This is a genomic window from Streptomyces sp. B1I3 (assembly GCF_030816615.1).
Classification (GTDB): domain Bacteria; phylum Actinomycetota; class Actinomycetes; order Streptomycetales; family Streptomycetaceae; genus Streptomyces.
The window spans coordinates 3,742,501-4,659,366 of the sequence record NZ_JAUSYD010000001.1; the positions used below are offsets into that span (position 1 = coordinate 3,742,501).

Below are 916,866 nucleotides of genomic sequence, written 5' to 3' on the forward strand. Positions count from 1 at the left end.
TCCCGGCCGAAGCGGGTTCCTGCTGTTTCGCTTTCCAGTTCTTCGCTTTCGCGTTTCCCTTTCCGGCGAGTCCGACTCTATCAGATCCTTTCGGTCCTGATTCCCAGTCAGCGGGTTTCGTCTTCCCGGCGGTTGGGCCGTTCCGACGCTCAAACTCTAGCGGATTGTCCCGGCGGCTCATAATCGGGCCTTCGAATTGAATTCCGGCATGCCGAAATTCTCCCCGATGGGAGGTCGTGCTGAGTTTGGTTGCCGCATACGCGGCGGGATCGGTCGACACGGATCCGTACCGGCTCCGTGACAACTCGACGAACCTTACGGATGGGAAGGAGCGGTGTCAACCCCTCCTCGTGCCCCGTCCTGGCCCGGTCAATCCAGGTCGGTGAGCCGGCCGCCTGCGTCGGGCTGCGCGTGCTCCACGCGGCGCAGGAGACGGATCAGCATCTCGCCCAGGGCTCCGCGCTCGTCGCCGGAGAGGTCCTGGAGAAGGTCCTCCTCGAAGGCGGTGGCCATGCGCATCGCCTCGAGCCATTTCGTACGGCCCTCGTCGGTCAGTTCGACGATGACGCGCACCCGGTTGTTCTCGTCCCTGTCACGGGTGACCAGGCCCTCGCCCGCCATACGGTCGATGCGGTGGGTCATCGCGGCCGGGGTGAGGCCGAGGCGCTTCGCGAGCTCCCCCGGACCCATGCGGTAGGGAGAGCCGGCCAGGACCAGGGTCTTGAGGACCTCCCACTCGGTGTTGCTGATACCGAGGGCGGCGACCTGCCTGCCGTACGCCACGTTCATCCGGCGGTTCAGCCGGCCCAGGGCCGAGACGACCTGTTCGACCTGTGGGTCGAGGTCCCGGAACTCCCGCTGGTAGGCCGCGATCTGCTCGTCCAGGCTCGGCTCGGGGAGCTCGGACTGCTCGGAGGTGTCAGACATGGCGGGCAGTATCGCACGCTGCGCATCGCCGTCGAAGTCCTTCGAGCTGTAGTGTTCACCTTCTAATTTTAGTGCTAAAGTCTACGAGTTCGTGTTCTTCAACGTCTTCGAGTCTTGAGGTAGGTGAGTGTGACCAGGGAGATGGGCGCAGCGCTGCGGCGGATCCAGGTGGGGAGCGCGCTGAGCGCGTTCGGCCTCGGGTTCACCGTTCCGTATCTGTACGTCTACGTGGCGCAGGTGCGGGACCTCGGTGCCGGCACGGCGGGAGTCGTGCTGGCTGTCTTCGCCGTGGCGGCACTGGCCGTCCTGCCGTTCACCGGTCGTGCCATAGACCGGCGCGGGCCGCTGCCCGTACTGGTCACCGCCGCCGCGGCGGCTGCCGCGGGTGCCGCGGCCCTGGGTGTGGCGAGCAGTGTGACGGCCGCGGTCCTGTCGGCCGCGGTTCTCGGCGCGGGCACGGCTGTCATGCAGCCGGCGCTCGCGACGATGCTGGTGTGGTGCTCGAGCACCACGACCCGTACCCGTGCCTTCGCCATGCAGTTCTTCCTGCAGAACCTCGGCCTCGGTATCGGTGGCCTGGTCGGCGGGCAGCTCGTCGACGTCGACCGGCCGTCCAGCTTCACCCTGCTGTTCCTGATCGAAGCGGCGATGTTCGTGGTGCTCGGCGTCGTCGCCGCCACGGTGCGCATGCCCCACTCCCCGACCCTCACGGACGCCAGGCCCACCGGCGACGGCGAGCCGAAGGCGGGGCTGCGGATGCTGCTCTCCCACAGGGCCATGGTGCAGTTGTGCGTGCTGGGCTTCGTGATCTTCTTCGCCTGCTACGGACAGTTCGAGTCGGGCCTCGCGGCCTACGGCACCGAGGCCGCCGGGATCGACCCGTCGACCCTGGGCATCGCTCTGGCTGCGAACACGGCGGTCATCGTCGCCGCGCAGTTCGTCGTACTCCGCCTCGTGGAGCGGCGGCGGCGCAGCCGGGTCATCGCGTGGGTCGGTCTCATCTGGGCCTTCGCCTGGATCGTGGCCGGGTACGCGGGCCTCGGCCACGGCAGCCGGACCATGGCGACGGCCGCGTTGATCTCCACGTACGCGCTGTTCGGGCTCGGTGAGGCGATGCTGTCGCCGACGGTGGCGCCGCTCGTCGCCGATCTGGCCCCTGAGTCCATGGTCGGGCAGTACAACTCGGCCTTCGCGCTGGTGAAGCAGCTGGCCCTGGCGGTGGGACCGGCCGTGGGCGGCCCGATGGGCGCTTCGCTGCACGGGCCGTACATCGTGACGTTCGTGCTGTTCTCGCTCGGCATCACCGTGCTGGCCCTCAAGCTGGGGCGGCAGCTCACACCCGTGCAGGACAAGCCGTCGCTCATGACCGCGCCCTCACGTGTGGTGGCCGTGTCCCTGCCGGACGGCGAGCCCGTCACGGCTCCCGCCGCCGTTCACTGAGCCACGGCTCCGGCGGGGCTCATTCCGGCAGCGTGAACTCGCACCACACCGCCTTCCCGCCTCCAGGCGTGCGGCGGCTGCCCCAGGACGAGGCGATCGTCGCGACGATCGAGATGCCGCGGCCCGCCTCGTCCGCCGGCTCGGCGCGGCGGCGGCGCGGCAGGTGGTCGTCCCCGTCGGTCACCTCGATGATCAGCCGGCGGTCCGTGCGGCGCAGACCCAGACGCATGGGCGGGGTGCCGTGCTGGAGGGAGTTCGCCACGAGTTCGCTCGCGGCGAGAACACCGAGGTCGCAGAGCTCCATGGGGAAGCGCCAGGATGTCAGGACGCCGGTGGCGAAGGCACGGGCGCGGGGCGCCGCCTCGATGCCGCCGAGCAGTTCGAGCGAGGCGTTGTGGAACAGCTCCGCGCTCGTCCCCGTCCGTGCCGGGTGCTGCACGACGAGTACGGCTACGTCGTCGTCGTGCTCCGCGGTCACCCCCTGGGAGCGGATGAGCCGGTCGCAGACGACCTGGGGCGACCCCTTGGCGCCGGACAGGGCGCGCTCCAGGGAGGCGACCCCCTCGTCGATGTCCTCACCACGGCGCTCGACCAGCCCGTCCGTGTAGAGGACGGCCGTGGACCCTGGCGGCAGGGCGATCGTCCCGGACGTGTGGACCCACCCGCCCGTGCCGAGCGGGGGGCCGGTCGGCTCCGCGGCGCGGCGGACCGTGCCGTCCTCGTCGCACACGAGGATCGGGAGGTGCCCCGCGGAGGCGTGCACGAGGTGTCCCTCGTTGGGGTCGTGGACCGCGTAGACGCAGGTGGCGATCTGGCTGGCGTCGATCTCGGAGGCGAGGACGTCCAGGAGCTGGAGGACCTCGTGGGGCGGCAGGTCGAGGCGGGCGTAGGCGCGGACGGCGGTTCGGAGCTGGCCCATGACGGCGGCAGCGCGTACGCCGCGACCCATCACGTCGCCGATGACGAGCGCGGTGCGCCCGGCGCCGAGGGTGATGACGTCGTACCAGTCGCCGCCGACCGCCGCGTCCGTGCCGCCGGGCTGGTAGGTGGCGGCGATCCGCAGGTCGTCGGGTTGTTCGAGGTCCTGCGGGAGCAGGGATCGCTGGAGCGTGACGGCCGTTTCGCGGTGGCGCCGTTCACTGGCGCGCAGCCGCTCCGCCGCTTCCGCGTGGTCCGTGACGTCGGTGGCGTAGACGAGGACGCCCGCTTCCCCCGCCGCGCCGCCGGCACCCCTCGCGTCGCCGATGGCCACGGGCGTGCAGGTCACGGTGTAGGAGTTGCCGGCGAGGACCTTGCGGGACTTGACCGTACGGGGAGTACCGCTGCGCAGGACCTGGTCCAGGAGGGGCAGCAGGCTGAGCTCGGCGAGTTCGGGCATGGCCTCGGCGGCGGGGACGCCGCACGGGCGGGGGCCGAAGGCGGCCGCGTAGGCGTCGTTCACGTAGGTGATGCGGTGCTCGGGGCCGTGGAGCAGCGCGACCGGGGCCGGAAGGCGGCCGAGGATCTCCTCCGCGGGGAGGGCATCCAGGGAGGGGCCGGGTGCCGGGGCGGGGGTGGCCGGGGTCTCGTCCGGCACGGGCGCGGTCTTCGGACGTACGGACTCCGCGCGGGCTGCGGGGACGGAACTGTGGTCGTCCCGCGCGGCGGCTCGACGCTGTGTTCCGGGAAGGCGGGCGCTCCAGCGCGTGAAGTTCACGGAATTTCTGGCCTCGTGTGTCGGTCTGGTCCGCTCGGGCGAGCTGCTTCGTCTGCTGGTGCCGTGCCGGTCCCCGCCGGTCTCCTGCCGGGCCCGGGGCACCAGGGCGGGGTCCCGGGGAGGCGCTGTCGGTCGGCGCTGCCGGTCACTGTAGGTGACTGCCGACCGGGTCACTCTGTGCAGGTGTGGCCATACCTATGGTCACACGCCCAGTGTGACCGACCGTACTGACAGTCGCCGTACGGCACCCGTCCGGCGGCTGACGTCCGGCTGTCCCGTAAGGAGCTGTGCCGGGCCCGGCGGCCGGGGCGCAGTCGGCCGGGGCCGCTGATCAGCCGGAAGCTGCCGGCCGGCCGTCGTCCCCCGGTGGGTTGTCCCCGGGTCGCGTCGGGTGCTCCCCGCTCCCGGGACCTCCCAGGGGTTTCTCGCTCCCAGGATGCGCCGGATGGGTGTGGCCACCGGCCGCGAGGGCGAATTCCGCGCGCGGGTGTTCGAGTGAACCGAGGGAGACGATCTCCCGCTTGAACAGTCCGGCCAGGGTCCACTCGGCAAGGACACGCGCCTTCCGGTTGAACGTCGGCACCCTGCTGAGGTGGTAGACGCGGTGCATGAGCCAGGCCGGGTACCCCTTGAGCTTCCGGCCGTAGACGTGGGCGACGCCCTTGTGCAGTCCCAGCGAGGCGACGGACCCGACGTAGGAGTGCCGGTAGTCCTGGGTCGGCCGTCCGGCAAGGGTGGCGACGATGTTCTCCGCGAGGACCTTGGCCTGACGCACTGCGTGCTGGGCGTTCGGAGCGGTCTGCGTCCCGGGCTCGGAGGAGGTGAGGTCGGGTACGGCAGCCGCGTCCCCCGCGGCCCAGGCGTGCTCGGCACCGTCCACGGAGAGGGCGGCGGTGCAGCGGATCCGGCCCCGCTCGTCGAGGGGCAGGTCGGTGGCGGCGAGGATCGGCGCCGGTTTGACGCCCGCGGTCCACACCAGGGTCCGGGTCGGGAAGCGGGAGCCGTCGCTGAGGACCGCGATACGGCCCTCGCAGCTGTCGAGCCGGGTGTCGAGCCGCACGTCGATGTTGCGGCCGCGCAGTTCCCTGACCGCGTACTTCCCCATGGCCTCGCCGACTTCGGGCAGGATGCGGCCGGTCGCCTCGACCAGGATCCACCGCAGGTCCGTGGGCTTGATGTTGTGGTAGTACCGCGAGGTGTAGCGGGCCATGTCCTCGAGCTCGGCGAGGGCCTCGACCCCCGCGTAACCGCCGCCGACGAAGACGAAGGTGAGGGCCGCGTCGCGGATCGCGGGGTCCCGGGTGGCCGACGCGATGTCCATCTGTTCGATGACGTGGTTGCGCAGGCCGATGGCCTCCTCGACGGTCTTGAAGCCGATGCCGACGTCGGCGAGGCCGGGGACCGGAAGGGTGCGCGAGACGGAGCCAGGCGCGACGACGATCTCGTCGTACGGAATTTCCAGGGCGCCGGTTCCGTCCTCGCCGGTGGCGAGCGTCGTGACCGTGGCGGTGCGCTTGGCGTGGTCGATGCGTTCCGCCTCGCCGATGACGATCGTGCAGTGCTTGAGGACCCGGCGCAGCGGTACGACGACGTGCCGGGGGGAGATCGAGCCGGCCGCCGCCTCGGGCAGGAACGGCTGGTACGTCATGTAGGGCTCAGGCGTGACGACCACGACCTCGGCCTCGCCGCTCCTGAGTCTCTGCCCCAGTTTCCGCTGGAGACGCAGCGCGGTGTACATCCCGACGTAGCCGCCGCCGACGACGAGAATGCGCACACTGGGCCGGGTGCCGGGGGTCGTTCCCCGGGAATCTGGAGCCATCACCATCCCATGACGCAACGGAGTCCGGTGTTTGTCCACAGGCCCGGCAAATTGTGTGACCGGAGCCCGTCGCCGGCGCGTCGGGAGGAAATCACCGCGTATCGCGGCAGCTGCGCAGGTCAGACGCGGCGGGAGGGTGTGCCGCCAGGAGGCGAATCAGGGTTCACCCGGCTCTTGCTCCGATCGGGGGGCGCTCCATGCGGAACTACCCCCTTCTGAATTGACCCGGGCTCAACTATGTTCGTACCCCGTCGGGGTGTCGGATTCGGACGAAGATCCGCACACCGACTGACACGGCGGGGAAGTCTCCGGGGGGAGACGTCATAACCGGGGGAAGTTATGCACATTCAGGATTTTCATGGGCAGAACGCTGTCGCCTCTTCAGCGGAGGGCCATGGGCGGCTGAGCTCCGTAGGACTGGCCGGGGCGGTCGCCGCGGCGGGAAGCGGGCCGCGCTCGGCCCCGCTCCGCGTGGACGCGCAGCGCAATCTGGAACACGTCCTGCGCGCCGCGCGTGAGGTGTTCGGTGAACTGGGCTACGGCGCGCCGATGGAGGACGTGGCTCGCCGCGCACGGGTCGGGGTCGGCACCGTCTACCGGCGTTTCCCGAGCAAGGACGTGCTCGTGCGCCGAATAGCCGACGAGGAGACCTCTCGGCTCACCGATCAGGCGCGGACGGCACTGGGGCAGGAGGAGGAGCCCTGGTCGGCTCTCTCCCGTTTCCTGCGGACCTCCGTGGCCTCGGGAGCGGGACGGCTGCTGCCGCCGCAGGTGCTGCGGGTCGGGGGCGACGCCGAGGAGCCGGCCGCCGCGCCGGGTTCGCCGCAGGACGACGGTGAGACGCGGGTTCCGCATCAGCGGCAGGGGGACGGGCAGCCCGGGCTCCGGATGGTCGCGCAGCGTGCGGGTGCCGGGGAGGTGCTCGACGACGATCCGGGCGTGGCCGAACTGCTCGAGGTCGTGGGCCGGCTGGTCGACCGGGCGCGCGAGTCGGGGGAGTTGCGGGGCGATGTGACGGTGGCCGACGTGTTGCTGGTCATCGCCACGGCGGCACCGGCGCTGCCGGACCCCGCGCACCACGCCGCCGCCTCGGCACGTCTGCTGGACATCCTGCTGGAGGGTCTGCGGTCCCGGCCCGCGTAGGGGCCCGGCGGGTCCCCGGCCGGGCGGGGGCGTCCCCGCCGGACGGGCACCGGCGCGGCCGGAAGGTGTGACGCCGCCCGGTCGGCTCCCCGATGGGGTGACGTCACGCGTCCTTGTGCGGGAAGACGCCCCGGACGAGTGGTTGCCCCGCCGAAGGGTTCGCCGCGGTAGGGCTCTGTGGCACTCTTGCCCGGTATTCGGGTCCGAAGGGTGTACACGGGGGCTTCCGCGATGAGCGGTAATGCGCAGCAGGGAGAACCGGCCGACGGTGCCGCTGCAGCGGGCGCAGCCACCCGGACCGGTGTGCCGCACACGGAACAGGTGCCGAGCCGGTCCGGGACCGGCCGAACGGCCGGTCCCGACGAGGGCGGCACCGTGCTGCCGGGCCCCTGGCCGGTGCCCGTGGACGCCGGTAACTCCCCGGAGGCGGCGGTGCCTTTAGACGCCGGTAACTCCACGGAGGCGGTGCCTGTGGACATCAGCACCTCCGTGGAGTCCGATGCGGCGCACGCCGTGCCCCTCCAACGGGAGGGACGGCGGGGATCCGCCGAGACCGGGCCGTCGGACGCCCAGTTGATCGAGGGAATGCGGGCCGGCGACGACCGTGCGTACGAGGAGCTGTTCCGGCGCCATGCGGACGCGGTCCGCCGCTATGCCCGCACCTGCTGCCGCGACGCGCACACCGCCGAGGACCTGACGGCCGAGGTGTTCGCACGGACATTGCAGGCGGTCCGCGGCGGGAAGGGCCCCTCGGAAGCCGTCCGGGCGTACCTCATGACCGCCGTCCGGCACGTCGCCGCCGCCTGGACGAGGAGCGCGAAGCGCGAGCACCTGGTCGACGACTTCGCGGCGTTCGCCGCCCAGGCCACCCGTTCCTCCGAGCTCTCGCAGGCCGACACCGTCGATCTCGGCGCCGATGTCCGGGCCATGCGCGAGGCGGACAGGTCGATGGCCGTGCAGGCGTTCCGCAGTCTGCCGGAGCGCTGGCAGGCCGTGTTGTGGCACACCACTGTCGAGGAGGAGTCACCGAGCGAGGTCGCCCCGCTGTTCGGGCTGACACCGAACGCGACGGCGGTCCTGGCCGTCCGGGCCCGCGAGGGCCTCAAGCAGGCCTACCTGCAGGCGCACGTGAGCCAGGCGCTGACCTCCGGTGGTGACTGCGCCCGGTACGCGGACCGGCTCGGCGCCCACGCCAGGGGCGGCCTGCGGACCAGGGCAGAGCGCGGGCTCCGCAAGCATCTCGACGAGTGCGCGAAGTGCCGGATCGCAGCCGGTGAACTGGCCGGCGTGAACGCCGGGATTCCGGCCCTGCTCCCCGTCGCCGTCATCGGCTGGTTCGCCGCGGGTTACACCGTCAAGGCGGCCGGCATCGTGGCGGGCGGAGCAGCGGGGGCGGCAGGGGCCGGGGCAGCCGCGGCGGCCACGGGCAGCACCTCCTCCGGAAGCACGGCCGGTGGGGCAGCCGTCGCGGAAGGGCTCGGCGCGCCCGCGAAGGCAGGTATTGCCGCGGCGGTGGCCGTCGCGGTCGCGGCCGGGCTGGTGTGGGCGCTGGTCGGCGACGACCGTCCGGCCCCCGTGTCCGAGCCGGCGGCCAGGCCGCCGGTGGTGGCCCCCGTTGTGCCGTCGCCGGCTCCCCCGCCGAGGGTGGAGCCGGAATCTCCCGCCGCCCCGGTGCTCGCGCCGCCGCCCGTACCGGATGCCACCCCGACATCCAGCCCGACGCCCAGCCCGGCACCCACGCCGCCGGCCACGGAGCCGGCGACCGCACGGCCCGAACCGCCCGCCCCGAAACCCCCACCGGAACCACCCGCGCCGAAGCCCACTCCGGAGCCACCCGCGCCCCCGGCCCCGGCCCCGAAGCCCTTCCGGGTGAACGAGCTGGCGTACTCGGTCACCGGAGACCACACCGCGCCGGAGATACTCCTCGGGCAGAGCAGGGGCGTGTTCTGGCAGCGTTCGGGGCTGTCGATCGGCTCCACGACATACGCGCACGGCGTGACCATCCACGCCCACTCGTCGGTCACCATCCGGCTCAACCGTCCGTGCACCCGCTTCGAGGCGATGGTCGGCGTCGACGACATGACGAAGGGGCTCGGCTCGGTGCGCTTCTCCGTGTTCGGCGGGGACGGACACGGCGCCGGGGACGGGATGCGGCTCTGGGAATCCCCCGTGCTGCGCGGCGGCGACCCCGCGGTACGCGTGGGCGTCGGCATCGACGGCCGGCAGACCGTCCGGCTCGTCGTGGAGCCCGCGGAGCGGTTCGGTGGGGTGGCCCTGGCCGACTGGGCGGAATCGGTGATCAGCTGTCGCTGATCTGCCCGGTGAGACGGGTCAGCAGGTCCACGACCCGCTCCGGTGTCAGAGCGCGCCCTGTGGCGAGCTGCCTTTCGTACAGCCGGGGCCCGAGTGCGGCGTGCAGTTCCTCGAGCACCGTCGCCACCTCGGCCTCCTCCACCGCCGACCGCGAGCCGTTCACCCGCCAGGTCTGGGACGCGGCGAGGATACGGGCCGACTCCGCGAACAGGCCCAGCAGCGGCAGCGTGATCCCGGCCGCCTCGGCCAGATGGGCCGTGGCGGCCTCCGGGCAGCCGGCGGCCACGGCCATGCGCAGCGCCTCGGTCATGCCGTGCAGCCCGGCCGCGGGGCCGCCCGAGGGTTCGTGGACGCTGATGCGCGCGGACAGCCCCGCGACGGCCGCCTCGAACTGCACCGGCCGGCTGCCGTAGACCTGGGCGGACCGCACGGAGTCCACGAAGCGCCGCGCCTCGGGGATCTCCCCGGCCGTGAGCGCGATCGCGGCCCGCAGGAAGCCCACGTAGGCATGGGCGTCCAGAACGTGCTGCCGTTCCGCCTCCGCCTCCGCCTCGTCCAAGCCCTTCCTCGCCGCCTCCAGGTCACCGGCCTGGTAGGAGAGTTCGGCGAGGCGGCCGACGAGGAACGGTAGTTCCGCATGGGCCCCGACCTCCCGGGCAAGCTCCAGTGCCTCCTGGTAGGCCGCCCGCGACTCCTCGTACCGTCCCCGCGCCATGCCCGCCTCGGCACAGGCGCTCGCGACCTGGGCGCGCAGATAGCGGTCGCCGACCCGGCGGCTCAGTACGCGCAGCTCGGCGAGGTCCTCGTCGAGACCGGCCATGCCCTGCGGGGTGTCCACCAGCATGTGGGTCCGGTACGTCAGGGTGACGCCGTACTCCCACTCACCGCCGTGCGCCCGGGTGTTCCGCACGGCCGCGTCGAACTGGGCGTGCACGTCCGGGGTGTACTCGCGGCGCATGTACGAGGTCATCGGCCACAGCAGTCCGGGAAAACGGGCGGCCTCCGGGCCCCCCGCGCCGAAGACCTCGGCCACTCGGCCGATCAGGGCCTGGAACGCGTCGTCCTCGTGGATGGTGTCGGCCGGCCGGCTCTCCACCGCGAGGAAGAAACGCAGCATGTGCAGGTGCATCCGCGGCCAGTAGCGGGGGTCGGCCGGGTCCTGTGGGTCCTCCCCGAGACCGGCGGCACGGTCGGCCCAGGCGAGGCCCTCCGTGCGGTAGTTGCGCAGGCACCAGAACCAGCCCATGCCGAGCACCAGGCGCAGCGCCGACGGCTCGGAGGGAACGGTGACGGCTGTGCGGTGCAGCGCGGCGCGCAGGTTGTCGAGCTCCGTCTCCAGCCTTCCGACCCAGGGGAGTTGGCCACCGGTGCGGAGCAGGGGATCGGCCTTCTCGGCCAGCGCGGTGAAGTACTCGGTGTGCGCCGAGGCGGCCGCGGCCCGCAGACCGGGGGTTTCGGCCGCCCGTTCGGAGGCGTACTCGTGAATCGTCTCCAGGAGGCGGTAGCGCATGTCGCCGGTCCCGGTGGGGGTGGCGACGACGAGTGACTTGTCGACGAGGGCGCCGAGCAGGGAGGCCGACTCCGCTCCGGCGGTCACCGCCTCGGCGGCGGCCAGGTCCCAGCCGCCGGCGAAGACGGAGACCTGCCGCAGGACGGTCCGCTCCTCCTCGGACAGCAGGTCCCAGGACCAGTCCACGACCGCCCGGAGGGTCTGCTGGCGGGGCAGTACGGTGCGGCTCCCGCTGCTCAGCCACCGGAAACGGTCGTCGAGGCGGTCCGCGATCTGGCGCGGGGTGAGGAGCCGGAGCCGGGCGGCGGCCAGTTCGATGGCGAGCGGCAGCCCGTCGAGACGGCGGCAGATCTCGGCTATGGCCCGCGGGTTCTCCGCCGCTTCCGCTGCCGGATCGAAGTCCGGCCGGACGGCGCGGGCGCGCTCGGCGAAGAGGCGGTGCGCGGGGTCCGGGGGAAGGGGGCCCACCGGGCGTACGGCTTCGCCGGGTACCCCGAGGGGTTCGCGGCTGGTGGCGAGGACGCGCAGCCGGGGACAGTGGGTGAGGAGGGTCTCCGCGAGGGCCGCCGCCGCGTCGATGACGTGCTCGCAGTTGTCCAGCACCAGCAGGAACGGGCGGTGACGGGAGCGGTGGGACAGGTGTTCCACCAGCCGTTCGGTGGGGTCGGAGGGCGGGGCGATCCTCTCCCGTGCGCTGTCGCGCAGGAGCGTCGTCTCGCGCAGACCGAGCGCGGAAAGGACGGCTCCGGGTACGGCGGAGGGATCGTCGAGCGGGGCGAGTTCGACGATCCACGCGCCGTAGCCGTCCGCCGACTCCTCGGCCAGCCGGGTCTTGCCCGAACCTCCGGGGCCGGTGAGGGTGACCAGGCGGGCGCGGGCCAGATCGGAGCGGATGGCGCGGAGTTCCGGTTCGCGGCCGACGAAGGAGGTGAGCCGGGGGCGGATGTTGCCCTCGGGCACGTCCGAAAAACTTCCCGGGTATGTGCCTCCCGGGTACGCGAGGCCGGGGTCCCCCTGCGGTCCCTGTGGCACCTGTGGTTCTTGTGGCTCCGGGTGGGGTCCTGCGGGAGCGAGGAGTTCCCTGTGCAGAGCGGTGAGTTCGGGCCCCGGGTCGGTGCCCAGGCCGTCGGCCAGAGCCCGGCGGGCGTCCTCGTAGGCGACGAGCGCGTCGGCCTGCCTGCCCTCGGCCCTCAAGGCCCGGAGCAGCTGGGCGTGCAGGGGCTCGTGGAAGGGGTGGGCGGCCGTCAGTTCCCTGAGCTCGGGCACGAGGCCCACCGTGGCCCCGCGCCGCAGGTCGGCCTCGATGCGCTGCCGTACGGCGGCGAGCCGGTGGGCCTCGGCCCGTGGCCCGTGGTCGCGCGCGTGACCGGGGAGGTCGGCGAACGCCGGTCCCCGCCACAGGGCGAGGGCGGAACGCAGGGTGTGCGCGGCGGAGCCGGGGTCGCCGGAGTCGAGTTCCGCGGCGCCCCGGCGGGCCAGGCGCTCGAAGACGTACAGGTCGATGTCGTCGGGCCCCGCGTCGAGCCGGTAGCCACCGGGGACACCGACGACCGTCCCCCTGCCGAGGGCGCGGCGCAGCCGGCCGACGAGTGCCTGGAGCGCTCCGAGGGCGTCGTCCGGGGCATCACCGGCCCACACCTCGTCGATGAGCCCGTCCACCGTCGCGGGACGGCCGGCGCGCAGGGCGAGTGCCGCGAGGAGGGTGCGCAGCCGCGCGCCGCCGACGGGCAGCAGGCCGCCGTGTTCGTCTCGCGCCTCGGTGACGCCCAGGATCAGGTACCGCACGAGGTCATTGTGTCCCGGGGCGGACCACGGAGGCCCGGGGGTTTTCGGCGCGCCCCGGCACCACCCCCGGCACCACCCCCGGCACCACACCCCGGCACCACTCCCGCCGCCACGCGCGGGCGCCCCGGCCTCGGCGGCCGGTGGCCGCTCGTGGCCGTCGGTGCGTCCGGTCAGGCCGGCGGGCGCGGGCGAGCAGGACCGCCCCGCCCCCGCCACGGACGCCGCCGGGCGCCCGTGAGACGCGTCCGCGTTCCCGGAAGCAGGCCGCCGGGTGCCTTCGGGCAGGCGCGTGGCGGTCGCTACGGCTGCAGTGTCCGGCGGGCCGGGACCACTCCGCCGGCCACCGCTCGTTGGCGCGGGGCCGCGGTGCCGGTCCAGCAGGTGCCCCGGCGGTTGACCAGCCGGCGGAGCCACAGCTCGGTGGAGGCGAGTTCGGCCAGGCCGTCCAGGGGGAGGGGCTCGCCCTCGGACGCCGCGCGCAGCGCCTTGCGCACGACGCGTGCCTCGATCAGGCCCGCGTCGGCCAGCAGCGGGGCGTCGAAGAGGGCGATCAGCTCCGGGAGCGCGGTGCGCAGCCCGATGCGGCCCGCCGCGGTCGAGGTGGCCTGGGAGGGGGTGCCCCAGCCGGGCGGCAGGTCGTGGATGCCCGCGCCCCCGAGCACCCGGCGCAGGATCGCGGCCCGGGCACCCGGCTGGACCCGCAGCGATTCGGGCAGGGCCCGGGCGGCCCGTACGACCTGGTTGTCGAGGAACGGGGCGTGCAGCCGCTGGCTGCGGATCTCCGCCGCCTGTTCGAGGATCCGCTGACCGGCCGCGTGCCGGGCGAGCGCCGCACGGGCCCGGGCCTCACCCGGCCGCTGCACCGACGTCGGCCGGATCGCCGCCTCCTGAAGGCGAACCGATACTTCCGCGAGTGCCTCCCCCGTGAGCCAGCGCGCGGCCGGGCCGGGCCGGGACCAGGCGAGGGAGGCGAGCGAGGCGTCCGCGGGGGTGGCGAGGTCGGGGGCGTAACGGTTGGCGTCGGGCAGCAGGCCCGCCGCCGTCTCGAGTCCGGAACGGTAGGACGTACGGGCCAGTCTGCGAGCGGCGCGGTACACGGCGAGCGGGACGAACAAGGAGTGCGCGGAGGCCCCTTCGGCCCTGGCGAGCGCGGCGACGGGACGCAGGAGATGACGTCTGCGCCGGTCCATGAGGAGGTCGGCCAGCCGCGCGGGGTGCGCGTCGAGCACCTCGCGGGCTCCGTGGCCGACGAAGTGGTCGGCGCTCCCTGCGGCCAGCCGGCGGCGGTGGCGCTCGGCGACGACGAGGGTGGGCGCGGGCTCGTCGGTGAGTGGGCCGTTGTCCAGGGCCGCGTACGGCAGGGCCTCCTCGCCCGCCGCGACGACCACGTGGTGGAGGCGGGGGTTGGAGGCGATGACGCGGGCGCGCTCCATCTCGTCCTCGAGATCCTGCGCGGTCAGGTCGTTGAAGGTGACGGCCAGCAGCCGCTCGCCGGCCCCCGTTCCGTGGCCGAGGACGGTGCCCGGCAGCCCCGGCAGCCCGGCGGCCAGCAGGGCGAGGGTGGCGGACGCGCTGCCGCCGGAGAGGTCCGCCCCGATGCCGGGGACGGGCGCTCCCCGCGCCGCGCGGCGGTCGGCGGGGCCCATGCCGGGGACGGGCCCGGGGTCGGGCGGCAGGGTCTCGGGGGCGTGGCGCGGGGCGGTGAGCCGGGCACGTACGGCTTCGACCAGGGCGTCCCGCACGCCCTCCACGGCACTCACCGGGTCGATCTGGGCCGCCGCGACGGCGAGCGAGGCCACCGCCTCGTATCCGGTGACCTCGCGCGAGCCCTCCCGCAGGATCAGCGCGTGCCCTGGCGGGACACGCTTCACCCCCTCGTACGGCGTGCCGTCACCGAGGGCCTCAGGCGTCTCGGGGCAGGCGAGCAACGCTGCCAGGTGCCCGATGTCCAGCTGGGCCTCGATGAGGTCGGCGAGCGGCAGGGCGGCGGTGGCGTACGCGGTGCCGTTGGCCCAGGGGGTGTGGAAGACGGGGCGGGCTCCGGCGAGGTCTCCGGCCACGGTGATGCGGCGGCCGATCTGCACGACGGCCGTGTAGCTGCCCGCCCAGGCCGTGAGGTGCCGCAGCGCTCCGCCGCGCGCGGCCAGCAGGCCGACGCGGAGCTGTTCGTCGGTGGCTCCGCAGCAGCCGAGTACCGCGAGCCGGGCGGTGGGCGCGCCCTGGGGCGTCGCGACCGTGATGACACGGATCTCGTCCGGCCGCCAGTCACCCACGGCCCAGAGGGGATCCGGGTCGCCCCACAGGAGTTGGGACCCCACGGGGTGGACGGTGCGCTCCTCCCCCTGCCGGCCGACCGAGCCGACGGTGCCGAAGCTCGCGGCGATACTGCTCCATCCCACCAACCAACGCATCGCCGCCTCCACAGGCTGTGGACGAACCGGCGCACCAGGACACGGGAACGCCGTTACGGGACATGCTGCCACGACAACGGCGCCCGGGAGGGGGTACGGGCGGCGCACACCGGATGCGCATGCGCCCCTGGCAAAGGCCACGGTGCGGCCCCCCTGGGCCTCCCGCAACGCGGCTGCCGTTCCGGCGAGTTGTACCGCACGGGCCCCTCTCAGGGTGCGATGCCGCCTGCGCTACGGAACCGACGCGATCCGGCCATAGCCGACCGACTCCGCAACGCCCCGGCCGACCGACGCGATTCAGCCATTCTCCGCTCGCGGAACGACCGCGCGTTTCACCCCGGGCAGCCACGGACCGTCCCGGAATCCGGCCTCGCACCGCTGGGCCCTCGGAACCTTCGGGGCGCACCGGCAGGCCGCCCCGGACAGGGACACGGGCCTCGCGGCCCCACCTCGCAGCCGCCCGGACAAGGTGGCGGCCGGCGCATCCCCCCGGTGCGCCGGCCACCACGTCCGCCCCCCGAACCACCCTTCCGCGCACGGTCCGGGAGGTGTTCGTCACCCCCCGGACCGGTTCGCCGCCCGCGGGGATTGGGGCGGCGGTCTCCCCCAGCCCACTGAGTCCAGTGCAGCGGGCCGACCCACGCAGAACTCATGGAAGCGCTTCCGCCCCGGCCCGGCCAAGGCGCACGGCCGGGCGCACGGCCACACACCAGGGGCACGACGAAGCAGCCCTGCGCCAAGGGGTGACCGCCCCGTGCTCCCACGCGCGGCACACCGAGAAGGCCCGCACGCGCGTCCGGCACAACGGCCGGCGAGGAAGGCGCACTCCGCCCACGATGACGACTTTCCCGCCATACGGACGTCTGCCCCTTAACGGTAAGGATGCGGCGAACTACGCTGTGTTGACTGATGTTCTCAGCGGTGCGGCATATTCCACGGGGCCTGGCCAAATGCGTGTGCGGCCGGAGTGCCCGGGACCGTACCGGGGGAGGACACGGTACGAATGCCGCGCGCCTCACGGTGAAGCGGCGGCCGTCTGTGTGTCGAGGGGTGGCGCATGTCCAGGGAGCAACGCGGGCCGAACGAGAAGCTCGGCACAGTTCTCGCCCTCGCGGGAATCAGTAACGCCGGCCTCGCCCGGCGGGTCAACGACCTCGGAGCACAGCGCGGCCTGACTCTTCGTTACGACAAGACGTCGGTGGCCCGCTGGGTCGCCAAGGGCATGGTTCCGCAGGGTGCGGCGCCTCACCTCATCGCGGCCGCGATAGGGGCGAAACTCGGCCGTCCCGTGCCCCTGCACGAGATCGGGCTCGCCGACGCCGACCCCGCGCCCGAGGTCGGGCTGGCCTTCCCCCGCGATGTGGGCGAGGCCGTGCGGTCGGCGACCGATCTGTACCGCCTCGACCTGGCGGGGCGCCGGGGTGGTGGCGGGATCTGGCAGTCGCTGGCGGGTTCCTTCGCGGTGAGCGCTTACGCGACCCCCGCGTCCCGATGGCTCATCACCCCCGCCGACTCCTCCGTGGCGCGGGACTCGACGGCCGCCCGGGCAGCGCTCCTGGGCGGCCAGGGCGCACCCGGGGCGCACGGAGGGTCGTCCGGAGTACCCCTCCAGCCGGGCCCGGACGCCGTGTCCGACGCCTCGCCCCTGCGGGTCGGACACAGCGATGTGGCCAAGCTGCGGGAGGCCGCCCAGGACGCGCGCCGCTGGGACTCCAAATACGGAGGCGGGGACTGGCGCTCCTCCATGGTCCCGGAGTGCTTACGCGTCGACGCCGCGCCCCTGCTGCTGGGCTCGTACAGCGACGAAGTGGGCCGGGCCCTCTTCGGCGCCTCTGCCGAGCTGACCCGGCTCGCCGGCTGGATGGCGTTCGACACCGGGCAGCAGGAGGCAGCCCAGCGGTACTACATCCAGGCGCTGCGTCTGGCCCGCGCCGCCGCCGACGTCCCGCTCGGCGGCTACGTCCTGGCGTCGATGTCGCTGCAAGCCACCTATCGGGGCTTCGCCGACGAGGGCGTGGACCTCGCCCAGGCGGCGGTCGAGCGCAATCGGGGCCTGGCGACCGCCCGGACCATGAGCTTCTTCCGGCTCGTGGAGGCGCGTGCCCATGCGAAGGCCTCGGACGCCCCGGCCGCCGGCGCCGCGCTCAGGGCGGCCGAGAGCTGGCTGGAGCGCTCCCGGGCCGGGGACAGCGACCCGTCCTGGCTCGGCTTCTACTCGTACGACCGGTTCGCCGCCGACGCCGCCGAGTGCTATCGCGACCTGAAGGCCCCCCGTCAGGTGCGGCGCTTCACCGAGCAGGCGCTGTCCAGGCCCACGGAGGAGTTCGTCCGCTCGCACGGACTGCGGCTCGTCGTGTCGGCGGTCGCCGAGCTCGAGTCCGGCAACCTCGACGCGGCCTGCGCGGCGGGGACGCGCGCGGTGGAGGTGGCGGGACGCATCTCCTCGGCCCGCACCACGGAGTACGTACGCGACCTGCTCCACCGCCTGGAACCGTACGGCGACGAGCCCCGCGTGGCGGAATTACGGGAACGGGCGCGTCCGCTTCTGGTCTCCCCCGCCTAGCCGGACACCGGTACGCCCCGATATGCCCGAACGGGGGAGCGGACCGGCCGCCACGCCCCCGCTCTCCCTGGTTTGAGCCCGTTGTCAGTGGGTCAGTGCACTATCGGGGTGGGAGGTGGCGTGATGATGACGCACGCGGCGTACGACTGCGACGTTCTGGTGATCGGTGGCGGGATCGTCGGTATGTCGACCGCGTACGCCCTCACGCGCTCCGCGCCCGGCACCAGGGTCACGGTGCTGGAGAAGGAGTGGGGCCCCGCCCGCCACCAGACCGGGCGCAACAGCGGAGTGCTGCACAGCGGCATCTACTACCCCCCGGGATCACTGAAGGCCCGCTACGCCGTGCGGGGCGGTGCCGAGCTGGCCGGCTTCTGCGCGGAGCACGGCATCGCCCACGCCGTGACGGGCAAGCTGATCGTGGCCACGGCGAGCAGCGAGCTGCCCCGCCTGCACGCGCTGGTGCAGCGCGGCCGGGCGCACGGCCTGCCGGTCCGGGAGCTCGGTCCCGCCCAGATCGCGGGGTACGAACCACGGGTGCGCGGCCTGGCCGCGATCCGGGTCGCGACGACCGGGGTGTGCGACTTCTCCGCGGTGGCCTCCCGGCTGGCCGCCGAGGTGGGCGCGGTCGGCGGACAGCTCCGGTACGGCGCGGAGGTCGTCGCGGTCGACCGGCGCCCCTGGGGCGTGGCGGTGCGGACGGCCGACGGCCAGGTGGTCCGTGCCCGGGTCCTGGTCAACTGCGCGGGGCTGCACAGCGACCGGGTGGCACGGCTCGCGGGCGACGACCCGGGCGTGCGGATCGTGCCCTTCCGCGGGGAGTACTACGAGCTGGCCCGGCCGGAGCTGGTGCGGGGGCTGGTCTATCCGGTGCCGGATCCGGCGTTCCCGTTCCTCGGGGTGCACCTGACCAGGGGCGTCGACGGCACGGTCCACGTCGGGCCGAACGCGGTGCCCGCGCTGGCCCGTGAGGGGTACAGCTGGCCGGTCGTCCGCCCGCGCGACCTCGCCGCCACGGTGAGCTGGCCGGGTTCCTGGCGCGTCGCCCGGCGCCACTGGCGGTACGGGGCGGACGAGGTGCGCAGGTCCCTGTCGAAGCGGGCGTTCACCCGGGCCGTCCAGCGGCTGCTGCCCGAGGTGACGGCGGACGATCTGCGGCCGTCCCCCGCGGGTGTCAGGGCGCAGGCGGTGCTGAGCGACGGCACGCTGGTGGACGACTTCCTCATCCGGGAGGCAGTGCACACCGTGCACGTGCTGAACGCTCCGTCGCCCGCCGCCACGGCTTCGCTGCCCATCGGGAGGGAGGTGGCCCGGCGGGCTCTGCAGCGGGCACGCGCGACGGGGTGGAAGCCGCCCGCCGTAGAATCGGGTCATTGTGTCTGAGTCCCTGAATCCCACCCCTGAGACGCCCGGCGACGTCGATACCGACGCCGATGCCCGGCGCGCCGCCTCCTTCGAGCGTCAGCGCAGGCTGCGCCAGGAACCCCGCTTCCCCGGCGGACCCGCCGCCGACCCGGCGGGCTCGCACCACGAGCGCCGGATCCGCAGCTTCCAGCCGCGCCGCAGCCGGGTGACCGCCGGCCAGGAGGACGCCCTGCAGCGTCTGTGGCCCACCTGGGGCCTGGACATCGACGGCCGCAGCGTCCTCGATCTGCCCGCCCTGTTCGGCGGGCTCCCGGTGGTCCTGGAGATCGGCTTCGGCATGGGGGAGGCCACCGCGCAGATGGCGGCCGACGACCCCACCACCGGCATCCTTGCCGTCGACGTGCACACTCCCGGCCAGGGCAACCTGCTCGGACTCGCGGAGCGCGCGGGTCTGTCCAACGTCCGCGTCGCCAACGGCGACGCGATCATCCTGCTCCGCGAGATGCTGGAGCCGGCGTCGCTGGACGGGCTGCGGGTGTACTTCCCCGACCCCTGGCCGAAGAAGCGGCACCACAAGCGGCGGCTGATCCAGCCGGAGTTCCTCGACCTGGTGGCGCAGCGGCTCAAGCCGGGCGCGGTGATCCACTGTGCGACGGACTGGGAGCCCTACGCGGAGCAGATGCTCGAGGTCCTGACGGCGCACCCCCGGTTCGAGAACACCCGGGCGGACGGTGGTTACGCACCGCGGCCCGCCTTCCGGCCCCTGACCCGTTTCGAGGGGCAGGGCCTGGACAAGGGACACGTCGTGCACGACGTCCTGTTCCGCCGCCTCTGAGACCGCCGCAGGGGTCTCGTCCGGATTCGTCGAGGACGTCGCCGATCAGCCATCGACGGGCGCCCGGCCCGCTGCACCATGGCCGGGTGTCAGTCCCTCTCGTTAGGGTCATCGGGTGTCCGAAGGGTCCGCGCAGCACCAGCAGCCGGCCGTCCCCGTTCTCGAGGAGCAGCGGCTCGACGAGTTCCTGGGCGCCGTACCCGAGCGAGGCCAGTGGCGTTACCGGCCCCGCCGCGTCGGCATGGTCTGGCGCAGCAAGGCGTTCCGGGCCGGGGCGGTGGTCACCGTGCTCGCGCTCTGCGGTCTGGTGATCCTGGCCCTGGTGCGCGAACAGACCGGCACCGAGGGCTTCCTGGTGGGTCTGGGCCTGGCCGTGCTGCCCGTTCCGCTGCTCATGTCGGCGTTCCGCTGGCTGGACCGGGTGGAGCCGGGGCCCTGGCGCAATCTGCTCTTCGCCTTCGCCTGGGGCGCGTTCGCGGCAGCGCTCGTCGCGATCACCGCCAACACCTTCGCGACCCGCTGGATAGCGGCGGCCACCGCCGACCCGGCGAGCGCAGACACCCTGGGTGCCACGGTCATCGCCCCGGTCGTCGAGGAGAGCGCCAAGGCCGCCGCCGTCCTGCTGATCTTCCTCTTCCGCAGACGGGAGTTCGGCGGTGTCGTCGACGGCATCGTGGTCGCCGGCTTCACCGCGACCGGTTTCGCCTTCACCGAGAACGTCCTCTACCTGGGCAACGCCTTCGGCGAGGACCAGCAGCTGGGGACCACGGGCTTCGCCTCCGTGACGGTCGGGACCTTCTTCGTGCGGGTGGTGATGTCACCGTTCGCGCACCCCCTGTTCACGGTGCTCACCGGTATCGGTTTCGGTGCCGCCGCGCTCGGCGGGAGGCGCCGTCCTGTGCGCCGGATCGTGCTGCCGCTGCTCGGGCTCCTCCTCGCCATGGGCATGCACGCCCTCTGGAACGGCTCGTCGGCCTTCGGCACGTACGGCTTCTACGTGGTGTACGGCGCGTTCATGGTCCCGGCTTTCGGTCTGGTGACCTGGCTGGCCATCTGGTCGCGCCAGCGGGAGCTGCGGACGCTCGCCAGCGAGCTGCCGGTCTACGCGGCGGCAGGCTGGCTCACTCCCGCGGAGCCGCTCGCGCTGGCCTCGATGCGTGCGCGCGGCATGGCCCGCGACATGGCCAGGCACTGGCACAGCCACCCGGACCGTGCCCGGGGCAGGGCAGCGGCCCGCGCGGTCGCGGAGTACGAGCTGTTCGCGACCTCGTTGGCGATGCTGCGCCGAAGGGCCCGCCACGACGGGGCGGGCCAGGACTTCGCCGTACGGGAGCAGGAGCTGCTGCACCACCTGTGGCAGCGCCGGGACGTCGCGGGACCGGCCCTGGCGTACGCGGCCCAGGCCACGGGACGGATACGCACCCACCGCGTGCCCCCGCCCGGCCCGTTCCCCCACCAACTGCCCCACGCCCTGCCGTATCCGCAGCAGCTGCCGGCGCCGCACCGGCACTACGGCGGCCCCAACCCGTACGCGCACCACGGCGGCGGGCAGCAGCCGGACGGACACCGCCCACCGCCCCCGTAGGAGCGCCGCCGGGTACGGCGGGTCCATGGACACACGCGCAGACCGGCGGCCCCGACGCCAGGGGGTTCGTGCGTCAGGGCCGCCGAGGTTCGGTGCGCCGTGCGCCGGCGCGGGAGATCAGATCGACAGGCCCTTGCTGCGCAGCCAGCTCATCGGGTCGATTCCCGAGCCGTCCGCGGTGTGGACCTCGAGGTGGAGGTGCGGGCCGGTCACGTTGCCCGTGGCACCGACGCGTCCGATGGTGTCGCCCGTGTTGACCGTCTGACCGGCCGTGACGTCCATCGAGGACTGGTGGCAGTACCAGACCTCCGTACCGTCCTCCAGTGCGAGGACCGTGCGGTAGCCGTACGCGCCGGACCAGCCGGCCGACTTGACCGTACCGCCGTGTACGGCCTTGACCGGGGTGCCGGTGGGCGCGGCGAAGTCCAGCCCCGTGTGGTAGCCGGAGGACCACATGGAACCGGCCTGGCCGTAGGTCGACGTGATCGTGTACGAGGACGTCGGGATGGCGTAGCTGGCGGCGAGCTTGGCGAGGCGCTCGGCCTCCGCCTTCTTCTTCGCCGCCTCCTCCGCCGCCTTCTTCTCGGCCGCGGCTTCGGCTTCGGCCTTGCTCTGCTGCTTCGCGGCCTGGGCCGCGGCCTCCTCGGCGGCCGCCTTCTCCTCCGCGGCCTTGGCCTCGGCATCCGCTCCGGCCTGCTGCTGCTCGGCCTGCTGGAGGATGCGGGCACGCAGCGCCTCACCGGCGTCGGTGGTGCCCTGTTCGGCCTCGGCGACCGTGATGCCGGCCGTGGTCAGCGGTGCGGACGGGGCGACGGTCTCGTTGTCCGCCTCGGCGTCACCGGACATGAAAGCGCCCATCCCGGGAAGGGATGTGGCATCGGGAAGCTTGTCCGCGATGGAATCGGGAAGAGAGATGGAGACCGGCGGCTTGCTCTGCGCGGTGGCCATGCCCCCCGCGCCGACGGCCGCGATGACGCCGACACCGAGGACGGTGGAGCTACGGGCGAGACCTCGCTGCTTGGCTACGCGGTGCCTGCCGCGTACGGGACGGACGGACTCCTCTGTGGGATTCCATTCCTCCCAGGTCCTCTCCTCGTCACCGAACGCGTCGGTCCTGAAGGGTGACGGGGCCTCGGGGGCAGGCTGATTCGACGCCACGTGGGCGCTCTCCTTTCCTTCCTTCTCGCCTACCGGGTTAGCTGACGGGTTCGGAGCAGGAAGGTCTCCTACGGGTCCCTTCGTCTCTCACGAGACACAAGTGCCCGATTCACCCCATGTAGGTGGTTCCCCGGTTCCCTTGCGGAATTCGGCGCTCGCGCACGGTGCCGCCTCTGGCGACGACTGGGACAACCGCGCTGCGTTATCGAACGTTAATAGACACCCGGGTCCGATTCCAAGCTGTTCCCGGTGATCGTTCACGCCTCCGGCCTGCACTTTCAGGGGTGAATCAGCCACAATCGGACGAGTTGCGCACTCCCCGACACGCCATCACTTTCTGACGGTGTGTCAAATGTTACGCGCAGCGGTGCCGTTCGGTCACGGACAGTCGCAGGCGGTCATCCATCACCTCTCCCCACGATCTTCACCGTGGTCCGCCGCTCCGGCTGGCCGCGGGTGGGCCGCCCGACCGCGAGGAGTGCCATGTCGTCCGTCGACCGGCCCCCGGTGTGCAGGCGCACGTCGTCGGTGAGTGCGGAGAGCAGTTCCTCAGGGCCCGGGAAGATCCGGCCGCGGAGCCGGTCCGCCGGGTCGTAGAAGGCCCCGGCCGGGCTCCTCGCCTCGGAGAGCCCGTCCGTGAAGACCAGGAGCGTCGCCCCGGCCGGCATGGTCCACTCGTCCGAGCGGTCCGGCCACACGTCCAGCCCCATGCCGATCGGCAGGGCGGGCGCGCTGGGCGCCAGCACGTCGAGCGCCCCGTCCGCGTGCAGCAGGATCGGCTCGGGATGACCGCGGTTGACGATCCGCAAGGTGTCCGAACCCGCCGGGATCTCGGCGAGTACGGCGGTGACGAACCCCTCCATGGCGTCGAGGCCGCCTCGCCGGGTCCCCTCCCGCGCCAGCGCGCGCTCCAGCCGCTGGGCCACCCCCTCGAGCGACAACTCCTGCTCGGCCGCCTCCCGGAACGCGCCGATCACCACGGCCACCGCCCCTACGGCGTCCAGCCCCTTGCCCCGCACGTCCCCCACCACCAGCCGCACCCCGTGCGGCGTGTCCGCGATGGCGAACAGGTCCCCGCCGACGAACTCGTCCGCCTGGGCCGCCTCGTACCGTGCCGCCACCAGCAACCCGCCGATGCGCTCGTCCGGCGCCGGGAGCACCGCCCGCATCGCGGTCGCCGCGATGACCCGGGCGGAGGCCAGCTGTTCGTTGCTGCGGCGCACGACGGCGTTGGTGACGAGGGCGAGCCCGGCGACGGTGACCAGGGTGAGCAGGTCGCTGATCGGCACGACCTCGGCGAGCGTGCCGTCGGAGAGCCGGATGGCGAGGACCACGAGGACCGCGGCCGCTCCGGTGCGGATGGTGCTGGCCAGCGAGAAGAACGGAGCGGCGAGCAGGGGCGCCGCCGCGAAGAGCGGAACGGCCGTGACCTCGGCCGGGGTCACGAGGTCGACGAGGATCCCGATCCCGATCATCAGGGTCGGCAGCCCGCGCACGAGCCGCCGGGCACGGGCGGTGCCGACAGCACCCCCGCCCCGATCTTCCCGCTTCCCCACCTGTGTACTCCTGCCCGGTCCGCCCACGGCTGCGGACGGTACCGCGCCCCGCCCAGGCTGGCCGGAGCCGCGCCGTGCGGCGACTCGTCATCGGCCAAAGGGACGAGCACGCCGCAGCGCCGTCCTCCGGAGGTCAGCCGGAGAGCCGGTGCCGCGCGTACGTCGTCAGTGCATCCCTTACGAAGACGGCGGTGCCGTCCCCGTACCGATCGTAGTTCTTCCCGAAGCGCGGATCGGCGACATACATCTCGCCGACGCCGATCACGTACGACCGGGAGACCGTCACGGACACCGACAGCCAGTCGACGTGCCGGCGGGCGATGTCCTGCACCGCCTCGCTGCCCGCGTCCAGCCCCGCGGCCCTGGCCTCCCCGTAATCCCGGGCGATGGCGTCGTGCGCGGCCTGGAAGCCGGTCCGCTCCTGCGCGCTCAGCCCGCGCCACCACCGGTCGCTCCGGTCGTACGCCTCCCGTCCCCAGCGTTCGGTGACCTCCTCCTCGTACACCGTGTGATCGAAGCCGTCGAATATCTGTTCGGCCATGAGTTCCTTCCCCTCCTCGGTCCTGTGGAGCGTGGTCCGCACCGAGGCGATCTGCCGGCCGATGCGCTCCCGCTCCTGCTCCAGCAGCCGCAGATGCGCCCGGAGCGCCACCGAGGCGTCCCTCTGCCCCTCCAATACGTCCTTGACGGCGGTCAGCGGGAGTCCGAGCTCCCGCAGCAGCAGAATGCGCTGCAGCCGGACGAGGGCGTCCTGGTCGTAGTAGCGATAACCGTTGACCCCGACCCGGCTGGGCGCGAGGAGACCGAGATCTCCGTAGTGCCGGAGCGTGCGGCTCGTGGTGCCGGCTCTTCTGGCGACTTCCTGGATGGACCACTCCATGCCGGAGACGCTAGATCTTTACGCAGCGTCAAGGTCAAGCGCGCCGGGAGGGACACGCGGCCGGCGAGATCCCACGACCCGCGAAGAACATACGGGCGTACGGGCATACGACAGAGGCCCGGATCCTTGGAAGGATCCGGGCCTCTGTCTTCTAGTAGCGGGGACAGGATTTGAACCTGCGACCTCTGGGTTATGAGCCCAGCGAGCTACCGAGCTGCTCCACCCCGCGCCGTTGTGATTGCAACTCTACGGCATCCCGGAGGCCGTCCTGACCAATCGAGGGCCGCGGCCCCCCGGCACCCCCTCGGCCGGAGCATCCGTCCCTTGGATGATCACCATCAACACGCTGCATGTGTCGGCCAGTTGCCACGCACAGGCCCGTACCCAAGGATGTTGCCGCACCCCCCACGATCTCGCACGAAGCCTGTACTGGAGGGCATTCCACGATGACCACACCGCTCGGAGCCGCCCCCGTCCCGGAGCCCACGCCCTCACCCCTGCGCTCCTCCCTCATCAGCGGGCTCCTCGGCGGCGCGTTCGGGGCGGTGATGAGCGCCGCCGTCAACTACCTGGCCATCGGAGTGCCGGACAGTGTTGCGGCCAACGCGGTCAACCATGCGATATCGGGCCTGATCAGCGGCTTCCTGGCAGGCTTCATCGGCCTGACGGCCCACCTGCGCAAGCAAGCGGCGACGGGCACCCGCCGCACGGCGCCGGAGACCGCTCCCCTCCTCACGGGTGAGGACACCGGAGCCGGGACCGCGCAGAGCGCCTGATCACGTCGCTCCGGCCGCCGGGACGCCCACGGCCCGCCCGGAGCCGCCCTCCACCGATTGCACGGTCACCGCAGCGGCGGGACGCTGGAAGTACCAGCCCTTCGGTGTTCGGTCCCGTCTGCCAGGCACTCACAGCCTCACCCGATGCCATGCGCAGGGGAAGCCGGGCTCGCTGCGGCACGCGCTTCGGCAGGGAGACGGTCGGTCATGGACGGCACCACACTCGAGACGATGCGAGACGCACTGCGCGGTCCGGTCATCGGCCCCGGGGACCAGGAGTACGGACAGGCGCGCACGATCTACAACGGCATGATCGACCGGTCGCCGTCCGCCGTGGTCCGCTGTCACGACACGGCGGACGTCATGGCGGCCGTCGACTTCGTCCGCGACCACGGCCTGGACGTGGCCGTGCGGGGCGGCGGACACAGCGGCCCGGGCCTGTGCCTGGTGGACGACGCCGTGACGCTCGACCTCTCCGGAATGCGGGGCGTACGCGTCGACCCGGCCACGCAGACGGCCCAGGCGGACGGAGGAGCTCGGCTGGCCGAGCTCGACCACGCCACCCATGCGTTCGGTCTGGCCACACCGGCGGGCATCATGTCCACGACCGGCGTCGGCGGACTCACGCTCGGCGGCGGGCACGGCTACCTCACCCGCGCCTACGGGCTCACGGTGGACAACCTCGTGTCCGCCGACGTCGTCCTGGCCGACGGCACGTATGTCAGCGCGAACGAGAGCGAGAACGCCGACCTGTTCTGGGCGCTGCGCGGCGGCGGCGGGAACTTCGGCATCGTCACGTCGTTCGACTTCGACCTGCACCCCGTGGACACGGTCGGGGTCGCGATGACCATGTGGCCCCTGGAGCTCTTCCACGACGTACTGCGCTGGTACCGCGACTTCCTGCCGCAGGCACCGGACGAGCTGTACGGCTTCTTCGCCTCGCTGACCGTCCCGCCCGGCCCGCCGTTCCCCGAGGAGATCCAGGGCCGGAAGATGTGCGGCGTCATCTGGTGTTCGACGGCGGACCCGGCCGCACTGGGCGACACCCTCGCCGTCGTGGACGAACCCGGCCCGCCCGCTTTCCACTTCACGACCCCGATGCCCTACCCGGCACTGCAGCAGCTGTTCGACGAGCTCCTTCCCACCGGCCTCCAGTGGTACTGGCGCGGTGACTTCTTCGACCGGATCACGGACGACGCCGTCGACGTGCACGCCGCCTTCGCGGAGCGCCTTCCCACCGGCCTGTCGACCATGCACCTCTACCCGGTGGACGCGGCCGCGAGCCGCGTCGGCCCGGACGACACCGCCTGGGCCTACCGCGACGCCCGGTGGTCCGGCGTCATCGCGGGCATCGACCCGGACCCGGCCAACGCGGACGTGCTGCGGCAGTGGGCCACGGAATACTGGGACGCGCTGCACCCGCACTCCATGGGTGGTGCGTACGTGAACTTCATCGGCGCCGGCGAGTCCCAGGACCGGGTCCGGTCCACCTACCGCGGCCACTACGACCGGCTCGCGGAGATCAAGCAGGCCTACGATCCGCACAACCTCTTCCACGCAAACCAGAACATCGAGCCCGCCCCACCGCACTGACCTTCGTGCCGGGCAGCGCAATACAGGGGGAAAGCTGTGCTCCGAGGGTTACAGTCTGCATGCACCGCATGATGGTCCGGACGCCCCCGGAGCGGCGCGGCACCGGTAGCGGCACCTCGTCGCCCTACCGGTCGGGACCAGCCCGGCACCTCCCGTTGGCTCGGCCACGGGCTCTTCACCGCATACACCTACGTACAGGACACCTGATGACAGACATGCCCGCATCCACGACGCAGCGGCACCCCGACGGTTCGGCCGCGGCCACGGAGACGGGAGCGGCTCCGCTTCCCACACCGCAGTACGCCGGGCTGTTCATCGAGCCCGACCTGCCGCCGTTCAGCGACGAGCCCGAATGACCTGCCACGCGTGACGGGCCCCGGAGTGACCGGCCCGGGCCGTCCGCGAGTGACCGGCCGGGGCGAGTCGTCCGCGAGTGACCGGCCGGGGGGTGAGCCGACCGCGCGTGACCGGTCGGGCCGCACGGTCGTTGGGAGACCATGCGCATCCGTATCGGCGTGGTCGTCCTCGCAGTGGTCCTGCTGATCGCCGCGTTCCTGTCGAGCATCCCGACGCGGGCCGAGAAGGAAGAGGCCTGCCGGCGGGCACTCGACAACACCTCGACCGCCACGAACCGGCCGGAAGCCTGCCAGGACGTGTCGGCGGATACCTACGGCGCGTTCCTCCTCATGTACGACCTGAGGGAGGAGGGACTGGACTAGACGCCGCACGGAGGGCCAGGAGGCCCTCAGCGGCCGTCAGCTGACGCACAGGCAGGCCGGCGCGCAGGTGGCCGGGGACGGTGCGCCGCCGCGCGGAGGGTGCCTCAGCCGACCGCCGCTCAGCAGCCGGCCGCGCACGCAGGTCGAGCATGGCTCGCCCCCTCGTCGAGGCCACCCTGGAGAGCAGGCCGGCCGCACGGGGTCGGAGAGCGCCATGGACATCACGGCCATCCTCTCCGCGTCGCCCGGTGACAGCTCTCCCGCGGTGACCAGCGGGCAGCACGGAGCCACCACCCGGCGCCCGGGAGCGGCGGTCAGGCGACCTCTCCATCTCTCCATTCGCCATGCGCCTACGTCGACGTCTGTCGATACCCGGTGCCGAAGCCTCACGGCGCCGGAGGCCGGAGAACCGGTCGAGTGCACAGCGGAACGACTGAGCGCCCCGACCGGTCCACACCGGTCGAGGCGCTCAGCAGCAGGTCGGAGAGGGTTCCTCCGCCTGCACCAGGTAGGCCGTGTGGAACTCGAACCCGCAACGACCGGGACGCCGGTGAATGGGTCAGAACTGAGGTCGCAGAGCGGCCGGAGTCTCGCCGGTCAAGAGCTGACAGCAGTCGGCCGTTGCGGGTTCGTTTGAACCGGCGGCCCCTTCGTCGGTTGCCGAGCTTGCCTGGTCGAACCATATTTCACCTGGTCAGGCGGGTGATCCCGATTGGTCTCGCAGAGTGTCGCGGGGTTCGGGGAGCGGGTCGGCTCCGGAATGACTCCCACGGGGGCATGGTGTCAACGACGTACGTCACCCCCGCGGTGCCGATCGCTTGCGTGATCCAACGCGTGCGGCCGCCGCTCACGCACCGCTCGCGCGAGATTCCTGCGTTCGCTCGGAATCCGAATGCAGTCGGTTTTCGTCGGACACAACTGTCACATCCTCATAGACATGGGGTGACCACGAAACCGCCTCCAGCGCCGCCTTCATGCCTGCCGCATCCTGGAATCGGTCTGAAGGATTCTGTGCGAGGGCTCTTAGCAATATGGAATCGCAGGCGGGGTCAAGCAGCGGGTTCAGGGACGATGGTGGCGGTACCGGACGAGAAGTTATCGCATGGAATACCTTGTACATCGATCCCAGACCATGGAACGGCTGTCGTCCGGTTAGCAGTTCGTAGAGGGTGACACCTGCGCCATATAGGTCCCGGTGAACCGTCGGCGCTTCCCCTCGGATGGCCTCGGGGGACATATAGCTCGGCGTGCCGACGATGGACCCTTCCGAGCTGTGCACCCCTCGGCGCGGGTTCTCCACGAAGCTTGCGACACCGAAATCGAGCACCTTCACCCGTCCGTCCGGGGTCAACATCACGTTGCTGGGCTTGATGTCGCAGTTGATGACCCCGGACTCGTGTGCATGCTTCAAGGCATCGAGAACCACGCGCAGCAACGCGACACTCTCCAGCGGACTAACCCGTCCGCGGCGGAGTACATCCATGAGATTCTCACCGTAGATGTACTCCATGACGATGAAATTGCCCTCATCGCTCTCAACCAGGTCGTGCACTCCCGCAATCGCGGAATGGTTGAGCGTCGCAACGGCCCTAGCCTCGTCGCGTAGGATCAGCGGCAGTTCCGCATCTTCCGAGCGGTCTCGTCGAATTGACTTGATGGCAACGATGCGTCCAAGCAGTTGATCCCTCGCGCGGTAGACGGACCCCATCCCTCCCGAACCGACCAACCCGTCTACCACATATCTGCCACCGATTACACGTGGATAAGGCGTTCTTGGCTTGAGGGGTTCGGCCACCGAGCCAATATCCAGGCGCAAGGCCAACTGTCGTAGGACTCCCGTGAACGCCATTCGCGTCGAAGTGGTCGGCCTCGGAGTGAACGCACGATTACGGGCCAGGACGAGTCTGCCCGCAGTGTCACTACCCGTACGGTCCGGTCGGGGCCTCCCTCTCGCGGCAAGCGCGTATTTCACGTGCTCATAGGCTCTGTCCACAGAGATCACGGGAGGCCCATCCGGGATGCCCTGATCGAGGACTGCCAGGAGCTCACCGGTGAAGGCCGTGTATTTTTCGCCTGGCGGGGCCAGTGCAACCCGATCGTCTCTGGCCGAGGTGAGTACCACGGCGCCGCGAGCCGCCGTCTGGGCCCGTACTGCGTCCGAGGCTTCCGACATCGCGCCGCAGTGCACTCTCCCACTGAAACAGCTGTCCAATATGGCAATCCGACGGCGCGCGGGTGAGTGGGCCAGGGACCGGCCTAGCCATTCGTACGAGACACAGCTCCAGGGCTCGTCGGCCTTGGAACTCTCCAGCGTGACGTAGAAACGTAGTTCATCGTCAAGAACGCCATGGCCGGCGTAATACACCAGAAGCGTGTCGCGCGCACCTGAGGACGCCTCCTGCAGCACGGCCATGATGTCTGAGGACGTGCGTGGGTGCGCCAAAACCGAGCAGTGACTGGACGGTAGCTCCCAGCCCTCCGCTGACGTCAGGAACTGCTGCAGCGCCTCAATGTTGTTGCGTACTGCGGGAAGATCCTCGAAGTGATCATACGAGGAGACACCGATCAACACCGCACGAGTCCGCGCGGGATCAGGCAGCGAATCCACTACATCATTCATCGGCCAGAGCGGCGGCGATGCGAGCAACGACCGCAGGGTCGTCACTGTCAACCGTGACTCGTGTGCCATTACGTTCAATCGCAACGGTCGGCGGTTTCGATCTACTGCTGCGCCACACTGCGATGGCTAGTACCAGGTTCGCGACCTGGAACCCACTGTCCACCGTCAGCTGGATCGCATCGAACGCAGCCCCCATGTCTCCCGGCGAGGAGGGTGCAGACGACAGGACAACATCGGCTTCGTCGCCCACAAGCTCGTCGTCCCGCAACCACTGCGTGAGACGACGCAGGTCTTCACCTACGAACCGGCCCTCGATCACAACCTGGTACTCGACCATGGATCCCCCGTGGTAGGCGCTGCAACGTCCAAGAGTCTAGGCTGCGGGCCTACTTCAAGACCCAACTGCCCTGATGGATCACGCCTGAGGCCAGCCATCGAGCGACTTGCGACCCGTCGGCCAGATAGCGGTGGAGGGCACTGGCGGTAGTCTCCACGAATTTCCAGGGACCGCGTCGGCGTCGCACGCAACAAGTCGCAGGCCGCCGAAGAACACGGTGGCGCCGGGGAGCCGACCGCTAACGTGAGTGGCATGAGCTGGTCACTTAGCCTCTTGGCACCCCGGGCACTACCGAGCCGGGGCCCTCCAGGCAGCGGCACGCGACCTGCTTCGCCTCCAGTGGCTCCTCACTCTGGTCACACTGCCCCTACTTGGCATCGCGGGAGTCAGCCCGGCCTCATGGAGTCGGACAGCGATACGGACGAATTCGCTGCCCACTGAGGTTCTGCTTGATCCGCGAGGACATCGATCCCCTTGTGCAGGTAGCGGTAGCCGGTGGCCTGCGAGACGCCGGCGTCCCTGGCCAGGCAGTGCACGCAGCCAGCGCTCACGGAACCAGCGCAGCACCAGGACGGCTTGCCGGACGTGCCCAGGGCCCGCGACCCACGAGGGGTGTTGAGGCCGCGGCGATGCGCGACAAGCAGCCTGGACAGGTACACCACGACGTGGCGCGGAACGTCGAGCGTGGCAGCATAGGTGACCAACGCGAAGCCTCTCGTTCTGCGGACGATCTTGTGGTGAGAACCGTCCTACCAGGGGCTTCACGTCTGTCTACGACCGGCCCCCCGAGGCGCAATTTCGCTGAGAAAACTTCAATTCCTGACCGCGTTGAACTGCTGGCCGCAGTTGGTGGGGCTAGGAGTGCACACGGTGATCCGGACCCGGTCGATACCACCGGGCAGATCGGGATTACCGATGACGAAGTTATAGGGCTTCTCCCCGTACGCGGAGCTGTTGACGACACCCCTGCTCTCGGTATCGATCTTGGTACTGCCAGCGAAGGCTTCGAAATGAACAGTGGTGCCGACGGTGGTCCAGTCCGCGACTCCACCCTGCACGGTCGCCGTCCGGTTTCCCCAGATCACTGTGCCCCAGGCGCCACCGAGTACGCAGTCCTGTGAGCACACATCGAACGGATCATTGGCCCACGGCGCCGCACTGGGCCCGGCTTCGGTAGAGGCCAAGGCCGATGGGGCCGCGGCCAGTACCAAGGCCGTCACCAGCGTCGAGACCGCGCTCAGATTGCCATTCATGCGTCGTGTCGTCACGTGTACCCCTTCAGGACCGAGGAAGCGGCGTCAGTTCCTCACCATGCCGACGACGGCCGTCGCCACAGGCGATCTCTCCGGTTGTGAGCGTCATGCACACTCGGACCTTGATCTGGTCGACCCCACCGGGCAGGCCCTTCTCACATCAACCCATACCGCATGGCCAGCGTCTCATCCGGTGAACCACGTCGAGAGTGTCATTCAAGTCAACTTGGACGTGACCGGCCCATCCCACCCACCGCGGCACGCGAAGCATTGCGCTCGCTGACCACCACGGAGCTGGTTCGGCGGCTGACCGCCGTCCGTCCGGGCACCGATCTGGCAGAGCCGGCTACAGACCGCAGGGCAGCTGCTGGTCACCGCTGGCGACAACCCTGACCGGCTCGCCTCAGAAGCCTCTTTCGCTCACCTGTGCGCTGCCGCCCCCGTGCCAGCTTCCTCCGGTCGCACCGACCCGGCCCACCGACTCAACCGCGGCGGAGACCGCCAGGCCTACCGGGCACTGCACACCATCGTGCTGGTCCGCATGCGTCACGGCCCGCGCACCCGCGATTACGTGGCACGACGCGCCCTCGAAGGACTCAGGACGAAGGACATCTTCAGATGCCTCAAGGGCTTCGTCGCACGAGAGGTCTACCGCCACCTCATCAGCGCACCCAGCACCGAACCATCAGCATCCGCCGCACCGCGACTTGACGATCTATAGGAGCTTCAGAGTCAAGCTCAGCTTGTTTCGCAGACCAGGGTTTCGGAACGTGTGTACCTGGTGCCGTTGACCTCTACCCACCCACTGACGTAGGCGCATTGAGTATCAGCTTCGGAGACGTAGATTCCTCCGGCATAAGTGTCGTAGAGGCCGGTGTCATTCCAGGACGTCGCCCACTTCCAGTGGCGCAGACGAATCTCCATTCTGTGCTGGCCCGACCGATTGTCGTAGGTCTTCGCGCAGTATGTACCGCTACCGGAACTGTCATACCAGACCTGGATCTGGCCCACACTGTCTGGAAGCCCGATGGTCCTCACCAGGCTGCCCTTGCACGGGCCATCGAACGGACCCGCGTAGCCCGCCGGAGCCGCGGACGCGGTGCTCACCCCACCCAACGTGACACCCACCACGACCCCGCAGATCGCAGCGCCGGATAAGATGTTCCTTTTCATCGTGGATATCTTGCTCACTGATTTCCCTCCTTTTCCGCTTAGTCAATCGGGCAGACCTCCCGATCGGTGTTCGAATATGCACCGTAGCGTCGCCGGGCGCTGCAGCGCATCTGCCTGCACCGAGATTGGCTAGTAAAAGTGCTCCTGGCTTACATTCACGGAGGAAACGATCATTCGACTGCGCGACCGGGGCCAACCCGATCCACCCGGGCATGCACCGATCAACCCGCTCGGCGAAGATCATTTCACTGAGGAAACCTCATTGGCTGGAGGGGGCGGCGAGCTGGTCTCTCCGCGAGCAGCTTCCCGCTCCAGATCCCACGGGACTCGATCTTCCGGATTGCTGCCGGCCGCCTGGGAGAAGAGCCTGGCCTCACGACGCTGTTCCAACGCGCTCAACGCGTACGGACGCGCCTTCGAATACTTCACGGAAGAAGCGACATCCGATGCCGGCGCGCGGTTCGCCGCAGTAATCCAGGCCATTGCGGGCACTCACTCACACTCCGACGCACAAAAGGCAGCAGCTCAGCATCTGCTCAGCGCATCAGCTCCAGGCACTCTCACGGAATCACAGGCCGCGCAAGCCGCAGAGAACATCCTGATGCACACCTTCGCCACGAAACCGTCTACTTCGGCCGATTGCGTGGGCCGAGTCCCTTGGCGGCATGGGGCTAGGCATGCTCTCCGCAGACGGTGACCCCTCCCGCACCCACCACTTGATGACCGGCGTCCTCCAGCACCTGGGCCGCGACATCCTCATCCACGACCTCGGCGGCCCAGCCCACGCCCCGGAAGCGATCCTGCAAGAGCTAGACGGCATCCGCAGCGGGTGGATCACGATCGGTCCACCCATCCCCAAGTGATCCTCACCGCCACCCGGCCAGCGCGGCGTCCGGTGAACCGGTGGCGACCGCTCACGCATCGCTCACGCACAGGGCCCCGAACAACGGAGCGCCCCGACCAGTCGAAACCGGACGGGGCGCTCCGCCGCAGGTCAGAGGGTTTCCCCTCCCCTGCAATCGGTAGGCCGTGTGGGACTCGAACCCACAACCAACGGATTAAAAGTCCGCTGCTCTGACCAATTGAGCTAACGGCCCCTGATGGATCACCCCCCGAGCATAGCTGCCCCGGGCCCGGCAGCCGATCGGGTATCGGGTGCCGGGCCCGTCGTGCCCGGGCGGGAGGCACGGCGGTGTGCGGGCGGGACGCGCGTCAGTGTGCGGACCGGCGGTCGGGAGCGCTCGGTTTCAGGAACCAGTGGCGGGCCGACGCCAGCCACCAGGTGGCGGCGAAACCGACCACGGCCAGGACGGCCAGCGGGGCGTAGTTGAAGGTCTCCCAGGTGACGGGGGACACCTGCGGCAGCATGAACAGGACGGTGATCACCGCCACCCAGATCACCGCGACGACGCCGACGGGCCGGGACCAGCGGCCCAGGTGCCATGGGCCGGCGGTGAAGTCGTCGCCCCGCAGCAGCCGGAGAAGGGTGGGGATGACGTAGGCGATGTAGAGGCCGATGACCGCGATGGACGTGACGGCGGCGTACGCGGTCACGTTGATCAGGTACGGGAGGCCCAGGGCCAGTGCGCCGAGCGCGGCCAGCCAGACCGCCGCGACGGGGGTGCGGGTACGGGGGCTGACCGTGTGCCAGACGCGGGAGAAGGGCAGGGCGCCGTCGCGGGAGAAGGCGTAGATCATGCGGCTGTTGGCCGTCACCGAGGCCATGCCGCAGAACAACTGGGCCCCGATGACGACGAGCAGCAGCAGCTTGCCCGTGGTGGCCCCGAGCGCATCCAGCAGGATCTGGGCGGGCGGGGCACCGGTCGGGGAGTTCAGGGCGCCCTCGTACGACTGGATGGCGAAGGTGAACCCCAGCAGGAGCACGAATCCGGCGATCCAGGACGTCCAGATGGACCGCACGATGCCGCGCGGGCCCGCTACCGCCGCGTCGTGGGTCTCCTCCGTCATATGGGCGGAGGCGTCGAACCCGGTGAAGGTGTACTGCGCCATCAGCAGGCCGAGCATCACGACGTAGAAGCCGCTGCCCCAGCCGGTGTTGTTGACGAACTCGGTGAAGACGTACGACGCCGACCGGTGCGAGTCCGGCACGAAGGTGAGCGCACCCACGATGACGGCCACCCCGGCCACGTGCCACCACACGCTGACGCTGTTGAGGACGGCGACGATGCCGACTCCGAAGGTGTTCAGCAGGCCGTGCAGGACGAGGATCGCCGCGAAGAGCAGGATCGTACGGCCGGGAGTGACCTCGAAGCCGAACTGCAGGTTCAGGTAGGCCCCGAGGAAGGACGCCGCCCCGAAGTCGACCCCGGCGGTGACGGCGATCTGACCGAGCACGTTGAACCAGCCGGTGAACCAGGCCCACGCCGCCGCCGAGCGCGGTGGCGCGAGCCGATGGGCCCAGAAGTACAGTCCGGCGGACGTCGGGTACGCCGAGCAGATCTCCGCCATCGCCAGGCCGACGAACAGCGTCATCAGGCCCACCCCGACCCATCCCCAGGTGATGAGGACGGGGCCGCCGGTGTTCATGCCGAACAGATACAGCGTCAGGCAGCCGGAGAGCACCGAGATGATCGTGAACGAGACGGCGTAGTTGGAGAACGCGGACATCCGGCGGGCGAGGACCTGGGTGTAGCCCAGCTCGGCCAGCCGCTCCTCGTCCGAAGCGGCTGCTGACGGGCTCTGAAGGGCATCGGGCGGCGGCTCCGCCGCCACGGCTTCGTCGTTTGTCATGCCCCCAGCGATGCCCTGGCACGGGCGCCGGAAACGCCGCAGGGCCCGTACGCCACCGAAGTGTCGTACGGGCCCTGCGGTTCAGCCGGCTGTCAGCCGTGCTCAGCCGTTGCGCTTCCAGCGCGGCTTGTCGTCACGGCGGCCGAAGGTGCCGGTGCCGGTACCCGTGCCGGTGCCACCACGGTGGCCGGCCGGACGGTCCCCGCCGGAGCGGAAGCCGGCCGCGGGACGGTCGTCGCGACGGTCACGGTTGAACGGACGGTCGCTGCCGCCGGAGCGGAAGCCACCGGACGGGCGCTCGTCACGGCGGTCACGGTTGAACGCCGGACGGTCGTTGTCACGACGCTCGAAGGGACGGCCACCACGGTCGTCGCGACGGTCACCGCCACCGGAGCGGAAGCCACCCGACGGACGCTCGTCACGGCGGTCACGGTTGAACGCCGGACGGTCGTTGTCACGACGCTCGAAGGGACGGCCACCACGGTCGTCGCGACGGTCACCGCCACCGGAGCGGAAGCCACCCGACGGACGGTCGCTGCTGCCGCGGAAGGACGGACGGTCGTTGCTGCCGCGGTAGCCGGCCCCGCCGGAGGGACGGCCACTGCGCTCGCCGACACGGTCGTTGCCACCGCGGTAACCCCCGCGGTCGCCACCACGGTCGTCACGGCGGTCGCCGCCACGGTCGTCACGGCGGTTGAAGTTGCCCCGGTCGTCACGACGGTCGTCGCGAGCGGCCTGCTGCTCCGGGACGGACACCGCGGCGACGAGTGCGGCCTCGGCCTCGGCGGCGACCTCGGCCACCGCCGCCTCCGGGTCCTCGCCCCGCTCGCGGGCGGCACGGGCGACCAGACGGTCGGCCTCCTCGCGCAGCTCGACGGCACGGCGCTGGACGCGCTCCAGCTGCTTGGTGAGGTCGGCCGCCTCGCGCTCGGCCTGCTTGGCCGCGTTGTTCGCGGAGTCGGCCTGGACCTCGGTCAGCGAGCGGGCACCGGTGATCTCGGCGACCTCCGGCTCGAAGACGCCCGCGCCCTGCACGATGTGACGCGAGGCGTCGACGCCCGCGTCCTCCATGAGACGGAAGATCTGGCGACGCTGGTGCGGCAGCGCCAGCGAGACGACGACACCGGACTTGCCGGCCCGGGCGGTACGGCCCGAGCGGTGCAGGTAGTCCTTGTGGTCGCCGGCCGGGTCCACGTTCAGGACCAGGTCGATGCCGTCGACGTGGATACCGCGGGCGGCGACGTCGGTGGCGACCAGGGCGTTGACGTAGCCCTTCTTGAAGTCCTCGAGCACGCGGGTACGGGCACCCTGCGTCATGCCGCCGTGCAGCGCGTCCGCCTTCACGCCGGACTCGATGAGCTGCTCGGCGATGCGGTCGGCGCCCAGCTGGGTGCGGACGAAGATGATCGTGCGGCCCTTGCGGGCGGCGATCGCGGCCGTGACCGGCGCCTTGTCCTTCGGCTTCACGACGAGGACGTGGTGGGACATGGTCGAGACGTTGCCCTGGGCGCTGTCCACCTCGTGGGTGACCGGGTTGCTCAGGTAGCGCTTGACCAGCGTGCCGATCTCGTTCTCCATCGTGGCGGAGAAGAGCATGCGCTGGCCGCCGCCGGGGATCTGGTCGAGCAGCTCGGTGACCTCGGGCAGGAAGCCCAGGTCCGACATCTGGTCGGCCTCGTCGAGGACGGCAACCTGGACGTTGGCCAGGGAGCAGGCACCACGGGTGATGATGTCGCGCAGGCGGCCCGGGGTGGCGACGAGGACGTCGACCCCGCGCTCCAGCGCGTAGATCTGGTTGCTCATCGACGTACCGCCGCACACGACCTTCATCTTCAGGCCGAGTACGTCGCCGTACGGCTGAAGCGCGTCCGCGACCTGCATCGCGAGCTCACGGGTCGGGGTGAGGATGATCGCGCGGGGCTTCTTCTTCTCGGTGTGACCGCCGGCCAGCGTGGCCAGGGTCGGCAGACCGAAGGAGAGCGTCTTACCGGAGCCGGTACGGCCGCGGCCCAGGATGTCCTTGCCGGCCAGGGCGTCCGGGATGGTCGCCGCCTGGATCGGGAAGGGGGCGGTCACACCGTTCTGCGCGAGCTTGCGGACGATGCCCTCGGGCAGCCCGAGCGAGGCGAACGTGACGGTCGGCTCGGCGGCCTCGGCGTTCTCGGCCTCGGCCTCGGCCTCGGGAGCGTCGGTGGTGGTGACCTCGTCGGCGGTCTCGGCGGGGATCTCCACGACCGTCTCGGGCGCCGCGGCCACGACGGCCTCGGCGCTCTCGACGACGGCGTTCGCCTCGGTGTTCTCGACGTTCTCGGGCATGACGGTGTGGTCAGAACTGGAAATTGACATGCGAAATGCGAAACCTCTCGGAGTCTCGGCACGCGCCCGTAACTCCGTGTTTTCGCAATTTCGACCGCCTCAATGCGGTCCAGCCACGGCAAGGGAGAGTACGCGCCACACGGCGCTCTTCTGTGTCGGCGCCGGGCAATGGATCAAACGATCTACTACCATACGCACTCTCCCCCCAATCGTGCAAACCGGCCCCGCCGGGACAGCCCTCACACCGGCGCGACCTGCGGTGATGCCTTCGGGGTCGGCCACACCCCCACCCGCCCCGGCGGGCCCAGCGCATCGCTCCGGAACTGCGCGGCGGGCGAGGCCGAGGGCTGCTCCGGCGGCTGCTGCGACGGCTCCGGGGAGGCCGGGGGCGGTGACGGGGGCGGCTCCGGGGAGACCGGCGGGGGCGGCGGCTCGCCGGGCCCCGGAGCGCTCGGCTCGGGGGTCGGCAGGTGTCCGCCCAGGGTCGGCTCCGGATTCCCCGGCGCAGGGGCCGGAAGGGTGCCTCCCGGCCTGTCCGGGCGCCCGGCGGGGTGCGGGCGCGCGTCCGGCCGGCGCGAGGCGTCCCGGTCCGACTGCGCCTCGGCACGGCCGCCCCCGGAACCGGACCGGCCGGTGCCACGCACGGTGCCGCCGTCCGGCTGGGCGGACTCCCCCTGCCGGCCGGAGGGACGCGGAGGAGCCGGCTGCCCGGCGTCGTCCCCGACGCTCATGCAGCCGGTGGACACGGCGATCGTCAGCGCGGTGACGGCTGCCCGGCGGACGCGGGCGGACATGTGGCGCACGGAATGGCACCTCCGGGGCGGGGAGACGGCGGGACGAGGGAGCGATGTGTCCAACTCCCCCGCACCCGCCGGGGACACGCCCTGGCACAACACCCGCACACGCGGCCGGTCCCAACCACCGCGCGCGGAACGCGCGCCCCTGTTCCTCACCCGTATCCGAGGGCGTGCAGCCGCTCGTCGTCGATGCCGAAGTGGTGGGCGATCTCGTGCACGACGGTGATCTCGGTCTCGGCGACGACGTCCTCGCGCGTCGCGCACATCCGCAGGGCCGGCCCGCGGTAGATGGTGATCCGGTCCGGCAGCACCCCCGCGTACCACTCGCCACGCTCGGTGAGCGGGGTGCCTTCGTAGAGCCCCAGCAGCTCCCGGTCCTGTGCGTCCTCGGGTTCCTCCTCGACGAACACCGCGACGTTGTCCATCAGCCGCATCAGCTCCGGCGGGACCCGGTCGAGGGCCACGCTCACCAGCTCTTCGAACTCCTCGCGCGTCATCTCCAGCACTCCGCCATTGTCGCGTACCCACGGCCGGAACGGGCGGGTCCTGGCGGACCGTACGCGCCACCCGCCCGGCCCACGCCTCCCCGGGGCTCCGCATGTCCGCCGCCCGATCGGGGCATACGCGCCCAATGGCCCGCGATCCGTTCCGCGCCGCACTCGTCCGTGTCCGGCACCCCCACCGCTCCCGCTCCGCCACCTCCGCCGGCACCCCCGCCGCCACCGGGCACCCGTACGCACGCGCGCTCGGACTGCTCGCGGTCGTCGTGCTGGGGGCCTGGCTGGGCCTGCTGACCGTCGGCAGTGTGCGCACGCCGGTCGGCCCGATGGACACGACGATGACCCTGCGTCCCTCCCTGAACGGCGGGACGAAGATCAACGTCTCCCCGCTCGGCGCTCTGGAACTGGACTCCCACATCGCCCCCGTCCGGCTCGACGTGGACGTCGACCAACTGGACCCCGAGCGCTCCCAGGCCCTGGTCAAGCACCCTGAACGGCTCTCCGGACTGCAGGACGAGGTCACGGAGGACGTCGCGGCCGGCACGCAGGAGCTGGCCGTCCGCTCCTGTGTGGCCGTCGTCTCCGGCGCCACCGCCCTCGGCCTCGCCGTGTACCGCCGCCCGCGCCGCGCCCTGGCGGCCGGCGGGCTCGCGTTCGCGCTCCTGGCCGCCTCGGGTGTCAGCGCGTACGCCACCTGGAACCCGAAGTCCGTCCTGGAGCCGAAGTTCTCCGGGCTGCTCTCCAGCGCCCCCTCGGTCGTCGGCGACGCCCGCTCGATCGTCACCGAGTTCGACGTCTACCAGCAGGAGCTGGCCCGGCTCGTCACCAACGTCACCAAGCTGTACGACGCCACGTCCACCCTCCCCGTGTACCAGCCGGACCCGGCGACCATCCGGGTGCTGCACGTCTCCGACATCCACCTGAATCCGGCCTCCTGGCACATCATCAGCTCACTCGTCGAGCAGTACGAGATCGACGTGATCATCGACTCCGGCGACACGATGGACCACGGCACGGCAGCCGAGAACGGCTTCCTGGATCCCGTCCGCGATCTCGGCGCGCCCTATGTGTGGGTGCGGGGCAACCACGACTCCAAGGTCACGCAGGCCCATCTGAAGAAGCTCCGCAATGCGCACGTACTCGACGGGGGCAGCGCCGTGGACGTCGCGGGACTGCGGATCGCCGGTACCGGGGACCCCCAGTTCACGCCCGACCGTTCGCGCCCCACGGGCGGAAAGGCCTCCGAGCAACTGGCGGGCATGCGGCTCGCTTCCGCGCTGCGCGACCAGAAGCGGGCGGGCACGCCCGTCGACATCGCGGTGGCCCACGACCCGAACGCCGCGAGGGAGACGGACGGAACGGTTCCCCTCGTCCTGGCGGGACACGTGCACCACCGGGTGAACGAACTGCTGGCACTCGGCACGCGGCTGAAGGTGGAGGGCTCGACCGGCGGCGGAGGGCTGCGCGCCGTGCAGAACGACAAGCCGGAGAAGGTGCGGGCCTCCGTCCTCTACATGGACCGCTCCACCCGGCGCCTGCAGGCCTGGGACGAGATCACCCTGGGGGGCCTCGGGCTGACGACGGCCGAGGTCAGCCGCCATCTGCCGGAGGAGAATCTGGCGAGTCCCTCCCCTTCGCCGACCGGCTCCCCGACCTCCCCGTAAACCGTTTTGGCGTTACCTCCTGCCATCACATATGCTTCTCACGTCCCCGACGCGCTGGAAAGCGCGCAGGTGGGCCCTTAGCCCTCATCGTCTAGTGGCCCAGGACGCCGCCCTTTCAAGGCGGTAGCACGGGTTCGAATCCCGTTGGGGGCACGCTTTACGGTGTGCGAGACTTGTCTCGCACATTAGCTTGGTCCTGTGGAGCAGTTTGGAGTGCTCGCCACCCTGTCAAGGTGGAGGCCGCGGGTTCAAATCCCGTCAGGACCGCTGCAGCCCGTACGAGCTGCGTGGCTGGGTAGCTCAGTTGGTACGAGCGATCGCCTGAAAAGCGATAGGTCGCCGGTTCGATCCCGGCCCCAGCCACCACCCGAAGGCCCCGTCCACGGACGGGGCCTTCGTCGTGTCAGGTCACTTCCTCTTCCTCCTGTGTGCGGGAGCCGTCCTCGCGCGCGTCGGACCCGTCCGCGTGGGATCCGTCCCGCTGCGCGGGGAGCCCGTCGGCCCGGCGTCGCCACGCCCGCACGCCGAGGACCAGGAGCACCACGGCCACCACGGTCGTCAGTGCGACCGCGTCGGGGATCCGCTCCCCGATGCGCTGGGCCCACTGCTCGACGGCGAAGGAGTCGTCCACGTCCAGCAGGCCGGGCAGCGCCGTCGTCCCGTCGTACGCGAGGAAGATCACCCCGAGTCCGACGAAGAGGAGACCGGAGAGCAGCGACGTGGTGTGCAGCCCGAAACGGCCGGCGCGCAGGGTGCGGCCGCGCAGCCACGCCCGGTGGCCCAGGTCGAAGCGGTCCCAGAGCAGTGCGAGCACGAACAGCGGAACGGCCATGCCCAGGGCGTAGACGGCGAGCAACAGGCCGCCGTAGAGCGGACTGCCGCTGACGGCCGCCACGGTGAGGACACTGCCGAGGATGGGGCCCGCGCAGAAACCGGCCAGACCGTAGACGGCGCCCAGGGCGTAGACGGAGAGGACGGTCGTGGGGCGGATCCGGCCGCCGAGGGCGGTGATGTGGCGCGAGGCGAAGCCGAGACCGGCGATCTGTGCGAGGCCGAGCCCGATGACCAGCCAGCCGGCGCCGAGCACGAGGGCGTCACGGTGACCGTAGAAGAGCCGTCCGGCGTACGAGCCCGCGGCACCGAGCGGGACGAGGGTGGTGGCGAGGCCGGCGTAGAAGATGCCGGTCCGGGCAAGCAGCCGGGAGGCCGAGTCGACGGAGTACGCGAAGAAGGCCGGGAGCAGGAGGGCGCTGCACGGGCTGACCAGGGCGAGGAGGCCGCCGAGCAGTGCCGCGACGTAACCGATGTCCGGGGTCACCGCGCGTCCTGACCGGCGCTGCCCACGTTCGCCGCCTCGGCCGCCGCCGCCTCGATGGCCTGGGTGAAGACGGCCATGGGCTGGGCTCCGGCGACGGGACGCCCGTTGATGAGGAAGGACGGGGTCGACGTGGCACCGATTCCGTACGCCTGTTCCTGGTCCCGGCCGACGGCTTCCGCGGCCGCCGGGCTTCCGGCGTCGCGTGCGAAGCGGGCGAGGTCCTTGACGCCGGCCTCCTTGGCGAGGGCCCTGAGCCGGTCCTTGCCGAAGCCCTTCTCCTTGGCACCCTTCGCGTAGGCGGCCCGGTGGAAGGCCCAGAAGCGGTCCTGCTGTCCGGCGGCCCAGGAGGCGCGGGCGGCCGCCTCCGACTCCTCGCCGAAGATGGGGAAGTTGCGCCATTCGATGCGCAGGGTGCCGTCCTCGACGTACTTCTCGACGAGCGCGGGTTCGGTGTCCCGGGCGAACTTCCCGCAGTAGCCGCACTTGAAGTCGGCGTACTCGATGAGGACGACGGGGGCGTCCGTGCGTCCCTGGGCCAGCTTGTCGCCGGCGTCGCGCCTGGCGAGTTCCGCCAGTTCCGGGTGGACGTCGGCGTCCGGTTCCGGGGTCGCCGCGACGGCCGGCGTGTCCGACGCCGGCGTGTCGGGCGCGGTGGCCAGGTACGAGGCGAAGCCGAGCAGACCTGCGGCGATGACGACGACGGCGCCGAGGGCGAGCGGCTTCTTCGAGGACGGCCGGGACGAGGGGCGGGCGGGCGTGGGCATGCGGCACTCCGTGCTGAGGCGGTGAATTCTGCGGGAGGGAGGCGGGACGGGCCCGCCTACACCCTCAGCACGGACAGTTCGACGGGCGTGGGAGTGGCGGGTCCGGGACCGCGTACGGCGACGCGCTCCGCAGCATGCCCCCGGCCGGTGGCCGCGGGCGGGCCCCCTACCGCGGGGCCGGGCGCCTGGTCGTGCGCGGCGTGGGGCCGGGCCGGCAGGGCGGGGCCGGAGCCGTCGTGGTCCCTGGTGCGGTCGCAGCCCGGTATGCCCGTGTCCCCGGCGGCGGCCACCACCTCGGCGGTGACGGGGCCGGCCGCCGCGGCCGCCGGTACGCAGAGCAGCCCCAGCACGACCGCGAGCACGGCCACCAGGCTGCGCCACTGCGTACGGGACACGGGACCGCCTTGTGCGGGGAACGGGTGGTCAGTTGCCCGAAATGGTACGTGCTGTGATCCCGCCCGTCCGCTCGGTGACCACGCCGGCGGCCGCACACGAGGACGCCCGGACCACCCGCGCTCCGCGAGGCGGTGACCGCGACCGGACCGGCGAGACCTCCGCGGCCGGCCCGGCCCGGCGGGACCCGTGACGGACTCCGCGCGAAATGCGTTCGCCACTCCTCGGGCCCGGGTGAGATCCTGGGGTCCGTATGTCTACTTCCTTCGCCGATCTCCAGACCCAGCTCGGGCAGCTCTCGCTCCGCGACGCGCAGCGGCTCGGCCGTCGTCTCGAGGGCGCCCGCCGCATCCGTAAGCCCGAAGCCAGGCAGTCCGTGCTGGACGAGATCGCCGCCGAGGCCGCGAAGTCGGCCGAGCGGCTCGCGGGGCGCGCGGGGCGGATGCCCGCCCTGTCGTACCCGGAACAGCTCCCGGTCAGCCAGAAGAAGGACGAGATCCTGGAGGCGATACGCGACCACCAGGTCGTGATCGTGGCCGGCGAGACCGGCTCCGGCAAGACCACGCAGATCCCCAAGATCTGCATGGAGCTGGGGCGCGGCGTCCGGGGCATGATCGGGCACACCCAGCCCCGCCGGATCGCGGCCCGCACGGTCGCCGAGCGGGTCGCCGACGAGCTGAAGACCCCGCTCGGGGAGGCCGTGGGCTGGAAGGTGCGCTTCACCGACCAGGTGAACCCGGACGCCACGTTCGTGAAGTTGATGACGGACGGCATCCTGCTGGCCGAGATCCAGACGGACCGCGAGCTCCTCGCCTACGACACGATCATCATCGACGAGGCGCACGAGCGGTCGCTGAACATCGACTTCCTGCTGGGGTACCTGGCCAGGCTGCTGCCCAGGCGCCCCGATCTGAAGGTCGTCATCACCTCGGCGACCATCGACCCGGAGCGCTTCGCCCAGCACTTCGGCGAAGCACCGATCGTGGAGGTCAGCGGGCGCACGTATCCGGTGGAGGTGCGCTACCGGCCCCTGCTCGAGGAGGACGGCGAGGACTCCGACCGCGACCAGATCACCGCGATCTGTGACGCCGTCGACGAGCTGGACCACGAGGCCCCGGGCGACGTCCTGGTCTTCCTCTCCGGGGAGCGGGAGATCCGCGACACGGCGGACGCGCTGAACAAGCGCAACCTGGCGCACACCGAGGTGCTCCCCCTCTACGCCCGGCTGTCGCACGCGGAGCAGCACCGCGTGTTCCAGCGCCACACCGGCCGCAGGATCGTTCTGGCGACGAACGTCGCGGAGACCTCCCTGACCGTTCCCGGCATCAAGTACGTGATCGACCCGGGCAACGCCCGTATCTCCCGCTACAGCCACCGCACCAAGGTGCAGCGGCTGCCCATCGAGCGGATCTCGCAGGCCAGCGCCAATCAGCGCAAGGGCCGCTGCGGGCGTACGTCGGACGGCATCTGCATCCGGCTGTACTCCGAGGACGACTTCCTCACGCGACCGGAGTTCACCGACCCGGAGATCCTCCGGACCAACCTCGCCTCCGTCATCCTCCAGATGACCGCGGCCGGCCTCGGTGACATCGAGAAGTTCCCCTTCATCGACCCGCCGGACCACCGCAACATCCGGGACGGCGTCCAGCTGCTCCAGGAGCTGGGCGCGCTGGACCCGGCCGAGAAGGATCCGAAGAAGCGCCTCACCCCGCTGGGCCGCAAGCTCTCCCAGCTGCCGGTGGACCCGCGCCTGGCCCGCATGGTCGTGGAGGCCGACCGCAACGGCTGTGTCCGCGAGGTCATGGTCATCGCCGCCGCGCTGTCCATCCAGGACCCGCGCGAGCGGCCCGCGGAGAAGCAGACCCAGGCCGACCAGAACCACGCCCGCTTCAAGGACGAGACGTCCGACTTCCTGGCGTTCCTCAATCTGTGGCGTTACGTCCGGGAGCAGCAGAAGGAGCGGGGCTCCTCCAGCTTCCGCCGCATGTGCAAGCAGGAGTACCTGAACTTCCTGCGGATCCGCGAGTGGCAGGACATCTACGCCCAGCTGCGCACGGTGGCCAAGCAGATGGGCATCCAGCTCAACGACGAGGACGCGCCCGAGCAGTCGGTGCACACCTCGCTGCTGGCGGGGCTGCTCTCGCACATCGGGCTGAAGGACACCGAGAAGAACGAGTACCTGGGCGCCCGCAGCGCCAAGTTCGCCCTCTTCCCGGGCTCCGCACTCTTCAAGAAGCAGCCGCGCTTCGTGATGTCGGCCGAGCTGGTGGAGACCTCCCGGCTCTGGGCGCGGGTCAACGCGAAGGTCGAGCCGGAGTGGATCGAGCCGCTGGCCGAGCACCTGCTGAAGCGCACCTACAGCGAACCGCACTGGGAGAAGGACCAGGCGGCGGTGATGGCGTACGAGCGGGTCACGCTCTACGGGGTACCGATCGTCGCCCAGCGCAAGATCAATTTCGGCCGTATCGACCAGGAGGCGTCGCGCGAGCTGTTCATCCGCAACGCCCTGGTCGAGGGCGACTGGCGCACCCACCACCAGTTCTTCCATGACAATCGCAAACTCCTCGGCGAGGTGGAGGAGTTGGAGCACCGCGCGCGGCGCCGCGACATCCTCGTGGACGACGAGACGCTCTTCGACTTCTACGATCGGCGGATCCCGGAGCACATCGTCTCCGGGGCGCACTTCGACTCCTGGTGGAAGCACAAGCGCCGTGACGAGCCGGACGCGCTCGACTTCGAGCGCTCGATGCTCATCAACGAGAAGGCCGGGGCCGTCACCAAGGACGACTACCCGGACTCCTGGAGGCAGGGGAGGCTCAAGTTCCGGGTGACGTACCAGTTCGAGCCGGGCGCGGACGCCGACGGTGTGACCGTCCACATCCCGCTCCAGGTGCTCAACCAGGTCACCTCCGAGGGTTTCGACTGGCAGATCCCGGGCCTGCGCGAGGAGGTGGTCACCGAGCTGATCCGCTCGCTGCCCAAGCCGATCCGCCGGCACTACGTCCCGGCCCCGAACTACGCGACGAAGTTCCTGGACCGGGCGGTCCCCCTGCAGGAGCCCCTGCCGCTCACGCTCGCCCGGGAGCTCCAGCGGATGGTCGGCGTCCCCGTCACGGCGGACGACTTCGACCTCTCCCGGGTCCCGGACCATCTGAAGATCACTTTCCGGATCACCGACGAACGGCGCCACAAGGTCGCCGAGGACAAGGACCTGGAAGCGCTGAAGCTCCAGTTGCGTCCCAAGGCCCGCCAGGCGCTCTCCAAGGCCGCCGCGGCCACGGCGGGGCCCACCGGCGAGTCCATCGAGCGCTCCGGCCTCACGGACTGGACCATCGGCACGCTGGACCGGGTCTTCGAGACGCGTCGGGCCGGCCAGCCGGTGAAGGCGTACCCGGCCCTCGTCGACCAGGGCGCGACCGTCGCCGTACGGCTCTTCGACACGGAGGCCGAGCAGCAGCAGGCGATGTGGCGGGGCACCCGAAGGCTGATCATGCTGAACATCCCGGTGAACCCGGCCAAGTTCGCCTCGGAGAAACTCACCAACCAGCAGAAGCTCGCCTTGTCACGCAATCCGCACGGCTCCATCCAGGCGCTGTTCGACGACTGCGCGACGGCGGCGGCCGACCGGCTGATCGCCGCGCACGGCGGCCCCGCCTGGGACGAGGCGTCGTTCCGGAAGCTGTACGACAAGGTGCGCGCCGACCTCGTGGACCTCACCGTCCGGACGATCGGCCAGGTGCAGCAGATCCTGGCCGCCTGGCAGGCCTGCGAGCGCCGGCTCAAGTCGACGAACAGCCTGGTCCTGGTCAACAACGTCACGGACGTACGGGACCACCTGGCCCGTCTCGTACCGCCCGGCTTCGTCACCGCGACCGGGTTGCGCAGGCTGCCTGACCTGATGCGCTATCTGGTCGCCGAGGACCGCCGGCTGCAGCAGATGCCGACGAACGTCCAGCGGGACACCACCCGCATGGAGAAGGTCCACGAGATGCAGGACGAGTACGCCTGGCTGCTGGAACAGCTGCCCAAGGGGCGGCCCGTCCCCCAGGAGGTCCTGGACATCCGCTGGATGATCGAGGAGCTGCGGGTGAGCTACTTCGCCCACGCCCTGGGCACCGCGCAGCCGGTCTCGGACAAGCGGATCGTGAAGGCGATCGACGCGGCGGCACCGTGATCCGGCCCGCCGCGACGTCGTATCGGGCCCGGCACCCAGAGTGAGTTCGACCTGGCCCTCGGACCTCCTGTACAGTCTGTCTTCGCAGCCAGCCGCAAGGCAGCAGCGAAAACCTGGTCCTGTGGAGCAGTTTGGAGTGCTCGCCACCCTGTCAAGGTGGAGGCCGCGGGTTCAAATCCCGTCAGGACCGCAGTAGACGAAAGCCCGGATCCCCAGGATCCGGGCTTTCGTGCGTCTTGACGGCCGCGTCCGTCACGGGTAACTCCGTAGGACAGAGGTCGCCCCTGTTTTCCCGGTGCGGGCGGCCGGGTCCTCCGGGAGGTCGCACGCATGTCTGCGTCCACGGCACGGCACGAGACCCGCGCGCTCCTGCGCGCCCACCTGGCGGCCGCTTCCGGCTACCGCCACCTCACCCGTCGCTGTCCGGTCTGCCATCGCCTACTGCTGCTCGCCATGGAGCCCCTGACGGCCCCACAGCCGCCGCACACGCGCCCCGAGTCCCGCAGGGCGCCGGACCCCTCCTCCGCCCCCCAGGAACCCGCCGGCCGGCCCTCAGGTCCGGCCGGAGAGGCATCCCCTCCGCCCGGTGCCACCGCGGAGGACAGGGAGGGGCGCACTCCGGAGCGCGAGGAGGGGGACGGCACCCCGGACGGTGACCTCCGCGGTGACCGAAGTCCCTCCACGACATGACGATCGGCCGCAGCGATCCGCCCGCCGGAAGTGGCAGGCTCGTAGATGGCAAGACCACGCCGGTGTGACGGGAGTCACCCAATTCGTTTTGCCAGGGGGGTACTTTACGCACTTCCTACAACTGGCGAATTTAATATGTGCAATTGCACCCCTCAGGGGAGCACATCCCGGGCCGTTCCGCCCGAGCCCTCCCACGACGTCCGGGTCCCGGACGAACAGGTCCGAACAGGCACGCCCACACCCGCGCGCAGGGCCCCGGGAAACCGACCCGTCGGCCTGTTGTCCGCCGCTCAGGACGTGGCGCCGGGCCGGCCGCCGGGCGATGCCGGGCACCGCACGCCCCGACCGCTGCCATGAACCGCCCGCAGGGCGGCTGCGGACACAAAAAAGATCGCGCTGGACCCGGCGGAGTCCAGCGCGATCGAACGACGCACCCTCGTGTCACAGGTATGACGCCCGTTGGGGCAGGCGTCCGTCGTGTGGAGCTATGAGTGGGTACCGGGGGTTGGGGGACCCGTCGGTAACCCGGTTGTGCTGCGGCGACAGGGGTGTGTCAGGCCTCGCTGCGCTGCTGCGGAATACCCGCAAGCAGTGCGCGGACCTCTGCCTCGCGGTACCGGCGATGCCCACCGAGCGTGCGGATGGACGTGAGCTTGCCAGCCTTGGCCCAACGGGTGACCGTCTTCGGGTCCACGCGGAACATCGTGGCGACCTCAGCCGGGGTCAGCAGCGGCTCGGCATCAGGGGTGCGAGCGGTCATGAGCGGCCTCCTCGGGAGAACCGAACCATCTCGGTTCTTTCCTCTAAATTCTGCACCTTGACCCGCGTTGCCCGAAATGGCGGACGCGGGCCGAGTCGGTTATAGGACGAACGGCTTGTCCTCGGCACTACAACTACACCATCCGTCCGGCCACGTCGGCCAAACCGATGGAATTGCCCTCCCAGGTGTTCATCAGCGACGGAAGCCGATGGACCATGCCATAGCGGACAGTCACGCCCCAGTAACGATCAGTCACAGAGCGATCAGGAGTCGTCAGAAGTCGTCAGACCCCCCATAGCGTGCAATGCTGAGCATTCCACCCAAAGTTGGGCGGACAGAGTCTCCCCAGGACCCCTTGTCCTATTTTGGCATGAGGAGTAGGGAAGGGCGCAAGGGCCCCGTTAGTGCTTTCCGTCACGCTTGAGGCAAAGGCCCGGTTCGGGACGTAGGTCCCGCGCCCTGTGGAGCGATCTCCGACCTCACCTGTCTCACGCGTCACACAGGGCGTTCGGTTCACTGCCCGTCAGTTCCTGTCAGGCCATCTCCGTTCACCTCCACCCGGCCGCCTCGGCACCTCACGGGTGCCTCCCGGGCGCCTGGAGACTCCCGGGATCTCCCGGTGCCCTTGAATGCCGGACACCGCACAGGATGTCTCTTCCCTCCCTATCGCCTGTCTATGCGACGGTTACTGGCACTTGCACAGCTTTCCGACTAGTTGGCCGATTGGCGGTCCCGTACCGCCCGCCACCGCTCGGCCAGACGCCCGTACGCCACACCCGCCGCATCGGTGTCCCCGGCCCGCAGCGCCGCGATGCCCTCGGCCACGTCGGCGGCCGACCGGTCCTCCGCCAGCTGCTCCCCCGGCAGCGCGTGGACCAGGCCGCCGTAGTCCAGTTCGACCAGGGCGCGCGGATGGAACTCCTCCAGCCAGCGCCCCACATCCACCAGCCCCTCGGTCAGGGGTCCTTCGTCGACCGTCTCCCGCAGCGTCCTGAGCGCCCGCGCCAGCCGGCGCCGCGCCTGCACCATCGGTGTCCGGTAGCGCAGCAGGGGCCGGACGCCGTCCGCGTCCCCGGCCACGTATTCGCGCTCCTCGTCGTCGAAGAGGACGAACCAGCGCACCGGGACGTGCCACACCGTGGTCCGGATCCAGGGACGGGCGTCCGGGTTCCGCTCCGCCCAGCGCTCGTAGTCCGCCGCCTGCTGCCCCCGCACCACCGGCGGCAGCACCGAGTCCAGCACCGTGGCCGGAAACAGACCCCCCAGTTCGTCCAGGGCCATCCAGCCCCGCATGCGCGTCCGCCAGGGGCAGACGCACACGACCCCGTCCACCTCCGCGACGAAGGCGTCGGCGCTTTCGTGCACGGGCACGCCCACCGGCGGGGTGGGCACCAAGTCGGCGAGCGAGCGCCGGAGTTCGTCCTGGGCGCTGGGGAGCTCGGTCCGCTGGGCGTAGCGCGCCCAGTGGCCGCGTTCGGGTTCGGGGAAGGCGGCGAGCGGCTCGTACACCCGCAGGTAGGACGTGTAAGGGACTAGCACTGAGGACACCACCGGCATGCGGCGAATCGTGTCACGCCCGTACTCCGCCAGGGGGTGATCCCGAGCACTGAAACAGATCTACGGGCCCGTAGGACTTACAGTCTTGCCCAGCCGGACCGGCCGTACAGGCCGGCCCGGGGCCCTCCCCACCTTCAGGAGGGTCTTCCGCCGCTTCGTACTTGGGAGTCACCACAGTGACCGATGTGACCGGCGCGCCTGTCGATGTACTGCGTACCCTGTTCCACTCGGAGCAGGGAGGCCACGAGCAGGTCGTGATCTGCCAGGACCGCGCCAGCGGCCTCAAGGCCGTCATCGCCCTCCACTCCACCGCCCTGGGCCCCGCCCTCGGCGGCACCCGCTTCTACCCGTACGCCTCCGAGGCGGAGGCCGTGGCCGACGCGCTGAACCTCTCGCGCGGCATGTCGTACAAGAACGCCCTGGCCGGCCTCGACCACGGAGGCGGCAAGGCCGTCATCATCGGCGACCCCGATCTCGTCAAGACGGACGAACTGCTGCTCGCCTACGGCCGGTTCGTGGCCTCGCTCGGCGGACGCTACGTGACCGCCTGTGACGTCGGCACGTACGTCGCCGACATGGACGTCGTCGCCCGCGAGTGCCGCTGGACCACCGGCCGCTCGCCCGAGAACGGCGGCGCCGGTGACTCCTCCGTGCTGACCGCCTTCGGCGTCTTCCAGGGCATGCGCGCCTCCGCCCAGCACCTGTGGGGCGATCCCACGCTGCGGGGCCGCAAGGTCGGCGTCGCCGGCGTCGGCAAGGTGGGCCGCCACCTGGTCGAGCACCTGCTCGGCGACGGCGCGGAGGTCGTCGTGACGGACGTGCGCGAGGAGTCCGTACGCCGGATCACCGACCTGCACCCCGAGGTCGCCGTCGCCGCGGACACGGACGCGCTGATCCGCACGGAGGGCCTCGACATCTACGCCCCGTGCGCGCTCGGCGGCGCCCTGGACGACGTGACGGTTCCCGTACTCACCGCGAAGGTGGTGTGCGGCGCGGCCAACAACCAGCTCGCGCACCCGGGGGTCGAGAAGGACCTGGCCGACCGTTCGATCCTGTACGCACCGGACTACGTGGTGAATGCCGGTGGTGTGATCCAGGTGGCCGACGAGCTCCACGGTTTCGACTTCGACCGGTGCAAGGCCAAGGCTGCGAAGATCTTCGACACCACGCTGGCCATATTCGCACGTGCGAAGGCTGACGGCATTCCGCCGGCCGCCGCCGCCGACCGGATCGCCGAACAGCGGATGTCCGAAGCCCGCCGCCCCTGACGGCTCACGCCGCCCCGCGGCCATCGGCGCGTCCCGCCCGTCACGCACTCCCCGGGCCGGCCCCTGACACCGGACCGTCGTCCCGCGGCCCGGTGTCAGGCACGCCCGAAGGGGCCGTCGTCGAGCGCCGCCTTCCGCCTCCGCCGAGCATCCGGCGAGGCCGGGCGAACGGGGGCCGAAGGCGGTCGGAGGGCGGCCGTGCGGGGGCGGGAGGGCGTGGGGAGACAAGACTCACCCCGGTCGGCGGGTCGGTCACCGGCAAGAGGTTAAAATCGCTGTTGACCAGCGAGGACGGGCTCCTCTGCGGTCCTGCGGCAAGGCGCGTGATGCGGGCGGCGTACCGTATGGCCGAGGAAGCAGGTACCGTTAAAGCCACGGGCGCGGTCTCTCAGCCGAGAGTCCGTCCTGAAACATGAACGCGTGTCAAGACTCTGGGGCCGTCGAGCCCCGTCACCGAGGGGGTCGAGCCATGGGGCGCGGCCGGGCAAAGGCCAAGCAGACCAAGGTCGCCCGCCAGCTGAAGTACAGCAGCGGCGGGACTGACCTGTCGCGTCTGGCCAATGAGCTGGGCGCATCGCCTTCGAGTCAACCACCGAACGCCGAGCCGTTCGAGGACGACGACGAGGAAGATGACCCGTACGCACAGTACGCGGATCTGTACAACGACGACGAGGATGCGGACGAGGACGGCCAGTCCGGTCCGTCGTCACAGCGCCGCGGCGCTTGACCTCGCGCTGACACAGAACCCGGTCCGGGCCTGCCCGGACCGGGTTCTGTGCTGTCCCCGTCCGGACGGGCGGTGCGGCCCTCGCGTCCGCCGGCCCGGTGCACGGGGCCGGCGGACGTGTCGTCCTTCAGCTACCGGGCGTAGCCGCCGGTCAGAGCGGCGCCTGTCACGTGGTCACCGCGGTCGGTGATCTCACCGGCGACCCAGGAGTCCACACCCCGGTCGGCCAGCGTCGTCAGCGCCACGTCCACGGAGTCGGCCGGCACGATCGCGATCATGCCGACACCCATGTTGAGCGTCTTCTCCAGCTCCAGCTGCTCGACCTGTCCTGCCTTGCCGACCAGGTCGAAGACGGCCCCGGGCGTCCAGGTGGACCGGTCGACCGTGGCGTGCAGTCCCTCCGGCACGACCCGGGCCAGGTTGTTGGCCAGGCCGCCGCCCGTGACGTGGCTGAAGCCGTGCACCTCGGTCGTACGCGTCAGTGCCAGGCAGTCCAGGGAGTAGATCCGGGTGGGCTCCAGGAGCTCCTCCCCGAGCGTCCTGCCGAACTCCTCGACCTGGCGGTCCAGGGCCCAGCCGGCCCGGTCGAAGACCACATGGCGCACGAGCGAGTACCCGTTGGAGTGAAGACCGGAAGAGGCCATCGCGATGACGACGTCACCCTTGCGGATACGGTCCGGGCCGAGCAGCCGGTCGGCCTCGACCACGCCGGTACCGGCACCCGCCACATCGAAGTCGTCCGGGCCGAGCAGGCCCGGGTGCTCGGCCGTCTCGCCGCCGACCAGGGCGCAGCCCGCCAGGACGCAGCCTTCGGCGATGCCCTTCACGATGGACGCGACACGCTCGGGATGCACCTTGCCGACGCAGATGTAGTCGGTCATGAAGAGCGGCTCGGCACCGCACACGACCAGGTCGTCGACGACCATGCCGACCAGGTCATGGCCGATGGTGTCGTAGACGCCCATCTGCCGGGCCAGATCGACCTTCGTGCCGACACCGTCGGTGGCGGAGGCGAGCAGCGGGCGCTCGTAGCGCTTGAGCGCCGAGGCGTCGAAGAGGCCGGCGAACCCGCCCAGGCCGCCGAGGCCCGCGACCTCGGGGCGCTGCGTCTTCTTCACCCACTCCTTCATCAGCTCGACGGCGCGGTCGCCGGCTTCGATGTCGACGCCCGCCGCCGCGTAGGAAGCACCTGTTGTCTCAGACATTGCCCGGGATCTTTCGTGTGGGATTACTGGGCCGGTGGGGACGGAGCCGGTCGGTCCGGGTCACGGACGACGCAGCGCGTCGGCCGCCGCGGTCTCGGCGGGGCCGGCCGCCAGCTCGGTCTCCAGCAGCTGCTTGCCCAGCAGCTCCGGGTCCGGAAGCTCCATCGGGTATTCGCCGTCGAAGCAGGCGCGGCAGAGGTTCGGTTTGGCGATCGTGGTCGCCTCGACCATCGCGTCCAGCGAGATGTAGGCGAGGGAGTCCGCACCCATGGAGGTGGCGATCTCGTCGACCGTCATGCCGTTGGCGATCAGCTCGGCGCGCGTCGCGAAGTCGATGCCGAAGAAGCAGGGCCACTTCACGGGCGGGGAGGAGATCCGGATGTGGATCTCGGCGGCGCCCGCCTCGCGGAGCATCCTTACCAGGGCGCGCTGGGTGTTGCCGCGGACGATCGAGTCGTCGACGACCACCAGGCGCTTGCCCTTGATGACTTCCTTGAGCGGGTTCAGCTTGAGGCGGATGCCCAGCTGGCGGATGGTCTGGGACGGCTGGATGAAGGTCCGGCCGACGTAGGCGTTCTTGACCAGTCCGGCGCCGAACGGGATGCCGCTGGCCTCGGCGTAACCGATGGCGGCGGGGGTGCCCGACTCCGGCGTCGCTATGACCAGATCGGCCTCGGCCGGAGCCTCGGCCGCCAGCTTCCGGCCCATCTCCACCCGGGAGAGGTAGACGTTCCGCCCGGCGATGTCGGTGTCGGGGCGGGCCAGGTAGACGTACTCGAAGACGCAGCCCTTGGGCTTCGCTTCCGCGAAGCGCGAAGTGCGCAGTCCGTTCTCGTCGATGGCGACGAGCTCGCCCGGCTCGATCTCGCGCACGTAGCTGGCGCCGCAGATGTCGAGGGCGGCGGACTCGGAGGCCACCACCCAGCCACGCTCGAGCCGGCCGAGGACCAGGGGGCGGATGCCCTGCGGGTCACGGGCCGCGTAGAGCGTGTGCTCGTCCATGAAGACGAGTGAGAAGGCGCCCTTGACCACGGGGAGCACCTTTGCGGCGGCCTCCTCGATGGTGAGCGGCTTGTCGTCGTCGTCCCGCTGGCCGGCGAGCAGCGCGGTCACCAGGTCGGTGTCGTTGGTCGCCGCGACCTGGGTGGCCCGGCCGTCCTTCCGGGGAAGGTCGGCCACCATCTCGGCGAGCTGGGCCGTGTTGACCAGGTTGCCGTTGTGTCCCAGGGCGATCGAGCCGTGCGCGGTAGCACGGAACGTCGGCTGCGCGTTCTCCCACACCGAGGCACCGGTGGTGGAGTAACGGGCATGACCGACCGCGATATGGCCCTGGAGCGAACCCAGAGACGTTTCGTCGAAGACCTGCGAGACCAGTCCCATGTCCTTGAAGACCAGGATCTGCGACCCGTTGCTCACTGCGATGCCCGCGGACTCCTGTCCACGGTGCTGCAGGGCATACAGTCCGAAATAGGTGAGCTTGGCGACCTCTTCGCCCGGAGCCCAGACACCGAAGACGCCGCAAGCGTCCTGGGGGCCTTTCTCTCCGGGGAGCAGGTCGTGGTTGAGTCGTCCATCACCACGAGGCACGCCACCGAGTGTAGGCGAGATCGACCACCGGTCCGAATTGGGTGACCACCCCGAAGGGGTCCAGGCACCGGCGGGAGCGAGTCCGCGGGGCGGTTTCCGCGGGAGCGGAAGGGTGCTCCGGGCGATCACTCCGGGTGATCATGGGCGGATCCTCCCCCCGCGCCCCGGACCCCCGCAGGACGGCCGATGCCGGGATGGGCGGCGGTTACCGGCGGGTCCGGGCCGGCTTCGGCCCGATGCCCGCGCGGGCCCTCGTCGTGGCACTCGGTGAGCCGGGGGCGAGACGGGGCCGGGGGAGGCCGAACGCTCGTTTCGTGGCGAGCCTCACACCGGCGAGGGCCGGACGGGGAGCGCCGGACGCCTCTCTCGAACCTTCGTACCCCTCTGAGGGCATCCCGCCTCCCGCCCCGGCGGCCCCGAAGGCGCTCCCCTCTCGAAGCACCCGCCCCCTGGAAGCGTCCCCAGCCCGGAGGCTCCGGATACTGGGACTCCCGTCCGCGATTCGAGATCAGCGTTGACAGGCGCATGGCCTGTTGGCAGGCTCCTGGCTCATGCAGCCTCTCGGTGACCACTCGGTCACGCTCGTAGCGCGCCGCCACGTCGATCTCGGACGTGTCGCGAGCGCCATCTGTCGCCGCGGCTGAGTCTGCCCCGCTCCCGAAGCCTTCCGTAGGACTTCTCTTCGGTAGAGCCGTGCCTCTTCTCCCTGTGTGCCCGCTCACGGCGAGGCGTGCCTCCAGGCACGCCCCTGTCCGGCGGGTCCCGTCGCGTTCCCCTCTCTCGCGCGTCGCACCGACCGGCGCCCGAGGCCCGCCCAGGAGACCTCATGCCCTCTCGCGAATCGAATACCAGTGCGAGCACAACGTCCGGTACACGCCCGTCCGGCACCCAGCCCTTGAGCCGTCGCACGTTCACCACCGCCGTGGGGGCGACCGCCGCCACGGCCGCCGTCGCCCTGCAGGCCGCCTCCCCCGCGGTCGCGGCGGCGTCCGACGGCGTGACGCGGGAGCGGCCGTTCCGCGCCGCCCGGGGCAGGCACGCGCGCCGTCCCAACATCCTGTTCATCCTCGGCGACGACCTCGGGTGGGCGGATCTCTCCTCCTACGGGGCGCCGCACATCCGTACCCCCCACCTGGACGCACTCGCGCGTCAGGGCGTGCGGTTCACGGACGCCTACTCCGGGTCCGCGACCTGCTCCCCCACCCGCTTCAGCCTCTACACGGGCCGCTACCCAGGGCGTACGAAGGGCGGGCTCGCGGAGCCCATCGCCGACAAGTCGGCGGGACTCGAAACGACCCACCCGACCTTGGCGTCCCTGCTGCGTGGCGCCGGCTACGCGACCGCCCTGATCGGCAAGTGGCACTGCGGATACCTGCCGGACTACAGCCCGACCAGATCCGGCTGGGACGAATTCTTCGGCAACTTCGGCGGAGCCCTGGAGTACTACTCGAAACTCGGCCTGGGTGGGGAGTACGACCTCTACGAAGGGGACGCCGCGTACAAGGACCTCCGCTACTACACCCGGATCCTGACGGAACGTGCGAGCGAGTACGTGCAGCGCGACCACGACAAGCCGTGGCTGCTCAACCTGAACTTCACGACCCCGCACTGGCCCTGGATCGCCGACGGGGACACGGAGGCTTCGGCCGAGATCGTCCGCCGGATCAAGGCGGGCGACCGGGCCGCCCTCTGGAATGCCGACGGTGGCTCCGTCGAGAAGTACACGGAGATGGTGGAGGACCTGGACCGCTCGGTCGGCGAGGTGCTGAAGGCCCTGAAGCGGTCGGGTCAGGAGGAGGACACCCTGGTCTTCTTCGCCAGCGACAACGGCGGAGAGCGCTTCTCCTACAACTGGCCGTTGTCCGGCAACAAGAGCTCACTCCAGGAAGGCGGCATCCGGGTCCCCTCGGTGCTGCGCTGGCCCGCGCGCATCGACGGTCACCAGGTCAGCGATCTCCCCGTGTTCTCGCCGGACTGGACGGCGACCCTGCTGGAGCTCGGCGGTGCACGGCCGGACCCCGCCTACCCCCTGGACGGCATCAGCCTCGCCGGGTATCTGCTGCGGGACGAGAGGCCGAAGGAGCGGGACCTGTTCTGGCGGGTGCGCGGCGAGCGGGCGCTGCGGCGCGGCGACTGGAAGTACTACCGGGGCGGTAGCGGGACCGACCAGCTCTTCCGGCTGACCGAGGACCAGCGCGAACAGGCCGACCGGGCGGCTGCCGAGCCTGAGCTGCTGGCCGAGCTACGGGCGTCGTGGGAGAGGACGAACGCGGGCCTGCTCCCCTATCCGACGGCTTCCTGAGCCGCCACCGCCGCGCGTGCCCGGTGCGGGTCCCGGCCGGTCGGGTGCGGGTCCCGTCCGATCGGGTGCGGGTCCCGGCCGGTCGGGTGCGGATCCGGGCCGGTCGGGTGCGGATCCGGGCCGGTCAGAAGCCGGTCGGCCCGGCTCCGGCACGCGGTTCGGCCCCCGACGGTTCGGGTCGACGGTCAGTCCTTGGCCGCCGGGGCCGTCGCGCGGAGCCCCCTGCCGCTTTCCGCCGTGAGCGAGAGGGAACGGTGACCGATGCTGTACGCCGTCTTCCCCTCCAGCACACCGAGCAGTGCGCGCTCCAGCTCCATCCGCGGCCCCGGGCACATCTTCCGGGTGGAGGCGAGCGGTCCGAAGGTGATCGTGGAGCCGGAGACCGCCGCCTTGCCATGGAAGGAGTTGCAGCCGAGGCCGCCCTCCACCGAGCCGCCCTTGCCGAAGGTGAGGTGGGCACGGTTCTCCGTCCCCGCGGGCAACGAGGTCGCGACCTTGCCGGAGACCAGCCCCGTGACCTTCCAGGCGGTGCCGGTGAGCGGCGCCGGGGGCTCGGAGGTCAGGGCGATGGAGTCACCCTCTGCCGTGGTCAGGGTCAGTTCCTTGTGCTCGCCCCCGCCCGTCACAGCGGCCTCGAGCTCTCCGCTGAAGGCGCGCCCCAGCGCCGTCTCGAACTGCTGGACATCCTCCTGGCACCCCATTTCCGTGGTGGTGCCGGACCCGACGGTCACCTTGTCGCCGTCCACACGGACGTCGGCGGTGAACCGGTTACATCCCAGACTGCCGGTGGCCTTCCCGCTCGGATCGATCTCGACGTGGGCGTCTGCGGGGGCGGTGGTCCTCCTCCCGTCGACGGTCAGGGAGGAGACGTTCCAGTGGACACCGGTCACGGGCAGCTCTGTCCGTACGGCGCCGCTGCCGTCCCCGGAGTCCCCGGATCCTGCTCCGGAGCCCGATTCCGTACCGCAGGCGGCAAGGGTGAGGAGGGCCAGGACGCTGACGGCCATACGTGGTGTGTGCATGGCGATGGGACGGATCGACCCGGCGATCCGGTTCCCCTTCAGCCCATCAGCGGGAGCAGCGGGGCGAGGTCGGCCCGCTCGCCACTGGCACTGACCCGCGCCTCGTCCAGTGCCTGCGCCCACCGCGTACGCCCGGTGGCCAGGCGGATCCAGGTGAGCGGGTCCGTCTCCACGACGTTGGGAGGCGTGCCCCGGGTGTGCTTGGGCCCGCCGATGCACTGGACGACGGCGAAGGGCGGGACACGCACCTCGACGGAGCCGCCGGGCGCCCTGTCCGCGAGCGCGTCGGCGAGCAGCCGGGTGCAGGCGGCGAGAGCCTGGCGGTCGTACGGGACGTCGAGGCCGGTCGCCCGGTGCAGGTCGTCGGTGTGGACGACGAGTTCGACGGTGCGGGTGACCAGGAAGTCGCCCAGGCGCATCGTCCCCGCCCGGGTCGTGACCAGCCGGTCGCCGGCGCCGGCGGGCACCAGTTCGGCGAACCGGGTGGCCGTCTCCGCGTACAGCGCGTCGAGGTCGGGGTGGGCCGTGGCCAGGGCGCGTGTGCGGTCGGCGATCCCCGCCGCGTTCCCCGCGGTGGAGAACGGCCACTCCAGCAGGGTGATCTCCGGCCTGGGCCCACCGGCCGGCTCCGGCAGTTCCATGGCCCGGCTGACCTGCTCCAGCGTCATGGCGACGTGCGCCACGAGGTCGCGTACGGTCCACTCACCCGGCCCGGGCTGCTCCAGCTGTTCGGGCGTCAGGCCGGTGACGCACTCCCGTACGTGGGCGAACTGGGCCAGGACCGCGGTCCGGATCCTGGCGACGTCGTAGGCGCGGGGGCGCTTCTTGGCCGGTGGCATAGAGGCGAGAGTAACCGGCGCCACCGACAGCGCACGGGGCACCGGCGTGTGCACCCGCCCCCCGCTCCGGTCGTCCTCCGCCGCACCGCGGAGGACGAGCCACGGAGGACGACGCGCCGCAGTCCGGGCGGTCAGCCGTGACCGGGGGCATCGGCGGCCGTGAAGGCCTCGCCGTGGGCCGGGACGCCGATGCCCCGCCAGGTGAACGGGATACCCCGCGCCACGTCGAGGTCCGGGTGGTCCATCAACTGGAAGTGCACATGCGGCTCCGTGGAGTTGCCGGAGTTGCCACACTGCGCGAGCTGCTGACCGGCCCGGACGGTGTCCCCCGCCTTCACCTGGAGCGAACCGCGCCGGACGTGGGCGTACGCGGCGTAGGTGCCGTCGCCGAGGTCGAGCACGACGTGGTTGCCGACGATCGCACGCGCGCCGGCCATGTCACGGACGGACGCCTCGGCCAGCATCAGATAGGCCAGGGCCGGTCCCGAAGTCCGGCTGAGGTGGTCGCGCTGCCCGTCGCTCGCGTGCACGACGGTGGCGTCCGCCACCGCGACGACGGGGGCGCCGAAGGCCGGGAAGTCACGGTTCGGGCGGGCGAGCGGCCACAGCCACCGGAAACCCGGGCGGCCTCCCTCCTCCGGTTCGGCGACGATGTCGATCGCGTACGTCTGCCCGTACCCGTGGGTGCCGTGGCTGGGGACCTTGTCGGCCGGGCTGCTGAGCGCGACCCAGCGTCCGGTCACCGGGGGGCCGATCTCGACGGCGGGCCGGGCCTTGCCCCGCTCCGCACGGCTGCGCCGGCCCACCAGGAGACCGATGACGACCGCGAGCGCCGCGGGGACGAAGGTCACCCCGTACGGGACCAGTGGATCGGCGAGGACGCTCACCACCACCAGCGCGACGAAGGCGAGCCAGCAGCAGCGGTACAGGATCATCGCGCCTTTGCGTACGGACATGCCTTTGCGTACGGACATGTGTCCCCCTCGATCTCGGCGTGCGGGTTTCAGGGCCGGGCGGCCGTGAGCACCACCAGCAGCGGCACGACCCGCGCGCCGGGCACCTCGTAGCGCCCGCGGCCCGCGGCATGCAGCCAGCCCGCAGCCGTGAGCAGGCGCAGGTGGTGGTAGATCTGGCCGGTCGTGCCCGTCTCGTCCAGCTCGGCCAGTTCGGCGGCCGTGCGGCGGCCGCCGAGGATCTCGCGGAGCAGCCGCAGCCGTACCGGGTGGCCGAGCGCGGCCAGGGGCTCGGCGGCCTCCGACCAGTCCGGGCGGTCCTCGCCGTTACCCAGCAGCCCCGCGGTGAGCGCGCCGTACTGCCACTCGTACCGCTCGCCGGCCGGCAGCCGGACCGCGCCCGTGAAGAGCACTCCGCCGTCGGCGGCGGCGTCCCCGACCCTGCCGAGCTGGTCCTTCAGCCCGTCCAGCGCCCAGAAGTCGCCGTCCCCCAGCTCGGGCGCCCCGCGGTCCGCGACCGACTCCAGGGCCGCGATCCGGCGCTCCAGCTCGGCCACACGCTCCTCGAGCTCCATGCCCACCACCTTACGTAATTACGTAATATCAATCAACGGGTAGCGCACCGCATGCCGAAGCCCCCGCCCGGGCAACCCGGACGGGGGCTTCGGCGAAGGCGGAACTAGGCGAACAGACCCTTCAGGGTCCCCTCGTGCGCCGTGCGCAGCTCGCTCAGCGGAATGCTGAACTCGCCCTGGACCTCGATCTCCTCGCCGTCCACGACACCGATCCGGGTGACGGGCAGACCGCGCGCCCCGCACATGTCGTTGAAGCGGAGCTCCTCGCTGCGGGGGACCGAGACGACCGCGCGCCCCGCAGACTCCGAGAAGAGGAAGGTGAACGCGTCGAGACCGTCCGGCACGACCAGCCGGGCACCCTTCCCGCCCCGCAGGCAGGACTCGGTGACCGCCTGGACCAGACCGCCGTCGGAGAGGTCGTGCGCCGCGTCGATCATGCCGTCGCGCGAGGCCGAGATCAGGATCTCGCCGAGCAGCTTCTCGCGGCCGAGGTCGACCTTGGGCGGCATCCCGCCGAGGTGCCGGTGGATCACCTCGGACCACGCCGAGCCGCCGAACTCCTCGCTCGTGTCGCCCAGCAGGTAGAGGAGCTGGCCCTCCTCCGCGAAGGCGATCGGCGTACGGCGGGTGACGTCGTCGATCACACCGAGGACGGCCACGACCGGCGTCGGGTGGATCGCCGTCTCACCGGTCTGGTTGTACAGGGAGACGTTGCCGCCGGTGACCGGGGTGCCCAGCTCCAGACAGCCGTCCGCGAGACCGCGGGTGGCCTCGGCGAACTGCCACATGACGTCCGGGTCCTCGGGCGAACCGAAGTTCAGGCAGTCCGAGATGGCGAGCGGCTTGGCACCGGACGCGGCGACGTTGCGGTAGGACTCGGCGAGCGCCAGCTGCGCCCCCGTGTACGGGTCGAGCTTCGCGTAGCGGCCGTTGCCGTCGGTCGCCATGGCGACGCCCAGATTCGACTCCTCGTCGATCCGGACCATGCCGGCGTCCTCGGGCATCGCGAGCACGGTGTTGCCCTGCACGAAGCGGTCGTACTGGTCGGTGATCCAGGACTTGGACGCCTGGTTCGGGGAGGCGACCAGCTTGAGGACCTGCTCACGCAGCTCGGCGCCGTTCGCCGGGCGGGCCAGCTTGCCGGCGTCGTCGGCCTGCAGCGCGTCCTGCCAGGAGGGGCGGGCGAACGGGCGGTGGTACGTCGGGCCCTCATGGGCGACGGACCGCGGCGGTACGTCGACGATCTGCTCGCCGTGCCAGAAGATCTCCAGCTGCGAGCCCTCGGTCACCTCACCGATGACGGTGGCGATGACGTCCCACTTCTCGCAGATCTCCAGGAAGCGGTCGACCTTGTCCGGCTCGACGATCGCGCACATGCGCTCCTGCGACTCGCTCATGAGGATCTCCTCGGGCGAGAGCGAGGAGTCGCGCAGCGGCACGGTGTCCAGCTCGACGCGCATCCCGCCGGAGCCGGCGGAGGCCAGCTCGCTCGTGGCGCAGGAGAGCCCGGCGCCGCCGAGGTCCTGGATGCCCGCGACGAGCTTCTCCTTGAAGATCTCCAGGGTGCACTCGATGAGGAGCTTCTCCTGGAACGGGTCTCCGACCTGGACGGCGGGCCGCTTGGCCGGGCCGGTCGACTCGAAGGTCTCGGACGCCAGGACGGAGACTCCGCCGATGCCGTCGCCGCCGGTACGGGCGCCGTACAGGATGACCTTGTTGCCGGGGCCGGAGGCCTTGGCCAGGTGGATGTCCTCGTGCTTCATCACACCGATGCAGCCCGCGTTGACGAGCGGGTTGCCCTGGTAGCACTCGTCGAAGACGACCTCGCCGCCGATGTTCGGCAGGCCCAGGCAGTTGCCGTATCCACCGATGCCCGCGACCACGCCGGGCAGCACGCGCCGGGTGTCGGGGTGGTCCGCCGCACCGAAGCGCAGCGGGTCGACGACCGCGACCGGCCGGGCGCCCATGGCGAGGATGTCGCGGACGATGCCGCCGACGCCGGTGGCCGCGCCCTGGTAGGGCTCGATGTACGAGGGGTGGTTGTGCGACTCGACCTTGAAGGTGACCGCGTACCCCTGGCCGACGTCGACCACACCGGCGTTCTCGCCGATGCCGACGAGCATCGCGTCGTTGGCGGGGACCTTCTCGCCGAACTGCTTGAGGTGGACCTTGCTGCTCTTGTACGAGCAGTGCTCGGACCACATCACGGAGTACATGGCGAGCTCGGCGCCGGTGGGACGGCGGCCCAGGATCTCGCGGATCCGGGCGTACTCGTCCTCCTTGAGGCCGAGCTCCTTCCATGGCTGCTCGGTGTCCGGGGTTTCGGCCGCGTGCTTGACCGTGTCCAGGCTCATGCGTTGACCAGCTTCTTGATGATCGAGGTGAAGAAACCGAGGCCGTCGGTGCCACCGGTGCCGACGAGCGGCTCGACGGCGTGCTCGGGGTGCGGCATCAGACCGACGACGTTGCCCGCGGCGTTGGTGATGCCGGCGATGTCGCGCAGCGAACCGTTCGGGTTTCCGTCGAGGTAGCGGAAGACGACGCGCCCTTCGGCCTCGAGCTCGTCGAGCGTGTGCTCGTCGGCGGTGTACCGGCCGTCCACGTTCTTCAGCGGTACGGAGATTTCCTGGCCCGCGGAGTAGTCCGAGGTCCAGGACGTCTCCGCGTTCTCCACCCGCAGCCTCTGGTCGCGGCAGATGAAGTGGAGGTGGTTGTTGCGCAGCATCGCACCGGGCAGCAGGTGCGCCTCGGTCAGGATCTGGAAGCCGTTGCAGATGCCGAGGACCGGCATCCCGGCCTTCGCCTGCGCGATGATCGTCTCCATCACCGGCGAGAAGCGCGAGATGGCTCCGGCGCGCAGATAGTCGCCGTAGGAGAAACCTCCGGCCAGGACCACCGCGTCGACCTGGTGGAGGTCCTTGTCGCGGTGCCAGAGCGGTACGGGTGCGGCACCGGCGAGCCGGACGGCCCGCAGGGCGTCCCGGTCGTCGAGCGTGCCGGGAAAGGTGACGACGCCGATACGAGCGGTCACTTCGGCTCCTCGGACTTCTCGTCCGTCTCGACCCTCACGGTGAAGTCCTCGATGACGGTGTTGGCGAGGAAGGTCTCGGCCAACTCGTCGATGCGGGCGAGGGCGGCGGCGTCGACCGGCCCCTCCACCTCGAGCTCGAAACGCTTTCCCTGACGTACGTCCGCGATTCCGTCGAAGCCGAGACGGGGCAGCGCGCGCTGCACAGCCTGTCCCTGCGGATCGAGGATCTCCGGCTTGAGCATGACGTCGACTACGACGCGTGCCACTGGCACTCCCGGTGGTGTGGTGCGGCTGTGTCTCCGAGGGGTTCCCCAGATCCCCGCGGGTCCACTCAGCGTACCTGGCCAGAAATTCTACGCGGGTAGATATCGGTAGGCCCTGATCACACCGCGATATCGAAGGCCACACCACCGAGGAAAAGTCCTGGGAAAAAATCTTCACCCCGATTGCACCCGGACACGCGGATGTAATTGGCCGGGCTTCACAATGCGGCTCCCACCGCTGTACAAATGATTACCGGGGAAAGCAGGATTGCCCCGGGAACAGTCGACACCAGTCGATCCGCATCCTCAGCGGCCGGAAGGCCGGTCGCATCCCGGACGCGACGGTGCCGTAGGAAAGGACCGATATCCGTGGCTCAGCGTGTAGTGGTTACGCTCTCCGACGACATCGACGGGGGAGAAGCGGCGGAAACGGTCACCTTCGCCCTGGACGGGAAGTCGTACGAGATCGACCTCAATCCCGCCAATGCAAAGAAACTGCGCAAGAGTCTCGCGCCCTACATGGCGGCCGGCCGAAAGCAGACACCCGCCGGCAAGCACGGCAGGGCCCCGGTGGCGTTCCACCACACGTCGGTCGCCCCCGACCCGGCGGCCGTGCGCGCGTGGGCCCGCTCGCACCGGATGGAGGTACCGGCCCGCGGCCGGATCCCCAAGAAGGTCTACGAGGCGTTCCACGCCGCCAGTTGAGGGCCGCGTCCGGTATGCGCCGTTCCGGTACGACCTCCGGGGCGCCGGAACGACTCCCCCGGAGAGCCGACTTGCACAACACCCCTGCAGGTCGGCTAGAGTCTGGAGCACGCCGAAGGGCAAGGCCGAAAGGCCGGTCCCGACGCAGCGTGCGGGTGTAGTTCAGTAGTAGAACATCCCCCTTCCAGGGGGAAGGCGCAGTGTGCAATTCCTGTCACCCGCTCTGCATCGCCTTACCTCATCCCTTCGGGGATCGGGTAGAGTGGTGACCGCTCCACCGGTGAAAGCCGAGTGGCAGCAATGCGGACGTAGCTCAGTTGGTAGAGCGCAACCTTGCCAAGGTTGAGGTCGCCAGTTCGAACCTGGTCGTCCGCTCTTGTTTCGAAGGCCCCGGTCGATATCGACCGGGGCCTTTGTCGTCCTCCTCGGCGACCCATGACGAATGTCATGAGCAGCGATGACAGGGCGCACTGCCCACGGTCGCCGACCGGCGGAAGTCTTACAGGCATGACCAGCGACGATTACCTCCTCGCCGGCGCGGCCATCGAGGCGAACGGCGTCCGCCGACGTTATGCGGGCGGCTTCGAGGCAGTGACCGGAATCTCCTTCTCCGTGGCACCCGGCGAGCTCTTCGCCCTCCTCGGGACGAACGGCGCGGGCAAGACCTCCACCGTCGAACTGCTCGAAGGACTGGCACGCCCGGACGGCGGGACGGTCCGCGTCCTGGGCCACGATCCGTACCGGGAGCGCGCGGTGGTGCGGCCCCGGATCGGCGTGATGCTCCAGGAGGGCGGCTTCCCGTCCGACCTGACGGTCACCGAGACCCTCCGGATGTGGGCGGGCTGCACCACCGGGGCGAGGCCCTGCGGCGAGGTGCTGGAGCTCGTGGGCCTGACCACGCGGGGCGGGGTGCGGGTCAAGCAGCTCTCCGGCGGGGAGCGCCGCCGCCTCGACCTGGCGCTGGCCCTGCTGGGACGGCCTGAGGTCCTCTTCCTCGACGAGCCGACGACGGGGCTCGACGCCGAGGGGCGGCGCGACACCTGGCGACTGGTGCGGGAGCTGCGCGAGGGCGGCACCACGGTCCTGCTGACCACGCACTACCTGGAGGAGGCCGAGGCGCTCGCCGACCGGCTGGCGATCATGCACCAGGGGCGGATCGTCACCTCGGGCACGATCCGCGAGGTGACGGCCGAGCGCCCGGCGCGCATCCGCTTCGAGCTCCCGGACGATGTGGCCCCGGCGCAGCTCCCGCTGTCGCTGCGAGCGGCTGCCGACGGTCCGCGTATCGACATCCGCACCCACGGGCTCCAGGAGTCGCTCCACGAACTGCTCAGCTGGGCCCGGGAGTCGGGCGTGGAGCTGTCCGGGCTCGACGCCCGGTCCGCCTCTCTGGAGGAGGCGTTCCTCGACATCGCCAAGACGCACGTGGAGACGGAAAGGATGGCGACGGCATGACGGGCACCACGGTCGCCGGACGGCTGAACGCACTCGGCCGGGCGGAGCTGACACTCTTCGTGCGGAACAGGACGGCGGTCTTCCTCGCCCTTCTGATGCCGGTGGTGCTGATCTATGTGATGCGCTCCACCCTGGAGGAGATGGATCTCGGCGGCTCCGGACTGACCGCGGCAGGGGCGTCCCTGAGCGGTGGCATCGGGATGGTGCTGCTCCAGGTCGTCTACATGAACCTGGTGGCCGCCTACGTCGCCCGGCGCGAGGAGCTCGTGCTGAAGCGGCTGCGCACGGGGGAGGTCTCCGACCGCGAGATCCTCACCGCGACGGCACTCCCGGCCGGGCTGCTGGCACTCCTCCAGGGCACGCTGATCGTCGTCGTGGGGACACTCGCCTTCGACATGACGGCACCGCACCGCCCCGACCTGCTGCTTCTGGGGCTGCTGCTGGGCATCGTGCTGATGACCGCGCTGGCCGCGGCCACCTCCGCCCTGACGCGCACGGTGCAGACCGCGCAGCTGACCACGCTGCCGCTCTTCCTCGTCTCGTTGCTGGGCTCAGGGCTGTTCGTACCCCTGGACATCCTTCCCGACCTCGCCGCGTCACTTTGCGAACTGCTGCCGCTGACCGGGGTGATGACACTGGTGCGCGCCGGCTGGCTGGGCGGTGTTCCCGCCGGGGACGCCCTGGGTGCGGCACTGACCGCGCTGGCCTGGACGGTTCTCGCGGTGTTTGCTGTCCAGCGGTGGTTCCGGTGGGACCCGCGGCGCTGAGCTCCGCGGATACAGGGGGGTGCGGAGCGGTGTGGGTACGGACGCAGGTGCGCGGATGGCAGAGGCGCGACGGCTTCGCCAAGATCGATCTCTACACGCGTGGCTCCATGCACTCCCTGGTCTGGTCGATGACCCTCTGTCAGACACTCCTGTCCGTCACGCGCCCCGTACGGCACTCCGGCGCACCCGCCCTGCTCATCGCCGCGACGGTCCTGACCGGCGTGGGGCAGGGCCTGTGCTCGGCACCGCTGGTCACCCGGGCCCTCGACCGCTACCTCGGCCGGCAGGCCGTCGACCGGTGGCTGGTCGCCCTCGCGGCCGTCCTGCTGCTCATGAACACGGCAGGCCTCCTGACACTCGGCGGGTACGCCGGAACCGAGGAGTTCCCCGAGTTGCGGCTGGCCCTCGCTGCCGTGATCTGGCCATTCCTGACGTCCTTCGTCCTGATCGCCCCCTTGTGGGCGTCCGGTGTCTGCCTGACGGTCATGGCTGCCGGCATGAGCGGCGGTGCGTGGCTGGCCGGGGGAACCGGTTCCTTCGTACTCGCGACCTTCCTCGGGTCCGGTTTCAGCGGTGCGCTGGCCTCCGTCACCGTGCGGCTGTCCGCCTGGACACTCGGGGTGATGCAGAAGCTCCGTGACGCCAAGGACGTGGAGACGAGGCTGGCGGTCGCCGAGGAGCGGCTGCGGTTCGGCCGGGACATGCACGACGTACTCGGCCGGAACCTGGCGGTGATCGCGCTGAAGAGCGAGTTGGCGGCGGAGCTGGCGCAGCGCGGCAAGCCCGCCGCCGTCGACCAGATGGTCGAGGTCCAGCGCATCGCCCGCGTCTCCCAGCAGGAGGTCCGCGAGGTCGTACGCGGCTACCGCGAGGCCGATCTCCGTACGGAACTGGCGGGCGCCCAGGGCGTCCTGCGGGCGGCCGGGATCAACTGCGCGGTCGAGGGCGGCGACCCGCACGGCGCGGAGCGGCTTCCGGCCTCCGTCCAGTCGGTGCTCGGCTGGGTCGTGCGGGAGGCGGCCACCAACGTGCTGCGGCACGGCGACCCACGACGGTGCACGATCCGGCTCCGGGCGGCACAGGACGCCGTACGTCTGGTCGTGGAGAACGACGGAGCACCGCCGGACGCGGTCGCCGCTCCCGGCGAGGGCTCGGGACTGCCCGGGCTCCGTGAACGGCTGGGCGCGCTGGACGGCAGGCTGGAGGCGGGGCCGGCCGGGGACGGCCTGTTCCGGCTCACAGCGACCGTCCCGCTGCCGTCACCCACGGAACGCACCGCGCCGCTGCTGGAGGAACGATGACCACCGCACCACGGCCCATCCGGGTCCTGCTGGCCGACGACGAGCACCTGATCCGGGGCGCGCTGGCCGCGCTGCTCGCCCTGGAGGACGACATCGTCCTGGTCGCCGAGGCCGCGACCGGCCCGGAGGCTCTCGCGATGGCGCTGGCGCACCGCCCCGACATCGCGGTCCTGGACCTGGAGATGCCGGGGGCGGACGGTGTGAAGGTCGCCACATCGCTGCGCACCGAACTGCCCGGCTGCCGGACCATGATCGTGACGAGTCACGGCAGGCCGGGTCATCTGAAGCGCGCGCTCGCGGCGGGGGTCCGGGCGTTCGTGCCCAAGACGGTCAGCGCCCGCCGGCTGGCCGAAATCATCCGCACGGTGCACGCGGGAAACCGCTATGTGGATCCGGAGTTGGCGGCCGACGCGATATCCGCCGGGGACTCGCCCCTGACCGCCCGGGAGGCCGAGGTACTGGAACTGGCGGCGGACGGGGCGCCCGTCGCGGAGATCGCGGAGCGGGCCTCCCTCTCACAGGGAACCGTCCGCAACTACCTGTCGTCGGCCGTCTCCAAACTCGGAGCGGAGAACCGTCATGCGGCGGTGCGTCTCGCGCGGGAGCGAGGTTGGGTATAGTAGGCACCGCGCCACGGCGCATGCGAACGTAGCTCAGCTGGTAGAGCGCAACCTTGCCAAGGTTGAGGTCGCGAGTTCGAACCTCGTCGTTCGCTCCGTACAGAAGGCCCCGGTCCTCGTGACCGGGGCCTTCTGCTGTCACCTCTTCGGTGCGGCGGACCAGCTGATGCCGGTCAGGTGCGCGTAGGCGTCGAGGTACTTCGCCCGGGTCGCGTCCACGATCTCCTGCGGCAACGCCGGCGGCGGCTGCTCGCCGTGCCGGTCCCAGCCGGAGGCCGGCGAGGTCAGCCAGTCCCGCACGAACTGCTTGTCGTACGAAGGCTGCGGCCTGCCCGGCTCCCAGCTCTCGGCGGGCCAGAAGCGCGAGGAGTCCGGGGTCAGCACCTCGTCCGCGATGATCAGCTCCTCGCCACCGTCCTCGGTGGGCGCGAAGCCGAACTCGAACTTCGTGTCGGCGAGGATGATGCCGCGCTCGCGGGCGATGTCCCGGGCCCGGCCGTAGACGGCGATCGTGGTCTGGCGCAGGGCCGCAGCCGTCTCGGTGCCGACCTCGCGGGCCACCTCCTCGTACGAGACGTTCTCGTCGTGGTCACCGACGGCGGCCTTGGTGGCGGGGGTGAAGATCGGCCCCGGGAGCTCGGATCCGTCGACCAGGCCCTCGGGAAGGCCGAGACCGCAGACCGTACGCGTCGCGTTGTACTCGGTCAGCCCCGAGCCGGTCAGGTAACCGCGCGCCACGCACTCGACGGGGATCATGCGCAGCGACCGGCAGATCAGTGTCCGTCCGGCCCAGTCGGCGGGAGCCCCGGCGGGGATCTCCGTGGACAGGACGTGATTGGGGACGATGTCGGCGAGCTGGTCGAACCACCACAGCGACAGCTGGGTGAGCACCCTGCCCTTGTCAGGGATCTCGGTGGGCAGGACCCAGTCGTACGCGGAAATACGGTCGCTGGCGACCATGACGAGGTCACCCGCCTCGTTCCGGTACAGGTCGCGCACCTTGCCGGCGTGCAGGTGGGTGAGCCCCGGCACCTGCACGGGCTCGGGCTTTTCTACGAAACCGGACACGCTGCCTCCGCGTAGGTTGATCCAGGAGTCCCTCCGATTGTCCCGCATGCGGACGGTCCCCGCCGCCAGGGGTCGCCGCCGCCCGGTTCGCTCGGTGCACCGCCGCCCGGCCGGCTCAGTCGCGCTTGCAGATCCGGTCGAGCAGGTTGGCCGTGGCCCGTTGGACGCGGGCGTCGACGTGACCCGGGCGGTCCAGCGCCGGGGACCACGCGAAGGTGCCGGATGCGAAGACGAGCGCCCCCGAGGGAGCCCGGTAGAGCGAGGTCTCCTGGTGCCGGGTGGCTCCGTCGCCGTCCCGGTAGGGGGAGTGCGCGAGCAGCAGGCGGTTCTCGTGCTCGGGCAGCGTCGTGCGCGGGAAGTAGCGGTCGGCCTCGCCGGCGACCAGCCCGTCGATCTCGTCGCCCTCGGCGGCCCCGGTGGCCTCCCAGAGCCAGTGCCCGGCGTTCCGCACGACCAGTGGGTGCGGCTCGGGGACCCGGCCCGCGTACTGGATGCCGAGGAGTTGCTGCTCGGCGCGGTCGACCTCGCGCCAGAGCGCGGGCTTTCCGGGGCCTCGGCGCTTGCGGCAGGTGAGGAGGCGGTCGGGGACGCCCGAGGGCGACGGGGCCAGGCCGACCTGCCAGTACATGGTGTTCGCGGAGAGGAAGACGAGTGACGTGCCGGTGTCGCGGGCGAGCTCCACGGTGCGGCGCATCGGCACCGACCAGTACTCGTCGTGGCCGGGGAAGACCAGGCCGCGGTAACGGCTGGGGTCCACGCGTCCGGCGTGCAGATCACGGGCGTCGGCGTACGCGAGGTCGTAGCCGTAGCGCTCGGCCCAGCGGATGAAGTCGTAGGCGTGGCCCACGTGCAGGGGCAGGCCGGCGCCCGCGTAGGGGCGGTCGAAGGAGATGGTGACGGCGGCGTCCTCCTCGCCCAGCAGCCGTCCCTGCTCGTCCCACGCGTGGTAGAGGCTGGCACCGGTACGGCCGTCCTCCGGGTAGAGGTTGTACGCCTGCCACGTGATGTCGGGGAGCAGGAGCAGCAGGTCCGCCGGGTGGTCGTCGCGGACCGTGAAGGGGATGTGCGAGCGGTATCCGTCGGCGGTGGTGAGGACGGCGACATACGCGCCGACCGACCAGTAGGTGGGGATCTGCAGACGCCAGGAGAGCCACCAGTGGTGGCACGAGACCGTGCGGTCGGCGGCGAGCGGCGCCGGCTGGACGATGCCGGACAGCCGGGGGCTCGTGGTGATCTTCGCGGCGCCGTCGCCCGCGTAGTGACCGATGCGGTAGATGTCGACCGAGAACTGCTGCGGCGGATCCACGGTGATGTGGAAGTCGATCGCCTCGCCGGGGGCCGCGGCGCCGGGCGACACGAAGCCCTTGATCTGCCGGTGGACGTCGTCGGCGGTACGGGTGCCGCCACCGGCTCCGCCGCGGCCGAGATCGGGGTCGGCGTACCAGGGGACGACCTGGCCCGTGTCGTCGAAGTAGTTCTCGCTGCCGCGCAGCCAGGGCAGCGGGCCCTGCCCGAAGGGGTCGCTCACGGCGTGCGCGAGGGCACCCGATTCCCATCGCCGGATCTGCTCCGCCCCCATGCGGCTCCCCTCCCTCGGCCCCCGGACTTCCTTGCGCCGGATGTCGGCGTCAGCCACCAGCACATCACATAACGCGTGCGGCCCGTCACCGTTCGTTGCTAATCAACGCGCACTGAACCGTTTCTTCCGCATGATTGGTGCCGAATCGCGTGCATCGTGCCGTCCGAGTGGACGGCCGATCGTTCAGACCAGGCGCACGGGCTTGTCCGCGCGGACGCCCACCGAGGAGAGCCAGATCCGCAACGGCTCCGCGTCACCGTCCTCGACGAGGCTGAGGACCGGACCGCTCAGATCCGACCTGCGGCCCCCGTCCACCAGCAGCGCGGGGCCGTCCAGCCAGTCCAGCCCCGGCGCCGCCCCCGCCGTGTCGACGGCGGCGCAGCAGACCATCGCCACGACGTGGTCGGCGAGCAGCTCCGTGCCCGTGCGGGGCGGCTGGAGCGGGAAGACGGGGAGCGGGGCGGAACCCCAGGCGTCCAGGGGATCGGTGGCCGCACCCGCCTGTTTACCGTCCGGCTGCGCGCTGCGCGGCTGGTTTCTGCCCGGCTGCGCGCTGTCCGGCTGTGTACCGCCCCACTGCGTGGTGCCTGGTTGTGTGGTGCTCGGCTGCATGCCGTCGGTCCGGTCGTCGTTCGCCCGGTTGCCGTTCGCCCGGTTGCCGTCCGTCCGGTTGCCGTCCGTCCGGCTGCCGTCCGTCCGGCTGTCCGAGGCTCCGGGGTGCGGCCGGGGGGCCGGGTCCGCCTCGTCACGGGCCACGGCGGCGCCGATCGCGGCCGCCAGCTCCTCGCTGCTCGCGCCGGGCCCGGTGAGGTGGTCGATGACGCGGGCCAGCGTGGGCATCGCGGAGCCGTCCACCGCCGCTGCGCCTGACACTCCGACGGGGACGCTCGTCGCCACCCCCATGGCGTCGAGCACGTGATGGAGGCGGGCGGCCTCGGTACGCCACTTGAGGTCGACGACCTCTTCCGGATACTGCTGCCAGTCGACCGGGGACCAGCCGGGGCCGGGAACCGCCGGGCCGCCGTGGAAGAGCCGCGCGGCCAGCAGGGAGGCCGCCTCGTCGGCCGCGCCCGGCTCCTCGATGAGATCGCAGGCCGGCCGCTCCCCCAGCCGCGAGGTGAAACCCTCGGCCAGCCGGTCCCGCCGGGAGAGCTCCGTCAGCGCGGAGACGACTCCGGCGTCGAGCCGGGAGGGCCAGCGGCCCATCCGCCACGCGGGGAGGGCGACACGGGTCAGCAGCCGGTCCCAGCCCGCGTAGGCGAGGCCCACCTGCTCCTGCGCGGCGATCCGGAGCCCGTAATCCACTTCCTGCGCGCGCACCGAGGCGGCGGCGGCGACGCAGCGCTCCATCTCGGCCGCGTGACCGCGGCAGCCGCGCAGCAGCAGCCGGGCGATCCACCCCACGAAAGCCGCGGGGATCCGGCGCACGGACCGCCCTCCGGACGCGGACGCGTCGGCGACCGCGGCGTCAAGACCGCGTACGAAACGGCGGGCCGCGGCTATGTCGGGGTGGGCCGAGGGGCCGGTGCCCGCGACGACCGGGGCGAGCACCGCGCGCAGCTCGGCGACCCGCATCCACCACAGGAACGGGGAGCCGATGACCAGGACGGGCGCGGAACGCGCACGGCGGCCGTGCCGGTCGCCGCCCAGCCCTTCGGCCAGATCCTTGACGTGCGGCCGGGCCGCCGGGTGTGTGCGGTCCTCAAGCCAGCTGTCGCAGTCCGGGGTCAGCGCCACGGCCGACGGCGCCGGCACGTCGAGCCGGTCGGCCAGGTCCCGGACGAGCCGGTAGAGATCAGGGGCCGCCTCCTCGGTGAGCGGCACCGTGGGGCTGACCGCGGGCCTCGCCCGCGCCACCGCGACGGCCACGCCCACGGCGAGCAGCAGCACGACGGCAGCGCACGCCGTCACCGCCCAGCGGGCAGCGTCCCACCCCGCGCCGCTGACACGCCCCTGGGCGTAGGCGACGAGCAGCACGACGGCCGCGGCCGCGGGCAGGATGGCCACGGCCGCCGCCCTGCTGCGGATGCGCAGCAGAGCCACGGCCCGGGCACGCGCTGCGTGCGCACCGAGCTCCTCAACCGAACCGGTACCGGACACGGCTGGACGTCACCCCCTCTGCCCCCGCGACGGTGTTGGTCACTCCCCCACTGTGGCACCCGCCACCGACAGCGCAATGCCGGTGGGCCAAGTGCCGGAAAGCTTGCGCCGCACCCTAGTTGGGCCCTGGGCGGGCGTCATCCGGATGGCAGAGTCGTCACCCGATGGAATGGCTTTGGGCAAAGCTGCTGACGCGCGGGGGTGCAGGCGTCCGGTGATACGGCGGACAGGGTTCACGGCGGGCGTCAGGCCCTGCCGCAGCCGGTACGGTGCCGGCGATCACGGCAGACCGAGGAGCACGTACCACCCTGCCGCGAGCCGGATCGCACACGAGCGACGGCCCACCGCGAGCCGGCTCGTACACAGCACACACGACGCCCGGGCCGGGCGTCGACGTGACTGTGCCCGGCGCCTCCGGGGAGGGCCGGGCACAGGAACACCGGAATCCGGCCGCGAGGGCTCAGGCTTCCTCGGCGGCCTTGCGGGCGATGTCCGTACGGTGCTGGGAGCCGTCGAGCCGGATCCGCCCGACCGCCGTGTAGGCCCGCTCCCGGGCCTGTGCGAGATCCTTGCCGGTCGCGGTGACGGAGAGGACACGACCGCCTGCGCTGACGACCCTGTCACCGTCCTGCCGGGTCCCCGCGTGCAGGACGAACGCGTGCGGCGCGTCCTGCGCGACCACGTCCGCGAGACCCTCGATCGGGTCACCCGTGCGGGGCGTATCGGGGTAGTTGTGCGAGGCCACGACAACCGTGACAGCGGCGTCGTCGCGCCAGTGCAGCGGGGGGAGCACGTCCAGGGTGCCGTTGGCGGAGGCGAGCAGGACACCGGCCAGCGGGGTCTGCAGCCGGGCCAGGACCACCTGCGTCTCCGGATCGCCGAAGCGGGCGTTGAACTCGATGACCCGTACGCCGCGCGAGGTGATCGCCAGACCCGCGTACAGCAGCCCGGAGAACGGCGTGCCACGGCGTCGGAGCTCGTCGACCGTCGGCTGGAGGACGGTCCGCATGACCTCGTCGACCAGCTTCGGGTCGGCCCACGGGAGCGGTGAGTACGCCCCCATGCCGCCGGTGTTCGGGCCCTCGTCGCCGTCCAGGGCACGCTTGAAGTCCTGGGCCGGCTGGAGCGGCACCACCGTGGTGCCGTCGGTGATCGCGAAGAGGCTCACCTCGGGGCCGTCGAGGAACTCCTCGATGACGACCCGGTCGCAGGCCAGCGCATGGGCGCGGGCTGCCTCGACGTCGTCGGTGACGACGACGCCCTTACCGGCCGCGAGACCGTCGTCCTTGACGACGTAGGGGGCGCCGAAGGCGTCGAGTGCCTCGTCGATCCCGGCGGGTGTGGTGCAGACGTAGCTGCGGGCGGTCGGGACGCCCGCTCCGGCCATGATGTCCTTGGCGAACGCCTTGGACCCCTCCAGCTGGGCCGCCTCGCGTGACGGGCCGAAGCAGGGGATGCCGGCTGTGCGCACGGCGTCGGCGACGCCCGCGACAAGCGGTGCCTCCGGGCCGACGACCACCAGCTCGGCGCCCAGCTCGCTGGCGAGGCGCGCGACGGCGTCGCCGTCGAGCGCGTCGACCGGGTGCAGTTCGGCCACCTCTGCGATTCCGGCGTTGCCGGGGGCGCAGTACAGAGCGGTGACATCGGGGTCGAGGGAGAGAGAGCGGCACAGGGCGTGTTCGCGGGCGCCGCCGCCGATGACGAGGACCTTCACGGGATGCAGCCTAGCCGCCGGGGGCCGCCGGCCCTGACGGGCTCCGCTCCGTGGACAGGGCGGGCGCCGCGGCGCGGACGGGAGGGGCGCCACCGCGTGGAGGGGTGGGGCGCCACCGAGTGGACAGGGCGGGAGCCGACACCGCCCTACTCGTTGCTGAACTCCTCGACCACCGTGGCCCCCAGCTCACGGACGATCAGGTCGTGACCGGAGAGCGCGGAGTCCACCAGGTCGGGGTCGTCCGCCTCCGCGGTGTCGTCCTCGGGCGCGACAGACCGCGGCGGCTCGGGGGCGGACCTGTCGTATCCCCCCGAACGGTCGTGGACCTGCTGACCGGACCGCCCCGGCTGCTGTGAGGGGGGCTGCTGGGCCGGTGACGGCTGCTGCTGGGCGGGGGTGGGCCGGGACGGTTCGTACGGCGCGGCCTGCGGCGCGGAGGGGGGCTGGTACGGAGCGGCTGCCGGAGGGCGGCCCCCTCCTCCGCCGCCACCGGTCTGCGGGGCGAGACCGCCGCCGCCCGACGGATCGACGACCGCGTCGACCCGCCAGGTGGCGTTGAACTGCTCGGCCAGGGCCTGCTTGAGCACCTCTTCGCTGCCACTGCTGGAGAAGGTGTCCCGGGCTCCGGCGTTGAGGAAGCCGAGCTGCAGCGTGGTGCCGTCGAAGCCGGTGACCTGGGCGTTCTGGCTCAGAAGGATCCAGGTGAACCGGCGGCGGTTCTTCACTGCCTCCAGGATGTCCGGCCACATGGCGCGGACCTGGGCGGCACCCTGTGCCAGGTCCTGTCCTCCCGCCGCGGGCGTCTGCGCGACGGGAGGGGCAGGCATCTGGGCCGGGGCGGGCGTGGCTGCCTGCGGAGGCGGTGTCCGGCCCGGCGCGGAGGCGGTCGGCCATCCACCGGGCCGGCGAGTGGTCTCCGAGCCGTTCGCGCCGCCGCCCGGCCCTGCCGCTGCGGGCCAGGCCCCGGGCCGCGGACCGGCGGCCGGATCCGCGGCCGTCGGCTGCTGGACCGGTGCCTGCGGGGCGTGTGCCTGCGGGGCCGGTGCCTGCCGGACCGGTTCCGCTTCGACGTGGGGCTGCTGGGCCGGCGCCGCGGCAGCCGGTGCCTCGGGGGCGGGAGCCAGGTCCCGTGGCACACCGACGGGGGCGCCCCCGGGCGCCTCGCCCCGCGCGGCCGCACGCGCTGCGGCAGGCCCGCCACCGGGCAGCCCGTCACCGGGCGCGTGGCCCTCCGGCCCCGGTACGTAACCCATGGCGGGGCCGGCCCCTGCGGCGGCGAAGGACGCCCCGCGCTCCAGGCGGTCCAGCCGGGCCTGCAGCGAACGCTCGTCGTCGAAGGCGGCGGGCAGCAGCACCCGGGCGCAGATCAGCTCCACCTGGAGCCGCGGCGAGGTCGCCCCGCGCATCTCCGTGAGTCCCTCGTTGACCAGGTCGGCGGCCCGGCTCAGCTCCGCGGCGCCGAAGACGGCCGCCTGTGCCTGCATCCGCTCGACCACGTCGGCGGGGGCATCGATGAGCCCCTTCTCCCCGGCGTCCGGGACCGCGGCCAGGATCACCAGGTCGCGCAGCCGCTCCAACAGGTCGGCGACGAAGCGCCGGGGGTCGTTCCCGCCCTCGACCACCCGGTCCACGACCTCGAAGGCCGCCGCCCCGTCGCCCGCCGCGAAGGCGTCCACGATGGAGTCGAGCAGGGAGCCGTCCGTGTATCCGAGGAGCGAGGTCGCCATGGCGTACGTCACACCGTCGTCACCCGCACCGGCCAGCAGCTGGTCCATGACGGACATCGAGTCACGCACGGATCCGGCACCCGCACGCACGACGAGCGGCAGCACACCGTCCTCGACGAAGCTGTTCTCCTTGCCGCACACCTCCGCGAGGTAACCCCTGAGCGTCCCGGGCGGAACCAGGCGGAAGGGGTAGTGGTGCGTACGCGACCGGATCGTCCCGATGACCTTCTCGGGTTCCGTGGTCGCGAAGATGAACTTGAGATGCTCCGGAGGCTCCTCGACCACCTTCAGCAGGGCGTTGAACCCGGCCGGGGTGACCATGTGCGCCTCGTCGATGATGTAGATCTTGTACCGGCTCGACGCAGGACCGAAGAAGGCCTTTTCCCGCAGGTCACGAGCGTCGTCCACGCCACCGTGGGAGGCGGCGTCGATCTCGATGACGTCGATCGAACCCGGTCCGTTCCGCGCGAGGTCCTGGCAGGACTGGCACTCCCCGCACGGTGTGGGCGTCGGGCCCTGCTCGCAGTTCAGGCAGCGGGCCAGGATGCGCGCGCTGGTCGTCTTCCCGCAGCCACGCGGCCCGCTGAACAGGTACGCGTGATTGACCCGGTTGTTCCTCAGGGCCTGCTGCAACGGGTCAGTGACATGCTCCTGACCGATGACCTCGGCGAAGGACTCGGGGCGATAGCGGCGGTACAGCGCAAGGGACGACACATCTACGAGGTTATCGGGGCGGACCGACAACCGGACCCGCTGCGCATGTGACGCCGGGCGGGACACCGCACCCCGGACACGCAAGGGCCCCCCACGCACCCGCCAGAGCCGACCTACCCTTGCTGCCTTCCGGCCCTGGGGGAGTTCAGTCAGATAGCGCCACGTGAGGGGCTGACGCCCACCTTAACCGATCCCTGCCCCCCGCCGTCCACCCGCTCCCCGCCGAAGCCGGCCCGGGGAGCACTCCGGAACGATCTCCGGGGAACGTGTTCGCGAGCACCCTCCAACGTCTTGTATTGTTTGCGGCGGAGGATTCGCCTAGTGGCCTAGGGCGCACGCTTGGAAAGCGTGTTGGGGGCAACCCCTCACGAGTTCGAATCTCGTATCCTCCGCCATTGCTCTCACCGGGCAATACGTCGAAGGCCCCCGCTGCTTGCAGTGGGGGCCTTCGACGTTGAGGGTTGCAGTTTGGGTTGCAGTCGTCACAGTCACCGCCGATCCGACGCCTGCTGCACGCACTGCGGAGATGATCCCCGCGCTAGCCACCAGCGGCTGCCATCACCTGCTACCGCCCCATGTCGCGCCGAGAGGCACCACCCGTGGACTCTGGCGCCATCTGTCCGACCGCTCCACGGATGTGAGGCGCTCAGTCACCCCACGAGACGGTGCGGCGCCGAGTAGCATCATCTGACCGATATGACGGGTCATCAAGCACATCAGGGCCATAGGCGTGAAAGGTGGCAGTCGAGCCCGTGTCCATGAAGCCAATCAGTCCGGCCGCGTACGGTGCGCTGGAGGCCGCCCTCAAGCACATTTTCTGGTACAAGAACGACCTGGAGGGCTTCATCCGCCGGTGGGCGAAGGGCCACCCGGAGCTGGTCGCCGGGATCAACTTCTCCGGGTACAAGTGGCAGACGGCCGAGGACTTCGTGGATCGTCTCCATGCAGATGAGTCGCGCTATACGGAGCTTGCCCTACGGCTCATGGTCGAAGTCTCAGAGATGACCAGTTTTCCCAAGCTGCGGCGACTGCCGGACGCCGACGCGCTCATAGCCGAGGCGCGGGAAGCCGTTTTCGAGCTGAAGAAGTGCATCGACCGCCACCGCGGCCTGATCGCTGATGATGCCAAGTTCGCCAACGACCTCGCGGCTCACCAAGCGGTCACGGACAGCCGGCGCAGCTTCTCCGAGCGGCTGAGCGAGCTGAAGGGCGAGTTCCTGCGCCTCGAGGCGGAACCTAACCGCCAGAAGGCTGGACGCGAGTTCGAGCCCTTCCTCAACCAGCTCTTCCGCCTGTTCGACCTGGACCCAAGGCTGTCCTACAACCTGCCCTACGAGCAGATCGATGGATCCATCACATACGACACTGACGTCTACGTCGTAGAAGCGAAGTGGCTCAAGGAACCAGTCGAAGTCCACTACCTCGGTAGCTTCGTCGAGAAGGTGCGGCACAAGACGACGAACACGCTCGGGCTGTATATCAGCGTCCGTGGCTTCACCAAAGGTGCCAAGGCGCGCTACGCCGACGGGACCTGCTTCATCACGATGGAAGGCGTCGACCTCTTCCTTGTGCTCGATGGCCACATCACGCTCGACGAGCTCCTCAGCCGCAAGAAGCGGCATGCCAACGACACCGGAAGCTGCTACTTCCCTGCGTCACTGATCCTGAACGAATAGCCAGTGCACGAGAGATCGACGACGAGTAGATGGCTGCGTCAGTGGGTGACGTGAAACCCACGCGTGGGGGAGACCTTGGGGCTCCCCCACGGCCTCCCCTCACACTTGATGTCTCTCGCCGCTACCGATACCTACCGGCAGGCGGCTCCTCCGGTAGTGGCCAGAGCAGGCCGCCAATCTTGTCGGCGGTGTCCGTGAGTACCCGGTTGGTGAGGTGCTGGTAGCGGCGACGCATCCGGGCGGACTTGCCGGGCTCCCAGCCCATGATCGCGTCAACGACCGTGTCGGGAACGCCAAGGATCAGCAGGACGGTCGCGGCCGTGTGGCGGGCGTCGTGGAGGCGGCCCGCGCGCAGACCGGCCGCCTTGAGGAGGTCCTTCCACTCGTGGTGGTCGGTGTTCGGGTTGAGGGGCTCGCCGGTCGTGGAGGCGAAGACGTACCCCTTCTCCGTCCAGAGGCCGCCGGCCAGTCGGCGGTCTCGCTCCTGCGCACGTCGGTGCTGAAGCAGAAGCTGCACCAAGGGCTCGGGAATGCCGATGGGTCGACGTCCGGCGCGAGACTTGGTGTCCTTCGTCTCACGGCGGATGTTGACCTTCTGAGGGCAGTAACCGGGCTTGCGCCCGCAGCGGTTGCCGCAGCCGTGCTCGTACCGGGGCCCTAGCCGGTTGCGGTGGACCGTCATGACCCGAAGTTCGAAGTCCATGTCTGTCCACTTGAGACCGAGGACCTCACCCTGACGCAGCCCCAGGGCAAGAGATACGACCCAGCGCGCCGGGTGCCGAGTCTTGTTGGCCAGGTCCAGAAGCTTGTTCCGGCCCATCCGGCACGCGGCGCCGGGCGGCCGGCCGGTGGAGAGCTGCACGAGATGGAAGCTGCGGTGCTTCTCGCCGACAGCGACGTCCTGCTGCGCCCCGGAGGTCCGCTGGAACCCGTCGCCGAGTGGGTCGCCGCGTTTCACAGCGTCGGCCTAGCCCTCGCCGATGGCGTCCAAGACGGAACACTCAACCGCGGGCTGCGACAGGTGCTCAGCTACCACGTGATCTTCCACTGGAACCGACTCAGTTTGTCCATGCGAGGGCAGAGCATCCTCGCCTGGGCCGCCAAGGCAGCGATCCTGCACCGCGACGGGCAATAAGCTCGCCCTTTCGGTTGCGGCGATGAGGCGTCGTTGGGGGGTAACTAGCGGGTGGTCGAGGCGGTTTCGGTCTTCGGACAGGGCGGAGACCCGGCGCGGTGGTCGGGCTCTCCAAGGTCCTTCGGGTCGTGGGCGGTCAGGGGTTTGCCGGTCAGTCGGCCGAGAGTGCCACAAATCCCACTGCCGTGTGGCTCCCTTGGGCCCATATCTCTCGAACGGGTGGAGATAGCTGGCCCTAGCTCTCGGCGGGCCGTTAGGAAGGCAGGACAGCCTGCGTCGGCCTGGAGCCGGCGCTGGGATCTCCGCTGCTGACCGAGGAGAAGAACGATCAAGCCCTTCATAGCCCCGGAAGAATCCACGACGGTGCCACCAGGAACACGCGTATCCAGCGCCGATATCGACCTCGACGCGCTCCCTCCACATACCCTCGTCGTCAAGGACGGCCAGGTGACGCCGATAGGTAAAGTGGTCATCGCGAAGGTGGCCAACGACCTGACCGCCGCCTGCCTGGGGGCTGACGACCCGCAGGCCGCGATTCAGCTGGTCCTGCAGCTCATCCCCAAGCACATGGCAGAGATCGCCAGCCGACACAGCAACGTCGAACCCAGCCCGCTGCGCGGTGCCCTGAACAGCATCGTTTGGTCCGAGTGTCTGGAGCGACGCCCGGGCCGCGATGCACTGACAGGTGACCGAGCGGACGGCCAGCCGGACACCGACAACACCTGGCACGACCGTCTGCCGTGCACCCACCAGCACGGCCACATCGACCACCACCGTGACGCCCTCGGCCGGGACTGGCAACGAACGGAGATTCTGGGATGACGCTCCTGACCCGCGAACGCCTTTCCGCTACCTCGGTCCACATCTACCGAGGAAACACCGGGCAAGCGAAACCCTTTCTGCTGCGTCGTGACGGTGACCGCTTCATCACCACCTACGATCCCAAGCGCGCCGACGTAGGCACAGCAGCCGTGCTCACTCGTGCGCTTCTCTCCTCCGAGGGCATCAGTGTCTCCGAAGTGGTCCTCGAAGACCACGACCCCGCTCTGACGAACCTGTACCACGCTGCCTCGAAGCTCCTTCTGGACGTCGAGATCACCCGAGGGCCGCGAATCACGACGCCCGTCGTGAGGGTCGTCAGCCAGGACCCCATGCAGGCGACGTACTTCATCCCCAAGAAATGGGATCTGCTCGACGCACTCGACATGCTGCCCACCGCCTTCGCCGACGCCCGACCTGAGGCGGCCCGCCAGCTGAAGATGCTCGAACAGGCCAAGAAGGACTCCGAGGGCAATATTGACCATGCTCTCGACGTGATGGCCAGGCTGATCCTTGAGACTGACGACCCGGACAGCGTCTACGACGAAATGCTGCGCCTGCTCGATCAGTACCGCACCGAAGAGACGTCAATCGACACCCCCGCCACGGCTGCCTGACTCAATCGACGAGTACACACGAGCCGGCAGCAGCCGAGCGCAAGAGGCGGCTCCGGGGTTGCAGTTTGGGTTGCGTTCACCGGCGTACAGCGCCGTTCAGAAGCTCCATGTGCCTCTGCTGCTCCGCAGGTAAGGACGTTCCCGCACCTCCCCGAACCCCACACGAACATTTGGAAAGCGTGTTGGGGGCAACCCCTCACGAGTTCGAATCTCGTATCCTCCGCCATTGCTCTCACCGGGCAATACGTCGAAGGGCCCCACCGTCCGCGGTGGGGCCCTTCGACGTTGTCCTCGGACCCCGTTGTCCTGGTTTTCGTTCACAGTGGGTGTCTCCAGGGCCCCAGATGGTTTTGCTGATCTCCACGTCCTTGAGCATCGCGCCGGACACATGCAGATACCGAGCCCTCATACTTGCGGACGTACCCGGCTCCCACCTCAGATCTGGTCGATGACGCGGGCCGGGACATCGAGCAGCATGAGCACACGGTGGCGGCCGTGTGCCGAGTGTCTTGCAGCCGACCGTTCCGGACCCCCCCCCGTCTTCGAGTAGCCGCTTCCAGTCGTGGTAGTCCGTGTTCGGGCTCAGCGGGCCACCCAGCGGCTGAGCGAACACGTAGTCCGACTCGACCACAGGTCACCGGCCGCCTTGCGCTCGCGCGCCTGCGTCTCGGCATGCGCCCGGAGCATCGAGACCAGCGGGCCGGACAGGGGCACCGCACGCCGGCCCGCCCGGGACTTGGTGTTCTTGGTTTTGCGCCGGACCTGCACCTTGTCCGGGCAGTACCCCAGCTTCCGGCCGCAGGGTGAGGCTTCCGGGCACCCGTGCTTGCACCAGTGGCAGCTTCAATGTGGTCGGCGGCGGTGTTGGATCCGGCGTTGCCGGACCGCAGCAGGGCAGTCACCGGTTCTCCGAACCCAGTCTGGCCATGGTCGACGAACGCGACGAGCGGATGACAGCCGAAGGCCTTCTTCCGGACCGCGATGGCGTCCTGCTTCCCGGAGTGTGCAGGGACCAGCACGCCGTCGATGTCCACTATCACCTGGCCGTCAGCGGGTCGGCGATCCGGCACATGGCGACGCCGGACGGGTAGGCGACCTTGCAGCCTGCATAGCGGGCGACGGTGGGCGGTAGATCTCCGACAGAGGCGGCTTGGTCCACGATCACCAGCACGGTGCCGAACTTCGCGGTCAGCTGGCGAGCGGGGCGTGGGCCGCAGCCCCGCCTCCTCGATGTGAGAGGAGGGGCATGGTGAAGCGTCTTGCTGCTGGCTGCGGCCGAGATAACCCTGTCAGCCCCTCGCCCGGCTGTGCGGTAGAGCTGGTGCTTACGGGTCGACCCGCCCGGAACGAGCTACTGTTGAGAAGTGGGCTTCTCGGACCCGGATATCTGCGAATGTCGCACCAGCGGTTGCGCCGCTGCTAGCGTGGACCTTGGTCAAAGTGGTGAACGTCGCCCAGCCTCAGCGGCTGTGTCCCGGGATACAGCTATGCCCCGAAGTCCGCCTGATCGCTGCGGGCGGACCTCGGGGCAGGGAGCCAAATCATGCTTCTTGCCTCGGGCTGTATGCAACCAGGTGCAGTGACAGAAGTTCCAAGGCGTACGCAGAAAATCTAGCACAGCCATCTGCCATCTGCGTCGGACACAGGGGGCGCAGTGATGCGGAGCGATGAGCAGGAACTGGTACGGGCCATGTCGGCCGAGCGCTTTCAGCCGTTCCTCGCGGTATGCGGGGGCGACGCCACGGTGGCACTGCGCCTGTATGCGTGGGACGCCGAGGTCAGCCGAGCTTTACACAGCATCTTGCGGGACCTGGAGATCTGCTACCGCAACGCCGTCCACCGGCAGCTCGCGGGCAAGTACCGCCGGGACGACTGGTGGAACGAGGGGCGCATCCGACTGCACCGGGTCGGCCAGAGCAACATCGCCGATGCCCGGGAGAAGCTGCGCGCGATGTGCAAACCGGACGCTCCCTGCGACATCGTGGCGCAGTTGTCGTTCGGCTTCTGGGTCGGACTCTTCGCCAGAGGCGAAGGGCGCCACTACGAGATGCAGCTGTGGAACGCTTCGCTTCAGTACCTCTTTCGGCCGCACGGCGTCCGCCGCAATGAACTGCACCAGGAGTTGAAGAAGCTTCTGCAGCTGCGGAATCGGGTCGCCCACCACGAACGCGTCTTTCACATGGAGTTGGAGGACCGCTTCGCCGCCGCGCTCACTCTGATGGACTACATCAGCCCCGAGACGGCCGCGCTGCATGAGAAGTTCGGCCAAGTGCCGCAGGTGCTGGCTCGCAAGGAACGAGTGCTGTCTGGAGAGGAGGAGATTCGGCTGTGAGCCAGGGGAACCAGCAGACGCGTACGAACCGGACCCGGTTCAAACCGGTGACACTCGGCGAGATCAAGGAGCTCGCCAGGGTGGGCCGCCCCACCGTGAGTAACTGGCGCCGCCGACACGCGTCCTTTCCGGCCGCAATGGGCGGCACCGAGAACAAGCCACTGTTCGACGCCGAGGAAGTCGCCGAGTGGCTGGACACCCGGCCCGTCCCCGACGCGGAACAGCGGGAGGACGGACATGTGCCGACGTACGGAGACCGGTTCCGGGCGGCTCTCCGGTTGCGGCGGTTGGTCGCGCTGAAACACGATGGCATCTCGGCGGAGACGCTGATCAGGTCCGCCCTGTCGCTGATCGCCGATACGGCCGCGGGCAACCGGCGGGCTCCGGCCGCGAGCGGACAGCTCGAACAAGCGGTGCATGAGCTGCTGGACAGCACGGAGACGCCGGGTGCCGCCGCCGACGCGGTGCTCGGCTTGGCCGGCCGGCTCGAATCCGACCTGGCCATGGACGCCACCCCGGCGGTGGTGGCGGAGCTGATCGGCGCCCTGGTCCGCCGCCGCGAGACCGCCGGTGAGGCCGAATGTGCCCGCCCCTCCGTGATCAACCTGTACGCCGGCACGGGAGACCTGCTCTTCGCCCTTGACCGTGGCCGGCACGGCCGGATCACCGCGATGGAGGCGGACACGCTGCGCCGTGAACTGCTGGGCTACCGCCTGCTGGCGCACGGTGAGCGGGGCGTCGAACTGTATGCCGACGTCGCGGCGCTGCGGGCCGACGGGCTCACGGCGGCCGACGTCGTCGTCGTCGACCCCCCCTTTGCGGCGGGCGAGCGCGAGACGGACGAGGACGGGCCGCTGAGCCGGGCCGCCGAGGCATTGGCTCTGCTCGGGCCCGGTGGCACCGCGTACGTGGTCGTGCCCTCGTGGACACTGGCCCGTCAGAGGACGGGCGTTCCCAGCCCGAACGTCCGGCTGCGGGAGCACCTCCTGATCGAGGACGCGGTGGCTGGCATCGTCCAGCTCCCGCGCCGCATCCATCCGTTCCGCACCGGTGCGGAACTCGCCCTGCTGGTACTGCGCCGGGACGCCGGACCGGCCGAGCGCGGCCTGACACGGTTGGTGGACGGCGACCGGATCGCGCTGCGGACGGGGCTAGGGCAGCACTGGGCCGAATGTGTCACCGACGCGCTGACCACGGCGGACCTCCCGGCGTCCGAAGAGGTCCGTGACATCCCCGTGACGGCCGCGAGCCCGCGCGGGGAGCAGCTGCTAGACGGCCGGTCCCTGCTGCCCGCCCACCGGCTGGCCTCCCCCGAGCCGGGACTCGACCACTTCGGGGCATCCCTGGACGCCCGCCGGGAGGCGGCGGCGGCGCTGCCCGCCCTGCGGGAGTGGATCGGCGGCCTGGGCATCGCCAAGCGGGAGAGCCCGGTGCCGCACCGCCGGCTCGACGAGCACGTGCGGGCCGGGCAGTTGAAACTACTCCCGGGGCACCGCATCCACTCCGAGGACATCGCCGACGGGGGCCTGGTCGTCGTCGGCCGGGAGGAGATGCTGGGCACACTGCCGATCGGTCGGCGGCGCATCGCGCCGGAGGCTCTGGCCGACTACCCGCAAGCGGCGGTGACCGAGCGCGGCGACGTCCTGCTGCTCGCCGAGCACGGGGTGCGCACCCATGTGGACGGCCTGGGCGGCTGCGTCCTGCTGGCGCCGGTGCAGGGCCTGCGGATCACCGCGTACGCGCAGCACCAGCAGCAGCGGGCGACCGGCGGCCCGGTCGGCGGCCTGTGGATCGGCCCGTACCCGCTGGCCCGACTGCTGGCCGCGCCCAGGAACCAGCTGCGCAGCAGCGGGTCGCTGGTACGGCGGGTCAGCGTACGCGACATGGACCTGCCACAGCTGCCGCCCGGAGAGATCACCGAACTGGAGGCCGTCCTCACCGAGATCGACCGGCATCGCACCGAGGTGCGGCGCCAACTGGACGCGCTGGACACACTGGCCGAGCGGCTCGCCGCCGGGGTCGCCGACGGCGCGCTGGCGTTGCGGCGGCGGCCGAGCCGGTAGCCGGTGGCCCGATGGGGGAAGCACGAAGTCGAACATGAGAGAAGCGAGGCAGCTGTGCCGCCACGGAAGAAGCGGTCCCCGGAGGAGATGAGGGACATCCTCTGGCGCGCCGTCGACAAGCTGCGCGGCAGCTTGGACGCCGCCGCCTACAAGCACTATGTGCTGGGCCTGGTCTTCCTGAAGTACGTGTCTGCGGCGATGGCCGAGCGGCGACGGCAGCTGGAGTCCGAGCTGCGCGCGGAAGGCGGATGGGACGAGGCCGGACTGCTCGCGACCCTGGAGGAGCGCCGCGAGTACACGGGCTCCGGCGTCTACTACGTGCCCCCGGCCGCGCGTTGGGAGAGCGTCGTGGAACTGGCGCGGGACACGGGAGGCGGGGCTGACATCGGTGAGGCGATCGACTCCGCGATGCGCGCGATCGAGGGCTACAACCCGGCCCTACTCGGGACTCTCCCGCAGATCTACGGCGACAGCAGTGTGGACGGGCGGCGCCTGGCCGACCTCGTGGAGCTGCTCGACCGCGTGGTGTTCCCGGAACGGGCCAGCGGGCTCGGCGCCCCGGACCTCGTGGGCGAGGTCTACAAGTTCTTCCTCGCTCGGTTTGCCGCCTCCGAGGGGCGCAGGGGCGGTGAGTTCTTCACCCCGGCCAGCGTCGTCCGGCTGCTGGTGGAAACCCTCGGCCCCCAAGAGGGTGAGCGGGTGTACGACCCGGCGTGCGGCTCCGGCGGCATGTTCGTCCAGACGGCGCACTCGATCAGAGCTCACGGCGGCGACTGGCTGAACGTGGCGTTCTACGGCCAGGAGTGGAACGCCACCACGTGGCGGCTGGCCCACATGAACCTGGCCGTCCACGGGATCGAGGCCGGTCTCGGCACAGGGCCGGCCGACGTCTTCCGCGACGACCAGCACCCGGACCTCAAAGCACAGGTCGCTTTGGCCGCCCCACCGTTCAACCTCTCCGACTGGGGTGGCGACTTTCTGGCGATGGACCGGCGCTGGGTCTACGGCACCCCGCCGGTCAACAACGCGAACTACGCGTGGCTCCAGCACACGGCAAGCAAACTCGCCCCGGGCGGGCGGGCGGGCGTGGTGCTCGCCAACGGGTCGATGAGCAGCAGGCAGTCCGGTGAGGGGGACATCCGCCGGGCGATGCTCGAAGCGGACTTGGTGGCCTGCGTGATCGCGCTACCAGGCCAGTTGTTCCGCACCACCGCCATCCCGGCGTGCGTGTGGCTCCTCGCCGACGGCAAGGGGCGGGGCTCCGGATGGGCACGGGAACGCGGCGGCGAGGTGCTGTTCGTCGACGCCCGGGAGCTGGGGTTCATGGCGGACCGCACCCTGCGAGAGCTGAGCGACGAGGAGATTGTCCGCATCGGAGACCGGGTCCGTGCTTGGCGCGGCCAGCCCGGCGCCGACACGTACGAGGACGAGCCGGGCTTCTGCGCGAGTGTACCCCTGTCCACCATCGCCGAGCAGGACTTCGTCCTGACCCCAGGCCGGTACGTCGGCACGGCCGAGCCCGCAGCGGCCCCGGACGCCGAGCCGCCGGACGCGAGGGTCGCGCGACTGACCGCCCTGCTCCGCGAGCAGTTCGCCGAGTCCGAGCGCCTGGCGAAGGCCGTCGACGCGCAGTTGCGGAGAGTGTCGTGACGGCCGTCCGCACGCGACCCCTGAAGGACTTCGCCGTGGCGGGCGGCCTTGTCGGCGGACCGCTCGGCTCCCGCCTCGCAAAGCGGGACTTCGTCCCGGAGGGGGTCCCGGTCATTCGCGGCCAGAACCTGGCTGGCGGCGGGTACTTCTCGTCAGCCGGTCTCGTCTTCGTCCCGGCGGGCCGCGCGGACGACGCGTTCGCCCGCCACCTCGCCGTTCCGGGCGACCTCGTCCTCACCCAGCGCGGTACGCTCGGCCAAGTGGGAATCGTGCCCGCCGGGATCCATGACCGGTACCTCCTGTCACCGGCCCAGGCTCGGATACGGGTGGACCCGGACCGGGCGGACGTCAGGTTCCTCTACTACTGCCTCTCGGACCCGGGCATGGTGGCGCTGATCCGTTCGCGTGCCGTGACCACAAGGGTCCCGCACGTCACCCCGGACATCCTCGGCGATCTCCCGGTCCCCGCCCGGCCGCTGCCGGAGCAGCGAGCCGTCGCCGAGGTCCTCGGGGCACTGGACGACAAGATCGCCGCCAACGAGCGCACGGCCGAAACCTGCCTTGAGCTGGCCAGCGCCTCGTTCGCGGCGGCGCCGGCGGGCCCCCCGCAGCGATTGGGCCAGGTCGCGGAGCTGCACGACGGGCCGCACGCCACACCGGTCAAGACCGCATCCGGCCCGTGGTTCCTCAGCATCAGCAGTCTGGACGCCGGCCGCTTGGACCTGGCCGCCTCCGCCCACCTGTCCGAGGAGGACTTCGCCAGCTGGACCCGGCGCGTCCGGCCGCGGGCCGACGACGTGCTCTTCTCGTACGAGACCCGGCTCGGCCATGCGGCGCTCATGCCGCCCGGTGTCCGCGCGTGCCTGGGCCGCCGGATGGCACTCCTACGGGCGAAGAACCCTGAGACGGGCGGCGCGCTGCTCCTGCACGCCTACCTCAGCCCCGTGTTCCAGGACGAGATCGCCCGCCGTAGCGTCCACAGCACCACCGTGGATCGGCTTCCGCTGGGGGACATGCCCAGCTGGCCCCTTCCCCTTCCGGCCGTGGGCGAGCGGGCCGGGTTGTCCGCGAGGCTGGACGCCCTGCACGCCAGCGCGGCACAGACCGCTGCCGAGAGCCGTACGCTAGCGGCACTGCGCGACACGCTGCTCCCCGGGCTGGTCTCCGGCCGGCTGCAGGTCGGGGACGCTGCCCGCGCGGCGGAAGAGGCCGGATGAACGAGCGCGTCGCGGGCACCGCAGGGCCGACCGAGCGGGAGCTGGAAGGGCACACCCTCGAACTGCTTCGCGAGTACGGCTGGCGGCTGATCGATGGGGCCGCGCTCGGGCCGTCCTCCGGGGAGCGGAGCGACTGGGACGACCTGGTCCTGCGGCCGCACCTGAGCAAGGCAATCGGGCGGCGCTACCCGCACCTGCCCGAGCGGTCTGTGGACGACGCGGTCGCCCAACTGCTGGAGCGGGCCACCAGGGACGATCTCCGTGAGAGCCACCGGTTCCACCAGCGGCTGGTCAGCGGCGTCGGCGTCACGTACCCGGACGCCGCAGGCGGCAGGCAACGACATATGGTCGTCCGCCCGGTCAACTTTTCCGACCCGTACGCGAACGACCTGCTCGCCGCCCGCCAGGTCAAGGTCCGCAGCGCCCGGAACCGCGTCGCCGTCTTCGACATCGTGCTGTACGTCAACGGCCTGCCACTCGCGGTCGTCGAGCTGAAGCAGGCCGGCGGTCGGGACGGCACCCGCGACGCGTACGAACAGGTTCAGGGCTACCGCCGCGATCTGAAGGAGACATGCACGTTCGCGAACGTCCTGGTGACCCTCGTCTCCGACGGCACAACCGCCCGGATGGGCACCCCGTTCACCGCCTGGGACCACATGGCGCCCTGGCACGCCGGCCCCGACGGTGCGCTGCTGCGCCGGAGGGAGCGGCAGGACGGGCACGCCTTGAAGCGGATGCTCCTTGGCGCCTTCGAACCCGCCCGGCTCCTTGATCTTGTGGCCAACTTCCTGTCGTACTCCGCGCGCCGGACGGGCGCGGTGGACACCGTCACCCTCGCCAGGCCCCACCAGTTCTTCGCCGTCAACGCGGCGGTCCGCGCCACCGAGACCGCAGTCGCGACGGACGGCCGGGCCGGAGTCGTCCGGCACGCGCCGGGCGCGGGCCGGAGCCAGGAGATCTTGTTCTACGTCGGCAAGGCCGCGCGGGCGCCCGAACTGCCGCACCCATTGTTCGTCGTCCTCACTGACCGCGTCGACCTCGGCAACCGGCTCTACGAAGCCTTCGCCGCCAGTTGCACCCTGCCGGCGGCGATCGGCGGCGGCGTCGAATGGGCCCGGGATAGTACGCAGCTGCGGCAGTTGCTGCGGCGCGACGCCCACAGCGGTGTCGTCTTCGCGACCGTGCAGAAGTTCCGCCTCACCCACGAGGAACGTGAAGCAGGTGCCCGCCATCCGCTGGTGTCCGCACGCCGCGACGTCATCGTCGTGGTCGACGAAGCCCACCGCGGACAGAGCGCCCGGCACGCACTCAACCTGCGCGAGGCGCTGCCGAACGCCACCTTCATCGCGTTCACGGGCACCCTGACGGACGCCCGGAACGGCCGCACGCACGCCGTGTTCGGCAACACCATCCACACCTACGATCTGGAGGAGGCTGTGGACGACGGCACGGCCGTGCCTGTCTTCTACGAGTCGCGCTCGATCCGGACTCAGCCCGAGGACGTGGGCTTCGACGTCGGCTTTGTTCCCGATGCTGCTGACCCGGCCGCTTCCCCCGCGCGAACCGAGGCGCTGGCCCGGGACATCCTCGCGCACTGGGACGTGCGGCGCACCGAGATGGCCAAGCTCACCGGTCGGCCCGGCAAGGGCATGGTGGTGACCTCGTCGCGGCTTGCGGCGGCGCGGCTGTTCGAAGCGCTCGCGCGGCTGCGGCCGGAATGGGCCAGCGGCCGGGACCCTCGGACGGGACTGCTGGCCGACACCGACGGGCGAATCCGGGCGGCCGTCACAGGCCACATCGGGGACTCCGCCGAGGTCGCGGACCACGTCCACACCCCGGAGGGGCTGAGGACGATCCAGCGGCGGATCGTGGATCCCGACGACGAACTGGAACTGGTCATCGTCCGGTCGCTGTGGCTGACCGGCTTCGACGCTCCGCCGCTGCACACTCTCTACCTGGACCAGCGGATGCGCGGCCCCGCGCTGCTTGAGGCCGTCACTCTCTTGAACCGCACGTGGGACGGCAAACCGTCCGGCCTGGTCGTGGACTATCAGGGCGTAGGCCCCCAACTCGCCGAGGTGCTGGCCGACGCCACTCGGCAGGACGGGGACGGCGGCGCACCCGTCACGGACGTCGCGTACGCGGTGGGCGCCGTACGGGACAACCACCGGCGGCTCTTGGACGTCCTGGCCGGCTGCCCGTGGCGGGAGATTCGCGACAGCAGCGGCCCGGACGCGTACCGGGAGGCTGTGACGGCGGTATTGGATCACCTCGCCGCTCCCGATCCCAGCACGCGGCCGGGAACGGCCCGACGCGGCGACCGGTTCACGCGGCATGTAAACCTCATGCGCGACGCTTTCTCGCTCTGCCCGACGGACACGGGGGTGCGGGACCTGCTCGCGGACATCCGCTTCTTCGAGGCCGTGCGGACCGCGCGGGAGAAGCTGGACGCGTCCTCCGACGACACCGGCGGCTCGGCCGACCTGTACGACGCCGCCGGTTTGGCCGAAGCGGCCTTCTCCCGCCCGGACGACAACCTGCTGGACCGGCTTCGGGCGAGCCGCCGCCCGCACCTCGCCGTTGAGGCGCTGCGCCGCACGTTGGTAAGGCACATCCAGCAAGCGCAGCCGAACAATGTCGTGCGCCAGGAGGCCCTCACCGCGAGGACGCGGCAGGCCGTGGACCGCTACGACAACGGCCTTATGACGGCCTCCGAGGTCATGGCGTCCCTGGTCGCCTTGGCCCACGAGGTGTCCGACGACCGTTCGCGGGCGCAGCAGCTGGAATTGACCGAGGACGAACTCGCCATCTACGACGCGCTCGTAGTCGATCCGCTCGTGCCCAACATGATGGGGACGGCAGTCCTGACCGGGCTCGCGCGTGAGCTGTACGTCCAGGTCAGGGGTGTCACCACGGTCGACTGGCGGCTGAAGAACCAGGCCCGAGACCGCGTCGTGGCCCGTGTGCTGCGGCTGCTGCGCAGGCACGGTTATCCGCCCGACGAACTCCAGGCGGCTGTCGAGCGGGTGCTAAGGCAGGCGGAAACCAACAAGTGGACGTGACGCATCGGTCGGGCCGGTGAGGGCGCGCCAGGCCGCGTGCCATCAGTTCCACCAGAAGTGCCAGACGTGGCGATCCAGGACCACATCGGCGGCGTAGGTACGGAGGGTTTCGTGGTGACCTCGGGCGATATCGTCTGGGCAGAGGGCGTGGTGCTCGGCAGCGACCGCCTCAGCCCTCGCAGCCCCCGACGTAGCCGAGTCGATCTGATTCCCCTCCGCACCCTGAGACGAGGGCCCGGAGGGTTGCATTTGGGGTTGCATTCATGGCCGTTCAGGAGTGTCCATCCGAGTGATCCAACACCACTGGGTCGCAGGTCGGGACGCGCGCGAACCCATCCGGACCCCCATACGAACATTTGGAAAGCGTGTTGGGGGCAACCCCTCACGAGTTCGAATCTCGTATCCTCCGCAGTCGCCTGACCAGGCGAAACGAAGAGCCGGGCCGCTGATCGCGGTCCGGCTCTTCGGCATGCCCTGGTCTCGGTTTTGGTCTCATTTATTTCGGACATTTTACAACCGCCCCGGCCAGGTCGGTGTCATCCGTGACGCACTGGCCGAGGCCGGGCACAAGGACGGATCCGTCCTCGCGTACACCGCAGAGTGCTCGTCGGTCTTCTACGGGCCCTTCCGCGGGGCCATCACCTCCGCCCTCCAGGGCGACCGCAAGGCCAACCAGGAGGCCCGGCGTACGCGCGGGAGTCCCTGCGGGAGCTTGCCCTCGGCGTGGAGGAGGGCGTCGACACAGTGATGACCAAGCCAACCGGGCCCTACCTCGATCCTGTACCGAGTAGAGCAGGCGATGGACGTCCCCGTGGCGGCGTACCAGATCAGCGGTGAGTTGGCGGTGATTGAGGCCGCGGCGGAGAAGGGTTGGATCGAGCGGGACCGGGTCATCCGGGAGACGCTGCTGGGCATCAAGCGGGCCGGCGCCGACACGATCCTCAGGCCATCGGGGACGGCCCGACGAAGAAGAACGTGACGGCCGCGAGCAACAGTCTCAGCAGGGTGGAGACGAGTGGCGCGAAGAACGCACGGGGGCGCGGTGTCCGGAGGCATAGATCCAGTCAATTCCCGGGGAGAAGCTGGAACATGAGTGCGCGCACTCATGTGACCGCCTTGCTGACCTGCGAAACTTTCAGGCATACGTACGTATGCGGTGCGGCGGCGCCGAAGAGGGGTGGACATGACGGACGGCGATCTCAATGTTTCGGAGGACAACCTCACGAACCTCGCGGACGACCTCGATCAGATGCAGGGTCATCTGGAGCGGCAGATCCGCGACATGGACCGGGTGGTCGACAGCATCGCGGCGGGCTGGCAGGGGCCCACGGCCGCGGCGTACCGCGCCCTGCACCGGGGAGCCGCCGAGGACGCCGTGCGTATCCGGCAGGTGCTCTCCCTCCTCGAACGGGCGACCAGGGCCTCCCGTGACGGGTTCACAGCCCAGGAGCTGGAGGTGCTGGCCGCGTTCAGGCGCGTCCAGAGCCAGGAGGACGTGTCGGCGTCCGCCGGGGAGCTGACCGTGCCGGACCAGCCGCCCGCCCCGCACAGCCGTTTGCAGGACATCTGAGAGCAGCGAGGAACAGCCCCACTATGTCGGACGACGACCGGATAACTGTCGATTTCGCCACCCTGCAGCGCCTGTCGGGGGATCTGGAGGAGATCCTCAAGGACCTCAACGAGAAGCTGGAAATGTTGTACGAGCGTGCCAAGAAGGCCGTTCTGAGCTGGGACGGCGAGGCCCGGCAGGCCTTCATCGACGAGCTGGACAAATGGGACCGCTCGGCCCAGGACCTCAAGGCCGCACAGGCCTGGCTGCACGAGGTCGTGGTCAAGGGCCACCTCAACTACGCTGCGGCGAACAGGTCCGTGCTCCAGGGCTGGGGAGGCGGCGCCTGATGGCCGGACCCACTCCGGGCCCCGGCCCGGCGCAGCCGCCCGCCGGGGGCGGCAACATCGACGTCAAGCCGTCGAGCCTGTGGACCGTCTCCGGCCAGGTCGCGGGTCAGCAGGATCCCATGATGCGTGGTGGGAACACGCTCGTGCAGGAGCTGCAGAAGTACCCGGACGCCGGTGGGGCGGGCACCAGCGCCGAGCAGTTCGCGCAGGCCTACAAGAAGATTGGCAACCGCTGGCTGGAGGTGCTGGGCAAGAGCGTGGTCAGCATCGGCGGTGTCGCCGTCGGCTTCACGGAGACCGCCAACGCCTACACCAAGGCCGACGCGGCGGCCCACCCCAAGCCCGGGCAGGCCCCGGAGCAGCGCCCGCTGCCGACGGTCATCGACAAGGACCCCAAGTTCGCCAGCGTCCCCGACATCAAATGGGGTGACGACGACGGCGGCGACGACCTGATCCGCGGTGCTATGGAGGGCATACCGGAGATCGTCCGGGACGTCCTGCAGCCCGTCGCGAAGCACGTCTTCCGTGTCGGCAAGGTGGCGGACGTACACCCCTTCCCGCAGCAGCACTACCTCAACTCGCACTGCCACAGCTGGATGAACGCCTCGGTCGTCCCGAGCAACACGGCAGCAGAGCTGACGAGGATCATCGGCACCATCACCAACCACCAGAAGGCCGACTGGGAAGCCGCCATGCGGACGTTCTGCAGCGCGCTGTGGGGCGCGACGGACTGGGGTCAGTCCGGTCCGTCCCGGCACGGCTACCAGTGGGCGCACACCACGGGCCCGCACGGCGCCAAGGTGGCCACGGGCAGTCAGCCGGTGATGACCGTCCTGAACGACGTGGCGATCAAGATCAGCGACTGCCTGCGCGAGTACGCGGAAGCGGCCGTCGAGCTGAACCGCGACGTCTTCCAAGAGCTCAAGCGGGCCATGCGGGAGGCCGCCACGAGCATCATCGACGACATCGAGAAGGCCAAGGAGAAGCCCAGCCTCAAGAACATCGTGGGCGCCGTCACCAGCGTGGCCAGCGGTGTCGGCGGGGTCACCGGAATGCTGCTGAAGTTCGACGTCAACACGGTCCTGAAGCTGGACAAGGCCAAGCTCAACCGGATCGTGGACAAGTACACCGGCATCGTGGACGGCCTCACGACACGCATGAACGCGCTCCAGGACGTCTTGGACGAAGCGCACCGAAGCGCCCCGAAGTTCGAGGCCGGCGTGGCCCGCGCTCACGGTTTCGGCGCGCGTTCGCTCAACGACTTCAAACACGAGCAGCAGTGGACCGTTCCGGGTGCGAACGGCAACATCGCCTTCGACCTCGCGGCCAACGAGTACCTAGGCGGCGGCCACACCCTGGACAAGCACGTCGGCAAGACCGACGAGCAGCTCGCGCAGCGCCTGCGCGACCAGTCCAACCCAGCCGCCTCGTGGCCCGAGAACAGCAGGCCCACCATCGGCGGTTCGTCGAGCTTCAAGACGATCGCGGACGCGCAGCGGCTCACCGAGCAGAACCTGCGGTTGACGCAGTCGGAGATCGACGCCTGGCTCGCCTCCAACCCGCAGGACGGCCAGAACAAGGCCTTCGTGAGCAAGACGCCAAACGGCGAGGCCAGCGGCAGCTACGTTTCCAAGCAGCCCACGCCCAACCAGGACGGGTCCACGGGCACGATCCCCGGGACGGGCTACAAGGACCACGGCCTCAATGCGAAGGCGATCGACGTCAACTACGTCAAGACCGTCCTCAAGTACGATTCCAGCCTCGATCCGCCGTACATCATTTACACGTCGATGCCCGCGCCCCGACCGATCCTGTAGGGACTCTGATGAACCCCCTCGACAGAAGCACCTGGGACGCTGCGCTGCTACGGCTCCTGGAGGACGTCTTCGTCTTCGCCAGGAGCGGTCCGCGGCTGCACGGGGACTGGGCCGAGGACGTCCTCGCCGTCATGGAGCGGTCCGTCGCCGACCCGCGGGGCTGGTTCGCCCTGGATTCGGAGACGTTCCAGGAGGGCTGGGAGGCCGGCTGCCCCGGCTACCCGTTCCGTGTGACGGCCGCCCAGGACCTCCGCGCCGGGCTCCGGCCGATCACGGCCGGCGCCGCCGTCGAGCTGCTCGCCTCGCTCTCGCAGGAGTGGTTCTTCGAGGGCTCCCCGGTCCGGTCGCGGGAGGACCGCGACGCGGTGCTCGCGGACGCCCGGACCGTGCTGGACCGCTTCGGTCCCGAGGCGGCGTTCTGGACCTCCTCCGGCCTCGCCCGTACCTGCGACGCGCCCGACTTCCTGGCGGGCGACCTCGAAGGCGGCCACCCCTTCACCGGCTACATGATGGATCTCGGCCTGATCGCGGTGTCCGCGGACGAGGTCGGGGTCTTCTGGTCGTTCAACGCGAATTGAGACAATGATCCGATGCTGACCCGATCCGCCACCTACCCTGACCGGGAGACCGCCCAGTGGGCCACCCAGCAGGTGGTGACCGCCAACGAGCAGGTCATCCACCGCTGGCTCGCCCAGGGGACGCGGGCCCGCCTCACCATCGAGGCCGCCTGGCCGTCCCGGGAGGAGCCCGTCGGGCGGGTGCTGCTGGAGGCGATGCTGCTCGCCGGGCAGGAGCCGCTCGACGTCCGGGCCGCCCGCGTCGTCCTGCGGCGGGAGCCTGACAGCCCGTACGGGTTCGTCGTACAGACCACCGTCCCGTTCTACCCGTAGAGGCAGTGCGACCGTGTCCATGAAGCCCCTTGAGCACGACCGCCGCTACGGCGAGCTCGATCAGGTCCTTCGCGCCTACCTCGGCCAGAGCGCCGACGACACCGCCGAGCGGCGCAGCCGAGCCCTGGACGCCTATCTGCGCCACACCTGGCACACCCGGCCCTGGGCCATCGCGGAGGCGGAGCGGCAGCTGCGCGAATACAGCCGCAACCCCCCGGGACGCCTGCGGATCGACCTCGGGGAGTTCTACGCGGTCCCCGACGTGGGGATCCCCCAGTCCGCGATCGGCGACTGGCTGCTCCTGCTCGCCGACCACCTCAAGCAGAGCATCGAGGACGGCGAGGTGCCGCCGCCCACGAACCCGCAGACGCACTGGGAGTGGCACGCACGGTTCCCGGAGACCGCGCAGCTGCTGGGCGGCTGGTTCTCGCAGGACATCGTCGACGAGTTCCCCGACCACGAGGCCGCGGTCGCGGACTACGCCGCCACCACCGACCCCCAGCTCGTCGCCCGCCTCGTCGGTGAGCTCCACGAACTGATCGCCCTCCCGCTGGACGAGGGCGACTACGCCGTGGCCGCCGCGAAACTCGGCATGGAGGTCAACCCGCCCGAGCCGTTCTCGTACGGAGCGTGGTTCCAGGCGGTGGCGACGGTTCTGAGCGCCGACTGACGGCGTGGAGCGCGTGGGCGCCCGGCTCGCGCCCCGCCTGGTCTCAGTTCTGGTCTCATTCGCCCCTGTCCGGGCCCGTCCGGACAGGGCCACCCTGGACGCTCCGCCGCAGGTCAGGACGGGTACACCTCCGCCGGACAGCCGTACGAACATTTGGAAAGCGTGTTGGGGGCAACCCCTCACGAGTTCGAATCTCGTATCCTCCGCCATTGCTCTCACCGGGCAATACGTCGAAGGCCCCCGCAGCTCGCTGCGGGGGCCTTCGACGTTGGTGGTCTCAGTTCTGGTCTCATTTATTTCGGATATAAGAGACATTTCATTCCGCCGACTTGCCGTCGCCAGGTCGAGTCACAGGACATCGCCTTCACTCAGAAGCGGGTTTCTGCCGACTCAGGACGCAAGCGTCCCCCGCGATCCGCCATTCTGGGTCTGTGCAGGACCGATTCCGGTCGGAGACCACCGGTACCCGTCTTTGTGAGGTGTCCCCATCGGCAAGCCCAGTGGATCAACTCTGGCCGCGTGGCTGAGTGATCTGGAAGTCGACCGGCTTGAGCGGGTCCTGGCAGCTCGCCCGGATGCCGTGTCCCCGCCAGAACCACGCTCGTTCGGCGAACTCGCGGACCGCCTTCAGCGCCCGGCGTCGGTGGCCCCGGTGTTGACCGGACTCGCGCTGCCACACCTGCAGGTAGCCGAGACACTGGCGGCATTGGGGCCCGTTCCATGTGCCGCCCTGGCCGATCTGGTGGATGTGACCGGAACGGAGAGCGCTCGCGGGCTGGGCGCGGCCTTGGAGGTGCTGGCCGACCGCGCACTCGTCTGGACGGACGGCGAAGGGCTGCTGCGCATGGCGGCGCCGTTGCCGCAGGCGTGGGACTCGCCGCTGGGGCTGGACGCCCCGCTCACCCGGCTACTGGCGGACACGACCTCCGAGGAACTGCGCCGCATGCTGGTGGCCCTGGGCATCCCGTCACCCGGCACCACCAAGAAGCATCGGCTGACGGCCCTCCTGGAACACCACAGCGATCCGGAGCGGGTGGCCGCGGTGATCGCTTCGGCACCTTCGTCCACCCGGAATCTGCTTGAGCGGCGAGCCTCTCACCGGGGTGAACAGGCTCAATCACAGGCGCATTTCCTCACGTTCAGGACCCCGCCGGCCGACTCCGAGCCGAGTGTGCGCTGGGCACTGGAGCGCGGACTGCTGGTCCAGGACCGGCACTCCGGGTACGGATCCACACGCATGCCCGCCGAGGTGGCGCTCGCACTGCGCGGAGCCGGCTGGCGCGCCCCCTTCGAGCCCGTCCCGCCCGTCGTGCGGACGGTGTCCGTCACCTCGGCGGAAGTGGACCGGGAGGCGGCGGCCGCCGCCACGGCGTTCGCCGCACATGCCGCGTCGGTTCTGGCGACGTGCTCCGCGGCTCCGCCGGTCCTGCTGAAGTCCGGCGGGGTCGGAGCACGTGAGTTGTCCCGGATCAGCAAGGCGGCACAGTGCGACGACATCGTCGTACGCCTTGTTCTGGAGACGGCGTACGACGCCGGGCTGCTGGCCCGGGACGGCGACCAGGTCGCGGCAACGGACGGATACGACACCTGGGCGGAACGAGAACCGGCGGAGCAGCTCACCGCGCTTCTCCACGCCTGGCGGACGCTTCCGCTGACTCCGACCCAGGCGCGCGGCGAGGACGGCAAGGCGCTGCCCGCGCTCGCCGGAACACCGCCCTGCGGCGGCTGTCTACAGGCCCGGGAGGGGCTCCTCGCCGCCGCGGCACAGCTCCCGGCGGACCGGGGAGTGCACAGCCCCGCGGAACTGGGGGCGCTGGGCGCCTGGCATCGCCCGCTCGCCGAGCAGCTCCCCCAGGACACCACGCCTTTCGCCACCGCGATCCGGGAAGCGGAACTGCTCGGGGTCGTCGCCCGCGGCGCCCTGTCCCCCATCGGTGCCGCTCTGCGGACCGACGACGCCGAAGCGCTGGCCGCCGCCTGTGAGCGGCTGCTGCCGACGGCCACCAGGGCAGCCCGTTTCGGCGCGGACCTCACCGCCGTCGTCACCGGCACACCGTCCGCCCGCCTCGCCGCACTGCTGGACACCGTCGCTGACAAGGAAGTCGGTGGCACGGCATCGGTGTGGCGGTTCAGCCCCACAACCGTTCGCCGTGCCCTGGACACGGGCCGCACGGCGGTTGCCATCGCGGCAGACCTGAGCGCCGTCGCGGTCGGCGCCCTCCCCCAGTCGCTGTCGTACCTGATCAACGACTCCGCACGCACTCACGGCCGTGTGCGCATCACCCCCGCTGCCTGTGTGATCCACGGCGAAGAACCCGCTCTCCTCGCCGAACTCGTCACGCACAGAAAGCTCGCCGCCCTCGGCCTGCGCTTGCTGGCACCGACCGTGCTGGTCAGCCGAACCTCACTCGACAAGACCCTCGCCACGCTTCGGGCCGCCGGCTACGCCCCCGTTGCCGAGAGGGCCGACGGAACCGTGCGCGTCGAAAAGACCCGGCGCCGACGTGCCGCCGCACCGGTCCCGCCCCCGCCCCCACTCCCAAGCCAGCGGCGGCGGTCCGTGCCGACGGTGACTCCGGTGACAGTCGGCCTGAGCACGCTGGCCGCCAGGCTGCGGGCCGCCCCGCCGATACTTCCGGCTCCCGACCCGTTCGGCACCGGGGTCCCCTACGGCACGGACACCGAGGAGATCGTCGCCGGATGCGCGAAGAACCTGGCGTACAGCGATGTCCGCCAGCTTGCCCATGCCATCGACGCCGGCACAGCCATCACGGTCGAGTACGTCGCCGCCTCGGGCAACCGGACCGTACGTACCCTCAGCGAGCTCGTGCTCGACCCGCCCTACTTGTATGCGTGGTGCCACCTGCGCGACGACGAACGGGTCTTCACCCTCTCCCGCATCCACGGCGTCATGCCTGGGTAGCCGGGATCCGCGTCGTGGCTCGGTGTTCGGCCGGCCACTGCGGCGATGCCCCACGACCAAGCGCTGCGACGAGCCGCCACTACGATCGCCGACCATGGACTGGGTCGAGCGCACCGCGCAGTTGAGACAGTGGACGAGGAGCGGGACGCGAGCTCCGCACAAGCCGCTGCTGTTCCTGTACGCGCTCAGCCGGTTCCAGCAGGACGCCGATGACGAGCTGCGGTACAGCGCCGTGGAGGAGGACCTGCGGGCACTGCTCGCCGAATACGGTCCCGGTAACCGGACGACTCCCGCCTACCCCTTCCATCACCTGGTAAGTGACGGCGTGTGGGAGGTGCGCACCGAGCGCGGGCCGGGCAGCCCCGGGACCGGGGTCAGGGAGCTGCGCGCAACCGGCGCCACTGGGCGGCTGACCCCGAAGCTACGGGCCGCACTACGGAGCCGTCTCTGCTCGGCCGGATGACACGGGTGCTGCTCGATCTGAACTTCCCGCCCTCCCTCCACGGCGAACTGTGCGAAGCCGTCGGCCTGGCGCTGGAGGAGGCCGAGACCGGACCGACATCGGCCACGCGCAGGCAGCGGGACCGGCGGATGCGGGAAGCGGTCCTGACGGCGTACGAGTACCAGTGTGCCTTCTGCGGATACGACGGCAGGATCGGCGGTGCCGGTCGGGCTTGAGGCCGCCCACGTGCGCTGGTGGGCGTTCGGCGGACCGGACGACGTCGAGAACGGACTGTGTCTCTGCTCGCTGCACCACAGGCTGTTCGACAAAGGCGTACTCGGTCTCGGCGAGGGGCACCGCATCCTGGTCTCGCAGAGCTTTGTCGGCCACAGCGCCGCCGCCCGCGAGCACGTCATCACGCTCGCCGGCCGTCCGGTCATCGGCCCCCAACCGGGCGTCCGTCCCATCACCGCCGCCCACCGTTCCTGGCACACCAGTCAGGTCTTCCACGGCAGCCCCCGTCCCGCCACGGCCGTCTGACCGCCGACCTGGCAGTCGCAAGCCCATACTGGTAAGGAGTGCCATACCGGGAGTATGGTCGCTTATATGGCGACGAAGAAGGTAACGGTGACGATTCCCGAGGATCTCCTGGACGAGATCCGCGCGGAGGCGGCAGAACGGGGGATGTCGGCGTACGTCGCCGAGGCTCTGCGCTTCAAGCGTGACCGGGACCGACTGCGGGAGCTGTCGGACTGGCTGCAGGAGGAACACGGCCCCCTCACCGACGAAGAGCGCACCACAGCGTTCGACGAGTTGGAGGACCTGGACGCAGAGCACGAGCGTCGACGTGCCACCGGAACGCACGGCGCCGGAGAAGCCGCGTGAAGAAGCGGTCCGGTGAGCCCGGGCAGCGGCCGCTGCGCGTCTTCGTACTCGACTGCGAAGCCCTGTCCCTGGCCGTACGCGGCGACCGGAAGATGATCGCTTGGCTCGACCTCGCAGCCCGGGGCGAAGCCGAGGTGGTCACGTCTCCGATGACGCTGGTCGAGGCGTACGACGGCAGAACCACCGAGCAGCGCTGGGACTGGGTACTCTCCCGGCTTGAAGTCGCTGACATCGGGAAGCACGAGGCTCGCCAGGCCCGCCGCCTGCTGACAGATACCAAGCTGCACGGCCACAAGTACGCGATCGACGCGATACTCGCCGTCATCGCGCGCCGGCAGAAGGGGCAGGTCACCGTCTTCACCTCGGACGTAGACGATCTGGAGAGGCTGGTTCCGGAGTCGATCGTCGTCAAGAAGGTATGACCCGGCGCTCCGGTCTCAGTCCTGGTCTCATTCGCCCCCGTCCAGTGCCGTTCACCATCCCTCCGACGCGCGGCTCCGTCCCAGGTCAGAACAACCCCGCCCCTCTCCGAACCCCCGGACGAACATTTGGAAAGCGTGTTGGGGGCAACCCCTCACGAGTTCGAATCTCGTATCCTCCGCCATTGCTCTCACCGGGCAATACGTCGAAGGCCCCGACCGGGAAACCGGCCGGGGCCTTTTGCGTTCCTCCACGCCCTCGCGCCGGGGACACGGCCGCAGGCCGACACCTCAGATCCGCACCAGGTGCACGTCCTTGGCGTCCAGTGCCTTCAGGTAGGCATCCAGGTCGGCCGGATCGCTCGTGAAGACCACGGCGCTGCCATGTCGGGCCGCCGTCAGGGCCACCAAGGCGTCCACGGCGTCCGGCCGCTTCTTCAAGGGCAGCTCTGCCGCGCCGGGGCGCTTCCATCAGCGCCGGCAGCGGCTCAGCGCAGTTCCTGGATGCGGATCTGGTTGCCGGCGGGATCGCGGAAGACGCAATCGCGCACGCCGTACGGCTGCTCGGTCGGCTCCTGGACGACTTCGGCGTCGCCGGCCCGCAGCCGCTCGAAGGTGGCGTCGAGGTTCTTGGTGGCCAGCAGGATCCAGCCGTAGGTGCCCTTGGCCATCATCTCGGCGACGGTGCGGCGCTCGTCGTCGGTGATCCCGGGATCGACGGCCGGCGGCGCCAGGAGGATGGATGTGCTGGGCTGGTCGGCCGGGCCGACGGTGATCCAGCGCATCGTGCCGGATCCGACGTCGTTGCGGACCTCGAAGCCGAGGGTGTCGCGGTAGAACGCCAGGGTGGCTTCCGGGTCGTCATGCGGGAGAACGCTCGTGTGAATGGTGATGTCCATGGCATTCTCGCTAAAGCGGACGCTCGGGGGGCGCTTCTCGATTCCTGACCGGTCTTGTCACCTGTTTCGCCACGCACGAGGGGAGCCCCTCGGTCGCCTGCGCCGCGAGGCGCCGGTAGGTGCTGGGCGGCATCCCGACCAGCTCGGTGAAACGCGTGCTGAAGGTGCCCAGGGACGAGCAGCCGACCGCGAAGCAGACGTCGGTGACGCTGAGGTCACCACGGCGCAGCAGCGTCATCGCGCGCTCGATGCGGCGGGTCATGAGGTAGCTGTACGGCGACTCGCCGTAGGCCAGGCGGAACGCGCGGCTGAGGTGCCCGGCGGACATGTTCGCGCCCCGGGCGAGTGCCTCGACGTCCAGCGGCTGCGCGTACTCCCGGTCCATCCGGTCACGGACGCGGCGCAGCCGGGCGAGATCGCTCAGGCGGTGCGCCGCGCCGGGTCTGCTCGTCACCTGTGCGATCGTGCCACGCGGCGCCGGGGTTGCCCAGTCGTACTGATCACACGGTCCCGTCAGCGCGAGGGGCGGGGCCGCCAGGGTGGTCGGGCGCATGTCACCGGGAAGCCGTCTCCCAGACGAAGCCGTCCGGGTCGGTGAAGGGCCCGCCGTCGCCTTCGATCACGAGCCGGTGCGATCCGGTTCCGTCGGGAGCGACGCCGGCGTCCTTGGCGAGGGCCCGCCTGCCGTAGAGCGCCAGCTTGACGGAGTTCGGCGGCGTCGCGAACTCGGTGTACTTGCGGCCGTAGCTCTTCCCGACGACGAGCCCTCGGCCGACGTAGAACTGCTTGCTCGCGGCCATGTCCTCGACGCCCAGGAGGAGCACCACCTGGTCGATCTGCCGGGTGGCCGGTCCCGTGTCCTTCTTCGCCGAGGACGCGATCTTCCAGAGCGCCCCGTCCGGGGCCTGTACGACACCGCCGTAGCCCCAGAAGGACTTCTTGGCCGGCTTCACCGTCGAGGCGCCCGCCTCGAGTGCGGAGTCGATGAGGCCGTTGACGGTGGCGGGCTGGGACACGGTGAGCGACAGCGTGAAGCCGCGGAAGCCGGTCGTCGGTGTCTCGCCGGCCCGTACGCGCACCTGGGTGTCCAGGCCGAAGGCGTCGGTGTAGAAGCGCTGGGCGGCGGTGGGGTCGGCCGCTTCGAGGATGACGGAAGTGATGGAAGCCATGGAACGAAGCTATGCGCGGTGCTGCGGTAGCGCTTCTCGATTCCTGACCGCTTCCGGCCGTCCGCCCGCCGGACGTCCGTCGGGCCGCTCGCGGAGGCACCCGGGAACCTGCGGGGCCCGGCCTGTCCACGGCCTTCGTCCCCGGGCCGGTCCGGACAGCGGCACCGCCCGGACAGCGGCACCGCCCGGACAGCAGCGCTGTCCGGGCGCAGCGCCGTCGACCGGACGGGCGAAGCGGACCGTCCGCGACCCCGCTCATGCCGACGGGCCCGACACCGTGCGGTGTCGGGCCCGTCGGTCGCTCAGGGCGTGGACCGGGATTCCCGGCCGGTACCCCCTGTGCGTCAGGCGTCGGAGCCCACCTTGCGGCGGCGTACGACGAACAGCGCGCCCGCGCCGATCGCCACGGCCGCACCGCTCGCGAGGGCGAGCTGCGAGGTCGCGGAGGAGGAGCCCGTCGCCGCGAGGCTGCCGGTCACCGGGCGGGCCGAGGCGCCGCTCTGCGGCTTGACGCCCGAGGTGTTCGGCTTGTTCGTGCTGGGCTTCGCGTCATCGACCTTGCCGGGCTTGCTGCCCGCGGCGGCGATCAGGAACTCGTAACCCTCGAGGTCCGGGCTCCCGCCGCAGGAGCCGTTGTCGTTGAAGTAGTCACCGGCGACGAAGGTGACGCCGTTGCCCGCGGGGGCCGAGGCGTCGATCGCGAGGCGCATCTTGATGTCGGCGTGAGCATGGGCCTTCAGCGGGCTGATGGCGTCCATGTAGTGCTCGTTGTCGACGGTCTGCCACTTGGAGGACGAGCCGTTGGACCACTGCAGGTGGACCAGCTTGTCGATGTCCTTGAGGCCGCTCTCGTCGGTCGCGTGGATGTAGGCGAACGGAAGCACCTCGTCCATGGTCTTGTCGGTGCCGTTGGTCACCCGGAGCTTGAAGTTGACCTTCGTACCGGCGACCACGGTGGACGGCAGGCCCGTCACGACCGTGGTGAGCTTGGCCTCGGGGACGCAATCGTCGTCGTCGCCCTCACCTTCCTCGGCTTCTTCCTCCACGGCCTTGGCCAGTGCCGCGTCGGCGGCGTTCTTGTCGGCGAGCGCCTGCTTGACCGCCTTCTGCGCCGTGCCGATCTTCCGGGCCAGGTTCACCCGCTCGTCGTCGAGCGCGGTCCCGGCTTCGGTGGCCTTGGCTTCGGCGGCGGTCTTGGCCTCGCCTGCGGCTGCGGCGGCGGTCTGCGCCTCGGCGAGCTTCGTCGCCGCTGCGGTCTTTTCCTCCTCGGTGGCGGTCTCCGGAAGGGCGTCGATCGCAGCCTGGGCGTCGACAACCGCCTGGTCGGCGGCGGTCTTCGCGGCGGCGGCCTCTGTCGCAACCTTCTTGGCAGCCTCGGCGGCTATGCGCAGAGGAAAGGTATCGAGATCGGTGGCTTCCAGTGCCGCCTCGGCGGCGCTCTCCGCCGCTACGGCGTCGTCGTATGCCGTCTGTGCTGCGGCCGCGGCCTTCTCCAGCTCCGCGATGGACGGCTTGTCCTGCGTCTGCGCTGCCGGCTTTTCGTCGGCGAACGCGGGGGTGACCGAGAGCAGGAGTGCGGGAGTGGTCACGGCGGCGGCAACAGCGGTGGCAAGAATCCGGCGAATCTTCACAAGAGCCCTTCAGGGTCCGAAAAAGAAGAAGGGGCCGCAGCGGAATGGGACACGCACGTGCGACCTGGGGTGATCGTATGGCTGGAGCGACGATCGGCCCGCACGAATTCTTCACCCGTTCCGCCCGGTACCGCGCCGTCACGGCAGACAGAAAAGACGAAAAGGTGCAGTTGCTTTCAGCAGCTGTGTTTTCGCTGTGAGGAATGCCACATGCCTGACGAGCCGGCCATCCGCATATCCCTCTCGATGCCTGTCCCGGCGAGCGCCTGCACCTGCGCGTATGTGAAGGCCTCCCCGCTCACCGGCCGGCCGGAGCGGACGTCCACCGCCGCGGCCACGGCGGCAGCGAGTGCGCGGCGGTGGAGGAGCGACCCGAGGCTCACCCGCCGTACGCCCAGCGCTGCCAGCTCCGGGACGGTCGGGCCTCCGGGTGAGTACAGGATGTTGAGAGGCACTTCGAGCATGCCCACCAGCTCGGCGATGCGCGCGGGGTCGGTGAGTCCCGGTACGAACACGCCGTCGCAACCCGCCTGTTGGTAGGCCGTGAGGCGACGCAGTGTCTCCGCCCCGCGACCGCTGCCGGGGAGCCAGTGGGTGTCGGTGCGGGCGTTGACGAAGAGGGACGGCACGGCCTCCTTCACGGCGGATATCTTCGCCGCGTGCAGCTCGGCAGGGGCGAGACCGCCGTCCGCCCTGCCGTCCTCGATGTTGATGCCGACCGCGCCGGCGACGGCGAGCTCACGGGCCAGCTCGGCCACGCCCGCCGGGTCGTCGCCGAAACCGCCCTCGACGTCCACGGAGAGCAGGAAGCCTCCCGCACCGAGCCGTGCTGCCAGCCGCAGCGTCTCGTCCCGCGTCGCCCCACACCCGTCCGGCAGGCCGGCCGCGGCTGCGACGCCGAGGCTCGTCGTGCCGATGGCCGGGAAGCCGTGCGAGGCGAGAGCCGCCGCCGAGGCGTGGTCCCACGCGTTGGGGAGCAGCAGCGGCGCACCGGTGCGGTGCAGTGCGGTGCAGTGCGGCGAAGGCGTTCACGCCTGGCTCCCCCGGTGTGCGGTTGGTGCGAGCTCGCCCAGGGCGTCGGCGTAGTAGACGGACTCCGCCACGTGGAAGGCGAGGCCCCGGAACGTCCATCCGGTGCCGGGCGAGTGGTCGAGCTGCTCGGCGGTCAGGGAGCCGAGGCGCCGGGCCCAGATGCCGGCCAGCCGGACGAGCCGGCTGCACGCCTCCTCGAGGTCGTCCTGGGTGAAGGGGGCGAGGTCGGCGGGGGTCGTGACCGCCGACGCGCGCCAGTGGTCGGGCTCCGTCTCCTCCCCGGCGAGACGTGCCTCCAGCTCGGCGAGATGGTCGACCAGGTGGTCGGCCACCCGGCGGATCGCCTTGTGCGGGGTGTAGTCGCGGCCGTCGGTGTGGACGGGGCATCCGTCCCAGGCCGTCCATGTGGCGGCGAGAGCGAGTACGTGGTCCACCATCGCCGTGACGACCTGTGCGGGATCACGGTCGTCGGTCACCGGTCCGTCCCCCGCCGGGGTGTCCGTTGCCGGGGTGTCCCCCACCAGGGTGTCCGCCGGGGTCGCTGTGACGGGTGGGGTGTCCGGGGCGAGCTGCTCGATGTCGGTCATGCGGGCCACGCTAGGGGCGTGATCCTTCGGCATCCGCCGAAGGATGCCGGTGCACGGACCTGATGCGGGAAGCCCTCAGAAGCTGAGCGTCAGACCGCGCGTCACCCGGCCCGCCGAGGACAGCAGCATCTCGCGGGCCTGACTGGTCCGGTACATCCTGTCGGCCCGGAAGGAGATGCCGAGCGAGCCGAGCGTGTCCCCGTTGAACACGGGCACCGCGATGCAGACCGTGCCGAGGGCGTACTCCTCGCGGTCCATGACGGAGGGGGTCGGCAGTGAAGCCTCGAGCTGCCGTATCAGCTCCTCGCGGTGGGTGATCGTACGAGGGGTGAGGTCGGCGAGGGAGTGCCGGGAGAGGTACTCGCCGCGCGCCTCTTCGTTCAGCTCGCGCAGGACGCACTTGCCGAGGGCGGTGGCGTGCCCGGCGTCCTCGAAGCCGACCCAGAGGTTGGCACGGGGAGCCAGCGGCCCGTCGACGATCTCGGCGACACGGATCTCGCCGTCCTCGTAGAAGGTCAGGTAGGCGGCGGCGGACATCCCGTCCCGGAGGGCCGCGAGGGCGGGCCGGACGGCGGCGAGCAGGCCCTCCCCGCGGCTCGCGGTCCGCAAGCGGTTGGGCATGTCACCGATGACGTACCCGCCGTCGTCCAGCTTCCGCAGATACCCGTCCTGGGTGAGCGTGCGCAGGAGGTGGTTCGCGGTCTCCGGCTCCAGGCCCGACTCCCGCGTCAGCTGTTCGGCGAGGGCTCCGCCCTCATGGGCACCCGCGACTTCCAGCAGGCGGTATGCCCGCCGGACGGAAGCCAGGAGCGAGAGGCTCGGCTGATCACCCATTCCCCCAGCGTGGACCCGGCGCGGGGAGGCAGCAACGCAGAGCCCCTCCCCGCACCGCGCCCTGTACGCCGTGCCCGGCGTACGCGGGCCGTCTACTGCTTGATGAAGTCGAGCAGGTCGGCGTTGAATGCCTCCTCGAACGCGCCGGTCAGGCCGTGCGGGGCGTTCGGGTAGACCTTGAGGGTGGCGTTACCGACGATCCGGGCCGCCTTGTGGGCGGAGTCGGCGATGGGCACGATCTGGTCGTCGTCACCGTGGGCGATCAGTGTGGGGATGCCCTCGAAGCGCTCCAGGTCCTGGGTGAAGTCGGTCTCCGAGAACTGGGCGACGCAGTCGTACGCGGCCTTGAGCCCTGCCTGCATGCTCATGAGCCAGAACGCGTCGCGCTCACCCTGCGAGACGGAGGAGCCGGGCCGGTTGGCACCGTAGAAGCTCTCGCTCAGGTTCCGGTAGAACTCGGAGCGGTCGCTCCGTACGCCCTCGCGGATGCCGTCGAAGACCTCGACGGGCAGTCCCTCGGGGTTGCTGTCGGTCCTGAGCATCTGCGGCGGCACGGCTCCGAGCAGCACGGCCTTCGCGACGCGGCCGGTGCCGTGCCGTCCGATGTAGCGGGCGACTTCGCCGCCGCCGGTGGAGTGGCCCACGAGGACGACGTCCTCGAGACCGAGGTGTTCGATCAGCTGCGCCAGGTCGTCGGCGTAGGTGTCCATGTCGTTGCCCTGCCAGGGCTGGTCGGAACGGCCGTGACCGCGCCGGTCATGGGCGATGGCGCGGAAGCCGTTCTCCGCCACCAGCCGCAGCTGGCCGTCCCAGGCGTCGGCGTTCAGGGGCCAGCCGTGGCTGAACACGACGGGCCGGCCGCTGCCCCAGTCCTTGTAGTGGATGCGTGTGCCGTCGCTGGTGGTGAAGTCGCTCATGGGATGAACCTCTTTCGATCCGTTGCCACAACGGGGACAGGGGGACAGGCGGCCGGTCCTGCGCGGCGAGCGTGCCACACGCAAGACAGACCGTTCTGTCTTGTATAGCCTGCGGCCGGCCCGATGCGTTGTCAAGACGGCAAAGAGACAGACCAGTCTGTTAACGTGACGTCCATGTCCGCGCAGACCCCGCCCGCACCCGCCTCACGCTCGGCGGCCCGCGACCGGCTCGTCACGGCCGCGGCCGGCATCTTCTACACGGACGGCATCCACTCCGTGGGCGTGGACCGGCTGATCGCGGCGGCCGGAGTGACCAAGGCGACGTTCTACCGGCACTTCCCCTCGAAGGAAGATCTGGTCCTCGCCTATCTGCGGCTGCGGGACGAAGCCATACGGGCCGAGATCGACCGCGCCGCCGCTGCGGCGTCCGATCCGCGCGGGCAGGTGGCCTCCGTGATGGAGTGGCTGGCCGCAGAGGTGTGCGGGCCCGGCTTCCGCGGCTGCCCGTTCATCAACGCGGCAGCCGAATACCCGGAGCCGGACCACCCGGTCCGTCAGCTGGTGGCCGAGCACCGCGCCTGGTTCCGCGAGACCCTCGCCGGACTGCTGCGCGCGGCCGGACACCCGGCCCCGGAGGCCGCAGCGGCCTCACTGCTGCTGGCGCGCGACGGGGCGATGGTCGGGGGGTACCTCGACGGCAGTGACGCCCGCGCCACCCTGCTCCGCACCGCCGACGCCCTGATGGCCCACGTCGGCGACTGATTTCGGGCGGCCCCCAGGCCCCCGGGCCCCGGCCCCCAGGCCCCCGAGCCCTCGGCCGGCGCCGACCGCCTCCGCTGCCCCTCGTCGGACGCGCCCCTCGTCGGACGCGCCCCTCGGCAGACGCCCCTCGCCGGACGCCCCCCGTCAGACGCCCGTCGCCTGCGCTGTCGCCGTCGCCAGCTCCTCCGGGTCCAGGACGGTCAACTGCCGCTGCCGGGGACCCGTCCGGAGCAAACCCTGGACCGACAGGCGCTTCAGGTGCCGTTGCACCGAGGCACGGCTCACCCCGCACCACTCCGCCAGATCCGTCTGGGCGACCCCGTACAGGATGACGCCCGCGGAGCCGGGGACGGCGACCCCCTCCGTGCGGGCCAGTCGCGCGAGCAGCCTGTTGAGCCGCACCTCGGTCGCGGCCGCGGCGATCTCCGTGCGACCGCGGTCCGCCTCCTGGAGCCGGTTCAGCGCGACGGTCAGCAGGTGCTTCGTCACACCGGGATGCGTCTCCATCAGCTGCTGGAACTTCGAGGCCGGCAGGACGTGGACGAGGACCCGCGTCACCGCCGTCACCTCGGCGGTCCGGCGCCCCTCCCGCACGGCCGCCATCTCACCGATGATGTCGCCCGGCCCTCGCGCCGCGAGATAGGAGCGACTGCCGTCCTCACGACCCCCCGTGACACGGCACGTGCCCTCGGATATGACCCCCGTCCAGCGGTCCGCGTCGGTTTCGGCCACCAGGCGCTGTCCGGCCCGGTAGGAGCGTCCGCGGCCGAACCTCATGAGCGCCGACTTCTCCGAATCGTCCAGCATGTCCCAGAAACGTAAGACTGTCATGAAGTAACTATGGGCTCAGGCGGGCCAACTAGGCCTCAGATGACGCTTTTTGGTCGCTATCGACCTGCTTCGATGCTTGCACTTGCAGGAGCGGCCCAGGAGAAACACGTGACAGAGCAGCCGGGTGCACAGGGCAGTCACACCGTCAGAGGCGATAGCAACATCTCGTTTCAGGCCAACGGCGACATACGGATGAAGAACGCGAACATCGCCGGGCGCGACATCAACATCACCAAGGTCAAGCAGTACGTCAGGAACCATCCCGTGGTGTCCCTCACCGCGATCGCCACCGTGCTCGCGGCGTCCGTGTACGGCGGTGTCCAGGTGGCGACGTCCGACAGCGGCGTCGACCTCTCCGTCGTGAGCGAGCCCGGCGCGGCGGGCGCCTTCCACACGTCCGAACAGGTCCGTGTCGCGGAACGGATCGGGGACGCCGCGGCATGGTGCACGCTTGTCGCGCCCACCGACGGCGGGTGCGAGAAGAGCCTGTCCGGCGCGTTCGCGGGGCGCAGCCAGGCGTACCGGGACAAGGTCGGCCACGTCTCCATCGGCAAGGCCACCGCGAGCGCCACCGAGGCCCAGGTGCCGCTGAGCTGGGACGGTGAGAAGCAGGGGACCATCCCGCTCGAGTGGTCAGGCGGACGGTGGCAGCTCAGCGCGTCCGACTACGGGCTGGTCAAGCTGGGAGGCGGTGTCTTCCTCTCGCTCGTGGACGCGCAGGAGGGCAACCTGAAGCTCGGCGGAATCCCGATCCCGTCATGAGTGCCGACCGGTCCCTCCCGCTCTCCCCCGAGGGCTCGGCCACCGTGGGCCCGCCCGCGCACGCCACCCTCCTGGTCGCCGACATCGAACGGTTCAGCTCACGGGACGGCGCCGACCAGATGCGCACCCGCGAGGCGATGTACGGCGAGTTCCGTGCCGCGTTCACCGAGTCCGTCTGGTCCTCCTGCCTGCACGAGGACCGTGGTGACGGCCTGCTGGTGGTCATTCCGCAGCAGATCCCCAAGTCGGTGGTGCTCGGCGAGTTCCTGCCCCGCCTCGACGCGGCGCTCGGGCGCCGGCGTCGGGACGACCCGCTGCTGAGGATGCGGATCGCCGTCCACGCCGGTGACGTCCACTTCGACGAGCACGGCATCGGCGGTCACGCCGTGAACCGGACGTTCCGGCTGTGCGACAGCGATCCGCTGCGGAAGGCCATCGGGGTGACCCGCGGCGATCTCGCCCTGCTGGTGTCCGAGGCCATCCACGAGGACGTGGTCCGCGGTGGCTACCCGGGCATCGCCCCGCAGACGTTCCACGCGGTCGACGTCCGCGTCAAGGAGACGGCGGTACGCGCCTGGCTCCATGTCCCCGGGGACGCGGACGCGGCCCGCCGGGTCGCCGCCGAGGCCCCCCGGAGCCCGGTGGACGACACCCGGGACGCACCTCCGCGGGGCGGCGTCTCGCTCTCCGCGGGCGGCGATCTGCGCCTCGGACCCCGCAACAACATCGCCGGACGCGACCTGCGCATCGACGGGGAGACCCCTCCCCGGCGCTGGTGGCGACGCTGAGCAGGAAGAGGACCACCCTCATGACAGGCATACGTCCGGCACCGCTCAGCGCGGTCGGCGCCGCTCTGCTGATCCTCACCACAGCCGCCTGCGGCAGCTTCGGGCCCGTCGGCAAGGAGGAGGTGTGCACGGGCTTCGACGAACTCAGCGCCCAGTTCGTGCAGGGCAACGGCGTCATCGGCAACCCGCTGTTCCGCAAGGCCGAGGAGATGGCCGACCTCGCCGACCGGTACGACGGGACGCCGGACCTCTCCGAGGACGCCGACGGACTCCACAAGGTCGCCGACTCCGACTCGATGTCGGGTCAGGACCTCGCGGAGAACACCACCCGGATCGCCGGACTCTGTGATCGGCCCATGGGCTTCGGCACCGGCTTCGACTTCTGAACCACGCGTCGCTCCACGGCGCCCACCCGACCGCCTCGGAAGGACACCACCATGCAATGGACCGCGTACGAAATCTTCTCCGTGATCTCCGGACTGATCCTGATCGGGGCCGCCTTCGCCCCCGGTCTCTCCACGAAGTATCGCGCCTACGCCCTGCTGGGCGGCGCGTTCTTCGCGGGCTACGGCTTCTACGTCGCCAACCAGGCGTCCGGCACCTACGAGTTCCCCGTCTTCATCTTCGTGATCCCGGCGTTGGCGGTGCTGTACCTGCTGTACAGGCTGTTCGGCGGGGCCGGGGGTTCGTCGGCGGGCTGAGGGGCGCAGCCGCGCACGGGAGTGAGGGGGACGGGCCGCGGCCCGTCCCCCTCGGCGCTCAGTCCTCGCCCTCCAGGTCACCCTCCGTCTCGAGGAAGACCTGGCGCAGGGCTTCGAGCACGGCCGGGTCGGGCTTGGCCCACATGCCGCGGGACTCGGCCTCCAGGAGGCGCTCGGCGATGCCGTGCAGGGCCCACGGGTTGGCCTGCTGGAGGAACTCGCGGTTCACCGGGTCCAGGACGTACGTCTCGGTCAGCTTGTCGTACATCCAGTCGGCGACCACGCCCGTCGTCGCGTCGTACCCGAACAGGTAGTCGACCGTCGCGGCCAGCTCGAAGGCGCCCTTGTAGCCGTGGCGGCGCATCGCCTCGATCCACTTCGGGTTGACCACCCGGGCGCGGAAGACGCGGGACGTCTCCTCGACCAGGGTCCGGGTGCGGACCGTCTCGGGGCGGGTCGAGTCGCCGATGTACGCCTGCGGAGCCGTTCCCTTCAGCGCTCGTACCGTCGCGACCATGCCGCCGTGGTACTGGAAGTAGTCGTCCGAGTCCGCGATGTCGTGCTCGCGGGTGTCGGTGTTCTTCGCCGCGACCTCGATCCGCTTGTACGCGGTCTCCATCTCGTCCCGGGCCGGGCGCCCGTCCAGCTCACGGCCGTAGGCGTAGCCGCCCCACACCGTGTACACCTCGGCGAGGTCGGCGTCCGTGCGCCAGTCGCGGGAGTCGATGAGCTGGAGCAGCCCGGCGCCGTACGTACCCGGCCGGGAGCCGAAGATGCGGGTGGTGGCCCGCCGCTCGTCGCCGTGCTCGGCCAGGTCGGCCTGGGTGTGGGCGCGTACGAAGTTCTGCTCGGCGGGCTCGTCGAGTGAGGCGGCCAGGCGGACGGCGTCGTCCAGCAGGCCGATGGTGTGCGGGAACGCGTCGCGGAAGAAGCCGGAGATGCGCAGGGTGACGTCGATGCGGGGGCGGCCGAGCTCCTCGTACGGGATGGCCTCCAGGCCCGTCACCCGGCGCGAGGCGTCGTCCCAGACGGGGCGGACACCGAGCAGGGCGAACGCCTCGGCGATGTCGTCGCCCGCGGTGCGCATCGCGCTCGTGCCCCACAGGGACAGGCCGACGGAGGTGGGCCAGTCGCCGTTGTCGGCGCGGTAGCGCTCCAGGAGCGAGTCGGCGAGGGCCTGGCCGGTCTCCCAGGCGAGGCGGGAGGGGACCGCCTTCGGGTCGACGGAGTAGAAGTTGCGGCCGGTCGGCAGGACGTTGACCAGGCCGCGGAGCGGGGAGCCGGACGGGCCGGCGGGGACGAAGCCGCCGTTCAGCGCGTGGACCGCGTGGTCGAGCTCGTCGGTCGTCGCGGCGAGGCGCGGCACGACCTCGCGGGCGGCGAAGTCGAGGATGTCCGCGACGGCCTGCGGGTGCCCCGCTGCCACGCCGGCGACGGCGGCGGGGTCCCACTCCGCGTCGTCCATCGCCTGGACGAGCGCGCGGGCCTGCTCCTCGGTCTCGTCGGCGGCGGTGCGGGTGGCCGCCGACTCGTCCAGGCCGAGCGCCTCGCGCAGTCCGGGCAGCGAGGCCGTACCGCCCCAGATCTGGCGGGCGCGCAGGACGGCGAGGACCAGGTTGACGCGGTCCTTCCCAGCCGGGGCGCTGCCCAGGACGTGCAGCCCGTCGCGGATCTGGACGTCCTTGATCTCACAGAGCCAGCCGTCGAGATGCATGATGAACTCGTCGAAGCCCTCGTCCTCCGGCCGGTCCTCGAGCCCCAGGTCGTGGTCGAGCTTCGCGGCCTGGATGAGGGTCCAGATCTGGGCACGGACCGCCGGGAGCTTGGCCGGGTCCATGGCGGCGATCTGGGCGTGCTCGTCCAGGAGTTGTTCGAGGCGGGCGATGTCGCCGTAGCTGTCGGCGCGGGCCATCGGCGGTACGAGGTGGTCGACGAGCGTGGCGTGCACCCGGCGCTTGGCCTGTGTGCCCTCGCCCGGGTCGTTGACCAGGAACGGGTAGACAAGCGGCAGGTCGCCCAGCGCGGCGTCGGGTCCGCAGGCGGCGGACAGGCCGGCGTTCTTGCCGGGCAGCCACTCCAGGTTGCCGTGCTTGCCGAGGTGGATCATCGCGTCGGCGCCGAAGCCGTTGTCGTCGGCGGACGCGGCGATCCAGCGGTAGGCGGCCAGGTAGTGGTGCGAGGGCGGCAGATCGGGATCGTGGTAGATCGCGATCGGGTTCTCGCCGAAGCCGCGCGGCGGCTGGATGAGGATCAGCAGGTTGCCCCGGCGCAGGGCGGCGAGCACGATGTCGCCCTCCGGGTTGCGGGACCGGTCGAGGAACATCTCGCCGGGGGCTGGCCCCCAGTGCTCCTCGACGGCCTCGCGCAGTTCTGCCGGCAGCGTGGCGAACCAGCGGCGGTAGTCGGCGGCCGGGATGCGGACCGGGTTGCGGGCCAGCTGCTCTTCGGTGAGCCACTCCTGGTCGTGGCCACCGGCCTCGATGAGGGCGTAGATCAGCTCGTCGCCGTCCCCGGAGACCAGTCCCGGGATCTCTTCCACGGGACCGAAGTCGTAGCCCTCGGCCCGGAGCCTGCGCAGCAGGGCGACGGCACTGGCGGGGGTGTCGAGGCCGACCGCGTTGCCGATGCGGGAGTGCTTGGTCGGGTACGCGGACAGCACCAGCGCGATCCGCTTCTCGGCGGCCGGGATGTGGCGGAGCCGTGCGTGGCGTACGGCGATTCCGGCGACCCGGGCGGCCCGCTCGGGGTCGGCGACGTACGCGGGCAGGCCGTCCTCGTCGATCTCCTTGAAGGAGAACGGCACGGTGATGAGGCGGCCGTCGAACTCGGGGACGGCGATCTGGGTGGCCGCGTCCAGCGGCGAGACGCCCTCGTCGTTCTCCTCCCACGCGGCGCGCGGGCTGGTCAGGCACAGCGCCTGGAGGACGGGCACGTCCAGGCCGGTGAGGGCGCCCGCGTCCCAGGACTCGTCGTCACCGCCTGCCGAAGCGGTGGCGGGTTTCGTCCCGCCCGCGGCGAGGACCGTCGTCACGATGGCGTCGGCGGCGCGGAGTTCGTCGATGAGTTCGGGTTCGGGCGTGCGGAGCGAGGCGACGTACAGCGGGAGGGGGCGGGCGCCCGCGTCCTCCACGGCCGTGCAGAGCGCCTCGACGAAGGCGGTGTTCCCGCTCATGTGGTGCGCACGGTAGTAGAGCACCGCGACGGTCGGGCCGGTGACGTCCCGGGCCGTGCGCTCCAGCGGGCCCCAGGCGGGGGCCGGGGCGGGCGACTCGAAGCCGTGGCCGGTGAGCAGCACCGTGTCGGAGAGGAACCGGGCCAGCTGCTCCAGATTGGCCGGACCGCCGTGCGCGAGGTAGGCGTGCGCCTCGGCCGCGATACCGATGGGCACGGTGGAGGCGGCCATCAGCTGGGCGTCGGGGGCCTGTTCACCGGTGAGTACGACGACGGGCCGGCCGGTGGCGAGGACGTGGTCGAGCCCCTCCTGCCAGGCGCGGACACCACCGAGGAGCCGCACGACGACGAGATCCGTGCCCTCCAGGAGCTGCGGCAGGTCCTCGACGGAGAGCCGGGACGGGTTCGCGTAGCGGAAGCCGACCGGGCCGCCGGAGGCACGGGCGCTGAGCAGGTCGGTGTCGGACGTCGACAGGAGCAGGATCATGCGGCGTCAGTCCTTCCCCGGGGTGTCCACGCCCCGGGCGGTGTCGGATTGGGGTCCTGGCCGGGCCGGGACCTCGGGGATGGGAGTTCCTGACTCGCACGGCCGGATGGCCGGGCTCACAGTGGCGGGACCGCGCCGGAATCTCACCGGGCTTCCTCCCATGTCGCCGTATGGCGATGGCGGACCCAACGGACCGCCGCTAGGCATAGTAGGCGGCGGGTGGGGGGTCCTGACCAGACGGCCCCCGCCCCTGCCGGGACCGCGGGCGGTGTCCCGTACGTCACAGTGACCGTAGGGGTGCGCTCCGGTCACGGTCGGTATGCTCGCCGCCATGTCCGCCTCCCCCCTTCCACCCCGGTCTCCGGGCGATGCGTGCGCCCGGAGCAGCGGTGACGCGTGCCCCGGCGCACTGCGTCTGCACCGGGCGGACGACGGTGCGCTGGCGCGTATCCGCATACCCGGCGGCATTCTGACGATCCGTCAGGCAGATGCCCTGCGGCAGGTCGCCGAGCGATTCGGTGACGGTGAGTTGCATCTCACCTCCCGCGGGAACGTGCAGGTGCGCGGGCTCCCCGCGGACTGCGGCGCGGAGCTTGCCGGGCTGCTCGGACGGGCCGGACTACTGCCCTCCGCACGCCACGAGCGGGTACGCAACGTGGTGGCGTCCCCCCTCTCCGGGCTGGACGGCCTCGGGGCCGCCGACGTCGGACCGTGGCTGACCGGACTGGACCGTCTCCTCTGCGCGAGCGACCGGCTGACGGCGCTCTCCGGGCGCTTCCTCTTCGCCCTCGACGACGGCCGCGGCGATGTCGACGCCCTCGGCGCCGACCTCGCCCTCCTGGGCCGCGGCGACGGCAGCGCGCTGCTGCGCGTCGGCGACACGGACGCCGTCCTGCGTGTACCCGCCTCCGACGCGCCCCGCGCCGCGCTCCTCGCCGCCGGAGCCTTCCTGGACGCGGCCCGGGACACCGGCGCCTGGCGGACGAAGGACCTGCCGGGTGAGGTGGCGTCCGCGCTCCCCGACGACGTGCTGCGACGGCTCGGGCAGGCCGGCATCGCCGTCGCCCCCGGGTCCCACCCCCGCCCTCCCGAAGCTCTGCGCCCGGCTACCGGACGCCTCCCGGGCAGCCGCGGCGAGGCCGCGCTGTCCGTCGGCGTACCGCTGGGACGGCTGAACCCGGCGCAGTGGCGCCTCCTGTCGAGCGCCGGCGGACTCCGGCTCACCCCATGGCGCGGAGCCGTCGTCACCGGAATCGCTCCCCACCGCGCGGACAGCCTGCTCGGCGCCCTCACGGAGGCCGGACTGATCACCGGGCCCGGCTCCCCGTGGGCCGGTGTCGGCGCCTGCGTCGGGCAGCCCGGCTGCGCGAAGTCACTGGCCGACGTGCGGGCCGATGCGGGGGCCGCCGTCGGGCCGGCCGGGCGGCTCCCTGTGTACTGGTCCGGCTGTGAACGCCGGTGCGGCCATCCGCACGGGGAGTGGATCGACGTGGTCGCCACCCCGGACGGACACCGGATCTCCCATGTACGGGGGGATCGGACCACCGCGACGTCCACGGTCCGGGACGACCCGGCCGCGCTCGCCGCGGCCGTGGCGGCGGCCCGGGGCACGCACACCGCGGCGCCCCGGGGCACGCACACCTGACCACCACGACCACCTCCTGTACGACCTGTTCGACCTGTTCGACGAAGAAAGCGACAGCACTGTGCATCAGTACGAGAAGGACGGACCGGCGATCTACCGCCAGTCCTTCGCCACCATCCGCGCGGAAGCGGATCTGGCAGGGCTGCCCGCCGACGTGAGCCAGGTCGCCGTCCGCATGATCCACGCCTGCGGCATGGTCGACCTCGTGCGCGATCTCGCCTTCTCGCCGAACGCCGTGGCCGACGCCCGCGCGGCGCTGCGGTCCGGTGCGCCCATCCTCTGCGACGTCGCCATGGTCGCCAGCGGGGTCACCCGCAAGCGGCTGCCGGCGGACAACGAGGTGATCTGCACCCTGTCGGACCCCGCCGTCCCCGAGCTGGCCGCGGAGCTCGGCACCACGCGCAGCGCCGCCGCCCTCGAGCTGTGGCGGGACCGGATGGAGGGTGCGGTCGTCGCCGTCGGCAACGCCCCCACCGCGCTGTTCCGGCTGCTGGAGATGATCGAGGCGGGCGCGCCGCGCCCCGCGGCCGTCATCGGCGTGCCGGTCGGCTTCATCGGGGCCGCCGAGTCCAAGGAGGCCCTGGCCGCCCACCCGTCCGGCCTGGAGCACCTCGTGGTGCGGGGCAGGCGCGGTGGCAGCGCCATCGCGGCCGCCGCCCTCAACGCGATCGCCAGCGAGGAGGAGTGAGCGTGCCCGAGCAGCAGCAGACCGGCGGCACGGGGAACGCCGGAGACACGGGCGGCCCCCGCACCGGCCGGCTGTACGGGGTCGGGCTCGGCCCGGGCGACCCGTCCCTGATGACGGTGCGGGCCGTGCAGGTCATCGGCGAGGCCGACGTCGTCGCGTACCACTCCGCCCGGCACGGCCGCTCGATCGCCCGCTCCATCGCGGCGCAGTACCTGCGCGCCGACCACATCGAAGAAGCGCTGGTCTACCCCGTCACGACGGAGACCACGGACCATCCGGGGGGCTACCGGGGCGCGCTGGACGAGTTCTACGCCGAGGCCGCCGCCCGCCTCGCGGCGCACCTCGACGCCGGACGCACCGTCGCCGTGCTCGCCGAGGGCGACCCGCTCTTCTACGGCTCGTACCAGCACATGCACAAGCGGCTCGCGGACCGGTACGACACCGAGGTCATCCCCGGCGTCACCTCGGTAAGCGCCGCCGCCGCCCGCCTCGGCACCCCGCTCGTCGAGGCCGAGGAGGTGCTGACGATCCTGCCCGGCACGCTTCCCGAGGAGGAGCTGACAGCCCGTCTGGCGGCCACCGACTCGGCGGTCGTGATGAAGCTGGGCCGTACGTTCCCCGCCGTGCGCCGCGCGTTCGAGGCGTCAGGGCGGCTGCCCGAGGCACGGTACGTCGAGCGCGCCACCATGGCGGGCGAGCGGACCGGCGACCTCGCGGACATCGACGCGGACTCGGTGCCGTACTTCGCGGTCGCCGTGCTGCCCAGCAGGATCGACGCCCCCCGGCCCGAGCGGGCCCCCGGCTCCGGCGAAGTGGTCGTGGTCGGCACCGGGCCCGCGGGACCGCTGTGGCTGACCCCCGAGACGCGCGGGGCGCTGGCCGCCGCCGACGACGTGGTCGGCTACACGACATACCTGGACCGGGTGCCGGTCCGTCCCGGGCAGCAGCGCCACGGCTCGGACAACAAGGTCGAGTCGGAGCGCGCCGAGTTCGCCCTGGACCTGGCCCGCCGGGGGCGCCGGGTGGCGGTGGTGTCCGGGGGTGACCCGGGAGTCTTCGCCATGGCGACGGCCGTCCTGGAAGTGGCCTCGCAGGAGGCCTACACGGACATCGCCGTACGGGTGCTGCCCGGGGTGACGGCGGCCAGTGCCGCCGCCGCCCGTGCGGGGGCCCCGCTGGGCCACGACTACGCCACCATCTCCCTCTCGGACCGGCTCAAGCCGTGGGAGGTCATCGCCGAGCGGCTGCGCGCGGCGGCCACGGCCGACCTCGTGATGGCGCTGTACAACCCGGGCTCGCGCAGCCGGACGTGGCAGGTCGGCAAGGCCCGTGACCTCCTGCTGGAACACCGCTCGCCGGACACCCCCGTGGTGCTCGGCCGCGATGTCGGCGGTCCTGCGGAGAGCGTGCGTACGGTGCGGCTGGCCGACCTGGACCCGATGGAGGTGGACATGCGGACGATCCTGATCGTGGGGTCCTCGCAGACCCGCTGGGTGCGCCGGGGCGACGGCCGGCAGATCGTCTGGACGCCGCGCCGCTACCCGGAGACCTGATCCGGGGCCGGCCGACAGGCGACAGCGGGCCGGCCGGCGACAGCGGGCCGGCGGGCGGCAGCGGGCCGGGCCGCACCTGCTCGCCCTCGGCCGCCGGACCCCGGCGGCTGCCTAGGCGTTCGCTCCCGTCACGCCCCGCAGCCAGGCGACGGCGTCCTCCGGGGTCCCGGCCACCGGTACCCCTTCCGGGGCCGGTGGCCGGCGCACCACGACCACCGGGATGGCGGCCTCGCGGGCGGCGGCGAGCTTGGGGGCGGTCGCGGCGCCGCCGCTGTCCTTCGTGACAAGGACGTCGATGCGGTGACGCCGGAGCAGCGCGCGCTCCCCGTCCAGGGTGAACGGGCCCCGGTCCAGCAGGACCTCCATGCGCGCCGGGTACGGGGCATCGGGGGCGTCCACCGATCGCATCAGGAACCACAGCGCGTCCAGGTGGGCGAACGCCGCCAGCCCCATGCGGCCCGTCGTGAGGAAGACCCGCCGGCCCAGTCCGGGCAGCAGCTCGGCGGCGCCGGCCAGGGAGCCGGTGGCGTGCCACAGGTCACCGTCCGAGGGCACCCAGCCGGGCCGGCGCAGAGCCAGCAGGGGAACATGGACTGCGGCGGCGGCCGCGGCCGCGTTGAAACTGATCGTCCCGGCGAAAGGATGGGTGGCGTCGATGACCGCATCCACTCGGTGCGCACGGAGCCACTCGGCCATGCCGTCGGCTCCGCCGAATCCCCCGACGCGTACCTCCCCCGGTGGGAGCCGGGGCCGGGCGACGCGTCCGGCGAGCGAGCTGGTGACTCTGATCCACTCCTCGGCCACCAGGAGCTCCGCGAGCCGACGGGCCTCCGTCGTGCCGCCGAGGACGAGCAGGTGCAAGGGCATGGGACCGGTCCATCCATGAGCAGTGAGGCGCAGGGCGGGCGCAACGCCCAACTCAAGCACACCGGTCTGCGACCGGGCTGGACGACCGGCGCCTGCGCGACGGCGGCAGCCACGGCCGCGTACACCGCGCTGCTCACCGGCGAGTTCCCCGACCCGGTGACCATCACGCTGCCCCGGGGCCAGACCCCCGCCTTCGCTCTCGCGGTCGAGGAACTGGCCGGCGGCCGGGCCACGGCGGGAGTGGTCAAGGACGCGGGCGACGACCCGGACGTGACGCACGGCGCGCTGGTGCGCGCCACCGTACGGTTGCTGCCGCCCGGCTCGGGGGTGGTGTTCCGGGCGGGCCCCGGGGTGGGGACGGTGACGCTCCCGGGGCTGCCTCTCGAAGTCGGGGAGCCCGCGATCAACCCCGTCCCCCGCCAGATGATGCGGGACCACATCGCACGTGTGGCGGCCGTGCACGGGGGCACCGGTGATGCCGAGATCACGGTCTCGGTGGACGACGGCGAGGAGATCGCACGTTTCACGTGGAACCTCCGCCTAGGCATCCTGGGCGGGCTCTCGATCCTCGGCACGACGGGCGTGGTGGTGCCGTACTCCTGCTCGGCCTGGATCGACTCGATCCGCCGCGGGGTGGACGTGGCGCGGGCGGCCGGTCACCGGCACGTGGCGGGGTGCACGGGTTCGACCTCCGAGAAGACGGTCGTCTCCGAGTACGGCCTGCCGGAGATCGCCCTGCTGGACATGGGCGACTTCGCGGGTGCGGTGCTGAAGTACGTACGCCGGCATCCCGTGGACCGGCTGACGATCTGCGGCGGGTTCGCCAAGCTGTCCAAACTGGCGGCGGGCCACCTGGATCTGCATTCGGGCCGTTCCCAGGTCGACAGGCCGTTCCTGGCGAGGCTGGCGCGGCAGGGCGGGGCGAGCGAGGAGCTGGCCGCGGAGATCGAGGTGGCCAACACCGGTCTGGCGGCGCTGCACCTGTGTATGGCGGCCGGGGTGCCGCTGGGCGACCTGGTGGCGGTGACCGCACGGGACCAGGCGCTGTCCGTCCTGCGGGGTGCGCCGGTGACGGTGGACGTGATCTGCATCGACCGGGCGGGGACGGTGGTCGGGCGGAGCGCCGCGCGGTGACGCCTGGCGCGTGGCGTGGTCGGCGGAGCGCCGCGCGGTGACGCCTGACGCGTGGCGTGGTCGGCGGAGCGCCGCGCGGTGACGCCTGACGCGTGGTGCGTAGGTGGCGGCCACCCCTGCCCGCCCCGGCCGCCCGGCCTCAGCAGGAGTGGCGGTCCCGGTCCGGGGAGTACAGGTGGCTGTCGCGGAACTGGTCCGACCCCAAGGTCCGGCCCACCATGATCACGGCCGTCCGGATCACCCCGGCCTCCTTCACCTGCTGCGCGATGGAATCCAGCGTCCCGCGCAGGACGATCTCGTCCGGGCGCGAGGCCATGGCCACCACGGCGGCCGGACAGTAGGCCCCGTAGTGCGGCAGCAGCTCCTCGACCACCCGGTCCACGTACCGCGCCGCCAGGTGCAGCACGATCAGCGCACCGCTGCGGCCCAGCGTCGCCAGGTCCTCGCCCTCCGGCATCGCGGTCGCCCGCTGGGCGATCCGGGTGAGGATCACCGTCTGCCCGACCGTGGGTACCGTCAGCTCGCGCTTGAGGGCCGCCGCGGCAGCGGCGAAGGCGGGCACCCCCGGCACCACTTCGTACGGCACGCCCGCCTCGTCGAGCCGCCGCATCTGCTCGTTGACCGCGCTGAAGACCGACGGGTCACCCGAGTGCAGCCGGGCGACGTCATGGCCCTCCTCGTGCGCGCGCACCAGCTCGGCGGTGATCCGGTCGATGTCGAGCTGGGCCGTGTCCACGAGCCGGGCGTCCGGCGGGCACGCGTCGAGCAGTTCACGCGGCACCAGGCTGCCCGCGTAGAGACAGACCGGGCTGGCGGCGAGGACGCGGGCGCCACGCACCGTGATCAGGTCGGCGGCGCCGGGGCCCGCGCCGATGAAGTACACGGTCATCAGTTGTCTCCTGAGGGGGTCGAAGGGGCCTTGCGTACGGACCACTGCGTGACGGGCATGGCCTGGCGCCACCCCGTGAACCCGCCGACGGGCACCGCGTGGGCCACCGCCAGCCGCACCAGGTCGCCGCCGAGCCGCCGGTACCACTCGGCGAGCAGTGCCTCGGACTCCAGCGTGACCGTGTTGGCGACGAGCCTGCCGCCCGGCGGCAGCGCGTCCCAGCAGGCGTCGAGCAGTCCCGGCGCGGTGAGGCCGCCACCGACGAACACGGCGTCGGGAGCGGGCAGTCCGGCCAGGGCATCCGGCGCCCGGCCGGTGATCACCCGCAGGGCGGGGACACCGAGCCGGGCCGCGTTCCGCGTGATGCGCCCGGCGCGCACCGGGTCACGCTCCACCGTGAGCGCGCGGCAGGACGGATGGGTCCGCAGCCACTCGACGGCGATCGATCCGGAACCTCCGCCGATGTCCCACAGGAGTTCCCCGGGCGCGGGCGCGAGCACGCCGAGCGTCGCGGCCCGCACATGGCGTTTGGTGAGCTGCCCATCACTCTCGTACGCCTCGTCGGGCAGGCCGGGTACGGCTCCGAGGCGCATGGCGTCCGGGGTGCTGCGGCAGTCCACCGCGATGACGTTGAGCGGGTCCCCCGGCGGGTGGGCCCAGCTGTCGGCGGTGCCGTCCAAACAGTCCTCGTCCATGCCGCCGAGCTGTTCGAGCACCCGCATCCGGCTGGGCCCGAAGCCGGACTCCCGCAGCAGGGCCGCCACGGCGACGGGCGTGGCCCCGTCCGCGCTCAGCACCAGCAGCCGGCGGCCGTCGTGGAGCGCGGCGGCCAGCCGTGCCGTGGGGCGGCCGACCAGGGTGACGGTCTCGGTGTCCTCGAGCGGCCAGCCGAGCCGGGCGCAGGCGTACGACACCGAGGAGGGGTGGGGCAGCACACGCAGCGACCCGGCGCCCAACTCCTCGGTCAGGGCCCGGCCGATGCCGTAGAACATGGGGTCGCCGCTGGCCAGCACCGCGATCCTGGCCCCGGCGTCGGCGGTGAGCAGACGGCGAACGGCAGGCCGCAGCGGCGACGGCCAGGGCACACGCCGGCCGGCGCACACGGGCGGGAGCAGGCCCAACTGCCGTTCCGCACCGATGAGTACCTCGGCCTCCAGGAGCGCGGAACGTGCGGTGTCCGGCAGGCCCGCCCATCCGTCGGCGCCGATGCCCACGACGGCCACGGTCGGCGCGGGCAGGGGCGCCGGTGGTTCGGATGGTGCGGGAGACACGGCCGGTACCTCGGAGTTCGTGGGGATGACGCTGCCGCACTCTACTGTCCGGCCCGGTCGGGGCCCCGGCCAGGGCGCCCCCGCGCGACGGTCCGGGCGGCCGGCACCACCCCGGCAGGGGGGCGATCCCCACCCCGGACCGGCCCGGCTCCCCCATGCCTCCTGGCGCGCGGTTCCGCGAGTCCGGGACACGTCAGTCCACACGTCCCCTCTTCCGACGAGGCCGCCATGACCACCAGCACCTTCGGGCCCACCGCAGCACCTGCCGCCGCATCCCGGCCGGCCGAGCGCGCACCCGCCACGGCTCTCCGGCGCGGCCCCTTCGCCGCAGCCACCTACCGGGAGATCGGCTACGCGCTGGTCTCCCTGCCGGTCGCCCTCGCCGGTTTCGTGTGGGCCGTGACGCTGTTCGCCCTCGGCACCGGGCTCTCCCTCACCGTGGTCGGCCTGCCGGTCCTCGCCCTCCTGCTCGCCTCGGCGAGGGGGCTCGGCGCACTCGAACGCGGCCGGGCGGCTGCGCAGCTGAACCTGCACACGACGGGGCCCGCGGCCCTGCCCCGGGCCGAGCGCCCCGGCTGGTGGGCGGGCGTCCAGGCGCGTCTGACGGACGCGGCGGGCTGGAAGGCCCTTCTCTTCCAGGTCGTGATGTTCCCCTGGCGGGTGGCGAGCTTCTGCGTGACGCTGACCTTCCTGATCACCGGCTGGACGGTCGCGCTCTACCCCGTCTACGCCTGGGTCTTCCCCCGGTACGCCGGCCGGCCCGGCTACCGGGTCCTCGACTACACCTCGGACGGCGTCCGCCACCAGTACCACCTCTCCTCGCCGTGGCAGATCGCCGGCGCCTCGCTCGTCGGCCTCCTGCTCGTCCTCCTCACCCCGAAGATCGTCCACGCCCTGACGAACGTCGACCGCGCGGCCGTGCGGTCGCTGCTCGGCCGGGGGACCACGGGCGCCGGCGAGTGATTTCGGAAAGCGTTCCCGCGCGTTGTCGAGAACCCGCACCCGGTTCCGACGTCCCCTGTGAGAGTTGCCCGCAAGGGGCGGCACAGCACCCGAGGAGCGCGTCATGAAGTACCTGGTGATGGTGCAGGGCTCCCAGGCGGACTACGAGGCGATGGCCGGCAAGGCCTCCCCGAGCAGCCCGGCCTGGAACGAGACGGACATGCGGGCGATGTTCGCCTTCATGGAGAGCGTCAACAACGACCTCGCCGAGTCCGGTGAGCTGGTGGACGGCAACGGACTGGCCGAGCCCGCGCGGACCCGTTTCGTCGGCGCGGGCGTGGACGGCAAGCCGGTGATCTCCGACGGCCCCTACGGAGAGACCAAGGAAGTGCTGGCCGGGTACTGGGTGCTCGACTGCGAGAGCATGGAGAGGGTCACCGAGATCGCCGCTCGCATCGCGACCTGCCCGCAGCCCGCGGGCGCCCCCGATCACCCCGTGGTCATCCGGCAGATCATGGGCGAGGGTGTCGGGGAGTCCGCCGGGTGAGAGGTGGCGCGTGAACCCTGCGAGGAACGACATCGAGGACCTGCTGCGCCGCCACACGCCGCAGGTCCTCGGCGCGCTCGTCCGCCGCTACGGACACTTCGACACCGCCGAGGACGCCGTGCAGGAGGCACTGCTGGCCGCCGCTCAGCAGTGGCCGGTGCAGGGGCTGCCGGACAACCCGCGCGGCTGGCTCATCCGGATCGCGTCCCGCAGGCTGACGGACCAGCTGCGCAGCGACTCGGCGCGGCACCGGCGCGAGGAGAGGGCGGCCGAGCTCGCCCCGCGCGACGCGTTCACGGCCCCGCCGCCCGGGGAGAGCCGGGCACCGGCCGAGGACGACACGCTCACCCTGCTCTTCCTCTGCTGCCACCCCGTGCTGTCCCCCGCCGCGCAGATCGCTCTCACCCTGCGGGCAGTCGGCGGCCTGACGACGGCCGAGATCGCCCGGGCCCTCCTGCTGCCCGAGGCGACGACGGCCCAGAAGATCAGCCGGGCCAAGCAGAAGATCAGGGAGGTGCCCTTCAGGCAGCCGGGGGCGGCCGATCGCGAGCTGCGGCTCGCCGCCGTGCTCCAAGTGCTGTACCTGATCTTCAACGAGGGTTACACGGCGACCTCCGGCGGCGCGCTGCACCGCACCGACCTGGCCCGCGAGGCGATCCGCCTGACCCGTTCCGTACGCCGCCTCCTGCCCCGCGACGGCCGGGTGACCGGACTTCTGGCACTCATGCTGCTCACGGAGGCTCGCAGCGCCGCCCGGAGCGGCCCGCACGGGGAGATCGTCCCGCTCGACGAACAGGACCGCACCCGCTGGGACGCCGCGGCCGTCGCGGAGGGCACCGCCCTGGTCGGGGAAGCACTGGCCCAGGGCCCCGCCGGGACGTACCAGCTGCAGGCGGCGATCGCGGCGCTGCACGACGAGGCGCGGCGCGCCGAGGACACCGACTGGCCGCAGATCCTCGCGCTGTACGACGTCCTGGTGCGCCGCGCCCCCGAGCCGATGGCGGAGCTCGGCCGGGCGGTGGCCGTGGCCATGGTGCACGGCCCGCGGGCCGGGCTCGCGGACGTGGACGCCCTGGAGGGCCGGCTGGCCGGCCACCACCGGCTCGACGCCGTACGGGCCCACCTTCTGGAGAGGACCGGGGACCGCGAGGCGGCGCGCGCCGCCTACCGGCGGGCGGCGGGCCTCACGCGCAGCGCCCCGGAGGCCCGGTACCTGCGCATGCGTGCGGCCCGGCTGCTGCCCTGAGGGACGGGCCGGGCGGCGGGCGCGCCTCACGTCCCCGGCCCACCTGGAGTCGCCGAAGCCCGTTGTCCTCGCGATGATCAAAGGTATGACCGACAACAGGACGGGTGGGAACGCCACCGTGCGCATAGCCCAGCAGCCGCAGGCCGACGAGCTCCTGGGGCGCAGCCCGCTGGCCGCCCTGGTCGGCATGCTGCTGGACCAGCAGGTGCCGATGGAGTGGGCCTTCACCGGCCCCTACACGCTGGCCCTGCGGATGGGGTCGGACGACCTGGACGCCCGGGACATCGCCGCGTACGACCCGGACGCCTTCACCGAACTCTTCACCACGAAACCCGCCCTGCACCGCTATCCGGGCTCCATGGCCAAGCGGGTGCAGCAGCTCTGCCAGTTCCTGGTGGCGGAGTACGGCGGCGAGGCGAGCGCGGTCTGGGCGGACGCCGCCACCGGGGCCGAGCTGCTGGAACGGCTGGGCGCACTGCCCGGGTTCGGCACCCAGAAGGCCCAGATCTTCCTGGCCCTGCTGGGCAAACAGTTCGGCGTGCGTCCGACGGGGTGGCGGGAGGCGGCGGGTCCGTACGGCGAAGCCGGCTCGCACCGCTCGGTCGCCGACATCACGGGCCCGGAGTCGCTCGCCGAGGTACGGGCGCACAAACAACGGGCGAAGGCGGCGGCCAAGGCCGCGAGCCGGGCCAAGTGATCGCGAACAAGCCATAACCGGTGACAACCGGCCTCGGCGGTTCACAGACACCGGCCCGCTCGCTAGCTTTCCTGCACATCCGTTCACACCGGAAGGACTCCTGTGCACGCAACTCGTCGCAGAGCCGCAGCTGTCGTGGCCGCCACCGCCCTGGCCACACCGCTCCTCCTCGCCGCGTCCCCGCACCACGGACCTGCTCCCCACGACCCGGCGAAGGAGGCCGCCCAGCTGTCCCGGACGCTGGTGAAAAACGCGTCGGCCAAGGACGCGTACCGGCATCTGCAGCAGTTCCAGGCGATAGCCGACTCGGCCGGCGGACACCGCGCGGCGGGCTCGCTCGGCCACGACGCCTCCGCCGCCTACGTCTACCGGCTGCTGCAGAAGGCGGGATACCAGGTCGGCTACCAGGCCTTCGACTTCGTCTACACCGAGACGCTCGCCGAAAAGCTCTCCGTCGTCTCGCCGACGCCCCGTGACGTGACCGTCAGGGCGATGACCTACACGAAGTCCACCGCCGTGGGCGGCCTCCGGGCAGGGCTCGTGGCCGTCCCCGTCGACGGCACCACCGGCTGCGAAGCGGCCGACTACGCCTCCGCCACCTTCACCGGCAAGATCGCCCTGATCAAGCGTGGCGGCTGCTCCTTCGCCGAGAAGCAGGCGGCCGCCGCCGTCGCGGGCGCGGCCGGCGCGGTCATCTACAACAACACCGCGGGCGTGCTGTCCGGCACGCTCGGGGACGCGGCGTCGGGGAAGATCCCCACCGGCGGACTCACCCAGGAGGAGGGTGAGAAGCTCGTCGCCGACCTGGCCGAGGGCGAGGTGACGGTCTCCTTCGAGATACGTGAGCTCCAGGAGGAGCGCACCACCCGCAACGTCGTCGCGGAGACGCGGGGCGGGGACGCGGCGAGGACGGTCATGTTCGGCGCCCACCTCGACTCGGTCACCGACGGCCCGGGCATCAACGACAACGCGTCCGGCTCGGCCGGTCTCCTCGAGGTCGCCCTGGAGCTGGCGCGCTCGCACAGGGCACCCGCCGACAAGGTGCGCTTCGCCTGGTGGTCGGCGGAGGAGAACGGCCTGCTGGGTTCGGAGGCGTACGTCGCCAAGCTCTCCGAGGCGCAGCGGGACAAGATCGCCCTCTACCTCAACTTCGACATGATCGCCTCGCCCAACGGCGCCCAGTTCGTCTTCGACGGCGACGACTCCGACGGCGTGGGCGCGGGTCCGGGCCCCGAGGGTTCCGCCCAGCTGGAACGCGACATCACCGCGTTCCTGGACCGGAAGGGCAAGCCCCACACCGGCACGGACTTCACCGGGCGCTCCGACTACGGTCCGTTCGTCGAGGCCGGCATCCCGTCCGGCGGCACGGACACGGGCGCCGAGGGCATCAAGACGGCCGCCGAGGCGGAGACGTTCGGCGGCACGGCCGGCGTCGCGTACGACCCCTGCTACCACGCGGCCTGCGACGACCTGGACAACCTCGACATGGCGCACTTCGACACCAACATCGACGTGATCGCCAACGCCGTCGGCACCTACGCCTACGACCTCCGCTCCCTGTCACGTCCCGTGGCCGCGGCCCGCGCCACCGGCGCGACCGGAGGCGGCGCGCTGCGCGAGGGCCACGCGCACGGCGTCACCGGGTAACGGGCCTCCCGCCGCCAGGCACGCCCTCAGGGGCGTCCTCAGGCACGCCCCCGTACGCCGCAGGCGCGCCGGCGCCCGCACGCCGTCTGCGGCGTACGCCCCCGGGAGCACCCGCCCGGTTTCGCGATCTCCCGGCCCCGCGCCCCGATCCGTTCTCACCCATGTGATGGCGCGACGAACGGCATCCCAGTCCCGTGCCATGGCTGCGCCAGGAGGCCCACGCCCGGTAGGCTTTCCGTGTGATCTTCAAGCGCATCGGAAATGGGCGGCCATATCCCGACCACGGCCGGGAAAGCACCCGACAGTGGGCGGATGTGGCGCCGCGTCCGGTCCGCCTGGACCAGCTGGTGACCACCAAGGGCCAGCTGGACCTCGAAACCCTCCTCGCCGAGGACTCCACGTTCTACGGCGACCTCTTCGCGCACGTCGTGAAGTGGCAGGGCGACCTGTACCTCGAGGACGGGCTGCACCGCGCCGTGCGCGCCGCCCTGCAGCAGCGCCAGGTGCTGCACGCCCGCGTCCTCGAACTGGGCTGACCTGCGCCACTCCCACCCGTGGCCTATTTCGGGCCTTTCGGGTGCTTTTATGCACGTACGGGTGCCATCTGCTGATCGTTTAAGTAGGCATCATCACCAGGTCGCATTACGCTGCGGCCATGAGCATGCTGACCCCTCCCGGCATGGGCGGAAAGTACCGCGTCACGGGCAACACGTACCCGCGCATGCGTCGCCCCCGGAACCGCCGCAAACTGGTTCTCTCGGCGGCCGCCGCCGTGGTGGCCCTCGGCCTGGCCGGATGGGGCACGCTCCAGATCGTCGACGTGTTCACCGGGAGCGGCAAGCAGGCGAGCGCCGCGGACGCCCCCAAGGCCTGCCCCACACCGAAGGCGGCGGCACCCGCGAAAACGCTGCCGAAGCCCGCCGCCATCAAGGTCAACATCTACAACGCGACACCCCGCAGCGGGCTCGCCAAGGCAGCGGCGGACGAGCTCGAGAAGCGCGGCTTCGCCATCGGCAAGGTGGCCAACGCGCCGGCCGCGTACGACAAGAAGGTGCCCGGCACCGGGCTGCTGCTCGGCGCCCCGGCGGCGACGAACGGTTCGTTCCCCGTGCTGGCGACCCAGCTGCCGGGGGCCGTGCAGAAGACCGACGCCCGCAGGACGGCGGACGTCGATCTGATCATCGGTACGAAGTTCAAGGCGTTCAGCACGCCCGCGGCGGCGGCCTCCGCACTCACGGCACTGACGAAGCCGGCCCCGGCGCCGTCCACCTGCTCCTGAACACGCCGCCCGGGGGCGTCAGTCGACGGTGCCGTACATCCGGTCGCCGGCGTCCCCGAGGCCCGGCACGATGTAGCCGTTCTCGTTGAGCCGCTCGTCGACCGATGCGGTGACCACCGTGACCGGCGTGCCCGCCAGCTCGCGCTCCATGACCTCGACGCCCTCGGGCGCCGCCAGCAGCACGACCGCGGTGACATCGTCCGCACCGCGCTTGATCAGCTCGCGGATGGCCGCGACGAGCGTGCCGCCGGTGGCCAGCATCGGGTCCAGGACGTAGACCTGCCGGCCTGAGAGGTCCTCGGGCATCCGCGTCGCGTACGTCTCCGCCTGGAGCGTCTCCTCGTTGCGGATCATGCCCAGGAAGCCGACCTCCGCCGTCGGCAGGAGCCGCACCATCCCGTCCAGCATGCCGAGGCCCGCCCGCAGGATCGGGACGACCAGGGGCCGCGGGTGCGACAGCTTCACACCGGTCGTGGGCGTCACCGGGGTCTCGATGTCGACCTGCTCGGTCCGCACATCCCTGGTGGCCTCGTACGCGAGGAGGGTGACCAGCTCGTCGGCGAGCCGTCGGAAGGTCGGGGAGTCGGTGCGCTTGTCGCGCAGCGTGGTGAGTTTGTGCGCCACCAGCGGGTGGTCGACGACGTGGATCCGCATGCCGTCAACAGTAGCCGGGCCCCGGGCCGGCTCTTCGCCGGTCTGCGCTGGCATCAAGCCCCTGTTCGGGGGGAAGGTGGTGGCATACGGACCCAGGCTTGGGGTGGTGTGTCGATTGCCCGACGGGGAGCAGCGGAACCAGGCACGGACGCGACGCGACGCGCGCGAGGTGCCCGAGGCGCGGGAGAGCGTGCCGGACGCGCAGGAGAGTGACGCGGCGCGCCGGAGGCGCCGGGCTCAGTTCCTCCGGGAGCTCCACGAGGCGAAGCAGCTCCGCGACCGGGTCCAGCCGCGCCGCGCCCGTGCCGCCCGTATGCGCCAACAGATGCGGATGCGCACATTCCGCTGGTGACCACCGCCCGCCGGTCCCGCGAAGCACCTGCGGAGTACTGCACGGGAGCTGCCGCCGACCGGGCGCTCCCGGAACTGATGGCCGACGCAACGGCCGAAGAGGTCTCGCAACGCGCTCGTTTCTGCCACGATGCCGATTGGGCGGGGCCCAGAGCAGCCGGATGACCGTCTGCCCTCCCGTCGGACCGATTCGCCTATGACCAGTGGGAGAGTCACGGTGTACTTCGCCGCACTGCTCGCGCGCACCGAAGACGGGTGGGAAGCGAGCGATACAGAGCTCGACGATGTGGAAACCCTGTCCGACCTGACGGATCTGGCCCGTGAGGCCTCGGTGGACGAGGACACGGTCCTGGTCTACATCGAGCAGGAGGACGCCTGGTTCGGCGTCGTCCGGGTGGACGGTGAGGAGGACCCCCGTATCTACGTCTCGGACGCGTCCGCCGCCGCCCGCTCCTCGTACGGGGAGATCCTGCTCACCGACGAACTGCTCGGCCGCGAACCCGGGGCCGATGACGAGATCGCCGCACTCGAGGAGCTCGTCGACCTCGACGGTACGGAGGACGGCGACCCTGACGTGACCAAGGACGGCGCCGACCCGGCCGACGCCGCCGTCCCCGACCTCGATCCGGACCACGACCCCGACGCCGTACCGGCGGGGCCGCTCGGTGATCTCGGGCTCCTGGCCGACCTCGGCCTGTCCGAGAAGGACCTGCTGACCCTGCGCACCGACGCCCTCATGGAGATCGCGGACGCCCTCGGCGCCTCCGATGTCCTGGAGACCGTCCGCTAGGGTCCGCGGGTGACCGCACCACCACCCCCACCCCACACAACCCCTCCCACCGATCCCGTACGGGACCCGTGGCAGGCACCCATGCGCCAGGCCCTCGAAGAGGCCGCGCAGGCGGCGCTGGCCGGCGATGTGCCGGTCGGCGCCGTCGTGCTGGGCCCGGACGGCACCCTGCTCGCCAGGGGTCACAACGAACGCGAGGCGGCCGGCGACCCGACCGCGCACGCCGAGGTGCTCGCCCTGCGCCGCGCCGCCACCGCCCTCGGCGCCTGGCGGCTGACCGGCTGCACGCTGGTGGTGACCCTGGAGCCCTGCACCATGTGCGCGGGGGCACTCGTGCAGTCCCGGGTCGGCCGGGTGGTCTACGGGGCGCGGGACGAGAAGGCCGGGGCTGCCGGTTCGCTCTGGGACGTCGTCCGCGACCGCAGGCTGAACCACCGCCCCGAGGTGATCCACGGCGTCCTGGAGGATGCCTGCGCCGCCCAGCTGACGGCGTTCTTCCGCCACCGCTGACACCACCCCCGGAGCACCGCGCGGGCCTGCCGGGAATCGGATTTCGAACCAGGGCCCGGGATGGTCTAAGCTCTCTCTCGGTAGCGTGTCCGAGCGGCCGAAGGAGCTCGCCTCGAAAGCGAGTGTGGGGAAACTCACCGAGGGTTCAAATCCCTCCGCTACCGCTCTGAACGAAGGGCCCGGCGCAATGCGCCGGGCCCTTCGAGCGTTCCTGGGCGGTTTTCGAGCGTTCCTGGGCGGCTGTGGAGGTACCGGCCGGAAGGGGCCGTGGCCGGGGTGTGAGGTCGGGGGAAGCGGCATCGGGGGGACAAGCCGCTTCCCCCGGTGGGAACAGGGACCGGAAGGCCTCACCGTGGTCGGGGGGGAAGTGCCACGGCGCGGACCTCGTGGAGGTCCTGTCCCTCGGCCCGTGCGGTTCTGACACACGACGCGGGCCGTCTCCCATCCTCCTCCCCACCAGAAGCCCCGCCCGTGGACAAAGGGCCCGAATCGTCGGGTCCTTGGTCCCTAAAGGGGGCGTCAGTGATCAGAAACGGCCCCTGGATACGAGCATGTGTGCGGCTAGAATCACGCGACTGCGCAGGTGATCGAACGGAGGGGCGAGGCTGTGGTGCAAGCGAAGAAGATCGCGCTCTACTTGATTGTGGTCTTCGTGCTGTACACGATCATCACGTCTCCCGCCCGGGCCGCCGACCTCGTCCAAGTAGGGTTCGAAGGCATATCGAGTGCCGCTCAGGGCGTCGGAGACTTCATGTCCGAGCTCGTGAAGTAGGAGAACCCTCATGATCCGCCACCTGGTCCTGTTCAAGCTGAACGACGGCGTCGAGCGGGACGATCCGCGGGTCGTCGCCGGGGCCCGGGCCTTCCGGGAGCTCGGCGGGAAGATTCCCGAACTGGAGTTCTGGGAGTGCGCCTGGAACATCACCGATCGGCCGATCGCCTACGACTTCGCCATCAACTCGGCGGTCGCCGACGAGGACTCCCTGAAGCGCTACATCGAGCATCCGGCCCATCAGGAGGCCGCCGGCCAGTGGCGCGCGTTCGCCACTTGGGTGATCGCCGACTACCCCTTCTGACCTTCGGGCCCGCCGGTCCACCCGCCCCTCACCGTACAAGGGAGGGGCTTTTCCGTATGTTTAAACCGTTTTGCCCTCAACACGACTCCATGCGGTGCTTGCGCATAGTGGATACGTCTTGTGATGCTATGACCGCTTTTGACGGATGAGTTGACCGTAGTTGACCGCAAAGGGGTGGCGACACCGTGCCGGCCAGTACAGCGCCTCAAGTCCCGCCCCAGAACGCCCAGACCGACGACGTCCCGACCGACGACATCCCGACCGATGACATCCAGACCGAGACGCCCGATCCCTCCGTGACACCCGCGAGGACCAGGGGCGCGGACACCAGGGCCCTCACCCAGGTGCTGTTCGGGCGCCTCAAGGACCTCGAGCCCGGCACCCCCGAGCACCACCGGGTGCGGAACGCCCTCATCGAGGCGAACCTCCCGCTCGTGCGGTACGCGGCGGCCCGGTTCCGCAGCCGCAACGAACCCATGGAGGACGTCGTCCAGGTCGGCACCATCGGCCTGATCAACGCGATCGACCGGTTCGATCCGGAACGCGGCGTCCAGTTCCCCACGTTCGCCATGCCGACCGTGGTCGGCGAGATCAAGCGCTACTTCCGGGACAACGTGCGGACCGTGCACGTGCCGCGGCGGCTGCACGAACTCTGGGTCCAGGTCACCGGGGCCACCGAGGACCTGACGACCGCTCACGGTCGCTCGCCGACGACCGCCGAGATCGCCGAGCGGCTGAAGATCGCGGAGGAGGAGGTCCTGGCCTGCATCGAAGCGGGGCGCTCGTACCACGCGACCTCGCTGGAGGCGGCCCAGGAGGGTGACGGGCTGCCAGGCCTGCTGGACCGTCTGGGTTACGAGGACCCGGCCCTGGCCGGGGTCGAACACCGCGACCTCGTGAGGCACCTGCTCGTCCAGCTGCCCGAGCGCGAACAGCGGATCCTGCTGCTGCGCTACTACAACAACCTGACGCAGTCACAGATCAGCGCCGAACTCGGCGTCTCCCAGATGCATGTGTCAAGGCTTCTGGCCCGAAGTTTCGCCCGTCTGAGATCCGCAAACAGGATCGAGGCGTAGCCGGAACGGGTAGACCCCTCACAGGCCGGTGCCGGAGGTGTAAAAGCCGTACACCCCCTGTTTCCAGCGCAGTTTCGCCGCTGACTTGTCGACATGTCACTACAGCGTGTTGCCGACATGTGACATTCTGCTGGAACCGCGTTTGCCGCAGCCCTACCTCCGGTATTCAGGTGGAGGCTGCGTTCCTCCGATGGTCGTGGCCACCGCGACCGTCCGCGACCTCAAGGGGGTGGCATGTCCGCAGAACAGGGCAGCTCGAAGGTGCTCACGCTCACGAAGAGCGTGCCCGCACCTGCCGTGCTCACCAGCTCGCCGGAAGCCATCGACACCCGCACCCTGTCACGCTCCCTGTTCCTGCGGCTCGCCGCGCTGGGCCCCGCCTCGGGTCCCGAAGGAACGGACAGTCCCGAGCGGACCTATGTGCGGGACACACTGATCGAGCTCAACCTCCCGCTCGTGCGGTACGCGGCGGCGCGGTTCCGGAGCCGCAACGAACCCATGGAGGACATCGTCCAGGTCGGGACGATCGGCCTGATCAAGGCCATCGACCGCTTCGACTGCGAACGGGGCGTGGAGTTCCCCACGTTCGCGATGCCGACCGTGGTCGGGGAGATCAAGCGCTTCTTCCGCGACACCTCCTGGTCGGTGCGGGTGCCGCGCCGGCTCCAGGAGCTGCGGCTCGCCCTCACCAAGACCAGTGACGAGCTCGCCCAGAAGCTCGACCGCTCGCCGACCGTGCCGGAGCTGGCCAAGGCTCTCGGGGTCTCCGAGGAGGACGTCGTCGACGGCCTCGCCGTGGGCAACGCCTACACGGCCTCCTCGCTGGACTCCCCGTCCCCCGAGGACGACGGCGGCGAGGGCTCGCTGGCGGACCGCTTGGGATACGAGGACGCGGCGCTGGAAGGCGTCGAGTACCGCGAGTCCCTGAAGCCGCTGCTGGCCAAACTCGCCCCGCGCGAGCGGCAGATCATCATGCTGCGCTTCTTCGCCAACATGACCCAGTCGCAGATCGGTGAGGAGGTCGGCATCTCGCAGATGCACGTCTCCCGGCTGCTGACCCGGACCCTCACCCAGCTCAGGGAGGGGCTCATCGCCGACTGACCCGCGTGGGCCCGGCCGGGGTGCGGACAGCCGCCGCCCCCCGCTCGGGCACACCAGGCAGTCCGGCGGTGCCGGCCTGCGGGACGGACGGCTCCACCGGCCGCCGGGGCACCTTGATCGCCGCCTCGGCGGCCGAGCCGTCCCGGGAGCCCGGGGGGGCGGCCGCCCCACCTGGGAGGGACCCGGCCTCGGGGAACATCGGTACAGCCGTTGGCGCTGAGAACGATCATGGTCGGCCAACACGCCGGCTGGGGCTCCGCTGGGGTTCGCGGAAAGATCGCCGGTCGGGTGCCGGGGCCGGCTACGGTCCGCCTCGTGCCGGTGGAATTTCTGACTGATGAGCAGGCCGAAGCGTATGGCGAGGCGTATGGCGAGTTCGCCGAGGAGCCGACCCGCCCTGAGCTGGAGTGGTTCCTCTTCCTGGACGACGTGGACCGGGATCCGATCGCGCTGCGGCGCTCGACGCACCACCAGTTCGGCTTCGCGCTCCAGATGTGCACGGTGCGCTACATCGGCCGATTCCTCCCGGACGACCCGCTCGACGCCCCCTGGCCGGTTGTCGAGCACCTGGCCGCGCAGCTCGGCATCGAGGACCCGTCGGTGGTGAAGCGGTACACCGAGCGGCCGAAGACGGCGGAAACTGCCCTACTTCGCCTCCGTCCAGCACTACTTGGAATCCGAGCATGAGGCGGGCAACGCCGACGTGCCCGACGCCGAGAGCGCCGCGAACCAGTTCCTCGGCATGATCGCTAACTACGTCCTGTGGCCCCGCATGCTGCTGACCGGCTGGAACCCCGCAGCCTCCGACATCCACAACGCCGTCGAAGAGGCCGTCCAGACCATGCTCGCCAGATACACCCCCGACCCGCCGGCCTGACCCGAAGCCGGAACTTCGACACTGACGCGCAATGCCCAAGATCCGCGACGCCTTCACCCGTGACACCTGTCGGCAAACGGTTTGCCGACAGGCGGCCGAAGCGTCCGGTGAACCCGTGTAATCAGGGGGTTCGAGGCGGCGCGAATCCAATCAGATCCGATGCTGATCGCTGACAGGATGTGACGACAGACAGGGTCCGATCCTCCGTACATGCCCTTCGGTGGCGAACCTGGTCTACAAGCGGGTCTCGACCGACTCGCAGTCGACCTCCCGGCAGAACCTCGTCCTGGCCGAGGCCGGGATCAAGGAGCCCATGGCGTTCGAGGAGGAGTCCGGCACCTCCGGCCGCCTCCACCCGCTCCAGCGCCCGAAGTTCGGCGAGCTGCTGGCGTACGCGCGGCCGGGCGACACCGTGCACCTCTCAGAGATGTGCCGCCTCGTACGCGGCACCGGGCACATCCTCGACGTGCTCGACGTCCTGCACCAGGGCCGCCTCGCCCTGCGCACCCCGAGGCCGGGACCGCCGCGGAAAGGGACGCACCCGCCTCCCCCGTCGGTCGGACGCGGGAGGCGGGTGCGGAAGAGGCCGTACGACGCCTTGTACGGATGCCTGGCGGGTCCTGCGAGCCCTCGGGCTCCGTCGCCCCGGAATCAGCGCCAGGGAACAGGGGGTACGGACAGGGGTCCGGTCAGCCGAGCGCGAGCCAGGCGACGGCACCGAGGACGACGAGGACCGCGACGACGGCCACGATCACCCCGGTCCTCGAACCGGACGAGGCCGCAGCCGGCTGCTGCCTGCGCTGCGGCTCGCCCTCGTCGACGAAGGCGCGGAACATCTGGGTGCTGCCCGCCGGATCGTGAGTGCCCTCGGGGCCCGGCTGCGGGGCGTGGGGGTTGTGTGCCATGGCCCAGGACCCTAGCGAACTCGGCCGTTCCGCCCAACCCCCGGGTCCGCGAAGGGTGATGCCCGTCCGGGATGTCCACCGCCTCTTCACCCGGCCGCCGAAGCGCTCATGGCGTCTCCGCGCGCTCCGTCCCCTGCCTCCGCACGCGTCCCGCACCCTCCTTCCGCCGCTCTCCCCCAGAGCCTGACTGTGCCCAGGGCCACACCCGTACCCGGTCATCCCCTGTGCGCTGGGCGCTTGACCGGGAGCCTACGGAGGCTTTTGGCTTCCTTTACTTATGCAAGCCCCATTTCGTTTGCCTGCAGCAACCAACAGCTTCTATCGTTGCCCTAAGCAACAAGATGAACCGTGAGATGTCTGGAGGGCCGGTGGCCGCACGGAGCCAGTACGAAGAACTGGCCCGGCAGCTCAGCGCCGTCGGAGCCGTCAAACGGGGCCTCGCCCGCATCCTGCCCGCCGAGTGCCCGAGCGGCGCGGCCGCGGTGCTCACGCTCCTGGCCAAGTACGGCGAGATGCGGATCACCCGGCTGGCCGAGCTGCTGGCCGTCGACATGTCGGTGACCAGCAGACATGTCGCTCACGTGGTGGACAACGGCTGGATCGAGCGGTTTCCGGACCCGGCGGACAAGCGGTCCCGCATCCTGCGGCTGACCCCGGCCGGCGACGCACTGCTCGACGACCTGACACGGCGGACCACCGAAATGTTCGCCCACAACCTCATCGACTGGTCCGACGAAGAAGTCGGACAGCTCAACACGTTGTTGTCCCGGCTGCGCGACAGTTTCTCCTGCCGCGGCTCCGGTGGATGCGCCCCCGGACGCCACAGCGGCGACTGCCGCGCCGGGCACTCCGACGACTCGTACACCCGTACACCCGTGTAACAGAAGCAAAGACAAGGATTTTCATGGCTACGACCACACCGACCGGTGTGCGGGGCGGCCACGCCAAGCACGGGGGATCAGAAACCCCCGACGGCACGCCGATGACACACCGGCAGATCATGGAAGCGCTGACCGGGCTGCTGCTCGGCATGTTCGTCGCGATCCTGTCGTCGACGGTCGTCTCCAACGCCCTGCCCGAGATCATCTCCGACCTCGGCGGCGGCCAGAGCGCCTACACCTGGGTCGTCACGGCCTCGCTGCTGGCCATGACCGCCACCACGCCCCTGTGGGGCAAGCTCGCCGACCTGTTCAGCAAGAAGCTGCTGGTCCAGATAGCCCTGGTCATCTACGTCGGCGGGTCGGTGGTGGCCGGCCTGTCGACCAGCAGCGGCATGCTCATCGTCTGCCGTGTCGTCCAGGGCGTCGGCGTCGGCGGTCTGTCCGCCCTCGCCCAGATCGTGATGGCCGCGATGATCTCCCCGCGCGAGCGCGGGCGCTACAGCGGCTACCTCGGCGCGGTCTTCGCCGTCGCCACCGTGGGCGGACCGCTGCTCGGCGGTGTCATCACCGACACCAGCTGGATGGGCTGGCGCTGGTGCTTCTACGTGGGTGTGCCGTTCGCGGTGATCGCCCTGATCGTGCTGCAGAAGACCCTGAAGCTCCCGGTGGTCAAGCGCCAGGTCAAGGTCGACTGGTCGGGCGCGTTCTTCATCAGCGCCGCCGTCTCCCTGCTGCTGCTCTGGGTGACCTTCGCGGGCGACAAGTACGACTGGGTCTCCTGGCAGACCTACACGATGCTCGGCGGTACCGCCGTCCTCATCGCGTTCTTCCTCTTCATCGAGTCCAAGGCCAGCGAGCCCATCATCCCGCTGCGCCTCTTCCGCAACCGCACGATCACCCTGGCCTCGGTGGCCTCGCTGTTCGTCGGTATCGGGATGTTCGCGGGCACCGTCTTCTTCAGCCAGTACTTCCAGCTGGCGCGTGACAAGTCGCCGACGATGTCCGGCGTCATGACGATCCCGATGATCGCCGGTCTGTTCCTCTCCTCGACGATCTCCGGTCAGATCATCACCAAGACGGGTCGCTGGAAGGCCTGGCTGGTCACCGGTGGCTTCCTGCTCACCGCGGGCCTCGGGCTGCTGGGCACCATCCGGTACGACACCCAGTACTGGCACATCGCGATCTTCATGCTCCTCATGGGCCTCGGCATCGGCATGATGATGCAGAACCTGGTCCTCGCCACGCAGAACCAGGTCGCTCCGGCCGACCTCGGCGCTGCCAGCTCGGTCGTCACGTTCTTCCGTTCGCTCGGTGGTGCGATCGGCGTCTCGGCGCTGGGCGCCGTCCTGGGCAACCGTGTCACCCACTACGTCAAGGACGGCCTCGCCGACCTCGGCCCCCAGGGTGCCGCGCTGGGCCACGGCGGTACGGGCGGCGGGGGCATCCCCGACCTGGACTCGCTCCCCGCTCCGTTGCGCACGGTCATGGAGGTCGCCTACGGGCACGGCGTCGCCGACGTCTTCCTGTTCGCCGCACCGGCCGCATTCGTCGCGTTCATCGTGACCATCTTCATCAAGGAGGTCGCCCTGAAGACCAACGCGGGCAACGACACCGCCCCGGCCATGGCCACGGCGCCCGCCGCACAGGCCGTCGACTCCACCGGCACGACCACCGCGCTCGTCGCCGGGGGAACGTCCGGGGACACCTCGGCCGGCACCGACACCGCACAGGCTCCGGCCGTGACCGTGCAGGGCACGCCCGTGCGCGGCGTGGTGCGCGGCGCCGAGGGCGTACCCGTCGCCCGGGCGGCCGTCACCCTCATCTCGCTGGGCGGACGGCAGCTGGGACGCTCCGTGGCCCAGGCCGACGGCGGCTACGTCCTGGACGCCCCGGGCTCCGGCTCGTACGTCCTGATCGCGTCGGCCGACGGCTTCCAGCCGCAGGCGTCCACCGTGGTCGTCGCGGACGAGCCGCTGGCCTACGACATCCTGCTCGCCGGTACGAGCGGCCTCTCCGGAACCGTACGGGCCGCCGAGGGTGCCGACCCGGTCGAGGGCGCGATGGTCGTCGTGACCGACGTGCGCGGCGACGTGCTGGCCACCGGGGTCTCCGGCGCCACGGGAGAGTTCAGCTTCGGTGAGCTCATCCCCGGCTCCGTGACCGTCGCCGTCACGGCCGCCGGCTTCCGTCCGCTGGCCCTGCCGGTGGAGATCGCCGGCCAGGGCGTCACCCGGGTCGACGCGGCGCTGCAGTCCGGCGCCCTGGTACGCGGTGTCGTCCGGGCCGGTTCCGGCCGGGCTCCGCTGTCCGACGCCCGCGTCACGCTGATCGACGCGGCGGGCAACGTGGTCGCCACCTCCACGACCGGCGAGGACGGCGTGTACGCCTTCGCCGACCTCGACGCGGGCGAGTACTCGGTCATCGCGACCGGCTACCCGCCGGTGGCCGGTTCGCTGACCGTGACCGGCAGCGGCGTCGACGGCCACGACATCGAGCTCGCCCACCCGGGCGTGTAGGGATACGGAAGATCCACCAAGACCCCTGGCGGTACAGCGCTTCGAGCGGAGAGGCTGTGGCCGCCGGTGGAAAAGGGCCCCGTGGTGGGAACGGCAGGCAGGGGACGGCCTGCCGTTCCCGCCCGGGGCCCGACTCATTGAGTCACCGAGTCACTGGGTCACTGAGTTACCGAGTCATTGAGTCACCGAGTCGATGGGTGACCGAGCAAGGAGAGAACACGGGATGGGACTTCGCGCACAGGTACGCACGCGGGACGGCTGGGCCGTCCAGCACGCGGTCGTGACGGTGACCGACATGACGGGCACGCAGGTGCTCCGGGCCGCCGCCGACGAGAACGGAGCCGTCCGCACCGGCGACCTCCTGCCGGCCGGCGCGTACACGGTGATCGTGACGGCCGTCGGGTACGCCCCCGCCGCATCCACCGCGCTCGTCACGGCCAGCGGCCGCGTCGAGGCGGGCACCGTCGTGCTGGCGCGGCAGGGCGGCGTGGAACTGCCCCCTCCGGGCACCTGGTCACTCGACCCGGTCCACTCCTCGGTCGCTGCCGTGGCCCAGCACCTGGGGATCTCGAGCGTGCACGGCCGGTTCACCGAATTCGGCGGCCGGATCGAGATCGCCGAGGACGTCCAGCGCTCCCGCGTGGAGGCCTTCATCTCGTCGGCCAGCATCGACACGGGCAACGGCATGCGGGACAAGCACCTGCGCTCGGCCGACTTCCTGGACGTGGAACGGTACCCGGAGATCACCTACCGCTCCCGGGCGCTCACCCCGGCAGGTCCCGACCGCTGGACGGTGCACGGCGTCCTCACCATGCACGGCGTCGCCCGGGACGTTGACCTCGACCTCAGCTACCTGGGCACCGGCCCCGACCCGTGGGGCGGGGTGCGGGCGGCCTTCCACGCGACGGCCGAGCTGCGCCGCGACGACTTCGCCATGAACTACAACCAGGTGGTGCAGGCGGGTATCTCCGCGATCGGCACGACACTGCGCGTGGAACTCGACATCCAGGCCGTGCAGGGGGATTCGCCCGAGGCATAGGCTTGACCGTATGGCACCCAACATCGCGACCAACACCGCTGTGGAGCTCGCCGAGCTGCTGGACTTCGTGCGGCCCCGGCACCGGGCGATCCTGCTGACCACCCGGTCCGACGGCCGCCCCCAGGGCTCGCCGCTCACCTGCGGTGTCGACGACGCCGGACGGATCGTCGTCTCGACGTACCCCGAGCGGGCCAAGACCCGTAACGCCAGGCGGGACGAGCGGGTGAGCGTGATCGTCCTGTCGGACGACTGGAACGGCCCGTGGGTGCAGGTCGACGGCTCGGCCGAGGTGATCGACGCGCCGGATTCCGTGGAACCGCTCGTCGAGTACTTCCGGAACATCTCCGGTGAGCACCCGGACTGGGACGAGTACCGCGCGGCCATGGTCAAGCAGGGCAAGTCCATCATCCGGATCACCCCGGAGCGCTGGAGCCCGGTCGCCACCGGCGGATTCCCCGCCCATCTGGCCACCGGCGGCTGACGGCCCGCATGACGCCTCACCCCGACGTGCTCGCAGGGGCCCGGTTGCTGACCGCCGCGGACATCGGCCCGTCCGTGGTCCGCGCACTCGAGCGCATCGCCGGACGCCCGGCGGGGCGCCCGTACGACACGGAGCCGGACGGGCCCTTCGTGTACGTGGGGGCCTCACTGCCCGAGGCCCTGCGGACCCCTGAGCTGGTGTGGTTCCACAGTGTCAACGCGGGTACGGACGCCCTGCTCGCCGCCGGACGCTGGCCCGGGAACGCCCTGCTGACCCGGACCGTGGGCCGGATGGGTGAGCGGATCGCCCAGTACGTGGCGGCCTGGATCCTGGCCGAGTGCCAGTCGGTCACGGAACACGCCGCACAGCATGCCCGTGCGGAGTGGCGCCGCCTCCCGGCCGAGTTCGTCGGCGGACAGACCGTCCTCGTCCACGGAACCGGACACATCGGAACCGCAGTTGCCGGCCTGCTGCGGAGGTTCTCCCTGCGGACGGTGGGGGTCCGCCGCACACCCGGCGGCACGGCCCCGGGCTTCGACCGCGTGGTCGAGGCCGGCTCCGACGAGGAGGCGGCCGAGCTGACGGCCGCCCGGTGGGTGGTCTCCACCCTGCCGTTGACCGCCGGCACGGAACGTTTCTTCGGCGCCGCCCGCTTCAGCGCGATGGACGGTGCCTCCTTCGTCAACACCGGCCGTGGCGGGACCGTCGACATGGCCGCGCTGGAGTCGGCGCTGCGCACCGGGGCCGTGCGGCGTGCCGTCCTCGATGTCCTGCCCGACGAGCCCGCGGGGCCTGAGGAAGCCGTCTGGCATCTGCCGCGCACCGTGATCACGTCGCACTCGGCCGGCATCACGGCCGACGAGGACGTCGTCACGGACTTCGAGGCGTGCTGGGAGGCGGTGGTGCGGGGACGGACCCCCACGCTGGCCGTGGACACCGCGCGCGGCTACTGACTCGTGCGCGGCCGCTGACTCCGGCCGGCCGGCGAGGCCGGCGATCCGCAGCCGCGCCGGCCCGCCACGACCGCCGGGCCGCCACGACCGCCGGGCCGCCCGTGCGCACGTGGTCCCGGTGCCGGCGGTCAGGATGTCCACCGCGCGTGAGATGTCGCGGTCGCGGATCGTGCCCGCCGTACGGGCCTGCTCCGGCAACCTGCCTGCGGGCACGCGAGGTCGTGGAGCCGCCCGGACTATCCCGGCGTACCGCCGGGCGCCGGGATGACACCGAGCTGCTGGAGGAAGCCGAGGAGGTCCTTGTCCGACCACTTCTCCGCGAGCCTGCCGTTCTCGATGCGGTGAATCACCGTCGCCGTCATCGTGAGCTGGTTCCCGGTGGCGGGAATGCCGGGAAGGTCTCTCTCGTGTACGCCACGGGCCGTCATCCGGGTCACCACCTTGTCGCCTTCCGCGATCTGGTCCTCGATGTCATGGGTCCCGGGAGTGGCCTCCCAGAAGAGGCGGAACGCCTGCTTGAGCCCCTCGCGACCGGACCCGAGCCCTGGAAACGGCGGCGGGGAGTGGTCCTGGTAGTCCTCGGCCACGAGTTCGTCCATGGCCTCCACGTTGCCGTTGTCGATCTCCGCGTAGAAGCGGCGGACCAGCCTCTTGTTCTCTTCGCTCGACACGGGGCTCCTCCACGCGGGTCTCGTACCGCCGGCACCGGCGGCACGACCGGAAGCATGACCCGCCCGGCCGCAGGGCCGCGCCCACGCCACGCCGGGGCTCCGTGTGCGACCACCCGGAAGCAGTCATGTGCGTGACTCGGCACACCGGCTGCAGGGCGCACGTGGCCTGACGCCGCACCAGTACCCGCGAGAGCCGGGGCCCGGGGGCGCCGGACCGGCAGCCGGCGCCGGTTCGGGCCGGGTTCCCGCAGCCGCACGCGCCTGTCCGCGTCCTCCCGCGGGGGCGCGATCGCGTCCCCACACCCATGGGGCACTCCGTGTACGCCGTACGACTCGTTTGGACCCGGCGGTCCCAGGGGTAGCTCTCCGGACGGCCCGGCACGTCATCGAGCGGATGGTGGAGCGGCATGACCCTGCGTCTTCGTACAGTGGGCTTCCTGATCGCGGCAGGTCTGTCGGCGACGGTGCTCGCGCCGCCCGCGGCGGCCGTCGGCCGGGGTCACGGGGTACCGCTCCGCGTCGCGACCTACAACATCCATGCGGGGGCCGGCATGGACAACGTGTTCGACCTGGACCGCCAGACGGACCTGCTCCGGACGCTGGACGCCGATGTGATCGGTCTTCAGGAGGTCGACGCCCATTGGGGAGCACGCAGCGAGTGGCGCGATCTCGCGGGCGAACTGGCCCGGCGGCTGCACATGCGGGTGTCGTTCGCGCCGATCTACAGCCTCGATCCGCCGGCCACCGGCGGGCCCCGGCGCGAGTACGGGGTGGCGCTGCTGTCCCGGTACCCGATCGTGAGCGCCGAGAACCACGAGATCACCCGGCTCTCGACCCAGGACCAGAACCCGGTCCCGGCCCCCGCTCCGGGCTTCGCCGAGGTGGTCCTGCGGGTGGAGGGGCTTCCCGTGCACGTGTACGTGACACACCTGGACTACCGGCCCGATCCGTCCGTGCGGGCCGCGCAGGTGGCCGACACCCGCCGGATCATGGGTGAGGACCGGGGCCGCAAGATCCTGCTGGGGGACTTCAACGCGGAGCCGGACGCACCCGAACTGGCGCCGCTCTGGGAGGAACTGAAGGACGCCGACCCGGGCGCGCCCACCTTCCCGGCGCTGGACCCGGTGAAACGGATCGACTTCGTGGCGGTGTCGAAGGAGGGCCCCTGGGCCGTCCGGGTGAACGGAGCGGCGGTGGCCGAGACGCTCGCCTCGGACCACCGCCCCCTCGTAGCCGACCTGGAACTCCGGCGCCGGCCGGGCCGGGCCTAGGGCGTGTTTCGAAAGTCCCGCCTGCGCTTCGGGCAGGCGACGCTACTTCCGAAACACGTCCTAGCTGCTCTTCGGTCGGGTGAGGTCGTAGAAGGTCGCGCTGCCCGCTGTGACCTCCTCGAAGTTCTCCTCCACCCATGACGCGATCCGGGACGAGGTGCCGGCTCCGCCCGCCCCGCCACCGCCCATGCCGCCCGAGATCAGGTAGTGGATCTTCCCGTCCGCCACGTACTTCTTGAACTCCGCGAGAGTCGGGGACGGGTCGCTGCCGTTGAAGCCGCCGATCGCCATCACCGGGTCTCCGGTGGCCAGCTGGTAACTCGCGGCGTTCTGCGAGCCGATGGCCGCGGCGATCCAGGTGTAGGCGTCGGCGTTCTGCGTCAGGAGCGTCCTGGCCCGGGAGTCGACGGTCGCGCCGTCGAGCAGGCCGCCCATGCCGCCACCGCCCATGCCACCCTCGCCCGTGGCACCTGCCGGCATACCGCCGCCCTGAGGGTTACCAGGAGCCTGCCCCTGCCCTTGGGCCTGGCCCTGGCCGGCTCCGCCCCCGCCGGGGAAGCCGCCACCCGGTGTCCCGCCCGGCGCGTTGCCCGGCGCCCGGCCGCCCTGCTGCGTGCCCTGTCCGGGAGGCTGCGTACCGCCTCCGGGGCCGCCACCGTCACCCCCGCCGGGGAAGCCGCCCCGGCCGCCGCCCGGTCCGCCCATGCTCGCGCCCGACGGTCCCGCGGTGACGATGGAGCCCTGGTGCCCGGTGTTCAGCGTGCTGACCGTGTACGCCGTCGGCCCGGCCAGCGATGCGGTGAGGCCCAGGCCCACCGCGCCGAGGACGAGCGCCCGCCCCAGCCGTGCGGCGAACAGCAGCCCCACCGCGCCGAGGAGACCGCCGATCAGGACGGCCCACCGCAGCCACGGGAAGTAGTCCGGTGTGCGCCCCAGCAGCACGTACGACCAGAGCGCCGTCACCGCGACGGTCACGGCGAGCGCCGTGCCCGCCCACCACCGGGCCCGCTCCTCCCACAGCACCGTGGCACCCATGCCGACCAGCGCCGCGATGTAGGGCGCCAGGGCCACCGTGTAGTACTGGTGGAAGATGCCGGCCATGAAGCTGAAGACCAGCGCCGTCATCAGCAGCGACCCGCCCCAGGCGAGGAACGCCGCCCGGGCCGTGTCGGTCCGCTTCGCCCGCCAGGTCAGCCAGACGCCCGCGATCAGCAGGAGCAGCGCGGCAGGCAGCAGCCACGAGATCTGACCGCCGACCTCGGAGTTGAACATCCGCCCGATGCCGGTCTCGCCCCAGCCGCCCCCCTGGCCGCCACCGCCCCCGCCGCCGACACTGCCGGTCTCCTCGCCGTTGATCCGGCCGAGTCCGTTGTAGCCGAAGGTGAGTTCGAGGAAGGAGTTGTTCTGCGAACCGCCGATGTACGGGCGGGAGGAGGCGGGCCACAGCTCGACGATCGCCACCCACCAGCCGCCGGCGACGACCGCCGCCAGGGCGGACAGGCCGAGCTGGCCGAACCGCCTCCACACGGACACCGGAGCGAACACCGCGTACAGCAGGGCCAGCGGCGGCAGGATCAGGAACGCCTGCAACGTCTTGGACAGGAACGCGAGACCCACCGCGGCCCCCGCCCACACCAGCCACTTCGTGCGACCGCCCTCCAGGGCACGGAGCACGCAGTAGACGGTGACGGTCATCAGGAGCGCGAGCAGGGCGTCCGGGTTGTTGAAGCGGAACATCAGTGCGGCGACGGGGGTCAGCGCGAACACGGCCATCGTGATCAGCCCGGCGGCGGCGCTGAAGCGGCGGCGCACGGCGGCGTTCAGAACTCCGGCCGTGGCGACACCCATCAGCACCTGGGGAGCGAGGATCGCCCAGGAGCTCAGGCCGAAGATCCGTACCGACAGGGCCATGGGCCAGAGGGTGGCAGGGGGCTTGTCGACGGTGATGGCGTTCGCCGAGTCCAGCGAGCCGAAGAAGAAGGCCTTCCAGCTCTGGCTGCCGGCCTGCACGGCCGCCGAGTAGAAGGAGTTGGCGTAACCGGAGGCGCTGAGGTTCCACAGGTAGGCGAGCGCGATGACCAGCAGCATGCCGAGGAACGCGGGCCGCGCCCAGCGCGGGTCCCCGGGCCTGCCCCGGCGGATGCGCCGCGCGAGCGACTCGCCCCGCACCGCGGCGTGCGCGGGAGGCCGGGGATTGTCCGGCGGCGCCGAGAGGTGGTCGGGGTGGATGGCGGTCATCGGACGTTCCTCAGTTCGTGGGCGGGACCCTTGCGGGCGTCCTGGTGGTCCGTGCGCCGGTCGGGGAAGACCCAGGCGCGGAAGAGGAGAAAGCGCAGCACCGTTGCCGCGAGGTTGGCCGCGACCAGCACGGCGAGTTCCCTCCCGTGCGAGGACGAGCCGGAGGCCGTGTCCAGCGCGGCCAGGGAGCCGCTGGTGAGGGCGAGGCCGATGGCGAAGACGACGAGCCCCTGCGCCTGATGGCGCACGGCGCCGCCCCGGCCGCGCACGCCGAAGGTGAGCCTCCGGTTGGCCGCCGTGTTGGCGACGGCGGAGACGAGCAGTGCCGCCGCGTTGGCGATCTGCGGGCCGGCACCCAGCCGGAAGAGGGAGTACAGGGCGAGGTACACGAGCGTGGAGAGCGCACCGACGACACAGAAGCCGACCAGCTGCCGGGCGAGTCCGCCCGGCACCCCGGGCACGGCCCGGTCCCGGGGGTCGTCGCCGAAGGGACGCGCCAGCCGGTCCAGCGGCAGGGCGCCGGTGGCCAGGGCCCGGCCCACCCGCCAGACGCCCTTCAGGTCCTCGATCGCCGTCCTCACGATGTGCACCGTGGAGTCCGGGTCGTCGACCCAGTCGACGGGCACCTCGTGGATGCGCAGTCCGGCCCGTTCGGCGAGCACCAGCATCTCGGTGTCGAAGAACCAGCCGGTGTCCTCGACCATGGGCAGGAGCCGCTGCGCGACCTCCCGCCGTATCGCCTTGAAGCCGCACTGGGCGTCACTGAACCGGGCGGCCAGCGAAGAACGCAGGATGAGGTTGTAGGACCGCGAGATGAACTCCCGCTTCGAGCCCCGCACCACCCGCGAACTACGGGTGAGACGCGAGCCGATGGCCAGGTCCGAGTGGCCGGAGATCAGTGGGGCGACCAGCGGCAGGAGTGCGTTGAGGTCGGTCGAGAGGTCGACGTCCATGTAGGCGAGGACGGGGGAGTCGGAGTGCGTCCACGCGGTGCGCAGTGCCCGCCCCCGGCCTTTCTCCTCCAGCCGGAACGACCGCACCTCCGGGATCAGGTCCGCCAGCCGGGCCGCCACCTGGGGCGTACGGTCGGTGCTCGCGTTGTCCGCGACGGTGATCCGGAAGCCGTAGGGGAACGTCCGCGCCAGGTGGTCGTGCAGGCGCAGTACACACGTTTCGAGGTCCTTCTCCTCGTTGTGGACGGGGACCACCACGTCGAGTACGGGAGCGCCGACCGCTGCGGCCAGGAGGTGTTCCCGGGCCGGCAGGGTGCTCAGAGGAGTGTCGGTTCGCATGGCACCGACATTCGCCAACCCCGCTGTCACGTCCGTGTGCTGCGCCTGTGGCCGGCCTGTGAGTACCCCGGGTGCCCCGGGTACGCGGCGGTGAGGCCGCCGGCCCGGGTGTGTGCCGAGCCGTCGGCCGGATCGCTTCCCGAACCGCCGACCTGGCCGGCCGGCGGGCTCTCGGCCGGACCGGTCCCCGGGCTCTCGGCCGGGCCGGCCGGCGGGCTCTCGGCCGGACCGGTCACCGAGTCGCCGGGCGGATCGGCCTCGGACACGGCGTCCGCGGGCAGATGGACCGCGAACACCGTGTCCCCCGGCACCGAACGCACCTCGGCCAGCCCGCCGTGCGCGGCGACGACGGCCTGCACGATGGCGAGCCCCAGCCCCGTCGACCCGGCGTGGCGCGAGCGCGAGGCGTCCCCCCGTGCGAAGCGTTCGAAGACGTGCGGCTGCAGCTCGGCAGGGATGCCCGGACCGTCGTCCTGAACCTCCAGGGTCACCCAGGGCAGCTCCGCACGCGCCTGGCGGACCCGTACCGTGACGGTGGTCCCCGGCGGGGTGTGTGTACGGGCGTTCGCCAGCAGGTTCACCAGGACCTGCTGGATCCTGGTCGGGTCGGCCGGCACCGTGGCGGGCACGTCGGGCAGCTCCAGTCGCCAGTGGTGGCCGGCTCCGGCGGATCCGTCGGGGGCGCGGTCGGCGGCACGCGCGTCGCTCACCGCGTCGACGACGAGCGGCGAGAGATCGGTGCTCTCGCACGAGAGCGGCCGTCCGGCGTCGAGCCGGGCCAGCAGCAGCAGGTCCTCGACCATGCCGGTCATCCGTTCCGCCTCGGACTCGATCCTGCTCAGGGCGTGCCGGGTGTCGGGGCCGGCGTTCTCCCTGCCGCGCCGGGTCAGTTCGGCGTACCCGCGGATCGAGGCGAGCGGTGTGCGCAGCTCGTGGCTGGCGTCCGCGACGAACTGCCGTACCCGCGTCTCACTCTTCTGCCGTGCGTCCAGGGCCGAACCGACATGGCCGAGCATCCGGTTGAGTGCCGCGCCGACCTGGCCGACCTCGGTACGCGGGTCGGCCTCGGCATCCGGGACCCGCTCGAACAGGGCCACCTCGCCGCTGTGCAGGGGGATTTCGGAGACCCGGGTGGCGGTGGCGGCCACCCGGCGCAGCGGGCGCAGCGCGACGCCGACCATGGCGGCGCCCGCGATGCCGGCGGCGACGAGCCCCGCGCAGGTGACGCAGACCTCGACCAGGATCAGGGTGCTGAGGGCCTTGTCCACCTCGGCCGTGGGGATGCCGACCAGGACGGACGTACCGCCGCCGGACGGCACGGCCTGCACGCGGTAGCCGCCGAGCCCGGGAAGCTCGACGTCATGGGATCCGCCGTCCAGGGGCACCGCGGCGGCGTCCAGGGCGTCCTCCTGCCCGCCGGACAGCGGCTCGGTGTTCCCACGAGCCTCCGGGGCGCCCTTCTTCACCACCTTCGACAGGGTGACGGCACCGTCGGAGACCACGGCAGCGAACGTGTTGAACGGCTGGCCACCGCCCATGCCGACGAAGTCCAGCGGCTCCTCGTCCTCCGGGCCGCCCGGGGCGATCTTGCCGATGCCCGGCGGACGCGCCGCGGCCATTCTGGCGAGGTCGTGCAGCTGGCCGTCCAGCTTGCCGTACATGTAGCTCTGGAAGGCGATCGCGGTGACCGAGCCGATCACGGCGGCGACGACCGCGATGAGCGTCACCGCGTACGCGACGAGCCGGGTCCGCAGCGTCCACGGGCGGCCCGCGCTCCTCCGCTTCCTGCTCACCGCGTCACTCGCCGGGCTTGATCAGATATCCCGCCCCGCGCCGGGTGTGGATCATCGGGGTCCGTCCCGCGTCGATCTTCTTGCGCAGGTAGGAGATGTACAGCTCGACGACGTTCGCCTGGCCGCCGAAGTCGTAGTTCCACACCCGGTCCAGGATCTGCGCCTTGCTGAGCACCCGGCGCGGATTGCGCATCAGGAAGCGCAGCAGCTCGAACTCGGTCGCCGTCAGGTGGATCGAGACGTCACCCCGGCTCACCTCGTGGCTGTCCTCGTCCAGCACCAGGTCGCCGACGACGAGCGTCGACTCGCTGCGGGCCACCGCGGCCGTGCCGGATCGGCGGATCAGCCCGCGCAGCCGGGCCACCACCTCCTCCAGGCTGAACGGCTTGGTGACGTAGTCGTCGCCGCCCGCCGTGAGCCCGGCGATCCGGTCCTCCACGGAGTCCCGCGCGGTCAGGAACAGCACCGGCACATCGGAGAGCTCGCGCCGCAGCCGGCCCAGCACGGCGAGACCGTCCATGTCGGGGAGCATCACGTCCAGGACCACCGCGTCGGGCCGGAAGTCGCGCGCCGTACGGACGGCGCCCGCCCCGTCACCGGCGCTGCGCACCTCCCACCCCTCGTACCGCAGGGCCATGGAGAGCAGCTCGGCAAGCGGAGCCTCGTCGTCCACGACCAGTACGCGTACGGGATTGCGGTCCGGCCTGAGCAGTTCGGTACGCCCCTGGGGCGAGGTCGTCGTCATGCCCCGACCCTCTGGGACGGCCGTGAGAGGGACCTTTCGCTCACCTGTGAATTGCCTGAGAAACGTCAGTGCAGGTCGAACAGGTCACGCGCGTTCCCGTGGCAGACGGCCCGCAGCCACGCGTCACCCAGGCCGAGGCGTTCGAGGGCGTGCAACTGGTGGGCGTACGGGTACGGGATGTTCGGGAAGTCCGTGCCGAGCAGGATCCGGTCCCCCAGGTCCGCGAGCCGCCCGCGCTCCCCCACGGGGAACGGCGTGAACCTCTCCGTGAAGTCCGTGAAGGCCATGGTCGTGTCGAGCCGCACCTCGGGGTAGGCCGCCGCCAGCGCCAGGAACTCCGAGTACTCCGGCATGCCCATGTGCGCCACCACCAGCCGGAGCCGTGGATGCCGGGAGAGCAGCCGGCCGACCGGCTCGGGCCCGGTGTACGCCCCCGGCGCGGGCCCCGACCCGCAGTGCATCACCACCGGCACACGGGCCTCCGCCAACAGTCCCCAGACGGGCTCCAGCAGCGGGTCGTTCGGGTCGTACGCACCGACCTGGAGGTGCGACTTGAAGACCCGCGCCCCGGCGTCGACCGCCTCGCGCACATACCGGTCCACCCCTTCCTCGGGGAAGAAGGTCGCCGTGTGCAGACAGTCGGGCACCCTCGCCGCGAACCCGGCCGCCCAGCCGTTCAGCCAGGCCGCCATCCCGGCCTTGTGCGGGTAGACCATCGAGGTGAACCGCAGCACGCCGAACGAGCGCAGCAGCGCGAGCCTTTCGTCCTCGGCGTGCCGGTAGGTGATCGGCCACTCCATGCCGGTCAGCGGGCCCGCCGAGTCGAAGTACGCCCACACCTTGCGGAGTACCCGCTCCGGCATGAAGTGCGTATGGACGTCGATGATCCCGGGCAGCCCCAGCCGTTCCCGGAACCGCAGGACATCGTCGCGGTCCCGGTCGCCGTCACCCCTGCCCATGCGCCCCACCCACCCTGTCCGTCCCGCTGTTCCCGGTGAGCCTGTCAGAACAGTCCGTCCTGCACGCCGGCGGCCCCTGCGGCGACCACCGGTACGGTCACGCCCGCCCGGGCGTCGGCGACCACGAGATCCCAGCCGGTGATCAGCCGGGTGTCCAGGACGACGACCCCTTCCGCACCGGTCTCCAGGAGCAGATCGGGCCCGGCGGCCGCGACCAGCCGGCCGGCCACCACTCCGCCGTCCACCAGCCCGGTCACCACCCGCGCCACCGGCCCGGCGTCCGGCAGCCCGAACACCCCGCCGTGGTCCACCGCCTCGAAGGGCAGCCGCTCCAGCGCCTCGGGCCACCCGGCGCCCTCCAGGGCCGCGGCCCGCCCGTACAGCGCCTCGATCTCCGCGGCCCGCTCCGCCGGCCCGGGCAAGGAGCCCCGCACCGCACGCTTGCGCGCGTACGGGATCCGATCCGGCACACCGAGCGCCGAACGCAGCAGCTCCTCCGTGCGCCGAGCGGCCATCAGAGGCCCGCGGCCCAGCCAGCTGAACACCACGGCCCCCTGCTCCCGCAGCCGCGCCGCGTCCCTGGCCTCACCGGTGATCCCGACCTTGACCATCCCCGGCCCGAACCAGGCGAGGTAGACGCGGTACGTCCGCGGGTCGTCGGCCATCGTGTCGGCGGCCACCGAGTGCGCCCGGTCCAGCCGGCCGCACTCCGCACACCGCGCCCCGGTACTGCGCACCGGCACCACGGCACCCAGGGGGCAGGGATTGCCCCGCGCGCCCAGACAGTGCCGCTCGCCCTCGGCCCGGAAGCCGAGCTCCGTCCCGTAGGCCAGGACGCTCACCCGCCCGGGCCCCGCCCGGCCGGAGCGTCGCCAGGTCAGCACGGGCCCCGTCGCGGGCCAGCTCATTCCGGCGCACCGCCACCCCATACGCCCACTCCCGGCTCGTCGTCAGGTCGGCATCCCGGCACCGCGGTCCCCGGCACCCGCCGGACCACCGCGCACCCCGGCAACGCGAAAGGCCCCCGGGATTTCTCCTGGGGGCCTTTGGCCTGCTGTGCACTCGGCAGGATTCGAACCTGCAACCTTCTGATCCGTAGTCAGATGCTCTATCCGTTAAGCTACGAGTGCCTACCAGCGGTCTTCACCGCCGGTGTTGCCTCCCGGGCTTTTCTGCCTGGTCGGCGTTGCGGGAACAACATTACATGACCTGCGCCGTCACGCGAAATCCATTAGCCATATGGCCTCTGACCTGCGAAAACGCCCTTCTGGGGCAGGTTCTCGGCGGGACACCCCGATGCCGGCGGAACCGGAGGAGGCACGGGGAAAGGCGCGGGAGGGAAGACGCCGCCGGGACCGGGGAACGGCCGAAGCCCCGCGCCTGGGGCACGGGGCTTCGGGTTCCTGCGGAGGCGGAGGGATTTGAACCCTCGATGGGCTTTAAGACCCAAACCGCATTAGCAGTGCGGCGCCATAGACCGGACTAGGCGACGCCTCCAGCACACCCCACGCGAGCGCGGGTGGTGCGTGCAGATGATGACACAGTCGAGCGCGCTGTCACCAATCGCCGCCCACGGTACTAGGCAGGTGGGCGGCGAGGCAAAGCGCCCTGCGGCGGCGATCCGGTCGGCCCCCCAGGAGTTGCGCAACGTGCGGGCGTGCGGAGCGTTAGAGAGTGCGAGGGCTCCGCCCTCCGTCCGTCACCGCCCCAAGTGCCCGGCGCACGCCACCCCGACCGGCGCGCCTCGGGCAGCCCGGCGCGCGCCCCGTGCGCCAGAACACAACAGGAGCCCCGCATGCTGCGCCGTCTCACTCTCACCGCCGTCGCCTCCCTCGCCGCGCTGTCCGCCGCCGCACCCGCCGCCACGGCCGTCTCCCCGCTCGTACCGCTGCCCCCGCTGCCCGTACTCCAGGACGACTGGCTCGGCGGGCAGGAGACGCAGACCCGTCTCACGGTGACGGTCTCGGAGTCCGGGAATCCGGCGGCCGACGGGGTCTTCGAGCTGGAGTGCGGTCCGGCCGGCGGCAGCCACCCCGCGGCGCAGCGGGCCTGCGACCTGCTGGACGAGGCCGCGGCATCGGGCGAGAACCCCTTCGTGCCGACGGACCGGAACGCCATGTGCACCCTCCAGGCCGGAGGGCCGGCGTCCGCCCGGGTCCAGGGGACGTGGGAGGGGGAGACCGTCGACGCCCGCTTCAGCCGCTCCAACGGCTGCGAGATCTCGCGCTGGAACAAGCTCGTGCCGGTACTCCCTTCCGCGCGGTAACCGGGACACGAGCGGCGTGCGCCGGTGCCCCCACGAGGGCGGCCGGCGCAGGTCCGCGCACGTCCGCGCACGTCATAGGGGGCGCTCACGGTCACTCCACTGCCACCGGCGTACACCGTGTGCACAGAACCTTGGTGAGAGCTCCCCCTCATCCGCCGCCCCATGAGCCGTCCCAGCCTTTAGACTCGTCCCATGACAGCCTGAGGCCCGAGGGGCAGGATGGGGCCCGCTGTCGGCAAGGTGCGGTATTCAGGGAGGAAGCGTCTCGTGAGCAGCAGGCCATCGAGAGGCGCTGCTCGCCTCGCAGCCATACTCGACGCCCTCCCGGACGGGCTCCTGCTCGTCAACTGCAACGGCACGGTCGTCAACGCCAACACCATCGCCCTCGAGATGTTCGAGACCCCGGGCACCGCGCTCGTGGGCCGCGGGCTGCTCGATCTGCTTCCGGAGTTCGACTCCAGGCTGATCCCGGGGTCGATGCGCAGGCCGGATGCTGCGGACGAGCAGGGCAGGACCAAGCCGACGCGGATGACCGCGCGCCGCACCGACGGCAGCGAGTATCCCGTCGAGGTCACCAGCGCGAGCCTGGACAGCGGCCAGGCCGGGTACAACGACATCCACTCCAGCTTCACGGGCGACGAGCTCCTCATGCTCGTCGTACGGGACCTCTCCGGCACCGTCGACACCGAGGCCGAGCTGGCGCGTTCACAGCGTCAGACCGAGATGATCCTGCGGGCCGCCTCCGAGGGCGTCGTCGGCACGGACATGGACGGCCGGGTCGTCCTGGTCAACCCCGCCGCCGCGCAGATCCTCGGCTTCCGCGCCAGCGACCTGGGCGGCAAGGAACTGCACACGCTGATCCTGCACTCGCGGGCGGACGGTGAGCCGTTCCCGTACGAAGGATCTCCGCTCGCCGACACGCTCAAGTCCGGCCGGAAGCACCGGGTACGCGGCCAGGTGCTCTGGTCCAAGAGCGGCGCCCAGGTGCCGGTCGACCTGACGACCGCACCCGTACGCGACGGGGACCAGCTGGTCGGCGCCGTGATGACGTTCACCGACCGCAGGCCGTACGAGGAGCTGACCCACCAGCACACCGACGAGGTCACCGGACTGACCGAGCGGCACGCCGCCGAGGTCGCCGAGCTCACCGAGAGCCACCGGGCCGAGGTCGCCGCACTCACCGAACGGCACGCGGCCGAGCTGGCCGACCGTAGCGAGCGCTATGCCAGCGAACTGGAGGAGCAGGCCGAGCGCCTGGCCGACCTGGGCGAACGGCACACCCAGCTGACCGCCGTGCTCGGGGAGTCCCTGCGCGGTCCGCTGGAGGAACTCCGCGGCGAACTCTCCGCACTCGCCGCCGACCCGGCCGGCCAGCTCTGGCCCGAGGCCAACCAGATCCTGCACCACCTCGCCGCCGGCTACGCCCGGATGACCACGCTCGTCGACAACGTGCTGGGCTACCAACGGCTGGACAGCGGTGCCGAGGAGCTCGTCAAGCAGCCGGTGCTGCTCGACTCCGTCGTGACCGCCGGCATCGACGGCGCGGTCGAGCTGATCGGCCCCGGCCGCGCCCAGTTCGCGGTGCACGCGCCCCCGATCGAGGCCGAGGTGGACCCGGACCGGCTGATCACGGCGCTGGCCCACCTCGTCGCGGACGTGGCGGGCGTCGACTCGACCGGCAAGGCACGGCTGATGCCGGGCGGCGGCTACGTCGACTCGACGGTCGTCGTCGCCGCGGCACAGCGGGGCGAGGTCGTACGCATCGAGGTACGCGGGCCCTTCGCCGGCGGTGACCCGGTGCACGTGCCGATCGTGCGCGGGATCGTGCGGGCGCACGGCGGTGTGCTCCAGACACACGAGATGCCGGGGATGAGCGGCAGCGCGTACGTCCTGGAGGTGCCCATCGGTACGGGTGCCGGGACGATCGCGCCCCCTCCGCTCCCGGTGCCCGAGGAGACGCCCGTGGCGGACCCCGAGGCCGCTCCGCCCCAGCCCACGCAGGGTGGGCGGCGCAGGGCGCGCAGGGGGTCGACCGACGCCTTCCTGGAGCGCGCCGCCGACAGCTCCGCCGACGCGCCGCCGGCCGGGGACACCGCCGCGGCGGAGCCCACCGGGCGGCGCCGGGCCCGGCGCGTGGCGGCCCCCGATGAGCAGCAGCACGAGCACGACGTGATCCCGCCGCAGCAGGGCGGGGGTTCCGGTCGCCGGCGCGGCCGGCCCAGCCCTGCCGAGACGGGTGCGGAGGCCCCGGCGGCCGAGCCCCGGCGGGCACTGGCCCTCCCCGCGGCACCCTCCTCGGCCTCCGCGCCGTCCGAGGGCTCCGTGGTGACGGCGGCGGAGGGCGCACAGGGTGGTGGCGGGCGCCCGCAGCGGGGCCGGACGGTTCCGCCGCAGGGTGTGCCGCACGAGGCCCAGGGGCGTCCGGACGGCGCGAACCAGCCGGCGCTCCCGGCCCTCGCCCCGCCCGAGGCGTCGTCGCAGCAGGCCCGCCAGGGGCAGTCCGCGCAGCAGCCCGGGGGGCGGCGGGCCCGGCGGGCTCTCGCCGCGGCCCAGGAACGCTCCGCCGCGGCCCAGCCCACGGGGCCGCGCACCGCGTTCGCGCTGCCGCCCGCCGACGCCGACCGTGTGCCACCGGCGGCGCCGGACACCTCCGGCACGCCTGTTCCGCAGGCCGTGCCTGTTCCGCCGGTCATGCCTGTTCCGCAAGCCATGCCTGTGCCGCCCGTCACGCCTGCTCCGCCCGTCACGCCCGTGCCGCCGGCCGCGCCCGTGCCGCCGGAGTCCTCCGGAGTCCCGGGGTACCCCGGTCCGGTGGACCCCGGTAGTCCCGGGGTACCGGCCGGCCAGGCCGCCCCGGGTGAGCCCGGTGCGGCCTGGGAACCCTCGCCGGAGCGGCATGACGCCGCCCGTACCGCACCCGACGCGGACCACACCCCGCCGCAGGCGCATCCCGTACCGTCCGGCCGGCGCAGGGCGCGGCTCGCGGACGTGCCTCAGCAGCAGCAGCCGGCCCGGCCCGGCCACCCCGTCGCCGGGCAGCCGCTGCCGGCCGTGCCGCCGCAGCCCGACTGGGTGCAGTCGGGCACATCGGGGCAGGGCCTGGCCGCCCTGACCGTGGACGAGGCCGCTCCCGACGCGTCCGGCCAGGCGGACGACGAGTCCTGGGCCGACCCCGCAAGCACCACGCACACCTCGGGCACCATGGGTGCGCCGGGCGAGCCCGCACCGGCCCCCTCCCCCGCACCGGCGGCGCACCCCGCCGACGCCGATGCGCATGCCGCCCCCGGGCAGGACGCCCGGCGGCAGCCGCTGCCCGCCGAGGCACCGCCGCCCGCGGGCACCTCGTCGGACTCGACCCAGGGGCGCGCGTTCAGCGTGCGGACCCTGGGCCAGGGCGTGCCGTTCGCGCAGCACCTCGCGCACCAGCAGAACCAGACGTTCGGCGGTGCCGGGCGCCGGCGCAAGCTGGCCGCCCCGCCCGAGGCGGAGCCCGCCGCACCGCCGGCCACGGCTCCCGTTCCGCCCCAGCCCGTCACCGCGCCCGTGCCTCCGCAGCCCGGCGTCCCAGGCGCACCGGCCGGCACGGCGCAGGGCAGCACGACGCAGGGCTCGGGACAGCTGATCGCCGCGCCGGCGGCCGAGGGGCGTGCCTACGCCATAGGGGCGCCCGACGAGGGCGCCGAGGGACCGGAGCCGCTGGACGGCCCCGGAGGCGCGGTCGAGGTGGCCAACCGTCCCCAGCCGTTGCCCGTCGACGACGAACTCCCCCCGGAACCGCTGGACAACCCGCGACGGCTGCTCGTCTGGCCGGCCCCGGACGCCTCCACCCAGCAGGCCCTGAGCGACCGCGGCTACCGGCCGGTGATCGTTCACTCCCGCGAGGAGGTCGACTCCCAGATCGCGGCCTTCCCCGCCGCGCTGTTCGTCGACCCCCTGACCGGACCGATCACCCGCACGGCGCTGCAGTCGCTGCGACAGGCCGCGGTGGCCGCGGAGGTCCCGGTGCTGGTGACGGCCGGCCTCGGCCAGGCGACCCGGGAGGCCGCGTACGGTGCCGACCCCGCCGTACTCCTCAAGGCGCTCGCCCCGCGCGACAGCGACCAGCACCCTCCGCGGGTACTGGTGATCGAGGAGCACGAGGAGATCGCGCTCGCGCTGACCGAGACCCTGGAGCGCCGCGGCATGCAGGTCGTCCGGGCGTCGGGCGACAGCGAAGCGGTCGATCTCGCCACCCGGATGCGGCCGAACCTGGTGGTGATGGACCTGATGCAGGTACGCCGCCGACGCGCCGGGATCATCGACTGGCTGCGCGCGAACGGGCAGCTGAACCGTACGCCGCTGGTCGTCTACACCTCGGCCGGCATGACCGAGTCGGAGCTGGCGCGGCTCGGTTCGGGGGAGACCGTGCTCTTCCTGGCCGAACGCTCGACGAGCGACGAGGTGCAGTCCCGGATCGTCGATCTGCTGGCGAAGATAGGGACGAACTGACGGCGGGCCGTCAGCCCGTCAGTTCCCGGGCCGGCGTGGCGTAGTACGACGAGGGCGGTACGGATCTTCCCGTACCGCCCTCGTCGTACGTAGCCACGCCCCGGCAGCCGGAGCCGCCCGGGGCCGCTCCGGGCCGGTCAGAGCCGCGTGATGTCCAGCTCGCCGTCGGCGTACTGCCTGCGAATCACCTTTTTGTCGAACTTGCCCACGCTCGTCTTCGGCACCGCCGGGACGATCGTCCACCGCTCCGGCAGCTGCCACTTGGCGACGGACTGGGCGAGGAAGGTCCTCAGCGCCGCGTAGTCGGCCGTCGCGCCCTCCTTGAGGACGACGGTCGCGAGGGGCCGCTCGCCCCACTTGTCGTCGGGTACGGCGACGACGGCGGCCTCGGCCACATCCGGATGCGCCATGATCGCGTTCTCCAGCTCCACGCTGGAGATCCACTCGCCACCGGACTTGATGACGTCCTTCGCCCGGTCGGTGAGCGTGAGGAAGCCGTCCGCGCTGATCACTCCGACGTCGCCGGTCTTCAGCCAGCCGTCCTCGCTGAACTTGTCCTCGGGCCGCAGGTGCTCGCCGTCCGCCCCGCCGTAGTAAGCGCCCGCGATCCAGGTCCCGCGGACCTCCAGTTCACCCGCGGCCTCGCCGTCCCACGGCAGGTGCTCGCCGCCGGGGCCGACCAGACGCGCCTCGACCCCGGCCGGGAAGCGGCCCTGGGTGATGCGGTAGGGCCACTCCTCCTCATCGGTCAGCCCGGCGGGCGGATTGGCCATCGTGCCGAGCGGCGAGGTCTCCGTCATGCCCCAGGCGTGGCGGAGACGGACGCCCAGCTTGTCGTAGGCCTCCATCAGGGAGGGCGGACAGGCGGCGCCGCCGATCGTGACGTCACTCATGGAGGTGAGGTCGCGCGGACGGGCGGTGACCTCGGCCAGCAGCCCCTGCCAGATGGTGGGGACGGCGGCGGCGTGCGTCGGCTTCTCGCGCTCGATCATGTCGGCGAGCGGGGCCGGCTGCAGGAAACGGTCGGGCATGAGCATGTTGACGCCGGTCATGAACGTCGCGTGCGGCAACCCCCACGCGTTCACGTGGAACTGGGGGACGACCACGAGCGTCGTGTCCCGGTCCGTCAGCCCCATCGACTCGGCCATGTTGACCTGCATGGAGTGGAGGTAGATGGAGCGGTGGGAGTAGACGACGCCCTTGGGGTCCCCCGTGGTCCCGGAGGTGTAGCACATGGCGGCGGCCTGGCGTTCGTCCAGCTCGGGCCAGTCGTACGTGGTGGGGCGGCCGGCGAGCAGTTCCTCGTACTCGTGCACCCGAGGCGCGACGCCCTCGAGCACCGAACGGTCACCCGGTCCGGAGACGACCACGTGCTCCACGGAGGGCAGGTGAGGGAGGAGCGGAACGAGCAGCGGCAGCAGCGAGCCGTTGACGAGGACGACCTTGTCGTCGGCGTGGTTGACGATCCAGACCAGCTGCTCGGCGGGGAGCCGGAGGTTGAGGGTGTGGAGCACGGCGCCCATGGAGGGGATCGCCAGGTAGGCCTCGACGTGTTCCGCGTTGTTCCACATGAGGGTCGCGACACGCTGATCACCGTCGATGCCCAGCTCGTCCCGGAGGGCGTGCGCCAGTTGCGTGGCGCGCCTGCCGACCTCGGCGAAACTGCGCCGTTGCGGCTCGGGATCGCCGGTCCAGGTCGTCACCTGCGACTTCCCGTGGATGGTCATCCCATGGGTCAGGATGCGGGTCACAGTCAGCGGTACGTCCTGCATCGTGCTCAGCACGGCGTCCTCCCGGTGGGCGCTACGCGGCAGTAAAGGTGCGCTGATTCTGCTCACATACCAAGCGGTATGTCACTACTTCCGGGAGTACGAATCGGTGTCGGCCGGCATAACCGGCCCCGGTCACGCCGCCCACGGCTCAGCGGACCGGGGCGAGCCCCGGGTCCTCGCGGAGTTTCCGGAGCGCGCGGGAGACGGCACTTTTGACCGTACCGACGGACACGCCGAGGACCTCGGCCGTCTGCGCCTCGCTGAGATCCTCGTAGTACCGCAGAACGACCATGGCCCGCTGCCGGTCCGGGAGCTTGAGCACGGCACGCCACATCGCGTCGTGCAGCGGCTGGTGCTCGGCCGGATCGGGAGCGGGCGCGACCTCCTTCTCGGGCAGCTCCTCGCAGGCGAACTCGTCGACCTTGCGCTTGCGCCACTGCGAGGTACGGGTGTTCACCAGGGCACGGCGGACATAACCGTCGAGGGCCCGGTGATCCTCGATCCGCTCCCAGGCGACGTATGTCTTGGTGAGCGCGGTCTGCAGCAGGTCCTCCGCGTCACTCGGGTTCGCGGTGAGGGAGCGGGCGGTGCGCAGCAGTACGGGGCCCCGTGCCCGCACGTACGAGGAGAACGACGGGTAGCGGCGGTGTCCGGCGGAGGCAGCGACCGCCCTGGAGGCGCCGGTGCAGACTGGCGTGGTCATGGCTCCACGCTAGGAGCGGGCACGCGCGAGGGGATCGGCCACAGGTCGCGAAGCGGCGTCCGCCTCAGGTTGTAGGAGTGGGGCAGGCCCCACCTCCTGAAGGTGGAGGGGCCGCCCGGCCACCTCAGGGTCCTCACCCCGAGGGCGTACGTCCGTCTCCACCCGGGCGGCGGCCCGCACGGCAGCACCGGAGCGCTGCCGTGCCGGCCGGCGCCGGCCGGCGCCGGCCGGCGCCGGCCGGCTCACCAGAGCGGCGTGAAGTACACCGAGACGATGTACGTGGACTGGTCGATCGCCGTGAAGGCCGATCCGTTCACCTGCGCGGAGTTGCTGTGGTTCGACGCTCCAGGGCCGACAGCCTGCTGCAGGGACGTGGACGAGTTGCCGGAGTTGTCGCCGCCGACACCGCCGGACCCGATCGTCGCCACCGCCGCGTTCGAGCCGTCGTTCGCGAACGAACCGTTGTCGGCGACCGCCACTCCTGCGGACAGGGCTGCGGCAAGAGGCAGGGCGGCGACAGCGGCGAGGGCGCGAACGGTACGGGTGCTTGCCATGTCAATTTCCTCCAGGAAGCGGAACGTACGGCGAGGTGCGGCCGGTCACGAGGCAGTCGGCCGACCACCTCCGTGCTGGTGCGACGTCGCGGGACCAAAGCTGCCCACCCCATCCCCGCCGAACCACGCACGCCACACCGTTCCCCCGCACGCGTGAGAAGACGCCGGTAAACCCACCACACCCCCGCAAGCCCCCTGACACGCCCCGGAGCGCCCCACCCCTCCCTCTTCCCTTCTTCGAACGCGTGTACGAAAATGGTTGCATGGCCATCATCGACCGGCAGACCGCCACCCTGGCCCTGTCCCATGCGCTCTCCGCCGCCGAGCGCGGGCTCCCCGTCTTCCCCCTGTCCGCCACCAAGCTGCCCGCCCTGCGCTCACCCCACCGTGACGAGAACCCTCCCGTCCGCTGCCGGGGAGCCTGCGGGCTGCCCGGACACGGTGTCCACGACGCCACCACCGATCCGGCCGCCGTGCGGGCCCTCTTCGCCGCGGCGCCCCGGGCCACCGGCTACGGGATCGCCTGCGGACGGCCGCCCCACCGCCTCATCGGCATCGACCTCGACGTCGATCCCGCGTACGGCACCAACTCCGCCGCCGCACTCCAGCAGTTGGCCTTCCAGCACCTGTTCACCATCCCGGAGACCGTCACGGTGCTCACCCCGAGCGGGGGTCGGCACCTCTGGCTGAGGGGGCCGTCCGACGTCTCGGTGCCCAACTCGGCCGGCCGCCTCGCCCCGGGCATCGACGTCCGCGGAGCCGGCGGCTACCTCGTCGGGCCCGGATCGGTCACCACCCACGGCAGATACCGGCTGGCCACCGGCACGGCGCACCTCTCACCGGCCCCCTGCCCCCGCGCTCTCCTGCGCCTGCTCACACCCCCGACTCGCCCGCACCGACCGGCGACACGGGCCCGTCCCTCCTCCATCCGGCAGGGCCAGGGCCTGGTCCAGTTCGTACTCGCCGCCCATGAGGGCCAGCGCAACACGCGCCTGTTCTGGGCGGCCTGCCGGGCGTACGAACACGGCTTCGGCGACGCCCTCGCGGACGCCCTCACCGATGCGGCGGTCCGCACGGGCCTCACCGAACACGAGGCCCGCGCCGCCATCGCCTCGGCCGCCCGCCTGACCGTGCGACGGCCCGGCCCGTCCTGAGCGCGGGAACGAACGGGCCTAGCACGCCTCCCCGGGTACCTGCGGCAACCTCCCAGGCAGCCGGTGCGGTTGCGCCGGGCCCGAGGCCGGACCCGGCGCCTCGGCGGTAGCGTCGCGGCCATGAGTGCAGCCATAGCCGCCCTGCTCACCGCGGTCGCCGGAGTGCTCGGGACGCTCTTCGCGCCGCTGGTCGCCACCTGGGTGTCGAAGCGACAGCGAGCCGAGGAGGCCCGTGCCGACAAGAGACGACGGCACTTCGAGGAGCGGCGCGCCGCCTACACGTCGATGAACCGGGCGTCCCGTCACTTCCACACACTCCTCAAGGACGCTCTCCACCGCCTGCGCGACGGCGTCTACACGGACGAGGACCGGGCACAGCTCGAGGCGGGCCGACGCGACTACCGCGACCGGTACGCCGAAGCCCAGATGATCATCCCCATGACGGTGATCTCCGCCTCCCACGACCTCAACACCGTCCTCGCCGCGACGGACGCCGCCATCAAGCGCATCGACCGCGGCCTGGCGGCCGACACCGAGACGCCGGACCAGGTGCTCCTCACCCTGAAGGCGACGGAACCCAGACTCACCGCCATGCACCGCATCATGCGCGAGGACCTGGGCATCACCGACTGACGGGCGGTGGGGGGAGCACGTCAACTGCGGATCAGGTCCTGCAGGCCGGCCCCTTGCGTGCCCGAAAGAGCGGGAAACCAGGGGGAACAGCGGTGCCCGGCGGGGAACGGGCATGGCAAAGGCCCCCGACCATACGTACTGGTCAGGGGCCGTTCACCTGCGGTGGGTGTGGGATTTGAACCCACGGTCACATCGCTGCGACGACGGTTTTCAAGACCTTTCGGGGGTCAGGTGGCGTACCAGCTTCCGTGCAGGTCAGGCGCAGAAAACCGTCTCGCCGCAGCCTCCGCCGCGCTTACCGTGCCCGCTACGTGCCCCTGGGAAAGCCCCCTGTCACCGTCTCAAATGCCCTCAGCCCATCCTGACCGGTGAGGCAGAATCGCGGACAACTAAACGGGCGATGACAGGGGTGGGGACGTGGTGCGTTTTGGCTGGCGCAGCCAACGTAAGGGCATACCGAAGGAACCAGCACTACTGGCTGCGGCTGCTGAGAACCCCGGTGGCAGCGTCGCCGAGATCGACCCGGCGTATATCGACGACCCGAACGGCTACGTGCCCCCGGAGGCGATCCGTGGCGCTTGGCTGGTGGACAGCAGCGGCAAACTGACAGGTGAGTACCAGGAGAATCCCCGCCACGGGGCGCCGCAAGACGACTTCAGCAAGCTCACCGAGCCTGATCACTGGCTTGGCTGGCTAGGCGATAACCCCGCGGCCGCCGTCAGGAAGGGCATCGAAGAGTCCTTGCGGGCCCAGGTGGCTGACGCAGTGGTCGAGTGGGTCAAGATCCTTGAAACACCACGGTTTCTGACGGCCGGGCGTCAGCCTTCCGAAAACGACCAGGTCATGTTGGTCACCCGCGCGGCACTCGCCGCGCCGTTTGCGTTGTCCGTGCGTACGACGCAGCACGGGCGTTCCGTCCTGCTGGGAGTGTTCTCCTGGGCGGCGGTCAACCTCTCACCGCCCGGAGTACGCAAGGACCGGCACTGGTTCGACCTGAGCGTCGAGCTGGACTGGGCCGGTGAACAGCTTCAGGGGCGGATCTACGAGATTGACGGTGAGAACCGCACCACCGAGCAGTAGAGCGACATTCGGACGCCGTACAGCGCGTCGCCCCTGGCCATGTTCTCGGCCAGGGGCGACAGGATTTACAGGGCCTCACAGAGGCTTGTGCTCCTTGTTCGGCCCATCCTCTTCCTGCCCTTCGAGCCACGTGTCAGCCGCTTCGGCAACCTGATCGTCTCGACCGGCGACCGGCCGGGCATAGTGCCGGGTAGTGACGCTCGCGTTCGAGTGTCCGAGCCGATGGGCAGCGGTCATGACGCCGTACCGGTCGGCGACCCACGTCCCGTGCGAGGCGCGGAGATCGTGCGGCGTGACGTCGTTGAGCCCGGCAGCCGCCACGGCGGGATCGAAGTACGCCTTGCGCCACTGGTTGTAGCGCAGAGGCTTGCCGCCGGGCGTGACGAAGAGGAGAGCGTCCTCCCCGCCGGGCAGCGTCTCCAGGTGCCGGCCGATCCGCGCCGCGAGTGACGGCCCGATCCGCAGGACCCGCTTCTGATGGGACTTGGGAGTATCGAAGACCAGGGTGCCGTTCGCTTCGGCCAGGTTCTCGTCGACGAGGACCAGGCCGCCGGACACATCGATGTCCGCTCGCCGCAACGCGAACGCCTCCCCGACCCGCAGACCCGCGTAGGCGAGCAAGGAGATCAGCAGATCATGCGGCTTCGTCGCGCTCCGCACGATCCGTGAGGCTTCCAGCGGGGTGAGGATGTGCGGCTCGGTCTGCGGCATTCGAGGCAGCTTCACACCCCTGCACGGGGTCTGCCCGATCATCTCGTTGTCGACGGCCGCCCGCATGATCTGCGAGAGCACCCGGTAGGCCTGCCTGATCCGCGAGGCGCTGAGACCACGGGTCTTCATCGCACCGACCCATTCGACGATGGTGATAGGCCGGAGGCTGGAAAGCTCACGATCACCGAGCGCCGGAACGATCAGCGAGTTAATCAGGGATCGGTACGACGCCTGTGTCTTGCGCTTGAGCTGCGGGGAGACCGCGGTAAGCCATCGTGCCGACCAGTCGCGGACGGTGGTTCGTCCCTCGGCGGGGTCGAGCCAGCGGCCCTCCTCCATCTCGATGCGCTTCCGTGCCAGCCAGCGATCGGCGTCCGTCGTTGTCGCGAACGTCTGATCAGCGGCACGCAGCACGCCGTCAGGCCCCGGATAGCGAGCCTGGAACCGGCCGGACGGCAGCTTCCGGATCCGGCCGAAGGCGCGTCGGGACTTTCGCTTGGCGGCCATCAGGCAGCCCTCCGGTACGAGTACGCCGAGGCGGGCCGCAGGACGATCGGCGCCACCGTATGGGCACTGACGTACTCCTCCACGGCACTCTCGGGGATGCGGACGTGTCGGCCGACCTTGACGAACGTGATGCGGCGTTCCTCGATGAGCCGGCGAGGGAAGCGGAGACCGGTGCCGAGGCGTTCGGCGACCTGATTCACGGTGAGCAGCCGGTCCGCCACGGTCACCACTTCCCCTCGTCGGTAGTGCGCCCCTTCAGTGCGTCGCGGGCGGTCTCGCGGTTGGTCTGGAGGTCACGGGCGATGGTGGCGGCCAGAGCTCCTTCGCCGGGGGTGTGCCCGTGGCCGACGTACTGCCAGTCCGTCAGGACGAGGACCGTGTCCGGTTCACGGTCGGCCAGGCCGAGGACGGTCGCCTCCTGTCAAGCGCGGTAGTCGGCGCGTTCCTGGCGGAGGGCACCCAGGGTCGTCGAGTAGGTGCGGGACTTGGACGAGAAGTGGCCGCGGAAGCCGAGCATGTGGGCCCAGGCCCAGAGACGTCGGTCCGGATAGAGGCTGTCGAGCTCACGGCATGCGGTGATGAGTCGGCGGGTGTGATCGGGGACGCGGTGGCGGTCGAGTTCGGCGAGCTCACCGATACGGCGGTCCAGGGTGCCGGTGTTCTCGGCGGCTTTGGTGGCGTACTTGGCCACGTACGAGGCAACTGCCTGTTCGGTGACATCTGACCCGTCGCCGAAGGCCTTGACCGGGCGGACGTCGAGCTGTCGACCCCATCGAAAGGTCCGGGACGACTGTTCACCGGCAGCCGGGACGGAGACCGACGTGTACGAGTGCGCGGCTGCGGCGCGGATCGTGTCAGTGAGGAGAGCGACCGTGGCCCAAGAGGGCGGCGGAGTACAAGGTCCCTCCGGGCCGTCGAGACGTACGACGGCATGGAAGTGGAGGGCTCCGCGCTTCTGGAATTCGGCGACCTTGCCGAAGGAGACGCGGAGGTGGTCGCCCAGCTCACGGCGTGGGATGCCCGCTTGGATGGCGAGTTCGCGGCGGAGTCGGGTTGTGAAGCGCTGCCAGAGCTCCCCGGCGTGGTTGTTGAAGAGCACGGCGCCCGCGTAGTCGTAGGTCTCCGGGTCAAGGGCGGAGCCCAGGTCCCCCGAGTCCGAGGCGTGCGCCGTGCCGCACCGGCAGGTGCCCCGGTCGGGGCGGTTGTGGACAGGGCCGAACGAGGGTGCGGTGAGGGTGGCGAATACGCGCGGGTGGTCGCGGACGGCGGCGGTGATGTCGCGGCGGTCGTCTCCGGCGAGGCCGGCGCGGATCAGGTGGTAGGTGTCGCCCGCGTAGGTCCAGGCGCAGGAAGGGCAGCGGGAGGCGCGGCGGTTGCCGCAGGCGATGCGGAGGCGTCCGCCCGGCTCGTACGCGGTCGAGTAGCGGTGCAGGGTCTCGCCGGTGGTCTTGTCCTTGTGGGTTACCCAGCCGCTCAGATGGACGGGGTCGGCACAGCCGCCTGTGCGGCGGATCTGGTCCTCCCAGCGGGTGTAGTCGGAGGCCGAGGCCACCCGGAGGACGTCCCCGAGGACGGTCGGGTCGAGCTGTGGGGCGGGCATGGACCGCTTCTGTTTCGAGGGTGAGGGCCGGTGGGCCATGCTGGGGGTTCCTTCCGGTTGCGAGATCGATCGGTGGGCACGGCTCCCGGGCGGCGGATGCTTGGCGGTATCGAGGCCGCCCGGGGGCCAGTCAGCGGCGTTTGGCGTTGGACGCGATCAGGGAGCGCACGACGACCGCGCAGACGGCGACCGATGCGCTGGTGACGGCGACCGCCAGGAGCAGCGAGACCAGGACGGTGCCGACGACCAGGACGACGGCGGTACCGGCGCCGACGAGCGCGACCGCGGTGCCGGGGGTCAGCTGTACGACCGGACGGGACGGCTCAGGGGCGGCGGCGGGTGCCGGGGCAGGCGTGCCCGGCGTGATGGTGGTCGGCTGGACGACGGCGGGCGGGGTGACCAGGCCCGAGGGCTGCGGCATGGTCGGGATCTTGGGCTGGAACATGAGTGGTTCTCCTCTCCCGGGCGCGGGTTACTTGACGGCGGTGTCGATGACGGACGCGAAGAGGCTGTCGGCGAGGAGGTAGCCGCCGAGGAGGAGCACGCAGATCAGCCACACCGGCGGACGGAAGAGCTTGATGCCGAGGTAGCCGACGACCAGCAGGGCGATCCAGAGGGGGACGTCCATGGACGCTGTCTCCTAACGGACGGTGCAGCGGTGGGTACGGGCGGCGAGTTGGGCGGCGGTCCGGCTGGAGTAGTCGGCGGACCAGCCGCAGCGGTCGGCAGTGCAGACGGCGGCGTGGGCGGTGCGGCCGGTGCGGTCGCGGTGGGTGCCGATCTGCACGGGGCCGATACGCATCACGGAGTGGAAGCTGTCGCGGGCGGGCATGCCGGTCATCCCCTGTCGGTCGTCGGGTCGGTGTACTGGGCGCGGATGCTGCGGGCGGTGGCCAGGTCGTCGACGCGCCGGGCGGCTTCCTCGGTGAGCAGGTGGGCGAGGAAGGGGCGTCCTGCTGCGGCCATCTCACGCGCTCCGTCGAGGTAGTCGGCCATGGTCAGGTCGGCGGGATCGTGGGTCATCTCAGTTCTCCTTTGCGGTCAGCTGAGGCGGGCGGCGATGGCGTCGGCGAGGTGGGGCGGAACGCCGAGGCGGGAGCGGAGGGTGTCGGTGTCGATCGGTGATCCGGTACGGGTGCGGTACTCGTCGGCGACCTTGCGGGCGTGGTCGATCAGCACGGCGGGAACGAGCGGCTCCGGGGACGGGGGCGAGGACGGGGCTGTTGTCGCAGGGGGTTCGTCGGCCTGGGATGGGATCGGGGCGGCGTCAGGCACACGCGCCGGCCCGGCGTTCTTCGTCTCCGTGGCGGCGGCTGGCGGAGCTGGCTCCGGCTTCCCCGACGAGTGGGCGAGGAGAGTGCCGCCGAGGAAGGCGAGTGCGGGCCATCCGGCGATGCCGAGCCGGAGCGGGGCCGGCGGGTCGGCCAGGTCGAGGAACCCGGCGGTGGCGACGTTGGCGCCGAGCGAGGCGAACAGAGCGACCAGGAACCAGCACCAGGCCAACCGAGACGGACCCTCGCTGCGCAGCCGACGCCAGGCGGCGACAAGGAGCAGGTCGACGCTCACCGGGTAGGCCCACGCCTTCCAGCCGTCCTGTCCGGCCGCGGCGGCGAGGTCGTGCAGGTGGGCGAAGGACAGAGCTCCGGCGATGACCGCCTGGATCAACACCGCGTCGATCCGGAGACCGTGCCGGGCGCCCATCAGGAGTCCTCAGCGGGGTCGGAGTCGTCCGGGAATGTGCCCGGCGGCGGCTCCGGCAGCGACACGGCGAGGGACGGGCTGACGACGTCCACGAAGTCGAGGTCGGCGCCGGCCATGTCGGCGTACAGAGCGAGTTGGCCGAGCAGAAGCACGGTCCGGGCGAAGTCCTCGCAGTCGGGGCACATGGCGGTTCTCCCTTCTCTGGGCATGGCAGTGGTAGGGACTCGGCGCGAAGACGGTCACGCCTACCGGGGGGGGAGAGATCAGGCGGTGGACGGAGAGGCCTTCGCCGATGGCACAAGCTCGGTGGCGGTGCCGGTGGTGGGCCGGAAAGAGGCCAGCTCTGGCAGGTCCGGGGTCCTGTCGGCGTACCGGTTGCAGAGGTTCACGGCCTGGCGGAGCGAGGTGTGCGGAGCGCGGATGCGGTGCCAGCCGCCGGACGCATCTCCCGCGATGGCGAGGCCTCGCAGTTCGGCGGGAATCTGGATGGCGGCGAGGACCGCGTCCGGGGCGATGTCGCCGAAGGCCATGTTGGCGGAGGTCTCGTCGTTGAGACGGTGGGCAGTGCGGCCGGTGAGTTGGGCGCGGAGCATGGTGATGCCCTTGCCGAGTTCGGAGCCGAAGCGCTGTCCGCAGATTTCGAGGTAGATACCGGCGGCGCGGCCGAGCTGCGCGAGACGGACCAGGGCGGTGATGATACGGTCCCGCCGTCTCTCCTCCTCCTTTGATGCGTACAGGGCGAGTTCGGCCACCTCGTCGACCAAGACGACGACCGGGGTCGGGCGGAGCTCATCAGGCAAGTCCCAGATGTCGGCGGCGATCTCCGCGTCCGGCACATCGACGGTGATGCGCTGCTGGGTACGGATGAGGCGGTAGACGTCCGCCATCCGCGCCACGAGTGCATCGAGGAGTTCGGCAGCGGTGTCCGGGCTGTCGGCCAGCGCTGAGAACCGGCGCGCCAGCGGGAAGAGTTCGACCCCTTGCTTGCAGTCGATGCCGACGAGGGCAACGTCCAGAGAAGCAAGGCCGGCGACCAGGTTGCGTTGGTAGACCGACTTGCCGGACTCCGTGGCGCCGAGGGTGAGGGCGTGAGGTATCGCGCGGTAGTCGCGGTAGTGCACCGACCCGTCCTCCCGAAGGGCGACCGGTACCCGCATCGCCCGGGTCTCCGTCTCAGCAGGCATCTGCACCCGCTTGAGCACGTCGTATCCGGTCATTCGCACCTCGACGACCCCGGACCGCACCTCACGCGAGGTCACGCCGAACATCGAGAACGAGTGCCGAAGCCGGTCGGAGGCCGCGGCGATGTCGAAGACGTCCTGGCCGGGACGGAGCTTGAGTCGGAGGACCAGGCCGGTGCGAGTCGGCCGCAGTCGCCGGATACGCGGTGGGCGGGGCTCAGGTATCGGCCGGTTGGTGGCCCGAGCCAGAGATAACCGCCACCGCGCCGGCGGAACGGTCAACCCGCACGCGTCCATGACCGAGCGGTACCGGACCAAGACCCGCAGCGCGGCCAGGGTGACCCCGAAGGCCAGCCAGTACCAGGCGGGCCGCCGCCACCGCAGGAGACCCGCAGCGGCGACGACCAGCACCAGAGCGACCGTGAAGGCAGTCATGATCAGGCCGCCTTCGACCCTGTGGCGGCGGCGACGTCGGCGAGCGAGGTGACCGCGACCGCGCGGAACGCGATGCCGTGCCGCCGCTGGCCGTTGAAGTCGTTCTCCCACGGACGGGCGACCAGGCCGGTGAGCGCGACCGGCGTACCCATGGACAGCTCACCGCTGATCCCGGGCTCCGGAACGGTGACGGACAGGATCTCCACCTCCTCGTTCGCCGCGAACATCACGTCCACGGTCATGAGCTGAGCACCGGTCTCCATGTCGGTGGCGATCTCACCGGTACGACGGTCACGCACCTTGACCTGCGGAGTCTTGGCGACCATCACGACCGCGCTGGAGGTGTCGACAGGAATCTGACGCACAGCAGATCACTCCTCTATAGATGCTGAACTTCGCCACTCATGCACATGAGTGACATGAAGAAGAGTGCATCACTCCTGTACATGAGTCAACCCGCCGCGAAGAAGAACTCGCGACGGGCTGCGGGGAGTTGAACGGGCGTCAGTCGCCGGCAGGGATTCGGTACTCGAAAACGAACTGGTCAGCGGCCATGAGCGTGTCGCACACCTCGACCACGCGACCCTCGGTCGTACGGGCCTCCCGGATCAGGTGAACCACGGGCGCGCCAGGGCTGAGCGCCAGTTCCGACGCCTCCGACTTCGAGGCCGGGCGCGCTTGCAGCGTCTCGACGAACTCCGCGAACTCATGCCCGTGGTCTTCGAGTCGGGCGTAGATGCCACCGCCCCCGGGGTTCTCGGCGAACAGCTCGGGGATCTCCTTCACCACGTCCCAGGGCAGGTACGACGAGGCGGTTTCCACCGGGGTGCCGTTGCGGAAGTAGAGGCGCCGACGGGCCAACACCTGCGTACCGGCGGGAATGCCCAGCCGCTCAGCGGCACCCTCGGGCGCGTCCATAGGACCGATGTAGAGGACGCTGACCTTCGCGGTGGCGCCGGACTGTGCGGACTCCGCGAGGTAGGCGGCCTGGCCACCTTGCCGGAGCGAGCGCCGGAAGCGATCGGAGGAGCGGTGCCGTACGGGGGGCCGGTTCTTCACGATCGAGCCCTTACCGTGCCGGGTCTCGACGAGCCCACTGGCCCGCACCTCGACCATGGCCTTACGGATCGTCCCGCCGGAGACGCCGTAGCGGTCCACCAGCTCGGATTCGCTCGGCACCATGTCGCCGGCCTTGAGAACTCCCGCCCGGATCTGCTGCACGAGGTCATCAGCGATCTGCACATACCGAGGACCGGTACCGGCCCCTCCCGCCGCAGTTCCCATAGTCCTTCCCTGCCTCCTATGCTCCTCTACATGAGTCAATCACAGGAAGCGACACCCGCTCCCCTGCACTCCGTGTCCGTCGCCGGAGTAGTGGTGCGCGAGGACGGCCGCCTCCTGGCTATCCGCCGAGCCGACAACGGCGCCTGGGAGCTCCCCGGCGGCATCCTCGAACTCAACGAGACACCGGAAGCCGGCGTTGCCCGCGAGGTCTGGGAAGAGACAGGCATCCACGTCGAGGTGGACCAACTCACCGGCGTCTACAAGAACACGACCCGAGGCATCGTCGCGCTGGTCTTCCGCTGCAAGCCCTCCGGCGGCACCGAGCGCACATCAAGCGAGTCGACAGCCGTCTCCTGGCTCACTCCCGACGAGGTCAGCGAGCGCATGGCCGAGGTCTACGCGGTCCGTCTCCTGGACGCCCTGGACGGCAACGGCCCTCACGTGCGGAGCCACGACGGCAAGCAACTCATCACAGCGGGATAAGACTTTCTCTACTTCATCAAGGCCCGCGCACGGCGCGGGCGCGCGCCGCCTCTGCGGCGCGGCCTGCCTCCTGTCTTCGCCCCGGCTGGCCGCGCCCGGCGGCGCGCTCGGCGTCTGCGGGCATGAAGTGAGGAGACACCTCTGTGGCTGGGGCGGTCGGCTCCACGGCTTTAGCCACCTCCCCGGTTCGGGTCCCGCGTCGAGCAAGACCAGGGGGCCACTCGTTCAAATTCCGGGCAGGATCACAGCCTGCCCGAGTTGCCGGCCAGCGTACGGCCCCCTGATCATGCTCGATCCCAAACCGGGCAGGCCACCGGCCAAAGCCCCTCCGCCGACCTCAATCCTTTCCACGCTGGCCTGTTCCTGCGAGCGACCTCTGACAGGCTGAATCAACTTAGGTCGGCGGAATAATCCAGCCTGCTCTTCCCGGCCATCATCTGCTCTAGAAGCACACGAGAAAGCTGCGACTGTGGGTGGTTAACACTCAGCCTCGCGCTATAAATGGCAAGAGCTCTTGTCATGACATTAATACCTACTTGACGATTTCCGATCCCATACTCGCAGATGGCAATCTTTTCCAGACAGTTTGCCACTCGAACGTTGTCGGCTTCATAGATCTTCTCGGCAATCAAATATGCTTTGCGAATCCACTTGAGGGCGGCCCTGTAACTCCCGTTCATCATCAAAGCGCCAGCAATGTTGTTGTAATCGGGCATGAGCTCGGGGTGACCCTCACCGTAAACCTGTACGTCGATTTTTATTGCTCGATGAGCCGCCGAAACCGCGTCCCCAAAGAGACGCAATCCGCAATACGCAACCGAAAGATTAGCGAGAGTGGCTGCAACCTCGCGATGGGCGGTTCCCACTATCCTTTCCTGAGCTCGCAAGGCTTCCTCAAATGTCTTTCGCGCTGTGCCATAGTCCCCCTGAGCCATCTGTGCGCGCCCGAGATTTGTAAGCACAATCAAGTACTGACTTGTTTGCATTTCGTTCAGGAGCTTATGGATTCGCAGAGATTCCTGGAAGGCCTCAGCAGCTTCTTCTGTGTTCTCAATTTCAATCAAAGCCAGGCCTGCATTATTCCAATCACGCGCCGCGTCCAGGTGCAAGCCATCTGAATTCTCGTAATCGATGACAAGGGCTTTCTGTGCTGCTTCTAGCGCATCAGAAAACTCTGTGGCCTCAAGATGGGCAAGGGAGAGATTACTGTAAAGTGCCGCTAGCCCGTTCCGACTGGCATCCTCCGGGTAAAAGGAGATCAATTCCTTGAATTCCGCGGCCGCCCCGTGTGCATCGCCACTTTCACGAAGCAAAGTTGCCTTGCTCGCTCTAACGGACCGCCTGATGGACGAATTCCCTTCAGGGTCACCGTCGTCTGTAATGTCCGCCTCGACCTTGTCAAACTCCAACATTGCTTCATTCAGCCTACCCTGCAAATGCAGAACAGCCGCTTTTTTGGAACGAAGTAGTGAAACTGTGAATTTATTTACTGAAGCGCCAGATTGAATATTTAGGCCTTCATCGGCAGCATGCAACGCGTCGTCCCAACGATCTGCTCCGGTCAAGGCTTCTACCAGAACGGTTCGGACGAACAACGTCGTTTCAATGCTTATTCCGTCGAGAGAATCGACAGCCGAGGAAGCCTTTTCAGCGTATTCAAGAGAGGCCTGTTTCGCCCCCCGCACGTTTAGATTAAGCGCTATCGCAGCGAGAAACATCAACCTGTTAGCCGGGAGCATGCTGCGAGATTCCAGATACTCCGCTAGGGAATCAAAGTGCGGCATCATGTATTGATAGTGAGACCAATAACGCGAGTCCATTGGGCTAAGATTGGCCACCTTATGAATCAGAACGGTGCCTGCCTCCAATGCAACCCTCTCCTGCGCAGTGTCTATGAACTGGCGGACGACTGCCTGAGTCAGCGCATGAATAGCCAAGTAGCTTTGCTGTGAATCTACGAGTGAGAATTTTTGCAGGTCAGCCACCGCGTCGAAAAGGATGAGGCGATCTTTAAGCTGGCTTAGTAGTCGTTGTGTGTCTGCTGATACAACTCCTAGTTCTGCTGACGCTAGCTGCTCTACCTCAATGCGAGAACTGTCAGCAATTTCGTTGGGCTGCTTCGATTCCTTGCCTGTCGCAAGTTCAACCATGAATAGATCGCTGGGAAACCCGTGAGCGGCCATGTAAGAGAGGATGCTCAAGAATTCGAGTGCAATCGGGAAATCTGATCGTAGCCTGTCAAGAGTTATAGACATGGCGGCGGTCAAGCCGATGTGCTCTGAGGGGGCTGCTCGACTCATGAGTTCATGCGCTCGATCTCTCACCAGGGTTGAGTAGGTGGCAAGTGGCATGCCCGAAACATTGATGTAGCCAGCAGCCTGCTTAAGGGCCAGAGGCAATCCTTTCAAGGCCGAGTTCAGCATAGCCAACTCATCTGGGCGCTCATCTGCAAGGAGTGAACGCAGGAGGTGATTTGCTTCGTGCTCTACAAGGGGAGCCACCTGAAGCGTGGAAACGTGCGTTGACCAACGCTGATCAAGGCTGGAGATGAGAAAGCGTGTAGCGGAAAAGTTCGGGATTAGACTTACGATCTCAGGGTCAGCGGAAGCTCCGTCCATCAGGAGCAAACCTCGATTATGTGAGAGATACTGCTTCATATGGTGAATACCGGAGTCCGAACTTGGGGCAGGCAGCCCTAGTTTTTCGGCGAGAAAAGTAAGATCGGCCATCACGGAACTCCATGAATCAGCCCGCACCCACCAAACGAAATCATATGATTCGGCAACGCTCCATGCATACTGAGAGATGATCTCACTTTTCCCCACTCCGCTCATCCCAAGGATGGCAAGCGCGGGGTACGAATCAGATTCGATTTTTTGACTGATCTCCTGGAGAATTTCACCTCTCCCGACAAATGTCGAACTCGGCTCACGCATCCACAGATTGGATATATGCGACGGCTTTTCTGGGTTCGTAGCATTGGGTGTTGCGAGCACCCCTATAACGTCGTTGCGCCTAATCGTGCGTCTCGTCACCTTGGCTGAGGTCAACTCAACAGAATCAAGCGCAATTGGGTTTGACAGATCAATCGCAGAGAAGTCGCGATTATCCAAGTCCCGTGACTTTTCCGCAACAAGCTTGACTACGGAGTCCCAGGCCTCTGCCGGACTAATTCCCTCAATTCCTCCTCCCGTGAGGGCTTCCTCCACATAATTGACGATCTGATGCGAGCGAAGGGTGACTCTATCCGGAATTCCGTACTCGATGGAAAGTGAACGCATGAAAGACTCAGCCTGACCAGTCTCACAGTCAAGCTTTTCGCATACGTTCTCAATGAAATCTTCGAGGCGATTTTCGCTCAGCGCCTTAGAGAAATCCATAGCGCGATCTTTTCCAGATTTCATCGCGGCATTGGTGACGAGGCGGCATCTAGCTTCTGGGACTCCCTTCCAGCGCTCATAGAGCGTGCTAAGGCCTCCTTTTGTCCAGAGTTCAGAGAACGACCATGGACCCAAGTGATCTTCCCGGTGCTTTACTGAAACAAGTTCATTTTCACCGTTGCCATAAATCAAAATGTAGTCTACATGCCACTCGCAGATGATCGCCTCCAATTTTGTGTCCTTGAGCATGGCAAAGCAGTGTCGAGCTGCGCATTGGTTTTGAAAGTTGTACCGAGAGGCAGTATCACTGCCAGAGTCCTCCACGGGCTCCGAATTAAGCGCCTGGGCCAATCCCGAAATTCTGTCAGCGCTCATGATTGTCTCCCCGTGTTCGCTCTGCGACTCTGGGTAGATTCTTCCAGTGTGAGTGAAATCAGGCAAGCACGGCCCCTCAGAGACGCGTCACCGTGTGCCAGGCCATGACAGCAGGTGTCGGTACCAGCGCAGGAGCCTTTTCCTCGAATGCGGATTCTGGAGCGCCGTGAGCGGAGGGTGTGGACACACCCGAGAAGACCCAGAGCGGGTGCTCAGCTTCTTAATGACGGATGAGTGTTACCGCTGGGCCGACGGCTGCTGCCGGGAGGCGCAGGCCCTCGGCGTACTCGACCGTTGGCTTCTCATCATGATTGGCGGCTCGGGTTCCAAGCAGGCCATGCTTCGGATAATCGAGGAGCAAGCGGAAGGGGCTGCCGCTGGGAGGTTGAGTGTCTAACTGCGTGACAACGCCGACGTACATCGGCGGACGAGCGCGGACGTCGGCGGCTCATCAGCGCAGGTGGACGGCACATAGACCCAAGGACAGGCGCCACCCAAGTTGCTTCGAGACGAAGCAGTCCTCAGGCCGTCCAAGGGCGACGAAAGTCAGCCGGCAAGCCAGAAGCCCATGGCGTCTGATCTGGTCAGAGCCATGGGCTTCCCTTGCTGTGCTGGTCGGGGGACCGTAGATCAACAGGTGGGCTCACGCGGATCGCGCGTTGCTCGGAGGCGGCCGTGGCTCGTTGCGACGCGGAATACGTCCCGTAGAGCCCCGGTCAGCTCTTTGACCAGGCACCGCATGTCGTCGAGTGACGTCCCCTGGTTGTCGAGAGCCTCTGAGGCTTCTTCCAACAGTTCGCTCGCCGTGCCGAGCTGGATCGCTTCGATGCCGTCTGCGAGGCGGGACATGTAGCCGTTCGGGTCGTCAGTGCTCAGGTAGCAGGGCTTGTCCCCCGGGCCTGACCACGGGAGGAGCCGAAGTTCGTTCGGTGTTGTCATCCTTGGGTTGGCCTCTCGTTGAGCACGTTGTGGGCGGTGAAGACGGCGTCGACTCGGTCTCCCGGAAAGGCCAGGAGCGCGGCTTCAACGACGCGTCCGGTGGCGTCGGTGGCGATGCGCGTGCTCGCGAGAACGGCCATGCGGTTTCCGATCCGGAGGGCCGACGCTTCGTCTGGGGTGGGAGAGCGGGCGGAGACCGTCTCTCGGATGGTGGTCGGCGACGGGCCGAGGACGGCGAATCGCGTGGCTGCCTCCCGGCACACGGAGTCGTCGTCGAGGACTCCGGCGGGGGCCAGGTCGCGCGGGATGTAGATACGGGCCAGGCCCTGCGGTGACCCGTGTTCGAGGCTGAGGCAGGTGTACTCCGCGAGGGGGCTGCCCGTTGGCACCTTCAGCAGCGTCGTCAGGTGCACGGAGGCCGGAACTGTGGTGCTGCGAACCGTGATGCGCAACGTTGGCTCAGCGGCGGTCCAGGGGTCCAGCGTGCCCCAGCCGCCGACGTACATGATCTTGCGGCGTGGGCGACGAATGTAGTTGCCCTTGCCGTGGATCTTCTCAACGAGTCCTTCGCCCTGGAGCAGGGCGAGAGCGCGTCGCAGGGTCACCGTGCTGACTCTGTATCGGGCGGCCAGGCTGGCTTCGGACGGGAGGCGTTCGCCAGGCTTGATGCTGCCTGTCGTGATCTGGTGGCGTAGGTCGTCGGCGATGTCGTGATGGCGTCGGGGCACGGAGTGGGTCACCGCCTTCTCCGCAGTCGCAGGGCGATGAGCCGGGTACGCGTATGCATGGCCAGCAGTTCGCCTGACTCGAAGACCAGTTGCTTGGCTCCGTGGGGGAGCTGGAAGAGGTCTCTCACTCGGCAGGCCTGGCCGCCGAGTTGGATGATGTCGCCGCGCTGCACGGTTGCCGCGGTGACCTCGACGGGGGAGGCCAGCGCACCGACGGGGGCTGGGGTCCTCATGCCATCGCCTCCACGGGCACGAACGGGTCGGGGGCCGGGTGGCACGGGCAGACGCACATCTCGTAGATCACAGGCACGTCGTCCGTCGCCGCAGGCGGAGACGGCTCGATGCAGGAGTGGTGTGTGCCGATCCAGCACGCGATCGAGCGGTACGGGGCGGGAGCTGTGCCCGTGGGGTGTGGTTGTCGGCGAGGTGGCATCAGTGGGCCCCCGCGAGGGCCGACCAGGCGTCGGCCGGCAGTTGGGGGGCCACGAGCACCGTGCGCGTCCGTACACGCTCTTCCCACGCCAGCAGGTACGGGCGGACAAGCGCGACGTCCTCGCCCCTCAGCGAGTAACGGTGAACCGCGCCGGCCGAAGCCCGCCCGAGGGCGGTGCTCGACGCTTCAGCGGGCACGAGGCGAGTGGCAGCGGCCAGCGGCCGAGAGGGCGTTAAGGGGCGGCGGTGCCGGCCCTTGGAGAAGCACCGTTCTCTAGTGCGCGCGATGGCTTGGCGGATACGGTTGAGCATGCTGTTCAGCTCCTATCGCTGATAGCCCGGTCCCCCGACATCGCCCGTCGTGGGGACCGTTTTGCGTACAGCCGCCCATAAGGTGCGGCCGTTCAAACTGGTGGCCAGGAGTCCGAATCGATCGGCCTCAGCCACCACGTCCAGGACCTTCCGCCATGACTCGGCGGAGAGCGTTTCCGGCACTTCCGCCTCGACCGTCGTGAACCGCGCGTGCTCCCCCACGCGGGTGGGGAGCCCGATGGCGGACAGTCGGGCGGTGATGGCCGCCGCGGTTACTCCCGAAGCGGGCACAGGGCAGCCTCCGTCACCAGCGATCACTTTCAGTGAAGCTAGTTAACTAGATTAGAGCTAGTGGACTAGATTTTCCATATGTCTGAGCAACCGCCGTATCTCCGCATCGCCGACGAACTCCGGCGGCGCATCGCGGAGCACGTCTGGGAACCGGGTGACCGCCTCCCCTCCCGCGCCCAGATCGGCCAGGAGTGCGGCGTGGGCGAGAACGTGGTGCGCCGGGCACAGGAGTTGCTGATCTCCCAGGGTGTGCTGGAAGGCCGGGCCGGATCGGGCACATACGTCGCCGAACCTCGACAGCGAGTGCGGGTCGTCCGGTCATCGGCGCGCGAGCAGTCCAGCGAGTCGCCGTTCCGCGAGGACATGAAGGCCCTTCGCCGACAGAGCGACTGGGAGAGCCGGACCGACGCGAAGGTGCCGGCCCCGACGGAGATCGCGACGCGGCTCGGGATCGCCGAAGGTGAACTGTGCGTGCGGACGGTCTACGAGTTCCTGGCAGACGGCAGGCCAGTGCAGCTGTCGACGAGTTGGGAGCCGTACGACCTCACCGCCGGCACACTCGTCGTCCTCCCCGAGGGAGGGCCCCATGCCGGGGCGGGAGTCGTGAACCGCATGGCCGCAATCGGAGTCACCGTCAGCCATGCGGTAGAGCAGCCCGAACCACGAAACGCGACCGCCGAGGAAGCATCGCTGCTCGGCATCCAGAAGGCCGCACTCGTGACGCACATCCGCCGGACGTACTACAGCGACCAAGGCCGTCCCGTAGAGACCGCTGACATCGTGGTGCCCGCAGCACACTGCGAGATCGTCTACGAGATCCCGATCAGTCGGTAGTTCGAGGGTGGGGGCAGAGCAGGTGGACGAGTCGGTGTCATGCCTGGAGTGTGGTCACGTACTGAAGACCGCAGGGCTGACGCTGGTGGGCCGCGAGGGTGGCGGGCGGGCGTGCCGTTCACTCTGGAAGTGCAGCGGGGGTCACATCTGGTGGCGGTGGGCGGACCAACCGGATGCGGTGCTGGAAGTCTGCCCTCTGCCGCAGCTCTTCCGGTGAGCGCCACGGGAGCCGCCACGAACCGGGAACATGCCGGAAGCCGTGCCCCCCGCGTGCCCCTTCCGTGCCCGATAGACCGGGAAACCAGGGGGAACAACGGTGCCCGGCGGGGAACGGGCATGGCAAAGGCCCCCGACCATACCTACTGGTCAGGGGCCTCTCGCCTGCGGTGGGTGTGGGATTTGAACCCACGGTCACATCGCTGCGACGACGGTTTTCAAGACCGTGCAACCAATGACTGGCGTGCCTGGCTGACCTGCACTTCGAGCCGGCACCTCCCGCTATGTGCCCCTCCTGGCCCATACATGGCCCACAACCAGGCTGGCCGAACCAAGAAGCCCCCGGCAAGCTGCGCCTCCCCGTCGCGACGGGGCCTCCAAGGTCGAACTTCTTCGGTTTGCGGCTCAGCAGCCAGGTAGACACGAACCCCCAGGGGTTCCTTCGTTGATGCCCCTAGAGGACAGCGCGAGCCTGAGATCGGGAGCAGGCTTGGACTGCACAGCCCCGGCACACGAGTCGCACTTGTAAGTTCTTCTCCACTAATACCCATCTCGAGGCGCCGTCATATAGACTGACGTAGCGTCACATAAGTGCACTCTAACACCCTCAAATGAGTTAGGTAGATTACGTGGATAACGTCGACGATATTGACCAGATCGACGATCAGATTGAAGATGAAATTGAGGATGAAGAGTCAGCAGAGGGGGTTGAGCCCGAGGAGCGCATCTTCAGGAATATTACGAGTTTCACGGTCGATTGGTCTGCCACAACAGTAATGGAGAGGATGGAGAAAGGGGCTATTGATGTCTCTCCCCCTTACCAGCGCAAGCCTGTCTGGAACGACCAAAAAATTTGGAGATTCCTTGAATCTCTCATGCTTGGTATCCCTGTACCACAGTTGGTTTTGGCAGCCAAAAAAGATGCGCGAGGAAAGTTCGTTGTGCTGGATGGAAAGCAGCGCCTCCTGGCTATCCAACATGCCTCCAACTTGATGAAGAATCCGAGCATCAAAAAGTTTCCGAAGCTCGAAATTTTGACTGCTTTGCACGGAAAAACTCTCGCACAAATCCTTGAAGACTCGGAAATGAACGAGCACTGGGAAAGCCTCCTGTCTCAGCCAATCCGTACCGTCGTAGTTCAGGGATACACCGATGAAAGGGCTCTGCACTCGATCTTCCACCGCCTCAATCAAAATAGCGTGAGCCTCTCCTCTCACGAGCTGAGGCGCGCGCTAAACTGGAACGATTTCATGGACTGGCTAGACCATTTTTCCGCAGACTCAGACGAAATCAAGCGAGCACGGCGAATCAAAAAGGCCGACTTCAGGATGCGAGATGCAGAGAGCGTCTTGCGTCATCTTGCCTTTTCGCGACGCTTCGACGATTACAGGGGAGACCTGCGCAAGTTCCTGGACGAGGAGGCTAAGTTGGGCGGCAAGAATTGGACCGCACTGAAGGAGGAGTATACGCGGCGCGGGGAAGATCTCAATCTTGCCATTTCGGCTAGCTTTGACGTATTTGGGCCTGACGCCTTCCTGCGTTTCACTCCGGGCGGGTTTATTCGTCGGTTCAACGCTCCCCTCTTCGATGTCATGACGGCCAGCTTGCGAGTACCGGAGATCAGGGAAGCTTGCTTGAGCGCCGATCATGAACTACTTCGTAGCGGCATGAAAGAACTCTGCGTTACCGATCCTTTCATCCAGTACATCACGTCGACGACTAAGTCGGGTACCGCAGTCACCGGGCGATTTACGATTTGGGCTAATTTTATTCAACGCCTCACGGGTGTTAGTGATGTTCTCACTAAGATGACGAGCCCGTGATGGCAAGCATCACGAGGCGGCTAAAGCGACTGAGGGCCAGAGAGCGAGTTCTGCAACTCAATCTACTCGGCCCACCTAACACGTGGAATTCGTCCTTGGGCCTGCCCCCAAGCACGCAAGAGCAGGACTGCGCACTTGCTTATAGAGTGCTGATGCATGCCGAAATCGAGAGATTTTTAGAGGAACTACTGTCTTGCGCCGTAGCCAGCAGTAAGTACATCCACTCACAACTCGGGCATGTGACCGAGGCTGGTGCAGCCGCAATGGTTCATCATCAATCTAGGGGATTTCTTGAAGGTAGGAAAGACTCGACCCCCTACTACCTGAGTAGGGGGCGAATCCTGGCTGACATGCCGAAGAGACTTGAAGACGCTATACAGTCGATCGAATTGTCGGTTGTGGCTGGAAATAACGGAATCAAAAAGCACGACATTAGAAGGCTAATGGGCTGGATTGGCATCGACACTTCAGAAATTGACGCAACCCTTGTCGCGGCACTGGAAGCATTTGGTTCCGAACGAGGTGACGCCGCCCACCTAAGTCGACGTGAAATCTGGCGTCGATTCAATGGAAAATACGTTCATGCGCAAATAGCAAAAGTGAGGCGACTGCCTGCACCATCCGACGAAGTAGTCGCAGTCCATGCTGTTCTGCAACTGCTTCCTGCGCTGGATCGTCTAGTTCAGGTGAGGGCACGCAAGGCGATCTAGTGCAGGAAATAACCCAAGAAATAATGGAAGGCACACTTGTAGCTTTTCATGACAGCAGTGTCACCGTGCATTCAACTTCCACACCTGCCGAAGAAGGAACGACAAAGAACAGGACAACGAGCGCCGGTAACTGAAGCTCTACTGGACAACGTTGTTTCGGTGCCAGGCGAAGTAGGGTGCCCGGTGTTCGCTGTACCCACCGACCGATTTACCAGCGAGCTGGTCGGCGGCTTCCTTGAGTGCGAGGTGCTCGCCAGCCTTCCCGCTGACAGCTACGTGGCCGGTTTCGGTGACGTAAATGTAGCCGTGCTCGAAGAGTTCGTCGCAGCCCAGGAGGCATGCCGGCATGATGTTCGACAACTGCAGGCGCTCTTCGCGACTGGCCTGGCTGCGGCGCTTGATGTGAGCGGCCCGGATGAAGCGGACCGGGAGGTGACGTCCGCACAAGGCACAGGTGAAAGTGTCGGCACCGTCGAGCATCTTCTTGCGGAGCTTGCTCTGCTCACGGCGGACCAGAACTTCAACAAGCGCGCTGTCAGCGCCGGCATGCGTCACGGCTCCCGGTTCGTGGGGAAGCTGCTGCTGCTCGCCTTCGTCTGTAGTCGGCAGCTCGGTGACGAACTCGGCGAGCGCGGCAGCCCCGGGGTAGACAAGCGCCGCGCCCTGCTTGTTGGCGGACAGTCGGAGTGCTTCGGCGGCCTGGTCACCGAGGGTCGCTCCAGTGACGTTGGCTTCGTCGGCGAGGAGATCGATGCCGATGCGCTCGGGGTAGGTGTCGTCGGGCCAGACCTGTGTGGAGTCCCGAAAATAGGACTGGGTGATCTGGGTGACAATGACGCGCTTGAGAATGGCGTTGGCCCAACCGCCAGCAGGGACGCGGGCCTGCGGGCCGATGTGGGCGAGGACGAGGTAGTCGCCTACCTCGAGGCTCTGGACGTCGGGGCGGCCGGTTGCACGGTCGAGGGTGGCGCTCTTCCATCCCCACAGTCCGCAGTCGAGGCCGATCTCGAGGTTCTTCTTCGAGGGCGCGGGGACGTAGATGTACGCGGTCTTCGGCATGCTGCTCCTGCACTCGGGCCTCCCGGGCGGGAGGGTTCAGTGGCGGTTGGCTCCTCTGGTCCGGTGCCCGGCTCGTGCCGGTGGAGAGGAATTTCGTCGCTCGGCACCACTGGCGTCGCCAGCAGGCGGGGCGGGAGCTCCCCGCACTCGCCGCAGGCGCCAGCCGCTTGCCTGCGGTCGAGAACTTACTGACGCCACCGCTCACGGTGCAGGGCTACGCAGCCAGGATTGATGCCGTGCTTGGGGGAGGTTCTCAGCTTTCCTGTTGCCTTGCCGTCCCGAAGAATGGTGAGGTTGTCAGCGAGGACGATGGCGCCTCCATCGAAGAGGACGTGGCAGGTCGGGCACAGGCAGAGCACGTTGTCGGTCGTATCGGGACCGTTGTGTGGGCTGCCGAGGGCCTGGATATGGGCACCCTCGCTGTACTTACCTCCGGGCAGTTCAACCGTTAGGCCACACACCTGGCAGGCGTGATCGTGCCACTCCTTCACCTGTCGTTTCACAGCGCTACTGCGGACAATGCGCTGAACGCTGGTGGTCACACGCTCTGGTGTGTCATTACCGGCCGGCGGCTGCGTCGTGCTCCCACCTGCGGGCGTAGGTTCCACAACAGGCAGTGCCTGTTGGACCGTCACCGGGATCGGGGTGTCCTCGTACGCCTCCATGCGGAACTGCCAAATCAAGAAGCCATCGATGCCCTGCGTACTGCCGTAGCTCGTGACGCGGTAAAGGCCGTCGTATCGGTACCCCTTCAAAGGCGCGTACGGCGAGCCTTTGTGCGCTCCGCGGACGACACGTACGGGAAGACCCTCAAGATGGCTGGTCACCAGAGCCGCGTTGCCACTGTCATCGAGGCTCTGGTCCGATACCTGGTTCCCGGAGTCATCGCGTCCACCGTGTCCCGTGTAGACGATGACATCCCCGAAGTCCTGATCATCTTTGTAGCCGCCAGACACGACGATGGACTCGGCACCTTCCCTCTTGGTGCCACAGATCCCTGCCTGGAAGGGACGGTGGACGCCGGCAGCAGCAGCAAGCTTCCGGGTGTTGTACGCCTGGCCAACCTGAACGTTGGGCACGTCACCAATCATGGTCACAGCCTTGCATGGAGCACTGACAGTCACTCGAGGCTGAGCCAGGCGGAGCGGCGCGTACGGCGCTGAGCGATGAGGCCCGCCTGCGGCGGTTACGCCCGCAGGAGCAGGCGATGCCTGCCCGCTTGAACGCGCGATGCCGGTCTGCGACGTGCCAGTGACTTGCCGTAATGACTGTGCGATCATCGATCTACGTGTGTCGAACCCGGGGGTGGGGCTAGTGCGCTTTAGCGAAACGTTCAACATCACTCGCACCGAGGAAGACGATTGGTTCGATCCGCTGCTGCTGGCAGACACGAATCTTTGCGTTGACCCCTTCCTGATCTATGATGATAAAACTGATTTTTGGGCCCTTGCGCATGACGATATGATCGATTTCTTCGTCATGGTTCTCGCGATGGTAAAGAGGGCCAATGGAAACGAGAAGTCCCCCTCTTGGGCCAAGGCTAAGTCCCTACTCCTCTTTCCGGAACCGGATGAGTTCTGCCTAGGGGTTACCGAGGGAAGCCCAAAAGGTTCAGGTGCCGGGAAAGGGCTCCAGGGGCCAATGCTCGCTAGCGCGAAGGTCGCGGTTCGACATGACATGGAATCTGTTGAACACATCGAAGAACTCGTTCTCTTTCAGGAGGGAATGGGGCTCGATCGCATCAGCGACATGGTCTGCAACGTTCTAAAGGCCCACTTCATCACATACACGCAGAGGATCGCCAAGAGGCATTCTGTCGAGATGGTGAAGATTAGAGTCCGGCACTCCTCTTGGGATGAGAAGAGCGCCAAATGGCGCGACGAACTGGTTGAACTTCCGCGTAATCCTTACACTGGGTCGGCAGTTCTGCTGACACCGGCACGCTTCCTTCGCGAGCTGCTCACCATCGGACCTGATGACTTCTGGGACTGGGCGTGGCGCCAGGAGCCCGAAACACTCAGAGCAGATTTCAACTTCGACCTGGCGTGGCGGGTCCCCGCGGCCATGAAGTCGGCATTGGCTCGCCAGAATCCGAACCTGGTCAAGGAGTACATGAGGGATCGAGAGTCCCAGGAGAAGACACCGTATGACATCGAGAACGATCCACTCCTCAGGACGAAGACCTACGAACTAGGTAGCGCTCTCGCCAAGGAGAATCCACTCTCATTCAAGCCCTCAGACCCGGCAGAATTTAAAAGATTCGTAGAGGCGTTGATTTCTGCCTATTCGCATGGCATCGAAGAGTCTGACGGGTGGAGGCTCCTGTGGGACAAAACCAAATTTAGGCCAGAGAGCGCCTGCCAGTCCCTTTTCCGTTTCGCGGCATCCCATTACTGCCGAGCAAATGGGATCGACATGACGTCTGAGGCGAACGCTGGGCGAGGGCCCGTGGATTTCAAGTTCGTACAGAACTGGGAAGCCCGAGCGCTCATCGAAATGAAACTCGCCAGCAATTCTGGATTTTGGCACGGATTGACAAAACAGACGGTGCAGTACTTGAAATCAGAGGAACTGAAGTACGCGTTTTTCGTGTGCATCTGCTTCGAGGATAGGCACTTCGATCCTGTCTTTCGAGGCGAGGTGAAGAAGGTGGCTAAGGCGGCCTCGCTCGCCCATGAAGTGGACATCACGCCAATTTTCATCGATGCAAGGCCTAAGGCATCTGCGTCGAAAATGAGATGATCCCTTAATTGCCTCGCTCGTTGTCCGTGGTGGGGATCCGAGTACCCCAGCCGGCAGGCCTGCGGAAGACCAATGGTCCGGATGTTGGCGCCACCACCGCTGTGTCGACTCATCGACAGGTGTCACGTAGTGACGTAGCCCTGGTTGGGGGAGGGTTGCCACCCTCCCCCAACCAGCCGGCGCGCCACCACGCTGAACGCAGCGAGTTGCTCCAGGGCCTCTCGTTCCGTCCTCAAGAAATGGAAAATCTGGACGGTGTCATCCCTCTATTTGCAAGGAAGAGTGATCAGCCTAGAGCTTAAGCCCCGGGCTTGATCGCTTCGTAGCGGCTGCCCGTCGTAACGCTCGCGCCGAAGGGCAGCCGCCCTCAGCCCCCGAAGGCTGCTGCTCCGTGGATTAGGCCGGGGCCCGCCCCACGGACAGAAGGTGTGAGCTGGCAGCAAGGAGCTCCGGGTAGGGCTCCGCCAGCCGGGCCGCCGCCATCGCAGAGGCGATCAGATCGTCCGTGGGCCCCTCGCCCGGCTGTTGCTCGGCCGCTTTCACGAGGGACCATGCGGGCCCCTCGATTCCGAAGACCTGCACGTCCGTCAGACCGGAGGCGGCCAGCTCCGCCACAAGTTCTTCGGCGCGGTGGAAGTAGGACAAGGTGAACCCTCGTACACCGTCGTAGACGGCCGTCTCAAGAATCTTGGAGACCGAGTCGTGAATCCGCTCGGTGTGCAGGTGCGCGTACGTGACGTGCTCGAAGAGCGACGCGTATCGGTTGATCGCGGCAGCGGCGATCAGCCCGCCCGGCTTAACCACACGGCGTGCTTCCGCCAGCGCCTTACGCCGGTCGTCCGGGTCGGGGAGGTGGTACAGCGGCCCGAGCAGCTGGACTACGTCGAAGCTTCCGTCCAGTTGGGGCAGGTCGCGGGCGTCCCCCAAGAGCGCTGAGCACACGGCCGCGGCGCTCGCGACATGGCGGGGCACGGGGTCCACGAGCGTGACTTCGTAGCCGTCCTTCACCAGCCATTCAGCGTGAATCCCAGTACCCCCTCCCACGTCGAGCACGCGTGCCGGCGCGGGAGGCAAAAAGCGTCGGAGGAGCTCTTGAGTCCTGGCCAGCTCCATACGTCCGTCTGCCGAGCTGCGCAGGCGGTCGTCCTCGTCCACTGTCTCGCCGTAGAACCGCATCACGGAGGAAGCCAATTCGAGATTCGACATAGTCGCAGTATCGTGTGTACCGGTGGACCAGTCCAGCGCAGGAATTAGGGGAAACCATGGCAGTCCTGAAGTACGAAGAGATCGCAGAGTTCCTGCGCGCCCGCATTGCCGCTGGTGAGATCGCTCCGGGGGAGACGATCCCGTCGGGTCGCGAGCTCGCCGAGCAGTGGGACGTGTCACGGGCTACCGCCATCAAGGCGGTCGATGTGCTGCGGAACGACGGCGTGGTCGTGGCCAGGCAGGGAACCGGGTTCGTCGTCACGGAAACGCCCGTGGCACGCCCTGCCGGCGCTCGCCGCGCAGGGTCGGCGCGCATCCTGGGCGGCATGCCGTTCCTGCGCGTTGGTACGCCTGACTGGGCGGAACCTCCCGCCCACGTCGCCGCCGCCCTCCGCCTCTCCCCCGGGACTAAGGCCCTTCGGCGCATTCGCGTCCTCCAGCTCCCGGACGGAACCCCGAATAGCTGCGTTGAGGCGTGGTTCCCCCCGGATGTCGCGGAGGTGGCACCACGCCTTGCCGACACCAACCCGATCGCCGAAGGCACAACGCGCTACGTCCGGCGCCAGACTGGGCGAGGCCCTGCCGAAGGCGTGGACGTCACCACCGTGCGCCTTGCGTCGGCGACGGAGTCAGACCGCTTGAAGGTGCCGCAGGGGGTACCGGTGGCCGTGCTTCTGCACACGGCGTACGACAAGCAGGGGAAGCCGCTGGTCTGCGAGGAGGGCGTAACACCGTCCTCGTTCTTCGAGCAGGTGGATACCTACGCCATGTAGGCACAGTACGAGCAACAGAGACGGCTGGACCGGTCCACCGGTTCAGCTTTTTTTGTTGCCTCGAAATCCCTCCCCACCTGCCCCTTTCATCACGACGGCGTGACGAGGCGCGGATTCATCGCTTGACTGGACCGGTCCACCGGTCCAGTCTCTTGTTGTGGCCATCGCCCGATCCGGAATCTCCGGAGAGGGCCGATTCCGTCACGCCAAAACTCAACAGCGTGATCCACCGCAGCACGGTGGCCGTGTCCGTTCCGGCCGAGGCGAGTGGAGACCAGCCGACCGAGAAACGGCCCCCTTCATACCGGGGCCCACACCCCCTGACCGGGGAACGCCACCGGCTCTAAGAACCGCACGGCACACCTTCGAAACTGCGACGACCTCCGGGACTTCGGACCTCCCCGGAGCGAGCAGCGCCGTGCGACATCAGGAGAACCGAAGCACCAGCGCTCACGGTGCCCGGCATTCCGGCCTTCCTCTTCGGTGGGCTGCGGTGTCGGGTCGCCGCGGTCGCTCGTAGCCCACGAATGACCCCAGACGGCACGAGGCCCCGGTGCGGACACACCGGGGCCTCAATTCGGGCCGTCCACCGACTGAGGAGAAAACGACCCATGAAGACCATCGTTGCTGGTCGCGAGCCTGTTACCGCGACCGAGTTCATTGAGCTGGCTCTGGGGATCGACTTGGAGCTGTTCACCGGTTCGGCCGCGGAGTCCGCGCTGGAGCGGGCGGCGCGGCTGGACGTTGCCCACGAGGTCCTCGCGGACCTGTGGGAGAGCGAGCCGGAGACCGCGGCCTACGCCGCGTCCCTGCTGCGGACGTCGCCGCTGAAGACGCAGCCCACCGGCCGGCGCCCGCGTCGTACGGTCCGCCGTCCGGCCAAGCCGCGCACGGTTCCGGGTTCGGCGGTGGCCGCATGAGCGAGCACACCGCGCAGGTCTCCATCCGTGACGGCCGGTGGTGCCTGTACGTGGCGCTGATGGGTGTACCGGTGTCGCAGTGGCCCGAGCACTCCTTCGACCGCCCCGTCCAGGTGCCCACGGTGGACGAGCGTTCACGGGCTCTCACCGCCCTCGGGTTCGTGTTCACGGACGGGGCCGAGTGGGAGTGGACGGAGTACAGCGAGAGGCAGGACGACGACACGTCGCCGGTGCGGCTGCTGGCTTTGATCGTGGTGCGTTCACTGGACGGGGGCGCTCCGTGAACAGTGTTCAGATCCGTTCAGCGGAGAAGGCGCTGTCGGTCGGTACGTGGTTGATCGTGGCCGGGGCGATGCTGTTCTCCATCCTCACGGTGACGCCGCTTATGGCGCGACACACCCCGGACGGATGGAAGTGGACCGCGCCGATTCTGCCCCTGGTGGTGGACGCCGCGGTCGTCATCGTGGTCCGACTCGATGCGGTCCTGGCCCGCCTGGGCGGGCACGGGGGCAGGTGGCCGGTGGTCCTGCGGTGGATGACCGGCTGCATGACCCTGGCCCTGAACGTGGCCGACTCCGCGTTGAAGAAAGAGCTGGTCGGGGTGGCCGTGCACGCGGTCGCTCCGCTTCTGCTCATCGTCACCGCGGAAACCGGGCTGGCCTACCGGCACGCCATCACCGCCGCCCAAGTCGCCCAGGAAGCCCGGCAGAAAGCCGAGCAGGCCGAACGCGAGCAAGCCGCCACCGAACGTCGCGAGGCAGCCGAGCTGCGCGCCCGCGAGGAACGCGAGCACGCCGCCCAGTTGGTGCGAGAGCAGCGCGAGCACGAAGCACTGCTGGCCCGTGAACAAACAGCGCGGGAGGACGCGGTGCGGCGTGAGGAGCGTGAGCGGGCCGAGGCTCGGGAGCATGCCGAGCGGGAGCTTCATGAACGCCGTGAACGAGAGCGTGAACAGCAGCAGGCCGAGCGTGAACGCCTCGAACGAGAGGCTGCCCAGCGTCGCGCGGCTGAGCGTCGTGAGCGCGAGGAGCGTGCACGACGGGACGAGGACGAGCGCCAGGAGCGGGCCGAGCGTGAACGCGCCGCGCTCCTCGCGGCCGGCCCCGCCACCGGGAAGCAGCCCGAAGAGCAGGCCCGGGCCACCGCTCGAGCCGCGTTCGAAGCCCAACTGTCGGTACGGGCCGCGGCCGAGCTGACAGGCTGGTCGATCGGCTGGATCTCCACCCGCTACCAGGAACTCCGAGAAGAGTCGGCAGCCCGGAGGCTTGAAGGCGCGCACCAATGAGCGCCGTGCCGGTCTACCGGTGGCGCCTCGCGCCGTCCGGCTACGCAACCTTCCGTCAGCTCCGGGCCAAGGGGCTGCGGCCGGGCGGGCAGGACGTCGCCGCCGTGCTCGAGCGCCCGCGGAAGCGTCGGGGCCCGCTGGTCGCCTACCTCTACCGCGTCGACCAGGCCAAGCCCGTCCGGCCGATGACCCCGGCCCGGTGGGCGGCACTGGCCAAGGCGAACGCCGCTCAGCAGGTCTGCCCGAACTGCCAGAGGGATGCCGGGTATCGCATCCCGACCTCGCTTGGTATGTGCGTGACCTGCGCTTACCCCGAGGAACAGTGCGCCGCCTGAAAGCCAGCAGGGCCCAGCTCTTCTCCGCTACAGATCCGGCCGGGCCCCTTACTCCGTGAAGGAGTGCACTCAGCATGACCGACACCACCATCACCCCGGTAGTGGCCCCCGAGGCCACACCGAACACCCCGCCCCCCACGCCCGAGCCCAAGCCCGCACCGGCCAAGGCGGAGGTGGAGCACACCCCGGGCGGCTGGCCGGTCGTCCCGCTCGCGGTGACCGGCACCAACGCGACCACGTCCCTGCTCGCCGCTGCCGCTCTTGTCGGAGGCCCGGCCGCGCTCGCGGTCGCAGCCACCGGCGCGGTCGTTCTCGGTACGGCCGCAGCGACCCGCAAGCACCGCGACAAGAGGAAGCTCCGCAAGGCCACCGGCCGCACGTCCCGCGCCGGGGTCGGTACCGGATCGGCTGGCCGGGCCTCCGGCCGGAGCGGATCCGGACGGGTGCCTAGCCAGGGCCGTAACGGGAACGCCGGCACCAGTAAGAGCGCAGGTCGTGGCCGGGGGAAGTCCGGTCGCGGCGCCGCCGGTTCGCTGCTCAGCTCCGGCAAGTCGACCCACCCGAAGAGCAGCCCGGGCGCCCTCGGTAGGACGTCGGCCAAGCATGCTTCCGCCGGGGCTGCCCTGGGGAAGTCGGCGGGCCGTGTGGGGCAGGTCAAGGCGCTGCGGAAGTCGGCCCGCAGCGCGCCCTCGTCCCGGTCGGGCCGCCGGTCCGAGACCACCGGGGCGCGTCGCTCTCTGGCGGATGCCCGGCGGGGCACCAAGAGCGCGGCTCGGTCGGCGTCCATGGCCCGCAAGGGACCTGTCGGCCGGTCGCTGAGCAAGGCCGCGGGCCGGGTCGGTGCGGCCAAGGGCCGGGCGATCGAGCGCAACCGGAAGGCCCGCGACCAGCGGGCCGCCGGGCAGGTCGACGCACAGCGTGACGACGTGCGGAAGGCACCGGCCAGGAAGAAGGCTCGTAAGGCCCTGTGGCGGTCCGCCGCCCGGTTCCAGGGGCGGCGCCTGTTCGCCGCTCTGCTCGCCGGAGCCCTCGGGCTGATCGGGATGGTCTCCACTCGGTTGGGCCGAAGGCTCGGTTGGGCCTGGATGCAGTACCCCGGGCGTCGCCTCTACGCCCGGATGACCCGCACTGCCGAGGAGCAGCGCGAGGAGCGGGACGACGTGATAGTCGCCGCCCTGCAGGAAGACGAAGCCGCCGCCGACCAGGAAGCGGCGGAGAGCAACGAGCAGATCAGTGACACGGCGGAGCGGCCCGAGGGGCTGACGCCGGCAGCACCCACCACCACCCCGGATGAGGGAGAGAGCGTGTCTGGTTTCCGGTTCGAGGAGTACGCCGCGGAGATGGAATCCGCGGCCGGTCAGTACGACCCCGAGAGCGCCATGGAGATCTTGGCCATGGTCGAAGGGCTCCCGGCAGCGCTCACGAGTATCGCGAACGTGATGCGGGTCCTGGCCGAGCGCGCCGACAGCGAGTTCCCGCTGGAGAAGGACGTCGCGGACGGCTTCAACGACATCTTCGGCGCCGTCATGAGCGCGGTCGCGGTTGCCGAGGACATGGGGCCGCTGTTCCGCCAGTCCCACGAACAGGACATCGCCCGCCACGAGGACCCGCGCAACGGGTCCGAAGCCGAGAAGGGATGGAACGTCTGAGATGACCACCACCACACAGGCCAACAACGGGCCGGTGTGGGACTGGGCTGCCGGTCACGGACCCGTGACCGGCGCCCTGTCCGCCACCACCGGATGCCTCGCCGTCGCCACCACCGGAGCAGCCACCGGCATGCCCGCAGGCTGGGTCCTGACCGTGGGTGCGGCTGGGGCGATCGGCCACACCATCAGCAGCCTGCGCGAACGCCTCTCCGCCCGCACCATCGCCATGCGCTCCGCCTCCTGGCTGGTCGGTGCCGGATGGACGACGTGGGCCATGACCACGGGCCCCCTGACCTGGGCTGCTCTCGGCTCTCTGGCCACGATCGGCGTCGGCATCGGCGCCGCTGCCCGCTCGACTCTTCTGTACGAGGAGGCGCGGGAGCTGGAGGCCATCGCTGCTGATGAACGTCAGGTGTCCCGCGAGCTGTCTGCGGGGCGTCGGGCGATTGCTGCGGAGTGGGTGGACCGGGTTCAGCGGGTCTGCAACCTCACGCTGCGGATCCTCGCGGTGGAGATCTGGCCCACCGGTACCGGGTTCACGATCGACGCCGAACTCCCCGCCGGCGGAACCACCTACGACCGGATCGCCCAGCACTCCGCCGCCCTGTCTGCCGACGCCCGACTCCCGCACGGCTGCACCGCGGTCGCCTCCCAGGGTGTGCATCAGGGGCGGGTGCTCATCGACGTGACCACGGTCAACGTCCTCTCTGAAGAGCGCACCTACCCGACCAACTACGGCCCGTTGTCGATCTACACCGGGATCCCGTGGGGCTACCGCACCAACGCCGAAGAGATCTGCGTGTTCCTGCGCGAGCAGTGCGCCCTGGTCGTCGGCCCCACCGGCTCCGGCAAGACGAACATGGTCCACGTCATCCTGGCCGGATTCGCCCGCACCACCGACGTCCTCACATGGGTGATCGACCTGAACGCCGGATCCGCCGGCCTCCCCTGGGCCCGCCCCGCATTCGACACCAACGGGGCCCCGATCGAGGGAGTGCGGCCAGGGGTCGACTGGCTCGCCTCGACTCACGAAGAGGCTGCTCGGATGCTCGATGCGGCCCTGGCGATCGGCATGCGCCGCAAGGTCGCCTACCAGGACCTGATGGCTGAGCGGAACACCGATCAGCTCCCCATCAGCGCGAAGATTCCCCAGATCATGCTGGTCGTGGACGAGGGTGCGGAGATCCTGACCAGCACCGACCGGTCCATGAAGGACCTCGCGAAGAAGATCCTCGAAGTGATCCGGATGCTCCGCGCCATGGGCGTGCGCACCGTCCTCACCGCGCTCGGTGCCACCGGGTCCGTGCTGGGGAATCTGATGATCCGCCGTGAGGCCAAGGCCCGGGTCTGTCTGACCGGCGGGGAAGTCGAGGGGATGGACCTGAGCAAAGTCTTCCCCGGCTCCCGCGGGCTCCGCGTGGATCAGGCCCCGTACAAGGGGGCTGGGTTCATGGGGACGCCGGAGTCGTCGGCGGCGCTGTTCAAGAACTGGCGGATCCTGCCCAACCAGATCCGCGAAATCGTCCACGCCACCACCGACATGCACCCCACCCTGGACGACGTCTCGGCCAAGGCCGGGGGCGACGCCTACGCGAACCGGTGGGCAGCGGACCGCACCGCATGGATGCGGGACGCCACCAACACACCGGCCATAGAGATCGGACAGGCCGGACGTTCCGCAGCAAGCGAGGGACTGAACCTGTCCGCGCTCCGCAGCGAGCAGGCAGCCCCAGTGACGGACGAGGACGCGACCGTGCGCGCGTTCATGGAACAGATCGACGCCCAGTTTGCGACCGCCCCGGAGCCCGGGAACGCGCCGGAGCCCCCGGCCGCGGCCTCCGGGCTGAACCTGTCCGCGCTCCGCGACGGCGACGACGAGGGCGGCCCCTCCTGGGTGGCTGACGCGGTCGCCGCGATCAAGGCGGCGGGTCCGGCCGGCATGAAGCCGTCCGCCGTCGCCGACCTCGTCCGCCGCAGCCGCCAAGCCGTACGAGCCGCGCTGAAAGCGGCGGCCGAGCGAGGCGAGCTGGTCTACCGGGACAACGGCCCGCACTCGGTCTACGTCCACCCCGATCACGCCTGAGCGGCTCACAGAGCGCTACTGGCTACTGGTTACTGGCAACTTGCCACTAGCCACTAGAAGCCCCCCCTACTGGCAACCAGAGGCTTCAACAGGGCCTTTTCCGCTTGCCAGTAACCAGTAGCCACTAACCACTACGACCACGCACCGTCACAACGCGTCGGGCGGCGCCCACCACCCCGGGTGTCGCACAACGCGTTGAAGGGAGCCCTTCGTGTACCCGGAGACCGCGTACGAGATCACCACCCTCACCCCCCAGCAGCCCACCGCACACCCCGCGATGCTGCCGACCGAGATCCCGCCCGGAGTGCAGATGGTCACCCTCCCCGGCGGCATCCGCACCCTCGCCTACACCCCGCAGCAAGCCCCGCCCGCGCCGCCGGTCCCGGTCACGCAGCCGATCCCGACATGGGCCAAGACCACTGCCCTGCTCACGCCGACGATCGGCGGGGGCGTCGCTGCCGCCGGAATCGGACTCTCCTACGCAGCCCCGGGACTGATCGCCATGAGTGAAGCCCTCTGGGCCGCCGTCGCCCTCATCGCCGCCGCAGCCATCGGCGTCCCCATGCTCCTGCGGCTCGGCCGCACCGCGGCTGGCACCGGACGCGGCACGACGCACATCACGCAGAACATCAGCGCGACCGGGATGTTCGGCAAGGCCACCGGCACCATCAACCACCACTAACCCCGGGGGTCGGTCGTGCCGCTCCTGGACTGGCGGGACGCCCGCCACTTCGACGCCACCCGGAACCTGCCGTGCGTGCTCTGCGGCAAACCCACCCCCATGCGCAGCCACGACCGCGAACCGGTCCACAAGGTCTGCGCCGAGGACTGGTGCGACCACGACCCCCACTCCAACCGCTTCCACAACTGACGGGAGCTATCCGGTGTCCCATTCCCGACTGATCATCGTCCCCCTGTCATTCCACGAAGCGTGCTCGACGATCGACCAATTCCATCGCCATCACACGCGTCCACAGGGCTGGAAGTTCGGATGGGGTGTCACGACTCCAGACGGCCAACTAGTCGGGGCTGCAACGGCAGGACGTCCCGTCGCGCGCGCCCTGTGGGACGGCTTCACCCTGGAGGTCACCCGCGTAGCCACCAACGGCACTCCCAACGCCTGCTCCGCCCTCTACGCAGCTGCTTGGAAGACCGCGTCAGCTGCCGGGTACTACCGCCTGATCACCTACACCCAGCACGGCGAACCCGGCACAAGCCTCCGTGCGGCCGGGTGGCGCCGGACAGCGGTCCTGCGACCTCGAAAGGGCTGGGACGCCCCGTCCCGGCACCGATCAGATCGCGGCACGGACGGTATAGGCCGCTACCTCTGGGAGCAGTCACGGAGCACGGCACCCGCCCTGCCTCTGGCCGAACTGCGTAACGCAATTCGAAACGAAAACACATGCGCAGCCAACGACTGCAGTAATGCCCTTGCACAAGCCTCACGCGGTCGGCCCGCCCTGTTTTGCTCCCCCGCTTGCCGTGTCCGCGCCCACCGCGCGCGCCACAACAAGCCCGCCTGAACTCCACTGGACCTGAAAGGGCGGCCCCTGTCTCACGCCAATGATCCGGGGCCGCCCTCGTCCAGCAGCTCACTCACGAGAACTGGAGAACTCCAGCATGACCCATCACGCCCCATCCACGCTGCTGTCCGCAGCCTTACAAGCCGCCGAGCGCGGCTGGCACGTCTTCCCGCTCCGGCCCGCCGACAAGCGCCCCGCGCTCCACGGTCAATCCGTCTGCCCCCTGATCGGGGACTGCGCGGGTGGTCACTGCAAGTGGGAAGACCGGGCCACCACCGACCCGGACCGCATCTGCCGAGCCTGGGCCGACCGGCCGTTCAACATCGGCATCGCCACCGGCCCGTCCGGGCTCGTCGTCGTCGACCTCGACATGTTCAAGCAGAAGAGCAGCACAGGCACGCCTTGCGGCGTGACGACCTTTGGGGCGCTCTGCGAGCGCGCCGGCCAGGCCGTCCCGACCACCTACCGGACCCGGACCCCGAGCGGCGGAGAGCACCTCTACTTCACCGCCCGGCCCGGAATCCGGCTGGGCAACACAGCGGGCACCCTGGCACCCCTGGTGGACACAAGGGCATGGGGCGGATACGTCGTCGCGGCCGGCAGCACCACACCATCCGGCCCCTACGAGGTCACCGACCCGTCTCCGATCGTGCCCCTGCCTGACTGGCTGCTCAGCCTGCTCACCCCATCCCGTCCCGCACCTGCCGGACCACTGGTTGCGCCTGTTGTCAGTGGGACGCGCGCCGCCCGGGCCGCGCTGGAGCGTGAGTGCCAGCAGGTCGTCGCCGCACCGGAGAGGAAGGGCAACAACACACTCAACCGGTGCGCCTTCAAGGTGGGGCGCTTCGTCGCATGGGGCGACCTCGCCCGACACGAGGTAGAAGCAGCCTTCCAAGGAGCGGGAGAGGCCCGGGGACTCACCGCTGCCGAGTGCCGCGCCACGATCCGCAGTGCCCTGGACAGCTCCATTCGCACCGCCCGGCCCCGGGAGACGGCATGAGCACCCCTCCTCGCCCTCACTTGGAAGGCCAACCCGCACCCCCACCCGGTCTCAGCCTCGCCGAACCTACGCCGGCCACATCCGGCAGTGGTGCGGCGAAGGTCGTCGCCGAAGGCGTCCGCGTTGCTGTTCTCCCTGACCCGCGCACGGTCACTGTGACCGGTATCCAGCCCGGTCTGAGCCTGCGCGGACTCGGCCGCAACGAATTCCCCGTGGCGGACTGGCTGTGCACCTGCGGCCAGCACGAACGGGCCCGGGGGCGCCGCGCCGTCATCGAGCTGAACGCCCGCGCAACCCTCGGGCACTGCCCCCACACCACCACCCAGACCAGGAGGACCGCCGCATGACCGCGACGCCCACCCCGCCCATCGACGGCGCCGCCCTCCTCGACGAAGTCGAGACGTTCCACCGCCGATTCAACGTCTTCCCCCGCGAGGCCGCCTACGTGGCCGTCGCACTCTGGGACGCACACGCGCACCTCCTGGACGCGTTCGACTCCACCCCGCGCCTCGCCTTCCTCTCCCCGGAACCCGGGTCGGGGAAGTCCCGAGGGCTGGAGATCGTGGAGACGTTGACCCCGAATCCCATGGTCGCGGTCAACGCGAGTGCTGCCGCACTGTTCCGGGCAGTCTCCAGCTCAGAGGGACGGCCCACGATCCTCTTCGACGAGATCGATACCGTCTTCGGCCCCAAGGCGGGGGACAACGAGGAACTCCGCGGCTTCCTGAACGCCGGCCATCGCCGCTCCGGGGTCACCTACCGGTGCATTGGAGACGGCGGCAACCAGAGTGTGCAGGCCTTCCCGTCCTACACCGCCGTGGCGGTCGCCGGGCTCGGCTCCCTCCCGGACACGATCCTGACCCGCTCCGTCATCATCCGCATGCGGCGCCGGGCCAGGAACGAGAAGGTCGAAGCGTTCCGGCAGCGGATCCACGAGAAGGAAGGCAACGCGCTGCGCGACCGCCTCGCCATCTGGGCCGACCAGGTGCGCGAGCAGATCACCGGAGCATGGCCCGACATGCCCGACGGAGTCACCGACCGGCCCGCCGACGTTTGGGAACCGCTCCTCGCCGTCGCCGACGCGGCCGGTGGCGACTGGCCCGCACGCGCCCGCAAGGCTTGTGTGGAACTGGTCGCCGCCGCCCAGGTCGACGACAAAGGCTCTCTCGGAATCCGGCTCCTGACCGACCTGCGCGACCACGTCATGGTCGGCGTAGACCGGCTCCCCACCATCGCCGTCATCGACCGCCTGAACGCACTCGATGACGCCCCCTGGGCCGACATGGGAGGTCGCCCGCTGGACTCACGCCGCCTGTCGAAGATGCTCCGCGAGTACATGACCGGCGACAACGAACCGATCGTGACCCGCAACATTCGCACCGCCGGCGGCATCCTCAAGGGCTACTTCGCCGCCGACCTGGCCGACGCATGGGCCCGATACTGCCCGCCCGCCCGCCAGCAAGCGCTACATCCGCTACATCCGCTACACCCCAGCTCAGAAGGGGTGCCCGCGTAGCGGCAACCCACAGATGTAGCGGCTACGCCCCCGACCCCGTTCAGGCGCGTAGCCGCTACATCGCGCACGTCCGCTACACAAAACAACCCGCTGACCTGCGATGTAGCGGATGTAGCGGATGTAGCGGACTTCCCAGGAGGGGGCCGAGGAGCCCCAAGCCACTTCCCCAAAGGAGTGCACCGCATGGCACGCCCGCAGATGCTCAAGCTCCCCGAAGTCCTCGCCGAGCTCAACATGAGCCGCGCCGCTTTCTACCGTCTGCGCGCACGAGGCCTCGCCCCCAGGCTCATAAAGCTCCCCAACCACCAGGTACGTGTACGCCGCGCCGACCTTGACGCTTGGCTCGCCAGGTACGAGGAAGCCGCCTGAGTCCACACCGACCAGATCAGAGAGGGCCCGCCAAGGCGGGCCCTCTCTCCATGGAGAGACATGCTCACCTTCGACGTCGTCATCTGGTCCATCCGGCAACGCAAAAGCCGTCCGAAGCCCTGGGAGCTCCGCTGGCGGGTCGGAGCCGAGGGCCACTCAAAGAGCTTCACCCTGAAACCGCAGGCAGACGGTCGCCGCTCTCAACTCATGGCCGCTCTTCGGGCGGGGCAGCAGTTCGACGAGGAAACCGGGCTCCCGGAGAAGGAGCTTGCCGCCCTTGCGATGCCTACGTGGTACGAACACGCCAAGGCATACGCCCTGATGAAGTGGCCTGGAGCGGCGGCGAAGCACCGAGCAAGTATCGCGGAATCTCTATCAGTCGTAACGCCCGTCTTCACGGCTGCCACCGGCACCCGCCCTGATGCCCGCGTGCTCCGTGCCGCTCTCTATCAGTGGGCGTTTCGAGCCGTGAACGGACCGAAGAACCTGCTCCTCTCCCGAGCCGACGCCCAAGTACCCCCCGACGACGTCCAGAAAGCGTTGGAGTGGGTGGGTCAGCATTCGATGCGAGTGGACGAAGCAGCGAAGCCGGAGCACGTGCGCGCGGCGCTGACGGCTCTCTCCAGACTGCTGAACGGGAAGACCGCGGCGGAGAACACCGCGAACCGCAAACGCATGGTGCTGAGCAACGCCTTCCGATACGCGGTTGAGGAGCGAGCACTCCTCACGCGTCACCCGTTCCTGTCCGTGGACTGGGCAGCTCCCAAGACTTCGGACGAAGTCGACTTCCGTTGGGTGCCCGGCCCTCGGCTCGCTAGGACGCTGCTCGCTGCCGTGGCAGAGCAGGGCAACCGTGGCCAACATCTGGAGGCGTTCTTCGGGGCCGTCTACTACGTGGCAACGCGCCCTGGTGAGGCCGTGGCGCTGCGGGAGTCGGATTTCCTCCTGCCCCCGGAGAGCGACCCGGAGGCCTGGGGGGAAGTGCTGGTGTCAGAAAGTCATCCCGAGGTTGGGGGCGGCTGGACCGACAGCGGGAAGCCGCACGACGAGCGCGGCCTGAAGCACCGGGCGCGGAAGGCCGTACGCAGCGTCCCCGTCCCGCCGGTCTACGTCCGCATGGTCCGCTCCCATATCGAGCGCTTCGGTGTCGCGCCGGACGGCCGGTTGTTCCGGGCGGCACGTGGCGGACGCCTCACCTCGAACGAGTACTCCGAGGTCTGGAGCGAGGCCCGCAAGGCCGTGCTCAGCGAACAGGAGCTGCGCACCCCGATTGCGGACGTCCCATACGCCCTGCGGCACGCCGCGATCTCACTGTGGATCAAGTCCGGCATGGACCCGGTGGAGGCAGCCTCCCGCGCCGGCCACAGCCTCGCGGTGCTCTACCGGTTCTACGCCAAGCTCCTCAAGGGCGGATCAGCGGCGGTTAATCGGCTCGTTGAGCTGGGGCTTCGCGCCGAGGAGTAGGGACCATCCTGGCCCGCGCATGGCCCACACGCCCTGGTCAGCACCGGGAATCAGGGGCACGGGGTGAGACAAGGTGAGAACAGAGGGCGGGCCTCCGTACTGGAGACCCGCCCTCTGACCTGCTACTTCTCTGACCTGCTGCGGTGGGTGTGGGATTTGAACCCACGGTGACTCGCGCCACGACGGTTTTCAAGACCGTTCCCTTAGGCCGCTCGGGCAACCCACCCCGCGCCGTCGGATCCGGCAGCCGGGTCCGGCTCGACGCGAAGGACAGCCTAGCCGGTCAGCTGTCGCCCTTGCGCTCGCCCAGGGTGAGTTCGGCCGTCGCCGTCCTGCCGTCGCGCTTGTAGGTGATGGTGACCTTGTCGCCCGGCTTGTGGGTCCAGATCTCGCCGATCAGGGTCGGCCCGCTCTCGACCACCGTGTCGTTGAACTTGGTGATCACGTCACCGGCCTTCAGCCCTGCCTGTGCGGCGGGGCCGTTCGGTGTGACGGCGGGGGTGCCGCCCGCGCCCTGGTCGGAGATGACGGCGCCGCCGGTCTTCTCCTCCATCGTCACCGTGGCACCGATGACGGGGTAGACGGGCTGGCCGGTCTTGATCAGCTGCTCGGCGACGTTCTTCGCCTGGTTGACCGGGATGGCGAAGCCGAGGCCGATGGAGCCCGCCTGCGACTGGCCCACGCCGCCTCCGCTGGTCGACTGGATGGCGGAGTTGATGCCGATGACCGCGCCACCCGCGTCCAGCAGCGGGCCCCCGGAGTTGCCCGGGTTGATCGAGGCGTCCGTCTGCAGGGCGCTCATGTACGAGTTCTTGTTGCTGGAGCCGTCACCGGAGGCCACAGGGCGGTCCTTCGCGCTGATGATGCCGGTGGTGACCGTGTTGGACAGGCCGAACGGCGCGCCGATCGCGATGGTGGAATCGCCCACCGCGACCTTGTCCGAATCGCCGAGGGGCAGCGGAGTCAGTCCGTCGGGTGCGTTCTTCAGCTTCAGCACCGCCACGTCGTAACCCTGTGCCCGGCCGACCACTTCGGCGTCGTACTTCTTGCCGTCCGAGAACGTCGCGGTCAGCTGGCCGCTGTCCGCCGCCGAGGCCACCACGTGGTTGTTCGTGAGGATGTGGCCTTCCTTGTCGTACACGAAACCGGTGCCCGTACCGCCCTCGCCGTCACCGGACTGCGCGTCGATGGTCACGACACTGGGCAGTGCCTGCGCCGCCACGCCCGCCACCGTGCCGGCGGCGCGCTTGAAGTCCTTGGGGCTGTTGGAGGCCGCGACCGTGGTCGAACCCGACGAGGAGCCGTCGCTGCTGTCGGCTGCCCAGAAGCCGAGGGCCCCGCCGATGCCACCTGCGACGAGGGCGGCCACCGCCACCGCGGCGACCAGGCCGTTCGCGCGGCGCTTGCGCGGCGGTTCGGGCGCCGACGGTGCCGGGGCACCCCACTCCGCGGTGCCGCCGCCGTCCGCGTAGGCCGGGACCGCAGGCGGCGGCGGGGGCCAGGCGGCCGAACCGGCGGGGGGCTGCGGCGGAGCCGGGGGCAGGTGGGGCTGCTGCTGGTGGTGGTCGAAGGGGGACTCGGCGCCGTGGGGGTGCGTCGCGCCCGGAACCTGGGCGGTGGGCGCGTCCACGGGGGTCGCCGGGGCGGCGGCGCCGGACGCGGGCGGGGACCCCTGCGGGGTGCCCTCAGGAGCGGCAGCCGGCACGGGAGGTACGGACGGAACAGACGGTACGGACGCAGCCGCGTTGTCCTCGTTGCCCTCGTTCTCGGTGCTCACAGCTCTTTACTCCTCGGTTCCACTCGGCATTCGGCAAGAGATCCGCTGTGCACGTGTCTGCGGTCAGCTTTTCCCACAGCACGTCAGGCCACGGTAAGCAGGACCTGTGCATCCGCACACCAATCTTTACATCAGGCAAAACGGTCCGACCTGACATGGTGCCGACCTCCGTCGCGTCACGGTGACACCATGTGCCCGTGACCCACGCACGTCTACCCGCCCAGCAGCGTCCCATCCAGGTCATCGCGCACCGCGGAGCCTCGGACGACGCCCCCGAGCACACCCTGGCCGCGTATCGGAAGGCCATCGAGGACGGCGCCGACGCCCTGGAGTGCGACGTCCGTCTCACCGCGGACGGTCAGCTCGTCTGCGTGCACGACCGCAGGGTGAACCGCACGTCCAACGGCCGGGGAGCCGTCTCCGCGCTGGAGCTCGCCGACCTGGCCGCGCTCGACTTCGGTTCCTGGAAGGACCGCGAGGAGTCCCCGGACTGGGATCCGGTGCCGGGTGAGCTCACCTCCGTACTCACCCTGGAACGGCTCCTCGACCTGTTCACCGAGGTACGGGCCACCGGGCGTCCGCTGCAGCTCGCGATCGAGACCAAGCACCCGACCCGCTGGGCCGGCCAGGTCGAGGAACGGCTTCTCCACCTGCTCAGGCGCTACGGACTGGACGAGCCGCCGGCCGACGGGCCGCCACCGGTGCGCGTCATGAGCTTCTCCGCCCGGTCCCTGTACCGCGTCAGGGCTGCCGCCCCCGCCCTGCCCACCGTCTTCCTGCTGCAGTTCGTCTCACCGCGGCTGCGCGACGGACGGCTGCCGGCCGGTGCGCGGATCGCCGGGCCAGGGATGCGGATCGTACGCAATCACCCCGGATACATCGATCGCCTGCACCGCGCCGGCCACCGGGTGCATGTGTGGACCGTGAACGAACCGGCGGACGTGGAGCTCTGCGTGCGCCTGGGAGTGGAAGCAATCATCACGAACCGCCCGAAACAGGTGCTTTCACAACTAGGCCGTTCTTAACATCAGTTACCAGGAGTGCACCGGCGCATTCGCTCCGCATCCGATCGTTACGAGTGCATCACTGACAGGGCTTTGGCCGGTTTCCGGCGGAGTCCAGAAGGGCATCCAATCCCTGGCGTGGGGCAAAGGAGGTCTCGGGGGTGGCGTTTGTGGTGGCACAAGAAGTGCCCGCGTCGTCGAGCATGGCCGTACCCCATGGTCCTGCGGGTGTGGGACAGGCGCGGCACCGCATGCGGGAGCAGCTGCGCAGCAACGGGGTATCGGACTCGGTGGTCGACGACGCAGTCCTGATCCTTTCCGAACTTCTCAGCAACGCCTGCCGGCACGGCAGGCCGCTGGGCCGGCACACGGACGTCGGTGACGGCGACATCCGCGCCGCCTGGCGCGTGGACAGGGCGGGCGACCTCACCGTCGAGGTCACCGACGGCGGCGGTCCGACCAGACCGGTCCCGGCAACCCCCTCGGTCACCGCACGCGGTGGACGCGGGCTCAACATCATCAGCGCCCTCGCCCGGGAATGGGGCGTACGGGACGACGCCGCGGGTGAGGTCACCGTCTGGGCGCTGGTCTCCGGGCACCATGGGCAGAAGGCCTGCGGGACACGCACCGCGGCCCCCGGCCACGCGGGCGCCGGCCGCCGCGAGGCGGGCGGGCTGGGCGGCCTGGGCGGACTCGCCGGGCTAGGTTCCCTGGGCGGGCTGGACTTCTCCGAAGTTCTCGAGGCCTTCGACGACGTGGGCTGAGCGCGGGAGCGGAGGCGGGCCGCGCCGGGTCGGGTCCCGGCCGGGCGCGGAGCAGGTGTCCTCGGACGGCGACGGGGACGGCTAGGCTCGCGCCCGAGACCGCACTGTCGCAATCGGGAGATCGCCCACCATGGCCAAGAAGCGCCCTCAGTCCAAGGCCGGGAAGCCGCAGCTCAAGGACGGTGAGATTCCGGTCGTCGGGGCTCGCGAACCCTGCCCGTGCGGGTCCGGCCGTCGTTACAAGGCATGTCACGGACGCGCCGCCGCCCATGCGGTGACCGAGCTGGTCCAGCGCCCGTTCGAGGGACTGGCCGGTGAGTGCGACTGGGTCGCCCTGCGCGAACTCGTCCCCGCGGCCACGGTCGAACTGACGCTGAAGGGCGGGCTGCCCGAGGGTGTTCCGTCGGTGTCGCTCGCGACCGTCCTGCCGATGGCCTGGCCGGCACTGCGCCGTGACGACGGTTCGATCCTGCTCGCCCTGCAGAACGACACCTCGTCGGGCGACCTCAGCCGGGACCTCGCGGACACCCTCCGGCGGGCGCTCGACGCGGAACCCGGCTCGCCGGTCGCCGCTCGCCGCGTCCCCGCCGACGGCCCGCGCCTGCAGGACCTTCTCGACCCGGACGCCGCCTTCGAGCCGGTCGTGCACTCCGGCTTCGAGTTCTGGGTGCCGGACGCGGAGAACGCCTCCGCCGAGGTGTCCGCATCCCTCGAACGCGCCAATGCGGCGGCCATCCCGACCACGCTGCTCTCCGGCGTGGACGCCGCCTACTGGTGCGAGACGCCCGAGAAGAACCACCTCCGCTGGGTCATGCCGCACCCGGAGGAGCAGCTCCTGGACGCCCTCGCCCGGCTGCACGCGGCAGGCACGTCCTCGCTCGGCGAGGGCACCCGCCTCGTAGGCTCCTTCCGCGCACACGGGCTGATGGTTCCGGTGTGGGACCTGCCGAGCACGATGGGCGCCGAGGAGTGTGAGAAGCCGGCCGCACAGTTCGCGGAGCGGCTCGCCGGGGCACTCGCCTCGGACGCCCCGCTCACGGGCGAGGAGCGCCGGGCACGGGGTGGGCTCACCAACCGCCAAGTGACGCTCAGCTGACAGTGACGAGAGCCGGGGCCGGCTCGTGACTCCTGTCACAACTCCCCGTACTCACGGGTAAATCGCTGTCCCCAAAGGCGAGATCGAATTTGCTCAGGGCAGATCTCTTGTTACCGTTCTGGAAGCCCGGTCGCTGGTGCATCCCCCGTCGCCAGCGATCGGGCGTCCTCATGTCCGGGCACGAACAGCCGGGGCGCACGCCGGAGCACCGGTGGTTCGGCGCCGCTGTGGCCCGCCCACCGGTGCTCCCGGTCTTCCTTGTACGGCGCGTGCGCCCGTTCTGTCGCGGCGCCGGTCAGTACGTCAGCCGGCTCCCGCCGTCCGGAGCGCTGTTGCTCGCTTCCACGAGTGCGTCCAGGACCGACTCCACGTCCGGGAGCCATGGCTCCCCACCGTCGGACGACGGCGGTCGCACCCATCGCACCTGCCCCGTACCGATCTCCGAAGGGGGCAGGACGAGATAGCCGCCCTCTCCGTGGAAGCGCAGCGAACCGGGCACCCGGTCCTGGGCGTGCAGCAGCTCGCCCAGCCGTTCCAGGGTGTACGGGGCGACGAGCACGGACCAGCGGGTGGGGGTCGCCACCACGGGCCCGAGCCTCAGTCCCATGCCGTCGAGCGCGGTCAGCGCCCGGGCGCCCGCCACCGCGGGCAGGCTCAGTGCGCAGGGTGCCCGGCCACCGGTGGCCAGTACGACGGGGGCCGCGGGCCGGCTGGTCCACCACCAGCGCACCATGCGGGTGTCGGTGGTCGCCGCGAGGAGACCGGGGTCGAAGGGGTGTGCGCCGGGTACGGCGCACTCGGGGTCGGGACAGGCACAGCCGCGGCCGCGTTCGCCACGTACTCCGGAGACCGCAAGGCCTGCTCCGGGCAGTACGGGCCACTTCCAGGCGGTGGCGCAGGTGAGCGCCGCGTCGAGCTGAGCGGAACTCCCCTCGCGTCGGGGCCTGCGTCGCCTTCCGAGGATCTCGCGCATGAGCGCTCGTTCCTTTCCGTTGAACGCCAGGGTTCACATTCACACCACGCGTCCGTTACTCCACGCGTGTGTTACTTCACTGTGCGTACGTGCTCATCAGGTCTGCGGTACGGACGATCAGTCGGTGCCGAGCGTGAGCCGATCCGAACAGAGTGGAACCGAAACAGATGGAGCTGAACCGAGTTGGACAGAGCCGAGTCCGGTCAGAACGTCGCGCGGGCGGCGTGCGCTTCGCGCGTGCCGTCCCTGGTGCAAACCCCGCCGCTCGCGGGTCGGGGTGCGGTCGTCACGGGTGAGGACGCCCGGGCACACTGTCGGGTTCCGGGGCGATCGCAACTGCCCCTGGCCATCAACGATTACGTACCCAGCATGACCGGAATGACGCGCCCTCCGGCACTTCACCCCGAGAGCGCCCCTTGTCGGGCAGACCCAGTCGACCGCAAATAGCCGCACGGGGGTGCATTTTTTGGCCAAGTTACCTGACTTATGGACCCCCCGAATACCGCGAGGACAATGCTGGACATCGCCTCACTTCTGCGTGTAGATGTGGGTGCGTGTACCTGTGGACGCACTGATGGCGGCGCAGAATGACATGGGGGTTCGCGATGCTATCCACCGAAACGCACCGCTCGGAAAGCCGACTGCCATGAGTGCCCCGCATCTGCCGAAAGTGGCTGGAATCGATCCCATGGTTCCTGTTTCAACGCACACTGCCGCTCCGCTGAAGAGCGTGCCGCCCGCACCGGCAGCCTTCATCCAGGACCGACTGGCGAGCTGGGTCTCCGATCTCACCACGCTGCACGAGCTCACCGAGCGACTGGCAGGTACGAGCACCCTCGACGACGCCCTGCACGAACTGCTCGGCGCCGGGGCCGCTCTGGTCGGAGCCCGCCGCGGACTTCTCGTACTCGAACCGGCCGACGGGGCCGTGCCGTGCCGCACCATCGGCCTCGGCCTCGCCCACGCGGAGCTCGGACACATCGAGACCGTCCCCCGCGACGCCACCCCGTACGGCCGCCTCCTCGACGGTCTGCCGGACACCGACGCGCCCCTGGCCAGCCCCGACATCCTCGGCGACACGAGCACCGACCCCCGGTGCCGCGAGGTCGCCGCACGTCTCGGATACGCCGCCAGTTACGCCCTGCCACTGGCCACCGAGGCGACCGGACGGCTCGGTGCGGCCGTCTGGCTGTACGACGAGCCCGCCGAGCCACTGGAACGCCAGTGCCACCTGGTCGGTCTCTACGCCCGCTACGCCGCCGAACACGTGGCCCGTCTGGCCGAACTGGAACGCGCCAGGGCGGACGTCGCCGTCATCGCCGAGGAACTCCTCCCCAGCCGGCTGCCCCGCCTGCCCGGGGTGCGGCTGGCCGTACGCCACCGGAGCACCGCCCGGGGCGGCGGTGACTGGTACGACGCGATGCCCCTTCCCGACAACGCCCTCGGCCTGGCCGTCGGCTCGGTCGGCGGATCCGGGCCGGCCGCGCTGGCCGCCGTGGGCCGGCTCCGGGCCGGTCTGCGCGCCTACGCCGTCATGGAGGGCGAGGACCCCGTCGCCGTACTCTCCGATCTGGAACTGCTGCTGCGGCTGACCGAGCCGGCGACGGCCGCCACCGCCCTCTACGCGTACTGCGAGCCCGACCGCCGCACGGTCCTGCTCGCGGGAGCCGGGCACACCCCGCCGCTGGTCACCGGGGACCGGCGGACCGCCTTCGTGGAGACGTCCCTCTCCGCACCGCTCGGCATGCTCCCCTGCTGGGAGGCGCCGAGCGTCGAATTCTCACCCGGCCCCGGAGAAACGGTGCTGCTGTACACCGACGGGCTGCTGCGCCGCACCGGAGACTCCACGGACCGCGCGTTCGCGCGGCTGCACGCGGCGGCGGCCGGCGTGCCGAAGGTTCTGCGGCAGGATCCCGGAGCCCTCGCGGACCACGTCCTGCGGACCGTCCTGCCGGACGGCCTGGACCCGAGCGACGGCGGTGAGGACGTCGTCCTGCTGGCCGCGCGTTTCGACTGACGGCCGCACCCGGACGGTAAGAGGTCTTCCGGCCCTGGGCCCCCTTCCGTACGCCCGTACGATGGACGGGGTCCAGTGTCGTATAAGGAGAGACAAATCGTGTCTGAGGAGCTCACCCCGGAGACCCCGGAAGCCGCAGAAGCAGAGCCGATCAAGCAGCGGAAGAACGGCCTGTACCCGGGCATTTCCGACGAGCTCGCCGAGAACATGAAGTCCGGCTGGGCCGACACCGAACTGCGCGGTCTGGAGCCGATCGCCCAGTCCGGCCACACCGCCGAGCGCCGCGCCGCACTCTCCGCACGCTTTCCCGGCGAGCGGCTCGTCATCCCCGCGGGCAACCTGAAGACCCGCTCCAACGACACCGAGTACGCCTTCCGCGCCTCCACCGAGTACGCCTACCTCACCGGTGACCGGACCCAGGACGGCGTCCTGGTCCTGGAGCCGACCGGTTCCGGCGATGAGGCCGGCCACGAGGCGACGATCTACCTCCTCCCCCGTTCCGACCGTGAGAACGGCGAGTTCTGGCTCGACGGGCAGGGTGAGCTCTGGGTCGGCCGGCGCCACTCCCTCTCGGAGGCCGAGCAGCTGCTGGGCATCCCGGCCAGGGACGTCCGCGAACTCCCGGCCGCACTCGCCGAGGCCACCGGCCCGGTGCGCGTCGTCCGCGGCCACGACACGGGCATCGAGAGCGCCCTCACCGACAAGGTCACCGCGGAGCGCGACGAGGAGCTGCGCGTCTTCCTCTCCGAGGCACGCCTGGTCAAGGACGCCTTCGAGGTGGCCGAGCTGCAGAAGGCCTGTGACGCCACGGCGCGCGGCTTCGAGGACGTCGTGAAGGTGCTCGACAGGGCCGAGGCGACGAGCGAGCGCTACATCGAAGGCACGTTCTTCCTCCGCGCCCGCGTCGAGGGCAACGACATCGGCTACGGATCGATCTGCGCCGCCGGCCCGCACGCCACGACCCTGCACTGGGTCCGCAACGACGGCGCCGTCCGCGCCGGCGAACTCCTGCTGCTCGACGCCGGCGTGGAGACCGACGAGCTCTACACCGCGGATGTGACGCGCACGCTGCCGATCAACGGCTCGTTCAGCCCGCTGCAGCGCAAGATCTACGACGCCGTGTACGAGGCGCAGGAAGCCGGCATCGCGGCCGTGAAGCCCGGCGCGGCCTTCCGTGACTTCCACGACGCCGCGCAGCGCGTCCTCGCCGAGAAGCTGGTCGAGTGGGGACTGCTGGGCGACCTGTCCGTGGAGAAGGTACTGGAGCTGGGACTGCAGCGCCGCTGGACCCTGCACGGCACCGGTCACATGCTCGGCATGGACGTCCACGATTGCGCCGCCGCCCGCACCGAGTCGTACGTCGACGGCGTCCTGGAGCCGGGCGTGTGCCTCACGGTCGAGCCCGGACTGTACTTCCAGGCCGACGACCTGACCGTGCCCGAGGAGTACCGCGGCATCGGCGTCCGGATCGAGGACGACATCCTGGTCACCGAGGACGGCAACCGGAACCTCTCCGACAAGCTGCCGCGCCGCGCGGAGGACGTCGAGGCGTGGATGGCCTCGCTCAGGAGCTGAGCCCACGGCGCCCGGCCCGCCCCGGGGGCGCGCTGTTCAGGACACCATGAGCAGCGCGCCGTCGCGCCACTTCAGGACCTTGTCGAAGCTGACGACCGCGCCGCGCCCCGGTGCGTTCCCGAAGTGGACGTGGTCGGCGAGCTCCTGGATCAGGCAGAGTCCCCGGCCGCTCTCCGCCATGGCAGGGGGGTGCTCCTTCGGCCGGGCGCCGCATCCGGCCGAAGGTGACGGATGACCGGCTGACGGCTGCGCGTCCGGCGGATGCCCGGCGGACGGATGTACGGCGGTGCGAAGCGTGCGCCGGGCGGGGAAACCGGGTCCCGAGTCGGCGACTTCGATACGGCATTTCTCGCCGTCCAGATAAGCGGTGACCCGGTACTGCCCACTGGCGCGTCCGGGCAGCTCGTCGGTGCGGCCGAAGCCGTCGGCGTCTCCGGCGTCGCTCCCCTCCCGGTGGCCGCCGCCGTGTTCCACGGCGTTCGCACAGGCTTCGCTGAGTGCGACCGACAGGTCGTAGGAGATATCCGGATCCACCCCCGCGGTCTCCATGGTGCCGAGCAAGAAACGACGGGCGAGCGGAACGCTCGCAGCTTCGCGCCGCAAATGGAGTGACCACCACATGCTCATGCTCCAGCCTCCTGGCTGCGGCTCGACATAAGGTTACGTATTGCCGCAGAGGACGCTTCGTAAGCACGGTTCGTCCGCGACAGCGCTCATTCGGCGGATGCGAAAGTTCCGTATTCCGGTGTATGTCCGCTCCGAGGGGCCACCGGAAGCCTCCGTGAACAGGTACAACCCTCCACGATCAACCCGATGGGGACGGATACCGACCTTACGGACCTGCCGCACGGAGACCATGGACACAGTGCGATGATGTCCCCGCCATGTCTATGCCTGTCGCACGCGCCGGAGCCGGTCTGCGGCTCCTGAGGACCGCGGTGTTCACCGCGGTCTGCGTCGTGCTGGCCGCGGCAGGCCATGCGCTGGCCGCGGGTGCGGCCGTGCCCGGTGGGGCACTGCTCGCCGCGTTCCTCGGTGTCTTCGCCGTCACGGCGACGCTCGCCGGCCGCGAACGGTCCCTCCCCGCGATCACCGCCGCGCTGGCCGCGGCGCAGGTCGCCCTGCACGCCGCCTTCGCCGCGTGGCATGACGCAGGACAACCGGCGACGCCGTCCACGGACGACCCGCTGATCCGGTTCGCCGCCGGTCTGGTGTGCGGGGCCGGGCCCTCTCAGCTCACTGCCGGGCAGGCCCACCGCATCGTCTCGACCGCGGGCATCGACCCCGCGACCGTGGCGCAGGGGCACACGCACCTCGCGTCCGGAGCCGCAGTGGCCCCGGACACCGCTTCGGCGGCCGACCCCGGCGCACTGGCCGCAGTGCTGTCCGGACTGCTGCCGAGCCTGCCCATGTTCCTCGGACACCTCCTCGCCGCCCTCGCCACCGGCTGGCTGCTGCGCCGGGGCGAGATCGCGCTGTTCCGGCTGGCCAGGCTGTCGGTGTACGGCGGCAGGCAGCTCGCGGCCGGGGCCAGGCTCCGGGCACTGCGGGCCGCCATGGCCCTCGTACGCGCCCTGCGTGCCGGGCTTCCCGGGCGGCCCACGACCGGGCCGCTCATTCCCCGTACCGCCGCCGACGCACCGGCGCCCGCCACCGGGGACCTCCTTCAGCACATGGTGATCAGGCGAGGCCCGCCGCCCGTATTCGTACGCGCAGCCTGACGCGACCCCTCCGCCGGAAACCGGGAGGAGGTGGTCGTGATGCCGTCGTGCACCTGCGCGCCGGATTCACCACCCTTCCTCGTGCCTTGTGGAGTGATCCCTGCCATGAACGTTTCACGCATCGCCGTCGCGGGCGGCGTCGCCGCGTCCGCCGTCCTTCTGCTCGCCGGCCCCGCCTTCGCACACGTCAGCGTGCAGCCGCAGGGCCAGGCCGCCAAGGGCGGCTACGCCACCATCAACTTCAAGGTCCCCAACGAGCGCGACAACGCCTCCACCGTGAAGCTCGAGGTGAACTTCCCGACCGACCACCCGCTGGCCTCCGTCAGCCCGCAGGCGGTCCCCGGCTGGAAGATCGACGTCACGAAGAGCAAGCTGGCCGAGCCGCTCGACGTCCACGGCAAGAAGATCAACGAGGCCGTCTCCAAGGTCACCTGGACCGCCGACGGCAGCGGCATCGGGCCCGGCTACTTCCAGCAGTTCCCCCTCTCCGTCGGCCAGCTTCCCGAGGACACCGACCAGCTCGTCCTCAAGGCGCTCCAGACGTACAGCAACAAGGAAGTCGTCCGCTGGATCGAGGAGCCCACCGACGGTGGCGAGGAGCCCGAGAACCCCGCTCCCGTCCTGGCACTGACCGCCCCGGCGGCCGACGCCCACGGCAGTGCCGCGGACGACAAGAGCAGCGACGACGAGCACGCGAAGGACACGACGGCTGCCGCCGGGAAGGAATCCTCCTCGTCGGCCGGCGACAACACCGCCCGGGTCCTGGGCGTCGTCGGCATCGTCGTCGGCATCCTGGGCGTCGCCTTCGGGGTCCTCGCCGGCCGTCGCCGCACCGCCTGACCGTACGACTCCACCACTCGCACCACAGACCAGGAACCAGCTCCCCATGCACAGCAAGAAGACGGTGCTGGCCGCGGCGTTCGCCGCCGTGGCCGCACTGACCCTGTCCGCCTGCGGCAGCGACACCCCGGCGGACCCCTCCGTCGCCGAGGTGTCCGCCGAGACGGAGTCGAAGCCCGCGACCGTGCTCGACCAGCCGTTCACGAAGCCCGACCTCGTCCTCACCGACACCCACGGCAAGAAGTACGACCTGCGCGAGAGGACCAAGGGCAAGCCGACGCTCATCTACTTCGGCTACACCAACTGCCCCGACGTCTGCCCGCTGACCATGAGCAACATCGCGCTCGCCAAGCGCGCCCTGCCCGAGGCCGACCAGGACAAGCTCCAGGTCGTCTTCGTCACGACCGACCCCGCACGGGACACCCCGGCGTCCCTGGGCAGCTGGCTCAAGGCCCAGGACCCCGACTTCACCGGCCTCACCGGCGACTTCCCGGTCATCCAGGCGGGCGCCCGGCAGATCGGCATCGGTATCGACGCGCCCAAGAAGGAGAAGGACGGCACGATCGTCTCGATGCACGGTGCCCAGGTCATCGCCTTCTCCCCGAAGACCGACAAGGGGTACGTGCTCTACAGCGAGGACACCACGGCCGAGGACTACACCAAGGACCTTCCCAAGATCGTCGAGGGGAAGACCCCGTGAACCGCGGAACCGCTCTCGCCGGCGCCGCCGCCCTCGTCACCGGGCTGGCCCTGACGGGCTGTTCCCCGGCCGGCGGCCCGGAGCTCGAGGTGACCGGGGCCTTCATGCCGCAGCCCGTCAGCGACATGGCTGCGGGCTTCCTCGTCGTGAAGAACATCGGTGGCTCCACCGACCGGCTCACCTCGGTGACCAGCTCCCTCTCGGACAGCGTCACCATTCACGAGACGAGGAACCAGGCGATGCGGATGGTCACCTCGTTCGAGATTCCGGCCGGTGGTGAGCTCGATCTCGAGCGTGGCGGGAACCACATCATGTTCATGGACCTCAAGGAGCGGCCCAAGCAGGGAGAGACGGTCGCCCTGAAGCTGCACTTCGAGAAGGCCGACCCCATCACGGTCGACGTTCCCGTGAAGGAGACCACCTACAACCCGAAGAAGCAGTGAGGTACTGACACCCCATGACAGCCACCGCCCCGCACCTCGGGCCCTCCCCGATACGCCGGCCGCTCGCCGCGGCCGCGCTCCTCACCGCGCTGATCAGCCTGCTGTTCGGCCTGGTGCTGGCCGGCGCGGGCCCCGCGTCCGCGCATGCCGCGCTGACCGGGAGCGACCCTCAGGACGGGGCGGTGGTCGCCACGGCACCCGAGGAGGTCACGCTCACCTTCTCCGAACAGATCGCCATGGGCGACGACTCGATCCGGGTCCTCGACCCGAGTGGTGAACGGGCCGACGACGGCGCTCCGCGCGACCTGACGAGCGGCGGAACCGTCCGGTACGGGGTCCCGCTCCACAGCGGTCTGCCCGACGGTACCTACACCGTCGCCTGGCAGGCCGTCTCCGCGGACAGTCACCCGGTCTCCGGAGCCTTCACCTTCTCCGTGGGCGCGCCCTCGGAGACGACGGTCGCTCTCTCCTCCCAGGAGGCCGGCGGCGGCCTCGTGGGCATCCTCTACGGCATCGCGCGCTACGCCGCGTACGCCGGATTCATCCTGCTCGCGGGCGGGTCGGCCTTCGTGCTCGCCTGCTGGCAGCACGGTGCGGGTGCACAGGCGCTGCAACGTCTCGTCGTACGCGGCTGGGTCACGCTCACCGCGGCGACCCTGGCCATGCTGCTCCTGCGCAACCCGTACACCGGGTCCGGAAAGCTCGCCGACGCCTTCGACCTCGACGGGCTGCAGAGCGTCCTCGACACCAAGCCGGGGGCCGCACTGGTCTCCCGGCTCCTCCTCCTGGGTGCCTCCGCACTCTTCGTCGCCGTGCTCTTCGGGGCGTACGCCCGGCGTGAGGACGAGAAGGAGAAGCAGGACCTCACCTTCGGGCTAGCGATCGGCGGCGCGGTCATCGCCGCGGGCATCGCCGGTACGTGGGCCCTGGCCGAGCACGCCTCGACCGGCATCCAGCCGAACATCGCCATGCCGGTCGACGTGCTGCACCTGCTCGCCGTGGCCACGTGGCTGGGCGGACTGGCCGCGCTGCTCGTCGCCCTGTACCGCACCCCGGACATCACGGGCGGCGCGGTACGGCGGTTCTCCCGCCTGGCGTTCGGCAGTGTGCTCGTACTCACCGCGACCGGGCTCTACCAGTCCTGGCGACAGGTCGGTTCCTGGTCCGCGCTGACCGGTACCGGGTACGGACAGCTGCTCCTGGTCAAGGTCGCGCTGGTAGCCGTGCTCGTGGGTGTCGCGTGGACCTCGCGGCGGTGGACGGGGCGGCTGGCCGAGACCGGCGGGGCCGGGGGCCAGGAGGCCGTTCCGGTCACGGGTGCGGGTCCGGAAACGGGCACGGCCGTGGATGCGGGTCCGGGTGCGGGCGCAGGTGCGGATCCGGGTGCGGCTGTGGGCGCAGGTGCGGATCCGGCTGCGGGGGCGGGCGCAGGTGCGGATCCGGCTGCGGATCCGGCTGCGGGTCCGGGTGTGGGCACGGCGGCCTCGACCGCCGGCAGCGAGGTGGCGCCGGCGGAAGCCGGCGAGGGAAGCGGAGTGCACCCGGAGCGCGCTGCCCAACTCGCCCGGCAGCGCGCCGCACTGACGGCGACCAAGGAGAGGCGGGCGCGCGACGCCGATCCGGAGCGCTCCGGACTGCGCCGGTCCGTGTTGGTCGAGACGGGTATCGCCGTCGTGCTTCTCGCGGTCACGACGATCCTGACGTCCACCGAGCCCGGCCGGACCGAGGAGGAGGCGGCCCGGGGCACGACGGCGGTTGTCGCGCCGGTGAGCGGTGGACAGGTGAACCTGAGCGTGCCGTTCGACACCGGCGGCACGAACGGCAAGGGGACCGTGCGGCTGGACATCAGCCCGGGCGGCACCGGCGCGAACGATGTGCACCTCTGGGTGGACGGCGCCGATGGCGGCCCGATGGACGTCCCCGAGGTGAAGCTGGCCTTCACCCTCGAGGCCAAGGACATCGGTCCGCTTCCGGTCGTCCCCGACCGCCTCACCGCAGGGCACTGGACGGCGAGTGCCGTACAGATCCCCATGGCGGGCGAATGGAAGATCTCGGTGACCGTGCGGACATCGGACATCGACCAGACGACCGTCGACAAGAACGTGAAGATGGGCTGAGCAGGTTGAGCAAGAAGACGGACGAGCACAGCGGACCCACCACCACGGGCCAGTCCCGTGGGCCGGGCGTCTCGCGACGGCGGCTGATCGGCGGCGCGGGAGCCGCCGGGGCCGCAGGCCTGGTGCTGGGAGCGGCAGGGGGTGCGGGCGGCTACGCCGCGACCCGCGACGACGCTCCGGCCGCGCTGACGACGGTCGGTGCGACCGAGGCGATGTTTCATGGGAAACATCAACCCGGGATCACCACTCCGCTCCAGGCCCGCGGGCACCTGATCGCTTTCGACCTGGCGGCGGGGGCGGGGCGCCGGGAGGCCGCCGCGCTGATGCGCCGCTGGTCGGCCGTGGCGGAACGGCTGATGGCGGGGGAGCCGGTCGGGGGCGGCGCCGGCCACGACACCGGCGTGGCGCTGGACGCCGGGCCGTCCTCCCTGACCATCACCTTCGGGTTCGGACGCACCTTCTTCGCGCGTACGGGCCTGACCGCCCACCTCCCGCCCTCGCTCGATCCGCTTCCGCCGTTCTCGTCCGACCACCTGGACGCCAAGCGGTCCGAGGGCGACCTGTGGGTACAGATCGGTGCCGACGACGCCCTCGTGGCGTTCCACGCGCTGCGCGCCGTACAGAAGGAAGCCGGCTCGACGGCCCGGCCGCGCTGGCAGATGAACGGCTTCAACCGCACGCCCGGCGCGACGGCCCGGCCGATGACCGCTCGCAACCTGATGGGGCAGATCGACGGCACCGGGAACCCGGAACCGGCCGAGAGCGACTTCGACGCACGTATCTTCGTGCCGGCGGGGGGCCCGTCGGCATACGCCTGGCTGGAGGGCGGCTCGTACGCCGTCGTGCGCCGGATCCGCATGCTCCTCGACGACTGGGAGAAACTCCCCGTCGAACGGCAGGAGCGGGTCATCGGACGGCGCAAGGCGGACGGAGCACCCCTGAGCGGCGGCTCGGAGACCACCGAAATGGACCTGGACAAGGCGGGCCCGGACGGCAAGCTGCTGATCCCGGACAATGCCCACGCCCGGATCTCCTCCCCCGAGAAGAACGGCGGCGCCGCGATGCTGCGGCGGCCCTTCTCGTACCACGACGGAATGTCGGACGACGGTACTCCCGAGGCCGGGCTGCTCTTCATCTGCTGGCAGGCCGATCCGTTCAAGGGTTTCATCCCGGTGCAGCGCAAGCTCGACCGCGGGGACGCCCTCTCTCCGTTCATCCGGCACGAGGCGAGCGGTCTCTTCGCTGTTCCGGGCGGCGCCGCTGCCGGGGAGTACGTGGGGCAGCGGCTGCTGGAGGCGTGAGCCCGCTGCGGGCTGCCGGCGACGCGCACCGCGAGCCGCGAGGTCACTTCCGGTGGCACATTATGGTGACCGTATGTCAGCCACGCGCTACGCCTATCTCGGTCCCGAAGGCACCTTCACCGAGGTCGCCCTCCGTACCCTGCCGGAGGCCGCCACCCGCGAGCTCGCCCCTATGCTCTCGGTGCCGGCGGCACTGGACGCGGTACGGAACGGGGAAGCGGCGGCAGCTCTCGTCCCGATCGAGAACTCCGTCGAGGGCGGAATCACCGCGACGCTCGACGAGCTGACCACCGGCGCGCCGCTGATGATCTACCGCGAGGTGCTGCTCTCCATCACGTTCGCGCTGCTGGTGCGCCCGGGTACGAAGCTGTCGGACGTCAGGACCGTCACCGCGCACCCGGCCGCGCAGCCACAGGTGCGGAACTGGATGTCGGCCAATCTTCCGGACGCGGCGTGGGAGTCCGCCGCGTCGAACGCCGACGGTGCCCGGCTCGTCAAGGAGGGGCATTACGACGCCGCTTTCGCGGGTGAGTTCGCCGCGGCCACCTACGGGCTCGAGCCCCTGGTGACGGAGATCCACGACGCGGAGAACGCGGAGACCCGCTTCGTGCTGGTGGGCCGCCCCGCCAGACCGTCCGCGCCGACCGGGGCCGACAAGACGTCCGTGGTGATCTGGCTCGGTGACGACCACCCCGGCGCACTGCTCGAACTGCTGCAGGAGTTCGCCGTGCGCGGGGTGAACCTGATGCTGATCCAGTCGCGGCCCACCGGCGAAGGCATCGGCAATTACTGCTTCGCCGTGGACGCGGAGGGACACATCGCCGACCGCCGGGTGGGCGAGGCCCTGATGGGACTGAAGCGGATCTGCCCGAAGGTGCGGTTCCTGGGTTCCTATCCACGTGCCGGGGTGACGCCGGAAGAGGTGAGGTCCCTGCGGGCCGGCACGTCGGACCGGGACTTCACGGACGCTTCCGACTGGCTGGCCCGGAGCCAGGACGGGCGGATCTGAAACGCCGGCGCCCAGTCGTACCTGCGGATGTCCACGTACCCACAGAGTTATCCACAGGCACCTCTCCTGACCTGGGGACAAGTCGACACCGCGAAGCGACATCATCGACAAATCGCCCCACGGGTGCGAGTGAGTGACAGCAGGTCGGCGCGGTCGGCGCGGGCACAATTGCACTGATCAACTCCGCCGGATACGGAATACCCACTCGAATGAGCGCATGAGCCAGGTTTGAGTGGTGGAACCACGCGTCGAGCAGCACCTTCGGAACGATCACTTCCGGTGTCCACAGATTTTCCACACAGCCTGTGGATAACTGTATCGATCCGAGATCTCCTGTGGACAAGGCGACCGGCCCCGCATTCCCAACTCCCTTTTCCGGCACCGCTGATGCGCCAAGCCGAATGGGCGCTTGGTCCCTCTCTGAGGCAATGAGCCCTCTTTATCGACCGGCTTCACTCCTTGACGGGCATCACTTTCCCGGCGGGATTCCCGATTCCGGCAATTAGGGCAAAGTGCCGTGATCGTCGATATCGGTTCGAGCGCCGGATCCCCGCACCGGTAGCCTTGAGGGGTGATTGACCTTCGCCTGCTCCGTGAGGACCCCGACCGTGTTCGCGCCTCCCAGCGCGCCCGTGGAGAGGACGTCGCCCTCGTCGACGCCCTGCTCTCCGCCGACGAGCTGCGCAGGTCGTCCGGCGTCCGTTTCGACGAACTCCGCTCCGAGCAGAAATCGCTCGGAAAGCTGATTCCCAAGGCCAACCCCGAGGAGCGGGCCGAGCTCCTGAAGAAGGCCGAGCAGCTCAAGACCGAGGTCAAGGCTGCCGACGCCGCCCAGGACGCGGCCGACGAGGAAGCCAAGCGGTTGCTGCTCCTTCTCGGCAACGTCGTCCACGAGGACGTGCCGGTCGGCGGCGAGGAGGACTTCGTCGTCCTCGAGACGCACGGCACCGTCCGCGACTTCGGCGCTGAGGGCTTCGAGCCCAAGGACCACCTGGAACTCGGCGAGGCGCTGGGCGCCATCGACATGGAGCGGGGCGCCAAGGTCTCCGGATCGCGCTTCTACTACCTGACGGGCGTCGGCGCGCTGCTCGAACTGGCCCTCGTCAACGCGGCGATCGCGCAGGCCACCGAGGCCGGGTTCGTCCCGATGCTGACCCCGGCGCTGGTCCGTCCGCGCGCCATGGAGGGGACGGGTTTCCTCGGCCAGGCCGCGGAGAACGTCTACCACCTGGAGAAGGACGACTACTACCTGGTCGGCACCTCCGAGGTCCCGCTCGCGGCGTACCACATGGACGAGATCATCGACGCCGACAAGCTGCCGCTGCGCTATGCCGGTTTCTCACCGTGCTTCCGGCGCGAGGCCGGCACGTACGGCAAGGACACCCGCGGCATTTTCCGCGTCCACCAGTTCGACAAGGTGGAGATGTTCTCGTACGTCGACCCGGCGGACGCGGAGGCCGAGCACCGCAGGCTGCTGGAGTGGGAGAAGCAGTGGCTCACGGCCCTCGAGCTGCCGTTCCAGGTCATCGACGTCGCCACGGGTGACCTCGGAGCGTCCGCCTCCCGGAAGTTCGACTGCGAGGCGTGGATCCCCACCCAGGGCAAGTACCGCGAGCTGACCTCCGCGTCGAACTGCGACGGTTTCCAGGCCCGCCGGCTCTCCGTGCGCATGCGGGACGGCAAGAAGGTGCAGCCGCTCGCCACGTTGAACGGCACGCTCTGCGCCGTACCGCGCACGATCGTGGCGATCCTGGAGAACCACCAGCTGGCCGACGGTTCCGTGCGGGTGCCGGAGGTGCTCCGTCCGTACCTGGGCGGGCGCGAGGTCCTGGAGCCGGTCTCCAAGTGAGCTTCCCCTACAAGCTGGTCGCCACCGACCTCGACGGCACGCTGCTGCGCGACGACGACACGGTCTCCGCGCGCACGCGTGAGGCGCTGGCCGCGGTCACCGCGGCCGGCGCGGCCCACATCATCGTCACCGGGCGGGCGGTGCCCTGGACCCGGCACATCCTGGACGACCTGGGCTACGACGGACTCGCGGTGTGCGGTCAGGGCGCGCAGGTGTACCACGCCGGCGAGCACAAGCTGCTGACCTCCCTGACCCTGGACCGGCAGCTCGCCGGTCTGGCCCTGTCCAAGATCGAGGCGGAGGTCGGTCCGCTCGCGCTGGCCGCGAGCCGTGACGGACTCGAGGGAGAGGTGCTCGTCGGCCCCGGCTACCGGGTGCAGGAAGGGCCACTGCCCGCTCTCTTCGTGGACGATCCCGCCGAGATGTGGACCGCTCCCCTGAACAAGGTCTACATCCAGCATCCCGAGCTCGGCGACGACGCGCTGGCGAAGGCGGCCCGGCAGGCCGTCGGCAGCCTGGTGGACATCGTCATGGCGGGCCCGGGTGTCGTGGAGATCCTCCCTCTCGGGCTGAGCAAGGCGACCGGCCTGTCGCTGGCCGCCCGGCGCCTCGGACTGAAGGCGGCGGACACGCTGGCCTTCGGCGACATGCCGAACGACATCCCCATGTTCGGCTGGGCGCAGCACGGCGTGGCCATGGCCAACGCGCACGACGACCTGAAGGCCGTGGCGCACGAGATCACCGCGTCGAACGAGCACGACGGCATCGCGGTGGTGCTGGAGGAGCTGCTCCGGTCGCCCCGACGGGCGTAGCGCGAACGCTGCGCGCGGCGCGGGGCTGCGCGCGGCGCGGGGCTACGCGCGGCGCGGGGCTACGCGCGGCGCGGGGCTACGCGCGGCGCGGGGCTACGCGCGGCGCGGGGCTACGCGCGGCGCGGGGCTACGCGCGGCGCGGGGCTACGCGCGGCGCGGGTCATTCGGGCGTGGAGCGGCGTGGAGCGGACACTGCGGCGGAGGATGCGCGGATCGAACGCGCGCGGGGTTGCGCCCCGATGACGGCTTAGCAAGCCGCTGCCTTACCACTCGGCCAATCCTCCGGGAGGTGGCCGGGCGCGATCGCGCACCGAGGGCCACCCGGGGGTCCCGCTGCGGGCGGCCCCGCGTAGCTGATGAAGCTACCGCGGTGCCGGCCGCGGACCACCCTGCCGGGAGCGCGACGGACTCGGACTCCTGGTCATCGCCGCGCTCCTCTCCCGGTCCTGGTGGGCGCGGTCGTTCTGCGCCGTCGCCCTCACTGTGCCCGAGGGCGCCGTCCGGGGGCCACCCATTTTCTTCCGGTGATCCCCGGTCCTTCCGGTGACCACCGGAAGGACCGCGAGGCATCGGTCAGCCGCGCCGGACACACGGTCCGCTCGCCGCACGTGAGACGCCCCCGCCCGGTGGGCGGGGGCTGCACGGGGCGGAGTCTCACTCCTCGCCGGCGAGCTTCAGCGCCCGCAGTTTCTGACCCGCGTACCACGTGGCCACGGCCGTGACCCCGACCAGCAGGACGGTCGCGAGCGGCAGGCCGACGTCCGAGGTGACCAGACCGTCCCCGGCGACCTTCTCGGCGACCGAGAGGGACCACTGCTGCACGCTGAGCGTCCTGGCCCCCGGCACCAGGCTGCCGAAGAGTGCCTCCCACACCAGCGCGTACACCAGGCCGAAGACCACCGCGTGCCGGCTGACCGTGCCGAGCAGCAGGAACAGCGCGCTGTACGCGATCGAGGCGACCAGCGCGGCGATCGTGTATGCCACGGCGATCTGCCCGCCGTTGCCGTTCAGGATCAGGCCTGCGATCAGCGTGGGCAGTGCCGAGAAGAGCATCGTCACGGAGACGGCGACGATCAGCTTGGTGAAGATGATCGTGGGCCGCTTCACCGGCTTGGCCAGCAGATAGACGATCGAGCCGTCATCGATCTCGGGACCGATGGCTCCGGTCCCCGCGATCACGCCGATCAGCGGCACCATCGTGGCGATGGCGAACCCCCCGAGCACACCGGAGGCCACACCGTCATCGGCTCCGGCGAACGCCCGTACGGCAACGGCGATGGCCACCAGGAGGACGGGCAGGACGAACAGGATGGCGGCCCGGCGCCGGCCGAGCAGGGCCCGGTAGGTGAGCCGGGCGACTGTGGGGTCGTACATGACGCTTCACAGCTCCTTTCAGGCCACTACTCAGGCCGCTACGAGATAGGAAAAGACCGATTCGAGGGATTCGTCGGACGGTGACACGGTCAGCAGCCGGATGCCGTTCTCACGAGCCACCTTCGGCAGCAGCGTGGTGAAGCGCCCGAAGTCGACGGCCTGGATACGCAGGGCCCGCTCCGTCACATCGACCTCGATCCCCGCGGTCGAGGGGTCCGCGATCAGCGCCGCGGCGAGTGCGCGGTCGTCACTGGACCGTACGAGGTAGCGGTGCGGCCGGTCCGTCATCAGCCGGCGGATCTTGCGGAAGTCGCCGGACGCGGCATGGCGCCCCGCCACGATCACCTCGATGTGCGAGGCGAGTTGCTCGACCTCCTCGAGGATGTGGGAGGAGAACAGCACCGTGCGGCCCTCCGCACCCATCCGGCGCAGCAGTTCCATCAACTGCATGCGCTGACGCGGGTCCATGCCGTTGAACGGCTCGTCCAGGAGCAGCACCGAGGGATCGTGGACCAGTGCGGAGGCCATCTTCACGCGCTGGCGCATGCCCTTGCTGTACGTGGAGATCTTGCGGTCCTGCGCGTACTCCATCTCGACCGTGGCCAGGGCCTTGTGCGCGGCCGCGTCGCCCAGTCCGTGCAGTTCCGCGTTGGCGACGACGAACTCGCGGCCGGTCAGGAAGTCGTACATCCCCTCCCGCTCCGGCACGATCCCGATCGCCTTGTAGACCGCCTCGTTGCGCCAGATCCGGGTGCCGTCGAGCGTCACCGTGCCGGTCGACGGGGCGAGGAAGCCGGCCATCATGTTGATCAGCGTGGACTTCCCGGCGCCGTTGGGGCCGAGCAGCCCGGTGACTCCGGGGCCCACGGTCATGCTCACGTCGTTGACGGCGACCACGTTGCCGAACCAGCGCGAGGTGTGGTCGATCTCGATGGTGGTCACAGCCCGACCCTCCGGTAGCGGCGCATCAGTACGGCGTACGAGCCGGCGACGAGCGCGAGTACAACGATCAGATAGACGAGACCGGCGGCCGCTCCGGGCCCCTCACCGCCCGGGAAGGCGGAGGAGGCGCCGAGGTACGCCGTCTGGATGCCGTCGATCAGCGTGATGGGCGAGAACAGCCCCAGCCAGGTGATGGCACCGGCGGAGTCCGTCTCCCAGGCGATCGCCTGGACCGTGGAGACCGCGCCGTAGGTGATGGTCAGTACGGCGATCACGGCTGCGACTCCGAAGCCCCGGCGCGGAGTCAGCGCGGCGACGACCAGCCCGAGCCCGGCGAACAGCACGGAGAGCAGTGCCACCGAGACCATCCCCTGCCCGAAGCCCTTGGTCTGGTCGGCGAAGTCGAACTTCGCCAGCAACGCGCCCACGTAGAGGATGACGAGGGGCAGCCCGGTGAGGATGAGCAGGGCCGACGCCATGGCGGCGAACTTCGCCAGGACGTAGTCGACCCGCTCGATCGGACGCGAGAAGTACAACGGGACGCTCTTGAAGCGCAGATCCCTGGACACGGACTGCGGGGCCTGGGAGGCGATGAAGAGCCCGATCACGGCCTGCAGGTAGATCGCGAAGTCCGTGTACTTGATGGGGAGCTTCGTCATGTTGGGCGTGGCCATGGCCACCGCGACGAGGATCAGCGCCACCAGGCACATCACTCCGCACAGGAGCATCGGCAGCACCTTGGACTTGGCCGAGCGGCCCAGTCCGAACGAGCCTCGCAGGGACTGCGAGTACAGCGAGCGGCGGGCATAGGCCCGGCCCAGGCGGGCGCCGTCGTAGGAGCGGTACCCGATGTTGTGGATCCGGGAGGTGTCGCTCCCGGTCGCGGCCCCGGTCTCAGAGCTCATCCCGACCGCTCCCCTTCTGCTGTCCTGCGCCGGCTGTCGCGGTCACCGCGGCCTGTGCTGATGCGGTGGTGCGGAAGACCTCGGCGATGTGGTGGCGCCGCTGTTCCATCCGGACGAGCCCGAGTCCGAGCTCGGCGACGCTGTCGCGCACCAGGTCGTACGTCTCCTCGCCCGTCGCCTCCACCAGGAGGATGTGCCCGGCGCCGGGCAGGCCCTCGGTGTCGAGACCGTCGTGCCCGACGAGCTTGATGCCGGCACCGGTGAGCTTGCGGCGAAGCGCGTCCGTGCCGTCGGGGTGGACGTCGCTGTCGGTGACTTCGACGGCCAGTGTGGCGGTGGTCTGCGTGAAGTCGCTGGTGGAGCTGGACCGCAGGAGTGTGCCGCCGTCGATGACGACGACGTGGTCGCAGGTCCGCTCGAGCTCACCCAGGAGGTGGGAGGTGACCAGGACCGAGATGCCGAAGTCGGTGTGGACGCGACGGATCAGGCCGAGCATCTCGTCGCGGCCGACCGGGTCCAGGCCGTTGGTCGGCTCGTCGAGCAGGACCAGCTGGGGGTCGTGGACGAGCGCCTGGGCCAGTTTCACCCGTTGCTTCATGCCGGTCGAGTAGCCGCCGATCGGGCGGTACCGCTCCTCGTACAGACCGACGTGGCGCAGGGTGTCGGCAGTGCGCTCGCGCGCTGCCGTGGGCGGCAGTCCCGACATCCGGGCCATGTGGACGACGAACTCGGTCGCCGAGACGTCCGGCGGCAGACAGTCGTGCTCGGGCATGTACCCGACCCGTTCCCGGATCGCGGCGCCCTCGGTGGCGACGTCGAGTCCGAGCACCGCGGCCCGGCCCTCGGTGGCGGGGGACAGACCCAGCAGGATCTTGATCAATGTGGACTTGCCGGCTCCGTTGGAACCCACCAGGCCGGTGACGCCCGGTCCGATGTCCAAGGAGAGCCGGTCAAGAGCGGTCACCCGGGGGAACCGCTTGCTCAGGCTTTCGGTCGCGATCACAGTCACGTCAACGACGGTAGTGGCGCGTACCACAGACGTCGTCAGACCAGGCGGTTGTATCGGCGTCCGCCTCGAGGCGTACGGACCCGTAAGGGGACCGCACGGGGGAGGATACGGAGGAAGACGCGGGGCGCGGACGAATCCCCGCCCGGACCTGTTCCGCGGGCTGTTCCCGTGAGCCGTGCCGCGCGCCCGCTCCCGCCGCGTCTCGCGCGGGATCTTCCGCGAGCCTCGGCAGCCACGTGCGCGTGTCCACGGGGCACGGGCCGTCGTCCCAGAACCTTGTCCACAGTGGCCTTGTCCACAGGCACCTTGTCCACAGGTTTCGGTCCTGCCTTGACGCGGCTCCCTCGGATTGCCACATTCGTCGGTGTCACGTTACGGGCACGTACCGCGACGGCGGCACATAGGACGAGGGGGCTGCGTGAATCTGCGGGGTGCGTGTGAGCGCTGGATCCGTACGGGCGGGATCGAGCTGTGTGTGGCCGAGCTGGGCGATCGGACACGGCCGACGATCGTGCTGGTGCACGGATATCCGGACAGCAAGGAGGTCTGGTCCGAGGTGGCGCATCGGCTGGCCGAGCAATGGCACGTGGTGCTGTACGACGTCCGGGGACACGGACGATCGACAGCTCCCCGGCCGTTGCGCGGGGGCTTCACCCTGGAGAAGCTGACCGACGACTTCCTGGCCGTCGTGGACGCGGTCAGCCCTGACCGCCCCGTCCATGTCGTCGGACACGACTGGGGTTCCGTCCAGTCCTGGGAGTTCGTCACGGTGGAGCGGACCAAGGGCCGCATCGCCTCGTTCACCTCCATGTCCGGTCCTTCCCTGGATCACTTCGGGCACTGGATCAAGCAGCGTGTCTCACGGCCTACTCCACGCCGCCTCGGCCAGGTGCTCGGCCAGGGCGCCAAGTCCTGGTACGTGGGCGCCTTGCACACCCCCGTACTGCCCGAGTTGGCCTGGCGCGGGGTGCTCGGCAGGCAGTGGCCGCGGATCCTGCAGCGGATGGAGAAGGTTCCCTCGGACGGCTATCCGACGCCCTCGCTCCCCCGGGACGCCGCACACGGTGCGTGGCTCTACCGTGACAACGTCCGGACCCGCCTGAGCCGGCCGCGTACGGACGCGTACGCCCACGTCCCGGTCCAGTTGGTCACGCCGACCGGCGACGCCTTCCTGTCGCCGGCGCTGTACGACGACCTGGACTCCTGGGTACCGCGGTTGGTACGGCGCTCGCTGCCGGCCGGACACTGGGTGCCGCGCACCAGGCCGGACCAGCTGTCGGACTGGATCAGTGAGTTCGCCGGCGCCTGTGAGGCAGCGGGCGAGGGACGGCCGGCCGTGCGGGGCGACACCGTCGCCGGCGCCCATGCGGACCGCTTCGGTGGCCGGTTGGTGGTGGTCACGGGTGCGGCCGGCGGCATCGGGCAGGCCACCGCGCTCGCGTTCGCCGCAGCGGGCGCCCGGGTGGTGGCCGTGGACCGGGACGAAGCGGGTGCGGCACGAGCGGCGGAGGCAGCACGCCTGCACGGTGCGGCGGCCGCGTGGAGCGAAGCGGTCGACGTCGGCGACGAGCAGGCGATGGAGAAGCTCGCCGAGAAGGTCGCCGCCGAGTACGGCGTGGTGGACGTCCTGGTGAACAACGCCGGTACAGGGTTGTCCGGTTCGTTCCTGGACACCACGAGTGAGGACTGGCGCAACGTCCTCGACGTCAACCTGTGGGGTGTCATCCACGGCTGCCGGTTCTTCGGCAGGCAGATGGCCGACCGCGGACAGGGTGGCCACATCGTCAACGTCGCCTCGGCGGCGGCCTATCAGCCGTCGCGCGCACTGTCCGCCTACAGCACCTCCAAGGCGGCCGTCCTGATGCTCAGTGAATGCCTGCGTGCCGAACTGGCCGAGCAGAGCATCGGCGTCACGGCGATATGCCCCGGCATCGTCAACACCGGCATCACCGCATCGGCGCACTTCGCGGGAGTCGACGAGGCGGAGAAGCGGCGCCTCCGTCAGCGGGCCGGCCGGCTGTACGCGCTCCGCAACTACCCACCGCAGAAAGTGGCGCAGGCGATCCTCACGGCTGTGGTGCACAACCGCGCCGTCGTCCCCGTCACTCCCGAGGCACGGGCCTCCCGGCTGCTGTCGAGGCTCAGCCCTCGGATGCTGCGCGCCGTCGCCCGGGTGAGACCACCGTTGTGAGGTGCCGGGCATGTTGATCGGTCGTGACGTCACCTGCTGCGTCGCGCGGAGGTGTTGAGGGGTGCGACAGCCGCGACGGCCCCAGTGTCATCCGGGTCGACGGGCTTTGACCGGGGCCGTGAGTGGGCGGCACGGCATCTTCCGAGGATGACATAGGGATCCGCTCCGCGCCTGTGCCTGCCCCGGCCGGAGCAACCTACGAGCTGGGCACGACCTTTGACGCTGTGTGTCCTTCAGGCGCCTCTTACCCGCGAGTTGACCAAGTCCGTGTGTCATGACGGCCGTTCGCCCGCGTCCCGCCAACTTTCGCCTGGAGGGGGCACTTTGTGTGCCGGGGAATCAGCGGGCCGACCGGAAATCGCGTGCGCCGGAAAGGGCTGTGGGGGCACCCTGACGGGATGAATGACCAACGCACCGTAAAGGTGTCCAGGTACCTCTCGAAGCATCTGCGCCACCAGCCGGACAGGATCGGGATCACCCTCGACGCGAACGGCTGGGTGGACATCGACGAGCTGCTGCGCGCTTGTTCCCTGCATGGTTTCGCGGTCACCCGGGCCGAGATCGATCACGTCGTCGCAGCCAACGACAAGAAGCGCTTCGCGGTGGCCGACGGCCGCATTCGGGCGAGCCAGGGCCACACCGTCACGGTCGACCTCGGTCTGTCACCGGTCGAACCACCGCCGTACCTCTACCACGGCACGGTGGCCCGCGTCCTTGACGCGATCCGCGCGGAAGGGCTGCGCCCCATGGCCCGCCACCACGTCCACCTCTCGCCCGACCGGGAGACGGCGACCCGCGTGGGAGCCCGGCGCGGCGCACCGGTCGTGCTGTCCGTGGACGCGGGCGCCATGCACCGGGCGGGTCACTCGTTCTACGTCAGCGCGAACGGGGTATGGCTCACCGATGCGGTGGCACCACGCTTCCTGCGCCTGCGCGAATGACTCCGGTGCCCGGCACAGCGCCCCGTGCGCCCCGTGCGCCCCGTGCGCCCCGGGTCAGTGTTTCAGGGCGCCCAGCCCCGTACGCAGCTCGTCGAGGTTCATGACGGGTTGCAGGCTGACTTTGGCCCCGGCGCGGAAGAGTGGTTCCGTGAGTGGGGGCATCTGGGCGGAATCCTGCATGTCGAAAACCATCAGGCAGGACCGCTGACCGTCCCTCGGCGTGAAGTAGGCCGCTTCCGGTTTGAGCTGATCGACGATCTCTCCGACGAGCTTCTCCATGGTGCCCTCGGCCACCGACCGATTCGCGGACTCGGTATCCATCTGAGCGATGAGCAGCATCCTCATGGTGCTCAGTCCTTCCGGACGAACCGCGTCCGGCGCCGTGCGCACGCGCGGACAGGAGACCGGCCGCGTTCCAATTCCAGCGTCGCTCAGACCAAGCACTGCGGCAACCACTGCCGCCCCCGGACGAATCCGTCACCGCGCCCGGGGCAGACGGGCGGGATGGGAAAGATCAGGGTCGGGACCTGCTCGTGGACGGACAAGGCGCTGATATCCAGCGGGTGGTACCCGTCGGGCCACCGCGACGCGGAGGGCAGACTGCGGCACTACGCCGCGCAGTTCCCGGTGGCAGAGGTGGACTCCACCTATTACGGCCTGCCCAGTAACCGCAACAGCCTCCTGTGGACCGACCGCACGCCCGAGGACTTCCGCTTCGACGTGAAGGCGTTCTCCCTGCTCACAGGACACCCGACACGGCCGGAAGCACTGCCCGCCGACCTGCGCCCGGCCCTCGTACGACATCGGGAGCGGGCAGGCGTCGATCCCGGACTGCTCGACGAGGTGTGGAACCGGTACAGCGCGGCCCTCGAACCACTGCGCGACTCCGGCCGTCTGGGGACGCTGGTCTTCCAGTTCCCTCCTCGGCTCGTACCGGGGAGGCCTGCGGTGGAGTTCCTGCGCCGGTGCCGTGAGCGTGCCACGGGATGGCCGATGGCCGTGGAGTTCCGGCATCCCGACTGGTGGCGCGAGGAACACGTCGACGCGACGACCGCCCTGCTGACGGAGCTGGACACTGCCGCCGTTGCCGTGGACATGGTGCAGACGCTTCCCGCCTCCGTGCCACCGGTCGTCCGGGTCACCACCCGGGAACTCGCCCTGGTGCGCTTCCACGGTCGCAGCTCCGCCTGGGGGACCGGCACCAAGGAAGAGAGGTTCCGTCACGCGTACACGCCGGAAGAACTCTCCGAGTGGGTTCCCCGCATACGCGACATGGCCGAGCAGGCCCGAGAGGTCCACGTCCTGTTCAACAACTGCTGCGGTGACGCCGCCGTCCGTGCCGCGGAGTCGATGCGGCACCTGCTCGGCCTCCCGTAGGGCCCTGTCTGCCGTGAAGCCCTGTCTTTCATAAGGCCCTGTCTTCCGCCGGCCCCGTCTCTCGTAGGGTCGTCCCATGCGACTGAGCACTGTGATCCTGCCGATCGACCGCTGGCGTGACGGGGGCCGTGACAAGTGGCGGCGCGCCGAGGAGCTGGGTTTCCACGCGGCGTACACGTACGACCACCTGGCCTGGCGGACCTTCCGTGACGGCCCGTGGTTCGGCGCCGTCCCCACCCTGACGGCCGCTGCTGCCGCGACCGAGCGGCTGCGTCTGGGCACCCTCGTCACCTCGCCCAACTTCCGTCATCCGGTGACCCTCGCCAAGGACCTCATCACGCTGGACGACGTCTCCGGTGGGCGGATCACGCTCGGCATCGGTGCGGGCGGCAACGGATACGACGCCACGACGCTGCGCAGGGCGGGCGAGGCGCCCTGGACGCCACGGGAACGCGCCGACCACTTCGAGGAGTTCCTCCTGCTGCTCGACCGGTTGCTCAGGGAGCCGACGGTGACCTTCGAAGGGCAGCTCTACGCGGCGAACGAGGCGCGGAACATCCCCGGCTGCGTCCAGGGCCCCCGGCTGCCCTTCGCGGTCGCCGCAACCGGGCCGCGCGGCCTGAAGCTCGCCGCCCGGTACGGCCAGGCGTGGGTCACCACGGGCGATCCCAAACTGTACGAATCGGGGACCCCCGAGCAGTCCGTGGCAGCCATCCGCGGTCAGATCTCCCGGCTCGGCGCGGCGGGTGAGGCGATCGGCCGGGACGTGTCGGAGATGGACAAGATTCTGCTCACCGGCTTCACTCCGGACCGGCCGCTGCAGTCGTTCGACGCGTTCGTGGACTTCGCGGGAAGGCACTACGAGCTGGGGTTCACCGAGATCGTCCTCCACTGGCCGGTGGCGGACTCCGATTTCGCGGCGGACATCAAGGTGTTCGAGCGGATCGCCACCGAGGGCCTCTCCCAGCTCGTCTGACCCGCGGCAGGCCCACCGCAGCATCCGCCTACGTCGGGAGCCTCCGCCACGTCGGGGCGTTCGGCATATGCCTCCGTCATGTACGGAGTTCAGAAGCCCGCCACCTCATATGTGCGCCCCTCTGCACGGCCGTGCACCTCCGTGCGGAAGAATGGCGTGGTGACCTCAGCGACCGACACGCCTCTGCCTGCCGTAACCCGGCTGATCGCCACCGACCTCGACGGCACCCTCCTGCGCGACGACAAGACCCTGTCGGACCGTACGATCGCCGCCCTCGCGGCGGCCGAGGACGCGGGAATCGACGTCTTCTTCGTCACCGGCCGGCCGGCCCGCTGGATGGACGTCGTCAGCGCCCACGTCCACGGCCACGGCATGGCGATCTGCGCGAACGGCGCCGCAGTCGCCGATCTGCGCGCGGACGGCAGGTTGCTCGAGGTCCGGCCTCTGGACCGCGCCGTGGCCCTGGACGTGATCGGTCTCCTGCGCGAGGTGGCCCCCGGCACGTCGTTCGCCGTCGAGCTGACCACGGGCATCCACTACGAACCGGCCTACCCGCCGTTCCACCTGGACCCGGGAGCCACCGTGGCCGTGGCCGAGAAGCTGCTCCACGAGGAGACGCCCGGTACCGGCGCGCCGGTCCTCAAGGTGCTGGCCCACCACCTCGAACTGGCCCCGGACACTTTCCTCTCCTTGGCCCGCGAGGCCGCCGGGGACCGTGCCTCGTTCACCCGCTCCAGCCCCACCGCCCTGCTGGAGATCAGCGGCCCCGGCGTGTCGAAGGCCGGCACCCTCGCCGCCTGCTGCGCCGAGCGCGGCATCACCCCGGAACAGGTGGTGGCCTTCGGGGACATGCCCAACGACGTGGAGATGCTGACCTGGGCCGGCGCCTCGTTCGCCATGGGCAACGCCCACCCTGCCGCGGTGGCCGCCGCTTCCGGTGTGACGCTCTCCAACGACGAGGACGGCGTCGCGGTCGTCATCGAGCGCATCCTCGCCACCCGCTGAGGCCCCGGGGACGCGTCACGTCAGAGCGGGACCTGCCAGACCAGCGTCGTACCGCCGCCGTCCTCACCCGTCCCGGGCCCGAACCAGCTGGACCCGCCCAGCGACTCGGCACGGCGGGCCAGGTTGCTCAGCCCGCTGCGCCTCCCGCTGTCCGGGATCCCCACTCCGTCGTCCGCGACCGACAGCCGCACCGCTTCCCGGCCGTCCGGCAGAACGGCGGTCGCGTCCACGCTCACCTCGACGCGCGAGGCCGCGGCGTGCCGGAAGGTGTTGGACAGTGCCTCACGCAGCGCCGCGATGAGGTTCTTGCCCGCGAGCTCCCCGACGAGTGAGTCGACGGGACCGATGAAGCGGTGCGTCGGCCTGAAGCCCAGGGGGACCGCGGCCAGGTTGATCTCGCGCAGCACCCGGGTCCGCATCCCCGAGGGGGCCTCGGCCCGCTCCGGCTGCAGGGCGAAGACGGCCGTGCGGATCTCCTGGATGGTGACGTCCAGTGCGTCGACGGCCCGGCCGACGCCGGCCTGCACCGCAGGAGCCACCGCGCGGCGCTGGGCCCGCTCCAGCATCATCCCCGTGGCGAACAGGCGCTGGATGACGAGGTCATGGAGGTCCCGGGCGATCCGGTCCCGGTCCTCGTACACGGCGATCCGCTCACGGTCCCGCTGGGACTCGGCCATCTTCAGCGCGAGCGCGGCCTGTGCGGCGAACTGGTCGGCCAGCGTCCGCTCCGCCTCCGTGAACGGCCGGCTTCCCCGTGCGCGCGGCATGGCGAGCGCACCGAGCACCCGTCCCCCGCTGCGCAGCGGCAGCAGCATGTGCGGGCCGAACTGATCGGCCAGCCTGGTGATCATGCGCGTGTCGGTGGCCGCGTCGTCGACGAAGACCGCTTCACCCGCGAGGAGCGCCGCCACCACAGGACTCCCGGGCGGAATGATCACCCCGAGGGAGGCGGCCGGGGTCTCCCCGGCGACGGCGACGATCTCCAGGCCGCCCTGTTCGGCGGGGAGCAGCACGATTCCGGCGGCGGCGCCGGCCAGCCGGCGGGCCTGTTCGGCGACGACGGCCAGCGAGTCGTCGGCGTCCCCACCGGAGAGCAGCGCCGTGGTGACGGCGACGGAGCCGTCGATCCACCGTTCACGCTGCCTCGTGGACTCGTACAGCCGTGCGTGACCGATGGCGATCCCGGCCTCTGTGGCGAGCACCCGCATCATGTGCAGGTCGTCGTCGCCGAACGTCCCGCCGTCATGCCTCTCCGCCACGTAGAGGTTGCCGAAGACCTTTTCCTGGACCCGGAGCGGGACACCGAGGAACGTCCGCATCACCGGATGGGCGGGCGGGAACCCCTCGAAACGCGGGTCGGCCGTCAGGTCGGCCAGCCGGGTCGGGACGGGATCGTGTATCAGTGCGCCCAGGAGACCTGTGCGGCCGTCAGGCAGGCGGCCGATCGCACGGGCGATCTCCTCCGGCACTCCGTACGTCACGAAATCGGCCAGTCCCTCACCGGATTCGTCGACGACACCGATGGCGGCATAGCGGGCACGGGTGAGTACTGCCGCCGTTTCGCAGATGCGGTCGAGAGTCGAGTGGAGCCCGAGGCCCGTGCCTGCGGACGTCGTGGCCTCCAGCAGTTCCGGTACGCGCTCGGTCAGTCCGGCCGAGGGCCCCGGCAGCCGACCGGGGGCCCGAGGTCCGGCTCCGGACGAGTCGCTCGGGTACTCCTCGCACATGTACCGAGCCTAGTAAGGGATGTTCTGCCCGGAAAGTCGACCGTGCGACGCACCGGCGTCCCACGAAGGCCCCCGCCCCTCACGACCGGGCCGCCCGCCCGGAACGCACCCGCCGCTCGCAACCGGACCGCATGCCCGGAACGCCCCCACCGCGCACGACCGCACCACCTGCGCCGAACGCACCCACCGCTCACGACCGCACCGCCACCGATCGCGGCGCGCTCCCCGCGGCAGCACTCTGTTCCCGCACCACCTCCGGGCCGCACCCCGCTCCGGCCCCGCTCCGTCCGGTGCCGACGCGTTCCCGTTCGCGGTCCAGCATGCGCCGCAGCGGGCCTTCCTGGGCTGCCAGAGCGGCGTAGGCCCCCCGCTGCACCACTCCGCCCCCGTCCAGCACCAGGACCTCGTCCACAGCATCCAGTCCGGCCAGCCGGTGCGTGATCAGTACGGTGGTACGCCCCCTGGTGGCGTCCAGCAGGTCCGCGGTCAGGGCGTCGGCCGTCGCCAGGTCGAGGTGCTCCGCGGGCTCGTCCAGCACGAGCACGGGGAAGTCGGCCAGGAGCGCGCGGGCCAGCGCGAGCCGCTGCCGCTGGCCTCCGGAGAGCCGGGCACCGTGTTCGCCCACCAGGGTGTCGAGCCCGTCCGGCAGCGACTGCGTCCAGTCCCGCAGCCTGGCCCCGGCGAGGGCGTCCCACAGCTCCTCGTCCGTCGCCCCGACGCGGGCGAGCCGCAGGTTCTCGCGGATGGAGCTGTCGAAGACGTGGGCGTCCTGGGCACACAGCCCGACGAGCCCGCGCACCGCGTCCCCGTCCAGCTCCGCCGCCTCGACACCCCCGAGGTGGTAGCTCCCCTCCCGGGCGTCCAGGAAGCGGAGCAGGACCTGCGCAAGCGTCGTCTTCCCCGAACCGGACGGACCGACGACAGCCACCCGCCGGCCCGGGAGCAGAGTCAGATCGACGGAGTGGAGGGCGTCACGCTCCGCACCGTCGTACCGGGCCGACAGCCCCCGTACGACGAGTGGGAACGGCGCGTCGGGAGCCTCGGCCGGTGTGGCGGGCTCCTGCACCGGTACGGGAGCGTCCAGGACCTCATAAACCCGCTCCGCGCTGCGCCTGACCCGCTGGCGGTACTGGACCGCGAGCGGCAGACCCGTCACGGCTTCGAAGGCCGCGAGCGGAGTGAGGACCACGACGGCGAGCTCCACACCCGCCAGCCGCCCGTCGTACACCGCAGGCAGGGCGACGACCGCCGCGCCCACCACGGTGAGCCCGCAGATCAGCGCGGAGAGCCCGCCGCCGAGGGCGGTCGCGGTGGCGGCACGCGAGGCGATCCGGGTCAGCACCGCGTCGGCCGCGCGTACCCGCTCCTTGCGTGCGGGCAGCGCGCCCGCGACGGTCAGCTCGGCCGTTCCGCCGAGCAGGTCGGCGACCCGCACCGCCAGCGCGGCCCGTGCGGGCGACAGCCGGCGCTCCGCGTGCCGGGCGCAGGCGCCGGTCACCAGAGGCGCCCCCACACCCGCGAGGAGCAGCCCGGCGGCAAGGACCAGACCTGCCTGGGGGAGCAGCCAGCCGGTGAACCCCACGGCTCCCGCCCCGACCAGGAACGCGGTACCCACGGGCAGCAGCCAGCGCAGCCAGTAGTCCTGCAGCGCGTCCACGTCGGAGACGAGCCGGGACAGCAGGTCTCCGCGCCGCGTCGTCCGCAGGCCGGCGGGCGCGATGCGCTCGAGCCCGCGGTACACGGCCACCCTGAGCTCGGCGAGCATCCTGAGCACCGCGTCGTGGGACACGAGACGCTCGGCGTAACGGAACACCGCCCGGCCCATTCCGAAGGCGCGCGTCGCGGTGACGGCCACCATCAGGTACAGCACCGGGGGCTGCTCGGAGGCACGGGAGATCAGCCAGCCGGAGACCGCCATGAGACCGACGGACGACCCCACGGCCAGGCTGCCCAGCAGCAGTGCCAGGACCAGCTTCCCGTGCCGGGCCCCGGCGGCCTTCCGCGCCCGTGCGAACACCCGTCGGCCCGCACCCGAGGGCGCGTCCGCCGGTGCCCCGTACTCCCCCGCGTCCGTCGGCTCGCCCGGGGCCTGCGTACCCGGAGCGCTCCTGGGTTCAGGATCGATCACCGCGGGCACGGGCACCTGCGCCGGCCGGCCCCCGGCTTCCCGGGGCTCCAGCGACACCACCCGGTCAGCGACCGCCAGCAGAGCCGGCCGGTGAACGACCAGCAGGACGGTGCGCCCAGCCGCCAGCCGCCGTACGGCGTCGACGATGCCGGCCTCCGTCTCGCCGTCCAGACCCGCCGTCGGTTCGTCGAGCAGCAGCAGCGGCCGGTCGGCGAGGAAGGCCCGGGCCAGGGCCAGCCGTTGCCGCTGGCCTGCGGAAAGCCCGGCGCCGTCCTCGCCCAGCTCCGTTCCTGTTCCATCCGGCAGGGCGGCCACGAAGTCGTGCGCGCCTGCCTGCCGGAGTGCCGTCGCGACCGCGTCGTCGTCCGCCTCGGGGCGGGCCAGCCGTACGTTCTCCGCGATCGTTCCCGCGAAGAGATGGGGCCGCTGCGGCACCCAGGCGATCTGCTCGCGCCAACGTTCGGGGGAGAGGTCGCCCAGGTCCGTCCCACCGACCCGTACCTGCCCCTCGTCCGGCACCGCGAAGCCCAGGACCACGTCCAGCAGTGTGGACTTGCCGATACCGCTGGGCCCCACCAGGGCGACCGTCTCACCCGGCTCCACCACGAGGGAGGCCGTGTCCAGCGACGGAGCGAGGCGGCCCCGGTGCCTGACCGTCACGCCCTCCAGCTCCAGTCGCAGCGATGACGGTACTTCCTCGGTACCGGCAGCCCTGGGCTCTGTCTCCAGTACGGCGAAGATCTCCTCGGCAGCCGAGAGTCCTTCCGCTGCCGCGTGGTACTGCGCCCCGACCTGACGGATCGGCAGGTAGGCCTCAGGCGCCAGAATCAGGACCACCAGTCCCGTGTACAGGTCGAGTTCACCGTGGACGAGCCGCATGCCGATCGTGACGGCGACCAGCGCGACGGAGAGGGTGGCGAGCAGTTCCAGGGCGAAGGACGAGAGGAACGCGATACGAAGGGTCTTCAGCGTGGCCCTGCGGTACTGCGAGGTGATGGTGCGGATGGACTCGGCCTGCGCCTTGGCCCGCCCGAACACCTTCAGGGTCGGGAGCCCGGCGACCACGTCGAGGAAGTGCCCGGACAACCGCGACAGGAGTTGCCACTGACGATCCATGCGGGACTGGGTGGCCCAGCCGATGAGGATCATGAAGAGCGGGATCAGTGGCAGCGTCACCACGATGATCGCTGCCGACACCCAGTCCTCGGTGACGATTCTGGCCAGGACGGCCACCGGCACGACGACCGCGAGCCCGAGCTGGGGAAGGTAGCGGGAGAAGTAGTCGTCGAGAGCGTCGACACCCCGAGTGGCCAGAGCCACCACCGACCCGGTGCGCTGGGTGCTCAGCCAGTCGGGACCGAGAGCGGCAGCCCGCTCGATGAGCCGGCCGCGCAGTTCGGACTTGACCGCCGCACTCGCCCGGTACGAGGCGAGTTCGGTCAGCCAGGCCACAAGGGCCCGTCCCGCTGCCACCGCTGCCAGCAGCATCAGCGGTGTGCGAAGCCCGGCGACGGTCAGCCCGTCCTCGAATCCGCCGACCACCACCTCCGCGAGGAGCATGGCCTGAGCGATCACCAGGGCCGCGCCGACCAGGCCGAGGGCCACCACGGCCGCCAGGAAGAAACGGGTGGCACGCGCATACCGGAGCAGGCGCGGGTCGATCGGTTTCACGTGAAACAGCTCCCCAGAGTGCTCATGTGGTCAATCCGCCGGGTGCGTTCAGTGGGTGGAGTGCGCGTCGGCTATGTGCTGCGTACCGATGCGCTTGCGGAACACCCAGTAGGTCCATCCCTGGTAGAGCAGGACCACCGGGGTGGCGATGCCCGCGCACCACGTCATGATCTTGAGGGTGTAGGGACTGGACGACGCATTGGTGACCGTGAGATTCCAGGCGTCGTTCAGCGAGGACGGCATCACGTTCGGGAAGAGTGTGAGGAAGAGCATCGCGACCGACGCCGCGATGGTCACCCCGGACAGCGCGAACGACCAGCCCTCGCGACCCAGTGCGATGGCACCGATCGCTGCCGCCAGCGACACCGCGGCGACGACCAGTGCCAGCAGGCTCAAGCCGTCGCCGTTGTCGGCCTGGGTCCGGATGAGGAAGGCCAGGGCGAGCACGGCCGCGACGGGACCGGTCTTCAGCGCCAGCTTGCGCGCCCGCTCCCGGATGTCCCCGACGGTCTTGAGCGCGGCGAAGACCGCGCCGTGGAAGGTGAACAGGAACAGCGTGACCAGACCGCCCAGGAGGGCGTACGGGTTGAGCAGGTCCCCCACGTTGCCGACGTACTCCATGTCCGCGTCTATCTTCACGCCGCGGACGATATTGCCGAAGGCCACCCCCCAGAGCACGGCAGGGATGAGCGAGGTCCAGAAGATCGCGTGTTCCCAGTTGGTCTGCCAGCGCTCCTCGGGCCGCTTGGCGCGGTACTCGAAGGCCACACCGCGCACGATCAGGCAGAAGAGGATGAGCAGCAGCGGCAGGTAGAAGCCGGAGAAGAGCGTGGCGTACCACTCCGGGAAGGCCGCGAAGGTCGCACCGCCGGCGCTGAGCAGCCACACTTCGTTCCCGTCCCAGACGGGCCCGATCGTGTTGATCAGGACCCGCCGCTCCTTGCGGTCACGCGCCAGCAGCTTGGTGAGGACGCCGATGCCGAAGTCGAATCCCTCCAGAAAGAAGTAGCCAATCCACAGGACGGCGATGAGCACGAACCAGACGTCGTGGAGTTCCATCTCTCAGCTCCGCTGCTCTCAGTAGGAGAAGGCCATCGGCCGGTCGGCGTCCTGGTCATGGCCGCCGATCCTGGTGGGTGGGTTCAGGTCGGCCTCGGTGAGCTCGGGCGGTCCGGCCTTGACGTACTTCAGGAGCAGCCTCACCTCGATCACTGCCAGCACCGCGTACAGAGCGGTGAAGACGATCAACGAGGTGATGACCTCGCCCTGTGATACGCCGGGGGAGACCGCGTCCCGGGTCTGGAACACCCCGTAGACCACCCAGGGCTGGCGGCCCGTCTCGGTGAAGATCCAGCCCCACGAGTTGGCGATCAGAGGGAAGAGCATGGTCCAGAGGGCGGTGATCCAGTAGAGCCTGGTGAGCTTCGGGCTCAGCGCCGAGTTCCTGAAGAGCACCAGATGCGGCACTTCGTCCTCACCGGTACGCAACGCCGGCGGCAGCATGAACCTCTTGCGCGTCAGCCACAGACCCAGCATGCCGAGCGTGAAGGACGCCATTCCGAAGCCGATCATCCAGCGGAAGCTCCAGAAGGCCACCGGGATGTTGGGCCGGTAGTCGCCCGGGCCGTACTTCTCCTGCTCGGCCTTGTTGATGTCGTTGATGCCGGGGATGTACGAGGTGAAGGTGTCGTCCGCGAGGAAGGACAGCACTCCGGGGATCGAGATCTCCACGGTGTTGTGTCCCTCGGCGACGTCTCCTACCGCGAAGAGGGAGAAGGGCGCTCCGTCCTCGCCCTCCCACAGGGCCTCGGCCGCTGCCATCTTCATGGGCTGCTGCTTGAACATCACCTTGCCGAGCACGTCGCCGCTGACGGCGGTGAGCATTCCGGCGACCACCACGGTGACCAGCCCGAGCCGGAGCGAGGTCCGCATCACCCGGATGTGCTTCCTGCGCGCCAGGTGGAAGGCGGCGATGCCCACCATGAAGGCGCCGCCGACGAGGAAGGCCGCCGTGATCGTGTGGAAGAACTGGGCGAGCGCCGTGTTCTGGGTGAGCACGTGCCAGAAGTCCGTGAGCTCGGCACGGCCGCGCTTCTCGTTGATGCGGTACCCGACCGGGTGCTGCATCCAGGAGTTGGCCGCCAGGATGAAGAACGTCGACAGGACGGTGCCGATGGAGACCATCCATATGCAGGCGAGGTGGATCTTCTTCGGCAGCTTGTCCCAGCCGAAGATCCACAGCCCGATGAAGGTGGACTCGAAGAAGAACGCGATCAGCGCCTCGAAAGCGAGCGGGGCACCGAAGACGTCACCGACGAACCGCGAGTAGTCGGACCAGTTCATGCCGAACTGGAACTCCTGCACGATGCCGGTGACCACGCCCATGGCGATGTTGATCAGGAACAGCTTGCCCCAGAACTTCGTGGCCCTGAGGTACTTCTCGTTGTCCGTGCGCACCCAGGCGGTCTGCAGCCCCGCGGTGAGCGCTGCGAGGGAAATCGTCAGTGGGACGAACAGGAAGTGGTAGACGGTGGTGATGCCGAACTGCCATCGCGCCAGGGTCTCTGGTGCCAGAGCTAGGTTCACGCCCTTTTCTCCTTGCGTCGCCGTGATCACAGCCGCAGCCCGCCCGTCCAATCCCACCGATCATGGGAGGAAACGGGACGCGCTTGTGAACGCGTTCACATTCACAAGCAATTATGGCGCACGTACTTTCGAGCGTGTCGACGGGGGGTGGTTTTCGGCCGGACGGCGAGCCGGACCCCCACCGGCCGGCAGACGTGACGCGACCGCACAGGCTGCGGGACCCCGGCCGGAAGCGGCCGGACACCGCCTCACCGGGCCCGCCGGGCCCGGTGAGGCAGCACGGAGACGCCGGTGGCCCCCGACCTCAGCCATCGAGGTCGGGGGCCACCGGCGGACGCACGGGCCGGAACCGGCGCCGTTCCCGCCCCGCGGGGGTGACCGCGCCTACAGCCCCTCCCGGTACGACGCCGCCACCTGGAGGAACACGTCGTTCGCCTCGGTCTCCCCGATCGTGACCCGCACACCCTCGCCCGCGAACGGCCGGATCACCACGCCTGCCCGCTCACACACCGCGGCGAAGTCCGACGTGCGGTCCCCGAGCCGCAGCCAGACGAAGTTGGCCTGGGAGTCGGGGACGGTCCAGCCCTGCCCTACCAGCCCCTCGTGGACACGGATGCGTTCACAGACCAGCGAGCCGACCCGCCCCAGCAGCTCGTCCTCCTGGCGCAGCGAGGCGACCGCGGCGTCCTGGGCGACCTGGCTGACACCGAAGGGCACTGCCGTCTTGCGCAGCGCCTCCGCCACCGGTTCGTGCGCCACCGCGAAGCCGACCCGCAGGCCGGCCAGCCCGTACGCCTTGGAGAAGGTCCGGAGCACCGCCACGTTGGGCCGGTCCCGGTAGAGCTCGATGCCGTCCGGCACCTCGGGGTCCCGGACGAATTCCTTGTACGCCTCGTCGAGCACCACCAGCACGTCTCCCGGCACCCGGTCCAGGAACCGTTCCAGCTCCGCCCTGCGCACCGCCGTCCCGGTCGGGTTGTTCGGGTTGCAGACGAAGATCAGCCGCGTGCGGCCGGTGATCGCCTCGGCCATGGCGTCGAGGTCGTGCACGTCTCCGTCGGTCAGGGGCACCTTGACCGACGTGGCACCGCTGACCTGGGTGATGATCGGGTAGGCCTCGAAGGAGCGCCAGGCGTAGATGACCTCGTCACCAGGGCCCGACGTCGCCTGGAGCAACTGCTGAGCGACCCCGACCGAGCCGGTGCCGGTGGCCAGGTGGGAGACCGGCACACCGAATCGGTCGGACAGCTCGTTCACCAGGCCGGTGCAGGCCGTGTCCGGATACCTGTTGAAATGCGCGGCCGCGGCGAGCGCCGATTCCATCACGCCCGGCAACGGGGGATACGGGTTCTCGTTGGAGGACAGCTTGAAGGCAACCGGTCCGTCCGCTGCCGCCGCCGGCTTCCCCGGTACGTACACAGGGACGCCGTCCAGCTCGGCGCGCAACTTGGGGCTCGTCTCGCTCACCGTAGGTCCTCCTTGACCATCCGCTCACATCAATACTGCTTACCTTATGAGGATTGGGCCTCTCTGCGAACGGCCCCGCCCGAATCGCCCCCGCCCGCGACGGTCCGGCCCGGAGGCAGGCCGCCACCGCGGGCCGGAGCCGCCCGAGGGAGCACCCGACGGAGCCGCCCGACGGGTGCCGCGGCCCGCCGGGAGGAGGGGGAGCGCCGGGGCCACCGACGCACGCCGGTGGCTCACGCCCTGGCGCGCGTCCCCCGTAGAGGTGAGTTGAGACCTCTACGAGACATGGACCATTCGGCAGGTACGTGCGCACGGGGACCGGCCACATGCATGCCAGATCCCCTAAGTACCTTTATTTGCGCGGCATTTGGTCCCCTACGGCCTTGCAGAAACGTGCCTGTCAACGTGTGCATATGCGTCCGGCCCGACCCACCCTCCGAGCCCTACTATCGGCTCGCTATGACAGCAGCAGGGAAGCACCAGGTGAGCCGGGCACAGACGCCCCGGCGCAATGGTCGGCCGGGACGGGCGGGCATCCGGGATGTGGCCGCCGCAGCCGGGGTCTCCATCACGACCGTCTCCGACGCGCTCAACGGCAAGGGCAGGCTCCCGGACGCCACCCGCCGCCATGTCCGCGAGGTCGCCGAACGGCTGGGCTACCGCCCGTCCGCCGCGGCCCGAACCCTCCGTACCGGCAGGTCAGGGCTCATCGGCCTGACCGTGACCACGTACGGGGATGAACCTTTCACCTTCACCGAGTTCGCGTACTTCGCGGAGATGGCGAGAGCCGCCACCTCGGCGGCGCTCGCCCGCGGCTACGCCCTCGTCATCCTGCCCGCGACGTCGCGGCACGACGTCTGGTCCAACGTCGCCCTCGACGGGACCGTGGTCATCGACCCCTCGGATCAGGACCCGGTGGTCACCGAGCTCGTACGCCAGGGACTGCCCGTCGTGTCGGACGGCCGGCCCGCCGGGACGCTGCCGGTCACGGCCTGGGTCGACAACGATCACCGGGCAGCCGTGCTCGATCTCCTCGACCATCTGGCCGCGGCAGGCGCCCGGCGCATCGGCCTGCTGACCGGCACCACCACCGACACGTACACCCGTCTCTCCACCACCGCCTACCTCCATTGGTGCGAGCGGGTCGGCCAGGACCCTGTGTACGAGTCCTATCCGGCTCATGACCCCTGCGCGGGCGCCGTCGCCGCCGACCGCCTCCTCGCCCGGCCCGACCGCCCCGACGCGGTGTACGGCCTCTTCGACCCCAACGGGACCGATCTGCTCGCCGCAGCCCGCCGCTACGGCTTACGGGTCCCCGAGGACCTGCTCCTGGTCTGCTGCAGCGAGTCCACCGTGTACGCGGCGACCGAACCACCCATCACGACGCTCTCCCTCAAGCCGCGAAGGATCGGCACGGCAGTCGTGCAGCTCCTCATCGACGCCATCGAAGGGGTCGAACACGACGGTCCCCTGGAGCAGGTGATACCGACGGAACTCATCGTCCGGACGTCCTCGCAGCGGCGTCCGCCCCGCACCACGGTCAGCGCTCCTCGCTCGCCCGCCGGGGATTGATCGCCTCAATCCGGACCAAACGGTCGGTGAACCACGTGTCGGCGCGGATTCACCACCCCTGGTGCGACACACAGCACGATCCGCATTCCTATGATGGGCGCACGACACCGCGGACCACCCCTACCAGGCAGGGCCCGTCAGGTGTACGGCGGCGCAACGGTGGTGGAGGGGTCGATGACTCAGGGGGCCGGTCAGGAACCCGTGGTGCGGACAGCGACGTTGCGTGACTTCCGCGTACCGCCGTATGCGCAGGTGCCGATGCCCCCGCCGTCGCCCCATCCCGGCAATGCCATGGCGGGCGGCGAGCTGCCGGAGGGGTACACCCCCACCGAGCGCGATCTTCCCGTCATCAACCGCGGCGACACACTCCAGGTGCAGACAGCCGCGGAGCCGGTCTCCGCAGCCGACGCGCCACGCGGACCGCTGTACGTCGTCGGTGACGTCCACGGATACCTGGACGAGCTGCTGGCCGCGCTCGGCGAGCAGGGACTCGTCGACGCCGACGGCCACTGGGCCGCGGGCAACGCACGGCTGTGGTTCCTCGGCGACTTCACCGACCGCGGGCCTGACGGGATCGGAGTCATCGACCTGGTCATGCGGCTCTCCGCCGAGGCCGCGGCGGCAGGCGGCTACTGCAAGGCCCTCATGGGCAACCACGAGCTCCTGCTCATCGGCGCCAAGAGGTTCGGTGACACCCCGGTGAACTCGGGCGCCGGAACCGCCACCTTCCAGGCCGCCTGGCTGCTCAACGGCGGACAGAAGACGGACATGGAGCGGCTCCAGGACGTCCACCTGCAGTGGATGGCCCGTCTCGACGCGGTCGTCGAGGAGGACGGCCACCTGCTCATGCACTCCGACACGACGGCCTACCTCGACTACGGATCCACCATCGAGGACGTCAACGACACGGTCCACGCCATTCTGACGCGGCATGACGCCGACGAGTGCTGGGACCTCTTCCGCAAGCTCACCAGGAGGTTCGCCTTCCGGGACGGGGGCGGGGCGGAGGCCGTGCGAGAGCTGATGTCGACGTACGGCGGCCGGCGGGTCGTCCACGGCCACAGCCCGATTCCCTACCTGCTCGGCGAGGTCGGGTCGGAGGACGGCGAGAACAGCGAGCGCACCGTGGTCGACGGTCCGCACGTGTACGCCGACGGGCTGGCCATCGCCATGGACGGCGGAGTCACCATGGCCGGAAAGCTGCTGGTCGTGCAACTACCCCTGCATGACTGACGACCGCCGCGGGAAGACGCATGTCCGCCTGACGCCGCCGCCTGCTGGGCCTATTTCCGGAAACCCCCTGTCACCCTGTGCCGTAGTCGCTCTACCATCGGCGTATCAGTAGCAGGCTCTCCTCCGTTTCCGCCCGATCGCCCGGCCCCACGCGGCCGATCAGGCCCTACGGAGCATCGGGGGATGCACATGAACAGCGCTCCGCACCTGCTGGCCGAGGACCGACCCGAGTACGAGCGGATCCTTGCCGACGCCCTGCGCCATGCCCACGAACGCCCTGACCTGGACGGCGTCGGGGACCGGCTGAACGCGGAACAACTGCGGACGATGGCGCTCGACGCGACCGCCCTGATCACCTCGGCGGCAGCCACCGAGTACGAGCACTACGTCAAGGCCCGGGGTGAGCTGCGCGGTCCGGCCGCCTCGTCGCCGGAGCCCGTACTCGGCCGGACTCCCGACGAGACGGACCGTACGGGTGCGGGAACCCTGGCGGTGATCACCGCACTGGCCCCCGTTCTCGCGGGGACGGCAGCCCTGATATTCCTGCTGGTCGGCTACCTCCTGAAGGCGTTGAGCCCCTCTCTGGCCTTCGCCGCCACGATGGTCGCCGCCGGGTGGTTCTTCGCCGCGGTCGCCGCCGCGGCCATCCTGATCGCCGCGATCGGGCTCCTCGTCACCGCCCTGCGCAACGGTGCCACGGCACTGCCGGCGCTGGACGAGGGCGACGGACTCCCCGAGGAAGTGGCACGCGCCAGGGAGGCCTGGCGCCACGCCCTGCTGGAGCGCGGCATCCTGCCCTTCCTCCGGGACGCCCTGGCCGACCCGACGGCGGGGCCCGCCGCGCGGACTCCGCACCGGTCGGCCAACCGCATCCCGAAGATGGGCTACAGCCGGCCGCACTTCTCCGGTCCCCAGGACGGCCCGTCCGCCGGACCACGGCCGACCTTCACCAGTCCCGACTTCACCAGTCCGGACTTCGGCGGTCCCGAGCACCAGCCGGAGTGATCCGGCCCGCCCTACCCGCCGTGCGGCCCGCGCCGCCCGCGCCCCGCCGTCTCGCGCCCGTCTCCCGGCACGGCAGAGGCCGGGCGGCTCGCTGCCGGCCCGGCCTCCCGTCACTGCTCGGCGCGCCCCTGTCGGAGCACGCCATCAGATCGCCTGCGGAGCCAGCTTCGGGTCGGCGCCGTACTCGTTCGTCCCACGGGCACCCTCGGTGCACATGAAGACGAGCAGGATGATGCCGCCCACGAGGGGGACGAACGTGATCAGGAACCACCAGCCGGACCGGCCGGTGTCGTGCAGACGGCGGACGACCACGGCGAGCATCGGGATCAGCACCGCGACGATGTAGATGATGTACGGGATCTGGGTCTTGAGGGCCGCGCCGATGGCGACCAGCACCACGGCCACGATGAAGTTGAAGAGTACGAACATCCAGTACTCCTTGCGGCGCGCACGCCCGCTGAATCCCGCGTAGTTCTTGAGTACGTTCAGGTACCAGTTCACTGTGCTTCCCTCCCCTGGCGCCCCCGGTCGGGACGCACACACTTTCGGCCAAGCACAGCGGAACATAAAGCACAGATAAGGATGCGGTCAACAGCCTTTGGCTCCCTGCGAGAACGTACATCCACCTGCCGCTATACCGTGTCCAATCCGTCGCCGAAGGGCCGCCGCAGGGCCTCCGGAGCGGGAGCCGGAGACAGAAGTCGGCCAGGGACGGGACACTTCGGCAACCGTCCGGTCAACGACTCCGACGAGGGGGAACGGCAGCGGCGCTGCCCGGAGCCGATCGTGGCCCCGGGCAGCGCCGCAGGTCGAAAGACGCGCCCACCGGCCGAACACCGCCGGGCACACGCGTGGTTCAGTCCGCGATCGGCAGGTAGACCCTGTTGCCGGCGGCTGCGAACTCCTCGGACTTCGCGGCCATGCCGGCCTCGATCTCCTCCTGTCCCACCCCGTGGTCACGCCGGATGTCGTGCGAGATCTTCATCGAGCAGAACTTCGGGCCGCACATCGAGCAGAAGTGTGCCGTCTTGGCCGGCTCGGCGGGCAGCGTCTCGTCGTGGAACTCCCGTGCCGTGTCCGGGTCGAGGGCCAGGTTGAACTGGTCCTCCCACCGGAACTCGAACCGGGCGTCCGACAGCGCGTCGTCCCACTCCTGGGCTCCCGGGTGCCCCTTGGCGAGGTCAGCCGCATGCGCGGCGATCTTGTACGTGATGACGCCCGTCTTCACGTCGTCACGGTTGGGCAGCCCCAGGTGCTCCTTCGGGGTGACGTAGCAGAGCATCGCCGTCCCCCACCAGGCGATCATCGCCGCCCCGATGCCCGACGTGATGTGGTCGTACGCGGGTGCGACGTCGGTGGTCAGCGGGCCCAGCGTGTAGAACGGCGCCTCCTCGCAGATCTCCTGCTGGAGGTCGATGTTCTCCTTGATCTTGTGCATCGGGACGTGGCCCGGGCCTTCGATCATCGTCTGGACACCGAAGCGCTTGGCCACGGAGTTGAGTTCACCGAGCGTGCGGAGTTCGGCGAACTGCGCCTCGTCGTTGGCATCCGCGATGGACCCGGGCCGGAGCCCGTCACCGAGCGAGTACGTCACGTCGTAGGCCGCGAGGATCTCGCAGAGCTCCTCGAAGTGCTCGTACAGGAAGGACTCCTTGTGGTGGGCGAGGCACCAGGCCGCCATGATCGAGCCCCCTCGGGAGACGATGCCGGTCTTGCGACGGGCCGTCAGGGGGACGTACGGCAGCCGGACCCCGGCGTGCACCGTCATGTAGTCGACGCCCTGCTCGGCCTGCTCGACGACGGTGTCCTTGTAGATCTCCCACGTCAGCTCCTCGGCCCGGCCGTCGACCTTCTCGAGGGCCTGGTAGAGCGGTACGGTGCCGATCGGCACGGGGGAGTTGCGCAGGACCCACTCGCGGGTGGTGTGGATGTTGCGCCCCGTGGAGAGGTCCATGACCGTGTCGGCGCCCCACTTGGTGGCCCAGGTCATCTTGTCCACCTCCTCCTCGATGGAGGAGGTGACCGCGCTGTTCCCGATGTTGGCGTTGACCTTCACCAGGAACCGCTTGCCGATGATCATCGGTTCGATCTCGGGATGGTTGACGTTGGCCGGCAGCACGGCCCGGCCCGCCGCGATCTCCTCGCGCACGACCTCGGGTGCGACGTTCTCCCGGATCGCGACGTACTCCATCTCCGGGGTGATGTCACCCCGGCGGGCGTACGCGAGCTGGGTGACCGGCCGGCCGTCCCGGCCGCGGCGCGGCTGGCGGGGACGTCCGGGGAAGACCGCGTCGAGGTTGCGGAGCCCACCTCGCGGGGACGTGTGCTTGAGCCCGTCGTCCTCGGGACGCGTGGGGCGGCCCGCGTACTCCTCGGTGTCGCCGCGGGCGATGATCCAGTTCTCCCGCAGAGGCGCGAGCCCGCGCCGGACATCGGTTTCGGTGGTGGGGTCGGTGTAGGGCCCGGACGTGTCGTAGAGCGTCACGTCCTTGCCGTTGGTGAGGTGCACCTGACGGACAGGCACCCGGAGGTCCGGGCGTGAGCCCTGGACGTACCCCTTGTGCCAGCCGATGGACTTCCCGGCCTCGGTGTTCTGCGCGTTCCGCGCCGAGGCAGGCGTGCGTGCGTCCGCTGTGGTCATGAGACCTACTCCCTACGCCGGCATTACCCGGTAACAGGTTCGTCGGTCGGCGCAGCGTGTCCCGTAACGAAATACGGAGGTCAGCGCCCTCTCAGCCCGGTGCTCCGAGCTCCCGCGTGTGCAAAGGTGCCTCCACGCTAGCCTCCCTCCTGGCGTGCTGGCCAGAGGGCCTCCCCCGTTCTTGGGATGATCGCCGGGTGACGTCTCCCGGAAGCGCCCCCGAAACCCACGGCCACGCATCAGGCAGCACGCAGAGTCATGGGCATGCCCACACGCACAGCCACGGGCCTGCCGCCCCCGTGTCGAAGCATCTGCGCAAGGTCATCGCCGCGGTCCTGATCCCCTTCGCCACCGCCGTCCTCGTCGGTCTCGTGGCGTTCTGGCCCGGCGGCGCCCCCTCCCACGAGCGCACGGGCGTCGGTTTCGACCGGCAGACCCAGGAGGGCAGGGTGGTGAAGGTCGACAAGGTCGACTGCGCGGACGTCAACGCCGCTCAGGTGCCCCCGACCGGAGACACGTCCACGCCGTCGGGCCGCGAGGCGGTCGCCGAACAGTCGGGGTTGTGCAAGAAGGCCACGGTCGAGGTGATGAGCGGCAAGGACGAGGGCCGCACGTTCGTCGAGGTCATCCAGCCCGACGCGCCCCGGCAACTCCACGAGGGCCAGGGGGTGGTCGTGGCCTACGCCCCCGACGCTCCCCATGACCTGCAGTACTCGGTGACGGATGTGGACCGTACGTTCCCGATGGCGCTGCTGGCCGGTATCTTCGCGCTCGCGGTGGTCGTCGTGGGCAGGCTGCGCGGGCTCATGGCACTGATCGCGCTCGCGGTCTCGTTCGCCGTGCTGACGCTGTTCATCCTGCCGGCGATCCTGCAGGGGTCCAATCCGCTGGTCGTCGCGGTGATCGGCGCCAGCGCGATCATGCTGATCGCCCTCTACACCTGCCACGGCCTCACGGCCCGCACCTCGGTGGCCGTCATCGGCACGCTCATCTCGCTGCTGCTGATCGGGCTGCTGGGCTCCTCGTTCATCGACTGGGCGAGCCTGACGGGCAACACGGATGACAACACCGGCCTCATCCACGGGCTGTATCCGGACATCGACATGAGCGGGTTGCTGCTGGCCGGGGTGATCATCGGATCGCTGGGTGTGCTCGACGACGTGACCGTCACGCAGACGTCGGCGGTCTGGGAGCTGAACCAGGCGGATCCGACCATGGGCGTGCGCCGGCTCTACCGCGCGGGCATCAGGATCGGGCGCGACCACATCGCGTCGGTCGTCAACACGCTCGTACTCGCCTACGCGGGCGCCGCGCTGCCCCTGCTGCTGCTCTTCTCGATCGCCCAGAGCAGTGTGGGGGCGGTGGCCAACAGTGAACTGGTCGCCGAGGAGATCGTCCGCACCCTGGTCGGGTCGATCGGTCTGGTCGCCTCGGTGCCGGTGACGACGGTGCTCGCGGCCCTGGTGGTCTCCGCGGACCGCACGGGGCTCGGCGCGGAAGCCGGAGCTCCCGCAGCCGTACGGACCGGGAAGGGGCGGCGCCGCAAGGCCTGACCGAAGGCGCCGGGCAACCGCCCCGTGTCTCCGTGGTCCGCGGTCGCCCGGCGTCCGGGCAGCCTTCCCTGGTCAGCCGGCGTTCTGCTCCTTGGCGAGGATCCGGCCCAGCGCCTCCTCCAGGTTGCCGTCGAAGTCCCCCAGCGTGTGCTCCTGCCCCAGTGGGACCAGCTTGTCCGTACGGTCGAGAAATGCCACAAGAGGTGCCGTGCCGGCGCGGAAGAGCGCCCGGTCCGCACCGACCTGAAGACGGATGTGTACATCCGAGAGACCCTCCGGCTCCGTCGGGGCGATGTGCACATCACCGTCGCCGCTGGGGCTGTTGAGGCCGTCGAGCAACAGCTCACGTCCGAATGCCCAGGTGACGGGGGCGTCGCCGGGCAGGTGGAAGGTCATCCGGATCGCGTACGGATCACCCACCTCGTACCGGAGCTCCACCGGAATACGGAATGCGAGCTCCTCGGAGACGAGGAAGCTCATCATGACCTCTGCTTGAACCGACTCGCGCATCGTTCAACCCCGCAGTAGATGAATCTGGCCAGGAATGATCCCCCATGGCCCTATTGACGCCATCGTGGTGCACGCGATAGCGGATCACAAGGAGTGATTTTTCAGATACTGATAGAGAACACGAACGAGCGCAAGAGTGTGGTGACTTCACAGCGTAGTTGTTCGACTGCAGCGAGCAACCGTTCTTCTTGCTCCAGGGGGAGAGAAACAGCCATCGCGGCCAGGGACGACCCGACGGTGATCGGGATGGCCGCACAGACCGTTCCCAGCACATACTCCTGTCGTTCGACGACAGGTTCTGTACGGTTCATCGCTCTCAACCGGTCGAGGAACGTGAGGCGGTCCCGTACGGAGTAGCGCGTCAGCTGCCGGACCGGGTGGCGGTCCAGGTGGTCCTCGCGCGCCCGTTCGTCCAGCTGACCCAGCAGGCACTGGCCGAGGGCATGGGCGTGGCCCGTCTCCCGGAACGCGGCCCACTCGCGCACTGCCGGAAACGCCGGGGTGTCGGCCACCGCCACCAGATCGATCTCGCCGTCCCGGTACAGGGCGCAGTACACGGGTGCACGGATGACGTCCGCCCACCGTGCGAGCGATTCGACGATCACGCCCGGCCGCGGGGCGGCCGCCGGGCCGCACCCCAGGCGCTCCGCGGCGGCGCCGAACAGGAAAACGCCGTTCTCCCTGCGCAGATAGCCCTCGTGCGTCAGCGTGCGCAGGAGGTGGTAGGCAGTGGGGAGGGGCAGCCCCGCCTCCCGCGCGAGCTGCTTCGCCGGCGCACCGTCCCGATGGGTGCCCACAGCCTCCAGCAGTCTCAACGCCCGCTGAACCGAGCCGATCAACGTCGGGACAGCGGCACTCGATGCCGTGGTCACAGGTCACCCCCGGACATGGTGACGGGCGCTCAGCCCTCCCGCGGGGGCCGCCCCCGCAGGCCCGCCGCGAGCCTGGGTCCGGGAGACCGGACGGTCGCACAAACCACTGAGCAGGATGGTGACGGTCTGTCATATCCCAGCTGCGGCAGCGGTACGTAACTGTATCGGCACGCTCCGCCACGAGCGGAGTTTCGTGACGTCTTTAGCTCAGCTGGGCTAATCACGGCGTCGGCCGCCCGCTCCGGCTCGTCCGGCACCCCGGGCCTGACCGACGCCTTCCCCTCCTACCAGTCGCTGCGCGAGGAGGATGCCGTGAACTTGCGTACGACGAAGATCAGACCACCGACCAGGACGACGAAGACGAGCGCCTTGAACAGCAGCCCGATGACGAAGCCGACCACACTGGCGATCAGACCGCCGAACACGACGATCGCGATGAGAGGCACCGCGACCCACTTCACCCACCAGGGCATTCCCGCGAAAAGCTCCCGCATCGCCATCGTCCTGACCTCGTCTCCACTCGTCTCCGTGAGTTCCTGCTCCGATGCTAGAGGCGCGGGAGTACCTCACGGGGGGCCGGGAGCCCTTGAAGTCCCCTGAACGATCCCCTAGGGAAGGGCCGGGCCGCGGCTCAGCTCTCCGGTGGAGAGAAGACCACCATCACCCGGAGGTCCTCGGTGATGTGGTGGAACTTGTGGGCGGCCCCGGCGGGCACGTACACGACGCTCCCCCTGCCCACCTGGGTGGTCTCCGTGCCGACCGTGATCGAGGCCCGCCCGCTGACCACCAGATAGACCTCGTCCTGCTGGTGAGGTTGCTGAGGGTCGAGCGCTCCGGCGTCCAGGGCGTACAGGCCGACGGACATGTTGCGCTCCCGGAGGAACTGCAGATAGGCGCCGTCGTTGGCGGCACGCTCCGCCTCCAGCTCGTCCAGTCTGAATGCCTTCATCGTCCGTCCGCCCCTCGTGCCGCTCTCGTCCGCTCGCCGGTGTCAGCCACCGATCGTGTCTGCCACGATCAGACACATGAAGAATTTCGTAGTCAAGACGACGGCCAACGCAGGGGCGCTGGCCGTGGCCATCTGGCTGCTCGACGACATCACGCTGACCGGTGACGACGCGGGCCGCAAGGCACTCACGCTGATCGTCGTGGCGCTGCTCTTCGGCTTGGTCAATTTCGTCGTCAAGCCGGTGGTGCAGTTGCTCACCCTCCCCTTGTTCATCCTGACCCTCGGGCTGATCACCCTGGTGGTCAACGCCCTGATGCTGATGCTGACGTCATGGCTGGCCGGCGTCTTGGACCTGGACTTCCACGTCGACGGCTTCTGGACGGCGGTACTGGGCGGGCTGATCATCTCGGTCGTGTCCTGGGCCCTGAACGTAGCGCTCCCCGACGAGGACTGATCCCTCCCCTCCTGACAGAGTGCAAGGCGGACCGGTGAACACCGGGGAGAGAGCGAGGAACCAGCAATGAGCACCACTGGCGACGGAACACGGGCCGTGAGGGCGGGACTGCCCGCACCGGAGCAGTACGAGCCCACCCTGCCGGGCCCCGTCTTCGCCGCCCACTTCCATCTGTCCGGCGAACCCGTGGGCCCGTACACCTACGGGCGTGAGACGAATCCGACGTGGACCCTTCTGGAGCGGGCCATCAGTGAGCTGGAGGCACCGGGGGAGCAGGTCGAGACGACCGTCTTCGCCTCCGGCATGGCGGCCGTCTCGGGCGTGCTGCTGTCCCAGGCACGCACCGGCGACGTCGTGGTCCTGCCGGACGACGGCTACCAGGCGCTCCCCCTGGTGAGGGAGCAGCTGGAGGCGTACGGCGTGGAGGTGCGCACCGCCCCGACCGGTGGCGACGCCCAGCTCGGAGCCCTCGACGGCGCGAAGCTGCTGTGGATCGAGACTCCGTCCAACCCCGGGCTCGACGTCTGCGACATCCGCAGGCTCGTCACCGCCGCGCACGCGGCGGGTGCACTCGTCGCGGTCGACAACACCCTGGCCACCCCGCTCGGGCAGCGCCCGCTGGAGCTGGGTGCGGACTTCTCGGTGGCCAGTGACACCAAGGGCATGACCGGCCACGGTGACATCCTGCTCGGCCATGTGACCTCCCGCGATCCGCAGCTCTCCGCCGGCGTACGGCGCTGGCGCAAGGTGGCCGGTGCGATCCCCGGCCCCATGGAGGCCTGGCTCGCGCACCGCTCGCTGGCCACCCTCCAGCTGCGGATCGACCGGCAGTGCACGACCGCGCTGGCCCTTGCGCAGGCGCTGGCCGAACGCACCGACGTGGCGGGGCTGCGCTACCCGGGACTCCCCGGCGACCCTGCGTATCCGGTCGCCGCGCGGCAGATGCGGCGCTTCGGTTCCGTCGTCTCCTTCGTCCTCGCGGACAAGGAGACCGCCGAGCGCTTCCTGTCGGGGCTGCGGCTCGTCGACGACGCGACGAGCTTCGGCGGAGTGCGCTCCACCGCCGAGCGCCGGGCACGATGGGGCGGGGACGCCGTACCGGAAGGCTTCGTACGGTTCTCGGTCGGCGCCGAGGACCCCGCAGACCTGCTGGCTGACGTGGAACGGGCGCTGGACGAAGCCGCGCGCTGACCGCCGGCACCGGGCGAGCAGTCGTCCCGGGCAGGGCCGGCCAGGGACGGGCGTCCCCGTCGGCCGGGCCGGTCCTGCTGCGGGTGAGTGGCCCGAGTCTCCCCCTCGTGACTCGGACCTCCCCAGTTCTCCGCGTGAAGACGTGAAGAACCGCCTGTCGAGGCTAGTTGACTGGGCGTCAGTGTCCAATCACCGTACGACAGCCACCTATCGACATATTTATGGTTGTGCGGTTCGCAGGCGCCGCGAGAGCAGGAGGGGGACCCATGGACCTGGCCTTGCTGCGCACGTTCGTCACGGTGCACCGGGCCGGATCCTTCACGAGGGCAGCCGCCCTGCTCGGCCTCTCCCAGCCCGCCGTCACGTCGCAGATCCGCACATCGGAGCGGTAGCTGGGACGCCCGCTGTTCCTCCGCAATGCCCGCGGCGTCACGCCCACCACCGTCGGTGACGAGCTCACCCACCGAGCTGCGCCCCATCTGGACGCACTGATCGAGATCGCCGAGGCAGGCATCGACGACGAGACGGGCGTACGGACCGTGCATCTGGCCGGCCCTCCGGAGTTCACCGCTGTGCGCGTGCTCCCCGCCCTCACCCCGCTGCTCTCCCAAGGGCTCGCACTACGCACCACGTTCCTCGCGAAGACCGAGGAAGCGCTGGAAGGGCTGGCTGCCGGACACCATGATCTGGCCATCACGACGGCACGTCCGCGAGGTGGGCTGCTCACGGCGACCACCCTCTGCGACGAGGAGCACGTGCTGGTCGCCGCACCACGATGGGCGGGGCGCCTGGGACCCGGCGCCCTGCGGCACAAGGGTTCCGTAGTGCTGGAGCAGCTCCCGGTCGTCGAAGTGCACGAAAGCCTTCCTCTCGTCTCCCGTTACTGGGCTGCTGTGTTCGAGAGCAGGCCCGCCGCTTCGGCGACGGTGATCGCACCGGATCTGCGCGCTGTCCTGGAGTGCGCGGTTGCGGGCGCCGGTCCCGCTGTCCTGCCCCGCTACCTCTGCGAGGACGCGTTGGAGCGCGGTGAGATCATCGCCCTGCTCGATCCTCCGGTGCCGCCGTTGCGGACCTACTTCCCCGTCCTGCGGACCGGCACACTCGCCCTGCCGCACATTGCGCGGGCGCACGAGTGGCTGGTGCGCGCTGCCGTCGACTGGTGACCGTGGGCCCTGATGCGTTTCAGACCGTGCTTCCTGGGCCACTCTCTTGCCATGACCGAACGTCCTGTGGTCAAGCGCACCGCACGCGCCGTCCTGCTCGATGGCGACGACCTCATCCTCATCAAGCGCACCAAGCCCGGGGTCGACCCCTACTGGGTCACGCCGGGTGGCGGGGTCGAGCCCGAGGACGACACCGTCATCGACGCTCTGCACCGCGAGGTCGACGAAGAACTCGGCGCCAAGATCGTCGACGTCGTTCCCTGCTTCGTCGACACCGTCGAACACATCGAGAGCGGCGGGATCAAAGGCGTGAAGGTGCAGCACTTCTTCGTCTGCCGCCTGGAGTCGATGGACCCGTCGCGCCGGCACGGCCCGGAGATCGATGAACCATGTGGGGAGTACGAGATCGTCCGTGTCCCCTTCAGCAGGGTCGGGATCGCGGCCGTGCACCTGGTACCCCTGTCCCTGCGGCACTACCTCGACGGGAACATCGAGGGCGTGCGGGCGATGCAGGCACCTGACCTGGGCTGAGCAAAGGCCCGCGCCCGGGCCGGGCCATGTGCTCCGTCTCCCGGAGGGACCGCGTACGCCGATTCCAGTACGCACGGATACTCCCGCTGTCAGATGCTTGAGGACGCGCCGCTTGGCACCGTGTTTCACGTGAAACCACTCAAGCGTTCCGTACGCCGAAGCGTCCTCGTCGCCCATGTTGCAGTGTCCGTGAGCTGGCTGGGCCTGACGATCGGGCTGCTGGCTCTCGGGCTCGCGGCGTTCCTCACCCAGGACACCTCGTTGGCGCAGGCGGCCACGCGCTCGATGAAGATCTTCGGGGACTGGCTTGTCGTGCCGGTGGCGCTGCTGTCGCTCGTCAGCGGCGTGGTGCTGGCACTCGGCACCCCGTGGGGGCTGGCGAGGCACCGCTGGGTGTGGACCAAGTTCTGGTTGACGTCGATCACTGCGGGGCTGTCGATCTTCTCGCTCCGCCCGGGCATCGACGAGGCCGCGGCCCGGGGTGCAGCGGACATCGATCTGGTCATCGCACCGTCGGTGGCCACGACCACTTACTTCTTCATCACCGCGATCTCGGTGGTGAAGCCCTGGGGATTGACTCGGCGCGGCCGACGCCTGCGTACGGCGGCCGACCCGGCCGCAAGGGCGAGCTCCCGCTCTGCGACGTGAAGGAACACCGAAGCCGTCGGTGGGACGCCGCTGTGCGCGGTCGTCCCGGCCGACGGCTGGGAGGGCCAACTCCGTCCGGCGGTGGCAGGAACGGGAGGACGCCGAGATCAGCTGCGTCCGGCGGTGGCCGGGACGGGCTCGGGGGTGTGCCCGGTGACCACCTGGCCGGACGTGCCCCCGCGGCGCTCGAGCGCACCGGACAGCAGGGCCAGGAGCAGAGCCGAGGCTGCCAGGGCAGCGCCGACCCAGGTGGGCGCGGTGTAGCCGAACCCGGCCGCGATGACCACACCTCCAAGCCAGGCCGAGAGCGCGTTACCCAGGTTGAAGGCACCGATGTTGACGGCCGAAGCGAGGGTGGGTGCCCCTGCGGCCTGATCCAGGACTCGCTTCTGCAGCGGGGGTACCGTCGCGAAGCCCAGGCCGCCGATGAGGACGATGGTGACGGCGGCGGCGAACTTGTCGTGGGCGGTCAGCGTGAACAGGGCCAGGACGACGGCGAGAGCCCCGAGTGAGACGTACAGCATCGGCATCAGACGGCGGTCGGCGAATGCGCCGCCGATCAGGTTGCCACCGACCATGCCGAGCCCGAAGAGGACCAGCAGCCAGGTCACGGAGGACGACGCGTAACCGGTGGTCTCGGTCATCATCGGGGTGATGTAGGTGATGGCCGCGAATACGCCGCCGAAGCCGAGGACCGTCATCGCCATGGCGAGCAGTACCTGGACGTTACGGAAAGCCGCCAGTTCCAGGCCGATCCGTACGCCTTCGGGCCTCGGCTGCTCGGGGACGAGCTTCGCCACCCCGAGGAGGCCCAGCACGCCGAGTCCGGCCACGACGAAGAAGGTGACCCGCCAGCCGGCACTCTGCCCGATGAAGGTGCCGAGGGGAACACCGACGACGTTGGCGACGGTGAGTCCGGTGAACATCATGGCGATGGCGCCCGCCTTCTTCTCCGGTGCGACCAGCCCTGCTGCCACGACCGAGCCGATGCCGAAGAAGGCCCCGTGGGCGAGTGAGGCGATCACGCGTCCGGCGAGCATCACGCCGAAGACGGGGGCGAGCGCGGACACCACGTTGCCCACGATGAACAGCCCCATCAGCATCATGAGCATGTGCTTGCGGGTGAACCGGGTTCCCAGCACGGTCATCAGCGGGGCGCCGAGGACCACCCCGAGGGCGTAGCCCGTGACAAGAAGACCTGTGGTCGGGATCGAGACCTGGAAGTCCGCCGCGATGTCGGGAAGCAACCCCATGATCACGAACTCGGTGGTTCCGATACCGAATGCCCCGATGGCGAGGGCGAGGAGGGCGAGTGGCATGGGTGACACCTTCCTGAAGTTGCGCCAGCGTTTTACAAGCGTCGACATTAATTGCAGACGCTGGCTAAATGCAAGCGCGGGCTATTGCGCACGTGCCCTATCCTTGGCTGCAGGCAGCCCGTGCGTACGGAGGAGAGACTTATGACCGCGACGGACCCAGCGCTGACGGCTCTCTCCCAGAGCTGGTGCGCCCTCTCCCTGCTCCACGGGAAGATCGAGGCCCGCATCGAACGGGCTCTCCAGTCCCACCACGGCCTCAGCGTGCGCGAGTACTCACTGCTCGACGTGCTGAGCCGCCAGCACAGCGGGGCGGGTGGTCACCTGCAGATGAAACAGGTGGCCGACGCTGTGGTCCTGAGCCAGAGCGCCACCACCAGGCTGGTCACCCGGCTCGAGGACCGCGGGCTTCTCACCCGGTACCTGTGCGACACGGACCGGCGGGGCATCTACACCGATGTCACGGAAGCCGGGCTCGCGCTGCTCGATGCGGCGCGGCCGACCAACGACACCGCTCTGCGCGCCGCTCTCGACGACGCGGCCAGGAGTCCGGAGCTGGCCCCTCTGGTGCGTACGGTCGAGGCGCTCAACGTCCCCGCCTGACCGCCCCGATTGCGTAGTCTGCCGATCATGAACGATCTTGAGATACGTCATGCCGCGCTCTCCGACGTGCCGGCCATCGTGGCCATGCTCGCCGACGACCCGCTCGGTGCCCGACGCGAGTCACCGGACGACCTCACGCCGTACCACGCCGCCTTCCGCCGGCTCGCAGATGACCAGAACCAGCACCTGGTCGTCGCCGTGCGCGACGACCAGGTCGTGGGGACCTTGCAGCTCACCGTCGTGCCCGGGCTGTCCCGCCGCGGATCGACCCGTTCGATCATCGAGGCCGTCCGCATCCATGCCGGTGAGCGCGGCAGTGGTCTCGGCACCCAGCTCATCCAGTGGGCAGTCGACGAGTCCCGGCGCCAGGGTTGCCAGCTGGTGCAACTGACGTCCGACGCCACCCGCACCGACGCCCACCGCTTCTACGAGCGGCTCGGCTTCACCGCAAGCCACGTGGGGTTCAAGCTCACCCTCTGAAACCCAGGAGCGCCGGGACGGCCCGGTGAACGGGAAGGCCGCATGCACCGCATCGATGACGAACAACGCCGGACCAGGCTCGGCAGACGGCACCTGCTGGCCCCGTCCGTGCGCGTGGACTCCGTCGTGACGGTCGCGGACGCCGTCGTGGCTCTGCACGCCACCGACGCCGCCACGGTCCATCTCTCCGCATGCGCCAGGCTGGCGCAGCCGCAGGTGGAAGCGGTGGAACGTGCCCTGTACGACGACGTGTCACTGGTACGGCTGCTCTCGATGCGGAACACCCTGTTCGCCGTTTCCAAGGAGATCGCACCGTTCGTCGACGCGGCGAACGCGCGGGCGGTGGCGGCGAAGGAGCGCCGCAATCTCCTCAAGCATCTGCGGGAGGACGGCAACGGCCTCGACGAGCGCTGGCTCACCGAGGTCGAACAGGCCGCCCTCGCCGCCCTGACCGCCCGGGGTCACGCGACGGGGAGCGAGCTCGCTGCCGCCGTCCCGGCGATGCGTACGAAGATCACGGTCTTCCCCGGTTCCCGGCAGGAGACCGTGCAGGGGGTCGCCTCACGCATCATCCGTCTGCTGGCCGCCGACGGACACATCCGGCGCGACCGGCCACGCGGTTCCTGGACCTCCAGCCAGTTCCGCTGGACGGCAGCGGAATCGTGGGCGGCCTCGGACACGGCCGAGGCGCAGGCGGAACTGGCACGGCGCTGGCTCCGCTCCTACGGCCCCGCCACGGAAGCCGACCTGAAGTGGTGGACCGGATGGGGCCTCCGTGAGACACGCAGGGCGCTGGCTGCCGCGGGTGGCGAGGAAGTACTGCTCGACAACGGAGCCACCGGCTGGGTCGCTGCAGGAGATCACGCCCCCGAACCACCTACGGAGCCCTGGGCCGCCCTCCTCCCCGGTCTCGACCCGAGCGCGATGGGCTGGGCCGACCGCGGCTTCCACCTGTCGCCGGCTCACCGTGCCGCGCTCTTCGACCGCGCCGGAAACATCGGGCCCACGGTGTGGTGGAACGGCAGCATCGTGGGCGGCTGGGCGCAGCGGGCGGACGGCGAGATGGTGTGGCGGCTGCTGTCCGACGTGGGCCGGGACGCCGCGGACCTCATCGAGGCCGAGGCGTCACGGCTCTCTTCGTGGGTGGGCGACGCCCGGATCACTCCACGTTTCCGTACCCCTCTGGAACGCGAACTGACGTCCTGACCCGGCCCTCGCCGACGGCCGGTGTTTCACGTGGAACATCCGGGTCGAGACCCACCGGCGCGCGCTCAGGGGGCGAGCCCTTGCCAGCCACCCTCGTGCACACCGCCTGGAACGGCTGCTGACGGGTCGTAGGGCTCCCGGGTGAAGACGAAAGAGCCCAGGTCGAGGTGATCCACCGTGCCGTCCTCGGCCCGCATCACGCGCAGGGTCTCCCCCGTGTAGTACCCGTCGAGACCGACCCAGGTGCCGTCCGGCCGCGCCTGGAACCGCGCGCCGCGACCGGCCCCGCGCAACGGTCGCAGCTCGAGACCTCGGTCCGCCACGAGTTTCAGGGTGTGCACGTGCGTGCCCCAGTACCAGGGGCCCGTCAGGGCGAGCAGCTCGTCGTCGATCTCCGGCAAGGGGCGCCAGGGCTCAGGGATCCTCGGTTCCGCGTCGGCGACGATCCCTACCAGATCCGCGGCGACCGCAGTGGTGAGCGGGCCGGAGGTGGCGTTGGACAGCACCACCGCGGCGACGTCGTCCTCGACGCTGAACCACAGCGCGGCCAGGAACCCGGGCAGCGACCCCGAATGGCCGAGGAGCGTACGGCTCTCCCGCCGTACGACCTGGAGGCCGAGTCCGTACGCACCGGCCAAGTCACCTGCTTCCGAAGGCGCTGCGGGAGCACGCATCTCGCTGACCGAGGAGGTGCTGAGTACCCGTTCGTCACCCCTTTCGAGGAACGCCGCGAAGCGGAGAAGGTCCGTGGTCGTGGACCAGAGCTGACCGGCCGGCGCCATCAGCCCGAGGTCCTCAGCCGGTTCGGGAAGCATGACATCGGCCCACGGATGCACAGCCCAGCCACCCGCGTGCGGAGGCTGCGCCTGCGGAGTCGTACGGTCCATACCCAGTGGTTCGAGGATCTCCCGACGCAGCACCTCGGCCCACGACTCACCGCGCAGCCTCTCGACGAGAGCGCCGAGGAGCGTGTACCCGGGATTCGAGTAGTGGTGCAAACGGCCGGCGGAATGCAACTGCGGCCGCTCGCCGAGGACATCCGCCAGTGTCGGCCGGTCGGTTCCGGGGGTCCTCTCCCACCAGGGCGCAGGCGTCTCCGCCCCCAGTCCCGCGCTGTGGGCCAGCAGCTGGTGGATCGTCACGTCATCGACCCCCGCGTCCGGCAGGTGCTTCTCCAGCCGGTCGTCCAGATCGAGCAGTCCCTCATCACGCAGACGCAGCACCAGCACGGCGGTGAACGTCTTGGTGATCGAACCGATCCTGTACTGCGTGTCGCCGTCGGGCGCATGGCCGTTCACGCAGCTGCGCGCGCCGCTCCACACGATGCGCCCGCCCCGCTGCACTGCGGCGACAAGTGAGGGGGTGCGGCCTTCGGACTGCGCGGTGGCGATGCGATGGAGCAGAGCACGACGGGTGCCGGGAAGCAGTTCTTCGGAAGAGGTCATGGTCAAGGACTACCCCCGCCGATACTTCCTGGCGAGCAGTTTTGTCCGGCCCCGACGCAACCGAGCCTCCGGCCGGACGTACGGAGCCCGGCGCAGGCGGGACGCCGCACAGCGCCGGACGGGGTGTCGCCGTCAGCGCCTGCGGCTGTAGGTCCTGACAAGGATGCCGTTGTCGAAGGTACGAACGTTCTGCAGGGCGAAGTCCGTGACGGCGAACTCCGCCCCGAACATCGGCATCCCGGAGCCGTAGACCTGGGGATAGGTCTTGATGACGATCTCGTCGATCTCGTCGATCAGCTCTCCGGCCAGCTGGGAACCTCCGCAGAGCCAGATGCCCCGTGGGCTCTCCTCCGACTTGAGCGCCCTGATCCGCCCGACCACGTCCTCGGAGACGATCTCCACCTGAGGATCGGGGGCCTCCAGAGTCCGCGAAGCCACCAGTTCCCTCAGGTGGCCGTACGGGCTGGTGATCCCCGCGTCCAGTGCCAGCTGATAGCTGGACCTGCCCTGGATCACCGTGTCGAAATGCCGGTTCTCCGCCCCGTCGATACCGAGCACCTTGCGTCCCTGCACGGCCACCGTCTCCGGGTACTCCGAGGTGAGGAACCCGAGGAATTCCTCGCTGAGGAAGGACATCATCGACGTGGCGTCGCCGTCCGGGTCCCCGATGAAGCCGTCGATCGAGCACGCGACGAAGTAGGTGAGCTTTCGCATGTGTTCCCCGTTCCGCACAGGCCTGCCGGTCGTGGGCGGGAGCCCGGTCGAAGCGCCGGCCCCCGAGCGCTACCACTACGCTCATAGTGATTCGCTGGGAGTGGTTACGCAAGGGCCTTTCCCGGGACCGGGCACCCGGCGGAGAGGCACCTTCCCGACCAGCCGGCCGCGGCCGTCACCAGGACCGGGACGGCGGGAGGAGGCGGCAGGCTAGCTTTTCGCGGCTCGTGTCGCAGGCCAACGCGCGATCCACCCGGCCATGGCGAGCACCAGTACACCAGAGGGCGCATTGACGTTTCCCAGGTCGAGGAAGGGCTCAGACATGCGCCGATTGTGCCTCCCCGGTACGACAAGGGTCCGCGCTAGATATCCCGTACCCGCAGCTGGAGTTGCGGTGTCTCACCGCGGTGGCGGATTCGACGAGCCTCAGATCTGCTAACCGGCCCTGACTGTCAGCAGTTGCCGGCACCTCCACTGCGACGGCGTCTCGGGTCGGTGCGTGAGCCGCTGCACGAGCGTAGGGAACAGGTAGTGCGTCGCCTCTGCGGCGAGGTGCTCCTGGAGCCAGTCGACCGGGAGTCGCTGGCTGACGCCGTGCATGGTGGCCTCCTGGGCCAGGTGCAAGAGCTGAGCGGTGTCGACGGCTCGGACGATGGGGAGGGGCGGTGTCATGTCGCGACGATGCCAAGAAGCCTCCGCGGGGCCGGGACGTCAGCGGGGCCGGGACGCGATCTGCCGGCGGGCAAGGCCCCAGACTTCCTCGAACTCCTCCGAAGTCAGCGTCTCAGGGTCGTGGCCTTCCCATTCCGAGACGGGACGTTCTGCTGTGATCCCGAACCTGTTGTCGTACTCGTCGAGACGTCCTGCGTCGTGGGCCTGCTGCCATTCGTCGAGTGAGGCCGCTGCGAGCGGGGCCAGTTCAGGGCCTTGGAGCTCGACCTGCCGGGTCACCCAGCCGTCCGGGTCGACCTCCAAGTAGAACCAGATGTCTTCCTCGTCCCAGTGGCAGCGTATCCATGTCGTCACCGGACCATGATGGTTCGGATTCGATCCCGGCAGATCGCAGTTGTGGCGGGTCCGACCTGCTGGGATGCTCCCGAAGTGGCAGAGGGAGAAGAGAACGCCGTACTCGACACCGGTTGGGACGGTGCCTATCAAGGCCCGGCCGCGCTCCGCGCGCTCAAGCAGCGAGTGTCCGAGGTCCTGTTCCAGGCGGTTGATCTGGCTCACCAGGGTCGGCTGGTCGATACCGAGGACTCGGGCGGCCTCCTCCATCGCCGGACAGGACGACGCGGCCACGAACCGCGCGAACCTCCGGCGGGCATAGGGGCTCACTTGGACATCGAGCCCTGAGATGAGGACACGAAATCCGCGACCCCACAGCAGGCGGACTCAGGTCTGAGCCATGTCCACGAAGCGGGAGTAGTGGCCCTGGAACGCCACGGTGATCGTCGCCGTCGGGCCGTTACGGTGCTTGGCCACGATCAGGTCCGCCTCGCCCGCACGCGGAGACTCCTTCTCGTACGCGTCCTCGCGGTGCAGCAGGATCACCATGTCGGCGTCCTGCTCGATGGAACCGGACTCACGCAGGTCGGAGACCATGGGCTTCTTGTCCGTACGCTGCTCGGGGCCACGGTTCAGCTGGGAGAGCGCGATGACGGGAAGCTCCAGCTCCTTGGCGAGGAGCTTGAGGTTACGGGACATGTCCGAGACCTCCTGCTGACGGCTCTCGGCACGCTTGGCACCGCCGGACTGCATCAGCTGCAGATAGTCGATGACCACGAGCTTGAGGTCGTTGCGCTGCTTGAGGCGACGGCATTTCGCCCGGATCTCCATCATGGACAGGTTCGGCGAGTCGTCGATGTACAGCGGGGCCGCCGAGACGTCCGGCATGCGCCGCGCCAGTCTCGTCCAGTCCTCGTCCGTCATCGTGCCGGAGCGCATGTGGTGAAGCGCGACCCTGGCCTCGGCGGACAACAGGCGCATCGCGATCTCGTTGCGACCCATCTCGAGGGAGAAGATGACGCTCGGCAGGTTGCTCTTGATCGAACACGCGCGGGCGAAGTCCAGGGCGAGCGTGGACTTACCCATGGCCGGACGCGCCGCGATGACGATCATCTGACCCGGGTGCAGGCCGTTGGTCAAGGAGTCGAGATCCGTGAACCCGGTCGGCACACCGGTCATCTCGCCGCTGCGCGAACCGATGGCCTCGATCTCGTCGAGCGCCCCCTCCATGATGTCGCCGAGCGGCAGATAGTCCTCGCTCGTGCGCTGCTCGGTGACGGCGTAGATCTCGGCCTGTGCCGAGTTGACGATCTCGTCGACGTCGCCGTCGGCCGCATACCCCATCTGCGTGATCTTCGTGCCGGCCTCGACGAGGCGCCGGAGGACGGCACGCTCGTGGACGATCTCCGCGTAGTACGAAGCATTGGCCGCGGTCGGCACCGACTGGACCAGCGTGTGCAGGTACGGAGCACCGCCGACCTTGGTGATCTCGCCGCGCTTGACCAGTTCGGCCGCGACCGTGATCGGGTCGGCCGGCTCGCCCTTGGCGTACAGATCGAGGATCGCCGTGTAGACGGTCTCGTGAGCGGGGCGGTAGAAGTCGTGCCCCTTGATGATCTCCACGACGTCGGCGATGGCGTCCTTGGAGAGCAGCATGCCGCCGAGAACGGACTGCTCCGCGTCGAGATCCTGCGGGGGCACCCGCTCGAAGCCGGACGAGCCACCGTCCCAGCCGCTCTCCCGCCCGCGCTCGTGCTGCTCGTCGCGCCCTCTGCTGCCCTCTCCGCGGCGCTGACGGGACACAGGCAGACGGTCACTGGGACCGATATCGGTCCAGGGGTCGTCCAACGGCTCAGGAATGCTCACCCGGCCACCTCCTCCCGTCCGCTTCGCGGACCTAGCCGTGCCACTCTTTCTTACGGCACGGCACCGACAAACAAGACGCCCGACTCCGGTTCCGGCGCGTCAAGTTCTGCGGACTTCCAAGCCGGAACGGAGTGCGGGCGCCGCACCACGGTAGGCCGGTCCGCACCGTCAGCCAATCCGGTTATCCACAGGGCATGTGGACGACTGACCAGATGCTGTGGAGAACTCACCGGATCCTGTGCACGGACCGGGGGACAGCACTGTGGACAAACTCATATCGCTCCGCCGAGGGGCCTTCTGAGCTGCAGTTTCTCCATCCACCGGCTGTGGGGGAGAAAAACTTTCGCGCATCTCTCGAGATCTCTGGCACCTGGCGCCGCCACCACCGCAACCCGCGCCATAAGTAAGGGCTGATATGACATTGCATCTCTTACCTGTGGAAGATTAGATTGGCCCCCATGACCCAGGCCCCAGCGCCCACGCCGCCGTCCCGCCGTCGGCACGACCGCGAGATCATCGCACTCGCCGTTCCGGCCTTCGGCGCGCTCGTGGCCGAGCCTCTCTTCGTCATGGTCGACAGCGCCATCGTCGGCCATCTCGGCACTCCGCAGCTGGCCGGTCTCGCTGTGGCCGCCGCCCTGCTGACCACCGCGGTCAGCGTCTTCGTCTTCCTGGCCTATGCCACCACCGCTGCGGTAGCCCGCCGGGTCGGCGCGGACGACCTCCCCTCCGCCATCCGTCAGGGCATGGACGGGATCTGGCTGGCTCTGCTGCTCGGCGCCCTCGTTGTCGCCCTCACGCTCCCCTCGGCTCCCTGGCTGGTCGACATGTTCGGCGCCTCCGACACGGCTGCGCCGTACGCAATCACCTACCTGCGGATCTCGAGCCTCGGTATCCCGGCCATGCTCGTCGTGCTCGCGGCGACCGGCGTGCTGCGCGGCCTCCAGGACACCCGGACACCCCTCTACGTGGCCATCGGCGGCTTCGCAGCCAACGCGGTCCTCAACGTGGCGCTCGTGTACGGCGCCGGCCTCGGCATCGCCGGGTCGGCCTGGGGAACCGTCGCCGCCCAGGTGGCCATGGCGCTGGTCTATCTCGTCGTCGTGGTGCGCGGAGCCCGGCGGCACGGGGCGTCCCTGCGGCCGGACGCCGCAGGCATCAGGACCAGCGCCCGGGCAGGTGCCCCGCTCCTGGTCCGTACGCTGTCGCTCCGTGCGGTGCTCATGATCGCCACCGCCGTCGCCGCCCGACTGGGTGACACCGAGGTCGCCGCACACCAGATCATCCTGTCGCTCTGGAGCCTTACGGCCTTCGCGCTCGACGCCATCGCCATTGCAGGGCAGGCCATCATCGGTCGCTATCTGGGCGCTAACGACGCCGAGGGCGCTCGCGAGGCCGTGCCGCCGCATGGTCCAGTGGGGGATCGCCTCCGGAATCGTCCTCGGGGTGCTGATCGTGCTGGCCAGGCCTCTGTTCGTACCGCTCTTCACCAGTGACACCACCGTGCAGGACACGCTCCTTCCGGCACTGCTGGTCGTGGCCCTCTCCCAGCCCATCGCCGGAGTGGTCTTCGTCCTGGACGGCGTGCTCATGGGGGCAGGAGACGGCCGCTATCTCGCCTGGGCCATGCTCCTGACCCTGGCGGTATTCGCGCCGGTCGCTCTCCTCGTTCCCCACTTCGGAGGAGGCCTCACCGCTCTCTGGTGGGCGATGGCGCTGATGATGGCGGTCCGACTGGGCACCCTCTGGCAGCGCACCCGTTCGGGCCGGTGGATCGTCACCGGCGCCACTCGCTGAATCGAGACCGCCGCGAGGGCATGTGGACGGGCAGGGCACGTGGACAGGCAGGGCATCCGTCCACATGCGACCGCGACCGGCCTGTTTCACGTGAAACCACGCCACGACACACGACCGGCGCACCCATGAGTCGGAAGCGCCCCGGAGCACGACGAAGGGCCGCACCCAGGGGTGCGGCCCTTCGCCTGCTCTGCCGAGCTGTGCCCTTAGGCAGCAACGACCTCGATACCGAGCTTCGCGGCAACCTCGGGGTGCAGACGGACGGACACCTGATATCCGCCCAGCGTCTTGATCGGCGAGCCGAGCTCGACGCGACGCTTGTCGACGTCCGGACCACCGGCAGACTTGATCGCCGAGGCGATGTCTGCCGGGGTGACGGAGCCGAAGAGACGGCCGGCGTCGCCGGAGCGAACTGCCAGACGCACCTTCACGGCCTCGAGCTTGGCCTTGATCTCGTTGGCCTGCTCGATCGTCGCGATCTCGTGGATCTTGCGGGCGCGGCGGATCTGCGCCACGTCCTTCTCGCCACCCTTGGTCCAGCGAATGGCGAAGCCACGCGGAACCAGGTAGTTACGGGCGTACCCGTCCTTGACGTCCACGACGTCGCCGGCGGCACCGAGGCCAGTGACCTCGTGGGTGAGGATGATCTTCATGATTCGGTCACCCTTCCCTTATCGCGCGGTGGACGTGTAGGGCAGCAGCGCCATCTCACGGCTGTTCTTGACTGCCGTGGCGACGTCACGCTGGTGCTGCGTGCAGTTGCCGGTGACGCGGCGGGCACGGATCTTGCCGCGGTCGGAAATGAACTTCCGCAGCATGTTCGTGTCCTTGTAGTCCACGTACTGGGTCTTGTCCTTGCAGAACGCGCAGACCTTCTTCTTAGGCTTGCGCACAGGCGGCTTCGCCATGGTGTTTCTCCTGTGTGATCAAGAAGTGGGGGTACGAGCAGCCCTTAGAAGGGAGGCTCGTCCGAGTAGCCGCCGCCAGAACCGCCGGAACCGCCGGTACCGCCGGAGCTTCCGCCCCAGCCGCCCCCGCCGCCCTGCTGGCCCCCGCCCTGCTGGCCGCCGGCCGGTGCGCCGCTGGCCCACGGGTCGTCGGCGGGAGCACCGCCGCCGCCCTGCTGGCCGCCGCCACCGGGACCGCCGCCCCAGTTGCCGCCGCCCTGCTGGGCACCGCCGTATCCACCCTGGCCGCCGCCCTGGCCACCGCGACCGGTCGTCTTGGTGACCTTGGCCGTGGCGCTCTTGAGACTGGGGCCGACTTCCTCGACGTCCAGCTCGTAGACCGTGCGCTTGACGCCCTCACGGTCCTCGTAGGACCGCTGCTTCAGCCGGCCCTGCACGACGACGCGCATGCCTCGCTGAAGCGACTCCGCGACGTTCTCCGCCGCCTGACGCCAGACCGAGCAGGTGAGGAACAGGCCTTCGCCGTCCTTCCACTCATTGGTCTGCCGGTCGAAGATGCGGGGAGTGGACGCGACACGGAACTTCGCGACCGCCGCACCGGACGGGGTGAAACGCAGCTCGGGGTCGTCGACGAGATTGCCGACGACCGTGATGACGGTCTCGCCTGCCATGGGTGAACCTCTCGGCGGGGATTGCTTCTGGCTGCTTGCTACTCGAACCCGATGACCGCTGAGCTAGATGCTCAGTGGATCTCGGGACGGAGGACCTTGGTCCGGAGGACCGACTCGTTCAGGTTCATCTGTCGGTCGAGCTCCTTGACGACCGCAGGCTCGGCCTGCAGGTCGATGACCGAGTAGATGCCCTCAGGCTTCTTCTTGATCTCGTAAGAGAGACGACGACGGCCCCAGGTGTCGACCTTCTCAACCTTTCCGTTGCCCTCACGGACGACGGAGAGGAAGTTCTCGATCAACGGGGAGACTGCTCGCTCCTCGAGATCGGGGTCGAGGATGACCATCACCTCGTAGTGACGCATGTGGAACCCACCTCCTTTGGACTCAGCGGCCACGGTCGTTCCGTGGCAGGAGGGTCGTGATGCGTAAGCAACAGTGTCTCCGAGTAAAACAGCCGCCACTGACAACGCCCGTCCCGTGAATCGAGGGGGGTTGATGTGCCGGCTCCGGGCAGACACCGGTGCAGACCGTACAGACTACCCGCAGACCGGCTTCCGGTTGAAATCCGGTGTTCAGGGAGCACAATCGAGACAGATGCGGTGTGAGAGGCGCTACATTGCACCGCCCTTCCGGCCAGGAGGTGCTTCATGGCACAGACAGTGCGTTCCGCCGGCAGCCGGCCCGCTCCCGGGCGGGCGGCCGATACGCGTCGGTCCACCGGTTCACTCTTCGCGACGGACGGCAGGCCGCATCCGCTGCAGGAGCTCCTGATGGCGGTGACCGGGGTGCTGGGAGTCCTCGCCTTCGTGACGGCGATGTTCCACAACCTGCACCTGATCAGCTCGTGGGCCGGGTTGATCGGCATCCTCACCGGCGCCTACGGCCAGTACATCTCCAGAACCACCTGGCAGCGGTTCGGTCTGATCATGGGTCTCGGCTCCTCCGCCGTCGGCTTCCTGCTCGGCATGGCGCACGGCGGCCTGTTCGGCGGCGTGATCACCTGAGCGGCAGAGCCCGGCCGGCGACGTCGGCCGCCTTCCGCACGGCGCTCCGGCAGGGGGTCCCCCGCCACGGGTGTCCGGTCAGGCCCCGACGGGTCGGACCGGGCACCCGTCGGTCACAGTAGGCTTCGGCGCGAGAGCCGGAGCCCCTGACCGATGGGGACACACCTGCCGAGGAGCGCCCCGCATGAGCCTGACCCTGAGGACCATCAGCCGAGAGCAGCATCTGGCCTACATCCAGAGTCTGCCCTCGGCCAGTCACTGCCAGGTCCCGGCGTGGGCGGACGTGAAGACCGAATGGCGCTCGGAGAACCTGGGATGGTTCGACAAGAACGGTGAGATGGTCGGCGCCGGCCTGGTGCTCTACCGCCAGCTGCCCAAGATCAAGCGCTATCTCGCGTACCTCCCCGAGGGCCCGGTCATCAACTGGTACGCCCCCAACCTGGACGACTGGCTCCGGCCGATGCTCGCCCACCTGAAGCAGCAGGGCGCCTTCTCCGTGAAGATGGGCCCGCCCGTCGTCATCCGGCGCTGGGACTCGGCCGCGATCAAGTCGGGCATCCAGGACCCCGACGTCAAGCGTCTGCGTGACGTGGAAGCCAGCCACATCGAGCCGCGCGCCTTCGAGGTCGCGGACCGGCTGCGGAAAATGGGGTGGCAGCAGGGCGAGGACGGCGGCGCCGGCTTCGGCGACGTGCAGCCCCGCTACGTCTTCCAGGTCCCGCTGGCCAACCGATCCCTCGAAGACGTCCTCAAGGGCTTCAACCAGCTCTGGCGGCGCAACATCAAGAAGGCCGACAAGGCCGGCGTCGAGGTGGTCCAGGGCGGCTACGAGGACCTCGCCGAGTGGCAGCGGCTCTACGAGATCACCGCGGTGCGCGACCACTTCCGGCCGCGCCCGCTCTCCTACTTCCAGCGCATGTGGACGGTGCTCAACAACGAGGACCCCAACCGCATGCGTCTGTACTTCGCGCGGCACAACGGCGTGAACCTCTCCGCCGCCACGATGCTCGTCGTCGGCGGGCACGTCTGGTACTCGTACGGCGCGTCCGACAACATCGGACGCGAGGTGCGGCCCTCGAACGCGATGCAGTGGCGGATGCTGCGCGACTCCTACGCGATGGGCGCCACCGTCTACGACCTGCGCGGCATCAGCGACTCCCTGGACGAGACGGACCACCTGTTCGGCCTGATCCAGTTCAAGGTCGGTACCGGCGGCGAGGCCGTCGAGTACGTCGGCGAGTGGGACTTCCCCCTCAACAAGCTGCTGCACAAGGCGCTCGATATGTACATGTCGCGCCGCTGAGCACACCCGACCCTCGTCCACGCCCCTTCCCACTCCGATTCCACCGCAGCCACCAGAAAGGTTCCGGGCCGGCCATGGCGCTCTCCCTCTACGTCGACACCGCGCGCTGGCGGACGCACCAGAAGTCCGTGCTCGACCAGTTCCCCGGCCTCGTGCCCGTCTGCAAGGGCAACGGTTACGGCTTCGGCCACGAGCGGCTGGCCGACGAGGCGATCCGTTTCGGTTCCGACACGCTGGCTGTCGGCACCACGTACGAGGCCGCCCGCATCAAGGACTGGTTCAGCGGCGACCTGCTGGTGCTGACGCCCTTCCGCAGGGGCGAGGAGCCGGTGCCGCTGCCCGACCGGGTCATCCGTTCCGTCTCGTCCGTGGACGGCGTGCACGCCCTGGTGGGCGCGCGGGTGGTCATCGAGTGCATGAGCTCGATGAAGCGCCACGGCGTGAAGGAGGAGGAACTGGGGCTCCTGCACGCCGCGATCGAGGACGTGCGGCTCGAAGGCTTCGCACTGCACCTTCCGTTGGACCGCACCGACGGTTCGGACGCGGTCGAGGAGGTCATCTCCTGGATGGACCGCCTGCGCGCGGCGCGGCTTCCGCTCCACACCATGTTCGTCAGCCACCTGCGGGCCGAGGAGCTGGCGCGGCTGCAGCAGCAGTTCCCGCAGACCCGGTTCCGCGCCCGCATCGGTACCCGTCTCTGGCTCGGCGACCACGAGGCCACCGAGTACCGCGGCGCGGTGCTCGACGTGACACCTGTCGTCAAGGGCGACCGGTTCGGCTACCGCCAGCAGAAGGCGGCGTCGGACGGCTGGCTGGTGGTCGTCGCCGGGGGGACGTCCCACGGTGTCGGGCTGGAGGCCCCCAAAGCGCTGCACGGCGTGATGCCGCGGGCCAAGGGCGTCGCACGCGCGGGCCTGGCCACGGTCAACCGCAATCTGTCGCCGTTCGTCTGGTCGGGCAAGCAGCGCTGGTTCGCCGAGCCCCCGCACATGCAGGTGTCGATCCTGTTCGTGCCCTCGGACGCCCAGGAGCCGAAGGTGGGCGACGAACTGGTGGCCCACCTGCGCCACACGACCACCCAGTTCGACCGCCTCGTGGACCGGTAGCCTCCGGCCGGCTGCTCAGCCGGACGACCTTCCACCTGCCGTACCCCACTCCACGCGCGGTCCTTCGACCGCCGGCGCCGCGTGGGGGGCCTGGTGACGCAAGATCCGCGCCGGCGACACCTTGTCCGGCGACCCGTCGAGCACCCCGCCCGACGGGTCGTCCGAGCCGTCGCGCCGTACGGGGTCGCGCTCGGGCATCAGGATGTCCCGGACGACCATGGCGCACAGGTACAGAGTGCCCAGGAGATGCAGGGCGATCACGACCTGGTAGCCCTCCTGAGGCAACCCCTGGTGCTTGTCACCGCTCGTCGTGTAGGCGAGGTACAGCCAGATGCCCAGGAAGTACGCGGCCTCGCAGGCCTGCCAGACGAGGAAGTCACGCCAGCGCGGCCTGGCCAGCGCCGCCAGCGGGATCAGCCAGAGCACGTACTGCGGCGAGTAGACCTTGTTCGTGAGGACGAAGGCGGCCACCACCAGGAACGCGAGCTGGGCGAACCGGGGCCGGTGCCGGGCTCCCAGAGCCAGGCCTGTGATCCCCGCGCACAGCACGATCATCAGCAGCACGGAGGCCGTGTTCACGGTGTCGACGTCGATGGGCCGGCCGGTGCGCTGGGTGATGATCAGCCAGAACGAGCCGTAGTCGATCTGCCGTTCCTGACTGAAGGTGTAGAACTTCTTCCAGCCCTCCGGGGCGTACAGCATGACCGGGAGGTTCACCACCAGCCAGCCCGCCGCCGCACCGAGCAGGGCGGACCTGCACTCCCGCCACTTCCCGGCTCGCCAGCACAGCAGGAGCAACGGTCCCAAGAGCAGAGCGGGGTAGAGCTTCGCGGCCGTCGCCAGGCCGATGAGGACGCCGAAGGCGAGTGTCCTGCCTCGGGACCACATCAGCATCGCCGCAGCCGTCAGCGCGACGGCGAACAGGTCCCAGTTGATCGTCGCAGTGAGTGCGAGCGCCGGCGCCAGGGCGACGAACAGGCCGTCCCAGGGGCGGCTCCGGTGCGTACGGGCGACGCACACCGCGGTGATCACGGCGCAGATCATCAGCATGCCCGCGTTGACCATCCAGTACATCTGTTCGCGCTGCTGCACCGGGTCGGAGTCGGGAGTCAGCGTCAGCCAGGAGGCGACCTGCATGAACAGGCCCGTCAGGACGGGGTACTCCAGGTACTGCATGTCGCCGCTGAGCCGGTCGGCATAGGGGATGAGGCCGTCTGCGAAGCCGCGTCCGACGTACAGGTGCGGGATGTCCGAGTAGCACGCGTGCGTGTACTGCGAACTGGTTCCGCGGAACCACGCCCAGTCGTAGCAGGGGATCTTCTGCACCATGCCGAGTGCGAACATCCCGATCGCCACGAGCACGATGACCCGCACGGGGGTGAGCGGTCCCGCTCCCAGCCGTGCCCAGCGGCCCACCGGGCCGCCGATCAGCTCGCTGCCGGCCGCGGCGATCTCGTCCTGCCGCGTCGGCCGTACGACGGGGCGCTCCTGGTGCACGCTCGTGTCTTCTGCGCTTGGCATGCCGCACATCCTGCCGCACCGCGCTGTGTGCGACACGTGGGCCACGTGCGGGACACGGAAGGGCCGCCGGCACCGGGTGGGTGCGGGCGGCCCTCGTCACGTGTTTCCGGCAGGCCCCTGACGGGGCGCCCGGCGGGAATTGGTGCTACCCGCCGCCTCCGAAGAGCCCGCCGTTGTTGCCGTTGCCGTTGCCGTTCGTGGTACCGGTCGAGCCGTCGGTGGTTCCGTCGGTGGTCCCGGTGGTCGTGCCGCCGTCGGCGGTACCGCCGTCCGCGGTTCCTCCGTCGGTGGTCCCGTCCGTGGTGCCGCCGTTGTCGTTACCGGTGGTCGTGCCGCCGTCGGGGTGCTGGCACTCCCAGTCGTACGTCCCGCACGTGGCGCTCGGCGTGGGAGACACGGACGACGCGCTGGGCGACGGCGGTGCGGGCGACTCGCTCGACTCCGACGGCGAAGGGGTCGGGCTGGGTGGCGGGCTGGGGCTCGGCGAAGCGCCACCGCCGTACAGCTCCTTCCCGTACGGCTCCGGCGTCGGGAAGTCGACGACCTTCATCCCCTTCATCGCCTCGGCCATGTAGTCGTGCCAGATCTGCGCGGGGAAGGAGGCACCGTGGATCTTCTCCTCGCCACCCGTGCCGAACATCTTCAGGAACTCGCGGTCCTTCTTGGTCTCGTCGTCGTCCAGCCGGAACATGCTGACGGCGGTCGAGATCTGCGGGGTGTAGCCGACGAACCAGGCCGACTTGTTGCCGTCCGTGGTACCCGTCTTGCCCGCCACGTCACGGCCGGGAAGCTGGGCGGGTGTGCCGGTGCCGTGCTCGACGACGTTCTGCAGGACGTCGGTGACGTTGTCGGCGATGACCCTCTGCATGGCCGTTTTGGGCACGGTCTTGTGCTGGTAGATGACCTCGCCCTTCTGCTTCACCTCGGTGACCGAGAAGGGGTCGTTCTGCTTGCCGCTGGTCGCGAAGGTGGCGTAGGCCCCGGCCATCCGGATGGCACTCGGCGACGACGTGCCGATGGAGAACGAGGGAACGGTGGAGTTCGCCATGTACTCGTCGTCACGCAGCCCCGCGGCGACGGCGACGTCCTTCACCTTGTCCGTACCCACGTCCATGCCGAGCTGGACGTAGGGGGAGTTGGCCGACTCCTGCATCGCGTACCGCAGGGTGATGTTGCCGTACGGGTGGTCCCCGTCATTGGTCTGGAGCCACTCGTCGCCGTTCTCGTTCCGCCAGACCTCTCCGTTGTACTTCTTGATCCTCAGCTTGTTGTCGCCGTTGTAGACGCTCTTGGGCGAGACCGGGGTCCGTTCCGTCTCGCTCTGCTCCTCGCCGAGCTTCGGATCGCGCTTCCCGTACTCCATCGCCGCAGCCAGCACGAAGGGCTTGAACGTCGAACCGACCTGCGCACCCGTGGCGTCCGCGTTGTTGGTGTAGTGCTTCGTCGCGTCCTGGCCGCCGTAGGTGGCGAGGATGGCACCCGTCCTGGTGTCCACCGAAGCGCCGCCGAACTCGACGTGCGTGTCCTTGTCGGGGCGCTTCTTCGGGTCGATCTTGTCCTTGTACACCTTCGTGACCGCCGTCTCGAGTTCCCTGACCTTCTTCTTGTCGAAGGTCGTGTGGATCTCGTATCCGCCCTGGGCCAGCTGCCGGTCGGTGACGTCCCGGTCGTTGTGCGCGAGGAAGTACTTCGTGGCCAGGTCCACCAGGTAACCCGTCTGGCCGCCCAGCTTGGCGTCCTTCTTGGGCTCGTCGGGCATGGGGAACACCGTGTACTTGGCGCGCTCGGCCTCCTCCAGACGGCCGTCCTTGACCTCTTCGTCGAGGATCCACTTCCAGCGCTTCTGCGCCCGCTCGGTGTTCTTCGCCCGGGTGGCCTGTACCGGGTCCACGTCGGGGGCGCCCGCCGGGTCGTAGTAGCTCGCGCCCTTGAGCAGGCTCGCCAGGAAGGCGCACTCGCTCGCGTCCAGGTCCGTGGCGTCCTTGCCGTAGTACGCCCGTGCGGCGGCCTGGAGTCCTGAGGCACCACGGCCGTAGTAGGAGACGTTGAGGTAGCCCTCCATGACCTTCTCCTTGCTCACGGTCCTGCCGACCTTGAGCGTGATGAAGAGCTCCTTGAACTTGCGGCTCAGCGTCTGGTCCTGCGTGAGCATCGAGTTCTTCACGTACTGCTGGGTGATCGTCGAGCCACCCTGGGTCTCACCTCCCCGGGCCATGTTGTAGAAGGCCCGGGCGATGCCCATCGGGTCGATGCCGTAGTCGTCCTTGAACGTCTTGTTCTCGGCCGAGATGACGGCGTTGCGCATCTCCTTGGGGATCTGCGCGTAGGCGATCCACTGCCGGTTGACGGAACCGCCGGTGGCGACCATCTGGGTGTTGTCGGACCAGTAGTAGACGTTGTTCTGCGCCTTGGCGTCGTCCTTCATCTGGGGCGTCGCGACGAGCGCGTACGCCACGCCGGCGACGCCCATCAGGAGGCCCAGGAATCCCAGGCACAGGCCGGAGACCAGCTTCCACGACGGCACCCAGCGGCGTACGCCGTACTTCCCGGCCCTGGGGTAGTCGATGAGGCGCTTCTTGCCGGGGCGGCCGTCCGCCCGGCCCCGGCCGCGTCCTTCCGGACCTGCGTCGTCCCCGCCTCCGCGCCGTCTGCCTCCCCCGCCTCGCTGTGCCGCGCGACGGGCCTCAGCACGGCTGCCGTACGACGGTTCCTCGTCGTACGCCTCTGAGGGTGTTGCTGACGTTGCTCTGCGTGACGAACCATTGCGGCGTCCGGCAGACTGTTGGGCGGCTCGTCTGGCCGCGGCACGCCCGCCACCTTGCGGTTGCGGCGCTTTGCGACGGTGCTCGCTCATCGAACGACTACTCCTCGGGCAGGCGAGAGCGCCTGGAAGCGGCAGTTGAGATCCGGTCCCCCCGAATTACGGACAAGCCCTGCGGAAGGCTCATCCGCAGTACATCCGGCAGTCCGCGATAACTGACGCACGACGGCGTCTCACGGTTCCCGGTGGTCTGCATCCCGCACAGACTACGCAGGGTCAAAAACCTGCGGGGGCCGAACTTCACCCCAAATTACGCAAGTCACTCCCCAGGAATCCCCGATGTGACGCCGCTCACGATTGACCCCCTTGTCGAACATGACGTCCCGATCTATCGTGCTGATGTATCGAGTCGATACATCAGCACGGCATAAGGTGGCCTCGTAGGCCCCGCGGAAGCACCCGGCGAAGGAGGAGGCGAAGGTGAGCAGACGCTCCGGCATCCTCGAGTTCGCCGTCCTGGGCCTGCTCCGCGAGTCCCCGATGCACGGGTACGAGCTGCGTAAACGCCTCAACACGTCGCTGGGGATCTTCCGCGCCTTCAGCTACGGCACCCTCTACCCCTGCCTGAAGACGCTGGTGGCCAGCGGCTGGTTGATCGAGGAGACCGCGAGCGATCCGGCGCTTCCGCCCGCAGCCGGCCGTGGGGTCGCCCCCACGTCCTCACTCGCAGGGCGTCGCGCCAAGATCGTCTACCGGTTGACGGCGGAGGGGAAGGAGCACTTCGAGGAGCTGCTCTCCCACACCGGCCCCGATTCCTGGGAGGACGAGCACTTCGCCGCTCGCTTCGCCTTCTTCGGGCAGACGGAGCGTGAGGTGCGTATGCGCGTGCTCGAGGGCCGCCGCAGCAGGCTGGAGGAGCGCCTCGAGAAGATGAGCGCTTCCCTCACCCGCACCCGGGAACGACTCGATGACTACACGCTTGAGCTGCAGCGACACGGCATGGAGTCCGTGGAGCGCGAAGTGCGCTGGCTGAACGAGCTCATCGAGAGCGAGCGGTCGGGACGGGATCAGCGACGATCCTCGCCCGAGAGCTCCACTCAGCACGACACATCAGGAGAGACGGGCGGCCTGCCCCGGCACCGGGATCACACCCGGCCGGATCCGTCCGACGACACCAAGTGAAACCCCCGCAGAGCCGCGAGGCGTCATCGGGGAACACCGAGAACAACAGGGAGCAATCGGCATGGGTTCGGTTCGCGTAGCCATCGTAGGCGTGGGCAACTGCGCCGCCTCACTGGTACAGGGCGTCGAGTACTACAAGGACGCCGATCCGGCCGGCAAGGTGCCCGGTCTGATGCACGTCCAGTTCGGCGAGTACCACGTGAGCGACGTCGAGTTCGTAGCCGCCTTCGACGTCGACGCGAAGAAGGTCGGCCTCGACCTCGCGGACGCCATCGGCGCCAGCGAGAACAACACCATCAAGATTGCCGACGTGCCGAACACCGGCGTGACCGTTCAGCGCGGCCACACCCACGACGGCCTGGGCAAGTACTACCGCGAGACGATCGAGGAGTCCGCCGAGGCCCCGGTCGACATCGTCCAGATCCTCAAGGACAAGCAGGTCGACGTCCTCGTCTGCTACCTGCCCGTCGGTTCCGAGGTCGCTGCGAAGTTCTACGCGCAGTGCGCCATCGACGCCAAGGTCGCCTTCGTCAACGCCCTCCCCGTGTTCATCGCGGGCACCAAGGAGTGGGCGGACAAGTTCACCGAGGCCGGTGTCCCGATCGTCGGTGACGACATCAAGTCCCAGGTCGGCGCCACCATCACGCACCGCGTGATGGCGAAGCTCTTCGAGGACCGCGGTGTCGTCCTCGACCGCACGATGCAGCTGAACGTCGGCGGCAACATGGACTTCAAGAACATGCTCGAGCGTGAGCGCCTGGAGTCCAAGAAGATCTCCAAGACGCAGGCCGTCACCTCGCAGATCCGTGACCGTGACCTCGGCGCGGACAACGTCCACATCGGGCCGTCGGACTACGTGGCCTGGCTGGACGACCGCAAGTGGGCCTACGTGCGCCTCGAGGGTCGTGCCTTCGGTGACGTTCCGCTGAACCTGGAGTACAAGCTCGAGGTGTGGGACTCCCCGAACTCCGCCGGTGTCATCATCGACGCCGTGCGCGCCGCGAAGATCGCCAAGGACCGTGGCATCGGGGGCCCGATCCTTTCCGCCTCCTCGTACTTCATGAAGTCCCCGCCGGTGCAGTACTTCGACGACGAGGCTCGCGAGAACGTCGAGAAGTTCATCGCCGGAGACGTCGAGCGCTGATCCGGCCGATCACGGCTTCAGCCTCACCGGGGTGAGGAGCGGCAACGCTCCTCACCCTCCACCCACAGGGGGTTCCTGGGCAATCCGCCCGGGGGCCCCCTGTGTGTGTGACCCTTGCCCACATGCCTGTCGTGCGTGATCTTGGCGTACTCCTGCGCCTCCGGAATTTTCGTCGCCTGCTCGCCGTGCGGCTTCTCTCCCAGTCGGCCGACGGCGTCTATCAGGTAGCGCTCGCCACGTACGTCATCTTCTCGCCGGAGAAGCAGACGACTGCTGCTGCCATCGCCTCCGCGATGGCCGTCCTGCTTCTCCCGTACTCACTGATCGGCCCGTTCGCGGGAGTTCTGCTGGACCGCTGGCCCCGCCGCCAGGTGTTCCTGTACGGAAACCTCCTGCGAGCGGTCCTGGCCTGCTGCACAGCTCTCCTGCTCCTGCGCTCCGTGCCCGAGTGGCTGTTCTACGCCTCGGCTCTCTGCGTCACCGCCGTCAACCGCTTCGTGCTGGCGGGGCTCTCGGCAGCTCTTCCCCGCGTCGTGGACAGCGACCGGCTCGTCGTGGCCAACTCCCTCTCCCCGACGGCCGGCACGCTGGCAGCCACTGCGGGCGGAGGTCTCGCGCTGGCCATGAGAGTGCTCACGGACGGTTCCGACGCCGCCGTGGTCCTCCTGGGCGCGGTTCTCTACCTGCTGTCCGCGCTGGCGTCCCTCACGCTGGCGCGTGAACTCCTCGGCCCGGACCGGGACCAGCAACACGTGCGCCTGCGGGAGGCGCTGTCCATCACCGCACGAGGGCTCGTCGCCGGCTTGCGCCATCTGGCGGATCGGAAGGACGCCGCGCGCGCTCTGGCCGCCATGACAGTCATCCGCTTCTGTTACGGAGCGCTGACCGTGATGCTGCTGATGTTGTGCCGCTACGCGTGGTCCGACAGCGAGTCCGACGGCCTCGCGCTGCTCGGCCTGGCACTGGGCGCGTCCGCCGCCGGATTCTTCATAGCTGCCGTCGTCACGCCGTGGGCCATCGGACGGTTCGGCCGCTACGGCTGGATGGCGGTGTGCGCGGGTGCGGCGGCCCTCCTGGAACCCGCACTGGGACTGACCTTCGCCCCCGTTCCGATGCTGTCGGCGGCGTTCCTGCTCGGGCTGGTGACACAAGGCTCGAAGATCACGACCGACACCGAGGTACAGACCTCCGTGGACGACACATTTCGCGGCAGGGTCTTCTCGCTCTACGACGTGTTGTTCAACGTCGCGTTCGTCGCCGCTGCCGCCATGGCCGCTCTCGCTCTTCCGGCGGACGGCAGGTCTGTCGTGGTGGTGCTCACGGTGGCCGTCCTGTACGCCACGGCCTCACTGGCCATGCTCCGCTGGAGACGTGTCGGCGAATCGGCACAGAACCTCCGGCCCGGGAGATGAGGGGCGTTGTTTCACGTGAAACAACGCCCCCTCGCAACTCAGCGTGAGGACCCGTACGCGCATGTTTCACGTGAAACATGCGCCCGCCGGGCCCCTCACTCCTGCGTCGCCCACCATTCCTTGAGGGCAGCGACTGCCGCATCGTGTTCCATCGGGCCGTGCTCCAGCCGGAGCTCCAGCAGGAACGCGTACGCCTTACCGATCACCGGCCCGGGCCCGACGCCCAGAATCTCCATGATGTCGTTGCCGTCGAGGTCAGGACGGATCGAGTCCAGTTCCTCCTGCTCCTGCAACTGCGCGATGCGCTGCTCGAGGCCGTCGTACGTACGCGAGAGCGCGTTCGCCTTGCGCTTGTTCCGCGTCGTGCAGTCCGAGCGTGTGAGCTTGTGGAGCCGCTCCAGCAGGGACCCCGCGTCCCGGACGTACCGGCGCACCGCGGAGTCGGTCCACTCCCCGTCGCCGTAGCCGTGGAAGCGCAGATGAAGCTCCACCAGCTTCGACACGTCCTTGACCATGTCGTTGGAGTACTTGAGCTCGGCCATGCGCTTCCTGACCATCTTGGCGCCGACCACTTCGTGGTGGTGGAACGAGACGCGACCGTCCTTCTCGAAGCGCCGCGTCCTCGGCTTCCCGATGTCATGGAGCAGGGCGGCGAGGCGCAGTACGAGGTCGGGGCCGTCCTCCTCCAGGTCGATCGCCTGCTCCAGGACCGTCAGGGAGTGCTCGTAGACGTCCTTGTGCCGGTGATGCTCATCACTCTCCAGCCGTAGCGCAGGCAGCTCGGGCAGCACCCGGTCCGCCAGGCCCGTATCGACGAGAAGACCGAGCCCCTTGCGGGGGTGCCCGGAGAGAAGCAGCTTGTTCAGTTCCTCCCGGACCCGTTCGGCCGACACGATCTCGATCCGTCCGGCCATGTCCGTCATCGCCCTGACGACCTCGGGGGCCACCGCGAAGTCGAGCTGCGCCGCGAAGCGGGCGGCACGCAGCATCCGTAGCGGATCGTCGGAGAACGAGTCCTCAGGCGTGCCCGGAGTGCGCAGCACACGCTCCGCCAGGTCCTCGAGCCCGCCGTGCGGGTCGATGAACTCCTTCCGGGGCAGGGCGACGGCCATGGCGTTGACGGTGAAGTCCCGCCGGACGAGATCGTCCTCGATCGAGTCGCCGTAGGAGACCTCCGGCTTGCGCGAGGTCCTGTCGTACGCCTCCGACCGGTAGGTCGTGACCTCGATCTGGTAGCCGTCCTTCTGCGCTCCGACGGTGCCGAACGCGATCCCGACCTCCCAGACCGAGTCGGCCCAGGGCCTGACGATCTTGAGCACGTCTTCGGGGCGGGCGTCCGTGGTGAAGTCCAGGTCGTTCCCGAGCCTGCCGAGCAACGCATCGCGGACCGACCCTCCGACCAGGGCGAGGCCGAATCCGGCCTGCTCGAACCGGCGGGCAAGGTCGTCGGCGACCGGGGACACCCGCAGCAGTTCACTCACTGCGCGGTGCTGCACCTGACTCAGTGCACTGGGGCTTTCTTCGTTGGCGTTCGGCACAACAGAAAAGGGTACGTGCACCCACCGGCCCGGGCGTCATCGTTTCTTCCGGTCCTGCGAGACTCTCACGATCATGTGGCACGGTCCCCGGCACTCAGCCGCCGGGCGCATCGTTACCATGCGGGGACGCAGAGACCGGCAAGACCGATACCAGCTGACGACGACGAGGGACGGATACGCGTGGCCGAGGCGGCAGACTTTCAGGGGATGAATCCTTCCCCTGCCCGCCGGTGGCTCCGGCGCACAGCCTCCTTGATCGTCGGGGCACCGCTGATCGCAGGCCTCCTGGCCGGCCCGGCTGCGCCGACGGCGCAGGCCCACGGCACGGCCAAGGCCCCTACCGGTTCGCGCACCGTCGACGTGTCCCTCGACACCCTCGCTCCGAGCGCACCGGTCGAGGGCGACACGCTCACCGTGTCCGGCACCCTGACCAACAAGGGCAAGAAGACAGTCACCGACGCCGAGGTGGACCTGCGTGTCGGGCCGCGGCTGTCCGGCAGGTCCGCCATCGACGAGGCCGCCGACCGGACCGCTTACCTGCCCGGCAGCGACCCGGCGAAGCTCGGCGGCGCATACACGCTCAAGGTCCCGAAACTCGCTTCCGGCGTGAGCCAGGACTTCACGCTCGCCGTCCCGGTGGACAAGCTCGGCCTGGACGAGGAGGGCGTCTACCAGCTAGGTGTCTCTCTCACGGGCCGCACCGCCGACAGCGCCTACGACCAGGTGCTGGGCATCCGGCGGACCTTTCTTCCCTGGCAGCCCGAGGACACCGAGCGCAAGACCGGACTGACGTTCCTCTGGCCGCTGATCGCGTCGGCACATGTGACGGCGGAGACGGGATCCGACGAGCAGCAGACCCCCGTCTTCGCCGACGACGAGCTCGCGCTCGACCTCGCCCCGGGAGGACGGCTGGAGCAGATGGTCTCTCTCGGCCGTCAGCTGCCCGTGACCTGGGTGATCGATCCTGGTCTGCTGGCAGCGGCCGACGCGATGACCAGGAACTACCGCGTCAAGGTCGGTGACACCACCGTCGCGGGGACGAACCAGGCCATCGCCAAGCAGTGGCTCACCACGCTGGAAGCAGCGGTGAAGGACGGCACGGTGGTGGCCCTCCCGTTCGCCGATCCCGACCTCGCTTCCATCGCGCACCGCGGCAAGAACGTGTCGGGCACGCTCGGTCATCTGCAGACGGCGACGGAGGCGGCCGGGTTGACGGTGGAGACCGTCCTCCATGTGAAGCCGTCCACCGACTTCGCCTGGCCTGTGAACGGTGCCGTTGATCCCTCCGTCGTCGATGTGGCCACCTCGGCCGGTGCCCACACGGTGATCGCCCGCAGCGACAGCTTCGAAGAAACCGGTGGCCTGCCCTACACCCCGACAGCGGCCCGGCCGATCGGCGGGGGCACCACCGCCGTCGTCTCCGACTACAGGCTCTCCACCGCCTTCGAGGGCGACCTGTCCACGACGGGCAACTCGACGCTGGCCGTCCAGAAGTTTCTCGCCCATACGCTGGCGTTGACCGAGCAGGCGCCCGACCGCGAGCGCAGCGTCGTCGTCGCCCCTCAGCGGACTCCCACGGCCTCCCAGGCCCAGGCCATGGCGCGCGCCGTGCGGGCACTGACCGACGAACACTGGACGCAGCCCCTCGACCTGGTGGCCGCTGCCGGGAAGAAGCCGGACGCACGAGCCACGACGAAGGTGCCGCGGGCCTCCCGGTACCCGAAGAAGCTGCGCAGCCAGGAGCTGCCCACCCAGGCCTTCCAGGACATCAGGACGACGCAGGAATCGCTCAACAGCTTCCAGGTCATCCTCACCCAGCCCGACCGTGTGGTGACCCCGTTCGGCAATGCGATCAACCGCTCGATGTCGACGTCCTGGCGCGGCAGCGCCCTGGAGGCCCAGCGATACCGCGATGCCGTCCGCACCTACCTGCAGAGTCTGACCAACGAGGTGCAGCTCATCTCGAAGTCCGACGTCACCCTGTCCGGGCGCAGCGCGACGATCCCCGTGACCGTGCAGAACAAGCTGGTGCAGGGTGTCGACCATCTCGTGCTCCGCCTGACGTCGGGCAACGCCACACGGCTCAAGCTCAACGACGGCGGGGCCGTGGCCGAACAACCGGTCAGGATCGCCGGCGGGCACAGCCAGTCGGTGAAGTTCGACGCCTCGGCCAACGCCAACGGCCAGGCGCAGGTCACCGCGCGCCTCTTCACCGAGGACGGAACGCCGTACGGCGAGGAGATGACCTTCACCGTGAAGGTCTCAGAAGTCACACCCACGGTGCTTCTGGTGATCGCCGGAGGCCTGCTGCTGCTGGTCCTGGCCGGCATCAGGATGTACACCCACCGAAGGCGCACCGTCGCCGGCGGAGCAGTGGAGAACAACGGCGGTGAACCCGAGCAGCCGAGTGACCCGACGCCGGACACCGGTCCGGAAAGCGGGAACCCGTCGGGCCCGGGTGAGAAAGTGGACCGTTGAGCGATGTGTGTCGAGGCCGGTCGGCCGGGGACGATGAGGTGGGGTTTCGATGAACGCGCCGTACGACGGTGACCGCGGCCAGGGCGCGGGCGGAGCAGGGTCTTCCGGCGGTCCGCCGGCGTCACCCGGATCCGGGGAGGAGGGGATGACCCCCGACCCGTACCTCCAGCACGCCTACGACCACGATCCGTACCGGGCTCAGGACCTCACCGCGCAGGATCCGGTGGCCGAGGCACTCTACGACCGCGCCTCCCACCCGCCACCGCCGCCCGGCACCTACCAGGAGCCACAGGCGCTCTACCAGCAGCCCCCCGCGGCCCAGTACGCCCCCGACCCCCGCATCTGGGCCCAGACGCCGCCACCGGAGCCCGCAGGCCCCTCGCGGCACCTGCCGTACGGAGACAACCCGGCGACCACCCAGTACGTCGGGGTCGACGACCTGGTCACGCAGGCTGCCGACGACCGCGAGGAGCCGGACGCCTTCGCCCACCTCTTCCGCGACCAGGAGGGCTCCGGGCGGCCTCCCGGCCCGCCGGCCGAGCCGGAAGCGGCTCCGGCACCTGTTCCGCCGAAGTCCGGCGGCCGCGCGGCGGGGATACTGAAGTCGAGTGCGCTGATGGCCGCCGGCACCCTGGTCTCCAGGCTCACCGGCTTCGTCCGCAGCCTGGTGATCACCGCAGCTCTCGGTGCGGCGCTGCTCGGCGACAGTTTCACCATCGCCTACACGCTGCCGACGATGATCTACATCCTCACCGTCGGTGGTGGGCTGAACTCGGTCTTCGTGCCCCAACTGGTCCGCTCCATGAAGGACGACCAGGACGGCGGTGAGGCGTATGCCAACCGTCTGCTGACCCTGGTGATGGTCACGCTCGGGGCGATCGTCGCCCTCGCCGTCCTCGCCGCGCCGTGGCTCATCCACATGATGTCGCCGACGATCGCGAACGACGCGGCGGCCAACAGCGTCGCCGTCACCTTCGCCCGCTACTGCCTCCCGACCATCTTCTTCATGGGCATCCACGTGGTCATGGGGCAGATCCTCAACGCGCGCGGGAAATTCGGCGCGATGATGTGGACGCCGGTCCTCAACAACATCGTCATGATCGTCACGTTCGGCCTGTTCATCTGGGTCTACGGCACGTCCGCGGAATCCCGGATGGGCGTCGAGACGATTCCGCCGGACGGCGTCCGGCTCCTGGGCATCGGAACGCTTCTCGGCCTGGTCGTCCAGGCCCTGGCCATGATCCCGTATCTGCGCGAGGCCGGGTTCCGCTTCCGTCCCCGCTTCGACTGGAAGGGCCACGGCCTCGGCAAGACGATCAAGCTTGCCAAGTGGACCGTTCTCTTCGTCCTCGCCAACCAGGCGGGCGTCATCGTCGTGACGCAGCTCGCGACCTCCGCGGGCAAGCTGTCCGGCATGGACGGCACCGGGTTCCTCGCCTACTCCAATGCCCAGCTGATCTGGGGAATGCCCCAGGCGATCATCACCGTCTCCGTCATGGCCGCGCTGCTGCCGCGCATCTCCCGCGCAGCACATGACAACGACCCCGGAGCCGTCCGCGACGACATCTCACAGGGTCTGCGCAATTCCGCGGTGGCGATCGTGCCCGTAGCCTTCACATTCCTGGCGCTCGGTCTGCCGATGTGCACCCTGCTGTACGCGTCGAGCGGCACGGAAGCCGCCCGGTCCATGGGCTTCATCCTGATGGCGTTCGGCCTGGGCCTCATCCCGTACTCCGTGCAGTACGTCGTGCTGCGCGGCTTCTACGCGTACGAGGACACCCGCACCCCGTTCTACAACACCGTCATCGTGGCGGCCGTCAACGCTGCGGCGTCCGCTCTCTGCTACGTCGTCCTTCCGGCGCAGTGGGCGGTCGTCGGCATGGCCGCCTCCTACGGGCTGGCCTACGCGGTCGGCGTGGGGATCGCCTGGCGGCGTCTGCGCAACCGGCTCGGAGGGGACCTCGACGGCTCCCGTGTGGTGCGCACCTACGCCCGGCTCTGCATGGCCGCGATCCCTGCGGCGGTCCTGGGTGGCGCCGTGGGCTACGCCCTTCTCCGGACACTCGGCGACGGGGCCGGCGGGTCGGTGGTCTCCCTCGTCTGCGGCAGTGTGGTCCTGCTGGGCGTCTTCTTCGTGGCTGCCCGGAAGATGCGTATCGAAGAACTCAACAGCATGGTCGGCATGGTCCGGGGGCGGCTCGGACGCTGACGGCCCCACGTGGTGAGGTCGTGAAGGCGCACCGGTCCGCACAACCAACGCTGGGCACCGCGTGTCGTGCATAGCGCCGGAGTATGGGCACAATTGGCGTGACTGTGCAGAGCTGGCTGGCTGGCATCGCGCAACGGATGGGGAGGCAGGAACGACGGTGGCGGAACGTAGCACGGCTGCTGTGGATGTGGCCGACAACGGCGGCGACGAGCCGCCGCCCGCCGAGGCGGACGAGGCCTCGACCGACGGGACGTCACAGGCCGGGGACCCGGAGAACGCCGGCCCGGAGGGCGCGGACGGCGGGCAGGCAGGCAAGGAGCCCGTCCCGGCGACTCCCGACCTGCACAGTGGTCACAAACTGGCCGGACGCTACCGTCTCGAGGAATGCGTCACCCGTCTGGACGGATTCAGCAGCTGGCGTGCGGTCGACGAGAAGCTGCGTCGTGCGGTGGGTGTCCACCTGCTTCCCGCCGACCACCCGCGCGCCCGCTCGGTGCTGGCGGCCGCCCGCTCCTCCGCGCTCCTGGGGGACCCGCGCTTCGTCCAGGTCCTGGACGCGGTGGAGGAGGACGACCTCGTCTACGTCGTGCACGAGTGGCTCCCGGACGCGACGGAGCTCACCGCCCTGCTCGCGGCCGGCCCAATGGAAGCGCACGACGCCTACCAGCTGGTGAGCCAGGTGTCCCAGGCCATGGCTGCCGCTCACCGGGAGGGTCTCGCGCACCTGCGACTCACCCCGGGTGCGGTGCTGCGCAGTTCGACCGGGCAGTACAGGATCCGGGGCCTCGCTGTGAACGCCGCGTTGCGCGGCATCACCGCGGACCAGCCGCTGCGTACGGACACCGAGGCCATCGGCGCGCTCCTCTACGCCGCCCTGACCCGGCGCTGGCCCTATGAAAGCGATGCCTACGGCCTGTCCGGGCTGCCCAAGGACCTGGGGCTGATCCCCCCGGACCAGGTGAGGGCCGGGGTCCACCGAGGCCTTTCGGAGCTCGCCATGCGGGCCCTCGCCAACGACGGAGCCACCGCGTCACGGCAGGAACAGCCCTGCACGACGCCGGACGAGCTGGCGAAGGCCGTCGCCGCCATGCCTCGCGTCCTTCCCCCCGAGCCTGCCTTCACCGCCCCGCCCGAATACCAGCGGACGACCTACCAGCAGGGCACCTACGGTCGCCCGCCGGCCGCGGTCGCCGCGACCCAGCCCGTGGTCGCTCCTCCGCCCCCTCTCCAGAGCCGTACCGGCAAGGCGCTCAAGTGGGCCGTGGCCGCGCTTCTCATCGCCGCTCTCGGGCTCGGCAGCTGGCAACTGGCAGAGACCGTGCTCAACCGGGAGAACGACACCACGGAGCCGACCACGACGCACAACCGGGGTTCCGAGGGCGACGACAAGGCTCCGGTCCAGCTCAAGGATCTGCGCATCGTCGACGCGAGGGAGTTCGCTCCCAGCGGTTCCGGTATCAAAGTGCAGGACGTTCCGAACGCCATCGACGGCACGTCGGACACCGCTTGGATCACTCCCCGGTACGTGGGTTACGCCAACTTCGGCAACCTCCCGAACCGCAAGGAGGGCAGCGGCATAATCGTTGATCTCGGCAGCGTGCAGGACGTCGCCGGCATCGACGTCGCGATGTACCAAGGTCAGCAGAAGGCCGAAGTGCTCGCGGCCGGCGAAGGTGCTTCCGCCCCCTCGTCCCTGGCCGACTTCCCGCATCGCCTCACGAACCTCGAGACGACGGGAAGCACCATACGGAAGACGCTCACCAAGCCGGTACGGACCCGCTACATCCTGGTCCGCATCACGGAACTGCCTCCTGACGGCTCATATGGTTTCCGTGGCGGCATCTCGGAGATCTCTGTACTCGGCTGACCGAACGGGCCCGTGGGAAACGCTCCTCACCGGCCCGTTCCGCGTCCCGCCCGCCTGCGAACACTTCCAGCCGCGGTGGCCCCGGTGGCTGTCCGTCCCGACGGTGCCCCTACGTCCGCCGAAGCGCCATGCGCAGAGGTCGATCCAGCCGGTGTGGACGCTCACCCTCTCGATCCTGCTGCCGGACGGAGCGCAGGGGCATGTGCCGTGGCCAATCGGCCAACTACGCCTGCACCAGGAATCGTTGCGCCTGAGATACTCATGGCTCCCGCCTTCTTCCAGCTAGGCTTCTTCCTCTTCAGGCCCTTCCTCGTTCCAACCGTGACAGACAGACCGGCACTCCGGCCAGGTCGCCCCGTCCGTGATCGATTACGCGTGGCCCGCCCACGCGCAGCAAGATCGACGAGAAGTGCCGCTGCTCACGCACAGACTGATCCCGCCGTACAAGAAGGGGAGGGCGACCGTGAGTCAATCCGACCCACCCAGCGATCAGGAGCTTCTGGCCCAACACGTCGCCGGCGATCCGGACGCGTTCGGCGAACTCGTGCGGCGGCACCGGGACCGGCTCTGGGCCGTCGCGATCCGCACCCTCGGCGATCGCGAGGAAGCCGCCGACGCCGTTCAGGACGCCCTTGTCTCCGCCTTCCGGGCCGCCCACACCTTCCGCGGACAGTCCGCCGTCACCACCTGGCTGCACCGCATCACCGTCAACGCGTGCCTGGACCGGGTCCGTAAGGCCGCCTCACGCAAGACCTCGCCTGTGGACGACACCGAGCGACTCGATCAGCTTCTGGAGCCACACGAATCCGCCGAGGCTCCCGCCGAGCGACAGGACCTGCATCGCGAACTCCTCGCTGCGCTGGCCACCCTGCCCGCGGAGCAGCGAGCCGCACTCGTCCTCGTGGACATGCAGGCCTACCCCGTCGCGGAGGCTGCTCGCCTTCTCGACGTTCCGACCGGCACGGTGAAGAGCCGCTGTGCGCGGGGTAGAGCCAGACTGCTTCCTCTGCTCACCCATCTACGCAACAACGCGGACGGCGAGAGCAGCCGGGTGGAAAGGAACCGGACGCACGGGACATCCGTCCCACCTGCGTCAGGACCAAGGGATGCAGGCGCAAGCGATCCTGCTGCGGTAAAGGGTGGAGGTGGGCTCGCATGACATCCACGGCCGACACGGCTCAGCACCCGGACGTCGAGGAGATTTCCGATCTCACCGCAGGGCTCCTCTCCTCTGCCCGGGCGGAAGCACTCCGTCTCCATATCGACGCCTGCGCGCCGTGTGGCGACATCCACGCCTCCCTCGAGGAGATCCGCTCGCTCCTCGGCAGTCTGCCTCTGCAGGAGCACATGCCCGACGACATCGCCGAGCGCATCGACACCGCCCTGGCGGCCGAGGCGCTCCCCGATCCCTCGCCTGCGGCAGATCATGTTTCACGTGAAACACACGATCAGTCTTCGGACGGCACGGCCCCCGCGCGCCCTCTGGGGCACCCGCGAGGCGCCACCGGACCCGGACGGCGTCCGGCTCGGCGCCGCCGTCGCACGGTAGTCCTTGGCACTGCCCTCGGAGCGGCCGTCGTCGGCATGAGCGTCTTCATGCTGCAGTCGATACAGCCCTCACAGGAGTCGGCCGGCATGAAGGCCGATCAAGGCGTCAGTGCCGCAACGGAAGGGAGGCACGACTTCGCGGAGGGCACGCTCGAGAGCCAGGTCCACTCCCTGCTGAGCGACACCGGCGAGAGCGCCACCACATCGGCGAAGCCCCTCAACACCAAATCGTCTCCGCAGAACCTGTCCCCGCAGACCTCATCCCCCAGCCTCCCCCTGCGCACTCCCGTGGTGGTCGTACCCCCCTGCGTCCAACAGGGCACCGGACGCGACACCCCGGCCCTGGCCATCGAAGAGGGCAGCTACGAAGGATCGGCCGCCTTCCTCGTCGTCCTGCCCCACGCGACCGACTCGAGCCGCGTACAGGCCTATGTCGTCGATGCTGCCTGCGTGGACTCCGGGCCCGCGGCCAGGGGGCACCTGCTGCTCACCCACTCGTACACGCGTCCCTGAGAAGCACCCCCGGATCCGATCCGGTACTTCGGGAATGCGCGCCCCGTAGGATCCGTTGGGTGGGGTGAGAGTCGTGGAACCGGCCCCAGTAGGTAGTAGGCAGTCTGCAGAGACGAGGAAGAACCCGTGAGCGACGTCCGTAATGTGATCATCATCGGCTCCGGGCCGGCCGGTTACACCGCCGCCCTGTACACCGCTCGCGCGTCGCTGAAGCCGCTGGTGTTCGAAGGCGCCGTCACCGCAGGCGGTGCTCTGATGAACACCACCGACGTGGAGAACTTCCCGGGCTTCCAGAACGGAATCATGGGCCCTGAGCTCATGGACAACATGCGCGCCCAGGCCGAGCGCTTCGGCGCCGACCTCATCCCCGACGATGTGGTCTCCGTCGACCTCACCGGCGAGATCAAGACCGTCACGGACACGGCAGGCACGGTGCACCGCGCCAAGGCAGTCATCGTCACCACGGGATCGCAGCACCGCAAGCTCGGACTGCCGAACGAGGACGCTCTCTCCGGCCGGGGTGTCTCCTGGTGTGCCACCTGCGACGGCTTCTTCTTCAAGGACCAGGACATCGCTGTGATCGGTGGTGGCGACACTGCCATGGAGGAGGCGACCTTCCTGTCCCGGTTCGCCAAGTCGGTCACGATCGTCCACCGCCGCGACTCCCTGCGCGCCTCCAAGGCCATGCAGGACCGCGCCTTCGCCGATCCGAAGATCAAGTTCGCCTGGGACAGCGAGGTCGCCGTCGTCCACGGTGACCAGAAGCTCTCCGGCCTGACTCTTCGCAACACCAAGACGGGCGAGACGTCCGAGCTGCCGGTGACCGGTCTGTTCATCGCCGTCGGCCACGACCCCCGTACCGAACTCTTCAAGGGGCAGCTGGACCTCGACGACGAGGGTTACCTCAAGGTCGACGCCCCTTCGACGCGCACCAACCTCACGGGCGTCTTCGGCGCCGGCGACGTCGTCGACCACACCTACCGGCAGGCGATCACCGCTGCCGGGACCGGCTGCTCCGCAGCCCTCGATGCGGAGCGCTTCCTGGCCGCGCTCTCCGACGAGAAGCTCGCCGAGCCGGAGAAGACCCCGGCAGTCTGACTTTCTCCCCCTCCACACCCCACGTAATTAAGGAGGTCGCCGTGGCCGGCGCCCTGAAGAACGTAACTGACGACTCCTTCGACGAGGATGTCCTGAAGAACGACAAGCCCGTTCTGGTGGACTTCTGGGCGGCGTGGTGCGGCCCGTGCCGGCAGATCGCTCCGTCGCTCGAGGCGATCGCGACCGAGTTCGGCGACAAGATCGAGATCGTCAAGCTCAACATCGACGAGAACCCGGCCATCGCGGCGAAGTACGGCGTCATGTCCATCCCGACACTCAACGTGTACCAGGGTGGCGAGGTCGCCAAGACCATCGTCGGTGCCAAGCCGAAGGCCGCGATTCTCCGCGACCTCGAAGCCTTCATCGGCGAGTAACACAGCGCCACTCACTGTTTCACGTGAAACGGGCCCATCCTTTCGGGTGGGCCCGTTTCGCATGATCCTCGACTCTCCGCACTGTCTCCGGGGTCAGAGAGGCCGCAGCACCGGCTCCTTCTGCACCGCACCCAGCAGCCTGTCCAACGCCAGCTCCACGTCCTCTTTCCAGGACAGCGTGGTACGCAGCTCCAGTCTCAGCCGGGGGTACACCGGATGAGGACGCACCGTCTTGAAGCCCACCGCCAGCAGGTGGTCGGCGGGCAGCACACAGGCAGGCTCTTTCCAGCGGGCGTTTCCGAACGCCTCGATCGCTCGGAAACCACGATGCAGCAAGTCCTTGGCCACCGTCTGCACCATCACACGCCCCAGCCCTTGCCCCTGGAATTCTGGCGAAATCAACGCAGTCATCAGCTGCACGGCGTCGGGGGAGGCGGGGCTCGTGGGAAACGCCATGGAGCGTGGCACATAAGCGGGCGGCGCGTAGAGCACGAAGCCGGCCGGGACGTCATCCACATAGACGACCCGCCCGCAGGAACCCCACTCCAGCAGAACGGAGGAGATCCAGGCTTCCTTCTCCACCTCGGGTCTGCCCGCCTTTACCGCAGCTTCGCCGCTGACCGGATCAAGTTCCCAGAAGACGCACGAGCGGCAACGCCGGGGGAGATCCGGAAGGTTGTCCAGTGTGAGCGGTACGAGCCGACGCCCCATGAAGGCGGTTCCTCACTTCCTTCGCCCGCCGCACCCCGTGCGGCTGCCAGCGCACTCCGTTCTCGGAACAGGCTGCCGACGAACCCCCCGACAGCACCAAGCCCCAATCCGACTGTCACCAGGTGGCTGCGATTCACTGATCGCACGGCCCCCGCCTCCTCTGAGGTGCATCACGGTGGTGGATACGCCATACCAGAACGCATCGTATCCACCCAGACGTGATGTCGACACCGAAGAAATGCAAAGGGCGGGCTGTGTTCCGGAAACTTCCCGGCACACAGCCCGCCCTGACGCCCACCAGGGGCTCAGCTCTCGTCGTCGCCCTGCTCTTCCGAGAGGCTGCGTTCCAGCACACGCCCCTCACCCGGAGCCAGGCTGCCGAGAATGCGCTCCAGATCCTCCATCGAAGCGAACTCGACGACGATCTTCCCCTTCTTCTGTCCGAGGTCGACCTTCACCCGCGTCTCGAAACGGTCCGAGAGCCGGGACGCCAGATCAGTGAGAGCCGGCGAGACACGGCCGCCCGCCCTGGGGCCCTTGGGCTTCGCCGAACTCGTGGGCTCTGAGCCGAGCAGATTCACGATCTCCTCGACCGCCCGCACCGACAACCCCTCGGCCACGATGCGGTGGGCCAGCCGGTCCTGCTCCTCGGAGTCATCCACCGACAACAGTGCCCGTGCGTGACCAGCGGAGAGAACCCCGGCAGCGACCCTGCGCTGCACCGGCGGGGAGAGCCGCAGCAGACGCAGTGTGTTGGAGACCTGAGGACGTGAACGGCCGATCCGGTCCGCCAGCTGGTCATGCGTGCACTTGAAGTCCTTCAGCAGCTGGTCGTACGCCGCCGCTTCCTCCAAGGGATTCAGCTGGGCCCGGTGCAGGTTCTCCAGGAGCGCGTCGAGAAGCAGCTTCTCGTCGTCCGTCGCACGGACGATGGCCGGAATGCGTTCCAGGCCGGCCTCGCCGCATGCCCTCCACCGACGCTCACCCATGATGAGCTCGTAGCGGTCGTCAGCCACCTTGCGCACGACGACGGGCTGAAGCAGACCGACCTCCTTGATGGAGGTCACCAACTCCGCCAGTGCGTCCTCGTCGAACACCTCACGAGGCTGCTTGGGGTTCGGCGCGATCGAATCAATCGGGATTTCGGCGAAATAGGCCCCGGCAGAGTCCGTCGACTCAGTAACGCTCTGGGGCTCGGCCGGGGGAGAACTCGGCTCCGGGACCAAGGGCCCGGACGGAAGCCCGGTCACCTTCGCGGCGGCCACCCCACGGTCGGCGGTCATCAGAGCCGAAGCGCCCGTGCCCGACGAGGGAGTGGCCACCTGCCTCTCCTGCGGAGCTGCGGGGATCAGTGCACCGAGCCCACGCCCCAGTCCTCTACGACGCTCACTCACTGCATGCCCTCCGAGTTGCTGCGCTGGCTGTTCTGCCCGCCCGTGCGGGCGTGCTGGGCCTCATAGTGCATGCCCACGCCCCGCAGGGCGATCTCACGGGCCGCTTCGAGGTAGGACAGTGATCCACTGGATCCCGGATCATAGGTCAGTACGGTCTGCCCATAGCTCGGCGCCTCGGAGATGCGCACCGACCGCGGGATGCTCGTGCGCAGCACCTCCTTGCCGAAGTGGCTGCGCACCTCCTCCGCCACCTGCGAGGCAAGCCTGGTCCTGCCGTCATACATGGTGAGGAGGATCGTGGAGACGTGCAGGTCCGGGTTCAGATGCCCACGCACGAGATCGACGTTGCGCAACAACTGCCCGAGGCCCTCCAGCGCGTAGTACTCGCACTGGATCGGAATGAGAACCTCGGCCCCGGCTACGAGCGCGTTGACGGTGAGCAGGCCTAGCGACGGCGGACAGTCGATGAGGATGTAGTCCAGAGGCTGCTCGTATGCCTGAATGGCTCGCTGAAGCCGGCTCTCACGTGCCACCAGCGACACCAGCTCGATCTCCGCGCCGGCGAGGTCGATAGTGGCCGGGGCACAGAAGAGACCTTCGACGTCCGGAACGGGCTGTACCACCTCGGAGAGGGGCCTGCTGTCCACCAGGACGTCATAGATGGAGGGAACCTCCGCGTGATGGTCGATTCCCAGAGCCGTCGAAGCGTTCCCCTGTGGGTCGAGGTCCACCACCAGGACTCGCGCACCGTGCAGTGCGAGCGAAGCGGCGAGATTGACCGTCGAGGTCGTCTTACCGACTCCGCCCTTCTGGTTGGCGACAACCATCACGCGCGTCTGCTCAGGTCGGGGCAGGCCCTCACCGGCGCGGCCAAGGGCCTCAACCGCCAGCTGGGCCGCACGACCGATGGGTGTGTCGTCCATCGGAGGCGGTGTTTCACGTGAAACACCCTCCCCCAAGGACTCGGTACGGGGACCGGGGACCGGATCGGTCATCGGTCCCGCGGTGTCGGCGTCGGACCGCAAGGATTCACTCTCCTCGACTTCAGGCTCGCAATGAACAGAGCCTGCCATGCTTTCGGGGTCGTGAACCAGCGAGGCCGACTCTTCTGTGGATGAATCCACTTCTGTGGACAACTCGGTAGCCCGTACGGGCCTGCGGTCGCGCGGCGAGACCGCCGCACGACCCCGGCCGATAATTCCCTGCAGCAGAGAGCGACGTTTCACGTGAAACACGATGCCCCTGGGGCGTACAGCCAGGGTCTCGACACTCCGCAAAGGCTACATATCGCTACATGCCGCATCTATGCATGAACCACCTGCGGATGCGACAGGAGCGGCAACCGAGGGCGTACCGACCCCTCACATCCAGGGCTCAGCGACGTCGACGCGTTCGCCCCACCCGTGCAGCCTTGGCGCGCTTGGCGGCGAACCTCACACCACCCGGGCTCTCCCCGACCACCACACGCACCACGGTGGAGGCCGGTTCGACGAGTCCCTCGCCGACGTGCAGCACCTCGGTCTCCACCACGCCGAGCTTGCTCAGGGCAGCACGAGCACCCTGGATCTCCTCCTCTGCGGTACCTCCCTTGAGAGCCAGCATCTCGCCGTAGGGGCGCAGCAGGGGCACACCCCATCCCGCGAGGCGGTCGAGCGGGGCGACGGCCCGAGCCGTCACCACATGGACCGGCTGCAGCGTCCCGAGCACCTCCTCGGCCCGACCACGGACGACCGTCACGTGATCCAGACCGAGCAGTTCGACGACTTCCTGCAGGAAGTTCGTGCGACGCAACAGCGGTTCAAGCAAGGTGATCTTCAGGTCGGGGCGCACCAGCGCGAGAGGAATCCCGGGCAGGCCGGCTCCTGAGCCCACGTCGCACACCGTGACGCCCTCGGGGACGACCTCCGACAGCACTGCGCAGTTCAGCAGATGCCGCTCCCACAGGCGCGGAACCTCGCGAGGCCCGATCAGCCCTCTCTTCACCCCCGCGTCCGCCAGCAGCTCCGCGTACCTGACAGCCATGGGAAAGAACTCACCGAATACCGCTTGCGCCGCTTTGGGCGCCTGAGGGAGCTCTGCTGCCTCCGTCACGAGGACCGTCCTTCCGTACCGCACTAGCGCGCACTGTGGGTGGCTGACTATCGGGGCTGACAAAGATCGGCCCCGTCTGCGCACAGACGGGGCCGACAGTACAAGGATCCGGTCAGGCCGGAAGAACGACGACGAAGCGCTGCGGCTCCTCGCCCTCGGACTCGCTGCGCAGACCCGCCGCCGCGACGGCGTCATGCACGACCTTGCGCTCGAACGGCGTCATGGGCTCCAGCTTGACCGGCTCGCCGGAGCTCTTGACCTCGTCAGCGGCCTTGGCACCCAGCGCGGCGAGAACTTCCCGCTTCTTGGCACGGAAACCGGCGATGTCCAGCATCAGGCGGCTGCGGTCACCGGTCTCCCGGTGCACAGCCAGGCGCGTGAGCTCCTGGAGGGCCTCCAGTACCTCACCGTCGCGGCCCACAAGCTTCTGCAGGTCGCGCGCCGAGTCGCTGATGATCGAGACCGCGGCCCGGTCCGCCTCCACATCCATGTCGATGTCACCGTCGAGGTCTGCGATGTCGAGCAGGCCCTCGAGGTAGTCAGCCGCGATCTCCCCCTCCTGCTCGAGGCGGGTCAGAGTGTCGCTGCCCTCAGCGGCCGTGGTGGTGGTGCCTTCCGTCACGGATGGACTCCTTCTTACTTCTTGGACGGGTGCTTGGGCCGCTGCGGGCCCTTGCGCTGTCCGGATTTGGCTTGGCGTGAGGAACCGGACGCGGTGGGCTTGCCCGCCGGCTTCGGCTTGTCGTCCTGCGGTACGTCCCGCTTCTCCAGCGAGGTCTTGGGCTCCGACCCGGTGGAATCGGAGTCCTTCGCCGCACCGGGATGCGTGGCAGCGGTTTGACGCTTGGCCTTGGTCTGGCGCTTGGGCTGCTGCCGCTTGGCCGCAGCACCGCCTTCGGCTTCGGCGACGGCCGTCTCGCTCTTCGTCACCGTGCCGTCCTCCTGGGCGGCGAGACCCAGCTTGGCCAGACCGGTGATGAACCTGCGCTCGATGTCGTTGCGGTCGGGCCCCTTGGCGACGATCCGCTTGACGGTGTTGCGCCTCGTCCTGCCCCGTACCTCGCCATGAGCGGTCACGCTCTTCAGCAGACGCCCCAGGTACTGGTCCTGCGCCTTGCTGCCCGGCGTCGGGTTCTGGTTGATCACATACATCTGCTGGCCCATGGTCCACACGTTCGTGGTCAGCCAGTAGACGAGGACACCGACGGGGAAGTTGATGCCCATGACGGCGAAGATCAGCGGGAAGATGTACATCAGCATCTTCTGCTGCTGCATGTACGGGGTCTTCACGGTCAGGTCGACGTTCTTCGTCATCAGCTGGCGCTGCGTGAAGAACTGGGACGCGGACATCATCACGATCATGATCGCGGTGACGACGCGGACGTCGGTCAGCGAGGCACCGAGCGCCGCGACCTTGTCCTGGCTGTCCATGAACTTCGCGGCCAGCGGTGCTCCGAAAATGTGCGCCTGACGTGCGCTGTCGAGCAGCGGCTGGTCGATGACGCCGATCGTCTTGCCCGAGGCGATCGCCGAGAGCACGTGATACAGGGCGAAGAAGAACGGGGACTGCGCCAGGATGGGAAGGCACGAGGAGAGGGGATTGGTACCCGTCTCCTTGTACAGCTTCATCATCTCTTCGGACTGACGCTGTTTGTCGTTCTTGTAGCGCTCCTGGATCGCCTTCATCTTCGGCTGGAGCACCTGCATGTTCCGGGTCGACTTGATCTGCTTGACGAACAGCGGGATCAGACAGATCCGGATCAGGATCACCAGGGACACGATGGACAGGCCCCAGGCCCAGCCCGTGTCGTCTCCGAAGATCGCTCCGTACAGCTTGTGGAACTGGACAATGACCCACGAGACAGGTGTGGTGATAAAGCTGAACAGACTGGCAATCGTGTCCACTAATCAGGCTCCTTGAGCATTGGGCGAGGTCTCTGTGGCCGGGCTCAGGGGTTCGGAGACCGACCCCCCGGACGGCACATCGGCGGCGGAGTCCCCGCCCTTGCCGCCACGCGCACGGTTGCGCAGCAGTTCGTGCCAACGCGGACGTTTGCGTGGCGGTACGTGATCCACGCCGCCGGGTGACCACGGATTGCACCGCAGGATGCGCCATGCGGTCAGCGCGGTTCCCTTGATCGCACCGTGCCGGTCGATCGCCGTATATCCATAGTGGGAACACGACGGGTAGTAGCGGCAGACGGGCCCGAGGAGAGGGCTGATCGTCCACTGGTACAGCTTGATGAGAGCCAGCAGCGGGTACTTCATCGCGCGCCCCCTCCCAGCAGCCGCTCCAGAGCGGCATCCAGGTCTCGGGCCAGCTGTGCATGATCGGCGTCACCCGATCCGGGCAGCGCTCGTACGACAACAAGGCTACCGGCGGGCAGCTGAGCGAGCCGCTCGCGGACCAGGTGGCGAAGCCTTCGCTTCACCGCGGTCCGCACGACTGCTCCACCCACTGCTTTGCTGACGACGAAACCCGCACGCGGCGGGGGAGCACTCTCCCCAGTCACGTGCGGGTCCGTGGCACCGCTGCGTAGATGTACGACGAGAAGCGGACGTCCGGCCCGACGCCCACGCCGTACTGCGGTCGCGAAGTCCTCGCGCCGCCTCAGCCGATTCTCGGTAGGCAGCACGTCATGACCTGGCCGCGATCAGGCGGAAAGGTTGGCGCGACCCTTGCCACGGCGGTTCGCGAGAATCGCGCGGCCGGCACGGGTACGCATACGCAGCCGGAAGCCGTGGGTCTTGGCGCGACGACGGTTGTTCGGCTGGAAGGTGCGCTTGCTCACTCGGGGGCTCCAGAAATGATTCGTGTGTTGGCGGGACATCGCCTGGCTGTCACCGTGCGCCCACGAGGAACTCGCGTAAACGCCTTAGTGCACCGCTTCACAATCACAGATCGTGATCTTTGCCCATCGGAGGCAGGCGGCAGCAGCCATCGACAACTCGACCTGGCCACGGTACGCGCGGCTGCGCCGTCGGGTCAAACCCGCTCCGCGCCACCCCCTGCTGTACACAGCCTGTGGACAACGACTTGAACCGTGCGGGTCGGCCTGACTACCGTGGCTGAACTCCGGTTCTTTTCCTTCCCCCCTGCCGGGCCTCACCCGACCCGACCCATCCCGTCCCGAGAACCACACATTCGTGGGACATGCGAGAGAGCGTGCCTTGTGGCTGACGTACCTGCCGATCTTGCCGCAGTGTGGCCACGCGTGCTGGACCAACTCCTCGGGGAGGGTCAGCAGGGCATCGAGCCGAAGGACAAGCAGTGGATCGAGCGCTGCCAGCCGCTGGCCCTCGTCGCCGACACCGCGCTGCTGGCCGTACCGAACGAGTGGGGCAAGCGGGTGCTGGAGGGCCGGCTCGCGCCGCTCATCAGCGAGACGCTCACCCGTGAGTGCGGGCGCCCGATCCGGATCGCGATCACGGTCGACGACTCGGCGGGCGAGCCTCCGGGCCCGCCCGCACCCCCCATGCACCCGCCGCACCAGGGCCAGCAGTCCCACCGCTACCAGGGACCGCAGCGGGACGAGCCCTCGCACAACGACGGGTACGACGGTTACGGTCACCGGCCGGCCGACGACGGCATGCCGACGGCCCGCCCCGCCTACCCGGACTACCAGCAGCAGCGACCCGAGCCCGGGGCCTGGCCCCGCGCCCAGGAGGATCTCTGGCAGCCCCGCCACGGCGGGTACCAGGACCGCGATCCGTACGCGAACGTGCGCCCGCAGCAGCCGCAGCACGACTACCGGCCGCAGCCGCCCGAGCTCCAGGGGTACGACCCGCAGCGGGACGGCCGCGACCGGCACGAGCACCAGGATCAGCAGCCGCAGCACCGCCAGGGCGGCACCGGCAGGCCCGGAGGCGGCGGCCCCATGGGAACGGGCTCCGCGCCCGCGCCGGGCACCACCGAGCCGCACGCCCGGCTGAATCCGAAGTACCTCTTCGACACCTTCGTCATCGGCGCGTCCAACCGCTTCGCGCACGCCGCGGCCGTCGCCGTCGCCGAGGCTCCGGCCAAGGCGTACAACCCCCTCTTCATCTACGGGGAGTCAGGGCTCGGCAAGACGCACCTGCTCCATGCCATCGGGCACTACGCGCGCAGCCTCTATCCGGGCACCCGCGTGCGGTACGTGAGTTCCGAGGAGTTCACCAACGAGTTCATCAACTCGATCCGCGACGGCAAGGGCGACACCTTCCGCAAGCGTTACCGCGACGTGGACATCCTCCTGGTCGACGACATCCAGTTCCTGGCGAGCAAGGAGTCGACGCAGGAGGAGTTCTTCCACACCTTCAACACGCTCCACAACGCCAACAAGCAGATCGTTCTCTCCTCGGACCGGCCGCCCAAGCAACTGGTGACGCTCGAGGACAGGTTGCGCAACCGGTTCGAGTGGGGCCTCACCACCGACGTGCAGCCGCCCGAACTGGAAACGCGTATCGCGATCCTCCGCAAGAAGGCGGTGCAGGAGCAGCTCAACGCCCCGCCGGAGGTGCTGGAGTTCATCGCCTCGCGGATCTCGCGCAACATCCGCGAGCTGGAGGGAGCGCTCATCCGGGTGACCGCCTTCGCGAGCCTCAACCGGCAGCCGGTGGATCTCGGCCTCACCGAGATCGTGCTCAAGGACCTGATTCCGGGCGGGGAGGACACGGCTCCCGAGATCACCGCGCCGGCCATCATGGCGGCGACCGCCGACTACTTCGGTCTGACGGTGGAGGATCTCTGCGGTTCCTCCCGCAGTCGCGTCCTGGTGACGGCACGACAGATCGCGATGTATCTCTGCCGCGAACTGACGGATCTCTCCCTGCCGAAGATCGGGGCCCAGTTCGGCGGCCGCGACCACACCACCGTCATGCACGCCGACCGGAAGATCCGGGCGCTGATGGCGGAGCGGCGTTCCATCTACAACCAGGTCACCGAGCTCACCAACCGCATCAAGAACGGCTGACAGGCTCCGGCACAGGCCCAGCCCCGCCACCTCGCCCCGCCGCCCCCGGACCGAGGCGCATAGGCGGGGGTCCGGACGGGCCGACAGCCCCGGCACGCGCACCCGGCGCCCCGTGAGGACCCAGAAGTCCTCACGGGGCGTTTCTGCGTCGCCAGGAGGAGGGCGAAAGCCTCACCGGGAGGCCGCACGGAGGCTTCCGGACGGGCGACAGGCACCTCTCCGGAGCGGTGGCGGGCCACCCGAGACGTGCCCGGTGTTCGAATACGTGCCGCGAGGGGGCCCTTCTCCACAGATGGAGGGGGAATCGGGCGTCCACAGCCTGGGGACTGCGAAGTTGTCCAGATTGCATCCACAGGGCGCGCTGCCGATACTCCATCAGGCCAGGTCACGCCCCTGGGGATTTGTGGCCAACGATGATCCACAGGCTGTGGACAAATTTTTCATCCACAGGGGCACGCTGGCGTTGTCCACCGGCCGCCCACAGCCAGGGCCGCATTGTCCCCAGCTTCTCCACACCCCTGTCCACTGTTCGGCAACCCGACACCGCCTTTCACTGCCAAGAGTGAAAGGCGTCACACCAAGGAGCTCGATTGGTCTGTGGGGAACGTGGGTAAAGCTGGGGACAGCCCTGGGGAGAAGTCACCCCTGCCTGTGCACCGGGTGTGCAGAACTTTCGTGTGTCCACAGAAACGTCTGGTTGTCCACCGGTGCCACCCACAGGGTCGGTGGACAAAAAACCGCTGCTGACCTGCGCAGACGACGTTATCCACGGTTTCCACAGGGCCTACTACTACTACCACTCAGAGTTAGCCAGGAATCCGCTTCGAAGTGGGGCCTGTGCACAACTCGAGCCTCGAGCTCCGTGGGCCTCTTGTCGCGACTTGACCCCGAGCAGCAACGAGTGTCGGCGCCGTACGTCAGACTGGACCCCGGCGGCCTACCCAGCCCAACGGCAGGAAGCCCCGACCAGACGACGAAGGCCAGCAGGGCGAGCGAGCAACAGCAGGAGGCGGTTCCGGTGAAGATCCGGGTGGAGCGCGATGTACTCGCGGAGGCGGTGGCCTGGGTGGCCCGCAGCCTCCCGGCCCGTCCGCCGGCGCCCGTTCTCGCGGGCCTTCTGCTGAAGGCTGAGGACGGCGCCCTCAGCTTCTCGAGCTTCGACTACGAGGTCTCGGCCAGGGTCTCCGTGGACGCGGAGATCGAGGAGGACGGCACGGTGCTCGTCTCCGGCCGGCTGCTCGCCGACATCTGCCGCGCCCTGCCCAACCGGCCGGTGGAGATCTCCACCGACGGTGTGCGTGCCACGGTGGTCTGCGGCTCCTCGCGATTCACACTCCACACACTGCCTGTGGAGGAGTACCCGGCACTTCCGCAGATGCCGACCGCGACCGGCACCGTGCCCGGCGAGGTCTTCGCCTCCGCTGCCGCGCAGGTCGCCATCGCGGCCGGCCGCGACGACACGCTGCCCGTCCTGACCGGCGTCCGGATCGAGATCGAGGGCGACACCGTCACCCTCGCGTCGACCGACCGCTACCGCTTTGCGGTGCGTGAGTTCCTGTGGAAGCCGGAGAACCCGGACGCCTCCGCCGTGGCCCTGGTGCCCGCCAAGACCCTCCTGGACACAGCCAAGGCGCTCACCAGCGGTGACACGGTCACCCTCGCGCTCTCCAGCTCGGGCGCGGGTGAGGGCCTCATCGGCTTCGAGGGCGCGGGCCGGCGTACGACCACGCGGCTGCTCGAGGGCGACCTGCCGAAGTACCGCACCCTCTTCCCCACCGAGTTCAACTCGGTCGCCGTCATCGAGACCGCGCCGTTCGTCGAGGCCGTGAAGCGCGTGGCTCTCGTCGCCGAGCGCAACACTCCGGTGCGGCTCAGCTTCGAGCAGGGCGTGCTGATCCTCGAGGCGGGTTCCAGCGACGACGCACAGGCTGTGGAGCGTGTCGACGCCGTGCTCGAGGGCGACGACATCTCGATCGCCTTCAACCCGACCTTCCTGCTGGACGGCCTCAGTGCGATCGACTCCCCGGTCGCCCAGCTCTCCTTCACGACGTCGACCAAGCCGGCCCTGCTCAGCGGCCGTCCGGCTGTCGACGCCGAGGCGGACGACGCCTACAAGTACCTGATCATGCCGGTCCGGCTCTCCGGCTGACCCGGCGGTCGTCCCCTCTGTGCGGCACTTCCCGGCGGGCCCGCTCAGCGCGGAGCGGGCCCGCCGTCCTGCCCCCGGCCGGGCGTAGGCTCGGACCTGGGTACGAATCGGCACAACGCTTAAGGAATCTCTGATGGAGCTCGGTCTCGTCGGACTCGGCAAGATGGGCGGCAACATGCGCGAGCGCATCCGCCGCGCAGGCCACACCGTCGTCGGTTACGACCGCAACCCGGACGTCGCCGATGTCCACAGCCTCGAAGAGCTTGTGGGCAAGCTCAAGGGTCCGCGGGTCGTGTGGGTGATGGTCCCGGCCGGTGCCGCGACCCAGTCCACCATCGACGAGCTGGCCGACCTGCTCTCCCCGGGCGACGTCGTCGTGGACGGTGGGAACTCCCGCTGGACCGACGACGAGAAGCACGCCGTCGAGCTCGGCCTCAAGGACATCGGCTTCGTCGACTGCGGTGTCTCCGGTGGTGTCTGGGGCCTGGAGAACGGCTACGCCCTGATGTACGGCGGCACCGAGGAGAACGTCGCGAAGGTCCAGCCGATCTTCGACGCGCTCAAGCCCGAGGGCGACTTCGGATCCGTCCACGCGGGCAAGGTCGGTGCCGGCCACTTCGCCAAGATGGTCCACAACGGCATCGAGTACGCCATGATGCAGGCCTACGCCGAGGGCTGGGAGCTGCTGGAGAAGGTCGACTCCGTCACGGACGTGCGCGAGGTCTTCCGCTCCTGGCAGGAGGGCACGGTCATCCGGTCCTGGCTGCTCGACCTGGCGGTCAACGCGCTGGACGACGACGAGCACCTCGACCAGCTCCGCGGATTCGCCGCCGACTCCGGCGAGGGCCGGTGGACGGTCGAGGCCGCCATCGACAACGCGGTCCCGCTGCCGGCGATCACCGCGTCCCTCTTCGCGCGCTTCGCCTCGCGGCAGGACGACTCGCCGCAGATGAAGATGATCGCCGCGCTGCGCAACCAGTTCGGCGGACACGCGGTCGAGAACAAGAAGTAGTACGCAGCACAGCGGCACACAGCGGAGCACGAAGTCGGGAAGGTCGGCGACCATGCACGTCACGCATCTCTCGCTGGCCGACTTCCGCTCGTACGCCCGGGTCGAAGTTCCTCTCGACCCGGGCGTCACCGTGTTCGTGGGAGCCAACGGCCAGGGCAAGACCAACCTCGTCGAGGCGGTCGGATATCTGGCGACCCTCGGCAGCCACCGGGTGTCGTCCGACGCCCCCCTGGTACGGATGGGCGCGGAGCGTGCCGTCGTGCGGGCCGCGGTCACCCAGGGCGAGCGCTCGCAGCTGATCGAGCTGGAGCTCAACCCCGGTCGTGCCAATCGGGCCCGGATCAACAGGTCGTCGCAGGTGCGGCCCCGGGACGTCCTGGGCATAGTCCGGACCGTGCTGTTCGCCCCGGAGGACCTGGCCCTGGTGAAGGGCGACCCGGGCGAGCGGCGGCGATTCCTGGACGAGATGATCACCGCGCGCTCCCCGCGCATGGCCGGTGTCCGGTCCGACTACGACCGGGTGCTGAAGCAGCGCAACACCCTCCTGAAGTCCGCGGCGATGGCCCGCAGGCACGGCGGCCGGTCGATGGATCTCTCCACGCTCGACGTATGGGACCAGCATCTGGGCCGGGTGGGGGCGGAGCTGCTGGCGCAGCGCCTCGATCTCATCGCGACCCTGCAGCCGCTGGCCGACAAGGCCTACGCGGACGTCGCCCCTGGAGGCGGCCCGGTGACGCTCGAGTACCGAAGCTCGATCGGTGCCGGGGTGGAGCCGGCCCGGACCCGCGAGGAGTTGTACGAGCAGGTCATGGCAGCACTCGCGGAGGCCCGCAAACAGGAGATCGAGCGGGGCGTCACGCTCGTCGGCCCGCACCGTGACGACCTGGTGCTCGGGCTGCGGGGGATGCCGGCCAAGGGGTACGCGAGTCACGGCGAGTCTTGGTCGTACGCGTTGGCGCTGCGCCTGGCCTCCTACGATCTGCTGCGCGGCGAAGGCAACGAGCCGGTGCTCGTGCTGGACGACGTCTTCGCCGAGCTGGACGTGCGCCGACGTGAGCGGCTGGCCGAGCTCGTGGCGCCGGGTGAGCAGGTACTGGTGACCGCCGCGGTCGACGACGACGTCCCGGGCATCCTGGCGGGGGCCAGGTACACGGTCTCCGCGGGTGGGGTGGAGCGGCTGTGAGCGGTGCGGGTGACAGCCAGGGAGCGGCCCCGGACCCTGCCGGGGCTCCGCAGCCCGAGGTGTCGGGCGTCGATCTGGCCCGGGTGGCGTTGCGCGCCGCGAAGGAACAGGCCCGTGCGCGGGGCGCGGCGGCCCAGCAGAAGAAGCAGGCCAGGCGGGGTGGTGGACTGCGCTCAGGGGCGCGGTCCGACGGCCGTGACCCGTTGCCTCTCGGATCGGCTATCAACCGGCTGATCACCGAGCGCGGCTGGGAGACCCCGGCGGCGGTGGGTGGTGTGATGGGCCGCTGGCCGCAGATCGTCGGAGACGACCTGGCCAATCACTGTGTGCCTCTGCGTTACGACGAGGATCCGGACCAGCGGGTGCTGACGGTGCAGTGCGACTCGACGGCGTGGGCGACGCAGCTGCGTCTGCTGGCACCGCAGCTGGTGGCCCGGCTGAACGCGGACCTGGGCCAGGGCACCGTACGGATGATCAAGGTGCTGGGTCCGGGAGGGCCTCAGCAGAGATTCGGCCCTCTGCGGGCGCCCGGGAGCAAGGGCCCCGGAGACACCTACGGCTGAGGGAGCGGGGGCGCTCCGGCCCCGCCGGCCTCTCGACCCGCCGGCCACGCCCCGGTCCGGGGCTCGGCGCCCCGTGGTCCACGATTCCTTCACGAGTGTTCCGTCCCGTTATGCCCCGGTCGGAAGACAACCTTCCCTTTCCCTTTTGTGCGGTTCTGTCAGTGAGTGTCCCGAGCGGGTGGGGTGAGGCGTCCCTCACCGTAGCCGGAGGTTGACAGGTCGAAGCGCACAATGCCCGCGTGAGCCTCTCAGGGCCCCTTCCCGAATATGGGGAGTCGTCAGCCGCTCATTCAGGGCGGCACATGCGGACTCAGGTACCGGCAAACCCCCATTCATGTCGGCGCTACCGGTAGACTGATGGGAAATCCCGCCTCCGTGCGGGAGTCGTCGATACAAGCCGAACGACGCAGCCGCTCCCGTCTGCCCGGAGAACGGCCTGTGCTGTGCCAGAAAGGGCGCTTCGTGGCCGATTCCGGCAACCCCAACGAGAACATTTCCTCCACAGCCGGTGAGCACGGCGAGGTAACCGCCTCGTACGACGCCAGCGCGATCACGGTCCTCGAAGGCCTGGACGCGGTCCGCAAGCGACCTGGCATGTACATCGGCTCGACCGGTGAGCGCGGTCTCCACCACCTCGTGCAGGAGGTCGTCGACAACTCGGTCGACGAGGCGATGGCCGGGCACGCGGACACCATCGACGTCACGATCCTCGCCGACGGCGGGGTGCGCGTGATCGACAACGGCCGCGGTATCCCGGTCGGTATCGTGCCGTCCGAAGGCAAGCCGGCCGTCGAGGTCGTGCTCACCGTCCTGCACGCGGGCGGAAAGTTCGGCGGCGGCGGATACGCCGTCTCCGGTGGTCTGCACGGCGTCGGTGTGTCCGTCGTCAACGCCCTGTCCACACGGGTCTCCGTCGAGGTCAGGACGGACGGCTACCGCTGGACCCAGGACTACAAGCTCGGCGTCCCGACCGCCCCGCTGGCCCGCCACGAGGCCACGGAGGAAACGGGGACGACCGTCACCTTCTGGGCCGACGGCGACGTCTTCGAGACGACCGACTACTCCTTCGAGACGCTCTCACGCCGCTTCCAGGAGATGGCGTTCCTCAACAAGGGACTCACCCTCAAGCTCACGGACGAGCGCGAGGCGGCGAAGGCCACGGTGGGCGCGGACAGCGCCGCGGCGGTCGACGTCCCCGACGAGGAGTCGACCCGCACGGTCACGTACCACTACGAGAACGGCATCGTCGACTTCGTCAAGTACCTCAACTCCCGCAAGGGTGACCTGATTCACCAGTCCGTGATCGACATCGAGGCCGAGGACAAGGAGCGACTCCTCTCGGCCGAGATCGCCATGCAGTGGAACACGCAGTACACGGAGGGCGTCTACTCCTTCGCCAACGCGATCCACACGCACGAGGGCGGTACGCACGAGGAGGGCTTCCGTGCGGCGCTGACCTCGCTGGTCAACCGGTACGCGCGTGACAAGAAGCTGCTGCGCGAGAAGGACGACAACCTCACCGGTGAGGACGTCCGCGAGGGTCTGACGGCGATCATCTCGGTCAAGCTGGGCGAGCCGCAGTTCGAGGGCCAGACGAAGACCAAGCTGGGCAACACGGAGGCCAAGACCTTCGTGCAGAAGGTCGTGCACGAGCAGCTGACGGACTGGTTCGACCGGAACCCCAACGAGGCCGCCGACATCATCCGCAAGGGCATCGCGGCGTCGACCGCCCGGGTGGCGGCCCGCAAGGCCCGCGACCTGACGCGCCGCAAGGGGCTCCTGGAGAGCGCCTCGCTGCCCGGCAAGCTGAGCGACTGCCAGTCCAACGACCCGACGAAGTGCGAGATCTTCATCGTCGAGGGTGACTCCGCCGGTGGTTCGGCGAAGTCCGGCCGTAACCCGATGTACCAGGCGATCCTGCCGATCCGAGGCAAGATCCTGAACGTCGAGAAGGCCCGGATCGACAAGATCCTGCAGAACACCGAGGTCCAGGCACTCATCTCCGCCTTCGGTACCGGTGTCCACGAGGACTTCGACATCGAGAAGCTCCGCTATCACAAGATCATTCTGATGGCGGACGCCGACGTCGACGGCCAGCACATCAACACCCTGCTGCTGACGTTCCTGTTCCGGTTCATGCGACCGCTGGTGGAGTCCGGGCACGTGTATCTCTCGCGCCCGCCGCTCTACAAGATCAAGTGGGGCCGTGACGACTTCGAGTACGCGTACTCGGACCGTGAGCGGGACGCGCTGGTGGAGCTCGGCAAGCAGAGCGGCAAGCGGATCAGGGAGGACTCGATCCAGCGCTTCAAGGGTCTCGGTGAGATGAACGCCGAGGAGCTGCGCATCACGACGATGGACCAGGACCACCGTGTTCTCGGCCAGGTGACGCTGGACGACGCGGCACAGGCCGACGACCTGTTCTCCGTGCTGATGGGCGAGGACGTCGAGGCGCGGCGTTCGTTCATCCAGCGCAACGCCAAGGACGTCCGCTTCCTCGACATCTGAGTCGGCCGCACAAGCAAGCCGCAGCTCGAAAGGACTTTGACCAGAAATGGCCGACGAGAACACCCCTGTGATGCCCGAAGAGGAGCCCCCCGTCCCGGGCGTGGGCATGCGCGTGGAGCCCGTGGGGCTCGAGACGGAGATGCAGCGCTCCTACCTCGACTACGCGATGTCCGTCATCGTCTCGCGCGCGCTGCCCGACGTGCGGGACGGTCTGAAGCCCGTCCACCGCCGGGTGCTGTACGCGATGTACGACGGCGGCTACCGGCCCGAAAAGGGCTTCTACAAGTGCGCCCGCGTCGTCGGTGACGTGATGGGCACGTACCACCCGCACGGCGACTCCTCGATCTACGACGCGCTCGTGCGCCTCGCGCAGCACTGGTCGATGCGCATGCCGCTGGTGGACTCCAACGGCAACTTCGGTTCTCCGGGCAATGACCCGGCCGCGGCGATGCGGTACACCGAGTGCAAGATGATGCCGCTGTCCATGGAGATGGTCCGGGACATCGACGAGGAGACCGTCGATTTCAAGGACAACTACGACGGCCGCAACCAGGAGCCGGTGGTTCTCCCGGCGCGCTTCCCGAACCTGCTGATCAACGGGTCTGCGGGCATCGCGGTCGGTATGGCCACCAACATCCCGCCGCACAACCTGCGCGAGGTCGCCGCCGGTGCGCAGTGGTACCTCGAGCACCCGGAGGCCTCGCACGAGGAGCTTCTGGACGCACTGCTCGAGCGGATCAAGGGCCCGGACTTCCCGACGGGCGCACTCGTCGTGGGCCGCAAGGGCATCGAGGAGGCGTACCGCACGGGCCGTGGCTCGATCACGATGCGCGCGGTCGTGGCGGTCGAGGAGATCCAGGGCCGGCAGTGCCTGGTGGTCACGGAGCTTCCCTACCAGACCAACCCCGACAACCTCGCGCAGAAGATCGCCGACCTGGTGAAGGACGGCAAGATCGGCGGGATCGCGGACGTGCGGGACGAGACGTCCTCGCGCACCGGTCAGCGTCTGGTCGTCGTGCTGAAGCGCGACGCCGTCGCCAAGGTCGTGCTGAACAACCTCTACAAGCACACCGACCTGCAGACGAACTTCGGCGCGAACATGCTGGCACTGGTCGACGGGGTGCCGCGCACGCTGTCGATCGACGCCTTCATCCGGCACTGGGTGACGCACCAGATCGAGGTCATCGTCCGGCGTACGCGGTTCCGGCTGCGCAAGGCCGAGGAGCGGGCGCACATCCTGCGCGGCCTGCTCAAGGCGCTGGACGCGATCGACGAGGTCATCGCCCTCATCCGTCGCAGCAACACGGTGGAGATCGCGCGTGAGGGCCTGATGGGCCTCCTGGAGATCGACGAGATCCAGGCCAATGCCATCCTGGAGATGCAGCTGCGCCGGCTGGCCGCGCTGGAGCACCAGAAGATCACCGCGGAGCACGACGAACTCCAGGCGAAGATCAACGAGTACAACGCGATCCTGGCCTCGCCGGAGCGGCAGCGGACGATCGTGAGCGAGGAACTCGCGGCGATCGTCGACAAGTTCGGCGACGACCGGCGTTCCAAGCTGGTGCCGTTCGACGGCGACATGTCCATCGAGGACCTGATCGCCGAGGAGGACATCGTCGTCACGATCTCCCGCGGCGGCTATGTGAAGCGCACGAAGACGGACGACTACCGCTCGCAGAAGCGCGGCGGCAAGGGCGTGCGCGGTACGAAGCTGCGGGAAGACGACATCGTCGACCACTTCTTCGTGTCCACGACCCACCACTGGCTGCTGTTCTTCACGAACAAGGGCCGGGTCTACCGGGCCAAGGCGTACGAACTGCCGGACGCCGGCCGTGACGCGCGTGGCCAGCACGTGGCGAACCTGCTGGCCTTCCAGCCGGACGAGCAGATCGCGCAGATCCTGGCGATCCGCGACTACGAGGCCGCGCCCTATCTGATCCTGGCCACGAAGGGCGGTCTGGTGAAGAAGACCGCGCTGAAGGACTACGACTCCCCGCGCTCGGGCGGTGTCATCGCGATCAACCTGCGGGAGACGCAGGACGGCAGCGACGACGAGCTGATCGGTGCCGAACTGGTGTCGGCCGACGACGACCTGCTGCTCATCAGCAGGAAGGCGCAGTCGATCAGGTTCACCGCGACGGACGACTCGCTGCGTCCGATGGGACGCGCCACCTCGGGTGTGAAGGGCATGAGCTTCCGCGAGGGAGACGAACTGCTCTCGATGAATGTTGTACGGCCCGGTACGTTCGTGTTCACTGCCACCGACGGCGGATACGCGAAGCGCACCGCCGTCGACGAGTACCGCGTCCAGGGTCGTGGCGGTCTGGGTATCAAGGCCGCGAAGATCGTGGAGGACCGGGGATCACTCGTCGGTGCGCTGGTGGTGGAGGAAACGGACGAGATCCTCGCCATCACGCTCGGCGGTGGTGTGATTCGCACGCGAGTCAATGAAGTCAGGGAGACGGGCCGTGACACCATGGGCGTCCAACTGATCAATCTGGGCAAGCGCGATGCCGTCGTCGGTATCGCGCGCAACGCCGAGGCCGGTCGCGAGGCCGAAGAGGTCGACGGGACCGATGAAGCCGAAGGCGCCACGGTCGAGGCCCATGCCGAGAACGTGGTCGAGGGCACAGTCGAGGGCACGGAGCCTTCGGCCGGGGAGCACGAGGAGTAGAGCGTGAGTGGAGCCACGGGCGCCGGTTCGGCCGCTTCCGGAGCAGGTACGAACGGCGCCCGTGGCTCTGCCACGGACTCCCAAGGGGGCACTGTGACGGACACTCGGGGACCTCAGCCCCAGTACGAGGGCTACGCGACCGGGCCGTTGCCCGGCGAGCGGGAGCCCGCAGCGGGCCAGGCGGGGCCCTACCACCCGCCGCAGGCGTATCCGTCCCCCGCGGGCGGTACGCAGGGTGGCGGCACACAGGGCGGAGCACAGGGCGTGGGCGGCGTACAGGCGACCCGGTTGCCCCGGACAGGGGCGCGGACCACTCCGCGTACGCGCAAGGCGCGTCTGCGGGTGGCGAAGGCCGACCCGTGGTCGGTGATGAAGGTCAGCTTCCTGCTGTCCATCGCGCTCGGCATCTGCACGGTGGTCGCGGCCGCCGTCCTGTGGATGGTGATGGACGCGATGGGCGTCTTCTCCACCGTGGGCGGCACGATCAGCGAGGCCACCGGCTCGAACGAGAGCAACGGCTTCGATCTGCAGTCGTTCCTGTCGCTGCCGCGGGTGCTGATCTTCACGTCGGTCATCGCGGTGATCGACGTGGTGCTGGCCACCGCGCTGGCGACTCTGGGCGCCTTCATCTACAACCTGTCGGCGGGCTTCGTGGGCGGCGTCGAGCTCACGCTGGCCGAGGACGAGTAGGGCACCGGGTATCGATTTTGGGACTGGCCCCGACGTGCGCTAATCTTCAGAAGTCAGCGCAGCAGCGCGGCGGGGCTATAGCTCAGTTGGTTAGAGCGCATCCCTGATAAGGATGAGGCCACAGGTTCAAATCCTGTTAGCCCCACCAGTACGAAGGCCCCCACCGGAAGCGGTGGGGGCCTTCGGCGTCTCCGGCTGTCCTCAGCCCCGGCTGCGCTCCCCTCCGCGGGGCGCGCTTCCCGGCTCCACTCCGGGCGCCGCTTCCGACATACGGGTCGGTAGACCAAGTACTCATTCGGCCTAATGCCCCTCAGGGCTGCGGGGTCTGCGGCATGGGCTGAACCGCGATTCCGGGCAGGCCTTCATGCCCGGCGGAGTTGCGCGGCGCTCCGACGTCACGCGACATGGGTAGCAAGACCCCGTCGACGGGTCACAGAAGGAGGACCAATGCGTCGCATGACTGTCGGTGCCGTCCTGACCGCGGCTCTTCTTGCGGGGCCCGCTGCCGTCACCGCAGAAGCGCAGCCGCCGGGAGTGGCTCAAGCAGCTACCGTGCAGACCTCCCAGAGCCAAGCGCAAGATGACGACAAGAAGGACGATGACAACGGGGGATGGGGGATCTGGGGCCTCGCCGGCCTTCTGGGTCTGCTCGGTCTCGTTCCCCGTCGGCGGAAGACACCCGACACGGGGACCCACCGCGGCGGAGGAGCCGGCTCGCGCCCCACTGATCGTCCCTGAGTCAGAGGCTCCGTCAGTCCAGCTTCCTGGCTGACATCGCCGTCCGGCACCAACGCGGGCGAACGGAACCGGTTGGCGTCGTCTCTCCACGAACGACCCGTACCGGCGTGGCTCGGCCCGAGCGGCGTAGACGTGCGCCCGTGCTCGACCTGAGGGCGAGGCCACAGGTTCACATCCTGTCGGCCCTACCAGTACGAAGGCCCCCACCGGAAGCGGTGGGGGCCTTCGGCGTCTCCGGCTGTCCTCAGCCGGGCACGGTCTCCGAGGCGCTCCGCGGGCATCGTCACGGCTTCCGGATCACTGCCGGCCACTTCGTGGGTGTGGACGCCCATCGGTCACTACGACCCGCCGGCCTACGTGCGGTGGCTGCCCAGGCCTCCACGCCATGCTGATCGTGTTGCCGGTCGATCACCACGCGGTCCACCGCGGAGGAGCAAGGCGACAGGAAGGCGACACCATCGCCCTCGCATCTGCGGACACCATCAGGATCGAGCCCGCAGCGGAGACCGACCCGTCCGCATTCCCCCTCCACGCCCATGGAGCGGGGATCTGCGGGGAGGGGGCACGAGAAGCCAGGTGCGGGCCGTGTGCGCGCACGGAAAAGGCCCCCGCCGGCGTGAAACCGGGTCAGGGGCCCTGGGGGTCGTTCGCGGCTCACTCACGGCGGGAGCGGGGAGGAGTCCCCGGCGGGGGTGCCGCCGTGCGTGGACCGGGTGGCGTTCGTCATGTGTGCCGTGTCCGTGGCGTCCACGGACAGCTGGCGGGTGGCCGGCGAGGAACCGTGGGCCTCGGCCCGGATCCGCTGCTTCATCGTGGGCGGCAGCGCCCGGTCACGCGGAAGGGTCCAGCGCACCGACGGTGTCGTCGCGGTTGCGGCGCCCGCACCCGTGTGTTCGTGGGTCGTGGCCGCCGGCTCCGCGGTCGTGGCCTGGGCCTGGGCGGTGGCGAGGCCCAGCGACGCGAGAATCGCGAAGAATGCGGTGATGAAGGCGGTCCAGATGCTCTTGACCTTGAAGGCGCTCATGGCCCCTCGCTTTCAGGTGGTCCGGTTTGCTTACCTTTCCGATGATGTGGATGTGGCCTGCGGATTTCGGGACCGACGCCCCTCGTGCGCCGATCTTCGGATGAACACCACTCGTATGGTGCAACCGGCTCGGAGAAGCTCCTTCCGGAGCTGCCGGGCGCCCTCACGGGGGTCCGGACGAGGAGCTGACGAGGTGTGCAGGAGGTGCCGCAACAGGGCGGTGGCCGGGCCCCGGGGAGGTCACCGATCGGTATCGGTCGGTGTGTATAGTCGGGCCGCAGAAGTCCCTTACGTCAAGGAAAGACGAGGTCGCGCGGTGAAGAAGCTTCTCCTGGTCGCACTGGCTGCCATCGGCGGGCTCCTCGTGTACCGCCAGATCCAGGCGGATCGCGCCGAGCAGGATCTGTGGACGGAGGCGACCGACTCCGTGCCCGCAGGTTCGGGTGTGTGAGACGGAACAGTCTGATGCGGGCCCCGGTCGCTGAGCGGCCGGGGCTTCGTGCTGTCCGGGCCCCGGACCACCTCCTGTTGCGGGACGGGGACAGCTGTGCTCGCGAGTTCGCCGACGCGAATCATTTGGTTGCTTGAGCGAAACAGCCGGGATCGGTCGGCCGAGTGGGCTGTCGGCGAAGACGCGGACGAAGGCGCGGACGAAGGCGCGGACGGCGGGGAGACGCCGTCACGCGCGTGGCCACGGCTTCACGACGCCCCTCGGGGCTGGCCCTCGGGGCCAGGGGCGGCCGGGAGCACCCGGAACGGCGCGGGTCGCGGGTCGCCGCCCTCGGGGACGAGCCGACCTGTCCCGAGCGCGGCGTTCCCGTACCGGCCGAGAAGCCGGACGGACCGGAGCCGCGTTGGCCGGTGCCGAGCAGGCCCGAGCTGAGCGGGCCGGAGATGTGCGGGCCGGAGCTGAGCAGGCCGGAGATGGGCGGGCCGGAGATGGGCGGGCCCGAGGGCGGGCAAAGGCGGCGATTCGGTGATGGTCGCAGACAGCGGTGGTACGGGAGGGGCAGGATGGACCGGCATCGTGGTTGCTGCCGGAGCAGACGCCGCGGTCGTCCTGAACGCCGGGTTCGTCTTCTACGGGGCCGTCGCAGGACGGGTGAGCAGACGGAACGCAGGCGGCGGGAACGCGGAAGCGGGAACGCGGACGACGAGGGGAAGCGCGTGAACAGGCAGCGCAACACGGGCCGGGTGACGCTGGCGTCGATCGCGGCGATGTGCGCGGTGGCGGCGTTGCCGGGGCAGGCGCGCGCGGCCGGCGGCCCCGGGGCGTACACCTTCGACCCTGCCGCGACGGCGGTCCGCGGCGCGGAGACGAACGCCGACGCGGAGGAACTGAAGCCCGGTTCGGTCTACAGGAGTTCCATCGGGCAGGGGCAGAAGCTCTATTACCGCATCGAACTCGACGACACGACCAACGCCTACGTCTCGGCCGTGGTGGTGCCCAGGAAGGCCGGGAAGGTCGCCTACGGCGACGGCATCACGGTCAGCATCAGGGACCTCGACGACACCCGGTGCAGCTCCGAGGACGCGCGCTTCGAGTCGGCGGAGTTCCCGCGCCCGATCGCCGCGTACGCGCACCGGACCGTGGAGAAGGACAGCACCACGTGTGCGGCGGCCGGCACGTACAACGTGCTGATCGAGCGGGAGAGCAAGGCGACCTCGGCCCAGGACGCATGGGACCTCGAACTGCGCTACGAGTCCGAGCCGGCGCTCAAGAAGGACGAGGCGCCCCCGACCGAGGCCCCGGAGAACTGGCCCTCAGCCTCGCCGAACCCACCCTCCGGGAAGCAGAAGCGGTCCGGAGGCAGCGGCTACTACGACGCCACCGGTCTGGATACCGGTGAGTGGGTGGACACGATCGCTCCCGGACAGACGCGCTTCTACCGCGTGCCCGTGGACTGGGGCCAGCAGATCTTCGCGACGGCCGCGCTGAGCAACAGCAACAGGTCGACCGAGTACCTCGGCAACGCCCTCGCCGTGTCGCTGGACAACCCGGTGCGCGGCCATGTCGACGACGCGACGCTGTCCTACTCCGGGACACCCACCTCGGTGGCCCTGGATCCGCTGCCCCCGGTGGCGTACGAGAACCGTTACGCCTCGGCCTCGGACGTCAGCGCCATGCGCTTCGCGGGCTGGTACTACCTGTCGGTCTCGCTCGGCCCGGAGGTCGCCGAGCACTACGGGGACACGCCCATCGGGCTGACCCTCAAGGTCAGTGTCCGCAACGACGCCGGCCCGGCGCCCTACCAGGGGGCCGCCGGCATCTTCGGAGTCAGCGACGACGACCGTGACATGGCCAGGAACGGGCTGAGCGCTCCCCAGGCCGGGAACGGCGACACGATGGAGATGGTGGCCGTCGCCGGCATCGGGGCGGGCGCCGTGCTGGTGCTCGGTCTCGGCGTATGGACGCTGGTGGCCAGGCGGCGTGCAGTCCCCGCCGCGGGCGGCCCGCCGCCGCTCGGCGGGCCGCCCCGGTCCTGGTAGCGTCCGGACGCGTTGCCGCGGGCGGGTCAGGTCTGGGTGAGTGCCCAGATGCCCACGGCGAAGCAGACCAGAGCCACGAACAGCACCGGGATCGCCACCTTCGGGGGCGGTCCCGGACGCGCCGCGGAGGATGTGCGGGGCGCGGGCACGGGCGGTGTGACGGTTGCCCCCGGGTGGTGCGCCTGTGAGTGCTGTGGGTGCTGTGGGCTCTGGGCGGTGTAGGCGCGGGTGGGCGCAGCCCCGTACGGCACGGCTGCCGTGGGCGCCTGGGCGAGGGCCGAGGCGTCGGCGTGCAACGGTGAGGCCGGTTGCCGCGGCGGGGCGGGCGGTGCGTACGGCCCGGCCGGGGGGAGTGGCACGGACTGCTGCGGGGGAGGCGCCAGATGGAAGCTGCCCGTCTCCGACATCGAGGAGGGTTGAGGTGCGGGCGGGTGCTGGTCCGCGCTGCCGAGCCGGTCCGGTGGCCGAGGTGCCGAGGCCGCGTCAGCGGTTCCCGGGGCCGCCTGAGGGGCTTTCAGGGGCCCGTCGGGGCCGAAGCCGGGGGGCAGGGGGCCGATCTGGTCGAAGACCTCGACCGGTTCTTCGTCCGGGCCGGGCTCCGGCAGCATCTCGACGGCGGCCGCGAGAGCCTTGCGCGCGCCCGTGGCCGTACGGAAGCGGGCCTGCGGGTCGGGCTGCAGCAGTCCCGCGACGACCTGCCACAGCGGCTCCGGCACGCCCTGGGGCGCACCCGGGGTGCCGTGGGTGGCGAAGTACTCGATGAGCGCCTGGGCGTCGGGCTTCTGTCCCTGCAGCAGGTAGAGCGCCACCAGGCCGACGGCGAACAGGTCCGCGGGGAAGTCGGGCTCCGCTCCCATCATCTGCTCGGGCGCGAAGTAACCAGGCGTGCCGACCACGTAGTTGGTCTCTGTCAGGCGCGGCTCGCCCTTGCGCATCGAGATACCGAAGTCGGAGAGGCGCAGATGCGGCCTGCCCGTACCGGTGGCCTCCATCAGGATGTTGGCCGGCTTGATGTCGCGGTGCACGACCCCTTCCGCGTGCACCGTCGACAACCCGGACAGCAACTGGTCGAGCAGCAGGCAGACGAAACGCGGGGGCAGCGGACCGTAGTCACCGATGACATGAGCCAGCGAACCACCACTGACCAGGTCCATCGTGAACAGGACCTTGTCGTCGTCCGCCGCCCAGCTGGCGGGAGCCAGGACGTGAGGGTGCTCGATCCGCAGCGCCTGCTCACGGACGAAGCGCAGCAGCGTGTGCGCGTCGCTCTGCTGCAGGACCTTGGCGGCCACGTACCTGCGGCGACGGTGGTCCCAGGCGCGCCATACGGCGCCCACCCCACCGCGTCCGATCGGATCGATCAGCTCGTACCGACCGGCGAAAACCTCACCCATTGCGCTGCGCCCGCTCCCCGTTCCGGTTTCGGCTCGTGGCCCGGAGCCGGCAGACTGCCGGGGTCCTGTCGGACAGGACCCCGCACCGGTTCCCGTGGCCGCCGAGCCGGACGACAATGCCTAGCTCTGGTGGCCCTCGTAGTGCGCGACCGCGTCAGCCGTACGTCCCGCTCCGTACACCCTGAGGAACTCTGCCAGCTCGGGGTGGGCCGGGGCGAGGGAGTCCGCCGCATCGATGATGTCGCCGGCCGCGGCGACCGACCGCAGCAGTGACTGGATCTCCCGGACGACGCGCCGCACGGTGGGGGCTCCTCCGGTGCTCGTGGTCTGGCCGGTGCCGGTCAGAACGGAACCGCCCTGCGACTTCTTGATCTCTTCCATCCGGTCGGTCGCCTCGCCCGCGCTTATGCTGCCGTCCGCCACTTGTCCGGCGAGTTCCTGGAGCGCCTGGACCCGCTGGACGACCGCAGGGTTGCCGATCTTGGCCCGCTGGCCGCTCATCAGCTGGGACAACATGGGTGCGGACAGCCCGAGCACCGCGGCGAGGCGTGCCTGATTCAGTCCGAGGTCGTCGATCAGCCTGCGGAACAGCGCCCCCAACGGCTCCCCGTACCAGCTGCGCTGGAGCTCCCGGGCTCTAGCCGTTGCCTCTTGCTGCGCTGCGTCCATTGCGTCTCCCCTTGGCTGCGGCTTCGCTGCTGCGAACCTCGTCGTGCATCTTACGGAGAGCGGTTACGGACGGGGAGCCCCAATCCTTTTGCAGGATTCAGGGGGTGACCCGGTACTCTGTTCTGCGACGGACGTCGCGACCCGGATGTGGCCGGTGATGTCCGTGTATCGGGGCCTTAGCTCAGTTGGTAGAGCGCTGCCTTTGCAAGGCAGATGTCAGGAGTTCGAATCTCCTAGGCTCCACATCGTCAGCCCCCTCCGGCCTGCGGAAACGCGGTCGGAGGGGGCTTTTTTCGCGTCCCGGTCCCCCGCCCCCGGGCTGCGGCCGGCATGCCCTGGGCGGGCACAGCGGCGGCGAAGCGGGGGCGTACGGTACGCCCCTCGTCACCGGTGCGGGCAGGTCGTCAGGGCGCGGACCGATCCGGGGCAGGCGTGCTCTCGGCGGTCAGGGAGTCCAGCCAGCGGATGATGCGATCGCCCTGCTGGGTCATGATCTCCGGGTCTCGCAAGGCGTTGGTCAGGAGTGACATGCCCTGATACGCGGCGACGAGCGTGACGGCCAGGCCCCCGGGGTCGGGCAGGCCCAGCTCCCGGAACTGGCCTTCGGCCCAGTCCAGCAACTTCCGGATCACGCCGCCGACTTGCAGGTCGAGGACGTCGTCGGCCCGCTTGTCGAGTTCGACGGCCAGGGTGCCGGTCGGGCATCCGTGGCGGGCGGCGGTCTCGCGCTGTTCGATCCAGCCCTCGACCAGGGCCTTCAGGCGGTCGCGCGGGTCTGCCAGTTCGTCCAGCCGGCCGGTGAGCTCCGCGAGGTGAGCGGTGTGTTCGGTCAGGGCGGCCTTGACCAGGTCGTCCTTGGTCTTGAAGTAGTAGTAGACGTTTCCTACGGGTACCCCGGCCTCGCCCGCGATGTCGGCCAGGGTCGTGCGTTCGACGCCCTGTTCGTGCAGGACCTTCGCTGCCGCCGCCGTCAGACGGCGCCGCTTGTCGGTGCCCCGTCCGCGACGTTTCTCTGAGTCAGTCACCCGACTGAGTGTAGACAACGGCCCGTGGTGCCGTGCTACGGTCCATCTAAGTCAGACAGCTAACTAACTCCTGGGGGACGGACATGATCGTTGTGACGGGTGCGACCGGTAACGTCGGACGGACGCTGGTACGGCTGCTGGCCGAGGCCGGCGAGCCGGTGACGGCGGTGGCGCGGCGGATCACCGGGACCGACGTCCCGGCCGGAGTGCGGGCCACGCCCGCGGACCTGGCCGTCCCTGAGAGTCTGCGCCCCGCCCTGACCGGCGCGGACGCACTGTTCCTGCTGGTGGCGGGTGAGGATCCGGACGGCGTCCTGGCCGCGGCGCGTGAGGCCGGCGTACGCAGGGTGGTCCTCCTCTCCTCCCAGGGCGCGGGGACGCGTCCGCAGGCCTACCGGCACCCGGCCGGGTTCGAGGCCGCCGTCGCCGGCAGCGGACTGGAGTGGACGATCCTGCGGTCGGGCGGGATGGCGTCCAACACGTTGGCCTGGGCCGAGCCGATCCGCCGGCACCGGACCGCGGCCGCCCCCTTCGGTGATGTCGCACTGCCCTATGTGGACCCCGACGACGTGGCGGCCGTGGCCTCCGTCGTCCTGCGGTCGGACGGTCACAAGGGCGCGACGTACGTCCTGACCGGTCCCGAGCCCGTCACTCCGCGGCAGCGGGCGGCAGCGATCGCCGACGCACTCGGCGAGCACGTCCGCTTCGTCGAGCAGACCCGTGACGAGGCGCACGCCCAGATGTCACAGTTCATGCCGCCGGCCGTGGCCGACGGCACGCTGTCCATCCTCGGCGCCCCCACCCCCGAGGAGCAGCACGCCGGTCCGGACGTCCCGCACCTCCTCGGCCGTCCCGCCGCCGCGTTCGCGCAATGGGCGCGACGCAACGTCGCCGCCTTCCGCTGACAGCTCGCGGGCGCGGAACCGGCCCTCATGTGAAGGCCGCTGCGCCTTCGAGGGTGCGGGCGGCGGCGCCGTTCTCCGCCCGCCGGGGTCAGGTGCCCTGGCTGCCCCGCAGCTCCTCCACGGCGGCCCGCGCCGCGGCGCCGATCACGGCGTCGGCGCGCGGCAGTTTGGCGTCGGAGCGGGCCGCCTGGGTGAAGACGACGGCGGTGTAGGTGCTGCCGTCGGCGAGTTCGACGACGCCCGCTTCGTGACGCAGCGAGCCGAAGGTACCGGTCTTGCCGTAGACGGTGACGTCGTCGTAGGGGAATCCGGATCCGAGCCGGTGCGTCCACGGCTGCCGGCGCATGACCTCGCGCATGAACGCGCACCGGTCCGCGGAGGCGGCCTCTCCGGTCCAGATCGCCCGCAGGAGCCGTGCCATGTCGGCCGGAGTCGTGGACGCCTTGGATGCCGGGTCGTAGACGCCCGGGGGCACGACGACGTCGTTGTCCGCAACGCGGGCCAGCGCCGCGTCCAGCGACCGGGCGCCCGTCTCGGCGACCAGCCGGTCGAACGTCCTGACGACGCCGCCGTGGATACGGGTGTCGGGCATGCCAAGGTCGCGGCACATGGCGTCCACCACGTCCGGGCCGACCGTCCGGAGGACGGCGTCGGCCGCGGTGTTGTCCGAGATGCTCATCATCAGGACGACCATGTCGCGCAGCGACAGGGTGACGGGGTCATGAAGGATGGAGATGCCGGTCGGACCGGGCACCCGCTCGTCGGGTTCGAGCGTCAACCTGCGTGACGGGTCGATGAGTCCGGCGTCCGCGAGCCGGCAGAAGGCGACCATCAGGGGCACCTTGTAGACCGAGCTCATGGGCAGCCGGTCGCCGGGATCGATGGTCACCCGCGCGGACGGACGATCCAGATCCGCCACGTGCAGCCAGCCGCGTACGCCCGCGTCGTCGAACATGCGGCGGATGGCGCGCTCCACACCGCCGCCGCGCCGCGTTCCGCTCACGGTGCCACCTTCCGGGTCAGGGCGTCCTCCAGCAGATGCGCTGTCTCGGCGGTGTCCTTCGCCCCCGGACGGCGCGGGTCCCAGGCCACCCGCAGGCGGAGGGGGAGCGGCGGGTCCGTCGCCGCCCGCCGCTCGACCCCGGACGCGGTCAGCGTCGCGTCCGCCGTGACCAGCACCGCCTGACCCGCCGCCACGAGGGCCAGGCCGGCCCGCTCGTCGGAGACCACGACGGTCTCCACCCGCCGGCCGCGGCTGGCCAGTGTGTCGATGAACAGGTCGTGAGCCGCGGGGGCCTCGGCGCGGGGACGTACGGCCACGGGCAGGCGCGAAGCCGGAGCGTCACCGGTGCCTTCCCGGTCGGAGGGGGTGAGGAGCCAGGTCGGTAGCAGGATCACGCGGCCTGCGGCGAGACCGTGCAGCACGGAGGGGTGCCGGATCACGACGATGTCGAGCCGCCCGGCCGTGACGTCGCCGAGCAGCGTGGCGGTCGATGCCGTGACCATGCCGATGCGGGTCCGCTCCCCTGCCCGGACCGGCGCGGCTGCCACGTCGGCCGCGAGCGCAGCCGGAACCTCGGGAGCCAGCCCGAGCCGTAGACGCCGCCCGTCCGCGTGTTCGCGGGCCCCGGTCTCACGGAGCTCGGTGAGTGCGGCCAGTGCTCGGCGGGCGTGCGGGAGCAGCAGGGCCCCCTCCTCCGTGAGGGACACTCCTCTGTCGCGGTCGAACAGGCGGACACCGAGCAGGGCTTCCAGCCGGCGCAGGCCCTGGGACAGCGGTGGCTGGGTGATGCCCACCCGCTGCGCCGCGGCTCCGAAGTGTTCCTCCTCCGCCAGCGCGACGAAGATTTCCAGATGCCGTTCCGTCAGCAATCCGACCTCCTGGCGTGCGGCGATACGTCTTGCGAATCGGCCCGATGGCGAGATCGTATTCGACATGCCCTCCGGTGGCGGGTTTGACTCCCGGACGGGGCAGGCCGCGCCGGTTCAGGCGCGGGCCCCCGCCGACGCCGGGGGACGTCTCCGGCGAGCCGACAGGTCCCACCCGGAACGGAGAGCACCTTGTCACGCACCGACCGCCGAAACAGCCCCGCCCCGCACGGAAGGTCACGGCGCGGGCGGTTACCGCTCGGCATCGCCGTGACCCTGCTCCTGCTGGCGGGAGGTGGGTATGCCGCCTTCGGCCTCGTGGGCGCCGACGCCCGGGAAGAAGAGGACGCGGACGTGAAGTCCGCCCGCGTGCCCCTGGCCGCGTTCCTCGCCGCGTGGGCCGGTCACGACGCGCGGAAGGCGGCGAGCTACACGGACACGCCCGACGACGCCGCCTCCCTCCTCACCTCGGTACTGACCAACCTCAAGCCCTCCAGGACGACCGTCGTCGACGGCGAAGGTAAGAAGCAGGACGACGGCACGGTGCGGTTCCCCTTCACCGTGTCGATGGCTGTGCCGGGTGCGGGCGACGTCACCTGGCGCTCCCGTGCGCAGGTCATCGACATGTCGGGGACCTGGAAGGTCGAGTTCAGCTCACCGACGGTCCATCCGGCGCTGGAGCCGGGGCAGACACTCGCCCTCAAGAGCGGCGGCGGCAGGGCGAAGGTGCTCGACGCCAAGGGCGACCCGCTCCGGGCGGACAGTCTCGTCGGTACCGTCGACCCCGTCAGCGGCAAGGGCACGTCCGGTCTGGAGGCCCGCTACGACGACGTACTGTCCGGGGGCGGGAAGCCGGGCAAGTCGCTGGTGGTGGCGGACCGGCAGAGCGGGCGGGCCGTCAAGGACCTCACCGAGGCCCCCCAGGCCGAGGGTCGCCCGGTGCGGACCACCATCGACCCTCGCGTCCAGGAGGCGGCGGCCGACGCCCTGGCCGGGGTCGAGGTCAACGCGGCCGTCGTCGCGGTCGACCCCAGCAACGGTCACATACTCGCCGCCGCCAACCGTCCCGGCGGTTACAACCGCGCCCTCGAAGGACGCTATCCACCCGGTTCCGTCTTCAAGGTCATCACCGCGGCGGCCTTCCTGGAGGGCGGCACACGCCCCGGAGACCCGGCGCCGTGCCCGAAGTTCGCCACCGTCGACGGGCAACGGTTCGAGAACCAGAAGCAGTTCGTTCTCCCGGCCGGTTCGACCTTCGCGGACGTCTTCGCCCAGTCCTGCAACACCTACTTCGTCGAGGCCCGCGGCCGGCTCTCGGACTCCGACCTGCACGACACGGCAGAGGCGTTCGGGATCGGCGGGAGCTGGGACGTGGGCACGACCACCTATGACGGCGGCGTGCCCGTCACGACGAGCGACAACGACAAGGCCGCCGCCACCATAGGCCAGGCGCGCGTCCAGGCATCCCCGCTGGTCATGGCGTCCGTCGCGGCCACCGTCAAGAACGGCACGTTCGAGCAGCCGGTCCTGGTGCCGGACGCGGTGAGGAAGAGGTACGAGGCCCCGGTGGCGCTGGACGCCGAGGTGACCGGCCGGCTCCGCGAGCTGATGCGCGCCACCGTGACCTCCGGTTCCGCCCACGCGCTGCGGGACCTGCCGGGCAGCCCCCACGCGAAGACCGGAACCGCCGAATTCGGTACCGAGGTGCCGCCGCGCACCCACGCCTGGATGATCGGCTACCAGGGCGACTCGGACCTCGCCTGGGCCGTGCTCCTGGAGGACGGAGGGTCCGGCGGCGCCGACGCGGGACCGGTCGCCGCCCGGTTCCTGCGCAACCTGGCCGGCTGAGCGGCCGGACCCACCCGAGCGAGCGGCCGGACACGGTCATGCGGTCAGGGGCGGTCCGGACAGACAGGTACAAGCTGGGCAGACAGAGACGACAGAACAGAAGGCCCGCACATGCGCACCCACACCCCCGGCGCCATCCCCGCCGCCTCCCGTCGTACCGCACTCGCCGTGCTGGCCGGGCTCGCCGCCCTGCCGCTCGCCGGATGCACGGCCACCGAGCCCGCGCACACGTCGCCCCCGGCCGCGTCAGGCCCGACTCCACCCGTCGGCAGCCCCTCTCCGTCGGCCTCCGCCGATGCCCCTACGGAGCGCGCGTTCGCCGAACTGGAGCGGGAGTTCGACGCCCGGCTGGGGGTCTACGCGCTCGACACCGGCAGCGGCCGGACCGTCACCCACCGGTCCGGCGAACGCTTCGCGTACGCCTCCACCTGCAAGGCACTCCTCGCCGGCGCCGTGCTGGACAAGAACTCCCTCCGTCAGCTCGACCGGCTCGTGCGCTACGGCCGGGACGAGCTCGTCAGCAACTCGCCGGTCACCGAGCGGCACGTCGCCACCGGGCTGACCCTGCGCGAGCTGTGCGATGCCGCCGTCCGCTACAGCGACAACGCCGCGGCCAATCTCCTCTTCCGTGAGCTCGGCGGCCCCGGAGGGCTGCAGGACGCACTCCGCTCCCTGGGCGACCGGGTCACGCGGTGCGACCGGTACGAGGTGGCCCTCAGCGACGCCGTGCCGGGCGACCCCCGGGACACCAGCACGCCCCGCGCCCTCGCCACCGACCTGCGCGCCTACGTCCTCGGCGGAGCCCTGGCCACCGACAAGCGAGCCGTGCTGACCGACTGGCTCAAGCGCAACACCACCGGCGACGCGGCCATTCGCGCCGGAGCCCCCCACGGCTGGCAGATCGGCGACAAGACAGGAACGGGCGGTTACGGCACCCGCAACGACATCGCCATCGCCTGGCCCCCCGGCGCCGCCCCCATCACGCTGGCCGTCCTCTCCGACCGCGGCACCAAGGACGCCGAACGCGACGACGCCCTCATCGCCCGCGCCGCCGAGGCCGCTTTCGGCGCACTGGCCGGGCCGCCGGCCGCGGCGCCCAGCTCGCCCTGATACGAGAGGCAACGCGTTACGTTCGCCACATAGAACACAAAGCGCCTGCTCTCCTACTCATGTTCGACAACCCTTGGCTGTGTACTGCGAATAGCCATGGGGCCACCCGGCGAACGTCGAACTCTTGAGTGGAGTCCACTGTGATCGACCTGCGGGTGCTTGGACCGGTACGGGCGTTGACCGGAGACCGTGACCTCGACATCGGACACGCACGGCAGCGCAGTCTGCTGGCCATGCTGCTGGCGGACGTGAACAACGTGGTGCCCAGCAACCGGCTCGCCGAACTCGTGTGGGACGACAGACCGCCGCGCCAGTCGCGCAACACGCTCGCCGGGTACGCGACCCGGTTACGCAAGGTCTTGGCCGCCGCACCAGGAAGACCGGCCCTGCTCTCCCAGGCCGGCGGGTACGTGCTGCGGGTCGACCCGGCGGCCGTCGACCTGTACCGATTCCGCGCCCTCGCCTCCCGGGCTGCCGCTGTGCGGGACGACGAGGAGCGCTGCGCGCTCCTGCGGTCCGCCCTGGCGCAGTGGTCCGGCGCCGCACTCGGCGACCTCATGGGAACCCGCGTCGAATCGCTGCGCACGATGCTGGAGAGCGAACGGCAGGCCGCCCTGCTGGACTACTTCGACGCACAGCTGAGACTCGGCCGGCCCCAGGAGATCCTCACCCAGCTCCAGCAAATGACCGAGGAGCGGCCGTACGACGAGGAACTGGCGCTCCGGCTGGTCCTGGCCCACCGGGACAGCGGGAATCCGGCCGCGGCGCTGCGGACCTACGAGACGGTCCGGGAGCGGTTGGCGAGAGAACTGGCGACGGGCCCAGGCGAGGCGCTGCGCGGGGCCGGCGAGCGGCTGCTGAACCCGGGACGTCCTTCCGAGGACGGGGGCAACGCCCTCTCCGTCGCCACACGGGCCCGTGACCGGCTGCGCATGCCCCAGGGCACCGGGTACTTCGCGGGCCGGGAGCGCGAACTGCTGGAGCTGGACGTCCTGCTGACGCCTACGCGGGCGCCCGCGACGGCCGCCGCGCCGCAGGGCAGCAACCTCGCCGTGATCAGCGGTATGGCGGGTGCCGGGAAGACGACGCTGGCGCTGCAGTGGGCACAGAGGGTCCACTCGTCCTTCCCCGACGGGCAGTTCTTCGTGGCGTTGCGGGGGCACGAACCGCATCTGCCACCCCTCGAACCGATCGAGACCCTCGCCCAGGTCCTGCTCGCACTGGGGCTTCCGGCCGCCGACATCCCGTTCGGGCTCGACGAACGGGCCGCCCTCTACCGGACGTTGCTCGTCGGCCGCCGGGTGCTGCTCGTGCTGGACGACGCGGCGGGCCCGGGCCAGGTGCGCCACCTGCTGCCGCCGAGCGTCGACGGCAGTGCGGTCCTGGTGACCAGCCGGGAGCGGATGCCGGGACTCACCGCGACCTACTTCGCCGGCGAGGTGCTGCTGGACGCCCTGGACGCCACGTCGGCGCTCGCCCTGCTGGCCTCTCTGGTCGGCAGCGCGCGCGTGGCGAGTGAGCCGGAGGCGGCCGCCGGCATCGTACGGGCCTCCGGACGGCTGCCGCTGACGGTGCGGCTCAGCGGCGCCTACGCCGCGAACCATCCCGACGAGCCGCTGGGCCAGGTGCTCGCACGGGTGCCGACGGCCGACAGCGCGGATGCGCGCGGGGCCATGGGCCGGGCGCTGGACCTCTCGTACGGCAAGCTGCGGGCGGACCAGCGGCAGTTGTTCAGACAGCTGGGAGTCGTCCCGGGCACCGAGTTCGGGCGGGACGCGGTGGCGGCGCTGGCGGACGGGTCGTTCGCCCTGCTGGAGGAGCGCATCGGCGCGTTGGTGCGAGCCAATCTGCTGTCCGAATACGCCCCGCGCCGGTACCGGCTGCACGACATGGTCAAGGAGTACGCGGTGGGGCGCGCGTCCGAAGAGGATTCGTGGGAGGTGCGCCGGGGCGTCCTGCTGCGGCTGCTGGAGTGGTACCGGCAGTCGGTGGAACGGGCCAGCAGCGCCAACGGCATCCAGATGTCGGGGGTGCACCGGGCCGCGGGTGCCACCTCCCTCCGGCCGGCCGGCGGGCCGCCGACTGAACCGGGCGACGTGGACCACGACGCCCACGGAATCCGTGATCCCGGCGCCCCGCACGATGTCCACGGCCCCGGCCACCCCGACGGCGGCGACGGCGAGGTCGGCATGGCCTGGCTGGACCGGGAGAAGGCCAACCTCTGCGCGGCCATCACGCTCGCCTCGGAACTGGGGCTCGGCCCGGCGAGCTGGCGGCTCGCCGACGCCATGCTCGGCTTCATCCGGCTGCATCCGGGCGGCGACGACTGGTCGGCGGCCGTGGAGGCGGCGCAAAGTGCGGCCGCCAGGGCGGGGAACCAGCGGGCGAACACGGCGATGCTGCTCAACATCGCGGACTCGCGTTACCGCAAGGGCAGGTACTCCGCTGAGCGGCGGCTGGCCCGTGAGGCGCTCACCGTCAGCCGGGACGCGTCGTGGCGGGCGGGGGAGGCGCTCTCCCTGGCCGTCCTCGGCCGGTCGTACTGGTCCGTCGGGGCGATCGGGATGGCGAACCGGTACCTGGGCGCCGCCCTGCGCATCCACGAGAGCCTCGGCGACCTGGCGGGACAGGCCAACGCCCTGGGCCGGCTGGCCCGCAACGCCTATGACACGGGCGACCCGGTGTCCGCCCTGCGCGACTTCCGCCGATCCCTGGAGCTGGCGGAGCAGGCGGGATCCCGGTTCGGGCAGATCCGTCTGCCCGCCTACATGGCGCTGACTCTCCGACAGCTGGGGCAGTACCCGGAGGCAGACCACTGGTGCGAACTGGCGATCCGCTCGAGCCGCGACGTGGACTTCCACGAGGGCGTGGCCATCGCGCTGACCTGCCGGGCGGCGCTCTTCAGCGACCTGGGGGAGCACGCCCGCGCGGTGGCCGCCGCGCGCGAGGCGCACGTCGCCATCCCGCACCTGTCGGACCCCCGCATCGAGGCGGACTGCCTGATCCGGCTGGGCGGCGTCGAGGCCGCCGCCGAGCACACGGACGTGGCCATGCGCAGCTTCGGCAAGGCGCTGCTGCTCGCGGACCAGATCAACTACCGGCAGGGAGCGGTGCGCGCCCAGGCCGAGAGCGCGGCCACGTACGTACGGCTCGGCCTGTACGAGGAGGCGCTGGCGGCCGGCCGGCGTACCAGGCGGGCGCTCCAGGGATGTGACATGCGCCTGGTCACGGCGCAGATGCTCGTCCTGGAGGCGGACTGCGCTCTGGCGTCCGGACGGTGTGCGGCCGCCGTGGCCGGATACCGCAGGGCCTCCGCCCTGTACCGGACGGCGGGCCACCGCCTCGGCGAGGTGCGGGCCCTGATGTCCTGGGGCCGCGCCGCCGGCACCGTACCGGGGCACGGCCGTCCCGACCGGCCCTGGCACCGGGCGCTGCGGCTGGCCGGGCCCCTCGCCATCCCGGAGGCGGACACCCTGCGGACCCTGCTGGGCGCGGGAGGCCGGTGAGGCGGACCCGCACCCGTGGCCGGGCGTCGGGGCGCCCGGCGGGGGTGGAGCCGGTTACGGGGGTGCGGGGTGGTTCAGAGGCGCACCACCGTCCCTGCGTACGTGAGCCCCGCCCCGAAGCCGATCAGTACCGCGAGGTCGCCCTTGCGCAGGGCCCCGGAGGTGCGCATGCGGTCGAGGGCGAGCGGGATGGACGCCGCGGAGGTGTTCCCCTGGTCCACGATGTCCCGGGCCACGGCGACGCCGGAGGGGAAGCCCACGCTCTCCGCGACCGCCTCGATGATGCGCAGGTTCGCCTGGTGCGGGACGAACGCCTGGACGTCACCCGGTTCGAGGCCCGAGCGGTCCAGCACCTCCCGTACGACGGCGGGCAACTGCGTGACCGCCCAGCGGAAGACCGATGATCCCTGCATGCGGATGACGGGCCCCCCGTGCTCCGGCTCCTCCCGTACGGTGATCGCCTCGCGCAGTTCGGGGTCCGTGCCCCACACCACGGAACCGATGCCCGGCTCCGTGCCGCGCCCCACCACGGCCGCGCCCGCCCCGTCCGAGAACAGGAAGGCGGTGGAGCGGTCCTGGGGGTCGAGGATGTCCGACATGCGCTCCACGCCGATGACCAGGCAGGTGCGGGCCTGACCGGTCGCGACGGACGCGGCCGCCAGGGAGAGCCCCACGGTGAATCCGGCACAGGCGGCGCCGACCTGCCATGCGGGACCCGGTACGCCCAGCCGGCGGCCGATCTCCGCGGCGAGCTCGTTGGCGGCCGCGCCGGTGCCCGCCCCGCCGACGTCCGACATGGTGGCGACCAGCACCTGGTCGACCTCGTCAGGGGTGATGCCGGCGTCGGCCAGCGCCTTCCCCGCCGCGGTGGCCCCCATCTCCGCCAGTGTCTCGTCGGGACCGGCGAAGCAGCGGGTCCGGATGCCGCTGCGGCGCAGGATCCACTCGGGTGACGAGTCCAGGGTGCGGCAGACCTCCTCGTTGGTGACGATCCGTCGGGGCCGGTAGCCCCCGATACCGAGCAGTACCGCGTGATGGCGGTCCGGCCCGGGGACGTGCGCGGCGTGCGTGGTGTTCACACGGGACTCCTGTCGTCGCTCGCAACTGCGTCCTTGCCTGCTCCCTCGCTTACTCCTTCGAAGCCTTTACGCACCGGAAGGCGCCACCCCGCGTGACACCACGGCAACGCGGTGCGGGGTTTCCGCTTGACAACCACATACCGACGGTATGTACTCACATACCCAAGGAATGTTAGTTGGAAGGATCGACAGGTGACCTCAGTACCGCTTGCGTCTCGCGCCGAGCCGTCGAGTGCGGGGAAGACACTGCTGCTCACGTCGGCAGCCACGTTCATGGCCTTCCTCGACACGACGATCGTCAATGTGGCCTTCCCGGCCCTGCACGCGGACTTCCCCGAGGAGTCCGTCACCGACCTGACCTGGGTGGTGACCAGTTACGGCATCCTCTTCGCCGCCCTGCTGACCCCGGCCGGCCGCTTCGCCGACATCCTGGGGCGGCGCAAGCTGTTCCTGTGGTCGGTCGGGCTGTTCAGCCTCGCGTCCCTCGCCTGCGCCCTCGCGCCGAACATGGAGCTGCTCATCGCCGCCCGTGCGGTCCAGGGCATCGGCGCGGCCGGCATGATCCCCTCGGCTCTCGGACTCGTCCTCTCCGAGACCCCCGCCGAGAAGCGGGCCGAGGCCATCGGTATCTGGGGCGCGGCCGGTTCCATGGCCGCCGCCGCCGGTCCCGCGCTCGGCGGACTGCTGGTCAGCGAGATCGACTGGCGCGTGGTGTTCATCCTGAACGTCCCGATCGGCCTGGCCGTGATCTTCGGCGCCCTGCGCCTGCCCGAGCGTCCGGTCGAGAAGGCACAGCTCCCCGACCTGCTCGGCACGGCCACGGTCACCTTCGGTATCGCCGGTGTCGTCATCGGTCTCACCAAGGGCGGCGACTGGGGCTGGGACGCACCCGCCACGTGGATCTGGATCGGCGCCGGCCTTCTCCTCATGGCCTACTCGCTGCAGCGCTCCGGCAAGCACCCCGCACCGGCCGTGGAGACCGGGCTGTGGCGTACGCCGATGTTCGCGGCGGCCAACCTCACCGCGTTCCTGCTCGGTGCCGGCCTGTTCGTCTGGTTCCTGTCCGGGCCGCTGTACCTCACCACGATCTGGCACTACTCCGTGCTCAAGGCCGGCCTCGCCGTCACACCCGGCGCGGTGCTCTCCGCGGTCGCGGCCATCACGATCGGGCGGCGCCTGAAGCCGGCGCAGCAGCGTCCGGTGGTCATCGTGGCCGGCATCGCCTTCCTCGCCCTGAGCATCTGGGCGTACACGGGCCTCGGCTCCGACCGGGAGTTCCTGGCCCTGTGGCTGCCGTACGGCGCGCTCGGCGGCGCCGTGATCGGTGCGGCGCTCACCAGCGTGACGACCGCGGCATCGATCTCGGTGCACCCGCTGAAGTTCGCCACCGGCACCGGTATGGCCACCACGGCCCGGCAGTTCGGCGGTTCGGTCGGCGTCGCCGCGATGGCCGCGGTGTTCGCCGCGGGCGACCTGAGCACGCCGCAGCCGTACCTGAACGCGTTCCTGCTCGCGGGTATCTTCATCGCCGCCGCCGCGATCCCGGCGTTCTGGATGTTCACCAAGAAGTCGATGGCGCAGATCGCCGAGACACAGGCGCAGATCCAGGCCTACATGCGGGCACAGGCCGAGGCCGCCGCCCAGGCCGCGGCCGCCCAGCCGGGCACGCCGTCCGCGGAGGGCGCCGCCACCGCGGACCGCACCTGACACAGCGCACCACCCACGAACGCCGGCCGCGGTTCATCCCCCGTGGCCGCGGCCGGCCCCGGCGGGGTCGCGGATCCAGTTGGAACCGCGGCCCCGCTTCGCGTTTCTCCACCGCGGGAGCTCCTCGCCCCCGGTGGCCCCGTGCCCCACGAAGCCGTTCCGAGCTGCCCGTGGCCTGGTAGAACGCGCCCCCGCGGACCCGGGGCCCCTCCGGTGGGCACCGCCGGTCGCGGTGCCGGCCGCGGGGGACACCGGGGTGCCGCGAGAAAACCGCGATCGCCGCGAGGGGGGTGGCCCCTCCAGTCCGTAATACAGGACGAGAGCCCATCGGTTCGATGAGGGGAATTGATGAACACAGTCCTCGACTGGCTGGACTCCCCCGCGCCGGAGCGTGGAATCCACTACTACCGAAACGGCGACTGGCACCTGCGTGACTACGCGGACATCGCCTCGGCGGCCCGCCGGACAGCCGCCTTCCTGCATGCCAACGGCGTCACCAAGGGCGTCGTGTCCCTGCTGATCGAGGACCCCGAGACCTTCGTCCCGGCCTTCCTCGGCACCATGTACGCGGGGGCCACCCCGTCCCCGATCGCCTCGCCCGTCACCTTCGGCGGGCACGAGGCCTTCACCGAGCACGCGGCCGCCGTCCTCGGCGCCGCCACCCCGGCCGCCGTGCTGACCGACGCCCACCTCGCCCCGCTCGCCGCCGCGGCGTGCGCGAAGGCGGGGACGGGCACACCTCTCGTGCTGCCCGATCCGGCCGGGCTGCCCGGCGCGGACGACCTGGCACCCCGCCATGCGGAACTCGCCCTGCTGCAGTTCACCTCCGGATCCAGCGGTACCCCGAAGGGCGTCCGGGTCACGGGGGACAACCTCACCGCCAACGTCCGGGCCATCCACGGATGGCTCGGCGTGACGCCTGAGGACTCGTGCTCGTCCTGGCTTCCGCTCTACCACGACATGGGCCTCATCGGGACGTTCCTGGGGTCCGTCGTGGCCCAGATCGACCTGTGGCTGATGAGCCCGGTCGACTTCATCCGCTCCCCGGCCCGCTGGCTCGACTGCCACGGCCGGCACGGGGTGACCATCACCACCGCGCCCAACTTCGGCTACGGGTACGCGACGTCCCGGGTGCGCGAGGAGGAGCTGGCGGGCACCGACTTCTCCACCTGGCGGGTGGCGATGAGCGGCGCCGAACGCGTGGACGCCCGGGTGGTGGCCGACTTCACCTCGAAGCTCGCCCCGCACGGCTTCGACTCCCGTGCGCTCACGCCGTGTTACGGCATGGCGGAGACGACGCTCGCCGTCACAGGCGTCCGTCCCGGTAGCGGGGCGCGCATCGTGCGGCCGTCCGGCCCGCTGGACACCGGAGCACCGGTGACCGTCGCCGGCTCGGGCACCCTCGGCGTCGACCGGCCCGAGGACCCCGCAGGCTGGATCGCCTCCTGCGGCACGCCGGTCCCCGAGACCGCCGTCGAGGTCGTCGACGACGAAGGGGCCCCGTTGCCCGACGGGACGTTCGGGGAGATCCGGGTCAGGGGCACGTCCGTGGCCGACGGCTACGAGTCGCCGGACCCCGCCGCCAGCGCGCCCTTCGGTGACGACGGACTGCGCACAGGAGACGCCGGGTTCCTGCTCGACGGCGAGCTGTACGTGGTCGGGCGGATCGGCGACAGCATCAAGGTCCGCGGCCGCAAGGTGCACGCCGAGGACCTGGAGGCGGCGCTCACCTCCGTCCCCGGGGTTCCGCCGGGGCGCTGCGCCGTGGCGCTCGGCAACCGTGACGGGCGCGCGGGAGCGGTGATCGTCGTGGAGGCGCCGGGCGACGGCTGGCTGGACGCCGCGACCGGCGTACTGCGCTCCGCCCTGGACGCCTCGGTCTCCGTGACCGTCGTGCGGGCCAGGCGCGGCACCATCCCTCGGACCTCCAGCGGCAAACCGCGCCGCCGGCTGCTCTGGCGCCAGGCGGGCGAGAACGCACTCGCCGGCGACGTACTGCACAGCACACACAGCATCGACCGACCGACGGAACAGACCGCACCGGGACTGGATGGGGCAGCCACATGAGCGTCACGACCACCGGGCTCGTACTCGATGTCACCGAGACGGCCCCCGAGACCAACGCCGAACAGCGCGGCCGGCTCGCCAACTCAGCCGACCTCTACCGCCGGTGGGAACGCCAGCAGTGGGCCGTCGCCCAGGTCGACCCCGCGCGTGACGCGGAGACCTGGCAGGCCCTCACCCCCTTCTCACGGGCCCAGATGCTCGGCTCGCTCGGCGAGCTGGAGGTCGGCGAGGTCACGGTGACGCACACGCTGGGAGCGCTGATCGACGCGCCGCCCACCGAGGACGACCGGATCTTCCTCTGCACCCAGCTGGCCGACGAGGCGCGGCACGTGCGCTTCTTCCAGACCTATCTGGAGGAGGGCTGCCGGACGAGCCTCGACGCGGTCGAGGAGGGCGCCGACTACGCGGAGGTGTTCACCCCCGAGCTCACCCGGGCGACCGACGCGGTGCGGGCCGACCACGCGGACCGCGAGTCCTGGTACCGGGCGCTCGTCTACTACCACCTGATCACCGAGGGCGTGCTCGCCGCGACGGCCCTGCGCACCACCCGCTTCCTCGCCCGCCGGCTGAAGCTGGAGGCGCTGGAGGAGGGCCTCACCAACGTCACCCGCGACGAGTCGCGGCACGTGTCCTTCGGCCTGCGGGCCGCGCAGGACGGGGTCGCCGGCGGATTCGCCCAGGTGGTCGGCGACGCGCACTTCGAGTCGCTCGGCGTGGCCGCCTGGGTCCTCATCGGCCCCTCCCGGCACAACCCGGTGCCCGCGCTCCGCGCGGCCCTGCTCAGCCGTGCCGCCCAGTTGCAGGGCAGCGTCGACATCGCCCGGGAGCGCCTGGTGAAGCAACTGCGGCTGGTGGGCCTGCCGGACCTGTCCGAGAAGGCCGCCGCCTCCTGGGACCTCGCGGTGGAGACCGCCCTCGACGCCTACGCGGAGCGCTGGGACGCACCGCACCCGATCCGCGCGGCCGCGGCCTGAGCGGCGCCGGACCCCCAGACCACCGAGAAGACAGCGAAAGGGACGCGAAAGACATGGAGAACAGCACACTGCGCGCGCAGGTCCGACAGATCGTCGGGGAGATGAGCCCGCTCGGGGCGCGCGAGGTGCGGTCCGAGGACCGCCTCGTCGAGGAGCTCGGCTACGACTCGCTCGCCGTCATCGAGCTCTCCCTGCGCATAGAGCAGGAGTTTCCGCTCGCCGACCTCGGCACGAACACCACGCCCGACATCACCACGGTGAAGGACATCGAGGACTTCGTCGACCAGCAGCAGGTGGCGCCCAGCGACGCCGCCTGATCCACCCGCCCGCCCAGAGAAGGACCACGAGAAGATGACGACACACGATCTGCGCAGTGAGGCGGACGACCCGCTGGCGCTCTCCCACGACGAGTCCGTACAGCTGCTGCGGGGAGCTCCGTGGCAGCGGCTCGCCGTGATGGGCGACAGTTTCGCCGCCGGCCTCGGCGACCCCAGCGAGGGGTACGCCCATGTGCCGTGGCCTCAGCGGATCTCGGCCGCCCTCGGCTCCGGGAAGCCCGACTTCGGATATCTGAACACCGGCGTCATGGGCAAGCGGACCGGCGCCGTCCGGGCCGAACAGCTGGAGCAGGTCCTCGCGTTCAAGCCGGACCTGGTCAACGTGGCGGCCGGCGGCAACGACCTGTTCGACGCGGAGCCGGATCTGGACGGCGTCGAGGCCGACCTGGACGCCATGTACACGGCGCTGCGGGCACAGGGTGCGGACATCTTCACGTTCACCGTCACCAACGTCTTCGAGTCGGTGCCGGAACTGGCGGTCTTCAGCGACCGCACGGCGGCCCTCAACGACCGCATCCGCGCGGTTGCCGAGCGCCACGACGCCGTGCTGATCGAGATGTGGAGCCACCCCGTACGGCTGCGCCCGAACCTGATGAGCGCCGACGGCATCCACTTCGCGATGGAGGGGCACGCCGCCCTCGCCGCCGAGATCGTCAAGGCCCTCGGGGCACGGATCGCGCAACGCGCGGAGACGTGATGGCAACCGGCAGAACCGTCACTCACATCGTGATCGGCGCGGGCTCGGCCGGCTGCGTCCTGGCCGAGCGGCTCAGCGCCGACGGCGACGGGCAGGTCGTGCTCATCGAGGCGGGCGGCCCGGACCGGCGCGCCGAGATCAGCATCCCGGCCGCGTTCCCCGCCCTGTTCGGCACGTCGGCCGACTGGGGTTACCGCACGACCCCGCAGCCGGGCCTCGGCGGACGCAGCCTGAACTGGCCGCGCGGGCGCACGCTGGGCGGGTCGTCCTCGCTCAACGCCCAGATCTGGACCCGTGGGCACCGTGCGGACTTCGACGGCTGGGCCGAGGACGACGGGTGCACGGGCTGGTCGGCCGACGAGGTGCTGCCGTACTTCAGGCGGGCCGAGGACCGCTCCGGCACGGGCGCCTACGGCTCCGGCGGGCCGATCCGTATCGAGAACCTGCGTGATCCCAGCCCGGCCACCACCGAGTTCCTGGATGCCTGCGCCGAGGCGGGGCTGCCTGTCCTGGACGACGGGAACCCGCTGGAGCCGGAGGGCGCCGGCCCGGTGCGGGCCACCCAGCGCGGGGGACGGCGGTGGAGCGCGGCCGACGGCTACCTGAGGCCGGCGCTGCGGCGCGAGAACCTCACCGTCGTCACGGACGCCCATGTCGAACGTGTCCTGATCGAGGACGGCCGTGCGGTCGGCGTCGCCTACACGACGGCCGACGGGCCGGCCGAGGTGCGCGCCGACGGCGAGGTCATCCTGGCGGCGGGCGCGATCGGCTCCCCGCAGTTGCTGATGCTGTCCGGCGTCGGCGACGCGGACGAGCTGCGGCGGCACGGCATCACCGTGCGGGCGCACTCCCCCCGGGTCGGGCGGGGCCTCGCCGACCACCTCTACGTGCCGCTGGCCTTCGAGGCGCACGGCCGGGTGACCCCGGGGGTCACCGACCAGCAGGGCGAGATCGCCGAGTTCTTGCGGGGCCGGCGCGGGCGGCTGACGTCCAACCTCGCGGAGGCCGTCGCGTTCCTGCGCAGCGACCCCGCGCTCACGGCACCCGACCTGGAATTCGTGTGGATGCTGGTGCCCTTCCTCGACCAGGGGCGGGCGCCGCAGACCCACGGCGTCACCCTGGGCGTCGTGCTGCTGCGCCCGAGCAGCCACGGCACCGTACGGCTGGCCTCGGCCGACCCGGCGGCGCACCCGGTGATCGACCCCCGTTACCTGTCCGACCCGGACGGCGACGACCTGCGGGTGCTGACCGAAGGGGTGCGCCGGGCCCGCGAGGTCCTCACCCGGCCCGCGCTGGCCGGACGGCTCGGGGAGGCACTGACGCCCGGCGCCCTGGACCCGGACCCGGAGACGGTGCACGCCCTGGCCCGGACCCACGCGGAAACCCTGTACCACCCGGTCGGCACCTGCGGCATGGGGGCGGACCCGGAGGCCGTACTCGATCCCCAGCTGAGGGTGCGGGGAGTGGCGGGGCTGCGCGTCGTCGACGCCTCCGCGCTGCCGTCCCTGCCGCGCGGCCACACCCACGCCCCCACCGTGATGCTCGCGGAGCGCGCGGCCGAGCTGATCCTCGCCGACGCCGCGAACCGCCGTACCGGTGCCCTGGCGCACCGCTGACCCGCCGCCCCACGACCAGCCTCATCAGACGAAAGGCAGTACGACTGTGACCGTTCAGGACCCGCAGCTGTTCATCGAGGCCTTCCGAGCGGCCTTCACCGACGCGGATTTCGCGGCCCTGCTCAAGGAGCGCGACTTCTCCATCCAGTTCGTGGTGACCGGGGACGCCCACACCGCCTTCCTGCTGGACTCCGACGGCGTGCACGACGGCGCCCCCCACCCGGCGGCCCTGCGGCTCGAGGTGAAGCCGGACACGCTGCACCTGATCCTCCTGGGGCAGCTCGGTGTGACCCAGGCGATCGTCGCCCGCGGCCTCGTCGTGAAGGGCCCGATCAGCCGGGTGCGCCAGCTGGCGGACTACCTGCCGGCGATGGGGCGCGCGTACGCCCAGCTCGCCCTGGCGCCGGCCTCCGCCTGAGCCACGCGGGGGCGGCCCGGCCACGGGCCCTGCCCACCGCCCCGCAGCCGGCGGGAACTCGCCCGGCACACCACGACGGGGTCGCCCCCGGCGCCGCCCGCAACCCACACCGTCCGCCACCACAGAAAGCCGATGTTGTGATCGCGACCACCACCACCGCCGTCCCGAACGCACCGACCCTCTCCGACCTGCGCGCCCTCAACGCCGCGGCCATGCCGTCGCTGTTCCAGCTTCCGCCCGAGGTCGAGGAACTGCGCGAGGAGGTCCGTGAGTTCGCGCAGACCGTGGTGAAGCCGCGGACCCTCGCCAACGACCTCGCCCCGGCCGACGACTTCGACTGGGAGATGGTGGAAGCCGGCCACCGGCTGGGGCTGCTGCGTCTGACCATCCCCAAGGAGCTCGGCGGCCGGGGCATGGGCGTGCTCGGCGTGTCCGTCGCCATGGAGGAGCTGGCCTCGGTCTGCCCCAGCACGGCGCTGATCTTCGGCGCCTCGCTGCTCGGCCAGACCTCCGTGCTCTTCTCGGGCGACCAGCAGCTCCAGGCCCGCTTCCTGCCCTCGTTCCTCGGGGACAAGCCGGTGCTCGCCTGCAACGCCATCACCGAGGAGACCGCCGGCTGCGACCTGCTGATACCGGAGCACGCCGAACTGGCCGAGGACGTGATGACGGCCCGCCGGGACGGTGACCACTTCGTCCTCAACGGCATCAAGCGCTTCATCACCAACGGCAAGGTGGCCGAGTGGGCCGCCGTGTTCGCCAACATCGAGGGCAACCCCGGTGCCACCGGTCTGACCGTCTTCATCGTGCCGCTGGACAGCGAGGGCGTGACCCGCGGCGAGGTGGCCGACAAGATGGGCTACCGCGCCTGCCTCGGCACCACGCTCCACTTCGACGACGTGCGGGTGCCGGAGGAGAACATCGCCTTCGGGGAGGGCGGTGGCTGGAACTACCTCACCGTGCAGTCCAACCAGGCCCGCTCGATCGTCGCCGCCATGTCCACCGGGGTCGCCCGGGGCGCGTTCGAGATCGCCAAGGAGTGGGCGGGCGAGCGGGTCCAGGCCGGCAAGCCGCTGTACGAGCACCAGTTCACGGCCCGCAAGCTGGCCGAGATGTCCTCCAAGATCGAGGCCTCGCGGCTGCTGTACCTCCAGGCGGCCTACCAGGCCGACAACATGATGCCCGCCCCCGTCTACGGTCCGGCCGTCGCGAAGATGTTCGCCGACCGCGCGGCGATCGAGGTGGCCGAGGAGGCCATGTCCATCGTCGGAGCGCGCGGTTACTGCCGTGACCACGGGGTGGAGAAGCTGGTCCGCGAGTCGTTCGGCGCCCGGATCTACGAGGGGACGCCGGAGGTGCTGGCACTGGCCATCACCGGCGCGCTGTACGGGCGGCGGCTGTGACGCCGGCTCCGCGCACCGGCCGGACGTCCGCCCCCCGGGCGTCGGCGCCGCAGACGACCGCGCCCGGGGCGACCGCACCGCGCCCGAAGCAGGCCCCGGCGACCGCGCCCCGGGCACGGGCCGCCGCCGCGTTCTCGGCCGCGTCGTACGTCGAGGCCACGGTTGGCCCGCTGCACCTCCCTGTCGCTGGGCGCACCCCTGGCGCCGGAGACCTCGGCCTCGGCGCCCTCCGCCGGCTCCCCGCAAGGGGGGACGACGTGACGCCGCAGACCGTCGCCGACGCCACGCCGGCGGACGCGGCGACGATCGCCGAGGACGCCCGCCGGGCACGCTACGTGGAGCACGTGCTGGCCCTGCACGACCGGATGAGTCTGGCGGACCTGGCCGAGGAGGCCGATCCGCTGTACCTGGCCCGCCGCCCCGAAGGCCTGACCGTGGTCGCGGTGCGTCAGTCCCAGCTGCCCGAGCGCTACCGGCTGGCGATCTACGGGTTCCGGCTCGCCCAGTACCTGCGGTCCCGGTTCGCCAGCGACCGCATCGCCTTCGCCCGCGGCCTGTTCGCGGAGCCGCTCGGCGTGGGGCACGGCGAGGAGATCCACGTCATCGGCATGGAGGAGTCGACCGGCGCGATCCTGCGGTACGTGTCCGTCATCGCGACGACGGACTCCGCGGCCATGCCGGTGACCCACCCGGACCGCACTCCGTTCCCCTGCGAGGTGGCCCACGGCATCAACCTCTTCGACCACGTGCCCCTGGACGAGCCGGTCACGGGGCACGAGGTGTGGGAGATCAAGCGCCTGATGCAGCGCCCCTCCCAGCGCGACACCTCTCCGGCCCAGCGGCTGCGTCTGTCGCTGGAGTTGATGCTCGGCTTCTACACCGTGCTCGCAGGCCTCTCGCCCCGGCCGAAGTTCCTGGTCGGCGACGGCGAGGAGGGCCTGGCCGTGCGGCGCCTGGCGCGCAGCCTGAAGGAGATCACCGTCATCGAGGGCACCTGTCCCTCGCTGGCAGAGGACGACCTGCTCTTCCCGGCGTACGTGGAGCGCGCGGTGGTCAAGCCGTTCGTGGCCCGCGTGCCCCGCGGGGAGGAGCTGGACGGGCTCGTGCACTGGCTCGAGCGCGCACTGGACGCGACGAACCCCCTCGCCGGCTTCCAGCAGCTCGTCGGCCGGGTCGGGGGAGAGATCCGGAGGGTAAGGATATGAGCATCACCGCCGCGGTTCCCGCGGCCAGGACGGTCACCGGCCACGTCCCCGTGGATGCGGAGACGTACTACCGGTCCTTGACCGAGCGCAACCGTGGCCTGATCCCGGACGCCGTGCAGGAGCGGCTGCGCACCGCCACCGTGCTGGTGGCGGGATGCGGCTCGACGGGCGGAGCGGCCGTCGAGCCGCTGGCCCGCCTGGGCACGGGGCACTTCGTGCTCGCCGAGCCCGGGGAGTACGAGCTGAACAACCTCAACCGGCAGAGCGCCACGCACGCCGACATCGGCCGCAACAAGGCGGAGGTGGCGGCCGAGCGCATCCGGTCGGTCAACCCGTTCGCCGAGGTCCGGGTCGACACGGCGGGCATCCGCCCGGACGCCCCCGAGCTGCTCCTGGACGGCGTGGACGTGGTCGTCGACGGCGTGGACGTGACGACACTCGGTGGCTGGCAGGCCAAGTACGCCCTGCACGTGGCGGCGGCCCGCCGCCGCCTGCCCGTGGTCTCCGGCTACGACCTGTCGGGCACCCAGCACGTGCGCTTCTACGACTACCGAACCGACCCGGCCCCGCTGGCGGGCGCGATCACCGCCCAGGACATCGCCGAGGGCGCGCTGTGGACGATGCTGCTGAAGGTGATCCCCCGGGAGATAGTCCCGGCCGACCTGATCGCGGACGTCACCGCCCACCGCGCGGACCCGGACTACAGCGTTCCCCAGCTCGTCTACGCGTCGCACCAGTTCGGCGTACTCGCCGCCCGCTACGTGGTGGAGATCCTGGCCGGCCGGCCGGTCCGCGAGCAGCTCACGGTCGATGTGCACCGGCTGGTCTCGGCTGACGCCGAGCTGCCGGACATCCCTTCGGAAACAACTCAGCGAGCACAGGACAAGGAGTCGCGATGACCACCGCCACCGACCGCCCGGGTCGCCGCTCGGGCGATCCACTCGTCCGTCAGACCAAGAAGGCCGCGCAACTGCTCGTCGCGTCGGCCCGGCACTCCTACGACCCGCGCGTCGACGTCAACTGGGACGAACCGCTGGAGGAGGGCAAGTGGTTCCTGCCCGAGAAGCGGATCTCCCTGTTCGGCACGGAGCTGTACGACTCCCTGCCCCTGGAGCAGAAACTGCTGCTCAGCCGTGAGGAGCTGGCGTCGTCGCTGGCCGCGGGCGTGTGGACCGAGCACATCCTGCTGCACCTGGTGTCGCGGTACGCCTACAAGCGGGACATCACCAGTCCGCAGGTCCAGTTCGCGCTGACCGAGGTGGCGGACGAGGTCCGCCACATGATCATGTTCGCGCAGCTGGTGGAGAAGACGGGCTCGGAGTTCTACCCCGTGCACCCGAAGACGCAGCGGGCCGGACTGTTGCTGAAGACCTTCGCGCCGGTGCCCGCGCTGTGGGCGATGCTCCTGCTCACCGAGGAGTTCTTCGACCGCTTCCAGCGCGAGCAGGCGAACGACGAGACGGTGCAGCCGCTGGTGCGCACGGTGGCCCGCATCCACGTCGTGGAGGAGGCCCGCCACATCAGCTTCGCCCGCACCGAGCTGGAGCGGTTCGTGCCGACGCTCTCCAAGCGCCGCCTGCAGCTGCTCCGCGACTTCCTCGCCTCCGTGGTGAAGTCCGTCCGGCGTGACCGCTACAACCCGCTGATGTACGAGCGGGCCGGTCTCGACCCGAAGGTCTGCGTCGAGGCGGGCCGCAACAACCCCATCGGTCTGGTCAACGGCGCGTACGGCGCCGAGCGGATCGCCCCCTACTACAAGTCGATCGGCCTGATCGGCGGTCGCTCGGAGAAGGTGTGGCGCGAGGCCGGTTGGCTGAAGGACGCCTAGAGAAAAGGAAGTCGACCATGGAAGATGACGGATACGAGGGTCCGGCGGTACTGGTCGTGGAAGACCGGGCCGAGTTCACGCTCCGGGCCCGGCTCACCGGCCGCTTCCAGCCACTGGACGGCCGCTACCGCTGGTACGGACGGCTGGAGGCGCACGAGGAGCTGACCCGGCTGGTCGGCGACCGCAGCGCCGGCGTGGTGCTGCGCACGGCCGAGGGAGACGCGGTGGGCCGCATCACCGAGCCCGACCTGTGGAACCGGTACCGGATCGAGGGCACGAGCGTGCCCCCGTTCCGCGTCCCGTTCAGCCTGGAAGAAGTGGGGGAGGAGGACTCCTCCGAGGCTTGAGAAACCCGTAGTGGACCGAGCGCCAAGAAACACAGAACTACTCAGAACAACGGAGGCCCCCCGCCCATGTGCTTCGACGAGGACGCCATTCCACCGGTACCGCCTATTCCGGATTCCGCGATCGACAGCCGGTATCTGGAATTGACCGCGAACGACGGCAACACATTCGCCGCTTTCACCGCCGCGCCGGCCGGCGGCACGCGTACGGCGATCGTGATCCTTCCGGATGTCCGCGGGCTGTACGGGTTCTACACGGAGCTGGCCAAACGCTTCGCGGAGAACGGCGTACGGGCGCTCGTCGTCGACTACTACGGACGTACGGCAGGTGTCGGAAAGCGGGAAAAGGATTTCCCCTACGCCGAGCACATGGCCAAGCTCAGCCCCCGTGAGCTCTACGCCGACCTGAGCGCGGCCGTCGCCCACCTGCGCTCGGAGGAGGGCGGCGCCGCGAGCGCCGTCCTCACGGTCGGCTTCTGCATCGGCGGCCGGCTCGCGGTGATGGCGGCGGCCGGGCGCTTCGACCTGGCCGGCGTGATCGGCTTCTACTGCTGGCCGGCGGACGGACCGGACGGTTCCGCCGGTCCGACCAGCCGGGCGGCCGATCTGGCGGCGCCGGTGCTGGCCCTCATGGCAGGGGAGGACCCGGGCATCCCGCCGGCCCACGTCACGGCCTTCGACGAGGCCCTGACCGAGGCGGGCGTCGACCACGAGGTCGTCACCTACCCCGGCACCCCGCACAGCTTCTTCGACGCCAAGCGCGACGCTTACGCCGACGCCTCGGCGGACGCCTGGAACCGGGTCCTGCGGTTCGTGGAACGCGTCGGAGCCAACTGAGACGACGGCAACAGGACAGGCCGGAACACATACGTATGGATGGAATGAAAGTGCGTGTAGCCTGGAAGGCCAGCTGAAGGCGGTCGACCCTCGGGGAGTGTGAACATGCCCACCACTCGTACGAGAACGCGTCCGACGCAGCGCGAACGGTCCGACAGCACCATCGAGGAACTGTTGCGCGCCGCCCGCACGCTGTTCGCCGAACGCGGCTACAACGCGACGTCGCTGGATGCCGTCGTGGAGGCCGCCCACCTGACCAAAGGCGCCCTCTACCACCACTTCTCCGGAAAGCAACACCTCTTCCGGGCGGTGTACGAGCGCGAACAGGCCCGGCTCACCCACATCGTGGCCCGGGCCTACATGGACGCGAAGCCGGACTCCTGGGAAGCGGTGTTCGTCGGCGCGAGGGCCTTCCTCGTGGAGGTCCTCGCGCCCGACGTCCAGCGCATCAACCTCCTCGACGCCCCCGGGGCGCTCGGCACGGAGGAGATGCGCGAGATCAACTCCGGCTGCATGAAGATGATGGAGGAGGGCGTGCGGCGTGCCGCCGCGACCGGCGACATCGCGCCGCACTCCGTGACCGCCCTGACCCACCTCCTGTACGGCGGTCTGTGCGAGACGGCGATGGCGGTGGCCCGCGCCGAGGACCAGCAGCAGGCCCTCGACGCAGGCATCACCGAACTGCGCACCCTCTTCGACGCCCTGGCGACGACGCCGCGCTGAGCCGTGCGCCCGTGGCCGTCGCCACGGGCACGGGCACACGGCCACGGCGTGGGCGCGTCAGATCACCCCCGACCGGCCCGCCATCGCCGCCGCCAGATCTTCCAGTGGCAGCCAGGGCCGCACGAGCGCCTGTTCCGCAGCCGCGCTCAGCGCCCGCGGAGAGCGCCCGCACAGGTCGATGATCCGGGTCACCGCCCAAGGCTCCGCCTCGACCCGGCGCTCGCCGAGGATCCCCGCGAGCATGCGTTGCGCCTGCTGGACACTGAGCTCCCGCAGTCCCACCGTGCGCAGCGCACCGATTCCGGAAAGGCGGCCGGCGTCCCGCGTGGTCACCAGGAGCGCTCCCGCGGGCGGGCCGTGCTGCAGCACCTCCAGCTGCTCGGGCGAGGCCAGGTCGTCGAGGACGACGAGCACCCGGAGGTTCTCGAGGGCGCTCCGGCCGAACGCGACCGGATCGGTCTCTCCCGGCGGCACGACCACACCCAGACTGCGCAGTACGAACCGCAGGACGTCGTCCCCCGAGGGGGCCCGGTCGCGCGTGGGCGCGACCGCCCGTCCCCGCCGGGCCGGCTCCGCCGGTCCGTGGTGGTGCTCCGGCGCCCGCCCGCCCACGTGCGCGCAGCCGGTCCGCGCCCCGACGCTGCTGCCGTGCAGGTCCACGAAGATCTGCCCGTCCGGGAAGCGGTGTGCCACCCGGTGCGCCCACTGCACGGCCAGGGCGGTCTTGCCGATGCCGGGCGGCCCCTCGATGACCCGGGTGACGGGGCGTCCGTCGGCGGCGGTGACCGACCCGTCGAGCATCGCGAGTTCCTGCTCCCGGCCCACGCAGCGGATGCCCCGCGGAAGCTGGCGCGGTACGGACGGGGCCACGTCGGTCCTGGGCCCGGCCGCGGCGAGGTCCGGATCGGCGCGCAGGATGGTGGCGCGCAGCGCCTTGGTCTGCTGGGCCGGATCCACTCCCAGCTGGTCGGCGAGTCTTCGGCGCAGGGTCTCGTACGCCTCGACGGCTTCGGTACGGCGGCCGGAGCGGTGGAGTCCGGTCATGAGGTTGCGGATGACCAGTTCGTTGTCCGGATGCTGGTCGGCGAGCGAGTGCAGCTCGTCGAGGAGCCCGGTGCCGCCGCCGAGCCGCAGCTCACCCTCGTGGCACTCCACGAGGGCGGATAAGTGCTCCCGTTCGAGCAGCCACCGCGTCCGGGTGGCCCACTCTCCCGGCACCCCGCCCAGCGGCCGTCCGCGCCAGCTGTTGAGTGCCTCCCGCAGCAGCCCTGTGGCCGTGCGGGTGTCCGTCCCGGCGGCACGGGCGGCCGCCACGGTGCGACGGAAGCGGTGCAGGTCGATCGCGTCGGGCTCGGCCTCCAGCACGTAACCGCCGTGCCGGCGGCGCAGGATGGCCCCCTTTCCGTCGTCGGCACCCTCCAGGGCGCCGCGCAGCCGCGAGATGTAGGAATGAATCATGTTCCGCGCCGACTTCGGCGGGTCCGCCCCCCAGGCCCAGTTGATCAACTCGTCGGGCATGACGACCTCATTGGCACTGACCGCGAGCATCGCGAAAACGCAACGCTGCTTGGCCTGTCCCAGTTCTACTGCATTTCCCCCGGTGGCCCGGTACTCCACAGGCCCCAACAACTGAACCAGAACCACGCTTGCCCACTCCCCCGTGTGCGCGCTGTCTCGGATCGCTCCGCCACCAGAACTGGCCGGCTTCGCTCTGGTGAACGAAGCCCGTCACGATGTGGCAATTCTTGATTTTGGCTGAACGATCCCTGTTGTGCCCGGCGATTGAGGGAATGCTTTCGTCAAGTTTTCCCGCACCGCCCCCGTCGAGGCTGGCTCCTGCCACCAAGACCTCGCACGCGGGAGCTGATGTGACGCGCACCCTGTCCCACCCCTGCACAGAGAAGGAACGGCACCACCACCGCTGGAATCTCGTACTCGCCGAGCGCGAGCGCCTGCTGCGCTTGGCCACAAGTCGCCTCGGCCGCACCTCGGACGCCGAGGACTGTGTCCAGGAAGCCATGATCCGCGCGGTGGCTTTCGACGCGCTCGACGAGTCCCGGGTCGCTGCGTTGCTCACCACCATCACCCTGCGCCTGTGTGTGGACCAGCAGCGCGGCACCCAGCGCGACCGCAGGCTCGCCGTCCGGGTCCAGGTCCTGCGCCGCCCCGAACCGGAGCCCGGCTCCGAGGTCGAGCACCGGGTCTGCGACCGGGCGGCGGGCGCGTGGCTGCTCACCCAGCTCACCGGCCTCGGCAACCGGGAACGCGACGTGCTGCTGGCACGGGCACGCGGTCTGAGCACCGCCGAGACGGCCAACGCGCTGCAGATCACCTACAAGTCCGCGGAGAGCGCCTTCACCCGGGCCCGCAGCCGGCTGCGCGTGCTCTACCACCAGGAGATGGCCCGCTGACCCGGCGCCTGACGCCACCCGGCCGGGAATCGCCCACAGGACGTCCGCCCGCACGACGAGAGGGGCGCCGGAGACCACGTGGTCTCCGGCGCCCCTCTCGTCAATGCGGGGTGCCGCGCTGCCCTGTGCCGTTCCGCCGGGCCGCTCAGGTGCGGTCCTCGCGATCGGTCGCCTCCGTACTGCCCGAGCCGGCCTCGGTCTCGTCCTGCTTGGTCCTGACCTCCGGGTCGAGCACGGTCCCTCCGCTTCCGTCGACAGAGGTCAGCGGCGCGCGGTCGTCGGCCACCTCGGTGGGGGCGGGCGGCTCGACCAGCCAGTCGGGGTTGGCCTGCTTGTCCCACCACTTCCAGGCCGCGTAGGCGCCGCCCGCCAGAACACCCAGTACGAGGAAGCCCTTGGCCCGGCGGCCGGCCTTCGCCCGCCTCTCGTGCTTCCGGACCAGCTTCTGGATCTCCTTGGCCGTCACCTGGCCGCGCAGTGCGGCCAGCGCGGCCGCGCTGCGGGCGGTGGCCTCCTCGGCCATGGGCTGGGCCGCGGCGACCGCGTACTCGACGCGCGGCACGGTGTAGTCGGCCGCGCTGCGGGCGGCCTTGCGCGTCCGGACGGCCGCGGTGCGGGCCGCGTCGTCGACCTTGGGAGGCACATGGGTCAGCGCCTGTTCGATGCGGGGCGCAAGAAGCGCGTCGTACTGGACACGGGCTTGCGCGGCTGCCTTCGACACCTTCGGCGCAAGCCGTGCGCGGGCCTCCTGTGCGTAGTGCGCGGCCTGTTCCTTGGCCGTGTCGGCGTAGGGCGCCACCACTTCCGCGGCGTGCTGCGCGCTGTCCTTCGCCGAGTAGGTTGCGGCGCGCACGCTGTCGATGCGGGTCACGGGATCCTCCTCCTTGGTGGCGGGTAGGTACTCCGCCTATCCACCCATTTCGAAATCATGCCTGTCGAGGCCCTGAGCGCCAGACGGGACGGGCATCCGGGTCACGAACGGCCGATGCGGTGCAAGGGGAGCCTGCCGCCGACCCTGCCACGGTTCGCGCCGGGGCGCGCCGCAGGTCGCGCACCTGGCCGCATGTCTTCCGCAGGAAGTGTGGAATACGTGCAGGAAAGCGGGCAACACGGTGAGCGCCATCTGTTTCCGGGCGGGTGGTCAGGGGTCCGGGGGTGCCCACCGTGCGAGGATCGGTGGTCGTCAGCTAAGTCTTACGGAAGGCGGACCGTGGCAGAGCAGCTTTACGCCACCTTGAGGACCAGTCAGGGCGACATCCAGCTCCGGCTCCTGCCGAACCACGCGCCCAGGACGGTCAAGAACTTCGTCGAGCTCGCCACGGGGGAGCGTGAGTGGACCAACCCGGCCACCGGGCAGAAGTCCACGGACAGGCTGTACGACGGCACTGTCTTCCACCGTGTCATCAGCGGCTTCATGATTCAGGGCGGCGACCCGCTGGGCAACGGCACCGGGGGCCCCGGGTACGAGTTCGGCGACGAGTTCCACCCCGACCTCGCCTTCACCAGGCCGTACCTGCTGGCGATGGCCAACGCGGGGCCGGGGACGAACGGATCGCAGTTCTTCGTGACGGTGTCGCCCACCGCGTGGCTGACGGGCAAGCACACCATTTTCGGCGAGGTCGCGGACGAGGCGGGCAGGAAGGTCGTGGACGCGATCGCCTCGGCTCCCACCAGCCCGCGGACCGACCGCCCGGTGCAGGACGTGGTCATCGAGTCGGTCGTCATCGAGACCCGCTGACCGGCCGGGCCGTTCGGCCGCGAGACCGGGATCGGTGGCGTGGGCGGAGCCGGCCCCACGGCAGGGGCGTTCCCGGCCGTCAGGGAACCAACCGGCCTCGTCGTCCGTACTGCTACATAACGGGCGATCGGGGCGGTCGCATGCGGGTCGGCTCCCCGGCACGCCTTCACGGACGAGGACCGAAGGGGCCATGACCGATGGAGCAGCAGCCGCCACAGGGCCAGGACGGGTCCCCGGCCGGGGCAGGACCCCTCACGTGCTACCGGCATCCGGACAGGGAGACGGGCGTCCGGTGCGTGCGGTGCGAGCGGCCGGTCTGTCCCGACTGCATGATCGACGCCTCGGTCGGCTTCCAGTGCCCGGAATGCGTCCGTGACGGGTCCGGTTCGGGGCCCCACCCCGCGACGAGCCGGCCGCGCACGGTGGCGGGCGGTACCGTCACGGCCGATCCCAGGCTGATCACCAAGATCCTGCTCGGCCTCAACCTCGCGGTCTTCATCGCCGTGTCGATCGCCGGGCGCCCGCTGCTCGATGACCTGCTGCTGTTCGGCAGGGCCTACACCGGTGACCCGTCAGCCGGACCCGAAGGGGTGGCCGAAGGGCAGTGGTACCGGCTGGTGACCTCGATGTTCCTGCACCAGGAGGTGTGGCACATCGCGTTCAACATGCTGGGTCTGTGGTGGCTGGGGGGTCCCCTGGAGGCGGCGCTGGGCCGGGTCCGCTACCTCGTGCTCTATCTCGTCTCGGGACTGGCGGGCAGCGCGCTCACCTACGTGATCGCCGACCCCGGCCAGGGATCGCTGGGCGCCTCCGGAGCGATCTTCGGGCTGCTGGGTGCGACGGCCGTCCTGATGCGGCGCATGAACTACGACATGCGGCCGGTGATCGGCCTCCTCGTGGTCAACCTGATCTTCACCTTCAACCCGTGGGGCGCAATCGCCTGGCAGGCGCACGTCGGCGGCCTCGTGGCGGGCGCGGTGATCGCGGTCGCCATGGTGCACGCACCGCGTGAACGCCGGGGCATCGTGCAGTACGGCGTCTGCGGGCTGGTCCTGCTGGCGGTCGTGGGGGCCGTCCTCGCCAGGACCGCTGTCCTCACCTGAGCGGAATCCGTTGCTCCCCGGTCGTACTTGTCCACAGAGTGTGCCGGATCTTGTGCATGACGTGGGGAACAGGTGTGCCCCTTGTCGCTGAACTGGGTTTTTCCAGCTAGGACAAGGGGCGTGGCATCTCGCGGTGCGGGACGCTCCAGTCATACCGGCGTCAACTTCGACGGAGGTTATCCACAGATCGTCTGACCTTTTCCCCTGCCTGTGGATAACTCTGTGGGTAACTTCAGGGCAGGGTTGGCCGCAGGGTCACTTCCACTGCGTGGAGACGCCGAAGCCACCGGCGATGAAGCCGAAGCCCACGACGATGTTCCAGTTGCCCAGCGCGTCGATCGGCAGGTCGCCCTCGGTCACGTAGAAGATCACGATCCATGCCAGACCGATCAGGAAGAGCGCCAGCATCACCGGCGCCACCCAACTGCGGTTCGAGAGCTTGATGTTGGTGGACTGCTTCGCCGGCGGAGGCGTGAAGTCGGCCTTCTTGCGGATACGTGACTTCGGCACGAGGGACTCTCCTGTCGATGCGCTGCGTGACCGCGCAGGGATCTGTGGCTGGCGCCGGGGCGCAAGGGGGAATGCTGCCTCCCCGGGGCGTCCGTTAGCGTAGTGCTTCCGTGGCGCCTAAGGAGATAAGGGTACGTTGAGCAATTCTGCCGACTTCCCCCGAGGTCCCGGCCGGCGCATGTCCCGGTGGCCGGTCCAGGGGCTCACCGCCGGTGTCTTCGCGCTGGCCGGACTGATCTTCGTGACCAGCGCAAACACGGCCAAGGGCACCGACATCCGTACGGACTCCTCCCTTCTGAAGCTCTCCGACCTCATCCAGCAGCGCAGTGAGAACAATGCGGAACTGGACGCGTCGACCGCTTCCGTACGGGCGGACATCGACAGGCTCGCCCGGCGCGACGACGGCAGCACCCGCGCCCAGGACGCCGAGCTCGACGCGCTCGAGAAGGCCGCGGGCACCACGAAGCTCACCGGCGAGTCCCTGTCCGTCACCCTGAACGACGCACCGCCCGACGCCACCGCCAACCCCGGATACCCCGAGCCGCAACCCAATGACCTGGTCATTCACCAGCAGGATCTGCAGGCCGTCGTCAACGCGCTGTGGGAGGGCGGAGCACGCGGGATCCAGGTGATGGACCAGCGGCTGATCTCCACCAGCGCCGTACGCTGCGTCGGCAACACGCTCATCCTCCAGGGCCGCGTCTACTCGCCGCCGTACACGATCACCGCGGTCGGCGACCGGGGGAAGCTCAAGCAGGCGCTCGACGACTCGACGTCGATCCAGAACTACCAGCTGTACGTGAAGGCCTACGGCCTGGGCTGGAAGGTCGAGGAGGACGACCGGACGGCCCTGCCCGGCTATGCGGGCACGGTGGATCTCCACTACGCACAGCCTGTGGAGTAGCGAACCGCCGGCCGCCGCCCCCGCACCCCCGTGCCGTACGACCCGTGACGCACGGCGGACCGGCGGCTTTCCACAGCTGACCCACGCCTGTCCCCGGGCCCTTTAGTCTGGTGCCGAACGGAATGGAGGCGACAGCATGTACGGCTGGATCTGGCGGCATCTGCCGGGGAACACATGGGTGCGAGGGCTCATCTCGCTCCTGCTGGTCCTGGCCGTGGTCTATGCGCTCTTCCAGTACGTCTTCCCCTGGGCGGAGCCGCTGCTCCCGTTCGGTGACGTGACGGTGGACGGCGAAGGAACCGGTGGAGAGGGGGCGGGTCGGTGAGCGCACGCATTCTCGTCGTCGACAACTACGACAGCTTCGTCTTCAACATCGTGCAGTACCTCTACCAGCTCGGCGCCGAGTGCGAAGTGGTGCGCAACGACGAGGTGACCACGGCCCACGCCGAGGACGGCTTCGACGGGGTGCTGCTGTCTCCCGGTCCGGGCACCCCCGAGCAGGCGGGCGTCTGCATCGAGATGGTGCACCACTGCGCGAACAGCGGCGTTCCGGTCTTCGGCGTGTGCCTGGGCATGCAGTCGATGGCCGTCGCCTACGGCGGCGTCGTGGACCGCGCGCCCGAGCTGTTGCACGGCAAGACCTCTCCCGTGCTCCACGGGAGCAAGGGAGTGTTCGCCGGTCTGCCGTCGCCCTTCACGGCGACGCGCTACCACTCCCTCGCCGCCGAGCCGGCCACGCTCCCGCCCGAGCTCGAGGTCACGGCACGGACGGCCGACGGCATCATCATGGGGCTGCGCCACCGTGAACTCGCGGTGGAGGGAGTGCAGTTCCACCCCGAGTCGGTGCTCACCGAGCACGGGCACCTGATGCTCGCCAACTGGCTGGAGCGGTGCGGCGACGCGGGGGCCGTCGAGAGATCGGCGGGGCTCGCGCCGGTGGTGGGCAAGGCCGCCGCGTGACCCCACTCCGCCCCGAACCCGATGCCGGACAGGGAGGCCCGTACGCCCAGGGGGCGTACGAGGCCGATGGCACGTTCGAGTCGGCGGTGGAGCGGCTGGCGGACCCGCTGAACGACCCGCTGCCGGGGCGGCACGCGTCGCCCTGGTTCCGGGCGGAGACTCCCCCGCCCGGCGACGAGGCCCGGCAGGTGCCTCCGGCGGGGCCCCAGCAGGCCCCGGAGCGGGCTCAGACGCCACCGCAGCCTCCACATGAGTGGTACGACCCGGAGGGCTATCAGCGGGACTGGTACGGGCAGCAGGGGCCGGAACAGGCACCCGCTCCGAGACCGGCCCCCGCTCCGGAACCGGCCCCTGCTCCGGGGCGGCCCCCCGCTCCGGAACCGGCCCCTGCTCCGGAACGGGCCCCCGCTCCGGAACCGGCCCCACGGCCGGTGTCCGCTCCCGCCCCCGTGGCTGCGGACGAGACCGTCGCCCTGCGGACGGCTGCCGTGCCCCCGCGCGCGGCACGTGTGGCCGACGCGCCGGGCCTGGCCGACGCGCCCGGCCTGTCCGGTGCCGATGACCAGGGACCCGCCACCGCACCCCTGCCGACCGGCGGGCGGGCGGAGCGCCGCCGGGCGGCGAAGGGCCGCGGAAGACGACGTGGGGAGCCCGCCCGCCCGGCGGACGCGGGCGCCGCCGCGGCGGTACCCGCCGTACCGATGTCACGCCTGGAGGCCCGGCGGGCCGCCCGTGCCGCCAAGGACAGCCCGGCTGTCGTGGCGAGCCGGGTCGTCGGCGAAATGTTCATCACCTTCGGTGTGCTGATGCTTCTGTTCGTCACCTACCAGCTGTGGTGGACCAACGTCCGCGCCGACCAGATCGCCGGACGCGAGACGCACAAGATCCAGGACGGATGGGCGAACGGGGCGCGCACGCCTGGGGTCTTCGAGCCCGGCCAGGGCTTCGCCATCATGCACATTCCCAAGCTGGACGTGGTCGCACCGATCGCCGAGGGCATCAGCAAGGAGAAGGTCCTCGACCGCGGAATGGTCGGTCACTACGCCGAGGGCAAGCTGAAGACCGCGATGCCCTCGGCGAAGCAGGGGAACTTCTCCGTGGCCGGTCACCGCAACACGCATGGCGAACCTTTCCGGTACATCAACAAGCTGAAGCCCGGTGACCCCATCGTGGTCGAGACGCAGGACGCGTACTACACGTACGAGATGACCAGCATCCTTCCGCAGACCTCGCCGTCCAACGTCTCGGTCATCGACCCCGTGCCGCGGCAGTCCGGCTTCACCGGTCCGGGCAGATACATCACACTCACGACCTGCACCCCGGAATTCACGAGTACGTACCGAATGATCGTGTGGGGCAAGATGGTCGACGAACGGCCGCGCAGCAAGGGGAAGCCCGACGCGCTCGTCGGCTGAGGTGAGCTGGGCGACATCACGACAGGGGCGGGTGCGGTGGCAGCGAGGACCGAGCAGGAAGAGCGCGCCGAGGAGTCGACGCCCCCGGTGCGGCGCGGAAACCGTCATCCCGTCGCGACGGCCGTGAGCTTGTTCGGCGAGCTGCTGATCACCGCCGGTCTCGTGCTGGGGCTGTTCGTCGTCTACTCGCTGTGGTGGACCAACGTCCTCGCCGACCGCGAGGCGGGCAAGCAGGGGGACACCGTCCGCGACCACTGGGCTGAAGGCCGGGGCCCGGGGGAGCTCGACACCAAGGACGGCATCGGCTTCCTGCACGTGCCCGCGATGAAGAACGGCGAGGTGCTGGTCAAGAAGGGCACCGACACCGAGACCCTCAACAACGGCATCGCCGGCTACTACACGGACCCCGTGAAGTCGGCCCTTCCCTCGGATGCCGAGGGCAACTTCGCGCTCGCCGCCCACCGGGACGGTCACGGCGCCAGGTTCCACAACATCGACAAGGTGAAGAAGGGCGACGCGGTCGTCTTCGAGACCGAGGACACCTGGTACGTCTACAAGGTCTACGCGGAGCTTCCGGAGACGTCGAAGTACGACGTCGACGCGATCGCGCCGGTGCCCAAGGAGTCGGGCGTCAAGAAGCCCGGCCGCTACATCACCCTGACCACCTGCACACCGGTCTACACGTCGAAGTACCGCTACATCGTGTGGGGTGAGCTGGTCCGCACGGAGAAGGTGGACAGCGACCGTACGAAGCCGGTGGAGCTGCGCTAGCCGCCGGTGGACGCACGTGAGGGGCCCCGGTCACCGTGGTGGTGACCGGGGCCCCTGCGTGCGCGATACGGCCGGGCCGGCCGGTCTAGCCCTGCTGGCCGCCGAAGAGGCCCCCGTTGCCCCCGTTGCCTCCGTTGCCCCCGTTGTCCCCGCCCGCGTTGCCGGGCAGGGCCTGCACGTTGACCACGCTGTTCTTGTCGACCATCTGGCCTGCCTGCGGCTGGAATCCGACCACCTTGGCATTGTCGTCGGTCGCGCCCTGGACGTTGATCTGCAACCCGGCCTGGGCCAGAGCGGCCTTCGCCTGGCCGAGCGTCATGTTGGCCAGGTCGGGGACGCCCACCTGCTGCGGCTCCGGCGGGCCCTTGGAGACCTTCAGGACGATCTGGACGTCCTTGGCCTGCTTGCTCGGGCCTTCCGGGGTCTGGCCGACGACCATGCCCTTCGGCTGGTCCGAGTCGACCTCCGTCTGGCTGATGTTGGTGAACCCGATGCCCCGGAGCTGGGCTTCCGCTTCCGCGTACGTGCGGTTCAGCACCGGCAGGTCGAGCAGGGCCTGCTTGGCCACCGTGAGCGTGATCTCGCTGTCCTTGGCGACCTTGGAGCCACCATCCGGCTTCTGCTCGGTGACCGTGCCCGGGGTCGCGTCGGACTCGGCCGAGATGACCTTGACCGTGAAGCCCTTGTCCTCCAGCTCCTGGCGGGCCGTCTCCTCGGACTTCTCCAGGACGTTCGGGACCTCGACCTTCGGCGCGCCGGTGGAGACGACGACGGTGACGGTCTCGCCCGTCTCCATCTGGCCGGCCGCCGGGGACTGGCTGCAGATCTTGCCCTCGTCCTGGTTCTCGCAGGGCTCCTTCGCGCCCACCTTCAGGGTGACCTCGGCGTTGTCCGCGAGTCTCTGGGCGTCGGCGACCGTGGAGCCGACCATCTTCGGTACGTCGATGGTGCCGCTGCTGCCCTCGTTCTCGCCGAAGACCGAACGGCCGATGAGGATCGCACCGATCAGCACCAGGACGCCCGCGACGACCAGCAGGATCGTCGAGGTGTTGCTCTTCTTCTGCTGGCGCCGGCGACCCGGGCGGTCGTCGTGTCCGTAACCGCCGTCGTCCGGACCGACCGGCGGCAGCATGGAGGTCGGGGCACCGCCCGCGTCCGCCTGGCGCAGGGCCGTGGTGGGCTGGTCGCTGTTGTAGGCGTCGTAACCCCCGTAGCCCGCCGCGCCCATCGCCGCGGTGGCCGCGACCGGCTGCCCGTCGAGGCACGCCTCGATGTCGGCGCGCATCTCGTCGGCCGACTGATAGCGGTAGTCGGGGTCCTTGGTCAGCGCCTTCAACACGATCGCGTCCATCTCGGGCGTGATCTCGGGGTCGAAGTTGCTCGGAGGCTGCGGCTCCTCGCGCACGTGCTGGTAGGCGACCGCCACGGGCGAGTCCCCGACGAACGGGGGCCGCACGGCGAGCAGCTCGTAGAGCAGGCAGCCGGTCGAGTAGAGGTCGGAGCGCGCGTCGACCTGCTCACCCTTGGCCTGCTCCGGGGAGAGGTACTGGGCGGTCCCGATGACGGCGGCGGTCTGGGTCATCGTCATGCCGGAGTCACCCATGGCACGGGCGATACCGAAGTCCATGACCTTGACCTGACCGGTGCGCGTCAGCATGACGTTCGCCGGCTTGATGTCGCGGTGGACGATCTGCGCGCGGTGGGAGTACTCCAGTGCCTGGAGGATCCCGACGGTCATCTCGAGCGTGCGCTCGGGCAGCAGCTTGCGCCCCGAGTGCAGAAGCTCCCTCAGCGTCGAGCCGTCGACGTACTCCATCACGATGTAGGGGATGGAGACACCGTCGACGTAGTCCTCGCCGGTGTCGTAGACGGCGACGATCGCGGGGTGGTTGAGCGAGGCGGCCGACTGGGCCTCACGGCGGAACCGGGCCTGGAAGGACGGATCGCGGGCGAGGTCGGCCCGCAGCGTCTTCACGGCGACGGTGCGGCCGAGCCGGGTGTCGTGAGCGATGTAGACCTCGGCCATGCCACCACGACCGAGCACCGAGCCCAGCTCGTACCGGCCGCCGAGGCGACGCGGCTCTTCCATAACTGATCCAGCCCTCTCCGTCAGTCCCGACCGCACCCGTGTGTGGTCCGGCGGTGCGCTGTTCGCGCTAACGCTACCGGGCGCTCACGGCGTGATCGGCCCGCACCCGTCAGCTGATATCCGACCGGTATACCAATGTGCTGGTGTGGACAGAAGTTGTGACGAGTGTCACTTCTTTCCGTCGAGTACCGCCTTCATCACGCTCTTGGCGATGGGGGCGGCCAGACCGCCACCGGAGATGTCGTCACGGTTGGCGTTACCGTCCTCGACGACCACGGCGACGGCGACGGGGGAGCCGCTGTCGGTCTTGGCGTACGAGATGAACCAGGCGTACGGCTTCTCGCTGTTGTTGAGGCCGTGCTGCGCGGTTCCGGTCTTGCCGCCGACCGTCACCCCGTCGATCTGTGCGTTCTTCCCCGTGCCGTCCTTGACCACGGTCTCCATCATCTGCTGCAGCTTCTGGGCGTTCTCCCCCGAGAGCGGCTCGCTGAGCTGCTCCTTCTCGTGGGTGTAGATGACGTCCAGGTTGGGGGCCTGCCGCTGGGCGACCATGTACGGCTGCATGAGCTTGCCGTCGTTGGCGATCGCGGAGGCCACCATGGCCATCTGCAGTGGTGTCGCGCGGTTGGACGCCTGGCCGATGCCCGCCATCGCGTTCTGCGGGCGGTTGTCCTTCGGGTAAATGCTGGCGTCCGCGCGGACCGGGGTGAAGACCTCTTTGTTGAAGCCGAACTTGTCGGCCTGCTCGATCATCTTGTCGTTGCCGAGGTCGTCGCTCATCTTGCCGAAGACCGTGTTGCAGGACCAGCGCAGGGCCTCCCGGAGCGAAGCGTTCTCGCAGGGGATGTCGCCCTCGTTCTGCAGCAGGTTCGTCGACTGGGGGAGCTGCCAGGGCAGGGGCGATTCGGTATCGGCGTCGATGTCGGTGTAGAGGCCGTTCTCCAGCGCCGCGGCGGCGGTGACGACCTTGAACGTCGAGCCGGGCGGGTAGGTCTCCCGCAGTGCCCGGTTCAGCATCGGCTTGTCCTCGTCCTTCAGGAGCTTCTGCCGGGCGTCGGAGTCCTTGAAGGAGTTGCCCGCGAAGACCGAGGGGTCGTACGAGGGGGTGCTGGCCAGGGCCAGGATGGCGCCGGTCTGCGGGTCGAGCGCCGCGACGGCGCCCTTCTTGTCGCCGAGCCCTTCGAAGGCGGCCTTCTGGGCGGCGCCGTCCAGGGTCGTGACGATGTTGCCGCCGGTCTTCTTCTCGCCGGTGAACATCGACAGGGTGCGGTCGAAGAACAGCTGGTCGCTGTTGCCGGTGAGGATGCCGTCCTCGAGGTTCTCCAGCTGCGAGGAGTCGAAGGCCTGCGAGGAGTAGCCGGTGACGGGCGCCCACATGGGGCCGTCCTTCCAGACCCGCTTGTACTTGAAGTCGCCGTCCGTCGTCTCGACGGAGCCGGTGATCGGTTCACCGTCGACGATGATGTTGCCGCGCTCGTGTGCGTAGCGCTCGATCTCGACGCGGCGGTTGTGCTCGTTGGCGTTGAGCTCGTCGGCCCGGACGTACTGCAGGTAGTTGGTCCGGACGAGCAGGGCCAGGATGAGGAGGCCGCAGAACATGGCGATGCGGCGGAGCGGCTTGTTCACGGTCGGACCACCTGGGTCATCTCGGCGTCCGGGGACGGAGCGGGGGCCGGGGCGGGACGGCGGGCGGTATCGCTGATCCTGATCAGGATGCCGACGAGGGCCCAGTTCGCGATGACGGACGAGCCACCCTGGGCGAGGAACGGCATGGTCATACCGGTCAGCGGGATGAGCCCCATGACGCCGCCGGCGACGACGAAGACCTGGATGGCGAACGAGCCGGAGAGGCCGATCGCCAGGAGCTTGCCGAAGGGGTCGCGCGCGGCGAGCGCCGTGCGGACGCCGCGCTCGACGATCAGGCCGTAGACGAGCAGGACACCCATCATTCCGGCGAGTCCGAGCTCCTCACCGACGGTGGCGAGGATGAAGTCGGAGTTGGCGGCGAAGCCGATCAGGTCGGAGTTGCCCTGGCCGAGCCCGGTGCCGAGGGTGCCACCGGAACCGAAGGCCATCAGGGACTTGGCCATCTGCTCGCTGGCGGGAATCTTGCCCCAGCCGGCGAACGGGTCGAGCCACGCGGTGACGCGGTCCTGGACATGCGGCTCGAACGAGGCGACACCGACCGCGCCGGCCCCGGACATCAGCAGGCCGAAGACGATCCAGCTGGTGCGCTCGGTCGCGACGTACAGCATGACGACGAACATGCCGAAGAAGAGCAGCGAGGACCCGAGGTCGGTCTCGAAGACGAGGATCAGGATCGAGAACGCCCAGACCATCAGGATGGGTCCGAGGTCGCGGCCACGGGGGAGGTAGATGCCCATGAAGCGTCGGCTTGCCAGGGCCAGCGCGTCGCGCTTGACCATGAGGTAGCCGGCGAAGAAGACGGCGATGACGATCTTGGCGAACTCTCCGGGCTGGATCGTGCCGACGCCCGGAATGTTGATCCAGATCTTGGCGCCGTTCACGGCGGGGAAGAACATCGGCAGGATCAGCAGGATCAGCGCCACCATCATGGAGATGTAGGTGTAGCGCTGCAGGATGCGGTGGTCCTTGAGCGCGATGAGGACGCCCACCATCAGAGCCACACCGACCGCGGAGAAGATCAGCTGCTTGGAGGCGGCAGGAGCGAACGTCTCGAGGGCCTGGAAGCGCTCCGACTGGTCCAGACGCCAGATGAAAGCGAGACCCAGCCCGTTCAGCAGCGTTGCCAGCGGCAGCAGCAGCGGGTCCGCGTACGGGGCGAACCGCCGTACGGCGAGGTGGGCCACGCCTCCGAGCAGGGCGAGACCCAGTCCGTAGCCGAGCATGCCGGCGGGCAGTTCGCCATTGAGGGCGAGGCCCACGTTGGCGTACGCGAACACCGAGATCAGGACGGCGAACGCGACCAGCGCCAGCTCGGTGTTGCGTCGGCTCGGCGCGTCGATCGCGCCGATGGTGGTGGTGTTGGTGACAACGCTCATGGTGCTGAAGGCCCCCTACGGCTTACTGCTTGCCGCACTGCGGGACCAGCTTCTTCTCTTCCTCCGAGAGGCTGGGGCCGGGAGTGGGGGTCGCGGTCTTCTTGTCGCCCTTGGCGGGGGGCGTGGCGGATGTGCTGTCGGCGTTCTCGTTCTGGTTCTTGGCGGCTTCCGCCTGGGCCGCGCGGCGCTGTGCGGCCTTCTTGCACGCGGACGCCTGTGCGTCGAGCTCGCTGACCTTCTGGCGGGCATCCATGAGGTTGCCCTCGGCAATGGTCGCCTCCACCTGCTTGCGCTGGTAGGGCGGGAGGTACTTCAGTTCGATCTCGGTGTTCTCTTCGACGTCGGAGAGCGAGACCCAGGCGAGGTCCTGGCTGATCCCGCGGAACAGCGCGACGTTCTCGTCCTTGGCGCCGACGTAGAACTGGGTCTGGGTCCAGCGGTAGCCCCCGTACACGCCACCGCCGATGACGGCCAGGGCCAGCACGATGTAGACCGACCGCTTCAGCCACTTGCGGCCGCCGCGGGGCTTGACGAAGTCGTCGTCGGTGTAGCTCAGAGCACCGTCCGGACCGGAGCCGTAACCCATGTCGTCGCCGCTGCCGGGGGGGCCGAAGCCTCCGGCGGGCGGGGGGACGGGGCGGCCGAGGCCGGCCGCGCGACCGGCGGGTGTCTCCATGGCACGGCCGTCGTTCGCCTGGGCGGCCTGGTTCTCGGCGACCGCGCCGACGATGACCGGGGTGTCGTTGAGCTGTCCGGCCAGGGTGTCGTTGCTGTCGACGTCCAGCACGTCGGCCACGATGCACGTGATGTTGTCGGGGCCACCGCCGCGCAGGGCGAGCTGGATGAGCTCCTGGATGGTCTCCTGGGGGCCCTGGTAGCTGGCGAGCGTCTCCTCCATCGTCTGGTGCGAGACGACGCCGGAGAGACCGTCCGAGCAGATCAGGTAGCGGTCACCGGCGCGGACCTCGCGGACGGAGAGATCGGGCTCCACGTGGTCGCCGCTGCCGAGCGCCCGCATCAGCAGTGAGCGCTGCGGGTGGGTGGTGGCCTCTTCCTCGGTGATCCGGCCCTCGTCGACCAGGCGCTGCACCCAGGTGTGGTCCTGGGTGATCTGCGTCAGTACGCCGTCCCGCAGGAGGTAGGCGCGCGAGTCGCCGACGTGGACGAGGCCGAGGCGCTGACCGGTCCAGAGCAGGGCGGTGAGCGTGGTGCCCATGCCCTCGAGCTGGGGGTCCTCCTCGACCATGACGCGCAGCTGGTCGTTGGCCCGCTGGACCGCCGTGCCGAGCGAGGTGAGGATGTCGGAGCCCGGCACGTCGTCGTCGAGCTGGACGAGCGTGGAGATCACCTCGGAGCTGGCGACCTCACCGGCCGCCTGGCCACCCATGCCGTCGGCGATCGCGAGGAGGCGGGGGCCGGCGTAGCCGGAATCCTCGTTCCCCTCCCGGATCATGCCTTTGTGCGATCCGGCGGCGAAGCGCAGGGACAAGCTCATGCGCACCTCGCCCGTCGGCTCGGGGTACAGCCGGTCTCGAGCCACACTGCCCACCCTCCGGTCGGGAGCCGCACCGGGTCCTTCGTCAGGACCGCTGCGGCTCGCTCGCTCCGCTCGCTCATTGTCGTACTACTTCCGCAGCTCGATGACGGTCTTGCCGATGCGGATCGGCGCGCCCAGCGGAACAGGTGTCGGGGTGGTGAGCCGGGTCCGGTCGAGATAGGTGCCGTTGGTGGACCCGAGATCCTCGACGATCCACTGGCCGTCACGGTCCGGGTAGATCCTGGCATGCCTGCTGGACGCGTAGTCGTCGTCCAGCACGATCGTTGAGTCGTGCGCACGCCCCAGCGTGATGGTCTGGCCCTGGAGCGCGACCGTGGTGCCGGTGAGCGTCCCCTCGGAGACGACCAGCTTCGTGGGTGCCCCTCGGCGCTGACGCCCTGGCTGCTGGCGCTGCTGAGGGGGTGCTGCTTGCTGTTGGCGAGCCTGCTGCGGGCGCGCGTCGGCGGCAGTGCGGCGTGAGCCGCGCTGCGTGACGCGCGTTCCGAACAGGTCGCTGCGAATGACCTGGACGGCCACGATTACGAATAGCCACAGAACAGCCAGGAAACCTAGCCGCATGACCGTCAGGGTCAGCTCTGACATTGCCCCCGCTTCACCCTTCGGCTTGCCGGTAAACGATGGTGGTGCTGCCCACGACGATCCGCGAGCCGTCGCGGAGCGTAGCGCGGGTGGTGTGCTGCCCGTCCACCACGATGCCGTTGGTGGACCCGAGATCCTGGATCGTCGAGGGCGTTCCGGTCCGGATCTCACAGTGCCGGCGCGATACGCCGGGGTCGTCGATCCGCACGTCGGCGTCGGTGCTTCGTCCCATCACCAACGTCGGGCGGGAGATCTGATGGCGGGTGCCGTTGATCTCGATCCAGCGCCGTACCTGGGCGTCCGGCAGGGGGCCGGACGCGGCCGGCGGGCGCCAGTCGCTGGAAGGGCCTCCGGAGCGCCCGGCACCCGGCGGCGGGGCCGGGGGCATGGGCGGAGGGGAGGAGGGCGGGTAGCCGTAACCACCCGGCCCTTGGGGAGCGGCGGGGCGGTTCGGCTGGGCGAAGGGCGCGGGGCCGCTCTGCTGGCCCTGCTGTGACGTACTCGACGCCAGGGTCCGGCTGCGCACGCGGTAGAGCCCCGTGTCGAGGTCGTCCGCCTTCTCCAGATGAACCTTGATCGGTCCCATGAAGGTGTACCGCTGCTGCTTGGCGTAGTCCCGGACGAGGCCGGAGAGCTCGTCGCCGAGCTGCCCCGAGTAGGGGCTGAGCCGCTCGTAGTCGGGCGTGCTGAGCTCGACGATGAAGTCGTTGGGTACGACGGTCCGCTCGCGGTTCCAGATTGTTGCGTTGTTGTCGCACTCGCGCTGGAGGGCGCCTGCGATCTCGACCGGCTGCACCTCGGACTTGAAGACCTTGGCGAAGGTGCCATTGACCAGACCTTCGAGACGCTGCTCGAAACGCTTCATGACTCCCATGGGGCACCTCCTCCGGTGTCGTCTTGCCTGTACTGCTTACTGATCGTATCCACGCGTCGGGAAATCGGCTGGTTCCCCTTGTCTGCACAGTGGATGAGTGTCACCCCTCACACGGATCGTAGAGGTGCCCTCCCGACAGTGTCCCGCACTCCGCGTGCACTCAGGAGGAGTGGGGGCGGCGTCTTCGGGTTCCCCGTGCCCCTCGCGGGTTGCGCGAAACAACGGATGTGAATCCACCCTGTCCAGCGTGCTAATCTTCCGGATGTCGCCAGGCGCTCGCACCACACGGTGAGAGAGTCTGAAAACACCACTCTTGCGCGAGTGGCGGAACGGCAGACGCGCTGGCTTCAGGTGCCAGTGTCCTTAGGGACGTGGGGGTTCAAATCCCCCCTCGCGCACAACGGGTAGTTGCTTGCAGCTGCCAGGTTGGTTCGACAGAACCCCCGCTTCGGAGAGATCCGGAGCGGGGGTTCTTCGTTTGCCCTCGGTCGTGTCCCCGGAACGGGGAACGCACAGGGCTCGCGCGGCACATGGTGTCTCCTTCCGGCCGGGGGCCTCTGCCGCGGGTCTTCCTCAGGCGGGGGTCGCAGCGTTGCGTACGCGTCGGGCACGGGCGCGTCGGGCGTGGGCGGGTGTGCGGGAGCACCTGCGTGAAGTGATCGGCCGATGCGGGAAGGCGGCGCCACCGCGTGGCGCGGGACGGTGCCCCCTGTGACGAAGTCCGCACACGGCGCGGAGGCGACCGTCCGGTGCGCGTTTCACGTGGAACGCCCGGTGTCCTCGCCGGCCTCGTTGTAACGCAGCAGGTACTCCGCGAACCGGCCGAGGTCCTCGGTCGTCCACTCGCCGAGTCGCTCGCGGTAGGCGGCGTGGCGGCTGGCCTGCGTCGAGGCGAGGGTCCGGACGCCGGCTGCGGTGGGGTGCAGCACCTGGATGCGCTGGTCGTCCGGAGCCGGATGACGCTCCACCAGGCCGAGCTTCTCCAAGGCCGCGATCTGTCGGCTCACCGTCGACTTGTCCAGCATGTAGTGCGCCGCAAGGTCGGTCGCGCGGCAGCCCTGACGGTGATCGATGTGGGCGAGCAGCGTGTACGACACCAGGGGCAGATCCGGATGGAGCCGTGCCGCCGCGGCGCGCGCACGCCGTGCGAAGGCCGTGAGCTCGCGCTGGATGACCTCCAGTGACTCTTCGCGTTCCCGGGGGCTGCCTGTCACGGCTTCACCTTTCTCGAAATCTGGTTGTAGACTACAACGAAATGATGAGTTGTAAAAGACAACTGTAGGAGGACGTCGTATGTCAACGGGTCCGGGCGACACCTCAGGCTCCACCGCCGGTGCCCTGCGTCATGTGCTCAGTCATCTCGTCACGCCGCTGCTGATGTGCATCGGCATGGGGCTGGCCTACCTGGGTGCCTTCCACGCCCCCCAGCCGCACGACCTGAGGGTTGATGTCGTCGGCTCCGGAGCGAGTGCCCACGCGCTCGCACAGACCTTGCAGGACAAGGGCGACGGTGCGCTGAGCGTGCGCACGGTAGCCGACCGCGACACCGCGGTGAACCACTTGATGAGGGAACAGAGTTACGGCGCCTACCTGCCGGGGGAGAGCCCCGAACTGCTGGTGGCCACCGCTTCGTCGGACACCAGCGCCACGGTGGTCCAGAAGGTCTTCACCGAGGTCGCCGCCGGACAGGGCTCGCCGCTTCAGGTGACGAATGTGGCACCGACGGCGGACGGCGATCCGACCGGCCAGGGCATCTTCTTCCTGCTCGTGGCGGTCAGTATCGGGTCGTACGCGTCGGTCGCGGTGATCGGCGGTGCGGGGGCGGTGCTGGCGTTGAGGATCAGGGCCGCACTCGCGGTCGGCGCGTCGCTCGTGGTGAGCGTCATCGGGGCGGTGTTCGCCGGGCCACTGTTCGGCCTTGTGGATCACGGCCTCGCCGGGCTGTGGGCCATGGCCTGGCTCTATTCGGCGGGCATCCTCCTGATCGGGGTCGGGCTCCACACGTTTCTCAAGCGGTGGACCACGCTCGGCGTGATGGTGCTCTTCGTCATGCTCAACTTCACGAGTTCCGGCGGCATCTTCCGCCCCGAGCTGCAGCCCGGCTTCTTCGGTTCCCTCCATGCCTTCTGGAACGGTGCCGGTCTCGTCGAAGGGGTACGCAGCCATGTGTACTTCGGCGGTCACGGACTGGGTGGCCACGTGCTCGTGCTGGCTCTGTGGTTCCTGGCGGGCCTGGCAGTCATGGCAGTGGCCGGCCTGGCCGAGTCGAGGAGGCGTCGCGCGGTCGCGGAGCGGTCGCACGCGGCGGCACTCCCCTCTGCGGGGGCGGCAGCCGACGAGGAGGAGATGGAAGAGGCGGTCGGCGTCTGAGACGGAGAGACGGAGAGATGGAAGAGGCGGTCGGCGTCTGAGACCGCGCCGGAGGCGGGGCGGTGCCCGCCCCGGTGGGCGTCGTGCCTGCCGGCCGGCCTGTTCCTTCGGGTGCCGAACCCCCGGCCCCGGGCCCGTCGGGAGTCGTCCACAGGGGAAGACGGCTGTCGCGGCACAGATGTACGTTCGTCCGCAGTGGATGTCGGGCGGGACAGCGGCGAGGGCGAGAAAGGCGGCGCTCCATGAGCGAGGTCGAGGAGACGGTGCCGGTGCCTGTGCGGCGGGCGGGATCCGGAGAAGCGCGCATACCGGTCGTGCCCGGGTTCGCTCAGCGTGCGGCCAGAGGATCGCGGCCGGGGGAAGACCATGAGCAATCGCCGAAGGCAGTGGGCAAGGCACTGAGGCGTCAGGTGCCGCGGTCCTCGCACAGCTCCCTGGTCCTGCCCGGTGGCCGGCCCGACGCGGTGCAGGCCGTGGAGGAGTCGAGCCGTGGCAGGGTGCCCGGCCTCACCCCTGTCCGGGTGGGGCGGATGGCCGCGACCCCGTTCGCCTTTCTGCGCGGTTCCGCCGGGTTGATGGCCCACGATCTGGTGGGCACTCCGGTCACGGGCGTGGGCGCTCAGCTGTGCGGCGACGCGCACGCGGCCAACTTCGGCCTGTACGGCGATGCACGCGGCAATCTGGTCATCGATCTCAACGACTTCGACGAGACAGTGTTCGGCCCGTGGGAATGGGATCTCAAGCGGCTCGCCACATCTCTCGTCCTCGCGGGTCGCGAGGCGGGCGCGGACGAGGACACCTGCCGGCAGGGTGCGTACGACACGGTGGGGGCCTACCGGCGCACGATGCGTCTGCTGGCCCGGCTGTCCGCGCTCGACGCGTGGAACGCCATCGCGGACGAGGAGCTCGTCTCCCACACGGACGCGCGGGACCTGGTGGGCACGTTGGAACGGGTCTCGGCCAAGGCCCGCAACAACACGAGCGCCCGCTTCGCCGCCCGGTCGACGGAGGAGTGCGAGGACGGCGGTCGCCGCTTCGTCGACGCACCGCCCGTGCTGCGGCGGGTGCCGGACGCGGAGGCCGCGGCGGTCGCGGCCGGCCTCGGGGGATACCTCTCGACGCTCTCGGAGGACCGCACTCCGCTGCTCGCCCGCTACGCGATCCACGACGTGGCCTTCCGCGTGGTCGGAACGGGCAGTGTGGGCACCCGGTCCTACGTCGTGCTGCTGCTCGATCACCATGGTGAGCCGCTGGTCCTCCAGGTGAAGGAAGCCCGGCCCTCCGCCCTCAACCCCTACCTTCCCCAGGCAGGCTTCGAGGTGCCGGAGGTGGCGCACGAAGGGCGCCGGGTGGTGCTCGGGCAGAAGCGGATGCAGGTGGTCAGCGACATACTGCTCGGCTGGGCCGAGGTCGAGGGCCGGCCCTACCAGGTGCGCCAGTTCAGGAACCGTAAGGGGAGCGTGGATCCGGCCGCGCTCGCGGCGGACCAGGTGGACGACTACGGGCGGATGACCGGCGCGCTGCTGGCCCGGGCCCATGCCCACAGTGCCGACCCCCGGCTGCTCGCGGGCTACTGCGGGAAGAACACCGAGCTGGACGACGCCGTGGCCGATTTCGCGGTGACGTACGCGGACCGGACGGAGGCGGACCATGCCGAGCTCGTGCGCGCGGTCCGCGACGGCCGCATAGCCGCCGAGCTCGGCGTGTAGCGGGCCCGCTGCCACCGTGCGTCCCCACGGTGCGGGCCATGGCCATACGCTGGACGGGTGAGCCAAGAAGCCGCCGGGGTGCCGACCTCCCGGAACGACGAAGACCCGCAGGGCCAGGACCGGCCGAGCGAGCCGCAGGACGCGCCCGGCGTGGCCCCCGCCGACCTGCTGGGCGGCCCGGACGACGAGCCGGAGGCCGTGCACCACCCTGGGGACACGACCGGCGCAGGGCCCGAAGCAGCGCCCGAGGACCGGCCGGAAGCGCCCCGGCCCGAGGAGCGGCTCGCGAAGGCCGTCAGGGTGGCGGAGCAGGCGCTGATCGAGTTCGAGATCGCGGTGGAGACCTTTCGCGTCGAGGTCGAGAACTTCTCCCGGCTGCACCACCAGAAGCTCGGCCCGATGTACGCGCGTCTGGACGAGCTCGACGCGCAGATCGCGGAGGCGCGGGCCGCGAGGACGGGCGATCCGGAGGATCTGCGCAAGGCCCAGGAGGCCCGGGCGATCGTCATGCCGATGCCGGGGGTCGAGGAACTCTTCCACGACTGGATGGACTCCGACGGGTTGTCGCCGGAGGCGGCGGCCATGCTCACCGAGCAGCCCGTCCGGCCGCCGAAGCGCGTCAGGCCGAGCGAGGAGGCGCGCAAGCTGTACAGGGAGCTGGTCCGCACGTCCCACCCGGACCTGGCACCGGACGAGACGGAGCGGGCCAGGCGCGATGAGTTCATCGCGCGCGTCAACGCGGCATACGGACGTGGCGACGTCGCGCTGTTGCAGGAACTGGCCGCGGAGTGGGCGGCCGGGCCGGTCGCGCCGGAGTTCCAGCTGAGCGAGAGCGAGGAGCTCTACGCCCGGCTGGAGTGGCTGAGTCGCCGTAAGGAACTGCTGTCGGCCCTGGCACAGGAGCTGGAGGAGAGCGCGATCGGCTCCATGCTGCGGATGGCGCCGGACGACCCCGACAGGCTGCTGGACGACATCGCGGAGAAGCTTCTGGCCGACGTCGCCCAGCGCGAGGCCGAGCTGACGGAGCTGGTGCAGTAGCGTTTCCCGTGACCTGGCGCGTACGTACGAGAGAAGGCATGACCCATGAATTTCGCTCCGCTGCCCTCGGTGGATGTCGCGGCGGTGCCGTCGGACGGCTTCGTGCTGGACGTGCGGGAGAACGACGAATGGGCGGCCGGGCACGTCGACGGGGCGCTGCACATCCCCATGAGCGACTTCGTGAGCCGCATCGGTGAGCTGACCGAAGCGGCCGACGACGGGCGGCGCGTCCACGTGATGTGCCGTGTCGGTGGCCGCTCCGCCCAGGTCACCCAGTACCTGGTGCAGCAGGGCATCGACGCGGTGAACATCGACGGCGGGATGCTGGCCTGGGACGGCGCAGGGCGTCCGATGGTCACGGACAGCGGGAAGCCCGCCTTCGTCCTGTGACGTCCGGCCCCCGTCCTCGGGACGGGGGCGAGAGCGGGGCCGGGCCCGGAGGGCTGGGCGGCCGGGGCAACCCGGGCGCCGACCGAGGGTCGATGGCGGGCACGGCCGAGGGCCGACGGCGGGCACGGGAGCACTGTCAGCCCTTTGGTCGGCCTCGGCCCACGTCCGGAACCCCGGATCCCGTGCCTGAACCTCTAGCTCGCGGCGGTCCCGTACCTGGAACCTCAGGCTCGCGATCCCGTCCTGGAGCCCCAAGCTCGCGATCGCGTCCCGGGGCCTCGAGCTTGCGATCCCGTCCTGGAACCTCGAGCTCGCGTCCGGGCCCTTCAGCCCGTGCCGACTGTTCGGGCGGCCGGGCGCGGACGTACGGGCCCGGGCCCGCGCTCAGGCTGGGCGGCCGGAGGGGCCCGGTGGTACGCGGACCGTCAGCGATCGAAGTCGATCTCCACCTCCGGGGTGACGGGATGCGACTGGCAGGCGAGCACGAAGCCCGCCCCCGTCTCCTCGGGTTCCAGCGCGAAGTTGCGGTCCATCCGCACCTCGCCCGACACCAGGAAGGCGCGGCACGTACCGCAGACGCCGCCCTTGCAGGCGTAAGGGGCGTCCGAGCGGCTTCGCAGGACCGTGTCCAGCAGCGATTCGCCGTCCTGGACCGGCCAGCTTCCGGAGCGTCCGTCGAGCGTGGCCGTGAGCGTGCTCTCCGCCGGAGTGGTTGCCCGGGCGGCCGTCGGCGTGGCCGCCTTCTCGTCGGCCACGTGGAAGATCTCCTGGTGGATGCGGGACCGGTCGACGCCGAGCGCCCGCAGGGCACCCTCGGCCTCCCGGACCAGGCCGAACGGCCCACACAGGAACCAGCCCTCCACATCGGGCACGGACACCAGCGCGGGCAGCAGCCCGCTGAGCCGTCCGCGGTCGAGTCGGCCGGAGGGCAGCCCTGCGGCCTGCTCCTCACGGGACAGCGCGGTCACCAGCTGGAAGCGGTCCGGATAGCGGTCCTTGAGGTCCGCCACCTCGTCGAGGAACATCGTCGAGGCCGCTGTCCGGTCGCTGCGGATCAGGCAGAACCGGGCGTCGGGCTCCCGGGCCAGCAGCGTCGCCGCGATCGACAGCACCGGCGTGATGCCGCTGCCCCCGACGATCGCCGCGAAGTGGCCAGGGCGGGGAGCAAGGACGAAGCGGCCCGTCGGAGGCATGGCCTCCACCTCGTCACCGACCGCCAGTTCCTTGAGGGCGTACGTGGAGAACGCGCCGCCGTCGACCATGCGGATGCCCACCCGCAGCACCGGGGGGTCCGGCTGCTCGGTGGCAGGCGCACAGATCGAGTACGACCTGCGCATCTCCTCGCCACCGACGCTGTAGCGCACATTCAGGTGCTGGCCCGGGGTGTGGCGGAAGGTCTCGCGCAGCGCGGGCGGTACGGCGAAGGTGACGGCCACCGCGTCGTCCGTGATCCGTTCGATCGCGCTGACCCGGAGCGGATGGAACATCTACAACTCCTTGAAGTGGTCGAACGGTTCACGGCAGTCCACGCAACGGCGCAGCGCCTTGCACGCCGTGGAGGAGAACCGGCTCAACAGCTCCGTGTCCGTGGAGCCGCAGTGCGGGCAGCGCACCGAGAGAGTCAGCGGCACCGGCCCGGACGGCCCGCCCTGGGGGCGTGGTGGCGCTATGCCGAACTCCGCCAGCTTGCGACGCCCGTCGTCACTGATGTCGTCCGTCGACCACGCCGGAGCCAGCACGATGACCACGGAGACCTCGGGCACGCCGTGGTCGTGCAGTACCCGCTCGATGTCGGCGGACATGCTCTCGATCGCCGGGCAGCCCGTATAGGTCGGTGTGAGCTGAACCGTGACGCGGCCGGGCCCTTCCATCCGCACGCCGCGGAGCACCCCGAGCTCGTCCAGGGTGAGGACCGGCAGCTCGGGGTCAGGTACCGAGCCCGCGAGCCGGTGGAGCTCCTGTTCCAGCAGGGTCTCCGTCACCATGACGCCCCCGGGTGGCTGCGGTGCAGGTGCTGCATCTCGGCGAGCATCCGCCCGAACGGCTCGGTGTGCAGTCCCTGCCGGCCGGCCCCCGCGGTCCACGCCCCGGCCTGTGGGCCCGAGGGGAGGGCCAGGGTGGCCCGCTCGACCACGGAGCCGACGGCGGTCGCCCAATCGCTCCGCAGCGACGTCCAGTCGACGTCCAGGCCCTCGACCGGTTCGAACAGCTCGCCGGTGAACCGCCACAGGGCGTCCAGACCGGCCTGCATGCGACCGTGGCTCTCGGCCGTGCCGTCTCCCAGCCGCAGGATCCACTGCTCGGCGTGGTCACGGTGGTAGGCGACCTCCTTGACGGCCTTCGCCGAAAGGTCGGCGAACTCGCCTGTCCCGGCGGCCAGCTGCCCGTACAGCAGGTGCTGGTAGACCGAGAAGTAGAGCTGGCGCGCCATGGTGTGGGCGAAGTCGCCGTTCGGCTGCTCCACGAGCTGGACGTTGCGGAAGGACCGCTCCTCGCGGAGGAACGCCAGCTCGTCCTCGTCCCCGACGAACGAGAGCAGCATCCGCGCCTGGCCCAGCAGGTCCAGGGCGATGTTGGCGAGGGCCACTTCCTCTTCCAGGACGGGGGCGTGACCCGCCCACTCCCCCAGACGGTGCGAAAGCACCAACGCGTCGTCGCCGAGGGCGAGGGCGGCGGTCACAGGTGCTTCACCCCTTCGGGGATCTCGTAGAACGTGGGGTGACGGTAGGGCTTGTCCCCGGCCGGTTCGAAGAAGGAGTCCTTCTCGTCGGGCGAGGAGGCGGTGATCTCCGTCGACGGCACCACCCACAGCGAGACGCCCTCCGAGCGGCGTGTGTACAGATCCCGGGCGTTGCGCAGGGCCATCTGGGCGTCCGGCGCGTGCAGGCTGCCCGCGTGGGTGTGGGACAGCCCGCGACGGGAGCGCACGAACACCTCCCACAGGGGCCAGTCGGTCGAGCTGCTCATGCGGTCGCCTCCACGGCCTCTGCGGTCGCCCCGGACGTCCTGGGCCGTGCCGCGTGTCTGTCTGCGTATGCCGACGCTGCGTCGCGGACCCAGGCGCCCTCCTCGTGGGCCCTGCGACGCTGGGCGATCCGCTCTTCGTTGCAGGGGCCGTTGCCCTTGAGGACCTCCTGGAACTCCGTCCAGTCGATCGCTCCGTAGTCGTGCTGCCCGAGCTCCTCGTTCCACCGGATGTCGGGGTCGGGGAGGGTGAGGCCGAGCGCCTGCGCCTGGGGGACACAGATGTCGACGAAGCGCCGTCGCAATTCGTCGTTGGAGTGGCGCTTGATCTTCCAGGCCGTCGACTGCGCCGAGTGCGCCGAGGCGTCGTCGGGGGGGCCGAACATCATGAGTGACGGCCACCACCAGCGGTTCACCGCGTCCTGCGCCATTTCGTGCTGGGCGGGCGTCCCCCGGCTGAGGGCGAGCAGCAGTTCGTACCCCTGACGCTGGTGGAAGGACTCCTCCTTGCAGATCCGGACCATCGCGCGGGCGTAGGGCCCGTAGGAACACCGGCAGAGCGGCACCTGGTTGGTGATGGCGGCGCCGTCCACCAACCAGCCGATCGCACCCACGTCGGCCCAGGTCAGCGTCGGGTAGTTGAAGATGGAGGAGTAGCGCTGCCGGCCGGCGTGCAGTTTGTCGAGCAGCTCCTCGCGGCTGGTGCCCAGGGTCTCGGTCGCGCTGTAGAGGTACAGCCCGTGTCCGGCCTCGTCCTGCACCTTCGCCATCAGGATCGCCTTGCGGCGCAGCGAGGGCGCTCGCGTGATCCAGTTGGCCTCGGGCTGCATGCCGATGATCTCGGAGTGCGCGTGCTGCGCCATCTGGCGGACCAGCGAGGCCCGGTACGCGTCGGGCATCCAGTCCCGCGGCTCGATCCGGTCGTCGGCCGCGACAGCGGCGTCGAAGGCCGCCAGGCGCGCCTCGTCCGCCGCTGCCGCGTCCGCCGTTCCCTGCGTCGTCGTGTCCGTAGTCACTGTCGCCATCCCGGGCTCCCTACCGACCGATCGTTCGGTTCCTTGACTTCAATGGTGAGTCGGAGGCCCGTAGGGTGTCAACCCTGTGGATGACTGAGCGGTGATCGACGGTGATCGGGGCGGGATGGATGCGGACCACGGTGGGCGTGCCGGCAGCGAGGAGAAGCTCGCCTGGCCGGAGGTGTCGCGCCGAAGGGACGCCACTTCGAGCGGCGGTCCCGGGACAGCCGTTCCGCACTCGGAACTCGGCGGTCACGCGGCGGACGCGGACGCCGAACCCGCGGTGATACCTGGCGCCGGGCCGGACAGCCGACCGGACCCGGTGGCGGACGGCACGTCGGCCGTCGGTCAGGGAGCAGCCCCGTGTCGTGAGGGTGGCGGCATAGCCGGTCTCTCGCTTCCCTACCAGATCGTGGCGGCGCTGACGCTGTCCGTGCTGGGGATGGCCGCCTGCGTCCACCTCGCCATGGTCTTTCTGCACGTCGCCCCGTCCAACACGCTGACGAAGCAGCACGGCGAGGCCATCAGCACGTGGATCTATCCGGAGTTCGAGCAGAACTGGAAGCTGTTCGCTCCCAATCCGCTGCAGCAGAACATCGCCGTGCACGTGCGGGCAGAGGTGGCCGGCTCGGACGGCCGCAGCACGACGCGCTGGATGAGTCTTTCCCACGAGGACGGCGAGGCGATCCGCGGCAACCCGCTCCCCAGCCACGTCCACCAGAACGAACTGCGCCGGGCCTGGGACTTCTACACCGGCTCCCACGACGACGAGAACCGCCCCAACGGCCTGCGCGGAGAACTCTCCGAGCGCTACATCCGCCGGATCGTGATGCTCCGCCTCTCCGAGCACGACTACGGGGGCACGGTCGAGCGGATCCAGGTGCGGTCCTCCGTGCGTTCTGTCGGTGCGCCGGCGTGGAGCGACGAGAAGATCGGTACGAAGCCGAACTACCGGGTGCTCCCGTGGTGGACCGTGACCCCGTCGGACCTTCCGGGCAACGCCGGAACGGATCAGGCGTCGAGCGGGGAGGAGGGGGAGAAGTGAGCGACCCCGTCGAGGCGCGCAGCGGCGTGCCGACCACCGACCACTCCCTCTCCCGCGCTGTCCAGCGCGTCACCGCGGCGCCGCTGGGCGCGTACCAGAGCGCCGTCGTCCGGATCGGTGTCTCCGCCACGTATCTGCTGTTCCTGCTGCGTGAGTTCCCGCACCGCCGCGAGTTGTACGGCCCCGACAGCCCGTGGCGTTGGGACATGGCGCGGGAGCTCATCGCCGGCAACGAAGCCTTCACCGCCCTGATGTGGTCGGACAGCGCGATCTGGTTCGAGGCCGTCTACGGACTCACGCTGGTCTCCGCGGCCCTCTTCATGGTCGGCTGGCGGACCCGCGCCACGTCCGTCGTGTTCATGGTGGGGGTGCTCTCCCTGCAGAACCGCAGCATCTTCATGGGGGACGGCGGTGACAACGTCATCCACCTGATGGCCGTCTACCTGGTGCTCACGCGCTGCGCCCGTGTCTGGTCACTGGACGCGGGACGGGCCGCACGGGACGCCGCACGCCGCGCGGCAGGGCACCGGCCGGCCATGGACGTCGCGGGCCCGGCCCTGTGGGCCGTGTCCGGTTCGGTGCTGGTGCCGGCCACGCTGGCGAGCGGACTCGGCGGCACCTGGTGGCTCCCGTCGCTCCTGTGGGTGCTGTGGCTGGGCAACGGTCTCTGGTGGGCCATGAGCCGCTACGCACCCGACCGTGAGCTGCGCACCCTGCTCGACGTCATGGCCAATCTCGCCCACAGCGCCGCCCTCCTCGTGATCATGGCCGAGGTCTGCCTGATCTACGCGACCGCCGGCTGGTACAAGATCCAGGGATCCCGCTGGCAGGACGGTACAGCGCTCTACTATCCGCTCAAGCTGGACTACTTCACCCCGTGGCCGGAGCTCTCGAACCTGTTCGCGTCCAGCGCTCTGGTGGTGATGGTGCTGACGTACGCCACGGTCATCGTGCAGGTCGCCTTCCCGTTCACCCTGTTCAACCGGCGGGTCAAGAACGTCCTGCTGGTCGTCATGATCGGGGAGCACGCCGGAATCGCCGTGCTGCTCGGCCTGCCCTTCTTCTCCATGGCGATGATCGCCGCGGACGCCGTCTTCCTGCCGACGGTCTTCCTGGTGTGGCTGGGCGGCAAGGTGACGTTCGGCCGGCAGCGGCTGGTCTCCCGGGCTGCGGGAAGAGTCCGGCTGCCGGGACAGCGGCGGGCGGAGGACGGCGAGAGGGAGCCCCTGCGCCGCGGTGGTGGCGGGGACCATACGCTCGTCGGGTGACCAGCGAGACCGGTAGTGCAGAAGAGCCCCAGGTGGCAGCGGGCCCCGATCCGTCCGAGGGGCCCGATCGGCCCACCGGGACCGACGCGTCCACGGAGCCGATCCAGTACGACGACGGGTACGGCAACGAGATCGGCGTCGGCCCGCATCCGCTGCCCTGGCCAGAAGGCGAGCGCTACGACGCAGAGCTGCTCGCCCGGGGCGACCGGCGCAATGTGGGCGACGCCTACCGGTACTGGACGCGCGAGGCGATCGTCGCCGATCTCGACCTGCGCCGGCACGACTTCCATGTGGCGGTGGAGAACTGGGGCCACGACTTCAACATCGGCTCGGTGGTGCGCACGGCCAACGCCTTCCTCGCCAAGGAGATCCACATCGTGGGCCGGCGGCGCTGGAACCGGCGGGGCGCGATGGTCACCGATCGCTACCAGCACGTGCGTCACCATCCGGACACCGCCGACCTGACCGCATGGGCGGCCGCCGAGGGGCTGCCGATCATCGGAATCGACAACCTTCCCGGTGCCGTGCCCCTGGAACGCACGGAACTGCCCAGGCGGTGCGTGCTGCTGTTCGGGCAGGAAGGCCCGGGGCTGACGGAGGAAGCCCGCGAGCACGCGACGATGGTGTGCTCCATCGCGCAGTTCGGCTCCACACGTTCGATCAACGCGGGTGCGGCGGCGGCCATCGCCATGCATGCGTGGGTGCAGCGATACGCGGATATTCCTGAGCCCCCGAGCGCGTGACGGGCGGACCGTCGCCCGGCCCCCGCTCCACCGGCCGCCGCGCATCGCCTTGCTGCCACGGCGGGGCAAGGCGCTACGCGGCGGTGCGTCAGGCCTGGCGGCGGACCTCCACCACGCGGAAACGGTTGGACACGAACGCGCCGTCGCACAGGGCCGCATTGGCAGCAGGATTGCCGCCCGAGCCGTGGAAGTCGGAGAACGCCGCGGTCTGGTTGACGTACACCCCGCCCGTGAGATTCAGCGAGAGCTGAGCCGATTCGTCGAAACAGACGTCCTCCACCGCCCGCTCCACCTCCGGGGACGTGGTGTACGCGCCCACCGTCATCGCGCCCTGTTCCCGGACGGTGCGGCGCAGCAGGTCGAGTGCGGCGGTCGTCGATTCGACGGCGACCGCGAACGAAACCGGCCCGAAGCACTCGGAGAGGTAGGCGGCCCCGTCGTCGGGCTTGGTGCCGTCGAACTTGACGAGCACCGGCGTCCGCACGACCGCGTCAGGGAAGTCCGGGTTGGCCACCGCCCGGGAGGCGAGGGCGACCTCGCCCAGTTCCCCGGCCGCTTCAAGACGCGCCTGCACGTCCGGGTTGACCAGGGCGCCGAGCAGTCCGTTGGCGCGGGCGTCGTCACCGAGGAGTCCGCTCACGGCCTCGGCGACGTCCGTCACCACGTCCTCGTAGGTCTTGGGGCCCGCGTCGGTCGTCACGCCGTCCCGGGGGATGAGCAGGTTCTGCGGGGTGGTGCACATCTGACCGCTGTAGAGGGAGAGGGAGAAGGCCAGGTTGGAGAGCATGCCCCGGTAGTTGTCGGTGGAGTCGACGACGATCGTGTTGACGCCGGCCTTCTCCGTGTAGACCTGGGCCTGCCTGGCGTTGGCCTCCAGCCAGTCACCGAAGGCGGTGGAACCCGTGTAGTCGATGATCTTGATCTCGGGTCGTACCGCCAGGGTCTTGGCGATGCCCTCACCGGGCCGTTCCGCGGCCAGCGCGACGAGGTTCGGGTCGAAGCCCGCCTCGCTCAGCACCTCACGCGCCAGCTGGACGGTGAGCGCGAGCGGCAGCACCGCCCGCGGGTGCGGCTTGACCAGCACCGGATTGCCGGTGGCCAGCGAGGCGAAGAGGCCCGGGTAGCCGTTCCAGGTGGGGAAGGTGTTGCAGCCGATCAGCAGCGAGATGCCGCGGCCGACCGCCGTGTAGGACTTGTGCAGTTCGAGCGGATCTCGCTTGCCCTGGGGTTTGGACCAGTCGGCGGCCGACGGCGTGCGTGTCTGCTCCGCGTATGCGTACGCCACGGCCTCCAGGCCGCGGTCCTGCGCGTGCGGGCCGCCCGCCTGGAAGGCCATCACGAACGCCTGCCCGCTCGTGTGCATGACGGCGTGGGCCAGCTCATGGGTACGGGCGCTGATCCTCGCGAGGATCTCCAGACAGACCAGGGCCCTGGTCTCCGGCCCGGCCGCCCGCCAGTCGCTCATGGCGGCGTGCATCGCCGGGAGCAGGACGTCCGGGTCGACGTGCGGATACTCGACGCCGAGCTCCGGCCCGTACGGCGAGACCTCGCCGCCCGTCCAGCCGTCGGTGCCGGGCTGACCGAGGTCCAGCCGGGTGTTCAGCACGGCGTCGAACGCGGCCTTGCCCTCGGCCGCTCCCAGGCTGCCGGGGAGGCCGCCCTCGCCGTAGGCCTTCGGATGCTCGGGGTGCGGGGACCAGTAGGCGCGCGTACGGATCGCGTCGAGTGCCTGGTCGAGCGTCGGACGGTGGGTCTCGGACAGCTTCTCGGGGGAAAGCTCGGCGGCCATGACGGACCAACTCCTCGTCGAGCCGGGCAGGGATGTGCGGACGGAGTTAGAGTAACCGAACGATCGGTCGGGACAAGGGGCCCCAAGGAACCTGTGGATGACTCATGGGGGAGGATCGCGGGCATGACCACGGCCAAGCGGGACACGTACACACCGGAAACCCTCCTCACCGTTGCCGTCCGTGTCTTCAACGAGCGCGGCTACGACGGCACGTCCATGGAGCACCTCTCCAAGGCGGCCGGCATCTCCAAGTCGTCGATCTACCACCATGTGGCGGGCAAGGAAGAGCTGCTGCGCCGTGCGGTGAGCCGTGCGCTCGACGGTCTGTTCGGCATCCTCGAGGAGCCGGGTGCGACGCGGGGGCGGGCGATCGCACGGGTCGAGTACGTCACGCGCCGCACCGTCGAGGTCCTGATGGGCGAACTGCCCTACGTCACGTTGCTGCTGCGCGTCCGGGGCAACACGAAGACCGAGCGCTGGGCGCTGGAGCGGCGGCGTGAGTTCGACCAGCGGGTGTCCGAGCTGCTCAAGGCCGCCGTCACGGACGGTGATCTCCGCGCCGACGTCGACATACGCCTGGCCACCCGGCTGCTTTTCGGCATGGTGAATTCCCTGGTCGAGTGGTACCGCCCGCAGCCGGGCGGATCACCGGAGGAGGAGCAGCTGGCCGACACGGTCGTGCAGCTGGCTTTCGAGGGGATGCGGGCCAGCCGCTGATCGGGATCGTCGCACACGGCCACGACAGGCTCGGCGCACCCGGTCCCGCGTCGGCCGCCAGGGACCGGCAGGCCTAGGTGAGCTCGGCCGGCCGGTCGGGGTGCGGACCGAGGTCGGTTTCCTCGAACACCAGCAGGGTGCGGGTGGACAGCACCTCCGGTATGGCCTGGATCCTGGTGAGTACCAGCTCCCGCAGTGCCCGGTTGTCCGGCGTGTGCACGAGGAGCAGGACATCGAAGTCGCCGCTGACCAGCGCTATGTGGGTGGCGCCCGGCAGTGCCTGAAGCTGCTCGCGCACGGTGCGCCACGAGTTCTGGACGATCTTCAGCGTGATGTACGCAGAGGCTCCCTGCCCCGCCCGTTCGTGATCGACCCGGGCGCTGAAGCCGCGGATCACCCCGTCCTCGACGAGTCGGTTGATGCGGGCGTAGGCGTTGGCGCGCGACACGTGGACGCGCTCGGCGACGGCGCGTATCGAGGCGCGGCCGTCCGTCTGCAGTATGCGGAGGATGTCGCGGTCGACCGGGTCGAGCGGCCGGGCGGGCGGTGCCTGGCCGGGATCGCCGCCGCCGTCGGCCATTTGTTCAGCGGCCATCTGCCCGTGCCTCCCTGTTGTGGACGACCTGCCCCTATCCCAGGCTGTGGAGAACCGTTTGTCCACAGGCTGACGGCGCCTGTAGCCAAAATGCGTCCACGACCGAACAATCGGTAGGTGGGGCCCACCACCCAGGCGCCTCACTCCCGCCTCGACATTCCTGCAGATTTCGACACCCCTCGATCTATCGCGATGCCAGGAGGTGCTTCTCATGACGGTCCAAGAGCTGCCCGGCACGGCCGCTTACCGGCCCACGCCGCCCCCGGCCTGGAAGCCGCTCACCGACCCCGCGCCGCTGCTCCCGGACCCCGAGCCGTACCGGGTGCTCGGCACGGAAGCCGCAGCCGAAGCGGATCCCGAGCTGCTGCTGCGCCTCTACGCCGAGCTGGTGCGAGGCCGGAGGTACAACGCCCAGGCCACCGCCCTGACCAAACAGGGCCGGCTCGCCGTGTACCCGTCCAGCACCGGCCAGGAAGCCTGCGAGGTCGCGGCGGCGCTCGTCCTGGAGGAGCGTGACTGGCTCTTTCCCAGTTACCGGGACACGCTTGCCGCCGTGGCGCGTGGCCTGGACCCGGTCGATGCACTGACCCTGCTGCGCGGAGACCGGCACACCGGATACGACCCGCGCGAGCACCGCATCGCCCCGCTGTGCACCCCGCTGGCCACCCAGCTGCCGCACGCGGTGGGCCTGGCTCACGCGGCGCGGCTCAAGGGTGACGATGTGGTGGCGCTCGCCATGGTGGGTGACGGCGGGACGAGCGAGGGCGACTTCCACGAGGCGCTGAACTTCGCGGCCGTCTGGCGAGCTCCGGTCGTCTTCCTCGTGCAGAACAACGGCTTCGCCATCTCCGTGCCACTGGCCAAGCAGACCGCTGCGCCGTCCCTCGCCCACAAGGCCGTGGGGTACGGGATGCCAGGCCGGCTGGTCGACGGCAACGACGCGGTCGCGGTGCACCAGGTCCTGGGTGAAGCGGTGGCGAGGGCCAGGCGCGGCGAAGGGCCGACGCTGGTCGAGGCGGTCACCTACCGCATGGAAGCCCATACGAATGCCGACGACGCCACCCGGTACCGCGGTGACAGCGAGGTGGAGGCCTGGCGTGCGCACGACCCGATCCAGCTGCTGGAGCGTGCTCTGACCGGGCGGGGACTGCTGGACGAGGAGCGCATCGGGGCGGTTCGGGAGGCGGCCGAGCGGATGGCCGCAGGACTGCGTGAGCAGATGAATGCCGATCCGGTGCTCGACCCGATGGACATGTTCACCCACGTCTACGAGCAGCAGACCGAGCAACTGCGTGAGCAGGCTGCCCGGCTGAGGGCCGAGCTGGAGGCCGGGCACGACGAGAGCGGCGCGGAGGAGAGGCGATGACCACGGCTGCGGCAGCCGTCGGTGAGCGGACCGGCTCGGTCAGGCCCGCCACGATGGCGCAGGCACTCGGGCGCGCGCTGCGCGACTCCATGGCCGCGGACCCGACGGTGCACGTCCTCGGCGAGGACGTCGGCACCCTCGGCGGGGTCTTCAGGGTCACCGACGGGCTGGCCAAGGAGTTCGGCGACGACCGGTGTACGGATACACCACTGGCCGAGGCGGGCATTCTGGGCGCCGCCGTCGGCATGGCGATGTATGGACTGCGGCCCGTGGTGGAGATGCAGTTCGACGCCTTCGCCTACCCGGCGTTCGAACAGCTGATCAGTCATGTCGCCAAGATGAGGAACCGCACCGGGGGTGCGATGCCCCTGCCGATCACGGTACGGGTGCCGTACGGCGGGGGAATCGGCGGCGTCGAGCACCACAGCGACTCCTCCGAGGCCTACTACATGGCGACGCCGGGCCTGCACGTCGTCACGCCGGCCACGGTCGAGGACGCGTACGGACTGCTGAGGGAGTCGATCGCCTCCGACGATCCCGTGGTCTTCCTGGAGCCCAAGCGGCTCTATTGGTCCAAGGCGGCCTGGTCACCGGAGGCGCCGGCAGCGGTGGAGCCGATCGGACGGGCAGTGGTGCGCCGCCCGGGCCGCAGCGCCACCTTGATCACCTACGGGCCGTCACTCCCGGTGTGCATGGAGGCGGCGGAGGCCGCCACGTCCGAAGGCTGGGACCTCGAAGTGGTCGACCTGCGGTCGCTGGTGCCGTTCGACGACGAGACCGTCGCCGCGTCGGTGCGGCGCACAGGGCGTGCGGTGGTCGTTCATGAATCCTCCGGGTTCGGTGGACCGGGCGGCGAGATCGCGGCGCGGGTCACCGAGAGGTGCTTCCACCACCTGGAGGCTCCGGTGCTGCGTGTAGCCGGATTCGACATCCCGTACCCACCGCCGATGCAGGAGCGCCACCATCTGCCGGGCGTGGACCGGGTGCTCGACGCGGTGGCCCGTCTTCAGTGGGAGGCCGAGAGCTGATGGCGCAGGTGCTCGAATTCAAGCTGCCGGACCTCGGCGAGGGACTGACCGAGGCGGAGATCGTGCGCTGGCTGGTGGAGGTCGGCGACGTGGTCGCCATCGACCAGCCGGTCGTCGAGGTCGAGACGGCCAAGGCGATGGTGGAGGTGCCGTGCCCGTACGGGGGTGTGGTGACGGCGAGGTTCGGCGAGGAGGGCGCGGAGCTTCCCGTCGGAGCCCCGCTGCTGACCGTGGCGGTCGGATCGACGTCCCCAGGGACGGGCCGAGAAGCTGCCGGGCCGGCCCCGGAGCCGGCTTCCGGTACCGGGCCCGAGCCGGCGGGCGAGTCGTCAGGCAACGTACTGGTGGGCTACGGCACGGGAGCTCCTGCCGCGCGGCGCCGCCGGGTCAGGCCCACGCCTGTGACGGCTGCCCCCGCGGTCGCGCGTTCCGCACCGGCACCTGCCTCGGTGCCCGCGGCGACGCCGGTTGCCGATCCTGCTCCTGCCGCGGAGGAGACACGGGGGCCCGTCGCTGTCGTTTCTCCATTGGTACGGAAGCTCGCGCGGGAACACGGACTCGACCTCCGGCAGATCACGGGTACGGGGCGGGACGGGCTGATCCTCCGCACCGATGTCGAATCCGCGATCAAGGGCGACGCGGGGCGTTCTGCCACCGCAGCGGCCCCGGTGGCCGGTCCGGTCGCTGAGGCGGCAGGTGAGCGCGTCCCGCTGCGCGGCGTGCGTGGCGCGGTCGCTGACAAACTGGCGCGCAGCCGGCGGGAGATTCCGGACGCCACGTGCTGGGTCGACGCCGATGCCACCGAACTGATGGCGGCGAGGGCCGCCATGAACGGCGCCGGTGGCGGAGCCGCCGCGCCGAAGGTGTCGGTCCTCGCGCTGCTGGCCCGTATCTGCACGGCCGCTCTGGCCCGGTTCCCCGAGCTCAACGCCACGGTGGATGCCGAAGCCCGCGAGATCGTACGGTTGCCGGAGATCCACCTGGGATTCGCCGCCCAGACCGAACGGGGACTGGTGGTACCCGTCGTCCGCGGGGCGCATGCCCGCAATGTGGAGTCGATGGGCGCGGAGATCAGCCGGCTGACCGAGGCGGGGCGGGCGGGGAAGCTGACCCCCGCCGATCTGACGGGCGGGACGTTCACGCTGAACAACTACGGGGTGTTCGGTGTCGACGGCTCGACACCGATCATCAACCACCCGGAAGCGGCGATGCTCGGGGTCGGCCGCATCGTGCCGAAGCCCTGGGTGCACGAAGGGCAGCTGGCCGTGCGTCAGGTCGTCCAGCTCTCGCTCACCTTCGACCATCGAGTCTGTGACGGCGGCACCGCGGGTGGCTTCCTGCGGTACGTGGCCGACTGTGTGGAACAACCGGCGGTGCTGCTGCGTACGTTGTGAGCGGACGCGGCTCCCGGCGGAGGGCGCACACGGCTCCAGCGGGGTCGGACCCGGCTTCGGCGAGGGTCGCGCACGGATCTTCGGGGTTGGACGCGGCTCCGGCGGGGTCGGACACGACCAGGTCGGCCCGGCCCGGCCGGGCCGTGTTCCTGGCCGGGCCTGGTTTTCGGAGACGCCGGTGGCCGTGGTCGGCCAGAGCTGTACAGCCTCCCCGGCTCCCCGGCTCCCCGGCTCTCCGGCTCCCCGGCATCCGGCCTCCCGGCACTTCGGCCTCCCCAGCTCCTCGGCGCCGGTTGCGGGGGAACGAGTTCAGCCCCGAGGCGATCGGGGCGAGCGGATGCCCCGCATACTCGGGGCATGACCGCGTATGACGCCATCGTCCTTGCCGGGGGAGCCGCCAAGCGGCTCGGGGGAGCCGACAAGCCCGGGCTCCGGGTGGGCGGCCGGGCGCTTCTGGACCGGGTGCTCGCCGCGTGCGCCAACGCTCGGACCACCGTCGTGGTGGGCGGGCGCAGGCCCACCACGCGTCCGGTCATCTGGGCGCGAGAAGAGCCACCGGGCGGAGGGCCGTTGGCGGCGCTCGGCGCCGGGGTGCGGCACACGACCGCGGAAACCGTTCTCGTGTTCTCTGCGGACCTGCCGTTCCTCGACGAGGCCACCGTCCGCTCGTTGCTGGACGCAGTCGGTACGGGAGCCGGCGAAGGAGTTGTGTGCACCGACCAGGACGGCCGGGACCAGCCACTCCTGGCGGGCTACCGCGCCGAGCCGCTGCGCCGCGAACTCGCCCTCCTCGCCACGGAACACGGCGGCCTCGCCGGACTGCCGTTGCGGTTGCTGACGGCCGAACTGGACCTGGGCCGGGTCGAGGCGGGGCCTCTCGCCTCGTTCGACTGCGACACCTGGGACGACCTTGCTGCCGCCAGGGCGCGTATCAGGGACCATGGGACCGTGCTGGACGAATGGATCACCACAGTCAAGAACGAACTGGGCATCGAACTCGACGTCGACACCGGCGTCCTGCTCGACCTCGCCCGTGATGCCGCGCACGGCGTCGCCCGGCCTGCCGCACCGCTGACCACCTTCTTGGTGGGGTACGCGGCGGCGAAGGCGAGCAGCGGAGCGAGCCCGGAGGCCGCAGCCGCCGCCGTGGCGGACGCGGCCCGGAAGGCCACCGCGCTGGCCCTCCGGTGGGAGGAAGAGACGGAGGCCGGCAGCGGGACCGGTACGCCGTGACAGCGCGAGGAGGCGAGGCAGGAGAGCCCCGCCCGTCGGGCCCGCCGGGCAGGCGGTCGACCGCCTCCGCCCCGCGGGGCCGTGCCGCCGATCCTGGGCACGCGGCCGACCCGGTCGGCGCCGCAGAGGAGTTCCACGCCGCTGAGGCGATCCGCGCGGCCGCGGAAGCCCGCGCCGCCGAGGAGGAGCGGGCAGTCGAACAGGCTCTGGCTCTGGTCGGACGCCAGGCACCGGTCGCGCACTCCGCGCCGGGACGGTCCGAACCCCACGGCCCCAGCACGCCACCGGCGTCGGGCGGGCCCGTCCCTTCCTCCGACGCTCCCCCGGACTCGCGCAGCCGCTTCCGGACCTCACCGGCACGCGGCTCCTCCCCCTCCGCGCCGGGCTCCTCCCCCTCCGCGTCGCCGGACTCCTCCTCCCCGCACGCCTCCGCTTCCTGGACCGGCGCGCGTGCCGTGGCCGAGCGGCTCGGCCGGGCCGCCCCGCGCGCCGCTCACCGACTCCCACTGGACCGGGCACTCGGGCACGTCCTGGCCGAGGCCGTGGCAGCCCTCACCGATCTGCCGTCCTTCGACACATCCGCCATGGACGGCTGGGTGGTCGCAGGGCCGGGCCCGTGGTCCGTGCGTGAAGGCGAAGGCCTCCTCGCGGGGCGGGGCACAGCGGCACCGCTCCCGGACGGCGCGGCGGTACGGATCGCCACCGGAGCCCGCATCCCCGCCGACGCCACTGCCGTCATCCGCACCGAACATGCGCGCGCGGACGAGGCCAAGGGGCTGCTGCACGCGACTCGCAACGTGGTTCCCGGCCAGGACATCCGCCCTCGGGGTCAGGAATGCCGTTCCGGTGACCGGCTTCTTCCCGTCGGAACCCTTGTGACCCCGCCCGTCCTCGGACTGGCGGCCGCGGCGGGCTACGACGCTCTGGTCGTCGTGCCTCGGCCTCGCGTCGAGGTCCTCGTCCTGGGTGATGAGCTGCTCACAGCCGGCCTGCCCCGCGAGGGCCTCATCCGGGACGCCCTCGGCCCGATGCTGGGCCCTTGGCTCCGAGCTCTGGGGGCGGAGGTCACGCCACCCAGGCGCCTCGGCGATGACGCGGAAGCCCTCCGCCGAGCCCTCACTACATCGGACGCCGACCTGATCGTCACGACGGGTGGCACCGCGGCCGGACCCGTCGACCATGTCCATCCCGTCCTCGCCGAGGCCGGGGCAGAGCTCTTGGTCGACGGAGTGGCAGTGCGACCCGGCCATCCCATGCTCCTGGCGCGGCTCGCTGAAGGGGGCCCTTACCTGGTCGGACTGCCCGGCAATCCCCTCGCGGCCGTGTCCGGACTGCTGACGCTGGCCGAGCCCTTGCTCCGGGGGATCGCCGGCCGGTCCGCCCAGGAGCCGTTCCGGGCGCCCGTGCACGAGGAAGTGCACGGACATCCGCACGACACCCGGCTCGTCCCCGTGGTCCACCGCGGTGACAGCGTGATGCCCCTGCATTACAACGGTCCCGCGATGCTCCGGGGGATCGCAGCTGCCGACGGGCTGGCTGTGGTGCCCCCGGGCGGGGTACGGTCCGGCACCGAGGTGGAGATCCTCGATCTACCGTGGGCCTCGGCGACGCCGTGGACGGAAGGGTGTTTCACGTGAAACTTCCCGGCCACGACGCGATGGCCAGGCGCGCCGACGAGCACGTGGTGCCCACCCGGGTACTCCTCCCCCGCCGGGTGGTCGACCGGCCGCTGCGGCAGGTCGCCAAGCGGCTGGCGATGGCTCTGGCGGTGCTGGCCACCACGGTCTTCATCGTCTGGGCGGATCGGGACGGCTACCACGACAACGCCGACGGGAAGGTCGACCTCCTCGACGCCATCTACTACGCGACGGTGACGCTGTCGACGACCGGTTACGGCGACATCGTCCCGTACAGCGATCCGGCGCGGCTCGTCAACGTCATCCTGGTGACGCCGCTGCGTGTGCTGTTCCTGATCATCCTGGTCGGCACCACCCTCGAGGTCCTGACGGAACGAACTCGGGAGGACTTCCGGCTGAACCGTTGGAGAACCAACTTGCGCGAACACACAGTTGTCGTCGGCTTCGGCACGAAGGGCCGCTCGGCGATTCAGACGCTCTGTGCCACGGGGCTGAAGAAGGACCAGATCGTCATTGTCGATCCTGCCGGCAAGGTGATCGAGGCCGCCAACGCCGAGGGATTCGTGGGCGTGCTGGGCGACGCGACGCGCAGCGACGTGCTGCTGCGGGCCGAGGTCCAGAAGGCACGTCAGATCATCATCGCCACCCAGCGGGACGACACCGCCGTGCTGGTCGCCCTGACGGCACGACAGCTCAACCGTGGCGCGAAGATCGTTGCTGCCGTGCGTGAGGAGGAGAACGCGCCACTGCTGCGACAGTCAGGCGCCGACGCCGTGATCACCAGCGCGAGCGCGGCAGGCCGCCTGCTGGGGCTTTCCGTCCTCAGTCCCAGCGCCGGCACGGTGATGGAGGACCTCATCCAGCAGGGCAGCGGTCTCGACCTCATCGAGCGGCCGGTGATAAAGGCCGAAGTGGGCAAGAGCGTGCGTGAGACCGACGACCTGGTGGTCAGCGTCCTGCGCGGCCACCGGCTGCTCGGTTACGACGACCCGGCCGCCAGCCCTCTGCAGTTGACCGACCGTGTCATCACGATCGTGCGGGCCTCACCGCTGCACGTCTCACCGACGATCCAGCCGCCGCAGTCCAACCAGAGATCGTGAGGAGACGGGACGCGGGCACGGGGCCCAGGCAGGTCGGACCCCGCCCGGAAGCGGGTACGGAGTAGCCTCGCGGCCATGTATGCGATCACGATCCCCGAACCCGGTGGCCCCGAGGCGCTCGTCTGGACCGAGGTCCCCGATCCCGTACCAGGCGACGGCGAAGTCCTCGTCGAGGTCGTGTCCGGCGCGGTCAACCGGGCCGACGTACTGCAGCGTCAGGGCTTCTACAACCCACCGCCCGGCGCATCCCCGTATCCCGGCCTGGAGTGCGCGGGCCGCGTCGCGGCACTCGGCCCGGGCGTGACCGGGTGGTCGGTGGGTGACGAGGTGTGCGGGCTGCTGGCGGGCGGTGGTTACGCGGAGAAGGTGGCCGTCCCGGCCGGTCAGCTGCTGCCGGTGCCGGACGGAATCGATCTCGCGGTGGCCGCCGCGCTCCCCGAGGTCACCGCCACTGTCTGGTCCAACGTCTTCATGGTGGCCCACCTGCGGCCCGGCGAGACCCTGCTCGTCCACGGCGGCTCCAGCGGCATCGGAACGATGGCGATCCAGCTCGCCAAGGCCGTGGGCGCACGGGTCGCGGTGACCGCGGGCGGGCCCGAGAAGTTGGCACGGTGCAAGGAGCTCGGCGCCGACATCCTCATCGACTACCGCGAGCAGGACTTCGTCGACGAGCTGCGCAGGGCGACGGACGGCGCGGGGGCCGACGTCATCCTCGACATCGTCGGGGCGAAGTATCTGGACCGCAATGTGCGGGCCCTGGCGGTGAACGGCCGGCTCGCGATCATCGGCCTGCAGGGTGGAGCCAAGGGCGAGCTGAATCTGGGCGCTCTGCTGAGCAAGCGGGCCGCCGTCACGGCCACGTCCTTGCGCGCGCGGCCGCTCGCCGAGAAGGCCGCGATCATCGCCGCGGTACGCGAGCACGTCTGGCCGCTCATCGCGGAGGGCGTCGTCAAGCCCGTCGTGGACCGCACGATGCCGATGGCGGAAGCGGCGGAGGCCCATCGGGTCCTGGAGTCCAGCACCCACGTCGGCAAGGTACTCCTGCTCACCCCGACGGCCTGAGGAACGGCGGCCGGAAGGCGGACGGCCGGACGAGCGCCGGTCCGCGTCCCGGCGTCCGAGGCCGGGCGCCCCGCACAACGGGATACGCGCCGGGGCCCGGCACACGCGAGGTGTGCCGGGCCCCGGCGCGTTGTACGCCGCCCGCCGCTTGCTTGCGCGCTGTTGTGCCCGCGTACTGGGCGTGGTGGTTACAGGTAAGGACCGGAGCGCGCAGGACCGTGCGGGTCCGTGCCGCCTTCCTCGTCCTCGTGGATCGCACCCGGAGGAAGCGCGCGGCGCATCTGCTCCAGCTGCGCCCGTGCAGCCATCTGCTGTGCGAACAGAGCGGTCTGGATCCCGTGGAACAGGCCCTCGAGCCAGCCGACCAGCTGGGCCTGCGCGATCCTCAGCTCGGCCTCGGAGGGAACGGACTCCTCGGTGAACGGCAGCGAGAGCCGCTCCAGCTCCTCCACGAGCTCGGGCGCCAGCCCGTCCTCGAGCTCCTTCACCGAGCTCGCGTGGATCTCCTTGAGCCGCACCCGGCTCGCCTCGTCGAGAGGAGCCGCCCTGACCTCCTCCAGAAGCTGCTTGATCATGCTGCCGATGCGCATGACCTTGGCGGGCTGTTCGACCATCTCCGTCACCGGGACCTCGCGCGCCTCGTCGTCACTGCCTCCGCCGCCGACAGCCATTCCGTCCTGCCCCACCACGAGGACCTGGGGGTGCTCCTGCGACCGGTCATTCCTCGGCATCTCCATGTCGCCATTGTCTCCCACACCTGTTGCCCGACACGGTGGTGCCCCCGGAAAGGGATGATCCACCTTTTCCGAGGGCACCGAGCAGCCGGTCACGCCACCGGGACGGCTCGCCTACGACGCGGTCATGCCACCGGGACGGCGCGCCACGATGCCCGCAACCTGCCGAGGAGCACGCCCGTGAGGGCGATCACCACGCACCGGGGGCGGCCACCACACACCGGGATCCGGAGAGGTACGCCGCACGCCGGGAGGCGCGCCCGCCGCGCTGAGGTGGTGGGGTCCACATGCGCGCCGGCCTTTCGGGAGACCGGTGGTGATGGCGGCCGGTAGATGCCGTTCCCGGCCCGGGTGAACGCGGCCCCACTCCGTCCCGCACGTGCCGCGCGGGGGAGGTGCGGGCTGCCGGGCCGCGTCAGGCCGTGCGGCGTACGCGGAAGGCGAGGAACCCCAGGCCCAGCCCGACCAGGATGATGCCGCTGCCCAGCGAAAGCTGCGGCATCTGCTGGGCGGTGCGTTCCTCGAGCGCCCGGCGCTGCCGTGCGGCCCGCCCGGGTTCCGGGAACGCGCCGGGCGGCGGCGTGAACGCGGGCACGTCGTCCGGGTCCGCCTCCGGTGGTACCTCGTCGCCCGCGACCTCGGAGCGCGCGAGCTCCCCGGGTGTCAGGGACCGCCCCGGCCGGGCCCGGCCCTTGCCCGCCTGTCTTCCGGCCATGGGGGAGTCCTCGGCGGACGGACTCGCGCCGGGAGAGCGCGGGGAGCGCGGGGAGCGCGACGACGGGCCGGGGGCACCGGCTGACAGGGCGGACGCCGGGTGACCTCGCACCGCCGGCTCGTGCGCCGGCGGCTCGTGCACGGGGAGGGCCACGGAGGACCGGCCGCCCCCGTACGCCACGGCGACCGGCCCGGCGACGACGGGCCCGACGGCGACGGGCCCGATGGCCACTCCGGCCGCCATCACCAGACAGGCCACGCATCGTGACGACCGTGAAGCCAGGAGTCCCGGAGGCATGAGATCAGCGTCACACGCGTCGAGGGGCCCGGCATCCCGGGCACGGCAGCGGACACGAGGGCGGACCCACATCGGCAGACAGAGGGCCGGGGCCGTAGGCACGGCCCGCAGCAGGCCGCCGCAGACGCCGGGCCAGGGCTTCCGGCACGGCCCGCAGCGGGCCGCCGGCAGGCGTCAGGCCGGGTCGCCGGTCGCGATCCGCAGCTCGAAGTGGGCACCCCGCTCGGACACGGCCGCACCCGAGGTCGGGAACTGGTCGATGACCTGGTCCTCCGCGTAGGTGTTGCCCTCCACCTCGATGACCTTGACCGTCCAGCCGGCCGCGTCGGCACACGCCCTCGCGGAGAGGATGTCCTTGTAGATGAAGTTCGGCGCCTGGACCTTCGCCGGGTCGTCCGTGTCCTCGGGCGGGTCCGTGCACTCCTCGGTTTCCATCGTCCGGTTGCGCTCCGGAGGCTTGTGCTCCCCCGCCACCGTGGACGCGCTGGAGTCCGGGTCGCCGCCCTTGCCGTTGTTCGAGTCGCCGCCCATGTTCAGGAAGGCGATGAGGCCGCCGATCGCGACGAGTGCGACCACGATCGACCCCACGACGACCGGCATGTTGGACCTGGAACCGCCGTTGCCGCCCGTGGGCTGCGCGGACAGCGTGTACGGAGGCGGCGTCTGCCCGCCCAGAGGGGCCGGGGCCCCGTACGGCTGCGCCGTCTGCGGGTAGCCGTAACCGTGGCTGGGGGTGGGCGGCCCGTAGGGGCCGGGCTGGTGGTGCTGCGGCTGGGGCTGGTACGGCGTGTGCACGCTCTGCGGGGCGGGGGTTCCCTGGTCCACGGGTGGGAAGACCGCCGAGCCGACGCCCGAGCCACTGTTCGCCGGCGCACCTCCGCCGATGATCACCGGAGCGCCCGCCGGCCCGCTTGCGTTCAGCACGCGGGCGATCTCGTCCTGCATGGCCGCGGCACTGGGGAAGCGCTCGTTCGGGTTCTTCTTCAGAGCCCGCGCGACGAGCGCGTCCATCGCCGGGGAGATGGATCGGTTGATGGTTGACGGAGCGACGGGCTCCTCCTGGACATGCGCGTACGCGATGGCCAGCGGCGAGTCCGCGTCGAACGGGATGCGCCCTGTGAGCAGCTGGAAGAGCATGATGCCGACCGAGTACAGGTCGGACCGCGCGTCCACGCCGCGGCCCAGCGCCTGCTCGGGGGAGAGGTACTGCGGCGTGCCGACGACCATGCCGGTCTGGGTCATCGAGGTGACCCCGGACTGCATGGCGCGTGCGATGCCGAAGTCCATGACCTTGACCACGCCACGCTTGGTCATCATCACGTTGCCGGGCTTGATGTCGCGGTGGACCAGGCCCATCTCGTGGCTGTTCTCCAGGGCGGCGAGCACATCGGCCGTCACCTTGAGGGCCTTGTCGGCCGGCATCGCGCCGTACTGCTGGATGTCCGACTGGAGTACGGAGCCGAGTGGCTGCCCCTCGACGTACTCCATGACGATGTACGGCATCAGCGCGCCGCCGAGCTCGTCCTCGCCGGTGTCGAACACCGAGACGATGTTGGTGTGCTGCAGCTTGGCCACGGCCTGGGCCTCGCGCCGGAAGCGCTCGCGGAAGGACTGCTCGCGTCCCAGCTCCGTGTGGAGCGTCTTGATGGCGACCTGGCGGTCGAGTGCCGAGTCGTACGCCAGGTAGACGGACGCCATTCCGCCCTCGCCGAGCAGGTCGCGCAGCTGGTAGCGTCCGCCGGCCACGGATCCGCCCGCGTAGCGCCCTTGTGCGCCGTCGTGGCTCATGACTTGCATCCCCCTCGGCGCCCGACGGACGCGGTGATCCCTGTTACGGGCCAAGTCTGCCCGAGGGGTACGACACGTCAAGCCAGGTGCCCGTTCCGTGACCCTACGCACTGGAAGCGTCTCGGAAGCGTTACAGGAAACGCATGGAATTTGCGTGGTCGGCACGCGAGCCGATTGGATGACCCGTCACTCCCGAAACCGGTGTGTCCTCCGGAGGCTGTAGCGTGACGTGGCAATGCAGCAAGGCACCGTGAGAACCCGCGCACGCGGGGACAGATACGACGGCGAGGACTGATGGCACCCGATTCCGAAGCAAACGGCGGCGGAGTTTCGGATGGCACCGACTCCTGGGGCGTCGGTGGCGTGGTCGGGGACGGCCGCTACCGCATGACCCACCGGCTGGGCCGCGGCGGCATGGCCGAGGTCTTCGCCGCGGAGGACGTCCGGCTCGGACGTACGGTCGCGGTGAAACTCCTGCGGTCCGACCTCGCCGAGGACCCGGTCTCCAAGGCCCGATTCACCCGCGAGGCACAGTCCGTCGCGGGGCTCAACCACCATGCGATCGTCGCGGTGTACGACTCCGGCGAGGACGTCGTGGGCGGGGCGACCGTCCCGTACATCGTGATGGAGCTGGTCGAGGGCCGCACGATCCGCGAGCTGCTGATCAGCGCCGAGGCCCCGCCGCCCGAGCAGGCGCTGATCATCGTCTCGGGCGTGCTGGAAGCGCTCGCGTACTCGCACCAGCACGGCATCGTGCACCGTGACATCAAGCCGGCGAACGTGATCATCACGAACTCCGGTGCGGTCAAGGTGATGGACTTCGGCATCGCCCGTGCGCTGCACGGCGCCCAGTCGACGATGACCCAGACGGGCATGGTCATGGGCACGCCCCAGTACCTCTCCCCCGAACAGGCACTCGGCAAGGCGGTCGACCACCGTTCCGACCTGTACGCCACCGGCTGCCTGCTCTACGAACTGCTGGCCCTGCGGCCTCCGTTCACCGGCGAGACGCCGCTGTCCGTCGTGTACCAGCACGTGCAGGACATCCCGGTCCCGCCGTCGGAGGTCGCGGGCAGCGTGCCGCCGGAGCTGGACGGCCTCGTCATGCGCTCCCTCGCCAAGGACCCGGACGACCGGTTCCAGAGCGCCGAGGAGATGCGCGGCCTGGTCCAGTACAGCCTGCAGATGCTGCAGGTCCAGGGCGGGCACACGGGTACGTGGAACACGGGCCCGGTCGTGGCCCACGACGGCGGCCACACGGCGGCGATGAACATCGGCGGCGGTACGGCGGCGATGGCGCACCCCATGAACGGGGACACCTCGCAGGGGCCGATCCTTCCGCCGATGAACCCCGACGACGGTGCGTACGCCGGTGGTCAGCGCAACGGCGGCGGGCGCGGGAAGATGTGGCTGTTCGTCCTGCTGGCCCTGATCGCGATCGGTGCGGGAGTCGCGTTCGCCGTACAGGCGTCGAACGACAGCGGCACGAAGAAGAAGCCGACCCATACGCCTTCCGCCAGCGCGTCACCGTCCGAGACGGCGTCCTCGCCGGAGCCGTCGGACGAGGCGACGGAGGAGCAGTCGCAGGATCCGGACAACTCCACGGGCGGGAACACCTGGCCCAGCAAGCAGCCGTCGTGGCCCCCGTCCGACACCCCGACCCAGCCGACCCGCGAGCCCTCGGACACCCCGACCTCGGCGGACCCGGGCGACAGTGACGGCGGCAGCTCGACGACGGAGGGCGACACCGGCGACACGGGCACCACCGAGGGCGACAGCGGCACCGAGGGCACCACCGAGGGAACGACCGACGGCAGCGGCACGACGACCGACGGCAGCAGCGGCGGTACGCCGGCCGGGACCTCGGCGGGCGCCGCCGCGGGAACGACCACCGGTACGGGCACGGGCACGGGCACCACGCCGTGACCGAGAGGGCCGGGCGCCACGGGACTCACCCCGTGAAGGCCTCGCTCACCGCTTCGTAGGCGCGCGTCCACCACACGGCCAGGGCCGACACCGCAGGGAACTGCGGGTCGGCCCTGCGGTCGTGGAAGCTGTAACGCCAGCGCAGTATCCAGAAGTCGTTGAGCCGCTCCCACCACACCCGGTGCACGGCGGCGGCCAGTTCGGCCGGCCCTGCGCCCGCCGACCGCCGGTAGGCGCGGGCGTAGGCCCGCACCTTCTCCAGCGCCAGCTCGCCGTCCGGTCGTACGAAGAAGATCACCGCCGCCCGCACGGCCTCTTCGGCCCGCGGCTGCACCCCGAGCCGGTCCCAGTCCACGATCGCGACCGGATCGGCGCCCCGGTAGAGCAGGTTCAGCGGGTGGAAGTCGCCGTGCACCCAGCCCCTGGCGGCTCCCCCGGGGGTGGGCGGGCGGCGGTGGGCGTGCTGCTCCAGCAGGGCGCGGCGCTCGATGAGCCGGTGCACGGCGAGCTCGTCGAAGGCGTCGCGGGGACCCATGCCGCGAGCGGCTGCCAGCAACTCGTCGATCAGCGCGAAGGTGTCGGCCGGGTCGGAGCTCTGCCCTTGAACCGGAGGCGGCGGGTCCGCTTCCATGACGCGTTCCAGCCCTGTGTGTACGGCTCCGAGGAGCGCCCCGAGTCGTCGTGACTGGGCCGTGGTCAGCTGGGCGCCGTCCCGGTGGAGCCCGTCGACCCACGGATGGAGGGCGTAGCGCCGGCCGTCGATGACCGTGACCGTCTCACCCTCCGTGTCCGCGAGCGGTGGGGCGACGGGGACGCCGAGGGATTGCAGCTGCTGGGTCGCCCTGTGCTGCCGGACGATGGTGGCGTGGTCGCCGCTCGCGTCGTCGAGGTGGTGCTTGTCGAGGTGGTGCTTGAGGAAATAGGGGCCGCGGGTGGTGGAGACGCGGTAACCGTGGTTGAGCAGGCCCTTGGTCAAGGGCTCGCAGCTGAGGGGTTCACCGGCGTCGGGGTAGCGGCGCAGGACCTCGCCGACCGGGGGTACAGGTGGAAGGGTCACAGATGAGCGCGGCACTCGCCACATGTTAGGTGACGCTACGTGGCTGGTTTTACGAACTTGCGTCGAAGCTCAGAGTGTGTATATGGATCACGTGCGGTTCGAGCCGGAGGTACACCGGATCGAACGGCGCACCGTCCACCGCGGCCGGGCCGGCACCGAAGGACGCGCGCTCCTCGGGCCCCGGACGCACGAGTTCCGCCGGCCCGGTGAACTGCACCGACCACAGGTCCTCCGCCTCGCCGGACGCGCCGGGCCGGGCGGGCCCCCGGGAGTCGCAGTTGTCCGCCCCGTAGGCGATGACGCTGCCGTCGCACGACTCGTGGCAGCCGAGTCCCCGGTGCATGCGGAGGATGACACGGCCGTCGACGACGAGGTGCCGGGCCACGGCCAGGAAGGGCAGGGCCCGCATGCTCGTGGCCAGGCGGCCGTAGCGGACGCGGCCGAGCAGTTCGAAGGCGCGGCGTTCGTCGGAGGGGCGGGAGGACGGCATGCGTTCCACTCTCCGTCACCTGTAGGGCCCGGGTAAGGGTCCGCCGCCCCCGGCGGAGCGGGACCAAAGTCCCTGCCCGGGCGCCCGCCGCGGGACCACGCCGCTGTGTGCGGCCGTGCCGGACCTGCCGCCCGGACGGACCGCGGCACCCGTGCCGACCACGCCGCCCAGGCCGGACCGCGACGCGCAGGCCGGACCGCGGCACCCGTGCCGACCACGCCGGACCGCGACGCGCACGCCCACCGCCTGGGCCGGACCACGCGCTCCGGACGCCTGTACAGGACGCGCCGCCCGCCGCCGTGTGTGCCCGTGCTGCACCTACCACCCAGGCCCGGCCGCGCCGTCCGCCCGGCTCAGCGCCTCTCGGCCTGCAGCCTCGCCACGTACGCCGCGGCCTGGGAGCGCCGCTCCATCCCCAGCTTGGCGAGCAGGCTGGACACGTAGTTCTTGATGGTCTTCTCGGCCAGGTGCAGCCGCTCCCCGATCACCCGGTTAGTCAGCCCTTCGCCGATCAGGTCGAGGATCCTGCGTTCCTGGTCGGTCAGGCCGGCGAGCCGGTCGTCGCTCCGGCCGTCCTTCCCCTCCCGGAGCCGTTCCAGCACGCGCGCCGTGGCCGCCGGGTCCAGCAGGGACTTCCCGGCCGCCACGTCCCGTACGGCGTTGAGCAGTTCGTTGCCCCGGATCGCCTTCAGCACGTATCCGGAGGCGCCCGCCATGATCGCGTCGAACAGGGCTTCGTCATCGGCGTAGGAGGTGAGCATCAGGCAGTGGATGCTGTCGTCCCGTGAGCGGATCTCCCGGCAGACCTCCACGCCGCTGCCGTCGGGGAGGCGTACGTCCAGGACGGCGACATCCGGCCGTGTCGCGGGGATCCGTACGAGCGCGTCCGCCGCCGTGCCGGCTTCGCCGACGACCTCGATGTCCTCCTCGACGGAAAGCAGCTCGTGAACGCCCCGCCGGACGACTTCGTGATCATCGAGCAGAAAAACAGTGATTTTTCCATCTTCGCGCACAATCGCAGTCTCACACACTCCTTTCCCGTTCGCCCTTCCCTGCCGCTGTCGACCGGGATAACGTGCCGTTGTTCCGGCGGCCGCGAGGCCGTTACCAGTGCTGTGACCAGCGAGACTTCCCGATTTTTTCGATTTACTTGGAAATCCAAGCAAAATCGCAGGTCACAAGGTGTTTCGCAGTTATGCGACGCACTGGGTAACGTGCCTATGACAGGGCGCTCGCCGGGGCACCTGTCACGCCTGTTCCGGCCGAGCGGCACACACCCCGTGCCCGGGCCCGGACACAGGCGAGCCGCACTGGTTCCCGGCCATCCCGGGGGCCGGACCGACGGAGGAGCACGCACGTGACCGTGGAAAGCACTGCCGCGCGTAAACCGCGACGCAGCAGCAAGCGGACCAGCGCCGCGAAGACGCCACAGACATCCGAGCCCCAGCTGGTACAGCTGCTGACGCCGGAGGGCGAGCGCGTCGAGCACCCGGACTACGAGATCGACCTGAGCGGCGACGAGCTGCGCGGTCTCTACCGGGACATGGTCCTGACCCGCCGCTTCGACGCCGAGGCCACCGCGCTGCAGCGTCAGGGCGAGCTGGGCCTGTGGGCCTCGCTGCTGGGCCAGGAGGCCGCGCAGATCGGCTCCGGCCGGGCGCTGCGCGACGACGACTACGTCTTCCCGACCTACCGGGAGCACGGCGTCGCCTGGTGCCGGGGCGTCGACCCGACCAATCTGCTCGGGATGTTCCGCGGTGTGAACCACGGCGGCTGGGACCCGAACACGAACAACTTCCACCTGTACACGATCGTCATCGGCTCGCAGACCCTGCACGCCACCGGCTACGCCATGGGCGTCGCCAAGGACGGCGCGGACTCGGCCGTGATCGCGTACTTCGGTGACGGTGCCTCCAGCCAGGGCGACGTCGCGGAGGCCTTCACCTTCTCGGCCGTCTACAACGCCCCCGTGGTGTTCTTCTGCCAGAACAACCAGTGGGCGATCTCGGAGCCGACGGAGAGGCAGACCCGGGTGCCGCTCTACCAGCGCGCCCAGGGCTTCGGCTTCCCCGGCGTCCGGGTCGACGGCAACGACGTACTCGCGTGTCTCGCCGTCACCAGGTCGGCGCTGGAGCGGGCCCGCCGGGGCGAGGGACCCACCCTCGTCGAGGCGTTCACCTACCGCATGGGTGCCCACACCACCTCCGACGACCCGACCAAGTACCGGGCGGACGAGGAGCGGGCGGCGTGGGAGGCCAAGGACCCGATCCTCCGGCTGCGTACGTACATGGAGAAGCAGGACCTCGCCGACGCGGGGTACTTCACCGCGCTGGAGGAGGAGAGCGAGACCCTCGGCAAGCGGGTACGCGAAGCGGTACGGGCCATGCCCGACCCGGACCGGCTGGCCATCTTCGACCACGCCTACGCCGACGGCAGCCCGCTCGTCGACGAGGAGCGTGCCCAGTTCGCCGCGTACCAGGCATCGTTCGCCGAGGAGGGCAACTAGCCATGCCCATGCAGAAGATGTCCATCGCGAAGGCGCTCAACGAGTCGCTGCGCAAGGCTCTCGAGACCGACCCCAAGGTCCTCATCATGGGTGAGGACGTCGGCAAGCTCGGCGGGGTCTTCCGCATCACGGACGGCCTCCAGAAGGACTTCGGCGAGGGCCGGGTCATCGACACCCCGCTCGCCGAGTCCGGCATCGTCGGTACGGCGATCGGACTGGCCCTGCGGGGTTACCGGCCGGTCGTCGAGATCCAGTTCGACGGCTTCGTCTTCCCGGCGTACGACCAGATCGTCACGCAGCTCGCCAAGATGCACGCCCGCGCTCTCGGCAAGATCAAGATGCCGGTCGTCGTCCGCATCCCGTACGGCGGCGGCATCGGTGCCGTCGAGCACCACAGCGAGTCGCCCGAGGCGCTGTTCGCCCACGTGGCGGGCCTGAAGGTCGTCTCGCCGTCCAACGCAGCCGACGCCTACTGGATGATGCAGCAGGCCGTCCAGAGCGACGATCCGATCATCTTCTTCGAGCCGAAGCGGCGCTACTGGGACAAGGGGGAGCTCGACACCGAGGCCATCCCCGGTCCGCTGCACAAGGCCGTCGTGGCCCGCGTGGGCTCCGACCTCACGCTGGCGGCGTACGGCCCGATGGTGAAGGTCTGCCTGGAGGCGGCCGCCGCCGCGCAGGAGGAGGGCAAGTCGATCGAGGTCCTCGACCTGCGGTCGATGTCCCCGATCGACTTCGACACCGTCCAGACCTCGGTCGAGAAGACCGGCCGGCTCGTGGTGGTCCACGAGGCGCCGGTGTTCTACGGCTCGGGGGCCGAGATCGCGGCCCGGATCACCGAGCGCTGCTTCTACCACCTCGAAGCGCCCGTACTGAGGGTCGGCGGCTACCACGCCCCCTACCCGCCGGCCCGGCTCGAGGACGAGTACCTGCCGAATCTCGACAGGGTGCTCGACGCCGTCGACCGCTCGCTGGCGTACTGAGGAGAGGGTCCGTGACGACGATGACCGAAACGTCTGCTCGTTTCCGTGAGTTCAAGATGCCCGATGTGGGCGAAGGACTGACCGAGGCGGAAATCCTCAAGTGGTTCGTCCAGCCCGGCGACACCGTCACCGACGGCCAGGTCGTGTGCGAGGTCGAGACGGCCAAGGCCGCGGTGGAGCTGCCGATCCCGTTCGACGGGGTGGTGCACGAGCTGCGCTTCCCCGAGGGCACCACGGTCGATGTCGGCCAGGTGATCATCGCGGTGGACGTGGCACCCGGCAGCGGAGACGCACCGGCGGCACCCGCAGCCGTGCAGGAGCCTGTGCCGGAGCCCGAGCCGGAGGCCGCGCCCAAGGGCCGCCAGCCGGTGCTGGTCGGTTACGGCGTGGCCGAGAGCTCCACGAAGCGCCGCGCCCGCAAGGGGGTGGAGGTACCGGGCCCGGCCGCCGCCGCGGTCCAGGCCGAGATCAACGGCCACGGCCCCGTCGTGCCGGAGAGCCGTCCGCTCGCCAAGCCGCCGGTACGCAAGCTGGCGAAGGACCTGGGCATCGACCTCGCCACGGTCACCCCGACCGGCGAGGGCGGCGTCATCACCCGCGAGGACGTCCACGCGGCGGTGGCCCCGGCCCCCGCCGAGGCCCCGGCACCGGCGCCGGCGGCTGTGGCCGCTCCCGCACCGGCCGTCGGCGCACCCACGGCGGAGGCGGGCCGGGAGACCCGTATCCCGGTCAAGGGCGTACGCAAGGCCATCGCCCAGGCCATGGTCGGCAGTGCCTTCACGGCGCCGCACGTCACCGAGTTCGTGACCGTCGACGTGACGCGCACGATGAAGCTGGTCGCGGAGCTCAAGGAAGACAAGGACATGGCGGGCGTCCGGGTCAACCCGCTCCTGATCATCGCCAAGGCGCTCCTCGTCGCGATCAGGCGCAACCCGGCGGTCAACGCCGCCTGGGACGAGGCCGCCCAGGAGATCGTGCAGAAGCACTACGTCAACCTGGGCATCGCCGCGGCCACGCCGCGCGGCCTGATCGTGCCGAACATCAAGGACGCGCACGACAAGACCCTGCCCCAGCTGGCCGAGGCCCTGGGCGAGCTGGTCTCCACGGCCCGCGAGGGCAGGACCTCCCCGGCGGCCATGGCCGGCGGCACGGTGACCATCACCAACGTCGGTGTCTTCGGTGTCGACACCGGCACGCCGATCCTGAACCCGGGCGAGTCCGCGATCCTCGCGGTCGGTGCGATCAAGCTCCAGCCGTGGGTCCACAAGGGCAAGGTGAAGCCCCGCCAGGTCACCACGCTGGCTCTGTCGTTCGACCACCGGCTGGTCGACGGCGAGCTCGGCTCCAAGGTGCTCGCCGACGTCGCGGCGATCCTGGAACAGCCGAAGCGGCTGATCACCTGGGCCTGACGGCCCAGGTGATCAGGGACGGAAGCTGAAAAGGAGGGGCCTGCCGCACCACGCGGCAGGCCCCTCCTGGTGCGCCGGGCTACTTCTTGAAGGAGTAGTCCAGAAGCTTCTTGGCATCGGCGGACCGGGTGGTCACGGAGGTCGAGGTGAGGACCGTGCCGATGACCGTCCTGCCGTTCCGGGTCGCGGCGAAGACCAGGCAGTACTTGGCCGTCGGACCGGAACCGGTCTTCACACCGATCGCCCCGCTGTAGGTGCCGAGCAACGGGTTGGTGTTGGACCACGCCATGTAGCGGTAGCCGCCGCTCTTGGTCGTGACCTTCTGCTTCGTCGACCTGGTCTTCACGATCGCGCGGAACGTGGAGCTCTTCATCGCGCTGCCGGCGATCTTCGTCAGGTCGCGGGGCGTCGAGTAGTTGGCCCCGCTGCTGATGCCGTCGAACGAGTCGAAGTGCGTGTTCTTCAGGCCGAGGCTCTTCGCACTGGCGTTCATCTTGCCGATGAAGGACTTCACCCGGGCGGCGCGCGTGGTGCCGGAGCCGAACTTGTCCGCGAGGGCGTACGCCGCGTCGCAGCCCGAGGGCAGCATCAGCCCGTACAGGAGCTGGCGGACCGTCACCTTGTCGCCGACGATGAGCCGGGCCGAAGAGGCGTTCTTCGAGACGATGTAGTCGCTGTACGCCTTCTGGACGGTGACCTTGGCGTCCAGGTTCAGGTTCTTCTGGGCCAGCACCACCTTGGCCGTCATTATCTTCGTCGTGGATCCGGTCGAGCGGCGGGTGTCCGCGGCTTTGGTGTAGAGCGTCTTCGCGGTGCCGCTGTCCATCACGAAGCCGCCCTTGGCGGTGATCGACGGCGTCGGCGGTGTCGCGGCCTGTGCTGTGGTGGCGAACGCGCTGCCTGCCAGGACGGCGCCCGCGGTGAGGGTCACAGTGGCGGCGACGGTCGCGCGGTTTATGCCCTTAAGACCGATATTCAAGTCAAACGCTCCAAATACCCCTGGTTTGCGGCCTCATGAGGGTGCCGCTCGGTGGTGAGACTCATGAGAGGGGGAGATGGATGTGTTGCTGGACGGGTGTTTCGGTATTCCGTGGACAGGGAGTGTGAACGCCCAGGTGGGCATACCGCTCGAATCGGGTACGGCGTCCCGTATCGCGGAACGATTCCGCCATGGGTGCACGTTGTATCTATGCTGTGCGCATGCCAGCCGCACCCCCTGCCCCCGCCACCGCCGAGTCCGTGAAGACCTCCATCAAGCAGCCCCCGGCTGCCGAGCGCGTCTACGCCCACATCAAGGAAGCGGTCCTCGACCGCCGCTACGAGGGGGGCACCCTCCTCACCGAGGGGGATCTGGCCGAAGCGGTCGGCGTGTCCCGTACGCCCGTGCGGGAAGCGCTGCTGCGCCTCGAGGCCGAAGGGCTGATCAAGCTCTACCCCAAGAAGGGTGCCCTCGTACTGGCCGTCTCCGCCCAGGAGATCGCCGACGTGGTGGAGACCCGGTTGCTCGTCGAGGAGTTCGCCGTCCGCAAGGCCGTACCCGCCTCCGCGCAGCTGATCGCCCGGCTGGAACAACTCCTGGAGGAGCAGCGGCAGCTGGCCGAGGCCGGTGACCTGGCGGCCGTCTCGGTCAAGGACCGCTGCTTCCACGCCGAGATCGTGAAGAACGCGGGCAACGAGATCCTCTCCCGCCTCTACGACCAGCTCCGCGACCGTCAGCTGCGCATGGGCGTCGCCGTGATGGAGGCGCACCCCGGCAGGATCGCCGCCAACATCACCGAGCACGGTGAGCTCCTGGACGCCATCAGGGCCGGCGACACGGACGGTGCGGCGCAGGTCGTGCGGCGCCACGTCAGCCGGGTCAAGGTCCTGGTCCGGGGTGATGACCGGTGAGTTCCTCCGCACCCACCCTCTCCCTGCCCGGCGATCCGCCCGGCGGCCGGCGGGCCGCCCGGATCTGGGGCATCGGCGTCGCCGTCTACTTCGTCGCCATCATCTTCCGCACGAGTCTGGGCGTCGCCGGACTCGACGCGGCGGACCGGTTCGACGTGAACGCCTCGGCCCTGTCGACGTTCTCCATCCTCCAGCTCCTCGTCTACGCGGGCATGCAGATACCCGTCGGCCTCATGGTCGACCGGCTCGGCACCAAGAAGGTCCTCACGATCGGTGCGGTGCTCTTCACCCTGGGCCAGCTGGGCTTCGCGCTCTCCCCCTCGTACGGCACGGCCCTCGCCTCCCGCGCGTTGCTCGGCTGCGGTGACGCGATGACCTTCATCAGCGTGCTCCGGCTCGGTGCCCGGTGGTTCCCGGCCCGGCGGGGACCACTGATCGGTCAGGTCGCCGCACTCTTCGGCATGGCGGGCAACCTGGTCTCGACCCTCGTCATCGCCCGCGCGCTGCACGGGTTCGGCTGGACCACGACCTTCGCGGGCAGTGCGGTCGCGGGTGCGGTCGTGCTCGTACTGCTGCTGCTCTTCCTGAAGGACCACCCCGAGGGCCACGAGCCGCCGCCCGCCGAGCACGCCGGCGCCGCGTTCGTCCGCAGGCAGATCGCCGCCTCCTGGCGGGAGCCGGGCACCCGGCTCGGTATGTGGGTGCACTTCACCACCCAGTTCCCGGCCATGGTCTTCCTGCTGCTCTGGGGCATGCCGTTCCTGGTGGAGGCACAAGGGCTGAGCAGGGGGACGGCCGGTGAGCTGCTCACCCTCGTCGTGCTCTCCAACATGGTGGTGGGGCTCGTCTACGGACAGGTCATCGCCCGGCACCACGGGGCGCGCGCACCACTCGCCCTCGGCACGGTCGCGCTGACCGCGCTGCTCTGGGCGTCGGCGATCTTCTACCCCGGTGAGCACGCGCCCATGTGGCTGCTGGTCACCCTGTGCGTGGTGCTCGGCTCCTGCGGGCCCGCGTCGATGATCGGCTTCGACTTCGGCCGGCCCGCCAATCCGCCGGAGCGCCAGGGCACCGCGTCGGGAATCGTCAACATGGGCGGGTTCGTCGCCTCGATGACCACGCTGTTCGCGATCGGCGTGCTGCTGGACGCGACCGGCGACAACTACCGCATCGCCTTCGCCTCGGTCTTCGTCCTGGAGGCGATCGGCGTCGCACAGATCCTGCGGCTGCACGCCGGCGCGACGCGCAGGGAGCGTGACCACCACGTCGTCAGCCGGGTGGAGGCCGTGCACGTGCCCGCGTGACGCCCGTCCGGCGGTGCGCCCGTCCCGGTCCGCATCCGGACGGGCGCAGCCGGTCCGGCACCACCGCACACGGCGGCGTAGGCGGTGTGCCCGCCACAGCGCTCCGGCGTTACGGGGTCACGGCGAAGTGCTGGAGGATCGCGGCGGCCAGCTCCTGGTCGCCGTCGATCTTGATCCGGTCCTCCACCGCGTGCGGCCGGACCCGGCCGCACGCCAGCCGGTAGTAGGTCTCCCAGTCCATCGCCAGCGTCGCGGCGGGGCCCAGCGACGGCGCACCGTCGACCGAACCGCGGCCGTCGCCGTCGACCCGGACCGTGCGCAGGAACTCGACGGGACCGTGGACGTCGAAGACCACGGCCGAGTTGTGCGGCGCGCCCGCGTCCTTGGCGACCACCTTCGGCAGCCCGGCCAGCAGCGTGTCGCGGGCGACGAGGGCGCCGGGGGAGTCCAGGTTCCCGGGCTGACCCAGCGTCGTCCGCAGGTCCTGCTCATGGACCCAGACGTCGAAGGCGCGCATGTGCAGCGCCAGTTCCAGCGTCTGCTCGGCGCCGAGGGGCGCCCGCACCATGGTCTCGGGGGCGCGCGACTCGTTGCGCAGCTGGCGCATGCGCCGGATGAGCGTGTACTCCAGCTCCGAGGTCATCTCCGGCGCCGTGTGGTGGCGCCGGACGTCCACCTGCATCTCCATGTAGCGCTGGTAGTCGTTCTGCACGTGGTAGAGGTCGCGCGGCAGCGTGTGGATCGGACGGGGATCGCCGAGCTGTTCGCACTCCATGCCGATGATGTGCGAGACGATGTCGCGCACCGACCAGCCGGGGCAGGGCGTACGGCGGTTCCACTCCCCCTCGACGAGCGGCTTGACCAGCTCGGCTATCGACTCGATGGAGTGGGTCCAGGCGTCGGCGTAGGTCTGGAGGCTGGGATGGACGGTCACGGGACCCCTCGTGCGGTTCTGCGGTGCATGGGCTGGAGAGCAGGGAGTGCCGGCGGGCTGGCCGGCACTGACGGCGCTGTCTGCGGGCTGCGTGGGAGGTTCGCTCGCTAAGTTACGCTGCGAGCAGGCACCCCGGCAGTGCTTTCGTGTGACGATCGTAGGCCCGTGTTGACGGTCCCCATGCCAGGACGGTGGTAGTGTGCACGCCTCCCTCATCCAGATCGCAGTAAACCCGGACGAGCCGGTCAATTCCCGTAGAGAGCGCGCGGCTTCGCTGGTCGTGGCCCAGCGGGGTGCGGATCTGGTGGTCCTCCCGGAGCTGTGGCCGGTCGGTGCCTTCGCCTACACCGCGTTCGCCGACGAGGCCGAACCGCTGCGGGGCCCCACGCACGACGTCATGGCGCAGGCCGCCGCCGAGGCGGGGGTCTGGCTGCACGCGGGTTCGTTCGTCGAGCGTGCCGAGGACGGCACCCTCTACAACACCTCGCTCGTCTTCTCGCCCGAGGGCGAGCGGACCGCCGCCTACCGCAAGATCCACCGCTTCGGATTCGACAAGGGCGAGGCGGTGATGATGGGTGCGGGCGAGGAGCTCGTCACGGTCGCCCTGCCGCAGACCACCCTCGGCCTGGCCACCTGCTACGACCTGCGCTTCCCGGAGATGTTCCGCGGGCTCGTCGACGCGGGGGCCGAGACCCTCGTGGTCGCTGCCGGGTGGCCGGAGCGCCGTCGCTCGCACTGGACCCTGCTGGCTCAGGCGCGGGCCGTCGAGAACCAGGCGTATGTCCTGGCCGTCGGGTCGGCGGGCACCCACGCCGGGATCGAGCAGGCCGGGCACAGCCTCGTCGTCGACCCCTGGGGAGAGGTGCTCGCGGAGGCGGGCCCGGACGAGGAGGTGCTCTCCGTGGAGTTCGACCCGGCGAGGACCGCCGCGACGCGTGAGCAGTTCCCGGCCCTCAAGGACCGCCGCCTCGGACTCGCCCCGCCGCGCTGAGCCACCGCCGGCGGGAGCCCGGGTCGTACGTGGAACCCGCGCCGAGCCACCATCGGCGGGAGTCCTGGTTCCACGCGGAACCCGAACCGGTGCCGGCCGGACCGCTCAGTCCTCGTCGCGTTCCTTGTCGGCGAGGACGATCACGCACACCGCCACCGCGATGAGCAGGGACACGTCGGCGTCCTCACGGACGATGTCGATGCCGTACGTCTCACGGACGGTGAGCAGGCGCCGTGAGACCTGGGCGAGCAGTTCGCCGTCGTACTCGATGGCGAACTCGCGATCCAGGATCTTGCCGCTGACGTCGAGCTCGGTGCCTTCCACCAAGGTCACCCGGTAGTGGTTGCGCAGGAGCGAGAGCCGCTTCCGCCTGATCCGGGCGAGTTCCTCTCCGCCGCGTTCGACCACCATCGTGTCGCGCAGACTGACCAGCTTCTGATGGAACTCCACCAGCACCCGGCCGTCCCTGTCCTTCAGCTCGAAGGTGTCGCGGAGCCGCATCGCCTTGCCGTCGACGAGGAAGAGCTTCCGCCCGTCCGCGTCCTCGATCCAGTAGTCGTCTCCGACGGCGAACAGACGCTCACGCACGAGAAGTCTCATGGATCACAGGTTCCCCGACGCCCTACCGGAATGCGCGCAGGCCGCGGTGATGTTGACTGGTGTCATGACAGCACGTGCACGTGTCCGCGCCCCCGAACTGATCGGCAAGGGCGGCTGGCTCAATACAGGCGACCGCTCGTACACCCTCGCCGACCTGCGGGGACGCATCGTCATCCTGGACTTCTGGACCTTCTGCTGCGTGAACTGTCTGCACGTCCTGGACGAGCTGCGCGAGCTGGAGGAGAAGCACCGCGACACCGTGGTGATCATCGGTGTCCATTCGCCGAAGTTCGTGCACGAGGCCGAGCACCAGGCCGTGGTCGACGCCGTCGAGCGCTACGAGGTGCACCACCCCGTCCTCGACGACCCCGAGCTCGCCACCTGGAAGCAGTACGCCGTACGGGCCTGGCCCACGCTCGTCGTGGTGGACCCCGAGGGGTACGTCGTCGCGCAGCACGCAGGCGAGGGGCACGCGCACGCCATCGAGAAGCTCGTCGAGGAGCTGGAGACCGAGCACGCGGCGAAGGGCACCCTGCGCCGAGGGGACGGCCCGTACGTCGCTCCGGAGCCGGTCGCCACCCATCTGCGCTTCCCCGGCAAGGCGCTCGTGCTGCCCGGTGGCGGCTTCCTGGTGTCCGACACCACCCGGCACCGCCTGGTCGAGCTGGAGGCGGACGGCGAGACGGTGCGCAGGCACATCGGCTCCGGTGAGCGCGGGTTCGCCGACGGGGGCCCGGGCGAGGCGAGGTTCAGCGAACCGCAGGGCCTCGCGGTGCTGCCCGACGGCCGGATCGCCGTCGCGGACACGGTGAACCACGCGATCAGGGCCCTGGACCCCGCGACGGGCGTGACGACCACCCTCGCCGGTACGGGCCGCCAGTGGTGGCAGGGCTCGGCCACCGAAGGGCCGGCCACGGAGGTGGACCTGTCCTCGCCGTGGGACATCGCCTGGTTCGACGGCCGGCTGTGGATCGCCATGGCCGGGGTGCACCAGCTGTGGACGTACGACCCCGGTCAGGGCACCGTGCGCGTCGCCGCGGGAACGACCAACGAGGGCCTGGTCGACGGACCGGGCGCCGAGGCCTGGTTCGCCCAGCCCTCCGGCCTGGCCGCGTCCGGGGACCGGCTGTGGGTCGCCGACTCGGAGACCTCCGCGCTGCGGTACGTGGACCTGCGGGGCGCCGTCCACACCGCCGTCGGCACCGGCCTCTTCGACTTCGGCCACCGTGACGGACCGGCCGGCCAGGCGCTCCTGCAGCACCCGCTGGGCGTCACCGCCCTGCCCGACGGTTCGGTCGCGGTCAGCGACACGTACAACCACGCCCTGCGGCGCTACGACCCGGAAACCGGCGAGGTCACCACCCTGGCCACGGACCTGCGGGAGCCGAGCGACGCCGTACTCGTCGACGGCGACCTGGTCGTCGTGGAGTCCGCACGGCACCGGCTGACCCGGCTGCGGCTCCCCGAGGAGGCGGTGCGCGTCGCGGACCGGGCCCACCGCACCCGGCGGGCGGCCACCGACATCGCCCCCGGCACCCTCCGGCTGGACGTCGTCTTCCAGGCGCCCGCCGGGCAGAAGCTGGACACCCGGTACGGCCCCTCGACCCGGCTGCTGGTCTCCTCGACCCCGCCGGAGCTGCTCGCCGAGGGCTCCGGCCCCGGGACGGACCTGGGCCGGGACCTGATCCTTTCGGGCGGGGTCACCGAAGGCGTCCTGCACGTGTCGGCGATGGCGGCCTCCTGCGACGACGACCCGGCGAACGAGTACCCGGCCTGCCATGTGCACCAGCAGGACTGGGGCGTCCCCGTGCGCGTCACCGCCGAAGGGACGTCCAGGCTCCCGCTGGTGCTCGCCGGCATGGACGAGCAGGGCTGACCCGCTCGGCCGGGCCCGCGAAGCCCGTCCGTACGCCCGGTGGCCGGGCTGGACTTCGCGGACCCGGCCCAGGCCCCTGGCCGGATCAGGCCGATGAGGGAGCGGTGCCGGTGCCGGCGCTCCCGGCACGACGAGCGCGAGAGGTACTAGAAGTCGTCGGCGCCGTTGCGCAGCTCGTACGTCCAGTAGCCCGTCGCCCACTTCGCCGGGTCGACGGCGATGCCCTCGGCGCCCGGGGCCTTCACGACGGCCATGCCGCCGTTGCCCTGGAGGGTGACGGAGAAGTCCTTCACGGTCTCCACGTCCTCGTCCATGCCGCCGTCCGACAGCTTGACCAGCGCGTAGGCGGGGGCACCCGCAGTGAGCACGACGGGGGCGGCGGGCTTGCTCCTGGCGACCGCCGGCGCGATGCCCCGGGCGTTCTCCAGGAAGCGGATTTCGGGGAAGCCCTCCATCCGGCAGCTGTGGCCGGACGTGTTCTTCGCCGTCAGCACGATGTGGGTGTAGGGCGGGCCGTCCTGCGCCGCCGCGCTGACCGTGAGGTCCCCGGTGGTGCATGCGGAGGGGGACGAGGAGGAGCCGCCGGCGCCCTCTGCGGCGCCGACGGCCGTGGCGCCGTCTGCCGTCTTCGACGCGCCTGCGGTCCGCGCGGCGCCGGTGTCCTGCACGGAAGCGGTCTCCGCGGCGTCCTGCGCGTCCTGTGCCGGCGAGGTGGCCGGCCTCGACACGTCCGCCGGGCCGGCGGACCTGGTGCCGGTCCCGTCGTCACCGCAGGCGGTGAGGGTCAGTGCGAGCGCGGCGGTGGCTGCGGCGGCGAGGACGGTGGTGCGGTTACGGAACGTACGCATGGAGATTCCCCCGGAAGTGACGGTGCGGTGATCACCTGGTCAAGGTGATCGGCCGCCGACCTGCTGACATCCATGAGTCTGGGCCCCACCGCTCACGTAACGCTGCTGTCCCGCTGACGTTCCGCTGACGTACCTCTCCGTCATCGTCAGCGCTCGTCGGCGAGCCTCCGGTGGGCCTCTTCGTACCGTCCGCGGTACTCAGCCCCCGGCGTCACCCGCAGCAGGACCTCCAGGGCCCGTACCGCGCCCTCGTCGTATCCCGCCCGTTCCGCCTCGCCCGCCGCCCGGACCAGCAGCCGGATCCCGTCGTCCGTCTCGCCGAGCGCCAGGCGGGCCTCTCCGGCGACGGTCAGCAGCAGCGCCCGGCGGGCCGCCTCCTCGTGCTCGGGCCCCAGACCGAGCGCCGTCCGGGCACATTCCAGCGCCTCCTCGGGCCGGTTCGCGGTGAGCAGCATGCGGGCGAGGTGCTGCAGGGCGAGCATCTCGGTGTGCCGGTCCTGCTCCTCGCGGGCCAGCCGGACGGCCAGCCCGCAGCCCGCCAGGGCAGCGGCGGTATCGCCCTGACCGGCCTGGACGACTGCCAGGTTGATCAGCGCTGTCGCCTCTCCCAGCCGGTCACCGGCCTGCCGGGCCAGACCGGGCGAACGCTCCAGCAGGGTCACGGCCTCGGCGGTCCTGCCCTCTTCCGTCAGCACCCAGCCCAGGAGGTTGAGCACCCGCGACTCGGCGTACGGGTCCTTCTGCGCACGGGCGGAGTCCAGGGCCAGTTCCAGCAGCGGGGCCCAGTTGTCCCGCACCCGCCACACGACCTGCGGCCACTGCAGAAGGATGATCCGCCAGGCCCGGTCGTGGAGTGCGGCGGTGCGGGCGGCGACGGCGGCCAGGGCCAGGTCGTCGCGCTCGGCGGCCAGCCAGCGCATCGCCGCCGCCCGGTCGGGGAAGTCCCGGACGGCCGAGGGGCCGTGGTAGCCGTCCGGCAGGACGAAGCAGGGCTCGCCGCCCGGCTCGGCCGTGTCCGCGGCGGCGAGGGCGGTGGCGATGTAGTGGTCGAGTACCCGGACCAGGGTCTCGGGCCCGGACGCCGGTTCGAGACCGCGGGCGTACAGGCGTACCAGGTCGTGCAGTACCCAGCGCCCGGGCACCGTCTCGCTCACGAGATGGGCGGCACCGAGCCGTTCCAGCGCAGCCGCCGCCCGCACGGGATCCGTCCCCGCGAGCGCGGCGCAGGTGTACGGGTCGAAGTGGCTGCCCGGATGGTGCCCGAGCCGGGCCAGCTGGTGCACGGCGTCCGGCGGCAGCTGCTGCACGGTCAGCCGCAGGGCGGCCGACACACCGGTGTCGTCCACCTCGAGGTACGTCAGACGGCTGCGTTCGTCCGCTAGTTCGTCGGCCAGGCCGGCGAGGGTCCGGTGCGGGGGCCCGGCGAGCCGGGCCGCGGTCACGCGCAGGGCGAGGGGCAGGCCTCCGCAGAGCTCGGCGAGCCGGCGGGCCGCCACCGGTTCGGCGGAGACCCTCTCCTCGCCGAGCACCCCGGCCAGGAGCGCCGTGCCGTCGTGGGGTTCGAGGGTGTCGAGAGGGACGGGCCGGGCCGCGTCCGAGGCGATGAGGCCCTCCAGCCGATGGCGGCTGGTGACGAGGGTGACGCAGTCGGTGCCACCCGGGAGCAGGGCGCGGACGGTGGCGGAGTCGCGGGCGTTGTCGAGGATCACGAGCAGCCTGCGCCGGTCGGTCAGGGAGCGGAACAGCGCGGCGGCGGCGGGGACGGACTCAGGGACGCGGCGCGGTGTGACGCCGAGTGCCGGCAGGAACTCGCGCAGGACGTCGATGAGGGCGGCCTCACCGGTGTCGCTGAACCCGCGCAGGTCGGCGAAGAGCCGCCCGTCCGGGAAGGCCGCGGGGTTGTGGTGGGCCCAGTGCAGGGCGAGCGCCGTCTTGCCCACCCCGGCCGGTCCGGTGACCAGGCAGACGGGCGCCTCGCCCGCCGCTGCCCGGGTCAGCGCCGCGAGTTCGGCCGCGCGTCCCTGGAAACCGCGGGGTGCGCGCGGCAGCAGGTCGGTGGGGTGCGGCACCTCGGCGGTGCGCACCGCCTGCCGGGTGCGCGGGGAGGGGATGACTCTCTCCGCACCGGCGGGCCCGGACGGCGCGTCGGCGCCTTCGGCAGGGCGGATCGTGGGCGCCGTGCCGCCGCCCTCCGCGGGACCGGGGAGTACCGCCGTCTCCCGGACAGCGGCGGGCTGCGGTCCCTGTGCCGCTTCCCGGGCCTGCCCGGGCTCCCGGATGCCACCGGGCACCGGGTCCCCCCGCAGGATCAGCGCGTACGCGTCGGCGAGTTCGCGTCCCGGGTCGACGCCCAGTTCGTCGGCGAGCAGCCGCCTCGTGCGGTGGAACCAGTCGAGCGCCTCCGACCGGCGCCCTGCCCGGTGGAGCGCTCCTATCAGGGCTGCGGCCAGGGACTCGCGCATCGGATGGGCGACCGCTTCCGTCCGGAGCACGGCCGCGGCGCGGTGGTGGTCCCCCAAGGACGCGCAGGCTTGCGCGAGGTGTTCCACCGTCGCCAGCCTCGACTCCTCGAGCGTGTGCGCGGCGGCCCGGAGCGGCGGTCCGGCGAACGCTCCGCTGAGCGCGGGGCCCTGCCACAGGGACAGGGCGTCGTCGAGCATCCGGACACAGTCGGCTGCGCTGCGCTGCTGCCGGGCCAGCATCAGGAGCTCCTCGAACCGCTGGGAGTCCAGGAGGGTTTCCGGCAGGCGCAGGACGTACGCGTCCCCGAGCGTGGCCAGTTCCACCCCGTACGCCGGTGCGTCGGCGCCGATCAGGAGGGCCCGGAGCCGGGAGACGTGCCCCTGGATGACGCTACGGGCGTGCAGCGGGGGTTCGTCGTCCCACAGGCACTCCGTCAGCCGGGAGACGGACACGGGGGTGTTGGCGGACAGCAGCAGGGCGGCGAGCAGGCTGCGGCGCTTGGCGGGCCCGAGCGGCAGCGGTCCGGTCAGTGCTTCGACGGAGACCGTGCCGAGCAGCCGGAACTCCACGAGCGGCTTTCCTTCCGGGCGGGACGCACCCGGAGCGGGGGCCCGGGCCGGACCCCAGAATATCCAGGTCGCCGCCGGTCCGGCGGGGCGTCACGCCGGACCGGCGGGAACCGGTCGCCCGATGGTACGGATCACTGGTAACGACGCTCGTCCTCGGCCACGACCGTGGTGGCGGGCGGCACGACCATGCGGCGGCGCCGCGCGATGCTCACGTAGACGAAGACCCCGACGAGTCCGACGAGCATCATGATCCAGCCGACCAGGTCGACGTTGACGGTGTCCATCTCCCAATCGGTGGCGAACGCGAGTATCGCCCCGGCACCGATCAGGAGAATGCATCCTCCGAGTCCCATGATTTCCGCCTCCTCGACGGCCCGGTGACTCCGGGCCGGTGTACGGATCGCGTACCCGGCCCGGCAACAACCATGTCCGTGAGGTGGGTTGACGAAAGGAGTCAGCCCTCCAGGAACGCCGCGATCGCGTTGGCCAGCAGGTACGGGTCGTCCGCGCCGCACAGTTCGCGGGCGCTGTGCATCGAGAGGATCGCGACACCGACGTCGACGGTCTGGATGCCGTGCCGGGCGGCGGTGATCGGGCCGATCGTCGTGCCGCAGGGCATCGAGTTGTTGGAGACGAACGTCTGCCACGGCACGCCCGCCCTCTCGCAGGCGGCCGCGAACACGGCGCGGCCGCTGCCGTCGGTCGCGTACCGCATGTTGACGTTGACCTTGAGGATCGGTCCGCCGTTGACCACCGGGTGGTGCGTCGGGTCGTGCCGCTCCCCGTAGTTGGGGTGGATGGCGTGGCCGGTGTCCGAGGACAGGCAGACGGTACCGGCGAAGGCGCGGGCGCGGTCCTCGTAGGAGCCGCCACGGGCGAACACGGAGCGCTCCAGGACGGTGCCGAGCAGCGGGCCGTCCGCGCCGGTGTCGGACTGGGAGCCATTCTCCTCGTGGTCGAAGGCGGCCAGCACGGGGATGTACGGGATCTCGTCGTCCGGCTGTGCCGCCACGGCGGTCAGCGCCGCCGTGGCGGCGTGCACGGACAGCAGGTTGTCCATGCGCGGTCCGGCGAGCAGCTCACGGTCCCGGCCCAGGTAGGCCGGCGGTTCGACAGGGTGCGGCATCAGGTCCCAGCCGGTGACGTCGTCCGGGTCGACGCCCGCTTCCTCGGCGACGAACCGGATGAGGTCACCCTCCGCGACCTCCCCGAGCCCCCAGATGGGCTGCATGTGCTTCTGGCGGTCGAGCTTGAGTCCCTCGGCGTTGGCGGACCGGTCCAGGTGCACGGCCAGCTGCGGCACCCGCAGCAGCGGCCGGTCTATGTCGACCAGCCGGTGCGTGCCGTCCCGCAGCGACAGCCGGCCGGCCAGGCCGAGGTCCCGGTCGAGCCAGGTGTTGAGGAGCGTCCCGCCGTAGACCTCGACGGCGATCTGCCGCCAGCCGTACGAGCCCGTGTCGGGCATCGGCTTGACCCGCAGGTTGGGGGAGTCGGTGTGGGCTCCGGCGATCCGGAACGGGGTGTGGGCCTCCGCGCCCTCCGGCACGTACCAGGCGACGATCGCGCCGCCGCGCAGGACGTACTTCCCGCCCGTTGACGCGTCCCAGGCCGCCGTCTCCTCGACCTGCCGGAAACCGGCCTTCTCCAGTCGCGCCGCCGCGGCGGCGACGGCGTGGTACGGGGAAGGCCCGGCCATCAGGAAGGCCATCAGGTCGTCGGTGTGCCCGCGGTCGAAGCGGAGGCGTGAGCTCATGTTCTTCACTGTAACGAGGGGGGCCCGGCAGTATTCACCGCATGCCGGTCCGGCCCGCCCGTCGTCCGGGAGGCCCGGTCGCCCGGTCCGCCCGGCCGCCGCCGGACGTCGTGCGCGAGCACGGGGAAGGCCCGCCCCCGCGTCGGGGGCGGGCCGTCACCGGTACCGCGGGCTGTGCCGGGGCCGCGTCAGAACGCGGCCTCGTCCAGCTCCATCAGCGAGTTGTCCACGGACTCGGCCAGCGCCCGCTCGGCCGAGACGCCCGGCAGGACGTTCGCGGCGAAGAACTTCGCCGCGGCGATCTTGCCCTGGTAGAAGGCGACGTCCTTGGCGGACGCGGTGGGCAGCTTCTCGGCGGCCACGGCCGCGCCCTTGAGCAGCAGGTAACCGACGACGACGTCACCGGAGGCCATGAGCAGGCGTGTGGTGTTGAGGCCGACCTTGTAGATGTTCTTGACGTCCTCGCCGGTCGCGGTGAGGTCGGTGATCATCGTGCCGACGATCGCCTCCAGGTCCACCGCGGCCTTGGCGAGGTTGTCCAGCGCGCCGGACAGCTCCTCGTGGTCCTGGGCGCCCGCGAGGAACTTCTTGATCTCCTCGGAGAGGGTGTTCAGGGCCGCGCCCTGGTCGCGGACGATCTTCCGGAAGAAGAAGTCCTGGCCCTGGATCGCCGTCGTGCCCTCGTACAGGGTGTCGATCTTGGCGTCGCGGATGTACTGCTCGACCGGGTACTCCTGGAGGTACCCGGAGCCGCCGAAGGTCTGGAGCGACTGCGCGAGCTGCTCGTAGGACTTCTCGGAGCCGTAGCCCTTCACGATCGGGAGCAGCAGGTCGTTGAGGCCGTGCAGGGCCTTGGCGTCGTCGCCCGCGGCCTCCGTGGCCTGGATCGCGTCCTGGACGGAGGCGGTGTAGAGCACGAGGGCGCGCATGCCCTCGGCGTACGCCTTCTGCGTCATGAGGGAGCGGCGCACGTCGGGGTGGTGCGTGATGGTGACCTTGGGGGCCGTCTTGTCCATGAACTGCGAGAGGTCGGTGCCCTGGACGCGCTCCTTGGCGTACTCCAGCGCGTTGAGGTAACCCGTCGAGAGGGTGGCGATGGCCTTCGTGCCGACCATCATGCGGGCGAACTCGATGATGCGGAACATCTGGCGGATGCCGTCGTGCTTGTCACCGATCAGCCAGCCCTTGGCGGGGTGCTGGTCGCCGAAGGTCATCTCGCAGGTGTTGGACGCCTTGAGGCCCATCTTGTGCTCGACGTTCGTCGCGTACACGCCGTTGCGCTCACCGAGCTCGCCGGTGGTCCAGTCGAAGTGGAACTTCGGGACCAGGAAGAGGGAGAGGCCCTTGGTGCCCGGGCCGGCGCCCTCGGGGCGTGCCAGCACGTAGTGGAGGATGTTCTCCGACATGTCGTGCTCGCCCGAGGTGATGAACCGCTTCACACCCTCGATGTGCCAGGAGCCGTCCTCCTGCTCGACGGCCTTCGTGCGGCCGGCACCGACGTCCGAACCGGCGTCCGGCTCGGTCAGCACCATCGTCGAGCCCCACTGCTTCTCGACGGCGATCTCGGCGATCTTCTTCTGCGCGTCGTTGCCCTCTTCGAAGAGGACGCCGGCGAACGCCGGGCCGGAGGAGTACATCCAGACGGCCGGGTTCGAGCCGAGCAGCAGCTCCGCGTAACCCCAGATCAGGGAGCGGGGGGAGGTGGTGCCGCCGATCTCCTCCGGCAGGCCCAGGCGCCAGTACTCGGAGTCCATGAACGCCTGGTAGGACTTCTTGAAGGAGTCCGGAACCGGCGCGGTGTTGGTCTCGGGGTCGAAGACCGGCGGGTTGCGGTCGGCGTCGGCGTACGAGTCGGCGAGGTCGTTCTCCGCGAGGCGGGTGACCTCGTCGAGGATCGACTTCGCGGTCTCGACGTCCATCTCCGCGAACGGGCCGGTGCCGTACAGCTTGTCGCGCCCGAGGACCTCGAAGAGGTTGAACTCGATGTCGCGGAGATTCGACTTGTAGTGCCCCATGGGAAGGCTCCGTAATCAATAGCAGTGGCGCGCAGCGCCCCGTGGAGGAGTGAGGATCGGGCGGCCTGGCGTGGGTGTGTCAGCTCACCCCCACGATGATGCTACCCGTCAGTAATAAGACGCAACCCCTCGAGGCACAGATGTGTCCGATTACTCTTTGCCGCATGTATGGCTACGACCAGAACCCGGGCGCGCAGCAGCAGATGGGTGGCGGCTACGGCGAGCAGCCGCTGTACCCCGAGCCCTCGCCGCCGTCCCTGGCCGACGCGGTTCGGGCCTTCACGACCGGATCGCTGTCCGCGGAGGACTTCCAGCAGATCTTCGCGACGTCGAAGGTCTACTGCCCGCGCGGTGACAATCCGGGTTTCCTGGCCCTCCACAACACCCAGCAGCCGGTGATCCCGATGTTCACCACGCTCAAGGAGCTCCGGCGGTACGCGGGCAAGGAGTCCAAGTACTTCGTGATCACCGGTGCGGAGGTGATCGACCTGCTGCCGACCGGCTACGGCTTCGTGCTGGACATGGAGGGCGACCACCGCATGGTGTTCGACGCCAAGGCGGTGGAGCAGATGGTCGACTTCGCGATGCGCCGCATGTACGGCTAGACGCCGCCACTCCGGGGCCGCGTACCAGCGGTGGGGCCCGGGCCGGGAGACGCTCCCGGTCCGGGCCCCACCGCTGTCCGGCGCGCCCGGGAATGGAAGCCACCTTGCAAGATGTTCATCGTTCAACTAAATTGGTGGCAAGACTTCCGGAGGTGGCTCCCATGCCCGCAGTGACCGTCGACAACCCGCTGACCCTGCCCAAGGTCTCCGCCCCGGCGGACGCCGTGGCCCGTCCCGTACTGACGGTCACGACCGCGCCGTCCGGTTTCGAGGGCGAGGGGTTCCCGGTGCGGCGCGCGTTCGCCGGGATCAACTACCGGCACCTCGACCCGTTCATCATGATGGACCAGATGGGGGAGGTGGACTACGCGGCGGGAGAGCCGAAGGGAACCCCCTGGCATCCGCACCGCGGCTTCGAGACCGTCACGTACATCATTGACGGCAGCTTCATCCACAAGGACAGCAACGGTGGCGGCGGCGCGATCGAGAACGGCGACACGCAGTGGATGACGGCCGGCTCGGGCCTCCTCCACATCGAGACGCCCCCGGAAGCCCTCGTCATGTCCGGCGGCCTCTTCCACGGGCTCCAGCTCTGGGTGAACCTGCCCAGGTCCGACAAGATGATGGCCCCCCGCTACCAGGACATCCGGGGTGGGCAGGTGCAGCTCCTCGCCTCCCCGGACGGCGGCGCGCTGCTGCGTGTCATCGCCGGTGAGCTGGACGGCCACGAAGGGCCCGGCATCACCCACACCCCGATCTCGATGATCCACGCCACCGTCCGGCCGGGCGCCGAGGTCACCCTGCCGTGGCGGGAGGACTTCAACGGCCTCGCCTACGTCCTCGCCGGGCGCGGCAGCGTCGGCGTGGAGCGCCGCCCCGTCCGTAAGGGACAGACGGCGGTCTTCGGCGCCGGGTCCGCGATGACCGTCCGCGCCGACGAGACGCAGGACGCGAACACCCCGGACCTGGAGGTCGTGCTGCTCGGCGGGCGTCCGATCCGTGAGCCGATGGCGCACTACGGGCCGTTCGTCATGAACACCCAGGCCGAGCTCCAGCAGGCCTTCGAGGACTTCCAGGCCGGCCGCCTCGGCACGGTCCCCGCCGTGCACGGCATGTGACCGGAGGCCGGGCGTACGGGTGACGAGCCGTCACCCGTACGCCCGTACGGGCGGGACACCGCTCCCGCTGCGTGTTCGGGTGGGAGGGTGCCTACCCGGAAGCGCCTCCTGCCCGACAGCGCCCGGCGGACGGCCGCCTGGTGCGGTGTTCTGCTCCTGGTGGCCGGGGTCGCGGCGGTGGCCGTCTGGCTCTGCGTCACCCTCAAGACCGCGGTCACCCCGGTCCTCCTCGCACTGCTCGCCACGGCGCTGCTCGGCCCGGTCCACCGCCGGCTGACCGCCCACGGGGTGAACCGGTCGCTGGCCGCCGGACTCACCTGCGCGGCGCTCCTCGCGGTGGTGGGAGGCGCCGGCTACATCGTCGTCACCGCGCTCGTCGACACCGGGGACCAGATCGTGGCTTCGCTGAAGGAAGCCGCGCAATGGGTCATCGACCACTTCGACATCGCAGGCGTCGCCGACGTGAACGACCTCGCGGACAACGCCAGGACCCTGGTCGGGAAGTTCGGCGCGAGCGCCGCGGGCGGACTGCTCACCGGCATCAGCCTCGTCGCCTCCCTCGTCGCCACCGCCGTCCTGGCCCTGCTGCTGACCTTCTTCTTCCTGCGCGACGCCGACCGCGCCGCTCACCTCGTCCGGAGCATCGCGCCGCGCGGTACCGGCGACGTGGTGGAAGCGATGGGGCGCAGGGCCTTCGAGGCCGTCGAGGGGTTCATGCGCGGCACCACGGTCATCGCCCTGATCGACGCGGTGTGCATCACGGCCGGGCTGCTCATCCTGCGGGTCCCGGGCGCTGTGGGGCTGGGGGCGCTGGTCTTCGTGGGCGCCTACATCCCCTATCTCGGGGCCTTCGTCTCCGGCACCGTCGCCGTGCTGGTCGCGCTCGCCGACCGCGGGTTCGTGATCGCGCTCTGGGCACTGGGAGTGGTGCTCGCGGTCCAGGTGCTGGAGGGCCATGTGCTGCAGCCGGTCATCCAGAGCCGCACGGTGCACATGCACCCCGCCATGATCCTGATCGCGCTGACCGCGGGCGCGGGTGTGGCGGGTCTGCTGGGCATGCTGCTCGCGGTGCCCCTGTGTGCGGCGGCGTTCGGGATCATCGGCGAACTGCGCCGGGGAGGCGAGGCCGCCGACGGCCCATGAGACCCCGCGCCGCGGGCTCGTACGACCTCGCGCCGAGGGCTCATGAGGCGCCGACCGCAATGAGTTCAGCCGGTTCCGCCGACTCGTACAGCTCGAACCAGATGCACTTCCCCTCGCCCTGCGGGTCCACCCCCCACGCGTCGGCGAGCATCTCCATCAGCATCAGCCCCCGGCCGCTGGACGCCATCTCGCCGGGCCTCCGCTTGTGGGGCAGCTCGTCGCTGGAGTCGGCCACCTCGACGCGCAGCCGCCGCTCACCCCGCTCGCCGCTCACCTCGGCGACGAGCAGCGCGTCCCCGTCCGTGTGGACGAGGACGTTCGTGGCCATCTCGGAGACCATCAGCACCGCCGAGTCGACCTGCTCCCCGTCGGACCAGTCGTGCAGCAGCTCACGCAGCTGCTGTCTCGCCGCGGCGATCCGCTCGGGCTCCGCCTGGGCGATGGTCATCGCCGAGCGGCGCCCGGGCGGCCTGCGCGTCCGGGGACCTTCGCGGCGCAGCACCAGGACGGCGATGTCGTCCTCGCGCCGGTCCACGAGTGGACCGGTGAGGTAGTGGGAACCCGGGCCGTGCACGGCCTGGAGCAGTGCGTCGGCGAGCTCCTCCAGATCCTCGGTCGCTTCTTCCAGGATGGGCCGGAGCCTGGTCCAGCCGGTGGCCATGTCGTGTCCGCCGGTCTCGATCAGCCCGTCCGTGCACAGCATGATCGTCTCGCCGGACTCCAGGACGACCCGGGTCGTCGGGTAGTCGGCGTCCTTCTCGATGCCCAGGGGCAGGCCGCCCGCCGTCTGCCGGATCACCGCCGTGCCGTCGACGCTGACCACCACGGGGTCCGGATGGCCCGCCCGGGCGATGTCCAGGGTGCCGCTGTCCGGGTCGGCCTCGGCGTACAGGCAGGTGGCGAAACGCGCCGTCGTGAGCTCGTCCTCGCCGTCCCCCGGTTCGTACGCGTCGTTGAGCCCGGACAGGAAGCGTGAGGCCCGGGAGAGCACCGCGTCGGGGCGGTGCCCCTCGGCGGCGTAGGCCCGCAGGGCGATCCGGAGCTGGCCCATCAGCCCCGCGGCCCGCACGTCGTGGCCCTGGACGTCACCGATGACGAGGGCGATACGGCCGTTGGGGAGCTGGATCATGTCGTACCAGTCGCCGCCGACCTGGAGCCCGCCCCCGGTCGGGATGTAGCGCGCGGCGACGCTCAGCCCCGGGACGCCCGGCCCCAGGGACGGCATCATCGCCCGCTGCAGCCCCAGTGACAGCTCGCGCTCGGTCTCGGCGACCCTGGCCCGGGTCAGCGCCTGGGCCAGCATCTTGGCCACCGTCGTCAGCACGGAGCGCTCGTCGGGTGAGAAGGGCACGCTGTGCCGGAACCCTGCCATCCAGGCGCCCATGGTGCGGCCCGCGGCGATCAGGGGCAGGAAGGCCCACGAGCGGCGTTCGAAGGCCCTGGCGAGCGGCCAGGTGACGGGGAAGCGCCTGCGGTACTCCTCCGGGGAGGAGAGGTAGATCGCCTGCCCCGTCCGTACGGCCTCGGCGGCCGGATAGTCGGTGTCCAGCGGCATGTCGGTGAACGGTTCCTCGTCCCCCACGTTCTGCCCGTAGTGCCCGATCACCGTCAGGCGTTCGCCCGAGATCCCGAAGACGGCCAGCGCGTCCGGGGAGAACCCGGGCATGGAGAGCGAACCGGCGACCCGCAGCACCTCCTCGGTCGATGCCGCCTCGGCCAGCGCCCGTCCCGCGTCCAGCAGGAAGGCCTCGCGCGAGCGGCGCCAGTCGCCCGTGAGGGGGGTGTAGACCGCGGTGGCGTCCGGGGTCTCGGCGACCTCCTCCAAGGTGCCCATCAGCACGTACTCGTGGGGGGCGGAGGGTGGTCCGACGCCCACGGGCTTCGACCTGCTCCGTACCGTCCGCAGCACCTTGCCCTGTTCGTCCACGACGCGCAGTCTGGCCTCGGCCACCGTGTCCTCGGCGATGGCGAAGTTCACCACTCCGTCGACCTCGTTCCAGTCGGCCGGGTGGAAGCGGGGGCGCACCTGCGCACCGTGGCGGACCGTGGGCTCGGCGGGCAGTCCGAGCAGCCGGGCCGCCTCGGCATCGAGCGAGACGGTGCCCGCCGAGCTGTCCCAGCTCCACAGACCGGTCCCGATCGCAGCCAGGATCTCCTCGGTGCGCATTGCCCCACTTTATGAAGATATTCTCCACGGACGCCACCGAGGGACAGCCGCCCGGTGCGCGGCCGGGCGTGCGCCACGGCCCCGTCCGGCGGACGCCCCGGGACCGTGCGGCATCAATGTCAACGAAGTGGTGCGTCCCCGGGCGGTAGCCTGGGGTGTCAATCCGCCCCGAACCGCGAAGACTGGATGAACGACGATGCATCGGTACAGGTCCCACACCTGCGGCGAGCTCCGCGCCTCTGACGTCGGCACCGACGTCCGGCTGAGCGGCTGGCTGCACAATCGCCGAGACCTGGGCGGCATCCTCTTCATCGATCTGCGTGACCACTACGGTCTGGTGCAGCTCGTCGCGCGCCCCGGCACTCCCGGCAACGACGCCCTGGCGAAGCTGACCAAGGAGACCGTCGTACGGATCGACGGCAAGGTCTCCGCGCGCGGTGCCGAGAACGTCAACCCGGAGCTCCCGACCGGTGAGATCGAGATCGAGGTCACCGAGGTCGAGGTGCTGGGCGAGGCCGGCCCGCTGCCCTTCACGATCAACACCGAGGACGGGGTCAACGAGGAGCGGCGCCTCGAATACCGCTTCCTCGACCTGCGCCGCGAGCGTATGCACCGCAACATCATGCTGCGCTCGGCCGTGATCGCCTCCATCCGCTCCAAGATGGTGGCCCTCGGCTTCAACGAGATGGCGACGCCGATCCTCACCGCGACCTCCCCCGAGGGCGCCCGCGACTTCGTCGTCCCGTCCCGCCTGAACCCGGGCAAGTTCTACGCGCTGCCCCAGGCGCCGCAGCAGTTCAAGCAGCTGCTGATGATCTCCGGCTTCGACCGCTACTTCCAGATCGCGCCGTGCTTCCGCGACGAGGACGCCCGCGCCGACCGCTCGCCCGGCGAGTTCTACCAGCTCGACGTCGAGATGTCGTTCGTCGAGCAGGAGGACATCTTCCGCCCGATCGAGAAGCTGATGACCGAGCTCTTCGAGGAGTTCGGCAACGGCCGCCACGTCACCTCGCCGTTCCCGCGCATCCCGTTCCGCGAGTCGATGCTGAAGTACGGCAACGACAAGCCGGACCTGCGCGCCAAGCTGGAGCTCGTCGACATCTCCGACGTGTTCGCTGACTCCGGTTTCAAGGCGTTCGCCGGCAAGCACGTCCGCGCCCTCCCGGTGCCGGACACCGCGGGCCAGTCCCGCAAGTTCTTCGACGGTCTCGGCGAGTACGCGGTCGAGCACGGCGCCAAGGGCCTCGCCTGGGTCCGCGTCGGCGAGGACGGCACGCTGGCCGGTCCGATCGCCAAGTTCCTCACCGAGACGGACGTCAAGACCCTCACCGAGCGACTCTCCCTCGCTCCCGGCCACGCGGTCTTCTTCGGCGCCGGCGAGTTCGACGAGGTCTCCAAGATCATGTCCGCCGTCCGCGTCGAGGCCGCCAAGCGTGCCGGCCACTTCGAGGAAGGCGTCTTCCGGTTCTGCTGGGTCGTCGACTTCCCGATGTACGAGAAGGACGAGGAGACGGGGAAGATCGACTTCTCGCACAACCCCTTCTCCATGCCCCAGGGCGGCCTGGAGGACCTGGAGACGAAGGACCCGCTGGACATCCTCGCCTGGCAGTACGACATCGTCTGCAACGGCATCGAGCTGTCCTCGGGCGCCATCCGTAACCACGAGCCCGAGCTGATGATCAAGGCCTTCGAGATCGCCGGGTACGACCGTGAGACCGTCGAGCACGAGTTCGCGGGCATGCTCCGCGCCTTCCGTCTCGGCGCCCCGCCGCACGGTGGCATCGCCCCGGGCGTCGACCGCATCGTCATGCTGCTCGCCGACGAGCCCAACATCCGCGAGACGATCGCCTTCCCGCTCAACGGCAACGCCCAGGACCTGATGATGGGTGCCCCGACCGTGCTGGACGAGACCCGGCTGCGCGAGCTGAACATCCAGCTCCGCAAGCCGGCCGCACCGGCGAAGGACAAGGCCGAGGCGAAGGACTCGGTGGCGAGGGACACCGGCGCGAAGTAGGCGTCAGAGGTTCCGCTTCGGTTCAACGTGAAACAGCCCCTGACCACCGGTCAGGGGCTGTTTCACGTGGGAGCCGCCCCGGGAGGCCGACGGCCGGGGCGGCCTGGCGTGCGTACGGGCATCCGCGCGCAGGCTGCCGGAGGGCGGGTACACGGACAGCGGCTCCAGGTACAGCCGGATGGCCCCGGTTCCGGTTCGCTACCGGCGGGTTCGGCAAAGACTGGCACCGAAGGAGACCTGTCGCCCTGCCATCGAGGAGTTCCGTACCGTGTCCGTCCCTCGTCGCCCGTATGCCCTTCTCGTAGCCCTGTTCCTGCTGGTCATCGGCTGCTCCGCCGGTGCGGCGAAGACGGCCTCGCCGCGTGTCGTGGCCGGTCCCGAGGCTTCGGCGGCTCCGTCACCCTCTCCGGTGGTCCTCGCCCCGCCCCGGAAGATCCCGGGGCTGGGCCCGCTGACCAGAGTGCAGATCCCGGCCACCGCCAGGCAGGCCGTCGTGGTGACCGGACAGGGCCCGGACCTCAACCGCTCCTCGGTCGTGCTCTACACCCGCGACGATCCCGCACTGGGCTGGAGACCGGAGGCGGGACCATGGACCGCCCACAACGGCATGAAGGGCTGGACGGACCACCATGTGGCGAGCGATCTCCGCTCCCCCGTCGGGGTGTTCGGGCTCACCGACGCGGGCGGCCGTCTGCCGGACCCCGGTGCGCTCCTCCCGTACGACGAACAGTCGGGGTTCGACGTCAGCGGTGAGGGCTTCCTGGGCGAGCCGCTGGACGGCTCCTTCGACTACGTCGTCGCCATCAACTACAACCGCACCCCCGGTACGAGCCCGCTGGACCGCGACCGGCCGCTCGGCGAGGAGCGGGGCGGCGGCATCTGGCTCCACGTGGACCACGGCGGCCCCACCCAGGGCTGCGTCTCGCTTCCCGAGGACAGGATGAGGGACCTGCTGCGCACCCTGGACCCGGCGAAGTACCCGGTGATCGTCATGGGGGACGCCGCGTCGCTGGGTCGATGACCCCGTACGGACGGAGGGCCCGGGACCGATACAGGTCCCGGGCCCTCCGTGCGTGACGGCGGTTACGCCGGCTTCTCCTCGAGGCGCGGGAAGAGCACCGCGCCCTTCGTCACCGTCACGCCGACGGGCAGCCTGCCCCACCGGCCCGCGTCCTGGACCCGCTGGTCGGCCAGGGCGCCCAGGGACGCCTCGGCGCCCAGGGAATCCCACAGCTTCTGCGAGGTGTCCGGCATCACGGCGTTCAGCAGGACCGCGACACCGCGCAGCGACTCGGCCGCCGTGTACAGGATGGTCGCGAGCCGGGCCTGGCCCTCCGGCGACGTGTCCTTGGCCACCTTCCAGGGCTCCTGCTCGGTGATGTAGCCGTTGACCTGCTTCACGAAGTCGAAGATCGCCAGGATGCCGCCCTGGAAGTCCAGCTCCTCGCCGATCTTCCGGTCGGCGACGGCGACGGCCTCGGCCAGCCCTTCCTGGACCGCTCGCTCGGCGTCCCCGGCCGCCGTGGCCTCCGGGAGCGCGCCCCCGAAGTACTTGCCGACCATGGCCGCGACGCGCGAGGCGAGGTTGCCGTAGTCGTTGGCGAGCTCGGAGGTGTACCGGGCGCTGAAGTCCTCCCAGGAGAACGAGCCGTCACTGCCGTAGGCGATGGCCCGCAGGAAGTACCAGCGGTAGGCGTCCACGCCGAAGTGGGAGGTCAGGTCCTGGGGCTTGATGCCGGTCAGGTTCGACTTCGACATCTTCTCGCCGCCGACCATCAGCCAGCCGTTGGCGACGACCTTGCCGGGCAGGGGCAGTCCCTGCGCCATCAGCATGGCCGGCCAGATGACCGAGTGGAAGCGCAGGATGTCCTTGCCGATCAGGTGCACGTCCGCCGGGAAGGTGCTGTCGAACTTCTCCTGGTTGGCGCCGTAGCCCACCGCTGTCGCGTAGTTGAGCAGGGCGTCGATCCACACGTAGATGACGTGCTTCGGGTCCCACGGCACCGGGACGCCCCAGTCGAACGTGGAACGTGAGATCGACAGGTCCTGCAGGCCCTGCTTGACGAAGTTCACGATCTCGTTGCGCGCCGACTCGGGCTGGATGAAGCCCGGGTTGGCCGCGTAGAACTCCATCAGCTTCGGGCCGTACTCGCTGAGCTTGAAGAAGTAGTTCTCCTCCTTGAGGATCTCCACCGGCTTCTTGTGGACCGGGCACAGCTTCGTGCCGTCCTCGGCCTCGATCAGGTCGCCGGGGAGTTTGTACTCCTCGCAGCCCACGCAGTACGGGCCCTCGTAGCCGCCCTTGTAGATCTGGTCCTTGTCGAACAGGTCCTGCACGAACTCCTGCACACGGTCGGTGTGCCGCTTCTCCGTCGTACGGATGAAGTCGTCGTTCGCGATGTCGAGGTGCTCCCAGAGGGGCTTCCAGGACTCCTCGACGAGCTTGTCGCACCAGGCCTGGGGCGTGACGTCGTTCGCCTCGGCCGTGCGCATGATCTTCTGACCGTGCTCGTCCGTGCCGGTGAGGTACCACACCTTCTCGCCGCGCTGACGGTGCCAGCGCGTGAGCACGTCGCCTGCGACGGTCGTATAGGCGTGGCCCAGGTGAGGAGCGTCGTTGACGTAGTAAATGGGGGTCGATACGTAGAAACTCTTCACGCCGTCGCCCCCTTGCTTCTCGGATCCAGTGGCCGCCATGGTCGAAATCCTAACGGTCCGTGGAAGATCCCCTCACATCGATAAAGGCGGCTCACGACGCGGAGGGTTCCGCGGAACATGCTGCGCACCCCGCCGGCCACGCAGCGGGCCGCGATCCGGGTCCGGGCGGCGCTGCCGGCGGACGGGCCCTGGAGGTCCGCACACCGGACCCGTGGTCGCCCAGGGCGACGTCGGCGGTCCCTTCCGGCCGTTCCGGCGCGATGAGGGGTGGCCGGACGGGCCGGGGCCCGGTCTGTCGCCCGTACGGTCGATCACGATGGCTCGCGGCCCACGGTCACGGCGGTGCCCGCTCCCGAGGGAGGGCTCGCCGTGACCGTACGGCTCCGGTGGATCAGTCCCCGGCGACGATTCCGCGGGTGGCGGCCCAGGCGGGCAGTCCGGCGAGCACGGCCCTGTAGAACTTCGCGTCGGCGACCTCGCGGGGCGCGGGGCCTGCGTGGAAGAACCCGGCGTTCTCGACGTCCAGCCTGCGCAGGAATTCGAAGGCCTTCGCGTCCTCGTCGCCGAACGCGACGAACTGGAAGAAAAGCGGCAGCCGTGCCGCGTCCGCCAGGGCCTGCCTGGCTGCCTGCTTGGCGTCCGGGGCCCCGTCCGTCTGGAAGATCACGAGTGCCGGTCCGGCCGCCCCGGACTTCTCGTAGTGCGCCACGACCTCCTCGACGGCCCGGTGGTAGTTGGTACGTCCCAGCCGGCCGAGGCCGGCGTGCAGCTCGTCGATCCGCCCCTCGTGCGCGCCGAGGTCGATGGCCCCGGTGCCGTCGATGTCGGTCGAGAAGAAGACGACGGGCACGGTGGCGTTCGCGTCCAGGTGCGCGGCCAGGGCCAGGGTGCGGTCGCCCAGGTGCTGGGCGCTGCCGTCCTTGTAGAACGGCCGCATGGACCCGGACCGGTCGAGGACGAGGTACACGGTGGCCCGCAGCCCGGTCAGTCCCTGGGTCTTGAGCGCGGTCTGCGCCGCCTTGTAGGGGGCGACGAGCTCGGGCGCGGCGGCCTTGACGCGGGCTTGGGTGACGGCGGGCCTGGGCGCGGGGGAGGGCTTGGCCTCGGCGGCTGCCTCGACCGGTGCCGGGGTGGGCCCGGTCGCCGGCTCTGCCGTCTCTGCCGTGGTCGGGGGCTCGGGCGCCGGCTCGGCGGCGGCCTCCCGGGCTTCCTCGGCCGCCTCCGGCTTCGGGGCCTCGTCGGTGACCTCCGGGGCGGCTTCGGCAGCCGTATCCGGCTCGGCCTCGGCCTCGATCTCCGCGCGCGCAGGCGCGGCAGCGGCCTCGGCGGCGGGCTCCTGCTCGGTCTCGGCGTCCGAAGTCGTGTCGGCGTCCGGGGTCGTGTCGGCGGAGACGGCCGGGTCGTCAGCCGCAGCCGCAGTCGTCCCGGACGGTGCCTCCACCGGTGCCTCGGACGGTGCCTTCGGCGCGTCGGCCTCCGCGTCCGGCTCGCTCGTCGGCGCGTCGGCCTCGGCGTCCGTACCGGCCTTCGCTTCGCCGGCCCCGGCGTCCGCGACGGGCTCCGGCTCCGCTTCCGTCTCCGGCTCCGGGTCCATGTCGATCGTGATCGGCGTGACGACGGCGGGCTCCGGCGTGACGGTGGCGTCCGCCGTCTCCGGGTCCGCCTTCGTCTCCGCCTTCTTCGTGTCCGCGTCGGCCTTCCTGGCATCCGGGTCCGGCCCCTGGGCCGGAACCGTCGGCGCGGGTGCGGAGGCCGACGGGGACGCGGACGTGGCGGCTGCCTTGTCGAAGGCCGCCGCCACCAGGTCCGAGGCCGGTCCGCCCTCACGCGCGTCGGTGGACCGGTCCGAGGAGAGGGAGGCCGGGGCCGATACCGAGGCCTTCGCGGGCTCGGCTGCCGAAGGGGTCTCCGGCTCCGGCTCCGTGGGCTGGGTGCGATCGGCCTGGGGCGGGACGGTGGCCGTGGTCGGCTCGTCCTGCTCCGTGCGGCCGAACACCTTGCGCAGCAAGCTCCGAATGCCCATGGGCGAGGCCTTTCGCATGAGTTGGGTGCGATTAATGTCCGTACTGCGGGAATTGCTCCCTGGCCAGGGCGGATACGTAAGGTTAGCGGCCGGATCCGGCCGTTCGGTGGCGCGGCCCGCCCCGCGTCGAGCGGCTCCGGTAACGGACTCTCCCACACCGGCGGACCCGGACTTCACCCGCCGTTCGCCGCCGGTCCCACGCATCGCGTGGATGCGCACCTACCGTCACGCGGGACGGAAGGGGCGAAGACGTGCGCGGTCTGCTGCCGCTCATCGGCCGGCACCCGGGTGGACGCTCTGCGCCGACCTGCCGCCACCGCCGAGTTCGTCCCCGGGCAGCGGATGAAGCAGGGCAACCGGCGGGCCGCCCCCGAGCACACCCTCACGCTGCTGGACGAGGGCGCGCCGAACGCCGCCCAACTGACCGGCGACGTCGTGCCCGCCGCGGAGTCCGACGGGTCGGGCAAGCCGCCCTCCGGCGGCGAGTTCGACGGCAGCGGTGTCCGGATCCCGCTCGTCACGGGAGCCCCGCCGCATGGGTAGCGTGACCGGCCGGTGCACCTGATGCCCACTCAGGCATGCGGGCCGGCACATACGCGCACACTCACGAAGGGCCGTCACATGGGACGAACACCCCGCAGAGCACGCCTCGCGGCCTGCGCCGTGGCAGCGGGAGCACTGTTGTCCGCGCTGGTACCGGCCGCAGGGGCGGCCGCCACGGCCCCACACTCCTCCCCGCCCGCGGCGGCCGACGATCCCGTACCCGGCCACGAGGGCATGCCCGACGACGGCTTCGCGGACGAGCCCGAGGGCGAGCAGGACGACCTGGCCGGACCGGCGGCGGCTCCCTCCGCCCGGGAGAGCGCCGGGCTGCAGGCCGCGCCCGTTCCCGGCCGGGCAGGTGACTTCCGGCTGGCAGCCGGTACCGGCCTGTCCGGGCTGGTGGGTGACCTCGGCGCCGCGCTGCCGAAGCAGGGCCTGACCGAGCTCATGGAGCAGGCCAACCGAAACGCCGACTGGAACACCGACTGCGGAGACACGGGTATTTACGGCCCCGACCTGGTGGCCGCGCCCCGCGTCTGCTGGGAGGACGACGACGCCACCTCGTCCGAATGGGTCCCTCAGGCCATCACCGGCGTCTCGGACGCACAGGAGGACGAGGACTGGGGCACGTCGAACGCCGAGCCCCTGGCCGTCGGGGGGTACGACGCGGTGAACCCGGGCCGCAGCGACTACGCGGAGAACCGCGACAACTGCCTCGGGGGTTCCGCGTCGGACGCCTGCAACGAGAAGGGCATCCGGGTCAGCTTCTTCAACCAGGCGACGAAGAAGTACCGCCACGTGCTACTCGTCTGGCCCTACGTCAACTCCAAGGACCACATCTCCTTCGACGCCCTGCACGCGAGCGAGGGCACGTGCACCGCGGCCTCCGGCGTGACGGCCTCCTGCAAGGCGCAGAACGGCATCCACGCGGGTGGAATGGTCTGGTACGGCAACTACCTGTACGTCGCGGACACCGCCAACGGCATGCGCGTCTTCGATCTGCGCAAGATCATGGACCTCAACCCCGACGACGACGCCGCCGTCGACGATCCCACGCCGGACGGCCTGGTCAGCGACGTCCAGGACAAGAAGCGGATCGGCCGTCAGAGCAACGTCTGGTACGGATACGGCTACCGGTACGTGATGCCCCAGATCGCCACCCTGAACTTCACCACGGCGAAGAACGGCGGCACCACCAGCGGGAACCAGTGCTACGCCACCGGCCGTCCGAAGGCCTCCTACATCTCGCTGGACCGGACGGACACGGACCACCTGATCCTCGGTGAGTACTGCAACACCAACAACGGGGGGACCAGCCCCGGCCGGGTCGCCACCTACCCCATGAGCGCGCTCACGGCGGCCGTGGAAGGCGCTTCAGGGACGGCCGCCGCCGCAGACCTCGCCTACGGGCTGCCGGGCGACGGCGAGTTCGGCGGCGAGAAGCTCTGGCACAAGATCCAGGGCGTCACGCGCTACGAGGGCACGTGGTACTTCCACCGCAGCAACGGCTACGACAACGGGCGGCTCCTCCAGGCCACCCCGCAGTCGGTCGACGGCACGACCCGGCTCGTCGGCAACCCGAAGATCCTGCAGAGCGCCTTCGGCCCGGAGGACCTGTACCTCGCGCACGGCCGGGGCGACGGACTCACCCCGAAGCTGTGGTCGCTGAGTGAGCACGCGCCGAGCAGGTGCGGCGTCTGCAAGCGTGAGCTGTACAGCTACGAGATGAGCGATGTCATCGGCGGCTTCGGCTCCTGACCTCACGCCGGGGCGCCTCACCGGACTACAGTCGGTTCCATGGTTTCCGGTGAGGCGCCGCAGGCGGAGGGAAGCGTCCGGGTCGACGTCTGGATCTGGTCGGTCCGGCTGACGAAGACGCGGTCGCAGGCGGCCGCCGCCTGCCGGGCGGGGCATGTTCGGGTCAACGGCGAGCGGGCCAAGCCCGCCCAGGCGCTGCACACGGGAGACGAGGTGCGCCTCCGGCACGCGGGCCGGGACCGGATCGTCGTCGTGTCGAAGATCGTGAAGAAGCGCGTCGGGCCGCCGGTGGCGGTGGAGTGCTTCGTCGACAACAGTCCGCCCCCGCCGCCGCGCGAGGCGGTTCTCCAGGTCCCGGTCCGCGACCGGGGCGCGGGCCGCCCGACCAAGCGGGACCGCCGGGAGCTGGAACGGCTCCAGGACCGGTGGGACAAGCCCTGACGGGGCTGATCAGCTCTCGTACCCCTCCACCTCGTCGGCGGGACGGACCCTCGCCGCCGACGGGTCCTCCCCGTACTCACTGAGTGCGCGACGCTGCCTCAGCAGGTCCCAGCACTGGTCCAGCCGGACCTCGACCTCCCGCAGCCGTGCCCGCTCCTCGGGGGAGAGTCCGTCCACGGTCGAGCGGGAGCGCAGGTCGCGCTCCTCCGGAGACCAGCTCGTCGATGCTCTCGAAGATGTCCTGGTCGCCCATGTGCCTCTCCCGGGTCGGTGTACGGCGGTTCCTTCGGGTTCCTGCGGCGCCGTCGGTTTTCCTGCGGTCGCGTCGGGTGTCCTGCGGGGGCGTGTCCGTCGGTTCAGATGGTGAAGACGGTCTTCCCCCGCGCGCCGCCCGCACGGTTCTGGACCAGTGCCTGTGGGGCCTTCTCCAGAGGGAGCTCCATGTCGACGGGCACGCTCAGCTCCCCGCACGCGGCCGCGGCGGCCAGCTCGTCGAGCAGGCCGGCCGTCGGGGCGAACCGGAAGTCGACCCAGGCGACGCCCGCCGGTGCGGCGGCCCCGCGGGTGGTGACCGCGACACCGCCCTCACGCACCAGGGCGGCATGTGCGGCGAAGGCGGCCGGACGGGTGGACACCAGGTCGACGAGGGCGTCCACCCCGCCCGGGTACAGCTCCTTCACCGCCGCGTCCAGCGTCCCGTCGGCGAGGCTCGTGTCGATGGTGGCCGTGGCCCCGAGCGCCTTCATCCGTCTGCCCTCGTCGCCCCGTACCGCCGCGACGACCGTGATGCCGCGAGCTGCGGCCAGCTGCGTCAGGAAGCTCCCGACTCCGCCCGCCGCACCGACGACCAGCAGGCTCAGGCCGCTGCGTACCGCCGTGCCTCCCAGGATCTGGGCGGCGGTCCCCCCGGCCGTCGGGAGCGCGGCGGCGAGTTGGAGCGGCAGGTCGCGCGGAACATGGGTGATCGGGGAGTTCTGAGGGACGCACACGTACTCGCTGTAGGCCCCGCACCGCCCCGGAGGCGTCACCGTCACCCGGCCGAAGACGGGGTCGCCGACCCGGAACGGGTTCTCACCGGGGCCGATCATGTCCACCCGGCCCGCGAAGTCGGCTCCCAGGATCAGCGGGTACGCCGAGGAGCCGGCCCCGTCCGGGGCCCGGTCGCAGATCTGCCGGTCGAGCGGGTTGAGCGCCGCGTACTCGACCTTCACGCGCACCTCACCCACACCGGGGTCCGGCTTCGGCACCTCGACGGGGCACGGCTCCGCACCGAACGCGCTGACAGCGATGGCTCGCATACGGCCGGCCTCTCGGTCGCCCCCGACTCTCTCGCATCCACTCTCGCCCGGCCCACGCACCCGCGCACGTCGGGCCCCCGGCCCACACACCCGCGCTGCCCGGCCCCCGGCACCCGCTTCCCCTACCGCGCCGTACGGCTTCGCATCGCCAGGAACCTGCCCACCGCTCCGCCGACCAGCAGCACCGCCCCCGCCAGCAGCACGATCCACACCGTCGTCCGCAGCGAGGCGGTGAGCGCGTCGTACACGGCCGCGGCTCCGTCCCGGTCGCCGCCCGGCACCTGGTCCAGCGCCCGGCCGCGGCCCACGGCGACCGCGACGCGCAGCAGGACCGCGCCGAGGACGAACCCGCCCCCCACCACGGCGGCGGCGCCGAGCCCGGCCCGTGCCCCGCCCTCCACCACCGCGAGCCCGAGGACCAGGACGAGCAGGACCACCGTGCCGACGGCAGGCCAGACGCCGCAGTACCGCAGCCACCGGAACGAGGTGCGCAGGTCGTCCGCCCTATCGGCGGACAGTACGGTGATCGAGGTCTGCCGGACGGGGATCTGATCGGCGAACGGCACACCGCTGCTGATCAGTTCCTCCCTGACCCCCTGGATCACGGGCGCCAGGGCGATGGTCACCGCCGGTCCCCCGTCCTCGTGCAGTGCGTCCGTCACGGCCTCGTGCGCCGTCCGGTTCGCGGCGTCCCAGGCCCGCCGGAAGGCCTCGGTCGTCGTGAAGGAGCGCGCGGTCTTCCGCAGGAACTCCGCGACGGTGTCCTGCAGCGGGCCGGCGTCGATGTTCCGCATCGCCTCGTCGCTGATCAGTGTGGCCACGGTGTCCTGCACGTCCGCGTCGGAGGCCAGGGGCGAGACGGCTGCGAGGTACCGGTCGGTGTCGTCGATCTCGAGGTCGACCCAGGCGGACAGGGCGCTCACCGGGACCAGGACGGCGAGCAGGACGAGCAGTACCGCCGACAGAGCCGCTGAGAGATAGGTCCGCACAGTCCCCAGCCAATCCCCCGGGGCGGCCGGGCGCCGCAGGCCGTAGCCCATTCGAGTTGCCGGGCGGCGCGGCCGGGTGTGCTCTGGAGGAACAGAGGGACGGGGAGAAGAAAGGGAGTTGTCCGCCATGGCCACTCACGCAACGATGCCGGCGCGTGGACGACGCGCGCGTGCGCGCACCCCGGCACGGCACCGGCACACCCCGCTCGCCTGGGCGGTGCCGGTCACGCTGGGCGTCATCCTCGGCTTCTGGGCCTTCTTCATCCGGCGGGACGGCGGGACGACCACGGACGGGCAGATCTGGCTCGGTGTCGTCTCCGGAGCGGGCTTCGCCGCCCTCTGCTTCGCGCTGGGCCGGATGCAGCGCGCGCTGCCGCGCGAACTACGCGCCGCGGCCTACGGCGCACTGTCGGGAGCCGCGATCGGCTACCTGTACAGCCTGCACGACAACAGTGTCCTGGCGTCGACCGTGCTCGGACTGGTGGTCGCCGCAGGAATGCTGTGCATGGCGTACTACGTCTTCCACACCCGCGAGGAGTGAACGCCCCGCCTTCCGGACTCCTGTCACGGTGCGGTCGCCGGCCCGGCGACCGCACCGTGACGTCGTACGCCCCGAGGAGGCGGACGGGCCCGACGCGGCCGTACGCGATCTGGTCGCACTGGCCGGTGCGGCGGGCGCACCCGACAACGTGGCCTGTGTCGTCGCCGACGTCGTCGCCCTCTGAGTCCGCGGCGCTCCTCCCGTCCCCAGGTGCCGGCCGGGGGGCGGAAGGGCGGGGCCGCAGCGGCCGTGCCTAGTCGTGGACGACCGTGACCGGGCAGGAGGCGTGCTGGGTGACGTGGAGGCTGACCGAGCCGAGCAGGGTCGCCTTGAAGCCGCTGTAGCCGCGTGCGCCGACGACCAGCAGGTTCGCGCCCCGGGACCGCTCGAGCAGGGACAGTGCCGGGTTGCCGATGACGACGACCTTCCCGACGGCTGCCGCGCCCTCGGCGCCCAGGGCCTCCTCCAGCGCCTCGGTCAGTGCCACGGTCGCCACCGCCTGCGGGTCGAAGTCCTCCGGCATGCCCGGCATCATCGACGCCCAGCTGGTCGCGGGGTACTCCCAGCTGTTGACCGCCTCGACCTCGTCGCCGGTCAGCTCGCCCTGACGGACGGCCCAGCGCAACGCCCTGATCGACGCGTCCGAGCCGTCCACACCGACGACGATCCTGCCCATGTCCGCCTCCACCTGGTGCCGAGCGCTTCCGGCATGTGTCTCACATGCGTCCACTCAGCACAACCCGAGGCGAAACGGACATCGGTGGCCTCGTCGGCCACCGGTGTCCCGCTCAGCCGGCGCGCAGCGCGGCGAGCTGCTGCTCGAACGGCACGACCGCTTCCTCGCCGTCGTCGAGCGTGGGCGCCCGGGACGCCCCGGAGACGGTCCGCCCGGTGACGGCGGAGGCGAGCTCGCCGCCCGCGCGCCGGATCCGGGACGGCAGTCCCTCGGTGTACTCGTCGCCGGACGAGCCCCAGTCCTCGGAGGCCGCGTACACGGAGGTCGGCAGGACGACCGCCCGTAGGTAGGCGAAGAGCGGACGCAGCGCGTGTTCCAGGACCAGCGAGTGGCGGGGGGTACCGCCGGTCGCCGCGACGAGGACGGGCTTGCCGGTCAGGGCGGTGGGTTCGATGAGGTCGAAGAAGGACTTGAACAGCCCGCTGTACGAACCGGCGAAGACGGGCGTCACGGCGATCAGCCCGTCCGCGCCTGTCACGGCGTCGATCGCCGCCTTCAGTCCGCCCGGCGGGAAGCCGGTGACCAGGTGGTTGGCGATGTCGACGGCCAGGTCGCGCAGTTCGACGACCTGCACCTCGACCCGGCGGTCCTGGTCGGCGGTCAGCCGCTCGCGGGCTGCCCCGGCCAGCCGGTCGGCCAGCAGCCGGGTGGACGAGGGGCTGCTGAGCCCGGCGGCCACGGCCACGATCTTCAGGGGGGCGGTGGTGAGCACGGTCATCGGAGCTCCTTCGGGCCGGCGTCGGCGGCGGTGCGGGCGGCGGCGACCGCCGGGTGGACGGGGGCGTCCGGCACACCGGCCGGGCGCAGGGCGGCGAACTCCTTGCGCAGCACGGGTACGACCTCCTCGCCGAGGATGTCGAGCTGCTCCAGGACAGTCTTCAGCGGCAGTCCCGCGTGGTCCATCAGGAACAGCTGGCGCTGGTAGTCGCCGACGGTGTCCCGGAAGGACAGGGTCCGCTCGATGACCTCCTGCGGGGAGCCGACGGTGAGCGGGGTCTCCCGGGTGAAGTCCTCCAGCGAGGGTCCGTGGCCGTAGACCGGGGCGTTGTCGAAGTACGGGCGGAACTCCCGTACCGCGTCCTGGGAGTTCTTCCGCATGAACACCTGGCCGCCGAGACCGACGATGGCCTGCTCGGCGGTGCCGTGCCCGTAGTGGGCGTAGCGCCGGCGGTAGAGGTCGACCATCTTCGCCGTGTGCTCCATGGGCCAGAAGATGTTGTTGTGGAAGAAGCCGTCGCCGTAGTAGGCGGCCTGCTCGGCGATCTCCGGGGAACGGATGGAGCCGTGCCAGACGAACGGCGGTACGCCGTCCAGCGGGCGCGGGGTCGCGGTGAAGGACTGCAGGGGCGAGCGGAACTTGCCCTCCCAGTCGACGACGTCCTCGCGCCACAGCTTGTGCAGGAGCGCGTAGTTCTCGATCGCGAGCGGGATGCCCTGGCGGATGTCCTTGCCGAACCAGGGGTAGACCGGCCCGGTGTTGCCGCGGCCCATCATCAGGTCCACGCGGCCGTCCGCGAGGTGCTGGAGGGTGGCGTAGTCCTCGGCGATCTTCACCGGGTCGTTCGTGGTGATCAGGGTGGTGGAGGTGGAGAGGATCAGCTTCTCGGTGCGGGCGGCGATGTAGGCGAGCGTGGTCGTCGGCGAGGACGGGACGAACGGCGGGTTGTGGTGCTCACCGGTCGCGAACACGTCCAGGCCCACCTCCTCGGCCTTCAGGGCGATCGCGAGGGTCGCCTTGATCCGCTCGTTCTCGGTCGGCGTCCTGCCGGTCGTGGGGTCGGTGGTGACGTCCCCGACGGTGAAGATCCCGAACTGCATGGCGCCCGCCTCCTGCTGATTTGGTTGAACGTTGAACTATGTGAACACATCCTACAACGGGGAGCCCCCCTTCCCTATTCCGCACGCGCGGGGCGCCCCCGTGCCGCGTGCGCCGAGGGGCCACGCCGGCGAAAGACGGCCGGACCGCGACCGGTGCGCGATACACTCACCGCATGACCTCCGTACCGTGCCGTAGCTGGTGGCGCTCCTCCTAGGAGCGGCCACCCCACCTGCACGGATCCAGGGCCGTTCGACTTCGGACGGCCCTTCCTGCTGCCCCCTGCGTCCTTCGGCGGGCCGTCCTCCACGCACACACCACCAGCGAGGAGAACCCGTGACCATCACCGCCGGCCCGCCCGTCAGCCCCGCTCGGCGCCGTAGCGCCGAACTCGAACAGCAGCTCGCCGAGGCCCCCGGCCGCTTCCGCGTCCTCACCGGGGACCGGCCCACCGGCGCCCTTCACCTCGGGCACTACTTCGGCACCCTCCACAACCGCGTGCGACTCCAGGACCTCGGCGTGGACGTCTTCGTCCTCATCGCCGACTACCAGGTACTCACCGACCGGGATGTCGCCGAGCGGCTCACCGAGTACATGGAGGGGCTGCTCCTGGACTATCTGGCGATCGGTATCGACCCGGCCCGCACGACGGTGTTCAACCACAGTGCGGTACCGGCCCTCAACCAGCTGATGCTGCCGTTCCTCTCGCTCGTCTCCGTCGCCGAGCTCGGCCGCAACCCCACCGTGAAGGACGAGATCGCCCACTCCCGGCAGGCGGCCGTCAGCGGGCTCATGTACACCTACCCGGTGCACCAGGCGGCCGACATCCTCTTCTGCAAGGGCGACCTCGTGCCCGTGGGGCAGGACCAGCTGCCGCACCTGGAGATCACCCGGACCGTCGCCCGGCGCTTCAACGAGCGGTACGGAGCCGTCTTCCCCGAACCCGACGCGCTGCTCTCCGCCGCGCCCCTGCTGCTCGGGACCGACGGCACCAAGATGAGCAAGAGCCGGAACAACTCCGTCGCCCTGGGCGCGAGCGCGGACGAGACCGCCCGGCTGATCAAGGGCGCGACCACCGACGCCGACCGGCACATCACCTACGATCCCGAGGCGCGGCCCGGTGTGTCGAGCCTGGTGCTGCTGGCCGCGCTCTGCACGGACCGGGACCCGCACGCGGTCGCCGAGGAGATCGGGGACGGTGGCGCCGCCGCCCTCAAGCGGACGGTGACGGACGCGGTGAACACCCGCATGGCGCCGATCCGGGCCCGGCGGGCGGAGTACGCGCAGGACATGGGGTACGTCCGGTCCGTGCTGCGCACCGGTAACGAGCGGGCGAACGCGATCGCGGAGGCGACCCTGGACGAGGTGCGCCACGCGATGGGAACGCCACGCTGAAAGGGCACCGGAGCGGACGGCGCGGGTGCGTCAGCGGGCCGACGAGTGCTGCCGGCGCAGGAGTTCGGCCAGACCGCGCCGGGTCGCCGCGATGACCACCCGGTCCTCGGCCCGCAGTACGTAGCCGGGGTGCAGGTCCCAGACCAGGCCCGCCGGCCGGTCGGGCCCGCCGGGGCCCGTACGGCCGTACGGCGGGACGGCGGCCAGGTCCGGGACGCGGTCGGCAGGCGGGGTGGCGTCCAGGGCCAGGACGCGCCAAAACCCCGGGCGGAACGCCTGCGCGACGGTGCGGCCCTCCAACTGCGGGTGGCCCGCCACCTCCAGGGCGGCGAACAGCATCACCTTGCGCTCGACCGGCACCGCACCGAGGATCTGCCGTCCCATCATGGCGCCTGCGAACGAGGGGGCGGCCAGGTGGGACACGGAGCGGGAGCGGGTCAGGGCCTGGGGGTGGGCCGTGCGCAGGGTGCGGTAGACGGCCGTGGCGAACTCGTCGTCGTACAGGCGCAACGCCACCCGGAGGTCCGGCTGCACCGAGCGGGCGTACAGCGCGGCTTCGAGGTTCGTCGTGTCGCTGCTGGTCAGAGCCAGCAGCGCGCGGGCACGCCGGATCTTGGCGGCCTCCAGGACGCCCTCCTGGGTGACGTCCCCGAGGACGGTGGGCACGTGCATGCTGCGGGCCAGCGGGATGCCGCGCGCCTCCGGGTCCTCCTCGACGACGACCACCGGGATGTCCAGCTCGCGGAGCCGCACCAGGACCCTCGTACCGATCTTGCCGAGGCCCAGGAGCACCACGTGGCCGGAAAGCCCCCTCGGGGGCCTGCGCAGGGAGGACGCGGCGCGCAGCGAGCCGAACGCCTCCAGGACGGCGGCGACCAGCAGGGGCAGCAGGAGGAGCCCGGCCGTTCCGGAGAGCAGCTGGATGATCTGGCGGGACGACGGATCCGTGTCCTCGACCGCCGGATCGCCCATGGCGAGGAGGTCGAGCATGGTGAGGTAGGCGGCGTGCAGCGGGCTGTCGCCGGTGGTCATCACCGACGCGACGGCCAGGGCGACGACGGCCGCCGCGACGCCCGCCGCCGACCGGCGCAGCCGCCGGGAGAAGATGTGGCCGAGCGGCGCGCCCCGGCCTCCCATGCGGGTGGGTGCCCCGACCGGTCCGGCCTGGCTGATGGCTTCCAGGACCACCGTGCCCCGGCCGGTGGCAGCGGCCACGGTCGCCTCGTCCGGCAGGAGCCGGGGCCCCTCGTCGCCGCTGCTGTCGGAGCCTTCGGCGCCGGCCGGGTTCTGGGTGGTGGACGAGAGCAGGGCCAGGGTGCACAGGCCGGGGTCGGCGAGTTCGCCCTGCCGGGGCGGGGTGCGTTCGGCAGCGCGCAGGAGCAGCCCCTGGGCCTGGATGACCTTGCTGCTGCCGGTCAGGGCGGTGGCGGCCAGGGCCGGTGCGGCGGTGTCGGCGTCGGACAGGACTGTGGTGGAGGCGTCCAGCGCGGCCGGGTCGATGCCCGGCATGGCGACGGCGGCGGCCTGGTCCAGCAGGGTCTCCAGGTGCTGGCCGAGCTTGCGGTTGTAGAGCCGGATGACCAGGCGCAGGCGTGGGTTGAGCCGCCGTGCGGTGAGGGCGGCCCGGATGTTGCGCTCGTCGTCGTCGTAGACCAGTGCGAGGGCGGCGGCCCGGTCGACGCCCGCCAGTTCGAGTACGTCGTCGGAGGGCTCGTGCGCCTCCATGATGTGTACGGCGTCGACGCCGGCGTTCGTGTCGTTGTCGCCGGTCCCGCCGGCCGGTCCGTTGCGGCTCATGGCCGCCGACATTCGGCCGAAGAGGGCGGCGGCACGGGCGCGTTGGGTCAGCGGCAACTCGGGCCGGGTGGTGTCGGGCCCCGGTGGGAGCAGCAGGGTGACCCGTTCCCCGTACACGTAACGCAGCTCCACGGCGAGCCGCCGGGCGAGTGCGTCGTCGCCGCACACGACCATGTGGCCGCCTGCGGAGGGGCGTTGGGCCTGAAGGGGAATCGGGGGCACGGAACCCAGCATGCCTTGTCCTGCCTTCGTCAGTCCTGGTGCGCCCGGTGGTGGCCGGGGGCCTGGCGCGCCGGAGGTCGTGCCGCCGGGAGGCGCCGGCGGAAGCGGCGCACGAGTACGCGGGTGACCCTCCAGGCGATCAGCAGCGCGCCCGCCAGCAGTACGACGTGGAGCGCGGCCCGAACGGTGCCGGTGACGCCGCTGCGGAGCACGAGGACCGACCCCGTCAGGCTGGTGCACCAGGAGACGACGACGACCAGCGACACGGACACGGCGACCGGCACGCCGCCGAGACCGACCGAGTCGGCGTCGAGGTCGGTGTCGAAGGCATGGTGTTCGGCGACGCCCGCTGCCACCAGCAGCCAGAAGCAGACGACGACCACCAGGGCGGCACCGAAGAGGACGGCCGGAAAGGCAAGTGCTGCGGTGAGGAATTCGGTCATCCGGCCCACCCCTTGCGGCGTCGCGTGCTCCTGACACGGATCCAGGGACGGCGGGCCGGCGGCGACGGGCGCGGGCGGAGCCCCGGCGCCGCGGGACCGCGAACGGTCCCGTGGCAGCCGGTCACTCTCCCCCGTGATCCCCCGTACTCCCCGTGCTCCCCCCGTACTTCCCCCGTGTGCTGCTGAACGGATGGTGTCAGCCGGAGCCCTCCCACGCATTGCCGGAATCCGGCAGACTTCGCGGTGTCGTCCTGCCGGGCACCGGCACCTGTCCGTGGCCGTCGGCGGTGGGACGGGCGCAGTTCCCAAGGAGGAGTGAGTGGTGGCGGAGCCGGAGATCCCCGAGAGATTCCTGGGGGACCATGCCCGCATTCTGGCCGAGGTCGCCGATACCGGCCGGCGGCTGACCCGGGACGAACTGGAGGCCCGCCGCACCCTGGGCCGGGAGGCCGCGGAGGCCGGGCACCAGCTGCGAGCCCTGGTGAGTTTCCATCTGTCGGCGACCCGCGCCGACTGGCCGCGCACCGCGGTCGGGGCGGGCACCGTCGATGCCGTACTGGCTGCCGTGGAACAGGTGGTCGACGCCTTCGCGGAGGGCTTCGAGCGGGCGCAACGGCTCACCGTGCGGCGCGAGGAGGCGGCGCGGCGGGAGTTCATCGACGACCTGCTGTACGGGCGCAGTGACCTGGGCCGGCTCGCGGAGCGCGCCACCCGCTTCGGTCTGCGGCTCTCACGCGCCCACGCCGTCGCGGTGGCGACGGGCCCCGAGGCGTACACCGAGAGCGACCCCGTGCCCCGCGGTGTGGAGGCGGCCCTGCTCGCCCGCTTCAGCGGCCGCAAGATCCTGCTCACCACGAAGGACGGGCGCCTCGTCTGCATCGCCCCCGGCAGTCAGCCGGACGTCCTGCGGTACTTCGCCAAGCAGGCGCATGCCGCGACGGACGGTGGCCAGGTCGCGATCGGCCGCCCGCACCGTGGTCCGGGCGGGGTCGTCCACTCGTACGACGAGGCACTCGACGCCCTCGAACTCGCCCAGCGGATGGGGCTGGACGATCCGGTCCTGGACGCTGCCGACCTGCTGGTCTACCCGGTGCTGACCAGGGACCGGCAGGCGATGGCCGACCTGGTGCGCAGCGAGCTGGGCCCGCTCAAGGAGGCGCGGGGCGGCGCGGAGCCGTTGCTCCGGACACTGTCGGTGTACTTCGACGCCGGTTGCGTGGCCGCCGAGACGGCCCGCCGGCTGTCGCTGAGCGTGCGGGCGCTGACCTACCGGCTGGAGCGCATCCATCAGCTCACCGGCGCGGATCCGTCCGACCCGATGCACCGCTACACGCTGCAGACAGCGGTGATCGGAGCCCGGCTGCTGGACTGGCCGGCGAACGAGTTGTAGCGCGCGGCCACCCCGCTCCGAGCCGGGGCGGCCGGGAGCGACCGGCCGGGGTCCCGCGTCCGGACCGGGCCGGGCGCGGTGTCGGGGCACGCGAGCCCCGGCGTGGTCGGACGGAACGCCCTAAGGCGCGGATTCCACCAGTACGACGAACGAGATGGCGGCGCCCGCCCTGCGGTGGTCCACCGGGTCCCCGTCGACACCGAACCCCATGTACGCGCACAGCTGCCGGGCCGCTCGGGGATGGCGGAGCGCGTACCCGGCCATCAGCTCGCCGCCCTCCTCCGGCCGGAGGAAGTGCGCGGACACCGCGTGATAGCCGCGCCCGACCTGGACCACCGCCTGGGGCGACTCCCGGAGATCGCGGTACCAGTCGGCCCGGCACCCGGACCCCGATGCCAGCGTCCAGGTCCTGCGTCCCTCCACCCACCCGGTCTCGACGACCTCGAGCGCGGTCCGCCGCGGCTCGCCCGTGTGGCGGCCGGTGTGGACCAGCAGGAGCAGGCGCCCGCGGAACAACGGTCCGAGTCCCATACGGAAGAGGTGGACGGGCATCCGTGCCACCGAGCGTTTCCAGCCGGTGAGCGGCTCGGGGCTGTGCCGTTCGGCAGGCTCCACGGACTCGGCCGGCTCCACGGACTCGTCAGGCTCCACAGGCTCCACGGGCGGGGGCGTCACAGAGCGGGCCTCGATTCGGTCGGCGGGTGCGAGGGCAGGCACAGCACATTTGGTCTGTGCAAACGTTGCACAGTCCAAGCGTCGGTGCCACCTCCTGCGGCCACGAATGCGAAGCATTCAGGGTACAAAGAGGCATGCCCGATCACCCAGAGGCAGGCCCGCTCTCCGGCTCCGGAGAAGTCCCCGACGACGTCGACGCCGTGACGCACGCGGTCCTGACCGCCTCACGGCTGCTCGTCGCCGTTGCCGCCCGCTCACTGGCGGCGGTGGAGGGCCGGGTGACCCTGCCCCAGTTCCGCCTGCTGGTGGTGCTCTCCACCCACCGGGACGCCAAACTGGTGGAGCTCGCCGAACGGCTCGGCGTCAATCCGTCGACCGCGATGCGGATGCTGGACCGGCTGATCGCCGCAGGTCTCGCAGAACGCGAGATCAATCCGGAGAACCGCCGTGAGACGGTCCTGCGGGTGACCCCGGACGGCTGCCGCCTCGTCGCCGACGTCACCGCCGGTCGCCGCAGGGAGATCGTCGCGATCGTGGAGCGCCTCGCCCCTCAGCAGCGCACGGTCCTGGTCGAGGCACTGACGGCGTTCACCGAGGCGGGCGGCGAGGTACTGCCACCGGAGGTCTACCCCCACGGCTGGACGTAGGAGCGGCCGGACAGGGGGCCGGTCGCACGTCTGACCGGCTGGACGTCCGGCCGCCTGGACGTCCGGCCGGCCGCCCGCCCGTCCGACCGTCCGGACGGCCGGGCGCAGGACCGCCCGTCCCTAGCCCCGTTTGCCGTCCCGCCCCGCGTGCTCGGGCGTGAGGTCGTCGTGGGAGGGCATCGGCGCGTCGCCCGCCACGGCGGCGGCCGGCTCGTGCGCCCCGTCCGTGGCCATCGTCATGGTTCCGTCCTTGCCCTTCCCGTTGCCCTTCCCCCTGCCCGCGAGCATCGCCTGCACCCTGGAGGCGACCGGCTCGGTCCACCGTGCAGTGAGCGGCCCGACGATCACGAGGATCAGGACGTACGCGGTGGCGATCGGCCCGATCCGCGGCTCCGTCGCCACGGCCAGACCTGCGATCACGATCGAGAACTCACCGCGCGCGACGAGTGTGCCGCCCGCCCGCCAGCGGCCCCGCGGGCCGATCCCGGCACGACGTGAGGCGTACCAGCCGGTGCCGATCTTGGTGAAGGCCGTGACGATCGCCAGCAGCGCGGCGGGGAGCAGCACGGGCGGGATCTCCGCAGGATCGGTGGACAGCCCGAAGAAGACGAAGAAGACGGCGGCGAACAGGTCACGCAGCGGCGTCAGCAGCTTGCGCGCACCCTCGGCGACCTCACCGGAGAGGGCGATCCCCACGAGGAAGGCGCCGACGGCGGCGGACACCTGGAGCTGCTGCGCGACACCCGCCACCAGGACGGTGAGACCGAGGACGACGAGCAGGAGCATCTCCGGGTTGTCGGACGACACGGCCCGGCTGATGAGGCGCCCGTGGCGCAGCGCCAGGTACAGCACGAACCCGACGGTCCCGAGTGCGATCAGCAGGGCGATGCTGCCACCGGCCAGGCCGACCCCGGCCAGCATGGCGGTCAGCAGCGGCAGGTAGACAGCCATGGCGAGGTCCTCGATCACGAGGACACCGAGGATGACGGGTGTTTCGCGGTTGCCGAGCCGGCCCATGTCCGTCATCACCTTCGCGATCACGCCGGACGACGAGATCCAGGTGACCCCGGCCAGCGCGACGGCCCCCACGGGCCCCCACCCGAGCATCAGCCCGGCGGCAGCACCGGGCGTGGCGTTCAGCACGAAGTCCACGACGCCGGACGGGTACTGCGTCTTGAGGCTGGTGACGAGTTCGGAGGCGCTGTACTCGAGTCCGAGAAGGAGGAGCAGCAGGATGACGCCGATCTCCGCCCCGATGGCGGTGAACTCCTCGCTGGCGCCGAGCGGGAGGAGGCCGCCTTCCCCGAAGGCGAGTCCCGCCAGCAGGTAGAGGGGGATCGGCGAGAGACCTATCCGCCCGGCGAAGCGTCCGATGATGCCGAGTCCCAGGATGACGGAGCCCAGCTCCACCAGCAGTGCAGTCGTGTCGTGCACGGTCAGCCCTCCGCAATGATCTCGGAGAGCGTGTCCACGCCCTCGCGCGTACCTACGACGACGAGCGTGTCCCCGATGGCCAGCCGGAAGTCCGGCCCCGGTGACGGATGCGCGCTGTGCGTGCGCAGAACAGCCACGATCGACGCCCCGGTACGGGTCCGCGCCCGGGTGTCCCCGAGCAGCCGCCCGCCGTACGGGGAGCGGGTTCCGAGCGGGATGTGCTCGGTGACGAGGTCGATTCCCTCGGTCCGTACGGCGTCGATCGGCGCGGCATCGATGAGGTGCGCGAGTCCGGTGGCCTCGGCCGGAGTCAGAGGAACGGAGAGCAGGCACGAATCAGGGTCGTCCTTCTCGTAGAACCCCAGAAACCTCCGTCCGTCGTGGTGCACGACCACGGAGATGTGCTGCCCCGACGCGGTGGTGTAGTCGTACTGGACGCCGACTCCCGGCAGCGATGTGCGGTGGGTTCCCATGGCTTCCTCCCGAGGACGGCGGCGCGGCACGATGCCGCGTTTTGGTGATCTCTTTAGACACTCATTACCTTAACCGGCCCGTTCCCGGCCGTTCCGGGGCAGCGTGCCGGCCGGTACCGGACAAGGACGCAGAGTGCCCCTGACCTGGTGTTCCGTGGTGGCTGCGGTGCATGACCGCCCGTGGTGGCTGCGGTCCATGACCGCAGCCACCCGCGCGGAGCCGTCGACCCTCGCGACGCACGCGGGCCCGGCGGGACGTGTCCCGCCGGGCCCGCGTGGAGCGAAGAGAGGGCGTCAGTCCGTGACCTCGATCTTGTTGTTCGCCGGCCGGGGCGCGGCGGCCGGCTCCGGCGCGGCGGGTGCTGCCTTGCTGCGGAGGTTCTGCAGCAGAGTGGCGATGTCGACGCCCGTGGTGGAGCTGAGCAGTTCCATGCCCTGGGCCACGTTGTCCGTGACCGTGCGGGAGAGCCGGCTGGCGCCGTCCGTCGAGATGACGGTCAACTTGTCGATGGCGCTCAGCGGTTCGGAGGCCTTGGCGACGACGTGCGGGAGCACCTCGACCAGCATCTGCAGGACGGCCGCGTCGCCGTACCGGTCGAAGGCGTCGGCCTTCTTCTGCATGGCCTCGGCCTCGGCGGAGCCCTTCGCGGCGATGGCGGCGGCCTCGGCCTCACCCTCGATGCGTACGGCGTCGGCGAGGGCCGACCGGTGGAGCTTCTCGCCCTGACCGGTGAGGCGGGAGCGCTCGGCGTCCGCCTCGGCCTCCTTGACCTGGGCGACGCGGCGGGCCTCGGCCTCCTGCTCCGCCTGGTAGCGGGCGGCGTCGGCGGGCTTGCGGACCTTGGTGTCGAGCTCACGGTCCGTCAGGGCGGCCTGGCGCTGGGCCACCTTCTCCTGCTCCGCGAGGACCTCCTGCTGACGGGCGGCCTCGGCGAGGGGACCGGCGGCGTTGGCCCTGGCGGCGGCCGCCTCCGTCTCGGCCTTGATCTCGGCCTGCTTGAGGTAGAACGTCCGCTCGGCGATGGCGATCTCCTCGGCCGCCTTCAGCCGGGCCTGCTCGGAGGCGCGCCGGGCGATGGCCTCGGCGATGTCGGCCTCCTGCTTGGCACGGGCGGCCTCGGGGCGTCCGAGGTCCTCGAGGTAGGAGCCCTCGGTGGTGATGTCCTGGATCTGGAAGGCGTCCAGGATGAGGCCCTGGCCGGAGAGGCTGGCCTCGGCCTCCTCGGCGACCTGACCGGCGAACGCGGCGCGGTCGCGGATGATGTCCTCGACCGACATGCGGCCGACGATCGCGCGCAGGGCGCCGGAGAGCACTTCCTGGGTGAAGCCGACGATGCCGCTCTGCTGCTGGAGGAAGCGCTGGGCGGCGGCCCGGATGGCGTCCTCGCTGCCGCCGACCTTGACGATGGCCACGCCTTCGAGGTTGGACTTCACGCCGCGCAGGGTGACGGCGCCGCGTACGGCGACGGGAATGTGCCGGCTGGAGAGGTCCAGGGTGAACTTCTGCTGGACGAACGGCACGACGAAGACGCCACCGCCGACGACGACCTTCTGGCCGCTGTTGTCGATGCTGGTGCGGCCGGTCACCGGGTCGGTCGACCTCTTGCCCCGGCGGCCGGTGATGATGAAGGCCTGGCTGGGGCCCGCGACCTTGTACCGGGTGATCACGGCGAGGGCCAGGAGAACGACAAGAACGACGACGCCGACGACGGCTAGCACTACTGGACTCATGTGTGTGTCCCCCCTGCCTCCCGGTGGGCGGCAGTTGTTCGAGCTGTGCGGAATGTGGAGCTGTGCGGAATGTGGAGCTGTGCGGAATGCGGACCGACGTGCGGATCGGCGGTGGGTGGTCAGCGCTCGACGGGACGGACCGTGACCGAGGTCGTCGACAGGGTGGCCTCCACCCAGATCTCCGCTCCCCGTTCGACCGGCACCGCGCTCTTCGCTGAGAACTTCACGGTCTGGCCCGCGAGCCGCAGCAGGACTTCGCCGTAGCCGTCGGCCGGGATCGGCGTGACGACGGACCCCGAGGTGCCGACGAGGTCCTCCCCGCGAGGTGTGGCGGTGGTCTGGTCCCGCATCAGTGCCCTGCTGAAGCTCCAGGTCAGCCAGGCCGCGACGAGCCCCGCGACGGCGCCGGCCGCGATGGCCACGGGCATCCCCGCGCCGGTCGTGCCGAGGACGATCGCCCCGCCGAAACCGAGCATGGAGAGGAAGCCGGCGATGACGGGCAGGGAGAGCAGGCCGTCGAAGAGGCCGTTCAGCAGCCCGCCCAGCGCGTCACCGAAGAGCCCTTCGAGAAGCCCGTCGAAGATCAGGGAGAGGGTGAGGAGGGCGATCCCCGCAATGCCGAGACCAAGAAGAACGGTCACGTGAACACTCCCCCTGTGGTTCGGTTTCCCCCGAAACGTTTCCGTCCGACCGGCTGAATGGTCCCATGGGTGGCGCACCGTGGGTACTGCCGGAACCCGGCAGCCTTCAGGCCGTTCTGATGCCGGAAAGCTTCGCGGCGAGCGTGTCGAGCGACTGGAACGTGGCCCCCAGGAGGGCGACGTGCTTCCACCGCAGCACCCCGTCGGGCCCGATCAGGAAGACGGAGCGCCGTACACCGATGCCTGGCGCCGCGACGCCGTACGCCCGGGCGATCTCCCGCCCCGTGTCGGCCAGGAGGGGCATGCGCAGGCCGTGGGCGCGGGCGAACGACTCGTGACTGTCCACACCCTGTGGACTGATGCCCCATACCTCGGCATCGAGCCCTTCGAACGTGTCGAGGCCGGACGAGTAGGAGCAGAGCTGCTTGGTGCAGACGGCCGTGTTGTCGCCGGGGTAGAAGGCGAGTACGACGTTCCGGCCGTGGGCGGCGGAGAGCGCGTAGTCGCGCCGCTCGAAGGCGTCGCCGTCCAGGGCTCCGCCGGCGAGGACGAAATCCGGTGCGTGCTCGCCTGGTTGAGGTCCTGATGCCATGTCGGGTGCTCCTCGGTCCGTACGTGAAAAAGGTGCCTGCCGCGTACAGTGAACGGCACTTCCCACGCATCGACACCTTCGGCCCGTCCGTACGGCGACCGGTACCGAATACGGTGCGGGAGGGCGGGGGACGGCCCCCTACCCGCTCGGGAGGCATGTGTGACCGGACGACCGCCGACGGCAGCGGTGCTCATCCTCCACGGCGGCTACGAGAGGGGCCTCGCCCCGCCACCGCCCGGCATCCTGAATCTGCCCGGCCTGAGGATGGTGCCGATCACCCGCGCGGTGGCCCGGGCCGTCCGGGGCTCCGGCGTACGCATACGCGTGCGGGCCGTCCGCTACACGCACCGCGGCTGGAACGGCCGCCGCCAGGATCCGCTGCACGACACCCTCCGTGCCCTGGACGCACTGCGGCAGGAGGCGGGCGACATCCCCGTGATCCTTCTCGGTCACTCCATGGGGGCCCGCGCCGCTCTCCGCGCGGCCGGCCATCCGCTGGTCCGCTCGGTGGTGGGCCTGGCGCCGTGGTGTCCGGCCGGAGACCCGGTCGCCCAGCTCGCGGGGCGCGACGTCGTGCTGCTGCACAGCACCCGGGACCGGGTGACGAGCCCCGACGCCTCCCAGGCCCTGACCGCGCGGGCCCGGCACGCGGGCGCCCGTACCTGCCTGGTCACCGTCCCGGGAAGCGACCACGCGATGCTCCGCCGCGCTCCGGCCTGGCACCATCTGACGGCCACCCTCGTCCGGGGCCTGCTGGGGCTGGAACCTCTTCCGGACGCCGTAGCCACCGCACTGGAGCTGCCGGTCGACGCGCTACCGGCCGACGGCACCATGACCCTGGACAGCCTGCCCGCCGGGCCGGGCGGAAGCGCCTCGCAGGGAACTCCCCGCCGCTGAGGTGCTGAGGTGAATGAGCCGCTGAGACCGGTCGGGACCGGCCGGCACCGATCGGGCCGGCCGGGCGCGGCACCAGAGGCGTCCCCTGTGGCCCGGGCGGACGGCGGCCGGGGGGTGTGGAGATGCGGGGCGCAAGACGGCGGCCGACCATGAGACGGAGGGTGGCCGGGTCGCCCACGGGTCCCGCCGCCTCCGCCGGCCCGAGCCCACCGCGTCCCTGGAGGTTGCCTTGCAGGCCGAAGAGGGCACCGACGCCGACCTGCCGCCGTTCGACCCGGCGCCGCTCGATGCCCTGCTGGGCGGCAGCACGGCAGGGGTGGGGGTGCTCGACACGGAGCTGCGCTACCTCTACGTCAACCCGGCACTCGAACAGCTCAACGGGATCCCCGCCAGGGCTCATCTGGGCAAGACCGTCGGCGAAGTCCTCCCGGACATCGATGCCCGGGAGGACGTGCTCCGGGCGGTCCTGGGCGACGGCCGCCCGCGCGAGGTGGTGTCCAGCGGGCAGACCTGGGCGCCGTCGGCACTGGAGCGCCGGTACTGGCACGGGGCGTACCACCGCCTGGAGGAGAACGGGCGGATCAGGGGCATCGTCGCGCTGGTACTCGAGATCAGTCAGGCCCAGCACCAGCAGGACGAGCTGGAGCGCGCCAGACGCCACCTGTCGCTCCTGGACACCGCGGCCACGAGAATCGGCACGACCCTGGACATGGACACCACCTGCCGCGAACTCGCGGAGTTCGTCGTCCCGGCGCTGGCCGACCTCGCGGCGGTGGAGGTCTACCCGTCGGACGTGGGGCACGCGGTCCGCCACCCGCCGCCGGGCATCCTGCGGCTGAGGCGGGCCGCACTCGTGGCGATCCCGGAACTCCAGGAGGCCGCAGCTCAGTTCGGCCGTCCCGGGGAGTACATCGACTACGAGGAGGACGCGCCCGTACCCCAATGCCTGGAGGCGAACCAGCCGCTGATCGAGGACCTCTGCAGCGAGGAACAGCTCACCCGCTCGGAACTCACGAAGAAGCGGGTCGAGGCGGCTCGTGCCATCGGCATGCACTCGGCGGTCATCGTGCCGCTCACCGTGCGCGGGCGCCCGCTGGGATCCATGAGCCTCGCCCGGGCCGGCGGCTCACCCGCCTTCACCGACGAGGACGTGCTCGTCGCACGGGAACTGGCGGGCCGGGCAGCGGTCGACCTCGACCACGCCCGCCGCTACGCCCACGAGCACACCATCGCCCGCGAGCTCCAGAACTCCCTGCTCTCCGAGCCGAGGGGGCCGCAGCCGCACGTGGAGGTGGCGACCCGCTACCTGCCGGCCGACCAGGGCGCGCTGGTCGGCGGCGACTGGTTCGATGTCATTCCGCTGCGGGACGGGCGCCATCTGAAGGCGATGGGCGACGTCATGGGCCACGGGGTGGAGGCGGCCGTATCCATGAGCCACTACCGCTCGCTGCTGCGGCTGCTGGCCGAGGACGACCAGCCGCCGCACCTCCTCCTGGACCGGCTCGACAGGGCGGTGGAACGCTCCGGGGTGGACCGGGCGGCGACCTGCCTGCTCGCGGTCGTCGACCGGTACAAGGGACTCTGCCAGATCTCCAGCGCCGGTCACCTCCCGCCCGTGTTCATCGACCCGGGGACGTCCGTGGCACGGATCACCGAGATGCCTGTCGGTCCCCCGCTCGGCATGGGCTTCGGTATGTACACGACGACGACGGTGCCGTGCGGTCCGGGCACGGTGCTCTTCATGTACACGGACGGGCTGGTGGAGCGCCGGGGCGAGGACATCGACGTGTCCGTCGGACGGCTCGCGAGCCTCGCCCTGCCGGCGAGCGGGCGGCTCGACGATCTGCTGGACGAGGTCATCGGCCGGTTCGGGGAGGACGCGGAGGACGACATCGCCGTCCTCGCCTCGCGGGTCCGGGCCGGGAGGAACGCCTGAACGGCCTTTGTCAGTGGCTGCTGAGACGATCAGGCCCATGGAACCTCTGCTCCTCGCCGACATCGAAGCCGCCGTCCGAAGCAGTTGGGACGCGGACACGACCACACCCGAGCACCGGCCGCGGTGGAACCCGGGCAATCCCGCGCGGGACCAGTGCGGAGTCACCGCCCTCGTGGTCAACGACCTGCTGGGCGGCGAACTGATACGCGGCGAGGTGCGCGTCGACGGCGAGCGCGTGGACTACCACTGGTGGAACCGGTTGGGGATGTGCGTCGAAGTCGACCTGACGCGCGAGCAGTTCGCCCCGCACGAGATCGTCTGCGGCGGTGTGGTGATCGAGCGGCCGGCGCAGATCGTACGGCTCCGCGAGGAGTACGAGCTGCTGCGCGACCGGGTGCTGGAACGCCTGCGCGGCCGGATACGGGCGGGGGCGCCGGGCTCCCCGGCCTGACGGCCCGGGGACGGGACAGGGACGGGGAGACGGGGCGGGGAGGGGAGGGGAGGGACGGAGAAGGGACGGGGCGGGTCAGCCGAGTTCCAGGCTGGTGATGCCGAAGACGCCCTCCCGGTCCATGTCCGGCACGGCGCCCGTGTACATCCGTGCCGTGTCGAACGACGGGGTGAGACCGAGCTGCTCCGCGAGGCGGACGGCAGGCGGGTTGATGTCGGGGACGTCGATGGCGACGGCTCTGTCCGGTGCCGTTGCGGCGAGCGCGCTGACGAGGGCGGCGGCCACGTCGGGGGAGTCGGCGTGCACCGGCCCGATGCGGGAGGCCTCCCTGCAGTCGCGCAGTACGGCGAAACCCACCAGCCCTCCGTCCCGGACGGCGGCGAGGGCGGTGCGCCGGGGCGCGGTGATCCAGGGAGCGAGGAAGCTGTCGCGTGACTCGGGGAAGAAGCGCCGGTCGTACGCGGTCAGGAGGGCGAAGGGCACGGCCCGGGCGTCGGTGAGGGTGACGCCCGCCGGCGGCGCGATGCCGATCGGGACGGCACCCTCGTAGCGCGCGTTGCTCCAGGCGACGCGGAAGCCGGACCTGCGGTAGTTGTCCTGCTGGGCGGGTACGCCGTCGAGGCCCACGGTGCGCCCGGGGAGCCGTGCCATCCCCGCCTCCCAGGTCCGGATGCCGTATCCCCTGCCCCGCAGGGCCGGCCGGGTCAGATAGAAGCCCAGGAACCCGAAGCCGGCGCCGTACCGCACGACGGAGACCGAGCTGACGGGCTCGCCGTCCAGCCGTCCGACGAGGAAGGCACACGGATCGGTGGCGAAGAACGCCTGCCCGTCGGTGAGGCCGGGATTCCATCCCTCGGCGTGGGCCCAGTCCCCCAGCATGGTGATGTCGTCGGCGCTCGCGGTGGTGATCTCGAATGTCGGCACGCGCCGTTCGTACCCGGGACCTGACCGGTTCAATGATCGCGGCCCGTTACTTGGCCGGTTCGACGGTCATGGCCGGTTCGACGGTCATGGCCGGTCCGGTGGTCGTGCGGGCGTAGGCAGGGGTGCGGCGTTCGCGGCGGTGCGGGCGACGTACGGGTTCGGCGCTCCCGGCGGTCAGTGCCCGCGCCGGGCGGAGCGGCCGCGCAGTCTGCGCAGGACGATCAGGGCGGACGTCACCAGGGGCAGCAACCCGGCCACGGTGTTCGCGGTGGTCAGCCCGTCCTGCGAGCCCCTGGCCCGGCGCATCTGCCTGAGGGTGCGGACGACGGCGAGGGTGCTGCCGCCCAGGCTGATGATCAGGCCGGCCTTGGAGTTCTTTGGTGTCCTGGGCATCGGGAGCCTCCTGGTACGTACGCGTCCCCTCCGTCCACGTAACCGGCTGCCGGGCGGGACCGCAATCGGGGCCCTGTGCCCGCCCCGGGTCGCGCCGGTTGTGCGGAGAACAGGGGCCGCACGTAGATGTAGCCCTTCACGACGGGGGATGCGTGAAGGGCTACCCGTGCAGTATGACCGTTCGCAGGTGGCCCGACAACTGACCGGCCAGTCAGCCGTGTTGGGCCGACCGGCAGGTCGCGGGGGGCGTGACGCCTGCGGCTGCCGGTGCGGGGGAGGCGGCACGGACCGGAAACCTGTTCTGGTGGCAATAGACATGACCTGACCGGACGCCTAGGGTTTCTTGTGTAACCAGGCCATACCGGTGGCCGGTGCGCAGCAGAAGAGGTGCAGATGCCCCCGGATACCCACTCGCAGACCACGGATCGTCTCGACGACGACGACTACCCCGCGTTCACCATGGGGCGGGCCGCGGAGATGATCGGCGCGACGCCGGGGTTCCTCAGGGCCATCGGCGAGGCCCGTCTGATCACGCCTCTGCGTAGCGAGGGCGGCCATCGCCGCTACTCGCGCTACCAGCTGCGCATCGCCGCCCGCGCCCGTGAGCTCGTCGACGGCGGCACGCCCATCGACGCCGCCTGCCGCATCGTGATCCTGGAGGACCAGCTCGAAGAGGCCCTGCGGCTCAACGAGCAACTCCAGCGGCCGAAGGCCGGCCGGAGCGGTGCCGATTCCTGACCGGTGGGCGACTGCAAATCTGTTTCCGTCGACACAGAATTGCGCGTAATGAGCAGTGAGAGTTTATGCACTGCGCGGTGGAGTGCCGCAGGAGTGATATGGCGTACAGCCCACCCCTGCCCGAATCGTGCTACTGTTGAGATCAGTTGCAGTTGTGGTTCCCAAAACTTCAAGTGCTCTCGCCGGTTTCACTCCGGTGAGCGCACTTTTGTATTTCCGGTCTCTTCCGGACGGGGCAATCATTTGCGGCGACGTAGGGCCCACACGGTGTGGGCCCACGGGCAATGCCCCGAAGGAGATATGACATGGCTACTGGCACCGTAAAGTGGTTCAACTCGGAAAAGGGCTTCGGCTTCATCGAGCAGGAGGGTGGCGGCGCTGACGTCTTCGCCCACTACTCGAACATCGCCGCCCAGGGCTTCCGTGAGCTGCAGGAAGGCCAGAAGGTGAACTTCGACGTCACGCAGGGCCAGAAGGGCCCGCAGGCCGAGAACATCACCCCCGCCTGATCATCATCAGGCGTACGGCGTAGCTGGGGCCCGCACCTTGGGGTGCGGGCCCCAGCTCGTTGTGTTTCCCCGGCCTTGGCCACGAGCGCGGAACCGGTAGACAATTCCCGGTGGGCGCGGGCCGTGTCGGAGCAGTGAATTGCAGTCATTTTGAAGCATCGCAACCGACCGGACATCCGGCGGGCGGGCTTCGTTCTCGTTTATTTCACCCGGCTCGTTCTTGCGATTCTTGGCGCCGTACATGGCTGCAGCCGCCCGGAAAGAATCCCTCGATACGTGCCATTCGAGGGAAGGTTCTCCATTGAACCGCGATCGCACAGCTCGCACGAACGACCGATTTTCCCGGACCCGCTCCGGCGGAGCCTCCGGTAGCCGTACCGCCAACGGATTCCGCTCGCAGGGAGCCAATCGTCAGGGTGCCCCCGGCTCCCAGGGCCGCTCCGGCGGTGGACCGAAGCGCTCCGGCGGCTACGGCCGCCGCTCTTCCGCCGTCTCGGGTGAGTTCGCCCTGCCGGTGACGATCACCCCGGCGCTGCCCGCCGTGGAGGCCTTCGGCGATCTCGACATGCCGGAACCGCTGCTGGCGGCCCTGAGTGCCGAGGGCATGACGGTGCCGTTCCCCATCCAGGCGGCCACCCTGCCCAACTCGCTCGCCGGGCGTGACGTCCTGGGCCGCGGCCGCACCGGATCGGGCAAGACGCTCGCCTTCGGGCTGGCCCTGCTGGCCCGCACCGCGGGCAACCGCGCCGACGCCCGCCGTCCGCTGGCCCTGGTCCTCGTTCCCACCCGGGAGCTCGCCCAGCAGGTCACCGACGCACTGACTCCCTACGCACGTTCCCTCAAGCTCCGGCTGGCCACGGTCGTCGGCGGCATGTCGATCGGGCGCCAGGCCAGCGCGCTGCGCGGGGGTGCGGAAGTCGTGGTCGCCACCCCGGGCCGCCTGAAGGACCTCATCGAGCGCGGCGACTGCCGGCTCGACCGCGTCGCCATCACCGTCCTCGACGAGGCCGACCAGATGGCCGACATGGGCTTCATGCCCCAGGTCACCGAGCTGCTCGACCAGGTCAACGCCGAGGGCCAGCGGATGCTGTTCTCGGCCACCCTGGACCGCAACGTGGACCTCCTCGTCCGTCGCTACCTGCACGACCCGGTCGTCCACTCGGTCGACCCGGCCGCCGGTGCGGTGACGACGATGGAGCACCACGTGCTGTACGTCCAGGGCGCCGACAAGTACGCCACGACCACGGAGATCGCGGCCCGCGAAGGCCGGGTGATCATGTTCCTGGACACCAAGCACGCCGTGGACAAGCTCACCGACCACCTGCTGAACAGCGGGGTGCGCGCTGCGGCGCTGCACGGAGGCAAGTCGCAGCCGCAGCGGACCCGCACCCTGGACCGGTTCAAGACGGGCCACGTCACGGTGCTGGTCGCCACGAACGTCGCCGCCCGCGGCATCCACGTCGACAACCTCGACCTCGTCGTCAACGTCGACCCGCCCAGCGACCACAAGGACTACCTGCACCGTGGCGGCCGTACCGCCCGCGCCGGGGAGTCCGGCAGTGTCGTCACGCTGGTGCTGCCCAACCAGCGCCGCGAGATGACCCGCCTGATGGTCGACGCCGGGATCACGCCCCAGATCGCGCAGGTCCGCTCCGGCGAGGCCGAGCTCAGCCGTATCACCGGGGCGCAGGCGCCCTCGGGTGTCCCCGTCACCATCTCGGCCCTGCCGACGGAGCGCGGGAAGAGCAGTTCCGGCCCCCGTGGCCGGCGTGGTGCGCGGCCCGGCCAGGGTCGCCGCTCCAATGCCGGTACGCCGACGCCGGAGGCGCGGGCCGCCGCCGTGCAGCGCCGGTCCAACCGGGCCGCGTAGTCACCGTGCCGCCGGTCCGGCGGACCCCTGTCCGGTATTCCATCCGACCCTGTTGAGGCACCATGCGCTGTGTCATCGCCCGCTTCCCCTTCGATCTGTTCAAGAACGAGGTCGAGGATTCGATGAAGGGCATCAAGCCCGAACCCGTCACCGGTGACGCCGTGGTCATCAGCCGCCGCGTCTATCCCGTCAAGCAGGTGGGTGAAGTGATCACCCGGCAGGACCGCCGCGATTTCAGCGCCGCCGAGGTGACCCGGGCGCTGACGCGCCTCGGCTTCACCTGCCGGCCCGCGGAGGTACCCGCACCGGCGGTGCCCCCGACGCCGCTGGAGACCGCTTCGGCTCTGCTCGGCACCCCCGAGGCCGTCTGAGCAGGACCGGCGTCCGACCCGCACCCCCGTGCCCTGACAGGGCACGGGGGTGCGGTGCGTCGGGGCCCTCCGGCCGCCTCCGTTGCCGCGACCGGTGCGCGTACGCCCCACTCAGGGGCGCAGGACGACCTTGCCGACCGTCCGGCGTGCCAGCAGGTCCTCATGGGCGCGCCGGGCTTCGGTGAGCGGGTAGTCAGCACCGGTCACGGGCTTGAGCCGGCCCTCTGCGACCAGGGCGAAGAGTTCCTTGAGCGGCCCGTCGACCGCTCCGGGCACGGCCAGCGTGGGGCGCAGCCAGAATCCGACGACGGAGGCGTTGAGGCGGCCGAGCCGAGCGGGATCGACGGGGGTGAAGCCGGTGCGGGCGGCGTTGCCGTAGGTCACGAGGCGGCCGAAGGAGGCCAGCGAGCCGAGCGCCTGGTCGAAGAGGTCGCCGCCGACGGCGTCCAGGATGACGTCCGCCTTCTCCTGGAGGGGGTAGGTGACCACCGCGTCCGCGCCGAGGTCCAGGACGAGCCGCTCCTTGGCCGGGGAGGACACCTGCGCGAGGATCTTCCCGGCCCCGAACTCCCGGGCCAGCTGGACGGCCAGGCTGCCCACCCCGCCCGCCGCGGAGTGCACGACGACGCTCTCACCCGTACGCAGCCGTGCGGAGGTACGCAGCAGGTGCCAGGCCGTCAGCCCCTGCATCATGAGAGCCAGCGCCTCGGCCGCACCGAGGTCCTCCGGGGCCTCCAGGAGCGCCGACTCCTTGGCGACCACCTGTTCCGCGTACCCGTGGGACACCCTGGCCAGGACCCTTCTGCCGTCGGGAGTACGGCCCACGACCTCACTCCCCGGGACGTAGGGGAGGGCGTCGGCGTCCAGGTAGGAGCCGTCCACCTGGTGGGTGTCCGCGAAGTTCACCCCCGCCGCCTCGACGTCGAGCAGCACCTCACCGGGACCCGGCACGGGAACGGGCAGCTCAACGGGGCGCAGGACTTCTGGACCACCGAAGTGGTCGAACTGGATGGCGAGCATGCCGCACGGTACCGCGCGGGCGCGGGCCCCGGTCGGGCATCCGGGGAGCCGAGGCAGGCGCGGCCAACCAAAGCCCCGCAAAACAGTACATCCGGTCGGTTTCCTCGGTCGTCCGGTGCTGCTGCCGCTGACACCGGACGCGGGCCCCTCCTTCTGGGCGTAGGACTTCCGGGTATGCGCCAGGCGCGTGGGCTCCCGGGTCATCCGGGCGCGCCGGGGGTGGTGAGGCCTGCCGGCCCCGCGACCGCGCGGGACCCAGGAGCCGGCGGCTGCGGGCAGCGTTGTCCACAGGCGTTTTCCACAGGCGTGGTCACTGCCGGGCATGCCTGCGAGACTGCGTCCATGAGCGATCTTCTGAACGGCAAAGTCGTCCTGATCACCGGGGCGAGCAGTGGTATCGGCGCGTCAGCGGCACGCGTGTTCTCCCAGGAAGGCGCGACGGTGGTCCTCGCCGCGCGAAGAGAGGACCGCTTGGCCGCGCTGGTGGGTGAACTGCGGGACAAGGGGGCGGAAGCATCTCATGTCGTCTGTGACGTCACGGTGGCCGAAGATGCGGCCCGGGCAGTCGAGTTCACGGTGGACACCTACGGGCGGCTCGACTCCGCCTTCAACAACGCGGGGCTCGGCGGTGACCGTACTCCGTTGCACCTCATGGGAGATGACGTCTACGACGCGGTCATGGACGCGAACGTGCGGGGCGTGTGGAACTGCCTCCGGCACGAGATAGCGGCCATGCTGTCGAGCGGCGCGGGCGGCTCCATCGTGAACACCAGCAGTGTGGGCGGGCTGGTGGCGATACCCGCCGCCGCTCCTTATATAGCGGCCAAGCATGCGGTGGTCGGCCTCACCCGAGCCGCCGCGGACGAATACGCGAAGCAGGGCATCAGGGTCAACGCCGTGGCTCCGGGCACCACGCGCAGTGAGATCACCGCCGACTGGTTCGGCCGCAATCCGGGACTGGAGGACATGGTCAACGGCATGACACCCCAGGGCCGCACGGCAGAGCCGGAGGAAATAGCGGCAGCCGCCGCCTGGCTGCTCAGCGACCGCTGCCCGTTCCTCACGGGTACGGTCCTGCCGGTGGACGGCGGCTTCGTCAATCAGTGAGCCGGCGCCGCCGCGCCGCCGCCCTCAGCCGTGCGGGCCGCTCAGGCGTCCCTGGAACACCGTGTTCCCGTCCTGCGTCCCTGTGACCAGTACCGAGGTCTCGCCGGGGGCGGCGGCGGGCACGACCTCCGCCTCGATCCAGCAGGGACGGTCGAATTCGGTGTACCGCCGGAAGGTGGTGGCGATCGTGGTCGCCTCGAGGGGCGTGGGATACAGGGCCGCGTACGCCGCCTGGTAAGCGGCTTCCATCAGGACGAGTCCGGGGACGTGGTCGACGGGGTGGTCGAACAGCAGGACGTTGTCCACGTCGTTGCGCAACTGCCAGTGGCGTGGCCGGTCGCCGGGGGCCAGCACCACATCGGCGCCCGTGGCGCGGCCGACCGTACGGGGAGCGACCGGCTCGGGGAGCGGCCATGTGTTCCACCCGGCCGCGAGGTGATCGCCGCGCAGCCGGCGATAGGCGGCCGGGGATATCCACCCGAACTGGCAGTCCGCCCGGGCCACCATGGAGTCGTCGTGGAAGACGCGGATGTCCATACCGAGGGAACTCACGGCCCGGCCGCGTTTCTTCGGCTCGGCGAGGGAGATCATCACGGTGAGCGGGCAGGGTTCGGTGGAGACGGGCGTCCGGAAACCGGGAGTGACGGTGAAGTCGAAGGAGTCGAGAAGGGTGTGATGGGAAAGCGGGACCCCGTACTCTGCGTGCGCTATGGCCAGACCGCTCTGCCGGATTGTCTGTACGAGTACCCGGGGGTCGTACGGCAGTCCGTCCGGGGGCGCCGGCCAGTGGGCGGTGAGTGAGAACTCGCCATCTTTCAGGCGGTCCCAGCCGGTGATGAGAACCGCGTCGGCGCGTCTGAGGTGGACATATTCCTTGGGGACGCTGCCCGCACCCCCTGCCCCGACGTGCGGTGTCTGCGGGAAATCGGGTACGTCGGGCACGGTCCCCCCGGACATGACGCAAAATGGGCAGTGTGGCGCTGATACGGTACCGGTTCACCGGTATTTTTTGAAAGCGTCAATCCGAGGCCAAGGGGAGCGCGAGTTGGCACGACAGCAACGGGCGATCCGCACGCGCAGAATCTTCCTGGAAGCCGCAGCAGAGGTCTTCGACGAGCACGGTTACGACGCCGCCACGATCGCCGCGATCCTTGATCGGGCCGGTCTGACGAGGGGTGCGCTCTACTTCCACTTCACGTCGAAGGAGGAGCTCGCCCGCGGTGTCCTCCAGGAGGCGGTGACCGCGGACGGGGTCACCCCGCAGACGTTCAAGTTGCAGGAGTGGGTGGACATGGCCCTCCTGCTGGCCTACCGGCTCCCCAGAGAACCCCTGCTCAGCGCCTCGATACGACTGTCGGTCGACCCACGGGCGCGCAGCCTCTTCGGCACCCGCTGGCCGGACTGGATCGTGATAGGGGCCGATCTCCTCACCGAGGCCAAGGAGCGGGGCGAGCTGCTTCCGCACGTCGACCCGGTCGCCACGTCGCGCCTCCTGGTCGGCGCCTGGACCGGGGTCCAGCTGGTGACGGAGTCGATGGCCGAGCCGCTGGATCTCGTCACCGAGATCTCGGCCCTCTTCGAGCTCATCCTGCCCAACACCACCGTGCCTGGCGTGCTGGCCCGCCTGGACACCTCTCCGCACCGAGCCGAACGCATCATCGAGCAGAACAGGACAGCGGCCGCCGCGTCCTGACCCGTCCTCCCGTCCTGACCCGTTCTCTCCGCCCTGTGTGTCCGCCCGTCGTTCGTCCTGCCCGTCCTGACACGATGGCCCCACGCCACTCGAATGGGTGCCCGCGCCTGCGTCGTGGCTGGTCAGAGGGCATGGTGGCCCTATGTGGCTTCGCCGAACAGCCCTGGGCGCCATGGTTGTGCCGCTGACCCTCCTGGTGTTCCGGGATGCGCCGGTGCGGCTGGTCGCCCCCGATGCGGCCACCGCGAAGCCCGAGGCGCAGAGCGGGGCGCCGCGTCCCCCGATCATCAGCCGGGCCTCCTGGCACGCGGACGAGGGCCTGGTCAAGGACGAGGCGACCTACACGGGGGTGGTGAAGGTCGTCTTCGTTCACCACACCGGACACACCAACGGGTACGACTGCGCCGATGCCCCGAAGATGCTCCGGGCGATGGAGGCGCAGCACGTCAGGGGCGAGGGGTGGGACGACATCGGTTACAACTTCGTCGTCGACCGCTGCGGGACCATATACGAGGGCAGGGCGGGCGGGATCGGACGCTCCGTCCGCGGCGCCCACGCCACCGGGTTCAACGCACACAGTGTGGGGGTCGCGGCCTTGGGCACGTTCGGCCCCGGGGTGCCGGTCCCGAAGGCACTCATCGAGGGGATCGCGAAGGTGGGCGCGTGGAAACTGCGCCGCGACATCGACCCCCGGGGCACCGTGCGCATGGTCTCGACGAACGACGAGAGCCTCTACCGGCGGGGCGAGGTGGTCCACCTCCACGTCGTGTCGGGCCATCGCGACACGTATCGGACCGCCTGTCCCGGGAAGGCGTTGTACGCCCGGCTCCCGGCCGTGCGGGCCGAGATGGCCAGGCTGCGGGCCGCGCGGCCCTGACCCGTCGCGCGGCCCGCGCCCACGCGGTCTACCGTGCGACGAACTGGGTCAGGATCGCCTGTACTTCGTAGATGTCGACGCCCTTGGTGAAGGTCTTCTGGATCGGGGTGGCACTGCCGGAGACCCAGATCTTCAGTTCGGCGTCCAGGTCGAACGTCCCGGCCGTCTCGACCGCGAAGTGCGTGATGCTGCGGTACGGGACGGAGTGGTACTCCACTTTCTTGCCGGTGATCCCCTGCTTGTCGACAAGGACGAGCCGGCGGTCGGTGAAGAGGATGGTGTCGCGGATCAGCTGGTACGCGGCGTGCACCTGTTCGCCCTGGCCGAGCAGCCGCGCGTAGTCACGCTGAGCCGCGGCCGGATCGACGGTGTGAGCGTTGCCGAACAGTGCCATAGGAAAGCCTCCACCCGAGTGAATGTGCGGACGGCGAGCGCGTCGAAGTCCAATAAGCAGCTTATCGGCGGCTTATCTGTTCCTGCCCTTGCACATCTTTCGGAGCACAGCGGAGGACTACCGTCATGCCGGCATCACCCCTCGCCACGCGGCCCGTCGAATCGGCGCTCGCCCTTCTGCTGGTCCTCCTGAGCGTGCTGGGCCTCGCAGGCCGCAGCGCCGCCGACGCCCCGGCGCAGGCAGTACCCGCTCAGGCAGTACCCGCTCAGGCAGTACCCGCCCAGGTCGTCATCGCGCCGACCGTCGTCGCCGGTACCGACTGGGACCGCATCGCCGCATGCGAGAGCAGCGGCCGCTGGAACACCAACACCGGCAACGGTTACCACGGCGGCCTGCAGTTCGCCCCCTCCACGTGGAGGGCCTACGGCGGCGAGCGGTACGCGCCCCGCGCCGACCTCGCAACCCGGTCCGAGCAGATCGCCGTCGGTGAACGTGTGGCCCGAGGCCAGGGTCTCTCCGCATGGCCCACCTGCGGACGCCTCGGAGCGAACGGCAGCTCGTCCTCGGGAAGTGGCACCGCGGTGGCCCCGGATCGCAAGTCGAGCCACAGTTCGAACAACACGCAGAGCGGTACGACGAGCAACGGCACGGCGCGCAGCGACACGGCCGGCAGCGCCGGAAGCAGCGGTAGGGACAGCGGCACGGACAGTGGCGCCGGCAGTGCTTCGGACCAGGCTTCCGCAGCGGCTGGGGCAACCGACTCCGCCGACTCCTCCGAGCTCGTCGGCCGGCACACCTACGTCGTGGAGCCGGGCGACTGCCTCTCCGCGATCGCCGCCCGTGCCGATGTGCAGGGAGGCTGGCGCACGCTGTACGAGCTGAACCGCGCGATCCTCGACGAGGGACCGCACGTCATCTACCCCGGGCAGCGCCTCACCCTGACCGCCTGAGTCCGCGCACGCGGACCTACTGAGCGGACCGGTGCACGACCGTCTCGTGAATCGGCGAATCACCCGATCCACCCGATGTACCTGATCCACCCGATCCGATGTGCCTGATCCACCCGATGCACCTGATGAACCCGATCCGATGTGCCTGATCCACCCGATGCACCTGATGAACCCGATCCAGCTGATCAACCCGATCCATCCGAACCGTCCGGCCTTAGGGGCGGAACGGCGTTGCCCGACGAGCGGAACGGCTTTGCCCGACGAGGCGTTCAGCGAAAGGGAGTCGACATGACCGTGGAGAGCGTCGAGTGTGCCCTTTCCGCACTCGTAACCGGAGTCCGCACCATGGCGGACCGTGATGGACGAGGCGACACCGTAGCCGGCGTTCATGGAGCATCCGCGTCGCGACCATCGGGTGCGGCCGGCAGCGATGACGCCGACGTCATCGCGGTGGCCCTCCACGAGCGTGAGCAGCGCCTCGATGACCTTCCTGGCAGGCTGGGCGGTGTGACCCGTGGCGAGGTCGACGCCATCGGGCCGGGCCACGTGCGCCGGCAGCCCATGATGGTCGGGGCCTCGTACAGACAGCGGGCCGGTTCCGCTGCGGTGCCCGGGAAAGCGCGCTGGGTCCTGCAACAGCGCCGGACACGCCGGACTACCGCTCCGCGGTCACTCTGCGGTCACTCTGCGGTCGGTGTTCTCCGTCCGGCCTTCGGTCTCCGCGGCATAGTCGGGGCACTCAGGATTCCGGCACGGGCCGGGGCCCCAGTGCGGGACGAAGATGCCGAGGGTCTTGTGCCGCGCCAGTACGGTCGCGACCGGGCGCTTGCAGACCGGACACGCGTGATCGGCCTGCCGTTTCTGTCGTAGCTCGGTTCTGGCCATACCTTCACGGTAGTTCCGATACCGACGAACCGAAACTTTTGCCATTTTTTACCCCTTGGTGACAAGGGGCGCCCGCAGCAGATACCTGGTGCCATGGAACGGGGGAACGCCTCGACGAAGGGACGACCCGGTCATGGCAGCCGCGCCGTCGTTGGCCGCAGCCCTGCGATCCGTACACGCCGTCGTCTTCGACACGGACGGTGTGATCACCGACTCCGCACCCGTACATGCCGCAGCCTGGAAACAGGCGTTCGACGCCTGCCTGGCGACCCACGCGGGGCAGCGGCCCTTCGACGAGGCGGAGGACTACCGGCGCCACGTGGACGGAAAGGCACGCAGGGACGGGGCGGTCGCCTTCCTCGCCTCGCGGGGGATCGATCTCCCCGAAGGAAGCCCGGACGACCCACCCGGTACAACGACCGTATGGGCGGTGGCCGCACGCAAGGACGCGGTGTTCACGGAGAGCCTGCGCGCCCACCCGGTCGCGGTCTGGCCTGGGACCGTGCGCCTCCTGCGGGTGTTGCGCGACGAACGGATTCCGTGCGCCGCCGCGTCCGCCTCCCGGCACGCGACCGAGTTGCTCGCAGGGGCCGGTCTGCTGGACCTGTTCGGGGCCGTGGTCGACGGCAACGAGGCGCGCCGGCTGGGGCTGCCCGGCAAGCCGGATCCCGCGCTGTTCGTGGAGGCGGCGCGCCGGCTCGGGCCCTCGGCCGAGGACACCGCCGTGGTGGAGGACGCGCTCGCCGGGGTGGAGGCGGGCCGGCGCGGCGGCTTCGGCCTGGTCGTCGGGGTCGACCGGACGAGCAGCCCCGAGGGTGCGGCCGGCCTGCGCCGTCACGGTGCCGACCTGGTGGTGCTCGATCCGGGCGACCTGCTGATGGCGGAGGAGGACTGATGGCGCGGGCGTGGACCTGGTCCTACGAGGGATACGACCCGCAGAAGGAGCGCCTGCGAGAGGCGTTGTGCACCTTGGGCAACGGCTACTTCGCCACCCGGGGCGCCGCGCCCGAGACCTCTGCGGGTGATTTCCACTATCCGGGGACGTACGTGGCGGGCTGCTACAACCGGCTGATCTCCTCCGTCCAGGGGCGGCAGGTCGAGAACGAGGACATGGTCAACCTCCCGGACTGGCTGCCGCTCCGCTACCGGCTCCACCCTGCGGGCGTCGACCGGCCCGGCCCGTGGCTCTCACCCGACGACCCCTCCCTCGTCTCCCACCACCAGTCGCTCGACCTGCGCGGCGGCACGCTGACCCGCCGGTCCGTGTACGTGGACGGGGCGGGCAGGCGCCTGACGGTGGAGCAGAGCCGCCTTGTGCACATGGGCGACCCGCACCTTGCCGCGCTGCACACGACGTTCACGGCCGAGGGCTGGGAGGGGGAGCTGGAGGTCGAGTCGGGGATCGACGGTGACGTCCGCAACCGCGGTGTCGCACGCTACCGGGAGCTGGCGAACCGGCACCTGACCGGTTGGGAGACCGGTATCGAACCCGGCTCCGCGGTGTGGCTGCGGTGCCGCACGGTCGAATCGGACATCGGCGTGGTGCTGGCCGCCCGTACCGTGGCCGCCGCCCTTCCGAAGCGGAACGGCGGCCGCTACCGGGCTGAGCCCCGGCAGCTGGCCCGTGCGGTCCAGCAGACACTCCGGCTGCCCATGGGACCGGACGTCACGATCGCCGTCGACAAGACGGTCGCGCTGTACACCTCCCGCGACCCCGCGATCGGCAGCCCGCTGCGGGCCGCCGTGTCCGCGGTGCGCCGCGCCCCGGCGTACAGCCGGCTCCTGGCCTCGCACCGGCGGGCCTGGGCGGATCTGTGGCAGCAGGCCAAACTGGAGGTGCCCGGTGAGCAGGGCCGCATTCTGCGTCTGCACCTGTTCCACGTGCTGCAGACGCTCTCCCCGCACACGGCGGAACTCGACGTCGGCGTACCGGCCAGGGGACTGCACGGAGAGGCGTACCGGGGGCACGTGTTCTGGGACGAGCTGTTCGTCCTGCCGTTCCTGAACCTGCATCTCCCGGAGGTCTCCCGGGGATTGCTCGACTACCGCCACCGCAGGCTGCCGGCTGCCTGCCGGGCGGCGCAGGAGGCGGGCAGGACAGGCGCCATGTATCCGTGGCAGAGCGCCGACGAGGGACGCGAGGAGACCCAGGAATTCCACCTCAACCCGCGCTCCGGCCGCTGGCTGCCCGACCGGTCACGGCTGCAGCACCACGTCGGTTCGGCGATCGCCTACAACGTGTGGCAGTACTGCCAGGCCACCGGTGACACGGAGTACCTGTACTCCAAGGGCGCCGAGATGCTGCTGCAGATCGCCCGGTTCTGGGCCGGCAGCGCCACCTGGGACCCGGCCCTGGAGCGGTACCGGATCCTGCATGTCATGGGGCCCGACGAATACCACGACGGCTACCCGGACTCCGATGCCGTGGGGCTCGACGACAACACGTACACCAACGTGACGGCGGCGTGGGTGCTGGCACGGGCGGGCGAGCTCTGCCGCACCCTGCCCGGAAGCAGGTGCAGGCAGCTGCTGGAGGAGATCCGGCTCGACCCCGCCGAGCTGTCCCGGTGGGAGGACATCTCCCACCGGCTGCACGTGCCCTACCACCGGGGCGTCATCAGCCAGTTCGCGGGTTACGGCGACCTTGCCGAGCTCGACTGGGCCGGTCTCCGGGACCGGTACGGCAACATCCGGCGGCTGGACCGCATCCTGGAGGCGGAGGGCGACACCGTCAACCGGTACCAGGCGTCCAAGCAGGCGGACGTCCTCATGCTGGGCTATCTCTTCTCGCCGCAGGAGCTCGCCTCCCTGTTCCGGCAGCTCGGCCACGATCTCGACGACGACACCTGGCGGGCCACGACCGACTACTACCTGGCGCGCACGAGCCACGGCTCCACCCTCAGCTCCCTCGTCCACGCCTGGGTGCTGGCCAGGGCGCGGCACGCCGACGCGTGGGCGTACTGCGAGGAGGCGCTCATCAGTGACGTCGCCGACGTCCAGGGCGGTACGACGGAGGAGGGCATCCACCTGGGAGCGATGGCCGGCACGCTCGACTTCGTACAGCGAGGGATGACAGGGCTCGAGACACGCGACGACGCACTCTGGCTCTCCCCGGCCACCCTGCCCCAGCTCTCCAAGTTCGGGATGCGCCTGCGTTTCCGCCGCCACTGGGACGTGGACCTGCGCCTGCGCGCCGAGCGCGTCAGGGTCACCGTCCCGGACAACGGCAAGCCGGGGGTGCGGGTCGTGCTCGACGGCCGGACGTACGTGGTCCCCACCGCTACGACGCAGTGGCTGGACCTTCCTTCCTGACGCGGCCCCCGACGCGGCTGCGCGTCCCGCCCGCGCCGCGCGTCCCGCCCGCGCCGCGCGTCCCGCCCGCGCCGCGCGTCCTGCCCGCGCCGCCTGTCCGGCCGGTTCAGGACGGCCGGGACGAGACCAGGACGCCGATCTTGTCGATGCGGTGCTCCGGGTTGTGGTGGACGTCGCGCCAGAAATTGCCTGCCGCGTCGTCCTCGGGCGTCGCGCAGGTGGACAGGGTGATCATCGCCCGGGTCGGCTCCTCGCCCGGCGCGCCCGGTACCTCCGCCCGCTGCTCGGCCAGGGAGCGCGCGGACCGGAAGGAGGTCTGCCGCGTCCCGGTGATCCGGTACTCGTACACCGTCCCTTCCGATGTGACGAGGACCGAGTCGCCCTTGTCCAGCGACGGCAGGTCGCGGAGGGGGCCGCCTGCGGAGAGCCGGTGGGCGGTCACGAGATAGTTCCCTACCTCTCCGGGCCCGACGCCGCCGTGCTCACCGTACGGACTTGCGGCCACACCCCGGTCCTGGACGCGTGTCCCCGGGCCGTCGTCGGTCGTCCCCTCGTACGGGACCACGCGCAGGTCCGTCAGGCCGATCGCCGGGACGGTGAGCGAGGCGGTCCCGGTACGGGGATCGGTTCTGTCGGCCGGGGCGGGGGCCGGGGCCGACGTGGCCGGGGCGGACGGCGCGGGGGCTGACGGTGCTGCCGCCGCGCTGACGGCAGGGGCCGGCGCCACGTCCGTGGCCGTCGCCGAGGCCGTCGAGCAACCCGCTCCCAGGGCGACGACGGCGGCCCCGCCCGCGAGCGCCCGGACTGCGTTCCTGGTTCCGCTTCCACGGTGCATAGGAGAGTTCCGGATCAGTAGCCGGTCGGTCGGTTTCCGGCGCGGGCCCTGGCGCGCGGCCCGCCACCTTCCAGTACACCACCGGCAGCCCCTCACCCGCTCGCGTCGGGTGAGTCGAGCAGCTCCCGCACCTCCTCGGCGCTCGACTCGGTGAGTTCCTCACCGACGAGCAGCCAGCGGGTGATGCCGACCGACTCGAGGAAGGCCAGGTCGTGGCCGGCGATCACGAGCGCGCCCTCGTAGGCGTTGAGTGCGCTCGTCAGCTGCCGGACACCGGCCACGTCCAGATTGTTGGTCGGCTCGTCCAGCATCAGCAGTTGCGGGGCGGGCGCGGCGAGCATCGTCGCCGCGAGGGCGGCACGGAAACGCTCACCGCCCGAGAGGGTGCCGGCCGGCTGCTCGGCGCGCGCCCCCTTGAACAGGAAGCGGGCGAGCTGGGAGCGGATCAGGTTGTCGGTGACCCCGGGCGCCCTGCGGGCCACGTTCGCCGCCACGCTCAGCTCCTCGTCCAGCACGTCCAGGCGCTGCGGCAGGAAGCGCAGCGGTACGAACGTCCTGGCCTCGCCGGACAGCGGTGCGAGTTCACCCGTGAGGGTGCGCAGCAGCGTTGTCTTGCCGGCGCCGTTGCGGCCGATCAGCGCGAGGCGTTCGGGACCCCGGACGTCGAGCTCTCCGTCACGCAGCAGACCGAAACGGGGGCGCAGCCCCCGTACGCTCAGCACGGAGCGGCCCGCGGGTACGGCGGTGTGGGGCAGCTCCACCCGGATCTCGGCGTCGTCACGGATCGCGTCCGCCGCGTCGTCGAGCCGCTCCCGTGCCTCCTTGAGCCGGTCCTCGTGCAGGCCGCGGAGCTTGCCCGCCGACTCCTGGGACGAACGCTTGTGCTCGCCCGCGACGATCCGCGGGGCGCGCCGCTGGGCGTCCATCTTCTTGTTGTGCCGCTGGCGGCGGGCCACCTTGACCTGGGCCTCCTCCAGCTCGCGCTTCTGGCGGCGTACGTCCGACTCGGCGGCCCGCAGCATGCGTCCGGCGGCCTCCTGCTGGGTCGCCAGCGCATTCTCGTAGGCGGACCAGCCACCGCCGTACCAACTCACCGAACCGGTGTGCAGCTCGGCGATCCGGTCGACCCGTTCCAGCAGGTCCCGGTCGTGGCTGACCACGAGGAGCACACCGGAACGCCAGGACTCGACGGCCTCGTACAGGCGACGGCGCGCGAACACGTCGAGGTTGTTGGTCGGCTCGTCGAGCAGCAGTACGTCGGGGCGCTCCAGCAGCAGGGCGGCCAGGCGCAGGAGGACGGTCTCTCCGCCCGACAGCTGCCCGACGGTGCGGTCCAGGCCGATGCCGCCGAGCCCGAGTGCACCGAGGGTCGCCAGGGCGCGCTCCTCGACGTCCCAGTCGTCGCCGATGGTCTCGAAGTGCTTCTCGGAGACGTCTCCGGACTCGATGGCGCGCAGCGCCGCTCGCCGCTCACCGATGCCGAGGGCCGCCTCGACGCTCAGGTCCGTGTCCAGGGTGAGGTTCTGCGGCAGGTAGGCGAGCGTGCCGCCGACCGTGACCGACCCCTGGGAGGGCCGCAGCCGTCCGGCCAGCAGGCGCAGCAGCGTCGACTTGCCCGAACCGTTGTTCCCGACGAGACCGGTGCGGCCCCGGCCGATGCCGAGCGAGAGCCCGTCGAAGACCTCCGTGCCGTCCGGCCACCGGAAGGAGAGGGCGGAGCAGGTGAGGGAAACGGTGGGCGTGAAGGGCTGGGACATGGTGATCCTCGCAGTCGCAAGCGTGTGAACAGGGGCTTCGTATGCGAACACCACGCGGCGACCCGGCCGGGAAGGCAAAGGGGGGTGCGGTCCTCCGGAGGGCGGGGGACGGCTCATGCACCGAGGTCGCATCCACGCGGGCGTCACGGGGCGGCAGAAAAGCCGACGGGAGCGTGACGGGCTACGGCAAGGGCCGTACCGCGCGATGATCGCGAACCTCAGATGCGCAACGTCCACCTCTATCGGAGACGACAGGACTCGAAAACCGTACACCTGGCGCTGCCACCGCGCCCGGATTTCTGCGACTCGCACGCGGGGTGCCTGGCCGTCACGGCCGTGCGGCCCTGGCTGCCCGAGACGTGGCACGAGACGTTTTCCGAGGACCTGAGAGGCGCCGGCAGAAGGGCCGGGCCACGTGGCCCGACGCCTGTGCGTTCCCTCGGGCGCTCCCGGTCGCGCCTTCATCTGCTCCATGCCGACTCCGAGCTGCGGAAACGTTCCAGAGCGGGGTCGTGTGCCTCTTGACGCAGCCCTCGGCGGCCCCCTACCGTCTGGTCGCCCGATCGCTGAACGGTCCGAAACATTCGAAGCGGACGATGTGGGACGCACCCAGAGGGGAACCGGCGTTGAGCTCCTTCCGTGGCAACCGAAGCCAGACCGCTGAGGCCGCTGAGGCCGCTGAGGCCACCGGGGCCGTCGGCCGGTTGGTCCCAGTCCCTGCGCTCCGGTCCGGCCGCAGGCGCTTCGGCAGGCCGGCGCACCACGTCTGACCCGTCCTCGCCGGGGCACGGCGGGCACCCAGGACAACTGTCGGCACCATCCCTTCAGGAGACTCGTATGACAGCACCGACCACCGGGTTACGCATGCGACGGACGGGCCGCCACCTGGTCGCCGTACTGACCGGAGCGCTGCTTTTGGTCATGGCGCCGACCACTTCCTCGGCCCGGCCCGCGGCTGCCCGGCCCACCGCCGGCACGCCCCACCACACCGTCGTGGACCGTACGACCGGCGACCGCGAAGCATGGACCGGGACCTGGGCCACCACGCCCACGGCCGCCCCCGCGTCGGACGCCACCGCCTTCGAGGACGAGACCGTCCGCCAGACGGTCCGGACCAGCATCGGCGGTGACCGGATCCGTATCCGCCTGTCGAACGAGTTCGGCGCAGGCCCTCTGGTCATCGGTGAGGCCCACGTCGCCCGCCGGGCCGGCTCCGGACCGGCCTCCCGCATCGACCCGCGCACCGACCGGCCGCTCACCTTCGGCGGGCGCGCCTCCGTGACGATCCCGGCCGGCGCACCCCTGCTCAGCGACCCGGTCTCCCTTCGGGTGCCCGCCGGGTCCGACCTCGTGGTCAGCATCCATCTGCCGGAGCACACACCGGGTTCGACGCTTCACGCCTTCGCCTTCCAGCACAACTTCGTGGCCTCCGGCAACGTCACCGCGCGGACCGACATCGCACCGACCGCGACCGTCGACCGCTGGTACTTCCTCACCGGCGTGAGCGTCGGCACGGCCCGGCGCGAGGGCTCCTCGGCCGTCGTCGCGTTCGGCGACTCCATCACGGACGGCTCCGGCACCGACGTGGACGCCGACCACCGCTGGCCCGACTTCCTCGCCGGACGACTGCGCGCGGCCCGTGGCCCGTACGGGGTCGGCGTACTCAACCAGGGCATCAGCGGCAATCGCCTGCTGCACGACCCGAATCCGCCGGCCGGATCCGACGCCGTGAACTACGCGGTGTACTTCGGTCAGAGCGCTCTGCGCCGCTTCGACCGTGACGTCGCCTCCCAGCCGGGTGCGGAGCACCTCATCGTGCTCCTCGGCGTCAACGACCTGGGCCACCCAGGGACGGTGGCACCGGAGTCGGAGCGGGTCACGGCGGCGGAACTCATCGACGCCCACCGCCAGATCATCGCCCGCGCGCACGACCGCGGCCTGAAGGTGTACGGCGGGACGATCCTGCCGTTCAAGAACGACACGCTGGGCTTCTACAGCCCGGGGAACGAGGCCGCACGACAGGCCGTCAACCGCTGGATCCGCACCGGCGGGGAGTACGACGGAGTGATCGACTTCGACAAGGCCCTCCGTGATCCGGCCGACCCGGAAATCCTCCTGGCGCGCTATGACAGCGGCGACCACCTCCACCCCAACGACGCCGGGGCCGAGGCGATGGCCGGGGCCGTTCCCCTCCACCTCCTGCGCTGAGACGGCGGCGGACCGGGGCCCGGGCGCCCGGCTCAGACGCTCTGCGCCGGGGCCTCGAAGAAGGCGGACATCTCCGGCAGAGGGTAGGGAGCACGGTCGTCGAAGATGATGTCCGGGACCGGCGTGCGGTGTCCTCGCTGCGCGGGAAGAGTGGCGGCCACCGGCATCGCGTACCTCGTGCCGGTGGCCGCCACGGGATCGGAGGCGCCCGCACGCCGCGACCTGATCAGCGCAGGACGTTCAGCATCTCCGCGGTGAACGGCGTGATGTCCGCGGCGCGGCCACGCAGGGTCTTCTCCGCCCACTCGGGGTCCGCGATCAGCGCGCGGCCGACGGCGACCATGTCGAACTCGTCGCGTTCCAGGCGGCTCAGCAACTGGTCGATGCCGGTGACCGCGGAACCGTTGCCCTGGAAGGCGCCGAAGAAGTCGCCGTCGAGTCCGACGGAGCCGACCGTGACGGTCGGCCTACCGCTGATCTTCTTCACCCAGCCGGCGAGGTTCAGGTCGGAGTCGTCGAACTCCGGCAGCCAGTAACGGCGCGTGGACGCGTGGAAGACGTCGACACCGGCCTCGGCCAGCGGAGTCAGCAGGGCCTCCAGCTCCTCGGGGGTCTGCGCCAGCTTCGCCTCGTAGGAATCCATCTTCCACTGGGACAGGCGGAAGAAGAGGGGGAAGGAGTCGGACACGGCCGCGCGGCAGGCCGCCACGATCTCGGCCGCGAAACGGGTCCGGGCGACGAGGCTGCCGCCGTAGGCATCGGTACGGCGGTTGCTACCGGACCAGAGGAACTGGTCGATCAGATATCCGTGGGCGCCGTGCAGTTCGGCTCCGTCGAAGCCGAGGCGCTCAGCGGTGGCCGCCGCGTCGGCGAACGCGGTGATGACGTCGTCGAGGTCCTTCTGCGTCATGGCGCGCCCCTTGGGCTCCCCCGACAGGGACACCCCCGAGGGGCCGACCGGCTCCGCGTCCGCCACCGGCGGAGCGCCCTCCGCGCGCGTGACGCCCACGTGCCAGAGCTGAGGGATGATCGCGCCGCCTGCCCGGTGCACGGAGTCCGCGACACCGGCCCAGCCGGCGAGCGCGTCCTCGCCGTGGAACCGCGGGACCCGGTCACTGGTACCCGCGGAGGGGTGGTCGACGTAGGTGCCCTCGGTGATGATCAGCCCCACGCCGCCGGCGGCCCGCCGGGCGTAGTAGTCCGCCACGTCCTGGCCCGGGACGCCGCCCGGGGAGAACTGCCGGGTCATGGGCGCCATGGCGATCCGGTTGCGCGAGTTCAGCCCCCGTACCGCGAACGGCCGCGAGAGGGTGTCTGCTGAACGGCCGGTTGTCACGTCTGTCACATCATGTCCTGTTCATCGGCGCGGGCGTGTCCACCGTCGCCAACATCGAGGCGAGGCCGGGGCATCCCGCTCGGGCCCGATGTGGTCAACGTCTCCCGGGGCTCTCGCGGTGATCCCGGTGTCCTCCGGAACGCGGCCGCCCCGCCCCGCCCCACGGGAGTGGGACGGGACGGGGCGGACGGACACGTGGTGCGACGCGTGATCGCACCGACGCGATCAGAGCAGGTCGGGGTACTGGTTCCAGCCGCCGGTGCCGATCTGCACCCGCGCCTTGAACGGCGAAGCCGCCTTGCCCGTACCGGCGTAGAAGAACAGCTGACCCGCGGAGTTGGACGCCAGCAGGTCGGCGATGCCGTCCCCGTTGATGTCACCCGGCGCCGCGAGGTTGGTGTACTGGCTCCAGCCCGTACCGCCCACCTTCGTCTGCGCGCCGAACGGGCTGCTCGCCTTGCCGGTGCCGGCGTAGAAGTAGAGGCCGGAGGAGCTGCGGGCGATCAGGTCGGCCCGCCCGTCGAGGTTGAAGTCACCGGCACCGACCAGCTTGTTGAACTGGTTCCAGCCGCCGCCCCCGACCTGCACACGGGCCTTCACGGAGGTTCCGTTGCCGCTGCCGGCGTAGAAGTAGAGCCCGGCCGAGCTGCGGGCGAGCAGGTCGCTCCTGCCGTCACCGTTCAGGTCACCGGGCCCGACGACCAGGTTGTACGACTTCGAGCCGCTCGCGAGAAGCGAGTCGTCCGAGGCGTAGTCCGCCGTGTTGTACAGGTGGCCGTCGTACGTGCTGTGAGCGATCAGGTCCGAATCGCCGGTGTCCCGGAGCGACACCGAGTGGGTCAGCCGGACCTCGGAACGGGTCCAGCCCGTGCCGATCAGGTACTTCGCCGACAGCCGGCCCGTGCCGGTGCCGTCGTAGTAGTACAGCGTGCCGTTGCTGGTGCGGGCGAAGACACCCTGCTTGCCGAAGGCCGGCTGCCCGCCGGAACCGGCCAGCGGGGTCAGCCCGTTCCAGCCCGTGCCGGAGGACTGCCTGGCCTGGAAGGTGCCGGTGCCCTTGCCGTCGTAGAACCAGAGCGTGCCGTCGTACCCGCGGGCGACGAGGTCCGCCGTGCCGTTGCCGTTGTAGTCGGTGCCGCCGGCCAGCTGGTTGTACTGCGACCAGCCCGCGCCGCCGACCTGGAGCCGGTCCATGAACGGATAACCGGTGGCGGCTCCGTTGCCGGGGTAGACGTACAGCCCGGAGGAGTTACGGGTCACCAGGTCGGCGATGCCGTCCCCGGTGAGGTCGTCCGCACCGACCAGCTGGTCGAACTGGCTCCAGCCGGCCCCGCCGATCTGGACGCCCTTGCCGAAGTTGGTACCGGTGCCCGGGAAGAGGAAGAGACCCGCGGTGCTGCGCGCGAGCAGGTCGGGGTTGCCGTCACCGTTGAGGTCACCCGGAACGACGAGTTTGTTGTACGCCTGCCAGCCGCTGCTCAGCGTGGAGTACGCCGAGAGCCCGCCCTCGTACGTGGCGCTCACGCCGTCGTGCAGCCGCAGGGAGCCGGTGGCGGTCAGGGACAGCAGATCGGCCCGACCGTCACCGGTGAGGTCGCCGGGCAGCAGGAGGTCCTTGACCTGCGAATCGGCGCCGGAGATCGCGGGAACCGCGTCGTATCCCCAGTCGGTCCACACGTCACCGGAGGGCAGGCGGTAGACGAAGTCGCCCGTGCCGTCGTTGTCGAAGTCGGCCCGCTGCGCGGCGGGGGCGGCGGCGGCCCGGGCCAGGCCCCGGCTCTTCCCGGCGGTCGACGACCGGCCGGGCACGGAGAGGACCGGACGCTCGGTGGTGGTCGGACGGGGAGCGACGATCGTTCCCGGCGTACCCCCGTCCGCCTCGGCCGCGTACGCGGTGATCGTCATCGAGCTGCTGACCAGCAGTCCGGCGCAGCCGAGCGCGGCGGATACGGCGATCCGTCGGGGCCACCGGGACTCAGGTCTCGCAGGGTTGGGCATGCTGCCTCCACGTGAAAGATAAGGAGACCGTCTGAGGAAGCAGCGCTTGCCGGGCAGAACCACAGATATGTGACGTCGTCGACGTGCCTACGGCGATATGCCCTCAGCACGCGGAACGACGGAACCAGAAACCCCCCACCGATGGTGGCGCCCCTCCCCAGGGTCGTGATGTAGATCTATCCTCAGAAAGGCCTCGGAGGCAAGTCCCTTATCCGGAGTGCGGGGTTGTGGCCCTGTTCGGGAAAAGTGCGAACCGGGCGCAAGGCGGCGGTGCGGCACGCCGAATGGCGGAGATGCGGACCGTCAAAAGGGATGACCCCACCGAATTGCGCCGACGACAGCGGGAGAAATAACGGGTGGGGAAACGCCCGGCCGCCCGTCGCTCGTGCCCAGTTCGCGACTACGGCGTGGATGTGCCCAAGCCGCACCTCGAGAACGACCACCGAGACAGCCGGGAGGCGTGCGGGGCGTCCGGGCGCGAAGCTCCGGCCCAGCTCCGAAGCCCGAGGTCCCCGCACGCGGCCGGCAGTCACCGTCCCGACGTTCCACCGGCATCGGCGCGTTGCCCGCTCCGCCCGTCGTGGCTCGTGTGCCGGCGTTCCCGGTATGCCTCGTCGTCGCGGTGCGAGGCCGGCGCATACACACAGCGGCTCGTGACAGAAGTTCTCCCCAGGTGCCTGCTACTCCGGCTCACTGCTCCGGCTCACTGCTCCGGCTCACTGCTCCGGCTCACGAGACCCTGCGATCAGCGGGCCAGGCGGTCGCGCTCCTCGTCTGTCGTGGAATCCCTGTGATTGTCGCCGGCCTTCTGTGGCTTCGTCTGTGATCGGTAACAGAGGCAGCCTGTGCGGGCGTTCGTGTGTCTTGATGGGCGCACGGCATCGGCGGAAACGGCAAAGGGGCGGGCGGACATGGCAAGGCACAAGGGAAGGGGATGGAACGGCCGGCTTCTCGCGGCGGCACTCGGGGTGACGACGCTGGCCGCTGCCACCTCGGTGTGGACCGCGCAGGCCGACCCCACCGGAGGGCGGCAGCCGCAAGCACGTGTCTCGGCGCCGGACACCCGGCCCGTGGCGGTGGACATCGCACACGCCTCGGACCGCGGCGCCCGTGGCGTCAACATCACCATCGACGACGGACCGGACCCGGCCTGGACGCCGCAGGTGCTGCAACTGCTGAAGGACAGTGGTGTGAAGGCCACGTTCTGCATGGTGGGCACGCAGGCCGAGGCGTACCCGGACCTGGTCAAGGCGGTCGTGGCGGACGGGCACCGACTGTGTGACCACACGGTCTCGCACGACACCGCCATGGACGGCCGGTCCGAGGCCTACCAGTCCCAGCAGATCCTGGATGCCGAACGCATGATCACCAAGGCGTCCGGGGGAGTCCGGCCGCAGTACTACCGCGCCCCGGGCGGAGCCTTCACGCCGTACAGCCGGCAGCTCGCCGCGTCCCGGGGAATGCGACCGTTGGGCTGGAACGTCGACACCAAGGACTTCGAGCGTCCCGGTGTGGACACCATGGTGGCCACCGTCAAGAGCGAGATCGCCAACGGGCCGACCGTGCTCTTCCACGACGCGGGTGGGGATCGCTCCCAGACCTTGGCCGCGCTGCGCGAGATCCTGCCCTGGCTGAAGCAGCAGGGGTACTCCTTCGGCTTTCCCGTGCGGTGAGTGAACTGCGTTCCCGTCGGCGGAGACGATCAGCTGCTGGAAGCCCGCGGACTGAGCCATCGACCCGGCCGCACCCGAAATCCGCAAGGCGCCCGTCGACGAGCCCGCGATCTTCCTCCAGCTGTTCGCCGTGACGCGTCACACCGAGGCCGCGAACACCTCGACCGCTGACGTCACTGCAGCACTGCGCACAGTCGCGCGGCGGGACCTCGCCAAGCACCTCCCTCCGGACTAGGCAAGGTCGTCGAGCGGCCTGAGGAAACGGCGCTCGTAACGCTTGATGCAGCGGGTCTCACGAGCCAGTTCGAACGCTTCCTGGCACTCCGGATCGGACATGCTGGCCGATCGGTACTGCTCGTACGCGGCCAGGCTGGGAAAGGAGAACAGGGCGTAGGCAATGTCGCTGTCGCCCTCACTCGGGAGGAAGTAGCCGTGGTGCGTCCCGCCGAGTCGGTTGACGAGCCGGACCCAGCGGCGGCCGTACTCCTCGAACGCCTCGATCTTGTCGGCGTCGATCTCGTACTTCAGATGAATGGTGATCATGCCTGCATGATGCCGTGGCACGGACGCAGATCGGTATGACCGAAGCCGCTTGCCGGGCCGACGGCTGGTCCGGACGGAATTGCCCCTCCCCGGGCACGAGACTCTGACCCTCTGGAGTGGTGGAAGGCACAGCCTCTCCTCCATGGATCTCCGCTGCCGATCACGCTGCCGGCCCTGGCCGGACGTGGAGTGGCGCTGTTGTGTTCAGAGCGCGGGGGCCGTCCGTTTGCGGTAGCAGGTGATCACGGCTGTTTCCGTGCGGTCGATGCCTTCGAGACGGCCGAAACGGCTGGTGAGGTGGACGTGCGGCGCGTCGGCGTCGCGGCAGACGACGATGGCCGTGAGGTTGTGGGTGCCGGTCAGGGTGGCGCGCAGAGCCCCGGTGCAGCATCGGGGCCCGGACCGTGCTGCGCGGTCCGGGCCCTGGCCCGTGCGGTGTCCGCCCTGCGGCGGCGATGCGTCAGCTCTGTGCGGTGTCGTCGTCCGTCCGCCCGGCGTCCTCGGCCGCGCCCTCGGCCGCGCCCGCCTTCTCGCGCATCTTGCGCACCAGCTCCGCCTTCTGGTCGGCGGCACCCTGGCGGTCGAGGTTGCGGTGCGGACCGTTGTTCTGCCGTTCGGCGCGGGACAGCCTCTTGCGCTGGCCGCCGCCCATGCCCACGGGGTTGTTGATGTTCTTGCTGACGGTCATGGGTTCTCCGGAAAAGATGTGAAGTGATCTACGGATTCATCGGTGGGGGACGGGCGCGGCGACGTCGGGGGACGTCAGCAGGGGGCCCATCACGCTCTCACTCGTAAATCGGCGTCTGGAAGAACATGACAAAGACGTTACCCGGTTCCGTCGGCCCCGCACGCCATGCCCTTTCGCCGCCTCGGCGTCCTCGGCTTGTCGGCGAGCGCCCGGGGTGAGCCGTTTCCTTCCGGGACCTCAGATCGCCGGGGCCTTGAGGCCGGCGGTTGCGGCCGGCCTCCTTCGATGGCCGTACCACTACCGGCAGGGATGTTCGCCGCTACCAGCGCTGCGGCCGCGCGGGCTCCGAGGCGGAGCCGGCCACGTGACGGAATGTGCGACGACCCAGGCGAGCGGAAGAGAACCACTTTCCACAGACCGTCTCCGCTCGGCACTGCACGTGGAACCTCCTCATGGAACCGAAGGCTCCCCGACCCACCCGGAGTCCGTGGAAATCTCGATGCGGAACTCGCGTTCGTCGATGCTGGTCGCGCATACAGCGAACCGTGCCTCGCCACGTGCGCAGCATGCGGCGAACGCGGGAGCGTACCCATCGACGGGATCCAGCGGTTCGGCACAGTGCCCGCGCCGAAGCGCCTCGCGAGCCGGCGCTTCTCCCAGGCCGCCTGAACGGGTGCGGTAACGGGGCTGGAAGTCGCATGTATTGAGTTTGTGCGGAGATGAGGTCGTGGGTGCGCCCCGCCCACGTGGCAGCGGTTCGTCGATCTCACCTGGACGGCGGCACGATGACATCCCGGATGGGATTCCCTTGCGGTCGCGCCTGAGACTTTGCGTCATGTGAGTGAAGAAAAAAGACGCACCGGAGTGAATAGGCTTATGATCATAAGCGCTCAATTGGCTATTGCCATTTTACTGGCGTGTCGTTGCCGCGGAAATCGTTGATTTTGTTTCCGGAGTGCTAAAGATTATTGCGTAATATTCGGCGGCAACGTGACAGTGGCCGGGCTGTTTGGCTGGGCCAGGTGTGCCGTGGACCACGACTCTCCGACAGGAAATGGCCTCTCGATGAAGTTGAAACTCCCTCAATTGGCTCCCCGCCGTGCTCTGTCCGGCTGGCTTGCCTCGGGGCTTGCCGCGACTGTTGCCGGTGTCATGGTTGCTGTGACGTCGACGCAGGCGATGGCCATCGCAACGCCCGTGCCGTTGGGCACGGCTGCCTCGTACTCCGTTCTGGCGGGTGCGGAGGTCACGAACACCGGTCCTACGGTCCTCAGTCAGGACCTCGGGGTGAGCCCGGGGACGGCTATTTCCGGATTCCCGCCCGGGCAGGTGCTCGGTGCGGTGCATTCCGCGGACGCTGCGGCGCTGCAGGCCAAGAGTGATTTGATCGTGGCGTACAACCAAGCGGCGGGCCAGGCCACGAATTTCGCGCTTGCGGCGGGTATCGGGAACGGCGACACGCTGCTTCCGGGTGTGTACACCGCTGTGTCGGGTGTGGGTCTCACCGGTGACCTGGTCCTGGATGCCGGGGGGAACCCGAACACGGTCTGGGTGTTCCAGATTCCTGAGGCTCTTACCACGGCGTCTTCCAGTCGGGTGCTTCTGACGAACGGCGCGTCTGCCTGCAATGTGTACTGGCAGATCGGCAGTTCGGCCACGCTGGGTACCAACTCCACCTTCGTCGGCACGATCATGGCTCTGACCTCGATCACTGTGACCACGGGGACGAACATCCAGGGCCGCGCGCTGGCTCGCACCGGTGCGGTGACGCTCGACAACAACCGGATCTTCCCCGGAACGTGCTCACCCACGACCACGGGCGGAACGACGACCGGCACCACCACCGGAACCACGACCGGGACCACCACCGGCACGACGACAGGCAGCACGACCGGTGTGCTGGGTGGTGTGCTGGGCGGTGCGACGACCGGCGGTGCGTCGACGGGCGCGGTCGGCGGCCTTCTTGGCGGCATCTCGACCGGGGGCTTGGTCGCCGGCCAGGTGACCGGCGGTACGTCCGGGAACATCTCCGGCAACACATCGGGGAATGTCGCGGGCAACACGATCAGTGGTAACACCGCAGGCAATACGACCGGCGGCAACACCGCGGGGAATGTCACCGGCGGCCACGGTGGTGGGCCCGGCGGGCCGGATCACGGCGGCCCGGGCAACGGCGGGCCGGATCACGGCGGCCCGGGCAACGGCGGGCCGGATCACGGCGGCCCAGGCAATGGTGGGCCGGGCAACGGCGGCCCGGGTCACGGTCACGAGGGTGGACCGGACAACGGCCACGAGGGTGGGCCGGACAAGGGCCACGAGGGTGGGCCGGACAAGGGCCACGAGGGTGGACCGGACAAGGGTCACGAGGGTGGACCGGGTCACGGAGGCGACGACAAGCACGGCGAGCACCACGGCTACGGGGACAAGCCCGATGAGCAGGGTGGCCCTGAAGGTCACGCGGGTTAGGTCTCGGACCTGGCACGGCGGTTCCGAGGAGTCACGGGGCCAGGTTCCGGACTGACCGTACGTATGGAATGACTGGACGGCAGCTTGGCGGCATGCGGCAGATTCCTCTTTCTGCCGCATGCCGCCAGTGGTATTCGCGACGACGGCATTAAATGCGAGAGTTGGCATGAGAAGAACTGGGTGGGCGGTGCCAGGCGGAATGCAAGCAGTGGACACGGAAGAAGTGCAACAGCCCGAATCCGGTCCGCCCGGCGCCGGCGCCGGCAGTGAGGGTGAGGCTGTGTCGCCGAGCCGGGCGAAAGCTGCCCGTGCCCTGCACAAGGTTTCTTGCACCGTGGTGCTCATGTGTGTGGTGACAGCTTTGACGCACGTCGTCATGGTTTTTCTCCATGTGGCACCCCCAAATGCTGTGTCGAAGCGGTACAGCTCGCAGGTGAACGCGTGGGTGTACCCCCTGTTCGAGCAGAACTGGCGGTTGTTCGCCCCGGATCCCGACTCCGTCAACCGACAGGTATTGGCAAGGACTTCACACACCGCTCCAGATGGATCGGTCCGGGTGAGTGACTGGTTCGACCTCGGGGCTGTGGATTCTTCGGCAGTCGAGCAGAACGTATTCCCGAGCCACACGACGCAGAACATGTTGCGCCGCGCGTGGACCACCTACGTCGAACTGCACGGCGGCAACGACGAGGCGAACTCGGAACGCGCCGTGATGTTGCAGCAGTACCTGCGCAACATCGCCGCTGACCGTTTCGAGGACCACAACAGCGGTCCGTTCGAGTTCATCCAGCTTCGTGTCCTGACGCTGCCCATCGCAGCTCCCGGCACAGCGACTTCCAAGCGTCCGCCCGTCCCGGTCGAGAACCGGCTTCTGCCCTGGTGGAAGGTGTCCTCTCATGGGAACTGAGCAACTGCCCCCATCCCCGTCCGCGGTTGTGACCCCGAACCGGCCGGTTGCACAGGACACCAGGGACAGAGTGGTCGTCCGGTGGCTGAGTGGGCGGGCCGGTGCGTTCTGGGCGCTGGTGACCGGCCGGCCGGTGTCCTTGTACGCGGCCGCGGTTCTGCGCATCGGGTACGGCCTGCTGTACCTGTCCTTCCTCCTGCGTGAGTTCCCGCACCGTGACGAGATCTGGGGTCCCGGCTCACCGTGGACGCCCGAGCTGGCAGAGCAGCTCTTCGACCAGTCGGGCTGGAACAGCATCCTGACGCTGTCCGGCAGCCGTAGCTACTTCGAGCTCTGCTACGCGGCGGCCGTGGTGACGGCCATTCTGTTCACGCTGGGCTGGCGGACCCGCGTCATGTCCGTCCTGTTCGCCGTCGTGGTGGTCTCCTTCCACGCGAGGGCGATCTTCATGACGGACGGGGGAGACAACCTGATCCTGCTGATGGCTCTCTACCTCGTCCTCACCGCGTGCGGCCGGCGCTGGTCCCTGGACGCGCGCAGAACCCGGCGGGCCGTCGCGCGAGCGGGCACAGCGCCACCACGACCGCAGAGGAGTTTCTGGCGGCGGCAGCTGCGCGATGTGCGGGTCACGCTGACGACCGTGGTGCACAATTGCGGACTCTTCGTCATCGCAGCCCAGGTCTGTCTCCTCTACGGAGCAGCCGGCCTGTACAAGGTCCAGGGCGCCTCGTGGGGCGGGGGCACCGCCATCCACTACGTGCTGAACCTCGACCTCTTCCAGCCCTGGCCGGCCCTCTCGCATCTCGTGGATCAGTACCCGACCGTGGTTGCCGTCGCCAGCTACGTCACCGTGCTCCTGCAGGTCGCGTTCCCCTTCGTGCTCTTCGGCAGGCTGAAGTACCCCGTCCTCGCCATGCTGCTGGGTATGCACATCGGCATCGCGGTACTCATGGGGCTCCCCCTGTTCTCCGGGGCCATGATCGTGGCGGACGCGGCGTTCCTCCCCGACCGCTTCTACATGTTCCTGGCCCGCTCCGCCCGGCGCACGGCCGCGCGGGCCGGCCTGCGGCGGCACAGCGCTTCCGAAGGGCCGGACTCCCGGTCCGTACCCCCGCAACTCAGAGGCGGCCCACCCACCGCGGGTCAGCAGATCGCTCCGGAAAGAGGACTTCCGGTTTCGGCTGACAAGGACAAGCTGGTCCCCGACCCGCGGTGAGCGCCGGCCCGTTACTGCGCTGTCGCACGACGCCCACTCACTACGGGCGAAGCGCGGACGGCAACCTGCCCGGTACCTCCTGCCCGCAGGCTGGAGGTACCGGACGTCGGATTCCCTGAACAGGCGGTCGAACAAGCTGACGGGGCCCGACCCTCCGGCACAGGGGTGCCCACCGCAGCGCAGACCCCCCTGACCGGACTCGGTCGGCATCTCGATCTCACCGCACCCGGTAAACAACTGGTGCCCGACCACCGCTTCCGACGTCGGGCTGCAGTGACGGACAGCTGCCCCGCCCAGGGAAGTGCACTCAGACAGGACGAGCCCATGCCCCAGCGATCTGTAATCCCGGTGCTGGTCTACGACGGTGACTGCGCCTTCTGTACCACCTCGGTGAACTACCTGATGCGGCGATTGCGGCCCAAGTTGACCGTCACCCCCTGGCAGTTCACAGACCTCGACGCTCTCGGTGTGACTCGGCGGAGAGCTCAGCACGAACTTCTGTACATCTCGCCGTCAGGAACGGTGTACGGCGGCGCGCAGGCCGTCGCCAAGCTCCTGCTCCGCGCGGGCGGCATCTGGGTCTGGCCCGGAGGGGTGCTCACCCTGCCACCGGTCCGCTGGATCGCCCACGGCATTTACCGGATCATCGCTACCCGACGTGACCGGATGCCCGGCGGCTCACCGGCCTGCGCGATGCCGACCGAACACCGACCGGGCTGACCTCGGCCCCTGGCAGAACGCTGGTTCCTATGCGCGGCGGAAGGTGTAGCCAGTCGCTGACCGAAGCCCGGCACACCGTCATTCACTGCAAGAGGGTCGCTCAGTGTTACGCCACGCGGGTGGATTCCTCCACGCGGTTGTTCCACACCTCAGCACAGCGATGCAGAATGCTCGAAATGTTGATGTCGGCAGCCTGTTGAGCGGCAGTGCGCCCATTACGCCCGGAGATGCACTGCCCGTGGTCGCGAGGATGAGCCCCACCGTAAGGAAGCGCCGTCTGGGAGCCGAGCTCCGTCGACTCCGCCTCGACAGCGGGCTGACCGGTGGGCAGGTCGCAGAGCGCCTCCTGATCTCCCAGCCAAAGATCAGCCGTCTGGAAAACGGTCACTGTGCCATCAGCCCCCGTGACGTCCGTGACCTGTGTGCTCTCTACGGCGTCACCGACCAGCATGTACTCAACTCCCTGATGAGGATGGCAAAAGAATCCGCACAACAGGGCTGGTGGAACACGTACGGCGACATCCCCTACAGCATCTACATCGGCCTGGAGACCGACGCCCACTTCATCTACTGCTTCGCACCATTGGTCATCCCCGGCCTGCTGCAGACCCCCGCCTACGCCCAGACAGTCATTGAGGAAACGATCCCCCCGGCCACCGCCGAACAGGTATCCAACCGCCTGAAGGTGCGACTGCGCCGCCAGCACAGGATCTACGACCCCGCCGACCCGCTGCGCCTGTGCGTCGTCCTCGACGAGTCAACGCTCCGTCGAGTCGTCGGCAGCCCCGGCCTCATGCGCGAACAACTGGAGCATCTGAACGCGCTGAGTGCCGAACCGCACATCACCGTGCAGGTCCTCCCTTACAGCGCGGGAGCCCTCCCGGATGTCACAGGACAGTTCTCGATCCTGGGCTTCGCGGACAGCCCCGAAGCAGGGGTGGTGTACCTCGAAGGATCGACCAGCGACCTCTACCTGGAAAAACGATCCGACCTGCAGCACTACAACCTCATCCACACCCACCTGCGGGCCCAGGCGCTCAGCCCCGACAACACCCGGCACTTCGTCTCCGACATCCTCGGGAGCTACGACAGCGCCACACCGTGAACCCTGCACGGCAGAAGGTCTGATTCCCGCTCGATGGGGCACGGGGGCTGCCCCTCCCGGAGGCCGACGCCACGGAAGAGACCGAGGACCGCCCGCCACACCACGATTCTGCGCCGGGGGTGCTCGGCGAGGCGAGGTGGCATGGGACGAGGACTCTCCGACCGGCAGAAGGTGATCCTGTGGATGATCCCGGACAGGACGGGTGACCACGGCGCGTCCATCCCTTCACCGCCAGAACCGAAAAAGGGCGTTGACAGTACCAAGCCGTGCTCTATGTGCACGGGTGGCCGCCAGAGTGCTTCCTTGAGGATGTCGACCTCCCACTCTTCACGGCTGACGGGATCGGTGACGATTAGGCGTGCGGAGAGCGGGTCTGTGTCGAGACTGCATGCTCCGGGCGCAGCAGAGGGTGGTCGCGCGCCCTTCGGCCGTCCGCAGCCGGTTGAGGACAGCGGGGGCGGTGCCGTTGGTGGGCAAGCGAAAGGCCCGGGTCGATGACCTGGGCCTCAGGCGTGGAGCGGGTGACGAGAATCGAACTCGCGCTCTACCAAGCTCGTTATTCCACACCGCCGCGACCCTGGACAGAGCGAACTGCCTGCCTGGAAGGAAGAGCACAACGCCTCTCACCGAAAGGTCCGCGCTCGGGTCGAGCATGCCGTTGCCCGGATGAAGGTCTGGAAGATCCTGCGCGACTGCCGTCTCAAGGGTATTGGCCTACATCACGCGATGCTCGGCATCGCCCATCTGGACAATCTTGCGCGCCGCGACTGACCGCATCCGACCGAAGCCGTGTCCGTTCAGGATTCGGTGGGCAGGAGCTGGACCAGGCCGACCCAGTTCTCCTCGTCCGCCTTGGTCTGCGTGGCGCGGACCCTCCAGCGGCCGGCGGACAGCGGGACCAATGCCTGGGCGGGCATCCCGCCGTCGGGGTACTCGATGCCCAAGTCGCAGCCTGCTTCGGCGGAGTCGATGAGCACCGCCGGACCGTCCGAGACCCAAGTGCCGCACTCGTCCCACACCGTGGCTGGGTCTGCGAGGACAGCGTCTGCTGCGGCTCTCAGCCCGGCCTCGGTTTCGGCGGCGAGCCACCGCAGGAACGCTCGGTGCTCGGGCAGATAGCAGCTGGTCGCCGGCTCGTCCGCCAACACCAGGGCCTGCGAGCCGTTCTCGTCGATGGGGATCACACCGGCCGAATCGTCCACCGCGCAGGCCCGGTCGTAGTCGTCTGGGGCAATGGCGTCTCCCGCCATAAGACCACTCTCCGTACACCCACCCCAGGAGGCCAGAGCGGAGACGGGGACGACGATCAGAGGGCCGCCCATCGACTCCACCCAGACGGGGGAGGGGCCGGAGGCAACGCCTGTGATGGATGAAGAAGTGATCACGCAGTCAGTGTGCCCTCGCCCAGTGACAGCGTCCCCGCGCTCATTGGAACCCAGCACGGTGAAAGGCTCAGCGCCTGTGGCACGCAGCAGTTACGGGACAGCCCTTTAGGCCGTCCCGGACGACAAAGAAGCCCCGGCCGCTGGCCTGGGGCTTTTTCATGGAGCAGGTGGCGAGAATCGAACCCGGGCTCTGAGCTGGTGGTGTGTACCTGGAGCCCTCTTTCGGCCGGGCTCCTCGGCACTGCTGGTCCGCTCCGCTGGACACGGTTGGGGCACGAGCGGGGAGAGCTGGCGCCACTACGCGCCAAAGGAGGCGGTCGAGGTGCGGCAGGCCCGCCGCCGCGCCGAGGAGGCCGAGCGCCGGGCGGTCGACGCGCGGGAGCGGGCCGAGCGACTCCAGGGCGCCGCCTCGGTCCACCACAAGCGATTCGCGGGCGGTCAGCCCATCCTCATGCGGCACAGCGGGCACCCTGCGGGACCGGGCGCGCGGCGACGCTGCCACCCGCAAGGCCATGGCGGCGGTCGAGGAGGCGGTGCGGGCGGAGGTAGCGGCGCGCGGTGCCCGGCGGCCGATCTCGCCGAGACGTTCACGTGAAGCCGCGTCACCGCACGCTTGCAAGGCGCGGCTTCCGTCGTAGCGAAACAGTGACAAACGCCTCCGATCTGGGCTTCCGCACGAGCGACCATGATCTCTGTACTGCGTGTATACATGGCACGTATACACCGCGTGTAGAGTCCTCGGTATGTCAATCGGTCACACCCTCCTGGGACTCCTGGAGTCCGGGCCGCGCCACGGCTACGACCTCAAGCGCGCCTTCGACGAGAAGTTCGGTCACGACCGGCAGCTGCACTACGGCCAGGTCTATTCGACGATGTCCCGCCTGCTGAAGAACGGCCTCGTCGTCGTCGACGGCATCGAGGCCGGCGGCGGTCCCGAGCGCAAGCGGTACGCGATCACCGACGCCGGGATCACCGACGTACAGCGGTGGCTCGCCACGCCGGAGAAGCCCGAGCCGTACCTCCAGTCGACGCTGTACACGAAGGTCGTCCTCGCGCTGCTCACCCATCGCGACGCCGCCGACGTCCTCGACACCCAGCGTTCGGAGCACCTGCTCAGCATGCGCATCCTCACCGACCGGAAGCGCAAGGGCGACCTCGCCGACCAGCTGATCTGCGACCACGCCCTGTTCCACCTGGAGGCCGACCTGCGCTGGCTGGAGCTCACCGCGGCGCGCCTCGACAAGCTCCGTGAGGCGGTGGCCCGATGACTCCTCCCGCAGGTTCGCTGCTCTCGGCCGAGCAGCTCCGCAAGGCTTACGGCCCGACCCTCGCCCTCGACGGCGCGGAGTTCTCGATCCACCCGGGCGAGGTCGTCGCCGTGATGGGGCCCTCCGGGTCGGGCAAGTCGACACTGCTGCACTGCCTCGCCGGGATCGTCACGCCCGACTCGGGGACGATCATGTACGGCGGGCGGGAGCTGTCCGCCATGAGCGACGCCGAACGCAGTGCGCTCCGGCGCTCCGAGTTCGGTTTCGTGTTCCAGTTCGGGCAGCTGGTGCCGGAGCTGACGTGCGTCGAGAACGTCGCCCTGCCGCTGCGGCTGAACGGCACCTCCCGCAAGGAGGCCGAGCGCGCCGCGCTGACCTGGATGGAGCGGCTGGAGGTCGACGACCTGAGGAAGAAGCGGCCCGGTGAGGTCTCCGGCGGCCAGGGGCAGCGGGTCGCGGTGGCACGGTCGCTGGTCACGAACCCGCGCGTGCTCTTCGCCGACGAGCCGACCGGCGCCCTGGACTCCCTCAACGGCGAGCGCGTGATGGAACTCCTCACGGACGCCGCCCGCTCCACCAACGCCGCCGTCGTACTGGTCACGCACGAGGCACGGGTGGCCGCCTACTCCGACCGCGAGATCGTGGTGCGGGACGGCAGGTCCAGGGACATGGAGCGCGTCGTATGAGCCTGTCCACGGGAGAACGGCCGCGGACCCTGCCGACGGGTCCCGCCCCGGGCGGACGGAGCCGGACGCGGCGCGTGGCCGCGGACCTGGCCATGGGCGTCCGATTCGCCTTCAACGGCGGGCGCGAGGGGTGGACGCGGGCAGTGCTGACGGCGGTCGGCGTCGGGCTCGGCGTGGCGCTGCTCCTGCTGACGACGGCGTTGCCCAACGCGCTCGAGGTCCGCCAGGAGAGGGAGGCCGCCCGCACCGACATCACCTTCATCGACGAGCGGCTGCCGAAGGCCGACGACACCCTCGTGGTCGCCAACGTCGGTTCGGACTTCCGCGACGACAGCATCCGGGGCCGGGCCCTGGAACCCGAGGGGCCGCGGGCGCCGCTGCCTCCGGGGGTGGAGCGGTTCCCGGCGAAGGGCGAGATGGTGGTCTCCCCCGCGCTGAAGGAGCTGCTGGAGTCGGACTCCGGCGCGCTGCTGCGCGAGCGGCTGCCGGACCGGATCGTCGGCACGATCGGGGAGGGCGGGCTGATCGGCTCGGCCGAACTCGCCTTCTACCAGGGTGCCGGAGGGCTCGCGCCGCACATCGACAGCGGCCGGATCGTCCGCATCGACGGATACGGCAACCCGAACGCGACCGCCGAGCGGTCCGACCCGGTGCTGCTCCTGCTGATCCTGGTCCTCTTCGTGGTGTTGCTGATGCCGGTCGCGGTCTTCATCGCGGCGGCGGTGCGGTTCGGTGGGGAGCGGCGGGACCGGCGGCTGGCGGCGCTGCGGCTGGTGGGCTCCGACAGCGGCATGACCCGGCGGATCGCCGCCGGTGAGGCGCTGGCGGGCGCGATGCTGGGGCTGGTCTTCGGCGCCGGGTTCTTCATGGTCGGGCGCCACCTCGCGGGGACCGCCGAGGTGTTCCACATCAGCGTGTTCCCGAGCTATCTCAACCCCTCGCCGCTGCTCGTCCTGCTGGTCGCGGTGGCCGTGCTGACGGCGGCGGTGCTGGTGACGCTGTTGGCGCTGCGCGGGGTCGTCATCGAGCCGCTCGGTGTGGTGCGCGCGGGCCGGCCGCCCCGGCGCCAGCTGTGGTGGCGGCTGCTGCTGCCGCTTGCGGGGCTGGCCATGCTCTACCCGATGATCGGCGACGGACGGGACAACGGGGACTTCAACCAGTACCTGGTGACCGGTGGTGTGGTGCTGCTCCTGGTCGGCGTGACCGCGCTGCTGCCGTGGATCGTGGAGACAGTCGTCGCCCGGCTCGGTGCCGGCGGCGTCGCCTGGCAGCTGGCCGTGCGCCGGCTGCAGATGAGCAGCGGTACGGCGGCCCGCATGGTCAACGGCATCGCGGTGGCCGTCGCCGGGGCGATCGCGCTGCAGATGCTGTTCGCGGGCGTCGAGGACGACTACATCAAGTCCACCGGGCAGGACGTGGCGTGGGCGCAGATGGAAGTGACCCTGCCGAACGCCGTGCCGGTGGCCCCGGCGGCCGAGAAGTTGCGGAACACCAAGGGTGTGCACGAGGTGTACGACTACTCCGAGGGCCACCTCGGTGACCGCGCCCGCGACCCGGAGGACACCACGACCGTGACGGTGGGCGGCTGTACCGCGCTGCGGGAGATCGCCGATCTGCCCTCGTGCGCCGACGGGGACGTGTTCGCCGTCCACGGCGCCGAGTGGGACACGGGGGTCGACGTGGCGAAGCTGGCCGCCCCGGGACGGAAGCTGTACCTCGACCCGTCGTACGAGGGCAGCCCGAAGAGCCTGGAGATCCCCTGGACGGTGCCGCAGGGCGTGAAGACGGCGAAGCCGCGTCACGGTCTGCTGGCCGGGATCGACCGGGGCGGCGTCCTGATCACGCCGAAGGCCGTGCCGGACACGCTCGCGCCGGCCCTGGAGGGGCACGCCTACCTCAGGCTGGACGAGTCGGTACCGGACGTCCACGACCGGGTGCGGAACACCGCGGCGGCCGTCGATCCGCTGGCGAGCACCGTGACGTGGGCGGAGGTGGAGCGCACCGGCCGGTTCGACGCCATCCGCACCGGTCTGTTCGTCGGGGCGGCGTGCGTGCTGGCGTTGATCGGTGCGAGCCTGCTGGTCTCGCAGCTGGAGCAGTTGCAAGAGCGGAAGAAGCTGCTGTCGGCCCTGGTGGCGTTCGGTACCCGGCGCCGCACGCTGAGCCTGTCGGTGCTGTGGCAGACCGCGATCCCCATCGCCCTGGGCCTGCTGCTGGCCTCGGCCGTGGGCCTGATGCTGGGCGCGGTGCTCCTGAAGATGACGGCCACTCCGGTCCGCGTCGACTGGACCGGTGTCCTCGCCATGGCCGGCATCGGCGTCGCGGTCGTCCTGGCGGTGACCCTCCTCAGCCTGCCACCGCTGCTGCGGCTGATGCGGCCGGAGGGCCTGCGCACGGAGTAGCCCGGAGCAGCGGCCCCTCGGGGCGGGCCGGCCCGGTCCACTCGGCCGGGCCGGCCGGCCCCGTCCACCCGCCCCGGAGCCGGCCCACTCCGCTCATGGGTCGTAGGCAGGCCACTTCACTTGGGGCGGCTCAGGAGCAGCGCGCGGGCCATGACCATGGGGAAGAGCGGCCCGGGGCGCGGCGACGACGCCCCGCGTGGCCGCTCCGGCCGCCCTCACCCGACTCCGTCGGGTGATCGCGCCGTCTCCGCGCGGGAAACTCCCCCCTCATTTGTCACTTTCATGTCATACGCTGCCCGACAGCAGCCGCGCCCCGCGCGTCACCGCGCTCCGCGGTCACGTCCGGGTGCTGCGCGGCGCTATCGACTCCCGGTCATCCACCGGGTTTTCTCGTGGGGGGTAAAACACTGTGCGTACGCGCAGCATCTCGACCGCGACAGCGCTCGCGGTCCTCTTCAGCTCGGTGGTACTGAGTGTCGCCGCGGCCGGTCCCGCGTCGGCGGTCACCGCGACCATCGGCTCGCCTGCGGGCATCGTCGTCGACGGCGTCGGACAACGGGTCTTCGTCGGCGACGACACGAACGACAGGATCATCGCCACCGACTACAACGGCAAGCTTGTCGACTCGGTGAGCGGCATCGACGGGATCTTCGACCTGGCTCTTTCCGACGACGGCACCACCCTGTACGCGGCGGCGCGCGTCAGCCACGAGATCGTGGCCCTCGACGCGGCCACCCTCGACATCAAGGCCCGGTACCCCGTGGCCACCAGCATCGGCCCGCTGTACGTCGAATTCGCCGCCGGCAAGGCCTGGTTCACCTACGAAGACCAGTTGGACGGCCACGGCAACCTGGGCTCGGTCGACCCGGCGGTGGACCCGGCCGGCGGGACGGACCCGGTGACGCTCGGACAGCTCTCCCGGGATTCCGGAGTCGGGAGCGCGCCGCTCCTCGACACCGACCCGTCCGCACCTGGACTGCTGGCCGTCGGCGCGACCGACTTCTTCGACATGACCAAGGACCTGCTGGCCGTCGTCGACGTCTCCGGCGCCACACCCCAGGTGACCGCCTGGCACAACGGCGACTACTCGCTGAACTACGTCAGCGACATCGACCTCGTGCCCGGTACCCCGCAGGTGCTGGTCGACGGCACGGACCGGCACGTCTACGCAGACGGGAAGTTCACCGCCGCCGGCGCCTACCCGGCCGGGCAGCGCGCGGACATCGCTCCGAACGGTCTGGTTGCCCAGATCAGCGACGCGAACGTGGCGGTCTACCGGCCCGGCGCGACCAAGCCGATCCGCACATACGCCGCCGGCACCTCCGTCCTCGCCTGGGCCCCGGACGCCTCCCGGATCTTCGCGCTCGTGAACTCGCCCGGCGGCTACACCCTCAAGGCGCTCACCGACCCAACGCTGAACGTCCCGAGCCTGACGGTGAACGCACCGTCGACCGCCACGCGCGGAAATCGGCTCACCGTGACCGGGAAGCTGTCGGCGACAGTGCCGCTGCCGAGTGGCGCCAAACTGCAGGTCACCCGCACCGACCCGGAGAGCCCCAAGGGCAAGGCGCTGCCCGCTGTCACGCTGAAGGCAGACGGCTCGTACACCTTCACGGACACCCCGCCGGCCGGCGGCACGGTCACGTACAAGGTCGCCTACGCGGGCGACGCCGCGCACATGGCGGTCAGCGCGTCCGACAAGGTCACGGTTCCGCACACGACGCCGACGCTGACCCTGAACAAGAACGGCAGCGTCTACGACTACGGCGCAGATGTCTCCTTCACCGCGCACCTCGGCTCGACGTACAAGAACCGCACGGTCGAGATCTGGGCGAACCCTTTCGGCGGAGACAAGCCCAACAAGCTGCTGAAGACCGGGACGGTCAACTCCAGCGGCAACATTTCCGCGACGGTGGACATGACGCGGGACACGGAAGTCACCGCGGTCTTCAAGGGTGACACCCGCATCGCGCCCAGGACGGTGAAGTCCACGGCATACGCCCGGGTCAAGGTTTCCACCGCCGTCTCCAAGCACTACAAGACGGCCAAGATCGGCTCGACGTCGTACTACTGGTTCCACAAGAGCACCGATCCGCTGCTCACGACGACCATGTCCTACTACAAGGGGCGTAAGCAACGTCTCGACCTCCAGGTCTACTCGGGCGGAAAGTGGTATTCCGCCGGCTCGGAGTACTTCCCGCTCGGCACGAACGGAAAGTCGGCCGTACGCCTAGGGGCGCCGGGGAAGTCCGGGATCAAGGCGCGGATGCGGTCGGTGTACGTCAACGGGTCGTCCGGCGACACCGTGAACTCCACGACGTATGGCTCCTGGAAGTACCTGTACTTCTCCAACTAGGCCGTTCCGTCCGGATCACTTCACGGATCCGATGCCTTGTGAAGGGCTCTACCGCTCGCGGTGGAGCCCTTCGAGGTTCGCTGCACGGCGACGGGGCGCGATCGTGGGTGGACTTCTGGCGGGCGCCGTCGGGTGTGGTGCGGGCGGAGATCAGGTCGGAGTGCGTGTACTCGAAGTGGTCTCGCCGCCCGCCGCATCGACGTGGAGCAGACAGTTACCCTCGCCGTCGTACATCTGGTCGTCTCCGCAGGCGGTGAGGCCCTTCCGGCCGTGGAGGGCGTGCATGGCCTCACCGGCTTCTTCGGCGACCTTGCCGGCCTGGAGGCTCCTGAGCTCCTCGTCGGGGAGTTGGGCTCCTGCCGCTCGGCAGACAGCGGAGAGTTTCGCGATGTTGTCTCACAGGATGTTCACGTCGGACCTTCAGTTGATGGGTTGGGCTATTCCTGTGCGGGTCGTCCGAGCTGGCGCACGGTCCATCCGGCCATGCGCCAGGCGTCGGCGTCGATGCTCCGGGTGGGCTGGTGGGTCAGAGGGGGATGACGCGGACCTGGTTGCCGCAGAGCTTGGCCATGTCATCGCTGTCGGACGTCAGCAGGGCGACGGGCTTGGGCTGGCGGAGCGCGACTTCGGCGACCGTTGCGTCAATGGCGTACTTGTGCCCGTGCAGCCCGGTGCCTTTGAGAAGCGCCGCCGCAGCCTTGGCCGCCTGTTCGGTGACCGGTTCTACCTTGACCCGGGACAGGGCCCAGTTCAAGCCGGGGACGTTGATGTGGGAGTGGCTGACTTCCACGATGGTGTTCGCCCCGATCACGAGGTCGGCTCCCGTGTCGTGGAAGACCTGCAGCATCGCGAGGAGCTTGCGGTCCTGCGCGATCCAGGCGGAGAGCCCTTCCGAGTCCAGGACAACGGTTTCGATGCGCTCGCTCACGCGGCGTCCGCGCCCTTGGAAGAGCCGGCTGAGCCGAAGATCCTCGCGCGGGCCTCGGCGAGCTCCTCGTCGCTGAAGCCTCCGTGCTCTTCTTCATGCCGGCGAAGGTCGTCGCCCAGGAGCTGGTGCCGGATCTGGCGGGCCACGGCTTCCGCTACATAGCCGGAGACGTTGTCCGTGAGCTTTCGGAGCTCCGCCACCTGATCGCTGGGGAGCGTGACGGTGATGCGAGTCGTGGAGGACATACGTCGAGCATACTCGAGTATGCGTGAGGGGGCTTGGGTTTACGCCACCGATCGTTCCGGTCAAGGTTTCGCGACTGGAGGGTGCGGCTTCCGGCGCTGCGAGTACCCGCCCGCGGGCCGTGCGCGTATTGGTCAGAAGGGCGGTTCGAGATCGCTGCGGCCATCGCTGTGTGGCCCCCAGTCCCAGGGCTCCTCCAGGAAAGGATCAGCTGCGGGGACGTCGTGACCCCATGCTTGGAGTGCCTTCCGGGCAACACGCCGGTTGGGGGCGTCGCCGCTGGTGTCCAGGATGGCGCGCGCGTGCACGGCGAGGTGATCGCGGTGCTCGGCGAGCGCGGGGTGCTCGGCGAGGATGAGCGCGGCGATAACGGCGGCTTCGCGCACGTCCTCGTGGCTGTCTCGGCAGAAGGGCGAGACAGCCTGATAGAGCATCGGGCGCAGGTCCCGGAAGGACGCCACGATGGTGCCGGGGGCCAGGAAGCCAGGGAAGTGCTGCTCCGTGCGGCCCACAATCTCGTCGGAGGCGTCGTAGGCCGTGGAAACCAACCAGTCCAACAGTGCCGCGCGGATGGGGACATTGCGATAGGGCCGGGGGGTCGTAGCCGCCGGGTGGGTGAGGACGCCGGCGACATACATGGCGACGGGGGCAGTGGCTTCGTAGATGGTGTTCTGGTGGCCGACCATCTCGCCTAGCTCTGACAAAGCGTTGATCTGGGCCTTGGGGTCGGGCGTCAACAGCCGTGCAAGGACCTCGGGAAGGTCCTTACCGTTCCCGAATGGCGTCTCGAGCGAACCCCAATCAGTCTCTGACAGGACTACCTGGTACGGCGGCAAGTCAGGCTCGCGGGGCGCGTCGGCGTTGGAACGGCTGTGGTTCACAGGCGAAACCTAGACCAGACTTCGGATGCCATTCCCGCAGCGCCTGTCGTATCCGGGGCGCGGGAAAGGAAACCGCGGCCGAACGATCCGTCGCCACCGTCGACCAGGTCGACGCGCTTGCCGACACCCTCCGCCCCCGTTGGCGGCTCATGGTCTACGGCGGTGCAGACGGACCCCTTCGCCGCCAGGAACAGGCCGAACTGCGCCGCAAGACATCGATCTGGACAATCTCACCGTCCGTGCCAGGCAGGCCGCGGAGCTGACCGGCATGCGGTTCGTCGTTCTGTCGGCCTTTCTCGCCTGGAGCGGCAGCGCGAGGTTGCGGCCGGCCTCGACCAGCTCGTGCGGGCCCGGCGTGAGGCGGCGGATGATCAGGCATCTGGCACGGATATGGCACGAGATACCTGAACTGGTCCAGGCAACAAAGAAGCCCCCGGCCGCTGGCCTGGGGCTTTTTCATGGAGCGCGTGACGAGAATCGAACTCGCGCTCTGAGCTTGGGAATCACTGATCGCTTGAGAGTGATTGAGGTGCTGACCTTGGGAAACGGTCCCACCTAGCGTGAGCTGAGTAGTGTCTGAGTGGCTCGTGGTGACCGCTGTTGACCGGTCAATCTGGTGCCAATCTGGTGCGCTACGGCTCGTCCTCGGCGGGCTTGGGAGGGGGGCTGGTGCCGTTAAGAGACAGCCACGACAGCCGGCACACGATGACTGCGCTGAGCCAGCGTCGTCCACTTCTCCGGGGTGGTGGTACCTCAACGCGTAAGGGCCTGTCGGGACGGCGCCAGACGGGAAGCTCCCCCACACATCAACCCCTCGAGCTACCCATCACACTGTGGTCCCTGTCGCCCAGAGCCGAAGCCTCTGCCGGCGGCATGATGGCATCATGGCGAACCAAACCGCTGGCGAGTGGCTCGAAGTACAGAGTGCAGCACTCAAGTACATCACTGAAAACCGCAAGAAACTTGCCGCACTGGCAGAGGCCCGCTGCCCTCACGATGGACGTTTGCTTGCTGTGATCTACCCCGTAGGGGGGAAATTTTGGGAATGGCGAGTAGGGGAGCACCTGACACGTGAGCAAGTAGTCAGGGAGCGTCTCGCCATGGCGGCAATGGAGTACGAGGCCTTAGTTGAAAGCGGCACACACCATGAAGAGGCCTGGGAGGGGACTCTGGGGCTGGCCAGCGCCCACGACCTAGGGGATCGCGTGCCTACCTCACCCCCGACGGTTACGGGGCCATACGCCGTTTCACCAAGGGAACACGACCCAGTTGAACTGGCGAGACTACGTGACGACCTCCCAAGAGGGGACTTCGCGAGCTGCGTCAAATGTCGGCGCACCTTCATGATCCAGACTCCGGTGATGATCTACGCCGCTGGATACGGCCTCATGAGGCGCACTGGAAAGCCGATCATCGTCCATCCTGGCCGGATGAATCCCGTTCGTCCTGGTGATCGTGTTCCTGAGGGGGTCCAGGTGTACGGGTTTGAACCTCCCTGGTGTCCATCGCCCTGGCGGATCATCGGTCTCTCGGACGAGTAGCTCATGTACCATGCGTCCGATAACCTCAAATTCGCGCGTACGTGGCTCGTCGAACCTGTCCGTGATGTAGCGCACCCGGACCGTACCCGGAAGGGGTCGGTTTCGCGTGCCCACAGTAGCGGTTGTGGCGACTGCAGTAGCTGGCGGAGTTATTGTCGGGATCTTGGTTTTGGTCTACGCGACAGTTAGACGAGTAACTCCCGAATCATTCAAGATCAGCGCCACCATTGCCCGGTGCGCCTCGTTCTCGGTCGAGATCAAGGCGGCTAGAGGTTCACGTCGTTGAGCTATGTGGCCGGTCGGCCGGGGCGGGATCGGCCCGGAGAGGCCGCACGCACGGCCCGGCCGACCGGCCCGCCCGCGTAGCAGGCGGCTTGACGGCCGGGCCCAGGACGCGGGAGTTGATGACGCGGTCGGGGCGCAGCAGTCCCCGAGCCGGGCTGATCTACCAGCACATGACCAGCGACCGTGACCGGGCCATCACCGACCGGCTCGGAGCCATCATCCGCGACGGTGGGGGAGGGGCCTCCCGCTAGGGGACTTGAACTCCGCGTGGACTCTAGTGGCGCGCATGTGGCACGACCCTTAACGCGACGAAGGGTCAGCCTGGAAGATAACCCCTCTTGAGCCGACCCATTCTGCAGTGCTCCGACAGGATTCGAACCTGCGACACCCGCTTTAGGAGCGAGGTGAGGCGATTTGGGGCCTGACCTGCACGATGTCGACTTCGACATCTGCCCGCTGTGGCCCCTGCCGGCGTCCGCAGTTCCCCGTGAGTCCCCGCCCCAACTGGCGCGGTTGTGGCACGGGGAACTTCTGATCCGTAGCTCTAGCCGGATCGGTCAGTAACGGCCATACCGGCCGCTACGGGGCCCCGGAGAGACGGTAGCGGACGGAGGTGGTTGCTGTGGTTGCGGTACGCCGCTGCTGTACTACAGCAGATGGGCTCCACAGCCTTGCGGTGCGGCACTCCATGCGACGCGGGACTGCACAATCTGCACGACGACCAGGACTACCAGGGTGACGACGAGCCACGTCGCTTGGCGCAGGATCCCGGTGACGGAATCACCGTTGATCACACAGCTGAGGATGACACCCAGAAAGATCAATTGACTGTTGCGGCTGTCAGTGCCGTATGCGAGAGTACGAAAGTGCGTGCCTCTTGCTGATATCGGGGCAGGCGTGTTTCGAACCTGATGCGGGGACATGCTTCCTCCTTGGTTCACTGTTGGGGTGCCCGAACTTCTTTGGCGAGAGGCGGGCACCCCATTGGCTTTCCGTGATCGCAACGCTAGCGCACGGCACCGACAGTCGTTGTCTAAACTAGCCGTGCCTCGGCGCTGCGTTGAGGAGCATCGCACCCACCAGGACTGCAAACAATCTGGTTGTCCACAGATCATGAGCGAGCCCTGTGGATAACCGGGCTCGCTGTGCACCTGGCTGCAAGCGCGAGGAGCGGACGTACACGAGTGGGCTACACCGTCTCTCGCGTGGTGTGACCAGCGCAGTTGCCCCTAACCTCGGCCACTGTCAGCGATGCCTGACATGACGTGAACTTAAGCAGGAGCAGGCAGGATTCTGGCACTGCTGCCGGACGTTCTTGATGTGGTTGGTGAAGTCGGCGACCTAGGGACTCCGTGTACATCCCGTAGATCTTGCGGTCCAGCTGCATCACGTTCGCACCGAGCCTGCTGTGCAGTCGGCGGCACTCGACAGGTTTCGCTGCACGAGCAGACAATCCGTCCATGACCTGGTCACGCTTGGGAAAGATGTGGGAATTGATGAGGGAGAGTTGATGAACTCGATCTCGAAGTGCGCGTAGGTGTCAGTTCTCAGCCTCAGAACTGAGGGTGCCTCAGGAGGGCGTAGGCAGCTCGCGCGGTCGACGGCGGGCTAGCAACCGACGCCACCAGCTAGGTTCGGGCTGTGTTGCCTCTCGCATATAGATGCACCGTCCCTTACTGAGCAGGGTGATGGCAGCGCCAATGCCCTGGGGGTCCCATATCTCAAGAAGCGCGTCGTTGTCCTCCGGAATCGCGACAAGCCTCTCAACCGTCTTGATAGACGCTTTGACCTCAGCGATTCCAGGGAACGGGGGCAACGCCTGGGCCTCTACTCGGGCTCGCCCAATTGGCTCCAGAATCGCGAACACGTAACTTTCGCGTTGCTCGAAGTCTGTTGCATCGATGCCACCAAGCGCGACGATGTATCGGCTTCCGGCGTCGGCGGCTTCGATGAAGTGCTGAAGCGTCGTCTCAAACCGAGCGGCGTCAAACTTCGCAACCTCTAGGCACTGTTTCTCGGATCTCCTGACGTGGGGCGGGTGTTGGGTTCAGGCTGGCTGTATGGGCCGTGGGGAGCTGACGAATGCTGAGTGGGATCGACTGGAGTCGTTCCTGCCGCGCGGTGGTGCGCGTGGAGGTCGGTGGAGCGATCACCGCCGGGTGATCAACGGGGTTCTCTACCGAGTGCGGACCGGTGTGCAGTGGCGGGACCTGCCGGAGCGTTTCGGGCCGTGGGAGACGGTCTATAAACGGCATCGTCGCTGGTCAGCCGATGGCACCTGGCAGATGCTGCTGTCCCGCATCCAGGCAGTCGAGGATGCCGAGGGCAGGATCGACTGGGACGTGTCGGTGGACTCCACAGCGGTGCGAGCCCACCAGCATGCCGCCGGCGCGAGGAAGGCGACCCCGGCCGTCGCTTCTCAAAAGGGGGCCAAGCGGGGGACGAACCGGGTCGATCCGGTGGTGCGGAAACTGATCCTCCGGCTGGAGGAGGTGGTCAGATCGGCGAATGCCTGGGACGGTCACGAGGCGGCTTCACCACCAAGGTCCACCTCGCAGCCGAAGGACGGTGCCGACCACTCGCCTTCGTCCTGACACCCGGACACTACGGTGACGGACCCCAACTCGAGCGGGTGCTGGAGCGGATTTCTGTGCCTCGCACCGGAGTCGGGCGACCTCGCACCCGGCCCGACCGTGTCCTGGCGGACAAGGCCTACACGTCCCGGAACAATCGCCGCTACCTGCGACGACGCGGCATCCCGCACACGATCCCCGAACGTCTCGACCAGCAGAGACACCGCAAGAACCGAGGCTCCCGAGGCGGACGACCGACCGGGTTCGACAGCGAGCGCTACAAGAAGCGCAACACCGTCGAACGCACCATCAACCGCCTCAAAGGCTTCCGCGCCGTGGCGACCCGCTACGAGAAGCGCGCCTACATCTACCTCGGCACCGTCACCCTCGCGGCCCTCATGATCTGGCTTCGAACATGATCCGAGAAACAGTGCCTAGTCGGCCCTCCCACCGGATACGGTCTCGCGCAACCCCACGTTGCGTCCAGCGGGTAACAACTCCAACAACGAGCGCGGCACCCGCAGTAACGAGGGGTGCCACGGTGACTATGGAATCAAGCTGCATCGTCGTATGGTGCACGATTCCATGGGTCGGCAGGCTACGAATCCCCAACCCATCACCTACCCCAGCTCCCATCCCGTCCGCCTTCGACCCACACACCGTGGAGCGGTCGTGGTTCAGGGCGTCAAGGTGGAGCGCGCCACTGTACGAACGACCTTGACGCCCTGGGCCGCGACTGCTCGGCTCTGCCTGGGTCGGAGGTGGTCGGGATGGGAGCCCCACAACGCTCACCACGAATCGGCCGGCACCCGCAAGCGGCGCCCGATCCATCCCGGTGCCGTAGCGCCCCCGCCGGAGGCATGTCTTGAAGCCCGGGCTTTGGTCTCGACTCATGCCCTCGGGCCTACACAGCGGGCGCGCGTCGGCGGCGGCAGCGCCGAGCGGGCCGGAGGCAGGAGCGCGGGCGCAGCCAGAGCCGGGAAGCGCGCCCGGCGGAGCGGAGCGCAGCCGGGTGCCTTGATGAAGTAGAGAAACTTTTACCGCGCTATGGCCCTGTGGCTTCGAGGGTGGCGCGATTGGCGTTGATACGAGCTGAGAGGCCGATCAACGAGCACTTGACTTGGGCCCCGGTGATCGGGTCGAAGTCCGTCACAGCAGGTGCTTCGGAGAGGTAATCGGAGGGATAGATGCCCCACCCTTCGATGGAACTCCATCCCGCCTGGACTACGGCGGCCTGCCCATCGGTAGACGTCACACGGAGCCAGGCTGTGCACTGGTCGGAGAAGTCGTACGGCAGGTAGGCGGTGCCGCCCCCGTCCCTGAGGCTGTCGATCTGCAAGATCCACTGTTCCAGCAGGCGCGAGAGCTTGAAGCCCAGGCCGCCGGGGACGATGGAAGAGTCGTCCAACGCGAAGTAGTAGGAGTCGCAGCGGTGTTCGTAGGAGCCAATGCGCAGTCGAAGGTCATCGTGAGACCCCTTCGTGCGGTCACGGTCAAAGTGCAGCTCGACATCCGCTGACATGGGACTCCTCTTTCAGTGAGAGCTCGTGATGAGGCGCTTGCCGTCGTGGCTCCGCACGTGGGGGCCGGCCCCGTCCAGGGCATCGAGTAGGCGGATCGCGTAGACCTCGGACATGCGCTCGGTGATCTGCTCTGGGGTGAGCCAGTCGACCGCGGTTGATTCGGCTGAGGTGCGCTCGGTGCCCCCGGAGGGCTTGCACCGGAAGACCATGGCGACGATGCCCCTGATGGTGTTCTTGTAGACCCCGGTGAGCTCGTCGACCTCGACGTGAATACCGGTCTCTTCCCACACCTCGCGGCTGACGCCCTGCTCCGGGGACTCCTCCAACTCCAGGACTCCGCCCGGCAGCTCCCATGTAGCCATCGCCCGCCAGGCCCGCGACCTGGAGAGCCTCCACCGCGCCCTGAACCAGCCCGTGGCCTACGCCGGGCGTCGGCTCCCGGTCTCCGTATCGGTCGGCTCCTGCCACGTGAAAGGCCTGCCGGTCCGCAGCCTCTCCGACGCGCTCGCCACCGCCGACAGTGCGATGTACGCGGCCAAGGGAACCGCGGGCCGACGCGGCACCCGCACGCTCCACCCCTGATCTCAGCTCTCTGACCGGCCTCCGGACGGCGCACAAGCCGCCAAGCATCGCCGCCGCCCGGATGGTCCGGCCCCTTCCAACCGCAATCGAAAGGACCACCATCATGGCCCAGCACAGCCCTGCCCCGACGCGTATCTGCCCGGACTGCGACGGCTTCTCCGCCGTCGCCATCGACACCGGCATCCTCCTCGAGGACGGCACTCGCGCCACCCTCAAGGTCGCTTGCCGTCGCTGCCAGGGCCCGGCTCCACCCGCATCGCGGCCCCGGCTCCGGTTGTCCAGCGGGAGCACGCGTGACGGACTCGATCCTTACGGGTCTGGACCCGGCCACCCTCGGCGACCTGCTGCGGGTGGCCGGGTCCACCGGCTTCGACCGCTGGCAGGACCAGATCCGCCGCACGGGCGGCTGCTCCAACCCCATCCACCTCTCCGGCTGGACCCTCACCAAGGACAAGACCACCGGCCAGACCCTGCACCGCTACTCCACCAGCACCGAGCCCGGCGGACGGCTCCGCGTCGCCTGCGGCAACCGCCGCGCCTCCCGCTGCCCGGCCTGCGCATTGACCTACTCCGCCGACACCTACCACCTGATCCGCGCCGGACTCGCGGGCGACCAGGACAAGGACGTCCCCACCACTGTTCGCGACCACCCCCGCGTCTTCGCCACGCTCACCGCCCCGTCCTTCGGCCCGGTCCACAACCGTCCCGACTCCAGCCGCTGTCGCTGCGGCACCACCCACAGGCCGGATGACGATGCCCTCGGCACCCCGCTCGCCCCCGACACGTACGACTACGCGGGCGCGGTCCTCTTCAACAACCACGCCGGGGACCTCTGGCAGCGCTTCGCCAACCGCCTCCGCCGCGAGATAGCCGCCCGCGCCGGCCTCACCCAACGCGAACTCAAAGAGACAGCGCGGGTCTCGTACGGAAAGGTCGCCGAGTTCCAGAAGCGCGGCGCCGTCCACTTCCACGCTGTCATTCGCCTCGATGGCTCGGACGGACCCGGCAGCCCGCCACCCTCCTGGGCTTCCGTGCAGCTGCTCAGCGACTCCATCCGCGCCGCCGCCGCGCACTCGTACACGACCATCACCGTCCCGGCCGCCGCCGGCCAACCCGCCCGCCCACTGCGCTGGGGCACCCAGCTCGACATCCGCCCCATCCGCGCCTTCGACGCCGGTACCGACATCACCGAACAGGCCGTCGCCTCCTACGTCGCCAAGTACGCCACCAAAGCCGCCGAGACCACCGGCACCATCGACCGCCGCATCGGCAACCGCGAGGCCCTGGTCCTCCTCGAAGTACCCGACCACCCGCGCCGACTCATCGAAGCCTGCTTCGACCTCGACCCGCTCTACCCCGACCGACGCCTACGGGCTTGGGCACACATGCTCGGCTTCCGCGGCCACTTCTCCTCCAAGTCCCGCCGCTACTCCACCACCCTCGGCGCACTCCGCCAGATCCGCGCCGACTACCGCGCCGCCCAGCAGCGCGAAGAACTCGGCCTGCCCGACCCGGACCAGGACCCGACCGTCCTCGTCCTCACCGACTGGCAGTACGCCGGACAGGGCCACAGCCCCGGCGAATCGATCCTCGCCGCCTCGATCGCCAGAGGCCTCCAACTCAACCGAGAAACCGCACGTGAAGCCCTCGCCCTGGAAGGAGACCGGTCGTGACTGACTCCCTGCTCACCGTCGACCAAGCCGCCGAACGCCTCGGCACCACCGCACGCTTCCCGCGCCGCCTCATCGCCGAACGCCGGATCGCCTTCGTCAAGGTCGGCAGCCGCGTGCGCATCAAGGCGAGCGACCTGGAGGCGTACATCGAAGGCAACACCGTCCAGCCGATTCGCCGCCGCCGCTCCCGCTACGGAAGGGCTGCCTGATGGGGAACGCCAAGGGAAGCCGCCGGCGCTTCGGTGCCGTCCGTCAGTACAGGTCCGGCCGCTGGACCGCGAGCTACCTGGGCCCGGACGGGCAAGAGTTCCGTGCACCGGAGACCTTCGACACCAAGAGGGACGCCGAAGTCTGGCTCTCTCAGATCGAAGCGGATCTCACGCGGGGGAACTGGCAGGACCCGGACGCCGGGGCGGTGAACTTCAAGGAGTACGCCCTCCAGTGGGTGGATGAGCGTGGGCTCTCCGCCACCACCGATGAGCTGTACCGGCGTCTCCTGCGGCTCCACCTCCTGCCCACCTTCGAGGGCCTGGACCTCGACGAGATCACCGCACCCCGTGTCCGTACCTGGCGAACCGAGCGGCTGGCGTGCACCGGAGCAGCCACGACCGTGGCCAAGGCCTACCGGCTGCTCAAGGCCATCATGGAAACCGCGGTTGATGACGAGCTGATCCGCCGCAATCCCTGCCGCATCCGGGGCGCTGGGAAGGAGTCGTCCGCCGAACGTCAGATCGCCACCGTCGCCCAGGTCGACGCGCTCGCGGATGCTCTCGGGCCCCGCTGGCGGCTGATGGTCTACCTCGGCGCTTACGGTCCGATGCGCCCGGAGGAACAAGCCGAGCTCCGGCGTAAGGACGTCGACCTGGACGAGATGACCATCCGGGTCCGCATGGCGGCTCCCGAGCTGACCACCGGTCGCCGCGCTCCTGGCGACACCAAGTCGGATGCGGGCAAGCGGGTCGTGGTCCTGCCGGCCTTTCTGCGGACCGACCTCCGGCGTCACCTCGACTGGTACGCGGAGAAGGGAACGGACGGACTTCTGTTCGTGGGGGAGAAGGGGAAGCCGTTCCCGCGTTCCACCTTTGGGCGGAAGTGGCGCCGGGCCCGTGTGCTCGTGGGCATGCCGGATGGCTTTCGCTTCTACGATCTTCGTCACACCGGTCACACCCTGGCCACCCGGTCCGGTGCCACGCTCAAGGACACGATGGTCCACGCCGGCCAGTCGTCGGAGAAGGCCGCGTTGATCTACCAGCACTCGGACCTTGAGCGACAGCAGGAAGTGGCGAGCGGGCTGGATGACCTCGTGCGGTCCGCCCGTAGGAAGGCTGATCAGGGGCCTTCTGGTGCGGAGCTGGTGCGCGACCCCTGAACTGGTCCAGACAACAAAGAAGCCCCCGGCCGCTGGCCTGGGGCTTTTTCATGGAGCGGGTGACGAGAATCGAACTCGCGCTCTGAGCTTGGGAAGCTCATGTTCTACCATTAAACTACACCCGCGAAGCGCGCCGATGATCGGCAGTGCATCGCCGCACACTCTACCCCATCGCAGGCCCCCGGCGCGTACGCCGTGGGTCTCATGCGTCGTGTCGGGGGGCGGACGCGGTTGCGGGGGGCGGGAGTTGGGGGCGTAGCGTGAGGGGGCGGAGTGCCGCCTGGAGCGGCGTCCCCTTCATCCCCTAATGTGGCGGTCTCGTCCATGGCTGGTTGGGGAAGGGACTTGATGGAGTCGATGGAGCGCACCGTCGTCCGCTGTGCCGAAGGGCACGTTTTTGCTGCCTCGTCGTTCCCGATGCAGCAGCTCGGGTCCGGCCGGATCGGCCCCGGGCGGCTGCTGCGCTGTCCGCGCTGTGCCCGGTTGAGGCAGGCCGTTCCGGTGGTGCTCGAGCGGCGGTAGGGAGCCGGTAGGAAGCGGTGGGGCAGGCGCGCGGGCGGTCCGGTTGGGGCTGGCTCGCGCGTTCTGCGTATCCTCGGTGCGTGCTTCTCTCAGATAAGGACCTCCGGGCCGAGATCGATGCCGGGCGGGTTCGCATTGACCCGTTCGACGCCTCGATGGTGCAGCCCTCGAGCATCGATGTGCGGCTGGACCGCTACTTCCGGGTGTTCGAGAACCACCGCTATCCGCATATCGATCCCGCAGTGGAGCAGGCGGATCTCACCCGCCAGGTCGAGCCTGAGGGGGACGAGGCGTTCATCCTCCACCCCGGGGAGTTCGTGCTGGCGTCGACGTACGAAGTGATCTCGCTTCCCGATGATCTCGCCTCGCGGCTGGAGGGCAAGAGTTCGCTGGGGCGGCTCGGGCTCGTCACGCATTCCACCGCCGGGTTCATCGATCCGGGTTTCTCCGGCCATGTGACGCTCGAGCTGTCGAATCTGGCGACGCTGCCGATAAAGCTCTGGCCCGGTATGAAGATCGGGCAGCTGTGCATGTTCCGGCTGAGCTCCCCGTCCGAGTTCCCGTACGGGTCCGAGCGGTACGGGTCGCGTTACCAGGGCCAGCGGGGGCCGACCGCCTCGCGTTCGTTCATGAACTTCCATCGGACTCAGGTGTGATGCGGCATGGCTGGTGAGATGCGGGAGAATCTGACGTACGAAACCTTCGGGCGGGCCGTGCGGGAGCTGGCGCAGACGGTCGCCGACGACGGTTACGAGCCGGATGTCGTGCTGAGTATCGCGAGGGGCGGGGTCTTCGTCGCGGGTGGCCTGGCCTACGCACTGGACTGCAAGAACATCCACCTGGTGAATGTGGAGTTCTACACCGGGGTCGGGACGACCCTGGAGATGCCCGTGATGCTGGCGCCCGTCCCGAACGCCATCGACTTCACGCGGAAGAAGGTCCTCATCGCCGACGACGTGGCGGACACCGGCAAGACCCTCAAGCTGGTCCGTGACTTCTGCATCGATCACGTGGCCGAGGTGCGCAGCGCGGTCATCTACGAGAAGTCGCAGTCACTCGTGAAGTGCGAGTACGTGTGGAAGAAGACCGATCAGTGGATCAACTTCCCGTGGAGCGTCGAAAAGCCCGTCGTGCGCCGTGAGGGGCAGGTCTTCGACGCGTAGGCGTGTAGGCCGTGTAAGGCCGTGTAGACGGTGTGGACGCGCAGGCAGCGCGCCGCGCGTGACACGGGAAGGGGCCCCGGTGCTGTCGTACGCACCGGGGCCCCTCTTGCGTCACGTCGGTCAGATCGTGCCGAGCTTGATGATCGAGAGAAGTGCGATCAGCTGGATCGCGGAGGCTCCCAGCGCCTTCGGCCAGGGCAGTTCGTGCGACTTGCTCACCATGGAGGTGAACAGGGCGCCGGCGGCCAGCCAGGTGATCCAGCCGAGGATCTGGACCAGCGAGTTCTCGCCGCCCAGGAACAGGGCGAAGACCAGGCGGGGTGCGTCCGTGATCGACATGATCAGCATGGACAGGCCCACGGTCGGCTGCCACGCCCCCGTGCCGCCGAGCTGGCGGGCCAGGGTGTGGGTGACGGCGCCGAGGACCAGGCCGCCGATGACGAAGCCGACGCCCGTGAAGATGACGTACGGGGCGGCCGTCGAGACCTCCGCGTGGATCGCCTCGTCGCGGGCCTGGTCGAAGCCGAAGAGCGCGAGCAGCCCGTACACGAACGTGACGACGACGGCGGGGCCCCAGACGGGGTAGTCGCGCATCTGCCAGAACGTCGCTCCGGGGCGCAGTACGACGCCGCTCAGCAGCTGCTTCCAGGGCAGCCGGGGACCGGAGGGCTGTGCGGGGGCCTGGCCGGCCCGGTAGGTGTTCCCGTCGCCGTACGGGTCCTCGTCGATGCTGAACGCCTGGGTGTGCCCCGGGGCGTTGGCGTACGGGTCCTGCTGCGGGGGCTGGTGGTAGGGGTCGCCGAAGTACTCCGGCTCGCCCTGCCCGCTCCCGCCGCGCTGCCCGCCTCCGCCGTGCCCGCCGCTGTACGGGGCGCCCTGGGGGCCGCCGTACGGTGCGCCGCCGCCTCCCGCGGGGGGCCACGACTGCTGGCCGTACGGCGGCGGTGGTGCCTGCGTGCCGTACGGCTGTTGCTGCTGCGGGTGTTGTTGCGGTGTGCGGTTGTCCCGGCCGCGTCCGATCCTGAATCCAGCCACGTATCGAACGTACCTGGTCCGTGCGGGTGCGGTGTGAGGGCCGGGGGGACAGGGGGCCATTGCGGCCTAGCTGTGACATCCCCTAGGGGGACCCTGGGGGGTTTGCCCCCTGTCTGGAACGCCTGTCCCCGGCTCGCCGGGCGCGTGCACGCGCCGCACGTGCACGCGGCGCGTGCACGCGCCGCACGTGCGGAAGCGGCCGGTCCTGCCCCCGAGGCAGATCCGGCCGCTTCCGTGTGTGCGGGCGGGAGACTACTTGACCGGCTCGGGCTCCGGCACGTCCGCCGTCTCCGCTTCGCCCGCCGGGTCGGCAGGTGTCTTCACCGACTCCAGCAGCAGCTGCGAGACGTCGACCACCTGGATCGACTCCTTCGCCTGGCCGTCGTTCTTCTTGCCGTTGACCGAGTCGGTCAGCATGACGAGGCAGAAGGGGCAGGCGGTGGAGACGATGTCCGGGTTGAGGGAGAGGGCTTCGTCGACGCGCTCGTTGTTGATGCGCTTGCCGATCCGCTCCTCCATCCACATCCGCGCGCCGCCGGCGCCGCAGCAGAAGCCGCGCTCCTTGTGGCGGTGCATCTCCTCGTTCCGCAGGCCCGGGACCTTCGCGATGATCTCGCGCGGGGGCGTGTAGATCTTGTTGTGGCGGCCCAGGTAGCAGGGGTCGTGGTACGTGATCAGACCCTCGACCGGCGTCACCGGGACCAGCTTGCCCTCGTCCACCAGGTGCTGGAGCAACTGCGTGTGGTGGATGACCTCGTACTCGCCGCCGAGCTGCGGGTACTCGTTCGCGATGGTGTTGAAGCAGTGCGGGCAGGTCGCGACGATTTTCTTCGAGGCCTTCGGCTTCTTCGTCCCGGGCTCGTCGTCGTCCTCGCCGAACGCCATGTTGAGCATGGCGACGTTCTCCTGGCCGAGCTGCTGGAACAGCGGCTCGTTGCCGAGGCGGCGGGCCGAGTCACCGGTGCACTTCTCGTCCCCGCCCATGATCGCGAACTTGACGCCCGCGATGTTCAGGAGCTCCGCGAAGGCCTTCGTCGTCTTCTTGGCCCGGTCCTCGAGGGCACCCGCGCAGCCGACCCAGTACAGGTAGTCGATCTCGCTGAGGTCCTCGACGTCCTTGCCGACGATCGGGACCTCGAAGTCGACCTCCTTGGTCCACTCCACGCGCTGCTTCTTGGCGAGCCCCCAGGGGTTGCCCTTCTTCTCCAGGTTCTTGAGCATCGTGCCCGCCTCGGACGGGAACGCGGACTCGATCATCACCTGGTAGCGGCGCATGTCGACGATGTGGTCGATGTGCTCGATGTCGACCGGGCACTGCTCCACGCACGCACCGCAGGTCGTGCAGGACCACAGCACGTCCGGGTCGATGACCCCGTTCTCCTCGAGCGTGCCGATGAGCGGGCGCTCGGCCTCGGCCAGGGCGGCCGCGGGAACGTCCTTGAGCTGTTCCGCCGTGGCCTTCTCGTTGCCCTCCATGTCCTTGCCGCCGCCGGCCAGCAGGTACGGGGCCTTGGCGTGCGCGTGGTCGCGCAGGGACATGATCAGGAGCTTGGGCGAGAGGGGCTTGCCCGTGTTCCAGGCGGGGCACTGCGACTGGCAGCGACCGCACTCGGTGCACGTGGAGAAGTCGAGGATGCCCTTCCAGGAGAACTGCTCGACCTGGGAGACACCGAAGGTGTCGTCCTCGCCCGGGTCCTCCCAGTTGATCTCCTTGCCGCCGGAGGTCATCGGCTGCAGCGCGCCGAGCGCGACGTCGCCGTCGGCGTTCCGCTTGAACCAGATGTTCGGGAAGGCGAGGAAGCGGTGCCAGGCGACACCCATGTTGGTGTTGAGCGAGACCGTGATCATCCAGATCAGCGAGACGCCGATCTTGACCATCGCGGTGAAGTAGATGAGGTTCTGGAGCGTCCCGAGCGCGAGGCCCTTGAAGGCGAGGACCAGGGGGTACGAGACGAAGTACGCGGCCTCGTAGCCCTCGACGTGGTGGATCGCGCCCTCGAGACCCCGCAGGGTCAGGATGGCCAGGCCGATGACCAGGATGACGTACTCGACGAAGTACGCCTGCCAGGCCTTCGAGCCGGCGAAGCGGGACTTGCGGCCGGCCCGGGAGGGCAGGTTCAGCAGTCGGATGGCCATCAGCGTGACGATGCCGAGCACCGTCATGATGCCGATGAACTCGATGTACAGCTCGAACGGCAGCCAGTCGCCGACGATCGGCAGCACCCAGTCGGCCTGGAAGAGCTGTCCGTACGCCTGGAGCAGCGTCGGCGGCAGTGTCAGGAAACCGATGGCGACGAACCAGTGCGCGAAGCCGACGATGCCCCACCGGTTCATCCGGGTGTGGCCGAGGAACTCCTTGACCAGGGTGATCGTGCGCTGTTTGGGGTCGTCGGTGCGGCTGCCTGCCGGGACCGGCTGTCCTATACGGACGGACCGGTAGATCTGCGCGACGGCTCGGGCGATGAGCGCAACGCCGACGACAGTCAGCACCAGCGACACGATGATCGCGGCGAGTTGCATGTAGGGGCTCCTCGGGCCTGCGAGGGTGGGATCCAGCGTGACAAGTGATTACTAAGCAGTAACTTAATCAGTCTGTGCTGACACTATCCACTTATTCCGCCACGCTGTAGCCGCGCAGGCGGTGATCTGTGTCGCTCAGGTGAGCCTTTCCCCGGCGGGCGAGGGCGCGGAGTCCGGTGCGCAGCTGGATGTGCGCGGACCACGCCAGGATCGCCAGGTCGAGCCGTGTTCCATGATGCTCCGCGTAGTGCGCGTCGAGCAGGGCGGGTTCGTCCCAGGGCATGCCGGAGCGGGCCCGCACCTGTGCGAGACCGGTCAGGCCGGGCCTCAGCTCCCGGCGCCACCGGTCGGCTGCCGCCCCGTGGAGCGCCGGGTGGTCCGGTGCCAGGGGTGCGGGACCGACGAGTGAGAGCTCTCCCCGTACGACGTGGGGCAGCCGTGACAGCAGGTCGAGGCGGAATCTGCGGGTGTCCAGCGAGCGCAGCTCGAAGGGGTGGCCGCCGAGGCCGATACGGGTCTCCCGCCGCAGTACGCCGCCGGAGCCGCGGGGTCGCCGGAGGGCGAGGACCGGCGCGGCGAGGGCGAGCGCCGGGATGACGAGCACCAGGAAGGCCGAGCCGAGCACCAGATCGAGGAAACGCTTGAGGGTCAGGGCGGCCAGCGCCCCGGTGAGCCGGTCGCCGAGCCGGTCGAGGACGCGGCCGGCTGCCCGGGCGGCCGCAGGGACGGCGGGGTGCCGTCTCCTTCGTGCCGCAGTCTGCTTCGCGTTCCGCATTGCACCTGCCTGGGATCGGTGACGTGCCGTTATGACCGTCTCGCTGCTTTTTGTGACAGAACGATCCCACGGTGCGAAGGTGGGTGGGGGTGTGCGGCGCACGGTGCGGCCCCCTGTTCACCGATCGGCGCACGCGCGGTCCGGCCGGGAGTCGCCGATCGGTGCACGCGGGGTGCGGCCGGGAGTCGCCGATCGGTGCACGCGGGGTGCGGCCCGGTGCCACCGGCCGGCGCCTCTCCTGTGTGCGTTCGCCGCGCCGGGGAACCGGTAATGCCTGGTAGCGACATGGGTGAGCACATAAGTTGAGCGTAAGTGACTCAGGTCCTTTGACTCCGGGGCGCGTGTCGTGCATCCTTGAGTCAGATCCACTCAAGTAGTCAGTTGGAGGAATCGAAATGGCACGTGCGGTCGGCATCGACCTGGGCACGACTAACTCCGTCGTGAGCGTTCTGGAAGGCGGCGAGCCCACCGTCATCACCAACGCCGAAGGCGCCAGGACCACGCCGTCCGTCGTCGCCTTCGCGAAGAACGGCGAGGTGCTCGTCGGCGAGGTCGCCAAGCGCCAGGCGGTCACGAACGTCGACAGGACGATCCGTTCGGTCAAGCGCCACATGGGCACTGACTGGAAGATCGAGCTCGACGGCAAGAACTTCAACCCGCAGCAGATGAGCGCCTTCATCCTGCAGAAGCTGAAGCGCGACGCCGAGGCGTACCTGGGCGAGAAGGTCACCGACGCGGTGATCACCGTCCCGGCGTACTTCAACGACTCCGAGCGTCAGGCGACCAAGGAGGCCGGCGAGATCGCGGGCCTGAACGTCCTGCGCATCGTCAACGAGCCGACGGCCGCCGCTCTGGCGTACGGGCTCGACAAGGACGACCAGACGATCCTCGTCTTCGACCTCGGTGGCGGCACCTTCGACGTGTCCCTCCTGGAGATCGGCGACGGCGTCGTCGAGGTGAAGGCCACCAACGGTGACAACCACCTCGGTGGTGACGACTGGGACCAGCGCGTCGTCGACTACCTGGTGAAGCAGTTCGCCAACGGGCACGGCGTGGACCTGTCCAAGGACAAGATGGCTCTCCAGCGTCTCCGCGAGGCAGCGGAGAAGGCGAAGATCGAGCTCTCGTCCTCGACCGAGACCTCGATCAACCTGCCCTACATCACGGCGTCGGCCGAGGGCCCGCTGCACCTGGACGAGAAGCTCACGCGTTCGCAGTTCCAGCAGCTCACCGCTGACCTCCTGGACCGCTGCAAGAACCCGTTCCACAACGTCATCAAGGACGCGGGCATCCAGCTCTCCGAGATCGACCACGTCGTTCTCGTCGGTGGCTCGACCCGCATGCCGGCCGTGGCCGAGCTCGTCAAGGAGCTCACGGGCGGCCAGGACGCCAACAAGGGCGTGAACCCGGACGAGGTCGTCGCCATCGGCGCCTCGCTCCAGGCGGGTGTCCTCAAGGGTGAGGTCAAGGACGTCCTGCTCCTCGACGTGACCCCGCTGTCCCTGGGCATCGAGACCAAGGGAGGGATCATGACCAAGCTCATCGAGCGCAACACCACGATCCCGACCAAGCGTTCCGAGATCTTCACGACGGCCGAGGACAACCAGCCGTCCGTGCAGATCCAGGTCTACCAGGGCGAGCGCGAGATCGCGGCGTACAACAAGAAGCTCGGGATGTTCGAGCTCACCGGTCTGCCGCCGGCCCCCCGTGGCGTGCCGCAGATCGAGGTCGCGTTCGACATCGACGCCAACGGCATCATGCACGTCGCTGCCAAGGACCTCGGCACCGGCAAGGAGCAGAAGATGACCGTCACCGGTGGCTCCTCGCTGCCGAAGGACGAGGTCAACCGCATGCGTGAAGAGGCCGAGCAGTACGCCGACGAGGACCACCGCCGTCGCGAGGCCGCCGAGTCCCGCAACCAGGGCGAGCAGCTCGTCTACCAGACGGAGAAGTTCCTCAAGGACAACGAGGACAAGGTCCCCGGTGACGTGAAGACGGAGGTGGAGACCGCGCTCACCGAGCTGAAGGAGAAGCTCAAGGGCGAGGACACCGCCGAGATCCGTACCGCCACCGAGAAGGTCGCGGCCGTCTCCCAGAAGCTGGGCCAGGCGATGTACGCCAACGCCCAGGCCGAGGGTGCGACCCCGGGCGCCGAGGCGCCGGGTGACGGCCAGGCGAAGGCCGACGACGACGTCGTCGACGCCGAGATCGTGGACGACGAGAAGGACCAGAAGGGCGGTGCGGCGTGACCGAGGAGACTCCGGGCTTCGACGAGAAGCCTGACGTCCCCTCCGGCGCCAACCCCGACGACGCCGAACCGACGGCCGCCACCCCCTCCGAGGAGGAGGCGGCGGCCCCGGCCGGGGACGTACAGCAGACAGTTGCCCTGACGGCCCAGCTGGACCAGGTGCGTACCGCGCTCAACGAGCGCACGGGTGACCTCCAGCGGCTGCAGGCCGAGTACCAGAACTACCGTCGCCGCGTGGAGCGGGACCGGGTCCAGGTCAAGGAGGTCGCGGTCGCGGGCCTTCTGTCCGACCTCCTGCCCGTGCTCGACGACGTCGGGCGCGCGCGGGAACACGGCGAGCTCGTCGGCGGCTTCAAGTCGGTGGCCGAATCCCTGGAGACGGTCGTCGCGAAGCTGGGACTCCAGCAGTTCGGCAAGGAGGGCGAGCCCTTCGACCCGACGATCCACGAGGCCCTGATGCACTCGTACGCACCGGACGTCACCGAGACGACCTGCGTGGCGATCCTGCAGCCGGGGTACCGCATCGGGGAGCGCACGATCCGCCCCGCGCGGGTGGCCGTGGCCGAGCCGCAGCCGGGCGCCACGCCCGCGGCGGCGAAGGAAGAGAAGGCAGACGACGAGGAGAGCGGTGGCACCGAAGAGGTCTGACACCACGTCCGACCACTGCGGTGCACACCGACGGGGCGTGCGGCCGGCCACGGGGCCGGCCGCACGGCCGATCGTCCGGAAGGAGGGACGTCGATGAGCACGAAGGACTTCGTCGAGAAGGACTACTACAAGGTTCTCGGCGTCCCCAAGGACGCCACCGACGCCGAGGTCAAGAAGGCGTACCGGAAGCTCGCCCGCGAGTTCCACCCGGACGCCAACAAGGGCGACTCGAAGGCGGAGGAGCGCTTCAAGGAGATCTCCGAGGCGAACGACGTCCTCGGTGACCCCAAGCGGCGCAAGGAGTACGACGAGGCGCGCGCCCTCTTCGGCAACGGCGGCTTCCGGGCAGGCCCCGGCGGCGCGGGCGGCAACTTCAACTTCGACCTGGGCGACCTCTTCGGGGGCACCCCGGGCGGTGGCCAGGGCGGCGGTGCCGGCGGATTCGGCGGTGGCGGCGGCCTGGGTGACGTCTTCGGGGGACTGTTCAACCGTGGCGGCACCGGCACCCGTGTCCAGCCGCGACGCGGCCAGGACATCGAGTCCGAGGTCACGCTCAGCTTCACGGAGGCCGTCGACGGGGCCACGGTCCCGCTGCGGATGTCCAGCCAGGCTCCCTGCAAGGCATGCTCGGGCACCGGCGACAAGAACGGCACCCCGAGGGTCTGTCCGACCTGTGTCGGCACCGGACAGGTGTCACGCGGGACCGGCGGCGGCTTCTCGCTCACCGACCCCTGTGTGGACTGCAAGGGCCGGGGCCTGATCGCCCAGGACCCCTGCGAGGTCTGCAAGGGCAGTGGCCGGGCGAAGTCGGCGCGCACCATGCAGGTGCGGATTCCGGCGGGTGTGCTGGACGGCCAGCGGATCAGGCTGCGCGGCAAGGGCAGCCCGGGCGAGCGCGGCGGCCCGGCCGGCGACCTCTACGTCGTCGTCCACGTCGGCGCCCACCCGGTCTTCGGCCGCAAGGGCGACAACCTCACGGTCACCGTGCCCGTCACCTTCGTGGAGGCGGCACTCGGCGGCGAGGTGAAGGTCCCCACGCTCGGCGGGCCACCCGTCACCCTGAAGCTACCCCCCGGCACGCCGAACGGGCGTACGATGCGGGCCCGCGGCAAGGGGGCCGTGCGCAAGGACGGAACCCGGGGCGACCTGCTGGTCACCGTCGAGGTCTCCGTACCCAAGGACCTCGGCCCGGAGGCGCAGGACGCGCTGGAGGCCTACCGGAAGGCGACCGCCGGGGAGGACCCGCGGGCGGAGCTGTTCCAGGCTGCGAAGGGAGCTTGAGATGGACGGCCGTCGACGCAATCCGTACCAGCTGACGGACGAATCACCGGTCTACGTCATTTCGATCGCGGCCCAGCTCTCGGGCCTCCACCCGCAGACGCTGCGCCAGTACGACCGCCTCGGCCTGGTCTCGCCCGACCGCACGGCCGGACGCGGCCGGCGCTACTCCGCCCGGGACATCGAGCTGCTGCGCACGGTGCAGCAGCTGTCGCAGGACGAAGGCATCAACCTCGCGGGCATCAAGCGCATCATCGAGCTGGAGAACCAGGTCGCCGCCCTCCAGCAGCGTGTCGCCGAACTCTCGGCGGCCGTGGACGGCGCGGCCGTGGCCATGCAGCAGCGCGAGGCCCAGGTGCACGCCTCCTACCGGCGCGACCTCGTGCCGTACCAGGACGTGCAGCAGACCGGTGCGCTGGTGGTCTGGCGGCCCAAGAGGCCGAAGGACTGAGGCGGAGCCGCTCGGCCCCGCTCGCGTGAGGCAGGATCACCGGTTCGCCGGGGTCCTGCCTCCTCGTGCGTCCGGGCACGAGAGCCCGGGCGGGAGGGACGCGCCCATGCGTCACTCTCCGCCCGGCGGGATGTCCGGCGGCGGTTCCGTCACGCCGGGCGGAGTGCCGTCCGGCTCCGCGATGCCGGACCGCACGAGGCGCGCGCCCAACTGGGTACGGCTGTGTGCGTCGACCCTCTGCATGAGCTTGGAGATGTGGGAGCGGCACGTGCGGACGCTGATGCCCAGCTCACGGGCCACCTCGTCGTCGACGAGGCCCTCGACGAGGAGCCGGGCGATGCTCTGCTGGACGGCGGTGACACGGGTACCGGGGGCGGCGGACGGAAGCTGCCGGGTGTACGGGGTGGCCTGTGCCCACAGGACCTCGTAGACCCGGGTGAGGTAGCGGACCAGGGCCGGATGCCGGATCTCCAGGGCCACGTCCTCGTGGGGTGCCACCTGGGCGTAGGCCACGGTGCGGTCGAAGATGATGAGGCGGTCGACCCTCTGCTCGATGGTGCGCACCTCGAGGCGGTCGCCCGGCATCTGGGACAGGTACTCCCTGAGCCGCGGGCTGTAGCGCGCGGGATGCTGGTAGAGGTGCCTGAGGCGGGCGCCTCCGGCGATCGCGGCGCGGCCGTTGCCTATGGCCTGCCGGATGTGGTGCTCGAGGCGGTTGCCGCCCGGTTGCGCGGTCAGAACCTCTTCGGTGGCGCGTGCGGAGGCTTCCTCGAGCGCCGAGATGATCAGCGGCCTCCCCTCGAGCACGGTGATGGCGAGATTGGGGTCGTCGTTGGTGATCGTCGCCAGAGGCGCCAGCGTCCCGGCGAGAGCGGTGGTGAGCTGTATCCGCTCGTCGATCTCCCGGGCGATGGGCTGCAACAGGTAGGCCAGGGCGGCGGAGGCCGGCACGGGGCGTAGCCACGCGCTGTCGTCCGGGTCGGGGTGGACGAGGGCCAGCTCGAGCAGGCACGGGGCGGCCGCGAGGTCGCTGCGCGCGATGCGTCCGGCGCGCAACGCCTGCTTGTACAGGCTGACGGCCGGGGCGCAGAGTTCTCGGGTTCCGTGCGGATGCGCCCGCTTTGCCTCATCGGCATCCATTTGATGACCCCTCACTTCGTGCAGTGCATAAAGATGACGGTGGCGGTGGACCGGCCGCCGGGAGAGTGTGGAGGGGAACTCCCCCGGGCTCCGGACGTGGCCGCACACTCCCCCGTGTCACGCGTACACGCCGTGCGGCTCCGGGGCAGGGACGCCTCGGGCCCCGCAGGTTCAGGACTCCTGGCCGAGGATTCCCGAACGTGCGATCAGGTAGCCGAGCTGGGCGCGGCTGGTGCTGCCCAGAGTGGCCGAAAGTTTGGCCACATGGGCTCGGCAGGTGCGGACGTTCATACCGAGACGGCGGGCGATGGAGTCGTCCACGTGCCCTTCGACGAGGAGTTGGGCGATGGAGCGCTGAACACCGCTGATTCCTTCGGGAGTCGGCTCGTACTTGATCTCTTCGAGCAGAGGGGCGGCCCTGGTCCAGAGCTGCTCGAAGACCTTGGCGAGGTATTCGACCAGGCCGGGATGGCGTAGTTCCAGGGCGACCATGCGGTCGTCCTGGGCAGGAATGAAGGCAACGGTGCGGTCGAAGATGATCAGGCGTTCGATGAGCTCTTCGAGTGTCCGGATCTCCACATGGTCACCGGCCATGCGTTCGGCGTAGGCCAGCGTGCTCTGGCTGTGGCGTGCGGTGTGCTGGTACAGGGTGCGGATCTTGACGCCGCGGTGGACGACCGACAGGCCCCGTTCCAAGGACTTGCTGAGACTGTCCTCGGGCCTCCCGCCTCCTGGCTGGATGGTGAGGACTTCGGACCGGCACTCCGCGGTGGCGAGGTCGAGGGACGCGTTGATCCGGTTGACGCCCTCCAGCACGGTGATGGCATGTGTGGTCGACGGGCCCTGCGCGCTGATGTCCATGAATGGCTCGAAGCATTCGGCCAGCGCCAGGGAGTGCCGCCGGCGTTCCTGGATCTCGCGTTCTATGGGATGCATGTGCTGCGCAAGCGCCGCGGACGGTGCGACGGGGCGGAGCCAGTCAGAGGCATCGGGATCGGGGTGCAGCAGCGCGAACTCGATCAGGCAGGGAGCCGGTTCGACTTCGGCACGGGCGATGCGACCGCTGCGCAGCGCGATGGCGTAAAGGCGAGCTCCATCCTCACATAGTTCCGCAATCCCATGAGGATGTGTCGGTTTTGTGGTGCTTGCGCACATATCTCCACCCCCCAGGTTCCTGAACTTGCAGGAACATGATGCATCGACGCAGTGGTGTTCGAGTGCCCAGGTGAGACATCGTCTTTCAGTGCGGGGGAGAAGAATCCACAAGTGAGGACGAAGCCGACTATGTACAAGCGAATGCTTCGCTCGGCGCTTGCCGCCACGTTCGTCGCGGCCATGGGTTTCGGGCTGTCGAGCGCAGGCGACATCGGCTGGGGCAGCGAGGCGGCTGCTGCGCCGGGTGACATCGGCTGGAATGTGCAGGCAGGCGCGCCGGCCGACATCGGCTGGGTCGCTCCCGCGAGCGGCCAGGGTGACATCGGCTGGTCTTCTCCGACCGACATCGGATGGGCCGCCCCGACCGGTACCGCGGCATGACCACCCCACCGGACGACCGTACGTTCCGGCGGGAGATGGCCACGGCGTATCGCTCAGGGTGGCACTTCATCGATCTGCTCACGGCACTGACCCGCCAGGGCGATTCGTTGATGGTCACCCTGTTCGGGGAGCCCATCGTCGTCGTGATGGAAACGGATGAGGACATTCGCGCCTATCGCTGCCTCCGCCGTCCCCGCGGGGCGCCGCAACCGGTTCGCTGTGCCGTGAGGTACGGCATGATCTTCGTCAATCTCGATCAGCGCGACCATGAGCTGTTCGAACAAGAAGCCATTTCCGCCACCCCCCGCAGTGCCTGAACGATTCCCCCGTCGTTCCATATCGTTCAGGCGCTTCCCCCACACAACGGCGCCATCGTGACCTGAACACGGTGGCGCCGTTGTGCTGCCCGGAATGGAAATGGGCAACGGAAAAGGCCGGGCAAGCGGGGGGAGGGAAAAGGAATGGAAAAGGCTCAGCCCTTTCCGAGCGCCCTGTCCACGGCGATCTCGATGACGACCCGGTCCGGGTTGGGCGACGGTGTGCGCTCGTACCGCTCCGCGTAGCGGCGTACCGCGTCCTCGACCTCACCGGGCTCCGTGCGGATCGCCGCGCGGCCCTCGAGGGTCGCCCAGCGGCGTCCCTGCATCTGGCAGACCGCGACCCGTGCCCCCTCCGGGCCGGCCGCCAGGACGTGGGCGACCTTCCGGCTGTTCCTGTTGGTGATGACGCGCGCCGTCCGGCTCTCCGGGTCGTACGTCACGCCGACCGGCACCACGTGCGGCGTGCCGTCCGGGCGCAGCGTCGTCAGCGTGCACACGTGGCGCTCCCGCCAGAAGGCGAGGTACTCGGGTCCGGGGTTGCGTACATCAGGCATGGGGCCAGCCTAGAGAGACGGCTCGCGGAGTACGCGGGGGAGGTGCCGGTCCAGGCTTGAGTGGAATAGACTCAACTTTGTACTCGTTGTGAGAGTCATAGCTCCCAGGCCGGAGACACCAGTACGAGGAGGAGACAGCGCCCGTGGACGCCGAGCTGACCAACAAGAGCCGGGACGCCCTCAACGCGGCCACCAGCAGGGCCGTCAAGGACGGGCACCCCGACCTGACCCCCGGGCACCTGCTGCTTGCACTGCTCGCGGGTGAGGACAACGCCAACATCACCGACCTGCTGGCCGCCGTCGACGCCGACCAGGTGGCCGTGCGCACGGAGACCGAAAGGCTCCTGGGTGCTCTGCCCAGCGTCACCGGTTCGACCGTGGCGCCCCCGCAGCCCAACCGCGAGCTGCTCGCCGTCATCGCCGACGCCGACCGGCGGGCGAAGGAGCTCGGCGACGACTACCTCTCCACCGAACACCTGCTGATCGCCGTAGCGGCGAAGGGGGGCCGCGCCGGTGAGATCCTCGACGGACAGGGAGCCAGTGCGAAGAAGCTGCTGGACGCCTTCGAGAAGAGCAGGGGAGGGCGCCGGGTGACCACTCCCGACCCCGAGGGTCAGTACAAGGCGCTGGAGAAGTTCGGTACGGACTTCACGGCCGCCGCGCGCGAAGGCAAGCTGGACCCGGTCATCGGCCGTGACCAGGAGATCCGCCGCGTCGTGCAGGTGCTTTCGCGCCGTACGAAGAACAATCCCGTGCTCATCGGTGAGCCCGGCGTCGGCAAGACGGCCGTCGTCGAGGGGCTCGCCCAGCGCATCGTCAAGGGTGACGTCCCGGAGTCCCTGCGGAACAAGCGGCTCGTCTCCCTGGACCTCGGTGCGATGGTCGCGGGCGCCAAGTACCGCGGTGAGTTCGAGGAACGCCTCAAGACCGTCCTCTCCGAGATCAAGGAGAGCGACGGGCAGGTCATCACCTTCATCGACGAGCTGCACACCGTCGTCGGCGCGGGCGCCGGCGGCGACTCCGCGATGGACGCCGGCAACATGCTCAAGCCGATGCTCGCCCGCGGTGAGCTCCGCATGGTCGGCGCCACCACGCTGGACGAGTACCGCGAGCGCATCGAGAAGGATCCCGCCCTGGAGCGACGCTTCCAGCAGGTCCTGGTCGCCGAGCCGTCCGTCGAGGACACCATCGCGATCCTGCGCGGGCTCAAGGGCCGCTACGAGGCCCACCACAAGGTGCAGATCGCGGACTCCTCGCTGGTGGCCGCCGCGACCCTCTCCGACCGCTACATCACCTCCCGCTTCCTCCCCGACAAGGCCATCGACCTGGTCGACGAGGCCGCCTCCCGGCTCCGTATGGAGATCGACTCATCGCCCCTGGAGATCGACGAGCTCCAGCGTGCCGTGGACCGGCTGCACATGGAGGAGCTGGCGCTCAGGAACGAGAGCGACGAAGGCTCCAGGCAGCGCCTGGAGAAGATCCGCCGCGACCTCGCCGACAAGGAGGAGGAGCTGCGCGGTCTCACCGCCCGCTGGGAGAAGGAGAAGGAGGGCCTCAACCGCGTCGGTGAGCTCAAGGAACGCCTCGACGACCTGCGCGGACAGGCCGAACGCGCCCAGCGCGACGGCGACTTCGACACCGCGTCCAAGCTCCTGTACGGGGAGATCCCGGGCCTGGAGCGCGAGCTGGCCGAGGCGGACGAGGCCGAGCAGGAGGCCGCCCAGGACACGATGGTCAAGGAGGAGGTCGGCCCGGACGACATCGCCGACGTCGTCGGCGCCTGGACCGGCATCCCCGCCGGGCGGCTCCTGGAGGGCGAGACCCAGAAGCTCCTGCGCATGGAGTCCGAGCTGGGCAGGCGGCTGATCGGCCAGACCGAGGCCGTGCGGTCCGTCTCGGACGCGGTGCGCCGCACCCGGGCGGGTATCGCCGACCCGGACCGGCCCACCGGCTCCTTCCTCTTCCTCGGGCCGACCGGTGTCGGCAAGACCGAGCTGGCCAAGGCGCTGGCGGACTTCCTGTTCGACGACGAACGGGCCATGATCCGCATCGACATGAGCGAGTACGGCGAGAAGCACAGCGTCGCCCGTCTCGTCGGTGCCCCGCCCGGCTACGTCGGGTACGAGGAGGGCGGCCAGCTCACCGAGGCGGTACGCCGCCGTCCGTACAGCGTCGTCCTGCTGGACGAGGTGGAGAAGGCGCACCCCGAGGTCTTCGACGTCCTGCTCCAGGTCCTGGACGACGGCCGGCTCACCGACGGTCAGGGCCGGACGGTGGACTTCCGCAACACCATCCTGGTCCTGACGTCGAACCTGGGCAGCCAGTACCTGGTCGACCCGCTGACCGAGCCCGAGGTGAAGAAGGAGCAGGTCCTGGAGGTCGTGCGGGCCTCGTTCAAGCCGGAGTTCCTCAACCGGCTCGACGACCTGGTCGTCTTCTCCGCCCTGTCCGGTGACGAGCTGTCCCACATCGCGGGCCTCCAGGTCGGCCGCCTCGCCGGCCGCCTGGCCGACCGCAGGATCACCCTGGACGTCACTCCCGAGGCCCTGGCCTGGCTCGCCGAGGAGGGCAACGACCCGGCCTACGGTGCCCGGCCGCTGCGGCGGCTGATCCAGACCGCGATCGGTGACCGGCTCGCGAAGGAGATCCTCGCGGGCGAGGTCAAGGACGGCGACACGGTCCGGGTGGACCGGGCCGGTGCCGGGCTCGTCGTGGGGCCGGCGACGGCGGCGAAGACTCTGTAGCCCCGCGGATGTTCCCGGCCGGGACGGCCCTGCCCCCGGCCGGGAACACGTGCGTGTACCGACCCGTCGGGCACTGATGAGTGCATGCGGCACCCGTCCCCCCGCCGAACCGTCGCGGAACGTCTTGCGAAGGCACCGGCCGGCCCGGCCGCCAAATTGAGCCGAATATTTGCATTCCGTGGCCGAATGACTCAGGCACCTCTCCTCGCCGGTCGCCTTTGTGCCCGACCGATACATATTGCCACCCTCGAACGGAAGGGGGATCCGCCGACGGACCGGCGGCCGGGTCTGCGCAATATCGCCACACTCCGGACCCTTTTACCAGGTGCTCGGAAGGCCTACGACGAATTCGCCGGCCGGTAAGGTACGCGCATGACGGATCGGATACCTGATGAGATAAGCCCGGAATCGACGGATTGCAGAAGCGACAGTCTTATTCGCCTCAGCGAATTCCGTACTCTGTGGGCGGCTTATGCTCAGTCGGTCCTGGGTGACCAGCTCGCGCGCGTGGCGCTGTCACTGCTGGTCTTCGAACGCACCGAGTCGGCGGGCTGGACCGCGGCGACCTACGCCCTGACGACCCTGCCCGCCCTGCTGTCCGGGGTGCTGCTGTCCGGTCTGGCGGACCGGTTCCCCCGGCGGACGGTCATGGTCTCGTGCGATCTGGTGCGCGCCGCCCTCGTCGGGCTGATGGCCCTGCCCGGTACCCCGCTGCCGCTGCTGGCCGGGCTGCTGGTGCTGGCGCAACTCGCCGAGGCGCCGTTCGGCGCCGCGCAGGGCGCCCTCCTGCCGACCGTACTGGGGACGGACCGGTACGAGCGCGGCCAGCGGATCATGCTGATCACCCATCAGGCCGGGCAACTGGTCGGCTTCGCCGGTGGCGGAGTGCTGGTCGTGTGGCTGGGCAGCCACCTCTCCCTGGGGCTGAACGCGGTGACGTTCCTGCTCTCCGCGACCCTGATCAGGTCCGGCGTGAAGGCGCGGCCGGTGGCTGAGGGCGCCGGCGCACGGCCGAAGCGGCTGCACACGCAGGTGGGCAGCGCGGCCGCGCTGATCTGGTCCGACCCCCGCCTGCGCTCGCTCGTCGGCCTCGGATGGCTGGCCGGCTTCATCGTGCTGCCGGAGGGGCTGGCGGCCCCCTTCGCGGCCGAGGCCGGCGCCGGCGCGGCTGCGGTGGGGCTCCTGCTCGCCGCGCACCCGGCCGGCATGGTGCTGGGCGCCACGCTGCTGGGGCGGGCGAGCGTCGGGGACGAGGGGCGCCGTCGCCTGCTCGGGCCGTTGGCGGTCGGGGCGAACCTGCCGCTGCTCGTCTACTGGTTCGGCCCCGGTCTCGGGACGGCCGTCGTCCTGCTGCTGGCATCGGGCGTCTGCTCCGCCTACCAGATCACCGCGGGGGCCACGTTCGTCCTGCTCACCCCGGTCGACCAGCGCGGCCAGGCGCTGGGGCTGGTCAGGTCGGGGCTCACGGCCATGCAGGGCATCGGCGTAGCGGCGGGCGGCCTGGCGGCGGAGCTCTCCGGTTCGTCGGCGGACACGATCGGGGGAGCGGGCATCCTCGGTACGCTCTGCGCGATCCTGGTGGCCGTGGCCTGGTCGCGGGCCCGGGGGACGGGCGCGGGGACGATTCCCCTCAGGGCATAGGACTACGGGCCGCCGATCGCGGCTAGGGTCGATGGCAGGAAACCACGAGCGATCCACAGGAGTACCCAGCGATGTCTATCGATCCGTCCTCGATCCCCAACTTCGGGGGCCAGCCCGAGCCGCAGGCGGCAGGACCCGAGGGCCCCGTGGTCCCTGACCAGGACCTCGTCAAGCAGCTTCTCGAGCAGATGGAGCTGAAGTACGTCGTCGACGACGAGGGTGACCTCGCCGCGCCGTGGGAAGAGTTCCGCACGTACTTCATGTTCCGCGGCGAGGAGGAGCAGCAGGTCTTCTCGGTGCGCACGTTCTACGACCGCCCCCACGCCCTTGACCAGCGTCCCGTGCTCCTCGACGCGATCGACGACTGGAACCGCCGCACCCTGTGGCCCAAGGTCTACACGCACTCCCACGAGGGCGAGGAGGGCGCGGCCGCCTCCGTCCGGCTGATCGGTGAGGCGCAGATGCTCATCGGCACCGGCGTCAGCCTGGAGCACTTCGTCTCCTCGACGGTCAGCTGGGTCCGGGCCTCCATCGAGTTCGACAAGTGGCTCGTGGAGCGTCTGGGCCTGGAGCCCGGCGGGAAGCAGGCCGAGGGCGAAGGCACCGGGCAGTCCGCGGAGGGCTGATCCGGCACGGCTTTCGAAGGGCCCGGCACCGGGCGGTGGTCATCGCGACCTCTGCCCGGGGCCGGGCCCTTCGCACGCGGGGGCGGGGTCAGTGTGATGTGAGGCCCTTCAGACGGGTGACCGCCTCGGCGAGTACAGCCGTGCTCTTGCAGAACGCGAACCGGACGAACGGCGCGCCCTGTTCCCGGTGGTCGTAGAAGACGGCGTTCGGGATGGCCACGACACCGCACCGCTCGGGTAGCTCACGGCAGAACGCGAAGCCGTCCCGCTCCCCGCCGAGCGGGCGGATGTCGGTGGTGACGAAGTAGGTGCCTGCGGGCCTGTAGACCCCGAAACCGGCCTCGGCGAGGCCGGTGCTCAGCAGGTCCCGCTTGGCGCGCAGGTCCGCGCCCAGCTCGGTGAAGTACGCGGTGGGCAGCCGGAGCGCCTCGGCGACGGCGTACTGGAGGGGGCCGCCGGAGACGTACGTCAGGAACTGTTTGACGGAGCGGACCGCGGTGACCAGTTCGCGGCTCGCGGTGATCCAGCCGACCTTCCAGCCGGTGAACGAGAACGTCTTGCCGGCACTGCTGACGGTGACCGTGCGCTCCCGCATGCCGGGGAAGGAGGCGAGCGGGATGTGCTCGCCCTCGAAGACCACGTGCTCGTACACCTCGTCGGTGATGACGAGGAGGTCGCGCTCGCAGGCGAGTTCGGCGACGGCGGCCAGTTCGGCACGGGTCAGGACGGTGCCGGTGGGGTTGTGCGGCGTGTTGAGCAGGATCAGCCGGGTGCGGGGCGTGACGGCGGCGCGGAGCTCGTCGAGGTCGAGCCCGTAGGCGCCGTCGTGCGGGCGCAGCGTGACGGGGACCCTGGTCCCGCCCGCCATGGCGATGCAGGCGGCGTACGAGTCGTAGTAGGGCTCCAGGGCGATGACCTCGTCACCCGGCTCGAGGAGGGCCAGCAGGGCGGCGGCCACGGCTTCCGTGGCGCCCGTGGTGACCAGGACCTCCGTGTCGGGGTCGTACGTCAGGCCGTACCACCGCTGCTGGTGCTCCGTGACCGCGGTGCGCAGCTCGGGCACGCCGGGGCCCGGTGGGTACTGGTTCCCCTGCCCGGCGCGCAGGGCACGGACCGCGGCCTCGCGGACCTCGTCGGGGCCGTCGGTGTCCGGGAAGCCCTGGCCGAGGTTGATCGAGCCGGTCCGTGCGGCCAGCGCCGACATCTCCGCGAAGATCGTCGTACCGAACGCGGCGAGGCGGCGGTTGAGCAGCGGTCGTCCCTGCGGTGGCTGTGTCATGAGCGCCATCCTGTGCCGAAGCTCTGGAGTTGCTCAAGTCGGCTTTGGCTCCGGCGGGCCATGGGAATCCCCCGGTCAGCGAAGAAGCGGGGACCTCGCTTCGGGGGAGAGAAGGATGTGAGGTCGATGACCTTGTTCATCGTGGTGGCTGTGCTGGTGATCGTGGTGGTGGGACTGATCGCGCTCATAGCGGGCTCGGGCGGCAGCGGGGATCCGCTGGCGGCCCGGGGCGGGCGCCATGGCCGGCGGGGGTCGGGCGGGGGCGGTTCCGGGGGTGCCGACGGGGGCAGCTGGTGGAGCGGGGACAGCGGTGACAGCGGGGCCGGTCATTCCGGAGGCCACTCGTGCGGGGGTGGCGGTCACTCGTGCGGCGGTGGGGGCGGCTGTGGCGGTGGCGGCGGCGGGGGTGACTGAACCGTCCCTCCCGTCCCTGCCCGCCCGCGCAGCGGGGATGTTGGGTCCGTGAGGTGCCCGGTGGGTCGAACTCCCGCCGGGCACTTCTTTGTTGGACCGCACAGGGAACACCTGAACCGTACTGCCCCCTGAGGGATGGAAACCCCGTCAAGTTGGGTAAAACCGCTGCGAGTGCGGGTACTTCATGATTCCCTCGCTGTAGAGAACATTCAGCCCTCGGACCCCAGTTGGGCCGGATCGGGCGTTCCCCTCCCCCATGTGCGCCGCACCGGGGACGCCTCCTGTCCACGTGTCCATGTGTGTTTGCGGAGCCGACCCATGCTCACGACCCTCCAGACCGCCTATTCCGACACCCGTGCCGCCGATCTGGCCTGGACGCTGGGGTGCGAGCCGCTGCCCGCCCTCGCCGTGCTCGACCTCCGGCTCGGCGGCTCCGAGCTGCAGCTCAGGCTGCTCGGCGCCTCCCACCAGGTGCTGCTGGAGGAGGAGCGCGGTACGTGCTCCGAGACCGTCGCCTGCATGCCGGGCAGCAGCACGCCCTTGCCGCTCGGAGTCGCCAAGCGGCTGGGCGACTGGGAGTACCAATTCGCGGCGCGCGTCGAGACGCTCTCCGAGGGCTCGTTCGCGGGGCGCGCGCAGGAGCTGCTCGCGCTGGTGGCCGACCACCCGCACGGCCTCGCGGGGACGTTCCCCGGCAGCCCGTACGCCTTCACGGCGATGCTGGCGCAGTGCACGGAGGGTCAGGTGCGGTGGCGCACCTGGCACGCGTACCCGCAGGAGGGGCAGCTGGTGGTCACCCGGACCCGGGTGGGTGTGCGGACGGCGGCGCGGGTGCCCTGAGCGGCGGGGGAGCGCCGGTGCGGGGCGGGGGGTGCGGGGGGAGCCGCACTTGCACCCGTGTGGGTGACAATCCGCGACGTTCCCGTCACGTAGCGTCTGTTTCATGATCGACCACCAGGTGTCGCTGCGGGGGAGCACGACGCGGCTTCCGGTGCGGCCCAGGACCGGCCGCCTCCTCGTGCTGGCCGCGGTCTTCATCTGCGCCGCGTGCGGGCTGGTGTACGAGCTGGAGCTCGTCGCGCTGGCCTCCTACCTCATCGGCGACTCGGTCACGCAGGCCTCCGTGGTGCTCTCCGTGATGGTGTTCGCGATGGGTATCGGCTCGCTCCTCGCGAAACGTTTACGCAGCCGCGCCGCCGTGGGGTTCGGGCTGATCGAGGCCGCCCTCGCACTGGTGGGCGGAGCCTCGGCGCTCGTCCTGTACGCGTCGTTCGCGTGGCTCGGGGAGTCGCGCTGCGCGCTGGTCGGCTTCTCGCTGGCCATCGGCGTCCTGATCGGTGCGGAGATCCCCCTGCTGATGACGCTGATCCAGCGGGTCGACCGGCAGGACGCGGGCGGGGCCGTCGCGGACCTCTTCGCCGCCGACTACGTCGGCGCGCTGGTCGGCGGGCTCGCCTTTCCGTTCCTCCTGCTTCCGATGATGGGCCAGCTCTCCGGTGCGCTGTTCACCGGCGCGGTCAACGCGGCGGCGGGCGGTGCGCTGGTGCTGTGGGTGTTCCGGCGGGACCTGGGCACCGGGTCGCGCCGGCTGCTAATCGTCGTCAACGTCACGGTGATCGCCCTGCTGGCCACGGCGTCCGTGCTGGTCGACGACTTCGAGAGGGCGGCGCGGCGCGCTGTGTACGGCGCCGATGTGCGGGTGGCCCTGCGGACCGAGGTGCAGGAGGTCGTCCTCACCGGGGCCGTACGGGGCCCGCTCGGCCTGTACGTGGACGGCCGGCTGCGGGTCAGCTCCCGCGACGAGCACCGCTACCACGAGGCGCTGGTGCACCCGGCGATGAAAGGGACCCACCGGCGGGTGCTGGTCCTGGGCGGGGGCGACGGGCTGGCCGCACGCGAGGTGCTGCGCTATCCGGACGTCGAGTCCGTCGTCGTGGTCGAACTCGATCCGGAGGTCGCCCGGCTGGCCCGCACGGACCCGGCCCTCTCCGGGCTGAACGGGCACGCCCTCGATGACCCGCGGCTGACGACCGCCACCGGGGACGCGTTCACCTGGCTCCGGGACACGCGCGACCGGTACGACGTGGTGATCTCGGACCTGCCCGATCCGGGCATCACGGCCAGTACGAAGCTCTACTCCGCCGAGTTCTACGGCCTGGTCGCCCGGTCCCTGACTCCGGGCGGGCGGCTGGCGGTGCACGCGGGGACGCCGGACAGCGGACCGACGACGTTCTGGACGGTGGAGGCGTCGATGCGCGCGGGCGGCATGGTGACACGCCCGTACCGCATCGAGGGACGGCTCACCGGTTTCGCGGCGGGACCCGACCGGTCGCCGGGGACGTCGGGCGTGCCGCACGACTGGGGGTTCGTGCTGGCCGCCGCCCACGGGGTGGGGCGGCTCGGCACCGACCCGGGGGCGCCCGCGCTGCGGTCGCTGGGAGATCGGGAGCTGGCGGTGGCCGGGCGGTCCGCAGAGCGCCTGCGGCGGCGTGAGGTGCTCCCGTCGACGCTGGTGCACCCGCGGTACCGGGAGCCGCGGTGACCAGGGGGCGGGGGTGATCCGTGAGGAGCCGGAGGTGGGGAAGCGCTGACGGGACGGCCGGGGCTGGGTAGGCTCGGACGATATGGAGCATGAGGTGTTCGTTCCGGTTCCGGTCGCGTCCCTTCGACGGACGCTGGGTGATCCTGCGCGGGTGGCGCGCTGTGTCCCGGGATTCCAGCAGGACGCCGACGCGGCCGCGGGCCCGCTGGCGGGCCGGCTGAAGCTCCGGATCGGCGGCCACACGATCACGTACCGCGGGGCGCTGGTCCTGCGGCCCGCCGACGGGGGCAGCGGCTTCTCCGTGACGGGGGAGGGCGTGGAGGCCAGGGGCACGGGCTCGGCGAAGCTGGCCCTGACGATCGGCCTCACCGAGTCGGACGGCGGCACGACGATCGGGTTCGCCGGGACGGTGAGCGGTGAAGGCCGCATCGTGGACCAGGGGGAGGACGCGGCCCTCGCAGCGGCGCACCGGCTGCTGGACCGCCTGACGCAGCAGCTGGTGACGGAGTCCCTGGCCTCCCGGGACGGGGACGAGGCGGCGGCGGACGCGGCGCCCGGGGGGCGTGCGGCATCCGACGCCGCGGACCGGCCGACGGGGGACGCGTCGACCACCGGTCCCGCCTCCGTCGATGCGCCCGGTGACGATGCGACGTCCGTGGATGCGCCGGGTGACGATGCGACGTCCGCCGGAGCTCCCGCCGCTGACGCCGCTGACGCCCCGTCCGCCGCATCGTCCACCGCCGACGCGCCGTCGTCCGCCGGGCCACCGTCGTCGCAGTCGCCGCCGTCCGGGGAACGGTCCTCGGAGAGGCGTGCGTCCCAGGAACCGCCCCCCGAGGAGGAGCCGGGCAAGGAGTCGGTGTTCGACGCGCCCGTGCCGCCGCCGTCGCTCGACCCGTCGGCAGAGCTGGAGTTCACCGTGCCGGACGAACCGCCGGCCGAGGCCGCGCACGCCCGCCGCACGATGATCGGCCGTAGCACGGAGGAGGTCGACCACGCGCCGCCGCGCGGCCGGTACGCGCCCGTGCCCTCACCCGACACGAGCACTGCGGGCATCGCGCTGCGCTGGGCCGCCCCGGCGGCCGCCCTGGCCATCGCCTCGGCCGTCGTGGTCGGCCGGGCCCTGCGACGCCGACGGTGAGGCGGGGTCCGGTGCACCCGGGCGTTTCCTGCCCGCCCCGTGCCCCCGCGGCGTGACGGCGCGGCAGCGCGCGCCGATCCGCGAGGACGGCGGGCCGCCCCCCGTCCACGCCAGTAGTGTCGTGGGGTGAGCAGAGCTGAGAAGAGCGTCCGGCTGACCGCCGGCGACGTCGAGTTGACCGTTGACCCCGTTCATGGCTGCCGGATCAGCAGCCTGCGCATCCGAGGCGCCGAACTGCTGCGTCAGGGTGAGCGGTACGGCTGCTTCCCGATGGTGCCGTGGTGCGGCCGCACCGGGAACGGCCAGTTCCGCAACGGCGGAGAGCTGCACCAGCTGCCGCTGAACTCGCCGCCGCACGCCATCCACGGCACAGGCCGCGACACCGCGTGGCAGCCCGCCCGGCAGGACGACGCGGAGGCGGCCTTCTTCTACGACCTGACCGACCCCTGGCCGTACGAGGGGCGCGTGACGCAGTCCTTCGAGCTGACGGAGGATTCACTGACGCTCCGTCTCGGCGTCGAGACCTATGGGGACTCCTTTCCGGCGCAGGCCGGCTGGCATCCCTGGTTCCTCCGGAACCTCGGGGGCCAGGACGTGCGGGTCGACTTCGACGCCGCCTGGCAGGAGGAGCGGGGCGACGACCACCTCCCGACCGGCCGGCGTATCGACCCCCTTCCCGGCCCGTGGGACGACTGCTTCGGGATGCCCGAGGGCGTCGATGTGAAGCTCACCTGGCCCGAGCAGCTGGAGCTGACGGTCAGGAGCCGGGACGAGTGGGTGGTGATCTACGACGAGCAGGCCGAGGCGGTATGCGTGGAGCCGCAGTCCGGACCTCCCGACGGGCTGAACACGGCCCCCCGGCTGGTCACGCCGATCGATCCCCTGGAGATCGGGACGACATGGAGCTGGGTGCGGCTCTGAGCCGGCCGCGCGGCGCCCACGGCCCCGGCCGTTACCCTCATGGGCATGACTGACGTACGCGCTGAGCTGCTCCAGCAGATCAAGGACAAGGCCGTGGTGCACGGCAAGGTGACCCTCTCCTCGGGTCTGGAAGCCGACTGGTACATCGACCTGCGCCGGATCACGCTGGACGGCACGGCCGCGCCGCTGGTCGGCCAGGTGATGCTCGATGCCACCGCCGCCCTGGACTTCGACTGCGTCGGTGGTCTGACCCTGGGCGCCGACCCGGTCGCCACCTCGATGCTGCACGCTTCCGCGGCACGGGGGAAGAGCCTGGACGCCTTCGTCGTCCGTAAGGCACAGAAGGCGCACGGGATGCAGCGCCGCATCGAGGGCACCGACGTCAAGGGCCGCCGCTGCCTGGTGGTCGAGGACACCTCGACGACCGGTGGTTCGCCGCTGACGGCGGTGGAGGCGGTGCGCAATGCCGGAGGCGAGGTCGTGGCCGTTGCCGTGATCGTCGAGCGGGGCGCCGCTCCGGCGATCGCCGAGGCCGGCCTGCCGTACGTGAACGTCTACTCCGTGGCAGACCTCGACCTGTCCTGACCTGGCGTTTCTCGGCAGCGGGCCAGGTTTCACGTGAAACCTGGCCCGCTGCGCGACGGGCGGGGTGGAGCCGGGGCGGGAGTCTGGGAAGATGGGGGCGACGATGACGTCGCCCCCAGGTCAGGGACCAAGCACTGCACACCCGCACATCCCAAGGAGCGGACAGATGCCCATCGCAACCCCCGAGGTCTACGCCGAGATGCTCGACCGGGCGAAGGCAGGCAAGTTCGCCTACCCGGCCATCAATGTGACGTCGACCCAGACCCTGCACGCTGCGCTGCGCGGCTTCGCGGAGGCGGAGAGCGACGGCATCGTCCAGATCTCCACCGGTGGGGCCGAATTCCTGGGCGGCCAGTACAACAAGGACATGGTGACGGGCGCTGTGGCCCTCGCCGAGTTCGCGCACATCGTCGCCGCCAAGTACGACATCACGGTCGCGCTGCACACCGACCACTGCCCCAAGGACAAGCTGGACGGTTACGTACGTCCGCTGCTCGACGTCTCCGCCGAGCGTGTCGCCAAGGGTCTCAACCCGCTCTTCCAGTCCCACATGTGGGACGGTTCGGCCGAGACCCTTGCCGACAACCTGGCCATCGGCCAGGAGCTGCTCGCCAAGGCCGCCGCCGCGAAGATCATCCTCGAGGTCGAGATCACCCCGACCGGTGGCGAGGAGGACGGCGTCACGCACGAGATCAACGACGAGCTGTACACGACCGTCGACGATGCCCTGCGCACCGCCGAGGCGCTCGGTCTGGGCGAGAAGGGCCGCTACCTGCTGGCCGCGTCCTTCGGGAACGTCCACGGCGTCTACAAGCCGGGCAACGTCGTCCTGCGTCCCGAGCTCCTCAAGGACCTGCAGGAGGGCGTCGGAGCCAAGTACGGCAAGGCGGCGGGCAGCCAGCCCTTCGACTTCGTCTTCCATGGCGGCTCGGGCTCCACGGCCGAGGAGATCGCCACCGCGCTGGAGAACGGCGTCGTGAAGATGAACCTCGACACCGACACGCAGTACGCATTCACGCGGCCGATCGTGGACCACGTGTTCCGGAACTACGACGGTGTGCTGAAGGTCGACGGCGAGGTCGGCAACAAGAAGGTCTACGACCCGCGCAGCTGGGGCAAGTCCGCCGAGGGGGGCATGGCCAAGCGCGTCACGGAGGCCTGCGCCAACCTGCGCTCCTCGGGCACGAAGCTCAAGTAGCCACGGCGCTAGAGCAGCCACGGCGCTCGATCGCACGGACGTACGTCACGGACGTACGCGTGGGCCCGGTCTCCCTTTTCGTCCCGGGAGGCCGGGCCCACGGCCGTACCGGTGAGGAAGGGCCACCTGTGGGCAAGGCCGCGCGCTACGACTTCGACACCGTCGTCGACCGCCGGGGTACCTGGTGCGTCCAGTGGGACGGGGTCGCCGACCGGTTCGGCGTGGACGGGCTGCTGCCGTTCACGATCTCCGACATGGACTTCGAGACCGCGCCCGAGGTGCTGAGCGCGCTGCGCGACCGCCTCGGCCACGGGGTCCTGGGTTACACCACCTGGCAACAGGACGACTTCCGTTCCGCCGTGGCGCACTGGTACGCGACCCGGTACGGCACCGGGATCGACACCGGGCGGCTGGTCTACGGCCCCTCCGTCCTCAGCCAGGTGTCGCAGCTGCTCCAGATGTGGACGGACGAGGGCGACGCCGTGGTCGTCCACACCCCCACGTACGACGGCTTCCGCAAGGTGGTCACCGGGCTCGGACGGGAGCTGCGCGGTGTGCCGCTGGGGGACACCGAGGCGCTGGACCGGGAGCTCGCCCGCCCCGGCGCGAAGGTGCTCGTGCTGTGCTCGCCGCACAACCCGACGGGCCGGGTGTGGACGGAGACGGAGCTCCGCGAGACGGCCGCGCTCGCCACGCGCCACGGGGTCGCGGTGATCAGCGACGAGATCCACGCCGACTTCGTCCATGAAGGGCACACGCACATCCCCTGGCCCCGGGTCGCGGGCGACGGCCGCTGGGCGGTCGTCACGTCGGCGTCCAAGTCCTTCAACTTTCCGGCGCTGACCGGGTCCTACGGACTGATCGGTGACCCGGCCGATCACACGGAGTTCCTCCGCCGCATAGAAACGGCGGAGGGCCTGGCCTCCCCGGCGGTGCTCTCCCTGACCGCCCACATCGCCGCATACCGCGAGGGAGCTCCCTGGCTCGACGCGGTGCGGGAGTACGCCGCCGGAAACCTCGCCCTGGTCGCGAAGCGCCTGAACGGGGCGTTCCCGGAACTTGGCTGGGAGCCGCCGCAGGCCGGTTATCTGGCCTGGATCGACGTCCGTCCCCTGGATGTGGACGACGAGGCGCTGCAGGAAGCGCTGATCGAGCGGGAGAAGGTCGCGATCATGCCGGGGGCGGTGTACGGAGCCCCGGGCTTCCTCCGTCTGAACGTGGGCTGCCCCCGCAGCAAGGCGGAGGCGGGAGTGGCCGCGCTGGTGCGAGCGGTGCGGACGGTGCGAGCGGTGCGCCCGAGGACCCCTCGGTAGGGTGACCGCCATGTGGATGAAGATCGCTGCGGTGGTCCTGGCCGGTGCGGTGAGCCTGTCGGCCTCCGGGTGCGGGGGGCCGGGCCCCGACGGCGCCGGTGCCGGCGCCGAGGAGGAGGCGATTGGTGAGATCCTGCCTCAGAAGCTGGCCCCACCGGCCGACATGCCCGAGGAGGAGCTGCGGCCCTCCCCGGCCGACGACGCCACGTTCGCCGAGAACCTCGCGTACGAGCTGCGCCGCAAGACGCTCGACATGGCCCGGGCACCGGGCAAGGTCACCGCCGAGTGCCCGAAGGACGTGGGTTCGAAAAGCGGCACCCAGGTGACCTGCACGGCCACGTATGAAGGGCTCGACGTGGTGTGGAACGTGAGCATCGGGGAGAAGTCGGGCTGGTCCGACAACGTCGTGGAGTTCGAGGCGGCACCCGGCAAGGGCGTCCTCACCCGCGACGGTGTCGCCCGGCTGCTGTACGGCAACTACCGCGACAGCATCGACTACGCGCTCTGCAACGACATCCCCGAGGCCGTACTGGTGCCCTTGGACACGGACACCGCGTACGCCTGCGAGGTGGTCTTCAAGGGCAAGAAGCCGATCGGCTTCAACGAGAAGGTGCGGGTCACCGAGGCCGGCCCGCGGGTCTACTGACGGGAATCCGTTCCCGGACCGGGTGGCCGCGGCGCGCGGCCACCGCGATGCTGGGCACATGGGCGAGACGACCTCCGACGGTGACATCCGCGTGGCCTCGGCGCCCGGGCGCTGGGTGGTGCTGACCACCGTCCTCGGGTCGAGCATGGCCCTGCTCGACTCCACGGTCATCAATGTCGCCCTGCCCCGCATCGGCGAGGACCTCGGCACCGACCTCGCGGCACTCCAGTGGACCGTCAACGCCTACATGCTCACGCTGGCCGGGCTGATCCTGCTCGGGGGCGCGCTCGGGGACCGGTTCGGCAGGCGCAGGGTGTTCGTCGTCGGGGTCGTCTGGTTCGCCGGGGCCTCGTTGCTGTGCGGGATCGCGCCCGACGCGGGGGTGCTGGTCGCAGCCCGGGCGCTGCAAGGGGTGGGGGGTGCGCTGCTCACGCCCGGTTCGCTGGCCATCATCCAGGCGAGTTTCCATCCCGACGACCGGGCCCGGGCCGTGGGGCTCTGGTCCGGGCTCGGCGGGGTCGGGGCCGCGGTCGGCCCGTTCGTCGGGGGCTGGCTGGTGGACGGGCCCGGCTGGCGGTGGGTGTTCCTGCTGAACCTGCCGCTGGCCGCCGTCTGCGTGCCCGTCGCCCTGCGCCATGTGCCGGAGTCCCGGGAGCCCGGCGCCCACGGCCGCTTCGACGTGCTCGGGGCCGCGCTGGCCGCGCTCTCGCTCGCCCTGGTCACGTACGCGCTGATCGAGGTGCCGGAGAAGGGCGCGTCGCCCCTGGTCGTCGGTGCGGCACTCGGCGGCGTGCTGCTCGGCGCGGTCTTCGTCCGGCTGGAGAGGCGGCGGGCGGACCCGATGGTGCCACCGTCGATCTTCGCCTCCCGGCAGTTCACCGCCGTCAACATCGTCACGTTCTGTGTGTACGCCGCACTCGGAGGGTTCTTCTTCCTGTCCGCGATCCAGCTCCAGGTCGTCGCCGGGTACTCGGCGCTCGGCGCGGGCACCGCGCTGCTGCCGACGACCGTGCTGATGCTGCTCTTCTCCGCGTCCGCCGGTGACCTCGGCCGGCGCATCGGGCCGAGGATCCCGCTCACCGCCGGTCCGCTGCTGGCAGCGGCCGGGATGCTGCTGATGCTGCGGGTCGGCCCGGGCGCCTCGTACGTGCGGGACGTCCTGCCGGCCGTCGTCGTGCTGGGGCTCGGCATGGTCACCCTGGTCGCGCCGCTCACCGCGACGGTGCTGGCCGCCGTGGACACCGGGCGGGCCGGGCTCGCCAGCGGGATCAACAACGCCGCCGCGCGGGCGGCCGGCCTGCTCGCGGTGGCCGCGCTGCCGCTGCTGGCCGGGATGGGCCCGGAGGCGTACAAGGACGCCGGGGAGTTCGCCTCGACGTTCCGGCGGGCGATGCCGATGTGTGCCGGACTGCTGGTGGCGGGTGCGGTGATCGCCTGGTGGACCCTGCGGGCCGGGCCGCGGCCCGCGCGGGATGCCCGGCCCGCGTGCGCGACGCACTGCGGGGTCACCGCCCCGCCCTTGGAGCCCAACCCCGGACACAGGCACACTTGACCCATGTCCATCCACGAGAACCTGCTCGGGGGCCCTGCCCCGACCCACCTGCCCGACGACCCGGAGCCGCGCGAACTGCTCGCGGCCGGCACGGCGCCCGCCGATGTCGCGGCGAAGTACCCCACGTCCTCGCTGGCCTGGGCGCAGCTCGCCGACGAGGCGTACGAGGGCGGCCGGGTCGTCGAGTCCTACGCGTACGCCCGCACCGGCTACCACCGCGGCCTGGACTCCCTGCGCCGGGCGGGCTGGAAGGGCCACGGCCCCGTTCCGTTCGAGCACGAGCCGAACCGGGGCTTCCTGCGGGCGCTGCACGCCCTGGCGCGCGCCGCCCAGGCGATCGGTGAGCAGGAGGAGTACGAACGGTGCTCGTCCTTCCTGCGTGACTCCTCGCAGACCGCCGCCGACATCCTGAGCTGATCCTCCCGCTCTCCGGGCCTCGCGGGCCGTCGCCCGCGGGGCCCGACGCATGCCGGACGGGACCGGTCTAGGATGCCGACAGGGGACCGGAGCTCCACTACCTCTCAGGAAGGGGCGGACCGCTACCCGGAAGCTCGTGTCGAGGAGACAGAAATGTCGACAGCCCACCCCGACCCCGAAGCCACCGGTGCGGACACCCCGCACCTGGACTTCGCGGGAACGACTCCGTACGAGGACTACGTCCAGGCGGACGTCCTGACCCACCTGCAGCACCTGCGCTCCGACGACCCCGGAGAGATGGTCTTCCTGGTCACCACCCAGGTCATGGAGCTGTGGTTCACGGTCATCGTCCATGAGTGGGAGACGGCGGCGCACGCCCTGCGCGAGGACCGCATACCGGTGGCCCGCGACGCGCTGAAGCGCTCGCTGCGGGAGCTGGAGGCGCTGAACGCCTCCTGGAAGCCGCTGGCCGGCCTCACCCCCGCGCAGTTCAACTCCTACCGGGGCTCGCTCGGCGAGGGCTCCGGATTCCAGTCGGCGATGTACCGGCGGATGGAATTCCTGCTGGGCGACAAGTCGGCGTCCATGCTCGTGCCCCACCGGGGCGCGCCCCGCGTCCACGCCGAGCTGGAGAAGGCGCTCCAGGAACCCGGCCTGTACGACGAGACGCTGGCCCTGCTGGCCCGGCGCGGCTACGCCGTCCCGCAGTCGGTGCTCACCCGGGACCTGTCGCGGAAGTACGAGCCGTCCCCCGCGGTCGAGGCCGTCTGGGCGGAGATCTACGCCAACCCGGACCAGAACGACGAACTCGTGCGGCTCGGTGAGGTGCTGACCGACGTCGGCGAGCTGGTCTGGCGCTGGCGCAACGACCACCTGACCGCCACCCGGCGGGCTATGGGCTCGAAGACCGGCACCGGGGGCTCGGCCGGGGTCGCCTGGCTGGAGAAGCGGGCCACCAAGAGCGTCTTCCCCGAGCTCTGGACGGCGCGCAGCCATGTCTGACCTGCAGGAGCGCGCACAGGCGCTCGACATCGCCGACGAGCTGGCCGCGCACCGCGACCTGTTCGCCCTCGACGACACGGTCTACCTCGACGGGAACTCGCTGGGCGCGCTGCCCCGCCACGTTCCTGCGCGCCTTCAGGACGTCATCACCCGCGAGTGGGGCGCGCTGCGCATCCGCTCCTGGGACGAGAGCGGCTGGTGGACCGCGCCCGAGCGGATCGGCGACCGCATCGCCCCGCTGGTCGGGGCGGCCGCCGGCCGGATCGTGGTGGGCGACTCCACGAGCGTGAACGTCTTCAAGGCCGTGGTCGCCGCGAGCCGCCTCGCCGGTGGCGGACGCGACGAGATCCTCGTCGACGCGACGACGTTCCCCACGGACGGGTACATCGCCGGGTCGGCGGCCCGGATGACGGGGCACCGGCTCGTCCCGGTCGCCCCGTCCGAGGTGCCGGCCGCCCTCGGCCCTCGTACGGCGGCCGTCCTGCTCAACCACGTCGACTACCGCACGGGCAGGCTCCACGACCTGCCGGGGCTCACCGCCGCCGTGCACGCGGCGGGCGCCCTCGTGGTCTGGGACCTGTGCCACAGCGCGGGCGCCCTGCCGGTCGGCCTCGACGAGCACGGCGTGGACCTGGCCGTCGGATGCACGTACAAGTACCTCAACGGCGGGCCCGGTTCACCCGCCTACCTGTACGTCGCCGAGCGCCACCAGGCGGCTTTCGACTCCCCCCTGCCCGGGTGGACCTCGCATGCCGACCCGTTCGGGATGACTCACGGATACACCCCCGCGGACGGTTCCGTGCGGGGCCGGGTCGGCACCCCGGACATCCTTTCCATGCTGGCCCTGGAAGCGGCGCTGGACGTGTGGGAGGGCGTCGGTGTCGAGGCCGTACGGGCCAAGTCCCTCGCCCTGACCGACTTCTTCCTGGAGTGCGTCGACGCGTACGTCCCCGAGGGCCGGGTCACCTCGGTCACCCCGGCCGCCCACGCGGAGCGGGGCAGCCAGGTGTCGCTGCGCTGCGAGGACCCCGCCGAGGCGGAACCGGTGATGCGCGCGCTCGTCGAGCGCGGCGTGATCGGCGACCTGCGCCGTCCGGACGTCCTCCGGTTCGGATTCACCCCGCTGTACGTCGGGTTCGCGGACGCGGAGCGGGCTGCGCGGATCCTCTCGGAGGTACTGACGGCGTAGTGCCCGTGCCGGACGGGCCCACTCTCCGGGCCCGTCCGGCCGCTGCGCGTCGTACTGATACCGTCCCCGCAGGTCAGTCCAGTTGGGCTTGTGCGTAGGACGGTTGGAGCAGCATGTCGGATTCTGCCGCGCGTGATCATGACGCAGCCGAGACCGAGTCGGCGTTCGCGCATCCGGCGGTCGCCCCCGACCGGTCCGCGGCCTACGGCAGCCACCCCGACCAGGTGATCGACTTCTTCGCGCCGCGCGACGGCAGGGACGGCGCTCCGCTCGTCGTCGTCCTGCACGGCGGAGCCTGGCGGGCCCCGTACGACCGGCAGCACGTGTCGCCGTTCGCGGACTTCCTGGCCCGGCGCGGGTTCGCGGTGGCGAGCGTCGAGTACCGGCGCGGCGGCGGGGGCCCGGAGCAGGAGGGACCCGTCGCCGGGCGCTGGCCGGAGACGTTCGACGACGTGGCCGCGGCGATGGACGCCCTGCCGGTGCTGACGGCCCGGGAGCTGCCGCAGGCCGACATACGCAGGACCGTGGTCACCGGGCACTCGGCGGGCGGCCAGCTCGCCCTGTGGGCCGCCGCCCGGCATGTGCTCCCGGTGGGGTCGCCGTGGCGGCTGCCCGCGCCGCCGCCGCTGCGCGCGGTCGTCGCCCTGGCGCCGATCGGGGACTTCGCGAGCGCCGTCGAGCTGGACGTCTGCTCCGGGGCGGTGCACCAACTGCTGGGCGAGGGGGCGGAGTTCGCCGAGCGTGGTGCACACGCCGATCCGGCGCTCCTGCTGCCGACCGGGATCGCGACGGCCGTCGTGCAGGGAGCCTGCGACCTCACCGTGCCGCAGGCGGTCACGGAGGCGTTCGTGGACGCCGCGGCGAAGGCCGGCGAGATGGTCGGGCTGACGCTGCTGGACGGCGTCGGCCACTTCCCGCTGATCGATCCCTCGGCGGACGCGTGTGCGGTGGTGGCCGAGGAGATCGCCCAGCTGGCCTGGTAGTACTTGCGACGGACGGCGCAGGATCCGCATCACTGCTGACGACCCGGGCGCCGGGCGGCACCTACCGTGTAGGCGTGACCGAGACGAAGACCAGAAGCCCGGAGTACCGGCTGGCCGCAGGGGCGATAGGTGACCTGCGGCAGGACCTCTTCCACCATGTGTTCGACTACCGTCCGATGGGCCCGCTGGGCACGGACGGTCCGGTGATCCGCAGGCTGCCGAAGACGATCCGCACGCGGGCCGTCTGGTTCCCGCACGCGGTGGTGGCCGCGGTCGCGCTGATCGCGCTGCTGGGGGGCGTCTTCACGGCGAACACCTACTCGCCGTTCGGGATCGCGACGGTCATCAGCGCGTTCCTGCCGGCAGCCACGTTGCTGATGACGCTGGTCCGCCCCGTCCTCGCGTTCTGGGTGTCGATCGTCTCGACCCCTGTGGTGGCCGTGGCCGGCAGCGGCGACTGGCCCTGGCAGCCGAGCGCCTTCGCCTGCCACCTGGGTGTGCTGGTCGTCGCCGCGGCGAGGACCCGGCCGCGTACCGCCGCCTGGATGTGGGTGATCACCCTGCTCGTCGGGAGCTTCCTGGGGGAATTCGGCCCGGGCTTCTCCAACACCGCGCCCATGGCCGTCACCTCGGCGTTCGCCCTGCTCGTCGTCACCATGGTGCAGGTCCGCCACGAGGCCCGTCGCGAGGTGACGGTGCAGCGCACCGTCACCGCCGTCGAACGCGACCGGCGCACACTCCTGGAGGAGCGCACCACCATCGCCCGTGAGCTGCACGACGTCGTCGCCCACCACATGTCGGTCGTCGCGATCCAGGCCGAGGCCGCCCCGTACCGGGTGGAGAACCCGCCGCCCGAGCTGGAGCAGGCCTTCGTCACCATCCGGGAGAACGCCGTCGCCGCGCTCACCGAGCTGCGCCGCGTCCTCGGAGTCGTACGGGCGGAGGACTACGAGGCGCCGGACGCCCCGCAGCCCACCCTCGCCGAGGTCGACCGGCTGCTGGACAACGTCCGGGAGACGGGCCTGGAGACGGAGAAGACGGTCACCGGCGCGGTACGCGCGCTTCCGCAGGGCGTCGAGCTGTCGGCGTACCGGATCGTCCAGGAAGCACTGAGCAACACGCTCAGGCACGCGCCGGGCGCCACCGCCAAGGTGGAGATCGGCTACGTGCTCGGCGGGCTGGGCCTGCGCGTCGTCAACGGTCCCGCCAGGGGACTGGTCAAGCCCTCACCGGGCGCCGGGCACGGGATCACGGGGATGCGGGAGCGGGTGGCGATGCTGAACGGGGAGATGACGGCCGAGGTGACGGAGGACGGCGGCTACGAGGTCACCGTGTTCCTCCCCGTGCCGGCAACCGAGGCCACCACCACGACGGGCGGAACGGCGTGAACGACACGATCCGCGTCCTGATCGTCGACGACCAGATGATGGTCCGAGAGGGCTTCTCCGTCCTGCTCAACGCGATGCCCGGCATCGAGGTCGTCGGCGAGGCCGTCGACGGTCGCCAGGCCGTCTCGCAGGTCGCCGCCCTGCGCCCCGACGTGGTGCTGATGGACATCCGGATGCCCGAGCTCAACGGCATCGAGGCGACCCGGCAGATCGTCGCCGCCGACGCGGACGCCAAGGTGCTCGTGCTGACCACCTTCGACCTCGACGAGTACGTGTACCAGGCGCTGCGCGCCGGGGCCTCCGGTTTCCTGCTGAAGGACGCCTCCGCGCGCCAGCTCGCCGACGGCGTACGGGTCGTGGCGTCCGGCGAGGCGCTGCTCGCGCCGACCGTGACCCGGCGCCTGATCACCGAGTTCTCCAAGCTCGCCGAGGCGCCCCGGCCGCCGGCCATGGCCCGGATCGGCGACCTCACCGAGCGGGAGACCGAGGTGCTCGTGCTGATCGCCCAAGGGCTGTCGAACCTGGAGATCGCCTCGCACCTCGTGGTCGCCGAGTCGACGATCAAGACGCACGTCAGCCGCGTCCTGGTGAAGCTGGGCCTGCGCGACCGCACCCAGGCGGCCGTGTTCGCGTACGAGGCGAGGCTGGTCACCCCCGGATAGCGTCGGGCCATGCACGTGTCCTTCGATCCCTGGTCCCCGGCGTTCGTCGCCGACCCGTACCCCGCCTACGCCGCGCTGCGCGCCACCGGCCGGGCGCACTACTTCGAGCCGACCCGGCAGTGGCTCGTCCCGCACTACTCCGAGGTGTCCGGGCTGCTGCGCGACCGGCGCCTGGGCCGGACCTACCTGCACCGCTTCACCCACGACGAGTTCGGCCTGGCCGCACCGCCCGCCGCCCACGAGCCGTTCCACACGCTCAACGGCCAGGGGATCCTCGATCTGGAGGCCCCCGACCACACCCGGATCCGGCGGCTGGTCGCCAAGGCGTTCACCCCGCGCACGGTCGAGATGCTCGTCCCCTCCGTGGAGCGGATGGCGGCCGGGCTCGTCGAGGAGTTCGTGGCGGCGGGCGGCGGCGACCTGCTCGCCGCGGTGGCCGAGCCGCTGCCCGTGGCCGTCATCGCCGAGATGCTCGGCGTCCCGGAGGGCGACCGGGCACTGCTGCGCCCCTGGTCGGCGGCGATCTGCGGGATGTTCGAGCTGAACCCGACGGAGGAGACGGCACAGGCCGCCGTGCAGGCCTCGGCCGAGTTCTCCGCATACCTGCGTGGACTGATCACCGCGCGGCGGGGTGACCCCGGCCCGGACCTGATCTCCGCGCTCATCGCCGCCCACGACGACGACGACCGGCTGACCGAGCAGGAGATCGTCTCCACGTGCGTGCTGCTGCTGAACGCGGGGCACGAGGCGACCGTCAACGCCACCGTCAACGGCTGGTGGACGCTCTTCCGCCACCCCGGGCAGCTGGCGTCCCTGCGGGCCGACCACAGCCTGCTGCCGACCGCCGTGGAGGAGCTGCTGCGCTACGACACACCGGTGCCCATGTTCGCGCGGTGGGTTCTGGACGACATCGAGATCGACGGCACCGTCATCGAGCGTGGCTCCCAGGTGGCGCTGCTCTTCGGCTCGGCCAACCGGGACCCGGAGCGGTTCACCGACGCGGAACAGCTGGACCTGTCCCGCGGGGACAACCCGCACATCTCCTTCGGTGCGGGCATCCACTACTGCCTGGGGGCCCCCTTGGCCCGCGTCGAACTCGAGGCCTCATTCGGGGCGTTGCTGCGCAGCGCGCCCGGGATGCGGCCGGTGGCGGAGCCGGAGTGGAAGCCGGGGTACGTGATCCGGGGGCTGCGGGAGCTGCTGGTCGAGATCTGAGGCGGGGAACCCGGGGCCGCGGGGCCTGGCCGGGCCGGCCCCGCGACACCGCGTTCGGCCCCCGAGGCGACTCCGGCGAGGCCGTCGTCCACGGGGGCACCCGGCGGCCGTCCTTCGCTCGCGGCCGCCGGAGCGACCGGCGGCGGTCACTCCCCGGGCGGTTCCGCCGGGAGTACCAGCGCCCACGCCCCCGCCCGTACGGTCCAGGTGCGGGTCCGGACCGGGCCCGCGACCTGTATGTCCGCGCGGTAGCGGAAATCCGGGCCGGACACCGTGACGGCCTTGACCTCCGCCGTGATCGTCTCGCCGGAGGCGGTGTGGATCACCACGTCCGCCAGGCCGCCGTCGCCCTGGGAGGTCACCGAGACGCCCTCGACCGGCCGGTCCAGATCGTTCAGCAGGACACCGTCCGCCTCGACCCGGAGCCGGTGGGCGCGGAGTGGCGCGGACGCGGAGGCCGGGGCCGGGCGGACCAGGGCCGCCACCAGCGTCCGGCAGGTGTCCCAGACCGTGGGGGGCGCCGCCGCACCCGAGGTGGCGCCGGTGGCCGGGATACGCAGATCACCCAGGACCACGCCGTCGCTGTCGTCGACCAGCAGGTCCAGGCGGCGTGCCGCCCCGTCGAGCGCCGTGCGCGCCGCCGCGACCGCGCCCCTGGGCACGCCGAGCGCGTGGGCGAGTTCCAGGGTGTGCGCCGCACCGACCGGAATCAGGGAGAGCGTGCTGTCCGCGAGCTCCCGTTCCCGGTGCAGCTGGGCCACGGCGCGCAGCAGCGCGTGGTCGTCGCCGACGACCACCGGCCGCCTGCCGCCCCGCCTCGACAGGGCCCTGGCGAACTCGTCAGGGCCGTCCGGAAGGCAGATCTTCGCGTGGGATCCGGCGCTCAGGACGTCCTTCGCGATGCGGACGGACTCGCCGTCGTAGCGCCTGGCGAGGGGGTCGATGAGCACGAGTAGCTGGTGGTCGCCGTCGCCGGGGGGCTCTGCAGCCGACACCTCGGTCCTTCCTCGGGTAGCATCTTGGTGCAAGAGCCCCTTGCGCTATTGCGCCAGGGGCTTCGTCTATTCCGGGGCACCCGGTTCGACGGCTCAGGCTGTGCCGTACATCGTCGTGCGGCAGGTACGACCTTTACGTACGCCCCCTGACCTTGGACATGCCCCGCCCGGAAGGGGTGTACGCCTGTGCCCGCACTTGTGCTGCTCGGTGCTCAGTGGGGTGACGAGGGCAAGGGGAAGGCCACCGACCTCCTCGGTGGATCCGTTGATTATGTGGTGCGTTACCAGGGCGGCAACAATGCCGGCCACACGGTCGTCGTAGGCGACCAGAAGTACGCACTGCATCTCCTCCCCTCCGGAATCCTGTCACCGGGGTGTACCCCGGTCATCGGTAACGGTGTCGTCGTCGACCCGGCGGTCCTGCTCTCCGAGCTGAGCGGTCTGAACGAGCGAGGCGTCGACACGTCCAAGCTCCTGATCAGCGGCAACGCTCATTTGATCACTCCGTACAACGTCACCGTCGACAAGGTGACGGAACGCTTCCTCGGGAAGCGCAAGATCGGTACGACCGGGCGCGGCATCGGCCCCACGTACGCCGACAAGATCAACCGGGTCGGCATCCGCGTCCAGGACCTCTACGACGAGTCGATCCTCGAGCAGAAGGTCGAAGCGGCGCTGGAGCAGAAGAACCAGCTCCTGGCCAAGGTCTTCAACCGGCGCGCGATCGAGTCGGGGAAGATCGTCGAGGAGATGCTCCAGTACGCGGAGCAGATCAGGCCCTACGTCGCCGACACGACGCTGATCCTGAACGACGCCATCGACGAGGGCAAGGTCGTCCTCTTCGAGGGCGGCCAGGGCACCCTCCTGGACGTCGACCACGGCACGTATCCCTTCGTCACCTCGTCGAACCCGACCGCGGGCGGAGCCTGCACCGGGTCCGGTGTCGGCCCGACGAAGATCAGCCGGGTCATCGGCATCCTCAAGGCCTACACCACGCGCGTCGGGGCCGGACCCTTCCCGACGGAACTTCTCGACGAGGACGGCGAGGCGCTGCGCCGCATCGGGGGCGAGCGCGGTGTCACGACCGGCCGCGACCGTCGCTGCGGCTGGTTCGACGCCCCGATCGCGCGGTACGCGACCCGGGTCAACGGCCTCACGGACTTCTTCCTCACGAAGCTGGACGTGCTGACCGGCTGGGAGCAGATCCCGGTGTGCGTGGCGTACGAGATCGACGGCAAGCGTGTCGAGGAGCTCCCGTACAGCCAGACCGACTTCCACCACGCGAAGCCGATCTACGAGATGCTGCCGGGCTGGTCCGAGGACATCACGAAGGCCAAGACCTTCGACGACCTGCCGAAGAACGCGCGGGCGTACGTCAAGGCGCTGGAGGAGATGTCCGGCGCCCCGATCTCCGCGATCGGTGTCGGCCCCGGCCGCACCGAGACCATCGAGATCAACTCCTTCCTCTAGGAGCCGCGCTCCCTTGCGGAGCCGTGCGTGAGGGCCCCCGGCGAGCGCGTCGCCGGGGGCCCTCACGTGTGTGCGGCCGGAGTCAGTCCGCGCGCCGGAAGGTGGCCGGTGCGTCGTCCTCAGAGCCCACCCAGGTCATGGACAGCCCGTCGGCGCCCTTCATCTGCACCGTCCGCGTCCCGCCGCCCTCGCACTTGTCCTCGGGCTCCGCCGCCGTCACGGCCTGCGGGCCGAGGCGCAGCTCCTTGCTGTTCGCGTGGACGAGGATGCTCTCCTCCTCGCAGTGGTAGGCGGGCCCGTCGCTGGTGTACCTGCCGACCACCTCGCCATTGGCACCCTGGCTCAGCACCAGCGTGGTCCTGTCGGGGGAGGGCGAGCCACCCGTCTCCACGTACTCCCACGTCCCGAGGAACTCGGCGGGGATGGGCGTGGCGTTCTCGACGGTCCTGGTGAGGACCGCGGTCTCGCCGTCGTCGTCGGTCCAGATGAGCGTGCCGTCACCCGCGGCACGGACCGTCTGCCGGCCTCCGTCGGAGCACGACTCCTCGGGAATGCTGGTGAGCGCCCGGGACTCCAGCACCATCAGGTTGCCGAAGGAGACCAGCTCGGCGGCGCCGTTGCACAGCTCGTCGTCGAACGAGTTGAAGGTCGTGGCCACATCGGCGCCCACGCCTCCCTGGGTGATGGTGATGCGGCGGAAGGAAATGGGCTGCTGCTCGCTGTCCTTGCCGGTCCCTTCCCAGGTCCCCAGGTACTCCTTGGCGATGACGCCTTCCACGGCCGCGGACGGATCGGCGGACGGGTCCGTGGACGGGGTGTCGTCGGTGGAGGGGTCCGCGGAGGGCTTCTCGCTCTCCTTCGAGGGGCCGGCCTGCGCACCCGTGCCCTTGTCGTCGGTCTTGTCCGACCCCGCGGTGACGGCCGCGTACGTGATCCCGCCCGCGAGGAGGGCGACGACGGCGACGGCCGCGGTGACGAGGAGGGCGGTGCGCCGGCGCCGGGTGCCGGGAGTCTGCGGGCCGGTCCCGTGGGAGCCGGTACCGTGCGGGCCCGTTCCGTGCGGGCCCGGGTCGGTGGGGAGCGCCATGGGGGCGCCGAAGACGCCCAGCTGGGCGGGTGCGGCGGGCGGTGCCGGAGTGGGCGTGGGTGCCGGGGCGGGCGTCGGCGTCACGGCCGGGGGCGGGGTCGCCGCAGGCCCGGGGAGCGGTGCCGCTGGCGTGGCCGGCTCCGGCGTCACAGCCGGTGGCCGCGTGGCCTCGCGTGACGGGGCCGGGGGAGCCGAGGGCGGCGGCGGGGTCGCCGCGGGGGGCGCTAGCGGCGGCGCGCTGGGAGGCGGGGGAGTGTGCCCCGCGGCCGGAAGCGGCGTGGGCGCAACGAAGGGCGGCGGTGTGGGCGGGGCCACGGGGAGAGGAGGCGTCGCACCGGCCGGCGGGGGCGTCGCACCGGTCGGCGACCCGGCCGGCCGGGCCGGGATCCGGTGCCCGGGGCCGTCGGAGTCCAGCAGTTCCGCGGCCTTGCGGCCGAGTTCGGCGATGAGTGCGGACGGCAGCCACGGTTCGGTGTCCCCGGCCGCCTCCTCCGTCCGGGAGGCGACTTCGGACGGCGACGGCCGGTCGGCCGGATCCTTCGCCAGGCAGGCCCGCACCAGCTCGGTCAGGCCCTCGGGAAGGCCCGTCAGGTCGGGTTCCTCCTGCGCGATCCGGAACATGACGGCGTGCATGCTGCTCTCCGAGGAGCCGAACGGATGCCGGCGGGTACCGGCGAAGGCCAGCACCGATCCCAGGGAGAAGACGTCGCTGACAGGCGTGAGCGCCTCGCCGCGCACCTGCTCGGGCGACATGTACCCCGGTGAGCCGATCACCGCGCCGGTGCGCGTCAGCTTGCCGTCGGCGGTCACCGCGTCCAGGGCCCTGGCGATACCGAAGTCGATGACGCGCGGCCCGTCGATCGTCACCAGGACGTTGGCGGGCTTGAGGTCGCGGTGGATCAGGCCCGCCGAGTGGACAGCGGTGAGCGCCTGGGCGAGCCGGTGGGCGAGGATGCTCACCGAGCGTTCAGGCAGCGGCTCGGAACGTTCGGCGAGCACGGCGTGCAGGGACGGGCCGGGAACGTACGCCGTCGCCACCCAGGGCGCGGGGGCGTCGGTGTCCGCGTCCAGCACGGCCGCGGTCCACAGCCCGCCGACCCGGCGGGCCGCCGCGATCTCCTGCGCGAAGCGCCTGCGGAACTCCGGCTCCGTGGCGAGCTCGGAGCGTACGAGCTTCACGGCGACGGTCCGCCCGCCCGCGGAACGTGCCAGGTACACCTCGCCCATGCCCCCCGCGCCCAGGCGGGCGAGCAGGCGGTACGGGCCAATATGTGACGGGTCGTCATGTGTCAGCTGGTCCACCGTCGGATCCTCGCACAGGGGCCGCCGTCGGAGCGCCCGGACGGCCTGCTGTGGTGCAGTTCCGTTACCGTGCGGTGGTGTCGTCGTGGCCTGCAGGTCCGGAGCGCGCCCCGCGGCTCAGGCCTCCGCGCCCGCGGCGGCGAGCTCGCGCACCGCGGACGCGGTGGGCGATGTGTTCGCGGCGCGGTGCACGGCGTTCGTACCGGACCACGCCCACGGAGGCCGGCACGCCCGGCGCGGGGGTGAGCGCGCGGCCACGACATTCCCGGCGCTGAACCATGCCATGGCTGCCCGTGCTCCCCTCGTGGGCCGGCCTGCGGGCACCGCGTACGGGCGGGGGCCAGGAAGGGGGTGGGCAGGTGGACAGCTCGCCGTGCAGTTCGCCCCGGGCTCAACTGGCTTGAAGTGGAGGCCGGTTGGGCGGCCGCGCCTTGACAGGTCCAGACCATTCGGATTCAGTGTCCGGCACGTCACGTCGGTCCGCCGCGGTGCTCGGCGCGCCGTACCGAAGGAGTGAGCAGCGCTGAAACGCATCAAGAGGTTCCTGACCGCACTGAGTGCCGTCGTCACCACGGCCGCCTTCCTGCCGGGTGCCGCCGCGACGGCCGGACCCGCGGGGGACGTGCCGGTGTGCGCGCCCTTGTGGAGTGCCGCCACCGCGTACACGGCGGGCGGCGCCGTCTCGCACCACGGGCGCAACTGGAGTGCCGGGTGGTGGACGCAGAACGAGAATCCGGGTGCCGCCTCCGTCTGGTCGGACCAGGGGGCCTGTGCCGGAGGGGAGTCTGACTTCGCCGTCAGCGAGGCCCAGTTCGACGCGATCTTTCCGGACCGCCACCCCTTCTACACGTACCAGGGGCTGGTCGACGCACTGCACGCCTACCCGCGCTTCGCCAACACCGGCACACCGCAGACACGGGCCCGGGAGGCCGCCGCCTTCCTGACACACGCCGACTTCGAGTCCGTCGGGCTGCGGTACGTCAAGGAGATCAACGAGGCGAACTACTGGCGCAAGTGCGACTACGGCCGGCCGTACGGCTGCCCGGCGGGGCAGACGGCGTACTACGGCCGGGGGCCGATCATGTTCAGCTGGAACTTCAACTACAAGGCCGCGGGCGATGCCCTGGGCCTGGACCTGCTGAACGACCCATGGCTGGTGGAGCGGGATCCGTCGGTGGCCTGGCGGACCGCCCTCTGGTACTGGAACACCCAGAACGGCCCCGGCACGATGACCTCGCACGATGCCATGGTGGGCGGCGCGGGCTTCGGCGAGACGATCCGTTCGCTCAACGGTGCCCTGGAGTGCGACGGCGGCAACGCCGGGTCGGTGGCGGCGCGCGTCGCCAGGTACGAGCGGATCACCGGGATCATCGGGACGGCACCGGGGCCGGGCCTCACCTGCTGACCGGGCCGGGTGGGTGTCGCGAACGCCGCTGTGGCTGTGGCTGTGGCTGTGGCTGTGGCTGTGGCGATGCGCGCATGAGAACCGACTGTTGGTCTAGACCTTGACAGGTTCAGACCATTATCGATTGAGTGGGGGCACCCCCCATGGCGGCGCACCCTTCTGGCGGCGCCGCGCCGAAGGAGTGATCACGTGATCAAACGTGTCATGAGCCTGCTGACCGCGTTGGGCGCGGTCGTCGCCACGCTCGTCTTTCTTCCCGCAGCCACGGCATCGGCGGCCACCTGCGCCCCGGCCTGGAACTCCTCGTCCGTCTACTGGGGAGGCGGGGCCGCCTCGTACAACGGGCACAACTGGTCCGCGAAGTGGTGGACGCAGAACGAGAAGCCGGGCACGGCGGACGTCTGGGCCGACCAGGGCACCTGCGGTACCGGCGGTGGCGGTACGGATCCGGGCCAGCCGAACCCCTCGGGATTCGTCGTCAGCGAGGCCCAGTTCAACCAGATGTTCCCGAGCCGGAACTCCTTCTACACCTACAGCGGCCTGACCGCGGCTCTGAGCGCCTACCCGGGCTTCGCCAACACCGGCAGCGACACGGTCAAGAAGCAGGAAGCCGCGGCGTTCCTCGCCAACGTCAGCCACGAGACCGGAGGCCTGGTCCACGTCGTGGAGCAGAACACCGCCAACTACCCGCACTACTGCGACACCAGCCAGTCCTACGGCTGCCCGGCCGGCCAGGCCGCCTACTACGGCCGGGGGCCGATCCAGCTCAGCTGGAACTTCAACTACAAGGCCGCCGGTGACGCGCTCGGCATCGACCTGCTGGGCAACCCCTGGCAGGTGGAGCAGAACGCTTCCGTCGCCTGGAAGACCGGCCTCTGGTACTGGAACACGCAGAGCGGCCCCGGCACCATGACGCCCCACAACGCCATGGTCAACGGCGCCGGCTTCGGCGAGACCATCCGGTCCATCAACGGATCCCTGGAATGCAACGGCGGCAACCCCGCCCAGGTCCAGAGCCGCATCGACAAGTACCGCGCCTTCGTCCAGATCCTCGGCACCACGCCCGGCTCCAACCTGAGCTGCTGAGCGTCCCACCGTCCGCGTCAGGGGGCGTGCCCGGCTGCTGCCGGGTACGCCCCCGATGCCGTTCCGGAGCCGGTGATTGACAGGATCACCCACCATGACGACGGACAGCGGAAGCACCCCACCCGTGAGCACCGGGGCCCGGCTCGCTCTGATCGACACGGCCCTCGCCCTGCCCTTCCCGGCGGGGGAGGAGAGCGAGGACAGCGGGGTGCGCAGCAGCGGCCCCGGGTACCACCTGATCACCCTGCAGGCGAGCAGGGACTTCTGGGACGACCGGTCGCCCGAGCTCGTGGAGCCCGCGGAGCAGGAGATCGAGGACGAGTTCGGTGTGCTCGCCACAGCGTTGACCGGTCGCTGGGGAGAGCCGGAGACCGTGGACCTCTGGCCCTACCTCGAAGCAGTGGACGGCTCCCCTCCGGAGCCCATGGGGCAACTCTGCAGTCTGGCGGGGAGCATGCAGGTCTGGCGCGTCCCGGGAAGCGGACGGTGGATCGGCCTGGCCGTGGGGCAGGCCGATCCCGAATTCCCCATCTGGCTGCTGGCGGCGGTGGGTGGGACGGGGACGCTGCCCGGGTGAATCGGTGGACCGCCCAGCGCGGGGCGGGGCCACCGGCCCGTGGCCACCTTCAGAGCATCGCGGGTTTCACGGACATCAGCAGGTGCCGGTAGGCCGGGTTCTCCGTGTCCTCCCCACCCGTGAGCAGGGCCCGGCGCCCCGGTCCCATCAGGCTCAGGCGGACCGTCTCGCCGTCGAAGGACGAAAGAGCGTCCATGAGGTAGGCGGGGTTGAAGGCCACCGTCATCTCCTCCGCGCCCTCCACGGTGGCCGGCAAGCTCTGCGAGGCCACATCGTCCTCGTAACCGGCCTGCAGCAGCACCGATCCGCCCGGGCCGCCCGAGAAGCTCATCTGCAGCGGGCTGCCACCGTCCGCGACCACCGAGACGCGCTTGACCGCCTCGGCCAGCCGGGCCCGGTCCGTCACCGCCTCGGTGGGGCCGTCCATCGCGAACAGCTTGTCGTGGTGGGGCAGCCGGCCGTCCAGCAGGCGCACCGTCGACCGCATGCCGGCGTGCTCGAACCCCACCGAGCCCCCGTCCACCGCCACGCTGACCAGGCCCGGCCGGCCGAGCGAGCGGGCGATCTCCGTCAGGCGGCGGGCCGACACCACCACGTCGGCCGCCACATCGGGGGCCGTCGCCTTCCAGGGCAGGGTGTGGACCGCGAAGCGGTACCGGTCGGTCGCCGCGAGCGTCATCGTCGAGCCGTCGAGCACGAGCCGGATGCCGGTGAGCGTCGGCAGTGTGTCGTCCCGGCCGGCGGCCACCGCCACGTGAGCGACCGCCGCGGCGAACTCCGGCGCGTCCACGGCTCCCCGGACCTCCGGCAGCGACGGCGGAGCGGGGTAGTCGTCGAGCGGCAGGAGCGAGAGCCCGAAGCGGGCGCCGTCCCCCGTCACCGTGAAGCGGGACCCCTCCGTCGCGCACTCCACCGGCCCGTCGGGCAGCACCTTGCAGATGTCGAGCAACCGCCGCCCCATGACGAGCACCGTGCCCGCCCGTTCGGTACAGGCCTCGGCCTCGACGCACGCCGAGGCCTCGAAGTCCAGACCGGAGACCCGCAGCCGGCCGTCCGCCGCGTCGAGCAGGAGCCCGCCCAGGACGGGCACGGGCGACCTGGCCGGCAGTACCCGCGCGGCCCACGCCACGGCATCGGTCAGTGCGCCACGCTCGATGCGGAACCTCATGGCAGGGACCCTTCTCGTCCGGGCATACGACACGGTCGAGAAGCACGCTATGCGGCACCACCGACAACCACGTGCGGCCGGCGGCAGCGACCACCCCCGTAGGCCGCTGCCGCCGTGCTCTCCGGCGAAGCCCGACGCCGTGCGACGCCGCCGTGATCCGGGACGTCACCGACGTCCCCCGACACTCCCGGTCGTCCCGGAACACCGTGGGGACTCTAGGGGGACGAGGGTGCGACGGGGAGATTCAGGTCGCACTGCGAGGGTATTCACGGGGTACCGGACCGCACAGCGGACCAGTACTGTGCACTCCGGTTTCGGGTACGAGCGGGGGAGATGTGCGCGCGCGGGAACGGGCCGACGACGTACTGCTGATGTACCGGCTCGCGCGGACGGGCGGATCGCAGGAACTGCTGCGCCGGCTGGCCCACCGGGCCGAGGGCTGGGCCGGGCTCCTCGACGCCGACGGCACCGTACTCCAGGCCGTGGCCGGCACCACCCGCCGGCCGGGACACGAGGCCGCGGACCTCGCCGCTCGGGGCACGCGGGAGCTCACGGCCCGGGGCGCCCGCGCGCACTCCCTCGACACCGAAGGGTGCACCGCCCGGCTGCTCCCCCTCGACCGGGCTCCCGAGGGCGGCCGTGCGACCGTCCTCGCCGTCGTCGCGCCCCGGCCGTTGCCCGACGGGCTGGCCACGTTGATGGCCGACGCGACGATGCCCCTGGCCCTGTCCTGGGCGTCCGAGAGCCTCGAACGCAGACGCCGCCGGGTCGACCTCGCGGAGTCCAGGGGACGGGAAGCGGTGCTGCACCTGCTGATGACGGGTCAGCTCTCCATCGCCCATCAGGTGGCCGGCGCGCTGCGGCCGAGACTCCCCGACCCCGTGCGGGTCTGCGTCGTCGAGTGCTCGGGCGGACAGCGGGACGAGGTGGCCCGGATCTGCGCGGACGCCTCCGGCGGCAGGACGTGGATCGTGCGCTGCCCGGTGTACGCACGCCATCTGATCCTGATCATGCCGGCGGAGGAGGGGGGCGCGGAGCCGGGAGACCACCGCACGCGGGAGGCCGGCGACCCGCTCGACCTGGCCGTGGCCGGCCTGGTGGACGACTGCGTCGTCGGCGTCAGCGAGGAGGTGCCGCTGTCCGGCACGGCGACCGCCTACCGGCAGGCCTTCCACGCGCTCGCCGTCGCCCGGCCCCTCCCCGGCCGTCACGCCAGGTTCGGCGCCGCACCCGAACCCGCCCTGGCCGTCGGGAGCCTGGGGGCGCGCTGGGCGGACGAGCTCCTGGCGCCGCTGCTCACCCATCTGCCGCGCCGCTCCCAGGACCCGGGCAGCCAGGAACTCGCGGCGACCGCCGTCTCCTGGCTGGCCTTCTCCTCCCTCTCCACCCAGCACCTGAAGATCCACCGCAACACCCTGGCCGCCCGCCTGAAGCTGATCGGCGAACTGCTCGGGCTGGACCTGCACCGCGTCGGGGACCAGGCAGCCCTCGATCTCGCCCTCCGCATCAGAGCCACCCCGGCGCCGTACCGCGCCGACGGCCGGAACGCCGACGCGTCCGGCGGCCTCGAATCGGTCCTGCGCGCACCCGGGGTGCGGGACTGGGCCGCCGGGCAGCTGCGCCTCGTCGCGCCGGCCGGCCCGGCGGCCGAGGAGACGCTGCGGACATGGCTGCGCTGCGAGGCCCGACTGACCCCGACCGCGGCTGAGCTCGGCATCTCGGTGCCGGGCGCCCGCAAACGCATCACCCGGCTCGAAACCGTCCTGCGCCGCTCGTTGCTCCAGGCCCCCAGTGCGCGGTACGACCTGTGGCTGGCGTTCAGGGCGGTGGACCTCGCCGCCTGAGCCGTCGGGCGCCGAGCGCCGGGCGCCGGGCGCCGAACTCCGCGCTCCGAGTTCCGGGCCCGTGAGCTCCTGAGCCCCTTGAGCCCTTGAGCCCTTGAGCCCGAGCCCATGGGGCCGAGGGCCGAGGAGACAGCCGGTGCCGGTGCGGGGCCCCGGGGTTCAGCCCGTCTTCGTGTAGGTCAGACTCTCCCCGGTCTCCGGGATCTCCCGGCGCAGGGTCCCGTCGGGCAGCAGGGTCAGGACGGTGGGCCTGCCCGGGGTGCACGACGTCATCGGCTCGCCGGCGGTGACCTCGGAGGGGCCGATGCGGACGGGGGAGCCGGAGGCCGGCTCGGCCTGCAGGGCGGCCTCGAAGACGCAGTGGTAGGAGCCTCCGGTGTCCAGCGGGCCCTCGGCGGTGAGGGACAGGACCGTGTCCCCGACTTCGCCCTGCCGGATGACCAGGTCACGGGTGGACCGGCCCGCGCCGTTGTCGATGGAGCCCGACCAGGAGCCCACATAGTCGGCGGGGATCGCGCCCGCGGTGTTCTTCCCGTCATCGGAGAGGGCCGGCGAGGGATCGGGGCCTTCCGTGCCGGAAGCCTCCGTGCCGGAGCCTCCCGCGTCGGCGAAAGGGGAGCCTGTCGTGGACGCGGTGGGCGTGGGGGACGCCGTGCCGTGTCCGTCACCACCGCGCATGAAGGAGTAGACCGACCAGCCCGCCCCGATCGCGACGACCAGCGCCACCGCGACCAGCAGCACCGTCGAGCCCGCCGAACGCCGGCGCACCGGGCCGGGGGCCGGGAAGTGCGGTGCGGGCGGGATGTACGGGGGCGTGGGCCCGTAGCCGTTGCCGTAACCCGGGGCGGGCTGCGGCGGGTAGGCATACGAGCCCTGCGGGGCGGGCTGTTGCGGGTAGCCGTACGAGGCCTGCGGGGCCGGCTGCGGGGTGGACTGCGGCGGGTAGGCGGACGAGGGCTGCGGTGGTGGTGCGTCGGGACCCGCCAGGGTGGGCATCGCGTGGACGGGGCCGGGCGGTCGCTGAGGCGCGGGCGGGGTGGCCGGCTTCTCTTGCGGGCCGCTTTCGGGGCCCGCGAGGCCCTCCGGGTCCTCGGAATCGAGCAACTCCACCGCGTGCCTGCCCAGCTGGGCGATCAGGGCGCCGGGCAGCCAGGGCTCGGCGGTCTCCGGAGCACCGAGCCGCTCCAGGACGGCGTCTGTCGAGGGCCGCGCGGCCGGGTCCTTCGCCAGACAGTCCCGGATCAGCTCGACCAGGTCGACGGGGACGCCGGTGAGGTCGGGATCCTCCTGCGCGATCCGGTACATCAGGGCGTGGCCCCCGTTGTCCGCGCCCCCGAACGGAAGCCGCCCGGTGGCGGCGTACGCCAGTACGGAGCCGAGGCAGAACACGTCGCAGGCGGGGGTCACGCGCTCGCCGCGTACCTGTTCGGGCGCCATGAAGCCGGGTGAGCCGATCAGCGCGCCGGTGCGGGTGAGACCACCGTCGACGGCGGTCTCCAGGGCTCTGGCGATGCCGAAGTCGATGACCCGGGGGCCGTCGATCGTCATCAGGACGTTGGACGGCTTCAGGTCGCGGTGGACGAGCCCCGCCCGGTGGATGTCCTGCAGGGCGCTCGCGAGCCCGGCGCCCAGGACACGGACGGAACGCTCGGGGAGCGGGCCGTACGCCCCCGAATCGGCCGCCGGGGCCCCGGGGCGGCCCGAGACGATCCGGTGGAGGGCGGGACCGGCGACGTAACCGGTGGCCACCCACGGCACTGCGGCGTCGATGTCCGCGTCGAGGACCGGGGCGGTCCAGGGGCCGCCGACCTGCCGCGCAGCCTGCACCTCCGCCCGGAAGCGGTCGCGGAACTGCTGCTGCTCCGCGAGCTCCGGACGGACCAGCTTGATGGCGACGGTGCGTCCCCGGTCGGAGCGGGCCAGGAAGACCTGGCCCATTCCGCCGGCGCCGAGGCACCCGAGCAGGCGGTAGTTCCCGATGCGTTGCGGATCGCCGGAGCCCAGCTTCTCCATGTGCGCTTCCTCCCCGTACGGCCGTGGTGGGCCGTGGTCGAGAATAGCGGCGGGTTCCCTCGGCCGGACCGGGGACGGACGGGAGCCGGGTCCGCGGGTGCCGCCGTCGGGGGAACAGCGCCCGCCGTCGGGGGAACAGCGCCCGCGCGGGCGGTTCCCTAACCGGGTTGCTATTGATGACGAGGAAACGTGAGGACTGCTCACACATTCCTTCGAGCGCGTCAGCCTTTTGCGCATGGCTGCGCGTCGCGGCGGTTATCCGCGAGCTGATTTCGCTACCCACAGGTAATAAATGGATTTGCCGAAGCGGCTAGTGGCCGACCACGCGAAGAACGCCGCATTGCGGGCAGGGGGACGTATTGCGGAATATCGGACGGGGACGGTCGGAATTGTTCGTGCGGTCAGCGGTGACGAAGTGTGTTCACACCTATGGAGACGCTGTGTGGCGGCGCAGCGGTTGCAGTCCGGTTCGCCGGCGGTCGGAGGGCGTGCACGGCCGGGCGCCGGGAGGGCCCGCGGTGCCCGGCGCGGGCTCGGTGAAGTCCCCCTGGCCCGGGCGGGTTCCGATGCCCTCCGGGCCGGCGGCCGGGCCGCGTCCGGCACGCTTCACCCCGCGCCCGGAGGTGCGGGAAGCCTCTGCTCGCACGGCGCCTGACAGGGCGTCGCCGGCCCGGCGGAAGCGGCGGCTCCAAGGCGCGGCGGCACCGGCCGGATAGGCCGCCAATGGTCCACACCTTCGGTCGTCACGGCCGGGGTGGATCCCCCCCGGTCGGGTGCCCGCCGGACACCCGGCCGGGGTGGATCCTCCCGGTCGGGTGCCCGCCGGACACCCGGTGGGGAACTCCGGCGGTGGGTGCGCGACCGCCCGTCCGGCCCGGCGTGGACCCGGCGGCGGGGCGGGGTGTTCGCGGGGCCCCGGCCCTACGTGCCCGGCGGGGCGCGGGGGGCGCGAGATCGGCCGGATCGGGCTCAACCCGGGGCGGTGGTCACCGTTCGGCGGCCGAACCGGGCGCGGCGGGGCATGGGATTCGGTCATTGCGGGAGGGTAGGTGGGCCCGGCGCGTTCCAGAGGCGGATGGCCTCTACCGGACATCACCGACCCCGCTCCGTGATCATGTGATTACATACCGCAGAGTAAGTGGAATGTGGAGGGCTTCAATAGGTGCCCCGGATGCAGCTTGGTGACATTTTCGCGCCGCCGGGCGGGCTCGGAGGCGCCTGGAGGGGAAATCGCGGATCGGATCCGTCCGCTTGTGCCGGTGAGCCGTTGACTGGTTCACGTCCGAGATCTAATGTCTGCGGAAAGTAGCGTGATGGCGCGTAAGTGTTCCTGGGAAAAGCAAACGGTTTACCGGTCAACCTGATTTGACTCCGCGGCGCCTTTGATGAGTGCGTGCAGCGCGCGTGATTGTTTCCGGGGTCGGTTGAATCAGTGAACGAGGGGGAGCAATGGGTTCGGGGGTGACGGATGCGCCTGAAGGTATGCGCGGTGCTGATTCCGTGGAGCGTGCACTCTTAGAGGCGCGGGCGCTGATCGAGTCCTCGGTGTCGATGCACCGCAGCCGGCCGGGGGGTGCCTCGCTGCTGGTGAGGGCGGACGACGGCTCGGTGGACAAGGCCGTGAAGCGCGTCATGGCGGGTGCCAAGTATTCGGCGCACCTCGCGGTCACCGGCAACTGGAAGCACTCGTCGGTGGTGATCAGGGCGGTGGCCGCGGCAGTGGCGCAGCCCGCGGCACCGAGGAGACGGGGCCAGCTCGCCGTGCGGCTGCTCGCGGCGGGCCGGGCGCTCGAACTGTCCGCCGACAGCCATCAGGGCTTCGCCGAGACGTCGCTGGAAGTGCGCATGACCAGCGGTGAGCTGCGCGAGGCGCTGATCGTCGACGGCCGGACCGCTCTGGTGCAGTCGGGCGACGGATCGGGCGGGAGGCACGCGGCGGTCGTCACGGACCCCGCGGCGGTGGGCGCGCTCGATCTGCTCTTCGCCGGAGCCTGGGCCGTCGCTCGGCCCGTCGCCGACGAACTCCGGCTGGAGGGCAGTCTGCGCGGCGAACTGGCGCGGCGGATCCTGGAGCAACTTCGCGCGGGGCGCACCGACGACGTGGCCGCCCGGGAGATCGACGTGTCACTGCGCACCTACCGGCGCCATGTCGCCGCGATCATGCGCGTGCTCGGGGCGAACTCCCGCTTCCAGGCGGGAGTCCGCGCCGTGGAGCTCGGGTTACTGGAACGGTGCTGATCCGTCGGTCAGTGCGCTGACACCAGCTGTGGAGCAACGGGGGCAACCAAGGATGACGAGGACCACACCTGAGACCGGCCCGAGCGCGGAGAGCGGCGAAGGGCGGAGACCCGAGGGGCCCGGCGGGGACCCGCTCGGCCCGCCGGCCAGCGGCCCGGAGGGCCCGGAGGAGGGGCAGGACGCCATAGAGCAGGCGCTGCTCCAGGTCCGGGCACTGATCGAGTCGACGGTGGAGCGGCACCGCAGCAGGGTCTCGTGGGATCACCAGATCGTCGCCGTGGACGGCCGGAAGGAACGATTGCTGGACGAGGCCCGCAAGCTCGTCCTGATGGCCCGGTCGACCATAGACGTGGTGCTGGCCTCCGGTCCGAGCTGCGGGGCGGAGGCCAGGGCGCCCCTGCGGGAGCTGACGTACGTGGTGCCCGACACCGTCCATATGCGGCTGCTGTGCTCCCCGGCCATGATCGACGAGGACTTCGTACGCGAACAGCTCGACCAGGGCACCCCCGTCGAGGTCCGGGTGGCCCGGGTTCCACCCCTGCAGGCCCTCATCGTGGACGGAACGGTGGCGCTCGTCTCGGCCGAGTCGTCGACCGGCCGCCGGGCGTCGCTCATCAAGGTGCCCGACGTCATCAGCACGCTCCGTACGCTCTACGAGGGCGTGTGGCGCAACGCGGTGCCGGCGTACGCGCGCATCACCTTCGGCGACCACTGCCGCACGGATCTCGCCCGGCGGATACTCGGGGCCCTGCGCGCCGGAGTCACCGACGAGGTGGCCGCACGGGAACTCATCGTCTCCGTACGCACCTACCGGCGTTACGTCGCGGAGATCATGACCCTCCTGGACGCCAGTTCCCGTTTCCAGGCGGGGGTCAGAGCAGCCGAACTCGGCCTGCTGGGCGGTATCGAGGGACCGGGACGGCCGCCGGCCCCGCTCACCGACGGGACCTGACGGAGCGGAGGCGGCGGCCGGTGCTGGCAGCTTCCTGAAGTTGCCGTTGTCGGGCCGGGAAGCGGACGGCTACAACTGGCAGCGTCGACGGACGGCCGCGACCGGCTGCGTCGACCGGGTGCGCCTGCGTGCCCCGGCGCAGTACCGCCACGAAGTACCGCTGACGCGAGGTGCGAACACGATGAAGGCCGGCACGAGCGGCGGACGGGTCCGCCGCCACAGGGCTGCGGTTCTCCGCAGAGGTCCGCTGGTCCTGCCGCGTGCGGGAGGGTGTGCCGCGCTCCTCCTGCGGCGTGCCGAACCGGCCGGTGCGCCGGCCGAGTCCCTGGAGAGTGTTCGATGACCACCTTGTCCTTCCCGGGCCTCGCGCTCCCCCACGACAGCGGGGTCGGCGTGCTGAACAAGGCCTCCCTGCTGTTGAGCGTGCTGGAGGACGGCCCCGCCTCGCTCTCCAAGATCGTCGTGGTCTCCGGGCTGACGCGCCCCACCGCCCACCGGCTGGCCCTGGCCCTGGAGCGGCTGCGGCTCGTCACCCGGGACGCCAAGGGCCGGTTCCAGCTCGGTCCCCGGCTGGGTGAGATGGCGGTCGTCGTGCACGGGGACCGGATGCTGGCCCTCGCCGGGTCCGTACTGGCCGAGCTGCGCGACCGTACCGGGGCGAGCGCCCGGCTGTACCGGCGGTGCGAGGGCGGGCAGTTGTGCGTGGCCGGTGCGGAGGCGGCGACGGCGGGGAAGGGAGCGGTGCCGGTGGGGACCGCCTTCTCCCTGCGTTCCGGTGCGGTGGCCCAGGTGCTGCTCGCCTGGGAGCAGCCCGAGGTGCTGTACGCGGGCGTCTCCCGGGCCCGCTTCACCGCCGCCGCGCTGACGCAGGTACGCCGCAGGGGTTGGGCGCAGAGCCTCGGCGTCTGGGACACGGACGTCGTCACGCTGGCCGCTCCCGTGCGGGGGCCCGGCGGCCGGGTGGTCGCGGCGCTCTCCCTGTCGGGTCCGGTCCCGGCGCTGACCAGGGAACCCGTGCGGGAGTTCGGTGGTGCCGTGATCGACGCGGCACTGCGTCTGGGCGAGGCGTCCGACGGATGATCTCCCCCCAACAGGGCGGGGGGCGGCCCCGCCTGCAGGGAGGGCAGGACGTGCCGGTGCCGCAGATGGAGTTCAGGATCCTGGGCCCCACGGAGATCTGGACGCGGGGCGTGCGCGTCCCGCTCACCGCGGCCAAACAGCGCACGGTACTGGCGGCGCTCCTCCTCTCCCCGGGGCGGTTCGTCTCCGACCTGTGGCTCGCCGAACTGCTGTGGGGGCCCACCCCGCCCGCGACGAAGTCGGCGCAGCTCTACACCTATGTCTCCCGACTGCGGCGCAGCTGTGAGCCCGGCGTCCGGCTGGTGCGCAGGCACCGGGCCTACGGCCTGGTCATGGGGTCCTCCCAGCTCGACTGGAAGACGTTCCAGCACCTGGCCGAGGAGGGGCGGCAGTACCTGGCACAGCACCGTTACGCGGAGGCCGCCGCCTGCCTCGAACCGGCACTACGGCTGTGGCGGGGTCCGGCCCTCCAGGACGTCACGGACGTCCTGGCCCGGACCGAGCTCCCCATGCTGGAGGAGGCGCGGCTGCGGGCGCTGGACCACCGGATGGAGGCGGTCCTGGCCTTGGGCAGACACGACACCGCGCTGCCGGAGCTCACCCGGCTGGTGGCGGAGAACCCCGCACGGGAGTCGCTGCGCGGCCACCTGATGATTGCTCTGTACCGCTGCGACCGGCAGATGGACGCGCTGCGGGTGTACGAACAGGGCCGCCGGGTCCTTCACGAGGAGCTGGGTGTGGCCCCCGGTGCGGCGCTGCGCGCACTCCACCGGGCGGTGCTGCTGGAGGAACTGCCCGGTCCGGCCGCCGCCGAACCCCTGACCCTGACCCTGGGGCGCGGCGGGAGCGTCCCGCCCTGTCCGGACACGCCGGCCGGCGGGCCAAGGAATGCCGCGCACAGCCCCTGGAACGGTCTGGTCCCGGCGATGCTGCCGACGGACGCGGCCGGGTTCGTCGGCCGCCGGACCGAACTGGTGCGGGTGGTACAGGAGTTGCGCGACGGCCGCAGCCCGTACCGGGGCGTCGTCCTGACCGGTGCGGCCGGGGTGGGCACCTCGGCGCTGGCCGTGCGCGCGGGGCACGCCTGCCGGGACGACTTCCGGCAGGGCCAGCTCTACACCGACCTGCGCGGCGAGGGCGGCCGCGCCAAGGACCCGCTGGACGTGCTCGGCAGCTTCCTGCGCGCGCTGATGTCCGTACGGGGTGAGGACCTGCCCGCCACGCTGGAGGAGCGCGTGCAGCTCTACCGCAGCGCCCTGTCCCGCCGCCGGATCCTGGTGGTGCTCGACAACGCGTCCGACGAACGCCAGGTGCGGCCCCTGCTGGCGAGCGGCCCCGGTTGCCGGGTGCTGATCAGCGGCGGCCGCCGGCTCGTCTCGATGGAGGGCGTCAGGGCGGTGCCGGTCGGACGGCTCGACGACCGGGATGCGCGGGAACTGCTCGCCTCCCGGGTCGGCCGGGAGCGGCTGGCCGCCGAACCCGGCGCCACCGGGCGGCTGCTGGACCTTTGCGAGGGCCTGCCGCTGGCCCTGCGGTTCTGCGCGACACGGCTGGTCGCCCGCCCGCAGTGGCCGGTGGGCAGGCTGGTGGACCGGCTGGAGAGGGGAGAGGTCCGGCCGGACGAGTGGGGGGAGGGGGCCGACGAGCTGTGGACCGTCCTCCGGGAGGGCGTCATGCGGCTGGAGCCGCCGCTGCGCCCGGTCCTGCGCACGCTGGCCCGTACGGAGCCGGGCGCCGTCTCACCGGCCTGCCTCGCGCGGCGGCTCAACTGGCCGGAGGACCGGGCCCGGGGCGCGCTGGACGCGCTGGTGGAGGCAGGGCTGCTGGAGGTGGTCGCCGGGAAGCCCCTGGTGAGCGCCGTGGCCGACGGGGGTACGGAGGCGGCGCCGGGTGGGGCCCCTCCGCTCCCGCCGGCCGGACCGTCCGTGGCTCCGCAGGCCCAGGAGCGCTACCGGTGCACACCGCTGGTCAGGCTGGTGGCCCGCGGAACGGCGGCCGTCACGGACGGTCCCTGACGCGTACGTCACGGTCAGTGGGCCGGCGGAGTACCGGGGGGCGGGGGCTGTACGTCATTGATGAACGCTGCCAGCAACGCGGCCCAGCGCAGCCCCTCGTCGTCCGCGACCGCGTCCTCCTCCGGGAAACCCTCCTCCTCCGGTCCGTCCTCACCGACCCCGTCGGGGACGTCGGCCGGTGCGCACCCGTGCCCCTGCGCCCCGGTCCGCTCCGGGGTGTCCGGCACCTCGGTCGGATCCGGTGCGGCGTCCGTGCTCATGTTTCCCTCCTCCTCGAACCGCCCCTGCCGGGCGTTCCCTCCAGAGTTGGGTACATACCTATGCCTTTTCTATACTCCGGGCCCCTGGATGCACACCGGGCCTTCGGCGCCCTGCCTGCTGGCAGCTTCCTGAAACGGGTATTGCCGAGCGCGGCGGGCCCGCAGTTCCATGAACGCGTCAGGTGCAGTGCTCGCTCCGATCGCGGAGCCCACCTGTCCGGTAGGCGATCCCCCTCGTACTGCCGGGACGCCGGGGGTCCGGTCCCTTTGTGTGACCGGACCCCCGGAGTTGACGCGTGACGTGCCCGCCGTGCCCTCCCGCGACGCCGCGAGCCCGCCGAGAAGAGGACGAGGACATGACTGCCACGGCCCTGCCCGGTTCCGAACTGCTGGCTCACCTGGCCGCGCACGACCCGCGCTTCCGGGAACGGACGGCGCACGCCCTGCTCACCGTCGAGAAGCGCCTGCTGGACTGCGCGGCGGACGCCCCCGATCCGCGCGTGGCCGAGCTCGTGGGTCACATCGCGGCGGCGGGCGGCAAACGGCTGCGCCCGCTGCTCGTGCTGCTCGGCGCAGAGTTCGGGGAGCCGTGGCGGGACGGCGTCGTCGAGGCCGCGGTGATCGCCGAACTCGTCCACATCTCCTCCCTCCACCACGACGACGTGATGGACGGGGCTGAGCTGAGGCACGGAGTGGCCAGCGTCAACGCCCTCTGGGGCGCCCGCCTCGCCGTGGCGGGCGGCAACTGGCTGCTCGCCCGCGCGGCCCGGCTCGCCGCCGAACTGGGGCCGGAGATGGTGCGGTTCCAAGCGGACGTGGCGAGCGAGCTCGTCGAGGGCCAGCTGCGCGAGATGACGGGGCCCGGCGAGGGGGAGGACCCCGTCGCCCACTTCTTCCGGGTCACCTCCGGCAAGACCGCGGCCTTGCTGGCCATGGCCGTGAGCGCCGGCGCGCTCCACGCCGGTGCCCCGGCCGCGCACGGGCGGGCCCTCGGCGAGTACGGCCGTCAGCTGGGCGTCGCCTTCCAGATCTCGGACGACCTCCTCGACCTGGTTGCCCCCGCGTCGAGCACGGGCAAGGAGCTGGGCAAGGACCTGGCCGCCGGGGTTCCCAGCCTGCCGGTGGTGCTGGCCGCCACCGACCGGCGGCCGGCCGGCGCCGAACTGCGGGAGCTGCTGTCGTCGGGACCGCTGGACGGCCCGGAGGACCGCAGGCGCGCCCTGGACCTGTTCGCCGACTCGCCCGCCCCGGCGGCGGCCGCCGCGCATCTGGGACACCGGCTGTGTCTGGCCCGGGAGGCGCTGGGCGTGCTGCCGCCGGGCCCGGCACGCCGGGCGCTGCACGCCCTGTGCGACTACGTCGACTCGCGCGTCGCCCGCACGGTGGACGCGGGGCACCGATCTGACCAGCAGACACGACAAGGGGTGGGACATGCCGACGGAAACGGTTGACGAACTGGCGGCGATCCGCGCCGAGGCGCTGCGCGGACCGGGCGACCGGGCGACCGAGGCGCAGCACGCCAAGGGGAAGCTGACGGCGCGGGAGCGTATCGCGCTCCTCCTGGACGCGGGTTCGTTCAAGGAGGTCGAGCAGCTGCGGCGGCACCGGGCGACCGGGTTCGGCCTGGAGGCGAAGAAGCCCTACACCGACGGTGTCATCACCGGCTGGGGCACGGTCGAGGGCCGCACGGTCTTCGTCTACGCGCACGACTTCCGGATCTTCGGCGGCGCGCTGGGCGAGGCCCACGCCACCAAGATCCACAAGATCATGGACATGGCCATCTCGGCCGGGGCGCCGCTGGTCTCGCTGAACGACGGCGCCGGCGCCCGGATCCAGGAGGGCGTGAGCGCGCTCGCCGGATACGGCGGCATCTTCCAGCGCAACACCCGTGCCTCCGGGGTCATCCCGCAGATCAGTGTGATGCTCGGCCCGTGCGCGGGCGGCGCGGCCTACAGCCCCGCCCTCACCGACTTCGTGTTCATGGTCCGTGAGACCTCGCAGATGTTCATCACCGGACCCGACGTCGTCAAGGCCGTCACCGGCGAGGAGATCACCCAGAACGGGCTCGGCGGCGCGGACGTGCACGCCGAGACCTCGGGCGTCGCGCACTTCGCGTACGACGACGAGGAGACGTGCATCGCCGAGGTCCGCTACCTGATCGGCATGCTCCCGTCCAACAACCGCGAGAACCCGCCCGTCGTGCCCAGCGACGACCCGGCCGACCGGCGCGGCGACGTCCTGCTGGACCTGGTCCCCGCCGACGGCAACCGCCCCTACGACATGCACAAGGTCATCGAGGAACTCGTCGACGACGGCGACTTCCTCGAGGTCCACGAACGCTGGGCCACCAACATCATCTGCGCGCTGGCCCGCCTCGACGGGCACGTCGTCGGTGTGGTCGGCAGCCAGCCCCTGTCGTACGCCGGGGTGCTGGACATCCACTCCTCCGAAAAAGGCGCGCGCTTCGTCCAGTTCTGCGACGCCTTCAACATCCCGCTGGTCACACTCGTCGACGTACCCGGCTTCCTGCCGGGCGTCGACCAGGAGCACGGTGGGATCATCCGTCACGGGGCGAAGCTCCTGTACGCGTACTGCAACGCGACCGTGCCGCGGATCTCGCTGATCCTGCGCAAGGCCTACGGAGGCGCGTACATCGTCATGGACTCCACCTCCATCGGAGCCGACCTGTCATACGCCTGGCCCACCAACGAGATCGCCGTCATGGGCGCCGAAGGCGCCGCCAACGTCATCTTCCGCCGCGAGATCGCCGCCTCCGACGACCCCGAGGCGATGCGAGGCCAGTTGGTCAAGGAGTACAAGGCCGAGTTGATGCACCCCTACTACGCCGCGGAGCGCGGCCTGGTCGACGACGTCGTCGACCCCGCCGAGACGCGGCACCTGCTCATCCGCTCCCTGGACATGCTGCGCCTCAAACACGCCGACCTGCCGTCCCGCAAGCACGGCAACCAGCCCGCGTGAACGCCGCGGCCGGACAGGGCGATTCCCTGCTGAGAGTGGTCCACGGCTCCCCGACGCCCGAGGAACTGGCCGCCGCGGTCGCGGTGGTGCTCGCCGCAGTGCAGCGGTCCGGACCGGCCGCCCCGGGGACGACGGCGCCCGCGCGGGCGCCGTGGCGCCGGGCGGAGTCCCCGCCCTCGTCCCTGGTCTCCTGGCGGGGCGGGCGCTGACCGGCGGGCGGATGCAGGTCGTTGCACCCCTACTTGAAGTCGGCCGGCGCGTTGCGGAACGTGGCCGTCCAAAGGTCCGAGTGCATATACGCGGCGGGACGAGCCGCGGGTGAAGACGTGGAGGATTCCCATGTTCCGAGGGATCGGGCGGTTCTCGGTGAACCGCCCATGGACGGTGGTCGTGCTGTGGCTGCTGGCGACCACCGCCCTGATCGCGCTGGCCCCCCAGCTGAAGCCGACCGATGACCAGGCGGAGTTCCTCCCGTCGCACTACGAGTCGGTACGCGCGGTGCAGATCCAGCAGGACGCCTTTCCGCAGAGCCGTCAGCCGGCGGCCATCGGCGTCGTCCAGCGCGCCGACGGCGGCGAGCTGACCGCGGCCGACACGAAGAAGGCCGGCGAGATCGCGGGCGCCCTGCGGGACGAGAAGTTCGCGAAGATCACCGAGGTGGTGGCGGACCCGAAGGCGGTCTCACCGGACGGGAAGATCGCCCTCGTCCAGGTGTTCGCCTCCACGCAGAAGGCCAACGACGAGACGCTGGTCGAATCCGTCGGTGAGCTCCGCACCGCGACCGCCGACCGGCTCGAGGGCAGTGGGCTGGAGTGGGCCTACACGGGCCCGGCCGCCACGGTGCTGGACTCGATGGAGGCGTCGGACAGCACCGACGCCATGGTCATGATGGCCACCCTGGTCATCATCATCGTGCTGCTGCTGGCCATCTTCCGCAGCCCGATCATCGCCCTGACGCCCGTCCTCGTCATCGGGGTCGTGTTCATGGTCACCATGGGCGTCATCGCCACCGCCGTGGATCTCGCGGGCATGCGGGCACCCGCCTCCATCTCCGCCATCCTCATCGTGGTGCTCTTCGGCGTCGGCACCGACTACACGCTCTTCCTGCTGTTCCGGTACCGGGAGCACCTGAGGGACGGCATGGAGGCCAAGGAGGCGCTGGCCACCGCCGCGGGCCGGGTCGGCGAGACCATCGCCTCCGCCGCCGGCGTCGTCATCGCCGCGTTCCTCTCACTGCTGTTGTCGTCCATGGGCATGCTCAGCAGCATGGGCCTGGCGCTGGCGCTCGCCGTCGCCGTCACCCTGATCTCCGCGCTCACCCTCGTGCCGGCCGTGTTCTCGCTGCTGGGCACCAAGGCGTTCTGGCCCTCGAAGGCCTGGCGCACCCAGCCGAAGAACGCGCTCTCGGGCCGGGTCGGAAGCTTCGCGTCCCGCAGGCCCGGTCTCATCGCCGGCGTCTCCGGCCTGGTGCTCGTGGCGCTCGCCTCGGGGGTGTTCGGCTTCCGGGCCGAATACGACACCGAGAGCTCGCTCCCGGACACCCTGGAGTCCGTACAGGCCATGGAGGACTTCCAGACCGGCTTCTCGGCCGGCCAGTCCGACCCCACGTTCGTCTACGTGAGGTCCACCGGCGGGGCGGCGCTCGACAAGGCCGGACTGGACACCTACCGGAAGGAACTGGCGGAGGTCGGCGGTGTGGCACAGGTCGCCCCGGCCGTGGTCAGCCCTGACGGCCGGGTCGCGCAGTACGGCGTCGTGCTCGACTACCGTCCCACCGAGGACCGGGCCATGGAACTCGTCGGGGGCGAACTGCGGGACAGGGTCCACCAGGCGGCGCCCCAGGACACCGAACAGTTCGTCGGCGGAAGCACCGCTCTCCTCGCCGACGTCCGCACCGCCGTGAACCGCGACTACAGGCTCGTGTTCCCGGTCGCCGCGGTGGCGATCATGCTCATCCTCGGCCTGATGCTGCGCAGCGTCATCGCCCCCTGGTACCTGATGATCTCGGTCGGCCTGGGCTTCAGCGGCACCCTCGGTGCCACCGTCTGGCTGTTCCAGAGCGGTTCGGGCGGGCTGCTGTTCATGCTGCCGGTGATCGTCTACCTCTTCGTCGTCGCCATCGGGACGGACTACAACATCCTGATGGTGGCCCGGCTGCGGGAGGAGGTCAGCAGCGGCAAGGAGCCGAGGGAGGCCGTCCGGCTGGCCGTCACGCACTCCGCTCCCACCATCAGCGCCGCGGCGGTCATCCTCGCGGGCACCTTCGGCGTGCTGATGCTTGCGGACAACGCGATGCTGAAGCAGATGGGCTTCGCCGTGGCCTTCGGGATCCTGCTCAGCGCGTTCTTGATGGCGATCCTCCTCGTTCCCGCGGTCACCACCCTGGTGGGACCGAAGGCATGGTGGCCGGGCAACCGCGACGGCGCTGCGGCGGGCGAGGGCGTGGAGCCCCCCGCCGGCCACGGCTCCGAGGACCTCGTCGGCTCCAGCAGCCGGTAGTCCCGCCGGGCCGACCCGGATCGACGCCCGCCCCGGCCGACTCCCGGCCGGGGCGGGCGTCTTCCGTCCCGCCCCGGCGGGCCGTGCAGCTTCCTGAAAGAACAGGGGAACGAACAGTGAAGGTGTCTGTAGGATTTTGACACGGCGTTCCTGGACATCGGAATTCCCGCCGCGGTATCGGCCGAATGCGAGGTGTGATGCACGAGCGTGAGTTGAGAGCTTTCGTTTCGGTCGCGGAAACCGGACGGATGGATGCCGCGGCACGGCAACTCGCCTATTCCCAGCCGGCGATCACCTATCAGATCCAGTGCCTGGAACGCTCCCTCGGCTTCAAACTGTTCACCCGGCATCCCGGCGGTGCCAGGCTGACCCGCGACGGACGGTCTGTCCTGTCGTCCGCGCAGGCGGTCCTGACGCTGATGAACGACATTCGCGGTCCGCGCCCGGACGAGGACGCGGAGTGCGGACGGACGCCGGCCGGGGCCCCCGTGCCGACGGCCCGGAAGAACGGCGCCTGAAAGGCGTGCGCCGATTTCCTTCCGCGCCGTTCACTCTTTCCCCGGCCGTTCCGGCAGAGATCTCTTCCCATCTTCGCCCCCTTCCAGAAACGTTGGAGAGAATACGATGAGCACCAACCCGTTCGAGGACAACGACGCCTCCTACTACGTGCTGGTCAACGAGGAGGGCCAGCACTCCTTGTGGCCCGCGTTCGCCGAGGTGCCCGCCGGCTGGACGGTGAAGCACGGCCAGGACAGCAGGCAGGCCTGCCTGGACTACGTCAACGAGAACTGGACCGACATGCGCCCGCTGAGCCTCCAGCGCCAGATGGCCGAGTCGAAGTAGGACGGCCCCGGAAAGGACGATCATGCAGACGGTCTCCCGCTCCTCGGCGGTGTACCGGCCCCGGCCCCGTCCGGGCGCCGGCCGGGTCCTGGTGTGCCTGAGCTTCTGCGGCGGCGGCACGGCACCGTTCCGCCAGTGGGCCGAAGCCATGCCCGCGGACGTGGAGTTGGCACTGATCTGCTACCCGGGGCGGGAGATGAGGTTCGGCACGCCGTTCGCGCGCGACTGGATCGCCCTGCGCGACGACGTGGTGAACGCCGTCCGCGGCCTCACCTCCCGGCCCTACACGCTGTTCGGCCACAGCATGGGGTCCTGGCTGGCCTTCGAGACGGCGGCCCAGCTCGGACGCCTCGGCGTCCCGCCCCCGTCCGCGCTCGTCGTCTCCGGCGGGGTCGCGCCCCACCGACGCCAGTTCCACACCGCCCACACCCCCCGCTCGGACGACAGTGACGACGCCCTCGTCGCCTGGATGCGCACCTTCGGGCAGATGCCGGCGGTCGTGGCCAACGAACCCGAACTCCGCGCCATCGCCGTGGAACTGCTCCGCGCCGACCTCGCCGTGTCGGAGTCGTACAGCTTCACCGAGGGAACCCGGGCGACCGTGCCGCTGAGAGTGCTCTACGGCTCCGGCGACACCGTGGCCTTCGCCGAGGTGGAAGAGGGCTGGAAGTCACTGGCGGACGGCGGCTTCGAGGCCTGCGAGCTGCCGGGTGGGCACTTCTACGAGACGGACGTGTGGTCCGGGCTGCCGCGGTGGTGTACCGAACCCCTTCCGGGCGCGGCCCGTCCGTGACGCGTGAACGCCGCGCCGACCATGTCGACGCGGCGTTCACCGTACGGGGGAGGGAGTTCAGGCCGCCTCACGCAGCGCGCGCCTGCGGTCGTGCAGCACCAGCAGGATGACCATCCCCATGAGGACGCCCAGGACCGTGCCGACCTGGCCGGCCAGCAGGTGCGCGACCTCGTTCTCGGGGGCGGGGCGCTTCGTGCCGAGGTTGGTCAGCAGACTGTAGAGGCTGTACGAGAAGAGCATGCCCGAAGAGATCCAGGACGCCGCCATGGGGACCAGGAACTTCTTCGCCCCCCGCCGGCTCGTCAGGACGAGCAGTCCCCAGGCGCCCAGGAAGGCCCAGACCCCCATGCTCAGGGACAGCAGGTGCCACCACATGTCACGGTAGGACAAGCGGTCCGCGTCGAGCCCCGCCGTTCCGCCGGCCGCCCAGAACACCTTGACGAGACCGAGCGCGACGCAGCCCGCGGCGAGCAGTCGTGCCACCGTCGTCTGCAGCGACCGGGTGCCGCCCGCGACCTCATCGCCGTCGACCGGACCGCTCAGTGCTTCCGGCCACCGCGCCCGCGCGTACCCGGCGAGTGCGAGGGGCAGGCCGATGCCGACACCCACCAGCGAGATCATGACGAGCACCTGCTCGTACGCCCAGAGGTCGTTGGAGGCGTCGGCCTGTTCGTCCTGGGACATCGCGGCCGGGCCGAGCACCGGTGCCAGGACCAGCATCGGGACGAGCAGGCCGGTGCCCACCCAGACGGGCAGGACGATCAGCCATGCCGGAAGCCTCTCGCCCCAGGGCTGTATGAATGCCACCGCCAGCAGGATTCCCACCGCGGCGAGCACCGCGGTCGTCGCATTGATCGCGCGCCAATCCGCTTCGCCCATTTCGTCGTTCGGGAGGAAGATTCCGAATGTCCAGACGATTTTGATCAGCATGTACGGCATAACCGCGACCACGGTGCCGTAGCCGCATATCCTGCGCATCTTGATCAGCCGGGAGGTCGGCTGTGCCGCCATTACTGTCATGATCGGCATGGTATCTGACCGGTCATCAGCGGTCAAAGTACCCCACCTCCTTTTACGGGAAATCCAGTTGCGGAAGAATGGTGAAAACCACGTTCGCACGGGCTGCGCAGTGCTATGGCGGTGAGGTGCCCGGAATCGGAGAGCGAGACCAGGAGGGCGGGCCCTCCCGCCCTCGCCAGCGCTATCAGCTCCAGCATTCCCGAGGCTGTGCAATGCCGGGCCTCGGCGAATTGTCCGCCGGAGCCGCACAGCGAACCCGCGGACCCGGCGATCGCCGTGGCGACGGCGTCGAGCACCGCGGCCGCGAGCGGCGCGGACGTGGACGGTGCGCCGACGACCAGCCGTACACCGTGCGCACCGGCGGCCAGGGCGGCGACGCGTACGCCGGCCGCCGCGACGGCGGCCGGGTCCCGGCGGCCGTCGGAACCCCGCGGCAGGAACCGGGAGAGGCCGCCGGTGATCTCGGCGAGTGCACCGGCCCGACCGGCCGCGTCCGGCGTGGACAGGACGACGGCGGCGGCGCCGTCCAGCAGGCCGTGCCCCTCGTCCCCGTCGGGCGCCTGGTCGGTGGCCGCGGCCACCACCCGGTCCGCACGGCCGGTACGCAGCGCCGTGAGCGCGAAGTGCACGGCCTCCAGCCCCGCGGTGACGGGATTGGTCAGCGTGACCGAGAACGCCCGGGCCCCGGTGCTGATCGCGAGCTGGCTGCCGGGGGTGCTCATCGAGAAGGCGGGGACCTCGGCCGGGCTGATGGCCCGGACGCCCTCCGTGCGCAGGGTGTCGTCCATCCGGCGGTGCGCACGGGCGATCGCGTACTGGGTGCCCGTGACCACACCGAGGCGCAGGCTGGGGTCGCCGTCCAGGGGCGGGCCGTCGTGGCGGCGGCCGAGCGCCTGATGGCCGGCGGCCAGGAGGTACCGGGTGGCCGGGGCGAAGTACTTCCAGCCGCGCCGGCCGAGGTGTTCGGTGGGGTCGAACCAGTCCGGGTCCCTGTCCCGCGCCGCGTCGGGGGGAGTCTCCGCGACCGAGCCGGCGCCCGTGAGCAGTACGTTCACGCGACGGCCTCCCAGGCGAGCACCGCGTTGTTGGCCCCGAACCCGGTCCCGCTCACCAGTACGGCCGGGCGGGGCAGCGGCACGGGGCCCCGCGAGGGGGACGTCCATCGGGCAGGTGGGGTCGACCTCGGTGACGTGGGCGTTCGGCGGCACCAGGCCGGTGCGCAGCATCCGGGCGGCTATGACACAGCCGAACACCCCGGCCGCACCCGCGGTGTGGCCCATGACCGCCTTCGGCGCGTAACCGGCCGTCCGGGCGATGTCGCCGCCGGCGGCGGTGACGGCCTCGCTGACGGCCGTGCTCTCCACGGAGTCGTTGAGCGCCACCCCGGCGCGGTGGAGGACCACTGCTCCGGGGAGCTCCGAGGTGGCGAGTGCCTGGGCGGCCGCACGCCGCAGCTGCCCGCCGGACGGCTCCGGGGCCATCGGGTGGTGGGCGTCGCAGCTCCATCCCTGGCCGGTGAGCGCCGCCTGGGCGGTCACGCCCCGGCGCCGGGCGGACTCGGCGGACTCCAGCACCACGGCCGCGGCTCCCTCGCCGGTGACCATGCCCGCGCGACCGGTGTCGAAGGGCCGGCAGCACTCGGGGTCCAGAAGTCCGAACCGGTGGAGCGTGCCGACGGCGACCCGGGAGAAGGCGTCGCCGCCGCAGGCGACGACGATGTCGGCCTGCCCCGTCTCGATCAGCCGGGCGCCCCAGCCCACCGCGTACGCCCCGGCGGAGCAGGCGGTGGACAGGGTGTGGGCACAGCCCCCGATGCCGAACCGGTCGGCGACCACCGCGGTCACCCCGTGCGTGGCGGACCGGCGGTCCGGCCCACCCGGCAGTTCGGCCAGGTCGATGTCGCCGAGCGACGTGCCGACGGTGAGGCCCGCGTCGAACAGGTCCTCTCGGGTCAGCCGGGCCTCGGCGACGGCCTCCGCGACCGCCTCGACGACCAGCGAACTGGTGCGCCCGGGGGTTCCGGCGCCTGGCGGGGCGGCGTACAGCCGCGGATGGTCCGGCAGCCCGCAGCCGTCCGGCGCGGGCACCGGCCGGCGGTCGGCACGCAGCAGCCCCTCCCACAGCGCGTCGACTCCGCTGCCGAAGCACGTCATTGCTCCCAGCCCTGTGACGACGACCGTCACCGGCACCCCACTCCTTCGGAACGTGCGGAATAAATTGACCGATAGCGAACAGGGTGCCGTCGTGGCTGCCGGGCGGCCGTTATCCCTGCAAGTACCTGCAGAAAAGGATCGGGTGTTCGGCCGCCTCCCATACGATTCGGGGCGATCGGTCCGGCTCCGTAAAAAGGAAAACAGAACTCCTTATGAAGCGGAGCCGAATATGAATAGTCGAAAGAAAGGGGATCCGGTGACGGTCGAAAGCACGCTGGACACGTCGGAGCTGCGGGACATGGTGGCGGACACCCTGGACGTCGAGTCCACGGCCCTGACCGACGACGTGCTCCTCATCGAGGAGCTGGGCGTCGACTCGGTCGTCGCGCTGGAACTCGCCGTCACGCTGGAGCAGCGCTACGGGATCAGGATCCCCGAGGAGGAGCTCGTCAAGCTCCGGACGTTCACCGACATCCGCGAACTGCTCAGCCGGAAGCTGAGCGGTTGATGGAGGCGCAGCCGGTCCGGACCGCGGACACCGGCGGGGCCGCCGCCTCCTACTTCCTGATCGAGAGCAAGGGCAACTGGGCGGGGCCCAACGCGGGCACCTTCCTCCTGGACGCCGTGGCGCTGGCCGAAGCGGGCCACCGGGTACGGGTCTACCTCGTCGAGGACGGGGTGCTCAGCGCGGTGGGAACCGACGTGCCGGAGATCGGGCGGCTCGCCGAGGCGGGGGTCGAGGTCCTGGTGGACGACTTCTCCGCGGCGCAGCGCGCGCTGGCCCCCGCCCGGCTCTCACCGCACGTGCGGCTCGCCGGCATGGACAGCGTCGCGGCCGCCCTGGCCGAGGACGACTGCAGGGGAGTGTGGCACTGATGGGTACTCCGATGAAGCGCCGTGTCTGGGACCTGCTGCTGATCATGACGGCGGCCCCGCACTCCGGTGACGTGGTCACCTCGGCGCTGCGGCTCTCGCACGCGGTGCTGGAGAACGGCGGCTCGGTACGCGTCTGGGCGTGCGGCTACGCCAACATGCTCACCCAGGACACGTTCGGCGACACCAAGTTGCCGAACACCCGTGACCCGGAGGGGCACTACCCCTCGTCCTCGGCCGTCGTCCGGCAGCTGACCGCCGACGGCAAGGGCCGCTTCGCCTGGATCGCGTGCACCGCGTGCTCCGAGGAGCGCGGCGCGATCCACCACATACCGCAGGTGCGGCACCGGTCGCCGCTCCGGCTGGCCGGGACCATCGACGCCGCCCGGCAGACGCTCTACCTCGGGGGAGCCTGATGACGACGAACCGACGGGCGGAGCCCCGCAGGCGCGTACTCTGCGTCATCGACCGTGCCTACCGGGGCGCGGTCGAGGTGCAGTTCTTCCATCCGCTGTACGGACTGCTCGACCTGCACGGGCAGTTCGAGCAGGTCGACCTCGCGCTGCGCGGCGCGACGGTGACGATGGCCGTCGAGGAGCACACGTACGTGCCCTCCCTGCGGCTCGGCTCCACGACTCTGGACACGCTGCCGGACTACCGGGGTTCCGTACGGGACCTGGTCGACGCGGGCTTCGACGTCTTCGTGGACGGGGCCGCGCTCACCGGGCTCGGCTTCACGCCCGGGGACCTGGTGCCTGGCACCACCTGCCTGGACCCGGCGGAACTGGCGGCCCGCTGGCCCGCGTACGACCACGTGTGGTTCATATGAGCGGCGGGCCGGCCGGGGCGCCGCACACCTTCGCCACGCCGCTGCGCGCGGTCGACCGGATCGAGGTGTGCCCGGGCGGACCGGACCTGCGGTTCCGCACGTTCAAGACGGTCCGCGCCGACGACCCGTACATGGCCGGGCACTTCCCCGGCCTCACTCTGCTGCCGGCCGTGTTCGTCCTCGAAGGGCTCCGGCAGGCGGTGACGACGCTCACCGGCACCGGAGAGCCGCTGAACCTGGTGGAGGTCGTCACGGGCCGGTGGCTGGCGCCCATGCAGGGCGGCGACGAGGTCCGCCTCGACGTCACCGCCGCGCAGACCGGGGACGGGCGGTGGCTGGTCACCGCCGACGGCGTGCGCCAGGACGGTGTCCCGGTCGTCGCCGCCAAGGTGGTGCTCGGCGGCCGGGACGCCGTCGTGTCCGACCGGCTCACCCCGGCGGGCGGGCCGCCCCCGGTACCCGCCACCGCGGCCGGACCGGACTACACCGCGATCCTGGACCGGCTGCCCGTACGCCACCCGATGCTGCTGGTCGACCGGGTGGAGGCCTTCGACCCGGGCAGGGAGATCACGACGCTCAAGGCGGTCTCCGGGTCCGAGCCGTGCTACGGGGCGATGGAGGACGGCCTGCCGCTGTCCCGGTACATGTACCCCCGGGCGCTGATGCTGGAGTCCTTCGGGCAGTCCTCGGTGCTCCTGTGGCTGTCGAGCGGAACCACCGGGGGAGTGCAGGTCGCCGCGGCGTTCCGGCGCTGCCGCTTCGCCGGTGAGGTCCGGCCGGGAGCGGTGCTGCGCCATGTGGCGCGCATCGACCGGCTGATGGCCGACAACGTCTTCGTCTCCGGGGAGAGCTGGGACGGCGACCGGTGCGTCATGACGGTCGGCGCCCTCATCGGTTCGAGCAGGCCGCGCGCCCAGCTCGATCAGAGGTCACCCGACAGGCGCTGACAGAGACCGGCGTGTGCCGGGGCCCTGACACCCCGGCACACGTCAGGAGAGCGCGTGGGCGGAGAGGAACTCGGTGACGGCACCGGCCGTCAGGTCGCTGCGCAGGATGTCGGTGTGGCGGACGGGGATGTCGACGGCCCGCGCGGCGAGCCGGGCGCCCTCGGTCGGCTCCAGGGAGTTCACCGAGGTGGCGGTGCGCCAGGCGGCGGTCGGATCGATCTCCCGGGCCGCGTCCAGGTACGAGACGAACGACCTGAACACCGCCGCGAACTCCTCGAGCAGGTCCGGGTCGAGCTCCTCGCGGGCGAACGCGGCCCCGGCCTGCTCCCGGAAGATCCGTACGAGCTCGTCCCCGAAGGCGGCGAAGTCGGAGGCGGCCGCCCGTGCCGCCGCCGCGGCCTGCCGGGCGGCGGCCACCTCGCCGGCGGAGAGGACCGAGGCGAACTGGTCCAGCATGGCGGTGAAGTCCCGGTCCAGGGCGGCCGGGGTCGGCACCTCCGGGTCGAACATCAGGAACCCGGGCGGCTCGGCCTGCCCGGCGGCCAGCCTGGCGGCCAGCTCCCCGGCGAAGACGCTGCCGGCGCAGTAGCCGAGCACCGCCCGGACGGTACGCCCGCTGTCCTCGACCTCCCTGGCCCACCGCTCGACGTAGTCCCGCGCGGACATCCCGTCGCCCGTGTCGGGCTGCCTCGTCTCCCACACGGTGAACTCCGGGCCGAGGCGCGGGGCGAGGTCGGAGAAGCCGGAGTCGGAACGCCCGGTGGTGGCGAAGTCGACGGCCAGGACGAGGCCGGGGCCCCGGCCCGCGCTCAGTACTTTCCAGGCGCTGGGTGTTGTCATGGATGCTGTCCACTCTGGTCGACCGCCCGCACCGCGCACGGGTGCGGACGTGGGGAGGCGTGGTGGGGGCACGACGCGGGGCCCGCCCCGGGCCGGGGCGGGCCCGTCGGCCCGGTGTGCGGGGCCGGCTCAGCCGCCGGTGATCCGGATGGCCTTCGACGGGCAGATGTGCTCGGCGATCTTGCGTGCGTGCTCGGAGTCGGCACCCGCGGGGCGGTCGTCGAGCAGGACGACCAGGCCGGTGTCGTCCTCCTGGTCGAAGACCGACGGCGCGCTCATCACGCAGAGACCGGCGCCGATGCAGCGGTCGCGGTCGACGTTCACCCGCATGCCGCTCACCAGCCGACCACGAGCTTGTGCACCGGCGGCAGCCCGTCGACGAGCTCGATCGGCTCGTCCGACTCGACCACGTGCAGACCCGGGAAGCGGGTGAACAGCGAGGTGAAGCACAGCTCCATCATCAGCCGCGCCACGTGCTGGCCCAGGCACTGGTGGACGCCGTAGCCGAAGGCCAGGTGGTCCCGGGAGTCGCGGTGGATGTCGAAGGCGTCCGGGTCCGTGTACTTGGCGGGGTCCCGGTCGCCGAGGCCCTTGAGCACGAGGATGCCCTCGCCCTCCTTGATGGTCACCCCGTCGATCTCCACGTCGGCGAGCGCCACGCGGGCGATGATCTCGTCGACGATGCTGAAGTGCCGCAGCACCTCGTTCACGGTCTTGGGCATCAGCCCCGCCGGGTCGGCCTGCAGGGCCTTCAGCTGGTCGGGGTGGTCGAGGAGCGTCTGGGTGCCGAGGGCGATGCGGTTCACGATGAACTCGTAGCCGGCGAGCAGCAGCATCTTCGTCATCAGCGTCAGACCGTGGTGGTCGAACTCGTCGGTCCGGCCGGCCCGGGTGATGAAGTTGCCGAGCATGTCGTCGGTGGGGTTCTTCTGCTTCTCGGTGACGAGAGTCGCGAAGTACTCCATCAGCTCGTTGTTGGCGGCCATCTTCTCGTCCATGGTGTACGAGTGGCGCGTGCCCACCATGATCGCGGCGTTGCGCGTGAACACATCACGCTCGGCCTCGGGGATGCCGGCCATCTCGCAGATCACCTGCGCGGGCAGCGGCAGGGCGAGGGCCTGGACGAGGTCGAGCGGACCGCCGGCCGTCTCCATCCGGTCCAGGTAGCCGTCGATGAGCTCCTGGACCCGGGGGCGCAGCTTCTCGGCGGCCTTGATGGTGAAGTCGGGCAGTGCCATCTGACGGACCCGCGTGTGCCGCGGCGGGTCCATGGTCACCAGCAGGTTCTTCGAGTCGCGGGCGATCATGTCCAGCAGTTCCTGCGGCGCCGGGAACCTGATCGGGAACGTCGGGTGCGGCTCGACGCTGAACCGGTCGTCGGCCAGCAGTCGCTGGATGTGGTCGTGCTGGGAGACGAGCCACGCCTTGCTGCCCGACGGCATGGTCACCTGGGTCAGCGGACGGCCCGCCGGCACCTGGTCGTACTCGGCGAGCAGCGGGTTGGGCCATCCGCGGGGGGCGACGGGGCAGGTCGCCGGTATCTCCATGGCGTCGGTCATGGGAAATTTCCCTGTCTTCGATGTGGTGATGAGCCTGCTCGGGGTGATGCTACGGACGGAATTCCGGTCCGCCGGATGTGCTGCCACTTGCTGCAAGGCAATCCGGTCCGGGGGAATCCGAATCCTTCGTGCCGAGGGTGAGAAGAGCGCTTTCCGGAAATTGCATCCACGTGCGACACAGCTTGTCCGGGCGTGTATTCGTTTACTGGACGTTGATGGACCGCAGCCGGCGGAAACCGGCTCCACGGGCGAACGGCACGGCCATGCCCACCTACTGACGGCCGGTGAGCCGGCCTGCGCCGGCGGCCCGGAGCCCCGTGCCTGCCGACACCAAGCTCACCGACCGATTCCCGGATCGGCCAGGCCCGAAGAAACAGAGGACAGATGTCTGACTCGTCAGCCACGGTTCTGCCGCTGACCGCCGGCCAGGCCGGAATCTGGTACGCGCAGAGCCTCAGCGGTCCGAACGCGACGTTCAACGCGGCCCTGTACCTGGAGATAGCGGGCGCGGTCGACCCCCTGCTCTTCACCGCCGCCATGCGGCAGGTCGTCGGCGAGGCCGAGGCGGTCCGTGCCCGGTTCGTCGAGGGTGACACCGGCCCCGTCCAGGTGGTCGTGCCGGTCACCGACTGGTCGGCGGAGCCCTTGGAGGTCCTCGACCTGAGTGCCCAGGACCGGCCGGGCGACGCGGCGGAGGCGTGGATGTGGGCGGACGCGCGCACCCCGGTGGACGTGCTCGGCGGCGCCCTGTACCGCTTCGCGCTCATCAAGGTCGCCGATGACCGTTTCTTCTTCTACTACCGCTACCACCACCTGGTGATGGACAGCTTCGGCGCGAGTCTCGTCGCCTCCCGCACCGCCGACGTCTACACCGGCCTGGTGACGGGCGAGGACACCTCGGGCGGTGCCTTCCCCCCGCTGCGCGAGCTGATCGACGACGAGACCGCCTACCAGGAGTCCGCCGCCTTCGAGGCCGACCGGGACTTCTGGACGGCGGAGTTCGAGGACCGGCCGAACGCGGTGAGCCTCGGGGACCGCCCGACGGCCATGCCCACCGACCAGGTGCGGGGGACCCGCCACGTCCCGGTGGACTCCGCCAACCGTGTCCGCGACGCGGCGCGTGACGTACGGGTCGGCTGGCCGGCCGTGGTGCTCGCCGCCCTCGCCACCTACACGAGCCGGGTGTCGGGCAGCGGTGACGTGGTCATCGCCCTGTCGGTCGCCGCGCGGTCGACCGGCCCGGGGCGGACCGTGCCCGGCATGGTGTCCAACGTGGTCGGCGTCCGGATGACGGTGCGCCCCGACATGACGGCGCAGGAACTCGTCCGCCACGCCCACCAGCGCATGCGCGCAGTCTCCCGGCACAAGCGCTACCGCTACGAGGACCTCCGCCGCGATCTGAAGCTCCTGGGCTCCGACGGCAGGCTGCTCGGCCCGAGGCTCAATCTGCACATCGCCGCGCCCGCCCTGCACTTCGCCGGGATGCCGGCGAGCCTGCACCCGTTGATGGCCGGACACGACGACGACTTCTCCCTCATCGTCGTCGGCGATCAGGACGGTGGTTTCCGGTTCGACGTCTCGGCCAACCCGGACGTGTACAGCACGGAAGCGGTGCGGCAGCACCACCGGCTGATCACCCGGTTGCTCGACGAGCTCACCGAGTACCCCGACCGCCCGATCGGCGCGCTGGACGTCGTCGACCCCGAGATGCTGGCCAGGCTGGTCGGCGACTGGGGCGGAGCGGACCGGACCCCGGAGCCGGGGGAGCGCACCTCGCTGCCCGAGCGGTTCGCCGCCGCGGCGGCCGCGTACCCGGACAACCGGGCGGTCGTCCACCCCGACGGATCGGGCACCCGGTCCCTCACCTACCGGGAACTCGACGCCCGCTCGAACCAGCTGGCCCGGCTGCTCATCAGCCGGGGTGTCCGCCGCGGACAGCTCGTCGCGCTGGCGATGCCCCGCTCCGTGGACATGGCCGTGGCCCTGCTGGCCACGCTGAAGGCGGGGGCGGCATACCTGCCGATCGACCCCGAGTACCCCGCGGACCGGGTGGCCTACATGCTCGGCGACGCCGAGCCCGCCGTGGTGGTCACCGCTCAGCGTGATGCCTTCGCGCAACTGACGGTCCGGACGCCGGAGATCGTGCTGGACCGCCCGGATACGGTGGCCGGGCTGGGCGGCCTGGCGAGCACGCCGGTCCTGGACGCCGAGCGCGGCGGGCACGTGCTGCCCGACCAGGCCGCGTACGTCATCTACACCTCCGGGTCGACCGGCAGACCCAAGGGCGTCGTCGTCGCCCACCAGAACGTGATCCGGCTCTTCGACTCGACCGAGCGGTGGACCGGCTTCGGTCCCGACGACGTGTGGGCGCTGTTCCACAGCTACGCCTTCGACTTCTCCGTGTGGGAGATCTGGGGCGCCCTGCTGCACGGCGGCACCCTTGTCGTGGTGCCCTTCGCGGTGAGCCGGGCGCCGGAGGAGTTCCTGCGGCTCCTCGTGCGGGAGCGGGTCACCGTCCTCAACCAGACGCCGTCGGCCTTCTACCAGCTGATCCAGGCCGACCAGGACAACCCGGACACCGGGCGGGCACTCGCCCTGCGCTACGTCATCTTCGGTGGGGCGGCGCTGGAGTTCGGGCGGCTGGCCGAGTGGTACGAGCGGCATCCGGAGGACTCGCCGCGGCTCGTCAACATGTACGGCATCACCGAGACCACGGTGCACACCACCGAGCGGATGCTCGACGCGGCGTGCGCCACGTCCGGCAGCGGCAGCATGATCGGCCTCGGCATCAGGGACCTGCGCGTCTACCTGCTCGACACCGCGCTGCGCCCGGTCCCGCCCGGCGTGACCGGTGAGCTGTACGTCGGCGGTCCCGCCGTCGCCGACGGCTACCTGGGGCGGCCGGACCTGAGCAGTACCCGGTTCGTCGCGGACCCCTTCGGTCCGGCGGGCGAGCGCATGTACCGCTCCGGCGACCTGGCCCGCTGGGCCGGGGACGGCAGCGCCGACATGGAGTACATGGGGCGGGCCGACCAGCAGGTGAAGATCCGCGGCTTCCGCATCGAGCTCGGCGAGATCGAGGCCGCCGTCCTGCTGCATCCCGATGTCCGGCAGGCCGCCGTCGTCGTGCGCGAGGACACGCCCGACGACATGCGGCTGGTCGCCTACGTCGTCGGCGATCATGGGCCCGGCGGCCGGGTCGACCTGGAGCCGCTCATGCTGCGCAAGCACGTCGCCGCCGGCCTGCCCGAGCACATGGTGCCCGCCGCGTTCGTCCAGCTGGACGTGCTGCCCCTGACGGGGAACGGGAAGCTCGACACCCGGGCCCTGCCCGCCCCGGACATGACGGGATCCAGCGGCGGCCGGGCACCCCGCACTCCGGAGGAGGAGATCTTCTGCGGGCTCTTCGCCGAGATTCTCGGTCTGCCCGCGGTCTCCCTGGACGACAACTTCTTCGACCTGGGCGGCCATTCACTGCTGGCGACCAGGCTGGTCAGCCGGGTCCGCGCGGCGTTCGGCGTCGAACTCGCCATCCGTACGATCTTCGAGGCGCCCACTCCCGCGACCCTGATCGCCTGGCTCGCCGGCCACGGGGACGTCCCCACGGCCCGGCGGCCGCTGACCAGGATGGACAAGCCGCAGGAGATCCCGCTGTCCTTCGCCCAGCTGCGGCTGTGGTTCATCGACAAGATCGACGGCGGCTCCGGGACGTACAACATCCCGCTCGTGGTGCGGCTCAACGGCACGCTGGACCGTGAGGCGCTGCAGGCGGCGATCGGCGACATCGTCGGCCGGCACGAGAGTCTGCGCACCGTCTTCCCGGACGACCGGGGCACCCCGCGCCAGCACATCCTGCCGGCGGCGGAGGCCACCCCTGTCATGGGGGTGACGGAGATCGCCGCGGACCGGCTCGCCGCGGCGATGACCGAACGCGCCGCGGTCGGCTTCGACCTGGCCACCGAGGCTCCCATCCGGGCGCACCTGTTCGCCGTGTCCGAGCATGAGCACGCCCTCCTCATGCCGATGCACCACATCGCCGGCGACGGCTGGTCCCTGGTGCCGCTCACCCGCGACCTCCAGACCGCGTACACCGCACGGTGCGCCGGCACGGGCCCCGAGTGGGAGCCGCTGCCGGTGCAGTACGCCGACTACACCCTGTGGCAGCGCGAGATCCTGGGCGACGAGGACACCCCGGGCTCCGCGATCTCCGGCCAGCTGGCCTTCTGGACGCAGTACCTGCGCGGACTGCCCGAGGAAGTCACCCTGCCCACCGACCGGCCCAGGCCGCCCGTCGCGTCCTACCGCGGCGAGACGCTCCGCTTCGACCTGCCGCCCGCACTGCACGAGCAGCTGACCCGCTGCGCGCGCAAGCACGACGTCAGCCCGTTCATGGTGGTGCAGACCGCCCTGGCGGCGCTGCTCGGCAAGCTGGGCGCCGGTGAGGACATCCCCCTCGGCATCTCCATCGCGGGACGTACCGACGAGGCGCTGGACGACCTGGTCGGCTTCCTCGTCAACACCCTGGTGATGCGCACCGACCTGTCCGGCGATCCGAGCTTCGAGGACCTCCTGGGCAGGGCCCGCGCGGACGGCCTGGCCGCCTTCGCCAACCAGGACCTGCCCTTCGAGAGGCTGGTGGAGGCCGTCAACCCGGAGCGTTCGGCCGGCCGGCACCCGCTGATCCAGATCGGCCTCGGCTTCCAGAACAACGCGACCCCGGGGCTCGACCTGCCCGGCCTCGACGCCTGGATCGAACCCGCCGTCACCCACACCGCCAAGCTGGACCTGCTGTTCGACTTCCGCGAGGTCAAGGGCGACGGGGACACCCCGGACCACACCACCTGTGCCGTCGAGTACGCCACCGACCTGTACGACGAAGCGACGATCGAGCTGCTCACCCGGAGGCTGACGCGCCTGCTGGACCAGGCCACCGTCCGGCCGGAGAGCCGCCTGAGCGAACTGGATGTACTGGACGCCGACGAACGCCGCCGGCTGCTCGTCGACTTCAACGACACCGCGCGCCCGGTCGCCGAGGGCACGCTGGCCCAGCTCTTCGCCGACCAGGTCGCGCGCACCCCCGGCTCGCCCGCGGTGGCTGCGGGCGGGCAGGAACTGAGCTACGCCGAACTGGGCGGACGGGTCAACAAGCTGGCCCGGCACCTGGTCACGCGCGGGATCGGTGCGGAGGACCGGGTACTCCTGGTCATGCCGAAGTCGCTGGACCTCCTCGTGGCGCAGCTCGCCGTGGTCACGGCGGGTGCCGCGTTCGTACCGGTCGATCCCGGCTATCCGCGCGAGCGCGTCGCCTTCATGGCCGAGGATTCCGCGCCCGTGCTGATGCTGACCACCTCCACCGTGGCGGAGATGGCCGGGGACGTGGTGCCGGACGTACCCGCGATCGTCGTGGACGACCCGGTCCCCGCCGCCCGGATCGCGGCCCGGCCCGATGGACCGCTGTCGGACGCCGACCGGCGGGAGCCCTCCGCCGTCGGCCACCCCGCCTATGTCATCTACACCTCCGGTTCGACCGGCCGCCCCAAGGGCGTCGTGGTCACCCACCGGGGTATCGGGAACCTCGCCGTCGCCCAGGGCGAGCGGTTCGACGTCCGCCCGGACAGCCGGGTCGTCCAGTACGCGGCACCGAGCTTCGACGCCGCGGTGTCCGAGACCTGCATCGCCCTGCTGAGCGGGGCGACCCTCGTGCTCCCGGTCGGCAGCGGGCTGCTGCTCGGCGAGGCGCTGGCCGCGTTCCTGACCGAGCGGCGCATCAGCCACGCGACGATCCCGCCCATCGCGCTGACCGGCCTGGACCCGGCCGCGGTACCGGCCGGCATGGTGCTGACCGTCGCGGGTGAGGCGTGCTCGGCCGAGCTGGCCGGAACCTGGTCGGCGGGCCGGCGCATGATCAACGCGTACGGCCCCACCGAGACGACCGTCTGCGCCACGATGAGCGCCCCGCTGTCCGGGGCCGTCGCCCCGCCGATCGGCACCCCGATCGCCAACGCCCGTGCCTACGTGCTGGACGCGCAGCTCAGCCCGGTCCCGGTCGGCGTGCTCGGCGAGCTGTACATCGCCGGAGTCAACCTGGCCCGCGGCTACCTCGGGCGTCCCGGGCTCTCCTCGGAGCGGTTCGTCGCCGCGCCGTTCGGCCCGCCCGGAGAGCGCATGTACCGTACCGGCGACGTGGTGCGCCGGCGTGCCGACGGTCAGCTGGAGTTCGTCGGCCGGACCGACGACCAGGTGAAGCTGCGCGGCTTCCGGGTGGAGCTGGGCGAGATCACCGACGCGCTGACCGACCAGCCGCAGGTCGAGTCGGCCGCCGTGGTGGTCCGTGAGGACCGTCCCGGCGAGCGCCGGCTGGTCGGCTACGTCGTGCCCGCCGCGCAGGATCCGGATGCCCGTGACACCGGCCTGGAGACCGACCAGGTCGGCAAGTGGCAGGCCATCAACGACGAGGTGTACGGCGCGTCGGCCCACGACGGGCCGCCGCTCGGCGAGAACTTCAGCGGCTGGCACAGCAGCTACGACGGATCGGAGCTGCCCGAGTCGCAGATGCGCGCCTGGCGCTCGGCGACCGTCGACCGGATCCTGGAGCTGCGGCCCCGCCGGGTCCTGGAGATCGGCGTCGGCGCCGGACTGATCATGACGCCGGTCGCCCCCCACGTGGACCTGTACTGGGGCACCGACCTGTCGGGTGAGGTGATCGAGACCCTGGTCAGGCAGACCGCGCAGATCCCGGAGCTCGCCGAGCGCACCTGCTTCACGGCGACCCCCGCGCACCTGCTGGACGAGCTGCCGGCCGGGTCGTTCGACACCGTCGTCATCAACTCGGTGGCGCAGTACTTCCCGGGCGTCGACTACCTGACCGACGTCATCAGGAAGGCGTTCGCCCTGCTCGGTGACACCGGCGCGGTCTTCCTCGGCGACCTCCGCGACCTGCGGCTGCTGCGCCGCATGCGGGCGGCCGTCCACCGCACCGGCCACCCCGGGGACGACGCGGCCACCACCCGTCTCGCCGTGGACCGGGCGGTCGAGCGCGAAACCGAACTGCTGGTGGACCCGGCTCTGTTCGACACCCTGGCCGGATCGCTGGAGGGCTTCGGCGGCGCGGACGTCCGCGTCAAGCGTGGCGACTACACCAACGAGCTCAGCCGCTACCGCTACGACGTGGTCCTGCACAAGCGGCCGGCCGCGCCCGTCACGCTCGCGCAGGTGCCGTCGCTCGGGTGGGAGCGGGCGGGCGGCCTCGACGGGATCGCCGCCCGGCTGCGCGACGAGCGCCCGGAGGGACTGCGCGTCACCGGCATCCCCAACGGCAGGCTCGACGCGGACCTGGCCGAGCCGGACGGCACCGGCGCCACCACGGCACCGGAGGGCGTCGACGTCACGGCCCTGCACGAGGCCGGCACGCCCGCCGGCTACCGGGCGCTGGTCACCTGGACGGCGGGGGCGGACGACGGCCGGCTGGACGCGGTGTTCGTACCGGAGCACGCACCTGACGGGACGGACGCGGTACCCGCCTACCGGGACCTGTACCTCCCGGACGAGATGCCCGCCCGCTTCGCGAACGACCCGCTCGTCGCCCGGAGGACCGGGGCACTGGTCGCCGAGCTCCAGGAGGCGCTCTCCGAGCGGCTGCCCGACTACATGGTGCCCACCGCGCTGGTGCTCCTGGACGCCCTGCCGGTCACGCTGAACGGAAAGCTCGACCACAAGGCGCTGCCCGCGCCCGACGCGGCGGCGTCCTCGGACGCGCTGCCCGCCACACCGCAGGAGGAGACGCTCGCCCGGCTGTTCGCCGAGGTGCTCGGACTTCCCAGGGCCGGTGCGGAGGACGACTTCTTCCGCCAGGGCGGCGACAGCATCGTCTCGATCCAGCTCGTCAGCCGGGCTCGCGCCGAGGGCCTGGTGTTCACCCCGCAGGACGTGTTCGCGCACCGCACCGTGCGGGCCCTCGCCGCGATGGCCGAACCGGTGCCCGCGGGAGACGGAACGCCGTCCGACCCGGCCGCCGCGGGCGAGTGGGACATGGACCTGGTCTCGCAGGACGAACTCGACGAGTTCGAGTCGAAGTGGAGCGTCTAGGAATGAGCACGAACGACACGTCGTCGCTGGAAGCCGTACTGCCGCTCACCCCGCTGCAGGAGGGTCTGCTCTTCCACGCCCAGTACGACGAGCAGTCGGGTCCCGACGTCTACGTCATGCAGCTGGGACTGGACATCGACGGCCCGCTCGACGTGGCCGCACTGCGCGCCGCGGCCCACGCCCTGCTCGGCAGGCACGGCAACCTTCGCGCCGGATTCCGGCACGACGGCCCGCGTGCGCTGCAGTTCGTGCCCAAGGCGACCGACCTGCCCTGGCACGAGGCCGACGTGAGCACCCTCCCGGAGCAGGAGCGGGAGGCGGCACTGCGCAACATCACCGAACGGGACCGCGCGACCCGCTTCGACCTGCGCAACCCACCACTCCTGCGCTTCACCGTCATCCGGGTGGCGAAGGGCAGGCACCGGCTGCTGGTGACCAACCACCACATCCTGCTGGACGGCTGGTCCGCCCCCGTCCTCGTACGCGAGCTGTTCGAGCTGTACGCGGCCGGCGGGGACGCCACGTCCCTGCCTCCCGTGACCCCGTACCGCTACCACCTGGCCTGGCTCGCCAAGCAGGACCGCGAAGGCGCGGTCCGGGCCTGGCGGAGCGCGCTGGACGGACTCGACGAGCCGACCCTGCTCGCCGCGATGCCCGACGACCGGTCCACGACGGTGCTCCCCAGCAAGGTCGCCGTCATGCTCGCACCGGAGACGACCGCCCGGCTGACCGAGCGGACCCGCGAGCACGGCGTCACCCTCAACACGGTGGTGCAGGCCGCGTGGGGGCTGTTGCTGGCCCGGCTCACCGACCGCCGGGACGTCACCTTCGGCATGACCCTCGCGGGCCGCTCGCCGGAGATACCCGGGGTCCACACCATGGTCGGCCTCTTCCTCAACACGGTGCCCGTGCGGGTGCGCGTCGGGCGCGAGGAGACGCTGCTGGAGCTCTGCGAGAAGCTGCAGGAGGAGCAGCGGGCCCTCATGGCTCACCAGCACCTCGGCCTGGCCGACATCCAGCGGGCCGCCGGGCACGGCGACCTGTTCGACACCCTCACCGTCCTCGAGAACTTCCCCGTCGACCCGGCCACGCTCACCCTGCCCGGCGGCCTGTCGGTCGCGGACTTCTTCTCCACGGACGGCGCGCACTACCCGCTCGCCCTCATGGTCATTCCCGGCGACTCCCTGGAACTGCGCTTCACCTACCGGTCCGACGCCTTCGACGCGGCCGAGATCGAAGGCTTCGGCAAGCGGCTCACCGCCGTGCTGGAGGCCTTCGCCGCCGAGCCCTCGCGGCCGACCGGCGCGGTCGAGCTGCTGGACGCCGACGAGCGCGCCAGGCTGCTCCGCACCTGGAACCCGGCCCCCGTCCCGGCCCCCGCGCGCACCCTGCCCGAGCTGCTGGCACTGCGCGCGGCCGAGACACCGGACCGGGAGGCACTGGTCCGCGGCGACCGGTCGCTGACGTACGCGGAGACGACCCGCCGGGCGGAGGAGATCGCCGCCTGGCTGCTCGACCGCGGCGTGCGCCCGGAGGAGCCGGTCGGCATCGCGATGGAACGCTCCGTCGACTTCGTGCTCGCCGTCCTCGGCGTGCTGCGGGCCGGCGCGGTCTACGTACCCGTCGACCACCGCTGGCCCGGCTCCCGGCGCGCGGACGTCCTCCAGGACAGCGGCACCACCCTGGTTCTGGAGGACGGCGACCTGCCCGGGTCCTACCCGGTCCCCGCCGGCGGCGTACCGATGCCGCCCGGACCGGAGCGGCTCGCCTACGTCATGTACACCTCCGGCTCCACGGGCCGGCCCAAGGGCGTCGCCGTCACCCACCGGGGGATCGCCGACCTGGCCGCCGACAGCCGCTTCGCGGGCGGCGCCCAGGAGCGGGTGCTGATGCACTCGGCCCACGCGTTCGACGCGTCGACGTACGAGATGTGGATCCCGCTGCTGAGCGGCGGGACCCTGGTCGTCGGGCCGCCCGGCGAGCTGGACATGGCCACCATCGGGCGGACCGTCGCCGAAGGGCGTGTCACCGCCGCCCTGTTCACCACCGGCCTGTTCCGGCTGATCGCCGCCGAGGCCCCGGAGATCCTCCGGCCGATGCGCGAAGTGTGGGCCGGCGGCGAGGCGGTGCCCGCCGCCTCGGTGCGCCAGGTGCTGGAGGCCTGCCCGGATCTCACGGTCGTGGACGCGTACGGGCCGACCGAAGTCACCGTCATCGCGGCCGCGCACCCGCTCGCCGCGGACCGGCCCGTGCCGGACCCGGTGCCGATCGGCCGCCCCTTCGACGGCAAGCAGGTCTACGTACTCGACAGCGGGCTCGGCCTCTGCCCGGTGGGTGTTCCGGGTGAGCTGTACGTGTCGGGTGTGGGGCTGGCGCGTGGGTATCTGGGGCGTGCCGGTCTGACGTCTGAGCGGTTCGTGGCGAATCCGTTCGGGGTGCCGGGGTCCCGGTTGTACCGGACGGGTGATGTGGTGCGGTGGCGTGCCGATGGGGTGCTGGAGTTCGTCGGGCGCCGGGACGACCAGGTGAAGCTGCGCGGTTTCCGCATCGAACTCGGCGAGATCGAGTCCGTGCTCGCCGGCCACGACGCCGTCGGCCAGGCCGCCGTCCTGGTACGCGAGGACCGGCCCGGGATCCGGCAGCTCGTCGGCTACGTGGTGCCCGCCGCCGGGTCGGGACTCGACACGGAGGAACTGCGCGCCTGGGCCGCCGAACGGCTCCCGGAGTACATGGTCCCGCGGCCCGTCGTCGCCCTGGACGCCCTGCCGCTCACCACCAACGGCAAGATCGACACGAACGCGCTTCCCGTCCCCGAGTACGGCACGGAGGAGGCCCGCGGACCGCGCACCCCGCACGAGGAACTGCTGTGCGGGTTGTTCCAGGAGGTGCTCGGCCTGCCCTCCGTGTCCGTCGACGACAACTTCTTCGAGCTCGGCGGCCACTCCCTGCTCGCCACCCGGCTCGTCAGCCGGGTGCGCGCGGTGCTCGGCGTCGAGCTGTCGATCCGGCGCGTCTTCGAGGAGCCCACCGCCGCCCGGCTCGCCGCCCACCTCATGGACGGTGCCGCCCCGGCCCGTACACCGCTGCGCCCGGCCGACCGTCCCGAGCGGGTGCCGCTGTCGTTCGCCCAGCGGCGGCTGTGGTTCCTCAACCGGATGGAGGGGCCGAGCGCCACCTACAACATCCCCTTCGCCGTCCGGCTCTCCGGCGAACTGAGCGTGCGGGCGCTGGCCGAGGCCCTCGGCGACGTGGTCGCCAGGCACGAGTCGCTGCGCACCGTGTTCCCGGACACCGACGGCGAGCCCTGGCAGCAGGTCGTGCCCGCGGGCGTGGCGGCCGTCGACGTCGAGGTCACCGACGTGACCGAGGAGCGGCTGCCGGCCGCCCTCGACGCGGCCGGAGCCACGGGCTTCGACCTGGCCCGCGAACTGCCGCTGCGCGCACGGCTGTTCCGGACCGCACCGGACGAGCACGTGCTGTGCGTCGTCGTCCACCACATCGCCGGGGACGGCTGGTCGCAGGCCCCGCTCTCCCGCGACCTCGGCGAGGCATACCGGGCCCGGCTCGCCGGTGAGGCGCCGCAGTGGCGGCCGCTGCCGGTGCAGTACGCGGACTACACGCTGTGGCAGCGAGGGCTGCTGGGCGACGAGCACGACGAGGACAGCCTCGCGGCCACCCAGCAGGCCTACTGGGCCGAACAGCTCGCAGGTGCGCCGCAGGAGCTGGAGCTGCCCGCCGATCGGCCCCGCCCGCCCGTCGCCACCCACCGGGGCTCCCATGTCCCCGTCACCGTCGACACGGAGCTCGCGCAGCGCCTGCGCGGCCTCGCCACCAAGACGGACACCACGCCGTTCATGGTCTTCCAGGCGGCTCTCGCGGCACTCCTGTCCCGACTCGGTGCCGGGACCGACATCCCGATCGGCACACCGGTCGCGGGCCGGATGGACGCGGCGGCCGACGACCTCGTCGGCTTCTTCGTCAACACCCTGGTGCTGCGCACCGACGTGTCCGGCGACCCGAGCTTCCTCGACCTGCTGCACCGGGCCCGCAGGACCGCCCTGGACGCCTACGCGCACCAGGACCTGCCCTTCGAGCGGCTGGTCGACCTCGTCGGCGCGGACCGCTCCCTGGCGCACAACCCGCTCTTCCAGGTGCTGATCGCATACCAGAACAACACCTCGGGCGAACTGGAACTGCCAGGTCTGCGGGTCACCGTCCAGGACATGATGCTGCCGGTCGCCAAGGTGGACCTGGAGCTGAGCGTCGCCGAGGGCGCCGACGGCGGCATCTCCGGCATCCTCGGCTACAGCACCGACCTGTTCGACCGGGACAGCGCGGCGCGCGTCGCCGGCCACCTGGTCACGCTGTTGCGCGCGGTGGTGGCCGACCCGAGGGTGCCCGTACGCAGCCTGGAGATTCTGCCCGAGGGGCAGCGCGCTCAGTTGCTCACGCACTGGAACGACAGCGAACGGCCGGTGCCCGCCGGTACCGTCCCCGAGCTCTTCGCCCGGCAGGCCGAGGCTGTACCGACCCGTCCCGCGGTCGTCGCGGGCGGCACCACCCTGGACTACGCGGCCCTGGCCGGCCGTGCGAACCGGCTCGCCAGGCTGCTGATCGAGCGGGGTGTCGGACCCGAGGACCGGGTCGCGCTCGTACTGCCCCGCTCGGCCGAACTGACCACCGCGCTGCTGGCCGTGATGACCAGTGGCGGAGCCTACGTACCGGTCGACCCGAACCATCCGGCCGACCGGATCGCGTACATGATCCGCGACAGTGCCCCCGCGCTCGTCGTCACCGTCGCCGGTTCCGCCGGCCGGCTGCCTGCCGGATACGGCGAGCCGCTGGTCCTCGACAGCCCCGGGACCGTCGACGCGCTCGCCGGCCTCTCCGGGGCCGAGGTCACGGACGCGGACCGCCGCTCGCCGCTGTCGCCCGACCACCCGGCGTACGTCATCTACACCTCGGGGTCCACCGGGCGGCCCAAGGGCGTCTCGGTCACCCACCGGGGACTGGGCAACCTCGCCGCCTGGCACGCCGAGCGGCTCGGTGTGACCCGGGAGAGCAGGGTGGGGCAGTTCGCGGCACCCAGCTTCGACGCCTCCGCCTGGGAGACGGTCATGGCGCTCCTCAACGGTGCCGCGCTCGTCCTGACCCCGGCCGACGGCCCGGTCCTGGGCGGGGCACTCACCGGCTTCCTGACGGGCGAGCGGATCACCCACGCGACCCTCACCCCCACGGCCCTGTCCGGCGCGGATCCGCAGGACGCCCCCACGGGCCTGACCCTGGTGACCGCGGGCGAGGCCTGCCCTCGCGACCTCGCCGCCCGGTGGTCTCCCGGCCGCCGGGTGATCAACGCCTACGGCCCGACCGAGACCACGGTCTGTGCCACGGCGAGCAGCCCGGTGGACGGCACCGTCACCCCGCCCATCGGCGGGCCGATCGCCAACACCAGGGTGTACGTCCTGGACCCGGCCCTGAATCTCTGTGCGGTGGGTGTTCCGGGTGAGCTGTACGTGTCGGGTGTGGGGCTGGCGCGTGGGTATCTGGGGCGTGCCGGTCTGACGTCTGAGCGGTTCGTGGCGAATCCGTTCGGGGTGCCGGGGTCCCGGTTGTACCGGACGGGTGATGTGGTGCGGTGGCGTGCCGATGGGGTGCTGGAGTTCGTCGGGCGCCGGGACGACCAGGTGAAGCTGCGCGGTTTCCGCATCGAACTCGGCGAGATCGAGTCCGTACTGTCCGGGTGCGCGGGCGTGGACGGTGCGGCCGTCGTCGTACGTGAGGACCGGCCCGGAGTCCGGCAGCTCGTCGGCTACGTGGTCCCCGATCCGGGCACGGACCTGGACACCGGTGCCGTGCGCGCGTCCGTGGCGGGCCTGCTGCCCGAGTACATGGTCCCGCAGGTGCTCGTCGTCATGGACGCCCTGCCCCTCACGGTGAACGGCAAGCTCGACGCGAGGGCGCTCCCCGCACCCGACCTGACCCCCTCCGGTGACGGCCGGGACCCGGCCACCGAGGCCGAGCGGGTCCTCGCCGAGGCGTTCGCCTCGGTGCTCGGCCTCCCGGGGGTGGACGCCGACGCCAACTTCTTCGAGCTGGGCGGCGACAGCATCGTCTCCATCAAGCTCGTCAGCCAGGTCCGCAAGGGCGGATTGGTCATCACGCCCCGGGACGTCTTCGAGCACCGGACGGCCGCCGGACTCGCGGCCGTCGCCCGCCCCGTCGGCGAACTCCCGGCGCAGGACCCCGACGCCGGGATCGGCGAGGTACCGCTCACCCCGATGACGCACTGGCTGCGCGATCACGGCGGCCGCATGGAGCGGTTCCACCAGTCCGTGCTGCTCCAGGTTCCCGCCCGGACGACCCTCGCGACCCTGACCTCCGCACTCGCCGCCGTGCTCGACCACCACGACGCCCTGCGGCTGCGGCTCACGGTGAGCGGCGGCGACTGGTCCTACGAGGTCCGGGAACGTGGAGCGGTGGACGCGGCCGGCTGCGTGAGCCGGGCGGACATCGCCGGCGCGGACGGCGCGAAGGTACGGGCCGTCATCGCCGAGGAGGCGGAGCGGGCGGTCTCGCTGCTCTCCCCGGTGGACGGTGCCATGGTGCGGGCCGTGTGGTTCGACGCCGGTCCCGACGTGCCCGGACGCCTCCTGATCCTCGCCCACCACCTGGCCGTCGACGGGGTGTCGTGGCGGATCCTCGTACCCGATCTCGCCGAGGCGTGGCAGGCGGTCGCCGAGTCCCGGGAGCCCGCGCCGCAGCCCGTCGGTACCTCGTGGCGCAGCTGGTCGCAGTGGCTCACCGCCCGCGCGTCCGAGCCCGCCCGCGCCGCTCAGGTCACCTGGTGGGCAGAGCAGCTCGGCGACGGGGACGTGCCCGTGACCGTGGAGACGCGCGACCCGGCCCTCGACACCATGGGCACTCAGGACGCGCTCGTGCTGACCCTGCCCGAGCCGGTCACGGAGCCGCTCCTCACGAAGGTGCCCGCCGCCGCGCGGGGCTCCGTCGAGGACGTGCTCCTGACCGGATTCGCCTTGGCCGTCGCCGACTGGCGGCGGCGGCGCGGACTCGGCGCCGGCACCGAGGTGCTGGTCGACCTCGAGCGCCACGGCAGGCAGATCCCCGAGGGCGAGGAGCTCGACATCTCCCGCACCGTCGGCTGGTTCACCAGCCTGGCGCCGGTGCGGCTGGACCTCGGACCGGTGCAGTGGGGCAGGGTCCTCACCGACCCGGCCGCCCTGCACAAGGCCCTCGACCGGGTCCGGGAGACGCTGCGACGGATGCCGGACGAGGGCGTCGGCTACGGCCTGCTGCGCCACCTCAACCCGCACACCCGCGACACGCTGGCCGCCCTCGGCACCCCGCAGTTCGGCTTCAACTACCTGGGTCGCACCGAGGTCGCCGGGGGGGACGACGGCGCGACCGCGCCGCAGAGCCCCGGCGCCGGTGACTGGGCCATGTCCGCCGACGGAGAGGTGCTCCGGCAGCTCGGCGGCGACCCGGAGATGCCGGCCACCCACGCGCTGTCCCTCAACGTCCTGGTCCAGGACGGCCCGGGCGGACCGCGGCTGGTGGCCAACTGGACCTGGCCGCGCCGCCTGCTGGACGAGGAGGCCGTACGGACGCTGGCCGAGGGATGGTTCCGCGCCCTGACGGCGCTCGCGGAGCACACGGGCGAGGGCGGGCCGGCCGGCCTCGCCCCGTCGGACCTGTCACTGATCGACCTCGAACTCGACGATCTCGGGGTACTGGAAGCTGAGTGGAGGAAGACCCGGTGACCCGCAAGGATCTTTTTGAGGACGTCCTGCCCCTCGCACCGCTGCAGGAAGGCATGTTCTTCCACGCGACGTACGACGAGGACGCCCTGGACGTCTACACGGTGCGGCTGGCCGTCGACTTCGAGGGCCCGTTCGACCTGGACGTCTTCCGTGACGCGGTCACGGCCCTCCTGGTCCGCCGGAGCAACCTGCGGGCCGGCTTCCTGTCGGAGAACCTGAGCAGGCCGGTCCAGGTGGTGCCGCGCGAGTTCGAGACCCCCGTCCTCACGCACGACCTGTCCGGACTCGGCGAGGACGACCGGCGGACCCGGCTGGAGGAGCTGTCCGCCGCCGAGGAGGCCGTGCGCTTCGACCTCGCCGACCCGCCGCTGCTGCGGTTCACCGTGGTGCGCCTGGCCGAGCGCACCTGGCGGCTCATGTTCAGCTGCCACCACATCCTGCTCGACGGCTGGTCCATGCCCCTTGTCCTCGGCGAGCTCTTCGAGCTGTACGGGCGCGGCGGCGACGCGGCGGGCATGGAGCCCGCGGTGCCGTTCAAGCGGTACCTCGCCTGGCTGCGGAAGCAGGACAAGCAGGAGGGCCTGGCCCGGTGGCGGGACGCCCTCGACGGTGTCACCGGTCCCACCCTGGTCGCCCCAGGGGCCGGCGGCACGGTCGACGCCCTGCCCCGGCAGTTCACCCTCGACCTGTCGGAGGAGCGGAGCGCGGGGCTGACCGCCCTGGCCCGCCGCCTCGGCATCACCGTCAACACCATGGTGCAGGTGGCTTGGGGACTCCAGCTGGCCCGGCTCACCGGCACCGACGACATCGTGTTCGGCGCCACCGTCTCCGGCCGTCCCCCCGAGATCGAGGGCGTCGAGGGCATCGTCGGACTGTTCATCAACACCGTGCCGGTACGCATCCGGCTGGACGCCGCCGAGTCCATCCAGTCGCTGCTCCTGCGGGTCCAGGCCGAGCAGTCGGCGCTGCTCGACCACCACTACATCGGGCTCACCGAGGTCCAGCGCGCCGCCGGCCACGGCGAACTCTTCGACAGCCTGGTGGCGTTCGAGAGCTACCCGGTGGACTCCGACAGCCTGCGGGGCTCGCTCGGCGACCTCACGATCACCGGCACCACCGGGTCCGACGCCACGCACTACCCGCTGACGCTCATCGCCGTGCCCGGACGGCGGCTGCAGCTGCGCCTCGGCTTCCGCGACGGCCTGTTCACCGACGAGTCCGTCGCCTCGGTCCTCGGCAACCTCGAAGCGGTCCTGGAGACCGTCGCCGGGAACGGCGCGCAACCGGTGGGCGAGGTACTGCGGTCCGTCGGCCTGCCCCTCGGCTGGGAGCTCCCCGGCCCGCGCGCGGGTGAGGGCTCCGCGCCTGCCGTCCCGGCCGCCGGTGGGCCCGGCTCCGGGGGCCGTGCGCCGCGGACCCCCCACGAGGAGATGCTCTGCGGCCTGTTCGCCGAGGTCCTCGGCGTTCCGTCGGTCTCGATCGACGACAACTTCTTCGACCTGGGCGGGCACTCGCTGCTCGCCACCCGTCTGGTGAGCCGGATCCGGAGCGTCTTCGAGATCGAGCTGCCGGTGCGCGCCCTCTTCGATGCGCAGTCGGTGGTGGCGTTGGCGGAGCGGGTGGTGGGTTCGTCGGTGGGTGGGCGTGTGGCGTTGGTGCCGGTGGTGCGTCCGGAGCGGGTTCCGTTGTCGTTCGCGCAGCGTCGTTTGTGGTTCTTGAACCGTATGGAGGGGCCGAGCGGGACGTACAACATTCCGTTGGGTGTGCGGTTGTCGGGTGTGCTGGATGTGGTGGCTTTGCGTGCCGCGTTGGTTGACGTGGTGGGGCGGCACGAGTCGTTGCGGACGGTGTTTCCGGATGTGGGGGGTGAGCCGTGGCAGGAGGTTGTCGCGGTGGGGGATGTGGTGGTGCCGTTCGAGGTGGTCGATGTGGCGGCCGATGGTGTGGGTGCCGCGTTGGCGGGGGTGGCGTCGGTCGGTTTCGATCTTTCGGTTGATCTGCCGGTTCGGGTGTGGTTGTTCCGGGTGTCGGCGGTTGAGCATGTGTTGTGTGTGGTGGTGCATCACATTGCGGGGGATGGGTGGTCTCAGGCGCCTTTGGCGCGGGATTTGGGTGTGGCGTATCGGGCGCGTGTGGGGGGTGTGGCGCCTGGTTGGGATGCGTTGCCGGTGCAGTATGCGGATTACGCGTTGTGGCAGCGTGAGGTGCTGGGTGATGAGGGGGATGAGGGGTCGGCGATTTCGCGTCAGTTGGGTTATTGGCGTGGGGTGCTGGAGGGGTTGCCTGATGAGTTGAGTCTGCCGGTGGATCGTGTGCGGCCGGTGGTGTCGAGTTATCGGGGTGGGACGGTCTCGGTGGAGTTGGGTGCGCGGTTGCACCGGGATCTGGTGGGGTTGGCGCGATCGTCGCGTTCGAGTGTGTTCATGGTTTTGCAGGCTGGTGTGTCGGGGTTGTTGTCGCGGTTGGGGGGTGGTGCGGATATTCCTTTGGGTACGGCGATCGCTGGTCGTACGGATGCGGCGTTGGACGAGTTGGTGGGGTTCTTCGTCAATACGTTGGTGTTGCGTGCGGATGTGTCGGGGGATCCGGGGTTCGGGGAGTTGGTGGAGCGGGTCCGGGTGACGGATCTGGCGGCGTATGCGCATCAGGATGTGCCGTTCGAGCAGTTGGTGCATGCGTTGCAGCCGGCGCGGTCGTTGGCGCGGCATCCGTTGTTCCAGGTGATGATCGTGTTGCAGAACAACGCGGTCGCGTCGCTGGATCTGCCGGGTCTGGTGGCCACTCCTGTCGACGGTGAGGGTGGTGCGGCCAAGTTCGACCTCGGATTTAACTTCGTCGAACGCACCGACCTGGACGGCACCCCGGCCGGCATCGACGTCACCGTCGAGTACAGCTCCGACCTCTTCGACGAGAGCACGGTCACGGACCTGGGCCGGCGCTTGGTGCGTCTGCTCTCCCTGGGCGCCGCCGACCCGGCCATGCCGCTCAGCCAGCTGGATCTGCTCGAATCGCGTGAATGGCAGCAGCTGCTGACCGGGTGGAACGACACCGGGCGGGTGCTGGAACTGCCCGCGGCGACGATCTCGGGCCCCGAGCCGGAGACGATCGCCGGGCTGTTCGCGGCCCAGGTGGCCCGGACCCCGGACGGGCTCGCGGTGGTGGCCGGCGACGTACGGCTCAACTACACGGAGCTCGACGAGCGCTCCGCCGCGCTGGCCGCGCTCCTGCTCGCCCGCGGAGTACGGCGGGGCGACACAGTCGCCGTCGCGGTCCCCCGCTCCGCCGCCCTGACCGTCGCGCACCTCGCCGTGCTGAGGGCGGGTGCGGTCTGCCTGCCCGTCGAGCCGGGCCACCCGGCCGCGTGGACCGCTGCCGTCCTGGACGGTGCCGAGCCCGCCGCGGTCATCACCACGCGGGACTGCGAGGCCCTCGTCGGGACGACCGCCGGCCAGGTCCTCCTGCTCCACTCCGACGGCGACTGCGACGACGACGCCGGCTTCACCGCACTGCCGGGTCCCCTGCCGGACTCCCCGGCCTACCTGATCCACACCTCCGGACCCGAGGGTGACCCGCGCGGGGTGCTCCTGCCGCACCGGGCCCTGGTGAACCGGCTCCTGTGGATGCGGGACGCCTGCCGGATCGGCCCGGACGACCGGATCCTGCACGAGGCCCCCGCAGACCTCGGGGTATCGGTCTGGGAACTGCTCGCACCGCTGGTCGTGGGCGCCGCCCACGTGGCCGCCCTGCCCGGCGGCCACCGCGACATGGTCGGCCTGGCCCGGCTGATCCGGCGCGAGGCGGTGACCACGGCCCACTTCGCGCCGTCCGTCCTCGACGCGTTCCTCGCCGAACCGGAGGCGGGGCACTGCACCGGACTGCGCCGGGTGCTGTGCGGCGGTGAGCCGCTGCCCACCGGACTGGCCGAACGGTTCAGGTCGCGTCTTCCCGGCGCGGAACTCCACGTCCTGCACGGGCCGGTGGAGACGTCGTTCGACGCCCTCGCGTGGACCGCCGGCAGCGGGACCGCGGCCCCGGGTGCGTACCCGGTCGCCGGCCGGCCCGTCTGGAACACCCGCGCCCTCGTGCTCGACCCCGGCCTCATGCCCCTGCCGCCGGGGAGCCCCGGAGAGCTGTACCTGGGCGGAGCCCAGCTGGCACACGGCTACCTGGGCCGGCCGGCGTTGACCGCCGAGCGGTTCGTGGCCGACCCCTACGGCCCGCCCGGCTCACGGCTCCACCGCACCGGCGACCTGGCCAGGATCACGCGCGACGGCACGGTCCAGCTCCTCGGGCGTACCGACGAGCGGCTCACTCTCGACGGCAGGAGTGTCGAACCCGGGCAGGTCGAGCGGGTGCTGACCCGGCACACCGCGGTCGGCGCCGCCGCCGTGACCGTACGGCCGGGCCCTTCCGGGGAGCCCGCCCTGGTGGCGTACCACGTGCCGGCCGACCCGGCGGCCCCGGCGGGCGCCGGGACCCTGCGGGAGCATGCCGCGGCCCTGCTCCCGGGCCACGCCGTTCCCGCGCATTACGTCGAGGTCGACGCGCTCCCGTACGCCAAGGACGGCCGGATCGACCGCGCCGCGCTGCCCGAGCCGCGGCACAGCACGGCCCGCGCGCCCCGCAACGACGTCGAGCGGACGCTCTGCGACCTGTTCTGTGAACTGCTCGGCGTTCCGTCGGTCTCGATCGACGACAGCTTCTTCGACCTGGGCGGGCACTCCCTGCTCGCGACCCGGCTGGTCAGCCGCGTCCGGGCCGCCTTCGGCATCGAACTCCCCTTCCGGGACATCTTCGATGCGCAGTCGGTGGTGGCGTTGGCGGAGCGGGTGGTGGGTTCGTCGGTGGGTGGGCGTGTGGCGTTGGTGCCGGTGGTGCGTCCGGAGCGGGTTCCGTTGTCGTTCGCGCAGCGTCGTTTGTGGTTCTTGAACCGTATGGAGGGGCCGAGCGGGACGTACAACATTCCGTTGGGTGTGCGGTTGTCGGGTGTGCTGGATGTGGTGGCTTTGCGTGCCGCGTTGGTTGACGTGGTGGGGCGGCACGAGTCGTTGCGGACGGTGTTTCCGGATGTGGGGGGTGAGCCGTGGCAGGAGGTTGTCGCGGTGGGGGATGTGGTGGTGCCGTTCGAGGTGGTCGATGTGGCGGCCGATGGTGTGGGTGCCGCGTTGGCGGGGGTGGCGTCGGTCGGTTTCGATCTTTCGGTTGATCTGCCGGTTCGGGTGTGGTTGTTCCGGGTGTCGGCGGTTGAGCATGTGTTGTGTGTGGTGGTGCATCACATTGCGGGGGATGGGTGGTCTCAGGCGCCTTTGGCGCGGGATTTGGGTGTGGCGTATCGGGCGCGTGTGGGGGGTGTGGCGCCTGGTTGGGATGCGTTGCCGGTGCAGTATGCGGATTACGCGTTGTGGCAGCGTGAGGTGCTGGGTGATGAGGGGGATGAGGGGTCGGCGATTTCGCGTCAGTTGGGTTATTGGCGTGGGGTGCTGGAGGGGTTGCCTGATGAGTTGAGTCTGCCGGTGGATCGTGTGCGGCCGGTGGTGTCGAGTTATCGGGGTGGGACGGTCTCGGTGGAGTTGGGTGCGCGGTTGCACCGGGATCTGGTGGGGTTGGCGCGATCGTCGCGTTCGAGTGTGTTCATGGTTTTGCAGGCTGGTGTGTCGGGGTTGTTGTCGCGGTTGGGGGGTGGTGCGGATATTCCTTTGGGTACGGCGATCGCTGGTCGTACGGATGCGGCGTTGGACGAGTTGGTGGGGTTCTTCGTCAATACGTTGGTGTTGCGTGCGGATGTGTCGGGGGATCCGGGGTTCGGGGAGTTGGTGGAGCGGGTCCGGGTGACGGATCTGGCGGCGTATGCGCATCAGGATGTGCCGTTCGAGCAGTTGGTGCATGCGTTGCAGCCGGCGCGGTCGTTGGCGCGGCATCCGTTGTTCCAGGTGATGATCGTGTTGCAGAACAACGCGGTCGCGTCGCTGGATCTGCCGGGTCTGGTGGCCACTCCTGTCGACGGTGAGGGTGGTGCGGCCAAGTTCGACCTCGGATTTAACTTCGTCGAACGCACCGACCTGGACGGCGCCCCGGCCGGCATCGAGGTCACCGTCGACTTCAGTGCGGACCTCTTCGACGAGAGCACGGTCAGGCACATAGGAGAGCGGCTCGTCCGCCTTCTCACCGGGGGCGTCGCCAACCCCGCGGCGCCCCTCAGCCGCATCGACATCCTCGACCCGGACGAGCGGGAACAGCTGCTGACCGGGTGGAACGACACCGGGCGGGTGCTGGAACTGCCCGCGGCGACGCCGGGCGGCCCGGAGCCGGAGACGATCCCGGGGCTCTTCGCCGCCCAGGCGGCACGGACCCCCGACGCACCCGCGGTGGTCGCCGAGGACGCCCAGCTCAGCTATGCGGAGCTGGACGAGCGCTCCGCCGCGCTGGCCGCGCTCCTGGTGGCCCGCGGGGTACGGCGGGGCGACACAGTCGCCGTCGCGGTCCCCCGCTCCGCCGCCCTGACCGTCGCGCTCCTGGCCGTGGTCCGGGCGGGTGCGGCCTACCTGCCGGTCGAGCTGGACTACCCGGCCGAGCGCGTCGCCCACATGCTGTCCGACGCGGCCCCGGCCGTCGTCGTCACCACCGGCGCCGTGAGCGGCGGGCTCCCCGAAGGCGTCGCCGGGAAGCTCGTCCTGCTCGACGCGGCCGGTACGCCGGAGGAAGCGGCGCAGGCCCTGCGCGACACCCCCGGGCTGCCGGGTCCGCTGCCGGACTCCCCGGCGTACGTCATCTACACCTCCGGCTCGACGGGCGTGCCGAAGGGCGTCGTCGTACCGCACCGGGGCATCGTGAACCGGCTCCTGTGGATGCAGGACACCTACCGGATCGGCCCGGACGACCGGGTCCTGCAGAAGACCCCCTCCGGATTCGACGTGTCGGTGTGGGAGTTCTTCTGGCCCCTCGTGTCCGGCGCCGTCCAGGTCGTCGCGAAGCCCGGCGGTCACCGCGACCCGGCCTACCTGGCCCGCCTGGTCCAGGACGCGGGCGTGACGACCGCGCACTTCGTCCCCTCCATGCTGGAGGTGTTCCTCGCCGAGCCTGAGGCCGCACGCTGCACCGGGCTGCGCCGGGTGCTGTGCAGCGGCGAGGCGCTGCCGACCGGACTGCGCGGGCGCTTCCGTGCGCTGCTGCCGGCCGGACTGCACAACCTCTACGGGCCCACCGAGGCGTCGGTGGACGTCACCGCGTGGGACTGCGCCGAGGACTCCGCCGCCGCCGTGGTCCCGATCGGCAGGCCGGTCTGGAACACCAGGACCTACGTACTGGACCCCGCGCTCGCACCGGCACCGGCGGGCAGCAGCGGGGAGCTGTACCTGGGCGGAGTGCAGCTGGCACACGGTTATCTCGGCCGCCCCGGGCTGACCGCCGAGCGGTTCGTGGCGGACCCCTACGGCCCGCCCGGCTCCCGCCTCTACCGCACCGGCGACCTGGCCAGGATCACCGCGAACGGGGTGCTGGAGTTCCTCGGCCGCACCGACGACCAGGTGAAGATCCGCGGCCGGCGCGTCGAGCTGGGCGAGATCGAGCACGCCCTCGCCCAGCACCCGCTGGTGGGCAGCGCGGTCGTCGCCGTACGCACGACACAGTCGGGGGAGACCCGGCTCGCCGCCTACGTCACCCCCGCCGGGGCCGCGGAGCTCCCGGAACCGGGCGCGCTGCGCGACCATGTGGCCGCCGTGCTGCCGGAGCACATGGTGCCCGTGTCCTACACGGCCATCGACGCCGTACCGGTCACGCCCAACGGCAAGGTCGACAAGAAGGCGCTGCCCGAGCCGGAGCTGCTGGAGCGCGAACCCGGCCGCGCTCCGCGCGACGCCACCGAGACGGCGCTCTGCGAGATCTTCGCCGAGCTGCTCGACCACACCACCGTGAGCATCGACGACAACTTCTTCGAGCTCGGCGGCCACTCCCTGCTCGCCACCCGGCTCATCGGCATGGTCCGCGAGCGGCTGGGCGCAGAGATGTCGGTGGTGTCCATCTTCGAGGCGCCGACGGTCGCGGCGCTGGCCGTCCGTCTCGCGGAGACCGACGGCGCGGGACCGCTGAGCCGGCTGTTGCCGCTGCGGTCCGGCAGCGGGACACCCGTGTTCTGCGTTCACCCGCTCGGCGGTCTCAGCTGGCCCTACGCCGGGCTGGCCGAGCACCTCCCCGCCGACGTCGGGCTCTACGGACTGCAGTCGGCCGGCCTCGGCGACGACGAGCCGCTGCCCGCGACCGTCGAGGAGATGGCCGCCGACTACGTGGCCCGTATCCGCACCGCGCAGGCGGAGGGCCCCTACCGGCTGCTCGGCTGGTCGCTCGGCGGCCGGATCGCGCACGCGATGGCCGGACTCCTGGAGTCGGACGGCCAGGAGGTCGAACTGCTCGCCCTGCTGGACGCCTACCCGCGTACGGAACCGGAGCCGGCCGCGTCCTTCACCGAACAGGACTTCCTCCAGGGGATCCTGGCCGCGATCGGCATGGAGGCGGCCGAACTCGGCGGACCCGTGGAGTTCGGCCGGGTCATGGCCGCGATGCGCGAGTCCGGCAAGGAACTCGCCGGCCTCACCGAGGAGCAGTTGCGGCGCCTGCAGCGGGTGATGGCCAACAGCTTCCGGGTCGAGGCCGCCTCCGTCACCGGCCGCTGCCGGGCGGACGCGGTGATGTTCGCCGCCACCGTCGATCCGGCGGGCGAGCCGGCCGACTGGTTGCGCCACCTCGACGGCGACCTGGAGATCCACGCCGTCGCCGCCGCGCACAACGACCTCATGCGACCGCAGCCGCTCGCCGGGATCGGGGCGGTACTGGCCAAGAAACTGGCCCACCCCGCCCGCGCGGACCGTACGTGACGCCCGAACGGTGCCCTTCCTGTTTCCCGAAAAGAGTGATGTGAGATGGCAAAAGCGTTGGTTCTCTGTGTGCCGTTCGCCGGTGCGGGGGCCTCGGTCTTCCGCCCGTGGATCCCGCTGTGCGAGGGCCGCTTCGACCTGGCGGCCGTACAACTGCCCGGCCGCGAGCAGCGTTTCGCGGAGGAGCCCTACCAGGACGTGGCGGTCGCCGTCGAAGGGCTGATGCCCGAGGTGCTGGAGCGGGTGGCCGGCGCCGGACCGGTCGTGCTCTTCGGCCACAGTCTCGGCGCGGTCCTCTCCTACGAGATCGCGCACCGGCTGGCCGCCACCGACGGCGTCGACCTGGCCGCGCTTGTGGTCAGCGGCTCTCCCGGCCCGTGGACCCGCCGGGAGAACGGCGCCAGCGGCCTGGACGACGACCAGTTCCTCGAAAGGGTGCGGGAGTTCGCCGGATACCGGCACGAAGCGCTCGAGGACCCGGAGATGCGCGAACTGCTGCTTCCCTCGCTGCGGGCCGACGTCGAGATGCACGAGAGCTACCTCGCCCTGTCGGACACCCCGCTGCCCGTGCCGATCACGTCGGTGCGCGGGACCGAGGACACCCTCGTCAGCCCCGAGCAGGCCCTGGAGTGGAGCAAGGCCACGGACAAGGCGTTCGACCTCGTGGAGGTCGAGGGCGGCCACATGTACCTGGTCGACAACACCGAGGCCCTGATCCGCGTCCTCGCGGACGTCTGCCCCGGGTGAGCGCGGCGGACGCGTCCGCCGACCACCCCCGACCGTAAGGAGATCTGGTGCGCCTGCAAGGAAAGACAGTCATCGTGACGGGGGCCGCCCGCGGTGTGGGCCGTGCCTGTGCGCTGGCGTTCAGCCGGGAGGGCGCCGACCTGGCGCTGCTCGACGTGTGCGGTGACATAGAGGGCGTGCCCTACCCGCTCGGCACCACGAGCCAGCTCGCGCACACGGCAGAGCTGTGCCGCCGGGAAGGGGCGGCCGTCCTCACGGTCGAGGCCGACGTCCGCGACCTCGCCGCTCTGCGGGACGCCGTCGACCGGGTCTGCGAGCGGTTCGGCCGGGTGGACGTGCTGGTCAACAACGCGGGCATCGTCGCCCCGTCGGGGAAGCCGGCCCACGAGATCGGCGAGGACGAGTGGCAGGTGATGCTCGACATCAACCTGTCCGGTGCCTGGCGGATGACCTCCCTCGTCGGCCCTCTGCTGCTCGCCCAGAGGTCCGGCAGCATCGTCAACGTCGCCTCCACCGCCGGCCTCGTCGGCTACCGGCACTTCGCCGGGTACGCGGCGTCCAAGCACGGGCTCATCGGACTGACCAAGGCCACCGCACTCGACTACGCGCCGCTGAAGGTACGGGTCAACGCCCTCTGCCCGGGATCGATCCGTGACGACAGCCGGGCGGAGGGGCGGATGCTCGGTGAGATAGCCAGGGCGCTCGACCTCCCGGTCTCCGAGAGCGAGGAGACCTTCGTCCAGTCGCAGCCCATGAACGCGCTGATCGAGCCGGAGGACGTAGCCGGGGCGGCCCTCTGGCTGGCCTCCGACGAGTCCGCCCAGGTAACCGGCTCCGTGCTCACCGTCGACGGTGGCTTCACCGCCCGGTGAAGCACCGCAACCACGTCAAGGGAACCAGTCGTGTCGATCTCTGAACAGGACGCCGTAGGTCTCACCCCCGCCCGGCGCACCGCCGTCCCCTCGCGGGAGGGCCGGGACGAGAGCCGGGAAGCACCCGGCGCGCTGTGCCACGCGCTGAGCGCACGGCTCACCGCTCCCGTGCGCGCGGGCGCACGGGAGGAGCTGGCCGGCCGGTTCGCGGAACGGGCCGCCGGGGCGGCGGAGGCCCTCCAGGGAGCCGCGACGCTGTGGCAGCAGGCCGTGCCGTGCCGCTCCGACGCGCCCGAGGCGGTGCGGTGGCGTACGCGCGAACTCACCCGGCCGCTGGCCGCCCACGGGGGCCCGGCGGTGCGCGGGGTGCTGCTGACCTACACCGACGGCGAGGCCGAACTGGTCGTGGTCGCCCGTCGTGCCGCGCTCTGTGCCCCGGCTCTGCGCCGGTTCGCCGCCGAGGTGACCGGTCGCGCACCCGGCGCCCCGGACGAGGCTTCCGGCGCCCCGGACGAGGCACCCGCAGCCGGGGGCGCGGCACCCGAGGCCCCGTCCCCCGCCGCACAGGCGGCCGCCCTCGCCGGCTGCGTGGCCGGCGACCCGGCGGACTGGGGCCTGGGCAGGCCGGACGGCCCCGACACCCTGGAGACCCGTACGCTGCCGCTGCCCCCCGGCGACCCCGTCGGCGACACGGAGAGCTGGACGGCCGCCCTCGGCGTCGTCCTCGCGCGCTACGAGGGAGCCACCCGGCACCTCGTCCCGGCGCTGCTCCCCGACACCGCCGACCCGGGGGCCGGCGAGGGCATCGCGCTGATACCCGTCGACGCGGACCCGGCGCACTCGCTCGGCGACGTGGACAGGAACATCCGCGCGGCCCTCACCGCCGGGCCCGCCTGGCACACCGAGGAGCTCCGGCACGCCCTCGCCTCCGCCACCGGTGACACGGACGCGGTCCCCGCCGTGGGCGTCGTCCACGCCGTCCTCGACCCGGCGGACCTCCCCGGGGCGGAGCCGTACACCTACCTGCCGTTCCTGCGCCCGCCGTTCCCGGTGACCCTCTCCGTGGTCCGCGACCGGGGCGGAGAGGCGGTACTGCGCTGCGACTACGCGCTGCGGCTGCTGCACGCCGGCACAGCGGACCGGCTGCTCGGACACGTGTCACGGGTCCACAGGGCGCTCGCCGAGTCGCCCGGCACCGCGGTCGCCGACGTGGCGCTGCTGGACGACGCCGAGGCGGCCGGTACGGCCGAACTGGGCCGGCACGCCGGCCTTCCGCGGTTCGACCCGGAGCGGATCGACGCGGCCGTCGCCGCCATCGCGGCCTCCCGCCCGGACGCCGTCGCCGTGTCCTTCGAGTCCACCCGGCTCACCTACCGTGAGCTCGACGGCCGCGCCGACCGGCTCGCCCACGCGCTGCGCGGGCTGGGGGTCGCCGACGGCGACCGGGTCGGGGTCTGCCTGGAACGGTCCGCCGACCTCGTCGTCACCCTGCTCGCCGTGCTCAAGGCCGGTGCCACCTACGTCCCCATGGACCCGGCCTACCCGCAGGAGCGGCTCTCCTACACGACCGCCGACGCGGGACTCGCGGTCGTCGTCACGGACCGCGCCGACTTCCCCGGCGGCGACACCGCCCGCGTCGTCGGTACGGCGGCCCTCGCCGAGCTGGCCCCCGGGACGTGCGACGGCCCGCCGGCGTCGGCGACCGGCCCGCACGACCCCGCGTACGTCATCTACACCTCCGGGTCGACCGGCCGCCCCAAGGGGGTCGTCGTCCCGCACGTGAACGTGCTCAGCCTGATGGCCGCCACCCTGGAGGAGTTCGCGCTCGGCGCCGAGGACGTGTGGACCCTGTTCCACTCAAGCGCCTTCGACTTCTCGGTCTGGGAGATCTGGGGCTGCCTGCTCACCGGCGGCCGGCTGGCCGTCGTGCCCTACTGGGTGTCGCGCTCGCCGGAGGAGTTCCACCGGCTGCTGGTCGAGGAACGGGTGTCCGTGCTCAGCCAGACACCGTCCGCCTTCGCCCAGCTGATGGAGGTCGAACGGGACGGCGCCGAACCCGTCCCCGTACGCCTGGTGGTCTTCGGCGGCGAGGGGCTCGAACCGCGCATGCTCCTGCCCTGGTTCGACCGGCACCCGGAGTCCGGTTGCCGGGTGGTCAACATGTACGGCATCACGGAGACGACCGTGCACGTGACCGCGCAGACCGTCACCAGGGCCGAGGCGCTCACCGGGTCGAAGTCCGTCGGACACGCGCTGCCGGGCTGGTGGGTGAGGATCGCCGACCCGGAGGGCAGGCCGCTGCCCGTCGGGGTGGCCGGTGAGATCTACGTCGGCGGGGCGGGAGTCGCCGCGCGGTACCTCAACAAGCCGGACCTCGACGCGCAGCGCTTCCTCACCGACCCGCGCACCGGGGAGCGGATGTACCGCAGCGGGGACAAGGGCAGGCTGCTGCCCGACGGCCGGCTGGAGCACCTCGGCCGGCTGGACAACCAGGTCAAGCTGCGCGGCTTCCGCATCGAGCTCGACGAGATCCGGGCCGTGCTGCTGGACGACCCGCAGGTCACCGCCGCCGCCGTCGTCCTCAACCGAACCGACCCGGACGACCCGGCGACGGCCCAGCTCGACGCGTACGTGGTCCTGGAGGGCGACGCCACCGCCGGGGTGCGGCAGCGGGCCGCCAAGTACCTCCCCGAGTACATGGTCCCCTCGACCGTCACCCCGCTGGAGCGGATGCCGCTCACCCCGAACGGCAAGCTCGACGCACGCGGCCTCCCCCGGCCCGCCCCTGTGACGGTCTCCCCGCCGGTGGCCGCGGGCCCGGCGGCGGGCGGTACGGGCCCGGCGGCGCCGCAGGACGCCTTCACCTCGGATCTCCTGGAGGTGTGGCAGGACGTGCTCGGCGTTCCTGTCGGCCCCGACGACAACTTCTTCGACCTCGGCGGCAATTCGCTGCTCGCCATGCGCGTCGGCGCGGCACTGCGCCGGCGTGGCGGCACCGCGGTCGCCATGCGCGACCTGTACCTCTCCCCGACGATCCGTCAGCTGGCGGCCGGCCGTGCCGGGTGAACGGCGTACCCGCGCTCACGGAGCGCCTTGTTCCGAAGGATGGAAGACCCGATGGCTGAAACGCTTGTGACCGACCTCTTCCAGCAGCGGGCGGCGCGCACCCCGCACGCCCCCGCCGTCCGCTCCGGCGGCCAGGAGCTGACGTACGCGGAGCTCAACATCCGTGCGAACCGGCTGGCGCACCACCTGATCGCCTGCGGGGCCGGCCCCGAGGACCTGATCGGCGTGCGGTTGCCCAGGTCGGCCGACCTGGTGGTGGCGCTGCTCGGCGTCCTCAAGTCCGGCGCGGCCTACGTGCCGATCGACAGCGACTCCCCGGCGGAACGGACCGCGTTCATCATCGAGGACACCGCGCTCGGCCTGGTGCTGGGGGAGCGCGCCGTGCCGTGCGGCGCCGGCGGAGGCCCGGAGACCCTGACGGTCGCCGGGGCGGTCGCCGCCGCGGAGGCGGCCGGCCTCCCGGACCACGACCCCACGAACGCCTGCCGCGCCAGGCCGTTGAGCCCGGACAACCTGGCCTACGTCATCTACACCTCCGGCTCGACCGGCCGCCCGAAGGGCGTCACCGTGCAGCACGACACCCTGGCGCGCTACCTCGACTTCGCGTGCGCGGAGTACCCGGGGCTGGCGGACGGGGCGCTTCTGCACTCCCCGGTGGCCTTCGACCTCACCGTCACCGCGCTCTACGGGCCGCTGCTCCTGGGCGGCTGCGTCCAGGTGGCCGCCCTGGACCGCGAACCGGCGCCGGGCCCGGCCGGGGAGCGGCCCGGCTTCGTCAAGGCCACCCCCTCGCACCTGCCGCTGCTGGCGGCGCTGCCGGGCTCGCTCTCGCCCACCCGTGAACTGGTCGTGGGCGGTGAGATGCTGCGCGGAGACGTCGTCGACCGGTGGCGCGAGGCTCACCCCGGCGCCGCCGTGGTCAACGAGTACGGTCCCACCGAGGCGACCGTCGGGTGCTGCGTGTTCCGGATCGAGCCGGGGGACGCGGTGGCCCCGGGCGCCGTCCCCATCGGCCTGCCGACGCCGGGTACCGAGCTGTACGTGCTGGACGAGCGGCTCGCTGCGGTCGGTCCGGGGACGGCCGGCGAGCTGTACATCGCGGGCGGCCAGGTCGCCCGGGGCTACCTCGCCCGGCCCGGCCTCACCGCCGGACGGTTCGTGGCGGACCCCTTCGGCGGCGGCCGGATGTACCGCACCGGCGACATCGCCCGGATGCGCCCCGACGGGGTGCTGGAGTACCTGGGCCGGACCGACGACCAGGTGAAGATCAGCGGCTACCGGATCGAGCTCGGCGAGGTCAGCTCGGTGCTCGGATCGCGGCCCGGTGTGCGGCTCGCCGCCGCGGTGGCCCGCGAGGACCGGTCGGGCGACCGGTATCTGGCCGGTTACGCCGTCCCCGCCGACGGGGCCTTCCTCGACCCGGGCGCCCTGCGCGCGGCCGTCGCCGAGATGCTCCCCGCCTACATGGTGCCCGCGCGGATCATGGTGGTCGACGGCCTCCCGCTGACCTCGAACGGCAAGCTCGACCAGGCCGCCCTGCCCGAACCGCCGGCCGTGGAGGAGGCGCCGGGCGCCGCACCGGAGGGCGCCGCCGAGAAACGGCTGTGCGAGTTGTTCGCCGACGTTCTCGACGTACCGGCGGTCTACTCCGACGACGACTTCTTCGCCCGCGGCGGCAACAGCCTGAGGGCCGTCCGCCTCGCCGGGCGGGCCCGCAAGGAGGGGTGGACCTTCGGGCTGCGGGACGTACTGGACCTGCGCACCCCCCGGGCCCTCGCGGGCCGGGTCGGCGCGGCCCCCGGCCCGGCCGGGGACGCGGGACCCGTCCGGGACGGAGCGGCGCTGTGAAGGCCGGCCGCGTGGTCGTCGTCGGCGCGTCCGTCGGTGGCAGCCGGGTCGCGAGCGGTTTGCGGGAGGCCGGCCACACCGGTCCGGTCGTGCTCGTCGACCCGGACCCGGACGCGCCCTACGACCGGCCCCCGCTGTCGAAGCAGATCCTCACCGGCGAGTGGACGCCCGACCGGGCGTCGCTCGGCGACCCGGGGCAGTGGCAGGCGGAGCGGCACGTCGCCGCCGCCACCTCCCTGGACCCGGCGAACCGGGTGCTGAGGCTGGACGACGGAGCCGAACTCCATTACGACAGGCTGGTCCTGGCGTGCGGAGCGGTCCCCAGGACGCTGCCCGGGATGCCGCGCCACGGGGTGTACCCGCTGCGGACCCTGGCGGACTCGCTGGAGCTGCGGGCCCGCTTCGACGGCATGAGCGGCTCCGGGCACCTGGTGGTCGTCGGCGGCGGCTTCGTCGGCGCCGAGGTGGCCTCCGCCGCCCGCTCGCGCGGGATCGACGTCACGATGGTCGAGGCCCTGCCCGCTCCGCTGTCCGGGCTGCTCGGCGAGGAGGTCGCCGCCGAACTGGCGCGGCTGCACACCGACAACGGCGTACGGCTGCTGTGCGGCACCTCGGTCGCCGCGCTGACCGGCGGGGCCGAGGTCACCGGGGTGGAGCTCACCGACGGGACCGTACTGGACGCGGACGCGGTCGTCATGGGGGTCGGCGTGCGCCCCGCCACGGACTGGCTGGCCGGTTCCGGCATCCCGCTGGACGAGGGGGGCGGGGTACTGAGCGACGAGTTCTGCGCCGTCGACGCGGGGCGGACGGTGTACGCGGTCGGGGACGCGGCCCGGTGCCGCGATCCCCTGCTCGGCCGGCACGTGCGGGTCGAGCACTGGACCAACGCGGTGGAGCAGGCGGCCGTCGTCGTCCGCAACCTCCTCGAACCCGTCCCCGTGGCCTTCCGCCACGAGTTCTACGCCTGGTCCGACCAGTACGGCGGCAAGATCGCCCTGCTCGGGCGCCCGGAGCCCGGCGCGGAGGTGACGGTGGTACGCGCCGACGGGCCGCGCCGGCGGTTCGCCGTGGCCTACCACCGCGGCCCGCGGCTGTGTGCCGCGCTGACGGTGAACTGGCCCAAGGCCCTACTCGCGGCCCGCCGTTCGGCGGGCACACCGGACGGCGCCCACGACACCGTCGCCGCTTGGAAGTCTTTGTAGTCGCAGCTTGCTGTAAAGGCCCTGTCGTCCCCGGTGCCCCTCCGGCACGATCGGACCACGTCGAACCGACGTCGAACCGACACGGCCGACGGCTTTCCGCGCAGGAACGCGTACGCCTTCCCCAGGCTTGCGCGCATCCCCTCCGGAACGCCCGGACGGACCGCCGAGAACGGGCCGTCCGGCCGTCGGACGAGGTCGGTGGCCTCTGCGGGCGATCACCGGCCGGCTGTCGGCACGGTTGTTCTCCCCGCTGTCCCTGTGGTGTTCCCCATCCTTCGAAGGGCTTTCCGGTGCTCCGAAACAGCGATGTCGAGCCGCTCGTGCTCCGACGGCGAGGTGTGACCGCGCAGGCGGACCACCGAGCGCTGCTGTTGCACGGCCTGGGCAGCGGCGAGAACTGCTGGGACCCCCTCGTCGCGCACCGGCCCCCGGGACTCGACCTGTGGACCGCCGGGCTGCCGTGGCGGGCCGGCGGCCCGTACGCGGTGACCGAGCAGGACGAGACGGCATGGGTCCGTGCGGCGATCGAGCGGATCCCCGGCGGTCCCGGTGTGGTGATCGCGCACTCCTACGCCACGATCCTGCTGCTCACCCTGCTGTCCGACACGGTCGCCGCCGGGGAGGACCCGCGGGAGCGGTTCGGTATCCGCGGCGTGGTGCTCGTCTCGCCGTTCTTCCGGCAGGATCCGGCGGAGTTCACCTGGGCCCAGCTGCCGAAGACGCTCGACGCCATGCGCCGCAGCGCCGACGAGTACATCCGGCTGACGGCCCGCGAACGCCTGAAGCCGGACGTGCGGGCCGACATGGCCGAGCTCTCCTGCGCGCGGCTCGGCCCCTACTGGGCGGTTCGCTACCTCGACGCCTACCTGCGCACGCCCTTCCTGGCCGCCGACCGGATCGACCTGCCCGTGCACATCGTCATCGGCACCGGTGACACGGTCGCACCGCCGGCCGAGGGCGAGGCACTCGCCCGTGCTCTCGGCCACGCCTCGGTCGACCGGATCGAGGACTGCGGCCACTCGCCGATGACCGAGCGGCCGGAGCGGTTCGCACGCGCTGTCCAGCAATTCCTCACCACCCTGCCGGCCGGGCACCCCCCGGCGGCGGTCAACTGAGTACGGGAGCACACGATGACCACCCTGTCCGACGTCGCGCTCAAGAAGCTGCTGAACGAACCGAGTTCGGTCACCATGCGGCCGCCCTACGAGGGCGGCAACATCAACACCGCGATCGGTTTCAAGTGCGTCAACTACCTGCTCGAGGCCGCCGTCCTCGACCACTTCCGGGCCGTCGGCCTCGGCGCCCAGGAGCTGTTCCTCGTCCACGGCGTCAACTTCGACGTGGCCGGCCTCGACACCCGGCTGCACACGGTGCTCATGCTCGACGACGACGTCCTGCTGGAAGTGACGCCGAAGACGAAGGACACCGACACCGCGATGGTCTTCGCGGTCACCGCGACCGTCGAGCGCGACGGCGCGCCGAAGAAGGCCGTCAGCTCCAAGCTGCGTGTCCTGCTGCGCCGCGACACCAACGTCGACGACCCGCAGCCACTGCCCGCGGAGCTGCGCCGCTTCGTCGTCGACCGGCTCGCCACCGAGAAGCCCATCGCGCTCGCCGCGACCCCGTCCGACGACTTCGCCGGGGCCCTGCACCGCGGCGAGAACAGCGACACCGACCCGGTGCTCGCCGAGATCATCGGCGACGACAACGCGGTCGGCTGGAAGTGGCGGGTCCCGTACTACTACTGCCACTTCACCGAGCGCATGCAGATGTCGGGCTACCTGCGGCAGATGGAGGAGGCGAAGCACGTCTTCGTCGCCTCGCGGGGCATCAGCATCAAGCGGATGCTCGACGAGCGCGGCTGGATCCCCGTCGTGACCCAGTGCAAGATCCACTTCACGGACGAGACGGTCATGGAGGAGGACCTCTACACCGTCTACACCGTGGAGTCCGTCTTCAAGGACATGCTCTACACCTCCCGTGTGGACTTCTACGTCGTCCGCGACGGCGAGCTCGTCCGGACCGCCACCGGCTCGATCACCCACGGCTACTGCCACAAGGAGTCGCCGGACGCCGAGTGGCAGATGACCGTCTTCGATGACGAGGTCCTGCGCGCCCTGCGCGGCGAGTGACCGAGACGCCCCCCAGTCCCGGACATCCACGCCCCGGACGACCGAGCCCCGGAGGAACCCCATGGTTTCCAAACGCCCACCGCGTTGGTACTTCTCCCTGCGCAGCCCGTACTCCTGGTTCGCCTACCGCGATCTCATGGCCACCCACCCGCAGGTCCTCGACGCCATCGAGTGGCTGCCGTTCTGGGAGCCGGACGAGGAGACCACGAGGCTGCTGGCCGAGGAGGGGGTCACCCTTCCGATCGTCGCCATGAGCCGGGCGAAGAACTTCTACATCCTGCAGGACACCCGCCGGCTCGCCACTGAGCGCGGACTGGCCGAGATCACCTGGCCCATCGACCGCGAGCCGTGCTGGGAGGTCGCCCACCTCGCCTGGATAGCGGCCGAGGACGAGGGCCGGGGCAAGGACTTCGTCGCGGCGGCGTACCGCGCCCGCTGGCAGGAGGGCAAGAACATCTCCGAGCCCGAGGTGATCGCGGCCATCGCCCGGGAGCTGGGCCTGGACGCCGTACGGCTGTCCACCGCGGCCCAGGACGCGGACCTGCGCAAGCGGGGCGCGGCCCTGCTCGCCGAGTCGGCGCACGACGGCCTGTTCGGGGTGCCGTTCTTCATCACCGGCCGGGACAAGTTCTGGGGCGTCGACCGCGTCGCGCCCTTCGTCCAGGCCCTGCGCGGCGCCGGGCTGCCCGTCGCCGCGAAGACCGACGTCCCGGACCCGGCGACCCACGCCGACCTGCTGGCGGCCGGCGGCGACGCGGGCCACGCCGGCGGCTGCGGCTGATACCGGCCGGTGGCCGCGGCACGGAACGCGGCCACCGGCCTCAGGCGAAGTACCGAAGAAGCATCCGCGGAACGCGACGAGGAGACGACTGTGGACAGCAACCCCGACGACACCGCCACCGGCGGCGCCGCACGGCGCCCGGCCGGCGGCGGCAGCTGGGACGCCGTCGTGGTCGGTGCCGGCCTGGGCGGCCTGACCACCGCCGCCTACCTTGCGGCCGCCGGCCGGCGCGTCCTCGTGCTGGAGCAGTTCTCGGTGGTGGGCGGGAACAGCCACGTCTTCCGCAGGAAGCGCAGGTACGAGTTCGACGTCGGGGTCCACTACCTCGGCGACTGCGCGCCCGGCGGAGTCATCCCCTCCATCCTGGGCGGACTCGGCCTCGGCGACCGCACGGAGTTCCTGGAGATGGACCGCGGCGGCTTCGACCTCATCAGGGTGCCCGGCGCCTCCGTGGACATGCCGGCCGGCTGGTCCGAGTACCGGAAGCGGCTCGTCGCCGCGATGCCGGACGAGGCGGAGGGCCTGCGTACCTTCACCGGCATCTGCGAGGCCGTCGGCGAGGAGCAGCGCTCGGCACTCTTCGAGTCGCACACCTGGTCACCCTCGGACATCGCCGACGGCACCGTCGCCGTCCGGGAGTGGGGCAGGCGCACGCTGGACGACCTGTTCCAGCACTGCGGCCTCTCACCGAAGGCGCGTACGGTGCTCGCGGCGCAGGCCCCCAACTACGGCCTGACCCCGCGTCAGGCGACGGTGGCCCGGCACACCAGCGTCACCGACCACTACCTCCGCGGCGCCTACTACCCGGCCGGCGGTGGCCAGACGCTGGCCGCGGGCCTGGTCGAGGTCATCGAGGCGCACGGGGGAGAGGTCCGTACCCGCGCCCGGGTACGGCGCATCCTGGTGGAGGACCGCAAGGTCACGGGCGTCGGCCTGGACGGCGGCGAGACGGTCACCACCGGCCTGGTGGTGTCCAACGCGGACTACCGGCGCACGGTGCTCGACCTGGTCGGCGCCGAGCACTTCTCGAAGTCCCTCGCGAACCGCACCAGGAACGCGAGCATGGGCATGCCGTGGCTGGTGCTCTACCTCGGCCTCGACACCGACCTGCGCGACCGGCCGAACGCCAACCTGTGGTGGTACGACACCGACGACATCGACGGCTACTTCGACCGGGCGCGCGCCGGTGACGTAGACGAAGTGCCCTTCCTCTTCTGCTCGTTCGCCTCCCTGAAGGACCCGGGCAACGGCGCTCTGTGCCCCCCGGGCCACGCCAACCTCCAGGTCATGACCCTCTGCCCGCCCGACTACGAGTGGTGGGGCGCCGCCGACGGGATCGAGGGCGACAGCACCTCCTACCGGCGCCGCGCGCAGTACCTGCGCCGCAAGCGGGAACTCACCGAGGCCACCCTCCGCGCCGCGGAGAAGGCCATCGGCCCGCTGCGGGGCCACATCACGCACCTGGAGGCGGCGACCCCGCTGACCCACGAGCGGTACACCCTGTCCTCCGGCGGCACCCCCTTCGGCATGGCCGATTGGGGCGGTACGGCCCGGCCGGGTACGGCGACCCACATCGCCGGCCTGCACGTGGTCGGCGCCAGTACCCAGGCGGGCAACGGTGTCGCGGGCGTCATGCTCGGCGGCATCTCGTGCGCCTCCGACATTCTCGGCCGTCCGCTGCTCGCGCTCGGCCGTCAGGGAGTGGTGTCCGGCGACCCGGACCTGCTTCCCGACCGGCCGGACGGCTGGGACCCGAGGGAGGTCTGCCGGGGCGCTTCCCGGCGGGCCCGCCCGGGCCCCGGCACAGCGGCCCGGGAACCGGCCGGCACGCCCGGCTGAGATCGGGCGGTCCGCGGGCGACCGCCCGCGGACCGCCGAGCGGTAACCGATGAACACCCCTGCATCACGTCAAGCATTCACCACCTCTGAAGAACTGAGAGTGATTCCCATGAGCGCGACCATCGTCGAGCAGCAGGCCCGCATCAAGGAGATCGTCTGCGACATCCTCGAGCTCGAGGAGGACGAGGTGACCAACGAGGGTCTCTTCAAGGAGGAGTACGGCGCGGACTCGCTGCGCGCCATCGAGATCCTCGCGGGCCTCGAGAAGGAGTTCAAGATCACGATCGACCAGGCCGAGCTGGAGCGGATGGTCAACCTCGACGGTGTCTACGCCGTGGTCCAGGAGTCGATCGACGCCAAGTAGAGCGGTCCCGTCACCCCTGGCGGACCGGCGCACGCGCCGGACGCGACGCACCGCACGGTGCGGCGACGCCCGCACGTCCGGGTGTTCCGGCCGTGCTCCGCGGAGCCGCGACCGCCGTCGGGCCCCGCCAGGGCCGTACGGGACCGGTGGGCGGGCCGCCCGGCCGCGGGCGGGCGCGGGAGCGGGCACACCGCCGGCTCCCCCGCCGCCCCGGCACACCACCCGGCCCGACCGTCCGGTGTTTCCCCCCGCCCCCTTTCCGTGGCGACCCGTGGTGACCCCACGGGGTCCCCGCGGTGAACCAGGCCGTACCGAGGGAGATTGATGTCTGAGAGCCTTTCTGACGCGATGCGCGACGACGCGGCGTCCCGGGTCGTGCTGACCGGGTTCGGCGTGTTCTCCAGCATCGGTGTCGGAGCCGATGAGTTCGCCGAGGGACTGCGCGCGGGCCGCAGCGGCGCCAAGCCGATCACCCTGTTCGACACCGAGGGTTTCGCCCACGCCAACGGGTGCGAGATCACGGGGGCCGAGCCGGAGCGCTGGATCCACAACCTGCCCGTGGAAACCCTGGGCCGGGCGACGAAGTTCTCGGTCGCCGCGGCCCGGATGGCCGTGGAGGCCGCCGGGGCCGACCTCGAATCGCTGCGCGCCCAGCGCGGCATGATCTCGATCGGCACCACCGACGGGGAGTCCTACGACCTCGACCAGCTGGTCGGGACCGAGGTCGCCTCCGGGCCCGCAGCCATGGACCCGACCGTGGCCCGCCGGGTCTCACCGAACCGGCTGTCCATCGCCGCCGCCCAGGAGCTGGGGCTGTCGAACGTCGACGCGGTGACCATCGCCACCGCCTGCTCGGCCGGCAACTACGCCATCGGCCAGGGCTTCGACGCGATCCGCTCGGGCGCGGTCGACTACGCGCTCTGTGGCGGCGCGGACGCCATGTGCCGTAAGACGTTCACCGGTTTCTACCGGCTCGGCACCATCGCCCCCGACGTCTGCCGCCCCTTCGACTCCGAGCGCAAGGGCATCCTGACCGGCGAGGGCGCGGGCGTGCTGATGCTGGAGAGCCTCGCCTCCGCACAGGCGCGCGGCGCCCGCATCTACGCCGAGGTGCTCGGTTACGGGATGAACTGCGACGCCTACCACCAGGTGGCCCCCAACCAGGCGAGCGTCGCCCGGTGCATGCAGATCGCCCTGGAGAACGCCGGTGTGAAGGAGGAGGAGGTCGACCTGATCTCCGCCCACGGCACCGGCACCAAGGCCAACGACGTCACCGAGTCCCGCGCGATCCACGACGTGTTCGGCGACACCCCGCCGCGCACCGTGTCGCTGAAGTCGATGCTCGGCCACACCATGGGCGCCGCCAGCGCGCTCGCCGCGATCGCCTGCGCCCTGTCCGCGTACCACGGCTTCATCCCGCCGACCATCAACCACCGCGAGACCGACCCCGAGTGCGAGATCGACTGCGTGCCCAACGAGTCCGTCGAGGCGGACCTGCGCATCGTGCAGAACAACGGGCTCGCCTTCGGCGGCAACAACGCGATCGTGATCCTCGGCAAGTACCAGGACGGTGAGCGGTGAGGCTGCCCATCACCGGAGTCGGCGCGGTCGCGAGCATCGGCCGGGACCCGGACGAGATCTTCGAGAACCTCTGCGCCGGGCGCGGCGGTCTCGGACCGATGCGCGGGTTCGACCACGACCTGTACACCGGCACCCAGCTCTTCGAGATCGACGACCGGCCCGAGCCCGGTAAGGACCGCACGCTGCGGGCCACCGGGTTCCTGCTGGACGCCGTCGGCCAGGCGGCACGGGCGGCCGGCCTCGGCGAGGACCTCTCGGACTGCCCGGTGCTCGTGGGCACCGGACTGCGCGAACTGCGCTCCGCCGAGCTGTGGTGGCGCGACGGGGTGTCCTTCGGCCCCGAGCGGCTGCACTTCGGCACCGCCCTGCGGGAACGGTTCGGCGCCGCCGACACACACACCTTCTCCAACGCGTGCTCCGCCTCCCTGTACACACTGGCGCTCGGCGCGGACATGCTGGAGCTCGGCGAGGCCGACACCGTGATCGTCGCGGGGGTCGACTCGATCACCGAGAGCATGTTCGGCCTGGCCGACCGCGTCCAGCCGCAGCCGCCCCCCGCGCTGCGGACCCTGGACGTCGACCGCAAGGGCACGATCCTCGGCGACGGGGCGGCCGCCGTCGTGCTGCGCCGCGAGGACCTCCCGCAGGACGGGAGCCCGGTGTGGGGCAGGCTCCGTGGCGTGGGGATGACCTGCGACGCCAAGCACCCCACCGCCCCCGACCAGAAGTACGTCGCCGAGGCGATCCGGCAGGCGCACCGGCACGCGGGCACCAAGCCCGCCGACATCGACCTGCTGATGCTCCACGGCACCGGCACGCCCCTCAACGACCTGGTCGAGGCGTCCGCGTACGCCGAGGTCTTCGGCCCGGACGCGGGTGCCCCGGTGGTGACCGGCATCAAGCCGATGACCGGGCACACCAGCGGGTCGGCGGGACTGCTGAGCCTGGTCACCGCCCTGCGGGTGATGGCGACGGGCAAGGTACCGCCGCTGATCGGGCTGGATCAGCCCATCGAGGAGGCAGCCGGCCTCCGGCTGGTCCGCGACCGGGAGGCCGAACACAAGGTCTCGCTCGCGCAGGTCCATGGATTCGGATTCGGCGGGATCAACGCCGTGGCGATTGTCGAGGCACCATGAGCATCTTCGTCACAGGCGTCGGGGTCGCCCTGCCCGGAGCCGACTCCGCGTCCGCCCTGGCGGCGGCCCGGCATCCCCTGGGCGCCGTGGACCCGGCGGCGGTCCTGGGGAAGAAGGGGCTGCGCTACAAGGACCGGGCCACCCAGCTCGGACTCGTTGCCGGACAGCGGGTGCTGACCGACGCGGGGATGCTGAGCGACGGCGCGCTGACCGTCGACGGCACCCGGGTGGCGGTCCTCGTGAGCTCCAACCTGGGCAACGTGGACACGGCCTGCCGCGTGGCCAGGACCATCGCGGACGAGGGCACGCGCGGGCTGAGCCCGATGGACACCCCGAACGCCTCCAGCAACATCATCGCCTCCGAGATCGCGATCAGGTTCGGGCTGCACGGTCCCAACCTGATGGTGTGCAACGGGCCGGGCTCCGGCCTCGACGCTCTGCGCTGGGGCACCGCCCTGCTGCGCTCCGGCCGCGCCGACCAGGCGGTCGTGATCGGCGTGGAGCCCGACAACGAGATCGTGCGCGAACTCGTCGGCGGCCCCGTCGCGGACGGTGGTGCGGCACTCGTGCTGGAACGCGCCGACGCCGCGGAGGCCCGCGGGGCCACCGTCCACGCGGTGATGGGCGGTCACACCCGGGGGGCGGACGTGGCCGCCGGCTTCCAGCGGCTCGCCGCCGGCGAACCCGCGGGGTTCACCGCCTGGTTCGCCTCGGGCACCGCGGCCGGGAGGCTGCCCGCCGACCTGCCCGGCCACGACCTCGCCGCGGTCTGGGGCGAGCTGTCCGGGGCCCTGGGCATCGTGCAGGCCGCGGCGGCGATCGGAGGCTTCGGAGCCGGCGCGGACGGCCCGGTGTGCCTGGTCGCGGGCGGCGACGAGGACGACGGCAGCGCCGCCCAGGTGCTGCGGCCACCCTCCCCGGCGCCGGCCGGGACCGGCGCGGTCTGAACGAGATATCGGCCCCAAGGACTCTGAGCAGGACGGAATGACCATGACCTTTTCGGCGAACGCGTCCGCCACCCTCAACCGGCCGGTGATCACCGCGTGGTCCGCGGTGTCGCCGTACGGCATCGGCAAGGACGACTTCGTGGCCGGCGTACTGGCCGGCAGGAACACCACGTCCGCCCTGGACTCCGACGAGTGGGCGACACCGGACGACCGGGCGTGCCTGGTCCCCGGCTTCGACCTCCGCGAGGTCCTCGGAAAGAAGGGCACCCGGTCGATGGACCGGGTGACCGGGCTGGCCGTCACCGCGGTCCGCGACCTGCTGCGGGACTGCGGGGGCAGGCGCAGGGGCGGCGACGAACAGACCGCCCTGGTGCTCGGCACGACCACCGGCAGCGCCCAGAGCATGATGGACTTCACCCGCGCCTCGCTGGTCGGCGACCGCCCCTTCTACGTCGACCCGTCACTGATGCCGAACGCCGTGATGAACTGCGCCGCCGGCCAGTGCGCCATCCGGCACAACCTGAAGGGGCCGAACACCACGATCGCCGGCGGCCGGGTCGCCGGACTCTCCGCGCTGAGCTACGCGGCCGGGCTGCTGCGCGCCGGGCGCGCCGAGACCGTACTGTGCGGCGCCGCCGAGGAGTTCTCGAACGCGCGGGCGTGGCTGGACCACCACCGGCGGAGCGAGGACGCGGCGGGCGCGCTGCTCGGCGAGGGATGCGCGATGTTCATGCTCGAAGCCGGGCCGGACGTCCGGCAGGACGGCGGCGCGCTCGCCGAGGTACTGGCCGTGGAGTCACGGGTGTACGTCGGGACGGGGCCGCGCCCCGTGCTCGACGCCTGCCTCGCCGGAGTGCTGGCGCGTGCGGGTGTGGACGCCGAGGACGTGTGGGCGGTGTCGGGCTCCGGTCTCGCCGGATACGCCGGGGACCAGGAGCGGGAGGCGCTCACCGCACGGTTCGGCGCCCAGGCGCTGGACCGGGCACCGTCCCTGGACGGCGTCGGGGACACCTCGGGCGCCTCCGCGGCCTTCCAGATCGGCTCCCTGCTGAGCACCGCCGGCCGGGCGGAGGCACCGGCGGGCGCTGTCGCCGTCGTCTCCTCGGTCGACGACGACGGCATCGTCGCCTGCGCCGTACTCCGCCTCCTCGCGGGCTGACCGGACAACCTGCGCACAACCGGAAGGAAGAGCATGTCAATCGACGCGGTGGCCCAGCTCGATCGAGAGGAGCTGCGGACGTTGCTGGCCGAGACCATCGACGCCGAAGTCTCCCAGGTCGGGGACGACACGGACTTCGTGGAGGAGCTCGGGGTCGACTCGCTGATGGCCCTGGAGGTCGTCGTCGTGCTCGAGCGGACGTACGGCATCAAGTTCGACGAGCAGGAGATGCGCACGGTGACGACGCTGAGCAGCGCCCACGACGAGGTGCTGCGCAAGCTGGGGGAGCGTCCGTGACGACCGCGGTCCTGGCCCGCCCCGAGGCGGTGCGGGTCCCGGGGCCCGACACGGACACCGGGAAGTGGTCCGCCCGGTACTCCGTGGCGGTCGGCGCCGGCGAACCCGTCTTCGCCGGGCACTACCCGGACTTCGCGATCTTCCCCGGCGTGTGCGTGCTGGAGTGTGTACGCGCCGCCGCGGAGGCCTCCGTACCGCCCGCGGCCGACGGGGTCCGGTTCGCCGCGGTCGAGTCCTGCCGTTTCCTGGCCGCGGTCCACCCGGGCGACGTCCTGGACATCGAGCTGGTCTGGGAGCCGCGCGGCGCCGACTGGCGCTGCACGGCGAAGGTGGCGACGGGCCGCGGGCCGGCCGCCTCGGTCCGCTGCCGTTACCGGTGCGGGGATGCGGCGTGAGCGGCCCCGCGCGGATACGCGCCGCGCTTCCCCACCGCTACCCGATGCTGCTGGTCGACCGCGTCCTCGCGGCCGGCCCCGACGAGCTCCGGTCGGTCAAGGCCGTCACGCTCAACGAACCGTGGTACGCGCACCTCGGCGACGAGCCCGTGGAGGCGGACTTCGCCTACCCGGACTTCCTGCTGCTGGAGTCCTGGACCCAGACCGCCGGCCTGCTGGCCACGCGGCCGGACGAAGTCCCCGTCGAAGGCCGGACCATGCTGTTCGGCTCCATGCGGGATGTGGAGTTCCACCGGCAGGTGTTCCCCGGCGACGTGGTCGAGCACCACGTCCGGCTGCAGCGAGCGGTGAACGACACGCTGGTCTTCGAAGGCGGCAGCCGGACCGGCGACGGACCGGTGCTGACCGTCGGCTCCGTCACGGTGGCCTTCCGCCCGCGCGAACAACTCGACCCCGAACCCGTCGGCACAGCGCCCCGCTGACCGGCAGCCAGCGAAGAGAGAAGTCATGACAGACGACAACGGAGCGCGCGTCGCCCTGGTGAGCGGGGGATCGCGCGGCATCGGCCGGGCGGTCGTGCTGCGGCTCGCGGCCGAGGGCCACGACGTCAGTTTCTGCTACCGGTCCGACGAACAGGCCGCCCTGGCACTGGAGAAGGAGGTGGGCGAGCTAGGCGTGCGCGCCATGGCGGTGCGCGTCGACGTGACCGACGCCGCGTCCGTCAAGGAATGGGTGGCCAGGACGGAGTCCGGGCTCGGCCCGGTCGAGGTGGTGGTCTGCTCCGCGGGCATCACCCGCGACAACCCGCTGCTGCTCATGTCCGACGAGGACTGGCACAGCGTCCTGGACACCAACCTCGACGGTGTCTACAACGTCTGCCGGGCGGTCATCTTCGAGATGATGAAGCGGAAGTCCGGCACGATCATCAACGTCTCCTCGGTCGCCGGGGTCTACGGCAACGCGACGCAGTCCAACTACTCCGCGTCCAAGGCCGGCATCATCGGCTTCTCCAAGGCGCTCGCCAAGGAGGTCGGCCGGTACGGCATCCGGGCCAACGCCGTGGCACCGGGCTTCATCGAGACCGACATGACCGCCGAACTGACCGACAAGGTGCGGAAGGACGCGGCCAAGCAGATCCCGCTCCGCCGCTTCGGCCGGGCCGAGGAGGTCGCCGACCTCGTCGCCTTCCTGGCGAGCGACCGCGCCGGATACATCACCGGATCGGTCCTCCAGGTCGACGGCGGCATCACCGTATGAGTGCCGGCCGGGTGTGACATGACGGCGACCGGACACCCTCCCGGCCGTACAGGAGCGGCACCGGCCCCCGGCCCGGAGGACGCGGTGCCGCACGAGGCCGGCCGTGCCGGGCCGGACGGCGCGGCCGCGTACCTACGGCTGCGGCAGCTGGCGGACCTGCACGGCGCCGCCTACCGGCTGATCGCGCACGCACCGGAGGGCCGCACCGAGGCCGCCAGCGCGCTGCGCGGGCACGCACTGGCGCAGAGCGCCAAGTCCCTGGTCGTGGCGGCGCGTCCGACCAAGCGGACCCGCCGGTACGTGCTGGCCGTCGTGCCGGGCGACCGGCGTGTCGACCTCGGCCGGGTCGCGGAACTCACCGGCGGCCGCAAGGCCGGCTTCGCGGCCCGCGACACCGCGGAGCGGCTGGCCGGCTCGGTCAGCGGCTCCATCATCCCCTTCTCCTTCCACCCCGAACTCGAGCTGATCGTCGACGAGGATCTGCTCCGCCACGACGTGCTGTATTTCAACGCCGCCCGGCTCGACCTGTCGATGGCGCTGCCCACCGACGACTACGTGCGCATGGCCCGCCCGCGCACGGCCCGGATCAGCGAGGCCCCGGCCGGCTGACCCGCCGGAGCACCGGGCACATCCGGGTTTCCGCAACCTGCAGCGCCCCGGTTCCGGCCGCTTCACGGTTTTACGATCGCCACCCGGCGGCGGTGGCTTATCCGAGCACACATCCGAACCGGGGCCAGCCATCGGGCCACCGGAAACAGCAACGGAGGCCGAGCACGTGGCCAAACCCATGATTCAGGCAGTCGACGTAGTGAAGTCGTTCGGTGACGTGAAGGCACTGGACGGAGTCAACGTCTCGGTTCCAGAAGGTTCGATCCACGGTCTGCTCGGCCACAACGGCGCCGGCAAGACGACCTTGGTGCACATCCTGTCGACACTGCTGCCGCCGACCAGCGGCTCCGCACACGTCTGCGGCTTCGACGTGGCCACCCAGGCCGAGGAGGTCCGCCGCTGCATCGGGCTGACCGGGCAGTTCGCCTCGGTCGACGAGCAGCTCAACGGGCGGGAGAACCTCGTGCTGGTCGCGCGCCTGCTGGGCGCCGGCCGGCGCCAGGCGGTGACCCGCGCGAACGAGCTCCTGGAACTCTTCGAGCTGACCGGCGCGGCGACGCGTCCCGTGCTCCAGTACTCCGGAGGCATGCGCAGGCGCCTGGACATCGCGGCCAGCCTTGTCGGCGGGCCCCGGGTCATCTTCCTCGACGAACCGACGACCGGGCTCGACCCGAACGCCCGGATCGGCGTGTGGGAGACCATCGAGCGGCTCGCCAAGGACGGCACCGCCGTGCTCCTCACCACGCAGTACCTCGAGGAGGCCGACCGCCTCTGCGAGCAGATCACGGTGCTCTCCGCCGGGAGCGTGGTCGCGGGCGGCAACCCCGCCGAGCTGAAGGCCGAGGTCGGTCAGCGCCTGGTGACGGTCACGCTGGCGTCGGAGTCCGACGTGCAGGTCGCGGTGCGCGCCCTGGAAGCGGCCGGCATCCGGGCGACACCGCAGGGGTCGGGGACGGCGCTGAGCGCCCCCGTGGCGGCCGCCGCGGACCTCGCCGTCGTCGTACGCATCCTGAGTGACGCGGACACCGAGATCGCCGAACTCGCGTTCTCCGAACCGACCCTAGACGACGTCTACCTGAAGCTGACCCACGAGCCCACCAGAAAGCCGGTGCCCGCGTGACCGTCCCGATCCCCCTCACCGAAGAAGGAGCGTCCCGATGACGGTCATCGACGCCGAGACCGCACCCCGCCCGACCACCCGGACCGGTGTGAGCGTGTCCGAGGAGTGGGGCGGCAGCAGCCTGCTCACCCAGACCCTCGCGCTCACGGGCCGGTCCGTGCGCCCCTACCTGCAGCCCGGCGTGCTCATCGTGACGTTCATCGAGCCGCTGGTCATGCTGCTGATGTTCGGCGGCGTGCTGCGCGCGCTCGGCGACACCGTCGCCCCCCAGGGGAGCGACCTGTCGTACATCGCCGGACTGGCCCCCGCCATCATGATCATCACCTCGGTCGCGGCCGGGGCGCAGGCCGGGAACGGTCTCATCAACGACCTGCGCAACGATGTGATCACCCGCTTCCACACGATGCCGATCTCCCGGTTCAGCGTGCTGCTCGCCCGGAGCCTCGCGGACGCCGCGCGGTCCCTCTACCAGCTGATCGCCGTGGCCGTCCTGGCCGCGCTGATCTTCGGCTTCAACCCGCCCGGCGGGGTATTCGGCGTCATCGGCTCGATCCTCCTGAGCCTGTTCGTCGGCTGGGCCATGAGCTGGATCTTCATCGCGCTGGCCGCGGTGCTGCGCAACGGCGACGTCCTGCGCATGATCACCACGCTCTGCACCTTCCCGCTGCTCTTCGCCTCCAACGCGTTCGTCGCCCCCGAGTCGATGCCGTCATGGCTGCGGGTCGTCGCCGAGGCGAACCCCATCTCGTATGCCAACGACGCGATGCGCGGCATGGTCGCGGGGCAGACCTCGCCGGCGGAGCTGCTCACCACGGTGGGTGTCTCCTGTGTCCTGGTGGCCGTCTGCGCACCGATCGCGAACCGTTCCTTCCGGGTGCTGTGACCCGCGGTCGCGTAAGCCCGTGAACCCTGCCGGACCGCCGGCGGCCGGGAGGCGCACCCCGCGCCTCCCGGCCGTTGCGCGTGCTCAGTTCCGTCCCCGGGCGATGGAGAAGACCACCCGCAGCACCAGGATGAAGCTGACCACCAGCAGGTTGTAGCCGATCAGCTGGCTCAGCGAGACGGACCCGATGACCGTCGGCTTGCCGTCGATGCTCAGCAGCACGGCGCCGACCAGGGCGATGACCCCCCCGAGGAACGTCAGCAGCACGTCGTGGACGAGGCCGCGCACGAAGCGCCGGTCCCGCTCGTCCGCCAGCAGCCGTATGCGGACCCCGAGCCGGCCACCCTCCACCGCGCTGCTGATCCTGTCCACCCGCCGCGGCAGCCGGCGCAGCACCGAGGTGAGCGAGAGCGCCTCCTCGATCAGCGAGTCCTTGACCCGCTCGTAGCTCAGCTGCTCGCGGACCCGCGCGGCGGCGAACGTACGGGCCTGCGCGACGATGTCGAAGTCCGCCACGAGCCGTTCGACGGTGCCCTCCACGGTGGCCAGGGCCCGGAAGGTGGCGGCCACCTCCGGCGGGACGGTCAGACCGTGCTGGGCGACGAGCAGGAACAGCTCGGAGAACATGTCGCGGTGCGGGGCGCTCCCGGGGCTCAGGTACCGCGCCATGAACCGCCCCAGCGCCCGTTCCAGCTGCCTCTCGTCGAGCTGCTCCGGACGGTCGACGACCTCCAGGAGCGCGTCGCTGAGTGCCGCGGGATCGTTGCGGTGCAGGGCGAGCAGCAGGTCCTGCAGCGCGGAGCGCATCCTCCGGTCGAGCCGGCCCACCGAGCCGAAGTCGAGCAGCCCGAGCTCGCCACTGCTCAGCAGCAGGACGTTCCCGGGGTGCGGGTCGGCGTGGAACACCCCGCCGAGGATGATCTGTTCGAGGATGCAGTCGAGCAGCTGCTCGGCGAGCTTCGCGCCGTCCAGCCCGCGTTCGGCGATCGTCTCCCTGGCGGAACTGAGGGGTACGCCGTCCAGCCGCTCCAGGGTCAGCACCCGCCTGCTGCTGTGGGCCTCGTACACGCGTGGTGTGCGGATGGCGCAGACGGATCCCGAGGCCGCGGCCGCGGCGGTGATCGCGGCCATGTTGCGGGCCTCGGTCCGGAAGTCCAGCTCCTCGTGGAGCGAGACGGCGAAACCGTTCAACAGCTCACCGAGGCCCATGCTCCTCGCCCAGCTCGTGTGCTCCTCCAGCTTGCGGCTGAGCCGGAACAGGATGTCGAGGTCGCGCTCCACGACCTGCCCGGCGCCGGGACGCTGGATCTTCACCGCGACCTCCTGGCCGTCCAGCAACCGGGCCCGGTGCACCTGGGCCATCGATCCGGCCGCCAGGGGCTCCGGGTCGAACTCGGCGAACACGGCCTCGGGTTCGCGGCCCAGCTCCTCGGCGAGCAGCTCCCGTACCCCGTCCCAGGCCTCCGCAGCGGCCTGGTGGTGGAGCCGGGAGAACTCCTCGACGTACTCGGCGGGGAGCAGGTCGTAGCGGGTGGAGAGCATCTGGCCGAGCTTGACGAACGTCGCTCCCGCCTCTTCCAGCGCCCGCCGCAGCTGCTGCGCGGAGTGCCGGCGTCCGGCGGCCGTCCCCTTCGGCGAGCCGGCCCGGGACAGGCCGCGCAGCGAGGGGGAGAGGCCGTTCCGCATGGCTATGGCGCTGAGTTCCGCGTAACGGCGCGTGCGTACCACGCGGCGGCGCAGCACCCCGGGCAGCCGCACGAGGTCGGACAGCGTGCTGCTGGGCAGCATGACCTCCGAGGCCGCCAGGAAGATCATCGTGACCAGGATGCCGCAGCCCACCTGCACGGAGGTCATGGCCGGCCGGTGGCTGCTCGGCCCCATGGCCGAGATGATCTGCATCGTCGCCAGCACACCGACGGTGCCGGCGAGGGCGGCACGTATCTTGCCGATCCTGATGCCGAGCAGGCGCCGGGCGCCCATGGAGAGGCCGGCCAGGGTGAACACGAAGAGGACGGGTATCAAGATCAGGAACGCTGTGTGCTGCATGGGCGGAGCCTTTCCCGGACCGGAGTCCATGTGCGGTGCAGATGGAGGCCGTTCAGCCGTCGGGGCCGGGCCTGCCGGCTGGTGGGCTGTGCCGCTCTCCCGGCGCCGGCGGCCATTGTCCGTGGCTGCCGGGGAACCGCTTCACCCAGGTCCGGTACAGGAAACTGCAGATGTGGACGAGGTGGCACCTCCTGGCAAGAACGTGCAGATGCCGCCGGGTGGGAACCGGACGGGTGCCGGCTCGTTTCCGCCGTCCCGCGTCGGCCTTCCTGGCTGCCTGACCGGTCCAGGCGGGCGGGACACGGAGGGGCTCGCACCCCGCCCGTACTCCGTCGGCCACCGGAACGGGCGCCAGCAAGGGTTTTTCTCCCCTTGTCCGGAATCAGGCTCTTCGCACAGGGCGCGACGGCGAAAACGCCGCATGGTGCATGACCGGTTGTGCCGTCTACCCGGGCGTGAGTGAAGGGAACCCGCGTGACCGTGGCACCAAGCTGTCGAAATCGGCTCTCGAACACACGGACTGTGCTGGAGGCGCCCTAAGTTGACCACGTCAAGGGGGCGCGGTTCTGCCCGGAGGAAGCAACTGCCGAGAGGTTGACGTGGCTGATACGGGGATCGGTTTGGATGTGCGGTCGGAGCTGGTCTACCGCACGCTGCTCCAGCGTGCGACGTGGGGGACCCGGGAACTGGCGCTCACGCTCGCGTGGCCGGCGGACCAGGTGGCGAGGGTGCTCGACGCGCTGCGGGCCGACGGACTCGCGAGTGCCTCCGGGGAGGACGGGGCGGCGTACCGCGCCGTCGAGCCGTGCATAGCCCTGCCGACGCTGCTGGCCTCGCGGATGCGTGAGGGCCGCTCGCCGCAGCCCTGTCCGGTACGGATCGGCCGGTTCATCGCCCTGCATGAGCAGGCGGAACGTTTCGGCGATTTCGGCGAGGGCGGCGAGAACCGTCACGACGCGTCCGTCATGATCGAGCGGCTGGTCGCCAAGGTCGAGCGCGAGGTCGTGTTCCTCGTCCCCCGGTACAGCCAGGGCGGTTTCGAGTTCTCCCGCCCTGTCGTGGACATGGCGCTGAGGCGGGGCGCGAAGCTCCGGGCGGTGTGGGCCTCTTCGGTGATCAAGGCGCCGGGCGCCATGGCCCACGCCCAGTGGCTGACGCAGGAGGGTGCCGCGCTGCGCTCGGTGGGTACCCTGCCGCCGCGTGCGGTGATCATGGACAACGCGGTCGCGGTGGTCATCGACGAGAACGGAGCGATCCGCGTCGTACGGTCCGCGGTGGAACTGGAGCGGCTGAGCGCCCTCGCCGAGCGGTTCTGGGACCGCGGGGCGACCGTACGGCAGACGGGGCGGCAGCCCGTCGCTCCGACCCGCCGCCCCCGCTCGGAGATCGTCCTGCGCCTCCTGTCCGAGGGCCTCACGGACGACGCGATCGCCCGCCGGCTGGGGTGCAGCGTCCGCACCGTACGCAACGACGTGGCCTCCGCCATGGAGGCACTTGACGCGCGTAGCCGCTTCCAGGCCGGGGCCCGCGCCATGCAGGTGGGCCTGATCTGACCGCCCGGCCGCAGGGTCGTGGAGGTTCCGCCGCGGCCGGTTCGGCGGCACCCGCCCCTCACCGGCCCGCGCCCTTCCGGCCAGGCGGCCGAGGGTGTCCCCGGTACCCGGGCTCTCGTCCCCGCACCGCCGGGCGGCCTCACCGGCAGCCGCACGTACCGGCGTCCTCTCACCGGCGGTACCCGGTTCCACCCCGCTCCTCTCGAGGGCGAGCACCGTCCGCACCGCTCCGCGTCCGACCGCGGAGCCACCTCCGCACGGCCCGGGCCGCCGCCCGCCCTTCCCCGGTGGGGCGGGTGACCGGCCGATCGAGGCCGAGGCCGGACCACGGTCGAGGACCCGACACCCTGCCGAGCCCAGCGCCCCACGCCATACACAGTGGCCATGGAGCGCCGCCGCACCGCCGCCTACGCTCGCCGCATGACCCCTCATGCCCCGTACGTCGACTCCGCCGCCGGTGCGGCCGTGAAGGCCGCCGACCGCGCGCACGTGTTCCACTCCTGGTCCGCCCAGGGCCTGATCGACCCGCTCGCCGTGGCCGGCGCCGAGGGGGCCCACTTCTGGGACTACGACGGCAACCGCTACCTCGACTTCACCAGCGGCCTCGTCTTCACCAACATCGGCTACCAGCACCCCGCCGTCGTGGCCGCCGTCCAGGAGCAGGCGGGCAGGCTCATCACCTTCGCTCCCGCGTTCGCCGTCGAGGCGCGCTCCGAGGCCGCACGCCTCATCGCCGAGCGCACCCCCGGGGACCTGGACAAGATCTTCTTCACCAACGGCGGCGCCGAGGCCGTCGAGAACGCCGTCCGCATGGCCCGGCTGCACACCGGCCGCACCAAGGTGCTGTCCGCCTACCGCTCGTACCACGGCGCCACCTCCACCGCGATCAACCTCACCGGTGACCCGCGCCGCTGGGCCTCCGACAACGGCTCGGCGGGCGTCGTCCGATTCTGGACGCCGTTCCTCTACCGTTCCCCGTTCCACGCGCGGACCGAGGCCGAGGAGTGCGCCCGCGCGCTCCAGCACCTCGAGGACACCCTCGCCTTCGAGGGCCCGTCGACCGTCGCCGCCGTCGTGCTGGAGACCATCCCCGGCACGGCCGGCATCATGACCCCGCCGCCCGGCTACCTCGCGGGCGTGCGCGAGATCTGCGACCGGTACGGGATCGTCTTTGTCCTCGACGAGGTGATGGCCGGATTCGGACGCACCGGGAAGTGGTTCGCCGCCGACCACCACGGCGTCGTGCCGGACCTGATGACCTTCGCGAAGGGCGTCAACTCCGGTTACGTACCTCTCGGAGGGGTCGCCATCAGCGCCGAGATCGCGGCGACCTTCGAGTCCCGTCCCTACCCCGGCGGTCTCACCTACTCCGGCCACCCGCTGGCCTGCGCCGCCGCCGTCGCCACGATCAGGGTGATGGAGGACGAGAAGATCGTCGAGAGCGCCGCACAGCTCGGCGAGCACGTTCTCGGCCCCGGCCTGCGGGAGCTCGCCGAGCGTCACCCGTCCGTCGGTGAGGTCCGCGGCGTCGGCGCGTTCTGGGCGCTGGAACTGGTCCGCGACAGGGAGACCCGCGAACCGCTGGTCCCCTACAACGCGACCGGCGAGGCCAACGCCCCCATGGCGGCCTTCGGCGCCGCCTGCAGGAAGAACGGCCTGTGGCCCTTCGTCAACATGAACCGCACCCACGTGGTCCCCGCCTGCAACATCTCCGAGGCGGAGGCCAAGGAGGGCCTGGCAGCCCTTGACGTGGCCCTTTCGGTCGCCGACGAACACACCGTGTAAGGCCTGCGCGGCCGCTCCGTCCGGGACGCGCTCCGCACGACGCCCCCACCGTGCCCGGAACCGGGCATACCTCCTGGCTTAAGGTGACCCAAGCCGAGAACGGGAGGGGGCGTCATGGGCGCGAGCGGAGGTGTGACCCGCAATACGCTGCGGCAGCAGATCGCCGGCGCGCTGCGCGACGAGGTGCTCGCGGGGCGGCTCCGGCCGCGCGTGGAATTCACCGTCAAACAGATCGCCGAGCAGTACGGGGTGTCCGCGACGCCCGTCCGCGAGGCGCTCTTCGACCTCTCGGCACAGGGGCTGCTCGAATCCGACCAGCACCGGGGGTTCCGGGTCCGCGAGTTCTCCGTCGCCGACTACCGCTCGATGGTGGAAGCGCGCGCCCTGGTCATAGACGGCGTGTTCCGGCGGATCTTCGACGGAAGCGGTACGGCCTCCCAGGTGCTCGGTGCCCACCACGCCGCCCTGGTCTCCGTACGCCGCCGGGCCGAGGAGGCCGCACGGGCGGCGCGCAGCGGAGACCTCGACATCCTCATCGGCTACGACCTGCGGTTCTGGCGGGAGCTCGGCGCCGTCATCGGCAACGCGTACCTCACCGACTTCCTGCACCGCCTCCGGGTGCAGGCGTGGGTGTTCTCCGTCCCGTACCTGCGCGGGGACGCCGACGTACGGGACTGGCTGTGGAGCGGCCACCAGGAGCTGGTCGAAGCGATCATGGCCGCCGACGGCGACGCGGTGCGGGCGGTGCTCGACGGCTACTACGCGCACGGGTCCGACTGGGCGGACCGGCTGGCCGCCGGCGACCCCCCGCACCCCGGCCACGGCGGCGGCTGAGCACACCCGGCAACCGGCCCGGGCCCGCCCGCCGGCCGAGCGGACCGCACCGCGCCCTGTGCGCGGGGTCCCGGCCGCATTACGCTGTCCCGACCACCGCACGAACCCGTTGGAGAGCGAGACTTCGTGGCCTGTGACCTGTGGCTGGTCCCCCTCGTCGATGTGCTGTGCCACAGCCCCGACAACCCGTTCGCCGAAGAGATCGCCATCTACGACAAGGCACTGAGCGACGCGGGGCTGCCCCCCGTCCCCGTCTACGCCTACATGCCCGGTCTCACCGGGGACGTGGCCCCCGTCGCCGGGTTCGACTACGACGCCCTGCACTTCCTGCGCCGCGCCTACCTGCTCCAGCTGAGCGGGCTCGCGGTCACGCCCGTCGACGAGCTGGGCGGGGACTACGAGCAGTTGCTGGAGATGTTCGAGCAGAGCGCCCAGCAGTCGCACCTGGTCTGGCACTACGACCACGCCGGGGCGTACGTCCCGCTCGACTTCCCCGCACCGCTGTCGGACGACCGGTTGCTGGAGGGCGGCGGCCCGCTGGGTTCCTCGCACGGCCTGCTGCGGGAACTGGAGTTCGTGGGGCCGTCCATCGGCATCGACCCGGCCAACCCGCCGGCCGCCCCCCACCCGCCCGCGGGACCGACCACGCTGGAGGAGCCGGCCGGAACACCGCCGTACGACGACAGCCCGTTCGCACGCGAACGGCACGTCTGGCTGGGCCTGCACGCGGCTGCCACCCGCAGCCTCGCCCAGGGTTCGATGATCATCTTCAGCTGACCGGCTGACCGGCTGACCGGCTGATCGGCTGATCGGCTGATCGGCTGATCGGCTGATCGGCCCGTCCCTGCCGCACCGGAGCACCGGAGCACCGGACCGGCGGAGCCGCTGACCGCTGATCCGCCGGGCCGCGCGAGCGCCGGACCGTCCGGCCGGCTACCGCCCCGGCCCCCGGGTCACCGGGGCGGCTCCGGCGGCCGCTGCCGCGGCATGTTCGGCCGGGCGACCGACGGCATGGTGAGCCGGCCCGGATGGGCACCCTGCTCAGGACGGCCGCCGACCGCCCCGGACACGAGCGACTGCATCCCCATGGGCGCGGGGCCGGCCCGGAACTCCACCATCCAGTCCGCGGTCTCCATGCGGACGAGTTCGGTGATGTCCTCGGAGAACCTGCGCAGCACGCCCAGGCACCGCTCCGCGGCCTCGCTGGCCGTGCCCTCCGTCGGGCCGAGCACCTCCCGTACACACTCGGAGGCCCAGTCGAACTGGAGCACCTGCAGACGCCGCTGCACGGCCTGTGCCGTCGACAGGTTCCTTATCCAGCCGGAGGTCAGGCCGAAGTACCGGTCACATGCCATGCACGCGGCGCCGAGCAGCAGGGACAGATAACCCCAGCCGGCCGACCCGGAGAGGTCCCCCGTCAGATCGAGCAGCGGGAGGGCCACACCGGCGACGACACCGGCCGCCGTGCCGAGCCGCAGAAGCCTGGCGGTGCGCCGCTTGCGGACCCGGTCCCGGAGATACCAGTCGGCGGTGCGCAGGGCGCCCTCCTCGACCCAGCGGTACAGCTCGTCGAGCCGTTCGGCGGGTTCGCCCCAGTCGCCGAGGGGGAAGGCGCGTCCGGTCAGGTCCAGGGGCCCCGAACTGTGGCGAGTACCGGACCGTTCCGCTCCGGTATCCGCGCCGGACTCCTTGCGGGGCGGCCCCTCGGGCTGCATCTCCGGCTGACTCACCGGGGCACTCCTCTGCACTCTGCGTTCGGCGCGTATCGACGCGGCTCGGCACGGTTCTCGGACACGGACGGGGCGGAACCGGCATATGACCCGGGCCCTCTCCGCGTAACTCTGCGTTACCTGCTGTGTGCGTGTGCGTACGGTTACGCCTCCTCTTCCTACCGCCGAATGGTGGGCGATGGGGTCGAAATCGCGGGATTCCCGCGTGCGCACGGCCTCTGGTCAGGTATAGGAGCACGACAGACACTTTCCAGATCTCACCCGAAAGAGTTGATCCCCACGGGTGGAGCGCGGCGTCCGGTGAACACGTAGGCTCGGCGTACCGAAACAATCCGTCGTCGATGTGCCAGGAGTGACCGTGATTCCCGGTGGTGGCCAGCCCAACATGCAGCAGCTGCTCCAGCAGGCCCAGAAGATGCAGCAGGACCTCGCCGAGGCCCAGGAGGAGCTCGCCAGGACCGAGGTCGACGGGCAGGCGGGCGGTGGCCTGGTGAAGGCCACCGTGACCGGGTCCGGCGAACTGCGTTCCCTCGTGATCGACCCCAAGGCCGTGGACCCGGAGGACACCGAGACGCTCGCGGACCTCGTGGTCGCCGCGGTGCAGGCGGCCAACGAGAACGCGCAGCAGCTCCAGCAGCAGAAGCTGGGCCCGCTGGCCCAGGGCCTGGGCGGTATGCCGGGCCTCCCGTTCTGACCCCTACAGCTACCCGGGCGTACCGGCTACGGTACGAGCAGGAATAAGGAAAGGCGTTCCGTTGTACGAAGGCGTGGTTCAGGAGCTCATCGACGAACTGGGCAGACTGCCCGGCGTCGGCCCCAAGAGCGCGCAGCGGATCGCCTTCCACATCCTGCAGGCCGAGCCCACCGACGTACGCCGCCTCGCCCACGCGCTCCTCGAGGTCAAGGACAAGGTCCGCTTCTGCGAGATCTGCGGCAACGTCGCCCAGCAGGAGCAGTGCGGGATCTGCCGGGACGCGCGCCGGGACCGGACGGTCATCTGTGTGGTCGAGGAGCCGAAGGACGTCGTCGCCATCGAGCGGACCCGTGAATTCCGGGGCCGCTACCACGTGCTCGGCGGCGCCATCAGCCCGATCGAGGGCGTGGGTCCCGACGATCTGCGCATCAGGGAGCTGCTGGCCCGCCTCGCGGACGGCTCCATCACGGAGCTGATCCTGGCGACGGACCCGAACCTCGAGGGCGAGGCCACCGCCACCTACCTCGCCCGCATGGTGAAGCCGATGGGCCTGCGGGTGACGCGGCTGGCCAGCGGCCTGCCGGTGGGCGGCGACCTGGAGTACGCGGACGAGGTCACCCTCGGCCGCGCGTTCGAGGGGAGGCGGCTGCTCGATGTGTGACCCGGCGTGCGGCTCGGCATGGCGAGCCCTGACAGTTGATGTCCGCTTTACGTTCGGCGGCGTTATGTTCTACCCACCGTTCGCGACCGTGCCCACGGGAGGTCCCCTCGATGTCTGACGCCACGCTGAACTCCGTCACGCAGGATCCGGACGACTTCGCCGTCCAGATCGCGGACCAGATCAAGACGTTCATCGTCGCGGTCACCGAGGTGTCCAAGGCCGAGGAGCCGGAAGAGGCCGTCCCCGTCCTGCTCCTCCAGGTCTCCCAGCTCCTCCTGGCCGGCGGCAGGCTGGGCGCGTACGAGGACATCCTCCCCGACGAGCGCTACGAGCCGGACCTGGGCCCGGAGCCGGACGCGGACGGCCTGCGCGAGCGTTTCGCCACCCTCCTGGAGCCGATCGACGTCTACTCCGAGGTCTTCGACCCGTACGAGCCCCGCAAGCCCCCGGTCCCGCACCGCATCTCCGACGACCTGGCCGACCTCGTCACGGACCTGGGCCACGGGCTGGCCCACTACGAGGCGGACCGCACGGCGGAAGCCATGTGGTGGTGGCAGTTCTCCTACTTCTCCAACTGGGGTTCCACCGCCTCGGCGGCCCTGCGCGCGCTCCAGTCCCTGGTCGCCCACATCCGGCTCAACCAGCCCCTCCAGGAGCTCGACGGCCTGGACACGGACCAGGACCCCGGTGACGGCGACCTCGCCGAGGAGGCGGGCCGCGTGATGGCCGAGGAGATCGCGGGCCCGCTGGGCTTGCGGCCGGTTCTGTAGCTTCCGGGCCACAGGCTGGGCCCGCGGGTCCGAACCGTGGTCCGGACGTGGCCGGCGGAGTCCGGGCCGCTGTGGTCCGTGTCGTGTCCCTCCGCGCCTCTCCGCGTCGTCGTCTGTGCCCCTGTGTCTCCTGTGGCCTGAGACACAAAAGGGCGTGGCCGTCCGTGGAACGGGCAGCAACACGGTACGAGCAGTTCGCACCGACACGCCTGACCATCAAGTGAGCGGGACATCTCACCATCTGGTAGAGGCGGGTCGAATCCGGGCTGCTCGTTAGACTGAGCCGACCGCACCATTATTGAGCGAGGAGCGCACGTGGGCCTTGTCGTGCAGAAGTACGGAGGCTCCTCCGTAGCCGATGCCGAGGGCATCAAGCGCGTCGCCAAGCGAGTCGTCGATGCCAAGAAGAACGGCAACCAGGTGGTTGTCGTGGTATCCGCGATGGGCGACACGACGGACGAGTTGATCGATCTTGCCGAGCAGGTGTCACCGATGCCTGCCGGGCGTGAGTTCGACATGCTGCTGACCGCCGGAGAGCGGATCTCCATGGCCCTGCTGGCCATGGCGATCAAGAACCTCGGCCATGAGGCCCAGTCGTTCACGGGCAGCCAGGCCGGTGTCATCACCGACTCGGTCCACAACAAGGCACGCATCATCGATGTCACGCCGGGCCGCATCCGGACCTCGATCGACGAGGGCAACATCGCCATCGTCGCCGGGTTCCAGGGCGTGAGCCAGGAGGGCAAGAACATCACCACCCTCGGACGCGGCGGGTCCGACACCACCGCTGTCGCGCTGGCCGCCGCGCTGGACGCCGAGGTCTGTGAGATCTACACCGACGTGGACGGCGTCTTCACCGCCGACCCCCGGGTCGTGAAGAAGGCCCGGAAGATCGACTGGATCTCCTTCGAGGACATGCTGGAGCTGGCCGCGTCCGGCTCCAAGGTGCTGCTGCACCGCTGCGTGGAGTACGCACGCCGTTACAACATCCCGATCCACGTCCGCTCGTCCTTCTCCGGACTCCGCGGCACCTGGGTCAGCAACGAGCCGCAAGGGGACCAGCAGGTGGAGCACGCCATCATCTCCGGAGTCGCCCACGACGTCTCCGAGGCCAAGGTCACGGTCGTCGGCGTGCCCGACAAGCCGGGCGAGGCCGCCGCGATCTTCCGCGCGATCGCTGACGCCGAGATCAACATGGACATGGTGGTGCAGAACGTCTCCGCCGCCTCGACGGGTCTCACCGACATCACCTTCACGCTCCCCAAGGCGGAGGGCCGCAAGGCGATCGACGCGCTGGAGCGCAACCGGGCCGGCATCGGCTTCGAGTCGCTTCGCTACGACGACCAGATCGCGAAGATCTCCCTGGTCGGCGCCGGCATGAAGACCAACCCCGGCGTCACGGCAGGCTTCTTCGAGGCGCTGTCCGACGTCGGCGTGAACATCGAGCTGATCTCGACGTCCGAGATCCGCATCTCGGTGGTCACCCGCGTCGACGACGTCAACGAGGCCGTGCGCGCCGTGCACACCGCTTTCGGTCTCGACAGCGACTCCGACGAGGCCGTCGTCTACGGGGGCACCGGCCGATGACGGAACGCCGTCCTTCGCTCGCGGTCGTCGGAGCGACCGGGGCGATCGGCGGCGTCATGCTCCAGATCATTTCGCAGCATGCGGACGTCTGGGGCGAGATCAGACTGATCGCCTCCCCACGTGCGGCCGGCCGCAAGCTGGTCGTACGCGGCGAGGAGACCGAGGTCCTCCCGATCGCCGAGGACGTGTTCGACGGGGTGGACGTGGCCCTCTTCCTCGTGCCGGACGAGGTGTCCGCGCGGTGGGGCCCGGTGGCCGCTGCCGCGGGCGCCGTGGTCGTGGACGACTCGGCCGCTTTCCGGCTGGACGAGGACGTGCCCCTCGTCGTGCCCGAGATCAACCCCCATGCCGCGCGGCTGAGGCCCCGCGGCATCGTCGCTTCCCCGAACTGCACCACGCTGTCGCTGATCGTCGCGGTCGGCGCGCTGCACGCCGAGTTCGGGCTGCAGGAGCTGATCGTCTCGTCCTACCAGGCGGTGAGCGGCGTGGGCCGTGACGGGGTGGCCGCCCTCCGCGAACAGCTCTCACTGGTGGCCGGCACGGAGCTGGGCACCCGTCCCGGGGACGTACGGCGGGCGTTGGGCGACGGGGACAAGAGCCCTTTCGCCGCGCCGGTCGCACTGAACGTCGTGCCGTGGGCCGGCCAGGACGCCGGGGACGGCTGGTCGTCCGAGGAGCTGGCGATCCGCGCGGAGTGCCGGAAGGTTCTGGGCCTGCCGGGTCTGAAGGTGACGGCGACCTGTGTCTACGTACCGGTCGTCGCGACGCACTCCGTGTCCGTCCACGCCCGCTTCGAGAACGAGGTGGCGGTGGATCGTGCGCACGAGGTCCTGGCGACCGCGCCCGGGGTGGTGCTCTTCGACAACCCGGCGGTAGGTGACTTCCCCACGCCGTCCGATGTGGTGGGCACCGACCCGACCTGGGTGGGGCGGGTGCGGCAGTCGCTGGACGATCCGCACGCCATCGAGATGTTCATCTGCGGAGATAATCTGCGAAAAGGTGCAGCTCTCAATGTCGCGCAGATTGCCGAAGCCGTGGCCATGGAATTTCCGAGGGTTTGATCGAACCTGTTTTGTAGGATCTGTGTGCGCCCTGTGGGTAAAACGCAGGTCTGAAGCTCTTGAGCTGGGGCGTTGTCATATCCGACGATGATCTCCTGACCTCCTGCAACCGCTCGTCGGATGCGGCGCGTCTATGCCGTCACTTCTTGCGTGGCTGGTTGCGTTTTCGGGGCATTTGGGGAAGAGCAGGTACGAATGAGGGCATGTCGCACAGCATCGAACGCGGTGCCGTTCGCGTACAACCCTGACGGGGGGGGAAGCGTGTCCAACTGGCGTGGCAGAGGTTCTCGACATCACAGTGGTGGGCCCGTTGCGGGGCGCTTCGGTGCGCCCGCTCCGGAAGCCCCGCGCAGCCGGCGGTATGCCGGTGATCGCGCCCATGCCGGCTGCGCGATCCACCCGGCTGCCCTCGCAGCGCGAGGGCGCTGAGGACACGGTGGTGGCGGGAACCACGGTCGACCATCTCACTGAGACCTACCGCGCCCACTACCGTTCGCTGCTGGGCCTCGCGGCGCTCCTGCTGGACGACACCGCGTCCTGCGAGGACGTGGTGCAGGAGGCGTTCATCCGGGTCCATTCGGCACGCAACCGGGTGCGCGACCCGGAGAAGACCCTCGCCTATCTCCGGCAGACCGTCGTCAATCTCTCCCGCTCCGCGCTGCGCCGCCGCATCCTCGGTCTCAAGCTGCTCTCCAAGCCGATGCCCGACATGGCGAGCGCCGAGGAGGGGGCGTACGACCAACTGGAGAAGGACGCGCTGATCAAGGCGATGAAGGGACTTCAGCGCCGACAGCGCGAGGTGCTGGTGCTGCGTTATTTCTCGGACATGACGGAGGTACAGGTCGCGGAAACGCTGGGAATATCGCTCGGTTCGGTGAAGGCATACGGTTCCCGGGGCATCGCGGCACTGCGCGTCGTGATGGAGGCGCAGGCATGAGCGGGCCCGAGCACAGGCACGACGATGACCGGACTGGAAACGGAATTGTGAACGACGGGCCGGAGAGCACACCGAACACCGATCCGGCACAGGACGGTGAACAGGAGCAGGGCATCGGCGGGACCGACGGCGCGGAAGGTGCCCCAAGGACCACGGCCGGTGCGGGGGATGCCGCAACAGCCGCCGGTGGAGCGGGAGATGCCGCCGAGGTGACCGGCGGTGCGTCAGACGCCCCGGAGGCAGCCGATGGCGCGTCAGGTGCCCCGAAGGTGACAGACGGCGCGGATGCAAGCCGAGGGCCCGCAGCCGTGTTCGGGGGCAGGACCGAGGACACCGCAGCGGGTGGGGGCGGCACGCTGACCGCACTCTTCCGAGGGGGCGCGACGGGTGGCTCGGGTGGCGAACCGGACAGTGGCGAGGACCCGGACGAGGCCGCGTTGCGCCGCATGCTGCGGGGCGCCGTCCAGGGGATCGAACCCAGCGACGGAACCCTTGAGCACCTGCACCGCGCGGTGCCCGCGCGGCGTGCCAGGCGCCGCCAGGCCGTGGTGGGCGCCGCGGCTGCCGTGCTGCTGATCGGCACGGCGGTTCCCGCGTTCGTCCACGTGGCGAACTCCGACCGATCGGCCACCGCCAACCCCGCCATCGCCGGCCATGGTGAGCAGGCCCAGGGCGGCAACGGGGAGGACGCGGGCGCCGAGACCGCGGGCGAGCAGACGGCCGGTCCCGCCGACCGGGGGAAGGAGGGCGGGGAGGACGAATCCGGTGACTCCGCGGCTCCGTCCCAGGGTCCCGGATCCCGGACCGAAGGCAGCGGCACCGCCGGTGCCGACGAAGAGCCGGATCCCGAAGTGGCGGACGTGCCGCTGTGCGACCCCGATCAGCTCGGAGTCGCGTCCGCCGAGTCACAGACGGCCGACGCCGGCGGCACGGTGTACGGCACCTTCCGGATCGCCAACGTGTCCGGCAAGGACTGCTCCGTGACCAGCGACGGCACGGTGGGCATCCGCACGACGGGCGCTGCCGACCGGCAGAAGATCACCGTGGTTCAGCACACCGCCGGGGACCCGGCGGCGGGGCTGCCCGATCCCTCCCTCGAGCCGGGGACGGTCCTCCTGAAGCCTGCGATGGCGTACGAGGTCCGGTTCGCCTGGGTGCCGTCGGACACCTGCCCGACCACCGGTGGTACTCCCACGCCGACACCCACGGGGGGAGACGGTGGCGGAGGCACCGGTGGCGGCGACGGCAGTCCCGGGGCCGGTGCGGACTCGACGGACACGGCACCGCAGTTCGGCAGTGCGGACGAGGGCCCGACGGACGGCAGCGTCGCGGTCACGCACACCCCCGAGGCGGGGGCGCCCACGGCGGAGACCACGATCACGCACGCGTGCTCCGGCACGATCTACCGGACAGGCGTACTGCCTCCCTCGTAGCCGCCACCCGGCACCGCGCCGGGCACAACCTGCGCAGCCGGGTCGCGTCAGCGTGCAGTGCGGGCCGCCGTGCCGGACCCGAGGCCGGCGCCTGTTCCTCCCAAGCTGCCGGTGGTCACCACCGTGCGGAGGAGGTGGCCGGTGCGCGTCACCGTGCCGGGGCGCAGTCGGCCACGCCGAGGCACCGGGTCGCCCGGGGCCGGTCACCGCCAGGTGCTTCGGTGCGCGCCCGCACGGCTCCGCGGTCGTCGGCCCTCAGTCGGCGTCGGCCGCGAGCCCCAGTTCGACGTCCCGCGCGGCTTCCGCCTCACGGCGTACGAGCCGGAACCACATGAAGAGCACGAAGCCACCGAAGACGAACCACTCGCCGGTGTAGCCGAGGTTCTGGAACGCCTTGAGGTCCAGGCCACTGCCCTGCGCCGCCGCAGCGGGCACCGGCCGCATCGCGCCGCCCGTACCACCGGCCTCGGGCTCCGTCAGCGTCACCCAGGCGTCGTAGACGTCGTACGGGACGAGATTGACCAGCGACGCGGCGCTGATCATGCCGAGCTGGCCCTCCGGGAGACCACCCCGGAGGTCGACGCCATCACTGCTGGTGTTCTCGGAGGCCTGCAGGTCGCCGGTCACGGTGACCTTGCCCCGCGGCGCCGCGGGTACCTCGGTGCCGCCCGGGGTGCCGGGCAGCCAGCCCCGTACGACCGGCAGCGCCTTGCCGCTGTCGGTACGCAGCAGATCCAGCACATAGAAGCCGGTGCGGTCGTCCAACTCGCGGCCGGGAACCAGGAACTGGTCCGAGTACGTTCCCGTGGCCACAGCGGGGCGGCCGGAGGTCTTCGTACTCACGGGCAGCAGGTCGTCGAGCGGCTCGGGGGCCCGGGTCCCCGGAGCGGGCTGCTTCTCGGCCTCTTCGTGCGACTGCACGCGGTCCTCGAAGCGGCCGAGCTGCCACGTGCCCATGAACACGCAGAACGGGATCGCCAGCACGACGAAGAGGTTGATCCCCCACCATCGCGGGGTCAGCAGGAACCGGTACACCCCTCCACGGTACGGTTCCCCGCTCCGGATGCCCGGAGCGGGGTGCCCCATTTATCCGCGCCTTATGCCAGCCGCCCTGCTTCCGGCGCCTCGCGGGCGGCTGCGGACCGGACCGCCGGTCAGGGCCTCACGCCCCCGCCCGGCCCAGGTGCCTCAGCGCGAAGTCCAGCTCCAGCCGGACCTGTTTGATCCTCTCCTCGACGACGAGGGAACCGTGTCCCGCGTCATACCGGTACACCTCGTGGACGGCACCGCGTGCTGCGAGCCGCTCCACGTAGTTCTCCACCTGGCGGATCGGGCAGCGCGGGTCGTTGACGCCGGCCGAGATGTAGACCGGGGAGCGCACCGCGTCCACATAGGTCAGCGGCGACGATGCGGCGAAACGCTCCGGAACCTCCTCCGGCGTCCCGCCCAGCAGCGTCCGGTCCATGGCCTTCAGCGCCTCCATCTCGTCGTGGTAGGCGGTGACGTAGTCGGCGACCGGGACCGCGGCCAGCCCGAGCGCCCAGGAGTCCGGTTGTGTGCCCAGCCCGAGCAGGGTCAGGTAGCCGCCCCACGAGCCACCGGCCAGGACCAGCCGGGCCGGGTCGGCGAGCCCCGACGCGACCGCCCAGTCCCGCACCGCCGCGATGTCCTCCAGCTCGATCAGCCCGACCCTGTGTTTGAGCGCGTCCGTCCAGGCGCGGCCGTAACCGGTCGATCCGCGGTAGTTGACCCGGACCACGGCGAAGCCGTGGTCCACCCAGGCGGCGGGCCCGGACGCGAACGCGTCACTGTCGTGCCAGGTGGGCCCACCGTGTATCTCGAACACCGTGGGGAACGGGCCGTCACCGGAGGCCGGGGTCTGCACCAAGGCGTGGACGCGGCCCCCGGGGCCCTCCACCCAGGCGTCCCGCACCGGCACGGAGGCAGGCGCCCTCGCCCCCGGCGGGTCGAGGACGACGGCACCCGACGTCGACCGTACGGCGGGCGGCTGCGCGGCCGAGGACCACAGGAACTCCACCGTGCCGTCGGGGCGGGCCGTGGCGCCCGACACCGTGCCGCTCGGGGTCTCGACACGCACCGGCGCGGGCGCGCCCGGCTCGTACCGCCAGAGCTCGCTGCGGGCCTCGAAACTGTGCTGGAGGAGCAGAGCCGACCCGTCCGGATACCACTCGGCACCCGCGTCCCCGGGCAGATCGACCGCGAGGTCCGTCTGGGTCCCCGCGACGGGATCCCAGATCATAGGCTCCCACCGTCCGCGGCGCTGATGCCCGACGAGCAGCCGGTTGTCACCCGCGACCGGGGCGAAACCCAGCACCGAAAGGCCCAGCTCCTTCGTGCCGCCCTCGGTGTCGTCCAGCTCGGCGACCGTCGAACCGTCCGGGCGCACCACCCGTAGCGCGGAGTGCATGGCGTCCCCGTGCTCCGTGTGCTCGAGCGCGATGAGCGTGCCGTCGTGCGACAGGTCCCCCACCCCGGCCGACTCCCGGTGCCGGTAGATCTCGGCCGGCTCCGCGCCGGCGCGCACCACGTGCACGGTGGTGCCGTCCTCGTCCGTCGACCGGCCGATCACCGCGGTCCCGTCCCGCCCGATCGCGAGCCCCGCCGGGTAGGAGGGTTCAAGACCCGGCACGGCCGGTTCGTCGGCGCCACCCTCGAAGGGCTGGCGCATCCACACACCGAACTCGTCGCCGTCGGTGTCGGCGAACCACCAGATCGCCTCGCCGTCCGGGGTCAGCACCCCGTCGGTGGTCCCGTTGGGCCGGTCCGTCACCTGGCGTTGCTCGCCGTTCGCCCGGTCCCATGCGTACAGCTCGTAGGTACCGGTGGCGTTGGAGACGAAGAGCGCGCGGTCAGGGGCGTCCTCGGCCCAGTCGGGCAGGGACACGCGGGCAGCCCGGAAACGCTGCTCCCACTCCGGCGGCTGGGCCCCGCCGGGCGCCGGGCCTCCCGCCGCCTGCTGCCGCTGCGGTACGGACGCGTCGTTGTCTGTGTCGCTCATGGCCCCATCCAACCCGATGCGGATCCGATGCCGGGGGGCCTGTGGATAACTACTGGCGGGCACCCCCACCCTGTGGGTAACTTTTCGGTATGTACGCACCGACCCCCGACGACTGGCACGAGGCCAACCGTGCGCGCTGGGACGAGCGCGTTGCCATCCACGCGACCGGCGATTTCTACGACCTGGATGCCTTCCGTGCCGGCAAGGACTCCCTCCGCGACTTCGAGCTCGCGGAGGTCGGGGACGTGACCGGCCGGACGCTGCTGCACCTGCAGTGCCACATCGGGCTGGACACCCTCTCGTGGGCCCGTCACGGTGCCGCACACGTCGTCGGTCTCGACTTCTCCGAGCCTGCCGTCGAGACGGCGCGTGGACTGGCCCGTGCACTGGATCTGCAGCCGGAGAAGGCGGCGTTCGTGACCGCGGACGTGTATGACGCGGCCGAAGCGGTGCCTGACTCCGCGTACGACATCGTCTACACGGGGACCGGCGCGCTGAACTGGCTGCCGGACGTGAACCGCTGGGCGGAGACCGCCGCCTCGCTGGTCGCACCCGGCGGGTTCCTCTACCTCGCGGAGTCCCATCCGCTGACCGACTGCCTGGACGACGAGACCGGCTCGACGGTCACGTACGACTACTTCAGCCGTGACCCGTGGGTGGACGAGTCGCCCGGCACGTACGCGGACGCCGACGCGGCGACCGTCCACAACCGCAGTGTCGAATGGCAGCATCCGGTCGGCGAGGTCGTCTCGGCGCTGGCGGGGGCCGGGCTGCGGATCGAGTTCCTGCACGAACACGACGTCTCGCTCTTCGCCCGGTACCAGGCCCTCGAGCGGCATGCGGACGGCTACCACCGCTTTCCCGCAGACCGGCCGCGCATCCCGATGATGTACTCCATCAAGGCGTCGCAGCCGGTCACCGACTGACCGGAACGGGGCTACGCGCGTCGGGCCACGCGCGTCAGACCACGCGCGTCAGACCGAGGAACGGAAGGCCGGCAGGTATCCGTTCGACTGCCCGATCGCCTTGGGGTGGTACGAGTTGGTGATCGGAACCGTCACGCTGTGGAGCCATGCGTCCCCGGAGCAGAGCTCATGTCCGGTGAACTCGTCCACCACGCCGGAGAAGGCGAATCCGTGGTCGGCGGCGCGCTTGGCGAGCACCCCGTTCAGGACCCCCGAGGCGTTGTTGATCGCGCTGCGCTCGTTCTCGGTGAGCCCCGCGATGCAACTGCCGGAGAGCTGGTAGAAGCGGGGATACCCCAGCACCACGACGCGGGCCTGCGGGGAGCGTGAACGAATGCTGCTGTAGAGCGAGTCGAGGTTGCCCGGCAGCGTGTTCTGCATCTGCGCGACCGCGGTGCCGACGCGGCTCACACAGGTCGCCTCGCTCTGCAGGACACAGGTCTGCATCACGTCGGCGAACCCGACGTCGTTACCTCCGGCGGTGAGGCTGATGAGGGTCGTCGACGACTTCAGCGCACCCAGTTGGCCGCCGGCCACACCGGCCGTCGTCGCGCCCGAGCAGGCGACGAAGGTGAACGACGACGGCGAGTTCGCCGCCGCCCAGAGGTACGGGTATGCCTTGGTGCTGCGCTGGCAGTTACCGCTTTCGGAGGTATAGCTGCCGGCGCCGACACCGGACGAGTAGGAGTCACCGAGAGCGACGTAGTCGCCGCCGGCCGCCGATGCCGGCTGTGCCAGGCCGAGTACGGCCGCGGCACCGATGGCGAGAGCGGAGAGGGAGGCCCAGAAGGAACGTACTGACATGGCTGTCAGCCCTTCGAAGTGTGGGGGACGGGTGGGGAGTTCGTAGAGCCAGCACGTTTGTAGCAGCTCGCGGTACCCGTCGGTAATGACCCTGCAGGAAGTCGTCTGATATGCCCGAATGACCGTTCGGGCGTTGCGGCTCCGCGCGTAGATAAACCTTCTGCGGAGCCTCGAACGGGCGAGTTCCGGGGCCATGCACGACCCTTCACGTCTCCGCTGAGTCACCATCAGGCCTCAGTCCTCAGGCCTCAGTCCTCAGGCGTCGCCTTGGCGGCCGCCTGGAGCGCAGGACTCGGAGCCCCTCTTCTCTCCCGCGCGGGCAGGTACGTCCGGGCTTCCTTGTCCCGCACACACGACTGCGGCCGCCAGGTTCTCCGGCGGCCGCAGATCCGAGTGACAGGCGCGTCTTACAGGGTGCGCTCCAGCCGGTCCGCCATCAGCCTGCTGAAACGTGCGGGATCGCTCAGCTCGCCGCCGTCCGACAGCAGGGCCAGCCCGTGGACCAGCTCGGCGGTCTCGGCCAGTTCGCCGGCGGCGTCCCCTTCGCCACCGCCCTCGGCGTGAGCCCTGCGCAGTCCGCTGATCAGCGCATGGGAGGGATTCAGCTCCAGAATGCGCTTGATCTGGGGTACCTCCTGACCCATGGCGCGGTACATGTTCTCCAGGGCGGGAGTGACATCGTGCGTGTCCGAGACGATGCAGGCCGGTGACACGGTGAGCCGGGAGGAGAGCCGTACCTCCTTCACGTACTCACCCAACTGCTCGGACATCCAGGTCAGCAGGCCGGCGTACTCCTGCTGCTGCTTCTCGCGCTCGGCCTCGACCTCCTTCTTCTCCTCGTCGGTGTCGAGGTCGACCTCGCCCTTGGCGATCGACTGCAGCTGCTTGCCGTCGAACTCGGGAACCGACTGGACCCAGACCTCGTCGACGGGGTCGGTGAGGAGGAGGACTTCGAGGCCCTTGGCCCGGAAGGCCTCCATGTGGGGCGAGCTCTCCATGGCGGCACGCGACTCGCCGGTCATGTAGTAGATCTGCTCCTGACCCTCCTTCATGCGCTCCACGTACGAGCGCAGGGTGGTCAGCCCTTCCTCGTCCTGCGTCGAGGCGAACGAGCAGACCTCGAGGATGGCGTCACGGTTCTCGAAGTCCTGGAGCAGCCCTTCCTTGAGGACCCGGCCGAACTCCTTCCAGAACGTCAGGTAGTTCTCCGGGGAGGCGGACATCATGTCCTTGACCGTCGAGAGAACCTTCTTCACCAGCCGTCGCCGCATCAGTTCGATCTGGCGGTCCTGCTGCAGGATCTCGCGGGACACGTTCAGCGAGAGGTCCTGCGCGTCGACGACGCCCTTCACGAAACGGAGGTACGTCGGCATGAGCGCTTCGCAGTCGTCCATGATGAAGACGCGCTTCACATAGAGCTGAACTCCGCGCTTGTGTCCCTGCATGAACAGGTCCTGCGGCGCGTGCGACGGCAGGAAGAGCAGTGCCTGGTATTCGAAGGTGCCCTCCGCCTGCATGCGGATGGTCTCGAGCGGGTCGGTCCAGTCATGACTGATGTGCTTGTACAGCTCGCTGTACTCCTCATCGGTCACGGAATCCTTGGACCGCGCCCACAGCGCCTTCATCGAGTTGACCGTCTCGGTCCCGGGCTCGGCGCCGTCCTCGCCGGCCGCAGGGGCTTCCATGCGGATCGGCCAGGTGATGAAGTCGGAGTACCGCTTGACGATCTCCCGGATCTTCCAGGGGGACGTGTAGTCGAAGAGCTTGTCCTCGGTGTCCTCCGGCTTCAGCCGCAGCGTGACCGAAGTGCCCTGAGGGGCGTCGTCGACGGATTCGACGGTGTACGTGCCCTCGCCGCTGGACTGCCAGCGCGTGCCGGTGGTCTCACCGGCCCGGCGGGTGAGCAGCGTGACCTCGTCCGCCACCATGAAGCTCGAGTAGAAGCCCACGCCGAACTGCCCGATGAGTTCCTCGGAGGCCGCCGAGTCCTTGGCCTCCTTCAATTCCCGCAGGAACTTGGCCGTACCGGAATTAGCGATCGTTCCGATCAGCTGCACGACTTCGTCGTGCGACATCCCGATGCCGTTGTCGCGCACGGTCAGCGTGCGCTCCTCCTTGTCGACCTCGATGGCGATGTGGAGGTCGGACGTGTCCGCCTGGAGGGTTTCGTCGCGGAGAGTTTCCAGTCGCAGCTTGTCCAGCGCGTCCGAAGAATTGGAGATGAGCTCACGCAGAAAGACGTCCTTGTTCGAGTAGATCGAATGGATCATCATCTGCAGGAGCTGGCGCGCTTCTACCTGAAACTCGAATGTCTCGGCCGGCATGGGTGCAGGTTCCCTTTCTGGGGTTAAGTCATCTGAGCCGAGACATATCGTAACCAGGCCCGGCCGCCCCCATGGGCCGCTTCACGGCGACCGGTCGGACGCCGGGCCGGTGACACGTAGGACACCGGGGCATGGAGCGTTCGCGCGCCGGCAGGGCCTGCGCGACGCCGTGACCGGGCAGACTGGCCACCATGGGTGACAGAGATCAAGGTCCGACGGACGCACACGGCCCCGGCGCGCAGGTCATCACCGGCAGCGAGCCCGGGACGTTCGCCCACGGTGTGCTGGCCAGGCGCCATCCGGCGCTCATCCGGCAGGTACGCGAGGCCTTTCCGTACGGTCCTCGCCAGCACGCCGCCCTCGACGCGCTGCTGCACGAGATCACCCAGGGCGTCGTCGAACCGCTCGACCCGACGAGCCCGGACCGCGACCGCTGGCTGCAAGGGGGCCGGGAGTACTTCGGGCGGCCGTGGTTCAACGCCCCTTTCCTCTGGTCCGAGAGCTACTTCTACCGCAAACTCCTCGCGGCTGTGGACCACTTCGGCGACGGCCCGTGGCAGGGTATCGACCCGTTCGCCCCCTTCAAGCAGGCCGAACTGCGGGGCAGCACGGTGGATGACGAACTGCGCTCCCTGGACGCTCTCGCCGCCGGCCCGGCCGACGAGCGTGCCCACGCCCTGCTGCACGCCTCCCTCTGGGGTAACCGCGCGGACCTGGGCTTCAGGGCGGCGGACGAGCCGCCCGGCGACGCCGCCACCGGCCTGGTCGCCGACGACAGCGCCCTGCTGTGGTCGCTGCTCCCCGCGGGGGCGGCGGCCACCGTGTCCCTGGTGGCGGACAACGCCGGACGGGAGCTGATCCCCGACCTGGTCCTCCTTGACCACCTCCTCGGACACGGCCACGCGGAGCACGCCGTTCTCCACGTCAAGCCCTACCCGTACTACGTCTCCGACGCGACGACGGCCGACGTCATCGACTGCCTGCGCCGCCTGGTCCAGGCACCTGGCGAGGCCGGCGAAGCCGGCGCACGCCTCTGGGCCGCGATGCGAACCGGGCGTCTGGAGGTGCGCGCCCACGCGTTCTTCTGCGCGCCCCTGCCCTACGAAGACATGCCCGCGGATCTGCGTGAGGACTTCGGAACCGCCGGAGTGACGATCCTGAAGGGTGACCTCAACTACCGCCGCCTCGTGGGGGACCGGCTGTGGGACGCGACGACGCCCTTCGCGGACCGTACGGCGTACTTCCCCGGAGCGGTCGCCGCGCTGCGGACGCTGAAGTCCGACGTCGTCGTCGGGCTCGCCCCCCGGACGTGGAGCACGCTGGAGAGGTCCGGCCGGGAATGGCGCACCAGCGGCACGCACGCCCTGGTCCAGGCCCGCGCCTAAGGGGTGTCCCGTAATCCCTGGTGGACCAGCGCGCGGCGTCAGATGCGGTGCATCGCAAGGCGGAGGGACGTCCGCATACTGGATGTATTCGGGCGTTCCGACAACGCGGTGAGGTGCCGTAGCTGTCGTCGTGCGCCCGCCGGGGATTGCGGGACAACCCTTAGGGTGTCCGGGCCGGGGCCGTACCGGACAGTGCGGCCCTCATGGGTGTCCGAGGGGTCCTTGGACGCGGGTGACCAAGTCGTGCCAGCCCTGCTCCAACTCCTCGATCGGCACGCCGCGTTCCCGGGTGAGGTGGTGGACGAGCGTCGCGTCGACCGAACCGAGCAGGGTGTGCGCGAGCAGCTCGGTGTTGCCCTGTACCTTCAACTGCCTCAGCAGCAGGGCGACATGGCTGAGCCGCAGACGGAACGCCGGAACGGCGTAGGCGCGCAACGGGTCGGTCCGGGAGGCCAGGATCAGCTCGTGGTGGTCGCGGTCGTGGCGCATCACGGCGGGGCCGAAGGCGTGCAGCCGCTCCGTGGCGGGGGCACCCGGCCCCATGGGTGGCGGCCCGGAGAGGAAGGCGGCCTGCAGCAATGCCTCGCGGTGGTCGAGGAGCGCGATGAGCAGGCCGGTGCGGTCGCCGAAGCGCCGGAAGACGGTTCCCTTGCCCACTCCCGCGGCGGACGCGACAGCTTCCATCGTCAGGTTGGCGGCTCCGCAGCCACCCATGAGGCGTGAGGCGGCTTCCAGCAGCCGCGTGCGGTTGCGCGCCGCGTCCGCCCGCAGCGGCTCGGGCTCGCCGAGGGGGGCGAGCGGAAGGTGCGTCCGGGTCGCACCGGAGCTGGGCGGCCCGGGCAGCTGGGGATCAGGACCGGTCATGCCTTCAGGGTAGCCCCAGAACTGCCTATGTGGACCGCGGTCCGTTTAGGTGGTACAACGGTAAACGGACTGCGGTCCGCTTGCTTCGTTCCTCCGCCCCTGCCCATGCCCTCAGGAGTTATCCCGTGTCTGTTCGCATTCTCGCCCTCGTAGGCAGCCTCCGCGCCGGCTCCCACAACCGTCAGCTCGCCGAGGCCGCCGTCAAGCACGCGCCCGCGGGTGCCGACATCGAACTCTTCGAGGGCCTGGCCGACGTGCCCTTCTACAACGAGGACACCGACATCGAGGGCAGCGTTCCGGCTGCCGCCGCCCGCCTGCGTGAGGCCGCGGGCCAGGCCGACGCCTTCCTGCTCTTCTCCCCCGAGTACAACGGCACCATGCCGGCCGTCCTCAAGAACGCGATCGACTGGCTGTCCCGCCCGTACGGCGCGGGCGCCCTGTCCGGCAAGCCGGTCGCCGTCGTCGGTACGGCCTTCGGTCAGTACGGCGGCGTCTGGGCGCAGGACGACGTCCGCAAGGCTGCCGGGATCGCCGGCGGCGCAGTCCTTGCGGACGTGAAGCTGTCCATCCCCGGTTCCGTGACCCGCTTCGCCGAACTCCACCCGGCCGACGACGCCGAGGTCGTCACCCAGCTGACCGAGGTCCTGCGCCAGGTCGCCGAGCAGACCACGGCCGCTGCTGCCTGATCCGAGTGCCGCGACGGCGGTGCGCCGAAGATCACCGCGCTGCCTCAGGCGCCCACCCCGGACGGGCCCAGGCGGCACTTCGCGCCGGGCCGGTGCACGGTGCCGGGCCGCTCGGCAGCACCGAGGCGCTTCGTGCCCGTGACCGGAAACCCGTTGATGAATCTCGACCCGTTCCTTCGCATGACCTCGAAGGAACGGGTCGAGCCGTTCGCACGGAGCTCACCCGTGCTCGACGGGCAAAGGCTGCCAAGGGGCAGGGGTACGGAAGTGGGCAAACGGCAGAGGGCCCAGTGCAACTTACACACTGGGCCCTCTGACCTGCTATTTCAGCTGTCGGGGTGGCGGGATTTGAACCCACGACCTCTTCGTCCCGAACGAAGCGCGCTGCCAAGCTGCGCTACACCCCGATGTCCACCGATTGTCTCGGCGACATCGATTACTTTAGCCCACCGGCGCCCGGAGGCGAAATCCGGTTTCTGCCCCCCGCCCCCGGGTGCCGACGGCCGTCAGTCGCGGGGCGTCAGCGTCAGCAGCGTCGCTTCCGGAGGGCAGGCGAAGCGGACCGGGGTGTAGCGGTTCGTGCCGCAGCCCGCCGAGACGTGGAGATACGCGCGCTTGTCGCCGACCGTGTGGCTGGAGAGCCCCTTCACCCGGTCCGTGTCCAGGTCGCAGTTGGTGACGAGGGCGCCGTAGAAGGGGATGCAGAGCTGACCGCCGTGGGTGTGACCGGCGAGGATCAGGGGGTAGCCGTCCGAGGTGAAGGCATCCAGGGAGCGCAGGTACGGGGCGTGCACCACGCCGATGGAGAGATCGGCACCCGTCTCGGGGCCGCCGGCGACCTCTGCGTAGCGGTCCCTCTTGATGTGGGGGTCGTCCAGGCCGGTGAACGCGATCTCCAGCCCGTCCGCCTTGAGCCGGCCCCGGGTGTTGGAAAGATTCAGCCAGCCCGCCTCGTCGAAGGCGTCCCGCATCGGCTGCCACGGGTTGTGGACGGCGCCGACGGCCGGGGTGTTCCCGTTGAGGCCGTGCTTCCCCTGGACCTTCTCCAGGAGGTAGCGGGCCGGGTTGCGGAGCTTCGGGCCGTAGTAGTCGTTGGAGCCGAAGACGTACACCCCGGGGAACTCCATCAGCGGACCCAGGGCGTCGAGCACCTCGGGTACGGCGTCCGGGTCGGAGAGGTTGTCGCCGGTGTTCACGACGAAGTCCGGGCGCAGTCCCGCCAGCGACTGCAGCCAGGCGCGCTTCTTGCCCTGGCCGCTCACCATGTGGATGTCGGAGACCTGGAGCACGCGCAAGGGGCGTGCCCCGTGCGGGAGTACGGGAACGACGATCCGTCGCAGACGGAACGAGCGAGCCTCGAACCCGGCCGCGTACACGAGGCCTGCGGCGCCGACCGCCGCGCCGACTGCCGTGACTTTCAGGGGTACTCCGTAGCGTGCGCGCATGTGCCCATCGTCGCAGACCCGGTGCGGCGGGACGAAAACAGACGGGCGACAGGTGCCCCGTACCTGTCACAATCGCCGCATGACCACGCTCAAGTCCAAGCTCAAGGAAGACCTCACCACGGCCATGAAGGCGCGTGACGAGCTCACCTCGTCCACCCTTCGGCTCACCCTCACCGCGATCACCAAGGAAGAGGTCAGCGGCAAGTCCGCGCGTGAGCTCTCGGACGACGAGGTGCAGAAGGTGATCGCCAGGGAGGCGAAGAAGCGCCGCGAGGCGGCCGAGGCCTTCGCGCAGGGCGGCCGGACCGAGCAGGCGGAGCGGGAGAGGGCCGAGGGGGAGCTGCTCGACGCCTATCTGCCCAAGCAGCTCTCCGACGACGAGCTCGGCGCGATCGTGGCGCAGGCCGTCGCGGAGGCCAAGGCCGCCGGGGCCGAGGGGCCGCGCGCCATGGGTGCCGTCATGAAGATCGTCGGGCCGAAGGTCGCAGGGCTCGCGGAGGGCGGCCGAGTGGCTGCCACTGTGAAGAAGCTCCTCGCGGGCTGAAGGCCGGCGAAGCGTACGACGCGACAAGGAGGGGTGCTCCCGGCCGGGGAGCACCCCTCCTTGCTGTTTCCTGCATGCGGTCCGCGATGTCCCTCAGCCCCGTGCGGGAGCCGGACGGTCAGGGACCGTTGCCGCCGCGCGTGCCGCCGTCGTTCCCACCGATGACGCCGGGCGGGAAGGTGATGCCGCCGATCGGGTCCTCGTCGCCGCCCTTGTCGTCGTCGCGGTCGCGGCCCTTACCCTTGTCCTTCGCCTTGTCCTCAGCCGGCTTGGCGCGCGGCACCGAGATCGGATTGAAGGACGGGGTCTCCGACGCGCTCAGCGCACCGGTCATCGCCGTCTTCCAGATGGGCCCCGGCAGACAGCCGCCGCAGACCTTGTCGTAGTACTGGCCGCCGATGTTGATGTCGTACATCGGCACCTTCTTGCCGATGTCGGCGCCGACCCACACCGCCGTGGACAGGTTCGGTGTGTAGCCGACGAACCAGGCGTCCACGCGGTTCTCGGTCGTACCCGTCTTACCCGCGTTGTCGCGGTCGGTGAGGCCGGCCTGGGTGCCGGTGCCGTCCTCGACGACGCCCTTGAGCATCTGGTTGATCGTGTCCGCGGTGTTCTCGCTCATCGCGCGCGAGCAGTCCGACGCGGGAACCTTCAGCTTCCTGCCGTTGGCGTCCGTGATCGACTCGATGGCGATCGGCGTGCAGAACATGCCGCGGTTGGCGAACGCGGCGTACGCGGACGCCATGGCGAGCGGAGTGCTCTCCGTGGTGCCGAGCGTGATGGAGGGGTTCTCCGTGAGCGGCTTGCCGTTGCCGCGCTGGTAGCCGACCTTCTTGGCCATCGTGAGGGTCTCGCAGAGGCCGGCCTTCTGCTCCAGCATCGCGAAGTAGGTGTTGATGGACTTGCCGAGGGCGCTCGTCATGTCGAAGGAGCCCTTCTCGGACTCCAGTTCGTTCTGCACGGACCAGTCGCCGCCGCCGGCGGGGCCACCGGCGCAGGTCTTGTACGTGTTGAGCGGAAGGGAGGTCTTCCATTCCGTGTCGAAGGTCTGCGCCGGGCTGATGCCCTTCTCCAGGGCGGCCGCCGCGGTGATCGGCTTGAAGGTCGAACCGACCTGGAAACCGAAGGTGCTGCCGCCCATCTTGTTGCTGACGGCGAGGTTGAGCACCGTCTCGTGCTGCTTCTGGTCCAGGCCGTACGGGCGGGACTGGCCCATCGAGAGGATCTTGCCGGAACCGGGCTCGACCTGCACCACCGAGGCGGCGACCTTGTCATCCTTGTTGACCTTCGAGGTGGCGGCCTCGTTGGCGGCCTCCTGCGCGCGCGGGGAAAGCGTGGTTTTGACCGTCAGACCGCCGAGGTTCCAGAGCTTGGAGCGCTCCTCCTCCGTCTTGCCGAAGGCCGGGTCGGTGAGGATCGTCTGGCGTACGTAGTCGCAGAAGAACCCCGAACCGCTGACGGCGGTGATGCAGCCGTTCTTCGGCTTCTTCACCTTCAGCTCGATCGGCGCGGCGATGGCCTTGGCCGCCTCGTCCTGCGAGATGTCGCCCACGGCAGCCATGCGCTGCAGGACGGTGTTGCGGCGCTTGGCCGCCTCTTCCTTGTCGTTGACCGGGTCGTAGCGGGTCGGCGACTGGACGAGGCCGGCCAGCATCGCGGCCTCCTCGAGCTTCAGGTCCTTGGCGTGCTTGGAGAAGTAGCGCTGCGAGGCCGCCTCGACGCCGTAGGCCTGCTGTCCGAAGAACGTGATGTTGAGGTAGTTCTCCAGGATCTTCTTCTTGCCGAGTTCTTCCTCGACCTGGATCGCGTACTTCAGCTCGCGGACCTTGCGGCCCAGGGTCTGCTGGGTTGCCTCGGCGACCTTGTCCGGGTCGTCACCGGCCTCCTCGACGAACACGTTCTTCACGTACTGCTGGGTGAGTGTCGAGGCGCCCTCGGCGGCTCCGCCCGCCTGCACATTGCGGTTCATCGCGCGCAGGATGCCCTTGAGGTCCACGGCGCCGTGCTCGTAGAAGCGCGAGTCCTCGATCGCGACGATCGCGTCCTGCATGTACGGAGAGATGTCCTTGAGCGGGACGACGGTGCGGTCGCGTGAGTAGACGGTGGCGATCGCGCCACCCTCGTTGTCCAGGATCGTTGTCCGCTGGCTCAGCGGTGGAGTCTTGAGATTGGACGGGATCTCGTCGAATCCCTCGACCGTCCCCTTGGCTGCGAGCCCCAGTGCGCCGGCGGCCGGCAGCGCGATGCCGGCCAGTACCGCTCCGGAGAGTGCGGCGACACCGAGGAACTTGGCGGCCTGCTGGGTCGTCGTGAGACCCCCGCCTGAGCGCTTCTTTGGCATGGGGGCAGCCTAATCCGTAGGGGAGAGCGTTCCGGTGGAGCGGGCGCCTCTCAAGATGTTCCAGTGCCGGATCGTGACATCCGGGTCCGTCCGGCCCGGTTCCGGCACCGACGGTCGCCGCGTACTCGCCCGACGCCGTCGCGTACGTGCCCGGACGCCGTCGGGGCAGGGCCGTGTGCGTCCGGCCCGCCTCCCGGCCTGGGGCAGAGCGGTGCGCGGCAGCTACCTTCTCATTCGCCGGACAGGCGTACAGGCGTTGGCCTAAGCTGCTCTCAACTGTCACAGCAGTCCGACCGCGCATCAACCCCCGTGCACCGCCCTCGCGCGATTCAGCCACCCGTGCGGCGTTCCCGAATTCGCCTCATGTGTCACCGAATGTCCGTCGCGTCTTGGGTATTCTGTCCCGATTGCGTCGGGAGGGTCACGCATGTCCCCCCATCACTCCTCTGGGTGATCTGCCGCGTACGCATAGTCCGTTCGGGCCATTCAAGATTGGGCCCGAAGGGGGTGTTGTGCTGTCGCCACCTTCCGTAACGTCCTCAACTGGCAGCGGTGAATATGCCGCTACCGCCGTGGGGGAGCCTCGATTCGGGAGAGGACGGCGCCGGCATGGGCTGGGTAACCGACTGGAGTGCGCAGGCAGCCTGCCGCACTACCGATCCGGATGAATTGTTCGTACAAGGGGCAGCGCAGAACAGGGCCAAGGCGGTGTGCACCGGTTGTCCGGTGCGGACCGAGTGCCTGGCCGATGCGCTGGACCATCGCGTCGAGTTCGGCGTGTGGGGCGGGATGACGGAGCGGGAGCGCCGTGCACTGTTGCGTCGCCGGCCCACCGTCACGTCCTGGCGTCGTCTGCTGGAGACCGCGCGCAGTGAGTACGAGCGGTCGACGGGCATGCTGCCCGCGGCCGTGGGCCTGGACGACGACGAACTGCACGAGACGTACGCCGCCGTGGGGTGAGGGCGTGACCTGCGCCGCCGCGTCGGGACCGCGCGCGGGCGGTCCCGCAGAGAGGCCCGCAGGCGGGTCTAAGCAGCTCCGGCCGGTGCGGAACCGGTCGCGAGCCGTTCCCCGATGGCCCGAAGGCCTGAGAGGTCGTGCACGTCACCGGGGAGCGCAGCCACCTCGGCCACCGGGACCTCGGGGTGCATCGCGGTGAAGCGGTCACGCGTCCGCTGCTCGCGCGCGACGACCTGCATCCGCTCGGCATGCAGCCGCAGCAGGCCTGCGGCCAGCTGCTCCACGGACACCAGGTCGGTGGCCGGAGCCGCGCCCCTGTCCGCTGCGGACGGCGCGGACGGCGCGGAGGGGTCATGGGGTGCGGGCCGGTCGGGCGGCTCAGGGGCGGTTGCGGTCCGGTCCTGCGGCTCGGAGGTGTGGTGTGTTCGGTCCTGCGGCTCGGGGGAGAGCGGTGACTCAGGGGCTTCGGGAGAGGTGACGGCCGGTGCGTCCACCGGGTCACAAAGGCCAGCCTTCCCGGCCGTCTGATCCACAATGCCGACGCCGTCAAGATTTTCTGCGGCGGCCAGCGCCCGCTCCGCGGAGAGCCGAGCGGCCCCGCTGCCGTGCACCCGGTTGAGCACCAGACCGGCCAGTGGCATCTCCTCCGCGGCCAGCCGCTCGACGAAGTACGCGGCCTCGCGCAGCGCGTCCCGCTCCGGCGTCGCCACCACGAGGAACGCCGTGCCGGGCGCCTGCAGCAGTTTGTACGTGGCGTCGGCCCGGGTGCGGAAACCGCCGAACATGGAGTCCATTGCCGCGACGAAGGTCTGTACGTCCCTGAGGAACTGACCGCCGAGCAACTTGCCGAGAGTTCCCGTCATCATCGACATACCGACGTTGAGGAACTTCATCCCTGCTCGCCCACCGATCTTCGCCGGGGCGAGCAGCAACCGGATGAACTTCCCGTCCAGGAAGGAGCCGAGACGTTTCGGCGCGTCCAGGAAGTCGAGGGCGGAGCGGGACGGAGGGGTGTCGACGATGATCAGGTCCCAGTCGTCGCGTGCCCTCAGCTGCCCGAGCTTCTCCATCGCCATGTACTCCTGAGTGCCGGCGAACCCGGCCGACAGGGACTGGTAGAAGGGGTTCTGCAGGATCGCGCGAGCCCGCTCGGCGTCCGTGTGCGCCTCGACGGTCTCGTCGAACGTGCGCTTCATGTCGAGCATCATGGCGTGCAGTTCACCGGTACCGGCACCGTCGATGTCCTCGACCCGGCGCGGGACGTTGTCCAACCGGTCGATGCCCATCGACTGGGCGAGCCGGCGGGCCGGGTCGATGGTCAGGACGACGACCTTGCGGCCGCGCTCGGCCGCCCGCACACCCAGCGCCGCCGCTGTCGTGGTCTTGCCGACACCGCCCGAACCGCAGCAGACGACGATTCGGATTCCCGGGTCGTCCAGCAGTGCGTCGGTGTCCAGTCCCGGTGCGATGTCCGTGCCCAGTGTCATGACCCCACCCCTCGTCCGGAACCGTTTCGTCCGGAGCCTCGTTGCCCGGAGCCGCGTCCCCTCCCCACCCCGGACACCTGCCCCGCGACGTCGGCCGTCTCGTCGCCCACACCCTGTTTACGGAACTCGGACGCCAGTTCGTAGAGGGCGGACAGGCTCATCCCTTCGCCCATCAGGGGGAGCTCGGCGGTGGGCAGCCCCAGTCCGGCCAGCACCGCTCGCTGCTCACGCTCGAGGGCCACCCGCTGGGCGTGTTCGGCCGCCTGTTCGACCAGCGGGCGTACGAGCCCGGCCGAGCCGGTCACACCGGCCCGGGTCAGCGCCTTCGCGAGCTCCTTGCGACGGCCCCCCGAGGCCGTACGCAGCGCCTCCTCGTCCAGCAGGTGGGGCCGCACCATGTTCACCACGACCCTTCCCACGGGCAGTTCGGCGGCACGCAGCTCCGCGATGCCGTCCGCCGTCTCCTGGACCGGCATCTCCTCCAGGAGTGTCACCAGGTGGACCGCCGTCTCGGAGGACTTCAGGACGCGCATCACCGCCTGCGCCTGATTGTGTATCGGGCCGATCCGCGCCAGCCCCGCCACCTCGTCGTTGACGTTGAGGAAGCGGGTGATGCGGCCGGTGGGCGGTGCGTCCATGATCACGTAGTCGTAGACGAACCGGCCCTGCTTGTCCTTGCGGCGTACCGCTTCACAGGCCTTGCCGGTCAGCAGGACGTCCCGGACCCCGGGCGCGATGGTGGTGGCGAAGTCGATCGCGCCGAGCTTCTTGAGCGCCCGGCCCGCGCTGCCCAGTTTGTAGAACATCTGGAGGTAGTCCAGGAGCGCGCGCTCCGCGTCGATCGCCAGGGCGTGGACCTCCCCGCCCCCCGGGGCCACGGCGATCCGGCGCTCCTCGTAGGGAAGGGCCTCGGACTCGAAGAGCTGGGCGATGCCCTGTCTGCCCTCGACCTCGACGAGGAGGGTGCGCCTGCCCTCGGTCGCGAGGGCGAGCGCGAGGGCGGCGGCGACCGTGGTCTTACCGGTACCGCCCTTGCCGCTGACGACCTGGAACCTGCTCACGTCTTCGAGCCTAACCAGTCGGCAGGCAGGCTACGCACGAGGCCACCTGTGCCAGGCATTACAGTCGGCTCATGACCAAGTGGGAATACGCGACCGTGCCCCTTCTCGTGCACGCGACCAAGCAGATTCTGGACACCTGGGGCGAGGACGGCTGGGAGCTGGTCCAGGTCGTGCCCGGCCCGAACCCCGAGCAGCTCGTGGCCTACCTGAAGCGGGAGAAGTCGTAGTGGCGGGCGCCGTCGAGGCGCAGCTCGCCGAGCTCGGCCTGACGCTTCCGGCCGTCGTCCCGCCGCTGGCCTCGTACCAGCCGGCGGTGCGCTCCGGGGTGTACGTGTACACCTCCGGCCAGTTGCCGATGGTGGACGGCAAGCTGGCCGTGACCGGCAAGGTCGGCGCCGAGGTGACGGCGGACGAGGCCAAGGAGCTCGCCAGGACGTGCGCGCTGAACGCCCTGGCTGCCGTGAAGTCGGTCGCCGGTGACCTGGACCGGATCGCCAGGGTCGTGAAGGTGGTGGGCTTCGTCGCCTCGGCCTCCGACTTCACCGGGCAGCCGGGCGTCGTCAACGGCGCGAGCGAGCTGCTGGGCGCTGTCCTGGGTGACAAGGGCGTGCACGCCCGCAGCGCCGTCGGCGTCGCGGTGCTGCCCCTGGACGCACCGGTGGAGATCGAGATCCAGGTCGAACTCGTCGAGGACTGAGCCGTGCCGTCCCGCTGATCCCGCCCCGCCCTGCCGGCGGGGCGGGATCACGTGCGTGAGGGGCGTCTTCGGCAGGGTGCGGCCGACCGGTCCCACGGACTCCTTGCGCCCGGGTGGGTCTCGAACATCGGCGCGCTTCCGGATAGCCTCCGGCCATGCCCAACGGTCAGTGGTACCCACCGGAATGGCCCGCCCGGATCCGGGCCCTCGCCGGTGGCGATCTGAAGGTCGTGACCCCTAGGCGCGCGGCCACGGTGATGTTGCTGAGGGACGGCCGTCCGGGGCCGGACGGCCGGGGTCCGGCCGTCCACATGCTCCGGCGGCGCACCTCCATGGCTTTTGCCGGGGGTGCCTACGCCTATCCGGGTGGCGGGGTGGACCCGCGCGACGACGACCACCTCGTGGGGTGGGCGGGGCCGTCACTGGAGAGCTGGGCCCGGCGGTTGGGCGTCGACACGGTGGCCGAGGCGCAGGCCGTCGTCTGCGCCGCGGTCCGTGAGACGTACGAGGAAGCGGGCGTCCTGCTGGCCGGGCCGACCGCCGGGACGGTGGTGAGCGACACCACGGGCGCCGACTGGGAGGCCGACCGCGAGGCCCTCGTGGCCCGTGAGCTGTCCTTCGCCGGATTCCTGGACCGCCGGGGCCTCGTCCTGCGCTCCGACCTGCTCGGCGCGTGGGCCCGCTGGATCACTCCGGAGTTCGAGCCGCGCAGGTACGACACCTGGTTCTTCGTCGCCGCGCTCCCGGAAGGCCAGCGGACCCGGAACGTCTCCACGGAGGCCGACCGGACGGTCTGGATCCGTCCCGGGGACGCCGCCGACCGCTACGACCGGGGAGAACTCCTGATGATGCCGCCGACCGTGGCCACACTGCGCGCGCTGAGGCCGTACGGGACAGCCGCGGAGGCCCTGGAGGCAGCAAGTGCCCAGGACCTCACTCCCGTGCTGGCAGAAGCCCGTATGGACGGTGACATGCTGGTGCTGAGCTGGCCGGGGCACGACGAGTTCACGCAGCACGTTCCGGCCGCGACCGGGGCCGCGTCCGCCGCTCGGGACGCCGGCCGCAAGGGCGGTGGCGCACCGTGAGCGACGCCGCGGCACTGCCCGGCCGCCCCCGGGGCGGCGCCCTCTCCGGCCCCGCCACGGCCCGGGCGGTCAACGTCCTCGCACCCAACGCCTCCGCGATGACGCTGGACGGCACGAACACCTGGATCGTCGCCGAGCCGGACTCCGATCTGGCGGTCGTGATCGACCCGGGGCCGCTCGACGACGTACACCTGCGGGCCGTCATCGACACCGCGGAGCGGGCCGGGCGCCGCATCGGGCTCACGCTGCTGACGCACGGCCATCCCGACCACGCGGAGGGCGCCGCACGGTTCGCCGAGCTCACACGCACGAAGGTGCGCGCCCTGGACGCGGCGCTGCGCCTCGGCGACGAGGGGCTGGCGGCAGGCGATGTGATCACCACCGGAGGCCTCGAACTCCGGGTCGTCCCCACCCCGGGGCACACCGCGGACTCGCTCTCCTTCCACATCCCCGCAGACCGCGCCGTACTGACGGGCGACACGGTTCTCGGAAGGGGGACGACGGTCGTCGCGCACCCGGACGGGCGGCTGGGCGACTACCTGGACACGCTGCGCCGGCTGCGCTCGCTGACCGTCGACGACGGGGTGCGTACCGTGCTGCCGGGGCATGGTCCCGTGCTGGAGGACGCCCAGGGCGCCGTCGAGTTCTACCTCGCCCACCGGGCCCACCGGCTGGCCCAGGTCGAGACGGCCGTGGAGGCCGGCCACCGTACGCCCGCGCAGGTCGTGGCGGCCGTCTACGCGGACGTCGACCGCTCCCTGTGGCCCGCGGCCGAACTGTCGGTCCGGGCCCAGTTGGAGTATCTCGCCGAGCACGGGCTCATAGAGGCCGACCAGTAGGCCTGGACGGCTGCGGCCCGGCCTCCGCGGCTCGGGCGGATGCCCCGGACACGCCGAGGGGCCCCGCCGGACGGCGGGGCCCCTCGCGGAGCGGATAGGCGGCAGGGCGTCAGCGGGACCGCTTCGCCAGCCGCTCCACGTCCAGCAGGATCACGGCGCGGGCCTCGAGGCGCAGCCAGCCGCGGCCGGCGAAGTCCGCGAGGGCCTTGTTGACCGTCTCGCGGGAGGCGCCGACGAGCTGGGCCAGTTCTTCCTGGGTCAGGTCGTGCACGACGTGGATGCCCTCCTCCGACTGCACGCCGAAACGGCGCGACAGGTCGAGGAGCGCACGGGCGACACGGCCCGGCACGTCGGAGAAGACCAGGTCGGACATCTGGTCGTTGGTCTTGCGCAGTCGGCGGGCGACGGCGCGCAGCAGCGCCGTGGCCACCTCGGGGCGCGCGTTCAGCCAGGGCTGGAGGTCGCCGTGGCCGAGGCCGAGGAGCTTGACCTCGGTCAGCGCCGTCGCGGTGGCGGTGCGCGGGCCCGGGTCGAAGAGCGAGAGCTCCCCGATCAGCTCACCGGGACCGAGGACGGCCAGCATGTTCTCCCGCCCGTCGGGGGACGTGCGGTGGAGCTTCACCTTGCCCTCGGTCACCACATAGAGGCGGTCCCCCGGGTCACCCTCGTGGAACAGCGCGTCGCCGCGCGCGAGGGTCACCTCACTCATCGAGGCGCGGAGCTCCGCGGCCTGCTCGTCATCGAGCGCCGCGAAAAGCGGGGCGCGCCGCAGAACGTCGTCCACGAGTTCTCTCCTTGTCGGCCTGTTCAGGGAAGCGTGGTCCCCATGATGCCGGACGGTAAAACAGTGCGATCGATCACAAACCAGTTTGACGCACGGTCGTGCCGGGCCCTACGGCAGGGGGCCGATCGGCGTGGATGCGCGGTGACCGGGGCGGATGTCAGTCCGTGGCTCTAGGCTGGCCGAGTGTCCGGAAAGCCGGTGAGAACGCAGGTCGAGGGGGCTGATGGGGTGTCGGAGGACGAGAATTCCGCTGTGGGCGAACAGCCTGGACAGCGCCGTAGAAATGCCGCAAAGCGCCCGTCGGGAGCGTCCCCGGGCAAGGGCGCGGCTCCTGCCGCGCAAGCGGCCGGAGCGGCAGCATCGTCTCGGTCGGCCTCACCGCGGGCGGCCGGAGCGGGGAAGGGGACCGCGAAGCCGGAGTCGCGTCTGGCGATGGTGCGCCGTGCCCGCCGGATCAACCGCGAGCTCGCCGACGTCTACCCGTACGCCCACCCCGAACTGGACTTCCGCAATCCGTTCGAGCTGCTGGTGGCCACGGTCCTCTCCGCCCAGACCACCGACCTGAGGGTGAACCAGACCACTCCCGCCCTCTTCGCCCGCTATCCGACACCCGAGGACATGGCGGCCGCCGTGCCCGAGGAGCTGGAGGCGATCATCCGGCCGACCGGGTTCTTCCGGGCCAAGGCCCGCTCCCTCATGGGTCTGTCGGCGTCCCTCAGGGACAACTTCGGCGGTGAGGTGCCGGGCCGTCTGAAAGATCTCGTGACGCTGCCAGGCGTCGGCCGCAAGACGGCGAACGTCGTCCTGGGCAATGCGTTCGGTGTGCCCGGCATCACGGTGGACACCCACTTCGGCCGGCTGGTCCGCCGATGGAAGTGGACCGAGCAGGAGGACCCGGAGAAGGTCGAGGCGGACATCGCCGCGATCTTCCCCAAGAGCGAATGGACGATGCTGTCCCACCGCGTCGTCTTCCACGGCCGACGCATCTGCCACGCCCGCAAGCCCGCCTGCGGTGCCTGTCCGATCGCCCCGCTCTGCCCCGCCTACGGCGAGGGGGAGACGGACCCGGAGAAGGCCAAGAAGCTTCTGAAGTACGAGATGGGCGGTTACCCGGGCCAGCGGCTCAGCCCGCCTCCGGACTACCCGGGCAGGCCGGCTCCGCCCCTCGGAGCCGGGTGATACCCACCCCCATGAGCGTGCCCGACGGCACCGCTCGGAACGAAATGGCCGGCGGCAGGCGTTGAAAGCGACGGTAGAAAGCGACGGGGGTGCCCATGACGCACGTACAGAGCATGAGGACCGCACGAGAGGCGGCCACCACGGAACCAGGCGCGCCGGACGACAGTGCGATCACCGTCACGACCGAGGGCCTGCCCGGCTGGCTGGGCCCGGTGGCGCAGACCGCGCGGAGCGTCCGTGCCCAGCAGCTCAGTCGCTTCCTGCCGCCGGAGAGCGGTGCGGGCCGCCAGTCCGCCGTCCTGATCCTCTTCGGCGAGGGTGAGCGAGGCCCTGAACTGCTGCTGATGGAGCGCTCCGGCACCCTGCGCTCCCATGCCGGCCAGCCGTCCTTCCCCGGCGGCTCCCTCGATCCGGAGGACGGCGACCCCGAGACCTCCGGGCCGCTCAGGGCGGCGCTGCGGGAGGCTGAGGAGGAGACCGGCCTCGATCCCGCCGGTGTCCAGATCTTCGGCGTACTGCCCCGGCTCTACATCCCGGTGAGCAGTTTCGTGGTCACGCCCGTCCTCGGTTGGTGGAGAGCTCCCAGCCCCGTGGGAGTGGTCGATCCGGCCGAGACCGCCCGGGTGTTCACCGTCCCCGTGGCGGATCTCACGGATCCGGCCAACCGTGCGACGGCCGTCCACCCGAGCGGTCACAAGGGCCCGGCATTCCTGGTCGAATCCGCGCTGGTCTGGGGCTTCACAGCCGGCCTGATCGATCGTCTCGTGCACTACGCGGGCTGGGAACGCCCCTGGGACCGCGCCAAGCAGGTGCCGCTCGACTGGCGCGCATGACAGGCTGACCCCCGTGCTGCGCTGTTCCGGGCCTGGCCCGGACCCCGTCGAACCGGACGGGCCAGGTGACGAATCTGCGAGGCTATAGACGGTGAATGTGCTGGACATCCTGCTGCTGGTCGGTGCCGTGTGGTTCGCGGTCATCGGCTACCGCCAGGGTTTCGTCGTCGGCATCCTGTCCGTGATCGGCTTCCTGGGTGGCGGCCTGGTGGCCGTCTACCTGCTGCCGGTCATCTGGGACCAGGTGACCGACGGGTCGGAGGTTTCCTCCACCGCCGCCATCGTCGCGGTCGTGATCGTGATCGTGTGTGCCTCCGTGGGACAGGCATTCACCACCCACCTGGGCAGCAAACTCCGCCGGTACATCACGTGGTCGCCCGCGCGCGCCCTTGATGCCACCGGCGGTTCCCTGGTCAATGTCGCGGCCATGCTGCTGGTCGCCTGGCTGATCGGCTCGGCACTCGCAGGGACGTCTCTGCCGACGCTGGGCAAGGAGGTCCGCAGCTCGTCGGTCCTGCTGGGTGTCTCCCGCGTGATGCCCGATCAGGCCTCGAACTGGTTCACCGACTTCTCCTCGGTCCTCGCGCAGAACGGCTTCCCACAGGTCTTCAGCCCCTTCGCCAACGAGCCCATCACCGAGGTCCAGGCGCCGGATCCGGCGCTGGCGGGCAGCCCCGTCGCCGCACGCGCCAAGGAATCCATCGTCAAGGTCGTCGGCATGGCACCAGGCTGCGGCAAGGTGCTCGAGGGATCCGGGTTCGTCGTCTCCGACCGGCGCGTCATGACCAATGCGCACGTGGTCGGCGGAGTCGACGAGCCGACCGTCCAGATCGGCGGCGAAGGCCGGCTCTACGACGCGAAGGTCGTCCTCTACGACTGGCAGCGTGACATCGCCGTCCTGGACGTTCCGGACCTCGACGCCGAGCCGCTGCGCTTCACGGACACGAAGCACGACGCCAGGAGCGGTGACAGCGCCATCGTCGCCGGTTTCCCGGAGAACGGTGCCTACGACGTGCGCTCCGCGCGCATTCGTGGCCGTATCGACGCCGGTGGCCCGGACATCTACCACCGGGGCACTGTGCAGCGCGATGTGTACTCGCTCTTCGCGACCGTCCGCCAGGGCAATTCCGGCGGCCCGCTGCTCACTCCGGACGGCAAGGTGTACGGCGTGGTGTTCGCCAAGTCGCTCGACGACCCCGACACCGGGTACGCCCTGACGGCCGACGAGATCCGAGAGGACATCGACCTCGGCAAGGCCGCTGTCCAGGAGGTCGACAGCCAGGGCTGCGCCCTGTAGGAAGCGTCGTCCGGGCGACGCCCGGCCGGTGTTCCCGGTGCCTCGGTACACCGGACGGTCCCACGGCCTCGAAGGGCGTGGGACCGTCCGGGGTGTGCCGTTCCGTCCTGCAGCGGGTCGTTCCCCGTGTCACGTCCGGGGATGGCGCAGCCGCGCCGAGACCCAGCGTGCCCTGCGATGGAGGATGCGCGGGATGCCCAGCCGGAGATCATGAAAATCGCTCACATCGTGCACCCGGCTCAGGGAGCCGCCCCCCTCAAGAGTGCTCGGACCAGCAGGAGCGGTCGAGCGGCGGTTGCGTGCTGCGTCAGTGAAGTCGCGCGTCCAGCCCATACCCCGACGTCTGCCCGTGACTCAAGGTCGGTAATCGCGTGTGAGTCAGCCAATTGGCTTATGCGCCAGGCAAGTGGCTCTTCGTCGGACACGTGTTCCGTGCGGCTAACGGTCGGGCTCGGGATCCTTGAGCCAGTTGATGAGCTCGGTCGAGAAGCCGACCGGATCCTCCTCGTGGGGGAAGTGCCCCAGACCGTCGAAAAGTCGCCAACGGTAGGGCGCCTCGACGTATGCCCCGGACCCGGCGGAGCTGCGGGTCCGGACCGCGGGGTCGAGGGAACCGTGCAGGTGCAGCGTCGGTACGCGCACGGGTCGCTTCATCCGCCGGTTGAACTGGATGCCGTCCGGACGGGCCAGGGAGCGAACCATCCAGCGGTACGGCTCGATCGAGCAGTGCGCCGTCGACGGGATGGACATGGCGCGCCGGTAGACGTCCACGGTGGCGTCGTCGGGAAAGTCCGTTGTGCGAGGCCCCGACCAGTCGCGGATCAGCCGCCCGACCAACGCCGAGTCGTCCGCGACGAGCTGACGTTCCGGCACCCACGGTCGCTGGAAGCCCCAGATGTGCGAACCGGCCCGGGACTGGGCCACGTCGGAGAGCATCGAGGATCGCCAGCGTCGCGGATGGGGCATCGACGACACCGCGAGCCGGCGTACCAGCTTCGGCCGCATGACGGCTGCGGTCCAGGCGAGGTAGCCGCCCATGTCGTGACCGACGAGTGCCGCGTCCGGCTCGCCGAGCGACCGGATCACGCCGGTGACGTCGAGTGCCAGGTTGGCCGGGTCGTATCCGCGCGGCGTGCGGTCGCTGCCGCCCACGCCTCGCAGGTCCATGGCTACGGCACGGAACCCCGCGTCGGCCAGCGCGGTGAGCTGGTGGCGCCAGGTCCACCAGAACTGCGGAAAGCCGTGCAGCAGCAGCACCAGCGGCCCGTCACCGAGCTCCGCGATGTGGAAGCGGGCGCCGTTCGCCGCCACGTCGCGGTGGGTCCAGGGGCCGTCGAGGCGGACGGGGCCGCCGGGGCCGGCTGCCGGCCCCAGCGGCCCCACAGGGCCGGCTGTACTCATATCGGGAACGGTCATGTGGACGAGCGTGCCACAGAGTTCGCCTTGTCCTGGACCGGGTGGGTCTCGATGGCCTTGTCCGCGAGGGTGCTCCCCTGCGCGCGCTCGATCGCGTGCGCGGAGACGGCGGGGCGCGGATGCGGTTTCACACCCTGCAGGACCGCCGCGGTCTGCTTGGCCGAGGCGATGGACTTCTCCGGCGGCTTGACCTTCTTGAACTTGGCGAGGCCGAACAGCGCGAGGAGGATGCCCAGAAGAATGAACGCACCGCCCACGATCAGGAACGACCAGGCCAGACCGAGCCCGAGGTTGTGGATCCCGTAGGCCGCGGCGAAGCTCAGCACCGGAATCGCGAACAGGATCAGTACACCGGTGACGATGAACGCCACGCTGCCGATCACACCGCGCTTGACGTCCTGCCGCACCTCGGCCTTCGCCAGGGCGATTTCGTCGTGCACCAGCGCGGACATCTCGGCGGTCGCCGAAGCGAACAGCTGTCCGAGACTACGGTCGGTGCTGCCCGCATAGTTGCCGGGGTCGCTCATCCCTGACTCCCTCTCCTCTTCCGTACATCCGATGTCAGATCATGCCGGACTGCCCGGCTTACCGCTCGCTGCCCCCGCTTGCTCGGCAAGGCGGCGGTGCTCGGCCGCCTTCCTTTCGTACAGGGCGGCCATCCGTAGGTGGTAGTCCGGGTCGTCCTGCTCGTAGACGTCAGGAACACCCGACTGGTCCTCGTCGAGCTCCTCCGCCTCGTACAGGGCCCGGTATCTGCGTACCCGGAGTTTCAGCAGTACACCGGAGAGTACGGCGGCAATGAGGGAACCGAGGAGCACCGCGGCCTTGACCTCGTTGATCATGTCCTCATCGCCCGTGAAAGCGAGCTCACCGATGAGCAGCGAGACGGTGAAGCCGATTCCGGCGAGCGTGGCCACGGCGAAGACGTCCGCCCAGGCCAGGTCCTTGTTCAGCTCGGCCTTGGTGAACCGGCTGACCAGCCACGTACCGCCGAAGACGCCGACGGTCTTCCCGACGACCAGACCGAGAACCACGCCGAGGGTTTCGGGCCGGGTGAACACGCTTGCCAGGGCATCACCCTTGAGGGTGACACCCGCTGAGAAGAGCGCGAACAACGGCACGGCGATTCCGGCCGACAGGGGGCGCACCAGGTGTTCGATGCGTTCACCGGGGGACTGCGACTCGCCCTCGCGGCGCGTGCAGCGGAGCATGAGACCCATGGCCACACCGGCGATGGTGGCGTGGACGCCGCTGTTGTACATCAGTGCCCAGATGACCAGGGCGAGCGGTAGATGGATGTACCAGCCGCGGACGTCGGCGCGCAGCAGTACGTAGAAGACGACCAGGCCGGCGAAGGCCCCGCCGAGGGCCAGGAAGTCGATGGTGTCGGTGAAGAAGAGCGCGATGATCAGGATGGCGAACAGGTCGTCGACCACGGCGAGCGTCAGCAGGAAGGCACGCAGCGCCGACGGCAGCGATGTGCCGATGACCGCGAGTACGGCGAGTGCGAAGGCGATGTCGGTGGCGGTGGGCACGGCCCAGCCGGCCGGGGAGCCCCCGCCGAGCACCGCAGTCAGGGCGTAGACGACGGCGGGAACGGCCATGCCGCACAGTGCCGCGGCCACGGGGAGGGCGGCGGCCCTGGGGTCCCGGAGTTCGCCCGCGACCAGTTCGCGCTTGAGCTCGACGCCGGCGACGAAGAAGAAGACGGCGAGCAGGCCGTCGGCCGCCCAGTGGGCCACGGACAGGTGGAGCCCCAGCGCTTCGGGACCGAAGTGGAAATGGCCGACGGCCGCATAACTGGAGCCGAAGGCGTTCGCCCAGATCAGTGCTGCGACGGCTGCAGCCAGGAGGAGGACGCCACCGACCGTCTCGGCGCGCAGGGCGTCGGCGAGGTAATTCCGCTCGGGCAGGGAGAGCCTGCCGAGCAGGGTGCGGCGGGGGGGCGGGGGAGCGGGCGCGTCCACGGGAGACCTCCGGTCGGGAACGGCAGCAACGGCATGGCGAAACACATGCCGACCAGACTTCCCGGCGCACCTGTGGAGATGTGTGTGCAGTTGTCGTTGACCAGCCGACTTGCTCCGCCGGCGAAGTCACCACTCTACCCGGGGTGCCGGACTCCGGCCGGGAGACGACCTGCGACACGGCCCGAGGTGCGGCCCGAGGCAGCGGGGCGGAGCGGTGGCCGGTGGGCCGGCCGGACGCAGCGGCTCAGTGACAGCGGTGAATGCGTCGAGGGGCACCCGGCGCGGTGCCGGATGCCCCTCGGAGTCGTACCGCGTCAGCCGTAGGGTTCAGTCCTCGGAGGGTGCTGTGGGGAGTTGTGTCTGGATCAGGGACATGACGGAGGAGTCGGTGAGGGTGGTGACGTCGCCGAGTTCGCGGTTCTCGGCGACGTCGCGCAGCAGGCGTCGCATGATCTTGCCGGAGCGGGTCTTGGGCAGTTCTGCGACGGGGAGGACGCGCTTGGGTTTGGCGATCGGGCCGAGTGTGGTGCCGACGTGGTTGCGGAGTTCGGCGACGAGGTCGTCGGAGGTGGTGGCGGTGCCGCGCAGGATCACGAAGGCGACGATGGCCTGGCCGGTCGTCGGGTCGTTCGCGCCGACCACGGCCGCCTCGGCGACGGCCGGGTGGGAGACGAGGGCGGATTCGACCTCGGTGGTGGAGATGTTGTGGCCGGAGACGAGCATGACGTCATCGACGCGGCCCAGCAGCCAGATGTCGCCGTCCTCGTCCTTCTTGGCGCCGTCGCCGGCGAAGTACGTGCCCTCGAAGCGCGACCAGTAGGTGTCCAGGAAGCGCTGGTCGTCTCCCCAGATGGTGCGCAGCATCGAGGGCCACGGCTCGGTCAGTACGAGGTAGCCGCCTCCGCCGTCGGGGACCTCGCGGGCCTCGTCGTCGACGACGGTGGCGCAGATGCCGGGCAGGGCGCGCTGGGCGGATCCGGGCTTGGTCGCGGTCACCCCGGGCAGGGGGGAGATCATCATGGCGCCGGTCTCGGTCTGCCACCAGGTGTCCACGATCGGGCACCTGTCCGCGCCGATGTGCTTGCGGTACCACATCCAGGCCTCGGGGTTGATCGGCTCACCGACCGAACCAAGGACACGCAGCGAGGACAGGTCGAACGTGGCGGGGATGTCGTCCCCCCACTTCATGAACGTACGGATCGCGGTCGGCGCGGTGTAGAGGATCGTGACCCCGTACTTCTGGACGATCTCCCAGAACCGCCCCTGGTGCGGGGTGTCAGGAGTGCCCTCGTACATGACCTGGGTCGCCCCGTTGGCCAGCGGACCGTAGACGATGTAGGAGTGCCCGGTCACCCAGCCGATGTCGGCGGTGCACCAGTACACATCCGACTCCGGCTTGAGATCGAAGACCGCATGATGCGTGTACGCCGCCTGGGTCAGGTAACCACCGGACGTGTGCAGAATGCCCTTGGGCTTACCCGTCGTACCCGAGGTGTACAGGATGAACAGCGGCTGCTCCGCGTCGAACGCCTCGGGGGTGTGCTCGGCCGGCTGCCTGCCGGTGATCTCGTGCCACCACAGGTCACGGGAGTCGTCCCAGGCCACCTCCTGACCGGTGCGGCGCACCACCAGGACGTGCTCGACACTCTTGAAACGCGAGACGGCGTCATCCACCGCGGGCTTGAGCGCGGACGCCTTGCCCCGCCGGTAACCACCGTCGGCGGTGATGACGACCTTGGCGTCCGCATCCTGGATGCGGGCGGCGATCGCGTCGGCCGAGAAACCACCGAAGACCACCGAGTGCGCCGCGCCGATGCGGGCGCAGGCCAGCATCGCGACGGCGGCTTCGGGGATCATGGGCAGGTAGACGGCGACCCGGTCGCCCTTGCCGACACCGAGCTCGCTCAGGGCGTTGGCCGCCCGGGAGACCTCGTCCTTCAGCTCGGCGTAGGTGATGGCGCGGCTGTCGCCGGGCTCGCCCTCGAAGTGGATGGCGACCCGGTCGCCGTTGCCCGCCTCGACGTGACGGTCCACGCAGTTGTACGCCACGTTGAGCTTGCCGTCCGCGAACCACTTGGCGAAGGGCGGATTGCTCCAGTCGAGCGTCTCGGTCGGCTCCGTGGCCCAGGTCAGGCGACGGGCCTGCTCGGCCCAGAAGCCCAGCCGGTCCGCCTCGGCCTGCTCGTACGCCTCCACCGTCACGTTGGCGTTCGCGGCCAGATCGGCAGGCGGTACGAACCGCCGCTCCTCCTTGAGCAGATTGGCCAGGCTTTCATTGCTCACGACATCTCCCATTCCCAGGGTGTCCGTTGTGTCCCGGAGGACAGCTCATCAGGCCGCGGGCCAGGTGACAAGTGTCTGCCAGGAATTGGTTTAGACCTGTGTTTCGTGTATGGGGCCACGCATCCCGCTTCCGCAAGCACTGGCGTGCGCTGCGGAAGCGGGAACCACAAGGTCTCACGGACCGGGAACGTGGGAGGTTCAGACGCCGACCGCTGTGTCGGGGGCCCCGTGAACCGCTCCGGAGCCGGCATAGGTGCGGGATTGGGCACTCGGCGGGGCGTGGGGGTCGGTGTCGGGTTCCGCACCGGGCGCGACCCGGGCGAAGACCTCGTCAGGTCCGGTTCCGGAACTGGCGCCTTCGGTGAGCAGGTAGGCCTGTGCTTCGCCGACGTGGAAATACATGCCGTGCAGTTGCAGTGTGCCGGCGGCGAGTCGGCGTGCCACCGAGTCGTGGGCGCGCAGGTGTTCCAGTTGCTGCACCACGTTGGTCAGACAGAGTTGCTCCACCGCGTCGGTGGGCAGTCTCCCGGCGATCCGTGCCCAGGAGTGATGACGCGAGCCCATGCGCTCGAGACTCGGCCGACCGTGCCGCAGCCAACGCCACAGGGGTGTCCGGGGTGTCTCCGGCGTGGCATCCAACAAGGCCTGCATGGCTCCGCATCCGGAGTGTCCGCAGACCGTGATGGACTCGACCTCCAGCACATCCACCGCGTACTCGATCGCGGCAGCCACGGAGTCGTCATTGCTTTCCGTGCTCTCGGCGTCCGGAGGCGGCACGAGATTGCCGACGTTCCGTACGGTGAAGAGGTCGCCCGGGCCACTCGCCGTGATCATGCTGGTGACCAGACGGGAATCGGCGCAGGTGATGAACAACTGGGAGGGCCGTTGGCCTTCGGCCGCCAGCCGGGCCAGCTCTTCACGAACCAGCGGTGCCGTGGTGCGCTGAAACGAACTGAGGCCGCTGAGCAGCCGGTGACGGCTCGGCCGACCGTGTGCGGAGGTTGTTGCTGCACCTGGCGATGCTGCTGCCGGGGCGGACCGGGAGGCGGCCGGCGACATGGGGACGCCGGTGGCGCCGATGATGCCGGCCCCCGGGGCAGCATCGACGACGGTGGGATGGGGCCGGTCGTGACAGTGGTGGTTGCGCCATGGCGTCCACGGCCGGCAGCAGGAATGGGCAGCTGACGCGGGCTCGGCGATCCGGCCGCCCGAGCGCCCGGTGAGGACGATGTTGCTGCCCAGGGCGGTCCGGGCGGTGTGCCAGTCCTGAATGGTCTCGTACGCCGCGTGGTCCATGAAGAACCCGTCCAGCTCCAGGATCACGTCGGCACCTTCCGGCAGCTGGTTGAGCAACCGGCTGAGCCGGGGGACCGCCAGGAAGGTCAGCTGCCCACGGACGGACACGAGGAACCGGCCGTCCTGTTCCGTCACGGTGATCCGCGTGCGGGCCAGCCGATGCAGAGCGATGGCCACCGCCACGAGGATGCCGATCGCCACGCCCACCAGCACACCCGCGATGATCACACCGGTGATCGTGGCCCCGTAGACCAGGAATTCACGGTGTCTGTGGACATTGCGGATGTGGGCGAAGCTGACCATCTGGATGCCTACGACCATCACCAGGGCGGCGAGGGCGGCCAGGGGAATCCATTCGAGCGCAGTGACGAGCAGCACGGCAGCCAGCAACATCCATACCCCGTGCAGCACCGTGGCGGCGCGGCCTGTCGCTCCTGCCCGCACATTCGCCGAACTGCGTACGGCGCCTCCGGACACGGCGAGCCCGCCGAACATTCCGGACAGTGCGTTGGCGATGCCCTGGGCCCGGAGTTCTCGGTCGAGGTCGGACCGCTTGACGGGCGGGGACGGCGTCGAGCCGTCCCTGGACGCGGCCGATGCCCGGTCGGCAGCCAGTTTGTCGACGGACACCGCTGCCAGCAGCGATTCCAGACTGGCGACGAGCATGACTGTGAACACCGCGGTGGCGAGCGCTGCCACCGGACCGTGCGGCAGTTCGGCGAAGGCGTGCGAGCTCCATGACGGCAGATCGACCCGGGCGATCCCGGGGGTGGCCGCGGCTGCGACGGCCGTTGCGACTCCGACGGCGACGAGTGCGGCGGGAATGCGGCCGAGCACCGTCCCGACGCGCCCGGGAAGCCGCGGCCACACGATGAGAAGGGCGATGGTCAGTGCGCCGATGGAGGGAGCGGCGGGGCTGATCTGCGCCAACTGGGCGGGAAGCGCCCAAGCGTTGTCGAGGGCGGAACTCTGTGGCGTGCCGCCGAGCACCACGTGCATTTGGGCGAGCGCGATGGCCACGCCGATACCCGCGAGCGTGCCGTGCACGATGGCGGGGCTGACGGCAAGGGCGCTGCGGGCGGCTCTCAGTGATCCCAACAGGATCTGGAGGAGCCCTGCGCCGACGGTGATCGCGCAGGTGGTACGCCAGCCGTAGATCTGGATCAACTCGGCGGTGACCACGGTCAACCCGGCGGACGGGCCGCTTACCTGAAGGGGTGTACCGCCGAGCAGCCCGGCGACGATGCCGCCGATGGCCGCGGAGACGAGGCCGGCTGCGAGCGGGGCGTCCATGGCGACGGCGAGGCCGAGCGACATGGGGACGGCGATCAGGAAAACGGTGATGGACGCGGACAGGTCGGCGCCTGAAATGCGGTAACGGCGGCCGTGGACCGGTGGCGGACTGTGAGGGCGCTTGAGTCCCGACGAGCGGGAAGGGCGCGAGCTGCAAGATGAGTGGTCGTTGCGTGTAGGGGCACAGGCAGGCATGGTCCCGTCTCCTCCGGGGCAGCGCGGTCGCGTAGTCGATAGGGGCGCGGCCGTGGGTCACGGCATGCAGCGGCGGAATTTGGCAACTCTCGGTAAATGAATCGTAATGGAGAGTAAAGAAAAGTGTCCATGCTTTCGAGCAATTGGCCCTCTTTGTCACTCTTATCAGTGAATAAGCATCTTTTCATCTGATTTGATCGTCCGATCTTCCAGGGTTGCGTGCGACGTTGGTCGCGCCGTCTCGGCACAACGACGCACGACTCCTGGAAGAAAGAGGGTGGACGGATGATGGCCGCCACGAAGGCGCTCACCCTGAGCACTGTGGCCCTGGCGCTGATCGCGGGCCTGGCCGGCTGCTCGGGCCCGGACGGGACCGGTTCGCCGGTGAGGAAGAAGGGCGCGCCGGGCCTGGAGGAGGGCTCTCCGGCCGCAGCCCCCAAGGGTGCCGTCAAACTCATCGGTGACGGCTCCACCGCTTACACCGGGACGCAGCCGAGGCTCCCCGTGGTCAAGCGCCTGAAGCCGGGCCAGAAGCCGCCGCAGTTCGTGGTGTTCTCGTGGGACGGTGCGGGGGAGGACAGCCAGAAGCTGTTCTCGCATTTCCGCGCGGTGGCGAAGAAGTACGACGCGAAGATGACCTACTTCCTCAGTGGCGTGTACCTCCTGCCGGAGGAGAAGAAGGCTCTCTACGACCCGCCCCAGCACTCCGTGGGCCGATCCGACATCGGATTCAATGACACCGAGGGCATTCGCGACACGCTGACGGAGCTACGTGGCGCGTGGCAGGAGGGCAACGAGATCGGCACCCACTTCAACGGGCATTTCTGCGGCCCGGACGGCGGGGTCGGGACCTGGTCGGTCGAGGAGTGGAAGAGTGAGATCAGCCAGGCCAAGTCCTTCGTGAAGAGCTGGAAGACCAACACCCCGGCTCTCAAGGGCGAAGCTCCGCTGCCCTTCGACTACGACAAGGAACTCGTCGGCGCCCGTACGCCCTGCCTGGAAGGGCAGCAGAACATGGTCGCCGCGGCGCGGACCATGGGGTTCCGCTACGACTCCAGTGGTGTCGGCAACCAGGTGTGGCCTGCGAAGAAGCAGGGGATCTGGGATCTCCCCCTCCAACTCGTCCCGGTTCCCGGGCGCGCCTTCGAAACTCTCTCAATGGACTACAACTTCATGTTCAACCAGTCAGGCACGACGCAGGGGGATCCGAACCGGCACGCGTACTGGGGGCAACAGATGCGCGACGGCCTGCTCCAGGCATTCGACCGCGCCTACAAGGGGAACCGGGCCCCGCTGATCATCGGGAACCACTTCGAGTCCTGGAACGGTGGCACGTACATGCGTGCTGTCGAAGAAACGATCAGGACCGTCTGCACCCAGCAGGACGTGCGCTGCGTCTCCTTCCGTCAGCTGGCCGACTGGCTGGACGCACAGGACCCGGCGGTGCTCGCCAGACTCCGGACGCTGAAGGTCGGGCAGAGCCCCGAGCCCGGGTGGACGGCATTCCTCGCCAGTGGCGTTCCGGGCAGGCCCGCAGTCAGCCCGATCCCCGCCAAACCGGCGGACCAGCCGGCAGGCAAGGGCGCTGACAGGAGTGCGGACTAGCAAGCGTCCTCCTGCGGGCCTGCCCGCCCTGCCGTAGGTCACCGGCTGGTCAGGGCGCATATCCGGAGCCTCAGGCGGGCTGGTCGACGACGGCTTCCCGGCGCTCCTGTTCGTGCAGAACGAAGGCGGGGTCGACCTGGGCTGCCAGGTCGGCCCCCGTCTTCTCGTTGCCCCAGCTCTCCGCGTTCTTGAGGTGGAAATGCACCATCTGACGCGTGTACCGCTCCCAGTCGCGATCGGCGTAGGAGTCCTCCGCGGCGTTCTGGAGAGTCTGCAACGCCATACGGTTGTCCGCCTCCAGCAGGTCGAACGGGGCCGGTCGCCCCTTCTCCATCGTCCTGACCCAGTCGGAGTGCCCGACACCGACCAGTAGGTCGTCGCCGACCTCTGCGCGCAGGAAGTCGAGGTCGTCCGGGCCCTGCACCTTGTTGCCGACGACCTTCAGGGCGACGCCGAAGTCGCGTGCGTATTCCTTGTACTGGCGGTACACCGAAACACCCTTCCGGGTGGGTTCGGCGACCAGGAACGTCATGTCGAAGCGGGTGAACATCCCTGATGCGAAGGAATCCGATCCCGCTGTCATGTCGACCACCACGTACTCGTCCGGCCCGTCGACCAGGTGGTTGAGACACAGCTCCACCGCGCCGACCTTGGAGTGGTAACAGGCCACCCCGAGATCCGCCTCGGTGAACGGGCCGGTCACCATGAGCCGGATGTCCCCGTGGTCCAGGCGGACCGTGGTCGCGCAGGCGTCGTAGATGGGGTTGTCCTCGCGTACGCGCAGCAGGCGCGAACCCTCGCCCGGTGGTGTCGTCTTGATCATTGTCGCGGCGGATGCGATGCGGGGGTTGCTGCCGCGCAGGTAGTTCTTGATGAGAGGCAGCTGCGCGCCCATCGCCGGCAGGGCGCCGGCCTCCCTGTCGTCGAGACCCAGAGCGGTCGCGAGGTGCTGGTTGATGTCGGCGTCCACGGCGACGACATGGGCTTCGTTGGCGGCGAGGTGTCGGATGAAGAGCGAGGACAGCGTGGTCTTGCCGCTGCCGCCCTTCCCCACGAAAGCGATCTTCATGTTCACCTAGGGTAGTTGGTCAATCGCTGTAAGTTCTCATGCTTGGTGAAGAAGACCACTCTCGCGGGGTATCGGCGCACGGGGCGCGTAGCCTCCCTACTTATGAGTACGACTTCCTCGGACCCGCTGTCCGCCCTGGGAGCCCTGCCGGGCGTCGCCGAGGCGGTGGACTCCGTACGCAAGGCCGTGGACCGGGTGTACGGGCACCGCGTCATGCGGCGCCGCAGCAACGAGGTGACCGCTGAAGCGGCCCTGCGGGGCGCTCGTGGCTCGGCCGCGCTCTCGGGCGCCGACTGGAATCTCGAGGAGGTGCGCAGGCGCACCGACTTTCGCGGTGACGACGAGGCGGCCACGATGGGAGCCGCCCTGCGTCTGACCGCGGAGGCGGGTGGACTGCTCTCCATCTGGCGGCAGTCGCCGCTGCGAGTCCTCGCCCGACTGCACCTCGTCGCGGCCGGCGGGTCGACGCCCGAGGGTGCCGTAGGGCGGCCTCGTTTGACGGGAGAGCCGGTCGACGAGCCGTTGATCGAGGCGGCGGTACCGGGTGTCGAAGAGATGGCCGGGCGGCTGGAAGGACTGTCGCAGCTGGTCATCGCCGGGAGCTCGGCACCCGCGTTGGTGACGGCTGCGGTCGTGCACGGCGAATTGCTGGCCCTGCGGCCGTTCGTGTCGCACAACGGCCTGGTTGCCCGGACGGCCGAGCGGATCGTGCTGATCGGCAGTGGGCTCGATCCGAAGTCGATCTGCCCGGCCGAGGTGGGCCATGCGGAACAGGGCCGGGCGGAGTACGTGGCGGCGTTCGAGGGGTATCTCTCGGGGAAGCCGGAAGGCATGGCTGACTGGATCGCCCACTGCGGGCGGTCGGTCGAACTCGGTGTGAGGGAGTCGACGGCGGTGTGTGAAGCGCTGCAGCGCGGTGCCGCCTAGGGGTGTGTCTTCGTTTGCTCCGGTGGGGCAAGGGCGCGGCGCCGGCAACCTTGCCCCGTGGTGATCTTAGAGGCCCTGGAAGTTGCCGATGCGGCGCGGTGCCGGTGGCTGCGGTGGTGCGTGAAAAGGGGTGCGGCGGTACCGATTGCGGTACCGCCGCTGGCACGTTCGCCCAGTTACCAAGCGTCCTCGATATATGCCCATCAGGCCGGGGACTTTGCCCGGCGCCTGGTGTGGCTGGCCCGTAATCGACGGGTCGACGTCGCGTGGGTGCTCAGCGTTCGTGCGCGGTCCGTGGGGCCTCTGTGCGTGTGAAGGTGATCCTCTCGGATGTCCTCGGTCTCGCGGGCCGTTGAGTCCTTTGTACTCCAGGGCGGCGAGGAGCGGAAGCGGTGGCCAGACTTCTTTACTTTTGGTTTCAAACAGGGATGATCCGGACACTGCTGTGCCCGCTTCGCCGTGCTGGTTGCGGCCCGAAGGCATCCACGCGGTGCCGGCCGGTTGTGTCCGCGATCAGGAGGTGAGTACGGCGGCCCGGCGGCGGGACGCGTACCAGACCAGCCCCGCGGTGACAGCTGCTGCGCCCACTGCGGCAGCGGCCACGAGGGCCGGTCGTGGGGGCATCGAGAAGACCGGCAGTCGTTGCTTGAGGCGGACCGGACGATCGAAGACGAGAATCGGCCAATCCCGCAGGGTGGCCTCCCGTCGCAGTGCCCGGTCCGGATTGACGGCGTGCGGGTGGCCGACCGACTCCAGCATCGGCACATCGGTGAAGGAATCGCTGTACGCGTAGCAGCGCGCGAGGTCGTACCCCTCGGAGGCGGCGAGCGACTTGACGGCTTCGGCCTTGGTCGGCCCGTAGGCGTAGTACTCGACCTCGCCCGTGAAGCAGCCGTCGTCACCGACGACCATCCGGGTCGCGACGACCCGGTCGGCGCCGAGCAGCTCCCCGATCGGTTCGACGACCTCCGCGCCGGAGGTCGACACGATCACGACATCGCGTCCGGCGGTGTGGTGTTCCTCGATGAGGGTCGCTGCCTCGTCGTAGATGATGGGGTCGATCAGGTCGTGCAAGGTCTCGGCGACGAGCTCCCTGACCTGCTGGACGTTCCATCCCTTGCAGAGCGCTGAGAGATACGCGCGCATGCGCTCCATCTGATCGTGATCGGCGCCCCCGGCGAGGAACACGAACTGCGTGTACGCGGTGCGCAGTACGGCACGGCGGTTGATCAGCCCGCCTCGGTAGAAGGACTTGCTGAAGGTCAGCGTCGATGACTTCGCAATGACCGTCTTGTCCAAGTCAAAGAAGGCTGCTGTACGCGGCGAGAAGCAGTTTTCCACAAAGGTGAGCATAGGGGGCCACCATTCGGCGTAAAATCTGGCGGGTGGGTTTGCCTGAGAAGGCCCTCGGGTACACCATGGAAGTCACGGATCGTTCGCGACCGTGCTAACCCCGGTCCGGCTCCTCCCCCCCCGAGTCGGCCGTGGGGACGACCCCCGCTCTCCCCCCCGGCGGGGGTCGTCGCATGTCCGGACGCATTTCTGAGCCCTGCAGCTCAGGCCTCCCTCCCTTGCTCCGGCCCGCTCGGCCGATCCCTGCTCCGGCTTCGCCCGAGCATGCCCGGTGACGCTGTGTAGCGGAAGGGCTGCGCTGCGAAAGTCGCCTGTACGAGCTACCGAGATATTCACAATCTCGAACTTGTCCACAGTTTTTGAGCAAGATCCACATCTTTTTCCGTGACGGTGCAGGTTGATTCCGCCCTCGAAGTCCGTGGGTTCCGGAATCGCGCCTCTCGGAACAGCCCGAGATCACCGCGAACCGCACTGAAGAGGCAGTGAGAAGGGGGTGGAGATCATGGCGGGTGCCTTCGCACGAGGAGGCCTGGCGGCCGCGGAAGTGCCGCGGAGCGGGCCGTTGATCGTGACCGAGGACGTGGAGCTGCTGGACGACCTGCTCAGGTTGTGCGCGGCGGCGGGAGCAGTGCCCGAAGTGCATCACGGGCCGCCCGGAGCAAGGGGCGGTTGGGAGACGGCCCCTGTGGTCCTGGTGGGGGACGACGCGGCCGCGCGTTGCCGTGGAGCGGCCCGAAGGCGCGGTGTGATGCTCGTAGGCCGCGATCAGGACGACCCGGACGTATGGCGTCGCGCCGTCGAGATCGGAGCTGAATACGTGCTGCGACTCCCCGATTCGGAAGGCTGGCTCGTCGACCAGATCGCCAACGCGACTGAAGGTGTGGGGCGTCCGGCACTGACCGTCGGTGTGATGGGAGGGCGGGGCGGAGCGGGCGCGTCGACGCTGGCCTGCGCGCTCGCCGTGACCGCGGCCAGGTCCGGTCGGCGGACCATGCTGATCGACGGCGATCCCTTGGGTGGCGGGATCGACGTGCTGCTGGGCGGCGAGCAGTCAGAGGGCCTGCGGTGGCCGGATTTCGCTCGTTCCAAAGGGCGAGTAGGAGCCGGTGCGCTGGAGGAGTCCTTGCCGGCGTTGCACGGGCTGCGCGTACTCAGCTGGGGGCGGGACGACGAGGTGGTGATCCCTCCGCATGCCATGCGCGCGGTCCTCGCAGCGGCGCGCCGACTCGGTGGTGTGGTGGTCGTGGATCTGCCGCGCCGGATCGATGAAGGCGTGGCCGAGGCGCTCGCACAGTTGGACGTCGGGCTGCTGGTGGTGCCCGGTGAGCTGCGAGCGGTGGCGGCGGCCACAAGGGTGGCGTCTTCGGTGGGGCTGATCCTGAAGGATCTGCGGATTGTCGCCCGGGGCCCCTACTCGGCCGGACTGGACGAGCACTGGGTGGCGGGGGCGCTGGGCCGGCCTCTTGTCGGTGACCTGCCTACGGAGGCGGGTCTGTCGGCGGCTCAGGACGGAGGCGAGCCGCCGGGCGGTCATGCCCGTGGCCCTCTCGCCCGTTTCTGCACAGCGTTCTGGGACCTGGCGGACGGTTCGGCCACCACAGGTGGCGCCTCGACAGCCCGGGCCCGAGGTGCGACATGACTGAGACGCTGCTCGACGCGGTGCGGCAACGTCTGGCCCGAAGCGGAACGGAACCCACCCCGGCAGGAGTGGCGACGGCCCTGAGGGAGCAGGGGCGCCTGCTCGGTGACGCGGAAGTTCTCGGTGCTGCGGAAGAACTTCGGGGCGAACTGGTCGGCACCGGTGTGCTGGAGCGGTTACTGGCCGACCCGGCGGTGACCGACGTGCTGGTCTCCGCGCCTGACAGGGTGTGGGTCGATCGCGGTGGCGGGCTGGAACTGACGAGGGTCACCTTCCAGGACGCCGCGGCGGTCCGGAGGCTGGCGCAGAGGCTGGCTGCGGTGGCGGGGCGACGGCTGGACGATGCCCGGCCCTGGGTGGACGCACGGCTTCCGGACGGGACACGCATGCACGCGATCCTGCCGCCGGTGTCCGTCGGCTCGACATGTCTGTCGCTGCGAGTGGTGCGGCCGCAGGCCTTCACCCTGGCGGAGCTCGTCGAGGCCGGTACGGTGCCGCCTGCCGGGGACCGGTTCCTGCGGGCACTGGTCGAGGCCAGGGTCTCGTACCTGATCAGTGGAGGGACCGGCGCAGGGAACCCGAGAATGGGATTAAGACACCGCTGCAACGAGGGGTGAGGTCCTAGGTGATCGGCCGCCGAACGCAAGCTTCTGACCTGCACGTTTGTGGCGATCTCCGGACTCCTTCGGGGGCTCCTGCCCGTGCCCTTCGATTCGAAGGTTAGGTAGGACGCCCCGATTGCTGCGACTCCACCACTGCATCGTCACGCTGGTTCAATGCCTTCATGTCACCCCTATGGACCAGTGTCATCGCCGCAGTCGGCGTCCTTGCAGGGTCAGGCCTGACGGGCGTGTTGGGTTTGTTGAAAGGGCGACAGGACGCGGCAGACAAGGAACGCGACCGCTCGGAAGGCCGAAGGTCTCAGCGTGTTGAGACTCGGCACGCTGCTTACACGGCCTTCATGGCACAGAGCCGCGCTGCGGCCGTAAGCCTCAGTGCCGCCATCGAGGTGCCGGTATCGGCCGCGGATGGCGACTGGGACGTCGCGATCACTCAAGCACAGAACGCCTCAGAGCTGATGTATCACGGGTACGTTGAGCTGGCATTGGCGGGCCCCGCCGCTTTGGCGCACGAAGCGGAGCGCCTCTGGCGAAGTGCGATTCTTGCTGCGAATCAGGTGGAGACACTGTGGCCCCGCCGCGATCCGTCGGATCTTGGAGCCACTGTCACCAGCCTGTTCGTGGATGAAGACCGGGACCATATGGGCGAGTTCATTGAGAAGCAGAAGATGCTGATCGCGCTTGCCCGGGAGCAGCTCGGTGGAGACGTCGTCGACTCGTGACGGAGCCCCGACCGCGTGCGCGGTCGGGGCTCCTGCTGTTCAGTCCTGCGGTGCCTCAGGTCCCGTGGGGACGAGGAATCCCCTTACGGGCCTGGGCTTCCGCGGGTCGCGGGACTGCGGTTCCTGCCCGGCCTCCCACGCTGCGACCATCTCGGCGTACCGCGGGTCGATCCACTCCTGCGCCATGAGGGCACCTCCTTCCGTCAGGCTAGCGGGTGGTCAGCCGCCGGGCTTGGGCTTCGGGGTGATGACGATGGTGCACGAGGGCGCGTGCTGGCACTTCGCTGCGACTGAGACGAGCGTCTCGTCCGACGGCGGGCCCCAGAGCTCGGGGTCTGCCGGGTAGCCGAGTGCGGCGATCGTCTTGCGGGTGCGGTCGATGATCGGCGGATCGTAGTGCGTCGGGTCGTACCCCGGGAAGTGGTGGACGAAGGATCCGAGCCGCTCGCACAGCTCGGCGTACATGGCGGTGTGCAGGATGAGGGCGTGCCATCCCTCGTCCACGATCCGTGACGGGGCCAGGCCAGTGGACGGGTTCTGCGCGCAGGCGGCTACGAACTTCAGGCTCTCCTCTACGATCCGGCCGGCCATCTCCTCGGGCATGCCGGGGTTGGCGTCCGTCACCGTGTTGCGGCAGCTGGTGAACTCTGCGTCGGTGATGAGGGCGCGGGCGATGACGGGTAATACGCTCACGGTGATCTCCTTCTTCTGGTTGGGGATCAACCGCCCCGGCCGGGGTTTCCTGGGAGGTCTCGTCGGCCGGGGCGGAAGTTGTCAGTTGGGCTTCTCGCCCGCGTCGCACGGCGGGCAGGCCCAGACCTCGGTGTCGAGGACGTGGGCACCGTCCTGGTCGCGGATCGTCCCCGCGGACACGGCGCCGGTGGTGAGCAGCGTCTTGCACCAGACGCAGGCGCGGCCGGCCATCTGGTCCCAGGTGAGTACCTCGAGGCGGGGCAGTTCCCGGGCGGGGGTCACGACTGTCCCTTGCACTGGGCGCACTCGCAGGCCGGGTACCGGTCGGTGGACTCGGGCCGTTCGAGGGGGACTACCTCGGTCTCGGGCTGCACAACGCGAACCGTGTTGCCGTACCGGTCGACCTCGTACACCTTCATCGTCATCGCCACGACCGACTCCCAGCCCGATTGGAGGGGCCGCGCCCATTCCCCTGCGCGGCCCGCTGTCACACCCTGATGATGTGTGTGCACGTCAGGTAGCGAATAGGTCGCCGAACGGCCACGCGTGGCCACGTGGCGGCCATGGCCGGGAGCGCGGACGATGACACCTCACACTGGGCAGATGGGCCGCAACGACGCCTTGCGTGCAGCACGCCTACGAGCCGGCTGGCGAACCATCGAGTCCGCCGCCGCAGGCCTCTCCGAGCACGGGCAGCAGCTGCTGGACGACCGCCAGTTCACTGTGTCCGCGCGGACCTGGCGGCGGTGGGAGGGCGACCGGCCGGGATGGCCGGCCGAAGAGACAGCGGTCGTCATTCACGACGCGCTCGGCCGGTGGCCCGAGGACCTGGGCTTCACCACCCCGCCGGGCTGGATCCGGCCCGAGCACCAAGAAGAGGCAGATGTGAACCGACGCGCATTCGTGAGCGTCACCGCGGCCGCGCTTGTCGCCGGCCCCGTTGCTCCGCAGCACGTTGACCCTGCCCTGATCGACTACTTCCAGCAGCAGTTGGAGGGGCACTACCGGGCGGACATGTTTCTCGGCCCGCATGACCTGATCGGAACGGTGTCCGCTCAGTACCAGCTCATCGACAAGCTGGTTCGGTCGGCGAAGGGGGAGACGCGCCGCGGCCTGCTGCGTGTCGGGGCGGCCTACGCGGCCCTCGTCGGCTGGCTGTACCAGGATGCGGGCGACATGGACGGGGCAGCGTTCTGGCGCGGGGTGACGCAGGAGATCGCGATGCGGTCCCGCGATCCGCATCTCATTGGGTACAGCCTCGTGAACCAGGCCCAGGTGCGCACCGACCTGGGTGACGGGCACGCGGTCATCGACCTGTGCGAGGCCGCCCTCGACGACGCCGACCGCCTGGTCCCGAAGGTGCGGATCATGGCAATGCAGCAGCAGGCGCACGGTGCCAGCCTCACGGAAGATCGCCGGTCCGTCGACCAGCTGCTCGATGAAGCCGACAGGCTGCTGCCCCGCGTCGACGACGACCTGCCATGGGGCAATGCGTGTCGCAGAACGCCCGGCTACCTGGAGGTACAGAGGGCGACCTGCTACGGGCGTCTGGGGCTTGGCGCCGAGGCGGGGGCCCTGTGGTCCCAAGTCCTAACGGTCGTGCCGGAGACGGCGCGCAGGGACCGCGGGGTGTACATGGCGCGGCAGGCGACCGCAGCCGCGGTCGCGCGTGAACCTGACCGGGCCCTGGAGATCGCCCGCGATGTGGCGGCGGTTGCTCTCGAGACCCGGTCCGCCCGCATGCGCAGAGAGTTGATCACTCTGGAGCGGGCGATGCGCCCGTGGCACGATGCACCGGTCGGCCGGGACCTCGCGGAGATCCTGGCACCTGTGACCGATAGGAGCTGAACGTGGGCAAGGAGCCGCTGACGGACGAGGAGATCGCGTCACGCCTGGCCGGGGTACCGGGCTGGAAGCGGGACGGAAACGAGATCACCTGCCGGTTCGGGATTCGCTACCACGGTGGTATCGCGATGATCGTGCACGTTGCGGACGTTGAACGCCTCATCGGTCATCACGCGGACATTGACCTACGCTGGGATCACGTGCGGTTCGGCATCACCACGCACGACGCCGGCTACAAGCTGACAGCGGCAGACTTCGACCTTGCCGCGCGGATCGACCAGATTGCGGCAGCCCACGGCGCGGAACCGTTCGACGCCTGACCTCGGACGCACGAAAGCGCCCCCCGCGCCCGGCCCGTAGGCCAGATGCAGGGGGCGATGTGGTTCAGGGGTATTGCCGGCGGGCGGGGTCCAGGGCGAGCGGCCCGGCACCGGTGGGGTCCGGCTCGGGCTCGGGCGCCGGGGCTCTTCGGCACATCAGCCCGTCCGGGTCGCCAGGCGGCGGCTGGAGGCTGTACCCGTCCGGGCAGGTCTGACCGTCGCGGCCGTCCTTGCCGTCCGCCCCGTTGCGGCCGTCCTTCCCGTCGGCGCCGGGCGGCCCGGCCGGGCCGGGTTCGCCCGCCGGGCCGACGGGCCCGGTCACGGACTGGCCGTCTGCACCAGCTGCTCCGGGGGCTCCGGTAGGCCCGGTCGTGCCGACTCCATCGACCCCGTCCTCACCGGCTGGACCGGTCAGTCCCACGGGCCCGGTCGGGCCGATCGGGCCCGGGGCTCCTGGTGGGCCGGTGGGGCCGGGCGGCCCAGGGATGCTCTTGCCCGCCTCGCCCCTGCTTCCCGGCGGCCCGGCGACCGGGTGGCCGCCGAGTCGCTCGACCTGCTGGGCCAGCTGGTCGCGGGCGAGGTTCGCGTCGCGCAGGTCGGACGCCAGGTTCTGCACGGTGAGGATCGCCGCCCCGGCCAGCAGCGCGCCGCCGAGCGTGAGCACGTTGCCGAGCCAGGGACGGCGCCGTTCAGCATGTCGCCGCATCAGGCTCCCGCTCCCTTCACCGTCATGGCCAGGTACGGGAGCAGGGCGACCACCACGGTGATGACGACGCCGATCATCCACCTGCGGGTAGCCACGATGCGGTCAGCGTCCCGTTCGCGTTGCGTCTCCAGGGTGGTGACGCGCGCGTTGATCTGGGTCTTCTCGATCGTGTAGACGTCCTGCGAGACGAAGGAATCGAGGCGCCCGTTCAGGTTTCCCAGGTCCTCGCGCACGTCGTCGCGCAGGGCTTGGATGAGCCGCCCGAGCTCGCCGTTCGACGGCTCATCAGCCATAGGTCGTGCTCCAGTTCAGATCAGACGCCGCGCGCGAGGCTGGCCGAGTTCGTGACGTCCCGCCACCGGGCGACTAGGCCCTTCACGAGGGACACGGCAGCGGCGACGCCGGCGACACCGGCCGCCTGCCACATGCCGATATCGAACGGGGAGGTGAGGACGAGCCCGCCGACGAACGCCTGCAGGAACGTGGCGACGACGCGCTCGGCGAGGTCCCGGCCGTAGGTCTTCGCCGTCTTGAGGACGGTCTGCGTGCTCGGTCCGGGGAACGGGGTCTCGGGCATGGTCAGGCCTCCAGCTTCTTGGCGAGCGCGGTCAGGGTCTTGTCGATGTGGCGGACCCGGGTCACGAGGTCGGAGAACACCGACCGCCCGGACCAGTAGTGCCGGGGGTTCTTCTTGTCCGCGCTGTAGTCGGCGGCGTCGGCCGGCGCGTCGAACTTGTCGGCGGCCAGCAGCCGGTCGACCACGAGGTCAGCCAGCTTGGCCATCTGCGCTTCGGTCATGTCTTCGTTCTCCTTGGGCGGGGTCGGTGCGCTGGTTCCGGCGGTCCAGTTCGCGGGGTGGGCGAGGCGCTCGTCGACGAGGCGGCGTACGACCGGCGGGGATACGTCGACACCGCCGGTGCCGGTGCGGGGGTCGACCTTCCCGGGCTGCCACTCCTTGTGGCCGATGACGCTGCGGGCGGTCCAGCCCTGGCCGGGCCCGCCGTAGGCGCGCAGGATCGCTGCGGAGACGCGGACCATGGCGTCACGCTGGACGGGTGGCCACGGGTCTCTGCCGTCGCCGAGGTTGACGCACTCGAACCCGTAGAAGCGGGTGTTGCCGTCGGTGTTCGCCTCGTTCGGGGTGAGCAGCTTGTCCCGGTCGTAGGACTCGTCTTGCACCTGGCGCAGGACGTCGTCATCGCCCCGGCCTGCGTGGTTGGCCCGGCCGGCCGACACGAGGTACACGGTGCCGTCCTTGTCGATGACGCCGTGGCACAGCGGCCCGGGCAGTTGGCTGTGCCCGGTGTAGCAGAGCGCCACGGACCCGGACGTGCCGCTGGTCACGGTGTGGTGGAGCATCACGCCGTTGATCGGACCGAAGGAGCCGGTGGACGCGGGCCGCTCGTGGGTGCGCCAGCTCTTGTGCTCGACGACCGTGACGCCCTCGGCGCGCAGCGCGGCGAGCAGCCGGTCAGGGGACAGGGGTGCGGCCATCAGATCTCCAGACATGACGAAGCCCCGGGCCGGTCGGCGCGGGGCGGGTGTGGGTGCGGGTCAGGTCGCGGACTGGTACGTGCCGTAGAGGCGGACGGTGTCACCGGCGGCCAGGGTGTACGGGGCGTTGTGCGTCCAGGCGTCCCAGTCGCCGATGGTGACGGTGGACGGGAGCCAGATCGTGCCGGTCGCCTGTGTGGCGCTGCTGAGGGGGATGCGGCCCATCACGAAGTTGGGGGTGCCGCCGCGGCTGACGCTGATGTCGAGGACGCCGGGGCTGCCGTTCGAAACGGTTGCGGTCAGGACCGGCAGGCCCAGCGCTTGGTTGCCGGATCCCAGGGTGGTGGTGCTGCCAATGGTGAGCTGTGCGGTGAACGTCACCGTGCGCCCGACCTTGAGGTACCGGCCGACCAAGGTGCCGTTGCCCAGTACGGGTTGGGTGGTGGTCGCCTGCCAGGTCGGGGTGTACGAGGACCATGCCCCGAAGATGCTGTTGAGCTGATCGCGGATCTCTTGGTTCAGGATGGCTGCGGAGACGACCTCGCCCACGACCCAGGTCTTCGGTGCGAACGTCACGGCTGCGGCTCCTCAGGCTCGGTTCCCGGCTCGGGCTCGGGTGGCTGCACCGGATTCAGCGGGTCGTCGGGGTGCCACCACCACCTCCGCTCGAGGGCCAGCGCCTCAGCCTCCGCGGCAGCGATGTCCTCGGGCACGATGAGCGGCACCCACGCCTGCTTGCATTCCGCGCACCCGAAGCGGGGGTCCAGCACCGAGACGATCCACGCGGACTGGCAGGCGTCGCACTCCACCAGCCACCGCCCGTCATCGATCCGGGCGTAGAGCCCCGGGTGATCCGGCACCCAGCCGGTGGGCACGGGGACGCGGCGGCCCATCCGGTACTCGACCCACTTGTAGACGAGCTCCGCTCCCGGGACCTGGGACCAGTCCTGGGGGATCTGTCCGCGCCTGGGCGGCGGCGGCAGGTAGTACGTCTCGGCCTGCACGATCGCGGTGGCAGGCAGAGCGGTGGCGGCCATGGAATGTCCGATCAGTAGGCGAGCCGGGTGGTGGTGCCGAGCTGGGAGTAGACGGGGTCATCGAGGACCCAGACAGAGTCCTGGCTCGATTCGGAGGTGCGGAACTGAATCAGGTGGCTGTTCTCTTTGAGCGTCTCGGTGTAGCCCTCGACGGTGACGCGCAGCTCTGTGGCCGGCGCCTGCTCGGGCAGGTCGTACACGGTGAAGTACGAACTGATGTCCGCGTCCAAGAGGTCGGCATAGTTCGGCATGGTGTAGGCCTCGACGGGGACCTCGCGCAGTTCCGGGTCCGGGTCGGCGTACCGGGAGACGATCCAGTACGCGGCGTCCAGCGCGCTGTTGTCCGACGTCTTGAGGATGGTGAGCTGCTGCTCGTACCGGCCGTAGGCCAGGATCGACGCCGGCGCGGACACCTTCTGTGTCGCACCGCCAGGACGCGACGCCTCAACCGAGTTGACGAGTTTCTGGTCGTCGTCGGAGATCTGCACCCCCGGCTCCAAATCGGCATAGGCGATCGTGAAGACCTCGGCAGCCGAAGACGGGTTGTAGCGCAGGTCACGGGACTGGTAGGCCAGGCCGAAGTAGTCGCGCTCCGCGTACAGGCGCCCGGACTCGGTGGCCTCGACCTCCCGCAGCCGGGAGACGACGGTGCCGCCGGCTTCCCCCTGGCTGGCGACCGGGTCGTGCGTGGCGCCGAGGATGGTGACGCTGTCGACTCCGCCGTACCGGGCGAGGCGGGTGACCCGAAGGTCAGCTGTCTCGCCCTCGTAAGCGGTCATCCCTGCGGTGTAGTGGGTGGCGAGCTCGGCTCCGATCGGTGCGCTGGACGGCACGGTGTACAGCGCCAGGTGTCCGATCGATCCGTTCCACAGGCGGGTGTTCAGGTAGGCGCCCACGGTCAGCTGCCGCAGCTCCACCACGATGGTGACCGCAGTGCTGGTGCGCAGGACCCCGTCCACCCAGACCTGCTGCGTCACCTCGTCGTAGACGAAGTGGTGCCATGCCCCGTCTGCCAGGTTCCCGCTGGCCACGGTGGATACGACCAGCGGCCCATCGAACGCGGATTCCGCCTGCAGCGCGCCGCTTCCGTTCAGTGACCACACGAGTTGGCTGATGCCGATGGTGCTGGCCAGGCCGAAGATGACCCGGCCCGGGGTGGTGGTCTGGAACCAACACTCCAGCTGAATCCACCCCGCGCCGGACGCGGTCTGGAACGCCTGCCCCAGGTCTGAGGCGAGGTACTTCCCGGCCGAGGTGGACGCCGGGGTCAGCAGCGGTACCGGGTCGGTTGCGGCGGTGGGGCCCGGTGTGGTGCCGAGGTCGAGGGTTCCGCCGACGCCGGCCTGAATGATGGTGAGCGGGCTGGCGGAGGAGCCGGACAGGTCGCCCGCGGTGTCGCTGGTGGTCGGCTCGGTGAGCGGGAAGTAGGCGAGCGGACCTGTTGACGCGATCTCTTCGACCAGGCAGGAGCGCAGGGCGGGCTGCCGGTTGAGCCGCTTGAACAGGTCCGTCGCGCTGATGGTGACCTTGGAGTGCAGGCCTTCCCACTCGATGGGCCACTCGTTGACCGTGCCCCAGAGGCGGGGGTAGATCTGGGCGCCGAGGTAGTCCCACTCCGCGTAGTCGCCGGTGCCGCCGGTGCGGTTGTTGGTGAACGACACAACGAGTGACTGCGATACGGCCCACGCCGGGGTGGCCAGAGTGCGGCGCACCGTCCAGTCCCATCCGTCGCCCGACGTCTCCCAGTAGACGGTGCCCGCCGTCTCCCGGATCCGCAGCCACAGGTGATCGATGGCCGAGTACGGGAGGTCGACCGACGCCCCGTCGGCAAAGCCGACCATCGAGACGCACTTCAGGACGCGGGCCACAACGTCCAGTCGAAATCCGATGCGTGTCCCGTCGGCCGCGCCGTTCAGAGTGAAGTACGCCTCTGCGGCCGACGACCCGAGCGGGCTCGGCGCGGTGGAGAGGCGAGCGCAGATGGACGCCCCGGGCAGGGTCCACGACCGGGCCGACTGGACCCCTGCCGATCCCCCCGCCGCCAGGGGGATTCGGGCCCGGCCGCCGGTCACAACCGACCCGCCGTACACATTCGCCCACAGTCCCGACTGGACCGGCCCGTCAAAGAGGTCACCCATCATCGACACCGGCCACGGGGCTGCCCCCGTCCGGGTCGGCATGACTGCCGCACTGACCCGGATTGGGGCGTTGCGCCGCACGTAGGGGAAGTACGGCGAGTTCGGATTCCCCGGGGTGAGCGCCCCGTCCTGGTTGTCCAGGGTCATGGTCGCCGTACCCGGCTGCGCCTCCGACAGCTCGTCCGACGCACCCCGGGTGATCGTCACCCCCTGCCCCTGGTCGACGCGGGTTGTGATGTCTGTCCACGTGATCGACCAAGGGGCTTGGACCAGCCCGCCCCATCCCGCCTCTACCAGAACCGGCACTGACTACCTCCCGGGAGCGAGGGACACCGTGGCGCCCTGGTTGCGGCCCAGCTTGACCAGCATCTTGTGGACCTCGCGGGCCGCAGCGTTTGTGTCCATGGCCTCGATGTGGAAATGGTTCTCGATCACCGTCTGCCGTCCCCCGCCGGCCACGACTACAGCGGGCCGGCCAACGGCGGGGCGTGCGGTCACCATCCGGCCGGTGACCTTGGTCATTGCCCGGTCGAGGAACGGAATCTGCTTCATCGCGCCCAGGCCCAGACCTTGGGTGAAGTAGCCGCCTGACTTGGCGGCCACGGTGGAGGGGGACTTGATGCCGAGCGCCTTGCGGATGGCTTTGTCCATGCCGCGTGCGATCTTCAGCATCTGGGCCTCGATCGCCTTCTGCTGCGACGCCAGCCCGGTCAGGAACCCCTTGCCGGCGTTGGCTCCGGAGTCGTACATGACGTCGGCCCCGGTCTTGCCGAGCTTGTCCGTCTCCGCGTTGATCGAGTACTGCAGCGAGTTGATCTGCTTCAGCGCGGCATTCGACGCCCCGGCCAGCGACGACGCGTAAGCGAACCCCTGCTCAGGTCCCATGTTCAGGATCTGCTTCAGCATGCTCTTGGCCAGGCCGCGCTTGCCGAGCGTCTGGATGTAGCTACCGAACTGCTTGAACTTGGCAAGCTTCTGGGACAGGCCCGACTGGATGGACCCGGCGGTGACCTGCCCCTCCTCGATGCCGAGGCTGCCCAGCGACGCGTCCTCACGCGCCCCAGCCGTCCAGGTCGCGGCGTTCTGCCGTGCACCGGCGATCTTCCCCGCGAGGATGTCCCGCTTCGCCGCCAGGCCCTGAAGCTTTTTCGTGTCCCGGTTGACCATGGCGACCAGGCGCGAGTCCTTCGTTGTCTTGACCCCGGACCAGGCCGCCCAGATGTCCTTGGCCAGATCCTTCGCCGTCTCGGCGATCTTCGCCTTGGACCCGGTCAGGCCGAGGATCATCCCCTTCCCGACGTCGCCCATCAGGGCGCGCATCTTCTTCGACGGGGACGCGATCTCCAACTCCGCCCGCACACCGGCCGTCACCGCGGCTGCCATGCCCCGGGCCGCACCGTCCACCCCGGCGGCTGACGCGCGCAGCCCCGCCTGTAGACCGCGGCCTGCCTCGGCCCCGGCGCCGGCCATGTCGCCGCCCGCACCGTTCACGACGCCGGCCATGCCGAGGCGGCCTTCGTTGATCGCGGCCAGGAAGCTGGCCCCGTACCGGGCGACGCTCTTCGCCTTGATGACGAACTCGCCGTTACTGACCCGGGCCAGGATGCTGTCCGACGTCCCCGTGCCGGGGCCGCGAACGACGCCGCCACCGGGGTAGCCGACGAGACCGCCGTCCGCGTACTTCAGCTGCGCTCCGTAGGACCCGGACTTCCGGGCGGCACTGCTGTCCCCGACCACGACGTACCTGGTCGTCACTGTGATGACCCGGTTCTGCAGCGTCATCAGGTCACGCTTCGCCGCGGCGACCTTGTTCTGGAGGTCGGCGATGTTCGCCCGTACTGCGGCCCGCTTCTCCGGCGGCACCGTCTTCAGCTTCGCCTTCGCCGTTTCGATCTGCGCGTTCCAGCTGTTGATGTCCATCTTGAGCTTGCCGGCCTGCAGCTTCGGCAGGGCGTTGGCGGCGAACGAGCGTGCCGATGCCTCGGCCGCACCCAGCCCGGAGATGAACGAGGACTGGAAGTCCCCGAAGGAGTCGTCGGCCGCCTTCAGCATGTCGCCGATGCCGGGGATCCATCCGAACGCTGACGCTGCCGCGTGCAGGACACCGCCGAGCGCGACCACCATTCCGCTGGTGACAACACGGAAGATGCCGATGATGCCCGGCAGGTGCTCGATCGCCGCGCCCGCCATGCTGATGAACGCGCCGCCCATGATCCGGGCGACTTCCTGAATGGTGCCCTTGTTCGCCTGGATCGAGTCGGACAGCCGTTGCAGAGGGCCGCGGGCCTTGTCGATCTCGGCGAAGCTGGGCAGGAACGTGCCGAAGATCGCGGAGCCGACGTCGCGGATCACCGGGGCGAAGATGGCGAAGATGTCGTGTACCGCTTTGATCCCGAAGCCCAGATCCTTGAAAACGGGCGACAGGCCCTTCATGATCTGGCCGAGGGTGTCGAACGCTGCGGCGGCCTGGTCGCCTGCCAGGCGGAACATCTCACCGAACAGCGGGCCCATGGCGCGGGCCGTCTCCCCTGCGAACCGGCCGAGGGCAGGCAGCACCTTATTGATCATGGCGAAGAGGCCGTCGAGGAACTTGGCGCTACCGCCGATCCCGACCTCAAGCCCCTTGAACATGCCGACCAGGCCGCCGCCGCCCTTGCCGAGCAGCCCGGACAGCCCGGTCGAGAATGCGTCGAGGGTGGGCTTCGACTTCGCACCGAAGTCCAGCAGGCCACGAAGCAGGGACCCGAACCCACCGGACAGCTCCCGGACGAACGACATGCCCAGGTCGAGGTTGGTCTTCAGGTCCGACTGGAACCCGCCCGACTTGAACAGCCGACCGGCGCCGGCCGCCGCCTCACCGAACCCCTGGCCCAGCTGCACCATGCCCTTGCCGAGGATGTCCACGACGGGGCGGGCATCCTTCAGCGCCCGCGTGAACCCGGGCAGCATGACTTTCTGGATGTCCTTGCCGAGGCCGCCGAACTCCTTCTTCAGCGACACCAGTTCCTTGGTGAAGCTCCGGGACTCGGGGCTCATCTCCTTCAGAGCTTCCTGATACTTCTCCTGGTCCTTGCCCGCGGCTTCGAGCGCGTCGCCGACCCCGGCGAACCCCAGACCCAGGGTGCCCGCGGCCAGGCCCGCCCCGGCCATCATCGGCACCAGGGCGCCCAGTGCGGGCAGCAGCGACGCACCGATCACTACGGCGACACCGCCGAGCACTGGCCCGAGTGCGCCGCCGGCCGCGCTGGCCTCGCCCGTCGCGGCAGCCGCCCCCCGCATCGGCCCGTTCAGGTTGCTGATGTCGCCCTGAAGCCGCCGGGCCCCATCGCCTGCTGCGGCGAACCGGCCGTTCAGGTCGCGCAGCCGGCCGTTCGCGTCCGCCGTGAACCCGCGTACTGCTGTGGTGTTGGTCCGCATGGACGCGTTGATCCGCGCCGCGTTGTGGTCCGCCGCACCCGTGAGCCGGTTGAACGCAGCAGACGTGTTGGTGGTCGCCGCAGAGAACCGGCGGTGCAGCCGGTTGGCGTTGTCGCCCACCCGATCCAGGACACGGGACAGGCCGTCGCGGCCGTCGAGAAGGAAGGACAGACGGCGATCAGCCATCACTCACCCCCGGACTGTTGGGCCTGCTGGTGGGCGTCCATCCAGGCGATGAGCGAGTAGAAGTCGTCGACCGTCAGCTGGTCGACGTCGGCAGGTCCGAGGTGGAGGAGGTGAGCAAAGAGTCCGAGGTACTGCTCTCGGAGCTCTGGGACGTCAGGCTCTCGGGAGCCGGCTCTTTTGGGGCGGCACCGGAGGCCAGGGCCGCAGCCTCAGCGGCGTGCTCCTTGACCAGCGCCTCCGCGCGGGCAGGGTCCGCCGCGTTGCGGACGAGGATCCGCAGGAACAGCTGACGCTCCTCGTCGGGCGCCTCGACCTTGAACGCCTCGGTGACGAAGTCGGTGATCTCCCGGTCGTCCCACTTCGAGGCGATCTCGTCGACACTCGGGTCGAAGTCCGGGAACCGCAGCTGCGGGTCCTGCCGCTTGTGCATGACCCACGCAATGGCGCGCATCGCCTCCGGGTCGTCCTCGCGCAGGGCTTCCTTCACCTCGGGCCACTTCATGCCGAGGGCGCGGCCTACGGCTGCGGCTTCCGAGGAGAGGATCTTGCGCGCGTCGTACCGCTCGACGTTGCCGCCCGCAGGCGTGTACTCAATGATCACGATGGGTCCTATTCGAGTTGGCGGCGCACGTCGTCCAGAACGCGTGCAACCTCGGCCTGCATACGGGGGGTGTGGTTGCGAACGACCTTGTCCCACCACATCGACGGGGTGTACTGGTTCGCCCAGCGGCTGCGGTTGTTGAACACGGGATGCCTCAGCCGGCCGTTGTTCATCTGCTGGACCGCGCCGACGCTGATGTCCGGTGGCAGCAGCCCCTTGTCGAGGAACACCCGGGCGCCCGGTCTGCTGCTGGCGCGGACGCTGATGCGGATGGCTGCGGCGATCGACGCACGGAACGGCCTGGTGGTCGGGGACGGGCCGCCGCGTGATCCTGTGCGGCGGCCCTGCGACCGCATCGGCAGAGTGCGCACCGTGTTCTGCAAGTCCCGGTGCAGGGGTTCAGCGGCCCGCCTGATGCGCCGGGACATGTTCCGCTGGATCGGAGCCCCAGACGCCGCGCGCAGGCGCCTGGACAGTTCCAGCAGCTGGCCGGTACCGAGGATTTGTACGGACGACACAGCCATGGCGGGCTCCGATCAGAGCGTGATGTCGGTGGACATGTACTCGATCTGCGTGGGGTTCGTCCCGTCGTACAGGCCGGTGAAAGCGAGCGTCGGCTTGATGACGTCGAAGCCCTCGACGGTCGGGGGCGCGTCGTCGAACCGGATCGCCGGGACCTTGATCGTGAACCGCTCGAAGTGCGTGGCCGCGATCAGGGGGCCAGTGAAGTCCCACACCAGGGCGGTCGCAGCGTCCGAGGTGTGCAGGTCGTCGAGGATCGTGTCGACGTAGTCCATCTCGATGCTGCCGCTGATCTTCACCTGGTCGTTCGCGATCGGCTCGGCCTTCAGCCCGGACGCCCCGGCGTAGAAACGCTCGACGGCCTGGGGGCGCTCGATCTTGATGCTGACCTTGCGGACCCCGCTGCGCGCCACCTCAGACGCATACACGCCCGTCTTGAGGCTCATCTGCCCGAAGTGGAATGGAGCCATCGACGGGTAGCTTGCCGACGCAAGGACGCTGGTCTCTTCGACGTCCTTGCTGTCGATCTCGAAACTGGCGGTCAGCATGCCGCCGACCTCGCACGAGAACTCGGCGCTGATCACCTTGCAGCCCAGGAAGTTCTTGCGCGTGACCGTCCCCGTCGTGAGGGGCACACCCTTCTGGATGGTGAGGCTCTTGCCCACCGTGTCCGCGAGGATGTGGGTCTGCAGGTACGCCGACGTGGCCGCCTGCTGTGCCGGGGTCACCGTCGTACCCATGAGCGACTGCAACAGCACGCCCATCGCCTTGTTGGTGACCTCCATCTCCAGCGACCCAGCCGCCTGCCGCTGCGTCACCACACGGCGTGACGACAGGGCGACCAGCCGCCCCGCAGCGATACCCGCAGACTGGGCGGTCGTCTTCTTGAGAGCGAGGCTCTCCTTCGTGAACTCGATGAATTTCGTCGGGGCCACATAGGTCCCGTACACCGACTCGGCCGCGATACCGACCTGCGCGCCGAGCCCGGATCCGATCGCCATGGGTCAGCCCTCCTTCGAGGTGGCGGCAGGCTTCACCGCGGTGGACAGCTTCTTCGGGGCGGGCTCGGCGGCCTTGGGCTCCTCGACCGCCTCCCACGTTGCGGTCTGGCAGGCGTAGCCCTCGTACCGCTCGTCGGGTACCTCGACCAGCTCGTCAGGCTGGACCTCGCGGTTGCCGAGTTCCGGCACGGTGACCGGCTCGGCGCCGATGTAGCGCACTCGCGCCATGGCGTATCTCCTCAGGTGGTGGGTGTTCAGATGCGGGCGCGAAAGTGCACGGTGAAAGACAGGCCGGCCATCGATCCGTTGTCGCTCTGGACCTGGTCCAGGGACCCGGCGGTGATGTCTGACCACTGGACAGCGCCGTTCAGGTTCATGGCGTTGGGGTCCTGGTCTGTGGAACGCAGGGCCGTTTCCACGAGAGCGAAGAGGGCGAAGACCTGCAGGCGCCGTTCGCGCATGTCCGTGTTGCCGGCGCGGGTCTCGATGTAGCAGGCGATCGTGGCGTCTTCGTCGCGGGTGCGTCCGCCGGCGGACGCGAATGATTGCTGCATCTCTGCCGACTGGTCGGATGCAGGGGACCAGCCGATGTACAGCCGGTCCTGCTCGGTGAAGTTGGTGGTCGGCGTCGGCCCGTCGAAGATCCGCACCGCGTACAGTTCGGCGTCTTCCCGCAGGATTTCCAGCAGAGCGTCGATGGCGGCCGGTACCGCTGACGTCGCCATCACGCGATCCCGAGCGGGGTGTACCCGAGCAGTTGCAGCACCCGGTTCGGAACCGCGTACCCAAGGCCGGGGACCGGCTGGGTTACCAGGTAGTCGTCCGCGCTGCTCTGCCCGCGGGCCGCCCCGAACTTCGTCCGCCACAGATGCTGAATCAGTAGCAGCGCCGCCAGCTGGATGGTGGGCGGAACCAAGGCCCCGCGCCCTGCCGTGTACGTGACACGCCAGGGGCCGCCGTAGAACAGGCCGCCATCCAGGCGTGTCACCACGCCTGCTTCACCGTCCACGTCGAGCTCGGCGACCTCGACGGTGGAACCGTTCGTGAGGACGGGCGTGATCGACGTCAGCTCCACCACGGGCATCTTCGTGAGCGCCAGCCGGCTACCCCGGGCGTTGACCTTCTCGGTGAACGTCTGGTTCACGACAGGCCCGATCAGCCTCTCAATGGTCTCGGTGGCGGCGTCGATGTAGAGATCGATCTCAACGGCGTTGTCAGTACTCTGGTCGTCGAGCTGGCCTCTCACCTGCTCCAGGGTTACGAGCCGTGCCACGGCGCCGCCTCCCTTCGCTCAGGCCGTTTCGCGCGGCTGGGGCACCGCACGCTCGAACGGGGCGCCGAGCCGTCTCAGCTCGGCCTCGACATCAGCGGCACGGTCCTTTCGGCTGTACCGGGTGTAGCCCTCCCGCTCGCGCTGCAGGGCGTCGACGTAGACGGCCTCGACGGCCGTGCGCTCCTGCGGCTCCCCGGCGGGCCGGTCCGCCTTCGCGGGGGGCGCGGGCTCCGGGGTGGGCTGTTCGTCCGCCACGGGGGGCGGTGTGCTCTTGCGCGCAGCCACGGCTGCTCCTTCCACGGGAAGGCCGCCGGGCGTACTGCCCGGCGGCCGAGGGGGATCAGAACGTGGGGGTGATGAGGCCCGTACCGGAGATGACAGAGATGGACTTCGGGTACCTCTCGGAGTGGATCGCCGCGTAGTTGAAGAACCGCAGCAGCACGGACAGCTGGTCGGCCTTCGTCTCGCGGAAGACCTCAGCCCGCGGGGAGCCCTCGAAGAGGATCACGTCGTCGCCGCGCAGGATGATGACGCGGTCCTCGTTGGTGCCCGCACCCAGGTTCGTGGGGATGTTCGGGTCGACGTAGACCGGCAAGCCCTGCATCGTCCCGACGAACCCTTCGGACGCGTTCTCGCCCATGGCGGCCAGCGCGTTCTGCGGCATGTTCGCCACCGGCACGACGAGCGGGCGCCCCTGGGAGTCGACCTGCGCGGTGAGCCAGGCCCACCGGCGCGGGTGCATCAGCATCGTGTCGGCCGGCATGAACCGGTTGGTGTGCACCTGCTGGATGCCGTCAGCGACCTTGGGGTACAGCTCGGCCACGGTCGGCGTGGCGTCGGTGTACGTGATGGCGTTGAGGCCGGACACGTTGAGCAGGCCCCGCTTGTTCGCCACGTTGTTGTTCAGGACGAACGTGTCGAGCTTGACCGCATAGTCGGCGGCCAGGTCGGCGAGCAGGATGCTGTCGACGTTGATGGGCGACTGGTCGAGCAGCTGCTGCGGCACGACCTGCTGGCCGGCGATCGTGGCCACCGACGCGGTCACGCTGCCCAGCGTGGCGTCAGTGTTCTGCACCGCGGTGTTCTGCGTGGACTGCTCGGCGACCGCCGTACCGGTGGAGACCTTGGGCAGGCTGATGGAGTCGGTGCCCGCCGGCAGCGGCTGGTGGCGCACACGGTCGGCGGCGACCCGGCCCGCACGGGCCAGGGCCACGTAGTCGTTGACCATCCACAGCGGAGGCACGAACTCGCCCATCGACCCGTCGGTCGTGGTGACCGCACGCTGCTCCATGACCTCACGGTCGTTGCGCTGCAGCCGCTCGGCAGCCTGCCGGTCACCCTTCTCCGTCGCCCGGTACAGGTCCCGGAAGTACGAGGCCTGACCGCCCTTGCGGTACGTCTCCGGCTCCAATGTGACCGTCACGCGCTCGCGGCGCTCACCGGTCTGCCGGTGCTCGACGGCGACCTGAGCGGCGCGCTGCTCCCGCTTCTCGTCCTCCTCCAGGTCCTTGATCTTGGCGGACAGTTCCTCGATCTCCGCGTCCTTGGCCTTGACCGCTTCGCGCTTCTCCGTGAACTGCTTGGCCTCGTCGGCGTTCGGGTTGCGGTTCTCCGCCGTGGGCGCGGTGAGGACGGAATCCAGTTCGGTCTTCAGCGCGGCCCGGGCTTCGAGCGGGGACGTCATCTGCTTACGCAGGTAGGCGAGCATGGCTCGTCCCTTCAGGTTGATGGTTGTGGGTCGCGCCTGCGGGTTCCGTTCGGGTGGTGGCCCAGGTGGTGGCGTTCCTGCGGGCATGCCGAGGAGCGCTCCGGCGTGGACTCCGGCGCGTCAGGTGATGCAGGCGGGTGTAGCTACAGGCCGAGGGCTTCGGCCTGCATGCGGTACAGGTCCAGCGGGTGGGAGTCCGCCGCGGGGGCGGGCTCCAGGCGCCGCTGCAGGCGCTCGTACAGCGCCCGTGCGTCCGCCTCGTCGAGGCGGTCGAAGTCGGCGGAGCGCAGGGCGCCCACCGAAGTTGCGGGGTTCGCACCGAAGTTCACGACGGACACGTCGCCGCGGTGCAAGTCGACCTCGATGATGTCGCGCTGGTCGTAGTCCGGGGACCACAGCTGCCGGGTCACCCGGAACGCGAACGACATCTCGTCCACGCTGCCGTCCTCAAGGGCGGCGAGCATGTCTCCGACGTCGTGGCGCTTGGTGGAGACGTCAGCTTCCATGTGCAGGCCGGTGGAGTCCTCCGACAGGCGCAGGCTCCCGGCCTTCGTGTACGCCATCGCCAGGCCCCCATGGTTCAGCAGCAGCTGCACCTGGGGGTTCTCGCCCAGCGTCTTACCGAACGCCCCGGCGCGGACGACCTCGTGGTACATCCCGAGCCAGTCCCACATCTCGAAGGGCTCCTCGGTCACCGAGGCGTAGCCCTCCACGGTCGACACCGCGGCGGCGCCGGCCTTCGCGCGTACCTCCAGCTGGACCGGGAACGCGCGCCGCACGACCCCGGACGTGTTCGCCCGATCGCTCTTGACGCTCATCGCGCCCCCTCCACTAGTCATCGATCTTGACCTTCGGTGCGTTGCCCTCGTTCGGCTTGTCGCCCCACTCCACCGGCGTCTGGTCCTCCAGGTCACGGACCTCGTTGACGACCGTCCACTTGTTCTGCAGAGCGATGGCGTGCGCCCGGGTGCGGGTCAGCAGATCCGTACGGGACAGGGCCGCACGGTTGAACTTCGCGTACTGGCCGTCCGGCAGCAGGCTGGTGAACATGGCCTCGCCGCGCACCAGCCACTTGTCGACCGCGTAGGTCAGCAGGTCCAGGGAGCGCTGCTCGACGTTGGCGTAGGTCATCGACCCGCCGGTGTCGTAGCCGAGGATCTCCGCCATGCCGGGCCCGTAGATGCGTGCGCACTCCGCAGCCGTGTAGCGCTGCGTCTCCAGGAACTGCGATTCGTTCGCGGACACCTGAATCTGCTGGTACTTCCAGCCGGCGCCGAGAACAGCAACGTCACGCGACCCGGACAGTGAGGCCAGGAACCGTTCCTTCGCCGTCTTCGCGGTCGTCGGGTCGAGCTTCTGATCGTTGGTGAGCATCCCCGACGGGTGCGCCCCGTCCTGGAACCACTGGGACCCGAACCGCTGGGCGGCGATGCCCAGGCCGATCGTGCCCGCGTGATACTCCACCGGGGACAGGCCGAGCAGGCAGCCCGGTGCGGGGTACGCCCGCCGGTGCCACATGTCCTCGGCGTCGACTGTCTTCCCACCGGCCCGCCACTGGGGCAGGCCTGTCTTCTCGTCGCGCCACCCCTGGACCTCGTCCGGGTGATACAGCACGACCTGCGTCGGGATGCCGAGACGGTCGCGGTCCACGGTCTTGCCGTATCCGTTGCCGCGCAGCAGCAGCGACATCATGTACTGGTACAGCCAGTCGCTCACCCCGTACCCGTCGCCGGCCGGGTCGACCAGCACCTTGGGCTTCGGCATCTCCCTGCGCGCCTTGCCTGTGCCCGCGTACACGTCGATGGGGAGCGTCGACACCAGAGACGCGATGAGGTCGGTAGCCGACCACACGGCGACCTTCTGCAGGCTCGCCTCGGCCCGGGACAGGTTGATCCTGGCGAACGTCCCACCGCCCATAGAGGGGCGCGGGATCTCCGGCTCGGCGAACGGGGCGCGGCTCTCACGCCGCCCGAAGAACAGACTCATCGTGCGCCCCGCCAATCCGCCGCCAGGCAGAACAGCCCAGCCAGGCAGACGCCTGCGGGTTCGTACACCATCCAGCCGGCCGTCGAGACGAGCCCGGCTCCGGCCACGCTCGGAAGCTGCCTGACAATCCAGCCTGCCGCCCCGGCCAGGGCGACCACAGCCTTCGCCCTGGTCATGTGGCCCCTTTCAGAAGATGTTGTCCAGCGGATCGACGTCCTCGTCAACCTCGGCGCCCAGGCCCCACTTGGCCAAGGTCACCCCGACCAGCGGGCTGATATCCACGCCTACGCTCCTGCGGGCCCACGCCCACGCGTCACCCAGCGGACGCTTCTGCGCGCCCGCCAGCGCCGTCGCCAGGGGCGCCGGGTCGTGATGGGACAACGACTGGTCGGCGACCGCGTCGTAGAACTGGCCGCACCCCTGCGCGATCTCCCGCATCTTCGGGCGCACGACCTCGATGCCCAACGCTTCCTCAAGGGCGGGGATGAGCGACCCGGCCGGCCCGCCTTCATCGACGACCCAGCACCGCGGCTTCCACCGCTCGTGCAGCTCCTTGGCCCGCTCCACCACCCAGCCCGTACCAGGCCGGTGGTCGGGGACCTCGACGTGCGTGCCACCCCGCCACGGGCCAGCCACACAGATCGCCGCATGCGACCGCTCCGGCGTCATGTCGATGGCGAAGGACACCACCCCGGGGATCGGCTCCCCTGAGTCGTCCAGCGCCTCGGGGCGGGCCTCAGCAGCAGCCAGGGCCCGCCACGCTTCCTCGTCGATGACCTGCCACGTGTCGGCCTCGTCCGACGGATAGACGCCGACACCATGCCGCTCACGCGCAAAGGTCTCCGCGCCGAGGGACGCCCGCTCGTTGCGAACGAACTCATGACTGATCAGGTGCCCCAGCGAGGGGTTGGCCCGAGCCGAAGAGCGCGGGTCGTCGGCTTCGTCATGCTCGTCGCAGGACGGGCCACACTCATCACGATGCGGATCGATCGACCACTCGAAGTACGCCAGCGACCCGTCAGGCTTCTTCAGTTCGACCGCGGCCTCCGCCCGACGGCGCAAGCGGCCAAGCTGCACGGACGGTGAGCCGATGCCCGCGCTGCCCAGGTACCAGATCTGCGGGTTGGGGATAGCGGACATGGTCGGCATAAGGGCGCCCATGGCGTCGTCGCCGAGGATCATGCACTCGTCCATGATGTTCACGTCGCCCGTGAACCCTCGCCCACTGCCGCCAGAGCGGGCCAGGAACTGCAGAACCTGCCCGGTCACCAGGGTGATCGACGTCTCGTTCGTGTTGTTCCGGACCCGCAGCACACGTTTGCGCAGGTCAGGGCACCCGTAGATCAAGGCCTCGATTCGCTGGAACGCGACCTTGCTGGTCTTGAACTCGTGCGCCGAGTGCAGGATCAGCTGCTCGTCCAGGAGGAAGAGACCTGCCAGCTCGCGCGCTTCGATGATCGCGCCCTTGCCGTTCTGCCGCGGGACGTTCACCGCGACCTCGAATGCGGCCCACGATCCATCCTCGCGCTCGCGCAGGCCGACGTCCAGGACGTGCTTCTGCCAGGGGAACAGCTCCAGCCCGGCCATCGCCGCCAGCTCGACCGCCTCCTGGCCGGACGACGACAGGTAGGCAGGCGGCGCGGTGTGCAACCTGGGGCGCTGAATGCCGACCGGTTCAAGCTCCACGACGACGGGCACGTCGTTCCTCCCGCTTCTTCGACAGCTTGATCACTCCGTCGTCCTCCGACGCGACCGGGGCGAGCTTGCGCAGGTCGGCCATCACAGTGCGTAGCTCGCGCGCGGCATTGGCCTGGGCAGTCGCGTTGCCCGGATCGTCGACCGACTCGGCAAGGGTGATGGCCAGTTGTGCCAGGCCAGGCGAACGATCTATGATGCGGAGCAGTTCGAGCTCGGCAGTGATCGCGTCCGCAACGGCGCCCATGATCACCCCCCGTCACTGGCAGTCACATCACTCAGAGTGACGCCACTAATTGGGTCAGCCTTGAAGCTCCGGTCATTAGCGATCGATAGGCCCCGTGTAAAAAAGCGGGCGACAAGGGCTTTGTGGTCGCCCGCCCCTCAGCTCAAAGAACGGCCGTTCGGGTCGGATCGATCATGGTGGGCAGGCGCCGGAGGGCACCCCGGGAGGGCATCACGCTGGCTCAGCTCACCCGCCGTGACGTGGGGTTACCACTCCCAGGAGGCCTGGGGCATGGAGCTCGTCGGGCGTGATCGGTTGGCCTTGTACCACTTGGTGGCCACGGCCTTCATGCCCGGTTGTCGCATGGCTTCGATGCGCTTCATGATGACGGCCCGGCCTGGGTCGACGGTGATGACGGTGGCATCGAGGCGCTTGTACTCGGCTCGCTGTTTGGCCGAGGGCAGGGTCTGGATCAGGTAGACGTCGACCTTGTCGAGGTGCTGGCAGGCCTCGCGGATCGCGGCGAAGCGGGCGCGGTGCACGACCTTGAGCAGCGTGTCGCTGTGGTCGTGGTGGTCTGCGCCGGGGCCGGCCATGGCCAGGGCCATGAGGTCCATGTCGATGACGATGTCCTTGGCCTTGGCGTGGGACTGGATGTACGACGACTTGCCTGCGCCGGGGGGGGCCGGTGATGACGTAGAGCACGGTCACCACTTCCAAGAGGTCCGTGCGGGCGCCCGGCGCTCGGTGCGGTTGCCTCGGGCGCTGTTGCACCGCCGGTGCGCCGAACGGGCGTTGGCGGGGTCGAGGAGGCTGCCGCCGCGGCTGAGGGGGACGAGGTGGTCGAGGGTGAAGCTGAGCGGGTGGCGGGCGTCCAGCTGGTAGCCGATGGGCCGGCCGCAGAGCCAGCAGGGGTAGCCGTGGGCCTTCACCATGGCGACCAGGCGGCGATAGGGGCGCCCGTTGCGCGGGTTACCGGCCACGGGCGCCACCTCCTGCTACTTGGCGGGCACGGTCCATTCGAGCGGCTCGGTAAGGCTCTGCGGGGCGTACACGATCCGCTCGGGGCGCTTGCCGCTCTGTACGGGGTACGGGATCTTGCCGCGCACGCAGTCGCCGGCCTTCACGGATACGTCGTCCGTGGGGAACTCAGGCTTGGGCAGGTCACCGCCGTTGAGGCCAGTGACCTCCATGCGCGTGCCGTCCTCGTAGGCAAGGGACCAGGGGAACTGGCTGACACTGAAGGACTGGCCCTTGACGCTGCAGACCTTGATTTCGGCAGTGGCCCAGGCGTCGCCGCCGAGCTCGGCTGTGGGCGGCTGTGGCCCCTTCACCGGCTGGGTGTAGGCGATGACGGTGGCGGTGAACGCGACGTCGTTGGCGGTGTCGTCCACGTCTGCGGTCTCGCCGATGGCGAACGTGGTCTGCTGTGTGGGTGTGGGCGTGGGTGCGGCGCTGGTGGCCGCGGGTTCCGGTGTGGCGTCGCTCTTGGTCACCTTGGCGTCGTCGTCATTGCTGCCGCAGCTGGTAAGCGTGAGCAGGAGGGCCGCTCCGGTGGCGGCGAGGGTGAGTTTGGTGCGCATGGTCCCCCCAGGACGTTGCGTGATGAGGGGGACATCATCGGGCACTGGGTGGCGTGTTGGGGCGGATATGGCGAAGGCCCCGTCCGTGTGGGCGGGGCCTGGGGTTGTCGGCGGTGGGTGGGCACGCCGAACGCCCCTTGAGTGTTACACCGGGTGATCGCGTGCGTCAAGCGGCGTTGACAGTCGTGGCGGTGAGCTCGTTCAGGTCGACGAGGGTGCGGCCGGCGCGGTCGTGGCCGTGGTGGGTGAGCGTGCCGCGATGGAGTCGGACGCGGAGGGTGCCGGGCTTGATGCCGGTGGCGGCTGAGGCGGCGTACAGGTCGACGAGGAGCGGGGCCATGGGCCCATTGTGACGTGGGGAAGCCCCGGTCGTCGTGGTGACGGCCGGGGCTTCGGGTGTAGCTACAGCGGTCACTACTTCGACTTGGCGGCCTTCTCGGCGTCGCGGGCGGCCTGGCTCTTCTCGTTCTTCTTGGCGAGGTCGCCGATGCTGATGTTCTTGAGTGCCATGATCGTGGTCCTGTCTCGTGGTTGGGGATGGGTCCGGGGCCGGCCGTTCGCCTGGCAGTGATGCGGCCGGTCTCGGGGCTCGTCAGCTGCGGGTGAGGATGAGGACGATGTCGTCGGGCTTGAAGCCCTTGCCGCCGCAGTGGCCGATGACCATGGCTTCGGCTTCTCGGACGCTTTCGGCCTGGACGTTGCCGGCCCCTTCGGCTGCTTCGCCGTTCGGGGTGGTGCCGGTGGCGGTCCAGCGGTAGTTGGTCAGTGCCATGAGGTCCTCCTGTGTCGGTGCCGGACTGTCCGGCTCCCCTCGCCGCCCCTCTCACGCGGGCGGGTCGGGCAGGCGTCAGGCGCGGTCTACGGGCTGCTCTACAGCCCCTTCCGCTGGCTCTACGGCCCCCTTTCCGTCCGGCTGACCTGCGTCTATACCTCCGGAAGGGGTGTCTACGGGTGCGGGGGAGAGGAGGGCCTGGATGTCGGTGGCCTTGATGCCGCTGCGGCCGGTCTCGGTGGCGCTGATGCGCACGGTCTTGTGGATGGTGATGCCGCACTGGGTGAGGACCGCGCGGACCCGGGCGTCGTCCAGGTGGGCAGCGGCGGGGCGCGTCTGGAAGGCGTCGTACACCTCTCGGACGAAGACGGCGGGCCGGTCGCCGATGAGGTGCTGCACGCCGAGGAGGACCCTGCGCTTCAGCTCGTCCTCGGTCGGGGGAACGGGGCGGCCGGCGCGCCAGGCGCTGATGGCGTAGGCGCCGGCCGCGACGGCGAGGAGGCGGGGCTCCTCGTTCGCGGTGCGCCAGGCGGCCAGGGCGCCGAAGCCGAGCCCGGTGGCGCGGGCGGTGACGGTCTTCCCGCGGGTCGGGTGATCGGCGGCGACGGCCCAGGCCCGGAGGCGGGCCCACTGGGTGAGGTGCCCGCGGCTGAGGCGCCTGGGGTGGATGCGCTGGGCTGCCCACCGGGGCCGCCCGGTCCCGAACTCGGGGACGGGCGGCAGCTCGAGGGTGTCGGCCTCCGAGTCGATGGCCATCGGGTGGTCAGGCGTTGCCGGCGAAGGTGGCGATCATCGTGGCGAAGGTGCCGAATAGCTGGGCGACCATTCCGCCGACCTGCGTGCCGCTGAGCGACAGGCCGAGGCCGAGGCAAACGAAGCCGGGGGCGAGGTGGAGCTTCTTGGTCTTGTCGCCGTGCTTGAACATCCACCAGGCGATCCCGCTGAGCACGATGATCAGGAGGACGCTGATGGGGACGGAGCCGCTGGGCCCGCCAGCCGCTGCGGGTGCGGCGATGGTGTGCTGGCTGGCGGTGTCGATGGCGGCGATGAGCGACGTCTTCATGGGTCTGTCCCTTAGTACGAGAGGCCGACGATGGCGGCGGTGAGAAGGAGCGCGGCGAGGAGCGCACGGGAGAGCAGGCGGTGCGCACGGGATTCGCGCGGGAGCAGGCGCAGGAGGGCGGCACCGCCGAGGGCGGCGAAGAGGCCGTAGAACCCGAGGCCGTGATACGTGATCATGACCGCCGCCTGTCGACTACTGCGCGGCGGAGTTCGGTGGCGTCGCGGCGGGAGAGGCCGTATTCCTCCTGGAGCCGTGCGGTGGTCACCGGGCGGTTCGTCTCCCTGACCACCTGCCGGTTCAGCGCCCGCGCCTGTTTCCGCAGTTCGGCGGGGGTGACGGTCACCGGGACGGTGACCACGTTCCGGGGGTCGGCGGAGGGCACTGCGGTGGTTACCAGTGAGGCGGGAAGCTGGTCGCCGAGCGCCGCCCCGGCGGGCCAGGCGAGCGGCTTCCCCCCGGTCTCGATGGCGGGCCGGGTGACCACCTTGGCGGGTTCCGGGGTGACGCGGTCGATGGTCACCGTGGTGGTCACCTCGGTGGCGACGAGCGGCAGTGTCCGGACCCCGGCGGGTACCACCTCGGTCGAGGTGGGTGACCGCTTCTGCGGCCGGGCGATGACCGGGAGGGTGTGCACGCCCGCGGGAACGACCGGGGGCCGGCGGGGCGGGGTCCAGGTCACGGGGATGGTCATGGTGACCGGGGCGGGTTCGGGTCGGCTGGCCAGTGCGGTGTGGACCTGTCGCATCAGCGCACCGAACGCGATGAGCGCGGCCGTGGGCGGGACCGCGGCGACGACGTACTCCAGCGGTTCGGCGTTGATGCCGACGCCGGCCACGTTCAGGGCGATGGAGCCGAATGACCCGGTGGCTGCCAAGGCGATGGCCCAGCCGTCGATGCGGCCGCGGAGCGAGGCCCGGAGCATGAGCAGCTCCCCGGCGACGATGAACAAGTCCACGGTTGCGGGCCAGGCCCAGGCGCGGGCGCCGTTCAGGCCGTTTCCGTCGGCGACGTCATGCAGGTGCTCGTAGGAGAGCCAGAACGCGGCAGCCGTCAGGAGCACGGTGACGGCGGTGGCCCCGGCTGCGAGGCCCTGCGACGGGGTGGGGAGCTTCACTGGCCCTCCTCGGTGTGGAGGACGGCGAGCTGGAGTGCGAGTTCGCGCAGGGTGGTGGAGTAGCCGACGAGCGAGTTCGCCAGGGTTTCCAGCTCGACCGGGTCGAGGGAGACTCCGTTGCCGCCGAGCTCGACGTAGATCTTGATGCTGCGGTCGGCGTGTACGGCGAAGGGGTCCTGGACGAGCATGGCCGTGCCGAGCTCGGCCCCCTCATAGACGAGGGGGAAGGCTGTGCCGGTGTGCCCGGTGTCGCTGCGGTACTGCGGCCGTGCGCCGTCGTGACCAGTGCACCAGGCGGGCTCGGGGATGGTGATGTCGCCGTGGTCGAGGGTGGGCACCGTGACGGTGCGTCCGGCGCTCATCGGCTGGCCTCCGGCTTCTCGTAAGCGCGGTAGGCGATCGGGTACTCGGCGATCTTGCGGCGCAGGTAGGCGGCGTTCCACCCGTAGGCGTCCGGCTCTTCGGCCAGCGCAGCGCGGGCGACGATGACGGCGAGACCGGCCCGCCGGTCCAGGAGGTCCCGGTAGGCGTCCGCATCGCCGACGGTGTCCGGGTGCGGAAGGTCGATCGCCTCGACGACAGCTTCGAGGAGGGCGCGGAGCTCTTCGAGGGCGCTCATACCGTCCTCGCAGCCTGGAGGACGCGGAGCGCGTAGGCGTCGGCGGTCTCCCGGTCGTGGATGGGCGGGAGGGCGGCCTCGGCGCGCTCGGTGGCCTGCGTGGCAAGGTCGACCGGGATGCCGTCGCTGAGGACGTAGGCGGCGGTGCCGAGCAGCGACTTGAGGGTATCGGGGGTGAGGTGCTGGAACGGGTCCTCGGACTGCAGGGCGCTGGCCACGGCGGTGAGGATCTGTCCCGCAAGGGAGGGCGTGGCGAGGAGCTGCTGCAGCTCAAGGCCGAAGGCGTCGATGCTCATCGGGCACCGCCGGTGGGGCGGATGCTGCCGGTCGTGCCGTCCGCGGTGCGGATGGTGCTGACCGTGCGGGTGCCTGCACGGGTGAGGATGCCGACAGCGATCAGGTGCCGGGGGCTGGGGGGCGAAGAGGGGCATGCCCTCTGTTCCATGGCGTACGCCATGGGAATAGGGTGATTGTGGCTCATGAGGAGGGTCCGTCTCTCTCGTGGGCAAGTGCCGGGGCGCTGATACGCCTCGGTGCGTCAGGGGTCGGGCGACGCGGCCGCTCCCGGGTGTTCCACCACCTGGGGAGCTGTCGTCCGGCCCCGCTTCTATGTGGTTGTGGGGCCCTTCGGCCCGTTCTTCTTGATCGCCTTGTCGATCGCCTGCCAGCTCTTCCCTAGGTCCCGGGCTACGTCAGCCACGGTGCCAAGTTCGGCTACGCCGTCGAGCAAGGCGAGCGCTCGTCTTTTGGCGGACTCGGATACGAGGCGTTGGAGCTGTTCCACCAGCTCGTCCTCCGCGCGGACCCGGTCCCGCCAGGGGATGGCGTTCACGAGACCGACTCTATCCAACCCAGGGTTAGGTGCGCAAGCTCTACGCAGCATTTCCGGCCCGCGCGTCCTCATCGATCCACGCCTTCAACTGCGCCCAGGTATACGGCGGGTACCGCGTGTCACACCACTCGCAGCGCACAGCCTTCTCACCCGGCAGCAGCCGCAGCACGGCACCGCACAACGTGCCGGACGGGTCAATCGCCGGACACTGCCCGATCCGGGTTCCGCGGACCGCCTGCTTGTCCGGGTCGAGAATGCTCCGCGCGTTGTTCGCGAGCTCCCGGATCTCCTCGGCGAACGCGCCGGCCAACGGCCAGCTGATCGCGATCCACGGCAGCTGGTTCCGCAGCCCGGCCACCGCGGCAGCCAGCCGGGGCTCAACGGCGCCGACCGGAACGACCGGGGCCATGCCGCGCTCCTCCCGGACCAGACCCAGCCAGTCCTCGACGATGCCCACCATGCCGCCCGGGCCCCGGAGATCGAGGACGCTCTCGGAGACGGGCAGCGGGGCATGCACGGGCTTCGAACCGCGGCCCTGACCACCGGTGCTGCTCGGCGCGAGGAACGCCTGCAGTCCGTCGTACAGCGTCGGCAGGGACTCCAGCCGGACCAGGGTCGCCTTCGTGCAGCCGGGGCACAGCTGCCCGCCGGCCGCATCGTGCGTCTCACACAGCAGGCAAGCATTCACGGCGCTTCGGTCCTCTCGGTGCTGAGAGGCAGCGTGTACCGGAAGGTTGTGCCGCACTGGGTGCGAGCGAGCGTGCGCGCGGCCCGCTCAGCCTTCGCACGGGCCTGCGGCTCAGCACGGGCGAAGCCCGACTTCAGACCGACTCCGGCCATGTACACCTGCCACCACCAGGCACCGAAGAGCAGGTTCCCCAACCGGCTGGTGTGGTCGTGGTTGATCGTGATGCGAGCGTTTTGCATGAGCGGGCTCTCCTCTGCGGATGAGTGGTGACTGTGGCTGCAGATCAGAAGGGGGGCTCGTCCGAGTAGCTGGGCGCGGCGGCCGGAGCTGCCGACTGACCGCTGCCCCATCCGCCGGCCTGCTGCGGAGGTTGGGCCGCGGCCGGGGCTCCCGCGCCCTGCCCGCCACCAGCCGGGTTCTTCGTGACCTTCGCCGAGGCGCGGGCCAGGCTGACGCCGACCTCGTGGGCGTCGATCTCGTACACGGTGCGCTTCACCTGGTCGCGGTCCTCGTAGGACCGCTGCTTGAGCTGGCCCTGGACGATGACGCGCATGCCGCGGGTCATCGTCTCGGCTGCGTTCTCGGCGGCCTGCCGCCACACGGAGCAGGTGAGGAAGAGGCCTTCGCCGTCCTTCCACTCGTTGGTCTGCCGGTCGAAGACACGGGGGGTGGAGGCGATGCGGAACTTGGCAACGGCGGCGCCGGCCGGGGTAAAGCGCAGCTCGGGGTCGTCAACCAGGTTGCCGACGATGGTGATCACTGTCTCGCCTGCCATGGCGGGCTCCTTCAGGGCGAGGTGTTCCATCTGAAACACCTGGGAGGCTGGGTAGGTGGCCGGGCCCTAGACCCGCGGGCCCGGCCTAGTGATGCGGTGGGGCTGCGGTCAGCGGCCGATAAAGAGCTGCGGCAGCTTGTTGAGCTCCAACCACGACCGCTTGTAGGGCCCGGTCGGCAGCAGGGGAGCAATCTCGGCCGAGGGTCGGAGCTCGCCGCCGAAGTGCGCGCTGAACTCCGCGCGCAGGCCGGCGATCTGGTCTTCGTACAGGCCGCCGCTTCCCTGCCAGGCATTCAGAAATCGAGGTGTGGCGCTGCCGGTGAAGCTGACGCCCCAGAGGTTGAAGCGGGTGATGATCTCGGCCCGCCCCTTGCCTCGGCTCACTCGGAGACCAACCTCGTCACTCGCCTGCACCCCCTCGGCAATAAGCGCCATGGCGTACTCGCTGGCCAGCAATCCCCGGAGATTGGCGTGCTCGGGGGCGGGCACATGTGCGCGGTGCAGCTGGTCCCCTGCCTGCCAGACCACATGCAGGTGCTTGGGTGCGTCGTCACAGCGGTCGGGGTGATAGTTCACGAGGCCCCACGGGTCCCCGTGGACGCTTCCCGCGGCGTCGATGACGGGCCACTCGGCAAGCTGACGAAAGATCCCCTGCGTCATCTGCTTGGTGTCGACGGTGAGGGTGCGGATCTGCACGGTGCGCTTCGTGATGTTCGTGTTCTCGGGGGTGGGCTGGTCGGTCATCGAATCTCCTTGGTGAGTAGGTGGACTGTCAGGGGGACAGGGGGACAGGGGGGACACCGTTTGTCCCCCCCCTCTCTCGCGCGGTACGCGAGTCAAGAAAAAGTTGATCTTGATTTCTATTTGTGCAGGTCACAGACTTACTTGCGCTTGCAATAGTTGAGAAGCGAAACCAGTTGGAGCATTTTCCCGGAGGGAGAGGGGGGACAAAGCCTGTCCCCCCTTCAGATGTCCCCCCCTATGTCCCCCTTCAGGACGGGGGGACAGGGCCGGGCAGGAACCGCCCACCGTCCTCGATAACCCACTCGCGCACTACCGCGTAGGCGAACGCGTCAACGAGGTGCCGCTTGTCTCGCCCAGCGGTCCGAGAGCGCACCGTCTTGCGGGTCTGCGGCCCCTGTTCCCGTGCTGCCACCGCAAGGCGGGTAGCCAGCCGCTCGACTGCCCGGTCCGCCCGCGCGCCCTCGGCCACTTGCTTCGCGTGGTCGACGCGTACCTCTTCCTCGATACGGGCTGTCGTGCGCTGCTCCTGCTCCTGGCGGCGCTGTGCCTCGGCGTACCGCATGACGGCATCCCGCGTCGCGCACGACGCTGTCCAGAGGATCTGCGCCAACTGCCAGTCCTCGGTGCTGACGTGCCGTCGCCCGCAGAGAATCGCCAGCAGAGAAGCGAGCTTCACCTTCATGACTGGCGCCTGGGAGTCGAACGGGTTCATCTCCGAGGCATGCGCCAGGCCGCGGACCTTGGCGAGGTCGGCGGCGCGGAGTTCGGCCTTGATGGCGTCATCGAAGGTGACGAGGACGAAGCGGTCTGCCTCGTTTCCGGGCGGCGCCGCGGCGGCGGCCCGCCATGCGTGGAGTTCGCCGGGCCAGGCCGGCTGCTCGTCGGGGATCGACGGGTCGATGACTTGTACCCAGACGAATCGCTGCGGCGTCCCCTCGGCGACCTCGTCGAAGATGGGAGTCACGGTCTCCGGCTGGAAGCCGACCAGCAGGCCCAGGCTGTAGGAGCCGCTGGGGATGTACCTGCTGGTGTCCTTGCTGGCGTTGGTCTGCCCGAGAGTCTGGCCGACGGCAGCGCTTCGCAAGGTCTCGCCCAGGGTCGAGCCTGAGCGGTCCTTCATCAGCCGGGTGATCGTGGCGCCCTCGTCGACGTAGAAGAACGCGTTGTGCCGAACCTGCTTGCGGACGTTCACGGTCACGGGGGTCTCGGTGCCGCCGCGGGTCTTCCGTACCTCGCCGGTCTCCTCCTCGACGATGCCCATGAAGACCTCGGCGAGGCCTTCCCCGGAACCGAGCGGCAGACCGTCGCGGAAGTCCAGTCCCGGCGGGGCCGGCATCAGCCGGTCGGCGACCTCTACGCCGGTGGACTTGCCGATGCCGGACGGGCCGATGATCCCGCCGAACAGGTTCAGTGAGGCGTAACCGGCGATGCCGGTGTCGGCGCGGATGCGGTGCGACACCAGCGAGGAGAGCCGGGTGAGCACCGACAGTAGGGCGACATCGCCGGACCGGCTGCGTGAGTGCCCGGCTTGGCGGATGTGGGCCAGCTCGGGGCGGGCGGCGTAGAAATCCTCGGGCAGAAGCCCGGGAACGGTCTTGGGCTGCTGGTCGTCGGTGGGTGGGCGCTCGTGCTCAGGCTCGGGTTCTACCAGGGCGTCCCAGTCGTAATCGTGCGGAGGAGCCGGGACGGGATGAGACACCCGGGGCGGGCGGCACTTCTCCTTGACCTGCGAAAGGACCTGAACAGACAGGCTCTGCGCCGGGGCCGCGCACGGCTGGTCGTGAGCGGCGCGAAGGACGTCGCGGGCGGCCTCGCTCTCGTTGCCCCCGTAGTGAAGGTGCGCCCACAGGGTGGGGACGGTCAGCTTCCGGCCAGACGGCTGCTGTCCGGTCGGAAGACCGGACCGCTCGGACCAGTTCACGGCGACGTGGTCGTCGCAGATGAGGCTGTAGTCGCTCTCGGCCGAGCCCTCCGAGCTGGCCGGCCGCAGCCACTTGTCCCTCCCACCGGACGTCCCCCGGTAGGTCCACCCTGCTGGTTCGAGGATGTCCCGGAAGGTGAGGTTGGCGGCGAGGATGTCGAAGACGCTGCTGCCCCCGGTGCTCACGGCGCGGGCGCGCGGCGGCGGCACGGTGGCGCGGCCGATCCGGACGTCCTGCCGGGCGCGCTTCTCCGAGGCGGCCTTCTCCAGCGCCGCCCGCGCGGCAGGCTCCAGCTCGGCAACCAGCTCGAGCATGAGGGGCAGGGAGACCTGAGCCGTCGAGCCCGGGATGCTGCCTGTCGCCCGCTCCCGTCCGCCCTTCCGGTTCACGGTGCCGGGCACCCGCATCAGCCGGTCGAGGTTGCCGACCTGCGTGTCCCACGTGCAGCCGTGCCCGTAAGCGGCGGCGCCGAGGATGGTCTGCAAGCCGGCCGTCATGCTCTCGATACGGGCCCGGTCGTCGTCCGTGATGATGTGTGCCTGGTCGAGCATCCACATGGGGTTGAAGCCGCCGCCGGACAGCACCCAGCCACTCGGCTCCGGCAGCCCGGACGACGCCACGATCTCCCGCACGTGATCGGCGTCCAGGGGGTGCGGCATCTCGTCGGGGCCCGGCTTGTGGCCGACGTCGCCGAAGTCGCCGTCAGCCCACAGGAACGTGAGCCCGTGGGCCAGGTCTTTCCCGCCGCGCCCCTTCTCGGGATGCTCGCGGAGTGTGGTGACCTGGGCGTAAATGCCCTTCGGCCGACGGGCATCGAGCTGGATGACGTGCTGCACCGCAGCGGCGATGCCTGCCTTGTCGGTCGTGAAGCGTCGTCCGGCCCAGCCGTCGGCGTCGCTGCAGATGCTGAGCAGGCCGGGGACGTCCTGGTACTGGTGGGTCAGGGACGCGTGGACAAGGTTCTCGTCGATGGTCACCTGGGTCGGCGGGCGGTCGGTCACTGCTGCACCGCCGGGAAGTAGTAGGCGCCGGTCGGGCGGCCGACGCAGCGCGATGCGCGGGGGCAGAGGCGCGGCGCCGTGGCGAGGCCAGCGGGGTGGATGTGCTGGTGGTTGCAGAACGGGCAGTCCACGACGAGATGTACGCGCCGCTCGTTGTCCTGCGTGTCGCGGTAGGCGACGAGGTGGGCCGCGGCGGCGGCCATGCCGAGTCGGGCAGGGGGCGGCTGGACTTCCGCCTGGTCCTGCTCGGTGTTCTCCCTGAAGAGCGGGAGGACGGTGGTGTTCACGAACGTGCTCTCTTCTACGAGCGGGGCCGGTGGTGTTCGTGAGGCGCGTGCCGCCCGGGCTGGGAGTGCAGCCCGGGCGGCGGAGCGCTCCGTAGATCAACTGCCGGGCGTCCGTGTGGCGTTGAGCATCCGCTCGTGGTCCGCAGTCATGACGCGGAGGTGCCGCTGCACCTCGCTGGCGACGAAGGCCCAGCGGGTTCCGGCCGGGATGTGCACCTCGATGCGCTTGGCGGCGAGGAAGAAGCGGGAGGCGATTGCCTGGCCGAGGCCGCTCTCGCAGCGGAGGGCGTCCTCGCCGACGCGGACGATCGCGGTGTGGCAGTCGGTCGAGTGACGGGTCTGCTCGTACAGGTCTGCAGAGACTTCGGCCCTGTTGCTGTACGGGCGCGTGAGGTCCACCGTGACGACCAGCCGAACCTCGGGCACGGGCACCACCGCGGGGGGCTGCGCCGGGGCGGGGGCGTCCTGCCGTGCCGGGGCGGGGGCGAGGCGGAGGGGCCGTTCGACGGGCCACTGGCCGATGGTGTGATTGTTCATGCTGCCCGCTCCTTCTGGTCGGCCGGCTGGTGGAACGCAGCGCGGATGACTGCCCGCTGGTGGTCGGTGAGGGGCGGGGCCTGGTCGACGATGCGCCGGATGCGTGCCCAGTACGCGGCGTCGCCGTGAGTGGCCCCGGCCGGGCGGCCGAGGACACCCTCGGCCGCCGCGGTGGTGTGCGGTTGGGTTACCACCGCGTCGCCTCGGCCTTGTTAATGGCCTTCACTCGGGCGTCGACGTCGGCCATGCGTGTGGCCTTCACGGCCGGGGTGCCCGGGTGGTCTCCAGCCGAGGCTTCGGCGAGGTGGCCCCGCATGGCCCGAAGCTTCGGGAGGAAGGTCTCCAGACCGGCGATGAGCTGGTCGGTCTGGGCGACGTCGAGCTCGGTGGTGTCGAGTCCTGTGTCGACCCAGAGGCGGGTCTCGACACCGAACGCATCCGGGTCCTCGTTGTGCTGCACGACGCGCGCGCAGAGCAGCGTCTCCAGCGGACCACCTGGTGCCGCGTTGAGTCCCGGCACGGAGCACGTGACGTCGATGCTCGGCCCCTGGTGCCATCCGGGGTCGTTGCCAGCGGTGTGGTCGGTGACACACCAGTCCGGGCAGGCGGCCGGGCGGGCGGTGCGCGTCAGTTGCCGAAGGACGTCCGCCAAGAGGCTCGCGAGCCCCGCCTGCCCCAGCTCGGCGGCGATTGAGGGGACGCCGGCCGCGATGCGGGCGGCGACTGCTTCGCCCAACTCTGCAAAGGTGGGGCGGGCGGCCGGGGCTGGCTGGTTGAGGTTTGCCTGTCCCGGACGAGTGGAGTCTGCGATACTGGTCATCGAGCTTCCGATCTGCTTAGCGGTGGTTTCGAATTGCTCGACTGACAGCGCCTGGGTTGCCCCCCGGGCGCTGTTGTCGTTCGCGGCGCTATTTGCCGCCGCGCTGGTCACGCCGCTTCCTTGCTGTGCAGGTAGGGCTTAAGGAGGGCTGCCAGCTCGCTGAGTTCCAACACCACCGCGAGGCGGTGGAGGGACTCAATGGACAGCTGCTTCTGCCCGCGCTCGACCTTGGAGAGATAGCCCGGGTCGATGCCGGAGCGTTGTGCCGTGGTCCGCAGCGTCATGCCCTTCGCTGTGCGGACAGCCCGCAACGGCGACGAGCTACACACTGACGTTGATTCGGTGCGCATGAGTGCAGAGTAGGCGGACTGATGCCCGTGGGGCAAGCGTGAATCGTCATGCGTGTGCAGTGATCCTGCGTAGGCGTTGACTGCTGGTCTACAGTGGTAGGCATGGCAGAGCATGAGGGAAGCAGTAAGAAAGTCGTCCTTTTGACCGTGAACCAGGTTGTCGCGCACAACCTCACGAAGGCGCGGCGGGCGAGGGGGTGGACCCAGGACGAGACGGCTGAGCGGTTGCAACGTGCGGCGGGGAAGAAGTGGACGGCGGCGACGCTGAGTGCGGCGGAGCGCTCGCTCAAGACGGGGCGGTCGCGCATGTTCGACGCAAACGAAGTCATGTGCTTTGCCCGAGTCTTTTCTGAACCGGTCGCCTATTTCTTCATGCCGATTGAAGTGCCCGTCCACACGGAAATCATTTACCGCCTCGGTCGCGGAGAAGATGCGGAGTACCAGAAGGATGCGTACATCGAGGCGGACGAATTGCTAGAGGCGGCTGTCCCGCTGCGATACTCAAGCGAGATGATCAGTTCGGTCAACCGCATTCTCAAGCAGAGCAAAGGCGTCGTTTGGAGCCCGTCCGCCCGGGTGGAGTGGCTCGATGGCGGAGAGGACTATGAGGAGTGGCTGGACGCGGAGCGCCGACGTGAGCACCCGGATGAGCTCGATGAGGAAGCTATGGAGACCCTTCGGAATTTCGCGCGTCTGATGTCTGAAAAGAAGACGTCGTCTGTACTCAAGGCCCTTGCTCAGGTGATGGATTCGGGCGCCGGTGAACCGCCATCGTCCGTCCCTTTCTAGGTATGTCTCCCGCGATTGCGACTAGCCTCGCAGCCACTTTGTTTCGATGGCTTCGTAGTCGAAGTACCCGCCATCGGGCATGCGGCCGGGGCGGGGCTTGTGCAGTGTCACCGTCAGCAGGGACCGCAGGACCGCGCGCCGGCGGTCGAGGCCGAGTGCGTCCCACGCCTTACGGACATCCGGCACGCCGACCAGGCCGACGAGCGGATCCTTCACCGCGGCCCGGGCCAGCTGGCTGGTGATCCCTTCGAGCTGGGCGCGCGCGACATCCGAGCCCTCGGCGAACTGGGCCATGTCGACCTGCCCGGCACCGAACATGCCCGCCAGGTCGGTCAGCCGCCGGCGAATCTGCTCGCTCTCCAGCTGCAGCGCGGCCACGTCCACCCCGTCGGCCGCGGGCTCCAGCAGCTCGCCAGCGTCATCCCGTGACAGGCGCTCGACGATGAGGTCCTGGACGTACCGGTCGAGGGTCTCGGCCTTGCGGCCGCCGCCGTGCTGGTCCACGCATCGGTAGCTCGGGTAGTTCCCGCCACCCGCGCGGGTGCACGTCACCGGCTTGTTGCAGCCCCGGTGGCCGCACAGGTAGAGGAGCGACCCGAACCACTTCGGTGTCGGCCCTGGCGACGTCAGCCGGGCCGGGTTCGTCAGGATCGCCACGACGGCCCTGAAACGCGGCTTGTCCACGGCGGGGTCCCACGCCCCGGGTCCGATCTCCTCGCCCCTGTAGACGGCGATTCCGGCGTTTCTCGGGCGCAGCAGCAGATCACGTGCTGACTGGTGGTCGATCGGTTTGCCCGTGGTGGACGTCAGGCCCTTGTCGGCGAGCCACCGTACCCACCCCTTGATCGACCCGCCCGACAGGATCTGATCCGTACCGACGTCCAGCGCCGCAGCTTCCTCGGGCACCAGCTTGTTCATGTCGAGGACCGGCACGTCGATCTCCTCGTCGGTGCCCTTCACGACCTTCTTCCGGGTCTCCCCGGTGGGCATGCCCCAACCGAACGGACGTAGGCCGCCGCCGAACTTGCCGGCCTTCGCCTTCTGCAGGCGGGCGCGGGCGACACGCTCGGCCTTGTGCTCGGATTCGTGGCGGGCGACGGCGCCGTGGATGCGGGCGGTCATCCGGCCGGACGAGGTGGACAGGTCGAGTTCACCGGCCTGGCAGGTGTGGGTGTCGACGCCGCGCCGCTGGCTGAGGTCGATGTACTCCTCGAGCTCCGTGGGGGAGCGGTGCAGCCGGTCGGTGTGCCAGGCGATCACGACGGTGGCGGTGCCCAACTCCAGGTCGGCGAGCATCCGACGGTAGTCCTTGCGTGGCTTGCCCGAGTACGCCGACAAGTCGTTGTCGACGTACACCTCGACGACTTCCCAGCCGTGGGATTCGGCGAGCGCCTCACAGTCCTCGCGCTGCCGGTCGACGCCGAGGTGGGCGCCGGTGCGGTCCTGGCTGATACGGACGTAGATGACGGCGCGTGAGGGCCCGGTGTGCCGGGCGCGGTTGTGCTTCATCCCCCGAGTGTCCGCCAAGAGAGGTGTCTTTGTCACAGGTTCGGGAAGACCACGCTGCTCTCCAGCCTGCTGGGGGCGGTCGACGAGCGGGAACGCATCGTGCTCGCCGAGGACTCGGCGGAACTACGCCCCGACCATCCCCACGTGGTGCGACTGGAATCGCGACCCGCCAATCAGGAGGGCGCGGGCCGTGTGACGCTCCGGGACCTGGTGCGCCAGGCCTTGCGCATGCGCCCCGACCGCCTGGTGGTGGGGGAGGTGCGGGGCGGCGAGGTGACGGAGCTGCTGGCCGCCCTGAACACAGGACATGAGGGCGGGTGCGGCACGGTGCACGCCAATGCCGCCGAGCACGTCCCGGCACGGTTGGAGGCGCTGGGCACTGCTGCAGGCCTCGATCGGGCGTCTCTGCACAGCCAGGTGGCAGCCGCGCTGTCCGTGGTGGTGCATCTTGTGCGGGACCGTGGCGGACGGCGACGCCTTGCCGCGGTACACGTGCTCGAGCGGGACTCGGCAGGCCTGGTGATCACCGTGCCCGCACTGCGCTGGGGGCCCGAGGGGTTCATTCGTGAGCGGGGCTGGAAACAACTGGCCCTGTTGATCGGAGAGGCGCCGTGACGGCAGCGGATCTCCACCCTTCGGGGCAGCTCGTAGCACTGGTGATGGCGGTCGGCGCGGGGCTGGCAGGCGGCCTGGCCGTGCTTGAGGACCCGGGTGCGCGGCGGACACGCGCGATGTTCGCGTGCGGCCGTCCCTCGCGTCCGCGGTTCACGGGCTGCTGGGGCGTGGTCCGGGGATACCTCGGTGTCCGGCGCGAATGGCTCTGTGCACCCGTGGCGCTGCTTCTCGGTGTGCTGGGCGAGTCGGCGCTGCCGCTGGTCGCCGGGGTGGTCGCCGTGCCCCTGGTGAGGCGGTGGTTACGGCGCAGGTCTCTGCGCTCTGCGCGGGAGCGGGCGGCCGATGCGGTGACGACCTTGTGCGGGGCGGTCGTGGGCGAGCTCCGAGCCGGACGCGAGCCCGGGCAGGCGTTGCTGATCGCCGCGCGGAACGGGGGAGCACTGGGCGGTGACGAAGCCGCGGTGGTCGCGGCGGCGCGGTTCGGTGGTGATGTGCCGGGCGAACTCCGGAAGGCGTCGGCCGGACCGGGACTGGACGGACTCGCGGGGGTGGCGGCCTGCTGGCAGGTGGCGGTGGACGGCGGAGCCGGTCTCGCGGCAGGCCTGGCACGACTGGAGGGGGCGTTGCGGGCCGACAGACGCCGGGTGGTGGAGCTGAGGGCACACCTCGCGGGTGCGTGGTCCACGGTCCTGGTGCTGGCGTTGCTGCCGGTCGTGGGTCTGGGTCTGGGTGCCGCGCTGGGGGCCGATCCGCTGAACGTGCTTCTGCACAGTCCGGGTGGGCTGGTGTGCCTGGCGGCAGGTGGTGTGCTCGAAGGGGCAGGGTTGTTCTGGGCGTCTCGGATCGTGCGGGCGGGGGAGGCGCCGTGAACGGGCCGGCAGAGGTGCACCGGCTGGGAACGGTGGGCGTAGCGCTGGCGACCGCTGCCTGTCTCGCACTGGCGTGGATCGGGTGGCGGCAGGAGCGCGCGGTCCGCCGGCGCGGAGAGCGGTTGACGGCGTCCCGTGCCGATGGGCCGGCTCCCGGATGGCGGCGCCGACGAACGGCGGTGCGCAGCCGAGTCCGGATGTGGGCGGCACCCGTGGGTGCGTTGATGACCGGCTGGGCCCTCGTCGGCGGCCTGCCCGGGTGCGGAGCCGGCCTGGCGGCGGCATACGGAGTGTGGCGCTGGTCGCGCTCCGGCCTGGGGAGCGGGGCCGAGGCCCGGAAGGCGGAGGCTGCCGCGGTCGCCCGCCAACTGCCGCTCGCGGCCGACCTGCTGGCTGCCTGCATCTCGGCGGGCGCCGGACCGCGGGAGGCGGCGGAAGCGGTCGGTGAGTCCATGGGCGGCCAGGTCGGTGACCTGCTGGCCCGAACGGCAGCGGTAATCAGACTCGGTGGTGAACCGGCTGATGCGTGGGGGAGGTTCGCGGAGATACCAGGCGCCGGCCCCCTGGCCCGCTGTCTGGAGCGGGCCGGATCGACGGGGGCTCCGGCGGCGGAGCCCGTCGCCCGGCTGGCCGATGAGATGCGTGCCGAGCGTGCCGGCGCGGCGGTGGCGCGCGCCCAGCGGGCGGGCGTGCTGATCACGGCACCGGTGGGGCTCTGCTTCCTGCCCGCCTTTCTGGCGGTCGGAGTGGCGCCGGTGGTGATCGGTCTGGCGACCGGCTTGCTGGACCGCAACTGACGAGTGCCGCGACTGAGGTGGCGCAGGCGCCCTCCTGCGCCTTCCCGAACGCCGCACGACGACAACCACCGCATGAAGTGGACTTCGAGCGACATATGAACCTGATCAGTGGGGGAACGATGGGAAACAGCAGCATGCAGCGGGCATGGAGTGCGGTTCGCCGCGTCTGGGTGGACCGGCGCGCCCGGCTTGTCCGGACCAGTCGTCCGGACCAGGGGATGACGACATCCGAGTACGCCGTAGGAACCATCGCGGCCTGCGCTTTCGCGGCGGTGCTCTACAAGGTGGTGACCAGCGGGGCGGTGCTGTCAGCTCTGCAGTCGCTGATCAAGGACGCGCTCGATGCGAAGTTCTGACGTGGTGAAGGGGGATCGCCGCACCGGTCTCGGAAGTCGTCACGAGGACCGGGGAGCAGTGACGGCGGAGGCTGCCATGGCCATTCCCGTGCTGGTGGCGTTCGTGATGGCTCTGGTGTGGGCGTTGGCCGCCGCGGCCGGCCAGATCCGCTGTGTGGACGCCGCGCGGGCCGGGGCGCGGGCTGCGGCCCGCGCGGAGCCCGAGGCCATGGTCCTGTCGGCCGCGCGTGAGGCGGCGCCGGGAGGGTCCCGGGTCGTCGTGGAGAGGGCCGGGGACGTCTGGAGGGTGCGGGTGGAGGCACCTACGCCGGGCCCGCGGGGTCTCGCCCTGACGCTGAGCGCCGAGGCTGTGGCCCTGGCCGAGGACACCGTGGGAGCAGAACCGTGAGTGGGTGGGGCGGGGGGCCTGAGGGAGCAGGTCGGGGGCCGACGACCCGGGGGCCTGAGGGGGTGGACCGGGGACTGGCGACTGTATGGGTGGCGGTGACGACGGCGACGTTGTGCGCGGTCTTCGCGACGGTGCTCGCGCTCGGCCAGGCGGTGGCAGCTCGCCACAAGGCCGGTGGCGCGGCGGACCTGGCAGCGCTCGCCGCAGCAGACCGGGCGCTGCGGGGGGCAGCGACGGCATGCGGGGCGGCAAGGGACGTGGCCGCAGCACAGGGGGCAGAGGTGGTCCGGTGCTCCGTCGAGGGCGAGATCGCCGATGTGACGGCGCGAGCGCGTTTCGGCCCGTACGCACCGGAGGTCAGGTCGAGGGCAGGTCCCCCGGCCGCGACGCCCTCGCCGAGGGTCGCGGCGCCCCGGCCCCGCCTCCCGCTCGCTGCCCTCACGGGCGAGCAGGAGGTGGCCGTGTTCCGGCCCCGGCCGTCACCCGCACAGGCGCCCCCGGCCCCGTACCGGCGGGCATCGGCCCGTGCGCCCATGGCGCCGAGTGTGCGGGCACCGGTGTACCCGCTGCTGAGGGAACCGGCCCACCCGGCGGCGGGGGCGGCGTCCCCACCTGGGCAGCCGAAGGCCCGCGTGCGCATGCCTCCGGGCGGCGGGTGACGCCCAGGACCCTGACGACGGCGGCCGAGTCGCGTGCCTGGTTCCCCTCCCGCCCGGGGGCCCCACCGCGGTGCCCACCCGTTCTGGGGGAGTCGGGTGGGGCGGGTGTCGGCGAGGGTGCAGCTGGACGCGGTGAGGGCCTGCTCGGTATCAGGAAAGGGGCTACTCCTGGGTGTTCCACAGGTGCCTGCCGGCCTCCGGGTCCGGCGGTGCGGTCCTCAGCAGTTCGGTCAAGAGACGTACAGCGCCACGCTTGTGCAGGGGTTCGTTGCCGTTTCCGCACTTGGGGGACTGGATGCAGGACGGGCAGCCGGCCTCACATTCGCAGGACTCGATGGCCTGGCGGGTCGCGGTCAGCCACCCACGGGCTGTGTGGAAGGCCCGCTCGGCGAAACCCGCGCCGCCTGGGTGGCCGTCGTAGACGAACACCGTCGGCAGCAGTGTGTCCGGGTGCAGGGGTACGGAGACGCCGCCGATGTCCCATCGGTCGCACGTGGCGAAGAGCGGCAGCATCCCGATGGCGGCATGTTCGGCCGCGTGCAGGGCGCCACCGAGGATTTCGGGGGTGATCCGGGCGGCATCGAGCTGGTCCTCGGTGACCGTCCACCACACCGCTCGGGTGCGCAGGGTGCGGGGCGGCAGATCGAGTTTCGTCTCGCCCATGACCTCCCCGGTGATGAGCCTGCGCCGCAGGAAGGAGACGACCTGGTTGGTGACCTCGACGGAGCCGAAGCAGAGCCGGCCGTCCCCCCACGGCACCTCGTTGTCGGTCTCCAGCACCGTGATGGCGGTGGTGTCGCGTGCGTTGGTCGAGTACGGCGGCACGGCCTCCTCCACCAGGGCTACCGAGTCCCGCAGGTCCAGAGTCCGCACGAGGTACGTCCGGCCCTGGTGGAGGTGGACCGCACCCTCGTGGACGCTGGTGTGCGCGGCCGACTCGTCGACCGTTCCCAGCAGCCGGCCGGTGCCTTCCTCCACGATCTGGATCGGACGGCCCCCGCCGCCCCGGATGTCCGTGAGGTCGGCGGCCCGTTCGCGGCGGGTCCAGTGCCAGCCGGTCGTCCGCCGGCGCAGCAGCTTCGCGGCCTCCAGCTGTGGCAGCAGCTCGGGTACTGCGGGGCCGAAGAGCGCGATGTCGGCCGGCGTCAGCGGAAGTTCCGCAGCCGCGGCACAGAGGTGGGGGGCGAGGACGTACGGGTTGTCGGGGTCGAGGACGGTCGACTCCACAGGCTGCTGGAAGAGTGCCTCGGGATGGTGGACGAGGAATGTGTCCAGCGGATCGTCCCTCGCCACCAGGACGGCCAGGGCGCCCTGACCCGAGCGTCCCGCGCGGCCCGCCTGCTGCCACAGGGAGGCTCTGGTGCCCGGATAGCCGGCGATGACGACGGCATCCAGTCCCGAGACGTCGATCCCGAGCTCCAGGGCGGTGGTGGCGGCCAGGCCGAGCAGCTCGCCGGAGTGCAGCGCCCGCTCCAGGGCCCGGCGCTCCTCGGGCAGATAACCGCCGCGGTAGGCGGCGACCCGCGCGGGCAGGGAGCCGTCCACCTCGGCCAGTCGTTCCTTCGCGATGACGGAGATGAGCTCGGCGCCGCGCCGGGAGCGGACGAAGGCCACCGAGCGGACGCCCTGGAGGGTCAGGTCGGTCAGGAGGTCGGCGGTCTCGGCCGTGGCGCTACGACGCACGGGAGCCCCCTTCTCGCCGTGGAGTTCCGTCAGCGGGGGCTCCCAGAGCGCGAAGACCATCTCGCCGCGGGGGGACGCGTCGTCGGCGACCTCCTTGATCGGCACGCCGGTGAGACGGCCTGCGGCCTCCGCCGGCCGGGCCGAGGTGGCCGAGGCGAGGAGGAAGACAGGATCGGAGCCGTAGCGGGCACACAGGCGCCGCAGACGTCGCAGCACCTGGGCGACGTGGGAGCCGAAGACGCCCCGGTAGGTGTGGCACTCATCGATGACGACGAAGCGCAGGGCGCGCAGGAAGGAGGCCCATCGGGCGTGGGACGGGAGGATCCCCCGGTGCAGCATGTCCGGGTTCGTCAGGACGTAGTTGGCGTACTGCCGCACCCATTCGCGTTCTTCCACCGGCGTGTCCCCGTCATAGACCGCGGGCCGGACAGCGGGGCCCAGAGGGGCCGCCAGCGCCTTCACCGCGCGCCTCTGGTCCGCGGCCAGGGCCTTGGTCGGGGCGAGGTACAGAGCCGTCGTCCCGCGGCCGTTGCGGGCCTCTGAGCCGTCGAGGAGGGTGCTGAGCACCGGCGCCAGGTAGGCGAGCGACTTTCCGGACGCAGTCCCGGTGGCGATGACCACGGACTCGCCGGACAGGGCGTGCTCCGCCGCGACCGCCTGGTGCGTCCACGGATGGTCGATCCCTGCCCGGCCGATTGCCGAGATCACTTCTGCCCGGATGCGGTCCGGCCAGACGGCATGAGAACCCGCCCGGGGGGGCAGGTGCTCCGTATGAGTGATGCGCGCTGCCCGGCCCGCCCCTGCGGCGAGCCGGTCGAGAACCACCTCGGGAGAAGGGCGCGGGCCCGCGTTCCCGGGTGGTCGACTGGGGCGGTGATTCTTGGCCATCGGCACCGAGTGTGTCACTGGCGTGACGGACAATGGTCCCAAGGCGTCGTGCATGGCTGCCGGTAAGTGATTGAATGCCATCGCGGCTGGCGATCCGTCCCCTGGCCTCCGCCGGGGAGACCGAGGGGCGACCGCTCGATAGCAAGGTGCTGGAGGATCCGTGGACCTGTCCCTGTCGACTCGCAATGTGTCCGGCCCTGGTGGCGACCGTACGGTCGTCGAGGTCGGTGGCGAGATTGATGTGTATACCGCGCCCAAGCTGCGCGAGCAGTTGGTCGAGTTGGTGAATGACGGCAGCTACCACCTGGTTGTCGACATGGAAGGTGTCGATTTCCTCGACTCCACCGGTCTCGGCGTGCTGGTGGGTGGCTTGAAGCGTGTCCGGGCCCATGAGGGCTCGCTGCGACTGGTGTGCAACCAGGAGCGCATTCTCAAGATCTTCCGGATCACGGGCCTGACCAAGGTGTTCCCCATTCACACCACGGTCGACGAGGCTGTCGCGGCCACCGACTGAGCCGTCGGCGCACGGTCGGCCGCTCTGCGGTCGGCCGGCGACGGCAGGCCGGTGGGCGGCAGCGAGACGTGCCGCCCGGAGCAGGCGGTCGACCCCTCGGGGCCGGCTGTCGGCTTCGTCGGTGCCGGAGGAAAGTGAGAGCAGGGACACCGGGCGCCACGCCCGGTCCCCTGAGAAGTACACCCGTACGTCCGAGGGGGATGGCATGCCAACCGTTGAACTCCGCTTCAGCGCCCAGCCCGAGCACGTCAGGACGGCCCGCCTCGTGGCTGCCGCCGTGGCACGCCGGGCAGGTGTCGACGAGGCGGTGCTCGACGAGGTAAGACTCGCCGTGGGCGAGGCGTGCAGTCGCGCCGTCGGGCTGCATCGCAGCCATGCCATCACCGCTCCGGTCACGGTCGTGCTGACCGAGGAGGAGAAGTCTTTCTCCATCGAGGTCGGCGACAACGTCCCCGGCCCGGGAAGCGGCACGTCCTCACTCGGAGCGACCGGCAGCGGGCCGGGCGAGCCCGAGGCCGACAGCGAGGACGACATGGGCCTCGCGGTCATCAGCGGCTTGGTCGACGACATGGAAGTGCGCTCGGGGGCGGACGGTGAAGTGATCCGTATGACCTGGCCGACGATGTCGGCGGTCGCGTTGTCCTGAGCGTTGTTCTCGGCGCTTGCACGCGTTCGGCGGTACGCGAGGTAGTTGATGTAGGGCCCTGCGGAGCAGGGCCCCTTTGTTTTTGCCAGATCGACAATGGGGTGTTTTCGTGCCCGCCATGTGTCTGGCCCATTACTGCGTTCGGGTGCAAACCGGGTGGCGATCAATTGCCATTGGGTGCACGAAAGTCGTTTTCATTGACCATCCACTGTTTTGATCAGGGTCTGCTCCCTACAATCCGTCCACGTCTTGTGCGCTGAGCGTCAAGGAGGACGTATGGCGGAGTTCTTCAACATCCCACTGGCAGAACTGACGCACGTTCCCGCACCTTCCGGCCGGCCCACCTCACTCGCAGCCGCGGCACTCACCGATGACAACCGGTTGATCGTCGTCGTCATCGCGGTCGTCGCCGTTGCCGCACTGGTCGTCGCCCGCCTGCTGGCACGTCAGGTCCTGGCAGCCGGCGAAGGCACCGACCGCATGAAGGAGATCGCCTCGGCCGTGCAGGAAGGCGCAAACGCCTATCTGGCACGGCAACTGCGCACCGTCGGCATCTTCGCCGTCGTCGTGTTCTTCCTTCTGTTCCTGCTCCCGGCCGACAACTGGTCGCAGCGCGCAGGGCGCTCGTTGTTCTTCCTGGTCGGCGCCTTTTTCTCGGCGGCCACCGGGTACATCGGTATGCGGCTCGCCGTTCGCAGCAATGTGCGTGTGGCCGCTGCGGCACGTGAGGCCACGCCCGCGGAAGGTGAGCCGGAAAAGGATCTCACCGCCGTTTCGCACAACGCGATGAAGATTGCTTTCCGTACCGGCGGTTCGGTCGGCATGATCACAGTGGGCCTCGGACTGCTCGGTGCCTGCTCGGTCGTGCTCGTCTACGCCGCCGACGCGCCCAAGGTGCTGGAAGGATTCGGTCTGGGCGCGGCGCTCATCGCCATGTTCATGAGGGTAGGGGGCGGGATCTTCACGAAGGCCGCCGACGTGGGTGCCGACCTGGTGGGCAAGGTCGAACAGGGCATCCCGGAGGATGACCCCCGTAACGCCGCGACCATCGCCGACAACGTGGGCGACAACGTCGGCGACTGCGCGGGCATGGCGGCCGATCTCTTCGAGTCGTACGCCGTGACGCTCGTCGCCGCGCTCATCCTGGGCAAGGCCGCTTTCGGGGACGCCGGCCTGGCCTTCCCGCTGATCGTGCCGGCCATCGGCGTGGTCACCGCGATGATCGGCATCTTCGCGGTCGCCCCCAGGCGTTCGGACCGCAGCGGGATGACGGCCATCAACCGGGGCTTCTTCGTCTCGGCCGTGATCTCGCTCGCCCTGGTGGCGGTGGCGGCGTTCGTCCACCTGCCGTCCTCCTACGCCGGGCTGGACGGGGTCACCGACAGCGCCATCACCTCGCACGGCGGCGACCCACGGGTGTTCGCCCTGGTCGCCGTCGCCATCGGCATCGTGCTGGCCGCCTTGATCCAGCAGCTCACCGGCTACTTCACCGAGACCAGCCGGCGTCCCGTCCGCGACATCGGGAAGTCGTCGCTGACCGGCCCGGCGACCGTCATCCTCGCGGGCATCTCCATCGGTCTGGAGTCGGCCGTCTACACGGCGTTGCTGATCGGTCTCGGCGTCTACGGGGCGTTCCTGCTCGGCGGCACATCGATCATGCTCGCGCTCTTCGCGGTGGCCCTGGCGGGGACCGGCCTCCTCACCACCGTGGGCGTCATCGTCGCGATGGACACCTTCGGCCCGGTCTCGGACAACGCCCAGGGAATCGCCGAGATGTCGGGAGACGTCACGGGTGCCGGGGCCCAGGTGCTGACGGACCTGGACGCCGTGGGCAACACCACCAAGGCCATCACCAAGGGCATCGCGATCGCCACGGCCGTCCTGGCGGCGGCGGCACTCTTCGGCTCGTACCGGGACGCCATCGCCACGGCGGTCGAGGACGTGGGTGCCGGGGCCGGGGAGATGGGGCTGAGCCTGGACATCTCCCAGCCCAACAACCTGGTGGGCCTGATCCTCGGTGCAGCGGTCGTCTTCCTCTTCTCAGGGCTCGCGATCAACGCCGTCTCGCGCTCGGCGGGGGCGGTGGTCCACGAGGTGCGGCGGCAGTTCCGCGAGCATCCCGGGATCATGGACTACACGGAGAAGCCGGAGTACGGCCGGGTGGTCGACATCTGCACCAAGGACGCGCTGCGCGAGCTGGCGACGCCAGGGCTCCTCGCGGTCCTGGCGCCGATCGCCGTCGGCTTCACTCTGGGGGTGGGTGCGCTCGGCTCGTATCTCGCGGGCGCGATCGCCACCGGCACTCTGATGGCGGTGTTCCTCGCCAACTCCGGTGGGGCGTGGGACAACGCGAAGAAGCTCGTGGAGGACGGTCACCACGGCGGCAAGGGCAGTGACGCGCACGCCGCGACGGTCATCGGCGACACGGTCGGCGATCCCTTCAAGGACACGGCCGGGCCGGCGATCAACCCGCTCCTCAAGGTGATGAACCTCGTGGCGCTGCTCATCGCCCCCGCCGTGGTGCAGTTCAGTTACGGCGAGGACGCGAGCGCGGGTGTACGGGCCGGGGTGGCCGTGTTCGCCCTCGTCGTGATCGTCGGCTCGGTCTACGTCTCCAAACGGCGCGGGATCGCCATGGGCGACGAGGGCGGGCCGGGGGGCGAGGGGAGCGGCGGCGGCCGGGCTGACACGTCATCCGGTCCTGCCGCTGCTTCGTGAGGCGCGGGGGCGAGCGGGCCGCACCAGGTGGGTGATGCGATATCAGGAAGGGGGTGGGCGGGGCTGTCTGATGCCCCGCCCACGTCGCACGCCGTCGGAGGGGCCCCGGTCCAGGGCGCACCCGCACTGATGTGCGACTTCGGGGGTGAGTTGTATCTCCCTCATTTCCCTTGGTGCAAATGGCTGCAAAAGCACGTACATCGGATGGCTGCCGCCTGAATGTCGCCCAGTTGGCGTGTAAGTTCCGGGGCCGAGAGCCTTGGAAGGGACCCAATCCGGTGAACAAGAAGCTTGCAGCCGCACTGTCCGGCGGTGCGGTACTCGTACTGACGCTGTCGGGCTGCAGCGACGACAGCGACAACAAGGTGAACGACTGGGCGAAGAAGGTATGCGACCAGGTCCAGCCGCAGTTGCAGAAGATCGCGAACGCCAATGCCGCGATCCAGCAGCAGACGGCTGACAACAGCAAGCCCGCCGACGTCCAGCGGACCGACTCGGCTGCCTTCCAGCAGATTTCGCAGGCGTACAAGGCGCTGGGTACGGCCGTGGAGTCAGCGGGCCCGCCGCCCGTGGACGACGGTGAGACCACGCAGCGCGAGGCCGTGAAGGAGCTCAACGCGTCCTCGGTGGCCTACGCGAACCTGAAGACGAAGGTCGACGCGCTCGACACGAAGGACCAGGCCAAGTTCGCCGACGGCCTCAAGGGCGTCGCCGACGAGCTGAACAAGATCAGCACCAACGGTGACCAGGCGCTGAAAAAGCTTCAGTCCGGTGAGGTCGGTTCGGCGATGGCGAAGCAGAAGGGCTGCCAGAAGCCGACGGCCTCCGCCCCGCCCGCGTCCGCCCCCTCCGCTCCGGCGGAGGCGTCGAAGTCCGCTTCGCCGGCGGCGCCGGCCACCAAGGAGTCGTAACCGCGCAGGGCGTTCGCAGCGGCCCGGCCGCCCCTGGTGGGTGCCGGGCCGCTGCCGTTGTCGGCGGGAGCGGCGACAATGGGCGGGTGAGTAAGACCAGCCTCCCCGCATCCGCCCGCACCCCCCGGCTCCGCGAAGCCCTGATCGCCGCCGCTTTCACCGCCGACGGGCTCCTCGAGCGGCTCGGTGCGCCCGCCTACGCCGCGCTCGCCCGCAGCGAGACCGTCCCCGCGCTGCGGGCCACACGCGGGGAGTCACCGCTCGACACCCTGGTGCGGCTGTTCCTGCTCCAACGCCCCGTCCCCGTGGCCCGGGCCGCAGCCGCGCTCCCGCTGGAGGAGTGCCTGGAGGACGGCTGGGTGGTGCGGGAGGGCGACCTGATCGGTGCGACCGTCGACGTCCGGCCGTACGGCGGGCCCGAAGGACAGGACTGGTTCATCGTCTCCGACCTCGGATGCGCGGTCGGCGGAGCCGGCGGCATCGGCTCGCACGAGGAAGGGGTCGTCCTCGGCGTGGGCGGGGCCTCCACCACGCTCGCCGGGATCACCGTGCGCAGACCGGTGGCCTCCGCCCTCGACCTCGGTACCGGATCCGGAATCCAGGCGCTCCACGCCGCCCAGCACGCCACCCGGGTCACGGCCACGGACGTCAACCCGCGGGCCCTGGACTTCACCCGGCTCACCCTCGCCCTGTCCGGTGCGGCTCCGGCCGATCTGCGGGAGGGCTCCCTCTTCGAGCCGGTCGGCTCCCGGACGTACGACCTGATCGTCTCCAACCCGCCCTTCGTCATCTCGCCGGGCGCCCGCCTGACGTACCGCGACGGCGGCATGGGCGGCGACGACCTGTGCCGGACCCTGGTGCAGCAGGCCGGCGACCGGCTGAACGAGGGAGGTTACGCCCAGTTCCTCGCCAACTGGCAGCACGTGGAGGGCGAGGACTGGCAGGACCGGGTGCGCGCCTGGGTGCCGCCCGGCTGTGACGCCTGGATCGTGCAGCGCGAGGTGCAGGACATCACGCAGTACGCCGAGCTGTGGCTGCGTGACAGCGGTGACCACCGCACTGACCCTGCCGTGTACGCCCAGCGGTACGAGGCCTGGCTGGACGAGTTCGAAGCGCGTAGCACCAAGGCCGTCGGTTTCGGCTGGATCACACTCAGGAAGTCCGTCGCGGCCGCGGCCGGTCATCCCTCGGTGGTGGCCGAGGAGTGGCCGCACGCGGTCGAACAGCCCCTCGGCCCGGCCGTCGAGGCCCACTTCCTGCGGCAGGACTATCTGCGCGAGCACGACGACGCGGCGCTGCTGGCCGCGCACTTCACCCTCGCCGAGGAGGTCGTGCAGGAGCAGGTCGGCCTGCCCGGAGCGGAGGACCCCGAGCACGTGGTGCTGCGTCAGAACCGGGGGATGCGCCGGGCCACCAAGGTCGACGCCGTCGGGGCGGGCTTCGCGGGCGTGTGCGACGGCTCGCTGCCTGCGGGCCGGATCCTGGACGCCATCGCCCAGCTGATGGCCGAGGACCCGGTGCTGCTGCGCGATCGCACTCCGCAGGCGATCCGGCTGCTGGTGGAGGAGGGCTTCCTGGAGCCGTTGCGGGGCGGCGCGCCCCTGCGGTGACGGGGCGCCGGGCCAGGCGGTGCCGGGTGCTCCGGCCAGGTGGTGCCGTCCGGTCGGGCGGCACCTCCCCTCCGGCGGGCCGTGTGGTGCCGCGCGGTTCCGTTCTCGCGCGGACCCGCCGTGCGGTACGCCCCGGCTCCCTCGTGACCTGCGTCTTCTCGTGCCAGGCGGCGCGCTCCCGCCCTCCGGCCGCCGGTCCCGCGCGGGCCGTTCGGGCGTGGGGTGTGCGGCGTTCACCCGCGGTTCGTTCCCGTGATGCCGGGAGGTGGCAGTCTCCCCTCTGCCGGAGCGCGGACCGACAGTTTTTGGGGGGGAACGGACATGGAGGGCGTCACAGCGGTCTTCGCCGGTACGGCGTTCGCCCTGTTCGGTGCCGCCCTCCTCGTCTGGACAGGGGCGCGGACCATCCAGCGCGCGCCGGTGGCGCACGGTGTGAGCCCCGTCGCCTCCACCGCTCTGGCCACGCTCTTCGGTGTGCTGTTCCTCGTCCTCGGCGTGTGGTGTTTCACCCACGCCTGAGCCGCATCCCCGGCCGGGCCGTTCCCCGGCCGGGCACCCGCACCGCACAGGCCGGACACCACTTCGAAAAGCGCCTGTGAGAGCGCTGCGAAGTGCGGACCGGGCAGTCCGGGCGGCAGGAATGGCGGAAGTCGGGTTACCGTTCGAGTGGCCGTTGCGGGCTTTTGCCGTTTGACACGGGGGCGGGTTGTACCGTCACACTCCGCAGCGACAGCACCGCGGGCAGCGTCACAGCGCTGCCCGGATGCCCACGAGTGCCGACCGGAGAGAAGAGCGAAGTTGTCCCCGACCAGCGAGACCGCAGGCCGCCGACTCGTCATTGTCGAGTCGCCTGCCAAGGCGAAGACGATCAAGGGCTATCTCGGCCCCGGATACGTCGTCGAGGCGAGCGTCGGGCACATCCGCGACCTGCCGAACGGCGCCGCCGAGGTGCCGGACGAGTACACCGGTGAGGTCCGCCGCCTCGGCGTGGACGTCGAAAACGACTTCCAGCCGATCTACGTCGTCAACGCAGACAAGAAAGCCCAGGTCAGGAAGCTCAAGCAGCTCCTTGCCGAATCCGACGAACTCTTCCTCGCCACCGATGAGGACCGCGAGGGCGAAGCCATCGCGTGGCACCTGCAGGAAGTCCTCAGGCCCAAGGTCCCGGTCCATCGGATGGTCTTCCACGAGATCACCAAGGACGCGATCCGGGCCGCCGTCGAAAACCCGCGCGAGCTCAACCAGCGCATGGTCGACGCCCAGGAGACCCGCCGCATCCTCGACCGTCTCTACGGCTACGAGGTCTCGCCGGTCCTGTGGAAGAAGGTCATGCCGCGGCTCTCCGCGGGCCGTGTCCAGTCCGTCGCCACCCGGCTCGTCGTCGAGCGGGAGCGCGAGCGCATCGCCTTCCGCTCCGCCGAGTACTGGGACCTGACCGGCACCTTCGCCACCGGGCGCACCGGTGACGCCTCCGACCCCTCGACGCTCACCGCCCGCCTCAGCGCGGTCGACGGGCGCCGCATCGCCCAGGGCCGCGACTTCGGCCCCGACGGGCAGCTCAAGCAGGGCTCCGCCCAGACGCTGCACCTGGACGAGGCGAACGCCCGCGCCCTGGCCGCGGCCCTCGCCGACTCCACCTTCGCGGTCCGCTCGGTCGAGTCGAAGCCGTACCGTCGCTCGCCGTACGCGCCCTTCCGCACGACGACCCTCCAGCAGGAGGCGAGCCGGAAGCTGGGCTTCGGGGCCAAGGCCACGATGCAGGTGGCGCAGAAGCTGTACGAGAACGGCTTCATCACCTACATGCGTACGGACTCCACGACCCTCTCGGACACCGCAATCTCCGCGGCCCGGGCGCAGGTCACGCAGCTGTACGGGGCGAACTACCTGCCCGACAAGCCCCGCACGTACGCCGGGAAGGTCAAGAACGCGCAGGAGGCGCACGAGGCGATCCGCCCCTCCGGCGACCGCTTCCGCACCCCCGCGGAGACGGGTCTCACCGGCGACCAGTTCCGGCTGTACGAGCTGATCTGGAAGCGCACCGTCGCCTCCCAGATGAAGGACGCCGTCGGCAACTCCGTCACCGTCAAGATCGGCGGCCGGGCGAGTGACGGCCGGGACGCCGAATTCTCCGCGTCCGGCAAGACGATCACCTTCCACGGCTTCATGAAGGCGTACGTCGAAGGCGCCGACGACCCGAACGCCGAACTCGACGACCGCGAGCGGCGCCTGCCGCAGGTCGCCGAGGGCGACGCGCTGACCGCGGACGAGGTCACGGTCGACGGTCACGCCACCAAGCCGCCGGCCCGCTACACCGAGGCCTCGCTGGTCAAGGAGCTCGAGGAGCGGGAGATCGGCCGCCCTTCGACGTACGCCTCGATCATCGGGACCATCCTGGACCGCGGCTACGTGTTCAAGAAGGGGACGGCCCTCGTTCCGTCGTTCCTCTCGTTCGCCGTGGTCAACCTGCTGGAGAAGCACTTCGGCCGGCTCGTCGACTACGACTTCACGGCCCGCATGGAGGACGACCTCGACCGCATCGCGCGGGGCGAGGCCCAGTCGGTGCCGTGGTTGCGACGCTTCTACTTCGGCGCCGGTGACGACAACGCCGGCGCGGGCGCGGCCTCCGACGCGGGCAACGGCGACGGTGACCACCTCGGTGGCCTGAAGGAACTCGTCACCGACCTGGGGGCGATCGACGCCCGTGAGATCTCCTCGTTCCCCGTCGGCAACGACATCGTGCTCCGGGTCGGCAGGTACGGCCCGTACATCGAGCGCGGCGAGAAGGACTCCGAGGGCCACCAGCGCGCCGACGTGCCGGAGGAGCTGGCGCCCGACGAGCTGTCCGTGGAGTACGCCGAGGAGCTGCTGGCGAAACCGAGCGGCGACTTCGAGCTCGGTACCGACCCGGTCTCCGGGCACCAGATCATCGCGAAGGACGGGCGTTACGGCCCGTACGTGACCGAGGTCCTGCCCGAGGGCACGCCGAAGACCGGCAAGAACGCGGTGAAGCCGCGGACCGCGTCGCTCTTCAAGTCGATGTCGGTGGACACGGTGACGCTGGCCGACGCCCTCAAGCTGATGTCCCTGCCGCGGGTCGTCGGTGAGGACGCCGACGGCGTCGAGATCACCGCGCAGAACGGCCGCTACGGCCCGTACCTCAAGAAGGGCACGGACTCGCGTTCGCTGACGTCCGAGGACCAGCTCTTCGACATCACGCTCGACGAGGCCCTCGCGATCTACGCCCAGCCGAAGCAGCGCGGGCGGGCGGCCGCCAAGCCACCGCTGAAGGAACTGGGGACCGACCCCGTGAGCGGGGCACCGGTGGTCGTGAAGGACGGCCGGTTCGGCGCGTACGTCACCGACGGCGAGACGAACGCGACCCTGAGGACCGACGACAGCGTCGAGACCATCACGCCGGAGCGCGGCTACGAGCTGCTCGCCGAGAAGCGGGCCAAGGGGCCCGCGAAGAAGAAGACGGCGAAGAAGGCCCCGGCGAAGAAGGCGCCCGCCAAGAAGGCCACCGCGACGAAGAAGACGGCGGCCACGAAGAAGACGGCTGCCAAGAAGACGACGACGGCGAAGAAGGCCACGGCGACGAAGACGGCGGCGAGGAAGACTGCCTCGGCCTCGCCCACGGAGGACTGACCGGGGCCGGCCCCGCCTGCCGAGGACCGGCGGAGAACCGGTGGAACGGCCGGGAGCGGCCCCTGGGGGCGGGTCCCGGCCGGTGCCGGTGACCGGCCCAGGCCTCGCTCGCGCGAGCTCGGCGGCCGTTTGTTCGGACGCGCCCCCCGGGCACCGCACGGCTCCCGATAGGCTGGGCGGATGACGCGAGCCGAGCAGCCATTGGTCGTGAGCCCCACCTCCGACACACTTGCCGCAGACTCACGCGAGCGCGCCGTACGAGCCCTGTTGCGTGTCCCTCCGCTCAAGCGGTTGTGGAGCGCCCAGCTCGTCGGCAGTATCGGCGATGCACTCGCCCTTCTCGTGCTTGTGCTGTTGTCGCTGCAGGCGGCGGTCCTGGAGGGCTCCTTCGGAGCCGGATACCGCGGGGCGGCCTTCGCCGTCGCCGCCGTGTTCGGCGCCCGGATCCTTTCCACCGTGCTCTTCGGAGCCGTACTCCTGGGGCCGCTGACGGCGCTCACGGCGCCCGGCGGGCCCGTGGACCGGCGCTGGCTGATGATCGGGGCGGACGGGCTGCGGCTCGCTCTGCTCGTCATCGCGCCGCTGTGGATCGACTGGCTGCCCGACAAGGCGCTGATGATGATCCTCGTCACCGTCTTCGTGACCGGCGCCGGTGAACGGCTGTGGTCGGTGGCCAAGGAGAGCGCGGCCCCCGCGCTGCTGCCCGGCCCGCCCCTCGAGGGCGCCGCGGTGCGCCCGCTGCCCGACCACCACGAGGCCCTGCGCCGGCTGTCCCTGCGCACGAACTTCCTGGCCGTCCCCGCCGCCGCGGCCGTACTCCTGGTCGCCGCGCTCGTCGGCAACCTCCTCGGCTCGGGGCTGGACTGGTTCTCCTTCCACCAGGCGGCGCTCGGCTCGTACATCGCGGCCGGGCTGTTCGCGGCATCGATCTCGACCCTGTACTTCCTCACACTTCCCGGCACCCCGACGCCCCGCCCGCGTTCGCCCCTGGAGGGCCTGCGGCGACCGGCCACCGGCGCGGGTCCGGACAAGGGGCGCACCGGCAGCCTCCCGCTGGTCGTCGGCGCGTGCGCCGCGATCGCCGGGGCGGTCGCCGCCGCTGCCGCCGTCTCCGTGCTGCACGCGGCCGACCTCGGCGGCGGGCCCGCCACGTTCGCCCTTCTCGTCCTCGCCCTGACCGGCGGGGCCGCGCTCGGCATCCGTACGGCGGGCAAGGTGCTGCCGGCACTGTCGCGGCGCCGGTTGCTGGCCCTCGCCACCGCCGTCACCGGGATCGCGATCCTCGCGCTCGGACTCGTACCGGACACGGCGACCGTGCTGCTGATCGCACTGCTCGCCGGCTACTCGGCCGGTGTCGCCGCACACATCGGGCACACGATCGTCGACCAGGAGACCGAGCCGTCCCGTCAGGCCAGGACGGCGGAGCACCTGCAGGCCGTCGTGCGGGTGCTGATCGCACTCGGCGCGGTGGGGGGCCCGGTGCTCGCCGCCGCCATCGGACGCCACCGTCTCGGTTCCGGCGACTTCGTCTTCGCCCACGGCGGAGCCGCGTTCGCGCTCATGCTCATCGGCGCCCTGCTGCTGCCCGTCGCCGTGATCGTCCTGGCCAGGACGGACGACCGTGCCGGAGTGCCGCTCCGCCGGGACCTGCGTGAGGCGCTCCGCGGCGGTGAACCCGCGGTCGCCCCTGCCGCGACCGGCTTCTTCCTCGCCATCGAGGGGGGCGACGGAGCCGGCAAGTCCACCCAGGTCGAGGCGCTCGCCGAGTGGATCCGGGCCAAGGGCCACGAGGTCGTCGTCACCCGCGAGCCCGGGGCGACCCCCATCGGCAAGCGTCTGCGTTCGATCCTGCTCGACGTGTCCTCGGCCGGGCTGTCGAACCGGGCCGAAGCCCTGCTGTACGCCGCCGACCGTGCCGAGCACGTCGACTCGGTCGTCCGGCCGGCGCTGGAGCGCGGTGCGATCGTCATCTCCGACCGTTACATCGACTCGTCCGTCGCCTACCAGGGCGCGGGCCGGGACCTCTCCCCGACCGAGATCGCCCGGATCTCGCGGTGGGCGACGAGCGGACTCGTCCCACACCTGACGGTGCTGCTGGACGTCGACCCCGAGACGGCGCGGGAACGCTTCACCGAGGCGCCCGACCGCCTGGAGTCCGAGCCGGCGGAGTTCCACACCCGGGTGCGGTCGGGTTTCCTCACCCTCGCCGCGGCCGACCCGTCCCGCTACCTGGTGGTGGACGCCGGTCAGGAACCCGGGACGATCACCACCGCCGTACGCCACCGGCTCGACCAGCTCCTGCCCCTCTCCGAAGCCGAGATCCAGGCACGGGAGGAGGCCCGCAGGGCGGCGGAGGAAGAGGCGCGGCGCAAGGCCGAGGAAGAGGCCGCCCGCAAGGCCGAGGAGGAGCGGCTGGAGCGTGAGCGGCAGGCCCAGCTCGCCAAGCTCCGTGCCGAGGAGGAGGAGCGCAGGCGCCGCGAGGAGGAAGAGGCGCGCCGGCGTGAGGCCGAGCGGCAGGCGGAGGAGGCCCGGCAGCGTGCCGAGGACGCCCGTCGCCGTGCCGAGGAGGAGCGGGCACGCCTCGAGGCCGAGGAGCGGATGCGCGAGGCGGAGCAGGAGCGGCTGCGCGCGCAGGCCGCGGAAGAGGCCCGGCTGCGCAAGGAGGCGGAGGAACTCCGCCTGGAGAAGCAGCGCAAGGCGGAGGAGGCGCTCGTACGGGCCGAGGAGGCGCGACGCAGGGCCGAGGAGGACGCGGCAGCCCGCGCGGCGGCCGCCGCGGCCGCGGCGCGGCGGTCCGAGGCGTCCTCGCCCTCGTCGTCCGTCCAGGACAACGAGCTCACGGTGCCGACCCCGGTCGTGAATCCGAACGAGATCACGCAGCAGGTGCCGCTCGCCCGCCCGTCGGACCGTCCGGCACGTGACGCGGACGAGACGGCCGTCCTGCCGCCCGTGCGCGACGACGGCCCTGAGGACCGGGTGCCGCCGGGCACCTTCCGTGACGGGCGCCCCGCCGGGCGCGACGTGGAGGGCGAGAACGAGCGCACGCGCGAACTCCCCCAGGTCGGCGAGGAGCCGCAGGCCGGGCAGGGCCGTGGCGGCCGGCAGCGTCCCCGCCCCGACTGGGCGGAGGAGACACCGCTGGACGATCTGCCGAGCCTGGCGGACGAACTGCTCGGCGGCCAGGAGGACGACGGCCGGGGAAGGCCGGGCCGGGGCGGCCGCCGGCCGCGCGGCTGACCTCGGAAGGGGCCCGGCGGGGGCCGGGGAGGGACCGGGGCCGGGACGGCCGGAAGGCGGGGATTGTCGGACCCGTCCCGCACAATGGGAATCCGGCTTTCCCCGCACCACACCCACCGGAAGGGCGGTGACCCATGACCGTATGGGACGACCTGGTCGGACAGGACCGAGTGCAGGAGCAGCTCGGTGCCGCCGCCCGGGACGCCGATGCGCTCGTCACCGCCCAGTCCGCGGGGGCGACGGTCCCCCCGGGGTCCAAGATGACCCACGCCTGGCTGTTCACCGGCCCGCCGGGCTCCGGCCGGTCCACCGCCGCCCGTGCCTTCGCGGCGGCGCTGCAGTGCACCAGTCCGGACCGTGCCCTGGGCGGCGCCCCGGGCTGCGGGTTCTGCGACGGTTGCCACACGGCTCTCATCGGCACCCACGCGGACGTCGAGGTGATCCGCACGGACCTGCTCTCGATCGGCGTCAAGGACACCCGTGAGCTGGTCCGCCGCGCACAGCTGTCCCCGGCCGTCGGCCGCTGGCAGGTCATCGTCATGGAGGACGCCGACCGCTTGACCGAGGGCGCCGGCAACGTCCTGCTGAAGGCGGTGGAAGAGCCCGCGCCCCGCACGGTGTGGCTGCTCTGCGCGCCCTCGCTCGAGGACGTCCTGCCCACGATCCGCTCGCGCTGCCGCCATCTCACGCTGCGCACGCCCCCGGTCGACGCCGTCGCCGACGTACTGATCCGGCGCGACGGAATCGACCCGGAGCGCGCCGCGTCCGCCGCCCGGGCCACGCAGGGCCACATCGGCCGGGCCCGCCGCCTCGCCACGGACGAGCGGGCCCGCGCCCGCCGCGCCGCCGTGCTCAAGCTCCCGCTGCGCGTCCATGACGTCGGCGGCTGCCTCAAGGCGGCCCAGGAGCTGATCGACACGGCCTCCGACGACGCGAAGCAGGTCGCGGAGGAGGTCGACGTCAAGGAGACCGAGGACATGAAGACGGCGCTCGGCGGCGTCGCCGGTGGCCGGATGCCGCGTGGCACGGCCGGCGCGATGAAGGAGCTGGAGGACAAGCAGAAGCGGCGCAGGACGCGTACGCAGCGCGACAGCCTCGATCTCGCACTCACCGAGCTCACCGGTTTCTACCGCGATGTGCTGGCGCTGCAGCTGGGATCGCAGCTGGCGCTCGCCAACACCGATGTGCGCGACGCCATCGACCGCGTCGTCGAGTCGTCCACCCCCGAACGCACCCTGCGGCGCATAGAGGCCGTGATCGCCTGCCGCGCCGCCCTGGACCGCAACGTCTCGCCCCTGCTCGCGGTCGAGGCGATGACCATGGCCCTCCGGGCTGGCTGAGCCCCGGGGCGACGGACGCGAAGCGGGTGGCCCACGGCGGGACGGTGGCGGTGCCACGTGCGAATTCACCCGTATGAGCAGGGAATCGGTTGAGTCGTCGCCCTGCGGTTACGCTCCGGGGATGGACACCAGGCGTCTGCTCCGTATCCTCGCCACCACGCTCGCCACGGCCGGCCTTCTCGTCTCCGGCTGCAGCAGCGGTGGTTCGGCGCCGAGCGCGTCGGCGACGGGTTCGGCCCTCCCCGAGGACCTCGAGCCGTACTACGGTCAGAAGCTGCGCTGGCGGGACTGTGGTGTGGAGGGCTTCCAGTGCACCTCGATGAAGGTTCCGCTGGATTACGGCGAGCCCGACGAGGGGGACATCGAGCTGGCCGTCTCCCGGAAGAAGGCCACGGGACCGGGCAGCCGGATCGGCTCCCTCCTGGTCAACCCGGGCGGACCGGGCGGCTCGGCCGTCGCCTACCTGCAGGGGTACGCGGCCATCGGCTATCCCGCCCCCCTGCGCGCCCGGTACGACATGGTGGCCGTCGACCCGCGCGGAGTCGCGCGCAGCGAGCCCGTCACCTGCCTGACCGGCAAGGAGATGGACGCCTACACCCAGGTGGACCAGACACCCGACGACGACGCCGAGACCGCCGCGCTCAAGAGGGCCTACGAGAAGTTCGCGCAAGGCTGCGAGAAGCACTCCGGCGACGTCCTCCCGCACGTGTCCACCGTGGAGGCGGCACGGGACATGGACATTCTGCGCTCCCTGCTCGGCGACGAGAAGCTCCACTACGTGGGCGCCTCGTACGGCACCTTCCTCGGTGCGACGTACGCCGACCTGTACCCGGACCGGGTGGGTCGTCTGGTCCTCGACGGGGCGATGGACCCCTCGCTTCCCGCGATCGAGATCAACCGCGACCAGACCGCCGGCTTCGAGACGGCGTTCCAGTCGTTCGCCGCCGACTGCGTGAGGAAGCAGGACTGCCCGCTCGGCACGAAGTCCACCGACGCCGCCGCGAAGGCCCTGAAGAAGCTCTTCACCGACCTGGACGCCCATCCCGTCGCGACGGGCGAGTCCCGGAAGCTGGGCGAGTCCCTGGCCACCACCGGTGTGATCGCGGCCATGTACGACGAGGGCGCCTGGCCGCAGCTCCGTGAGGCACTCACCGGAGTGAAGCGCGGCGACGGCTCACAGCTGCTCGCCCTGGCCGACAGCTACTACGAGCGCGGCCCCGGCGGTACGTACGCGAACCTCATGTTCGCCAACGCCGCCGTGAACTGCCTTGACCTGGCCCCCGCCTTCTCCGGCCCCCCCGAGGTCGAGAAGGCGCTGCCCGCCTTCGAAGAGGCGTCCCCGGTCTTCGGGAGGGGCTTCGCCTGGGCGGCCCTCAACTGCGCGTCCTGGCCCGTCGCCCCCACCGGCTCCCCCCGCCGCACCGAGGCCGAGGGCGCCGCCCCGATCGTCGTGGTCGGCACCACACGCGATCCGGCCACCCCCTACAAGTGGGCCGAGTCCCTCGCGGACCAGCTCTCCTCCGCAACCCTTCTCACCTACGCGGGCGACGGCCACACCGCGTACGGCCGGGGCAGCGACTGCATCGACACGGCGATCAACACCTACCTCCTCGACGGCACCCCGCCCGAGGACGGGAAGAAGTGCTCCTGACCTGCGGTTACGGTCGCCCGGGCAGGCGGTACGAAGCACCCTCGGAAACTGTGTAGACTTGGCGTCGCTGCTGACCGCACCATGGTGCGCCAGAGCGTGCCGCCTTAGCTCAGTTGGCCAGAGCAACGCACTCGTAATGCGTAGGTCTCGGGTTCGAATCCCGAAGGCGGCTCTGTGAAAGCCCCAGGACTCACTCGCCGTGACCTGGGGCTTTTGCTTTTCACCTGGATGTTGAGCATGGTGACGCCGACGTAGCAGAGCAGGGCGGCGACCAGGATCACGCGCCCCAGCCGGGGGGCCGGCAGGCGGCGGTGCGGGGAGTCCGGAGCCGGCTCGTCCACCTCTCCACGTACGCCTGTCGCGGGCGTGGACCTGTGATCCACCATCTCCTGTCACCACCCCGTGCGCGCCCTGCCGGGGGAATGGGCGAGCGATGCATGGCCCGCGTAAGACCTCGTCGCCGACACGAGGGCGACGCGGCCGATCACCAACAGACGGGATATGCCCGGAAGTTGCTGTCTGCGCGGTCATCGCCGAGAGTTCACGCACGGCAGGGGGTGCCCCGCCGGGAGCTCGTACGGGCGGCCGTGGGCTCCGGCGGTCAGGCGGACGTGTCCCCTGGAGGGCCGTACCAGCAGCCCCCGCTCCACGGGTTCTCCCGTGGATCGTGACTGACAACCGGGCACACACCGAGCCCTCACCTGCCATGCTGCTGCCGTCACCTGACAGCCAACTGACAGTGGCCGGTGTCAGCGGGCCGTCAGGGCCGTGCCCGTACATCACGACGAGCACGGGCCGACCCCCGCGGGAGACCCCGCGGGCCGAACCTTGGGGGCAAGCATGCTGTGGACGCAGTGCGTCGAGCCGAGGCCGTTCGCCGCGCGGCGGCTGATCTGTTTTCCGCACGCGGGAGGGTCTCCGTACTTCTTCCGGAGCTGGGCGCGGGCTTTCGACGGCGTCGAGGTCCACACCGTGTGCTACCCGGGGCGGGCCGAGCGCTTCGCGGAACCCTGCGCCTCCGACCTGGTGGTGATGGCCCGGCAGGTCGCCGACGAGCTGATCGCCGCCGGGGACACCCGGTCCACCGCCCTTTTCGGGCACAGCATGGGGGCGACGGTCGCCTTCGAGGTGGCGTGCGCCCTGACCGAGGCCGGCGCCGGGCCGAGCCGGCTGATCGCTTCGGGGGCCCGCGCCCCGTCGCTGATGGTCCCGGACCCCGCCGCGGACACCACCTGGGACGACGCCTCCATAGCCCGCACCCTGATCGAACTGGGCGGCACGGATCCGGAACTGCTGGAGAACCAGGCGTTCGTCAAGCTGGTGATGCCGTACATCGGGGCCGACTTCCGCATGCTCGCCCGCTATCCGGGCCGCACCGGCCGGCCCCTCGGGTGCCCGGTCACCGCACTCGTCGGCGCGTCCGACCCCCGGGTGCCGCGGGAGGAGGCGGCCGCCTGGGAGACGGTCACCGGTGGCCCGTTCCGCTTCCACGTGCTGCCGGGCGAGCACTTCTACCTCGCCGACGAGCCACCCTTCGGGATCGTCGGCGAGGTACTGCTGGACCGTCCGGTCACCACTCCCGGGCCGGCTCGGCCAGCCGGAAGGCCAGATCGAGGGCCTGTGAGCGGTTGAGGCGCGGGTCGCACGCCGTCTCGTAGCGGCGGGAGAGCTCCTCGGCGGCAGCGGGTCGCTGCCGCCGAGGCACTCGGTGACGTCGTCCCCGGTGAGCTCGACATGGATGCCGCCGGGGTGGGTGCCCAGGGCGCGGTGCACCTCCGCGAAGCCGCGCACCTCGTCCAGCACGTCGTCCGGGTGGCGGGTCCTGTGTCCGCCCGGCGCGGTCGTCGTGTTGCCGTGCATGGGATCGCTGACCCATCCCACCTGGGCACCCTCCGCGTTGACCTTCTCCACGAGGGCGGGCAGCACCTCGCGCACCCGGCCGGCCCCGGCGCGCACCACGAAGATGAGCCGGCCGGGCTCCCGGTCGGGACCGAGCCGGTCGATCAGCCCGAGCACGTCGTCGGTGTGGCGTCCGGACCCAGCTCCACCGCGAGCGGATTGCTGATCCCGGAGAAGAACTCCACGTGGACGCCGTCGAGTGCGCGGGTTCGTTCGCCGATCCACAGCAGGTGTCCACCGCTCGCGTAGGCGCGTCCCGACGTCGGCACCGGCGGGGCGCTCGCGGCCCGGACGGGCGGTCGGCGCAGGGCGCTCGTGCCCCGGGCCGACGGGCGGTCAGCGCAGGGCGCTCGTCGCCTGCCACTGGTCCCACGGCACGTTCCAGTCGCCGAAGCCGTTGCCCGGCGCGACCGTGCCCTTGGTGTCGCGGCCCGTGATCTCGAACGGGTCGCCGGGGCGGACCTGGCCGTAGAACCAGGCGGCGTCGGCGTCGCTCATGCCGATGCAGCCGGAGCTCATGTTGGCCCTGCCGAACCACCGGTCGTTCCACGGTGCGGCGTGCGCGTACATGCCGGACCAGGTGAGCCGCATCGAGCGGTCGACCATCTTGTCGTAGGTGTCACCCAGTCCGACTGTCTCCGAGTTCATGTTGACCGTTCCCTCCTTGGCCATCAGCACCGCGGTGCCCCGCCAGGAACGCTTGTCGCCGCCGGGTGTGCCGCCGGAGACCGGGATCGTGCGGACCGTCCTGCCGTCCCGTGCGAAGGTCAGCAGCTTGCGGTCGAGGTCGACCTCGGCGACCTGGCTCGCGCCGACGGTGAACGTGGTCGAGTAGTCACGGACGAACCAGCCGCCGCCGCCGGAGTCGGTGCCGTTCAGCTCGGCGTCGAGGGTGACCTTCGTACCCGGCTTCCAGTACTCCTTCGGCCGCCAGTCGACCCGGTCCTGGCCGGACCAGTCCTTCAGCCAGCCCCAGGAGCCCTCGGTCGGGACCGACGTGGTGATCTTCAGCTGCCTCTCGACCGCGGCCTTGTCGGTGACCGGACGGTCGAAGACGAGGGAGACCGGCTGCGCGACGCCGACGGTCGAGCCCGCGCCGGGCCGCCAGTCCACCTTGTTGACCCTGTCGGCCTCGGCCGTGGTGAACGTGGAGGTGGTCGTGTGCTTCGTACCGGCCTTCGCCGCGGTCGTGGCGGTCACCGTGTACGAGGCGCCGGGCGCCGCCTTGCGCAGGGACACCCAGCCGGTCCGGTCCGCGGAGACCGTGCCGCCCAGCGTGCGTCCTTCGGCGTCGGTGACGGTCACCGAGGTGAGCGTGCCGCCGGCCGCGGTGACCTTCACCGTCCCGCCCGCTCTGATCCCCCGGCCCTCCGGCACCACGGTCACGGCCGTGGGCAGGCCCCGTGCCGTCTCCGGCCCGCCGTGGCCGGCACTCCGGTCCGAGGCGTCGGATCCGGATCCCGCCGAACAGGCGGCGAGCGGTGCCAGCAGCACCGCCATCACCGCGACGCGCACCCGTATGTGGCTCAACGGAGCCTCCGTCCATGGTCGATGGGTGGGGACACGGCGACTGTAGGGCGGAGGAACCGCAGGTGAGCGGGGATGCGGCCATGTGACGGCGACTGCAGGGAAACGGTCGCCGTCCGGTCACATACGGCGCGCCGGGCGGTCACGGACGGCTGTGAGCATCGGCGTATTCCGCCCAGAGAGAGGCTCACCCGTGTCAGCGCTGCTCGTGACGGCCGACCGCGGCCATGAGATACCGCTGGGGCCAGTCACCCCCGCCGCCTACCGCGCGTTCCTGGCATCCGGCGAGGGGCAAGAGCTGGGCCCCGGTTTCCTCCAGTGCCCGTCCTGGGCGCAGGTGAAGGACGGCTGGCGCTCACAGCTCCTGGGCTGGGGGCCCGAACCGGAGTCCGGCAGGCTGTCCGGCGCCGCGCTCGTCCTGCTGCGCCAACTGCCGGGCACCCGTAAGTACTTCGCCTACCTGCCGGAGGGGCCGGTCGCCGACTGGGCGGACCCCGGCATCGACGACTGGCTCCGCCCGTTGCTGCGGTACCTGCGGGCGGCGGGGGCGTTCGCCGTACGGATCGGGCCCTCGCCCGCGTACCGACGGTGGAGCGCCGCGCGGCTCAAGTCGGCGACGGGGCCCGGCCGCCGGCTCGGGGACGTCCTGGCGAGCCAGGTCGACCCGCTGGGCACGGCGGTCGCCGACCGGCTGCGCGCCCGGGGGTGGCAGCGGTGCGGCGGCGAGGAGGACGGGGACGCGCAGCCCCGCCACGTCTTCCAGGTGCCGCTCGCCGGGCGCGGACCGCAGGACCTGTGGTCCGGGCTCAACCAGGAGTGGCGGCGCAACGTCCGCCGGGCCGAGAAGTCGGGGGTCGAGGTGGTGGTCGGCGGTGCGGCGGACCTGCCCGAGTTCTACCGCCTGCTGCGGATCACCGAGGAGCGCGACGGCTTCCGGCTCGGCAGGTCGCTGGAGTACTACGAGCGCCAGTACGCGGCGCTCAACGCCGAGGAACCCGGCCGGATGAAGCTCTACCTGGCCAGGCACGAGGGCGAGACACTCGCCGCGCACACCATGGTCCACGTGGGCCGCCGGGTCTGGTACCAGACGGGCGCCTCGGCCGGCCACCGTCGCGAGGTGCGCCCCTCCAACCTGCTGCAGTGGCGCATGCTGCTCGCCGCCCAGGCCCTGGGCGCCGACGTCTACGACATGCGCGGGGTACCCTCGACGCTCGATCCCGACGACCGTTCCCACGGGTTGCTGCGCTGGAAGCTCGGCACCGGAGGCGAGGTGGTCGAGACGCTGGGGGAATGGGAGAGACCGTTGGACGGCACGGCCAACCACGCGCTCCACCGCGCGTTCCAGGCGTACATGGCGCGCCGGTGAGCGCGCCGGCCACCACGGCACAGGCCTCCGGCGGGCCCGCGCCGTCCCGGACGCCGTCCGTCCTGCGCAGCGGCGCGATCATGGCCGCCGGGTCGGTCGTCTCCCGGGCGACCGGCTTCGTGCGGTCCGCCGTGGTCGCCGCCGCACTCGGACTCGGGCCGGCCGCCGACGGGTACGCCGTCGGAAACTCCGTCCCCACCATCGTCTACATGCTGCTCCTCGGTGGTGCCCTCAACGCCGTCTTCGTGCCCGAACTCGTCAAGGCCGCCGGACAGCACGAGGACGGTGGGGCCGCGTACACCGACCGGCTGCTCACCGTCTGCGTCCTCGCCCTGCTGGTGATCACTGCGGCGGCGGTGTGGGGCGCGCCCGCGATCGTCGGCGCGTACACCGACTACACGGGCGCGCAGGCCACCATGACGGTCGCCTTCGCGCGCTACTGCCTGCCGCAGATCCTCTTCCTCGGGGTGTTCACCCTGCTCGGCCAAGTGCTGAACGCACGCGGCCGGTTCGGCGCGATGATGTGGACGCCGGTCCTCAACAACGTCGTCGTCATCGCCGTCTTCTGCCTCTACCTCGCCACGGGCGACGGCGGGTCGCTCACCGCGGCCGAGACCGCGCTGCTCGGCTGGGGCACCACCGCGGGCATCGCCGTACAGGCCCTGGCCCTGGTGCCCGTCCTGCGCGCGGCCCGCTTCCGCTTCCGGCCCCGCTTCGACTGGCGCGGCAGCGGGCTCACCCGCCCGCTGCGGTCCGCCGGCTGGCTGGTGCTCCTGGTGCTCACCAACCAGGCGGCGTACTGGGTCACGACCAGGCTGGCCACGGCGGCGGGCCTGAGCGCGCAGGCGGACGGCATCGACGGCGGTGCCGGCTTCAGCGCGTACAACAACGCCTATCTGCTGTGGGCCGTGCCGCACGGCATCGTCACGGTGTCGCTGGTGACCGCACTGATGCCCCGGATGAGCGCGGCCGCCGCCGACGGCGACACGGCGGGGCTACGGCGCGACCTCTCGTACGCCCTGCGCACCAGTGCGGCGGCCGTCGTCCCCGCCGCGTGCGCGCTGTTCGCCCTGGCCCAGCCCGCGACGGCGCTCGTCTTCGGGTACGGCGAGGCGGACGCGGGGGACGTCGCCGTCATGGCGGGCACGCTGATGGCGTTCGCGCCCGGGCTGATCGCCTTCTCGGGCCAGTACGTCCTCTCCCGCACGTTCTACGCCCTGTCCGACACGCGCACCCCCTTCCTCCTCAACCTGGTGATCGCCGGCCTCAACGCGGCCCTCTCCGTCACCGCGTACGCGCTGCTCCCGGCACGCTGGGCGGTGACCGGCATCGCCGGGGCCTACTCGCTGGCGCTGTTCGCGGGCTGGGCCGCCGCCGCCCTCGTACTGAACCGCCGCCTCGCCGCGGCGGACAGGCGGGCGCCCGCGCCATGGCGGTCCGCCACCGTCGCCGCACAGGCCCGGCTGCTCGCAGCCGCCGTGCCCGCGACGCTGCTCGGGTACGTCACCGCGCGCTGGGCGGCCCCCGGCGGGGCGGCCGCGGCCACCGGGGCGGGGGCGCTCGCCATCGCCGCCGTCTTCCTCCTGCTGGCCCGCCCACTGCGGCTGACCGAGATCACCGCGCTCGTCACGGGCGCGGCCACCCGTCTCCGCCGCAGGCCGTGACCGGCCGCACCACCACCCGTCTCCGGCTCCCAGGGAAACCTCGCCCATGCCACGCGTGCTCCTCATCGAAGACGACCCCTCCGTACGCGAAGGGGTCGAGCTCGGACTGCGCCGCCGCGGCCACGAGGTGCGGACCGCCGCCACCGGCGAGGCCGGGCTCGCGGCGCTCGGTGAGTTCCGGCCCGACCTGCTCCTGCTCGACCTGATGCTCCCGGGCATGAACGGGGTGCAGGTCTGCCGCCGGGTGCGGGAGGACAGCCAGCTGCCGATCATCATGCTCACCGCCCGCGGCGACGACTTCGACGTCGTCATCGGTCTGGAGGCCGGTGCCGACGACTACATCGTCAAGCCCGCCCGCACCGAGGTCATCGAGGCCCGCATCCGTGCCGTGCTGCGCAGGATCGAGGACCCCGGCGGCGGACGGCCCGCCGTGGAGTTCCACGGAGACCTCGCTGTCGACCGGGCCGGGCTCACCGTCACGAAGAAGGGGGACCGCGTCCCGCTCGCCCCCTCGGAGATGAAGCTCCTCCTGCACCTGTCGGCCGCGCCCGAGCAGGTGTTCAGCCGTCAGCAACTGCTGGAGCACGTGTGGGAGCACAGCTATCACGGTGACGCGCGCCTCGTGGACGCCTGTGTACGTCGGCTGCGCAACAAGATCGAGGACACCCCGGGCGCCCCGCGCTACATACAGACCCTGCGGGGCTTCGGCTACCGCTTCGGACCGCTGTGACCGTCACCGGCGCCCGCCCCTCCCGCGCCGCGGCCCGTGCTCCACGCACCGCCCGGTCCCGCCGGAGGGCGCCCTTCGGACTGCGGACGCGCCTCGTCCTCGCGTTCCTGCTGGTCGCCGCCATCAGCTCCGGGACGACCGCGGCGCTCACCTACCGCGAGGCGCGCAACGCCGTCCTCGCCAGCTCCCAGGACACCGCGGTGACGTCCTTCCGCGAGCAGGCCGAGACCCTGGGCCTCTCGCTCCCCGTGGACCCCGCCATGCTCCGGGAGTCACTCCTCGGCATCGCGAGCAAGGCGAAGCCCCACCCGTGGATCGTCTTCGCCGAGTACGGGTCGCTGCGGGTCTCCTCAGGTACCAGCCCCACCTCGTCGGTGGTCACGCCGGAACTGCGACGCGCCACCCTCACCACGCCGAACGGGGCTTTCCAGCGGGTCGTCAAGAACGGCGTCCCCTACCTCACCCTCGGACTGGCCGTCGTCACCAGGAGCAGCACGAGCGGCAGCACCCTGCGCACCGGACTCGTCGTCTACGCCGTGATGCCGATGACGGAAGAACGGAACGATGTCGACGCCCTGCTCACCGCGGCGCGCGACGGCGCGCTGCCCGGTCTCGCCATCGCCCTCGTCCCCGCCCTGATCGCGGCGCGCAGCGTACTGCGTCCCGTCCGGGAACTGAACAGGGCCGCCCGCTCCATGGGCAGCGGCCGGCTCGACACCCGTATCCGGGTCAGAGGGAGCGACGAACTCGCGGACCTGGCCTCCACGTTCAACGAGTCCGCCGGTGAGCTGGAACGCTCCGTCGACGAACTCCAGCAGGCCGAGGCCCGCGCCCGGCGGTTCGCTTCCGACGTCGCACACGAACTGCGTACCCCACTCGCCGGAATGCTCGCCGTCACCGAGGTGCTCGACGAGGACGCGGACGGCCTGAACCCCGACACCGCGCGGGCGGTCCGGCTGATCAGCGCGGAGACCGGCAAGCTGGCCGTGCTCGTGGAGGACCTGATGGAGATCTCCCGCTTCGACGCCCGGGCGGCCGAGCTGAACACCGACGAGATCGACGTCGCGGAGACCATCCGCAAGTCCCTCCACCACCGGCACTGGCACGACCGAGTGCGCACCGAACTGCGCGAGGGTGTCCGGGTCCGCCTGGACCCGCGCCGTTTCGACGTCGTCGTCGCCAACCTTGTCGGCAACGCGCTGCGGCACGGCTGCGAGCCCGTCACCGTACGGATGGACACGGGGACGGCCGCGGACGGGTCGGACGTCCTGGTCACCGAGGTCACCGACAGCGGTCCCGGCATCCGGCCCGAGGTGCTGCCGCACATCTTCGACCGGTTCTACAAGGCCGACGCGGCCCGTAGCCGTTCGGCGGGCAGCGGCCTAGGACTCGCGATCACGCGGGAGAACGTGCGGCTGCACGGAGGCACCGTCCGGGCCGGTAACGGGCCGGAGGGCGGCGCGGTCCTCACGGTCGAGATACCGCTGCGCACGCCGCTCGCAGCGGAGCGGGAGGAGACCGGGTGAGGCCGCGTCTGCGTCCGGCCGCCGTGCTCGCCGCCCTGCTGCCACTCGCCGCGTGCGGTATCCAGGAGACGGATGTGATCGGGACGAGCGGGCCGGCGGCCATCGACGTGCTCCCGGCGCGACAGGACCGCATGCTGCTCTTCTTCCTTTCCCCGGACGGTGCCTTGGTCCCGGTCCCGCGGACCGTGGGCGACGGCGCCGCGGCGGGCTTCGGTGGGGAGTACACCATCGGCACCGGCGGCAGCGGCTCGGTGGACCCCGCGGACCCCGACGCCCGGCAGCCGACCGGGAAGACCCTAGCCGCGCTGGCGGCGGGCCCGCAGGAGGCGGAGCGCCGGGCCGGCCTGCGCAACGATCCGTCCCTGTCCGCCGTGGCCGCCCGGATCCGCGTCTCGGGGGGCGGGGGCACGGCCGACGTCGTCGTACCCGGCCCGATCGCAGGCCTGACCGGGCCGGCCAGGCGTCAGCTCGTGTGCACGGTCGCGTACGCGGAGGACGCCGACGGCCGGGTCACGGTGAGATTGCGCGGGACGGACGGCGCGCCGGCACCCGAGCGCTGCGACACATGGCCGACACGAACGCCGGCGCAGAGCACGCCCGGAGCGGACCCGGGCTGAGACCGGGCGGCGGCCTCGTGACGCAACTTTCCCGCCATGGCCGGACTTTGACATTCCTTGGGATTTCACCTGGTGGGCACGGTCTGGCGGGGCTCCGGCGTGCCCTGTTAGCGTTCCCGCCGGGCATCGGCAATGGCGCCGTCCTTCGGTTCGTACGACGGGGGCATGACGGGGGCGTGAACGACGTGGGCCGCTTGGTATGGGACAAACTGGCCGATCTGCGGCTCAAATCCATGGACTCCGGTGTATACGGCTGTGTTCTCGACGGCGCGGCCGTCGACCTGCCGTCGCTGTCCGAGGCGCTCGGAATCACCGTGCAGGAGGCCGCCGAGTCCCTGGAGCGGCTGAGCGAACTCGGGCTGGTCCACCAGGAGGACGTGGGCTGCCCCCTCTACTCGCCCGTCGGCCCGGAGTCGGCGGCGCTGGTGACCCTGCTGCCTCTGGAGACCGAGCTGCGCAGGCGGACCGAGCTCATCGCACACGCACGGCGGGACCTGGAGAGCCTGGTCCCCGTGTACCACGACAGCTCGGCCTGGCGGCAGCGGATGAAGGGCGTCCAGGTGCTGGGCAGGCTGCAGGACGTACGCAACGTCCTGGCCGAGCACGCCGCGAACTGCCGCGACGAGGTCCTGACCGCGCAACCCGGCGGCGGACGCAGGACCGAGGTGCTCGAGGAGGCCGTCGAGCGCGACGAGAACATGCTGTGCTCCGGTGTGCGGATGCGCACGCTCTACCAGCACAGCGCGCGCTTCAGCCCGCCGACGGCCGCCTACGTGGAGCGGATCACGCTGCAGGGCGGCGAGGTGCGGACGACGTCGGCCGAGTTCATGCGGCTCATCGTCTTCGACCGCCGGGTCGCGGTGATCTCCCAGGCCGGCAACAGCCTCGGTGCCGTCGTCGTCGAGGAGCCCAGCGTGGTCGACTTCGCCGTGCAGGCCTTCGAGCACGTGTGGTTCAACGCGGAGCCGTTCGAGGTGGACGTACGCCGCGAGCACATCGAGTCGGTCTCGGAGGACGTGGACAAGGCACTGCTGCGGCTGCTGGCCAGCGGCATGGACGACGCGGCGATCGCCCGCCGTCTCGGGGTGTCGCTGCGCACCTGCCAGCGCCGCGTCTCACGCATCCTCGACAGCCTCGGCGCGCGCAGCCGCTTCCAGGCCGGGTTCCTCATTCACAAGTACGGACTGCTGGCCGAACCCTCCGCGTGAACCGGTGGCGCCGCGGGGCCGCGGCGGATGTCCTCACCGAACAGCAGCGGGAAGTAGTTGATGTCCCGTGTCAGCACGGTGTACAGATCCGTCGGCCGGCCCTTCAGGGCCGCACGGTGCCGCTCGCGCGAAGCGGGTGACAGGGGGAGCGACCCCGGCTCCAGGATGCGGACCGCACCGTCGTCCGCGCGGCCCGGGATCAGCTCCGACCGCGCGTGCCGACTGGCGCTGAACGGGATGTCCAGGGTGCCGTGCGCGAAGGCCGCGGCGATGGCCGCGTGGAGCCCGCCGTGCGCCGGTTCGGCCGCCAGGACCGGTGCCACCAGCTCGTCCACCTCCCGCACGACCCACTCCAGCTCCTCCGCCACGCGCCCCTCGTCCGGCGTCATGGCCCCGAGGAGGGGGGAGTTGGCCCGTGCCGCGAGGTGCAGGCCGTCGACGATGGCCCGCGTGTCCGGGATGCCGTACGCCTCCTGGTACGTCTTGGTGATCAGCTTCGTCGCGCCCCCGTGCCTGGCGACCAGGGCCCCGTAGAGGATCAGGTCCTCGGCATGGGCGCGCTCCCGCGGGAAGACGCCCATGAACTCGTGCAGGACGGCGTGGACCTCGACGCCGGCCGGCAGGTAGCGCTCCGCCAGCAGGGGGACGGCGCGCAGGGCCGCCACGTCCTGCTCCGTGTGGCCGCCCTGGGGGTACGCGACGGAGATGCAGCGGACACCCTCGCGGGCGGCGGCGACGGCCTCCAGGACGCTGACCGCCAGGCTGACGGAGGGCGGCATCAGCACCGCGGTGAGCGTGCCGAAGAGCTCCCGGTCGATGACCAGCCCGTGGTCGGCCAGTTTCCCGCAGGCGGCGTCCACCGTGCGCCAGGCGGCGAGTGAGCGCTCCAGCGGTACGTCCTTGGAGTAGGGCAGGTTGTACGAGATGCCGCCGCCCTCGAAGGACGTGATGCCGGAGGCGACCGCCGTCCCGAACAGCACGCGGGCGTCCGGTGACCCGTGCCGGATCTCCAGCGGGGCCCGCACCGCCTCGTTGAGCTCGCGGCCGCGCCGCCACCCGTGGGCGACCAGCGGATAGCCGTTGAGGTCGGCGGGGTTGCGGTCCAGGACCGTCCTGGCGTGGCCGAAGCGGCCCAGCCGGGTGTGGGCGTCGATGGTCACCGACAGGACGTCCGGTGCCGCGTGGCGCTCGATGTCCTGGAGCAGGGTGGTCATCTGGCGGTGCGAACCGACACCGCAGCGGGGCTGCAGGGCCAGGTGCCCGGCGGCGCGTGCGTCGCGCAGGACCTCGGCGGCGGTCGGTTTGCCCAGCTCGGCGACGTACGCGGCCGACTGGGCCGGGGTGGGCAGCGCGGTGGCCCGGGGAGCGTCGATCATGCGGCACCGGCCGGCCCGGCGGCGACGGGGGACGATGCGGCAGCCCACGTGTCGGGGGCCGGCGCTTCGCCGGCGCGCCGGCGCGCCGCCTCGTCGAGCACCGCGGGCAGGTCGTCGGCGTCGGTGAGGACCCGGTGGACGCCCAGGGCGTACAGCCGGTCGAGGTCGGCGGAGTGCTTGTGGCTGCCCACCGAGAGGTTGCCTCCCACGATCACCGGGCAGCGCAGCAGCCCCCGGGCACGGAACGCGGGAAGGTCGCAGAGGTCCTCGAAGGCATGGCCGTTGAGGCTGCCGATCAGGACGGCCTCGGCGTGCGGATGGGCCTGGTGGGCGGTGGCGAACTCCTCGACGGTCGTACAGGTGCCCAGATTGATCACCTCGAAGCCTCGGGCCCTCAGGGTGTGGGCGATGAGCTGGTTGGCCACCGCATGGCTGTCGCTCGCGGCGACGCCAAGGATCACGGTGCGACTCTGCATGCTGAACTCCGGTCGAAGGGCGGGACGGTGAGGTCTGGATTCGTCAGTCGTCGAAAGCCGCGAACAGCTCACGCCTGCTGACGTCCCGCACCCGCCGTACGTCGAACTCGGTGGCGTCCGCCGCGGACAGCGAGTCCAGGACCAGGTTGACGGCGGGCACGAAGCCCCACGCGTGGTGGTACGGGGGCCACCCCGGGCTGCCGCGGTCCTCGTCGGCCTGACGGGCGAAGAGGTAGTCGGCCCACTCCCGGGTGGCAGGGTGGCGGTGGTGGAAGTCGTGCACCACGGTGTCGCCCGTGAGGACCAGATAGCGGGCCGGGAAGTGCACACAGACCAGGCGAAGGGTCCAGCGCAGCCAGGCGGCGGCGCGCCGCACCGGCGGCAGGCCGGCGGCCGGGACGGCCTCACCGATGAATATGGCGTTGGTGAGCGAGCCGAAGTACGCCTTGCCGCGGCGCTCGGTCAGGTCGGGGTCGGGGAAGGTGTGCTTCACGCACAGCCGCAGCGTGTTGCTGATCTGGAACAGCGGCACCAGCGGGACGAACCAGACGGCCAGCAGGGCCGGCCAGGTCCCGGTCACGACGCCGGCCGCACCGCCGCCGCCGTACAGGGCGAGGGCGGTGAGCCGCTCGCTCCGCGACGAGCCGTGCCAGAAGGAACGGACGCGGGCGACGGCGAAGGTGGCGTGGAAGACCGGTGAGAAGAGCTTGGCCAGGATCCGCTGCCACATCCGCGAGCGGGTCATCCCCGGGTGCAGGTCGAGGCTGATCAGGAAGGCCTGCACGGTGGGGTCGCGCAGTGTCATGTGGTGGGCGGCGTGGTGGTCGCTGACGTGCTCCTCGCTGTAGCGCGAGAAGTGCTGGATGATCAGCAGGCCGGAGACGGCACGTCCGATCGCCGCGTCCAGCGTGCGGCGGCGGAACATGTTCCGGTGCGAACACTGGTGGTAGACCATCATCCGCAGGTTGCGCATGCCGTGCAGGGTCACCGCCCAGCCGGGCAGGAGCAGCAGCAGCCAGGCGCCGGACAGTGCCCAGCCCACCGCGGAGACGGCGGATCCCGACACCATCGACAGTGCGGCGGCCCCGAGGTGGAAGCCGGGGGTCCATCGGTGCGGCGGAGCCTGCCCCTTGAGGGGTTTGCCGGTCAGCAGCGTCAGCGGGTACTGGGTGAAGCGCGGCAGGACCCTCATGGACTCACGGGGATCGGGGGCGCTCCCCGCCTCGGCGGCACCGGCTCCTCCGCCGGTCGGGGCGGGCAGGGCGGGGGCACTCATCGCAACTCCTCTTCCTTCGGCACGGGTACGGATGTCATGACTCGACCCCCGCCAGACACGACGGGGCGGCGGCCGCCCTCGCACCCGGGTCCGGGCACAGGTCCAGCACGGCGCGGGCGACCACGTCCCAGTCGCGCGGCGTCACCAGGTCGGTGCCCGGCCGGATGCCCGCGCCCCGGTGGACGAAGCGGCGCGGGTGCGGTCGGCCCGCCGCGTCCACCGGGCGGGACGGCGGGTCCGTGACGTCGAGGCTCCCCGTCTCGTGGGAGGAGCCGTCGGCGGACGCCACGCGCAGGGGGCGGCACCGGCCGGTGTCCAGCAGGCGGCGCAGCAGCGGGTCGGCGGTGCGCCGCAGGTCCGGGTCGGGGTGCCGCGCCTCGATGAGCACCCGGCCGGCCGTCCGCGCACCGGGCACGGCGGACTCCAGCACGAAGCAGTCAGGCCCCGTGGTGACGCGCGTGCCCGGGCCGGTGACGTGCAGGACCCCGGCCTCGATCAGCGCGATCATCTGCTCGACGCGGTGTACGGGTGGGTCCGGGGACGGATGCGCATGGACCGGCTCGGAGCGGCGGTGTGCCGCATCGGACGCCCCGCCGGCACTGCGGGGCAGCGTGCTGCGCACACCGTCCCGCAGGTGTCCGAGCAGCCACCGCGTGAAGTCCCGCGGCCCGGTGAACTCCCCCGTGCGGCAGGGGCGGTGACCGTCCGGGCCCTGTCCGTGCCCGCCGTGCGCACGGTGCGGCACGCCGCACCGTGAACCCGCGTACAGCACCGGTTCACGGCCACCGGGGCGGTAGACCAGCCCGCGCCCGGTCCGCTCGTACGTCCCTCCGCGGCCCTCGGTGAGCAGGGTCAGGTGGTCGAGGAAGGCGTGTCCGAGCCCGCGCAGCAGGACGGTCTGACCGGGGCCGGCGAGCCGGCTGAGGTCGAGGTCGGCCGGGTTGGCCGGAGGTACGTAGGTCAGGCCGCGGTCCACCGCGTGGACGGCCAGTTCCTCCTCGGCCGCCGACATGCGGGCCGGCAGGTGATCCTGCGTCAGCACCACGGTGTGCAGGCCGCCGAGCAGGGTCCCGTCCTCCAGCAGGACCTCCTGGTGCGGGGACCCGGCGGAGTCGTCCAGCGCGACGGCGCGCGAGCGGTGCACCCGCACGGTCACCCCGGCAGGGGCCCGGCGCACGACGCGGGCGAAGGCCCACTCCAGGTAGTGCCCGTACAGCGCGCGGGGCGCGTACCTGCCGGGCCGGAGGCCACGGGCCTGGGCGAGAGTGGCGGCGTCGTACTCCGGGGCGTGCTCCAGGGGGCCCATCAGTGTCAGGAAGCGGGCCCACTCGTACAGCGTGGGCCCCGGCTCCCGCGGTCCGTCCATCCGGACGCCGTCCTCGGCGAACAGGGTGGTCCGGGTGGCCGCGGAGTGTGTCAGCAGCAGCGGTGACTGGTCGGTGCGCCACATCCGCCCCGCACCCGGCCGGTCGGGGTCGACCATGTGGACGGTGACCGGTGCGTCCGGCCGGTGCGCGCGGACGTTCGCGCAGAGCCGCTCCAGGAAGGACAGCCCGCGGGGGCCGGCGCCGACGACGCACACCTCGAAGGAGTCAGTTCGCATGCGCGGCGGGCTCCGGATCGGTCAGGGTGACGGTGAGAAGGCCGGCGGCCTCCCGGGCGACGCGTTCGGCGCCGGCCGCGTCGGTGCCCGTGGTGATCACCGAACCGAGCCGGTCCCAGGACGAACGCACGTCGTTCACGGTGTCACCGGGGCCACGCGTCAGATCGACCCGGACGACACCGGGCAGGGCGCGCACGGCGTCGACGTCGCCGATCGCGGCGATGGTGCCGGGCCGCGGAGCGGTCAGGAAGCTGATGGCGGACGCGCGTACCGGGGCCGGCGGCTCACCGGTCTCCTCGCCCAGCAGCGTCGCGACCCACCGGTCGTGGAAGTCGGTGTCGTACGCCAGGTCGACGAGGTCCATGATCCGGTCACCCGGCGGCCGCCCCGCGCACTCGATGAGCCGGGGCCCGTCGCCGGTCAGCACCCACTCGGCGTGCAGGATGCCGCTGCCGTACCCGACGGCGTCCACCAGCCGTGCCAGTTCCCGCTCCCACAGCGGGTCCTGCAGGTGCACGGTGTGTCCGGTCTCGACCGGTACCGGACCGTCGAGGGTGTACTTGCGGGTGACGTTGCAGAACACGACGGCGCCGTCACGCACCAGTGCCTCGGTCGAGTACTCGGGGCCGTACAGCCGTTCCTCGACGAGATAGCGCCAGTTCATCGGCCGGTCGGCGAGCTGGCGGCCCTCGTCGGCACCGGTGCAGTAGCGCCAGGCCGCGTCCGGGTCGGCGCCCGCGTCGAGCAGCAGGACGCCGAGACTGGCCTGGCGGCCCGCCGGCTTCACCACACACGCGCCGCCGCGCGAGAACGCGGCGATGTCCGCGGCGGAGCGCACCTCCCGGAAGCCGGGCCCCGGCAGGCCGGCCGCACGCACGGTCTCGCGGAGCAGCAGTTTGTCGCGCAGGACGGTGGCGGCCTTGGTGCCCGGGCCCGGCAGCCCGAGCTCCTCGGCGGCGCGGGCGGCGGCGACCACGGCGTACTCGAGGCCGGCCAGCACCGCGTCGAGCGGCCCGCTCTCCCGCACGACGTCCCGGACGACCTCCAGGAACTGTTCGTCCTGCTGGTAGCGGCCGAACCGGACCTCGCCGAGACAGGGGTGCCGCTCGGCCCGGGTCGCGAGGCCCTTGGCCTTCCAGAGATCGGCTTCCTCCAGGACGACGACACTTCCGGCGGGACGGCTGCCGTCCAGCGCCGTGAGGACCCCGTCGTTGTATCCGATGAGCATGAGGCGCATGTCAGCGCTCTCCTTCCGGGCCGGTACGGACGGGGTCGGCCGGCGTGCGCGGTGCACGGGCGGGGCCGGTGGGTGTGTGGGGGTCGCGGGCCGGGCCGGTGGGCGTGTGGGGGACGCGGACGAGGGCGGCTGTCAGCAGGCCCACGGCGGCGAGCGCGCTCCAGTACCAGGCGAGCAGGCCGTGCGCGGAGGCCAGCAGGAAGAGCGTGCCGCCGGCGAAGGAGCCGAGGGACTCACCGCCCGCGGTGGCGACCTGGCGCAGGTTGAACACCTCGACGATCGGCCGGTCCCCGTCCAGCCCGGCGAAGGCGGTGCTGACCGTGGGGGTGAACACCGTCTCGGCGAGGGAGAAGACGGCGAGTGCCACGAAGACCGTGATCAGGCCCGTGCTGTCCGCGCCGAGCAGCGCGAAGGCCACCGCGAAGACGACCAGCCCGATCCGCAGGTAGCGCACCGGTCCGGCGTGGTGTTCCAGGCCCCGGTTCATCCAGAGCGTGACCGGGATCTGGAGCGCGACGACCAGGACGGCGTTGAGTGTGAAGAAGCCCGACCGGAGCGCCGTGCTCTGTGTCAGGCCGGCGATCTGGAGAGCCAGTGCGGAGAAGAACTGGGCGTAGAGCAGGCTTCCGACACCGGCGAGCAGGGACACCCGGCGGATGGCCGGGTCGGTGACGACGGCTTTGAGCAGACCGAGCCGCAGCGGGGGCCGGGCGTCACCGTCCGACAGCCGCAGGCCGCTCGGCACGGTGAGGGTGACGGCGACGGCCGCCACCGCGTACAGGGCGCCCACGAGGCCGAGCAGCACACCGTGACGGGAGCTGCCGAACAGCAGGTTGGCGATCACCGGGCCGAGGGCTGCGGAGACGTTCACGGCCACCTGGATGGCGGAGAACACCGTCGAGCGGTCCGCGGCGCCGGGGAGCGACACGGCCACGTAGGCCCGTGCCGTCAGCGCGTTCACGCTGATGCCGAAACCCGCCACGACCAGGCACGCCACGATCGCCCAGACCCCGGGCACCAGCGGCAGCGCGCCGAACCCGGCGGCCGCGAGCAGCAGACCCGTCACCATGGCCCCGCGGACCGGCGCCCGGTGCAGCACCCCGCCGCAGAACAGCGACCCGCCGCGTACGGCGAACGTCAGGGCGAGCAGCGCGAACCCCACCGACCAGGCCCCGGCACCGGGGTCCAGCCGGGGCACGAGCAGCGGCAGCACCGGCAGCAGGGCGAAGTAACCGAGGTGGGAGAGCAGGTAGTCGAGGGTGATGGCGCTCAGCACACGACGGACCGGGGAGCGGCCCGGCGCGGGCCGCGCCGGGGCGTCCGCGCGCAACGTCATGAGGACGCCTCCGCGTCCTGAGCGGTGCCGGTGCCGGTGGCGGCACCGGCACCGGGCGCGAGCCCGACCCGCAGCCGGCCGCGCGCCGCCCGGAGCGTCTCGTCCACCGACGCCCCGTCCCGGCCGACACAGACCAGGAGGCCGTGCCGGTCCGCGGAGCTGCCGATCTCCCCGAGGACATCGCCCTCGCGCACCGACAGGTGGGCGGTGAGGAGCGCCGGGTCCGAGGCGATCCGGTCCCAGCCCTCGATCGTCTCGACGCGTCCGGGCCCCAGGGACGAGGAAGTCGGCGCCCGCCGCGCCGGCGGGCGCCGGCGGCTCGGCCACCGCGCGGCCCAGCAGGTCGTCCAGGAGCGTGCCGTACAGCTCGAAGCCGGGCAGGGTCCCCTCGACCAGCGCGTGGATGAAGTCGCCGCCGGGACGGGCGTGCATCTCGCCCAGCACGACGGAGCCGGCGGGCGTCACCCAGAACTCGGCGTGCAGCACACCGTGGCTCAGTCCGGCGGCGAGGACCGCCGAGGCGACCGCGGCACGCGCCGCCGCGGCGGTCGCCGGATCGAGGACGGCCGGAGTGCGGTGGCCGGTCTCCACGAAACCGGCCCCGGTCTCCTTGGCGGTCAGGGCGAGGATCCACGGCTTGCCACCGACCATCACACCCTCGGCCGAGTACTCCGCACCCGTCACGAACTGCTCGACGAGGAACGGGGCCCGGAGGCCGGCGACGGCGGCCGGCAGCCCGGCCGGCTCACGCACCAGCGCCACGCCCACGCTGCCCATCCCGTCGCGCGGCTTGACGACCCACGGGCCTTCGGTGGAGGCCAGGAAGGCCGCGGCCTCGGTGACGTCCGCCGCGACGGCGAACGAGGGCTGCGTGAAGCCCGCGTCGCGCAGCACCCCCCGGCAGACGTCCTTCGTGCGGATCACCCGGACCGCGTCCGGGTCGTTGCCGGGAAGGCCGAGTGCCCGCGCGAGCTCCGCCACGGCGAGTACGCAGCCTTCCCTGACGGTCACCACGGCGGCGACCGAGGGGTGTGCCGCGGCGAAGGTCCGGCATGCCTCGGGGTCCTCGTGGTCGAGGGCCGCCGTGGCGTCGGTGGGCATGCGCCACCGGCCGGACTCCAGCGCGGCGGCCGTGTCGGTGCCGAGCAGGCGCAGGCCACGGGCCCGCGCCTGCTCGGCGAGCCGGCGCAGCTGGTCCTGGCCGTGCGGGGTGGAGGTGACGCAGCCGACGACGAGGACCGTGTCAGCGGTCGCCATGTCCGTCGCCTTCGCCCTCGCCCGTGGAACCGCCCCGGGCGCCGTCGTCGCCGACCCGGATCGTGATCGCCGCCTCGGCCGCGTCCAAAGCCGCGCGCACCGCGTCGGCGCTGTCGCCGGTGGCGATCACCGCGCCGACGACGCAGGACATGTAGTCGGCCGGCGGCAGCGTGACCGCGGCTCCCGGGCCGCGTTCGATCGCGAGGTGCTCGACACCCGGGACGCGCAGCGCGTCGAGCACCCCGTCGACGGCCGTCAGGACGCCGTCCGCGGGGGCGAGGAGCTTGCGCAGACCGGCGTACAGCGGAGGCCGCGTCGCCGCGACCGGTGCCTGCCCGGTCGCGACCCGCACCGTGTTCTCGCAGAAGGACACGCCCGTCGCGAGTCCGACCAGGTGCGAGGTGATGAAGTCACCGCCCACCCGGGCGGCACACTCCACCATGCGGGCCTTCCCGTCGGGGCCGACCATGCACTCCAGGTGGAAGGTGCAGTCGTCCATCCCGAAGCCTTCGGCCACCGCGTGGGTCAGCTCGTGCACCGCGGCCACCGCCGAGGCGGGGAGCTGTGTCGGGAAGAGGTGGCCCACCTCCAGGCGGTAGGGCTCGGTGGTGGCCTTGTCGGTGATCCCCGCGATGTGCACCTCGCCCCGGTGCACCCATCCCTCGATGCTGTGCTCGGTGCCCGCGAGGAACTCCTCGATGACGATCTCGCCCGCGTGCCCGGTGAACACCCGGTCCACCGAAGGCTGTACGTAGGAGGCCAGCTGGTCGTAGGCGGGCCGCAGCTGGTCCTCGCCGTGCACCTGGTAGATGCCCTTGCTGCCGTTGCCCGTCGCGGGCTTCAGCACGAGCGGGTAGCCGATCTCCGCGGCCGCCTTCGCGGTCTCCTCCCAGGTCGTGACCCGGGCGAAGCGCGGGGACAGGTCGGGCCGTACGGCGGCCAGCGCCTGGCGCATCAGGTACTTGTCCCGCGCTGTCCGGGCGGTGCCGGGCGAGGCCGCCGGCAGACCGAGCTGCGCGGCGATCCGGCTGACGGTCTCCACGGCGGGGTCCGACCAGGTGACGACCCCCGCCACGGTGTGCTCGGCGGCGACGGCCGCCACTGCGGCGTCCACCGCGGCGGCGTCGTAGGTGTCGACCTGGTGGACCGTGCGCACGATCCCGGCGGGCAGGCCGGCGGGCGGGGCGTCGGCGATCAGCGCCACACCGAAGCCCTGCCGGTGGGCGGCGTAGAGGGCGGCGCGGTGTTCCAGGGGCGTACGACGCAGATTGACGAAGACGACAACGGGGCTGTCGGGGGCGGGAGTGTGCGGCTCAGTGGACATGGCTCTCCGGTGCGGGTGAGGGGGCGGTGGCGGGTGCCGGTGCGGCGTCCGGGCCGATGATGGAGGCGCGGTGCCAGCGGTGGTCGAAGGAGGTCACCTCGACCGGGTGGCCGGCGACCGCGGCCTCGGCGGCCCGCTCGGACAACTGGGCCAAGAACCGTGCCACCTGGGTCACGCCCACGAGGTCGGCCTGGTCGAACGGCTCACCGGTGCAGCGCAGGACCCGCAGATCGGTGAGGCTCTTGAAGGGGAAGCCGGCCACCATCACCGGCTCCGGGCTGCGCGCCGAGAAACGGATGAGGTTGGCGACGTGCCCCCGGTGATGCAGATCGGAGAAGACCGCCAGGTCGGGCAGGACGTGCGGGGCGAGGAAGTCCCGGGCCTGCACCGCGGGGTCCTTGGGCAGGTTGCCCGGCATCACGTGCCAGGTGTTGTACTGCATCCGCGCGGACATCGCCCAGGCCGAGTCCGCCACCTCGGCGCGGTCACCGCCGTGCAGTTCGAAGGCGCGCCCGCCGGGCACCACGCAGCAGTAGAAGTCGGGGAGTTCCCAGGAGACGATCTCCGCCCAGTCCTCGCGGGCCAGTGCCTCGACCAGCCGGGGGAGGGAGCGGATGCCTCGGCTCATCGCGAAGTCCGCACCGAAGACCTCGACCGCGCCGGCCACGGTCGCGTGGATCAGGGCCTCGAACCCGGTGGCGAAGCCGCCTGCCGGCCGCAGCATCCACGCGGTGTCCACCACGTCGAGTACGGAGGCGAAGTCCCGCCCGGCGCCCGGAACCAGCCCTGCCAGGCGCTCGCAGATGCCGAGCTCCTGCGGGCCGGGGCGCACGGCGGGCGGCAGCGCCCGCTCCGACTTGCGCCGGGTGGTGGCGTTGATGTCGTAGTGGATGCGCCGGGCGGCCACCAGCGTGGCCCGGGCGGCCGCGATCTGGGCGGCGTGGCGCACGAGGTCCGCGACGCGGGGCAGGCCGTCGGCGGCCGGCGCTTCGATGACCTGTTCGGGGTCGGCCTCCAGATAGACGGCGCGCGTGGCACGGAAGTTGTCGGCGACGTTCTCCAGCGTGAGCTGGACGCCGTTGAGGCTCTCGACCCGGTTCGGGCCGCCGGAGGAGTACACGAGCCAAAGGCAGACGACGACGACCGTCTCCTCGTCCGTCCACATCTCCAGCGGCAGGCGGTCGAGATGGTGGAAGAAGCAGTCGGGGTGCGTCGGCAGCAGGCTCTTGCCGGTGAGGTTGTTCTCGTCCTTCAGGTTCGAGTAGACCGAGTCGCCCGCGTAGAGCATCACCGGCGGGACGAGGAAGACGGCGCCACGCAGCGCGTCCACCGCTTCCCTGCGGCCGGCCGCGCCCATGGAGTCCAGCAGCGTGCGGCACTCGCGCACCTCGTGGCCGGCGCGCCGTCGCACGTCCTCGAGGAGCAGCCGGTACTCCGCTAGGTCCTCGCCGCTCCAGGAGATCCGGGCGGCGACCCCGGTCGCGGCGGCCTCGGCCGGCAGAGCGCGACGGGACGGTACGGTCACGACGAGTCGGCCCTGGGGGCTGAGGGCGAAGGAGCTCGTGAACACCGGGTCCGCCGCCGCGTCGCCCGTGTCCCCCTCTGCCGCCGGCACACGCCCCGGCCGGGTGAGGACCTGCAGGGCGGCCGTCTCGGCGCGGGTCAGCGAGCGGCGCGCGGTGTCGGCGTCGAGCCTGCCGCCGAGCGTCATCAGCGTCTGCGCCATGTCCTCGACGAGGGGCGTGCGGCGGGCCGCGGTGAGGGTCTCCTGGAGGAGCCGCGGGAAGCCGGCGTCGTCGAGGGTCCGCTCGGGGTGCGGGGTGCTGCCCGCCGGCCGGTCGGCGCGGCTCGGGCGCTTGCTGCGGCGGGCCTCCTCCATGGCGAGGCGCCTGGCGCTCTTGGCACGGCCGCCGGCCGCCGCGTCGGGCGCGGGGGCCGCAGGGGCCGCAACGGCCGCGGGAGCCGCAGGGGCTGCGGAAGCCACGTGGGCAGCGGGAGCCGCGAGGGCCGGGGGGACAGCGGGAACCGCGGGAGGCGGGACGAGCGCGGCCGGCCGGCCTTCAGTTGTCACGGACACGGAACTTCTCCTGTCCTTCCACGTAGGTCCACATCGCCTGACCGGTGGGCTGCCAGCTCTCGTCCGGGTAGATGCAGTCGACCGGGCACGCCTGTACGCACTTCGCGCAGCCGTTGCACAGCTCGGGGACGATCACGACGTCGAGTCCGTGGTTGTAGATGGCGCTGAACTGCGGCGGGCAGGCCCGCATGCAGGAGTCGCAGCCGATGCACTCGGCCGGTTCGATACGGCGCGGCGCTTTCTTCCACTCGTCGTTGCGACGGTGTTCCGAGAGTCGCTGCGCGAACGTGGTGGCCGGGGCGGGACTGACGAAGTCGACCTCGTCGCTTTGCATGGATTCGCTTTCCTCGAGGAAAAGGAGAAGGGGTCTTCGCGGTGTCCCCGGCTCAGCCCCAGCCGGTGTCCCCGGCGATGTCGGTGGCCGTCTCGACGACCACGACGCCGGCCGGTCCCGCGCCCCAGCCCGTGTCGTCGGTGGTGCCCGTGGCACCGGTGGACGCGGAGGACAGCGTGACCGCGAAGACGGCGAACGACAGAACGGCGGCGAAACGGGCACAGCGGAGCATGGAGAGTTCCCTCTCTGGCACGGTGGGTCTCCGGGACGGAATATCCCGGCGAACAGGTCCGATCGGCCCGGGGCGGTGATCCCGGCCGCTCGGACTTCCCTCATCGTCCGGCCCGTGAACCGTGTCGATCAACAGTCCCGGACCGTCCTGATTACGCCTGTCGCAACGCGACACCCGGGCATACCGAGCCATTCGCCCGGGCCGTCGTATAGCGGGCGCCGAAGCGTTGCCGCCCCGCTCGGGGCTCTGCGATGCTCCGGGACATGACCGCTGAAACCCCTGGGCCCGCGCCCGCCGCCGAGCGTCGCGTATCGGCCCGTATCGCCGCCATCTCCGAGTCCGTCACCCTCGCCGTCGACGCCAAGGCCAAGGCCCTGAAGGCAGCCGGGCGCCCGGTGATCGTCTTCGGTGCCGGCGAGCCCGACTTCCCGACGCCCGACTACATCGTCGAAGCCGCGGTGGCGGCCTGCGGTGACACCGCGAACCACCGCTACACGCCGTCGGGCGGCCTTCCCGCGCTCAGGGCGGCCATCGCGGCGAAGACGCTGCGCGACTCGGGATACGAGGTGACGGCGTCCCAGGTGCTGGTGACCAACGGCGGCAAGCAGGCCATCTACGAGGCGTTCGCCGCGATCCTCGACCCGGGTGACGAGGTCATCGTCCCCGCCCCGTACTGGACGACGTACCCGGAGTCCGTCCGCCTCGGGGGCGGCGTCCCGGTCGACGTCGTCGCCGACGAGACCACGGGGTACAAGGTCACGGTCGGCCAGCTGGAGGCCGCCCGGACGGAGCGTACGAAGGCGCTCCTGTTCGTGTCGCCGTCCAACCCGACCGGCGCCGTCTACAGCGAGGCCGAGGTCGAGGCGATCGGCCGCTGGGCCGTGGAGCACGGCCTGTGGGTGCTGACGGACGAGATCTACGAGCACCTGGTGTACGGCGACACGCGGTTCACCTCGCTGCCGGTGGTGGTCCCCGAGATCCGTGACCGCTGCATCGTCGTGAACGGTCTCGCCAAGACGTACGCGATGACGGGCTGGCGGGTGGGCTGGATCATCGGCCCCGAGGACGTGGTGAAGGCGGCCACGAACCACCAGTCGCACGCCACGTCGAACGTGAACAACGTGGCGCAGGCAGCCGCGATCACCGCCTTGTCGGGTGACCTCTCGGCGGTCGGGCGGATGCGTGAGGCCTTCGACCGCCGCCGCCGGACGATCGTGCCGATGCTCAACGAGATCGACGGTGTCCTGTGCCCCGAACCGGACGGAGCCTTCTACGCCTACCCGTCCGTGAAGGGCGTCCTCGGCAAGCAGATCCGCGGACGGCGTCCCGCCACCTCCGCCGAGCTCGCCGAACTGCTGCTGGACGAGGCGGAGGTCGCCGTCGTCCCCGGTGAGGCCTTCGGTACCCCCGGCTACCTCCGTCTGTCCTACGCCCTCGGTGACGACGACCTCGTCGAGGGTGTCACCCGGATCCAGAAGTTGCTGGCCGAGGCGCGCCCCTGACGGTGACCATGGCGAAACCCCAGGTCGCGTGCGCGGACCTGGGGTTTCCAGGTGCTGATCCCCGCCGGGCCGGGCAGCAGGTGTCAGGCGGCCGTCCACCTCTGGTTCGCCGCACCGCTGCACGCGGCGCTGCCCGCTGCTCCGTCGAACCCGCCTGTCGCCATGACGTCATGGAGCCGTAGCTACGACAATGTGACAAACCACCGGGAGGGGGTCTGCCGCTTGAGCCGCTGTTGACGCGGCCTTGAGCCCGGGCACCCGGCCCGGGTCCTCCCGTCCGGACCGGGCTCGGCCCCGCAGGCCGCGGCAACCGGCCCGGTCCGGGCGGAGGACCCCGGCCGCCCCGGGACGACGACCGAAGGGGAGAGACCATGGCCGAGGACTCGGCGACGACGGGTGCCGCGCCGGGTGCGGGCGGCCTGCCGGGGCCGCTCGTCGGTCCCGGCTGGCTCGCCGACCGGATGGCGGGCGGCGGCCCGGTGATCCTCGACGCGTCGGTGGGGGCGCACCGCGAGGCCGGGCGGCGGATCCCGGGGGCGCGGCGCTTCGACATCGACGGCGCGCTGTCCGACCACTCGGCGCCCGTGCCGCACACGATGCCGGGAGCCGGGCGGTTCACCGAGGAAGTGCGTGCTCTCGGGATCGACGAGGCGGACACCGTCGTCGTCTACGACACCGCGGGGATCTACTCCGGTGCCCGTGCCTGGTGGATGTTCCGGGCGATGGGCTTCGACCGGGTCGCCGTACTCGACGGCGGCCTGCCCGCCTGGGAGGCGGCCGGGCTGCCGGTGGAGGAGGCCGGGCCCCACGGCGGTGAGCGCGCCGGGGACTTCGTGGCCCGGCCCCGTGCCGGGCTGCTGGTGGGCAGTGACGCGGTCGTGTCCGCCCTCGCCGACCCGGCGACGGCCGTCCTGGACGCCCGCTCCCCCGAGCGGTTCGCCGGCACGGCGCCCGAGCCGCGGCCGGGCCTGCGGGGCGGCCACATGCCGGGCGCACTAAACCTGCCCTTCGGAGCGGTCCAGCGGGACGGACGGATGCTTCCGCCGGAAGAACTACGGGGAGTCTTCGAGGCGTTGGCGGGAGCCCGGAGCCGGCTCGTCGTCAGCTGCGGCTCGGGGGTCACCGCCTGCGTCCTGGCACTCGGCGCCGAACTCGCCGGCTACCGGGAGGTGGCGGTGTACGACGGGTCGTGGAGCGAGTGGGGCCGGCCGTCACCGCTCCCGGTCGTGACGGGTCCCTAGGAGCGGGCGCTCCCCCGTACGTACGCGGGGACGCCCGTCCGGGCGCACCGGGCCGGGGCCTGTCACTCGCGGGCCCCGGCCGCCTCGACCGGCCGCGTACGCAGGGCCGCGAGCGCGGGCAGCACGGCGCAGACCGTGGCCAGCACGGCGCTCGCGCCGAGGACCGCGCCCACCGCCGACCAGGGCACGCTCACCGGGGAGTGCACGTGGAGCAGTCCCAGAGCGCCCCTGACTCCCAGCAGGTTCAGCCCGGCCACCGCACCGCCCAGGACGCCGCCCGCGGCCACCACCATCAGCGCCTCCACGGCCACCAGTCGCAGCACCTGCGGTTTCGTGGCCCCGGTGAGGCGGAGCACCGCCAGATCGCGTACGCGGTCCGAGGTGGCCATGACCAGGGTGTTCGCCAGGGCGATCGCCGTGTACAGCAGGGCGATCCCCAGGATCAGCAGGAGACCGGCCCGCGTGTTGCCGCTGGTGCGGGGGTGGTGGGCCGCCACCCACTCGTCCTTCGTCAGGACCCGGGTGCCCGTCTCCCGTCCGGCCTTCTCCAGGAGGGTGCGGACGGCCATCCGGTCCGCTCCTTCGCGGAGTGCGATGTCGGCCCGGTCGATCACCGCGCCGCCCGCGTTCCCCGGAGTCACGTACGCGCCGTTGCTGCCCGTCCCGACCCGCATCACCGCGACGACGCGCAGCGAGACCTTACGGCCGTCGCCCAGCCAGACACCGACGCGCTGACCCACCGTGTGCGTCGCCCATTCCTCGTTGACGACGATGGAGTCGTCGTCGAGGTCGGTGACGCGGCCCGAGACCAGCGGGAGGTGCGTGGTCGCGGCGAGGGCGGCGGGGTCGGCGGCGCGCGCCTGCGACCTGATGAGCGCGGTGTCCTCCTCGAGTACGGTCACGGCGGTGGAGCGTGAGGTGCTGACCACCACCCCGGGGATGTCCCGTACCCGCTGGACGAAGCGCGGGTCCAGCGGACCGTCCCCGCCGGCCACGTGGTCGGCGCCGATGGCTGCCGTCACCTCGGCGGCCTCGGCGTCGCCGATCGTGGCCACGGTGCCCAGCAGGGAGGCGGTCAGGGCGACGGTGATCAGGACCGGCGCGGCGACGGCGGCGGTGCGGCGGAGGCCCGCGGAGGCGTTCTGCCGGGCCAGCATGCCGGTCGCCCCCGGCAGTCGTGCGGGCAGCCAGGTGAGCAGGCGGGTCAGCGGACGCAGGAGGAGCGGTGCCGTCAGTGCGCAGCCGACGATGATCCACAAGGGCTGCAGGATGTACGTCTTCCGCTTCAGTACGTCACCGGGATCGGTCACCAGGGACCAGCCCAGCAGCACCAGGCCGGTCAGCAGGACGGCGAGCCCGAGCAGCAGGCGGCTCGTCGGCATCGGCCGGCTGTCGACCGCCGACTCCCTGAGGGCCTCCACGGGCCGGATCCGCCCCGCACGGTGCGAGGAGACGACCACCCCGGCGAGCGCGACGCCCAGGCCCGTCCAGAAGGCCGTGTGCAGCGGCCAGTTCGCGTCGCCGATGGCGAACCGGGCCGGGGCCAGCCCCTCGCCGGCCAGCCATGCGGCCAGCCGCGGCGCGGCCGCCTCACCCAGCAGGCAGCCGAGGGCCGAGGCCAGCACGCCGATCACGGACGCCTCGGCGACGACCGTGCGCCGCACCTGACCGGGTGTGGCTCCCGCCGTACGGAGCAGTCCGAACTCCCTCCTGCGCTGGGCCACAGCGAAGGAGAACGTGGAGGCGACGACGAACACCGAGACGAAGCCGGTGATCCCCGCAGCGGTGCCGAGCATCGCGTTGACGGCCGTCAGCGCCTCGCTGTCCCGGTCCGGATCGGGGTCCGCCCTGCGCCGGTCGTCGCCGGTGAGGACGCTCATCGCGGAAACGGTCCTGGCCAGGGTGCGGACGGCGTCCGCGTCGGCGTGCACGGTCACCGCGTCGATGGCGGGGTGGACGCGGGCGGCCTCGGCGTCGCTGAAGAACACCGCTGTCTCGAAGCCGGCGTCCGCCACGGTGCCCACGACCGTCCGCACCGCGGGGCCACCCGCGGCTTCCGGCGTGGTGACCCGGACCCGCTCGCCCGCCCGCAGGCCCGTACCGGCGTGCGCCGTCACGACGATCTCGTCGGCCGCCCGGGGAGCACGGCCGGAGGTGAGGCGGTAGGGGGTGGCGGCGGCGACGGACCACGGGTGGCCGACCACTCCGTCCCGGGCGTGGTGACCGCCCAGGCCCACAGGGAAGGTGCGGTCCTCGGACGTACGCCCCAGTCCGGCGAGTGCGGCGGCCAGGGCCCGCGGCACCGGCCGCGGGGTGGAGAGCCTGGAGGTACGGACCCCGACGGGCGTCGCGACCCGCAGGGTGTCCGAGGCCCGCACCACGACCGGGGCCGCGGCGAAACGCTCCGGGCCGCGCTCCGGCGCGTCGAAGGTGGCCGCCAGCGCCAGGCCCGTCATGGCGATCAGCCCGACGCCGAGGGCGAGTGAGACGAAGGAGCCCACGAAGGTGACCCAGCGGGCCCGCATCGAACGCAGTGCCAGGCTCAGCACGGGACCACCGCCAGGCGGGTCATGCGCGCGGCGACCTGTTCGGCGGTGGGGTCGGGCAGTTCGTCCCGGACGGATCCGTCGGCGAGGAAGACCACCCGGTCCGCGTAGGAGGCGGCCACCGGGTCGTGCGTCACCATGACCACCGTCTGGCCGCCGTCGGCCATCGACCGCAGCAGCGTCAGGACCTCCCGGCCGGTCTGCGAGTCGAGTGCCCCGGTCGGCTCGTCACCGAACAGGACCTCGGGGCGGGTGATCAACGCCCGTGCGAGGGCTACGCGTTGCTGCTGGCCGCCGGACATCTCGCCCGGGCGGTGCCGGGCCCGGGCGCCCAGCCCGACCCGCTCCAGCACGGCGCGCACCTCGGACCGCTTCGGCCGGCGGCCCGCGAGCCGGAGCGGGAGCGCCACATTCTGCTCCGCGGTGAGCGCGGGCAGCAGGTTGAAGGCCTGGAAGACGAACCCAATGCGTTCGCGGCGCAGCAGCGTCAGCCGCCGTTCGCCGAGCGCGGTCAGATCCGTGTCCCCCAGGAACACCCGGCCGGCCGTCGGCCGGTCCAGACCGGCCGTGCACTGGAGCAGCGTCGACTTCCCCGAGCCGGAGGGGCCCATGATCGCGGTGAAGGAGCCCCGGGGAAAGGTGAGGCTGACGTCGTCCAGGGCGGTGACCACGTCGGACGCCTTGCCGAAGGTCCGGGTGACGGAGTCGAGCCGGACGGCCGGCGGGGTGTCGGCTGGTTGCTGAGTCATGGGTCCAAGCCAACCGGGGACGGGAAGCGCGCGCATCGCAGCGGGCAGGGGTCAGCGGGGTGGAGCCGGCTCCACCTCCGGCCCCCCGCCAATCGGGTGGCAGCGCCCCGTCCGCGCTGTCTACCGTGCGCTCATGAGCTCACCCACCCTCCGGCAGGCCCTCCGCCGCCCCCGCTACCTCCTCGGCGGCTGGCCGTGGCGCGCGGCCTTCTACCTGCTGAGTGGCGTCCCTGCCGGACTGGCCCTCCTCGCGGCCGTCCTGCTGCTGGCCGTGGTGGGCGGCGCACTGACGTTCGTACTCGTCGGTCTGCCGCTGTTGCTGATGCTCGCCCTCATCGGCATCCCGGTGGCCGCTGTGGAGCGGTACAGGCTGCGGCTGCTGGATCCCGCCCCTCTCGTCGATCCGCACCGGACACCGGGACGCCCCGGACTGCAGGCGTGGCTGCGCACGCGGTTGGGGGAGCGCGTCACCTGGCGGGAGTTCGGGTTCGCGCTGCTCTTCGCCTGTGTGCTGTGGCCCGTGGACGGACTGGTCGCCGGGAGCGTGCTCGTGGTGTGCGGGGGGCTGCTGGCGACACCCGTCGTCATGGCGGCCGTCACCGACGGGGAGGAGGTGCGGGTGCTGAAGCTCTACCTGGCCGACTCGTATCCGCAGGCGTTCGCCCTCGCGCTGCTCGGGCTGGTCCTGCTGCCGCTCCTCGCCTACCCGTTGGGATGGGCGGCGGTGGCGCGCGGGGCGCTGACCCGGCGGCTGCTGTCCGCGGCGCCGAGCGAAGCCGACGCCCGTATCGAGGAGCTGGGGCGCTCCCGCAAGCGCCTGGTGGACGCCTTCGAGGCGGAGCGCCGCCGGATCGAGCGGGATCTGCACGACGGTGCCCAGCAGCGGCTCGTGGCGCTGTCGATGACCCTGGGACTCGCGAGGCTGGAGGGCCCGGCCGAACCGCTGGGCAGCCTGCTGGCCAAGGCGCAGGAGGAGGCGGGGGTGGTTCTGGTCGAGATCAGGGAGCTCATCCGCGGTATCCACCCGCAGGTGCTCACCGACCGCGGCCTGGCCGCCGCCGTCGAGGACCTCGCGGACCGCTCGGCCGTACCGGTCGATGTGGACCTCGATCTCGCGGAACGGCTGCCACAACCCGTCGAGACGGCCGCCTACTTCGCGGTCTGTGAGGCGCTGGCCAATGTGGCCAAGCACAGTGGGGCGAGCCTGGCGCGGGTGACTGGCCGGGCGGACGGGGAGCGGCTGACCGTCGAGGTGCGCGACGACGGGAGGGGCGGCGCGGGGACGGCAGGCGGCAGCGGGCTGCAGGGGGTTGCCGACCGTCTCTCGGTGCTGGACGGTCACCTGATAATCTCCAGCCCGCCCGGCGGGCCGACGGTGTTCCGGCTGGACGTCCCCTGCTCCCCCGCCCACCTGGTCGAATGAGGGTCAATGCTGCGCATCGTGCTGGCCGAGGACAGCGTGCTCCTGAGAGAGGGCCTCATCGGCCTGCTGGAGCGGTTCGGCCACCGGGTGGTCGCCGGGGTCGGCTCCGCCGGTGAGCTGACCGGGGCGGTCACCGAGCACCGCCCGGACATCGTGGTGACGGACGTGCGGATGCCGCCCGGTTTCTCCGACGAGGGCCTCAGGGCCGCCGTCGCCCTGCGGCGGACGACGCCCCGGCTGCCCGTCCTGGTCCTGAGCCAGTACGTCCAGCGGTCCTACGCCGAGGAGTTGCTGGACACCGGCGACGGTACGGGCGTGGGCTACCTCCTCAAGGAAAGGGTCGGAAAGGTCGAGGAGTTCGTCGACGCGCTCCAGCGGGTGGCGGACGGGGGCACGGTCGTCGACCCCGAGGTGGTGCGCCAGTTGCTCAGACATCGCCGCGACCCGCTGTCCAGGCTGACCGCCCGGGAACAGGAGGTGCTGGCGCTGATGGCGGAGGGCCGGTCGAACGCCTCGGTCGCCGAGGCGCTGACGGTCAGTGAGGGAACGGTCAGCAAGCACTTCGGCTCGATCCTCACCAAGCTCGACCTGACCGTGACCGACGCGACGAACCGGCGGGTCCTGGCCGTCCTGACCTATCTCCGGAAGTAACCCGGCCCGCCCCCGGCCGTCCACCGGCCGGTTCTGCCCGCAGTCCGTTCCCCGCCCCGCCGGCCGCCCCCGGCCGTTCCTCACGTCAGCCAGCCAGCCGTGCCACCAGAGCGGCCGCCTCGTCCAGCACCACCCTTTCCCGCGCCGTGAGCCGGGGATCCGCCGCACGGCGGGCGGTGGCCGCAGTGAGGGAGCCGGCGGGAACGCCGCCGTCGTCGGCGAGCCGCGACAGCAGCTCCGCGAGCAGGTCCCGGACCCGCCCGCCCCCGGCGGCCGGCGGGGCGAGGGCGACCTGCGCGAGGATCAGCGAGGACATGGCGCGATCCAGGGCGGGTGGTCCCTCGGCCGCCGTGCACCAGTCGATGACGACGGCTCCGCCCGGTGTCAGCACCACGTTCTCCGGATGCAGGTCCAGGTGCAGGATCCGGTCCTCGGGGTCCTGGGAGAGCCTCGGCGGGATCGCGTGGAGCTCCCGCAGGAGCCTCGCCAGCAGTGCGCCGCCCTCGCGCGCGCCGAGCGTCCCCGCCAGCAGAGCCTCGGCCATCGTCGGGCCGGTCAGCCGCTGTATCACCAGGTCCGTCGGCTGCGGCGCGTCGCCGGGCGGGCCGATGCGGGGGACCGGGAAGCCGGAGGCCGAGAGGTACGACATCACCGCCAGTTCGTCGACGGTGTCGGCGTCGCAGCGGTGACGGCGCAGGACCCAGGGGCCGTCGAGTGCGTACACATCGGCGGTGCGTCCCGAACCCAGCAGAGGGCCTATGCGCATGGGAGGAAACCTACCCGGGCCACCGTGCCCGGGGGAGTCACCAGCGCATGTGGACGTCCTCGGCCCAGCCCAGGAGCCGCTCCACGGCGATCTCGGTGCCGTCGTCGGTGCGGATGCGGCCGTCGTAGTGGCCGAAGCACTGGTCGGTGCGGTTGGCGATCAGCCCGACGTCCGTACGGGCCGACCGGTTGTGGAACGGGGTGAACGTCAGGTCCACCTGGTCGGACGACGGTGTACGGACGGTCCAGGGGGCCAGGAGGTCGGAGGGGGACCAGTGCCAGTCCAGCTCCTCGCCGATCTTGGTGATCCTGCCGTCCACACAGAGGCCGTTCTCCGTGGAACCGGTGCCCGCCGTCCATCGGCCGCCGAACTGGAGCCCGACCGTGTGCCCGTCGGTGCGTCCGGAGGCCGCACCCCAGTTCCAGTCGACCGTGCGGGGCCAGCGTCCGCGGCCGTGGTCCAGGACGGCCCAGGTCTCGTTGCCCTCCCCGCCGAACGTCAGGATCTCGTTGCCGATCCGGACCCGGCCGGAGGCGGGGAGCGCGGTGTGCTTGGAGGTGTACTGGAAGCGCTGCTCGCTCCACGGCACGACCACGGAGAGCGACTCGTGGCCGTCGGGTCGCCCGACCAGCAGGCCCACCTCCAGAGGGCTCCGGTCCGGCGTCAGACAGCGGGCGCGCAGCCGGGTTCCGGCGTTCTCGTCGCGGATCTCGATGCGGACCTTGCCACCCGTCGGCCGGGCCGGGCCCACCACCACGTCCTCGGAGCCGGGCGCCCCGGCGACGGTGTCCGGGAGGCGGACGCCCCGGCCGGCCGGAACGACCGAGGAGCACTCCAGCTCGCGGCCCCCGGGCCCGAACTCCAGGACGTAGATCGTGTTCAGCGCCAGGAAGTCCAGGTCGCTCACGGTCAGTGCCACCAGATGGGTGGGTGTGGTGACGCACCAGTACTCCCACCGCTTGGTCCGGCCCCAGCCACGCAGATTGGCGCGGTGCACAGGCCGCCTCGACCAGCCGACCGCCGCCCGGTTGAGGCTGCCGTCCGGCAGGCAGAGGTCGACGGGCTCCGTGATCTCGTGCTCGTGCGTCGCCATGGCCGGAGCCTATAGCGGGCACGGCCCGCACCCCGGTACGGCTCCGGCGTGGTGCGACCCACGCGCAGGGCGGGGCGCGGCCGGGGCCGGGACACCGGCGCAGGTGCCCCCCATAACGCGGCGGTAGGGGGCGGGCGGGATCTCCTCGGGCGGAGCGCGCGCGGCTACGTTTTCGGCAGTTCCCCCACCTCCTGCCGGACTCCGCCCCCGGAGCCCAACACCCCTGAAGCAAGGAGACCCACGTGGAGAGCACCGTGCTCCGCAGACGCGCACTCGCCGCAGGTACCGCCGCCGTGGCGGTGGGTGCGCTCGCCCTCGCCGGTCCGACCGGCATCGCCTCGGCCGGGCAGCCGGGCAGTGCCGTTCCGGCCGCCGACGACCGTCTCTCACCGGGCCTGCTCGAGGCCCTGCGGCGCGACCTCGGCCTCGACGCGGGCGAGGCGAGAGCCCGGACAGGCAACGAGTACCGGGCGGCGGCCGTCGCCGCGAGGCTGGAGAAGTCCCTCGGCGCCGACTTCGCCGGGGCCCGCGTGAGTGGTGACTCGGCCGTCCTCACCGTCGCCACCACCGACCGTGCCGACGTCACGCGCATCACCGCCGCCGGCGCCCGGGCCGAGGTCGTCAGCCACGGCCTGGACCGTCTCGACGCGGTCAAGTCGGCCCTGGACGCGGTGGCACTGGAGAAGGCGCCGAAGGACGTGCCCTCCTGGTACGTCGACGTGCGCGCCAACCGCGTCGTCGTCAACGCCGCCCGCACCGCGGCGGCGGACCGCTTCCTGACCGCCGCAGGCGTCCCCCGCGGCCTGGTGCGGGTCGTGCGTTCGGCCGAACAGCCCCGCACGTACGCGGACCTGCGCGGCGGCGACGCGTACTACATGAACGGATCGGGCCGCTGTTCCATAGGTTTCCCGGTCAGGCGCGGGACCCAGGACGGTTTCGTCAGCGCCGGTCACTGCGGCACCCCGGGCGTGACCACCAGCGGCGTCGACCAGCGGGCGCAGGGCTCCTTCCAGGGCTCCACCTTCCCCGGCCGCGACTACTCCTGGGTCGCGGTCAACGCCAACTGGACACCGCGCGCCCTGGTGAACGGCTACGGCAACGGCGACGTGACCGTCGCCGGCTCCACCCAGGCCCTGGTGGGCTCGTCCGTCTGCCGCTCAGGTTCCACCACCGGCTGGCACTGCGGCACCGTCCAGCAGCACAACACCAGCGTCACCTACCAGGAAGGCACCGTCTCGGGGGTGACACGCACCGACGTGTGTGCCGAACCAGGCGACTCCGGAGGCTCGTTCGTCTCCGGCAGTCAGGCGCAGGGCGTCACCTCCGGCGGCTCCGGGAACTGCTCCCAGGGCGGTACGACGTACTACCAGCCGGTCAACCCGGCGCTCTCCGCGTTCGGCCTCACCCTCGTCACCAGCGGTACGCCGACCGACCCGCCCACCGACCCGACGGACCCGCCGACCGAGCCGGGCGGTACCTGGGCCGCCGGTACGACGTACGCGGCCGGCGCGGTGGTGACGTACGGCGGAGCGGGCTACCGCTGCCTGCAGGGCCACCGGGCACAGGCCGGCTGGCAACCGCCGAACGTGCCCGCGCTGTGGCAGCGGGTCTGATCCGCACGTTCCGCGTCCGCACGTTCCGCGTCCGCACGTCCCGCGTCCGCACGTCCCGCGTCCGCACGTCCCGCGTCCGCACGTCCCGCGTCCGCACGTCCCTGCTCCGGGGAGTCCGGGTACCGGGCACACCACACACACACCACCGAGTGCCGAGCACACCGAGGAAGCAGCCATGACCGACAGACCAGCCGTGCCCCCGTACGACACCGGCGGTGCCTCCCGTGGCGGGGCCGGGGAGGATCCACCCGGCCGCCCGATCAGCCGCAAGAGCCTGCTGAGGGCAGCCGTCGCCGTCACCGCCGTACCTCTGGTCGCGGGCGGTGGTGTGGCCCTGGCCCGGGACACCGGGACCGGTGGCACGCCCCTGGCGCTCACGCCGGCCTGCGACGACGGGGACGACCCGACGCCGGAACAGATGGAGGGCCCCTACTTCAAGCCCCACTCGCCGCTGCGCTCCAGCCTGGTGGCGTCCGGCACCCCCGGCACACCGCTGACGGTGAGCGGTTACGTCTTCGGCCTGGCCTGCCAGCCCTTGGCAGGCGTGCTGCTCGACTTCTGGCAGGCCGACACCGACGGCGCCTACGACATGGCCGGGTTCCGCTTCCGCGGCCACCAGTTCACCGGCCCCGACGGGGCCTTCACGCTCACCACGGTGGTCGCGGGCCTGTATCCCGGCCGCACCCGGCACATCCACGTGAAGGCCCAGGCGCCGGGACACCCCGTGCTGACCACCCAGCTGTACTTCCCGGGTGAGCCGCGCAACTCCACCGACGCCCTCTACGACCCGGCGCTGCTGATGAACGTCCGCGCCGCCGGGTCCGGGCGCCAGGGCACCTTCGACTTCGTGCTCGATGCCGGCCGGCAGCCCGACCCCACCGATCCACCCACCGATCCACCCACCGACCCGCCGACCGATCCTCCGGGCGGCACCTGGGCGGCCGGGGCCACCTACCGCGCCGGTGACCGGGTGACCTACGGAGGCAGCGCCTACCGCTGCCTCCAGGCACACACGGCCATCGTGGGGTGGGAACCGCCGCTGGTCCCTGCGTTGTGGGAACGCGGGTAGACGGGCGGCAGCTGCCCGGACCGGGACACCGTCCCGGTCCGGGCTTCCGGCGTCCGGGCGCCGTCACTTGGCCTGCGAATACCGCTCGACGACCGCCGTGGTGAACGGGAACCGCACCGGGGTCCGCCCGAACGCCACCCGTCCGGCCAGTTCCCCGGCCTCCCGGATCGCCTCCACGACCGCACCCGCCTCCTCGGCCGGGCAGTGCACGATCACCTCGTCGTGCTGGAAGAACACCAGCTCCGCCCGCATCCCACCGGCGTTGAGCGTCCGCCGCAGCGCTGCCAGGAGCAGCAGCGCCCAGTCGGCCGCACTGCCCTGCACGACGAAGTTGCGCGTGAAGCGGCCCCGCGCCCGGGCGTTCGACGAGGCGTAGCCGGGCGTGAACCCGTACTCACCGGCCGGCGGGTCCTCGCTCTCCTGCGGGATGCCGGCCTCCCCGTCCTCGCCGGCCCCGGCCGCGGGCGGGCTCGTGCGGCCGAGCCAGGTGCGGACGAGGCGGCCCTCCTCGCCCGCCTTCGCCGCGTCGTCGACATAGGCGACGGCCTGCGGGAAGCGCCGCCGCAGCGCCGCGAGGTTCTTCAGGCCGTCACCGGACGTCTGCCCGTAGACGGCCCCCAGCAGGGCCAGCTTCGCGTGGTCGCGGTCACCCTGGAAGGCCCGGTCGGACAGGGCCTTGTAGAGGTCGCCCTCATGGCCCGCCACCTCCATCAGCCCCGGGTCGCGGGAGATCGCGGCCAGCACGCGTGGCTCCATCTGGTCGGCGTCCGCCACCACGAGCCGCCAGCCGTCGTCGGCGACCACCGCCTGCCGCATCACCTTGGGGATCTGCAGGGCACCGCCGCCGTTGGTCGTCCAGCGGCCGCTGACGGTGCCTCCGGGCAGGTACTCGGGGCGGAAACGTCCTTCGCGCACCCAGTCCTGGAGCCAGCTCCAGCCGTGAGCCGTCCAGATGCGGTACAGCTTCTTGTAGCGGATCAGGGGCTCGACCGCGGGGTGGTCGAGCTCCTCCAGCTCCCACCGCCGGGTCGACTTCACCTTGATCCCGGCCTGCGCGAAGGCCTTCACCACATCGGCGGGCAGATCGGGGCGCACCCGCCTGCCGAAGGCCGCCGACACCTCGTCCGCCGCCTCGGCGAGTCTGCGTGGCTCGCCGCCGCCCGCGTAACGCTCGCCCAGCAGGCCCTCCAGCACCTCCCGGTGCACGTCGGCCCGCCAGGGGAGGCCGGACCTGTTCATCTCGGCGGCGACCATCATCCCGGCCGACTCGGCGGCCGTGAGCAGTCGCATCCTGTCCGGGTGGGCCGTCGCGTCGTGGCGGCGCAGCTGCTCCGCGTAGACCTGGAGCAGCGCGTCGAACGGCACGTCCGTGCCCGCGCGCGGCTCGAAGAGGGAGGACTGGGAACCTGGCTCCGCCGAACGGGCCGGCGGGTCGGCCGGCACGGGGGCGTTGCGCAGCCGCGCCCAGGCAGCCGCCGCCGAACGGGGCTCCCCGAGCCGCCCCTCGTGGCCGAGCAGCAGGAGTTCGGCGCACTCGACGTCGTAGCACCGCTCGACGCGTACGCCCGCGGCGAGGAGGCGGGGGTAGACCTCCGCGGTCGACCGCCAGACCCAGCGGGGCACGCCGGGGCGGGAGCGGACGGACTCGACGAGGTCGGGCTCGGTCACGACCGGGCCGGCCGGCACGCCGTCCGGCCCCAGCGGCACGACGAGTGCGGCGCCCGCCTCGGCGGGGGCCAGAGCCCAACGTTCGGTCATGGTCCGAGTCTGGCACCCGGCGCTGACAGCGGTACGCCTCCGGCCGGCCGCCACCGTACGACTTGGCGCACGGCGGCGAGCGGGAGCCCGGCGTCGTCTCCAGTCCCGCCCGGGTCCTGCCCCGAGGGCGGGACAGGACCCAGTTGCGCGGCGGTGCCTCCCTGCTCCGCCTCGGAAGCGAAGCCGCAGGGCGCCGCCCGCCGGTCCACTCCCGGCCGCACACCAGGTCGATACCCTGACCTGATGGAATCGGTGATCGACCAGGCATGTGCGGCGGCCCTCTACTCGGACGACGACGACGGCCTCGACACCGGTGCCTCCCTCCTCGCCGCCGACCCCTCGGCCGACGGGGAGCTGCACCGCCGCGGCGAGGAGTTAGTCCGCCGCGCCTGGGCGCGCGGCTGGCAGCCCGCCGACGTCGTACGGAGCGTCAGGCGGGAGCTGGACGAGGCCGGGGCCGCGCTCGCCGCCGCGCTGATCACCGCGGAGACCGCCCGGTACGGTCAGCTGCCGCCGCGCTGGGCGGACCAGCTCGCCGCGCTGCCCTCCCCGGCGCCCCGCAACCGGCCCGACCGCTTCACGTACGCCTCCGCGCTGCTGGAGCTGTATCGCCTGCTGCTGCGGCTCCCGGCCATCGAACCGGTCGGCCCGCCGCCCGGCACAGCGGCCGGCGACCGGCACCGGCCGCCCGCCCACGGCGAGCCCCGCATGCTCACCCGGATCCGCGCCCTGCTCGCCAAGGCCGAGGCGACGGGCTACCCGGAGGAGGCTGAGGCGCTCACCACGAAGGCGCAGGAGCTGATGGCCCGGCACAGCATCGACGAGGCCCTGCTCGCCGCCCGCACACACAGTGCCGAGGTCCCGGGAGCCTGCCGGATCGGTGTCGATGCCCCGTACGAGGATGCCAAGGCGATCCTGCTCGACGCGGTCGCCTCGGCGAACCGGTGCAGGGCCGTGTGGAACAGCGATCTCGGCTTCACCACGGTCGTCGGCTTCGAGCCGGACCTGGAGGCCGTGGAACTGCTCTTCACCTCACTGCTGGTGCAGGGCACCGCCGCGATGGCGAAGGCGGAGGCCGGACAGCGGGCCGGCGGCCGTAGGCGGACCAAGACCTTCCGGCAGTCCTTCCTCCTGGCGTACGCCCACCGCCTGGGCAGCCGGCTCGCCGCGGACACCGCACGCGTCACCGCGGAGGCCGGCTCCGGCGGCCCCGCGGGGGAGGGGCGTGAGGCCGCCGGCAGTCTGCTGCCGGTGCTCGCGGCCCGGGACGTCGCGGTCACCGACGCCGCGGAGCGGATGTTCCCGCGGACGACCACCGCACGGGTGCGCGGGGTCACGGACGCCGAGGGGTGGACCCACGGGACGAACGCGGCGAATCGGGCCGACGTGGGCAGAAGGGGGCCGGAGATCGGCCGGTAGGCCTGCCGGCCCGGGACCGGGACGTCCGGCGCCGCGCGCTGATCCACCACGGATGGAGGGGCAGCCCGTACGCTCGGACCATGAGCTGGTCGCGGGCGCTGAGGGAGACCGCCCGCTCGGGGCTGACGGTCGAGCGGCGGCGGCTGGAACCGCTCATCGCACTGCGGGGCGCGGTGGGCCTCGCCCTCGTCGTCGGGCTGAGCCTTGCGCTGTTCGGACCCGTCATCGCGGCGGGTTCCGCCTTCGGCGCGTTCCAGGCGGCCATCGCCACCTTCCAGCGCAGCTGGCGCCCCCGGCCGGTGCTCGCGCTGGTCTCCGGTGCCAGCCTCGCCGTGTCGACCTTCGTCGGTTACGTCACCGTCTCCCACACCCTGCTCTTCCTGTCCGTGCTGGTGGTCTGGACGTTCGCCGCCGGGATGGCCTGGGCCGCGGGCCCGACGGGCGGCATCATCGCGGCCTCCAACGTGGCGATCATGCTGGTGACGATCACCCTTCCCACCTCCGTCGCCGACGCCGCCGCGCACGCGGCCGTGATGGCGCTCGGCGGGCTGGTCCAGGCGGTGCTGATCGTGCTGTTCCCGGTCCGCAGATGGGGGGCCCAGCGCGACGCGCTCGCCGACGCCCTGGCCGCCGAGGCCGACTACGCCCGCAGCCTGCGCCACGACCCGACCGTGCACTTCGACCCCGTACCGCTGATGACCGCCCGCAGTGCGGCCGCCGTCACCTCGCGCCAGGCGCGCCGGCGCCCCGCCGAACTGCACGGGGCCCGCGGGATCGCCGAGCGCCTGCGGCCGGTGCTGGCCTCGCTCGCGGACCCGGCCCTGGGCGTGCCCGCCGAGGGCCTGGAGCGCGCCTGGGTGCGCGAGATGCTGGCCGCCGCCGGCTCCGTCCTGGACGCGGCGGCCACCGCGGTCCGGCACGGTGAGCCCGTCCGCATCGCCGCGACCGACCTCGGTGTCCTGCGGACCCCCGACAACGAGGTGATCCTCGTCGGGCCGCCCCGACGCGCGGCCGACCGGCTCAACGTCCTGCTCGCCGACGTCATCGAGATCGCCGAAGGGGCGGGCACCCGGGCCCCGGCGGCACACGCCACTCAGACGCGGCGGCGCCCCGGCCTGCTGCGGCTGGTCCCCGTGGTGCTGGCGGCGATGCGCCGGGAGCTGCACCGGAGGTCACCGATCCTGCGGCACGCCGTCCGCGTCTCGGTGGTCGCGGCCACCGGCTACCTCCTGGGCGCCGCGCTGCCGTTCGGCCACGGCTACTGGGCGCCGATGGCGGCCGTCATGGTGATGCGCCCGGACTTCTCACAGACCTACTCCCGTTCCGTGGCGCGGTTCGGCGGCACCGTCGTCGGGGTCGCCCTCGCCACCGGCATCGTCCAGGCGGTCCGGCCCGGGGTGACGGTCGCCGCGGGCCTCGCGGTGATCTGCGCCTTCCTCATGTACCTGCTGATGCGCACCGGGTACGCGGTCAGCCAGGTGTGCGTCTCCGCCTACGTGGTGTTCCTCCTCGGCATGGCGGGCGACGACTGGTCCCAGACCGTTCCCGAGCGGGTCGTCCTCACCCTTGTCGGAGGACTGCTCGCGATGGTCTCGTACGCCGTCTTCCCCGCCTGGGAGACCCCGCGGCTGCGCAACCGGCTCGCCGGCTGGCTGACCACGGACGGCCGTTACGCGGCCACGGTCCTGGACCACTACGCCGACCCGGCCACCGCCGATCTGGAGGACGTCCGCACCGCGCTGCTCACCACCCGCGAGGCCCGGGTCGCCTGGCAGGAGGCGCTGGAGACGGCCCAGCACGAGCCGGTACGGCACCGGGGCATCTCCAGGACCGCGGCCGACGACGCCCAGAAGGCGCTCGCCCAGCTCGGCAGGGTCGCCATGCTGATGGAGGCACACCTCCCGGCCGCCTCGGCCGACCCCGTGCCGGGGGCCGCGGAGCTGGCGGAGGCCCTGCGCACGTCCACGGAGCAGGGCGCCAGGGCCGTACGGGAGCGCCGCGTGCCGGACTGGGAGCCGGTGCGCCGGGTGGTGGAGGGCTGGGACGCCCCGGGGGCGGACCCGGCGGTGCCGGTCCCCGGCCCCTTCGTGCGGGGCGGCGCGGTCCTGCTCCTCCAGGCGCTGGAGGACTTCTCCCGCGGCCTGGAGGGCGCGGCGAGCACGGACGGCCGGGAGGGCGAAGCGTCCTGACGCACCGTCATGGCATGGGCATCTCCGGGAGGGCCGGACGGCATCTTGCCGGGGTCGGCCCTGGTCAGGGTGTCCTCGGCTCCGGCTGCCCAGGAGATGACGAGCGTCTTGCCGCCATGGGACTCGACGGCCCCCTCGGTGCGCTCGGTGTTGCCGTCGGCGCACGTCAGGGAGAGCGTCACCTCGCCCATGTCCTTCACGTCTCCCTGACAGACGTGCTGGTCCGCCACGAGCGCCGCCTTGCCGGACGCCACGGACAGGACGACGGCCCCGCTTTCGGAGGTACCCGCCCAGGTCCCGTCGAGCACCGTGGTCCCCGCGTCCCCGGACTCGTCGGCCCCGCCGCTGCCGCCTGGCATGGCACTCTCCTCGGCCCCGGCCTCCGCGGCGGAGTCCTTGCCCGTGTCGGTGTCGGCGTCGTCACTGCCGCAGGCGGTCAGCGCCAGTGCGGCGACCAGGCCGGCGGCGACGAGAGCGCCGGAGCGCGCGAACCTGTCCATGCGGAGTTCCCCCTCGGCGTTCCACGGCGAAAAGACCGCGCCACGCTACCAGCGCCGAGGAATAACTCACGGAAACGGGAGCCGAATAGGCGCTCCGTTCGTCTCTCTTCCATGGGGGTGGCTCAAGGGGCGGGCAGATCAAGGAAAGCTGTAATCATTCGCACACCCCGCGTGCACGTGCATCTGCTCATGCATCGGCATATGAACACAGCTATGATCCGAGCTAGTTGACACTTGCACCTTGCAACTCGGGGAGCGTCCTGTGCACCACGTGTACAACGGCATGGCGGCCACAGAGCTTCGCGGAGTCGTCTGGCAGAAGAGCAGACACAGCAACTCCCAGGGTTCCTGCGTGGAGTTCGCGAAACTGCCTGGCGGAAATGTGGCCATGCGCAACTCGCGCCACCCGGACGGACCGGCCCTCGTCTATACGCCGGCCGAGATAGAGGCACTTCTGCTGGGCGTCAAGGACGGAGAGTTCGACCACCTGGCCGCGGACGCCTGACCGCGTGCCCGCCCGCAGGCGCGGTGCGGGCACGCGGTCGGACGGCGTGGCAGCCGCGGGACGCCCTCGGAGCAGGACGGCCCCGGAGCAGGACGGCCCCTCAGAGGCTGTACGGGAACGCCTCGGCCCGCGGTGCGACGACGGCGGGAACGCGCTCCCCGGCCGGGCTGTCCGCGGCGGTGCTCCCGGCGGCCGTGTCCGCCAGCCGGAACAGCGCCCACACCACCTTTCCGCGCGGCAGGGTGCCGGGCCGCGCGTCCCCCGCCGGTACGGGCGAGGGATGCCAGCCCCAGGAGTCGCTGAACGACTCGACGAGGAACAGCCCGCGGCCCGACTCGGCGGAATCCGCCGCCTCACCGGCCACCGGGCCGTCCTCGCTGGGGTCACGCACGGCGCACACGAGCCGTGAGGTCCAGCGCATCAGATGCAGCCGCACCGACGGATCCTGGCGCTCCCGCGCGGGGTCGGCCGGAAGGGCGTGCCGCAGTGCGTTGGTGACCAGCTCGGACACGACCAGGGCGACGTCGTCGAAGCGGTCGCCCAGATCCCAGGAGGCCAGGGTGGTCCGGGTGAACTTCCGTGCGCCGCCCACCGCCTCGAAGCAGGACGGCAGCGTGCAGGAGGCCGAACCGGCGACCGCCGAGGGGTCGATGGGTGGGAGCCCTTGCCGTAACGGCTCGAGCGTCGTCGATCCATTCGTCCCCATACGAGGCACTCCCGGGAATCGCGGCTGTGGCGGCACTGCTTCTAACGGCACTGCGAGGGTGGAGCGGCACAACACGAACGAGCACGCAGGTGCGCGAGGCCCATGGTTCCCAATGCGCACGGCAGATGCAAGGGCAGATGCACGTGCACGCGCCGGACGTGCCCGGTAGCGTGGGGGTTCTGCCTCATTTATTCCGGGCACCGGTTTCGAGGCTTTCCGGATCTCTTGCTATTTCCGTAATCGAATGAGTACGCGCTGAAGCGTTTTGGTGGCAGAATCCGGCTCCGGGGTTCGGGGGGACCCCGATGCACGGGAAGCGATGGGGAGGGTTGGACCAGTGCCGGCAGGCGAGTCGAGTGGATCTGTGGTGCGGCGCATCCTGCTGGGCTCACAGCTCAGGCGGCTGCGCGAGTCGCGCGGCATCACCCGTGAGGCGGCCGGCTACTCCATCCGCGCCTCCGAATCGAAGATCAGCCGCATGGAGTTGGGACGGGTGAGCTTCAAGGCCAGGGACGTCGAGGACCTGCTCACGCTGTACGGAGTCACGGACGAGGCGGAGCGGGAGTCACTCCTCGGTCTGGCCCGTGAGGCCAACGTGGCGGGCTGGTGGCACAGTTACGGTGATGTGCTGCCCGGCTGGTTCCAGACGTATATCGGTCTGGAGGGAGCGGCCTCGCTCATCCGGATCTACGAAGTCCAGTTCGTACACGGCCTGTTGCAGACCGAGGCGTACGCCCACGCCGTCGTGGAGCGGGGTATGCGCGGTGCCCCGGCGGCCGAGATCGACCGCCGGGTCGCACTGAGACTGGAGCGCCAGAAGGCGCTGGTCTCCGAGCGGGCCCCCCGCTTCCACGCGGTGCTCGACGAGGCGGCCCTACGCCGCCCGTACGGGGAACGCGCGGTCATGCGGGCCCAGTTGCGGCACCTCATCGACATGTCGGAGCAGCCGAACATCACGCTCCAGGTGATGCCCTTCAGTTTCGGCGGCCACGCGGGAGAGAGCGGAGCATTCACGATGCTCCGTTTCCCGGAATCCGACCTGTCGGACATTGTCTATTTGGAGCAGCTGACAAGTGCGCTCTATCTGGACAAGCCGGAGGAAGTCGCCCAGTACGAAAAGGCCATGACGCGGCTCCACGAAGACAGTCCGGGCCCCGAAGAGAGCCGGGATCTTCTCCGGGGACTTCTCCAACTCAGCTGATTCGCCAGTACGATGACGTATCTACAGGAGTTCGTGCCTGCAGTGAGGGATTGAAGGGATTGCATGTCCTTCTTCAATGAACTGGCCCACCAGTACATCGACGGCGAGTGGCTGACCGGCAGCGGCTCGTGGGACATCATCGATTTCAATCCCTACAACGGCGAAAAGCTCTGTTCCATCCCCGTGGCCACCGCGGCGCAGACCGGCCTCGCCTATCAGGCCGCCGAACGCGCACAGCGCGCGTGGGCCGCGACCAACGCCTACGCGCGCCGGGACGTGCTCGAGAAGGCCGAACGCCTCGTCGGGGAGCGCGCGGACGACATCGTCGAGATGATCATCGACGAACTCGGCGGCACCCGCTTCCGGGCGGAGTACGAGGTGCGGGCCGCACGGGAGTTCCTCCGCGCCGCTGCCGGCCAGGCGCTCCGCCCGACGGGGCGTCTGCTGCCCTCGGCCACGGACGGCAAGGAGAACCGGCTCTACCGGCTGCCCGTCGGCGTCGTGGGCGTGATCAGCGCCTTCAACTTCCCCTTCCTGGTCACCATGAAGACCGTGGCCCCCGCCCTGGCGCTCGGCAACGCGGTCGTGGTGAAACCCCATCAGAACGCCCCGATCGTCGGCGGCGGACTGGTCGCGAGGATATTCGAGGACGCCGGGCTGCCCGCCGGGCTGCTGAACGTCCTGATCACCGACAGCGCGGAGATCGGCGACACGTTCATCGACCACCCCGTGCCCAAGGTGATCTCCTTCACCGGTTCGGACCGGGTCGGCCGGCACATCGCGGCGACCGCCGCCGGCCTGTTCAAGAAGACCGTCCTCGATCTGAGCGGCAACAGCGCGCTGGTCGTGCTGGAGGACGCCGACCTCGACCACGCGGTCCGGGCGGCCGTCTTCAGCCGTTTCCTGTACCAGGGGCAGGTCTCCATGGCCGCCAACCGCATCCTGGTGGACCGGTCCGTGGAGAAGGAGTTCACCGAGCGGTTCATCGCCGAGGTCGCCGCTCTCAAGGCCGGCGACCCTCGCGACCCCGAGACCAGGATCGGCCCGGTCATCAGCGAGTTCCAGGCCGACGCGCTCACGGCGCTGATCGACGAGGCGCTGGCGGCCGGTGCCACCGCCCTCGTACGGGGACGTACGCGCGGCAGTCTCGTCGAGCCGACGGTGCTGACCGGGCTGCCCGACGGTTCGCCGCTGCTGGCGCAGGAGATCTTCGGCCCGGTGGCGCTGCTGGTGCCGTTCGACGGCGAGGACGAGGCCGTGCGCGTCGTCAACGCCGGTCCCTACGGGCTGAGCGGGGCCGTGCACACGTCGGACGCCGAGCGGGGTGTGCGGTTCGCCCGGCGCATCGCGAGCGAAATGTTCCACGTCAACGACTCCACCGTCCAGGACGACCCGCTCGTCGCGTTCGGCGGCGGGGCGATGTCCGGCATGGGCAGGCTGAACGGCGAGGCGGCCGTGGAGGCCTTCACCACCCAGCAGTGGATCTCGGTCCAGCACGGACGGACGGCGTTCCCCTTCTGACCCTTCCGGCACCCGGTGGTCAGGGCGGCTGTCCGTCTTCCGGCTGGTCGCCGGGGATGCGGGATACCCTGAGGCCAGTTGATGGCAAGGGTGGGGTGGTATGTCGGCGATCCGTCTCCTGGTCCTGGGAGCCGTGCGTCAGCACGGCCGCGCGCACGGTTATCAGGTGCGCAACGACCTGGAGTACTGGGGCGCCCACGAGTGGTCCCACGCAAAACCCGGATCGATCTACCACGCACTCAAGCAGATGGCGAAGCAGGGACTGCTCCACGCCCACGAGGTCGCCCCGTCCACGGCCGGCGGACCACCCCGCACCGAGTACGAGATCACCGACAGCGGCACCCAGGAGTTCTTCACCCTGCTGCGCTCCTCGCTGACCTCCTACGACCAGAGCGTCGACGTGCTCTCGGCCGGGATCGGCTTCGTCGTCGACCTGGAGCGTGACGAGGCGGTGGCACTCCTGCGGGAGCGCGTCGCCGCCATCGAGGGCTGGCGGGCCTCGGTCACCGAGCACTACACGCCTTCGGAGGGCCCGGAGTCGCTCGGGCACATCGGCGAGATCATGAACATGTGGGTGCACGCGGCGGACGCGGGTGCCGAATGGACCCGTGGCCTGATCGCACGGATCGAGGCGGGGGCGTACACCTTCGCCGGTGAAGGCGAGCCCTTCGTCGGGGTGCTCGCCGAAGGGCAGGAAAATCCCTACGCCACCGGAGTCCCCGATCCCGGGGACGACCGCTGATCACGTGGGACGAGCACTTCGGCGGGTCCACCACTTCGTCCCCTGGTCGAGCTCGGCCGCACGAGGCCAAGGGCTGGTGGGCCCCGGGGCCTCAGTGGTGGAAGGCCGTCTCGACCCCCGCCCGGCTCGAGGGGTGCGCCTGAGCGCGTAGTTCGGGGAGGAGTCTGCGCACGTCGTCCAGCAGCAGCTCCGCGAGGTCGGAGGAGAACCCGTTGCGGCAGACGACGCGCAGCACCGAGAGGTCCTGGCGGTTGGCCGGGAAGGTGTAGGCGGGTACCAGCCAACCGCGCTCACGAAGCCGACGGGACACGTCGAAGACGTCGTACGCCGTCACCTCGGGCGTGGTCGTCAGGGCGAACACCGGGAGTTCGTCCCCCCGGGTCAGAAGGCGGAAGTCGTCCAGGGACTCCAACTCCGTGGCCAGCCGTCGCGCGATGTCCCGGGACGTCTGCTGGACGGCCCGGTAGCCGTCCCGGCCCAGCCGCAGGAAGGTGTAGTACTGCGCCACCACCTGTGCGCCGGGCCGGGAGAAGTTCAGCGCGAAGGTCGGCATGTCGCCGCCCAGGTAGTTGACCCGGAAGACCAGCTCCTCGGGGAGCTCGGCCGGTGAGCGCCACAGGGCCCAGCCCACGCCCGGGTAGACCAGGCCGTACTTGTGGCCCGACGTGTTGATCGAGGAGACCCGCGGGAGCCGGAAGTCCCACACGAGGTCCTCGTCGAGGAAAGGGGCCACCATGGCCCCGGACGCCCCGTCCACATGGACGGGGATGTCGAGTCCGGTCCGCTCCTGGAGCTCGTCCAGCGCGGCGCAGAGGTCGGCGATGGGCTCGTAGGAGCCGTCGAAGGTGGAGCCGAGGATGCCGACGACACCGATGGTGTTCTCGTCGCAGAGCTCGGCGGCCGCCTGCGGGTCCAGGTGGAAGCGCTCACCCTCCATCGGGACCTGCCGGGGCTCGACCTCCCAGAACGTGCAGAACTTGTCCCAGCAGACCTGGACGTTGACGCCCATGACGAGGTTGGGCCGGGCGGTCGCCGGGTAGCGGTCTGCGTTCCTCGCCGCCCAACGCCGTTTGAGTGCCATCCCGGCCAGCATGCAGGCTTCGCTCGACCCCGTGGTCGAACAGCCGACCGCGGTCGCCGGGTCGGGTGCGTTCCAGAGGTCGGCGAGCATCGCCACGCACCGCCGCTCCAGCTCGGCGGTGCGTGGGTACTCGTCCTTGTCGATCATGTTCTTGTCCCGGCACTCGCCCATCAGCACACCGGCCTGGGGCTCCATCCAGGTGGTGACGAAGGTCGCCAGGTTGAGCCGGGAGTTGCCGTCGAGCATCAGCTCGTCGTGCACGAGCCGGTAAGCGGTCATGGGTGGCAACGGACCGTCGGGGAGGCGATGGGTGGGAGGTGCCGCGACCATCGGCGCGGTCGGGTCCGCCTCCCCGAAGAACGGGTTGAGGGCGAGTCTGCGGTGCTCGTCGGACGGCGTCCGACCGTGTGATCCCTGGTGGAGCGGCATCGGGTGTTCCTCTCAGTTCTCGGCCGCGAGGCCGGAGGGAGGAGGGTGGAGGGGAGACGGGGTGTGCCGAGGACGGTCAGGACCTGCTGATGACGGCCGCAGTCCCGTACGCGCAGACCTCTGTGCCCACGTCGGCCGCCTCGCTGACGTCGAAGCGCATCATCAGCACCGCGTTGGCGCCGCGTGCCCTGGCCTGTTCGACGAGCCGTTCCATCGCCTGGTTGCGGGTCTCGACCAGGGTCTTGGTCAGCCCTTTCAGCTCACCGCCGATCACCGACTTCAGACCCGCGCCGATCTGGCTGCCGAGATGCCGCGACCGCACGGTGAGCCCGAAGACCTCGCCGATGACCTGCGTCACCTGGTAACCCGGGACGTCGTTCGTCGTGACGACCAGGACGTCCGCCTGCGGCGTCTGTCCGCCGCCGTAGTCCTCAATGCCCATGACGTGGCACCTCCTGGGGTCAGCCTCGCCCCGGTTCGGACCGGGCGCATCCTTGGCTACGCCACTGGAACCCAGAGGCGTTCCCCGGCGTTGATAGCTTGGGACGGCCACGCAGCCGCCATCGATCGATCCTGGAGCCCGGACCCTTGAATACGCTTGCGCTCGGCCCGAGCTGGCTGGACCCGGATTACCTGCTCAACACGTTCGGGCTTCCCGGCCTCCTGCTCATCGTGTTCGCCGAGTCCGGACTGCTGATCGGCTTCTTCCTGCCCGGTGACTCCCTGCTGTTCACCACGGGTCTCCTGGTGACCACGGGCGACCTGAAGTACCCGCTCTGGCTGGTCTGCCTCCTGGTCGCGCTCGCGGCGATCATCGGCGACCAGGTCGGCTACCTCTTCGGCCGCAAGGTGGGCCCGTCGCTCTTCAGGCGCCCGGACTCCCGGCTCTTCAAACAGGAGAACGTCGAGAAGGCCCACGACTTCTTCGAGAAGTACGGACCGAAGTCGCTGGTGCTGGCCCGCTTCGTGCCCATCGTGCGCACGTTCACGCCGATCATCGCCGGTGTGAGCCGGATGAACTACCGCTCGTTCATCACGTTCAACATCATCGGAGGCGTGCTCTGGGGCGTCGGTGTGACGCTGCTCGGCGCGGGCCTCGGCAAGATCGATTTCGTGCACGAGCACATCGAACTGATCCTCATCCTGATCGTTCTGGTATCCGTGGTGCCGATCGGCATCGAGTTCCTGAGGGCCCGCAGCAAGTCGAAGAAGTCGGCTGCCGAGGAGCCGCGGGAGGACGAGGGCGCCACCGGTCAGGTCCACGGCCGGGACGAGGACCCGTACGACGGCGGGCAGGGCGCAGCGCACAACGCCGGCCCGTACACCGCAGCCCCGGAGGCAGGGCCGTACGGCAACGGCGGAGCGACCCAGTACGGCAACGGCCCGGCCGACCCGTACGGAAACGCCCCGGCCGACCCGTACGGCACCGGACCGTACGACGGCGGTCAGGCGGCCCCGTACGGCGGCGGTCAGGACCCGTACGGAAGCGCCCAGGCGGCCCCGTACGGCGGCGGCCGGCAGCACGGCAACGGGTATGGGGAGCCGTACGGCGGTGGGCAGAACCAGTACGGCGACCCTGGTCAGGGCCAGTACGGCAACGGGCAGGGCGAGTACGGCGGTGGGCAGAACCACTACGGCGACCCTGGCCAGGGCCAGTACGGCAACGGGCAGAACCAGTACGGCGACCCTGGACAGGGCCAGTACGGCAACGGGCAGAACCAGTACGGCGGTGGGCAGGGCCAGTTCGGCAACGGCCAGGCGTCCCCCTACGGCAACGGCCAGGAGTCCTACGGAAACGCCCAGGCGGCCCCGTACGGCAACGGCCATGACCCGTACGGCAACGGAGGTCAGGCGGGCCCGTACGGCGACGCCCGGCCGTACGGCAACGGGCAGGCCGCCCCGGACGGTGGCGACCAGGAGGGCGACGCCGGCTCGTACGGATGGCAGGACAGGCGCTGACCCCGTAGCTGCGCGAACGGCGCCTCGGTCCCCCGCACAAGGGGACCGAGGCGCCGTTCGATGTCAGAAGCCGCGCGTCCGCTTGGCGGCCCGGCGGGACGGGCCGCCTTCGACGCCGCCCGGGACCCGCATGAACAGCCGTGAGATCTCACTTCCCAGATTCACCCCGATGGCGATGGCCAGAGCAGTCGCCACGGCGGTGGTGAGGGAGGCGAGCCCGGCGTCCACCTCGTTCTGCGCCACGCCCAGCAGACCGAAGTACGTCGCCGAACCGGGCAGCAGCGGACCGATCGCCGCGGTGATGTAGGGCAGTGACGAGGTGTAGCGGTAACGCGAGAACAACTGGCCGAACAGGCCCACCAGACCGGCCGCCACCGCTGTCGCGGCCACCGGCGAGATGTTCCCGGTCCGGGCCATCGCACCGAAGATGATCCAGGCCACGCCCCCGTTGAGGGTGACCGCCAGCACGGTGGATCGCTCCTGCTGGAGCAGGATGGCGAAGGCCAGGGTGAGGGCCATCGACGCCAGGATCTGGACCACCGGACGGTCGCTGGCCACGAACCGCGCCTCCGGGTTGAGCTCGGCACCGAGCTGGACACCCAGGTAGAGCATCAGCAGCACCCCGGCGACGATGCCGATGAAGAAGTACATGACCTCCAGGAGCCGGGCTGCCGCGGTGATGTAGTAACCGGTCAGCCCGTCCTGCACACCGGCGACCAGGGCCCGCCCTGGAAGCAGCGCGAACAGCCCACCGGTGATCACCGCGGACGGCCGGACACCCGTCGAATGGGTGAGGGTCAGCGCGATGCCTATGGCCGCCGGGGGCATCGCCGCGGCCATGAACTGGTAGAACTCGGGCAGGCCGCGGCCCGCGCAGAGCCAGGCCAGCCGGTCCCCGAGCATCGCGCCCGCCGCGGCCACGATGAAGACCAGCACACCGCCGCCGACCAGTACCGAAGCCGAGCCCGCGAGCAGGCCGGCGGCTGCCGTCAGGGCCCAGCCGGGATACGGGTGCCGGTTACGGCGGATCTCGGCGAGGCGGCGGTAGGCCTCCTCCAGGGAGACCTCGACGTGTTCGATGCTCGTGATGTCGTCGATCAGCCGGAAGACCGCGGCCAGCCGGGTGTAGTCCGTGCCCCGGCGGCGTACGGTGCGGCTGGCGGTCACGGGGTCGTCGACCAGGGACGGCTGGTGCGAGATGGACAGCAGCGTGAAGGTCACCGTCGGCTCACAGCGGTCGAGCCCGTAGGAGCGCGACACCGCGAACATGGCCGCCTCGACGTCCTCGGCGCCCTCCCCGCCCGCCAGCAGCAGCTCCCCGATACGCAGCGTCAGGTCGAGCACGCGCGGTACCGCCGGGCCCGAGTCGTCGGTCTTCTGCATGCTCTCGGGCGCCGGCCGCTCGAACACGGGCATGCGCAGCATCGTGCGCATCCGGTCCTGCCAGGGGGCTTCCTTGGTCAGCCGGACCATCGGAATGCCGTGCGCGGGAGTGAAGGCGGGAGGCTGCTGCTGGGCGTTGTAACCGCTCGGCGGGACGAAAGCGGAACTCAGCGGCTCGCCACCCGGACCGCCGCCCGAGCCCCCGGCGGGAGCCTGGCCCGGACCCGAGGCCGCCGGGGGATCGGTGTGCAGGCCGGCCGGGAGGGCGAACTCCGACGTGGGGTGGTCGTCCTCGGACGGCGCGGAGGGCTGCTCCACACCGGCCGGCGGGACGAAGGCGCTGCGCGCCTCGTCGGACTGGGGCTTCTGGTCCTCGGGACCGCCCGGTTCCGCCACCACTCGACCTCGTTCCTTCCTCGACACGCGTCCTGGGAGCGCTCCTGCCCAGTATGGGCACGGACATGGGCCACCACGCGCAACGGGCGGCGCACCGGTGAAAGGTGCGCCGCCCGTCGTACGTACGGTCAGCGGGGCCGTCGGCCCGAAGCGTCACGATCCGCGTCGTCCGCCCGTAAGCGGAACGGGACGGACTGAAGTCAGTGCGCGCCGCCCTGCGCCTCGAGGCGCTTGTAGGAGGCCTCGATCTCGGCCTCCGCCTCGGCGCGGCCGACCCAGTCGGCGCCCTCGACGGACTTGCCCGGCTCCAGGTCCTTGTAGACCTCGAAGAAGTGCTGGATCTCGAGGCGGTCGAACTCCGACACGTGGTGGATGTCGCGCAGGTGCTCCACCCGGGGGTCGGACGCCGGGACGCACAGCAGCTTGTCGTCGCCGCCGGCCTCGTCGGTCATCCGGAACATGCCGATGGCGCGGCACTTGATGAGGCAACCGGGGAAGGTCGGCTCGTCCAGGATGACCAGCGCGTCCAGCGGGTCGCCGTCCTCGCCGAGGGTGTTCTCGACGAAGCCGTAGTCGGCCGGGTAGCTGGTCGAGGTGAAGAGTCGACGGTCCAGGCGGATCCGACCGGTCTCGTGGTCCACCTCGTACTTGTTCCGCGAACCCTTCGGGATCTCGATGGTGACGTCGAACTCCACGGGTGGCTCCTCCATGATCAACACATACGACTGGTGGTTAAGTGTCCCTCACGCAGATGAGTGCTCGCGAAAGGGGCTGGTCAACGGTGGCCGAGCCGGTGCATGGACCGACGGACGAACCGTTGAGCCGGTGGGGCGGGTGGAAAGGACCGAAGCGTCCGGGGCGGGGCAGCGGCCCGAACGACCGGCGGTTCGTCGCCTGCTCCGCGGTGCTCGGCCTGGCGGTCGCCGCCGGGGCCGTTCTCGCCGCCGGTCCCTGGGACTCCGGTCAGCGTAAGGCCGAGCAGGACCGGGCGGCCGCCAGTGAGCGTTCAGGTGGCGCACATCACCAGGGGACCGGGGCCACGGCGCCGCGACCCGCGGCCAGCGCACCCGCCGTCCTGGCCGCCCTGGGGACCGCGGAGGGCCTGAAGGAGCCCGCGGGCGAGGGCGGCCTGAAAACCGTTCTGGCGCCCCTGCTCGACGATCCCGCCCTCGGCGCCCTGCGCACCGCCGCGGTCGTCGACACGGCCACCGGCAAGCAGCTGTACGCGCGCGGCGCCGCCACGCCCATGACCCCGGCCTCCACCGTGAAGCTCGCCACCGTCGCCGCCGCGCTCTCCGCCCTGGGCCCCGGCCACCGCATCGCCACCACCGTCCGGATGTCGAAGGACGCGAGGACGGTCACTCTCGTCGGCGGCGGCGACCCCACCCTCGACGAGGCGGCACTGCGCGACCTCGCGGCCGGGACCGCGCGCGCCGTGCGCGCGAGCGGCACGAAGGCCGTCACCCTGACCTACGACACGTCGCGGTACTCGGGCCCGGCTCTGCATCCCATCAGCCCCAACGAGAACATCGCCCCCGTCAGTGCGCTCATGGTCGACGAGGGACGCCTCGACGACAGCGACAAGGGGCCCGCCCCTCGCACCGGCGACCCGGCCAGGGACGCCGCCCGTACCTTCGCGGGCCTGCTCGGCGACGCCGGAGTGGACACCCGGTCGGCCCCCTCGTCCGGGCGGGCGGCGGCCGGTACGACCGTGGCCACCCACCTGTCCGCGCCGCTGTCCGCCCTGGTCGAACGCGCCCTGACCAACAGCGACAACGACATCGCGGAGGCCCTGGCCCGGCAGACGGCCCTGAAGGCGGGGATGCCGGCCTCCTTCGCCGGAGGGCGGCGTGCCGTGACCGAACGGCTGAAGAAGCTGGGCCTGCCGGTCGCCGGCGCACGCCTCGCCGACGGGAGCGGTCTCGACCGCGCGGACAAGGTCACGGCCGGCCTCCTCACCGGCCTGCTCGCGCTCGCGGCCGGCCCCGGCCACCCGGAGCTGCGCCCGATCCTCACCGGCCTGCCGGTGGCCGGGTTCAGCGGGACGCTCGGCGGCCGCTACACCACGACGTCCCGGGGCACCGGCCTGATCCGCGCGAAGACGGGCACGCTCACCGGGGTGAACGCACTCGCCGGGACGGCGGTCGACGCTCAGGGCCGACTGCTCGCCTTCGCCTTCCTGGCCTCGGGCACCACCTCGCCGCACGAGGCGGAAGCCGCCCTGGACGCTTCGGCCACCGCACTCACCCGGGGCACCCGCTGAGCGGCTGACACCCCACCGCGGGGCGGCCACCTCACGTACGGTTGACGCATGACGAGCGTCGGTGGTGCCGAGATGGTCGACTGGAAACTCGCGGTCGCGACCGCGACCCGGTTCGTGCGGCCGGGTCCCGAGATCAGCCGTGAGGAGGCCCGCGCCGTCGTCGCGGAGCTCCGCCGGCATGCCAAGGCCTCGGAGGAACACGTCCGTTCGTTCACCCGGATGATCCCGGAGGGGCACGAACCCGAGGACACACCGGTCCTGGTGGTCGACCGGGCGGGATGGATCCGGGCCAACGTCGCCGGCTTCCGTGAACTGCTGCGTCCCTTGCTGAGCAAGATGCAGGACCGCCGCGGCAACGGCCCCGGCGGCATGGTGCTCGGCGCGGTCGGCGGCAAGGTGACCGGTGTCGAACTGGGCATGCTGCTGTCGTTCCTGGCCTCCCGGGTCCTGGGTCAGTACGAGACCTTCGCGCCCGCCACCCGGGAGCTCCCCGCCTCCGCCGTGGGCGGTGGCAGGCTGCTGCTGGTCGCCCCCAACATCGTGCACGTCGAACGCGAACTCGGCGTCGATCCACACGACTTCCGGCTCTGGGTGGCCCTCCACGAAGAGACTCACCGCACCCAGTTCACCGGCGTTCCCTGGCTCCGTGACCACCTGAGGGGCGAGATCCAGTCGTTCCTCGACGAGACGGACGTCGATCCGATGACCGTCCTGGAACGCCTCCGGGAGGCCGCCCAGACCTTCGCCGGAGGCAGCCGTCCCGAGGGCGAGCAGGGGGAGGGGGACGACGACGGCGGGCGCAGTCTCGTCGAGATCGTCCAGACGCCCGCGCAGCGCGAGATCCTCGGCCGGCTCACCGCGGTGATGTCCCTGCTCGAGGGCCACGCCGACTTCGTGATGGACGGGGTGGGGCCCGACGTCGTGGGCTCCGTCGCCGAGATCCGGGAGAAGTTCCAGCAGCGCAGGGCGCGTGGCGCCGGCCGTCTCGACCTGGCGCTGCGCAAGCTCCTGGGCCTGGACGCCAAGCTGCGGCAGTACCGCGACGGTGAGAAGTTCGTGCGTGCCGTGGTCGACGAGGTCGGCATGGACGGCTTCAACCGGGTGTGGACCTCTCCCAACACCCTCCCCACCAAGGCGGAGATCGCCGCGCCGGCGGAGTGGGTGGCCCGCGTGCACCGTAGGGCAGATTCATGATCACAGCCTGACCGACGGCAGGAGATTGCCCCTCCAATCACCCATCCGGGGGACCATAGGGGCATGGGAAGGCGTGCAATGCTCGGTGAACAGCTTGGCTCTGTCACCATCGACGCACTCTGAGTGACGGGACCCCGTGGGTCCCGCCGCTTCGAGGCACCTCCCAAAACTTCACCGAAGGGCACCGGACATGGGTCCCCATCCTGCGGTCGCGGCGATACGCCTGGCGGTCCGCCGCGTACTTCACGACGTCGTCACCGAACACAACCGCCACACCGAACAGGCCGGCCTCGCCGAGTTCGCGGAAGCCGGAGCGGGCGGCCGCCGCGCCGGGCTCCCCGACCGGCCGGACACACCGCTGGTGCTCGTGGCCTGCTCGGGGGGAGCCGACTCCATGGCACTCGCCTCCGCCCTCGCATTCGAGTCGCGCAAGCTCCCCGTCCGCGCCGGCGGCATCACCGTCGACCACAACCTCCAGCCCGGCTCCGGTCTCCGCGCCGACGAGGTCGTCACCCGCCTCGCCGCCATGCAGCTCGAACCGGTCGAGTCCGTCGCCGTGCACGTCGGCCGCGAAGGGGGGCCCGAGGCCGCGGCCCGGGAAGCCCGGTACGCCGCGCTGGACGCCGCCGCGGAGCGCCACGGCGCCGCCGCCGTCCTTCTCGGCCACACCCGTGACGACCAGGCCGAGACCGTCCTGCTCGGTCTCGCCCGCGGGTCCGGCATCCGCTCGCTCTCCGGGATGGCCGCCGCCTCCGGGCCGGCCGGCCGCTACCGCCGTCCCTTCCTCCAGCTCGACCGGCAGACCGCCCGCAAGGCCTGCCTGGTCCAGTCGCTCCCCGTCTGGGACGACCCCCACAACGCCGATCCCGCCTACACCCGTTCCCGGCTGCGCCATGAGGGTCTGCCCGCCCTGGAGAAGGCGCTGGGCAAAGGTGTCGTCGAAGCCCTGGCCCGCACGGCACAGCTGTCCCGCGACGACGCCGACGCCCTGGACACCTGGGCCGCCGAGGCCGCCCGCTCGGTGTGTGACGACGACGGGCGGCTCGAATGCGCCAAGCTCGCCGTCCTGCCGCCCGCGGTGCGCCGCCGGGTGCTGCGCCGGGCCGTGATGGACGCCGGATCTCCCGCCGGTTCGCTCTTCGCCCGCCACGTCGAGGAAGTCGACCGGCTCATCACCGGCTGGCGCGGCCAGGGCGCCATCAACCTGCCCGGCCGCGTCGAAGCGCTGCGGCAGGGTGGCAGACTGGTCATTCGGCAGAGCTGAAGCGCAAGCGGCTGAAGTGCAGGCGAAACGGCCGGCCCGCTCCGGGAACGCTCCGGGTCCGGCAGGCAGAGAAAGAGACGCGGGTGAACGAGAAGGACATGGGCACCGACCTCCGGTCGGTGCTCCTCACCAAGGAAGAGATCGACGCGAAGCTCGTCGAGCTGGCTGCGAAGATCGACGCGGAGTACGCGGGCAAGGACCTGCTCATCGTCGGCGTGCTCAAGGGCGCGGTGATGGTCATGGCGGACCTGGCGCGCGCGCTGTCCACCCCCGTCACCATGGACTGGATGGCCGTCTCCTCGTACGGAGCGGGCACCCAGTCCTCCGGCGTCGTCCGGATCCTCAAGGACCTCGACACCGACATCAAGGGCAAGCACGTCCTGATCGTCGAGGACATCATCGACTCCGGGCTGACGCTCTCCTGGCTGCTGACCAACCTCGGCTCCCGGGAACCTGCGAGCCTGGAGGTCTGCACGCTGCTCCGCAAGCCGGACGCGGCGAAGGTCGCGATCGACGTGAAGTGGGTCGGCTTCGACATCCCCAACGAGTTCGTCGTCGGATACGGGCTGGACTACGCGGAGAAGTACCGCAACCTTCCCTTCGTCGGCACGCTCGCCCCGCACGTCTACGGCGGCTGACACCCTGTCCGACGGGATCCGCCGAACCGGGCCCGGCTCCGGGGAACCCTCATCGTTCCCCCGCCGTTGAGCCTTCGAAGGCGGGTTTGACGGACGTCCTCTGCGGTCGCAGGTGACAATGCTGGGGTACCGTCCGAAGAACAGTCTTTTCTCACAGCAGCATTTACCTACGGGCAGGAGGGACGGGGCGTCTTCGCTCCGTATGGATGGACGTGAAGCGATACTTCCGTGGGCCGGTCATGTGGATCGTGCTGGCCGTCCTCGCCGTGGTCGTGTTGATGCAGGTCGTCGGCTCGTCGGGCGGCTACAAGACGGTGGACACCGGCGAAGTGATCCAGGCGATCACCAAGAACCAGGTGGAACAGGCCAAGCTGACCACCGGTGACGAACAGATTCTCAAGATCGAGCTGAAGGACAAGGAAAAGCTCAAGGGCGAGTCCGGCAGCAAGTTCCAGGCGAGCTACATCGGCAACCAGGGTGTCGAGCTGGCCGACACGCTGCAGAAGAAGTTCGAGAGCGGTGACATCGAGAAGGGTTACACCGTCTCGCCGTCGAAGCAGTCCCCGTTCCTCTCGATCCTCCTCTCCCTGCTGCCCTTCGTCCTGATCGTGGTCGTGTTCCTGTTTCTGATGAATCAGATGCAGGGCGGCGGCTCCAAGGTCATGCAGTTCGGCAAGTCCAAGGCGAAGCTGATCACCAAGGACACGCCGAAGACGACCTTCGCCGACGTGGCGGGGTCGGACGAGGCCGTCGAGGAACTGTACGAGATCAAGGAATTCCTCCAGGAGCCGGCGAAGTTCCAGGCCGTCGGCGCCAAGATCCCGAAGGGTGTCCTGCTCTACGGGCCGCCCGGTACGGGTAAGACGCTGCTCGCTCGCGCCGTCGCGGGCGAGGCGGGCGTGCCGTTCTACTCGATCTCCGGTTCCGACTTCGTCGAGATGTTCGTCGGTGTCGGTGCCTCCCGTGTCCGTGACCTCTTCGAGCAGGCCAAGGCGAACGCTCCGGCGATCGTCTTCGTCGACGAGATCGACGCCGTGGGCCGGCACCGTGGTGCGGGCATGGGCGGCGGCCACGACGAGCGCGAGCAGACGCTCAACCAGCTGCTCGTCGAGATGGACGGCTTCGACGTGAAGGGTGGCGTCATCCTGATCGCCGCCACCAACCGGCCGGACATCCTGGACCCGGCGCTGCTGCGTCCCGGACGTTTCGACCGGCAGATCGCCGTCGACCGGCCGGACATGCAGGGCCGCCTGGCGGTCCTCAAGGTGCACCAGAAGGGCAAGCCGGTCGCCCCCGACGTCGACCTCAACGCGGTCGCCCGTCGTACGCCCGGCTTCACCGGTGCCGATCTGGCGAACGTGCTGAACGAAGCGGCGCTCCTCACGGCGCGCAGCAACAAGAAGCTGATCGACAACCACATGCTCGACGAGGCCATCGACCGCGTCGTGGCGGGCCCGCAGAAGCGGACCCGGATCATGTCCGAGAAGGAGAAGAAGATCACCGCGTACCACGAGGGCGGACACGCCCTGGTCGCGGCGGCCTCTCCCCAGTCGGACCCGGTCCACAAGATCACGATCCTCTCCCGCGGCCGTGCCCTCGGTTACACGATGGTGCTCCCGGAGGAGGACAAGTACTCCACGACGCGCAACGAGATGCTCGACCAGCTGGCGTACATGCTGGGCGGGCGCGCGGCCGAGGAGCTGGTCTTCCACGACCCGACGACCGGTGCGGCGAACGACATCGAGAAGGCCACCGCAACGGCCCGCGCGATGGTCACGCAGTACGGCATGACGGAGCGCCTCGGCGCGATCAAGTTCGGCGGCGACAACACCGAACCCTTCGTGGGCCGGGAGATGGGCCACCAGCGCGACTACTCGGAAGAGGTCGCGGCGCTCGTCGACGAGGAGGTCAAGAAGCTCATCGAGACTGCCCACAACGACGCGTGGGAGATCCTCGTCGAGAACCGCGACATCCTCGACGCCCTGGTTCTCGAGCTCCTCGAGAAGGAGACGCTCGGCAAGGAGCAGATCGCCGAGATCTTCGCTCCGATCGTGAAGCGTCCGGCACGTCCGGCGTGGACCGGTTCCGCCCGGCGGACACCGTCCACCCGTCCGCCGGTGCTCTCTCCCAAGGAGCTGGCCCTCACCAACGGCACGAACACCGCCAACGGTTCGGGCACCCCGCCGGAGATCGCCCCGACGGACATGTCGAAGGACATCGGCACCTCCACGGAGGGGCTGCCGGAGGAGCGTCCCGAGAGCTGAGATCCGTTCGTCCTCACCCGGTGTGTCCGCCGTCACGGGCACGTCGCAGGGTACGGAATGGATGCCGCGCCCCCCAGGTTCTAGCCTGTGGGGGCGCGGCTTTTTCCGTACACCCGCCCGGGCCTGCCGTTTCACCAGGTGTCCGGGGCCCCGCCGCGCATGCGACAGCACAGAGGAACGAGGCACAGATGACCGACCCGGTGACGCTCGACGGGCAGGGTTCCATCGGCGTATTCGACCAGAAGCGGGCCGAGACCGCCGTACGGGAACTCCTCATCGCGGTCGGGGAGGACCCGGACCGCGAAGGTCTGCGCGAGACCCCGGGACGGGTGGCGCGTGCGTACAAGGAGATATTCGCGGGCCTCTACCAGGAGCCCGAGGACGTCCTGACGACGACGTTCGACCTCGGTCACGACGAGATGGTCCTGGTGAAGGACATCGAGGTCTACAGCACGTGTGAGCACCACCTGGTGCCCTTCCGCGGTGTCGCGCACGTCGGTTACATCCCGGCGACCAGCGGCAAGATCACGGGACTGTCCAAGCTGGCGCGGCTGGTCGACGTCTACGCCCGGCGGCCGCAGGTCCAGGAACGGCTCACCACGCAGATCGCCGAGTCGCTGATGGCGATCCTGGAGCCGCGCGGTGTCATCGTCGTCATCGAATGCGAGCACATGTGCATGTCGATGCGGGGCATCCGCAAGCCCGGAGCCAAGACGCTCACGTCCGCCGTGCGCGGCCAGCTACGGGATCCGGCCACTCGTGCGGAGGCGATGAGCCTCATCATGGCGCGCTGAGCGCGCGCCGGCCGAGGGGGACGAGCGCCCTGCGCCCTTGGGCGGGCCGTCGGCAGCACCGCGCGGTTCCGCCCGGCCGCCCGGGGCGGGACTCCGAGGCGGACGGGCCTCCGAGCGGCACCGCGCCCCGGGGCGCGGTGCCAGGGCACTGTGGAGCGCGGGCCGTGAGAGCCGGAGTGATCCGAACGAGAGACCCTATGCCGCTGTGGCGGTGTTCCCGTGGTCGTCCTTGTCCTCCGGGAGCTTGCAGACGCGCTCGAGGAAGACGGCGGCTGCCACGACCGCGACGCCGGCCAGGACGGCGGAGCCCGCGTAGATCGCCTGGTCGCGCCGGGGCGGGACATCGAGGTAGCTGAGCAGGAAGACGCCCGTGCCGCCGTACATCCCGGCGACCAGCGCCGTGACGAGGGCGCTCGCCTGGCCGAAGACCACGGCCCGGGCCGCCATCAGCGGCTCGACGCCCTTCGCCCCCGGGCGGCGCTCCCGCTGGGCACGCAGGCGGGCCCGGATCGACAGGGCGGTGGCGAGCAGGACGACGGCGATCACCGCCAGCACGACGGACGCGGCGAGGGGCACGCTCGGCAGCGTGCCCAGGGAGTCCCAGAGGCGGGAGCCGCCCCAGGACAGGACGCCGGCTCCGGCGAAGAGGCCGGCCAGCAGCCCGAGCCGTAGTTGCTTCACCGAGAGTGCCGCCTTTCGCCGTTGCCCATGTCGTTCGTCGTCGAGCCTAACGACTACTCGGGGAGGCGGAGTTCCAGGTCTGCCCGGGGGAGCACCCCGTCGCGGCCGACGCCGTCCAGGAGCTCACCGACCGGTCCGGATCCGGGCAGCTGGGCGTCGGGGTCCACGTCGTGCCAGGGGGCGAGGACGAAGGCGCGCTCGTGGGCGCGCGGGTGGGGCAGGGTGAGCGACGGGTCGTCGGAGACCACATCGGCGTAGGCGACGATGTCGACGTCGAGGGTGCGGGGCCCCCAGCGCTCCTCGCGGACCCGGTCGAAGGCCTCCTCGATGGCCTGGCCGCGCTCCAGCAGGGAGGACGGGGGCAGTGTCGTCTTCACGACGACCACGGCGTTGAAGTAGGACGGCTGGGAGCCGGGGGTCACGCCCCAGGGTTCCGTCTCGTAGACCGGGGAGACCGCCTTGACCCGCAGGCCCGGAGTGTCCTCCAGGGCGTCGACGGCGCCCTGGAGGGTCTCCAGCCGGTTGCCGAGGTTGGAGCCGAGGGAGATCACGGCGCGTTTGGGGTTGGACAGGGTGATGTCTGCCGCGTCCACCTGCTCGACCACGGCGGCGGGAACCGGCTGGACGGTCGGGTCGCTCTGCCCCTCGGTGGAAAATGCAGTCATGCTCGGCTCCGGGTGATGGTGATGGTCACGTCGTCGAAGGGGACCGTGATGGGCGCGTCCGGCTTGTGGACGACGACCTGGACCTCTTCGACCCCTTCGTGCTTGAGACACTGCTGCGCGATGCGTTCCGCGAGGGTCTCGATCAGGTCGACGGGCTCACCCTTGACGACGTCGACGACCTCCTCCGCGACCACGCCGTAGTGGACGGTCTTCGTCAGGTCGTCGGCGGCTGCCGCAGGACGGGTGTCGAGGCCGAGGACCAGGTCCACGATGAAGGTCTGGCCCTCCTCCCGCTCCCGGGGGAAGACACCGTGGTGCCCGCGGGCCTTGAGGCCGCGCAGCGCGACACGATCCACGCGAATCACTCCTGCTGTCGTTGGTCGGGGCGGCACCCGCACGCGTGCGGGCGCAAGGGTGCCGTCTTTCGAATCTACCCGCGAGCACCGACAGGGCTCACGTGAGGGGGCTCGGGGCTGCCCGGCACGGGGCCGGTAGCCGCGTATACCCCGTCGTCCGGCCGTCCAACCCCTGGGAGCCCGCCCCGGCCTCCCGTGACCGGGGCCCGCCTGGGGCCTCCCCGCTCAGGGCGTCGACTCCTCGTCCTCCTCCTCACCGGTTTCCGCCAGTACCGGTGAGCCGTGGTGGGACCAGAGCTTCCAGCCGTCCGGCGTGCGCCGGAACACATTGGTGGCGACGACGAGCTGGCCGACGAGCGGCCCGAGCGCGTTGCCCTCCTCCGCCGGTCCGCCGCTGAGGATGTTCTCGGTACAGGTCACCAGCGCGGTGTCACCGGTCATGGAGACGCCGACGTCGGTCAGGAAGAACTGGATGTACTCGGTGTTGGCCATGATCAGCGCATAGCTGCGGAGCACCTCGCCGCGCCCCGTGAGCACGGGCCAGCCGGGGTGGACGCAGGAGACCGTGAGGTCCTCGCCCGGTAGCCAGAGGCCGGAGAGCCCGTCGAAGTCGCCTCGCTCCATAGCCTCGTAGAAGGCGGTGTTGGCCTGCTCGACGGCCTGGATGTCGGCCGCGGCCGACTCGTGTTCGTCCTGCGGGGAGCTCACGCGGCTCCCTCGACGGCGCGGGCGACGCGTACGGCGTCGGCCGTGGGCCGTACGGCGTGGACGCGGACCGCCCAGGCGCCGGCGTTCGCCGACAGGGCGGAGACCGCGGCCGTCGCGGCGTCGCGTTCCCGGGCGGGCGGCGGGGGTGCGTCCTCACCGGCCAGGACGTGGCCGAGGAACCGCTTGCGGGAGGCGGCGACGAGCAGCGGCCGGCCCAGATCGCGCAGCCGGGAGAGATGGGCGATGAGCGAGAGGTCCTGAGCGGCGTTCTTGGCGAAGCCCAGCCCGGGGTCGATCACCAGCCTCTCCGGGGCGACGCCGCCGTCGATCACGGCGTCCATGCGGGCGCGCAGCTCCTCGACCACCTCGGCGACGACGTCCTCGTAGACGGCGCGGCTGTTCATCGACTCGCTGAAACCGCGCCAGTGCATCACGACGAACGGCACCCCGGACGCGGCCACGACCGGCACCATGTCCGGGTCGGCGAGGCCCCCGCTCACGTCGTTGACCAGGGCCGCGCCGGCGGTGACGGCCTGCTCGGCGACGCGGGCCCGCATGGTGTCCACGGAGATGGTGACGCCCTCCGAGGCGAGCCCCCGCACGACGGGGATCACCCGGCGCAGCTCCTCCGCCTCGTCCACCCGGCTCGCGCCGGGACGGGTCGACTCACCGCCCACGTCGACGAGATCCGCCCCTTCGGCCACGAGTCCCAGACCGTGCTTGATCGCCGCCGTGGTGTCGAACCAGTGGCCTCCGTCGGAGAAGGAGTCGGGCGTCACGTTCACGACACCCATGACCGCGCAGCGGTCCCACTCCGGCAGGCCCTGCACTGTGCCCCGTCCTCGCAACGTACTCATGCGACCAGCCTAGGCCCGGGAACGGGTCGGTCAGGCCGCACGGACTCCGCGCTCGGCGGGCAGGGCGGAGCGGTGGCCGCAGGGCCGTGGGCGCCGGGGGCGGAACGGGCGCGGTGGCGCGAGGTTCACGAAGCCTTCCGCCCGGAGGGCCGCGAGACCGATCCGTGGCAGGTCGCGGCCGGCGCGGTAGACGACGAATCGAGGCTCCCAGCGGGGCTGGAACTTCGCGTTGAACCGGTAGAGCGACTCGATCTGGAACCAGCGCGACAGGAAGATCAGCAGTCCGCGCCAGCAGCGCAGCACCGGTCCCGCCCCCAGCCGTTCGCCGCGGGCGAGCGCCGAACGGAACATGGCGAAGTTCAGCGAGACGCGGGCGACCGACAGTGCGGGAGCGGCCTGCAGGGAGGCGACGATCAGCAGTTCGTTCATGCCGGGGTCGGCCGAGCGGTCGCGTCGCATGAGCTCCAGGGAGAGACCGTCACCGCCCCACGGGACGAAGTGGAGCACCGCCTTCAGGTCACCGTGCGGGGAATCCGTCGCGCCGGCATCGGCCAGATGGGCGGTGGCGACGACACAGTCGCCGTCGGCCGGGTCGCCGATCCGGCCCAGCGCCATGGAGAAGCCGCGCTCGGTTTCGGTACCGCGCCAGTCGGCGGCGGCTGCGCGGATGCGGGCGAGCTCGGTGTCGCCGATGTCACGCACGCGCCGGACCCGGGTCTCGTAGCCGTTACGTTCGATGCGCTTCACCATCTGACGCACGTTGCGCATCGCGCGCCCGGCGAGGGAGAAATCCGCGACGTCCACCACCGCCTCGTCACCGATCTCCAGGGCGGACAGTCCCGTCTCGCGGGTCCACACCTCGCCGCCGGTCTCGCTGCAGCCCATCACCGCCGGTGTCCAGGAGTGCGCCCGGGCCTCGTCCATGAAGCGCTCGATGGCTCCCGGCCAGGCCTCCACGTCACCGATCGGATCGCCCCCGGCGAGCATCACCCCCGACACCACGCGGTAGCAGACGGCGGCCTTGCCGCTGGGGGAGAACACGACGCCCTTGTCACGGCGGAGCGCGAAGTGCCCCAGGGAGTCGCGGCCGCCGTGCTTGTCGAGCAGGGTCCGCAGCCGCGCCTCGTCGTCCTCGCTGAGGCCGGCGGCCGGGTGTTCGGGCCGGAAGGCGAAGTAGATCGTGGTCACGGCGGTCAGCAGGCCCAGGGAACCCAGGGAGTACGCCACCGTCCACGAGGTCACCCCGGTGTAGTCCACCGGCCCTTCGAACCCGAACAGGCCGTACAGCACGTGCTGGAGCCGGTCGGCGATGGAGGGGTTCCCCACGACGCGGCCCGGGTGCACGCTGACGACCACCAGGCCGAGAGCCAACGAACCCGCGCCGAGGAGGACGAAGTTGGCCAGTGCCCGCCAGCGGCTCCTGGGGTCCGGGAGGGCGGCGAACTCGCTCCGGTGGCGTATCAGCAGGAAGCAGAGCACGAGCGAGAGGAGCACGCCGATCAGGGAGTGCCGGTAGACGAACTGCGCCACGGCGCCCGCCGGCAGCAGGACCACGGCCGCCCGCCAGGCCCGCCGTTTGTGCCGCTTGATGCCGTGGGCGAGCAGGAGCAGCAGGACGCCCGAGCTGAGGGACAGCGCCGCGGCGAACGGCCCGAGGGCACCGGGGAGCACCTCGGCGAAGGTGTGCATCCTGCTGTGGCGGAAGCGCGGGAAGACCCCTGCGGCCACATCGATCAGGCCGACGGCCGTACAGGCGCTCCCGACCAGCACCGGTACCGTTTCGGGCCGTGGCCCGCGCAGAAGTCGGCGTCCGCGGACCGCGAGCGGAACCATTCCTGATTTATCCCCATCTACCGTGACAGACATCGCTTCCCGTGGCTCCGCGAGAGATTCCTGAGTCCGTCGGCCGAAGCCCCTACGGACGATGTGCGCCCTCTAGGACGAGGCTTCCGCGCAGTGGGTTCACCCTCTGTGCGGAAATTTCCCGCACAGAAAGCTCATTCGTACTCATGGGTCTCACCAGCAACGCTGTTCTGGCCGTCGCGGCAGGACTGGCCGTCGCACTGTTCGCAGCCACGATCCGGCTCTGGCCCCGGCTGGCCGCCCGCACCGCCCGGGCGGTGGCGGGCAGGGCCGGCCTCCTGCTGGCCACCCAGCTGGCCCTCTTCGCCGCGGTGGGCCTGCTGGCCAACAACTCCTTCCTCTTCTACGGCTCCTGGGCCGACCTGTTCGGGCGGCAGCAGGACCTGGGCACGGTCACCGACCACGGGGCGGGGGCCGGCGCGCCGGGGAGCACCACGGCCCGGATCGGCAGCGTGCGGCCGGACGTCCCGGGGGGCGGCCGGCCCGCGGTCGGCGGCCGGATCGACAAGGTCGTCGTATCGGGCCACGCGTCGGGGATCAACAGCGCGGCGTACGTCTACCTGCCGCCGGAGTACTTCCAGCCGGCCCACGCCGGGCACAGGTTCCCCGCGGTCGTCGTGCTCACCGGCTACCCGGGCACGGCCGAGAACCTGTTCAAGGGGCTGCGCTACCCGCAGACCGCCCACGAGCGGGTGAAGGCGGGCAGGGCCCAGCCGATGATCCTCGTGATGCTGAGGCCGACGGTGGCGCCGCCCCGGGACACCGAGTGCGTGGACATCGCGGGGGGTCCCCGGACCGAGACCTTCTTCGCGCACGACCTGCCGCAGGCGGTCACCCGGGCCTACCGGGTCGGCGACCGGGCCCGTAACTGGGGCATCATCGGCAACTCGACCGGCGGTTACTGCGCACTGAAGATCGGGCTGCACCACCCGGACCGATTCGCGGCGAGCGCCGGGCTCTCGGCCTACTACAAGGCGGCCGAGGACCCGACCACCGGAGACCTCTTCCACGGCGACCGCGCGGCGCGCCACCGGTCGGACCTGTTGTGGAGCCTGGACCACCGGCCTCCGGCCGCCTCGTCGTTCCTGGTCACGACGTCCCGGCAGGGTGAGGGAAACCTCCGGGGAACCAAGGAGTTCATCGCCCGGGTGAAGGCTCCCGCCCGGGTCTCCTCGATCGTCCTCGACAGCGGCGGGCACAACTTCAACACCTGGCGGCGGGAGATCCCCCCGGCCCTGGAGTGGATGAGCGGAAGGCTCAGCGGGAACTGACCCCGGCTCCCCTTGCCGGCCTTCCCGGCCTCCCCGGCCTCACCGGGAGCCGAGCGTCGTCACCGTCTCGACCGCGACCTCCGCGCGCGGGACGGCCTGCGCGTCCGCATCGATCGAGCGGCGCAGCGCCTCGTGGAGGCGGGCCGGGGTGAGGACGCCGAGGAACCGGCCGGTGCTCTCCTCGTCGATGACGGCGATCCAGCCCGCGTCGTGCTGGAGCATCGTGGCGAAGGCCTGCTTGAGGGGGGCGCCGAGCGGGAGCCAGGCCTCCATGCGCCGGGCGTGCTCACGGACCGTGCCTGCGAGCGTCGCCGCCCCGGCGTCACCCGCGGGTATCCAGCCGTGGAGATTGTCCTCGCCGTCCAGCACGACCGCCCAGCGCGCGCCCTCGGCCCGCAGCCGCTCGGTCGCGCGAGCCAGGGGGTCGTCGAGGTGCACGACCGGCGGCTGGTCCAGGTCGCTCTCCTCGATGGGCGTGACCGACAGCCGCTTCAGGCCGCGGTCGGCTCCGACGAAGTCCGCGACGTACGGGGTCGCGGGCGCCCCCAGCACCGTGGCCGGGGAGTCGAACTGCTCGATACGGCCCTGCCCGTAGACGGCGATGCGGTCCCCGAGCCGGACGGCCTCCTCGATGTCGTGCGTGACGAACAGCACCGTCTTGCGGACCTGCGCCTGCAACTTGAGGAATTCGTTCTGGAGCTTCTCCCGGACGACGGGGTCGACCGCACCGAAGGGCTCGTCCATCAGCAGGACGGGCGGGTCGGCGGCCAGTGCCCGGGCCACACCCACCCGTTGGCGCTGACCGCCGGACAGCTGCTCGGGATAACGGCCGCCGTAGACGGAGGGGTCCAGTCCGACCAGATCGAGCAGTTCGGCCGCGCGCTCACGGCCCTTTCCCTTTTTCCAGCCCAGGAGATGGGGCACCGTCGCCGTGTTCTCCAGCACCGTTCTGTGCGGGAAGAGCCCGACCTGCTGGATCACATAACCGATGCGGCGCCGGAGTCGCACGGGGTCGATGGCGGATATGTCGTCCCCGTCGAGGAATATCCGGCCCTCGGTCGGTTCGATCAGACGGTTCACCATCTTCATGGTGGTCGTCTTGCCGCATCCGGAGGGTCCGACGAGCGTGACCAGTTCCCCCTCGGCGACCTCGAAGGAAAGGCCGTCGACGGCGGTGGTGCCGTCCGCGTACCGCTTGGTGACGTGCTCGAAACGGATCATGGTTCCCCATTGTGACGCGGGTTCTGTGAAGGACATGTTGCCGGAATACGACGGCCTCGGCGATTGTCGGTGGTCGGGGATAGGGTCGCCGGTGATCGGATCCGCTGCGGCGCGGCGGCGGTGAACAGGGGGGTGGGGGGCGGATGGCCGAGCAGAACTGCCTGGTGGCGAACGACTGGATCTGCGGGGAATATCTGCGCTCCCGGAGCCAGGAGTTGACGGATGCGACCGTCCAGCACATCTGGATCACACTGGTTTCGGTGCTGATAGGGCTCGCGGTCGCCTTTCCGCTCGCGCTCCTCGCGCGCCGCGGACGGCATTTCGCCGGACCGGTGCTGGGCCTGACCACAGTGCTCTACACCGTGCCGTCGCTGGCGATGTTCTCGTTGCTGCTGCCGCTCTTCGGGCTGTCCGCGGCGCTGGTCGTCACCGGCCTGGTGCTCTATTCGCTGACCATCCTCGTCCGGAACATCCTCGCGGGCCTCCAAGCGGTCCCCCAGGAGGCGAAGGAGGCGGCGCAGGGCATGGGATACGGACCCGGCAGATTGCTCTGGGAGGTCGAACTCCCCCTGGCGCTGCCCGCCCTGATGGCCGGCCTGCGGATCGCCACGGTGTCGACGGTCGCCCTGACCACGGTCGGCTCCCTCGTCGGCAAGGGCGGCCTCGGCAATCTCATCGAGGACGCGCTCCCCAGCTTCTTCAAGGCTCAGGTGCTCGCCGCGTCCGTGCTCTGCGTACTGCTCGCGGTGGTGGCGGATCTGCTGCTGCTCGGTCTGCAGCGCCTGCTCACGCCCTGGACGCGGATACGGACACCCGCCGGGGCCTCCGGGCCGGCGGGTGTCGCGAAGACCGAGGCGGGCTGACCCATGGGGATCATCGGGGACGCCTGGACCTGGCTCACCACCGGCGCCAACTGGTCCGGGGACGACGGGGTCACGCACCGGCTCGGCGAGCACCTGTTCGTCAGCGGCGTCGCCCTCGCGGCGGCCTGCGCCATCGCCCTGCCGCTCGCGCTGTGTCTGGGGCACATCGGCAAGGGGGGCGCGCTCGCGGTCAACATCTCCAACGTGGGCCGGGCCGTACCCGTCTTCGCGGTGCTGGCCCTCTTCATGATGACCCCCCTGCGCAACTCCGGCTATCTGCCGACGGTCATCGCACTGGTGCTGTTCGCCGTGCCACCGCTGCTGACCAACGCCTACGTCGGGATGACGGAGGTGGACCGGTCGGTGGTGGAGGCGGCGCGGGGCATGGGGATGTCGGGCGGTCAGCTCTTCCTGCGGGTCGAGCTGCCGCTGGCCTACCCGATGATCATGACCGGGCTGCGGTCCGCCGCCGTCCAGGTCGTCGCCACCGCATCGATCGCGGCGATGGTCGGCCTCGGCGGCCTCGGCCGGATCATCACCGCCGGATTCAACACCTACGACACCGCGCAGGTCTTCGCGGGCGCCGTACTGGTCGCCCTGCTCGCCCTGGTGGTCGAGGGCGTGCTCGTGGTGCTGGACCGGTTGCTGTCCCCCGGGCGACGCCACCGGCCCGCATGAGGCCCCGGGCTTGTAGACGTGTACATACCATTTTCTCGCGGACGGAGAACATCATGAGCAGGACCTCGCGCATAGCGGGTGCGGTCGTCGGAGTGGTCGCGCTGGCAGGTTCGCTCGCCGCCTGCGGCGGCGACAGCCTGGAGAAGGAGAAGAAGGGCCCGGACACGAGCGCCGGCGCCGGCTCCGAGAAGGGCTCGCTGGTGGTGGGCGCCGCCGCGTTCACCGAGTCCAAGGTGCTTGCCGAGCTGTACGCCCAGCTCCTGGGGGATGCCGGGTACAGCACCTCGATCACGACGGTGAAGAACCGTGAACTGTACGAACCTTCCCTGGAGAAGGGGGAGATCGACGTCGTCCCCGAATACGCGGCGACCATCGCCGAATTCCTCAACGCCAAGGTCAACGGCGCGCAGAAGGCGGAGGCCGCGCCCGTCGCCTCCGGGGACGCGGCAGCCACCGTGGCCGCGCTGGAGAAGCTCGCGACCCCGCTCGGGCTGAAGATCCTTCCGGTCGGCAAGGCGGTCGACCAGAACGCTTTCGCGGTCTCCGAGGAATTCGCCACCAAGAACAACCTCAAGACGCTTTCGGACCTCGGAAAGTCGAAGATCGAAGTGAAGATCGCCGCAGGCGACGAGTGCGAGGTGCGTCCGTTCTGCGCCCCCGGGCTGAAGAAGACGTACGGAATCGACGTCGCGGGTATCGATCCCAAGGGCGTCGGCACCCCGCAGTCCAAGCAGGCGGTCAAGGACGGCAAGGACCAACTGGTCCTCACGACCACCACGGACGCGGTTCTGGACACGTACGGGCTGGTGTTCCTGGAGGACGACAAGAAGCTCCAGAACGCCGACAACGTCCTGCCGGTGCTCAATGCGAAGGACGCGGGTGCACCGGAGATCGCCGAGGCCCTCGGGAAGCTCACCGGCGTACTCACCACGGAGGACCTCGCGGAACTCAACCTCAAGGTCGACGCGGAGCGCGTCAAGCCCGCCGACGCGGCCAAGGATTACCTGCAGTCGAAGGGCCTGATCAAGAAGTAGAACGCGCGGGGAAAGGCGGCACATGGGAGGCCCTAGGTAACCGGCGGGGAACAGATTGCCGGGTGGTCTCCCAAGTGGCCCGTGCGCACGGTAAATTTCGGGCCATGCCACGTGGACGCCACCGCCATTCGCCACCCCTTCACAGAATCCTGCCGCCCTCCGTGGTGGCCGGAGTGTCGGTCGTCTGTGCCGCCGGAGCCTGGCTCCTCGCGGATCCCGTGCCCCTGCGCGGCCTGGTGGCGGCCACCGCCGCGGTCGCGCTCTCCGGCGCGTACCTGATGCGCAGCTGGGACCGGGCCGCAGGGCTGCGCGTCGCGGAACTGACCCGGGCGCGGGCCGGCGACGAGTGGAAGGCCGAGGAGCGCATAGCCGAGCTCGAGACCGACCTCGAGGAGTCGCGGGAGCTGCGCACGCGGCTGGAGACGAAGCTGCGCCGCAAGCGCGTGGAGCTCGCAGGCCTGAGGGGCGAGCACGCCGCGCTGCTGCGCCGCTACGCCACTGCCGAGACCGAGCGGGCCAGCGCCCTCGAGGGCCGCAGGCAGCTCGCCATCGAGGCCGCCGCACCGCGCGAGCTGGCCGCCGCACGGTCCACGCCGACCCCGGGCGCCTACCTGCGAGCCGCCCAGGCGCTCCAGGACCTGCCGCGTAACGCCGCACTCCAGGAGGCGAGCCGCACGGCCGAGCTGGCCAGGCAGCGGGACCTCGCCGAGCGGACCGCGGAACGGGACGCGGAGGGCGAGGGCCCGAAGGGGAAGCACGCGGCGGTCGCCGGAGCGGGTGACCACCAGCACCGCCGTCCGTCCGCAGCCCTCCCCGCCTCCCGGCCGTCGCCCGCACCCGTGCGCGCGCCCCGCGCCGTCCCGGTGGCCTCGGCCGTCGTTCCGTACGCCGCCGCGCGCCGTCACCTCGTCCCGCAGGGAAGCTTCGACTTCTTCGGCACGCAGAAGGCGAACGCCGACGCGCTCGAGTCCGTGCAGAACGAGGACCTCGCGGACGTGGTGGGCGAGGAGGCACTGGCGGCGCACCGTACGGGCGCTGCCGAGAACCGCGCCGTCGGCAAGGTCATCGACCTGACCGCCCACGACGAGACGGAGCAGCTGGAGGTCGTACAGCTGCGCAGCGCGATCTCGTAGCAGCCGCGGCGGCGACGACCGCGGTTACTTGTCGATGTCCCCGACGACGAAGAAGAGCGACCCCAGGATCGCGACCATGTCGGCGACCAGCGTGCCCGGCAGCAGTTCGGTGAGCGCCTGGATGTTGTTGTACGAGGCGGAGCGGAGCTTCAGCCGGTACGGCGTCTTCTCGCCCGTGGACACCAGGTAGTAGCCGTTGATGCCGAGCGGGTTCTCGGTCCACGCGTAGGTGTGGCCCTCCGGCGCCTTCAGGACCTTGGGCAGCCGCTGGTTGATGGGCCCGGGCGCCAGTCCGGCCATCCGGTCCAGGCACGCGTCGGCCAGGTCCAGCGCGTTGTGCGTCTGCTCCAGCAGGCACTCGAAGCGGGCCAGGCAGTCGCCCTCGGTCCGGGTGACGACCTTCAGCGTGTCCTGCAGCTCCCCGTACGCCAGGTACGGCTCGTCGCGCCGCAGGTCGAAGTCGACCCCGGACGCGCGGGCGATCGGCCCGGACACCCCGTAGGCGTGCACGGCCTCGGCGGACAGGACGCCCACGCCCCGGGTGCGGCCCCGGAAGATCTCGTTGCCGAGGACCAGCCGGTCGTAGACGTCCATGCGGGAGCGTACGGAGGCGACGGCGTCCCTGGCCCGGCCGAGCCAGCCCGCGGGCAGGTCCTCCTTGAGGCCGCCGACCCGGTTGAACATGTAGTGCATCCGGCCGCCGGAGACCTCCTCCATCACGGCCTGGAGTTCCTCGCGTTCCCTGAACGCGTAGAACACCGGGGTGATCCCGCCGAGTTCGAGGGGGTAGGAACCGAGGAACATGAGGTGGTTCAGGACCCGGTTCAGCTCCGCCAGCAGCGTCCTCGTCCAGACGGCACGCTCAGGGACCTCCATGCCGAGCATGCGCTCGACGGCCATGACGACCCCGAGCTCGTTGGAGAAGGCCGACAGCCAGTCGTGGCGGTTGGCGAGCATGATGATCTGCCGGTAGTCCCGCGCCTCGAAGAGCTTCTCGGCGCCGCGGTGCATGTAGCCGATGACCGGTTCGGCCTGCTGGATCCGCTCACCGTCGAGTACGAGGCGGAGCCGGAGCACACCGTGCGTGGAGGGATGCTGCGGACCGATGTTGAGCACCATGTCGGTGCTCTCTGCCGCGCCGCCGATGCCGACCGTCGTCTCCGTCATGCGGGACAGTATCCCCCTTCGCGTCCCGGGTCAGGCGGCGGAGTCCGGCGTCACCCGGTGCCGGAGCCATCCGAAGTCGCCCAGCCCGCCGCGCGCCGTGAGCTCCGCCGCCTCGCCCGCCGACGCGAGCGCCCGCACATAGCCCGCCGGATCGGTTGATGCCCGTGAGAGCGGCGGCCGTTCGCCGATGACCCCCAACTCCCGCAGCGCCGCCCGCTGGTCCAGCAGTTCGGCCTCGCCACCGGCCGCCGCGGCGCAGGCGTCCAGCGCCACGTGCGAGGTCAGGTCGCAGCTCCCGTCCGGCACGGGCCGCACCTCGCGGCCGGCCCGGAATCCGGTGAGTGTCCCGAACGGCGGTCTCGCCCCCCGCACATGGGCGTAGTCCACCGCCACGGCGTCCCCGTCGCTCAGGGAGGCGACCGCCCGCGCCCACGCCTCGTCCCGCGGCCGGCCGATCTCCGCGCGCTCGCCGGGCCGCGACAGCGGCCACCAGCGGCTCAGCCACCGCGCGTCCGCCCCGGCCACCGGGTCACCCAGCCGCTCCGCGCCGTCGGCCCTCCGCACGAGCACATAGCGGGCGACCCCGTCGTCGTCCGCCTCCGCGATCTCCGTCGGGACGTTGTCCAGCCACTCGTTGGCGAACAGCAGCCCCCGCGCACCCCGGGGCGGTTCGGAGCACCACTCGATGTCCGGATCCAGACCCGGAGGGCGCGGTGCCGTCTCCACGGCGTACGCCCGCACGGTGAGCCCCCGGCCGGCGGTCCGGCCCCGGAGCGCCGCCAGTACCCCGGTCAGCATCTCGCCCCGGCCCGCTGCGACGTCCACCAGGTCGACCGTGTCCGTCCCGAGCCGGCCGGCCGTCCTGACCAGCAGCCTCGCGACGGCCCCCGCGAACAGGGGGGATGCGTGGACCGAGGTACGGAAATGGCCCGCGGGGCCTTCCGGGCTCCGGTAGAAGCCCTTTTCTCCGTACAAAGCGGTTTCCGCTGCTTCCCGCCAACCGCACCAGTCATACGTCACGTAGGCAAGTCTCCACCTTGGGGAGTACGGTCCCAGGACCTGGATCGGCCCTTCGGTTGACCCGGGCACCGATCAGCTGTCCCTACGCTGGGTAACGTGCAGCGCCTCTACGATTTCATCCGCAGACACCCGACGGGCGTCGACACCTTCTGGGCTGTCGTCCTCCTCGGGCTCTCCGGCATGTCCATCGTGGCCGACCAGGTAGGCCACGGTGGCCGGGAGCGCGTCGCCGCCGTGCCGATCGCCGTCGGCCTGTGTGCCGTGGTCGCGCTGCGCCGCCGGGCACCGGAGAGGATGCTGCTGCTCGCGATAGGGATGGGCGTCGCGCAGCTGCTCCTCGACGTGCGGCCGAACGCGGCGGACTTCGCCCTGCTGGTGATCACGTACACGGTGGCCACCGTCGGCGAGCGCTGGGCCTCGCGGGTCGCCCTGGGATGCAGCCTGTGCGCGGCCGGGCTGTCCACGCTGCGCTGGCCGCAGGAGACGCCGTCGAGCAACTGGCTGCAGTCGGTGTTCGTCGTCGTCGTGATGACCGTGCCCTTCGTCCTCGCGTGGGTCCTCGGTGACTCGATACGCACCAGGCGCGCCTACTTCAGCCAGCTGGAGGAGCGCGCGGCCCGCCTGGAGCGGGAGCGGGAGGCACAGTCGAAGGTCGCCGTGGCCGCCGAACGGGCCCGGATCGCCCGCGAGCTGCATGATGTCGTCGCCCACAACGTCTCGGTGATGGTGGTCCAGGCGGACGGTGCCGCCTATGTCATGGATGCCTCCCCCGACCAGGCCCGGCAGGCCCTGGAGACCATCTCCCACACCGGCCGCCAGGCGCTCGCGGAGATGCGCCGGCTGCTCGGGGTGCTGCGGACCGGTGACACCCAGGAGAGCGGGGAGTACGTGCCCCAGCCCGACGTCGAGCAGATCGAGGACCTGGTGGGCCAGGTCAGGCAGACCGGCCTCACGGTGGACTTCAAGATCGAGGGCACCCCGCGCCCGCTGCCGAGCGGCGTCGAACTGACCGCGTACCGCATCGTCCAGGAGGCCCTGACCAACACCCGTAAGCACGGTGGTCCGGACGCCGGGGCGAGCGTGCGGCTGGTCTACTTCGACGACGGGCTCGGACTGCTGGTCGAGGACGACGGCCGGGGCGCCGCGCACGAGCTGTACGAGGACGGTGGGGCCGACGGCGCGGGACAGGGAATGATCGGCATGCGGGAGCGGGTCGGCATGGTCGGCGGCACGCTCGACGCGGGACCGCGCCCGGGCGGCGGCTTCCGGATCAGTGCCCTCCTCCCGCTCAAGCCGGCCGGCCAGTGACCACGCCAGTGACAGAAGGAACAGGACACCTCATGGCGATCCGCGTGATGCTCGTCGACGACCAGGTGCTGCTGCGCACCGGATTCCGGATGGTGCTCGCCGCCCAGCCGGACATGGAGGTCGTCGCCGAGGCGGGCGACGGTGCGGAGGCGATCGAGGTCCTGCGGGCCACGGCCGTCGACGTGGTGCTGATGGACGTCCGCATGCCCCGGCTGGACGGGGTCGAGGCGACCCGGCGCATCTGTGCGCAGGCCGATCCGCCCAAGGTGCTGATCCTGACCACCTTCGACCTCGACGAGTACGCGTTCTCCGGACTGAAGGCGGGCGCCAGCGGGTTCATGCTCAAGGACGTGCCGCCCGCCGAGCTGCTCTCCGCGATCCGGTCCGTGCACAGCGGCGACGCCGTCGTCGCCCCGTCCACCACCCGAAGGCTGCTCGACAGGTTCTCCCCGATGCTGCCCAGCAGCGGCAAGGAACCGCAGCACAAGCACATCGGGAAACTGACCGGGCGGGAGCGCGAAGTCATGATGCTGGTCGCCCAGGGCCTGTCCAACGGCGAGATCGCCGCCCGCCTGGTGCTCTCGGAGGCGACGGTGAAGACGCACGTCGGCCGCATCCTCACCAAGCTGGCTCTGCGTGACCGCGTACAGGTCGTCGTGCTCGCGTACGAGACGGGCCTGGTCAGGGCCGGCGGCCAGGCGGGCTGAGGGGGAGGGCGTCCGCCCCGGGCCGCCGTGGCGTGAACCCGCCGGCGCCGTCCCTCAGCGCAGTACGCCTTCCAGGAAGTCGCTGCCCAGGCGGGCCACCACGGTCAGGTCCAGTGAGTGCATGACGTACCGGCCGCGCCGCCGGGTGGTGACCAGGCCGGCCTTCTTGAGCACCGCCAGGTGGCGGGAGACCTCGGGGGACGTGATGCCGTGCGAGTCGGCGAGCTCGCCCGTGGAGTACGGGGAACGGGCCAGGTTGCGGCACAGGCGCATCCGCATCGGATGGGCCAGGGCCTCCATCCGGAGCTGGAGCAGCTCGACGGAGGCGGGTGAGGGCAGCTCGGGCCCGTGCACCGGATAGTGGATCACCGGCCGCCAGCCCGGGGCGTGCAGCACCATCAAATGGGGCCATCCGAAGCTGGTCGGAATGAGGGTGAGCCCGGCGCCCGCCGTGGAGCCGCCGGCGTCGGCGCGGCCGACGTTCAGCTTGTCGATGCTGATCAGGCTCGCGTCCTCGTCCAGGGAGAGGGCCGCCGAGACGGCGCTCATCGCCGCTGCGACGCCCTTGCGCCGCAGCACCTCGGTCTTGTGGCGGGCGTCGGCGGCCAGCTGCACCTGGACGCGCTGCCAGGTGGCGGAGAAGAAGGCCTGGTCGCAGTCCTCGAAGAGGCGGCGCACCCAACCGCGCACGGCGGCGGGGTCGGTGAGCAGCTGCCGGGTGAACTCCGTCTGCTTGGGCCCCCTGGCCGCCGCCAGGTCCAGAGCCCGGGCGCGCATCGCGGCGTCGCTGAGCGGGGACGGCGCCCCCTCGCCGTACTGGCTGGCGCAGGTGAACTCCAGGGCGGCGGCGACGAACCGCTCGTCGTCGAGCCTGTCGAGGATGTCCAGGTCCTCGGCGAGGGTGGAGCCCGTCCGGCCGTCCCCGCCGCGGACGCCGGCGAACGGCATGAACACGTCGGAGAAGGTGTTCCGCCACAGGAACTCCGCCTCGTGCAGCCGGTCCGCCAGGTCCGGCTCCAGCGCGGCGGCCGTGGCGGTCGCCCAGCCGTGCAGGCCGGGGTGGTGCCCCGGCTCGGAGAGCGCGTGCAGAGCCAGCCCGAGCTCGGCGAGGGGCGAAATCTCGAAGACTATGCGCTCGGGGGGCAGGCCGGCGATGTCGATGTGCACGCTCACCCCTCCATGGTGAGGGGTGGTGAACGGGGCCCGGCGCCGATTGACGGCGGCCGTCAATCCGCGGGCCGGCCGGTGAGGACGGGTCCACGCTGGATGCATGGACATCGTTCAGCAGCACATGCTCGACAGCTACCGCGCCGCGCAGCACGGCGAGGTGCCACCGCCGCCGCCCGGCCGCCATGACCGTGACGTCCTGCGTGAACTGCGCAGGAGGTTCCGGCTCCGGGTCGAACGCCCGGGCGAGGGCGGTGGCTGAAGCGGGGGCCGTACCGCACTCCGGCCGCCGGGGGACCGGCCTCAGACCCGGGCGCTGCCCTCGTGCCCGGGCGCTGCCCGCAGCCCCGGTACGGGGACCGCTTCCGGGTCCCGGGACCGCCCTCAGGCCAGCCGCCGCACGAACTCGGCCACCGCCGCCCGTACGTCCTGCGCCGTCCACTCCAGCCCCTCCGCCGCTACCGTGACCTCCGTGAAGGAGATCCCCGGCGGCCCGGCGAACCACCGCCGGAAGAGGGTGACACCCGTCTCCTCGGCCTGCCGCACCGACGCCTCGTCCAGAGCCTCGGCGCCGTACGGCAGCCACACCTGGAACTGGTGGGTGTGCGGCGGCTCCGGGTGCACCCGGAACCACGGCACCGGGGACCGGTCGAACCCCTCCGCCAGCGCCCCCGCGACCACCTTCGCGTGCGCCACGTAAGAGGGCAGCCTCGGCAGCTCCCGCTCCAGGCCCAGCAGCGCGGAGAGCGCCGCCGGGTACTGCTGGAAGACCTGCCCGCCGTACCGGTGGCGCCAGGTCCGCGCCTCGTCGACCAGGGACTCGGGGCCGGCGAGGACCGCGCCGGACAGCCCGTCCAGCGACTTGTAGAACGAGACGTACACGCTGTCGGCGAGCGCCGCGATCTCCGGCAGTCCGCGTCCGAGGTGCGGCCCGCACTCCCACAACCGCGCCCCGTCCAGATGCACCACGGCGTCCCGTTCGCGTGCGGCGGCCACGACCGCCTCGAGCTCCTCCCAGGAGGGAAGGACGAAGCCGGCGTCACGCAGCGGCAGCTCGAGCATCAGGGTGCCGAACGGCTCGGGGAAGTCCCGTACCTCGTCCGCAGTGGGCAGCCGCGGCTCGGACGTCGGATGCACCGTGCGCAGCCCGCTCACCGAGGCGAGGGCACCCCGCTCGTGCACCTCGGGGTGCGAGAGCGGGTGCAGGGCCACGACCGGACTGTTCGTACGTCCCGCCCAGCAGCGCAGCGCGACCTGCTGCGCCATCGTCCCCGTCGGGAAGAAGGCGGCGGCCTCCATGCCCAGCAGGTCCGCCGTCCGCCGTTCCAGCTCGGCGACGACCCCGTCGCCGTAGACGTCCGTCCACCCGCTCAGGTCGTGGACCGTCCCGGCGTCGGCGGCCAGGGCGGCCAGCCGCTCGCCCAGCGTGTGGTCGGCGGACGCCCGGGCCAGCCGTTTCGTCGACCGCTGCCATGCGGTCAGCCTGCGGTTCCGCTGCTTCTGCTCATCGGTGACTGCCATGGGACGATCATCACCCGGGCCGTCGGCGTCTCCCACCCCGGGTTTCCCGGACCGCCGGAAGTTACCCACAGGCTGTGGACAGTCGAGGGGTGACGGGAATCGCTGGCGTAGCATGCAGAGGAATCGTCCGGTACCCCCCGCGGACTGGAACGGAAGGCCACCGCCGCGTGAACGCATCAGTTTCCAAGGAAGCCCTCGACGCGAGGGACCGCCCCGCACGCCTCACCGTAGGCGTCGTCGGCGCGGGACGGGTCGGCCCCGCCCTCGCCGCCTCGCTGCAGCTCGCCGGGCACCGCCCGGTCGCGGTCTCGGGCGTCTCCGACGCGTCCCGTCGCCGGGCCGCCGCCCTCCTCCCCGACGTCCCCCTGGTCACGCCCGCCGAGGTCCTCGCCCGCGCCGAGCTCGTGCTGCTGACCGTCCCCGACGACGCGCTGCCCGGCCTGGTCGAAGGGCTCGCCGAGACGGGTGCCGTCCGGCCGGGCCAGCTGATCGTCCACACCTCGGGGCGGTACGGCACACGGGTGCTCGACCCGGCTCTGCGGGCCGGTGCCCTCCCGCTCGCCCTGCATCCGGCGATGACCTTCACCGGCAGCTCCGTCGACGTCCAGCGGCTCGCCGGCTGCTCATTCGGGGTCACCGCTCCCGAGGAGCTCAGGCTCGCCGCGGAGGCCCTCGTCATCGAGATGGGCGGTGAGCCGGAATGGATCGCGGAGGAGTCCCGCCCGCTGTACCACGCGGCGCTCGCCCTCGGCGCGAACCACCTGGTCACCCTGGTCGCACAGTCCATGGAGCTGCTCGGGAAGGCCGGTGTGGCCGCGCCCGACCGGATGCTCGGACCGCTCCTCGGCGCGGCGCTCGACAACGCCCTGCGCTCCGGCGACGCGGCGCTGACCGGCCCGGTCGCCCGGGGCGACGCGGGCACGGTGGCCGCGCACGTACACGAACTGCGTACGCACGCCCCGCAGGCGGTGGCGGGGTATCTCGCCATGGCCCGCACCACGGCCGACCGGGCCCTGGCCCACGGCATGCTCAAACCGGAGTTCGCGGAGGACCTCCTCGACGTCCTCGCGGACAGCGCGAACGCGGGGAACGGAACCGACGGGAGACACGGCACGGACGGGTCCGGGCCGGAGGAGAGCCGATGACCACCGCACCCGCCACCCTGCTGAGCACCGCCGGGGAGCTGCACACCCTCGGCCGGCCCGCCGGCGCCCGACGCGCCGTCGTGATGACGATGGGCGCGCTCCACGACGGGCACGCCACCCTGATCCGAACGGCCCGCGCCGCCGCGGGACCCGGCGGACAGGTCGTCGTCACCGTGTTCGTCAATCCGCTCCAGTTCGGCGAGGCCGCCGACCTCGACCGCTACCCGCGCACCCTGGAGGCCGACCTCGCCGTCGCCTCTGAGGCGGGCGCCGACGCGGTCTTCGCACCCTCCGTCGACGAGGTCTACCCCGGCGGCGAACCCCAGGTCAGGATCACCGCCGGCCCCATGGGTGAGCGGCTGGAGGGCGCGGCACGGCCCGGGCACTTCGACGGCATGCTCACCGTGGTCGCCAAGCTCCTCCACCTCACCCGGCCCGACGCGGCGTTCTTCGGGCAGAAGGACGCCCAGCAGCTGGCGCTGATCCGCCGTATGGTCCGCGACCTCAACTTCGGCACCGACATCGTCGCCGTACCCACGGTCCGGGACCCGGACGGCCTCGCGCTCTCCAGCCGCAACCGGTTCCTCTCCGCCGACGAACGCCGCACGGCGCTCACCCTGTCCCGTGCCCTCTTCGCGGCCCGCGACCGCCTGGCGGCCCAGCAGGCGCTGCACGCCCGGGCCGCGGCCGTTCCCGGCCGCGAGGGCCGCGCCGCCGCTCTCACGCGGCTCGGGGAGGCCCGCGCGGCCGCCGACACGCAGGCGGTGGCGCTGGCCAGGCCGTCCGTGGGCCCCGCCGACGTGCGGGCCGCAGCACAGGCCGTGCTCGACGAGGCGGCCGACGAAGCGGTGCCGCTCGCCCTGGACTACCTCGCGCTCGTGGACCCGGCGGACTTCGCCGAGATCCCCGACGACCGCGACGGGGGTGAGGCGGTCCTCGCCGTGGCGGCCCGGGTGGGCGCCACCCGCCTGATCGACAACATCCCCCTGACCCTCGGAGCCCTCACGTGACCGGAATACGGCTGACCGCCCCCGCCCCGGGCTGGGCCATCGACGCGGACGTCGTCGTGGTCGGCTCCGGCGTGGCCGGTCTCACCACCGCACTGCGCTGCGCCGCGGCGGGCCTCGCCACGGTCGTCGTCACCAAGGCACGCCTGGACGACGGCTCGACCCGCTGGGCGCAGGGCGGCATCGCCGCGGCCCTCGGCGACGGGGACACCCCCGAACAGCACCTGGACGACACCCTCGTCGCCGGGGCCGGGCTGTGCGACGAGACGGCGGTGCGCGCCCTCGTCACCGAGGGCCCCGGTGCGGTCCGCCGGCTGATCGAGACCGGCGCCCACTTCGACACCACCGACACCGGCGCCATCGCACTGACCCGCGAAGGCGGCCACCACCGCCGGCGCATCGCGCACGCGGGCGGTGACGCGACGGGCGCGGAGATCTCCCGGGCCCTGGTCGAGGCCGTCCGCTCGGCGGCCCTGCACACCGTCGAGAACGCCCTGGTCCTCGATCTGCTCACCGACGCCGAAGGCCGTACGGCAGGCGTCACCCTGCACGTCATGGGTGAGGGCCAGCACGACGGCGTCGGCGCGGTCCGCGCCCCCGCGGTGGTCCTCGCCACCGGCGGCATGGGCCAGGTCTTCTCCGCCACGACCAACCCGCCGGTCTCCACGGGCGACGGGGTGGCCCTCGCGCTCCGCGCGGGCGCGGAGGTCTCCGACCTCGAATTCGTCCAGTTCCATCCGACGGTCCTCTTCCTCGGCGCCGGCTCCGAGGGCCAGCAGCCCCTGGTCTCGGAGGCCGTACGCGGCGAGGGCGCGCATCTCGTCGACGCCTCCGGCACGCGCTTCATGCTGGGCGAGCACGAACTGGCGGAGCTGGCCCCCCGCGACATCGTCGCCAAGGCCATCACCCGCCGGATGCACCTGCTCGGCACCGAGCACATGTACCTCGACGCGCGTCACTTCGGGGCCGCGATGTGGGAGGAGCGCTTCCCGACGATCCTGGCCGCCTGCCGTTCCCACGGCATCGACCCGGTCACGGAGCCGATCCCGGTGGCCCCCGCCGCGCACTACGCCTCGGGAGGCGTCCGTACCGACCTCCGGGGCCGTACGACCGTGCCCGGCCTGTACGCCTGTGGCGAGGTCGCCTGCACAGGCGTGCACGGCGCGAACCGGCTCGCCTCCAACTCCCTGCTGGAAGGGCTCGTCTTCGCCGAGCGCATCGCGGCCGACATCGTGGCCGACGGGCCCCGGGACCGGCCGCGACCGGCCGGGACGGCGCCCGCCTCGACCGTCCCGCTGCTCACCGCCGAGTCACGGGCCCTCATCCAGCGGATCATGAGCAGGGGCGCCGGAGTCATCCGCTCGGCGGCCGGTCTGGCCGTCGCCGCCGAGGAGCTGGAGGCGCTCCAGCGGACGGCCGCCGTCCCCGGTACCGAGGAGGACGCCGCCAAGGACGCCGTACCCGGGGTGGAGGCGTGGGAGGCCACCAACCTGCTCCTCGTCTCGCGGGTCCTGGTCGCCGCGGCGCGGGAACGCGAGGAGACCCGAGGCTGCCACTGGCGCGAGGACCGGCCCGACCGCGACGACGCCGGATGGCGCCGCCACCTCGTCGTCCGTGTCACTCCGGACCTGCGGCCGGCCGTCCGCAGGACGGAAAGTCCGGCGTTCCCGCCCGTTGGGCCCGGGACTTCAGCAGACTTCGCAGGACCCACCAGCCTCCGGCACCACCCCGCCGACGCCCCAGAGGAGCAGTAACCGTGAGCACGCCCGAAGAGAACCCGCGCCCCACACCCGTGGACGTACCGTTGATCCACATCGGCGCACCCGCCGGGTCCGGCGGCTGCGGAGACGGCTGCGGCTGCGGCGACGGCTACGACCCGGACGGGCTGGAGTGCGGGCTGGACCCGGCCCTGGCCCAGCTCCTGGCCGAGGCCGGTCTGGACCCCGTCCAGGTGGAGGACATCGCCCACGTCGCGATCGAGGAGGACCTCGACGGCGGGGTCGACGTGACCACGGTGGCGACCGTCGCCGAGGACGCCGTCGCCACCGGCGACTTCACCGCCCGTGAGCCCGGTGTCGTGGCGGGCCTGCGCGTCGCCGAAGCGGTCCTGTCCATCGTCTGCACGGACGAGTTCGAGGTCGAGCGCCACGTCGAGGACGGCGACCGTGTCGTCGCCGGACAGAAGCTGCTCACCGTCACCACCCGCACCCGCGACCTCCTCACCGGTGAACGCAGCGCGCTGAATCTGCTCTGCAGGCTCTCCGGGATCGCGACCGCGACCCGGGCCTGGGCGGACGTGCTCGAAGGCACGAAGGCCGAGGTCCGGGACACCCGCAAGACGACCCCGGGGCTGCGCGCGCTGGAGAAGTACGCGGTGCGCTGCGGCGGCGGCGTCAACCACCGCATGTCGCTGGTGGACGCGGCCCTGGTCAAGGACAACCACGTGATCGCGGCGGGCGGGGTCGCCGAGGCGTTCAAGCGGGTCAGGGAGGCGTTCCCGGAGCTTGCGATCGAGGTCGAGGTCGACACCCTGGAGCAGGTCCGCGAGGTGCTCGACGCGGGCGCCGACCTGATCCTGCTGGACAACTTCACCCCGTCCGGGACCGCGGAGGCGGTCGCGCTCGTCGGCGGCCGCGCGGTGCTGGAGTCCTCCGGCCGGCTCAGCCTCGACTCCGCCCGCGCCTACGCCGAGGCAGGCGTCGACTACCTGGCCGTCGGAGCGCTCACGCACTCCTCGCCGATCCTCGACATCGGCCTGGACTTCCGCGACGCGTCGGTCCCGACCGACGGGGCCGAGGCCTGATGCTGCTCACCATCGACGTCGGCAACTCGCACACGGTCCTCGGCCTGTTCGACGGCGAGGAGATCGTCGAGCACTGGCGGATCTCCACGGACGCCCGTCGCACCGCCGACGAACTCGCGGTGCTCCTCCAGGGCCTGATGGGCATGCACCCGCTGCTCGGTGTCGAGCTCGGTGACGGCATCGAGGGCATCGCCATCTGCTCGACCGTCCCGGCGGTGCTGCACGAGCTCCGCGAGGTCACCCGCCGCTACTACGGCGACGTCCCCGCGGTCCTCGTGGAGCCGGGCGTCAAGACGGGCGTGCCGGTGCTGACGGACAACCCGAAGGAGGTCGGCGCGGACCGCATCATCAACGCGGTCGCCGCCGTCGAGCTCTACGGCGGCCCGGCCATCGTCGTGGACCTGGGCACCGCCACCACCTTCGACGCGGTGTCGGCACGCGGCGAGTACACGGGCGGGGTGATCGCACCCGGCATCGAGATCTCGGTCGAGGCGCTCGGGGTGAAGGGCGCCCAGCTCCGCAAGATCGAGCTCGCCAGGCCGCGCAGCGTGATCGGGAAGAACACGGTCGAGGCCATGCAGTCCGGCATCGTGTACGGCTTCGCGGGCCAGATCGACGGTGTGGTCGAGCGCATGAAGAAGGAGCTGGCGGCCGACCCCGACGAGGTCACCGTGATCGCGACCGGGGGCCTTGCTCCGATGGTGTTGGGGGAGTCCTCCGTCATCGACGAGCACGAACCCTGGCTGACGCTCATCGGCCTGCGCCTCGTGTACGAGCGCAACATCGCCCGGATGTAGGACACGCCCGCGGTCACCTGCGGGAACAGCTCGGCGGCGTGGTGGGCGACGGCGCGCCGCCGAGCAGCCAGTTAAACGGATTTTGTCCATTTAGCACGTATTGTCGCGTCATGCCCACGCCCTACGGATCACGCGGCGGCATGGCGTTCAGCGCGGACGAGCTGCGGGTGCTCCGACGTGCCCTCGCCAACGCCCTCCACCCCACGCCCCTGCCGGAAGAGGATGTCCAGGACTGCCTGCGGCTCGCGGGCGCGGTGGACGAGGCGGTGAGCGAGGCGGGCCGGCTGCGCGCGTTCCTCCTCGCCGATCTCGCCCGCTACCGCGAAGCGCTTCCCGGGTCGCTCAGTGGCTACCTGGAGCTCCTCCAGGACGCCCTCGCCGCCGGTTACGACCCCCGCCCCGACGATCTCGCGGCCCTGCGCGCCCTGCGTGCCGGGCCCGTCGCCGCGGCGCTCCTGGAGCGCTGCCAGGTGCTCGCCGAGCGCTCGGTCCGTGCGCGCCTCGCCGGGCGCGCCGTCCACGCGACGACACCGGCCCCGCGCAGCCGGCTGCTGGCCCTGCGCGGCGGTCTGACGGCGGCCAAGGAGCCCGAACGCCCGAGGACCCCGGACAGGCCTCCTGCGGCGCCCGCTCGCCCGGCGGCCCCGGGCGAGCGCCCGATGCCCAAGCCGTCCGAGGCCTTCCCGCCCCGGCGCCGTCCCGCGCCCGCACCCCCGCCCGAGGAACGCGCCGTCTCCTGAGGGGTGCCCGGCAGGGATCGGAATGCCGGGCTCGCTACCCTGGAGGGCATGGACTACGTATCCGCGCTCGTGCCCCCCGTGGTGATGGCCGCCTTCTTCATCGGTCTCGTCGTGACGATCATCAAGAGCCAGGGCGGCCCGAACAAGGCCAAGGAGGACGCCGCCGTGGACGCGGCGATCGCCCGGGCCGAATCGGTGCAGCAGGCGCCGCGACCCGAAGGCGCCTGAACCGGATCCACCACGAAGGGCGCACGGCTCCCAGGAGCTGTGCGCCCTTTTGCTGTCCCCGAAATATCCCATTCCAGACATCTAGCACTAGGGTGATGGTGTGCCTCGCCAATTGGGAGAGCTGGAAGACGCCGTCATGACACGGGTCTGGCAATGGAACCGTCCGGTCACTGTGCGAGAAGTCCTCGAGGACCTTCAGCAGGAGCGGTCCATCGCGTACACGACCGTCATGACGGTAATGGACAATCTCCATCAGAAGGGCTGGGTCCGCCGAGAAGTGGACGGCCGGGCATATCGATATACGGCCGTCTCCACCCGGGCCGCGTACTCGGCCGCACTGATGAACGAAGCCTGGTCGCGCAGCGACAACCCGGCGGCCGCGCTGGTCGCCTTCTTCGGCATGATGTCGGCCGGGCAGCGCGAAGCTCTCCAGGACGCGATGAGGATCGTCGCACCCACCTTCCCCGAGCCGCCCGCGACCCCGCCCCAGGAGGCCCCTCCGGCCGATGGAGCGCCGCCGGAGGACGGGCGATAGCGTCTGGGTATGTCCTCAGAGCTGCCGCAAACCGATCCGGAAACCGCGCTGGATACAGCTTTTCATACCGACCCGTCGGTAAATAGGCCGGCCATCACCGTCCGGCGTGCCAGGACCAGCGACGTGGCGTCCGTCCGCGCTCTCCTTGACGGGTACGTCTCCGAAGGGATCCTGCTCGACAAAGCGACGGTCACCCTTTACGAGGACATCCAGGAGTTCTGGGTCGCCGAACGCGACGAGGACGCCCGGGTCATCGGGTGCGGCGCGCTGCACGTGATGTGGGAAGACCTCGCCGAAGTGCGCACTCTCGCCGTCGATCACAGCATCAAGGGTGCGGGAGTCGGGCACCAGGTTCTGGACAAGCTCTTGCAGACCGCGCGCTGGCTCGGTGTCCGGCGGGTTTTCTGCCTCACCTTCGAAGTCGACTTCTTTGCGAAGCACGGCTTCACCGAGATCGGCGAGACGCCCGTCGACGGAGATGTCTACAGCGAGCTGCTGCGTTCCTATGACGAGGGCGTGGCGGAGTTCCTGGGTCTCGAACGAGTGAAGCCGAACACCTTGGGCAACAGCCGGATGCTTCTGCACCTGTGAACGGCGGAAGAGTCCCGAACCCTATGTCCGAATCGCGCATGTTTCCCGCGTTCCTGCGCTCTCGAACCTCTCCCAGGGGTTTGTGTTTTCCGGGGAAAAGCGGTTTCCTTTCCGCGTACTGCATTTTCGATGAAAGGAAATCCGGTGGCACAGAAGGTTCAGGTCCTTCTTGTTGATGACCTCGACGGTGTCGAGGCGGACGAGACCGTCACGTTCGCTCTGGATGGCAAGACGTACGAGATCGACCTCACGACGACCAACGCGGACAAGCTCCGTGGTCTTCTCGAGCCGTACACCAAGAGTGGCCGTCGCACCGGTGGTCGCGCGGCGACCGGCCGTGGCAAGGGCCGCGCCGTTTCCGGTGGCAACAAGGACACTGCGGAGATCCGTAAGTGGGCGCGCGAGAACGGCCACAATGTGAATGACCGTGGTCGTGTCCCGGCCGAGATCCGTGAGGCTTACGAGAAGGCCAACGGCTGACCTGTCGGCCGATCGGCCAGCAGGTGCGTCCGGGCACGCGTCAGCCGGGCCCGGTGGCACTCCGTCGCCGCCGCGTCCACCAGCCGTACGAGATCGGGAGCATCCCCACCCCTGCTCCCGAGGCCGGCCAGGGCCGGGAGCGCAGGCTCCACCGCTCGGTGCGGTTCGGGGGGTCGCAGCCAGAAGGCGGCCCCCGGCCGGGCCGCCGCACCACCGGGCGGTACGGGTGCCGTGATGTACCCGCCCGAGCCGCTGACGGCGAGGTCGAGCGCGATACCGCCCCACTCCAGCCAGTCGAGCAGCCCGGGCAGTTCCTCGGCGCTGCCGACGGCCACCAGCACGTGCATCCGCGGCCCGGCCAGGGCCACGGGGCCGGTGCTCCCCACGCGGCGCAGGGCCGCGTGCCCCGCCTCCGCCGGCATGTCCAGCACGTCGAAGCGCAGGCCGGTCGGCAGCAGCACGGGAGAGCTTCCCGCGGTCACCCAGTCGAGCTCGCGTGCGTACCACTGCGCGCGGTCGTCGGATTCCGGCGACGAGCGGGGAGGCGGGACGAGGAGAGCCATGACGGGTGAACCGTCCCACCGCAGCCGAGGTTACGCGCCGCGCACGATTCGTCGCGCGGAGTGTCCGCGGCGGGGGCGTACGGGAGCACTCGCCGGCGCAAGGTTGTTCGCCCGTAGCGGAGGGAACGGGGGTGCGCCGCATGGACTGTCAGTGAGTGCGGGTAAGACATCCCTAGTGGGAAGGGGCGACACGCGGGCAAAAACGTCTCACGTTCGCCATCGGCGTACTGGCGAAAGGGCTATCTGCCTGGCCTGCGGGAACATCGTCTCGCACCATCGGGTTGGAGCAGTTGTCGGCGTTCGGGGCAGGAGGCCATCGCGGGTGTCGGCAGTTGAAATGAGCGGTCCCTGCTTGCGGGACTAAGCTGCGGAAGGACAGGGAGGGGACCGACCCCTTACTGCCTGACCGCTCTGAGGAGCGATTAACGATGTTCGAGAGGTTCACCGACCGCGCGCGGCGGGTTGTCGTCCTGGCTCAGGAAGAAGCCCGGATGCTCAACCACAACTACATCGGCACCGAGCACATCCTCCTGGGCCTGATCCACGAGGGTGAGGGTGTCGCCGCTAAGGCCCTGGAGAGCCTCGGGATTTCGCTCGAGGCGGTCCGCCAGCAGGTGGAGGAGATCATCGGTCAGGGCCAGCAGGCCCCGTCCGGCCACATCCCCTTCACTCCCCGGGCGAAGAAGGTCCTGGAGCTGTCGCTCCGCGAAGCCCTTCAGCTCGGCCACAACTACATCGGCACGGAGCACATCCTGCTCGGCCTGATCCGCGAGGGCGAGGGCGTCGCCGCCCAGGTCCTCGTGAAGCTGGGCGCCGACCTGAACCGGGTGCGGCAGCAGGTCATCCAGCTGCTCTCCGGGTACTCCGGAGGCAAGGAGGCGGCCACCGCCGGCGGCCCCGCCGAGGGCACCCCCTCCACGTCCCTGGTGCTCGACCAGTTCGGCCGGAACCTCACCCAGGCCGCTCGTGAGTCCAAGCTCGACCCGGTCATCGGGCGCGAGAAGGAGATCGAGCGGGTCATGCAGGTGCTCTCCCGCCGTACGAAGAACAACCCGGTCCTCATCGGCGAGCCCGGCGTCGGCAAGACGGCGGTCGTCGAGGGCCTGGCCCAGGCGATCGTCAAGGGCGAGGTGCCCGAGACGCTCAAGGACAAGCACCTCTACACGCTGGACCTCGGCGCACTGGTCGCCGGTTCCCGCTACCGCGGTGACTTCGAGGAGCGCCTGAAGAAGGTCCTCAAGGAGATCCGCACCCGCGGCGACATCATCCTGTTCATCGACGAGCTCCACACCCTGGTGGGTGCGGGTGCCGCCGAGGGCGCGATCGACGCGGCGAGCATCCTCAAGCCCATGCTGGCGCGAGGCGAGCTCCAGACGATCGGTGCCACCACGCTCGACGAGTACCGCAAGCACCTGGAGAAGGACGCCGCGCTCGAGCGCCGCTTCCAGCCCATCCAGGTCGCGGAGCCGTCGCTGCCGCACACCATCGAGATCCTCAAGGGCCTGCGCGACCGTTACGAGGCCCACCACCGGGTCTCCATCACGGACGAGGCGCTGGTCCAGGCCGCGACCCTGGCCGACCGGTACATCTCGGACCGCTTCCTGCCGGACAAGGCGATCGACCTGATCGACGAGGCCGGCTCCCGGATGCGCATCCGCCGGATGACCGCGCCGCCGGACCTCCGCGAGTTCGACGAGAAGATCGCGGGTGTCCGCCGCGACAAGGAGTCGGCGATCGACTCCCAGGACTTCGAGAAGGCGGCTTCCCTCCGGGACAAGGAGAAGCAGCTGCTGGCGGCGAAGGCCAAGCGGGAGAAGGAGTGGAAGGCCGGCGACATGGACGTCGTCGCCGAGGTCGACGGCGAGCTCATCGCCGAAGTCCTGGCCACGGCCACCGGTATCCCGGTCTTCAAGCTGACGGAGGAGGAGTCCTCGCGTCTGCTGCGCATGGAGGACGAGCTCCACAAGCGCGTCATCGGGCAGAAGGACGCCATCAAGGCTCTCTCGCAGGCGATCCGCCGTACGCGAGCCGGTCTGAAGGACCCGAAGCGCCCCGGTGGCTCGTTCATCTTCGCCGGCCCGTCCGGTGTCGGTAAGACGGAGCTCTCCAAGACGCTCGCCGAATTCCTCTTCGGCGACGAGGACGCGCTGATCTCCCTGGACATGTCGGAGTTCAGCGAGAAGCACACGGTTTCCCGCCTCTTCGGTTCGCCCCCCGGTTACGTGGGCTACGAAGAGGGTGGCCAGCTCACCGAGAAGGTGCGCCGCAAGCCGTTCTCCGTCGTTCTCTTCGACGAGGTCGAGAAGGCCCACCCCGATATCTTCAATTCCCTGCTCCAGATTCTGGAGGACGGTCGCCTGACCGACTCCCAGGGTCGGGTCGTGGACTTCAAGAACACGGTCATCATCATGACGACCAACCTCGGGACCCGGGACATCTCCAAGGGCTTCAACCTGGGCTTCGCCGCCCAGGGCGACGTGAAGTCGAACTACGAGCGGATGAAGGTCAAGGTCAACGAAGAGCTCAAGCAGCACTTCCGGCCCGAGTTCCTCAACCGTGTCGACGACACGGTCGTCTTCCACCAGCTCACGGAGGAAGACATCATCCAGATCGTCGACCTCATGGTCGACAAGGTGGATGAGCGCCTGAAGGACCGCGACATGGGCATCGAGCTCAGTGCCGAGGCCAAGTCGCTCCTGGCGAAGAAGGGCTACGACCCCGTGATGGGCGCCCGGCCGCTGCGCCGGACGATCCAGCGCGAGATCGAGGACATCCTCTCCGAGAAGATCCTCTTCGGCGAGCTGCGCCCCGGTCACATCGTGGTCGTCGGCACGGAGGGCGAGGGGGACGAGAAGAAGTTCTCGTTCCGTGGCGAGGAGAAGTCGGCACTGCCCGACGTCCCGCCGATCGAGCAGGCAGCGGGCGGCGGCCCGAACCTGACGAAGGACGCGTAGGGCGCGTAGCGCCTGAGCTCCGAAGGGGTTGCCCCGGACCGTAACCGGTCCGGGGCAACCCCTTTCTCCGTGCGCTCAGTAAGGGGCTGATCTGGAGCCGCGCCCCCAGTTCCTCGGCTCCGACCTGGTCCGACCACGGGAATGCGGTGAACTCGAGGCTCGAGATCTGGGAATGCGTACGGATCGCGGCCAGGGCGTCGTCGAACGCAGCGAGCTCCGAGACCGTCGACCAGCAGGAGCGCCCGGCCCGCCCACCTGTCGGGGGCGACCATCAGGCCGGCCGCTCCGGCAGCTGGGCGGGACCCGGAAACGTGCTGCCCCGGGCGCGTAGCGTCCGCAGCGGGACCACCAGGGGGACCAGGCCGTTCAGCGGCGCCGGCGCATCGCTCAGGGTGCGGGCCGAGGCGTGTGCGGCCGGCCACCACAGGAGCGTGGTCTAGCCGGTGCCCGCGTCGCCCCGGAGCAGGACCCGGCGCCGGTCGGCGAGGAGCGCGTCGATGCCGCGCGTCGATGCGCTGGGGGCCGTACGGAGCGCGGGGGTGCAGGGGCGAGGTGACGGGTGCGGTCTGGGCCTCCAGGCTCAGGTAGGCCGTGTCCAGGTCCCACTCCGAGTCGTGCCGGCCCGGTGAGCTCGCAGTCGGATATGGCCGGCCTGGTGTCCACCAGGCCGAGCCTTACGGGGCCCTCCGGGAGGACCGGTGTCGCGGCCTGGAGCAGGGCGGCGTCGAGATGGTGGCCGATCCAGGCCACGGTCGCCTGGGCCGGGCCCGTGACGTCCGGGTACGCGAGGTGGCACCCGTTGCCGCTCTTCACCACATGGGCGCAGGTCAGCACCAGCCGGTCGGTGAGCGGGACCCCGCTGCCCTGGAGGGTGCCGGAGACGACGACCGTGCGGTCCGCGGGTTGTACCGCCTTCACGACCCGGCCGCGCCGCTGCCACCGAAGTGGGCGGTGCTCCCCGCCTCCTCGCCGCCGATCTCCCAGGCCTCACCGGTCACGGGGTGCGGGGGGCCAGCGTGAACGCGGCCTTGTGGGTGCGGCCGGTGGTCCGGGACGTGTCGGCGCCCCCTTCGGCGACCCAGGCCTTCACTTTGGCACCGGCCTTGTGCTCCCTGCGGGGTTCCAGGCGGCGTCGAGCTCGATGCCGTCGAGGTCGTGGGGTGTCGCCGGTGTGGTCGGCCATGAGGTCCCCCGGGGGGTGATGACGGGTGCTGATCAGGTGTCTGCCGGCGTGAGCCGGCGCGGAGGGCCGAAGGTCCCGAAACGGACAGGCTTCGGACCCACCGGCGGTGACAAGGCGCACAGCCCTTTTCAGGCCTACTAGCCCACGTAGGAGCAGATTCCTTGATCGTTCAATCGCCCGGCGTCCCGCCGCGGGCCGTCGGCTCCACCGCTTCGGCGGCATCTGTCTGTAAAGGAAGCTACTGCCCCTTTAGGGGGCTTTCGGTCTGGAGGTAAACCTCTTCCGGGCAGCCGGATCGGTCGTGTCCGGCAGGAGGTTCCGCACGGGTGGCGAGGTCCATTCCCGCAGTGCTGTCTACGGCTTTTCATCGTAGATGGGCTGTTTGAGTGTTTCCCGGGGTGCGGGTTACCAAGGTGGAGCAAGCCCGGCCGGAGCGCCGGGTCCAGTCACCCCGGAGGTTCTCCCCGCATGTCGAAGCGCGCTACGTTCCAGCTCTCCCGCCGCCCGTCCATGCCCCGCGTCAGTGGCGCCGTCGTGGCCGCAGGCCTGGGTGCGTCGATGGTGTTCGGCGCGGGTGCGGCGTTCGCGTCCGGCACCACGGGCACCGCGGCCCTCGCCGGTTCCGTCACCGCCGACTCCGTCTCCCAGCAGGCGACCGCCCAGAGCAAGGCCGCCGCCGCTGCCAAGAAGGCATCGGCCGACAAGGCCGCGAAGAAGAAGGCCGACGCCGAGAAGAAGGCCGCGGCCGCGAAGAAGAAGGCCGCCTCCTGGGAGGCGCCGGTCGACCACTACGTGCTGAGCGCCACCTACGGCGTCGGCGGCTCCCGCTGGGCGCACAACCACTCCGGTCAGGACTTTGCGGTGCCGACCGGCACCAAGGTCGAGGCCGCGCACACCGGTACGGTCGTCAAGGCGGGCCCGAACGGCGCCGGCGACGGCCCCGCGTACGGAAACGCCATCGTGATCAAGCACTCCAACGGCAAGTACTCGCAGTACGCGCACCTGTCGCAGATCCAGGTGAACATCGGCGAGCACGTGAAGACGGGCGAGCAGATCGGCCTGTCCGGCAGCACCGGCAACTCCAGCGGTCCGCACCTGCACTTCGAGATCCGGACCACCCCGAACTACGGTTCGGCGATCAACCCCGTCACCTACCTGAACTCCGTGCACGTCAAGATCTGACGCGTCCGGCGTCCGCCCTACGCGGCGGAACCGGTGGGGCCGTGATCGTGGGCCTTGGTCACCAGCTCGACGGCGACCTCGAGAGCAGCCTTGCGCTTCTCCTCGGGGTCGCCTTCGGCGTCCTGGAGGGCCAGCATTCCTGCGTGCATGGCGAACAGCGCCGTGAAGCAGCGCACCTGGTCGGTGAGCGGGGCGTCGGGGTCCTTGATCAGATCCACCAGTGCGATGACGCGGTGCTTGATGGTGTGGCCGATGCTCAGGTCGCGGACCGTCGCCTGGTTCTCCTGCATGAAGCGGAAGAGCGGTGCGGCGGTGCGGAGCGCCTCGCTGTAGCGGACCAGGATCTCCATCTTGGTCTCCAGGGTGCGCGGCTGCTCCTTGCCCCAGGCGAGGAGGTCCTCGACGGGCCGGTTCAGGTCCTCGAAGATGCCGTTGAGGATGTCTTCCTTGGTCTTGAAGTGGTAGTACAGCGCCGCCTTGGTCACCTGCAGGTGCTCCGCGATCTCCCGGAGTGAGGTCTTCTCGTACCCCTGTTCGGCGAAGAGCTCCAGGGCGACGTCCTGAATGCGCTGGCGGGTGTTGCCCCGGCGCGGCTGCGGCGTGCGGCCCATGCGACTCTCCCAAGAACTTACTTGACGCCCGGCTAGTTACGGGTCTACTTTCCTCAGTGTAGCCAACTAGCCGGGCGGCAAGTAAGTGCCGATGCGGCGGCCTGTCGAGCAGCAGGGGATCAGGGGAGCGGACGGCATGACGGAACTGAAGAAGGCGACGGCGGGCGGGAAAGCGGAACCACGGCCGCGCAGCGTCCGGGTGGTGGTCCTCGCGCTGATGATCGCGATGCTGCTGGCCATGCTCGACAACCTGATCGTCGGCACCGCCATGCCCACCATCGTCGGCGACCTCGGTGGTCTGGAGCATCTGTCCTGGGTCGTCACCGCCTACACCCTGGCGACCGCTGCCTCCACCCCCATCTGGGGCAAGCTCGGCGACATGTACGGACGCAAGAGCGTCTTCCTCACGTCCATCGTCATCTTCCTCGTCGGCTCGGTGCTGAGCGGGATGGCTCAGGACATGAGCCAGCTGATCGGTTTCCGGGCCGTCCAGGGCCTCGGCGCGGGCGGCCTCATGGTGGGCGTCATGGCGATCATCGGTGACCTGGTGCCGCCCCGGGAGCGCGGCAAGTACCAGGGCATGATGGCCGGCGTGATGGCGATCGCCATGATCGGCGGGCCGCTGGTCGGCGGCACCATCACCGACCACCTGGGCTGGCGCTGGAGCTTCTACATCAACCTGCCCCTCGGCGCGGTCGCGCTGGCCATGGTCACCGCGGTGCTGCACCTGCCCCGTAAGGAGCGCAGGAAGGCGAAGGTCGACTACCTGGGCGCCGTCCTGCTCACCGTCGGCATCACCGCGATCGTGCTGGTCACCACCTGGGGCGGTACGGAGTACGCCTGGGACTCGGCAGTGATCATGGAGCTCATCGCCCTCGGTGTCGCCTCCCTGATCGGCTTCCTCTTCGTCGAGACGAAGGCCGCCGAACCGATCATGCCGCTGCACATCTTCCGCAACCGCAACTTCACCCTCATGTCCGTGGTCGGCTTCATGGCGGGCTTCGTGATGTTCGGTGCGGTGCTGTTCCTGCCGCTCTTCCAGCAGTCGGTCCAGGGGGCCTCGGCGACCAACTCCGGACTGTTGCTCCTGCCGATGCTGCTCGCGATGATGATCGTCTCGCTGGTCTCAGGACGGATCACCACCAGCACCGGCAAGTACAAGGTCTTCCCGATCGCGGGCAGCATCCTGATGATCGCGGGTCTCTTCCTGCTGGCATCCATGGACACCGGCACCACGCGCTTCACCTCGGGCATCTACATGGCGGTCCTCGGTGCGGGCATGGGCTTCCTGATGCAGATCACGATGCTCGTCGCCCAGAACAGCGTCGAGCTCAAGGACATGGGCGTCGCCTCGTCCACGACCACGCTCTTCCGGACGCTCGGCAGTTCCTTCGGAGTCGCGATCATGGGCGCCCTGTTCACCGGACGGGTGCAGGACGAGATGACGGCACGCGGCGGCGGTGGAGCCACCGAGCGGTCCGCACAGCTGGACGCGGCGAGCCTGGCGAAGCTGCCGGACCCGGTGCGCGAGGCGTACGAGTACGCGGTGTCCTCCGGCACCCACCTGGCCTTCCTGGTGGGCGGTTCGGTCGCGGTGGTGGCCCTCCTCGCGGCGCTCTTCGTCAAGGAGGTCCCGCTGCGGGGCAGCGCGAAGCCGGAAGCCTCGTCCGACGACGGCGCCGTGCCGCCGCGGACCGGGGCGGCCAAGGAGTCGCAGGCAGTCTGAGCGGTCGCGGACCGCTCGCGCAGGCGTACGAGCCGGGCGTCCGCGCGACGGCACGAGGGTGGGCCCCGGAGGCGAGATGCCTCCGGGGCCCACCCCTTTCGCGTCCTGTCAGCCGCGAGGTCTGTCGGCCCGTGAGCCCTCAGCGCTCAGGGCTGACCCCTCAGCCCTCAACCCTGAGCCACCGGCCACCCCGTCAGCCGTCCTTCCCCTCCCGCAGGACGGGAAAGCTGCCCGTGGTCGTCGGCGCGTGCTCGGGCAGCCAGAGCACGGCCACCGCCCCGCCCGTACCCTCCGCGGCCCCCGCCGGCGCCGCGTTGCGGAACGTCAGCCGGGCACCCAGGACCCGCGCCTGGCCGGCGGCGATGGTCAGCCCCAGACCGTGGCCGCGCCCGGCCCGGTCGCTGCTCCCGGTACGGAACCGGCTCGGCCCCTCCCGCAGCAGCGACTCCGGGAAACCGGGACCGTGGTCGCGTATCCGCACGACCCTTCCCTCGACCGTGACCTCGACCGGACCGGCGCCGTGCTTGGCGGCGTTGCCGAGCAGATTGCCCAGGATGCGCTCGAGGCGCCGCGGATCCGTGGAGACCCACGACTCGTGGATCACCCGCACGGTGATGTCCGGATCCAGCAGGCCGATCCGCCGGCTCACGAACTCCCCCAGCGGCAGCTCCTGCAGCTCGGCCCGTTCCGACGCGCTGTCCAGCCTGGCCACTTCGAGTACGTCCTCGACCAGGGTGCGCATCGCCTGCGCCCGGTCCCGTACGAGCTCCGTGGGCCGCCCGGGGGGCAGCAACTCGGCCGCTGTCAGCAGTCCAGTCACCGGGGTACGCAGCTCATGGGCGATGTCCGCGGTGACCCGGCGCTCCGCCTCGATCCGCTCGTTCAGCGCGTCCGTCAGCGCGTCGACGGCGCGGGCCAGTTCGTCGGTCTCGTCCCGTACGACGCCGCCGACGGCTTCCCGCACCCGTACGTCCGTGTTGCCCTGGGCGACCTTGCCCGCGGCCGCGGCCGCCTTGCGCAGCCGGCGGGACAGCTGGCCGCCGATCAGGACCCCCAGCGCGCAGCCGCCGAACACGACCGAGACCGAGCCGATGATCAGCGCCCGGTCGAGGTCGCCCGTGATCGTGGCGCTCCGGTCGGCGAACGGGGTGTGCAGGGACAGGATGTCGCCGTTGGCCAGCGGTACGGCCGCCCAGACGTCGGGTACCCCGCCCGCGTACTCGTCGACGTGGGTGGCACGCCTGTTCTCCCGTGTCTGCGCGCGCAGGCTCGACGGCAGGGCCGGGTCGTTGAGTTTGGCACCGAATTTGGGGGCCTGCTTCTGCGTGCCCGACGCCTCGTACAGCCGCTGGGCGAACAGCAGCCGCTCCAGCTGGACCTCGCGGGCGTTGTCCAGCATCGAGACCCGGGCGGCGTTGTGGACGACGAGGCTCAGCGCCACGGCGATGAGCGCGCCGACCGCGGCGATCGCGATGCTTATCTTCCAGCGGACACCGGTCCGCAGCGCCAGCCGCTTCACGCGCGGAGCTTGTAGCCGAAGCCGCGGACCGTCTCGAGCCGGTCCTGCCCGATCTTGGCCCGCAGCCGCTGCACATGCACGTCCACGACCCGGGTGTCCCCGCCCCAGCCGTAGTCCCAGACGCGTTCCAGGAGCCTGTCCCGGGAGAGTACGGTGCCGGGCGCCGAGGAGAACTCGAGCAGCAGCCGCATCTCGGTCGGAGTCAGGCCCACCTGCGCACCCCCTCTGCGTACCTCCATGCCTTCGGTGTCGATCTCCAGATCGCCGAAGACCAGCACACCGCCCGTTTCGCCCGGTGTCCCGCCGGCCATGGCCCCGGGCCGTCCTCCCTGGCCGGAGGCGTGCCCGAAGCGGCGCAGCACGGCCCGGATACGGGCGACGAGCACCGCGCCGTCGAACGGCTTGGTGACGTAGTCGTCGGCCCCGGCCTCCAGGCCGAGCACGACGTCGATGGAGTCGGCCCGCGCGGAGAGCATGATCACGGGCACGGTGGACTCGTCGCGGATGCGGCGGCACAGGCTGACCCCGTCCAGGCCCGGCACCATCACGTCCAGCAGGGCGATGTCGGGCCGGTCCGCCCGGAAGGCCTCCAAGCCCTGGAGGCCGTCGGGCATCGCGGTGACCGTGAAGCCCACCCGCTCGAGTGCGAGCTGGGTGGCCTCACGGATGACGTCGTCGTCCTCGACGAAGAGGACGTGGGTCTCGGCCATACGGGCGCTCTCAGTTCTCCGTCTAGGTCTGCGTCGCGTTCGGCGCCTGGTTCCGGGGCGTGCCGCCTCGTGCCCCGGGTCTAGTCCTGTGTCGTCTCGGGCGTGGGGACGTCGCCCTCACCGGCGCCGGCGGCCCGGTTGAAGTCGTTGTGGACCCGGTCGGTCTCGGTGAACCGGCCGGTCGCCCAGCGGTAGGTGATCACGTCCTCACCGGAGGGGTAGGCGACCGTGTCCTTCGAGCCGTACACCTGGGTGGTCACCACCAGATCGCCGCGGTCGATGGTGCCGTACACCGCCGGGACCTCCGCGCTGAAGACGTTCTCGTACGAGCCGTCCTCGCGCCGCCGGTAGACGTAGGTGCCGACACCCACCGAATCGCCGCAGGTCATCACGTTGACCACGACGTCCGCCGCAGGGCCGTCGGTGAGCGTGCCGTACGAGGTGTCGACCGGGTACTCGTCGCCGGTGCACGGCCGCAGGTCGTTCCTGAGCTGCCGGCTCACCTGCGGGTCGCCCTTGACGAGCATGACGGCGTCGACCCTCGGGGCCGGCTTCGCCGTCCCGGAGGGGACGGTGTGCGAGGACGTGACCTGGGCGACCGGCTGACTGCCCGCGGGGCCCTCGTCACGGGTCCCCGTGCCGCCGGTGGAGCAGCCGGCGCAGAACAGCCCGAAGGCGGCGAGCCCGGCCATCGCCGTGCTGCCCGCCGCCAGGCCGGCCCGGAGTCTGCCACTCCCGCCGGCCGCCGCACCGTTCGTGCCGCTACCGCTGCCTGTCAGGCCGCGCACCGCTCCCGCTCCCGCTCGTCATGACGCCTGCCCCGCTGCACCGGAATCCGGGCCGGAAGCGGAGCCGGGGCCTGCTCGGCCTCACGGCTCCTGGCGGCCCGGGCCTCCAGTTCCTGGCGCAGTCGCGCGAGGGCGCGGTGCAGCGTGCTCTTCACCGTACCGGCCGACATGCCGAGCGCCGCGGCCGTCTCCTCCGTGCTCATCTGCTCCCAGTGTCGCAGCACGACGACGCTGCGCTGCTTGGGAGCCAGGACGCCCAGGACGTCCATGAGCAGGGCGCGGTCGGCGCGCTGCTCGGAGCCGTCGTCGACGCTCGCGTCCGGGAGCTGCTCGGTGGGCACTTCGTCGAGCTTGCGGGCCCGCCACCACTCCGTACGCGTATTGATCATGACGCGGCGCAGGTAGGCGTCGGCGAGGGACTTGTCGGCGATGCCGTCCCAGCGGCCGAAGGTGCGTGCCAGGGCGGTCTGCAGCAGATCCTGCGCGTCCACAGGGTCGGGGACGAGCCGGCGGGCACTGCGCAGCAGCGCGTCCTGCCTGGTGCGTACGTACTCCTCGAATTCGAGCACCTGGCCCTGCGCCACTACAACCGCCTCCGTCACCGTGAATCCCCGTGGTCCTGCCTCGGCAGGTGGTCCTCCCGCCGACGTTCGAGACGCTACGGAGGTGTTGTCACGGGGGTGTGCGGAGCAGCCGTACGCGGACGCACGGCTGTCCATCGGTTGTGTAACAGCCGCTGGACAGCCCGGTCCGCCCGAGCCGGTGGCGCGTCAGGTCAGAGGAAGCCGGTACCGGCCGTTGGCCAGCGGTTCGACCAGGCCGTCGGCCACCAGCCCGTCGAGCGCACGGGCCCGCTGCACGGGCTCCTCCCACACCGCGTCCAACGCGGACTGCGGCACCGGTACGACCGACTCGCGGAGCACGGAGAGCAGCCTCCCCCGCACCTGCCGGTCCGTGCCGGCGTAGGTCTGGCCGCGGCGGGCGGGCCCCTGGTGGGCGGGCTTGCCCGCCAGCCGCCAGGCACACTGCCCGGAGATCGGGCAGCGCGTGCAGTCCTCGTTCTTCGCCGTGCACACGAGTGCGCCCAGCTCCATCGTGGCGGCTGCCCAGTGGGCCGCGCGTTCTTCCTCCTCGGGGAGCAGCGCACGGGCGAGCTTGCGCTCGGCCGCGGTGGTCGCGTTCGGCGGGTACTGGATGCCGGAGGCGGCCCGGGCGAAGACCCGGCGGACGTTCGTGTCCAGCACGGCGTGACGCTGGCCGTACGCGAACGAAGCCACGGCCGCCGCCGTGTACTCACCGATCCCGGGCAGGGCGAGCAGCTGGCCGTGCTCGCTCGGCACGTCGCCGCCGTGCCGTTCCGTTATCGCCTGCGCGGCCCCGTGCAGGCGCAGCGCGCGGCGGGGATAGCCGAGCCGGCCCCAGGCGCGGACCGCTTCACCCGGCGCGTCGGCGGCGAGGTCGGCGGGGCGCGGCCAGCGGGCCAGCCACTGTTCGTAGACCGGCAGGACCCGGTTCACGGGAGTCTGCTGCAGCATGAACTCGCTCACCATCACACCCCAGGCGCCCGCTTCGGGGCGGCGCCAGGGCAGATCGCGGGCGTGCTGCTCGAACCACCCGATGACGGGGTCGTGGAGGGAGGCGGGGGGCGTGTGTGTCGAAGTCGTGGCAGTCATCGCACCTACGATCCTGGCACGGAAGGCGGGACATCGGGCACGGGCACGGGGGTGTCGGCCCGGCGGAGGGCTCACGCGGTGACAACGCCACCCGTTCTGACCCTTCGCCGCCGGCCGGCACGGCCCAAGAGAGGGCAAAGTGGCTGGAAGCGGTAGTGAACGGCCGCGCCGTGATGATGATCCGGAAAACTTGTCGATCAGAGCGGCGGTTGGGGACCGGAGTTGGCACCGATCTCTCGTAGAGTTCGGACCGTGGGATCTATGCGCAATCCGGTCGGGCCACTTCCCTCCAGCATCTACTGGCGTCGCAGGGCGGTAGCCGTGCTGGTGGTCGCGCTGCTCGTGGCCCTGGGCGTGTGGGCCGTCACCTCGGGTGGCGGCGGTGGCAGGAAGGACGACGCGAAGCCGGGTGACTCGGCTCCCGCCCCGTCCATCACACCAGGCCCTGCCGGCTCCGGCCCCGTCGTCGGCCAACCGCCCGGCGGACGCGACGAGTCGGGGGGTTCGGGCGGCGGTGGCGCCGGTACGGGCGGGGGGTCCGGTGGCGACGGCGCCACCGGGGCAGGCGGCGAGGCCGGATCCGGCACGACGGGAACGGGCGGCTCCACCTCGGCGGGCGCGGGCTCGGGATCGGGCTCCGGTTCGGGCTCCGGCGGGAGCGCAACGGTGGGCGTGCAGGTTCCGTCCGGCTCGGCCCTCCCGAACTGCGTTTCCTCCGCACTCCAGTTGAGCCTCGAGACGGAGAACAGCTACGGCCCCGACGACAGCCCCGCATTCCGGCTGATCGCCAGGAACACCTCCGCCACCGACTGCAAGGCCGACTTCGGCCCCAAGAACGTGGTGCTCGCGATCACCGAGGCCGGCGAGGAGGACGAACAGGTGTGGTCCTCCAAGGACTGCCCGACCGTCGGCGCGCTGTTCCTGAAGGTCCCGGCGGGCGCCACCATCGTTCACACCGTGAAGTGGGACCGCAGGACGAGCTCTCCCCGGTGCGCGACCCAGGCCGCGGGGAAGGCGGCGCCCGGTACGTATCTGCTGGAGGCCAAGGCCCCCGGCGAACCGCTCCAGCGCGCGTCCTTCGTCCTCGCCAAGGACTGATGCTCGAGGCCGGAGCCCGCGCCGGACCGCTCGGGGGCGGGCCGGGCCACTCCGGGCCTCGACGGCGGGTCCGGCCGACGGCCGGGGACGACGGCGGCCCCGGCACCGGCCGGGCGCCATCCGCGGACCTCCCCGGGGTCTTTCGTCCGGACCGGGCTGGACCAGGTGCCGGGACCGGGCTGGACCAGGTGCCCGGAGCGAGCCGGATCGGATGCCCGGACCGGGCCGGACCAGATGTCCGGATCCAGGGCGCGGGAGCCCGGCATGATCCGGACGAGAGGTCCTAGGCCGTGTATCGAAAGTGGATCTTGGGACTATGGATGATGACGGTTCATGGGTCGGGGAGATCTCACGGACCTGCAGTGGGCGGTGCTGGAGTCGTTGTTGCCGCAGGGGAGGAAGGTGGGGCGGCCGCCTGTATGGCCTCGGCGGCAGCTGATCGACGGCATACGGTTCCGGGTCCGTACTGGTGTTCCGTGGCGGGACATCCCTATCGAATACGGGCCCTGGAACCGGGTCTATGACCTGTTCCGTCGATGGCAGCGCAACGGCACCTGGCATCTCATCCTCACCCGCCTCCAGTGCCTGGCAGATGCGAAGGGCGCGATCACGTGGGACCTGAGCGTCGACTCCACGGTCTGCCGCGCCCACCAGCATGCGGCCGGGGCTCGCAAGCAGGGTGATCTGCAGAAGGAACCGCCGGGTGGCGTGTTCACCGAGCCTCGTGATCACGGGCTGGGGCGCTCACGCGGCGGGTTCACCACCAAACTCCACCTGGCCGTCGAGCAGGGCCAAAAGCCCATGTCGATCGTGGTGACCGCTGGGCAGCGCGGGGACTCGCCGCAGTTCGAACCCGTCCTGGAGAAGATCTGCGTGCCCCGCATTGGGCCGGGGCGGCCACGTGCCCGTCCCCATCGAGTCCGCGCTGACAAGGCATACGCCTCCCGCAGAAACCGCGCTTACCTGCGCCGCCACGGAATCCGCTGCACTATCCCCGACAAAGCCGACCAGGCGCGCAACCGCCTCAAGCGTGGATCGCGTGGCGGCCGGCCGCCGAAGTTCGACAAGGACGACTACAAACAGCGGCACGCGGTCGAGTGTGGGATCAACCGCCTCAAGAGGCACCGCGCCGTCGCCACGCGATACGACAAGCTGGCGGTCCGCTACGAGGCGACCGTCCTCATCGCTGCCATCAACGAGTGGCTGTGATCAGCACCTCCACAGCCGTCCTACGCGACCCTGACCACGTACTTGCCCTGGACACCGCCCGCTTCCAGCGCATGGTGTGCCGCTGCTGTCTCCTCCAGGGGGAATACCGTGTCCACCGCCGGGCTTAGCTTGCCCTCGACCACATGGCGGGCGAGGTCGTCGAAGTCCGCCCGCGTGGGGTTGCCGCTGAAGAAACGCACCCGGCCGTGTCCGTGGACTGTGCTGGCCGCGAGGTAGCCGAGCGACGCCGCGGGCCGTTTCAGGTCGAAGGCGATGGTGACCATGCGCCCGCCCGGATTCAGCAGGCGCCGGAAGGCCCGCAGGTCGGTCCCCGCGGTGTCCAGGACCACGTCGAAGCGGCCCAGTTCCGCCGGCCGCACGGTCCTGTGGTCGACGGCCTTGTGCGCGCCGAGCCCGCGGACGAAGTCGAGGTTGGCTGCACGGGCCAGGGCCGTGACCTCGGCGCCGTACGCCAGTCCGAGCTGGACGGCGGCGTTGCCGACACCGCCCGAAGCACCCCGGACGAGGAGTCGTTCGCCGGGGCGCAGCCCGGCTTTGTCCCGCAGCGCGGTGATGGCCGTGGTGGCTACCGGCAGCGCGGCGGCGTCCACCAGGTCAAGGCCGTCGGGGAGCCGGCCGACCCGCTCAGCGGGTACGGTCACGTACTCGGCGGCGCTGCCGAGTACGGAGGTGCGGCCCAAGACCCCCCATACGCGGTCGCCTGCCGCGAACCGGGTGACTCCGGCGCCCAGTGCGGCGACCTCGCCGGTAAAGTCCAAGCCGACGCGCTTGGGGAATTTCCGGCCGGTCATGAGGCGGAGACGGCCGGCACGTGCTGCCAGTTCGCCGCCGTTGACGCTGAACGCGCGCACCCTCACAAGGACCTCGCCGGGGGCCGGCTCAGGGCGTGGCACGCAGCCCGTGTAGAGCACATCGGGGCCGCCATAGCGGTCGTAGAGCACTGCCTTCATCATGCGGTCGTTCATCGTTCTGCCTTTGCCGCCGGGGGCCGTACAGGGATCTGGCATCGACCGTAAGCTCTTAGGTGGACGCAATCGTCCACTTGGACCGGAAGCGAGAGACAGTGATGGCGGAATCCTCTCGGATCACAGCCCGGGACGGGGTGCGGGCGGATGCCCGGCGCAACCGAGAGCGCGTCCTCGTCGCCGCCCGTGCGGTCTTTGCGGAGCACGGGATCGACGCCCCGATGGCAACCGTGGCCCGACGGGCCGGGGTCGGCGTGGCGACGCTGTACCGGCATTTCCCGACCCGGGACGCCCTGGTGAGAGGCGCGTTCGCGCAGCAGATGGAGACCTGCGCGCGGGCGCTCACCGAGGCTCTGGCCGCCCCTGATCCGTGGCAGGGCTTCCAGCAGCTGGTCGAAACGGTCTGCGCTCTGCAACGGGAGGAACGCGGGTTCCCGGCCGCGTTCGTCGCGGCCTTCCCGGAAACCGAGTCGGAACACGCGCAGTCCCGGCAACGAGCCGAGCGGGACTTCACGACTCTGGTACGCAGGGCCCAAGCGTCGGGCGCGCTACGGTCCGATTTTCACCCTTCCGACCTCGCCGTGGTCCTATTGGCACACTGCGGTCTGGCGACCGCCCTACCGGATGACGGTGCAGCGTCCCGGCGCCTGGTGGCCTATCTGCTCCAGTCGTTCCGCACCGAGCCGGCCAACAAACCGCTACCCCCTCCGGCTGCACTGACACTGCGCAGCCTCCCGATTGCAACAGACAGTCCCCAGGGGCAACGACCCTCCCGAGCCTGACAAGAAACGGTACTTGCCGCAGAGCACATCCAGCCCGATAACTCCACTTTCGCAACAGGCCCTAGACGTACCGCTCGAGGATCGACGACTCCGCCAGCCGCGAGAGTCCCTCGCGCACGCTCCGGGCCCGGGCCTCGCCGACGCCGTCCACGGCCTGGAGGTCGTCGACACTGGCGGCGAGCAGCTTCTGCAGGCCGCCGAAGTGCTCCACCAGCCGCTCGATGATCGCCCCCGGCAGCCGGGGTACCTTCGCCAGCAGCCGGTATCCGCGCGGCGACACCGCCGAGTCCAGCGTCTCGGGCGAGCCGCTGTAACCCAGCGCCCGTGCCACCACCGGAAGTTCGAGCAGCTCCGTGTGTGTGAGCGCGTCCAGTTCGGTCAGCGCCTCCGCGACCGTACGGGACCGCTTCGCGGTCGGCTCGGGCACGTAGTCGCGCACGACCAGCTCCCGCTCCGGCTCCACGCCGGCGATCAACTCGTCCAGCTGGAGCGACAGGAGCCGGCCGTCGGTGCCCAGCTCCACCACGTACTCGGCGATCTCGGTGGCGATCCGGCGCACCATCTCCAGCCGCTGCGCGACCGCCGTCACGTCCCGGACGGTCACCAGGTCCTCGATCTCCAGTGCGGAGAGGGTCCCGGCGACCTCGTCCAGCCGGAGCTTGTACCGCTCCAGCGTCGCGAGCGCCTGGTTGGCGCGGGACAGGATCGCGGAGGACTCCTCCAGGACCCGCCGCTCCCCGTGCACGTAGAGGGCGATGAGGCGCATCGACTGCGAGACGGAGACGACCGGGAAGCCGCACGCCTTGGAGACCCGGTCGGCCGTGCGGTGGCGGGTGCCCGTCTCCTCGGTGGGGATGGAGGCGTCCGGGACCAGCTGCACGCCGGCCCGCAGAATTTTGGTCATGTCCTTGTCGAGGATCAGCGCGCCGTCCAGCTTGCACAGCTCGCGCAACCGCGTCGCGGTGAACTCCACGTCCAGTACGAAACCGCCGGTACACATGGATTCGACGGTCCTGTCCATGCCGAGGACGATCAGTCCGCCGGTGTTGCCGCGGAGGATGCGTTCCAGGCCGTCGCGAAGGGCCTGCCCGGGCGCGACCGCGCTCAACGAGGCGCGCATCAACGCCTCGTTACCCGTGCCTTGGCCGGACTTTCCGGGCGAGGTTGCCCGGTCGTTGGCTGCCACTGCACTCCTCCGGTCACAGGTTGCGGTGCCCTTGCGTCCCTCATACCGTGCGTACGGGCGGGCGAGACCAGGGCAAAGTCTACCGGCGTGCGCCGTCCTCCTGTGGTCCGTCCGGGCGAGACCGGCGCGGGAGGACCCTGAGGGCGTCGCCCATGTCGGCGACTTCGGTGACTTTCATACCGGATGGGACCTGTCCCGGGTCCCGTGGAACGAGGGCGTGCTTGAACCCGAGACGGTAGGCCTCGGCCAGTCTGCGCTGGACGCCCGTCACCCTTCTGACCTCGCCCGCGAGGCCCACCTCGCCGATCGCGACGAGGTTCTTCGGCAGCGGTGTGTCGCTGGCCGCGCTGGCCAGCGCCAGGGCGATCGCCAGGTCCGCGGCGGGTTCCGTGAGCTTCACGCCGCCCACCGTCGCGCTGTAGATGTCCCGCTTGCCGAGCGCGCTGATCCGGCCCCGCTGCTCCAGAACGGCCAGCATCATGGAGACCCGGGAGGTCTCCAGACCCGAGGTGGTGCGCCGGGGCGAAGGGATCTGCGAATCGACCGTCAGCGCCTGCACCTCGGCGACGAGGGGGCGCTTGCCCTCCAGTGTGACGGTCAGGCAGGTGCCCGGGACCGGCTCGTCACGACGGGTGAGGAAGAGCCCGGACGGGTCGGCGAGGCCGGTGATGCCCTCGTCGTGCAGCTCGAAGCAGCCGACCTCGTCGGTGGCCCCGTACCGGTTCTTGACGCCTCGCACGAGACGCAGGCGGGCGTGCCGGTCGCCCTCGAAGGACAGCACCACGTCGACGAGGTGCTCCAGCAGCCGCGGCCCCGCGATCGCGCCGTCCTTGGTGACGTGGCCGACCAGGAGGGTCGACATGCCGCGCTCCTTCGACGCCCGGATGAGCGCGCCCGCGACCTCGCGGACCTGCGCCATGCCCCCGGGTGCCCCGTCGATCTCGGGCGAGGCGACGGTCTGCACGGAGTCGAGGACGAGGAGGGACGGCTTCACCGCGTCCAGGTGCCCGAGGACCGCGGAGAGGTCGGTCTCGGCGGCCAGGTACAGATGGTCGTTGATCGCCCGGATCCGGTCGGCCCGCATCCGCACCTGGCTCGCGGACTCCTCCGCCGTGACGTAGAGGGTGCGGTGGTCGGCGCTCGCCGCCTTGGCGGCCACGTCGAGCAGGAGCGTCGACTTGCCGACACCGGGCTCTCCCGCGAGCAGCACGACGGCACCGGGCACGAGCCCGCCGCCGAGCACGCGGTCCAGCTCCCCGACGCCGGTCGAGCGCGCCGTCGCCTGCCGGCTGTCCACCTGGCCGATGGGCACCGCGGCGGTGGAGACCCGGCCGGCCGCGGTCGTGCGGACCGCGGGGGCGCCGCCGAACTCCTCGACCGTCCCCCAGGCCTGGCACTCCGGGCAACGGCCGAGCCACTTGGCGGTCGTCCAGCCGCATTCGGTGCAGCGGTAGGACGGCCGGTCCTTCGCGGATTTAGTACGGGCAGCCATGGCGTCACCGTATAGGGGCGGTCTGACAGTGCAGGCCGCCGGTGCGAAGGGGGAACGTGTGCCCGATACGGCTGTTCCGGGGAGAATGTGGGATTCCCGTCCCATTTCGCGGGATACGTTCACCCGTAAGGATTAATTGTGCGGAAGGGCCACCAAGGGTCCGCCGGAATCTGCCTACGGTCGCAACGTGACGAGCAGCAGGCTGAAGACCCCCACGCACACCACCGGCGCACACCGGGGGCATCGACGCGCGCCCCGCCCGTCGGCGCAGCGGCCGCCCGCACGTTACGAGCCGTACCTCGACGGCCTGTTCACCTACTGCCTCTCCGTGCTGTGCGACCACGAGGCGGCCACCGACGCGCTCGGATCCGTCCTCGCGATCGCGGAGCGGCAGGACGGCCGGTGCCCCCCGGTCGAGGAGGAACGTAAATCCTGGCTGTACGCCCTGGCCAGATGGACGTGCCTGCGCGCCCTCACCGAGCAGAAGCGGGGCCGCCAGGCCCATCGCCGTACGGCCGCCCCGCCGCTCCCCGCCCCGGCCGCGCCGGCCCCCGCCCCGGCCACCCGCGGCGGCGCCGACGCACCGGCCGGCCCCGGGCATCCGGAGTCCCCGGCGGTCGAGGCGCGCCGGCGTGAACTCGCCCGGCTGGCCTGGCCGGAGGCAGCGGGCACCACCCCCGAGCAGCGGGAGGCGCTGGAGCTCGCCGTCCGCCACGGGCTCACCCCGCGCGCGGTCGCCGCCGTGCTCGGCCTCGATCCCGGCAGCGCGCGGGAGCTGCTGGCCGCCGCGGCCTGCGAGGTGGAGCGCACCCGTGCCGCACTCGCCGTCGTCGAGACGGGCGACTGCGCCACCGTCGCCCGGCTCGTCGGCACCCACCGGGTGCTGCTCTCCGCGGCCCTGCGCAGGGAACTCGTGCGCCACGTCGACGACTGTCCCCGCTGCCGTCACGCCGCCGAACGGGCCGGTGCCACAGGGCCCTGGCCCGGGGCGGCCGTCACCCCTGCCGCCGCCCTGCCGGTCGTGGAGGCGCCCCGCCCCTCCGTGCACGTCGCCCTCGCCCATGCGAGACGGTCCCGGTCGGGCGCCCCGCGCTTCGGCCGGACGGGCTTCCCCCTCGACCCTAAGGACCACGCCGCGCGCCGGGACCGGCTGCGGGCACGGGTCGTGACGACAACGGTCGTGGCGACGGTGGTCGCCGCCCCGGTGATCGCCCTGTGGGCGGCCTACCGGGGGGCGCCCCTGACCGGAGAGGGACATGACGGCTCCTCGGTCACCGCGACGGAGATGGACGACGAGGCGGGCCTGGACGGCAGCCCGTACGGGGACTACGAGAACGCGGGCAACGCCACCCCCGAAGGCGACGGCAGGTTCCCCGGCGACGTCAGGAGACCGGATGTGTCCGCGGAGGTGGTCAGTGCCGGAAACGGCTCCGGCACGCTCAGGGTGTCGGCCCGCGCCTCCGGCGGCCTGACGGCGATCACGCTGACCGCGACCGGCAGCGGATCCGTCGCCTGGTCGGCCGGGGCGGACGCGTCCTGGCTGGACCTCAGCCGCTCGTCCGGCACGCTCGCCCCCGGCCGCAGCATCACCCTGTACGTGCGTGTGGACCGGGCGGCCGAGCCGGAAGGCCCGTGGACCGCGCGCGTCCTGCTCGCCCCGTCCGGGTCCGTGGTCGCGATCACCGGGTACGGCGCGACGGCCCCGGCCACCGGAGGCCCGGGCCCCGCCCCGGAACCTTCGTCCGGTTCCCCCGGCCCGGCGCCGTCCTCCCCGCCCCCGTCGTCCGGCCCCCCGGACCCCACGGAACCGACCGGCCCCGCGGAGCCCACCGATCCGGCGCCTCCCGCGACGGACCCGCCGGCCACCGAGCCGCCCGGATCACCCGCCCCCACGCCGTCCCCGGCCGACGGGACGCCCACGCCCCCGCCGTCCGGGCCGGAGACGGGCGACGCGTCGCAGCCGGCCGGCTGAGGGCCCGCGGAACGGCCGCCCGCCCGTGCGGCGAAACGTTCGTCCCCGGGCCGTTCCGGGACCGTGCGTCCACCCCGGGCCGGATCGCCGTCACCCGGCCGGGGGCCGGGGTGGCTCAGGCCGGATCGGCCGGATGCGGTGCCATCGGCAGCAACGAGGAGAGCCGCTGCTCGCACAGCTCGACCAGCCGGTCGTACGCCTCCTCGCCCATCAGCTCGGTGAGCTCGGGGCGGTAGGAGACGTAGACCGGGTCCCCGGCGCCGTGGGCGGAGGTCGCCGACGTGCACCACCAGTGCAGGTCGTGCCCGCCCGGTCCCCAGCCCCGGCGGTCGTACTCGCCGATCGACACCTGGAGCACGCGCGTGTCGTCGGGCCGGTCGATCCACTCGTACGTACGCCGGACCGGCAGCTGCCAGCACACGTCGGGCTTGGTCTCCAGGGGCTCCTTGCCCTCACGCAGGGCGAGGATGTGCAGTGAGCAGCCCATGCCGCCCTCGAAGCCCGGGCGGTTCTGGAAGATGCAGGAGCCCTCCCAGCGCCGGGTCTGGCGTTCACCGTCCTCGTCGACGCCGACCCAGCCCGTCTTCGTGCCGACGTCGTGGAACTGCCACAGGTCCGGTGTGAGCCGTGCGACGTGGCCGGCCACCCGCTTCTCGTCGTCCTCGTCCGAGAAGTGCGCGCCCAGCGTGCAGCATCCGTCGTCCGCGCGCCCGGCCTGGATGCCCTGGCAGCCGCTGCCGAAGATGCAGGTCCACCGGGACGTCAGCCAGGTCAGGTCGCAGCGGAAGACCTGCTCGTCGTCGGAGGGGTCGGGGAATTCGACCCAGGCCCGCGCGAAGTCGAGCCCCTTCTCGTCGGGCCCGTCCGGCCCGTCTGCTTCCGGCTGCCGCATCTCCCGCTTCGTTTCCTGCTTCTTCGTGATTTTGTCCGGCTTCGCCTTTTTCGTCTTTGGCACGCGCCCAGAGTAAGTCCCCCCGCCGCAGTAGCGTGCCGGGTATGAGACTCGGAGTCCTCGACGTGGGGTCGAACACGGTTCATCTGCTGGTGGTCGACGCGCACCCCGGCGCCCGCCCGCTGCCCGCGCACTCGCACAAGGCGGAGCTCCGGCTGGCCGAACTCCTCGACCGGGGCGGTGCGATCGGCCCGCTGGGCGTCGACCGTCTCGTGTCGACGGTCGCCGAGGCGCTCCAGGCCGCCGAGGACAAGGGCTGCGAGGACGTGCTGGCCTTCGCCACCTCCGCGGTGCGCGAGGCAGGCAACGCCGACGAGGTCCTGGCCCGGGTCCGGGACGAGACGGGGGTGACCCTCGCCGTCCTGAGCGGCGAGGAGGAGGCCCGGCTCACGTTCCTGGCGGCCCGCCGCTGGTTCGGCTGGTCGGCGGGGAAGCTCCTGGTCCTGGACATCGGCGGCGGATCGCTGGAGGCCGGTTACGGACTGGACGAGGAGCCCGACGCCGCGGTCTCGCTGCCGCTCGGCGCCGGCCGTCTCACGGCGGGCTGGCTGCCGGGCGATCCGCCGGACCCGTCGGACATCCGGGCGCTGCGCCGCCATGTCCGGGCCGGCATCGCCCGTACGGTCGGCGAGTTCGCCCGGCTGGGACCGCCCGACCGCGTCGTGGGGACCTCCAAGACCTTCAAGCAGCTCGCCAGGCTCGCCGGCGCCGCGCGCTCCGCCGAGGGGCTGTACGTGCAGCGCGTGCTCACCCGCAAGGCACTGGAGGAGTGGGTGCCCAAACTGTCGTCGATGACCGCCGATCAGCGCGGGCATCTGCCCGGGGTCGCCGAGGGGCGGGCCGGGCAGCTGCTGGCCGGGGCACTGGTCGCCGAGGGCGCGATGGATCTCTTCGAGGTCGAGGAGCTGGAGATCTGCCCCTGGGCGTTGCGCGAGGGGGTCATCCTGCGCCGCCTTGACCACCTGCCCCAGGGGCAGGCGTCGCTCACCTGACGGGCGCGCCGCCCGCCATGGGCCTTCTCACTTTCGGCCGGGGAACCCCGGGTGCGGTCCACGGGTGCCCGTACCCTGTCCACGTGGCAGAACCAGTGGTGCGCATCCCGGATGCGAAGGTCGCCCTGTCGACGGCTTCCGTCTACCCGGAGTCGACGGCGACGGCCTTCGAGATCGCCGCGCGCCTGGGCTACGACGGTGTCGAGGTCATGGTGTGGACCGACCCGGTCAGCCAGGACATCGAGGCGCTGAGGCGGCTTTCGGACTATCACCAGGTGCCGGTCCTCGCCGTGCACGCGCCCTGTCTGCTGATCACGCAGCGGGTGTGGTCCACGGACCCGTGGGTGAAGCTCCAGCGGGCCAGAGCGGCGGCGGAGAAGCTCGGGGCGTCAGCCGTGGTCGTCCACCCGCCGTTCCGTTGGCAGCGCAACTACGCCCGTGACTTCGTCGACGGGATCTGGCGCATGGCGGACGAGACCGACGTGCGGTTCGCCGTGGAGAACATGTACCCGTGGCGCTACCGGGACCGCGAGATGCTCGCGTACGCCCCCGCCTGGGACGTCACCCAGGACGACTACCGGCACTTCACCGTGGACTTCTCGCACACAGCGACCGCGCGCACCGACGGCCTGGCCATGGTGGACCGGATGGGCGACCGGCTCGCCCATGTCCACCTCGCCGACGGCAAGGGCTCGGGCAAGGACGAACACCTGGTGCCCGGCCGGGGCGACCAGCCGTGCGCGGAACTGCTGGAGCGGCTGGCCCGCACCGCCTTCGACGGCCACGTGGTCATCGAGGTCAACACGCGCCGCGCCATGTCATCGGCCGAACGCGAGGCCGACCTCGCGGAGGCGCTCGCCTTCACCCGGCTCCACCTCGCGTCCTCGGTGCGGGCGCCCCGCCCGTGACGCCCGGCACCACGGACGGCCCGGCCCCCCGGCGCCGGGGGCGCCCCTCCCGCACGGCGGGTGCGGCCGGCCCCGACTCCAGGACCAGGATCCTGGAGGCCGCCCGGACGGAATTCGCCGAACGCGGCTACGACAGGACGTCGATCCGTGGCATCGCCAAGGCGGCGGGGGTCGACGCGGCCCTGGTGCACCACTACTTCGGCACGAAGGACGAGGTCTTCGCGGCGGCCATCGAGGTCTCCTTCGAGCCCGCGCTCGTCATCCCCGAGATCCTGGGCGGACCGCCGGACGGGATGGGCGAGAGGCTGGCCCGCTTCTTCATCGGCGTGTGGGAGAACCCGGTGTCCCGGGCGCCCCTGCTGGCGATCCTGCGCTCCGCGCTCACCCACGAGGCCGCTGCCGCGGTGCTGCGCGGCTTCGTGCTGCGCCGGCTCCTGGAGCGGATCGCCGCCGAACTGCACGTACCCGATCCGACGTTCCGCGCCGAGGTGGCCGCCTCGCACATGATCGGGATCGCGGTGCTGCGGTACGTGATCCAGGCGGAGCCACTGGCGTCGGCGGACCCGGAGAAGATCATCGACATGGTCGCCCCGACGCTGCAGCGGTACCTCACGGAGTAGCGACCTCGTCGAGTGGTCCGGGAGGCCCGGTGAAGCCCCTGGGGGGACACGCCCGGCGCCCGTCCAGCGGGCACCGCGTCCCGCTATCCGGACACTGTGTCCAGATCCTGGAGACGGGGCGTACGCTCGGAGACAGTCTTTTCTGTCGAAGGAGCGAGCGACGATGCCCCAGCTGAGGTCCCGCACTGTCACCCACGGCCGCAACATGGCGGGCGCCCGCGCCCTTATGCGTGCGTCCGGTGTAGCGAGCGAGGACATCGGTAAGCCGATCATCGCGGTGGCCAACTCCTTCACGGAGTTCGTCCCGGGGCACACCCACCTCGCCCCGGTCGGCCGCATCGTCTCCGAGGCGATCAAGGCGGCGGGCGCCGTGCCCCGTGAGTTCAACACGATCGCCGTCGACGACGGCATCGCGATGGGCCACGGCGGGATGCTCTACAGCCTGCCCTCCCGCGACCTGATCGCGGACAGCGTGGAGTACATGGTCGAGGCGCACTGCGCCGACGCACTGATCTGCATCTCCAACTGCGACAAGATCACCCCCGGCATGCTGATGGCCGCGATGCGCCTCAACATCCCGACGGTCTTCGTCTCCGGCGGTCCGATGGAGGCCGGCAAGGCCACGCTCGTCGACGGCACGGTCCGCAAGCTCGACCTCGTCAACGCGATCAGCGACGCGGTCGACGAGAGCATCTCCGACGAGGACATCCTGCGTATCGAGGAGAACGCCTGCCCCACCTGCGGCAGCTGTTCCGGCATGTTCACGGCCAACTCGATGAACTGCCTGACCGAGGTCCTCGGTCTCTCCCTCCCGGGCAACGGCTCGGTCCTCGCCACCCACACAGCCCGCAGGGCGCTGTACGAGGAGGCCGGCCGCACGGTCGTCGACATCACCAAGCGCTACTACGAACAGGACGACGCGACCGTCCTGCCGCGCGCCATCGGCACCCGCGCCGCGTTCGACAACGCCATGGCGCTCGACATCGCCATGGGCGGCTCCACCAACACGATCCTGCACCTGCTCGCCGCGGCGGAGGAGGCGGAGCTCGCCTACGACCTCGACGACATCAACGAGGTCTCGCGCCGCGTCCCCTGCCTGTCCAAGGTCGCCCCCAACGTCGCCCCCGGCGGCACGTACTACATGGAGGACGTCCACCGGGCGGGCGGCATCCCCGCCCTCCTCGGTGAGCTGCACCGCGGCGGACTGCTGAACGAGGACGTGCACTCGGTCCACTCCGCGACCCTCGCCGAGTGGCTGAAGAACTGGGACGTCCGCGGCGGCTCCCCGTCCCCCGAGGCCGTCGAGCTCTGGCACGCGGCCCCCGGCTGCGTCCGCTCCGCGACCGCCTTCTCGCAGTCCGAGCGCTGGGACACCCTCGATCTGGACGCGGCCGGCGGCTGTATCCGCGACCTGGAGCACGCGTACTCCAAGGACGGCGGCCTGGCGGTCCTCAAGGGGAACCTCGCCGAGGACGGCTGTGTCGTGAAGACGGCCGGCGTCGACGAGTCGATCTGGACGTTCGAGGGCCCGGCCGTGGTCTGCGAGTCGCAGGAGGACGCCGTCGACAAGATCCTCCGCAAGGAGATCAAGGAGGGTGACGTCGTCGTCATCCGCTACGAGGGCCCGCGCGGCGGCCCCGGCATGCAGGAGATGCTCTACCCGACCTCGTTCCTGAAGGGCCGCGGCCTCGGCAAGAGCTGCGCACTCGTCACCGACGGCCGGTTCTCCGGCGGCACGTCGGGCCTGTCCATCGGGCACGCCTCGCCCGAGGCGGCGTCCGGCGGCACGATCGCGCTGGTCGAGGACGGCGACCGGATCCGGATCGACATCCCGGGGCGCTCCATCGAACTCCTCGTCCCCGAGGGGGAGCTCGCCACCCGCCGTGCGGCCCTGAACGGCGTGTACGCGCCGAAGAACCGCGAACGCAAGGTCTCGGCGGCCCTGCGCGCCTACGCGGCGATGGCGACGAGCGCGGACCGCGGCGCGGTCCGCGACGTCTCCAAGCTCGGCTGACGCCCGTCGTTCCCGGCCGGCCCCGCCCCTGGTGTCACCAGTGGGCGGGGTCGTCCGCGTCCACGGCGAAGACGGACCCGTCCGGGGCGGTCGCGACGACACTCCGTCCGAGGACCACGGGGGCGGGCAGGGACGAGGCGTGGCCGAGCTTCCCGTCCCGCAGCCGCGGCCGCGTCTGCCCCAGCAGGGTGCCGCGCTCCGCGTCGACGGCCAGCAGCCGTCCGTCGGCAGCCGAGAAGTACAGGCGGCCGCCCTTCCCGAGGACCGGCGCGGAGGTCAGGCCGACGGCCGTCTCCAGCCGCCACCGCTCGGCCTTCCCACCGCCGGGCCGGATGTCCACGGCCAGCAGTGTCCCGCCGCGCTCCAGCAGCCAGGCGGTGTCCCCGGCGACCACGACCCCCGGTTCGAGCATCCGGAAGGGCAGCGGTACCCGTGCCGCGCTCCGTCGCGCCGGGTCGTAGCGCACCAGCCCCGTGGTCTGCGCGTCTTCGTTCATGGACGTCAGCAGGAGCTCCCCGCCGGACGTCCCCACCGGGGTGAGCATCCCCTCCAGGCGGCGCTGCCAGGCGGTGCGCCCGGTTGCCGGCTCGACCGCCGTGACGAGCGTGGCCGTTCCCCGGGCGGTGTCCTCGAAGAGGTACGCGAGCCGCGTGGCGTCGTCGTACAGCGCGTAACCGGGCCGGTGGTGCCCCGGAACCGTGTGCCGCCAGCGGGACGCGCCGGTCGCCGCGTCGAGGCCCTGGGCCGTGCCGTCCGCGTCGGCCGTCAACAGCGTGTCACCCGCCGCGAACGGTGTGTCCAGGTACGCGGAGAGGTCCGCCTGCCATGCCTGGGTGCCCCGGCCGGGGGCGTAGGCCCGGAGCTCTCCGCCGGGCACGGCGGTGTACGCGGGGCCACCGGGGACCGTGCCCAGTTCCGCGTCGCCGGACGATCCGCTGCGGCGTGACCACAGGACCCGGCCGTCCGACGGGTCCAGCCGCGCAATGCCGAACCCGGCCGCGACGCAGTACAGCGCGGCGCCCGCGGGGGAGCAGGAAGGTGCCGAGCCGCCCGGGGACCGCAGAGGTGTCTGCCACGGCACGAAGGCGGCCGGGCGCTGCGCGCCGCCCCCGTCCGGGTCCGCGGCCCCGGGACCGCCGCCCCACGCCCCCGCGGCCCAGACGCAGCCGGCGGACAGCGAGGCGAGCACCGCGGCGGCGGTGGCGAGCCGGCGCCGGGTGGGGCGGGTACGCCCCGTACCGGGACCGGACGGCAGTCGCTCCACCGCCCGGACATGCGTCGTGCTCTCGTCCGTCCTGTCCGTCGCGACTGCGGAACCGACGACGGCGGAACCGACGGTGGCCGGGCGCCGCTGCGCCGGTACGAACGCGGTGGCCTCGTACGACGGAGGGTGCAGCGCCGCCATGATCTCGTCAGGGGTGGGCCGCTCGGCGGGGTCCTTGGCCAGGCACCGTCCGACGAGCGGGGCGAGGTCCGTGGGTACGCCCGCCAGATCGGCCTCGTCGTGCACCACCTGGTAGGCCACGAGGTAGGGGCTGTCCGAGTCGAAGGGCCCCCGGCCCGTCGCCGCGTGCACCAGCACCGCCCCCAGCGCGAACACGTCCGCGGCGGGCCCGACCTCACGGGGCCGCTGGAACTGCTCGGGCGCCATGTACGGGGGCGAGCCGATCAGCTTGCCCGTCTCGGTGCGGACGTCACTGTCGTACGGCCGGGAGATCCCGAAGTCGATGACCTTGGGCCCGGTGTCGGGGAGCAGCACGTTGCTCGGCTTCAGGTCGCGGTGGACGACCCCGGCCCGGTGGATGTCCCGCAGCGCCTCGGCGAGCCCGGCGGTGAGCCGGCGCAGCTCAGCGGGGCTCATCGGCCCGTTCCGTTTCACCTGCGCGGAGAGTGTCGGGCCGGGCACGTAAAGGGTGGCCATCCAGGGCAGCGCGGCGGTCGGGTCGGCGTCCACGACCGGTGCGGTGAACGCTCCGCTGACCCGCCGGGCCGCAGCCACCTCCTGGCGGAAACGCGCCCTGAACTCCGGGTCCGCCGCATGCTGCCGGTGCACGACCTTGACCGCGAGCTGCAGCCCGGAGGGCGAGCGCGCCAGGTGCACCACTCCCATGCCGCCCGCACCGAGACGTGCCTCGAGCCGGTACTGCCCGGCGTACTCCGGATGCTCCGCTTCCGGATGCGATCCGGTACCTCGCAGCGGCGGCATCGCCCACCCCCGTGTGTTCGTCCGCAAGCGCGACGCACGGAGCCTAGTCGATGGTGCGTGCGAGGCGCGTGGGGCTTGTTAGCCTGCGCGTCACGCATTTCCAATTCAACGGGGGAGGCCCTCATGGGCGTTGGGGAGAACACCGGCACCACCGACAGCACGGCCACGGGCGACGAGGAGGTGACGACGCTCGCCGCGAGCGTCGTCACCTACGCCATCGCCCCCGGCTACCGGGTGAACGTCCGCAAGGGCCCGGGCACGCAGTACGGCATCGTCCGGACGCTGCCGTACGGGATGAGCGTCCCGGTCTACTGCCAGAAGCCGGGGGAGTGGGTGTCCGGTCCGTACGGCACGTCGAACCTCTGGGACAACATCGCCAGCGGTCAGTTTGTGGCGGACGCTTACGTGCACACGGGCAGCGACGGCTACATCGCCCCGCGCTGCGACTGACACAGCCGGCCCTCGCCCGGGGATAATCGATCCCGTGAGCGAGAACAGCGAAGCATCCGGCATGACCTCCGGCGGTACGGCACCGGGGCCGCAGCCCGAACCCCTCCGTTTCTTCGGTACGACCTGGGTCGACCACGACGGCGGCTACGGGCTGCGGCGCGCGGGGGTCACCGTCGGCTCCCTCGCGGCGGCCGTGGCGTCGTGCTTCGTGCTCCGCTTCGCGTACCAGGGACTGGAGATCGCCGAGGTCGGCGGCTTCGTCGGCATGCTCGTCGTGCTGATGTTCGCGATCTGCAGCGCCATCGCCTTCCGCAGGACGTGGGAGGGCTTCACGCGCCGCCCCGCCGACCCGTCCGCCGAGGACCGGCTGCGCGGCCTCAAGTCGATCGGCTTCATCGGCTCGCTCCTCGCCTACTTCTTCCGCTCCTTCGCCGAAGCGCCGGGCGAGAAGCTGCGGCGCACGGAGTACGAGGCGGCGCTCGCCCAGTACGTCAAGCGCCGCTCGACCCGCACCGGCAATCCGGCAGCCCGCAGGAGCGCCAAGGGCAAGCGGCCCGGTCGCAGGTAGGCGGCCTCCGCGACCGGCCGCCCGCCCCGGCCCCCCGGTCCCGCTCCTCCCTCCGCCCCGCCCGCAGCCGCCGTGTCACCCGGGGCCGGCCCGTGCCGCGCTGCACGGGCCTTTTCCATGCCGTCCCGGCGAGGTGCCGGCCCCCCTCTCCGGCCGAACCCCGTGCCGATCCCCTTGACGCGGGCCTCCCTGCGACGCATATTCATCGAATGATGAATTACTCGGGCGCCGCGGGTCCGGCAGCCGTCGAGGCCCGCGCACTCACTGTCGTACGCGGGGACCGCACCGTCCTGCGCAGCCTCGACCTCACCGTCGAGCCGGGCAGGATCACCGGCCTCCTGGGCCCCTCGGGCTGCGGCAAGTCCACGCTCATGCGCGCAGTCGTCGGGACCCAGGCCAAGGTCACCGGGGCCCTCGACGTCCTCGGCCACCCCGCCGGCCACCCCGCGCTGCGCCCCCGCGTCGGCTACGTCACCCAGGCCCCGTCGGTCTACACCGACCTCACGGTCCGCCAGAACCTGGACTACTTCGCGGCCGTGCTCCGGCCGGGTCGCGGTCACGGCGAGTCCCGCCGGGACGCGGTCACCCGCGCCATCCAGGACGTCGACCTCACCGGTCACGCCGACGCCCTGGCCGGGAACCTCTCCGGCGGCCAGCGCAGCCGCGTCTCCCTCGCCGTCGCCCTGCTGGGCACACCCGAACTCCTGGTTCTCGACGAACCGACCGTCGGCCTCGACCCCGTGCTCCGGCGGGATCTGTGGAACCTCTTCCACACACTCGCCGCCGACCGGGGCACCACGATCCTCGTCTCCTCGCACGTCATGGACGAGGCCGAGCGGTGCCATCGGCTGCTGCTGATGCGCGAGGGGGAGATCCTCGCCGAGGACACGCCCGAGGCCCTGCGTAGCCGCACCGGCTCCGCCACCGTCGAGGAGGCGTTCCTCCACCTCGTGGACGAAGCCGCCACCAGTCGCGAGGAGACGACACGATGAGCGCCGCAGCCACATCCGTGAGCCCCGCCCGCACCCTGGCCACCGCCGCCCGCGTCCTGCGACAGCTCCGCCACGACCCCCGCACCGTCGCGCTGCTGCTGATCATCCCCTTGTCGATGATCACGCTGCTGCGCTTCGTCTTCGACGCCAGTCCGCGCACCTTCGACTCCATCGGTGCGTCCCTGCTGGGGATCTTCCCGTTGATCACCATGTTCCTGGTGACCTCGATCGCCACCCTGCGCGAACGCACCTCGGGCACGCTGGAACGCCTCCTGGCCATGCCCCTGCGCAAGGGCGACCTGATCGCCGGTTACGCGCTGGCGTTCGGCGCAGTCGCCGTCGTCCAGTCGGTCCTGGCCACCGCCCTGTCCGTGTGGGTGCTCGGACTGGACGTCACCGGATCGCCCTGGCTCCTCCTGCTGGTCGCCCTGCTCGACGCACTCCTGGGCACCGCGCTCGGCCTGTTCGTCTCGGCGTTCGCCGCTTCCGAGTTCCAGGCGGTCCAGTTCATGCCGGCCGTGATCTTCCCGCAGCTGCTCCTGTGCGGCCTGTTCACCCCGCGCGACCGGATGCACCCCGTCCTCGAGGCGATCTCGAACGTCCTTCCCATGTCGTACGCGGTCGACGGCATGAACCAAGTCCTCACCCACACGGACGTCACCGCCGACTTCTCCCGCGACATCCTGGTCGTCGCGGGCTGCGCCCTGCTCGTCCTCTGCCTCGGAGCGGTCACCCTCCGCCGCCGCACCAGCTGACGCGCCGGTGCGAGGATGGCGGCGACGACGCGAACCGCCACCCGGAGGATGAACCGCATGACCCAGACAGTCGCAGTCCTCGGCACAGGAAAGATCGGCGAGGCCCTGCTCAGCGGCATGATCCGGGCCGGCTGGCGGGCACCGGGCCTGCTGGTCACCACCCGCCGCTCGGAGCGGGCCGAGGAGCTCCGTACCCGCTACGGCGTCGAGGCCGTGAGCAACGCGGAGGCGGCGAAGGCCGCCGACATCCTCATCCTCGCGGTCAAGCCCCAGGACATGGGCACCCTCCTGGGCGAACTGGCCCCCCACGTCACCGCCGACCGCCTCGTCATCAGCGCGGCCGCCGGCATCACGACCGCGTTCATCGAGGAACGCCTCACCGCCGGGACCCCGGTCGTACGCGTCATGCCCAACACGCCCGTCCTCGTGGACGAGGGCATGTCCGTCATCTCGGCGGGCAGCCACGCCACCGCCGAGCACCTGGCCCACGCGGACGCCATCTTCGGCGGTGTCGGCAAGACGCTGCGCGTCCCCGAGTCGCAGCAGGACGCGGCGACCGCGCTCTCCGGTTCCGGACCCGCCTACTTCTACTACCTCGTGGAGGCCATGACGGACGCGGGCATCCTGCTGGGCCTGCCCCGGGCACAGGCGCACGATCTGATCGTCCAGGCCGCCATCGGCGCCGCGATCATGCTGCGGGACAGCGGCGAACACCCGGTGAAGCTCCGCGAGGCCGTCACCAGCCCCGCCGGCACCACCATCAGTGCCATCAGGGAACTGGAGAACCACGGCGTACGGGCCGCTCTCATCGCCGCCCTGGAGGCGGCCCGCGACCGCAGCCGCGAGCTGGCCTCCGGAAACGGCTGACCGGCCACTCCACCGCGGCCGGCAATCCCACGCCGCTCACCACGCCCGCGAACCACCGCCGTGCGGCGTCACGGCGGTGGCCCACCCCACCTCGCCGATGCCGGCGACCGGCGGGTGGCGACCGGAGGTTGACACGGTCCCAGGTGGTCCGTAGTGTGCTCCGAGTTGTCCGACGTGAGCGCCGACCCCGGTCGGTCCCCGGACAGCCATTCCGCAGTAACCACTCGAAACGCGCGACATCTGTCGTACGTTTTTCTGTGCGCATGTGCGAAATGGGAATCAGCGTTCGAAGGTGACCCGATTAGCGTCGGGGCCGGGGATTCCGCTAAAGTCTCACTCGTCGGAACGGCCCAACCGCCGGGAAGACGAAACCCGCTGACCGGGAATCAGGCCCGAAAGGATCTGATAGAGTCGGACTCGCCGGAAAGGGAAACGCGAAAGCGAAGAACTGGAAAGCGAAACAGCAGGAACCCGCTTCGGCCGGGAATCGGACACGAAAGAGTCTGATAGAGTCGGAAACGCAAGAACGAAGGGAAGCGCCCGGAGGGCCCCGGTGAAACGGGACCGAAGGAAGCGTCCGTTCCTTGAGAACTCAACAGCGTGCCAAAAGTCAACGCCAGATATGTTGATACCCCGGCCTGCTTCGGCAGGTTGGTGGTTCCTTTGAAAAAGTCCTGCCGGCCTTTACCGGTCCGGTAGGCAACAACAGCGAGGACGCTGTGAACAACCGTTCTTATTCCGATCGGTTGTTCCGCTCTCGTGTTGTGATCCCGATTACGGGAAAACATTCACGGAGAGTTTGATCCTGGCTCAGGACGAACGCTGGCGGCGTGCTTAACACATGCAAGTCGAACGATGAAGCCTTTCGGGGTGGATTAGTGGCGAACGGGTGAGTAACACGTGGGCAATCTGCCCTTCACTCTGGGACAAGCCCTGGAAACGGGGTCTAATACCGGATAACACTCTGTCCCGCATGGGACGGGGTTAAAAGCTCCGGCGGTGAAGGATGAGCCCGCGGCCTATCAGCTTGTTGGTGGGGTGATGGCCTACCAAGGCGACGACGGGTAGCCGGCCTGAGAGGGCGACCGGCCACACTGGGACTGAGACACGGCCCAGACTCCTACGGGAGGCAGCAGTGGGGAATATTGCACAATGGGCGAAAGCCTGATGCAGCGACGCCGCGTGAGGGATGACGGCCTTCGGGTTGTAAACCTCTTTCAGCAGGGAAGAAGCGAAAGTGACGGTACCTGCAGAAGAAGCGCCGGCTAACTACGTGCCAGCAGCCGCGGTAATACGTAGGGCGCAAGCGTTGTCCGGAATTATTGGGCGTAAAGAGCTCGTAGGCGGCTTGTCACGTCGGATGTGAAAGCCCGGGGCTTAACCCCGGGTCTGCATTCGATACGGGCTAGCTAGAGTGTGGTAGGGGAGATCGGAATTCCTGGTGTAGCGGTGAAATGCGCAGATATCAGGAGGAACACCGGTGGCGAAGGCGGATCTCTGGGCCATTACTGACGCTGAGGAGCGAAAGCGTGGGGAGCGAACAGGATTAGATACCCTGGTAGTCCACGCCGTAAACGTTGGGAACTAGGTGTTGGCGACATTCCACGTCGTCGGTGCCGCAGCTAACGCATTAAGTTCCCCGCCTGGGGAGTACGGCCGCAAGGCTAAAACTCAAAGGAATTGACGGGGGCCCGCACAAGCAGCGGAGCATGTGGCTTAATTCGACGCAACGCGAAGAACCTTACCAAGGCTTGACATATACCGGAAAGCATCAGAGATGGTGCCCCCCTTGTGGTCGGTATACAGGTGGTGCATGGCTGTCGTCAGCTCGTGTCGTGAGATGTTGGGTTAAGTCCCGCAACGAGCGCAACCCTTGTTCTGTGTTGCCAGCATGCCCTTCGGGGTGATGGGGACTCACAGGAGACTGCCGGGGTCAACTCGGAGGAAGGTGGGGACGACGTCAAGTCATCATGCCCCTTATGTCTTGGGCTGCACACGTGCTACAATGGCCGGTACAATGAGCTGCGATGCCGCGAGGCGGAGCGAATCTCAAAAAGCCGGTCTCAGTTCGGATTGGGGTCTGCAACTCGACCCCATGAAGTCGGAGTTGCTAGTAATCGCAGATCAGCATTGCTGCGGTGAATACGTTCCCGGGCCTTGTACACACCGCCCGTCACGTCACGAAAGTCGGTAACACCCGAAGCCGGTGGCCCAACCCCTTGTGGGAGGGAGCTGTCGAAGGTGGGACTGGCGATTGGGACGAAGTCGTAACAAGGTAGCCGTACCGGAAGGTGCGGCTGGATCACCTCCTTTCTAAGGAGCACTTCTTACCCGGTTTTCCGGGTCAGAGGCCAGTACACCGGCGAATGTTCGGTGCTGGTTGCTCATGGGTGGAACGTTGACTATTCGGCACGGTTGGCTGGTTTTCGTTAGTACTGCTTCGGCGTGGAACACGAGAACGGGTTGATTGTGCCGGGCACGCTGTTGGGTATCTGAAGGTATGGCCGTGAGGTCGCCTTCGGTTGCCGGCCCCAGTGAACTCGCCTGTAAGGGTGGGGTGATGGGTGGCTGGTCGTTGTTTGAGAACTGCACAGTGGACGCGAGCATCTGTGGCCAAGTTTTTAAGGGCGCACGGTGGATGCCTTGGCACCAGGAACCGATGAAGGACGTGGGAGGCCACGATAGTCCCCGGGGAGCTGTCAACCAAGCTTTGATCCGGGGGTTTCCGAATGGGGAAACCCGGCAGCCGTCATGGGCTGTCACCCGCTGCTGAACACATAGGCAGTGTGGAGGGAACGAGGGGAAGTGAAACATCTCAGTACCCTCAGGAAGAGAAAACAACCGTGATTCCGGGAGTAGTGGCGAGCGAAACTGGATCAGGCCAAACCGTATGCGTGTGATACCCGGCAGGGGTTGCGCATACGGGGTTGTGGGATCTCTCTTTCACAGTCTGCCGGCTGTGAGGCGAGTCAGAAACCGTTGATGTAGGCGAAGGACATGCGAAAGGTCCGGCGTAGAGGGTAAGACCCCCGTAGCTGAAACATCAACGGCTCGTTTGAGAGACACCCAAGTAGCACGGGGCCCGAGAAATCCCGTGTGAATCTGGCGGGACCACCCGCTAAGCCTAAATATTCCCTGGTGACCGATAGCGGATAGTACCGTGAGGGAATGGTGAAAAGTACCGCGGGAGCGGAGTGAAATAGTACCTGAAACCGTGTGCCTACAAGCCGTGGGAGCGTCGCTGTATGTGCTTGCACATGCAGTCGTGACTGCGTGCCTTTTGAAGAATGAGCCTGCGAGTTAGCGGTGTGTAGCGAGGTTAACCCGTGTGGGGAAGCCGTAGCGAAAGCGAGTCCGAATAGGGCGATTGAGTTGCACGCTCTAGACCCGAAGCGGAGTGATCTAGCCATGGGCAGGTTGAAGCGGAGGTAAGACTTCGTGGAGGACCGAACCCACCAGGGTTGAAAACCTGGGGGATGACCTGTGGTTAGGGGTGAAAGGCCAATCAAACTCCGTGATAGCTGGTTCTCCCCGAAATGCATTTAGGTGCAGCGTCGTGTGTTTCTTGCCGGAGGTAGAGCACTGGATAGGCGATGGGCCCTACCGGGTTACTGACCTTAGCCAAACTCCGAATGCCGGTAAGTGAGAGCACGGCAGTGAGACTGTGGGGGATAAGCTCCATGGTCGAGAGGGAAACAGCCCAGAGCATCGACTAAGGCCCCTAAGCGTACGCTAAGTGGGAAAGGATGTGGAGTCGCAGAGACAACCAGGAGGTTGGCTTAGAAGCAGCCACCCTTGAAAGAGTGCGTAATAGCTCACTGGTCAAGTGATTCCGCGCCGACAATGTAGCGGGGCTCAAGCGTACCGCCGAAGTCGTGTCATTCATACACATATCCCCAACGGGAGTATGGATGGGTAGGGGAGCGTCGTGTGCCGGGTGAAGCAGCCGCGGAAGCGAGTTGTGGACGGTTCACGAGTGAGAATGCAGGCATGAGTAGCGATACACACGTGAGAAACGTGTGCGCCGATTGACTAAGGGTTCCTGGGTCAAGCTGATCTGCCCAGGGTAAGTCGGGACCTAAGGCGAGGCCGACAGGCGTAGTCGATGGACAACCGGTTGATATTCCGGTACCCGCTTTGAAACGCCCAATACTGAATCAGGCGATGCTAAGTCCGTGAAGCCGGCCCGATCTCTTCGGAGTTGAGGGTAGTGGTGGAGCCGACGAACCAGACTTGTATTAGGTAAGCGATGGGGTGACGCAGGAAGGTAGTCCAGCCCGGGCGGTGGTTGTCCCGGGGTAAGGGTGTAGGCCGTGTGGTAGGCAAATCCGTCACACATTAAGGCTGAGACCTGATGCCGAGCCGATTGTGGTGAAGTGGATGATCCTATGCTGTCGAGAAAAGCCTCTAGCGAGTTTCATGGCGGCCCGTACCCTAAACCGACTCAGGTAGTCAGGTAGAGAATACCGAGGCGTTCGGGTGAACTATGGTTAAGGAACTCGGCAAAATGCCCCCGTAACTTCGGGAGAAGGGGGGCCATCACTGGTGATTGGATTTACTCCATGAGCTGGGGGTGGCCGCAGAGACCAGCGAGAAGCGACTGTTTACTAAAAACACAGGTCCGTGCGAAGCCGTAAGGCGATGTATACGGACTGACGCCTGCCCGGTGCTGGAACGTTAAGGGGACCGGTTAGTGCACTTTCGGGTGTGCGAAGCTGAGAACTTAAGCGCCAGTAAACGGCGGTGGTAACTATAACCATCCTAAGGTAGCGAAATTCCTTGTCGGGTAAGTTCCGACCTGCACGAATGGCGTAACGACTTCTCGACTGTCTCAACCATAGGCCCGGTGAAATTGCACTACGAGTAAAGATGCTCGTTTCGCGCAGCAGGACGGAAAGACCCCGGGACCTTTACTATAGTTTGATATTGGTGTTCGGTTCGGCTTGTGTAGGATAGGTGGGAGACTTTGAAGCGGCCACGCCAGTGGTTGTGGAGTCGTCCTTGAAATACCACTCTGGTCGTGCTGGATGTCTAACCTGGGTCCGTGATCCGGATCAGGGACAGTGTCTGATGGGTAGTTTAACTGGGGCGGTTGCCTCCTAAAGAGTAACGGAGGCGCCCAAAGGTTCCCTCAGCCTGGTTGGCAATCAGGTGTTGAGTGTAAGTGCACAAGGGAGCTTGACTGTGAGACCGACGGGTCGAGCAGGGACGAAAGTCGGGACTAGTGATCCGGCAGTGGCTTGTGGAAGCGCTGTCGCTCAACGGATAAAAGGTACCCCGGGGATAACAGGCTGATCTTCCCCAAGAGTCCATATCGACGGGATGGTTTGGCACCTCGATGTCGGCTCGTCGCATCCTGGGGCTGGAGTCGGTCCCAAGGGTTGGGCTGTTCGCCCATTAAAGCGGTACGCGAGCTGGGTTTAGAACGTCGTGAGACAGTTCGGTCCCTATCCGCTGTGCGCGTAGGAATATTGAGAAGGGCTGTCCCTAGTACGAGAGGACCGGGACGGACGAACCTCTGGTGTGCCAGTTGTCCTGCCAAGGGCATGGCTGGTTGGCTACGTTCGGAAAGGATAACCGCTGAAAGCATCTAAGCGGGAAGCCTGCTTCAAGATGAGTATTCCCACCACCTTGAGTGGTTAAGGCTCCCAGTAGACGACTGGGTTGATAGGCCAGATGTGGAAGCCTCGGTAACGGGTGGAGCTGACTGGTACTAATAGGCCGAGGGCTTGTCCTCAGTTGCTCGCGTCCACTGTGTTAGTTCTGAAATAACGAACGGCCGTGTTTTCATCCGGTGTTGGTTAATTTCATAGTGTTTCGGTGGTCATTGCGTTAGGGAAACGCCCGGTTACATTCCGAACCCGGAAGCTAAGCCTTTCAGCGCCGATGGTACTGCAGGGGGGACCCTGTGGGAGAGTAGGACGCCGCCGAACAATTATTCCGGGAAAGCCCCGTGCCCTTGTGGCACGGGGCTTTTCTGCGTTCTGAGCGTCTAGGGTCGAACCATGCGCTACGAACTGGTCATCTTCGACAACGATGGTGTGCTCGTCGACAGTGAGCCGCTCTCCAACACCGTCCTCGCCGGCTACCTCACCGAGCTCGGCCACCCCACCTCGTACGAGGAGTCGCTCCGCGACTACATGGGGGCCGCTGTCCACCGGGTGCACGACCTCGTGGAGGAGCGGACCGGCCAGAAGCTCCCCGAGTCATTCGACGAGGAACTGCACAGGCGAACCATCGCCGCGTTCCAGGACGAGCTGGTCGTGGTGGAGGGCGTCGAGGAGCTCCTCGGCACGCTCGTCGCCGAAGGGGTGGCGTACTGCGTCGCCTCGTCCGGAAGCCACCAGAAGATCGCGGCAGGACACCGCAGGACCGGGCTGGACCAGTGGTTCGAGGACGAGTGGATCTTCAGCTCCGAGGACGTCGGCCGCGGAAAGCCCGCCCCGGACCTGTTCCTCCACGCTGCCGAGCGCATGGGTGTCGCCCCCGAGCGGTGTGTCGTCGTCGAGGACAGCCCGCTCGGCGTCGAGGCCGCCCGCGCGGCCGGGATGGACGTGTACGGATTCACCTCGATGATGCCGGCGGACCGGCTCGTCGGCGTCACCGGGCACTTCTCCGACATGTCGCAGCTCCCCAAACTGCTTGCCTGATCGATCTACCCAGCGGTAGCCCGGCGCTCTACGCTCGCGGCCATGACGGATGCGCGGTTGCGTCACGGCAGGGTGTCCCTGGCCCTCAGCTTCCTGGTGCAGGGGGTGGCCTTCGCGCTGCTCGTGACGCGTATCCCGGCCATCCAGGACCGGTACGGGATATCGGACGGGCTGCTGCCCGTCTTCCTGGCAGCCGTACCGGTCCTGGCGGGGGTGGCCAGTGTGGCCACCGAGAAGGTCGTCGCGCGGGTGCGGCCCGGGGTCGTGCTCCGGTGGGCGCAGCCCGTCGTGCTGCTGGCGCTCCTCGGCGTCGGCGCCGGCAGCCGGGTGTGGCAGGTCGCCGTGGCGCTCGGCGTCTTCGGTCTGGCCGTCGGTGCGTTGGACGCCTCGATGAACATGATGGGCGTCAGTCTCCAGCGGGCGTACGGGCGCAGCATCATGCTCGGGTTCCACGCCGCCTACAGCCTGGGCGGGATCGTGGGGGCGTCGACGGCGTGGGCCGGCGCCCACTGGGATCTGTCGTTGCTCGTGTCCTACCTGCCGGCCGTGCTCCTTCTGCTGCCCGCGGCCCTCGTGGGGAGCCGGTGGTACGCGGAGGGCAAGGACCCCGCCGAGGCGTCGTCCGGGCCGGGGGCGGAGGTGGCGGTGCCGTTCACCCTGCTCCTGCCGCTCTGCCTGGTGATGGCGTTCGCGTACATCGGGGACTCGACGGTCTCCAACTGGAGCGCGAAGTACCTGCAGGACGTGCTGGGCAGTTCGGAGCAGCTGGCGACGGTCCCGTACAACGTCTACATGGTGACCACGTTGCTGGGACGGGCCGTCGGGGACCTCGGGGTGCGGCGGTTCGGGGCGGTGGCCGTGGTGCGGGGCGGGAGTGTCCTGGCGGCCGCGGGGTTCGCAGTGGTCGCCGTGGCGCCGGGGGCATGGTGGGGGATGCTCGGGTTCACCATGCTCGGGTTCGGGCTCTGTGTGATCGTGCCGCAGACGTTCGCGGCCGCGGGGCGGATGTTCCCCGGGGCGAGCGATGTGGCCGTGGCCCGGCTGAACGTCTTCAACTATGTGGGGTTCCTGGTCGGGTCGCCGCTGGTGGGCGCACTCGGCGATGCGTGGAGCTATCGCGGTGCGATGGTCGTGCCGATGGTGCTGGTCCTTGCGACGCTCGTGTACGCCCGGTCGTTCGGCTCGGAGTCCGCCCGATACGGTGGCGGGCATGAGCGGGCGCGCGCGGCTGATGTGGGATGAGGCAGTAACGGGTTACGACTTCGGGTCCGGTCATCCGATGGACCCTGTGAGACTGGCGCTGACGATGGGGCTGGTCCGGGCGTTCGGCCTCGACGGGGCGGTGGACGTGCGGTCGGCGAAGGCCGCGGGGGAGTCCACGCTGCGGCTGGTGCACCGCGAGGACTACGTGGCGGCGGTCAGGGCCGCGTCAGCGGACCCGCGGGCCGCCGATCAGGCGTACGGGCTCGGGACGGCCGACGATCCAGCGTTCGCCGGGATGCACGGGGTGTCGGCGCTCATTGCCGGGCTCTCGGTGGGGGCCGCGGAGTCGGTGTGGCGCGGGGAGACCGCGCACGCCGTGAACTTCACGGGCGGCCTGCACCACGCCATGCCCGGCGGCGCAGCGGGCTTCTGCATCTACAACGACCCGGCGCTGGCCATCGCCCGGCTCCTGGAACTGGGAGCGGAACGGGTGGCGTACGTCGACGTGGACGTCCACCACGGGGACGGGGTGCAGGCGGCGTTCTGGGAGGACCCGCGGGTCCTGACCGTGTCGCTGCACGAGCACCCGCGCACGTTGTTCCCGCAGACCGGCTGGCCGGAGGAGACCGGTTCCGGCGCGGGTGAGGGCGGCGCGGTGAACGTGGCGCTGCCGGCGGGTACGGGGGACGCGGGGTGGCTGCGGGCGTTCCACGCGGTGGTCCCGGAGCTGCTGGCGGACTTCCGGCCGCAGGTGCTGGTGACCCAGCACGGGGCCGACACGCACTTCGAGGACCCGCTGGCCCACCTCGCCGTGTCCCTGGACGCCCAGCGCGCGGTCATGACGGCCTGTCACGATCTCGCCCATTCCTTCGCGGAGGACGGGCGTTGGGTGGCGCTGGGGGGCGGGGGGTACGCGGTGGTGGACGTGGTGCCGCGGTCATGGACCCATCTGGTGGGCATCGCCGCGCACGCTCCGGTGGATCCGGAGTCGGTGATCCCGTCCTCGTGGCGGGACGAGGTCTACGCCCGTACGCGGCAGTTGGGGCCGGCCCGGATGACGGACGGGCGTACGCCGTCGTGGCAGGCGTGGGAGGACGGGTACGACCCGGCGGACCGGCTGGACCAGGCGGTGCTGGCGACCAGGCGCTCGGTGTTCCCGCTGCGGGGGCTGCTCGCCTGAGGCAGGTGCCGGCCTGAGTGCGGCCACGGCCTCCCGCGCAAGTCCGGTTACGCCAACGGTGGGGCGGTCGCGCGTTCTGCCGCCCGGCGGGCCCCAGTGGGGCAGCATCGGGAGGGTGTTGAGCACCGGAGCGCTGCGCGCTCATCTGCTGGCGGCCCGGCTGGCCGGGCCCGTGGCCACGTCGCGGGAGAACAGCCTGCGGAGCTATCGGCTCTTCGCGGCGAGGGATCCGCGCGTGATGCTGGGGCTCGATCCGGACCGGGCCTGGGGGGAGCGGGACCTGCTGCGGCTGATGGCCGACCGATGCGGGGTGTCGGACGACCCCGGTCATGTGTCGGGGCTCGATGTGATCGATCCGGAGCGGACACTGGCCGGTCTGGAGGCGTTCGCGGAGCGGCTGGCGGACGCGGCGCGGAGGCGGGCCCCGGTGCTGTTCGGGACCGGGCATCCGCACCGGCTGCTCGGGTTCTACGCCGGGCTGGCAGACGCCGTGTCGGCGGTCGGGTGCACGGTGCTCACACCCGCGCAGGGCCGATGTGTCGACATAACGACCCCGTTCGGCGTACGTACGTACCACCTCGACTACGTACGGGGGGTCGCGCTGGTGCGCGAACCGGGCGTGCGGTCCCCGGGAAGTGGGACCGGCGCGCACACCCACTCGCCGCTGCCGGTCCGGGCCGTGCTGGAGCGGATCGCCGAGACCCGGGAGGTGCTGCCGGAGTTGGTGGTCGGGGACCACGGCTGGGTCTGCGGTGCAGGTCAGCTGGGGATCGAGGCGATCGGCCTGGCCGATACGGACGATCCCGCGCTGTTCGTGGGGGAGGCCGAGGGGCGGGTGTCCGTCGCTGTCCCTGTCGATGACGGGGTGCGATCGGAGTACTACCGGCCGCTCACTCGGTATGTACTCAATCGGGCACGTCTGTCACAGTAGGCGGCCGATCGTCTCACCTCTTCCCCACTCGCATCACCCGCCCCTAATCTGGGGAGTGAGCGCACAGCGACGAAGAGTCACCGGAGGGGAAGCCGGGGCGCGTCTCGTGCGGAAGGTACAGGTGGGTCATGGCTGCTGGCAGCGAGAGGCCTCTCAACGAGGTCAAGTTTCTGACCGTGGCGGAAGTCGCCTCGGTCATGAGGGTGTCGAAGATGACCGTGTACCGCTTGGTACACAGCGGTCATCTGCCTGCGATCAGGGTGGGAAGGTCCTTCCGGGTCCCGGAGCAAGCGGTTCACGAGTATCTCCGGGAGTCCTTCGTGGGGGTGGAGTCGGCCTGACGTCGCCCTCGGATTACGTCCCTCACGCGGTGGCGGGTAGGCTAGGCCGACGTAGGTCGTGTGGGCCCAGACGCCCCGCACCAGTGAAGAAGAAGTGAGCGAGGGTAGTCGTGGGCTCTGTTATCAAGAAGCGGCGTAAGCGGATGGCCAAGAAGAAGCACCGCAAGCTGCTCAAGCGCACGCGCGTTCAGCGTCGCAACAAGAAGTAAGCGAACGCAGTTCGTGAGTTCGAGGCCCTCCCGCCGTCCTGGTGGGGGGGCCTCGGCGCTTCTCCGGCCGGGTCCACCCGGGCGGTGCCCGGGGCGCTCCCGGCCCGCGTCCAGGGCCTCTCCCGCCCGGTGTCCTGCGGCGTCGGTGTGTTTCCCGCCATCGGTTCGGTAAAGCCGGTCATGGGGTCGTCACACGCCGACGTCCACCGGCTACGGTGACGGCCAGGGGAACACCCCGTTCGAGGAACGACCGACGGAAGGCGCTGATCTTGGGGAAGATCGTGCTCGTCACAGGCGCGGCCCGGCAGCTGGCAGGCCGCTTCGTACGGCGTGTGCAGCGCGATCCCGGGGTGGACCGGGTGATCGCGGTCGACGCGGTCACGCCCGGGCACCGACTGGGTGACGCCGTGTTCGTCATGGCGGACATCCGGCAGTCCGCGATCGCCAGGGTCCTGGCCGAGCACTCCGTGGACACCGTCGTCCATCTGGACGTCTCCGCCAGGGTGCTCGGCGCGGGCGGCCGGACGGCGGTCAAGGAGACCAACGTCATCGGCACCATGCAGCTGCTGGGTGCGTGCCAGAAGTCCCCTGCCGTCCAGCGGCTCGTGGTGAAGTCCAGCACGAGTGTCTACGGTTCGGCACCGCGTGATCCTGCGGTCTTCACCGAGACGACCCCGCCCAAGTCCCTGCCCAGCGGCGGCTTCGCGAAGGACGCGGTGGAGGTCGAGGGTTACGTGCGCGGCTTCGCCCGCCGCCGGCCGGACGTGGCCGTGTGCGTGCTCAGGTTCGCGAACATCCTCGGTCCCGCCCCCGATTCACCGCTCGCCGACTACCTGTCACTGCCGGTCCTGGCGACGGTCTTCGGCTACGACCCCCGGCTCCAGTTCGTCCACGAGGACGACGTCCTCGACGTCCTGGAGATCGCGGCCGGTGAGCCCCGGCGCGGGACGCTGAACAGCGGCACGTTCAACATCGCGGGCGACGGGGTGCTGCTGCTCTCGCAGTGCTCGAGGCGGCTCGGCCGGCCGACCGTGCCGGTCCTGCTGCCCGCCGTCACCTGGGTGGGCTCGGCGCTCCGTACGGTCGGGATGAGTGACTTCTCGCCGGAACAGATCCGGCTGCTCACCCATGGCAGAGTGGTCTCGACCGTGCAGATGCGCGAGACGCTGGGTTTCCGGCCGGTGTTCACCACCGCGGAGACGTTCGCGGAGTTCGCGCGGAGCCGGGGGCCGGGGCTGCTGCCGCCCGAGAGGATGAGCAGGGCCGTCGGCCGGCTGGCCGACCTGCCGTTCGCCGGGGACGCGGCCGGCACGGCACATTCGACTCACGGCGCCAGGTAGAGGAGCGCGACCCACGATGGCGGACGCCAAGGTCCTTCCGTTCGACGACGACCGTTCGCGCTCCGGTGCGGCCCGGCGCAGAACCGTGCTGCCGGGCGCCGGCCGGGGGCAGACGCCCACGGGGGCCGGTGCCGCGCCCGTCAGCGCCCTGCCGGGCGGACAGGTGCCGGAGGGGGCCGACCAGGCCGCGGCGGCCTCCCAGGAGCCGCAGGAGGCCTCGGGGCGCGGTGCGTGGGACAGGCGGATCGCGGGCGGGCTCGCGTTCCTGCGGCGGCGGGTCACGGGTGAGTACGACGTCGACGAGTTCGGCTACGACAAGGAACTCACCGACCAGGTCCTCATGTCGGTGCTGCGGCCGCTCGCGGAGACGTACTTCCGGGTCGAGGTCAAGGGCATCGAGAACATCCCGTCGGACGGTGGGGCGCTCATCGTGGCCAACCACTCGGGGACGCTTCCGCTGGACGGGCTGATGCTCCAGGTCGCCGTGCACGACAACCATCCGGCGGAGCGGCATCTGCGGCTGCTCGCGGCCGACCTGGTCTTCATGCTGCCCGTGGTCAACGAGCTGGCCAGGAAGGCCGGTCACACGCTGGCGTGCGCGGAGGACGCGGAACGGCTGCTGCAGCGCGGCGAGGTCGTCGGCGTGATGCCGGAGGGCTTCAAGGGCCTCGGCAAGCCGTTCGGCGAGCGGTACAAGCTGCAGCGCTTCGGGCGGGGCGGCTTCGTGTCGACGGCGCTGCGGGCCGGGGTGCCGATCGTGCCGTGCTCGATCGTGGGCGCCGAGGAGATCTATCCGATGATCGGCAACTCGAAGACGCTGGCGCGGATCCTGGGAGTCCCCTACTTCCCCATCACGCCGACGTTTCCGTGGCTGGGGCCGCTGGGGGCGGTGCCGTTGCCGACGAAGTGGACGATCCAGTTCGGTGAGCCGATCGAGACGGACGGCTATCCGCCCGAGGCGGCGGAGGACCCGATGCTGATGTTCAACCTGACCGACCAGGTGCGGGAACAGATCCAGCACACGCTGTACAGGCTGCTGGTGCAGCGCCGTTCGGTCTTCTTCTGACCGGGAGCACGCCGACGAGGAGGGGGCCGCCGATCGGGCGGCCCCCTCCTCGCGTCCCCGGCCGGCTACGGCTCGTGGTGCTCGCCGTCGATGCCGAGGCCGGGCAGCAGGCCCGGGAGCAGGGGCGGCAGGGTCACGTCCGGTGCGGGGGACGGGTCGGCTTTGCCGCCCGGGGCGGACGGGGTGGCGCCGCTGGTGGGAAGGTCGTCCAGCAGGCCGTCCGTGCCGCCGTCGACCAGGCCCTCGGACGGGCTGCTGCCCGAGCCGGAGGGTTTCGGAGTCGTGCTGCCGTCCACGCTGCCGCGTGGCGCCGGCGAGGACGGCGTCGTGTCGGCCGACTTCGAGGAGCCCGTGCCGTGGCCCGGGGAGCCGGACCGCCGTACGTCGTCGCCGCTGTCCGGGGTGCGTGGGAGCAGGGCCTGCAGGGGGGCGACCTCCTGGTCCATGGCCTCGAAGACGGAACTGACCTTGTCGCCGATGTCGCTCAACTGGACGGGCAGCCGGTCGCGGAGGCTGCTCCAGCTCGCGCGGTGCGAGCGGGAGAAGGTGTCCAGCGTCTGGATCGGTCCGAGGGAGCCGTCCCGCTGGTAGGCGGCGTGGAGCAGGCGGTGGCCCTCGATGGCGTTCTGCGTCATGCCGTCGAGCGTGCGTCTGACCTCGCCGAGCGACTCGTGATCCATCTCGCCGGCGCGGGCGCGCTCCATCAGCCGGCGGGCTTCGCTCAGGCGGGTCGACGCCTGGTCGAGGTAGACCTCGCCGCGGTCGGCGTCGCCGTTGGCCATGCCGAGGTGGATGTCCTCCATGCCGCGCTTGAGCCCGTACAGGGAGTCTCCCGGCAGGGCGTCGGAGCTGGCGGCGGCGACTCCGCCGAAGGCTCCCGCGGCCACTCCGACCGTGAGCCCGCCGGCGGTGAGGCCCTTGGCCCAGCGGGAGCGTGGACGCAATTTCCGGAGCGGGGAGGCCCGGTGGGCTCCCTTGCCCCGTTGTTCGGGCACCGTAAGGCCCGTGGACGCACCACCTTCGGCGAACATGGTTTCCATGGCGGCGACGAGCTGGGCTCGCTGCACCACTTTGACCTCGGGATCCAATTGAGGCTTCGGTAGCTCACCGAGGCCGTTCGCCAGGGCCGACAGCGTTCCGTGGTCGGCCTGTTCGGCCGGTTCCTCGGGCTGTACGGCCGCCGCACCCTGGGGCGACTGCTCCTCCAGGGCCTGGGCGAAGGCGTTCGCCCGCCGGTGTGCCGAAACGTTTGCGATCACTGGCGGCACCTCCTCTCGTCATGACGGTCGACTCCCCTGAGGGTCCGGAAGGTTGCCCACCGGACGCTTTTCCACACGATCGAGCGAGTGGATCCGGTCCGGGTGGCGACAGGGGGCCTGCATCCGGCACAACGAGTGGCGCGGCAGTTGGGTTACGGACGACGGGGGATCCTGCAGTGTGTCACGAGGGCGTCACCGGAGGTGACGGCGGCGGTGTGGCGGGGGCGCCGGTGGGCGCGCCGCCAGGCGGTCCCCGAGGCGGTCGGCAGGTGCCCCGTGGGCGGCCGTGGGGTGTCCGCGGCCGTCACGCGGCGGGTCCGCGGGTCCGAGGGATTTCAGCGGGCGTCGTCGGGCAGGAGGCGGGCGAGCGTGCGGACGGCGCGGTACTGCAGGGTCTTGATCGCGCCCTCGTTCTTGCCCATGACCCGGGCGGTCTCGGCGACCGAGAGGCCCTGCAGGAACCTCAGCGTGACGCACTCCTGCTGCTGTGGGTTGAGCCGTCGCACGGCCTGGAGCAGCGCGGCGTTGGAGAGGGACTCCAGGACCGAGTCCTCGGGACTCCGCGCGACCTCGTTGGCGTCGAGCATTTCGCCGGTGGTCACTTCCAGCCGGAAACGACTGGATTTGAAGTGGTCGGCGACCAGGTTCCGGGCGATGGTGACCAGCCAGGCGCCGAAGTCGCGGCCCTGCCAGGTGAAGGTGGAGATGCGGCGGAGTGCGCGCAGGAACGTCTCACTGGTGAGGTCCTCCGCTGTGGCCTTTCCTCCCACACGGTAGTAGATGTACCGGTACACGGTGTCGCTGTACTGGTCGTACAGGCGGCCGAAGGCCTCGGCCTCACCGGCCTGCGCGCGCTCGACGAGATCCATCATGCGCGCGCTGTCGCTGTCGGCTGTCGGCCGGCGGACGGCAGGCGTGGTCGTGGCGCCGCGGTTGCTGCGTCTTCCGACCGCCGCAGGGCGTTCGGCCAGCGCATAGCAAGGGCCGGCAGGTGCAGGGGTGGCAAATGCGGGGGCGGCGTACGCGGTGGGGACGAAGCCGCGCAAGAGGTCGAGGACCGTTGCGCGCAGCGTAGCCAGGCCCGAGGTGTCAACCCCGACGTGTGGGTACACGGGACTCCCAGAGGCAGAGCTTCCATCACGTGCAGTTCGAAAACCGTCACCCGTGGTAGTGGGTGACGAGCTCCTTATGCGTCTGAGGAGAATAACGCTTCGTACAGGCCGTGCTACGCCTAGTTGCTAAAATCATCGGTTACGTCGCTTCCGTAGCCTCTAAGTGACGGTTCAGGCGACAGATCGTGACCGGTAAATGAACGAATTGCTTCATCAACTGTCTGCGGAGGCGACGGGTTGTGGTCGTCCGTACGCAACGCGACTGGCCGGAGCGGTGGGTGGGGGAGGTCGGCGAACCCCTCACGTATGGCCGTACGTCCCCGGGCGTGGCCCGGAACGGGGGCGAGACCCGAACGCGGCCGAGGGCGGGTGGCGGTCGGCGCGTCCGGGTTCAGCGGCGGCGGCGGTGGAGGGCCACGGCGGCCGCGGTGCCACCGGCCAGGGCGCCGACGCCCGCTGCGGCCGGGATGCCGACCTTGGCCGCCTTGCGGCCGGTGCGGTAGTCGCGCAGCCGCCAGTCCAGGGCCCGGGCGTGCTTGCGCAGCTTGCTGTCCGGGTTGATCGCGTACGGGTGGCCGACCAGGGAGAGCATCGGGATGTCGTTGTGCGAGTCGCTGTACGCGGCGCAGCGCTCCAGGTCCAGGCCTTCCGCGACCGCCAGCGCGCGTACGGCCTCGGCCTTCGCCGGGCCGTGCAGCGGTTCACCGACCAGGCGGCCGGTGTAGACGCCGTCGACCGATTCGGCGACGGTGCCCAGGGCGCCGGTCAGGCCGAGGCGGCGGGCGATGATCGTGGCGGTCTCCACGGGGGCCGCCGTGACCAGCCAGACCTTCTGGCCCGCGTCGAGGTGGGCCTGTGCGAGGGCGCGGGTGCCGGGCCAGATGCGGTCGGCCATGTACTCGTCGTAGATCTCCTCGCCGATGGACATCAGCTCGGCGACGCGGTGGCCCTTGACGATGGACAGGGCGCTGTCGCGGGCGTCCTGCATGTGTTCCGGGTCCTCGACACCGGCCAGCCGGAACCAGGCCTGCTGCCAGGCGAACCGGGTCAGCTCCCGTCGCTGGAAGAACTTCCGCTTGTAGAGGCCCCGGCCGAAGTGGAAGAGCGCCGCGCCCTGCATGACGGTGTTGTCGAGGTCGAAGAAGGCTGCCGCCCGCTCGTCACCGGCCACCGGGAACGCCGGCTCGCCGGGCTCTCCGGCGGCGGTCAGAAGATCGGTGGCGTCGGGGGGAAAGGGGGACTCGTCGGCGGGGAGTGTCGCCTTCTGCGCTGCCTCGGCTGCGGCCTCGCCTGCCAGCACGCTCCGTGCTGTCGCGGGGCGCCTGCGAGGTGTGAGCCATCCAAGAGCGGCCATGGCGTGAGCATAGCCATTGCGTTCGGTCGTTCCCGACCCGGCGGGATGCGGCGGTGTGAACTCTTCGGGACGGTCCTGCCGAACGGGTGAGGGCGCGGGTGTCCCGGGGGCGCAGAATGAGGGTATGAGTGCCCTGCTGCGTCGTGCGAAGAAGAAGCCCGCGGACCGGGTGGTGACCCTCGTGGGGAAGCCCGGCTGTCATCTCTGTGACGAGGCGCGGTCGGTGGTGAGCTCGGTCTGCGAGGAGACCGGCGCGTCGTGGGTGGAGAAGGACATCACGCGGGACGAGGCCTTGTACAAGGAGTACTGGGAGCAGATCCCGGTGGTGCTGATCGATGAGGAACAGCACACGTTCTGGCGGGTGGACCCGGCGAGGCTGCGGGCGGCGCTCGGCGCGTAGACGGAGCCTGCGGGGGCGCGAAGGGGGCTTCCCGGGTGAAATCCGGTTACCATCGTGGGCGTTTTGAGTGGTCTCGGGGGCGTGGACATGAGGAGTGTGTACCGCCTTGCCCCCTTCGGGCCCGCAACGGGCTGATCAGGTAGCGAGTTCCGGGACCACGCGCGGAAAGTGCGTGACCCCGGTCACTTTGACCGGACAAAACGGACACTATCTTTGTGCACGCGTTCACAAAGACATAGCCTGCTGTCGACGGGGCGGTCATAGGACATACGACCGCCTGCAGCCCCGCTCATCCCGCAGGAGCACCGTGGCAACTGGCCGAACTCACCGACCGGCGACCCGTAGCCGAGGAATTCCCGAGGCCACCGTCGCCCGGCTTCCGCTGTACCTACGCGCACTGACGGCGCTCTCCGAGCGCTCGGTTCCCACGGTCTCCTCCGAGGAACTCGCCGCGGCGGCGGGGGTCAACTCCGCCAAGCTGCGCAAGGACTTCAGCTACCTGGGCTCCTACGGCACCCGCGGTGTCGGGTACGACGTCGAGTATCTCGTCTACCAGATCTCCCGTGAACTCGGGCTCACCCAGGACTGGCCCGTCGCCATCGTCGGCATCGGTAACCTCGGCGCCGCGCTCGCCAACTACGGCGGCTTCGCCTCCCGTGGTTTCCGGGTCGCCGCTCTGATCGACGCGGACCCCGCCATGGCGGGTACGCCCGTCGCGGGGATCGCCGTCCAGCACACCGACGACCTGGACCGGATCATCAGTGACAACGGTGTGTCCATCGGAGTCATCACCACCCCGCCCGGAGCGGCCCAGCAGGTCTGCGACCGGCTCGTCGCCGCCGGGGTGACCTCCATCCTGAACTTCGCGCCCACGGTGCTCTCCGTGCCCGACGGCGTCGACGTGCGCAAGGTCGACCTGTCGATCGAGCTCCAGATCCTGGCCTTCCACGAGCAGCGCAAGGCCGGTGAGGAAGCCGCCGCCGAGGGCGGCGCGGCCGTGGACGCCGACGCCGGTCAGGCGCCGCCCATGCGCGCCACTCCCGCCGGCCGGAAGGGACCCGACGGGGACATGCCCGCCGTGATGCCGGCATGAGCCTCCTGGTCGTAGGACTGAGCCACCGCAGCGCCCCCGTGTCCGTGCTGGAGCGGGCGTCGCTGCCGGCCGATGCCCAGACGAAGCTGCTGCAGGACACCCTCGCCGCGGAGCCCGCGACCGAGGCGGCCGTGCTGGCCACCTGCAACCGCATCGAGCTGTACGCGGACGTGGACAAGTTCCACGCGGGCGTCGCCGAGCTGTCGACGCTGCTCGCGCAGCACAGCGGCGTCGGACTGGACGAGCTCACTCCCTATCTCTATGTGCACTACGAGGACCGTGCCGTCCACCACCTGTTCTCGGTGGCGTGCGGGCTGGACTCGATGGTCGTCGGCGAGGGCCAGATCCTCGGCCAGATCAAGGACGCGCTCGCGCGGGGGCAGGAGCTCCACACCGCCGGACGTCTGCTCAACGACCTCTTCCAGCAGGCCCTGCGGGTCGGCAAGCGCGCCCACAGCGAGACCGGGATCGACCGGGCCGGGCAGTCGCTCGTCACGTTCGGTCTGGAGCAGCTCGCGGACGGCGCCGAGGTCACCGAGTGGGCCGCCGGCAAGCGTGCCCTCGTGATCGGCGCCGGCTCGATGTCCTCGCTCGCCGCCGCCACCCTGGTGCGCGCCGGTGTCGCCGAGGTCGTCGTCGCCAACCGGACCCGGGCCCGTGCCGACCGGCTCGTCGAGATCCTCGGCGAGAGCGGCCGGAGCTCGGCCCGCGCCGTCGAGATGGGCGAGGTGGCCGACGAACTGACACGTGCCGACGTCGTCGTGTCGTGCACCGGTGCCACCGGGCTCGTGCTGACCGCCGAGTCCGTCGCCGACGCGCTCGGCGTCGACTTCGACACCGCGTACAAGCCGTCCACGGCCCCGGCCGCCGCGGCGCCCGGTGAGCTGGACCAGCACGCCGCCTGGGTGGAGAACGGTTCCGTGGCCGCCCGGGACCGGGCCGTGCGCCGGGTGCCCGTGCGGTCCGCGGCCACCGGTCCCGTCCGGCTGCACCTCCTCGACCTCGCCATGCCGCGTGACATCGACGGAGCGGCCCACCGCGTCGACGGTGTGCGCCTCGTCGACATCGAGTCGCTCGCCGAGGCGTCCGCGGACGCCCCGATGGCCGCCGATGTGGACCGGGTGCGCACGCTCGTCGCCGACGAGGTCGCCGCCTTCGGCGCCGCCCAGCGGGCCGCACACATCACCCCGACCGTCGTCGCCCTGCGCACCATGGCCGCCGATGTGGTGGCCGGCGAGATCGCACGGCTCGACGGACGCCTTCCCGACCTGGACGAGAAGCAGCGCGCCGAGATCACGCAGACCGTGCGCCGCGTCGTCGACAAGCTCCTGCACGCGCCCACCGTGCGGGTCAAGCAGCTCGCCAGCGAGCCCGGCGGTGCCGGGTACGCCGATGCGCTGCGTGAACTCTTCGACCTCGACCCGCAGACGGTGGCCGCCGTCTCCCGGGCAGACCTGAACGACCCGAATAGAGGGCGGTCATGACCGACAACTCACCCCTGGGTGGGGAGAACACCAAGCCGCTCCGGCTCGGCACCCGGCGCAGCAAGCTCGCCATGGCGCAGTCCGGCATCGTCGCCGAGGCCGTCAGCAAGGTGACCGGACGCGCCGTCGAGCTGGTCGAGATCACCACGTACGGCGACATCTCCCGGGAGAACCTGGCGCAGATCGGCGGGACCGGCGTCTTCGTCGCCGCCCTGCGCGAGGCGCTGCTGCGCGGCGACGTGGACTTCGCCGTCCACTCGCTCAAGGACCTGCCGACCGCACAGCCGGAGGGCCTCGTCCTGGCCGCCGTACCGCCGCGCGAGGACCCGCGCGACGTACTGGTGGCGCGGGACGGGCTGACCTTCGGGCAACTGCCGTCCGGTGCCCGTATCGGCACCGGTTCGCCGCGCCGCATGGCGCAGCTCAACGCGTACGCCCGGTCGCACGGACTCGACATCGAGACCGTCGCGATCCGGGGCAACGTCGATACGCGTATCGGCTTCGTACGGAGCGGTGAGCTGGACGCGGTGGTTCTCGCCGCAGCCGGGCTCAGCCGTCTCGGCCGGACCGGTGAGGTGACCGACTTCCTGCCGGTCGACACCGTCCTGCCTGCTCCCGGCCAGGGGGCACTGGCGATCGAGTGCGCTGCCGGCAGCGCCGACCTCGCCGCAGCTCTCGCCGAGCTCGACGACCCGCACACCCGGGCCGCCGTGACCGCCGAGCGCGCCCTGCTCGCCGCCCTGGAGGCCGGCTGCTCCGCACCTGTGGGTGCGCTGGCCGACCTCCTGGTCGACGGTCAGACTGTCAACGAACTGCGCCTGCGCGGTGTCGTCGGTTCCACCGACGGCGCCTGTCTGGTGCAGCTGTCCATCACCGGATCCGTTCCCACGTCGCACGACGGCGCGGCGGCTCTCGGTCGCGAACTCGCGGCCGAGATGCTTGCCAAGGGTGCGGCCGGTCTTATGGGGGAGCGAGCACTTTGAGCCCCACCGGCCCCGTCGTATCCGACTTCCCTGTCCTGTCCGCAGGGCACGTCACCTTCCTCGGCGCCGGTCCCGGCGACCCGGGACTGCTGACTCTTCGCGCCGTCGAGGCGCTTGCGAGCGCGGACGTTCTTGTGGCGGAACCCGACGTCCTCGACGTCGTCCGCTGCCATGCGCGGGCAGGGATAAGCACGCCTGAGGTGACGGTTGTTGACATGGCGTCAACAGCCGCCGGAGTGCCCGTGCTCAGGGACGCCGCCAATCTTGTCATGGAGGCCGCCAAGGGCGGCAGGCGGGTCGTCCGTGCCGTCACGGGAGATCCCGGCATGGACGGCGACACGGGTGCGGAGATGCTCGCCTGCGCTGCCGCGGGCGTGCCCTTCGAGGTGGTTCCCGGTGTCGCGAACGCCGTCGGTGTGCCCGCGTACGCCGGTGTACCGCTGCGGGACGCGCAGGGTGCCGACGTGCGTTTCGTCGACGCCCGTACCGCCTCGGACCGCTGCTGGGCGGAGGTCGGCGCGAGTGACGCGACGGCCGTCGTGTCCACGTCGCTCGACTCGGTGGCCGCGGCCGCCGGCGAGCTGGTCTCGGCGGGCCGCAAGCCCGACACCCCGCTGACGGTCACGATCGCCGGCACCACGACCCGCCAGCGCACCTGGACGGCGACCCTCGGGACGATCGCCCAGGTCCTCAAGCAGGCCAAGGTCCTGCCGTCGCCGGACGGGCACCGGCCGGTCATAGCCGTGGTCGGGGAGCGCAGCTCCGCCGCCCAGCGCGACCAGCTGGCGTGGTTCGAGTCCAAGCCGCTGTTCGGCTGGAAGGTGCTCGTGCCGCGTACGAAGGAGCAGGCGGCGTCACTCTCCGACCAGCTGCGTTCGTACGGTGCGGTGCCGCACGAGGTGCCGACCATCGCGGTGGAGCCGCCGCGTACGCCCCAGCAGATGGAGCGCGCGGTCAAGGGCCTGGTCACGGGCCGCTACGAGTGGATCGCGTTCACCTCGGTGAACGCGGTGAAGGCCGTGCGGGAGAAGTTCGAGGAGTACGGTCTCGACGCCCGCGCCTTCGCCGGGATCAAGGTCGCGGCCGTGGGTGAGCAGACGGCGGCGGCGCTGATCGACTTCGGTGTGAAGCCGGACCTGGTGCCGTCGGGTGAGCAGTCGGCCGCCGGTCTGCTGGACGACTGGCCGCCGTACGACCCGGTCTTCGACCCGATCGACCGGGTGTTCCTGCCGCGTGCGGACATCGCCACCGAGACGCTGGTGGCCGGACTCATCGAGCTGGGCTGGGAGGTCGACGACGTCACCGCGTACCGCACGGTCCGCGCGTCGCCGCCGCCGGCCGACACCCGGGAGGCGATCAAGGGCGGCGGTTTCGACGCGGTGCTCTTCACCTCGTCCTCGACGGTGCGCAACCTGGTCGGTATCGCGGGCAAGCCGCACAACGTGACGGTGATCGCGTGCATCGGTCCGGCCACGGCGAAGACCGCGGAGGAGCACGGCCTGCGGGTCGACGTCCTGTCCCCGGAGCCGTCGGTCCACAAGCTGGCCCAGGCGCTGGCGGACTTCGGCGCGCAGCGCCGGGACGCGGCGAAGGAGGCCGGTGACCCGGTGACGCGGCCGAGTGAGCGCCGTCCGGGTGCGAGACGCCGCCGGACGACGACCTGACCGGTCGGAGTGGGTGTGTGAGGGCCCGGCCGCTTCCTTGTGGAGCGGCCGGGCCCTCGTGTTTCCGGGCGGTTTTTCCGGCCGGGCTGTCGGTAAACCGGTGATGTGCGCGGGTCTAGTCTCGAAGGATGACTGTGTACGGAAACTTCCCCGGCTCGCGGCCCCGGCGGCTGCGGACGACCCCCGTCATGCGGCGCATGGTCGCCGAGACCCGGCTCGACCCCGCGAACCTGATCCTTCCCGCGTTCGTGCGCGAGGGCATCGACGCCCCTGTCGCCATCTCGGCCATGCCCGGCGTGCAGCAGCACACCCTGGACACCCTGCGGAAGGCCGCGGTCGACGCGGTGGCGGCGGGCGTTTCCGGGATCATGCTGTTCGGCGTGCCGCTGGACGAGAAGAAGGACGCCCGGGGCACGGCGGGCACCGACCCGGACGGCATCCTCCAGGTGGGTCTGCGGGCGGTGCGGGAAGAGGTGGGCGACGACCTCGTGGTCATGTCCGACCTCTGCCTGGACGAGTACACCGACCACGGTCACTGCGGGGTGCTGACCGGGGACGGCCGCGTCGACAACGACGCCACGCTGGAGCGGTACGCCGAGATGGCGCAGGTCCAGGCCGACGCGGGCGCCCATGTGGTGGGCCCGAGCGGCATGATGGACGGCCAGGTCGGCGTGGTCCGCGACGCCCTGGACCAGACCGGGCACGAGGACGTGTCGATCCTCGCGTACACCGCGAAGTACTCCTCGGCGTTCTACGGCCCGTTCCGTGAGGCGGTGGGCTCCTCGCTCAGGGGCGACCGCAAGACCTACCAGCAGGACCCGGCGAACATCCGGGAGTCGCTGCGTGAGCTGGCGCTCGACCTGGAGGAGGGCGCCGACATGGTCATGGTCAAGCCGGCCGGCCCGTACCTCGACATCCTCGCCAAGGTCGCCGACGCGGTGGACGTGCCGGTCGCGGCGTACCAGATCAGCGGCGAGTACGCGATGATCGAGGCCGCCGCCGAGAAGGGCTGGATCGACCGCGACGCGGCGATCCTGGAGAGCCTGACGGGCATCCGGCGCGCGGGTGCGCGGATGATCCTCACGTACTGGGCGACGGAGGTCGCGCAGCGGCTGGGCCGCTGACCCGCCGGGGTTCAGGGAGCGGGCGCAGCTGCCGTCAGGACACCAGGCCCCGGCGGTAGGCGTGGATGACCGCCTGGACGCGGTCGCGCAGTCCGAGCGTGGTGAGGATGCGGGAGACGAGGGTCTTGACGGTCTCCGGGCTGAGTCACGAGGGACGAACGGCTCGGCGCTCGGATCTCGGGACGCGAGTGCCGGGACCGGTCGGGTCACTCGTTCGAGGGTATGGGGCGGGCTCGGGGCCGATGCTCGAGCTTCGGGATCCGGGGGCCGGGACGCGGGCTTCGGGATCCGAGAGCCTTCTTTACCCGGTAGGTAGAAGAGGGTTTGGGTACACCTCCCCGACCTCCCTGACCCGTTACGATCAGCAAGTATGACTAATCGTGACCGACTTGCAGCGGAGTGTCGCGACTGCTTACGGTGCGGAAACAGAACGACCCCGACGCGGTGCTAGCAACACCAGGCCGGGGTCTCACCGCAAGATCGACGTCTAGGAACCCGATCCCGTGGCTACTGAGCACACTAGCTCCGCCCTCCGCGCCCCCGCATCCTCGCGCCCGTACCCGATGGCCCACCCCGGCTACGGCAAGCGATCCGCCCCGGAGCAACAGCCGTGCGCCGCTGACGACTTCATGCTGCTGCCCCCGCGTGAGCGCAGCATCGCCGGGTTCATCGACCACCTGCCCGAGGGCGCCGCCATGGACGTCAAGGGCCTGGCCAGGCAACTGCCGCTCTACGGTCAGCAGGCCGTCGCCTCGGCCCTCAAGGCCCTCTCGGTCGCCGGGTACCTGCGCCGCGTACGGCGCATGGTCGGCGGCGAGGGTGGGCAAGTGCGCTGGGTGTTCCGCACGTTCTGGTCCCGGACCGCACGGGACAACGAGTGGTGGGCAGCCCTCCTCGCCGACGAGGGCAAGCAGGCGGCTGTGTCCGTGCCGGGGCCTGGGCACGTGGTAGCGGCAGACCTGCTCCCGGCTGCCGCCCCGGCCGCCCCGGCCGTACCGCAGCAGCGGCCCCAGGAACCGGCGCCCACCCCGGCTGCGGCCGACCAGAGCCCTTCGCCGGCATACCTGGCACTGGCCCGACTCGGCCGTGCGGACGCGCGCCTGGCGCTTTCCGGAGCCGACTGCACGGTCCTGGAGCAGCTGGCCGCCGAGTGGTTCACACGCGGCGTGGACGCCGACTACCTCAGCCGGGCACTCACCGCCGGGCTCCCCGCCCAGGTCGACTCCCCGGTGGGCTTCGTACGCCGCCGCCTCACCGACAAGATCCCGCCCCGCCTGCCGGCCACCCCGGCACCGCCCGCGCTCGGTGCGTCCGTCCGGCGGGTGATGATGGAGTGCACCGGATGCGGTGCGCCCGGTCGCGCGGAGGCACTTCCCGACGGCCTCTGCCGAGCGTGCCGCCTGCCCGGGCGGGGAGAGCCGGAGGCTCCGGGCGGGCTCCCCGCCGAACGCGATGTGCGGACGTACGTCGCAGGACTGCGCGACCTGCTCAAGGCTCCCTGACGGGCGGTGGCTCGGTCAGGGCCAGTCGACGATGCCCATGAACGCGACGAAGGCGACGACCGCGACGCCGGGTGCGGCCATCGACAGGAACACGCGTGTCGCAGCCTGCCGTTGCCGCCACGGCAGGGCCCAGCTCGCCACCAGCACGACCAGCGACAGCACGAGGCCGGTGCACAGGACGGCCCACCCCGCGTCGAACGAGTCGGTGAAGCGGTCGGCCGCGGCGCCGTTGCAGGAGTCGCACGCCATGGGGGACAGGCCGCCGTAGAGCAGGGCGAAGCCTGCGGCGGGCAGGGTGACGAGCGTGGACACCAGCGGGGTATCCATGCGTTCGGTGTATGGGCGTTGAGGAGGTCGTCCGGCATGCGTGCGAGTCAACCGGATCGCCCGTACGCGCACATGGGCGCGGGTACTCAGTCCTACCGGGAGGAGCTACTGCCCGTGGCGTTGCCCGGCTCAGCTCCCCGCAGCCAACTCGGCGAAGGCTCGTCGTGAGGCAGGGGACGGGACCGGGCACAACGCCCTCGTCCGGTCCGCTGCCTCACGGCGAGGTGGTCAGTACGTGAGGGCGTCGTCCATGCCCGTCTGCCAGTAGGTGACGGCCAGGGTGCTGTCGACGTACACGTCCTTGCTGAGCGGCACAGTCGCGGACGGGCCCGTGGAGCCTGAGCCCTCGCGGCCCTGGAAGCTGACGGTCAGGTCCCTCGTGGAGTAGCCGCCCGTGCCGCTTCCGTCGGCGGAGGAGGTCATGACACCGGCGTAGGCGGACTCGCCCGGGGCGATGGTGACCACGGCCTGGGGCTTGCTCGCCTCGACCGTCGACGGGGCGGACTGCGCCTCACCGAACTTCAGGAACGGGTAGGAGTAGGCGTTGCAGGACTTCGAACCGGTGTTGGTCATGGTGAGCAGCATGTGGTTGACGGGACGGGCCACGGGGGCGATCGACAGCTTGGAGTTGCCGCCGTCACAGGCGAGGGTGACGGAACCGCTGTCCTTGTTGCCGGTCTGCGGCTGCTTCGCGGCGGGCTGCGCGGCGCCGGAACCCTTCGCAGAACCGGAACCGGAACCCTGCGCAGCGGCAGAACCGGAATCCGATCCGTTCGTGCCCGTGTCCGAAACCGGGGCCGCCGAGGTCCTGTCTGCCGGGGCGGCCGAGCCTTCCGCCGGCTCCTGGGACGCCGATCCGGCCGGCTTGGAGGCGGAGTCGCCGACCGCTGCCGTACCGCCGTCCTGGCAGGCCGTCAGCGAGAGTGCGGCGACCATTGCGGCGGTGCCGAGGGCGGAGGTGCGGGCGGCGCGGCGGAAGCGAAGGTTGCGCATGAGGTGGTTCTCCCCGTTCGAAGGTGTGTGCCCGGGGCGCCGTTTTGGCGCCTTGAGGTGCGGGCGGGTGTACTGATCGGTGACGAGAGGTCAGAGGCGGTACAGGAGTGTGGTGACGACCGCGATACATGCGATCAGTACCCCTGTGGCGACTGTGTCGGTCAGGCTGAGTTCAGGCCGAGTACGCACGGCGGCTCCCGGGACGGGTGAAGGTGGGATGTGCGAGTCGCGGGGAACGCCGCGGTGTGTCCACATCCTGTCCAGGCCCGGAATCCGGTGGCAACGGTTGCTGGGCCACACGGGACGCTGGAACGTTCGCACCTAGTCTGACCTGCAAAAACATCACCTCCCTGGAACGCCGTTCCGGGAAGGAACGAGAGGGGAACGGTCGGGGTGGGGACAGAGATCCAGGACTTCGCGGCGCTGCTCAGGGGACTGAAGGAGCGATCCGGACTCAGCTACGGAACGCTGGCCCAGAAGCTGCACATGAGCACCTCCACCGTCCACCGGTACTGCAACGGGGACGCTGTTCCGCACGACTACGCACCCGTCGAACGGTTCGCGCGGGTGTGCCGGGCGTCGGCGGACGAACTGGTCGCGCTGCACCGCAAGTGGATCCTGGCGGACGAGGCGAAGCGGCGGAAGGTGCCCGGTCCGGCGGCGGCCCCGGCCGAACCGGCACCCGCGCCGGACCCGCGCCCGGTACGGGATCCAGGACCGGACGCCGTGTCCGAACCCGTACCGGAACCGATGCGGCAAGCAGAAGCGGAACCCGGAGTCGAGACGCGAACGGAACCCGGAGCCGAGGCTCGAACGGAACCCGGAGCCGAGGCTCGAACGGAACCCGCCCCCGTACCCGAGGCCACCTCCGTGACCGAGCCCGCTCCCGCTTCCGCGAGGAGGCGCCGGCCCCTGCGCGTAGCACTCGCGGCCGCGGCCGTGGTGGCGCTCGCCGTCCCCACCACCGTGATGATCGGCAACATGTCGTCCTCGCAGGGCAGCGACACGGTCACCGCCGGGAAGGCCGGAAAGCCCGAGGAGACAGGCGCGGACGCGTCCCGACCCGCGAGCGGGAAGGCGAAGCCGTCCGGCACGGCGACGGGCGGCAAGGCGTCGGGCAGTACCTCGCCCTCGGCCACCGGGGCGTCCCCCTCGGCGAAGCAGGAGCCGTCCCGGACGGTGTCACCGGGGGTGGCCGGCGGCACCGCGCCGAAGACCGGGGTACCGCTCTCCGTGAACGTCCGCCCGGAGACGTGGGAGGACAAGTGCGACCAGACCTACATGCTGGACCGGAAGCCGGAGAAGGTGCCCCCGCCGCCCTACGAGGCCGACGCGCGCGGCTGGGCCAGTTCCCTCGGAGCCGTACCGGCCGGGATGAAGCGCATCGACCTGGTCGTGCAGGGCAAGGAGGCGGACGCCGTCGTACTGGAAGCCATGCACGTACGGGTCGTGGGCCGCACGTCCCCGCCCGCCTGGCAGGCCTATGCCATGTTGCAGGGCTGTGGGAGCGGGGTGCTCGTGTCCACGTACGAGATCAATCTCGACGCCGCCCGGCCGCTGTTCAAGGCCGTCCCGTCGGAGAACATGGACCGCACCCTGCCGGCGAATCCGCTTCCGCTCAAGACGTCCGTGAACGATCCGGTGGTCCTCGTCGTGTACGCCCGCACGCAGACGTACGACGTTCGCTGGTATCTGGAGCTGGACTGGAGCAGTGGTGACCGGCACGGCACGATGCGTGTCGACGACGACGGGAAGCCGTTCCGGACGATGAGCATGAACGGCCGGCCGCTGTACGACTACTGGCCCGAGAAGAAGACCTGGGTGCTGAGGGACTACTGACCGGGGCGGGGAGGACCGGGGGTAAAGTCGGTCGGCGTTCCTCCCCTTCACGCCGGTCAGGTGAATGATGTCCAGTACTACAGACGACAGACCGGATGCCCTCTTCGCGGCGCGCACGCTGCGGCTGCGGCGCAGGCTGGAGCGGCTGATCGGTATCGCCGCCACCGAGGGCAACGCCCTGGTTCCGCTCCGCAACGGCGACGAGATATTCGCCGCGATGCTGGGCGCGATACGCAGCGCCGAGCACACCGTGGACATGATGACGTTCGTGTACTGGCGCGGTGACATCGCCTGCGCCTTCGCCGAGGCCCTGTCGGAGCGGGCCCGCGCCGGGGTGCGGGTGAGGCTGCTGCTGGACGGGTTCGGCAGCCGGCTGATCGAGAAGGACCAGCTGGCGATGATGGACGCCGCCGGGGTGGAGGTGGCGTGGTTCCGCAAGCCGCTGTACCTGTCGCCGCTCAAGCAGAACCACCGCTGCCACCGCAAGGTGCTCATCACGGACGAGGACACGGCGTTCACCGGCGGTGTGGGCATCGCCGAGGAATGGTGCGGCGACGCCCGGAACGAGCACGAGTGGCGCGACACCCACGTGCAGGTACGCGGCCCCGCGGTGGACGGCCTGGCCGCCGCCTTCGCCCAGAACTGGGCGGAGTGCCACGAGGAGCTGTTCACCGAGCGGGACAGGTTCATCGAGCTGCGCCCGCAGGGCGACGCGATCGTGCAGGTGGTGCGCGGCTCGGCCAGCTTCGGCTGGCAGGACATGCAGACCCTGCTCCGGGTCGTCCTCGAGTCGGCCGAGGAGCGGGTGCGGCTCACCACCGCCTACTTCGCACCCGACGCGTACTTCATCGGGGTGCTCTGCGACACGGCACGACGGGGCGTATCGGTGGAGATTCTGCTGCCCGGGCCGTACACGGACAAGCGCGTCTGCCAGCTGGCGGGACAGAACTACTACGAGGACCTCATCGCCTGCGGTGTGAAGATCCACGAGTACCAGCCGACGATGATGCACACCAAGGCGCTGACGGTGGACCGTGTGGCCTCGCTGATCGGCTCGACCAACTTCAACCGCCGCTCGCTCAACCACGACGAGGAAGTGATGCTCGCGGTGCTCGACACCGAGTTCACCGCGACGCTGGACGCTCACTTCGAGGAGGACGTGGAGAAGAGTGAGCTGGTCGACGGCGAGCGGTGGAAGCGCCGCTCACCGGCGCAGCGGGCGCGTGAGGTCGCGGTCGTGCCCATCCGCCGCTGGCTGTGACACGGAACCGGCCGCGCCTGCGGATGCTCGCCCGGCCGGGAGCGCCCCGGATCAGTAGAACTGGGACAGGCAGAACTCGTGGCCCTCGGGATCGGTCATGACGACGACCACGCCCTCGTCGTAGTCGTGCCGCTCGCCGGTGGACCGGCCACCGAGGGCGAGGACCTGCGCGACGCCCCGGTCGATGTCGTCGACCAGGACGTCGAGATGCAGGCGTACCTTGCCGCGCTTCGGCTCGGCCACGGTCTGGAAGACGAGGCGCGGCTGCGGATCGCCGGGACGGCCGAGATATACCCAGCCCGGCCGGGAAGGCACCGGCGGGCGGTCCAGCAGCACACTCCAGAAGCCGGACACCCGCTCCACGTCCACGCAGTCGACGGTCACTCCGAGCCAGCGGTTCGTCATGTGGTCGGCACTCCTTCTCGCGTCGGCCGGCCCCGGGCCCGGCGCCGGCGGCCCGGCAGCCCCACGGCCGGGAGGCGCCGGCCCGTCCGGGCAGTGTGCCTGACCGCGTCCTGCTGACGCAGGCGGTTCGGGCCGTCGGCCGGCCGCGGGCCGGGGGCGCCACCACGTGCGAGTGGTGGCGCCCCCGGCCCGCGGGGCTCACGAAGCGCCGGGTCAGCCGCCGACGTACCAGCTGAAGCCGCCGGACGAGGCGGCCACGACCATCAGGACGACGAAGAGGACGACGTCGATGATGCCGAGGACGAGTCCCGCCTTGGCCAGTCCGGCGCCGCCCTTCACGGCCACCTGGCGCAGTCCGAGGGCGCCGAGGACGATGGCTATGGGGCCGAGGATCACACTGAAGAAGACGAGCCCCACGATCCCGCAGATCAGGCTCGCGACGGCGAGGCCGTTGGTCCCGGACCGGGACGTGGCCATGGGTGAACTGTTGTAGTGCGACATCACTCTCTCCCGTCAATTCGCCGTGCTGTAGGTGGAGTTGTAGGTGAATTGCGGGTTCCCCGCTTCCGGCTCCACAACCACGCGGACGGCGGGGTGTGGGGCCCCGTGCCGGGGGCAGAAGGGGTTCACCTGCCTCTGTGCCAGGCGAAGGGATGTGGCCCATGAGTGAAACCGTCGAGGTACCGGCGGCGACCGCCTCGGTGATCACCGAGCCCGTGCCCGATCTCCAGCTCCAGTTGCTGATGAGACTGCTGGACAGGGAGCAGCGGTCCAGTCTGCCGATCACCCTGACGTTGTCCTGCGGCATTCTCCACGGGGACCTGATCGGTCACGAGGCGTGGAAGGCGGACTGGGCGAGAAGCCTGCGGCAGGTCGAGGGCGAAGGGGCCAACCTGCTGGCCGAGTTCCCCGAGATCATGGACCAGGGCATCAGGGAAATGGCGGCGGACGACTACGCGTCCCAGCTGCCGCGCTGGATCCACCTGCGGGACGCGACCCTGGTCTTCGGCGGTACGACCGCCGCGCACCTGCCGCTGTGGCGGGGGCGGCTGGCCGATGTGTCGGGGTGGACGCTGGGGCGGCCCCAGTGAGCGCCGTCCCGCCGGCGAGGCGCCCCGCCCGGTAAGGCGTCGCAGAACAGGGGCGGGCCCGGCACGAGGTGCCGGGCCCGCCCCTGCCGTACGTGATCTCAGAGGCGCTCGGGCGTCCTGATGCCGAGCAGCCGCATGCCCTCGTGCAGGGTGCGGGCGGTGAGCTCGACGAGGAAGAGCCGGTTCTCGACGACCTCCGGAGCGTTCTCGTCGCTGAGCACCTGGCACTGGTCGTAGAACGTGGTCAGGTGCGAGGCCAGCTGGTAGAGGTACGCGGCCAGCTTGTGCGGCTCGTGCCCCTCGGCGACCTCGGCCAGGACCTCGCCGAACTGGTCCAGGTGCAGACCCATTGCGCGCTCGGCGGGGGCCAGGTCCAGCTCCGGGTGCGCGGCGGGCTTCGCGTCGCCCGCATTGCGCATGATCGACCGGATCCGCGCGTACGCGTACTGGAGGTAGACCGACGTGTCGCCGTGCAGCGCCACCATCTGGTCCAGGTCGAACTTGTAGTCGCGCACGGCGGAGGTCGAGAGGTCCGCGTACTTCACGGCGCCGACACCGACGTACCGGCCGTTCTCGACGATCTCCTCCTCGGTCAGGCCCACCTTCTCGGCCTTCCCCCGGACCACCGCGGTGGCCCGCTCGACCGCCTCGTCGAGCAGGTCCTCCAGCCGGACGGTGGTGCCCTCACGGGTCTTGAACGGCTTGCCGTCCTTGCCGAGGACCGTGCCGAAGGCCAGCTGGTGCGCCTTGACGTCCTCGTTCAGCCAGCCGGCGCGGCGGGCCGTCTCGAAGACCATCTTGAAGTGCAGGGACTGCCGGGCGTCCACCACGTAGACCAGGCTGTCGGCCTTCAGGTTCTGGACACGGTCCCGGATCGCGGACAGGTCGGTGGCGGCGTAACCGTAGCCGCCGTTCGTCTTCTTGACGATCAGCGGGACCGGGTTGCCGTCCGGGCCCTTCACGTCGTCGAAGAACACGCACAGCGCACCTTCGGATCGGACGGCGACGCCCGTCTCCTCCAGGATCCGGCAGGTCTCCTCGAGCATGTCGTTGTACCCGGACTCGCCGACGATGTCGGCGTCGCGGATCTCCATGTCGAGCTTGTTGAAGACGGAGTAGAAGTAGATCTTCGACTCGTCGACGAAGCCCTGCCAGAGCGCCAGCGTCTCGGGGTCGCCGGCCTGGAGGGCCACCACCCGGTCACGGGAGCGGGCCTTGAACGCCTCGTCGGAGTCGAAGAGGACCCGCGAGGCCTTGTAGACGCGGTTCAGCGACGACATGGCCGCTTCGCCGTCCGCCTTGTCACCCTCGTGCTTCAGCTCGCCCGGGTGCTCGAAGAGGTACTGGATGAGCATGCCGAACTGGGTGCCCCAGTCGCCGATGTGATGGCGCCGGATCACCGTCTCGCCGGTGAACTCGAGGATCCGGACCATCGCGTCACCGATGACCGCCGACCGCAGGTGGCCGACGTGCATCTCCTTGGCCACGTTCGGCTGGGCGTAGTCGATCACGGTCGTGCCCGCCGCTGCGTTCACCGGGACGCCGAGCCGGTCGCCGTCCGCGGCACGCGCGGCGAGCGTCTCGGTGATCGCCCGGTCGGTGAGCGTCACGTTCAGGAAGCCGGGGCCGGACACCTCGATGTCCTTGATCAGCCCGCCCGCCGGGAGGGCGGCGGTGACCTGGGAGGCCAGCTCGCGCGGATTGCCCTTGAGCTTCTTGGCGAGCGCGAGGATGCCGTTGGCCTGGAAGTCGGCCCGGTCGCTTCGGCGCAGCAGCGGGTCCGCGGTGCCGGCCTCCGGCAGAGCTGCCGTCAGGGCGTCCGCCAGCTGCTGCTGGAGCGTGGAAGCGAGGGAAGGGACCGAAGCCATGAGCCGGCTGCCGTTTCCGTAGGGGACGAAGGATCACCCCAGTATCCCACGGGGTGCAAAGCCGTTTTCGCGCTGCGGGTGGCACCTGGGAGAATGGGGGTGCCCCTCATGGGGGGCGCCCCTACGAGTCCTACACGAGAGAAGGACGTGCCGACCGTGGCTTCGAGTCAGAGCAGCACCGAGACCGACTGGGTCTCCCGCTTCGCGGACGATGTCATCGCCGAATCGGAGCGACGTGCGCCTGGCAAACCGGTCGTCGTCGCGTCCGGGCTCTCCCCGTCGGGCCCGATCCACCTGGGCAATCTCCGCGAGGTCATGACGCCGCACCTGGTCGCCGACGAGATCCGCCGCCGCGGGTACACCGTGCGCCACCTGATCTCCTGGGACGACTACGACCGCTACCGCAAGGTGCCGAACGGCGTCGCGGGCGTCGACGAGTCGTGGGCCGAGCACATCGGCAAGCCGCTGACGTCCGTGCCCGCACCCGCCGGGTCCGCGTATCCGAACTGGGCGGAGCACTTCAAGGCCGCGATGACCGAGGCGCTGGACGAGCTCGGTGTCGAGTACGACGGCATCAGCCAGACCGAGCAGTACACGGCGGGCACCTACCGTGCGCAGATCCTGCACGCCATGAAGCACCGCGCCGACATCGACGCCGTCCTCGACCGCTACCGCACCAAGAAGGACGGGGCCGCGGGCGGGAAGAAGCCGCAGCAGAAGAAGGTCGACGAGGCCGAGCTGGAGGCCGCCGAGGGCTCCGGTGCGGCGAGCGAGGACGACGGCAGCTCGAACGCGGCCGGCTACTTCCCGTACAAGCCCTACTGCGGCAACTGCGAGAAGGACCTCACCGTCGTCACCTCCTACGACGACGACACGACCGAGCTGAACTACACCTGCTCGGCCTGCGGCTTCGCCGAGACGGTCCGGCTCAACGAGTTCAACCGCGGCAAGCTGGTCTGGAAGGTCGACTGGCCCATGCGCTGGGCCTACGAGGGCGTGATCTTCGAGCCCAGCGGCGTGGACCACTCCTCGCCCGGCTCTTCCTTCGTCGTCGGCGGCCAGATCGTGCGCGAGGTGTTCGACGGCGTGCAGCCGATCGGCCCGATGTACGCGTTCGTCGGGATCTCCGGCATGGCGAAGATGTCGTCCAGCAAGGGCGGGGTGCCGACCCCGTCCGACGCACTGAAGATCATGGAGGCGCCGCTGCTGCGCTGGCTCTACGCGCGCCGCAAGCCCAACCAGTCCTTCAAGATCGCGTTCGACCAGGAGATCCAGCGGCTCTACGACGAGTGGGACTCGCTGGGCCGCAAGGTGGCCGACGGTTCGGTGCTGCCCGCCGACGCCGCCGCCTACGCACGGGCCGTCGGTACGGCCGCGGGCGAGCTGCCCGGCACGCCGCGCCCGCTGCCGTACCGGACGCTCGCATCGGTCGCGGACATCACGGCCGGTGCCGAGGACCAGACGCTGCGCATCCTCAGTGAGCTGGACCCGGAGAACCCGCTGACCTCGCTCGACGAGGCGCGACCCCGGCTGGACCGTGCCGAGAACTGGATCTCCACCCAGGTCCCGGCGGAGGCCCGCACGATCGTCCGCGACGAGCCGGACAAGGAGCTGCTCGGCTCTCTGGACGAGCAGGGCCGCGAATCGCTGCGGCTGCTGCTGGAAGGGCTCGACTCGCACTGGTCGCTGGACGGGCTGACCACGCTCGTCTACGGCGTGCCGAAGGTCCTGGAGGGCCTGGCGCCGGACGCCAAGCCGACGCCGGAGCTGAAGGTGGCCCAGCGGTCCTTCTTCGCTCTGCTGTACCGGCTGCTGGTCGGCCGGGACACCGGGCCCCGGCTGCCCACGCTGCTGCTCGCGGTGGGGGCGGACCGGGTGCGCAGGCTGCTCGGCGCGTAGCTCTTTCGCCGTTCCTGATCACCGGGCGGGCCGCTGGACGGCCCGCCCGGTTCTCTCATGCCGCCGACGGCTCCCTCATGCCGCCGCCAGGTTTCCCGCTGTGTCCGCTCCTGCCGCGTTTCGCTACGCGATGTGGTCGGCGGACATCTCGTTGTCGAAACGCTGCCGGAAGCCCGGCAGCAGGCGACGGAGGAGGGCGCTGCTGCGGGGGTGGCGGACGTTGTGGCCGTCGGCGAGGTGGATTTCGAGCACCGCGACGCTGGGGTAGGCCTGGTGCTGGTGCGTGTACGCGGCGAACACCTCGTACGCGATCTCGCTGAACTCGGCCTCCGCGGCGGCCCATTCCGCCTCCTGCTGGGCGTCACGGGGCTGCGGCGGGTCCTGCTGGCCCGTCTGGCCCTGCTCTTCGGTTCCGCCCTGCTCCTGCTGCTGCGGGTGCCGCGCCGCGTGCTGCTCCCCCTGCTGGTCCGGGTGCGGCTGCGGTTGGGCGGCCCTGGGGTGCGGGAACGCGCCGACGGTGCCCACGTTGCCGAGCGGGCGGGTACGGCCCCCGGGGCCGGACGGGATCATCACAGGGGTGGGCTCCAGGCCCTCGACGTACGTCGGGTTGTACGCGCTCTCGTAGGCGTCGTCCGGTACCTGGGGGGCCGCGAACCACGGGCTGTCGTGCGAGCCGGGGCCCTCCTCGGGCCACTCCTCCTGCTCGTGCGGCCAGTCGTCCTGCTCGGCCGGCCGGTTGCGCTGGTGCTGCGGGGACTGCTGGGCGTGCCGGTCCTCAGGCTCCGGACCCTCCTGCCCCTGCTGCGGGACGTACGGAAGCTGGGGCTGCCCCTGTCCGGCCTCCGCCACCGACGGGACGGGCGGAAGCAGGACCGGCTCGATGCCTGCGGCGGCGAGGCCGGCCGGAGCGGTCTCGGCGAGCGGGACGCCGTACTTCGCCAGGCGCAGCGGCATCATCGACTCGATGGGGGCCTTGCGGCGCCAGTTGCGGCCGAAGCGGGCCTGCAGACGGGCCTGGTAGATCAGCCGGTCCTGCTCGAGCTTGATGACCTGCTCGTAACTGCGCAGCTCCCACAGCTTCATCCGCCGCCACAGCTTGAACGTGGGGACGGGGGAGAGCAGCCAGCGGGTGAGGCGGACGCCCTCCATGTGCTTGTCCGCCGTGATGTCCGCGATGCGGCCCACGGCGTGACGGGCGGCCTCGACGGAGACGACGAAGAGCACCGGGATCACCGCGTGCATGCCGGTGCCGAGCGGGTCGGGCCAGGCGGCCGCGCCGTTGAAGGCGATCGTCGCCGCGGTCAGCAGCCACGCGGTCTGGCGCAGCAACGGGAAGGGGATGCGCATCCAGGTCAGCAGGAGGTCCAGCGCGAGCAGGACGCAGATGCCCGCGTCGATGCCGATCGGGAAGACCAGCGAGAACTGGCCGAAACCCTTCTCCTCCGCCAGCTCGCGCACGGCGGCGTACGAACCCGCGAAACCGATCGCGGCAATGAGTACCGCACCGGCGACGACGACCCCGATGAGTACTCGGTGTGTGCGTGTCAGCTGCATTGCGGCCACCCGCGGTCCCCTCCCGACTTCGTTGGGCCGGCCTCATTTCGGCATCCGGCGCGGGCACAGCCTGGCACATGCGTGCGAGACGTGATGCGCGGGGAGGGGGCGAAGCCCGGACCTCAGGGGCGGTCCGGGCTTCGCGAAGGGGGCGCTGGGCAGGGGCGTTCGCGTCCCTGCCGGGCTGTGGTCACGACTTGCGCGTGGCCTTGCTCGTCGTCTTGCTCGTCGCCTTGCTCGTCGTCTTCCCGGAGGCCTTGTCCGTCGCCTTCGCGGATGCCTTGGGGGTGGGCGCGGCCGAGGACGTGCCGGCGGAGGGTGCGCGGTCGGCGCCCACCGCTGCGACGGCTTCCTTCGCCGCCTTCAGGGCGTCCTTGAGGATGTCACCGGCGTCGGGCGTCTTCGCTCCCGCGTAGCCGGCACCGTTGTAGGTGAGGCTGACCACGACGTTGCCCGTACGGGCCAGGACCGTCGCGTACTTGAAGTCCTCACTCGTCTTGGTGAGGTCGTAGGTGACGGTCGTGGCCTGCTCGCCGATACCGGCGGTGGGCATGGCCGCGACCTTCTTGGCGCCCTCGGTCGCCTGCGCCTTCGCGACCTGCTTCGTGTACTCGTCCGTCGCCCGCTTGGCGCCGCTGCCCAGCGCCTGGTCCGACTCGAAGCGGGTGAAGCCGACGTCCAGCCAGCGGTACTGCGAGCCCTTGACGCCGTTGTCGTCCAGGCCGTTCCAGGAGCAGCTGCCTCGGGTGACGTTGTCGCTGGACCTGCCCGGTGTGCCGCCCTTGTTCTTCGTCTTGGGCACCAGGGACTCGATCGTCTTCTTGCCGATCGACGTGCAGGCGTCGGGCAGCTGGGCGAACTTGGCGGGCTCGACGCTCGGCTCCGTCTTCGTCGCGCTGGGCGAGGCGGAGGAGCCCGCGTCCTTCTCGTCGCCGGAGTCCGACGAGCAGCCGGCGAGGACGAGCATCACCGGTACGGCGGCGCAGGCGAGTATGCGGGACAGTCGCGGGGCTGATCGGTGCATGGTTCCTTCACTCGGACGGCACGGGGTATCGGTCGTGCGGGCGGTCGGCGGTACGTCGGTCGGGGGGTTCGTCGGTCTGGCTCTGCGTCGATCGGTCGGGCGGTTCGGGTGGAACGGGCGGGGGCGGACCCGGCGCTCCGGACGGCCACGGTACGACGGACGGCGGCGGCATGCCGCCTCGGGCCGGGCGCCGGGAGGGCGCGACGGGCCCGGGCGAGGGCCTGTCGCGACCGGACTACTCGTTGAGGGTCTCGGCCAGGTTCCGGGCCAGGGCCTGGGCCTTCTCCTGCAGTTCCCTGCTGTCGGGCGCCGCGGTGACGAGGGCCTGCTGCTCGGTGTACTGGACGGTGACGATGACGTTGGATGTGCGGAATACCACGCTCACGGTGCGGTGCTGCGCGGTGGAACCCGCCCGGGTGAGCACATCGTCCAGGAACGCCGCGTCCCCCAGTCCGTCGAGAAGCCGGGGCTGCAGTTCGTCGTCGGGACCGGCGCCGCTGCTGCCGCCGGGATCGGTGCTGCCGCCGGTACCGGCATCGCCGGACGGCGTGCCGGAGGCCGGTCCGCCCGGAGAGCCGGAGGAGGGCTTGTCAGGGACGCCGGAGACCATGTCGGGGGTGGAGCCGGCCATCGGAGGCAGGTCGGCGGCGTCCACCTTCGTCGCGTACACCTCGCGGGCGCGGTCGTCGTCGCTCACCGCGGGGTCGTAGGACACGACGCGCTCGAAGTCGATGGACAGGTTCCGGGAGGCGTCCGGGGCGTCCGACTTCCAGCGGCAGCCGACCTTGCGGTCGGTGTCGTAGGTGACGGTGGCCGTGCCCTCGTACACCTTCTCCTGCTGCTCCTCGGGCAGTTCGGCGGCGCCGGGCAGCAGGTTCCTGAGAGTGGAAGGTGGTACGGCGCGGCAGGATTCGGGCAGCGTCCGGTACTTGCCGGGAGGTGCGGCCGAGACCTTCGGGCTGCCGGCTTTGCTGTCGGCGTCGGTGTCGTCGGCTTCGGATCCGGCGCTGCAGCCGGCGACGAGCGCCACGAGCAGCGCGACGCCGGGTACGTACGCCATGTGTCGCACGATCCCAGGCTCCCTTCGGTACGGAAAACAGGTTGCCGCTCGATAGCGGCCGATGGACACAATGTGTATCGCACGCACTGCTGTGAATGCCGGTCGGCCGACCGTTATGCCGACCTCGGCACCGGTTTTGCGCTTTCAGTCTTTTCGGGGGAATCGAGGAGTTATGTCGTACGTAGAGGTGCCGGGCGCGAAGGTCCCCATCCGTATGTGGGCTGATCCGGCGTCGGTCGAGGACGTCGCCATGCAGCAGCTGCGGAACGTGGCGACGCTGCCCTGGATCAAGGGCCTGGCCGTCATGCCGGACGTCCATTTCGGCAAGGGCGCGACGGTCGGTTCGGTGATCGCGATGCACGGGGCCGTCTGCCCGGCTGCGGTGGGCGTGGACATCGGCTGCGGGATGTCGGCGGTGAAGACGTCGCTCACGGCCAACGACCTGCCGGGTGACTTGTCGCGGCTCCGGTCGAAGATCGAGCAGGCGATCCCGGTGGGGCGCGGGATGCACGAGGACATGGTCGACCCGGGCACGCTGCACGGGTTCTCGACTGCGGGCTGGGACGATTTCTGGTCGCGATTCGACGGAGTCGCCGATGCGGTCAAATTCCGGCAGGAACGCGCCACGAAGCAGATGGGAACGCTCGGAAGCGGTAATCACTTCATCGAGTTCTGTCTCGACGAGGCGGGTTCTGTGTGGCTGATGCTGCACTCCGGGTCCCGGAACATCGGCAAGGAACTCGCCGACTTCCACATCGGGCAGGCCCAGAAGCTTCCGCACAACCAGGGCATCATCGACCGCGACCTGGCCGTGTTCATCGCCGACACCCCGCAGATGGCGGCGTACCGCAACGACCTGTTCTGGGCCCAGGAGTACGCCAAGTACAACCGGTCGATCATGATGGGTCTCTTCCAGGACGTGGTCCGGAAGGAGTTCAAGAAGGCGAAGGTCACCTTCGAGCCGGTCATCTCCTGCCACCACAACTACGTGGCGGAGGAGCGGTACGAGGGCATGGACCTGCTGGTCACCCGGAAGGGCGCGATCCGCGCGGGCTCCGGGGACTTCGGGATCATCCCGGGCTCCATGGGGACCGGCTCGTACATCGTGAAGGGACTGGGGAACGAGAAGTCGTTCAACTCGGCCTCGCACGGTGCCGGGCGCCGGATGAGCAGGAACGCCGCGAAGCGGAGGTTCTCGACGCAGGACCTGGAGGACCAGACGCGGGGCGTGGAGTGCCGCAAGGACTCCGGTGTGGTGGACGAGATCCCCGCCGCGTACAAGCCGATCGAGCAGGTCATCGATCAGCAGCGGGACCTGGTCGAGGTCGTCGCGAAGCTCAAGCAGGTCGTGTGCGTGAAGGGCTGAGACCGCCCGGCGTCCGACCTGGCCGGCAGGCCCCGGACCGCCGGTCCGGGGCCTGCCGCCGTGAGCGGAGCCAAGCTGTCAGCCGTCAGGCGGCCAGGCGTCGGCGGCAGCCGTCATCCGTCAGCCGCCAAGCCGTCAGCTGTCAGAGCGTGCGGTGAACCTTGGAGTTGGAGGCTTGGGCGCGGGGGCGGACCACCAGAAGGTCGATGTTGACGTGGCTGGGGCGGGTGACGGCCCAGGTGATCGTGTCGGCGACGTCGTCGGCGGTGAGCGGGGCGTCCACACCCGCGTAGACCTTGGCCGCCTTCTCGGTGTCGCCGCGGAAGCGGGTCGTCGCGAACTCCTCGGTCTTGACCATGCCCGGCGCGACCTCGATCACCCGGACAGGGGTGCCGACGATCTCCAACCGCAGGGTCTCGGCAAGGACGTGCTCAGCGTGCTTGGCCGCTACATAACCGCCGCCGCCCTCGTACGACGAGAACGCGGCCGTGGAGGAGAGGATCACGACCGTGCCGTCACCGCTCGCGGTGAGGGCGGGAAGCAGCGCCTGGGTGAGGTTGAGGGTGCCGATGACGTTCGTCTCGTACATCTGGCGCCAGTCGGCGGGGTCGCCGGTCGCGACGGGGTCGGCGCCCAGCGCGCCACCCGCGTTGTTGACGAGGACGGCCAGGGAGCGGAACGCGGTGGCGAACTCGTCGACGGCCGCGCGGTCGGTGACGTCCAGCGCGTACGCCGCCGCCTGGTGGCCCGCCTCCGTCAGCTCTGCGGCGAGCGCCTCTATGCGGTCCTTGCGACGGGCGGTGAGCACCACGCGGTAACCGGCGGCGGCCAGCTGCCGGGCGGTCGCGGCGCCGATGCCGCTGCTCGCGCCGGTGATGACGGCGATGGGGGTGGCGGCCATGGCGAACTCCTCGGACAGCTGATCGGTACGGGCCAAGGATAGGCAGGCCGTCCAGGCCCGGGCCGGGCGGCCGGGGGCCCGCCTTCCGGACGCCTCGATGCCGGGGAGGCGAGGCGGCCTCGGTGAGCGGCGCCTGCCGGGGCGGAGAGGCGGGGCAGGGTCCGGCGGGTCTCAGTGGTTCCGCGGCGCGTACATGATCAGCGCCATGCCGGCCAGGCAGATCAGCGCGCCGGTCACGTCCCACCGGTCCGGGCGGTAGCCGTCGGCGACCATGCCCCAGGCGATCGAACCCGCGACGAACACCCCGCCGTACGCGGCGAGGATGCGGCCGAACTCGCCGTCCGGCTGGAGCGTGGCCACGAAGCCGTACGCGCCGAGCGCGATGACACCCGCGCCGATCCAGATCCAGCCCCGGTGCTCGCGCACGCCCTGCCATACGAGCCAGGCACCCCCGATCTCGAAGAGCGCGGCGACGACGAACAGTGCGACGGAGCGGGCGACGAGCATGGGGTCAGCGTGTCATGCGGGGCCGGGCGCCGGACGACGGTGGGCCGTGCGGGTGGGAAGGACCGAGGAACCGAGAGGCATACAGGGAGCTTTGGGTCCGATCGGTATGTTCGGCGCATGCGAGTGACGCGTAGAGCAGGGCTGATGCTGTCCGCCGCTACCGCGATGGCGGCGACCGTGGTGCCGGGGCCGGGACTGTCCGCGGTGGCCGAACCGGCGGCCCGGCCCGCTGCATCGGAGTCCCGGTCCTTCGCACCGGAGGCGGACGTGTCCCACCACGGGCGGGTCGCACTGCGCGACGAGCACCTCGGGGTCATGGTGCGGACGGAGAACAGCGGGCCGTCGTCGCTCGTGGACGCGACCGTACGGCTGCGCTTCTCCGTGCCGCTCGCCGCCCGGCAGCAGCTTCCGCGGGACTGCCTGCGCAGCGGCGACCGGGCGGTGCTCTGCGCGACCGGGGCGCTGGGGGCGGGTGGCGACGCACGGCGCACGGCTTTCGGCCTGCGGCTCACGGGCAGGCCGGCCGAGGTGGTCGTACGGGTGGACACCGTGTGGAACGGCGGCGCCAGCGACCGGGACCGGCGCAACGACACGCACGAGGTGCTGGCGCTCTCCACGGGCGACGCCTACGTGTTCTGAGAATCCGCCGGATCGCGCCGCCGAGCTCATCGGCCGAGGGCGCGGTCCAGGGCCGCGGGGTCGGGGTGATCGCTCGCCCAGGCGATGTGTCCGTCGGGGCGGACGAGCAGCGCGGTGGTGCGCTCCCCGGCCCAGTGCGCGTGGACGAGCGGTACCGGGGAGGCAGGGGCTGCCGGTATGCCGGTGGCCCGGGGTGTGACCAGGACGAAGGAGCCCTCGCGCAACAGCTCGAGGAGGCGGCCCTCGGCGAGGTCGAGGTCAGGGGCCCGGGTGCCTGTGAGGCGGTGGCTGCCTCGCGGGGCGCCGTAGGCGATGCCGATGCCGGAGATCCTGCCGATGGCTCGGTCCGAGGCCGGTCGCGCGACGGTCAGCAGCCGCGTGACGGCTGTGCGCACGGCCCGCTGCAGGGGCGTCCTGGCCATGGCGAGGCGGACGATCGCACCGCTGGCACGCAGGACCCCGGCGCCGACCGGATGCCGTTCGCCGTGGTAGCTGTCGAGAAGGGCCTCGGGGTCCGCGGAGTGCCCGTGGAGGACGGCCGCGAGCTTCCAGGAGAGATTTCGCCGCGTCCTGGAGGCCGGTGTTCATGCCCTGCCCGCCCGCAGGGGAGTGGACGTGTGCGGCGTCTCCTGCCAGGAAGACCCGGCCGACGCGGTAGGCGGGCACCTGACGCTCGTCGCTGTGGAAACGCGAGATCCAGCGGGCGTCGTGCATCCCGTAGTCGGTGCCCAGTGCGAGGCGGGCGATCCCACGCAGCTCGTCGAGCTCGACGGGCTCGCTGTCGGCGGCCTGCCGGGTGCGGTTCCAGCCCATGACGCGGTACCAGCCGTCCCCGAACGGGGCGATGAAGGCGAACGCCTCCCCCACGCCGTTGACCGTGAGCAGCCCTGGTGGGGTGTCGGTGAGCCGTACATCGGCCAGGACCATGGACTTGATCACGGATTCGCCGGGGAACGGCAGCCCGAGGGCGCGGCGAACGGTGCTGCGCACACCGTCGGTCCCTACGAGGAACCTGGCCTCGACGGTGGAGCGGGCCCCGGCGGGGTCGCGTATGTCCGCGGTGACCGTCTCGCCGGTGGTGGACCTGACGAGGCCGAGCAGCTCCGTCCCGTACCGGAACTCCACGCCCGCCTTGAGCGCACGCTCCCTCAACAGGTGCTCCACCTCGTACTGCGGAGTGATGAGGAGGAACGGGAAGCGGGTCCGCAGCCGGGAGAGGTCGAGGGAGAGCCGGCCGAAGAGCCGCATGTCGGTGAGGGTCGTGCCGGCTGCGATCAGGGCGTCGGCGAGGCCGCGGGCGTCGAGCAGCTCCAGGGTGCGTGCGTGGACGGCGAAGGCCCGGGTCGTGTTGCCCGTCTCGCGGGGGCGGCGCTCGACGAGGGTCACCGACACGCCCCGGACGGCGAGGTCACCGGCGAGGAGCAGGCCGGTGGGGCCCGCGCCCACGACGAGTACATCCGTGGTGGCTGTGGCGTCGGCGGAGCTGGATCCCGTGCTGGACGTGCCGGTCATGGCGGCCTCCCGAGCGAATACCAACGACTGTTGGCCAACGGTCGTTGGTCAACGCTTGTTGGCAACAGTAGGGCGGCGCGTGATGGCGTGTCAACGCTTGTTGGCCTACGATTGTTGGCATGACAGCGCACGCTTCCTCAGCCACCCCGCGCCGCTCGGACGCCACGAGGGCGGCGATCCTCGAAGCGGCCCGGGAGCGGTTCGCCGCCGACGGGTACGAGCGCGCCACCATCCGGGCCGTCGCCCGGGACGCGCGCATCGACCCGTCGATGGTGATGCGCTACTACGGCTCGAAGGAGGGCCTGTTCGCCGCGGCATCCGAGATCGATCTGCGGCTGCCGGGCTTGGGCGCCCTGCCCGGCAAACACGTCGGCGCCGTACTCGTCGGGCACTTCCTGGACCGGTGGGAGCAGGACGACGTGCTCACGGGCCTGCTCAGGGTCGGTGTCACCAACGACGCGGGAGCCGAGCGGATGCGGGCCGTCTTCGCCGAGCAGCTCGGGCCGATAGCCGCCGGTGTCTGTCCCGACCCCGCCGACGCGCCGCGCCGTGCGGCGCTCGTCGCCTCGCAGATCCTCGGCATGGCGCTCGCGCGGTACGTCCTGCGCATCGAGCCCGCCGTCTCCATGTCGCGGCAGGACACCATCGCCTGGCTCGCGCCCACGGTGCAGCGCTACTTGACGGCCGAACGCCCCTGACACCTTCCGCCCGGACCGGACCGGACCGGGACGGACCGGACCGGACCGGCCGGGCCGGGCGGGATCGGACGGGACGGGATCGGACGGGATCGGACCGGACTGAAGCGGATCGGACCGCGACCGGACCGGATCACGGAGCGGGGCCCGGTGGCGTGCGTCGCAGGGGAAGAGGAAGGCGCGGTCGGGGTTCTGCTCGAGCGGAGCCGAGAGCTCGGGGAAGAAACCCCTGGCAACTGACGACCACGTGTCGAGGCGAGGCGCCAGGGCACACGAGCCCGGCATGTCCCGAACGAGAGGCCACCTGATCCGTGTTCGCGTACGGCCGGGGCCCGGCCCGTGCCTCAGGCGGAGGGCCTGGTCCCGGTCCCCGCCTCACCGAACTCGCGCACCGCGTCCGCCACGATGACCTCCAGGCGGCTGTGGTGGGCGCCCCGCCAGTACACCCGCCCGCAGGCGGTGCACTGCGCGAACACGTCGTAGGTCCGTTGGGTGCCCTGCTCCAGCCGGCCGCTCACGGAGTCCTTGTCGGCCTCCGCGAGTTCCCCGTTGCAGGCGGTGCAGCGGGTCCAGGGTGCGAGCGCCGGGGTGAAGCGGCTCAGGACGTCGCGCAGCTGCTCCTCGGGGCGGTCGCTGTAGAGGTAGGCCCCCGCCCAGATCTCCCTGCGCCTGAGCAGGCCCCGGTCGCGGGAGAGCAGTACCCGCCGCTCCTGCGCCGAGAGGGTCGCGAGCGCCGGGTCGCCGATGTCCGTGCTCTCGTACGCCGCGTCCACGCCCAGCAGGCGCAACCGGCGGGCCAGCGTTCCCAGATGGACGTCGAGCAGGAAGCGCAGCGGCGCGCCCGGCACCTGCTGGGGGCGTCGCACCGCCCGTACCTCGATCCGCTCGCCGGCCACGGGGATGTGGGAGGCGGGCACGGGGCGTCCGTCGACGAGGAGCTGCCCGGCCTCGGTGAGCGGGACGCCGAGGGACTCCACGACGTGCCCCAGGGTCGAGGAGCCGTCGGTGACGACGGCGGTGCGCCCCTGGCGGCGCTCGTGGGCGACGAAGAGCCGCAGCTCCGGGGCCACTTCGAAGTCGATCTCGGGTCCGTTCACCCCGTCAGGATGCCACTGCGCGGGCCGCGGCGACGAGCGGTCGGAGGCGGGCGCGAACCCGGGGGACGAGCCCGGGGGTGTGAGCTCGGAGGCGTGAGCACAGGAGTGTGAGCTCGGGGGTGTGAGCTCAGGGGTGTGAGCTCGGGGGTGTGACGTGCACGAGGGCCCTCGGGCTCCAGTTGGCGGGCGCACCGGCGAGGCCGCGGTGTCAGCGGGGTGCGAACGCCGTCGGCGGCGCGCCCACCGTCGCGGTGAAGTCCCGCACCATGTGCGCCTGGTCGCTGTAGCCGAGATCGGCAGCCAGCGCGGCCCAGTCGGGCTCCGGGTCCGTCCCGGCGCGCTGCAGGGCCTCGTGGATGCGGTGCCGGAGGATGACCCACTTGGGCCCGACACCCACGTACGTGGAGAAGAGCCGCTGCAGTGAGCGCGCCGACAGGCCCTCCGCCCGCGCGAGCGCGTCGACCCGCAGCAGCGAGCGGTCCGTGCGTACGAGCTCGGCGAGCGCCATGGCGCGGTCGGCCTGCGGGTCCGGCCGGGGGGCCAGTGGCAGCAGGTACGCGTCGAGGGCCGCGACCCGGGCGTCCTCATCGGGGGGATCGAGCACCGCCCCGGGCGCGGGGGCGGCCAGCACCTCGGCGGCCGGAACTTGCCGCCCGGTCCACGCCGACACCGGCCGGTGCGGGGCGAACGGCCGGAAGCCGCCGGGCCGGAACTTGACACCGCACACCCGGCCCCGGCCTTCGAGCCGGCGGCTGAAGAGCCCTTGGACGATGCCGTAGACCTCGGCGTGTCCGGCGCGCTCCGCAGGGCTGCCCGACTCGGACCGCTGGAAGACCAGATGCACCGAGGGGTGCGGCACCACCTGCGAGACGTAGGGCTCGGTGAGGTCCCAGTCGATCAGCCAGTAGTGCTCCAGCCAGTGCCGCAGCCCGGGCGCGGGTTCGCGGAGCCGGAAGCGCACGCGCGTGAACAGGTCCGGAGCGTCGACGATGCCCCGCGTCTCGCGTGGTGAGGCGGCCATGTACCGGATCCTAGGCCGCCGGTTGCCGGTTGCCGGTTGCCGGTCGCTAGTCGCCGGGCCGCTGTCGCGTCTGTTCAGGACGACGGGCAGGGCCGGGCGCGACGTCACATCCATGAAGAAGGTCGGTGAACTCCTCGACCGGGCCGCGGCGCAGGCCGGCCCCGTCGTGCAAGGGATCGGTGACAGGCACCCGGGACCTGGCGCGGGCGGACGGGCCAAGGCTTCACGCCCGCCCCCGAGGGGTGGCGGAACCGGAACCGGGGCTCGCCGAGAAGACCCCGCAGGCCAGGCGGACGAGGGCGTTCGGCGGGCCCTTCCCCCGTGGCGTCCGGGACTACCGCCTTCGAGCGGGTACCGGCAGTGACGGGCCGCGATCCTCAGTGGCGTGCGTCCCGCCTCGGACGGTGGGGGTGCGCGCAGCCGGGTGCGGGGCGGGTGGGTCGTCGTAGAGCCCGCCCAGGGTGGCGTAGGCGCTGCCGACCGCGGCCTCGGCGAGGATCACGGCGTCGCGTGCGGCGAGACGGGCTGCCTGGCGGGTGTACGGGGACGGAGGACGGTCGCGATGCCGTCGGCATCGCCGGTACGAGTACACCCCGCTCGCGATGACCACGGCCGGGACGGTCAGGATGAGCAGCAGGTCATCCATGCAGAGGCCTCCTCCGGAGTCGTTCTCCCAGCATCGGCAGACCCGGCGCAGCGACTGAAGAGCGGTCTTCGGCCAATGATTGGCCGAAGAGTGCTCGCGACGCCGTCGAGCGGGCCGAGCCGCCGTTGGGGACTCTCCGGCGCCCCACTCCCGGCCCGGTCCGGTGCTCGTGCGTCGGCGGCTCCGCGTTCGCGCGTCAGTCTGACTCCGCGTTCGCGCGTCGGCGACTCTGTGCCCGTGCGTCAGCCTGACTCCGCGCTCGTGCGTCGGCCGAGCCCTGCGTACGTGTCGTCTACGCGCTGCGCCGGTGCCCGTAGGGGCGGCTCGCCGTCTGCGGGGGCGCGGCGGCCGCCTCGCAGAACGCCGAGAGGCCGGTGGCGAGGGCGCGGCGGGCGGTCGGGGCCATGTCGTTCATGGTCTCTCGCAGGAACTGCTGTCGACGGTGCCTGAGTACGCCCAGATGCGCCGCTCCGACGTCGGTGAGTCGCAGCTGTACCTCACGGCGGTCCTCGGCCGTCGAAGTCCTGCGGAGGAGACCGGCGGCCTGGAGCCGATCGCACATGCGGCTCACCGAGGGCGCGGCCATCGCGAGCTGCCGTCCCAGGTCGCCCATGTTGATCCCCGGCATGCGGTCGACGACGTCCATGACCCGGGTCTGGTTCGGAGGGACGGGATCGGTGTCGAAGGCGTCCCGACTGCGTTCCCAGGCGCGTTCGATGAGGTCCAGCATCTGCCCGGCATCGGAGAGGCCGTCCGGTGCCTCCTGGGGGGCCGGGGCGGAATCCTCGCGCATGTGTCACTCCCGGGTGAGCGCTGGGAAACGAGCCGGCCGAGCCGGCCGGTGCGAGCAGCCGCGTCATCGACGATAGGCCATCGGGAGGCGGTGCCGTGCCGGTCATGCCGTGACTGACTCGGTCGGCCGGGGGCAGGCTGAGGAGATGGGCGCAGGCTTCTTCGTCCGGCACGCCGCCCCGCCCGCGACCGCGCCCGGCACGGACTGTGTGCTTCTTGTGAAGGTTCGCCGGGCAGACGATGTGCACACTGCTCCGGAAGGACCCAGTGGCGCGAGGGTGGGTTGCCATCCGCTCCCCGACTGGGCAATGGTTGCCGGGAGGAAAGTATTTTTCGTCGTCCAGTTGGAAGGTGGTGCGACTCGCCACAGGCGGGTCCCCCCTCATGGCCCGTCTGAAGGAACACATCGCCACGAGAACCAAGCAACATGCAGAGTCCGACCGGTGGGGCCAGGCCCCGTACGCCGCCGTCGTCGTCGACAGAGCGGGAAACGTCGTCGACCTGAATCCGGCCGCCGCCGCGCTCCTCCAGGACGTGGGCCGGGGCCTCGCACTGTCGGAGGCGGTGCCGTCCTGGCTGGCTCACGCCCATCAGGAAACGGTGAACCTCGCCGGCCGTCCGGCCGGTGCCGTTCCGGCGTCCGCGCCACGCCCGCCGGCTTTCCGCGGCCGGATCGGTACGCGGAGCTTCGTGGCGCATCCCGCGCCGAACCAGGACGGCGACGTGGTGTGGTGGCTGGTCGACGACACCGGCAGGCATCTCATCGAGGAGGAACTGGCCACGGAGCGGGAGCGCACCGCCTTCCTGGCCGAAGCTTCGAACATCCTGCTGGCTTCGCTGAACACCGACCGCTGCATGCAGGTCACCGCCCAGCTCGCTTCCCAGCACCTCGCCGAGGCCGCGGTCGTCATCGTGCCGGCCTCCGGGCGGAAGCTGCCCATGGCCTACGCGGTCGGGGGCGGTGCGGCGGACCGTGGGACGGTGACGGCGGACCCCGCCCGGGTCCCCGGTCTGAGCGAGGCGCTGCAGGGCTTCCCGCCTGTCCCTTCCCGGTGGATCGACCCGGCCTCACTGCCCGACTGGCTCCTTCCGGAGCAGTTCACCGGCACCGTCGGTTCGGCTGCCATCACCCCGCTGCCCGGCCACGGAGTACCGGCAGGCGTCCTGGTCCTCCTGCGCAGCACGGGCTCCACCGAGTTCGACGAGACCGAGGAGGTCTTCGCCCGGCTGTTCGCCGCCAGGGCCGGGGCCGCCCTGTCCGCCGCGCGGCTGTACGCGGAGCAGAGCGACATAACGCGGACCCTGATGCGGGACCTGCTGCCACCCCGGCTGGACCGGGTGAACGGGGTCGAGTTCGCGGGCGGCTACCAGCCCGCTGCCGCGCGGGACCGGGTGGGCGGCGACTTCTACGACGTACACCCCGGCAGCACCCCCGGCGACGCCTCTCTGGTGGTCCTCGGTGACGTGTGCGGAAAGGGCCTGGACGCAGCGGTACTCACCGGCAAGATCCGCAACACGGTCCAGGCGCTGACGCCGATGGCGGACGACCACGAACGGATGCTGCGGCTGCTCAACGGGGCGCTCCTGAACTCGCACCACACACGCTTCGCGACCCTGGTGCTGGCTTCGGTCCGCCGCGAGGAGAACCGGGTGCGTCTGCGCCTCACGTCGGCGGGCCACCCCGCCCCCCTGGTGATCCGCAGCGACGGCCGTGTCGAGGAGATCGACACCCGGGGCACCCTGGTCGGGGCGCTGCCCCACATCGAGGCCCACACGGTGGAGGCCGGTCTCGACCCCGGCGAGACGTGCCTGCTCTACACCGACGGCGTCACCGAGGCGCGAGGCGGACCCCTCGGCGACGAGCTGTTCGGCGAGGAGCGGCTGATGCGGGCCCTGGAGGAGTGCGGGGGCATGCCGGGCACCGCCGTGGTCGAGCGTGTCCAGATGCTCGTGTCCCAGTGGCTGCAGGACGGCCGGCACGACGACATGGCGCTCGTCGCGATCACCGCCCCGCTGACGACCCATCTGAGTGCGGTGGACGGCCACACCCGGGGCAGGTACACGGCATGAGCACACGGACTCCCGCCGCGCACCGGACACGCGGCCTGCAGGACCGGTTGTGGGTCGCGGTCATCGAGCGGAACGAACACGCCGCCGCCCAGGTGGTGTTCACCGCCCTGGACGACGGGATCGACGCGGAGGCCGTGCTGCTGGACGTCATCGCCCCCGTCCAGGCACGGGTGGGCTCCGAGTGGGCGGCCAACCGTCTCGGCGTCGCGCAGGAACATGCGGCGAGCGCCATCGCCGAGCGGATCATCGCCGCGCTCGCCCACCACCCGGCCGTGCGCGTCACGCCGCGGCTGGGGCGGGTCACCGTGGCCTGCGTGGACCAGGAATGGCATGTGCTGCCGGCCCGTCTGCTGGCCGAGGTGCTCACGCTGCGCGGATGGCAGGTCGACTTCCTGGGGGCGCAGGTGCCCACACCGCAGCTCGTCGCACACCTGCACAGCAACGGGGCGGACGTGGTGGCGCTGTCCTCGTCCCTCCCCGCCCGGCTGCCCACCGCGCACGCGGCGATCACCGCCTGCCAGGCGGCAGGGGTGCCCGTACTGGCGGGTGGGGCGGCGTTCGGGCCCGACGGCCGGTACGCGCGCCGCCTGGGTGCCGACGCCTGGGCGCCTGACGCGCGCTCCGCGGCGCGGCGCATCGCGGACCGCATACCGGTGCCGGTCCCGGCCGCCGGCCGGCAGCAGATCGACGATCTGCCGCACCTCGGCGACCAGGAGTACACCCTCGTCGTCCGCAGCAGGCCGCAGCTCGTGCGGGCGGTGCTGACCCAGCTCGAGAGCCGCTTCCCCGCGGCAGCGGCCTACACGGAACGGCAACGCGAGCACACGGCACAGGACATCGCCCACATCGTCGAGTACCTGGGCGTGGCCCTCTACATGGACGACGGCGAACTGTTCACCGGCTTCCTGGCGTGGACGGCGGGCATCCTCGAAGCCCGACGGGTTCCGGCCGCCTCCTTGCCACCGGTCCTCGACGTCCTGGAGACGGAGCTCAAGGACTTCCCCCGATCGACCCGGCTGCTCGGCCAGGCGCGCGCCGTTGTGGACGCCCTCCTGGCATCCGCCGGCCACAACCCCGGAGCCTCGGATGACCGATCGTCCCTGTCCGCCCCTCACCCTGGCAGTCGAAGCCGGTCCGGGTGCCGTACGTCTGCGTCTCGCCGGTGACCTGGACTACGACACCAGTGATCAGTTCGTGGAGCGGGCGCAGGCCTGCCTCGCCGCCGATCCGGGGCTGCGTGACCTCTTCCTGGACTGCGCCGGGCTACGGCTGTGCGACTCGACGGGTGTCTCCGGCCTGCTGCTGATCCACCGCGGCACGACGTCCCGCGGCGTGGTGCTGCACCTGGAGAACCCGCCCGCCTTCCTCCTGAGGATCCTGGACGTCACCGGGACCCGCCGGCTCTTCGCCCTCGACGGCGCCGGCCGGCAGGCCGAGCGGACGGAGGACGGCCCCCCGCTGCCCGCCGAGGCGCGGCGCCAGGCCGTGCCGCCGCCCTCCCCCTCCGGCTGACGCGGCGCCGCATCGGCGGGCGCCGGTCAGGAGATGGCCACGGTCACAAGGCGGGCGCCGGTCAGGAGGCGGGCGGCGGCGCGGCGAGGGCCGCGTCGAGCGTGGGATGGATCCGGAGCACCTGGTCGACCCCCGCGATCCGCAGGAGCCGTGTCAGGGCCGCTCCCGGTGCGGCGATGCGCAACTCCGTCCGCTGGTGCACCTCGAGGAGCAGACCGAGGAGCGAGGAGTCCGCGAACGTGACCGCGGACGCGTCCAGGACGACCACCTCATGCCCCGGGACGGCCTGCCACATGGCGAGGAAGAGCGGATCGACGGTGTCCGAGTCGAGATCACCCTGGGCCCGGACGACCCAGTACCCGTTGATCGCGCCTTCGGCCACGACCACGGACGAGGCCGGCGCGGAGTTGTCGAAGGGCTCGCGGACCATGGGGAAATTATGCCAACTGCCCGCCTCCGCACGCGCGGAGGGCGTCCCTACGGGCGCCGGCCCTTCGTGACCCTCGCGGGGGGAGGAGGATTGCCCCGACGCCTCGTTCAGACGAGTGCCACCAGCGCGACGATGTGCTTGCCGTCGGGGAGGTACGTGATGGCGACGCGCTTCGCCAGCCGGCGTACCAGGAGCCAGCCGTAGCCACCGTCGGGTGCGGCGGCCGGATCACGTTCCGTGGTGACCGGTGGCCGTGTACTGGCGTCGGTCACGGTGAGGAGGAGGCCGTCGCCGATGATCTCCGCCCGGAACCCGGTGAGCCCGCCGCCGTGCCTGACCGCGTTGGTCACCAGCTCCGAGGTCACCAGCAAGGCGTCGGCCACCACGACATCGGCCGGTCCCTCACCGCCCAGCCCACAGAACTGCGCTTCCAGGAGCCGGGTGACGGCGTCGCGCGCGGCAGCCGCGTTCCGCGGCACGCCGCCCGTGCCGGCAGGTCCGTCCTGAGCAGCTGGGCCGACGGCGTCCTCCGGCCCATCGGCCGGAGCCCCGCCGTCCCACAGCTCGTCTCGTTCCCCGTTCATCGCTCCGTCACCTGCCCGAACGGCGCCCGGTCACACTCCTCGGCACGAAGCCCGCCGAGGAGCGGCGCGGGCAGGCGGTCAGCATGTCAGCGCCGCGTCCACCGAGTCGGCGAACGTGAAGGCGCCGGAAGTGCCCGAGACCTCGAAGAGCCTGAGCACCGCCGTGCCGAGCGGCCCCGCCAGCACCAGCCGCACCCCGGCCTCGGCATGGCGGTGCTGTGCGTCGAGCAGGGCGTGCAGCCCCGTGGAGTCGGCGAACTGCAACCGGGACAGGTCGGCCACGGTCAGCCGCCCGCCGCTCCTGGCCGCCTCCTCCAGCGCCCCGACCAGCGCGGAGGAGCCCGACCACCCGTCCAGGCTCCCGCGGACACGGATCAGGACCACGCCGTCGTCCGTGGTCTCCACGACCACGGGCACCTCATCTGCCGTCATGCGTCATATGTTCTACGACCGGGCAGACGCGGAGTGACCAGGGGTGGCAAGCACTCAGGGCCACACCAGGCAGTAGGCCTGGTGTCCGGCGTCATGCAGCCGGTACGAGAAGTCCTGCCACTCGTGGAGAAGCTGGTAGACGTTGAACGCGTCGCGCGGCCCCCCGCGGTCCGGCACCGTGGACCAGATGAAGGCGGCGGCACCGACCGACTCCTCGCCGACGTCCCTCAGCGGGTCGACGACCGTCATCGGGAGCTTGACCACCGCGTAGTCGGGATGGAGCACGACCAGTTCCAGCGGGGGGACCTTGTGCAGGGGTATGCCCTGTATGCCGGTGAGGACCATGGCCGCCACCGTCTCCGGCTTGATCTTGCTGAACATGCCTCCCATGCCCAGTTCGTCACCACCGAGCTCCTCGGGCCGCATGGAAATGGGCACGCGTGCGGCAGTGGCCCCGTCGGGGGCCCCGAAATACTTGTAGGTCACCCCCACCCGTCCACTGCTCCTGCTCCCGGGCACCTCGACACCGGCCGCCCGGTCGTCCCGTACCCGCTCGGCCTCACGCCGGTGCCGCCCTCGCCGGGCAGGCTCGGGCCCCAGGTCGTCGGTCCCTTCGCCCACTCCGCCACCGCGATGCATATCTCATCCACCCGACTACTTCTTAGGAGACACAGCCCCGCCGCGCAACCCGATCACCGTCTCAGTGACCTCCCCAGCGAACGTGCGGTGAAACACCTGTCCGCAAGACCGCGTGTGCCTCTGACACCATGGCATGTGTGAGCTTTCCCTATGACGCCCCAGTTTTGCAGACGCGAGGAGACTGACGCCCTTTCGTTGTACGAGCCTCATACGGGGAGAGTGCGCTCCCTGCTCACCGGTGGCCGGAGATTCCGGTCGTGCCCCCGACCCCCCCGAATCGCAGATCAGGACCAAAGTGGCGTATTCATACGAAGCCCCAGTTTCACAGACGCTTTTCGACCGCGCGTCCCGCGTGACGCCCGGCGGCGTGAACTCTCCCGTACGTGCCTTCCGGGCCGTGGGCGGTACGCCCCGGTTCATGGTGTCCGGTACGGGTCCGTACCTCACCGACGCCGACGGCCGTGAGTACGTCGACCTCGTGTGCTCCTGGGGGCCGATGATCCTCGGGCACGCGCACCCCGAAGTCGTCGCGGCCGTGCAGGACGCGGTGGCCCGCGGTACCTCCTTCGGTACGCCGGGTGAGGGCGAGGTCGCGCTCGCCGAGGAGATCGTGTCCCGGGTCGAGCCCGTCGAGCAGGTGCGGCTGGTGTCGTCCGGCACCGAGGCGACGATGTCCGCGATCCGGCTCGCCCGCGGTTTCACCGGCCGGGCGAAGGTCGTGAAGTTCGCCGGGTGCTACCACGGGCACGTCGACGCGCTGCTGGCCGCAGCCGGCTCCGGGGTCGCCACTTTCGGCCTTCCCGACACGCCCGGGGTCACCGGCGCCCAGGCCGGTGACACGATCGTGCTGCCGTACAACGACCTGGAGGCCGTGCGCGCGGCGTTCGCGGCGCAGCCGGGCGAGATCGCGTGCGTGATCACCGAGGCCTCACCGGGCAACATGGGCGTCGTCCCGCCCGGGGACGGCTTCAACGCCGGGCTGAAGGAGATCTGCGCGGCCGACGGCGCGCTGTACATCTCCGACGAGGTGATGACCGGATTCCGCACGTCCAAGGCGGGCTGGTACGGCATCGACGGCGTGCGGCCCGACCTCATGACCTTCGGCAAGGTCATGGGCGGCGGCTTCCCCGCCGCGGCCTTCGGCGGCCGTGCCGACGTGATGGCGCACCTCGCCCCCGCAGGGCCCGTCTACCAGGCGGGAACCCTGTCCGGGAACCCCGTCGCCACCGCAGCCGGTCTCGCCCAGCTGCGGCTGCTCGACGACGCGGCCTACGAGAAGGTCGACGCGGTCTCCGCGGAGCTGCGGGCGCTGGTGAGCGAGGCGTTCACCAAGGAGGGTGTCGCGCACACGGTGTCGGCGGCGAGCAACATGTTCTCCGTCTTCTTCACCGACCGGCCCGTCCGCGACTACGAGGACGCGAAGAAGCAGGACGCCTTCCGCTTCACCGCCTTCTTCCACGCGATGCTGGAGCAGGGTGTCTACCTGCCGCCGTCCGCGTTCGAGTCGTGGTTCGTCTCCACGGCCCACGACTCCCGGGCGATCGAGCGGGTCGCCGCCGCCCTGCCCGCCGCCGCGCGCGCCGCATCGGAGGCCACCGCATGAGCGAGAACAGTGCGAAGGACATCACCGTCGTCCACCTGATGCGCCACGGTGAGGTGCACAACCCGGACGGGGTGCTCTACGGGCGCCGCGCCGGCTTCAGCCTCTCCGAGCTCGGACGGGAGATGGCCGACCGGGTCGCGGAGCACCTGGAGAAGCGCGACGTCACGTACGTCTCGGCCTCCCCGCTGGAGCGCGCCCAGGAGACGGCCACGCCGATCGCCAAGTCGCACAGCCTGGACCTGGCCACCGACGAGCGCCTCATCGAGGCGGCCAACGTCTTCGAGGGCAAGACCTTCGGGGTGGGTGACGGCGCGCTGCGCAAGCCGGAGAACTGGCGCCACCTCACCAATCCGTTCAAGCCCTCCTGGGGCGAGCCGTACATCGAGCAGGTCGTACGGATGATGGGCGCCCTGGACGCGGCGCGCGACGCCGCCCGCGGCCACGAGGCGGTCTGCGTCAGCCACCAGCTGCCGATCTGGATCGTGCGGAGCTTCGTGGAGCGGCGCAGGCTGTGGCACGACCCGCGCAAGCGGCAGTGCACCCTGGCCTCGCTGACGAGCTTCACGTACCAGGGCGACAAGATCGTGTCGGTCGGGTACACGGAGCCGGCCAGGGACCTGGTGCCGGCGCATCTGCTGGCCGGGGCCAAGCCGGGCAAGGGGACGTCGAAGGCGTTCGGGGCGTAAGGGCTCTCGCCCGGAGCGTGCCGGCCCCGTTACGGGCGAAGGACCTGAAGCCCGATACGCCCGGCTGTCCGGCCATCGTTATGTGGAGTACCTGTAAGGGTCTGATCACGTAACAACTTTTATGATTATCAGTGGAACCACCGTGTTGGTCGCCTCATCTAAGCCATCGCCAGTTTGTATGGCAATGAGGTAAAACGACCGCAGATGGGGACGCTATGCGTGAGATCGACCGAAGGGGCCTCCTCGGGGCCGGACTCGGAGCCGCAGCCGCACTCTCGATGACCGGCTGCGGCTCCTTCGGCTCTCCGGACAACGGCCGGCCCGGACCTGAGAAAAGCCCCAAGGGGGACAAGGGCACGCACGGGAACGGCGGGGGGCCTCCCAAGAAGCACGTCCGGCTCATCGGTGACGGTTCCACGGCCGACACCGGAAAACAGCCGAATCAGCCCACCGCACCGGTGCCGCTCGAACCCGGCCAGACGCCGCCGCAGTTCGTGATCTTTTCCTGGGACGGGGCCGGCGAGGTCGGCAACGGCCTCTTCCCGCGCTTTCTGGAACTCGCCAGGGAACACGACGCGGCGATGACCTTCTTCCTCTCCGGTCTGTATGTACTGCCCGAGTCGAAGAAGTCCCTCTACCGGCCGCCCAACAATCCCCGGGGCGCCTCCGACATCGGCTATCTCACCGACGACCACGTCAAGCAGACCCTCACCCACGTACGGCAGGCCTGGCTCGACGGGCACGAGATCGGCACCCACTTCAACGGGCATTTCTGCGCCGGCTCCGGATCCGTGGGGAACTGGACGCCCGCGCAATGGCAGAGTGAGATCGACCAGGCGATCTCCTTCGTCACCGAATGGCGGACGAACACCGGCTGGGAAGACGTCGAGCCGCTGCCGTTCGACTACCGCAAGGAACTGGTCGGCGGACGCACTCCCTGTCTGCTCGGTCAGGACAACCTCCTGCCGACCGCGAGACAGCTGGGCTGGCGCTACGACGCGAGCTCACCCGGCGGCCTGCAGATGTGGCCGGAGAAGCGCCAGGGAATCTGGGACCTCCCCCTGCAGGGCGTGCCGTTCCCGGGCCACTCCTTCGAAGTCCTCTCCATGGACTACAACATCCTCGCCAACCAGTCGAAGAATTCGACCAAGGGCATGCCGTCGCGTTATCCGGGCTGGCGCGACCAGGCCACCGGCGCCTACCTCGCGGGTTTCGACCGCGCCTACGAGACGAATCGCGCGCCTTTCTACATCGGCAACCACTTCGAGGAGTGGAACGGCGGTATCTACATGGACGCCGTCGAGGAAGTGATCAAAAAGATCGCGGGCAAGCCGGATGTGCGCCTCGTCTCATTCCGGCAGTTCGTCGACTGGCTCGACGTCCAGGATCCGGCGGTACTCGCGAAACTGCGCACGCTCGAGGTCGGTCAAGCTCCGGCCGGCGGCTGGAACGCCTTCTTTAAACAGGCCTGACAAGGGGCTTTACGGGCATCGAGGGGGGTGCGGAAGATCTTCGGAACTGCCATGCGAAACTTTTCACATGAGCTCTGGCCGCGCACCCCGACGCCGCTCCATCCTGCTCGCCGCCACCGTGGTGGCCGGCGCCCTGACGCTGTCCGCGTGCGGTGGCGACGACATCAAGTCCGGCGGCGGCGGCAACACGAACTTCGTCACCGGCAGCAGCGGCATCTCCACCGTCGCCGCGGGTGAACGCACCGACGCGCCGAAGCTCGACGGCACCACCCTCGACGGCAAGCCGCTGGACGTCGCCGACTACAAGGGCAAGGTCGTCGTCCTCAACGTATGGGGCTCGTGGTGCGGTCCCTGCCGCGCGGAGGCCAAGCACCTGGTGAAGGTCGCCGGGGAGACCGAGGGTCAGGGCGTCCAGTTCGTCGGCATCAACACACGCGACCCCGAGAAGATGCTGGGGGTCAACTTCGAGAAGAACTACGGCGTCACGTACCCCAGCCTGTACGACCCGACCGGAAAGCTCATCCTCCGCTTCCCCAAGGGCACGCTGAACCTGCAGACGATCCCCTCCACCGTGGTCATCGACCGCGACGGCAAGCTCGCCGCCCGCAAGATCGGCGGCCTCGACGCGGAGAAGCTGCACCAGATGATCGACCCGCTGATCGCGGAGAAGTGACCCCGTGTTCCAGCTAGCCGCGTACACGGGGGACAACGAGACCGTCCTCAGCGGGGCCCTTCTGGTGGCCCTGCCCATCGCCCTGCTCGCCGGCCTCGTCTCCTTCTTCTCGCCCTGCGTCCTGCCCCTGGTGCCCGGCTACCTGAGTTACGTCACCGGGGTCAGCGGCACCGACCTGGCAGAGGCCCGGCGCGGCCGGATGGTCGCGGGTGCCTCGCTGTTCGTACTCGGCTTCACCGTCGTCTTCGTCTCCGGCGGTGCGCTGTTCGGCTACTTCGGCCAGAACTTCCTGGAGCACAGCGAGATCCTCACCAAGGCCCTCGGCATGCTGATGATCCTGATGGGGATCTTCTTCATGGGGCTGATGCCCTGGATGACCCAGCGCGAGTTCCGCATCCACAAGAGGCCGGTGACCGGGCTGGTGGGCGCGCCGGTGCTCGGCGCGCTCTTCGGGATCGGCTGGACACCGTGTCTGGGCCCGACCCTCTCCTCGGTCACCGCTCTCGCCATGCAGCAGGGGACCGCGGGCCGCGGAGCCGTCCTGTCCGTGGCGTACTGCATCGGGCTCGGTGTCCCCTTCGTCCTGGCGGCGGTCGCCTTCCGCAAGGCACTCGGCGCGTTCGGCTGGGTCAAGCGCCACTACGCCTGGGTCATGCGGATCGGCGGCGGCATGATGATCGTGACCGGGATACTCCTGCTGACGGGTGCCTGGGACGCGCTCATCCAGGAGATGCGAGTCTGGTCCGACGGCTTCACTGTGGGGATCTGAGTTTTCATGAGCAACCTGAACACCACGGACGAGCGCGACCTCGGCGAGGCCGGAGAGCAGCTCTCCACCGCACCGCGCGAGGAGTCCGCGGCCTCCGTACCCGCCATGGGGGTCATCGGCTGGGCCCGCTGGTTCTGGCGGCAGCTGACCTCGATGCGGGTCGCGCTGATCCTCCTCTTCATGCTGTCGCTCGGCGCCATCCCCGGATCGCTGATCCCGCAGAACAGCGTGGACGAACTGAAGGTGCAGACCTTCAAGAACGCCCACACCACCGTCAGCCCGCTCTACGAGAAGCTGCAGTTCTTCGACGTCTACAGCTCGGTGTGGTTCTCCGCGATCTACCTCCTGCTCTTCGTCTCGCTGATCGGCTGCATCGTCCCGCGCACCGGCCAGTTCGTGGGCCAGCTGCGCGGCCGCCCGCCCGGCGCGCCGAAGCAGCTGACCCGGCTGCCCGCCTACACCACCTGGCGCACCGGCGCCGCGCCCGAGCAGGTCCGTGAGGCGGCGCTCGCCGTCCTGCGCAGGCGGCGCTTCCGCTCGCACGCCGTCGGTGACGCCGTCGCCGCCGAGAAGGGCTACCTCCGCGAGGCCGGCAACCTGCTCTTCCACATCGCGCTGATCGTCATGCTGGTCGCCTTCGCCTGCGGACAGCTCTTCAAGTCCGAGGGCGGCAAGCTCGTCGTCGAGGGTGACGGGTTCTCCAACACCCTCACCCAGTACGACAACTTCAAGTCCGGCTCGCTCTTCGACGCCGACGACCTCACCCCCTTCACCTTCGACCTCGACGACTTCAGGGGCACGTACGAGCGCAGCGGCCCCCAGCGCGGCACGGCCCGGACCTACGAGGCCCGCGTGACGTACTCCGAGGGTGCCGACGGTCAGCCGCGGAAGAAGGTCATCGAGGTCAACAAGCCGCTCGTCGTCGACGGCACCAAGGTCTACCTCAACGCCCACGGCTACGCCCCGGTCGTCTCCGTGAAGGACGGCACGGGCAAGGAGGTGTACCGCAACGCCGTGCCCCTGCTGCCCCAGGACAACAACATCACCTCCACCGGCGCGATCAAGGTGATGGACGGGTACGAGGGCACGGACGGCAGGAAGACGCAGCTCGGTTTCCAGGCCTTCTTCGTGCCGACGTTCGCGGGCGCAGGCAAGGGCACGATGTTCTCGCAGTTCCCCGCGCTCGACTACCCGGTCCTCGCGCTCAACGGCTTCCACGGCAGTCTCGGCGTCGACTCCGGGCTCCCGCAGAACGTCTACCAGCTCGATCCGTCCAAGATGACCGCGTTCAAGGACAGCAACGGCGACCAGCTCAAGCAGCGGCTCCGCCCCGGCGAGACCATGAAGCTGCCCGACGGCGCCGGCTCCATCACCTTCGTGGGCGTCGAGGAGTGGGCCAGCTTCCAGATCTCCCGCCAGCCCGCGAGCGGCTGGGCACTGACGGGCGCCGTGGCCGCCATCGCCGGACTCGCCGGATCGCTCTTCATCCAGCGCCGCCGGGTGTGGGTGCGGGCCGTGCCGGGACCGGACGGGGTCACCGTCGTCGAGATGGCCGGCCTGGGCCGCAGCGAGTCCGCGAAACTCCCCGAGGAGCTGGCCGATCTCGCGGTCGCGCTCAACACCGTGGCGCCCACCGCGCCCGACCCCGAACCCGAGACCGAACAACCCTCCGAAGAGCCTGCCGAAGGGGCTGAGAAGTGAATCTCGCCGCCGCAACCAACGAGAATCTGGCGCACACCAGCAATGTGCTGATCTATTCGTCGATGGCCGTCTACACCCTGGCCTTCTTCGCGCACATCGCGGAGTGGGTCTTCGGCAGCCGCAGCAAGGTCGGCCGCACGGCCGCCGCGCTGAAGCAGGGCTCGGCCGCCGCCGGTTCCCCGGTGACGGTGCAGGTCGCGCAGCAGGGCGGCACCGCCGTGCTGGAGCGCCCCAAGGTCGTCACCCGCTCCGCCGCCGGCACCCGTGACGTCCCGGACGGTCCCGGAGCGGCGGGCGGCACCTTCAAGGGCGACCTGTGGGGGCGTATCGCGGTCTCGCTGACCGTCGTCGCGTTCGCGGTCGAGGCGGGCGGGGTCGTGGCACGCGCCCTGTCCGTGCGGCGGGCCCCCTGGGGCAACATGTACGAGTTCTCGATCACCTTCTCCACGGTGGCCGTCGGCGCCTACCTCATCCTTCTGGCGCTGAGGAAGAACGTCCGCTGGATCGGCCTGCTGCTGGTGACGACGGTGCTGCTGGACCTCGGCATCGCGACCACCACGCTCTACACCGACAGCGACCAGCTGGTGCCCGCGCTGCACTCCTACTGGCTGTGGATCCACGTCTCCACCGCCATCATCTGCGGTGCCGTCTTCTACCTCGGCGCCGTCGGCACGCTGCTCTACCTCTTCCGCGACGGCTACGAGAACAAGCTCGCGAACGGCGGCACGCCCGGGAAGTTCGCCACGTCCGTCCTGGAGCGGCTCCCCGCCGCCAAGACCCTGGACACCTTCTCGTACCGCATCAACGCGGCCGTCTTCCCGCTGTGGACGTTCACGATCATCGCGGGCGCGATCTGGGCGGGCGACGCCTGGGGCCGTTACTGGGGCTGGGACCCCAAGGAGGTCTGGTCCTTCATCACCTGGGTCGCGTACGCCGCCTATCTGCACGCCCGCGCGACGGCCGGCTGGAAGGGCCGCAAGGCCGCCTACCTGGCGCTCGTGGCCTTCGGCTGCTGGCTCTTCAACTACTACGGCGTGAACATCTTCGTGACCGGCAAGCACTCCTACGCGGGAGTCTGACCGCCCCACGGGCGAAGGGCGCGACCGCAGGTGAGCGGTCGCGCCCTTCGCGCGTGTGGGGACGGCCGCGGCTCAGCCCAGCGGGGTGTCCAGGACCGCCTTGCGGTGGCTGAACGTCTCCAGCGAGTACCGGCCGTGGTAGCTGCCCATGCCGCTCTCGCCGACGCCGCCGAACGGCAGGTCCGACACGGTCAGGTGGGCCAGGGGCAGGCCCATGCCCACCCCGCCCGACGAGGTCTCGGTCAGCAGCCGTTCCCGTACGGCGGGGGACTGCGTGAACGCGTACAGCGCCAGCGGTTTGTCCCGGTCGTTGATGAAGCCGATGGCCTCGTCGAGCCCGTCCACGGTGATGATCGGCAGAACGGGGCCGAAGATCTCCTCACGCATGACGGGGGCGTCCGGGGCGACGTCGGCCAGCACGGTGGGCGCGATGTACTTCTGGCCGCGGTCGTGGGCGCCGCCCGTCACCGTGCGGCCGGAGTCCAGCAGTCCCACCAGCCGGTCGAAGTGACGCTCGTTCACGATCCGGCCGTACTCGGGGGACGCGGAGGCGTCGGGGCCGAACCGGTCCTCGACCGCCGCGGCGAGCGCGTCCTCCAGGGCGGCCGCGGTCTCCGGGTCCGTCAGTACGTAGTCGGGGGCGACACACGTCTGGCCGGTGTTGAGGAACTTCCCGGAGACCAGCCGGGAGGCCACGGTCTTCAGGTCCGTGTCGCGGTCGACGAAAGCGGGCGACTTGCCGCCCAGCTCCAGCGTCACCGGCGTCAGGTGCTTCGCCGCGGCGGCCATGACGATCCGGCCGACCGTGCCGTTGCCCGTGTAGAAGATGTGGTCGAAGCGCTCGGCGAGCAGTGCGGTCGTCTCCGGCACCGCACCCTCCACCACGGCGACCGCGTCCGTGTCCAGGTACTCCGGCAGCAGCCGCGCCACGGCCGACGAGGTAGCGGGCGCCAGCTCGCTGGGCTTGGCGACCACGGCGTTGCCCGCGGCCAGCGCACCCGCGACGGGCGCGAGCAGCAGTTGCACCGGGTAGTTCCAGGGCGCGATGACGAGGACGACACCGAGCGGGTCCTGCCGGGTGTGGGCGGTGGCCCCGGCGAGAACCGCCGGCACGGGGGCGGGCTCGGGCTCCAGCCAGCCCGCCAGGGCGCTCCAGGGTGTGGTCGATCTCGCGGACCGTGAAGTCGATCTCCGTCCGGTACGCCTCCTTGCGGCTCTTGCCCAGGTCGGCGTGGAGGGCCTCGGCGAGCTCGTCGCCGCGCTCCGTGAGCAGTGCGCGGAGCCGCGTCAGCTGTGCGGTGCGCCAGTCGAGGCCCTTGGTGCGCCCGGTGCGGAAGGTGGCGCGGAGGCGGGTGACGACCTCGGCCGGGGACTCGGCGGTGCCGGTGCTCACAGGGCCTCCACGATCTCGCGGGCCAGTTGTTCGGAGGAGGCGGGGTTCTGGCCGGAGTGCAGGTTGCGGTCGTGCACGGTGTGCACCGACCAGGCGTCCCCGGCGGAGTACTGGGCGCCGAGCT

At 70.6% G+C, this 916,866-nt stretch carries 804 protein-coding genes, 22 tRNA genes, 3 rRNA genes, 1 other RNA gene, 29 pseudogenes and 3 riboswitches (1 of these 862 only partly in view); of the genes and pseudogenes, 480 read left to right on the top strand and 379 right to left on the bottom strand.

The annotated features are described in order from the left end of the window. Nucleotides 1–369: 369 nt before the first annotated feature. The gene (locus tag QFZ58_RS17145; RefSeq protein WP_307125791.1) at nt 370–927 is read right to left on the bottom strand and encodes a MarR family winged helix-turn-helix transcriptional regulator; all 558 of its coding nucleotides are present in this window, start codon (nt 925–927) and stop codon (nt 370–372) included. 141 nt (nt 928–1,068) lie between these two features. Here QFZ58_RS17145 and QFZ58_RS17150 point away from each other — a divergent pair, with 141 nt between their 5' ends. Beyond that, nucleotides 1,069–2,367 carry an MFS transporter gene (locus QFZ58_RS17150; RefSeq protein WP_307128898.1) on the top strand — a complete coding sequence of 433 codons (1,299 nt, stop codon included), beginning with the start codon at nt 1,069–1,071 and terminating at the stop codon, nt 2,365–2,367. 19 nt (nt 2,368–2,386) lie between these two features. On the opposite strand, the gene QFZ58_RS17155 is transcribed toward QFZ58_RS17150, so the two are convergent. Both QFZ58_RS17155 and QFZ58_RS17160 read right to left on the bottom strand, forming a co-directional pair. Beyond that, nucleotides 2,387–4,063, bottom strand: coding sequence for an ATP-binding SpoIIE family protein phosphatase (locus tag QFZ58_RS17155; RefSeq protein WP_307125792.1), 1,677 nt, complete (start codon nt 4,061–4,063; stop codon nt 2,387–2,389). Between the two features lie 331 nt (nt 4,064–4,394). Next, a complete protein-coding gene (locus QFZ58_RS17160; RefSeq protein WP_307125793.1) occupies nt 4,395–5,888 on the bottom strand; it encodes an NAD(P)/FAD-dependent oxidoreductase in 1,494 nt (497 codons plus the stop codon). A 333-nt stretch (nt 5,889–6,221) separates the two neighbouring features. Here QFZ58_RS17160 and QFZ58_RS17165 point away from each other — a divergent pair, with 333 nt between their 5' ends. Together QFZ58_RS17165 and QFZ58_RS17170 are read left to right on the top strand one after the other, a co-directional pair. After that, entirely contained in the window at nt 6,222–7,025 is an 804-nt protein-coding gene (locus tag QFZ58_RS17165; protein ID WP_307125794.1) for a TetR/AcrR family transcriptional regulator, read from the top strand. A 231-nt stretch (nt 7,026–7,256) separates the two neighbouring features. After that, nucleotides 7,257–9,338, top strand: coding sequence for a sigma-70 family RNA polymerase sigma factor (locus QFZ58_RS17170; RefSeq protein WP_307125795.1), 2,082 nt, complete (start codon nt 7,257–7,259; stop codon nt 9,336–9,338). Here QFZ58_RS17170 and QFZ58_RS17175 read toward each other — a convergent pair. Together QFZ58_RS17175 and QFZ58_RS17180 are read right to left on the bottom strand one after the other, a co-directional pair. Further along, a complete protein-coding gene (locus QFZ58_RS17175; RefSeq protein WP_307125796.1) occupies nt 9,325–12,633 on the bottom strand; it encodes a BTAD domain-containing putative transcriptional regulator in 3,309 nt (1,102 codons plus the stop codon). The two genes, QFZ58_RS17170 and QFZ58_RS17175, sit on opposite strands and share 14 nt — an antisense overlap. A gap of 299 nt (nt 12,634–12,932) precedes the next feature. Further along, complete coding sequence (locus QFZ58_RS17180) at nt 12,933–15,044, bottom strand: asparagine synthase-related protein (protein WP_307125797.1); 2,112 nt, start codon at nt 15,042–15,044, stop codon at nt 12,933–12,935. Nucleotides 15,045–16,101: 1,057 nt separating this feature from the next. Here QFZ58_RS17180 and QFZ58_RS17185 point away from each other — a divergent pair. The 4 genes from QFZ58_RS17185 to QFZ58_RS17200 all read left to right on the top strand — a co-directional run bounded on the left by QFZ58_RS17185 (nt 16,102) and on the right by QFZ58_RS17200 (nt 21,389). Then, complete coding sequence (locus QFZ58_RS17185; RefSeq protein ID WP_307125798.1) at nt 16,102–17,607, top strand: sporulation protein; 1,506 nt, start codon at nt 16,102–16,104, stop codon at nt 17,605–17,607. Between the two features lie 123 nt (nt 17,608–17,730). Continuing rightward, nucleotides 17,731–18,987: an L-2-hydroxyglutarate oxidase gene (gene lhgO, locus QFZ58_RS17190; protein WP_307125799.1), complete on the top strand. Its 1,257-nt coding sequence runs from the start codon at nt 17,731–17,733 to the stop codon at nt 18,985–18,987. Then, nucleotides 18,980–19,804, top strand: coding sequence for a tRNA (guanosine(46)-N7)-methyltransferase TrmB (gene trmB / locus QFZ58_RS17195; RefSeq protein ID WP_307125800.1), 825 nt, complete (start codon nt 18,980–18,982; stop codon nt 19,802–19,804). Before lhgO ends, trmB begins: the two co-directional genes overlap by 8 nt. 115 nt (nt 19,805–19,919) lie before the next feature. After that, entirely contained in the window at nt 19,920–21,389 is a 1,470-nt protein-coding gene (locus tag QFZ58_RS17200) for a PrsW family intramembrane metalloprotease (RefSeq protein WP_307125801.1), read from the top strand. A gap of 117 nt (nt 21,390–21,506) precedes the next feature. On the opposite strand, the gene QFZ58_RS17205 is transcribed toward QFZ58_RS17200, so the two are convergent. The 4 genes from QFZ58_RS17205 to QFZ58_RS17220 form a co-directional block, all read right to left on the bottom strand. Further along, nucleotides 21,507–22,547, bottom strand: coding sequence for a M23 family metallopeptidase (locus QFZ58_RS17205; protein WP_307125802.1), 1,041 nt, complete (start codon nt 22,545–22,547; stop codon nt 21,507–21,509). 11 nt (nt 22,548–22,558) lie between these two features. After that, a riboswitch (cyclic di-AMP (ydaO/yuaA leader) is annotated at nt 22,559–22,711 on the bottom strand. Between the two features lie 234 nt (nt 22,712–22,945). Continuing rightward, complete coding sequence (locus tag QFZ58_RS17210) at nt 22,946–24,103, bottom strand: PP2C family protein-serine/threonine phosphatase (protein WP_307125803.1); 1,158 nt, start codon at nt 24,101–24,103, stop codon at nt 22,946–22,948. Nucleotides 24,104–24,236: 133 nt separating this feature from the next. Then, complete coding sequence (locus QFZ58_RS17215; RefSeq protein ID WP_307125804.1) at nt 24,237–24,983, bottom strand: MerR family transcriptional regulator; 747 nt, start codon at nt 24,981–24,983, stop codon at nt 24,237–24,239. 155 nt (nt 24,984–25,138) lie between these two features. Continuing rightward, nucleotides 25,139–25,212: transfer RNA gene (locus tag QFZ58_RS17220), tRNA-Met, on the bottom strand. Between the two features lie 217 nt (nt 25,213–25,429). On the opposite strand from QFZ58_RS17220, the gene QFZ58_RS17225 reads away from it, so the two are divergent. From QFZ58_RS17225 to QFZ58_RS17240, 4 genes are all read left to right on the top strand, one after another. Continuing rightward, entirely contained in the window at nt 25,430–25,759 is a 330-nt protein-coding gene (locus tag QFZ58_RS17225; protein WP_307125805.1) for a hypothetical protein, read from the top strand. 207 nt (nt 25,760–25,966) lie between these two features. Further along, nucleotides 25,967–27,352 carry an FAD-binding oxidoreductase gene (locus QFZ58_RS17230; protein WP_307125806.1) on the top strand — a complete coding sequence of 462 codons (1,386 nt, stop codon included), beginning with the start codon at nt 25,967–25,969 and terminating at the stop codon, nt 27,350–27,352. A gap of 206 nt (nt 27,353–27,558) precedes the next feature. Continuing rightward, nucleotides 27,559–27,708: a hypothetical protein gene (locus QFZ58_RS17235; RefSeq protein WP_307125807.1), complete on the top strand. Its 150-nt coding sequence runs from the start codon at nt 27,559–27,561 to the stop codon at nt 27,706–27,708. 141 nt (nt 27,709–27,849) lie between these two features. Continuing rightward, the gene (locus QFZ58_RS17240) at nt 27,850–28,071 is read left to right on the top strand and encodes a hypothetical protein (RefSeq protein WP_307125808.1); all 222 of its coding nucleotides are present in this window, start codon (nt 27,850–27,852) and stop codon (nt 28,069–28,071) included. An 847-nt stretch (nt 28,072–28,918) separates the two neighbouring features. Here the strand turns inward: QFZ58_RS17240 and QFZ58_RS17245 are convergent. The 4 genes and pseudogenes from QFZ58_RS17245 to QFZ58_RS17260 form a co-directional block, all read right to left on the bottom strand. Further along, nucleotides 28,919–30,691, bottom strand: coding sequence for a protein kinase (locus tag QFZ58_RS17245; RefSeq protein WP_307125809.1), 1,773 nt, complete (start codon nt 30,689–30,691; stop codon nt 28,919–28,921). Further along, nucleotides 30,684–31,028, bottom strand: a complete 345-nt coding sequence (locus QFZ58_RS17250) for a hypothetical protein (protein ID WP_307125810.1) — start codon at nt 31,026–31,028, stop codon at nt 30,684–30,686. The genes QFZ58_RS17245 and QFZ58_RS17250 overlap by 8 nt, the downstream gene beginning before the upstream one ends. Nucleotides 31,029–31,474: 446 nt before the next feature. Next, a pseudogene (locus tag QFZ58_RS17255) lies at nt 31,475–31,732 on the bottom strand (IS5/IS1182 family transposase); the annotation flags it as partial. Nucleotides 31,733–31,840: 108 nt separating this feature from the next. Further along, nucleotides 31,841–32,296, bottom strand: coding sequence for a hypothetical protein (locus tag QFZ58_RS17260; protein WP_307125811.1), 456 nt, complete (start codon nt 32,294–32,296; stop codon nt 31,841–31,843). A gap of 340 nt (nt 32,297–32,636) precedes the next feature. Here QFZ58_RS17260 and QFZ58_RS17265 point away from each other — a divergent pair. Next, a pseudogene (locus tag QFZ58_RS17265) lies at nt 32,637–33,002 on the top strand (transposase); the annotation flags it as partial. A 17-nt stretch (nt 33,003–33,019) separates the two neighbouring features. On the opposite strand, the gene QFZ58_RS17270 reads toward QFZ58_RS17265, so the two are convergent. Continuing rightward, nucleotides 33,020–33,472: a hypothetical protein gene (locus tag QFZ58_RS17270; RefSeq protein WP_307125812.1), complete on the bottom strand. Its 453-nt coding sequence runs from the start codon at nt 33,470–33,472 to the stop codon at nt 33,020–33,022. Between the two features lie 659 nt (nt 33,473–34,131). On the opposite strand from QFZ58_RS17270, the gene QFZ58_RS17275 reads away from it, so the two are divergent. Continuing rightward, complete coding sequence (locus QFZ58_RS17275) at nt 34,132–34,317, top strand: hypothetical protein (protein ID WP_307125813.1); 186 nt, start codon at nt 34,132–34,134, stop codon at nt 34,315–34,317. Between the two features lie 160 nt (nt 34,318–34,477). Here the strand turns inward: QFZ58_RS17275 and QFZ58_RS17280 are convergent. From QFZ58_RS17280 to QFZ58_RS17300, 5 genes are all read right to left on the bottom strand, one after another. Further along, nucleotides 34,478–34,551, bottom strand: a tRNA-Lys gene (locus tag QFZ58_RS17280). A 115-nt stretch (nt 34,552–34,666) separates the two neighbouring features. Continuing rightward, complete coding sequence (locus tag QFZ58_RS17285) at nt 34,667–36,205, bottom strand: amino acid permease (RefSeq protein ID WP_307125814.1); 1,539 nt, start codon at nt 36,203–36,205, stop codon at nt 34,667–34,669. Nucleotides 36,206–36,307: 102 nt separating this feature from the next. Then, nucleotides 36,308–38,521: a DEAD/DEAH box helicase gene (locus QFZ58_RS17290; RefSeq protein WP_307125815.1), complete on the bottom strand. Its 2,214-nt coding sequence runs from the start codon at nt 38,519–38,521 to the stop codon at nt 36,308–36,310. Between the two features lie 239 nt (nt 38,522–38,760). Further along, nucleotides 38,761–39,324 (bottom strand): hypothetical protein, encoded by a 564-nt coding sequence (locus QFZ58_RS17295; protein ID WP_307125816.1) that lies wholly within the window; start codon nt 39,322–39,324, stop codon nt 38,761–38,763. 146 nt (nt 39,325–39,470) lie between these two features. Continuing rightward, nucleotides 39,471–39,824, bottom strand: a complete 354-nt coding sequence (locus QFZ58_RS17300) for a metallopeptidase family protein (protein WP_307125817.1) — start codon at nt 39,822–39,824, stop codon at nt 39,471–39,473. 125 nt (nt 39,825–39,949) lie between these two features. Between QFZ58_RS17300 and QFZ58_RS17305 the strand changes: the two genes are divergently transcribed. The 4 genes from QFZ58_RS17305 to QFZ58_RS17320 all read left to right on the top strand — a co-directional run bounded on the left by QFZ58_RS17305 (nt 39,950) and on the right by QFZ58_RS17320 (nt 41,848). Further along, nucleotides 39,950–41,482 (top strand): metallophosphoesterase, encoded by a 1,533-nt coding sequence (locus QFZ58_RS17305; protein ID WP_307125818.1) that lies wholly within the window; start codon nt 39,950–39,952, stop codon nt 41,480–41,482. Between the two features lie 80 nt (nt 41,483–41,562). Continuing rightward, nucleotides 41,563–41,635: transfer RNA gene (locus tag QFZ58_RS17310), tRNA-Glu, on the top strand. A gap of 39 nt (nt 41,636–41,674) precedes the next feature. Then, nucleotides 41,675–41,749 (top strand) — tRNA-Asp (locus QFZ58_RS17315). A 22-nt stretch (nt 41,750–41,771) separates the two neighbouring features. Further along, nucleotides 41,772–41,848, top strand: a tRNA-Phe gene (locus QFZ58_RS17320). 37 nt (nt 41,849–41,885) lie between these two features. Here the strand turns inward: QFZ58_RS17320 and QFZ58_RS17325 are convergent. From QFZ58_RS17325 to QFZ58_RS17335, 3 genes are read right to left on the bottom strand one after another with little or no spacing between them, the layout of a single operon-like run. Beyond that, nucleotides 41,886–42,800, bottom strand: coding sequence for a cytochrome c biogenesis CcdA family protein (locus QFZ58_RS17325; RefSeq protein ID WP_307125819.1), 915 nt, complete (start codon nt 42,798–42,800; stop codon nt 41,886–41,888). Beyond that, on the bottom strand, nt 42,797–43,564 hold the full coding sequence (locus QFZ58_RS17330) for a DsbA family protein (protein ID WP_307125820.1): 768 nt from the start codon (nt 43,562–43,564) through the stop codon (nt 42,797–42,799). Before QFZ58_RS17330 ends, QFZ58_RS17325 begins: the two co-directional genes overlap by 4 nt. A 56-nt stretch (nt 43,565–43,620) precedes the next feature. Beyond that, nucleotides 43,621–43,959, bottom strand: a complete 339-nt coding sequence (locus QFZ58_RS17335) for a hypothetical protein (protein WP_307125821.1) — start codon at nt 43,957–43,959, stop codon at nt 43,621–43,623. Between the two features lie 251 nt (nt 43,960–44,210). Between QFZ58_RS17335 and hrpA the strand changes: the two genes are divergently transcribed. From hrpA to QFZ58_RS17350, 3 genes are all read left to right on the top strand, one after another. Next, nucleotides 44,211–48,131, top strand: coding sequence for an ATP-dependent RNA helicase HrpA (hrpA, locus tag QFZ58_RS17340; protein WP_307125822.1), 3,921 nt, complete (start codon nt 44,211–44,213; stop codon nt 48,129–48,131). A 115-nt stretch (nt 48,132–48,246) separates the two neighbouring features. After that, nucleotides 48,247–48,321 (top strand) — tRNA-Asp (locus QFZ58_RS17345). Nucleotides 48,322–48,461: 140 nt separating this feature from the next. After that, nucleotides 48,462–48,821, top strand: coding sequence for a DUF6274 family protein (locus QFZ58_RS17350; protein WP_307125823.1), 360 nt, complete (start codon nt 48,462–48,464; stop codon nt 48,819–48,821). A 553-nt stretch (nt 48,822–49,374) separates the two neighbouring features. Here QFZ58_RS17350 and bldC read toward each other — a convergent pair. After that, nucleotides 49,375–49,581, bottom strand: a complete 207-nt coding sequence (gene bldC / locus QFZ58_RS17355; RefSeq protein ID WP_003949541.1) for a developmental transcriptional regulator BldC — start codon at nt 49,579–49,581, stop codon at nt 49,375–49,377. A 711-nt stretch (nt 49,582–50,292) separates the two neighbouring features. After that, nucleotides 50,293–51,138, bottom strand: coding sequence for a hypothetical protein (locus QFZ58_RS17360; RefSeq protein WP_307125824.1), 846 nt, complete (start codon nt 51,136–51,138; stop codon nt 50,293–50,295). Between the two features lie 176 nt (nt 51,139–51,314). Here QFZ58_RS17360 and QFZ58_RS17365 point away from each other — a divergent pair, with 176 nt between their 5' ends. Beyond that, nucleotides 51,315–52,406 carry a Glu/Leu/Phe/Val dehydrogenase dimerization domain-containing protein gene (locus tag QFZ58_RS17365; protein ID WP_307125825.1) on the top strand — a complete coding sequence of 364 codons (1,092 nt, stop codon included), beginning with the start codon at nt 51,315–51,317 and terminating at the stop codon, nt 52,404–52,406. 469 nt (nt 52,407–52,875) lie between these two features. After that, nucleotides 52,876–53,133, top strand: coding sequence for a DUF3073 domain-containing protein (locus QFZ58_RS17370; RefSeq protein ID WP_031097368.1), 258 nt, complete (start codon nt 52,876–52,878; stop codon nt 53,131–53,133). 131 nt (nt 53,134–53,264) lie between these two features. Here the strand turns inward: QFZ58_RS17370 and purM are convergent, their stop codons facing one another. Both purM and purF read right to left on the bottom strand, forming a co-directional pair. Continuing rightward, a complete protein-coding gene (gene purM, locus QFZ58_RS17375) occupies nt 53,265–54,338 on the bottom strand; it encodes a phosphoribosylformylglycinamidine cyclo-ligase (RefSeq protein WP_307125826.1) in 1,074 nt (357 codons plus the stop codon). Between the two features lie 60 nt (nt 54,339–54,398). Beyond that, nucleotides 54,399–55,925 carry an amidophosphoribosyltransferase gene (gene purF / locus QFZ58_RS17380; protein WP_307125827.1) on the bottom strand — a complete coding sequence of 509 codons (1,527 nt, stop codon included), beginning with the start codon at nt 55,923–55,925 and terminating at the stop codon, nt 54,399–54,401. Nucleotides 55,926–56,476: 551 nt separating this feature from the next. On the opposite strand from purF, the gene QFZ58_RS34480 reads away from it, so the two are divergent. Beyond that, nucleotides 56,477–56,569 carry a putative leader peptide gene (locus tag QFZ58_RS34480; protein WP_373428560.1) on the top strand — a complete coding sequence of 31 codons (93 nt, stop codon included), beginning with the start codon at nt 56,477–56,479 and terminating at the stop codon, nt 56,567–56,569. Between the two features lie 251 nt (nt 56,570–56,820). Continuing rightward, complete coding sequence (locus tag QFZ58_RS17385) at nt 56,821–58,227, top strand: sulfatase-like hydrolase/transferase (RefSeq protein ID WP_373428561.1); 1,407 nt, start codon at nt 56,821–56,823, stop codon at nt 58,225–58,227. Between the two features lie 185 nt (nt 58,228–58,412). Here QFZ58_RS17385 and QFZ58_RS17390 read toward each other — a convergent pair whose 3' ends face one another. The 7 genes from QFZ58_RS17390 to purS all read right to left on the bottom strand — a co-directional run bounded on the left by QFZ58_RS17390 (nt 58,413) and on the right by purS (nt 64,913). After that, nucleotides 58,413–59,234, bottom strand: coding sequence for an META domain-containing protein (locus QFZ58_RS17390; protein WP_307125829.1), 822 nt, complete (start codon nt 59,232–59,234; stop codon nt 58,413–58,415). Nucleotides 59,235–59,287: 53 nt separating this feature from the next. Further along, nucleotides 59,288–60,088 (bottom strand): maleylpyruvate isomerase family mycothiol-dependent enzyme, encoded by an 801-nt coding sequence (locus tag QFZ58_RS17395; RefSeq protein WP_307125830.1) that lies wholly within the window; start codon nt 60,086–60,088, stop codon nt 59,288–59,290. 131 nt (nt 60,089–60,219) lie between these two features. Continuing rightward, the gene (locus tag QFZ58_RS17400; RefSeq protein ID WP_307128900.1) at nt 60,220–61,044 is read right to left on the bottom strand and encodes a M23 family metallopeptidase; all 825 of its coding nucleotides are present in this window, start codon (nt 61,042–61,044) and stop codon (nt 60,220–60,222) included. Nucleotides 61,045–61,091: 47 nt separating this feature from the next. Next, nucleotides 61,092–61,616, bottom strand: a complete 525-nt coding sequence (locus tag QFZ58_RS17405) for a helix-turn-helix transcriptional regulator (protein ID WP_307125831.1) — start codon at nt 61,614–61,616, stop codon at nt 61,092–61,094. 104 nt (nt 61,617–61,720) lie between these two features. Beyond that, complete coding sequence (purL, locus tag QFZ58_RS17410; protein WP_307125832.1) at nt 61,721–63,970, bottom strand: phosphoribosylformylglycinamidine synthase subunit PurL; 2,250 nt, start codon at nt 63,968–63,970, stop codon at nt 61,721–61,723. Continuing rightward, entirely contained in the window at nt 63,967–64,647 is a 681-nt protein-coding gene (purQ, locus tag QFZ58_RS17415; RefSeq protein WP_307125833.1) for a phosphoribosylformylglycinamidine synthase subunit PurQ, read from the bottom strand. The genes purL and purQ overlap by 4 nt, the downstream gene beginning before the upstream one ends. Beyond that, nucleotides 64,644–64,913 (bottom strand): phosphoribosylformylglycinamidine synthase subunit PurS, encoded by a 270-nt coding sequence (gene purS / locus QFZ58_RS17420; protein ID WP_307125834.1) that lies wholly within the window; start codon nt 64,911–64,913, stop codon nt 64,644–64,646. Before purS ends, purQ begins: the two co-directional genes overlap by 4 nt. 366 nt (nt 64,914–65,279) lie before the next feature. Between purS and QFZ58_RS17425 the strand changes: the two genes are divergently transcribed. The 8 genes from QFZ58_RS17425 (at nt 65,280) to QFZ58_RS17460 (ending at nt 69,853) form a co-directional block, all read left to right on the top strand. After that, nucleotides 65,280–65,615, top strand: coding sequence for an Lsr2 family protein (locus tag QFZ58_RS17425; RefSeq protein WP_307125835.1), 336 nt, complete (start codon nt 65,280–65,282; stop codon nt 65,613–65,615). A gap of 151 nt (nt 65,616–65,766) precedes the next feature. Continuing rightward, nucleotides 65,767–65,838 (top strand) — tRNA-Gly (locus QFZ58_RS17430). A gap of 79 nt (nt 65,839–65,917) precedes the next feature. After that, nucleotides 65,918–65,990, top strand: a tRNA-Gly gene (locus QFZ58_RS17435). A 132-nt stretch (nt 65,991–66,122) separates the two neighbouring features. Further along, the gene (locus QFZ58_RS17440; protein ID WP_307125836.1) at nt 66,123–67,070 is read left to right on the top strand and encodes an ABC transporter ATP-binding protein; all 948 of its coding nucleotides are present in this window, start codon (nt 66,123–66,125) and stop codon (nt 67,068–67,070) included. Next, nucleotides 67,067–67,837: an ABC transporter permease gene (locus QFZ58_RS17445; protein ID WP_307125837.1), complete on the top strand. Its 771-nt coding sequence runs from the start codon at nt 67,067–67,069 to the stop codon at nt 67,835–67,837. Before QFZ58_RS17440 ends, QFZ58_RS17445 begins: the two co-directional genes overlap by 4 nt. Before the next feature lie 47 nt (nt 67,838–67,884). Continuing rightward, nucleotides 67,885–69,138, top strand: coding sequence for a sensor histidine kinase (locus QFZ58_RS17450; protein WP_307125838.1), 1,254 nt, complete (start codon nt 67,885–67,887; stop codon nt 69,136–69,138). Next, nucleotides 69,135–69,758 (top strand): response regulator transcription factor, encoded by a 624-nt coding sequence (locus QFZ58_RS17455; protein WP_307125839.1) that lies wholly within the window; start codon nt 69,135–69,137, stop codon nt 69,756–69,758. The genes QFZ58_RS17450 and QFZ58_RS17455 overlap by 4 nt, the downstream gene beginning before the upstream one ends. Nucleotides 69,759–69,780: 22 nt before the next feature. Continuing rightward, a tRNA-Gly gene (locus tag QFZ58_RS17460) sits at nt 69,781–69,853 on the top strand. A 43-nt stretch (nt 69,854–69,896) separates the two neighbouring features. Here QFZ58_RS17460 and QFZ58_RS17465 read toward each other — a convergent pair. From QFZ58_RS17465 to ffs, 6 genes are all read right to left on the bottom strand, one after another. Next, the gene (locus tag QFZ58_RS17465; RefSeq protein WP_307125840.1) at nt 69,897–70,826 is read right to left on the bottom strand and encodes a phosphoribosylaminoimidazolesuccinocarboxamide synthase; all 930 of its coding nucleotides are present in this window, start codon (nt 70,824–70,826) and stop codon (nt 69,897–69,899) included. 115 nt (nt 70,827–70,941) lie between these two features. Next, the gene (locus QFZ58_RS17470; RefSeq protein WP_307128901.1) at nt 70,942–72,405 is read right to left on the bottom strand and encodes a N,N-dimethylformamidase beta subunit family domain-containing protein; all 1,464 of its coding nucleotides are present in this window, start codon (nt 72,403–72,405) and stop codon (nt 70,942–70,944) included. A 183-nt stretch (nt 72,406–72,588) separates the two neighbouring features. Beyond that, nucleotides 72,589–74,505 carry a hypothetical protein gene (locus QFZ58_RS17475; RefSeq protein ID WP_307125841.1) on the bottom strand — a complete coding sequence of 639 codons (1,917 nt, stop codon included), beginning with the start codon at nt 74,503–74,505 and terminating at the stop codon, nt 72,589–72,591. A 460-nt stretch (nt 74,506–74,965) separates the two neighbouring features. After that, a complete protein-coding gene (purD, locus tag QFZ58_RS17480) occupies nt 74,966–76,219 on the bottom strand; it encodes a phosphoribosylamine--glycine ligase (protein WP_307125842.1) in 1,254 nt (417 codons plus the stop codon). Between the two features lie 146 nt (nt 76,220–76,365). Beyond that, on the bottom strand, nt 76,366–78,660 hold the full coding sequence (locus QFZ58_RS17485; RefSeq protein WP_307125843.1) for a DNA polymerase III subunit gamma and tau: 2,295 nt from the start codon (nt 78,658–78,660) through the stop codon (nt 76,366–76,368). 79 nt (nt 78,661–78,739) lie between these two features. After that, an RNA gene (gene ffs, locus QFZ58_RS17490) (signal recognition particle sRNA small type) lies at nt 78,740–78,836 on the bottom strand. A gap of 131 nt (nt 78,837–78,967) precedes the next feature. Between ffs and QFZ58_RS17495 the strand changes: the two genes are divergently transcribed. Further along, nucleotides 78,968–79,055: transfer RNA gene (locus tag QFZ58_RS17495), tRNA-Ser, on the top strand. Nucleotides 79,056–79,397: 342 nt separating this feature from the next. Further along, complete coding sequence (locus tag QFZ58_RS17500) at nt 79,398–80,336, top strand: restriction endonuclease (protein ID WP_307125844.1); 939 nt, start codon at nt 79,398–79,400, stop codon at nt 80,334–80,336. Nucleotides 80,337–80,457: 121 nt separating this feature from the next. Here QFZ58_RS17500 and QFZ58_RS17505 read toward each other — a convergent pair. Next, nucleotides 80,458–81,141 (bottom strand): annotated as a pseudogene (locus tag QFZ58_RS17505) (site-specific integrase); the annotation flags it as partial. A gap of 693 nt (nt 81,142–81,834) precedes the next feature. Between QFZ58_RS17505 and QFZ58_RS17515 the strand changes: the two are divergent. Continuing rightward, nucleotides 81,835–82,293, top strand: a complete 459-nt coding sequence (locus QFZ58_RS17515) for a hypothetical protein (RefSeq protein WP_307125846.1) — start codon at nt 81,835–81,837, stop codon at nt 82,291–82,293. Further along, nucleotides 82,290–82,907, top strand: coding sequence for a hypothetical protein (locus QFZ58_RS17520; protein ID WP_307125847.1), 618 nt, complete (start codon nt 82,290–82,292; stop codon nt 82,905–82,907). Before QFZ58_RS17515 ends, QFZ58_RS17520 begins: the two co-directional genes overlap by 4 nt. A 297-nt stretch (nt 82,908–83,204) precedes the next feature. On the opposite strand, the pseudogene QFZ58_RS17525 reads toward QFZ58_RS17520, so the two are convergent. The 3 pseudogenes from QFZ58_RS17525 to QFZ58_RS17535 form a co-directional block, all read right to left on the bottom strand. Further along, nucleotides 83,205–83,735: pseudogene (locus tag QFZ58_RS17525) on the bottom strand (tyrosine-type recombinase/integrase); the annotation flags it as partial. Next, a pseudogene (locus QFZ58_RS17530) lies at nt 83,735–83,980 on the bottom strand (transposase); the annotation flags it as partial. The pseudogenes QFZ58_RS17530 and QFZ58_RS17525, both read right to left, overlap by 1 nt. After that, nucleotides 83,962–84,102: pseudogene (locus QFZ58_RS17535) on the bottom strand (IS110 family transposase); the annotation flags it as partial. The pseudogenes QFZ58_RS17535 and QFZ58_RS17530, both read right to left, overlap by 19 nt. A gap of 462 nt (nt 84,103–84,564) precedes the next feature. Here QFZ58_RS17535 and QFZ58_RS17540 point away from each other — a divergent pair. The 5 genes from QFZ58_RS17540 (at nt 84,565) to QFZ58_RS17560 (ending at nt 93,231) form a co-directional block, all read left to right on the top strand. After that, nucleotides 84,565–85,239 (top strand): Abi family protein, encoded by a 675-nt coding sequence (locus QFZ58_RS17540; protein ID WP_307125848.1) that lies wholly within the window; start codon nt 84,565–84,567, stop codon nt 85,237–85,239. Then, nucleotides 85,236–87,302 carry a class I SAM-dependent methyltransferase gene (locus tag QFZ58_RS17545; RefSeq protein ID WP_307125849.1) on the top strand — a complete coding sequence of 689 codons (2,067 nt, stop codon included), beginning with the start codon at nt 85,236–85,238 and terminating at the stop codon, nt 87,300–87,302. Before QFZ58_RS17540 ends, QFZ58_RS17545 begins: the two co-directional genes overlap by 4 nt. Before the next feature lie 87 nt (nt 87,303–87,389). Continuing rightward, the gene (locus tag QFZ58_RS17550; RefSeq protein ID WP_307125850.1) at nt 87,390–88,952 is read left to right on the top strand and encodes a class I SAM-dependent DNA methyltransferase; all 1,563 of its coding nucleotides are present in this window, start codon (nt 87,390–87,392) and stop codon (nt 88,950–88,952) included. Continuing rightward, nucleotides 88,949–90,169 carry a restriction endonuclease subunit S gene (locus QFZ58_RS17555; RefSeq protein WP_307125851.1) on the top strand — a complete coding sequence of 407 codons (1,221 nt, stop codon included), beginning with the start codon at nt 88,949–88,951 and terminating at the stop codon, nt 90,167–90,169. The genes QFZ58_RS17550 and QFZ58_RS17555 overlap by 4 nt, the downstream gene beginning before the upstream one ends. Beyond that, nucleotides 90,166–93,231, top strand: coding sequence for a type I restriction endonuclease subunit R (locus tag QFZ58_RS17560; protein ID WP_307125852.1), 3,066 nt, complete (start codon nt 90,166–90,168; stop codon nt 93,229–93,231). The genes QFZ58_RS17555 and QFZ58_RS17560 overlap by 4 nt, the downstream gene beginning before the upstream one ends. Before the next feature lie 42 nt (nt 93,232–93,273). Here QFZ58_RS17560 and QFZ58_RS17565 read toward each other — a convergent pair whose 3' ends face one another. Beyond that, the gene (locus tag QFZ58_RS17565; RefSeq protein WP_307125853.1) at nt 93,274–93,492 is read right to left on the bottom strand and encodes a DUF4253 domain-containing protein; all 219 of its coding nucleotides are present in this window, start codon (nt 93,490–93,492) and stop codon (nt 93,274–93,276) included. 208 nt (nt 93,493–93,700) lie between these two features. On the opposite strand from QFZ58_RS17565, the pseudogene QFZ58_RS17570 reads away from it, so the two are divergent. The 11 genes and pseudogenes from QFZ58_RS17570 to QFZ58_RS17620 all read left to right on the top strand — a co-directional run bounded on the left by QFZ58_RS17570 (nt 93,701) and on the right by QFZ58_RS17620 (nt 103,179). Continuing rightward, nucleotides 93,701–94,210 (top strand): annotated as a pseudogene (locus tag QFZ58_RS17570) (hypothetical protein). 204 nt (nt 94,211–94,414) lie between these two features. After that, complete coding sequence (locus QFZ58_RS17575; RefSeq protein WP_307125854.1) at nt 94,415–94,801, top strand: WXG100 family type VII secretion target; 387 nt, start codon at nt 94,415–94,417, stop codon at nt 94,799–94,801. 23 nt (nt 94,802–94,824) lie between these two features. Next, nucleotides 94,825–95,130, top strand: a complete 306-nt coding sequence (locus QFZ58_RS17580) for a WXG100 family type VII secretion target (protein WP_307125855.1) — start codon at nt 94,825–94,827, stop codon at nt 95,128–95,130. Next, nucleotides 95,130–96,947 carry an RNase A-like domain-containing protein gene (locus QFZ58_RS17585; RefSeq protein WP_307125856.1) on the top strand — a complete coding sequence of 606 codons (1,818 nt, stop codon included), beginning with the start codon at nt 95,130–95,132 and terminating at the stop codon, nt 96,945–96,947. Before QFZ58_RS17580 ends, QFZ58_RS17585 begins: the two co-directional genes overlap by 1 nt. Before the next feature lie 8 nt (nt 96,948–96,955). Further along, nucleotides 96,956–97,525, top strand: coding sequence for a hypothetical protein (locus QFZ58_RS17590; protein WP_209470103.1), 570 nt, complete (start codon nt 96,956–96,958; stop codon nt 97,523–97,525). A gap of 12 nt (nt 97,526–97,537) precedes the next feature. After that, complete coding sequence (locus tag QFZ58_RS17595) at nt 97,538–97,837, top strand: RNase A-like domain-containing protein (RefSeq protein WP_209470104.1); 300 nt, start codon at nt 97,538–97,540, stop codon at nt 97,835–97,837. 13 nt (nt 97,838–97,850) lie between these two features. Next, a complete protein-coding gene (locus QFZ58_RS17600) occupies nt 97,851–98,507 on the top strand; it encodes a contact-dependent growth inhibition system immunity protein (RefSeq protein WP_307125857.1) in 657 nt (218 codons plus the stop codon). Between the two features lie 487 nt (nt 98,508–98,994). Then, nucleotides 98,995–101,430 carry a helicase-associated domain-containing protein gene (locus QFZ58_RS17605; RefSeq protein WP_373428661.1) on the top strand — a complete coding sequence of 812 codons (2,436 nt, stop codon included), beginning with the start codon at nt 98,995–98,997 and terminating at the stop codon, nt 101,428–101,430. A gap of 94 nt (nt 101,431–101,524) precedes the next feature. Further along, nucleotides 101,525–102,412: pseudogene (locus QFZ58_RS17610) on the top strand (phosphorothioated DNA-binding restriction endonuclease). Between the two features lie 66 nt (nt 102,413–102,478). Beyond that, entirely contained in the window at nt 102,479–102,757 is a 279-nt protein-coding gene (locus tag QFZ58_RS17615; RefSeq protein ID WP_307125859.1) for a CopG family transcriptional regulator, read from the top strand. Further along, entirely contained in the window at nt 102,754–103,179 is a 426-nt protein-coding gene (locus QFZ58_RS17620) for a PIN domain-containing protein (protein WP_307125860.1), read from the top strand. The genes QFZ58_RS17615 and QFZ58_RS17620 overlap by 4 nt, the downstream gene beginning before the upstream one ends. A 288-nt stretch (nt 103,180–103,467) precedes the next feature. Here QFZ58_RS17620 and QFZ58_RS17625 read toward each other — a convergent pair whose 3' ends face one another. The 9 genes from QFZ58_RS17625 to QFZ58_RS17665 form a co-directional block, all read right to left on the bottom strand. Next, nucleotides 103,468–103,617 carry a hypothetical protein gene (locus tag QFZ58_RS17625; protein ID WP_307125861.1) on the bottom strand — a complete coding sequence of 50 codons (150 nt, stop codon included), beginning with the start codon at nt 103,615–103,617 and terminating at the stop codon, nt 103,468–103,470. A gap of 47 nt (nt 103,618–103,664) precedes the next feature. Further along, complete coding sequence (locus QFZ58_RS17630; RefSeq protein WP_307125862.1) at nt 103,665–104,075, bottom strand: VOC family protein; 411 nt, start codon at nt 104,073–104,075, stop codon at nt 103,665–103,667. 10 nt (nt 104,076–104,085) lie between these two features. Beyond that, nucleotides 104,086–104,529, bottom strand: a complete 444-nt coding sequence (locus QFZ58_RS17635; RefSeq protein WP_307125863.1) for a helix-turn-helix transcriptional regulator — start codon at nt 104,527–104,529, stop codon at nt 104,086–104,088. A 100-nt stretch (nt 104,530–104,629) separates the two neighbouring features. After that, nucleotides 104,630–105,244, bottom strand: coding sequence for a glyoxalase (locus tag QFZ58_RS17640; protein ID WP_307125864.1), 615 nt, complete (start codon nt 105,242–105,244; stop codon nt 104,630–104,632). 344 nt (nt 105,245–105,588) lie between these two features. Then, on the bottom strand, nt 105,589–106,875 hold the full coding sequence (locus QFZ58_RS17645) for an LAETG motif-containing sortase-dependent surface protein (protein ID WP_307125865.1): 1,287 nt from the start codon (nt 106,873–106,875) through the stop codon (nt 105,589–105,591). Nucleotides 106,876–107,051: 176 nt separating this feature from the next. Further along, the gene (locus tag QFZ58_RS17650; protein WP_307128902.1) at nt 107,052–107,879 is read right to left on the bottom strand and encodes an isocitrate lyase/phosphoenolpyruvate mutase family protein; all 828 of its coding nucleotides are present in this window, start codon (nt 107,877–107,879) and stop codon (nt 107,052–107,054) included. Between the two features lie 24 nt (nt 107,880–107,903). After that, the gene (locus QFZ58_RS17655) at nt 107,904–108,344 is read right to left on the bottom strand and encodes a hypothetical protein (RefSeq protein ID WP_307128903.1); all 441 of its coding nucleotides are present in this window, start codon (nt 108,342–108,344) and stop codon (nt 107,904–107,906) included. Nucleotides 108,345–108,569: 225 nt separating this feature from the next. Further along, nucleotides 108,570–109,328 (bottom strand): IclR family transcriptional regulator, encoded by a 759-nt coding sequence (locus QFZ58_RS17660; RefSeq protein WP_307125866.1) that lies wholly within the window; start codon nt 109,326–109,328, stop codon nt 108,570–108,572. 92 nt (nt 109,329–109,420) lie between these two features. Continuing rightward, nucleotides 109,421–110,245 carry an alpha/beta fold hydrolase gene (locus tag QFZ58_RS17665; protein WP_307125867.1) on the bottom strand — a complete coding sequence of 275 codons (825 nt, stop codon included), beginning with the start codon at nt 110,243–110,245 and terminating at the stop codon, nt 109,421–109,423. Between the two features lie 174 nt (nt 110,246–110,419). On the opposite strand from QFZ58_RS17665, the gene QFZ58_RS17670 reads away from it, so the two are divergent. Then, the gene (locus tag QFZ58_RS17670; protein ID WP_307125868.1) at nt 110,420–111,007 is read left to right on the top strand and encodes a TetR/AcrR family transcriptional regulator; all 588 of its coding nucleotides are present in this window, start codon (nt 110,420–110,422) and stop codon (nt 111,005–111,007) included. 144 nt (nt 111,008–111,151) lie between these two features. Here QFZ58_RS17670 and QFZ58_RS17675 read toward each other — a convergent pair whose 3' ends face one another. Further along, nucleotides 111,152–111,838 (bottom strand): Crp/Fnr family transcriptional regulator, encoded by a 687-nt coding sequence (locus QFZ58_RS17675; protein ID WP_307125869.1) that lies wholly within the window; start codon nt 111,836–111,838, stop codon nt 111,152–111,154. Nucleotides 111,839–111,946: 108 nt separating this feature from the next. Between QFZ58_RS17675 and QFZ58_RS17680 the strand changes: the two genes are divergently transcribed. Genes QFZ58_RS17680 through QFZ58_RS17695 form a run of 4 tightly spaced genes read left to right on the top strand, consistent with a single transcriptional unit; the run spans nt 111,947 to nt 114,089 of the window. Beyond that, on the top strand, nt 111,947–112,600 hold the full coding sequence (locus tag QFZ58_RS17680; RefSeq protein ID WP_307125870.1) for a hypothetical protein: 654 nt from the start codon (nt 111,947–111,949) through the stop codon (nt 112,598–112,600). Next, a complete protein-coding gene (locus QFZ58_RS17685; protein ID WP_307125871.1) occupies nt 112,597–113,388 on the top strand; it encodes an adenylate/guanylate cyclase in 792 nt (263 codons plus the stop codon). Before QFZ58_RS17680 ends, QFZ58_RS17685 begins: the two co-directional genes overlap by 4 nt. Nucleotides 113,389–113,408: 20 nt before the next feature. Next, nucleotides 113,409–113,774 (top strand): molybdenum ABC transporter substrate-binding protein, encoded by a 366-nt coding sequence (locus tag QFZ58_RS17690; RefSeq protein WP_307125872.1) that lies wholly within the window; start codon nt 113,409–113,411, stop codon nt 113,772–113,774. Nucleotides 113,775–113,825: 51 nt separating this feature from the next. Further along, nucleotides 113,826–114,089 (top strand): hypothetical protein, encoded by a 264-nt coding sequence (locus QFZ58_RS17695; RefSeq protein WP_307125873.1) that lies wholly within the window; start codon nt 113,826–113,828, stop codon nt 114,087–114,089. Between the two features lie 58 nt (nt 114,090–114,147). On the opposite strand, the gene cobN is transcribed toward QFZ58_RS17695, so the two are convergent. After that, nucleotides 114,148–117,747, bottom strand: coding sequence for a cobaltochelatase subunit CobN (cobN, locus tag QFZ58_RS17700; protein ID WP_307125874.1), 3,600 nt, complete (start codon nt 117,745–117,747; stop codon nt 114,148–114,150). 63 nt (nt 117,748–117,810) lie between these two features. Next, nucleotides 117,811–117,952, bottom strand: a riboswitch (cobalamin riboswitch). A 114-nt stretch (nt 117,953–118,066) separates the two neighbouring features. On the opposite strand from cobN, the gene QFZ58_RS17705 reads away from it, so the two are divergent. The 3 genes from QFZ58_RS17705 to cobJ all read left to right on the top strand — a co-directional run bounded on the left by QFZ58_RS17705 (nt 118,067) and on the right by cobJ (nt 121,633). After that, nucleotides 118,067–119,392 carry a cobalamin biosynthesis protein CobG gene (locus tag QFZ58_RS17705; protein WP_307125875.1) on the top strand — a complete coding sequence of 442 codons (1,326 nt, stop codon included), beginning with the start codon at nt 118,067–118,069 and terminating at the stop codon, nt 119,390–119,392. A gap of 61 nt (nt 119,393–119,453) precedes the next feature. After that, nucleotides 119,454–120,080, top strand: coding sequence for a precorrin-8X methylmutase (locus tag QFZ58_RS17710; protein ID WP_307125876.1), 627 nt, complete (start codon nt 119,454–119,456; stop codon nt 120,078–120,080). Nucleotides 120,081–120,082: 2 nt separating this feature from the next. Then, the gene (cobJ, locus tag QFZ58_RS17715; protein WP_373428562.1) at nt 120,083–121,633 is read left to right on the top strand and encodes a precorrin-3B C(17)-methyltransferase; all 1,551 of its coding nucleotides are present in this window, start codon (nt 120,083–120,085) and stop codon (nt 121,631–121,633) included. 111 nt (nt 121,634–121,744) lie between these two features. Here the strand turns inward: cobJ and QFZ58_RS17720 are convergent, their stop codons facing one another. Continuing rightward, entirely contained in the window at nt 121,745–122,494 is a 750-nt protein-coding gene (locus QFZ58_RS17720) for a cobalt-precorrin-6A reductase (protein WP_307128905.1), read from the bottom strand. 21 nt (nt 122,495–122,515) lie between these two features. On the opposite strand from QFZ58_RS17720, the gene QFZ58_RS17725 reads away from it, so the two are divergent. Continuing rightward, on the top strand, nt 122,516–123,634 hold the full coding sequence (locus QFZ58_RS17725; RefSeq protein WP_307125877.1) for a cobalt-precorrin-5B (C(1))-methyltransferase: 1,119 nt from the start codon (nt 122,516–122,518) through the stop codon (nt 123,632–123,634). A gap of 139 nt (nt 123,635–123,773) precedes the next feature. Here QFZ58_RS17725 and cobM read toward each other — a convergent pair whose 3' ends face one another. Next, complete coding sequence (gene cobM / locus QFZ58_RS17730; protein ID WP_307125878.1) at nt 123,774–124,523, bottom strand: precorrin-4 C(11)-methyltransferase; 750 nt, start codon at nt 124,521–124,523, stop codon at nt 123,774–123,776. Further along, nucleotides 124,523–125,794 carry a precorrin-6y C5,15-methyltransferase (decarboxylating) subunit CbiE gene (gene cbiE / locus QFZ58_RS17735; RefSeq protein WP_373428563.1) on the bottom strand — a complete coding sequence of 424 codons (1,272 nt, stop codon included), beginning with the start codon at nt 125,792–125,794 and terminating at the stop codon, nt 124,523–124,525. Before cbiE ends, cobM begins: the two co-directional genes overlap by 1 nt. Before the next feature lie 228 nt (nt 125,795–126,022). Here cbiE and QFZ58_RS17740 point away from each other — a divergent pair, with 228 nt between their 5' ends. From QFZ58_RS17740 to QFZ58_RS17770, 7 genes are all read left to right on the top strand, one after another. Further along, nucleotides 126,023–126,757: a sensor domain-containing protein gene (locus QFZ58_RS17740; protein WP_307125879.1), complete on the top strand. Its 735-nt coding sequence runs from the start codon at nt 126,023–126,025 to the stop codon at nt 126,755–126,757. A gap of 103 nt (nt 126,758–126,860) precedes the next feature. Next, the gene (locus QFZ58_RS17745; RefSeq protein WP_307125880.1) at nt 126,861–127,283 is read left to right on the top strand and encodes a YciI family protein; all 423 of its coding nucleotides are present in this window, start codon (nt 126,861–126,863) and stop codon (nt 127,281–127,283) included. A gap of 10 nt (nt 127,284–127,293) precedes the next feature. Further along, a complete protein-coding gene (locus QFZ58_RS17750; protein WP_307125881.1) occupies nt 127,294–128,529 on the top strand; it encodes an RNA polymerase sigma factor in 1,236 nt (411 codons plus the stop codon). Nucleotides 128,530–128,614: 85 nt separating this feature from the next. Next, a complete protein-coding gene (locus QFZ58_RS17755; RefSeq protein ID WP_307125882.1) occupies nt 128,615–129,226 on the top strand; it encodes an HhH-GPD-type base excision DNA repair protein in 612 nt (203 codons plus the stop codon). Between the two features lie 102 nt (nt 129,227–129,328). Beyond that, on the top strand, nt 129,329–130,873 hold the full coding sequence (locus QFZ58_RS17760) for a M28 family metallopeptidase (protein ID WP_307125883.1): 1,545 nt from the start codon (nt 129,329–129,331) through the stop codon (nt 130,871–130,873). Between the two features lie 239 nt (nt 130,874–131,112). Beyond that, nucleotides 131,113–131,409, top strand: coding sequence for a type II toxin-antitoxin system VapB family antitoxin (locus tag QFZ58_RS17765; protein WP_003955420.1), 297 nt, complete (start codon nt 131,113–131,115; stop codon nt 131,407–131,409). Between the two features lie 143 nt (nt 131,410–131,552). Next, entirely contained in the window at nt 131,553–132,152 is a 600-nt protein-coding gene (locus tag QFZ58_RS17770) for a LytR C-terminal domain-containing protein (protein ID WP_307128907.1), read from the top strand. Nucleotides 132,153–132,170: 18 nt separating this feature from the next. Here QFZ58_RS17770 and upp read toward each other — a convergent pair whose 3' ends face one another. Further along, a complete protein-coding gene (gene upp / locus QFZ58_RS17775; RefSeq protein ID WP_073750868.1) occupies nt 132,171–132,806 on the bottom strand; it encodes a uracil phosphoribosyltransferase in 636 nt (211 codons plus the stop codon). A 115-nt stretch (nt 132,807–132,921) separates the two neighbouring features. Between upp and QFZ58_RS17780 the strand changes: the two genes are divergently transcribed. The 11 genes and pseudogenes from QFZ58_RS17780 to QFZ58_RS17830 form a co-directional block, all read left to right on the top strand. Then, nucleotides 132,922–133,158 carry a hypothetical protein gene (locus QFZ58_RS17780; protein WP_307125884.1) on the top strand — a complete coding sequence of 79 codons (237 nt, stop codon included), beginning with the start codon at nt 132,922–132,924 and terminating at the stop codon, nt 133,156–133,158. A gap of 216 nt (nt 133,159–133,374) precedes the next feature. Then, nucleotides 133,375–133,947: a hypothetical protein gene (locus tag QFZ58_RS17785; RefSeq protein WP_307128908.1), complete on the top strand. Its 573-nt coding sequence runs from the start codon at nt 133,375–133,377 to the stop codon at nt 133,945–133,947. 81 nt (nt 133,948–134,028) lie between these two features. Continuing rightward, a complete protein-coding gene (gene tadA / locus QFZ58_RS17790; protein WP_307128909.1) occupies nt 134,029–134,457 on the top strand; it encodes a tRNA adenosine(34) deaminase TadA in 429 nt (142 codons plus the stop codon). A 79-nt stretch (nt 134,458–134,536) separates the two neighbouring features. Next, nucleotides 134,537–134,621: transfer RNA gene (locus QFZ58_RS17795), tRNA-Ser, on the top strand. A gap of 443 nt (nt 134,622–135,064) precedes the next feature. Continuing rightward, on the top strand, nt 135,065–135,229 hold the full coding sequence (locus tag QFZ58_RS17800) for a hypothetical protein (RefSeq protein ID WP_307125885.1): 165 nt from the start codon (nt 135,065–135,067) through the stop codon (nt 135,227–135,229). Between the two features lie 10 nt (nt 135,230–135,239). Next, on the top strand, nt 135,240–135,533 hold the full coding sequence (locus tag QFZ58_RS17805; protein WP_307125886.1) for a Dabb family protein: 294 nt from the start codon (nt 135,240–135,242) through the stop codon (nt 135,531–135,533). A gap of 185 nt (nt 135,534–135,718) precedes the next feature. Beyond that, complete coding sequence (locus QFZ58_RS17810) at nt 135,719–136,609, top strand: RNA polymerase sigma factor SigF (protein ID WP_307125887.1); 891 nt, start codon at nt 135,719–135,721, stop codon at nt 136,607–136,609. Nucleotides 136,610–136,843: 234 nt separating this feature from the next. Beyond that, nucleotides 136,844–137,710 (top strand): RNA polymerase sigma factor SigF, encoded by an 867-nt coding sequence (locus tag QFZ58_RS17815; RefSeq protein WP_307125888.1) that lies wholly within the window; start codon nt 136,844–136,846, stop codon nt 137,708–137,710. Between the two features lie 315 nt (nt 137,711–138,025). Continuing rightward, nucleotides 138,026–138,343: pseudogene (locus tag QFZ58_RS17820) on the top strand (DUF4158 domain-containing protein); the annotation flags it as partial. Between the two features lie 37 nt (nt 138,344–138,380). After that, nucleotides 138,381–138,587: a TetR/AcrR family transcriptional regulator C-terminal domain-containing protein gene (locus QFZ58_RS17825; RefSeq protein WP_373428564.1), complete on the top strand. Its 207-nt coding sequence runs from the start codon at nt 138,381–138,383 to the stop codon at nt 138,585–138,587. 220 nt (nt 138,588–138,807) lie between these two features. Continuing rightward, a pseudogene (locus QFZ58_RS17830) lies at nt 138,808–139,083 on the top strand (recombinase family protein); the annotation flags it as partial. 193 nt (nt 139,084–139,276) lie between these two features. Here the strand turns inward: QFZ58_RS17830 and QFZ58_RS17835 are convergent. Continuing rightward, entirely contained in the window at nt 139,277–139,492 is a 216-nt protein-coding gene (locus tag QFZ58_RS17835) for a hypothetical protein (protein ID WP_307125889.1), read from the bottom strand. Between the two features lie 368 nt (nt 139,493–139,860). Between QFZ58_RS17835 and QFZ58_RS17840 the strand changes: the two genes are divergently transcribed. From QFZ58_RS17840 to QFZ58_RS17860, 5 genes are all read left to right on the top strand, one after another. After that, nucleotides 139,861–140,373 carry a MarR family winged helix-turn-helix transcriptional regulator gene (locus QFZ58_RS17840; RefSeq protein ID WP_307125890.1) on the top strand — a complete coding sequence of 171 codons (513 nt, stop codon included), beginning with the start codon at nt 139,861–139,863 and terminating at the stop codon, nt 140,371–140,373. 23 nt (nt 140,374–140,396) lie between these two features. Next, the gene (locus QFZ58_RS17845; RefSeq protein WP_307125891.1) at nt 140,397–142,889 is read left to right on the top strand and encodes an MFS transporter; all 2,493 of its coding nucleotides are present in this window, start codon (nt 140,397–140,399) and stop codon (nt 142,887–142,889) included. A 223-nt stretch (nt 142,890–143,112) separates the two neighbouring features. Next, nucleotides 143,113–143,928: a YceI family protein gene (locus QFZ58_RS17850; protein ID WP_307125892.1), complete on the top strand. Its 816-nt coding sequence runs from the start codon at nt 143,113–143,115 to the stop codon at nt 143,926–143,928. 10 nt (nt 143,929–143,938) lie between these two features. Then, complete coding sequence (locus tag QFZ58_RS17855) at nt 143,939–144,409, top strand: PPOX class F420-dependent oxidoreductase (protein ID WP_307125893.1); 471 nt, start codon at nt 143,939–143,941, stop codon at nt 144,407–144,409. An 8-nt stretch (nt 144,410–144,417) separates the two neighbouring features. Continuing rightward, on the top strand, nt 144,418–145,362 hold the full coding sequence (locus tag QFZ58_RS17860) for an NAD(P)-dependent oxidoreductase (protein ID WP_307125894.1): 945 nt from the start codon (nt 144,418–144,420) through the stop codon (nt 145,360–145,362). 236 nt (nt 145,363–145,598) lie between these two features. On the opposite strand, the gene QFZ58_RS17865 is transcribed toward QFZ58_RS17860, so the two are convergent. Beyond that, nucleotides 145,599–146,033, bottom strand: a complete 435-nt coding sequence (locus tag QFZ58_RS17865; protein WP_307125895.1) for an ester cyclase — start codon at nt 146,031–146,033, stop codon at nt 145,599–145,601. Nucleotides 146,034–146,440: 407 nt separating this feature from the next. Between QFZ58_RS17865 and QFZ58_RS17870 the strand changes: the two genes are divergently transcribed. After that, nucleotides 146,441–147,304: an endonuclease/exonuclease/phosphatase family protein gene (locus QFZ58_RS17870; RefSeq protein ID WP_307125896.1), complete on the top strand. Its 864-nt coding sequence runs from the start codon at nt 146,441–146,443 to the stop codon at nt 147,302–147,304. Nucleotides 147,305–147,364: 60 nt separating this feature from the next. Here the strand turns inward: QFZ58_RS17870 and QFZ58_RS17875 are convergent, their stop codons facing one another. The 8 genes from QFZ58_RS17875 to QFZ58_RS17910 all read right to left on the bottom strand — a co-directional run bounded on the left by QFZ58_RS17875 (nt 147,365) and on the right by QFZ58_RS17910 (nt 155,828). Then, on the bottom strand, nt 147,365–149,542 hold the full coding sequence (locus QFZ58_RS17875) for a glycosyltransferase family 39 protein (protein ID WP_307125897.1): 2,178 nt from the start codon (nt 149,540–149,542) through the stop codon (nt 147,365–147,367). After that, the gene (locus tag QFZ58_RS17880) at nt 149,539–150,834 is read right to left on the bottom strand and encodes a bifunctional glycosyltransferase family 2/GtrA family protein (protein WP_307125898.1); all 1,296 of its coding nucleotides are present in this window, start codon (nt 150,832–150,834) and stop codon (nt 149,539–149,541) included. The genes QFZ58_RS17875 and QFZ58_RS17880 overlap by 4 nt, the downstream gene beginning before the upstream one ends. 26 nt (nt 150,835–150,860) lie before the next feature. Further along, nucleotides 150,861–152,627: a cell wall metabolism sensor histidine kinase WalK gene (locus QFZ58_RS17885; protein WP_307125899.1), complete on the bottom strand. Its 1,767-nt coding sequence runs from the start codon at nt 152,625–152,627 to the stop codon at nt 150,861–150,863. Nucleotides 152,628–152,631: 4 nt separating this feature from the next. Beyond that, the gene (locus QFZ58_RS17890) at nt 152,632–153,372 is read right to left on the bottom strand and encodes a response regulator transcription factor (protein ID WP_307125900.1); all 741 of its coding nucleotides are present in this window, start codon (nt 153,370–153,372) and stop codon (nt 152,632–152,634) included. Nucleotides 153,373–153,437: 65 nt separating this feature from the next. Further along, nucleotides 153,438–154,331 carry an amidohydrolase family protein gene (locus QFZ58_RS17895; protein ID WP_307125901.1) on the bottom strand — a complete coding sequence of 298 codons (894 nt, stop codon included), beginning with the start codon at nt 154,329–154,331 and terminating at the stop codon, nt 153,438–153,440. 44 nt (nt 154,332–154,375) lie between these two features. After that, nucleotides 154,376–155,260, bottom strand: a complete 885-nt coding sequence (locus QFZ58_RS17900) for a DUF2797 domain-containing protein (RefSeq protein ID WP_307125902.1) — start codon at nt 155,258–155,260, stop codon at nt 154,376–154,378. 128 nt (nt 155,261–155,388) lie between these two features. After that, nucleotides 155,389–155,461: transfer RNA gene (locus QFZ58_RS17905), tRNA-Arg, on the bottom strand. Nucleotides 155,462–155,737: 276 nt separating this feature from the next. After that, nucleotides 155,738–155,828 (bottom strand) — tRNA-Ser (locus QFZ58_RS17910). 298 nt (nt 155,829–156,126) lie between these two features. On the opposite strand from QFZ58_RS17910, the gene QFZ58_RS17915 reads away from it, so the two are divergent. Both QFZ58_RS17915 and QFZ58_RS17920 read left to right on the top strand, forming a co-directional pair. After that, nucleotides 156,127–156,597, top strand: coding sequence for an SSI family serine proteinase inhibitor (locus tag QFZ58_RS17915; RefSeq protein WP_307125903.1), 471 nt, complete (start codon nt 156,127–156,129; stop codon nt 156,595–156,597). 267 nt (nt 156,598–156,864) lie between these two features. After that, nucleotides 156,865–161,085, top strand: coding sequence for a PAS domain-containing protein (locus tag QFZ58_RS17920; protein WP_307125904.1), 4,221 nt, complete (start codon nt 156,865–156,867; stop codon nt 161,083–161,085). A gap of 137 nt (nt 161,086–161,222) precedes the next feature. Here QFZ58_RS17920 and QFZ58_RS17925 read toward each other — a convergent pair whose 3' ends face one another. The 3 genes from QFZ58_RS17925 to QFZ58_RS17935 all read right to left on the bottom strand — a co-directional run bounded on the left by QFZ58_RS17925 (nt 161,223) and on the right by QFZ58_RS17935 (nt 164,114). Continuing rightward, entirely contained in the window at nt 161,223–162,869 is a 1,647-nt protein-coding gene (locus tag QFZ58_RS17925; RefSeq protein ID WP_307125905.1) for a long-chain fatty acid--CoA ligase, read from the bottom strand. A 136-nt stretch (nt 162,870–163,005) separates the two neighbouring features. Next, nucleotides 163,006–163,560 (bottom strand): SigE family RNA polymerase sigma factor, encoded by a 555-nt coding sequence (locus tag QFZ58_RS17930; RefSeq protein ID WP_307125906.1) that lies wholly within the window; start codon nt 163,558–163,560, stop codon nt 163,006–163,008. Between the two features lie 242 nt (nt 163,561–163,802). Further along, a complete protein-coding gene (locus QFZ58_RS17935; RefSeq protein WP_307125907.1) occupies nt 163,803–164,114 on the bottom strand; it encodes a hypothetical protein in 312 nt (103 codons plus the stop codon). A 263-nt stretch (nt 164,115–164,377) separates the two neighbouring features. Between QFZ58_RS17935 and QFZ58_RS17940 the strand changes: the two genes are divergently transcribed. Next, complete coding sequence (locus QFZ58_RS17940; protein WP_307125908.1) at nt 164,378–165,268, top strand: bifunctional DNA primase/polymerase; 891 nt, start codon at nt 164,378–164,380, stop codon at nt 165,266–165,268. A gap of 120 nt (nt 165,269–165,388) precedes the next feature. Further along, nucleotides 165,389–165,901, top strand: coding sequence for a hypothetical protein (locus QFZ58_RS17945; protein ID WP_307125909.1), 513 nt, complete (start codon nt 165,389–165,391; stop codon nt 165,899–165,901). Nucleotides 165,902–166,059: 158 nt separating this feature from the next. Here the strand turns inward: QFZ58_RS17945 and QFZ58_RS17950 are convergent. Then, a tRNA-OTHER gene (locus QFZ58_RS17950) sits at nt 166,060–166,191 on the bottom strand. 127 nt (nt 166,192–166,318) lie between these two features. Between QFZ58_RS17950 and QFZ58_RS17955 the strand changes: the two genes are divergently transcribed. Continuing rightward, nucleotides 166,319–166,981 carry a hypothetical protein gene (locus QFZ58_RS17955; RefSeq protein ID WP_307125910.1) on the top strand — a complete coding sequence of 221 codons (663 nt, stop codon included), beginning with the start codon at nt 166,319–166,321 and terminating at the stop codon, nt 166,979–166,981. Between the two features lie 75 nt (nt 166,982–167,056). On the opposite strand, the gene QFZ58_RS17960 is transcribed toward QFZ58_RS17955, so the two are convergent. The 12 genes and pseudogenes from QFZ58_RS17960 to QFZ58_RS18015 all read right to left on the bottom strand — a co-directional run bounded on the left by QFZ58_RS17960 (nt 167,057) and on the right by QFZ58_RS18015 (nt 174,400). Next, nucleotides 167,057–168,199, bottom strand: coding sequence for a site-specific integrase (locus QFZ58_RS17960; RefSeq protein ID WP_307125911.1), 1,143 nt, complete (start codon nt 168,197–168,199; stop codon nt 167,057–167,059). Further along, entirely contained in the window at nt 168,199–168,426 is a 228-nt protein-coding gene (locus tag QFZ58_RS17965) for a helix-turn-helix domain-containing protein (protein ID WP_257136054.1), read from the bottom strand. Before QFZ58_RS17965 ends, QFZ58_RS17960 begins: the two co-directional genes overlap by 1 nt. Next, nucleotides 168,423–169,838: pseudogene (gene repSA, locus QFZ58_RS17970) on the bottom strand (replication initiator protein RepSA). The gene QFZ58_RS17965 and the pseudogene repSA (QFZ58_RS17970) overlap by 4 nt, the downstream one beginning before the upstream one ends. 91 nt (nt 169,839–169,929) lie before the next feature. After that, the gene (locus QFZ58_RS17975) at nt 169,930–170,244 is read right to left on the bottom strand and encodes a SpdD-like protein (RefSeq protein ID WP_307125912.1); all 315 of its coding nucleotides are present in this window, start codon (nt 170,242–170,244) and stop codon (nt 169,930–169,932) included. A 27-nt stretch (nt 170,245–170,271) separates the two neighbouring features. After that, the gene (locus QFZ58_RS17980; RefSeq protein ID WP_010060553.1) at nt 170,272–170,427 is read right to left on the bottom strand and encodes a hypothetical protein; all 156 of its coding nucleotides are present in this window, start codon (nt 170,425–170,427) and stop codon (nt 170,272–170,274) included. 12 nt (nt 170,428–170,439) lie between these two features. After that, nucleotides 170,440–170,631, bottom strand: a complete 192-nt coding sequence (locus QFZ58_RS17985; RefSeq protein ID WP_003967784.1) for a mobile element transfer protein — start codon at nt 170,629–170,631, stop codon at nt 170,440–170,442. A gap of 5 nt (nt 170,632–170,636) precedes the next feature. After that, nucleotides 170,637–170,822 (bottom strand): hypothetical protein, encoded by a 186-nt coding sequence (locus tag QFZ58_RS17990; protein ID WP_307125913.1) that lies wholly within the window; start codon nt 170,820–170,822, stop codon nt 170,637–170,639. 18 nt (nt 170,823–170,840) lie between these two features. Then, the gene (locus QFZ58_RS17995; RefSeq protein ID WP_307125914.1) at nt 170,841–171,500 is read right to left on the bottom strand and encodes a DUF2637 domain-containing protein; all 660 of its coding nucleotides are present in this window, start codon (nt 171,498–171,500) and stop codon (nt 170,841–170,843) included. Beyond that, nucleotides 171,500–171,685, bottom strand: a complete 186-nt coding sequence (locus tag QFZ58_RS18000; RefSeq protein ID WP_015577979.1) for a hypothetical protein — start codon at nt 171,683–171,685, stop codon at nt 171,500–171,502. Before QFZ58_RS18000 ends, QFZ58_RS17995 begins: the two co-directional genes overlap by 1 nt. Before the next feature lie 78 nt (nt 171,686–171,763). After that, nucleotides 171,764–173,116 (bottom strand): FtsK/SpoIIIE domain-containing protein, encoded by a 1,353-nt coding sequence (locus tag QFZ58_RS18005; RefSeq protein ID WP_307125915.1) that lies wholly within the window; start codon nt 173,114–173,116, stop codon nt 171,764–171,766. A 2-nt stretch (nt 173,117–173,118) separates the two neighbouring features. Then, nucleotides 173,119–173,481, bottom strand: coding sequence for a hypothetical protein (locus QFZ58_RS18010; protein WP_307125916.1), 363 nt, complete (start codon nt 173,479–173,481; stop codon nt 173,119–173,121). Nucleotides 173,482–173,620: 139 nt separating this feature from the next. Beyond that, on the bottom strand, nt 173,621–174,400 hold the full coding sequence (locus tag QFZ58_RS18015; protein ID WP_307125917.1) for a GntR family transcriptional regulator: 780 nt from the start codon (nt 174,398–174,400) through the stop codon (nt 173,621–173,623). 18 nt (nt 174,401–174,418) lie between these two features. Between QFZ58_RS18015 and QFZ58_RS18020 the strand changes: the two genes are divergently transcribed. Then, the gene (locus QFZ58_RS18020) at nt 174,419–174,883 is read left to right on the top strand and encodes an NUDIX hydrolase (RefSeq protein ID WP_307125918.1); all 465 of its coding nucleotides are present in this window, start codon (nt 174,419–174,421) and stop codon (nt 174,881–174,883) included. 389 nt (nt 174,884–175,272) lie between these two features. Here QFZ58_RS18020 and QFZ58_RS18025 read toward each other — a convergent pair whose 3' ends face one another. The 6 genes from QFZ58_RS18025 to QFZ58_RS18050 all read right to left on the bottom strand — a co-directional run bounded on the left by QFZ58_RS18025 (nt 175,273) and on the right by QFZ58_RS18050 (nt 181,340). Then, nucleotides 175,273–178,638 carry a dsDNA nuclease domain-containing protein gene (locus QFZ58_RS18025; RefSeq protein ID WP_307125919.1) on the bottom strand — a complete coding sequence of 1,122 codons (3,366 nt, stop codon included), beginning with the start codon at nt 178,636–178,638 and terminating at the stop codon, nt 175,273–175,275. Between the two features lie 630 nt (nt 178,639–179,268). Then, nucleotides 179,269–179,577 (bottom strand): hypothetical protein, encoded by a 309-nt coding sequence (locus QFZ58_RS18030; RefSeq protein WP_307125920.1) that lies wholly within the window; start codon nt 179,575–179,577, stop codon nt 179,269–179,271. Continuing rightward, on the bottom strand, nt 179,574–180,317 hold the full coding sequence (locus QFZ58_RS18035; protein WP_307125921.1) for a GntR family transcriptional regulator: 744 nt from the start codon (nt 180,315–180,317) through the stop codon (nt 179,574–179,576). The genes QFZ58_RS18030 and QFZ58_RS18035 overlap by 4 nt, the downstream gene beginning before the upstream one ends. Then, nucleotides 180,314–180,538 carry a hypothetical protein gene (locus QFZ58_RS18040; RefSeq protein WP_307125922.1) on the bottom strand — a complete coding sequence of 75 codons (225 nt, stop codon included), beginning with the start codon at nt 180,536–180,538 and terminating at the stop codon, nt 180,314–180,316. Before QFZ58_RS18040 ends, QFZ58_RS18035 begins: the two co-directional genes overlap by 4 nt. Before the next feature lie 199 nt (nt 180,539–180,737). Beyond that, nucleotides 180,738–180,935 (bottom strand): hypothetical protein, encoded by a 198-nt coding sequence (locus QFZ58_RS18045; protein ID WP_307125923.1) that lies wholly within the window; start codon nt 180,933–180,935, stop codon nt 180,738–180,740. 126 nt (nt 180,936–181,061) lie between these two features. Then, the gene (locus tag QFZ58_RS18050; protein ID WP_307125924.1) at nt 181,062–181,340 is read right to left on the bottom strand and encodes a hypothetical protein; all 279 of its coding nucleotides are present in this window, start codon (nt 181,338–181,340) and stop codon (nt 181,062–181,064) included. Nucleotides 181,341–181,418: 78 nt separating this feature from the next. Between QFZ58_RS18050 and QFZ58_RS18055 the strand changes: the two genes are divergently transcribed. From QFZ58_RS18055 to QFZ58_RS18065, 3 genes are all read left to right on the top strand, one after another. Beyond that, nucleotides 181,419–182,174, top strand: a complete 756-nt coding sequence (locus QFZ58_RS18055) for a GntR family transcriptional regulator (protein ID WP_307125925.1) — start codon at nt 181,419–181,421, stop codon at nt 182,172–182,174. 845 nt (nt 182,175–183,019) lie between these two features. Then, complete coding sequence (locus QFZ58_RS18060; RefSeq protein WP_307125926.1) at nt 183,020–184,213, top strand: DUF262 domain-containing protein; 1,194 nt, start codon at nt 183,020–183,022, stop codon at nt 184,211–184,213. Between the two features lie 152 nt (nt 184,214–184,365). Further along, entirely contained in the window at nt 184,366–184,923 is a 558-nt protein-coding gene (locus QFZ58_RS18065) for a hypothetical protein (RefSeq protein ID WP_307125927.1), read from the top strand. A 138-nt stretch (nt 184,924–185,061) separates the two neighbouring features. On the opposite strand, the gene QFZ58_RS18070 is transcribed toward QFZ58_RS18065, so the two are convergent. Beyond that, nucleotides 185,062–185,982, bottom strand: coding sequence for a hypothetical protein (locus QFZ58_RS18070; RefSeq protein ID WP_307125928.1), 921 nt, complete (start codon nt 185,980–185,982; stop codon nt 185,062–185,064). A 185-nt stretch (nt 185,983–186,167) separates the two neighbouring features. Then, nucleotides 186,168–187,073, bottom strand: a complete 906-nt coding sequence (locus QFZ58_RS18075) for a YDG/SRA domain-containing protein (protein ID WP_307125929.1) — start codon at nt 187,071–187,073, stop codon at nt 186,168–186,170. 199 nt (nt 187,074–187,272) lie between these two features. On the opposite strand from QFZ58_RS18075, the gene QFZ58_RS18080 reads away from it, so the two are divergent. After that, nucleotides 187,273–188,724 carry a hypothetical protein gene (locus tag QFZ58_RS18080; RefSeq protein WP_307125930.1) on the top strand — a complete coding sequence of 484 codons (1,452 nt, stop codon included), beginning with the start codon at nt 187,273–187,275 and terminating at the stop codon, nt 188,722–188,724. Between the two features lie 396 nt (nt 188,725–189,120). On the opposite strand, the gene QFZ58_RS18085 is transcribed toward QFZ58_RS18080, so the two are convergent. Further along, entirely contained in the window at nt 189,121–189,930 is an 810-nt protein-coding gene (locus QFZ58_RS18085; RefSeq protein ID WP_307125931.1) for a bifunctional 2-polyprenyl-6-hydroxyphenol methylase/3-demethylubiquinol 3-O-methyltransferase UbiG, read from the bottom strand. A gap of 56 nt (nt 189,931–189,986) precedes the next feature. Between QFZ58_RS18085 and QFZ58_RS18090 the strand changes: the two genes are divergently transcribed. The 15 genes from QFZ58_RS18090 to QFZ58_RS18155 all read left to right on the top strand — a co-directional run bounded on the left by QFZ58_RS18090 (nt 189,987) and on the right by QFZ58_RS18155 (nt 202,847). Beyond that, entirely contained in the window at nt 189,987–190,703 is a 717-nt protein-coding gene (locus tag QFZ58_RS18090; RefSeq protein WP_307125932.1) for a GntR family transcriptional regulator, read from the top strand. Nucleotides 190,704–191,314: 611 nt separating this feature from the next. After that, complete coding sequence (locus QFZ58_RS18095; protein ID WP_307125933.1) at nt 191,315–191,623, top strand: hypothetical protein; 309 nt, start codon at nt 191,315–191,317, stop codon at nt 191,621–191,623. Continuing rightward, complete coding sequence (locus QFZ58_RS18100; protein ID WP_307125934.1) at nt 191,620–191,907, top strand: DUF6303 family protein; 288 nt, start codon at nt 191,620–191,622, stop codon at nt 191,905–191,907. The genes QFZ58_RS18095 and QFZ58_RS18100 overlap by 4 nt, the downstream gene beginning before the upstream one ends. Further along, the gene (locus QFZ58_RS18105) at nt 191,904–192,908 is read left to right on the top strand and encodes a DUF2637 domain-containing protein (protein WP_307125935.1); all 1,005 of its coding nucleotides are present in this window, start codon (nt 191,904–191,906) and stop codon (nt 192,906–192,908) included. The genes QFZ58_RS18100 and QFZ58_RS18105 overlap by 4 nt, the downstream gene beginning before the upstream one ends. Beyond that, nucleotides 192,905–193,243: an RRQRL motif-containing zinc-binding protein gene (locus QFZ58_RS18110; RefSeq protein WP_307125936.1), complete on the top strand. Its 339-nt coding sequence runs from the start codon at nt 192,905–192,907 to the stop codon at nt 193,241–193,243. The genes QFZ58_RS18105 and QFZ58_RS18110 overlap by 4 nt, the downstream gene beginning before the upstream one ends. A 74-nt stretch (nt 193,244–193,317) precedes the next feature. Next, nucleotides 193,318–194,892, top strand: a complete 1,575-nt coding sequence (locus QFZ58_RS18115; protein WP_307125937.1) for a hypothetical protein — start codon at nt 193,318–193,320, stop codon at nt 194,890–194,892. A 1-nt stretch (nt 194,893) separates the two neighbouring features. Beyond that, on the top strand, nt 194,894–196,975 hold the full coding sequence (locus QFZ58_RS18120; protein ID WP_307125938.1) for a hypothetical protein: 2,082 nt from the start codon (nt 194,894–194,896) through the stop codon (nt 196,973–196,975). Between the two features lie 211 nt (nt 196,976–197,186). Continuing rightward, nucleotides 197,187–197,657 carry a hypothetical protein gene (locus tag QFZ58_RS18125; RefSeq protein WP_307125939.1) on the top strand — a complete coding sequence of 157 codons (471 nt, stop codon included), beginning with the start codon at nt 197,187–197,189 and terminating at the stop codon, nt 197,655–197,657. A 15-nt stretch (nt 197,658–197,672) separates the two neighbouring features. Continuing rightward, the gene (locus QFZ58_RS18130) at nt 197,673–197,846 is read left to right on the top strand and encodes a hypothetical protein (RefSeq protein ID WP_307125940.1); all 174 of its coding nucleotides are present in this window, start codon (nt 197,673–197,675) and stop codon (nt 197,844–197,846) included. A 13-nt stretch (nt 197,847–197,859) separates the two neighbouring features. After that, nucleotides 197,860–198,498, top strand: coding sequence for an XF1762 family protein (locus QFZ58_RS34485; protein ID WP_373428565.1), 639 nt, complete (start codon nt 197,860–197,862; stop codon nt 198,496–198,498). 97 nt (nt 198,499–198,595) lie between these two features. Next, nucleotides 198,596–199,498, top strand: coding sequence for a bifunctional DNA primase/polymerase (locus tag QFZ58_RS18135; protein ID WP_307125941.1), 903 nt, complete (start codon nt 198,596–198,598; stop codon nt 199,496–199,498). 155 nt (nt 199,499–199,653) lie between these two features. Then, nucleotides 199,654–199,845 (top strand): hypothetical protein, encoded by a 192-nt coding sequence (locus tag QFZ58_RS18140; protein ID WP_307125942.1) that lies wholly within the window; start codon nt 199,654–199,656, stop codon nt 199,843–199,845. Then, nucleotides 199,842–201,014, top strand: coding sequence for a DUF3631 domain-containing protein (locus tag QFZ58_RS18145; protein WP_307125943.1), 1,173 nt, complete (start codon nt 199,842–199,844; stop codon nt 201,012–201,014). The genes QFZ58_RS18140 and QFZ58_RS18145 overlap by 4 nt, the downstream gene beginning before the upstream one ends. 183 nt (nt 201,015–201,197) lie before the next feature. Then, entirely contained in the window at nt 201,198–201,383 is a 186-nt protein-coding gene (locus tag QFZ58_RS18150; protein WP_307125944.1) for an AlpA family transcriptional regulator, read from the top strand. A 570-nt stretch (nt 201,384–201,953) separates the two neighbouring features. Then, nucleotides 201,954–202,847 carry a hypothetical protein gene (locus QFZ58_RS18155; RefSeq protein WP_307125945.1) on the top strand — a complete coding sequence of 298 codons (894 nt, stop codon included), beginning with the start codon at nt 201,954–201,956 and terminating at the stop codon, nt 202,845–202,847. A gap of 141 nt (nt 202,848–202,988) precedes the next feature. Here QFZ58_RS18155 and QFZ58_RS18160 read toward each other — a convergent pair. Both QFZ58_RS18160 and QFZ58_RS18165 read right to left on the bottom strand, forming a co-directional pair. Next, nucleotides 202,989–203,073, bottom strand: a tRNA-Ser gene (locus QFZ58_RS18160). Nucleotides 203,074–203,130: 57 nt separating this feature from the next. Continuing rightward, nucleotides 203,131–204,624 carry a S1C family serine protease gene (locus QFZ58_RS18165; protein ID WP_307125946.1) on the bottom strand — a complete coding sequence of 498 codons (1,494 nt, stop codon included), beginning with the start codon at nt 204,622–204,624 and terminating at the stop codon, nt 203,131–203,133. A 197-nt stretch (nt 204,625–204,821) separates the two neighbouring features. On the opposite strand from QFZ58_RS18165, the gene QFZ58_RS18170 reads away from it, so the two are divergent. The 3 genes from QFZ58_RS18170 to QFZ58_RS18180 all read left to right on the top strand — a co-directional run bounded on the left by QFZ58_RS18170 (nt 204,822) and on the right by QFZ58_RS18180 (nt 207,488). After that, nucleotides 204,822–205,649, top strand: a complete 828-nt coding sequence (locus tag QFZ58_RS18170) for a glycerophosphodiester phosphodiesterase (protein ID WP_307125947.1) — start codon at nt 204,822–204,824, stop codon at nt 205,647–205,649. A gap of 140 nt (nt 205,650–205,789) precedes the next feature. Continuing rightward, nucleotides 205,790–206,392 carry an ATP-binding protein gene (locus QFZ58_RS18175; RefSeq protein WP_307125948.1) on the top strand — a complete coding sequence of 201 codons (603 nt, stop codon included), beginning with the start codon at nt 205,790–205,792 and terminating at the stop codon, nt 206,390–206,392. Between the two features lie 130 nt (nt 206,393–206,522). After that, nucleotides 206,523–207,488 (top strand): DUF5926 family protein, encoded by a 966-nt coding sequence (locus QFZ58_RS18180; protein WP_307125949.1) that lies wholly within the window; start codon nt 206,523–206,525, stop codon nt 207,486–207,488. A gap of 295 nt (nt 207,489–207,783) precedes the next feature. On the opposite strand, the gene QFZ58_RS18185 is transcribed toward QFZ58_RS18180, so the two are convergent. Beyond that, a complete protein-coding gene (locus QFZ58_RS18185; protein WP_307125950.1) occupies nt 207,784–208,461 on the bottom strand; it encodes a bifunctional DNA primase/polymerase in 678 nt (225 codons plus the stop codon). Nucleotides 208,462–209,053: 592 nt separating this feature from the next. Here QFZ58_RS18185 and QFZ58_RS18190 point away from each other — a divergent pair. Further along, nucleotides 209,054–210,478, top strand: a complete 1,425-nt coding sequence (locus QFZ58_RS18190; protein WP_307125951.1) for a PP2C family protein-serine/threonine phosphatase — start codon at nt 209,054–209,056, stop codon at nt 210,476–210,478. 99 nt (nt 210,479–210,577) lie between these two features. Then, entirely contained in the window at nt 210,578–212,053 is a 1,476-nt protein-coding gene (locus QFZ58_RS18195) for an aminopeptidase P family protein (protein ID WP_307125952.1), read from the top strand. A gap of 36 nt (nt 212,054–212,089) precedes the next feature. On the opposite strand, the gene QFZ58_RS18200 is transcribed toward QFZ58_RS18195, so the two are convergent. Next, nucleotides 212,090–212,680, bottom strand: a complete 591-nt coding sequence (locus QFZ58_RS18200) for an ATP-binding protein (protein ID WP_307125953.1) — start codon at nt 212,678–212,680, stop codon at nt 212,090–212,092. Nucleotides 212,681–212,937: 257 nt separating this feature from the next. Here QFZ58_RS18200 and QFZ58_RS18205 point away from each other — a divergent pair, with 257 nt between their 5' ends. From QFZ58_RS18205 to QFZ58_RS18245, 9 genes are all read left to right on the top strand, one after another. Beyond that, nucleotides 212,938–213,774 (top strand): hypothetical protein, encoded by an 837-nt coding sequence (locus tag QFZ58_RS18205; protein ID WP_307125954.1) that lies wholly within the window; start codon nt 212,938–212,940, stop codon nt 213,772–213,774. Between the two features lie 105 nt (nt 213,775–213,879). Next, a complete protein-coding gene (locus QFZ58_RS18210; protein ID WP_307125955.1) occupies nt 213,880–214,614 on the top strand; it encodes a YcnI family protein in 735 nt (244 codons plus the stop codon). A 46-nt stretch (nt 214,615–214,660) separates the two neighbouring features. Continuing rightward, a complete protein-coding gene (locus QFZ58_RS18215) occupies nt 214,661–215,314 on the top strand; it encodes an SCO family protein (RefSeq protein WP_307125956.1) in 654 nt (217 codons plus the stop codon). Beyond that, nucleotides 215,311–215,757, top strand: coding sequence for a copper chaperone PCu(A)C (locus QFZ58_RS18220; RefSeq protein WP_307125957.1), 447 nt, complete (start codon nt 215,311–215,313; stop codon nt 215,755–215,757). Before QFZ58_RS18215 ends, QFZ58_RS18220 begins: the two co-directional genes overlap by 4 nt. A gap of 14 nt (nt 215,758–215,771) precedes the next feature. Continuing rightward, complete coding sequence (locus tag QFZ58_RS18225; RefSeq protein WP_307125958.1) at nt 215,772–217,874, top strand: copper resistance CopC/CopD family protein; 2,103 nt, start codon at nt 215,772–215,774, stop codon at nt 217,872–217,874. Nucleotides 217,875–217,879: 5 nt separating this feature from the next. After that, complete coding sequence (gene efeB / locus QFZ58_RS18230) at nt 217,880–219,175, top strand: iron uptake transporter deferrochelatase/peroxidase subunit (RefSeq protein WP_307125959.1); 1,296 nt, start codon at nt 217,880–217,882, stop codon at nt 219,173–219,175. A gap of 73 nt (nt 219,176–219,248) precedes the next feature. After that, nucleotides 219,249–220,184 carry a prephenate dehydratase gene (gene pheA / locus QFZ58_RS18235; protein WP_307125960.1) on the top strand — a complete coding sequence of 312 codons (936 nt, stop codon included), beginning with the start codon at nt 219,249–219,251 and terminating at the stop codon, nt 220,182–220,184. 571 nt (nt 220,185–220,755) lie between these two features. After that, the gene (gene serS, locus QFZ58_RS18240; protein ID WP_307125961.1) at nt 220,756–222,033 is read left to right on the top strand and encodes a serine--tRNA ligase; all 1,278 of its coding nucleotides are present in this window, start codon (nt 220,756–220,758) and stop codon (nt 222,031–222,033) included. Then, entirely contained in the window at nt 222,030–222,845 is an 816-nt protein-coding gene (locus tag QFZ58_RS18245; RefSeq protein WP_307125962.1) for an HAD family hydrolase, read from the top strand. Before serS ends, QFZ58_RS18245 begins: the two co-directional genes overlap by 4 nt. A gap of 198 nt (nt 222,846–223,043) precedes the next feature. On the opposite strand, the gene QFZ58_RS18250 is transcribed toward QFZ58_RS18245, so the two are convergent. The 5 genes from QFZ58_RS18250 to QFZ58_RS18270 all read right to left on the bottom strand — a co-directional run bounded on the left by QFZ58_RS18250 (nt 223,044) and on the right by QFZ58_RS18270 (nt 227,075). Next, nucleotides 223,044–223,129, bottom strand: a tRNA-Ser gene (locus tag QFZ58_RS18250). A gap of 370 nt (nt 223,130–223,499) precedes the next feature. Continuing rightward, the gene (locus QFZ58_RS18255; protein WP_307125963.1) at nt 223,500–224,219 is read right to left on the bottom strand and encodes an ABC transporter permease; all 720 of its coding nucleotides are present in this window, start codon (nt 224,217–224,219) and stop codon (nt 223,500–223,502) included. A 30-nt stretch (nt 224,220–224,249) separates the two neighbouring features. Further along, nucleotides 224,250–225,161: an ABC transporter ATP-binding protein gene (locus QFZ58_RS18260; RefSeq protein ID WP_307125964.1), complete on the bottom strand. Its 912-nt coding sequence runs from the start codon at nt 225,159–225,161 to the stop codon at nt 224,250–224,252. Further along, entirely contained in the window at nt 225,158–226,066 is a 909-nt protein-coding gene (locus QFZ58_RS18265) for an ABC transporter permease (RefSeq protein WP_307125965.1), read from the bottom strand. The genes QFZ58_RS18260 and QFZ58_RS18265 overlap by 4 nt, the downstream gene beginning before the upstream one ends. After that, entirely contained in the window at nt 226,056–227,075 is a 1,020-nt protein-coding gene (locus QFZ58_RS18270) for an ABC transporter ATP-binding protein (protein WP_373428566.1), read from the bottom strand. The genes QFZ58_RS18265 and QFZ58_RS18270 overlap by 11 nt, the downstream gene beginning before the upstream one ends. Before the next feature lie 418 nt (nt 227,076–227,493). Between QFZ58_RS18270 and QFZ58_RS18275 the strand changes: the two genes are divergently transcribed. Together QFZ58_RS18275 and QFZ58_RS18280 are read left to right on the top strand one after the other, a co-directional pair. Continuing rightward, nucleotides 227,494–229,266, top strand: coding sequence for an SDR family oxidoreductase (locus QFZ58_RS18275; RefSeq protein WP_307125966.1), 1,773 nt, complete (start codon nt 227,494–227,496; stop codon nt 229,264–229,266). 398 nt (nt 229,267–229,664) lie between these two features. Beyond that, nucleotides 229,665–230,207, top strand: coding sequence for an RNA 2'-phosphotransferase (locus tag QFZ58_RS18280; protein ID WP_307125967.1), 543 nt, complete (start codon nt 229,665–229,667; stop codon nt 230,205–230,207). 54 nt (nt 230,208–230,261) lie between these two features. Here QFZ58_RS18280 and QFZ58_RS18285 read toward each other — a convergent pair whose 3' ends face one another. After that, nucleotides 230,262–230,552, bottom strand: a complete 291-nt coding sequence (locus QFZ58_RS18285; protein ID WP_307125968.1) for a hypothetical protein — start codon at nt 230,550–230,552, stop codon at nt 230,262–230,264. A 159-nt stretch (nt 230,553–230,711) separates the two neighbouring features. Here QFZ58_RS18285 and QFZ58_RS18290 point away from each other — a divergent pair, with 159 nt between their 5' ends. The 3 genes from QFZ58_RS18290 to QFZ58_RS18300 all read left to right on the top strand — a co-directional run bounded on the left by QFZ58_RS18290 (nt 230,712) and on the right by QFZ58_RS18300 (nt 233,565). After that, complete coding sequence (locus tag QFZ58_RS18290; protein WP_307125969.1) at nt 230,712–231,584, top strand: DUF72 domain-containing protein; 873 nt, start codon at nt 230,712–230,714, stop codon at nt 231,582–231,584. Nucleotides 231,585–231,660: 76 nt separating this feature from the next. After that, nucleotides 231,661–232,560, top strand: coding sequence for an LLM class flavin-dependent oxidoreductase (locus tag QFZ58_RS18295; RefSeq protein WP_307125970.1), 900 nt, complete (start codon nt 231,661–231,663; stop codon nt 232,558–232,560). A 159-nt stretch (nt 232,561–232,719) separates the two neighbouring features. Next, entirely contained in the window at nt 232,720–233,565 is an 846-nt protein-coding gene (locus QFZ58_RS18300) for a Cof-type HAD-IIB family hydrolase (RefSeq protein WP_307125971.1), read from the top strand. A 20-nt stretch (nt 233,566–233,585) separates the two neighbouring features. On the opposite strand, the gene QFZ58_RS18305 is transcribed toward QFZ58_RS18300, so the two are convergent. From QFZ58_RS18305 to hisC, 5 genes are all read right to left on the bottom strand, one after another. After that, nucleotides 233,586–235,292: a GAF domain-containing sensor histidine kinase gene (locus QFZ58_RS18305; protein WP_307125972.1), complete on the bottom strand. Its 1,707-nt coding sequence runs from the start codon at nt 235,290–235,292 to the stop codon at nt 233,586–233,588. Between the two features lie 190 nt (nt 235,293–235,482). After that, nucleotides 235,483–239,091 carry a thiol reductant ABC exporter subunit CydD gene (gene cydD, locus QFZ58_RS18310; protein ID WP_307125973.1) on the bottom strand — a complete coding sequence of 1,203 codons (3,609 nt, stop codon included), beginning with the start codon at nt 239,089–239,091 and terminating at the stop codon, nt 235,483–235,485. Between the two features lie 48 nt (nt 239,092–239,139). After that, entirely contained in the window at nt 239,140–240,150 is a 1,011-nt protein-coding gene (gene cydB / locus QFZ58_RS18315; protein WP_307125974.1) for a cytochrome d ubiquinol oxidase subunit II, read from the bottom strand. Nucleotides 240,151–240,168: 18 nt separating this feature from the next. Beyond that, on the bottom strand, nt 240,169–241,677 hold the full coding sequence (locus tag QFZ58_RS18320) for a cytochrome ubiquinol oxidase subunit I (protein ID WP_307125975.1): 1,509 nt from the start codon (nt 241,675–241,677) through the stop codon (nt 240,169–240,171). Nucleotides 241,678–242,061: 384 nt separating this feature from the next. After that, entirely contained in the window at nt 242,062–243,144 is a 1,083-nt protein-coding gene (hisC, locus tag QFZ58_RS18325) for a histidinol-phosphate transaminase (RefSeq protein WP_307125976.1), read from the bottom strand. A 459-nt stretch (nt 243,145–243,603) separates the two neighbouring features. Here hisC and QFZ58_RS18330 point away from each other — a divergent pair, with 459 nt between their 5' ends. The 3 genes from QFZ58_RS18330 to QFZ58_RS18340 all read left to right on the top strand — a co-directional run bounded on the left by QFZ58_RS18330 (nt 243,604) and on the right by QFZ58_RS18340 (nt 246,954). Beyond that, on the top strand, nt 243,604–244,716 hold the full coding sequence (locus QFZ58_RS18330) for a LacI family DNA-binding transcriptional regulator (protein WP_307125977.1): 1,113 nt from the start codon (nt 243,604–243,606) through the stop codon (nt 244,714–244,716). 159 nt (nt 244,717–244,875) lie between these two features. Next, nucleotides 244,876–245,949, top strand: a complete 1,074-nt coding sequence (locus QFZ58_RS18335; RefSeq protein WP_373428662.1) for a metallophosphoesterase — start codon at nt 244,876–244,878, stop codon at nt 245,947–245,949. A 183-nt stretch (nt 245,950–246,132) separates the two neighbouring features. Next, nucleotides 246,133–246,954, top strand: a complete 822-nt coding sequence (locus QFZ58_RS18340) for a hypothetical protein (RefSeq protein WP_307125979.1) — start codon at nt 246,133–246,135, stop codon at nt 246,952–246,954. A gap of 144 nt (nt 246,955–247,098) precedes the next feature. Here the strand turns inward: QFZ58_RS18340 and QFZ58_RS18345 are convergent, their stop codons facing one another. Then, nucleotides 247,099–247,455: a DUF805 domain-containing protein gene (locus QFZ58_RS18345; RefSeq protein ID WP_307125980.1), complete on the bottom strand. Its 357-nt coding sequence runs from the start codon at nt 247,453–247,455 to the stop codon at nt 247,099–247,101. A 355-nt stretch (nt 247,456–247,810) separates the two neighbouring features. Beyond that, the gene (thiC, locus tag QFZ58_RS18350) at nt 247,811–249,595 is read right to left on the bottom strand and encodes a phosphomethylpyrimidine synthase ThiC (RefSeq protein ID WP_307125981.1); all 1,785 of its coding nucleotides are present in this window, start codon (nt 249,593–249,595) and stop codon (nt 247,811–247,813) included. Next, nucleotides 249,588–249,721: riboswitch (TPP riboswitch) on the bottom strand. It overlaps the preceding gene by 8 nt. A 71-nt stretch (nt 249,722–249,792) precedes the next feature. Between thiC and QFZ58_RS18355 the strand changes: the two genes are divergently transcribed. Beyond that, nucleotides 249,793–251,148 (top strand): YibE/F family protein, encoded by a 1,356-nt coding sequence (locus QFZ58_RS18355; RefSeq protein WP_307125982.1) that lies wholly within the window; start codon nt 249,793–249,795, stop codon nt 251,146–251,148. A gap of 72 nt (nt 251,149–251,220) precedes the next feature. Here the strand turns inward: QFZ58_RS18355 and QFZ58_RS18360 are convergent, their stop codons facing one another. The 4 genes from QFZ58_RS18360 to QFZ58_RS18375 form a co-directional block, all read right to left on the bottom strand. Continuing rightward, complete coding sequence (locus QFZ58_RS18360) at nt 251,221–251,658, bottom strand: SsgA family sporulation/cell division regulator (protein WP_307125983.1); 438 nt, start codon at nt 251,656–251,658, stop codon at nt 251,221–251,223. A 101-nt stretch (nt 251,659–251,759) separates the two neighbouring features. After that, nucleotides 251,760–252,530: an IclR family transcriptional regulator gene (locus QFZ58_RS18365; RefSeq protein WP_307125984.1), complete on the bottom strand. Its 771-nt coding sequence runs from the start codon at nt 252,528–252,530 to the stop codon at nt 251,760–251,762. 284 nt (nt 252,531–252,814) lie between these two features. Next, nucleotides 252,815–253,024, bottom strand: a complete 210-nt coding sequence (locus tag QFZ58_RS18370; RefSeq protein ID WP_307125985.1) for a DUF5326 family protein — start codon at nt 253,022–253,024, stop codon at nt 252,815–252,817. Between the two features lie 137 nt (nt 253,025–253,161). Further along, complete coding sequence (locus QFZ58_RS18375; protein ID WP_307125986.1) at nt 253,162–253,479, bottom strand: cupin domain-containing protein; 318 nt, start codon at nt 253,477–253,479, stop codon at nt 253,162–253,164. A gap of 76 nt (nt 253,480–253,555) precedes the next feature. Here QFZ58_RS18375 and QFZ58_RS18380 point away from each other — a divergent pair, with 76 nt between their 5' ends. The 5 genes and pseudogenes from QFZ58_RS18380 to QFZ58_RS18400 all read left to right on the top strand — a co-directional run bounded on the left by QFZ58_RS18380 (nt 253,556) and on the right by QFZ58_RS18400 (nt 257,466). After that, complete coding sequence (locus QFZ58_RS18380; RefSeq protein ID WP_307125987.1) at nt 253,556–253,933, top strand: phage holin family protein; 378 nt, start codon at nt 253,556–253,558, stop codon at nt 253,931–253,933. 66 nt (nt 253,934–253,999) lie between these two features. After that, nucleotides 254,000–255,124 (top strand): cystathionine gamma-lyase, encoded by a 1,125-nt coding sequence (locus QFZ58_RS18385; RefSeq protein ID WP_307125988.1) that lies wholly within the window; start codon nt 254,000–254,002, stop codon nt 255,122–255,124. Nucleotides 255,125–255,390: 266 nt separating this feature from the next. Then, nucleotides 255,391–256,287: pseudogene (locus tag QFZ58_RS18390) on the top strand (LysR family transcriptional regulator). Nucleotides 256,288–256,338: 51 nt separating this feature from the next. Continuing rightward, the gene (locus QFZ58_RS18395) at nt 256,339–256,818 is read left to right on the top strand and encodes an NUDIX domain-containing protein (RefSeq protein ID WP_307125989.1); all 480 of its coding nucleotides are present in this window, start codon (nt 256,339–256,341) and stop codon (nt 256,816–256,818) included. Between the two features lie 129 nt (nt 256,819–256,947). Further along, the gene (locus tag QFZ58_RS18400; RefSeq protein WP_307125990.1) at nt 256,948–257,466 is read left to right on the top strand and encodes a DUF2269 domain-containing protein; all 519 of its coding nucleotides are present in this window, start codon (nt 256,948–256,950) and stop codon (nt 257,464–257,466) included. A 107-nt stretch (nt 257,467–257,573) separates the two neighbouring features. On the opposite strand, the gene QFZ58_RS18405 is transcribed toward QFZ58_RS18400, so the two are convergent. Further along, nucleotides 257,574–258,785 carry an MFS transporter gene (locus QFZ58_RS18405; RefSeq protein ID WP_307125991.1) on the bottom strand — a complete coding sequence of 404 codons (1,212 nt, stop codon included), beginning with the start codon at nt 258,783–258,785 and terminating at the stop codon, nt 257,574–257,576. 141 nt (nt 258,786–258,926) lie between these two features. Between QFZ58_RS18405 and QFZ58_RS18410 the strand changes: the two genes are divergently transcribed. From QFZ58_RS18410 to QFZ58_RS18420, 3 genes are read left to right on the top strand one after another with little or no spacing between them, the layout of a single operon-like run. Continuing rightward, on the top strand, nt 258,927–259,385 hold the full coding sequence (locus QFZ58_RS18410; RefSeq protein ID WP_307125992.1) for a MarR family winged helix-turn-helix transcriptional regulator: 459 nt from the start codon (nt 258,927–258,929) through the stop codon (nt 259,383–259,385). 27 nt (nt 259,386–259,412) lie between these two features. Continuing rightward, nucleotides 259,413–259,865 carry a GNAT family N-acetyltransferase gene (locus tag QFZ58_RS18415; RefSeq protein WP_307125993.1) on the top strand — a complete coding sequence of 151 codons (453 nt, stop codon included), beginning with the start codon at nt 259,413–259,415 and terminating at the stop codon, nt 259,863–259,865. Nucleotides 259,866–259,907: 42 nt separating this feature from the next. Next, on the top strand, nt 259,908–261,071 hold the full coding sequence (locus QFZ58_RS18420; RefSeq protein WP_307125994.1) for a winged helix DNA-binding domain-containing protein: 1,164 nt from the start codon (nt 259,908–259,910) through the stop codon (nt 261,069–261,071). A gap of 65 nt (nt 261,072–261,136) precedes the next feature. Here QFZ58_RS18420 and QFZ58_RS18425 read toward each other — a convergent pair whose 3' ends face one another. The 6 genes and pseudogenes from QFZ58_RS18425 to dnaB form a co-directional block, all read right to left on the bottom strand. After that, nucleotides 261,137–262,516, bottom strand: coding sequence for a serine hydrolase (locus QFZ58_RS18425; RefSeq protein ID WP_307125995.1), 1,380 nt, complete (start codon nt 262,514–262,516; stop codon nt 261,137–261,139). 132 nt (nt 262,517–262,648) lie between these two features. Then, nucleotides 262,649–263,230, bottom strand: coding sequence for a dihydrofolate reductase family protein (locus QFZ58_RS18430; RefSeq protein ID WP_307125996.1), 582 nt, complete (start codon nt 263,228–263,230; stop codon nt 262,649–262,651). A 438-nt stretch (nt 263,231–263,668) separates the two neighbouring features. Then, a pseudogene (locus tag QFZ58_RS18435) lies at nt 263,669–263,902 on the bottom strand (hypothetical protein); the annotation flags it as partial. Nucleotides 263,903–263,941: 39 nt separating this feature from the next. Beyond that, the gene (locus QFZ58_RS18440; RefSeq protein WP_307128912.1) at nt 263,942–264,256 is read right to left on the bottom strand and encodes a hypothetical protein; all 315 of its coding nucleotides are present in this window, start codon (nt 264,254–264,256) and stop codon (nt 263,942–263,944) included. Nucleotides 264,257–264,406: 150 nt separating this feature from the next. Beyond that, a pseudogene (locus QFZ58_RS18445) lies at nt 264,407–264,565 on the bottom strand (LysR family transcriptional regulator); the annotation flags it as partial. 57 nt (nt 264,566–264,622) lie between these two features. After that, a complete protein-coding gene (gene dnaB, locus QFZ58_RS18450; RefSeq protein WP_307128913.1) occupies nt 264,623–266,083 on the bottom strand; it encodes a replicative DNA helicase in 1,461 nt (486 codons plus the stop codon). A gap of 476 nt (nt 266,084–266,559) precedes the next feature. Here dnaB and QFZ58_RS18455 point away from each other — a divergent pair. Further along, a pseudogene (locus QFZ58_RS18455) lies at nt 266,560–267,898 on the top strand (MATE family efflux transporter). 206 nt (nt 267,899–268,104) lie between these two features. Here QFZ58_RS18455 and rplI read toward each other — a convergent pair. The 4 genes from rplI to rpsF form a co-directional block, all read right to left on the bottom strand. Beyond that, nucleotides 268,105–268,551 carry a 50S ribosomal protein L9 gene (gene rplI, locus QFZ58_RS18460; protein WP_028441692.1) on the bottom strand — a complete coding sequence of 149 codons (447 nt, stop codon included), beginning with the start codon at nt 268,549–268,551 and terminating at the stop codon, nt 268,105–268,107. 18 nt (nt 268,552–268,569) lie between these two features. Next, nucleotides 268,570–268,806 carry a 30S ribosomal protein S18 gene (gene rpsR, locus QFZ58_RS18465; RefSeq protein ID WP_003967857.1) on the bottom strand — a complete coding sequence of 79 codons (237 nt, stop codon included), beginning with the start codon at nt 268,804–268,806 and terminating at the stop codon, nt 268,570–268,572. Nucleotides 268,807–268,850: 44 nt separating this feature from the next. Next, a complete protein-coding gene (locus tag QFZ58_RS18470; RefSeq protein WP_307125997.1) occupies nt 268,851–269,477 on the bottom strand; it encodes a single-stranded DNA-binding protein in 627 nt (208 codons plus the stop codon). A gap of 71 nt (nt 269,478–269,548) precedes the next feature. After that, nucleotides 269,549–269,839 (bottom strand): 30S ribosomal protein S6, encoded by a 291-nt coding sequence (rpsF, locus tag QFZ58_RS18475; protein ID WP_031090355.1) that lies wholly within the window; start codon nt 269,837–269,839, stop codon nt 269,549–269,551. Nucleotides 269,840–270,124: 285 nt separating this feature from the next. Here rpsF and QFZ58_RS18480 point away from each other — a divergent pair, with 285 nt between their 5' ends. The 3 genes from QFZ58_RS18480 to QFZ58_RS18490 all read left to right on the top strand — a co-directional run bounded on the left by QFZ58_RS18480 (nt 270,125) and on the right by QFZ58_RS18490 (nt 272,890). Continuing rightward, nucleotides 270,125–270,481 carry a hypothetical protein gene (locus tag QFZ58_RS18480; protein WP_307125998.1) on the top strand — a complete coding sequence of 119 codons (357 nt, stop codon included), beginning with the start codon at nt 270,125–270,127 and terminating at the stop codon, nt 270,479–270,481. Between the two features lie 184 nt (nt 270,482–270,665). Next, nucleotides 270,666–271,784: a peptidoglycan bridge formation glycyltransferase FemA/FemB family protein gene (locus QFZ58_RS18485; protein WP_307125999.1), complete on the top strand. Its 1,119-nt coding sequence runs from the start codon at nt 270,666–270,668 to the stop codon at nt 271,782–271,784. 74 nt (nt 271,785–271,858) lie between these two features. Further along, the gene (locus tag QFZ58_RS18490) at nt 271,859–272,890 is read left to right on the top strand and encodes an alanine racemase (protein ID WP_307126000.1); all 1,032 of its coding nucleotides are present in this window, start codon (nt 271,859–271,861) and stop codon (nt 272,888–272,890) included. A gap of 15 nt (nt 272,891–272,905) precedes the next feature. Here the strand turns inward: QFZ58_RS18490 and QFZ58_RS18495 are convergent, their stop codons facing one another. Further along, entirely contained in the window at nt 272,906–274,411 is a 1,506-nt protein-coding gene (locus tag QFZ58_RS18495) for a glycosyltransferase family 87 protein (RefSeq protein WP_307126001.1), read from the bottom strand. Between the two features lie 145 nt (nt 274,412–274,556). Next, nucleotides 274,557–277,265 carry a transglycosylase domain-containing protein gene (locus QFZ58_RS18500; protein WP_307126002.1) on the bottom strand — a complete coding sequence of 903 codons (2,709 nt, stop codon included), beginning with the start codon at nt 277,263–277,265 and terminating at the stop codon, nt 274,557–274,559. Nucleotides 277,266–277,652: 387 nt separating this feature from the next. On the opposite strand from QFZ58_RS18500, the gene QFZ58_RS18505 reads away from it, so the two are divergent. The 3 genes from QFZ58_RS18505 (at nt 277,653) to QFZ58_RS18515 (ending at nt 280,910) form a co-directional block, all read left to right on the top strand. After that, nucleotides 277,653–278,354 (top strand): PadR family transcriptional regulator, encoded by a 702-nt coding sequence (locus QFZ58_RS18505; protein WP_307126003.1) that lies wholly within the window; start codon nt 277,653–277,655, stop codon nt 278,352–278,354. A gap of 61 nt (nt 278,355–278,415) precedes the next feature. Beyond that, nucleotides 278,416–279,498, top strand: coding sequence for an inositol-3-phosphate synthase (locus QFZ58_RS18510; protein ID WP_307126004.1), 1,083 nt, complete (start codon nt 278,416–278,418; stop codon nt 279,496–279,498). Nucleotides 279,499–279,620: 122 nt separating this feature from the next. Next, nucleotides 279,621–280,910, top strand: coding sequence for an MFS transporter (locus tag QFZ58_RS18515; protein ID WP_307126005.1), 1,290 nt, complete (start codon nt 279,621–279,623; stop codon nt 280,908–280,910). A 95-nt stretch (nt 280,911–281,005) separates the two neighbouring features. Here QFZ58_RS18515 and QFZ58_RS18520 read toward each other — a convergent pair whose 3' ends face one another. Then, nucleotides 281,006–282,448 (bottom strand): CCA tRNA nucleotidyltransferase, encoded by a 1,443-nt coding sequence (locus QFZ58_RS18520; protein ID WP_307126006.1) that lies wholly within the window; start codon nt 282,446–282,448, stop codon nt 281,006–281,008. Between the two features lie 180 nt (nt 282,449–282,628). On the opposite strand from QFZ58_RS18520, the gene QFZ58_RS18525 reads away from it, so the two are divergent. The 7 genes from QFZ58_RS18525 (at nt 282,629) to trxA (ending at nt 292,535) form a co-directional block, all read left to right on the top strand. Next, the gene (locus tag QFZ58_RS18525) at nt 282,629–284,926 is read left to right on the top strand and encodes a DUF6049 family protein (RefSeq protein ID WP_307126007.1); all 2,298 of its coding nucleotides are present in this window, start codon (nt 282,629–282,631) and stop codon (nt 284,924–284,926) included. Nucleotides 284,927–284,975: 49 nt separating this feature from the next. Next, a complete protein-coding gene (gene murJ / locus QFZ58_RS18530; RefSeq protein ID WP_307126008.1) occupies nt 284,976–287,135 on the top strand; it encodes a murein biosynthesis integral membrane protein MurJ in 2,160 nt (719 codons plus the stop codon). A gap of 157 nt (nt 287,136–287,292) precedes the next feature. Next, nucleotides 287,293–289,002, top strand: coding sequence for a protein kinase family protein (locus tag QFZ58_RS18535; RefSeq protein WP_307126009.1), 1,710 nt, complete (start codon nt 287,293–287,295; stop codon nt 289,000–289,002). 463 nt (nt 289,003–289,465) lie between these two features. Then, nucleotides 289,466–290,161, top strand: coding sequence for an RNA polymerase sigma factor SigM (gene sigM / locus QFZ58_RS18540; protein ID WP_307126010.1), 696 nt, complete (start codon nt 289,466–289,468; stop codon nt 290,159–290,161). Beyond that, entirely contained in the window at nt 290,158–291,063 is a 906-nt protein-coding gene (locus QFZ58_RS18545) for a hypothetical protein (RefSeq protein ID WP_307126011.1), read from the top strand. Before sigM ends, QFZ58_RS18545 begins: the two co-directional genes overlap by 4 nt. A 126-nt stretch (nt 291,064–291,189) precedes the next feature. Beyond that, nucleotides 291,190–292,161, top strand: coding sequence for a thioredoxin-disulfide reductase (gene trxB / locus QFZ58_RS18550; protein ID WP_307126012.1), 972 nt, complete (start codon nt 291,190–291,192; stop codon nt 292,159–292,161). 41 nt (nt 292,162–292,202) lie between these two features. Then, nucleotides 292,203–292,535, top strand: coding sequence for a thioredoxin (trxA, locus tag QFZ58_RS18555; protein WP_307126013.1), 333 nt, complete (start codon nt 292,203–292,205; stop codon nt 292,533–292,535). 93 nt (nt 292,536–292,628) lie between these two features. Here trxA and QFZ58_RS18560 read toward each other — a convergent pair whose 3' ends face one another. The 9 genes from QFZ58_RS18560 to rpmH all read right to left on the bottom strand — a co-directional run bounded on the left by QFZ58_RS18560 (nt 292,629) and on the right by rpmH (nt 299,523). Further along, complete coding sequence (locus tag QFZ58_RS18560; RefSeq protein WP_307126014.1) at nt 292,629–293,246, bottom strand: GNAT family N-acetyltransferase; 618 nt, start codon at nt 293,244–293,246, stop codon at nt 292,629–292,631. A 305-nt stretch (nt 293,247–293,551) separates the two neighbouring features. Beyond that, nucleotides 293,552–294,640, bottom strand: a complete 1,089-nt coding sequence (locus QFZ58_RS18565) for a ParB/RepB/Spo0J family partition protein (RefSeq protein WP_307126015.1) — start codon at nt 294,638–294,640, stop codon at nt 293,552–293,554. After that, complete coding sequence (locus QFZ58_RS18570) at nt 294,637–295,713, bottom strand: ParA family protein (protein WP_307128914.1); 1,077 nt, start codon at nt 295,711–295,713, stop codon at nt 294,637–294,639. Before QFZ58_RS18570 ends, QFZ58_RS18565 begins: the two co-directional genes overlap by 4 nt. A 301-nt stretch (nt 295,714–296,014) precedes the next feature. Continuing rightward, nucleotides 296,015–296,731 carry a 16S rRNA (guanine(527)-N(7))-methyltransferase RsmG gene (gene rsmG, locus QFZ58_RS18575; RefSeq protein ID WP_307126016.1) on the bottom strand — a complete coding sequence of 239 codons (717 nt, stop codon included), beginning with the start codon at nt 296,729–296,731 and terminating at the stop codon, nt 296,015–296,017. Nucleotides 296,732–296,843: 112 nt separating this feature from the next. Next, a complete protein-coding gene (locus tag QFZ58_RS18580) occupies nt 296,844–297,353 on the bottom strand; it encodes a R3H domain-containing nucleic acid-binding protein (RefSeq protein WP_307126017.1) in 510 nt (169 codons plus the stop codon). 14 nt (nt 297,354–297,367) lie between these two features. Beyond that, nucleotides 297,368–298,636 carry a membrane protein insertase YidC gene (gene yidC / locus QFZ58_RS18585; RefSeq protein WP_307126018.1) on the bottom strand — a complete coding sequence of 423 codons (1,269 nt, stop codon included), beginning with the start codon at nt 298,634–298,636 and terminating at the stop codon, nt 297,368–297,370. Between the two features lie 3 nt (nt 298,637–298,639). Beyond that, the gene (gene yidD / locus QFZ58_RS18590) at nt 298,640–298,999 is read right to left on the bottom strand and encodes a membrane protein insertion efficiency factor YidD (protein WP_307126019.1); all 360 of its coding nucleotides are present in this window, start codon (nt 298,997–298,999) and stop codon (nt 298,640–298,642) included. Next, nucleotides 298,996–299,367, bottom strand: a complete 372-nt coding sequence (gene rnpA / locus QFZ58_RS18595) for a ribonuclease P protein component (RefSeq protein WP_307126020.1) — start codon at nt 299,365–299,367, stop codon at nt 298,996–298,998. The genes yidD and rnpA overlap by 4 nt, the downstream gene beginning before the upstream one ends. Nucleotides 299,368–299,385: 18 nt before the next feature. Then, on the bottom strand, nt 299,386–299,523 hold the full coding sequence (gene rpmH, locus QFZ58_RS18600; protein ID WP_014047156.1) for a 50S ribosomal protein L34: 138 nt from the start codon (nt 299,521–299,523) through the stop codon (nt 299,386–299,388). Between the two features lie 381 nt (nt 299,524–299,904). On the opposite strand from rpmH, the gene dnaA reads away from it, so the two are divergent. The 10 genes from dnaA (at nt 299,905) to QFZ58_RS18650 (ending at nt 313,200) form a co-directional block, all read left to right on the top strand. Then, nucleotides 299,905–301,683: a chromosomal replication initiator protein DnaA gene (gene dnaA, locus QFZ58_RS18605; RefSeq protein WP_307126022.1), complete on the top strand. Its 1,779-nt coding sequence runs from the start codon at nt 299,905–299,907 to the stop codon at nt 301,681–301,683. A 1,018-nt stretch (nt 301,684–302,701) separates the two neighbouring features. Continuing rightward, complete coding sequence (gene dnaN, locus QFZ58_RS18610) at nt 302,702–303,832, top strand: DNA polymerase III subunit beta (protein ID WP_307126023.1); 1,131 nt, start codon at nt 302,702–302,704, stop codon at nt 303,830–303,832. Between the two features lie 133 nt (nt 303,833–303,965). Then, entirely contained in the window at nt 303,966–304,844 is an 879-nt protein-coding gene (gene gnd, locus QFZ58_RS18615) for a phosphogluconate dehydrogenase (NAD(+)-dependent, decarboxylating) (protein ID WP_307126024.1), read from the top strand. A gap of 52 nt (nt 304,845–304,896) precedes the next feature. Then, nucleotides 304,897–306,027 (top strand): DNA replication/repair protein RecF, encoded by a 1,131-nt coding sequence (recF, locus tag QFZ58_RS18620; protein ID WP_307126025.1) that lies wholly within the window; start codon nt 304,897–304,899, stop codon nt 306,025–306,027. Between the two features lie 59 nt (nt 306,028–306,086). After that, nucleotides 306,087–306,590, top strand: a complete 504-nt coding sequence (locus tag QFZ58_RS18625; protein WP_307128915.1) for a DUF721 domain-containing protein — start codon at nt 306,087–306,089, stop codon at nt 306,588–306,590. Nucleotides 306,591–307,028: 438 nt separating this feature from the next. Continuing rightward, nucleotides 307,029–309,098, top strand: a complete 2,070-nt coding sequence (gene gyrB, locus QFZ58_RS18630) for a DNA topoisomerase (ATP-hydrolyzing) subunit B (RefSeq protein ID WP_307126026.1) — start codon at nt 307,029–307,031, stop codon at nt 309,096–309,098. 46 nt (nt 309,099–309,144) lie between these two features. Further along, nucleotides 309,145–311,772: a DNA gyrase subunit A gene (gene gyrA / locus QFZ58_RS18635; protein WP_307126027.1), complete on the top strand. Its 2,628-nt coding sequence runs from the start codon at nt 309,145–309,147 to the stop codon at nt 311,770–311,772. A gap of 93 nt (nt 311,773–311,865) precedes the next feature. Further along, the gene (locus tag QFZ58_RS18640; RefSeq protein ID WP_307126028.1) at nt 311,866–312,462 is read left to right on the top strand and encodes a DUF3566 domain-containing protein; all 597 of its coding nucleotides are present in this window, start codon (nt 311,866–311,868) and stop codon (nt 312,460–312,462) included. 71 nt (nt 312,463–312,533) lie between these two features. After that, nucleotides 312,534–312,610: transfer RNA gene (locus tag QFZ58_RS18645), tRNA-Ile, on the top strand. 308 nt (nt 312,611–312,918) lie between these two features. Next, a complete protein-coding gene (locus QFZ58_RS18650; protein WP_307126029.1) occupies nt 312,919–313,200 on the top strand; it encodes a WGxxGxxG family protein in 282 nt (93 codons plus the stop codon). A 658-nt stretch (nt 313,201–313,858) separates the two neighbouring features. Here QFZ58_RS18650 and QFZ58_RS18655 read toward each other — a convergent pair. Then, nucleotides 313,859–314,224: a DUF6344 domain-containing protein gene (locus tag QFZ58_RS18655; protein WP_307126030.1), complete on the bottom strand. Its 366-nt coding sequence runs from the start codon at nt 314,222–314,224 to the stop codon at nt 313,859–313,861. Between the two features lie 316 nt (nt 314,225–314,540). Between QFZ58_RS18655 and QFZ58_RS18660 the strand changes: the two genes are divergently transcribed. Together QFZ58_RS18660 and QFZ58_RS18665 are read left to right on the top strand one after the other, a co-directional pair. Beyond that, complete coding sequence (locus QFZ58_RS18660) at nt 314,541–314,675, top strand: DLW-39 family protein (RefSeq protein WP_003958712.1); 135 nt, start codon at nt 314,541–314,543, stop codon at nt 314,673–314,675. A gap of 716 nt (nt 314,676–315,391) precedes the next feature. Continuing rightward, a complete protein-coding gene (locus tag QFZ58_RS18665) occupies nt 315,392–316,714 on the top strand; it encodes a hypothetical protein (RefSeq protein WP_307126031.1) in 1,323 nt (440 codons plus the stop codon). A gap of 26 nt (nt 316,715–316,740) precedes the next feature. On the opposite strand, the gene QFZ58_RS18670 is transcribed toward QFZ58_RS18665, so the two are convergent. Continuing rightward, nucleotides 316,741–318,108 (bottom strand): serine/threonine-protein kinase, encoded by a 1,368-nt coding sequence (locus QFZ58_RS18670; protein ID WP_307126032.1) that lies wholly within the window; start codon nt 318,106–318,108, stop codon nt 316,741–316,743. Nucleotides 318,109–318,228: 120 nt separating this feature from the next. Then, nucleotides 318,229–318,777, bottom strand: coding sequence for a DNA-binding protein (locus QFZ58_RS18675; RefSeq protein ID WP_307126033.1), 549 nt, complete (start codon nt 318,775–318,777; stop codon nt 318,229–318,231). A gap of 170 nt (nt 318,778–318,947) precedes the next feature. Here QFZ58_RS18675 and QFZ58_RS18680 point away from each other — a divergent pair. Further along, nucleotides 318,948–319,020 (top strand) — tRNA-Ala (locus QFZ58_RS18680). 161 nt (nt 319,021–319,181) lie between these two features. Here QFZ58_RS18680 and QFZ58_RS18685 read toward each other — a convergent pair. Then, complete coding sequence (locus QFZ58_RS18685) at nt 319,182–319,802, bottom strand: TetR/AcrR family transcriptional regulator (protein ID WP_307126034.1); 621 nt, start codon at nt 319,800–319,802, stop codon at nt 319,182–319,184. A gap of 83 nt (nt 319,803–319,885) precedes the next feature. Between QFZ58_RS18685 and QFZ58_RS18690 the strand changes: the two genes are divergently transcribed. After that, entirely contained in the window at nt 319,886–320,707 is an 822-nt protein-coding gene (locus QFZ58_RS18690) for an NAD(P)H-binding protein (protein ID WP_307126035.1), read from the top strand. 88 nt (nt 320,708–320,795) lie between these two features. Here QFZ58_RS18690 and QFZ58_RS18695 read toward each other — a convergent pair whose 3' ends face one another. Further along, a complete protein-coding gene (locus tag QFZ58_RS18695; RefSeq protein WP_307126036.1) occupies nt 320,796–321,710 on the bottom strand; it encodes a serine hydrolase in 915 nt (304 codons plus the stop codon). Then, complete coding sequence (locus tag QFZ58_RS18700; RefSeq protein ID WP_307126037.1) at nt 321,707–322,579, bottom strand: LysR family transcriptional regulator; 873 nt, start codon at nt 322,577–322,579, stop codon at nt 321,707–321,709. Before QFZ58_RS18700 ends, QFZ58_RS18695 begins: the two co-directional genes overlap by 4 nt. 189 nt (nt 322,580–322,768) lie before the next feature. On the opposite strand from QFZ58_RS18700, the gene QFZ58_RS18705 reads away from it, so the two are divergent. The 3 genes from QFZ58_RS18705 to QFZ58_RS18715 all read left to right on the top strand — a co-directional run bounded on the left by QFZ58_RS18705 (nt 322,769) and on the right by QFZ58_RS18715 (nt 329,040). After that, nucleotides 322,769–324,424 carry a penicillin-binding transpeptidase domain-containing protein gene (locus QFZ58_RS18705; RefSeq protein WP_307126038.1) on the top strand — a complete coding sequence of 552 codons (1,656 nt, stop codon included), beginning with the start codon at nt 322,769–322,771 and terminating at the stop codon, nt 324,422–324,424. A 111-nt stretch (nt 324,425–324,535) separates the two neighbouring features. Beyond that, entirely contained in the window at nt 324,536–325,534 is a 999-nt protein-coding gene (gene bla, locus QFZ58_RS18710; RefSeq protein ID WP_307126039.1) for a class A beta-lactamase, read from the top strand. Between the two features lie 140 nt (nt 325,535–325,674). Next, nucleotides 325,675–329,040, top strand: coding sequence for a BTAD domain-containing putative transcriptional regulator (locus QFZ58_RS18715; RefSeq protein WP_307126040.1), 3,366 nt, complete (start codon nt 325,675–325,677; stop codon nt 329,038–329,040). Nucleotides 329,041–329,114: 74 nt separating this feature from the next. Here the strand turns inward: QFZ58_RS18715 and QFZ58_RS18720 are convergent, their stop codons facing one another. Continuing rightward, complete coding sequence (locus tag QFZ58_RS18720) at nt 329,115–330,119, bottom strand: beta-ketoacyl-ACP synthase III (protein WP_307126041.1); 1,005 nt, start codon at nt 330,117–330,119, stop codon at nt 329,115–329,117. Between the two features lie 192 nt (nt 330,120–330,311). Between QFZ58_RS18720 and QFZ58_RS18725 the strand changes: the two genes are divergently transcribed. The 8 genes from QFZ58_RS18725 to QFZ58_RS18760 all read left to right on the top strand — a co-directional run bounded on the left by QFZ58_RS18725 (nt 330,312) and on the right by QFZ58_RS18760 (nt 339,336). Next, a complete protein-coding gene (locus tag QFZ58_RS18725) occupies nt 330,312–331,826 on the top strand; it encodes a DHA2 family efflux MFS transporter permease subunit (protein ID WP_307126042.1) in 1,515 nt (504 codons plus the stop codon). Between the two features lie 348 nt (nt 331,827–332,174). Next, a complete protein-coding gene (locus QFZ58_RS18730) occupies nt 332,175–333,893 on the top strand; it encodes an AMP-binding protein (RefSeq protein ID WP_307126043.1) in 1,719 nt (572 codons plus the stop codon). Beyond that, the gene (locus QFZ58_RS18735; RefSeq protein ID WP_307126044.1) at nt 333,890–334,867 is read left to right on the top strand and encodes a ribonucleotide-diphosphate reductase subunit beta; all 978 of its coding nucleotides are present in this window, start codon (nt 333,890–333,892) and stop codon (nt 334,865–334,867) included. The genes QFZ58_RS18730 and QFZ58_RS18735 overlap by 4 nt, the downstream gene beginning before the upstream one ends. A 53-nt stretch (nt 334,868–334,920) precedes the next feature. Further along, nucleotides 334,921–335,184 (top strand): acyl carrier protein, encoded by a 264-nt coding sequence (locus QFZ58_RS18740; RefSeq protein WP_307126045.1) that lies wholly within the window; start codon nt 334,921–334,923, stop codon nt 335,182–335,184. Between the two features lie 34 nt (nt 335,185–335,218). Beyond that, nucleotides 335,219–335,902 (top strand): SGNH/GDSL hydrolase family protein, encoded by a 684-nt coding sequence (locus tag QFZ58_RS18745; RefSeq protein WP_307126046.1) that lies wholly within the window; start codon nt 335,219–335,221, stop codon nt 335,900–335,902. Further along, complete coding sequence (locus QFZ58_RS18750; RefSeq protein ID WP_307126047.1) at nt 335,902–337,518, top strand: GMC family oxidoreductase; 1,617 nt, start codon at nt 335,902–335,904, stop codon at nt 337,516–337,518. Before QFZ58_RS18745 ends, QFZ58_RS18750 begins: the two co-directional genes overlap by 1 nt. A 46-nt stretch (nt 337,519–337,564) precedes the next feature. Continuing rightward, nucleotides 337,565–337,936 (top strand): SCP2 sterol-binding domain-containing protein, encoded by a 372-nt coding sequence (locus tag QFZ58_RS18755; protein WP_307126048.1) that lies wholly within the window; start codon nt 337,565–337,567, stop codon nt 337,934–337,936. A gap of 137 nt (nt 337,937–338,073) precedes the next feature. Further along, the gene (locus QFZ58_RS18760; RefSeq protein WP_307126049.1) at nt 338,074–339,336 is read left to right on the top strand and encodes an acyl-CoA dehydrogenase family protein; all 1,263 of its coding nucleotides are present in this window, start codon (nt 338,074–338,076) and stop codon (nt 339,334–339,336) included. Here the strand turns inward: QFZ58_RS18760 and QFZ58_RS18765 are convergent. Further along, nucleotides 339,305–339,496 carry a hypothetical protein gene (locus QFZ58_RS18765; protein ID WP_307126050.1) on the bottom strand — a complete coding sequence of 64 codons (192 nt, stop codon included), beginning with the start codon at nt 339,494–339,496 and terminating at the stop codon, nt 339,305–339,307. The genes QFZ58_RS18760 and QFZ58_RS18765 overlap by 32 nt on opposite strands. A 97-nt stretch (nt 339,497–339,593) precedes the next feature. On the opposite strand from QFZ58_RS18765, the gene QFZ58_RS18770 reads away from it, so the two are divergent. From QFZ58_RS18770 to QFZ58_RS18795, 6 genes are all read left to right on the top strand, one after another. After that, nucleotides 339,594–340,541, top strand: a complete 948-nt coding sequence (locus QFZ58_RS18770) for a hypothetical protein (RefSeq protein ID WP_307126051.1) — start codon at nt 339,594–339,596, stop codon at nt 340,539–340,541. After that, a complete protein-coding gene (locus QFZ58_RS18775; RefSeq protein WP_307126052.1) occupies nt 340,538–341,440 on the top strand; it encodes a ThiF family adenylyltransferase in 903 nt (300 codons plus the stop codon). The genes QFZ58_RS18770 and QFZ58_RS18775 overlap by 4 nt, the downstream gene beginning before the upstream one ends. Next, nucleotides 341,437–342,369, top strand: coding sequence for a diiron oxygenase (locus QFZ58_RS18780; protein WP_307126053.1), 933 nt, complete (start codon nt 341,437–341,439; stop codon nt 342,367–342,369). The genes QFZ58_RS18775 and QFZ58_RS18780 overlap by 4 nt, the downstream gene beginning before the upstream one ends. 17 nt (nt 342,370–342,386) lie before the next feature. After that, complete coding sequence (locus QFZ58_RS18785; RefSeq protein WP_307126054.1) at nt 342,387–342,716, top strand: DUF4873 domain-containing protein; 330 nt, start codon at nt 342,387–342,389, stop codon at nt 342,714–342,716. Nucleotides 342,717–342,782: 66 nt separating this feature from the next. Next, entirely contained in the window at nt 342,783–343,550 is a 768-nt protein-coding gene (locus QFZ58_RS18790; protein ID WP_307126055.1) for a dienelactone hydrolase family protein, read from the top strand. A 105-nt stretch (nt 343,551–343,655) separates the two neighbouring features. After that, a complete protein-coding gene (locus tag QFZ58_RS18795) occupies nt 343,656–344,273 on the top strand; it encodes a TetR/AcrR family transcriptional regulator (RefSeq protein WP_307126056.1) in 618 nt (205 codons plus the stop codon). 57 nt (nt 344,274–344,330) lie between these two features. Here QFZ58_RS18795 and QFZ58_RS18800 read toward each other — a convergent pair whose 3' ends face one another. Further along, nucleotides 344,331–345,917: a BTAD domain-containing putative transcriptional regulator gene (locus tag QFZ58_RS18800; RefSeq protein WP_307126057.1), complete on the bottom strand. Its 1,587-nt coding sequence runs from the start codon at nt 345,915–345,917 to the stop codon at nt 344,331–344,333. A gap of 224 nt (nt 345,918–346,141) precedes the next feature. Here QFZ58_RS18800 and QFZ58_RS18805 point away from each other — a divergent pair, with 224 nt between their 5' ends. Beyond that, a complete protein-coding gene (locus QFZ58_RS18805) occupies nt 346,142–346,684 on the top strand; it encodes an RNA polymerase sigma factor (protein WP_307126058.1) in 543 nt (180 codons plus the stop codon). A 145-nt stretch (nt 346,685–346,829) separates the two neighbouring features. On the opposite strand, the gene QFZ58_RS18810 is transcribed toward QFZ58_RS18805, so the two are convergent. Beyond that, nucleotides 346,830–347,555, bottom strand: a complete 726-nt coding sequence (locus QFZ58_RS18810) for a DUF5324 family protein (RefSeq protein WP_307126059.1) — start codon at nt 347,553–347,555, stop codon at nt 346,830–346,832. A 339-nt stretch (nt 347,556–347,894) separates the two neighbouring features. Between QFZ58_RS18810 and QFZ58_RS18815 the strand changes: the two genes are divergently transcribed. Together QFZ58_RS18815 and QFZ58_RS18820 are read left to right on the top strand one after the other, a co-directional pair. Next, a complete protein-coding gene (locus QFZ58_RS18815; protein ID WP_307126060.1) occupies nt 347,895–348,422 on the top strand; it encodes a peptidylprolyl isomerase in 528 nt (175 codons plus the stop codon). 197 nt (nt 348,423–348,619) lie between these two features. Continuing rightward, on the top strand, nt 348,620–349,525 hold the full coding sequence (locus QFZ58_RS18820; protein WP_307126061.1) for a rhomboid family intramembrane serine protease: 906 nt from the start codon (nt 348,620–348,622) through the stop codon (nt 349,523–349,525). Nucleotides 349,526–349,780: 255 nt separating this feature from the next. Here QFZ58_RS18820 and crgA read toward each other — a convergent pair whose 3' ends face one another. Further along, on the bottom strand, nt 349,781–350,035 hold the full coding sequence (gene crgA, locus QFZ58_RS18825) for a cell division protein CrgA (RefSeq protein ID WP_307126062.1): 255 nt from the start codon (nt 350,033–350,035) through the stop codon (nt 349,781–349,783). A 178-nt stretch (nt 350,036–350,213) separates the two neighbouring features. Here crgA and QFZ58_RS18830 point away from each other — a divergent pair, with 178 nt between their 5' ends. The 5 genes from QFZ58_RS18830 to QFZ58_RS18850 all read left to right on the top strand — a co-directional run bounded on the left by QFZ58_RS18830 (nt 350,214) and on the right by QFZ58_RS18850 (nt 354,085). Next, entirely contained in the window at nt 350,214–350,939 is a 726-nt protein-coding gene (locus tag QFZ58_RS18830) for a DUF881 domain-containing protein (RefSeq protein WP_307128916.1), read from the top strand. A 136-nt stretch (nt 350,940–351,075) separates the two neighbouring features. Next, the gene (locus QFZ58_RS18835; protein ID WP_307126063.1) at nt 351,076–351,264 is read left to right on the top strand and encodes a hypothetical protein; all 189 of its coding nucleotides are present in this window, start codon (nt 351,076–351,078) and stop codon (nt 351,262–351,264) included. Continuing rightward, on the top strand, nt 351,261–351,899 hold the full coding sequence (locus QFZ58_RS18840; protein WP_307126064.1) for an aminodeoxychorismate/anthranilate synthase component II: 639 nt from the start codon (nt 351,261–351,263) through the stop codon (nt 351,897–351,899). Before QFZ58_RS18835 ends, QFZ58_RS18840 begins: the two co-directional genes overlap by 4 nt. Beyond that, on the top strand, nt 351,896–353,314 hold the full coding sequence (locus QFZ58_RS18845; protein WP_307126065.1) for a class E sortase: 1,419 nt from the start codon (nt 351,896–351,898) through the stop codon (nt 353,312–353,314). The genes QFZ58_RS18840 and QFZ58_RS18845 overlap by 4 nt, the downstream gene beginning before the upstream one ends. Nucleotides 353,315–353,350: 36 nt before the next feature. Continuing rightward, on the top strand, nt 353,351–354,085 hold the full coding sequence (locus QFZ58_RS18850; protein WP_307126066.1) for a class E sortase: 735 nt from the start codon (nt 353,351–353,353) through the stop codon (nt 354,083–354,085). Between the two features lie 85 nt (nt 354,086–354,170). Here the strand turns inward: QFZ58_RS18850 and pknB are convergent, their stop codons facing one another. From pknB to QFZ58_RS18880, 6 genes are all read right to left on the bottom strand, one after another. Further along, entirely contained in the window at nt 354,171–356,174 is a 2,004-nt protein-coding gene (pknB, locus tag QFZ58_RS18855) for a Stk1 family PASTA domain-containing Ser/Thr kinase (protein ID WP_307126067.1), read from the bottom strand. 168 nt (nt 356,175–356,342) lie between these two features. Continuing rightward, nucleotides 356,343–357,800 carry a penicillin-binding protein 2 gene (locus tag QFZ58_RS18860; protein ID WP_307126068.1) on the bottom strand — a complete coding sequence of 486 codons (1,458 nt, stop codon included), beginning with the start codon at nt 357,798–357,800 and terminating at the stop codon, nt 356,343–356,345. Further along, the gene (locus QFZ58_RS18865) at nt 357,797–359,197 is read right to left on the bottom strand and encodes an FtsW/RodA/SpoVE family cell cycle protein (RefSeq protein ID WP_307126069.1); all 1,401 of its coding nucleotides are present in this window, start codon (nt 359,195–359,197) and stop codon (nt 357,797–357,799) included. Before QFZ58_RS18865 ends, QFZ58_RS18860 begins: the two co-directional genes overlap by 4 nt. A gap of 22 nt (nt 359,198–359,219) precedes the next feature. Then, nucleotides 359,220–360,692: a Stp1/IreP family PP2C-type Ser/Thr phosphatase gene (locus QFZ58_RS18870; protein ID WP_307126070.1), complete on the bottom strand. Its 1,473-nt coding sequence runs from the start codon at nt 360,690–360,692 to the stop codon at nt 359,220–359,222. A 129-nt stretch (nt 360,693–360,821) separates the two neighbouring features. Then, complete coding sequence (locus QFZ58_RS18875) at nt 360,822–361,337, bottom strand: FHA domain-containing protein (RefSeq protein ID WP_307126071.1); 516 nt, start codon at nt 361,335–361,337, stop codon at nt 360,822–360,824. Nucleotides 361,338–361,347: 10 nt separating this feature from the next. After that, nucleotides 361,348–362,208, bottom strand: a complete 861-nt coding sequence (locus QFZ58_RS18880) for a DUF3662 and FHA domain-containing protein (protein WP_307126072.1) — start codon at nt 362,206–362,208, stop codon at nt 361,348–361,350. A gap of 315 nt (nt 362,209–362,523) precedes the next feature. Here QFZ58_RS18880 and QFZ58_RS18885 point away from each other — a divergent pair. After that, nucleotides 362,524–362,606: transfer RNA gene (locus tag QFZ58_RS18885), tRNA-Leu, on the top strand. Between the two features lie 360 nt (nt 362,607–362,966). On the opposite strand, the gene QFZ58_RS18890 is transcribed toward QFZ58_RS18885, so the two are convergent. Next, a complete protein-coding gene (locus tag QFZ58_RS18890) occupies nt 362,967–363,422 on the bottom strand; it encodes a MarR family winged helix-turn-helix transcriptional regulator (protein ID WP_307126073.1) in 456 nt (151 codons plus the stop codon). A 79-nt stretch (nt 363,423–363,501) separates the two neighbouring features. Between QFZ58_RS18890 and QFZ58_RS18895 the strand changes: the two genes are divergently transcribed. From QFZ58_RS18895 to QFZ58_RS18910, 4 genes are all read left to right on the top strand, one after another. Then, entirely contained in the window at nt 363,502–364,578 is a 1,077-nt protein-coding gene (locus tag QFZ58_RS18895; protein ID WP_307126074.1) for a hypothetical protein, read from the top strand. A 242-nt stretch (nt 364,579–364,820) separates the two neighbouring features. Continuing rightward, nucleotides 364,821–366,287 (top strand): DUF2252 domain-containing protein, encoded by a 1,467-nt coding sequence (locus tag QFZ58_RS18900; protein ID WP_307126075.1) that lies wholly within the window; start codon nt 364,821–364,823, stop codon nt 366,285–366,287. A gap of 57 nt (nt 366,288–366,344) precedes the next feature. Beyond that, nucleotides 366,345–367,325, top strand: coding sequence for a hypothetical protein (locus QFZ58_RS18905; protein WP_307126076.1), 981 nt, complete (start codon nt 366,345–366,347; stop codon nt 367,323–367,325). Between the two features lie 45 nt (nt 367,326–367,370). Continuing rightward, nucleotides 367,371–367,715 carry a rhodanese-like domain-containing protein gene (locus tag QFZ58_RS18910; RefSeq protein ID WP_307126077.1) on the top strand — a complete coding sequence of 115 codons (345 nt, stop codon included), beginning with the start codon at nt 367,371–367,373 and terminating at the stop codon, nt 367,713–367,715. Between the two features lie 425 nt (nt 367,716–368,140). Here QFZ58_RS18910 and QFZ58_RS18915 read toward each other — a convergent pair whose 3' ends face one another. Genes QFZ58_RS18915 through paaA form a run of 5 tightly spaced genes read right to left on the bottom strand, consistent with a single transcriptional unit; the run spans nt 368,141 to nt 371,704 of the window. Continuing rightward, nucleotides 368,141–369,202 carry a 2Fe-2S iron-sulfur cluster-binding protein gene (locus QFZ58_RS18915; RefSeq protein ID WP_307126078.1) on the bottom strand — a complete coding sequence of 354 codons (1,062 nt, stop codon included), beginning with the start codon at nt 369,200–369,202 and terminating at the stop codon, nt 368,141–368,143. Further along, entirely contained in the window at nt 369,203–369,700 is a 498-nt protein-coding gene (paaD, locus tag QFZ58_RS18920) for a 1,2-phenylacetyl-CoA epoxidase subunit PaaD (protein ID WP_307126079.1), read from the bottom strand. Further along, nucleotides 369,694–370,395 carry a 1,2-phenylacetyl-CoA epoxidase subunit PaaC gene (gene paaC / locus QFZ58_RS18925; RefSeq protein WP_307126080.1) on the bottom strand — a complete coding sequence of 234 codons (702 nt, stop codon included), beginning with the start codon at nt 370,393–370,395 and terminating at the stop codon, nt 369,694–369,696. The genes paaD and paaC overlap by 7 nt, the downstream gene beginning before the upstream one ends. Next, nucleotides 370,392–370,682: a 1,2-phenylacetyl-CoA epoxidase subunit PaaB gene (gene paaB / locus QFZ58_RS18930; RefSeq protein WP_307126081.1), complete on the bottom strand. Its 291-nt coding sequence runs from the start codon at nt 370,680–370,682 to the stop codon at nt 370,392–370,394. Before paaB ends, paaC begins: the two co-directional genes overlap by 4 nt. Beyond that, a complete protein-coding gene (gene paaA, locus QFZ58_RS18935; RefSeq protein WP_307126082.1) occupies nt 370,679–371,704 on the bottom strand; it encodes a 1,2-phenylacetyl-CoA epoxidase subunit PaaA in 1,026 nt (341 codons plus the stop codon). Before paaA ends, paaB begins: the two co-directional genes overlap by 4 nt. A 115-nt stretch (nt 371,705–371,819) precedes the next feature. On the opposite strand from paaA, the gene QFZ58_RS18940 reads away from it, so the two are divergent. Genes QFZ58_RS18940 through QFZ58_RS18950 form a run of 3 tightly spaced genes read left to right on the top strand, consistent with a single transcriptional unit; the run spans nt 371,820 to nt 374,751 of the window. Continuing rightward, nucleotides 371,820–372,740, top strand: a complete 921-nt coding sequence (locus QFZ58_RS18940; protein WP_307126083.1) for a DUF5819 family protein — start codon at nt 371,820–371,822, stop codon at nt 372,738–372,740. Continuing rightward, nucleotides 372,737–374,008 carry an HTTM domain-containing protein gene (locus QFZ58_RS18945; RefSeq protein ID WP_307126084.1) on the top strand — a complete coding sequence of 424 codons (1,272 nt, stop codon included), beginning with the start codon at nt 372,737–372,739 and terminating at the stop codon, nt 374,006–374,008. Before QFZ58_RS18940 ends, QFZ58_RS18945 begins: the two co-directional genes overlap by 4 nt. Continuing rightward, complete coding sequence (locus QFZ58_RS18950) at nt 374,005–374,751, top strand: TrmH family RNA methyltransferase (RefSeq protein ID WP_373428567.1); 747 nt, start codon at nt 374,005–374,007, stop codon at nt 374,749–374,751. Before QFZ58_RS18945 ends, QFZ58_RS18950 begins: the two co-directional genes overlap by 4 nt. Before the next feature lie 88 nt (nt 374,752–374,839). On the opposite strand, the gene paaN is transcribed toward QFZ58_RS18950, so the two are convergent. After that, a complete protein-coding gene (gene paaN, locus QFZ58_RS18955) occupies nt 374,840–376,540 on the bottom strand; it encodes a phenylacetic acid degradation protein PaaN (RefSeq protein WP_307126085.1) in 1,701 nt (566 codons plus the stop codon). Between the two features lie 123 nt (nt 376,541–376,663). Between paaN and QFZ58_RS18960 the strand changes: the two genes are divergently transcribed. Further along, nucleotides 376,664–377,257 (top strand): TetR/AcrR family transcriptional regulator, encoded by a 594-nt coding sequence (locus QFZ58_RS18960; RefSeq protein ID WP_307126086.1) that lies wholly within the window; start codon nt 376,664–376,666, stop codon nt 377,255–377,257. A gap of 73 nt (nt 377,258–377,330) precedes the next feature. Here the strand turns inward: QFZ58_RS18960 and QFZ58_RS18965 are convergent, their stop codons facing one another. Beyond that, complete coding sequence (locus tag QFZ58_RS18965; RefSeq protein WP_307126087.1) at nt 377,331–377,852, bottom strand: Lrp/AsnC family transcriptional regulator; 522 nt, start codon at nt 377,850–377,852, stop codon at nt 377,331–377,333. 211 nt (nt 377,853–378,063) lie between these two features. On the opposite strand from QFZ58_RS18965, the gene pdhA (QFZ58_RS18970) reads away from it, so the two are divergent. The 7 genes from pdhA (QFZ58_RS18970) to QFZ58_RS19000 all read left to right on the top strand — a co-directional run bounded on the left by pdhA (QFZ58_RS18970) (nt 378,064) and on the right by QFZ58_RS19000 (nt 386,672). Continuing rightward, the gene (gene pdhA, locus QFZ58_RS18970) at nt 378,064–379,218 is read left to right on the top strand and encodes a pyruvate dehydrogenase (acetyl-transferring) E1 component subunit alpha (RefSeq protein ID WP_307126088.1); all 1,155 of its coding nucleotides are present in this window, start codon (nt 378,064–378,066) and stop codon (nt 379,216–379,218) included. Then, nucleotides 379,215–380,246, top strand: coding sequence for an alpha-ketoacid dehydrogenase subunit beta (locus QFZ58_RS18975; RefSeq protein ID WP_307126089.1), 1,032 nt, complete (start codon nt 379,215–379,217; stop codon nt 380,244–380,246). The genes pdhA (QFZ58_RS18970) and QFZ58_RS18975 overlap by 4 nt, the downstream gene beginning before the upstream one ends. Then, a complete protein-coding gene (locus QFZ58_RS18980; protein WP_307126090.1) occupies nt 380,246–381,640 on the top strand; it encodes a dihydrolipoamide acetyltransferase family protein in 1,395 nt (464 codons plus the stop codon). Before QFZ58_RS18975 ends, QFZ58_RS18980 begins: the two co-directional genes overlap by 1 nt. A gap of 357 nt (nt 381,641–381,997) precedes the next feature. Beyond that, complete coding sequence (locus tag QFZ58_RS18985; protein ID WP_307126091.1) at nt 381,998–382,873, top strand: NTP transferase domain-containing protein; 876 nt, start codon at nt 381,998–382,000, stop codon at nt 382,871–382,873. Nucleotides 382,874–383,085: 212 nt separating this feature from the next. Next, nucleotides 383,086–384,510, top strand: coding sequence for a molybdopterin molybdotransferase MoeA (locus tag QFZ58_RS18990; RefSeq protein WP_373428663.1), 1,425 nt, complete (start codon nt 383,086–383,088; stop codon nt 384,508–384,510). Next, entirely contained in the window at nt 384,468–385,610 is a 1,143-nt protein-coding gene (locus QFZ58_RS18995) for a TrkA family potassium uptake protein (RefSeq protein WP_307126092.1), read from the top strand. The genes QFZ58_RS18990 and QFZ58_RS18995 overlap by 43 nt, the downstream gene beginning before the upstream one ends. 75 nt (nt 385,611–385,685) lie before the next feature. After that, nucleotides 385,686–386,672, top strand: a complete 987-nt coding sequence (locus QFZ58_RS19000) for an NAD(P)H-quinone oxidoreductase (protein WP_307126093.1) — start codon at nt 385,686–385,688, stop codon at nt 386,670–386,672. 188 nt (nt 386,673–386,860) lie between these two features. On the opposite strand, the gene QFZ58_RS19005 is transcribed toward QFZ58_RS19000, so the two are convergent. From QFZ58_RS19005 to QFZ58_RS19015, 3 genes are all read right to left on the bottom strand, one after another. Continuing rightward, on the bottom strand, nt 386,861–387,409 hold the full coding sequence (locus QFZ58_RS19005) for a bacterial proteasome activator family protein (RefSeq protein WP_307126094.1): 549 nt from the start codon (nt 387,407–387,409) through the stop codon (nt 386,861–386,863). Between the two features lie 412 nt (nt 387,410–387,821). Next, nucleotides 387,822–388,121, bottom strand: coding sequence for a hypothetical protein (locus tag QFZ58_RS19010; protein ID WP_307126095.1), 300 nt, complete (start codon nt 388,119–388,121; stop codon nt 387,822–387,824). A 471-nt stretch (nt 388,122–388,592) separates the two neighbouring features. Continuing rightward, nucleotides 388,593–390,206, bottom strand: coding sequence for a protein kinase (locus QFZ58_RS19015; protein WP_307126096.1), 1,614 nt, complete (start codon nt 390,204–390,206; stop codon nt 388,593–388,595). A gap of 294 nt (nt 390,207–390,500) precedes the next feature. Between QFZ58_RS19015 and QFZ58_RS19020 the strand changes: the two genes are divergently transcribed. Beyond that, complete coding sequence (locus QFZ58_RS19020) at nt 390,501–392,132, top strand: protein kinase (RefSeq protein WP_307126097.1); 1,632 nt, start codon at nt 390,501–390,503, stop codon at nt 392,130–392,132. Nucleotides 392,133–392,157: 25 nt separating this feature from the next. Here QFZ58_RS19020 and QFZ58_RS19025 read toward each other — a convergent pair whose 3' ends face one another. The 3 genes from QFZ58_RS19025 to QFZ58_RS19035 all read right to left on the bottom strand — a co-directional run bounded on the left by QFZ58_RS19025 (nt 392,158) and on the right by QFZ58_RS19035 (nt 394,692). After that, nucleotides 392,158–393,213, bottom strand: coding sequence for a phosphotransferase (locus QFZ58_RS19025; RefSeq protein ID WP_307126098.1), 1,056 nt, complete (start codon nt 393,211–393,213; stop codon nt 392,158–392,160). A gap of 25 nt (nt 393,214–393,238) precedes the next feature. After that, entirely contained in the window at nt 393,239–393,679 is a 441-nt protein-coding gene (locus QFZ58_RS19030; RefSeq protein WP_307126099.1) for a pyridoxamine 5'-phosphate oxidase family protein, read from the bottom strand. A 353-nt stretch (nt 393,680–394,032) separates the two neighbouring features. Beyond that, nucleotides 394,033–394,692, bottom strand: a complete 660-nt coding sequence (locus QFZ58_RS19035; protein ID WP_307126100.1) for a response regulator transcription factor — start codon at nt 394,690–394,692, stop codon at nt 394,033–394,035. Nucleotides 394,693–395,036: 344 nt separating this feature from the next. Here QFZ58_RS19035 and pdhA (QFZ58_RS19040) point away from each other — a divergent pair, with 344 nt between their 5' ends. Genes pdhA (QFZ58_RS19040) through QFZ58_RS19050 form a run of 3 tightly spaced genes read left to right on the top strand, consistent with a single transcriptional unit; the run spans nt 395,037 to nt 398,577 of the window. After that, nucleotides 395,037–396,185, top strand: a complete 1,149-nt coding sequence (gene pdhA, locus QFZ58_RS19040; RefSeq protein WP_307126101.1) for a pyruvate dehydrogenase (acetyl-transferring) E1 component subunit alpha — start codon at nt 395,037–395,039, stop codon at nt 396,183–396,185. Nucleotides 396,186–396,187: 2 nt separating this feature from the next. Continuing rightward, nucleotides 396,188–397,168 (top strand): alpha-ketoacid dehydrogenase subunit beta, encoded by a 981-nt coding sequence (locus tag QFZ58_RS19045; protein WP_307126102.1) that lies wholly within the window; start codon nt 396,188–396,190, stop codon nt 397,166–397,168. An 11-nt stretch (nt 397,169–397,179) separates the two neighbouring features. Then, nucleotides 397,180–398,577: a dihydrolipoamide acetyltransferase family protein gene (locus tag QFZ58_RS19050; protein WP_307126103.1), complete on the top strand. Its 1,398-nt coding sequence runs from the start codon at nt 397,180–397,182 to the stop codon at nt 398,575–398,577. Between the two features lie 79 nt (nt 398,578–398,656). On the opposite strand, the gene QFZ58_RS19055 is transcribed toward QFZ58_RS19050, so the two are convergent. Continuing rightward, nucleotides 398,657–399,556: a D-alanyl-D-alanine carboxypeptidase family protein gene (locus QFZ58_RS19055; protein WP_307126104.1), complete on the bottom strand. Its 900-nt coding sequence runs from the start codon at nt 399,554–399,556 to the stop codon at nt 398,657–398,659. A gap of 221 nt (nt 399,557–399,777) precedes the next feature. On the opposite strand from QFZ58_RS19055, the gene QFZ58_RS19060 reads away from it, so the two are divergent. Next, nucleotides 399,778–400,467 carry a GntR family transcriptional regulator gene (locus QFZ58_RS19060; RefSeq protein WP_307126105.1) on the top strand — a complete coding sequence of 230 codons (690 nt, stop codon included), beginning with the start codon at nt 399,778–399,780 and terminating at the stop codon, nt 400,465–400,467. Then, entirely contained in the window at nt 400,464–401,771 is a 1,308-nt protein-coding gene (locus QFZ58_RS19065; protein WP_307126106.1) for a nitrate/nitrite transporter, read from the top strand. Before QFZ58_RS19060 ends, QFZ58_RS19065 begins: the two co-directional genes overlap by 4 nt. Nucleotides 401,772–401,880: 109 nt before the next feature. Here the strand turns inward: QFZ58_RS19065 and QFZ58_RS19070 are convergent, their stop codons facing one another. Then, nucleotides 401,881–402,705 carry a maleylpyruvate isomerase family mycothiol-dependent enzyme gene (locus tag QFZ58_RS19070; protein ID WP_307126107.1) on the bottom strand — a complete coding sequence of 275 codons (825 nt, stop codon included), beginning with the start codon at nt 402,703–402,705 and terminating at the stop codon, nt 401,881–401,883. A gap of 199 nt (nt 402,706–402,904) precedes the next feature. On the opposite strand from QFZ58_RS19070, the gene QFZ58_RS19075 reads away from it, so the two are divergent. Further along, nucleotides 402,905–403,696, top strand: coding sequence for a carbon-nitrogen family hydrolase (locus QFZ58_RS19075; protein WP_307126108.1), 792 nt, complete (start codon nt 402,905–402,907; stop codon nt 403,694–403,696). Between the two features lie 105 nt (nt 403,697–403,801). Here the strand turns inward: QFZ58_RS19075 and QFZ58_RS19080 are convergent, their stop codons facing one another. Continuing rightward, the gene (locus QFZ58_RS19080) at nt 403,802–404,296 is read right to left on the bottom strand and encodes an LURP-one-related/scramblase family protein (protein WP_307126109.1); all 495 of its coding nucleotides are present in this window, start codon (nt 404,294–404,296) and stop codon (nt 403,802–403,804) included. A gap of 64 nt (nt 404,297–404,360) precedes the next feature. On the opposite strand from QFZ58_RS19080, the gene QFZ58_RS19085 reads away from it, so the two are divergent. Then, nucleotides 404,361–406,172, top strand: coding sequence for an NHL domain-containing thioredoxin family protein (locus QFZ58_RS19085; protein WP_307126110.1), 1,812 nt, complete (start codon nt 404,361–404,363; stop codon nt 406,170–406,172). A 146-nt stretch (nt 406,173–406,318) separates the two neighbouring features. On the opposite strand, the gene QFZ58_RS19090 is transcribed toward QFZ58_RS19085, so the two are convergent. The 5 genes from QFZ58_RS19090 to QFZ58_RS19110 all read right to left on the bottom strand — a co-directional run bounded on the left by QFZ58_RS19090 (nt 406,319) and on the right by QFZ58_RS19110 (nt 413,820). Continuing rightward, nucleotides 406,319–407,020: a DUF4232 domain-containing protein gene (locus QFZ58_RS19090; protein WP_307126111.1), complete on the bottom strand. Its 702-nt coding sequence runs from the start codon at nt 407,018–407,020 to the stop codon at nt 406,319–406,321. Nucleotides 407,021–407,166: 146 nt separating this feature from the next. Continuing rightward, nucleotides 407,167–410,052: a BTAD domain-containing putative transcriptional regulator gene (locus QFZ58_RS19095; protein WP_307126112.1), complete on the bottom strand. Its 2,886-nt coding sequence runs from the start codon at nt 410,050–410,052 to the stop codon at nt 407,167–407,169. Between the two features lie 131 nt (nt 410,053–410,183). Next, a complete protein-coding gene (locus QFZ58_RS19100; protein WP_307126113.1) occupies nt 410,184–410,405 on the bottom strand; it encodes a DUF6458 family protein in 222 nt (73 codons plus the stop codon). A 101-nt stretch (nt 410,406–410,506) separates the two neighbouring features. Continuing rightward, nucleotides 410,507–411,805, bottom strand: a complete 1,299-nt coding sequence (locus QFZ58_RS19105; RefSeq protein WP_307126114.1) for a M18 family aminopeptidase — start codon at nt 411,803–411,805, stop codon at nt 410,507–410,509. A gap of 188 nt (nt 411,806–411,993) precedes the next feature. Continuing rightward, complete coding sequence (locus QFZ58_RS19110) at nt 411,994–413,820, bottom strand: acyl-CoA dehydrogenase (protein ID WP_307126115.1); 1,827 nt, start codon at nt 413,818–413,820, stop codon at nt 411,994–411,996. A gap of 164 nt (nt 413,821–413,984) precedes the next feature. Here QFZ58_RS19110 and QFZ58_RS19115 point away from each other — a divergent pair, with 164 nt between their 5' ends. The 3 genes from QFZ58_RS19115 (at nt 413,985) to QFZ58_RS19125 (ending at nt 416,686) form a co-directional block, all read left to right on the top strand. Beyond that, on the top strand, nt 413,985–414,425 hold the full coding sequence (locus QFZ58_RS19115) for an SseB family protein (protein ID WP_307126116.1): 441 nt from the start codon (nt 413,985–413,987) through the stop codon (nt 414,423–414,425). A gap of 161 nt (nt 414,426–414,586) precedes the next feature. Then, nucleotides 414,587–415,543, top strand: coding sequence for a pirin family protein (locus QFZ58_RS19120; RefSeq protein WP_307126117.1), 957 nt, complete (start codon nt 414,587–414,589; stop codon nt 415,541–415,543). 87 nt (nt 415,544–415,630) lie between these two features. Beyond that, nucleotides 415,631–416,686, top strand: a complete 1,056-nt coding sequence (locus tag QFZ58_RS19125) for an AI-2E family transporter (protein WP_307126118.1) — start codon at nt 415,631–415,633, stop codon at nt 416,684–416,686. 40 nt (nt 416,687–416,726) lie between these two features. Here QFZ58_RS19125 and QFZ58_RS19130 read toward each other — a convergent pair whose 3' ends face one another. Further along, on the bottom strand, nt 416,727–418,853 hold the full coding sequence (locus QFZ58_RS19130; RefSeq protein ID WP_307126119.1) for a SpoIIE family protein phosphatase: 2,127 nt from the start codon (nt 418,851–418,853) through the stop codon (nt 416,727–416,729). A gap of 196 nt (nt 418,854–419,049) precedes the next feature. On the opposite strand from QFZ58_RS19130, the gene aspS reads away from it, so the two are divergent. Both aspS and QFZ58_RS19140 read left to right on the top strand, forming a co-directional pair. Next, nucleotides 419,050–420,867: an aspartate--tRNA ligase gene (aspS, locus tag QFZ58_RS19135; protein ID WP_307126120.1), complete on the top strand. Its 1,818-nt coding sequence runs from the start codon at nt 419,050–419,052 to the stop codon at nt 420,865–420,867. A gap of 268 nt (nt 420,868–421,135) precedes the next feature. Next, nucleotides 421,136–421,888, top strand: coding sequence for a hypothetical protein (locus QFZ58_RS19140; protein WP_307126121.1), 753 nt, complete (start codon nt 421,136–421,138; stop codon nt 421,886–421,888). Between the two features lie 62 nt (nt 421,889–421,950). On the opposite strand, the gene metG is transcribed toward QFZ58_RS19140, so the two are convergent. Both metG and QFZ58_RS19150 read right to left on the bottom strand, forming a co-directional pair. After that, nucleotides 421,951–423,564, bottom strand: coding sequence for a methionine--tRNA ligase (gene metG, locus QFZ58_RS19145; protein ID WP_307126122.1), 1,614 nt, complete (start codon nt 423,562–423,564; stop codon nt 421,951–421,953). Between the two features lie 352 nt (nt 423,565–423,916). Beyond that, nucleotides 423,917–425,548, bottom strand: coding sequence for a VWA domain-containing protein (locus tag QFZ58_RS19150; protein WP_307126123.1), 1,632 nt, complete (start codon nt 425,546–425,548; stop codon nt 423,917–423,919). 288 nt (nt 425,549–425,836) lie between these two features. On the opposite strand from QFZ58_RS19150, the gene QFZ58_RS19155 reads away from it, so the two are divergent. The 3 genes from QFZ58_RS19155 to QFZ58_RS19165 all read left to right on the top strand — a co-directional run bounded on the left by QFZ58_RS19155 (nt 425,837) and on the right by QFZ58_RS19165 (nt 428,290). After that, nucleotides 425,837–426,091, top strand: a complete 255-nt coding sequence (locus QFZ58_RS19155; RefSeq protein WP_373428568.1) for a hypothetical protein — start codon at nt 425,837–425,839, stop codon at nt 426,089–426,091. 78 nt (nt 426,092–426,169) lie between these two features. After that, a complete protein-coding gene (locus QFZ58_RS19160; RefSeq protein ID WP_307126124.1) occupies nt 426,170–427,849 on the top strand; it encodes a hypothetical protein in 1,680 nt (559 codons plus the stop codon). Between the two features lie 39 nt (nt 427,850–427,888). Then, the gene (locus QFZ58_RS19165; RefSeq protein ID WP_307126125.1) at nt 427,889–428,290 is read left to right on the top strand and encodes an RNA-binding S4 domain-containing protein; all 402 of its coding nucleotides are present in this window, start codon (nt 427,889–427,891) and stop codon (nt 428,288–428,290) included. A 9-nt stretch (nt 428,291–428,299) separates the two neighbouring features. Here the strand turns inward: QFZ58_RS19165 and QFZ58_RS19170 are convergent. The 3 genes and pseudogenes from QFZ58_RS19170 to QFZ58_RS19180 form a co-directional block, all read right to left on the bottom strand. Beyond that, nucleotides 428,300–428,543, bottom strand: a pseudogene (locus QFZ58_RS19170) (DUF2630 family protein). Between the two features lie 103 nt (nt 428,544–428,646). Beyond that, nucleotides 428,647–429,588 (bottom strand): NADP-dependent oxidoreductase, encoded by a 942-nt coding sequence (locus QFZ58_RS19175; RefSeq protein ID WP_307126126.1) that lies wholly within the window; start codon nt 429,586–429,588, stop codon nt 428,647–428,649. Between the two features lie 122 nt (nt 429,589–429,710). Continuing rightward, nucleotides 429,711–430,577: a hypothetical protein gene (locus QFZ58_RS19180; RefSeq protein ID WP_307126127.1), complete on the bottom strand. Its 867-nt coding sequence runs from the start codon at nt 430,575–430,577 to the stop codon at nt 429,711–429,713. 127 nt (nt 430,578–430,704) lie between these two features. Here QFZ58_RS19180 and QFZ58_RS19185 point away from each other — a divergent pair, with 127 nt between their 5' ends. Then, nucleotides 430,705–431,118 carry a hypothetical protein gene (locus QFZ58_RS19185; RefSeq protein ID WP_307126128.1) on the top strand — a complete coding sequence of 138 codons (414 nt, stop codon included), beginning with the start codon at nt 430,705–430,707 and terminating at the stop codon, nt 431,116–431,118. A 28-nt stretch (nt 431,119–431,146) separates the two neighbouring features. Then, nucleotides 431,147–431,302, top strand: a complete 156-nt coding sequence (locus tag QFZ58_RS19190; protein WP_307129099.1) for a hypothetical protein — start codon at nt 431,147–431,149, stop codon at nt 431,300–431,302. A gap of 69 nt (nt 431,303–431,371) precedes the next feature. Here QFZ58_RS19190 and QFZ58_RS19195 read toward each other — a convergent pair whose 3' ends face one another. From QFZ58_RS19195 to QFZ58_RS19205, 3 genes are all read right to left on the bottom strand, one after another. Further along, the gene (locus QFZ58_RS19195; protein ID WP_307126129.1) at nt 431,372–431,794 is read right to left on the bottom strand and encodes a universal stress protein; all 423 of its coding nucleotides are present in this window, start codon (nt 431,792–431,794) and stop codon (nt 431,372–431,374) included. 112 nt (nt 431,795–431,906) lie between these two features. Further along, entirely contained in the window at nt 431,907–432,566 is a 660-nt protein-coding gene (locus QFZ58_RS19200; RefSeq protein ID WP_307128919.1) for an FMN reductase, read from the bottom strand. A 2-nt stretch (nt 432,567–432,568) separates the two neighbouring features. Next, nucleotides 432,569–433,672, bottom strand: a complete 1,104-nt coding sequence (locus QFZ58_RS19205) for an LLM class flavin-dependent oxidoreductase (RefSeq protein ID WP_307126130.1) — start codon at nt 433,670–433,672, stop codon at nt 432,569–432,571. A 334-nt stretch (nt 433,673–434,006) separates the two neighbouring features. On the opposite strand from QFZ58_RS19205, the gene trpS reads away from it, so the two are divergent. Further along, a complete protein-coding gene (gene trpS / locus QFZ58_RS19210) occupies nt 434,007–435,065 on the top strand; it encodes a tryptophan--tRNA ligase (protein WP_307126131.1) in 1,059 nt (352 codons plus the stop codon). Nucleotides 435,066–435,095: 30 nt separating this feature from the next. Here trpS and QFZ58_RS19215 read toward each other — a convergent pair whose 3' ends face one another. After that, entirely contained in the window at nt 435,096–437,096 is a 2,001-nt protein-coding gene (locus tag QFZ58_RS19215) for an NAD(P)-binding protein (protein WP_307126132.1), read from the bottom strand. A 53-nt stretch (nt 437,097–437,149) separates the two neighbouring features. Further along, nucleotides 437,150–437,527 (bottom strand): annotated as a pseudogene (locus QFZ58_RS19220) (hypothetical protein); the annotation flags it as partial. A gap of 322 nt (nt 437,528–437,849) precedes the next feature. Between QFZ58_RS19220 and QFZ58_RS19225 the strand changes: the two are divergent. After that, entirely contained in the window at nt 437,850–438,917 is a 1,068-nt protein-coding gene (locus QFZ58_RS19225; protein WP_307126133.1) for a CdaR family transcriptional regulator, read from the top strand. Between the two features lie 120 nt (nt 438,918–439,037). Here the strand turns inward: QFZ58_RS19225 and QFZ58_RS19230 are convergent, their stop codons facing one another. Next, a complete protein-coding gene (locus QFZ58_RS19230) occupies nt 439,038–439,469 on the bottom strand; it encodes a nitroreductase family deazaflavin-dependent oxidoreductase (protein ID WP_307128920.1) in 432 nt (143 codons plus the stop codon). 257 nt (nt 439,470–439,726) lie between these two features. On the opposite strand from QFZ58_RS19230, the gene QFZ58_RS19235 reads away from it, so the two are divergent. Further along, nucleotides 439,727–440,239 (top strand): MarR family winged helix-turn-helix transcriptional regulator, encoded by a 513-nt coding sequence (locus tag QFZ58_RS19235; protein ID WP_307126134.1) that lies wholly within the window; start codon nt 439,727–439,729, stop codon nt 440,237–440,239. A 120-nt stretch (nt 440,240–440,359) separates the two neighbouring features. On the opposite strand, the gene QFZ58_RS19240 is transcribed toward QFZ58_RS19235, so the two are convergent. The 5 genes from QFZ58_RS19240 to QFZ58_RS19260 form a co-directional block, all read right to left on the bottom strand. Further along, a complete protein-coding gene (locus tag QFZ58_RS19240; protein ID WP_307126135.1) occupies nt 440,360–441,673 on the bottom strand; it encodes a cation:proton antiporter in 1,314 nt (437 codons plus the stop codon). Nucleotides 441,674–441,675: 2 nt separating this feature from the next. Then, complete coding sequence (locus QFZ58_RS19245) at nt 441,676–442,146, bottom strand: cation:proton antiporter regulatory subunit (RefSeq protein ID WP_307126136.1); 471 nt, start codon at nt 442,144–442,146, stop codon at nt 441,676–441,678. Between the two features lie 294 nt (nt 442,147–442,440). Further along, on the bottom strand, nt 442,441–443,877 hold the full coding sequence (locus QFZ58_RS19250; RefSeq protein WP_307126137.1) for a flotillin family protein: 1,437 nt from the start codon (nt 443,875–443,877) through the stop codon (nt 442,441–442,443). A gap of 119 nt (nt 443,878–443,996) precedes the next feature. Beyond that, nucleotides 443,997–444,518, bottom strand: coding sequence for a hypothetical protein (locus QFZ58_RS19255; protein ID WP_307126138.1), 522 nt, complete (start codon nt 444,516–444,518; stop codon nt 443,997–443,999). Between the two features lie 106 nt (nt 444,519–444,624). Next, nucleotides 444,625–445,110 carry a peroxiredoxin gene (locus QFZ58_RS19260; RefSeq protein WP_307126139.1) on the bottom strand — a complete coding sequence of 162 codons (486 nt, stop codon included), beginning with the start codon at nt 445,108–445,110 and terminating at the stop codon, nt 444,625–444,627. A 159-nt stretch (nt 445,111–445,269) separates the two neighbouring features. Between QFZ58_RS19260 and QFZ58_RS19265 the strand changes: the two genes are divergently transcribed. From QFZ58_RS19265 to QFZ58_RS19275, 3 genes are all read left to right on the top strand, one after another. After that, complete coding sequence (locus QFZ58_RS19265; protein WP_307126140.1) at nt 445,270–446,007, top strand: alpha/beta fold hydrolase; 738 nt, start codon at nt 445,270–445,272, stop codon at nt 446,005–446,007. 229 nt (nt 446,008–446,236) lie between these two features. Beyond that, nucleotides 446,237–447,943, top strand: a complete 1,707-nt coding sequence (locus QFZ58_RS19270; protein ID WP_307126141.1) for a SpoIIE family protein phosphatase — start codon at nt 446,237–446,239, stop codon at nt 447,941–447,943. A 37-nt stretch (nt 447,944–447,980) separates the two neighbouring features. Next, nucleotides 447,981–448,394: a hypothetical protein gene (locus QFZ58_RS19275; RefSeq protein WP_307126142.1), complete on the top strand. Its 414-nt coding sequence runs from the start codon at nt 447,981–447,983 to the stop codon at nt 448,392–448,394. Nucleotides 448,395–448,469: 75 nt separating this feature from the next. Here QFZ58_RS19275 and QFZ58_RS19280 read toward each other — a convergent pair whose 3' ends face one another. Then, nucleotides 448,470–449,318 carry a GNAT family N-acetyltransferase gene (locus QFZ58_RS19280; protein WP_307126143.1) on the bottom strand — a complete coding sequence of 283 codons (849 nt, stop codon included), beginning with the start codon at nt 449,316–449,318 and terminating at the stop codon, nt 448,470–448,472. A gap of 174 nt (nt 449,319–449,492) precedes the next feature. Beyond that, nucleotides 449,493–449,711 (bottom strand): hypothetical protein, encoded by a 219-nt coding sequence (locus tag QFZ58_RS19285; RefSeq protein ID WP_307126144.1) that lies wholly within the window; start codon nt 449,709–449,711, stop codon nt 449,493–449,495. 393 nt (nt 449,712–450,104) lie between these two features. On the opposite strand from QFZ58_RS19285, the gene QFZ58_RS19290 reads away from it, so the two are divergent. The 4 genes from QFZ58_RS19290 (at nt 450,105) to QFZ58_RS19305 (ending at nt 453,199) form a co-directional block, all read left to right on the top strand. Continuing rightward, entirely contained in the window at nt 450,105–450,449 is a 345-nt protein-coding gene (locus tag QFZ58_RS19290) for a MerR family transcriptional regulator (protein ID WP_307126145.1), read from the top strand. Nucleotides 450,450–450,754: 305 nt separating this feature from the next. After that, nucleotides 450,755–450,958: a cold-shock protein gene (locus QFZ58_RS19295; RefSeq protein WP_014155340.1), complete on the top strand. Its 204-nt coding sequence runs from the start codon at nt 450,755–450,757 to the stop codon at nt 450,956–450,958. 301 nt (nt 450,959–451,259) lie between these two features. Beyond that, a complete protein-coding gene (locus QFZ58_RS19300; RefSeq protein ID WP_307126146.1) occupies nt 451,260–452,828 on the top strand; it encodes a DEAD/DEAH box helicase in 1,569 nt (522 codons plus the stop codon). 62 nt (nt 452,829–452,890) lie between these two features. Next, nucleotides 452,891–453,199: an SCO5918 family protein gene (locus tag QFZ58_RS19305; protein WP_307126147.1), complete on the top strand. Its 309-nt coding sequence runs from the start codon at nt 452,891–452,893 to the stop codon at nt 453,197–453,199. Nucleotides 453,200–453,310: 111 nt separating this feature from the next. Here the strand turns inward: QFZ58_RS19305 and QFZ58_RS19310 are convergent, their stop codons facing one another. Continuing rightward, nucleotides 453,311–454,219: a zinc-binding dehydrogenase gene (locus tag QFZ58_RS19310; RefSeq protein WP_307126148.1), complete on the bottom strand. Its 909-nt coding sequence runs from the start codon at nt 454,217–454,219 to the stop codon at nt 453,311–453,313. Between the two features lie 342 nt (nt 454,220–454,561). Here QFZ58_RS19310 and QFZ58_RS19315 point away from each other — a divergent pair, with 342 nt between their 5' ends. After that, nucleotides 454,562–455,326 (top strand): SDR family oxidoreductase, encoded by a 765-nt coding sequence (locus QFZ58_RS19315; protein WP_307126149.1) that lies wholly within the window; start codon nt 454,562–454,564, stop codon nt 455,324–455,326. 24 nt (nt 455,327–455,350) lie between these two features. Here QFZ58_RS19315 and QFZ58_RS19320 read toward each other — a convergent pair whose 3' ends face one another. After that, entirely contained in the window at nt 455,351–456,283 is a 933-nt protein-coding gene (locus tag QFZ58_RS19320) for a ScbA/BarX family gamma-butyrolactone biosynthesis protein (RefSeq protein ID WP_307126150.1), read from the bottom strand. Nucleotides 456,284–456,371: 88 nt separating this feature from the next. On the opposite strand from QFZ58_RS19320, the gene QFZ58_RS19325 reads away from it, so the two are divergent. Continuing rightward, entirely contained in the window at nt 456,372–457,019 is a 648-nt protein-coding gene (locus QFZ58_RS19325) for a ScbR family autoregulator-binding transcription factor (protein ID WP_307126151.1), read from the top strand. 142 nt (nt 457,020–457,161) lie between these two features. Beyond that, a complete protein-coding gene (locus QFZ58_RS19330; protein ID WP_307126152.1) occupies nt 457,162–457,896 on the top strand; it encodes a peptidoglycan recognition protein in 735 nt (244 codons plus the stop codon). A 28-nt stretch (nt 457,897–457,924) separates the two neighbouring features. Here the strand turns inward: QFZ58_RS19330 and QFZ58_RS19335 are convergent, their stop codons facing one another. Beyond that, nucleotides 457,925–458,290, bottom strand: coding sequence for a PH domain-containing protein (locus tag QFZ58_RS19335; protein WP_307126153.1), 366 nt, complete (start codon nt 458,288–458,290; stop codon nt 457,925–457,927). A gap of 125 nt (nt 458,291–458,415) precedes the next feature. Here QFZ58_RS19335 and QFZ58_RS19340 point away from each other — a divergent pair, with 125 nt between their 5' ends. Both QFZ58_RS19340 and QFZ58_RS19345 read left to right on the top strand, forming a co-directional pair. Next, nucleotides 458,416–459,240, top strand: coding sequence for a transglycosylase family protein (locus QFZ58_RS19340; RefSeq protein WP_307126154.1), 825 nt, complete (start codon nt 458,416–458,418; stop codon nt 459,238–459,240). A gap of 100 nt (nt 459,241–459,340) precedes the next feature. After that, the gene (locus QFZ58_RS19345) at nt 459,341–459,532 is read left to right on the top strand and encodes a hypothetical protein (protein WP_307126155.1); all 192 of its coding nucleotides are present in this window, start codon (nt 459,341–459,343) and stop codon (nt 459,530–459,532) included. A gap of 377 nt (nt 459,533–459,909) precedes the next feature. On the opposite strand, the gene QFZ58_RS19350 is transcribed toward QFZ58_RS19345, so the two are convergent. Continuing rightward, on the bottom strand, nt 459,910–460,125 hold the full coding sequence (locus QFZ58_RS19350; protein WP_307126156.1) for a hypothetical protein: 216 nt from the start codon (nt 460,123–460,125) through the stop codon (nt 459,910–459,912). Nucleotides 460,126–460,258: 133 nt separating this feature from the next. On the opposite strand from QFZ58_RS19350, the gene QFZ58_RS19355 reads away from it, so the two are divergent. Continuing rightward, a complete protein-coding gene (locus QFZ58_RS19355) occupies nt 460,259–461,020 on the top strand; it encodes an HAD family phosphatase (protein ID WP_307126157.1) in 762 nt (253 codons plus the stop codon). Further along, nucleotides 461,020–463,437, top strand: coding sequence for a glycoside hydrolase family 65 protein (locus QFZ58_RS19360; protein WP_307126158.1), 2,418 nt, complete (start codon nt 461,020–461,022; stop codon nt 463,435–463,437). Before QFZ58_RS19355 ends, QFZ58_RS19360 begins: the two co-directional genes overlap by 1 nt. A gap of 106 nt (nt 463,438–463,543) precedes the next feature. Here the strand turns inward: QFZ58_RS19360 and QFZ58_RS19365 are convergent, their stop codons facing one another. From QFZ58_RS19365 to QFZ58_RS34495, 3 genes and pseudogenes are all read right to left on the bottom strand, one after another. Then, nucleotides 463,544–464,272: a class E sortase gene (locus tag QFZ58_RS19365; protein WP_307126159.1), complete on the bottom strand. Its 729-nt coding sequence runs from the start codon at nt 464,270–464,272 to the stop codon at nt 463,544–463,546. A 280-nt stretch (nt 464,273–464,552) separates the two neighbouring features. Next, nucleotides 464,553–465,294 (bottom strand): annotated as a pseudogene (locus QFZ58_RS34490) (ATP-binding cassette domain-containing protein); the annotation flags it as partial. A gap of 135 nt (nt 465,295–465,429) precedes the next feature. Next, a pseudogene (locus QFZ58_RS34495) lies at nt 465,430–466,503 on the bottom strand (ATP-binding cassette domain-containing protein); the annotation flags it as partial. A gap of 363 nt (nt 466,504–466,866) precedes the next feature. On the opposite strand from QFZ58_RS34495, the gene QFZ58_RS19375 reads away from it, so the two are divergent. After that, nucleotides 466,867–468,237 carry an SGNH/GDSL hydrolase family protein gene (locus QFZ58_RS19375; protein WP_307126161.1) on the top strand — a complete coding sequence of 457 codons (1,371 nt, stop codon included), beginning with the start codon at nt 466,867–466,869 and terminating at the stop codon, nt 468,235–468,237. 32 nt (nt 468,238–468,269) lie between these two features. Here the strand turns inward: QFZ58_RS19375 and QFZ58_RS19380 are convergent, their stop codons facing one another. The 3 genes from QFZ58_RS19380 to QFZ58_RS19390 form a co-directional block, all read right to left on the bottom strand. Then, the gene (locus QFZ58_RS19380) at nt 468,270–468,398 is read right to left on the bottom strand and encodes a hypothetical protein (protein ID WP_307126162.1); all 129 of its coding nucleotides are present in this window, start codon (nt 468,396–468,398) and stop codon (nt 468,270–468,272) included. A gap of 65 nt (nt 468,399–468,463) precedes the next feature. Further along, complete coding sequence (locus QFZ58_RS19385) at nt 468,464–469,582, bottom strand: NADH:flavin oxidoreductase (protein ID WP_307126163.1); 1,119 nt, start codon at nt 469,580–469,582, stop codon at nt 468,464–468,466. A gap of 216 nt (nt 469,583–469,798) precedes the next feature. Continuing rightward, nucleotides 469,799–471,571, bottom strand: coding sequence for a VCBS repeat-containing protein (locus QFZ58_RS19390; protein WP_307126164.1), 1,773 nt, complete (start codon nt 471,569–471,571; stop codon nt 469,799–469,801). Nucleotides 471,572–472,482: 911 nt separating this feature from the next. Between QFZ58_RS19390 and QFZ58_RS19395 the strand changes: the two genes are divergently transcribed. Next, nucleotides 472,483–473,244 carry a polysaccharide deacetylase family protein gene (locus QFZ58_RS19395; protein ID WP_307126165.1) on the top strand — a complete coding sequence of 254 codons (762 nt, stop codon included), beginning with the start codon at nt 472,483–472,485 and terminating at the stop codon, nt 473,242–473,244. Nucleotides 473,245–473,475: 231 nt separating this feature from the next. Here QFZ58_RS19395 and QFZ58_RS19400 read toward each other — a convergent pair whose 3' ends face one another. Together QFZ58_RS19400 and QFZ58_RS19405 are read right to left on the bottom strand one after the other, a co-directional pair. Continuing rightward, nucleotides 473,476–473,787 (bottom strand): NIPSNAP family protein, encoded by a 312-nt coding sequence (locus QFZ58_RS19400; RefSeq protein WP_307126166.1) that lies wholly within the window; start codon nt 473,785–473,787, stop codon nt 473,476–473,478. 460 nt (nt 473,788–474,247) lie between these two features. Continuing rightward, nucleotides 474,248–474,475, bottom strand: a complete 228-nt coding sequence (locus tag QFZ58_RS19405; protein ID WP_307126167.1) for a DUF6243 family protein — start codon at nt 474,473–474,475, stop codon at nt 474,248–474,250. 1,065 nt (nt 474,476–475,540) lie between these two features. Here QFZ58_RS19405 and QFZ58_RS19410 point away from each other — a divergent pair. The 6 genes and pseudogenes from QFZ58_RS19410 to QFZ58_RS19435 all read left to right on the top strand — a co-directional run. Further along, nucleotides 475,541–476,941: an ice-binding family protein gene (locus QFZ58_RS19410; RefSeq protein WP_307128921.1), complete on the top strand. Its 1,401-nt coding sequence runs from the start codon at nt 475,541–475,543 to the stop codon at nt 476,939–476,941. A gap of 343 nt (nt 476,942–477,284) precedes the next feature. Then, on the top strand, nt 477,285–477,848 hold the full coding sequence (locus QFZ58_RS19415) for a DUF5819 family protein (protein ID WP_373428664.1): 564 nt from the start codon (nt 477,285–477,287) through the stop codon (nt 477,846–477,848). After that, complete coding sequence (locus tag QFZ58_RS19420) at nt 477,838–479,064, top strand: HTTM domain-containing protein (protein ID WP_307126169.1); 1,227 nt, start codon at nt 477,838–477,840, stop codon at nt 479,062–479,064. Before QFZ58_RS19415 ends, QFZ58_RS19420 begins: the two co-directional genes overlap by 11 nt. A gap of 324 nt (nt 479,065–479,388) precedes the next feature. Next, a complete protein-coding gene (locus QFZ58_RS19425; protein ID WP_307126170.1) occupies nt 479,389–479,784 on the top strand; it encodes a thiol-disulfide oxidoreductase DCC family protein in 396 nt (131 codons plus the stop codon). Between the two features lie 316 nt (nt 479,785–480,100). Further along, the gene (locus QFZ58_RS19430; RefSeq protein ID WP_373428665.1) at nt 480,101–480,889 is read left to right on the top strand and encodes a helix-turn-helix domain-containing protein; all 789 of its coding nucleotides are present in this window, start codon (nt 480,101–480,103) and stop codon (nt 480,887–480,889) included. Between the two features lie 546 nt (nt 480,890–481,435). Then, nucleotides 481,436–481,660: pseudogene (locus QFZ58_RS19435) on the top strand (IS5/IS1182 family transposase); the annotation flags it as partial. Nucleotides 481,661–481,686: 26 nt separating this feature from the next. On the opposite strand, the gene QFZ58_RS19440 reads toward QFZ58_RS19435, so the two are convergent. Continuing rightward, a complete protein-coding gene (locus QFZ58_RS19440; protein WP_373428569.1) occupies nt 481,687–482,274 on the bottom strand; it encodes an Imm21 family immunity protein in 588 nt (195 codons plus the stop codon). A 743-nt stretch (nt 482,275–483,017) separates the two neighbouring features. Between QFZ58_RS19440 and QFZ58_RS19445 the strand changes: the two genes are divergently transcribed. From QFZ58_RS19445 to QFZ58_RS19460, 4 genes are all read left to right on the top strand, one after another. Continuing rightward, nucleotides 483,018–483,542, top strand: a complete 525-nt coding sequence (locus QFZ58_RS19445; protein ID WP_307126171.1) for a PadR family transcriptional regulator — start codon at nt 483,018–483,020, stop codon at nt 483,540–483,542. Further along, nucleotides 483,539–484,228 (top strand): ABC transporter ATP-binding protein, encoded by a 690-nt coding sequence (locus QFZ58_RS19450; RefSeq protein WP_307126172.1) that lies wholly within the window; start codon nt 483,539–483,541, stop codon nt 484,226–484,228. Before QFZ58_RS19445 ends, QFZ58_RS19450 begins: the two co-directional genes overlap by 4 nt. Before the next feature lie 92 nt (nt 484,229–484,320). Beyond that, the gene (locus QFZ58_RS19455; RefSeq protein WP_307128924.1) at nt 484,321–486,630 is read left to right on the top strand and encodes an ABC transporter permease; all 2,310 of its coding nucleotides are present in this window, start codon (nt 484,321–484,323) and stop codon (nt 486,628–486,630) included. Nucleotides 486,631–487,039: 409 nt separating this feature from the next. Next, entirely contained in the window at nt 487,040–488,986 is a 1,947-nt protein-coding gene (locus QFZ58_RS19460; RefSeq protein WP_307126173.1) for a YncE family protein, read from the top strand. Between the two features lie 526 nt (nt 488,987–489,512). Here the strand turns inward: QFZ58_RS19460 and QFZ58_RS19465 are convergent. From QFZ58_RS19465 to QFZ58_RS19475, 3 genes are all read right to left on the bottom strand, one after another. Further along, nucleotides 489,513–489,914 carry a DNA-binding protein gene (locus QFZ58_RS19465; RefSeq protein WP_307126174.1) on the bottom strand — a complete coding sequence of 134 codons (402 nt, stop codon included), beginning with the start codon at nt 489,912–489,914 and terminating at the stop codon, nt 489,513–489,515. Next, complete coding sequence (locus QFZ58_RS19470) at nt 489,911–490,159, bottom strand: type II toxin-antitoxin system CcdA family antitoxin (protein ID WP_031090678.1); 249 nt, start codon at nt 490,157–490,159, stop codon at nt 489,911–489,913. Before QFZ58_RS19470 ends, QFZ58_RS19465 begins: the two co-directional genes overlap by 4 nt. Before the next feature lie 132 nt (nt 490,160–490,291). Beyond that, nucleotides 490,292–491,038 (bottom strand): hypothetical protein, encoded by a 747-nt coding sequence (locus QFZ58_RS19475; protein WP_307126175.1) that lies wholly within the window; start codon nt 491,036–491,038, stop codon nt 490,292–490,294. An 884-nt stretch (nt 491,039–491,922) separates the two neighbouring features. Between QFZ58_RS19475 and QFZ58_RS19485 the strand changes: the two genes are divergently transcribed. Continuing rightward, nucleotides 491,923–492,579: a hypothetical protein gene (locus QFZ58_RS19485; protein ID WP_307126176.1), complete on the top strand. Its 657-nt coding sequence runs from the start codon at nt 491,923–491,925 to the stop codon at nt 492,577–492,579. Nucleotides 492,580–492,983: 404 nt separating this feature from the next. After that, nucleotides 492,984–493,115 carry an integrase gene (locus tag QFZ58_RS19490; RefSeq protein WP_307126177.1) on the top strand — a complete coding sequence of 44 codons (132 nt, stop codon included), beginning with the start codon at nt 492,984–492,986 and terminating at the stop codon, nt 493,113–493,115. A gap of 396 nt (nt 493,116–493,511) precedes the next feature. Here QFZ58_RS19490 and QFZ58_RS19495 read toward each other — a convergent pair whose 3' ends face one another. Continuing rightward, nucleotides 493,512–493,787 carry a hypothetical protein gene (locus tag QFZ58_RS19495; RefSeq protein WP_307126178.1) on the bottom strand — a complete coding sequence of 92 codons (276 nt, stop codon included), beginning with the start codon at nt 493,785–493,787 and terminating at the stop codon, nt 493,512–493,514. A 1,137-nt stretch (nt 493,788–494,924) separates the two neighbouring features. Here QFZ58_RS19495 and QFZ58_RS19500 point away from each other — a divergent pair. Next, a pseudogene (locus QFZ58_RS19500) lies at nt 494,925–495,856 on the top strand (IS5 family transposase). A 626-nt stretch (nt 495,857–496,482) separates the two neighbouring features. Here QFZ58_RS19500 and QFZ58_RS19505 read toward each other — a convergent pair. Next, nucleotides 496,483–496,959: a hypothetical protein gene (locus tag QFZ58_RS19505; RefSeq protein ID WP_307126179.1), complete on the bottom strand. Its 477-nt coding sequence runs from the start codon at nt 496,957–496,959 to the stop codon at nt 496,483–496,485. A gap of 12 nt (nt 496,960–496,971) precedes the next feature. After that, nucleotides 496,972–497,322 carry an NUDIX hydrolase gene (locus QFZ58_RS19510; RefSeq protein WP_307126180.1) on the bottom strand — a complete coding sequence of 117 codons (351 nt, stop codon included), beginning with the start codon at nt 497,320–497,322 and terminating at the stop codon, nt 496,972–496,974. On the opposite strand from QFZ58_RS19510, the gene QFZ58_RS19515 reads away from it, so the two are divergent. From QFZ58_RS19515 to QFZ58_RS19530, 4 genes are all read left to right on the top strand, one after another. Continuing rightward, nucleotides 497,321–497,542 carry a diguanylate cyclase domain-containing protein gene (locus QFZ58_RS19515; RefSeq protein ID WP_373428666.1) on the top strand — a complete coding sequence of 74 codons (222 nt, stop codon included), beginning with the start codon at nt 497,321–497,323 and terminating at the stop codon, nt 497,540–497,542. The two genes, QFZ58_RS19510 and QFZ58_RS19515, sit on opposite strands and share 2 nt — an antisense overlap. A 293-nt stretch (nt 497,543–497,835) precedes the next feature. Continuing rightward, entirely contained in the window at nt 497,836–499,215 is a 1,380-nt protein-coding gene (gene repSA / locus QFZ58_RS19520) for a replication initiator protein RepSA (RefSeq protein WP_307126182.1), read from the top strand. After that, nucleotides 499,212–499,424, top strand: a complete 213-nt coding sequence (locus QFZ58_RS19525; RefSeq protein WP_307126183.1) for a helix-turn-helix domain-containing protein — start codon at nt 499,212–499,214, stop codon at nt 499,422–499,424. The genes repSA (QFZ58_RS19520) and QFZ58_RS19525 overlap by 4 nt, the downstream gene beginning before the upstream one ends. Further along, a complete protein-coding gene (locus QFZ58_RS19530; RefSeq protein ID WP_307126184.1) occupies nt 499,424–500,584 on the top strand; it encodes a tyrosine-type recombinase/integrase in 1,161 nt (386 codons plus the stop codon). The genes QFZ58_RS19525 and QFZ58_RS19530 overlap by 1 nt, the downstream gene beginning before the upstream one ends. Before the next feature lie 51 nt (nt 500,585–500,635). On the opposite strand, the gene QFZ58_RS19535 is transcribed toward QFZ58_RS19530, so the two are convergent. Then, nucleotides 500,636–500,709, bottom strand: a tRNA-Gly gene (locus tag QFZ58_RS19535). Between the two features lie 477 nt (nt 500,710–501,186). On the opposite strand from QFZ58_RS19535, the gene dcd reads away from it, so the two are divergent. Both dcd and QFZ58_RS19545 read left to right on the top strand, forming a co-directional pair. Further along, entirely contained in the window at nt 501,187–501,762 is a 576-nt protein-coding gene (gene dcd / locus QFZ58_RS19540; protein ID WP_307128925.1) for a dCTP deaminase, read from the top strand. 6 nt (nt 501,763–501,768) lie between these two features. Further along, nucleotides 501,769–502,269: a phosphoribosyltransferase gene (locus QFZ58_RS19545; protein ID WP_307126185.1), complete on the top strand. Its 501-nt coding sequence runs from the start codon at nt 501,769–501,771 to the stop codon at nt 502,267–502,269. A gap of 120 nt (nt 502,270–502,389) precedes the next feature. Here the strand turns inward: QFZ58_RS19545 and QFZ58_RS19550 are convergent, their stop codons facing one another. From QFZ58_RS19550 to QFZ58_RS19560, 3 genes are all read right to left on the bottom strand, one after another. After that, nucleotides 502,390–503,304 carry a Yip1 family protein gene (locus QFZ58_RS19550; RefSeq protein ID WP_307126186.1) on the bottom strand — a complete coding sequence of 305 codons (915 nt, stop codon included), beginning with the start codon at nt 503,302–503,304 and terminating at the stop codon, nt 502,390–502,392. A 252-nt stretch (nt 503,305–503,556) separates the two neighbouring features. After that, the gene (locus QFZ58_RS19555; RefSeq protein WP_307126187.1) at nt 503,557–505,824 is read right to left on the bottom strand and encodes a (Fe-S)-binding protein; all 2,268 of its coding nucleotides are present in this window, start codon (nt 505,822–505,824) and stop codon (nt 503,557–503,559) included. A gap of 91 nt (nt 505,825–505,915) precedes the next feature. Continuing rightward, on the bottom strand, nt 505,916–506,599 hold the full coding sequence (locus QFZ58_RS19560; protein WP_307126188.1) for a sugar transferase: 684 nt from the start codon (nt 506,597–506,599) through the stop codon (nt 505,916–505,918). A 395-nt stretch (nt 506,600–506,994) separates the two neighbouring features. On the opposite strand from QFZ58_RS19560, the gene dnaK reads away from it, so the two are divergent. The 4 genes from dnaK (at nt 506,995) to QFZ58_RS19580 (ending at nt 511,224) form a co-directional block, all read left to right on the top strand. Beyond that, complete coding sequence (gene dnaK, locus QFZ58_RS19565) at nt 506,995–508,848, top strand: molecular chaperone DnaK (RefSeq protein ID WP_307126189.1); 1,854 nt, start codon at nt 506,995–506,997, stop codon at nt 508,846–508,848. After that, nucleotides 508,845–509,495 (top strand): nucleotide exchange factor GrpE, encoded by a 651-nt coding sequence (gene grpE, locus QFZ58_RS19570; protein WP_307126190.1) that lies wholly within the window; start codon nt 508,845–508,847, stop codon nt 509,493–509,495. Before dnaK ends, grpE begins: the two co-directional genes overlap by 4 nt. Nucleotides 509,496–509,588: 93 nt before the next feature. Further along, nucleotides 509,589–510,776: a molecular chaperone DnaJ gene (dnaJ, locus tag QFZ58_RS19575; RefSeq protein ID WP_307126191.1), complete on the top strand. Its 1,188-nt coding sequence runs from the start codon at nt 509,589–509,591 to the stop codon at nt 510,774–510,776. 1 nt (nt 510,777) lies between these two features. After that, nucleotides 510,778–511,224, top strand: coding sequence for a heat shock protein transcriptional repressor HspR (locus QFZ58_RS19580; protein WP_014046944.1), 447 nt, complete (start codon nt 510,778–510,780; stop codon nt 511,222–511,224). Between the two features lie 111 nt (nt 511,225–511,335). Here the strand turns inward: QFZ58_RS19580 and QFZ58_RS19585 are convergent, their stop codons facing one another. Together QFZ58_RS19585 and QFZ58_RS19590 are read right to left on the bottom strand one after the other, a co-directional pair. Beyond that, nucleotides 511,336–512,364: a LuxR C-terminal-related transcriptional regulator gene (locus QFZ58_RS19585; protein WP_307126192.1), complete on the bottom strand. Its 1,029-nt coding sequence runs from the start codon at nt 512,362–512,364 to the stop codon at nt 511,336–511,338. A 171-nt stretch (nt 512,365–512,535) separates the two neighbouring features. After that, nucleotides 512,536–513,519, bottom strand: coding sequence for a helix-turn-helix transcriptional regulator (locus tag QFZ58_RS19590; protein WP_307126193.1), 984 nt, complete (start codon nt 513,517–513,519; stop codon nt 512,536–512,538). 129 nt (nt 513,520–513,648) lie between these two features. Here QFZ58_RS19590 and QFZ58_RS19595 point away from each other — a divergent pair, with 129 nt between their 5' ends. Both QFZ58_RS19595 and QFZ58_RS19600 read left to right on the top strand, forming a co-directional pair. Further along, entirely contained in the window at nt 513,649–513,900 is a 252-nt protein-coding gene (locus QFZ58_RS19595; protein WP_307126194.1) for a 5'-nucleotidase, read from the top strand. Further along, nucleotides 513,897–514,217, top strand: a complete 321-nt coding sequence (locus QFZ58_RS19600; protein ID WP_069171793.1) for a (2Fe-2S)-binding protein — start codon at nt 513,897–513,899, stop codon at nt 514,215–514,217. The genes QFZ58_RS19595 and QFZ58_RS19600 overlap by 4 nt, the downstream gene beginning before the upstream one ends. Before the next feature lie 155 nt (nt 514,218–514,372). On the opposite strand, the gene QFZ58_RS19605 is transcribed toward QFZ58_RS19600, so the two are convergent. Further along, on the bottom strand, nt 514,373–514,774 hold the full coding sequence (locus QFZ58_RS19605) for a pyridoxamine 5'-phosphate oxidase family protein (protein WP_307126195.1): 402 nt from the start codon (nt 514,772–514,774) through the stop codon (nt 514,373–514,375). A 143-nt stretch (nt 514,775–514,917) separates the two neighbouring features. Between QFZ58_RS19605 and clpB the strand changes: the two genes are divergently transcribed. From clpB to QFZ58_RS19620, 3 genes are all read left to right on the top strand, one after another. Continuing rightward, nucleotides 514,918–517,518, top strand: coding sequence for an ATP-dependent chaperone ClpB (gene clpB, locus QFZ58_RS19610; protein WP_307126196.1), 2,601 nt, complete (start codon nt 514,918–514,920; stop codon nt 517,516–517,518). 372 nt (nt 517,519–517,890) lie between these two features. Further along, nucleotides 517,891–519,159, top strand: a complete 1,269-nt coding sequence (locus QFZ58_RS19615) for an MFS transporter (protein WP_373428570.1) — start codon at nt 517,891–517,893, stop codon at nt 519,157–519,159. A gap of 71 nt (nt 519,160–519,230) precedes the next feature. Continuing rightward, nucleotides 519,231–519,785 (top strand): YbjN domain-containing protein, encoded by a 555-nt coding sequence (locus tag QFZ58_RS19620; RefSeq protein WP_307126198.1) that lies wholly within the window; start codon nt 519,231–519,233, stop codon nt 519,783–519,785. Nucleotides 519,786–519,873: 88 nt separating this feature from the next. On the opposite strand, the gene QFZ58_RS19625 is transcribed toward QFZ58_RS19620, so the two are convergent. Beyond that, the gene (locus QFZ58_RS19625) at nt 519,874–521,073 is read right to left on the bottom strand and encodes a pyridoxal phosphate-dependent aminotransferase (RefSeq protein ID WP_307126199.1); all 1,200 of its coding nucleotides are present in this window, start codon (nt 521,071–521,073) and stop codon (nt 519,874–519,876) included. Between the two features lie 117 nt (nt 521,074–521,190). Here QFZ58_RS19625 and QFZ58_RS19630 point away from each other — a divergent pair, with 117 nt between their 5' ends. The 17 genes from QFZ58_RS19630 (at nt 521,191) to QFZ58_RS19710 (ending at nt 538,232) form a co-directional block, all read left to right on the top strand. Continuing rightward, entirely contained in the window at nt 521,191–521,478 is a 288-nt protein-coding gene (locus QFZ58_RS19630) for a hypothetical protein (protein ID WP_307126200.1), read from the top strand. Nucleotides 521,479–521,796: 318 nt separating this feature from the next. Then, nucleotides 521,797–522,318 carry a DUF2617 family protein gene (locus QFZ58_RS19635; protein ID WP_307126201.1) on the top strand — a complete coding sequence of 174 codons (522 nt, stop codon included), beginning with the start codon at nt 521,797–521,799 and terminating at the stop codon, nt 522,316–522,318. Nucleotides 522,319–522,421: 103 nt separating this feature from the next. Further along, on the top strand, nt 522,422–524,020 hold the full coding sequence (locus QFZ58_RS19640) for a polyamine aminopropyltransferase (RefSeq protein WP_307126202.1): 1,599 nt from the start codon (nt 522,422–522,424) through the stop codon (nt 524,018–524,020). Between the two features lie 82 nt (nt 524,021–524,102). Next, entirely contained in the window at nt 524,103–525,161 is a 1,059-nt protein-coding gene (locus QFZ58_RS19645) for an SRPBCC domain-containing protein (protein ID WP_307126203.1), read from the top strand. A 126-nt stretch (nt 525,162–525,287) separates the two neighbouring features. After that, nucleotides 525,288–526,082: an aldose 1-epimerase gene (locus tag QFZ58_RS19650; RefSeq protein WP_307126204.1), complete on the top strand. Its 795-nt coding sequence runs from the start codon at nt 525,288–525,290 to the stop codon at nt 526,080–526,082. 45 nt (nt 526,083–526,127) lie between these two features. Next, complete coding sequence (pyrE, locus tag QFZ58_RS19655; RefSeq protein WP_307126205.1) at nt 526,128–526,667, top strand: orotate phosphoribosyltransferase; 540 nt, start codon at nt 526,128–526,130, stop codon at nt 526,665–526,667. Nucleotides 526,668–526,833: 166 nt separating this feature from the next. Next, nucleotides 526,834–527,865: a class II fructose-bisphosphate aldolase gene (gene fbaA / locus QFZ58_RS19660; protein ID WP_307126206.1), complete on the top strand. Its 1,032-nt coding sequence runs from the start codon at nt 526,834–526,836 to the stop codon at nt 527,863–527,865. 128 nt (nt 527,866–527,993) lie between these two features. Next, nucleotides 527,994–529,178 (top strand): MalY/PatB family protein, encoded by a 1,185-nt coding sequence (locus QFZ58_RS19665; RefSeq protein ID WP_307126207.1) that lies wholly within the window; start codon nt 527,994–527,996, stop codon nt 529,176–529,178. A 16-nt stretch (nt 529,179–529,194) separates the two neighbouring features. Then, the gene (locus tag QFZ58_RS19670) at nt 529,195–529,824 is read left to right on the top strand and encodes a hypothetical protein (RefSeq protein WP_307126208.1); all 630 of its coding nucleotides are present in this window, start codon (nt 529,195–529,197) and stop codon (nt 529,822–529,824) included. 58 nt (nt 529,825–529,882) lie between these two features. After that, a complete protein-coding gene (locus QFZ58_RS19675; protein ID WP_307126209.1) occupies nt 529,883–531,376 on the top strand; it encodes an MFS transporter in 1,494 nt (497 codons plus the stop codon). Between the two features lie 3 nt (nt 531,377–531,379). Then, nucleotides 531,380–531,793 (top strand): DUF3151 domain-containing protein, encoded by a 414-nt coding sequence (locus QFZ58_RS19680; RefSeq protein WP_307126210.1) that lies wholly within the window; start codon nt 531,380–531,382, stop codon nt 531,791–531,793. Between the two features lie 153 nt (nt 531,794–531,946). Further along, nucleotides 531,947–532,795, top strand: a complete 849-nt coding sequence (locus QFZ58_RS19685; protein WP_307126211.1) for a tryptophan 2,3-dioxygenase family protein — start codon at nt 531,947–531,949, stop codon at nt 532,793–532,795. After that, nucleotides 532,788–533,984: a kynureninase gene (gene kynU, locus QFZ58_RS19690; protein ID WP_307126212.1), complete on the top strand. Its 1,197-nt coding sequence runs from the start codon at nt 532,788–532,790 to the stop codon at nt 533,982–533,984. The genes QFZ58_RS19685 and kynU overlap by 8 nt, the downstream gene beginning before the upstream one ends. A gap of 113 nt (nt 533,985–534,097) precedes the next feature. Continuing rightward, nucleotides 534,098–534,967, top strand: coding sequence for a S9 family peptidase (locus QFZ58_RS19695; protein WP_307126213.1), 870 nt, complete (start codon nt 534,098–534,100; stop codon nt 534,965–534,967). Between the two features lie 74 nt (nt 534,968–535,041). Next, nucleotides 535,042–536,355, top strand: coding sequence for a sensor histidine kinase (locus QFZ58_RS19700; RefSeq protein ID WP_307126214.1), 1,314 nt, complete (start codon nt 535,042–535,044; stop codon nt 536,353–536,355). Further along, nucleotides 536,352–537,017: a response regulator transcription factor gene (locus QFZ58_RS19705; protein ID WP_307126215.1), complete on the top strand. Its 666-nt coding sequence runs from the start codon at nt 536,352–536,354 to the stop codon at nt 537,015–537,017. Before QFZ58_RS19700 ends, QFZ58_RS19705 begins: the two co-directional genes overlap by 4 nt. 9 nt (nt 537,018–537,026) lie before the next feature. Next, complete coding sequence (locus QFZ58_RS19710) at nt 537,027–538,232, top strand: cytochrome P450 (protein ID WP_307126216.1); 1,206 nt, start codon at nt 537,027–537,029, stop codon at nt 538,230–538,232. Between the two features lie 146 nt (nt 538,233–538,378). On the opposite strand, the gene QFZ58_RS19715 is transcribed toward QFZ58_RS19710, so the two are convergent. Further along, on the bottom strand, nt 538,379–539,227 hold the full coding sequence (locus QFZ58_RS19715; RefSeq protein ID WP_307126217.1) for a diacylglycerol kinase: 849 nt from the start codon (nt 539,225–539,227) through the stop codon (nt 538,379–538,381). Nucleotides 539,228–539,413: 186 nt separating this feature from the next. On the opposite strand from QFZ58_RS19715, the gene QFZ58_RS19720 reads away from it, so the two are divergent. Further along, nucleotides 539,414–540,697 (top strand): adenylosuccinate synthase, encoded by a 1,284-nt coding sequence (locus QFZ58_RS19720; RefSeq protein ID WP_307126218.1) that lies wholly within the window; start codon nt 539,414–539,416, stop codon nt 540,695–540,697. An 82-nt stretch (nt 540,698–540,779) separates the two neighbouring features. Here the strand turns inward: QFZ58_RS19720 and QFZ58_RS19725 are convergent, their stop codons facing one another. Both QFZ58_RS19725 and QFZ58_RS19730 read right to left on the bottom strand, forming a co-directional pair. Then, nucleotides 540,780–543,086: a serine/threonine-protein kinase gene (locus QFZ58_RS19725; RefSeq protein WP_307126219.1), complete on the bottom strand. Its 2,307-nt coding sequence runs from the start codon at nt 543,084–543,086 to the stop codon at nt 540,780–540,782. Between the two features lie 117 nt (nt 543,087–543,203). Continuing rightward, nucleotides 543,204–543,371 carry a hypothetical protein gene (locus QFZ58_RS19730; protein ID WP_307126220.1) on the bottom strand — a complete coding sequence of 56 codons (168 nt, stop codon included), beginning with the start codon at nt 543,369–543,371 and terminating at the stop codon, nt 543,204–543,206. 238 nt (nt 543,372–543,609) lie between these two features. On the opposite strand from QFZ58_RS19730, the gene QFZ58_RS19735 reads away from it, so the two are divergent. The 3 genes from QFZ58_RS19735 to QFZ58_RS19745 all read left to right on the top strand — a co-directional run bounded on the left by QFZ58_RS19735 (nt 543,610) and on the right by QFZ58_RS19745 (nt 546,154). Continuing rightward, nucleotides 543,610–544,491: a glycoside hydrolase family 19 protein gene (locus QFZ58_RS19735; RefSeq protein WP_307128926.1), complete on the top strand. Its 882-nt coding sequence runs from the start codon at nt 543,610–543,612 to the stop codon at nt 544,489–544,491. A gap of 189 nt (nt 544,492–544,680) precedes the next feature. Then, nucleotides 544,681–545,577, top strand: a complete 897-nt coding sequence (locus QFZ58_RS19740; RefSeq protein ID WP_307126221.1) for a glycoside hydrolase family 19 protein — start codon at nt 544,681–544,683, stop codon at nt 545,575–545,577. Nucleotides 545,578–545,671: 94 nt separating this feature from the next. Further along, nucleotides 545,672–546,154, top strand: coding sequence for a hypothetical protein (locus QFZ58_RS19745; RefSeq protein ID WP_307126222.1), 483 nt, complete (start codon nt 545,672–545,674; stop codon nt 546,152–546,154). Between the two features lie 49 nt (nt 546,155–546,203). Here QFZ58_RS19745 and dnaN (QFZ58_RS19750) read toward each other — a convergent pair whose 3' ends face one another. Beyond that, entirely contained in the window at nt 546,204–547,322 is a 1,119-nt protein-coding gene (dnaN, locus tag QFZ58_RS19750; protein ID WP_307126223.1) for a DNA polymerase III subunit beta, read from the bottom strand. A 371-nt stretch (nt 547,323–547,693) separates the two neighbouring features. On the opposite strand from dnaN (QFZ58_RS19750), the gene QFZ58_RS19755 reads away from it, so the two are divergent. After that, nucleotides 547,694–549,166, top strand: a complete 1,473-nt coding sequence (locus QFZ58_RS19755; RefSeq protein WP_307128927.1) for a helix-turn-helix domain-containing protein — start codon at nt 547,694–547,696, stop codon at nt 549,164–549,166. 159 nt (nt 549,167–549,325) lie between these two features. Here QFZ58_RS19755 and QFZ58_RS19760 read toward each other — a convergent pair whose 3' ends face one another. Further along, nucleotides 549,326–551,179 (bottom strand): serine/threonine-protein kinase, encoded by a 1,854-nt coding sequence (locus tag QFZ58_RS19760; RefSeq protein WP_307126224.1) that lies wholly within the window; start codon nt 551,177–551,179, stop codon nt 549,326–549,328. A 1,500-nt stretch (nt 551,180–552,679) separates the two neighbouring features. Here QFZ58_RS19760 and QFZ58_RS19765 point away from each other — a divergent pair. The 4 genes from QFZ58_RS19765 to QFZ58_RS19780 all read left to right on the top strand — a co-directional run bounded on the left by QFZ58_RS19765 (nt 552,680) and on the right by QFZ58_RS19780 (nt 557,464). Then, a complete protein-coding gene (locus QFZ58_RS19765; RefSeq protein ID WP_307126225.1) occupies nt 552,680–553,417 on the top strand; it encodes a hypothetical protein in 738 nt (245 codons plus the stop codon). A 52-nt stretch (nt 553,418–553,469) separates the two neighbouring features. Then, nucleotides 553,470–554,369, top strand: coding sequence for a LuxR family transcriptional regulator (locus QFZ58_RS19770; RefSeq protein ID WP_307126226.1), 900 nt, complete (start codon nt 553,470–553,472; stop codon nt 554,367–554,369). A 339-nt stretch (nt 554,370–554,708) separates the two neighbouring features. Beyond that, entirely contained in the window at nt 554,709–555,449 is a 741-nt protein-coding gene (locus tag QFZ58_RS19775) for an IclR family transcriptional regulator (RefSeq protein ID WP_307126227.1), read from the top strand. A 50-nt stretch (nt 555,450–555,499) separates the two neighbouring features. Next, nucleotides 555,500–557,464 carry a BTAD domain-containing putative transcriptional regulator gene (locus tag QFZ58_RS19780; protein WP_307126228.1) on the top strand — a complete coding sequence of 655 codons (1,965 nt, stop codon included), beginning with the start codon at nt 555,500–555,502 and terminating at the stop codon, nt 557,462–557,464. Between the two features lie 14 nt (nt 557,465–557,478). Here the strand turns inward: QFZ58_RS19780 and QFZ58_RS19785 are convergent, their stop codons facing one another. Next, complete coding sequence (locus QFZ58_RS19785) at nt 557,479–557,724, bottom strand: hypothetical protein (RefSeq protein WP_307126229.1); 246 nt, start codon at nt 557,722–557,724, stop codon at nt 557,479–557,481. Nucleotides 557,725–558,080: 356 nt separating this feature from the next. On the opposite strand from QFZ58_RS19785, the gene QFZ58_RS19790 reads away from it, so the two are divergent. From QFZ58_RS19790 to QFZ58_RS19820, 7 genes are all read left to right on the top strand, one after another. Continuing rightward, on the top strand, nt 558,081–559,175 hold the full coding sequence (locus QFZ58_RS19790; protein WP_307126230.1) for a polyprenyl synthetase family protein: 1,095 nt from the start codon (nt 558,081–558,083) through the stop codon (nt 559,173–559,175). Beyond that, nucleotides 559,156–560,703 carry an acyl-CoA carboxylase subunit beta gene (locus QFZ58_RS19795; protein ID WP_307126231.1) on the top strand — a complete coding sequence of 516 codons (1,548 nt, stop codon included), beginning with the start codon at nt 559,156–559,158 and terminating at the stop codon, nt 560,701–560,703. Before QFZ58_RS19790 ends, QFZ58_RS19795 begins: the two co-directional genes overlap by 20 nt. After that, nucleotides 560,700–560,912: an acyl-CoA carboxylase epsilon subunit gene (locus tag QFZ58_RS19800; protein ID WP_307126232.1), complete on the top strand. Its 213-nt coding sequence runs from the start codon at nt 560,700–560,702 to the stop codon at nt 560,910–560,912. The genes QFZ58_RS19795 and QFZ58_RS19800 overlap by 4 nt, the downstream gene beginning before the upstream one ends. Nucleotides 560,913–561,042: 130 nt before the next feature. Continuing rightward, a complete protein-coding gene (locus tag QFZ58_RS19805) occupies nt 561,043–563,202 on the top strand; it encodes an MMPL family transporter (RefSeq protein ID WP_307126233.1) in 2,160 nt (719 codons plus the stop codon). A 197-nt stretch (nt 563,203–563,399) separates the two neighbouring features. Then, the gene (locus QFZ58_RS19810; RefSeq protein ID WP_307126234.1) at nt 563,400–563,720 is read left to right on the top strand and encodes a LysR family transcriptional regulator; all 321 of its coding nucleotides are present in this window, start codon (nt 563,400–563,402) and stop codon (nt 563,718–563,720) included. A gap of 106 nt (nt 563,721–563,826) precedes the next feature. Continuing rightward, nucleotides 563,827–564,045, top strand: a complete 219-nt coding sequence (locus QFZ58_RS19815) for an MbtH family protein (RefSeq protein ID WP_069171823.1) — start codon at nt 563,827–563,829, stop codon at nt 564,043–564,045. A gap of 22 nt (nt 564,046–564,067) precedes the next feature. Beyond that, nucleotides 564,068–564,838 (top strand): thioesterase II family protein, encoded by a 771-nt coding sequence (locus QFZ58_RS19820; protein ID WP_307126235.1) that lies wholly within the window; start codon nt 564,068–564,070, stop codon nt 564,836–564,838. Between the two features lie 57 nt (nt 564,839–564,895). On the opposite strand, the gene QFZ58_RS19825 is transcribed toward QFZ58_RS19820, so the two are convergent. Together QFZ58_RS19825 and QFZ58_RS19830 are read right to left on the bottom strand one after the other, a co-directional pair. After that, complete coding sequence (locus QFZ58_RS19825; RefSeq protein WP_307126236.1) at nt 564,896–565,858, bottom strand: hypothetical protein; 963 nt, start codon at nt 565,856–565,858, stop codon at nt 564,896–564,898. A gap of 32 nt (nt 565,859–565,890) precedes the next feature. Then, entirely contained in the window at nt 565,891–568,041 is a 2,151-nt protein-coding gene (locus QFZ58_RS19830) for a beta-ketoacyl synthase N-terminal-like domain-containing protein (protein WP_307126237.1), read from the bottom strand. A gap of 226 nt (nt 568,042–568,267) precedes the next feature. Here QFZ58_RS19830 and QFZ58_RS19835 point away from each other — a divergent pair, with 226 nt between their 5' ends. The 5 genes from QFZ58_RS19835 to QFZ58_RS19855 are packed head-to-tail and all read left to right on the top strand — an operon-like array spanning nt 568,268 to nt 570,660. After that, a complete protein-coding gene (locus tag QFZ58_RS19835) occupies nt 568,268–568,519 on the top strand; it encodes an acyl carrier protein (protein WP_307126238.1) in 252 nt (83 codons plus the stop codon). Further along, nucleotides 568,519–568,887, top strand: a complete 369-nt coding sequence (locus tag QFZ58_RS19840; RefSeq protein ID WP_307126239.1) for a DsrE family protein — start codon at nt 568,519–568,521, stop codon at nt 568,885–568,887. Before QFZ58_RS19835 ends, QFZ58_RS19840 begins: the two co-directional genes overlap by 1 nt. After that, nucleotides 568,887–569,300, top strand: coding sequence for a hypothetical protein (locus QFZ58_RS19845; RefSeq protein WP_307126240.1), 414 nt, complete (start codon nt 568,887–568,889; stop codon nt 569,298–569,300). Before QFZ58_RS19840 ends, QFZ58_RS19845 begins: the two co-directional genes overlap by 1 nt. Next, nucleotides 569,300–569,713 (top strand): hypothetical protein, encoded by a 414-nt coding sequence (locus QFZ58_RS19850; protein WP_307126241.1) that lies wholly within the window; start codon nt 569,300–569,302, stop codon nt 569,711–569,713. The genes QFZ58_RS19845 and QFZ58_RS19850 overlap by 1 nt, the downstream gene beginning before the upstream one ends. Beyond that, on the top strand, nt 569,710–570,660 hold the full coding sequence (locus QFZ58_RS19855; protein WP_307126242.1) for a hypothetical protein: 951 nt from the start codon (nt 569,710–569,712) through the stop codon (nt 570,658–570,660). The genes QFZ58_RS19850 and QFZ58_RS19855 overlap by 4 nt, the downstream gene beginning before the upstream one ends. A gap of 42 nt (nt 570,661–570,702) precedes the next feature. Here the strand turns inward: QFZ58_RS19855 and QFZ58_RS19860 are convergent, their stop codons facing one another. From QFZ58_RS19860 to QFZ58_RS19870, 3 genes are all read right to left on the bottom strand, one after another. Then, nucleotides 570,703–571,500: a hypothetical protein gene (locus QFZ58_RS19860; protein WP_307126243.1), complete on the bottom strand. Its 798-nt coding sequence runs from the start codon at nt 571,498–571,500 to the stop codon at nt 570,703–570,705. A gap of 129 nt (nt 571,501–571,629) precedes the next feature. Beyond that, nucleotides 571,630–571,830 (bottom strand): ferredoxin, encoded by a 201-nt coding sequence (locus QFZ58_RS19865; RefSeq protein ID WP_307126244.1) that lies wholly within the window; start codon nt 571,828–571,830, stop codon nt 571,630–571,632. A gap of 5 nt (nt 571,831–571,835) precedes the next feature. Further along, entirely contained in the window at nt 571,836–573,059 is a 1,224-nt protein-coding gene (locus QFZ58_RS19870) for a cytochrome P450 (protein ID WP_307126245.1), read from the bottom strand. 384 nt (nt 573,060–573,443) lie between these two features. Here QFZ58_RS19870 and QFZ58_RS19875 point away from each other — a divergent pair, with 384 nt between their 5' ends. From QFZ58_RS19875 to QFZ58_RS19990, 24 genes are all read left to right on the top strand, one after another. Beyond that, nucleotides 573,444–581,144: a non-ribosomal peptide synthetase gene (locus tag QFZ58_RS19875; protein ID WP_307126246.1), complete on the top strand. Its 7,701-nt coding sequence runs from the start codon at nt 573,444–573,446 to the stop codon at nt 581,142–581,144. 2 nt (nt 581,145–581,146) lie between these two features. Next, entirely contained in the window at nt 581,147–588,922 is a 7,776-nt protein-coding gene (locus QFZ58_RS19880) for a non-ribosomal peptide synthetase (RefSeq protein ID WP_307126247.1), read from the top strand. Then, nucleotides 588,919–597,789, top strand: a complete 8,871-nt coding sequence (locus QFZ58_RS19885) for a non-ribosomal peptide synthetase (protein WP_307126248.1) — start codon at nt 588,919–588,921, stop codon at nt 597,787–597,789. The genes QFZ58_RS19880 and QFZ58_RS19885 overlap by 4 nt, the downstream gene beginning before the upstream one ends. 45 nt (nt 597,790–597,834) lie before the next feature. Further along, the gene (locus tag QFZ58_RS19890; RefSeq protein WP_307126249.1) at nt 597,835–598,536 is read left to right on the top strand and encodes a thioesterase II family protein; all 702 of its coding nucleotides are present in this window, start codon (nt 597,835–597,837) and stop codon (nt 598,534–598,536) included. A 47-nt stretch (nt 598,537–598,583) separates the two neighbouring features. After that, nucleotides 598,584–599,408: an SDR family oxidoreductase gene (locus QFZ58_RS19895; RefSeq protein WP_307126250.1), complete on the top strand. Its 825-nt coding sequence runs from the start codon at nt 598,584–598,586 to the stop codon at nt 599,406–599,408. A 30-nt stretch (nt 599,409–599,438) separates the two neighbouring features. Beyond that, nucleotides 599,439–602,474 (top strand): amino acid adenylation domain-containing protein, encoded by a 3,036-nt coding sequence (locus tag QFZ58_RS19900; RefSeq protein ID WP_307126251.1) that lies wholly within the window; start codon nt 599,439–599,441, stop codon nt 602,472–602,474. Between the two features lie 51 nt (nt 602,475–602,525). Then, on the top strand, nt 602,526–604,322 hold the full coding sequence (locus QFZ58_RS19905; protein ID WP_307126252.1) for a non-ribosomal peptide synthetase: 1,797 nt from the start codon (nt 602,526–602,528) through the stop codon (nt 604,320–604,322). Then, nucleotides 604,319–605,524 (top strand): NAD(P)/FAD-dependent oxidoreductase, encoded by a 1,206-nt coding sequence (locus tag QFZ58_RS19910; RefSeq protein ID WP_307126253.1) that lies wholly within the window; start codon nt 604,319–604,321, stop codon nt 605,522–605,524. Before QFZ58_RS19905 ends, QFZ58_RS19910 begins: the two co-directional genes overlap by 4 nt. A 290-nt stretch (nt 605,525–605,814) precedes the next feature. Continuing rightward, on the top strand, nt 605,815–606,639 hold the full coding sequence (locus QFZ58_RS19915; protein WP_307126254.1) for an alpha/beta fold hydrolase: 825 nt from the start codon (nt 605,815–605,817) through the stop codon (nt 606,637–606,639). A gap of 15 nt (nt 606,640–606,654) precedes the next feature. Then, nucleotides 606,655–607,656 (top strand): hypothetical protein, encoded by a 1,002-nt coding sequence (locus QFZ58_RS19920; RefSeq protein ID WP_307126255.1) that lies wholly within the window; start codon nt 606,655–606,657, stop codon nt 607,654–607,656. Nucleotides 607,657–607,717: 61 nt separating this feature from the next. Continuing rightward, nucleotides 607,718–608,437 (top strand): 2-hydroxychromene-2-carboxylate isomerase, encoded by a 720-nt coding sequence (locus tag QFZ58_RS19925; protein WP_307126256.1) that lies wholly within the window; start codon nt 607,718–607,720, stop codon nt 608,435–608,437. Nucleotides 608,438–608,527: 90 nt separating this feature from the next. After that, nucleotides 608,528–610,276, top strand: a complete 1,749-nt coding sequence (locus QFZ58_RS19930) for an NAD(P)/FAD-dependent oxidoreductase (RefSeq protein WP_307126257.1) — start codon at nt 608,528–608,530, stop codon at nt 610,274–610,276. A gap of 109 nt (nt 610,277–610,385) precedes the next feature. Next, nucleotides 610,386–610,640 (top strand): acyl carrier protein, encoded by a 255-nt coding sequence (locus tag QFZ58_RS19935; protein ID WP_307126258.1) that lies wholly within the window; start codon nt 610,386–610,388, stop codon nt 610,638–610,640. Between the two features lie 324 nt (nt 610,641–610,964). Further along, a complete protein-coding gene (locus QFZ58_RS19940; protein ID WP_307126259.1) occupies nt 610,965–612,221 on the top strand; it encodes a beta-ketoacyl synthase in 1,257 nt (418 codons plus the stop codon). Continuing rightward, entirely contained in the window at nt 612,218–613,357 is a 1,140-nt protein-coding gene (locus QFZ58_RS19945; protein ID WP_307126260.1) for a beta-ketoacyl synthase N-terminal-like domain-containing protein, read from the top strand. Before QFZ58_RS19940 ends, QFZ58_RS19945 begins: the two co-directional genes overlap by 4 nt. Beyond that, the gene (locus QFZ58_RS19950) at nt 613,354–614,304 is read left to right on the top strand and encodes a beta-ketoacyl synthase N-terminal-like domain-containing protein (RefSeq protein ID WP_307126261.1); all 951 of its coding nucleotides are present in this window, start codon (nt 613,354–613,356) and stop codon (nt 614,302–614,304) included. The genes QFZ58_RS19945 and QFZ58_RS19950 overlap by 4 nt, the downstream gene beginning before the upstream one ends. A 43-nt stretch (nt 614,305–614,347) precedes the next feature. After that, nucleotides 614,348–615,463, top strand: coding sequence for a beta-ketoacyl synthase N-terminal-like domain-containing protein (locus QFZ58_RS19955; RefSeq protein WP_307126262.1), 1,116 nt, complete (start codon nt 614,348–614,350; stop codon nt 615,461–615,463). Between the two features lie 33 nt (nt 615,464–615,496). Further along, entirely contained in the window at nt 615,497–615,760 is a 264-nt protein-coding gene (locus QFZ58_RS19960) for an acyl carrier protein (RefSeq protein WP_307126263.1), read from the top strand. After that, on the top strand, nt 615,757–616,155 hold the full coding sequence (locus QFZ58_RS19965) for a hypothetical protein (protein ID WP_307126264.1): 399 nt from the start codon (nt 615,757–615,759) through the stop codon (nt 616,153–616,155). Before QFZ58_RS19960 ends, QFZ58_RS19965 begins: the two co-directional genes overlap by 4 nt. Further along, complete coding sequence (locus QFZ58_RS19970; RefSeq protein ID WP_307126265.1) at nt 616,152–616,637, top strand: 3-hydroxyacyl-ACP dehydratase FabZ family protein; 486 nt, start codon at nt 616,152–616,154, stop codon at nt 616,635–616,637. Before QFZ58_RS19965 ends, QFZ58_RS19970 begins: the two co-directional genes overlap by 4 nt. 25 nt (nt 616,638–616,662) lie before the next feature. Further along, nucleotides 616,663–617,412 carry a 3-oxoacyl-[acyl-carrier-protein] reductase gene (fabG, locus tag QFZ58_RS19975; RefSeq protein ID WP_307126266.1) on the top strand — a complete coding sequence of 250 codons (750 nt, stop codon included), beginning with the start codon at nt 616,663–616,665 and terminating at the stop codon, nt 617,410–617,412. An 18-nt stretch (nt 617,413–617,430) separates the two neighbouring features. Continuing rightward, nucleotides 617,431–618,021 carry a YbaK/EbsC family protein gene (locus QFZ58_RS19980; protein WP_307126267.1) on the top strand — a complete coding sequence of 197 codons (591 nt, stop codon included), beginning with the start codon at nt 617,431–617,433 and terminating at the stop codon, nt 618,019–618,021. A 178-nt stretch (nt 618,022–618,199) separates the two neighbouring features. Beyond that, the gene (locus QFZ58_RS19985; RefSeq protein ID WP_307128928.1) at nt 618,200–619,141 is read left to right on the top strand and encodes an ATP-binding cassette domain-containing protein; all 942 of its coding nucleotides are present in this window, start codon (nt 618,200–618,202) and stop codon (nt 619,139–619,141) included. Nucleotides 619,142–619,178: 37 nt separating this feature from the next. Further along, entirely contained in the window at nt 619,179–620,024 is an 846-nt protein-coding gene (locus tag QFZ58_RS19990; RefSeq protein WP_307126268.1) for an ABC transporter permease, read from the top strand. An 84-nt stretch (nt 620,025–620,108) separates the two neighbouring features. Here the strand turns inward: QFZ58_RS19990 and QFZ58_RS19995 are convergent, their stop codons facing one another. Further along, the gene (locus tag QFZ58_RS19995; protein WP_307126269.1) at nt 620,109–622,070 is read right to left on the bottom strand and encodes an AarF/ABC1/UbiB kinase family protein; all 1,962 of its coding nucleotides are present in this window, start codon (nt 622,068–622,070) and stop codon (nt 620,109–620,111) included. 599 nt (nt 622,071–622,669) lie between these two features. Here QFZ58_RS19995 and QFZ58_RS20000 point away from each other — a divergent pair. From QFZ58_RS20000 to QFZ58_RS20015, 4 genes are all read left to right on the top strand, one after another. Further along, complete coding sequence (locus tag QFZ58_RS20000; protein WP_307126270.1) at nt 622,670–623,623, top strand: LuxR C-terminal-related transcriptional regulator; 954 nt, start codon at nt 622,670–622,672, stop codon at nt 623,621–623,623. A gap of 420 nt (nt 623,624–624,043) precedes the next feature. Next, nucleotides 624,044–625,408, top strand: coding sequence for an aspartate aminotransferase family protein (locus tag QFZ58_RS20005; RefSeq protein ID WP_307126271.1), 1,365 nt, complete (start codon nt 624,044–624,046; stop codon nt 625,406–625,408). 114 nt (nt 625,409–625,522) lie between these two features. Next, nucleotides 625,523–626,242 carry a GntR family transcriptional regulator gene (locus QFZ58_RS20010; RefSeq protein WP_307126272.1) on the top strand — a complete coding sequence of 240 codons (720 nt, stop codon included), beginning with the start codon at nt 625,523–625,525 and terminating at the stop codon, nt 626,240–626,242. A 126-nt stretch (nt 626,243–626,368) separates the two neighbouring features. Beyond that, complete coding sequence (locus QFZ58_RS20015; RefSeq protein ID WP_307126273.1) at nt 626,369–627,019, top strand: hypothetical protein; 651 nt, start codon at nt 626,369–626,371, stop codon at nt 627,017–627,019. 176 nt (nt 627,020–627,195) lie between these two features. On the opposite strand, the gene QFZ58_RS20020 is transcribed toward QFZ58_RS20015, so the two are convergent. Next, complete coding sequence (locus tag QFZ58_RS20020) at nt 627,196–627,972, bottom strand: SLATT domain-containing protein (protein ID WP_307126274.1); 777 nt, start codon at nt 627,970–627,972, stop codon at nt 627,196–627,198. Nucleotides 627,973–628,330: 358 nt separating this feature from the next. On the opposite strand from QFZ58_RS20020, the gene QFZ58_RS20025 reads away from it, so the two are divergent. From QFZ58_RS20025 to QFZ58_RS20055, 7 genes are all read left to right on the top strand, one after another. Next, nucleotides 628,331–628,666 (top strand): YbaB/EbfC family nucleoid-associated protein, encoded by a 336-nt coding sequence (locus QFZ58_RS20025; RefSeq protein WP_307128929.1) that lies wholly within the window; start codon nt 628,331–628,333, stop codon nt 628,664–628,666. Nucleotides 628,667–628,727: 61 nt separating this feature from the next. Next, nucleotides 628,728–629,327, top strand: coding sequence for a recombination mediator RecR (gene recR, locus QFZ58_RS20030; RefSeq protein ID WP_031090791.1), 600 nt, complete (start codon nt 628,728–628,730; stop codon nt 629,325–629,327). Nucleotides 629,328–629,437: 110 nt separating this feature from the next. Then, complete coding sequence (locus QFZ58_RS20035) at nt 629,438–630,097, top strand: DUF5063 domain-containing protein (protein ID WP_307126275.1); 660 nt, start codon at nt 629,438–629,440, stop codon at nt 630,095–630,097. Nucleotides 630,098–630,412: 315 nt separating this feature from the next. Next, nucleotides 630,413–631,684 carry an aspartate kinase gene (locus QFZ58_RS20040; RefSeq protein WP_307126276.1) on the top strand — a complete coding sequence of 424 codons (1,272 nt, stop codon included), beginning with the start codon at nt 630,413–630,415 and terminating at the stop codon, nt 631,682–631,684. Beyond that, a complete protein-coding gene (locus QFZ58_RS20045) occupies nt 631,681–632,745 on the top strand; it encodes an aspartate-semialdehyde dehydrogenase (RefSeq protein ID WP_307126277.1) in 1,065 nt (354 codons plus the stop codon). The genes QFZ58_RS20040 and QFZ58_RS20045 overlap by 4 nt, the downstream gene beginning before the upstream one ends. Nucleotides 632,746–633,106: 361 nt before the next feature. Continuing rightward, nucleotides 633,107–633,682 carry a SigE family RNA polymerase sigma factor gene (locus QFZ58_RS20050; protein WP_307128930.1) on the top strand — a complete coding sequence of 192 codons (576 nt, stop codon included), beginning with the start codon at nt 633,107–633,109 and terminating at the stop codon, nt 633,680–633,682. Between the two features lie 308 nt (nt 633,683–633,990). Next, the gene (locus QFZ58_RS20055) at nt 633,991–635,115 is read left to right on the top strand and encodes a hypothetical protein (RefSeq protein ID WP_307126278.1); all 1,125 of its coding nucleotides are present in this window, start codon (nt 633,991–633,993) and stop codon (nt 635,113–635,115) included. A 255-nt stretch (nt 635,116–635,370) separates the two neighbouring features. On the opposite strand, the gene QFZ58_RS20060 is transcribed toward QFZ58_RS20055, so the two are convergent. Both QFZ58_RS20060 and QFZ58_RS20065 read right to left on the bottom strand, forming a co-directional pair. Next, on the bottom strand, nt 635,371–636,150 hold the full coding sequence (locus tag QFZ58_RS20060) for an SURF1 family protein (RefSeq protein ID WP_307126279.1): 780 nt from the start codon (nt 636,148–636,150) through the stop codon (nt 635,371–635,373). 127 nt (nt 636,151–636,277) lie between these two features. Next, a complete protein-coding gene (locus tag QFZ58_RS20065) occupies nt 636,278–638,134 on the bottom strand; it encodes a prolyl oligopeptidase family serine peptidase (protein WP_307126280.1) in 1,857 nt (618 codons plus the stop codon). A gap of 89 nt (nt 638,135–638,223) precedes the next feature. On the opposite strand from QFZ58_RS20065, the gene QFZ58_RS20070 reads away from it, so the two are divergent. Next, nucleotides 638,224–639,060 (top strand): bifunctional 2-polyprenyl-6-hydroxyphenol methylase/3-demethylubiquinol 3-O-methyltransferase UbiG, encoded by an 837-nt coding sequence (locus tag QFZ58_RS20070; RefSeq protein ID WP_307126281.1) that lies wholly within the window; start codon nt 638,224–638,226, stop codon nt 639,058–639,060. Between the two features lie 48 nt (nt 639,061–639,108). On the opposite strand, the gene QFZ58_RS20075 is transcribed toward QFZ58_RS20070, so the two are convergent. Both QFZ58_RS20075 and htpG read right to left on the bottom strand, forming a co-directional pair. Beyond that, complete coding sequence (locus tag QFZ58_RS20075) at nt 639,109–639,903, bottom strand: SGNH/GDSL hydrolase family protein (RefSeq protein ID WP_307126282.1); 795 nt, start codon at nt 639,901–639,903, stop codon at nt 639,109–639,111. 407 nt (nt 639,904–640,310) lie between these two features. Then, entirely contained in the window at nt 640,311–642,227 is a 1,917-nt protein-coding gene (gene htpG / locus QFZ58_RS20080; RefSeq protein WP_307126283.1) for a molecular chaperone HtpG, read from the bottom strand. A gap of 191 nt (nt 642,228–642,418) precedes the next feature. Between htpG and QFZ58_RS20085 the strand changes: the two genes are divergently transcribed. Beyond that, nucleotides 642,419–643,612 (top strand): damage-control phosphatase ARMT1 family protein, encoded by a 1,194-nt coding sequence (locus QFZ58_RS20085; protein ID WP_307126284.1) that lies wholly within the window; start codon nt 642,419–642,421, stop codon nt 643,610–643,612. Nucleotides 643,613–643,813: 201 nt separating this feature from the next. On the opposite strand, the gene QFZ58_RS20090 is transcribed toward QFZ58_RS20085, so the two are convergent. After that, nucleotides 643,814–644,476, bottom strand: a complete 663-nt coding sequence (locus QFZ58_RS20090) for a TetR/AcrR family transcriptional regulator (RefSeq protein ID WP_307126285.1) — start codon at nt 644,474–644,476, stop codon at nt 643,814–643,816. A gap of 125 nt (nt 644,477–644,601) precedes the next feature. Between QFZ58_RS20090 and QFZ58_RS20095 the strand changes: the two genes are divergently transcribed. Beyond that, complete coding sequence (locus QFZ58_RS20095) at nt 644,602–645,162, top strand: NAD(P)H-dependent oxidoreductase (RefSeq protein ID WP_307126286.1); 561 nt, start codon at nt 644,602–644,604, stop codon at nt 645,160–645,162. 333 nt (nt 645,163–645,495) lie between these two features. Here QFZ58_RS20095 and QFZ58_RS20100 read toward each other — a convergent pair. Together QFZ58_RS20100 and QFZ58_RS20105 are read right to left on the bottom strand one after the other, a co-directional pair. Further along, nucleotides 645,496–645,569, bottom strand: a tRNA-Pro gene (locus QFZ58_RS20100). 99 nt (nt 645,570–645,668) lie between these two features. Continuing rightward, nucleotides 645,669–646,607, bottom strand: a complete 939-nt coding sequence (locus tag QFZ58_RS20105; protein WP_307126287.1) for a metallophosphoesterase — start codon at nt 646,605–646,607, stop codon at nt 645,669–645,671. 79 nt (nt 646,608–646,686) lie between these two features. Here QFZ58_RS20105 and QFZ58_RS20110 point away from each other — a divergent pair, with 79 nt between their 5' ends. Continuing rightward, complete coding sequence (locus QFZ58_RS20110) at nt 646,687–647,151, top strand: GatB/YqeY domain-containing protein (RefSeq protein WP_307126288.1); 465 nt, start codon at nt 646,687–646,689, stop codon at nt 647,149–647,151. A 118-nt stretch (nt 647,152–647,269) separates the two neighbouring features. Here the strand turns inward: QFZ58_RS20110 and QFZ58_RS20115 are convergent, their stop codons facing one another. Continuing rightward, a complete protein-coding gene (locus tag QFZ58_RS20115) occupies nt 647,270–649,492 on the bottom strand; it encodes a transglycosylase domain-containing protein (RefSeq protein WP_307126289.1) in 2,223 nt (740 codons plus the stop codon). 609 nt (nt 649,493–650,101) lie between these two features. Between QFZ58_RS20115 and QFZ58_RS20120 the strand changes: the two genes are divergently transcribed. Continuing rightward, nucleotides 650,102–650,452 carry a WhiB family transcriptional regulator gene (locus QFZ58_RS20120; protein ID WP_307126290.1) on the top strand — a complete coding sequence of 117 codons (351 nt, stop codon included), beginning with the start codon at nt 650,102–650,104 and terminating at the stop codon, nt 650,450–650,452. 68 nt (nt 650,453–650,520) lie between these two features. On the opposite strand, the gene QFZ58_RS20125 is transcribed toward QFZ58_RS20120, so the two are convergent. Next, the gene (locus QFZ58_RS20125; RefSeq protein WP_307126291.1) at nt 650,521–651,939 is read right to left on the bottom strand and encodes an ArsA family ATPase; all 1,419 of its coding nucleotides are present in this window, start codon (nt 651,937–651,939) and stop codon (nt 650,521–650,523) included. Next, nucleotides 651,936–653,000, bottom strand: coding sequence for an ArsA-related P-loop ATPase (locus QFZ58_RS20130; RefSeq protein ID WP_307126292.1), 1,065 nt, complete (start codon nt 652,998–653,000; stop codon nt 651,936–651,938). Before QFZ58_RS20130 ends, QFZ58_RS20125 begins: the two co-directional genes overlap by 4 nt. A gap of 71 nt (nt 653,001–653,071) precedes the next feature. Here QFZ58_RS20130 and QFZ58_RS20135 point away from each other — a divergent pair, with 71 nt between their 5' ends. From QFZ58_RS20135 to QFZ58_RS20150, 4 genes are all read left to right on the top strand, one after another. After that, on the top strand, nt 653,072–653,227 hold the full coding sequence (locus QFZ58_RS20135) for a DUF4177 domain-containing protein (protein ID WP_176101022.1): 156 nt from the start codon (nt 653,072–653,074) through the stop codon (nt 653,225–653,227). Beyond that, a complete protein-coding gene (locus QFZ58_RS20140; protein ID WP_307126293.1) occupies nt 653,227–653,697 on the top strand; it encodes a RidA family protein in 471 nt (156 codons plus the stop codon). Before QFZ58_RS20135 ends, QFZ58_RS20140 begins: the two co-directional genes overlap by 1 nt. Nucleotides 653,698–653,852: 155 nt before the next feature. Further along, a complete protein-coding gene (locus QFZ58_RS20145; protein ID WP_307126294.1) occupies nt 653,853–654,782 on the top strand; it encodes an NUDIX hydrolase in 930 nt (309 codons plus the stop codon). Then, a complete protein-coding gene (locus tag QFZ58_RS20150) occupies nt 654,779–655,621 on the top strand; it encodes an MBL fold metallo-hydrolase (RefSeq protein ID WP_307126295.1) in 843 nt (280 codons plus the stop codon). Before QFZ58_RS20145 ends, QFZ58_RS20150 begins: the two co-directional genes overlap by 4 nt. A gap of 109 nt (nt 655,622–655,730) precedes the next feature. On the opposite strand, the gene QFZ58_RS20155 is transcribed toward QFZ58_RS20150, so the two are convergent. After that, entirely contained in the window at nt 655,731–656,405 is a 675-nt protein-coding gene (locus QFZ58_RS20155) for a Crp/Fnr family transcriptional regulator (RefSeq protein WP_014046869.1), read from the bottom strand. Between the two features lie 183 nt (nt 656,406–656,588). Between QFZ58_RS20155 and nth the strand changes: the two genes are divergently transcribed. The 3 genes from nth (at nt 656,589) to QFZ58_RS20170 (ending at nt 659,714) form a co-directional block, all read left to right on the top strand. Beyond that, complete coding sequence (nth, locus tag QFZ58_RS20160; RefSeq protein ID WP_373428571.1) at nt 656,589–657,584, top strand: endonuclease III; 996 nt, start codon at nt 656,589–656,591, stop codon at nt 657,582–657,584. Nucleotides 657,585–657,679: 95 nt separating this feature from the next. Next, the gene (locus QFZ58_RS20165) at nt 657,680–658,417 is read left to right on the top strand and encodes a CoA pyrophosphatase (protein WP_307126296.1); all 738 of its coding nucleotides are present in this window, start codon (nt 657,680–657,682) and stop codon (nt 658,415–658,417) included. Between the two features lie 91 nt (nt 658,418–658,508). Further along, nucleotides 658,509–659,714, top strand: a complete 1,206-nt coding sequence (locus tag QFZ58_RS20170; RefSeq protein WP_307126297.1) for a MarP family serine protease — start codon at nt 658,509–658,511, stop codon at nt 659,712–659,714. A 129-nt stretch (nt 659,715–659,843) separates the two neighbouring features. Here QFZ58_RS20170 and QFZ58_RS20175 read toward each other — a convergent pair whose 3' ends face one another. The 6 genes from QFZ58_RS20175 to QFZ58_RS20200 all read right to left on the bottom strand — a co-directional run bounded on the left by QFZ58_RS20175 (nt 659,844) and on the right by QFZ58_RS20200 (nt 668,164). Then, a complete protein-coding gene (locus QFZ58_RS20175) occupies nt 659,844–660,047 on the bottom strand; it encodes a hypothetical protein (RefSeq protein WP_307126298.1) in 204 nt (67 codons plus the stop codon). A gap of 105 nt (nt 660,048–660,152) precedes the next feature. Then, nucleotides 660,153–661,130 (bottom strand): alpha/beta fold hydrolase, encoded by a 978-nt coding sequence (locus QFZ58_RS20180; protein ID WP_307126299.1) that lies wholly within the window; start codon nt 661,128–661,130, stop codon nt 660,153–660,155. Then, nucleotides 661,127–661,657 carry a phage holin family protein gene (locus QFZ58_RS20185; protein WP_307126300.1) on the bottom strand — a complete coding sequence of 177 codons (531 nt, stop codon included), beginning with the start codon at nt 661,655–661,657 and terminating at the stop codon, nt 661,127–661,129. The genes QFZ58_RS20180 and QFZ58_RS20185 overlap by 4 nt, the downstream gene beginning before the upstream one ends. Before the next feature lie 39 nt (nt 661,658–661,696). After that, the gene (gene nhaA / locus QFZ58_RS20190; RefSeq protein WP_307126301.1) at nt 661,697–663,097 is read right to left on the bottom strand and encodes a Na+/H+ antiporter NhaA; all 1,401 of its coding nucleotides are present in this window, start codon (nt 663,095–663,097) and stop codon (nt 661,697–661,699) included. A gap of 327 nt (nt 663,098–663,424) precedes the next feature. Further along, complete coding sequence (gene acs / locus QFZ58_RS20195; protein ID WP_307126302.1) at nt 663,425–665,392, bottom strand: acetate--CoA ligase; 1,968 nt, start codon at nt 665,390–665,392, stop codon at nt 663,425–663,427. 186 nt (nt 665,393–665,578) lie between these two features. Then, nucleotides 665,579–668,164 (bottom strand): SulP family inorganic anion transporter, encoded by a 2,586-nt coding sequence (locus QFZ58_RS20200; protein ID WP_307126303.1) that lies wholly within the window; start codon nt 668,162–668,164, stop codon nt 665,579–665,581. A gap of 285 nt (nt 668,165–668,449) precedes the next feature. Between QFZ58_RS20200 and QFZ58_RS20205 the strand changes: the two genes are divergently transcribed. Further along, nucleotides 668,450–669,769: a hypothetical protein gene (locus QFZ58_RS20205; RefSeq protein WP_307126304.1), complete on the top strand. Its 1,320-nt coding sequence runs from the start codon at nt 668,450–668,452 to the stop codon at nt 669,767–669,769. A 70-nt stretch (nt 669,770–669,839) separates the two neighbouring features. Here the strand turns inward: QFZ58_RS20205 and QFZ58_RS20210 are convergent, their stop codons facing one another. Next, complete coding sequence (locus QFZ58_RS20210) at nt 669,840–670,838, bottom strand: ATP-binding protein (RefSeq protein WP_307126305.1); 999 nt, start codon at nt 670,836–670,838, stop codon at nt 669,840–669,842. Between the two features lie 102 nt (nt 670,839–670,940). Between QFZ58_RS20210 and QFZ58_RS20215 the strand changes: the two genes are divergently transcribed. Further along, nucleotides 670,941–671,765, top strand: a complete 825-nt coding sequence (locus QFZ58_RS20215; RefSeq protein ID WP_307126306.1) for an oxidoreductase — start codon at nt 670,941–670,943, stop codon at nt 671,763–671,765. A 513-nt stretch (nt 671,766–672,278) separates the two neighbouring features. On the opposite strand, the gene QFZ58_RS20220 is transcribed toward QFZ58_RS20215, so the two are convergent. Continuing rightward, nucleotides 672,279–673,118 carry an HAD family phosphatase gene (locus QFZ58_RS20220; RefSeq protein ID WP_307126307.1) on the bottom strand — a complete coding sequence of 280 codons (840 nt, stop codon included), beginning with the start codon at nt 673,116–673,118 and terminating at the stop codon, nt 672,279–672,281. Between the two features lie 502 nt (nt 673,119–673,620). On the opposite strand from QFZ58_RS20220, the gene ssd reads away from it, so the two are divergent. The 3 genes and pseudogenes from ssd (at nt 673,621) to QFZ58_RS20235 (ending at nt 676,099) form a co-directional block, all read left to right on the top strand. Next, nucleotides 673,621–674,757, top strand: coding sequence for a septum site-determining protein Ssd (ssd, locus tag QFZ58_RS20225; RefSeq protein WP_307126308.1), 1,137 nt, complete (start codon nt 673,621–673,623; stop codon nt 674,755–674,757). After that, nucleotides 674,754–675,332: pseudogene (locus QFZ58_RS20230) on the top strand (ATPase, T2SS/T4P/T4SS family); the annotation flags it as partial. The gene ssd and the pseudogene QFZ58_RS20230, both read left to right, overlap by 4 nt. Nucleotides 675,333–675,718: 386 nt before the next feature. After that, a complete protein-coding gene (locus QFZ58_RS20235; RefSeq protein ID WP_307126309.1) occupies nt 675,719–676,099 on the top strand; it encodes a hypothetical protein in 381 nt (126 codons plus the stop codon). Between the two features lie 39 nt (nt 676,100–676,138). Here QFZ58_RS20235 and QFZ58_RS20240 read toward each other — a convergent pair whose 3' ends face one another. The 4 genes from QFZ58_RS20240 to QFZ58_RS20255 form a co-directional block, all read right to left on the bottom strand. Continuing rightward, complete coding sequence (locus QFZ58_RS20240; protein ID WP_307126310.1) at nt 676,139–676,285, bottom strand: hypothetical protein; 147 nt, start codon at nt 676,283–676,285, stop codon at nt 676,139–676,141. A gap of 33 nt (nt 676,286–676,318) precedes the next feature. Continuing rightward, a complete protein-coding gene (locus QFZ58_RS20245; RefSeq protein ID WP_307128932.1) occupies nt 676,319–676,798 on the bottom strand; it encodes a hypothetical protein in 480 nt (159 codons plus the stop codon). A 75-nt stretch (nt 676,799–676,873) separates the two neighbouring features. Continuing rightward, the gene (locus tag QFZ58_RS20250; protein ID WP_307126311.1) at nt 676,874–677,074 is read right to left on the bottom strand and encodes a hypothetical protein; all 201 of its coding nucleotides are present in this window, start codon (nt 677,072–677,074) and stop codon (nt 676,874–676,876) included. Next, nucleotides 677,071–677,223, bottom strand: a complete 153-nt coding sequence (locus QFZ58_RS20255) for a hypothetical protein (RefSeq protein ID WP_307129100.1) — start codon at nt 677,221–677,223, stop codon at nt 677,071–677,073. Before QFZ58_RS20255 ends, QFZ58_RS20250 begins: the two co-directional genes overlap by 4 nt. Before the next feature lie 151 nt (nt 677,224–677,374). Between QFZ58_RS20255 and QFZ58_RS20260 the strand changes: the two genes are divergently transcribed. Both QFZ58_RS20260 and QFZ58_RS20265 read left to right on the top strand, forming a co-directional pair. Then, nucleotides 677,375–678,640, top strand: a complete 1,266-nt coding sequence (locus tag QFZ58_RS20260) for a Twin-arginine translocation pathway signal (RefSeq protein WP_307126312.1) — start codon at nt 677,375–677,377, stop codon at nt 678,638–678,640. 2 nt (nt 678,641–678,642) lie between these two features. Continuing rightward, complete coding sequence (locus QFZ58_RS20265) at nt 678,643–678,957, top strand: 4a-hydroxytetrahydrobiopterin dehydratase (protein WP_307126313.1); 315 nt, start codon at nt 678,643–678,645, stop codon at nt 678,955–678,957. Nucleotides 678,958–679,021: 64 nt separating this feature from the next. Here the strand turns inward: QFZ58_RS20265 and QFZ58_RS20270 are convergent, their stop codons facing one another. From QFZ58_RS20270 to QFZ58_RS20485, 44 genes are all read right to left on the bottom strand, one after another. After that, nucleotides 679,022–679,663: a collagen-like protein gene (locus tag QFZ58_RS20270; protein ID WP_307126314.1), complete on the bottom strand. Its 642-nt coding sequence runs from the start codon at nt 679,661–679,663 to the stop codon at nt 679,022–679,024. Then, nucleotides 679,663–679,956, bottom strand: coding sequence for a hypothetical protein (locus QFZ58_RS20275; protein ID WP_307126315.1), 294 nt, complete (start codon nt 679,954–679,956; stop codon nt 679,663–679,665). The genes QFZ58_RS20270 and QFZ58_RS20275 overlap by 1 nt, the downstream gene beginning before the upstream one ends. Nucleotides 679,957–679,976: 20 nt before the next feature. Next, a complete protein-coding gene (locus QFZ58_RS20280) occupies nt 679,977–680,240 on the bottom strand; it encodes a holin (RefSeq protein ID WP_307126316.1) in 264 nt (87 codons plus the stop codon). A gap of 2 nt (nt 680,241–680,242) precedes the next feature. Beyond that, nucleotides 680,243–681,157, bottom strand: a complete 915-nt coding sequence (locus QFZ58_RS20285; RefSeq protein ID WP_307126317.1) for a peptidoglycan recognition family protein — start codon at nt 681,155–681,157, stop codon at nt 680,243–680,245. A gap of 60 nt (nt 681,158–681,217) precedes the next feature. After that, nucleotides 681,218–681,733, bottom strand: coding sequence for a hypothetical protein (locus tag QFZ58_RS20290; protein WP_307126318.1), 516 nt, complete (start codon nt 681,731–681,733; stop codon nt 681,218–681,220). After that, complete coding sequence (locus tag QFZ58_RS20295) at nt 681,730–682,194, bottom strand: hypothetical protein (protein ID WP_307126319.1); 465 nt, start codon at nt 682,192–682,194, stop codon at nt 681,730–681,732. The genes QFZ58_RS20290 and QFZ58_RS20295 overlap by 4 nt, the downstream gene beginning before the upstream one ends. Before the next feature lie 11 nt (nt 682,195–682,205). Further along, nucleotides 682,206–684,539, bottom strand: coding sequence for a hypothetical protein (locus tag QFZ58_RS20300; protein WP_307126320.1), 2,334 nt, complete (start codon nt 684,537–684,539; stop codon nt 682,206–682,208). A gap of 102 nt (nt 684,540–684,641) precedes the next feature. Beyond that, nucleotides 684,642–687,935, bottom strand: coding sequence for a hypothetical protein (locus tag QFZ58_RS20305; protein ID WP_307126321.1), 3,294 nt, complete (start codon nt 687,933–687,935; stop codon nt 684,642–684,644). Between the two features lie 73 nt (nt 687,936–688,008). Next, on the bottom strand, nt 688,009–688,536 hold the full coding sequence (locus tag QFZ58_RS20310) for a hypothetical protein (RefSeq protein ID WP_307126322.1): 528 nt from the start codon (nt 688,534–688,536) through the stop codon (nt 688,009–688,011). An 8-nt stretch (nt 688,537–688,544) separates the two neighbouring features. After that, nucleotides 688,545–689,060 (bottom strand): hypothetical protein, encoded by a 516-nt coding sequence (locus QFZ58_RS20315; protein WP_307126323.1) that lies wholly within the window; start codon nt 689,058–689,060, stop codon nt 688,545–688,547. A 12-nt stretch (nt 689,061–689,072) separates the two neighbouring features. Then, entirely contained in the window at nt 689,073–690,059 is a 987-nt protein-coding gene (locus QFZ58_RS20320; RefSeq protein ID WP_307126324.1) for a phage tail tube protein, read from the bottom strand. Between the two features lie 3 nt (nt 690,060–690,062). Beyond that, nucleotides 690,063–690,287: a hypothetical protein gene (locus QFZ58_RS20325; RefSeq protein ID WP_307126325.1), complete on the bottom strand. Its 225-nt coding sequence runs from the start codon at nt 690,285–690,287 to the stop codon at nt 690,063–690,065. 26 nt (nt 690,288–690,313) lie between these two features. Further along, on the bottom strand, nt 690,314–690,784 hold the full coding sequence (locus QFZ58_RS20330) for a hypothetical protein (protein WP_307126326.1): 471 nt from the start codon (nt 690,782–690,784) through the stop codon (nt 690,314–690,316). Beyond that, nucleotides 690,784–691,332 (bottom strand): hypothetical protein, encoded by a 549-nt coding sequence (locus tag QFZ58_RS20335; RefSeq protein ID WP_307126327.1) that lies wholly within the window; start codon nt 691,330–691,332, stop codon nt 690,784–690,786. Before QFZ58_RS20335 ends, QFZ58_RS20330 begins: the two co-directional genes overlap by 1 nt. An 18-nt stretch (nt 691,333–691,350) precedes the next feature. Further along, on the bottom strand, nt 691,351–691,617 hold the full coding sequence (locus QFZ58_RS20340; RefSeq protein ID WP_307126328.1) for a hypothetical protein: 267 nt from the start codon (nt 691,615–691,617) through the stop codon (nt 691,351–691,353). Between the two features lie 55 nt (nt 691,618–691,672). Beyond that, nucleotides 691,673–693,040: a phage major capsid protein gene (locus QFZ58_RS20345; RefSeq protein ID WP_307126329.1), complete on the bottom strand. Its 1,368-nt coding sequence runs from the start codon at nt 693,038–693,040 to the stop codon at nt 691,673–691,675. 143 nt (nt 693,041–693,183) lie between these two features. Next, nucleotides 693,184–693,858: an HK97 family phage prohead protease gene (locus tag QFZ58_RS20350; protein ID WP_307126330.1), complete on the bottom strand. Its 675-nt coding sequence runs from the start codon at nt 693,856–693,858 to the stop codon at nt 693,184–693,186. A 13-nt stretch (nt 693,859–693,871) separates the two neighbouring features. Then, complete coding sequence (locus QFZ58_RS20355; protein ID WP_307126331.1) at nt 693,872–695,026, bottom strand: phage portal protein; 1,155 nt, start codon at nt 695,024–695,026, stop codon at nt 693,872–693,874. Continuing rightward, nucleotides 695,023–695,202 carry a hypothetical protein gene (locus QFZ58_RS20360; protein WP_307126332.1) on the bottom strand — a complete coding sequence of 60 codons (180 nt, stop codon included), beginning with the start codon at nt 695,200–695,202 and terminating at the stop codon, nt 695,023–695,025. Before QFZ58_RS20360 ends, QFZ58_RS20355 begins: the two co-directional genes overlap by 4 nt. 10 nt (nt 695,203–695,212) lie before the next feature. Continuing rightward, nucleotides 695,213–696,724: a terminase gene (locus tag QFZ58_RS20365; protein WP_307126333.1), complete on the bottom strand. Its 1,512-nt coding sequence runs from the start codon at nt 696,722–696,724 to the stop codon at nt 695,213–695,215. Continuing rightward, nucleotides 696,702–696,968: a hypothetical protein gene (locus QFZ58_RS20370; RefSeq protein WP_307126334.1), complete on the bottom strand. Its 267-nt coding sequence runs from the start codon at nt 696,966–696,968 to the stop codon at nt 696,702–696,704. The genes QFZ58_RS20365 and QFZ58_RS20370 overlap by 23 nt, the downstream gene beginning before the upstream one ends. Before the next feature lie 245 nt (nt 696,969–697,213). Then, complete coding sequence (locus QFZ58_RS20375) at nt 697,214–697,564, bottom strand: hypothetical protein (RefSeq protein ID WP_307126335.1); 351 nt, start codon at nt 697,562–697,564, stop codon at nt 697,214–697,216. Nucleotides 697,565–697,654: 90 nt separating this feature from the next. Beyond that, a complete protein-coding gene (locus QFZ58_RS20380) occupies nt 697,655–697,930 on the bottom strand; it encodes an HNH endonuclease (protein WP_307126336.1) in 276 nt (91 codons plus the stop codon). Between the two features lie 15 nt (nt 697,931–697,945). Next, nucleotides 697,946–698,530 (bottom strand): DUF4352 domain-containing protein, encoded by a 585-nt coding sequence (locus QFZ58_RS20385; protein WP_307126337.1) that lies wholly within the window; start codon nt 698,528–698,530, stop codon nt 697,946–697,948. A 166-nt stretch (nt 698,531–698,696) separates the two neighbouring features. After that, the gene (locus QFZ58_RS20390; RefSeq protein WP_307126338.1) at nt 698,697–698,870 is read right to left on the bottom strand and encodes a hypothetical protein; all 174 of its coding nucleotides are present in this window, start codon (nt 698,868–698,870) and stop codon (nt 698,697–698,699) included. Between the two features lie 252 nt (nt 698,871–699,122). Further along, entirely contained in the window at nt 699,123–699,302 is a 180-nt protein-coding gene (locus QFZ58_RS20395) for a hypothetical protein (RefSeq protein ID WP_307126339.1), read from the bottom strand. 75 nt (nt 699,303–699,377) lie between these two features. Next, complete coding sequence (locus QFZ58_RS20400) at nt 699,378–700,058, bottom strand: hypothetical protein (RefSeq protein ID WP_307126340.1); 681 nt, start codon at nt 700,056–700,058, stop codon at nt 699,378–699,380. A 7-nt stretch (nt 700,059–700,065) separates the two neighbouring features. Continuing rightward, complete coding sequence (locus tag QFZ58_RS20405) at nt 700,066–700,365, bottom strand: hypothetical protein (RefSeq protein WP_307126341.1); 300 nt, start codon at nt 700,363–700,365, stop codon at nt 700,066–700,068. Between the two features lie 11 nt (nt 700,366–700,376). Beyond that, nucleotides 700,377–700,541: a hypothetical protein gene (locus QFZ58_RS20410; protein ID WP_307126342.1), complete on the bottom strand. Its 165-nt coding sequence runs from the start codon at nt 700,539–700,541 to the stop codon at nt 700,377–700,379. After that, nucleotides 700,538–701,479 (bottom strand): DUF2637 domain-containing protein, encoded by a 942-nt coding sequence (locus tag QFZ58_RS20415; protein WP_307126343.1) that lies wholly within the window; start codon nt 701,477–701,479, stop codon nt 700,538–700,540. Before QFZ58_RS20415 ends, QFZ58_RS20410 begins: the two co-directional genes overlap by 4 nt. Then, nucleotides 701,476–701,841 (bottom strand): hypothetical protein, encoded by a 366-nt coding sequence (locus tag QFZ58_RS20420; RefSeq protein ID WP_307126344.1) that lies wholly within the window; start codon nt 701,839–701,841, stop codon nt 701,476–701,478. The genes QFZ58_RS20415 and QFZ58_RS20420 overlap by 4 nt, the downstream gene beginning before the upstream one ends. After that, on the bottom strand, nt 701,838–702,098 hold the full coding sequence (locus QFZ58_RS20425; protein WP_307126345.1) for a hypothetical protein: 261 nt from the start codon (nt 702,096–702,098) through the stop codon (nt 701,838–701,840). Before QFZ58_RS20425 ends, QFZ58_RS20420 begins: the two co-directional genes overlap by 4 nt. After that, nucleotides 702,095–702,394 carry a hypothetical protein gene (locus tag QFZ58_RS20430; RefSeq protein WP_307126346.1) on the bottom strand — a complete coding sequence of 100 codons (300 nt, stop codon included), beginning with the start codon at nt 702,392–702,394 and terminating at the stop codon, nt 702,095–702,097. Before QFZ58_RS20430 ends, QFZ58_RS20425 begins: the two co-directional genes overlap by 4 nt. A 311-nt stretch (nt 702,395–702,705) precedes the next feature. Further along, a complete protein-coding gene (locus QFZ58_RS20435) occupies nt 702,706–702,930 on the bottom strand; it encodes a hypothetical protein (RefSeq protein WP_307126347.1) in 225 nt (74 codons plus the stop codon). 40 nt (nt 702,931–702,970) lie between these two features. After that, a complete protein-coding gene (locus QFZ58_RS20440) occupies nt 702,971–703,618 on the bottom strand; it encodes a hypothetical protein (protein ID WP_307126348.1) in 648 nt (215 codons plus the stop codon). Beyond that, on the bottom strand, nt 703,615–703,857 hold the full coding sequence (locus QFZ58_RS20445) for a hypothetical protein (protein WP_307126349.1): 243 nt from the start codon (nt 703,855–703,857) through the stop codon (nt 703,615–703,617). Before QFZ58_RS20445 ends, QFZ58_RS20440 begins: the two co-directional genes overlap by 4 nt. Before the next feature lie 44 nt (nt 703,858–703,901). Beyond that, nucleotides 703,902–704,393, bottom strand: a complete 492-nt coding sequence (locus QFZ58_RS20450) for a single-stranded DNA-binding protein (protein WP_307126350.1) — start codon at nt 704,391–704,393, stop codon at nt 703,902–703,904. A 108-nt stretch (nt 704,394–704,501) separates the two neighbouring features. Then, nucleotides 704,502–705,137, bottom strand: a complete 636-nt coding sequence (locus QFZ58_RS20455) for a hypothetical protein (protein ID WP_307126351.1) — start codon at nt 705,135–705,137, stop codon at nt 704,502–704,504. A gap of 247 nt (nt 705,138–705,384) precedes the next feature. After that, nucleotides 705,385–708,060 (bottom strand): hypothetical protein, encoded by a 2,676-nt coding sequence (locus tag QFZ58_RS20460; protein WP_307126352.1) that lies wholly within the window; start codon nt 708,058–708,060, stop codon nt 705,385–705,387. Continuing rightward, nucleotides 708,057–708,347 (bottom strand): hypothetical protein, encoded by a 291-nt coding sequence (locus tag QFZ58_RS20465; protein ID WP_307126353.1) that lies wholly within the window; start codon nt 708,345–708,347, stop codon nt 708,057–708,059. Before QFZ58_RS20465 ends, QFZ58_RS20460 begins: the two co-directional genes overlap by 4 nt. Before the next feature lie 96 nt (nt 708,348–708,443). Beyond that, nucleotides 708,444–708,884: a hypothetical protein gene (locus tag QFZ58_RS20470; RefSeq protein ID WP_307126354.1), complete on the bottom strand. Its 441-nt coding sequence runs from the start codon at nt 708,882–708,884 to the stop codon at nt 708,444–708,446. Further along, nucleotides 708,881–709,078: a hypothetical protein gene (locus tag QFZ58_RS20475; RefSeq protein ID WP_307126355.1), complete on the bottom strand. Its 198-nt coding sequence runs from the start codon at nt 709,076–709,078 to the stop codon at nt 708,881–708,883. The genes QFZ58_RS20470 and QFZ58_RS20475 overlap by 4 nt, the downstream gene beginning before the upstream one ends. Further along, a complete protein-coding gene (locus QFZ58_RS20480) occupies nt 709,072–709,815 on the bottom strand; it encodes a hypothetical protein (RefSeq protein ID WP_307126356.1) in 744 nt (247 codons plus the stop codon). Before QFZ58_RS20480 ends, QFZ58_RS20475 begins: the two co-directional genes overlap by 7 nt. After that, the gene (locus QFZ58_RS20485) at nt 709,812–710,168 is read right to left on the bottom strand and encodes a helix-turn-helix domain-containing protein (RefSeq protein ID WP_307126357.1); all 357 of its coding nucleotides are present in this window, start codon (nt 710,166–710,168) and stop codon (nt 709,812–709,814) included. The genes QFZ58_RS20480 and QFZ58_RS20485 overlap by 4 nt, the downstream gene beginning before the upstream one ends. On the opposite strand from QFZ58_RS20485, the gene QFZ58_RS20490 reads away from it, so the two are divergent. Further along, nucleotides 710,157–710,843, top strand: a complete 687-nt coding sequence (locus QFZ58_RS20490) for a helix-turn-helix domain-containing protein (RefSeq protein ID WP_307126358.1) — start codon at nt 710,157–710,159, stop codon at nt 710,841–710,843. The two genes, QFZ58_RS20485 and QFZ58_RS20490, sit on opposite strands and share 12 nt — an antisense overlap. A 21-nt stretch (nt 710,844–710,864) precedes the next feature. Here QFZ58_RS20490 and QFZ58_RS20495 read toward each other — a convergent pair whose 3' ends face one another. Beyond that, the gene (locus tag QFZ58_RS20495; RefSeq protein ID WP_307126359.1) at nt 710,865–712,352 is read right to left on the bottom strand and encodes a recombinase family protein; all 1,488 of its coding nucleotides are present in this window, start codon (nt 712,350–712,352) and stop codon (nt 710,865–710,867) included. Between the two features lie 42 nt (nt 712,353–712,394). On the opposite strand from QFZ58_RS20495, the pseudogene QFZ58_RS20500 reads away from it, so the two are divergent. From QFZ58_RS20500 to QFZ58_RS20525, 6 genes and pseudogenes are all read left to right on the top strand, one after another. Then, nucleotides 712,395–712,967: pseudogene (locus QFZ58_RS20500) on the top strand (ATPase, T2SS/T4P/T4SS family); the annotation flags it as partial. A gap of 44 nt (nt 712,968–713,011) precedes the next feature. Further along, nucleotides 713,012–713,836 (top strand): type II secretion system F family protein, encoded by an 825-nt coding sequence (locus QFZ58_RS20505; RefSeq protein ID WP_307128933.1) that lies wholly within the window; start codon nt 713,012–713,014, stop codon nt 713,834–713,836. Next, entirely contained in the window at nt 713,833–714,633 is an 801-nt protein-coding gene (locus tag QFZ58_RS20510; RefSeq protein ID WP_373428572.1) for a type II secretion system F family protein, read from the top strand. The genes QFZ58_RS20505 and QFZ58_RS20510 overlap by 4 nt, the downstream gene beginning before the upstream one ends. Before the next feature lie 134 nt (nt 714,634–714,767). Then, the gene (locus tag QFZ58_RS20515; RefSeq protein ID WP_307128935.1) at nt 714,768–714,989 is read left to right on the top strand and encodes a DUF4244 domain-containing protein; all 222 of its coding nucleotides are present in this window, start codon (nt 714,768–714,770) and stop codon (nt 714,987–714,989) included. Next, nucleotides 714,976–715,377, top strand: coding sequence for a TadE family type IV pilus minor pilin (locus tag QFZ58_RS20520; RefSeq protein WP_307126360.1), 402 nt, complete (start codon nt 714,976–714,978; stop codon nt 715,375–715,377). Before QFZ58_RS20515 ends, QFZ58_RS20520 begins: the two co-directional genes overlap by 14 nt. 95 nt (nt 715,378–715,472) lie before the next feature. Beyond that, entirely contained in the window at nt 715,473–716,036 is a 564-nt protein-coding gene (locus tag QFZ58_RS20525) for an Rv3654c family TadE-like protein (protein WP_307126361.1), read from the top strand. Nucleotides 716,037–716,198: 162 nt separating this feature from the next. On the opposite strand, the gene QFZ58_RS20530 is transcribed toward QFZ58_RS20525, so the two are convergent. Further along, nucleotides 716,199–718,688 carry a DEAD/DEAH box helicase gene (locus tag QFZ58_RS20530; protein ID WP_307126362.1) on the bottom strand — a complete coding sequence of 830 codons (2,490 nt, stop codon included), beginning with the start codon at nt 718,686–718,688 and terminating at the stop codon, nt 716,199–716,201. 79 nt (nt 718,689–718,767) lie between these two features. Between QFZ58_RS20530 and QFZ58_RS20535 the strand changes: the two genes are divergently transcribed. The 12 genes from QFZ58_RS20535 (at nt 718,768) to QFZ58_RS20590 (ending at nt 736,511) form a co-directional block, all read left to right on the top strand. Continuing rightward, nucleotides 718,768–719,121 carry an STAS domain-containing protein gene (locus tag QFZ58_RS20535; RefSeq protein ID WP_003967428.1) on the top strand — a complete coding sequence of 118 codons (354 nt, stop codon included), beginning with the start codon at nt 718,768–718,770 and terminating at the stop codon, nt 719,119–719,121. Between the two features lie 205 nt (nt 719,122–719,326). Continuing rightward, nucleotides 719,327–719,767 carry an ATP-binding protein gene (locus tag QFZ58_RS20540; protein WP_307126363.1) on the top strand — a complete coding sequence of 147 codons (441 nt, stop codon included), beginning with the start codon at nt 719,327–719,329 and terminating at the stop codon, nt 719,765–719,767. 276 nt (nt 719,768–720,043) lie between these two features. After that, nucleotides 720,044–722,485 (top strand): sodium-translocating pyrophosphatase, encoded by a 2,442-nt coding sequence (locus tag QFZ58_RS20545; protein WP_307126364.1) that lies wholly within the window; start codon nt 720,044–720,046, stop codon nt 722,483–722,485. Nucleotides 722,486–722,763: 278 nt separating this feature from the next. Further along, nucleotides 722,764–723,396 carry a small secreted protein gene (locus tag QFZ58_RS20550; RefSeq protein ID WP_307126365.1) on the top strand — a complete coding sequence of 211 codons (633 nt, stop codon included), beginning with the start codon at nt 722,764–722,766 and terminating at the stop codon, nt 723,394–723,396. Between the two features lie 86 nt (nt 723,397–723,482). Beyond that, nucleotides 723,483–725,006, top strand: coding sequence for a class I SAM-dependent methyltransferase (locus tag QFZ58_RS20555; RefSeq protein WP_307126366.1), 1,524 nt, complete (start codon nt 723,483–723,485; stop codon nt 725,004–725,006). Nucleotides 725,007–725,327: 321 nt separating this feature from the next. Continuing rightward, entirely contained in the window at nt 725,328–725,525 is a 198-nt protein-coding gene (locus QFZ58_RS20560) for a hypothetical protein (protein WP_307126367.1), read from the top strand. Between the two features lie 279 nt (nt 725,526–725,804). Next, a complete protein-coding gene (topA, locus tag QFZ58_RS20565; protein WP_307126368.1) occupies nt 725,805–728,651 on the top strand; it encodes a type I DNA topoisomerase in 2,847 nt (948 codons plus the stop codon). Nucleotides 728,652–728,831: 180 nt separating this feature from the next. Further along, on the top strand, nt 728,832–731,888 hold the full coding sequence (gene tmk, locus QFZ58_RS20570) for a dTMP kinase (protein WP_307126369.1): 3,057 nt from the start codon (nt 728,832–728,834) through the stop codon (nt 731,886–731,888). A gap of 134 nt (nt 731,889–732,022) precedes the next feature. Then, nucleotides 732,023–733,228: a DNA polymerase III subunit delta' gene (locus tag QFZ58_RS20575; RefSeq protein WP_307126370.1), complete on the top strand. Its 1,206-nt coding sequence runs from the start codon at nt 732,023–732,025 to the stop codon at nt 733,226–733,228. Between the two features lie 121 nt (nt 733,229–733,349). Then, entirely contained in the window at nt 733,350–734,879 is a 1,530-nt protein-coding gene (locus QFZ58_RS20580; protein WP_307126371.1) for an alpha/beta hydrolase, read from the top strand. Nucleotides 734,880–734,977: 98 nt separating this feature from the next. Further along, nucleotides 734,978–735,051 (top strand) — tRNA-Thr (locus QFZ58_RS20585). A 668-nt stretch (nt 735,052–735,719) separates the two neighbouring features. After that, the gene (locus QFZ58_RS20590) at nt 735,720–736,511 is read left to right on the top strand and encodes a thioesterase II family protein (protein ID WP_307126372.1); all 792 of its coding nucleotides are present in this window, start codon (nt 735,720–735,722) and stop codon (nt 736,509–736,511) included. Here QFZ58_RS20590 and QFZ58_RS20595 read toward each other — a convergent pair. Continuing rightward, nucleotides 736,450–737,038 (bottom strand): annotated as a pseudogene (locus tag QFZ58_RS20595) (3-deoxy-7-phosphoheptulonate synthase); the annotation flags it as partial. The gene QFZ58_RS20590 and the pseudogene QFZ58_RS20595 overlap by 62 nt on opposite strands. A 76-nt stretch (nt 737,039–737,114) precedes the next feature. Next, nucleotides 737,115–738,308 carry an Ig-like domain-containing protein gene (locus QFZ58_RS20600; RefSeq protein WP_373428573.1) on the bottom strand — a complete coding sequence of 398 codons (1,194 nt, stop codon included), beginning with the start codon at nt 738,306–738,308 and terminating at the stop codon, nt 737,115–737,117. 190 nt (nt 738,309–738,498) lie between these two features. Here QFZ58_RS20600 and QFZ58_RS20605 point away from each other — a divergent pair, with 190 nt between their 5' ends. The 6 genes from QFZ58_RS20605 to QFZ58_RS20630 all read left to right on the top strand — a co-directional run bounded on the left by QFZ58_RS20605 (nt 738,499) and on the right by QFZ58_RS20630 (nt 745,416). Continuing rightward, entirely contained in the window at nt 738,499–739,671 is a 1,173-nt protein-coding gene (locus QFZ58_RS20605; protein WP_307126373.1) for a peptidoglycan bridge formation glycyltransferase FemA/FemB family protein, read from the top strand. Then, nucleotides 739,668–741,335 (top strand): murein biosynthesis integral membrane protein MurJ, encoded by a 1,668-nt coding sequence (gene murJ, locus QFZ58_RS20610; RefSeq protein ID WP_307126374.1) that lies wholly within the window; start codon nt 739,668–739,670, stop codon nt 741,333–741,335. Before QFZ58_RS20605 ends, murJ (QFZ58_RS20610) begins: the two co-directional genes overlap by 4 nt. A gap of 46 nt (nt 741,336–741,381) precedes the next feature. Beyond that, entirely contained in the window at nt 741,382–742,065 is a 684-nt protein-coding gene (locus QFZ58_RS20615) for a response regulator transcription factor (RefSeq protein WP_307126375.1), read from the top strand. Beyond that, complete coding sequence (locus tag QFZ58_RS20620; protein WP_307126376.1) at nt 742,062–743,591, top strand: HAMP domain-containing sensor histidine kinase; 1,530 nt, start codon at nt 742,062–742,064, stop codon at nt 743,589–743,591. The genes QFZ58_RS20615 and QFZ58_RS20620 overlap by 4 nt, the downstream gene beginning before the upstream one ends. Further along, nucleotides 743,588–744,208, top strand: coding sequence for a hypothetical protein (locus QFZ58_RS20625; RefSeq protein ID WP_307126377.1), 621 nt, complete (start codon nt 743,588–743,590; stop codon nt 744,206–744,208). The genes QFZ58_RS20620 and QFZ58_RS20625 overlap by 4 nt, the downstream gene beginning before the upstream one ends. A 176-nt stretch (nt 744,209–744,384) precedes the next feature. Beyond that, the gene (locus QFZ58_RS20630) at nt 744,385–745,416 is read left to right on the top strand and encodes a helix-turn-helix transcriptional regulator (protein ID WP_307126378.1); all 1,032 of its coding nucleotides are present in this window, start codon (nt 744,385–744,387) and stop codon (nt 745,414–745,416) included. Here the strand turns inward: QFZ58_RS20630 and QFZ58_RS20635 are convergent. The 12 genes and pseudogenes from QFZ58_RS20635 to QFZ58_RS20680 all read right to left on the bottom strand — a co-directional run bounded on the left by QFZ58_RS20635 (nt 745,380) and on the right by QFZ58_RS20680 (nt 757,965). Further along, on the bottom strand, nt 745,380–746,792 hold the full coding sequence (locus tag QFZ58_RS20635) for a methylaspartate mutase (RefSeq protein ID WP_307126379.1): 1,413 nt from the start codon (nt 746,790–746,792) through the stop codon (nt 745,380–745,382). The genes QFZ58_RS20630 and QFZ58_RS20635 overlap by 37 nt on opposite strands. Then, on the bottom strand, nt 746,789–747,268 hold the full coding sequence (locus QFZ58_RS20640; RefSeq protein WP_307126380.1) for a cobalamin-dependent protein: 480 nt from the start codon (nt 747,266–747,268) through the stop codon (nt 746,789–746,791). Before QFZ58_RS20640 ends, QFZ58_RS20635 begins: the two co-directional genes overlap by 4 nt. Before the next feature lie 43 nt (nt 747,269–747,311). Beyond that, nucleotides 747,312–748,544: a stearoyl-CoA 9-desaturase gene (locus QFZ58_RS20645; protein ID WP_307126381.1), complete on the bottom strand. Its 1,233-nt coding sequence runs from the start codon at nt 748,542–748,544 to the stop codon at nt 747,312–747,314. Nucleotides 748,545–748,578: 34 nt separating this feature from the next. Then, nucleotides 748,579–750,147 carry an FAD/NAD(P)-binding domain-containing protein gene (locus QFZ58_RS20650; protein WP_307126382.1) on the bottom strand — a complete coding sequence of 523 codons (1,569 nt, stop codon included), beginning with the start codon at nt 750,145–750,147 and terminating at the stop codon, nt 748,579–748,581. Continuing rightward, nucleotides 750,137–751,384 carry an ATP-grasp domain-containing protein gene (locus tag QFZ58_RS20655; RefSeq protein ID WP_307126383.1) on the bottom strand — a complete coding sequence of 416 codons (1,248 nt, stop codon included), beginning with the start codon at nt 751,382–751,384 and terminating at the stop codon, nt 750,137–750,139. The genes QFZ58_RS20650 and QFZ58_RS20655 overlap by 11 nt, the downstream gene beginning before the upstream one ends. A gap of 1 nt (nt 751,385) precedes the next feature. Then, complete coding sequence (locus QFZ58_RS34500; RefSeq protein ID WP_373428667.1) at nt 751,386–752,720, bottom strand: MFS transporter; 1,335 nt, start codon at nt 752,718–752,720, stop codon at nt 751,386–751,388. Then, complete coding sequence (locus QFZ58_RS34505) at nt 752,717–752,995, bottom strand: hypothetical protein (protein WP_373428668.1); 279 nt, start codon at nt 752,993–752,995, stop codon at nt 752,717–752,719. Before QFZ58_RS34505 ends, QFZ58_RS34500 begins: the two co-directional genes overlap by 4 nt. 142 nt (nt 752,996–753,137) lie before the next feature. After that, nucleotides 753,138–753,977 (bottom strand): annotated as a pseudogene (locus tag QFZ58_RS34510) (ATP-grasp domain-containing protein); the annotation flags it as partial. Further along, nucleotides 753,964–755,301, bottom strand: a complete 1,338-nt coding sequence (locus QFZ58_RS20665) for an ATP-grasp domain-containing protein (protein WP_307126385.1) — start codon at nt 755,299–755,301, stop codon at nt 753,964–753,966. The pseudogene QFZ58_RS34510 and the gene QFZ58_RS20665, both read right to left, overlap by 14 nt. Next, nucleotides 755,291–757,378, bottom strand: coding sequence for a hypothetical protein (locus QFZ58_RS20670; protein WP_307126386.1), 2,088 nt, complete (start codon nt 757,376–757,378; stop codon nt 755,291–755,293). The genes QFZ58_RS20665 and QFZ58_RS20670 overlap by 11 nt, the downstream gene beginning before the upstream one ends. Then, a complete protein-coding gene (locus tag QFZ58_RS20675; protein WP_307126387.1) occupies nt 757,362–757,712 on the bottom strand; it encodes a 4Fe-4S dicluster domain-containing protein in 351 nt (116 codons plus the stop codon). Before QFZ58_RS20675 ends, QFZ58_RS20670 begins: the two co-directional genes overlap by 17 nt. A gap of 52 nt (nt 757,713–757,764) precedes the next feature. Next, a complete protein-coding gene (locus QFZ58_RS20680; RefSeq protein WP_307126388.1) occupies nt 757,765–757,965 on the bottom strand; it encodes a hypothetical protein in 201 nt (66 codons plus the stop codon). Nucleotides 757,966–758,207: 242 nt separating this feature from the next. Here QFZ58_RS20680 and QFZ58_RS20685 point away from each other — a divergent pair, with 242 nt between their 5' ends. Both QFZ58_RS20685 and QFZ58_RS20690 read left to right on the top strand, forming a co-directional pair. Beyond that, entirely contained in the window at nt 758,208–759,446 is a 1,239-nt protein-coding gene (locus QFZ58_RS20685) for a pyridoxal phosphate-dependent aminotransferase (protein WP_307126389.1), read from the top strand. A gap of 371 nt (nt 759,447–759,817) precedes the next feature. Further along, entirely contained in the window at nt 759,818–760,687 is an 870-nt protein-coding gene (locus tag QFZ58_RS20690; protein WP_307126390.1) for a sulfurtransferase, read from the top strand. A gap of 62 nt (nt 760,688–760,749) precedes the next feature. Here the strand turns inward: QFZ58_RS20690 and QFZ58_RS20695 are convergent, their stop codons facing one another. Both QFZ58_RS20695 and QFZ58_RS20700 read right to left on the bottom strand, forming a co-directional pair. Then, nucleotides 760,750–763,236 carry an FtsX-like permease family protein gene (locus QFZ58_RS20695; protein ID WP_307126391.1) on the bottom strand — a complete coding sequence of 829 codons (2,487 nt, stop codon included), beginning with the start codon at nt 763,234–763,236 and terminating at the stop codon, nt 760,750–760,752. After that, nucleotides 763,230–763,982, bottom strand: a complete 753-nt coding sequence (locus tag QFZ58_RS20700; protein ID WP_307126392.1) for an ABC transporter ATP-binding protein — start codon at nt 763,980–763,982, stop codon at nt 763,230–763,232. The genes QFZ58_RS20695 and QFZ58_RS20700 overlap by 7 nt, the downstream gene beginning before the upstream one ends. 133 nt (nt 763,983–764,115) lie before the next feature. On the opposite strand from QFZ58_RS20700, the gene QFZ58_RS20705 reads away from it, so the two are divergent. Together QFZ58_RS20705 and QFZ58_RS20710 are read left to right on the top strand one after the other, a co-directional pair. Further along, entirely contained in the window at nt 764,116–765,405 is a 1,290-nt protein-coding gene (locus QFZ58_RS20705; RefSeq protein WP_307126393.1) for a sensor histidine kinase, read from the top strand. Nucleotides 765,406–765,411: 6 nt separating this feature from the next. After that, nucleotides 765,412–766,056, top strand: a complete 645-nt coding sequence (locus QFZ58_RS20710; RefSeq protein WP_307126394.1) for a response regulator transcription factor — start codon at nt 765,412–765,414, stop codon at nt 766,054–766,056. An 85-nt stretch (nt 766,057–766,141) separates the two neighbouring features. On the opposite strand, the gene QFZ58_RS20715 is transcribed toward QFZ58_RS20710, so the two are convergent. Together QFZ58_RS20715 and QFZ58_RS20720 are read right to left on the bottom strand one after the other, a co-directional pair. Beyond that, complete coding sequence (locus QFZ58_RS20715) at nt 766,142–766,822, bottom strand: phosphotransferase (RefSeq protein WP_307126395.1); 681 nt, start codon at nt 766,820–766,822, stop codon at nt 766,142–766,144. Between the two features lie 37 nt (nt 766,823–766,859). Further along, complete coding sequence (locus QFZ58_RS20720; RefSeq protein ID WP_307126396.1) at nt 766,860–767,915, bottom strand: DUF2804 domain-containing protein; 1,056 nt, start codon at nt 767,913–767,915, stop codon at nt 766,860–766,862. 242 nt (nt 767,916–768,157) lie between these two features. Here QFZ58_RS20720 and QFZ58_RS20725 point away from each other — a divergent pair, with 242 nt between their 5' ends. Beyond that, on the top strand, nt 768,158–769,528 hold the full coding sequence (locus QFZ58_RS20725; protein ID WP_307126397.1) for an alpha-lytic protease prodomain-containing protein: 1,371 nt from the start codon (nt 768,158–768,160) through the stop codon (nt 769,526–769,528). A gap of 175 nt (nt 769,529–769,703) precedes the next feature. Continuing rightward, entirely contained in the window at nt 769,704–770,597 is an 894-nt protein-coding gene (locus tag QFZ58_RS20730) for a carbohydrate-binding protein (protein ID WP_307126398.1), read from the top strand. A 63-nt stretch (nt 770,598–770,660) separates the two neighbouring features. Here the strand turns inward: QFZ58_RS20730 and QFZ58_RS20735 are convergent, their stop codons facing one another. Then, nucleotides 770,661–772,355 carry a bifunctional 3'-5' exonuclease/DNA polymerase gene (locus QFZ58_RS20735; protein WP_307126399.1) on the bottom strand — a complete coding sequence of 565 codons (1,695 nt, stop codon included), beginning with the start codon at nt 772,353–772,355 and terminating at the stop codon, nt 770,661–770,663. Between the two features lie 243 nt (nt 772,356–772,598). On the opposite strand from QFZ58_RS20735, the gene QFZ58_RS20740 reads away from it, so the two are divergent. The 3 genes from QFZ58_RS20740 to QFZ58_RS20750 all read left to right on the top strand — a co-directional run bounded on the left by QFZ58_RS20740 (nt 772,599) and on the right by QFZ58_RS20750 (nt 776,968). Then, entirely contained in the window at nt 772,599–773,774 is a 1,176-nt protein-coding gene (locus QFZ58_RS20740; RefSeq protein WP_307126400.1) for a DUF2786 domain-containing protein, read from the top strand. An 80-nt stretch (nt 773,775–773,854) separates the two neighbouring features. Then, on the top strand, nt 773,855–775,963 hold the full coding sequence (locus tag QFZ58_RS20745; RefSeq protein WP_307126401.1) for an FUSC family protein: 2,109 nt from the start codon (nt 773,855–773,857) through the stop codon (nt 775,961–775,963). 762 nt (nt 775,964–776,725) lie between these two features. Next, nucleotides 776,726–776,968, top strand: a complete 243-nt coding sequence (locus tag QFZ58_RS20750; RefSeq protein WP_307126402.1) for a DUF397 domain-containing protein — start codon at nt 776,726–776,728, stop codon at nt 776,966–776,968. 100 nt (nt 776,969–777,068) lie between these two features. On the opposite strand, the gene QFZ58_RS20755 is transcribed toward QFZ58_RS20750, so the two are convergent. Beyond that, a complete protein-coding gene (locus QFZ58_RS20755; protein WP_307126403.1) occupies nt 777,069–777,674 on the bottom strand; it encodes an ATP-binding protein in 606 nt (201 codons plus the stop codon). 319 nt (nt 777,675–777,993) lie between these two features. On the opposite strand from QFZ58_RS20755, the gene QFZ58_RS20760 reads away from it, so the two are divergent. From QFZ58_RS20760 to QFZ58_RS20770, 3 genes are all read left to right on the top strand, one after another. Then, nucleotides 777,994–778,875 (top strand): helix-turn-helix transcriptional regulator, encoded by an 882-nt coding sequence (locus QFZ58_RS20760; protein ID WP_307126404.1) that lies wholly within the window; start codon nt 777,994–777,996, stop codon nt 778,873–778,875. Nucleotides 778,876–778,938: 63 nt separating this feature from the next. Next, nucleotides 778,939–780,396, top strand: coding sequence for an aldehyde dehydrogenase family protein (locus tag QFZ58_RS20765; RefSeq protein ID WP_307126405.1), 1,458 nt, complete (start codon nt 778,939–778,941; stop codon nt 780,394–780,396). A gap of 100 nt (nt 780,397–780,496) precedes the next feature. Then, nucleotides 780,497–781,138: a PadR family transcriptional regulator gene (locus QFZ58_RS20770; protein ID WP_307126406.1), complete on the top strand. Its 642-nt coding sequence runs from the start codon at nt 780,497–780,499 to the stop codon at nt 781,136–781,138. A 91-nt stretch (nt 781,139–781,229) separates the two neighbouring features. Here the strand turns inward: QFZ58_RS20770 and QFZ58_RS20775 are convergent, their stop codons facing one another. Continuing rightward, nucleotides 781,230–782,648, bottom strand: coding sequence for a glutamate decarboxylase (locus tag QFZ58_RS20775; RefSeq protein WP_307126407.1), 1,419 nt, complete (start codon nt 782,646–782,648; stop codon nt 781,230–781,232). Nucleotides 782,649–782,724: 76 nt separating this feature from the next. Next, nucleotides 782,725–783,090 carry a YbjQ family protein gene (locus QFZ58_RS20780; protein WP_307126408.1) on the bottom strand — a complete coding sequence of 122 codons (366 nt, stop codon included), beginning with the start codon at nt 783,088–783,090 and terminating at the stop codon, nt 782,725–782,727. Between the two features lie 146 nt (nt 783,091–783,236). On the opposite strand from QFZ58_RS20780, the gene QFZ58_RS20785 reads away from it, so the two are divergent. Then, on the top strand, nt 783,237–784,607 hold the full coding sequence (locus tag QFZ58_RS20785; protein ID WP_307126409.1) for a DedA family protein: 1,371 nt from the start codon (nt 783,237–783,239) through the stop codon (nt 784,605–784,607). Between the two features lie 63 nt (nt 784,608–784,670). Here QFZ58_RS20785 and QFZ58_RS20790 read toward each other — a convergent pair whose 3' ends face one another. Then, a complete protein-coding gene (locus tag QFZ58_RS20790; RefSeq protein WP_307126410.1) occupies nt 784,671–786,389 on the bottom strand; it encodes a threonine/serine exporter ThrE family protein in 1,719 nt (572 codons plus the stop codon). A gap of 197 nt (nt 786,390–786,586) precedes the next feature. Beyond that, on the bottom strand, nt 786,587–787,081 hold the full coding sequence (locus QFZ58_RS20795) for an inorganic diphosphatase (protein ID WP_003968257.1): 495 nt from the start codon (nt 787,079–787,081) through the stop codon (nt 786,587–786,589). Between the two features lie 86 nt (nt 787,082–787,167). Between QFZ58_RS20795 and dacB the strand changes: the two genes are divergently transcribed. The 6 genes from dacB (at nt 787,168) to folE (ending at nt 794,803) form a co-directional block, all read left to right on the top strand. Beyond that, on the top strand, nt 787,168–788,649 hold the full coding sequence (gene dacB / locus QFZ58_RS20800) for a D-alanyl-D-alanine carboxypeptidase/D-alanyl-D-alanine-endopeptidase (RefSeq protein ID WP_307126411.1): 1,482 nt from the start codon (nt 787,168–787,170) through the stop codon (nt 788,647–788,649). Nucleotides 788,650–788,697: 48 nt separating this feature from the next. Further along, nucleotides 788,698–789,843 carry a zinc-dependent metalloprotease gene (locus QFZ58_RS20805; protein WP_307126412.1) on the top strand — a complete coding sequence of 382 codons (1,146 nt, stop codon included), beginning with the start codon at nt 788,698–788,700 and terminating at the stop codon, nt 789,841–789,843. A 190-nt stretch (nt 789,844–790,033) separates the two neighbouring features. Continuing rightward, complete coding sequence (gene tilS / locus QFZ58_RS20810) at nt 790,034–791,107, top strand: tRNA lysidine(34) synthetase TilS (RefSeq protein WP_307126413.1); 1,074 nt, start codon at nt 790,034–790,036, stop codon at nt 791,105–791,107. A 98-nt stretch (nt 791,108–791,205) separates the two neighbouring features. After that, complete coding sequence (hpt, locus tag QFZ58_RS20815; protein ID WP_307128937.1) at nt 791,206–791,745, top strand: hypoxanthine phosphoribosyltransferase; 540 nt, start codon at nt 791,206–791,208, stop codon at nt 791,743–791,745. Between the two features lie 206 nt (nt 791,746–791,951). Then, nucleotides 791,952–794,009, top strand: coding sequence for an ATP-dependent zinc metalloprotease FtsH (ftsH, locus tag QFZ58_RS20820; protein WP_307126414.1), 2,058 nt, complete (start codon nt 791,952–791,954; stop codon nt 794,007–794,009). 188 nt (nt 794,010–794,197) lie between these two features. Beyond that, nucleotides 794,198–794,803 (top strand): GTP cyclohydrolase I FolE, encoded by a 606-nt coding sequence (folE, locus tag QFZ58_RS20825; protein ID WP_307126415.1) that lies wholly within the window; start codon nt 794,198–794,200, stop codon nt 794,801–794,803. A 195-nt stretch (nt 794,804–794,998) separates the two neighbouring features. On the opposite strand, the gene QFZ58_RS20830 is transcribed toward folE, so the two are convergent. From QFZ58_RS20830 to QFZ58_RS20855, 6 genes are all read right to left on the bottom strand, one after another. Continuing rightward, nucleotides 794,999–795,484 (bottom strand): DUF3180 domain-containing protein, encoded by a 486-nt coding sequence (locus QFZ58_RS20830; RefSeq protein ID WP_307126416.1) that lies wholly within the window; start codon nt 795,482–795,484, stop codon nt 794,999–795,001. A 53-nt stretch (nt 795,485–795,537) separates the two neighbouring features. Next, nucleotides 795,538–796,149, bottom strand: a complete 612-nt coding sequence (gene folK, locus QFZ58_RS20835) for a 2-amino-4-hydroxy-6-hydroxymethyldihydropteridine diphosphokinase (protein WP_307126417.1) — start codon at nt 796,147–796,149, stop codon at nt 795,538–795,540. Further along, nucleotides 796,146–796,505, bottom strand: coding sequence for a dihydroneopterin aldolase (gene folB, locus QFZ58_RS20840; RefSeq protein WP_307126418.1), 360 nt, complete (start codon nt 796,503–796,505; stop codon nt 796,146–796,148). The genes folK and folB overlap by 4 nt, the downstream gene beginning before the upstream one ends. Nucleotides 796,506–796,730: 225 nt before the next feature. Further along, nucleotides 796,731–797,213, bottom strand: a complete 483-nt coding sequence (locus tag QFZ58_RS20845; RefSeq protein WP_307126419.1) for a nuclear transport factor 2 family protein — start codon at nt 797,211–797,213, stop codon at nt 796,731–796,733. Beyond that, a complete protein-coding gene (folP, locus tag QFZ58_RS20850; RefSeq protein WP_307126420.1) occupies nt 797,210–798,070 on the bottom strand; it encodes a dihydropteroate synthase in 861 nt (286 codons plus the stop codon). Before folP ends, QFZ58_RS20845 begins: the two co-directional genes overlap by 4 nt. Nucleotides 798,071–798,100: 30 nt before the next feature. Next, complete coding sequence (locus QFZ58_RS20855) at nt 798,101–799,936, bottom strand: phosphatidylglycerol lysyltransferase domain-containing protein (protein ID WP_307126421.1); 1,836 nt, start codon at nt 799,934–799,936, stop codon at nt 798,101–798,103. Nucleotides 799,937–800,079: 143 nt separating this feature from the next. Here QFZ58_RS20855 and QFZ58_RS20860 point away from each other — a divergent pair, with 143 nt between their 5' ends. Continuing rightward, on the top strand, nt 800,080–801,204 hold the full coding sequence (locus QFZ58_RS20860) for an esterase family protein (protein WP_307126422.1): 1,125 nt from the start codon (nt 800,080–800,082) through the stop codon (nt 801,202–801,204). A gap of 39 nt (nt 801,205–801,243) precedes the next feature. On the opposite strand, the gene QFZ58_RS20865 is transcribed toward QFZ58_RS20860, so the two are convergent. Then, on the bottom strand, nt 801,244–802,425 hold the full coding sequence (locus QFZ58_RS20865; protein WP_307126423.1) for a betaine/proline/choline family ABC transporter ATP-binding protein: 1,182 nt from the start codon (nt 802,423–802,425) through the stop codon (nt 801,244–801,246). 143 nt (nt 802,426–802,568) lie between these two features. On the opposite strand from QFZ58_RS20865, the gene QFZ58_RS20870 reads away from it, so the two are divergent. The 4 genes from QFZ58_RS20870 to QFZ58_RS20885 all read left to right on the top strand — a co-directional run bounded on the left by QFZ58_RS20870 (nt 802,569) and on the right by QFZ58_RS20885 (nt 806,133). Then, a complete protein-coding gene (locus QFZ58_RS20870; RefSeq protein WP_307126424.1) occupies nt 802,569–803,288 on the top strand; it encodes an ABC transporter permease in 720 nt (239 codons plus the stop codon). A 3-nt stretch (nt 803,289–803,291) separates the two neighbouring features. Further along, on the top strand, nt 803,292–803,966 hold the full coding sequence (locus QFZ58_RS20875; protein ID WP_307126425.1) for an ABC transporter permease: 675 nt from the start codon (nt 803,292–803,294) through the stop codon (nt 803,964–803,966). 53 nt (nt 803,967–804,019) lie between these two features. After that, nucleotides 804,020–805,000, top strand: a complete 981-nt coding sequence (locus tag QFZ58_RS20880) for an ABC transporter substrate-binding protein (RefSeq protein ID WP_307126426.1) — start codon at nt 804,020–804,022, stop codon at nt 804,998–805,000. Between the two features lie 104 nt (nt 805,001–805,104). Continuing rightward, the gene (locus QFZ58_RS20885) at nt 805,105–806,133 is read left to right on the top strand and encodes a hypothetical protein (protein ID WP_307126427.1); all 1,029 of its coding nucleotides are present in this window, start codon (nt 805,105–805,107) and stop codon (nt 806,131–806,133) included. Nucleotides 806,134–806,157: 24 nt separating this feature from the next. Here the strand turns inward: QFZ58_RS20885 and QFZ58_RS20890 are convergent, their stop codons facing one another. Continuing rightward, nucleotides 806,158–807,300 (bottom strand): NADH-quinone oxidoreductase subunit D, encoded by a 1,143-nt coding sequence (locus QFZ58_RS20890; RefSeq protein WP_307126428.1) that lies wholly within the window; start codon nt 807,298–807,300, stop codon nt 806,158–806,160. Nucleotides 807,301–807,330: 30 nt separating this feature from the next. Further along, nucleotides 807,331–808,320 (bottom strand): SAM-dependent methyltransferase, encoded by a 990-nt coding sequence (locus tag QFZ58_RS20895; protein ID WP_307126429.1) that lies wholly within the window; start codon nt 808,318–808,320, stop codon nt 807,331–807,333. 96 nt (nt 808,321–808,416) lie between these two features. On the opposite strand from QFZ58_RS20895, the gene QFZ58_RS20900 reads away from it, so the two are divergent. Together QFZ58_RS20900 and QFZ58_RS20905 are read left to right on the top strand one after the other, a co-directional pair. Next, on the top strand, nt 808,417–809,628 hold the full coding sequence (locus QFZ58_RS20900) for a sensor histidine kinase (RefSeq protein WP_307126430.1): 1,212 nt from the start codon (nt 808,417–808,419) through the stop codon (nt 809,626–809,628). Nucleotides 809,629–809,660: 32 nt separating this feature from the next. Beyond that, nucleotides 809,661–810,335 (top strand): response regulator transcription factor, encoded by a 675-nt coding sequence (locus tag QFZ58_RS20905; protein ID WP_307126431.1) that lies wholly within the window; start codon nt 809,661–809,663, stop codon nt 810,333–810,335. Between the two features lie 54 nt (nt 810,336–810,389). Here QFZ58_RS20905 and QFZ58_RS20910 read toward each other — a convergent pair whose 3' ends face one another. Further along, a complete protein-coding gene (locus QFZ58_RS20910; RefSeq protein ID WP_307128938.1) occupies nt 810,390–811,502 on the bottom strand; it encodes a DUF5937 family protein in 1,113 nt (370 codons plus the stop codon). Between the two features lie 103 nt (nt 811,503–811,605). Between QFZ58_RS20910 and QFZ58_RS20915 the strand changes: the two genes are divergently transcribed. Next, nucleotides 811,606–811,764: a hypothetical protein gene (locus tag QFZ58_RS20915; protein WP_307126432.1), complete on the top strand. Its 159-nt coding sequence runs from the start codon at nt 811,606–811,608 to the stop codon at nt 811,762–811,764. A 122-nt stretch (nt 811,765–811,886) separates the two neighbouring features. Here QFZ58_RS20915 and QFZ58_RS20920 read toward each other — a convergent pair whose 3' ends face one another. After that, nucleotides 811,887–813,023, bottom strand: coding sequence for a low specificity L-threonine aldolase (locus tag QFZ58_RS20920; RefSeq protein ID WP_307126433.1), 1,137 nt, complete (start codon nt 813,021–813,023; stop codon nt 811,887–811,889). Nucleotides 813,024–813,190: 167 nt separating this feature from the next. On the opposite strand from QFZ58_RS20920, the gene QFZ58_RS20925 reads away from it, so the two are divergent. The 10 genes from QFZ58_RS20925 (at nt 813,191) to QFZ58_RS20970 (ending at nt 821,349) form a co-directional block, all read left to right on the top strand. Continuing rightward, nucleotides 813,191–814,168 carry a Rossmann-like and DUF2520 domain-containing protein gene (locus QFZ58_RS20925; RefSeq protein ID WP_307126434.1) on the top strand — a complete coding sequence of 326 codons (978 nt, stop codon included), beginning with the start codon at nt 813,191–813,193 and terminating at the stop codon, nt 814,166–814,168. Further along, nucleotides 814,165–815,178: a pantoate--beta-alanine ligase gene (panC, locus tag QFZ58_RS20930; RefSeq protein WP_307126435.1), complete on the top strand. Its 1,014-nt coding sequence runs from the start codon at nt 814,165–814,167 to the stop codon at nt 815,176–815,178. Before QFZ58_RS20925 ends, panC begins: the two co-directional genes overlap by 4 nt. Next, a complete protein-coding gene (locus tag QFZ58_RS20935; protein WP_307126436.1) occupies nt 815,175–816,929 on the top strand; it encodes an L-aspartate oxidase in 1,755 nt (584 codons plus the stop codon). Before panC ends, QFZ58_RS20935 begins: the two co-directional genes overlap by 4 nt. 2 nt (nt 816,930–816,931) lie before the next feature. Further along, nucleotides 816,932–817,978, top strand: coding sequence for a carboxylating nicotinate-nucleotide diphosphorylase (nadC, locus tag QFZ58_RS20940; protein ID WP_307126437.1), 1,047 nt, complete (start codon nt 816,932–816,934; stop codon nt 817,976–817,978). Then, nucleotides 817,978–818,775: a type III pantothenate kinase gene (locus QFZ58_RS20945; RefSeq protein WP_031091045.1), complete on the top strand. Its 798-nt coding sequence runs from the start codon at nt 817,978–817,980 to the stop codon at nt 818,773–818,775. Before nadC ends, QFZ58_RS20945 begins: the two co-directional genes overlap by 1 nt. Nucleotides 818,776–818,915: 140 nt before the next feature. Beyond that, nucleotides 818,916–819,515: a hypothetical protein gene (locus QFZ58_RS20950; RefSeq protein WP_307128939.1), complete on the top strand. Its 600-nt coding sequence runs from the start codon at nt 818,916–818,918 to the stop codon at nt 819,513–819,515. Between the two features lie 48 nt (nt 819,516–819,563). Next, on the top strand, nt 819,564–819,743 hold the full coding sequence (locus tag QFZ58_RS20955) for a hypothetical protein (protein WP_307126438.1): 180 nt from the start codon (nt 819,564–819,566) through the stop codon (nt 819,741–819,743). Between the two features lie 100 nt (nt 819,744–819,843). Continuing rightward, nucleotides 819,844–820,278 carry a BlaI/MecI/CopY family transcriptional regulator gene (locus tag QFZ58_RS20960; protein WP_307126439.1) on the top strand — a complete coding sequence of 145 codons (435 nt, stop codon included), beginning with the start codon at nt 819,844–819,846 and terminating at the stop codon, nt 820,276–820,278. 9 nt (nt 820,279–820,287) lie between these two features. Beyond that, entirely contained in the window at nt 820,288–820,869 is a 582-nt protein-coding gene (locus tag QFZ58_RS20965) for an amino-acid N-acetyltransferase (protein WP_307126440.1), read from the top strand. 144 nt (nt 820,870–821,013) lie between these two features. Continuing rightward, nucleotides 821,014–821,349, top strand: coding sequence for an Lsr2 family protein (locus tag QFZ58_RS20970; RefSeq protein WP_307126441.1), 336 nt, complete (start codon nt 821,014–821,016; stop codon nt 821,347–821,349). Here QFZ58_RS20970 and QFZ58_RS20975 read toward each other — a convergent pair. Continuing rightward, a complete protein-coding gene (locus QFZ58_RS20975; protein WP_307126442.1) occupies nt 821,328–821,912 on the bottom strand; it encodes an SCO3374 family protein in 585 nt (194 codons plus the stop codon). The two genes, QFZ58_RS20970 and QFZ58_RS20975, sit on opposite strands and share 22 nt — an antisense overlap. Nucleotides 821,913–822,340: 428 nt before the next feature. Here QFZ58_RS20975 and QFZ58_RS20980 point away from each other — a divergent pair, with 428 nt between their 5' ends. Then, nucleotides 822,341–824,866, top strand: a complete 2,526-nt coding sequence (locus tag QFZ58_RS20980) for an ATP-dependent Clp protease ATP-binding subunit (RefSeq protein ID WP_307126443.1) — start codon at nt 822,341–822,343, stop codon at nt 824,864–824,866. A gap of 218 nt (nt 824,867–825,084) precedes the next feature. Here the strand turns inward: QFZ58_RS20980 and QFZ58_RS34515 are convergent. Together QFZ58_RS34515 and QFZ58_RS34520 are read right to left on the bottom strand one after the other, a co-directional pair. Continuing rightward, a pseudogene (locus QFZ58_RS34515) lies at nt 825,085–825,784 on the bottom strand (ATP-binding protein); the annotation flags it as partial. A 76-nt stretch (nt 825,785–825,860) separates the two neighbouring features. Next, nucleotides 825,861–826,049, bottom strand: coding sequence for a trypco2 family protein (locus QFZ58_RS34520; protein WP_373428574.1), 189 nt, complete (start codon nt 826,047–826,049; stop codon nt 825,861–825,863). Nucleotides 826,050–826,517: 468 nt separating this feature from the next. Here QFZ58_RS34520 and QFZ58_RS20990 point away from each other — a divergent pair, with 468 nt between their 5' ends. After that, the gene (locus tag QFZ58_RS20990; protein ID WP_307126444.1) at nt 826,518–827,231 is read left to right on the top strand and encodes a M23 family metallopeptidase; all 714 of its coding nucleotides are present in this window, start codon (nt 826,518–826,520) and stop codon (nt 827,229–827,231) included. 17 nt (nt 827,232–827,248) lie between these two features. Here the strand turns inward: QFZ58_RS20990 and QFZ58_RS20995 are convergent, their stop codons facing one another. Further along, complete coding sequence (locus QFZ58_RS20995) at nt 827,249–827,842, bottom strand: TetR/AcrR family transcriptional regulator (RefSeq protein WP_307126445.1); 594 nt, start codon at nt 827,840–827,842, stop codon at nt 827,249–827,251. A 136-nt stretch (nt 827,843–827,978) separates the two neighbouring features. Between QFZ58_RS20995 and QFZ58_RS21000 the strand changes: the two genes are divergently transcribed. Beyond that, entirely contained in the window at nt 827,979–829,568 is a 1,590-nt protein-coding gene (locus QFZ58_RS21000) for an MDR family MFS transporter (protein WP_307126446.1), read from the top strand. A 193-nt stretch (nt 829,569–829,761) separates the two neighbouring features. On the opposite strand, the gene cseC is transcribed toward QFZ58_RS21000, so the two are convergent. The 5 genes from cseC to QFZ58_RS21025 all read right to left on the bottom strand — a co-directional run bounded on the left by cseC (nt 829,762) and on the right by QFZ58_RS21025 (nt 834,258). Next, nucleotides 829,762–831,087: a two-component system sensor histidine kinase CseC gene (cseC, locus tag QFZ58_RS21005; protein WP_307126447.1), complete on the bottom strand. Its 1,326-nt coding sequence runs from the start codon at nt 831,085–831,087 to the stop codon at nt 829,762–829,764. Then, a complete protein-coding gene (gene cseB / locus QFZ58_RS21010) occupies nt 831,084–831,797 on the bottom strand; it encodes a two-component system response regulator CseB (protein ID WP_307126448.1) in 714 nt (237 codons plus the stop codon). The genes cseC and cseB overlap by 4 nt, the downstream gene beginning before the upstream one ends. A gap of 80 nt (nt 831,798–831,877) precedes the next feature. Then, nucleotides 831,878–832,585, bottom strand: a complete 708-nt coding sequence (locus QFZ58_RS21015) for a hypothetical protein (protein ID WP_307126449.1) — start codon at nt 832,583–832,585, stop codon at nt 831,878–831,880. Beyond that, entirely contained in the window at nt 832,573–833,169 is a 597-nt protein-coding gene (locus QFZ58_RS21020) for a SigE family RNA polymerase sigma factor (protein ID WP_307128940.1), read from the bottom strand. Before QFZ58_RS21020 ends, QFZ58_RS21015 begins: the two co-directional genes overlap by 13 nt. Before the next feature lie 186 nt (nt 833,170–833,355). Then, the gene (locus tag QFZ58_RS21025; RefSeq protein WP_307126450.1) at nt 833,356–834,258 is read right to left on the bottom strand and encodes an A/G-specific adenine glycosylase; all 903 of its coding nucleotides are present in this window, start codon (nt 834,256–834,258) and stop codon (nt 833,356–833,358) included. A gap of 261 nt (nt 834,259–834,519) precedes the next feature. On the opposite strand from QFZ58_RS21025, the gene QFZ58_RS21030 reads away from it, so the two are divergent. Together QFZ58_RS21030 and QFZ58_RS21035 are read left to right on the top strand one after the other, a co-directional pair. Then, on the top strand, nt 834,520–835,356 hold the full coding sequence (locus tag QFZ58_RS21030) for a hypothetical protein (RefSeq protein WP_307126451.1): 837 nt from the start codon (nt 834,520–834,522) through the stop codon (nt 835,354–835,356). Nucleotides 835,357–835,689: 333 nt separating this feature from the next. Continuing rightward, complete coding sequence (locus QFZ58_RS21035) at nt 835,690–836,565, top strand: IS5 family transposase (RefSeq protein WP_307126452.1); 876 nt, start codon at nt 835,690–835,692, stop codon at nt 836,563–836,565. Between the two features lie 20 nt (nt 836,566–836,585). On the opposite strand, the gene QFZ58_RS21040 is transcribed toward QFZ58_RS21035, so the two are convergent. Beyond that, on the bottom strand, nt 836,586–837,551 hold the full coding sequence (locus QFZ58_RS21040; RefSeq protein WP_307126453.1) for an NAD(P)-dependent alcohol dehydrogenase: 966 nt from the start codon (nt 837,549–837,551) through the stop codon (nt 836,586–836,588). A 101-nt stretch (nt 837,552–837,652) separates the two neighbouring features. Between QFZ58_RS21040 and QFZ58_RS21045 the strand changes: the two genes are divergently transcribed. Then, the gene (locus QFZ58_RS21045) at nt 837,653–838,333 is read left to right on the top strand and encodes a TetR/AcrR family transcriptional regulator (protein ID WP_307128941.1); all 681 of its coding nucleotides are present in this window, start codon (nt 837,653–837,655) and stop codon (nt 838,331–838,333) included. Between the two features lie 61 nt (nt 838,334–838,394). On the opposite strand, the gene disA is transcribed toward QFZ58_RS21045, so the two are convergent. Together disA and radA are read right to left on the bottom strand one after the other, a co-directional pair. Further along, nucleotides 838,395–839,519: a DNA integrity scanning diadenylate cyclase DisA gene (gene disA / locus QFZ58_RS21050; RefSeq protein ID WP_307126454.1), complete on the bottom strand. Its 1,125-nt coding sequence runs from the start codon at nt 839,517–839,519 to the stop codon at nt 838,395–838,397. Nucleotides 839,520–839,598: 79 nt separating this feature from the next. Continuing rightward, nucleotides 839,599–841,011 carry a DNA repair protein RadA gene (gene radA / locus QFZ58_RS21055; protein WP_307126455.1) on the bottom strand — a complete coding sequence of 471 codons (1,413 nt, stop codon included), beginning with the start codon at nt 841,009–841,011 and terminating at the stop codon, nt 839,599–839,601. A gap of 187 nt (nt 841,012–841,198) precedes the next feature. Here radA and QFZ58_RS21060 point away from each other — a divergent pair, with 187 nt between their 5' ends. Further along, on the top strand, nt 841,199–842,983 hold the full coding sequence (locus QFZ58_RS21060) for a hypothetical protein (protein WP_307126456.1): 1,785 nt from the start codon (nt 841,199–841,201) through the stop codon (nt 842,981–842,983). Nucleotides 842,984–843,098: 115 nt separating this feature from the next. Here the strand turns inward: QFZ58_RS21060 and QFZ58_RS21065 are convergent, their stop codons facing one another. Beyond that, complete coding sequence (locus tag QFZ58_RS21065) at nt 843,099–843,938, bottom strand: hypothetical protein (RefSeq protein ID WP_307126457.1); 840 nt, start codon at nt 843,936–843,938, stop codon at nt 843,099–843,101. Nucleotides 843,939–843,979: 41 nt separating this feature from the next. Between QFZ58_RS21065 and QFZ58_RS21070 the strand changes: the two genes are divergently transcribed. The 4 genes from QFZ58_RS21070 (at nt 843,980) to ilvD (ending at nt 848,469) form a co-directional block, all read left to right on the top strand. Beyond that, nucleotides 843,980–844,927, top strand: a complete 948-nt coding sequence (locus QFZ58_RS21070; protein ID WP_307126458.1) for a Ppx/GppA phosphatase family protein — start codon at nt 843,980–843,982, stop codon at nt 844,925–844,927. Nucleotides 844,928–845,010: 83 nt separating this feature from the next. Beyond that, nucleotides 845,011–845,835, top strand: a complete 825-nt coding sequence (locus QFZ58_RS21075; protein WP_307126459.1) for a sugar phosphate isomerase/epimerase — start codon at nt 845,011–845,013, stop codon at nt 845,833–845,835. Beyond that, the gene (locus QFZ58_RS21080) at nt 845,832–846,455 is read left to right on the top strand and encodes a TetR family transcriptional regulator (RefSeq protein WP_307126460.1); all 624 of its coding nucleotides are present in this window, start codon (nt 845,832–845,834) and stop codon (nt 846,453–846,455) included. The genes QFZ58_RS21075 and QFZ58_RS21080 overlap by 4 nt, the downstream gene beginning before the upstream one ends. A 163-nt stretch (nt 846,456–846,618) precedes the next feature. After that, on the top strand, nt 846,619–848,469 hold the full coding sequence (gene ilvD / locus QFZ58_RS21085; RefSeq protein WP_307126461.1) for a dihydroxy-acid dehydratase: 1,851 nt from the start codon (nt 846,619–846,621) through the stop codon (nt 848,467–848,469). Nucleotides 848,470–848,503: 34 nt separating this feature from the next. Here the strand turns inward: ilvD and QFZ58_RS21090 are convergent, their stop codons facing one another. Then, the gene (locus QFZ58_RS21090) at nt 848,504–850,675 is read right to left on the bottom strand and encodes a PQQ-binding-like beta-propeller repeat protein (protein WP_307128942.1); all 2,172 of its coding nucleotides are present in this window, start codon (nt 850,673–850,675) and stop codon (nt 848,504–848,506) included. Nucleotides 850,676–850,798: 123 nt separating this feature from the next. Here QFZ58_RS21090 and QFZ58_RS21095 point away from each other — a divergent pair, with 123 nt between their 5' ends. From QFZ58_RS21095 to QFZ58_RS21170, 16 genes are all read left to right on the top strand, one after another. Then, a complete protein-coding gene (locus tag QFZ58_RS21095) occupies nt 850,799–851,125 on the top strand; it encodes an SH3 domain-containing protein (protein WP_307126462.1) in 327 nt (108 codons plus the stop codon). Nucleotides 851,126–851,159: 34 nt separating this feature from the next. After that, nucleotides 851,160–851,693 (top strand): hypothetical protein, encoded by a 534-nt coding sequence (locus QFZ58_RS21100; protein ID WP_307126463.1) that lies wholly within the window; start codon nt 851,160–851,162, stop codon nt 851,691–851,693. A gap of 209 nt (nt 851,694–851,902) precedes the next feature. Next, the gene (locus tag QFZ58_RS21105; protein ID WP_307126464.1) at nt 851,903–852,685 is read left to right on the top strand and encodes an ABC transporter ATP-binding protein; all 783 of its coding nucleotides are present in this window, start codon (nt 851,903–851,905) and stop codon (nt 852,683–852,685) included. Continuing rightward, complete coding sequence (locus tag QFZ58_RS21110; RefSeq protein WP_307126465.1) at nt 852,682–853,440, top strand: ABC transporter permease; 759 nt, start codon at nt 852,682–852,684, stop codon at nt 853,438–853,440. Before QFZ58_RS21105 ends, QFZ58_RS21110 begins: the two co-directional genes overlap by 4 nt. 57 nt (nt 853,441–853,497) lie before the next feature. After that, the gene (proC, locus tag QFZ58_RS21115) at nt 853,498–854,307 is read left to right on the top strand and encodes a pyrroline-5-carboxylate reductase (RefSeq protein WP_307126466.1); all 810 of its coding nucleotides are present in this window, start codon (nt 853,498–853,500) and stop codon (nt 854,305–854,307) included. Between the two features lie 787 nt (nt 854,308–855,094). Then, nucleotides 855,095–856,620 (top strand): 16S ribosomal RNA (locus tag QFZ58_RS21120). 298 nt (nt 856,621–856,918) lie between these two features. Further along, a 23S ribosomal RNA gene (locus QFZ58_RS21125) occupies nt 856,919–860,044 on the top strand. 79 nt (nt 860,045–860,123) lie between these two features. After that, nucleotides 860,124–860,240: ribosomal RNA gene (gene rrf / locus QFZ58_RS21130) — 5S ribosomal RNA — on the top strand. Together the 16S, 23S and 5S rRNA genes form the textbook arrangement of a ribosomal RNA operon. 72 nt (nt 860,241–860,312) lie before the next feature. Next, nucleotides 860,313–860,957: an HAD family phosphatase gene (locus QFZ58_RS21135; RefSeq protein ID WP_307126467.1), complete on the top strand. Its 645-nt coding sequence runs from the start codon at nt 860,313–860,315 to the stop codon at nt 860,955–860,957. 42 nt (nt 860,958–860,999) lie between these two features. After that, nucleotides 861,000–862,199 (top strand): MFS transporter, encoded by a 1,200-nt coding sequence (locus tag QFZ58_RS21140; protein WP_307126468.1) that lies wholly within the window; start codon nt 861,000–861,002, stop codon nt 862,197–862,199. Beyond that, on the top strand, nt 862,168–863,340 hold the full coding sequence (locus QFZ58_RS21145) for an acetoin utilization protein AcuC (protein ID WP_307126469.1): 1,173 nt from the start codon (nt 862,168–862,170) through the stop codon (nt 863,338–863,340). Before QFZ58_RS21140 ends, QFZ58_RS21145 begins: the two co-directional genes overlap by 32 nt. A gap of 115 nt (nt 863,341–863,455) precedes the next feature. Next, nucleotides 863,456–864,271: a phosphatase gene (locus tag QFZ58_RS21150; RefSeq protein ID WP_307126470.1), complete on the top strand. Its 816-nt coding sequence runs from the start codon at nt 863,456–863,458 to the stop codon at nt 864,269–864,271. Nucleotides 864,272–864,399: 128 nt separating this feature from the next. Continuing rightward, nucleotides 864,400–864,612 (top strand): helix-turn-helix domain-containing protein, encoded by a 213-nt coding sequence (locus QFZ58_RS21155; protein WP_014046653.1) that lies wholly within the window; start codon nt 864,400–864,402, stop codon nt 864,610–864,612. Nucleotides 864,613–864,722: 110 nt separating this feature from the next. After that, nucleotides 864,723–864,821, top strand: a complete 99-nt coding sequence (locus QFZ58_RS21160) for a 30S ribosomal protein bS22 (RefSeq protein ID WP_003948845.1) — start codon at nt 864,723–864,725, stop codon at nt 864,819–864,821. A 269-nt stretch (nt 864,822–865,090) separates the two neighbouring features. Then, complete coding sequence (locus QFZ58_RS21165; protein ID WP_307126471.1) at nt 865,091–866,161, top strand: NAD-dependent epimerase/dehydratase family protein; 1,071 nt, start codon at nt 865,091–865,093, stop codon at nt 866,159–866,161. Between the two features lie 16 nt (nt 866,162–866,177). After that, on the top strand, nt 866,178–867,227 hold the full coding sequence (locus QFZ58_RS21170; protein WP_307126472.1) for a lysophospholipid acyltransferase family protein: 1,050 nt from the start codon (nt 866,178–866,180) through the stop codon (nt 867,225–867,227). 65 nt (nt 867,228–867,292) lie between these two features. Here the strand turns inward: QFZ58_RS21170 and QFZ58_RS21175 are convergent, their stop codons facing one another. The 3 genes from QFZ58_RS21175 to QFZ58_RS21185 all read right to left on the bottom strand — a co-directional run bounded on the left by QFZ58_RS21175 (nt 867,293) and on the right by QFZ58_RS21185 (nt 870,952). Next, complete coding sequence (locus QFZ58_RS21175) at nt 867,293–868,486, bottom strand: DUF5667 domain-containing protein (protein WP_307126473.1); 1,194 nt, start codon at nt 868,484–868,486, stop codon at nt 867,293–867,295. Between the two features lie 335 nt (nt 868,487–868,821). Further along, nucleotides 868,822–869,598: an ECF subfamily RNA polymerase sigma factor, BldN family gene (locus tag QFZ58_RS21180; RefSeq protein WP_307126474.1), complete on the bottom strand. Its 777-nt coding sequence runs from the start codon at nt 869,596–869,598 to the stop codon at nt 868,822–868,824. A 391-nt stretch (nt 869,599–869,989) separates the two neighbouring features. Continuing rightward, the gene (locus QFZ58_RS21185; protein WP_307126475.1) at nt 869,990–870,952 is read right to left on the bottom strand and encodes an HAD family phosphatase; all 963 of its coding nucleotides are present in this window, start codon (nt 870,950–870,952) and stop codon (nt 869,990–869,992) included. 124 nt (nt 870,953–871,076) lie between these two features. Between QFZ58_RS21185 and QFZ58_RS21190 the strand changes: the two genes are divergently transcribed. The 6 genes from QFZ58_RS21190 to hemB all read left to right on the top strand — a co-directional run bounded on the left by QFZ58_RS21190 (nt 871,077) and on the right by hemB (nt 877,700). Then, entirely contained in the window at nt 871,077–871,352 is a 276-nt protein-coding gene (locus tag QFZ58_RS21190; protein WP_307126476.1) for a glutaredoxin family protein, read from the top strand. Nucleotides 871,353–871,659: 307 nt separating this feature from the next. Next, nucleotides 871,660–872,445 (top strand): redox-sensing transcriptional repressor Rex, encoded by a 786-nt coding sequence (locus QFZ58_RS21195; protein ID WP_307126477.1) that lies wholly within the window; start codon nt 871,660–871,662, stop codon nt 872,443–872,445. Continuing rightward, on the top strand, nt 872,442–873,929 hold the full coding sequence (locus QFZ58_RS21200) for a glutamyl-tRNA reductase (RefSeq protein ID WP_307126478.1): 1,488 nt from the start codon (nt 872,442–872,444) through the stop codon (nt 873,927–873,929). Before QFZ58_RS21195 ends, QFZ58_RS21200 begins: the two co-directional genes overlap by 4 nt. Next, the gene (hemC, locus tag QFZ58_RS21205) at nt 873,926–874,912 is read left to right on the top strand and encodes a hydroxymethylbilane synthase (protein ID WP_307126479.1); all 987 of its coding nucleotides are present in this window, start codon (nt 873,926–873,928) and stop codon (nt 874,910–874,912) included. The genes QFZ58_RS21200 and hemC overlap by 4 nt, the downstream gene beginning before the upstream one ends. Next, on the top strand, nt 874,909–876,576 hold the full coding sequence (locus tag QFZ58_RS21210; RefSeq protein WP_307126480.1) for a bifunctional uroporphyrinogen-III C-methyltransferase/uroporphyrinogen-III synthase: 1,668 nt from the start codon (nt 874,909–874,911) through the stop codon (nt 876,574–876,576). The genes hemC and QFZ58_RS21210 overlap by 4 nt, the downstream gene beginning before the upstream one ends. Before the next feature lie 128 nt (nt 876,577–876,704). Continuing rightward, a complete protein-coding gene (gene hemB, locus QFZ58_RS21215; protein ID WP_307126481.1) occupies nt 876,705–877,700 on the top strand; it encodes a porphobilinogen synthase in 996 nt (331 codons plus the stop codon). Between the two features lie 34 nt (nt 877,701–877,734). Here the strand turns inward: hemB and QFZ58_RS21220 are convergent. Next, nucleotides 877,735–877,845: pseudogene (locus QFZ58_RS21220) on the bottom strand (DNA-binding response regulator); the annotation flags it as partial. A gap of 358 nt (nt 877,846–878,203) precedes the next feature. Between QFZ58_RS21220 and QFZ58_RS21225 the strand changes: the two are divergent. Beyond that, nucleotides 878,204–879,202 carry a MarR family transcriptional regulator gene (locus QFZ58_RS21225; protein WP_307126482.1) on the top strand — a complete coding sequence of 333 codons (999 nt, stop codon included), beginning with the start codon at nt 878,204–878,206 and terminating at the stop codon, nt 879,200–879,202. Nucleotides 879,203–879,217: 15 nt separating this feature from the next. Here the strand turns inward: QFZ58_RS21225 and QFZ58_RS21230 are convergent, their stop codons facing one another. Then, nucleotides 879,218–879,529, bottom strand: a complete 312-nt coding sequence (locus QFZ58_RS21230; protein WP_307126483.1) for a hypothetical protein — start codon at nt 879,527–879,529, stop codon at nt 879,218–879,220. A gap of 228 nt (nt 879,530–879,757) precedes the next feature. Further along, nucleotides 879,758–880,522 (bottom strand): DUF4232 domain-containing protein, encoded by a 765-nt coding sequence (locus tag QFZ58_RS21235; protein WP_307126484.1) that lies wholly within the window; start codon nt 880,520–880,522, stop codon nt 879,758–879,760. A 393-nt stretch (nt 880,523–880,915) separates the two neighbouring features. Between QFZ58_RS21235 and QFZ58_RS21240 the strand changes: the two genes are divergently transcribed. Then, the gene (locus tag QFZ58_RS21240) at nt 880,916–882,361 is read left to right on the top strand and encodes a helix-turn-helix domain-containing protein (RefSeq protein WP_307126485.1); all 1,446 of its coding nucleotides are present in this window, start codon (nt 880,916–880,918) and stop codon (nt 882,359–882,361) included. Between the two features lie 67 nt (nt 882,362–882,428). Further along, the gene (locus tag QFZ58_RS21245; RefSeq protein ID WP_307126486.1) at nt 882,429–883,622 is read left to right on the top strand and encodes a phosphatidylserine/phosphatidylglycerophosphate/cardiolipin synthase family protein; all 1,194 of its coding nucleotides are present in this window, start codon (nt 882,429–882,431) and stop codon (nt 883,620–883,622) included. 51 nt (nt 883,623–883,673) lie between these two features. Here the strand turns inward: QFZ58_RS21245 and QFZ58_RS21250 are convergent, their stop codons facing one another. Both QFZ58_RS21250 and QFZ58_RS21255 read right to left on the bottom strand, forming a co-directional pair. Then, nucleotides 883,674–884,027 (bottom strand): VOC family protein, encoded by a 354-nt coding sequence (locus QFZ58_RS21250; RefSeq protein WP_307126487.1) that lies wholly within the window; start codon nt 884,025–884,027, stop codon nt 883,674–883,676. A gap of 213 nt (nt 884,028–884,240) precedes the next feature. Beyond that, nucleotides 884,241–884,528: a DUF4190 domain-containing protein gene (locus QFZ58_RS21255; protein WP_307126488.1), complete on the bottom strand. Its 288-nt coding sequence runs from the start codon at nt 884,526–884,528 to the stop codon at nt 884,241–884,243. A gap of 161 nt (nt 884,529–884,689) precedes the next feature. Here QFZ58_RS21255 and QFZ58_RS21260 point away from each other — a divergent pair, with 161 nt between their 5' ends. Further along, entirely contained in the window at nt 884,690–885,118 is a 429-nt protein-coding gene (locus QFZ58_RS21260; RefSeq protein ID WP_307126489.1) for a hypothetical protein, read from the top strand. 98 nt (nt 885,119–885,216) lie between these two features. Here QFZ58_RS21260 and argS read toward each other — a convergent pair whose 3' ends face one another. After that, the gene (gene argS, locus QFZ58_RS21265; RefSeq protein ID WP_307126490.1) at nt 885,217–886,986 is read right to left on the bottom strand and encodes an arginine--tRNA ligase; all 1,770 of its coding nucleotides are present in this window, start codon (nt 886,984–886,986) and stop codon (nt 885,217–885,219) included. A 147-nt stretch (nt 886,987–887,133) separates the two neighbouring features. Between argS and lysS the strand changes: the two genes are divergently transcribed. Further along, nucleotides 887,134–888,885, top strand: coding sequence for a lysine--tRNA ligase (lysS, locus tag QFZ58_RS21270; RefSeq protein ID WP_307126491.1), 1,752 nt, complete (start codon nt 887,134–887,136; stop codon nt 888,883–888,885). Between the two features lie 123 nt (nt 888,886–889,008). Here the strand turns inward: lysS and QFZ58_RS21275 are convergent, their stop codons facing one another. The 3 genes from QFZ58_RS21275 to QFZ58_RS21285 form a co-directional block, all read right to left on the bottom strand. Then, nucleotides 889,009–890,448 carry a DUF2637 domain-containing protein gene (locus tag QFZ58_RS21275; RefSeq protein ID WP_307126492.1) on the bottom strand — a complete coding sequence of 480 codons (1,440 nt, stop codon included), beginning with the start codon at nt 890,446–890,448 and terminating at the stop codon, nt 889,009–889,011. Nucleotides 890,449–890,629: 181 nt separating this feature from the next. Further along, entirely contained in the window at nt 890,630–891,463 is an 834-nt protein-coding gene (locus QFZ58_RS21280; protein WP_307126493.1) for a DUF3558 domain-containing protein, read from the bottom strand. Between the two features lie 235 nt (nt 891,464–891,698). After that, complete coding sequence (locus QFZ58_RS21285) at nt 891,699–892,523, bottom strand: DUF3558 domain-containing protein (RefSeq protein WP_307126494.1); 825 nt, start codon at nt 892,521–892,523, stop codon at nt 891,699–891,701. A gap of 172 nt (nt 892,524–892,695) precedes the next feature. On the opposite strand from QFZ58_RS21285, the gene QFZ58_RS21290 reads away from it, so the two are divergent. After that, nucleotides 892,696–893,889, top strand: coding sequence for an RtcB family protein (locus QFZ58_RS21290; protein WP_307126495.1), 1,194 nt, complete (start codon nt 892,696–892,698; stop codon nt 893,887–893,889). A 142-nt stretch (nt 893,890–894,031) separates the two neighbouring features. Here QFZ58_RS21290 and QFZ58_RS21295 read toward each other — a convergent pair whose 3' ends face one another. Beyond that, entirely contained in the window at nt 894,032–894,790 is a 759-nt protein-coding gene (locus QFZ58_RS21295; protein ID WP_307126496.1) for an SDR family NAD(P)-dependent oxidoreductase, read from the bottom strand. A gap of 171 nt (nt 894,791–894,961) precedes the next feature. Then, entirely contained in the window at nt 894,962–895,297 is a 336-nt protein-coding gene (locus tag QFZ58_RS21300) for a YnfA family protein (protein WP_307126497.1), read from the bottom strand. 117 nt (nt 895,298–895,414) lie between these two features. Between QFZ58_RS21300 and QFZ58_RS21305 the strand changes: the two genes are divergently transcribed. Continuing rightward, nucleotides 895,415–895,936 carry a hypothetical protein gene (locus QFZ58_RS21305; RefSeq protein WP_307126498.1) on the top strand — a complete coding sequence of 174 codons (522 nt, stop codon included), beginning with the start codon at nt 895,415–895,417 and terminating at the stop codon, nt 895,934–895,936. A gap of 26 nt (nt 895,937–895,962) precedes the next feature. Here QFZ58_RS21305 and QFZ58_RS21310 read toward each other — a convergent pair. Then, a pseudogene (locus QFZ58_RS21310) lies at nt 895,963–897,448 on the bottom strand (FAD-dependent oxidoreductase). Between the two features lie 119 nt (nt 897,449–897,567). Between QFZ58_RS21310 and QFZ58_RS21315 the strand changes: the two are divergent. Further along, the gene (locus QFZ58_RS21315; RefSeq protein ID WP_307126499.1) at nt 897,568–898,146 is read left to right on the top strand and encodes a TetR/AcrR family transcriptional regulator; all 579 of its coding nucleotides are present in this window, start codon (nt 897,568–897,570) and stop codon (nt 898,144–898,146) included. Between the two features lie 341 nt (nt 898,147–898,487). On the opposite strand, the gene QFZ58_RS21320 is transcribed toward QFZ58_RS21315, so the two are convergent. The 4 genes from QFZ58_RS21320 to QFZ58_RS21335 all read right to left on the bottom strand — a co-directional run bounded on the left by QFZ58_RS21320 (nt 898,488) and on the right by QFZ58_RS21335 (nt 901,700). Beyond that, nucleotides 898,488–899,240 carry a Mut7-C RNAse domain-containing protein gene (locus QFZ58_RS21320; RefSeq protein WP_307126500.1) on the bottom strand — a complete coding sequence of 251 codons (753 nt, stop codon included), beginning with the start codon at nt 899,238–899,240 and terminating at the stop codon, nt 898,488–898,490. Between the two features lie 208 nt (nt 899,241–899,448). After that, nucleotides 899,449–900,261 carry a helix-turn-helix domain-containing protein gene (locus tag QFZ58_RS21325; protein WP_307126501.1) on the bottom strand — a complete coding sequence of 271 codons (813 nt, stop codon included), beginning with the start codon at nt 900,259–900,261 and terminating at the stop codon, nt 899,449–899,451. A gap of 334 nt (nt 900,262–900,595) precedes the next feature. Continuing rightward, on the bottom strand, nt 900,596–900,907 hold the full coding sequence (locus tag QFZ58_RS21330) for a hypothetical protein (protein WP_307126502.1): 312 nt from the start codon (nt 900,905–900,907) through the stop codon (nt 900,596–900,598). Nucleotides 900,908–901,199: 292 nt separating this feature from the next. After that, nucleotides 901,200–901,700 (bottom strand): MarR family winged helix-turn-helix transcriptional regulator, encoded by a 501-nt coding sequence (locus QFZ58_RS21335; RefSeq protein ID WP_307126503.1) that lies wholly within the window; start codon nt 901,698–901,700, stop codon nt 901,200–901,202. A gap of 383 nt (nt 901,701–902,083) precedes the next feature. On the opposite strand from QFZ58_RS21335, the gene QFZ58_RS21340 reads away from it, so the two are divergent. The 3 genes from QFZ58_RS21340 to QFZ58_RS21350 are packed head-to-tail and all read left to right on the top strand — an operon-like array spanning nt 902,084 to nt 905,281. Further along, nucleotides 902,084–903,769 carry a PP2C family protein-serine/threonine phosphatase gene (locus QFZ58_RS21340; protein WP_307126504.1) on the top strand — a complete coding sequence of 562 codons (1,686 nt, stop codon included), beginning with the start codon at nt 902,084–902,086 and terminating at the stop codon, nt 903,767–903,769. Further along, a complete protein-coding gene (locus QFZ58_RS21345; RefSeq protein WP_307126505.1) occupies nt 903,766–904,935 on the top strand; it encodes a B12-binding domain-containing protein in 1,170 nt (389 codons plus the stop codon). Before QFZ58_RS21340 ends, QFZ58_RS21345 begins: the two co-directional genes overlap by 4 nt. Next, nucleotides 904,856–905,281, top strand: a complete 426-nt coding sequence (locus QFZ58_RS21350; protein WP_307126506.1) for an STAS domain-containing protein — start codon at nt 904,856–904,858, stop codon at nt 905,279–905,281. The genes QFZ58_RS21345 and QFZ58_RS21350 overlap by 80 nt, the downstream gene beginning before the upstream one ends. 61 nt (nt 905,282–905,342) lie before the next feature. Here QFZ58_RS21350 and QFZ58_RS21355 read toward each other — a convergent pair whose 3' ends face one another. The 4 genes from QFZ58_RS21355 to QFZ58_RS21370 form a co-directional block, all read right to left on the bottom strand. Beyond that, on the bottom strand, nt 905,343–905,711 hold the full coding sequence (locus QFZ58_RS21355) for an STAS domain-containing protein (protein ID WP_307126507.1): 369 nt from the start codon (nt 905,709–905,711) through the stop codon (nt 905,343–905,345). Nucleotides 905,712–905,818: 107 nt separating this feature from the next. Beyond that, complete coding sequence (locus QFZ58_RS21360; protein WP_307126508.1) at nt 905,819–906,295, bottom strand: ATP-binding protein; 477 nt, start codon at nt 906,293–906,295, stop codon at nt 905,819–905,821. 78 nt (nt 906,296–906,373) lie between these two features. Then, nucleotides 906,374–906,727 carry an STAS domain-containing protein gene (locus QFZ58_RS21365; protein ID WP_307126509.1) on the bottom strand — a complete coding sequence of 118 codons (354 nt, stop codon included), beginning with the start codon at nt 906,725–906,727 and terminating at the stop codon, nt 906,374–906,376. Nucleotides 906,728–906,781: 54 nt separating this feature from the next. After that, nucleotides 906,782–907,366 carry a hypothetical protein gene (locus QFZ58_RS21370; RefSeq protein WP_307126510.1) on the bottom strand — a complete coding sequence of 195 codons (585 nt, stop codon included), beginning with the start codon at nt 907,364–907,366 and terminating at the stop codon, nt 906,782–906,784. A 295-nt stretch (nt 907,367–907,661) separates the two neighbouring features. On the opposite strand from QFZ58_RS21370, the gene hemL reads away from it, so the two are divergent. The 7 genes from hemL to ccsB all read left to right on the top strand — a co-directional run bounded on the left by hemL (nt 907,662) and on the right by ccsB (nt 915,349). Continuing rightward, the gene (gene hemL / locus QFZ58_RS21375; RefSeq protein ID WP_307126511.1) at nt 907,662–908,969 is read left to right on the top strand and encodes a glutamate-1-semialdehyde 2,1-aminomutase; all 1,308 of its coding nucleotides are present in this window, start codon (nt 907,662–907,664) and stop codon (nt 908,967–908,969) included. Next, nucleotides 908,966–909,655: a histidine phosphatase family protein gene (locus tag QFZ58_RS21380; RefSeq protein WP_307126512.1), complete on the top strand. Its 690-nt coding sequence runs from the start codon at nt 908,966–908,968 to the stop codon at nt 909,653–909,655. The genes hemL and QFZ58_RS21380 overlap by 4 nt, the downstream gene beginning before the upstream one ends. A gap of 215 nt (nt 909,656–909,870) precedes the next feature. Then, entirely contained in the window at nt 909,871–911,127 is a 1,257-nt protein-coding gene (locus tag QFZ58_RS21385; protein ID WP_307126513.1) for a hypothetical protein, read from the top strand. Between the two features lie 67 nt (nt 911,128–911,194). Next, a complete protein-coding gene (locus QFZ58_RS21390) occupies nt 911,195–911,800 on the top strand; it encodes a TlpA disulfide reductase family protein (protein ID WP_307126514.1) in 606 nt (201 codons plus the stop codon). Nucleotides 911,801–911,804: 4 nt separating this feature from the next. Continuing rightward, complete coding sequence (locus QFZ58_RS21395; RefSeq protein WP_307126515.1) at nt 911,805–912,569, top strand: cytochrome c biogenesis CcdA family protein; 765 nt, start codon at nt 911,805–911,807, stop codon at nt 912,567–912,569. A gap of 6 nt (nt 912,570–912,575) precedes the next feature. Further along, complete coding sequence (locus QFZ58_RS21400) at nt 912,576–914,270, top strand: cytochrome c biogenesis protein ResB (RefSeq protein WP_307126516.1); 1,695 nt, start codon at nt 912,576–912,578, stop codon at nt 914,268–914,270. Further along, the gene (ccsB, locus tag QFZ58_RS21405; protein WP_307126517.1) at nt 914,267–915,349 is read left to right on the top strand and encodes a c-type cytochrome biogenesis protein CcsB; all 1,083 of its coding nucleotides are present in this window, start codon (nt 914,267–914,269) and stop codon (nt 915,347–915,349) included. The genes QFZ58_RS21400 and ccsB overlap by 4 nt, the downstream gene beginning before the upstream one ends. Nucleotides 915,350–915,421: 72 nt before the next feature. Here the strand turns inward: ccsB and QFZ58_RS21410 are convergent. Both QFZ58_RS21410 and QFZ58_RS21415 read right to left on the bottom strand, forming a co-directional pair. Next, nucleotides 915,422–916,742 (bottom strand): annotated as a pseudogene (locus tag QFZ58_RS21410) (aldehyde dehydrogenase family protein). Beyond that, a protein-coding gene (locus QFZ58_RS21415; protein WP_307126518.1) for a type 1 glutamine amidotransferase domain-containing protein crosses the window boundary here: on the bottom strand, nt 916,739–916,866 show its final stretch. It continues 568 nt past the right edge of the window; only the last 128 of its 696 coding nucleotides appear in the window; its start codon lies beyond the right edge, outside the window — the gene reads right to left on this strand; its stop codon occupies nt 916,739–916,741. Before QFZ58_RS21415 ends, QFZ58_RS21410 begins: the two are co-directional and overlap by 4 nt.

What these genes read in the sequence shown, in the direction of transcription:
- QFZ58_RS17145 (WP_307125791.1), bottom strand. Translation starts at nt 927, where the DNA reads ATGTCTGACACCTCCGAGCAGTCCGAGCTCCCCGAGCCGAGCCTGGAC.
- QFZ58_RS17150 (WP_307128898.1), top strand. Translation starts at nt 1,069, where the DNA reads ATGGGCGCAGCGCTGCGGCGGATCCAGGTGGGGAGCGCGCTGAGCGCG.
- QFZ58_RS17160 (WP_307125793.1), bottom strand. Translation starts at nt 5,888, where the DNA reads ATGGTGATGGCTCCAGATTCCCGGGGAACGACCCCCGGCACCCGGCCC.
- QFZ58_RS17165 (WP_307125794.1), top strand. Translation starts at nt 6,222, where the DNA reads ATGCACATTCAGGATTTTCATGGGCAGAACGCTGTCGCCTCTTCAGCG.
- QFZ58_RS17170 (WP_307125795.1), top strand. Translation starts at nt 7,257, where the DNA reads ATGAGCGGTAATGCGCAGCAGGGAGAACCGGCCGACGGTGCCGCTGCA.
- QFZ58_RS17180 (WP_307125797.1), bottom strand. Translation starts at nt 15,044, where the DNA reads ATGCGTTGGTTGGTGGGATGGAGCAGTATCGCCGCGAGCTTCGGCACC.
- QFZ58_RS17185 (WP_307125798.1), top strand. Translation starts at nt 16,102, where the DNA reads ATGTCCAGGGAGCAACGCGGGCCGAACGAGAAGCTCGGCACAGTTCTC.
- lhgO (WP_307125799.1), top strand. Translation starts at nt 17,731, where the DNA reads ATGATGACGCACGCGGCGTACGACTGCGACGTTCTGGTGATCGGTGGC.
- QFZ58_RS17215 (WP_307125804.1), bottom strand. Translation starts at nt 24,983, where the DNA reads ATGGAGTGGTCCATCCAGGAAGTCGCCAGAAGAGCCGGCACCACGAGC.
- QFZ58_RS17225 (WP_307125805.1), top strand. Translation starts at nt 25,430, where the DNA reads ATGACCACACCGCTCGGAGCCGCCCCCGTCCCGGAGCCCACGCCCTCA.
- QFZ58_RS17230 (WP_307125806.1), top strand. Translation starts at nt 25,967, where the DNA reads ATGGACGGCACCACACTCGAGACGATGCGAGACGCACTGCGCGGTCCG.
- QFZ58_RS17235 (WP_307125807.1), top strand. Translation starts at nt 27,559, where the DNA reads ATGACAGACATGCCCGCATCCACGACGCAGCGGCACCCCGACGGTTCG.
- QFZ58_RS17240 (WP_307125808.1), top strand. Translation starts at nt 27,850, where the DNA reads ATGCGCATCCGTATCGGCGTGGTCGTCCTCGCAGTGGTCCTGCTGATC.
- QFZ58_RS17245 (WP_307125809.1), bottom strand. Translation starts at nt 30,691, where the DNA reads ATGAATGATGTAGTGGATTCGCTGCCTGATCCCGCGCGGACTCGTGCG.
- QFZ58_RS17250 (WP_307125810.1), bottom strand. Translation starts at nt 31,028, where the DNA reads ATGGTCGAGTACCAGGTTGTGATCGAGGGCCGGTTCGTAGGTGAAGAC.
- QFZ58_RS17275 (WP_307125813.1), top strand. Translation starts at nt 34,132, where the DNA reads ATGCTCTCCGCAGACGGTGACCCCTCCCGCACCCACCACTTGATGACC.
- QFZ58_RS17285 (WP_307125814.1), bottom strand. Translation starts at nt 36,205, where the DNA reads ATGACAAACGACGAAGCCGTGGCGGCGGAGCCGCCGCCCGATGCCCTT.
- QFZ58_RS17290 (WP_307125815.1), bottom strand. Translation starts at nt 38,521, where the DNA reads ATGCCCGAGAACGTCGAGAACACCGAGGCGAACGCCGTCGTCGAGAGC.
- QFZ58_RS17305 (WP_307125818.1), top strand. Translation starts at nt 39,950, where the DNA reads ATGGCCCGCGATCCGTTCCGCGCCGCACTCGTCCGTGTCCGGCACCCC.
- QFZ58_RS17330 (WP_307125820.1), bottom strand. Translation starts at nt 43,564, where the DNA reads ATGCCCACGCCCGCCCGCCCCTCGTCCCGGCCGTCCTCGAAGAAGCCG.
- hrpA (WP_307125822.1), top strand. Translation starts at nt 44,211, where the DNA reads ATGTCTACTTCCTTCGCCGATCTCCAGACCCAGCTCGGGCAGCTCTCG.
- QFZ58_RS17350 (WP_307125823.1), top strand. Translation starts at nt 48,462, where the DNA reads ATGTCTGCGTCCACGGCACGGCACGAGACCCGCGCGCTCCTGCGCGCC.
- bldC (WP_003949541.1), bottom strand. Translation starts at nt 49,581, where the DNA reads ATGACCGCTCGCACCCCTGATGCCGAGCCGCTGCTGACCCCGGCTGAG.
- QFZ58_RS17360 (WP_307125824.1), bottom strand. Translation starts at nt 51,138, where the DNA reads ATGCCGGTGGTGTCCTCAGTGCTAGTCCCTTACACGTCCTACCTGCGG.
- QFZ58_RS17370 (WP_031097368.1), top strand. Translation starts at nt 52,876, where the DNA reads ATGGGGCGCGGCCGGGCAAAGGCCAAGCAGACCAAGGTCGCCCGCCAG.
- purM (WP_307125826.1), bottom strand. Translation starts at nt 54,338, where the DNA reads ATGTCTGAGACAACAGGTGCTTCCTACGCGGCGGCGGGCGTCGACATC.
- QFZ58_RS34480 (WP_373428560.1), top strand. Translation starts at nt 56,477, where the DNA reads ATGCAGCCTCTCGGTGACCACTCGGTCACGCTCGTAGCGCGCCGCCAC.
- QFZ58_RS17390 (WP_307125829.1), bottom strand. Translation starts at nt 59,234, where the DNA reads ATGGCCGTCAGCGTCCTGGCCCTCCTCACCCTTGCCGCCTGCGGTACG.
- QFZ58_RS17395 (WP_307125830.1), bottom strand. Translation starts at nt 60,088, where the DNA reads ATGCCACCGGCCAAGAAGCGCCCCCGCGCCTACGACGTCGCCAGGATC.
- QFZ58_RS17400 (WP_307128900.1), bottom strand. Translation starts at nt 61,044, where the DNA reads ATGTCCGTACGCAAAGGCGCGATGATCCTGTACCGCTGCTGCTGGCTC.
- QFZ58_RS17405 (WP_307125831.1), bottom strand. Translation starts at nt 61,616, where the DNA reads ATGGAGCTCGAGGAGCGTGTGGCCGAGCTGGAGCGCCGGATCGCGGCC.
- purL (WP_307125832.1), bottom strand. Translation starts at nt 63,970, where the DNA reads ATGAGCCTGGACACGGTCAAGCACGCGGCCGAAACCCCGGACACCGAG.
- QFZ58_RS17440 (WP_307125836.1), top strand. Translation starts at nt 66,123, where the DNA reads ATGACCAGCGACGATTACCTCCTCGCCGGCGCGGCCATCGAGGCGAAC.
- QFZ58_RS17445 (WP_307125837.1), top strand. Translation starts at nt 67,067, where the DNA reads ATGACGGGCACCACGGTCGCCGGACGGCTGAACGCACTCGGCCGGGCG.
- QFZ58_RS17455 (WP_307125839.1), top strand. Translation starts at nt 69,135, where the DNA reads ATGACCACCGCACCACGGCCCATCCGGGTCCTGCTGGCCGACGACGAG.
- QFZ58_RS17470 (WP_307128901.1), bottom strand. Translation starts at nt 72,405, where the DNA reads ATGGGGGCGGAGCAGATCCGGCGATGGGAATCGGGTGCCCTCGCGCAC.
- QFZ58_RS17520 (WP_307125847.1), top strand. Translation starts at nt 82,290, where the DNA reads ATGACGCTCCTGACCCGCGAACGCCTTTCCGCTACCTCGGTCCACATC.
- QFZ58_RS17540 (WP_307125848.1), top strand. Translation starts at nt 84,565, where the DNA reads ATGCGGAGCGATGAGCAGGAACTGGTACGGGCCATGTCGGCCGAGCGC.
- QFZ58_RS17550 (WP_307125850.1), top strand. Translation starts at nt 87,390, where the DNA reads ATGAGGGACATCCTCTGGCGCGCCGTCGACAAGCTGCGCGGCAGCTTG.
- QFZ58_RS17560 (WP_307125852.1), top strand. Translation starts at nt 90,166, where the DNA reads ATGAACGAGCGCGTCGCGGGCACCGCAGGGCCGACCGAGCGGGAGCTG.
- QFZ58_RS17565 (WP_307125853.1), bottom strand. Translation starts at nt 93,492, where the DNA reads ATGCAACCCCAAATGCAACCCTCCGGGCCCTCGTCTCAGGGTGCGGAG.
- QFZ58_RS17575 (WP_307125854.1), top strand. Translation starts at nt 94,415, where the DNA reads ATGACGGACGGCGATCTCAATGTTTCGGAGGACAACCTCACGAACCTC.
- QFZ58_RS17580 (WP_307125855.1), top strand. Translation starts at nt 94,825, where the DNA reads ATGTCGGACGACGACCGGATAACTGTCGATTTCGCCACCCTGCAGCGC.
- QFZ58_RS17585 (WP_307125856.1), top strand. Translation starts at nt 95,130, where the DNA reads ATGGCCGGACCCACTCCGGGCCCCGGCCCGGCGCAGCCGCCCGCCGGG.
- QFZ58_RS17590 (WP_209470103.1), top strand. Translation starts at nt 96,956, where the DNA reads ATGAACCCCCTCGACAGAAGCACCTGGGACGCTGCGCTGCTACGGCTC.
- QFZ58_RS17595 (WP_209470104.1), top strand. Translation starts at nt 97,538, where the DNA reads ATGCTGACCCGATCCGCCACCTACCCTGACCGGGAGACCGCCCAGTGG.
- QFZ58_RS17615 (WP_307125859.1), top strand. Translation starts at nt 102,479, where the DNA reads ATGGCGACGAAGAAGGTAACGGTGACGATTCCCGAGGATCTCCTGGAC.
- QFZ58_RS17630 (WP_307125862.1), bottom strand. Translation starts at nt 104,075, where the DNA reads ATGGACATCACCATTCACACGAGCGTTCTCCCGCATGACGACCCGGAA.
- QFZ58_RS17640 (WP_307125864.1), bottom strand. Translation starts at nt 105,244, where the DNA reads ATGGCTTCCATCACTTCCGTCATCCTCGAAGCGGCCGACCCCACCGCC.
- QFZ58_RS17655 (WP_307128903.1), bottom strand. Translation starts at nt 108,344, where the DNA reads ATGGTGGACCACGTACTCGCTCTCGCCGCCACATGGACGGCCTGGGAC.
- QFZ58_RS17660 (WP_307125866.1), bottom strand. Translation starts at nt 109,328, where the DNA reads ATGGGTGATCAGCCGAGCCTCTCGCTCCTGGCTTCCGTCCGGCGGGCA.
- QFZ58_RS17665 (WP_307125867.1), bottom strand. Translation starts at nt 110,245, where the DNA reads ATGAGCGACTTCACCACCAGCGACGGCACACGCATCCACTACAAGGAC.
- QFZ58_RS17670 (WP_307125868.1), top strand. Translation starts at nt 110,420, where the DNA reads ATGTCCGCGCAGACCCCGCCCGCACCCGCCTCACGCTCGGCGGCCCGC.
- QFZ58_RS17675 (WP_307125869.1), bottom strand. Translation starts at nt 111,838, where the DNA reads ATGACAGTCTTACGTTTCTGGGACATGCTGGACGATTCGGAGAAGTCG.
- QFZ58_RS17685 (WP_307125871.1), top strand. Translation starts at nt 112,597, where the DNA reads ATGAGTGCCGACCGGTCCCTCCCGCTCTCCCCCGAGGGCTCGGCCACC.
- QFZ58_RS17690 (WP_307125872.1), top strand. Translation starts at nt 113,409, where the DNA reads ATGACAGGCATACGTCCGGCACCGCTCAGCGCGGTCGGCGCCGCTCTG.
- QFZ58_RS17695 (WP_307125873.1), top strand. Translation starts at nt 113,826, where the DNA reads ATGCAATGGACCGCGTACGAAATCTTCTCCGTGATCTCCGGACTGATC.
- cobN (WP_307125874.1), bottom strand. Translation starts at nt 117,747, where the DNA reads ATGATCCTGCTCCTGTCGACGTCCGACACCGACCTGCTCAGCGCCCGT.
- QFZ58_RS17705 (WP_307125875.1), top strand. Translation starts at nt 118,067, where the DNA reads ATGCTCGCCGCCATGTCCGCCTCCCCCCTTCCACCCCGGTCTCCGGGC.
- QFZ58_RS17725 (WP_307125877.1), top strand. Translation starts at nt 122,516, where the DNA reads ATGAGCAGTGAGGCGCAGGGCGGGCGCAACGCCCAACTCAAGCACACC.
- cobM (WP_307125878.1), bottom strand. Translation starts at nt 124,523, where the DNA reads ATGACCGTGTACTTCATCGGCGCGGGCCCCGGCGCCGCCGACCTGATC.
- QFZ58_RS17740 (WP_307125879.1), top strand. Translation starts at nt 126,023, where the DNA reads ATGACCACCAGCACCTTCGGGCCCACCGCAGCACCTGCCGCCGCATCC.
- QFZ58_RS17745 (WP_307125880.1), top strand. Translation starts at nt 126,861, where the DNA reads ATGAAGTACCTGGTGATGGTGCAGGGCTCCCAGGCGGACTACGAGGCG.
- QFZ58_RS17755 (WP_307125882.1), top strand. Translation starts at nt 128,615, where the DNA reads ATGACCGACAACAGGACGGGTGGGAACGCCACCGTGCGCATAGCCCAG.
- QFZ58_RS17770 (WP_307128907.1), top strand. Translation starts at nt 131,553, where the DNA reads ATGGGCGGAAAGTACCGCGTCACGGGCAACACGTACCCGCGCATGCGT.
- upp (WP_073750868.1), bottom strand. Translation starts at nt 132,806, where the DNA reads ATGCGGATCCACGTCGTCGACCACCCGCTGGTGGCGCACAAACTCACC.
- tadA (WP_307128909.1), top strand. Translation starts at nt 134,029, where the DNA reads ATGCGCCAGGCCCTCGAAGAGGCCGCGCAGGCGGCGCTGGCCGGCGAT.
- QFZ58_RS17805 (WP_307125886.1), top strand. Translation starts at nt 135,240, where the DNA reads ATGATCCGCCACCTGGTCCTGTTCAAGCTGAACGACGGCGTCGAGCGG.
- QFZ58_RS17815 (WP_307125888.1), top strand. Translation starts at nt 136,844, where the DNA reads ATGTCCGCAGAACAGGGCAGCTCGAAGGTGCTCACGCTCACGAAGAGC.
- QFZ58_RS17835 (WP_307125889.1), bottom strand. Translation starts at nt 139,492, where the DNA reads ATGGCACACAACCCCCACGCCCCGCAGCCGGGCCCCGAGGGCACTCAC.
- QFZ58_RS17845 (WP_307125891.1), top strand. Translation starts at nt 140,397, where the DNA reads ATGGCTACGACCACACCGACCGGTGTGCGGGGCGGCCACGCCAAGCAC.
- QFZ58_RS17850 (WP_307125892.1), top strand. Translation starts at nt 143,113, where the DNA reads ATGGGACTTCGCGCACAGGTACGCACGCGGGACGGCTGGGCCGTCCAG.
- QFZ58_RS17855 (WP_307125893.1), top strand. Translation starts at nt 143,939, where the DNA reads ATGGCACCCAACATCGCGACCAACACCGCTGTGGAGCTCGCCGAGCTG.
- QFZ58_RS17860 (WP_307125894.1), top strand. Translation starts at nt 144,418, where the DNA reads ATGACGCCTCACCCCGACGTGCTCGCAGGGGCCCGGTTGCTGACCGCC.
- QFZ58_RS17870 (WP_307125896.1), top strand. Translation starts at nt 146,441, where the DNA reads ATGACCCTGCGTCTTCGTACAGTGGGCTTCCTGATCGCGGCAGGTCTG.
- QFZ58_RS17875 (WP_307125897.1), bottom strand. Translation starts at nt 149,542, where the DNA reads ATGACCGCCATCCACCCCGACCACCTCTCGGCGCCGCCGGACAATCCC.
- QFZ58_RS17880 (WP_307125898.1), bottom strand. Translation starts at nt 150,834, where the DNA reads ATGCGAACCGACACTCCTCTGAGCACCCTGCCGGCCCGGGAACACCTC.
- QFZ58_RS17890 (WP_307125900.1), bottom strand. Translation starts at nt 153,372, where the DNA reads ATGACGACGACCTCGCCCCAGGGGCGTACCGAACTGCTCAGGCCGGAC.
- QFZ58_RS17895 (WP_307125901.1), bottom strand. Translation starts at nt 154,331, where the DNA reads ATGGGCAGGGGTGACGGCGACCGGGACCGCGACGATGTCCTGCGGTTC.
- QFZ58_RS17900 (WP_307125902.1), bottom strand. Translation starts at nt 155,260, where the DNA reads ATGGGGTGGCGGTGCGCCGGAATGAGCTGGCCCGCGACGGGGCCCGTG.
- QFZ58_RS17915 (WP_307125903.1), top strand. Translation starts at nt 156,127, where the DNA reads ATGCTGCGCCGTCTCACTCTCACCGCCGTCGCCTCCCTCGCCGCGCTG.
- QFZ58_RS17930 (WP_307125906.1), bottom strand. Translation starts at nt 163,560, where the DNA reads ATGACCACGCCAGTCTGCACCGGCGCCTCCAGGGCGGTCGCTGCCTCC.
- QFZ58_RS17935 (WP_307125907.1), bottom strand. Translation starts at nt 164,114, where the DNA reads ATGGCAAGCACCCGTACCGTTCGCGCCCTCGCCGCTGTCGCCGCCCTG.
- QFZ58_RS17940 (WP_307125908.1), top strand. Translation starts at nt 164,378, where the DNA reads ATGGCCATCATCGACCGGCAGACCGCCACCCTGGCCCTGTCCCATGCG.
- QFZ58_RS17945 (WP_307125909.1), top strand. Translation starts at nt 165,389, where the DNA reads ATGAGTGCAGCCATAGCCGCCCTGCTCACCGCGGTCGCCGGAGTGCTC.
- QFZ58_RS17960 (WP_307125911.1), bottom strand. Translation starts at nt 168,199, where the DNA reads ATGGCCGCCAAGCGAAAGTCCCGACGCGCCTTCGGCCGGATCCGGAAG.
- QFZ58_RS17975 (WP_307125912.1), bottom strand. Translation starts at nt 170,244, where the DNA reads ATGTTCCAGCCCAAGATCCCGACCATGCCGCAGCCCTCGGGCCTGGTC.
- QFZ58_RS17980 (WP_010060553.1), bottom strand. Translation starts at nt 170,427, where the DNA reads ATGGACGTCCCCCTCTGGATCGCCCTGCTGGTCGTCGGCTACCTCGGC.
- QFZ58_RS17985 (WP_003967784.1), bottom strand. Translation starts at nt 170,631, where the DNA reads ATGCCCGCCCGCGACAGCTTCCACTCCGTGATGCGTATCGGCCCCGTG.
- QFZ58_RS17990 (WP_307125913.1), bottom strand. Translation starts at nt 170,822, where the DNA reads ATGACCCACGATCCCGCCGACCTGACCATGGCCGACTACCTCGACGGA.
- QFZ58_RS17995 (WP_307125914.1), bottom strand. Translation starts at nt 171,500, where the DNA reads ATGGGCGCCCGGCACGGTCTCCGGATCGACGCGGTGTTGATCCAGGCG.
- QFZ58_RS18000 (WP_015577979.1), bottom strand. Translation starts at nt 171,685, where the DNA reads ATGTGCCCCGACTGCGAGGACTTCGCCCGGACCGTGCTTCTGCTCGGC.
- QFZ58_RS18005 (WP_307125915.1), bottom strand. Translation starts at nt 173,116, where the DNA reads ATGACTGCCTTCACGGTCGCTCTGGTGCTGGTCGTCGCCGCTGCGGGT.
- QFZ58_RS18015 (WP_307125917.1), bottom strand. Translation starts at nt 174,400, where the DNA reads ATGGGAACTGCGGCGGGAGGGGCCGGTACCGGTCCTCGGTATGTGCAG.
- QFZ58_RS18020 (WP_307125918.1), top strand. Translation starts at nt 174,419, where the DNA reads ATGCTCCTCTACATGAGTCAATCACAGGAAGCGACACCCGCTCCCCTG.
- QFZ58_RS18025 (WP_307125919.1), bottom strand. Translation starts at nt 178,638, where the DNA reads ATGAGCGCTGACAGAATTTCGGGATTGGCCCAGGCGCTTAATTCGGAG.
- QFZ58_RS18030 (WP_307125920.1), bottom strand. Translation starts at nt 179,577, where the DNA reads ATGACAACACCGAACGAACTTCGGCTCCTCCCGTGGTCAGGCCCGGGG.
- QFZ58_RS18040 (WP_307125922.1), bottom strand. Translation starts at nt 180,538, where the DNA reads ATGAGGACCCCAGCCCCCGTCGGTGCGCTGGCCTCCCCCGTCGAGGTC.
- QFZ58_RS18055 (WP_307125925.1), top strand. Translation starts at nt 181,419, where the DNA reads ATGTCTGAGCAACCGCCGTATCTCCGCATCGCCGACGAACTCCGGCGG.
- QFZ58_RS18065 (WP_307125927.1), top strand. Translation starts at nt 184,366, where the DNA reads ATGCATGCCGAAATCGAGAGATTTTTAGAGGAACTACTGTCTTGCGCC.
- QFZ58_RS18070 (WP_307125928.1), bottom strand. Translation starts at nt 185,982, where the DNA reads ATGCCGAAGACCGCGTACATCTACGTCCCCGCGCCCTCGAAGAAGAAC.
- QFZ58_RS18075 (WP_307125929.1), bottom strand. Translation starts at nt 187,073, where the DNA reads ATGATTGGTGACGTGCCCAACGTTCAGGTTGGCCAGGCGTACAACACC.
- QFZ58_RS18085 (WP_307125931.1), bottom strand. Translation starts at nt 189,930, where the DNA reads ATGTCGAATCTCGAATTGGCTTCCTCCGTGATGCGGTTCTACGGCGAG.
- QFZ58_RS18090 (WP_307125932.1), top strand. Translation starts at nt 189,987, where the DNA reads ATGGCAGTCCTGAAGTACGAAGAGATCGCAGAGTTCCTGCGCGCCCGC.
- QFZ58_RS18095 (WP_307125933.1), top strand. Translation starts at nt 191,315, where the DNA reads ATGAAGACCATCGTTGCTGGTCGCGAGCCTGTTACCGCGACCGAGTTC.
- QFZ58_RS18100 (WP_307125934.1), top strand. Translation starts at nt 191,620, where the DNA reads ATGAGCGAGCACACCGCGCAGGTCTCCATCCGTGACGGCCGGTGGTGC.
- QFZ58_RS18110 (WP_307125936.1), top strand. Translation starts at nt 192,905, where the DNA reads ATGAGCGCCGTGCCGGTCTACCGGTGGCGCCTCGCGCCGTCCGGCTAC.
- QFZ58_RS18115 (WP_307125937.1), top strand. Translation starts at nt 193,318, where the DNA reads ATGACCGACACCACCATCACCCCGGTAGTGGCCCCCGAGGCCACACCG.
- QFZ58_RS18120 (WP_307125938.1), top strand. Translation starts at nt 194,894, where the DNA reads ATGACCACCACCACACAGGCCAACAACGGGCCGGTGTGGGACTGGGCT.
- QFZ58_RS18135 (WP_307125941.1), top strand. Translation starts at nt 198,596, where the DNA reads ATGACCCATCACGCCCCATCCACGCTGCTGTCCGCAGCCTTACAAGCC.
- QFZ58_RS18145 (WP_307125943.1), top strand. Translation starts at nt 199,842, where the DNA reads ATGACCGCGACGCCCACCCCGCCCATCGACGGCGCCGCCCTCCTCGAC.
- QFZ58_RS18150 (WP_307125944.1), top strand. Translation starts at nt 201,198, where the DNA reads ATGGCACGCCCGCAGATGCTCAAGCTCCCCGAAGTCCTCGCCGAGCTC.
- QFZ58_RS18180 (WP_307125949.1), top strand. Translation starts at nt 206,523, where the DNA reads ATGGCCAAGAAGCGCCCTCAGTCCAAGGCCGGGAAGCCGCAGCTCAAG.
- QFZ58_RS18185 (WP_307125950.1), bottom strand. Translation starts at nt 208,461, where the DNA reads ATGCGCGAGATCCTCGGAAGGCGACGCAGGCCCCGACGCGAGGGGAGT.
- QFZ58_RS18190 (WP_307125951.1), top strand. Translation starts at nt 209,054, where the DNA reads ATGGGGGTTCGCGATGCTATCCACCGAAACGCACCGCTCGGAAAGCCG.
- QFZ58_RS18200 (WP_307125953.1), bottom strand. Translation starts at nt 212,680, where the DNA reads ATGAGCATGTGGTGGTCACTCCATTTGCGGCGCGAAGCTGCGAGCGTT.
- QFZ58_RS18205 (WP_307125954.1), top strand. Translation starts at nt 212,938, where the DNA reads ATGTCTATGCCTGTCGCACGCGCCGGAGCCGGTCTGCGGCTCCTGAGG.
- QFZ58_RS18210 (WP_307125955.1), top strand. Translation starts at nt 213,880, where the DNA reads ATGAACGTTTCACGCATCGCCGTCGCGGGCGGCGTCGCCGCGTCCGCC.
- QFZ58_RS18215 (WP_307125956.1), top strand. Translation starts at nt 214,661, where the DNA reads ATGCACAGCAAGAAGACGGTGCTGGCCGCGGCGTTCGCCGCCGTGGCC.
- QFZ58_RS18225 (WP_307125958.1), top strand. Translation starts at nt 215,772, where the DNA reads ATGACAGCCACCGCCCCGCACCTCGGGCCCTCCCCGATACGCCGGCCG.
- pheA (WP_307125960.1), top strand. Translation starts at nt 219,249, where the DNA reads ATGTCAGCCACGCGCTACGCCTATCTCGGTCCCGAAGGCACCTTCACC.
- QFZ58_RS18255 (WP_307125963.1), bottom strand. Translation starts at nt 224,219, where the DNA reads ATGTACGACCCCACAGTCGCCCGGCTCACCTACCGGGCCCTGCTCGGC.
- QFZ58_RS18265 (WP_307125965.1), bottom strand. Translation starts at nt 226,066, where the DNA reads ATGAGCTCTGAGACCGGGGCCGCGACCGGGAGCGACACCTCCCGGATC.
- QFZ58_RS18280 (WP_307125967.1), top strand. Translation starts at nt 229,665, where the DNA reads ATGAATGACCAACGCACCGTAAAGGTGTCCAGGTACCTCTCGAAGCAT.
- QFZ58_RS18285 (WP_307125968.1), bottom strand. Translation starts at nt 230,552, where the DNA reads ATGAGGATGCTGCTCATCGCTCAGATGGATACCGAGTCCGCGAATCGG.
- QFZ58_RS18290 (WP_307125969.1), top strand. Translation starts at nt 230,712, where the DNA reads ATGGGAAAGATCAGGGTCGGGACCTGCTCGTGGACGGACAAGGCGCTG.
- QFZ58_RS18295 (WP_307125970.1), top strand. Translation starts at nt 231,661, where the DNA reads ATGCGACTGAGCACTGTGATCCTGCCGATCGACCGCTGGCGTGACGGG.
- QFZ58_RS18305 (WP_307125972.1), bottom strand. Translation starts at nt 235,292, where the DNA reads ATGTGCGAGGAGTACCCGAGCGACTCGTCCGGAGCCGGACCTCGGGCC.
- cydB (WP_307125974.1), bottom strand. Translation starts at nt 240,150, where the DNA reads ATGGAACTCCACGACGTCTGGTTCGTGCTCATCGCCGTCCTGTGGATT.
- QFZ58_RS18330 (WP_307125977.1), top strand. Translation starts at nt 243,604, where the DNA reads ATGACAGCAGCAGGGAAGCACCAGGTGAGCCGGGCACAGACGCCCCGG.
- QFZ58_RS18340 (WP_307125979.1), top strand. Translation starts at nt 246,133, where the DNA reads ATGCACATGAACAGCGCTCCGCACCTGCTGGCCGAGGACCGACCCGAG.
- thiC (WP_307125981.1), bottom strand. Translation starts at nt 249,595, where the DNA reads ATGACCACAGCGGACGCACGCACGCCTGCCTCGGCGCGGAACGCGCAG.
- QFZ58_RS18360 (WP_307125983.1), bottom strand. Translation starts at nt 251,658, where the DNA reads ATGCGCGAGTCGGTTCAAGCAGAGGTCATGATGAGCTTCCTCGTCTCC.
- QFZ58_RS18370 (WP_307125985.1), bottom strand. Translation starts at nt 253,024, where the DNA reads ATGCGGGAGCTTTTCGCGGGAATGCCCTGGTGGGTGAAGTGGGTCGCG.
- QFZ58_RS18375 (WP_307125986.1), bottom strand. Translation starts at nt 253,479, where the DNA reads ATGAAGGCATTCAGACTGGACGAGCTGGAGGCGGAGCGTGCCGCCAAC.
- QFZ58_RS18380 (WP_307125987.1), top strand. Translation starts at nt 253,556, where the DNA reads ATGAAGAATTTCGTAGTCAAGACGACGGCCAACGCAGGGGCGCTGGCC.
- QFZ58_RS18385 (WP_307125988.1), top strand. Translation starts at nt 254,000, where the DNA reads ATGAGCACCACTGGCGACGGAACACGGGCCGTGAGGGCGGGACTGCCC.
- QFZ58_RS18395 (WP_307125989.1), top strand. Translation starts at nt 256,339, where the DNA reads ATGACCGAACGTCCTGTGGTCAAGCGCACCGCACGCGCCGTCCTGCTC.
- QFZ58_RS18405 (WP_307125991.1), bottom strand. Translation starts at nt 258,785, where the DNA reads ATGCCACTCGCCCTCCTCGCCCTCGCCATCGGGGCATTCGGTATCGGA.
- QFZ58_RS18410 (WP_307125992.1), top strand. Translation starts at nt 258,927, where the DNA reads ATGACCGCGACGGACCCAGCGCTGACGGCTCTCTCCCAGAGCTGGTGC.
- QFZ58_RS18415 (WP_307125993.1), top strand. Translation starts at nt 259,413, where the DNA reads ATGAACGATCTTGAGATACGTCATGCCGCGCTCTCCGACGTGCCGGCC.
- QFZ58_RS18420 (WP_307125994.1), top strand. Translation starts at nt 259,908, where the DNA reads ATGCACCGCATCGATGACGAACAACGCCGGACCAGGCTCGGCAGACGG.
- QFZ58_RS18425 (WP_307125995.1), bottom strand. Translation starts at nt 262,516, where the DNA reads ATGACCTCTTCCGAAGAACTGCTTCCCGGCACCCGTCGTGCTCTGCTC.
- QFZ58_RS18430 (WP_307125996.1), bottom strand. Translation starts at nt 263,230, where the DNA reads ATGCGAAAGCTCACCTACTTCGTCGCGTGCTCGATCGACGGCTTCATC.
- rplI (WP_028441692.1), bottom strand. Translation starts at nt 268,551, where the DNA reads ATGAAGATCATCCTCACCCACGAGGTCACTGGCCTCGGTGCCGCCGGC.
- rpsR (WP_003967857.1), bottom strand. Translation starts at nt 268,806, where the DNA reads ATGGCGAAGCCGCCTGTGCGCAAGCCTAAGAAGAAGGTCTGCGCGTTC.
- QFZ58_RS18470 (WP_307125997.1), bottom strand. Translation starts at nt 269,477, where the DNA reads ATGGCAGGCGAGACCGTCATCACGGTCGTCGGCAATCTCGTCGACGAC.
- rpsF (WP_031090355.1), bottom strand. Translation starts at nt 269,839, where the DNA reads ATGCGTCACTACGAGGTGATGGTCATCCTCGACCCCGATCTCGAGGAG.
- QFZ58_RS18480 (WP_307125998.1), top strand. Translation starts at nt 270,125, where the DNA reads ATGGCACAGACAGTGCGTTCCGCCGGCAGCCGGCCCGCTCCCGGGCGG.
- QFZ58_RS18485 (WP_307125999.1), top strand. Translation starts at nt 270,666, where the DNA reads ATGAGCCTGACCCTGAGGACCATCAGCCGAGAGCAGCATCTGGCCTAC.
- QFZ58_RS18490 (WP_307126000.1), top strand. Translation starts at nt 271,859, where the DNA reads ATGGCGCTCTCCCTCTACGTCGACACCGCGCGCTGGCGGACGCACCAG.
- QFZ58_RS18495 (WP_307126001.1), bottom strand. Translation starts at nt 274,411, where the DNA reads ATGCCAAGCGCAGAAGACACGAGCGTGCACCAGGAGCGCCCCGTCGTA.
- QFZ58_RS18500 (WP_307126002.1), bottom strand. Translation starts at nt 277,265, where the DNA reads ATGAGCGAGCACCGTCGCAAAGCGCCGCAACCGCAAGGTGGCGGGCGT.
- QFZ58_RS18510 (WP_307126004.1), top strand. Translation starts at nt 278,416, where the DNA reads ATGGGTTCGGTTCGCGTAGCCATCGTAGGCGTGGGCAACTGCGCCGCC.
- QFZ58_RS18515 (WP_307126005.1), top strand. Translation starts at nt 279,621, where the DNA reads ATGCCTGTCGTGCGTGATCTTGGCGTACTCCTGCGCCTCCGGAATTTT.
- murJ (WP_307126008.1), top strand. Translation starts at nt 284,976, where the DNA reads ATGAACGCGCCGTACGACGGTGACCGCGGCCAGGGCGCGGGCGGAGCA.
- QFZ58_RS18545 (WP_307126011.1), top strand. Translation starts at nt 290,158, where the DNA reads ATGACATCCACGGCCGACACGGCTCAGCACCCGGACGTCGAGGAGATT.
- QFZ58_RS18560 (WP_307126014.1), bottom strand. Translation starts at nt 293,246, where the DNA reads ATGGGGCGTCGGCTCGTACCGCTCACACTGGACAACCTTCCGGATCTC.
- QFZ58_RS18570 (WP_307128914.1), bottom strand. Translation starts at nt 295,713, where the DNA reads ATGGCAGGCTCTGTTCATTGCGAGCCTGAAGTCGAGGAGAGTGAATCC.
- yidD (WP_307126019.1), bottom strand. Translation starts at nt 298,999, where the DNA reads ATGAAGTACCCGCTGCTGGCTCTCATCAAGCTGTACCAGTGGACGATC.
- gnd (WP_307126024.1), top strand. Translation starts at nt 303,966, where the DNA reads ATGGAGCTCGGTCTCGTCGGACTCGGCAAGATGGGCGGCAACATGCGC.
- recF (WP_307126025.1), top strand. Translation starts at nt 304,897, where the DNA reads ATGCACGTCACGCATCTCTCGCTGGCCGACTTCCGCTCGTACGCCCGG.
- gyrA (WP_307126027.1), top strand. Translation starts at nt 309,145, where the DNA reads ATGGCCGACGAGAACACCCCTGTGATGCCCGAAGAGGAGCCCCCCGTC.
- QFZ58_RS18650 (WP_307126029.1), top strand. Translation starts at nt 312,919, where the DNA reads ATGACTGTCGGTGCCGTCCTGACCGCGGCTCTTCTTGCGGGGCCCGCT.
- QFZ58_RS18655 (WP_307126030.1), bottom strand. Translation starts at nt 314,224, where the DNA reads ATGAGCGCCTTCAAGGTCAAGAGCATCTGGACCGCCTTCATCACCGCA.
- QFZ58_RS18670 (WP_307126032.1), bottom strand. Translation starts at nt 318,108, where the DNA reads ATGGGTGAGGTTTTCGCCGGTCGGTACGAGCTGATCGATCCGATCGGA.
- QFZ58_RS18675 (WP_307126033.1), bottom strand. Translation starts at nt 318,777, where the DNA reads ATGGACGCAGCGCAGCAAGAGGCAACGGCTAGAGCCCGGGAGCTCCAG.
- QFZ58_RS18690 (WP_307126035.1), top strand. Translation starts at nt 319,886, where the DNA reads ATGATCGTTGTGACGGGTGCGACCGGTAACGTCGGACGGACGCTGGTA.
- bla (WP_307126039.1), top strand. Translation starts at nt 324,536, where the DNA reads ATGCGCACCCACACCCCCGGCGCCATCCCCGCCGCCTCCCGTCGTACC.
- QFZ58_RS18730 (WP_307126043.1), top strand. Translation starts at nt 332,175, where the DNA reads ATGAACACAGTCCTCGACTGGCTGGACTCCCCCGCGCCGGAGCGTGGA.
- QFZ58_RS18735 (WP_307126044.1), top strand. Translation starts at nt 333,890, where the DNA reads ATGAGCGTCACGACCACCGGGCTCGTACTCGATGTCACCGAGACGGCC.
- QFZ58_RS18740 (WP_307126045.1), top strand. Translation starts at nt 334,921, where the DNA reads ATGGAGAACAGCACACTGCGCGCGCAGGTCCGACAGATCGTCGGGGAG.
- QFZ58_RS18745 (WP_307126046.1), top strand. Translation starts at nt 335,219, where the DNA reads ATGACGACACACGATCTGCGCAGTGAGGCGGACGACCCGCTGGCGCTC.
- QFZ58_RS18750 (WP_307126047.1), top strand. Translation starts at nt 335,902, where the DNA reads ATGGCAACCGGCAGAACCGTCACTCACATCGTGATCGGCGCGGGCTCG.
- QFZ58_RS18775 (WP_307126052.1), top strand. Translation starts at nt 340,538, where the DNA reads ATGAGCATCACCGCCGCGGTTCCCGCGGCCAGGACGGTCACCGGCCAC.
- QFZ58_RS18780 (WP_307126053.1), top strand. Translation starts at nt 341,437, where the DNA reads ATGACCACCGCCACCGACCGCCCGGGTCGCCGCTCGGGCGATCCACTC.
- QFZ58_RS18785 (WP_307126054.1), top strand. Translation starts at nt 342,387, where the DNA reads ATGGAAGATGACGGATACGAGGGTCCGGCGGTACTGGTCGTGGAAGAC.
- QFZ58_RS18790 (WP_307126055.1), top strand. Translation starts at nt 342,783, where the DNA reads ATGTGCTTCGACGAGGACGCCATTCCACCGGTACCGCCTATTCCGGAT.
- QFZ58_RS18795 (WP_307126056.1), top strand. Translation starts at nt 343,656, where the DNA reads ATGCCCACCACTCGTACGAGAACGCGTCCGACGCAGCGCGAACGGTCC.
- QFZ58_RS18820 (WP_307126061.1), top strand. Translation starts at nt 348,620, where the DNA reads ATGGAGCAGCAGCCGCCACAGGGCCAGGACGGGTCCCCGGCCGGGGCA.
- QFZ58_RS18830 (WP_307128916.1), top strand. Translation starts at nt 350,214, where the DNA reads ATGTCCCGGTGGCCGGTCCAGGGGCTCACCGCCGGTGTCTTCGCGCTG.
- QFZ58_RS18835 (WP_307126063.1), top strand. Translation starts at nt 351,076, where the DNA reads ATGTACGGCTGGATCTGGCGGCATCTGCCGGGGAACACATGGGTGCGA.
- pknB (WP_307126067.1), bottom strand. Translation starts at nt 356,174, where the DNA reads ATGGAAGAGCCGCGTCGCCTCGGCGGCCGGTACGAGCTGGGCTCGGTG.
- QFZ58_RS18865 (WP_307126069.1), bottom strand. Translation starts at nt 359,197, where the DNA reads ATGAGCGTTGTCACCAACACCACCACCATCGGCGCGATCGACGCGCCG.
- QFZ58_RS18870 (WP_307126070.1), bottom strand. Translation starts at nt 360,692, where the DNA reads ATGAGCTTGTCCCTGCGCTTCGCCGCCGGATCGCACAAAGGCATGATC.
- QFZ58_RS18875 (WP_307126071.1), bottom strand. Translation starts at nt 361,337, where the DNA reads ATGTCAGAGCTGACCCTGACGGTCATGCGGCTAGGTTTCCTGGCTGTT.
- QFZ58_RS18880 (WP_307126072.1), bottom strand. Translation starts at nt 362,208, where the DNA reads ATGGGAGTCATGAAGCGTTTCGAGCAGCGTCTCGAAGGTCTGGTCAAT.
- QFZ58_RS18895 (WP_307126074.1), top strand. Translation starts at nt 363,502, where the DNA reads ATGTCAACGGGTCCGGGCGACACCTCAGGCTCCACCGCCGGTGCCCTG.
- QFZ58_RS18900 (WP_307126075.1), top strand. Translation starts at nt 364,821, where the DNA reads ATGAGCGAGGTCGAGGAGACGGTGCCGGTGCCTGTGCGGCGGGCGGGA.
- QFZ58_RS18910 (WP_307126077.1), top strand. Translation starts at nt 367,371, where the DNA reads ATGAATTTCGCTCCGCTGCCCTCGGTGGATGTCGCGGCGGTGCCGTCG.
- QFZ58_RS18915 (WP_307126078.1), bottom strand. Translation starts at nt 369,202, where the DNA reads ATGTTCCATCCGCTCCGGGTCAGCGCGATCGAACGGATCACGGACGAC.
- paaD (WP_307126079.1), bottom strand. Translation starts at nt 369,700, where the DNA reads ATGGTGACGGAGACCCTGCTGGAACAGGAGCTCCACCGGCTCGCGGGC.
- paaB (WP_307126081.1), bottom strand. Translation starts at nt 370,682, where the DNA reads ATGAGCAGCTCGACCGACTGGCCCCTGTGGGAGGTGTTCGTGCGCTCC.
- paaA (WP_307126082.1), bottom strand. Translation starts at nt 371,704, where the DNA reads ATGGCGACAGTGACTACGGACACGACGACGCAGGGAACGGCGGACGCG.
- QFZ58_RS18940 (WP_307126083.1), top strand. Translation starts at nt 371,820, where the DNA reads ATGGATGCGGACCACGGTGGGCGTGCCGGCAGCGAGGAGAAGCTCGCC.
- paaN (WP_307126085.1), bottom strand. Translation starts at nt 376,540, where the DNA reads ATGGCCGCCGAGCTTTCCCCCGAGAAGCTGTCCGAGACCCACCGTCCG.
- QFZ58_RS18960 (WP_307126086.1), top strand. Translation starts at nt 376,664, where the DNA reads ATGACCACGGCCAAGCGGGACACGTACACACCGGAAACCCTCCTCACC.
- QFZ58_RS18965 (WP_307126087.1), bottom strand. Translation starts at nt 377,852, where the DNA reads ATGGCCGCTGAACAAATGGCCGACGGCGGCGGCGATCCCGGCCAGGCA.
- pdhA (WP_307126088.1), top strand. Translation starts at nt 378,064, where the DNA reads ATGACGGTCCAAGAGCTGCCCGGCACGGCCGCTTACCGGCCCACGCCG.
- QFZ58_RS18975 (WP_307126089.1), top strand. Translation starts at nt 379,215, where the DNA reads ATGACCACGGCTGCGGCAGCCGTCGGTGAGCGGACCGGCTCGGTCAGG.
- QFZ58_RS18980 (WP_307126090.1), top strand. Translation starts at nt 380,246, where the DNA reads ATGGCGCAGGTGCTCGAATTCAAGCTGCCGGACCTCGGCGAGGGACTG.
- QFZ58_RS18985 (WP_307126091.1), top strand. Translation starts at nt 381,998, where the DNA reads ATGACCGCGTATGACGCCATCGTCCTTGCCGGGGGAGCCGCCAAGCGG.
- QFZ58_RS19000 (WP_307126093.1), top strand. Translation starts at nt 385,686, where the DNA reads ATGTATGCGATCACGATCCCCGAACCCGGTGGCCCCGAGGCGCTCGTC.
- QFZ58_RS19005 (WP_307126094.1), bottom strand. Translation starts at nt 387,409, where the DNA reads ATGGAGATGCCGAGGAATGACCGGTCGCAGGAGCACCCCCAGGTCCTC.
- QFZ58_RS19010 (WP_307126095.1), bottom strand. Translation starts at nt 388,121, where the DNA reads ATGGCCGGAAGACAGGCGGGCAAGGGCCGGGCCCGGCCGGGGCGGTCC.
- QFZ58_RS19015 (WP_307126096.1), bottom strand. Translation starts at nt 390,206, where the DNA reads ATGAGCCACGACGGCGCACAAGGGCGCTACGCGGGCGGATCCGTGGCC.
- QFZ58_RS19020 (WP_307126097.1), top strand. Translation starts at nt 390,501, where the DNA reads ATGGCACCCGATTCCGAAGCAAACGGCGGCGGAGTTTCGGATGGCACC.
- QFZ58_RS19025 (WP_307126098.1), bottom strand. Translation starts at nt 393,213, where the DNA reads ATGTGGCGAGTGCCGCGCTCATCTGTGACCCTTCCACCTGTACCCCCG.
- QFZ58_RS19030 (WP_307126099.1), bottom strand. Translation starts at nt 393,679, where the DNA reads ATGCCGTCCTCCCGCCCCTCCGACGAACGCCGCGCCTTCGAACTGCTC.
- QFZ58_RS19045 (WP_307126102.1), top strand. Translation starts at nt 396,188, where the DNA reads ATGCCCATGCAGAAGATGTCCATCGCGAAGGCGCTCAACGAGTCGCTG.
- QFZ58_RS19060 (WP_307126105.1), top strand. Translation starts at nt 399,778, where the DNA reads ATGCCAGCCGCACCCCCTGCCCCCGCCACCGCCGAGTCCGTGAAGACC.
- QFZ58_RS19080 (WP_307126109.1), bottom strand. Translation starts at nt 404,296, where the DNA reads ATGAGACTTCTCGTGCGTGAGCGTCTGTTCGCCGTCGGAGACGACTAC.
- QFZ58_RS19085 (WP_307126110.1), top strand. Translation starts at nt 404,361, where the DNA reads ATGACAGCACGTGCACGTGTCCGCGCCCCCGAACTGATCGGCAAGGGC.
- QFZ58_RS19090 (WP_307126111.1), bottom strand. Translation starts at nt 407,020, where the DNA reads ATGCGTACGTTCCGTAACCGCACCACCGTCCTCGCCGCCGCAGCCACC.
- QFZ58_RS19100 (WP_307126113.1), bottom strand. Translation starts at nt 410,405, where the DNA reads ATGGGACTCGGAGGATGCATTCTCCTGATCGGTGCCGGGGCGATACTC.
- QFZ58_RS19105 (WP_307126114.1), bottom strand. Translation starts at nt 411,805, where the DNA reads ATGAGCTCACGCCTCCGCTTCGACCGCGGGCACACCGACGACCTGATG.
- QFZ58_RS19110 (WP_307126115.1), bottom strand. Translation starts at nt 413,820, where the DNA reads ATGGGGCACTACAAGTCGAATCTCCGCGACATCGAGTTCAACCTCTTC.
- QFZ58_RS19115 (WP_307126116.1), top strand. Translation starts at nt 413,985, where the DNA reads ATGTATGGCTACGACCAGAACCCGGGCGCGCAGCAGCAGATGGGTGGC.
- QFZ58_RS19120 (WP_307126117.1), top strand. Translation starts at nt 414,587, where the DNA reads ATGCCCGCAGTGACCGTCGACAACCCGCTGACCCTGCCCAAGGTCTCC.
- QFZ58_RS19130 (WP_307126119.1), bottom strand. Translation starts at nt 418,853, where the DNA reads ATGCGCACCGAGGAGATCCTGGCTGCGATCGGGACCGGTCTGTGGAGC.
- aspS (WP_307126120.1), top strand. Translation starts at nt 419,050, where the DNA reads ATGCATCGGTACAGGTCCCACACCTGCGGCGAGCTCCGCGCCTCTGAC.
- metG (WP_307126122.1), bottom strand. Translation starts at nt 423,564, where the DNA reads ATGGCGGCCACTGGATCCGAGAAGCAAGGGGGCGACGGCGTGAAGAGT.
- QFZ58_RS19150 (WP_307126123.1), bottom strand. Translation starts at nt 425,548, where the DNA reads ATGGGCATTCGGAGCTTGCTGCGCAAGGTGTTCGGCCGCACGGAGCAG.
- QFZ58_RS19160 (WP_307126124.1), top strand. Translation starts at nt 426,170, where the DNA reads ATGGGACGAACACCCCGCAGAGCACGCCTCGCGGCCTGCGCCGTGGCA.
- QFZ58_RS19165 (WP_307126125.1), top strand. Translation starts at nt 427,889, where the DNA reads ATGGTTTCCGGTGAGGCGCCGCAGGCGGAGGGAAGCGTCCGGGTCGAC.
- QFZ58_RS19175 (WP_307126126.1), bottom strand. Translation starts at nt 429,588, where the DNA reads ATGCGAGCCATCGCTGTCAGCGCGTTCGGTGCGGAGCCGTGCCCCGTC.
- QFZ58_RS19185 (WP_307126128.1), top strand. Translation starts at nt 430,705, where the DNA reads ATGGCCACTCACGCAACGATGCCGGCGCGTGGACGACGCGCGCGTGCG.
- QFZ58_RS19195 (WP_307126129.1), bottom strand. Translation starts at nt 431,794, where the DNA reads ATGGGCAGGATCGTCGTCGGTGTGGACGGCTCGGACGCGTCGATCAGG.
- QFZ58_RS19205 (WP_307126130.1), bottom strand. Translation starts at nt 433,672, where the DNA reads ATGCAGTTCGGGATCTTCACCGTCGGGGACGTCACCACCGACCCCACG.
- QFZ58_RS19215 (WP_307126132.1), bottom strand. Translation starts at nt 437,096, where the DNA reads ATGCTGGGTTCCGTGCCCCCGATTCCCCTTCAGGCCCAACGCCCCTCC.
- QFZ58_RS19230 (WP_307128920.1), bottom strand. Translation starts at nt 439,469, where the DNA reads ATGCCCGTCCACCTCTTCCGTATGGGACTCGGACCGTTGTTCCGCGGG.
- QFZ58_RS19235 (WP_307126134.1), top strand. Translation starts at nt 439,727, where the DNA reads ATGCCCGATCACCCAGAGGCAGGCCCGCTCTCCGGCTCCGGAGAAGTC.
- QFZ58_RS19245 (WP_307126136.1), bottom strand. Translation starts at nt 442,146, where the DNA reads ATGGGAACCCACCGCACATCGCTGCCGGGAGTCGGCGTCCAGTACGAC.
- QFZ58_RS19250 (WP_307126137.1), bottom strand. Translation starts at nt 443,877, where the DNA reads ATGAGTCCAGTAGTGCTAGCCGTCGTCGGCGTCGTCGTTCTTGTCGTT.
- QFZ58_RS19260 (WP_307126139.1), bottom strand. Translation starts at nt 445,110, where the DNA reads ATGGCATCAGGACCTCAACCAGGCGAGCACGCACCGGATTTCGTCCTC.
- QFZ58_RS19275 (WP_307126142.1), top strand. Translation starts at nt 447,981, where the DNA reads ATGGAACCTCTGCTCCTCGCCGACATCGAAGCCGCCGTCCGAAGCAGT.
- QFZ58_RS19285 (WP_307126144.1), bottom strand. Translation starts at nt 449,711, where the DNA reads ATGCCCAGGACACCAAAGAACTCCAAGGCCGGCCTGATCATCAGCCTG.
- QFZ58_RS19290 (WP_307126145.1), top strand. Translation starts at nt 450,105, where the DNA reads ATGCCCCCGGATACCCACTCGCAGACCACGGATCGTCTCGACGACGAC.
- QFZ58_RS19295 (WP_014155340.1), top strand. Translation starts at nt 450,755, where the DNA reads ATGGCTACTGGCACCGTAAAGTGGTTCAACTCGGAAAAGGGCTTCGGC.
- QFZ58_RS19305 (WP_307126147.1), top strand. Translation starts at nt 452,891, where the DNA reads ATGCGCTGTGTCATCGCCCGCTTCCCCTTCGATCTGTTCAAGAACGAG.
- QFZ58_RS19310 (WP_307126148.1), bottom strand. Translation starts at nt 454,219, where the DNA reads ATGCTCGCCATCCAGTTCGACCACTTCGGTGGTCCAGAAGTCCTGCGC.
- QFZ58_RS19315 (WP_307126149.1), top strand. Translation starts at nt 454,562, where the DNA reads ATGAGCGATCTTCTGAACGGCAAAGTCGTCCTGATCACCGGGGCGAGC.
- QFZ58_RS19320 (WP_307126150.1), bottom strand. Translation starts at nt 456,283, where the DNA reads ATGTCCGGGGGGACCGTGCCCGACGTACCCGATTTCCCGCAGACACCG.
- QFZ58_RS19330 (WP_307126152.1), top strand. Translation starts at nt 457,162, where the DNA reads ATGTGGCTTCGCCGAACAGCCCTGGGCGCCATGGTTGTGCCGCTGACC.
- QFZ58_RS19335 (WP_307126153.1), bottom strand. Translation starts at nt 458,290, where the DNA reads ATGGCACTGTTCGGCAACGCTCACACCGTCGATCCGGCCGCGGCTCAG.
- QFZ58_RS19340 (WP_307126154.1), top strand. Translation starts at nt 458,416, where the DNA reads ATGCCGGCATCACCCCTCGCCACGCGGCCCGTCGAATCGGCGCTCGCC.
- QFZ58_RS19350 (WP_307126156.1), bottom strand. Translation starts at nt 460,125, where the DNA reads ATGGCCAGAACCGAGCTACGACAGAAACGGCAGGCCGATCACGCGTGT.
- QFZ58_RS19355 (WP_307126157.1), top strand. Translation starts at nt 460,259, where the DNA reads ATGGCAGCCGCGCCGTCGTTGGCCGCAGCCCTGCGATCCGTACACGCC.
- QFZ58_RS19360 (WP_307126158.1), top strand. Translation starts at nt 461,020, where the DNA reads ATGGCGCGGGCGTGGACCTGGTCCTACGAGGGATACGACCCGCAGAAG.
- QFZ58_RS19365 (WP_307126159.1), bottom strand. Translation starts at nt 464,272, where the DNA reads ATGCACCGTGGAAGCGGAACCAGGAACGCAGTCCGGGCGCTCGCGGGC.
- QFZ58_RS19375 (WP_307126161.1), top strand. Translation starts at nt 466,867, where the DNA reads ATGACAGCACCGACCACCGGGTTACGCATGCGACGGACGGGCCGCCAC.
- QFZ58_RS19390 (WP_307126164.1), bottom strand. Translation starts at nt 471,571, where the DNA reads ATGCCCAACCCTGCGAGACCTGAGTCCCGGTGGCCCCGACGGATCGCC.
- QFZ58_RS19395 (WP_307126165.1), top strand. Translation starts at nt 472,483, where the DNA reads ATGGCAAGGCACAAGGGAAGGGGATGGAACGGCCGGCTTCTCGCGGCG.
- QFZ58_RS19400 (WP_307126166.1), bottom strand. Translation starts at nt 473,787, where the DNA reads ATGATCACCATTCATCTGAAGTACGAGATCGACGCCGACAAGATCGAG.
- QFZ58_RS19405 (WP_307126167.1), bottom strand. Translation starts at nt 474,475, where the DNA reads ATGACCGTCAGCAAGAACATCAACAACCCCGTGGGCATGGGCGGCGGC.
- QFZ58_RS19410 (WP_307128921.1), top strand. Translation starts at nt 475,541, where the DNA reads ATGAAGTTGAAACTCCCTCAATTGGCTCCCCGCCGTGCTCTGTCCGGC.
- QFZ58_RS19415 (WP_373428664.1), top strand. Translation starts at nt 477,285, where the DNA reads ATGTGTGTGGTGACAGCTTTGACGCACGTCGTCATGGTTTTTCTCCAT.
- QFZ58_RS19420 (WP_307126169.1), top strand. Translation starts at nt 477,838, where the DNA reads ATGGGAACTGAGCAACTGCCCCCATCCCCGTCCGCGGTTGTGACCCCG.
- QFZ58_RS19425 (WP_307126170.1), top strand. Translation starts at nt 479,389, where the DNA reads ATGCCCCAGCGATCTGTAATCCCGGTGCTGGTCTACGACGGTGACTGC.
- QFZ58_RS19445 (WP_307126171.1), top strand. Translation starts at nt 483,018, where the DNA reads ATGTCAATCGGTCACACCCTCCTGGGACTCCTGGAGTCCGGGCCGCGC.
- QFZ58_RS19450 (WP_307126172.1), top strand. Translation starts at nt 483,539, where the DNA reads ATGACTCCTCCCGCAGGTTCGCTGCTCTCGGCCGAGCAGCTCCGCAAG.
- QFZ58_RS19455 (WP_307128924.1), top strand. Translation starts at nt 484,321, where the DNA reads ATGGGCGTCCGATTCGCCTTCAACGGCGGGCGCGAGGGGTGGACGCGG.
- QFZ58_RS19470 (WP_031090678.1), bottom strand. Translation starts at nt 490,159, where the DNA reads ATGTCCTCCACGACTCGCATCACCGTCACGCTCCCCAGCGATCAGGTG.
- QFZ58_RS19485 (WP_307126176.1), top strand. Translation starts at nt 491,923, where the DNA reads ATGGCGAACCAAACCGCTGGCGAGTGGCTCGAAGTACAGAGTGCAGCA.
- QFZ58_RS19490 (WP_307126177.1), top strand. Translation starts at nt 492,984, where the DNA reads ATGACGCGGTCGGGGCGCAGCAGTCCCCGAGCCGGGCTGATCTACCAG.
- QFZ58_RS19495 (WP_307126178.1), bottom strand. Translation starts at nt 493,787, where the DNA reads ATGTCCCCGCATCAGGTTCGAAACACGCCTGCCCCGATATCAGCAAGA.
- QFZ58_RS19505 (WP_307126179.1), bottom strand. Translation starts at nt 496,959, where the DNA reads ATGTCAGCGGATGTCGAGCTGCACTTTGACCGTGACCGCACGAAGGGG.
- QFZ58_RS19510 (WP_307126180.1), bottom strand. Translation starts at nt 497,322, where the DNA reads ATGGCTACATGGGAGCTGCCGGGCGGAGTCCTGGAGTTGGAGGAGTCC.
- QFZ58_RS19530 (WP_307126184.1), top strand. Translation starts at nt 499,424, where the DNA reads ATGGGGAACGCCAAGGGAAGCCGCCGGCGCTTCGGTGCCGTCCGTCAG.
- QFZ58_RS19545 (WP_307126185.1), top strand. Translation starts at nt 501,769, where the DNA reads ATGGCTGGTGAGATGCGGGAGAATCTGACGTACGAAACCTTCGGGCGG.
- QFZ58_RS19555 (WP_307126187.1), bottom strand. Translation starts at nt 505,824, where the DNA reads ATGCAACTCGCCGCGATCATCGTGTCGCTGGTGCTGACTGTCGTCGGC.
- QFZ58_RS19560 (WP_307126188.1), bottom strand. Translation starts at nt 506,599, where the DNA reads ATGCGGAACGCGAAGCAGACTGCGGCACGAAGGAGACGGCACCCCGCC.
- dnaK (WP_307126189.1), top strand. Translation starts at nt 506,995, where the DNA reads ATGGCACGTGCGGTCGGCATCGACCTGGGCACGACTAACTCCGTCGTG.
- dnaJ (WP_307126191.1), top strand. Translation starts at nt 509,589, where the DNA reads ATGAGCACGAAGGACTTCGTCGAGAAGGACTACTACAAGGTTCTCGGC.
- QFZ58_RS19580 (WP_014046944.1), top strand. Translation starts at nt 510,778, where the DNA reads ATGGACGGCCGTCGACGCAATCCGTACCAGCTGACGGACGAATCACCG.
- QFZ58_RS19585 (WP_307126192.1), bottom strand. Translation starts at nt 512,364, where the DNA reads ATGGATGCCGATGAGGCAAAGCGGGCGCATCCGCACGGAACCCGAGAA.
- QFZ58_RS19590 (WP_307126193.1), bottom strand. Translation starts at nt 513,519, where the DNA reads ATGTGCGCAAGCACCACAAAACCGACACATCCTCATGGGATTGCGGAA.
- QFZ58_RS19595 (WP_307126194.1), top strand. Translation starts at nt 513,649, where the DNA reads ATGTACAAGCGAATGCTTCGCTCGGCGCTTGCCGCCACGTTCGTCGCG.
- QFZ58_RS19600 (WP_069171793.1), top strand. Translation starts at nt 513,897, where the DNA reads ATGACCACCCCACCGGACGACCGTACGTTCCGGCGGGAGATGGCCACG.
- QFZ58_RS19605 (WP_307126195.1), bottom strand. Translation starts at nt 514,774, where the DNA reads ATGCCTGATGTACGCAACCCCGGACCCGAGTACCTCGCCTTCTGGCGG.
- QFZ58_RS19615 (WP_373428570.1), top strand. Translation starts at nt 517,891, where the DNA reads ATGACGGATCGGATACCTGATGAGATAAGCCCGGAATCGACGGATTGC.
- QFZ58_RS19620 (WP_307126198.1), top strand. Translation starts at nt 519,231, where the DNA reads ATGTCTATCGATCCGTCCTCGATCCCCAACTTCGGGGGCCAGCCCGAG.
- QFZ58_RS19625 (WP_307126199.1), bottom strand. Translation starts at nt 521,073, where the DNA reads ATGGCGCTCATGACACAGCCACCGCAGGGACGACCGCTGCTCAACCGC.
- QFZ58_RS19630 (WP_307126200.1), top strand. Translation starts at nt 521,191, where the DNA reads ATGACCTTGTTCATCGTGGTGGCTGTGCTGGTGATCGTGGTGGTGGGA.
- QFZ58_RS19635 (WP_307126201.1), top strand. Translation starts at nt 521,797, where the DNA reads ATGCTCACGACCCTCCAGACCGCCTATTCCGACACCCGTGCCGCCGAT.
- QFZ58_RS19640 (WP_307126202.1), top strand. Translation starts at nt 522,422, where the DNA reads ATGATCGACCACCAGGTGTCGCTGCGGGGGAGCACGACGCGGCTTCCG.
- QFZ58_RS19645 (WP_307126203.1), top strand. Translation starts at nt 524,103, where the DNA reads ATGGAGCATGAGGTGTTCGTTCCGGTTCCGGTCGCGTCCCTTCGACGG.
- pyrE (WP_307126205.1), top strand. Translation starts at nt 526,128, where the DNA reads ATGACTGACGTACGCGCTGAGCTGCTCCAGCAGATCAAGGACAAGGCC.
- fbaA (WP_307126206.1), top strand. Translation starts at nt 526,834, where the DNA reads ATGCCCATCGCAACCCCCGAGGTCTACGCCGAGATGCTCGACCGGGCG.
- QFZ58_RS19670 (WP_307126208.1), top strand. Translation starts at nt 529,195, where the DNA reads ATGAAGATCGCTGCGGTGGTCCTGGCCGGTGCGGTGAGCCTGTCGGCC.
- QFZ58_RS19675 (WP_307126209.1), top strand. Translation starts at nt 529,883, where the DNA reads ATGGGCGAGACGACCTCCGACGGTGACATCCGCGTGGCCTCGGCGCCC.
- QFZ58_RS19680 (WP_307126210.1), top strand. Translation starts at nt 531,380, where the DNA reads ATGTCCATCCACGAGAACCTGCTCGGGGGCCCTGCCCCGACCCACCTG.
- QFZ58_RS19685 (WP_307126211.1), top strand. Translation starts at nt 531,947, where the DNA reads ATGTCGACAGCCCACCCCGACCCCGAAGCCACCGGTGCGGACACCCCG.
- kynU (WP_307126212.1), top strand. Translation starts at nt 532,788, where the DNA reads ATGTCTGACCTGCAGGAGCGCGCACAGGCGCTCGACATCGCCGACGAG.
- QFZ58_RS19695 (WP_307126213.1), top strand. Translation starts at nt 534,098, where the DNA reads ATGTCGGATTCTGCCGCGCGTGATCATGACGCAGCCGAGACCGAGTCG.
- QFZ58_RS19710 (WP_307126216.1), top strand. Translation starts at nt 537,027, where the DNA reads ATGCACGTGTCCTTCGATCCCTGGTCCCCGGCGTTCGTCGCCGACCCG.
- QFZ58_RS19730 (WP_307126220.1), bottom strand. Translation starts at nt 543,371, where the DNA reads ATGGCATGGTTCAGCGCCGGGAATGTCGTGGCCGCGCGCTCACCCCCG.
- QFZ58_RS19745 (WP_307126222.1), top strand. Translation starts at nt 545,672, where the DNA reads ATGACGACGGACAGCGGAAGCACCCCACCCGTGAGCACCGGGGCCCGG.
- dnaN (WP_307126223.1), bottom strand. Translation starts at nt 547,322, where the DNA reads ATGAGGTTCCGCATCGAGCGTGGCGCACTGACCGATGCCGTGGCGTGG.
- QFZ58_RS19755 (WP_307128927.1), top strand. Translation starts at nt 547,694, where the DNA reads ATGTACCGGCTCGCGCGGACGGGCGGATCGCAGGAACTGCTGCGCCGG.
- QFZ58_RS19760 (WP_307126224.1), bottom strand. Translation starts at nt 551,179, where the DNA reads ATGGAGAAGCTGGGCTCCGGCGATCCGCAACGCATCGGGAACTACCGC.
- QFZ58_RS19770 (WP_307126226.1), top strand. Translation starts at nt 553,470, where the DNA reads ATGACGAGGACCACACCTGAGACCGGCCCGAGCGCGGAGAGCGGCGAA.
- QFZ58_RS19775 (WP_307126227.1), top strand. Translation starts at nt 554,709, where the DNA reads ATGACCACCTTGTCCTTCCCGGGCCTCGCGCTCCCCCACGACAGCGGG.
- QFZ58_RS19785 (WP_307126229.1), bottom strand. Translation starts at nt 557,724, where the DNA reads ATGAGCACGGACGCCGCACCGGATCCGACCGAGGTGCCGGACACCCCG.
- QFZ58_RS19790 (WP_307126230.1), top strand. Translation starts at nt 558,081, where the DNA reads ATGACTGCCACGGCCCTGCCCGGTTCCGAACTGCTGGCTCACCTGGCC.
- QFZ58_RS19795 (WP_307126231.1), top strand. Translation starts at nt 559,156, where the DNA reads ATGCCGACGGAAACGGTTGACGAACTGGCGGCGATCCGCGCCGAGGCG.
- QFZ58_RS19805 (WP_307126233.1), top strand. Translation starts at nt 561,043, where the DNA reads ATGTTCCGAGGGATCGGGCGGTTCTCGGTGAACCGCCCATGGACGGTG.
- QFZ58_RS19810 (WP_307126234.1), top strand. Translation starts at nt 563,400, where the DNA reads ATGCACGAGCGTGAGTTGAGAGCTTTCGTTTCGGTCGCGGAAACCGGA.
- QFZ58_RS19815 (WP_069171823.1), top strand. Translation starts at nt 563,827, where the DNA reads ATGAGCACCAACCCGTTCGAGGACAACGACGCCTCCTACTACGTGCTG.
- QFZ58_RS19820 (WP_307126235.1), top strand. Translation starts at nt 564,068, where the DNA reads ATGCAGACGGTCTCCCGCTCCTCGGCGGTGTACCGGCCCCGGCCCCGT.
- QFZ58_RS19825 (WP_307126236.1), bottom strand. Translation starts at nt 565,858, where the DNA reads ATGACAGTAATGGCGGCACAGCCGACCTCCCGGCTGATCAAGATGCGC.
- QFZ58_RS19840 (WP_307126239.1), top strand. Translation starts at nt 568,519, where the DNA reads ATGGAGGCGCAGCCGGTCCGGACCGCGGACACCGGCGGGGCCGCCGCC.
- QFZ58_RS19845 (WP_307126240.1), top strand. Translation starts at nt 568,887, where the DNA reads ATGGGTACTCCGATGAAGCGCCGTGTCTGGGACCTGCTGCTGATCATG.
- QFZ58_RS19850 (WP_307126241.1), top strand. Translation starts at nt 569,300, where the DNA reads ATGACGACGAACCGACGGGCGGAGCCCCGCAGGCGCGTACTCTGCGTC.
- QFZ58_RS19855 (WP_307126242.1), top strand. Translation starts at nt 569,710, where the DNA reads ATGAGCGGCGGGCCGGCCGGGGCGCCGCACACCTTCGCCACGCCGCTG.
- QFZ58_RS19860 (WP_307126243.1), bottom strand. Translation starts at nt 571,500, where the DNA reads ATGACAACACCCAGCGCCTGGAAAGTACTGAGCGCGGGCCGGGGCCCC.
- QFZ58_RS19865 (WP_307126244.1), bottom strand. Translation starts at nt 571,830, where the DNA reads ATGCGGGTGAACGTCGACCGCGACCGCTGCATCGGCGCCGGTCTCTGC.
- QFZ58_RS19870 (WP_307126245.1), bottom strand. Translation starts at nt 573,059, where the DNA reads ATGACCGACGCCATGGAGATACCGGCGACCTGCCCCGTCGCCCCCCGC.
- QFZ58_RS19875 (WP_307126246.1), top strand. Translation starts at nt 573,444, where the DNA reads ATGTCTGACTCGTCAGCCACGGTTCTGCCGCTGACCGCCGGCCAGGCC.
- QFZ58_RS19880 (WP_307126247.1), top strand. Translation starts at nt 581,147, where the DNA reads ATGAGCACGAACGACACGTCGTCGCTGGAAGCCGTACTGCCGCTCACC.
- QFZ58_RS19890 (WP_307126249.1), top strand. Translation starts at nt 597,835, where the DNA reads ATGGCAAAAGCGTTGGTTCTCTGTGTGCCGTTCGCCGGTGCGGGGGCC.
- QFZ58_RS19905 (WP_307126252.1), top strand. Translation starts at nt 602,526, where the DNA reads ATGGCTGAAACGCTTGTGACCGACCTCTTCCAGCAGCGGGCGGCGCGC.
- QFZ58_RS19920 (WP_307126255.1), top strand. Translation starts at nt 606,655, where the DNA reads ATGACCACCCTGTCCGACGTCGCGCTCAAGAAGCTGCTGAACGAACCG.
- QFZ58_RS19925 (WP_307126256.1), top strand. Translation starts at nt 607,718, where the DNA reads ATGGTTTCCAAACGCCCACCGCGTTGGTACTTCTCCCTGCGCAGCCCG.
- QFZ58_RS19935 (WP_307126258.1), top strand. Translation starts at nt 610,386, where the DNA reads ATGAGCGCGACCATCGTCGAGCAGCAGGCCCGCATCAAGGAGATCGTC.
- QFZ58_RS19940 (WP_307126259.1), top strand. Translation starts at nt 610,965, where the DNA reads ATGTCTGAGAGCCTTTCTGACGCGATGCGCGACGACGCGGCGTCCCGG.
- QFZ58_RS19950 (WP_307126261.1), top strand. Translation starts at nt 613,354, where the DNA reads ATGAGCATCTTCGTCACAGGCGTCGGGGTCGCCCTGCCCGGAGCCGAC.
- QFZ58_RS19955 (WP_307126262.1), top strand. Translation starts at nt 614,348, where the DNA reads ATGACCTTTTCGGCGAACGCGTCCGCCACCCTCAACCGGCCGGTGATC.
- QFZ58_RS19960 (WP_307126263.1), top strand. Translation starts at nt 615,497, where the DNA reads ATGTCAATCGACGCGGTGGCCCAGCTCGATCGAGAGGAGCTGCGGACG.
- fabG (WP_307126266.1), top strand. Translation starts at nt 616,663, where the DNA reads ATGACAGACGACAACGGAGCGCGCGTCGCCCTGGTGAGCGGGGGATCG.
- QFZ58_RS19980 (WP_307126267.1), top strand. Translation starts at nt 617,431, where the DNA reads ATGACGGCGACCGGACACCCTCCCGGCCGTACAGGAGCGGCACCGGCC.
- QFZ58_RS19985 (WP_307128928.1), top strand. Translation starts at nt 618,200, where the DNA reads ATGATTCAGGCAGTCGACGTAGTGAAGTCGTTCGGTGACGTGAAGGCA.
- QFZ58_RS19990 (WP_307126268.1), top strand. Translation starts at nt 619,179, where the DNA reads ATGACGGTCATCGACGCCGAGACCGCACCCCGCCCGACCACCCGGACC.
- QFZ58_RS19995 (WP_307126269.1), bottom strand. Translation starts at nt 622,070, where the DNA reads ATGCAGCACACAGCGTTCCTGATCTTGATACCCGTCCTCTTCGTGTTC.
- QFZ58_RS20005 (WP_307126271.1), top strand. Translation starts at nt 624,044, where the DNA reads ATGACCCCTCATGCCCCGTACGTCGACTCCGCCGCCGGTGCGGCCGTG.
- QFZ58_RS20010 (WP_307126272.1), top strand. Translation starts at nt 625,523, where the DNA reads ATGGGCGCGAGCGGAGGTGTGACCCGCAATACGCTGCGGCAGCAGATC.
- QFZ58_RS20035 (WP_307126275.1), top strand. Translation starts at nt 629,438, where the DNA reads ATGTCTGACGCCACGCTGAACTCCGTCACGCAGGATCCGGACGACTTC.
- QFZ58_RS20045 (WP_307126277.1), top strand. Translation starts at nt 631,681, where the DNA reads ATGACGGAACGCCGTCCTTCGCTCGCGGTCGTCGGAGCGACCGGGGCG.
- QFZ58_RS20050 (WP_307128930.1), top strand. Translation starts at nt 633,107, where the DNA reads ATGCCGGTGATCGCGCCCATGCCGGCTGCGCGATCCACCCGGCTGCCC.
- QFZ58_RS20065 (WP_307126280.1), bottom strand. Translation starts at nt 638,134, where the DNA reads ATGAGCGACACAGACAACGACGCGTCCGTACCGCAGCGGCAGCAGGCG.
- QFZ58_RS20070 (WP_307126281.1), top strand. Translation starts at nt 638,224, where the DNA reads ATGTACGCACCGACCCCCGACGACTGGCACGAGGCCAACCGTGCGCGC.
- QFZ58_RS20075 (WP_307126282.1), bottom strand. Translation starts at nt 639,903, where the DNA reads ATGTCAGTACGTTCCTTCTGGGCCTCCCTCTCCGCTCTCGCCATCGGT.
- htpG (WP_307126283.1), bottom strand. Translation starts at nt 642,227, where the DNA reads ATGCCGGCCGAGACATTCGAGTTTCAGGTAGAAGCGCGCCAGCTCCTG.
- QFZ58_RS20085 (WP_307126284.1), top strand. Translation starts at nt 642,419, where the DNA reads ATGGGTGACAGAGATCAAGGTCCGACGGACGCACACGGCCCCGGCGCG.
- QFZ58_RS20090 (WP_307126285.1), bottom strand. Translation starts at nt 644,476, where the DNA reads ATGACCGGTCCTGATCCCCAGCTGCCCGGGCCGCCCAGCTCCGGTGCG.
- QFZ58_RS20105 (WP_307126287.1), bottom strand. Translation starts at nt 646,607, where the DNA reads ATGCGCGCACGCTACGGAGTACCCCTGAAAGTCACGGCAGTCGGCGCG.
- QFZ58_RS20110 (WP_307126288.1), top strand. Translation starts at nt 646,687, where the DNA reads ATGACCACGCTCAAGTCCAAGCTCAAGGAAGACCTCACCACGGCCATG.
- QFZ58_RS20115 (WP_307126289.1), bottom strand. Translation starts at nt 649,492, where the DNA reads ATGCCAAAGAAGCGCTCAGGCGGGGGTCTCACGACGACCCAGCAGGCC.
- QFZ58_RS20120 (WP_307126290.1), top strand. Translation starts at nt 650,102, where the DNA reads ATGGGCTGGGTAACCGACTGGAGTGCGCAGGCAGCCTGCCGCACTACC.
- QFZ58_RS20125 (WP_307126291.1), bottom strand. Translation starts at nt 651,939, where the DNA reads ATGACACTGGGCACGGACATCGCACCGGGACTGGACACCGACGCACTG.
- QFZ58_RS20135 (WP_176101022.1), top strand. Translation starts at nt 653,072, where the DNA reads ATGACCAAGTGGGAATACGCGACCGTGCCCCTTCTCGTGCACGCGACC.
- QFZ58_RS20145 (WP_307126294.1), top strand. Translation starts at nt 653,853, where the DNA reads ATGCCCAACGGTCAGTGGTACCCACCGGAATGGCCCGCCCGGATCCGG.
- QFZ58_RS20165 (WP_307126296.1), top strand. Translation starts at nt 657,680, where the DNA reads ATGACGCACGTACAGAGCATGAGGACCGCACGAGAGGCGGCCACCACG.
- QFZ58_RS20175 (WP_307126298.1), bottom strand. Translation starts at nt 660,047, where the DNA reads ATGGGCTGGACGCGCGACTTCACTGACGCAGCACGCAACCGCCGCTCG.
- QFZ58_RS20180 (WP_307126299.1), bottom strand. Translation starts at nt 661,130, where the DNA reads ATGACCGTTCCCGATATGAGTACAGCCGGCCCTGTGGGGCCGCTGGGG.
- QFZ58_RS20185 (WP_307126300.1), bottom strand. Translation starts at nt 661,657, where the DNA reads ATGAGCGACCCCGGCAACTATGCGGGCAGCACCGACCGTAGTCTCGGA.
- acs (WP_307126302.1), bottom strand. Translation starts at nt 665,392, where the DNA reads ATGGGAGATGTCGTGAGCAATGAAAGCCTGGCCAATCTGCTCAAGGAG.
- QFZ58_RS20200 (WP_307126303.1), bottom strand. Translation starts at nt 668,164, where the DNA reads ATGCCTGCCTGTGCCCCTACACGCAACGACCACTCATCTTGCAGCTCG.
- QFZ58_RS20205 (WP_307126304.1), top strand. Translation starts at nt 668,450, where the DNA reads ATGATGGCCGCCACGAAGGCGCTCACCCTGAGCACTGTGGCCCTGGCG.
- QFZ58_RS20210 (WP_307126305.1), bottom strand. Translation starts at nt 670,838, where the DNA reads ATGAAGATCGCTTTCGTGGGGAAGGGCGGCAGCGGCAAGACCACGCTG.
- QFZ58_RS20215 (WP_307126306.1), top strand. Translation starts at nt 670,941, where the DNA reads ATGAGTACGACTTCCTCGGACCCGCTGTCCGCCCTGGGAGCCCTGCCG.
- QFZ58_RS20220 (WP_307126307.1), bottom strand. Translation starts at nt 673,118, where the DNA reads ATGCTCACCTTTGTGGAAAACTGCTTCTCGCCGCGTACAGCAGCCTTC.
- ssd (WP_307126308.1), top strand. Translation starts at nt 673,621, where the DNA reads ATGGCGGGTGCCTTCGCACGAGGAGGCCTGGCGGCCGCGGAAGTGCCG.
- QFZ58_RS20235 (WP_307126309.1), top strand. Translation starts at nt 675,719, where the DNA reads ATGGCACAGAGCCGCGCTGCGGCCGTAAGCCTCAGTGCCGCCATCGAG.
- QFZ58_RS20240 (WP_307126310.1), bottom strand. Translation starts at nt 676,285, where the DNA reads ATGGCGCAGGAGTGGATCGACCCGCGGTACGCCGAGATGGTCGCAGCG.
- QFZ58_RS20260 (WP_307126312.1), top strand. Translation starts at nt 677,375, where the DNA reads ATGACACCTCACACTGGGCAGATGGGCCGCAACGACGCCTTGCGTGCA.
- QFZ58_RS20270 (WP_307126314.1), bottom strand. Translation starts at nt 679,663, where the DNA reads ATGCGGCGACATGCTGAACGGCGCCGTCCCTGGCTCGGCAACGTGCTC.
- QFZ58_RS20275 (WP_307126315.1), bottom strand. Translation starts at nt 679,956, where the DNA reads ATGGCTGATGAGCCGTCGAACGGCGAGCTCGGGCGGCTCATCCAAGCC.
- QFZ58_RS20280 (WP_307126316.1), bottom strand. Translation starts at nt 680,240, where the DNA reads ATGCCCGAGACCCCGTTCCCCGGACCGAGCACGCAGACCGTCCTCAAG.
- QFZ58_RS20285 (WP_307126317.1), bottom strand. Translation starts at nt 681,157, where the DNA reads ATGGCCGCACCCCTGTCCCCTGACCGGCTGCTCGCCGCGCTGCGCGCC.
- QFZ58_RS20295 (WP_307126319.1), bottom strand. Translation starts at nt 682,194, where the DNA reads ATGGCCGCCACCGCTCTGCCTGCCACCGCGATCGTGCAGGCCGAGACG.
- QFZ58_RS20305 (WP_307126321.1), bottom strand. Translation starts at nt 687,935, where the DNA reads ATGGCTGATCGCCGTCTGTCCTTCCTTCTCGACGGCCGCGACGGCCTG.
- QFZ58_RS20315 (WP_307126323.1), bottom strand. Translation starts at nt 689,060, where the DNA reads ATGGCTGTGTCGTCCGTACAAATCCTCGGTACCGGCCAGCTGCTGGAA.
- QFZ58_RS20320 (WP_307126324.1), bottom strand. Translation starts at nt 690,059, where the DNA reads ATGGCGATCGGATCCGGGCTCGGCGCGCAGGTCGGTATCGCGGCCGAG.
- QFZ58_RS20325 (WP_307126325.1), bottom strand. Translation starts at nt 690,287, where the DNA reads ATGGCGCGAGTGCGCTACATCGGCGCCGAGCCGGTCACCGTGCCGGAA.
- QFZ58_RS20330 (WP_307126326.1), bottom strand. Translation starts at nt 690,784, where the DNA reads ATGGCGACGTCAGCGGTACCGGCCGCCATCGACGCTCTGCTGGAAATC.
- QFZ58_RS20345 (WP_307126329.1), bottom strand. Translation starts at nt 693,040, where the DNA reads ATGCTCGCCTACCTGCGTAAGCAGATGACGTCCCCGCTCGAAGCCCGG.
- QFZ58_RS20350 (WP_307126330.1), bottom strand. Translation starts at nt 693,858, where the DNA reads ATGAGCGTCAAGAGCGATCGGGCGAACACGTCCGGGGTCGTGCGGCGC.
- QFZ58_RS20355 (WP_307126331.1), bottom strand. Translation starts at nt 695,026, where the DNA reads ATGAGTCTGTTCTTCGGGCGGCGTGAGAGCCGCGCCCCGTTCGCCGAG.
- QFZ58_RS20360 (WP_307126332.1), bottom strand. Translation starts at nt 695,202, where the DNA reads ATGACCAGGGCGAAGGCTGTGGTCGCCCTGGCCGGGGCGGCAGGCTGG.
- QFZ58_RS20370 (WP_307126334.1), bottom strand. Translation starts at nt 696,968, where the DNA reads ATGGGCGCCGTTGCGGACGCGATCACTGCCGAGCTCGAACTGCTCCGC.
- QFZ58_RS20375 (WP_307126335.1), bottom strand. Translation starts at nt 697,564, where the DNA reads ATGGACCTCATGGCCCTGGCCATGGCCGGCCCCGGCGCAGACCACCAC.
- QFZ58_RS20385 (WP_307126337.1), bottom strand. Translation starts at nt 698,530, where the DNA reads ATGCGCACCAAACTCACCCTCGCCGCCACCGGAGCGGCCCTCCTGCTC.
- QFZ58_RS20390 (WP_307126338.1), bottom strand. Translation starts at nt 698,870, where the DNA reads ATGGCCCCGCTCCTCGTCGACCTGTACGCCGCCTCAGCCGCCACCGGC.
- QFZ58_RS20395 (WP_307126339.1), bottom strand. Translation starts at nt 699,302, where the DNA reads ATGGCACTGACCAACTACCGCTGGACCGCCACCGGCACCACCCCGAAC.
- QFZ58_RS20400 (WP_307126340.1), bottom strand. Translation starts at nt 700,058, where the DNA reads ATGGCCATCGACTCGGAGGCCGACACCCTCGAGCTGCCGCCCGTCCCC.
- QFZ58_RS20405 (WP_307126341.1), bottom strand. Translation starts at nt 700,365, where the DNA reads ATGAAGACGTCGCTCATCGCCGCCATCGACACCGCCAGCCAGCACACC.
- QFZ58_RS20410 (WP_307126342.1), bottom strand. Translation starts at nt 700,541, where the DNA reads ATGATCACGTATCACGGCCTCGGGTTCTACGGCCTCTTCGCCGCCCTC.
- QFZ58_RS20420 (WP_307126344.1), bottom strand. Translation starts at nt 701,841, where the DNA reads ATGAGCGCCGGACGCACCGTCACGGTGCCCACCCTCGACCACGGCGAC.
- QFZ58_RS20425 (WP_307126345.1), bottom strand. Translation starts at nt 702,098, where the DNA reads ATGAGCGCCCTCGAAGAGCTCCGCGCCCTCCTCGAAGCTGTCGTCGAG.
- QFZ58_RS20430 (WP_307126346.1), bottom strand. Translation starts at nt 702,394, where the DNA reads ATGAGCATCGACGCCTTCGGCCTTGAGCTGCAGCAGCTCCTCGCCACG.
- QFZ58_RS20445 (WP_307126349.1), bottom strand. Translation starts at nt 703,857, where the DNA reads ATGCAAAACGCTCGCATCACGATCAACCACGACCACACCAGCCGGTTG.
- QFZ58_RS20450 (WP_307126350.1), bottom strand. Translation starts at nt 704,393, where the DNA reads ATGGCAGGCGAGACAGTGATCACCATCGTCGGCAACCTGGTTGACGAC.
- QFZ58_RS20455 (WP_307126351.1), bottom strand. Translation starts at nt 705,137, where the DNA reads ATGACCGACCAGCCCACCCCCGAGAACACGAACATCACGAAGCGCACC.
- QFZ58_RS20470 (WP_307126354.1), bottom strand. Translation starts at nt 708,884, where the DNA reads ATGAACAATCACACCATCGGCCAGTGGCCCGTCGAACGGCCCCTCCGC.
- QFZ58_RS20490 (WP_307126358.1), top strand. Translation starts at nt 710,157, where the DNA reads ATGGCAGAGCATGAGGGAAGCAGTAAGAAAGTCGTCCTTTTGACCGTG.
- QFZ58_RS20485 (WP_307126357.1), bottom strand. Translation starts at nt 710,168, where the DNA reads ATGCTCTGCCATGCCTACCACTGTAGACCAGCAGTCAACGCCTACGCA.
- QFZ58_RS20495 (WP_307126359.1), bottom strand. Translation starts at nt 712,352, where the DNA reads ATGAAGCACAACCGCGCCCGGCACACCGGGCCCTCACGCGCCGTCATC.
- QFZ58_RS20505 (WP_307128933.1), top strand. Translation starts at nt 713,012, where the DNA reads ATGGCGGTCGGCGCGGGGCTGGCAGGCGGCCTGGCCGTGCTTGAGGAC.
- QFZ58_RS20515 (WP_307128935.1), top strand. Translation starts at nt 714,768, where the DNA reads ATGCAGCGGGCATGGAGTGCGGTTCGCCGCGTCTGGGTGGACCGGCGC.
- QFZ58_RS20520 (WP_307126360.1), top strand. Translation starts at nt 714,976, where the DNA reads ATGCGAAGTTCTGACGTGGTGAAGGGGGATCGCCGCACCGGTCTCGGA.
- QFZ58_RS20530 (WP_307126362.1), bottom strand. Translation starts at nt 718,688, where the DNA reads ATGGCATTCAATCACTTACCGGCAGCCATGCACGACGCCTTGGGACCA.
- QFZ58_RS20540 (WP_307126363.1), top strand. Translation starts at nt 719,327, where the DNA reads ATGCCAACCGTTGAACTCCGCTTCAGCGCCCAGCCCGAGCACGTCAGG.
- QFZ58_RS20545 (WP_307126364.1), top strand. Translation starts at nt 720,044, where the DNA reads ATGGCGGAGTTCTTCAACATCCCACTGGCAGAACTGACGCACGTTCCC.
- QFZ58_RS20560 (WP_307126367.1), top strand. Translation starts at nt 725,328, where the DNA reads ATGGAGGGCGTCACAGCGGTCTTCGCCGGTACGGCGTTCGCCCTGTTC.
- tmk (WP_307126369.1), top strand. Translation starts at nt 728,832, where the DNA reads ATGACGCGAGCCGAGCAGCCATTGGTCGTGAGCCCCACCTCCGACACA.
- QFZ58_RS20575 (WP_307126370.1), top strand. Translation starts at nt 732,023, where the DNA reads ATGACCGTATGGGACGACCTGGTCGGACAGGACCGAGTGCAGGAGCAG.
- QFZ58_RS20580 (WP_307126371.1), top strand. Translation starts at nt 733,350, where the DNA reads ATGGACACCAGGCGTCTGCTCCGTATCCTCGCCACCACGCTCGCCACG.
- QFZ58_RS20590 (WP_307126372.1), top strand. Translation starts at nt 735,720, where the DNA reads ATGCTGTGGACGCAGTGCGTCGAGCCGAGGCCGTTCGCCGCGCGGCGG.
- QFZ58_RS20615 (WP_307126375.1), top strand. Translation starts at nt 741,382, where the DNA reads ATGCCACGCGTGCTCCTCATCGAAGACGACCCCTCCGTACGCGAAGGG.
- QFZ58_RS20635 (WP_307126379.1), bottom strand. Translation starts at nt 746,792, where the DNA reads ATGATCGACGCTCCCCGGGCCACCGCGCTGCCCACCCCGGCCCAGTCG.
- QFZ58_RS20640 (WP_307126380.1), bottom strand. Translation starts at nt 747,268, where the DNA reads ATGCAGAGTCGCACCGTGATCCTTGGCGTCGCCGCGAGCGACAGCCAT.
- QFZ58_RS20645 (WP_307126381.1), bottom strand. Translation starts at nt 748,544, where the DNA reads ATGAGTGCCCCCGCCCTGCCCGCCCCGACCGGCGGAGGAGCCGGTGCC.
- QFZ58_RS20650 (WP_307126382.1), bottom strand. Translation starts at nt 750,147, where the DNA reads ATGCGAACTGACTCCTTCGAGGTGTGCGTCGTCGGCGCCGGCCCCCGC.
- QFZ58_RS20655 (WP_307126383.1), bottom strand. Translation starts at nt 751,384, where the DNA reads ATGCGCCTCATGCTCATCGGATACAACGACGGGGTCCTCACGGCGCTG.
- QFZ58_RS34500 (WP_373428667.1), bottom strand. Translation starts at nt 752,720, where the DNA reads ATGACGTTGCGCGCGGACGCCCCGGCGCGGCCCGCGCCGGGCCGCTCC.
- QFZ58_RS20665 (WP_307126385.1), bottom strand. Translation starts at nt 755,301, where the DNA reads ATGTCCACTGAGCCGCACACTCCCGCCCCCGACAGCCCCGTTGTCGTC.
- QFZ58_RS20675 (WP_307126387.1), bottom strand. Translation starts at nt 757,712, where the DNA reads ATGCAAAGCGACGAGGTCGACTTCGTCAGTCCCGCCCCGGCCACCACG.
- QFZ58_RS20685 (WP_307126389.1), top strand. Translation starts at nt 758,208, where the DNA reads ATGACCGCTGAAACCCCTGGGCCCGCGCCCGCCGCCGAGCGTCGCGTA.
- QFZ58_RS20690 (WP_307126390.1), top strand. Translation starts at nt 759,818, where the DNA reads ATGGCCGAGGACTCGGCGACGACGGGTGCCGCGCCGGGTGCGGGCGGC.
- QFZ58_RS20700 (WP_307126392.1), bottom strand. Translation starts at nt 763,982, where the DNA reads ATGACTCAGCAACCAGCCGACACCCCGCCGGCCGTCCGGCTCGACTCC.
- QFZ58_RS20705 (WP_307126393.1), top strand. Translation starts at nt 764,116, where the DNA reads ATGAGCTCACCCACCCTCCGGCAGGCCCTCCGCCGCCCCCGCTACCTC.
- QFZ58_RS20710 (WP_307126394.1), top strand. Translation starts at nt 765,412, where the DNA reads ATGCTGCGCATCGTGCTGGCCGAGGACAGCGTGCTCCTGAGAGAGGGC.
- QFZ58_RS20715 (WP_307126395.1), bottom strand. Translation starts at nt 766,822, where the DNA reads ATGCGCATAGGCCCTCTGCTGGGTTCGGGACGCACCGCCGATGTGTAC.
- QFZ58_RS20720 (WP_307126396.1), bottom strand. Translation starts at nt 767,915, where the DNA reads ATGGCGACGCACGAGCACGAGATCACGGAGCCCGTCGACCTCTGCCTG.
- QFZ58_RS20730 (WP_307126398.1), top strand. Translation starts at nt 769,704, where the DNA reads ATGACCGACAGACCAGCCGTGCCCCCGTACGACACCGGCGGTGCCTCC.
- QFZ58_RS20735 (WP_307126399.1), bottom strand. Translation starts at nt 772,355, where the DNA reads ATGACCGAACGTTGGGCTCTGGCCCCCGCCGAGGCGGGCGCCGCACTC.
- QFZ58_RS20740 (WP_307126400.1), top strand. Translation starts at nt 772,599, where the DNA reads ATGGAATCGGTGATCGACCAGGCATGTGCGGCGGCCCTCTACTCGGAC.
- QFZ58_RS20745 (WP_307126401.1), top strand. Translation starts at nt 773,855, where the DNA reads ATGAGCTGGTCGCGGGCGCTGAGGGAGACCGCCCGCTCGGGGCTGACG.
- QFZ58_RS20755 (WP_307126403.1), bottom strand. Translation starts at nt 777,674, where the DNA reads ATGGGGACGAATGGATCGACGACGCTCGAGCCGTTACGGCAAGGGCTC.
- QFZ58_RS20760 (WP_307126404.1), top strand. Translation starts at nt 777,994, where the DNA reads ATGGGGAGGGTTGGACCAGTGCCGGCAGGCGAGTCGAGTGGATCTGTG.
- QFZ58_RS20765 (WP_307126405.1), top strand. Translation starts at nt 778,939, where the DNA reads ATGTCCTTCTTCAATGAACTGGCCCACCAGTACATCGACGGCGAGTGG.
- QFZ58_RS20770 (WP_307126406.1), top strand. Translation starts at nt 780,497, where the DNA reads ATGTCGGCGATCCGTCTCCTGGTCCTGGGAGCCGTGCGTCAGCACGGC.
- QFZ58_RS20775 (WP_307126407.1), bottom strand. Translation starts at nt 782,648, where the DNA reads ATGCCGCTCCACCAGGGATCACACGGTCGGACGCCGTCCGACGAGCAC.
- QFZ58_RS20780 (WP_307126408.1), bottom strand. Translation starts at nt 783,090, where the DNA reads ATGGGCATTGAGGACTACGGCGGCGGACAGACGCCGCAGGCGGACGTC.
- QFZ58_RS20805 (WP_307126412.1), top strand. Translation starts at nt 788,698, where the DNA reads ATGACGAGCGTCGGTGGTGCCGAGATGGTCGACTGGAAACTCGCGGTC.
- tilS (WP_307126413.1), top strand. Translation starts at nt 790,034, where the DNA reads ATGGGTCCCCATCCTGCGGTCGCGGCGATACGCCTGGCGGTCCGCCGC.
- hpt (WP_307128937.1), top strand. Translation starts at nt 791,206, where the DNA reads ATGGGCACCGACCTCCGGTCGGTGCTCCTCACCAAGGAAGAGATCGAC.
- ftsH (WP_307126414.1), top strand. Translation starts at nt 791,952, where the DNA reads ATGGACGTGAAGCGATACTTCCGTGGGCCGGTCATGTGGATCGTGCTG.
- folE (WP_307126415.1), top strand. Translation starts at nt 794,198, where the DNA reads ATGACCGACCCGGTGACGCTCGACGGGCAGGGTTCCATCGGCGTATTC.
- folK (WP_307126417.1), bottom strand. Translation starts at nt 796,149, where the DNA reads ATGACTGCATTTTCCACCGAGGGGCAGAGCGACCCGACCGTCCAGCCG.
- folP (WP_307126420.1), bottom strand. Translation starts at nt 798,070, where the DNA reads ATGAGTACGTTGCGAGGACGGGGCACAGTGCAGGGCCTGCCGGAGTGG.
- QFZ58_RS20855 (WP_307126421.1), bottom strand. Translation starts at nt 799,936, where the DNA reads ATGTCTGTCACGGTAGATGGGGATAAATCAGGAATGGTTCCGCTCGCG.
- QFZ58_RS20860 (WP_307126422.1), top strand. Translation starts at nt 800,080, where the DNA reads ATGGGTCTCACCAGCAACGCTGTTCTGGCCGTCGCGGCAGGACTGGCC.
- QFZ58_RS20865 (WP_307126423.1), bottom strand. Translation starts at nt 802,425, where the DNA reads ATGATCCGTTTCGAGCACGTCACCAAGCGGTACGCGGACGGCACCACC.
- QFZ58_RS20870 (WP_307126424.1), top strand. Translation starts at nt 802,569, where the DNA reads ATGGCCGAGCAGAACTGCCTGGTGGCGAACGACTGGATCTGCGGGGAA.
- QFZ58_RS20875 (WP_307126425.1), top strand. Translation starts at nt 803,292, where the DNA reads ATGGGGATCATCGGGGACGCCTGGACCTGGCTCACCACCGGCGCCAAC.
- QFZ58_RS20880 (WP_307126426.1), top strand. Translation starts at nt 804,020, where the DNA reads ATGAGCAGGACCTCGCGCATAGCGGGTGCGGTCGTCGGAGTGGTCGCG.
- QFZ58_RS20885 (WP_307126427.1), top strand. Translation starts at nt 805,105, where the DNA reads ATGCCACGTGGACGCCACCGCCATTCGCCACCCCTTCACAGAATCCTG.
- QFZ58_RS20890 (WP_307126428.1), bottom strand. Translation starts at nt 807,300, where the DNA reads ATGACGGAGACGACGGTCGGCATCGGCGGCGCGGCAGAGAGCACCGAC.
- QFZ58_RS20905 (WP_307126431.1), top strand. Translation starts at nt 809,661, where the DNA reads ATGGCGATCCGCGTGATGCTCGTCGACGACCAGGTGCTGCTGCGCACC.
- QFZ58_RS20915 (WP_307126432.1), top strand. Translation starts at nt 811,606, where the DNA reads ATGGACATCGTTCAGCAGCACATGCTCGACAGCTACCGCGCCGCGCAG.
- QFZ58_RS20920 (WP_307126433.1), bottom strand. Translation starts at nt 813,023, where the DNA reads ATGGCAGTCACCGATGAGCAGAAGCAGCGGAACCGCAGGCTGACCGCA.
- panC (WP_307126435.1), top strand. Translation starts at nt 814,165, where the DNA reads ATGACCACCGCACCCGCCACCCTGCTGAGCACCGCCGGGGAGCTGCAC.
- QFZ58_RS20945 (WP_031091045.1), top strand. Translation starts at nt 817,978, where the DNA reads ATGCTGCTCACCATCGACGTCGGCAACTCGCACACGGTCCTCGGCCTG.
- QFZ58_RS20950 (WP_307128939.1), top strand. Translation starts at nt 818,916, where the DNA reads ATGGCGTTCAGCGCGGACGAGCTGCGGGTGCTCCGACGTGCCCTCGCC.
- QFZ58_RS20955 (WP_307126438.1), top strand. Translation starts at nt 819,564, where the DNA reads ATGGACTACGTATCCGCGCTCGTGCCCCCCGTGGTGATGGCCGCCTTC.
- QFZ58_RS20965 (WP_307126440.1), top strand. Translation starts at nt 820,288, where the DNA reads ATGTCCTCAGAGCTGCCGCAAACCGATCCGGAAACCGCGCTGGATACA.
- QFZ58_RS20975 (WP_307126442.1), bottom strand. Translation starts at nt 821,912, where the DNA reads ATGGCTCTCCTCGTCCCGCCTCCCCGCTCGTCGCCGGAATCCGACGAC.
- QFZ58_RS20980 (WP_307126443.1), top strand. Translation starts at nt 822,341, where the DNA reads ATGTTCGAGAGGTTCACCGACCGCGCGCGGCGGGTTGTCGTCCTGGCT.
- QFZ58_RS34520 (WP_373428574.1), bottom strand. Translation starts at nt 826,049, where the DNA reads ATGGCCGACCACACCGGCGACACCCCACGACCTCGACGGCATCGAGCT.
- QFZ58_RS20990 (WP_307126444.1), top strand. Translation starts at nt 826,518, where the DNA reads ATGTCGAAGCGCGCTACGTTCCAGCTCTCCCGCCGCCCGTCCATGCCC.
- QFZ58_RS20995 (WP_307126445.1), bottom strand. Translation starts at nt 827,842, where the DNA reads ATGGGCCGCACGCCGCAGCCGCGCCGGGGCAACACCCGCCAGCGCATT.
- QFZ58_RS21000 (WP_307126446.1), top strand. Translation starts at nt 827,979, where the DNA reads ATGACGGAACTGAAGAAGGCGACGGCGGGCGGGAAAGCGGAACCACGG.
- cseB (WP_307126448.1), bottom strand. Translation starts at nt 831,797, where the DNA reads ATGGCCGAGACCCACGTCCTCTTCGTCGAGGACGACGACGTCATCCGT.
- QFZ58_RS21025 (WP_307126450.1), bottom strand. Translation starts at nt 834,258, where the DNA reads ATGACTGCCACGACTTCGACACACACGCCCCCCGCCTCCCTCCACGAC.
- QFZ58_RS21030 (WP_307126451.1), top strand. Translation starts at nt 834,520, where the DNA reads ATGCGCAATCCGGTCGGGCCACTTCCCTCCAGCATCTACTGGCGTCGC.
- QFZ58_RS21035 (WP_307126452.1), top strand. Translation starts at nt 835,690, where the DNA reads ATGGGTCGGGGAGATCTCACGGACCTGCAGTGGGCGGTGCTGGAGTCG.
- QFZ58_RS21040 (WP_307126453.1), bottom strand. Translation starts at nt 837,551, where the DNA reads ATGAACGACCGCATGATGAAGGCAGTGCTCTACGACCGCTATGGCGGC.
- QFZ58_RS21045 (WP_307128941.1), top strand. Translation starts at nt 837,653, where the DNA reads ATGGCGGAATCCTCTCGGATCACAGCCCGGGACGGGGTGCGGGCGGAT.
- radA (WP_307126455.1), bottom strand. Translation starts at nt 841,011, where the DNA reads ATGGCTGCCCGTACTAAATCCGCGAAGGACCGGCCGTCCTACCGCTGC.
- QFZ58_RS21070 (WP_307126458.1), top strand. Translation starts at nt 843,980, where the DNA reads ATGAGACTCGGAGTCCTCGACGTGGGGTCGAACACGGTTCATCTGCTG.
- ilvD (WP_307126461.1), top strand. Translation starts at nt 846,619, where the DNA reads ATGCCCCAGCTGAGGTCCCGCACTGTCACCCACGGCCGCAACATGGCG.
- QFZ58_RS21090 (WP_307128942.1), bottom strand. Translation starts at nt 850,675, where the DNA reads ATGCCGCCGCTGCGAGGTACCGGATCGCATCCGGAAGCGGAGCATCCG.
- QFZ58_RS21095 (WP_307126462.1), top strand. Translation starts at nt 850,799, where the DNA reads ATGGGCGTTGGGGAGAACACCGGCACCACCGACAGCACGGCCACGGGC.
- QFZ58_RS21105 (WP_307126464.1), top strand. Translation starts at nt 851,903, where the DNA reads ATGATGAATTACTCGGGCGCCGCGGGTCCGGCAGCCGTCGAGGCCCGC.
- QFZ58_RS21110 (WP_307126465.1), top strand. Translation starts at nt 852,682, where the DNA reads ATGAGCGCCGCAGCCACATCCGTGAGCCCCGCCCGCACCCTGGCCACC.
- proC (WP_307126466.1), top strand. Translation starts at nt 853,498, where the DNA reads ATGACCCAGACAGTCGCAGTCCTCGGCACAGGAAAGATCGGCGAGGCC.
- QFZ58_RS21135 (WP_307126467.1), top strand. Translation starts at nt 860,313, where the DNA reads ATGCGCTACGAACTGGTCATCTTCGACAACGATGGTGTGCTCGTCGAC.
- QFZ58_RS21140 (WP_307126468.1), top strand. Translation starts at nt 861,000, where the DNA reads ATGACGGATGCGCGGTTGCGTCACGGCAGGGTGTCCCTGGCCCTCAGC.
- QFZ58_RS21145 (WP_307126469.1), top strand. Translation starts at nt 862,168, where the DNA reads ATGAGCGGGCGCGCGCGGCTGATGTGGGATGAGGCAGTAACGGGTTAC.
- QFZ58_RS21155 (WP_014046653.1), top strand. Translation starts at nt 864,400, where the DNA reads ATGGCTGCTGGCAGCGAGAGGCCTCTCAACGAGGTCAAGTTTCTGACC.
- QFZ58_RS21170 (WP_307126472.1), top strand. Translation starts at nt 866,178, where the DNA reads ATGGCGGACGCCAAGGTCCTTCCGTTCGACGACGACCGTTCGCGCTCC.
- QFZ58_RS21185 (WP_307126475.1), bottom strand. Translation starts at nt 870,952, where the DNA reads ATGGCCGCTCTTGGATGGCTCACACCTCGCAGGCGCCCCGCGACAGCA.
- QFZ58_RS21190 (WP_307126476.1), top strand. Translation starts at nt 871,077, where the DNA reads ATGAGTGCCCTGCTGCGTCGTGCGAAGAAGAAGCCCGCGGACCGGGTG.
- QFZ58_RS21200 (WP_307126478.1), top strand. Translation starts at nt 872,442, where the DNA reads ATGAGCCTCCTGGTCGTAGGACTGAGCCACCGCAGCGCCCCCGTGTCC.
- hemC (WP_307126479.1), top strand. Translation starts at nt 873,926, where the DNA reads ATGACCGACAACTCACCCCTGGGTGGGGAGAACACCAAGCCGCTCCGG.
- hemB (WP_307126481.1), top strand. Translation starts at nt 876,705, where the DNA reads ATGACTGTGTACGGAAACTTCCCCGGCTCGCGGCCCCGGCGGCTGCGG.
- QFZ58_RS21230 (WP_307126483.1), bottom strand. Translation starts at nt 879,529, where the DNA reads ATGGATACCCCGCTGGTGTCCACGCTCGTCACCCTGCCCGCCGCAGGC.
- QFZ58_RS21235 (WP_307126484.1), bottom strand. Translation starts at nt 880,522, where the DNA reads ATGCGCAACCTTCGCTTCCGCCGCGCCGCCCGCACCTCCGCCCTCGGC.
- QFZ58_RS21245 (WP_307126486.1), top strand. Translation starts at nt 882,429, where the DNA reads ATGTCCAGTACTACAGACGACAGACCGGATGCCCTCTTCGCGGCGCGC.
- QFZ58_RS21250 (WP_307126487.1), bottom strand. Translation starts at nt 884,027, where the DNA reads ATGACGAACCGCTGGCTCGGAGTGACCGTCGACTGCGTGGACGTGGAG.
- QFZ58_RS21255 (WP_307126488.1), bottom strand. Translation starts at nt 884,528, where the DNA reads ATGTCGCACTACAACAGTTCACCCATGGCCACGTCCCGGTCCGGGACC.
- QFZ58_RS21260 (WP_307126489.1), top strand. Translation starts at nt 884,690, where the DNA reads ATGAGTGAAACCGTCGAGGTACCGGCGGCGACCGCCTCGGTGATCACC.
- argS (WP_307126490.1), bottom strand. Translation starts at nt 886,986, where the DNA reads ATGGCTTCGGTCCCTTCCCTCGCTTCCACGCTCCAGCAGCAGCTGGCG.
- QFZ58_RS21280 (WP_307126493.1), bottom strand. Translation starts at nt 891,463, where the DNA reads ATGCACCGATCAGCCCCGCGACTGTCCCGCATACTCGCCTGCGCCGCC.
- QFZ58_RS21285 (WP_307126494.1), bottom strand. Translation starts at nt 892,523, where the DNA reads ATGGCGTACGTACCCGGCGTCGCGCTGCTCGTGGCGCTCGTCGCCGGC.
- QFZ58_RS21290 (WP_307126495.1), top strand. Translation starts at nt 892,696, where the DNA reads ATGTCGTACGTAGAGGTGCCGGGCGCGAAGGTCCCCATCCGTATGTGG.
- QFZ58_RS21295 (WP_307126496.1), bottom strand. Translation starts at nt 894,790, where the DNA reads ATGGCCGCCACCCCCATCGCCGTCATCACCGGCGCGAGCAGCGGCATC.
- QFZ58_RS21300 (WP_307126497.1), bottom strand. Translation starts at nt 895,297, where the DNA reads ATGCTCGTCGCCCGCTCCGTCGCACTGTTCGTCGTCGCCGCGCTCTTC.
- QFZ58_RS21305 (WP_307126498.1), top strand. Translation starts at nt 895,415, where the DNA reads ATGCGAGTGACGCGTAGAGCAGGGCTGATGCTGTCCGCCGCTACCGCG.
- QFZ58_RS21315 (WP_307126499.1), top strand. Translation starts at nt 897,568, where the DNA reads ATGACAGCGCACGCTTCCTCAGCCACCCCGCGCCGCTCGGACGCCACG.
- QFZ58_RS21325 (WP_307126501.1), bottom strand. Translation starts at nt 900,261, where the DNA reads ATGGCCGCCTCACCACGCGAGACGCGGGGCATCGTCGACGCTCCGGAC.
- QFZ58_RS21330 (WP_307126502.1), bottom strand. Translation starts at nt 900,907, where the DNA reads ATGGATGACCTGCTGCTCATCCTGACCGTCCCGGCCGTGGTCATCGCG.
- QFZ58_RS21335 (WP_307126503.1), bottom strand. Translation starts at nt 901,700, where the DNA reads ATGCGCGAGGATTCCGCCCCGGCCCCCCAGGAGGCACCGGACGGCCTC.
- QFZ58_RS21340 (WP_307126504.1), top strand. Translation starts at nt 902,084, where the DNA reads ATGGCCCGTCTGAAGGAACACATCGCCACGAGAACCAAGCAACATGCA.
- QFZ58_RS21345 (WP_307126505.1), top strand. Translation starts at nt 903,766, where the DNA reads ATGAGCACACGGACTCCCGCCGCGCACCGGACACGCGGCCTGCAGGAC.
- QFZ58_RS21350 (WP_307126506.1), top strand. Translation starts at nt 904,856, where the DNA reads ATGACCGATCGTCCCTGTCCGCCCCTCACCCTGGCAGTCGAAGCCGGT.
- QFZ58_RS21355 (WP_307126507.1), bottom strand. Translation starts at nt 905,711, where the DNA reads ATGGTCCGCGAGCCCTTCGACAACTCCGCGCCGGCCTCGTCCGTGGTC.
- QFZ58_RS21360 (WP_307126508.1), bottom strand. Translation starts at nt 906,295, where the DNA reads ATGAACGGGGAACGAGACGAGCTGTGGGACGGCGGGGCTCCGGCCGAT.
- QFZ58_RS21365 (WP_307126509.1), bottom strand. Translation starts at nt 906,727, where the DNA reads ATGACGGCAGATGAGGTGCCCGTGGTCGTGGAGACCACGGACGACGGC.
- QFZ58_RS21370 (WP_307126510.1), bottom strand. Translation starts at nt 907,366, where the DNA reads ATGCATCGCGGTGGCGGAGTGGGCGAAGGGACCGACGACCTGGGGCCC.
- QFZ58_RS21380 (WP_307126512.1), top strand. Translation starts at nt 908,966, where the DNA reads ATGAGCGAGAACAGTGCGAAGGACATCACCGTCGTCCACCTGATGCGC.
- QFZ58_RS21385 (WP_307126513.1), top strand. Translation starts at nt 909,871, where the DNA reads ATGCGTGAGATCGACCGAAGGGGCCTCCTCGGGGCCGGACTCGGAGCC.
- QFZ58_RS21390 (WP_307126514.1), top strand. Translation starts at nt 911,195, where the DNA reads ATGAGCTCTGGCCGCGCACCCCGACGCCGCTCCATCCTGCTCGCCGCC.
- QFZ58_RS21400 (WP_307126516.1), top strand. Translation starts at nt 912,576, where the DNA reads ATGAGCAACCTGAACACCACGGACGAGCGCGACCTCGGCGAGGCCGGA.